The 885,773-nt window shown below is 65.8% G+C and carries 935 protein-coding genes, 7 tRNA genes and 2 riboswitches (2 of these 944 running past the window's edge); of the genes, 467 read left to right on the top strand and 475 right to left on the bottom strand.

Annotated elements, in window-relative coordinates; all coding sequences use genetic code 11:
- The 8 genes from odhB to HHL13_RS14100 all read right to left on the bottom strand — a co-directional run.
- A protein-coding gene (odhB, locus tag HHL13_RS14135; protein WP_169556270.1) for a 2-oxoglutarate dehydrogenase complex dihydrolipoyllysine-residue succinyltransferase crosses the window boundary here: on the bottom strand, window positions 1-855 show its 5' portion. The gene continues 348 nt to the left of window position 1, outside the view; 855 of the gene's 1,203 nt are visible here — the first part of the coding sequence; the start codon lies at window positions 853-855; its stop codon lies off the left edge, out of view.
- Window positions 856-861: 6 nt separating this feature from the next.
- Window positions 862-3,792: a 2-oxoglutarate dehydrogenase E1 component gene (locus HHL13_RS14130; protein WP_169556269.1), complete on the bottom strand. Its 2,931-nt coding sequence runs from the start codon at window positions 3,790-3,792 to the stop codon at window positions 862-864.
- Window positions 3,793-3,856: 64 nt separating this feature from the next.
- Entirely contained in the window at window positions 3,857-4,741 is an 885-nt protein-coding gene (sucD, locus tag HHL13_RS14125; RefSeq protein ID WP_169556268.1) for a succinate--CoA ligase subunit alpha, read from the bottom strand.
- Between the two features lie 42 nt (window positions 4,742-4,783).
- A complete protein-coding gene (locus HHL13_RS14120) occupies window positions 4,784-5,332 on the bottom strand; it encodes a hypothetical protein (protein WP_169556267.1) in 549 nt (182 codons plus the stop codon).
- Window positions 5,332-5,883, bottom strand: coding sequence for a hypothetical protein (locus tag HHL13_RS14115; protein WP_169556266.1), 552 nt, complete (start codon window positions 5,881-5,883; stop codon window positions 5,332-5,334). Before HHL13_RS14115 ends, HHL13_RS14120 begins: the two co-directional genes overlap by 1 nt.
- Window positions 5,883-6,845 (bottom strand): malate dehydrogenase, encoded by a 963-nt coding sequence (gene mdh, locus HHL13_RS14110; RefSeq protein ID WP_169556265.1) that lies wholly within the window; start codon window positions 6,843-6,845, stop codon window positions 5,883-5,885. Before mdh ends, HHL13_RS14115 begins: the two co-directional genes overlap by 1 nt.
- Window positions 6,846-7,029: 184 nt before the next feature.
- A complete protein-coding gene (locus tag HHL13_RS14105; protein ID WP_169556264.1) occupies window positions 7,030-7,512 on the bottom strand; it encodes a hypothetical protein in 483 nt (160 codons plus the stop codon).
- On the bottom strand, window positions 7,499-7,924 hold the full coding sequence (locus tag HHL13_RS14100) for a VOC family protein (protein WP_169556263.1): 426 nt from the start codon (window positions 7,922-7,924) through the stop codon (window positions 7,499-7,501). Before HHL13_RS14100 ends, HHL13_RS14105 begins: the two co-directional genes overlap by 14 nt.
- Window positions 7,925-7,979: 55 nt before the next feature.
- Here HHL13_RS14100 and HHL13_RS14095 point away from each other — a divergent pair, with 55 nt between their 5' ends.
- On the top strand, window positions 7,980-8,522 hold the full coding sequence (locus HHL13_RS14095; protein WP_169556262.1) for a winged helix-turn-helix transcriptional regulator: 543 nt from the start codon (window positions 7,980-7,982) through the stop codon (window positions 8,520-8,522).
- A 144-nt stretch (window positions 8,523-8,666) separates the two neighbouring features.
- Here the strand turns inward: HHL13_RS14095 and zapE are convergent, their stop codons facing one another.
- The 5 genes from zapE to HHL13_RS14070 form a co-directional block, all read right to left on the bottom strand.
- Entirely contained in the window at window positions 8,667-9,779 is a 1,113-nt protein-coding gene (zapE, locus tag HHL13_RS14090; protein WP_169556261.1) for a cell division protein ZapE, read from the bottom strand.
- The gene (locus tag HHL13_RS14085) at window positions 9,776-10,222 is read right to left on the bottom strand and encodes a PaaI family thioesterase (RefSeq protein WP_169556260.1); all 447 of its coding nucleotides are present in this window, start codon (window positions 10,220-10,222) and stop codon (window positions 9,776-9,778) included. Before HHL13_RS14085 ends, zapE begins: the two co-directional genes overlap by 4 nt.
- A complete protein-coding gene (locus HHL13_RS14080) occupies window positions 10,219-11,178 on the bottom strand; it encodes an MBL fold metallo-hydrolase (protein WP_169556259.1) in 960 nt (319 codons plus the stop codon). The genes HHL13_RS14085 and HHL13_RS14080 overlap by 4 nt, the downstream gene beginning before the upstream one ends.
- Window positions 11,178-11,963: a succinate dehydrogenase iron-sulfur subunit gene (locus tag HHL13_RS14075; protein WP_169556258.1), complete on the bottom strand. Its 786-nt coding sequence runs from the start codon at window positions 11,961-11,963 to the stop codon at window positions 11,178-11,180. The genes HHL13_RS14080 and HHL13_RS14075 overlap by 1 nt, the downstream gene beginning before the upstream one ends.
- Before the next feature lie 73 nt (window positions 11,964-12,036).
- The gene (locus HHL13_RS14070) at window positions 12,037-12,360 is read right to left on the bottom strand and encodes a helix-turn-helix domain-containing protein (RefSeq protein WP_169556257.1); all 324 of its coding nucleotides are present in this window, start codon (window positions 12,358-12,360) and stop codon (window positions 12,037-12,039) included.
- Window positions 12,361-12,486: 126 nt separating this feature from the next.
- Between HHL13_RS14070 and HHL13_RS14065 the strand changes: the two genes are divergently transcribed.
- Complete coding sequence (locus HHL13_RS14065) at window positions 12,487-13,230, top strand: SDR family NAD(P)-dependent oxidoreductase (protein WP_169556256.1); 744 nt, start codon at window positions 12,487-12,489, stop codon at window positions 13,228-13,230.
- On the opposite strand, the gene HHL13_RS14060 is transcribed toward HHL13_RS14065, so the two are convergent.
- The 6 genes from HHL13_RS14060 to sdhC form a co-directional block, all read right to left on the bottom strand.
- Window positions 13,227-13,838, bottom strand: coding sequence for an ATP-dependent Clp protease proteolytic subunit (locus HHL13_RS14060; RefSeq protein WP_169556970.1), 612 nt, complete (start codon window positions 13,836-13,838; stop codon window positions 13,227-13,229). The two genes, HHL13_RS14065 and HHL13_RS14060, sit on opposite strands and share 4 nt — an antisense overlap.
- Window positions 13,839-14,124: 286 nt before the next feature.
- Window positions 14,125-15,129 (bottom strand): C13 family peptidase, encoded by a 1,005-nt coding sequence (locus HHL13_RS14055; protein ID WP_169556255.1) that lies wholly within the window; start codon window positions 15,127-15,129, stop codon window positions 14,125-14,127.
- Window positions 15,130-15,223: 94 nt separating this feature from the next.
- Entirely contained in the window at window positions 15,224-15,988 is a 765-nt protein-coding gene (locus tag HHL13_RS14050) for a hypothetical protein (protein ID WP_169556254.1), read from the bottom strand.
- Window position 15,989: 1 nt separating this feature from the next.
- A complete protein-coding gene (sdhA, locus tag HHL13_RS14045; protein WP_169556253.1) occupies window positions 15,990-17,792 on the bottom strand; it encodes a succinate dehydrogenase flavoprotein subunit in 1,803 nt (600 codons plus the stop codon).
- Complete coding sequence (gene sdhD, locus HHL13_RS14040) at window positions 17,792-18,178, bottom strand: succinate dehydrogenase, hydrophobic membrane anchor protein (RefSeq protein ID WP_169556252.1); 387 nt, start codon at window positions 18,176-18,178, stop codon at window positions 17,792-17,794. The genes sdhA and sdhD overlap by 1 nt, the downstream gene beginning before the upstream one ends.
- Window positions 18,171-18,524, bottom strand: coding sequence for a succinate dehydrogenase, cytochrome b556 subunit (gene sdhC / locus HHL13_RS14035; RefSeq protein ID WP_240953855.1), 354 nt, complete (start codon window positions 18,522-18,524; stop codon window positions 18,171-18,173). The genes sdhD and sdhC overlap by 8 nt, the downstream gene beginning before the upstream one ends.
- 290 nt (window positions 18,525-18,814) lie before the next feature.
- Here sdhC and HHL13_RS14030 point away from each other — a divergent pair, with 290 nt between their 5' ends.
- From HHL13_RS14030 to HHL13_RS14015, 4 genes are read left to right on the top strand one after another with little or no spacing between them, the layout of a single operon-like run.
- The gene (locus tag HHL13_RS14030) at window positions 18,815-20,140 is read left to right on the top strand and encodes a methyl-accepting chemotaxis protein (RefSeq protein ID WP_206377067.1); all 1,326 of its coding nucleotides are present in this window, start codon (window positions 18,815-18,817) and stop codon (window positions 20,138-20,140) included.
- 22 nt (window positions 20,141-20,162) lie between these two features.
- Window positions 20,163-21,503 carry a methyl-accepting chemotaxis protein gene (locus HHL13_RS14025; protein WP_169556250.1) on the top strand — a complete coding sequence of 447 codons (1,341 nt, stop codon included), beginning with the start codon at window positions 20,163-20,165 and terminating at the stop codon, window positions 21,501-21,503.
- A 24-nt stretch (window positions 21,504-21,527) separates the two neighbouring features.
- The gene (locus HHL13_RS14020) at window positions 21,528-22,232 is read left to right on the top strand and encodes an SDR family oxidoreductase (protein ID WP_169556249.1); all 705 of its coding nucleotides are present in this window, start codon (window positions 21,528-21,530) and stop codon (window positions 22,230-22,232) included.
- Between the two features lie 47 nt (window positions 22,233-22,279).
- Window positions 22,280-23,254 carry a 50S ribosomal protein L11 methyltransferase gene (locus HHL13_RS14015; protein WP_169556248.1) on the top strand — a complete coding sequence of 325 codons (975 nt, stop codon included), beginning with the start codon at window positions 22,280-22,282 and terminating at the stop codon, window positions 23,252-23,254.
- 19 nt (window positions 23,255-23,273) lie between these two features.
- On the opposite strand, the gene HHL13_RS14010 is transcribed toward HHL13_RS14015, so the two are convergent.
- Both HHL13_RS14010 and phhA read right to left on the bottom strand, forming a co-directional pair.
- A complete protein-coding gene (locus tag HHL13_RS14010) occupies window positions 23,274-23,783 on the bottom strand; it encodes a hypothetical protein (RefSeq protein WP_169556247.1) in 510 nt (169 codons plus the stop codon).
- Window positions 23,784-23,790: 7 nt separating this feature from the next.
- On the bottom strand, window positions 23,791-24,657 hold the full coding sequence (gene phhA, locus HHL13_RS14005; protein WP_169556246.1) for a phenylalanine 4-monooxygenase: 867 nt from the start codon (window positions 24,655-24,657) through the stop codon (window positions 23,791-23,793).
- Between the two features lie 45 nt (window positions 24,658-24,702).
- Between phhA and HHL13_RS14000 the strand changes: the two genes are divergently transcribed.
- Complete coding sequence (locus tag HHL13_RS14000; RefSeq protein ID WP_169556245.1) at window positions 24,703-25,350, top strand: TIGR02117 family protein; 648 nt, start codon at window positions 24,703-24,705, stop codon at window positions 25,348-25,350.
- Window positions 25,341-26,060, top strand: a complete 720-nt coding sequence (locus tag HHL13_RS13995; protein WP_169556244.1) for an alpha/beta fold hydrolase — start codon at window positions 25,341-25,343, stop codon at window positions 26,058-26,060. Before HHL13_RS14000 ends, HHL13_RS13995 begins: the two co-directional genes overlap by 10 nt.
- On the opposite strand, the gene HHL13_RS13990 is transcribed toward HHL13_RS13995, so the two are convergent.
- From HHL13_RS13990 to HHL13_RS13980, 3 genes are read right to left on the bottom strand one after another with little or no spacing between them, the layout of a single operon-like run.
- Complete coding sequence (locus HHL13_RS13990) at window positions 26,044-27,072, bottom strand: cupin domain-containing protein (RefSeq protein WP_169556243.1); 1,029 nt, start codon at window positions 27,070-27,072, stop codon at window positions 26,044-26,046. The two genes, HHL13_RS13995 and HHL13_RS13990, sit on opposite strands and share 17 nt — an antisense overlap.
- A 58-nt stretch (window positions 27,073-27,130) precedes the next feature.
- Complete coding sequence (locus HHL13_RS13985) at window positions 27,131-27,427, bottom strand: hypothetical protein (RefSeq protein ID WP_169556242.1); 297 nt, start codon at window positions 27,425-27,427, stop codon at window positions 27,131-27,133.
- A 10-nt stretch (window positions 27,428-27,437) separates the two neighbouring features.
- Window positions 27,438-28,433, bottom strand: coding sequence for a glycerophosphodiester phosphodiesterase (locus HHL13_RS13980; RefSeq protein ID WP_240953854.1), 996 nt, complete (start codon window positions 28,431-28,433; stop codon window positions 27,438-27,440).
- Between the two features lie 125 nt (window positions 28,434-28,558).
- Between HHL13_RS13980 and HHL13_RS13975 the strand changes: the two genes are divergently transcribed.
- Both HHL13_RS13975 and HHL13_RS13970 read left to right on the top strand, forming a co-directional pair.
- A complete protein-coding gene (locus HHL13_RS13975) occupies window positions 28,559-29,467 on the top strand; it encodes an XdhC family protein (protein ID WP_169556240.1) in 909 nt (302 codons plus the stop codon).
- Window positions 29,454-30,074: a nucleotidyltransferase family protein gene (locus HHL13_RS13970; RefSeq protein ID WP_169556239.1), complete on the top strand. Its 621-nt coding sequence runs from the start codon at window positions 29,454-29,456 to the stop codon at window positions 30,072-30,074. The genes HHL13_RS13975 and HHL13_RS13970 overlap by 14 nt, the downstream gene beginning before the upstream one ends.
- Here HHL13_RS13970 and HHL13_RS13965 read toward each other — a convergent pair whose 3' ends face one another.
- From HHL13_RS13965 to HHL13_RS13950, 4 genes are read right to left on the bottom strand one after another with little or no spacing between them, the layout of a single operon-like run.
- Window positions 30,075-31,283 carry an ABC transporter permease gene (locus HHL13_RS13965; RefSeq protein ID WP_169556238.1) on the bottom strand — a complete coding sequence of 403 codons (1,209 nt, stop codon included), beginning with the start codon at window positions 31,281-31,283 and terminating at the stop codon, window positions 30,075-30,077. It lies immediately after the preceding gene.
- Entirely contained in the window at window positions 31,283-31,972 is a 690-nt protein-coding gene (locus HHL13_RS13960; protein WP_169556968.1) for an ABC transporter ATP-binding protein, read from the bottom strand. Before HHL13_RS13960 ends, HHL13_RS13965 begins: the two co-directional genes overlap by 1 nt.
- 19 nt (window positions 31,973-31,991) lie before the next feature.
- Complete coding sequence (locus tag HHL13_RS13955) at window positions 31,992-33,377, bottom strand: efflux RND transporter periplasmic adaptor subunit (RefSeq protein WP_169556237.1); 1,386 nt, start codon at window positions 33,375-33,377, stop codon at window positions 31,992-31,994.
- On the bottom strand, window positions 33,370-34,791 hold the full coding sequence (locus HHL13_RS13950) for an efflux transporter outer membrane subunit (protein WP_169556236.1): 1,422 nt from the start codon (window positions 34,789-34,791) through the stop codon (window positions 33,370-33,372). Before HHL13_RS13950 ends, HHL13_RS13955 begins: the two co-directional genes overlap by 8 nt.
- Window positions 34,792-34,960: 169 nt before the next feature.
- On the opposite strand from HHL13_RS13950, the gene acs reads away from it, so the two are divergent.
- Complete coding sequence (gene acs, locus HHL13_RS13945; RefSeq protein WP_169556235.1) at window positions 34,961-36,898, top strand: acetate--CoA ligase; 1,938 nt, start codon at window positions 34,961-34,963, stop codon at window positions 36,896-36,898.
- A 358-nt stretch (window positions 36,899-37,256) separates the two neighbouring features.
- Window positions 37,257-39,296: a M13 family metallopeptidase gene (locus HHL13_RS13940; protein ID WP_206376930.1), complete on the top strand. Its 2,040-nt coding sequence runs from the start codon at window positions 37,257-37,259 to the stop codon at window positions 39,294-39,296.
- A gap of 92 nt (window positions 39,297-39,388) precedes the next feature.
- Here HHL13_RS13940 and HHL13_RS13935 read toward each other — a convergent pair whose 3' ends face one another.
- Genes HHL13_RS13935 through HHL13_RS13925 form a run of 3 tightly spaced genes read right to left on the bottom strand, consistent with a single transcriptional unit; the run spans window position 39,389 to window position 42,317 of the window.
- Complete coding sequence (locus HHL13_RS13935) at window positions 39,389-39,979, bottom strand: hypothetical protein (protein ID WP_169556234.1); 591 nt, start codon at window positions 39,977-39,979, stop codon at window positions 39,389-39,391.
- A 3-nt stretch (window positions 39,980-39,982) separates the two neighbouring features.
- Window positions 39,983-40,690 carry a DNA alkylation repair protein gene (locus HHL13_RS13930; protein WP_206376929.1) on the bottom strand — a complete coding sequence of 236 codons (708 nt, stop codon included), beginning with the start codon at window positions 40,688-40,690 and terminating at the stop codon, window positions 39,983-39,985.
- Window positions 40,691-40,706: 16 nt separating this feature from the next.
- Window positions 40,707-42,317 (bottom strand): oligopeptide:H+ symporter, encoded by a 1,611-nt coding sequence (locus HHL13_RS13925; RefSeq protein WP_169556965.1) that lies wholly within the window; start codon window positions 42,315-42,317, stop codon window positions 40,707-40,709.
- 179 nt (window positions 42,318-42,496) lie between these two features.
- Between HHL13_RS13925 and HHL13_RS13920 the strand changes: the two genes are divergently transcribed.
- The 4 genes from HHL13_RS13920 to HHL13_RS13905 are packed head-to-tail and all read left to right on the top strand — an operon-like array spanning window position 42,497 to window position 44,648.
- The gene (locus HHL13_RS13920) at window positions 42,497-43,093 is read left to right on the top strand and encodes a nitroreductase (protein ID WP_206376928.1); all 597 of its coding nucleotides are present in this window, start codon (window positions 42,497-42,499) and stop codon (window positions 43,091-43,093) included.
- Between the two features lie 43 nt (window positions 43,094-43,136).
- A complete protein-coding gene (locus HHL13_RS13915; protein WP_169556233.1) occupies window positions 43,137-43,493 on the top strand; it encodes a GntR family transcriptional regulator in 357 nt (118 codons plus the stop codon).
- Window positions 43,494-43,497: 4 nt separating this feature from the next.
- Window positions 43,498-44,349 carry a signal peptidase I gene (gene lepB, locus HHL13_RS13910; RefSeq protein WP_169556232.1) on the top strand — a complete coding sequence of 284 codons (852 nt, stop codon included), beginning with the start codon at window positions 43,498-43,500 and terminating at the stop codon, window positions 44,347-44,349.
- Window positions 44,349-44,648: a putative quinol monooxygenase gene (locus tag HHL13_RS13905; protein WP_169556231.1), complete on the top strand. Its 300-nt coding sequence runs from the start codon at window positions 44,349-44,351 to the stop codon at window positions 44,646-44,648. The genes lepB and HHL13_RS13905 overlap by 1 nt, the downstream gene beginning before the upstream one ends.
- Before the next feature lie 28 nt (window positions 44,649-44,676).
- Here the strand turns inward: HHL13_RS13905 and HHL13_RS13900 are convergent, their stop codons facing one another.
- Window positions 44,677-46,386, bottom strand: coding sequence for an acyl-CoA dehydrogenase (locus tag HHL13_RS13900; protein ID WP_169556230.1), 1,710 nt, complete (start codon window positions 46,384-46,386; stop codon window positions 44,677-44,679).
- 46 nt (window positions 46,387-46,432) lie between these two features.
- On the opposite strand from HHL13_RS13900, the gene HHL13_RS13895 reads away from it, so the two are divergent.
- Together HHL13_RS13895 and aqpZ are read left to right on the top strand one after the other, a co-directional pair.
- The gene (locus HHL13_RS13895) at window positions 46,433-47,407 is read left to right on the top strand and encodes an L-threonylcarbamoyladenylate synthase (RefSeq protein ID WP_346775557.1); all 975 of its coding nucleotides are present in this window, start codon (window positions 46,433-46,435) and stop codon (window positions 47,405-47,407) included.
- 92 nt (window positions 47,408-47,499) lie between these two features.
- Complete coding sequence (gene aqpZ / locus HHL13_RS13890; RefSeq protein WP_169556228.1) at window positions 47,500-48,237, top strand: aquaporin Z; 738 nt, start codon at window positions 47,500-47,502, stop codon at window positions 48,235-48,237.
- A gap of 146 nt (window positions 48,238-48,383) precedes the next feature.
- Here the strand turns inward: aqpZ and msrA are convergent, their stop codons facing one another.
- A complete protein-coding gene (msrA, locus tag HHL13_RS13885; RefSeq protein WP_169556227.1) occupies window positions 48,384-48,929 on the bottom strand; it encodes a peptide-methionine (S)-S-oxide reductase MsrA in 546 nt (181 codons plus the stop codon).
- A gap of 70 nt (window positions 48,930-48,999) precedes the next feature.
- On the opposite strand from msrA, the gene galE reads away from it, so the two are divergent.
- Complete coding sequence (gene galE, locus HHL13_RS13880) at window positions 49,000-49,992, top strand: UDP-glucose 4-epimerase GalE (protein ID WP_169556226.1); 993 nt, start codon at window positions 49,000-49,002, stop codon at window positions 49,990-49,992.
- Window positions 49,993-50,137: 145 nt separating this feature from the next.
- On the opposite strand, the gene HHL13_RS13875 is transcribed toward galE, so the two are convergent.
- From HHL13_RS13875 to folK, 3 genes are all read right to left on the bottom strand, one after another.
- Window positions 50,138-52,231, bottom strand: a complete 2,094-nt coding sequence (locus tag HHL13_RS13875) for a TonB-dependent receptor (protein ID WP_169556225.1) — start codon at window positions 52,229-52,231, stop codon at window positions 50,138-50,140.
- A 140-nt stretch (window positions 52,232-52,371) separates the two neighbouring features.
- Window positions 52,372-52,447, bottom strand: a tRNA-Lys gene (locus tag HHL13_RS13870).
- A gap of 39 nt (window positions 52,448-52,486) precedes the next feature.
- Window positions 52,487-52,951 carry a 2-amino-4-hydroxy-6-hydroxymethyldihydropteridine diphosphokinase gene (folK, locus tag HHL13_RS13865; protein WP_169556224.1) on the bottom strand — a complete coding sequence of 155 codons (465 nt, stop codon included), beginning with the start codon at window positions 52,949-52,951 and terminating at the stop codon, window positions 52,487-52,489.
- A gap of 23 nt (window positions 52,952-52,974) precedes the next feature.
- Here folK and HHL13_RS13860 point away from each other — a divergent pair, with 23 nt between their 5' ends.
- Both HHL13_RS13860 and HHL13_RS13855 read left to right on the top strand, forming a co-directional pair.
- Window positions 52,975-53,598 (top strand): uracil-DNA glycosylase, encoded by a 624-nt coding sequence (locus HHL13_RS13860; protein ID WP_169556223.1) that lies wholly within the window; start codon window positions 52,975-52,977, stop codon window positions 53,596-53,598.
- Complete coding sequence (locus tag HHL13_RS13855; RefSeq protein ID WP_169556222.1) at window positions 53,595-54,053, top strand: DUF805 domain-containing protein; 459 nt, start codon at window positions 53,595-53,597, stop codon at window positions 54,051-54,053. The genes HHL13_RS13860 and HHL13_RS13855 overlap by 4 nt, the downstream gene beginning before the upstream one ends.
- A gap of 10 nt (window positions 54,054-54,063) precedes the next feature.
- Here HHL13_RS13855 and aguB read toward each other — a convergent pair whose 3' ends face one another.
- Window positions 54,064-54,909 carry an N-carbamoylputrescine amidase gene (aguB, locus tag HHL13_RS13850; protein ID WP_169556221.1) on the bottom strand — a complete coding sequence of 282 codons (846 nt, stop codon included), beginning with the start codon at window positions 54,907-54,909 and terminating at the stop codon, window positions 54,064-54,066.
- A gap of 61 nt (window positions 54,910-54,970) precedes the next feature.
- Here aguB and HHL13_RS13845 point away from each other — a divergent pair, with 61 nt between their 5' ends.
- Entirely contained in the window at window positions 54,971-55,516 is a 546-nt protein-coding gene (locus tag HHL13_RS13845; RefSeq protein ID WP_169556220.1) for a hypothetical protein, read from the top strand.
- Between the two features lie 112 nt (window positions 55,517-55,628).
- Here the strand turns inward: HHL13_RS13845 and HHL13_RS13840 are convergent, their stop codons facing one another.
- Together HHL13_RS13840 and HHL13_RS13835 are read right to left on the bottom strand one after the other, a co-directional pair.
- Window positions 55,629-56,624: an agmatine deiminase family protein gene (locus HHL13_RS13840; protein ID WP_169556219.1), complete on the bottom strand. Its 996-nt coding sequence runs from the start codon at window positions 56,622-56,624 to the stop codon at window positions 55,629-55,631.
- A gap of 150 nt (window positions 56,625-56,774) precedes the next feature.
- Window positions 56,775-58,421, bottom strand: coding sequence for a M28 family metallopeptidase (locus HHL13_RS13835; protein ID WP_240953709.1), 1,647 nt, complete (start codon window positions 58,419-58,421; stop codon window positions 56,775-56,777).
- Window positions 58,422-58,562: 141 nt separating this feature from the next.
- Between HHL13_RS13835 and HHL13_RS13830 the strand changes: the two genes are divergently transcribed.
- Complete coding sequence (locus HHL13_RS13830; protein ID WP_169556218.1) at window positions 58,563-60,548, top strand: S9 family peptidase; 1,986 nt, start codon at window positions 58,563-58,565, stop codon at window positions 60,546-60,548.
- A gap of 58 nt (window positions 60,549-60,606) precedes the next feature.
- Window positions 60,607-61,938, top strand: a complete 1,332-nt coding sequence (locus HHL13_RS13825) for a hypothetical protein (protein WP_206376926.1) — start codon at window positions 60,607-60,609, stop codon at window positions 61,936-61,938.
- Between the two features lie 89 nt (window positions 61,939-62,027).
- Here HHL13_RS13825 and HHL13_RS13820 read toward each other — a convergent pair whose 3' ends face one another.
- From HHL13_RS13820 to HHL13_RS13805, 4 genes are all read right to left on the bottom strand, one after another.
- Window positions 62,028-62,219 (bottom strand): hypothetical protein, encoded by a 192-nt coding sequence (locus HHL13_RS13820; RefSeq protein WP_169556217.1) that lies wholly within the window; start codon window positions 62,217-62,219, stop codon window positions 62,028-62,030.
- 105 nt (window positions 62,220-62,324) lie between these two features.
- The gene (gene rpsD / locus HHL13_RS13815; protein WP_169556216.1) at window positions 62,325-62,939 is read right to left on the bottom strand and encodes a 30S ribosomal protein S4; all 615 of its coding nucleotides are present in this window, start codon (window positions 62,937-62,939) and stop codon (window positions 62,325-62,327) included.
- Between the two features lie 149 nt (window positions 62,940-63,088).
- On the bottom strand, window positions 63,089-63,349 hold the full coding sequence (locus tag HHL13_RS13810) for a hypothetical protein (RefSeq protein WP_169553746.1): 261 nt from the start codon (window positions 63,347-63,349) through the stop codon (window positions 63,089-63,091).
- 12 nt (window positions 63,350-63,361) lie between these two features.
- Window positions 63,362-63,592, bottom strand: coding sequence for a hypothetical protein (locus HHL13_RS13805; protein WP_169556215.1), 231 nt, complete (start codon window positions 63,590-63,592; stop codon window positions 63,362-63,364).
- Window positions 63,593-63,721: 129 nt separating this feature from the next.
- On the opposite strand from HHL13_RS13805, the gene HHL13_RS13800 reads away from it, so the two are divergent.
- A complete protein-coding gene (locus HHL13_RS13800; protein WP_169556214.1) occupies window positions 63,722-64,036 on the top strand; it encodes a chorismate mutase in 315 nt (104 codons plus the stop codon).
- Here the strand turns inward: HHL13_RS13800 and HHL13_RS13795 are convergent.
- The 6 genes from HHL13_RS13795 to rpiB all read right to left on the bottom strand — a co-directional run bounded on the left by HHL13_RS13795 (window position 64,027) and on the right by rpiB (window position 67,507).
- Window positions 64,027-64,251, bottom strand: a complete 225-nt coding sequence (locus HHL13_RS13795; RefSeq protein ID WP_169556213.1) for a hypothetical protein — start codon at window positions 64,249-64,251, stop codon at window positions 64,027-64,029. The genes HHL13_RS13800 and HHL13_RS13795 overlap by 10 nt on opposite strands.
- Before the next feature lie 87 nt (window positions 64,252-64,338).
- Window positions 64,339-65,082: an RNA methyltransferase gene (locus HHL13_RS13790; RefSeq protein ID WP_169556212.1), complete on the bottom strand. Its 744-nt coding sequence runs from the start codon at window positions 65,080-65,082 to the stop codon at window positions 64,339-64,341.
- On the bottom strand, window positions 65,079-65,540 hold the full coding sequence (gene nrdR, locus HHL13_RS13785) for a transcriptional regulator NrdR (RefSeq protein ID WP_169556211.1): 462 nt from the start codon (window positions 65,538-65,540) through the stop codon (window positions 65,079-65,081). Before nrdR ends, HHL13_RS13790 begins: the two co-directional genes overlap by 4 nt.
- Window positions 65,541-65,543: 3 nt before the next feature.
- On the bottom strand, window positions 65,544-65,747 hold the full coding sequence (locus tag HHL13_RS13780) for a hypothetical protein (RefSeq protein WP_169556210.1): 204 nt from the start codon (window positions 65,745-65,747) through the stop codon (window positions 65,544-65,546).
- Window positions 65,748-67,058, bottom strand: a complete 1,311-nt coding sequence (gene glyA / locus HHL13_RS13775; protein WP_169556209.1) for a serine hydroxymethyltransferase — start codon at window positions 67,056-67,058, stop codon at window positions 65,748-65,750.
- Window positions 67,055-67,507 carry a ribose 5-phosphate isomerase B gene (gene rpiB, locus HHL13_RS13770; protein ID WP_169556208.1) on the bottom strand — a complete coding sequence of 151 codons (453 nt, stop codon included), beginning with the start codon at window positions 67,505-67,507 and terminating at the stop codon, window positions 67,055-67,057. The genes glyA and rpiB overlap by 4 nt, the downstream gene beginning before the upstream one ends.
- Window positions 67,508-67,571: 64 nt before the next feature.
- Between rpiB and HHL13_RS13765 the strand changes: the two genes are divergently transcribed.
- Both HHL13_RS13765 and HHL13_RS13760 read left to right on the top strand, forming a co-directional pair.
- Window positions 67,572-68,042 (top strand): hypothetical protein, encoded by a 471-nt coding sequence (locus HHL13_RS13765; protein WP_169556207.1) that lies wholly within the window; start codon window positions 67,572-67,574, stop codon window positions 68,040-68,042.
- A 79-nt stretch (window positions 68,043-68,121) separates the two neighbouring features.
- Window positions 68,122-68,343: a circumsporozoite protein gene (locus HHL13_RS13760; protein ID WP_169556206.1), complete on the top strand. Its 222-nt coding sequence runs from the start codon at window positions 68,122-68,124 to the stop codon at window positions 68,341-68,343.
- Between the two features lie 3 nt (window positions 68,344-68,346).
- On the opposite strand, the gene HHL13_RS22855 is transcribed toward HHL13_RS13760, so the two are convergent.
- Window positions 68,347-69,186, bottom strand: a complete 840-nt coding sequence (locus tag HHL13_RS22855) for a LytTR family DNA-binding domain-containing protein (RefSeq protein ID WP_169556205.1) — start codon at window positions 69,184-69,186, stop codon at window positions 68,347-68,349.
- Between the two features lie 36 nt (window positions 69,187-69,222).
- Between HHL13_RS22855 and HHL13_RS13750 the strand changes: the two genes are divergently transcribed.
- The 5 genes from HHL13_RS13750 to HHL13_RS13730 all read left to right on the top strand — a co-directional run bounded on the left by HHL13_RS13750 (window position 69,223) and on the right by HHL13_RS13730 (window position 72,843).
- Entirely contained in the window at window positions 69,223-69,789 is a 567-nt protein-coding gene (locus tag HHL13_RS13750) for a DUF1579 family protein (protein WP_169556204.1), read from the top strand.
- A 110-nt stretch (window positions 69,790-69,899) separates the two neighbouring features.
- Window positions 69,900-71,144 carry a DUF3419 family protein gene (locus tag HHL13_RS13745; RefSeq protein ID WP_169556203.1) on the top strand — a complete coding sequence of 415 codons (1,245 nt, stop codon included), beginning with the start codon at window positions 69,900-69,902 and terminating at the stop codon, window positions 71,142-71,144.
- Window positions 71,141-71,800 (top strand): class I SAM-dependent methyltransferase, encoded by a 660-nt coding sequence (locus HHL13_RS13740; RefSeq protein WP_169556202.1) that lies wholly within the window; start codon window positions 71,141-71,143, stop codon window positions 71,798-71,800. Before HHL13_RS13745 ends, HHL13_RS13740 begins: the two co-directional genes overlap by 4 nt.
- 23 nt (window positions 71,801-71,823) lie before the next feature.
- Window positions 71,824-72,234 carry a LuxR C-terminal-related transcriptional regulator gene (locus HHL13_RS22745; RefSeq protein WP_169556201.1) on the top strand — a complete coding sequence of 137 codons (411 nt, stop codon included), beginning with the start codon at window positions 71,824-71,826 and terminating at the stop codon, window positions 72,232-72,234.
- An 87-nt stretch (window positions 72,235-72,321) separates the two neighbouring features.
- The gene (locus HHL13_RS13730; protein ID WP_169556200.1) at window positions 72,322-72,843 is read left to right on the top strand and encodes a DUF4199 domain-containing protein; all 522 of its coding nucleotides are present in this window, start codon (window positions 72,322-72,324) and stop codon (window positions 72,841-72,843) included.
- Here HHL13_RS13730 and HHL13_RS13725 read toward each other — a convergent pair.
- Together HHL13_RS13725 and hemA are read right to left on the bottom strand one after the other, a co-directional pair.
- On the bottom strand, window positions 72,840-73,289 hold the full coding sequence (locus tag HHL13_RS13725) for a DUF695 domain-containing protein (RefSeq protein ID WP_169556199.1): 450 nt from the start codon (window positions 73,287-73,289) through the stop codon (window positions 72,840-72,842). The two genes, HHL13_RS13730 and HHL13_RS13725, sit on opposite strands and share 4 nt — an antisense overlap.
- Window positions 73,286-74,530 (bottom strand): 5-aminolevulinate synthase, encoded by a 1,245-nt coding sequence (gene hemA / locus HHL13_RS13720; RefSeq protein WP_169556198.1) that lies wholly within the window; start codon window positions 74,528-74,530, stop codon window positions 73,286-73,288. The genes HHL13_RS13725 and hemA overlap by 4 nt, the downstream gene beginning before the upstream one ends.
- A gap of 312 nt (window positions 74,531-74,842) precedes the next feature.
- Between hemA and HHL13_RS13715 the strand changes: the two genes are divergently transcribed.
- The gene (locus HHL13_RS13715; RefSeq protein ID WP_169556197.1) at window positions 74,843-75,010 is read left to right on the top strand and encodes a hypothetical protein; all 168 of its coding nucleotides are present in this window, start codon (window positions 74,843-74,845) and stop codon (window positions 75,008-75,010) included.
- On the opposite strand, the gene murI is transcribed toward HHL13_RS13715, so the two are convergent.
- Window positions 75,007-75,804 (bottom strand): glutamate racemase, encoded by a 798-nt coding sequence (gene murI / locus HHL13_RS13710; RefSeq protein WP_169556196.1) that lies wholly within the window; start codon window positions 75,802-75,804, stop codon window positions 75,007-75,009. The two genes, HHL13_RS13715 and murI, sit on opposite strands and share 4 nt — an antisense overlap.
- Before the next feature lie 52 nt (window positions 75,805-75,856).
- Window positions 75,857-76,585 (bottom strand): EF-hand domain-containing protein, encoded by a 729-nt coding sequence (locus HHL13_RS22850; RefSeq protein ID WP_169556195.1) that lies wholly within the window; start codon window positions 76,583-76,585, stop codon window positions 75,857-75,859.
- 127 nt (window positions 76,586-76,712) lie between these two features.
- Between HHL13_RS22850 and plsY the strand changes: the two genes are divergently transcribed.
- From plsY to HHL13_RS13690, 3 genes are read left to right on the top strand one after another with little or no spacing between them, the layout of a single operon-like run.
- Window positions 76,713-77,321, top strand: coding sequence for a glycerol-3-phosphate 1-O-acyltransferase PlsY (plsY, locus tag HHL13_RS13700; protein ID WP_169556194.1), 609 nt, complete (start codon window positions 76,713-76,715; stop codon window positions 77,319-77,321).
- Entirely contained in the window at window positions 77,314-78,396 is a 1,083-nt protein-coding gene (gene dprA / locus HHL13_RS13695) for a DNA-processing protein DprA (RefSeq protein ID WP_169556193.1), read from the top strand. The genes plsY and dprA overlap by 8 nt, the downstream gene beginning before the upstream one ends.
- Before the next feature lie 9 nt (window positions 78,397-78,405).
- Window positions 78,406-79,071 (top strand): hypothetical protein, encoded by a 666-nt coding sequence (locus HHL13_RS13690; protein ID WP_169556192.1) that lies wholly within the window; start codon window positions 78,406-78,408, stop codon window positions 79,069-79,071.
- A 3-nt stretch (window positions 79,072-79,074) separates the two neighbouring features.
- Here HHL13_RS13690 and HHL13_RS13685 read toward each other — a convergent pair whose 3' ends face one another.
- A complete protein-coding gene (locus HHL13_RS13685) occupies window positions 79,075-80,607 on the bottom strand; it encodes a DUF4403 family protein (RefSeq protein ID WP_169556191.1) in 1,533 nt (510 codons plus the stop codon).
- Between the two features lie 127 nt (window positions 80,608-80,734).
- Between HHL13_RS13685 and topA the strand changes: the two genes are divergently transcribed.
- A complete protein-coding gene (topA, locus tag HHL13_RS13680; RefSeq protein WP_169556190.1) occupies window positions 80,735-83,296 on the top strand; it encodes a type I DNA topoisomerase in 2,562 nt (853 codons plus the stop codon).
- Between the two features lie 63 nt (window positions 83,297-83,359).
- Here topA and HHL13_RS13675 read toward each other — a convergent pair whose 3' ends face one another.
- From HHL13_RS13675 to panC, 3 genes are all read right to left on the bottom strand, one after another.
- Entirely contained in the window at window positions 83,360-83,752 is a 393-nt protein-coding gene (locus HHL13_RS13675) for an MAPEG family protein (RefSeq protein WP_169556189.1), read from the bottom strand.
- A gap of 60 nt (window positions 83,753-83,812) precedes the next feature.
- Window positions 83,813-84,109, bottom strand: a complete 297-nt coding sequence (locus tag HHL13_RS13670; protein WP_169556188.1) for a sel1 repeat family protein — start codon at window positions 84,107-84,109, stop codon at window positions 83,813-83,815.
- A 72-nt stretch (window positions 84,110-84,181) separates the two neighbouring features.
- Window positions 84,182-85,030 carry a pantoate--beta-alanine ligase gene (gene panC, locus HHL13_RS13665; protein ID WP_169556187.1) on the bottom strand — a complete coding sequence of 283 codons (849 nt, stop codon included), beginning with the start codon at window positions 85,028-85,030 and terminating at the stop codon, window positions 84,182-84,184.
- Between the two features lie 80 nt (window positions 85,031-85,110).
- Between panC and HHL13_RS13660 the strand changes: the two genes are divergently transcribed.
- The 3 genes from HHL13_RS13660 to HHL13_RS13650 all read left to right on the top strand — a co-directional run bounded on the left by HHL13_RS13660 (window position 85,111) and on the right by HHL13_RS13650 (window position 87,696).
- Window positions 85,111-85,905 carry a division plane positioning ATPase MipZ gene (locus HHL13_RS13660; RefSeq protein ID WP_169556186.1) on the top strand — a complete coding sequence of 265 codons (795 nt, stop codon included), beginning with the start codon at window positions 85,111-85,113 and terminating at the stop codon, window positions 85,903-85,905.
- Window positions 85,905-86,186, top strand: a complete 282-nt coding sequence (locus HHL13_RS13655) for a J domain-containing protein (RefSeq protein WP_206376925.1) — start codon at window positions 85,905-85,907, stop codon at window positions 86,184-86,186. The genes HHL13_RS13660 and HHL13_RS13655 overlap by 1 nt, the downstream gene beginning before the upstream one ends.
- A gap of 121 nt (window positions 86,187-86,307) precedes the next feature.
- The gene (locus HHL13_RS13650; protein WP_169556185.1) at window positions 86,308-87,696 is read left to right on the top strand and encodes a phosphomannomutase/phosphoglucomutase; all 1,389 of its coding nucleotides are present in this window, start codon (window positions 86,308-86,310) and stop codon (window positions 87,694-87,696) included.
- A gap of 156 nt (window positions 87,697-87,852) precedes the next feature.
- Here the strand turns inward: HHL13_RS13650 and katG are convergent, their stop codons facing one another.
- The gene (katG, locus tag HHL13_RS13645) at window positions 87,853-90,018 is read right to left on the bottom strand and encodes a catalase/peroxidase HPI (RefSeq protein WP_169556184.1); all 2,166 of its coding nucleotides are present in this window, start codon (window positions 90,016-90,018) and stop codon (window positions 87,853-87,855) included.
- Window positions 90,019-90,205: 187 nt separating this feature from the next.
- On the opposite strand from katG, the gene HHL13_RS13640 reads away from it, so the two are divergent.
- Complete coding sequence (locus HHL13_RS13640; RefSeq protein ID WP_169556183.1) at window positions 90,206-90,964, top strand: exonuclease domain-containing protein; 759 nt, start codon at window positions 90,206-90,208, stop codon at window positions 90,962-90,964.
- Here the strand turns inward: HHL13_RS13640 and HHL13_RS13635 are convergent, their stop codons facing one another.
- Window positions 90,965-91,867 carry a LysR family transcriptional regulator gene (locus tag HHL13_RS13635; protein ID WP_169556182.1) on the bottom strand — a complete coding sequence of 301 codons (903 nt, stop codon included), beginning with the start codon at window positions 91,865-91,867 and terminating at the stop codon, window positions 90,965-90,967.
- A gap of 87 nt (window positions 91,868-91,954) precedes the next feature.
- Here HHL13_RS13635 and HHL13_RS13630 point away from each other — a divergent pair, with 87 nt between their 5' ends.
- Both HHL13_RS13630 and HHL13_RS13625 read left to right on the top strand, forming a co-directional pair.
- Entirely contained in the window at window positions 91,955-93,139 is a 1,185-nt protein-coding gene (locus HHL13_RS13630) for an MFS transporter (RefSeq protein ID WP_169556181.1), read from the top strand.
- A 36-nt stretch (window positions 93,140-93,175) separates the two neighbouring features.
- Complete coding sequence (locus tag HHL13_RS13625) at window positions 93,176-93,622, top strand: hypothetical protein (RefSeq protein WP_169556180.1); 447 nt, start codon at window positions 93,176-93,178, stop codon at window positions 93,620-93,622.
- Window positions 93,623-93,686: 64 nt separating this feature from the next.
- Here HHL13_RS13625 and HHL13_RS13620 read toward each other — a convergent pair whose 3' ends face one another.
- The 7 genes from HHL13_RS13620 to HHL13_RS13590 form a co-directional block, all read right to left on the bottom strand.
- Window positions 93,687-94,103, bottom strand: a complete 417-nt coding sequence (locus HHL13_RS13620; RefSeq protein WP_169556179.1) for a DUF1440 domain-containing protein — start codon at window positions 94,101-94,103, stop codon at window positions 93,687-93,689.
- Window positions 94,104-94,203: 100 nt separating this feature from the next.
- Window positions 94,204-95,118, bottom strand: coding sequence for a TraB/GumN family protein (locus HHL13_RS13615; RefSeq protein ID WP_169556178.1), 915 nt, complete (start codon window positions 95,116-95,118; stop codon window positions 94,204-94,206).
- A gap of 26 nt (window positions 95,119-95,144) precedes the next feature.
- Window positions 95,145-95,579, bottom strand: a complete 435-nt coding sequence (locus HHL13_RS13610; protein WP_169556177.1) for a hypothetical protein — start codon at window positions 95,577-95,579, stop codon at window positions 95,145-95,147.
- Window positions 95,566-95,760, bottom strand: a complete 195-nt coding sequence (locus HHL13_RS13605) for a helix-turn-helix transcriptional regulator (protein WP_169556176.1) — start codon at window positions 95,758-95,760, stop codon at window positions 95,566-95,568. Before HHL13_RS13605 ends, HHL13_RS13610 begins: the two co-directional genes overlap by 14 nt.
- Window positions 95,761-95,930: 170 nt before the next feature.
- Window positions 95,931-96,788: a formyltetrahydrofolate deformylase gene (gene purU / locus HHL13_RS13600; RefSeq protein ID WP_169556175.1), complete on the bottom strand. Its 858-nt coding sequence runs from the start codon at window positions 96,786-96,788 to the stop codon at window positions 95,931-95,933.
- Between the two features lie 10 nt (window positions 96,789-96,798).
- A complete protein-coding gene (locus tag HHL13_RS13595; RefSeq protein WP_169556174.1) occupies window positions 96,799-97,179 on the bottom strand; it encodes a VOC family protein in 381 nt (126 codons plus the stop codon).
- Window positions 97,180-97,209: 30 nt separating this feature from the next.
- On the bottom strand, window positions 97,210-98,322 hold the full coding sequence (locus tag HHL13_RS13590; protein ID WP_169556173.1) for an S-(hydroxymethyl)glutathione dehydrogenase/class III alcohol dehydrogenase: 1,113 nt from the start codon (window positions 98,320-98,322) through the stop codon (window positions 97,210-97,212).
- A gap of 157 nt (window positions 98,323-98,479) precedes the next feature.
- Here HHL13_RS13590 and HHL13_RS13585 point away from each other — a divergent pair, with 157 nt between their 5' ends.
- From HHL13_RS13585 to HHL13_RS13575, 3 genes are all read left to right on the top strand, one after another.
- A complete protein-coding gene (locus HHL13_RS13585) occupies window positions 98,480-98,701 on the top strand; it encodes a hypothetical protein (protein WP_169556172.1) in 222 nt (73 codons plus the stop codon).
- 353 nt (window positions 98,702-99,054) lie between these two features.
- A complete protein-coding gene (locus HHL13_RS13580; RefSeq protein WP_169556171.1) occupies window positions 99,055-100,581 on the top strand; it encodes a tyrosine-type recombinase/integrase in 1,527 nt (508 codons plus the stop codon).
- Window positions 100,582-100,797: 216 nt separating this feature from the next.
- The gene (locus HHL13_RS13575; protein ID WP_169556170.1) at window positions 100,798-101,733 is read left to right on the top strand and encodes a DUF4238 domain-containing protein; all 936 of its coding nucleotides are present in this window, start codon (window positions 100,798-100,800) and stop codon (window positions 101,731-101,733) included.
- 5 nt (window positions 101,734-101,738) lie between these two features.
- Here the strand turns inward: HHL13_RS13575 and HHL13_RS13570 are convergent, their stop codons facing one another.
- From HHL13_RS13570 to HHL13_RS13560, 3 genes are read right to left on the bottom strand one after another with little or no spacing between them, the layout of a single operon-like run.
- Window positions 101,739-102,611, bottom strand: coding sequence for a bacteriophage abortive infection AbiH family protein (locus HHL13_RS13570; protein ID WP_169556169.1), 873 nt, complete (start codon window positions 102,609-102,611; stop codon window positions 101,739-101,741).
- Window positions 102,608-103,429 (bottom strand): hypothetical protein, encoded by an 822-nt coding sequence (locus HHL13_RS13565; protein ID WP_169556168.1) that lies wholly within the window; start codon window positions 103,427-103,429, stop codon window positions 102,608-102,610. The genes HHL13_RS13570 and HHL13_RS13565 overlap by 4 nt, the downstream gene beginning before the upstream one ends.
- A gap of 33 nt (window positions 103,430-103,462) precedes the next feature.
- Complete coding sequence (locus tag HHL13_RS13560; protein ID WP_169556167.1) at window positions 103,463-104,593, bottom strand: ATP-binding protein; 1,131 nt, start codon at window positions 104,591-104,593, stop codon at window positions 103,463-103,465.
- A gap of 164 nt (window positions 104,594-104,757) precedes the next feature.
- On the opposite strand from HHL13_RS13560, the gene HHL13_RS13555 reads away from it, so the two are divergent.
- Entirely contained in the window at window positions 104,758-105,405 is a 648-nt protein-coding gene (locus HHL13_RS13555; protein ID WP_169556166.1) for a hypothetical protein, read from the top strand.
- A gap of 3 nt (window positions 105,406-105,408) precedes the next feature.
- Here HHL13_RS13555 and HHL13_RS13550 read toward each other — a convergent pair whose 3' ends face one another.
- Window positions 105,409-107,202 carry a hypothetical protein gene (locus HHL13_RS13550; RefSeq protein WP_169556165.1) on the bottom strand — a complete coding sequence of 598 codons (1,794 nt, stop codon included), beginning with the start codon at window positions 107,200-107,202 and terminating at the stop codon, window positions 105,409-105,411.
- 299 nt (window positions 107,203-107,501) lie between these two features.
- Between HHL13_RS13550 and HHL13_RS13545 the strand changes: the two genes are divergently transcribed.
- Window positions 107,502-107,744 carry a hypothetical protein gene (locus HHL13_RS13545; protein WP_169556164.1) on the top strand — a complete coding sequence of 81 codons (243 nt, stop codon included), beginning with the start codon at window positions 107,502-107,504 and terminating at the stop codon, window positions 107,742-107,744.
- Window positions 107,745-107,762: 18 nt separating this feature from the next.
- Window positions 107,763-108,482 carry a hypothetical protein gene (locus HHL13_RS13540; protein WP_169556163.1) on the top strand — a complete coding sequence of 240 codons (720 nt, stop codon included), beginning with the start codon at window positions 107,763-107,765 and terminating at the stop codon, window positions 108,480-108,482.
- A 247-nt stretch (window positions 108,483-108,729) separates the two neighbouring features.
- Here the strand turns inward: HHL13_RS13540 and HHL13_RS22400 are convergent, their stop codons facing one another.
- From HHL13_RS22400 to HHL13_RS13515, 5 genes are all read right to left on the bottom strand, one after another.
- Entirely contained in the window at window positions 108,730-110,856 is a 2,127-nt protein-coding gene (locus HHL13_RS22400; protein ID WP_206376924.1) for a hypothetical protein, read from the bottom strand.
- Between the two features lie 227 nt (window positions 110,857-111,083).
- Window positions 111,084-111,668, bottom strand: coding sequence for an alpha-ketoglutarate-dependent dioxygenase AlkB (locus HHL13_RS13530; protein WP_240953708.1), 585 nt, complete (start codon window positions 111,666-111,668; stop codon window positions 111,084-111,086).
- A complete protein-coding gene (locus tag HHL13_RS13525) occupies window positions 111,665-112,075 on the bottom strand; it encodes a nuclease (protein ID WP_169556162.1) in 411 nt (136 codons plus the stop codon). The genes HHL13_RS13530 and HHL13_RS13525 overlap by 4 nt, the downstream gene beginning before the upstream one ends.
- A complete protein-coding gene (locus tag HHL13_RS13520) occupies window positions 112,069-112,434 on the bottom strand; it encodes a hypothetical protein (RefSeq protein ID WP_169556161.1) in 366 nt (121 codons plus the stop codon). Before HHL13_RS13520 ends, HHL13_RS13525 begins: the two co-directional genes overlap by 7 nt.
- A gap of 43 nt (window positions 112,435-112,477) precedes the next feature.
- The gene (locus HHL13_RS13515; RefSeq protein WP_169556160.1) at window positions 112,478-113,005 is read right to left on the bottom strand and encodes an SOS response-associated peptidase family protein; all 528 of its coding nucleotides are present in this window, start codon (window positions 113,003-113,005) and stop codon (window positions 112,478-112,480) included.
- 49 nt (window positions 113,006-113,054) lie between these two features.
- On the opposite strand from HHL13_RS13515, the gene HHL13_RS13510 reads away from it, so the two are divergent.
- Window positions 113,055-113,672, top strand: coding sequence for an SOS response-associated peptidase (locus HHL13_RS13510; protein WP_169556159.1), 618 nt, complete (start codon window positions 113,055-113,057; stop codon window positions 113,670-113,672).
- Complete coding sequence (locus tag HHL13_RS13505; RefSeq protein WP_169556158.1) at window positions 113,669-114,100, top strand: DUF1810 domain-containing protein; 432 nt, start codon at window positions 113,669-113,671, stop codon at window positions 114,098-114,100. Before HHL13_RS13510 ends, HHL13_RS13505 begins: the two co-directional genes overlap by 4 nt.
- 30 nt (window positions 114,101-114,130) lie before the next feature.
- On the opposite strand, the gene HHL13_RS13500 is transcribed toward HHL13_RS13505, so the two are convergent.
- Together HHL13_RS13500 and HHL13_RS13495 are read right to left on the bottom strand one after the other, a co-directional pair.
- Entirely contained in the window at window positions 114,131-115,393 is a 1,263-nt protein-coding gene (locus tag HHL13_RS13500) for a DUF4062 domain-containing protein (protein WP_169556157.1), read from the bottom strand.
- An 85-nt stretch (window positions 115,394-115,478) separates the two neighbouring features.
- Entirely contained in the window at window positions 115,479-116,573 is a 1,095-nt protein-coding gene (locus HHL13_RS13495; RefSeq protein WP_169556156.1) for a hypothetical protein, read from the bottom strand.
- 122 nt (window positions 116,574-116,695) lie between these two features.
- Between HHL13_RS13495 and HHL13_RS13490 the strand changes: the two genes are divergently transcribed.
- From HHL13_RS13490 to HHL13_RS13475, 4 genes are all read left to right on the top strand, one after another.
- Window positions 116,696-117,877, top strand: a complete 1,182-nt coding sequence (locus HHL13_RS13490) for a hypothetical protein (RefSeq protein WP_169556155.1) — start codon at window positions 116,696-116,698, stop codon at window positions 117,875-117,877.
- A gap of 107 nt (window positions 117,878-117,984) precedes the next feature.
- Entirely contained in the window at window positions 117,985-118,761 is a 777-nt protein-coding gene (locus HHL13_RS13485) for a protein ImuA (protein ID WP_169556154.1), read from the top strand.
- A complete protein-coding gene (locus tag HHL13_RS13480) occupies window positions 118,679-120,496 on the top strand; it encodes a DUF6504 family protein (protein WP_169556153.1) in 1,818 nt (605 codons plus the stop codon). The genes HHL13_RS13485 and HHL13_RS13480 overlap by 83 nt, the downstream gene beginning before the upstream one ends.
- On the top strand, window positions 120,496-123,759 hold the full coding sequence (locus tag HHL13_RS13475; protein WP_169556152.1) for an error-prone DNA polymerase: 3,264 nt from the start codon (window positions 120,496-120,498) through the stop codon (window positions 123,757-123,759). Before HHL13_RS13480 ends, HHL13_RS13475 begins: the two co-directional genes overlap by 1 nt.
- Before the next feature lie 131 nt (window positions 123,760-123,890).
- Here HHL13_RS13475 and HHL13_RS13470 read toward each other — a convergent pair whose 3' ends face one another.
- The 3 genes from HHL13_RS13470 to HHL13_RS13460 form a co-directional block, all read right to left on the bottom strand.
- Entirely contained in the window at window positions 123,891-125,123 is a 1,233-nt protein-coding gene (locus HHL13_RS13470; protein ID WP_169556151.1) for a type II toxin-antitoxin system HipA family toxin, read from the bottom strand.
- Window positions 125,123-125,509: a helix-turn-helix transcriptional regulator gene (locus HHL13_RS13465; RefSeq protein ID WP_206376923.1), complete on the bottom strand. Its 387-nt coding sequence runs from the start codon at window positions 125,507-125,509 to the stop codon at window positions 125,123-125,125. Before HHL13_RS13465 ends, HHL13_RS13470 begins: the two co-directional genes overlap by 1 nt.
- A 190-nt stretch (window positions 125,510-125,699) precedes the next feature.
- Window positions 125,700-129,389 carry an SIR2 family protein gene (locus tag HHL13_RS13460; protein WP_169556150.1) on the bottom strand — a complete coding sequence of 1,230 codons (3,690 nt, stop codon included), beginning with the start codon at window positions 129,387-129,389 and terminating at the stop codon, window positions 125,700-125,702.
- Between the two features lie 226 nt (window positions 129,390-129,615).
- Between HHL13_RS13460 and HHL13_RS13455 the strand changes: the two genes are divergently transcribed.
- The 8 genes from HHL13_RS13455 to HHL13_RS13420 all read left to right on the top strand — a co-directional run bounded on the left by HHL13_RS13455 (window position 129,616) and on the right by HHL13_RS13420 (window position 145,684).
- Window positions 129,616-130,815 (top strand): DUF932 domain-containing protein, encoded by a 1,200-nt coding sequence (locus tag HHL13_RS13455; RefSeq protein WP_169556149.1) that lies wholly within the window; start codon window positions 129,616-129,618, stop codon window positions 130,813-130,815.
- 120 nt (window positions 130,816-130,935) lie between these two features.
- Complete coding sequence (locus tag HHL13_RS13450; RefSeq protein WP_169556148.1) at window positions 130,936-133,047, top strand: ParB/RepB/Spo0J family partition protein; 2,112 nt, start codon at window positions 130,936-130,938, stop codon at window positions 133,045-133,047.
- A gap of 64 nt (window positions 133,048-133,111) precedes the next feature.
- On the top strand, window positions 133,112-137,455 hold the full coding sequence (locus tag HHL13_RS13445) for a bifunctional class I SAM-dependent methyltransferase/DEAD/DEAH box helicase (RefSeq protein ID WP_169556147.1): 4,344 nt from the start codon (window positions 133,112-133,114) through the stop codon (window positions 137,453-137,455).
- A 14-nt stretch (window positions 137,456-137,469) separates the two neighbouring features.
- Window positions 137,470-138,495 (top strand): toprim domain-containing protein, encoded by a 1,026-nt coding sequence (locus tag HHL13_RS13440; RefSeq protein WP_169556146.1) that lies wholly within the window; start codon window positions 137,470-137,472, stop codon window positions 138,493-138,495.
- Between the two features lie 311 nt (window positions 138,496-138,806).
- Window positions 138,807-139,730 carry a DUF2493 domain-containing protein gene (locus HHL13_RS13435; RefSeq protein ID WP_169556145.1) on the top strand — a complete coding sequence of 308 codons (924 nt, stop codon included), beginning with the start codon at window positions 138,807-138,809 and terminating at the stop codon, window positions 139,728-139,730.
- Window positions 139,731-139,913: 183 nt separating this feature from the next.
- On the top strand, window positions 139,914-140,120 hold the full coding sequence (locus HHL13_RS13430; RefSeq protein ID WP_169556144.1) for a sigma-70 family RNA polymerase sigma factor: 207 nt from the start codon (window positions 139,914-139,916) through the stop codon (window positions 140,118-140,120).
- A 31-nt stretch (window positions 140,121-140,151) separates the two neighbouring features.
- Window positions 140,152-141,069: a HEPN domain-containing protein gene (locus HHL13_RS13425; RefSeq protein WP_169556143.1), complete on the top strand. Its 918-nt coding sequence runs from the start codon at window positions 140,152-140,154 to the stop codon at window positions 141,067-141,069.
- Between the two features lie 64 nt (window positions 141,070-141,133).
- Window positions 141,134-145,684, top strand: a complete 4,551-nt coding sequence (locus tag HHL13_RS13420; protein ID WP_169556142.1) for a hypothetical protein — start codon at window positions 141,134-141,136, stop codon at window positions 145,682-145,684.
- Window positions 145,685-145,688: 4 nt separating this feature from the next.
- Here HHL13_RS13420 and HHL13_RS13415 read toward each other — a convergent pair whose 3' ends face one another.
- Entirely contained in the window at window positions 145,689-146,312 is a 624-nt protein-coding gene (locus tag HHL13_RS13415) for a hypothetical protein (RefSeq protein WP_169556141.1), read from the bottom strand.
- Between the two features lie 64 nt (window positions 146,313-146,376).
- Between HHL13_RS13415 and HHL13_RS13410 the strand changes: the two genes are divergently transcribed.
- From HHL13_RS13410 to HHL13_RS13400, 3 genes are all read left to right on the top strand, one after another.
- Window positions 146,377-146,874: a MucR family transcriptional regulator gene (locus HHL13_RS13410; protein ID WP_169556140.1), complete on the top strand. Its 498-nt coding sequence runs from the start codon at window positions 146,377-146,379 to the stop codon at window positions 146,872-146,874.
- A gap of 54 nt (window positions 146,875-146,928) precedes the next feature.
- The gene (locus HHL13_RS13405) at window positions 146,929-147,678 is read left to right on the top strand and encodes an HAD-IIB family hydrolase (RefSeq protein WP_169556139.1); all 750 of its coding nucleotides are present in this window, start codon (window positions 146,929-146,931) and stop codon (window positions 147,676-147,678) included.
- Between the two features lie 289 nt (window positions 147,679-147,967).
- Window positions 147,968-148,135 carry a hypothetical protein gene (locus tag HHL13_RS13400; RefSeq protein WP_169556138.1) on the top strand — a complete coding sequence of 56 codons (168 nt, stop codon included), beginning with the start codon at window positions 147,968-147,970 and terminating at the stop codon, window positions 148,133-148,135.
- A 19-nt stretch (window positions 148,136-148,154) separates the two neighbouring features.
- Here HHL13_RS13400 and HHL13_RS13395 read toward each other — a convergent pair whose 3' ends face one another.
- The gene (locus tag HHL13_RS13395) at window positions 148,155-148,502 is read right to left on the bottom strand and encodes a hypothetical protein (protein ID WP_169556137.1); all 348 of its coding nucleotides are present in this window, start codon (window positions 148,500-148,502) and stop codon (window positions 148,155-148,157) included.
- A gap of 667 nt (window positions 148,503-149,169) precedes the next feature.
- Here HHL13_RS13395 and HHL13_RS13390 point away from each other — a divergent pair.
- The 10 genes from HHL13_RS13390 (at window position 149,170) to HHL13_RS13345 (ending at window position 157,399) form a co-directional block, all read left to right on the top strand.
- On the top strand, window positions 149,170-149,493 hold the full coding sequence (locus HHL13_RS13390; protein ID WP_169556136.1) for a DUF736 domain-containing protein: 324 nt from the start codon (window positions 149,170-149,172) through the stop codon (window positions 149,491-149,493).
- Window positions 149,494-149,687: 194 nt separating this feature from the next.
- On the top strand, window positions 149,688-150,419 hold the full coding sequence (locus HHL13_RS13385) for a DUF2285 domain-containing protein (RefSeq protein ID WP_169556135.1): 732 nt from the start codon (window positions 149,688-149,690) through the stop codon (window positions 150,417-150,419).
- A gap of 121 nt (window positions 150,420-150,540) precedes the next feature.
- The gene (locus HHL13_RS13380; protein WP_169556134.1) at window positions 150,541-150,816 is read left to right on the top strand and encodes a helix-turn-helix domain-containing protein; all 276 of its coding nucleotides are present in this window, start codon (window positions 150,541-150,543) and stop codon (window positions 150,814-150,816) included.
- A gap of 14 nt (window positions 150,817-150,830) precedes the next feature.
- A complete protein-coding gene (locus HHL13_RS13375; protein WP_346775556.1) occupies window positions 150,831-151,343 on the top strand; it encodes a DUF2840 domain-containing protein in 513 nt (170 codons plus the stop codon).
- Window positions 151,340-151,936, top strand: a complete 597-nt coding sequence (locus tag HHL13_RS13370) for a S26 family signal peptidase (RefSeq protein ID WP_169556132.1) — start codon at window positions 151,340-151,342, stop codon at window positions 151,934-151,936. The genes HHL13_RS13375 and HHL13_RS13370 overlap by 4 nt, the downstream gene beginning before the upstream one ends.
- Window positions 151,920-152,264, top strand: coding sequence for a DUF736 domain-containing protein (locus tag HHL13_RS13365; protein WP_169556131.1), 345 nt, complete (start codon window positions 151,920-151,922; stop codon window positions 152,262-152,264). The genes HHL13_RS13370 and HHL13_RS13365 overlap by 17 nt, the downstream gene beginning before the upstream one ends.
- Window positions 152,265-152,377: 113 nt before the next feature.
- Window positions 152,378-152,971 (top strand): lytic transglycosylase domain-containing protein, encoded by a 594-nt coding sequence (locus HHL13_RS22845; RefSeq protein WP_346775555.1) that lies wholly within the window; start codon window positions 152,378-152,380, stop codon window positions 152,969-152,971.
- 247 nt (window positions 152,972-153,218) lie between these two features.
- Complete coding sequence (locus tag HHL13_RS13355) at window positions 153,219-154,961, top strand: DUF3363 domain-containing protein (RefSeq protein ID WP_169556129.1); 1,743 nt, start codon at window positions 153,219-153,221, stop codon at window positions 154,959-154,961.
- 12 nt (window positions 154,962-154,973) lie between these two features.
- Complete coding sequence (locus tag HHL13_RS13350) at window positions 154,974-156,947, top strand: conjugal transfer protein TraG (protein WP_169556128.1); 1,974 nt, start codon at window positions 154,974-154,976, stop codon at window positions 156,945-156,947.
- The gene (locus tag HHL13_RS13345) at window positions 156,944-157,399 is read left to right on the top strand and encodes a CopG family transcriptional regulator (RefSeq protein WP_169556127.1); all 456 of its coding nucleotides are present in this window, start codon (window positions 156,944-156,946) and stop codon (window positions 157,397-157,399) included. Before HHL13_RS13350 ends, HHL13_RS13345 begins: the two co-directional genes overlap by 4 nt.
- 159 nt (window positions 157,400-157,558) lie before the next feature.
- Here the strand turns inward: HHL13_RS13345 and HHL13_RS13340 are convergent, their stop codons facing one another.
- The 11 genes from HHL13_RS13340 to HHL13_RS13290 all read right to left on the bottom strand — a co-directional run bounded on the left by HHL13_RS13340 (window position 157,559) and on the right by HHL13_RS13290 (window position 169,330).
- Window positions 157,559-157,858 (bottom strand): zf-TFIIB domain-containing protein, encoded by a 300-nt coding sequence (locus HHL13_RS13340; RefSeq protein ID WP_206376921.1) that lies wholly within the window; start codon window positions 157,856-157,858, stop codon window positions 157,559-157,561.
- Between the two features lie 57 nt (window positions 157,859-157,915).
- On the bottom strand, window positions 157,916-158,419 hold the full coding sequence (locus HHL13_RS13335) for an MgtC/SapB family protein (RefSeq protein ID WP_240953707.1): 504 nt from the start codon (window positions 158,417-158,419) through the stop codon (window positions 157,916-157,918).
- A 65-nt stretch (window positions 158,420-158,484) separates the two neighbouring features.
- Window positions 158,485-158,967 (bottom strand): SRPBCC family protein, encoded by a 483-nt coding sequence (locus HHL13_RS13330; protein ID WP_169556126.1) that lies wholly within the window; start codon window positions 158,965-158,967, stop codon window positions 158,485-158,487.
- Window positions 158,964-161,498 carry a heavy metal translocating P-type ATPase gene (locus HHL13_RS13325; RefSeq protein ID WP_169556125.1) on the bottom strand — a complete coding sequence of 845 codons (2,535 nt, stop codon included), beginning with the start codon at window positions 161,496-161,498 and terminating at the stop codon, window positions 158,964-158,966. Before HHL13_RS13325 ends, HHL13_RS13330 begins: the two co-directional genes overlap by 4 nt.
- Window positions 161,495-162,094 carry a cation transporter gene (locus HHL13_RS13320; protein WP_169556124.1) on the bottom strand — a complete coding sequence of 200 codons (600 nt, stop codon included), beginning with the start codon at window positions 162,092-162,094 and terminating at the stop codon, window positions 161,495-161,497. The genes HHL13_RS13325 and HHL13_RS13320 overlap by 4 nt, the downstream gene beginning before the upstream one ends.
- Window positions 162,091-162,777 (bottom strand): transporter, encoded by a 687-nt coding sequence (locus tag HHL13_RS13315; protein ID WP_169556123.1) that lies wholly within the window; start codon window positions 162,775-162,777, stop codon window positions 162,091-162,093. The genes HHL13_RS13320 and HHL13_RS13315 overlap by 4 nt, the downstream gene beginning before the upstream one ends.
- Window positions 162,778-162,877: 100 nt before the next feature.
- Entirely contained in the window at window positions 162,878-163,219 is a 342-nt protein-coding gene (locus HHL13_RS13310) for a DUF190 domain-containing protein (protein WP_169556122.1), read from the bottom strand.
- A 12-nt stretch (window positions 163,220-163,231) separates the two neighbouring features.
- A complete protein-coding gene (locus HHL13_RS13305; protein ID WP_169556121.1) occupies window positions 163,232-166,495 on the bottom strand; it encodes a CusA/CzcA family heavy metal efflux RND transporter in 3,264 nt (1,087 codons plus the stop codon).
- A 3-nt stretch (window positions 166,496-166,498) separates the two neighbouring features.
- Window positions 166,499-167,662, bottom strand: a complete 1,164-nt coding sequence (locus HHL13_RS13300) for an efflux RND transporter periplasmic adaptor subunit (RefSeq protein ID WP_169556120.1) — start codon at window positions 167,660-167,662, stop codon at window positions 166,499-166,501.
- Window positions 167,659-168,921 (bottom strand): TolC family protein, encoded by a 1,263-nt coding sequence (locus tag HHL13_RS13295; protein WP_169556119.1) that lies wholly within the window; start codon window positions 168,919-168,921, stop codon window positions 167,659-167,661. Before HHL13_RS13295 ends, HHL13_RS13300 begins: the two co-directional genes overlap by 4 nt.
- Before the next feature lie 64 nt (window positions 168,922-168,985).
- Window positions 168,986-169,330 (bottom strand): hypothetical protein, encoded by a 345-nt coding sequence (locus HHL13_RS13290; protein ID WP_169556118.1) that lies wholly within the window; start codon window positions 169,328-169,330, stop codon window positions 168,986-168,988.
- 547 nt (window positions 169,331-169,877) lie between these two features.
- On the opposite strand from HHL13_RS13290, the gene trbB reads away from it, so the two are divergent.
- The 12 genes from trbB (at window position 169,878) to HHL13_RS13230 (ending at window position 181,623) form a co-directional block, all read left to right on the top strand.
- The gene (gene trbB, locus HHL13_RS13285) at window positions 169,878-170,852 is read left to right on the top strand and encodes a P-type conjugative transfer ATPase TrbB (RefSeq protein WP_169556117.1); all 975 of its coding nucleotides are present in this window, start codon (window positions 169,878-169,880) and stop codon (window positions 170,850-170,852) included.
- Entirely contained in the window at window positions 170,849-171,178 is a 330-nt protein-coding gene (locus tag HHL13_RS13280) for a TrbC/VirB2 family protein (protein WP_169556116.1), read from the top strand. Before trbB ends, HHL13_RS13280 begins: the two co-directional genes overlap by 4 nt.
- Window positions 171,178-171,456 carry a VirB3 family type IV secretion system protein gene (locus HHL13_RS13275; RefSeq protein WP_169556115.1) on the top strand — a complete coding sequence of 93 codons (279 nt, stop codon included), beginning with the start codon at window positions 171,178-171,180 and terminating at the stop codon, window positions 171,454-171,456. The genes HHL13_RS13280 and HHL13_RS13275 overlap by 1 nt, the downstream gene beginning before the upstream one ends.
- Window positions 171,457-171,463: 7 nt before the next feature.
- Window positions 171,464-173,890, top strand: coding sequence for a conjugal transfer protein TrbE (gene trbE / locus HHL13_RS13270; RefSeq protein ID WP_169556114.1), 2,427 nt, complete (start codon window positions 171,464-171,466; stop codon window positions 173,888-173,890).
- Between the two features lie 5 nt (window positions 173,891-173,895).
- Window positions 173,896-174,645, top strand: a complete 750-nt coding sequence (gene trbJ / locus HHL13_RS13265) for a P-type conjugative transfer protein TrbJ (RefSeq protein WP_169556113.1) — start codon at window positions 173,896-173,898, stop codon at window positions 174,643-174,645.
- Window positions 174,646-174,656: 11 nt separating this feature from the next.
- Window positions 174,657-175,010 (top strand): putative entry exclusion protein TrbK-alt, encoded by a 354-nt coding sequence (gene trbK-alt / locus HHL13_RS13260; protein WP_206376919.1) that lies wholly within the window; start codon window positions 174,657-174,659, stop codon window positions 175,008-175,010.
- A gap of 1 nt (window position 175,011) precedes the next feature.
- The gene (trbL, locus tag HHL13_RS13255) at window positions 175,012-176,463 is read left to right on the top strand and encodes a P-type conjugative transfer protein TrbL (RefSeq protein ID WP_169556111.1); all 1,452 of its coding nucleotides are present in this window, start codon (window positions 175,012-175,014) and stop codon (window positions 176,461-176,463) included.
- A gap of 6 nt (window positions 176,464-176,469) precedes the next feature.
- Window positions 176,470-177,153: a conjugal transfer protein TrbF gene (trbF, locus tag HHL13_RS13250; protein ID WP_066798533.1), complete on the top strand. Its 684-nt coding sequence runs from the start codon at window positions 176,470-176,472 to the stop codon at window positions 177,151-177,153.
- Window positions 177,150-178,142 carry a P-type conjugative transfer protein TrbG gene (gene trbG, locus HHL13_RS13245; RefSeq protein WP_169556110.1) on the top strand — a complete coding sequence of 331 codons (993 nt, stop codon included), beginning with the start codon at window positions 177,150-177,152 and terminating at the stop codon, window positions 178,140-178,142. Before trbF ends, trbG begins: the two co-directional genes overlap by 4 nt.
- Complete coding sequence (locus HHL13_RS13240; RefSeq protein ID WP_169556109.1) at window positions 178,139-179,347, top strand: TrbI/VirB10 family protein; 1,209 nt, start codon at window positions 178,139-178,141, stop codon at window positions 179,345-179,347. Before trbG ends, HHL13_RS13240 begins: the two co-directional genes overlap by 4 nt.
- Window positions 179,344-179,553, top strand: a complete 210-nt coding sequence (locus tag HHL13_RS13235) for a DUF2274 domain-containing protein (protein WP_169556108.1) — start codon at window positions 179,344-179,346, stop codon at window positions 179,551-179,553. The genes HHL13_RS13240 and HHL13_RS13235 overlap by 4 nt, the downstream gene beginning before the upstream one ends.
- Window positions 179,554-179,667: 114 nt before the next feature.
- Window positions 179,668-181,623, top strand: coding sequence for a hypothetical protein (locus tag HHL13_RS13230; protein ID WP_169556107.1), 1,956 nt, complete (start codon window positions 179,668-179,670; stop codon window positions 181,621-181,623).
- Between the two features lie 46 nt (window positions 181,624-181,669).
- Here HHL13_RS13230 and HHL13_RS13225 read toward each other — a convergent pair whose 3' ends face one another.
- On the bottom strand, window positions 181,670-182,542 hold the full coding sequence (locus HHL13_RS13225; protein ID WP_169556106.1) for a DUF4238 domain-containing protein: 873 nt from the start codon (window positions 182,540-182,542) through the stop codon (window positions 181,670-181,672).
- A 266-nt stretch (window positions 182,543-182,808) separates the two neighbouring features.
- Here HHL13_RS13225 and HHL13_RS13220 point away from each other — a divergent pair, with 266 nt between their 5' ends.
- From HHL13_RS13220 to HHL13_RS13210, 3 genes are all read left to right on the top strand, one after another.
- Window positions 182,809-183,357, top strand: coding sequence for a hypothetical protein (locus HHL13_RS13220; protein ID WP_206376918.1), 549 nt, complete (start codon window positions 182,809-182,811; stop codon window positions 183,355-183,357).
- A gap of 71 nt (window positions 183,358-183,428) precedes the next feature.
- The gene (locus HHL13_RS13215; protein ID WP_346775554.1) at window positions 183,429-184,667 is read left to right on the top strand and encodes a CsgG/HfaB family protein; all 1,239 of its coding nucleotides are present in this window, start codon (window positions 183,429-183,431) and stop codon (window positions 184,665-184,667) included.
- Between the two features lie 92 nt (window positions 184,668-184,759).
- Window positions 184,760-187,825: a hypothetical protein gene (locus HHL13_RS13210; RefSeq protein ID WP_169556104.1), complete on the top strand. Its 3,066-nt coding sequence runs from the start codon at window positions 184,760-184,762 to the stop codon at window positions 187,823-187,825.
- Between the two features lie 101 nt (window positions 187,826-187,926).
- On the opposite strand, the gene HHL13_RS13205 is transcribed toward HHL13_RS13210, so the two are convergent.
- Window positions 187,927-188,823 carry a LysR family transcriptional regulator gene (locus HHL13_RS13205; protein ID WP_169556103.1) on the bottom strand — a complete coding sequence of 299 codons (897 nt, stop codon included), beginning with the start codon at window positions 188,821-188,823 and terminating at the stop codon, window positions 187,927-187,929.
- A 210-nt stretch (window positions 188,824-189,033) separates the two neighbouring features.
- On the opposite strand from HHL13_RS13205, the gene HHL13_RS13200 reads away from it, so the two are divergent.
- The 7 genes from HHL13_RS13200 to HHL13_RS13170 all read left to right on the top strand — a co-directional run bounded on the left by HHL13_RS13200 (window position 189,034) and on the right by HHL13_RS13170 (window position 202,748).
- On the top strand, window positions 189,034-189,696 hold the full coding sequence (locus tag HHL13_RS13200) for a CHAP domain-containing protein (protein ID WP_169556102.1): 663 nt from the start codon (window positions 189,034-189,036) through the stop codon (window positions 189,694-189,696).
- A 3-nt stretch (window positions 189,697-189,699) separates the two neighbouring features.
- Window positions 189,700-193,539: a hypothetical protein gene (locus HHL13_RS13195; protein ID WP_169556101.1), complete on the top strand. Its 3,840-nt coding sequence runs from the start codon at window positions 189,700-189,702 to the stop codon at window positions 193,537-193,539.
- A 111-nt stretch (window positions 193,540-193,650) separates the two neighbouring features.
- Window positions 193,651-195,471: an AAA family ATPase gene (locus HHL13_RS13190; protein ID WP_169556100.1), complete on the top strand. Its 1,821-nt coding sequence runs from the start codon at window positions 193,651-193,653 to the stop codon at window positions 195,469-195,471.
- A 562-nt stretch (window positions 195,472-196,033) separates the two neighbouring features.
- Window positions 196,034-196,591, top strand: coding sequence for a sigma-70 family RNA polymerase sigma factor (locus HHL13_RS13185; protein WP_169556099.1), 558 nt, complete (start codon window positions 196,034-196,036; stop codon window positions 196,589-196,591).
- Window positions 196,591-197,595, top strand: coding sequence for a FecR domain-containing protein (locus tag HHL13_RS13180; protein WP_277346992.1), 1,005 nt, complete (start codon window positions 196,591-196,593; stop codon window positions 197,593-197,595). The genes HHL13_RS13185 and HHL13_RS13180 overlap by 1 nt, the downstream gene beginning before the upstream one ends.
- Before the next feature lie 111 nt (window positions 197,596-197,706).
- On the top strand, window positions 197,707-200,625 hold the full coding sequence (locus HHL13_RS13175) for a TonB-dependent receptor (RefSeq protein WP_169556098.1): 2,919 nt from the start codon (window positions 197,707-197,709) through the stop codon (window positions 200,623-200,625).
- Window positions 200,619-202,748 (top strand): Atxe2 family lasso peptide isopeptidase, encoded by a 2,130-nt coding sequence (locus HHL13_RS13170; protein WP_169556097.1) that lies wholly within the window; start codon window positions 200,619-200,621, stop codon window positions 202,746-202,748. Before HHL13_RS13175 ends, HHL13_RS13170 begins: the two co-directional genes overlap by 7 nt.
- Here HHL13_RS13170 and HHL13_RS13165 read toward each other — a convergent pair.
- The 9 genes from HHL13_RS13165 to HHL13_RS13125 form a co-directional block, all read right to left on the bottom strand.
- Window positions 202,728-204,395, bottom strand: a complete 1,668-nt coding sequence (locus HHL13_RS13165; protein ID WP_169556096.1) for an asparagine synthase-related protein — start codon at window positions 204,393-204,395, stop codon at window positions 202,728-202,730. The two genes, HHL13_RS13170 and HHL13_RS13165, sit on opposite strands and share 21 nt — an antisense overlap.
- A 92-nt stretch (window positions 204,396-204,487) precedes the next feature.
- Window positions 204,488-205,144 (bottom strand): lasso peptide biosynthesis B2 protein, encoded by a 657-nt coding sequence (locus tag HHL13_RS13160; protein ID WP_169556095.1) that lies wholly within the window; start codon window positions 205,142-205,144, stop codon window positions 204,488-204,490.
- Window positions 205,145-205,203: 59 nt separating this feature from the next.
- Window positions 205,204-205,335: a benenodin family lasso peptide gene (locus tag HHL13_RS13155; RefSeq protein ID WP_169556094.1), complete on the bottom strand. Its 132-nt coding sequence runs from the start codon at window positions 205,333-205,335 to the stop codon at window positions 205,204-205,206.
- Window positions 205,336-205,409: 74 nt separating this feature from the next.
- The gene (locus HHL13_RS13150) at window positions 205,410-205,541 is read right to left on the bottom strand and encodes a benenodin family lasso peptide (protein ID WP_169556093.1); all 132 of its coding nucleotides are present in this window, start codon (window positions 205,539-205,541) and stop codon (window positions 205,410-205,412) included.
- A gap of 76 nt (window positions 205,542-205,617) precedes the next feature.
- Window positions 205,618-205,749: a benenodin family lasso peptide gene (locus HHL13_RS13145; protein WP_169556092.1), complete on the bottom strand. Its 132-nt coding sequence runs from the start codon at window positions 205,747-205,749 to the stop codon at window positions 205,618-205,620.
- 93 nt (window positions 205,750-205,842) lie between these two features.
- Window positions 205,843-206,421 carry a GntR family transcriptional regulator gene (locus HHL13_RS13140; protein WP_169556091.1) on the bottom strand — a complete coding sequence of 193 codons (579 nt, stop codon included), beginning with the start codon at window positions 206,419-206,421 and terminating at the stop codon, window positions 205,843-205,845.
- Window positions 206,418-207,245, bottom strand: a complete 828-nt coding sequence (locus HHL13_RS13135) for a phytanoyl-CoA dioxygenase family protein (RefSeq protein ID WP_240953843.1) — start codon at window positions 207,243-207,245, stop codon at window positions 206,418-206,420. Before HHL13_RS13135 ends, HHL13_RS13140 begins: the two co-directional genes overlap by 4 nt.
- Window positions 207,246-207,311: 66 nt before the next feature.
- Window positions 207,312-207,938, bottom strand: coding sequence for an acyl-homoserine-lactone synthase (locus HHL13_RS13130; protein ID WP_169556089.1), 627 nt, complete (start codon window positions 207,936-207,938; stop codon window positions 207,312-207,314).
- Between the two features lie 82 nt (window positions 207,939-208,020).
- Window positions 208,021-208,770: a LuxR family transcriptional regulator gene (locus tag HHL13_RS13125; protein ID WP_169556088.1), complete on the bottom strand. Its 750-nt coding sequence runs from the start codon at window positions 208,768-208,770 to the stop codon at window positions 208,021-208,023.
- A 497-nt stretch (window positions 208,771-209,267) separates the two neighbouring features.
- Between HHL13_RS13125 and HHL13_RS13120 the strand changes: the two genes are divergently transcribed.
- Window positions 209,268-209,978, top strand: a complete 711-nt coding sequence (locus tag HHL13_RS13120; RefSeq protein ID WP_169556087.1) for a DUF2971 domain-containing protein — start codon at window positions 209,268-209,270, stop codon at window positions 209,976-209,978.
- 241 nt (window positions 209,979-210,219) lie between these two features.
- Here HHL13_RS13120 and HHL13_RS13115 read toward each other — a convergent pair.
- Window positions 210,220-210,294 (bottom strand) — tRNA-Thr (locus HHL13_RS13115).
- 89 nt (window positions 210,295-210,383) lie between these two features.
- Here HHL13_RS13115 and HHL13_RS13110 point away from each other — a divergent pair.
- The gene (locus HHL13_RS13110; RefSeq protein WP_169553745.1) at window positions 210,384-210,521 is read left to right on the top strand and encodes a hypothetical protein; all 138 of its coding nucleotides are present in this window, start codon (window positions 210,384-210,386) and stop codon (window positions 210,519-210,521) included.
- Here HHL13_RS13110 and HHL13_RS13105 read toward each other — a convergent pair.
- Window positions 210,518-212,311, bottom strand: a complete 1,794-nt coding sequence (locus HHL13_RS13105) for an aminopeptidase P family protein (RefSeq protein ID WP_169556086.1) — start codon at window positions 212,309-212,311, stop codon at window positions 210,518-210,520. The two genes, HHL13_RS13110 and HHL13_RS13105, sit on opposite strands and share 4 nt — an antisense overlap.
- A gap of 157 nt (window positions 212,312-212,468) precedes the next feature.
- A complete protein-coding gene (locus HHL13_RS13100; RefSeq protein ID WP_169556085.1) occupies window positions 212,469-212,846 on the bottom strand; it encodes a DUF4087 domain-containing protein in 378 nt (125 codons plus the stop codon).
- A 119-nt stretch (window positions 212,847-212,965) separates the two neighbouring features.
- Here HHL13_RS13100 and HHL13_RS13095 point away from each other — a divergent pair, with 119 nt between their 5' ends.
- Both HHL13_RS13095 and HHL13_RS13090 read left to right on the top strand, forming a co-directional pair.
- On the top strand, window positions 212,966-214,615 hold the full coding sequence (locus tag HHL13_RS13095) for an NAD(P)/FAD-dependent oxidoreductase (RefSeq protein WP_169556084.1): 1,650 nt from the start codon (window positions 212,966-212,968) through the stop codon (window positions 214,613-214,615).
- Window positions 214,616-214,624: 9 nt separating this feature from the next.
- Complete coding sequence (locus HHL13_RS13090; protein WP_169556083.1) at window positions 214,625-216,682, top strand: S9 family peptidase; 2,058 nt, start codon at window positions 214,625-214,627, stop codon at window positions 216,680-216,682.
- Between the two features lie 3 nt (window positions 216,683-216,685).
- Here the strand turns inward: HHL13_RS13090 and HHL13_RS13085 are convergent, their stop codons facing one another.
- Window positions 216,686-216,874, bottom strand: a complete 189-nt coding sequence (locus HHL13_RS13085) for a hypothetical protein (protein ID WP_169556082.1) — start codon at window positions 216,872-216,874, stop codon at window positions 216,686-216,688.
- 186 nt (window positions 216,875-217,060) lie between these two features.
- Between HHL13_RS13085 and HHL13_RS13080 the strand changes: the two genes are divergently transcribed.
- On the top strand, window positions 217,061-217,255 hold the full coding sequence (locus HHL13_RS13080) for a hypothetical protein (protein ID WP_169556081.1): 195 nt from the start codon (window positions 217,061-217,063) through the stop codon (window positions 217,253-217,255).
- 113 nt (window positions 217,256-217,368) lie between these two features.
- On the top strand, window positions 217,369-217,866 hold the full coding sequence (locus HHL13_RS13075) for a thermonuclease family protein (RefSeq protein WP_169556080.1): 498 nt from the start codon (window positions 217,369-217,371) through the stop codon (window positions 217,864-217,866).
- Here the strand turns inward: HHL13_RS13075 and HHL13_RS13070 are convergent.
- From HHL13_RS13070 to HHL13_RS13060, 3 genes are all read right to left on the bottom strand, one after another.
- Window positions 217,863-218,324, bottom strand: coding sequence for a nuclear transport factor 2 family protein (locus tag HHL13_RS13070; protein WP_169556079.1), 462 nt, complete (start codon window positions 218,322-218,324; stop codon window positions 217,863-217,865). The two genes, HHL13_RS13075 and HHL13_RS13070, sit on opposite strands and share 4 nt — an antisense overlap.
- A gap of 63 nt (window positions 218,325-218,387) precedes the next feature.
- A complete protein-coding gene (locus tag HHL13_RS22545; protein ID WP_169556078.1) occupies window positions 218,388-218,645 on the bottom strand; it encodes a YjhX family toxin in 258 nt (85 codons plus the stop codon).
- 179 nt (window positions 218,646-218,824) lie between these two features.
- Window positions 218,825-220,726 (bottom strand): acyltransferase family protein, encoded by a 1,902-nt coding sequence (locus HHL13_RS13060; RefSeq protein ID WP_169556077.1) that lies wholly within the window; start codon window positions 220,724-220,726, stop codon window positions 218,825-218,827.
- 149 nt (window positions 220,727-220,875) lie between these two features.
- Between HHL13_RS13060 and HHL13_RS13055 the strand changes: the two genes are divergently transcribed.
- Window positions 220,876-221,826 (top strand): lipase family protein, encoded by a 951-nt coding sequence (locus HHL13_RS13055; protein WP_169556076.1) that lies wholly within the window; start codon window positions 220,876-220,878, stop codon window positions 221,824-221,826.
- A gap of 182 nt (window positions 221,827-222,008) precedes the next feature.
- Window positions 222,009-222,902 carry a lipase family protein gene (locus HHL13_RS13050; protein WP_169556075.1) on the top strand — a complete coding sequence of 298 codons (894 nt, stop codon included), beginning with the start codon at window positions 222,009-222,011 and terminating at the stop codon, window positions 222,900-222,902.
- Between the two features lie 189 nt (window positions 222,903-223,091).
- Here the strand turns inward: HHL13_RS13050 and HHL13_RS13045 are convergent, their stop codons facing one another.
- A complete protein-coding gene (locus tag HHL13_RS13045; RefSeq protein WP_169556074.1) occupies window positions 223,092-223,253 on the bottom strand; it encodes a hypothetical protein in 162 nt (53 codons plus the stop codon).
- A gap of 55 nt (window positions 223,254-223,308) precedes the next feature.
- Between HHL13_RS13045 and HHL13_RS13040 the strand changes: the two genes are divergently transcribed.
- A complete protein-coding gene (locus HHL13_RS13040; RefSeq protein WP_240953705.1) occupies window positions 223,309-223,719 on the top strand; it encodes a DUF1905 domain-containing protein in 411 nt (136 codons plus the stop codon).
- 64 nt (window positions 223,720-223,783) lie between these two features.
- Here HHL13_RS13040 and HHL13_RS13035 read toward each other — a convergent pair whose 3' ends face one another.
- Entirely contained in the window at window positions 223,784-223,936 is a 153-nt protein-coding gene (locus tag HHL13_RS13035) for a hypothetical protein (protein WP_169556073.1), read from the bottom strand.
- Between the two features lie 72 nt (window positions 223,937-224,008).
- Between HHL13_RS13035 and HHL13_RS13030 the strand changes: the two genes are divergently transcribed.
- Window positions 224,009-224,365: a hypothetical protein gene (locus HHL13_RS13030; protein WP_169556072.1), complete on the top strand. Its 357-nt coding sequence runs from the start codon at window positions 224,009-224,011 to the stop codon at window positions 224,363-224,365.
- A gap of 178 nt (window positions 224,366-224,543) precedes the next feature.
- On the opposite strand, the gene HHL13_RS13025 is transcribed toward HHL13_RS13030, so the two are convergent.
- Both HHL13_RS13025 and HHL13_RS13020 read right to left on the bottom strand, forming a co-directional pair.
- On the bottom strand, window positions 224,544-224,741 hold the full coding sequence (locus tag HHL13_RS13025; RefSeq protein ID WP_169556071.1) for a KTSC domain-containing protein: 198 nt from the start codon (window positions 224,739-224,741) through the stop codon (window positions 224,544-224,546).
- A gap of 57 nt (window positions 224,742-224,798) precedes the next feature.
- Entirely contained in the window at window positions 224,799-224,978 is a 180-nt protein-coding gene (locus HHL13_RS13020; RefSeq protein WP_169556070.1) for a hypothetical protein, read from the bottom strand.
- 334 nt (window positions 224,979-225,312) lie between these two features.
- Here HHL13_RS13020 and HHL13_RS13015 point away from each other — a divergent pair, with 334 nt between their 5' ends.
- The gene (locus tag HHL13_RS13015) at window positions 225,313-226,047 is read left to right on the top strand and encodes a hypothetical protein (protein ID WP_169556069.1); all 735 of its coding nucleotides are present in this window, start codon (window positions 225,313-225,315) and stop codon (window positions 226,045-226,047) included.
- A 142-nt stretch (window positions 226,048-226,189) separates the two neighbouring features.
- Here HHL13_RS13015 and HHL13_RS13010 read toward each other — a convergent pair whose 3' ends face one another.
- The 5 genes from HHL13_RS13010 to HHL13_RS12990 are packed head-to-tail and all read right to left on the bottom strand — an operon-like array spanning window position 226,190 to window position 230,080.
- Window positions 226,190-227,248, bottom strand: a complete 1,059-nt coding sequence (locus tag HHL13_RS13010) for a ribonucleotide-diphosphate reductase subunit beta (protein ID WP_169556068.1) — start codon at window positions 227,246-227,248, stop codon at window positions 226,190-226,192.
- Between the two features lie 12 nt (window positions 227,249-227,260).
- A complete protein-coding gene (locus HHL13_RS13005; RefSeq protein WP_169556067.1) occupies window positions 227,261-229,222 on the bottom strand; it encodes an acyltransferase family protein in 1,962 nt (653 codons plus the stop codon).
- Window positions 229,219-229,542: a hypothetical protein gene (locus tag HHL13_RS13000; RefSeq protein WP_169556066.1), complete on the bottom strand. Its 324-nt coding sequence runs from the start codon at window positions 229,540-229,542 to the stop codon at window positions 229,219-229,221. The genes HHL13_RS13005 and HHL13_RS13000 overlap by 4 nt, the downstream gene beginning before the upstream one ends.
- On the bottom strand, window positions 229,539-229,757 hold the full coding sequence (locus HHL13_RS12995; protein WP_169556065.1) for a hypothetical protein: 219 nt from the start codon (window positions 229,755-229,757) through the stop codon (window positions 229,539-229,541). Before HHL13_RS12995 ends, HHL13_RS13000 begins: the two co-directional genes overlap by 4 nt.
- On the bottom strand, window positions 229,754-230,080 hold the full coding sequence (locus HHL13_RS12990; RefSeq protein ID WP_169556064.1) for a hypothetical protein: 327 nt from the start codon (window positions 230,078-230,080) through the stop codon (window positions 229,754-229,756). Before HHL13_RS12990 ends, HHL13_RS12995 begins: the two co-directional genes overlap by 4 nt.
- 89 nt (window positions 230,081-230,169) lie before the next feature.
- On the opposite strand from HHL13_RS12990, the gene HHL13_RS12985 reads away from it, so the two are divergent.
- On the top strand, window positions 230,170-230,415 hold the full coding sequence (locus HHL13_RS12985) for a DUF2171 domain-containing protein (protein WP_169556063.1): 246 nt from the start codon (window positions 230,170-230,172) through the stop codon (window positions 230,413-230,415).
- A 137-nt stretch (window positions 230,416-230,552) separates the two neighbouring features.
- On the opposite strand, the gene HHL13_RS12980 is transcribed toward HHL13_RS12985, so the two are convergent.
- From HHL13_RS12980 to HHL13_RS12970, 3 genes are all read right to left on the bottom strand, one after another.
- Window positions 230,553-230,906, bottom strand: coding sequence for a DUF559 domain-containing protein (locus HHL13_RS12980; RefSeq protein ID WP_169556062.1), 354 nt, complete (start codon window positions 230,904-230,906; stop codon window positions 230,553-230,555).
- A 64-nt stretch (window positions 230,907-230,970) separates the two neighbouring features.
- Entirely contained in the window at window positions 230,971-232,890 is a 1,920-nt protein-coding gene (locus HHL13_RS12975) for a ribonucleoside-diphosphate reductase subunit alpha (protein WP_169556061.1), read from the bottom strand.
- A 403-nt stretch (window positions 232,891-233,293) separates the two neighbouring features.
- Window positions 233,294-234,076 carry a LytTR family DNA-binding domain-containing protein gene (locus tag HHL13_RS12970; protein ID WP_169556060.1) on the bottom strand — a complete coding sequence of 261 codons (783 nt, stop codon included), beginning with the start codon at window positions 234,074-234,076 and terminating at the stop codon, window positions 233,294-233,296.
- A gap of 129 nt (window positions 234,077-234,205) precedes the next feature.
- Between HHL13_RS12970 and HHL13_RS12965 the strand changes: the two genes are divergently transcribed.
- The 3 genes from HHL13_RS12965 to HHL13_RS12955 are packed head-to-tail and all read left to right on the top strand — an operon-like array spanning window position 234,206 to window position 237,780.
- The gene (locus tag HHL13_RS12965; protein WP_169556059.1) at window positions 234,206-234,664 is read left to right on the top strand and encodes a DUF2141 domain-containing protein; all 459 of its coding nucleotides are present in this window, start codon (window positions 234,206-234,208) and stop codon (window positions 234,662-234,664) included.
- A gap of 14 nt (window positions 234,665-234,678) precedes the next feature.
- Window positions 234,679-236,139, top strand: coding sequence for a carotenoid oxygenase family protein (locus HHL13_RS12960; RefSeq protein WP_169556058.1), 1,461 nt, complete (start codon window positions 234,679-234,681; stop codon window positions 236,137-236,139).
- Window positions 236,140-236,190: 51 nt separating this feature from the next.
- Window positions 236,191-237,780: an amidase gene (locus tag HHL13_RS12955; RefSeq protein ID WP_169556057.1), complete on the top strand. Its 1,590-nt coding sequence runs from the start codon at window positions 236,191-236,193 to the stop codon at window positions 237,778-237,780.
- A gap of 31 nt (window positions 237,781-237,811) precedes the next feature.
- Here the strand turns inward: HHL13_RS12955 and HHL13_RS12950 are convergent, their stop codons facing one another.
- Together HHL13_RS12950 and HHL13_RS12945 are read right to left on the bottom strand one after the other, a co-directional pair.
- A complete protein-coding gene (locus HHL13_RS12950) occupies window positions 237,812-238,210 on the bottom strand; it encodes a DUF4345 domain-containing protein (protein ID WP_169556056.1) in 399 nt (132 codons plus the stop codon).
- The gene (locus tag HHL13_RS12945; RefSeq protein ID WP_169556055.1) at window positions 238,207-238,677 is read right to left on the bottom strand and encodes a DUF2721 domain-containing protein; all 471 of its coding nucleotides are present in this window, start codon (window positions 238,675-238,677) and stop codon (window positions 238,207-238,209) included. The genes HHL13_RS12950 and HHL13_RS12945 overlap by 4 nt, the downstream gene beginning before the upstream one ends.
- A gap of 40 nt (window positions 238,678-238,717) precedes the next feature.
- On the opposite strand from HHL13_RS12945, the gene HHL13_RS12940 reads away from it, so the two are divergent.
- The 6 genes from HHL13_RS12940 to HHL13_RS12915 all read left to right on the top strand — a co-directional run bounded on the left by HHL13_RS12940 (window position 238,718) and on the right by HHL13_RS12915 (window position 245,169).
- On the top strand, window positions 238,718-239,074 hold the full coding sequence (locus tag HHL13_RS12940) for an STAS/SEC14 domain-containing protein (protein ID WP_169556054.1): 357 nt from the start codon (window positions 238,718-238,720) through the stop codon (window positions 239,072-239,074).
- A gap of 69 nt (window positions 239,075-239,143) precedes the next feature.
- Complete coding sequence (locus HHL13_RS12935) at window positions 239,144-239,344, top strand: hypothetical protein (RefSeq protein WP_169556053.1); 201 nt, start codon at window positions 239,144-239,146, stop codon at window positions 239,342-239,344.
- Window positions 239,345-239,392: 48 nt separating this feature from the next.
- The gene (locus tag HHL13_RS12930; protein ID WP_240953704.1) at window positions 239,393-240,526 is read left to right on the top strand and encodes a GNAT family N-acetyltransferase; all 1,134 of its coding nucleotides are present in this window, start codon (window positions 239,393-239,395) and stop codon (window positions 240,524-240,526) included.
- Window positions 240,527-240,751: 225 nt separating this feature from the next.
- Complete coding sequence (locus HHL13_RS12925) at window positions 240,752-241,450, top strand: Crp/Fnr family transcriptional regulator (protein WP_169556052.1); 699 nt, start codon at window positions 240,752-240,754, stop codon at window positions 241,448-241,450.
- 263 nt (window positions 241,451-241,713) lie between these two features.
- Window positions 241,714-244,821 carry a TonB-dependent receptor gene (locus HHL13_RS12920; protein WP_169556051.1) on the top strand — a complete coding sequence of 1,036 codons (3,108 nt, stop codon included), beginning with the start codon at window positions 241,714-241,716 and terminating at the stop codon, window positions 244,819-244,821.
- Between the two features lie 144 nt (window positions 244,822-244,965).
- Window positions 244,966-245,169, top strand: coding sequence for a DUF2945 domain-containing protein (locus HHL13_RS12915; RefSeq protein ID WP_169556050.1), 204 nt, complete (start codon window positions 244,966-244,968; stop codon window positions 245,167-245,169).
- A gap of 13 nt (window positions 245,170-245,182) precedes the next feature.
- Here the strand turns inward: HHL13_RS12915 and HHL13_RS12910 are convergent, their stop codons facing one another.
- The 5 genes from HHL13_RS12910 to HHL13_RS12890 all read right to left on the bottom strand — a co-directional run bounded on the left by HHL13_RS12910 (window position 245,183) and on the right by HHL13_RS12890 (window position 251,926).
- The gene (locus HHL13_RS12910) at window positions 245,183-247,414 is read right to left on the bottom strand and encodes a hypothetical protein (RefSeq protein WP_169556049.1); all 2,232 of its coding nucleotides are present in this window, start codon (window positions 247,412-247,414) and stop codon (window positions 245,183-245,185) included.
- Between the two features lie 8 nt (window positions 247,415-247,422).
- Window positions 247,423-248,880 (bottom strand): altronate dehydratase family protein, encoded by a 1,458-nt coding sequence (locus HHL13_RS12905; protein WP_169556048.1) that lies wholly within the window; start codon window positions 248,878-248,880, stop codon window positions 247,423-247,425.
- 141 nt (window positions 248,881-249,021) lie between these two features.
- The gene (gene lldD, locus HHL13_RS12900; RefSeq protein WP_169556047.1) at window positions 249,022-250,170 is read right to left on the bottom strand and encodes an FMN-dependent L-lactate dehydrogenase LldD; all 1,149 of its coding nucleotides are present in this window, start codon (window positions 250,168-250,170) and stop codon (window positions 249,022-249,024) included.
- 159 nt (window positions 250,171-250,329) lie between these two features.
- Window positions 250,330-251,094 (bottom strand): SDR family NAD(P)-dependent oxidoreductase, encoded by a 765-nt coding sequence (locus HHL13_RS12895; protein WP_169556046.1) that lies wholly within the window; start codon window positions 251,092-251,094, stop codon window positions 250,330-250,332.
- A gap of 10 nt (window positions 251,095-251,104) precedes the next feature.
- Window positions 251,105-251,926, bottom strand: coding sequence for an IclR family transcriptional regulator (locus tag HHL13_RS12890; protein ID WP_169556045.1), 822 nt, complete (start codon window positions 251,924-251,926; stop codon window positions 251,105-251,107).
- Window positions 251,927-252,105: 179 nt separating this feature from the next.
- On the opposite strand from HHL13_RS12890, the gene rhmD reads away from it, so the two are divergent.
- Genes rhmD through HHL13_RS12850 form a run of 8 tightly spaced genes read left to right on the top strand, consistent with a single transcriptional unit; the run spans window position 252,106 to window position 261,200 of the window.
- Entirely contained in the window at window positions 252,106-253,290 is a 1,185-nt protein-coding gene (rhmD, locus tag HHL13_RS12885) for an L-rhamnonate dehydratase (protein ID WP_169556044.1), read from the top strand.
- A gap of 10 nt (window positions 253,291-253,300) precedes the next feature.
- Window positions 253,301-254,152: a fumarylacetoacetate hydrolase family protein gene (locus HHL13_RS12880; protein WP_169556043.1), complete on the top strand. Its 852-nt coding sequence runs from the start codon at window positions 253,301-253,303 to the stop codon at window positions 254,150-254,152.
- The gene (locus HHL13_RS12875) at window positions 254,149-254,898 is read left to right on the top strand and encodes an SDR family NAD(P)-dependent oxidoreductase (protein WP_169556042.1); all 750 of its coding nucleotides are present in this window, start codon (window positions 254,149-254,151) and stop codon (window positions 254,896-254,898) included. The genes HHL13_RS12880 and HHL13_RS12875 overlap by 4 nt, the downstream gene beginning before the upstream one ends.
- Window positions 254,899-254,945: 47 nt before the next feature.
- Window positions 254,946-255,842 carry an amidohydrolase family protein gene (locus HHL13_RS12870; protein ID WP_169556041.1) on the top strand — a complete coding sequence of 299 codons (897 nt, stop codon included), beginning with the start codon at window positions 254,946-254,948 and terminating at the stop codon, window positions 255,840-255,842.
- A gap of 10 nt (window positions 255,843-255,852) precedes the next feature.
- Window positions 255,853-256,917: an L-rhamnose/proton symporter RhaT gene (rhaT, locus tag HHL13_RS12865; protein WP_169556040.1), complete on the top strand. Its 1,065-nt coding sequence runs from the start codon at window positions 255,853-255,855 to the stop codon at window positions 256,915-256,917.
- Entirely contained in the window at window positions 256,914-258,491 is a 1,578-nt protein-coding gene (locus HHL13_RS12860; protein ID WP_346775553.1) for a glycoside hydrolase 43 family protein, read from the top strand. The genes rhaT and HHL13_RS12860 overlap by 4 nt, the downstream gene beginning before the upstream one ends.
- A gap of 1 nt (window position 258,492) precedes the next feature.
- Window positions 258,493-260,067, top strand: coding sequence for a glycoside hydrolase family 28 protein (locus tag HHL13_RS12855; protein WP_169556039.1), 1,575 nt, complete (start codon window positions 258,493-258,495; stop codon window positions 260,065-260,067).
- Window positions 260,064-261,200: an endo-1,4-beta-xylanase gene (locus HHL13_RS12850; protein ID WP_346775552.1), complete on the top strand. Its 1,137-nt coding sequence runs from the start codon at window positions 260,064-260,066 to the stop codon at window positions 261,198-261,200. Before HHL13_RS12855 ends, HHL13_RS12850 begins: the two co-directional genes overlap by 4 nt.
- 111 nt (window positions 261,201-261,311) lie before the next feature.
- On the opposite strand, the gene HHL13_RS12845 is transcribed toward HHL13_RS12850, so the two are convergent.
- Window positions 261,312-262,274, bottom strand: coding sequence for a bile acid:sodium symporter family protein (locus HHL13_RS12845; protein WP_169556038.1), 963 nt, complete (start codon window positions 262,272-262,274; stop codon window positions 261,312-261,314).
- 584 nt (window positions 262,275-262,858) lie between these two features.
- Here HHL13_RS12845 and HHL13_RS12840 point away from each other — a divergent pair.
- The 10 genes from HHL13_RS12840 (at window position 262,859) to HHL13_RS12795 (ending at window position 274,395) form a co-directional block, all read left to right on the top strand.
- Window positions 262,859-263,629, top strand: a complete 771-nt coding sequence (locus tag HHL13_RS12840; protein WP_240953703.1) for a DUF459 domain-containing protein — start codon at window positions 262,859-262,861, stop codon at window positions 263,627-263,629.
- Entirely contained in the window at window positions 263,626-264,840 is a 1,215-nt protein-coding gene (locus HHL13_RS12835; RefSeq protein WP_346775551.1) for a GDSL-type esterase/lipase family protein, read from the top strand. Before HHL13_RS12840 ends, HHL13_RS12835 begins: the two co-directional genes overlap by 4 nt.
- 1 nt (window position 264,841) lies before the next feature.
- On the top strand, window positions 264,842-266,251 hold the full coding sequence (locus HHL13_RS12830; protein ID WP_169556036.1) for an MBOAT family protein: 1,410 nt from the start codon (window positions 264,842-264,844) through the stop codon (window positions 266,249-266,251).
- Window positions 266,252-266,262: 11 nt separating this feature from the next.
- The gene (locus HHL13_RS12825; protein ID WP_169556035.1) at window positions 266,263-266,604 is read left to right on the top strand and encodes a hypothetical protein; all 342 of its coding nucleotides are present in this window, start codon (window positions 266,263-266,265) and stop codon (window positions 266,602-266,604) included.
- Window positions 266,605-266,793: 189 nt separating this feature from the next.
- The gene (locus HHL13_RS12820; protein ID WP_169556034.1) at window positions 266,794-269,049 is read left to right on the top strand and encodes a TonB-dependent receptor; all 2,256 of its coding nucleotides are present in this window, start codon (window positions 266,794-266,796) and stop codon (window positions 269,047-269,049) included.
- Window positions 269,050-269,063: 14 nt separating this feature from the next.
- Window positions 269,064-269,867, top strand: a complete 804-nt coding sequence (locus HHL13_RS12815) for a VOC family protein (RefSeq protein WP_169556033.1) — start codon at window positions 269,064-269,066, stop codon at window positions 269,865-269,867.
- Window positions 269,868-269,878: 11 nt separating this feature from the next.
- Window positions 269,879-270,583, top strand: a complete 705-nt coding sequence (locus tag HHL13_RS12810) for a VOC family protein (RefSeq protein WP_169556032.1) — start codon at window positions 269,879-269,881, stop codon at window positions 270,581-270,583.
- 25 nt (window positions 270,584-270,608) lie between these two features.
- Window positions 270,609-271,838 carry an acetyl-CoA acetyltransferase gene (locus tag HHL13_RS12805; protein ID WP_169556031.1) on the top strand — a complete coding sequence of 410 codons (1,230 nt, stop codon included), beginning with the start codon at window positions 270,609-270,611 and terminating at the stop codon, window positions 271,836-271,838.
- A complete protein-coding gene (locus HHL13_RS12800) occupies window positions 271,835-273,616 on the top strand; it encodes an AMP-binding protein (RefSeq protein ID WP_169556030.1) in 1,782 nt (593 codons plus the stop codon). Before HHL13_RS12805 ends, HHL13_RS12800 begins: the two co-directional genes overlap by 4 nt.
- The gene (locus tag HHL13_RS12795; protein WP_169556029.1) at window positions 273,613-274,395 is read left to right on the top strand and encodes a DUF1295 domain-containing protein; all 783 of its coding nucleotides are present in this window, start codon (window positions 273,613-273,615) and stop codon (window positions 274,393-274,395) included. The genes HHL13_RS12800 and HHL13_RS12795 overlap by 4 nt, the downstream gene beginning before the upstream one ends.
- A gap of 32 nt (window positions 274,396-274,427) precedes the next feature.
- Here the strand turns inward: HHL13_RS12795 and HHL13_RS12790 are convergent, their stop codons facing one another.
- Both HHL13_RS12790 and HHL13_RS12785 read right to left on the bottom strand, forming a co-directional pair.
- The gene (locus HHL13_RS12790) at window positions 274,428-275,570 is read right to left on the bottom strand and encodes an acyl-CoA thiolase (protein ID WP_169556028.1); all 1,143 of its coding nucleotides are present in this window, start codon (window positions 275,568-275,570) and stop codon (window positions 274,428-274,430) included.
- Window positions 275,567-276,604 carry a dihydrodipicolinate reductase gene (locus tag HHL13_RS12785; protein ID WP_169556027.1) on the bottom strand — a complete coding sequence of 346 codons (1,038 nt, stop codon included), beginning with the start codon at window positions 276,602-276,604 and terminating at the stop codon, window positions 275,567-275,569. The genes HHL13_RS12790 and HHL13_RS12785 overlap by 4 nt, the downstream gene beginning before the upstream one ends.
- Window positions 276,605-276,696: 92 nt before the next feature.
- On the opposite strand from HHL13_RS12785, the gene HHL13_RS12780 reads away from it, so the two are divergent.
- Entirely contained in the window at window positions 276,697-278,376 is a 1,680-nt protein-coding gene (locus HHL13_RS12780; RefSeq protein WP_169556026.1) for a class I adenylate-forming enzyme family protein, read from the top strand.
- 4 nt (window positions 278,377-278,380) lie between these two features.
- On the top strand, window positions 278,381-278,929 hold the full coding sequence (locus HHL13_RS12775; protein WP_169556025.1) for a DUF3237 domain-containing protein: 549 nt from the start codon (window positions 278,381-278,383) through the stop codon (window positions 278,927-278,929).
- Window positions 278,930-279,053: 124 nt separating this feature from the next.
- Here the strand turns inward: HHL13_RS12775 and HHL13_RS12770 are convergent, their stop codons facing one another.
- Window positions 279,054-280,511, bottom strand: a complete 1,458-nt coding sequence (locus tag HHL13_RS12770; protein WP_169556024.1) for a carotenoid oxygenase family protein — start codon at window positions 280,509-280,511, stop codon at window positions 279,054-279,056.
- A gap of 86 nt (window positions 280,512-280,597) precedes the next feature.
- On the opposite strand from HHL13_RS12770, the gene HHL13_RS12765 reads away from it, so the two are divergent.
- Both HHL13_RS12765 and HHL13_RS12760 read left to right on the top strand, forming a co-directional pair.
- Window positions 280,598-281,101, top strand: coding sequence for a nuclear transport factor 2 family protein (locus HHL13_RS12765; protein WP_206376915.1), 504 nt, complete (start codon window positions 280,598-280,600; stop codon window positions 281,099-281,101).
- Window positions 281,102-281,148: 47 nt separating this feature from the next.
- Window positions 281,149-282,111 carry a winged helix-turn-helix transcriptional regulator gene (locus HHL13_RS12760; protein ID WP_346775550.1) on the top strand — a complete coding sequence of 321 codons (963 nt, stop codon included), beginning with the start codon at window positions 281,149-281,151 and terminating at the stop codon, window positions 282,109-282,111.
- Window positions 282,112-282,136: 25 nt separating this feature from the next.
- Here HHL13_RS12760 and HHL13_RS12755 read toward each other — a convergent pair whose 3' ends face one another.
- Genes HHL13_RS12755 through kdpF form a run of 5 tightly spaced genes read right to left on the bottom strand, consistent with a single transcriptional unit; the run spans window position 282,137 to window position 287,259 of the window.
- Window positions 282,137-282,829: a response regulator transcription factor gene (locus tag HHL13_RS12755; protein WP_169556023.1), complete on the bottom strand. Its 693-nt coding sequence runs from the start codon at window positions 282,827-282,829 to the stop codon at window positions 282,137-282,139.
- Window positions 282,830-282,838: 9 nt separating this feature from the next.
- Entirely contained in the window at window positions 282,839-283,402 is a 564-nt protein-coding gene (kdpC, locus tag HHL13_RS12750) for a potassium-transporting ATPase subunit KdpC (RefSeq protein ID WP_169556022.1), read from the bottom strand.
- An 11-nt stretch (window positions 283,403-283,413) separates the two neighbouring features.
- Window positions 283,414-285,444: a potassium-transporting ATPase subunit KdpB gene (gene kdpB, locus HHL13_RS12745; RefSeq protein ID WP_169556021.1), complete on the bottom strand. Its 2,031-nt coding sequence runs from the start codon at window positions 285,442-285,444 to the stop codon at window positions 283,414-283,416.
- 11 nt (window positions 285,445-285,455) lie between these two features.
- A complete protein-coding gene (gene kdpA, locus HHL13_RS12740) occupies window positions 285,456-287,159 on the bottom strand; it encodes a potassium-transporting ATPase subunit KdpA (RefSeq protein ID WP_169556020.1) in 1,704 nt (567 codons plus the stop codon).
- 10 nt (window positions 287,160-287,169) lie between these two features.
- Window positions 287,170-287,259: a K(+)-transporting ATPase subunit F gene (gene kdpF, locus HHL13_RS12735; protein ID WP_169556019.1), complete on the bottom strand. Its 90-nt coding sequence runs from the start codon at window positions 287,257-287,259 to the stop codon at window positions 287,170-287,172.
- A gap of 225 nt (window positions 287,260-287,484) precedes the next feature.
- Between kdpF and HHL13_RS12730 the strand changes: the two genes are divergently transcribed.
- Entirely contained in the window at window positions 287,485-290,124 is a 2,640-nt protein-coding gene (locus HHL13_RS12730) for a sensor histidine kinase KdpD (RefSeq protein ID WP_169556018.1), read from the top strand.
- Window positions 290,125-290,150: 26 nt separating this feature from the next.
- Here the strand turns inward: HHL13_RS12730 and trmB are convergent, their stop codons facing one another.
- The 4 genes from trmB to HHL13_RS12710 all read right to left on the bottom strand — a co-directional run bounded on the left by trmB (window position 290,151) and on the right by HHL13_RS12710 (window position 293,747).
- On the bottom strand, window positions 290,151-290,846 hold the full coding sequence (gene trmB / locus HHL13_RS12725) for a tRNA (guanosine(46)-N7)-methyltransferase TrmB (RefSeq protein WP_169556017.1): 696 nt from the start codon (window positions 290,844-290,846) through the stop codon (window positions 290,151-290,153).
- A 37-nt stretch (window positions 290,847-290,883) separates the two neighbouring features.
- Window positions 290,884-291,708: an EAL domain-containing protein gene (locus tag HHL13_RS12720; RefSeq protein WP_169556016.1), complete on the bottom strand. Its 825-nt coding sequence runs from the start codon at window positions 291,706-291,708 to the stop codon at window positions 290,884-290,886.
- Between the two features lie 144 nt (window positions 291,709-291,852).
- Window positions 291,853-292,695: a hypothetical protein gene (locus HHL13_RS12715; protein ID WP_169556015.1), complete on the bottom strand. Its 843-nt coding sequence runs from the start codon at window positions 292,693-292,695 to the stop codon at window positions 291,853-291,855.
- Complete coding sequence (locus HHL13_RS12710) at window positions 292,692-293,747, bottom strand: hypothetical protein (RefSeq protein ID WP_169556014.1); 1,056 nt, start codon at window positions 293,745-293,747, stop codon at window positions 292,692-292,694. Before HHL13_RS12710 ends, HHL13_RS12715 begins: the two co-directional genes overlap by 4 nt.
- A 122-nt stretch (window positions 293,748-293,869) precedes the next feature.
- Between HHL13_RS12710 and HHL13_RS12705 the strand changes: the two genes are divergently transcribed.
- Window positions 293,870-294,100 carry a hypothetical protein gene (locus tag HHL13_RS12705; RefSeq protein WP_169556013.1) on the top strand — a complete coding sequence of 77 codons (231 nt, stop codon included), beginning with the start codon at window positions 293,870-293,872 and terminating at the stop codon, window positions 294,098-294,100.
- A gap of 67 nt (window positions 294,101-294,167) precedes the next feature.
- Here HHL13_RS12705 and metK read toward each other — a convergent pair whose 3' ends face one another.
- Both metK and lnt read right to left on the bottom strand, forming a co-directional pair.
- Entirely contained in the window at window positions 294,168-295,379 is a 1,212-nt protein-coding gene (gene metK / locus HHL13_RS12700; protein WP_169556012.1) for a methionine adenosyltransferase, read from the bottom strand.
- A 77-nt stretch (window positions 295,380-295,456) separates the two neighbouring features.
- A complete protein-coding gene (gene lnt, locus HHL13_RS12695) occupies window positions 295,457-297,007 on the bottom strand; it encodes an apolipoprotein N-acyltransferase (RefSeq protein WP_169556011.1) in 1,551 nt (516 codons plus the stop codon).
- A 57-nt stretch (window positions 297,008-297,064) separates the two neighbouring features.
- Between lnt and HHL13_RS12690 the strand changes: the two genes are divergently transcribed.
- The 3 genes from HHL13_RS12690 to HHL13_RS12680 are packed head-to-tail and all read left to right on the top strand — an operon-like array spanning window position 297,065 to window position 298,127.
- Window positions 297,065-297,487 (top strand): VOC family protein, encoded by a 423-nt coding sequence (locus HHL13_RS12690; protein WP_169556010.1) that lies wholly within the window; start codon window positions 297,065-297,067, stop codon window positions 297,485-297,487.
- Between the two features lie 7 nt (window positions 297,488-297,494).
- Complete coding sequence (locus HHL13_RS12685) at window positions 297,495-297,797, top strand: polyhydroxyalkanoic acid system family protein (protein ID WP_169556009.1); 303 nt, start codon at window positions 297,495-297,497, stop codon at window positions 297,795-297,797.
- Window positions 297,798-297,830: 33 nt separating this feature from the next.
- Complete coding sequence (locus HHL13_RS12680) at window positions 297,831-298,127, top strand: hypothetical protein (RefSeq protein WP_169556008.1); 297 nt, start codon at window positions 297,831-297,833, stop codon at window positions 298,125-298,127.
- A 45-nt stretch (window positions 298,128-298,172) separates the two neighbouring features.
- On the opposite strand, the gene HHL13_RS12675 is transcribed toward HHL13_RS12680, so the two are convergent.
- The 7 genes from HHL13_RS12675 to HHL13_RS12645 all read right to left on the bottom strand — a co-directional run bounded on the left by HHL13_RS12675 (window position 298,173) and on the right by HHL13_RS12645 (window position 304,799).
- On the bottom strand, window positions 298,173-299,567 hold the full coding sequence (locus HHL13_RS12675; RefSeq protein WP_169556007.1) for a sorbosone dehydrogenase family protein: 1,395 nt from the start codon (window positions 299,565-299,567) through the stop codon (window positions 298,173-298,175).
- A gap of 52 nt (window positions 299,568-299,619) precedes the next feature.
- On the bottom strand, window positions 299,620-300,534 hold the full coding sequence (locus HHL13_RS12670) for a hemolysin family protein (RefSeq protein ID WP_169556006.1): 915 nt from the start codon (window positions 300,532-300,534) through the stop codon (window positions 299,620-299,622).
- Window positions 300,535-300,542: 8 nt separating this feature from the next.
- On the bottom strand, window positions 300,543-301,052 hold the full coding sequence (gene ybeY / locus HHL13_RS12665; protein WP_169556005.1) for an rRNA maturation RNase YbeY: 510 nt from the start codon (window positions 301,050-301,052) through the stop codon (window positions 300,543-300,545).
- The gene (locus HHL13_RS12660; protein ID WP_169556004.1) at window positions 301,045-302,046 is read right to left on the bottom strand and encodes a PhoH family protein; all 1,002 of its coding nucleotides are present in this window, start codon (window positions 302,044-302,046) and stop codon (window positions 301,045-301,047) included. Before HHL13_RS12660 ends, ybeY begins: the two co-directional genes overlap by 8 nt.
- Before the next feature lie 217 nt (window positions 302,047-302,263).
- Window positions 302,264-302,599 (bottom strand): hypothetical protein, encoded by a 336-nt coding sequence (locus tag HHL13_RS12655; RefSeq protein WP_169556003.1) that lies wholly within the window; start codon window positions 302,597-302,599, stop codon window positions 302,264-302,266.
- Window positions 302,596-303,918, bottom strand: a complete 1,323-nt coding sequence (gene miaB / locus HHL13_RS12650) for a tRNA (N6-isopentenyl adenosine(37)-C2)-methylthiotransferase MiaB (protein ID WP_346775580.1) — start codon at window positions 303,916-303,918, stop codon at window positions 302,596-302,598. Before miaB ends, HHL13_RS12655 begins: the two co-directional genes overlap by 4 nt.
- 20 nt (window positions 303,919-303,938) lie before the next feature.
- Window positions 303,939-304,799: a lysophospholipid acyltransferase family protein gene (locus HHL13_RS12645; RefSeq protein ID WP_169556001.1), complete on the bottom strand. Its 861-nt coding sequence runs from the start codon at window positions 304,797-304,799 to the stop codon at window positions 303,939-303,941.
- 106 nt (window positions 304,800-304,905) lie between these two features.
- Between HHL13_RS12645 and HHL13_RS12640 the strand changes: the two genes are divergently transcribed.
- Window positions 304,906-305,664 carry an energy transducer TonB gene (locus HHL13_RS12640; protein ID WP_169556000.1) on the top strand — a complete coding sequence of 253 codons (759 nt, stop codon included), beginning with the start codon at window positions 304,906-304,908 and terminating at the stop codon, window positions 305,662-305,664.
- 28 nt (window positions 305,665-305,692) lie between these two features.
- Window positions 305,693-306,073, top strand: coding sequence for a hypothetical protein (locus HHL13_RS12635; RefSeq protein WP_169555999.1), 381 nt, complete (start codon window positions 305,693-305,695; stop codon window positions 306,071-306,073).
- A gap of 3 nt (window positions 306,074-306,076) precedes the next feature.
- Here HHL13_RS12635 and HHL13_RS12630 read toward each other — a convergent pair whose 3' ends face one another.
- From HHL13_RS12630 to HHL13_RS12600, 7 genes are all read right to left on the bottom strand, one after another.
- Window positions 306,077-306,499 (bottom strand): Fur family transcriptional regulator, encoded by a 423-nt coding sequence (locus tag HHL13_RS12630; protein WP_169555998.1) that lies wholly within the window; start codon window positions 306,497-306,499, stop codon window positions 306,077-306,079.
- A gap of 135 nt (window positions 306,500-306,634) precedes the next feature.
- Entirely contained in the window at window positions 306,635-307,048 is a 414-nt protein-coding gene (locus tag HHL13_RS12625; protein WP_169555997.1) for a MucR family transcriptional regulator, read from the bottom strand.
- 110 nt (window positions 307,049-307,158) lie between these two features.
- Entirely contained in the window at window positions 307,159-307,635 is a 477-nt protein-coding gene (locus tag HHL13_RS12620) for a GNAT family N-acetyltransferase (protein ID WP_169555996.1), read from the bottom strand.
- Window positions 307,632-308,261, bottom strand: a complete 630-nt coding sequence (gene tsaB, locus HHL13_RS12615; protein ID WP_169555995.1) for a tRNA (adenosine(37)-N6)-threonylcarbamoyltransferase complex dimerization subunit type 1 TsaB — start codon at window positions 308,259-308,261, stop codon at window positions 307,632-307,634. The genes HHL13_RS12620 and tsaB overlap by 4 nt, the downstream gene beginning before the upstream one ends.
- Window positions 308,262-308,315: 54 nt before the next feature.
- Window positions 308,316-308,909: a malonic semialdehyde reductase gene (locus HHL13_RS12610; RefSeq protein ID WP_169555994.1), complete on the bottom strand. Its 594-nt coding sequence runs from the start codon at window positions 308,907-308,909 to the stop codon at window positions 308,316-308,318.
- Window positions 308,910-308,936: 27 nt separating this feature from the next.
- Window positions 308,937-309,512 (bottom strand): NifU family protein, encoded by a 576-nt coding sequence (locus HHL13_RS12605; protein ID WP_169555993.1) that lies wholly within the window; start codon window positions 309,510-309,512, stop codon window positions 308,937-308,939.
- 414 nt (window positions 309,513-309,926) lie between these two features.
- Window positions 309,927-310,508, bottom strand: coding sequence for an aspartyl/asparaginyl beta-hydroxylase domain-containing protein (locus HHL13_RS12600; protein ID WP_169555992.1), 582 nt, complete (start codon window positions 310,506-310,508; stop codon window positions 309,927-309,929).
- Between the two features lie 238 nt (window positions 310,509-310,746).
- On the opposite strand from HHL13_RS12600, the gene HHL13_RS12595 reads away from it, so the two are divergent.
- On the top strand, window positions 310,747-313,656 hold the full coding sequence (locus HHL13_RS12595) for a M16 family metallopeptidase (RefSeq protein WP_169555991.1): 2,910 nt from the start codon (window positions 310,747-310,749) through the stop codon (window positions 313,654-313,656).
- Window positions 313,657-313,766: 110 nt separating this feature from the next.
- Here HHL13_RS12595 and HHL13_RS12590 read toward each other — a convergent pair whose 3' ends face one another.
- Window positions 313,767-314,762, bottom strand: coding sequence for a LacI family DNA-binding transcriptional regulator (locus HHL13_RS12590; protein ID WP_169555990.1), 996 nt, complete (start codon window positions 314,760-314,762; stop codon window positions 313,767-313,769).
- 178 nt (window positions 314,763-314,940) lie between these two features.
- Here HHL13_RS12590 and HHL13_RS12585 point away from each other — a divergent pair, with 178 nt between their 5' ends.
- Window positions 314,941-317,232, top strand: a complete 2,292-nt coding sequence (locus HHL13_RS12585; RefSeq protein ID WP_169555989.1) for a glycoside hydrolase family 3 N-terminal domain-containing protein — start codon at window positions 314,941-314,943, stop codon at window positions 317,230-317,232.
- Here HHL13_RS12585 and HHL13_RS12580 read toward each other — a convergent pair.
- The 4 genes from HHL13_RS12580 to HHL13_RS12565 form a co-directional block, all read right to left on the bottom strand.
- Window positions 317,229-318,587, bottom strand: a complete 1,359-nt coding sequence (locus tag HHL13_RS12580) for a glycoside-pentoside-hexuronide (GPH):cation symporter (RefSeq protein WP_169555988.1) — start codon at window positions 318,585-318,587, stop codon at window positions 317,229-317,231. The two genes, HHL13_RS12585 and HHL13_RS12580, sit on opposite strands and share 4 nt — an antisense overlap.
- Window positions 318,584-320,968, bottom strand: coding sequence for a TIM-barrel domain-containing protein (locus HHL13_RS12575; protein ID WP_169555987.1), 2,385 nt, complete (start codon window positions 320,966-320,968; stop codon window positions 318,584-318,586). Before HHL13_RS12575 ends, HHL13_RS12580 begins: the two co-directional genes overlap by 4 nt.
- A gap of 51 nt (window positions 320,969-321,019) precedes the next feature.
- On the bottom strand, window positions 321,020-322,501 hold the full coding sequence (locus HHL13_RS12570) for a glucoamylase family protein (protein WP_346775549.1): 1,482 nt from the start codon (window positions 322,499-322,501) through the stop codon (window positions 321,020-321,022).
- 73 nt (window positions 322,502-322,574) lie between these two features.
- Entirely contained in the window at window positions 322,575-325,553 is a 2,979-nt protein-coding gene (locus HHL13_RS12565) for a TonB-dependent receptor (RefSeq protein ID WP_169555986.1), read from the bottom strand.
- Between the two features lie 150 nt (window positions 325,554-325,703).
- Between HHL13_RS12565 and HHL13_RS12560 the strand changes: the two genes are divergently transcribed.
- Window positions 325,704-326,825, top strand: a complete 1,122-nt coding sequence (locus tag HHL13_RS12560) for an endonuclease/exonuclease/phosphatase family protein (protein WP_240953702.1) — start codon at window positions 325,704-325,706, stop codon at window positions 326,823-326,825.
- 128 nt (window positions 326,826-326,953) lie between these two features.
- On the opposite strand, the gene HHL13_RS12555 is transcribed toward HHL13_RS12560, so the two are convergent.
- A tRNA-Leu gene (locus HHL13_RS12555) sits at window positions 326,954-327,040 on the bottom strand.
- Between the two features lie 85 nt (window positions 327,041-327,125).
- Window positions 327,126-327,593 carry a YbaK/EbsC family protein gene (locus tag HHL13_RS12550; RefSeq protein WP_169555985.1) on the bottom strand — a complete coding sequence of 156 codons (468 nt, stop codon included), beginning with the start codon at window positions 327,591-327,593 and terminating at the stop codon, window positions 327,126-327,128.
- 64 nt (window positions 327,594-327,657) lie between these two features.
- Between HHL13_RS12550 and HHL13_RS12545 the strand changes: the two genes are divergently transcribed.
- From HHL13_RS12545 to HHL13_RS12515, 7 genes are all read left to right on the top strand, one after another.
- Window positions 327,658-328,989 carry a dicarboxylate/amino acid:cation symporter gene (locus HHL13_RS12545; protein WP_169555984.1) on the top strand — a complete coding sequence of 444 codons (1,332 nt, stop codon included), beginning with the start codon at window positions 327,658-327,660 and terminating at the stop codon, window positions 328,987-328,989.
- A gap of 79 nt (window positions 328,990-329,068) precedes the next feature.
- Window positions 329,069-329,794: a response regulator gene (locus HHL13_RS12540; RefSeq protein ID WP_169555983.1), complete on the top strand. Its 726-nt coding sequence runs from the start codon at window positions 329,069-329,071 to the stop codon at window positions 329,792-329,794.
- A complete protein-coding gene (locus HHL13_RS12535; RefSeq protein WP_169555982.1) occupies window positions 329,791-331,134 on the top strand; it encodes a HAMP domain-containing sensor histidine kinase in 1,344 nt (447 codons plus the stop codon). The genes HHL13_RS12540 and HHL13_RS12535 overlap by 4 nt, the downstream gene beginning before the upstream one ends.
- A gap of 206 nt (window positions 331,135-331,340) precedes the next feature.
- Window positions 331,341-332,600, top strand: coding sequence for an arylsulfotransferase family protein (locus HHL13_RS12530; protein ID WP_169555981.1), 1,260 nt, complete (start codon window positions 331,341-331,343; stop codon window positions 332,598-332,600).
- Window positions 332,591-332,809: a hypothetical protein gene (locus HHL13_RS12525; RefSeq protein WP_169555980.1), complete on the top strand. Its 219-nt coding sequence runs from the start codon at window positions 332,591-332,593 to the stop codon at window positions 332,807-332,809. The genes HHL13_RS12530 and HHL13_RS12525 overlap by 10 nt, the downstream gene beginning before the upstream one ends.
- Window positions 332,809-333,183: a hypothetical protein gene (locus HHL13_RS12520; RefSeq protein ID WP_169555979.1), complete on the top strand. Its 375-nt coding sequence runs from the start codon at window positions 332,809-332,811 to the stop codon at window positions 333,181-333,183. Before HHL13_RS12525 ends, HHL13_RS12520 begins: the two co-directional genes overlap by 1 nt.
- On the top strand, window positions 333,167-334,204 hold the full coding sequence (locus HHL13_RS12515; protein WP_169555978.1) for a sulfotransferase: 1,038 nt from the start codon (window positions 333,167-333,169) through the stop codon (window positions 334,202-334,204). The genes HHL13_RS12520 and HHL13_RS12515 overlap by 17 nt, the downstream gene beginning before the upstream one ends.
- Here the strand turns inward: HHL13_RS12515 and HHL13_RS12510 are convergent.
- Window positions 334,177-335,406 (bottom strand): endo-1,4-beta-xylanase, encoded by a 1,230-nt coding sequence (locus HHL13_RS12510; protein ID WP_277346991.1) that lies wholly within the window; start codon window positions 335,404-335,406, stop codon window positions 334,177-334,179. The two genes, HHL13_RS12515 and HHL13_RS12510, sit on opposite strands and share 28 nt — an antisense overlap.
- Window positions 335,407-335,542: 136 nt before the next feature.
- Between HHL13_RS12510 and HHL13_RS12505 the strand changes: the two genes are divergently transcribed.
- The 6 genes from HHL13_RS12505 to HHL13_RS12480 are packed head-to-tail and all read left to right on the top strand — an operon-like array spanning window position 335,543 to window position 342,832.
- Complete coding sequence (locus HHL13_RS12505) at window positions 335,543-336,661, top strand: Gfo/Idh/MocA family oxidoreductase (protein WP_169555977.1); 1,119 nt, start codon at window positions 335,543-335,545, stop codon at window positions 336,659-336,661.
- Window positions 336,658-338,925 (top strand): glycoside hydrolase family 3 N-terminal domain-containing protein, encoded by a 2,268-nt coding sequence (locus tag HHL13_RS12500; RefSeq protein ID WP_169555976.1) that lies wholly within the window; start codon window positions 336,658-336,660, stop codon window positions 338,923-338,925. Before HHL13_RS12505 ends, HHL13_RS12500 begins: the two co-directional genes overlap by 4 nt.
- Entirely contained in the window at window positions 338,925-340,259 is a 1,335-nt protein-coding gene (locus HHL13_RS12495; protein WP_169555975.1) for a gluconate:H+ symporter, read from the top strand. The genes HHL13_RS12500 and HHL13_RS12495 overlap by 1 nt, the downstream gene beginning before the upstream one ends.
- A gap of 13 nt (window positions 340,260-340,272) precedes the next feature.
- Window positions 340,273-341,307, top strand: coding sequence for an SMP-30/gluconolactonase/LRE family protein (locus HHL13_RS12490; RefSeq protein ID WP_169555974.1), 1,035 nt, complete (start codon window positions 340,273-340,275; stop codon window positions 341,305-341,307).
- Window positions 341,308-341,351: 44 nt separating this feature from the next.
- On the top strand, window positions 341,352-342,098 hold the full coding sequence (locus HHL13_RS12485) for an NUDIX domain-containing protein (protein WP_169555973.1): 747 nt from the start codon (window positions 341,352-341,354) through the stop codon (window positions 342,096-342,098).
- On the top strand, window positions 342,095-342,832 hold the full coding sequence (locus HHL13_RS12480; protein WP_169555972.1) for an extensin family protein: 738 nt from the start codon (window positions 342,095-342,097) through the stop codon (window positions 342,830-342,832). Before HHL13_RS12485 ends, HHL13_RS12480 begins: the two co-directional genes overlap by 4 nt.
- Here the strand turns inward: HHL13_RS12480 and HHL13_RS12475 are convergent.
- Window positions 342,829-343,452 carry a LysE family translocator gene (locus HHL13_RS12475; RefSeq protein WP_169555971.1) on the bottom strand — a complete coding sequence of 208 codons (624 nt, stop codon included), beginning with the start codon at window positions 343,450-343,452 and terminating at the stop codon, window positions 342,829-342,831. The genes HHL13_RS12480 and HHL13_RS12475 overlap by 4 nt on opposite strands.
- Before the next feature lie 102 nt (window positions 343,453-343,554).
- A complete protein-coding gene (locus HHL13_RS12470) occupies window positions 343,555-344,106 on the bottom strand; it encodes a hypothetical protein (protein WP_169555970.1) in 552 nt (183 codons plus the stop codon).
- Between the two features lie 433 nt (window positions 344,107-344,539).
- Between HHL13_RS12470 and HHL13_RS12465 the strand changes: the two genes are divergently transcribed.
- Complete coding sequence (locus HHL13_RS12465) at window positions 344,540-345,097, top strand: CHAP domain-containing protein (protein WP_169555969.1); 558 nt, start codon at window positions 344,540-344,542, stop codon at window positions 345,095-345,097.
- Between the two features lie 70 nt (window positions 345,098-345,167).
- On the opposite strand, the gene msrB is transcribed toward HHL13_RS12465, so the two are convergent.
- The 5 genes from msrB to HHL13_RS12440 all read right to left on the bottom strand — a co-directional run bounded on the left by msrB (window position 345,168) and on the right by HHL13_RS12440 (window position 349,804).
- Complete coding sequence (gene msrB, locus HHL13_RS12460) at window positions 345,168-345,653, bottom strand: peptide-methionine (R)-S-oxide reductase MsrB (RefSeq protein ID WP_169555968.1); 486 nt, start codon at window positions 345,651-345,653, stop codon at window positions 345,168-345,170.
- A 51-nt stretch (window positions 345,654-345,704) separates the two neighbouring features.
- Window positions 345,705-346,241, bottom strand: coding sequence for a hypothetical protein (locus tag HHL13_RS12455; protein ID WP_169555967.1), 537 nt, complete (start codon window positions 346,239-346,241; stop codon window positions 345,705-345,707).
- A 64-nt stretch (window positions 346,242-346,305) separates the two neighbouring features.
- Window positions 346,306-347,535, bottom strand: a complete 1,230-nt coding sequence (locus tag HHL13_RS12450) for a cytochrome P450 (protein WP_169555966.1) — start codon at window positions 347,533-347,535, stop codon at window positions 346,306-346,308.
- 74 nt (window positions 347,536-347,609) lie between these two features.
- Window positions 347,610-348,848, bottom strand: coding sequence for an ABC transporter permease (locus tag HHL13_RS12445; protein WP_169555965.1), 1,239 nt, complete (start codon window positions 348,846-348,848; stop codon window positions 347,610-347,612).
- Complete coding sequence (locus HHL13_RS12440; protein WP_169555964.1) at window positions 348,845-349,804, bottom strand: ATP-binding cassette domain-containing protein; 960 nt, start codon at window positions 349,802-349,804, stop codon at window positions 348,845-348,847. Before HHL13_RS12440 ends, HHL13_RS12445 begins: the two co-directional genes overlap by 4 nt.
- Before the next feature lie 41 nt (window positions 349,805-349,845).
- Between HHL13_RS12440 and queG the strand changes: the two genes are divergently transcribed.
- Complete coding sequence (gene queG / locus HHL13_RS12435; protein ID WP_169555963.1) at window positions 349,846-350,910, top strand: tRNA epoxyqueuosine(34) reductase QueG; 1,065 nt, start codon at window positions 349,846-349,848, stop codon at window positions 350,908-350,910.
- Here the strand turns inward: queG and HHL13_RS12430 are convergent.
- Genes HHL13_RS12430 through HHL13_RS12420 form a run of 3 tightly spaced genes read right to left on the bottom strand, consistent with a single transcriptional unit; the run spans window position 350,879 to window position 352,484 of the window.
- Complete coding sequence (locus HHL13_RS12430; RefSeq protein ID WP_169555962.1) at window positions 350,879-351,394, bottom strand: methyltransferase domain-containing protein; 516 nt, start codon at window positions 351,392-351,394, stop codon at window positions 350,879-350,881. The genes queG and HHL13_RS12430 overlap by 32 nt on opposite strands.
- The gene (locus tag HHL13_RS12425) at window positions 351,391-351,765 is read right to left on the bottom strand and encodes a hypothetical protein (RefSeq protein ID WP_169555961.1); all 375 of its coding nucleotides are present in this window, start codon (window positions 351,763-351,765) and stop codon (window positions 351,391-351,393) included. Before HHL13_RS12425 ends, HHL13_RS12430 begins: the two co-directional genes overlap by 4 nt.
- Window positions 351,762-352,484: an EI24 domain-containing protein gene (locus HHL13_RS12420; RefSeq protein ID WP_169555960.1), complete on the bottom strand. Its 723-nt coding sequence runs from the start codon at window positions 352,482-352,484 to the stop codon at window positions 351,762-351,764. Before HHL13_RS12420 ends, HHL13_RS12425 begins: the two co-directional genes overlap by 4 nt.
- Before the next feature lie 55 nt (window positions 352,485-352,539).
- Here HHL13_RS12420 and HHL13_RS12415 point away from each other — a divergent pair, with 55 nt between their 5' ends.
- A complete protein-coding gene (locus tag HHL13_RS12415) occupies window positions 352,540-353,538 on the top strand; it encodes an adenosine kinase (protein WP_169555959.1) in 999 nt (332 codons plus the stop codon).
- Window positions 353,539-353,599: 61 nt separating this feature from the next.
- Here the strand turns inward: HHL13_RS12415 and HHL13_RS12410 are convergent, their stop codons facing one another.
- The 10 genes from HHL13_RS12410 to hisB form a co-directional block, all read right to left on the bottom strand.
- Entirely contained in the window at window positions 353,600-354,118 is a 519-nt protein-coding gene (locus HHL13_RS12410) for a GrpB family protein (RefSeq protein ID WP_169555958.1), read from the bottom strand.
- 92 nt (window positions 354,119-354,210) lie between these two features.
- A complete protein-coding gene (locus HHL13_RS12405) occupies window positions 354,211-355,740 on the bottom strand; it encodes an amino acid permease (RefSeq protein WP_240953701.1) in 1,530 nt (509 codons plus the stop codon).
- 138 nt (window positions 355,741-355,878) lie between these two features.
- Window positions 355,879-356,256, bottom strand: a complete 378-nt coding sequence (locus tag HHL13_RS12400) for a histidine triad nucleotide-binding protein (protein WP_169555956.1) — start codon at window positions 356,254-356,256, stop codon at window positions 355,879-355,881.
- Window positions 356,246-356,563 (bottom strand): phosphoribosyl-ATP diphosphatase, encoded by a 318-nt coding sequence (locus HHL13_RS12395; RefSeq protein WP_206376913.1) that lies wholly within the window; start codon window positions 356,561-356,563, stop codon window positions 356,246-356,248. Before HHL13_RS12395 ends, HHL13_RS12400 begins: the two co-directional genes overlap by 11 nt.
- Before the next feature lie 31 nt (window positions 356,564-356,594).
- Window positions 356,595-356,792 carry a hypothetical protein gene (locus tag HHL13_RS12390; RefSeq protein WP_169553744.1) on the bottom strand — a complete coding sequence of 66 codons (198 nt, stop codon included), beginning with the start codon at window positions 356,790-356,792 and terminating at the stop codon, window positions 356,595-356,597.
- A gap of 35 nt (window positions 356,793-356,827) precedes the next feature.
- Window positions 356,828-357,586, bottom strand: a complete 759-nt coding sequence (hisF, locus tag HHL13_RS12385; RefSeq protein ID WP_169555955.1) for an imidazole glycerol phosphate synthase subunit HisF — start codon at window positions 357,584-357,586, stop codon at window positions 356,828-356,830.
- 52 nt (window positions 357,587-357,638) lie between these two features.
- Window positions 357,639-358,421, bottom strand: coding sequence for a 1-(5-phosphoribosyl)-5-[(5-phosphoribosylamino)methylideneamino]imidazole-4-carboxamide isomerase (gene hisA / locus HHL13_RS12380; protein WP_169555954.1), 783 nt, complete (start codon window positions 358,419-358,421; stop codon window positions 357,639-357,641).
- Window positions 358,409-359,011 carry an imidazole glycerol phosphate synthase subunit HisH gene (hisH, locus tag HHL13_RS12375; protein ID WP_169555953.1) on the bottom strand — a complete coding sequence of 201 codons (603 nt, stop codon included), beginning with the start codon at window positions 359,009-359,011 and terminating at the stop codon, window positions 358,409-358,411. Before hisH (HHL13_RS12375) ends, hisA begins: the two co-directional genes overlap by 13 nt.
- Window positions 359,008-359,295 (bottom strand): YciI family protein, encoded by a 288-nt coding sequence (locus HHL13_RS12370; RefSeq protein ID WP_169555952.1) that lies wholly within the window; start codon window positions 359,293-359,295, stop codon window positions 359,008-359,010. The genes hisH (HHL13_RS12375) and HHL13_RS12370 overlap by 4 nt, the downstream gene beginning before the upstream one ends.
- Window positions 359,295-359,882, bottom strand: coding sequence for an imidazoleglycerol-phosphate dehydratase HisB (gene hisB, locus HHL13_RS12365; RefSeq protein ID WP_169555951.1), 588 nt, complete (start codon window positions 359,880-359,882; stop codon window positions 359,295-359,297). Before hisB ends, HHL13_RS12370 begins: the two co-directional genes overlap by 1 nt.
- 113 nt (window positions 359,883-359,995) lie before the next feature.
- Here hisB and HHL13_RS12360 point away from each other — a divergent pair, with 113 nt between their 5' ends.
- From HHL13_RS12360 to HHL13_RS12325, 8 genes are all read left to right on the top strand, one after another.
- On the top strand, window positions 359,996-360,478 hold the full coding sequence (locus HHL13_RS12360; RefSeq protein WP_169555950.1) for a ClpXP protease specificity-enhancing factor SspB: 483 nt from the start codon (window positions 359,996-359,998) through the stop codon (window positions 360,476-360,478).
- 47 nt (window positions 360,479-360,525) lie between these two features.
- Complete coding sequence (locus HHL13_RS12355) at window positions 360,526-361,449, top strand: aminotransferase class IV (RefSeq protein ID WP_169555949.1); 924 nt, start codon at window positions 360,526-360,528, stop codon at window positions 361,447-361,449.
- Between the two features lie 14 nt (window positions 361,450-361,463).
- Window positions 361,464-362,177, top strand: a complete 714-nt coding sequence (locus HHL13_RS12350; RefSeq protein ID WP_169555948.1) for an HAD family hydrolase — start codon at window positions 361,464-361,466, stop codon at window positions 362,175-362,177.
- 70 nt (window positions 362,178-362,247) lie between these two features.
- Entirely contained in the window at window positions 362,248-363,639 is a 1,392-nt protein-coding gene (gene fumC / locus HHL13_RS12345; protein WP_169555947.1) for a class II fumarate hydratase, read from the top strand.
- Window positions 363,640-363,692: 53 nt separating this feature from the next.
- Window positions 363,693-363,908 (top strand): hypothetical protein, encoded by a 216-nt coding sequence (locus HHL13_RS12340; RefSeq protein ID WP_169555946.1) that lies wholly within the window; start codon window positions 363,693-363,695, stop codon window positions 363,906-363,908.
- Window positions 363,905-364,105 carry a hypothetical protein gene (locus HHL13_RS12335; protein ID WP_169555945.1) on the top strand — a complete coding sequence of 67 codons (201 nt, stop codon included), beginning with the start codon at window positions 363,905-363,907 and terminating at the stop codon, window positions 364,103-364,105. The genes HHL13_RS12340 and HHL13_RS12335 overlap by 4 nt, the downstream gene beginning before the upstream one ends.
- A 48-nt stretch (window positions 364,106-364,153) precedes the next feature.
- The gene (gene gmk / locus HHL13_RS12330; protein ID WP_169555944.1) at window positions 364,154-364,801 is read left to right on the top strand and encodes a guanylate kinase; all 648 of its coding nucleotides are present in this window, start codon (window positions 364,154-364,156) and stop codon (window positions 364,799-364,801) included.
- A gap of 23 nt (window positions 364,802-364,824) precedes the next feature.
- Entirely contained in the window at window positions 364,825-365,391 is a 567-nt protein-coding gene (locus HHL13_RS12325; protein WP_169555943.1) for a hypothetical protein, read from the top strand.
- A gap of 322 nt (window positions 365,392-365,713) precedes the next feature.
- On the opposite strand, the gene HHL13_RS12320 is transcribed toward HHL13_RS12325, so the two are convergent.
- The 8 genes from HHL13_RS12320 to HHL13_RS12285 form a co-directional block, all read right to left on the bottom strand.
- On the bottom strand, window positions 365,714-366,391 hold the full coding sequence (locus tag HHL13_RS12320; RefSeq protein ID WP_169555942.1) for an ATP12 family protein: 678 nt from the start codon (window positions 366,389-366,391) through the stop codon (window positions 365,714-365,716).
- Window positions 366,388-366,615, bottom strand: a complete 228-nt coding sequence (locus tag HHL13_RS12315) for a hypothetical protein (protein WP_169555941.1) — start codon at window positions 366,613-366,615, stop codon at window positions 366,388-366,390. Before HHL13_RS12315 ends, HHL13_RS12320 begins: the two co-directional genes overlap by 4 nt.
- Window positions 366,612-367,271, bottom strand: coding sequence for an HAD-IA family hydrolase (locus tag HHL13_RS12310; protein ID WP_169555940.1), 660 nt, complete (start codon window positions 367,269-367,271; stop codon window positions 366,612-366,614). The genes HHL13_RS12315 and HHL13_RS12310 overlap by 4 nt, the downstream gene beginning before the upstream one ends.
- A complete protein-coding gene (locus HHL13_RS12305) occupies window positions 367,268-367,870 on the bottom strand; it encodes an FMN-binding negative transcriptional regulator (protein WP_169555939.1) in 603 nt (200 codons plus the stop codon). Before HHL13_RS12305 ends, HHL13_RS12310 begins: the two co-directional genes overlap by 4 nt.
- On the bottom strand, window positions 367,870-368,988 hold the full coding sequence (locus HHL13_RS12300) for an RluA family pseudouridine synthase (protein ID WP_169555938.1): 1,119 nt from the start codon (window positions 368,986-368,988) through the stop codon (window positions 367,870-367,872). The genes HHL13_RS12305 and HHL13_RS12300 overlap by 1 nt, the downstream gene beginning before the upstream one ends.
- On the bottom strand, window positions 368,985-369,359 hold the full coding sequence (gene crcB / locus HHL13_RS12295; protein WP_169555937.1) for a fluoride efflux transporter CrcB: 375 nt from the start codon (window positions 369,357-369,359) through the stop codon (window positions 368,985-368,987). The genes HHL13_RS12300 and crcB overlap by 4 nt, the downstream gene beginning before the upstream one ends.
- 42 nt (window positions 369,360-369,401) lie before the next feature.
- Window positions 369,402-369,893 carry a methylated-DNA--[protein]-cysteine S-methyltransferase gene (locus HHL13_RS12290; protein ID WP_169555936.1) on the bottom strand — a complete coding sequence of 164 codons (492 nt, stop codon included), beginning with the start codon at window positions 369,891-369,893 and terminating at the stop codon, window positions 369,402-369,404.
- Between the two features lie 62 nt (window positions 369,894-369,955).
- Window positions 369,956-370,687 carry a hypothetical protein gene (locus tag HHL13_RS12285; protein WP_169555935.1) on the bottom strand — a complete coding sequence of 244 codons (732 nt, stop codon included), beginning with the start codon at window positions 370,685-370,687 and terminating at the stop codon, window positions 369,956-369,958.
- Between the two features lie 182 nt (window positions 370,688-370,869).
- Here HHL13_RS12285 and HHL13_RS12280 point away from each other — a divergent pair, with 182 nt between their 5' ends.
- Window positions 370,870-371,097: a hypothetical protein gene (locus HHL13_RS12280; RefSeq protein WP_169555934.1), complete on the top strand. Its 228-nt coding sequence runs from the start codon at window positions 370,870-370,872 to the stop codon at window positions 371,095-371,097.
- A 79-nt stretch (window positions 371,098-371,176) separates the two neighbouring features.
- On the opposite strand, the gene HHL13_RS12275 is transcribed toward HHL13_RS12280, so the two are convergent.
- Both HHL13_RS12275 and HHL13_RS12270 read right to left on the bottom strand, forming a co-directional pair.
- A complete protein-coding gene (locus tag HHL13_RS12275) occupies window positions 371,177-371,725 on the bottom strand; it encodes a glycine zipper 2TM domain-containing protein (protein ID WP_169555933.1) in 549 nt (182 codons plus the stop codon).
- Between the two features lie 109 nt (window positions 371,726-371,834).
- Entirely contained in the window at window positions 371,835-372,671 is an 837-nt protein-coding gene (locus HHL13_RS12270; RefSeq protein ID WP_169555932.1) for a class I mannose-6-phosphate isomerase, read from the bottom strand.
- Between the two features lie 183 nt (window positions 372,672-372,854).
- Between HHL13_RS12270 and HHL13_RS12265 the strand changes: the two genes are divergently transcribed.
- From HHL13_RS12265 to HHL13_RS12255, 3 genes are read left to right on the top strand one after another with little or no spacing between them, the layout of a single operon-like run.
- Window positions 372,855-373,655, top strand: a complete 801-nt coding sequence (locus tag HHL13_RS12265) for an outer membrane protein assembly factor BamD (protein ID WP_169555931.1) — start codon at window positions 372,855-372,857, stop codon at window positions 373,653-373,655.
- A 53-nt stretch (window positions 373,656-373,708) separates the two neighbouring features.
- A complete protein-coding gene (gene recN, locus HHL13_RS12260; protein ID WP_169555930.1) occupies window positions 373,709-375,370 on the top strand; it encodes a DNA repair protein RecN in 1,662 nt (553 codons plus the stop codon).
- 32 nt (window positions 375,371-375,402) lie between these two features.
- Window positions 375,403-375,789 carry a hypothetical protein gene (locus HHL13_RS12255; RefSeq protein WP_169555929.1) on the top strand — a complete coding sequence of 129 codons (387 nt, stop codon included), beginning with the start codon at window positions 375,403-375,405 and terminating at the stop codon, window positions 375,787-375,789.
- Here the strand turns inward: HHL13_RS12255 and HHL13_RS12250 are convergent.
- The 3 genes from HHL13_RS12250 to HHL13_RS12240 are packed head-to-tail and all read right to left on the bottom strand — an operon-like array spanning window position 375,786 to window position 377,993.
- Complete coding sequence (locus tag HHL13_RS12250; protein WP_346775548.1) at window positions 375,786-376,079, bottom strand: transcriptional regulator; 294 nt, start codon at window positions 376,077-376,079, stop codon at window positions 375,786-375,788. The two genes, HHL13_RS12255 and HHL13_RS12250, sit on opposite strands and share 4 nt — an antisense overlap.
- 4 nt (window positions 376,080-376,083) lie before the next feature.
- Window positions 376,084-376,716 carry a hypothetical protein gene (locus HHL13_RS12245; protein ID WP_169555928.1) on the bottom strand — a complete coding sequence of 211 codons (633 nt, stop codon included), beginning with the start codon at window positions 376,714-376,716 and terminating at the stop codon, window positions 376,084-376,086.
- Window positions 376,713-377,993, bottom strand: a complete 1,281-nt coding sequence (locus HHL13_RS12240; protein ID WP_169555927.1) for an acyltransferase family protein — start codon at window positions 377,991-377,993, stop codon at window positions 376,713-376,715. The genes HHL13_RS12245 and HHL13_RS12240 overlap by 4 nt, the downstream gene beginning before the upstream one ends.
- Before the next feature lie 280 nt (window positions 377,994-378,273).
- On the opposite strand from HHL13_RS12240, the gene HHL13_RS12235 reads away from it, so the two are divergent.
- Complete coding sequence (locus HHL13_RS12235) at window positions 378,274-378,672, top strand: hypothetical protein (protein ID WP_169555926.1); 399 nt, start codon at window positions 378,274-378,276, stop codon at window positions 378,670-378,672.
- Between the two features lie 57 nt (window positions 378,673-378,729).
- Here the strand turns inward: HHL13_RS12235 and HHL13_RS12230 are convergent, their stop codons facing one another.
- The 4 genes from HHL13_RS12230 to tgt all read right to left on the bottom strand — a co-directional run bounded on the left by HHL13_RS12230 (window position 378,730) and on the right by tgt (window position 381,731).
- Window positions 378,730-379,101, bottom strand: coding sequence for a hypothetical protein (locus HHL13_RS12230; protein WP_169555925.1), 372 nt, complete (start codon window positions 379,099-379,101; stop codon window positions 378,730-378,732).
- Between the two features lie 9 nt (window positions 379,102-379,110).
- A complete protein-coding gene (locus HHL13_RS12225) occupies window positions 379,111-380,106 on the bottom strand; it encodes a cell wall hydrolase (RefSeq protein WP_169555924.1) in 996 nt (331 codons plus the stop codon).
- Between the two features lie 155 nt (window positions 380,107-380,261).
- Window positions 380,262-380,582, bottom strand: coding sequence for a hypothetical protein (locus HHL13_RS12220; RefSeq protein ID WP_169555923.1), 321 nt, complete (start codon window positions 380,580-380,582; stop codon window positions 380,262-380,264).
- Between the two features lie 12 nt (window positions 380,583-380,594).
- Window positions 380,595-381,731: a tRNA guanosine(34) transglycosylase Tgt gene (gene tgt, locus HHL13_RS12215; RefSeq protein WP_169555922.1), complete on the bottom strand. Its 1,137-nt coding sequence runs from the start codon at window positions 381,729-381,731 to the stop codon at window positions 380,595-380,597.
- Window positions 381,732-381,776: 45 nt separating this feature from the next.
- On the opposite strand from tgt, the gene HHL13_RS12210 reads away from it, so the two are divergent.
- Window positions 381,777-382,091, top strand: coding sequence for a cupin domain-containing protein (locus HHL13_RS12210; RefSeq protein WP_169555921.1), 315 nt, complete (start codon window positions 381,777-381,779; stop codon window positions 382,089-382,091).
- Here the strand turns inward: HHL13_RS12210 and HHL13_RS12205 are convergent.
- From HHL13_RS12205 to HHL13_RS12135, 15 genes are all read right to left on the bottom strand, one after another.
- Window positions 382,088-382,897 carry a nucleotidyltransferase domain-containing protein gene (locus HHL13_RS12205; protein WP_169555920.1) on the bottom strand — a complete coding sequence of 270 codons (810 nt, stop codon included), beginning with the start codon at window positions 382,895-382,897 and terminating at the stop codon, window positions 382,088-382,090. The two genes, HHL13_RS12210 and HHL13_RS12205, sit on opposite strands and share 4 nt — an antisense overlap.
- Window positions 382,894-383,547 carry an HAD hydrolase-like protein gene (locus HHL13_RS12200; protein ID WP_169555919.1) on the bottom strand — a complete coding sequence of 218 codons (654 nt, stop codon included), beginning with the start codon at window positions 383,545-383,547 and terminating at the stop codon, window positions 382,894-382,896. The genes HHL13_RS12205 and HHL13_RS12200 overlap by 4 nt, the downstream gene beginning before the upstream one ends.
- Entirely contained in the window at window positions 383,540-384,529 is a 990-nt protein-coding gene (locus tag HHL13_RS12195; RefSeq protein ID WP_169555918.1) for a cation diffusion facilitator family transporter, read from the bottom strand. Before HHL13_RS12195 ends, HHL13_RS12200 begins: the two co-directional genes overlap by 8 nt.
- A 52-nt stretch (window positions 384,530-384,581) precedes the next feature.
- Entirely contained in the window at window positions 384,582-385,103 is a 522-nt protein-coding gene (locus HHL13_RS12190) for an EF-hand domain-containing protein (RefSeq protein WP_240953700.1), read from the bottom strand.
- A 103-nt stretch (window positions 385,104-385,206) separates the two neighbouring features.
- Entirely contained in the window at window positions 385,207-385,683 is a 477-nt protein-coding gene (locus HHL13_RS12185; protein WP_169555917.1) for a hypothetical protein, read from the bottom strand.
- Window positions 385,684-385,725: 42 nt separating this feature from the next.
- Window positions 385,726-385,938 carry an S-adenosylmethionine:tRNA ribosyltransferase-isomerase gene (locus HHL13_RS12180; protein WP_346775579.1) on the bottom strand — a complete coding sequence of 71 codons (213 nt, stop codon included), beginning with the start codon at window positions 385,936-385,938 and terminating at the stop codon, window positions 385,726-385,728.
- 670 nt (window positions 385,939-386,608) lie between these two features.
- Complete coding sequence (locus tag HHL13_RS12175; RefSeq protein WP_169555916.1) at window positions 386,609-387,223, bottom strand: GIY-YIG nuclease family protein; 615 nt, start codon at window positions 387,221-387,223, stop codon at window positions 386,609-386,611.
- Window positions 387,220-387,510 (bottom strand): hypothetical protein, encoded by a 291-nt coding sequence (locus HHL13_RS12170; RefSeq protein ID WP_169555915.1) that lies wholly within the window; start codon window positions 387,508-387,510, stop codon window positions 387,220-387,222. The genes HHL13_RS12175 and HHL13_RS12170 overlap by 4 nt, the downstream gene beginning before the upstream one ends.
- Window positions 387,511-387,534: 24 nt before the next feature.
- Window positions 387,535-387,978 (bottom strand): hypothetical protein, encoded by a 444-nt coding sequence (locus HHL13_RS12165; RefSeq protein ID WP_169555914.1) that lies wholly within the window; start codon window positions 387,976-387,978, stop codon window positions 387,535-387,537.
- Window positions 387,979-388,111: 133 nt separating this feature from the next.
- Window positions 388,112-389,284 carry a site-specific integrase gene (locus tag HHL13_RS12160; protein ID WP_169555913.1) on the bottom strand — a complete coding sequence of 391 codons (1,173 nt, stop codon included), beginning with the start codon at window positions 389,282-389,284 and terminating at the stop codon, window positions 388,112-388,114.
- A gap of 109 nt (window positions 389,285-389,393) precedes the next feature.
- Window positions 389,394-391,259, bottom strand: coding sequence for a hypothetical protein (locus HHL13_RS12155; RefSeq protein ID WP_169555912.1), 1,866 nt, complete (start codon window positions 391,257-391,259; stop codon window positions 389,394-389,396).
- Between the two features lie 481 nt (window positions 391,260-391,740).
- Window positions 391,741-391,998: a hypothetical protein gene (locus tag HHL13_RS12150; RefSeq protein WP_169555911.1), complete on the bottom strand. Its 258-nt coding sequence runs from the start codon at window positions 391,996-391,998 to the stop codon at window positions 391,741-391,743.
- Entirely contained in the window at window positions 391,995-392,399 is a 405-nt protein-coding gene (locus HHL13_RS12145; RefSeq protein ID WP_206376911.1) for a hypothetical protein, read from the bottom strand. The genes HHL13_RS12150 and HHL13_RS12145 overlap by 4 nt, the downstream gene beginning before the upstream one ends.
- A gap of 136 nt (window positions 392,400-392,535) precedes the next feature.
- Window positions 392,536-392,940 (bottom strand): hypothetical protein, encoded by a 405-nt coding sequence (locus tag HHL13_RS12140; protein ID WP_169555910.1) that lies wholly within the window; start codon window positions 392,938-392,940, stop codon window positions 392,536-392,538.
- 67 nt (window positions 392,941-393,007) lie between these two features.
- Window positions 393,008-393,577, bottom strand: coding sequence for a hypothetical protein (locus HHL13_RS12135; protein WP_169555909.1), 570 nt, complete (start codon window positions 393,575-393,577; stop codon window positions 393,008-393,010).
- Between the two features lie 97 nt (window positions 393,578-393,674).
- On the opposite strand from HHL13_RS12135, the gene HHL13_RS12130 reads away from it, so the two are divergent.
- A complete protein-coding gene (locus tag HHL13_RS12130; RefSeq protein WP_169555908.1) occupies window positions 393,675-393,890 on the top strand; it encodes a helix-turn-helix transcriptional regulator in 216 nt (71 codons plus the stop codon).
- A gap of 189 nt (window positions 393,891-394,079) precedes the next feature.
- Window positions 394,080-395,450 (top strand): DUF3883 domain-containing protein, encoded by a 1,371-nt coding sequence (locus HHL13_RS12125; protein WP_169555907.1) that lies wholly within the window; start codon window positions 394,080-394,082, stop codon window positions 395,448-395,450.
- 24 nt (window positions 395,451-395,474) lie between these two features.
- Here the strand turns inward: HHL13_RS12125 and HHL13_RS12120 are convergent, their stop codons facing one another.
- From HHL13_RS12120 to HHL13_RS12070, 11 genes are all read right to left on the bottom strand, one after another.
- The gene (locus tag HHL13_RS12120; RefSeq protein WP_206376910.1) at window positions 395,475-396,635 is read right to left on the bottom strand and encodes a hypothetical protein; all 1,161 of its coding nucleotides are present in this window, start codon (window positions 396,633-396,635) and stop codon (window positions 395,475-395,477) included.
- On the bottom strand, window positions 396,632-398,215 hold the full coding sequence (locus tag HHL13_RS12115) for a hypothetical protein (RefSeq protein WP_169555906.1): 1,584 nt from the start codon (window positions 398,213-398,215) through the stop codon (window positions 396,632-396,634). Before HHL13_RS12115 ends, HHL13_RS12120 begins: the two co-directional genes overlap by 4 nt.
- A gap of 59 nt (window positions 398,216-398,274) precedes the next feature.
- A complete protein-coding gene (queA, locus tag HHL13_RS12110) occupies window positions 398,275-399,300 on the bottom strand; it encodes a tRNA preQ1(34) S-adenosylmethionine ribosyltransferase-isomerase QueA (protein WP_169555905.1) in 1,026 nt (341 codons plus the stop codon).
- A gap of 22 nt (window positions 399,301-399,322) precedes the next feature.
- Window positions 399,323-400,030, bottom strand: coding sequence for a peptidylprolyl isomerase (locus HHL13_RS12105; RefSeq protein WP_169555904.1), 708 nt, complete (start codon window positions 400,028-400,030; stop codon window positions 399,323-399,325).
- A 71-nt stretch (window positions 400,031-400,101) separates the two neighbouring features.
- Window positions 400,102-400,599, bottom strand: coding sequence for a pantetheine-phosphate adenylyltransferase (coaD, locus tag HHL13_RS12100; protein ID WP_206377051.1), 498 nt, complete (start codon window positions 400,597-400,599; stop codon window positions 400,102-400,104).
- 86 nt (window positions 400,600-400,685) lie between these two features.
- Window positions 400,686-401,360 carry a GH25 family lysozyme gene (locus HHL13_RS12095; RefSeq protein WP_206376908.1) on the bottom strand — a complete coding sequence of 225 codons (675 nt, stop codon included), beginning with the start codon at window positions 401,358-401,360 and terminating at the stop codon, window positions 400,686-400,688.
- On the bottom strand, window positions 401,357-402,256 hold the full coding sequence (locus HHL13_RS12090) for a polyprenyl synthetase family protein (protein ID WP_169555902.1): 900 nt from the start codon (window positions 402,254-402,256) through the stop codon (window positions 401,357-401,359). Before HHL13_RS12090 ends, HHL13_RS12095 begins: the two co-directional genes overlap by 4 nt.
- A gap of 10 nt (window positions 402,257-402,266) precedes the next feature.
- Window positions 402,267-402,512 carry an exodeoxyribonuclease VII small subunit gene (locus tag HHL13_RS12085; RefSeq protein WP_169555901.1) on the bottom strand — a complete coding sequence of 82 codons (246 nt, stop codon included), beginning with the start codon at window positions 402,510-402,512 and terminating at the stop codon, window positions 402,267-402,269.
- A 147-nt stretch (window positions 402,513-402,659) separates the two neighbouring features.
- Complete coding sequence (locus HHL13_RS12080) at window positions 402,660-404,351, bottom strand: long-chain fatty acid--CoA ligase (RefSeq protein WP_240953697.1); 1,692 nt, start codon at window positions 404,349-404,351, stop codon at window positions 402,660-402,662.
- 37 nt (window positions 404,352-404,388) lie between these two features.
- Window positions 404,389-404,598 (bottom strand): hypothetical protein, encoded by a 210-nt coding sequence (locus HHL13_RS12075; RefSeq protein WP_169555900.1) that lies wholly within the window; start codon window positions 404,596-404,598, stop codon window positions 404,389-404,391.
- Window positions 404,599-404,676: 78 nt separating this feature from the next.
- Window positions 404,677-406,362 (bottom strand): diguanylate cyclase, encoded by a 1,686-nt coding sequence (locus HHL13_RS12070; RefSeq protein ID WP_240953695.1) that lies wholly within the window; start codon window positions 406,360-406,362, stop codon window positions 404,677-404,679.
- Between the two features lie 148 nt (window positions 406,363-406,510).
- On the opposite strand from HHL13_RS12070, the gene HHL13_RS12065 reads away from it, so the two are divergent.
- A complete protein-coding gene (locus HHL13_RS12065) occupies window positions 406,511-407,722 on the top strand; it encodes a DUF418 domain-containing protein (RefSeq protein WP_169555899.1) in 1,212 nt (403 codons plus the stop codon).
- A gap of 77 nt (window positions 407,723-407,799) precedes the next feature.
- The gene (locus HHL13_RS12060; RefSeq protein ID WP_169555898.1) at window positions 407,800-408,246 is read left to right on the top strand and encodes a UrcA family protein; all 447 of its coding nucleotides are present in this window, start codon (window positions 407,800-407,802) and stop codon (window positions 408,244-408,246) included.
- A gap of 41 nt (window positions 408,247-408,287) precedes the next feature.
- Here HHL13_RS12060 and HHL13_RS12055 read toward each other — a convergent pair whose 3' ends face one another.
- From HHL13_RS12055 to HHL13_RS12040, 4 genes are all read right to left on the bottom strand, one after another.
- On the bottom strand, window positions 408,288-408,617 hold the full coding sequence (locus HHL13_RS12055; protein WP_169555897.1) for an SMR family transporter: 330 nt from the start codon (window positions 408,615-408,617) through the stop codon (window positions 408,288-408,290).
- Window positions 408,618-408,651: 34 nt separating this feature from the next.
- Entirely contained in the window at window positions 408,652-409,170 is a 519-nt protein-coding gene (locus HHL13_RS12050; protein ID WP_169555896.1) for a hypothetical protein, read from the bottom strand.
- 131 nt (window positions 409,171-409,301) lie between these two features.
- Complete coding sequence (clpA, locus tag HHL13_RS12045; RefSeq protein ID WP_169555895.1) at window positions 409,302-411,626, bottom strand: ATP-dependent Clp protease ATP-binding subunit ClpA; 2,325 nt, start codon at window positions 411,624-411,626, stop codon at window positions 409,302-409,304.
- Window positions 411,627-411,762: 136 nt separating this feature from the next.
- The gene (locus tag HHL13_RS12040) at window positions 411,763-411,960 is read right to left on the bottom strand and encodes a DUF1192 domain-containing protein (RefSeq protein WP_169555894.1); all 198 of its coding nucleotides are present in this window, start codon (window positions 411,958-411,960) and stop codon (window positions 411,763-411,765) included.
- Window positions 411,961-412,049: 89 nt separating this feature from the next.
- On the opposite strand from HHL13_RS12040, the gene HHL13_RS12035 reads away from it, so the two are divergent.
- The 5 genes from HHL13_RS12035 to HHL13_RS12015 all read left to right on the top strand — a co-directional run bounded on the left by HHL13_RS12035 (window position 412,050) and on the right by HHL13_RS12015 (window position 416,707).
- Complete coding sequence (locus HHL13_RS12035) at window positions 412,050-413,048, top strand: NAD(P)H-quinone oxidoreductase (RefSeq protein ID WP_240953693.1); 999 nt, start codon at window positions 412,050-412,052, stop codon at window positions 413,046-413,048.
- An 87-nt stretch (window positions 413,049-413,135) separates the two neighbouring features.
- Entirely contained in the window at window positions 413,136-413,753 is a 618-nt protein-coding gene (locus tag HHL13_RS12030; RefSeq protein ID WP_169555893.1) for a glutathione S-transferase family protein, read from the top strand.
- A 94-nt stretch (window positions 413,754-413,847) separates the two neighbouring features.
- Window positions 413,848-414,735, top strand: a complete 888-nt coding sequence (locus HHL13_RS12025; RefSeq protein WP_169555892.1) for a UDP-2,3-diacylglucosamine diphosphatase — start codon at window positions 413,848-413,850, stop codon at window positions 414,733-414,735.
- Between the two features lie 14 nt (window positions 414,736-414,749).
- Window positions 414,750-415,772, top strand: a complete 1,023-nt coding sequence (locus tag HHL13_RS12020; protein ID WP_169555891.1) for a glycosyltransferase family 1 protein — start codon at window positions 414,750-414,752, stop codon at window positions 415,770-415,772.
- A gap of 248 nt (window positions 415,773-416,020) precedes the next feature.
- Window positions 416,021-416,707, top strand: coding sequence for a DUF1013 domain-containing protein (locus HHL13_RS12015; protein WP_169555890.1), 687 nt, complete (start codon window positions 416,021-416,023; stop codon window positions 416,705-416,707).
- An 87-nt stretch (window positions 416,708-416,794) separates the two neighbouring features.
- Here the strand turns inward: HHL13_RS12015 and HHL13_RS12010 are convergent, their stop codons facing one another.
- Window positions 416,795-417,622 (bottom strand): arylamine N-acetyltransferase, encoded by an 828-nt coding sequence (locus HHL13_RS12010; RefSeq protein ID WP_240953835.1) that lies wholly within the window; start codon window positions 417,620-417,622, stop codon window positions 416,795-416,797.
- A gap of 112 nt (window positions 417,623-417,734) precedes the next feature.
- Between HHL13_RS12010 and HHL13_RS12005 the strand changes: the two genes are divergently transcribed.
- The 3 genes from HHL13_RS12005 (at window position 417,735) to HHL13_RS11995 (ending at window position 420,015) form a co-directional block, all read left to right on the top strand.
- Window positions 417,735-418,601 carry a dienelactone hydrolase family protein gene (locus HHL13_RS12005; protein WP_169555888.1) on the top strand — a complete coding sequence of 289 codons (867 nt, stop codon included), beginning with the start codon at window positions 417,735-417,737 and terminating at the stop codon, window positions 418,599-418,601.
- Window positions 418,602-418,800: 199 nt separating this feature from the next.
- Window positions 418,801-419,427, top strand: a complete 627-nt coding sequence (locus HHL13_RS12000) for a glutathione S-transferase family protein (protein WP_169555887.1) — start codon at window positions 418,801-418,803, stop codon at window positions 419,425-419,427.
- 54 nt (window positions 419,428-419,481) lie between these two features.
- Window positions 419,482-420,015: a TIGR00645 family protein gene (locus HHL13_RS11995; protein ID WP_169555886.1), complete on the top strand. Its 534-nt coding sequence runs from the start codon at window positions 419,482-419,484 to the stop codon at window positions 420,013-420,015.
- Between the two features lie 10 nt (window positions 420,016-420,025).
- On the opposite strand, the gene HHL13_RS11990 is transcribed toward HHL13_RS11995, so the two are convergent.
- The 4 genes from HHL13_RS11990 to HHL13_RS11975 all read right to left on the bottom strand — a co-directional run bounded on the left by HHL13_RS11990 (window position 420,026) and on the right by HHL13_RS11975 (window position 422,695).
- Entirely contained in the window at window positions 420,026-420,223 is a 198-nt protein-coding gene (locus HHL13_RS11990) for a DUF1289 domain-containing protein (RefSeq protein WP_169555885.1), read from the bottom strand.
- Entirely contained in the window at window positions 420,211-420,726 is a 516-nt protein-coding gene (locus HHL13_RS11985; RefSeq protein ID WP_169555884.1) for a thioredoxin family protein, read from the bottom strand. Before HHL13_RS11985 ends, HHL13_RS11990 begins: the two co-directional genes overlap by 13 nt.
- Window positions 420,727-420,783: 57 nt before the next feature.
- Window positions 420,784-422,157, bottom strand: a complete 1,374-nt coding sequence (locus HHL13_RS11980; RefSeq protein ID WP_169555883.1) for a DEAD/DEAH box helicase — start codon at window positions 422,155-422,157, stop codon at window positions 420,784-420,786.
- Window positions 422,158-422,245: 88 nt separating this feature from the next.
- Entirely contained in the window at window positions 422,246-422,695 is a 450-nt protein-coding gene (locus tag HHL13_RS11975; protein WP_240953692.1) for a hypothetical protein, read from the bottom strand.
- 144 nt (window positions 422,696-422,839) lie between these two features.
- Between HHL13_RS11975 and HHL13_RS11970 the strand changes: the two genes are divergently transcribed.
- Window positions 422,840-424,279, top strand: a complete 1,440-nt coding sequence (locus HHL13_RS11970; protein ID WP_169555881.1) for an FAD-binding oxidoreductase — start codon at window positions 422,840-422,842, stop codon at window positions 424,277-424,279.
- A 51-nt stretch (window positions 424,280-424,330) separates the two neighbouring features.
- Window positions 424,331-425,113 (top strand): SapC family protein, encoded by a 783-nt coding sequence (locus HHL13_RS11965; RefSeq protein WP_169555880.1) that lies wholly within the window; start codon window positions 424,331-424,333, stop codon window positions 425,111-425,113.
- A 541-nt stretch (window positions 425,114-425,654) separates the two neighbouring features.
- Here the strand turns inward: HHL13_RS11965 and HHL13_RS11960 are convergent.
- Window positions 425,655-426,500 (bottom strand): N-formylglutamate amidohydrolase, encoded by an 846-nt coding sequence (locus HHL13_RS11960; protein WP_346775547.1) that lies wholly within the window; start codon window positions 426,498-426,500, stop codon window positions 425,655-425,657.
- A gap of 114 nt (window positions 426,501-426,614) precedes the next feature.
- Here HHL13_RS11960 and HHL13_RS11955 point away from each other — a divergent pair, with 114 nt between their 5' ends.
- Window positions 426,615-426,995 carry a response regulator gene (locus tag HHL13_RS11955; protein WP_169555879.1) on the top strand — a complete coding sequence of 127 codons (381 nt, stop codon included), beginning with the start codon at window positions 426,615-426,617 and terminating at the stop codon, window positions 426,993-426,995.
- Window positions 426,996-427,080: 85 nt separating this feature from the next.
- Window positions 427,081-427,155: transfer RNA gene (locus HHL13_RS11950), tRNA-Val, on the top strand.
- Between the two features lie 17 nt (window positions 427,156-427,172).
- On the opposite strand, the gene HHL13_RS11945 is transcribed toward HHL13_RS11950, so the two are convergent.
- From HHL13_RS11945 to HHL13_RS22730, 3 genes are read right to left on the bottom strand one after another with little or no spacing between them, the layout of a single operon-like run.
- A complete protein-coding gene (locus HHL13_RS11945; protein WP_169555878.1) occupies window positions 427,173-428,606 on the bottom strand; it encodes an amidohydrolase family protein in 1,434 nt (477 codons plus the stop codon).
- Window positions 428,599-429,600: a CoA transferase gene (locus HHL13_RS11940; protein ID WP_169555877.1), complete on the bottom strand. Its 1,002-nt coding sequence runs from the start codon at window positions 429,598-429,600 to the stop codon at window positions 428,599-428,601. Before HHL13_RS11940 ends, HHL13_RS11945 begins: the two co-directional genes overlap by 8 nt.
- Window positions 429,597-430,640 carry an enoyl-CoA hydratase/isomerase family protein gene (locus tag HHL13_RS22730; protein WP_169555876.1) on the bottom strand — a complete coding sequence of 348 codons (1,044 nt, stop codon included), beginning with the start codon at window positions 430,638-430,640 and terminating at the stop codon, window positions 429,597-429,599. The genes HHL13_RS11940 and HHL13_RS22730 overlap by 4 nt, the downstream gene beginning before the upstream one ends.
- Before the next feature lie 191 nt (window positions 430,641-430,831).
- Window positions 430,832-431,020, top strand: a riboswitch (cobalamin riboswitch).
- Between the two features lie 113 nt (window positions 431,021-431,133).
- On the opposite strand from HHL13_RS22730, the gene HHL13_RS11930 reads away from it, so the two are divergent.
- The 13 genes from HHL13_RS11930 (at window position 431,134) to HHL13_RS11870 (ending at window position 444,475) form a co-directional block, all read left to right on the top strand.
- The gene (locus tag HHL13_RS11930; protein WP_169555875.1) at window positions 431,134-432,978 is read left to right on the top strand and encodes a TonB-dependent receptor; all 1,845 of its coding nucleotides are present in this window, start codon (window positions 431,134-431,136) and stop codon (window positions 432,976-432,978) included.
- Window positions 432,978-433,829, top strand: coding sequence for an ABC transporter substrate-binding protein (locus HHL13_RS11925; RefSeq protein ID WP_169555874.1), 852 nt, complete (start codon window positions 432,978-432,980; stop codon window positions 433,827-433,829). Before HHL13_RS11930 ends, HHL13_RS11925 begins: the two co-directional genes overlap by 1 nt.
- The gene (locus HHL13_RS11920) at window positions 433,826-434,797 is read left to right on the top strand and encodes an iron ABC transporter permease (RefSeq protein ID WP_169555873.1); all 972 of its coding nucleotides are present in this window, start codon (window positions 433,826-433,828) and stop codon (window positions 434,795-434,797) included. Before HHL13_RS11925 ends, HHL13_RS11920 begins: the two co-directional genes overlap by 4 nt.
- Window positions 434,788-435,567, top strand: a complete 780-nt coding sequence (locus HHL13_RS11915; protein ID WP_169555872.1) for an ABC transporter ATP-binding protein — start codon at window positions 434,788-434,790, stop codon at window positions 435,565-435,567. The genes HHL13_RS11920 and HHL13_RS11915 overlap by 10 nt, the downstream gene beginning before the upstream one ends.
- Before the next feature lie 261 nt (window positions 435,568-435,828).
- Window positions 435,829-436,797: a polysaccharide deacetylase family protein gene (locus tag HHL13_RS11910; protein ID WP_240953690.1), complete on the top strand. Its 969-nt coding sequence runs from the start codon at window positions 435,829-435,831 to the stop codon at window positions 436,795-436,797.
- Complete coding sequence (locus HHL13_RS11905) at window positions 436,794-437,249, top strand: hypothetical protein (protein WP_169555871.1); 456 nt, start codon at window positions 436,794-436,796, stop codon at window positions 437,247-437,249. Before HHL13_RS11910 ends, HHL13_RS11905 begins: the two co-directional genes overlap by 4 nt.
- On the top strand, window positions 437,246-437,701 hold the full coding sequence (locus tag HHL13_RS11900; RefSeq protein WP_169555870.1) for a hypothetical protein: 456 nt from the start codon (window positions 437,246-437,248) through the stop codon (window positions 437,699-437,701). Before HHL13_RS11905 ends, HHL13_RS11900 begins: the two co-directional genes overlap by 4 nt.
- Complete coding sequence (locus HHL13_RS11895; RefSeq protein ID WP_169555869.1) at window positions 437,685-438,830, top strand: acyl-CoA dehydrogenase family protein; 1,146 nt, start codon at window positions 437,685-437,687, stop codon at window positions 438,828-438,830. Before HHL13_RS11900 ends, HHL13_RS11895 begins: the two co-directional genes overlap by 17 nt.
- On the top strand, window positions 438,827-440,500 hold the full coding sequence (locus HHL13_RS11890) for an alpha/beta fold hydrolase (RefSeq protein WP_169555868.1): 1,674 nt from the start codon (window positions 438,827-438,829) through the stop codon (window positions 440,498-440,500). Before HHL13_RS11895 ends, HHL13_RS11890 begins: the two co-directional genes overlap by 4 nt.
- On the top strand, window positions 440,500-441,558 hold the full coding sequence (locus HHL13_RS11885) for an enoyl-CoA hydratase/isomerase family protein (RefSeq protein ID WP_169555867.1): 1,059 nt from the start codon (window positions 440,500-440,502) through the stop codon (window positions 441,556-441,558). The genes HHL13_RS11890 and HHL13_RS11885 overlap by 1 nt, the downstream gene beginning before the upstream one ends.
- Window positions 441,558-442,331 carry an enoyl-CoA hydratase gene (locus tag HHL13_RS11880; protein WP_169555866.1) on the top strand — a complete coding sequence of 258 codons (774 nt, stop codon included), beginning with the start codon at window positions 441,558-441,560 and terminating at the stop codon, window positions 442,329-442,331. Before HHL13_RS11885 ends, HHL13_RS11880 begins: the two co-directional genes overlap by 1 nt.
- Before the next feature lie 97 nt (window positions 442,332-442,428).
- Window positions 442,429-443,340, top strand: coding sequence for a 3-hydroxyisobutyrate dehydrogenase (gene mmsB, locus HHL13_RS11875; protein WP_346775546.1), 912 nt, complete (start codon window positions 442,429-442,431; stop codon window positions 443,338-443,340).
- A gap of 196 nt (window positions 443,341-443,536) precedes the next feature.
- Complete coding sequence (locus HHL13_RS11870; protein WP_169555864.1) at window positions 443,537-444,475, top strand: right-handed parallel beta-helix repeat-containing protein; 939 nt, start codon at window positions 443,537-443,539, stop codon at window positions 444,473-444,475.
- Between the two features lie 148 nt (window positions 444,476-444,623).
- Here the strand turns inward: HHL13_RS11870 and HHL13_RS11865 are convergent, their stop codons facing one another.
- A complete protein-coding gene (locus tag HHL13_RS11865) occupies window positions 444,624-446,288 on the bottom strand; it encodes an alkaline phosphatase family protein (protein WP_169555863.1) in 1,665 nt (554 codons plus the stop codon).
- 78 nt (window positions 446,289-446,366) lie between these two features.
- Here HHL13_RS11865 and HHL13_RS11860 point away from each other — a divergent pair, with 78 nt between their 5' ends.
- Together HHL13_RS11860 and HHL13_RS11855 are read left to right on the top strand one after the other, a co-directional pair.
- The gene (locus HHL13_RS11860) at window positions 446,367-448,421 is read left to right on the top strand and encodes a thioredoxin family protein (RefSeq protein WP_169555862.1); all 2,055 of its coding nucleotides are present in this window, start codon (window positions 446,367-446,369) and stop codon (window positions 448,419-448,421) included.
- Between the two features lie 29 nt (window positions 448,422-448,450).
- A complete protein-coding gene (locus HHL13_RS11855; protein WP_169555861.1) occupies window positions 448,451-449,068 on the top strand; it encodes a redoxin domain-containing protein in 618 nt (205 codons plus the stop codon).
- A 3-nt stretch (window positions 449,069-449,071) separates the two neighbouring features.
- On the opposite strand, the gene HHL13_RS11850 is transcribed toward HHL13_RS11855, so the two are convergent.
- Together HHL13_RS11850 and HHL13_RS11845 are read right to left on the bottom strand one after the other, a co-directional pair.
- Window positions 449,072-449,776 (bottom strand): hypothetical protein, encoded by a 705-nt coding sequence (locus HHL13_RS11850; protein ID WP_169555860.1) that lies wholly within the window; start codon window positions 449,774-449,776, stop codon window positions 449,072-449,074.
- A 57-nt stretch (window positions 449,777-449,833) separates the two neighbouring features.
- Window positions 449,834-450,532, bottom strand: coding sequence for a hypothetical protein (locus tag HHL13_RS11845; protein WP_169555859.1), 699 nt, complete (start codon window positions 450,530-450,532; stop codon window positions 449,834-449,836).
- Between the two features lie 141 nt (window positions 450,533-450,673).
- Between HHL13_RS11845 and HHL13_RS11840 the strand changes: the two genes are divergently transcribed.
- From HHL13_RS11840 to HHL13_RS11830, 3 genes are read left to right on the top strand one after another with little or no spacing between them, the layout of a single operon-like run.
- Window positions 450,674-452,137: a circularly permuted type 2 ATP-grasp protein gene (locus HHL13_RS11840; protein WP_169555858.1), complete on the top strand. Its 1,464-nt coding sequence runs from the start codon at window positions 450,674-450,676 to the stop codon at window positions 452,135-452,137.
- 8 nt (window positions 452,138-452,145) lie between these two features.
- Window positions 452,146-453,081: an alpha-E domain-containing protein gene (locus HHL13_RS11835; RefSeq protein WP_206377046.1), complete on the top strand. Its 936-nt coding sequence runs from the start codon at window positions 452,146-452,148 to the stop codon at window positions 453,079-453,081.
- Window positions 453,081-453,884, top strand: coding sequence for a transglutaminase family protein (locus HHL13_RS11830; protein ID WP_169555857.1), 804 nt, complete (start codon window positions 453,081-453,083; stop codon window positions 453,882-453,884). The genes HHL13_RS11835 and HHL13_RS11830 overlap by 1 nt, the downstream gene beginning before the upstream one ends.
- A gap of 48 nt (window positions 453,885-453,932) precedes the next feature.
- Here HHL13_RS11830 and HHL13_RS11825 read toward each other — a convergent pair whose 3' ends face one another.
- Both HHL13_RS11825 and HHL13_RS11820 read right to left on the bottom strand, forming a co-directional pair.
- Window positions 453,933-454,718, bottom strand: a complete 786-nt coding sequence (locus HHL13_RS11825) for an arginyltransferase (protein ID WP_169555856.1) — start codon at window positions 454,716-454,718, stop codon at window positions 453,933-453,935.
- Between the two features lie 272 nt (window positions 454,719-454,990).
- Window positions 454,991-456,226, bottom strand: coding sequence for a threonine ammonia-lyase (locus HHL13_RS11820; protein ID WP_169555855.1), 1,236 nt, complete (start codon window positions 456,224-456,226; stop codon window positions 454,991-454,993).
- Window positions 456,227-456,330: 104 nt separating this feature from the next.
- On the opposite strand from HHL13_RS11820, the gene HHL13_RS11815 reads away from it, so the two are divergent.
- Together HHL13_RS11815 and HHL13_RS11810 are read left to right on the top strand one after the other, a co-directional pair.
- Window positions 456,331-458,034, top strand: coding sequence for an amidohydrolase (locus HHL13_RS11815; protein ID WP_169555854.1), 1,704 nt, complete (start codon window positions 456,331-456,333; stop codon window positions 458,032-458,034).
- On the top strand, window positions 458,031-458,717 hold the full coding sequence (locus tag HHL13_RS11810; RefSeq protein ID WP_346775545.1) for an HPP family protein: 687 nt from the start codon (window positions 458,031-458,033) through the stop codon (window positions 458,715-458,717). Before HHL13_RS11815 ends, HHL13_RS11810 begins: the two co-directional genes overlap by 4 nt.
- 299 nt (window positions 458,718-459,016) lie before the next feature.
- Here HHL13_RS11810 and HHL13_RS11805 read toward each other — a convergent pair whose 3' ends face one another.
- The gene (locus tag HHL13_RS11805; protein WP_169555853.1) at window positions 459,017-459,724 is read right to left on the bottom strand and encodes a response regulator transcription factor; all 708 of its coding nucleotides are present in this window, start codon (window positions 459,722-459,724) and stop codon (window positions 459,017-459,019) included.
- A gap of 235 nt (window positions 459,725-459,959) precedes the next feature.
- Entirely contained in the window at window positions 459,960-460,880 is a 921-nt protein-coding gene (locus tag HHL13_RS11800; RefSeq protein WP_169555852.1) for a LysR family transcriptional regulator, read from the bottom strand.
- A 102-nt stretch (window positions 460,881-460,982) separates the two neighbouring features.
- On the opposite strand from HHL13_RS11800, the gene HHL13_RS11795 reads away from it, so the two are divergent.
- From HHL13_RS11795 to arfB, 6 genes are all read left to right on the top strand, one after another.
- Complete coding sequence (locus HHL13_RS11795) at window positions 460,983-461,699, top strand: pirin family protein (RefSeq protein WP_169555851.1); 717 nt, start codon at window positions 460,983-460,985, stop codon at window positions 461,697-461,699.
- 76 nt (window positions 461,700-461,775) lie between these two features.
- Window positions 461,776-462,378, top strand: a complete 603-nt coding sequence (gene wrbA, locus HHL13_RS11790) for an NAD(P)H:quinone oxidoreductase (RefSeq protein WP_169555850.1) — start codon at window positions 461,776-461,778, stop codon at window positions 462,376-462,378.
- A gap of 146 nt (window positions 462,379-462,524) precedes the next feature.
- A complete protein-coding gene (locus HHL13_RS11785) occupies window positions 462,525-463,511 on the top strand; it encodes a mannan-binding lectin (RefSeq protein ID WP_169555849.1) in 987 nt (328 codons plus the stop codon).
- Between the two features lie 55 nt (window positions 463,512-463,566).
- Window positions 463,567-463,818, top strand: a complete 252-nt coding sequence (locus tag HHL13_RS11780; protein WP_169555848.1) for a hypothetical protein — start codon at window positions 463,567-463,569, stop codon at window positions 463,816-463,818.
- 35 nt (window positions 463,819-463,853) lie between these two features.
- Window positions 463,854-464,504, top strand: coding sequence for an RNA pseudouridine synthase (locus tag HHL13_RS11775; protein WP_169555847.1), 651 nt, complete (start codon window positions 463,854-463,856; stop codon window positions 464,502-464,504).
- Window positions 464,497-464,907, top strand: coding sequence for an alternative ribosome rescue aminoacyl-tRNA hydrolase ArfB (gene arfB / locus HHL13_RS11770; protein WP_169555846.1), 411 nt, complete (start codon window positions 464,497-464,499; stop codon window positions 464,905-464,907). Before HHL13_RS11775 ends, arfB begins: the two co-directional genes overlap by 8 nt.
- On the opposite strand, the gene HHL13_RS11765 is transcribed toward arfB, so the two are convergent.
- Window positions 464,904-465,542 (bottom strand): hypothetical protein, encoded by a 639-nt coding sequence (locus tag HHL13_RS11765; RefSeq protein WP_169555845.1) that lies wholly within the window; start codon window positions 465,540-465,542, stop codon window positions 464,904-464,906. The two genes, arfB and HHL13_RS11765, sit on opposite strands and share 4 nt — an antisense overlap.
- Before the next feature lie 135 nt (window positions 465,543-465,677).
- Here HHL13_RS11765 and HHL13_RS11760 point away from each other — a divergent pair, with 135 nt between their 5' ends.
- On the top strand, window positions 465,678-466,163 hold the full coding sequence (locus HHL13_RS11760) for a GAF domain-containing protein (protein ID WP_169555844.1): 486 nt from the start codon (window positions 465,678-465,680) through the stop codon (window positions 466,161-466,163).
- Window positions 466,164-466,312: 149 nt separating this feature from the next.
- Window positions 466,313-467,284 (top strand): RcnB family protein, encoded by a 972-nt coding sequence (locus HHL13_RS11755; RefSeq protein ID WP_169555843.1) that lies wholly within the window; start codon window positions 466,313-466,315, stop codon window positions 467,282-467,284.
- A 117-nt stretch (window positions 467,285-467,401) separates the two neighbouring features.
- Here HHL13_RS11755 and HHL13_RS11750 read toward each other — a convergent pair whose 3' ends face one another.
- Genes HHL13_RS11750 through HHL13_RS11740 form a run of 3 tightly spaced genes read right to left on the bottom strand, consistent with a single transcriptional unit; the run spans window position 467,402 to window position 469,453 of the window.
- Window positions 467,402-468,682: a M28 family peptidase gene (locus tag HHL13_RS11750; RefSeq protein WP_169555842.1), complete on the bottom strand. Its 1,281-nt coding sequence runs from the start codon at window positions 468,680-468,682 to the stop codon at window positions 467,402-467,404.
- A gap of 59 nt (window positions 468,683-468,741) precedes the next feature.
- Window positions 468,742-468,984 (bottom strand): hypothetical protein, encoded by a 243-nt coding sequence (locus HHL13_RS11745; RefSeq protein WP_169555841.1) that lies wholly within the window; start codon window positions 468,982-468,984, stop codon window positions 468,742-468,744.
- Window positions 468,985-468,997: 13 nt separating this feature from the next.
- The gene (locus tag HHL13_RS11740) at window positions 468,998-469,453 is read right to left on the bottom strand and encodes a universal stress protein (protein ID WP_169555840.1); all 456 of its coding nucleotides are present in this window, start codon (window positions 469,451-469,453) and stop codon (window positions 468,998-469,000) included.
- A 130-nt stretch (window positions 469,454-469,583) separates the two neighbouring features.
- On the opposite strand from HHL13_RS11740, the gene HHL13_RS11735 reads away from it, so the two are divergent.
- Genes HHL13_RS11735 through HHL13_RS11710 form a run of 6 tightly spaced genes read left to right on the top strand, consistent with a single transcriptional unit; the run spans window position 469,584 to window position 473,965 of the window.
- On the top strand, window positions 469,584-470,897 hold the full coding sequence (locus HHL13_RS11735; RefSeq protein WP_169555839.1) for a pyruvate dehydrogenase complex dihydrolipoamide acetyltransferase: 1,314 nt from the start codon (window positions 469,584-469,586) through the stop codon (window positions 470,895-470,897).
- Between the two features lie 26 nt (window positions 470,898-470,923).
- Window positions 470,924-471,154 carry a hypothetical protein gene (locus HHL13_RS11730; RefSeq protein WP_169555838.1) on the top strand — a complete coding sequence of 77 codons (231 nt, stop codon included), beginning with the start codon at window positions 470,924-470,926 and terminating at the stop codon, window positions 471,152-471,154.
- The gene (locus HHL13_RS11725) at window positions 471,147-471,560 is read left to right on the top strand and encodes an acyl-CoA thioesterase (RefSeq protein WP_169555837.1); all 414 of its coding nucleotides are present in this window, start codon (window positions 471,147-471,149) and stop codon (window positions 471,558-471,560) included. The genes HHL13_RS11730 and HHL13_RS11725 overlap by 8 nt, the downstream gene beginning before the upstream one ends.
- Entirely contained in the window at window positions 471,557-471,982 is a 426-nt protein-coding gene (locus HHL13_RS11720; protein ID WP_169555836.1) for a hypothetical protein, read from the top strand. Before HHL13_RS11725 ends, HHL13_RS11720 begins: the two co-directional genes overlap by 4 nt.
- On the top strand, window positions 471,975-473,372 hold the full coding sequence (gene lpdA / locus HHL13_RS11715) for a dihydrolipoyl dehydrogenase (RefSeq protein WP_169555835.1): 1,398 nt from the start codon (window positions 471,975-471,977) through the stop codon (window positions 473,370-473,372). The genes HHL13_RS11720 and lpdA overlap by 8 nt, the downstream gene beginning before the upstream one ends.
- A gap of 53 nt (window positions 473,373-473,425) precedes the next feature.
- On the top strand, window positions 473,426-473,965 hold the full coding sequence (locus HHL13_RS11710; RefSeq protein WP_169555834.1) for a hypothetical protein: 540 nt from the start codon (window positions 473,426-473,428) through the stop codon (window positions 473,963-473,965).
- A gap of 73 nt (window positions 473,966-474,038) precedes the next feature.
- Here the strand turns inward: HHL13_RS11710 and HHL13_RS11705 are convergent, their stop codons facing one another.
- Window positions 474,039-474,857, bottom strand: coding sequence for a lectin ESA-2 (locus tag HHL13_RS11705; RefSeq protein ID WP_169555833.1), 819 nt, complete (start codon window positions 474,855-474,857; stop codon window positions 474,039-474,041).
- A 306-nt stretch (window positions 474,858-475,163) separates the two neighbouring features.
- Entirely contained in the window at window positions 475,164-475,628 is a 465-nt protein-coding gene (locus HHL13_RS11700; RefSeq protein ID WP_346775544.1) for a GFA family protein, read from the bottom strand.
- Window positions 475,629-475,683: 55 nt separating this feature from the next.
- Here HHL13_RS11700 and HHL13_RS11695 point away from each other — a divergent pair, with 55 nt between their 5' ends.
- The 3 genes from HHL13_RS11695 (at window position 475,684) to HHL13_RS11685 (ending at window position 477,494) form a co-directional block, all read left to right on the top strand.
- Window positions 475,684-476,136 (top strand): MAPEG family protein, encoded by a 453-nt coding sequence (locus HHL13_RS11695; RefSeq protein ID WP_169555831.1) that lies wholly within the window; start codon window positions 475,684-475,686, stop codon window positions 476,134-476,136.
- A 46-nt stretch (window positions 476,137-476,182) separates the two neighbouring features.
- The gene (locus tag HHL13_RS11690; protein WP_169555830.1) at window positions 476,183-476,836 is read left to right on the top strand and encodes a hypothetical protein; all 654 of its coding nucleotides are present in this window, start codon (window positions 476,183-476,185) and stop codon (window positions 476,834-476,836) included.
- 70 nt (window positions 476,837-476,906) lie between these two features.
- Window positions 476,907-477,494: a DUF4142 domain-containing protein gene (locus HHL13_RS11685; protein ID WP_169555829.1), complete on the top strand. Its 588-nt coding sequence runs from the start codon at window positions 476,907-476,909 to the stop codon at window positions 477,492-477,494.
- A gap of 69 nt (window positions 477,495-477,563) precedes the next feature.
- On the opposite strand, the gene HHL13_RS11680 is transcribed toward HHL13_RS11685, so the two are convergent.
- From HHL13_RS11680 to HHL13_RS11670, 3 genes are all read right to left on the bottom strand, one after another.
- Window positions 477,564-478,076, bottom strand: a complete 513-nt coding sequence (locus HHL13_RS11680; protein WP_169555828.1) for a polymer-forming cytoskeletal protein — start codon at window positions 478,074-478,076, stop codon at window positions 477,564-477,566.
- Window positions 478,063-478,701, bottom strand: coding sequence for a hypothetical protein (locus HHL13_RS11675; protein ID WP_169555827.1), 639 nt, complete (start codon window positions 478,699-478,701; stop codon window positions 478,063-478,065). The genes HHL13_RS11680 and HHL13_RS11675 overlap by 14 nt, the downstream gene beginning before the upstream one ends.
- 87 nt (window positions 478,702-478,788) lie before the next feature.
- Entirely contained in the window at window positions 478,789-479,319 is a 531-nt protein-coding gene (locus tag HHL13_RS11670) for a TlpA disulfide reductase family protein (RefSeq protein WP_169555826.1), read from the bottom strand.
- A 295-nt stretch (window positions 479,320-479,614) separates the two neighbouring features.
- On the opposite strand from HHL13_RS11670, the gene rpsL reads away from it, so the two are divergent.
- From rpsL to HHL13_RS11470, 41 genes are all read left to right on the top strand, one after another.
- On the top strand, window positions 479,615-479,986 hold the full coding sequence (gene rpsL, locus HHL13_RS11665) for a 30S ribosomal protein S12 (RefSeq protein ID WP_029936467.1): 372 nt from the start codon (window positions 479,615-479,617) through the stop codon (window positions 479,984-479,986).
- Window positions 479,987-480,044: 58 nt separating this feature from the next.
- Window positions 480,045-480,515, top strand: a complete 471-nt coding sequence (rpsG, locus tag HHL13_RS11660; RefSeq protein WP_169555825.1) for a 30S ribosomal protein S7 — start codon at window positions 480,045-480,047, stop codon at window positions 480,513-480,515.
- Between the two features lie 93 nt (window positions 480,516-480,608).
- Window positions 480,609-482,705 (top strand): elongation factor G, encoded by a 2,097-nt coding sequence (gene fusA, locus HHL13_RS11655; protein ID WP_169555824.1) that lies wholly within the window; start codon window positions 480,609-480,611, stop codon window positions 482,703-482,705.
- A gap of 130 nt (window positions 482,706-482,835) precedes the next feature.
- Window positions 482,836-484,032, top strand: coding sequence for an elongation factor Tu (gene tuf / locus HHL13_RS11650; RefSeq protein ID WP_169555823.1), 1,197 nt, complete (start codon window positions 482,836-482,838; stop codon window positions 484,030-484,032).
- Window positions 484,033-484,180: 148 nt separating this feature from the next.
- A complete protein-coding gene (gene rpsJ, locus HHL13_RS11645; RefSeq protein ID WP_169555822.1) occupies window positions 484,181-484,492 on the top strand; it encodes a 30S ribosomal protein S10 in 312 nt (103 codons plus the stop codon).
- A 376-nt stretch (window positions 484,493-484,868) separates the two neighbouring features.
- Window positions 484,869-485,627 carry a 50S ribosomal protein L3 gene (gene rplC / locus HHL13_RS11640; protein ID WP_169555821.1) on the top strand — a complete coding sequence of 253 codons (759 nt, stop codon included), beginning with the start codon at window positions 484,869-484,871 and terminating at the stop codon, window positions 485,625-485,627.
- A gap of 2 nt (window positions 485,628-485,629) precedes the next feature.
- Window positions 485,630-486,256: a 50S ribosomal protein L4 gene (gene rplD / locus HHL13_RS11635; protein WP_169555820.1), complete on the top strand. Its 627-nt coding sequence runs from the start codon at window positions 485,630-485,632 to the stop codon at window positions 486,254-486,256.
- Window positions 486,249-486,569 (top strand): 50S ribosomal protein L23, encoded by a 321-nt coding sequence (locus HHL13_RS11630; protein ID WP_169555819.1) that lies wholly within the window; start codon window positions 486,249-486,251, stop codon window positions 486,567-486,569. Before rplD ends, HHL13_RS11630 begins: the two co-directional genes overlap by 8 nt.
- Window positions 486,569-487,420, top strand: a complete 852-nt coding sequence (gene rplB, locus HHL13_RS11625) for a 50S ribosomal protein L2 (protein ID WP_169555818.1) — start codon at window positions 486,569-486,571, stop codon at window positions 487,418-487,420. Before HHL13_RS11630 ends, rplB begins: the two co-directional genes overlap by 1 nt.
- A gap of 6 nt (window positions 487,421-487,426) precedes the next feature.
- The gene (gene rpsS / locus HHL13_RS11620) at window positions 487,427-487,702 is read left to right on the top strand and encodes a 30S ribosomal protein S19 (RefSeq protein ID WP_029936458.1); all 276 of its coding nucleotides are present in this window, start codon (window positions 487,427-487,429) and stop codon (window positions 487,700-487,702) included.
- Window positions 487,702-488,082 (top strand): 50S ribosomal protein L22, encoded by a 381-nt coding sequence (gene rplV / locus HHL13_RS11615; protein ID WP_169555817.1) that lies wholly within the window; start codon window positions 487,702-487,704, stop codon window positions 488,080-488,082. Before rpsS ends, rplV begins: the two co-directional genes overlap by 1 nt.
- A 1-nt stretch (window position 488,083) precedes the next feature.
- Window positions 488,084-488,791, top strand: coding sequence for a 30S ribosomal protein S3 (gene rpsC / locus HHL13_RS11610; RefSeq protein ID WP_169555816.1), 708 nt, complete (start codon window positions 488,084-488,086; stop codon window positions 488,789-488,791).
- Between the two features lie 12 nt (window positions 488,792-488,803).
- Window positions 488,804-489,238 carry a 50S ribosomal protein L16 gene (gene rplP / locus HHL13_RS11605; protein WP_169555815.1) on the top strand — a complete coding sequence of 145 codons (435 nt, stop codon included), beginning with the start codon at window positions 488,804-488,806 and terminating at the stop codon, window positions 489,236-489,238.
- A gap of 1 nt (window position 489,239) precedes the next feature.
- Window positions 489,240-489,443 (top strand): 50S ribosomal protein L29, encoded by a 204-nt coding sequence (gene rpmC / locus HHL13_RS11600; protein WP_169555814.1) that lies wholly within the window; start codon window positions 489,240-489,242, stop codon window positions 489,441-489,443.
- 10 nt (window positions 489,444-489,453) lie between these two features.
- A complete protein-coding gene (rpsQ, locus tag HHL13_RS11595) occupies window positions 489,454-489,720 on the top strand; it encodes a 30S ribosomal protein S17 (RefSeq protein ID WP_169555813.1) in 267 nt (88 codons plus the stop codon).
- 96 nt (window positions 489,721-489,816) lie between these two features.
- The gene (gene rplN, locus HHL13_RS11590) at window positions 489,817-490,185 is read left to right on the top strand and encodes a 50S ribosomal protein L14 (RefSeq protein WP_169555812.1); all 369 of its coding nucleotides are present in this window, start codon (window positions 489,817-489,819) and stop codon (window positions 490,183-490,185) included.
- A gap of 1 nt (window position 490,186) precedes the next feature.
- Complete coding sequence (rplX, locus tag HHL13_RS11585) at window positions 490,187-490,504, top strand: 50S ribosomal protein L24 (RefSeq protein WP_169555811.1); 318 nt, start codon at window positions 490,187-490,189, stop codon at window positions 490,502-490,504.
- Window positions 490,497-491,078: a 50S ribosomal protein L5 gene (gene rplE, locus HHL13_RS11580; protein WP_169555810.1), complete on the top strand. Its 582-nt coding sequence runs from the start codon at window positions 490,497-490,499 to the stop codon at window positions 491,076-491,078. The genes rplX and rplE overlap by 8 nt, the downstream gene beginning before the upstream one ends.
- 19 nt (window positions 491,079-491,097) lie before the next feature.
- Entirely contained in the window at window positions 491,098-491,403 is a 306-nt protein-coding gene (gene rpsN, locus HHL13_RS11575; RefSeq protein WP_169555809.1) for a 30S ribosomal protein S14, read from the top strand.
- Window positions 491,404-491,412: 9 nt separating this feature from the next.
- Window positions 491,413-491,808, top strand: a complete 396-nt coding sequence (gene rpsH, locus HHL13_RS11570) for a 30S ribosomal protein S8 (RefSeq protein ID WP_169555808.1) — start codon at window positions 491,413-491,415, stop codon at window positions 491,806-491,808.
- Entirely contained in the window at window positions 491,808-492,341 is a 534-nt protein-coding gene (gene rplF / locus HHL13_RS11565; RefSeq protein ID WP_169555807.1) for a 50S ribosomal protein L6, read from the top strand. The genes rpsH and rplF overlap by 1 nt, the downstream gene beginning before the upstream one ends.
- Window positions 492,341-492,700: a 50S ribosomal protein L18 gene (gene rplR, locus HHL13_RS11560; protein WP_169555806.1), complete on the top strand. Its 360-nt coding sequence runs from the start codon at window positions 492,341-492,343 to the stop codon at window positions 492,698-492,700. The genes rplF and rplR overlap by 1 nt, the downstream gene beginning before the upstream one ends.
- Window positions 492,701-492,702: 2 nt before the next feature.
- On the top strand, window positions 492,703-493,416 hold the full coding sequence (gene rpsE, locus HHL13_RS11555; protein WP_169555805.1) for a 30S ribosomal protein S5: 714 nt from the start codon (window positions 492,703-492,705) through the stop codon (window positions 493,414-493,416).
- Between the two features lie 6 nt (window positions 493,417-493,422).
- On the top strand, window positions 493,423-493,599 hold the full coding sequence (gene rpmD / locus HHL13_RS11550) for a 50S ribosomal protein L30 (protein ID WP_169555804.1): 177 nt from the start codon (window positions 493,423-493,425) through the stop codon (window positions 493,597-493,599).
- A gap of 130 nt (window positions 493,600-493,729) precedes the next feature.
- A complete protein-coding gene (gene rplO, locus HHL13_RS11545) occupies window positions 493,730-494,272 on the top strand; it encodes a 50S ribosomal protein L15 (protein WP_169555803.1) in 543 nt (180 codons plus the stop codon).
- 179 nt (window positions 494,273-494,451) lie between these two features.
- Window positions 494,452-495,798 (top strand): preprotein translocase subunit SecY, encoded by a 1,347-nt coding sequence (gene secY / locus HHL13_RS11540; protein WP_169555802.1) that lies wholly within the window; start codon window positions 494,452-494,454, stop codon window positions 495,796-495,798.
- A gap of 25 nt (window positions 495,799-495,823) precedes the next feature.
- Window positions 495,824-496,477, top strand: a complete 654-nt coding sequence (locus tag HHL13_RS11535) for an adenylate kinase (RefSeq protein ID WP_169555801.1) — start codon at window positions 495,824-495,826, stop codon at window positions 496,475-496,477.
- Window positions 496,478-496,657: 180 nt separating this feature from the next.
- The gene (locus HHL13_RS11530) at window positions 496,658-496,819 is read left to right on the top strand and encodes a hypothetical protein (RefSeq protein ID WP_169555800.1); all 162 of its coding nucleotides are present in this window, start codon (window positions 496,658-496,660) and stop codon (window positions 496,817-496,819) included.
- A 190-nt stretch (window positions 496,820-497,009) separates the two neighbouring features.
- Window positions 497,010-497,702, top strand: a complete 693-nt coding sequence (locus HHL13_RS11525; protein WP_169555799.1) for a response regulator transcription factor — start codon at window positions 497,010-497,012, stop codon at window positions 497,700-497,702.
- The gene (locus tag HHL13_RS11520; RefSeq protein WP_169555798.1) at window positions 497,702-499,051 is read left to right on the top strand and encodes a HAMP domain-containing sensor histidine kinase; all 1,350 of its coding nucleotides are present in this window, start codon (window positions 497,702-497,704) and stop codon (window positions 499,049-499,051) included. Before HHL13_RS11525 ends, HHL13_RS11520 begins: the two co-directional genes overlap by 1 nt.
- Window positions 499,052-499,309: 258 nt before the next feature.
- Entirely contained in the window at window positions 499,310-499,678 is a 369-nt protein-coding gene (rpsM, locus tag HHL13_RS11515) for a 30S ribosomal protein S13 (RefSeq protein ID WP_169555797.1), read from the top strand.
- 14 nt (window positions 499,679-499,692) lie between these two features.
- Window positions 499,693-500,082, top strand: coding sequence for a 30S ribosomal protein S11 (gene rpsK, locus HHL13_RS11510; protein WP_169555796.1), 390 nt, complete (start codon window positions 499,693-499,695; stop codon window positions 500,080-500,082).
- Between the two features lie 103 nt (window positions 500,083-500,185).
- Window positions 500,186-501,256, top strand: a complete 1,071-nt coding sequence (locus HHL13_RS11505; protein ID WP_169555795.1) for a DNA-directed RNA polymerase subunit alpha — start codon at window positions 500,186-500,188, stop codon at window positions 501,254-501,256.
- A 189-nt stretch (window positions 501,257-501,445) separates the two neighbouring features.
- Window positions 501,446-501,868: a 50S ribosomal protein L17 gene (gene rplQ / locus HHL13_RS11500; RefSeq protein WP_169555794.1), complete on the top strand. Its 423-nt coding sequence runs from the start codon at window positions 501,446-501,448 to the stop codon at window positions 501,866-501,868.
- Between the two features lie 235 nt (window positions 501,869-502,103).
- Entirely contained in the window at window positions 502,104-502,262 is a 159-nt protein-coding gene (locus HHL13_RS11495; protein ID WP_169555793.1) for a hypothetical protein, read from the top strand.
- A gap of 112 nt (window positions 502,263-502,374) precedes the next feature.
- Window positions 502,375-504,528: a prolyl oligopeptidase family serine peptidase gene (locus tag HHL13_RS11490; protein ID WP_169555792.1), complete on the top strand. Its 2,154-nt coding sequence runs from the start codon at window positions 502,375-502,377 to the stop codon at window positions 504,526-504,528.
- Between the two features lie 64 nt (window positions 504,529-504,592).
- Window positions 504,593-506,149: a glutamine-hydrolyzing GMP synthase gene (guaA, locus tag HHL13_RS11485; RefSeq protein WP_169555791.1), complete on the top strand. Its 1,557-nt coding sequence runs from the start codon at window positions 504,593-504,595 to the stop codon at window positions 506,147-506,149.
- Between the two features lie 67 nt (window positions 506,150-506,216).
- Complete coding sequence (locus tag HHL13_RS22530; protein WP_240953688.1) at window positions 506,217-506,849, top strand: hypothetical protein; 633 nt, start codon at window positions 506,217-506,219, stop codon at window positions 506,847-506,849.
- Complete coding sequence (locus HHL13_RS22525) at window positions 506,819-507,265, top strand: GNAT family acetyltransferase (protein ID WP_346775543.1); 447 nt, start codon at window positions 506,819-506,821, stop codon at window positions 507,263-507,265. Before HHL13_RS22530 ends, HHL13_RS22525 begins: the two co-directional genes overlap by 31 nt.
- Window positions 507,262-507,606, top strand: a complete 345-nt coding sequence (locus tag HHL13_RS11475) for an ArsC family reductase (RefSeq protein ID WP_169555789.1) — start codon at window positions 507,262-507,264, stop codon at window positions 507,604-507,606. The genes HHL13_RS22525 and HHL13_RS11475 overlap by 4 nt, the downstream gene beginning before the upstream one ends.
- Before the next feature lie 14 nt (window positions 507,607-507,620).
- Entirely contained in the window at window positions 507,621-508,250 is a 630-nt protein-coding gene (locus HHL13_RS11470) for a TIGR02466 family protein (protein WP_169555788.1), read from the top strand.
- A 3-nt stretch (window positions 508,251-508,253) separates the two neighbouring features.
- On the opposite strand, the gene HHL13_RS11465 is transcribed toward HHL13_RS11470, so the two are convergent.
- The 3 genes from HHL13_RS11465 to HHL13_RS11455 are packed head-to-tail and all read right to left on the bottom strand — an operon-like array spanning window position 508,254 to window position 509,354.
- Window positions 508,254-508,463 carry a helix-turn-helix transcriptional regulator gene (locus HHL13_RS11465; protein ID WP_169555787.1) on the bottom strand — a complete coding sequence of 70 codons (210 nt, stop codon included), beginning with the start codon at window positions 508,461-508,463 and terminating at the stop codon, window positions 508,254-508,256.
- The gene (locus tag HHL13_RS11460) at window positions 508,456-508,887 is read right to left on the bottom strand and encodes a hypothetical protein (RefSeq protein ID WP_169555786.1); all 432 of its coding nucleotides are present in this window, start codon (window positions 508,885-508,887) and stop codon (window positions 508,456-508,458) included. The genes HHL13_RS11465 and HHL13_RS11460 overlap by 8 nt, the downstream gene beginning before the upstream one ends.
- Window positions 508,888-508,889: 2 nt before the next feature.
- Window positions 508,890-509,354: a hypothetical protein gene (locus HHL13_RS11455; RefSeq protein ID WP_169555785.1), complete on the bottom strand. Its 465-nt coding sequence runs from the start codon at window positions 509,352-509,354 to the stop codon at window positions 508,890-508,892.
- 127 nt (window positions 509,355-509,481) lie between these two features.
- Here HHL13_RS11455 and panB point away from each other — a divergent pair, with 127 nt between their 5' ends.
- From panB to HHL13_RS11425, 6 genes are all read left to right on the top strand, one after another.
- A complete protein-coding gene (gene panB / locus HHL13_RS11450) occupies window positions 509,482-510,339 on the top strand; it encodes a 3-methyl-2-oxobutanoate hydroxymethyltransferase (RefSeq protein WP_169555784.1) in 858 nt (285 codons plus the stop codon).
- 63 nt (window positions 510,340-510,402) lie between these two features.
- Window positions 510,403-511,113, top strand: a complete 711-nt coding sequence (locus HHL13_RS11445) for a hypothetical protein (RefSeq protein ID WP_169555783.1) — start codon at window positions 510,403-510,405, stop codon at window positions 511,111-511,113.
- Window positions 511,110-512,435: a PQQ-binding-like beta-propeller repeat protein gene (locus tag HHL13_RS11440; protein WP_169555782.1), complete on the top strand. Its 1,326-nt coding sequence runs from the start codon at window positions 511,110-511,112 to the stop codon at window positions 512,433-512,435. The genes HHL13_RS11445 and HHL13_RS11440 overlap by 4 nt, the downstream gene beginning before the upstream one ends.
- Before the next feature lie 109 nt (window positions 512,436-512,544).
- The gene (gene der, locus HHL13_RS11435) at window positions 512,545-513,909 is read left to right on the top strand and encodes a ribosome biogenesis GTPase Der (protein ID WP_169555781.1); all 1,365 of its coding nucleotides are present in this window, start codon (window positions 512,545-512,547) and stop codon (window positions 513,907-513,909) included.
- A gap of 10 nt (window positions 513,910-513,919) precedes the next feature.
- Window positions 513,920-514,129 (top strand): sulfurtransferase TusA family protein, encoded by a 210-nt coding sequence (locus HHL13_RS11430; protein ID WP_346775542.1) that lies wholly within the window; start codon window positions 513,920-513,922, stop codon window positions 514,127-514,129.
- A 75-nt stretch (window positions 514,130-514,204) separates the two neighbouring features.
- Window positions 514,205-514,618 (top strand): Hpt domain-containing protein, encoded by a 414-nt coding sequence (locus HHL13_RS11425; protein ID WP_169555780.1) that lies wholly within the window; start codon window positions 514,205-514,207, stop codon window positions 514,616-514,618.
- A gap of 59 nt (window positions 514,619-514,677) precedes the next feature.
- On the opposite strand, the gene bfr is transcribed toward HHL13_RS11425, so the two are convergent.
- The 7 genes from bfr to purL all read right to left on the bottom strand — a co-directional run bounded on the left by bfr (window position 514,678) and on the right by purL (window position 520,740).
- On the bottom strand, window positions 514,678-515,163 hold the full coding sequence (bfr, locus tag HHL13_RS11420; RefSeq protein WP_169555779.1) for a bacterioferritin: 486 nt from the start codon (window positions 515,161-515,163) through the stop codon (window positions 514,678-514,680).
- Between the two features lie 141 nt (window positions 515,164-515,304).
- Window positions 515,305-515,475: a (2Fe-2S)-binding protein gene (locus HHL13_RS11415; protein WP_169555778.1), complete on the bottom strand. Its 171-nt coding sequence runs from the start codon at window positions 515,473-515,475 to the stop codon at window positions 515,305-515,307.
- Between the two features lie 117 nt (window positions 515,476-515,592).
- A complete protein-coding gene (locus HHL13_RS11410; RefSeq protein WP_169555777.1) occupies window positions 515,593-516,849 on the bottom strand; it encodes a DUF418 domain-containing protein in 1,257 nt (418 codons plus the stop codon).
- A complete protein-coding gene (locus tag HHL13_RS11405) occupies window positions 516,846-517,295 on the bottom strand; it encodes a hypothetical protein (protein ID WP_169555776.1) in 450 nt (149 codons plus the stop codon). The genes HHL13_RS11410 and HHL13_RS11405 overlap by 4 nt, the downstream gene beginning before the upstream one ends.
- A 31-nt stretch (window positions 517,296-517,326) precedes the next feature.
- Window positions 517,327-518,001, bottom strand: coding sequence for a nitroreductase family protein (locus tag HHL13_RS11400; protein WP_169555775.1), 675 nt, complete (start codon window positions 517,999-518,001; stop codon window positions 517,327-517,329).
- Between the two features lie 32 nt (window positions 518,002-518,033).
- Window positions 518,034-518,441 (bottom strand): DUF3052 family protein, encoded by a 408-nt coding sequence (locus tag HHL13_RS11395; RefSeq protein ID WP_169555774.1) that lies wholly within the window; start codon window positions 518,439-518,441, stop codon window positions 518,034-518,036.
- A 64-nt stretch (window positions 518,442-518,505) separates the two neighbouring features.
- On the bottom strand, window positions 518,506-520,740 hold the full coding sequence (purL, locus tag HHL13_RS11390) for a phosphoribosylformylglycinamidine synthase subunit PurL (RefSeq protein WP_169555773.1): 2,235 nt from the start codon (window positions 520,738-520,740) through the stop codon (window positions 518,506-518,508).
- 99 nt (window positions 520,741-520,839) lie between these two features.
- Between purL and HHL13_RS11385 the strand changes: the two genes are divergently transcribed.
- The 4 genes from HHL13_RS11385 to HHL13_RS11370 all read left to right on the top strand — a co-directional run bounded on the left by HHL13_RS11385 (window position 520,840) and on the right by HHL13_RS11370 (window position 523,573).
- Window positions 520,840-521,256, top strand: coding sequence for a PAS domain-containing protein (locus tag HHL13_RS11385; RefSeq protein WP_169555772.1), 417 nt, complete (start codon window positions 520,840-520,842; stop codon window positions 521,254-521,256).
- Window positions 521,257-521,305: 49 nt separating this feature from the next.
- A complete protein-coding gene (locus HHL13_RS11380; protein ID WP_169555771.1) occupies window positions 521,306-521,818 on the top strand; it encodes a hypothetical protein in 513 nt (170 codons plus the stop codon).
- Between the two features lie 97 nt (window positions 521,819-521,915).
- The gene (locus tag HHL13_RS11375; protein WP_169555770.1) at window positions 521,916-522,248 is read left to right on the top strand and encodes a hypothetical protein; all 333 of its coding nucleotides are present in this window, start codon (window positions 521,916-521,918) and stop codon (window positions 522,246-522,248) included.
- Window positions 522,245-523,573, top strand: coding sequence for a hypothetical protein (locus HHL13_RS11370; RefSeq protein ID WP_169555769.1), 1,329 nt, complete (start codon window positions 522,245-522,247; stop codon window positions 523,571-523,573). The genes HHL13_RS11375 and HHL13_RS11370 overlap by 4 nt, the downstream gene beginning before the upstream one ends.
- On the opposite strand, the gene arsC (HHL13_RS11365) is transcribed toward HHL13_RS11370, so the two are convergent.
- From arsC (HHL13_RS11365) to aroQ, 5 genes are read right to left on the bottom strand one after another with little or no spacing between them, the layout of a single operon-like run.
- Window positions 523,570-523,911, bottom strand: a complete 342-nt coding sequence (arsC, locus tag HHL13_RS11365; protein ID WP_169555768.1) for an arsenate reductase (glutaredoxin) — start codon at window positions 523,909-523,911, stop codon at window positions 523,570-523,572. The genes HHL13_RS11370 and arsC (HHL13_RS11365) overlap by 4 nt on opposite strands.
- A 3-nt stretch (window positions 523,912-523,914) precedes the next feature.
- On the bottom strand, window positions 523,915-524,391 hold the full coding sequence (locus HHL13_RS11360) for a hypothetical protein (protein WP_169555767.1): 477 nt from the start codon (window positions 524,389-524,391) through the stop codon (window positions 523,915-523,917).
- A gap of 40 nt (window positions 524,392-524,431) precedes the next feature.
- Window positions 524,432-525,784 (bottom strand): acetyl-CoA carboxylase biotin carboxylase subunit, encoded by a 1,353-nt coding sequence (gene accC / locus HHL13_RS11355; protein WP_169555766.1) that lies wholly within the window; start codon window positions 525,782-525,784, stop codon window positions 524,432-524,434.
- Window positions 525,785-525,788: 4 nt separating this feature from the next.
- A complete protein-coding gene (gene accB / locus HHL13_RS11350) occupies window positions 525,789-526,271 on the bottom strand; it encodes an acetyl-CoA carboxylase biotin carboxyl carrier protein (protein WP_169555765.1) in 483 nt (160 codons plus the stop codon).
- Window positions 526,272-526,305: 34 nt separating this feature from the next.
- A complete protein-coding gene (gene aroQ / locus HHL13_RS11345) occupies window positions 526,306-526,740 on the bottom strand; it encodes a type II 3-dehydroquinate dehydratase (protein ID WP_169555764.1) in 435 nt (144 codons plus the stop codon).
- Between the two features lie 108 nt (window positions 526,741-526,848).
- On the opposite strand from aroQ, the gene thiS reads away from it, so the two are divergent.
- Together thiS and HHL13_RS11335 are read left to right on the top strand one after the other, a co-directional pair.
- The gene (gene thiS / locus HHL13_RS11340) at window positions 526,849-527,853 is read left to right on the top strand and encodes a sulfur carrier protein ThiS (RefSeq protein WP_169555763.1); all 1,005 of its coding nucleotides are present in this window, start codon (window positions 526,849-526,851) and stop codon (window positions 527,851-527,853) included.
- A 2-nt stretch (window positions 527,854-527,855) separates the two neighbouring features.
- Window positions 527,856-528,620 (top strand): alpha/beta hydrolase, encoded by a 765-nt coding sequence (locus HHL13_RS11335; protein WP_240953686.1) that lies wholly within the window; start codon window positions 527,856-527,858, stop codon window positions 528,618-528,620.
- Here the strand turns inward: HHL13_RS11335 and HHL13_RS11330 are convergent.
- On the bottom strand, window positions 528,617-529,213 hold the full coding sequence (locus HHL13_RS11330) for a class I SAM-dependent methyltransferase (protein WP_206376905.1): 597 nt from the start codon (window positions 529,211-529,213) through the stop codon (window positions 528,617-528,619). The two genes, HHL13_RS11335 and HHL13_RS11330, sit on opposite strands and share 4 nt — an antisense overlap.
- A gap of 89 nt (window positions 529,214-529,302) precedes the next feature.
- Here HHL13_RS11330 and HHL13_RS11325 point away from each other — a divergent pair, with 89 nt between their 5' ends.
- Window positions 529,303-529,473: a CsbD family protein gene (locus HHL13_RS11325; protein ID WP_169555761.1), complete on the top strand. Its 171-nt coding sequence runs from the start codon at window positions 529,303-529,305 to the stop codon at window positions 529,471-529,473.
- A 68-nt stretch (window positions 529,474-529,541) separates the two neighbouring features.
- Here HHL13_RS11325 and HHL13_RS11320 read toward each other — a convergent pair whose 3' ends face one another.
- A complete protein-coding gene (locus tag HHL13_RS11320) occupies window positions 529,542-531,185 on the bottom strand; it encodes a thiamine pyrophosphate-binding protein (RefSeq protein ID WP_169555760.1) in 1,644 nt (547 codons plus the stop codon).
- A gap of 83 nt (window positions 531,186-531,268) precedes the next feature.
- On the opposite strand from HHL13_RS11320, the gene HHL13_RS11315 reads away from it, so the two are divergent.
- Window positions 531,269-532,006: a glutathione S-transferase family protein gene (locus tag HHL13_RS11315; RefSeq protein ID WP_206376904.1), complete on the top strand. Its 738-nt coding sequence runs from the start codon at window positions 531,269-531,271 to the stop codon at window positions 532,004-532,006.
- Between the two features lie 57 nt (window positions 532,007-532,063).
- Here HHL13_RS11315 and HHL13_RS11310 read toward each other — a convergent pair whose 3' ends face one another.
- Window positions 532,064-532,603, bottom strand: coding sequence for an outer membrane beta-barrel protein (locus tag HHL13_RS11310; RefSeq protein WP_169555758.1), 540 nt, complete (start codon window positions 532,601-532,603; stop codon window positions 532,064-532,066).
- Between the two features lie 354 nt (window positions 532,604-532,957).
- Between HHL13_RS11310 and HHL13_RS11305 the strand changes: the two genes are divergently transcribed.
- The 15 genes from HHL13_RS11305 to HHL13_RS11235 all read left to right on the top strand — a co-directional run bounded on the left by HHL13_RS11305 (window position 532,958) and on the right by HHL13_RS11235 (window position 544,221).
- On the top strand, window positions 532,958-533,665 hold the full coding sequence (locus HHL13_RS11305) for a CoA transferase subunit A (protein WP_169555757.1): 708 nt from the start codon (window positions 532,958-532,960) through the stop codon (window positions 533,663-533,665).
- Window positions 533,662-534,792: an HAD family acid phosphatase gene (locus HHL13_RS11300; RefSeq protein ID WP_240953685.1), complete on the top strand. Its 1,131-nt coding sequence runs from the start codon at window positions 533,662-533,664 to the stop codon at window positions 534,790-534,792. The genes HHL13_RS11305 and HHL13_RS11300 overlap by 4 nt, the downstream gene beginning before the upstream one ends.
- The gene (locus HHL13_RS11295) at window positions 534,789-535,100 is read left to right on the top strand and encodes a DUF5076 domain-containing protein (RefSeq protein ID WP_169555756.1); all 312 of its coding nucleotides are present in this window, start codon (window positions 534,789-534,791) and stop codon (window positions 535,098-535,100) included. The genes HHL13_RS11300 and HHL13_RS11295 overlap by 4 nt, the downstream gene beginning before the upstream one ends.
- Entirely contained in the window at window positions 535,100-535,735 is a 636-nt protein-coding gene (locus tag HHL13_RS11290) for a CoA transferase subunit B (RefSeq protein WP_169555755.1), read from the top strand. Before HHL13_RS11295 ends, HHL13_RS11290 begins: the two co-directional genes overlap by 1 nt.
- A gap of 144 nt (window positions 535,736-535,879) precedes the next feature.
- Window positions 535,880-536,545 (top strand): ferritin-like domain-containing protein, encoded by a 666-nt coding sequence (locus HHL13_RS11285; RefSeq protein ID WP_169555754.1) that lies wholly within the window; start codon window positions 535,880-535,882, stop codon window positions 536,543-536,545.
- Window positions 536,546-536,772: 227 nt separating this feature from the next.
- Entirely contained in the window at window positions 536,773-537,735 is a 963-nt protein-coding gene (locus tag HHL13_RS11280; protein ID WP_169555753.1) for an NAD(P)-dependent oxidoreductase, read from the top strand.
- Window positions 537,735-538,577 (top strand): c-type cytochrome, encoded by an 843-nt coding sequence (locus tag HHL13_RS11275; RefSeq protein ID WP_169555752.1) that lies wholly within the window; start codon window positions 537,735-537,737, stop codon window positions 538,575-538,577. The genes HHL13_RS11280 and HHL13_RS11275 overlap by 1 nt, the downstream gene beginning before the upstream one ends.
- 66 nt (window positions 538,578-538,643) lie before the next feature.
- Window positions 538,644-540,083: a 3-isopropylmalate dehydratase large subunit gene (gene leuC / locus HHL13_RS11270; RefSeq protein WP_169555751.1), complete on the top strand. Its 1,440-nt coding sequence runs from the start codon at window positions 538,644-538,646 to the stop codon at window positions 540,081-540,083.
- Window positions 540,084-540,098: 15 nt separating this feature from the next.
- Window positions 540,099-540,236 (top strand): hypothetical protein, encoded by a 138-nt coding sequence (locus HHL13_RS11265; protein WP_169555750.1) that lies wholly within the window; start codon window positions 540,099-540,101, stop codon window positions 540,234-540,236.
- Window positions 540,237-540,360: 124 nt separating this feature from the next.
- A complete protein-coding gene (gene leuD, locus HHL13_RS11260) occupies window positions 540,361-540,990 on the top strand; it encodes a 3-isopropylmalate dehydratase small subunit (RefSeq protein WP_169555749.1) in 630 nt (209 codons plus the stop codon).
- Window positions 540,953-541,954 carry an NADPH:quinone oxidoreductase family protein gene (locus HHL13_RS11255; protein WP_206376903.1) on the top strand — a complete coding sequence of 334 codons (1,002 nt, stop codon included), beginning with the start codon at window positions 540,953-540,955 and terminating at the stop codon, window positions 541,952-541,954. Before leuD ends, HHL13_RS11255 begins: the two co-directional genes overlap by 38 nt.
- A gap of 80 nt (window positions 541,955-542,034) precedes the next feature.
- Window positions 542,035-542,358: a DUF1476 domain-containing protein gene (locus HHL13_RS11250; protein ID WP_169555748.1), complete on the top strand. Its 324-nt coding sequence runs from the start codon at window positions 542,035-542,037 to the stop codon at window positions 542,356-542,358.
- 1 nt (window position 542,359) lies between these two features.
- Window positions 542,360-542,599, top strand: a complete 240-nt coding sequence (locus HHL13_RS11245) for a BolA family transcriptional regulator (protein ID WP_169555747.1) — start codon at window positions 542,360-542,362, stop codon at window positions 542,597-542,599.
- A 5-nt stretch (window positions 542,600-542,604) separates the two neighbouring features.
- Entirely contained in the window at window positions 542,605-542,937 is a 333-nt protein-coding gene (gene grxD, locus HHL13_RS11240) for a Grx4 family monothiol glutaredoxin (RefSeq protein WP_169555746.1), read from the top strand.
- Window positions 542,938-542,958: 21 nt separating this feature from the next.
- Complete coding sequence (locus HHL13_RS11235; RefSeq protein WP_240953684.1) at window positions 542,959-544,221, top strand: glycosyltransferase; 1,263 nt, start codon at window positions 542,959-542,961, stop codon at window positions 544,219-544,221.
- Here HHL13_RS11235 and HHL13_RS11230 read toward each other — a convergent pair.
- Window positions 544,185-545,372 carry a hypothetical protein gene (locus HHL13_RS11230; protein ID WP_169555745.1) on the bottom strand — a complete coding sequence of 396 codons (1,188 nt, stop codon included), beginning with the start codon at window positions 545,370-545,372 and terminating at the stop codon, window positions 544,185-544,187. The genes HHL13_RS11235 and HHL13_RS11230 overlap by 37 nt on opposite strands.
- 380 nt (window positions 545,373-545,752) lie before the next feature.
- Here HHL13_RS11230 and HHL13_RS11225 point away from each other — a divergent pair, with 380 nt between their 5' ends.
- The 7 genes from HHL13_RS11225 (at window position 545,753) to HHL13_RS11195 (ending at window position 552,251) form a co-directional block, all read left to right on the top strand.
- Window positions 545,753-546,121 carry a BlaI/MecI/CopY family transcriptional regulator gene (locus HHL13_RS11225; RefSeq protein WP_169555744.1) on the top strand — a complete coding sequence of 123 codons (369 nt, stop codon included), beginning with the start codon at window positions 545,753-545,755 and terminating at the stop codon, window positions 546,119-546,121.
- Complete coding sequence (locus HHL13_RS11220) at window positions 546,118-547,788, top strand: M56 family metallopeptidase (RefSeq protein WP_169555743.1); 1,671 nt, start codon at window positions 546,118-546,120, stop codon at window positions 547,786-547,788. Before HHL13_RS11225 ends, HHL13_RS11220 begins: the two co-directional genes overlap by 4 nt.
- Window positions 547,789-547,995: 207 nt before the next feature.
- Window positions 547,996-548,856 carry an MBL fold metallo-hydrolase gene (locus tag HHL13_RS11215; RefSeq protein ID WP_169555742.1) on the top strand — a complete coding sequence of 287 codons (861 nt, stop codon included), beginning with the start codon at window positions 547,996-547,998 and terminating at the stop codon, window positions 548,854-548,856.
- Window positions 548,838-549,566: a DUF4230 domain-containing protein gene (locus HHL13_RS11210; protein ID WP_169555741.1), complete on the top strand. Its 729-nt coding sequence runs from the start codon at window positions 548,838-548,840 to the stop codon at window positions 549,564-549,566. Before HHL13_RS11215 ends, HHL13_RS11210 begins: the two co-directional genes overlap by 19 nt.
- A 46-nt stretch (window positions 549,567-549,612) precedes the next feature.
- A complete protein-coding gene (locus HHL13_RS11205; protein WP_169555740.1) occupies window positions 549,613-550,383 on the top strand; it encodes a hypothetical protein in 771 nt (256 codons plus the stop codon).
- A gap of 65 nt (window positions 550,384-550,448) precedes the next feature.
- Window positions 550,449-551,459 carry a quinolinate synthase NadA gene (gene nadA, locus HHL13_RS11200; RefSeq protein ID WP_169555739.1) on the top strand — a complete coding sequence of 337 codons (1,011 nt, stop codon included), beginning with the start codon at window positions 550,449-550,451 and terminating at the stop codon, window positions 551,457-551,459.
- A 24-nt stretch (window positions 551,460-551,483) separates the two neighbouring features.
- Window positions 551,484-552,251: a hypothetical protein gene (locus HHL13_RS11195; protein WP_169555738.1), complete on the top strand. Its 768-nt coding sequence runs from the start codon at window positions 551,484-551,486 to the stop codon at window positions 552,249-552,251.
- 2 nt (window positions 552,252-552,253) lie between these two features.
- Here HHL13_RS11195 and HHL13_RS11190 read toward each other — a convergent pair whose 3' ends face one another.
- On the bottom strand, window positions 552,254-552,499 hold the full coding sequence (locus HHL13_RS11190; protein ID WP_169555737.1) for a hypothetical protein: 246 nt from the start codon (window positions 552,497-552,499) through the stop codon (window positions 552,254-552,256).
- A 266-nt stretch (window positions 552,500-552,765) separates the two neighbouring features.
- On the opposite strand from HHL13_RS11190, the gene HHL13_RS11185 reads away from it, so the two are divergent.
- On the top strand, window positions 552,766-553,728 hold the full coding sequence (locus HHL13_RS11185) for an ArsR family transcriptional regulator (protein ID WP_240953683.1): 963 nt from the start codon (window positions 552,766-552,768) through the stop codon (window positions 553,726-553,728).
- Here HHL13_RS11185 and HHL13_RS11180 read toward each other — a convergent pair.
- Complete coding sequence (locus tag HHL13_RS11180; protein WP_206376902.1) at window positions 553,725-554,714, bottom strand: phytanoyl-CoA dioxygenase family protein; 990 nt, start codon at window positions 554,712-554,714, stop codon at window positions 553,725-553,727. The genes HHL13_RS11185 and HHL13_RS11180 overlap by 4 nt on opposite strands.
- Entirely contained in the window at window positions 554,711-556,492 is a 1,782-nt protein-coding gene (locus tag HHL13_RS11175) for a DUF885 domain-containing protein (RefSeq protein ID WP_169555736.1), read from the bottom strand. Before HHL13_RS11175 ends, HHL13_RS11180 begins: the two co-directional genes overlap by 4 nt.
- Before the next feature lie 81 nt (window positions 556,493-556,573).
- On the opposite strand from HHL13_RS11175, the gene nadC reads away from it, so the two are divergent.
- Both nadC and HHL13_RS11165 read left to right on the top strand, forming a co-directional pair.
- On the top strand, window positions 556,574-557,419 hold the full coding sequence (gene nadC, locus HHL13_RS11170; protein WP_169555735.1) for a carboxylating nicotinate-nucleotide diphosphorylase: 846 nt from the start codon (window positions 556,574-556,576) through the stop codon (window positions 557,417-557,419).
- Window positions 557,416-558,129, top strand: coding sequence for a ribonuclease T (locus HHL13_RS11165; RefSeq protein WP_169555734.1), 714 nt, complete (start codon window positions 557,416-557,418; stop codon window positions 558,127-558,129). The genes nadC and HHL13_RS11165 overlap by 4 nt, the downstream gene beginning before the upstream one ends.
- A 3-nt stretch (window positions 558,130-558,132) precedes the next feature.
- On the opposite strand, the gene HHL13_RS11160 is transcribed toward HHL13_RS11165, so the two are convergent.
- The 8 genes from HHL13_RS11160 to aroA all read right to left on the bottom strand — a co-directional run bounded on the left by HHL13_RS11160 (window position 558,133) and on the right by aroA (window position 565,638).
- Window positions 558,133-558,555 carry a DUF4112 domain-containing protein gene (locus tag HHL13_RS11160; protein WP_169555733.1) on the bottom strand — a complete coding sequence of 141 codons (423 nt, stop codon included), beginning with the start codon at window positions 558,553-558,555 and terminating at the stop codon, window positions 558,133-558,135.
- Window positions 558,556-558,560: 5 nt separating this feature from the next.
- A complete protein-coding gene (locus HHL13_RS11155; RefSeq protein ID WP_169555732.1) occupies window positions 558,561-560,018 on the bottom strand; it encodes an ABC transporter substrate-binding protein in 1,458 nt (485 codons plus the stop codon).
- Between the two features lie 303 nt (window positions 560,019-560,321).
- A tRNA-Leu gene (locus HHL13_RS11150) sits at window positions 560,322-560,408 on the bottom strand.
- A 133-nt stretch (window positions 560,409-560,541) separates the two neighbouring features.
- Entirely contained in the window at window positions 560,542-560,823 is a 282-nt protein-coding gene (locus tag HHL13_RS11145; RefSeq protein ID WP_169555731.1) for an integration host factor subunit beta, read from the bottom strand.
- Between the two features lie 170 nt (window positions 560,824-560,993).
- Window positions 560,994-562,706, bottom strand: coding sequence for a 30S ribosomal protein S1 (gene rpsA / locus HHL13_RS11140; protein ID WP_169555730.1), 1,713 nt, complete (start codon window positions 562,704-562,706; stop codon window positions 560,994-560,996).
- Window positions 562,707-562,973: 267 nt separating this feature from the next.
- On the bottom strand, window positions 562,974-563,630 hold the full coding sequence (locus HHL13_RS11135; RefSeq protein ID WP_169555729.1) for a peptidylprolyl isomerase: 657 nt from the start codon (window positions 563,628-563,630) through the stop codon (window positions 562,974-562,976).
- A 10-nt stretch (window positions 563,631-563,640) separates the two neighbouring features.
- The gene (gene cmk, locus HHL13_RS11130; protein ID WP_169555728.1) at window positions 563,641-564,285 is read right to left on the bottom strand and encodes a (d)CMP kinase; all 645 of its coding nucleotides are present in this window, start codon (window positions 564,283-564,285) and stop codon (window positions 563,641-563,643) included.
- A gap of 15 nt (window positions 564,286-564,300) precedes the next feature.
- Window positions 564,301-565,638 carry a 3-phosphoshikimate 1-carboxyvinyltransferase gene (aroA, locus tag HHL13_RS11125; RefSeq protein WP_169555727.1) on the bottom strand — a complete coding sequence of 446 codons (1,338 nt, stop codon included), beginning with the start codon at window positions 565,636-565,638 and terminating at the stop codon, window positions 564,301-564,303.
- Window positions 565,639-565,738: 100 nt separating this feature from the next.
- Between aroA and HHL13_RS11120 the strand changes: the two genes are divergently transcribed.
- From HHL13_RS11120 to HHL13_RS11105, 4 genes are all read left to right on the top strand, one after another.
- Window positions 565,739-566,062 (top strand): TIGR02300 family protein, encoded by a 324-nt coding sequence (locus tag HHL13_RS11120; protein ID WP_169555726.1) that lies wholly within the window; start codon window positions 565,739-565,741, stop codon window positions 566,060-566,062.
- Window positions 566,063-566,158: 96 nt separating this feature from the next.
- Window positions 566,159-566,234 (top strand) — tRNA-Ala (locus tag HHL13_RS11115).
- 450 nt (window positions 566,235-566,684) lie between these two features.
- Complete coding sequence (locus HHL13_RS11110) at window positions 566,685-566,846, top strand: hypothetical protein (RefSeq protein ID WP_169555725.1); 162 nt, start codon at window positions 566,685-566,687, stop codon at window positions 566,844-566,846.
- Window positions 566,847-567,079: 233 nt separating this feature from the next.
- A complete protein-coding gene (locus tag HHL13_RS11105) occupies window positions 567,080-568,366 on the top strand; it encodes an Hsp70 family protein (RefSeq protein WP_169555724.1) in 1,287 nt (428 codons plus the stop codon).
- Here HHL13_RS11105 and HHL13_RS11100 read toward each other — a convergent pair whose 3' ends face one another.
- Complete coding sequence (locus tag HHL13_RS11100) at window positions 568,367-569,566, bottom strand: putative 2OG-Fe(II) oxygenase (protein WP_169555723.1); 1,200 nt, start codon at window positions 569,564-569,566, stop codon at window positions 568,367-568,369.
- Here HHL13_RS11100 and HHL13_RS11095 point away from each other — a divergent pair.
- Window positions 569,544-570,554, top strand: coding sequence for a LacI family DNA-binding transcriptional regulator (locus HHL13_RS11095; RefSeq protein WP_169555722.1), 1,011 nt, complete (start codon window positions 569,544-569,546; stop codon window positions 570,552-570,554). The genes HHL13_RS11100 and HHL13_RS11095 overlap by 23 nt on opposite strands.
- Before the next feature lie 100 nt (window positions 570,555-570,654).
- Window positions 570,655-570,822 (top strand): hypothetical protein, encoded by a 168-nt coding sequence (locus tag HHL13_RS11090; RefSeq protein WP_169555721.1) that lies wholly within the window; start codon window positions 570,655-570,657, stop codon window positions 570,820-570,822.
- A 103-nt stretch (window positions 570,823-570,925) separates the two neighbouring features.
- Here HHL13_RS11090 and HHL13_RS11085 read toward each other — a convergent pair whose 3' ends face one another.
- On the bottom strand, window positions 570,926-572,221 hold the full coding sequence (locus HHL13_RS11085; protein ID WP_169555720.1) for an MFS transporter: 1,296 nt from the start codon (window positions 572,219-572,221) through the stop codon (window positions 570,926-570,928).
- 171 nt (window positions 572,222-572,392) lie between these two features.
- Here HHL13_RS11085 and pgsA point away from each other — a divergent pair, with 171 nt between their 5' ends.
- From pgsA to HHL13_RS11070, 3 genes are read left to right on the top strand one after another with little or no spacing between them, the layout of a single operon-like run.
- Window positions 572,393-572,947, top strand: a complete 555-nt coding sequence (pgsA, locus tag HHL13_RS11080) for a CDP-diacylglycerol--glycerol-3-phosphate 3-phosphatidyltransferase (RefSeq protein ID WP_169555719.1) — start codon at window positions 572,393-572,395, stop codon at window positions 572,945-572,947.
- Window positions 572,947-573,213: a molybdopterin converting factor subunit 1 gene (gene moaD, locus HHL13_RS11075; protein ID WP_169555718.1), complete on the top strand. Its 267-nt coding sequence runs from the start codon at window positions 572,947-572,949 to the stop codon at window positions 573,211-573,213. The genes pgsA and moaD overlap by 1 nt, the downstream gene beginning before the upstream one ends.
- The gene (locus HHL13_RS11070) at window positions 573,210-573,647 is read left to right on the top strand and encodes a molybdenum cofactor biosynthesis protein MoaE (protein ID WP_169555717.1); all 438 of its coding nucleotides are present in this window, start codon (window positions 573,210-573,212) and stop codon (window positions 573,645-573,647) included. The genes moaD and HHL13_RS11070 overlap by 4 nt, the downstream gene beginning before the upstream one ends.
- Here the strand turns inward: HHL13_RS11070 and HHL13_RS11065 are convergent.
- The 4 genes from HHL13_RS11065 to HHL13_RS11050 all read right to left on the bottom strand — a co-directional run bounded on the left by HHL13_RS11065 (window position 573,644) and on the right by HHL13_RS11050 (window position 577,993).
- Complete coding sequence (locus HHL13_RS11065; RefSeq protein ID WP_169555716.1) at window positions 573,644-574,546, bottom strand: hydrogen peroxide-inducible genes activator; 903 nt, start codon at window positions 574,544-574,546, stop codon at window positions 573,644-573,646. The two genes, HHL13_RS11070 and HHL13_RS11065, sit on opposite strands and share 4 nt — an antisense overlap.
- 231 nt (window positions 574,547-574,777) lie before the next feature.
- Entirely contained in the window at window positions 574,778-576,352 is a 1,575-nt protein-coding gene (gene ahpF, locus HHL13_RS11060) for an alkyl hydroperoxide reductase subunit F (protein WP_169555715.1), read from the bottom strand.
- A 90-nt stretch (window positions 576,353-576,442) separates the two neighbouring features.
- A complete protein-coding gene (gene ahpC, locus HHL13_RS11055) occupies window positions 576,443-577,006 on the bottom strand; it encodes an alkyl hydroperoxide reductase subunit C (protein WP_169555714.1) in 564 nt (187 codons plus the stop codon).
- A 231-nt stretch (window positions 577,007-577,237) separates the two neighbouring features.
- On the bottom strand, window positions 577,238-577,993 hold the full coding sequence (locus HHL13_RS11050; RefSeq protein WP_277346990.1) for a sulfite exporter TauE/SafE family protein: 756 nt from the start codon (window positions 577,991-577,993) through the stop codon (window positions 577,238-577,240).
- A gap of 202 nt (window positions 577,994-578,195) precedes the next feature.
- Between HHL13_RS11050 and epsC the strand changes: the two genes are divergently transcribed.
- Window positions 578,196-578,897 carry a serine O-acetyltransferase EpsC gene (gene epsC, locus HHL13_RS11045; RefSeq protein WP_169555713.1) on the top strand — a complete coding sequence of 234 codons (702 nt, stop codon included), beginning with the start codon at window positions 578,196-578,198 and terminating at the stop codon, window positions 578,895-578,897.
- 13 nt (window positions 578,898-578,910) lie between these two features.
- Window positions 578,911-579,249 (top strand): DUF2794 domain-containing protein, encoded by a 339-nt coding sequence (locus tag HHL13_RS11040; protein WP_169555712.1) that lies wholly within the window; start codon window positions 578,911-578,913, stop codon window positions 579,247-579,249.
- A gap of 54 nt (window positions 579,250-579,303) precedes the next feature.
- On the opposite strand, the gene HHL13_RS11035 is transcribed toward HHL13_RS11040, so the two are convergent.
- From HHL13_RS11035 to HHL13_RS10985, 11 genes are all read right to left on the bottom strand, one after another.
- Window positions 579,304-580,425 (bottom strand): hypothetical protein, encoded by a 1,122-nt coding sequence (locus tag HHL13_RS11035; RefSeq protein ID WP_169555711.1) that lies wholly within the window; start codon window positions 580,423-580,425, stop codon window positions 579,304-579,306.
- Window positions 580,426-580,504: 79 nt separating this feature from the next.
- Complete coding sequence (locus HHL13_RS11030) at window positions 580,505-581,761, bottom strand: D-amino acid dehydrogenase (protein ID WP_169555710.1); 1,257 nt, start codon at window positions 581,759-581,761, stop codon at window positions 580,505-580,507.
- Window positions 581,762-581,771: 10 nt separating this feature from the next.
- Entirely contained in the window at window positions 581,772-582,665 is an 894-nt protein-coding gene (locus HHL13_RS11025) for an SDR family NAD(P)-dependent oxidoreductase (protein ID WP_169555709.1), read from the bottom strand.
- A gap of 104 nt (window positions 582,666-582,769) precedes the next feature.
- Entirely contained in the window at window positions 582,770-583,057 is a 288-nt protein-coding gene (locus HHL13_RS11020; protein WP_169555708.1) for a hypothetical protein, read from the bottom strand.
- Between the two features lie 64 nt (window positions 583,058-583,121).
- A complete protein-coding gene (phoB, locus tag HHL13_RS11015) occupies window positions 583,122-583,814 on the bottom strand; it encodes a phosphate regulon transcriptional regulator PhoB (RefSeq protein WP_169555707.1) in 693 nt (230 codons plus the stop codon).
- Window positions 583,814-584,512: a phosphate signaling complex protein PhoU gene (phoU, locus tag HHL13_RS11010; RefSeq protein ID WP_169555706.1), complete on the bottom strand. Its 699-nt coding sequence runs from the start codon at window positions 584,510-584,512 to the stop codon at window positions 583,814-583,816. Before phoU ends, phoB begins: the two co-directional genes overlap by 1 nt.
- Window positions 584,512-585,288, bottom strand: coding sequence for a phosphate ABC transporter ATP-binding protein PstB (pstB, locus tag HHL13_RS11005; RefSeq protein ID WP_169555705.1), 777 nt, complete (start codon window positions 585,286-585,288; stop codon window positions 584,512-584,514). Before pstB ends, phoU begins: the two co-directional genes overlap by 1 nt.
- Window positions 585,288-586,574: a phosphate ABC transporter permease PstA gene (pstA, locus tag HHL13_RS11000; RefSeq protein WP_169555704.1), complete on the bottom strand. Its 1,287-nt coding sequence runs from the start codon at window positions 586,572-586,574 to the stop codon at window positions 585,288-585,290. The genes pstB and pstA overlap by 1 nt, the downstream gene beginning before the upstream one ends.
- The gene (gene pstC, locus HHL13_RS10995) at window positions 586,567-587,943 is read right to left on the bottom strand and encodes a phosphate ABC transporter permease subunit PstC (RefSeq protein ID WP_169555703.1); all 1,377 of its coding nucleotides are present in this window, start codon (window positions 587,941-587,943) and stop codon (window positions 586,567-586,569) included. Before pstC ends, pstA begins: the two co-directional genes overlap by 8 nt.
- Window positions 587,943-588,974 carry a substrate-binding domain-containing protein gene (locus HHL13_RS10990; protein ID WP_169556913.1) on the bottom strand — a complete coding sequence of 344 codons (1,032 nt, stop codon included), beginning with the start codon at window positions 588,972-588,974 and terminating at the stop codon, window positions 587,943-587,945. The genes pstC and HHL13_RS10990 overlap by 1 nt, the downstream gene beginning before the upstream one ends.
- A 93-nt stretch (window positions 588,975-589,067) precedes the next feature.
- The gene (locus tag HHL13_RS10985) at window positions 589,068-590,267 is read right to left on the bottom strand and encodes an ATP-binding protein (protein WP_169555702.1); all 1,200 of its coding nucleotides are present in this window, start codon (window positions 590,265-590,267) and stop codon (window positions 589,068-589,070) included.
- A gap of 69 nt (window positions 590,268-590,336) precedes the next feature.
- Between HHL13_RS10985 and HHL13_RS10980 the strand changes: the two genes are divergently transcribed.
- The 6 genes from HHL13_RS10980 (at window position 590,337) to HHL13_RS10955 (ending at window position 593,902) form a co-directional block, all read left to right on the top strand.
- Entirely contained in the window at window positions 590,337-590,723 is a 387-nt protein-coding gene (locus tag HHL13_RS10980) for a hypothetical protein (RefSeq protein WP_169555701.1), read from the top strand.
- 81 nt (window positions 590,724-590,804) lie between these two features.
- On the top strand, window positions 590,805-591,110 hold the full coding sequence (locus HHL13_RS10975; protein ID WP_169555700.1) for an HPr-rel-A system PqqD family peptide chaperone: 306 nt from the start codon (window positions 590,805-590,807) through the stop codon (window positions 591,108-591,110).
- Window positions 591,107-591,967, top strand: a complete 861-nt coding sequence (locus tag HHL13_RS10970) for an HprK-related kinase A (RefSeq protein WP_169555699.1) — start codon at window positions 591,107-591,109, stop codon at window positions 591,965-591,967. The genes HHL13_RS10975 and HHL13_RS10970 overlap by 4 nt, the downstream gene beginning before the upstream one ends.
- Complete coding sequence (locus HHL13_RS10965; RefSeq protein WP_169555698.1) at window positions 591,964-592,971, top strand: nucleotidyltransferase family protein; 1,008 nt, start codon at window positions 591,964-591,966, stop codon at window positions 592,969-592,971. The genes HHL13_RS10970 and HHL13_RS10965 overlap by 4 nt, the downstream gene beginning before the upstream one ends.
- Window positions 592,972-593,056: 85 nt before the next feature.
- Window positions 593,057-593,422 (top strand): VOC family protein, encoded by a 366-nt coding sequence (locus HHL13_RS10960; RefSeq protein ID WP_169555697.1) that lies wholly within the window; start codon window positions 593,057-593,059, stop codon window positions 593,420-593,422.
- 48 nt (window positions 593,423-593,470) lie between these two features.
- Window positions 593,471-593,902 carry a DUF4019 domain-containing protein gene (locus HHL13_RS10955; protein WP_169555696.1) on the top strand — a complete coding sequence of 144 codons (432 nt, stop codon included), beginning with the start codon at window positions 593,471-593,473 and terminating at the stop codon, window positions 593,900-593,902.
- On the opposite strand, the gene HHL13_RS10950 is transcribed toward HHL13_RS10955, so the two are convergent.
- Window positions 593,899-594,588: an HAD hydrolase-like protein gene (locus HHL13_RS10950; RefSeq protein WP_169555695.1), complete on the bottom strand. Its 690-nt coding sequence runs from the start codon at window positions 594,586-594,588 to the stop codon at window positions 593,899-593,901. The two genes, HHL13_RS10955 and HHL13_RS10950, sit on opposite strands and share 4 nt — an antisense overlap.
- 75 nt (window positions 594,589-594,663) lie before the next feature.
- On the opposite strand from HHL13_RS10950, the gene glmU reads away from it, so the two are divergent.
- Together glmU and glmS are read left to right on the top strand one after the other, a co-directional pair.
- Window positions 594,664-596,016, top strand: a complete 1,353-nt coding sequence (glmU, locus tag HHL13_RS10945) for a bifunctional UDP-N-acetylglucosamine diphosphorylase/glucosamine-1-phosphate N-acetyltransferase GlmU (RefSeq protein ID WP_169555694.1) — start codon at window positions 594,664-594,666, stop codon at window positions 596,014-596,016.
- The gene (gene glmS / locus HHL13_RS10940; RefSeq protein ID WP_169555693.1) at window positions 596,016-597,839 is read left to right on the top strand and encodes a glutamine--fructose-6-phosphate transaminase (isomerizing); all 1,824 of its coding nucleotides are present in this window, start codon (window positions 596,016-596,018) and stop codon (window positions 597,837-597,839) included. The genes glmU and glmS overlap by 1 nt, the downstream gene beginning before the upstream one ends.
- Here the strand turns inward: glmS and HHL13_RS10935 are convergent, their stop codons facing one another.
- Genes HHL13_RS10935 through HHL13_RS10925 form a run of 3 tightly spaced genes read right to left on the bottom strand, consistent with a single transcriptional unit; the run spans window position 597,840 to window position 601,260 of the window.
- Complete coding sequence (locus HHL13_RS10935; protein ID WP_169555692.1) at window positions 597,840-598,193, bottom strand: response regulator; 354 nt, start codon at window positions 598,191-598,193, stop codon at window positions 597,840-597,842. It abuts the gene before it with no gap.
- A complete protein-coding gene (locus HHL13_RS10930; protein WP_169555691.1) occupies window positions 598,190-600,334 on the bottom strand; it encodes a PAS domain S-box protein in 2,145 nt (714 codons plus the stop codon). Before HHL13_RS10930 ends, HHL13_RS10935 begins: the two co-directional genes overlap by 4 nt.
- Before the next feature lie 41 nt (window positions 600,335-600,375).
- Complete coding sequence (locus tag HHL13_RS10925; RefSeq protein ID WP_169555690.1) at window positions 600,376-601,260, bottom strand: dienelactone hydrolase; 885 nt, start codon at window positions 601,258-601,260, stop codon at window positions 600,376-600,378.
- Window positions 601,261-601,555: 295 nt separating this feature from the next.
- On the opposite strand from HHL13_RS10925, the gene HHL13_RS10920 reads away from it, so the two are divergent.
- Window positions 601,556-603,475 carry an EAL domain-containing protein gene (locus HHL13_RS10920; RefSeq protein WP_346775541.1) on the top strand — a complete coding sequence of 640 codons (1,920 nt, stop codon included), beginning with the start codon at window positions 601,556-601,558 and terminating at the stop codon, window positions 603,473-603,475.
- Complete coding sequence (locus HHL13_RS10915) at window positions 603,475-605,346, top strand: CHASE4 domain-containing protein (protein WP_169555688.1); 1,872 nt, start codon at window positions 603,475-603,477, stop codon at window positions 605,344-605,346. The genes HHL13_RS10920 and HHL13_RS10915 overlap by 1 nt, the downstream gene beginning before the upstream one ends.
- A gap of 207 nt (window positions 605,347-605,553) precedes the next feature.
- On the opposite strand, the gene HHL13_RS10910 is transcribed toward HHL13_RS10915, so the two are convergent.
- Window positions 605,554-606,504 (bottom strand): Gfo/Idh/MocA family oxidoreductase, encoded by a 951-nt coding sequence (locus HHL13_RS10910; RefSeq protein WP_169555687.1) that lies wholly within the window; start codon window positions 606,502-606,504, stop codon window positions 605,554-605,556.
- A gap of 115 nt (window positions 606,505-606,619) precedes the next feature.
- On the opposite strand from HHL13_RS10910, the gene HHL13_RS10905 reads away from it, so the two are divergent.
- Complete coding sequence (locus HHL13_RS10905; RefSeq protein WP_169555686.1) at window positions 606,620-608,440, top strand: acyltransferase family protein; 1,821 nt, start codon at window positions 606,620-606,622, stop codon at window positions 608,438-608,440.
- Between the two features lies 1 nt (window position 608,441).
- Complete coding sequence (locus HHL13_RS10900; protein WP_169555685.1) at window positions 608,442-608,939, top strand: GNAT family N-acetyltransferase; 498 nt, start codon at window positions 608,442-608,444, stop codon at window positions 608,937-608,939.
- Here the strand turns inward: HHL13_RS10900 and HHL13_RS10895 are convergent.
- Window positions 608,936-610,084, bottom strand: coding sequence for an SET domain-containing protein (locus HHL13_RS10895; protein ID WP_346775540.1), 1,149 nt, complete (start codon window positions 610,082-610,084; stop codon window positions 608,936-608,938). The genes HHL13_RS10900 and HHL13_RS10895 overlap by 4 nt on opposite strands.
- A gap of 211 nt (window positions 610,085-610,295) precedes the next feature.
- On the opposite strand from HHL13_RS10895, the gene rfbA reads away from it, so the two are divergent.
- Together rfbA and rfbB are read left to right on the top strand one after the other, a co-directional pair.
- Complete coding sequence (gene rfbA, locus HHL13_RS10890; protein WP_169556911.1) at window positions 610,296-611,174, top strand: glucose-1-phosphate thymidylyltransferase RfbA; 879 nt, start codon at window positions 610,296-610,298, stop codon at window positions 611,172-611,174.
- On the top strand, window positions 611,168-612,211 hold the full coding sequence (rfbB, locus tag HHL13_RS10885) for a dTDP-glucose 4,6-dehydratase (protein ID WP_206377039.1): 1,044 nt from the start codon (window positions 611,168-611,170) through the stop codon (window positions 612,209-612,211). Before rfbA ends, rfbB begins: the two co-directional genes overlap by 7 nt.
- A 10-nt stretch (window positions 612,212-612,221) precedes the next feature.
- Here rfbB and arsH read toward each other — a convergent pair whose 3' ends face one another.
- The 5 genes from arsH to HHL13_RS10860 form a co-directional block, all read right to left on the bottom strand.
- A complete protein-coding gene (gene arsH / locus HHL13_RS10880; protein WP_169555682.1) occupies window positions 612,222-612,965 on the bottom strand; it encodes an arsenical resistance protein ArsH in 744 nt (247 codons plus the stop codon).
- Window positions 612,962-613,630: an MIP/aquaporin family protein gene (locus HHL13_RS10875; RefSeq protein ID WP_169555681.1), complete on the bottom strand. Its 669-nt coding sequence runs from the start codon at window positions 613,628-613,630 to the stop codon at window positions 612,962-612,964. Before HHL13_RS10875 ends, arsH begins: the two co-directional genes overlap by 4 nt.
- On the bottom strand, window positions 613,627-614,058 hold the full coding sequence (arsC, locus tag HHL13_RS10870; RefSeq protein ID WP_169555680.1) for an arsenate reductase (glutaredoxin): 432 nt from the start codon (window positions 614,056-614,058) through the stop codon (window positions 613,627-613,629). The genes HHL13_RS10875 and arsC (HHL13_RS10870) overlap by 4 nt, the downstream gene beginning before the upstream one ends.
- Before the next feature lie 11 nt (window positions 614,059-614,069).
- Window positions 614,070-614,399 carry a metalloregulator ArsR/SmtB family transcription factor gene (locus HHL13_RS10865; RefSeq protein WP_169555679.1) on the bottom strand — a complete coding sequence of 110 codons (330 nt, stop codon included), beginning with the start codon at window positions 614,397-614,399 and terminating at the stop codon, window positions 614,070-614,072.
- A gap of 183 nt (window positions 614,400-614,582) precedes the next feature.
- Entirely contained in the window at window positions 614,583-615,893 is a 1,311-nt protein-coding gene (locus HHL13_RS10860) for a UDP-glucose/GDP-mannose dehydrogenase family protein (protein ID WP_169555678.1), read from the bottom strand.
- Between the two features lie 580 nt (window positions 615,894-616,473).
- On the opposite strand from HHL13_RS10860, the gene HHL13_RS10855 reads away from it, so the two are divergent.
- From HHL13_RS10855 to HHL13_RS10845, 3 genes are all read left to right on the top strand, one after another.
- Window positions 616,474-617,853, top strand: coding sequence for a GGDEF domain-containing phosphodiesterase (locus tag HHL13_RS10855; protein ID WP_346775539.1), 1,380 nt, complete (start codon window positions 616,474-616,476; stop codon window positions 617,851-617,853).
- Window positions 617,854-617,907: 54 nt separating this feature from the next.
- Entirely contained in the window at window positions 617,908-620,370 is a 2,463-nt protein-coding gene (locus HHL13_RS10850) for an ATP-binding protein (protein ID WP_169555676.1), read from the top strand.
- 66 nt (window positions 620,371-620,436) lie between these two features.
- Window positions 620,437-620,826 carry a response regulator gene (locus tag HHL13_RS10845; RefSeq protein WP_169555675.1) on the top strand — a complete coding sequence of 130 codons (390 nt, stop codon included), beginning with the start codon at window positions 620,437-620,439 and terminating at the stop codon, window positions 620,824-620,826.
- Window positions 620,827-621,116: 290 nt separating this feature from the next.
- Here the strand turns inward: HHL13_RS10845 and HHL13_RS10840 are convergent, their stop codons facing one another.
- The 5 genes from HHL13_RS10840 to HHL13_RS10820 all read right to left on the bottom strand — a co-directional run bounded on the left by HHL13_RS10840 (window position 621,117) and on the right by HHL13_RS10820 (window position 626,903).
- On the bottom strand, window positions 621,117-622,385 hold the full coding sequence (locus HHL13_RS10840) for an MFS transporter (protein ID WP_169555674.1): 1,269 nt from the start codon (window positions 622,383-622,385) through the stop codon (window positions 621,117-621,119).
- Entirely contained in the window at window positions 622,382-623,572 is a 1,191-nt protein-coding gene (locus tag HHL13_RS10835; RefSeq protein WP_169555673.1) for a nucleotidyltransferase family protein, read from the bottom strand. The genes HHL13_RS10840 and HHL13_RS10835 overlap by 4 nt, the downstream gene beginning before the upstream one ends.
- A gap of 333 nt (window positions 623,573-623,905) precedes the next feature.
- Window positions 623,906-624,808 carry an intradiol ring-cleavage dioxygenase gene (locus HHL13_RS10830; protein ID WP_169555672.1) on the bottom strand — a complete coding sequence of 301 codons (903 nt, stop codon included), beginning with the start codon at window positions 624,806-624,808 and terminating at the stop codon, window positions 623,906-623,908.
- 83 nt (window positions 624,809-624,891) lie between these two features.
- Window positions 624,892-626,172, bottom strand: a complete 1,281-nt coding sequence (locus HHL13_RS10825) for an ATP-binding protein (RefSeq protein ID WP_206376900.1) — start codon at window positions 626,170-626,172, stop codon at window positions 624,892-624,894.
- A complete protein-coding gene (locus HHL13_RS10820) occupies window positions 626,169-626,903 on the bottom strand; it encodes a response regulator (protein ID WP_169555671.1) in 735 nt (244 codons plus the stop codon). The genes HHL13_RS10825 and HHL13_RS10820 overlap by 4 nt, the downstream gene beginning before the upstream one ends.
- 230 nt (window positions 626,904-627,133) lie before the next feature.
- Between HHL13_RS10820 and rpsU the strand changes: the two genes are divergently transcribed.
- The 6 genes from rpsU to HHL13_RS10790 all read left to right on the top strand — a co-directional run bounded on the left by rpsU (window position 627,134) and on the right by HHL13_RS10790 (window position 632,213).
- Window positions 627,134-627,340 (top strand): 30S ribosomal protein S21, encoded by a 207-nt coding sequence (gene rpsU, locus HHL13_RS10815; RefSeq protein ID WP_010162663.1) that lies wholly within the window; start codon window positions 627,134-627,136, stop codon window positions 627,338-627,340.
- A gap of 89 nt (window positions 627,341-627,429) precedes the next feature.
- The gene (locus HHL13_RS10810; RefSeq protein WP_169555670.1) at window positions 627,430-628,053 is read left to right on the top strand and encodes an FKBP-type peptidyl-prolyl cis-trans isomerase; all 624 of its coding nucleotides are present in this window, start codon (window positions 627,430-627,432) and stop codon (window positions 628,051-628,053) included.
- Between the two features lie 106 nt (window positions 628,054-628,159).
- Window positions 628,160-629,584: a cytochrome ubiquinol oxidase subunit I gene (locus HHL13_RS10805; protein ID WP_169555669.1), complete on the top strand. Its 1,425-nt coding sequence runs from the start codon at window positions 628,160-628,162 to the stop codon at window positions 629,582-629,584.
- Window positions 629,584-630,591, top strand: coding sequence for a cytochrome d ubiquinol oxidase subunit II (gene cydB / locus HHL13_RS10800; protein ID WP_169555668.1), 1,008 nt, complete (start codon window positions 629,584-629,586; stop codon window positions 630,589-630,591). The genes HHL13_RS10805 and cydB overlap by 1 nt, the downstream gene beginning before the upstream one ends.
- On the top strand, window positions 630,588-630,710 hold the full coding sequence (locus tag HHL13_RS10795; protein ID WP_240953682.1) for a DUF2474 family protein: 123 nt from the start codon (window positions 630,588-630,590) through the stop codon (window positions 630,708-630,710). The genes cydB and HHL13_RS10795 overlap by 4 nt, the downstream gene beginning before the upstream one ends.
- Window positions 630,711-630,923: 213 nt before the next feature.
- Window positions 630,924-632,213 carry a sugar transferase gene (locus HHL13_RS10790; protein ID WP_206376899.1) on the top strand — a complete coding sequence of 430 codons (1,290 nt, stop codon included), beginning with the start codon at window positions 630,924-630,926 and terminating at the stop codon, window positions 632,211-632,213.
- Window positions 632,214-632,268: 55 nt separating this feature from the next.
- Here the strand turns inward: HHL13_RS10790 and HHL13_RS10785 are convergent, their stop codons facing one another.
- The 5 genes from HHL13_RS10785 to wecB form a co-directional block, all read right to left on the bottom strand.
- The gene (locus HHL13_RS10785; RefSeq protein WP_169555666.1) at window positions 632,269-633,171 is read right to left on the bottom strand and encodes a M48 family metallopeptidase; all 903 of its coding nucleotides are present in this window, start codon (window positions 633,169-633,171) and stop codon (window positions 632,269-632,271) included.
- 136 nt (window positions 633,172-633,307) lie between these two features.
- On the bottom strand, window positions 633,308-633,532 hold the full coding sequence (locus HHL13_RS10780; RefSeq protein WP_169555665.1) for a hypothetical protein: 225 nt from the start codon (window positions 633,530-633,532) through the stop codon (window positions 633,308-633,310).
- 370 nt (window positions 633,533-633,902) lie between these two features.
- The gene (locus HHL13_RS10775; RefSeq protein WP_169555664.1) at window positions 633,903-634,709 is read right to left on the bottom strand and encodes a metallophosphoesterase family protein; all 807 of its coding nucleotides are present in this window, start codon (window positions 634,707-634,709) and stop codon (window positions 633,903-633,905) included.
- Between the two features lie 72 nt (window positions 634,710-634,781).
- Complete coding sequence (gene wecC / locus HHL13_RS10770) at window positions 634,782-636,077, bottom strand: UDP-N-acetyl-D-mannosamine dehydrogenase (RefSeq protein ID WP_169555663.1); 1,296 nt, start codon at window positions 636,075-636,077, stop codon at window positions 634,782-634,784.
- Window positions 636,061-637,191 carry a UDP-N-acetylglucosamine 2-epimerase (non-hydrolyzing) gene (gene wecB / locus HHL13_RS10765; RefSeq protein WP_169555662.1) on the bottom strand — a complete coding sequence of 377 codons (1,131 nt, stop codon included), beginning with the start codon at window positions 637,189-637,191 and terminating at the stop codon, window positions 636,061-636,063. The genes wecC and wecB overlap by 17 nt, the downstream gene beginning before the upstream one ends.
- A 74-nt stretch (window positions 637,192-637,265) precedes the next feature.
- Between wecB and HHL13_RS10760 the strand changes: the two genes are divergently transcribed.
- The gene (locus HHL13_RS10760) at window positions 637,266-638,027 is read left to right on the top strand and encodes a glycosyltransferase family 2 protein (RefSeq protein ID WP_169555661.1); all 762 of its coding nucleotides are present in this window, start codon (window positions 637,266-637,268) and stop codon (window positions 638,025-638,027) included.
- Here HHL13_RS10760 and HHL13_RS10755 read toward each other — a convergent pair.
- The gene (locus HHL13_RS10755) at window positions 638,024-639,829 is read right to left on the bottom strand and encodes a DUF885 family protein (protein ID WP_169555660.1); all 1,806 of its coding nucleotides are present in this window, start codon (window positions 639,827-639,829) and stop codon (window positions 638,024-638,026) included. The two genes, HHL13_RS10760 and HHL13_RS10755, sit on opposite strands and share 4 nt — an antisense overlap.
- A gap of 153 nt (window positions 639,830-639,982) precedes the next feature.
- On the opposite strand from HHL13_RS10755, the gene HHL13_RS10750 reads away from it, so the two are divergent.
- Both HHL13_RS10750 and HHL13_RS10745 read left to right on the top strand, forming a co-directional pair.
- A complete protein-coding gene (locus tag HHL13_RS10750) occupies window positions 639,983-640,282 on the top strand; it encodes an autorepressor SdpR family transcription factor (protein ID WP_169555659.1) in 300 nt (99 codons plus the stop codon).
- Window positions 640,279-640,653, top strand: a complete 375-nt coding sequence (locus HHL13_RS10745) for an ammonium transporter (protein WP_206376898.1) — start codon at window positions 640,279-640,281, stop codon at window positions 640,651-640,653. Before HHL13_RS10750 ends, HHL13_RS10745 begins: the two co-directional genes overlap by 4 nt.
- Window positions 640,654-640,660: 7 nt before the next feature.
- Here HHL13_RS10745 and HHL13_RS10740 read toward each other — a convergent pair whose 3' ends face one another.
- Together HHL13_RS10740 and gmd are read right to left on the bottom strand one after the other, a co-directional pair.
- Window positions 640,661-641,596 (bottom strand): GDP-L-fucose synthase, encoded by a 936-nt coding sequence (locus HHL13_RS10740; RefSeq protein ID WP_169555658.1) that lies wholly within the window; start codon window positions 641,594-641,596, stop codon window positions 640,661-640,663.
- A complete protein-coding gene (gmd, locus tag HHL13_RS10735; protein ID WP_169555657.1) occupies window positions 641,593-642,666 on the bottom strand; it encodes a GDP-mannose 4,6-dehydratase in 1,074 nt (357 codons plus the stop codon). Before gmd ends, HHL13_RS10740 begins: the two co-directional genes overlap by 4 nt.
- Before the next feature lie 341 nt (window positions 642,667-643,007).
- Here gmd and HHL13_RS10730 point away from each other — a divergent pair, with 341 nt between their 5' ends.
- Genes HHL13_RS10730 through HHL13_RS10715 form a run of 4 tightly spaced genes read left to right on the top strand, consistent with a single transcriptional unit; the run spans window position 643,008 to window position 648,583 of the window.
- The gene (locus HHL13_RS10730) at window positions 643,008-644,360 is read left to right on the top strand and encodes an O-antigen ligase family protein (protein ID WP_169555656.1); all 1,353 of its coding nucleotides are present in this window, start codon (window positions 643,008-643,010) and stop codon (window positions 644,358-644,360) included.
- A gap of 16 nt (window positions 644,361-644,376) precedes the next feature.
- Window positions 644,377-645,105, top strand: a complete 729-nt coding sequence (locus tag HHL13_RS10725) for a polysaccharide biosynthesis/export family protein (RefSeq protein WP_169555655.1) — start codon at window positions 644,377-644,379, stop codon at window positions 645,103-645,105.
- A 14-nt stretch (window positions 645,106-645,119) separates the two neighbouring features.
- A complete protein-coding gene (locus HHL13_RS10720; protein ID WP_169555654.1) occupies window positions 645,120-647,342 on the top strand; it encodes a polysaccharide biosynthesis tyrosine autokinase in 2,223 nt (740 codons plus the stop codon).
- A complete protein-coding gene (locus HHL13_RS10715) occupies window positions 647,339-648,583 on the top strand; it encodes a hypothetical protein (RefSeq protein ID WP_169555653.1) in 1,245 nt (414 codons plus the stop codon). The genes HHL13_RS10720 and HHL13_RS10715 overlap by 4 nt, the downstream gene beginning before the upstream one ends.
- A 36-nt stretch (window positions 648,584-648,619) precedes the next feature.
- Here HHL13_RS10715 and HHL13_RS10710 read toward each other — a convergent pair whose 3' ends face one another.
- From HHL13_RS10710 to HHL13_RS10665, 10 genes are read right to left on the bottom strand one after another with little or no spacing between them, the layout of a single operon-like run.
- Entirely contained in the window at window positions 648,620-649,771 is a 1,152-nt protein-coding gene (locus tag HHL13_RS10710) for a DegT/DnrJ/EryC1/StrS aminotransferase family protein (protein WP_169555652.1), read from the bottom strand.
- Window positions 649,752-650,345, bottom strand: coding sequence for an acyltransferase (locus tag HHL13_RS10705; protein ID WP_277346989.1), 594 nt, complete (start codon window positions 650,343-650,345; stop codon window positions 649,752-649,754). The genes HHL13_RS10710 and HHL13_RS10705 overlap by 20 nt, the downstream gene beginning before the upstream one ends.
- Complete coding sequence (locus tag HHL13_RS10700; RefSeq protein ID WP_169555651.1) at window positions 650,342-651,655, bottom strand: nucleotide sugar dehydrogenase; 1,314 nt, start codon at window positions 651,653-651,655, stop codon at window positions 650,342-650,344. Before HHL13_RS10700 ends, HHL13_RS10705 begins: the two co-directional genes overlap by 4 nt.
- A 15-nt stretch (window positions 651,656-651,670) precedes the next feature.
- Window positions 651,671-652,252 carry a WcaF family extracellular polysaccharide biosynthesis acetyltransferase gene (locus HHL13_RS10695; protein ID WP_169555650.1) on the bottom strand — a complete coding sequence of 194 codons (582 nt, stop codon included), beginning with the start codon at window positions 652,250-652,252 and terminating at the stop codon, window positions 651,671-651,673.
- A gap of 3 nt (window positions 652,253-652,255) precedes the next feature.
- Window positions 652,256-653,341, bottom strand: coding sequence for a glycosyltransferase (locus HHL13_RS10690; protein ID WP_169555649.1), 1,086 nt, complete (start codon window positions 653,339-653,341; stop codon window positions 652,256-652,258).
- The gene (locus tag HHL13_RS10685; RefSeq protein ID WP_169555648.1) at window positions 653,338-654,687 is read right to left on the bottom strand and encodes an O-antigen ligase family protein; all 1,350 of its coding nucleotides are present in this window, start codon (window positions 654,685-654,687) and stop codon (window positions 653,338-653,340) included. Before HHL13_RS10685 ends, HHL13_RS10690 begins: the two co-directional genes overlap by 4 nt.
- On the bottom strand, window positions 654,684-655,856 hold the full coding sequence (locus HHL13_RS10680; RefSeq protein ID WP_169555647.1) for a glycosyltransferase family 4 protein: 1,173 nt from the start codon (window positions 655,854-655,856) through the stop codon (window positions 654,684-654,686). The genes HHL13_RS10685 and HHL13_RS10680 overlap by 4 nt, the downstream gene beginning before the upstream one ends.
- Window positions 655,853-656,989 (bottom strand): glycosyltransferase family 4 protein, encoded by a 1,137-nt coding sequence (locus HHL13_RS10675; RefSeq protein WP_169555646.1) that lies wholly within the window; start codon window positions 656,987-656,989, stop codon window positions 655,853-655,855. Before HHL13_RS10675 ends, HHL13_RS10680 begins: the two co-directional genes overlap by 4 nt.
- A 7-nt stretch (window positions 656,990-656,996) precedes the next feature.
- Window positions 656,997-657,923 (bottom strand): NAD(P)-dependent oxidoreductase, encoded by a 927-nt coding sequence (locus HHL13_RS10670; protein WP_169555645.1) that lies wholly within the window; start codon window positions 657,921-657,923, stop codon window positions 656,997-656,999.
- Window positions 657,924-657,944: 21 nt separating this feature from the next.
- Window positions 657,945-659,162 carry a glycosyltransferase gene (locus tag HHL13_RS10665; protein ID WP_169555644.1) on the bottom strand — a complete coding sequence of 406 codons (1,218 nt, stop codon included), beginning with the start codon at window positions 659,160-659,162 and terminating at the stop codon, window positions 657,945-657,947.
- A 33-nt stretch (window positions 659,163-659,195) separates the two neighbouring features.
- Here HHL13_RS10665 and HHL13_RS10660 point away from each other — a divergent pair, with 33 nt between their 5' ends.
- Entirely contained in the window at window positions 659,196-660,323 is a 1,128-nt protein-coding gene (locus HHL13_RS10660; protein WP_169555643.1) for a glycosyltransferase family 4 protein, read from the top strand.
- On the opposite strand, the gene HHL13_RS10655 is transcribed toward HHL13_RS10660, so the two are convergent.
- From HHL13_RS10655 to HHL13_RS10620, 8 genes are all read right to left on the bottom strand, one after another.
- Window positions 660,299-661,453 carry an N-acetyl sugar amidotransferase gene (locus HHL13_RS10655; protein ID WP_169555642.1) on the bottom strand — a complete coding sequence of 385 codons (1,155 nt, stop codon included), beginning with the start codon at window positions 661,451-661,453 and terminating at the stop codon, window positions 660,299-660,301. The genes HHL13_RS10660 and HHL13_RS10655 overlap by 25 nt on opposite strands.
- A complete protein-coding gene (locus tag HHL13_RS10650) occupies window positions 661,453-662,220 on the bottom strand; it encodes an AglZ/HisF2 family acetamidino modification protein (RefSeq protein WP_206376897.1) in 768 nt (255 codons plus the stop codon). Before HHL13_RS10650 ends, HHL13_RS10655 begins: the two co-directional genes overlap by 1 nt.
- Window positions 662,217-662,837 carry an imidazole glycerol phosphate synthase subunit HisH gene (hisH, locus tag HHL13_RS10645; protein WP_169555641.1) on the bottom strand — a complete coding sequence of 207 codons (621 nt, stop codon included), beginning with the start codon at window positions 662,835-662,837 and terminating at the stop codon, window positions 662,217-662,219. Before hisH (HHL13_RS10645) ends, HHL13_RS10650 begins: the two co-directional genes overlap by 4 nt.
- A complete protein-coding gene (locus HHL13_RS10640) occupies window positions 662,834-664,147 on the bottom strand; it encodes an oligosaccharide flippase family protein (RefSeq protein WP_169555640.1) in 1,314 nt (437 codons plus the stop codon). The genes hisH (HHL13_RS10645) and HHL13_RS10640 overlap by 4 nt, the downstream gene beginning before the upstream one ends.
- Window positions 664,144-666,045, bottom strand: a complete 1,902-nt coding sequence (locus tag HHL13_RS10635) for an acyltransferase family protein (RefSeq protein WP_169555639.1) — start codon at window positions 666,043-666,045, stop codon at window positions 664,144-664,146. Before HHL13_RS10635 ends, HHL13_RS10640 begins: the two co-directional genes overlap by 4 nt.
- 10 nt (window positions 666,046-666,055) lie before the next feature.
- Window positions 666,056-667,903 carry an asparagine synthase (glutamine-hydrolyzing) gene (gene asnB / locus HHL13_RS10630; RefSeq protein ID WP_169555638.1) on the bottom strand — a complete coding sequence of 616 codons (1,848 nt, stop codon included), beginning with the start codon at window positions 667,901-667,903 and terminating at the stop codon, window positions 666,056-666,058.
- Between the two features lie 83 nt (window positions 667,904-667,986).
- Window positions 667,987-668,166, bottom strand: coding sequence for a hypothetical protein (locus HHL13_RS10625; RefSeq protein ID WP_169555637.1), 180 nt, complete (start codon window positions 668,164-668,166; stop codon window positions 667,987-667,989).
- A gap of 14 nt (window positions 668,167-668,180) precedes the next feature.
- Window positions 668,181-669,200 carry a hypothetical protein gene (locus HHL13_RS10620; RefSeq protein ID WP_169555636.1) on the bottom strand — a complete coding sequence of 340 codons (1,020 nt, stop codon included), beginning with the start codon at window positions 669,198-669,200 and terminating at the stop codon, window positions 668,181-668,183.
- A gap of 257 nt (window positions 669,201-669,457) precedes the next feature.
- Between HHL13_RS10620 and HHL13_RS10615 the strand changes: the two genes are divergently transcribed.
- A complete protein-coding gene (locus HHL13_RS10615; protein ID WP_169555635.1) occupies window positions 669,458-669,673 on the top strand; it encodes a hypothetical protein in 216 nt (71 codons plus the stop codon).
- Window positions 669,674-669,749: 76 nt separating this feature from the next.
- On the top strand, window positions 669,750-670,616 hold the full coding sequence (gene galU, locus HHL13_RS10610; protein WP_169555634.1) for a UTP--glucose-1-phosphate uridylyltransferase GalU: 867 nt from the start codon (window positions 669,750-669,752) through the stop codon (window positions 670,614-670,616).
- Window positions 670,617-670,896: 280 nt separating this feature from the next.
- On the opposite strand, the gene HHL13_RS10605 is transcribed toward galU, so the two are convergent.
- The 10 genes from HHL13_RS10605 to HHL13_RS10560 form a co-directional block, all read right to left on the bottom strand.
- Window positions 670,897-671,217: a peroxiredoxin gene (locus tag HHL13_RS10605; RefSeq protein ID WP_169555633.1), complete on the bottom strand. Its 321-nt coding sequence runs from the start codon at window positions 671,215-671,217 to the stop codon at window positions 670,897-670,899.
- Complete coding sequence (gene moeB, locus HHL13_RS10600; protein ID WP_169555632.1) at window positions 671,196-671,948, bottom strand: molybdopterin-synthase adenylyltransferase MoeB; 753 nt, start codon at window positions 671,946-671,948, stop codon at window positions 671,196-671,198. Before moeB ends, HHL13_RS10605 begins: the two co-directional genes overlap by 22 nt.
- On the bottom strand, window positions 671,945-672,325 hold the full coding sequence (locus HHL13_RS10595) for a hypothetical protein (RefSeq protein ID WP_346775538.1): 381 nt from the start codon (window positions 672,323-672,325) through the stop codon (window positions 671,945-671,947). Before HHL13_RS10595 ends, moeB begins: the two co-directional genes overlap by 4 nt.
- Window positions 672,322-672,768 (bottom strand): dUTP diphosphatase, encoded by a 447-nt coding sequence (gene dut / locus HHL13_RS10590; RefSeq protein WP_169555631.1) that lies wholly within the window; start codon window positions 672,766-672,768, stop codon window positions 672,322-672,324. Before dut ends, HHL13_RS10595 begins: the two co-directional genes overlap by 4 nt.
- A complete protein-coding gene (locus tag HHL13_RS10585) occupies window positions 672,769-673,572 on the bottom strand; it encodes a lysophospholipase (protein ID WP_240953681.1) in 804 nt (267 codons plus the stop codon).
- Complete coding sequence (gene coaBC / locus HHL13_RS10580; protein ID WP_169555630.1) at window positions 673,562-674,740, bottom strand: bifunctional phosphopantothenoylcysteine decarboxylase/phosphopantothenate--cysteine ligase CoaBC; 1,179 nt, start codon at window positions 674,738-674,740, stop codon at window positions 673,562-673,564. Before coaBC ends, HHL13_RS10585 begins: the two co-directional genes overlap by 11 nt.
- On the bottom strand, window positions 674,737-675,849 hold the full coding sequence (locus tag HHL13_RS10575; RefSeq protein ID WP_169555629.1) for a hypothetical protein: 1,113 nt from the start codon (window positions 675,847-675,849) through the stop codon (window positions 674,737-674,739). Before HHL13_RS10575 ends, coaBC begins: the two co-directional genes overlap by 4 nt.
- A gap of 97 nt (window positions 675,850-675,946) precedes the next feature.
- Window positions 675,947-676,363: a cupin domain-containing protein gene (locus HHL13_RS10570; RefSeq protein ID WP_206376896.1), complete on the bottom strand. Its 417-nt coding sequence runs from the start codon at window positions 676,361-676,363 to the stop codon at window positions 675,947-675,949.
- A gap of 79 nt (window positions 676,364-676,442) precedes the next feature.
- Window positions 676,443-677,495, bottom strand: coding sequence for an NAD(P)-dependent alcohol dehydrogenase (locus tag HHL13_RS10565; protein WP_169555627.1), 1,053 nt, complete (start codon window positions 677,493-677,495; stop codon window positions 676,443-676,445).
- A gap of 24 nt (window positions 677,496-677,519) precedes the next feature.
- Window positions 677,520-678,509: an aldo/keto reductase gene (locus HHL13_RS10560; protein WP_169555626.1), complete on the bottom strand. Its 990-nt coding sequence runs from the start codon at window positions 678,507-678,509 to the stop codon at window positions 677,520-677,522.
- Window positions 678,510-678,623: 114 nt separating this feature from the next.
- Here HHL13_RS10560 and HHL13_RS10555 point away from each other — a divergent pair, with 114 nt between their 5' ends.
- On the top strand, window positions 678,624-679,517 hold the full coding sequence (locus HHL13_RS10555) for a LysR family transcriptional regulator (protein ID WP_169555625.1): 894 nt from the start codon (window positions 678,624-678,626) through the stop codon (window positions 679,515-679,517).
- A 2-nt stretch (window positions 679,518-679,519) separates the two neighbouring features.
- On the opposite strand, the gene HHL13_RS10550 is transcribed toward HHL13_RS10555, so the two are convergent.
- The 4 genes from HHL13_RS10550 to HHL13_RS10535 form a co-directional block, all read right to left on the bottom strand.
- The gene (locus HHL13_RS10550; RefSeq protein WP_169555624.1) at window positions 679,520-681,571 is read right to left on the bottom strand and encodes a S9 family peptidase; all 2,052 of its coding nucleotides are present in this window, start codon (window positions 681,569-681,571) and stop codon (window positions 679,520-679,522) included.
- A 97-nt stretch (window positions 681,572-681,668) separates the two neighbouring features.
- The gene (ubiB, locus tag HHL13_RS10545; RefSeq protein ID WP_169555623.1) at window positions 681,669-683,204 is read right to left on the bottom strand and encodes a 2-polyprenylphenol 6-hydroxylase; all 1,536 of its coding nucleotides are present in this window, start codon (window positions 683,202-683,204) and stop codon (window positions 681,669-681,671) included.
- 7 nt (window positions 683,205-683,211) lie between these two features.
- Entirely contained in the window at window positions 683,212-683,955 is a 744-nt protein-coding gene (locus HHL13_RS10540) for a class I SAM-dependent methyltransferase (protein WP_206376894.1), read from the bottom strand.
- A gap of 72 nt (window positions 683,956-684,027) precedes the next feature.
- Window positions 684,028-684,519 carry a hypothetical protein gene (locus tag HHL13_RS10535; RefSeq protein WP_169555622.1) on the bottom strand — a complete coding sequence of 164 codons (492 nt, stop codon included), beginning with the start codon at window positions 684,517-684,519 and terminating at the stop codon, window positions 684,028-684,030.
- 75 nt (window positions 684,520-684,594) lie between these two features.
- On the opposite strand from HHL13_RS10535, the gene mutM reads away from it, so the two are divergent.
- The 3 genes from mutM (at window position 684,595) to dnaA (ending at window position 687,622) form a co-directional block, all read left to right on the top strand.
- Window positions 684,595-685,404, top strand: a complete 810-nt coding sequence (mutM, locus tag HHL13_RS10530) for a bifunctional DNA-formamidopyrimidine glycosylase/DNA-(apurinic or apyrimidinic site) lyase (protein WP_169555621.1) — start codon at window positions 684,595-684,597, stop codon at window positions 685,402-685,404.
- A gap of 142 nt (window positions 685,405-685,546) precedes the next feature.
- A complete protein-coding gene (gene rpsT, locus HHL13_RS10525; protein WP_169555620.1) occupies window positions 685,547-685,810 on the top strand; it encodes a 30S ribosomal protein S20 in 264 nt (87 codons plus the stop codon).
- Window positions 685,811-686,251: 441 nt separating this feature from the next.
- The gene (gene dnaA / locus HHL13_RS10520; protein WP_169556896.1) at window positions 686,252-687,622 is read left to right on the top strand and encodes a chromosomal replication initiator protein DnaA; all 1,371 of its coding nucleotides are present in this window, start codon (window positions 686,252-686,254) and stop codon (window positions 687,620-687,622) included.
- A 286-nt stretch (window positions 687,623-687,908) separates the two neighbouring features.
- Here the strand turns inward: dnaA and HHL13_RS10515 are convergent, their stop codons facing one another.
- From HHL13_RS10515 to HHL13_RS10475, 9 genes are all read right to left on the bottom strand, one after another.
- Entirely contained in the window at window positions 687,909-688,460 is a 552-nt protein-coding gene (locus HHL13_RS10515; protein ID WP_169555619.1) for a hypothetical protein, read from the bottom strand.
- A gap of 131 nt (window positions 688,461-688,591) precedes the next feature.
- Complete coding sequence (locus HHL13_RS10510) at window positions 688,592-690,703, bottom strand: S9 family peptidase (RefSeq protein WP_169555618.1); 2,112 nt, start codon at window positions 690,701-690,703, stop codon at window positions 688,592-688,594.
- A 101-nt stretch (window positions 690,704-690,804) separates the two neighbouring features.
- The gene (locus tag HHL13_RS10505; protein WP_169555617.1) at window positions 690,805-691,422 is read right to left on the bottom strand and encodes an outer membrane beta-barrel protein; all 618 of its coding nucleotides are present in this window, start codon (window positions 691,420-691,422) and stop codon (window positions 690,805-690,807) included.
- Between the two features lie 154 nt (window positions 691,423-691,576).
- Entirely contained in the window at window positions 691,577-692,869 is a 1,293-nt protein-coding gene (hslU, locus tag HHL13_RS10500; RefSeq protein WP_169555616.1) for an ATP-dependent protease ATPase subunit HslU, read from the bottom strand.
- A 23-nt stretch (window positions 692,870-692,892) separates the two neighbouring features.
- The gene (locus HHL13_RS10495; RefSeq protein WP_169555615.1) at window positions 692,893-693,270 is read right to left on the bottom strand and encodes a hypothetical protein; all 378 of its coding nucleotides are present in this window, start codon (window positions 693,268-693,270) and stop codon (window positions 692,893-692,895) included.
- Window positions 693,267-693,824: an ATP-dependent protease subunit HslV gene (gene hslV, locus HHL13_RS10490; RefSeq protein ID WP_169555614.1), complete on the bottom strand. Its 558-nt coding sequence runs from the start codon at window positions 693,822-693,824 to the stop codon at window positions 693,267-693,269. The genes HHL13_RS10495 and hslV overlap by 4 nt, the downstream gene beginning before the upstream one ends.
- Before the next feature lie 44 nt (window positions 693,825-693,868).
- Entirely contained in the window at window positions 693,869-694,504 is a 636-nt protein-coding gene (locus HHL13_RS10485; RefSeq protein ID WP_169555613.1) for a 2OG-Fe(II) oxygenase, read from the bottom strand.
- 325 nt (window positions 694,505-694,829) lie between these two features.
- A complete protein-coding gene (locus tag HHL13_RS10480; protein ID WP_169555612.1) occupies window positions 694,830-695,243 on the bottom strand; it encodes a holin family protein in 414 nt (137 codons plus the stop codon).
- A 190-nt stretch (window positions 695,244-695,433) separates the two neighbouring features.
- Window positions 695,434-696,042: a TetR/AcrR family transcriptional regulator gene (locus HHL13_RS10475; protein WP_169555611.1), complete on the bottom strand. Its 609-nt coding sequence runs from the start codon at window positions 696,040-696,042 to the stop codon at window positions 695,434-695,436.
- A 174-nt stretch (window positions 696,043-696,216) separates the two neighbouring features.
- Here HHL13_RS10475 and HHL13_RS10470 point away from each other — a divergent pair, with 174 nt between their 5' ends.
- The 5 genes from HHL13_RS10470 (at window position 696,217) to HHL13_RS10450 (ending at window position 703,157) form a co-directional block, all read left to right on the top strand.
- Complete coding sequence (locus HHL13_RS10470; protein ID WP_169555610.1) at window positions 696,217-697,416, top strand: efflux RND transporter periplasmic adaptor subunit; 1,200 nt, start codon at window positions 696,217-696,219, stop codon at window positions 697,414-697,416.
- A 12-nt stretch (window positions 697,417-697,428) separates the two neighbouring features.
- Window positions 697,429-700,632: a multidrug efflux RND transporter permease subunit gene (locus tag HHL13_RS10465; RefSeq protein ID WP_169555609.1), complete on the top strand. Its 3,204-nt coding sequence runs from the start codon at window positions 697,429-697,431 to the stop codon at window positions 700,630-700,632.
- Window positions 700,632-702,050 carry a TolC family protein gene (locus HHL13_RS10460; protein WP_169555608.1) on the top strand — a complete coding sequence of 473 codons (1,419 nt, stop codon included), beginning with the start codon at window positions 700,632-700,634 and terminating at the stop codon, window positions 702,048-702,050. Before HHL13_RS10465 ends, HHL13_RS10460 begins: the two co-directional genes overlap by 1 nt.
- Window positions 702,051-702,156: 106 nt before the next feature.
- Window positions 702,157-702,519 (top strand): DUF2200 domain-containing protein, encoded by a 363-nt coding sequence (locus tag HHL13_RS10455; protein ID WP_169555607.1) that lies wholly within the window; start codon window positions 702,157-702,159, stop codon window positions 702,517-702,519.
- A 185-nt stretch (window positions 702,520-702,704) separates the two neighbouring features.
- Window positions 702,705-703,157 (top strand): hypothetical protein, encoded by a 453-nt coding sequence (locus HHL13_RS10450; protein ID WP_169555606.1) that lies wholly within the window; start codon window positions 702,705-702,707, stop codon window positions 703,155-703,157.
- Window positions 703,158-703,304: 147 nt separating this feature from the next.
- On the opposite strand, the gene HHL13_RS10445 is transcribed toward HHL13_RS10450, so the two are convergent.
- Window positions 703,305-703,381: transfer RNA gene (locus HHL13_RS10445), tRNA-Pro, on the bottom strand.
- 192 nt (window positions 703,382-703,573) lie between these two features.
- Between HHL13_RS10445 and yajC the strand changes: the two genes are divergently transcribed.
- The 11 genes from yajC to HHL13_RS10390 all read left to right on the top strand — a co-directional run bounded on the left by yajC (window position 703,574) and on the right by HHL13_RS10390 (window position 711,975).
- The gene (gene yajC, locus HHL13_RS10440) at window positions 703,574-703,912 is read left to right on the top strand and encodes a preprotein translocase subunit YajC (protein ID WP_169555605.1); all 339 of its coding nucleotides are present in this window, start codon (window positions 703,574-703,576) and stop codon (window positions 703,910-703,912) included.
- Entirely contained in the window at window positions 703,912-705,510 is a 1,599-nt protein-coding gene (gene secD, locus HHL13_RS10435; protein ID WP_169555604.1) for a protein translocase subunit SecD, read from the top strand. Before yajC ends, secD begins: the two co-directional genes overlap by 1 nt.
- 12 nt (window positions 705,511-705,522) lie before the next feature.
- A complete protein-coding gene (secF, locus tag HHL13_RS10430; protein ID WP_169555603.1) occupies window positions 705,523-706,506 on the top strand; it encodes a protein translocase subunit SecF in 984 nt (327 codons plus the stop codon).
- 16 nt (window positions 706,507-706,522) lie between these two features.
- Entirely contained in the window at window positions 706,523-706,891 is a 369-nt protein-coding gene (locus tag HHL13_RS10425; RefSeq protein ID WP_169555602.1) for an Mth938-like domain-containing protein, read from the top strand.
- A gap of 99 nt (window positions 706,892-706,990) precedes the next feature.
- Window positions 706,991-707,353, top strand: a complete 363-nt coding sequence (locus HHL13_RS10420) for a glycine zipper 2TM domain-containing protein (protein WP_169555601.1) — start codon at window positions 706,991-706,993, stop codon at window positions 707,351-707,353.
- Window positions 707,354-707,403: 50 nt separating this feature from the next.
- Entirely contained in the window at window positions 707,404-708,591 is a 1,188-nt protein-coding gene (locus tag HHL13_RS10415; RefSeq protein ID WP_169555600.1) for a glycosyltransferase, read from the top strand.
- A 54-nt stretch (window positions 708,592-708,645) separates the two neighbouring features.
- Window positions 708,646-709,284, top strand: coding sequence for a histone (locus tag HHL13_RS10410; protein WP_169555599.1), 639 nt, complete (start codon window positions 708,646-708,648; stop codon window positions 709,282-709,284).
- Window positions 709,284-709,715 (top strand): cupin domain-containing protein, encoded by a 432-nt coding sequence (locus tag HHL13_RS10405; protein WP_169555598.1) that lies wholly within the window; start codon window positions 709,284-709,286, stop codon window positions 709,713-709,715. The genes HHL13_RS10410 and HHL13_RS10405 overlap by 1 nt, the downstream gene beginning before the upstream one ends.
- A 737-nt stretch (window positions 709,716-710,452) precedes the next feature.
- Window positions 710,453-710,854 (top strand): low affinity iron permease family protein, encoded by a 402-nt coding sequence (locus HHL13_RS10400; protein WP_169555597.1) that lies wholly within the window; start codon window positions 710,453-710,455, stop codon window positions 710,852-710,854.
- Between the two features lie 111 nt (window positions 710,855-710,965).
- Window positions 710,966-711,334, top strand: a complete 369-nt coding sequence (locus HHL13_RS10395; protein ID WP_169555596.1) for a hypothetical protein — start codon at window positions 710,966-710,968, stop codon at window positions 711,332-711,334.
- A gap of 77 nt (window positions 711,335-711,411) precedes the next feature.
- Complete coding sequence (locus HHL13_RS10390) at window positions 711,412-711,975, top strand: hypothetical protein (RefSeq protein ID WP_169555595.1); 564 nt, start codon at window positions 711,412-711,414, stop codon at window positions 711,973-711,975.
- On the opposite strand, the gene HHL13_RS10385 is transcribed toward HHL13_RS10390, so the two are convergent.
- From HHL13_RS10385 to HHL13_RS10345, 9 genes are all read right to left on the bottom strand, one after another.
- Entirely contained in the window at window positions 711,962-712,390 is a 429-nt protein-coding gene (locus tag HHL13_RS10385; protein ID WP_169555594.1) for an OsmC family protein, read from the bottom strand. The genes HHL13_RS10390 and HHL13_RS10385 overlap by 14 nt on opposite strands.
- Window positions 712,391-712,471: 81 nt before the next feature.
- Window positions 712,472-712,885: a hypothetical protein gene (locus HHL13_RS10380; protein WP_206376893.1), complete on the bottom strand. Its 414-nt coding sequence runs from the start codon at window positions 712,883-712,885 to the stop codon at window positions 712,472-712,474.
- 68 nt (window positions 712,886-712,953) lie between these two features.
- Complete coding sequence (locus tag HHL13_RS10375; RefSeq protein WP_206376892.1) at window positions 712,954-713,346, bottom strand: hypothetical protein; 393 nt, start codon at window positions 713,344-713,346, stop codon at window positions 712,954-712,956.
- Between the two features lie 228 nt (window positions 713,347-713,574).
- A complete protein-coding gene (locus HHL13_RS10370; protein ID WP_169555593.1) occupies window positions 713,575-713,781 on the bottom strand; it encodes a hypothetical protein in 207 nt (68 codons plus the stop codon).
- Window positions 713,782-713,843: 62 nt separating this feature from the next.
- Window positions 713,844-714,056 carry a cold-shock protein gene (locus tag HHL13_RS10365; RefSeq protein ID WP_169555592.1) on the bottom strand — a complete coding sequence of 71 codons (213 nt, stop codon included), beginning with the start codon at window positions 714,054-714,056 and terminating at the stop codon, window positions 713,844-713,846.
- A 159-nt stretch (window positions 714,057-714,215) separates the two neighbouring features.
- A complete protein-coding gene (locus HHL13_RS10360; RefSeq protein WP_169555591.1) occupies window positions 714,216-715,247 on the bottom strand; it encodes a GGDEF domain-containing protein in 1,032 nt (343 codons plus the stop codon).
- A 99-nt stretch (window positions 715,248-715,346) separates the two neighbouring features.
- On the bottom strand, window positions 715,347-715,733 hold the full coding sequence (locus HHL13_RS10355; protein WP_169555590.1) for a DUF3597 domain-containing protein: 387 nt from the start codon (window positions 715,731-715,733) through the stop codon (window positions 715,347-715,349).
- 141 nt (window positions 715,734-715,874) lie between these two features.
- Window positions 715,875-716,588 carry a hypothetical protein gene (locus tag HHL13_RS10350; RefSeq protein WP_169555589.1) on the bottom strand — a complete coding sequence of 238 codons (714 nt, stop codon included), beginning with the start codon at window positions 716,586-716,588 and terminating at the stop codon, window positions 715,875-715,877.
- Window positions 716,589-716,779: 191 nt separating this feature from the next.
- Window positions 716,780-716,929 (bottom strand): hypothetical protein, encoded by a 150-nt coding sequence (locus HHL13_RS10345; RefSeq protein WP_169555588.1) that lies wholly within the window; start codon window positions 716,927-716,929, stop codon window positions 716,780-716,782.
- A 389-nt stretch (window positions 716,930-717,318) separates the two neighbouring features.
- Between HHL13_RS10345 and HHL13_RS10340 the strand changes: the two genes are divergently transcribed.
- Complete coding sequence (locus tag HHL13_RS10340) at window positions 717,319-717,582, top strand: hypothetical protein (protein ID WP_169555587.1); 264 nt, start codon at window positions 717,319-717,321, stop codon at window positions 717,580-717,582.
- A 387-nt stretch (window positions 717,583-717,969) separates the two neighbouring features.
- Here the strand turns inward: HHL13_RS10340 and HHL13_RS10335 are convergent, their stop codons facing one another.
- The 4 genes from HHL13_RS10335 to HHL13_RS10320 all read right to left on the bottom strand — a co-directional run bounded on the left by HHL13_RS10335 (window position 717,970) and on the right by HHL13_RS10320 (window position 724,836).
- The gene (locus HHL13_RS10335; protein WP_169555586.1) at window positions 717,970-718,551 is read right to left on the bottom strand and encodes a hypothetical protein; all 582 of its coding nucleotides are present in this window, start codon (window positions 718,549-718,551) and stop codon (window positions 717,970-717,972) included.
- 80 nt (window positions 718,552-718,631) lie between these two features.
- The gene (locus tag HHL13_RS10330; RefSeq protein ID WP_169555585.1) at window positions 718,632-719,378 is read right to left on the bottom strand and encodes a hypothetical protein; all 747 of its coding nucleotides are present in this window, start codon (window positions 719,376-719,378) and stop codon (window positions 718,632-718,634) included.
- A gap of 292 nt (window positions 719,379-719,670) precedes the next feature.
- Window positions 719,671-722,607 carry an excinuclease ABC subunit UvrA gene (gene uvrA / locus HHL13_RS10325; protein ID WP_169555584.1) on the bottom strand — a complete coding sequence of 979 codons (2,937 nt, stop codon included), beginning with the start codon at window positions 722,605-722,607 and terminating at the stop codon, window positions 719,671-719,673.
- 99 nt (window positions 722,608-722,706) lie between these two features.
- Complete coding sequence (locus tag HHL13_RS10320) at window positions 722,707-724,836, bottom strand: hypothetical protein (RefSeq protein WP_169555583.1); 2,130 nt, start codon at window positions 724,834-724,836, stop codon at window positions 722,707-722,709.
- A gap of 468 nt (window positions 724,837-725,304) precedes the next feature.
- Here HHL13_RS10320 and HHL13_RS10315 point away from each other — a divergent pair, with 468 nt between their 5' ends.
- The 4 genes from HHL13_RS10315 to HHL13_RS10300 all read left to right on the top strand — a co-directional run bounded on the left by HHL13_RS10315 (window position 725,305) and on the right by HHL13_RS10300 (window position 728,633).
- Window positions 725,305-725,745 (top strand): hypothetical protein, encoded by a 441-nt coding sequence (locus HHL13_RS10315; protein ID WP_169555582.1) that lies wholly within the window; start codon window positions 725,305-725,307, stop codon window positions 725,743-725,745.
- Window positions 725,746-725,780: 35 nt separating this feature from the next.
- Window positions 725,781-726,623 carry an energy transducer TonB gene (locus HHL13_RS10310; protein WP_169555581.1) on the top strand — a complete coding sequence of 281 codons (843 nt, stop codon included), beginning with the start codon at window positions 725,781-725,783 and terminating at the stop codon, window positions 726,621-726,623.
- A gap of 82 nt (window positions 726,624-726,705) precedes the next feature.
- Window positions 726,706-728,277 (top strand): hypothetical protein, encoded by a 1,572-nt coding sequence (locus HHL13_RS10305; RefSeq protein ID WP_169555580.1) that lies wholly within the window; start codon window positions 726,706-726,708, stop codon window positions 728,275-728,277.
- Window positions 728,278-728,333: 56 nt separating this feature from the next.
- Window positions 728,334-728,633 (top strand): hypothetical protein, encoded by a 300-nt coding sequence (locus HHL13_RS10300; protein ID WP_169555579.1) that lies wholly within the window; start codon window positions 728,334-728,336, stop codon window positions 728,631-728,633.
- A gap of 24 nt (window positions 728,634-728,657) precedes the next feature.
- Here the strand turns inward: HHL13_RS10300 and HHL13_RS10295 are convergent, their stop codons facing one another.
- A complete protein-coding gene (locus HHL13_RS10295) occupies window positions 728,658-729,113 on the bottom strand; it encodes a vgr related protein (protein WP_169555578.1) in 456 nt (151 codons plus the stop codon).
- 69 nt (window positions 729,114-729,182) lie between these two features.
- Between HHL13_RS10295 and HHL13_RS10290 the strand changes: the two genes are divergently transcribed.
- Entirely contained in the window at window positions 729,183-730,091 is a 909-nt protein-coding gene (locus tag HHL13_RS10290; RefSeq protein WP_169555577.1) for an amidohydrolase family protein, read from the top strand.
- Between the two features lie 33 nt (window positions 730,092-730,124).
- Here the strand turns inward: HHL13_RS10290 and HHL13_RS10285 are convergent, their stop codons facing one another.
- Complete coding sequence (locus tag HHL13_RS10285; RefSeq protein WP_169555576.1) at window positions 730,125-731,006, bottom strand: SDR family oxidoreductase; 882 nt, start codon at window positions 731,004-731,006, stop codon at window positions 730,125-730,127.
- A gap of 103 nt (window positions 731,007-731,109) precedes the next feature.
- Here HHL13_RS10285 and HHL13_RS10280 point away from each other — a divergent pair, with 103 nt between their 5' ends.
- Complete coding sequence (locus HHL13_RS10280) at window positions 731,110-731,511, top strand: helix-turn-helix domain-containing protein (protein ID WP_169555575.1); 402 nt, start codon at window positions 731,110-731,112, stop codon at window positions 731,509-731,511.
- A gap of 1 nt (window position 731,512) precedes the next feature.
- Here the strand turns inward: HHL13_RS10280 and HHL13_RS10275 are convergent, their stop codons facing one another.
- From HHL13_RS10275 to HHL13_RS10260, 4 genes are read right to left on the bottom strand one after another with little or no spacing between them, the layout of a single operon-like run.
- Complete coding sequence (locus HHL13_RS10275; RefSeq protein WP_169555574.1) at window positions 731,513-732,598, bottom strand: DUF1963 domain-containing protein; 1,086 nt, start codon at window positions 732,596-732,598, stop codon at window positions 731,513-731,515.
- Window positions 732,599-732,608: 10 nt separating this feature from the next.
- On the bottom strand, window positions 732,609-733,058 hold the full coding sequence (locus tag HHL13_RS10270; protein WP_169555573.1) for a PH domain-containing protein: 450 nt from the start codon (window positions 733,056-733,058) through the stop codon (window positions 732,609-732,611).
- A 46-nt stretch (window positions 733,059-733,104) separates the two neighbouring features.
- Window positions 733,105-733,602 carry a GNAT family N-acetyltransferase gene (locus HHL13_RS10265; protein WP_169555572.1) on the bottom strand — a complete coding sequence of 166 codons (498 nt, stop codon included), beginning with the start codon at window positions 733,600-733,602 and terminating at the stop codon, window positions 733,105-733,107.
- On the bottom strand, window positions 733,599-734,069 hold the full coding sequence (locus HHL13_RS10260; RefSeq protein ID WP_169555571.1) for a copper chaperone PCu(A)C: 471 nt from the start codon (window positions 734,067-734,069) through the stop codon (window positions 733,599-733,601). Before HHL13_RS10260 ends, HHL13_RS10265 begins: the two co-directional genes overlap by 4 nt.
- A 153-nt stretch (window positions 734,070-734,222) precedes the next feature.
- Between HHL13_RS10260 and dnaK the strand changes: the two genes are divergently transcribed.
- The 3 genes from dnaK to HHL13_RS10245 all read left to right on the top strand — a co-directional run bounded on the left by dnaK (window position 734,223) and on the right by HHL13_RS10245 (window position 737,927).
- The gene (gene dnaK, locus HHL13_RS10255) at window positions 734,223-736,130 is read left to right on the top strand and encodes a molecular chaperone DnaK (RefSeq protein WP_169555570.1); all 1,908 of its coding nucleotides are present in this window, start codon (window positions 734,223-734,225) and stop codon (window positions 736,128-736,130) included.
- Window positions 736,131-736,192: 62 nt separating this feature from the next.
- The gene (gene dnaJ, locus HHL13_RS10250; RefSeq protein WP_169555569.1) at window positions 736,193-737,326 is read left to right on the top strand and encodes a molecular chaperone DnaJ; all 1,134 of its coding nucleotides are present in this window, start codon (window positions 736,193-736,195) and stop codon (window positions 737,324-737,326) included.
- A gap of 187 nt (window positions 737,327-737,513) precedes the next feature.
- Window positions 737,514-737,927 carry a glycine zipper 2TM domain-containing protein gene (locus tag HHL13_RS10245; protein ID WP_169555568.1) on the top strand — a complete coding sequence of 138 codons (414 nt, stop codon included), beginning with the start codon at window positions 737,514-737,516 and terminating at the stop codon, window positions 737,925-737,927.
- Window positions 737,928-737,993: 66 nt separating this feature from the next.
- On the opposite strand, the gene HHL13_RS10240 is transcribed toward HHL13_RS10245, so the two are convergent.
- Window positions 737,994-738,377 (bottom strand): hypothetical protein, encoded by a 384-nt coding sequence (locus HHL13_RS10240; protein ID WP_169555567.1) that lies wholly within the window; start codon window positions 738,375-738,377, stop codon window positions 737,994-737,996.
- Window positions 738,378-738,493: 116 nt separating this feature from the next.
- On the opposite strand from HHL13_RS10240, the gene HHL13_RS10235 reads away from it, so the two are divergent.
- Complete coding sequence (locus HHL13_RS10235) at window positions 738,494-739,276, top strand: helix-turn-helix transcriptional regulator (RefSeq protein WP_206376891.1); 783 nt, start codon at window positions 738,494-738,496, stop codon at window positions 739,274-739,276.
- 1 nt (window position 739,277) lies between these two features.
- On the opposite strand, the gene HHL13_RS10230 is transcribed toward HHL13_RS10235, so the two are convergent.
- The 5 genes from HHL13_RS10230 to purB form a co-directional block, all read right to left on the bottom strand.
- A complete protein-coding gene (locus HHL13_RS10230) occupies window positions 739,278-739,934 on the bottom strand; it encodes a Fe2+-dependent dioxygenase (RefSeq protein WP_240953680.1) in 657 nt (218 codons plus the stop codon).
- Window positions 739,935-739,975: 41 nt separating this feature from the next.
- The gene (locus HHL13_RS10225) at window positions 739,976-740,785 is read right to left on the bottom strand and encodes a hypothetical protein (protein ID WP_206376890.1); all 810 of its coding nucleotides are present in this window, start codon (window positions 740,783-740,785) and stop codon (window positions 739,976-739,978) included.
- Window positions 740,786-740,830: 45 nt separating this feature from the next.
- Window positions 740,831-743,386, bottom strand: coding sequence for an HWE histidine kinase domain-containing protein (locus HHL13_RS10220; protein ID WP_346775537.1), 2,556 nt, complete (start codon window positions 743,384-743,386; stop codon window positions 740,831-740,833).
- Window positions 743,356-743,934, bottom strand: coding sequence for a biliverdin-producing heme oxygenase (locus tag HHL13_RS10215; protein ID WP_169555563.1), 579 nt, complete (start codon window positions 743,932-743,934; stop codon window positions 743,356-743,358). The genes HHL13_RS10220 and HHL13_RS10215 overlap by 31 nt, the downstream gene beginning before the upstream one ends.
- A 79-nt stretch (window positions 743,935-744,013) precedes the next feature.
- Window positions 744,014-745,330 (bottom strand): adenylosuccinate lyase, encoded by a 1,317-nt coding sequence (gene purB, locus HHL13_RS10210; protein ID WP_169555562.1) that lies wholly within the window; start codon window positions 745,328-745,330, stop codon window positions 744,014-744,016.
- Between the two features lie 184 nt (window positions 745,331-745,514).
- On the opposite strand from purB, the gene HHL13_RS10205 reads away from it, so the two are divergent.
- A complete protein-coding gene (locus HHL13_RS10205; RefSeq protein ID WP_169555561.1) occupies window positions 745,515-745,754 on the top strand; it encodes a hypothetical protein in 240 nt (79 codons plus the stop codon).
- Between the two features lie 245 nt (window positions 745,755-745,999).
- The gene (locus tag HHL13_RS10200; protein WP_169555560.1) at window positions 746,000-746,539 is read left to right on the top strand and encodes a hypothetical protein; all 540 of its coding nucleotides are present in this window, start codon (window positions 746,000-746,002) and stop codon (window positions 746,537-746,539) included.
- Window positions 746,540-746,617: 78 nt separating this feature from the next.
- Here HHL13_RS10200 and HHL13_RS10195 read toward each other — a convergent pair whose 3' ends face one another.
- The gene (locus HHL13_RS10195) at window positions 746,618-747,307 is read right to left on the bottom strand and encodes a hypothetical protein (protein ID WP_169555559.1); all 690 of its coding nucleotides are present in this window, start codon (window positions 747,305-747,307) and stop codon (window positions 746,618-746,620) included.
- A 56-nt stretch (window positions 747,308-747,363) separates the two neighbouring features.
- Window positions 747,364-748,044 (bottom strand): DNA repair protein RadC, encoded by a 681-nt coding sequence (radC, locus tag HHL13_RS10190; RefSeq protein WP_169555558.1) that lies wholly within the window; start codon window positions 748,042-748,044, stop codon window positions 747,364-747,366.
- Window positions 748,045-748,239: 195 nt separating this feature from the next.
- Between radC and HHL13_RS10185 the strand changes: the two genes are divergently transcribed.
- The 6 genes from HHL13_RS10185 to HHL13_RS10160 all read left to right on the top strand — a co-directional run bounded on the left by HHL13_RS10185 (window position 748,240) and on the right by HHL13_RS10160 (window position 752,817).
- Window positions 748,240-748,557 (top strand): AtpZ/AtpI family protein, encoded by a 318-nt coding sequence (locus HHL13_RS10185; RefSeq protein ID WP_169555557.1) that lies wholly within the window; start codon window positions 748,240-748,242, stop codon window positions 748,555-748,557.
- A 36-nt stretch (window positions 748,558-748,593) separates the two neighbouring features.
- Complete coding sequence (locus tag HHL13_RS10180; RefSeq protein WP_346775536.1) at window positions 748,594-749,376, top strand: F0F1 ATP synthase subunit A; 783 nt, start codon at window positions 748,594-748,596, stop codon at window positions 749,374-749,376.
- Window positions 749,377-749,424: 48 nt separating this feature from the next.
- Window positions 749,425-749,652, top strand: coding sequence for a F0F1 ATP synthase subunit C (locus HHL13_RS10175; protein WP_044330387.1), 228 nt, complete (start codon window positions 749,425-749,427; stop codon window positions 749,650-749,652).
- 51 nt (window positions 749,653-749,703) lie between these two features.
- The gene (locus tag HHL13_RS10170) at window positions 749,704-750,195 is read left to right on the top strand and encodes an ATPase (protein WP_169555556.1); all 492 of its coding nucleotides are present in this window, start codon (window positions 749,704-749,706) and stop codon (window positions 750,193-750,195) included.
- Window positions 750,188-750,826: a hypothetical protein gene (locus HHL13_RS10165; protein WP_169555555.1), complete on the top strand. Its 639-nt coding sequence runs from the start codon at window positions 750,188-750,190 to the stop codon at window positions 750,824-750,826. Before HHL13_RS10170 ends, HHL13_RS10165 begins: the two co-directional genes overlap by 8 nt.
- 131 nt (window positions 750,827-750,957) lie before the next feature.
- The gene (locus HHL13_RS10160; protein WP_169555554.1) at window positions 750,958-752,817 is read left to right on the top strand and encodes a CHASE3 domain-containing protein; all 1,860 of its coding nucleotides are present in this window, start codon (window positions 750,958-750,960) and stop codon (window positions 752,815-752,817) included.
- A gap of 63 nt (window positions 752,818-752,880) precedes the next feature.
- On the opposite strand, the gene HHL13_RS10155 is transcribed toward HHL13_RS10160, so the two are convergent.
- Together HHL13_RS10155 and HHL13_RS10150 are read right to left on the bottom strand one after the other, a co-directional pair.
- Window positions 752,881-753,327 carry a surface-adhesin E family protein gene (locus HHL13_RS10155; protein WP_169555553.1) on the bottom strand — a complete coding sequence of 149 codons (447 nt, stop codon included), beginning with the start codon at window positions 753,325-753,327 and terminating at the stop codon, window positions 752,881-752,883.
- 35 nt (window positions 753,328-753,362) lie between these two features.
- A complete protein-coding gene (locus tag HHL13_RS10150; protein WP_169555552.1) occupies window positions 753,363-753,794 on the bottom strand; it encodes a surface-adhesin E family protein in 432 nt (143 codons plus the stop codon).
- Window positions 753,795-754,028: 234 nt separating this feature from the next.
- Here HHL13_RS10150 and uvrC point away from each other — a divergent pair, with 234 nt between their 5' ends.
- The 7 genes from uvrC (at window position 754,029) to HHL13_RS10115 (ending at window position 761,822) form a co-directional block, all read left to right on the top strand.
- Entirely contained in the window at window positions 754,029-755,951 is a 1,923-nt protein-coding gene (gene uvrC, locus HHL13_RS10145) for an excinuclease ABC subunit UvrC (RefSeq protein WP_169555551.1), read from the top strand.
- Between the two features lie 49 nt (window positions 755,952-756,000).
- A complete protein-coding gene (locus HHL13_RS10140) occupies window positions 756,001-756,954 on the top strand; it encodes a polysaccharide deacetylase family protein (protein ID WP_206376889.1) in 954 nt (317 codons plus the stop codon).
- A 5-nt stretch (window positions 756,955-756,959) separates the two neighbouring features.
- Complete coding sequence (locus HHL13_RS10135) at window positions 756,960-757,895, top strand: GNAT family N-acetyltransferase (RefSeq protein WP_169555550.1); 936 nt, start codon at window positions 756,960-756,962, stop codon at window positions 757,893-757,895.
- A gap of 142 nt (window positions 757,896-758,037) precedes the next feature.
- Window positions 758,038-758,616, top strand: a complete 579-nt coding sequence (locus HHL13_RS10130) for a hypothetical protein (RefSeq protein ID WP_169555549.1) — start codon at window positions 758,038-758,040, stop codon at window positions 758,614-758,616.
- Window positions 758,617-758,864: 248 nt separating this feature from the next.
- Entirely contained in the window at window positions 758,865-759,596 is a 732-nt protein-coding gene (recO, locus tag HHL13_RS10125; RefSeq protein WP_169555548.1) for a DNA repair protein RecO, read from the top strand.
- Between the two features lie 58 nt (window positions 759,597-759,654).
- Entirely contained in the window at window positions 759,655-760,707 is a 1,053-nt protein-coding gene (gene leuB / locus HHL13_RS10120; RefSeq protein WP_169555547.1) for a 3-isopropylmalate dehydrogenase, read from the top strand.
- Complete coding sequence (locus HHL13_RS10115; RefSeq protein WP_169555546.1) at window positions 760,704-761,822, top strand: glycosyltransferase family 2 protein; 1,119 nt, start codon at window positions 760,704-760,706, stop codon at window positions 761,820-761,822. Before leuB ends, HHL13_RS10115 begins: the two co-directional genes overlap by 4 nt.
- 52 nt (window positions 761,823-761,874) lie before the next feature.
- Here the strand turns inward: HHL13_RS10115 and HHL13_RS10110 are convergent, their stop codons facing one another.
- Window positions 761,875-763,176, bottom strand: coding sequence for a phospholipid carrier-dependent glycosyltransferase (locus HHL13_RS10110; RefSeq protein WP_169555545.1), 1,302 nt, complete (start codon window positions 763,174-763,176; stop codon window positions 761,875-761,877).
- A gap of 81 nt (window positions 763,177-763,257) precedes the next feature.
- Between HHL13_RS10110 and HHL13_RS10105 the strand changes: the two genes are divergently transcribed.
- The 6 genes from HHL13_RS10105 to HHL13_RS10080 all read left to right on the top strand — a co-directional run bounded on the left by HHL13_RS10105 (window position 763,258) and on the right by HHL13_RS10080 (window position 767,394).
- Window positions 763,258-764,463 (top strand): aminotransferase class V-fold PLP-dependent enzyme, encoded by a 1,206-nt coding sequence (locus tag HHL13_RS10105; protein WP_169555544.1) that lies wholly within the window; start codon window positions 763,258-763,260, stop codon window positions 764,461-764,463.
- A gap of 2 nt (window positions 764,464-764,465) precedes the next feature.
- Window positions 764,466-764,864: a Co2+/Mg2+ efflux protein ApaG gene (gene apaG / locus HHL13_RS10100; RefSeq protein WP_169555543.1), complete on the top strand. Its 399-nt coding sequence runs from the start codon at window positions 764,466-764,468 to the stop codon at window positions 764,862-764,864.
- 79 nt (window positions 764,865-764,943) lie between these two features.
- On the top strand, window positions 764,944-765,735 hold the full coding sequence (locus HHL13_RS10095; protein ID WP_169555542.1) for a LysR family transcriptional regulator: 792 nt from the start codon (window positions 764,944-764,946) through the stop codon (window positions 765,733-765,735).
- A complete protein-coding gene (locus HHL13_RS10090) occupies window positions 765,732-766,271 on the top strand; it encodes a GNAT family protein (RefSeq protein WP_169555541.1) in 540 nt (179 codons plus the stop codon). The genes HHL13_RS10095 and HHL13_RS10090 overlap by 4 nt, the downstream gene beginning before the upstream one ends.
- Window positions 766,272-766,303: 32 nt before the next feature.
- Entirely contained in the window at window positions 766,304-767,140 is an 837-nt protein-coding gene (locus HHL13_RS10085; protein WP_206376887.1) for a TIGR00266 family protein, read from the top strand.
- A complete protein-coding gene (locus tag HHL13_RS10080) occupies window positions 767,140-767,394 on the top strand; it encodes a hypothetical protein (RefSeq protein ID WP_169555539.1) in 255 nt (84 codons plus the stop codon). Before HHL13_RS10085 ends, HHL13_RS10080 begins: the two co-directional genes overlap by 1 nt.
- Here the strand turns inward: HHL13_RS10080 and HHL13_RS10075 are convergent.
- The 3 genes from HHL13_RS10075 to parE form a co-directional block, all read right to left on the bottom strand.
- Window positions 767,391-768,707, bottom strand: a complete 1,317-nt coding sequence (locus HHL13_RS10075) for a serine hydrolase (RefSeq protein ID WP_240953679.1) — start codon at window positions 768,705-768,707, stop codon at window positions 767,391-767,393. The two genes, HHL13_RS10080 and HHL13_RS10075, sit on opposite strands and share 4 nt — an antisense overlap.
- Window positions 768,708-768,777: 70 nt before the next feature.
- Window positions 768,778-769,968: a hypothetical protein gene (locus HHL13_RS10070; protein WP_169555537.1), complete on the bottom strand. Its 1,191-nt coding sequence runs from the start codon at window positions 769,966-769,968 to the stop codon at window positions 768,778-768,780.
- 111 nt (window positions 769,969-770,079) lie between these two features.
- Window positions 770,080-772,071, bottom strand: coding sequence for a DNA topoisomerase IV subunit B (gene parE, locus HHL13_RS10065; RefSeq protein ID WP_169555536.1), 1,992 nt, complete (start codon window positions 772,069-772,071; stop codon window positions 770,080-770,082).
- An 89-nt stretch (window positions 772,072-772,160) separates the two neighbouring features.
- Here parE and HHL13_RS10060 point away from each other — a divergent pair, with 89 nt between their 5' ends.
- From HHL13_RS10060 to HHL13_RS10045, 4 genes are all read left to right on the top strand, one after another.
- Window positions 772,161-772,700: a demethoxyubiquinone hydroxylase family protein gene (locus HHL13_RS10060; RefSeq protein ID WP_206376886.1), complete on the top strand. Its 540-nt coding sequence runs from the start codon at window positions 772,161-772,163 to the stop codon at window positions 772,698-772,700.
- A 117-nt stretch (window positions 772,701-772,817) separates the two neighbouring features.
- Entirely contained in the window at window positions 772,818-773,651 is an 834-nt protein-coding gene (locus HHL13_RS10055) for an outer membrane beta-barrel protein (protein WP_169555534.1), read from the top strand.
- Between the two features lie 106 nt (window positions 773,652-773,757).
- A complete protein-coding gene (locus HHL13_RS10050; RefSeq protein ID WP_206376885.1) occupies window positions 773,758-774,906 on the top strand; it encodes a serine hydrolase domain-containing protein in 1,149 nt (382 codons plus the stop codon).
- A gap of 4 nt (window positions 774,907-774,910) precedes the next feature.
- The gene (locus tag HHL13_RS10045) at window positions 774,911-775,171 is read left to right on the top strand and encodes a hypothetical protein (protein ID WP_169555533.1); all 261 of its coding nucleotides are present in this window, start codon (window positions 774,911-774,913) and stop codon (window positions 775,169-775,171) included.
- Window positions 775,172-775,227: 56 nt separating this feature from the next.
- On the opposite strand, the gene HHL13_RS10040 is transcribed toward HHL13_RS10045, so the two are convergent.
- Window positions 775,228-775,890 (bottom strand): GcrA family cell cycle regulator, encoded by a 663-nt coding sequence (locus HHL13_RS10040; RefSeq protein ID WP_169555532.1) that lies wholly within the window; start codon window positions 775,888-775,890, stop codon window positions 775,228-775,230.
- Between the two features lie 51 nt (window positions 775,891-775,941).
- Between HHL13_RS10040 and HHL13_RS10035 the strand changes: the two genes are divergently transcribed.
- Window positions 775,942-776,787 carry an ABC transporter permease gene (locus tag HHL13_RS10035; protein ID WP_169555531.1) on the top strand — a complete coding sequence of 282 codons (846 nt, stop codon included), beginning with the start codon at window positions 775,942-775,944 and terminating at the stop codon, window positions 776,785-776,787.
- A 119-nt stretch (window positions 776,788-776,906) separates the two neighbouring features.
- Here the strand turns inward: HHL13_RS10035 and HHL13_RS10030 are convergent, their stop codons facing one another.
- Entirely contained in the window at window positions 776,907-777,626 is a 720-nt protein-coding gene (locus HHL13_RS10030; protein ID WP_169555530.1) for a hypothetical protein, read from the bottom strand.
- 117 nt (window positions 777,627-777,743) lie between these two features.
- Between HHL13_RS10030 and HHL13_RS10025 the strand changes: the two genes are divergently transcribed.
- From HHL13_RS10025 to queE, 8 genes are all read left to right on the top strand, one after another.
- The gene (locus tag HHL13_RS10025) at window positions 777,744-779,126 is read left to right on the top strand and encodes a patatin-like phospholipase family protein (RefSeq protein ID WP_169555529.1); all 1,383 of its coding nucleotides are present in this window, start codon (window positions 777,744-777,746) and stop codon (window positions 779,124-779,126) included.
- Window positions 779,127-779,278: 152 nt separating this feature from the next.
- Window positions 779,279-780,481, top strand: coding sequence for an aspartate aminotransferase family protein (locus HHL13_RS10020; protein ID WP_169555528.1), 1,203 nt, complete (start codon window positions 779,279-779,281; stop codon window positions 780,479-780,481).
- Between the two features lie 105 nt (window positions 780,482-780,586).
- Window positions 780,587-781,507: an ornithine carbamoyltransferase gene (gene argF, locus HHL13_RS10015; RefSeq protein ID WP_169555527.1), complete on the top strand. Its 921-nt coding sequence runs from the start codon at window positions 780,587-780,589 to the stop codon at window positions 781,505-781,507.
- A 9-nt stretch (window positions 781,508-781,516) separates the two neighbouring features.
- A complete protein-coding gene (locus HHL13_RS10010) occupies window positions 781,517-781,939 on the top strand; it encodes a hypothetical protein (protein WP_169555526.1) in 423 nt (140 codons plus the stop codon).
- A 101-nt stretch (window positions 781,940-782,040) separates the two neighbouring features.
- On the top strand, window positions 782,041-782,976 hold the full coding sequence (locus HHL13_RS10005; RefSeq protein WP_346775535.1) for an Hsp33 family molecular chaperone HslO: 936 nt from the start codon (window positions 782,041-782,043) through the stop codon (window positions 782,974-782,976).
- A gap of 95 nt (window positions 782,977-783,071) precedes the next feature.
- Complete coding sequence (locus HHL13_RS10000) at window positions 783,072-783,479, top strand: hypothetical protein (RefSeq protein WP_240953677.1); 408 nt, start codon at window positions 783,072-783,074, stop codon at window positions 783,477-783,479.
- Window positions 783,480-783,696: 217 nt separating this feature from the next.
- Window positions 783,697-784,380 carry a 7-cyano-7-deazaguanine synthase QueC gene (gene queC / locus HHL13_RS09995; RefSeq protein ID WP_169555524.1) on the top strand — a complete coding sequence of 228 codons (684 nt, stop codon included), beginning with the start codon at window positions 783,697-783,699 and terminating at the stop codon, window positions 784,378-784,380.
- Window positions 784,377-785,009 (top strand): 7-carboxy-7-deazaguanine synthase, encoded by a 633-nt coding sequence (gene queE, locus HHL13_RS09990; RefSeq protein WP_169555523.1) that lies wholly within the window; start codon window positions 784,377-784,379, stop codon window positions 785,007-785,009. The genes queC and queE overlap by 4 nt, the downstream gene beginning before the upstream one ends.
- Window positions 785,010-785,041: 32 nt before the next feature.
- On the opposite strand, the gene HHL13_RS09985 is transcribed toward queE, so the two are convergent.
- The 3 genes from HHL13_RS09985 to lipB form a co-directional block, all read right to left on the bottom strand.
- On the bottom strand, window positions 785,042-785,695 hold the full coding sequence (locus HHL13_RS09985) for a hypothetical protein (protein ID WP_240953675.1): 654 nt from the start codon (window positions 785,693-785,695) through the stop codon (window positions 785,042-785,044).
- 192 nt (window positions 785,696-785,887) lie between these two features.
- The gene (locus tag HHL13_RS09980; protein ID WP_169555521.1) at window positions 785,888-786,115 is read right to left on the bottom strand and encodes a hypothetical protein; all 228 of its coding nucleotides are present in this window, start codon (window positions 786,113-786,115) and stop codon (window positions 785,888-785,890) included.
- 63 nt (window positions 786,116-786,178) lie between these two features.
- Window positions 786,179-786,856, bottom strand: coding sequence for a lipoyl(octanoyl) transferase LipB (lipB, locus tag HHL13_RS09975; RefSeq protein ID WP_169555520.1), 678 nt, complete (start codon window positions 786,854-786,856; stop codon window positions 786,179-786,181).
- Between the two features lie 82 nt (window positions 786,857-786,938).
- On the opposite strand from lipB, the gene HHL13_RS09970 reads away from it, so the two are divergent.
- Window positions 786,939-787,781, top strand: a complete 843-nt coding sequence (locus HHL13_RS09970) for a hypothetical protein (protein WP_169555519.1) — start codon at window positions 786,939-786,941, stop codon at window positions 787,779-787,781.
- A complete protein-coding gene (locus HHL13_RS09965) occupies window positions 787,778-788,503 on the top strand; it encodes a hypothetical protein (RefSeq protein WP_169555518.1) in 726 nt (241 codons plus the stop codon). The genes HHL13_RS09970 and HHL13_RS09965 overlap by 4 nt, the downstream gene beginning before the upstream one ends.
- Here HHL13_RS09965 and HHL13_RS09960 read toward each other — a convergent pair.
- The 3 genes from HHL13_RS09960 to HHL13_RS09950 are packed head-to-tail and all read right to left on the bottom strand — an operon-like array spanning window position 788,467 to window position 790,357.
- On the bottom strand, window positions 788,467-789,066 hold the full coding sequence (locus HHL13_RS09960; RefSeq protein WP_169555517.1) for a GNAT family N-acetyltransferase: 600 nt from the start codon (window positions 789,064-789,066) through the stop codon (window positions 788,467-788,469). The genes HHL13_RS09965 and HHL13_RS09960 overlap by 37 nt on opposite strands.
- Window positions 789,057-789,908, bottom strand: coding sequence for an oxygen-dependent coproporphyrinogen oxidase (hemF, locus tag HHL13_RS09955; RefSeq protein WP_169555516.1), 852 nt, complete (start codon window positions 789,906-789,908; stop codon window positions 789,057-789,059). The genes HHL13_RS09960 and hemF overlap by 10 nt, the downstream gene beginning before the upstream one ends.
- Window positions 789,905-790,357 (bottom strand): tRNA (cytidine(34)-2'-O)-methyltransferase, encoded by a 453-nt coding sequence (locus HHL13_RS09950; protein ID WP_169555515.1) that lies wholly within the window; start codon window positions 790,355-790,357, stop codon window positions 789,905-789,907. Before HHL13_RS09950 ends, hemF begins: the two co-directional genes overlap by 4 nt.
- Before the next feature lie 248 nt (window positions 790,358-790,605).
- On the opposite strand from HHL13_RS09950, the gene petA reads away from it, so the two are divergent.
- The 4 genes from petA to HHL13_RS09930 all read left to right on the top strand — a co-directional run bounded on the left by petA (window position 790,606) and on the right by HHL13_RS09930 (window position 793,914).
- Entirely contained in the window at window positions 790,606-791,175 is a 570-nt protein-coding gene (gene petA / locus HHL13_RS09945) for a ubiquinol-cytochrome c reductase iron-sulfur subunit (RefSeq protein WP_169555514.1), read from the top strand.
- Window positions 791,176-791,185: 10 nt separating this feature from the next.
- On the top strand, window positions 791,186-792,442 hold the full coding sequence (locus tag HHL13_RS09940; RefSeq protein WP_169555513.1) for a cytochrome b/b6: 1,257 nt from the start codon (window positions 791,186-791,188) through the stop codon (window positions 792,440-792,442).
- 15 nt (window positions 792,443-792,457) lie between these two features.
- Window positions 792,458-793,315: a cytochrome c1 gene (locus HHL13_RS09935; protein ID WP_169555512.1), complete on the top strand. Its 858-nt coding sequence runs from the start codon at window positions 792,458-792,460 to the stop codon at window positions 793,313-793,315.
- A gap of 65 nt (window positions 793,316-793,380) precedes the next feature.
- Window positions 793,381-793,914 carry an adenine phosphoribosyltransferase gene (locus tag HHL13_RS09930; protein ID WP_169555511.1) on the top strand — a complete coding sequence of 178 codons (534 nt, stop codon included), beginning with the start codon at window positions 793,381-793,383 and terminating at the stop codon, window positions 793,912-793,914.
- Between the two features lie 44 nt (window positions 793,915-793,958).
- On the opposite strand, the gene HHL13_RS09925 is transcribed toward HHL13_RS09930, so the two are convergent.
- Both HHL13_RS09925 and HHL13_RS09920 read right to left on the bottom strand, forming a co-directional pair.
- Window positions 793,959-794,441 carry a hypothetical protein gene (locus HHL13_RS09925; protein ID WP_169555510.1) on the bottom strand — a complete coding sequence of 161 codons (483 nt, stop codon included), beginning with the start codon at window positions 794,439-794,441 and terminating at the stop codon, window positions 793,959-793,961.
- An 86-nt stretch (window positions 794,442-794,527) separates the two neighbouring features.
- Complete coding sequence (locus HHL13_RS09920) at window positions 794,528-794,974, bottom strand: MaoC family dehydratase (protein ID WP_169555509.1); 447 nt, start codon at window positions 794,972-794,974, stop codon at window positions 794,528-794,530.
- A gap of 70 nt (window positions 794,975-795,044) precedes the next feature.
- On the opposite strand from HHL13_RS09920, the gene HHL13_RS09915 reads away from it, so the two are divergent.
- Complete coding sequence (locus tag HHL13_RS09915; RefSeq protein WP_169555508.1) at window positions 795,045-795,611, top strand: hypothetical protein; 567 nt, start codon at window positions 795,045-795,047, stop codon at window positions 795,609-795,611.
- Between the two features lie 6 nt (window positions 795,612-795,617).
- Here the strand turns inward: HHL13_RS09915 and HHL13_RS09910 are convergent, their stop codons facing one another.
- The 3 genes from HHL13_RS09910 to HHL13_RS09900 all read right to left on the bottom strand — a co-directional run bounded on the left by HHL13_RS09910 (window position 795,618) and on the right by HHL13_RS09900 (window position 798,968).
- Window positions 795,618-796,919, bottom strand: a complete 1,302-nt coding sequence (locus tag HHL13_RS09910; protein WP_169555507.1) for an ectonucleotide pyrophosphatase/phosphodiesterase — start codon at window positions 796,917-796,919, stop codon at window positions 795,618-795,620.
- Window positions 796,920-796,987: 68 nt separating this feature from the next.
- Complete coding sequence (ychF, locus tag HHL13_RS09905) at window positions 796,988-798,085, bottom strand: redox-regulated ATPase YchF (RefSeq protein ID WP_169555506.1); 1,098 nt, start codon at window positions 798,083-798,085, stop codon at window positions 796,988-796,990.
- 175 nt (window positions 798,086-798,260) lie between these two features.
- On the bottom strand, window positions 798,261-798,968 hold the full coding sequence (locus HHL13_RS09900) for a hypothetical protein (RefSeq protein WP_169555505.1): 708 nt from the start codon (window positions 798,966-798,968) through the stop codon (window positions 798,261-798,263).
- Window positions 798,969-799,128: 160 nt separating this feature from the next.
- Between HHL13_RS09900 and HHL13_RS09895 the strand changes: the two genes are divergently transcribed.
- The 3 genes from HHL13_RS09895 (at window position 799,129) to HHL13_RS09885 (ending at window position 801,939) form a co-directional block, all read left to right on the top strand.
- Window positions 799,129-799,698: a hypothetical protein gene (locus HHL13_RS09895; RefSeq protein WP_169555504.1), complete on the top strand. Its 570-nt coding sequence runs from the start codon at window positions 799,129-799,131 to the stop codon at window positions 799,696-799,698.
- A gap of 169 nt (window positions 799,699-799,867) precedes the next feature.
- Window positions 799,868-800,869, top strand: coding sequence for a transferrin-binding protein-like solute binding protein (locus HHL13_RS09890; RefSeq protein WP_169555503.1), 1,002 nt, complete (start codon window positions 799,868-799,870; stop codon window positions 800,867-800,869).
- A gap of 146 nt (window positions 800,870-801,015) precedes the next feature.
- Window positions 801,016-801,939: an oxygenase MpaB family protein gene (locus tag HHL13_RS09885; protein ID WP_169555502.1), complete on the top strand. Its 924-nt coding sequence runs from the start codon at window positions 801,016-801,018 to the stop codon at window positions 801,937-801,939.
- A 53-nt stretch (window positions 801,940-801,992) separates the two neighbouring features.
- Here HHL13_RS09885 and pth read toward each other — a convergent pair whose 3' ends face one another.
- On the bottom strand, window positions 801,993-802,565 hold the full coding sequence (pth, locus tag HHL13_RS09880) for an aminoacyl-tRNA hydrolase (protein WP_169555501.1): 573 nt from the start codon (window positions 802,563-802,565) through the stop codon (window positions 801,993-801,995).
- Window positions 802,566-802,751: 186 nt separating this feature from the next.
- Window positions 802,752-803,366 (bottom strand): 50S ribosomal protein L25/general stress protein Ctc, encoded by a 615-nt coding sequence (locus tag HHL13_RS09875; protein ID WP_169555500.1) that lies wholly within the window; start codon window positions 803,364-803,366, stop codon window positions 802,752-802,754.
- Window positions 803,367-803,558: 192 nt separating this feature from the next.
- Between HHL13_RS09875 and HHL13_RS09870 the strand changes: the two genes are divergently transcribed.
- Complete coding sequence (locus HHL13_RS09870; protein ID WP_169555499.1) at window positions 803,559-804,296, top strand: hypothetical protein; 738 nt, start codon at window positions 803,559-803,561, stop codon at window positions 804,294-804,296.
- A gap of 11 nt (window positions 804,297-804,307) precedes the next feature.
- Window positions 804,308-805,834 (top strand): hypothetical protein, encoded by a 1,527-nt coding sequence (locus HHL13_RS09865; protein ID WP_169555498.1) that lies wholly within the window; start codon window positions 804,308-804,310, stop codon window positions 805,832-805,834.
- Here the strand turns inward: HHL13_RS09865 and HHL13_RS09860 are convergent.
- From HHL13_RS09860 to HHL13_RS09845, 4 genes are all read right to left on the bottom strand, one after another.
- Window positions 805,831-806,313, bottom strand: a complete 483-nt coding sequence (locus tag HHL13_RS09860) for an SRPBCC domain-containing protein (protein ID WP_169555497.1) — start codon at window positions 806,311-806,313, stop codon at window positions 805,831-805,833. The genes HHL13_RS09865 and HHL13_RS09860 overlap by 4 nt on opposite strands.
- Window positions 806,310-806,648, bottom strand: coding sequence for a metalloregulator ArsR/SmtB family transcription factor (locus tag HHL13_RS09855; protein ID WP_169555496.1), 339 nt, complete (start codon window positions 806,646-806,648; stop codon window positions 806,310-806,312). The genes HHL13_RS09860 and HHL13_RS09855 overlap by 4 nt, the downstream gene beginning before the upstream one ends.
- Window positions 806,649-806,737: 89 nt before the next feature.
- Complete coding sequence (locus HHL13_RS09850) at window positions 806,738-807,616, bottom strand: TraB/GumN family protein (RefSeq protein ID WP_169555495.1); 879 nt, start codon at window positions 807,614-807,616, stop codon at window positions 806,738-806,740.
- A gap of 10 nt (window positions 807,617-807,626) precedes the next feature.
- On the bottom strand, window positions 807,627-808,685 hold the full coding sequence (locus tag HHL13_RS09845) for a TraB/GumN family protein (RefSeq protein WP_169555494.1): 1,059 nt from the start codon (window positions 808,683-808,685) through the stop codon (window positions 807,627-807,629).
- Window positions 808,686-808,814: 129 nt separating this feature from the next.
- Here HHL13_RS09845 and HHL13_RS09840 point away from each other — a divergent pair, with 129 nt between their 5' ends.
- The 6 genes from HHL13_RS09840 to HHL13_RS09815 all read left to right on the top strand — a co-directional run bounded on the left by HHL13_RS09840 (window position 808,815) and on the right by HHL13_RS09815 (window position 817,155).
- Window positions 808,815-809,696, top strand: a complete 882-nt coding sequence (locus HHL13_RS09840) for a glycine--tRNA ligase subunit alpha (protein WP_169555493.1) — start codon at window positions 808,815-808,817, stop codon at window positions 809,694-809,696.
- Window positions 809,693-811,900 (top strand): glycine--tRNA ligase subunit beta, encoded by a 2,208-nt coding sequence (gene glyS, locus HHL13_RS09835; RefSeq protein WP_169555492.1) that lies wholly within the window; start codon window positions 809,693-809,695, stop codon window positions 811,898-811,900. The genes HHL13_RS09840 and glyS overlap by 4 nt, the downstream gene beginning before the upstream one ends.
- 207 nt (window positions 811,901-812,107) lie before the next feature.
- On the top strand, window positions 812,108-814,777 hold the full coding sequence (gene ppdK / locus HHL13_RS09830; RefSeq protein ID WP_169555491.1) for a pyruvate, phosphate dikinase: 2,670 nt from the start codon (window positions 812,108-812,110) through the stop codon (window positions 814,775-814,777).
- A 3-nt stretch (window positions 814,778-814,780) separates the two neighbouring features.
- The gene (locus HHL13_RS09825; RefSeq protein WP_240953674.1) at window positions 814,781-815,386 is read left to right on the top strand and encodes a hypothetical protein; all 606 of its coding nucleotides are present in this window, start codon (window positions 814,781-814,783) and stop codon (window positions 815,384-815,386) included.
- A 73-nt stretch (window positions 815,387-815,459) separates the two neighbouring features.
- Window positions 815,460-816,614, top strand: a complete 1,155-nt coding sequence (locus HHL13_RS09820; protein ID WP_169555490.1) for a cupin domain-containing protein — start codon at window positions 815,460-815,462, stop codon at window positions 816,612-816,614.
- Between the two features lie 76 nt (window positions 816,615-816,690).
- On the top strand, window positions 816,691-817,155 hold the full coding sequence (locus HHL13_RS09815; protein WP_169555489.1) for a surface-adhesin E family protein: 465 nt from the start codon (window positions 816,691-816,693) through the stop codon (window positions 817,153-817,155).
- A 43-nt stretch (window positions 817,156-817,198) separates the two neighbouring features.
- Here HHL13_RS09815 and HHL13_RS09810 read toward each other — a convergent pair whose 3' ends face one another.
- The 8 genes from HHL13_RS09810 to HHL13_RS09775 form a co-directional block, all read right to left on the bottom strand.
- The gene (locus HHL13_RS09810; protein ID WP_206376883.1) at window positions 817,199-817,744 is read right to left on the bottom strand and encodes a hypothetical protein; all 546 of its coding nucleotides are present in this window, start codon (window positions 817,742-817,744) and stop codon (window positions 817,199-817,201) included.
- 75 nt (window positions 817,745-817,819) lie between these two features.
- On the bottom strand, window positions 817,820-818,812 hold the full coding sequence (locus HHL13_RS09805) for a type II secretion system F family protein (RefSeq protein WP_169555488.1): 993 nt from the start codon (window positions 818,810-818,812) through the stop codon (window positions 817,820-817,822).
- Window position 818,813: 1 nt separating this feature from the next.
- Window positions 818,814-819,794 carry a type II secretion system F family protein gene (locus HHL13_RS09800; protein WP_169555487.1) on the bottom strand — a complete coding sequence of 327 codons (981 nt, stop codon included), beginning with the start codon at window positions 819,792-819,794 and terminating at the stop codon, window positions 818,814-818,816.
- Window positions 819,795-819,853: 59 nt separating this feature from the next.
- Window positions 819,854-821,149 (bottom strand): P-loop NTPase, encoded by a 1,296-nt coding sequence (locus HHL13_RS09795; protein ID WP_169555486.1) that lies wholly within the window; start codon window positions 821,147-821,149, stop codon window positions 819,854-819,856.
- The gene (locus tag HHL13_RS09790) at window positions 821,146-821,778 is read right to left on the bottom strand and encodes a CpaD family pilus assembly protein (RefSeq protein ID WP_169555485.1); all 633 of its coding nucleotides are present in this window, start codon (window positions 821,776-821,778) and stop codon (window positions 821,146-821,148) included. Before HHL13_RS09790 ends, HHL13_RS09795 begins: the two co-directional genes overlap by 4 nt.
- 20 nt (window positions 821,779-821,798) lie before the next feature.
- Window positions 821,799-823,463, bottom strand: coding sequence for a type II and III secretion system protein family protein (locus tag HHL13_RS09785; RefSeq protein ID WP_169555484.1), 1,665 nt, complete (start codon window positions 823,461-823,463; stop codon window positions 821,799-821,801).
- Between the two features lies 1 nt (window position 823,464).
- Window positions 823,465-824,502, bottom strand: a complete 1,038-nt coding sequence (gene cpaB / locus HHL13_RS09780) for a Flp pilus assembly protein CpaB (RefSeq protein WP_169555483.1) — start codon at window positions 824,500-824,502, stop codon at window positions 823,465-823,467.
- A 66-nt stretch (window positions 824,503-824,568) separates the two neighbouring features.
- The gene (locus HHL13_RS09775; protein WP_169555482.1) at window positions 824,569-825,039 is read right to left on the bottom strand and encodes a prepilin peptidase; all 471 of its coding nucleotides are present in this window, start codon (window positions 825,037-825,039) and stop codon (window positions 824,569-824,571) included.
- 49 nt (window positions 825,040-825,088) lie between these two features.
- On the opposite strand from HHL13_RS09775, the gene HHL13_RS09770 reads away from it, so the two are divergent.
- The 5 genes from HHL13_RS09770 (at window position 825,089) to HHL13_RS09750 (ending at window position 828,623) form a co-directional block, all read left to right on the top strand.
- On the top strand, window positions 825,089-826,036 hold the full coding sequence (locus HHL13_RS09770) for an alpha/beta hydrolase (protein WP_169555481.1): 948 nt from the start codon (window positions 825,089-825,091) through the stop codon (window positions 826,034-826,036).
- On the top strand, window positions 826,033-827,112 hold the full coding sequence (locus tag HHL13_RS09765; protein ID WP_169555480.1) for an FAD-dependent oxidoreductase: 1,080 nt from the start codon (window positions 826,033-826,035) through the stop codon (window positions 827,110-827,112). Before HHL13_RS09770 ends, HHL13_RS09765 begins: the two co-directional genes overlap by 4 nt.
- Window positions 827,113-827,124: 12 nt before the next feature.
- Window positions 827,125-827,844 (top strand): hypothetical protein, encoded by a 720-nt coding sequence (locus HHL13_RS09760; RefSeq protein ID WP_169555479.1) that lies wholly within the window; start codon window positions 827,125-827,127, stop codon window positions 827,842-827,844.
- A gap of 88 nt (window positions 827,845-827,932) precedes the next feature.
- On the top strand, window positions 827,933-828,103 hold the full coding sequence (locus tag HHL13_RS09755; RefSeq protein WP_169555478.1) for a DUF1508 domain-containing protein: 171 nt from the start codon (window positions 827,933-827,935) through the stop codon (window positions 828,101-828,103).
- Window positions 828,104-828,206: 103 nt separating this feature from the next.
- Entirely contained in the window at window positions 828,207-828,623 is a 417-nt protein-coding gene (locus tag HHL13_RS09750) for a thioesterase family protein (RefSeq protein WP_169555477.1), read from the top strand.
- Window positions 828,624-829,007: 384 nt separating this feature from the next.
- On the opposite strand, the gene HHL13_RS09745 is transcribed toward HHL13_RS09750, so the two are convergent.
- From HHL13_RS09745 to ispH, 4 genes are all read right to left on the bottom strand, one after another.
- Window positions 829,008-829,490: an aspartyl/asparaginyl beta-hydroxylase domain-containing protein gene (locus HHL13_RS09745; RefSeq protein ID WP_169555476.1), complete on the bottom strand. Its 483-nt coding sequence runs from the start codon at window positions 829,488-829,490 to the stop codon at window positions 829,008-829,010.
- Window positions 829,491-829,495: 5 nt separating this feature from the next.
- The gene (gene rnhA / locus HHL13_RS09740) at window positions 829,496-829,945 is read right to left on the bottom strand and encodes a ribonuclease HI (RefSeq protein WP_169555475.1); all 450 of its coding nucleotides are present in this window, start codon (window positions 829,943-829,945) and stop codon (window positions 829,496-829,498) included.
- Window positions 829,942-830,898, bottom strand: coding sequence for a homoserine kinase (gene thrB / locus HHL13_RS09735; protein WP_169555474.1), 957 nt, complete (start codon window positions 830,896-830,898; stop codon window positions 829,942-829,944). Before thrB ends, rnhA begins: the two co-directional genes overlap by 4 nt.
- Window positions 830,899-831,026: 128 nt before the next feature.
- On the bottom strand, window positions 831,027-831,977 hold the full coding sequence (gene ispH / locus HHL13_RS09730) for a 4-hydroxy-3-methylbut-2-enyl diphosphate reductase (protein WP_169555473.1): 951 nt from the start codon (window positions 831,975-831,977) through the stop codon (window positions 831,027-831,029).
- A 110-nt stretch (window positions 831,978-832,087) separates the two neighbouring features.
- Between ispH and HHL13_RS09725 the strand changes: the two genes are divergently transcribed.
- The gene (locus tag HHL13_RS09725) at window positions 832,088-832,735 is read left to right on the top strand and encodes a hypothetical protein (RefSeq protein WP_346775534.1); all 648 of its coding nucleotides are present in this window, start codon (window positions 832,088-832,090) and stop codon (window positions 832,733-832,735) included.
- Here the strand turns inward: HHL13_RS09725 and HHL13_RS09720 are convergent.
- The 3 genes from HHL13_RS09720 to HHL13_RS09710 form a co-directional block, all read right to left on the bottom strand.
- Window positions 832,725-833,813, bottom strand: coding sequence for an acyltransferase (locus tag HHL13_RS09720; RefSeq protein ID WP_169555472.1), 1,089 nt, complete (start codon window positions 833,811-833,813; stop codon window positions 832,725-832,727). The two genes, HHL13_RS09725 and HHL13_RS09720, sit on opposite strands and share 11 nt — an antisense overlap.
- A gap of 91 nt (window positions 833,814-833,904) precedes the next feature.
- Window positions 833,905-834,339: a hypothetical protein gene (locus HHL13_RS09715; RefSeq protein ID WP_169555471.1), complete on the bottom strand. Its 435-nt coding sequence runs from the start codon at window positions 834,337-834,339 to the stop codon at window positions 833,905-833,907.
- Window positions 834,336-834,659 carry a hypothetical protein gene (locus tag HHL13_RS09710; RefSeq protein ID WP_169555470.1) on the bottom strand — a complete coding sequence of 108 codons (324 nt, stop codon included), beginning with the start codon at window positions 834,657-834,659 and terminating at the stop codon, window positions 834,336-834,338. The genes HHL13_RS09715 and HHL13_RS09710 overlap by 4 nt, the downstream gene beginning before the upstream one ends.
- A 276-nt stretch (window positions 834,660-834,935) precedes the next feature.
- Window positions 834,936-835,028, top strand: a riboswitch (glycine riboswitch).
- Window positions 835,029-835,198: 170 nt separating this feature from the next.
- On the opposite strand from HHL13_RS09710, the gene gcvT reads away from it, so the two are divergent.
- From gcvT to gcvPB, 4 genes are all read left to right on the top strand, one after another.
- Window positions 835,199-836,338 carry a glycine cleavage system aminomethyltransferase GcvT gene (gcvT, locus tag HHL13_RS09705; RefSeq protein ID WP_169555469.1) on the top strand — a complete coding sequence of 380 codons (1,140 nt, stop codon included), beginning with the start codon at window positions 835,199-835,201 and terminating at the stop codon, window positions 836,336-836,338.
- 3 nt (window positions 836,339-836,341) lie between these two features.
- The gene (gcvH, locus tag HHL13_RS09700) at window positions 836,342-836,713 is read left to right on the top strand and encodes a glycine cleavage system protein GcvH (protein ID WP_169555468.1); all 372 of its coding nucleotides are present in this window, start codon (window positions 836,342-836,344) and stop codon (window positions 836,711-836,713) included.
- A 162-nt stretch (window positions 836,714-836,875) separates the two neighbouring features.
- Entirely contained in the window at window positions 836,876-838,234 is a 1,359-nt protein-coding gene (gene gcvPA / locus HHL13_RS09695; protein ID WP_169555467.1) for an aminomethyl-transferring glycine dehydrogenase subunit GcvPA, read from the top strand.
- Window positions 838,231-839,811, top strand: a complete 1,581-nt coding sequence (gene gcvPB, locus HHL13_RS09690) for an aminomethyl-transferring glycine dehydrogenase subunit GcvPB (protein ID WP_169555466.1) — start codon at window positions 838,231-838,233, stop codon at window positions 839,809-839,811. The genes gcvPA and gcvPB overlap by 4 nt, the downstream gene beginning before the upstream one ends.
- 36 nt (window positions 839,812-839,847) lie before the next feature.
- On the opposite strand, the gene HHL13_RS09685 is transcribed toward gcvPB, so the two are convergent.
- The 3 genes from HHL13_RS09685 to HHL13_RS09675 all read right to left on the bottom strand — a co-directional run bounded on the left by HHL13_RS09685 (window position 839,848) and on the right by HHL13_RS09675 (window position 841,845).
- On the bottom strand, window positions 839,848-840,732 hold the full coding sequence (locus tag HHL13_RS09685; protein ID WP_206376880.1) for an AraC family transcriptional regulator: 885 nt from the start codon (window positions 840,730-840,732) through the stop codon (window positions 839,848-839,850).
- 76 nt (window positions 840,733-840,808) lie between these two features.
- A complete protein-coding gene (locus HHL13_RS09680) occupies window positions 840,809-841,342 on the bottom strand; it encodes an RNA 2'-phosphotransferase (RefSeq protein WP_169555465.1) in 534 nt (177 codons plus the stop codon).
- A 41-nt stretch (window positions 841,343-841,383) separates the two neighbouring features.
- A complete protein-coding gene (locus HHL13_RS09675) occupies window positions 841,384-841,845 on the bottom strand; it encodes an isoprenylcysteine carboxylmethyltransferase family protein (protein WP_169555464.1) in 462 nt (153 codons plus the stop codon).
- A gap of 94 nt (window positions 841,846-841,939) precedes the next feature.
- Between HHL13_RS09675 and HHL13_RS09670 the strand changes: the two genes are divergently transcribed.
- The 3 genes from HHL13_RS09670 to HHL13_RS09660 are packed head-to-tail and all read left to right on the top strand — an operon-like array spanning window position 841,940 to window position 843,655.
- Window positions 841,940-842,458 carry a CcdC protein domain-containing protein gene (locus tag HHL13_RS09670; RefSeq protein WP_169555463.1) on the top strand — a complete coding sequence of 173 codons (519 nt, stop codon included), beginning with the start codon at window positions 841,940-841,942 and terminating at the stop codon, window positions 842,456-842,458.
- Window positions 842,455-843,042 carry a DUF938 domain-containing protein gene (locus HHL13_RS09665; protein WP_169555462.1) on the top strand — a complete coding sequence of 196 codons (588 nt, stop codon included), beginning with the start codon at window positions 842,455-842,457 and terminating at the stop codon, window positions 843,040-843,042. The genes HHL13_RS09670 and HHL13_RS09665 overlap by 4 nt, the downstream gene beginning before the upstream one ends.
- On the top strand, window positions 843,032-843,655 hold the full coding sequence (locus HHL13_RS09660; protein WP_169555461.1) for a TMEM175 family protein: 624 nt from the start codon (window positions 843,032-843,034) through the stop codon (window positions 843,653-843,655). Before HHL13_RS09665 ends, HHL13_RS09660 begins: the two co-directional genes overlap by 11 nt.
- On the opposite strand, the gene HHL13_RS09655 is transcribed toward HHL13_RS09660, so the two are convergent.
- Complete coding sequence (locus HHL13_RS09655; RefSeq protein ID WP_169555460.1) at window positions 843,652-844,545, bottom strand: DMT family transporter; 894 nt, start codon at window positions 844,543-844,545, stop codon at window positions 843,652-843,654. The two genes, HHL13_RS09660 and HHL13_RS09655, sit on opposite strands and share 4 nt — an antisense overlap.
- A 59-nt stretch (window positions 844,546-844,604) precedes the next feature.
- Window positions 844,605-845,393, bottom strand: coding sequence for a hypothetical protein (locus tag HHL13_RS09650; protein ID WP_169555459.1), 789 nt, complete (start codon window positions 845,391-845,393; stop codon window positions 844,605-844,607).
- Between the two features lie 95 nt (window positions 845,394-845,488).
- On the opposite strand from HHL13_RS09650, the gene HHL13_RS09645 reads away from it, so the two are divergent.
- Together HHL13_RS09645 and HHL13_RS09640 are read left to right on the top strand one after the other, a co-directional pair.
- Window positions 845,489-847,024: an aminoacyl--tRNA ligase-related protein gene (locus HHL13_RS09645; RefSeq protein ID WP_169555458.1), complete on the top strand. Its 1,536-nt coding sequence runs from the start codon at window positions 845,489-845,491 to the stop codon at window positions 847,022-847,024.
- Between the two features lie 4 nt (window positions 847,025-847,028).
- Entirely contained in the window at window positions 847,029-847,628 is a 600-nt protein-coding gene (locus HHL13_RS09640) for a TIGR02466 family protein (protein ID WP_346775533.1), read from the top strand.
- A gap of 1 nt (window position 847,629) precedes the next feature.
- Here HHL13_RS09640 and HHL13_RS09635 read toward each other — a convergent pair whose 3' ends face one another.
- Window positions 847,630-847,962: a PilZ domain-containing protein gene (locus tag HHL13_RS09635; RefSeq protein WP_169555457.1), complete on the bottom strand. Its 333-nt coding sequence runs from the start codon at window positions 847,960-847,962 to the stop codon at window positions 847,630-847,632.
- Between the two features lie 112 nt (window positions 847,963-848,074).
- Entirely contained in the window at window positions 848,075-849,508 is a 1,434-nt protein-coding gene (gene glpD, locus HHL13_RS09630; protein WP_169555456.1) for a glycerol-3-phosphate dehydrogenase, read from the bottom strand.
- A 195-nt stretch (window positions 849,509-849,703) separates the two neighbouring features.
- On the opposite strand from glpD, the gene rnr reads away from it, so the two are divergent.
- Window positions 849,704-851,983 carry a ribonuclease R gene (gene rnr / locus HHL13_RS09625; protein WP_169555455.1) on the top strand — a complete coding sequence of 760 codons (2,280 nt, stop codon included), beginning with the start codon at window positions 849,704-849,706 and terminating at the stop codon, window positions 851,981-851,983.
- A 39-nt stretch (window positions 851,984-852,022) separates the two neighbouring features.
- On the top strand, window positions 852,023-852,310 hold the full coding sequence (locus HHL13_RS09620) for a hypothetical protein (RefSeq protein ID WP_169555454.1): 288 nt from the start codon (window positions 852,023-852,025) through the stop codon (window positions 852,308-852,310).
- Here the strand turns inward: HHL13_RS09620 and HHL13_RS09615 are convergent.
- Together HHL13_RS09615 and HHL13_RS09610 are read right to left on the bottom strand one after the other, a co-directional pair.
- Window positions 852,307-853,482 (bottom strand): saccharopine dehydrogenase NADP-binding domain-containing protein, encoded by a 1,176-nt coding sequence (locus tag HHL13_RS09615; protein ID WP_169555453.1) that lies wholly within the window; start codon window positions 853,480-853,482, stop codon window positions 852,307-852,309. The genes HHL13_RS09620 and HHL13_RS09615 overlap by 4 nt on opposite strands.
- Before the next feature lie 153 nt (window positions 853,483-853,635).
- Window positions 853,636-855,414, bottom strand: a complete 1,779-nt coding sequence (locus HHL13_RS09610) for an ABC transporter transmembrane domain-containing protein (protein WP_169555452.1) — start codon at window positions 855,412-855,414, stop codon at window positions 853,636-853,638.
- A gap of 216 nt (window positions 855,415-855,630) precedes the next feature.
- Between HHL13_RS09610 and phaZ the strand changes: the two genes are divergently transcribed.
- Entirely contained in the window at window positions 855,631-856,860 is a 1,230-nt protein-coding gene (phaZ, locus tag HHL13_RS09605; protein WP_169555451.1) for a polyhydroxyalkanoate depolymerase, read from the top strand.
- Window positions 856,861-856,887: 27 nt separating this feature from the next.
- Here phaZ and HHL13_RS09600 read toward each other — a convergent pair whose 3' ends face one another.
- The 10 genes from HHL13_RS09600 to HHL13_RS09555 all read right to left on the bottom strand — a co-directional run bounded on the left by HHL13_RS09600 (window position 856,888) and on the right by HHL13_RS09555 (window position 863,618).
- The gene (locus tag HHL13_RS09600; RefSeq protein WP_346775532.1) at window positions 856,888-857,289 is read right to left on the bottom strand and encodes a BLUF domain-containing protein; all 402 of its coding nucleotides are present in this window, start codon (window positions 857,287-857,289) and stop codon (window positions 856,888-856,890) included.
- A 197-nt stretch (window positions 857,290-857,486) separates the two neighbouring features.
- On the bottom strand, window positions 857,487-857,855 hold the full coding sequence (locus HHL13_RS09595; RefSeq protein ID WP_169555450.1) for a YkvA family protein: 369 nt from the start codon (window positions 857,853-857,855) through the stop codon (window positions 857,487-857,489).
- Window positions 857,856-857,892: 37 nt separating this feature from the next.
- Window positions 857,893-858,375: a pyridoxamine 5'-phosphate oxidase family protein gene (locus tag HHL13_RS09590; protein WP_240953673.1), complete on the bottom strand. Its 483-nt coding sequence runs from the start codon at window positions 858,373-858,375 to the stop codon at window positions 857,893-857,895.
- A 44-nt stretch (window positions 858,376-858,419) separates the two neighbouring features.
- Window positions 858,420-859,364, bottom strand: a complete 945-nt coding sequence (locus HHL13_RS09585; RefSeq protein WP_169555449.1) for a glucokinase — start codon at window positions 859,362-859,364, stop codon at window positions 858,420-858,422.
- A 97-nt stretch (window positions 859,365-859,461) separates the two neighbouring features.
- Window positions 859,462-859,953 carry a DUF805 domain-containing protein gene (locus HHL13_RS09580; RefSeq protein WP_169555448.1) on the bottom strand — a complete coding sequence of 164 codons (492 nt, stop codon included), beginning with the start codon at window positions 859,951-859,953 and terminating at the stop codon, window positions 859,462-859,464.
- 70 nt (window positions 859,954-860,023) lie between these two features.
- Entirely contained in the window at window positions 860,024-860,563 is a 540-nt protein-coding gene (locus tag HHL13_RS09575) for a DUF805 domain-containing protein (RefSeq protein ID WP_169555447.1), read from the bottom strand.
- 40 nt (window positions 860,564-860,603) lie between these two features.
- The gene (locus HHL13_RS09570; RefSeq protein WP_169555446.1) at window positions 860,604-860,918 is read right to left on the bottom strand and encodes a 1-deoxy-D-xylulose-5-phosphate synthase; all 315 of its coding nucleotides are present in this window, start codon (window positions 860,916-860,918) and stop codon (window positions 860,604-860,606) included.
- Window positions 860,919-861,007: 89 nt separating this feature from the next.
- Window positions 861,008-862,186 (bottom strand): acetyl-CoA C-acyltransferase, encoded by a 1,179-nt coding sequence (locus HHL13_RS09565; RefSeq protein ID WP_169555445.1) that lies wholly within the window; start codon window positions 862,184-862,186, stop codon window positions 861,008-861,010.
- A gap of 169 nt (window positions 862,187-862,355) precedes the next feature.
- On the bottom strand, window positions 862,356-862,787 hold the full coding sequence (locus HHL13_RS09560; RefSeq protein ID WP_169556877.1) for a MaoC family dehydratase: 432 nt from the start codon (window positions 862,785-862,787) through the stop codon (window positions 862,356-862,358).
- 225 nt (window positions 862,788-863,012) lie between these two features.
- Window positions 863,013-863,618: a helix-turn-helix domain-containing protein gene (locus HHL13_RS09555; protein WP_169555444.1), complete on the bottom strand. Its 606-nt coding sequence runs from the start codon at window positions 863,616-863,618 to the stop codon at window positions 863,013-863,015.
- Between the two features lie 101 nt (window positions 863,619-863,719).
- Here HHL13_RS09555 and HHL13_RS09550 point away from each other — a divergent pair, with 101 nt between their 5' ends.
- On the top strand, window positions 863,720-864,199 hold the full coding sequence (locus tag HHL13_RS09550; RefSeq protein ID WP_169555443.1) for a hypothetical protein: 480 nt from the start codon (window positions 863,720-863,722) through the stop codon (window positions 864,197-864,199).
- 3 nt (window positions 864,200-864,202) lie between these two features.
- On the opposite strand, the gene HHL13_RS09545 is transcribed toward HHL13_RS09550, so the two are convergent.
- Genes HHL13_RS09545 through HHL13_RS09520 form a run of 6 tightly spaced genes read right to left on the bottom strand, consistent with a single transcriptional unit; the run spans window position 864,203 to window position 869,445 of the window.
- Window positions 864,203-864,673 carry a DUF4440 domain-containing protein gene (locus HHL13_RS09545; RefSeq protein WP_169555442.1) on the bottom strand — a complete coding sequence of 157 codons (471 nt, stop codon included), beginning with the start codon at window positions 864,671-864,673 and terminating at the stop codon, window positions 864,203-864,205.
- Window positions 864,670-865,830, bottom strand: coding sequence for a mechanosensitive ion channel family protein (locus HHL13_RS09540; RefSeq protein WP_169555441.1), 1,161 nt, complete (start codon window positions 865,828-865,830; stop codon window positions 864,670-864,672). The genes HHL13_RS09545 and HHL13_RS09540 overlap by 4 nt, the downstream gene beginning before the upstream one ends.
- Before the next feature lie 8 nt (window positions 865,831-865,838).
- The gene (locus HHL13_RS09535; RefSeq protein WP_169555440.1) at window positions 865,839-866,852 is read right to left on the bottom strand and encodes a DNA topoisomerase IB; all 1,014 of its coding nucleotides are present in this window, start codon (window positions 866,850-866,852) and stop codon (window positions 865,839-865,841) included.
- 10 nt (window positions 866,853-866,862) lie between these two features.
- Window positions 866,863-867,993 carry an acyltransferase gene (locus HHL13_RS09530; protein WP_240953671.1) on the bottom strand — a complete coding sequence of 377 codons (1,131 nt, stop codon included), beginning with the start codon at window positions 867,991-867,993 and terminating at the stop codon, window positions 866,863-866,865.
- Entirely contained in the window at window positions 867,942-869,303 is a 1,362-nt protein-coding gene (locus tag HHL13_RS09525; protein WP_169555439.1) for a putative O-glycosylation ligase, exosortase A system-associated, read from the bottom strand. Before HHL13_RS09525 ends, HHL13_RS09530 begins: the two co-directional genes overlap by 52 nt.
- The gene (locus HHL13_RS09520) at window positions 869,296-869,445 is read right to left on the bottom strand and encodes a hypothetical protein (RefSeq protein WP_169555438.1); all 150 of its coding nucleotides are present in this window, start codon (window positions 869,443-869,445) and stop codon (window positions 869,296-869,298) included. Before HHL13_RS09520 ends, HHL13_RS09525 begins: the two co-directional genes overlap by 8 nt.
- 85 nt (window positions 869,446-869,530) lie before the next feature.
- Between HHL13_RS09520 and HHL13_RS09515 the strand changes: the two genes are divergently transcribed.
- Window positions 869,531-870,769 carry a TIGR04063 family PEP-CTERM/XrtA system glycosyltransferase gene (locus HHL13_RS09515; RefSeq protein ID WP_169555437.1) on the top strand — a complete coding sequence of 413 codons (1,239 nt, stop codon included), beginning with the start codon at window positions 869,531-869,533 and terminating at the stop codon, window positions 870,767-870,769.
- A complete protein-coding gene (locus HHL13_RS09510; RefSeq protein WP_169555436.1) occupies window positions 870,766-871,752 on the top strand; it encodes a hypothetical protein in 987 nt (328 codons plus the stop codon). Before HHL13_RS09515 ends, HHL13_RS09510 begins: the two co-directional genes overlap by 4 nt.
- A gap of 18 nt (window positions 871,753-871,770) precedes the next feature.
- On the opposite strand, the gene HHL13_RS09505 is transcribed toward HHL13_RS09510, so the two are convergent.
- Together HHL13_RS09505 and HHL13_RS09500 are read right to left on the bottom strand one after the other, a co-directional pair.
- A complete protein-coding gene (locus HHL13_RS09505) occupies window positions 871,771-872,085 on the bottom strand; it encodes a hypothetical protein (RefSeq protein WP_169555435.1) in 315 nt (104 codons plus the stop codon).
- Entirely contained in the window at window positions 872,082-872,264 is a 183-nt protein-coding gene (locus HHL13_RS09500) for a hypothetical protein (protein ID WP_169555434.1), read from the bottom strand. The genes HHL13_RS09505 and HHL13_RS09500 overlap by 4 nt, the downstream gene beginning before the upstream one ends.
- A 92-nt stretch (window positions 872,265-872,356) precedes the next feature.
- Here HHL13_RS09500 and HHL13_RS09495 point away from each other — a divergent pair, with 92 nt between their 5' ends.
- A complete protein-coding gene (locus HHL13_RS09495; protein WP_169555433.1) occupies window positions 872,357-872,980 on the top strand; it encodes a S24 family peptidase in 624 nt (207 codons plus the stop codon).
- Window positions 872,981-873,053: 73 nt separating this feature from the next.
- On the opposite strand, the gene HHL13_RS09490 is transcribed toward HHL13_RS09495, so the two are convergent.
- Both HHL13_RS09490 and HHL13_RS09485 read right to left on the bottom strand, forming a co-directional pair.
- Window positions 873,054-873,320: a hypothetical protein gene (locus HHL13_RS09490; protein WP_240953670.1), complete on the bottom strand. Its 267-nt coding sequence runs from the start codon at window positions 873,318-873,320 to the stop codon at window positions 873,054-873,056.
- 83 nt (window positions 873,321-873,403) lie between these two features.
- Window positions 873,404-873,583 (bottom strand): hypothetical protein, encoded by a 180-nt coding sequence (locus HHL13_RS09485; RefSeq protein WP_169553743.1) that lies wholly within the window; start codon window positions 873,581-873,583, stop codon window positions 873,404-873,406.
- A 188-nt stretch (window positions 873,584-873,771) separates the two neighbouring features.
- Here HHL13_RS09485 and HHL13_RS09480 point away from each other — a divergent pair, with 188 nt between their 5' ends.
- The 3 genes from HHL13_RS09480 to HHL13_RS09470 all read left to right on the top strand — a co-directional run bounded on the left by HHL13_RS09480 (window position 873,772) and on the right by HHL13_RS09470 (window position 876,924).
- Window positions 873,772-873,987 (top strand): hypothetical protein, encoded by a 216-nt coding sequence (locus tag HHL13_RS09480; protein ID WP_169555432.1) that lies wholly within the window; start codon window positions 873,772-873,774, stop codon window positions 873,985-873,987.
- A gap of 208 nt (window positions 873,988-874,195) precedes the next feature.
- On the top strand, window positions 874,196-875,923 hold the full coding sequence (locus HHL13_RS09475) for an SLC13 family permease (RefSeq protein ID WP_240953669.1): 1,728 nt from the start codon (window positions 874,196-874,198) through the stop codon (window positions 875,921-875,923).
- 26 nt (window positions 875,924-875,949) lie between these two features.
- Window positions 875,950-876,924 (top strand): quinone oxidoreductase, encoded by a 975-nt coding sequence (locus HHL13_RS09470; protein WP_169555430.1) that lies wholly within the window; start codon window positions 875,950-875,952, stop codon window positions 876,922-876,924.
- 3 nt (window positions 876,925-876,927) lie between these two features.
- On the opposite strand, the gene HHL13_RS09465 is transcribed toward HHL13_RS09470, so the two are convergent.
- On the bottom strand, window positions 876,928-877,374 hold the full coding sequence (locus tag HHL13_RS09465) for a hemerythrin domain-containing protein (protein WP_169555429.1): 447 nt from the start codon (window positions 877,372-877,374) through the stop codon (window positions 876,928-876,930).
- Between the two features lie 46 nt (window positions 877,375-877,420).
- Window positions 877,421-878,845, bottom strand: coding sequence for an aldehyde dehydrogenase family protein (locus tag HHL13_RS09460; protein ID WP_169555428.1), 1,425 nt, complete (start codon window positions 878,843-878,845; stop codon window positions 877,421-877,423).
- Window positions 878,846-878,927: 82 nt separating this feature from the next.
- Here HHL13_RS09460 and pelA point away from each other — a divergent pair, with 82 nt between their 5' ends.
- Window positions 878,928-880,058: a pectate lyase gene (gene pelA, locus HHL13_RS09455; protein WP_169555427.1), complete on the top strand. Its 1,131-nt coding sequence runs from the start codon at window positions 878,928-878,930 to the stop codon at window positions 880,056-880,058.
- 137 nt (window positions 880,059-880,195) lie between these two features.
- Here pelA and HHL13_RS09450 read toward each other — a convergent pair whose 3' ends face one another.
- From HHL13_RS09450 to HHL13_RS09435, 4 genes are all read right to left on the bottom strand, one after another.
- Window positions 880,196-881,494: a M20/M25/M40 family metallo-hydrolase gene (locus HHL13_RS09450; protein ID WP_169555426.1), complete on the bottom strand. Its 1,299-nt coding sequence runs from the start codon at window positions 881,492-881,494 to the stop codon at window positions 880,196-880,198.
- Window positions 881,495-881,535: 41 nt separating this feature from the next.
- Window positions 881,536-882,999, bottom strand: coding sequence for a PQQ-dependent sugar dehydrogenase (locus HHL13_RS09445; RefSeq protein ID WP_169555425.1), 1,464 nt, complete (start codon window positions 882,997-882,999; stop codon window positions 881,536-881,538).
- 127 nt (window positions 883,000-883,126) lie between these two features.
- On the bottom strand, window positions 883,127-884,176 hold the full coding sequence (locus HHL13_RS09440) for a phytase (protein WP_169555424.1): 1,050 nt from the start codon (window positions 884,174-884,176) through the stop codon (window positions 883,127-883,129).
- Window positions 884,176-885,773 carry the 3' portion of a TonB-dependent receptor gene (locus HHL13_RS09435; protein WP_169555423.1) on the bottom strand. The gene runs 739 nt beyond the window's last position, so the window shows 1,598 of its 2,337 coding nt (coding positions 740-2,337); its start codon lies off the right edge, out of view; its stop codon occupies window positions 884,176-884,178. The genes HHL13_RS09440 and HHL13_RS09435 overlap by 1 nt, the downstream gene beginning before the upstream one ends.

Below are 885,773 nucleotides of genomic sequence, written 5' to 3'. Positions count from 1 at the left end.
CAGGTCCTGCGCGTCGCGGATGACCGGGACGACGAGGCCGTTGGGCGCGCTGACCGCGACCGAGATGTCGGCATAGTCGTGATAGACGATCTCATCGCCTTCGATCGATGCGTTGACCGAGGGGATGTCCTTCAGCGCCATGACCGCGGCCTTCACGAAGAAGCCCATGAAGCCGAGACGCACGCCGTGCTTCTTCTCGAACAGGTCCTTGTACTTGGCGCGGGCCTCCATGACGGCGGTCATGTCGACATCGTTGAAGGTGGTCAGCAGCGCGGCGGTGTTCTGCGCTTCCTTCAGGCGATGCGCGATGGTCTGGCGCAGGCGCGTCATGCGGACGCGCTCTTCCTTGCGGTCGCCGGACGAAGCGGCGGGCGCAGGTGCTGCGGCCGGAGCCGGGGTGGGGGCCGGAGTCGCGGGCTTGGCCGACGCGGCGGCGACGACATCGTCCTTGGTGATGCGGCCGTCCTTGCCGGTGCCCTGAATGGTGCCGGGATCGACGCCATGTTCGAGGACGGCGCGGCGTACCGACGGGGAGAGCGCAGCGGCTTCGCCCGATGGCGCGGCTTCGGCGGCGGGGGCGGGCGCCGGGGTCGCGGCAGGCGCGGCGGCGGCAGCGGCGCCGCCGGCTTCGATCGTGGCGATCGTCGCGCCGACATTCACCGTATCGCCGACCGCGACGAGCTGCTGGCCCATCACGCCCGCAACGGGGCTGGGAACCTCGACCGAAACCTTGTCGGTCTCGAGGCTGGCAATCGGCTCGTCGGCCGCGACGGCCTCGCCGGGCTTCTTGAGCCATTCGCCGAGGGTGGCTTCGGTGATCGATTCGCCGAGGACGGGGACTTTAACTTCGGTCATTGCAGATCAGCCTTTCCGGGTTCTGCGGATTTCTTCACGGACGCTGTGTCCGAGTGCGTCGGCGACAAGCGCGCCCTGTTCGGCCTGGTGGCGCTTCATCAGGCCGGTTGCCGGCGAAGCGGCAGCGGCACGACCGGCATAGCGCGCGCGCGGCACCTTCGTTCCGGCCTGCTTCAGGCACTCTTCGATGAACGGCTCCACGAAGAACCAATAGCCATTGTTCTTCGGCTCTTCCTGCGCCCAGACGATTTCCTCGACATTGGTCATGCGCTGGAGGCGCTTGACCAGAGGCTCGCTGGGGAAGGGATAGAGCTGCTCGATCCGGACGATCGCGGTATTCTTGTCGCCAGCCGCGTCGCGCGCTTCGATCAGATCGTAGGCGACCTTGCCGGTGCACAGCACGAGGCGCTTCACGTCCTTGTCGGCCGGAGCCGAGGGATCGGACAGGATGCGCATGAAGTGCGTGTCGCCGATGAAGTCCGACGCCTTCGACACCGCGAGCTTGTGGCGCAGCAGCGACTTGGGCGTCATCAGGATCAGCGGCTTGCGGAAAGACCGGTGCATCTGGCGGCGGAGCAGGTGGAAATAGTTCGCCGGCGTGGTGACGTTGGCGACCTGCATATTGTCCTGCGCGCAGAGCTGGAGGAAGCGTTCCGGACGCGCCGAGCTGTGCTCGGGACCCTGACCTTCATAGCCGTGCGGCAGCAGCATCACGAGGCCGTTGGCGCGCAGCCACTTGGCTTCGCCCGACGCGATGAACTGATCGATCATGATCTGCGCACCGTTGACGAAATCGCCGAACTGGGCCTCCCAGAGGACCAGCGACTTCGGGTCGGCGAGCGCATAGCCGTACTCGAAGCCGAGCACGCCATATTCGGACAGCGGGCTGTCGAGCACTTCGAAGCGGCCGTGCGGAATCTCGCCCAGCGGCACGTATTTGTGCTCGTCCTTCTGGTCGACCCAGACGGCGTGACGCTGGCTGAAGGTGCCACGGCCCGAATCCTGACCCGAGAGGCGGACGCCATAGCCTTCCGAAAGGAGCGAGCCGAAGCCGAGGGCTTCGCCGGTCGCCCAGTCGAAATTCTCGCCGGTCTTGAACATCTCGCGCTTGGCGTCGAGCACGCGGTTCAGCGTCTTGTGGACGGTGAGACTTTCCGGAATCTCGGTCAGCGTGCGGCCGAGGCTGTCGAACAGCTTCTGCTCGATGCCGGTTTCCAGATTGCGGCGTGCGCCTTCGGCATCGGCCGGAGCGTGCAGGCCCGACCAGCGGCCGGCGAACCAGTCCGCCTTGTTGGGCAGGTACGAAGCGCCGGCTTCGAACTCGCCTTCGAGCAGATTGGTGAATTCGGTCACCTTGCCATCGACGAAGCCGGCGTCGATCGAGCCTTCGGCGACGAGGCGCTTGGCATAGACTTCGCTGACCGGCGGATGCTGCCTGATGCGGGCATACATCAGCGGCTGGGTGAAGCTCGGCTCGTCGCCTTCGTTATGGCCGAAGCGGCGATAGCACCACATGTCGATCACGACGTCGCGGCCGAAGGTCTGGCGGAACTCGATCGCGACCTTGCAGGCGAAGGTCACGGCTTCGGGATCGTCGCCGTTGACGTGCAGGATCGGCGCCTGGACGCCCTTGGCGACGTCAGACGGATAGGGCGAGGAGCGCGCGAATTGCGGGCTCGTCGTGAAGCCGATCTGGTTGTTGATGATGAAGTGGATGCAGCCGCCGGTATTGTAGCCGCGGATGCCCGAGAAGCCGAGGCATTCCCAGACGATACCCTGGCCCGCAAAGGCCGCGTCGCCGTGCAGCAGGACCGGGAGAACCTGCTGGTGCTTGTCCAGATCGCCGCGGAAGGTCTGCTGCGCGCGCACCTTGCCGAGCACGACCGGATCGGCCGCTTCGAGGTGCGACGGGTTGGCGACCAGCGACATATGGACGTTGATGCCGTCGAACTCGCGATCGGTGCTGGTGCCGAGGTGATATTTCACGTCGCCCGAGCCGCCGACATCCTCAGGATTGGCCGAGCCGCCCGAGAATTCGTGGAAGATCACACGGAACGGCTTGGCCAGCACGTTGGCGAGCATGTTCAGGCGGCCGCGATGGGCCATGCCGTACACGATCTCGCGGACGCCCTGCGCGCCGCCGTACTTGATGATCGCTTCCATCGCCGGGATCATCGCTTCACCGCCGTCGAGGCCGAAGCGCTTGGTGCCGACATATTTCCGGCCGAGGAACTTCTCCCACTGCTCGGCTTCGATCACTTTGCTCAGGATGGCCTTCTTGCCTTCCGGCGTGAACTGGATGGCCTTGTCCTTGCCCTCCATCCGGTCCTGGAGGAAGCGGCGCTCCTCCACGTCCGAGATGTGCATATATTCGAGGCCGACATTGCCGCAGTAATTGGCCTGCAGGATCGCGACGATCTCGCGAATCGTGCCCTTTTGCAGGCCCAGCGTGCCGCCGAGATAGATCGGGCGATCGAGGTCGGCGCCGGTGAAGCCGTGATATTCGGGCGTCAGATCGGCGGGCAGATCCTGCCGGGCGAGGCCGAGCGGATCGAGATTGGCGGCGAGATGACCGCGCACCCGATAGGTGCGGATCAGCAGCATCGCCCGGATCGAATCGCCAGCGGCGCGAGCGATCTCGTCGGCCGAGACGGCAGGGGCCGCGGCCGGGGCGGGCGCGCCGCCCTTGGGCTTGGCCGGCGCGGGCTCCATCTGGGTCGGGTCCATCGCCGCGGTGAGCGCGTCGGTGTCCTTGGGCGGCCAGTTGGGCTGCGCCCAGCTGGGGCCGGTCGAGGCGCCTTCCAGCCCCTCGAACCAGTCGCGCCAGCCGGCTTCGACCGACGACGGGTCGGCCTTGAACTTCTTGTACAGCGTCTCGACGAAGCCGGGGCTCACGCCGCCGGCGATGTCGTCGAAGTCCAGGCCTTCATAGCCCATTGGTCATTCCCAACCTTTGTTAGCGCTCACATCGAGGATGATATGGAGCGCCACGCCTTAAAAATCAGCCCTTGAGGACCTCGACCAGCGTCGAGCCCAGCTCGGACGGGCTGGCTGCAACGCGGATGCCGGCGGCTTCCATCGCTGCGATCTTGCTTTCGGCATCGCCCTTGCCGCCCGACACGATCGCGCCGGCATGGCCCATGCGACGGCCCGGAGGCGCGGTGCGACCCGCGATGAAGCCGGCCATCGGCTTCTTGCGGCCACGCTTTGCCTCGTCGATCAGGAATTGTGCGGCCTGCTCTTCGGCATCGCCACCAATTTCACCGATCATGATGATCGATTTCGTGGCGTCGTCGGCGAGGAACAGCTCGAGCACGTCGATGAAATTGGTGCCGTTGACCGGATCGCCGCCGATGCCGACTGCGGTGGTCTGGCCGAGGCCGGCATTGGTGGTCTGGAACACCGCCTCATAAGTGAGGGTGCCGGAGCGCGACACGACGCCGACGCTACCCTTTGAGAAGATGCTGCCGGGCATGATGCCGATCTTGCACTCGCCGGGGGTCAGCACGCCGGGGCAGTTCGGGCCGATCAGGCGCGACTTCGAACCCGACAGGGCGCGCTTCACCTTGACCATGTCGAGCACCGGGATGCCTTCGGTGATCGTGACGATCAGCGGCACTTCGGCGTCGATTGCCTCGAGGATCGAATCCGCCGCGAAGGGGGGCGGAACGTAGATCACGCTGGCGGTCGCGCCGGTCTTGCTCACTGCCTCGGCGACGGTGTCGTACACCGGCAGGCCGATATGCTCGGTACCGCCCTTGCCCGGGGTGACGCCGCCGACCATCTGCGTGCCGTACGCCAGCGCCTGCTGGGTATGGAAGGTGCCGGTCTCGCCGGTCATCCCCTGGGTGATGACCTTGGTGTTCTTGTCGATCAGAATGCTCATGGGCTTATCAGGCTCCGTGGAGAGAAATGGGGTCGGGAGAAATCATCGTTGGGCCGCGATCATCAGGCCGGGGCTTTTGAACTGCGCCAGCATCGGTGAATCCGGTGCGATATAGAGGACGGCGGTGCCGCCCGAGTGGCTGGCGCGAAGGCCGGGGGACCATTCCCACGCCAGCACGCCCGAATGATCGAATTTCTGCTTGGGCGCGGCGCCGGCCCATGTCTCGACAATGGCGATCGATGGCGGCTGCTTCATGCCCGGCGCGAATACGCGGCATTCGACCGAGGGATTGTCCGGCCGACCAGCGCGCGTGACGACGAGGATCAGCGAGCGATCCGCACCTTGGGCAAAGGCCCAGTTCTCCAGCTTCCAGCCGGGCTGCTGCTCGTTGGCATGATAGGCAAGCAGCGCCGCGAGCGGCGTGCCCGCCGGATCATAGGGCTGCCAGCCCGCTGCCCTGATCCGCGCCATCAGCGCGTCGGTCGAATCGAGCGTGCTGCATTGCGCGTCGAACAATGCGAGCGCGCGGCTCTCGATCGGCGCGGCCTGGGACGTTCCGGCGAGGAGCAGGGCGAGAAGCGGCGCGAGCATCAGAAGCCCCCGATCGCTTCGGCGACGAGCACGCGGCCCTGAAGGCCGGTGTTGCCGATGCCGGGATGGCCGGCGGGGATATAGGTGGCTTCGATCGACACGCCGTCGCGCCAGCCGGGTTCCCAGCTCTGGCGGGTCATGCCGTCCTGCTCGCCATTGCCGGTCGGCGCCTTGCCCAGCCAAGTTTCGAGCGCTTTGGCGTCGAACGGCGCGGTCGCGGCGAAATCATAGGCGCGGCAGCCATTGCCCCAGAAGCCCGACTTGTCCTCGAAGCGCGACAGGACCAGCCACACCGTGGTGCCGTCGAACGACTGGCGATAAGTGCCGCCGCTGATCTTGCCGCTGTCGCCGATCGCTTCGCGGCCGAGCTTGAGCAGATTGGCGATGCGCGGTTCGGCGTCTTCCGGCGCGGCTTCCCAGCCGGCCTTCGCGGCTTCGCTGCGCGCGGCTTCGAAATTGTCGATATTCTGGCAGGCCGCCTTGAACGAATCGAGCAACGGCGCCTCCGGAGAGGCGCTGCCGATCGACAGCAAGGCGGCCAGTGCCAGCATCAGCCGAGCGAGCTGTCGATGCCCTTGCAGGCGACCAGCAGTTCCTTGACCGCGTCGACCGACACGGTGAGGTTCGACTTGGCTTCGTCGTTCAGCTTGATCTCGACGATCTTCTCGACGCCGCCGGCGCCGATGATCACCGGCACGCCGACATAGAGATCGTCGATGCCATACTGGCCGGTGAGGTGCGCGGCCGCGGGCAGGACGCGCTTCTGGTCGTAGAGATAGGCTTCGGCCATCGCGATGCCGCTGGTCGCGGGCGCATAATAGGCCGAGCCGGTCTTGAGCAGCGCGACGATCTCGCCGCCGCCCGAGCGGGTGCGCTGGACGATCGCGTCGATGCGCTCCTTGGTCGAGAAGCCCATCTCGATCAGGTCGGGAACGGGAATGCCCGAGACGGTCGAATATTCGATGACCGGGACCATCGTGTCGCCGTGGCCGCCGAGGACGAACGACGTGACGTCCTTGACCGAGACGTTGAACTCGTCGGCGAGGAAGTGGCTGAAGCGCGCCGAGTCGAGCACGCCGGCCATGCCGACGACCTTCTGGTGCGGGAGGCCCGAGAATTCGCGAAGCGCCCAGACCATCGCGTCGAGCGGGTTGGTGATGCAGATCACGAACGCGTCGGGTGCGTTGGCGGCGATGCCTTCGCCGACGGCCTTCATGACCTTCAGGTTGATGCCGAGAAGATCGTCGCGGCTCATGCCCGGCTTGCGAGCGACGCCGGCGGTGACGATGATCACGTCTGCGCCCGCGATGTCGGCATAATCGTTGGTGCCGATGATCTTCGCGTCGAAGCCTTCGACCGGGCCGCACTGCGACAGATCGAGCGCCTTGCCCTGCGGCACGCCTTCGACCACGTCGAACAGCACGATATCGCCAAGGCCCTTGAGGGCGGCGAGGTGGGCGAGCGTGCCACCGATGTTACCGGCGCCGATGAGGGCGATCTTCTTGCGGGCCATTGGAACTCTCCTTGGGCGACGTTGGGGTCTGTTGGGCGCAGTTGTGGCGCGAAACCTCGGAAAAACGAGGGTCGCTTAGGCGCATACGCGCGAGGCCGCAACCCATAGGAGATGCAGATACGGGATTATCTTTGCGACTAATTCGCAAGTGCAATAAGGTGGGTAAACCGTAGCTTACGCTACGTCATGAACGGCGCTTCAGCCGATGCGTGGCGAAGGTTCGCGGGCCTTGCGCGGCGAGGACGGTATCTTCGACGATCAGCGTATCGCCGGCCAGGGCATAGAGGCTGGTGCCGCGCTCGGTTTCGGCGGTGCCCCATTGGACACGGACGGCGGTGCTCTCCATCGACGCGGCGAGCGGGCGGATCGCGCCGCTGCTGTCGAACCAGTGGCCGTCCCACCCGCCAGCGCCGGGGCGATAAAGCCCCCGGCCTTCGTAACGGACGGGCTTGTCGCCCGTGGTTGCGACTTGCCATTCGATCTCGAGGAACTTGCCGCCGATCGCCATGCGTGCATCGAGGGTCGCGCTGCTCGGGCGGCCCATGAAGCTGCCTTCGCCCGACCAGCCGCCGATCAGCCAGCCGGGATCGAAAGTTTCCGCTACGGCCGGGAGCGCCGCGCCCAATGGCAGCAATGCCCCGGCGCGAAGCAGGTCACGCCGCTTCATGGGCGTTCGACAGATCCTGATAGAACATCAGCGCATTGCCGTCGGGATCGTAGAAGGTGAGCAGCTTTACCATTTCCGGGATCTCCATGATCTCGCCGTCCTGTCGCACATCGGCGGCGTCGAGCGCGGCCTTGGCGGCTTCGATATCCGTCACGCCGAAGGTGAGCGTCGCGCCGCCGGTGCCGCCGACCGTCTCGTTCTGCGAGAGGCCGATGTTCACGCGATCGACGCCGGTGGTAAGTTCGGCCCAGGCGATGTCGTCGCGGCGGTAGAGCAGGGTCATGCCGAGGATGCCGGTGTACCATTCGATCGCCGCGTCGAGGCTGGCGACTCCCAGCGCGCAGGTGAGGCCGCCGTCATAGGCGATGCCGGGGGCGGTTGCGGGCTGGGGCTGAACGATCGTGGTTGTCATGGGGCACTCCCGACTCTATGGTTCCGTTTATATAGTTCATATCAATTTGGTTTTGATGTCAACGCTGCTCGACGAGACCACGCTCCGGATGCTGACCGCCAATCGCTGGGCAATGCCGGTGATGGCGTTGCTGAGCCGCGAGCATGGATCACGCTTTGCGGTGATCGCGGCGCGGTTCGGCCTGTCGAGCCACAGCCTGACGCGATGCCTCCAGCATCTGCGCGACGCGGGCTGGGTGGCGCCCAATCCGGGGCATGGCCATCCGCTGCGGCCCGAATATGTGCTGACCGAAGCGGGCCTTGCGGTGGGCGGCGCATGCGAGCGGATCATGGCGTCGCGCGAGAAGCTCGGGCTGGCCGCTGCGGATCTGCCGCGCTGGGGGCTGCCGGTAGTCGCGGGGCTGGGGGCGGAGTGGACGCGGTTCGGCACGCTCCAGTCGCGGCTGGCGCCGGTGACGCCGCGCGCGCTGTCGCAGACCTTGCAGGGGATGATCGGGCAGGATTTGGTAAAGCGGCGGCTGGAGGACCAGTTTCCGCCGGTGCCTTTCTATGGGCTAACCGGGCGGGGGCAGGATCTGGCGGGAGCGATGCTGGGGTGATCCTTCAATTCCGTTCGTGCTGAGCCTGTCGAAGCACCGTTCTTCTTTGATTGTCGGGAGGAGAGGAGGGCCCTTCGACAAGCTCAGGGCGAACGGTGGTGGGTGGCCTTCCGGGCACCTCCGGACGACCGAGAAAATTGCGCCTCAGCGTTCGCCATGCCCCTCGGCGAGATACTCGTCGGAGCGCATTTCCATCAGGCGGCTGACGGTGCGATCGAACTCGAAGCGGCCATCGCCCTTTTCGTAGAGATGCTCCGGTTCGGCATCGGCGGCGGCGAGCAGCTTGACCTTGTGTTCGTACAGCGCGTCGATCAGCGTCACGAAGCGGGCGGCTTCGTTGCGGTTCTCCGCGCCCAGCTTCGGGATGCCGACGATCAGCACGGTGTGGAAACGCCGGGCGATGGCGAGATAGTCCGCAGCGCCGCGTGCTTCGCCGCACAGCCGCTTGAACGAGAAGACCGCGACGCCCTTCAGGCATTTGGGTACGTGCAACTCGCGCCCGCCCTGTACCGGGATGTCGCAGCCGGGGACATGCTCGCGATCCTCGGGCGGATAGTCGGTCAGGCGGAAGAAGGCGGCGGAGAGCGCGGCGGTTGCCTCCGGGCCGTTGGGAACGTGCCATGTATCGACCTGGCCCAGCCGGTCGAGCCGGTAATCGACCGGGCCGTTCAGCGCCATCACGTCCATCTTCTCCTCGATCAGACGGATGAAGGGCATGAAGAGCTGGCGGTTGAGGCCGTCCTTGTAGAGGTCGTTCGGCGCGCGGTTCGACGTGGCGACCATCGTGACACCGTGGCGCATCATCTCGGTGAACAGGCGCGAGAGGATCATCGCGTCGGGCGGATTGTTGACCACCATCTCGTCGAACGCGAGCAGGCGGATATCCTCGACCATCGCCTCGGCGACCGCGACGACCGGGTCCGGCGTGTCCTTCTGCCGCTCGACATTGAGGCGCTGGTGCACTTCGAGCATGAATTCGTGGAAATGGACGCGGCGCTTGCGGCGGATGTCGAGGCTTTCGAACAGCAGGTCCATCAGCATCGATTTGCCGCGGCCGACGCCGCCCCACAGATAGACGCCGCGCGGCGCCTCGGGCTGGCGGCCGAGCGCGCGCCACAGGATGCTGCCCTTTTTCGGTACCGCTTCGAGCTGGACCGCGAGAGCATCGAGCCGGGCGGCGGCGGCGGCCTGTTCGGCGTCCTCGCGCAATTCGCCCGCGGCGACGAGCGCCCGGTATTTCTCCAGGACGTGGCTCACCGCTCGCCGAGCTTCCGCACGGTTCCGGTGAAGCTGGCGACGATGGCTTCCTCCTGCACGACCAGTCCGCGCAGGAAGATGAGGTGGCCGGTTTCGCGGAGCAGCTCGACGCGCGCTTCGAGCGGGACGCCGAGCCGGGTCACGCCGATGAACTGGGTCGACAGGTCGAGCGTTACCACGCGCTGCGATCCGAGCACGCCCAGCGCCCGCGCGCCGCCGAACAGCGCCACGTCGATAAAGCCCAGCATCGTGCCGCCGTGAACATTGTTGCCAAGGTTCGAATGGCTGAAGCCGGGCGTCATCCGCACGCGGGCGATATCGCCCTCGCGCCGGGTGGAGAGGGGGCCGAGAAAGTCGTTGTAGCGGCCGCGCTCGCGCAGCTCCCAGCGCATCCAGCCGGGCGCATCGGGATCCTCGCCATAGTGGAACAGGGCTTCGGTCATGCCGGGCAGTTCGCCTGCAACTTGCCCGAGCGGATCAACTCGCCATAGTAAAAGGCCATGCTGCTGAAATCGTCGGCCTGCCCGGGCGGCAGGAAGCGGCGGGCGACGGCAAGCCAGCCCCCGGCGCAGATGGCCATCGGCCGGTCGCTACCGGCGCAATCGACCAGGCTGGTGAAGCCGAGATACCACGTACGGAATTCGTCGCGGGACATCACCGGGCCGTGGCCGGGGACGAGCGTTTCGAAATCGGTGCGCTCGATCGCGGCCAAAGCGCTTTCCCAGCCATCGATGCAGGCGGTGTCGAGGAACGGCGCGGGCAGCGTGACCAGATCGCCGGCGAGAACGCGCTTCGCCGACGGATCATAAACCCACAGATCGGCTTCGGTCGCGGCATGGGGCGCGACGTTCAGGACCAGCTGCCGGCCCGCCAGCGTCAGGTTCTGGCTGCGGTCGATGACGATATCGGGACGCAGTTCGCGGCCGCGCGCGACGGTGGCGAGATCGCCGCGGATATCCTCGGCCAGTCCCGGCGAGAGCTTGCCCGAGGCCAGCGCTTCGCGGTTCGATTGCGCGCTGCGCGCGAGGAAGCCGGTCAGCGCCTGATCGATTGCACCGGTGGCATAGACGCGAGCCTGCGGATCGCGCGCGCGGATCGCCAGATTGCCACTGACATGATCGAGGTGCCAATGGCTGTTGATCACCGCAACGATCGGCTTGCCCGCCGCCGCACCGATTAGGCGATCGACATGCGCCCTGTGCCGGCCGGTATCGACCAGGATGAGCCCGCCGGACCCTTCGATCAGGACCGAATTGCCGTCCGGCTGGCGGCCGGGCTCGACGCCGCCGGGGACCAGTATCGTATGATCGTCGAGGCGCTGAACCGGGTCGGGACTGGACGCCGTGGCGGGTGCGCCGAGCAACAGCGCCGCCGCCAGTGCCAGACGCGCGCGCAGCATCAGATCGTGCGCTCGGCTTCCATGATCTTGATCTCGGCGATCGCCTTGGCCGGGTTCAGGCCCTTGGGGCACACGTTCGCGCAGTTCATGATCGTGTGGCAGCGATACAGGCGGAACGGATCCTCCAGCGCATCGAGCCGCTCGCCGGTCATCTCGTCGCGGCTGTCGGCCAGCCAGCGATAGGCCTGGAGCAGGATCGCCGGGCCGAGGAACTTGTCGCTGTTCCACCAATAGCTGGGGCACGAGGTCGAGCAGCAGGCGCACAGGATGCACTCGTACAGGCCGTCGAGCTTCTCGCGGTCCTTCGGCGACTGGAGGCGCTCCTTGCCCGAAGGCGTGGTCGACACCGTTTGCAGCCAGGGCTTGATCGAGCTGTACTGCGCATAGAAGTGCGTGAAATCGGGGACGAGATCCTTGATCACGTCCATGTGCGGCAAGGGCGTGATGCGGATCTTGCCGTTCAGATCCTCGATCGCCGTGGTGCAGGCGAGGCCGTTGCGGCCGGCCATGTTCATCGAGCACGACCCGCAAATGCCTTCGCGGCACGAGCGGCGGAAGGTGAGGGTCGGATCGATCTCCGACTTGATCTTGATGAGTGCGTCGAGGACCATCGGGCCGCAATCGTCGAGATCGATCTCGTACGTGTCGTAGCGCGGATTCGCCTTGGTATCGGGATCGTAGCGGTAGATTTCGAACTTCCGGATCCGCGTCGCGCCGGCGGGCGCGTTATGGGTCTGTCCGTTCTTGTTGATCCGGCTGTTCTTCGGCAGGCGAAACTCGGCCATTCGCTATCTTCCCTCCGCGCTTCCCAATGCGCTGGGGCGGGCTATGCCTTTCGCACTCGCAGCGCAACCCTGTTTAGGCCGCCGAACCGGTCCGCTGATTGTCCAGGATGGAAGCGAGCAGCCCGGGGAAGCGCGCTTCGAACGCTTCGCGGCGCAGCGTGCTGAGCATCTCGCGGCCTTCCGAGCGGGTCTCGACAATGCCCGCGCCGCGCAGCACCTTGAAGTGATTGGACAGCGTGCTCTTGGGGATCGCCTGGACCGGGCAGGTCGAGGTGCAGTTGAGCGTCTCGCCCTCGGCCAGCTTCGCGACCATCGCGAGGCGCACCGGATCGGCCAGCGCATGGAGCGCGGCGGACAGGCTGACATCCTTCAGATCGGGGTGAACGAAGCGGGACATGGATCACATATAGGAAAGCTTCATCAGTTTAATAGTTCGGGAATATTGAACTATAGATCGGGCTTCCCAGATGAGGCTCCGTCCCGGCTGCCGGCAAGCGACCGGCGGGGGACCGGAGATTTTGAGATGAGCAGGAAACTTTCGGGCAAGCGCGCACTGGTCACCGGCGGATCGCGCGGCATCGGCGCGGCGATCGCGAAGCGGCTGGCCGCCGACGGCGCGGATGTCGTCATCACCTATGCCGGCAACCGCGAGGCTGCCGACGATACCGTCGGAGCGATCGAGGCCGAAGGCGTGAAGGGGCTCGCGCTGCGAGCCGATGCGGCGGACGGCGCCGCGGTTGCCGCAGCGGTGGACCGGACTGCCGAGGCGCTGGGCGGGATCGACATCCTGGTCCACAATGCCGGGGTCTTTGGCGGGACGGCGATCGAGCAGGAGGGATTCGAGGAATTCCGCCGCGTGTTCGCAGTCAATGTCGACGGTGTGGTTTCCGGTACGATCGCGGCGGTGCCGCATCTGGCCGATGGCGGACGTGTGGTGATCGTGGGCAGCGTATCGGGCGACGTGTCGATGATCCCGGGCATGGCCACCTATGCGGCCAGCAAGTCGGCGGTGCAGGGACTGGCGCGCGGATGGGCGCGCGATCTCGCGCCGCGCGGAATCCTCGTCAACGTGATCCAGCCGGGACCGATCGATACCGACATGAACCCGTCCGACGGCGACATGGCCAAGATCATGCTGCCGAACATTCCGCTGGGCCGTTACGGCCGGGCCGAGGAAGTGGCCGCGCTGGCGTCGTTCCTGGCCAGCGACGAATCCTCGTTCATCACCGGCACGACGATCGACATCGATGGCGGCGCGACCGCCTAAATCACGTCCAGCACGAGGCCGAGGGAGCGTGCTTCCTCGGCTTCGATATACCAGTTTTCCGGCGCGCGGGCGCGGACGTCGTCGAAGGGGATGCTGGTGCCCGCCACCAGATCGCGGAACCCCTCTTCCTCGATGCGGACCGATTCCTCGATCTCGTGGAGATTGGCCCTGAGGCTGGCGACGCAGGTTCTGAGCGGGCCGGCGAGCTCGACCGTTTTGGTGATGCTGCGTTCGTGGATCATGATCCGCGTGCCGCGCGTCACGAAGCGCTTGTCGGCGGGGAAGGCGGCCATGAAGGTCGCGCCCGCCGAATAGACCGCGACCTTGCCGAGAAACAGGATCTCGCGCTGGTTATAGTCGCGCAGCAGGCGGATCTCGTCGCCCATCAGCCGGGCGATCTCGGGATCGCCGCCCAGCGTGGAGATGGAGACGACCAGCGTGCCCTGATGCGGCGCGGCAGCGATCTGGTCGCGGAAGCTCTGGTACATCGCCTGATCGACATTGCCCGAAAGCGTGACGTGCGGCTGGCCGAGCAGCGGGTAGCGCGTGGCGCTGGTGCCGTCGTCATGGATCACGGGCGGCGGAGGCGGGGCAGGTGCTTCGGTCATGGCGGGCGAAACCGCCACCGCGCGCGCCGGTTCCGCAGGGCGCGCGATTGCCGGGCGCGGCGCGGGCCGGGCGAGCGCGGCCTTGCGCTCGCGCCATTCGAGCATTCGCTTGACGAGGAACGACAGGCCGAACGCCAGCATCACGCCGAGCCCGGCCTGCACCAGCCGGTTCCTGAACCCTCCGGGCAGCACTTTCTCGACCGCGGCGGGAATCTGATTCTCGAGATCGCCCGGAATCAGCTTCGCCAGCAGGGATTCCGGCGGCGAAGACACGGGCGCGGCTCGCCTACCGCTTCAGCGCTTCGGCGGCGGGCTTGCCGACGGGCTGGGTTGCGAGTTTGGGGATGCGCGCTTCGAGCGGCTTGAGCCAGGTCTCGACATTGGCGCCGATGCTGACCTGCGGATTGCTGGGCTGGAGCCGCGCGCCTGCTTCCCACTGGGTGATCAGCCCATGCGCTTCCTTGCCGGCTTCGGCCAGCGACTGCGGCTTGCGCATTCCGTGATTGATCATCGCGTCGCCGAAGAAGGTCCAGTCATTCTCGGCCATGCAGCCGAAGGACGGGCGGCTGTCCGATGCGGCGGTGAACAGCGCGGTGTCCGGGCTGGAAAGCGCGGGGACGAAGATGCCCGAATAGCAGGCCGACAGGATCAGCACGCGGCGCTTGATGCCAAGCTCGTTCAGGATCGCGGCATAGCGGGTGGGAGTCAGCAGGCCGAAGCCTTCGTCGCCGTCATGATAAGCGAGGCCGATCTTGGCGCCGTGGCTGGTCGAATAGAGGACGAGCACGTCTTCCTTCGGGTCCATCACTTCGGCGACGCGAGCGAGCGAGAGGGTAAGCGATTCCATGCTGCCGAGCGGCAATTCGCTGGGCGCCGCGCCGGTCGATCCGGCGAGGACGATGGTGCGGCCGGTGGCGCCGTAGCGGCGCGAGAGCACCTTGCCCGCTTCTCGCGTCTCGCGGCCGAATACCGGATCGCTGTCGAGCGCGATGGCGATGACATAGACGTCGACCACGCCCTTGCGCTGCGGCTGGATCGCGGCGAGCGCCTTGGAAAGGCGGCGATGTTCCGCGAGGGTCCAGCGGGCGGAGCGGCCGCGCTGAAGCTCGGGGCCGGCATCGAGGCTGGTCTGGCGCGCGTCCTGCGTTTCGCCGCTGACGATGCCGGGCCAGCCAAGGCCGTCATGCTTGGGCGCGGCATAGGGCGCGGCGGCGGGCTGGGCGAGCGCGGCGGGAGCGAGCAGCGCCGCGGCGAGGAACCCGAACATCCGCGCGAAACCGGCCAAACGCATGCGCACCCCCGAATTGGTTAACGCCGTCAATCTCGTGTCGTGAGCGGCGAAGTCAAGCGGCGAGGGCGGAGATGGGGTCCGATTGCGGGACCGGCTACCAATTCTCTTCGCTGGTTCGCGGCGGCGCGAGCATCGCCGCGCGGGTCGCCGCCAGCAGATAGAGGATGACCACGCTCGACGGTGTGGTGAGATCGGCGCCGAAGATGCTGAGCGAGGCGATGGCGAGGCCGCCGATCATCGCCGCGCCGAAGACGAAGGTCACGATCCACGACCGCAGCGGCCGTTCGCGGTCCCATCGGTCGAGCCGCACGGGCAGCTCGCCGAACGACCGGGTGAAGACGAAGCCGATTGCCGCCAGAATGGGCATCAGGATCGTCATGAACGAAGCGATGCCGAAAATCGGGATCGCGATGGAATCCGCGCAGGCCGGGAAATAGCGGCGATCCAGATCGCTGGTGAGGCCGTGGATCATGCCGGACCAGAGCAGCAGCATCGCGCCGCCGCCGATCGCGACGAAGGTCAGGCTACGCTCCGGTGTCCGTAGCCACGGTTCGCCCGATGCTGTGGTCTGGCGCATGAGGATGGCGAGCAGCGCCACGGTGAGCCCGGCCGCCGCGATCGAGCTGCCCGCGTTGATCAGGGCATAATGCCAGCCGAACAGCGCATGATAGCGCGCTCCGGCCGCGCGATCGGGGCCGCTGGCGTTACACCATTCCGTCCAGGCGGACGTCGCCTGCTCGAACGACACCGTATAGACGGGAAGCGAGTGGCCGTAGAGCGCGAGCGCCACGCCGCCCGCCATCATCAGGCCGCCGGCGATCAGCGTCGCCCGGAAACTCCTGTTCCCGGGCGATGCCATCTCAGTAAACCCGCGCCTTGGGCTTGATATACTCGGCGTCGTCGGTGAGCGTGTATTCGTGCACCGGGCGGAAATCGAGAACCGTCGAGCCGCCCTTGCCGCCCCAACCTTCGAAGGTGGCGGTGGTGTGCTTCATCCAGTTTTTGTCGTCGCGGTTCGGATAATCCTCGTGCATGTGCGCGCCGCGGCTTTCCTTGCGATTCTCGGCGCCCTTGATCGTCACCAGCGCCTGGCCGATCAGATTGTCGAGCTCGAGCGTCTCGACCAGATCGGTGTTCCAGATCAGCGAACGATCGGTCACGCCGATGTCCTGCATTCCCTGATAGACCTTGTCCATGTGCGCCACGCCTTCGGTCAGAAGCGCGCTGTCGCGGAACACGGCGCAGTGGCGCTGCATCGTCTTCTGCATGTCGGCGCGAATCTGCGCGGTGGGCGTGCCGCCCTTGGCGTTGCGGAAATGATCGAGGCGGGTGAGCGCGAACTCCTCCGAACCCGCCGGCAGCGGCGCGTGCGGCGAATTTGGCTTCACGATCTCCTTGAGGCGCAGGCCGGTCGCGCGGCCGAACACCACGAGATCGATCAGCGAGTTGGAGCCGAGACGGTTCGCGCCGTGGACCGAAACGCAGGCCGCTTCGCCGACCGCGAACAGGCCGGGGACGACCGCATCGGGATCGCCGTCGCGCAGCTGCACGACTTCGCCGTGATAGTTGGTCGGGATGCCGCCCATGTTATAGTGGACGGTCGGGGTGACCGGCAGCGGCTGGCGGGTCAGATCGACGCCTGCGAAGATCTTGCCGGTTTCGGTGATGCCCGGAAGGCGCTCCGCCAGAACCTTCGGATCGATATGGTTCAGGTGAAGGAAGATGTGGTCCTTGTCCTTGCCGACGCCGCGGCCCTCGCGCATTTCCATCGCCATCGAGCGCGCGACGACGTCACGCGAGGCGAGGTCCTTCGCCGAGGGGGCATAGCGCTCCATGAAGCGCTCGCCTTCGGAATTGGTCAGATAGCCGCCCTCGCCGCGCGCACCCTCGGTGATGAGGACGCCCGCGCCGTAGATGCCGGTCGGGTGGAACTGGACGAACTCCATGTCCTGCAGCGCGAGGCCGGCGCGCAGCGCCATGCCGTTGCCGTCGCCGGTGCAGGTGTGCGCCGAAGTGGCCGACTGATAGACGCGGCCGCCGCCGCCGGTGGCGAGCACCACGGCATGGCTGCGGAAGCGGTGGATCGAGCCGTCTTCCATGCACAGCGCGATCACGCCGCGGCACGCGCCGTTCTCCATGATCAGGTCGAGCGCGAAATATTCGATGTAGAAGTCGGCGTCGTACTTCAGGCTCTGCTGGTAGAGCGCGTGAAGCATCGCGTGGCCGGTGCGATCGGCGGCGGCGCAGGTGCGCTGCACCGGGGGGCCTTCGCCCATATTCTGCATATGGCCGCCGAACGGGCGCTGGTAGATCGTGCCATTGTCGTTGCGGCTGAACGGCACGCCGGCATGTTCGAGCTCATAGACCGCGGCGGGCGCCTCGCGGACCATATATTCGATCGCGTCCTGGTCGCCGAGCCAGTCGGAGCCCTTGACGGTGTCGAACATGTGCCACGACCAGTGATCGGGCGAATTGTTGCCGAGCGACGCGGCGATGCCGCCCTGTGCCGCCACGGTGTGGCTGCGGGTCGGGAACACCTTGGTGATGCACGCCGTCTTCAGGCCGGCTTCGGCTGAGCCCATCGTCGCGCGAAGGCCCGAACCGCCGGCGCCGACGACGACGGTGTCATAGGCATGATCGATGATCTTGTAGGCAGTCGACATCAGGCGGCCCCGGACGTGAACGCGATCTTGAGGATCGAGAAGATGGCGAGCGTCGCCACCGCGATGGAGAAGAGGTTGATCAGCACGATCAGCACGACGCCGCTTTCGTTATGGACATAGTCCTCGATCACGACCTGCAGGCCGAGGCGGAAATGATAGACGGTGATCGCGATCAGCAGGATCATCGGCACGGCGGCGACGGTTTCGCCCAGCCATGCGGTGAAGGTTGCCTGATCATGTGCCGGAAGCAGCGCGAGGCTGAAGATCAGCCACAGCATGAGCATCAGATTGGCGCCGGCGGTCAGCCGCTGGTGCCACCAGTGATGCGAGCCTTCGTGCGCCGAGCCGAGCCCGCGAACCTTGCCGATGCTGGTGCCGTTACCCATTGAGCTTCTCCAGAATGACGAACCAGAAGGCGATGGTGGCGAGGACCGAGAAGACGAAGGTCGCATAGGCGCTGGCCTTGTTCGCCTTCAGTTCGAAATTGTCGCCCGCGTCGAGGAAGAAGTGGCGCACGCCGCTGGCCATGTGCTGGAACAGCACGAAGGTGAGGCCGATGCCGAACAGATAGCCCAGGAAGTTGAGGTCGCCCGACTCCTTCGTGAAGAGACCGGCGAACCGGGCATAGGCTTCCGCCCCGTTGCTCAGCGCGACCAGCCACCAGACCAGCAGGATCGCGCCGACCGTGGCGAGGCCGGAGCCGCAAACGCGATGGACGATCGAGACCGCCATGCCCGGCCCCCATTTCCAGATGGTCAAATGCGGCGAGAGCGGACGCTCCGTGTTGCGGACATTGGCCAAGGCAAGGTTCCCCGATTGAATATTGCGGCCTCCATTAGACCCGCCGCCCGATGATGCAAGCTGCAACGTCCCTGCAGGATCACGCAGGCGATGACTAACCCGCCCTTAACCGTTTTCGTGGATAGCTCCGGTGGATGACCGCGGCTTGCGCCGCACCCAATGGGGAAACTGATTCCGTGACCAGCGCCACGAAGACCCAAACCCTGCCCGCGCCCGGGACGATGGCCGCGCGAATCGACGTGCGCGCGCGCCTGCGCATCTTCGATTTCGACAACAACCTGATCGCATCGGCCCGTGCCGTATGGTTGGCGCTGGAAGGCGAGATCCGCCACGTTTCCGATGCCTATTGGCAGCAATGGCTGCGCTGTTTCGCCGACGAGCGGAACTGGGCGCCGCAGGAAACCCAGAAGATGGTCGATGTCGGCGTGGTGTTCCTGCGCAATCGCTTCCTCGACACGTCGGGTAGCGCGTGGATCGAATCGATCGAGCGCTCGGTCGCCGCGGCCTATGCCGAAGACGTGCCGCCACTGGCATTGCTGTCGATGATCAACGCCAGCGATCGCGCCGCGCTCGAAGTGCTGATGCGCCTTGTCGGCAAGGATGATGCCCGGCTGCCCGCGCTGATCGACACGCTGATGCGGCTGTCGGCGCTGGAAGGCGACATCACGGTCGAAATCTACAACATGTATCGCGAGCATAGCGCGCAGGTGGCGCGCGACCGGCTTGCGCTGGAATTCCGCGACTCGATCGGCGCGACCGTCGAGCGGGCGTCGCGCGAAGGCGATGCGCTGCGGGTGCAGGCGGTCCATACCTCGGCTTCGGCGCGAGGCATGCTGGGCAAGGCTTCGGAAGTCGCTGCGGCGGCTGAGCAATCGGCGGTGGCGATGCGCGAGGCGGCGCAGACCGCGGCGGGCCTGATCCGCGCGATCGAGGATGCGCGCAACGAAGTCGAAGCCGCAGCCGATATTGCGACGCGGGCCTCCGGGCAGGCGGGCGCGGCGGTCGGCATGTCCGAGATGTTGAGCGAGCATGCCAAGTCGATCGAATCGATCCTTGGCCTGATCCGCGACATTGCCGGACAGACGAACCTGCTGGCGCTGAACGCGACGATCGAAGCGGCGCGTGCGGGCGATGCCGGGCGCGGGTTTGCGGTGGTGGCGCAGGAAGTGAAGAGCCTCGCCAATCAGACCGCGCGGGCGACCGACGACATCGCAGCAAAGATCGCGGCGATCCAGTCGGCGACGAAGAGCACGGTTGAGACCAATGCGTCGATCCGCTCGACCGTGAGCGAGGTGCAGGAAAGCGCCAACCGTATTCGCACCGCGATGGAAGTTCAGGCGCAGACGGTGACCGCGATCACGGCCGCGGTCGATGAAACCGCGCTGGCGGCGGACTCGATGTCGGCCACGATCGGCGCGATCCGCGAGGATACCGAGGCGGTGGCGTCGGAAATCGACCGGGTCGGTCAGGGCTTTGCCGCCCTCGATGGCCAGCTCGGCAGCCTGAAGAACAGCGCCGGCGATTTCGTCGCCAAGGTCGCCGCGTAAAATAAGAATCGGAGAGGCTGCAATGCCCCAGGACGTCAAACAGACATTGTCGGAGCGGCTGGGCCGTTATGACTGGGACGGGCGGCTGGCGGCGGGCACTGCCGAAGTCGCTGCGACTCTTTCGAGCGAATATGAGAATCTGGCGACGATCTTCTGGCGGCAATATCTGCGCGATCCCGCGACGGCGCATGTGCGCGATCATTATGATGCGGAGCGGCTGAAGAAGACGATCGCTCGCAGCGCGCGCTACACCAAGGTCAAATATGAGCGCCCATTCTCCGACGAATGGATGCTGATGGCCTGCCATCATGCGGAACAGGCGCATGCGGCGGGGATTTCACTGTCCGCGCAGCTGGCCGCCGTGTCGTGCTCGCACGATGCGACGCTTGCCGCGATCGCGGCGCATGTCGGCGGCGACAATGTGCGGTTTCGCGCGATGAGCGACATCGTCCAGCGGCTGGCGCTGGCCGAGGCTGACATCCTCTTTGCGCGCACCCGCGAGCTGGAACAGGACGCAGCCCGCGACGAGCGGCGCGAGCGCACCGACCAGTTCCGCGAGACGATCGCGGGCACGATCGGCGGCGCGGCGGAGCTGGGCAACCGGATTCGCGTGCAGGCTGCCGGCGCATCGACTTCGGCACGGGGCATGCTGGGCAAGGCTTCGGAAGTCGCTGCGGCGGCTGAGCAATCGGCGGTGGCGATGCGCGAAGCAGCGCAGACCGCGGCGGGCCTGATCCGCGCGATCGAGGATGCGCGCAACGAAGTCGAAGCGGCGGCGGACATCGCGACGCGCGCGTCGGGGCAGGCGGGCGCGGCGGTCGGCATGTCCGAGATGCTGAGCGAGCATGCCAAGTCGATCGAATCGATCCTGGGCCTGATCCGCGACATTGCCGGGCAGACGAACCTGCTGGCGCTGAACGCCACGATCGAAGCGGCGCGTGCGGGCGATGCCGGGCGCGGGTTTGCGGTGGTGGCGCAGGAAGTGAAGAGCCTTGCCAATCAGACCGCGCGGGCGACCGACGACATTGCCGCCAAGATCGCGGCGATCCAGTCGGCGACCAAATCGACCGTGGAGACCAATGCGTCGATTCGCTCGACCGTCAGCGAAGTGCAGGAAAGCGCGAACCGCATTCGCATGGCGATGGAAGTGCAGGCGCAGACGGTGACGGCGATCACCGCCGCCGTGGACGAAACCGCGCTGGCGGCGGATTCAATGTCCGCCACGATCGGGGCGATCCGGGAGGATACCAAGACGGTGACCAGCGAGATCGACGAGCTTCAGCGCGACGTGACCGAAGTCGACGACCGGCTGCACCAGTTGCAGGACGCAGCGGAGAATTTCTCCTCGTCGGTGGCGGCCTGAATCAACTCCGGCTAGGGGATGGGCATGTCCCAACCCCATATCCTCGTCACCGGCAGCAGCCGGGGCATCGGCGCGGCGACGCTTGCCGCGCTGACCGCTGCTGGCGCGCGTGTCGCCGGGCACAGCACGAAGGCCGGCATCCCCGCCGATTTCTCCGATAACGCTGCGCCCAAAGCACTGTGGCAGGCCGCGCTCGACCAGCTCGATGGGCGGATCGACGTGCTGGTCAACAATGCCGGCATATTCGAAGCCGCGCCGATCGATATGGATGACGACGACTGGGTCGCCGCGTGGGAACATACGATGCAGGTGAACCTCACCGCGTCGGCGCAGCTTTGCCGCTTCGCGATCCGGCACTGGCAGGCCGAGGGGCGTCCCGGCCGGATCGTCAACATCGCCAGCCGCGCCGCCTATCGCGGCGACAGCCCGGCGCACTGGCATTATGCTGCGTCCAAGGCAGGCATGGTCGGCATGACCAAGAGCATCGCGCGCGGCTATGCGGGGCAGGGCATCCTTGCCTTCGCGATCTGCCCCGGTTTCACCATGACCGGCATGGCCGAGGATTATGTGGCGAGCCGCGGTGGCGACAAATTGCTCGCCGATATTCCCCTTGGCCGCGTCGCCGATCCCGAGGAGGTCGCGACGATGGCCAAATTCTGCGCGCTCGAAGCGCCGGCGTCGATGACGGGTGCGGTGCTCGACGTGAATGGTGCAAGCTATGTGCGTTAGGGAGCGGGCCGGCACCGTCCCGGCGCAGCCGACAAGGAATCACACTGATGTCTAGCTGGAAAGTCACGCTTCCCTGCACTCGCGACGAAGCCGAGGCGATCGACTTCGAAAGCGCGGAGCTGCTCGGGCTCGATCCGTCGCCGGTGCTGCTGACCAGCGAGACGATCCCTGACGATCCCGCGAGCTGGCAGCTCGAAGCCTATTTCGACGGCAAGCCCAATAGCGGGATGATCGACGCGGTGCATTCGCTCGTTCCCAGCAGCAGGGGCGTGAAGGCGCAGATCGAGAAACTGCGCGACGAAGACTGGGTGACGATGAGCCAGTCGGGGATCGAGCCGGTCCGTGCCGGGCGCTTCTACGTCCACACGGCGAACAACAAGGGCAAGGTGCCGGCGGGCGCGAAGGCGTTCCGGATCGATGCGGGCCTCGCCTTCGGGACGGGCACGCATGAGACGACTGCGGGCTGCCTGATGACGCTCGACGCGCTGAAGCGATCGGGCGCGCAGGTGCGCAATCTGCTCGATCTGGGCACGGGCACCGGGCTGCTGGCGTTCGCCGCGATGCATTTGTGGCCGCGTGCGCATGCCACGGCGTCGGACATCGATCCGCGATCGATAGAAGTGACGGCCGACAATGCCGATATCAACGGTGTGGCGCTGGGCGGCGGCATGGGCGAGCTGGCGCTGGCCGCGGCGCCGGGGATGCAGCACCCGCTGCTGATCGGGCGCGCGCCCTATGACCTGATCATCGCCAATATCCTTGCCGGACCGCTGATCGAACTTGCGCCGCACGTCGCGATGGCGCTGGCGGATCGCGGGACGCTGATCGTCGCCGGGCTGCTGAAGGGACAGGCCGAGGCTGTCGCCACCGCCTATCGCCGGCAGGGGCTGCGTCTGGCGGGCCGGATCGACAATGGCGACTGGCCCGCGCTGCGGCTGGTCAAGCGGACGCGATACGGCGCGGATCGCGTGACGCGCGGACAGGGCGGGCCGGGCGAAGCGCCGGGGTTCGGGAGCTGGTGAGGGCGACGCTGCGCCCGGTTCAGCATTGCTCCGGGTTCGCCGAACGCTCGACCTGATGGATCGAGTCCGGCGTGTAGGGTTCCGTCAGCCAGACCGACCATTCGTACGTGAAGACGATGTTCATCGCGAGAAAGAGCAGCGCCCATCCCCATATCGGCACTGCGATCAGTCTCAGCGCGAGCCATAGCAGCCTGACGTCGGGAAGCCGGCGGCCGACAAGCACGCAGGCCATCTGGATCGGCACGAGCAGCAGCACGACATCCGCGAGCAGCGCCGGCGGCGCGGTCCGCATCTCCCCGGACGTGCAGGGAATATGCTGGTGCCAGAAGAACGGCCAACCCCAGAAGGTGCCGAGATAGCGCGGGTCGGCGCCGCCCGTGGTGACAACGATGCCGGCCGAATCGAACCAGCTCAGCAGCAGGAGCGCCGGCGGGATCGACCACCAGAGCGCGCCCAGATGTTCGATCGTCCTGTCCCGCTCCGGGCGCGCATCGATGTCCGATGTTCGGCCCGGAGTGGCAATGGTCACCAGAGAGTCAGGCCTTCGCGTTGGCATAATCCTGTGTCCCGCGTGTGATCACCACGTCTTCCGGCAGGATCTCCGCGATCGGAATGTCCGGCTGACCGACAATCTCTTTGTAGAGCGGCGCGAAGTCGGTTTCGACGGTCACGCGGAGCAGTTCGTCGAAGCTGGGGATCACGAAATAATTCTGCTGGAAATCGTCGATCCTGTATTCGGTGCGCATCACCCGCTTCAGGTCGAAGCCGATGCGATTGGGGCTGGGATCGTCGAGCGCGAACTTGCTCTCGGCAAAGCTCGACACGATGCCCGAGCCATAGATGCGCAAGCCTTCCGGTTCGGCAATCAGGCCGAATTCGACGGTGTACCAGTAGAGCCGGCCCAGATTCTTGAGCGCGCCCAGCTCCATCGCCCGCTGGCCGCCCTTGCCGTACGCGACCAGGTAATCGGCGAATACCGGATCGGCGAGCATCGGGACATGGCCGAAAACGTCGTGGAAGACGTCGGGCTCCTGAAGATAATCGAGCTGGTCGGGCCGGCGGATGAAATTGCCCGCGACGAAGCGGCGATTGGCCATGTGATCGAAGAACACCTCGTCGGGGACGAGGCCGGGCACGGCGACGACCTGCCAGCCGGTCAGCTTCATCAGCCGCTCGCTGAGTTCCTCGAAATTGGGAATGCCGGATTCGGACAGGCGCAGCGCTTCGAGGCCCTTGAGATAGGCGTTCGAAGCGCGGCCGGGCAGCAGCTTCATCTGCCGCGCGGACAGCGTGTCCCAAGTGGCATGTTCTTCGGCGGTGTAATGATTCCAGTCCTGCGGTATCGTCCAGTCGGGTGATGCGCCCTCGGGGGGGCGTTCGAGTACGTGTGTATCCTTTGCCATAGGGGCGGCATAGCAGGGGGACCGATGCTGCGAAACGGACTCGCGATGTTTTGGCGCTGGGTGCGGCTGCTTCTGGCGCTGCTCGCGCTGGGGATCGCGGCCTATGCGCTGGCGGTGGCCGTGGGGTTCACGGTTCCCGCCAATCGCGGCTGGGTGCAGGCCGATAGCGGCGTGCGCATCTATGTGATCGACAATGGCATCCACACCGATCTGGTGCTGCCGCTGGTGGCCGGGGGCGAGGATTGGCGCGATCTGGTGAAGCCGGACGACCTGCGCGATCCGCGGCAGGCGGGGCAGGGCTATCTCGCCTTCGGTTGGGGCAATCGCGATTTCTATCTCAACACGCCGAGCTGGTCGGAGATGAGTCCGAAACTGGCGATCGGCGCATTGTTCGGCGGGGGCGGCACGGTGCTGCACGTCGTCCATCTTTCCGAGCCGCGTGTGGGGGCCAAGGTGCGCACGATTCTGCTGCGGCCCGACGAGTATCGCCGCCTCGCCGCATTCGTGCGCGGGACCTTTGGGGCAGGACCGAGCGTTGGCGGCTATGGGTCGAACGATGCCTTTTACCCGGCGAAGGGCGGGTATAGCGCGATCAACACCTGCAATGCCTGGACGGGCCAGGCGTTGCGCGCGGCGGGCGTGACGATGGGCAGCTGGACGCCCTTTCCCTTCGGAGTGATGCAATGGCTGTAGCCGTACGGGACGAGACCAGAGCGCCGCATCCACTGGCGGCATTCGCCGAGCCGGCGCGCGCGGCGTGGAACGTGGCGGAGCTGATGCTGGCGCAGGACCAGCTCAAGGCAGCGCCGAAGGGCGACGGGCGGCCGGTGATGCTGCTGCCCGGCCTGTTCAATTCGGACCGTTCGAACTTCGTGATGCGCGGCTTCCTCGAGAAGCTCGGCTATCGCGCGTTCGGCTGGGAGCTGGGCCGCAATTTCGGGGTGCGCGCGGTCGGCCCCGAAGCCGAGCGGCTGATCGAGCGGATCGAGGCGATCCGCGACGAGACGGGCGAGAAGGTGACGCTGATCGGCGTGTCGCTGGGCGGGATCATGGCGCGGCTGGTGGCGCACCGGCGGCCCGATCTGGTGCGCGAAGTGATCACCGTGAGTTCGCCCTATGCGGGGTCACCGACCGCAACCAATGTGTGGCTGGCGTTCGAGCTGATCACCGGCGAGAAGATTTCGGACGAGTCGGTCAAAGCGCGATCCGCCGAAGCGGCCGCGCCGCTGGACATTCCCACCACCGCGATCTGGAGCCGCAGCGACGGGCTGGTCAACGGCCTGATCTGCCGCGACGAGCATTGCCGGTCGATCGAGATCAACTCCAGTCATATGGGCGTGCAGTTGAAGCCCGAGACGCTGCTGGCGATCGCGGACGTGCTGGCTGCTAGCGGCGGATCCTGACGAACCCGGCGGCGGCGAGCGCGTTCAAGGCGGCGCGGTCCAGCGAGGCGGCGGGCTGCGGACCATCGCGAAGATTGTCGATCAGGGCGAGGATCGCGGGGGTCGCGGTCATGCTCGTCCGCCCAGCCACCAGTTTGCCCTCATTCGTGATCGCCGGCGGCAACGACAGATTCCATATGGCAAAGGCGCCCGGCGCATCGGGATCGGGAGTCTCCAGATCGAGATGCAGCATATGGGCGCGGCGAGCGGCCCACAGGTCCGAACGCCGTCGGGCGGCTTCGGGCAGCGACTCGATGCCGGAGAAGCGCTGTACCGGCGCGGTCAGCAGCGGATCATCGAAAATCCTGCTGGCTGGCGCGTTCCGGATCAGCAGGCCGAGATGCAGCGAATCGCCTTGCGGGACGCAGCGGTGCCGCTGGCCGCAGGGGACGTAGAGCAGGTCGCCCTGCCGCATCATGACCGCATGCGCGAGGGGTGGTTCGGGCGTGCCGGGATCGCTCTCCGACGGGAGCGCGCACGCAGGTTCGGGATCGCCATGAAAATGCCATAGCTTGGCACCGGCCAGCTGGACGATCAGCAGATCCTCGCCGTCATAGTGCAGGGGCAGCGCCGATGCGCCGAACGAGGCGACCAGCCCGGCCAGCACGGGCCCCTGCAACCAGCGCTCCGCTTCGCAGACAAGGCCGTGAATTTCCGGATCGGCGGTCTCGAGGTGCCGGACCACGAGTGTGCCGCCCTGCAGCGCCAGCGTGCGCAGGGCCGCGGGGCGAAGCACGCCGTCCGATACGGCCTGTACCTTTTCAAGGTCGATCTTGCGGTTGGCGAGATAGAAGCTGACATGATCGGCGGGGATGGCGCGGCGTGCGAGCGCAGCCCCCAGCATATCGAGCGAATATACGCTCCGGACCGCGCCGAGCGCTCCGGGAAGGTGGAGGATCGCGCGCGCTCTCATGCGTTCGCGCAGCGTCTCGTCCGGCAGCGCGGCGCGAATGGCGGTGATCAGGTCGGACATTCGCGGTTACGTTTCCCCCGGGGACGAGGGATAGCAGCCCGGGACGTGAGGTGGAAGTTCAGCGGTTCCGGTTGCCGCCGGGATGGGCGACGAAGCCGTCATAAGGGCCGCAATTTTCGGGATCGCGCTGGCACTCTTTCTCGTGCGCGCGGCGTTCGCGGCCTTCGCGTTCCTCGGCCTTGCGCATCTTCTTGCCATAGTTGCGATCGGATTCGGACTGGCTGGTGGTGGCCATATCGACTGCCTTGCCGCCAGCCTTCACCGGCAGCGTGACCACGTCGAACGCGGTCTTGGCGATGCAGCCGCTCAGCAGCAGCGAGGAACCGGCCAGCGCCGGCAGAAGAAACAAGCGCATGATAGCCCCCTCAACGCGCGGAGGACCGGTAGGTCTCCCTCGCCTGGAACCCTATGTACGGATAATCCGTGAAGAATCCGTCCACGCCAAGTTCAAGGTATGACAAGATTTCGGCGGCGAGATCGCCATGCTCGGCCGGATTGGTGCCGGTGCGGAAGGCGGTGTTGAGGAAGATATTCTCGGCGCGGAAGGTCCAGGGATGGACTTTCAGGCCGGCGGCATGGGCATCGGCGACGAGGCTGGTCGCGGGGCCATTGGCAGGCAGGATCATCGTCTTCTCCGGACCGATCCCATAAGCATAGGCAGCGACGGCGCGCAGGCCCTCTGGCGTGACCATCGCTTCATAGCTGGGAAAGGCGCGATCGGCCGGCGCCGCGCCGGGCTTGACCAGCTGGATCAGCCGCACGCGGGTCATGCCGTGGAGCTGGCGGAGATTTTCGACTTCGAACGACTGGATGAAGACCGGGGCGTCGGCGCGGTCCCAGCCGGCGGTCTTCAACGCTGCGACAAGGCGCGCTTCCAGCGGCAGGCCGATCGACGCGAAATAGGCGGGGTGCTTGGTTTCGGGATAGATCCCGATGGTGCGCCCAGTCTCCGCGCTGGCCTTTTTCGCGAGCGCGATGACTTCTTCGAACGTCGGGATCACCGCCTGTCCGTCCCATGCCTTGTTGGCCGGGCGAAGCTGGGGAAGGCGTTCCCTGGCGCGCAGGGTGCGGAGTTCGGCGAGGGTGAAATCCTCGGTGAACCAGCCCTTGATCGCCACGCCGTCAATCGTCTTGGTCGTGCGGCGCATCGCAAATTCGGGATGCTGCGCGATGTCGGTGGTTTCGGAAATCTCGTTCTCGTGCCGGGCGACGAGGTGTCCGTCCCTGGTCGGCACCAGATCGGGTTCGATGAAATCCGCGCCCTGTTTGATGGCCAGTTCGTACGACAGCAAGGTGTGCTCGGGCCGCTCGCCGCTGGCCCCGCGATGCGCGATCAGAATGACTTTGGACTCCCCCTTCATGGCGCCGCTGTGCACGGCGGCGCAACCCTGCGCCAGCAGCAACAGCAACATCGCCAGCAATGGTCTCGCCATGACCCTCTCCTCTGGGTAGCAAGCGTAGCGCGTGGAGATGACGGGAGCGAGACGTGGCGGACAATGACAGCGTGCTGGCGGCCGCCCGCGCGTGGAAGGGCGGGCGGATGGCGCTCGCGACGGTCGTTTCGACCTGGGGCTCCGCACCGCGCCCGCGCGGCAGCCACATGCTGGTGCATGCGGACGGCCGGTTCGAGGGATCTGTCTCCGGCGGGTGCGTCGAGAGCGACATCCTCGCCACCGCCGCCGATGTGATCGCGGGTGCGCCGGCGGCGGTGCGCAGCTATGGCGTCGAGGATGCGGCGGCGTGGGAAGTCGGGCTGCCGTGCGGTGGGCGCATCGAGGTGCTGGTGCAGCCGGTGAGCGAGGCGGGGTTCGCGCCCGGCCTGTTCGACGCGATCGATACGGCGCGGGCCGAGGGACGCTCGCTCGACATCGCGACCGATCTGGGCACCGGGCGGAGCGGCGCGGGCGGAGACTTCGTCAATCGCTACGATCCGCCGCGCCGGTTGCTGATCGTCGGCGCGGTGCAGATCGCGCAGGCGCTGGCGGGGCTGGCGCGCGAAATGGGGATCGCGACGGTGGTAATCGATCCGCGAGGGAGATTTTTGACGCCCGAGCGGTTTCCCCAGGTGATGCTGGACGACCGCTGGCCCGACGAGGCCGTCAATTCGCTGAGGCCCGACGCCGCGACTGCCGTGGTGACGCTGAGCCACGATCCCAAGATCGACGATCCGGCGCTGATCGCGGCGCTTGCGTATCCGACCGGCTATGTCGCGGCCCTGGGGTCGCGACGCAGCCAGGCGGCGCGGCTGGAGCGGCTGGCGGCAGCGGGCATGTCGCCCGAAAATCTGGCGCGGATCGAGGGGCCTGCCGGTCTCGACCTCGGCGCGATCGGCCCGGCCGAGATCGCGCTGTCGATCGCCGCGTCGATGGTCAGGACCTTCCATGCTCACGCCTGAACAGACCGTCCTCGTCCTGCTGGCGGCGGGACGCTCGCGCCGGTTCAACGATGGCGACAAGCTGGCCGAGCGGTTTCTCGACAAGCCGCTGGCCTTTCATGTCGTGACCGCGCTGGAAGCCATACCGTTCATGGCGCGGGTGGCGGTGGTGTCGGGCACGAGCCTCGACTTTGCCGGGCGCGGCTATCGCGTGGTCGAAAATCCCGATCTCTCGCTGGGGCAGGCGCGGTCGCTGTGTCATGGCGTGACGGTGGCGAAGGCGATGGGCGCGGAAGCGGTGCTGGTCGCGCTGGCGGACATGCCGCGCGTCACCGCCGGGCATATCTATCGCATGTTCGATCGCGCCGATGCGCCGGACATCGTGGTCGCGTCGAGCGACGGCGTGCAGCCGATGCCGCCGGCGCTGTTCGGCAAGGACCGGTTCGACGAGCTGATGGCGCTGGAAGGCGATCAGGGCGCGCGGAATCTGGTCCGTGGCGGGCGCCATGTGGTCACGACGCCCGCCGAACTGGTCGATATCGACACGCAGGACGATCTGCGCGAGCTTCGCGAACTGTACGGCATCGCCAGCGACGCCGAACCGCCTCAGGCCGCCGCGCAGTCCTGATCATTCGTGGCGGAGCGCGTCGATCGGGTTGAGGCTCGCGGCGCGGCGGGCAGGGAAGTAGCCGAACACGATGCCGATCACGGCGGAGATCAGGAAGGCGATGAGGTTGATCTGCGGATCGAACATCCATTCCACCTGCATCACCGGCGCCAGCCCGGCCACGACGCCCTGAGCGAGCAGCAGCCCGATCAGTCCGCCAAGGCACGACAGCACCACGGCTTCGGTCAGGAACTGCAGCAGAACTTCGTTTGCCACCGCGCCGATCGCTAATCGGATGCCGATCTCGCGCGTTCGCTCGGTGACCGAGACGAGCATGATGTTCATGATCCCGATCCCCCCGACGACGAGGCTGATGCCTGCCACCGCGGTCACGATCTGGGTGAGCAAGGTCGTCACGCCGGTCAGCGTCGCGCTGATCTGGGCGGTGTCGAAAATGTTGAAATCGTCCTGCTTGCCGCCGGTGATGTTGCGGCGTTCGCGCAGCAGGCCGGAGATCGAGTTCTGGACCTGCTGGCTGTCATAGGCCGGATCGGTGCCGACCAGCATCAGGCGGATGTCGCGATTGCCGGTGAAGCGGCGCTGGACCTGCTTGATCGGCATGATCACGACATCGTCCTGATCGCCCCCGAAACCGGCCTGTCCGCGCGTCGAGAGCACGCCGATCACGTCGCACGAAATGCCGTTGACGCGCAGCCGGTCGCCGACCGCGCTGCCGCCGCGGAACAGGTTGGTGCGCACGGTATTGCCGATGATGCACACGCCCTTGCCGGCCTGTTCCTCGGCAGTCGTCCAGATGCGGCCCTGCGCCAGCGGCCAGGGCTGGACCTGGAAGAAGGCGGCGGTGGTGCCGTTGATGGTCGTCGACCAGTTGGCGCCATTGTAGATCGCGGTGCCTGTCGTCTGCGCCTGCGGCGCTACGGCCGTGACGCCTTCAACCTGCTCGCGCACCGCTTCGACATCGGCTTCCTCGAAATCGGGCGGACGCGGCCCGCCGCCGCCACGGCCGAAGCCCTGACCCGGGCGGATCTGGAGGATGTTGGTGCCGAGACTCGCCACCTGCTGTTGCGCGGCCTTGGTGGTCGCCTTGCCCAGCGTGACCATCGCGACCACCGCCGCGACGCCGATGATGATGCCGAGCGTGGTGAGGAACGAGCGGAGCTTGTGGCGCGAGATCGAGCGGATCGCGAGGATGAGGGTGGTGCCGAACATCAGGCGCTTACTCCCGCCGCTTCGCCGGCTTCGATCCGTTCGACCAGCCCGTCCTTGAAATGGATGATGGTGCGCGCGAACGCCGCCATGTCGGGCTCGTGGGTGACCATCAGCACGGTGATGCCGCTGTCGCGGTTGAGGCCGGTGAGCAATTCCATGATCTCGACCGAGCGTTCGGAATCGAGGTTGCCGGTCGGTTCGTCGGCGAGCAGCACGTCGGGATTGGTGACGATGGCGCGCGCGATCGCCACGCGCTGCTGCTGGCCGCCGGACAGTTCGGCCGGGGTGTGATCCCACCAGTCCTTCAGCCCCACCTTGTCGAGCGCAGCCATCGCGGTGTCGCGGCGCGTGGTCTTGCTGTCGCCGCGATAGAGCAGGGGCAGCTCGACATTCTCCAGCGCCGAAGTGCGCGAGAGCAGGTTGAACCCCTGAAACACGAAGCCGAGATATTTGCGGCGGAGCAGCGCGCGCTGATCGCGGTCGAGCCGTTCGACATGCACGTCCTTGAACAGGAACTCGCCGCCCGAAGGCACATCGAGACAGCCCAGAATGTTCATCGTCGTCGACTTGCCCGAACCCGAAGGCCCCATCACCGCGACGAAATCGCCGGCCTGAATGTCAAGATCGATGCCCTTCAGCGCCTGAAACTCGGTGGCGCCGGCGCCATAGACCTTGGTCACGCCGCGCATCCGGATCAGCGGCGAAACGTCAGCCGCCGGTGCCACGCTGGCCTCCACCCTGACCGCCCGACCCCTGGCGGCGCTGGCCGCCGCCCTTGGTCTGGCCGCTATTGCCGCTGGCGAGCTGGCCGGTGATGACCTTCATGCCGGGCTTGAGGTCGCCGCCGGTGATTTCGGTGACCGATCCGTTGGTGTCGCCGGTCGTCACCTGCACCGCCTGCGGTTTGCCGTCGTCGCCGAGGATATAGACGGTCTGCTGCGCGCCGCGCTTCGTCGTCGCGGTCTTCTCCGCATTGCCGCGTTGGCGGCGGGGGGGGGCGAGTGCGCCGGTGATGCCGCCGGACGAGGCGGTGCTGCCCGTCGTCGGAGCGGCAGGCGTGAAGCGCAGCGCGGCATTGGGCACCAGCAGGACGTTCGGCTGCGCCTTGGTGGTGATCTCCGCCGTGGCGGTCATGCCGGGGCGCAACTGCTGTTCGGGATTGGAGACGCTGAGGATCGCGGCATAGGAGACGACCTGCCCGGTGGTGGTGCTGGTCGTCGTGGTCGTCTGGGCTGAGAGGTTGGAGCCGAGATCGACGCGCGTGATCCGCGCGGGGAAGGTGCGACCGGGGAAGGCGTCGACGGTGAAGGTCGCGGGCTGGCCGTCCTTCACTTCGCCGACATCGGCTTCGTCGATCGCGACCTGCAGCTCCATGTTCGACAGGTCTTCGGCGATCACGAACAGGGTCGGGGTGTTGAACGAAGATGCGACGGTCTGGCCCGCGTCGATCTGGCGCGCCAGCACCACACCGTTGACGGGCGAGCGGATGACCGCGCGGTTGCGCTGGGTCTGGTTCGACGACAGTGCGGCGCGCGCCGAAACGACATTGGCCTGCGCGGCGCGGACATTGGCGATCGCGCGGGCAAGCGCGGCCTGTGCCTGCTCCATCTCGACCTTGGCGGGAACGCGTCCGCCCGACAGGCGGCTGACTTCCTGAAGCCGGGCAAGCTGGGCCTGTGCCTCCGCGACCGTCGCCTGATTCTGCGCGACGGTAGCCTGCGCAGCGTTCAGCGCGGCGGCGCTCTGGGTGATCGCATCGTCGAGGCGCGCGGTATCGATCACTGCCAGCGCCTGACCCTTGGTCACGCGATCGTTGACGTCGACATAGACCTTCTCGACCAGACCCGAGAGTTCGGAGCCGACCTGAACCTGATTGGTCGGCGCGAGCTTGCCGGTGGCGGAGACGGTGACGGTCAAATTGCCGCGCTCGACCGCCTGCGTCGCATATTGCACTTCCTCGCTGCCGCCGAAGCAGCGCGACAGGAGCAGCACGCTGGCGATCACGACGAAGCCGATGATGATCCAGCGCATGTAGCGCCGCCACCAGGGCGCGGGCTTTTCGCCGAGGAATTCGTTGAGCTTCTGATCAGCCATTGCGTGCGCCCGTTTCGGGAATGGAGGAAATGTCCCAGCCGCCGCCCAGCGCCAGATAGAGCTGGATCAGGGCGGTCGCCTGATCGGCCTGCGCCTGTGCGAGGCCGTTTCGGGCCGAGAGCAGTTGCGACTCGGCGGTGTTGAGGGTGGTGAAATCGGTGAGACCCGAGCGGTATTGCATCCGCGAGAGGATCGCCGAGTTGTTGGCGGCTTCGTAGGCGATGGCGAACTGGCGCGCCCGCTCCTGCGCCGCGCTCAGCGAGACGATCGCATTCTCGACATCCTCGAGGCCGGTCAGGATCGTCTGCTTGTACGAAAGGAACGCGCCTTCCGCCGCCGCTTCGTTCGACCGGACCTGGCTGCGCAGGCGTCCGCCGTCGAAGATCGTCTGCGCGAGGCCGGCGAACAGGCGTCCGCTGATCGCGTCGAACACCGTGGAGAGCGCGCCGCCGCCCGAATCGAGACTGCCGCCGATCGACAGCGCGGGATAGAGCTGCGACTGCGCCACGCCGATCCGCGCGGTGGCGGCGGCGAGATTGCGTTCGGCCAGCCGGATATCGGGGCGCTGGCGCAGCGTATCGGCGGGAATGCCCACGGCGACGCTGGCGGGCCCCTTGGGAATAGGCCGAACGGCTTCCATCTCGGCCTTGAGCGCGCCGGGGGCCTGCCCCGTCAGCACGCCGAGGCGCGAGACGAAGCCGTTGTAGCTGGCTTCGATCGTCGGGATCGACGCCGCGGTCTGGGCGCGGGCTGCGCGGGCCTGTTCGGCGTCGAGCGACGAGACCAGCCCGGCCTGAACGCGAAAACCGGCGATCTCCAGATTGTCGTCCTGAATGGCGAGGCTGTCGCGCGCATTGGCGAGCTGGAGCTGGGCGAGGCGCGCAAGGACATAGTTGCGGGCGATCTCGCCCTGCACCGAGACCAGCACGCTCGCATAGTCGAACCCGGCCGCCTCGAGCGCGGCGCGCGAGGCTTCGACGCCGCGCCGCACGCCGCCGAACAGATCGACCTGATAGCTGGCGTCCGCGCCGATCGAGAAATTGTCGTTCTGGGTCGAGAAGTTGGAGCCGGCGATGGACAGGTTGCGCGAATAGCCCGCCGATCCGCTGATCGTGGGCAGCAGCGAGGCGCGCGACTGGACCAGCGATTCGCGGGCCTGGCGCAGCCGGGTGACGGCCTGCGCCACGTCGAGATTGGCGGTGCGCCCCTGTTCGACCAGCTTGCCCAGCATCGGATCGTCGAAGCGCGACCACCAGCGAGTCAGGTCCTCGGGATTCTGCGGGTTCGCTGCGACCGAATAGGTATCGGGCACGCCGAGTTCGGTCGCGCTTTTCGGGCGATAGTCCGGGCCGACCGTGCAGGCCGTAAGCGGCAGTGCAGTGGCGAGGAGCAGGGCGATTGGGCGTCTGACCATTCGGGCAAGATGGTTTCGAACCCGATTCAGTTCCACAAAAACTATGTCGCAGTTTGTCGCAATCATTGCCGGATCGCCGATCGGCGCGATGACGTAAGGGAAAACTGCGCCTTGCGCGGGGCAGGCGCTTGGGCAAAGAGCGAGCGATACCCTAGCCGCGGAGAGCCCGATGAGTGAGAGCGTCTATCCCGTTCCGGACGAGTGGGCACGTCGCGCCCGGGTCAATGCGGAAGGGTATGAGAAGCTCCACGGCCGCTCCATCGCGGACCCGGGTAGTTTCTGGCTTGAGCAGTCGCGCCGGTTGGATTGGGTGAAGCGTCCGGAGCTGGCGGGAGACTGGTCGTTCGACGAGGCGGATTTCCACATCAACTGGTTCGCCGACGGCAAGCTGAATGTGTCGTCGAACTGCATCGACCGGCATCTCTCGAAGCTGGGCGACCAGACGGCGATTATCTGGGAGCCGGATGAGCCTTCGGAAGAGGCGCGCCGCTTCACCTATCGCCAGTTGCATGCCGAGGTCTGCCGCTTCGCCAATGTGCTCAAGGCGCAGGGTGTGAAGAAGGGCGACCGCGTCACCATCTACATGCCGATGATCCCCGAGGCCGCGTTCGCGCTGCTGGCGTGCGCGCGGATCGGGGCGATCCATTCGGTGGTGTTCGGGGGCTTCTCGCCCGAGGCCTTGGCCGGGCGCATCACCGATTGCGACAGCGCATACTGCATCACCGTCGACGAAGGCCGCCGCGCGGGCAAGAAGGTGCCGCTCAAGGCCAATGTCGATGCGGCCGCCAATCACTGCACCGCGCTGAAGAAGGTGATCGTGGTCAAGGCGACCGGCGGCAATGTGACGATGCAGGACGGCCGCGACATCTGGTATCACGAAGCCGCGGCGCAGGTTTCGGCCGATTGCCCGGCCGAGCCGATGAACGCGGAAGACCCGCTGTTCATCCTCTACACCTCGGGTTCGACCGGGAAGCCCAAGGGCGTGCTGCACAGTTCGGCCGGCTATCTGCTTTGGGCGAGCTACACCCATGAGCTGGTGTTCGATTACCGCCCGGGCCAGATCTACTGGTGCGCGGCGGATATCGGCTGGGTCACCGGGCACAGCTATATCGTCTATGGCCCGCTCGCCAATGGCGCGACGACCTTGATGTACGAAGGCGTGCCCAACTGGCCCGACGCCAGCCGCATCTGGCAGGTGGCGGACCGCCACAAGGTCGAGATCCTCTACACCGCACCCACCGCGCTTCGCGCGCTGATGCGCGAGGGCGACGAGTTTGTCGCCAGGACTTCGCGAAAGTCGCTCAGGCTGCTCGGCACGGTCGGCGAGCCGATCAATCCGGAAGCATGGCGCTGGTATCACGAGATCGTCGGCGAAGGCCGCTGCCCGATCATCGACACCTGGTGGCAGACCGAAACCGGCGCGGCGCTGATCGCCCCGCTGCCCGGCGCGACTGCGCTCAAGCCGGGCAGCGCGACGCGGCCGCTGCCCGGGGTCGATCCGCAGATCGTGGATGCCGAGGGCAATGTCCTGACCGGCCCGACCGAAGGCAATCTGTGCATCGCGCGCAGCTGGCCCGGGCAGATGCGCACCGTATGGGGCGATCACGAGCGCTTCTTCCAGACCTATTTCACCACCTATCCGGGGAAGTATTTCACCGGCGACGGCTGCCGCCGCGACGAGGACGGCTATTACTGGATCACCGGCCGGGTCGACGACGTCATCAATGTAAGTGGCCACCGCATGGGCACCGCCGAAGTCGAAAGCGCGCTGGTGCTCCACGCCAAGGTCGCCGAGGCTGCGGTCGTGGGCATGCCGCACGACATCAAGGGGCAGGGCATCTACGCGTACGTGACACTCAATTCGGGCGAGGAATCCTCCGAGGCGTTGCGCACCGAGCTGCGCAACTGGGTGCGCACCGAGATCGGCCCGATCGCGACGCCCGATGCGATCCAGTTCGCGCCGGGCCTGCCCAAGACGCGTTCAGGCAAGATCATGCGCCGAATCCTGCGCAAGATCGCCGAAGGCGATGTGTCGTCGCTGGGCGATACCTCCACGCTGGCAGACCCCGCTGTGGTCGACGATCTCGTCGCCAACCGCGTGGGGTGAGGACTTCTACGCCCTCATCGCGGCGTTTGTCCCGCTTGACCAACTAAGGCTCATTTTTGTGCTCCGGCGAAGGCTGGAGCGTTGGAAATCGAAGCATGACGCTGCCTGTGCTCCGGCCTTCGCCGGAGCACAGTTGCTTGCTGGGCAGGCGGGGCCCAAACAAAGCCGGGGTGACGCAGTAGTCATGCTCGTGCGCTGAGTCGCCGCGGACATTTACGCGAAACGATCATCTGTAATGCGCTTTCGCTCCACCTGATCCCGGTCCAGCCGCGTTTCGTCCACCGTGCGGGGACGCGCTGTTGCTGGCCTTGGGGCGGGCCGATATAGTTTCATAAGACACTTTCAAGGGGCTTCACGAATGAAACTCAAGACCTTGCTTCGCCTGTCGGCGGGCGCTGCGCTGCTGGCCGTTTCGGTCCCCGCGCTTACCCAGGCTGTGCCGAACGGCCCGCGCTACGGCAGCTTCGGCGTCGATCTGACCACCATCGACAAGTCGGTGAAGCCGGGCGACGACTTCTGGGCCTATGTCAACGGCGGCTGGGACAAGCGCACCGAGATCGCGGCCGACCGTGCTTCGGCCGGTTACGGCGTCAAGCTGACCGAAGAAGCTGAAACAAACGTCCGCACCATCCTCGACGATATGGCGAAGAATCCCGCGCAGTTCGGCGCGAAGGGCAAGCAGATCGGCGATTTCTACGCCAGCTGGATGGACGAGGCAGGCATCGAAGCGCGCGGCACCGCGCCGCTGAAGCCCTATCTCGACCGCATCAACGGCGCGAACGACAAGGCCGCGCTGCAGGTGCTGTTCGCCAGCACCGGCTATCAGTCGCCGGTGGGCCTGGGCATCATCCCCGACCTCGCCGATCCGTCGCGCTACACCGCGGCCGTGGGTCAGGGCGGCCTCGGCATGCCGAGCGACTATTACCTGCTCGAAGGCGAGAAGTATGACGGCTTCCGCAAGGCCTATCGCGCGTACATCCAGCGCATCCTCGAGTTGACCGGCGTTGCCGATGCATCGGCCAAGGCCGACACGATCTTCACGCTGGAAACCGCGATGGCCAAGGTCCACTGGACTCCGGTCCAGAGCCGCGACATCGCCAAGCTGAACGATCCGCAGAGCCTCGAAGGCCTGGAGAAGAAGGCCCCGGACTGGGATTGGGCGCTGTTGCTCAAGACCGCGGGCGTCGACAGCTCGCCGACCGTCCTGATGACCCAGAACACCGCGCTGACTGCGCTGGGCAAGATCTTCACCGACACCTCGGTGCAGACCTGGAAGGACTATCTGACCTTCCACTTCGTCAGCAGCAACGCGGCCTATCTGCCCAAGGTGTTCGACGACACGCGCTTCGGCTTCTATTCGACCACCCTGTCGGGCGTGAAGACCAAGCGCGAGCGCTGGAAGCGTGGCATCCAGATGGTCAACGGCGCGCTGGGCGAGTCGGTCGGCGAAATCTATGTCGCACGGCACTTCCCGCCGGCGGCGCAGAAGCAGATGGGCGAGCTGATCGAGAATCTGCGCGGTGCGTACAAGGAGCGGATCGAGAAGTCGTCGTGGATGGACGATGCGACCCGCGCCGCCGCGCTGAAGAAGCTGGCCGCGTTCGAACCGCGCATCGGTTTCCCCGAGAAGTATATCGATTATTCGTCGCTGTCGGTCGACCGCAACGACATCCTCGGCAACGTGATGCGCAGCGGCGAATTCGAGCATCAGCTCGAACTGCAGCGCTTCCCCAAGCCGGTCGATCGCTCGCTGTGGGGCATGACCCCGCAGACGGTGAACGCCTATTACAACCCGCTGGCGAACCAGATCACCTTCCCGGCCGCGATCCTGCAGGCGCCCTATTTCGACATGAACGCCGATCCGGCGGTCAACTATGGTGCGATCGGCGCGATCATCGGCCATGAAATGGGCCACGGCTTCGACGATCAGGGCAGCCAGTTCGGCCCGACCGGCAAGTTCGAGAATTGGTGGACCGAAGCATCGAAGAAGGCGTTCGCGGCCCGCACCGCGGCGCTGGGCGCACAGTTCGATGCGTTCGAGCCGCTTCCCGGGCTGCATGTGAAGGGCGCGCTGACGATGGGCGAGAATATCGGCGATCTCGGCGGCGTCGAGGCAGCCTATGGCGCATACCAGCGCTATCAGGCGACCCACGGCAAGGCGAAGGTGATCAACGGCCTGACCGGCGATCAGCGCTTTTTCCTGTCCTATGCCCAGGCGTGGCAGAGCAAGTCGCGCGACGATGCGCTGCGCAATCAGGTGCTGACCGATCCGCACAGCCCGGCCAAGTATCGCGTCAACGGCATCGTCCGTAACGTCGACGCCTGGTACGTCGCGTTCAACGTGAAGCCCGGCGACAAGCTGTACCTTGCGCCCAAGGATCGCGTGAAGATCTGGTGAGCCTGGCTACCGGCTGAAATGAGGACGGGGCGTCGCACGAAGGTGCGGCGCCCCTTCTTCGTTGGGATGGCTTCGTTCGTGAGGCGTTGCGCCTACCAGTCTTCCCAGCAGGTGTAATAGTCGCCCCACAATCGACGGCAGGCGAGCGTGAGCCCAAGACGATCCGCACCCTTTGCCTGCATTTCTTTCCCGCCGGGATCATAGACGGTGCTGCCCCAGAACAGTCGCATCTCCTCGACGCGAAATGCCACGCGCACCGGTGGTCCGGGGGCGACCGTATAAAGGATGTCGCCCCTACGTCCGTGGCGCTCGCTCGGGTTCGCTTGCGCGTGGGCGATTATGGCCTCGTATCGATCGCGATCCACGTTCAGCCGGATCAGGCTGGCGAAGAAATTTCCCGCGTCGAACAGTGGTACGATCGTCACTACGCTGGCCACGAGCAAAAGCGGCGCAAGGGCAATGGCAAGCGCCCGCTTTCGCTTCGTGATCGGCGGAACCGGCAGCTTCATGCCGTGGTCGATCCAGATGAGGGTGCCGATCACCGTCACGATCAGCGCAATGGGGATCAGCAGAGCGAGCAGATGCCCGATGGTGGTCGACCAGACCCCGATAAATCCTGTTATCAGCGGGATGACAGCAATCAGTGCGTAGAATCTGAACATCCGCCTGAGATGATCGGCCATCGCTCAATCTCCCCGTGCGGAATGCTGGTCTTTCGCGGCTGCCCTCGCATCATTTTTCGCGAATTCGCGCAGCGCGTCCTTGCCGTTCCAGCGCGCGGTTCGGTCCTGCGACTCCGCCAGCCGCGTCGCGGTTTCGCGCGCGGCGGTCCGCAACGCCGGATCCTTCTTCCCGCCGATCGCGCGCAGCGCCCAGTTGACGCCCTTCTTCACGAAATTGCGCTCGTCGGTCGCTGCGCCTTCGATCAGCTTCAACCCGCCGAGGTAATCGGCCTGCTTTCCGTGCAGCGCGAGGCAGGCAAGCAGCGCGAAGCCTGCCCGCCTGCCGAACTCGTCGTTCAGCCGCGCCCATTCGGCGACCTTGGCGGGTGCATGAGGCACCCGGTCGAACAGTTTGAAGCAGGCGGTGTCGGTCACGCCCCAATTGTCGAAACCGGCGCGCCAGCGGTCCATCTGCTCCGGCGTCACCTTCGCGGCATCGTCGATCAGGATCGCGGCGAGCCGCGCTTCGTACCAGCCGCTCTGCCATAGCGACTCAGCCAGTTCATGGTCGTTCCGCAGCGGCTTTGCGATTGCCTGGATCGCTGCCATCGGCACGCCCCATGCCTGCTCGACATGGATGCCGAATTTCGGCCCCATCCGCTCGCGGTACGAAAGCAAAGAGGCGGCCTGCAGGGACTGCAGGACCGCCTCGGTGCGTTCGGTGAGGGTCAAGGCGACCCGTCTCCGGTCAGCGAGTCTCGCCGTCGGTCTTGATGCCGGCAGCTTGCGGCTCGCCCAGCTCGGATTCGCCGGCCAGCTGGTCGTCCTTCAGCGTGTCGAGGTGCATCCACCGCTTCACGATCGGGCTGAGCAGCAGCACCACGACGCCCACGCCAATCGCGATCCAGCCGAACATGTCATAGATGCTCAGCAGGCCGGACTTGGTGATCACGCCGTCATGACCGCCGGTGGCTTCGCCGATCTTGCCGGCGACGAAGTTGCCGACAGCCGTCATGTAGAACCAGGCGCCCATGATGAGCGAGGCGAGGTATTTCGGCGCGAGCCGGTTCATCGCCGACAGGCCGACCGGCGAGAGGCAGAGCTCCGCGGTGGTCGCCAGCAGATAATAGGCGAAGACCAGGATCACCGGAGTCATCACTTCGATGCCCCACGCCTTGGCGCCCCACACCAGCACCAGATTGGCGAGACCCATCTGAAGCAGCGCGATGCCGAACTTCGCCGGCGCCGAGGGCTCGAGCCCGCGCTTGGCGAGCATCTGCCACACCGCGGCGAACAGCGGCGCGAAGAGGATGATGTAGATCGGATTGATCGACTGGAAGATGCCCGCCGGCACGCCGCTGCGATCGACGAACTTGTCGGTGAACTGGTTCATCGAACCGCCCGCCTGCTCGAACAGGCCCCAGAAGATCGGGTTGAGCGAAATCAGGAACAGGATCGCGAACATCCGCTCGCGCGCTTCCTTGGGCAGCTTGAAGCTCTCGAAGAGAACATAGCCGAGCAGCGCGATGCCCGAGACGGCGAGCAGGCCCTGGATCACGTCCTGATACTGGACCAGCGCCCAGATCACTGCGACCGACGCGAAGCCGACGCCATACAGCATCATCTCGCGGTTGCGCGCCAGCGGCGCCGGCGCTTCGCCCGCGCCGTTCAGCGCGCCCTTGCCGAGCACGAACACGACCAGACCCGCGAGCATCCCGATGCCGGCAAGACCGAAGCCGAAGCCCCAGCCGATCGTCTGGCCGAGATAGGCGACCAGGATCGTGCCGAGCGCGGCGCCGACATTGATGCCCATGTAGAAGATCGTATAGGCCGCATCGCGGCGCGTGTCGGTCAACTTGTACAGCTGGCCCACCATCACCGAGATGTTGGCCTTCAGGAAGCCCGAGCCGACGATGATGAAGGCGAGTGCCGCCCAAAAGACGTTGATCGTCGGGTCGTCCTGGCCGCCGGTGCCTTCCACCGCCATCAGCGAATGGCCGACGGCAAGCAGCAGGCCGCCGAACAGCACTGCCTTGCGCTGACCCAGATAGCGATCGGCCAGATAGCCGCCGAGCACCGGCGTGATGTACACCAGCGCAGTATAGGCGCCGTAGATCACGTTGGACTTGGCTTCGGAGTAGAGCCAGTGCTGAGCCAGATAGAAGACCAGGATGGCGCGCATGCCGTAGTAGGAGAAACGCTCCCACATCTCGGCGAAGAAGAGCATGTACAGGCCCTTGGGGTGCCCGGCGAACTCCGGCTTCCGGCTGCTGGCGATCAGCGCGCCCGCGCCAAGGAAGACGAAGAGCATGATCGTCGCGATTGCGGCGATCCAGTCCGCTTCCGCCCATAGGGCCATCGGTTTGAATTGAGGCAAGGTTGTATCCCTTTGAATAGCGCTCGCCCTGCGCAATTCCGCTAGGACGATGAATGGGTTGGGAACCTAACGCCTCAATCCGTGATGCCAAGCGCATTGTGACCGATAGGTTTCACGGCCTGCGCATTGTGCAATGGCGCGGAGCCGCCTAGCTGGGCGGCATGATATTCAACGATCGCACTACGCCGCTGTCGCTCCTGAAGACTCGCCGGTCGGGCAAGCCGCGCGACCTGATCGCGCCGGGCCCGGACCTCGACCAGCTGCACGAGATGGTGGCGATCGCATCGCGCACGCCCGATCATGGCAAGCTGTTCCCGTGGCGCTTCGTGATCGTGCCCGACGATGCGCGCGCGGCGCTGGCGGCGAAGCTGGGCGAGATCGTGATGGCGGAAAAGGCCGATGCCGGTCCGCGCGACGTGGAGGCGGCGGCGCAGTTCGCGACTCAGGCGCCCGCGCTGGTGGTGGTGCTTTCCACCCCGGTTCAGGGGCATAAGGTGCCGGTGTGGGAGCAGGAATTGTCGGCGGGCGCGGCGTGCATGAACCTGCTCCACGCCGTCCACGCAATGGGCTTCGCCGGCGGCTGGCTGACCGGATGGGCGACCTATTCGGACGCGGTGCGCGACCTGTTCGGCAAGGAAGGCGAGAAGATCGCCGGGTTCATGTTCATCGGAACGCCGGCGCGCGAGCTTGAGGAACGGCCCCGTCCGGCCCTGTCCGAAATCGCACAGATCTGGTCGCCATCGCCCAACGGCGGCTGAAAATGGCGCTGGACGGACACTGTATTTGGTGTATTATCACACCATGACAGCGCTCGAACATGACGACAGCCCGGTATATCTGAAGCTCCGTGCGACGATCGCCGCAGCCATCCTGCGGGGACAGTTCCGCGCGGGGGACCAGCTTCCTTCGGTGCGCGCGCTGGCCGCCGAGCATGGCGCGAATCCGCTGACCGTGGCGAAGGCCTATCAGAGCTTCCAGGACGATGGCTATGTCGAGGTTCGCCGCGGCGTGGGCATGTTCGTGCTGCCCGGCACGGTCGAGCGGCTGCGCATCGCCGAGCGCGAGCGGTTCCTGAACGGCATGTGGCCCCGCGTGCGCGAACATATCGCGCTGCTAGGGCTCGACGCGAACGAGCTGCTGGACCGCGAACTGGCCTGATCCCGTGAGCGACTTGCCCGAACCCCAGCCGTCGCAAGGCGAGCCAAATCCGGGTTCCTGGCGATCGACGATCCGCTTCGTCATCCTGCTGTTCGCGGGGGTCTTCACCTTCCAGACCGTGGCGGCCAAGCCTTTCTACATCCCGTCCAGTTCGATGATGCCCGCTCTCGTGAAGGGCGACCGGCTGGTGGTGACCAAATATCCCTATGGCTGGTCCTACGCTTCGCCTTCGATCCACGGATCGACGGTGATCCCCGGCCGGTTGCTCGGTAGCCTGCCCGAGCGCGGCGACATCGTGACGGTGGCGCGGCTGGGCGACGGGGCGGACCTGATCAAGCGCGTGATCGGCCTGCCCGGCGATACGATCGCCGTACAGAACGGCGTGGTGATCCTCAACGGCCGCGAGGTGAAGCGCGTGGCGCACGGCACGGCGATGCTGCCGGTCGATGCGAACCTGCCGTGCGACGGGGTACTGGGGAAGTTCCAGCGGCAAGGCGCGGACGGCAAGCTGCATTGCGAGCTGCCGCTGTTCCGCGAGACGCTGCCCAACGGGGTCAGCTATGACACGATCGATCTGGGACCCGACTATCTGAGCTTCGGCGACAATTTCGGGCCAGTGACCGTGCCCGCCGGGCATGTGTTTCTGATGGGCGACAATCGCGACCAGTCGGCCGACAGCCGCTTTCCGCTACCGACCGGGCTGGGCGGCGCGGTGCCGGTCGAGAGTCTGGGCGGGCGCGCGGAATTCGTGACACACAGCTATGACGGCAGCGGTTCGGCGATCAATCCGCTGAGCTGGGTCACCTCGCTGCGCGGCGGTCGTGCGGGCGAGAGCCTGAGGCCCGCGAAGGACTGATGCTGGTCATCACCGGCACGTTCCGGGTGCCGCCTGCCAATCTCGATGCTGCCCGCCCGGTGATGGCGGCGATGATCGCCGCGAGCCGGGCCGAAGCGGGATGCCTGCATTACAGCTATGGCGAGGACGTGCTCGAGCCCGGCCTGATCCATGTGACCGAGCATTGGGAAACGGCCGAAGCGCTGGCCGCGCACGGGCAGGTGGATCACATCCGGGCGTGGCGCGCGGCATGGCCGGGGCTGGGTATCGGCGCGCGTGACCTGACGCTGTTCGATGCGGATGAGGGGCGGGGGATTTAGCCACGCCTCTCACCGCGACCGGGTGATATTATGCCGCGAACGTCTCCGCATCGATCGCGTAGAGCATTTCAGCCTTCGCCATCGCCGCGGCCTTCAGCCCCAGAGCCTCGGGGACGATCTGCTCGACATAGAAGCGTGCGGTGGCCTGCTTCATCTTCAGGAAGGCCGGATCACCTTCCGAGCGCGCTGCGATGCGGCCCGATTCCTCCATCAGCCAGCCGCAAACTGCGGTGGAGAGCATGGTGAGGAAAGGATAGCTTGCCGCCAGCCGGTCCTCCACGTCCGACGAGAGCAGATTGCGCGCGACTTCGTCGCAGGCGTCGATCAGGTTGACCAGCGCATCCCCTTCGGCATCTCCGCGCATCTCGTCGAGCAGGCTCAGCAGTGTCCCGCCATTGTCCATGCTCAGCTTGCGCCCGACCAGATCGGCGGCCTGGATGCCGTTGGTGCCTTCATAGATCGGGAAGATGCGCGCATCGCGGAAATGCTGGGCCGCGCCGGTCTCCTCGATAAAGCCCATGCCGCCATGCACCTGCACGCCGAGCGACGCGACTTCGTTGCCCAGATCGGTGCCGTGCGCCTTGGCGAGCGGGGTGAGCAGCTCGACGCGCGCCTTGGCCTTCGCATCGCCAGCATTTGCGCGGTCGAGCTGGCCGAAAGCGAGATAGACCAGCGCGCGGGCGGCCTGGGTCTGGGCCTTCATCCGCATCAGCATCCGGCGCACATCGGGATGCTCGACGATCGCGACGGGCTCGCGGCTGGGCGATCCGGCGCGGGCGGACTGGATGCGTTCGCGGGCATAGGCCACGGCGCGCTGGGTGGCGCGTTCGGCCACTTCGACGCCCTGCAGGCCGACATTCAGGCGCGCATTGTTCATCATCGTGAACATCGCGACGATGCCGCCCATCTCGTTGCCGATCAGCTCGCCGACGCAATCGTCATTGTCGCCGAAGCTCAGCACGCAGGTGGGCGAGGCGTGGATGCCCATCTTGTGTTCGATCGAGACGGTGCGGACATCGTTGAACTCGCCCGGCGTGCCGTCGGCGTTGAGGCGGTATTTGGGCACGAGAAACAGCGAGATGCCCTTGGTGCCCGCAGGCGCGCCGGGCGTGCGGGCGAGGACGAGATGGACGATATTGTCGGCCATGTCGTGATCGCCGAACGAGATGAAGATCTTGGTGCCCTTGATCAGGAAGGTGCCATCGCCGCGCGGGGTGGCGGTCGAGCGCAGCGCGCCGACATCGGACCCTGCCTGCGGCTCGGTCAGGTTCATCGTGCCGGTCCATTCGCCGGTGGCGAGCTTGGGCAGATACGCGTCCTGCTGCGCCTGGCTGCCGTGATGCACCAGCGATTCGATCGCGCCGACGGTCAGCATCGGGGCGAGCGCAAAGCCGATATTCGACGTGCCGAGCGTCTCGATCACTGCGGTGGCGAGGCTGACCGGCAGGCCCTGGCCGCCATAGGCGACCGGCGATCCGATCGTGCCCCAGCCGCCTTCGACATAGGCCTTGTAGGCCTCGACGAAGCCTGCCGGCATCACAACGCCCGTCTCGGTCCACTTCGCGCCAACCGTGTCGCCGGTCCGTTCCAGCGGCGACCATTCGCCCGCGGCGAACTGGCCCACACCCTCGAGCACCGCATCGACCAGATCGGGCGTCGCTTCCTCGGACAGTTCGTGCAGCCGCACGATATGATCGAGAACGAAGCGCTGTTCGGCAGTTGCGGGCGTGAAGGTCATGCGTCCTCTCTTGTCGCTTTATCGCGGGCGCTATAGCGCCGCTTTGGTGACGACGACAAATCCCCTTGTCTTACCGTACGGCGAGGCCGCGATCGCCGAGGCCGCGCGCGTGATTCGCGCCGGCGGATGCGTCGCGGTACCGACCGAGACGGTCTATGGGCTCGCCGCAGACGCGACCGATTCGCGCGCCGTCGCCGGGATATACGAAGCCAAGGGGCGCCCTTCGTTCAATCCGCTGATCGTGCATGTGTCCGATCTGGCCGCCGCCCAGCGGATCGCCGTGTTCGACGATATCGCGCGCGATCTGGCGGCGCGTTTCTGGCCGGGGCCGCTGACGCTGGTGCTGCCGGTACGGCCCGAGGCGGGGATCGCGTCGCTGGTGACGGCGGGGCTGGATACGATCGCGATCCGCGTGCCGCGCCACCGGGCGATGCAGGCGCTGCTGGCGGTGACCGGCAAGCCGCTCGCCGCGCCTTCGGCCAATGTCAGCGGCGGGATCAGTCCCACCCGCGCGGCGCACGTCGCGGCCAGCCTGAGGGAAAGAATCCCGCTTGTGATTGATGACGGCGCGACCGAGGCGGGGCTGGAATCGACCATCGTGCGCGGGACGGAAATCCTGCGGCCGGGTCCGCTGACTGCGGAAGACCTGTTCTCCGGCGAAGGCCGGAGCCCTGAAGGCTCGATCGAATCGCCTGGTCCCGCAACGCTCCGGCCTTCGCCGGAGCACGGGACGGTGGTTGCGCCGGGGCAGCTCGACAGCCATTACGCCCCGTCCAAGCCGGTCCGGTTGAATGCGGCTGGAGCGGAAGACGGCGAATGGCTGATCGGCTTCGGCGCGGTCGCGGGCGATGAAAGCCTTTCGGCGAGTGGCGACCTGACCGAAGCCGCCGCGAACCTGTTCGACGCGCTGCACCGCGCGGACGCGACGGCTGCCGCCACCATCGCGATTGCGCCGGTCCCCGAAACCGGCATCGGCATCGCCATCAACGACCGCCTGCGCCGCGCCGCCCATCCGCGCTGAGCGGGCGATCTTTACACCCACGAAACGAGGGCGCAGTCTCGTGCCTTCATTTGTCCGCATGCGGGACCCGTGCGGCGCAACGGAGGGCGGACATGACCAATGTGCAGCGCGGACTTGCCGAACTGATCGGCACCTTCTGGCTCGTTTTCGGCGGCTGCGGCAGCGCGGTGCTGGCGGCCGGTCTTCAGGATGTGGGGATCGGGTTCGCGGGCGTCAGCCTTGCCTTCGGTCTCACCGTCCTCACAATGGCCTATTCGATCGGGCATATTTCGGGCTGCCATCTCAACCCCGCCGTGACCATCGGGCTATGGGCGGGCGGGCGCTTTCCGGCGAAGGACATCCCGCTCTATGTGATCGCGCAGGTCTTGGGCGCGGTGCTCGCGGCCGGGCTTCTGTGGTATGTCGCCAGCGGCGCGCCTGATTATGCGGGTGGGCTGGCGTCAAACGGCTTCGGCGATCATTCGCCGGGCGGCTACACCTTCGAAGCCGCAATGACGATCGAAGTCGTGCTGACCTTCATCTTCGTGCTGGTCATCATGGGATCGACCGACAGCCGCGCGCCCGCGGGCTTCGCGCCGATCGCGATCGGGCTGTGCCTCACGCTGATCCACCTGATTTCGATCCCCGTCACCAACACGTCGGTGAACCCCGCGCGCAGCACCGGCCCGGCCCTGCTCGAAGGGGGGATCGCGCTGGAGCAGCTGGTCTGGTTCTGGGTCGCGCCGATCGTCGGCGCGCTGATCGGCGGGGTCGTTTACCGCGCGCTCGGCGCCGACGCGACGGTGCGCCCGCCGGTCGAAGGCGCGGCGCTGCCGGGGAAAGAGGACTGATCTGTCAAAACGCGCGGAAGAGCGCGCTTTGAAGCGGTACCGGCCCGCTCCCTCACCCGGCCACCCATAGAATATACTTCCGTTGGGTGGCCCGCTGGGGGAGCGGGCCGGTGCCGCTATGCGCCGTCAGACGCATCGAGAACGCATTACCCCTCCGCCGCTGCCTTGCTGCGCGCAGCGAAGCTCTTGCGGAGCTTCTTGAGCTTGGGCGGGATTACGGCGAGGCAATAGGGGTTCCGTTGGCCTTCGCCTTCCCAATATTGCTGGTGATAATCCTCGGCCGGCCACCAGGTGCCCAGCGGCTCGATGGTGGTGACGATCGGCGCGGGCCAGTCGGGCTGGGCGCGCTGGATCGCGGCCTTCGCCTCGGTTTCCTGCTCGGGCGAATGGGGGAAGATCGCCGAGCGATACTGGGTGCCGACATCGTTGCCCTGCCGGTTGAGCTGGGTCGGATCGTGGGTGCCCAGGAACATGTCGAGCAGGTCGCCATAGCTGAGCAGATCGGTGTCGAAGCTGATCCGGATTGCTTCGGCATGGCCGGTGTCGCCGCCGCAGACCTGCTTGTAGGTCGGGCTGTCGACATGGCCGCCGACATAGCCGCTTTCCACCTTCTCGACGCCGATCACGTCGTTGAACACTGCTTCGGTGCACCAGAAACATCCGCCTGCCAGCGTTGCGGTTTCGATCGTCATTCCCGACTCCTTGCTTATGCCGCCTAGATAGGGTTGAGCCGGTCAGGAACAAAGGGTGAGGGAGTCGGCGATGCGCGAAGGTTCGGTGCTGGTCACGGGTGGCGCGGGCTATATCGGCAGCCATGCGGTGCTGGCGCTGCTCGATGCGGGCTGGAAGGTCGTGGTGGTCGACAATCTCGTCACCGGGTTCGACTGGGCCGTCGACAAGCGCGCGTCGCTGGTGGTCGCGAACATCGAGGACGACGACAAGGTGCGCGCGGCGATGCGCGATCATGATGTCGTCGCGGTGATGCACTTCGCCGGATCGGTGGTGGTGCCCGAATCGGTCGAGAACCCGCTGAAATATTACCGGAACAACACCGTCGCCAGCCGCGCGCTGATCGAGAGCGCGGTGGCGTGCGGGGTGAAGCATTTCATCTTCTCCTCCACGGCCGCGACCTATGGCATTCCCGAAGTCGTGCCGGTGCAGGAAGATTCGCCGCGCGTGCCGATCAATCCCTACGGCATGTCGAAGCTGATGACCGAGTTCATGCTGAAGGACGTCGCGGCGGCGCACCCGATCAACTATTGCGCGCTGCGCTACTTCAACGTCGCGGGCGCCGATCCGCAGGGCCGCTCCGGCCAGTCGACCGCGGGCGCGACGCATCTGATCAAGGTCGCGGTGGAAGCCGCCATCGGCAAGCGCAGCCATGTCGGCGTGTTCGGCACCGATTTCGACACGCCCGATGGCACCGGCGTACGTGACTATATCCATGTCACCGATCTGGCCGCCGCGCATGTCAACGCGCTCGACCTGCTGATCGCCGATCCGGCCACCAGCCACACGATGAACGCCGGCTATGGCCGGGGCTTCTCGGTGCTGCAGGTGCTCGACGCCGTGGATCGCGTGACAAATTTGCAGATCGACCGCCGCCTCGAGGGCCGCCGCGCCGGCGATCCCGACGCGCTGGTCGCCGACAATAGCCGCATCCTCGCCGCGCTGCCGTGGCGGCCGAAGCATGACGACCTCGACGGCATCGTGAAGGATGCGCTGGCGTGGGAACGCAAGCTGGCGGAGCGCTAATCCCTCTCCCATTGGGAAAGGGAGGAAGCGGGCTTTGGCCGGCGGAAGGTTGAGGGTGAGTTGGGTGACGTGACGCACGTCACCCTCATCCTTCCCACTCGCTTCGCGAGCGGGCCCCTTCCTTCTCCCAATGGGAGAAGGAGTGTTAAAGCGTCAGCCGCGCGGTGACGCGGATGTCGCGGCCCATCAGCGGGGCATAGTCCTTCAGCACGCTCGAATGGCGGCGCGCCTCGACGTTGAAGATGTTGTTGGCCGACAGCGTGAAGCTGGTCCCCTGCGCGCCCCAGGGGCTCCATGCGATCGAGGCGTTGACGAGGGTGTGGCCCTTGGTCTCGGTCTCGAACCCGGTGACCCGGTTCTGCGCGAAGCTGCGCTCGACTTCGAAGCGGGTGTTGAGGTGCGTCGACTGGGCCTCGAACCCGCCGAGCAGGCGCAGCGGCGGGATGCGCGGGGCGGGGCCTTCGCCCACGATCGTCGCATGGACATAATCGGCGAGGCCGTCGACATTCAGGTCGAAGCCGCCGACGGTGCCGAGCCGCTTCGATCCTTCGATCTCGAACCCGTAATAGCGGGCATCGGCCTGCGCGTACTGGAACACGGGCAAGTCGTCCTCGATGGCACCGGTGGGCGCATCGTAGATGAAGCCGTCATACCAGCTGTGATAGGCGGATGCGCCGAGCGACCAGCCGTCGCCGCTGCCCTTCAGCGTGGCTTCCACGCCCCACGCCTTCTCGCTGGTGAAGCCGGGATTGCCGACTTCGAACGCCTGCGTGCCCGCGTGCGGACCGTTGGCGAACAGCTCCTCCGACGACGGCGCGCGTTCGCTGCGCGACACGTTGACGCCGAAGCGGACGCGGTCGGCGAGTTCGTAGCTGGCGCCGGCCGATGCCGAGAAGGTGTCGAAATTGCGCGCATAGGCCGGGTTGCCGATGTCCGCGTCGGGCTGGGCCGAATAGGCGCTATGCTCATAGCGGGCCGCGCCTTCGACCTTCAGCGCGCCCAGATCGACCGACTGGAGCGTGAACAGGCCGAAACGGGTCATCGAATTCTTCGGCAGGAACTTCTCGTCCCCGTCGATATGCATGTCCTTCACGACGAACTGGCCGCCGATCAGGCCTTCCCAGCTGCCCCGTGCCGTCTGGACCAGCTCGAGCCGGCCCTCATAGCCCTGATTGTAGAAGGTGGTGCCGACGGCGCCGGTGTCTTCCAGCTCGCTATGCTTGTAGTCGGCCGCGCCGAGGCGCAGGCGGATGTGGCTGAACGCGCTGCCACCGGTGTTCACTTCGCCGCGGATATCGACGCGCGTCTGCTTCACCGCGAGACGCACTTCCTCCGCTTCGACCGAAGGATCGAACGAATAGCGGACCGGCACGCCGTACAGGCTGTCATAATGGCTGACCGCGAAGCCCAGGCTCCCGCCATCGTTGATGATCGCCGCGCCGCCCGCGACGTTCCAGGTGCGCGCCGCGGTGTTCGGCACGGTGCCGCGCAGATCGGCGAGTTCGGCGATGTCGGGATCGGCACTTGCCGCGGCCTGCGCCCGAAGCGCCGGGCTGAGCACATAGCCGCCGGTCTTCATGTCGTCGGTCTTGGAATAGCTGCCGTCGAAGTGGAACACGAGCGAGCCGGTCGCCGGCACGTCGAGCGTGCCCGAGACCGAGCGCTCGTTCGCGGCCGAACCATAGCTCATGATGCCGTCGGCATGGACGGGGGTCTCGACGCGGCGCGGGATGCGGCTGTCGATCACATTGACCACACCGCCGATCGACGAGGGGGCGAACAGCAGCGCCGCCGGGCCGCGCAGCACTTCGATACGGTCGGCGGTCAGCGGGTTGATGACCGCGGCGTGATCGGCCGAGGTGTTCGACACGTCGATGCTGCCGATGCCGTCGGTCAGCACCGGAGCGCGATCGCCGGTGAAGCCGCGCAGCACGGGTTTCGACGCGTTGGGGCCGAACGAGGTGGCCGACACGCCCGGCTGCGAGGCCAGCGTCTCGCCGATGGTCGGGCGGAGGCTGCGATTCAGTTCCTCGTTGGCGAGCACGGCGGTTCCGCCCAGCACATCGGCGGTCGAGCGGGCGCGCGTGCCGGTCACGACGATCTCGCCATTGGGCTGGTCGTGATCCTGGGCCTGCGCGGCGGGAGCGTCGTTGCTGGTGTTTGCCGCCGGAGGAGTATCCTCGGCATGAGCGGGAAGCGCGATGAAGGCGGCAGAGGCAAGCAGCAAGGTGCGGATCATGGGGCAGGGACTCTCGGTACGACGGTGATGCTGCGCTGCGATAGACGCGATGTTATAAAGTATCAAGACGCAATCGAGCAGCCGTTCGGGATGCGCGATGGCCCGATCGGCCATCCGGTATCGTTCGTCGAAGCGGGAAATGGTGGGTCCGCCGGGGCTCGAACCCGGGACCTCTCGATTAAAAGTCGCTTGCTCTACCGACTGAGCTACGGACCCACACCAAGGCGGCTCCCCTAGGGAAGCGATGGCGCGGGGTCAACGGGCGCGGCGGAGAAGGGCGCGAAGCTGACGCACCGTACGGCCGCTGATCGGGTCGCGCCACAGCGGGGCGACCTGCGCCAGCGGATCGAGTACGAAGCCGCGCAGGCGGAATTGCGGGTGGGGAATAGTGAGGCCCGGCCCGCTCCACGGTCCCTCCGACCACAGCACGATATCGAGGTCGATCACCCGCGCCGACCAGCGTTGCGCGCGGCGTCGGCCATGATCGCGTTCGATCGCCTTCAGGCGGCGAAGCAGGGCGGGCGGGTCCTCGCCGGTGTCGAGGATCGCGACGGCATTGGCGAATCGCCGCTTCGAGGGGCCGAGCGGCGGGGTGCGGAGGATCGGCGAGACGATTTCGGCGCCCAGTTCGCGGATCGCGGCGCGCACCTCGGCTTCGGGCGAGCCGTTGCGGCCCCGGCGGTTCGATCCGATCGCAATGACATAGCTTGTCGTGCCCACGCGCCAGCGCCTATCGCGTGCAGGTGAAGACGTCTACCAACCCCGGCACCGAACCGGATCGCGATTGTCCGCTTTGCCCGCGCCTTGTCGAGACGCGCGAAGCACTGCGTATCGAGCAGCCGGACTGGTGGAATGCGCCCGTACCGGCCTATGGCGATCCCGATGCGGCGATCGCCATCGTCGGCCTCGCGCCCGGCCGCGCCGGTGCCAACCGCACCGGGCTGGCCTTCACCGGCGACGGATCGGGCGACATGCTGTTCGCGACGCTGGAGAAGTTCGGGCTGGCAGAAAGGGGTGTGCCCAAGGGCGTGATGATCCTCAACGCAGTCAAATGCCTGCCGCCCGGCAACAAGCCGGTGCCCGAGGAGATCCGCAACTGCCGCCCGTTCCTCGAAGCACAGTTCGATGCGATGCCCAATTTGCGGGTGGCGGTCGCGCTGGGCGAGATCGCGCACCAGTCTTCGGTCAAGGCGCTGGGCGGCAAGCTGCCCAAATGCCGCTTCGCACACCTCGCCGAACATCGCGTGCCATCTGGGATGCTGCTGATCGATAGCTATCACTGCTCGCGCTACAACCAGAATACCGGGCGGATCACGCCCGGGATGTTCGAGGCGGTCTTCGCGCGGGCGGTGGAATTGGCAGCGTGATCCGGAAACAGCTTACTCTGTCATGGCAGAGCCGGCTCAGCGAGCACGCATGGTATCGGCTTTACGGGCTGGCGAGCCTGCTGGACCCGCGCGGTCGTGAGACCCGACGCGACTTTGCGCTGATCCTCGCCTGGTGCATCTTGTTTCCGCTGGCCGTGGCGGAAGCGGTGCGGATGGTCCTCGGCAGTGGTCCCTACCGGCTGGATGAAGCCGGTGTCGTCGGCGGTGCTGCGATCGGCTGGACGATGACCGCGCTTGCCCTGCTATGCGCTGCGATCTTGCTGATGACACTGGTGCGCCGCCTGAACGATCAGGGCGGGGGCTGGGCGACCCTGTTGTGGCTGATGCTCCCCTATATCGGCTGGTGCATGCTGCTGATCGCGGTGGTTGCCGAGGGCGATGCGGGCGAGAACCGGCACGGACCCGATCCTCGCGGCCCCAATCGGCAGATCTGACGGGCTGGGTTCAGATATCCTGGACCAGCCGCCCGTACAGTTCCGGCCGCCGGTCGCGGAAGAAGCCGAAGGCGGCGCGGTGGCGCTTCACCCGGTCGAGGTCGAGCGTCGCGGTAATCACGCCGGTTTCCTCGCGGTCCAGCTCGGCGAGGATGTCGCCGCGCTCGTCGGTGATGAAGCTGGTGCCGTAGAAGGTCTGGCCATGCTCCGCGCCGACGCGGTTGGCGGCAACGATGGGCACGACGTTCGACACGGCATGGCCGACCATCGCCCGGCGCCACAGCCGCGCGGTGTCGAGGCTGTCGTCATGCGGCTCGCTGCCGATCGCGGTGGGGTAGAAGAGGATTTCCGCGCCCATCAGCATCATCGCGCGCGCCGTCTCGGGATACCATTGGTCCCAGCAGATGCCGACGCCCAGCTTCGCCGGGCCGTCCCACACCTTGAAGCCGGTATTACCCGGGCGGAAATAGAATTTTTCCTCATAGCCGGGACCGTCGGGAATGTGGCTCTTGCGATAGACGCCGGCGACCTTGCCGTCGGGGTTGATCATCGCGAGGCTGTTATAATGATGCGGCCCATCGGCTTCGAAGAAGCTGGTGGGGATATGGATCTGCAGCTCGGCGGCGAGCTTCTGCATCGCCAGCACCGCCTTGTGCTCGCCCGTAGGTTTGGCGTTCGAGAACAGACCCTCGTCTTCGACCCGGCAGAAATATTCGCCTTCGAATAATTCGGGCGGCAGCACGACGTGCGCGCCCTTGCTCGCGGCTTCGCGGACGAGTTCGGTCACGTTCGCGATGTTCGCGTCGATGTCATCGGTGAAGGCGAGCTGGAGCGCTCCGACGGTGATTTCGGTCATGCGCGGCCATGTAATGCGCCGGGGGCCTTGCGTCGAGCATCGCGCGGGAGAAGATGCGCCCATGACAGCTTTCGAATTCGTCTTCTCGTTCTTCGGGCTGGTCCTGGGTCTGTCGGTGGCCGAAATCCTGACGGGCTTCGCGCGCGTGCTGCGCGAGCATGGCAAGATCCGGCTCGGCTGGCTCACGCCGCTGCTCGGTCTCATCCTGCTGACCGATCTGATCACCTTCTGGACCAATGCCTGGGCGATCCGCGATTCGCTGCCCGCCAGCTTCGCGGTGCTGGCGTTCGGCATGGCGATCGCGGGCGTCTATTTCCTCGCCGCGTCGCTGGTGTTCCCGATCGCGGCCGGGGCGTGGCCCGAACTCGACCATCACTTCATGCGCAACAAGGCGCTGGTAATCGGCGGGGTGATCGCGGCCAACTGGTTGATGACGCTCGGGCTGTGGCTGTTGTTCGGCAACCCGTTGCACGACTGGGCCGCGGTCGCGATGCCGATTGCCTTCACCGTGCCCGGGCTGGCGCTGATCTTCGCCAGGAGCGCACGGCTGTGCCTCGGGATCGAACTGGCGATCCTCGCGCTCTACGTCGTCAATCAGTTCGTCTAGTTGTTCGCGGCACCAGCCCGCTCCCCCAGCGGGCCACCCAACCGAAGTATATTCTATGGGTGGCCGGGTGGGGGAGCGGGCTGGTGCCGGATCCACGGCAGTGGATCAAACGCTAGAGCGTCGGGATCTGCTGGCTGATGCAGTGGAAGCTGCCGCCGCCGGTCAGGATATGCCCGGCCTCGAACCCGACCACTTCGCGCCCGGGGAAGAGTTTCGCCAGCGTATCGATCGCGGCCTGATCGTTCTCCTGCCCGTATAGCGGAACGACCACCGCGGCATTGCCGATGTAGAAGTTCATATAGCTGGCCGGGATGATTTCCTCTTCCTCGTTCAGTACGCGGCCGGGCGAGGGCATGCGGACGACTTCGACGCCGAAGCGCTCCGCTCGCAGCGCGGCGTCCTGATAGACGCGCCAGTTCGGATCGTTCTCGGTCGCTTCGGGGATCAGCAGCCGGTTCTCGCCGACGAAACGGGCAAGATTGTCGACATGACCGTCGGTATGATCGTTGAGCAGCCCGTCGCCGAGCCACAGCACGCGGGTATAGCCGAGGTCGCGGCGCAGCAGGTTCTCGACTTCCTCGCGGCTCATGTCTGGATTGCGGTTGCGGTTGAGCAGGCATTGCTCGGTGGTGACGACCAGGCCGGTGCCGTCGCCGTCGATCGCGCCGCCTTCGAGCACCCAGCTATGATCCTCGACATGGAAATGCTGCCGCCGGGCGAGGCGGTGACCGATATCGTCATCGCCTTCGAGATCGTATTTGCCGCCCCAGCCGTTGAACATGAAATCATGCGCGGTGCGGTCGCCGCCGATGATCGCGGCGGTATCGCGCAGCCAGATGTCGCCGAACGGCTCGACGACGATGCGCGCGTCGCCATGAACCAGCTTCTTCGCGGCGGCGGCGGCTTCGTCGTCGGCAGCGACGAGGATCACTCGCTCGCCGCGCCCGCCGGCATGGACCGCACGCGCGAACTTCGCGACTTCCTCGCGCGCCGGCTCGAGGTCCTCGACCCACAGATCGGCATGGCTCGGGAAGCCGATCCACACGGCATCGTGCGGCGCCCATTCGGCGGGAGGCGGGGCGGGCGGGGTGGTCGGTTCGGTGGTCATGGGGCGCCTCTAACAAATCCTCCCCCGGAGGGGGAGAGGGGCCGCTGAAGGCGGTGGAGGGGGATTATCCTCAAGCGAAGCCGCTCGCGGACAATCCCCCTCCGTCATGCTTCGCATGCCACCTCCCCCCTCCGGGAGAGGATTATCAACTCACTTCCCCGCGCGGCTCTTGTCGCGGATCTCGCGGAATTCCGCGTCCTTGTACCAGTTGGGCCAGGTGTCGCCGTCGGCGAGCTGGCGGCCCAGCCAGTAGAACAGGTTCAGATCCTGGATCGCGCCGGTCCAGTCCCACTTCGCATCATATTGATCCGAAGGCTGGTGGTAGCGATTCTCGGTATAGTCGTCGGCGGCCTTCTTGCCGGCTTCCTTGCCGCCATTGACCAGGTCCTCGCCGCTCTCGCCATAGAACATCGGCACGCCGAGCTTGGCGAAGCTGAAATGGTCGGAGCGGTAGTAGAAGCCCTTTTCCGGGGTCGGTTCGGGCACGACGGTGCGGCCCTCGCCTTCGACCAGCTTCTTCATCAGGTCTTCCAGCTCGGACTTGCCGACGCCGACGAACACGAAGTCCTTGGCCGGGCCGTTGAGGTTCACGCCGTCCATGTTGACGCCGCCCACGGTCTGGCTGAGCGGGAAGACCGGGTTCTCGGCATAATATTTGGAGCCGAGCAGGCCTGCTTCCTCGGCGGTGACGGCGAGGAACACCATCGTCCGCTTGGTCGGGCCGGCCTTCTTCTGCGCTTCGGCGATCGCAATCAGCGCCGCGGTGCCCGAGGCATTGTCGAGCGCACCGTTGCAGATGTCGTCGTTATTGACCTTCTCGCAGCGGCCCAGATGGTCCCAGTGCGCCGAATAGAGGACATATTCGTCCTTCTTCTCGGTGCCCGGCAGGATGCCGATGACGTTCTTCGAGGCCTGACGGCGGATGTTACTGTCGAACGAGACCGACGCCTTCACGCCCGCGAACGGCACGGCCTTGAAGCCCTTGGTCTTCGCGGCGGCGACCAGCTTGGCATAATCCTGTCCGCCCTTGGCGAAGAGCTGCTTCGCCGCGTCCTGCTGGATCCAGCCGATCGCCTTGGACTGGTCCATATGGTTGCCCGGAGCGTCCTGCTCGAGCTGCGGTCCGGTCCAGCTCGACTGGACGACGTTCCAGCCATAGGCGGCGGGTTCGGTGTTGTGGACGATGATCGCGGCGGCCGCGCCCTGACGCGCGGCTTCCTCGTACTTGTAGGTCCAGCGGCCATAATAGGTCATCGCCCGGCCGCCGAAATCGCCCTTCAGTTCCTTGGTCTCCCAATCGGGATCGTTGATGAGGATGACGACGGTCTTCCCCTTCACATCGACGCCGGCATAGTCGTTCCAGCCGCGTTCGGGTGCGTTGATGCCGTAGCCGACGAACACGACGTCGCTATCCTTGATCTGCGTCTTCGGCGTTACCTGATAGGTCGAGATGACCATATCGGTGCGATAGTTCAGGCTGATCGCGTCGCCCTGTCCGCCGGTGAAGCTGAGCGGCGAGACATTCTTCGCGTCGAGCTCGACCAGCGGCACGTCCTGCACCCAACTGCCCTTGTTGCCCGGCTCGAGACCGGCGGCCTTCATCCGCTCGATCAGATATGCGACGGTCTTTTCCTCGCCCGCGGTCGTTGGCTTGCGCCCCTCGAACTCGTCGGACGAGAGCTTTTCTGTGACCTGCTTCAGCGTATCGACCGAGATGCCGGGATCCTTCCCGGACGATTTGTTGCAGCCGGCGAGCAGCGCAAGGGCCGCGGTCGCGGCAATCATGTGAAGGCGCATGGAGGTTCCTTGAATGGCCTGGATGCCGCGGACTTTGGCAGCGGGAAAAGTGCAGCACAAGTGGCGCGATTTTGCGTTGCGCGAGCGGCCATGCTCGCTCAGGATCGTTCCCGAAGAATCGTTTTCTTTGAGGGGCTAGTCATGTTTTTCGGGGTAGGGGCGGGGCGAGTCATGCTCGCGCTGGCGATGTTCGGTGCGGCGCCGGCAATGGCGCAGAGCATCGATGCGAAGCGTTTCGGCGCGCGTGAGGAAGTCCAGCAGATCGCGCTGTCTCCGGACGGCATGCGCGTCGTGTTCATCGCGCCCGGCGCGGGGACCTCGATGGCGATCTATGTCGCCGAGGTGGCCGGCGGCTCCACGCCGAAGCGGGTGCTCGTCGCCGACGGCAAGCCCGAGACGATTCAATATTGCCGCTGGTCGTCGAACAGCCGGATCGTGTGCCAGGTTCATATCGAAGTGAACGAGCAGGCCGGACTGGTCCTATACACGCGGATGGTGTCGGTCGATCCGACCGGGTCGACCCAGGCCAAGCTGTTGTCCGCGGATACGACCTCGCGCTCGTTGGGCATCGCCCAGAGCGGCGGCGGCGTGATCGACTGGCTGCCCGACAGCGACGGTAATGTGTTGATGACGCGGGTCATCATTCCGGAGACCAATATCGGCACCAACATCGCCGAGACGCGCCAGGGCTTTGCCGTCGAACGCGTCGATACGACCAGCCTGCGACGTTCGATCGTCGAGCAGCCGCGCCGCGACGCCGCCGAATATATCACCGACGGGTTCGGTACGGTGCGGGTGATGGGATCGCGCGAGGAGCGGGCGGGCTATGACACCGGCATCACGCGCTATTTCTACCGCACCGCGGGCGACCGTTCGTGGAAGCCGCTGAGCGAGGTCGACACGAACGGCAACGGCTTCAATCCCTATGCCGTCGATCGCGACCTGAACGTCGTCTATGGGTTCGACCGGCAGAATGGCCGGCTGGCGCTGTTCCGCATCTCGCTCGATGGGACGATGAAGCGCGAGATGGTGTTCAGCCGTCCCGATGTCGATGTCGACAATCTGATCCGGATCGGCCGTCGCCAGCGCGTGGTGGGCGTGGGCTATGCCACCGAGAAGCGCGAAGCGGTGTTCTTCGATCCCCAGCTCAAGACGCTGGCGGGGGCACTGTCGCGCGCGCTGCCGGGCAAGCCGCTGATCCAGTTCGTCGATGCCAGCGCCGATGAGAACAAGCTGCTGCTGTGGGCGGGCAGCGATGTCGATCCGGGCCGCTATTATGTGTTCGACCGCACCGCCAAGTCGATGAACGAGATCATGCTGTCGCGCCCGCAGCTCGAACAGGTGACGCTGGCTCCGGTGAAGCCGGTGACCTTCGCCGCAGCCGATGGCACCCAGATCCCCGCCTATCTCACCTTGCCGCCGGGCAGCGACGGCAAGGGGTTGCCCGCGATCGTGATGCCGCATGGCGGCCCCGGCTCGCGCGACGAATGGGGCTTCGACTGGCTGGCCCAATTCTATGCCGCACGCGGCTTCGCGGTGCTCCAGCCCAATTTCCGCGGCTCGACCGGCTATGGCGACGCCTGGTTCGTCAATAACGGCTTCCAGTCGTGGAAGATCGCGGTGGGCGACGTCAATGACGGTGGGCGCTGGCTGGTGAGCCAGGGGATCGCCGCGCCGGACAAGATGGCGATCGTCGGCTGGTCCTATGGCGGCTATGCCGCGCTCCAGTCCGGAGTGCTCGATCCGACGCTGTTCAAGGCGATCGTCGCCATCGCACCGGTCACCGACCTGCCCGCGCTGCGCGAGGAATCGCGCTTCTTCACCAATTTCCAGCTGGTGAAGGATTTCATCGGTTCGGGGCCGCACCTCACCGAAGGCTCGCCAGCGCGCAACGCGCCGCGGATCGCCGCGCCGGTGCTGCTGTTCCACGGCGATCGCGACAGCAATGTCGGCGTCGGCCAGTCGCGGTCGATGGCCGCACGGCTGAAGGCGGCGGGCAAGACGGTCGAGTTCGTCGAATATCCCGGTCTCGACCACTATCTCGCCGATGGCGACGTGCGCGCCGGGATGCTCGATCGCAGCGACGTGTTCCTGCGCGGCGCGCTGAAGCTGCCGCCCAAGGAGTAGGCGCTTGCTTTCCGATGCGTCGCTGTCATTCTGGTAGCGATAACATCGGAGAGGCGGGATGCGGATCGGAGCCGGGCTTTACCTGGGGCTGCTGATGCTGGCGGCAATGCCGGCATCGGCGCAGCAGGATTATCGCGAGGCCGAGATCGACCGGCGGGCGATGCTCGACCGGCTTGGCATCGCCGATACCCGGCCCGGCGCGGACGGTTTCAGCGCGCAGGCGCCCAACGCCGCCAATTATGACGAAGCCAGGGCCGGCGATCCCGCGCTGCCGCCGTTGCTGGTGCTGGCCGATGGCAGGCGCGTGATGAGCGCGGCGATGTGGCGGCGGCAGCGCCGGGGCGAGATCGCCGGCCTGTTCGACCGCGAAGTCTATGGCCGCATCCCCGCCACCGCACCGCGCATCGCGTGGAAGGTCGTGAGGGAGGCGCGCGCGACCGAAGCAGGCATCCCCGTCGTCAAGCGCTGGCTGGAGGGCGCGGCCGACAATCGCGCCGCGCCGACCGCTTCGGCAGTGATCCTGCTGCGCTACACCGTGCCTGCGAATGCGAAGGGCAGGGTGCCGCTGATCCTCTCCTTCGGCTTCCCCGAGGGATTCCGCTTCCCCGGCCCGTCGCGCCCGCCCGAACCGGGACCGACGCCGGACGAGCAGTTGCTGGCGAACGGCTTCGGCTATGGCGTGCTCGTCGCCAATTCGGTGCAGGCCGATAATGGCGGGCAGCTTGGCACAGGCGTGATCGGCATTTCGCTACGCGGCAAGCGGCGCGGGCCGGAGGATTGGGGCGTGCTGCGCGCCTGGGCATGGGGCGCGGACCGGGCGTTCGACGCGCTGATGGTGGACCCGGGGATCGATGCGCGCCGGATCGGGATCGAGGGTCTGTCGCGCTACGGCAAGGCGGCTTTGGTGACGATGGCCTATAATCCGCGCTTCGCGATCGGCTTTGTCGGCTCGTCCGGAGCGGGGGGCGCGGCGCTCTATCGCCGCAATTTCGGCGAGCGAATGGGCAATCTCGCGGCCGGGGGCGAGTATCACTGGTTCGCGGGAAACTTCCTCCGCTACGCCGGGCCGAAGACCGAGTTCGACTTGCCGGTGGACGCGCACATGCTGATCGCGCTGGCCGCGCCTCGCCCGATCTTCATCGGAGCGGGGACGGTCGAGACCGGCGATGGCTGGGTCGATCCCAAAGGCAGTTTCCTCGCGGCTCGCGCGGCCTCGCCGATATGGGAACTGCTCGGCAAGCCGGGGCTGAGCACGGCGACCTTCCCGCCCGAACTCGTTCCCGCCACTGAGGGGACGATCGCATGGCGCCAGCATCGCGGCGGGCATAACAATCGCGACAACTGGCCGACCTTCATCCGCTTTGCGCGGGAGCAGTTCGGGATGCGCTAGCCGAGGCAGTCAGCGTGGGCGTTGCGATCAGCCGGGTGCCCGCCCATCGGGCCACGGCAGGCGGGTAAGGACGAAGGCCAGCGCGACGGCTAGCGGTCGCGCCGCTTCCGCTCGCGCGCGTTCATGATCCCGAGAATGACGGCGGCAAACGCCGTGCCCGCCACGAGCGAGAGCAGTATCGCCGACCAGCCCTGGATGCCGTTCGCGTGCAAGACGGCGAGCGAGCCATTGTAGAAGGCCGCCAAGGCGAGGGAATAAAGGATCAGCGGGAGAGTCTTCATCCGCCGACGATACCGCTCTCCATTTCGGATCGGCAAGCGGCAGGCCCAAAAGGAAAGGGCGGCCCCGAAGGACCGCCCCTTGCTGTTCCGATACGGAAGCCGGACTTAGCGCGAATAGAATTCGACGACCAGGTTCGGTTCCATCTTCACCGGGTACGGCACTTCGTCGAGCGACGGCACGCGGGTGAAGGTGATCTTCGACGCGCCGTCCGGCACGACGTAATCGGGGATGTCGCGCTCCGACAGGCTCTGCGCTTCCATCACCAGCGCCATTTCCTGCGCCTTCGACGACAGCGAGATTTCCTCACCGACCTTGATGCGGCGCGAGCCGATGTTGCACTTTTCGCCGTTCACGCGAACGTGACCGTGGTTCACCAGCTGGCGAGCCGCGAAGATCGTCGGTGCGAACTTGGCGCGATACACGATCATGTCGAGGCGCTGCTCGAGCAGGCCGATCAGGTTCTGACCGGTGTCGCCCTTCATGCGGGCGGCGTCCTCGTACGAGCGCTTGAACTGCTTCTCGGTGATGTCGCCGTAATAGCCCTTCAGCTTCTGCTTCGCGCGGAGCTGGATGCCGAAGTCGGACATCTTGCCCTTGCGGCGCTGACCGTGCTGGCCGGGACCATATTCACGCTTGTTGACCGGGCTCTTCGGGCGACCCCAGATGTTCTCGCCCATCCGCCGGTCGAGCTTGTGCTTGGCGCTGCTGCGCTTCGACATTCCGTATTCCTTGCAATTGACTAACAACGATGTTCCCGGTCATCGCCTGCCATGCGCGCACGGCAGGGCCACCGCTTCACCGGGGTGCGGGGCCATTGCGAAGGCGCGCGGTTAGCGGCGCGGGCGCGCGGAGTCAACCAAAAGCAATATCAGTTGCGCAACTGGAGCCGGCCTTCGCGCTCGTGCGGGTCGTTCCAATTGGCTTCGCGCTGACCGCGCTCGATCACCTTGCGATTCTCCTGCCGCAGCAGCGCCCATTCGGCGGCGGTGTGGCAGATCCGGATGATATTCACCCGCGAGCCGGTCTTGAGCTCTTCCTTGCAGGTGATCTTGTTGGGATCGGCGGGTTTGGCGCGGGGCGGGAGGGGGTCCTGCGCCGCGGTCGCGAGCAGAAGAGCGAACAGGATCATCGTGATTCTCCCCTATTCGCCCAGGCGGCCGCGATTGGCCTGCCCTCGCTCGACGACCTTGCGGTTTTCGGTGCGGATCAGTTCCCACTCGGCACGGGTGTGACAGACGCTGATGAAGTTGACGCGCGAGCCGGTCTTGAGCCGCTGCTCGCAAATCAGCTTGTTGGGATCGTCCTTGGGCTTTTCGGGCGGCGGCGTGGGCCCCTGTGCCAGCGCAATCGTCGCGATCGTCATCAGCAGCATCTGCGTTCTCCTGATCTGCAGGCGACAGACTATCACAATGCGCGCAGCGGGAAAGACCGGCGCGCAGCGGGAAAGAGCGGCCGGCGGGGCCGCGTTGCGCGTGGCGCGGGCCTGCCCTAGATCGCGGCCATGAACGACACGATCGATCCCGTCGCCTGCCAGACCATGACCGAAGTCCGCGCGGGCGTGGACGCAGTGGACCGCGCGCTGATCGCGCTGCTGCAGCGGCGGTTCGGCTATATGGACGCGGCCGCGCGGATAAAGCCCGAGCGCGGCCATGTGCGCGACGAGGGGCGCAAGGCGCAGGTCATCGCCAATGCAAAGGCCGCGGCGCGTGCCGCGGCCCTGCCGGAAGCGGCGATCGGTGCGCTATGGGACCAGCTGGTCGAAGCGTCGATCGCCTATGAACTGGAAGCGTTCGACCGGCGCGCGGATCAGTTCTGACCCGGATCGCCGTTGCGCGGATTGCCGTTCGACGCGCCTTCCATCGCGCGCCATTCGGCTGCGGTCTTGCAGATGCGCTTGCTGCCCATGCGTGACCCGGTATCCTGGGTGCGCTTGCAGATCTTGCGTTCTTCGGGCGGGTTCACCGCCTGGGTCTGGACAGGCGCATCCTGCGCGATTGCGGCAAGCGACATGACAACGGCGAACACGAACATAAACGACTCCACGGGGGAAACTGCCCGGCGGTGTATGGCGGCTGAGTTGCATTCGCAAGACACCTGAAGGCGGCCTGGCGCGGGACGTCAGTCCTTGGGACGTTTCTTTCCGTCCAGCGCGGACAATACGCCGCGCACGGTGCGCAGCTCCTGGCTTGTCCAGCCGGGCTTGGTCAGCAGGGTGCGCAGCGTGCGCTTGTTGGTCGGCACGCGCTCGGGCGGCCAGAAATAACCGCTCTTCGACAGCATCGCGTCGAGCTGGCCGATCATCCCTTCCAGCTCTTCCTGCGGCGCGGGCGGATGGAGTTCCTCTTCGGTCGGCTGGACGAGACCGCCGGCGGCACCGACACCCTTCGACCATTCGTATGCGACGAGGATCACCGCCTGGGCGAGATTGAGCGACCCGAATTCCGGGTTGATCGGCACGGTCAGGATGGTGCGGGCCAGCGCGACATCGTCGGTCTCCAGCCCCGAACGCTCGGGACCGAACAGCAGCGCCGAGCGATGCGGCGCGGCATGGATGTCGCGCGCGGCTTCCTCGGGCGTCACCACCGGCTTGGTCACGCCGCGCTTGCGCACCGTGGTGGCATAGACATGGCCGCAATCGGCGGTCGCTTCGGCCACGCTTTCGAAGACTTGCGCGCGCTCCAGGACCACGTCCGCACCGCTGGCGGCGGGGCCGGCATTGGGATTGGGCCAGCCGTCGCGCGGGCTTACCAGCCGCAGGTCGGTCAGCCCGAAATTGAGCATCGCCCGCGCCGCCTTGCCGATATTCTCGCCAAGCTGCGGACGGACGAGGACGATCACCGGCGCCTGCACGGCCCCGGTCATTCCTTGCCCGCCTCGGTGACGTTGCCGGCGAACTCCTCGAAGTCCTTTGCCTCGGTGAAGTCCTTATAGACGCTGGCGAAGCGGATATAGGCGACGGGATCGAGGCCCTTGAGCCCTTCCATCACCAGTTGCCCGATATGCTGGGAGGGGATTTCGCTGTCGCCCAGCGTCTCGAGCTGGCGCTGGATGCCCGAAACCAGCTTCTCGACCTGTGCCGCGGTGATCGGCCGCTTGCGCACCGCGATCGAGACCGAGCGGACCAGCTTGTCGCGCTCGAACGGCTCGCGCTTGTCTTCGCTCTTGAGCACGGTCAGTTCGCGCAGCTGGATGCGCTCGAACGTGGTGAAACGCGCCGCGCAAGCCTCGCACTGACGCCGCCGCCGGATGGCTGCGCCATCCTCGGTCGGACGGCTGTCCTTTACCTGGGAGTCTTCATTGCCGCAGAAAGGACAGCGCAAAAATCAATCTTTCGAGAGTGCCGCGACGCCCGCGCCGACGATCGCGCCAGCGACAAGACCGACGCCGGTCAGGGGAAGGGAGACCACCGCACCGATCGCCGCCCCGGCAACCAGCGTATCGCTCATCGATCCCTTTGCCGGCGCGGGTGCGCGCGAGCGGGCGATGGATGCACGGGCTGCTGCGATGGCGTCGTCGGTGCTGGACATTTATGCCTCCGGATAGATCGGGAAGCGCTCACATAGCGCACGAACGCGCTCGCGGACATTGGCTTCGATCTGCGCGTCGCCCTGTTCACCATTTTTCTTGAGACCGTCGAGCACGTCGGCGACCATGTTGCCGATCTCGCGGAACTCGGCGGGGCCGAAGCCGCGGGTGGTTCCGGCCGGCGAGCCGACGCGGATGCCGCTGGTCTTGACCGGGGGCAGCGGATCGTTGGGGATGCCGTTCTTGTTGCAGGTGATCGCCGCGCGCTCCAGCGCTTCGTCGGCGTCCTTGCCGGTCACGCCCAGCGGAGTGAGGTCGATCAGCGCAAGATGCGTGTCGGTGCCGCCCGAGACGACTTCCGCGCCGCGCTCCTTCAGCGTCGCCGCCAGCACCTTGGCATTTTCGACGATCGCCGCGGCGTACGACTTGAAGTCGGGCTGCAGCGCTTCGCCGAACGCGACCGCCTTGGCGGCAATGACGTGCATCAGCGGGCCGCCCTGAAGCCCCGGGAACACCGCCGAGTTGATCTTCTTCGCGATCGCTTCGTCGTTGGTGAACACGGCGCCGCCGCGCGGGCCGCGCAGAGTCTTGTGGGTGGTGGTGGTCACGACATGGGCGTGGCCGAACGGCGTCGGATGCACGCCGCCTGCGACGAGGCCCGCGAAGTGCGCCATATCGACCATGAAGATCGCGCCGACTTCGTCCGCGATCGCGCGGAACTTCGCGAAATCGATGATGCGCGGATAGGCCGAACCGCCGGCGATGATCAGCTTGGGCTTATGCTCGCGCGCCAGGCTGGCGACCTGATCGAAATCGATCAGGTGCGACACCGGATCGACGCCATATTGGATCGCGTTGAACCATTTGCCCGACATCGCCGCCTTGGCGCCGTGGGTCAGGTGGCCGCCCGAATCGAGGCTGAGGCCCATGATCGTGTCGCCGGGCTTGGTCAGCGCCAGCATCACCGCGCCATTCGCCTGCGCGCCCGAATGCGGCTGGACGTTGGCAAAGTCGCAGCCGAACAGCTGCTTCGCGCGATCGATCGCCAGCTGCTCGACTTCGTCCGACGGGTGGCAGCCCTGATAGTAGCGCTTGCCCGGATAGCCTTCGGCGTACTTGTTGGTGAACACCGAGCCCTGCGCTTCGAGCACTGCCTTGGAGACGATATTCTCCGACGCGATCAGCTCGATCTGGTGCTGCTCGCGCTCCAGCTCATGGGCGACGCCCGCGAAGACTGCCGGATCGGCATCGGCCAGAGACCGGGTGAAAAAGCCTTCGCCCCGAAGGCCAGCCGTTTGCGGGTTGGTGCTCATGCCGGGTTCCTTTCGGGGTTGGTCAGCTTGTCGACGCGGCCCTGATGGCGGCCGCCGTCGAAGGTGGAATTGAGGAAGGTCACGATGCACGCCTTGGCCATCTCGATCCCGATCAGCCGCGCGCCCAGCGCGATGACGTTCGCATCGTTATGGTTGCGCGCGAGGCGCGCCGAGAGCGGCTCGGAAACCAGCGCGCAGCGGGCCTGGGGCACGCGGTTTACCGCGATCGAGATGCCGATCCCCGATCCGCAGATGGCGACGCCGAAATCGGCGGTGCGATCGGCAATGGCCTTGCCGACGCGATAGCCATAGTCGGGATAATCGACGCTTTCGGGTCCATTGGTGCCGAGATCGATCACATCATGACCGATTTCACGCAACCAATCGGCGAGTTCGGACTTCATGGCGTAGGCGGCATGATCCGATGCGATGGCGATGCGGTGCGACATGGCGCGCCCTCTACGCGGGACGGGCGATGCTGGCTAGTCGCGACAAGAGATTTTGGAGACCGAAATGCGTGGATTTTTGATGACGGCGTCGCTGGCGCTGGTGCTTGCCGGATGCAACGCAGCGGATCGCGCGGCGGTCGGCAATGCCGCCGAGAATGCGGGCGCCGAAATCGGCAACGGCGCGGCGGACATCATCGAAGGCGCGGGCAATGTGCTGGAGGACGCCGGCAACGCCGTGACCATCCTGCCGCCGTCGCGGGATTCGTGGGTCGGCCGCTGGACCGGTGTCGAAGGCACCTATCTGGTCGTGTCGAAGGGCGCGGCGGACGGTGCCTATACGCTGGAGATGCAATATACGCTCGACGACAAGGGCAAGTTCGATGGCGCTGCTACGGGCGACGGCATTTCCTTCACCCGGCCCGACGGCAAGCATGAATTGCGCGCTTCGGACGGTGACGCGACGGGTCTCAAATATCTCGCGGGCAAGAAGGACTGTCTGAAGGTGAAGGATGGCGAAGGTTATTGCCGCGACTGACGCGCGGAATGGTTCGGGGGCGGAACGGCCGCCTGGCTGGATCGTTTCGCCCCGGAATCAAGGCGTCATGGAGACCCTTATGCGCAAATCGATCCTTGTCCTCGCCCTGCCGCTTGGACTGCTCGCAGCCTGCTCGAATGCGGAGAATACGGCCGCTGAGCTCGGCAACACCGCTGATTCGGTCGGCGACACGCTGGGCAACGCCGCTGATGATGCAATCACCACGATCGACAACGCTACCGATGATGTCGGCAATCGCATGGACAAGGTCGGCAACGCGATTGAGAACGCGGTCGAGTAGTTTCTAGGCCAGCGGCGCGCGGAGCCATCCGCGCGCCCTGGCGTCTCCCAGATAGGTCGCGCTGACTGCGACCTTCGTTCCGTCCGACAGGACCAGCAGCCAGCGGCGTCCGTCGCGCTCGGCGCCGGTGACAGCGCTCGCCGCAACCCATGCGCCGCGATGCACCTGCGCGCCATCCAGTTCGCCCACCTCGGCCAGCGCGTCGCCGAAGCGATAGTGGATCAGCGCGTTGCTGCCATCGGTGCGGCGGACGCGGCAATAATGATCCTCCGCCTCGATCGACGCGAGCGTTTCCGCCGTGACGCGCGCGCGGGCGAGCAGGCCGTTGTCTGGTGCGGCGATGCGGCGCGGAAACAGCTTCCCTGTCGCCGCCATCATCAGCGTGATCGCAAAGGCGATGACGCCGCCGATCGCCAGCGCCCGGCCCCAGGTGCCCCACAGGTTCGGGCCTTCCGCATCGATCCCGACAGCGCGGGCGCACCATTCGATTTCCAGCGGCAGCGGCAGGCTGAGCAGCACCGCGCCGCCCAGCCCCGCCGCCAGCCAGTCGCGCGGCTTGCGCACGGTGGCGAGGAACCAGAGCTGCCACTTGATCGCGCTCCACCCCATCAGCAGCAGCCAGAACAGGGTGCGCTGGCCCAGCGGCATCTTGATCGTGCCGAAGCCGCCGGTGACGGTCATGATCCCCCATGCCGCTGCGCTGCCGATCCACAGAGCGGGAAACCCCGGTGCGCGTTTCACGAAGGCCAGCGCACGCTTCGCGAAACCGGACTTGTTCCAGAGCGCGCGATCGGCGCGAAGCGGGGAGGACCGGGCAGGGGGCATCGCCGCAGAGGCTGCCACGCCGCGCCCAGCCGAGCAATCACCGGAGAATGACGCATGAAATATCTGCTGCCCGCCCTTGCCCTCTCGATCGCGCTGCCCGGGGCGGCGCTTGCGCAAGGAGCCGACACCGCGGCGATCGCTGCACAGCAGGCCGCGATGACGAAGCTCGCGCCGATGCGCGGCGTGTGGCGCGGCACTGCGGTCTCGCAACAGGCGGGCGCGCCCGAGCATCGTATTACCCAGACCGAGCGGATCGGGACCTTTCTCGACGGCACGCTGACGGTGATCGAGGGCAAGGGTTACGAGGCTGATGGCAAGGTCTCGTTCCATGCCTTCGGCGTGATCTCCTATGACCCGGCGACGCAGAAATACTGGCTGACCAGCAACGCACAGGGCCGCTCGGGCAAGTTCCCGGTCTGGCCCAGCGACACCGGCTTCGTCTGGGAGATTCCGGCCGGTCCGGCAGTGATCCGCTATACCGCCACGATCACGCCGACGACTTGGGTCGAAGTGGGCGACTATGTGGCGCCGAATGCGCCGCCGCGCCGTTTCTTCCGGATGGAGCTGACACGCCTTGGCGATACGAACTGGCCGGAGGCGGCCGGCGTGCCTCGGGAATGACGCGCGGTTGAAACCCGGGCGCCACGGCAACGCAAACACGCTGTCACACCCGCGGCCTAGGGCCCGCGCAAGCCGGCATATTGCGCGGGCACTACCCTGTGAGGCCAGACATGGGTTCGATTGCAAAGGCTCCGAAGAACGGAGCCGTACGCGGCGCCGTCCACCGTCACGAACATCTCACCAAGGAAGGCGTGCTCGAACGCGCTTTCACCTTCGCCTTCCGGGGCCTCGTCTATGCCCAGATCTGGGAAGACCCGGTCATCGACATGGAAGCGCTGGAGATCGGGCCGGACCATCATGTCGTCACGATCGCCTCTGGCGGGTGCAACGTCTTCTCGTACCTGACCGCGAACCCCAAGGCGGTCACCGCGGTCGATCTCAATCCTGCGCATATCGCGCTCAACAACCTGAAGAAGGCGGCGGCGCAGCATCTGCCCGATCATGCCAGCTTCCACCGCTTCTTCGGCCATGCCGACAGCGCGGAGAATATCGAGGCGTACAAGCGCGTCCTGCGCCCGCATCTCGATGCGAAGACCCGCACCTATTGGGAAAGCCGCGACCTTTCGGGCCGCCGCCGCATCTCGGGCTTCCGTACGGGTCTCTACAAGCGCGGGCTGCTCGGCAATCTGATCGGGTTCGTCCATCTTCTGGCGAAATTCTACCGGATCGATCCGAAGGAGATCCTCGCGGCCAAGGACATGGCCGATCAGCGTCGCATCTTCGACGAGCGGCTCGCGCCGATCTTCGACAAGAAATTGCTTCGCTGGCTGGTCGATCAGCCCGCGGCTTTGTTCGGCTTCGGCATTCCGCCGGCGCAGTACGACCTGCTCAAGATCGACGACAATCGCGGCATCACCGGTGCGCTGAAGGTGCGGCTGGAGAAGCTGGCCTGCGATTTCGACATCAATGACAATTTCTACGCCTGGCAGGCGTTCGGCCGCGCGTACGGCAAGCATGACGGCGCGCCGCTGCCGCCCTATCTTAAGGCCGCGAACCATGAAGATGTCCGCGACCGCGCCGGGCGGGTCGAGATTCGCCACGCCAATATGTGCGACTATCTGGAGTCGATGCCCGCCCAGTCGCTCGACAGGTATCTGTTCCTCGATGCGCAGGACTGGATGACCGACGATCAGCTCACCCGGCTATGGAGCGAAGTCACTCGTACCGCGAAGCCCGGCGCGCGCGTCCTCTATCGCACCGCCGCCGCGCCCGATGTCGTCCCCGGTCATATCCCCGACGATCTGATGGCCCAGTGGATCCGCGCGCCGCAGGACCGGCTCGACGATCTCAACGCCCGCGACCGCTCGTCGGTCTATGGCGCGATCCACATGTACACGCTGAAGCCGCACGAATGAGCACGGCGGCGGCGGGCGCGGACCAGAAGGGGCTGATGGACGCGACCTATGGCCTCCATCGCCACTTCTACGACTTCACCCGCAAATTCTATCTGCTTGGCCGCGACCGGCTGATCCGCGAGCTGGCCCCGCTGCCCGGCGGCACGGTGCTCGAAGTCGGTTGCGGCACCGCGCGCAACCTGATCCTCGCGGCGAAGCGCTGGCCCGAGGCGCGCTTCTTCGGCTTCGATATCAGCGAAGCCATGCTGGAGACCGCGCGCAAATCGGTGGCGAAACATGGCCTGTCGGACCGGATCACGCTGGCACAGGGCGATGCAGGGGCATTCGATGTCGAGCACCTGTTCGGGCTGGCGCAGGTCGACCGCATATTCATGAGCTACACCCTGTCGATGATCCCGCCCTGGGTTGAAGCGATCGAGCGGGGCGCGGCCAGTCTCGCGCGGGGGGGCAGCCTGCATATCGTCGATTTCGGCCAGTATGAGCGGCTTCCCGCACTGGCGAAGCGGCTCCACTTCAAATCGCTCAACGACTTCCACGTCTATCCCCGACGCGAACTGCCCGCGGTGCTGACACGCGTGGCGGAGGAGCAGGCGCTGTCGCTGTACTTCACGCCGCTGCTGCGCGGCTATGCGTGGAGCGCGGCGCTGACACGCTGACTCGCGCATGTTAGCGTGAGGCCATGTGGCGGCGGGTGATCGGTTATGGCGTGCTGCTGGCGGCGGGAACGCTCGCGCTGCAATGGCTCGATTATCAGCGGCTGACCCGCACCCATGCGGGGGATATCTACATCTTCCTGATCGCCGCGGCCTTTCTCGCTGCCGGACTGTTCGCGGGAATGCGCATGGCCGCGCCTCGGCCTGCGCCGTTCGACGGCAATCCGGAGGCGCTGGCGGCGCTCGGCATCAGCGCTCGCGAACTCGACGTGCTGAACCAGATTGCCGCGGGCAAGTCGAACGGCGAGATCGCGGCGGCGCTGGGTATCTCGCCAAACACGGTGAAGACGCACATCGCCCGCCTGTTCGAAAAGCTCGAAGCGAAGCGGCGGACCGACGCCATCGCCCGCGCGCGGGAACTCGGCATCCTGCGCTGAACTCGCGAAAATCACCCGTTCGGGCGATTGCCCGATCCGCTTGCCGTGCGCCTGATCGGGGCGCAATCTGATGCAAGGGGAAAGACCATGAAGACGATTTTGATTTCCGGCCTGATCGCCGGCGGGTTCGCGGCGATCTGGGGCTGCCTGATGTGCGTCGGCGCCGTCGAGGTTTCGATGAACCTCGGCATGGCGATCGGCTACCTCACCATGCTGATCGGGCTGAGTATCGTGTTCTTCGCGATCAAGCGCCGCCGCGACGTCGATCAGGGCGGCGTGATCCGCTTCCTGCCCGCGCTCGGGCTGGGCCTCGCGATCAGCGTGGTCGCGGCGATCGTCTATGCGCTGATGTGGGAATTCACGCTCTCGATCATCGGCATCGATGCGTTCGGGCAAAAGATGGTCGAGATGATGCAGGAAGGCGGCGCGACGGCGAAGGAAGTCGCCGAGATGCGCGACTTCTTCACGACCAGCTATGCCAATCCGTTGTTCCGCTTCTTCATCACGCTGACCGAGATCGGTCCGGTGGGCCTGCTCGTGTCGCTGGTGTCGGCGGCGCTGCTGCGCAATCCGCGCTTCATGCCGGCGAGGACGGCCGAACCGGCCTAGGCCTTGCCCAGCTTGCTCCAATCGAGGGCGGATGCGATCACATCGTATCCGTCCCAATCGGCATCCTCGAACAGTTCGAAGGTCAGCGGATAGCGCGGCTGGCCCATCAGCGCATCGTTGAGGCCATCCTGGAATCGGTCGAAGTCCGGCGTGTAGATCCGCCATTCGCGCGTCTTGTCGCGGGTGACCACGGCGGCGAGGTTGCCCCATCCGCCCGCATCCATCGCGGCGTCGAGCGTGTTTTCGAACTCGGCCATCGAGTCGAGATCCTCGTCCTCGGGCATGTGCGGCTGATCGGAGTCGAACGCCCAGCGGATCATCACCAGCCGGGGAAAGTCCGCTTTCTCGTCATCGTCCGGCGCGCGAGTGCGGATGCGCGTCGTGGTCGGGCCTTCGTCGCTTTCGCCGATGGCGAAGGCCCAGGGTTCCTGCGCGCCGGCGCTCATGCGGCGCGGCGCAGTTCCAGCCGGCCCCAGATCTCGACCAGCGCCTGCGTCAGCTCGCGCATCATCGCTTCGTCATGCGCGGGGCCGGGGGTGAAGCGAAGCCGCTCGGTGCCGCGCGGCACGGTCGGATAATTGATCGGCTGCACGTACACGCCATATTCGGCGAGCAGGATATCGCTGATCTTCTTCGCCTTCACCGGATCGCCGACCATCAGCGGCACGATGTGCGTCGTGGTGTCCATCACCGGCAAGCCGGCTTCGGCCATCATCGCCTTCAGCGTCGCCGCGGCGGCCTGCTGGCCATCGCGCTCGACGCTGGACGCCTTGAGGTGGCGCACGCTTGCGAGGGCACCCGCGACCAGCACCGGCGACAGCGAAGTGGTGAAGATGAACCCCGGCGCATAGCTGCGGATCACGTCGATGATCATCTTGTCGGCGGCGATATAGCCGCCCATCACGCCGAACGCCTTGCCCAGCGTGCCTTCGATGATCGTCAGCCGGTGCGCGGCCTCGTCGCGATCGGAAATGCCGCCGCCGCGCGGGCCGTACATGCCGACGGCATGGACTTCGTCGAGATAGGTGAGGGCGTTGTACTTGTCGGCCAGATCGCACAGCGCGTGAATCGGGGCGACGTCGCCGTCCATCGAATAGACGCTTTCGAACGCGATCAGCTTGGGCGCGGCGGGATCGTCGGCGGCCAGCAATTCCTCGAGATGGTCGAGATCATTGTGGCGGAACACGCGCTTCTCGCAGCCCGCATTGCGGATGCCCGCGATCATCGAGGCGTGGTTCAGCTCGTCCGAATAGATAATGCAGCCCGGCAGCACCTTGGCGATGGTCGACAGCGTCGCTTCGTTCGAGACATAGCCCGAGGTGAACAGCAGCGCGCCTTCCTTGCCGTGCAGATCGGCCAGCTCGCCTTCCAGGTCGACATGGTAATGGGTGTTGCCGCCGATGTTGCGCGTGCCGCCCGATCCTGCGCCCACGTCGTGGAGGGCTTCCTCCATCGCCGCGATCACCTTGGGGTGCTGGCCCATCGCCAGATAGTCGTTCGAGCACCAGACGGTGATCGGCTTCGGCCCGTTATGCCCGGCAAAGCAGCGCGCATTGGGGAACATGCCCTTGTTGCGCAGGATATCGATGAAGACGCGATAGCGGCCCTCGGCGTGGAGCCGATCGATGGCCTGCGTGAAGACGCGCGAGTAATCGACCCCCCCGGGGGTGGTGTCCTGGGTACCCATGTGCGCCCCTCTAGCGCCAAAGATCGGCTATTTCCAGCATGTGGGCATACGCAATTGTCCCATGCCGCACCGTTCCTGTCGCAAACCACGGAAAACCATTCCGTTACGGTTGCGAATCTGTCAAATCGTCGAATAAATCCCATTAAACTCGGTTCGTCGCAAAATATGGACCGACAATCCCGCAGTTGATCCAAGTTTATGGTGGATATCACGTCGGCGGTGTATCAGAAGGCATCGCGGATCAAACTCTGAGTCGAGCCTCTCCGTGACTGAGAGATAGTACGCGCTCCCGCTTGAAATATGGAGCGTACCATGCCCGAAGACATCGAATATTATAGAAGGCGCGAGCGTCAGGAACGCGAAAGCGCCGATCGCACCGAGGATATCGGTGCGCGCCGTATCCATCTGGAAATGGCGGATCGCTATTCGGCCCGGCTGCGCGACGCGGCAAACGTCCCGCCGCCTGCTGCCACCGCCTAAAGCGACTCGATCACCGTCAGCCCGAACCGCGCCAGTGCCGGCGCCAGCGCGTCTGTGCGCGCGTTTCGGGTAGTGAATACGGCCCGGCCTGGCGGCAGCGCGCCGGGCCACTCCTGTCCCTGCGTCAGATATGCCACGCGCCGGGCGATCCCCGGCCCGCCATCGACGAACCGCACCGGATGCGGTGCGGCGGCAGCCAGTTCGGCCTCCAGCAGCGGGAAATGGGTGCAGGCGTTGACGATCACGTCGAGCCGTTCACCCCCGGGTTGATCGAACAGCCCGTCCAGCACCGCGCGGAGACGCTCGGGCGCGGGTGGCTCCCCGCCCAGCGCGGCTTCGGCCAGTGCGACCAGTTCGGCCGAACCATGACGCAGCACCGTGCAGTCGCTCGCGAAGCGCGCCGCGAGATCGTCGACATAGGGCTGGCGCACCGTCGCTTCGGTGCCCAGCACGCCGATCACGCGCGTCTCGCTCAGTTCTGCGGCGGGCTTGATCGCGGGCACCGTCCCGACGATCGGCAAATCGAGCGCGGCGCGGACATGCTGGAGCGCGATGGTCGACGCGGTGTTGCACGCGATCACGATCAGCCGCGGATCATATCGCTCCGCCAGCCGGCCGAGCAGCGCGGGCACCCGCGCGGCGATCTCGCCTTCGCTGCGCGTTCCATAGGGAAATCCCGCCGAGTCGGCGACATAGACGAGCGGCGCTTGGGGCAGCAGCTTTGCGACCGGCGCGAGTACCGAAAGTCCGCCAACGCCGGAATCGAAGAACAGGAGCGGGCGGCTGTCGGTCATTGCGCGCGGCATGGCTGCGCGCCCGTTGCCCGTCAACCGCCCCCGATTTCCCCTAGCGTCGCGGCTTCCACTTCGCCGGGACGCCGCCGGCTTCGATCATCGGCCGAGTCGCTTCGATGAACTCGGCCCGGCTCACCTTGCCGTCGCGGTTCAGATCGTTGCGTGCGGTGAAGAGTGCCTGCGCGCCCTTGGGATCGATCGCCCCGCTCGGCCCGCCTTTGCTGCGCACCGTCATGCGCGGCATTTCCTCCGGCTCGAGAAAGCCCGACTTGTTCCTGTCCATCGTATCGAAGCTGTCGCCCAGGAAGGCCGCGGCAATCTCGGGCGTGGCGGGGACGCGCTCGGTCCCGCCGGGCCGGGGCGCGTCCTGCGCGATCGGTTCCGGCGTACCGGCAAGGGTTAAGGCGAGAGTCGCCGCAAGGATGATGCTCATGGTGATGGCTCCGAAGATCAGCCACCGGCGCCTGCCGCCGGGGCGAGCCGGGGCATCGCGGTTCGCCGCCGCCGGCACGAGGTCCGGCGCATGGGGTACCAGCTTCTGGTCCTCCGACGCGATCAGCAACCGCGCCGCCTGCAGCGAGGAGCCGACGCCCAGCTTTGCCCGCGCCATCTTTAGCCTCTTCTCCACCGCGTGCGGCGAAATGCCCAGGTCGATCGCCATCTCCTTGGCGGTCTGGGGCAGCAGGCGGCGGCGCAGGCATTCCTTCTCGCTCGCGGTCAGCCGGGCCAGTGCGGATCGCGTCCGCTCGTCGATCGTCACGCCCGCTTCCTCACCGTCCACATCGCCATCCTGTTAGGGTCCTGGACGCCGGACCCCAAGCCCGTACGATTGGTACCCCATTGCTGATCCAGCGTGTTGCGCGGCGCCGGTCGAACCCCTAATCTTGGCGCAAGTACGGGGGACAAGATTGCAGACCGAAATACTCTGGCAGGCGGCATTCGGTGCGCTGGTTCTCGGCTATGTACTGGGATCGATTCCGTTCGGGGTGATCCTGACGCGCATGGGCGGCGCCGGCGACCTGCGCCAGATCGGATCGGGCAATATCGGCGCGACCAACGTGCTGCGCACCGGGCGCAAGGGGCTGGCGGCGGCGACGCTGCTGCTCGACATGCTCAAGGGCGCGGCGGCGGTGCTGCTGGCCGAATGGCTGCTTCCCGGCACCGGCGTCCTCGCCGGCATGGCGGCGTTCCTTGGCCATTGCTATCCGGTGTGGCTGCGCTTCAAGGGCGGCAAGGGCGTCGCGACGCTTATGGGCATCGTCCTCGCGCTGCACTGGCCCTCGGGCCTGATCTATGCCGGCGTGTGGCTTGGCCTGCTCGCGATGCTGCGCATCTCGTCGGTGGCGGGCATGGGCGCGGCGGTGAGCGCGCCGATCAGCGCCGCGGCATTCGGCCGGATCGAGCTGGTGCTGCTGTTCCTCGCCCTCGCGCTGATCGTGGTGTGGAAGCATCGCGAGAATATCGACCGGCTGCTGAGCGGCACCGAGCCGAAGGTCGGCAAGAAAAAGGATGGCTGATCCGCGCGAGACGCGGCTGAGGCTCATCCGGTCGGCCAATATCGGGCCGGTCACCTATCGCCAGTTGATCGCGCGCTTCGGCAATGCCGAGGCTGCGCTGGAAGCACTCCCCGCCCTGGCCGAACGCGGCGGAGGCAGGGCGCCGCGCATCGCCGATACTGCGCTGGTCGCCCGCGAGATCGAACGGGTCGAGCGGCTCGGCGCGCGCTATCTGTTCCTCGGCGACCCCGATTATCCCGGTCTGCTTGCCGAGATCGAGAGCGCCCCGCCTGCGCTGATCGTGCGCGGCAATATCGGCCTGACGGCGCGCACCTGCATCGCGATGGTCGGCGCGCGCAACGCCAGCGCCGCCGCGTGCCGCTTCGCGCGCCAGCTGGCGCACGGGCTGGCCGAGGCGGGCGTGACGACCGTCTCCGGCCTCGCCCGCGGCATCGACACCGCCGCGCATATCGGCGCGATCGAGGGGGGCACGATCGGCGTCATCGCCAGCGGCATCGACGTCACCTTCCCGCCCGAAAATCGCGAGCTTCAGGAACGCGTCGCCCGCGAAGGGCTGCTCGTCGCCGAACAGCCGCCGGGCACCGAGCCGCTCGCCCGCTTCTTTCCCTCGCGCAACCGGATCATCGCCGGGCTGGCGGTCGGCACGGTGGTGGTCGAAGCCGCGCCGCGCTCCGGCTCGCTGATCACCGCGCGGCTGGCGGGCGAGGCGGGGCGCGACGTGATGGCGGTCCCTGGCTCCCCGCTCGATCCCCGCGCGCAGGGATGCAACCTGCTGATCCGCGAAGGCGCGACGTTGGTGCAGAGCGTCGACGACATCCTCGAACAGGTCCGCCCGATCGACCCGCGCGCGCTGCGCTCGCCGGTCAGCGCATGGGAAGGCGGTCCGCCGATCGACGCCAGCGACAGCGATCGGCGCAGGGTCGAGGGACTGCTCGGCCCGGTGCCCGTCGCGGTCGACGAACTGATCCGGCAGTCCGGCTTGCCGCCGGCGGTGGTGCAGATGGTGCTGCTGGAACTCGAACTGGGCGGCCGGCTGGAGCGGCATGCCGGCGGGCGAGTGTCTTTCACGGGATAGGAACAGGGAATGAACGTCGATCTGTCCGCATCGGGGATATTGCGGGAAACCATGCGGCTCGCCGCGGCATATCCGCTGCCCGGCCTGCTCGCCTTGCTCGTGATGATGGTGCCGTCGGTCTGGCTCGAACTGTTCGCGACGCCGGGCCTGGCGACCGCAGGCATCGGCATTGCCTTGATCGTCGCCTGGTTCTTCGTGCAATTCCTGCTGACCGAATTCCTGCTGCGCGGGGAAGGGCTGATCGACACGGATCGGGCGGTCCGCCGTGGCGGCGGCTTCGTCCTGCTGGTGATCGGGATCGGCATCGCCATCGGGGTCGGCACGCTGCTGCTAATCGTTCCCGGCCTGTATCTCTATGCGCGCTGGTCGGCGGCGGTCCCCTATGTGATCGCCGAGGGCCATTCGGCTGGCGGCGCGACGGCCGCGAGCGCGGACGCGACCCGCAACAGCATCGGCCAGGTTATGCTGGCGCTCGCCGTGCTGAGCGTCTGGATGCCGATTGCCTTTGCGATCAACTGGTATCTCTATCCCGAGGGCATGCCGCCCGCGCCGGCGGTGTCTCTGGTGTCCAACCTGCTCGGATGCGGCGGCAGCGTGGTCGCGTGGTACGCATCGGTCGCGGTATATCGGCTGATCCGCCGCGGGGATCCGAGGCTCTCGGAGATTTTCGCCTGAGCCTCAACGCGGCCGATACTCCACCCGCGCCTTGCCCTCCGCCCATAGGGGCAAATACAGCCCCTGCCCGGCGGGGTAGAGCGAACCGGTCTGCACTTGGCCGATCTCGGCGCGGATGATGAAATTGCCCGCGCGCTTCTCGACGATCGCGCGTTGCACCTTGCCCAGCAATTTCTCGAAATCGCGCGCAAAATTCTGGGTCAGCGATGCGGCGATCTCGTCCGCCACCTGCGGGTTCCGCGCCAGCTGGACGAGGATATCGCCGCCGATCCCGTCGGTATTGCCGTTCACCCGCATGTCCTCGAACGCCACGCGCATCGATCCTGGCGCGTTCACCGGCTTTGCGGTGACCCACACGATCCCGCGCGTTTCCCCGCCGCCGCTGGCGGGCCGCGCCGCCAGCGTCAGCCCCACCGCGATCCGCCCGCCCTCGGTGCCATAGACCACGACATTGTCGAACCGCCCCGTCACCGCGCCGATACCGGGCAGGTTGAAGGGCCGCTGCGATCGCTTGGTCAGCGCACGCAGGATCACGGGTTCCAGCTGGGCATAATCGGCGATCACCGGGATGAAGAAGCGCAACCGCTCGCCCGGTGCTTCGCGCACCAGCGGCGGCAGCGGAGTTGGGCTCGGATCGGCGGGTTTCGGCCCGACAAAAGTTTCGGTCAGCGCGGTCAGGCCCAACCGCAGGCGCAGCTTGCCGCCCGACAGGCTGTACCCGCCATAGCTCAGCCGCTGCGGCGTGATCCGCATCCATACCGGGGGATTTTCGCGGTTCAGCTCCAGCGAAGTGAAGCTTTGCCGCCACGCATCGGCCACCCTCGCGCGGACGTTCAGCTTCGCGATCTCGCGCGGCAGGGTGCGCTCCAGCTCGCGGACGATCGGGGCGAGCTTCTCGTCCACCTTGTCGGTAAAGGTGATCCGCTGGCCGAGAAAATCGATGCCGGGCGGGCTGGTCCAGCCATAGTTCAGCCTGACGGTCGCCCCCGGCGTCCAGTCCTTCGACAGGCTGACGCGGATTCGCGCATGGACCATCGCCGATCCGGTCGCCGTCTCGCCCTTCAGGAAGCCGCCGACATGGCGCGCCGCCACCTGTGCGCGGATCGGCACATCGGCAATGATATCCTCGCCCTGTCCGCGCAGCCGGATCGCGCCGCGCGTGACAGTGCCGATCACGTCGCAGCCGAGCGAGGGCGTGACCTTCAGATTCTTCTTGAACAGCCGCACCCGCTGCGCCGGCACGCATTTGTCGACATGCTTGTTGATCGACCACAGGGTGCGCGGGATCGCCCGTTCGAGTTCGCGCAGCAGCAATGCGCTGTCCAGATCGAGCGGCACCGCGATGGTCGATTCATGCTTCGGGATGTTGACCGGATCGGCCAGCCGCGCGGGCGGCGGCACATCGGTATTGCGCGAAAGGATGATCGCAACGATCCCGCCTGCCGCGGCAATCGCGACCAGGCCGAGGATCCACAGGATCAGGCGCGGGAAGCGCCGCTTCGGGCCGGTTTCGTCGCTGGGCAGTCCGGCTTGCATGGCGCTCCGATCAATCTTCCCGGCGGATACGCGTGAAGCCCGCACTGGTTTCATCACCAACCGCTTGACTGAGCGGCGCGAGCTTCCCCACCTTACACGCGTACACGTAAGGAAATTCCTACACCCCATGCAGCTTGTCATCGTCGAATCGCCCGCCAAGGCGAAGACCATCGAGAAATATCTGGGCAAGGACTATCACGTCCTCGCGTCCTACGGTCACGTCCGCGATCTGCCGCCGCGCGATGGTTCGGTGAACCCGGACGAAGGCTTCTCGATGGAATGGGAAGCCTATGCCGACAAGGCGAAGCAGCTCAAGGCGATCACCGACGAAGCCAAGAAGGCCGACCGTCTGATCCTCGCGACCGACCCTGATCGCGAAGGCGAGGCGATTTCGTGGCATGTGCAGGAAGTGCTGCGCAACAAGAAGGCGCTGCCCAAGGAAGTCGAGCGCGTCACCTTCAACGCGATCACCAAGCCAGCGATCCTCGAAGCGATGAAGAACCCGCGCGAGCTCGATACCGACCTGATCGACGCCTATCGTGCCCGCCGCGCGCTCGATTATCTCGTGGGCTTCACCCTCTCGCCGGTGCTGTGGCGCAAACTGCCGGGCGCCAAGTCGGCCGGCCGCGTCCAATCGGTCGCGCTGCGCATCATCGTCCAGCGCGAGCGCGAGATCGAAGTTTTCAAACCCCAGGAATATTGGTCGGTCACCGCCGATATGGAGCAGGACGGCACCGGCTTCCTGACCCGTCTGGTCAAGTGGAAAGGTGACAAGCTCGACCGCCTGTCGATCGGCGATGGCAAGACCGCCGAAGCCGCGAAGAAGTCGGTCGAGGAAGGCCGTTTCTCGGTGGTCAATGTCGAGACCAAGCCGGCGATGCGCAACCCGCCGCCGCCCTTCACCACCTCGACCCTGCAACAGGAAGCCGCGCGCAAGCTCGGCTTCTCGGCCAGCCATACGATGCGTATCGCCCAAGGTTTGTACGAAGATGGCGCGATCACCTATATGCGGACCGACGGCGTGACGATGGACGGCGATGCCATCCAGGAAGCGCGCCGTGCGGTGGTGAACCGCTATGACGGTCACTATGTCCCTGAAAAGCCGCGCGTCTATACCGCCAAGGCGAAGAACGCGCAGGAAGCGCACGAAGCGATCCGTCCGACCGATTTCAGCAAGGACAAGGCCGGCGGCGGCGATCATGCGCGGCTCTACGACCTGATCTGGAAGCGCGCTCTGGCCAGCCAGATGGCGAGCGCGCGGATGGAGCGCACCACGATCGATCTGGAGGACGCCACCGGTCAGCACGGCCTGCGCGCCACCGGGCAGGTCGTGCTCTTCCCCGGCTATCTCGCGCTCTACGAGGAGGGCCGCGACGATGAAGGCGACGAGGAATCGCGCCGCCTGCCCAGGATGTCGTCGGGTGACACCCCGGCCAAGAAGGCTGTGAATGCCGAGCAGCATTTCACCCAGCCGCCGCCGCGCTTCTCCGAAGCCTCGCTGGTCAAGCGTCTTGAGGAACTCGGGATCGGCCGGCCTTCGACCTATGCCTCGATCATCCAGACGCTGAAGGATCGCGCTTACGTCCGCGTCGAGAAGAACCGCTTCTTCGCCGAAGAGAGCGGGCGGCTGGTCACGGCCTTCCTCGAACGCTTCTTCGAGAAATATGTCGGCTATGATTTCACCGCCGAGCTGGAAGAGGAACTCGACGACGTGTCGGGCGGCCGCGCCGAATGGCAGGCGGTGCTCGACAGCTTCTGGAAGGACTTCAAGCCGCGCACGACCGAGGTGATGGAACAGAAGCCGAGCGAGGTCACCGCCGCGCTCGACCAGTTCCTCGAACCTTATCTCTTCCCGCCCAAGGAAGACGGCAGCGACCCGCGCCTGTGCCCCAATTGCGGCGAGGGCAAGCTGGCGTTGCGCGGCGGCAAGTTCGGCGCGTTCGTCGCTTGCTCCAACTATCCCGAGTGCAAGTTCACGCGCCGCTTCGGCCAGCCCGGCGGCGCGGATGGCGGCGACAGCGGACCGGAAGTGCTGGGTCAGGACCCGGAGACCGGCCTGAATGTCGAGCGCAAGTCAGGCCGTTTCGGTCCGTACATCCAGCTTGGCGAAGGCAAGGAAGCCGCGCGTTCGTCGATCCCCAAGGATGTCGAACTCGATCTGGAGATGGCGCTGAAGCTGCTCAAGCTCCCGCGCACCATCGGCAATCACCCGGAGAGCGGCAACCCCATCACCGCCTCGATCGGCCGCTACGGCCCGTATCTGGCGCATGACGGCAAGTACGCCCGGCTTCAGTCGACGATGGAAGTGTTCGAAACCGGCATGAACGCTGCGGTGGTCAAGCTGGCCGAAGCGGCGGCCGGCGGCGGGCGTCCGGCGCGCGGCGCCGCCCGCGAGCCGCTCAAGATCCTCGGCAAGCATCCGCGCACCGAAGCCGAAATCAAGCTGATGGACGGCCGCTACGGCGCGTACGTCACCGATGGCGAGACCAACGCGACTTTGCCCAAGTCGATCGAGAAGGACGCGCTGACGCTGGAAGAAGCCGCCCAGCTGATCGACGCCCGCGCCGCGGCAGGTCCGGCCAAGGGCAAGGGCAAGAAGAAAGCCGCACCGAAGAAAGCGGCTGCCAAAAAGGCTCCGGCAAAGAAGGCCGCTGCGAAGAAACCGGCGGCGAAGAAGGCCGACGCCTGAACCAAACCACCCCGTCACCCGGGCACAAGGCCCGGGTGACGGTCGTGGTCAGGCTCGGGCGCGCTACAGCAACCGCGCCAGCAGCCACCCCGCCAGCCCAAGCTGGATGACCAGTGTCGCGATCACGCCAAGCGCACGGGGCAAGGGTGGCGGACCTTTCGAGGGAAGGTAGAGCCCGATCGCATGGAGCAGCCGTGCGGCGACGAAAGCCGCTGCGGTCCAGGTCAGGATCTGGTGATTGGCGCCGCCATATTCGAGCAACCCAATCAGGATCAGCGCGATCGGGGCATTCTCGGCCAGATTGCCGTGCGCGCGGCTTGCCGAGGTCAGGCCGGCGTCGTCGCCCAGGCCGAAGGACAGGCGCGTCCGGAAGCGGTTGCGGATCGTGTCGAGCGCAAGCAGCACGAGCAGGATCGCGAGCGCAGCGGCGGTGAAGCCGGTGATTGTCAGTGGCATGGTCCTCTCCCCTTGTCGGGCGAGAGGCTAACCGCATGCCGCGGGCAAGTCGAACCCGGGTTACGCCGCGCGGCGCTGCGTCATCATCAGCCAGTCGCGGGCGGCCTTTTGCGCGGCCAGGATCTCGCGAGCGGTCATGTCTTCGCTGATCTCGGCGCGGCAATCCTTGGCGCGCTCGCTGCCCGACATGGCGGCGATGTTGAACCATTTATGCGCTTCGATCAGGTCGATATCGACCCCTTCCGAACCGCTCGAATAAACGATGCCCAGATCGTAGCAGGCATTGGTGTCGCCTCGCGCCGCATCGCGGCGGCGGCTCTCGATCAGGAACTGTGCGCTCTTCAGGCTGCTGCCCATGTCACTACCCCTTTTCCACCCTCGTGGTATGGGGACATTGGCTGCACAAATCGGAATAAATGGTTAACGGCGTTAACCGTATTTATTCAGATTGACCGCTATATTGTCGATGAGCCGCGTCGTGCCGATTCGCGCCGCGGCCAGCAGCCGCCCCGGCCGGTCCTTCTCCGGAGCGCCCAGAGTCTCCGCATCGACCAGTTCGACATAATCCACCGCAAAGCCCGCCGCGGCCAGCGCGTCGCGCGCCTGCGCCAGCGCCGCCTGCGCATCGCCGCCATCCTCGATCGTCCGCGCCGCGGCGCCCAGCGCGCGAGGCAGGGCCACGGCGCGGGCCCGGTCCTCGGGCATCAGATAGGCGTTGCGCGACGAGAGGGCGAGGCCGTCATCGTCGCGCTGGGTCACCACGCCGACCACGTCGATCCCCATGTCGAGGTCCGATGCCATCCGCCGCACGACCGCCAGCTGCTGGAAATCCTTCTCGCCGAACAAAGCGGTATCGGGCCGCACCTGGTTGAACAGTTTCGACACCACGGTCGCCACGCCATCGAAATGTCCCGGCCGGGCCGCGCCGTCGAGCGTTTCGCTGACGCCGGAGACCGATACGTTGGTCGCGAAGCCTTCGGGGTACATCACTTCGACGGGTGGCAGCCACAGCAGGTCTACGCCCGCCTTGCTCAGCATTGTCGAGTCGGCCAGCTCCTTGCGCGGATATTGCGAGAAATCCTCGTTCGGCCCGAACTGCTTCGGATTGACGAAGATCGACACGACCACGCGGTCCGCCGCGCGCTTCGCGGCTTCGACCAGCGCCATATGCCCGGCGTGCAGCGCGCCCATCGTGGGCACCAGCGCCACGCGCTCCCCTGCCTTGCGATAGGCTGCAATCGCCTCACGGAGATCGGCAAGCTGACGGACGGTTTGCACGCGTTAACACTTTCGATAAGGGTGTGAGGGGCGGCCTTCTATGGGGGAGGGGCCGGGCGATCAACAAAGGATGTATTGGGTTGTCCGACGGAGCGAACCGGCTGCACGTGATCGTGTTCGCCAATGAAAAGGGCGGGACCGGCAAGTCGACGACCGCGGTGCACACCGCGATCGCGCTGGCGGCCAAGGGGCATCGCGTCGCCTGTTTCGATCTCGACCATCGCCAGCGCACAATGGGTCGCTATCTCGACAATCGCACCGAGACGATGCGCCGCTCGGGCCGCAGCCTGCCGATGCCGCGCTATGAAACGCATGACGGCGAGTCGATGGAGTTCTTTTCGAAGGCGCTCGACGAGCTGAGCTACGAAACCGACTTCCTCGTGATCGACACGCCGGGCCGCGACGACAAGTTCGCGCGCATCGCCGTCACCAACGCCGACACGCTCGTCACGCCGATGAACGACAGCTTCGTCGATTTCGATCTGATCGGGCAGGTCGATCCCGAAACCTTCCGCGTATCGAAGCCCAGCTTCTATTCGGAGATGATCTGGGAATCGCGCAAGCGCCGCGCCAAATCGGACGGCGAGACGATCGACTGGGTCGTGCTGCGCAACCGCACCCAGCATATCGAGGCGCGCAACATGAAGCGCGTGTCGGAAGCGATCGACCAGCTTTCCAAGCGCGTCGGCTTCCGCGTGATCTCGGGCCTGTCCGAACGCGTGATCTATCGCGAGCTGTTCCCGCAAGGGCTGACCATGCTCGATTCGGGCGAGTTCGGGGGCATGGTGCTCAGCCATGTCGCGGCGCGCCAGGAATTGCGCGAGATGATGGCCGGCCTCGCGCTTCCGGAGCCGGCACTGCCGCTGTTCGCCTGATGTGGAAGATCGTCATTGCCGTCGCGATCGTCTGGTTCGCGTGGCGCACCTGGCACGGATCGGGTCGCTTGCCCGGCACGCCGATCCCGCCGCCCGCGCCGCCGATGGGTGAAGCCGAAGCGAAAGCGCGCGCCTTGCTTGGCATCGATGCGTCGGCGGGCGAAAAACAGGTCCGCGAAGCGCATCGCCGCCTCGTCTCACTGGTCCATCCCGACAAGGGCGGCTCGGAAGAACTGACCCGCCAGCTCAACGCCGCCCGCGACACGCTATTGAAGGGGTGATCCCTTGATCCGCTCCCCGGCGGAGAGGATCGAGGGCGAACCGCCATATTGCTGCGCCGCAACGATTGAACTTTCCCGCCCGCTGGGGGATTAGGGCGCAACCCTTTCTCCCGGAGGCTTCATGACCCACAAGTTCGATCCGACCTCGCTGCGCGAATATGACATCCGCGGCATCGTGGGCGAAGCGCTGGGTCCCGATGACGCGCGCGCGATCGGTCGCGGTTTCGCCACCCTGCTGCGCCGCGCGGGCGGGCACCGCGTCGCCGTCGGCCGCGACGGCCGCGTCTCCTCGCCGATCCTCGAAGCGGCGCTGATCGAAGGCCTCACCACCAGCGGCTGCGACGTGGTCCGAACCGGCATGGGGCCCACGCCGATGCTCTATTATGCCGAGGCCACGCTAGAAGTGGATGGCGGCATTCAGATAACCGGCAGCCATAATCCCGGCAATTACAACGGCTTCAAGATGGTGTTCCAGCATCTTCCGTTTTTTGGCGAGGATATCCAGAAGCTGGGCCACATGGCCGAAAATGGCGACTGGGATCTGGCCGAGGCGCCGGGTGCGGTCACCGACTACGAGATCGAGGACGATTATGTCGGCCGGCTCATGGCGGGCTATGCCGGCGGCGCCTATCGCGTCGGATGGGATACGGGCAATGGCGCCGCCGGCCCGGTGATCGAGAAGCTCGTGAAGCTGCTGCCGGGTGAGCATCACACGCTCTTCACCGATGTCGACGGCAATTTTCCCAACCATCATCCCGATCCTACCGAGGAAAAGAACCTCGCCGATCTCAAGAAACTCGTCGCGGAAAAGCAGCTCGATTTCGGACTGGCTTTCGATGGCGATGGCGACCGGATTGGCGCGATCGACGGGAAGGGCCGCGTGATCTGGGGCGATCAGCTTCTCTCCATTCTGGCTGAACCTGTGCTGCGGGTGGATCCCGGCGCGACGATCATCGCCGACGTGAAAGCGTCACAGGCGCTGTACGACCGAATCGCCGAGCTGGGTGGCCAGCCCTTGATGTGGAAGACGGGCCACAGCCTGATCAAGACCAAGATGAAGGAAACCGGCGCGCCGCTGGCCGGCGAGATGAGCGGCCACATCTTCTTCGCGCAGGATTATTACGGCTTCGACGATGCGCAATACGCCGCGGTCCGGCTGATCCAGGCGGTTCATGTCATCGGCAAGTCGCTGACCCAGCTCAAGGATGAGATGCCGGCGATGGTCAACACGCCCGAAATGCGCTTCCAGGTCGATGAGAGCCGCAAGTTCGCGGTGATCGACGAAGTGCTCGACCGGCTCACCGCCGAAGGCGCCGACGTCAACCGCACCGACGGCGCGCGCGTCAACACCGCTGACGGCTGGTGGCTGCTCCGCGCGTCGAACACGCAGGACGTGCTTGTCGCCCGCGCCGAAGCCAAGTCGCAGGAAGGCCTCGACCGGCTGATGGCACAGATCGACGCCCAGCTCGAAGCCAGCGGTCTGGTCCGCGGCCCGCAGGCAGCGCACTAAAACTCCTTCTCCCCTCCGGGGGAGAAGGAAGGGCCCCGCTCGCGAAGCGAGTGGGAAGGATGAGGGTCAGAAACGGGCCGTCCCGCACTTGACCCTCACCCGTCGCCGGACCTTCGGTCCGTCTCTCCCTCTCCCCCGAAGGGGAGAGGATTCACATCACGCCAGATCGAACCGATCCGCGTTCATCACCTTGGTCCATGCGGCCACGAAGTCCTTCACGAACTTCGCCTCATGCCCGTTCTCGGCATAGACTTCGCCGACTGCGCGCAGTTCCGAGTTCGAACCGAAGATCAGGTCGGCGCGAGTCGCGCGCCACTTCTCGCCGCCGTCCTTGCGGTCGGTCGCGATATACTCGTCCTCGCTGCCTTCGGCTGCCTTCCAGACATTGGTCATGTCGTAGAGGTTGACGAAGAAGTCGTTGGTCAGCTGGCCCGGGCGCTTGGTGAAGTGACCATGACCACGTTCGCCATGATTGGCGCCGAGCACGCGCAGGCCGCCGATCAGCACGGTCATCTCCGGCACCGACAGACCGAGCAGCGACGCGCGGTCTAGCATCATTTCCTCGGTCTTGAGCGCCAGCTTTTTCTTGCCGACATAGTTGCGGAAGGCGTCGGCTTCGGGCTCCATCACCGCGAAGCTGTCGGCATCCGTCTGCTCCGCCGTCGCGTCGCCGCGTCCGCCGGTGAAGGGCACGTTGGTCGCGCCGGCCTTCTCCAGCCCGACCACGCCGCCGAGCACGATCGCATCGGCCAGCGACATGCTGCCGCGCAGGCCGTTAAGCGTGTCGATCACCTTGGCGAGCATCGCCGGCTCGTTGACATCCCAGTCCTTCTGCGGGGCCAGCGCAACGCGCGCACCATTGGCACCGCCGCGATGATCGGACTTGCGATAGGTGCTGGCCGATGCCCATGCGGCCTTGACCAGCTGGCTGACGGTCAGTCCGCTGCCGGCGATCTTGGCCTTCACTGCCGCGACGTCTGCGTCCGAAGGCGTGGTGCCGGCGGGGATCGGGTCCTGCCAGATCAGGTCCTCGGCGGGGACTTCCGGCCCGAGGTACCGGACCTTCGGCCCCATGTCGCGATGGGTCAGCTTGAACCATGCGCGGGCAAAGGCGTCCTTGAATGCTTCGTGATCGGTGCGGAAACGCTCGCTGATCGCGCGATATGCGGGATCGCGCTTCAGCGCCATGTCGGCGGTGGTCATCATGGTCGGAACCTTGATGTTCGGGTCCCACGCTGCCGGTGCCTTGTCTTCTTCCTTCTGGTCGATCGGCTGCCACTGGTTGGCGCCCGCGGGCGACTTCACCAGCTCGTACTCATAGTCGAACAGCAGGCGGAAATAATTCTCGGTCCACTCCTTGGGGGTGTTGGTCCACGCGCCTTCGATGCCGCTGGTCACGGTATGCTCGCCGATGCCGCCGCTCTCATGGCCGCTGACCCAGCCGAAACCCTGCGCGACCAGATCGGCGCCCGAAGGCGCGTTGCCCAGCAGCGAAGCGTCGCCATTGCCGTGCGCCTTGCCGAAGGTGTGGCCGCCGGCGGTGAGCGCGACGGTCTCTTCGTCATTCATCGCCATGCGCGCGAAGGTTTCCTTCATGTCGCGCGCCATGCCGGCATCGTCATGCGGATTGCCCTGCGGTCCTTCAGGGTTGACGTAGATCAGGCCCATCTGGATTGCGGCCAGCGGCCCCTCGATCTCGTGCATGCCATGCTCGGGGGCGATGCGGGTCTGCACGCCCTGGTTCACCCATTTGTCTTCCGAACCCCAATAGATGTCGCGCTCGGGCTCGAACACGTCGGCGCGGCCGCCGCCAAAGCCGAACACGGGGCCGCCCATGCTCTCGATAGCGACATTGCCGGTGAGGATGAACAGATCGGCCCAGCTGATATGCTTGCCGTATTTCTGCTTGATCGGCCAAAGCAGCCGGCGCGCCTTGTCGAGATTGCCATTGTCGGGCCAGCTGTCGAGCGGCGCGAAGCGCTGTTGCCCGCTATTGGCGCCGCCGCGGCCGTCCGCGGTGCGATAGGTGCCGGCGGCGTGCCACGCCATGCGGATGAAGAAGGGGCCGTAATGCCCGTAATCGGCCGGCCACCAGGGCTGGCTGTCGGTCATCAGCGCGGTCAGGTCGGCCTTCAGCGCCGCATAATCGAGCTGCTTGAACGCTTCGGCATAGTCGAAATCGGCGCCCATCGGGTTCGATGCGCCATTGGGATTGAGGACTTCGGTGGCGAGCATCTCGGGCCACCAATCCTTGTTGGTGCGGCCCAGCAGGCTGCGGACACCTCCGCCATGTACCGGGCAACCGCTCGTTTTCGCGTCCATCGCATCTCTCCCAAGGTTGTGAACTGCAGTTTGGATCTCCGGGCAGCCTATGCCTACCGGCCCGAAGCCGGAAACGCTTTCCCTCGCTTACGTTGAATTGGAAAATCGATGAGAGCGTTCGCGGTTGCGTGGCCAGCGGCAAAAACGACTCGCTTTCATCCCGCTTAGTCCCCACATCGCCCCGGCAATGCCGCCCCCTCCGCCCTCCATCATCCGCGTCATCGATCTCGAGACCACCGGCAGCGCGCCGCCAGCGCATGGCGTGTGCGAGATCGGCTGGCAGGATGTCGCGCTCAGCCAGAGCGGGCGGTGGGAACTGTTCGGCGAGGGCGGGCAGCGTTTCGTCAATCCCGGCCGGCCGATGTCGCCGATTACCACCGCGATCCACCATATCCGCGACGAGGATGTGGCGGATGCGCCTTGGTGGCACGATGTCGCGCGCCCGATCTTGGATCCCTGGCCGCGCCGCGTCGCGCTGGCCGCGCATCGTGCGACGTTCGAAGAGCAATTCTGCACCCCTTCGCTCACGCGCGGGGCCGACTGGATCTGCACGTGGAAATGCGCGCTGCGCCTGTGGCCGGACAGCCCCAGCTTCTCCAACCAGGTGCTGCGCTACTGGCGCAAGCCCGAGGGGCTGGAGCATGAGCGCGGGCTTCCGGCGCACCGCGCCTTCCCCGACGCCTATGTCACCGCATTCCACCTGCGCGACATGCTGAACGAAGCCAGCGTCGCGCAGCTGATCGAATGGTCGAAGCTGCCGGGCCTGCTGCCCCGCGTCCGCTACGGCCCCGATCGCGGCAAGGAATGGAGCGAGATCGACGATGACAGCCTGCACGGCTTCCTGTCTGATCGCGATATCGACATCCGCTTCACCGCCGAAACCGAATATCGCCGCCGGCTGGGTGGAGGCCCGGTCGGCCGCACGCCGGAGAATCTGCTGCTCTGATCAAAGATTGGCGGCAAGGAAGTCCACGAACACCCGGATCCGCGCCGGTACGCTGGCACCCCCGACGAACACCGCGTGGATGCTCTCCACATCGCCGGGATTGAAGGCTTCGAGCACCGGCACCAGCTCGCCGCGCGCAAGCTCCCCGGCCACGCCGAACGATCCGACCCGCGCGATCCCCATGCCCAGCGCCGCGAGCTGGCCCAGCGTCTCGCCATTATTGGCTTCCACGTTCCCGCGCACCGACAGGGCGAACTCCGTCCCGTCGCGGCGGAACGGCCAGACCGGCTCGGCGCGGCGGAAGTTGAAGTTCATGCAATTGTGCCGGTGCAGATCCTCGGGTTGCTGCGGCGTCCCGTGCCGGGCGAGATAGTCGGGCGAGGCGATGATCACGCGCCGTGTCTCGCCCAGTTTCCGCGCGGTCAGGCTGCTGTCGGGCAGGGGGCCGAACCGCACCGCGACATCGGCTTCGCCCGACGCCACATCCACCAGCGTATCGGTCAGCGCGATGTCGATCAGCACATGTGGATAAAGCTCGGCGAACCGGCGCAATAGCGGCACGACGCAGAGCCGGCCGTGCGAAAAGGCCGCGCTGACCCTCAGCCGCCCGCGCGGCGCACCCTGATCGGCGATCGCCTGTTCGGCATCGTCCAGATCGGTCAGGATCCGGCGCGCGGCGAGCAGATAGGCTTGGCCCTCGGCGGTCAGCGACAAAGCGCGGGTGGAGCGCAGCAACAGCCGCACGCCCAGCCGCGCCTCGATCCGGTCCACCGCCCGGCTGACCGCAGACGGACTCATGTCCAGCGCGCGCCCGGCGGCCGAAAAACTGCCATGCTCGACGATCGCCGCGAACAGCGCCAGCGCATGGGCGCGGTCCGCGCCGCCTCGCATCTTTGCTTCCAATGCAAAAATCCTTCGCGTTCCAGGCTGCTACCGCCTCGGTAGGCCTGCCGCCATCTGTGCCTCCGCATAGCAGAAGGAAGCAGGGATATGGAATATCGGCAACGCGGAACGCTGGGGTTGCTCGCGCTCGCCATCGGGGCGTTCGGCATCGGCGTCACCGAATTCGCGCCGATGGGCCTGTTGCCGTTGATCGCGGGCGATCTTCAGGTCTCGATTCCGTCCGCGGGCCTGTTGATCAGCGCCTATGCGCTCGGCGTCATGATCGGCGCGCCGCTGATGACGCTCACCACCGGGCGGGTGCCGCGCCGCACGCTGCTGATCGGCCTTGCCGGCATCTTCACGCTCGGCAACCTCCTGTCCGCTGTTTCCGATGGCTATGGGATGCTGCTCGCCTCGCGGCTGATCACCTCGCTCAATCACGGCGCCTTTTTCGGCGTCGGCTCGATCGTTGCCGCCAGCCTCGTCGCGCCGGATCGCCGCGCCAGCGCGGTGGCGGCGATGTTCATGGGCCTTACCGTCGCGAATGTCGTCGGCGTGCCGCTGGCCACCTGGGCGGGCGAGCATCTCGGCTGGCGTTCGGCCTTCTGGGGCATCGCCGCGCTGGGCCTCGCCACGATGGCGGCGCTGCGGTTCGCGCTGCCACCGCTTCCGGCGCCTGCGGGTTCGGATGTGATGCGCGAACTGCGCGTGATGACGCGTGGCGATGTGATCGGCGCGCTGGCGCTCACCGTCGTCGGATCGAGCGCGATGTTCACCGTGTTCACCTATATCGTGCCGATCCTGCGCGACGTGACGCACGCGTCGCTCGGTTTCGTGACGACGATGCTGGTCGTCTATGGTCTTGGCCTCACCGTCGGCAACTGGCTGGGCGGGCGCTATGCCGATCGCTCGGTCGATCGCACGCTGATCGTCACCCTCGCGTCGCTTTCGGCGATCCTCGTCGCCTATGCGGTGCTGATGCCCTATGCCGGCGTCAGCGCGGTGCTGATCTTCCTATGGGGCGTGGCCAGCTTTGCTCTTGTGCCTCCGCTTCAGGTGCGGGTGATGCGCGCGGCCGGCGATGCGCCGAACCTCGCCTCGGCGGTCAATATCGGCGCGTTCAATCTCGGCAATGCAATCGGCGCGGCGCTGGGCGGCGGCGTGATCGCTTCGGGCCTCGGCTACCCGGCGGTCGCACTTGCCGGTGCGGCGACGTCGCTGGCGGGGCTCGCCGCCGTCCTGCTGTGGCGGCGCGAGCCGGCCGCCGCGCACGGCGAGCTTTGCGGCGCCTGATTGGCGTCGCCCGGCCACGGGGCTAGAGCGGTCCCAATGCTGAGCAAGCTCGAACAGGCCGCCCATAATCTCGAGGAAGCGCGCGAACTGCGCGCCGCGGGTTCGACCTATCGCCAGATCGGCCGAAAGCTGGGTCTGACCAGTGGCCAGCTTTCGCATATCCGCCGGTCGTTGAAGCGCGAGAAATCGTCGGCCACGCGGCTGAGGTCCACCCAACCTGGCGCGAGCAGCCGCGATCTGCCGGTCAGCCAGTGCGGCTTGCCCGCCGGGCTTCGCAAGAGTCTGACCGCTTCAGGCTACAAGACTCTCGGCGATCTCGCCGATCGCCTCGCCGAATCCGGCCGGTCGGGGCTGGAGGCGACGCCGGGCATCGGGCCCTATCGGACGACGCTGGTCACCCGGCTGCTTGCCTATCATGGCCTCTCATCGGGTCATGGCGACCTGCCGGCGGAAATCGAGCGCATCTTCCCGGAATTTTTCTGAGGTGCATATTTAGCCTCTCCCTATGAGAGAGGAACAAGAGGGGATCGGTCCGGTAAGTTGAAACCTATCGCCGCCCCGCGATCAGCCAGCGGACCCCTTCCAGTACCGCGCCGAACACCAGATGCGCGCCGACGCCCCACACCACCGGTTCGGCAGTCTCAACTTCCGCATCAACTTCCATAACCGCGGCGGGGTCGGCCAGCGCGGTGGTAGCCAGTCCATAGGCGCCGCCAAAGCCGGTGCTCGCTTCGGGCTTATACTCGCTCAGCACCCCGAAAATGCCGCCCATCACCGCGCCGATCACATAGGGTGAGGCGCCTTCGGGCACGGCCGGAACGGGCGGATCGGCCGCTTCGGCTTCGTCACCGTCCGGTTCCAGCTTCGCAAGTTGTGATTGAAACGCGGAAACCGCCGCGGCGGCCACCAGCCCCGCGGCGATTCCTGCTGCCAGTCCGATAAAGGGTCGGGGGCCGGTCGACATGCGCACCTCTTCAGGCAGCCCGGGCACTCGGGCGTTTGCGCATCCCTTCACCGGCCCCCGTCGCGCGTCAAGTCACGCGCAACTTCGGAGGCTCGAAGTGTCAATATTCGACGCGGACGACCTTCAGGTTCTTCTTCGCCAGCATGGCCTGCACGCTGTCCGAACCGGCCAGATGGCCCGCGCCGACGGCGATGAAGATGGTGCCCGGCTGGTCCATCCGCTTGGCGATCCATTCGACCCAGTTGGCGTTGCGCTGGGTCAGCAGGGCGTTCCCCACTTCGGGGACCTCGCGCATCCCTTCGTTCATCAGCGCGGCGAGCGCGTCCGGATCGCCCTTGGCCCATACGCCGACCATCTTGTCGAGCATCTCGCCCGTCTTGGGCAACTGATCGACCGTGCTGACCAGATAGCGGATCTGCACGTCCATCGGCAGGCGATCGAGGAAGCCAAGCTGCTCCGCGGCCGTCTCCAGCCCGGCGATCGGCTTGCCGGCTTCCTTGGCGGCGGCGGTCAGGACCTTCTCGACGCCCTGATTGGGATCATAGCCGAACTTGGGCAGCGAACCGGCGGTCAGCGCGATCGCCGCGAACCACGGATCGAAATTGTCGAGCGCGGTGGCGGGAGCGCCAAGGCCGACGACGGCTGCGGCATAGGCGGCGCGCTTGTTCTCCGGCAGTTGCGACGTGATCGTCGGTCCTGCGGGATTCAGCGCCATCGGCATCACGATCGCCTGGAGGTCGGCCGGGGCCGGCTCGACCATTTCGAGCACGAGCTGGTCGCTCTTGTCGAACGCCTGCCGCACCGCGCTGTCGAACCAGCTCAGCCCGGGCTTCAGCGCATGGACCGTGCCGAACAGATAGATGGTCGTGTCGTCGTCCTTCAGCACCCACAAAGCGGGGTTGGCTTCGGTCGTTGCCGTAGCAGCGGCAGGCGCCGGGGCGGCCTGTGCGAATGCCGGAGCGCCCGCAAAGGTGACGGCCAGTGCGGCGGTCGAAAGGATCAGCTTCTTCAACATATACGGATACTCCCCAATCACGCGGCTTACGGCCGCAATTTCTTCCAGAGATAGGCAATCAGCGACGCGGCGAGGGTGCTGGCGAACAGCCATTCATGGCTAGGTTCGGGCACGAGCTTGCCCCACCACAGCAGGTACCAGACCGCGTAGAGGATCATGTAGAAATACAGGCCGACCGTGCTGGCGAGATAATTGTCGCGCAGTTCGACCTCGTCGACGACCTGGAAGAATTTCCAGCTGCCCCAGGTGAGCGACACGACGATCACCACCGACGCCAGGATCGCGGTCCATGCCGGCAGGTCGCCCTGCAGGAAGCCGCCGGGGCCGTTGTCGCTATATTTCGACGTCAGGAACCCGACGATGCCGCCCGAGATGCCCAGCAGGGTGACCACGCCCATGATCCGCTTGCGCCGCGCCTTGCCCGCACGTTCGCCTGCGCCCACGCCCTCACTCGCCGTCATCGAACACATCCTCGATCTTCAAATCGAACAGCCGCGCGATGCGGAAGGCCAGCGGGAGCGAGGGGTCGTATTTGCCCGTCTCGATCGCGTTGACCGCCTGCCGCGACACGCCCAGCCGGCCGCCAAGCTCCGCCTGGCTCCAGTCGCGTTCGGCGCGCAGCACCTTCAGCCTGTTCTTCATCGCTTCCCCACCCTTTGTGAGTGTCGCCATACCCTGACCGAATGTCAGGTTACACTGACTAAATGACAGTGACTCACGACTGTGTCAAGCGACCCTTACCACCTGCAAGGGACGCGCGACGGTTTGCGCATGACTTTCACCACGCTGCGGGAACGGAACTGGCTGGAAGCTCAGCGGAAAACGATGGTCCGGTTGCCGTTGAGGAACACCCGCCGGGCGCCGACCCACTGCACCGCGCGGGCCAGCACCTGCGCCTCGATGTCGCGGCCGATGCGGATCATGTCCTCGACCGAGGCACGGTGATCGACTCGCTCCACCGCCTGCTCGATGATCGGCCCTTCGTCGAGGTCGCTGGTCACGAAATGGGCGGTCGCACCGATCAGCTTCACCCCCCGCGCATGGGCGCGGTGATAGGGCTTGGCGCCCTTGAAGCCGGGCAGGAAGCTGTGATGGATATTAATGCACCGCCCCGCCAGCTGCTCGGACAGGCCGGTCGACAGGATCTGCATGTAGCGGGCGAGGATCAGGTAATCCGCCCCGCTCGCCTCGAACCGGTCGAGGATCGCGGCCTCCTGCGCCTCCTTGCCCTCGGGCAGCAGGTGAAAGGGCAGGCCATGCCATTCGGTCAGGTCGCGCAGCGTGTCGTGGTTCGAGACCACGCCCGCGATTTCAACCCCCAGCCCGCCGGTCTTCCAGCGGTGGAGCAGGTCGTTCAGGCAGTGCGATCCCTTGGAAACCGCGATCAGGATGCGCGGCTTGGCCCCAGCGTCGGCCAGCGCCCAGTCGAACCCGAACCGCTCAGCCACGGGCGCGAACTCGGCCTGTAGCCGCCCGGTCTCGAACGGTTCGCCAGCCGCCTTGAACTCGACCCGCATGAAGAAGCGGCCCGAATCCAGGTCGGCATATTGCTGGCTGTCGAGGATGAACCCGTCGCGTTCGGCCAGAAAACCGCTGACCGCGGCGACGATCCCCGGCCGGTCCTCGCAATCGAGCGTGAGGACCCAGGCGGGCGCAGTTGCGTCGGTCATCGGCGGCAGTTCAGGCCGGAACGCGGTGTAGTGCGCACAGCTTGTTGCCGTCGGGATCGCGCAGATAGGCGAGATACATGTCGCCGAATCCGGCGTTGCGGATGCCCGGCGCATCCTCGATCGCAGTGCCGCCATTGGCGACGCCCGCGGCGTGCCAGGCATCGGCCTGTTCGGGCGTCATCGCAAAGCCGATCGTGCCGCCATTGGCGTGGCAGGCGGGCTGGCCGTCGATCGGGGGCGAGACCATGAAGACGCTGCCGTCCTTCATGTAGATCAGCCGGTTCTTGGGGTCCTGCATCCCGGCCCTGCCGCCCATCGCGACGAAAAGGGCATCATAGAATGTCTTGGACCGGGCAATGTCGTTGCTGCCCACCATCACATGGCTGAACATGGTCTCTCTCCCGCTTTTATGGTTTTCGGTTCAGTAGACGACGACGCTGCGGATGCTCTCGCCCGCATGCATCAGGTCGAAGCCCTTGTTGATCTCCTCAAGGCCCATCACGTGCGTGATCATCGGGTCGATCTCGATCTTCCCGGTCATGTACATGTCGACGATCTTGGGCACGTCGGTGCGGCCCTTTGCCCCGCCGAACGCGGTGCCGCGCCAGTTACGGCCGGTGACCAGCTGGAACGGGCGGGTGGCGATCTCCTTGCCCGCCTCGGCGACGCCGATGATGATGCTGGTGCCCCAGCCGCGATGGCACGCCTCGAGCGCGATCCGCATCACTTCGGTGTTGCCCGTCGCGTCGAACGTATAGTCCGCGCCGCCATCCGTCATCGCGACGATCCGCGCCACCACGTCCTCGCGGCTCATGCCTTTCGAATTGAGGAAGTCGGTCATGCCGAAGCGGCGGCCCCATTCCTCGCGGTCGGGGTTGATGTCGACGCCGATGATCTTGTTCGCGCCGGCCAGCCGCGCGCCCTGAATCACGTTCAGGCCGATGCCGCCCAGCCCGAAAATGACGACATTGTCGCCCACCTGAACCTTGGCGGTGTTGATGACCGCGCCGACACCGGTAGTCACGCCACAACCGATATAGCAGCTCGACTGGAACGGCGCGTCCTCGCGGATCTTGGCGAGCGCGATCTCGGGCAGCACGGTGAAGTTGGAGAAGGTCGAGCAGCCCATATAATGGAAGACCGGCTGGCCCTTGTAGCTGAACCGGGTCGTGCCGTCGGGCATCAGCCCCTTGCCCTGCGTCGCACGGATCGCGGTGCAGAGGTTGGTCTTGCCGCTCAGGCACGACTTACACTGGCGGCATTCCGGGGTGTAGAGCGGGATCACATGGTCGCCCGGGGTCACGCTGGTGACACCCGCGCCCACTTCGCGGACGATGCCCGCGCCTTCATGGCCGAGGACCGAGGGGAAGATGCCCTCGCTGTCGAACCCGTCGAGCGTATAGGCGTCGGTATGGCAGATGCCGGTCGCCATGATCTCGACCAGCACTTCGCCGGCCTTGGGGCCTTCGAGGTCGAGCTCGACGATCTCCAGCGGCTTCTTGGCTTCGAATGCGACTGCGGCGCGGGTCTTCATGGCGGTTCTCCGGGGATTTTGCGGCCCTGATCGGAGAAACCCCGCCCGGTTGCAACCTGCCGCGCCATTCATTCCCCGGACGCCGGATAAGAATCCTGGTGTCTTCCTGCGAAAATCGTGCAACTTCGCACCTGCACAAATCCGGGGGGATTCGAACATGATGCTTTTTGCGGCGTTTGGAGTGCTGGCGCTTATCGTGGTGGTTCCGTTGATCACCCGCTTCATCGACCGGAAAAAGTATCTCGCTCACGAGGCGCGGCGGCATGAACGTCAGCGGGTGCGCAAGCGCGACTGGGCGGTGATGGACTGGATCTATGGCCGCCGCGGCAAGCTCCGCATCACGCACCAGCAGCCGCGCGAAGAGGGTGTCGAGGACTGACCGGCTCGCACCCGCGCCACGCGGGGCAGATCGCGCTACATATAATATGTTGCAATGCGGCGGATGCGAGGCGTCTCACCTCGCTCCATTCAGCGCAGCCGTGGCGGCGCTGGACCCCGTTCAGCGGGGGAAAATGGTGCTGCCGGTGAGGATTGAACTCACGACCTCAGCCTTACCAATTGGCTTTTTTACTTGCGCTAATCTATCCAAACCTACGATTTCAGCCATTTCTTGTTGACTCACCTAGCCGATAAAGCGACAATTCAACCCACGATATTCTGCCTCTTGCTTCCGATCTGCTTCCAAATTTCGGACGCTCCCGGAAAGCTGAGGTCGGGTTGGAGTAGTATAGCATGTCCACCGAGCGCGTTCGAATTACCAAGCGGGTCGTCGACGGCCTCTGTGCCGATGGAACCGACCGCTTCCTGTGGGACAGTGATGTCATTGGTTTCGGGCTGAGAATCTCCCCGGCGGGCAAGCTGGTCTACATCCTTCAATATCGCTTCGACAGCCGCCAGCGCAGGTTCAAGATCGGGCCGCATGGATCGCCGTGGACGCCCGAAACTGCCCGCGCGGAATCTAAAGTATTGTTAGGTAAAGTTGCAGAAGGAATCGATCCGCAAGAGATTAAAATAGCACAACGCAAGGAACTCACTGTCGGAGAACTTTGCGATGCTTATCTTGCTGAGGGCCTTTTGACGGCAAAGCAGACCTCAATCGACTCCGCGCGAAAGGATATCGAGAACCACATCAAACCGCGGATCGGTCGTCGCCGGGCGTCGAAACTCTCGCGCGCCGATGTCGAGCAGATGCTGCGGGAGGTCGCAGAAGGAAAGACCCGCCGAACCCGCAAGACGGGTCATCGCGGCCTTTCGCGCACGCGCGGAGGCAAGGGCGCCGCCAACAAGGCCGTTTCGACGCTGAGTGCCGCGCTGGGCTTCGGCGTGATGCGGGGTGTACGGCTCGATAATCCGGCGATCGGCGTCAAGAAATTCCCAAGCAAGAAGATGGAGCGCTTTCTCTCGCCTGCCGAGCTCGCCAGGCTCGGTGAGACGCTCGCAGCGGCCGACGCGCTCGGCGTTGAAAGCCCGTTTGCGATCGCGGCTATTCGGCTGCTGATCCTGACTGGATGCCGCCGCAACGAAATCCTGACGTTGAAGCGGGGCTATATCGACCCGCACCACCGCTGCCTCCGGCTCCCAGACAGCAAGACCGGAGCGAAAATTGTCCATCTCGGCGCACCCGCGATGAAGGTGATCGTCGGCATCCCTTATGTCGAGGGCAACCCTTACCTTCTCCCCGGGAAGAAGGAGGGCACCCGCGTCACCGATTTGCAGGCGGTCTGGACCCGCGTCCGCGTGACCGCAGGAATCGAGGATGTCCGCATCCATGATCTCCGCCACAGCTTTGCGTCGGTCGGCGCCTCGAATGGCGACAGCATGCTGATCATCGGCGCGCTGCTCGGTCACCGCAGCACGAAGACGACCGAACGCTACACCCATCTTTCCGATCATCCTTTGAAGTCGGCGGCGGACCGGATCTCCGACGAAATAGCGAAGCAGCTCGATCAGACGCTTTCGGTTACCGTCGGCGCCGCGGAAATCGATGATCCGTTCGCGGCGTTCTGGGCGCTGCAATCGGAGATCGATGCTCCAAAGCCTGATCCTATCCTGGGCGCGATCATCAAAACGTGCTGGCTGGATACGCCTGCTGTCGCAGTGATGCTCGGAATGACTGTCGGCACGCTCCAGACCTATCGCTGGATGGGAACCGGGCCGGCGTTTCGGAAGATCGGCCGTCGCGTGGTCTACTCCGCCGACGCTGTCAAAGCCTGGGCCGAAATCCAGAACCGCACGATGGAGTTTGCGGCCGCCGCGTGATCGCGATGACAAACTCCCCTTCGACGATAGCGCCCTCGGATAAGAGACCATCCTGCCGGCGCCGGCGTTCTGCCGCCAGGCCGCGCATCGACCGCACTTCCCCGAGCACACGCAACGGACTAGGCCGGCAACCATGAAATCGGCGCTCACATATGCCGCGCACGATAAACGAAGCGCTCTCATGCCCGTGTGCTGCGTACCGCGGATCCGCCAGCCATGTCCGACCTGACCGCCAACCAGCATTATGTCTGGCAGCATTACCTTCGGGCGTGGGGCGCGCCGAGGAAGATATGGTGCAAGCGGGCTGATCAGCCCGAGCCGTTCCAGACGACACCGCGAAACGTTGGCGCCCAGAGGTTCTTCTACGAGTTTCACGAACTCACGCCGGACGACCTCGCCTACCTGCATCAAGTGATCTCGAAATCGAACGATGCCAAGCTCCGCGACCTCAATCGCGGCTGGATCGACAGCTTCCAGATGACTTTCTCGATCCGGGATCGACTGAAGTCGTTCGAAATCGAGCCAGCGCTTCGCGAAGAGCTCGAGACGACACTTCGCGAGGTCGAAAGGACGCTTGGCGAGCGATTTCACGGCGCCACCGAGGATCGCGGCTTACCGCTCATCGATGCTCTGCGGCTCGGGGATACGAGCTTCTATGCGGAGGAAGCGGGCTGGATGGGGTTCATCGACTACATCACGCATCAATATTTTCGAACCGCCAAGCTTCGCAATGCGATGCTCGCAATCGAAAACCCGCTTCCGCACGAGATGCGGCGAACATGGCCGATCGAGGCCTTTATCTATGCGACAAACCTTGCTTCCAGCCTCGTCCGCCAACGCCGCGACTACCGGATCGTTCTGCTCCGGAACCTGTCCGCGATACCTTTCATCACCGGCGATCAGCCGGTCATCAATCTCCTCGGAATCGAGGTCGAGGAGCTCGACTTCTATTACCCGCTGCAACCCGATCTCGCCATGATCTTCACTGCCAGCAAAGCGCGATACCCCCTGGATCGCGTCGACGTCGGCCAGATTTCAGTAGAGAGCTACAACCACCGGATTTACGGAAAATCCGACACCCAGATTTACGGAAACGATCCGGCTTATTTGAAGGCGTTGACGCAGCTGCCGAAGGAAGTGCGCTTCACCTGAAAATCCTAGAACAGCGCGAGCGGCTTGTACGTGACGAGATGCGGCGAGATGCCGAACGCCCCGAACAGCGCGCGCCGCTCCTCCAGGTCGTTGAACACGCTGATCGTCCATAGCGTCGTCGCCAGATCCACACGGTCCATGATCGCCTCCAGATAGGGCTGATCCACCTCCGCAAGTCCGTGGCCCATGATCATGACCTCGCGAATGTCCACCAAGCTGTCGAAGAAGCTGCGGTTCTTCTCAATCAGCTTGACGGTCGGCTTGAACGTCGCGGCGAAGAAGTCGTCGATATGCTCGATTCCGGCGCGAACCCGCCAATCGTCGTCGGGCCCGTCGGGCTTGAAATTGAGACTGTCCTCCGGCCTTCGTTCCCAGCCGTGACCAAGGATGAGCGGCGCGGAGAGGTCGGCCGCATCGCCGTGAATGTGAAGAACCTGGTTTCGCGGAACGCCGTAAATCTGCGATAGCGTAGGCGTATAGTTGAAGCTGAGGAAACGCGCCGAGGGATCGATGTTCAACGGCGCAGCTATTGACCGGCCATCGGGAATGGCGAGCCCCCGGATCCAATCGCCGAAATGGGCGGTGAGCGTGGTCGACAAGCCGGTGCCGATCTGCTCGAGCTCATATTGGAAGTCGCCATATCCCTTGTCGTCGAGGAACTGTGAGGCGTAATCGACGGCCTGGTCGGCGTCGAATTCGGCCAGCCGCGTTTCGAACTCCGCCCAGAATTGCGCATCAGCCGAGAAATATTCGCCGATCATCCGGTGAACGGTGCGATCGGTCCGCGCCAGATAGGCGGCGAAATCCTGATAGCCCGATGCGATCCCGTGATACCGGTCGAAGCCGTTTCCTATGACGTACAGTCGCTCGCGGCTCATGCATCCTCATTCGGGTAGCGTTCTGGATAGCCGCGGGCGACGCGCTGGAAGAGGTCGCCGCCATCGACATGGACGTTCAATATCGCCGAGGTCGGCAGCGGCTGGGTCGTGTAAAGTTCGAAGTCCTTCGTCTCGCAACTGCAACCCAAGGACAATGCGAAGCGATGCACCACAGAGGACCCGGCGCTGGCGAGGTGCTCGCTCGCCGACATCGGCATCGCGATTTCGATGATCGCAGCCTGACCAGTGACTCTGAGCAAGTTCAGGATATCAGGGTCTTCTTGCCAAAAGTACGCCGACTCGCCGCCCCAATGGCCAAGGATTCCCTCCAGTCCATCATAGTCATGGGGCTCGGGATTCGCGATCATGTAGAGCTTCCCTCCTCGCGACGCCGCTTGCCCGTGAAACGGACTTCCCGCGAAGATCGCGTCAGCCTGTGCTTCGGTAAAATCACCAACGGTGACGCGGCGGTCGAGACGGTCCCGCAGACCCTGGATCGTGCTTGGAGCGAGCCCCGCGCTACGTACGCGTTCGAGCTCATCGTCGGTAATTCGCGTATAATGCCAACCGCGAATAGTCCGCGAATTCATCTCTCCAGACACTTCGTCCACCAAGCGCATGAAAGCGGGCGCGAACGGGTTGTCGCGACGCATGATGTGGTTCGAAGACTTATATTCGGCGTCGATCTCCTGATCCGTGCGGAAATAGTCGACAAGCAGTTGCCCATGCTTGGCGAGCATGGCGACTAGGTCGGTATCGTAAGTTTGAACATCCCAGACGTCGATGATGCTGCTACGCATTTCACTTCGGCGGGTCATCACCGCCACTCCCAATCTATGACCGAGGTTATATCATAGCAGCGACTGCGGCGGCCGATCTTCCCCAAATAATCGCCAGAAAGCCCGGGTGAACGGCAGCAGCGCATCGGGTGTCATCGCATCTTCGATGATCTCGCCAAGATAGGCTGGATCTTGCCAGGCAGCCTCGCTTACCCAATCGTCGCCTGCGATGATGCGATAGTCCTTCACCCCGACGAACGTCAGCATCGCGATCCATGGGCCCTCGATTTCGAAGCTGCGCAGCCTGGCGATAACGAACGGCACGATCCCCTTCAGCTCAGGTACGAAATATTTCGGCCAGACCAGCCGGTGTCCTTCGCTATCCGCATGTCCAACACTCCAGGCGAGATCGACATAGCCAAGCCGGTGATTCACCGACCAGCACCGCACGCCGCCGGTCTTTGCATCGACCGGCGAGTGCACGACTACCCGGTCGAGCCCCACAATCGTGCGGAAATTACTGGTGTGCCGGGGTGGAAGAACCGCCATCTCGCCAGTGAACGGGACGTCTCGCGCCGCTCGGAGGACGGACAGGGGCGCGACAGTCAGCACGGCCGTCGGCCAGCTCTCCAAGCGGCATGGCATATCGACCCCGGCGGTCGCCTCGACGGCCTTGTGGTGGAGGTCGCGGATGCGCGCCGGAAGGTCGGTGGAGGCGGCAAACGCCTGTCGAAGCTCGGCGGTGCTCATCTCATAATTGCCTCGATTGGCGCGCCGGAAAAAGCGGCTGCTCTTGTCATACGCCACTCTATGCGGGGAGATCAGGCTGGCGCCTACGCGCATGACCAGCACCGTCCTCCCGTTGGGCAGCGCGATTTCGCGAACCCGGAACTGAGGGACCCTTGGATCGACGCAAGTGCGCAATTGGTCGTCGATGCGGCGCAGCCCCTCGTCGGTGCCGGCCCGATCGATCCCGACGATCTCCGCGGCGATGCCGTTCTTGTCTTCACGCACCCCGACCACGATGTCGCCGCCGTCGGTGTTGGCGAATGCGGTCACATCGGCGAGAAAGTCCCGAACCCCTTTATGGTCAGCGCCGGGAAAGGCTTCCTTGAAGTCCAGCGTCGGCCCTTCGCTGCGGCCATAGGTCTGCAGCGCTTCGATATCTGCCAGGCTGATCTCGTCGAGCGGGCGTTCGATCATGCCGATCGCATAGCAGGTCTGCAGTCTTGTCCGAAGCGAGTCCCGCTGACATTCAGTGTGCACGGCGGACGAAGGGGTGCCGCCTTGAATTGTGGGAGAACGGCTTCCGTTGCTCTTGGACGAGCGCAGGCGTCGAACCAAAGCCGGATGCTGAAATCGGAGAAATGCTGGTGAGGGACGGATCGCTCGATGACGTGGTGGCGGTCTGGATGGACCGGGTTGTCGAGGAGCATTGGGGGCGCAACCCAGGAGACAATGAGGCCGCAGTCTACTTCGCGATGCTCAAGCACAGCGTGACGGGACTGCTTGCCACCCATGATCGGTTCAAGCCCGCCACCGATTACCGGAAGGAGGTCGCAGAGGTCTTGCGTGTTGTGCGGAACCTTCTCGGTCCGCCGGAGGAGGGGGAAGAGGCGGAGTCCGACTGGCCAGAGCCTGAGTTTGCGGAGCTTGAGGCTCCCGCCGAAAGCGCAGCCCAGGTGCCCGACGGCAAGCATGCCCGCTATTGGGAAACCGATTCCTGGCGAAAGGACTTCTATACCAGCTTCAACCGCTGGTTCTGGGACATGAAGGATTATGCGCTTCCCGCCGGCCGTCGGAAGATGGATTTCCTCTGGGACGTCGGCGAGGTCTGGATCGCGACGGGTGCGGCGGCCCTGGTCTATTATGCCAAGGACGATCGTCCTCAGTGGAAAGCGGTCGCCGACATGATGCGCGAGTGTGCCGACCTGGTCGAAAAGGACGGACTGCGATCGCTGCCTTGGGGCCGGTGGGGCCGCTATTCTCCGGCCAATCGCGAGCCCAAGGCCTGACGGTCAACGCTTCTTTGGCATCAGGCTCAGGATGAAGGAGAGATCCTGCTGGCTGTGACAGCGGTCGATCGGCCGGCTGCCTTGCAGCCGCGGGTGGCCAGAATTGAGGAACAGCGCCGCCTGTTGCTCGGTCGGATAGGCCCGCTTCGCCGCCTCCAACAACTGGCCACGCAATTGGCTCGCTTCGCGTTCGGCCGCGAGGCGCTTTCGGCGTGCATCACTGTCCTTGGCCAACTGGCGCTCGAGCCGCAGCAGCGCGTCATCGCTGTCACCGGCGAAATCCGCGAAGCTGGTTTCGGTGCCCGCGACCTTCTGTGCCAGCCAGGCCGCGGCTTCGCCTTCGAGCATCTGCCCCGCCTGGAGGCGAATCGACCGCTGGCGATCCGATGCCGCCTTCTCCAGCGCGACTGCCTTTTCAGCCTCGGCGGCAGCGATGGCCTCCTGGTTGCGGTGGCGGATCGCTTCGAGCGGCAGGCCGCACAGGTCGTCGACCACCTTCGGTACGTAGCCGGACACCATAGTCTCGAGCCGCGCGATGCGCGCCAGAAGGTCATCATAGGCGTCGCCGCCCGCCTCGATTAGCTGCGAGGGCGTCATGTCCGAACTGCAATACGTCGCTGCCCATTGCCGGTAGCCGGCATCATCATCGACTTCCGCGGCTCGGAGCAGCTTCTTCACGCGCCACCGCAGTTCGGTCCGGCGATGCAGCAGGCCCTGGAGCTCGGGCTCAACGTAAAAGCATTGGTCCTCGCGGCTCCAGAATACCGCCTGACCCATTGCCGTGAGCTCCGCAAGATAGTGCCAGACCGCGGCATGCGGGCTGCCATAGCTCTCCTTGCTGAACCCGGCCTCGGCCAGACGTTTCACGGGATAGGCGGCGAGATCCGTCCGGATCATCCAGTCGGGCACCGCGGACGACAGATCGCGTTCGTTGGGAAACGCGCCTTTGACCTTGAGGGCTGCGCCCGGCGAATATTGCTCGCTCGGCTTGATCACGAACGCGAACAACGCCTCGGCCTGCCAATCCCCCGCGGGAACGTTGAACCAATGGCAGCCTTCGACTTCGATGCCGATCAGCGCCTCGAGACCAGTGCGCTGAACGGCTGCTACCGCCTCGGCTGTCCAGCAATCGGGCACGCTCGCACGCCGCCGGCGCAGGATATGACCCTTGAGCCGCGCGCCCCGCTCGGCTTTCTCTTTCGCCACAGCGGCATCGAGCCTGCGCCGGGCCGCCGCGGTCTTGCGGTGATGGATCCATGTGCGCGGCGCCGTGTGCAGGATCGCGGCATCGAGCGTATCGCCGTCCATCTGCCCCGCCTTCAGCCCGGACAGGTCGATCTCAACCATCGAAATGTCGTGATCACGCACCTTCGATCGCTTCTCGCCGTCTACCGCGTGGCTGACGAGAAACTCCACCGCCAACTCGAACCCATGGTAGCGGACCAGCGCGTCGGGTTGGAACGTACCGATCTTGTGCTCGGGGAGCACTGCATCGAAGGCATAGGTGCCAGCCGCAAACACGGTCTGGCGAAGGCGCTCCTCCTCGAGCACCAGCGCCGGCAACGTCAGCGTTTTCGCAGCCGCAAGCAGTTCTTTCGCGTAGCGGTGAAGGGCTGTCTCGCCGGTGCACAGCGAGTCGGGCCGGTGCGCGAAATGCCGGCGCTTGTCGATCGGCTGGCGCAGGGTCAGCGGCTCGCCGCAATCCAGGCAATGAAACGGTCCCTGCCTTACGCTGGTAACCGCCGACACATGTCGCGCCACCTTGTCGCCGCACCTTGCGAACGGCACTTTGAGCATAGCTTGCCCCATGGGCTGCGCCATCCGTCCGGCAGCGCACGGCCGACGTGGTGGCCGGGCTAGGAACAGGGGGTCAAAGCGATCCAGGTCGGACAATCTGCGCGCCTCGCGCCGGCGCCGCACGAAGGTGCGCGACGCCGGGACCGAATTGTGCGCCGGCTCGACATTCCCATCAAGTCTGGCGAGAGGGTTACCCGCATGACCCGCACGGGACTCGTTCGAACTTCGCTAGCGACGGCAGGGTCGACGCTGGACTTGAGCGGTCGGACGCTCGAAACAACGGGCGAAAGGAATCTGCGTTGGCGTTTATAGATGAGCTTGTCGAAGGCGGCGGAAATTTCGTTTTCACGCGCACCGAAGGCGGCGCTTCTCTGGCTCCGGCCAGCGACCGCGATGGCGACCTGGCCTCGTTCCAGAATCTGGTGCGCCGGGTGCGCGCCAATGAGGGCGACGGCTATGAAATCCATCTGGCGCATGTCTCGTCGGACCGTCCGGGCAAGCTCGTCGACCTCATGGTGCTGACGATCGAGGGCGTTGACTAGGGCGGTGGAGCAGATGCGATGACCGACTACAGGCGGCAGATCGACGACGCCTGGGACTGTCTCGACAGGGACGAGCCCGGGCACGCCGTGATATTGGCCCGCGCCATTCTGGACCATCGCCCCGAGGTGATCGACGCCTATGTGGTGCTGGCAGCGGCAACCGAGGTTAGGGCGGAAGCGATCGCGCTGCTGAAGGAAGCTGCTTGCGTCGGTGCGGCTTTCCAGAAGGGCGAGGTCGCCGACAACATCAGCTATGATCGGGATGCTCATACGCGCGCGCTCGGAAACCTGGCTCGCCTGCTTTGGGAAACAGCGCGGCCGGGCAACCGCGCGGACGCGCTGCGCCACGCGCGGTTGGCGCTGCGGCTCGATCCAAACGACCGTGCGGGCACGCGATTGATGCTGATGGGGTGGGAAGCGTCGGCGGGCAATTGGCCGGCCGCGCGCCGTATCGTGCGCCGTTATCGCGATGAGCAGCGGACCGAGCTTCGCTACTGGCTGGCGCTTCACGCGTTCCGGGATGGTGCGGCCGATGCCGATGCGCTGCTCGACAAGGCGATCGCCACCAATCCTCACGTCGTCGCCGCGCTGACCCGGCGCCTGGTGTCGATCCGGCTCCCTACCGAATCCTATTCGTTCAGGTCTCCCGATGAAGCCGCGATCTACGCCGCCAACGCGCAGGATGCCTGGAGCGCGACTCCAGGTGCTCTGAAATGGCTGGCTTCGCGCGGAAGCTAGCGTTTCGCCAAGGCCGCCCTTTCATGCCGTTCGGCCGAGCGCCGCTGCTTCGGCGATGAAAACCTCGATAGGCAAAGTTGATGAGGTCGCGCACCAGCTCAAGCAGCCCGCCGGTCGGAAGGCCGTCGAACGGATCGCCATGCGCGAGCAGGTTGCACCGCTCGGCCGGCGTTGGTTAGGTTTCGCCGGTCAGGGGGCCGGTCCGGCGACCCGCTGCGATGTCCGCCAGGCTCGTCACGCAGTGCCCCTATTTCTTGGAAAGGTCGACCTGAAGCTTCTCGCGATAGACCCCGATACGCTGGTTTGCCCGTTTGACGATATCCTCGAAGAACAAAGTCTCGGCGTAGAGCTCGCCAAGATTTCGGCCGCTCTCGGGGTCCTCCAGCGGTGTCGAGCGGAAATAGCCTTTGCCGGCGGCGAAGCGGGTCCACCCCGCCATCCGGAGTGGCGCGATCGTGTCGCCGATCAGATAGCCGTAGAATTTCTTCAGCCGGCCGTTCGATTTCGCGGCAAGCAGATGCGCATATTCCGAGAGGTCGCCGATATGATCGTCCATGCTGACGCCGGGCGCCTTGAACTCGATGATGATCGCCGACCCCTCCTTGCCGAAGATCGCGATGTCGGGCCGCATGGCTCCGTTTTCGTCGGTCCGGCGGCGCAACGTCTCCGCCAGTTCGGCGTCGATGCTCGGATCGAACAGCTTCTCACCGTCGCCCCATTCGATCTGCGCGAGCGGCTTATCCGAGGCGATATGGTCGTAATATTGATACTCTTCGCTGAGCAGCCAGATGTCGTGATCGGACGTCTCTTTGCTGTCCTTCTTCATCGGGAAGAAGATGTTGTGGATGATGCGCTCGTCCTGTCGGCGTTCGCCTTCCTTCACCGCCTGCACCGCGAGCTGGCGGTCGCACGCGAGCGCGAGGATTTCGACGATCGCGGCCCGCCGCACGACCAGCTGCGAGAGATTCGCCATGTCGATCGTCTTGAGTGACGCAGTGTATTTCCACGACAGCTCGTGGATTTTCTGCCGAAAATCCTCGGTGTGCGGCTCGGCCTTTTCGATCTCCTCCCTGAGGTCGAAGATCTCGGCCGTCTCGGCGATGATGCGATCCTGATATTTTCGCAGGACGCGCTCCGCGACACTCTTCGGCGTATCGCCATAGACGACCCTCGTCTCGGTATCGGCGAGCATCCCCGCGTTGACGCCGAACCTTTCGGTCACATCTGCAACCACCTGATCCCGGCTCCAGCCCGAGGGTGAGACCATCTCCTCGATGATCGGATCAATCTGGTCAAAGATGCCCGCATAGGAGACCGTCTCGTCGGAGAAGAGATCGCCGACGGGAATCTCGTCCGGGATGCCTTCGAAGCCGTCGCGCTGCTCATTCACGCGCCGGTCGAGAAGCTCGCCCTCGATCAGAACGATATGATGAAAGCCTTCGACCGCGCGGTTCTGCTCGGCGGTGGTGCGCAGATAGCGCCGGGTGATGTCCTGGACCGGGGACGATTTCGCGCAGAAGGAGATCGCATTTCGCGGCAGGTCGAAGACTGTTGCGTCGAGCTTATAATGCGAGAGCGTGAAGTCCGTCGACTTGCCGAGCGGACCTCCCGAGCGCGGATCGCGCTGCTCTATTTGAGCGACTCTGACTTCGGTTACCGACGGGAGATCGGCCGCACCAAGGCTAGCTGTCTCGACCCGATCCTTCGGGTATCGGGTCTCGAATATGATGTTGAAGTCGCCGAGTTCCGATTTCAGGCTGACGAGGCGCTGCAGGAACGCGACCAGCATGTAGCGGCGCATATTGGCGGCGGAGAAGACGTCACCCAGCGCGTCCGCCTTGTAGAGGCGCTCACGCGTTGCAGGCTTCAGGCCGTCGAGCGTGATGGTGGTGCCAATGTCCTGCGCGTCGCCATGCGTGATGGTGAAGTCGGTAAGATCGATCTTCTTTCGTGCCGCGACCAGCGGCAGCGTTCGCATCAGGACCTTACCCTCGCTGCGATAGGTGCTGCGAATGCCGACCCGCTCGAAATGATGGAAGAACTGGATGCGGCCTGCGCCCTTGCACTTGCCGATCCCAGCGATCGTGAGGTCGTCCTTGTAGGATGTGTCCTTGGTGAGGAACGCCTCGGTCTGGTCGTCGCCGAGGCCGCATCCGTTGTCGGTGCAGGAGATGTACAGGTCCTGACCGTCGCCAAGCAGGCCGGTCGCGGCAATCTCCGCCACGATCTTCACCTCGAGGCTGCGCTGCGCGGGGTCGTCGTGTTGCCGGATCAGGAAGGAGTCAATCGAGTTCGAGATCAGTTCTTCCAAAACCACGTAGCGGTTCGAGCTGATCTTGGTGTTCTTCAAGCTTCCGCGAATATCGAGCGTCATTGGTGATCCGTCGGGAAGCCTTCCCCCCGCTGGAATGTCTGGAAGCCGGGCCATCGCGAAGTCAAGAAACTTCCCGCCCGGAATGCCGTGCATCGAAGAGGGGAAAGCCTTCCCCTGCCGCCGCGCTCATATCGCGGCGGACCCCTTCTGCGGGAGGCTCCGCCCCCGCAACGCCCCTGTTCTCCGGTAAGAGGGAGGTGTCCGGGTACCGCTGGGCAGCAGGCCTGTCATCGGGCGGCGCGGCGTGCCGCGTCCGACAGGCTGCGGAACGTGATCGACCAGCGCGCCTGATCCATTTCGGAGATGCTGTGCTCCCAAACGTGGCGGATCTCGCCGCTCAAATGGTAGATCGAGCGAGGGGCCAGCTCGACCGAGCGGCGTTCGAACTTGGCGCCGGTGCGGCGGCGAAAGCGCATCGTCGCGGGCGCGCCGAGCGAGAGGCCGATGACATGCTCGAACACCGGCCGGTCCTTATGCCAGCCGATGCCGGCACCGGGATCGTACCGGATCAGCAGCGCCTGGACGAGCTGGTCGGGATCGAGTCCGGCGAAGCGTGCCGCGCGCTCGCGCGTCGGGTGGAGCCAGTCCGGGATCGGCGCCGCCTTGTCGAACCGGCCGGTCTCGAAATCATAGCGCCAGCCATAGGAATGGGTCAGCCGCTTGCCGGTCCATTGCTGGAAGCGAAAGGGGCTGAGGTCCGCTGCATCGATCCGCATGATCAGATCAGCTTCCTCGGCCGGGGCGATCATATCGAGCGCGGTCGCCAGCCCGGGCGCGATCTCGCTGTCGAACAGGTCGAGCATCGCGTTCATCGCCGCCAGCCGCGGCCGCCCTCCCGCCCACCGTTTGCGCGTAACAGTTCGCCCAAGGGCTGCCCGTCGAGCGTGCAATAGGCGACGATCCGGTCGTAGCTGCGGCGTCCGGCGCGGCATATCACCGTCCTGCCCATTGCCAGCCGGATCAGCCGCCGCTTCGCATCCTCGCCGCCGCGCTCGTGAAGCTCGGGCGCGTAGAAGTCGCCCAGCCGCACTTCGATCCATTGGTCGCGACGGCCCTTGGCCCCCACGCACAGCATGTCGCCGTCGCCGATATAGCGGACGGTCCCCGAGAAGCTGGCGCCATAGGTAGGAAGCGCGCCTTCGCACGGATCGGCCTTGGCCGGTGCGCACCAGAACATCGCCAGCATCGCCGCTGCCGGCGCCGCAATCCTGATCACCATGGCAATTCCTCGATGAACAGGACCAGCTCCTGAAACCGGTCCGGCTCGAAGCCGATGCCGTCAGCTTCTTCGGTCAAGCCAAACCGCGCGGCCGCTTCCATCACCGCCTCGGCAGTGGATTGACGCTCGGGGTCGTGCGCGGCGGTCCATTTGGCAAGCGCCGAGATCCGGGCATGCAGGGCGGCCGAGGCGAGAGCATCATCGACTAGCCCGGCATGCTCGGCATAGGCCTGGAGCGCAAGCGCCTGCGCCATTGGATTGTCCCGCGCGTGCATCGGCAGTTGCGCCACTGTCCGCATCGCTCCCTCGAGATGCGCGGCGCTCAGCGCAACACTGTTCAACTGGTCCGTCGCGCTCATTTCCTCGGCGAGCGCGAAGCTCTCGGGATGGGATGCCAGCATGTCAGAGCGCCAGCTCGGTCTGGCGCGGCAGCTCGACGCGCGGGGCAATCTCCGCGATCGCGAAGCTGCGCGCGGGCAGGGGCTGGAGCAGTTCTTCCTGCGGCACGCTCAGGTCGAGCCAGGCCATGTTCTGGCGGCGCAGCAGCACCGCGCCTTGCCGCTCCTGATAGAAGAAGACATCGGGATTGGCTTCGATCGTCACCACCGCGAAGCTCAGCGGCCAGTCGGGATTGCCGGGCCGCCAGACGCCGGCGAGATAGAACCAGTTGCCGTCGTCGAGCGTCACCCGGAAGCGCCGGTCGCCATTCTTGACCTGGAACTCGCTTGCCGGGATCAGGCAGCGATGGGTCGGAAACATCTTGCCTTCCGAGCGGATGAACTTGAACGGCTTGGTGCCCTGACCCTCCCAGGGCTGGAGGCCCCAGCCGGCCTCGACCATCTCGACCTCTTGCATATTGTCCGGGTTCCGCCGGATGATGGGGCGACGGGTGCCAAACGCGGCTTCCGACTCGAAGGGACTCGCTTTCATCGTGAGAACATAATGCGAACGATGGCTTGGCGCAAATCGGAGATCGTCGATGTGCAATGACTACCGGCTCGAGGTCGATATCGCCTCGATCATGGAGGATTTCGACGATCTGAAGATCAAGATCGACCTGCCCGAGGGCACGCCCAACGTCGCGGCGCGCGAAGACATCAAGATCACCGACATCGCGCCGATCGTGCGCAGCGCCGCAGGCGGCGGCGGCGGGCTCGTCAATCGACGATGGAGCTGGCCGGGACAGGGCGCCAAGGGGAAGCCGGTCTACAACTACCGCGCCGAGGGGCGGTCGTTCGCGGACAGGCGCTGCCTGATCCTTGCCGATGGCTTCTACGAGTTCACCGATCCCGACGACCCGAAGCAGAAGCGCCTCGACAAATGGCTCTTCACCATGGCGGACCATCGCTGGTTTTGCATCGCCGGCATCTGGCGCGAAAGCCCGGTCGGCGAGGCCTTTACGATGCTGACCCTCGACGCAGGCGAGGACGTCGCACCCTATCATCACCGCCAGATCATCCCGCTGCCGCGCGACCGCTGGGCCGCCTGGCTGGACCCGGAAGTGCCGGCCGATGACGTGCTCCGCATCCTGCCCAAAGGCAGTCTCCTACCGGTGCGGGTCTATCCGCCCGCACCGGCACAGGGTGCGCTGCTGTGACCGCCGAGGCGGGGTCGCTGGAGCGGTTCGTCGAGGCGCAGTCGCAGATCTATGCGATCGCGCTCGGCGAGATCCGGCGCGGCGCCAAGCGGTCGCACTGGATGTGGTTCATCTTCCCGCAGCTCGCTGGGCTTGGCCGCAGCGAGACCGCGAAGTTCTTCGGCATCCGCTCGCTGGACGAGGCGCGGGCCTATCTGGCGCACCCGGTGCTTGGCGCCCGGCTGCGCGAGTGCGTCGGCGCGCTGCAGGACATCACCGATATCAGCATCAGCGCGCAAGACGTTTTCGGCGCGGTCGATGCGATGAAGCTGCGCTCGTCGCTGACCCTGTTCGAAGCGGCCGAACCAAGTCCCTTATTTGCCGCTGCGCTCGATCGCTGGTTTGCCGGGCAGCACGATCCGGCGACCTTGGCTAAGCTTGGTGGTTAAGTCCGCAGGCTCGCCGGCACATCGACGACCTCAGATACCCAAGGCCTGGCGTAGATCCGCGGCGGAAACTCGTCCTGCCAAAATCGTCTGTTCATATCCCGCGATTGGAGAAAAGGGCATCAGCTCGGGCATGACAAATGGTCTGCCTTCAAGATGGAGTATCAGCGCCTCGCAAAGCGAGATGATGTTTATCCAGCGTTGTGCGTAGGAGTAGAGGAGCGCGACCTTGTCTGCCGGCAGATCGTGCCGCCCTGTCTTCCGACCCAGCGCCCTGGGCGTCGTTTCACTGAGGATCGATAGATTCTGCAACGTGCCGACATCGTTGAACTGTCGTATCTCGGACCATAGTTTCGACAGGGCCTCGTAGGCGGCGCTCTGCACATAGCTGCCCTTCTCGGCATCATAGTCCAGGAAGATCGTCGAGGTCAGCGCGTCGTCGATCACCACAGTTTCGAAGCGCGTGCCCAAGGCCGCGTAGAAGATTGTGGCAAATTTGCCCCAGGCTTCAAGATCCACCGTGAGCCAACCCCGGTCGCGGACTTCGACCGTGATCGGATGCGCCGCAAGTCCTTTCCGAAGCGGCGCCCGATGATCGAACACACCGCTCGTATCTTTCTCCAAGAGCTGTCCCATGACGTGCAGCAGCTCGTTCTGGAGGGCAATTCTGTAGGCCGCGTCCTCGGAGGTGAGGCCGGTGAAGGCCAGCGGCTGAAGGACATCGTGGATGTCTCGGAAGTCGCGAAACTGGTAAATCCAGTTGCCCGTCGGCTTGGCGCTGCCGGTCGATACCGCCCGTCCAGTTTCGAGGTTTCGGCCAACCTCGGCGATGAAACCGCCGAGGAATTCTGCATCGTTTGCGAACTTGCTGGGTGCCGATGCGATGGCTTGACGCTCCTGCTCGGCGATGGCGTTCTCGATCAGGAAGGCGGCGAGTTCCTTGCGATCCTCCTTAAGTTGCCAGACCTCGCTGCGAACGAATGTGACGAGCCGGAGCTTGCCTTGCCGATGGAGCTCATAGGCGGTCCGGTACTCCTGCTGCGTGATGCTGATGCGGCTCGGCTTGTCGTACCAGCCCCCAACACGGGCACCGATCAGCAGGACGAAATAGTCGGCCTGCTCGATGTTGGTCAGGCACGCCTCATAGCTGTGCTGATCCAGACTGCCGCCGAAGTCGTTGAACTCGGAGGCAAGCACACGGCAGCCGCGAGCCTCCAGGCTGAACTTGATCGCGCTACGCAGGTCGCGGAAATCGTATATCGTCGAGGACAGGAAGAAGGTGGGGCGATGCGCCATCGAAATTCACTCGGTGCTGGCTTGGGCGTTCACCGATATTCCATATTCGCCCATCGGCAAGAGCGACCTACCGATGGTGACCTTACTATCCCTCCTGCTTGGCGCTCAGGCGCTGCTCGAGCCCTGCCTCCAGCTTGATGCAGCATTGGTAGAGTTTGCGGACCTGGTCACGCCTGGCGTCGAACATACCCTCCCGGGTCATATCAAGATCGTGGATGAGGCCCTCGAGCCGGGCGAACCAGCGCGCAGCATTTGACTGCTTGTTCTTGCGGCCCTTGAGAATGATATCCTCGAACGTACCGAAGCCGAGCACCGAAAAGTGGCGGGTCCCGACCTTGTCGTCGAGGAGCATCAGGTCGCCGATCGCGGCCTGCCAGTCCCGGTAGATATAGGCTTCCTTGATTCCGAAGGTGACCGCGGTCTGCTTCGCGGTTGCCGCGACCAGGTCGGGAGGGATGTCGACGCCCGCCTCGTGCCGGATGATCTCGGCGCATCGCTCGGCCAACTCGATCTGGTCGGGGTCGGGAAGGTCGCGGGAGCTGAGCGCGCCCTTCTTCGCCAGATAGGCGGCGCGCTCGCCATCGATCAGACTTGCGATATGGACCTTGGCCTGCGGGTCGATTGTGGAGACGCGCCACAGGTTCGACAGCTCGTCCAGGCGCTGCAATTCCACGTGTGTCCCGTCCGCGAGCGCGGCCTCAAGCTCGCCGATCGCCTGCATTTCGACGGAGGCCGAAGCCTGTTCCGGATCGAGGTAGCTGCGCTCGCGCCGGATAGCGCGGATCCAGCCGAGCACGGCGGCGATCCGGTAGACCGTGCTGATCCGCTTATATTCCAGAAATGGAATGCCGGGAGCGTCAGCGTGCAGATATCGGCCCTGCTTTTTCTCCACGATCTCTTCTAGGCGGTATTTCAAGCTGGTCACCGCATCCTTGAGCGGGTCGGAATATAGCCGCACCAGATCGTGATGCACTTTTCCGGCGGCCTCCTTCTTGTCCGCGAGGTCCTCCGTGCGCTTCTTTCTCGCCATGTAGAGCGTCATGACGATGTCCCGCGCGACGAGGCCGACGATCACGCCAGCGAGAGTCAGGAGCGCGGCAACGACCTGGGGCGAAAGCCAGAGTCCGGTTGAGCTGGCCGCTGCTTCGATGATCGCCGAATTGTTCATCGCCGCGTTCATGCTGCCACCCTGTGTTGGTCTAGGTATGATGCAGCACGGCGGCGAGCTCCGGGCAAGGTGGCGCCGCAAAATCCTTCACGTGAATATGGCGAAGACTGGACCGGCTTTGGTAAGTGTCGATCATGATCTTCGAAACCCGAGAGCGGCATCACGTCGCCAATTGCCCGAAATGCGATACGCCGCATCGTTACACCGAGCTCAAATTCCCTATGATCAACGATCGCGGGAGCTGGCTTGTGGCATGCCGAAAATGCGGCCAGCACTTTGTCTTCGACCTGCGTAATCCAGCGGAATCCTACTCGGACGACTGCATGATCGTCGAGCGGTTCGACAATGACATCAATCCATATGCGGGCAATGCTCCCCGGCCGGGCGCGAGCGCGGTCTATCAGCTGGACATGAACCCCGACCAGCCGCGGTTCGACCTCGACGCCTTCCCAATCTTCAAATGCGCGAAGTCAGGCGAGAGCCTCGAAGCGGCGGCGTTCTTGGCGATCGGCAAGTCTTGGCTGAGGGTCGCCGACGCGCGTGCCCAGGCTACCAATCAGATGCTTGCCCGGTCGCGGCTTCCCCCGGTCGAGCATGTGGTCTTCTTCGTCGAGGTGCCATGCTCATGCGGCGAGCCCCACCGGGCGATCTTCTACCATCCTCTCCGCTTGGACGGGTCGGATTTGCCTCCGGTCGAGGAGCTTCTTCTGGCCGACGTGAGCGGCACGGACCTGGCCGACGTGTTGACAGGCATCCTGAGCAAGACCGACGTTATGCACGCGCTGGGGAAGCTGATCGCGCGGTGGCGACTCTTTAATGATCAGATCCTGCTCGCAACGCCGTTCGTCGCGCATCAATGGAAGACCAAGGCGGAGCGGCTCGCCATCTGGGAAACCCTGCTGGCTCAGCTCGATCCGACTCGAACGATTCTAATGACCCGAGGCGCGACCCTGAAAGAGTATCGCGACGCGTTGCTAGAGTCCGGCCTGGACCACGTCATGCTCTCCCGCTTCGGGCTGGAGAACCGGATCGTCGGGGACGGCAAGCGCAAGCAGGACTCGCACGCCAAGGTCTATATCGGTTTGGGCGAGACGTGCGAGGTGCTGAGCGGCTCGGCGAACGTCGTGCAAGGCGATTCGATGGAAAATGTCACCTTCCAAGCGCTCGGCCGAAACAAGGTTGAAACCTCCTATCTCGCTCCGCTTGGGGTTTCGCTGCCGGAGCCTCGGCCGCGCCTGTCCCATCATCTCCTGATCGAGTGCCGGGACGGCGTGTGGCGATGGGACCTTGCAGCCGGCGCCGCCCCAAAGCCGTAATCTGTCGATGTGCAGGCCGGGCGCGTTGCAGCACGCATGATTCGCGCCCTTGACGAAAATGCCAAGTCCTCGGAACATAAAGAGAACGTGCGAGTCGTGATTCTCTTATGCAATCCATTGCCGCCCTTGCCGAGACCGATCGGGCTCGCCTGCTCGCCGAGCTCAAGGCGCGCATCGCCGTGCCTGTGGCGAGCAACGCGCCGCTGCTGCCGTTCGGCATCGAGGCGATGGACTCCCGGCTGGGCGGTGGTGGGCTGGATGGCGGCGGCCTGCACGAGGTCGCCGCGGCTTCCCCGACGCTCGGCGACGATGCCGCCGCGACCCTCTTCGTCGCCGGAGCCGCTGCCCGTTTTGCGGTCGAACCCAATGCGAGCGTCGCCTGGGCGCTGACCCGGTTCGATCTCTACGCGCCCGGGCTCGAGCAGGCCGGGCTGTCTCCGGGCAAGCTGCTCTATTGCGAGGGCCGGGACGAGGTGATGGCGCTGGCGCTTGCCGAGGACTGCCTGCGCGATGGCAGCTTCGCGGCGGTGGTCGCCGAAGTGAAGACCGCCGACCAGACCGCCACCCGCCGGCTCCAGCTTGCCGCCGCCGACGGCCGCACGCCGATGCTGCTCCTGCGACGTTGGGCGCGGGCCGCGCGCGATCCGCTCGAAATTCCGTCTGCCGCCTGCACGCGGTGGCGGATCGGCTGCGCGCCGTCGGTGCCGCTCCCGCATGCCGGTGTCGGCCGCTCCTGTTGGTCGGTCGATCTTGTCCGCCAGCGCGGCGGCAATCCCTTTTCTCTCATAGTCGAGGCCTGCGATGGCAAGGGTCGCCTCGCTCTACTTGCCCCAGCTCGCGATCGAGCGGCTGCGGCGGGTGGAGCGGACCTTCGCGCCGCCTGAGCGGCCCTGGTCCCTCGCGCCGGTCCTGAAGCCGAGCATCGACGACGATCCGGGCGCTTGCTCGGTCCCGCGCGGCGGGGGCTGGCGCCCGGGCGCGCGCTGGGCGCAGGACGGGCTTGGCCGGGAAGCGGAAGCGGAGCGGATCGCGGCGTTGCCAGCGCACCAGCGGCCGCCGATGCGGTTGCTCGGCCGGCGTTCCGAGGCGGTCGAGCATCCGTTCCGGGCGATGCCTTCCGAAGAAGGCGGGCGGGGGCCGTCGCGGGCGGTCATGCCGGCGATGCCCGGCATGGCGCTATGGGGCCATCCGACCGTGCTCATCGAGCGCGTCGGGCAGCGCGAGGTGGTGACCGCTGCCTGTCCGGTGGCATTGGCGCTCGACCTCTTGCCCGGCATGGCTGCGGCACATGCACGAGCACTCGTCGGCGATCTCGACGTCCGCGATGCCGACGCGGCGGGAGATCAGGCCTGGCTTGACCGGCTGGCGCTGCATGCGGTCGCGCACTGGACCCCGGTCGCCGCGCGCTCGGGCGCCGACGGGATCTGGCTCGACCTGACCGGCACGAGCCATCTGCACGGGGGCGAGGCGCGCTTTTGTGCCCGCTTGCTGCGCTTTCTCTCACGGATCGGATTTACCGGTCGCCTGGGTGTCGCGGGCACGCCGGGCGCTGCCCATGCGATGGCGCGATTTGGCGGCGACGCGATCACCCTATTGCCGCCGGGCGGCGAGGCGGCCGCGCTCGCCGCCGCGCCGATCGCCGCGCTTCGCCTCGCACCCCAGTCGCTCGCCGCCGCCGCGCGATTCGGGCTCGAGCGCGTCGGCGACCTTTATCCGATGCCGCGGGGGCCGCTCGCCAAACGGCTGGGACTGTCGACAGTGTCCCGGCTGGACCAGGCGCTTGGCCGTGTGGCCGAGCCGATCGTGCCGGTGGTGCCGTTCGAGGCGCCCATCGTGTCGCGGCGGCTGCTCGAGCCGATCGCCACGCCCGAGGCGATCGCGCAGGTGATCACCGATCTGGTCGATGATCTGGTCGCGGTGCTGCGTGCGCGCGGTCTGGGCGTGCGCGCCGCGGTGATCACCGCCGAGCGGATCGATGGTGCCGATCAGCATCTCGGCATCGGCGCGTCGCGCGCCACCCGCGACCCCAAGCATCTCGTGCGGATGTTCGGGCTCAAGATCGACCGGCTCGAGCCCGGGCTCGGCATCGAGGCGATGCGGCTGGTCGTGCCGCACAGCGAGCCGCTCGGCGCCCGGATCGCTGGCGCACTCATTCCCGATGGCGATGCGCCGCCGGACCTCGCGCCCGCGATCGACCAGCTTGCCGGGCGCGCCGGAGATGAGGCAGTGTTCCGAATCGGGCTCGAGCCGAGCGATGTGCCCGAGCGTGCAGTGCGCCGGCTGGGCGCCTTGGCTGAGCCGCAGGGCTGGCCGGCGTGGAAGCGGCCGGTGCGGATCCTGCCGAGGCCCGAGATGCTGTCCCATGTCGTCGCGCTGCTGCCCGACCATGCGCCGCGCCGCTTCACCTGGCGCGGCAAACCCTACCGGGTGACGGCAGGCGACGGGCCGGAGCGCATCCATGGCGAATGGTGGCGAACCGATCGCGAGCTCTGGGCGGTGCGCGACTATTTCCGGGTCGAGGTGGAGGGCGGCCAGCGCTTCTGGCTGTTTCGCCGCGGCGACGGCGTCGTCCCCGAGACCGGGGATCTCAGCTGGTATCTCCACGGCTTTTTCGGCTGATGGCCAGCTACGTCGAACTCCAGGTGACGAGCCATTTCTCGTTCCTGCGTGGGAGCAGCGCGCCCGAGGAGTTGTTCGCCGCTGCGCAATTGCTGGGCCACACCGCGCTCGGCCTCGCCGACTGGAGCACGGTCGCGGGCGTGGTTCGCGGCTGGGACGGGCAGAAGGCGACCGGCGTGCGCATGATCGCGGGCAGCCGAGTCGACCTGACCGATGGCCGGGCATTGCTGCTCTATCCCACCGACCGGCCGGCCTGGTCGCGCCTGACCCGCCTGCTCTCGATCGGCAAGGCGCGCGGTGGCAAGGGCCGCTGCATCCTCGGCTGGAGCGATGTCGTCAACCGCGCCGAGGGGATCGTTGCGATCCTGGTGCCCGACCTGCCCGATGCTGTGACCGCGGCGCATATCGCCGAGCTGGCGCAGGCCTTCGGGCCTCGCGCCTATCTCGCGCTGTCGTACCGGCGGCGGCCTGACGATGTCGAACGCCTCCACGCGCTCGACGCCCAGGCGCGTGCTGCCGGCGTCCGCGCTGTCGCGACCGGCGACATCCTCTATCATTCCCCCGAGGCACGACCGCTGCAGGACGTGGTGACTGCGATCCGCGAGAAGACCACAGTCGATGCGCTCGGCTACCGGCGCGAGCGCTTCATGGACCGGCACCTGAAATCGCCGGAGGAGATGGAACGCCGCTTTGCCGGCTTTCCGGATGCGATCGCGGCGAGCGCGGACATTGCGCGAGTGTGCACCTTCGATCTCGGCGAGATTCAGTACCAATATCCTTATGAGCAGGTGATGGAGGGCAAGACCGCCCAGGAAGCACTGGCCTGCCTGACGGGAGAAGCGGCGGCCGCCAAGTTTCCGGAGCGCGTGCCCAAACCCTATGCAGACCAGATCGCGCACGAGCTGCGGCTGATAGACCAGCTCGGCTACGCGCCCTATTTCCTGACGGTCCGCTCCATTGTGGAGGAAAGCCGTCGGCGCGGCATCCTGTGCCAGGGGCGCGGCTCCGCGGCGAACAGCTGCGTCTGCTATCTGCTCGGCATCACCTCGATCGACCCGATCCAGCACGAATTGCTGTTCGAGCGCTTCGTCTCGGGAGAGCGCAAGGAGCCGCCCGACATCGATGTCGATTTCGAGCATGAACGGCGCGAAGAGATCATCCAGTGGATCTACGAAACCTATGGGCGCGAGCGCAGCGCTCTTACCGCGGTGGTGACGCGCTACCGCACCCGCGGCGCCGTCGCCGAGGTCGGCAAAGCGCTGGGCCTGCCTCGTGACCTGACCAAGATGTTGACCGGCCTAGTCTGGGGCTGGTCGATGGATGGGATAAGCGACGAGCAGATCGAGAGCCTCAACCTCAACGCCAAGGATCACCGCCTCAAGCTGACCTTGCGCCTCGCCCGCCAGCTGATCGGCACCCCGCGGCATCTGTCGCAGCATCCAGGGGGCTTCGTGCTGACCCAGGACCGGCTCGACGATCTCGTGCCCATCGAGCCGGCGAGGATGGAGGATCGCCAGATCATCGAATGGGACAAGGACGATATCGACGCGCTTCGCTTCATGAAGGTCGATGTGCTGGGTCTGGGCATGCTCGGCTGCATGAACCGGGCCTTCAATATGCTTGAAGCGGACAAGGGCATCCGCATCGGTATGGCCGATCTCCAGGACGACGACCCCGAGGTCTACAAGATGATCCAGAAGGCCGACACGCTCGGCGTCTTCCAGATCGAGAGCCGCGCGCAGATGTCGATGCTGCCGCGGATGAAGCCGACCAAATTCTACGACCTGGTTATCGAGGTCGCGATTGTCCGGCCAGGTCCCATCCAGGGCGACATGGTCCATCCCTATCTCAGACGGCGCGAGGGCAAGGAGAAGCCGGAATATCCCAAGCCCGAGCTGCGCGCGGTGCTGGAGAAGACGCTGGGCGTACCGCTGTTCCAGGAACAGGCGATGAAGGTCGCCATCGTCGGCGCGGGCTTCACGCCCGCCGAGGCGGACCAGCTGCGCCGTGCCATGGCGACCTTCAAGCTCACCGGCGGTGTCAGCCATTTCTACGACAAGCTGGTCGGCGGCATGATCGCGCGCGGCTACCCCAAGGACTTTGCCGAGCGCACTTTCAAGCAGATCGAGGGATTCGGCTCCTATGGCTTCCCCGAGAGCCACGCCGCTTCATTCGCCAAGATCGCCTATGCCTCCTGCTGGGTGAAGCATCACCATCCCGACATCTTCTGCGCGGCGTTGCTCAACGCGCAGCCGATGGGCTTCTACGCGCCCGCGCAGATCGTCCAGGATGCGCAGCGGCATGGGGTCGAGGTCCGCCCGGTCTCGATCAACCAGAGCCATTGGGACTGCACGCTGGAGAAGACCGGCGGGCGGTATCTGGCGGTGCGCCTCGGCTTCCGGCAGGTACGCTCGCTCGCCAACGTCCATGGCGCCGCGATCGCCGCCGTGCGTGGCAATGCCCTGTACGAGAGTGTCGACGAGGTATGGCGCCGCGCCGGCGTTCCACGCGCCGCGATCGAGCGGCTCGCAGAGGCGGACGCATTCCACTGCATCGCCGAGGATCGCCGGCAGGGTCTATGGAAGGTGAAGGGGCTGGGCGAGGCGCCCTTGCCGTTGTTCGCCGCTGCGGACGCGCGCGAGGGCGGCTTCTCACCCGAGGGCGTTGAGCCGAGAGTCATCCTGCAGCCGCTGACTGATGGCCGCGAGGTGGTCGAGGACTATCGCACGCTGCAGCTGTCGCTGCGCGCGCATCCGCTCCAGTTTCTGCGCGAGCAGCTGGCCGCCGAGAAGGTGGTGCGTTGCGCCGATCTCGCGAATATAAGCGACGGGCGGCATGTCGAGGTCGCGGGCGTGATCCTAGTTCGCCAGCGGCCGGGCTCGGCGCGCGGCGTGCTGTTCATCACGATCGAGGATGAGACCGGCGTCGCCAACGGTATCCTCTGGCCCGACCGGTTCGAGAAGCAGCGCCGCGTGGTGATGTCGGCGTCGATGGTGTCCTTGCGCGGGCGCCTGCAGAAGGAGGGCGCGGTGATCCATGTTATCGTCGATCACGTGGTTCCGCGCGACGAAATGCTGCGCTCGGTCGGGCGGATGAAGATGCCGGTGACCTTCGGGCGCGGCGATGGTGCCACCCATGCCGGTGCGCCGGACCGCGGCGAGCCCGGCTGGCGTCCGGGGCCTCGGGATCTCTATTTTCCCCCCTTCCCGAACGGCGCCGATCCCGAGGATTTGATCAAGGTGCGCAGTCATGATTTCCATTAGCGGCGGTCTTGAGTTTTGGCGTCATCCCGTCCGAAATTTGTCTACATATTTCGGACAAATCCAATAACATCTTTCCGGTGTAGAGTGTCATATATGACATTCTCTGGCCGATAAGACATCAGATATGATTGTTAGAGGGCCAGTGCCAGCATGGCTTCGTCATGCTCGAACGCGGGTTCGAAGCTGCGGGCCTGGGCGCCAGTTACTCCTGCCTCCCGGAACGCCTCTCGCCAGCTTCCGGCAATGCGTGCAGCCATCTCGCGTATCATCGCGCGCGCATCACCATCGTCGATCTCGAAAAACTCACACGCCGAGAGCGCGAGCGCTATCGATCGGTCATGCGCGCCACCTTCCAGGATGGCGGTCTCGAGATGCGGATTGCGATCCGGTGCGGGATTGACGTCGAACATAGGCGACAAGCGCCATTGGCCTTTGCCGACATAGAGGAACCCGTGGTTCTTTAGATGATCGTCCTTGTTGGAGACGAGGATTGTGAAGATCAGCCGCCGGTACAGCTCGCGGAAATCGCGCGACGGGTCGGCGGCATGCCCGCGCATGAAATCGACGATCTCGGTGTAGGAGCCGAGTTCCGTGCCGCGTTTGGCAAGCGCGGTGCGCGCGGAAATATAGGGGATACGGGCATTGCCCTGCCGGTCGAACCGGCGGAGTAGCGCCACCGGCCAGGGGGTGTCGGCAAGGACGAGACGCACCTCAGGGACGGCGATGCCGCACAGCTTTGCAAGGCGAAGCGTCGCCACTTCGACGCGCTCGACAGGCTGCTGATCCAGCACCGAGGTGAACTTGGCCAGCCAGAGATGCTCACCTTCGCGGACATTGGCTTTGGGGCGCGCGCCGCCCGAGCCGCCGGCGCCGGCCAGCGCCTGCAAATCCTCGGCGGAGATTTCGCTGCCCTGTTCATAGGCGCGCGCGATGGCCGTGATCGCAGCAAGGTCGATGAGGCGGGGCACCGCGTCGGCGGCGCCGCCGGTGATCACCGCGCCGGCATCGTCGAGAAAGCGCAATGCTCCCTGGCGGCAGGCATCGTCGGACAGGGTCAGATATTCGAACTCGCTCAGACCATTGCCATAGGCGCGTTCGAGCAGCCGCCGGCCCCAACTGTCCGGCGCCGCGTCGGCGAATGCGCCCCCAAGGGCGTCGCGCGCTTCGCCTTGCTGGCTCGAATGATGATAGGGGCCGCTGTCGAGCGGCATGTCTGGCGAGAGCGCGAACCGGCGCGGATCCTCGATCCAGCCCGCATCATAAGCGAAGCTCGAATATTGCCGCGGGCCATCGCGCGTGAAGCGCAACTGCCCGATCGGCACCTGCGCTTCGCCGAGCGCCACCTTTGCGCGGTAGTCGGCCATCAGAAGGCGAGGCCGTCAGAATCGGTATCGCTCGGCTCCGGCGAAGCCGAACCCTTATCACCTTCAGGGGGACGAACCGTCGTAGACCGGCGGCGACCACGTTGCGGAAGCCGTTCATTGCTGAGGGCCAGGCCGAGATCGTCGTGCCGGACATCGAGGAGATCGGCGAAACGTTCATTGAGCCCGAACACGACCATAACATCGGCGAGTGTGCCGATCCCGACTCCCGGCTCCCCTTTTTCCATCCGAATAATGGTGCTGGTCGATGCGCCGGCGCGCACGGCAAGGTCGCCGATCGCCATGCCCCGGCGAAGGCGCGCGGCCCGCAGGTCCTTGCCGAGCCGGACCAGAACTGACCGCGTCTTTGCCGAAGACATCTTAACCATCCACATATGACGCGCTGAGCGCTATAAAGCGTCATATATGACATTTATTGGGCCTCGTAAAGCCAGATCGCTTCGCGGGGGTGTCAATCGCGCCAGCTGAAGCAAAGATGAAACTGCGGGCGCAAAAATGTCCGGAGCCGTGGTCTGTCGTCTCAGATCGGAAGCCGTCGGGTTCCGCCGGAACGGCCTGCTAGTTAGGCCTTTGCAATTGGCGCATCCGCCAGAAGGCAGGGTCGGAGGCGATGTTCGGATCGGCCGCGAGAAGATCGCGGATGACCTCTCCAACGTCCGTCGGCGGCGGCGCCTCCCGATCGATGACCGAAGCGATCAGGCGCAATGCAGCCCGCGGGTATGTCGCGATCGGATCATTGGCCTCGTCCAGCTCCAGCCCATGGCGCAGATCGTAGAATTTGGCCGGCCGGACCAGTCCGAGGACGGTATCTACGGCCTCTTCGAATGCCGGGCCGGCGAGCCCCGGAAGCTTTGCCAGATCGTCGGACACCTCAGCCGTCCGGGCCGCTACGTCGTTTGGCCAATAGTCGATCAGGAAACGCTTGATGACGTTTGTCCAGGTGGTGGCGCGGTCCGTCTGTCCATCGATTTGACGCAATATTGTGCATATCTCCCATGCCATCGAGGCGAGCACATTATTGGGCATGCGAGTCAGGGCATGGCGGCATTCGACAGGTGAGAGGTCGAAGCCGTCTTCGTTTCGAATGACTGCGAAGGCGGCGCTGACCACGGCGCCCGACAGCCGCTCTCGCGCCGCGCCGTCGGTCTTGTCGTGCTCCAGCGCCTGGAAGATCGACCGCTTCAGGCGATTGAACAGAGGCGAATATTGCGGGGCATCGGAAACCGACACCACGCTCATCAGGTCGATCGCATCCTCGCCGCCCGCATCGAGCATCGGAAACAGGTAACGATCGACCCAGTCCGGCGCGAGCCAGTGGAGGAACGCCAGCTCTCGGATCAACGAGGCTCGTGCGATCACACCTGCGCGCGCGTCGAGTTTCGCAAGCATATTGAATCGCGCACGAAATCTCTTCGCGAACCCGCCGCCCTCGGTGCGGGGCACACTGCTCTGCATCCGCGCCAATGCGCTCGCGAGGTTCGCGAGCGGGTGCGACAGGATGACTTCGGACAGGGCGCGAGGCTGTTCGTCCCCCTCGTCGATTTGGGCCGCCAGCGGAACCAGCCGGTCCCAAAGCCGCAGCACAGCGGGAAACACGCGCTTTCCCGGCGCGTCGGCTCGACGCTCGATCACATTGGCAAGCGTATAGGCCATGGTCGTAATCGCACTGTCGGGGCCTGCGATCACGGCCGCGATGACCTTGGTGAGATCCGGCAGCGGCGGCGGATTTACGACCGGTTCCTGATGGGAATATTGGCTCAGCAGCGGTTGCCACCGAGCGGCCTCGAAATGACCCCGGCGCTGGTCCGCAAGCAGCGCTCGAAATGCCCTGCGCGGGTCGTCGCGTACGAGCACCTGCCATACATCGGATTGGCCGATCCGATCGGACTCCTCAGCCTGCGCCGCGCTCGCGATCAACTCTTCGTCGGAAACCTGCGCCAATACGCGTGTGTCCGCGGAGTATCCCGAGCCGGAATAGCTGGCGTTCAGCAGGTGAGCGAAAACCGGAACCTTCTTGGGCAGGCCGGGAAACGCCTTGTGAAAACCTGTCAGCCGCGATCGCGCATTGACAGAGAGGCGTCCGCCCGCAGTAGCGATCCGCGCCAGTTCCCGCACTGTGTAATAGGCGCGTGCGCGCTTACGATGCCCGGCATCGGTGAAGCGCCGCACCGTCTCCGCTTTCATTCCGGCCAGAATCGCGGCCTCGAGCCTGTCGCGAGTGCGCTGGTCGAGCCGGTTCCACCGCCGGCAATAGAAGCGGACAAGCTCAGGATTGTCATCGCCAGACCAGTATCGGTCGCGCGTGGTCGATCGCAGATAGCGCTCGATCGCGTCCACAGGCCCTGCCTTCGATATCGTCGCGCTCCAAGCGGCGAGCCGTTTGAAGATCATCGCGTCGCGGCTCGCCCAGCTCTCGGCGATACGCGCTGCCAAGCCAAGATCCCGCTCGGCCAGCCGACGCCACAGACCGGTCATCAGCCGAACGAGTGGTCCGAAGTGATTGTTGTACTGATCGGGGGGATTTCGCCGCCAGCCGCGGCGATGACGATCGTCGGGCTCGGCGAGACCGTCATTTGGCTCCGGGGCATGCACCAGCGCGATGTCCCAGGATTGCAGATCGCCATTGTGCTCGAGAAGACCTGCGTCGGAAGCAGTCTCAAGCGCCTCCACCAGCGCCCGATCGAGTGCCTCGATCAGCCGCACCTCGGCCTGCGACGTTTTCGGCCACTTGTCCAGCCGGCGCTGCCAATCGCGCTCATCGGCCCGGAACTCGAAATGTCCCAGGTCATGGATCGTCTGCGGCCGCCCCTGCGGCGCTTCCGGTTCTCGGAAGCTGAGCTTTCTGCTGACCGCCAGGCGCGGCTGCACGGCGGCGACCATGTCGGCCACGCGTCTCGCGCTCACCACGCCCGAACTGCGCCGCCGTCCGAACGGATTTGCTTCGGGTCGAAGACGCGCTTCGACAAACAGGGGCCAAAAGGTGGCATAAGGCTCGGGCAGCGGGTCGCTCTGGAAACGTAAAAGAACATCGATCGCTTGCGCCACGCGCATCGAGGCGCGTCCTTGCAGGCCGACCGCGTAGCGTGCTGCCCGCGCGGAGGTCAGCCGATCCTTGAACCATGCGCGATAGGACCAGTCGTCCAGGGGTTCGTTCGCGCTCTCAAGCGCTTCCAGCCACGCAGGGTCAGCAGCGTGGCCCGCGACTACCGCGGTGCTCGATATCGCATTATTCAGATAGCGCAGCCGGTCGCGCTCGGTCTCGGAGCTGGCCGCATGGTCGGTGGCGGTGATCTCCGCGATCATGGTTTCGGACCAGGCGAGAGGGTCTCGGACCATCTCGGCCCATTCGCGCAGCGTGCGATAAAGCGGCGAATAATCGTGGTTCCGGACAGTAAAGATTAGCGGATGCAACCCCTTGCCCCGCCACATCTCGCGAAGTCCGCCAGCATCGTCCTTGTCGTCGGCGACCAGCGCGTAGGCGGGCTTCAGATCCGGGAAGTTGAGCCGACCCTCCTCGGTTGCCTCGAGCATGTAGCGCATCGGGGGATCGTCGGCGGAGTAGCCGACCAGCACGACCGTGTAGCGGCGCATCAGGTCATAGACCGTCCGTGAGGCCCAGCCGTTGCGCATATATGCTTCGCCGAAGTTCGGTGCGGTCAGGACGAGATCGGTCTGGTTCAGATTGAGCATTCGATCGGCAACGCGGCCGTGCAGATGAAGCGCCCCGACAAATTCCGGTGAGCCGACCGCTGGCATGCCCTGGCCGGCACTGCTTGGAAGCCGCTGCTTGGTGTGGCGATACCAGGCCCTCTCGAAGATCGTGTCGAAGTTGGTCGTGACGATCCTCGGAATGCCGTCGCCGCCGCGCGAGATATCGAGCAAGTCGCGATGGGCGGCAAACGAAGCGCCACGCTTGGGTTTCACCAGTTCCGCGATGGCATTGCGGACGTCGTTCCGAGGCTGCTGCCAATCCGCCCCACGATAGACCAGCCGGCGTTCGAGCAGGCCGATCAAGCGATCATATTGCCCCGCCGCGAGCGCCTCGACCTCGGCTTGGGTGGCGAGGCTGTCCGGCTTTCCCGGAATTGCCTGGCCGAGGCGCTCATAGGCAAGTTCCGCCAGACGCCCGAACAGCGGCAGTCCCGCGGCCACTGACACGCCCGCGCCGATGACGAACATCAGGTTGCCGTTGCGCTGCTCGCTGAGAAGCGACTGAGGAATGTCTGGACCATCCGGAACGAACAACATGAAGACATCTATGCAGCACTTCACCCGAAGCGATCCAGTGCATTCAAGGTCTTGGTGCATATCCGGAAGGGGAAGGCCTTCCCCTGACGGCCAGCGGCATCTGGCCGTACCCCTTCTGCGGGCGCTCCGCCCCGCAACGCCCCGGCGAGAGGAAGAGTGCGGCCGTTCGGCCGTGACGGGTCAGGGCCGGGAGAGAGTCTTCCGGCGCCCGTCGCGGAGATTTTTCATGGCCACTGTCCTCAACCACGCTTCCGCGCCGCCACCACGTACCGGTGCCTATAAGGTCGATATCTCGCGGGGCCGGCGCATCGGGCGCGTCTCGTCCGAATGGTTCTCGCGTCCCGACGACGAGCGATACCTCTCGCTGCGCGAGCTTCACGCCGCGACGCTGGCGCGGGCAAGGCGCGCCACAGCCCGGACTATCGAGACGCGAGAGGTGCGGGTGGAGGCGAGTCGCGAAGATGCGGAGCGCCTCACCTTGATCGTGCCCGGCCGCGACGAACCCGTTGCGCCGACCCATTGGTCGTTCGGGCAACTCGCCGGTCTGGTCGGCGCGCCTTCGGGCTATCTGCGCCAGCTCCCCGCGCCGCTCGCGGGCATCAATCTCCAGCACGGCCTGATCACGCACCGCGGCGAGCTTATGAAGACGCTCGAGACCGAAGACGGCCGCACCGAACTGCGCGCAGTGACCGGCCCCGATTATGGCCGGATCTGGGACCATGAGCTGGTCGAAGCCGTGATGCGGATCGCGGGGAACGGCACGGGCGACTCGCGTTGGAAGGTCCCGGGCCTGCTCGACTGGTCGACCATGACCCACAACCCGCATGTCGAGATCACCAAGGACACGACCACGCTCTATGCCAGCGACCGTGACGTCTTCCTGTTCCTGGTCGACGATGCGCATCCGATCGAGGCTGGCAGGCTGCCCAATGGCGACCCCGACCTGTTCTTCCGCGGCTTCTATTGCTGGAACAGCGAGGTCGGCGCGAAGACGCTTGGCATGGCCTCATTCTATCTCCGCGCGGTCTGCATGAACCGCAACATCTGGGGTGCCGAAGGTTTCGAGGAGATCAGCATCCGGCATTCCAAGTTCGCCGCCAACCGCTTCGCGCACGAGGCGGCGCCGGCGCTGGAGAATTTCGCGACGTCCTCGCCGCAACCTTTCATGTCGGGCATCTTGGCGGCGCGCCAGCAGATCGTCGCCCGCACCGACGAGGATCGGCAGGATTTCCTGCGTAAGCGAGGTTTCTCCAAGGCCGACACCGGCCGGATCATCGCGACCGTCCTGGACGAAGAGGGGCATCCGCCCGCCTCGATCTTCGACTTCGTCCAGGGGATCACTGCGCTCGCCCGCGACAAGCCGCATCAGGATGCGCGGCTCGATCTCGAGGGCAAGGCCTCGAAGCTACTCGCGGCCGTGCACTGATCCACGTTAGTTTTGCCAATCGGCGCGGCCCTCCTCCTAGAGGTAGAGGGCTGCGCCGTTCCCATGGCGGGATGAAGGTCGGGAGAGAGTCTCCCGGTCCCCGCCATGTGGAGAACTGACATGGCAAAGCGTCAACCCAAGCTCGTCCTTGCGCCCGCGCAGGGGATTCCCTTCAACCTCCTGGTCCTGTCCCAGTCGAACGTCCGCCGCGTGAAGAATGGGGTCACGATCGAGGACCTGGCCGACGATATCGAACGCCGCGGCCTGCTTCAGGGCCTCAGCGTTCGGCCGCTGCTCGACGCCGAGGGCAAGGATACCGGCACGTTTCACGTGCCTGCAGGCGGCAGGCGCTTCCGCGCGCTTGAAATCCTAGTCAAGCGCAAGCGTCTCGCCGCCGACGCGGTCATCCCCTGCGTGGTCAAGCCGGCCGACGGCGACGTTTCGGCCGAAGAGGACAGCTATGCCGAGAACGCGTTCCGCGAGGCGCTTCACCCGCTCGACGAATTCCGCGGCATGCAGCAATTGGTCGACCAGGGCGGCGAGATCGAGGACGTCGCGGCGCGGTTTCACGTCACGCCCGCGGTCGTGCGGCAGCGGCTCAAGCTCGCCTGCGTGTCGCCGCTGCTGCACGAAGTCTATGCCGCCGACGGCATGACCCTCGAGCAGCTGATGGCCTTCACTGTCTGCGACGACCATGCCCGCCAGGAGCAGGTCTGGGAGCTGGTCCAGAGCCACCACAACCAGTCGGCACACTTTATCCGTGCCCGCCTGAACGAAACCACGATCCCCGCGCGCGATCCGAGAGCGCTGTTCGTCGGCATCGACACCTATGTCGCGGGCGGCGGTTGCGTGGTCCGCGACCTGTTCGAGGAGGACCGCGGCGGCTGGCTGCAGGATGCCGCGTTGCTCGACCGGCTCGTGCTTGAGAAGCTCGGCGCCGAGGCCGATCGCTTCCGGGCGGAGGGATGGAAGTGGGTCGAGGTGGCGATCGATCTCCCCTATGGCTATCACCTCGGACTGCGGCCGATCGAGGCGACGCACACCCCGCCGACCGAGGCGGACCTTGCTGAAGTGGCGACGCTCCAGGCCGAGGCCGAAGCGCTCGAAAATGAATGGAGCGGTGCCGACGAGATTCCGGATGACGTCGATGCCCGGGTGAACGCGCTCGACGAGCGGATCGCCGAGCTCGCCGGCGGCAGCTGGGAATACGACCCCACCGAGATGGCGATGGCGGGCGTCTTCATCACGATAGAGCGGAACGGCGAATTGTCGGTCGATCCCGGCTGGATTCGCGCCGAAGACGAGCCGGTTGTCGAGTCCGAACCTCACGGTGAGGGCGAGGGCGAGCAGCAGGAAGATGGGGTCGATGGCGATGACCGTCAGCCCGGCCTCGCTCCCGAAACCGCCGGGGACGAGGTGCAGACCGAAGAGGAGGATGAGGGACTAAAGCCGCTGCCCGACCGCCTCATCTCCGAGCTGACGGCCGAGCGCACGCTTGCGCTCCAGGATGCGATTGCCGGCAATCCCCAAGTGGCTTTCGCGGCGGTACTGCACAATCTCGTGCTTGCCACCTTCTATTACAGTCGCGCCGAAAGCTGCCTGATGGTCACCCTGACCAAGGTCGGGTTCGGCTTCCAGCCCACCGGCATGAAGGATAGCCCGGCCGCTGTCGCGATCGAGGCCCGGCACGCCATGTGGAAGGACCGCTTGCCCCAATCCGACCGCGATCTCTGGGATGCGCTCCAACTGCTCGACGCCAACGAGCAGGCCGAGCTGTTCGCGCACTGCGCCGCTTACTCGGTGAACGCACTCTACGAAGTGGCGCCCAAATACGACAATGGGCGCATCTCGGCGCACACGGTCGAACGGCGGCTTGTGCACAGCCACGTCCTTGCCCGCGCTGTCGGGCTCGACATGGTCGGGTTCGGCTGGAAGCCCACTGCCGACAATTTTTTCGGCAAGGTGACCAAGGCACGCATCATCGATGCGGTGACGGAGGGCAACGGCGGCGAGACCGCGGCGCTGATCGACCATCTGAAGAAGCCGGACATGGCCCGCGAGGCCGAGCGGCTGATGGACGGCGCGGGCTGGTTGCCCGAGCCGCTGCGCACGCCCGAGCTACCTGCCCAGGCGGACCTGCTGGAGGCCCCGGCGGCGGCCGAGCTGCCTGCCTTCCTCGCCGAGCCGGATGCGTCCGGCGACGAAGAGCCGCTGGCGATCGCCGCCGAGTGACCGATGGGGTGCGGGGCGCCGCGGCGTCCCGCTCCTCTTCCCTTCGATTATCAGGAGACCTGCAATGAACCTGCCGATTCTCGGCGGGGCGTCGCTTGGCGCGCCCGCTTCCTCGACTTGTCCTGACCCCCAGGCGGTCGCCGATGGCCTTCATCGTGCCGCGCTTGACCTGTTGCCGATCCTTGAACGCGGCGCCCCAATCGACGCGGCGAACCTTCGTGCGGCGATGACGACCGCATTTGGCGCGAGCGATGCCGACGGTGCCTGGGATTGGAAACAGGCCTATGACGCCTGCGAGGCCGCTGAGATCCTGTTCCTCCGTCGACACGGACCGGCCATCGTCCGATCGTCGTCCGACCCGCAAGCCTGGCTCCGCCTGGTCGAGCGCATCGCCGCGCTCGCGCCGACGCACACGCGGCGATCCGAGGCAGGGCAGGCATTGCAGCAATTCTCGACCCCGCCTTCCTTCTCGTTGGTGGCGGCAATCGCTGCGCAGATCGGCGCGGGCGAGGCCATTCTCGAGCCGTCGGCCGGTACCGGCATGCTCGCGGTCGCAGCGCAGATGTTCGGAGGACAGGTCATCCTAAACGAGCTTGCCCCGGTTAGGGCAGCCCTGCTCGAACGGCTCTTCCCTGGCGCGAACGTTACCAGCCTTGACGCCGCGCAGATCGACGATCGCCTTGCGCCCGATCTCGTCCCCGACATCGTGCTCCTGAACCCGCCATTCTCGGCGATGGCCGGGATTGACCGGCGCATGCCCGGGACGGCGCTTCGGCATATCGCCTCAGCGCTAGCCCGGCTGCGCCCGGGCGGGCGGCTGGTCGCGATCACCGGCGCGGGCTGCGCGCCCGAGGCACCGGTGTGGCGCGACGAATTTATCGCGCTTCAGGAACGCGGCCGCGTCGTGTTCACTGCTTCGGTCGATGGCCGTGTCTATGCGCGCCACGGCACCACCACCGAGACCCGCCTGACCGTCATCGACCGAGTGCCCGCTGACCGCCAGGACGCGTTCGCGCCCGACCACGGCAAGGCCCCGGACCTCGCCACCTTGCTCCACTGGGTGAGGGCCTCGGTTCCGTCCCGCGCACCCAAGCCGTCGGCACTGCCATCGTCGACCGTGACTGCCGCAGTGGTGCGACGCGCTCCCATCTCCGCCGTGACCGTCGGAGTCGATCCTGCGCCAATAGACGCAGCGCCGCTCGATTATGCATCAATCGACTGGAAGCCCGCTGATGACGCGCGCCTCTCGACCTCGATCTATGAACCGTTCGAGCTTCAATCGATCCGCATTCCCGGCGCCCGCTCGCATCCAACGATGCTGGTCCAGTCGGCTGCCATGGCCTCGGTCGCACCACCCCGGCCCGACTATCGTCCGGTGCTGCCGCGGCGGCTGATCGAAGAGGGGGTGTTGTCCGATGCCCAGCTCGAATCGATCATCTATGCCGGCCAGGCGCATGCCGGCTTCCTCGCCGGGTGGTGGAACGTCGATGCCAGCTTCGACGCACTCAACGCAGTCGCCGAAGGCAGCGAGGCCGCCATCCGCTTTCGCCGCGGCTGGTTCTGCGGCGATGGCACCGGTGCGGGCAAGGGCCGCGAGGTCGCCGGCATCATCCTCGACAATTGGCTGCAGGGTCGCCGACGCGCGTTGTGGATCTCGCTCTCGGACAAATTGCTCGAGGATGCGCAGCGCGACTGGCGCGCACTCGGACAGGAGCCGCTTCGGGTGACGCCGCTGTCGCGGTTTCGGCAGGGTGCCCAGATCCATCTCGGCGATGGCATATTGTTCACGACCTATGCGACGCTGCGCAGCGAGGAGAGGGGCGGCAAGGCCAGCCGGGTCCAGCAGATCGTCGATTATCTCGGGGCCGAATTCGACGGCGTGATCGTGTTCGACGAGGCGCATGCGATGGCCAACGCGGCCGGCGGCAAGACCGAGCGCGGCGAGCAGGCCGCGTCGCAGCAGGGGCGTGCGGGCCTGCGCCTGCAACATGCGCTGCCCAATGCCCGAATTATCTACGTCTCGGCGACGGGCGCCACCACCGTCCAGAACCTGGCCTATGCCGAACGGCTCGGCTTGTGGCTGGGGGAGGATTTCCCGTTCGCGACCCGGACCGACTTTGTATCGGCGATCGAAGAGGGTGGGGTCGCCGCGATGGAGGTCGTGGCGCGCGACCTGAAGGCGCTCGGCCTTTATTCGGCACGTTCACTGTCGTTCGACGGAGTCGAGTATGAGCTGCTCGAACATGCGCTGACCCCGGAGCAGCAGCGCATCTACGACGCCTATGCCGGGGCGTTCCAGGTCATCCACAACAACCTCGACGCTGCGCTCAGGGCCGCGAACGTCACCGGCGTCGAAGGCACGCTCAACCGCCAGGCCAAGTCCGCCGCACGGTCCGCGTTCGAGGGTGCCAAGCAGCGCTTCTTCAATCATCTGATCACCGCGATGCAGACGCCCAGCGTGATCGCCAGCATGGAGCGCGACCTGGGCAGCGGCGCGAGCCCGGTCGTGCAGATCGTATCGACAGGCGAAGCGCTGATGGAGCGGCGGCTGGCCGAGATCCCGACCGAACAATGGGCCGATGTCGATGTCGACATCACACCGCGCGAATATGTGCTCGACTATCTCGCCAACAGTTTCCCGGTCCAGCTCTACGAGCCATTCACCGACAGCTCGGGCAACCTCTGCTCGCGCCCCGTCATGCACGACGGCAATATCGTCGAGTGCCGCGACGCGGTGGCCCGGCGCCAAGCCATGATCGAGCGTCTCGCCGCCTTGCCCGCGGTCCCCGGCGCGCTCGACCAGATCGTCCAGCGTTTCGGACCTGACCGCGTGGCCGAAGTCACCGGACGCGGGCGGCGCATCGTTCCCCGGCAGCGCGCCGACGGTTCCACCCGCTTCGCCGTCGAGACCCGACCCGGCGCTTCGAACCTCGCCGAAGCGCAGGCATTCATGGACGACCGCAAGCCCATTCTCGTCTTCTCCGAGGCGGGCGGCACCGGCCGCTCCTACCATGCCGACCTAGGCGCCGCGAACCAGCGCCTGCGCGTACACTATCTGCTGGAGGCAGGCTGGAAGGCCGACACCGCGATCCAGGGGTTCGGGCGGACCAATCGCACCAACCAGAAGCAGCCGCCGCGCTTCCGGCCGGTGACCACCGACGTCCGCGCGCAGAAGCGCTTCATCTCGACCATCGCTCGCCGCCTCGACACGCTCGGCGCGATCACGCGTGGACAGCGCCAGACCGGCGGCCAGAACATGTTCCGACCCGAGGACAATCTCGAATCCGCATATGCGCGCGATGCGCTCCGCCAGCTCTATGGGCTGATCTTTCGCGGCAGGATCGAGGGTTGCTCGCTCGACGATTTCGAGGCGGCGACCGGTCTTGAGCTCGGCGATGACAATGGCCTGCGCGACGAGCTGCCGCCGATCACCACTTTCCTCAACCGGATGCTCGCGCTCACGATCGCCATGCAGCGGACCGTGTTCGATGCGTTCGAGGCCTTGCTCGAACGGCGGATCGAGGGAGCGGTGACGTCGGGCACCTATGAGACCGGACTCGAGACTCTGACCGCCGAGAGCTTCACCGTGTCCGGGCGCCGGACCATCTATGTGCATCCGGGCACCGGTGCGGAGACCGAGCTGCTCACCATCGCGCGCAAAGACCGCAATCATCCGCTTGACCTGGATCAAGCGCTGGCGATGGCGCGGGAGCCCGATGCGAAGCTGCTCGTCAACGAGCGCTCCGGGCGTGCGGCAGTCCGCATGCGCGCTCGCAGCATGATGCTCGAAGACGGCGGAGTCGAAGAACGAATCCGCCTGATCAAGCCGATGGAAAGCCCGGCGATGCCGCTGGACGCGCTGGCCGAGACCTTCTGGCGAGCCGCCGACCGCGCGCGGTTCAGTGCCGCCTGGGAGGCCGAACGCGCCGAGGTCCCCGAGTTCGAGACCACCGAAATGCATGTCGTCGCGGGGCTGCTCCTCCCGATCTGGAGACGGCTTCCGGGCGAATCCACGCGGGTCTATCGTCTCCAGACCGACGCCGGCGAGCGTATCGTCGGCCGCCGTGTGCCGCCGGCATGGGTCGCCGCCACGCTCGGCGCTGACGCGCCTGCCATCACGCCTGACCAGGCATGGCAGATGCTCATCGCAGGTGAGGCTGCGCTGCACCTCGCCGAAGGCCAGCGGCTCCAGCGCGTGCTCGCGATGCACCTCCACCGCATCGAGCTGACCGGCTTCAACGACCTCGGCGTCGAACGGCTCAAGGCGATGGGTCTAATGTCGGAGATCGTGTCGTGGAAGCTGCGGCTGTTCGTGCCGACCGGCGGCGACGGTCCCGCTGTTCTCGCCCGGCTGCTTGAACGCTTCCCGGTCGCACGCGTCGAGCCGCGCACTGCCGGCGCGGCCTGAGCAGGAGACGGGCGATGGAGCATCCTGCGAGCGCGATAGCGCGCGATCTGGCCGGCCAAGCCGAACGGTTATGCCGGCGCTATCTCTCCAACGGACGACGCGAAGGCAATTACTGGCAGGTCGGCGATGTTCGCAACACGCCGGGCCGCAGCCTCTATGTTCGCCTTCGCGATAGCCCTGGCGGAGCCGGTCGAGCAGGCAAATGGACCGACGCGGAGTCGGGCGAACATGGCGACCTGCTCGACATCATCCGCGCATCGACGCTGACCGGAACGCTCGCTGAAGCCTTGGCCGAGGCGCGGCGCTTTCTCAGCCTTCCCGACCCTCCGGTCTCCGCCGGCATGAAGGCGACCCGCGACATTTCGACTGGATCGCCTGGAGCAGCTCGGCGCCTGCTGGCGATCTGCAAGTCCATCGCCGGCACGCAGGTGGAAACCTATCTGCGCGGTCGCGGCATTCCGCCATTGCCCGGACTGGATGTCCTGCATTTCCACCCACGCTGCTGGTATCGTCGCTCGCTTGACGATCGCGGCGATGTTCCGTCCGCCATGCCGGCCATGGTTGCCGCCGTAACCGACATCGCCGGCAACGTCACCGGTGCGCATCGCACCTGGCTGACTCCGGACGGCTCCGACAAAGCCCCCGTCGCTTTTCCGCGTCGCGCGATGGGTCATCTGCTCGGCCATGGTGTCCGCTTTGGCATCGCCGCTCCGGTCATGGCCGCAGGCGAAGGTATCGAGTCTACACTTTCGATCTATGCCGCGGTCCCGACGCTGCCGTCGATCGCGGCGCTCTCCTCGGCGCACCTTGCTGCTCTCGTGTTACCGCCGTCGCTCCGCCGGCTATATGTTGCCCGTGAAGCCGATGCCGCCGGATGCAAGGCATTTGCCACGCTGACGCGCCGCGCCAGGCAGTTCGGGATCGACGTCCGCCCCCTCGACTCCCAGCTCGGCGACCTCAACACGGACCTGCGTACGATCGGCCTCGATGCGTTGCGCGCCAATCTCCTCGCGCAGGTGCGGCCCGAAGACCGGCCCTGATACGCCATGGTCGCGACGCATCGCCTCCGTCGCTCCGCTGAGGAGAGTCCGCGCCATGCGCCTTCCCAGAGGGCGACGGGTCGGCATCGCCCGCGTCAGTGCAACCCGTCCGCGCGGCTATTTTCCGCCGCGGGCTAAGTGCCCGCTTTGCATCGCGAAGCAAAATAGCCGCGCTCCCGGGTCCTCCGCTTTCGCTTCGGCGCCCGCCGGCTTCGCCGGCCGCTTCGCTCGGCCGTGCGCGGTCGCGGGCGCCGCCGCCTCTTGTCGCCAGGAAGGCCGCAAGGACGCGGCCCCAGCTTGGAGTAGTTCGGATGGACGATATTCACGACATGACGAGCGAAGGCGGATCGCAGTTCGCCCATTTGCTGGAGGAGCTGCAGTTGTTCGGCCGGCGGCCGTTCGACGACGAGCTGGATCCGAGACCGCTTCCCGAAGGGCGCTTGGTCGAGGCGGCGGCGGCCGACACGTTCGATGCGATGGCGGCAAGCCTCGCCGACACACGCCTCGAGCCCGAGCTGGAGGAATTACTCTGGGGTTTCACAAATGTCTTCCACCGCGCGACCGAGCGCGTCGACCATCAACTGGACTCCAACGAGCTGGCGCAGAAGCGCTCCCAGCGCGGGCAGGACGGTTCGGAAGTCATGTCGGTCGAACTCGAGAGACTGATCGCCGAGGGCCGGTCGATGATCGAGCGCCGCGATGCGATGGAAGCCTTTCGCGAGGCATTCGCCGAGCAGTTCCGGCACTATCTGCGCAAGCCATGGCTGCCCAAGTCCGGTTCGATGCTCAACCGGCGGGCAATGACTGCCGCGGTGATCGAGAGCCGCGAGTTCGTCAACGACCGGCGACATGCCGACGCGAAGCTCCTCGTCCCTCCCGGTGAGCGCATCTATGTCAGCGGCGGCGCAGACTATTCGGACCATCGCACGATCTGGCAGGTGCTCGACCAGGTCCATGGTCGCCACCCCGGCATGGTGCTCCTCCACGGCGCCTCGCGCACCGGTACCGAGCATATCGCAGCTCTTTGGGCCCGCGAGCGCAAGGTGCAGCAAGTCCCGATCGCACCCGATTTCGCAAAACACAGCCGTGGATCCGCACCGTTCAAGCGCAACGACCACGTCATCGGCCTGATGCCGCGCGGCATCATCATCTTCCCCGGTGGCGGCATCCAGGACAATCTGTTCGACAAGGCACGCAGCGCAGGCATCGCGATCATCGATCACCGGAAGCGATGATCGCCGCCTCCAAAATCGGCCAAAGCCGGGCGAGCCGGGCCTGGGCCCGCGCCGGCGTGCCGCAACGCGGGCCTCGGCCCACGTCCTTCACTTCGTTCCGGCCCTGCGGATGCGCCGCGCCTCCTGTCGCGGACCCGCACCGTCTCTCCCCCGGCTTCAGCCGACATGCGATGGAGAATGATCATGAACCGCAAACTTCGCAGGCTACGTCGCGCCATCGACGCGATGCCCGACCCAGAATGGCAGGTGTTTCACCGTGCCCGCTACCGCGACCTCGACTTTTTCGAGATCGCAGCAGAGCTCGACATCACCGTCGCCGAAGTCGAACAACGCCTCGCCTCCGCCATGGTCCACCTGATGGAATTTCCGAATGACGAGCAGGAACATTGAGGAAACGGCCCGCCACAGCTAGGAAATGACAATGCGCGTCGATCTCGACCACCTCCCGGACGTCCAGCAGGCAGAGCTGGCGCGCGTGCGCGACACGCTGATGGCGGAATTCGCGCAGGCCATCTCCACTTCGACCCAGCCGTGGAAGAAGAACGGCAAGATTCTCAAGATCATTCTGTTCGGCAGCTATGCGCGTGACGATTGGGTCGATGAGCCGGACAACGGCTATCAGTCCGACTTCGACTTGCTGGTTATCGTCAGCCATGAGGACCTGACCGATATCGCCGCCTACTGGTATATCGCGGAGGACAAGATCCTCCACGATCCGGCCGTGCGGCGCCCGGTCAACGTCATCGTCCACACGCTCAACGAGGTGAACCAGGCTCTCCAGCGCGGTGAGTATTTCTGGGTCGATATCGTTCGGGATGGCGTGGTGCTGTACGATCTACCGAACCATGCGCTCGCGGCGCCTAAGCCGCTGACCGCCGCTGACGCGGTTGCGATGGCAGAGCGATACTTCGAAGCCGAGAGCCTATCGATGGCCAATTGGCTCCGGATGGCCGAGTTGGCCACGACCGAAGGGTCAGATCGCGACTGGCGGAACAAGGCCGTATTCAATCTGCATCAGGCGACCGAGACCGCCTACGCGTGCTTTCTATTGGTGCGCACGCTCTACTTCCCTCGCTCCCACAATATCAAATTCTTGCGTTCGTTGGCGGAGGACAAGGAGCCGCGGCTTATCAACGCTTGGCCCCGCGACACCCGTCTCGATCGCCGTCGCTTCGAGCTGCTCAAGCGCGCCTATGTCGAGGCTCGCTACTCGCCGAGCTACGAGATCGGCACGGACGATCTGGACGCGCTCGCCGCTTCCGTGAAGCGGCTGCGCGATATCGTCGAGCAACTCTGCCTTGAGCGGCTCGGCGAACTTCGCGCTGCCGCCGACGCGTGACTGGCGTGCAGGTCGGGCAAGCCTCGCTTGATATCGGCAGCCATCCCCTGAACCTCGCGGCCGCATGACCGCGATCGTCACCGGCACGCCGGCGGAGCCGCCGGGCGTCCGTGCCGCCGGTGGCCGGCGCGCCATTGCTGGCTTCCTGTTCCAGATTCTGCGCAGCCTTCAATTGGGGATGCAAGCGACCGCACGGTTCGCGTCCCCCAGCGGCCAGATGTCGGGGATGATCCTTACGCTTGAACCGGCGGCGGGGGGCGACGTCAGCCTGAACCTGCCAGATTACTCGGTCATCGAGCAGATCAAGATCCGGCGCGGCAGGCCATGGACGACCGGAGGCATTGCGGCGGATGTGCTCCCGGATCTGATCGACGCGGCAATTCTCGGCGCCCGCCAGCGATTTCGCTTCGTTACCGACAATCCCGATGGCCTCGCTCCGCTTCGCCAGTTTCTCGCATGGCGGCAGTCCGGTGGCGAAGGGACCGGACGTTTTCGTTGGGCCCGCAAGCAGCTCACCGGCTCCGAGTTTCTCGATGCCCTGGCTGCAAGCGCCGGGCGGGAGATCAGCGACGTACGGCTATTGCACGTGCTCGATACCCTGGCGCTGGAGGTCATCGACAGCCATCAGTCCGAGAGCGAAGTCGAGGCGCTGCTGACGCCCATGTTGGCTCCTGCCCAGTCGCCCGAAGACAAAAGGCATGAATTGATGTCGCGGCTGGCCGATGCTGCCACCGCAGGCCAGCCGCTCGACATCACCAAGTTTCTCAACTTGATCGACCGCGACGCCATGTCGAGGCTCGCCCACTTCCAGACGCTGCCTCGACTGGCGCTTCGTCAGGTCCAACATGCGAGCAACGCGCTGGGCTATCGTCCCGAAGCGCAGGCGCGCCTCGACCCGCTTGTCGCTCAGGCTGAGATCACCGTGCTTTCAGGCGAATCCGGTCAGGGTAAGACATGGTCGCTTTGCCAGGCTGCGCTCGCGCAGCTCGACCGGGGGCAAGCGGCCATTCTCGTCCCGTCGCCGATCCGCGCGCAGGACGTTGAGGATGCAGTCAACGATAGCCTCTGGCTGCCCGCGTTTCGTGACCGCTCGTCGCTGCCGGTTATCGCGCGCACGCTATGGCGCGCGGACGGGACAGGCCTGCCGTGGCTTACGATCTATGTGGACGACGTTCAGGACAGGACCGTCGCGCGTGAGCTTGCGCGAACCGACTGGCGGACGCTCGGCATCCACTTGGTCATCTCGTCGCAGCCCCGGATTACGCGCATCGTCACCGAGGTGGCGCCCGCCGCCCACATCGTTCCGATCGACAATTTTACCAGCTCCGAGTTGCGGCGGTACCTCGAAACGCACGGTCGTGCAGCGCCACTTGAAACCATGCCGGACGATGTCTTCGAGCTGTTGCTCAAGCCGATCCATGCCAAGATATTCCTGCGCCTTCCAGAACGCGAGAGCTGGGTCGGCGTCACTGAATATGAGCTCTTCCAATCCTATTGGCGCGAAGCGACCGGTCAGGCCCGGGACCAGTATGACCATCCGTTCGATCGGTCCCGGCTGACTGCGCTCGCCGGCACGCTCTGCACCAGCACCCCCGAATATCCCTGGCGTCCGCGCCAGCTTCAGGCTGTCGGTCTTGATGAAGATGCGATCCGACGGCTCGAAGCTGTCGGGCTTTTGCAACGGGCCGAGACGGACCAGTTCCGCTTCGCATCGGATCGCATGCTAAACTGGGCAGTCGCCGAATATCTCGCGGGGGAGATCCTCGATAATCGCTGGGACGTCGAGCGGACCGATTCTGTCCTCGACACCTTGGGGGGCATCACCAGCGCCTCGGGCGCTGCACTTGGTCGGCGGCTTGGCTATGTCTTCCACGATCTGGTCTGGTTGCTGCTGCCTCGCGCGCCGGCCGATTTCGTTGCAGACCTGATCTTCGCCAATGTGCGGGACGAACCGCAGGAATGGCGGCGCGAAGATCGTTGGAAGGCTGTCGGAACCGTCGGGCCAGCATTGCTGCCGGCGCTAGAGGCGCTCGCCGTACGAGACTATGACCCCAACGCGCATTGGGACATTCCGCATCATTTGCCCGTGGCCATCGTCGAGGCGGGTGAAACCTCTCGCCCGAGCCTCGCGGAGTCGGTCGGACGGCTGCTCAGTGGTGGCGAGCCGGGCGTGACCGTCGCGCTGAAGGTAGCCCGTGCCGTGCCCTTGCCAACACACCTCGACCAGTTCCTTGCGCTGCAGGTCGAGCGCGCGGCGGCGCTCGACCTTTATCAACGCGAGCGTCAGCCGGCCAAGCAGTTCGGCCAGATCAGCTCCCGCTACGATCTGAGCATCGACGCGCTGAAGACAGCGGTAAGCGCCGCCCCGGATTGGCTCGCGTGCGCACTGGCGGAAGCGACGGACATCGTCGCACTTGAACAGCTTCTGTGGTGCCTTAACGACAAGCGCTGCATTGCCGGGAGCAATGCGCGCAGGATGTGGGAAGCGAACCAGGACCGGCTGCTCGCGCTACTGCCCGCTGATAGCAAGGCGCTGCTGCAGATCATGCATCAGTTCGGCGGAGCTGTGCACAGCGAGTTGCTCGACCGTGTCCCGCTGAGCCGCGACGACTGGATGTCCGATCGCGTCATGAGAGCACGCGCTCGCCTCGATCCGGAAGCCGCCCTTCGGCAGTTGCGCGCGAGGACCGGAAAGCACGGCTGGAGCGCGGCGGACTGGTGGATCGAGGACCTCGCCCGCCACGATCCCGACCAGCTGGCCGATGCGGTGCTTGAGCATGTCGGCAAAGGCGACAAGCCGCTTACCGAGCTTGTCCTGTTCTACGGTCACCATCCTGAACTGGTCGATCGCCGCACGCTCGACTGGATTCTCGACCGCCTCACAGAAGATCTGGTGATCCTCAACCAAGCGGCGGTTGATGACGAGGATCCCGAAATCGGCGTGCGCCATCCCATTCGCTTTCTGTGCGAATTGCCTCACCCGTGGCAATTCGATGCGCTTCGCGAACGGGCGGGATTGCCGTTTGAGGTCGAACTGACTCGCTTTGCGATCAATCGCTCGGGGCGCACTTCACGCGTCAGAGATACGGAAGGAAACCAGTTCGAGCGCGTCTTGGCGATGATCGGCGGCACGGGGTACGCCGACCTCGTCTCGGCCGAGCTGGCGCGCGAAGACCGGTTCGGCCGGGAAGACGGAGTGCTCGCTGCCCGGTGGGACGAAAGCCCGACGGTGCGCGCCGCGCTCATGGAGGCCGTCGAGCCGAGAACCGACGACACCTATCGGCAAGTCGTGGTGATGGAAGCGCTGGCGATCCATCGCGCGGATGCGTTGCTCGAGGAGATGATCCGGGCGGGAAGCCCGGTCTATGTCAATGCCGCGGAAATGCGCAGCGCGGAAGGGCGAGAGACGGAGTCGTTGCGCCTTCGCGTCGAGGAATTGGTGGCGGACGGTTCGCCCGTGTCCAATGAGACCGCGGCGGGCCTCGCCGGGCTCCTCGCAAAGCCCGAAGAGGCGAACGCGCTGATCCAGGTATATCTGGATCCGGCGACGACGGCCGCGATCCGTCATACCGTGATTGCCACCTTCAAGGCGCTCGACGTCTACACCCCCGCACTTCTGCCGCTCGCACGGGAGATCATGCACGGGACGGCGGACGACAATGCCCAGTTCGTCGCTTCCTATCTGGCCTATGTCGGCGACGCGGAAGCTCGCACAGCGGTCTGCGAATGGCTCGAGGGCCTGGACCTCGGGACCTGGTCTACATCGCGGCATTCATATCTGGCGCCGCTTCAAGAGCATGCCGACAGCCGAGAAGCGGTCGTTCGCTTTCTGCTTCGATCGCGCGAGGGGGGCCATCTGCTCATCGAAAGCGAAGATCTTCGCCTGCTTGCCGCCCATGGCGACGAGCGGTCGCATGTCGAGTTGCTCCGTGCCGCCTATCGTGGCCCCGACAGCTTCGCGAGCCGACCCGTGGGCGGCATCTTCTATCTGTTGGAAACAGACCCCGCTGAAGCGTTTTTTGCCGCATCCCGCCTGTACGCGCGGCACCGGTCCACCGACGCGATCGAACTGATGCTGCGCAGCAATTTGGAGAGCGCGGTCGCGGTGCTGGTGCCCCAGCTTGCCAAGGCCCTGCCGTCGATCGAGCTGGCGATCTCGCAGCGCTTGCGTTCGCACCTTGGCGGCGCGCGACTGGCGGAGGTCGCATCGACGCTCATTCTCGGCTCAGAGGATGAACAGCGTGCCGGCACCCGCCTCGCCGGCTGGGTGCCACCAGATATCGACATCGCCTGGCTCGCCGATTTCGCCAATACTGACGACGGACATTTGCGCGATGACGCGCATGAATCGGTCCGGCGCCGCGTGCTGGAAGCAGCTGCGAAGGGTCATCTTGCGGCGATGGCTGAATCAAGCAAGCCGCTGCGCTGGGCGCGGTTGCAAACCGTGTTCGACCTTGTCGATCCGCATTTGCTCTGGAATCGTGACGATCCGACCAGCTTGCAGCCATTCATCAGTGACAGTCCGGTCGAATTTCTGCTGGAGGCGCGTAATCTCCGGGATCGCCGGAGCAAAGCGATCGAGGATGAGGCCAGGAAAGCAGACAAGAAGCGCTGAACGATTATGCCAGCTGCTTCAGCTCGCGCCGCACCTGCCCGAGGGCGGTGCAGACCCGACGGCGCTGATCGACGATCTGCTCTAGCAACGGCCCCGATTCGCCTTCCTGCAGCGTCAGTTTGGTCGTTGTCGTGCTTCCGGACTTGAAGCTGATCAATGTCATGAGGGCGACCCATTCGCCAGCGCGGTCGACTGCAATCTTCGTCACGCCGTGGCAAAGCATGGCCCGCATGGCATCGTGGGTTCGAAACTGATTGATCGAGGAAAGCGCATTTTTGCGGTGACCGGATTGCATTTCAACGGATGACAGGATGGCCGCCAACCGCTCATACCGCTGGCCGACGAGATGCGGAAGCTTGGCGCCTTTCACTTCGATCCCGTTTCCGTTGAGCGCTGCGAGCGCCTCGGTCACCGCCTGCTCGCATCGCGCGAAATTCTCGATCATCTGACCGCGCCATTGGTTCAGCCGCGAGCATGCTGCGTCAAAATCCAGCAGCGGCAGGCCTTTGAGATTCTGGGTCTGCGCATTCATATCCCCAGCGTAGCCAAAGCCCGTTGAGAATAGGTGAGGATGCGAAAGGAAATGAGTGCAGGCGGTTCGTTCGGCACTTCTTTCGAGACTATTCATTGTCGCAGACGCAAAGGAGCGGCAACGTGGCGCGAGTCGCTGAATAATCCATGGAGTGTATCCAATGTCGGACGAGAACAGTTTGAACCCGGTTGAACTCGCGGCCGAACTCACCATCGCCTGGCTCGGAAACCAGAACAACCGGTGCACGGCCGAAGAAGTGCCGACCTTCTTGCGCACCATGCACGCGACGATCACCGAGCTTTCCGGCAGCGCCAGTGCACCTGTTGAAAATGCCGAGGAAGCGCCCGACCAACAGGATTTCACGCCCGCCGTCACGGTACGCAAATCATTGGCGTCTAAGGATCACATCATCTCGCTGATCGACGGCAAGCCGTACAAGACGCTACGTCGGCATCTCTCAGGCCATGGCCTGTCGCCCGAGCAGTATCGCGAGCGCTACAACCTCAAAGCTGATTATCCGATGGTCGCTCCCAGCTATTCCGAGCAGCGCCGCGCGATGGCCAAGAAGATCGGGTTGGGCGCCAAGGGGCGTGGCGGCCGAGGCACCGGAGCCGCGGATGCTGCGAAACCTGCGCCTCGGCGCGCCAAGCAGAGCTGATCGGCGATGCTGCGAGCTGAGTGAAATTATGTGCGAGGCAGGATGCCAGGTCCGGTGAAGAAGCTGATCGCCTTCGATCTGGATGGTACCCTCGCCGAGAGCAAGCAGCCCTTGTCGGACGAAGTCGCCGCGTTGCTTTCTGGGCTGCTGGCGGTTGCGGACGCCGCGATCATCTCTGGCGGGGACTGGCCGCAATTCGAGAAGCAGATCGCTTCGAGGTTGCCGCCGGGCACCGCGCTCGACCGGCTTTGGCTGATGCCGACCACCGGTACCAAGCTCTTCCGGTTTGCCGGTGGGGCCTGGCAGCAGCGGTATGCCGAGCTGTTCGGTGCGGATGAGCGCGCGGCGATTCTCGCCGCATTCGATCGTGCGCTTGCCGATGCCGGTCTTGAAAATGAGCGCATCTGGGGCGAGCGGATTGAAGATCGCGGCAGCCAGATCACCTTTTCCGGACTGGGGCAAAGCGCGCCCCTGGACGCCAAGGAGGCGTGGGATCCGGACCGGTCAAAGCGCACCGCGCTGCAAACGACGCTCCGCGCTGCCTTGCCAGATCTGTCGATCAACCTGGGTGGGACGACCTCGATCGACGTGACACGCAAGGGGGTCGACAAGGCCTATGGCCTGCGGCGGTTGAGCGAGGAAAGCGCAATCCCGCTCGAGCAGATCCTCTTCCTCGGGGATGCCATCTACCCCGGCGGCAACGACTATCCGGCATTCACACTCGGAATGGATACCGTGAAAGTGCGTGATGTTGCCGAAACCGTGACGGTCGTGACCGGGATCATCGCCTGCCTCAAAGGCTAGGGCAGATGCGACATGTTAGCGTGTTCGGACGGCTCTGCGGCCGACCAACGGCAGCTTGAGAGAGGCCGAGCGGCATCGTCCTTTGCGTAGCGCGCGGGAACCGCCCCCGCTCTTGGAGGCACTTCCTTGGCCCGGCCCACGGCCTGACGCCATCAACCCGTAAAGGGTCCGCTATGCCTTGCATGCGGCCGCTGCGCCTTCGTCTTCGCGGTGATTGCGGCCGTGCGCCGGACACTTCGGGCGCCTGTCGAGCGGGGGCGGTCCCCGCTCCCCGGACAGGAGCTTCGAGATGCCGCTCACCCTCGCACAACGGAACGCCTGGAACCTCGCACGGACGTTGATGACCATTGTCGTCGTGTTCCGCATCGAAGGCGGCAATTTCGGCGTTGCCGAAGAACGTGAGTTCGACGGAGATCCGTCGCTGATCGTTCGCGAATACGATCCCTTCGCGCGCTGACGGCGCGCGACCCGCCGGCCTAGTTGAGCGTATCCTCGCGGCTGACCTGCATGGCTGGCGTCCATGCGCATTCGGGATTCTCGATGAAATCCTTAAGGAGCTTCGCATAGCGCGAGCCGATATACTCGCCGGTCTTGCGACGCTCGCTCGGCACGCGGCCAAGCCCGCAATTGAGGTCGACCGCCACCATCACATCGGTCAACGCGATCCGGACGATATCGGGGCTGACATAGCCGCCTTCGGTGCCGGGTACCGCGTTGAGGTTGATCACCGCGTCGAGCACGGCATCGAACAGCCGCTTCGAATAGTCCGCTTCGCTTTCGCTGAGGGCGCGATCGCTTTGGATCGCCTTGTTTACGCCAGCCACTTCTTATTCCCGTTTCGATTCGTGGGAACGAATATAGAACATCGCTTCCTGAATTCCAACTTCGTCCGTTGCCGCGTGGCAGCGCCGCGAGCGGCGCCCGCCGGGGCGGCGGGCGCCTGGGCCTCGAACAATGGCATCGGGTGCCGGACGGGCAACCTGCGGCATGGGTTGCCGATCTCGTCACTGCAGGGAGCGATATGGGGGGGCCGAGCGGTATCGGCTGACTCTCGAATTCGTGCTTTACGGCAGGTTCGACCACGGCGCCGATGCGCGCGGCCGAGGCTGCCCGATACGGATGGCCGTGTCGTTCTGCGGGGAGGTTCAGGTCGGTCCGAAGTTTGGTCCGGAGGCAGGGTCGCGGACCCTGAGATATCACGCCGCCTCTTTATCAATCCATGTTCTCGCCACTGTCCTCCTCAGCTTGCAAGTCGCTCCCAAGGCCTCGGTGATGGCTGTATGGACGGATAACGGCTTCGCCTCGTCTGACCGGCCGCAACTGCGTCACGAACTTTCTTCCCCTGGGCTGCGCCCATTCCTCGCGAGGCAAGAAAGCCCGCTTTGGCAGTCCTCCGCTTCGCTGCGGGCAGAGCTGCGGCGTCATTCGCACCCGTCCTTTTGACGCCATCGAGGCCGCATGGGGCGGTCTTGATGAATTGAGGATAAGACAATGGCGAACATCGGCAGCTTCAAGAAAGTCGGCGAGGAATATCAGGGCTCGATCGTGACCCTCAGCGTCCAGGCCAAGGGCGTCCGGATCGTTCCGGAACCCGCCAGCGCGAACGACAACGCGCCCACCCACCGGGTCTATGTCGGCCGCGCGGAGATCGGCGCCGCCTGGGCCAAGACCTCGGCCGAGCAGCGTCCCTATCTCTCGGTCAAGCTCGACGATCCCAGCTTCGCGCAGCCCATCTTCGCGAACCTCTTCGACGACGAGAGCGGCGACACTTCGAGCCTGATCTGGTCGCGCCCGCGGCGCTCCAGCAACGACTGATCGAGGCCAAGGCGCCCCACCGGCAACGGTGGGGCGCCTTTCGCGTGTCCGGTTCACGCGGATGTGCGCGGCTTGTCCCCTCCGGGATGGAGCGTTCCCGCGCCGCCGGGACTTCGAAGCGAACGGGCGAAATGGCGCTCTGGCGGCGGGAATAGTCCCGAGCCGGAGCTTAAACCGTCGCCACTCGCTCGCCCTTGCCGGAAATTGCCGCCTTCGGCTTCGCGAAGCACGACCGCGCCGATTTCGCGCAGGAATTCCTGCGACGAAACACCGCCTATCGCGTCGCCTGGGCGGCGCTTCATGGTGATGTGTCGGCCGCGGAAGCGCTGGCCGAGGCGCGGCGTTGGGGCCTAGTACGCTTGTTCGATCCCGATCGGACGGTGCGCACGGCGCCTGCGATCTGGCGCGCGGATTGTGCCGCGCAGATCGTATCGCTGATCGCCGCGCCGGGCAATTTCGCCTGGGCGGCGACACTGCCCGTCATTGCCATAATCGGTGAGTTCGACCTGGCCGGCGACCATTATCTCGTCTTCGACATCGCCGGCGTTCGGCATCGCTTTCGGCTCGTGGACGGTCGTCGCGGGGCCTTGGCGATCCTCCTGCCGCCGGTCGCAAATGCGCTCGGCGCGGCCGCCTGCGACGCGGCACGGCGCATGTTCTTGGGTCTGAGCACCGCGGATGCGTTGGGCACGCTGCGCCCCAGCGTCTTGCAGCGGCAGCGCCTCGCGCTGCTGCTGCGGGTGCTCGACGCATCGCTTCTGGGCGCCAGCAATCGCGAGATCGGCACGCAGATCGTCTATCCCTGGCTCGCTGGAACCGATGCGGTCGCGTGGAAAGCAATGAGCGAGCGCCGCCGCGTCCAGCGCCTCGTCGACGAGGCGCGCGGCCTCGCCGTGTCGGGGTATCGCGATCTGCTGCGCGGCTAGGGGCGACATTTGCCGGGGTGCGATTTCCACCGCTCCCTTGGCCTCGCCATCTGCCGCCATTGGATGCCCGTGATTGGAACGGGCCCGCCGCGCTTGCCGGGCCAACGCCCGGAGAGCTTGGATGACAGGTGAGACGACCCAGCGGCTGCTTAGAACGCCCGATGCCGCCTTGTTGCTGGGCCTCTCCGCGCGCACCCTCGAGAAGCATCGCTGCTATGGAACCGGCCCCGTTTATCGCAAGCTCGGCGGGCGCATCGTCTATTCGGTCGACGACCTCATCAGCTGGGCGGACCAGGGCGTCCGACGGTCCACGTCGGACAGCGGTACCGGCACTGTCCATCCTGCCAAGCGCATCGATCCGAGCATCTTAGACCGCAAGGGTCCGGTGCGGCGATGAGCGGCTCAGCAACCGTGGCCGAACCCGTTCCGGCTATCCCCCTACGCGCAGATGGCTCTCCCCCAACGGGGATAACCACGGTCGAACTGACCTGGGTCGAACAGGCAACCGAGCGCTGGATTCGCTTCGGGACGCCGCTTCACGACCAGATTCTCGACCGGCGGCGGCGCCTGCTTTCCTTCGCCGCGAACAGCGTGTTCGCGTTCGTCCGCTGGGCGTCGAACGACTATGGCACGTTGCTCTCCAGGCTCGATGTTGTTCGCACCGTCGGACCGGGTGAGGCCTATACGACATTGCCCTGTGTCGCGCCCGGCGGCGAATTGCTGCTCCATCTCGGCGGCTGGCCGAAGGTCCGCCAGGCGCTCGCATTGATCGACGCCATCGAGAATCTCGGGGTTGATCCCTGCGTGGTCGCGCCGGATTATTGGCGCCATGCCCACAACCGACTGATCGCCGGCTACCGCCCGCGCGCCTATTCGCTGGCGCGCCACCGCGCCTGGCTCCTGCGCCGGGAGATCGGTGCATGAAGCGATTCGGCATTCTGCTCACGGGCTATTGCGCGATCGGCGCGGTGGTGATCCCGGCGTTGGTCCGGCCGGTGCCGCGTCTCGTCTGGAACGCCAGCGCCAGCGTGCCGATCGGCCTCTACGCGGCACGCCCGTCCGAAAGCGTGAAGCGTGGCGATCTGGTCGCGGCGCATGCGCCGACGCCTATCGCTCAGCTGATGGCGGCGCGCGGCTATCTGCCGCTGCGCGTGCCCATGCTCAAGCACGTCCTGGGCGTGGCAGGGCAGACTGTTTGCCGCACCGGCCTGACCGTCACGATCGACGGCACACCTGTCGCCGAGGTCCGGCCCCGCGACCGCATGGGGAGGCCACTGCCGTCCTGGAGCGGATGCCGCAGGCTGCGGCAAGGTGAAGTTTTTCTGCTCAATCCCGGATCCCCTGACAGCTTCGACGGGCGCTATTTCGGCCCGGTTCCTGCGCGCGGAATCGTCGCAATTCTGACGCCTCTTTGGCTTCCCGGACGCGGCGAAACCGTGCCGCCGAGCGCGCCTGCGGCGCACGAATCCTCTTCCGTACCCAAGCCCCAAGGAGAGTCTCATGATCAACATCGGTGAATTCACTATCGCCGGCGACGGCTTTGCCGGACGCCTCGAGACCCTCGCGGTGGGGGCCGCCCTGACGATCGTTCCCGCGACACGGAGCGATACCAGGAACGCACCCGACTACCGCGTTCATGTCGGCGAAAATGGCGACGGGCCGGAGGTCGGCGCCGGCTGGAAGCGTACCGGCGAGAAGGCCGGACCCTATGTTGCGATCGTCATCGACGATCCCATCTTTCCCCGTCCGATCCGCGCGAACCTCTTCCGCCCGGCGGTCGAAGGAGAGCGGCACCTGCTCTTCTGGCAGCGCAACCAGCGCCGCCGCGAGACCGAGCAGCAGTGATGCGGCGTGCGATTTGCCATCGGCTCGCGGGGCTTACGCTTGGGCTGACATGCCTTTGCTCGCCTCCAGCTAGCGCGGAGAGCGCCACCGCCGGAACGGCGTGTGCGCCGTCTGTGGTGCTCGATGAACCTATTGCACGCGCTTCCCGGCATTTCGCTATCCCGGGCAGGTTGATCCGCGCGGTCATCGCGGTGGAGAGCGGCGGCGCGGTCTATGCGATCTCGCCAAAGGGCGCGTTGGGACTGATGCAGCTGATGCCCGGAACCTGGGCCGAACTGCGCCGGCGCTATGCGCTCGGAAGCGATCCGTTCGACCCGTGCGACAATATTTTCGCAGGCACCGGTTATCTTCGCGAACTGCTCGATCGCTACGGCGATCCGGGATTTCTGGCCGCCTATAATGCAGGTCCGGGGCGTTACGAAGCCTATCTCGCGGGGCGTCCATTGCCCGCCGAGACCGTCGCTTATGTCGCACGACTGTCGGGCCGGATGATGGGCGAAGGAGCCCCGGCGCAGCGCCGAGCCATGCCGGATCCCGAAGCCTGGCGGGACGGCCAGCTCTTCGCTCGTTCATCCGAATCCGGGCCTTCACAGACCATTGCGTCGAGTGAGTCTTCGCCTCCCGAACCTCAGATAATGCCCGAAGCACACCCGTCCGAGCACCCCCGCGACACCGTCTTCGTGCCCCGGACGGTGGTTCCGAAATGACGGGTCCGATGCTCCGTCCGGCGCTTCCTTGTTCAGCCGCGAAGGCAGTGGAAAGCAGGCCGTGTGTGGAGCTGGAAGAAGGATTTGGGGGATGGCGAGATAAAAGCGCCGCCGTCGGTCCGGGCGCAACTGGTTGTTTGGATTGCAGATTTTGCGCCATCCTCCCCAACATCCTGCCGTCGCCTGCGGCACTTTATCTTGGAAATTCAATGCCTGGCGCGCTGGCAGCCTTGCCGGCGGCACACCAATGACAAGGGGCGAAGACGATCTTCGCGTGCGCCCCGGAAAGGGACGAAGCCGGGGGTCGGGAAGCGTCAAGCCGCTCAGCCTCGCCGGGCAGGTCAAGCGTGCCGCAGCCCGCGCCGGCTTCGCTCGCCGGTCAGTCCGCCGCGGAGGCGGGACTGGCCGGCTGGGCCGGGGTCGCGGCGCTGCGCTGCGAGACCGGCGCTCGGCGGCGTCGCGTCGGGTTATCGTCAAGGCCCGAATCGTCCGGCATTCGGGGCAACGATTTCGAGCGGCGCCGCTCGCCCGCCACATCGCCTATCTCGAGCGCGACGGGGTCACGCGCGACGGTCGCGACGCATCCATGTTCGATGCGCGATCCGACCAGACCAGCGGCGACGCGTTCGCGGGGCGATGCGCCGATGACCGGCATCATTTCCGTTTCATCGTGTCGCCCGAGGACGCCGGCGAGCTTGCCGATCTCAAGACCTTCACCCGCGAGCTGATGGGCGACATGTCGAAGGACCTCGGCACGCGGCTCGACTGGGTCGCGGTGGACCATTGGAACACCGACAATCCGCACGTCCACATCCTGGTCCGCGGCGTCGCCGAGGATGGCGCCGATCTCGTCATCGACCGAGGCTATATTTCGCAGGGACTTCGCGACCGGGCCGAGGCCCGCGTGACCCTGGAGCTTGGACCGCGCAGCGAACGTGAAATCCAGCGCGCGCTTGGCCAGGAAGTCGAAGCCGATCGATGGACACGCCTTGATCGCGCACTGCGGTCGCGTGCCAGCGAAGACGGCATCGTGGACCTGCGGCCGGAGGCTGGCGCGGCACCTGATCGCCGAACGCTATTGCTGACCGGGCGCGCCCAGAAGCTCGAGCGGCTTGGCCTCACGTCGCCGGCAGGCCCGGCGCGCTGGGCGCTCAAGCCCGATATCGAGGCGCGGCTTCGCGAACTTGGCCACCGTGGCGACATCATCAAGTCGATGCACCGCGCAATGCGCGAAGCCGGGCACGCCATTCATGAAGGGCGCCTCGCCATCCACCCGCCGGGCGCGCCCGAACCGGTAGTTGGGCGCCTGGTCGCGCGAGGCCTGCAGGACGAGCTGACCGGCACTGCCTATGCGATCGTCGACGGTGTCGATGGACGGCATCATCATTTGCGGCTGGGCGATCTCGAATTGACCGGGGATGCGTCGGCGGGGGCGATCGTCGAGCTGCGCGGCTGGCAGGATCGTAGCGGCGTCCAACGCAGCGCGCTCGCGGTGCGCAGCGATCTTCCCCTCGACAAGCAAGTCACGGCGCGGGGCGCGACGTGGCTCGACCGCCAGTTGCTGGCGCGCGATTTCACGCCAGCCAGCCTGGGGTTCGGCGCCGAGGTTCGGGACGCGATGACGGCACGTGAGGATCATCTCGTGGCGCAAGGCCTGGCGACCCGGACAGGCAGGCGCGTCACGCTGGCCCCCAACCTGATCGACACCCTGCGCTCCGCCGATCTGCGCGAAGCGTCCGCCCGGATCGCGGCATCCACCGGATTGGCACCGTACGAGCCTGCTCCCGGCTCGACGATCGCCGGCACCTATCGCGAGCGAGTGACGCTCGCTTCGGGCCGCTTCGCGATGATCGACGACGGTCTCGGCTTCCAGCTCGTGCCGTGGCGCCCGGCGCTCGACCGCCAGCTGGGCCAGGCCGTGACCGGCACCATGGCCGCCGGTGGCGGCATCGACTGGACCATCGGCCGCAGCCGCGGCCTTGGCATTTAGAAAGGCAAGCACGTGCAATCCTCGAAGATATTGTGGGGGCAGGTGACCATCGTTCTGCTGATCGTGCTCGGCGCGGTGTGGGGCGCGACGCAGCGGACCGCACAGGCGCTTGGTTATCAGCCCGAACTCGGGCCGCCCTGGTTTCGGGTGGAGGGCTATCCGGTGTACCCGCCGCCCGCCTTCTTCTGGTGGTGGTTCAGCTATGACGCCTACGCGCCGGAGGTCTTCGTTCAGGGCGCCTATATCGCCGCATCGGGCGGGATCGCCGCGGTCGTTGTCGCGATCGCCATGTCGGTGTGGCGGGCTCGCGAGCGCAAGCACGCCGAGACGTATGGCTCGGCGCGCTGGGCCACCCATCGGGAGGTCGAGCATGCCGGGCTGCTCGGCGACGATGGTGTCGTGCTTGGTCGGCTCGACCAGACTTATCTTCGCCATGACGGTCCCGAGCATGTGCTTTGCTTCGCGCCGACGCGATCGGGCAAGGGTGTCGGTCTCGTCATCCCGTCGCTGCTGACCTGGGCGGGCTCGGCGATCGTCCATGACATCAAGGGCGAGAATTGGACGCTGACCGCCGGCTTTCGCGCCCGGATCGGCAGGGTGCTGTTGTTCGATCCGACCAATCCCGCCTCGGCCGGCTACAATCCGTTACTCGAAGTCCGCAAGGGCGAGTGGGAAGTCCGCGACGTCCAGAATGTCGCCGATGTGCTGGTCGATCCCGAAGGCTCGCTGGAGCGGCGCAACCATTGGGAAAAGACCAGCCATGCGCTGCTGGTCGGCGCGATCCTCCATGTCCTCTACGCAGAACCCGACAAAACCCTCGCTGGGGTTGCCGCTTTCCTCTCCGATCCGAAGCGGCCGATCGAGGCCACGCTCGCGGCGATGATGTCGACCCGCCACTTGGGCGAAGCCGGCGTCCATCCAGTGGTCGCATCCGCGGCGCGCGAGCTGCTCAACAAGTCCGAGAATGAACGGTCCGGCGTGCTCTCGACCGCCATGTCGTTCCTCGGACTGTATCGCGATCCCGTCGTCGCCCGGGTCACCAGCCGATCCGAATGGAGGATCGCCGACCTGGTCGAGGCCGATCGGCCATCGACACTCTATCTGGTCGTACCGCCGTCCGACATCAGCCGGACCAAGCCGCTGATCCGGCTCCTGCTCAACCAGATCGGGAGACGTCTGACCGAGGAGCTGAAGCCGAGCGCCCGGCGGCACCGGGTCCTGCTGATGCTCGACGAGTTTCCGGCGCTCGGCCGACTAGACTTTTTCGAGTCCGCGCTGGCGTTCATGGCCGGCTATGGTCTCAAGGCATTCCTGATCGCCCAGTCGCTCAACCAGATCGAGAAGGCCTATGGGCCCAACAACGCGATCCTCGACAATTGCCATGTGCGGGTGAGCTTCGCGACCAACGACGAGCGGACCGCCAAGCGGATATCCGATGCGCTGGGCACCGCTACCGAGATGCGGGCGATGAAGAACTATGCCGGTCATCGGCTTTCGCCCTGGCTCGGTCATCTGATGGTGTCCCGCACCGAAACCGCACGTGCGTTGCTGACGCCGGGCGAAGTGATGCAGCTGCCGCCCGACGACGAGATCGTTATGGCGGCCGGGGTCCATCCGATCCGGGCGCAGAAGGTGCGCTATTTCACCGATGGGCGGCTCGCTGCCAGGATCACCGATCCGCCGTCGCCCGACCCGGCCCGGAACCTGCGGCCGAACGACTGGTCGGCGCTTCCGATCCCCGAGTCCGCGCAGCCCGCCGAGCCGCGAACAGCGGATGCCGACGATGCCGCCAATGGCGGCATCCGCCGCGAACCCGAGCTGCCCGAAGAGCAGGATATCGTGCCCCGGCCCGCACCGCCGCCAAGCGAGTTCGAGTTCGATGACAGCGCCACCGAGGAGGCGACCGCGGCGCGCCGCCTGAGCGACCGAATGCGCGGGAACGCGCGCCAGGCCTCGCTCGATCCGAAGGACGGAATCGACCTATGAACGCACTTCGCATCAAGCACACCTTCAGGCTCCCGGCCGACCTGTCGGCCCAACTGGCCGACTATGCGGCGCGCAAGCGGGTGCCGCAGGCGCTGGTCGTCGAGACCGCCTTGTCTTCGTTCCTGTCGGGAGACAGCAGCGAGCATCTAGAGGCTGTGCTGAGCCGGCGGCTGGACCGGCTGTCCCGTCAGGCCGATCGGCTCGCCTGGCATGTCGAACTCGGCAACGAGACGGTCGCACTGTTCGTCCGGTTCTGGCTGATCAACAATCCGCCACTTCCCGACACGGCACTCGCCGCCGCCCAGGCGATGGGCAAGGAGCGCTGGGAGCGGTTCGTCGAGACGCTTAATCGCCGCTTGGAATTCGGGCCGCGACTGCGCAACGAGATTTCGGAAGATATCAGCGGCTCGGACACAGAAGGCTCTCACCGTATCGACGAGGCGCCGGATTGATCTGGTCCCGGATGCGACAGCGTGGCGCTTCTTCGGGCGGGTGTGCTGTCGCTGGCGGCTCAATGGCCGTCTGCCGAGGCCGGGTCCCCGGAGCTGTAGATTTGCTTGTCGGTCTCGTGGTCGCGCGCCTTGCGCCCGGCTCAGGGCAATTGCGGGCGTCTAGTCGAACAGCTCACTCAGGAAGGACTTCTTGCGGTCTCGCCCGCGATAGCCATGGCCTGAACCATGACCGCCTCCATGACCGCGTTGGCGTTGCTCTTCATAGTCCTGCCGGTCATCTCCACGGGCGACACCCGGAGGGACGGCCGTGTTCCGTTCAATGATCTTGTCGAGTTCGCCGCGGTCGAGCCACACGCCGCGGCATGCCGGACAATAGTCGATCTCGATACCTTGTCGTTCGCTCATCGTAAGCGTGGTCCCGTCAACGGGGCAGGCCATCGGGCCGGTATTCTGGGTCATGTGAGTCTCCTGGGTGTGGCTAAGTCTGCCTTGCGAGCGTCAGAGGATTCGCTTGCATCACGGTGGCATGAGACCGCCCTTGTCAGGCGGGCCCGCAACCACGGGTCCGGGCGACTGCTCCGCCGCATCCAGCGCCTGTTGTTTGAGCGGGCGCGACGAGCGCAGTGTCAGGAAGGTGACGAGGCTGAGGAACGCGGCAATATCGTACAGTCCGTAGCCGACCGCTCCGCCGATAGCGCCGGTTGCCCACAGGCTTGCGGCAGTCGCTGTACCCGCCGCGCGATCCCCCTGCTTCAGGATCGCACCACCGCCTATAAACCCGACGCCGGTGATCAGGCCCTCGAGAATGCGCGACTGGCCCGTCGATTCGGGGCCGAGCACCGCGATAGCCACCAGCACGAATCCGCAGCTCGCAATCGCTACGAGCGGGAACGTACGCACGCCCGCGCTTCGCTCTTCCTTCTCTCTGTCCCATCCGATCGGCAAAGCCAGCGCATAGGCAATCGCAAGGCTGACCAGGTGGGACAGAATCTCCGGCATTCCGGACACTGGGAAATTCATGCGCGATCCTTCATCTCGGCGGTGTCAGGCCTGCACGCTTCGTGCGATCGGGATGCCGTTGACTGTCATCGGCGCGGCCTTTTGCCGCCCCCTGCTTTTGGCTTTCCGGCCGGAGAAGGCTTCTTTCCGGCGAAACGGCTACGCAGGACGCTGTCTGCCTCGCATATGCGCGCATGCGCGGCATCGCTTGGGCCGCCTCGAAACAGGATCGAGACGACGCCTCGGTATTCGATGCGATGGCGCAACCGGGTGCCAAGAGGATGCGCGGTGAGCTCGTAGCTTTCCACGTGCTGGAAGAGATGGCGGATCCCCATCGTCCATTCCAATGCGGCGTTGCGCTCGAAGCGCGTGATCGTGGCCGGCGAATAGCGCTTCCTCCGGGTGCGCATGACGCTGGTATATTCATAGTTGATCTCCGCGCCCGCCCTGGCTTCGCCGATCAACCGGATGAACGGATGCCAATCGCGGTAGTGCGCAAAGTCCGCCAGCAGGCGCCATACCTTCGACGGGGGCGCGGCCACGGCGATCTCGTTCTCGACGGCGATCATACGCCACGGTCCCGATAAGCGAGCAGCCGCAGCGCGTTGAACACGACCAGCAGGGTCGAGCCTTCATGCGCGGCCACGGCCGGGCCAATCCCGAGACCCAAGATCGTCGCAGGAACGAGAATGGCGACGACGCCGAGACTGACGAAGACGTTCTGGCGGATGATGGCGCGGGTGCTGCGGCTGAGTCCGACCGCGAACGGCAGATGGGCGAGGTCATCGGCCATCAGCGCGACATCGGCGGTCTCAAGCGCGACGTCCGATCCGGCTGCGCCCATCGCGATGCCCACGGTGGCGTTGGCCATCGCCGGCGCATCATTGACCCCGTCGCCGACCATCGCGACCTTACCTTGATCGCGCAGCTTGCGGATCGCGTCGACCTTGTCCTCGGGCATGAGGTCGCCGATCGCTTCGTCGATCCCGACTTCGGCGGCAATCGCTTCGGCGACCTTCTGGTTGTCGCCGGAGATCATGATCATCCGGGTGATGCCGAGCTTGCGCAGCCGTGCGAGCGTCGCCTTGGCCGCCTCGCGCGGCGTGTCCATCAGCCCGATCGCGCCCAGATCCTTGTCGCCACGACGCACGACCATCGTTGTCCTGCCATCCTCTCGGAGTTTCGCGATCGCCTCGGCCATGGCCGGGGAGAGCGGCGCGACGCCGTCGGCGCCGAACATCTCGGCCTTGCCAATCAGCACCGTCTCGCCATCGACCTGGGCGGTGACGCCGCGCCCGGTCAGGCTGCCGAGATCGCTGGCGGTGGGAAGCGCCCGCTCGCCGAGGCGGTCGGCACCGTCGCTGGCGATGGCACGCGCGAGCGGGTGATTGCTGAGCTTCTCGACCGCAATCGCGATGGCGAGCAATTCGTCCTCGGCAACGCCGTCTGCGGGGACGACGTCGGTAATCCGCGGACGGCCTTCGGTCAGCGTGCCGGTTTTGTCGAATGCTATCGCGGTCAGCGAACCGAGATTTTCGAGTGGGCCGCCGCCCTTCACCAGGACGCCGCCGCGCGCCGCTCGCGCCACGCCCGAAAGCACGGCGCTGGGCGTGGCGATCGCCAGGGCACAAGGGCTTGCGGCAACCAGCACCGCCATCGCGCGGTAGAAGCTGTCGCGGAACGGCTCGTCGACGACGACCCAGGCGAATAGCAAAGCGACGGTAAGCGCGAGCACGGCGGGGACGAAGATACGCTCGAACCGGTCGGTGAAACGCTGGGTCGGCGAGCGCTGGGTCTCCGCCTCGCTCACCATCTTTACGACCTTCGCCAGCGTGCTGTTGGCGGAGGTTCGGGTAACTTCGATCTCGATCAGGCCGCTACCGTTGATCGTGCCCGCGAAAACGCGGAAGGCGCCCTCGACTGTTTCGGGCGCCGCACTCGCCGCCGCGTGGTCCATCACCGGCCGCTTGTCGACGGGCATGCTTTCCCCGGTCACGGGCGCCTGGTTGACGCTGCTGGTGCCCTTGATGAGGAATCCGTCGGCCGCGATCCGTTCGTCGGGCTTCACGATGACGACGTCGCCAATCGCGAGCTCTTCGACTGGAATTTCCTGTTCGCGATCGTCGCGCCGAACGAGCGCGGTGTCGGGTGCGAGTTCGGCGAGCGCCTCGATCGCGCGCTTGGCGCGGCCCATCGCGTAATGCTCGAGGGCGTGGCCCAAGCTGAACAGGAAGAGGAGCAGGGCGCCTTCGGCCCAGGCGCCGAGCGCGCCCGCGCCGGCCGCCGCGACCAGCATCAGCGTGTCGATCTCGAACCGCTTGAGCTTGAGATTGTCGATCGCCTCGCGCAGCGTGAAATAGCCGCCAAAGCCATAGGCCGTGATGAACATCGCCATCGGCACCCATGCCGGTGCAACGGTCAACTTCTCGATCGCGAAGCCGATGCCGAGCAAGGCGCCGCAGAGCAGCGCAAAGATCAGTTCGCTGTTCGCGCCGAAGATCCCGCCATGGGCGTGCTCGTGACCGCCCTCCGCATTTCCATGATCGTGTTCGTCGCCATGGTCGTGTTTTTCGCCCGGCTTGTGATCTTGGCTGTCGACAGGCTTGGCGGCAGCAGGACCTTCGTCCTTCGGATGCTTTGCGGCCTTCGCTGTGCTTTCATGGACACCGATCTGGCCAAGAAAGCTCCGCAGTGCCTCCTCGGATACAGAGGTGCGGTCAAACTCGATGCGGACATTGCCTGCGGCGCTGGCCTCGGCCTCGATCACGCCTTTTACTCGCAGCAATTGTTCCGAAACGCTGCGCGCCCGGCGCTGATGCGTGATCCCATCGACGTTCAGGGCAAGATGCCCGTAGCTCTCGGTCAGCTTTGCCCCTGCGCGAATGACGACGTCTGTGATCCGCGCTAGAGACAGGACCGTCGGGTCATAGTGCACGCATAGCTGCGCCTGCGCATTGGCCGCTGAGGCCTTGACGACATGGACCTGCTCGATGCCGGGCCTGCCGCTGAGCTCCGCCATGAGCCGCTTGACGCAGGCGTCGGCAGTATCGGGGATCTCGGGCAGGATGACGGGGATGTCGAGGCGGAGCTTGGCGCTCATTGGGTAGATCCTTCATGTTGTACGTCCCGCAGGATCGAGACGCCGCCCCACAGGGCAATGAGTGCGGTTGCGGCGCCGACGACAAGGTCGGGCCAATTGGCAGCGGTCAGGCTCACCAGGATGCCGCCGGCGAGGACGCCGCCGTTCGAGATGAAGTCGTTGAAGCTGAACGTCTTCGCGGCGCGCAAATTGACGTCGGGCGATTCGATCCGGCGCAGGACGAGGAGGCAGGCGGCATTGATGACGGCAGCCGCCGCCGCCATCAGGATCATGGTTCCGCCGATCGGCTCGCTGCCCTCAAGGAAACGGCGAACTACATCCGCGACCACGCCGAGTGCGAACAGCAGGAGCAGGATGCCGCAGACGCGCGCCGCCAATCGTTTCAGTCGCGCTGCGCGTCCAAGCGCCACGAGGCTGATCGCATAGACGATGCTGTCCGATGCATTGTCGATGCCGTTGGCGATCAGGGCGCTCGAATCCGCCTTCAGCCCGGCGATGAGGAAAGCGACCGTGAGGCCGAGATTGAGGAGCAGGACAATCCAGAGCGCGCGCCGCTCGCCCGTCTTGCCGCCTTCGCTCGCAGGTTCGGCGGTCACGCCATCAACTCCTCGATCAGGAGCAGGGCGAGGAAACCGACGAAGAACATGGCGGCGACCAGCGGGGTATCCCGTTTGGCATGCGCGTCGGTGAGCAGCTCTTCGGTCACGAGGTAGAGCAAAGCCATCAGGCCGAAGCTCAAAAAGCCGACGATCACGGCGGGGGGAAGCTCGGCCACGGTCAGGCCGATCGCGGCGCCGCCGGGCAGCAGGAGCGCGATCGCGGCCACGATCATTATGATCTTGGCCTTCGACCGGATCGACTCGCTGAGCTCGGTTGTCAGCGTGAGGCCAAGGAAGAGCACTTCAAGGGTGAGCGCGATGGTGAGCAACAGCCCCGCCTTCGCTCCGACGACAAAGGCCAGGCCAAGAACCAGGCCGTCGATCGCGATGTCGATCGCGACGGCGCCCAACAAGGCGGCCGGCCCCCGGAACTGGCCCTCGAACGCTTTCAGGGCAAGCATGGTGACCACACCCAGCGCGCCCCCGACCAGCGTCGCCACCCAGAACGCACCGTGCATCACCTGGGGGACGATCTCGGTCGCGGCGGCGGCGAACACGACGCCCGCTGCGAGGTGCTGCATCGCGCTGACGAGGCGGGGGCCCGGCGGGCGGGCAAGTGCGACGATCGACCCCAGCAGGATCGCCAGTAGCGGGATGATTGTGTAGCTCAGTACCGGCATCGAAGTGTCCTTCGGTTCTGGTTCGCGGCGACAGTTGAAGCGGGCGCGGCACCCGGCCAGCAGCTCGACAGAGCCGGGAGCGGATGCCGCGCCCGGTTCGTCACGCCGGGTCGGCTCTTGAGAGAAGGGCGGTGTTGCCGCCCAGCACCTCCACCGCTTCGAGCGTGATCAGCCCGACGCCGGGGACGTCCGAAAGCGAGGCGACAAAGCTGCGCAGCGCTTCCTCGGCGTCGATAATCTCGATCACGACCGAGCGATCACTTTCGAGCACATGGCGGCGATGCTGGTGCGCCGAGCGGCCGAAACCGATCAGTGCCTCCAGGATCGTGACGCCGGCCAGCCGCGCGTCGCGCGCGCGGCTGGCAACCACTTCGAGGACCTTGCGGTCCCCGAAATATGCTGCCTCATCGGTGTAGATGCGAAGCAGGCGAATGTTTTCCATGAGCGATGCTCCTCAGTTGGCGTGGACGGTGTGGGGGTCGTGCGGAGCGGAAGGGCCTTGATCGCCTTCAGCCTTGTCCCTGCGGGATACGCCCAGACCGAGGACCACCTTGGTGATCGCCGGCAGGACGAGCAGGGTCAGGACGGTGGCGGCGATCAGGCCGCCGATCACGACCATCGCGAGCGGCTTCTGGACCTCCGCGCCGGTGCCGTGCGCAAGCGCCATCGGCACGAAGCCGATGGCAGGCACGAACCCGGTCATGACCACCGCCCGCATCTTCTCGGTCATGCCTTCGACGATGGCACGACTGAGCTCGACGCCTGCGTCGAGCCGCTCCCGGATCGCCGTCATCACGACCAGGCCGTTGAGGACCGCGACACCTGCCAGACAGATGAAGCCGACCGCGGCCGAGACCGAGAAGGAGATCCCCGTCAGCGCGAGGGTGAAGACGCCACCGGCAAGCCCCAGCGGGACCGCCAGAAACACCGACGCCGCCCGGCCGAACCCGCCCAGAGCCATGTACAGCAGGCCGAAGATTGCCGCGAAGCATAGCGGCACGACGAGCGACAGGCGCTGCGACGCGGCCCTGAGGTTCTCGAACTGGCCACCCCATTCCAGATAGGAACCGGCCGGCAGTGCCACCTTGTCGACCGCCGCGAGCGCGTCGGTCACGAAGGAGCCGACATCGCGTCCGCGAACATTGGCCTGGATCACCACGCGGCGCTTGCCGTTCTCGCGACTGATCTGGTTCAGGCCTTCGTTGAAGCGGAACGTGGCGACCGACGACAGCGGCACCGATTCGCGTGTGCCATTGGCTTCTGTCGGCAACAGCACCGGAAGGCTGGCGAGCGCGTCGAGGCTTTCGCGCGTGGCTTGTGGCACACGCACCGTCACCTCGAACCGCCGGTCGCCTTCGAACAGCATGCCGGCCTCGCGGCCGCCCATTGCCGCAGCGACGGTATCGGCGACTTCCTCTACGGTCAGGCCGTACCGGGCGATTGCCGCCCGATTGAACTGCACGTCGAGCGTCGGCGCCCCGCCGGTCTGCTCGGCCTTGACGTCCGCAGCACCCGGGACGGCCTTCAGGACCGCCACGATCCGCTGGGCGGCCGCACCCATCTTGTCGAGATCGTCGCCATAGAGCTTGATTGCGACATCGCCTCGAACGCCGGCGATCAGTTCGTTGAAGCGCAGCTGGATCGGCTGGCTGACTTCATAGCCCTGGCCAGCGACGCCTTCGATAGCCTTCTCGATGCGCGCGAGCACATCCGCCTTGCTGGTGACGCCCGCCGGCCATTGGTCCTGCGGTTTCAGGATGATGAACCCGTCGGAGATGTTTACCGGCATCGGATCGGTCGCGACTTCCGCCGTACCGGTCTTGGAGAACATCAGCTCGACTTCGGGCAGCCGCGTCACTGCCGCCTCGACGCGGCGCTGCATCGCGAGCGATTGCTCGAGACCGACCGAGGGGACGCGGATCGAGGCGATCGCGAAGTTCTTCTCGTCGAGCTGGGGAATGAACTCCTGCCCGAGCAGCGAGAAGACCGGCACGCAGGCCGCGAAGAACAGGAACCCGGCGACGATGAAGCGCCACGGCTTTGCCACCGCCTTGTCGAGCAGCGGCAGATACCCCGTCTTGGTCTTGCGGATGAGCCAGACTTCCTTCTCGCTCACCTTGCCGCGGATCAGGAGCGCGACGAGCGCCGGAACCAGGGTCAGCGAGATGATGAAGGCCGCGACGAGCGCCAGCATGATGGTGATCGCCATCGGCGAGAAGGTCTTGCCCTCGACGCCGGTGAACATGAGCAACGGTGCAAAGGCGAGCAGGATGATGGCCTGGCCGAATACGGTCGGCTTGATCATCTCCTGGCTGGCTCGCATCGTCTCCTCGAGCCGTTCTCGCAGGGTGAGGATTCGCCCTTCATGCTCCTGACGGTGCGCCAGTCGCGCCAGGCAGTTCTCGACGATGATGACCGCACCATCGACGATCAGACCGAAGTCGAGCGCGCCGAGGCTCATCAGGTTTCCGGGGACTTTGAACGCGTTCATCCCCATCGCCATCATCAGGAACGAGAAGGGAATGACGAGCACGGCGATGATTGCCGCGCGCCAATTGCCGAGCAGCAGGAACAACGCGACGGCGACGAGGATGGCGCCTTCGATGAGATTGCGCTGAACGGTCGAGACGGTCGCGTTGACGAGCTTGGAGCGATCGAGGACCGGCACGGCCTTGATGCCGGCCGGGAGGGACTTGTTGATGGCTTCGAGCTTGTCGCCCGCGGCCTTGGCGACGATGCGGCTGTTCTCGCCGATGAGCATCAGCACCGTGCCGATGACGGCCTCATGGCCGTTCTGGCTGGCAGCGCCGGTGCGCAACTCGCCACCGACCTTGACGGTGGCGACGTCCTTGACGGTGACCGGCAGGCCCCCGCGTGTTGCGACCACCGCATCGGCGATTTCGTCGATATCGCGGATGCGCGCGTCGGCGCGCACCAGGAAAGCCTCGCCGCCGCGGTTGAAGAAGTTGGCGCCGACCGACAGGTTCGACGCTTCGAGTCCCTTGGCGAGTTCCGAGAAGGAAATGCCGTAGCTCGACAGCTTGGTCGGATCGGGTTCGACGACATATTGCTTGGCGAAGCCGCCGATCGAGTCGATCCCGGCGACGCCCTGGACGGAGCGCAGCTGAGGCCGAATGATCCAGTCCTGCACGGTCCGCAGATATGCGGCGCGTGAAACGTCATCGGCCAGGCGGTCGCCCTCGGGCGTCAGGAAGCTGCCGTCGGACTGCCAGCCCGGCTGACCGTCTTTCACTGTCGCGCCCTTGCCGCCCGAATGGGTGAAGTCGACCGAATACATCAGCACTTCGCCAAGCCCGGTCGTGACCGGTCCAATCTGTGGCTGCACGCCATCCGGCAGGGTGTCGCGCGCCTGTGAGAGACGCTCGCTCACCTGCTGGCGCGCGAAGTAGAGATCGGTCGAATCGCTGAAGATCGCGGTGACTTGGCTGAACCCGTTGCGCGATAGCGAGCGGGTCGTCTCCAGGCCGGGAATGCCGGCCAGTGCGGTCTCGATCGGGAAGGTGACGCGCTTCTCGATCTCGATCGGCGAGAGCGCCCGCTCGACGGTGTTGATCTGGACCTGTCGGTTGGTGATGTCGGGCACGGCGTCGATCGGCAGCTTGCTTAGCTGCCAGGTGCCGACGCCGGCGATCACGAGGAATATGAGGACGATGGCCCACCGTGCACGCACGGAGAGCGCTATGAGGTTAGCAATCATGTCTCAATGCTCCTCCGCGCCCTTGCCGGCTTCGGCCTTGAGGACGAATGCCTGGCGGGTCGCGATCGTCTGGCCGGCGGTGAGGCCGGTCAGGATCTCGACGCGGCCCGAGCTGCGGCGGCCGGTCGTGACAGGAACCGCCTTGAAGCCGGTCGCCGTGCGGACGAAAACGACATCGCGTCCTTCCACCGACTGCACTGCCTCTTCGGGCACCACGATCGACGTGGAGATGTCGCCGCGGCTCGGACGGATGCGGACTCGCACCGCGAGGCCAGGCTGCAGGGTGCCATCGACATCGAGCACGGCAGTTGCCGCGCGCGTTTCGCCGCTCACCGAAGGGGTGACCGCGCGAACCTTCGCGTTGACGGTGCGCCCGTCAGGAAGCTCCACGATCGCGGCGTCGCCGGCCGAAAGCCGGCCGGCATCGGTCGGATTGATTGCTGCTTCCACCTGAATCAGGCGCGGATCGGCGACCCTGAACAATTCGGTTTCGGGCTGCACGAATGCGCCGAGCGTGACGGTCGAGATTGTCACCCGGCCGGAGATCGGGCTGGACACGATCACGCCGCGCCCATCGCTGGTGATGCGCGCAGCGCCTGCCGACACCTGCGCCCGACGGGCCTCAGCCTGTGCCGCGGCATAATCGGCCTCGGCGCGTTCGAGATCGACCCGCGCCGAAACCCGCTGACGAACGAGATAGCTTTCGCGCGCCAGATTCTTGCGCGCCAATTCCACTCTGGAATTTGCCACGGTTCGCTCGGCGGCGATCCCTGCTGCGTCGCGGCTTTCCACGATCGCCAAGGTCTCGCCTGCGCGCACCGGGTCGCCCAGACGCTTGAACACGCGAGTAACCGCACCGCCCGCGCGTGCCGTCACGATCGCCTCGCCATTGGGCGATGCCTTGACCGTTGCCTGCGCCACGATCTCGGCGCCGAGGCCACCCGCCTGGATGGTCTCGGTCTGAATGCCCGCGCTCTTGATCGCTTCGTCACTCATCGTGAGGCCTTCGGCCTCACCACCATGGTCTTCCTTCGCGGGCGCCGCCGCATTTTCGGTCGCCGGTGGCGGGGCATCCCCGGTCACCCGGGCGATGGTGAAGCCTGCGACGCCCGCGAGCAGTACGGCACCTGCCGCCCCCCCGAGGAGGCGCTTGTCTTTGAAATTCATTGCGTGTCTCCGGTAAGCGAAGGTGCCGGCGCCGTGAGGCGCTCGAGGCGAGCTTCGGCATCATGATAGGCTGCGAGCGCATCGATCAGCGCGGTTCGGGTCTGCAGGAGGGTGCGCTCGGCATCGATCAGGACGAGCTGGTCGAACTTGCCCTCGCCATAGCCAACCCGCGCAATACGCGCGGACTCGATCGCGGCCTCGAGCGCAGGGCCGGAGGCAAGAACCGCTGCCGCTGCATTGTCGCGGTCCGCGGTAGCGTCCGCGATTGCCGCATCGGCATCGAGGCGAATGCCCCGCCGCCGGGCGTCCGCCTGGGAGCGTTCGGCAGTTGCCTGCGACACGCTCGCGGTTCCTCGGTTGAACAGTGGCAGGGGGATCGACACCCCGACGACCATCGCCTGGCTGTTGCTGCTTTCGATCCGGCGCGTGCCGGCGCTGAGCGTCAGGTCGGGAATGCGCTGGCTTCGGGCAAGCCGGACACCAGCGTCCGCGATCGTGAAGTCCGCGCTTGCCACGGCGTAGGACAGCGTATTCTCGACATTGACCGGTGCCGTCGGCCCGTACGTGCCGGTTCGATCGAACCAGGCCTGGTCGAGATCGCCGACGATCGGCTGGCCGATCAACCTTTCAAGATTGCTCCTGGTCACCGCGACGGTGCGCTCCGCACGCTGCACTTCGGTGCGGGCGTTGACGAGTTGCACCTGGGCACGCTGCTCGTCGATCGGAGAGGTTGCGCCTACCATTACCCGGTCGGAGGCGACGCGCACCGCCTCTTCCGCGATGCGGAGTTGCTCGCGCGCGACGATCAGCCGCCGCTCGGCCGCGACTGCCACGATATACGCTTGCGTAACGCGCAAGCGGACGTCGGCAGCGGTGACTGCCGTTTCGAGGCGCGCCCGGTCGAGCCGGGCATTTGCGACGCCGACGCGCGCGCCACGCTTGCCGCCCAGTTCGAGCGGCAAGGCGAAGCCGACCGTCGTCTCTGACTCGCCGACCCCGCGATAGGGGCCGGTTCCGGCGAAATTCTCCACCTCGACCGACACCGACGGGTTGGGGCGCAGCCCGGCGACGGTCCTGCCTTGCTCGGCGGCACTGACGCCGGCTTCGGCGGCTTCTACATTGGGGGACGCCACGCCGGCGAGCGTGAGCGCTTGACTCAGTGTTGTTACCTCACGCGCCTCGACGGGCGGTGCGGTTTGCGCCTGCGCAACACTTGCGCAGGACGCCGCGGCGAGCAGCGCCGCGATGATACGATACATGATCGGGATTCTCCCTGACGTTCGCGAGATCTCCGCGCGCTACGGGCGCGGAGGGACGGCGAAGTCAGGCGATCGGAGGCCGCAAGGTGCGGTTCGGCGTGAAAGCCACCGGTGGCGCGCTAGGGGCGACGCCCGTCTTGACCAGAGTGAGCAGGACGGGGACGGCGACCGCATTGGTCACCGGTACGCCCAGGTCATGGCTGTGGCTGACATTGTGATGGTGCGGCGTGGCCTTGTCGCTGTCGCCAGGGACCTCGTCGGCATCGCCGGGCGCATGGCCCATCGCGTCGCCATCGACCACCGTCACGCACCCGACCGTCTCGGCGGCATAGGCGACCGACGACTGGAACCCGGACCACAGGGTCAGGACCAGCATCAGGCTTGCGATCGAGGCGACGAGCTTGCGCATTCGGCGGCGCCATAGCGCAAGAGTTGCTGCCGTGGAAGAGCATTCGGTGAAATACTGAGCGATGGGCAGAAATTTACCACGAAGAGCAAATTGAAACACGGTGGCTCGGTTGATGTTATCCTGTCACTAAGAAGTGATACATCATTTTAAGCGCGTAAATCGTGGGAAGATCACTGTGCATAAGCATTTACACTTTAATCGGGTCGAAAACTTCCTGATAATGGAAGTATACAATGCTATTGGCGGGCGGCGAGTCGTGTTGCTGGGCCGGGTTATTGTTGGTGGCAGCGCTTGCTGAATCGGTACGTGGCCACGCGCGGATTCGGAGCATCGGCACGGGCCCGCGAGTCGCGGGCGATGGCATTCGCATGGCTCCAGGCATGGATTTGGCAGCCGGGATCGGTGCGGCTGCTCGCCGGGACTTTCTAACCTTGCGCTAGGCTACGACGGCTTCAACTAGCTGTTGCGCCCGCCGAATTTCGTCACTCTCTAGTCGACCCTGTCGCCGGAGCAACGTCGCCCCGGCTCGAAGCCAGGGTGCCGAAAAGTGACCGCAACGCCAGCCCGATCGGAAGCCTCGCGCCGGGGTGCGCGCATGCTGCGGACAGCGCTCGGCTCCGCGATCGCCGTCTGGCTGGACGATCCCGAAATCGTTGAGGTCATGCTCAACCCCGACGGCCGGCTATGGGTCGACCGGCTTGGCACGGGACTCGCCGACACCGGCGAAACCGTGTCCGCTGCCGACGGCGAACGGATCATCCGCCTCGTCGCCCATCATGTCGGCGCGGAAGTCCATGCGCGCTCCCCTCGGGTATCGGCCGAGCTTCCTGAATCGGGAGAGCGCTTCGAAGGCTTGCTGCCTCCGGTGGTCACGGCGCCGGCCTTCGCGATCCGCAAGCCTGCGGTCGCGGTCTTCACGCTCGACGATTATGTCGGCTCTGGGATCATCTCGCCCGCGCAATGCGCGTCCCTTCGAGCCGCAGTTGTCGGCCGCGAGAACATCCTGGTCGCCGGGGGCACCGGCACCGGCAAGACCACACTCACAAATGCTCTGCTCGCCGAAATCGCCGGATCCAGCGACCGCATCGTCATCATCGAGGACACGCGCGAGCTGCAGTGTACCGCGCCGAATCTCGTCGCGATGCGGACGAAGGAAGGCATTGCGACACTCTCGGACCTTGTGCGCTCGTCGCTGCGCCTCCGACCTGACCGCATCCCGATCGGCGAGGTCCGCGGCGCCGAGGCGCTCGACCTCCTCAAGGCATGGGGCACCGGGCACCCCGGCGGCATCGGGACGATTCATGCCGGCACCGCGCTGGGCGCTCTGCGCCGCCTCGAGCAGCTGATTCAGGAAGCCGTCACCACTGTGCCTCGCCCGCTGATCGCCGAGACCATCGGCCTGATCGCGGTGCTGGTCCGCGATGGCGCCGGTCGCCGTCTCGCCGAACTTGCCCGCGTCGAAGGCCTCGATGCCTCCGGCGAATACCGCCTTCACTTCCTGACCAACGGAGAGTCCGCATGAACATCTCGCTTTCCGCTGCCCGCACCCGCGCGGCGGCTTTCACCACCTGTGCACTGGTCGCGCTTACTGCCGGCCCAGCCCAAGCCTCGGGATCGTCGATGCCCTGGGAGAGTCCGCTCCAGTCGATCCTCGAGAGCATCGAGGGGCCGGTCGCCAAGATCATCGCCGTGATCATCATCATCGTGACCGGGCTGACGCTGGCGTTCGGCGAGACTTCGGGCGGGTTTCGCCGCCTCATTCAGATCGTGTTCGGGCTGTCGATTGCCTTCGCCGCCAGCTCCTTTTTCCTCAGCTTCTTCAGCTTCGGCGGCGGGGCGCTGATCTGATGGAAACCCTCGATCCCGGCGCGGCAATTCCCGGCTATACCGCACCCGTTCACCGTGCGCTGACAGAGCAGATCCTGCTCGGCGGCGCGCCGCGCTCGGTCGCGATCGTCAACGGCACGCTTGCCGGCGCGGTCGGCCTGGGCCTGCGCCTCTGGCTGGTCGGACTGCTCATCTGGGCGGTCGGCCACGCCGCCGCCGTCTGGGCTGCGCGCCGGGATCCCCAGTTCCTCGAAGTCGGGCGGCGCCACATGCGCTACCCCGCCTTCCTGCGCGCGTGAGGCGGAGATGATGTTTCTCCGCGAATATCGTGCGCGCGGCGCGACCCTTGCCGATTTCCTGCCCTGGGCCGCGCTGATCGCACCAGGCGTCGTGCTCAACAAGGATGGGTCCTTCCAGCGCACCGCTGCGATCCGCGGTCCCGATCTGGATTCGGCGACCCCCTCGGAACTCGTCGCCACCGCCGGACGGCTCAACAGTGCCTTGCGTCGGCTCGGTTCCGGCTGGGCAATCTTCGTCGAGGCGCAACGCGTGCCCGCCCGGGACTATCCGCAGGACGCGTTTCCCGACCCGGCATCTGCGCTGGTCGAACGCGAACGCCGCGAGCAGTTTGCGGAGGAAGGCGCGCATTTCGAAAGCGCCTATTTCCTGACGCTGCAATGGATGCCGCCCGCCGAGGACGCCGCGCGCGCCGAAGGCTGGCTCTACGAGGGACGCGCGCGAAGTGGCGTCGATCCAAACGAGCTGCTCGCCAATTTCGTCGATCGCAGCGCGCGGCTGCTGCAGCTGCTCGAAGGTTTCCTGCCCGACACCGGCTGGCTCGATGACGGCGCGACGCTGACCTACCTGCACTCGACGATATCGACCAAGCGCCAGCGGGTCCGCGTACCCGAGACGCCGATGTATCTGGACGCGATCCTCGCGGACGAGCCTTTGATCGGCGGCCTCGAACCGCGCCTGGGCAGCCAGCATTTGCGGACCCTGACTGTCACCGGCTTTCCAAGCGCGACCTTTCCGGGGCTGCTGGACGATCTCAACCGGCTGGCCTTCCCGTACCGCTGGGTCACCCGCGCGATCACGCTCGACAAGACCGACGCGACCAAGCTGCTCGGCCGCATCCGCCGCCAGTGGTTCGCCAAGCGAAAGTCGATTGCGGCGATCCTGAAGGAGGTGATGACCAACGAGGCGTCGGTGCTGGTCGACAGCGATGCATCGAACAAGGCGGCCGATGCCGACCTCGCCCTCCAGGAGCTGGGTAGCGACATTGTCGGCCAGGCCTATGTCACCGCCACGGTCAGCGTCTGGGACAGTGATCCCGGTCTCGCGGCCGAGAAGCTCCGCTTGGTCGAGAAAGTCGTGCAGGGGCGCGACTTCACCGTAATCGCCGAAGGCATGAACGCAGTCGAAGCGTGGCTTGGAAGCTTGCCCGGCCATGTTTACGCGAACGTCCGCCAGCCGCCGATCTCGACGCTCAACCTCGCGCATATGGTGCCGCTCTCAGCGGTCTGGGCTGGCCCTGAGCGCGACGACCATTTCGACGCGGCGCCGCTCTTTTTCGCGCGCACCGAAGGTTCGACGCCGTTCCGCTTCTCGCTCCATGTTGGCGATGTCGGCCACACGCTGATCGTCGGCCCGACCGGTGCGGGCAAGTCAGTGCTGCTGGCCCTGATGGCGATGCAGTTCCGCAGATACGAGAATGCGCAGATTTTCGCGTTCGATTTCGGCGGGTCGATCCGCGCCGCCGCGCTGGCGATGGGCGGCGACTGGCAGGATCTCGGGCATGCGCCGCAGGACGAGACTGCGGACGGCGTCCGGCTCCAGCCGCTCGCCCGGATAGACGATATGGCCGAGCGCAGCTGGGCCGCCGAGTGGCTTGCCGCGATCTTCGCCGCGGAAGGATTGCCGCTCGACCCGCAGGCCAAGGAGCATCTCTGGGCCGCGTTGAACTCGCTGGCCTCCGCGCCGGCGGCCGAGCGGACCCTGACTGGTCTTGCGGTGCTGCTCCAGTCGCAGCAGCTCAAGCAGGCGCTCGGACCTTACTGCATTGGCGGGCCGCATGGCCAGCTGCTCGATGCCGAGTCTGAGCATCTCGGCGAGGCGCGCGTACAGGCCTTCGAGACCGAGGGCCTGGTCGGGAGTGCTGCGGCGCCTGCCGTGCTTTCCTACTTGTTCCACCGCATCGAGGCCCATCTCACCGGCGCGCCGACGATGATCATCATCGACGAAGGCTGGCTCGTTCTCGACAGCCCGGCCTTTGCAAGCCAGCTGCGCGAATGGCTCAAGACGCTGCGCAAGAAGAATGCGAGCGTCGTATTCGCGACCCAGAGCCTCGCCGACATTGAAACCTCGGCGATCGCCCCGGCGATCGTCGAAAGCTGCCCGACCCGCATCTTCCTCCCCAACGAGCGGGCGTTTGAGCCGCAGATTGCCGCCATCTATCGGCGCTTCGGTCTGAACGATCGCCAGATCGAGATCCTCGCCCGGGCCACCCCCAAGCGCGACTATTACTGTCAGTCGCGCCGCGGCAACCGCCTGTTCGATCTTGGATTGGGCGAGGTCGCGCTCGCCTTCGCGGCCGCTTCGTCGCGCACCGACCAGCGCCGCATCGCCGAACTTCTCGAAGCCCATGGCCGCGCCGGCTTCGCCGCCGCGTGGCTGCGCGCCCGCGGTCTCGATTGGGCCGCGGATCTTCTCCCCCTCACTGCCCAGGAGTAATTGCCATGCGTATCTCGTCGCTTCGCCGCCTCGCGCTGTCCACCGGGACTGCGATGCTGCTCTGCTTCGCCGCAGCCCCCGCCCACGCCCAGTTCGGCGGGGTCGTCTACGACCCGACCAACTATTCGCAGAACGTGCTTACCGCAGCCCGCACGCTCGAACAGATCAACAACCAGATCAAATCGCTCCAGAACGAAGCGGAGTCGCTGATCAACGACGCCAAGAACCTTGCGTCGCTGCCTACCTCCGCGCTGGCCGAACTCCAGTCGCAGGTCCGCCAGACGCAGCAGCTGCTCGGGAACGCTCAGCGCATCGCCTATTCGGTCCAGTCGATCGACCGGGCCTTCACGAGCCGGTACCGTGGCACGCCCGTGTCGGCGACCGACAAGGCGCTGGTCGACAATGCCCGCGCCCGCTGGGAAGACACGGTCGCCGGCTTCGAGGATGCGCTGAAGGTCCAAGCCGGCGTCGTCGGCAACATCGAGGGCGCGCGCGACGCGATGGACCGGATCGTCGGCTCCAGCCAGTCGGCATCGGGCGCGCTCCAGGCTGCACAGGCCGGCAACCAGCTTCTCGCGCTCCAGGCCCGCCAGCTCGCCGACTTGACTGCGGTCGTCGCCGCGCAAGGACGCGCCCAGGCGCTCGAAGCGTCGCAGCGTGCCGCCGCGCAGGATCAGGCCCGCGAGCAGCTGCGCCGATTCCTGGCGCCCGGGACCGGCTACCAGCCGACCGCGGTTCAGATCTTTCACCGCTAAAGGCCGGTGCGGTGAACGTCCGGCTTCCGGCTCGCATCGGCGCCTTTGCGTGCCTTGGCGTCGCTGTCGCAATGGGCCTGCTCGCCCTGCGCGAGGAGCCGAAGCCGGCATCCCCACCCGCCATGCTCTCGACCGACCTGCCCACAGACCCGCTCCAGGCAAAGCTCAGGAGCTGCCAGTTGGCCGGGCAGGCGGCGGGCTCGGACCCGGGCTGCCTCGCAGCCTGGGCCGAGAACCGCCAGCGGTTCCTCGGGCAGCGGCGAATGCGGCCGGCCGAGCCCGACCCGAGCGATGCGCCGGGCAAGTCCTCCGAATCGGCGATCGGCGCGAACGACGCGACCGCCACCTTCCAACAGGAGCAATGACATGGGCGGCACAGGCGTCGTCGACCGGTTTCTGGAGGTCTTCACCTCCTATATCGATTCAGGGTTCGGCCTGCTCCAGGGCGAAGTCGCCTTCCTCGCGACGACGCTGATCGTCATCGACGTAACGCTCGCGGCGCTTTTCTGGACCTTCGGCGAGGGTGACGACATCATCGCCCGGCTCGTCAAGAAGACGCTCTTTGTCGGCATCTTCGCCTACATCATCGGCAACTGGAACATGCTCGCGAGGATCGTCTTCGAGAGCTTCGCCGGCCTTGGCCTCAAAGCCTCCGGTACGGGGTTCACGACCGCCGAGCTGCTCCAACCGGGGCGCGTCGCCCAGGTTGGGCTCGATGCCGGCCGGCCGATCCTCGACTCGATCTCCGGGCTGATGGGCTACATCAGCTTCTTCGAGAACTTCATTCAGATCGTCGTCCTGCTGTTCGCCTGGGTGATCGTCCTGCTCGCCTTCTTCGTGCTCGCGGTGCAGCTCTTCATTACGCTCATCGAATTCAAGCTGACGGTATTGTGCGGCTTCGTGCTGATTCCGTTCGGACTGTTCGGCAAGACCGCCTTCATGGCCGAGCGGGTGCTCGGCAACGTGGTGTCGTCGGGCATCAAGGTCCTGGTCCTTGCGGTCATCATCGGCATCGGCTCGACGCTCTTTTCCGAATTCACCAACGCCATCGGCAACGCCCAGCCGACGATTGAGGACGCGATGGCGATCGTGCTCGGCGCGCTCTGCCTGCTGGGCCTGGGCATTTTCGGACCCGGCATTGCCAGCGGCATCGTCTCGGGCGGTCCCCAGCTGGGCGCAGGCGCAGCAGCCGGCACCGCACTTGCCGCAGGCGGCGTGGTCGCGGCAGGCGCCGCCGCCGGTGGCGCAGCGCTGGGCGCCGCAGGCGGCGCGCTGGCGGGTGCGGGCCGCACGGTCAGCACGGCAGCCAGCGCCTATCGCGCGGGTGCCGAAGGCAAGTCGGGCATCGCCGGTGTCGCATCCGGGCTCGGCAATGTCGGCCGCACAGCCGCCAACAGCGCCATGTCGCCGCTTCGCCGCGCTTCCGGCGGCGGCACTGGCGGATCGGGCGGCGGCAGCGGTGCCCCGGTTTCGGGCAGCGCCGCGGCACCATCGCCCGCACCGGCACCGGCCGAACGCGATTCGGGTGGCGCCCCCAAACCTCAGACCGGCGCCGGCCCGGTCGAGCGCGACAGCGGCGGAGTTCCGATGCCCCAGAGCGAAGCGACGCCCACGGCTGCTGCCACGGGGCAGGCCGAGGAAACCCCATCCACGCCGCCACCCGCAGCGGACACGCCGCGCAGCGAGCCTCCCGCCTGGGCCAAATCGATGCGTCGCCACCAGGCGATCGTCCACGGCGCCAACGTTGCAACCCACACGCTGCGAGGCGGCGACAGCCGCGGCCCCGGGGCCTCCGTCAGCGTCACCGACAAGGAGTAAATCATCATGTTTCGACGATCGACCGTGCGCTACGGCGCAACGCCGGAACCCGTAACGCCGTACCAGCGCGCTGGGCAGGAATGGGATGACCGGATCGGCTCGGGCCGGGTCCAGGCCCGCAGCTGGCGGCTCGCCTGCTTCGCGTCGCTGGCACTCCTGGCGCTGTCCATTGCCGGTCTGATCGGGATGGCGATGCGTGGCACGATCACGCCGTGGATCGTCCAGGTCGACAAGCTGGGCGAGGCGCAGGCCGTCGCTCCCGCCGATGCCGACTATCGGCCGAGCGACCCGCAGATCGCCTATCATCTGGCGCGGTTCATCGAGAATGTCCGCGGCATCCCCGCCGACCCCGTGGTGCTGCGCCAGAGCTGGCTGAGAGCCTATGATTTCACCACCGCCAAGGGTGCGCTCGCGCTCAACGACTATGCCCGCAACAACGACCCGTTCGCGCAGGTCGGCAAGTCTCAGGTGGCGGTCGACGTATCGAGCGTGATCCGCGCCTCGGACAACAGCTTCCGGATCTCCTGGACTGAGCGCCGCTATCAGGACGGCAGCCTCGCCGCCACCGAACGCTGGTCGGCGATCGCGACCGTAGTGATCCAGACCCCCCGCACGCCAGATGCCCTGCGCAAGAATCCGCTCGGCGTCTTCGTCAATGCCCTCAACTGGTCAAAGGAGCTCTCGCAATGACCCCCATCCGTTTGGCACTGGTCCTAGCGGCCCTGCCGCTCGCCGCCTGCACCGCTTCACACGCGCAGACCCCGCCGCTGGCGTTCGACGCCGCGCCGGCTGCGGTGCCCGAACCCGACCCGCCCAGATCGGTCGAGATCGTTCGTATCCCGGAGCCCTTGCCGCTGCCTGGGCAGTTGAAGCCGGTATCGTCCCCGGCCGCGCGCGAGCCTGCTGATCCGAGAGCGCGGATCGGCACGGCGAATGCCGCCGCGCGCATGCAGCCGGTACGCGAAGGCTTCCTCAATGCGATCCAGCTCTATCCCTGGGCCGAAGGCGCCCTCTATCAGCTGTACACCGCGCCCGGGCAAGTCACCGACATCGCTCTCCAGGAGGGCGAGCAGCTGGTTGGCCCCGGTCCGGTCGCCGCGGGTGATACGGTCCGCTGGATCATCGGCGATACCGTGAGCGGCGTCGGGGTCGCGCAGCGCGTCCACATTCTCGTAAAGCCGACGAGGAGCGGTCTGGTGACCAACCTGGTCATCAACACCGACCGCCGCACCTACCACGTCGAACTTCACTCGACACCCGAGACCTATATGGCGTCGGTGTCCTGGACCTATCCGCAGGATGCGTTGATCGCGCTCGCGGCGCGCAATCGCGAGGCGGCGGACGCGCCGCCGGTCGTGCCCAACATCGATATCGATGCGCTCGACTTCCGCTACCGCATAGAAGGCGACCGGCCGGCATGGCGTCCGCTGCGCGCGTTCGACGATGGCCGCCAGGTGTTCATCGAGCTGCCGCGGAGCGTTGGCCAGAGCGACCTTCCGCCCTTGTTCATTGCCGGCGCCAAGGGCGAGGGCGAGCTTGTCAATTACCGGGTGCGCGGCCGCTATCTGGTTGTCGATCGCCTGTTCGCGGGCGCCGAGATGCGCCTAGGCGGCGGCAAGGCCGAGCAACGCGTCCGCATCCTTCGCCTCGATCCCGCGCGCCGGGAGAAGTCGAAATGACCGCGTCCGCCGAACCTTCGATCGGCGCGGCAGACCTGCGCCTGCGCGGCGACCCGCCGCGCGTGATGCGACTGTCGCGCAAAGCGCTGGCGACGGTCGGCCTGGTCGCGACTGCCGGGATTGGCGGTGCGTTGATCTACGCGCTCCAGCCCTCGGCGCCCAAGGGTCAGACCGAACTTTATGCGACCGACAACCGTGCGACCTCGGACAACCTCGCCGGTGCGCCGAAGGACTATTCACAAGTGCCCAAGCTCGGCCCGCCGCTCCCAGGCGATCTCGGCCGCCCGATCCTTTCCGCCCAACAACGCGGGGTCGACGTCTCGCCGCCGCCGATGGGTGCGCCGGCGCCGGGGCCGGCCGCAGGCGCTGACGCTGCCCAGGCCGCGCGCGATCGGGTGCGGCAGGAGCGTGACGCTGCGCGCACCAGCAAGGTCTTTGCGGGCGGGGAAAGCACCGCTGCATCCATGCCTGTGGCGGGAGCCCCGTCGTTGTCTGCGCCCGCGCCTGCCGGCGCTGCCGCGGTCCCAGCTGCACCGGGCTCGACGAACGCCGGGACGGACCCGTCGGGGAAGCGCGATTTCCTGCGGGGGTTCGGCAATGGTCCCACACAGAGCAGCTACCGCGTCGCGCCAGCCTCGCCTCACACCGTCCTGGCGGGGAGCGTCATTCCCGCGGCGCTGATTACGGGCATCCGCTCCGACCTGCCCGGCACGATCACCGCGCAAGTGACCCAGAATGTCTACGACAGCGTGAGCGGCAGGTATTTGCTGATCCCGCAGGGCAGCAGATTGATCGGCGAATATGACTCGCAGGTCTCGTTCGGCCAGAATCGCGTGCTCCTCGCCTGGGACCGCCTCATCCTGCCCGACGGCCGCTCGATCCAGCTCGACCGATTGCCGGGCGCGGACGTCGCCGGCTATTCGGGTCTCGAGGACCGCGTAAACCAGCACTGGGGCGGGATGCTTCGCGCCGCGCTGATCTCCACCCTGCTCAGCGTCGGAACCGAAGTCGGTAACAGCGATGACGACGACCTCGTCCGGGCCTTGCGGCAGGGAAGCGCGCAATCGATCGGGCGAACGGGCCAGGATCTCGTCCGGCGCCAGATGGGCGTGCAACCGACGCTGACGATCCGGCCGGGCTTTCAGCTGCGCGTGATCGTGACGCGCGATATCGTTTTTGGTTCGGGCGATGGGGGCTCGAAATGACGCTCAAGCTCGGCCCCATCGCAGACGACAAGCCGGTGAAGGTCACGATCGACATGCCCGCCGATGTCTATCGCGATCTGACCGCCTATGCAGAGGCGCACGCCGCGGAGACCGGACAGGCCTCGCAGGGCCCCGCAAAGCTCGTCGTGCCGATGCTCGCTCAGTTCATGGCGACCGATCGCGAGTTCACGAAGATCAGGCGATGACGATCGGGCGGTAATCGCCAGACCTCGGAAGCTGAGGAGTCGCAATCATCTTCGTTCGGCCTAGTATCCGCCTGCCAAGATCCGCAAAATGTGTGATCGAGCAGGGAGAGACGAGTGTTGGCGGACGAAGATGCGACAAGCGACGAGCCGCCGACCGCTGAGGATATGCTGGTCGCGGTTATCGACACGCTGCTCCCTGACCGTCGGCCCCGATATCGTGTACGCCGCATCCTCAATCTAGGGAGCAGTGGTAGGGTGCCGTCATTCAACGAACTGGAGCAGGCGGTCGCGGCCCTCGCCCAGGAAACCGCTGACGCGCATGTCGACCTGAATGTTGTCCTCAAGCTGCTCGAGGCGAGCAAGGACCATCGTTCGACAGGCCGCGATGAAGCGCTGCGGGCAGGAATCGTAAAGCATGTCGAACGGCGCTGGTCATACTTCGAAGCGGCGCTCGCCGCATATGCCGCGCAACGGCATTTGGGATATTCGCTCTTCGAGCATTTTCCGCGCCTGGCCGACGAACCGCTCTTTATTGCCAGACTTGCGGACGAGCTGAAGGGCACGAACCGACAGAATTTGTGGCTTGAGGACCTGCTCTCCCAACTGGCGGTAAAGACCAAGGCTCAGGCGCGCACCCTGATCGCGGCGATCGGAGGGCGTGACGAACGCAACGTTGCGACGTGTCTGTTCGCCGCCATCGGTCGCGGTGTTGGCTGGACTCCCTGGACCGTCCTCATGGCGATCCTTAGAGTCCGGCCGGAATATGCCGAACCCTATGCAGCTTTCGAAATCCCGAAACTGCAATCGGATTCTCGACTGCTCGTTTCAGCCCGCGATGAAATGGCGCGCGCCATCGAAGGACAGACCAAGGTCCGCGCGTTGGCCGTCATGCTGCTCGAATTGGTCCAGCATCGCCCAGGCTATGGCGAAACGGATCTCCTGTCCCGGCCGGCGGAAACCCGTGCCGCCTATGTCGATAGCCTGCAGGAGCTGATCGGAGACGATGCCGACCTTCGACAAGCGGCGATCGAGGCGTTGCTGTGGTGGCCGAGCGGTCAGGCTGCCGATCTGGCGCAATTTGCAGCGGTGGCGCTTGTCCATGCCGATGACCGTGAATTTTTGATCGAGCTCGAAAGCCATCCGGTCGATCTCGTCCGATACGCCGCGCGCGCAGTCCGCGCGGCCAAGTTCAGCGACCTGCCGATGGCTACCGTCCTTCCCAGCACCAATAGCTTGGTCGGGAGCTTGGTCACGTTGGAAAGCGGGACGCCGGATACGGGCGAGTTTCCCCGCACCTGGCTAGGCGACCGCAATATCGAACGACTTATCGAGCACACGATCTCTCGAGTAGAGGCCCATGTCGCCAGCGAATATGATGCGCATGGCGACGAGGGCGAAGACCGCCTTCTTGCGACGCTGTTTCGCGACCTCTCGACCCGGTTCTCCGCGCTCGACGATACACTCGAAGCGCTCGCTCGCGCTTCGGCGGCGCCGCATCGGGCTTCCGTGAGCATGCGATACCGCAACGTCGATCGGCCCGAGGAAGGCCGCAAGGGCATCAAGGGAGCCAAGAGCTTTTCGGCCGACCTTTGCCTGATCGTTGATCCGATGCTCGACGGCATCTCGCTGGGAAGGCGCGTCACGCTCATCCAGGCCAAGCGACTTTATCGAAACAGAAGGGCGAAGGTGCAGCCGACCTGGCAGACCTCTTTTGCGCTCCACCGGGAGCAGCGGCTCGCGCTTCAGGCACAGACCGATTCGAGCGTCTATTTCTTCCTCGCACCGCCTTTGTTCGGCCGCGGCGTTCCCGTGATCCCGACGCAGCTTGTTGCCGACCTATCTGAGCATAGGGGATCCGGGACGAGGTTGCGGAAGGAAGTCGTTGCCACCGCATCCCGTTCGCTTGCCGACTGGCTGACCTACGACGCGCTCGCGCTCCGGGTAGGTGACCCCTACGACGCGCTGGTGGAAAAGGCCGAGGGCAGGCCTGGCTGCCTGCCGCGCCGGCTCTTGGAGCTGCCAACCGTCGAGGTTCAGGTCGGCATAACACCGCGCAGCGGGGATCGTTGACGATTCCGGAGTGCGTGTTGTGTTAATCGACGTGACCTGACGCTGGTCAGCCGGTTGGCATGATCGATCCGAACGGCGTGACATTGGCTCCCAGGATATCGAGGTTCGCCCCGATCAGGGCCAACGCTTCTTCCTTGTCCAAGGCCCAGAGCCGCTGTGCCGATGCGGCGATCGAGGTCCGGTTTATCCGCTCAATCAGATCGGCTGGCGGCAGCTGGTCGAGAAACTGCTCGGTTTCGGCCGAGCGGGCGCCGAAGAAGACGCGGTGAGGTCCGACCGGCAGCTGGATCATGAAGCCGGGATGGTGGAAGCCGCCTTCCCAATGGATCGGCAGATCCGAAAGCAGAAGGCTGGGGCCGGCCGAATCGAACTCGCGGAACCACCATCTGAGACCGGCGAACGCATCCATCACCCCGTCCTGCCGGATCATGTCCGGCAGCCAGTGCAGCAGCGGCGCCGCGTCCAGCGCGCCGGGGAAATTCTGCGCGAACCACTCCTCGGTCGAGGGCCAGCCTTCCGGCAGCGTATCCTTGTCGCGCTCCGCCAGCGTCGCCTTCAGGAGCGCTATGCCTTGCTTGCGCAGATGGGCCAGCACGTCGGGCTGACGGATGCGCAGCGAGCTGAGAAACAAGGTCCAGGCGCGATGCTCATCGGCGGTGATCTCGGCGTGTTGCTCGAACTTTTCGAGCACCTTGGCCGCATCATTGTCGATCGGACTGAAGAAGCTGCGCTCGAGATGATCGGGCGATAGTCCAAGCGAGCTCGCGACGATTGCGTAGAGGCCATTTTCGTAGCCGGTATATTCGGGCATCCGGGCACTGCACACCAGGCGGCCGTGGCGGACGCTGAGATTCTGCACCTTGCCCTGAGCGTTCGCCCAGCGCCGCAGCAGGAATTGCGGAACATAATGATGCTTCACAAGGCGAGGATGACGCCCGGTCCGAAGTCTCGCAAGCTTCGCAGGCGCTGACGGTTCCAGCCGACGCGACTCGCGGTTGCTGTCCCGCCAAATCGAAGCGGCGTTTGGATTCCAGGCGCGCACTGCCCGGACCCTCGCCACCGCCATAGCTTTCTACTTCTACGCCACGCTGCGACGGCCGCCGATTGCTGTTGCGGCCCAGCCCTTTGCGCTTCTCTTCCTTGCTCCCGACGCCGCGCTTCCGCGCCGGCGAAAGGAGCATCGTCATGATCAAGGGGTTCGAATTTTCGGGGTTCAGCGGGCTGCGCCTGAGTGCGGCGGCGGCAGTTCTCGCATCGCTTGCGGCCGGTCCGGCCTTCGCGCAGGAGGTTGGCGAGAATCGCGCCTGGCAGTTCGAGACCCCGCAAGACCTCGCTGCCCGCGCCGCGATGGCCGACCTGATCGCACGGGCCCGCGCCGGTATTTATGCGCCGCCGGTCTACAACACGACCATCGCGCGCCAGTATAATTGCTCGGTCGCGGCAAGCGCGGTCGGCAATAGCGGCGCGCAAAGCGCCATCGCCAATTCGCCCAGCGTGACAGGCGCCAATTCGGCGGCGACCGGAAATGCGGGCTCAGCCTCGGGTGAGAGCCGGGCGAATCTCGCGCTCGATCAGTACAATAGCGGTCCCGTCGCATCGACTGCGATCGGCTCCACCGGCGCCAGTGCCGACGGCCCGGCCTGGCAGGCGCTCAACTCCTCGCAGACCAATGGCGGCGACCAGCGTGCCAGCGTCCAGGGTAGCACCGCCTGCGGCTTCGGAGCGCTCAACTGATGGCGCCGCCTTTATCGAGCCGTACGTGCTTGCTCCTGTCCGCTCTGCTGCTGCCTGCCTTAGCAGGATGCGTGACTCTGAAGCAGCAGCGCCTGGCGCCGGGCGAGGAGCCGGTGCTGATCGGCGCCGCTGCCCGCGACAACCGCACGCCCATGGACCCCGCGCTTGCGTGCTTCAGCGCGCAGCTCTCGGCAGCGCAGCGGGACCGACTGGTGATTGCGGTCGGCGACGTCCGCGACTTCACCGGCAAATATTCGGTCAGCGAAGGCACCGCCATCACCCAGGGCGGCGCGCTGATGGTCGCATCGGCGCTCGGCAAGCTGGCGGGGCCGGTCACGCTCGCCGAACGCTTCGACCCGACCATCGGCGAGCGTGAGCTTGGTTACACCGAGCGCCGTCAGCTCGGCGACGGCAATGCCCATAGCGTGAGCGGCGCTACTGGCGCGTCGAACGTTCCGTGGCTGCCTTATTATGGCGGGAGCATCGCTGCCTCGGACTATTACATCGTCGGCGGCATCACCGAGCTCAACTACAATATCCGCTCGGGCGGCGCAGAAGTGCGGGTCGGGCAGGTCGGGCCCAAGGTCCGCACCTATACCCAGTCGGTCGCGATCGATCTCAGGATCGTTGATACCCGCTCGCTGCTGGTCGCCCGCACGGTAAGCCTCACCAAGCAATTCACCGGCTATGAGGTCGGCTTCAACACCTTCCGCTTCTTCGGGTCCGAGCTGTTCGACGTGAACCTCGGCGCAAAGGGGCAGGAGCCGCTGCAACTGGGCATCCGGACCACGCTCGAGGAAGCCACGATGCGGCTGGTGGGCGCCGTCGCTGGCGTCGATGCTCAGGGCTGCATTGCGATGCAGTCTTGGAACCCTGCGATCTCGCTTCCGCCCATTGGCTTTGCCGAACGCGCTGACCCCGTCTCGAAGGGCGCGGTCGTGACCGCGCAGGCGCTCAACACCGCGGCGCAGCCGGGCTCGGGAACCGGCGACGGGGTGGCGCTGATGTTCGAGCCGGGGTCCTCCGATCTCGGCGGTTCGGCGCTGGCCTTGCTCGACCGCGTCGCCGGCGCGGCGCGCGCGGCGCCGGTCGAGGTGCGGATCGCGGCGCGCGACGTGGAAGTGCTCGAACCGGCAAAGCGCGACGCGCTCACCGACCAGCGGATCGCGGCGGTGGTCGCGGCCCTGGCCGCCCGGGGCGTCGGCAAGGCCGGGATCGCGCTGCGCTGGCGGCCGGCCCCGTCCGACACGACCCTGCATCGCGGCGAAGCCGGCGCCCAGAACCTCGCTCGCCTCCGCATCGGCGGCTGAGCGGCTCGATCCCTCACGTCTCAGGGAGGCGCCGACCCGACAGCTCAGTCTTCACTCACTGCCTGCCTTCATCCTCAACTGGAGTAACCCCCATGTCCCGTATCGCTCATTCCCGCACCGCGCTGATGATCGGCGGCGCCACCGCAGCGCTCGCCGCCATGCTTGCCGTCTCGCCTGCCGCCGCGCAGTCCACCGATCAGGTCAACGGCACGCGCGTCGCCGCCAGCCATCAGCGTGCCGACCATAGCCGCGCGCTTGCCGATACCAGCGGCTTCGAAATCGTAACCGCCGCGCCCCCGGCCGAGAGCTCCGATATCGCGCTGCGCGCCAACGCAGTTACCACCTCGGTGCGCGCCAACCGTTCGGACAGCAAGCTCGCCACCGAAGTGTCCGAAGCTGGCTGGCGCCGGACCACCGAACTCACGTCGGGCAATGGCGGCATCGTCGCCGACGGTGCCGCGTTGCTTGTCACGACCCAGCGCGGCATGGCCGCCACCACGACCGCGCTGAGCACCGACGGTGTCCTCGCGATCAGCGCCGATACCAGCCATGCCAACCGCATCACTGTTGCCGACAACCGTCTGGATGCCCAGGCGCTCGGCAACGACGCGGCCGCGGCGCTGTCCCTGGCGGGGCTGCAGGAACCGGCTGCGGGCGGCATCCTCGGCTTCCAGTCGAACGACCGGCGATCGGCCGTCACTGCCACGAACATGGCCGCGATGCGCATCGGCGTGGGGGCGACCTTCGACAGCGATATCGCGATGACGGACAATCTCGTCCGCGCACTCGGCTATGGCAACGCGTTCTCAAGCGACTTCTCCGTAACCGGCACCAATGCACGGGGCGCGGATGGTGGCGCACCGGCGTCGCTGGTTCCGTCCGATGGGAACCCCGCCGTCTCGGCGACTTTCGCGACGCTCAGCCATCAGCAGCAGGACGGGTCCGTCACGGTTCGAGCCGGCGATGACGACGAGTCGGACCCGTTCCACCTGGTGGTGTTTGGCCAACTCTCGCGGTCCAGCGCGCAGCATGACGGCGATGCCCTCGTCGCCGGCAGCTACGGCAGCCAGTCGGACAATGCGATGTCGCTGCGGATCGGCACGGTCTCGGGAGGCGGCGCGGTCGCCAACATCACCAGCGTGCAGCGCTCCGGAGATATCGACATCAGGGCCGATACCGTCGGCGGCATGCGGACCAACATCCTGGGGACCATGTCGGAGGCGCAGGCTTCGCTGTCGGACAATACCGCACGCGCCGTCGCGATCGCGAATCTCGCGGAGCGCAACCTGCTCAGCGTCGAGGCGACCGACATCGACACCGTCGGCCTTCCGGGATCAGGACCTGTCGGTACCGCATCGAGCGGATACGACAACAGCTCGAGCGTGACCGCCGCCTTCAGTGTCCAGAATGTCCAGGACTTCGGCGAGGCCCGTATCGCCGCGGTCTCGACCAGCGCGCTCAAGCTCGGCGCGGCGGGTCCTGTCCTGCGCTCGGCACTGGCCGCCGACGGCAATGCGGTCAGCGTCGCGGCGACGGGCAATGGCGCGACCAGCGGGCTCACACTCGCCGCACCCGTGCTACGAACCAGCGCAGACCTCAACAATATCCAGAGCGGCAGTGGCGGGATCCGGGTGGAAGCGGGCAATGGCCTCGCACCGCTCGGTACGGTCCTGGCGCTTCCGGCGACGGTGCTCGGCTCTGAGCTGTCGGTCCGGGATAATGCGCTGACCGGGACCGCGATCGGCAATTCGGCGTCGAACAGCATGCACGTGACGGGCACCGGCCTCGCCAACGGCAGCGGTCACGACGAAGCAGTCTCGGGACCGCTTCCCGAGGGCTATGGCGCCGCGGCGGACTATGCGCTGGCCAGCAGCCAGACGCTCGGCTTGTCGGGCGCGCTGGAAGATGCGGTCGGCCTCGACAGCATTGTCGCCGGCCGTTTCGGGATGCTTGGAGACTCCCGCGCCTATGGCTCGGACTATGGCGTCGAAGACAATCAGGTCGCCGCGACAATCATCGGCAACACCGTCGCCAACCGGCTGTCGGTCGATGCGGTCAGCCTCGGCGCGGCGGACGTGCCGGCGCCCGGCTCGGCCTTGTCCTCGGCGCAATATGGCCAGGTGATCGGGAAGGCGCATGCCTATCAGGCGCTGGTCACGCCGGGATCGCTGGACGGCTCGAGCGTGTCGGTGAAAGCCAATACCAACCAGGCCTATGCCGGCATCAACGAGGCCGACAACCGGCTTTCGCTCGATGCTGTCTATGGCGGCGCGCTTACCGGCCGCAACGCACAGCTCGCGATCGGCAGCAGTGTCGCGGTCTCGGGCGACCATGTTTTTGGCAATCTGCAATTTGCCGGCGGCGGCATTTCCGCCGACGCCATCACGTCGATCGAGAATGCCGACAGCGGCATCGGGTTGGCCGGCTCGCGCTTCGTGGTCGAGGACAATGTGACCACCGCCGAGGCGGCGGCCAACCGGGCGACGAATGTCGTCGAATTCGCTGCCGTGGGCGGCGGCGCGGCGTCGGCGCTCGGCAACCAGCAGTTCAGCACCGCCAATGTCACTGCGAGCGCGTCGCTTGACGCCGGCTATCGCGTCTCGCCTTTCCCCGGGACGCCGATGATCGACGGGTCCTCGGTGTCGATCGCCGACAATGCCACCAGCGCGCTCGCCCGCGGCAATGCCGCCGACAACCAACTGGTCGTGCGCGGCGGCGTGGCAATGGCTGCGGCGTCGGCCGGGGCAGACCGCTATAATCTCTGGGCGGAGGCCGGCGCCCCGCTGCTCAACGCCCAGACCAACCATGGCAGCGTAACCGCCATGGCCTCGGACAGCCTGATCGGCGCGGCGTTCAACGGACCGCTCGCAGGCATCAGCCGGTCCTCCCTGGTGATCGGCGGCAACAGCGTTTCCGCCGCCGCCTATGGCAACACCGCGACCAACGCCGCGACGCAGTCGTCCGTCGGGTCGCCGCCCAGTGTGGCGGTTGTCAGCAGCCAGACCAATTACGGTCCGGTGACCGCGTTCGCGACCGGCAATCGGCTGACCATGCCGCTTAGCGCGATGACCGGGAGCAGCTTCGCGCTCACCGGCAATCAGGTGAGTGCGGTCGCGATCGGCAACCAGGCGATCAACACCGTCACCAGCCTTCGCTGATCCGCGCCGGCTGTCCCGCCCCCCCTGGGACAGCCGGTCAGCGGGAAGGGTCGCCGCGCTCCCCCCTCGCGCGGCGGCCCTTCGAATATCTTCAAGGGGAATCAGGACGGCAGCGGACGTCCGTAGCGGTGCGCAAGCATCTCCAGGAAGCGGCGCAGGGCGGCGCTGTCATTATCCCTGCGCCAGTGGATCGCCTGTTCGAGATGGGTGGCACCGAACGCGTCATGCACCGGACGCAGCACCAGCGCCTCATCTTCTCGCGCCACCCCGGTCGTGACGACGACCGACCCGTTACCCGCGAACGTGAACAGATTCTCGCGGCGCACGTCCTGGACCCGAACGCTCGGACCGAAGCCAGGCCCCGACAGCCGGGAGGCGACAAGATCGTTGAGAAAGGGGCCGGGATCGACCTTGCTGATCACGAAGGTCATGCCGCGCAAATCGGTCCAGTAAAGCGGATCGCGGGCGCATAGCGGGTCGCTACGGGCCAGACCGATCACCACCGGCTCGCTCCAGAAGGACAGCGAGACGATGCCGGGGCGCTGCGCCTGACCGCTCACCAGCGCGAAGTCGAGCTGGTCGCGTTCCAGCGCGCGCAGCAACCGCGTTCGGCTGCGCTCGCGCGCAGCCAACTCCACATCCGGCCAGGCTGCCCTGAAATCCCGGACAACGGCGGAGAGGTCGCCGCTTCCGAGCGATCCGTGGAAGCCGAACCGCAACACGCCGGCGGTGCCCCGCGCGATTGCGGAGCAATCCTGGTCGAGCGCGTCGATGTCCTCGACGATCTGGCGCGCCTTGCGCAGGATACCGATGCCGGGGTCGGTCGGCACTACGCCCCGGCTTGAGCGGCGAAAGAGCGCAAAGCCGAGCCGGTCCTCCAGATAATGGATGCGCTTGCTGAGCGTTGATTGCTTGATGCCGAACCTGTCAGCTGCTTGGCTGAAGCTGCCGCTTTCGGCGGCGGCGAGCGCGTAGCGCAGCAAATGAACCTCGATCATGCCCGCTCCTGCGCGTGCCGTTGCACCGATGTCCGGCTGGCGATCGCGCTGGCGCACCATCCTGCGCGCAACGCTTTGAAGCCATTCCAAGAAATGGGGTGGTAATCTTGGGAAATCAGGCTGGGTATTACTTCCGAATTGGTCGCACGTTACCGGTATCATCACGCCGCTGATGCGATATGATGCGAGGGAAACATGGGGAGGTGCGAGATGGCGCAGGTAAATCGTCGTTCGGTGCTTGGCGGGATCGCAGCAACTTCGGCATTAATGGCCACTGGAAGCTCACGATCTGCAACCGCCGCACAGCGCGCGCCGAAGATCGCGCTTGAAACAGTGCTCGCGCGAGCTGAGTCCGCCAAGCGGCGCGGCACGAAATATGCCCTTTACGCCGAGCCTCCGTCGGAACGGCTGGCGGCTTGGCCACGGGGTCATAATGCGGACTGCAGCGGCTTCGTCGGTTGGTGCTTCGGTCTCCCAAGAAAGCCCAGGCAGATCGGGGTCGGCACCAAGCTCGGGACCGATCAGATTTACAAGGACGCCACGGCGGACAAGGCGCTCTTCACCCGCATCGAAGCCCCGGAAATAGGAGATATTGTCCTCTATCCGAATTATCAGATCGCGCCTGGTGTCGAAGGCACCCCCGGACACGTTGCCCTTATAACGGCCGTCCGGGTCGATGGGAGCTACGACACCATCGAATGCGCATCCACGCCGTTTCACAAGACCGGCGACGCGATAGCGTTCGATCGCGCAGATACGATCTTCCGCGGCCACGCGATCGAGCTGACCCGCATTCGAAAGGCCTATCCCGACTTGCCTGCCGATAAGGTGCGCGATCCGATATTCGCGCGCTATCTTGGACTCGTGCGCTAGGCCGTGGCGCAGGATCTGGCTGGCGAAACCGGAGAGGCCGGTGGAGATGTTGTGGGGCCGCGCGGCATCTTCAGCTTTTATATGCAGCACGGGGTCAGCCCCGGCGGCGACTTCTTTGTCATTGGCAATGGCTCGATCGAGCGAGCCGGTGAGCACGCCGCCTATCACGTAGCGATCGGGACCGAGGACGGCCCGCTGGTAAGGCGGACCATCGTGGTGCTGCCGCCGGGCAGTGGAGAGGCCGAGCAGGAACGGGTGGGGGACGGTTATCGTCGCGGGTCATTGGTGCTGCGCCCGGAAACCCTCGCGGATGAGCCAGCGGCTCTTTCGCCCAGGATCGAATTCGTCAACGCCGCTCTGCAGGATGCCGACAGCCTCCGCGACCTGCTGCTCAGCAGAGGCGCGGAAGGAATCACGTTCATCATTCCTCTTGCCGCCGCGTATCGCTCGCCCTTGCCGTTACCCGAGCTCGTCGAGGCGCCCGAGGATGTCTGGGTGCCGCAACTCGTCTCGCTGGCGAATGTGCTGGTGCCGATCGCACGCGAAACCGGCAGTTACGTCGCGCTCGACGCGGGTGAGTTCTGGCCTGAGCGTGAATCAAACCAGGAGGCATTGCTGGGGGTCGATCACTGCGGGGTCGCCAGCGCGCCGTTGGGGCAGCTCACCCCGCTCCAGATGTTTGCCTTGACGAAGCGATGGCGCGAGCTTGCCGAAACCGGAGCGCTTGGCGAGGCGCTCGCGGAGATCGATGCGACGGAAGATCTCTCCGACGACCGAAAATTGTTTGAACGCATGTCGGCCTTCCGCTTTGCCGGAAATCCGCAGGAAGCGCTGGCGCTGTTGGAGCGGGAGGACGGGTTAATCCGCGCGGCGCCCGCCGGCATCAGACTCGCTTTTGCCGAACTTGCCCGGACCGTCGGAAATGAAGCGCTCGCGATCGAACTGCTGCGCGGCGCTCTCGGCACGCTAACCCATGTGGAGGTGCTCCAGCAGGCACTGCGTGTCGCCGACAATCTCGAGGACGCCGAGAGCGCCGCGGTGCTTGAGGCCGCGCTCAATGCCCGTTTCCCGCGATCGAGGCTTCTTGCGGAGCGGGAGGCCCACCGCCACCTCGCGAATAACCGTAGAGATGATGCAGCTGCCGCCCTCTCGGCAACCGGCGACGCCCATTTCGAGGAGGAAGCCGATTATCAGCGCTGGCTTGCGGAAAAGCTTGGCGTCCCTCTTGTAGACCCCGAGACCTTGCTAATCGAGGCGCATGAGCGATGGCCGGACCGGCGTGAGCAAAATCTGCGTGCGCTCGCCGGCGCGATGGAAGCCTCGGGGCTCCGAGCTGATGCGCTCGATATGCTCCTTGCCGGTCCCGCCATTGACGGCGAGTTAGACGAGACAACGCTCTGGGCGGCGCTCGAAATGGTCGAGCGTGGCATCCTGACGCGAGATCCGGGCTGCGACAACGACATGTCTGCTGCGGTGACCGGAGCGACAATACGCTGGCTCGCCTCGCACCCGACCGATGGGTGGACCCGACTCCGTCTGGTCCGGTTGCTGTCACCGGAGATTCTGGGCGGCGTTACGGGGGCCGCAGTGATCGCGAAGGTGGCCCTGGATTTCGGCCAGCGCCCCCTATTGCTTCGGCCCAGTGTGCCGGTGGAGGATCGCGCACGCGCCTGCGATCTTGAACTGCTGGTCCCGTTTATCGAAAGCGCGCTCGAGCGTTTTTCACGCGAGCCTGCGATCATCCTGGGACGGATGCGCCTGCCCAAGAACGAACTGCCAGCACCGGCGGAGCAGCTTGTCGCCGGGCTCTTGCGGCTCATAGAGCATGCCGGCGAACAGATGAGCGACCGAGCGGACGAGCAACTGATCGAGAATTGCTTGCTTGTCGCGACCGCGGTCGCTCCGCTCGGCGACGAGCCCGACGCCGACTTGCTCGTACTTCGCGCTGTAGCCGGACGCTTCTCGCTTGCGGGTTTGACCCAGCGTGCTCGTGATCTGGCTGAACAGGCGCTCAACGTCGCCGGGGCCGATCCCCACCGAAGACGCGTGGCCTGGTACAGTTTCGGTGACATCTATGCGAGAACCGGCAATACTCTCGAAGGCCTGATCGGGTTGGCCTGCGCGCTGGCATGCGACGAGGCCGCGGACTGGGACCAGATGTGGTACGAAAACCACCTGGCCCTGCGGCTGTTTCGAGACTTGGGGCTCTTTGCACTTACCGGGCCGATTCTGAAAAAGGCGCGGGAGGCCCTTCGTCATGCCGGGATCGAAGCCAGTCGGAGCTACTGGCTCGACTCGATCGAACTGCAGATGCGGCTAGCCGAGTTGGATCGGACGAGTCTTGATGTCGGCATCCTCATCGAACTTATCGAACGCGCCGCCCAAAATGTCGTTCAGGTCGTAGATGCCAATGACGACGCCGCGCCGCCGACATTGATGCTCGCCTCTCTCGTGCGAATAGCGCGCGATGCAGGCGTGGATATTCCCGCATCCGCCGAAGCGAGCATTGCCGCAGGCATGGAGCGACTTGGCGAGGCTGCCAAAGGCCTGATCGACATATCTGCCGAGCGTGTGCCCTCGGTCGAGGCGCTTGTCGGCCTTGCCAGCAGAATGGATGTCGCGCGAAATGCCGGGGATATTGGCTTCGATGTAAAGCACCTTGCCGTTGGCGCTAGCCGATTGCTCGATTCTGGTCTGCAAGATGCGCCCGAGGACGCTGCCTATGCCATCGAAGTGCTTGCCGACCATGCGCTGCGGCTTCCCGGCGACAAGGGTGCTGCCCGGCAAATTCTACGCGATGCGGCCGCGCCCAGCGAAGCTGCACGCGCGATCGCCGTTTCCGACCTGGCCGTGGTCCTGCTCGGCCGCGCGGACAATGGCCTCACCCGCGTCGTCTTCAGCGGCGAAGGAGCGTGCTGCGCCGTGGAGCCAGCCGCTACCTTCTCAACGCAAGCCCTTGCTGAATGGAGTACGAAATACCCCTACGCCTATCAGGATCTGAAGCGTGACACCTCGCAGGACTTTTACGTCAGTACCGAAAGACTCGGCCTATCTTCGCTTCCCGCACGCTCGGTGATCGTCGCAAGCGCCGAGCTACAAGGCTTCCCGCCAAACCTTTTTCAGGTCGAACGGCAGCTTGCGGGCTATACGCATCGCCTGTGTCTCGCGCCGTCTCTGGAATGGTTGGCTGCCGCTCGAGAGACTCCGCCGCCGGGAGATCATCGCATCACGGCATGGATCCCCGACGCAGAGCCAGAAGAGGGCTTACCCGCGCTCGCCATCCTTGCCGACCGCGTGAAGGACAGCTTGGTCAAGCATGACGTCGCGCTCTCCACAGGAGAGGCCCCGACAAAGGACATGTCCGGTTCCGGGCTGGCGATCATAGCCGCCCATGGCGGGGTCGGCGAGGATAAGAAGTATTTTCGGGTCATCACCGACGATGTCGATCTCGCGCTCGCTGCTTCGGCATTTTCGGGTAAGATTTCGGACATCAACGTGGTCGTCCTGTTCGTCTGTTCGGGCGGACGGCTCGACAAGCATCCTGCCGCGAACACGACGGTCGGGCTGGTAAAACAACTGCTCGATCGGGGATGCCGGGCGATCGTAGCGCCGCCCTGGCCGCTCGACACGTCGATTCCGCCGGTGTGGCTGCCCGCGTTTCTCGACCGGTGGGCGGAGGGTGCGCCAGTCATCGACGCCTGTTTCGAGGCAAACCAGGCCGTGCGCGCCGCCCGCGGACAACGACCGGTCGACGACATCGCCATGACCGTCTTCGGCGATCCGCTCGTGACGGTTGTAAGGCGGCATAGTGACGGTCGTGAGAATGCGAACGCTGGGAATTGAGCAGGCGCAAGTTCCGCCATCCGGTCGAACCCTCCCGACGCATATGAGCGCGTGTGCAAGTGAGCTACTATCGATTATCTGCGGCAACACTGGCGCAGGCTCGAGGTGCCGATGATCCGTTCGCTCGCAATGCCGGCCTCGACCATCGGCGAAAACCCGTTGCAATTCCCATTGCCGTCCGAGGGAGGCCTGGGAACCGTCACGGTGCTGTGCGGACCAAACGGCAGCGGCAAGTCATTCATCCTGCGCATGCTGAAGGACCTGCTCGGCGGCAAAAGCGCCGCCGGCTTCAACAAGGGTCATGGCTGGACGGCCAATCTGACTGCCAAGGTCACCAGCCACCGTCCGCACCACCACAAGGTGCAGATGACTTCGCTTGGAATGCTGGCCGGGACGCGAGCCGGTAAAGCGATTGCCGACAATGATCACGACCTCCAGGTTCAGATCGTCATCTTCGGCCTGCTGATCCAGGCTCTGGGATTGCCCGAGGACTTCGATCATGCCCGCTGGGGCATCGATCCTGCCTACCGGCAAACCGTGGTTGCGGCGATCGGGCCGGAAGAGGAAGAGCGCCTATACTGGCTGGGCGGCGACCTTCCCGAATTCGCAAAACTGTTCGAAGACATGTTCGACTGCCGGCTCGGTGTCCGCCGTGCAAAAGATGGCATCGAGCTGCTGATTGGATGGGGGAGCGGCGTTACGGCGCCCTTTGCCAACTGGAGCGATGGGCAGAAATCCTACTTCACCGTTCTGGCAACGACTCTCGCTCTCAAGCCCGAGGTCTACATCTTCGACGAAGTCGAAAATTTCATGCATCCCGAACTGATCTCGCGCACGATCGAGTACCTCAAGCGCAACTGCCGTCAGACGATCCTGTCGAGCCACCATCCTCATCTGATCTTCGGGCGCGCGGTCGATGCGGTATTCTATGTGGAAGCATTGCCATCGCCCCGGCCGATGTTTGCAGCTCAGGCCCTGAAATACCAAAAGCAGCCATCCGCGCCGCGCCGGATCACCCGGCTCGAAACGGATCGAGCCAAGCTCGCCAGCGCCTACCGGTTGTTTGATGTGACCGACGCTGCGCTTCTCGCGACAGCCGCCCTCGTCCGTGAGTCCGTCGACCTCCATCTGAACGAAGCGGTGCGGACCCTGTTCGGATGCGATCCGGCGCCGTCCAATCGTCGGGTGTATATGGACAGGCAGACCGAGGAGATTGCGTCGTTCATCGCGTCCTTCGCTCCCGTGTGCGGGGTCGTGCTCGATTGGGGCGCCGGTCTCGGACGAACCCTTGCCGAATTATCCAAGCGTTCGGCGACGACCAGTCGCGAACCGGTCTCATGGATCCTCTACGAGCCGGTCCCCGTGACCCGGGCGGCTTTACTGGCCCGATCCCCGATCGACGGGGTTTCTGTACAGGTCGTGGGAACGCGAGCCGATCTGGCCGGTGTCCGTGCCGGGCTCGTCCTGCTCACCAATGTGTTGCACGTGCTCGACCCCGAGGCATGGTGCGACGCGCTCATCGACGCGTGGAGCGCCGTCTCCGGCGTCGAGAATGGCATTGTGCTCGTGACCGAGATCTATCCGTTGCTCGCCCCTGAGCGCTTCGCAATCCCCGTCCCCCAGCAATGGCTGGCCAACCTGTTCCTTGCCTTGGGCTTCAAGGTGGCGGTCCGCGGCTTCTCGATTCATGGCGCCGAATCCTATTGTCTTGCGGCGAGCGCGCCGCCCGACACGCCCCTTCCTCGAGAGGCCATACTCGAAATCGTGATCGCAGCGTGGGAGGGGCTCAAGGAGCAATACACGCAGACGTACGAAGGCGTCGGGCCGGTCTCCAGCATTACTGACCAGCGGCATTTGCTGAATGCTGTTTTCGGGTTGGCGAGAGTGACTTCCTGCCTTGCCAAAGGCCAGACGGATGCGACCGTCGCCTAGTTCACAGGCGTGCATTGGATCGGAACGCGGGGGATCAGCGGAGCGTGCTCTGCGCCTTCTGCGAAGGCGTCAGGGTCCGCGCTTCTTTGACCCGCGTGGCACGCTTGCGACCGGCCGGAGGTCACGGCGGCGGCTGGCCCCCAGGCCCGCGCGCACGCCGCCGCGACGGCCGTCCGTCTGCAAGGGTGCGTTCTTTTCCGGCGCCTGCGGCGCGGGCGACCGTCAGGGCCGACTGACCGAGCAGATTCGTCCGAAGTGGTTGCGATTCCTTGATTTCTGCTTGGCTTGCCTTTTGAAGCGTTCCAATCCTAGTCTTGGAGCGCGCCGCTTAAAGTGCGGCGCCGAGGCGTGAGAACCTCGTTTGGGATCCATTTCCGTGCCCTAGCGGCCGGGTGGCCGACGCGCATGTTCAGGCCGTTCGCGGCTAAAGGCGTCGGCGCAAGTCCTCAAACTTGTTCTCAACACCCGGCTTCTGCCGGCCCGCCTCGCGTTCGGAAGGCGGGGAGATGGAAGCCATGGTTGGGAAGGGCGGCGGTCTGTCCAGCGGGCGTGGAGCGGCCTGATGTCGCCTCCAGCGCCTTCGACCGTTCCGGCCTTTAGCGATGCCGACGACGCGGACGCAGCCCCGCTTGGGCTGGAGATGATCTATCGGAATGAACGCCATTCGCTCGTCCGGTTCATCACCCGCTATCGATCCAATCCAGAGGAGGCCGGCGACGTTGCGCAGGAGGCCTTCCTGCGGCTGGCGCAGAGCGAGCAGGTGCGAAGCGAACCGATCGCGCGACCCCGCGCTTTCCTGCGGCAAGTGGCTCGCAACCTGCTGCGCGACCGTGCAAAGAGCGCCTCCGGCCGCGGCGAGCGCATGCATGTTCCATTCGATGAAGAGACCATTTCGGTTTCAAATGAAGTGTCCCGACTCGAAGCTCGCGATAGTCTCGCGCGCATCGAAGCGGTAATGCGCCGCATGAAGCCCAAGACTCGGGAAATATTCATGGCGCATCGACTGGACGGACTCAGCTATAACGAAATCGCCGAGCGGACCGGCATGTCCGTATCGGGTATCGAGAAGCAGATCGCCAAGGCAATGACGATGCTTATTCGGCATGCGGACAAGGATTGATGCCCGGCTCCGGATCAAAGGATAGCCGCAGCCTGGCGGTCACCAAACAGGCTGGAATCTGGTTCTCGCGCATGCAGGGACCGGATCGAGGGAAATTGCGCGCCGAGTTCGAAGCCTGGCGCGACGCCAATCCGGCGCACCGCGAAGCCTATGAGCGGGCTGGTGAGCAATGGCAGGAGACCGGCGGCCTTGCAGGCACCGAGATGGGACGCAACCGCCGCCTGCCCGAGCGGCGGCCTTCGATCTGGGAAATGCCCGCAGCCCGTCCCGCCTTTGCCGCGCTCGCCCTGGTGCTGGTGGCTCTGGCGGGTTTCTGGCTCCTTAGTGGGCCGGGCGCAATGCCGGACGGCGCGGTCATCGCCGCTGCCGAACCACAGGCGACGCGGGTCGGGGAGATCCGCACCGTGAAGCTTGGCGATGGCACGGTGGTGACGCTCGATACCGACAGTGCGATCGAAGTCCGCCTGTCAGGCGATCTGCGTCAGGTCCGGCTCGTCCGGGGCCGCGCGCGCTTCGATGTCGCGCATGACGCTGCGCGCCCGTTTCGCGTCGAGGCGGACGGTCGAACCGTCACTGCGCTCGGGACATTGTTCGATGTCGGGTTCGAGCCGGGAGGGGTGAGGGTGAGCCTGTTTCGCGGCTCGGTCGATGTCCGCGGCCTTGCGCCCGCGGGTGGCGTGGCGGCGGTGACGCGGCTCGCGCCCGGCGAGTGCTTCACCGATCTCGCCCGCCGTCCCCAGGTGGCCAAGGCATCGCCCGGCCTGCAGCAATGGGTCTCGGGCATGCTCGATTTCGACGGCGTGCCGCTCGGCGACGTCCTTGAGCAGACCAATCGCTACTCGCAGCGCAAGATCCGCCTCGCCGATCCGTCGCTCGCGGCGCAGCGCGTGACCGGCGGGTTCCGGCCGCTTCCGGTCGATCAGCTCGCCGCGGCGCTGGCGGCCGCCTTTTCGCTGCGCGTCGAGCGGTCGCCGCAGGGCGATCTGATCCTTCGCCGCCCCTGAGGAAATGCCTCCCGCATAATTTCGGGAGGGTTTTGCGCACAACCTCGTCTCGCAACCCGGACCGTCAGATCGGCGGCTGGAAACGGGGAGCGAATGATGCGGATGGGGAAAATGGGTGCGCTGGCCTTGGCCGGCACGGCAATGGTCATGGTCGCGCCGCTGGCGTTTGCGCAGGCGGACGCTGCGCGCGAGTTCGACATGCCGAGCCAGGACCTCGGCGCTTCGCTGCGCGCCGTGGCGCAGCAGTCGGGCACGCAGGTCATCGCACCGACCGAGCTTGTGGCGGGCCATCAGGCGCCGGCGCTGAAGGGTCGGTTCAGCGCCGATCAGGCCGTGTCGCAACTGCTGCGCGGAAGCCGCCTGCGTGTGGTCATGGTCGGCACCACGTTGGTCGTGCAGCGCGACGATGACGGCCAGGAGGGAAACGAATCCGCTGAGGGTCAGTCGGAGATCCTGGTCACGGGCACCCGGATCCGCGGGAGCGGGCCGGTAGGGGTCCCGGTAATCTCGATCGACCGCACCGATATCGCCCAATCCGGTTTTTCAACCACCCAGCAGATCGTCCAGTCGATCCCGCAGAATTTCGCGGGGGGAGCACAAGAGGGTGCGAGTGGCCTGATCACAGGTGCCGGCAACGGCAACTCCGGCCGCGGCAGCGGCGTGAACCTTCGCGGTCTCGGCCAGAACTCGACCCTGTTGCTGATCAATGGCGACCGGCCGCCATTGGGCGGCTTTTCGGGCACGTTCGGCGATCTTTCGGTGATTCCCGCGTCCATCATCGAGCGCATCGAAGTCGTGCCCGATGGGTCTTCGGCCATTTATGGCTCGGATGCCGTCGCCGGCGTCGTGAATGTCGTCACGCGCGACGGGTTCCGGGGTGCAGAGACGAGCTTCCGGGTCGGAACCGCGGATGGGGATACTCAAGAATATCAGGTCAGCCAGCTGCTCGGGACGCGCTGGTCCACCGGCCATGCCGTCATCGCCTATGAATTTTACCGCCGCGACAATCTCTCCGCCGACGACCGGCCCTATATTACCGACGACCTGCGGCCTTTTGGCGGCGGCGACTATCGCGGAAACTATGCGAGTCCGGGCACGATCGTGGCTGGCGGCGTCAACTTCGCGATCCCGCGCGGACAGTTTGGCAACGGGCTGACAGCTGCGCAGCTCACGCGCGGCGTAATCAATCGCGGCGACGGCTGGGACGGCGTGGATATTCTGCCGCAGCAAGAGCGCCACTCCCTGTTCGTATCGGTCAGCCAGAATCTGACCGACAATCTGCGCTTCTATGCGCGCGGGCTCGCCACATGGCGAAAGTTCGACGTGGCGGTGCGCACCGGCGTCGATTCCCGACGCACGGTACCGGTGACCAATCCCTATTATCTCGATCCAATCGGCACCCGTCAGCCGATCGGCGTGAACTACAGTTTTGCCCGTGACCTCGGCAATGAGCGCAATCGAGGCGCGGTTGCTGCCTATGGAGGTACCGCCGGTCTCGAACTCGCGGTCGGCAGCTGGCGGATCGATGCGCACGGAACCTGGGGACGCCAGGATGAGCGCTACGATTATCTCAACCGGGTCAACAGTGCGCGCCTCGCACTGGCCCTTGCCGACACAAATCCGGCCACTGCTTATAACCTGCTCGGCGATGGGCCCTCGACCAATCCCGCCACGATCGAGTCGATACGCGGCTATAACAAGCGGCGATGGGACGCGCTTGTCTGGTCGGCGACAATCCGCGCCGATGGGCCGCTCTTTGCTCTGCCTGCCGGCGATGTCCGGCTGGCGATCGGCGGCGAGTATCGCGAGGACCGTTATGAAGACCGGGAGAGCATCTCCTACACCTCGTCGCTGGCGCCCCGCACCAATGCGCTCACACCGTTGCCAGGCGCACGCGTAGTCCAGGGGATCTATGCCGAACTGCTGGTGCCCGTCTTCGGCGAAGCGGCATCGGTTCCGTTCTTCCGGCGCCTGGACCTGTCGGCTGCGGTTCGGAGCGAGGAGTATAATGACTTCGGCCGCACGACGAATCCCAAGGTCAGCTTCGCCTGGGATCCGATCGCCGGGCTGACTTTTCGCGGCAGCTACGGAAAGTCATTCCGCGCCCCCGGGTTCACCGAGCTGCGGCAGGACCCGGACTCGATCGGCTACTTCGCCTATCCCGTCGTCGATCCCCAATCGGCCAGCGGCATGTCCAACATCATGGTCATTCGGGGCAACGATCCCAACCTGGGGCCCGAGCGCGCCACGACCTGGACACTTGGGGCGGACCTCAAGCCGGCGAGCCTGCCGGGTCTGCGTGCAGGCGTGACCTGGTTCAATGTGAACTATCGCGACCGCATCGGATCGGTTGCGACAGGGCTCGCCAGCTTTCTCATCAACCGCGATATCTACGCGCCGATCCTGACCTTCAATCCGAGCGCAGCACGGCTCGCCGAACTCTTTGCCTCGCCTTACTACCTCGACTTGACGGGTATCCCCAGCACGGCACCGATTGTGGCAATCGCCGACGCGCAGGTGCGTAACCTCTCGATCGTCAGGCAATCCGGACTCGACTTCGACTTCCAGTACGACTTTGCGCTTGCCGGAGGGGATGCCCAGGTCGGCGCAACCGCGACCTACATCTTCGGCATCAAGCAACAGCTAACGGCGACCTCGGCGCCGATTGACGTGGTCGACACCGTGGGCAACCCGATCGACCTGCGAATCCGAGGACGTGCGACCTGGAACAAGGGCGGTTTTGGTGTCGCACTCTTCGCCAACTATGCCGATGGCTATCGGAACAGGACTGTCACACCTGCACAGCGGATCTCGGCCTGGACGACCTTCGACCTCAATCTGAGCTACGCCTTCCCGAGGAAGTCTGGACCGCTTCACGGACTTCGCATCGCGCTCAATGCCAGCAACATCTTCGACACCGACCCGCCCTTTGTGAGCTACGTCGCTGGAACGTTGGCGGTCGGTTTCGATGGTGAAAATGCCAGTCCCCTCGGGCGTTTCGTCGCGCTGCAGGTCACTAAATCATGGTGAAGCGCCTGCTCGGCACGACCGCTTTCATCCTTGTCTCCTGCTGGACCGGAGCGGCGCACGCTACGCCTGCGGCCTGCAGCGAGCGCCTGTTGCCGCCTCCCCTCGGGGCGGCAACAGGCCAGCGCGCCATTACTGCGCGCGACCTGATAGCGTTGCGCGACTTCGGAAGGGTGGATGATGGCGCCCGGAAGCCTTCCTTCAGCCTCTCCCCCGACGGCCGGTCCGCTGCGGTACTTCTCAGGCGAGCCGATCCGGATGCCGACGGTTATTGCTTCGGAGTGCTGCTCGTCCCTCTGGATGGGGTGACGGCTCCCCGTCTGCTCGATGTCGGCGGGGAGTTCATCCATGCAATGACCGACCCCTATGGCGTATCGGGCGTACCCAGCGGGTTGCCGCTGACCGACCCGCCGATCTGGTCGCCGGACGGCACTTCGCTTGCCTATCTTCGCCGCGACGGCGGTCGCACCCAGATCTGGCGCGTGCGCCTCGACGGGAAGCCCGCCGAGGCGATTTCCGAGCTCGATACGGAGCCGCGCAACCTTGCCTGGAGCGCAGACGGCCGATCCCTGCTCTTCACGACGCGCAGGTCATTCGATGCTGGTGTTGCGGAGATCGACCGCGAGGGACGGTCCGGCTTTCTTTACGATGAGCGCTTCTGGTCGGTTGCCTATTCGCGGCCCACGCCGCGGATGCCACTTGCGACCGAAACCAATGCGCTCGACCTCGCGACCGGCGAAACCCGGATCATCACCGCAGAAGAAGCGGCGCTCATAAAGGATGGTGGAGCACCAGCCGCTCCAGCCGACGCCAGGGCTTTCGCCGCATCGCCAGCGGGAGACCGGGCATGGTCCTCGATAGAACGCGTGGACTTTCCCCGCGGGCCGACGCTCCTGCGGGTGGAGGCGAAGGGTAAAGCCATTCCATGCACCGGAGCGATTTGTCGCGAGCCGGTCGCCGGGCTGTGGTGGTCCACGCCTGGCACGCTGCTGATTCTGCGTGCTGCGAATTCGGTGAATGGCGGCCGCAGCGCCGTCTACCGATGGCGCGTTGCGTCGGAGGCTGGCCCACGTCGCTTGTTCGAGACAGAGGATTGGCTGCCGTCGTGCGGGCTTTCAGGCGGAGCCCTTGTCTGCGCGCGGGAATCCGCCACGCGCCCCAGAATCCTGGTTCGGATCGATCCGTCGAGCGGACGCAGCTCGACGCTGTTCGATCCCAACCCCGAATTTGCCCAGTTGCGCATCGGCAAGTTCGAGCGGCTGAATTGGACCGATCGCGATGGCGTGCGGACGTATGGCGACCTGATGCTTCCTCCTTCGCACAAGCCCGGTGAGCGCCATCCCCTGATCATAGTTCAATATATGTCGCGTGGCTTTTTGCGCGGCGGCTTGGGGGACGAATATCCGATCCATCTGCTCGCCGAGCGCGGTTATGCCGTGCTCAGCTTCCAGGTGCCGCCGGAGTCCGCCGAGGCAGCGGCGAAATCGGACGACACGTCGGCCCAGCGCGTCAAGGTGAAGAACTGGGCCGGCAGGCGGCGAATCTTCACCGCGCTCGATGCCGGGATCGATGCTGCTATCGCTGGCGGCGCCATCGACCCCGAACGGATCGGGATCACGGGGATGAGCGATGGGGCGAGCACCGTGCAGTTCGCGCTGAACAATTCGACCCGCTTCAAGGCTGCAATCATCACGACCTGCTGCGACGATCCCAACGCCGCGTTCAATGCCGGTCCGGGCTACGGTAACGATGTCGTCAAAGGAGTGGGGTATCCCGCCGCGGGTACCGACGGCCGGGCGTTCTGGAGAGCCCAGTCCATCGCGGTGAACGCCGATCATCTCCGGGTTCCGTTGCTGATGCACCTGCCCGACGGAGAATTCCGCATGGCGCAAGAGGCCTATGCCGCCCTCAAATTCCATGGCGCGCCAGTCGAGATGTACGTGTTCCCGGACGAATGGCACACCAAGCGCCATCCGGCACATCGCCTCGCAATCTATGAGCGCAATATCGACTGGTTCGATTTTTGGCTTCGCGGCATTGTCTCGCCGGATCCGGCGCGCACCGCCGAAATCGCGCGCTGGCAAAAGTTGCGGGAGGCCGCGAGTTCAACCGGGGGCGCAAAGTGACCGCCCTTCCCAGTATCGAACCCAGGCTTCGACTTCGACAAGTGCCATCAGCTCGGGAAGCGCATCCCCATCCGCGAAAGTACCGTTGAGGAAGGCGGTCACGCGTTCAACATCCAGCAGGCCTTCCCGTGCGATAGATCCTTCCAATAGCATCGCACGCAGGGCCGGGAGATTAGCCTTGATCATCCGGTAGGCGAGGCTGTTGAACGAGACCTTGGTCCGGCGGTCGATAACGGCCGCCGGTAAAGCATCGCGAAACGCCTCGCGCGCGACCGCGCGGTTGTTGCCGCCTGCGCACCAGAGCCAGCTTGGAATTGTGAGACAGGTTTCGAAGATCGGCTGTGACATCAGCGGCGCCAGAAATGGCGCGATCGTCTCCCGGCCGAATCCTTCGAGGTGGTTCTGGATTCCGACAATCGACCAGACATGCCGTCTTTTTCCGGGCGATATGCCGGGCGGAGCAGCCAGCCACGGATTTCCGGCGGGCCACGGAAGCCCTTGAGACACGTGCCGGGCGACGAACGCGTTTGTCATCGGTCTCGGCATGGGCGAGCCGGGTTGCCATGACCGTCTGATTGCGGCGCTCAGCACCGTCCAGATATTCGTCCGCGTGAGCTGGGCAATGTCCGCAGCAGTTTCGAACAGGCCCTTGCTCAACCCCTCATGCTTGTATCGGTCAATCACCGGGAGAGCGGAGTGGAGAAGGCAGAACATGCTGTCGCCTCCGCCCCCGCCCAGGAAGGCATCGGCTCCAATCGAGCGTCCATGTACCTGGATCGGGCGATCAAGCGCCTGAGCGAAAGCGCGGGCGCAGGGCCTCGGCAATGCCTGGGCATCGCTCTGGCCGATGTCGATCGTTGCCGCGTCCGCCACGATCTCGGTGAGAGGGAAGGCGAGATGCTCAGCGACGGCTCTCGCCCAAGGCAGTTCGCTTGCCTCTCCGGTCACCGGGCCAAATGTCAGGCAGTCCAGGCCGGATCGGCCGGTCCGCAAGCCAGCGGCGACGATCGCGGAATCGAGTCCGCCCGAGATTTCTAGCAAGGGCCGCTCAAAACAATCGGCCCACGCCCCCAGCGTCGATGTCGCCACACGGCGCAACTCGGTGATCGCCGACGAAGCATCCTTCATCTGGGACGCCGGATCTGCGAACCGCCACGGGGACCACGCGCAGCTGCTTCTCGCTTGATCATCGCGGATCTCAAGCACGATTCCCGGCAGTAGCTCGCTGACACCCCGCAAGGCCGTCTGGGCGGGCCGAAGGTCGCGGTAGACCAGCGACTGTGCGACGATCGTCCAGTCGATTTCCGGCTTCAGCAGTCCGTGATCGAACAGCAGGTTGGGACGAGTGGTAAGGAGATGCGCCCCGTCTATTTCGGCGTAATAGCATGACACCATGCCGGACGGATCGCGAAGGACTTCGATCCGATCGCCAAGGTCGCGAATCGCGACATATCCGCCCCAATAGCGTTCTACGAATAGGTCGGACGGGACGGCGATTTCCCGCCTGTCCAAGGCTGTGACCCTCGTGCTGCCGTGCCGATCGAACAGGTGTCCCCAGACCACACCACGCGCGTCAGGCAGGATGAGGTGAGATGCTGCCGGATCGCCCAGTACGCAGATGCCAGGTCCAACGGCCAACTGAACCATGCCGGATGCACACAGAGCTTCGGTGAAGGAGCGAAGACGATCAGAAATTGATGCGCCTGGGTGCCCAAGGCACGCGAGGAAAGCGGACCTGTTCATATCGCGAGAATTGGGGTGAAGCTCGACACATGGTCGTAGCTGTCGTTGAGAATGGCCTCGGGTGTCTGCAGCCAGCAATGCGCGCCGAATGGTTCGGGCAGGATGCCAAACACCAGTTGCGACCCAAAGCCGCGGCGCTCGAGCCAGCGATCAAGCGCGAGCGAATCGAGCAGGCAATTCCGTGCGATCGGCACCAGTCGGCGGGCACGTTCGAACGCTTCGACCTCGGCGAGCGCGGCCTGTGCGTTGCCGCGCATCGGCAGCGGGGTCCTGGTCTGGCGAGCCGCTAGGATACTGCTGAGCGAGAACATGCGCAGCGACAGGCGCGTAGCGGCGACCCGCACCGCAACTGCGAAAGACAATCCGCTCCTGGGAACGTGTGCCCCAGGCTGGAGCAAGCCAGCCGGAGCAACGACGCGATCTTTGAGTGCGTTGGTAGGCTCGGCGTCACCCTCTCGAAGGATCTTCGCGCGCTTGAGCGTCTCGACGACCGCCTTTGGAGGGGTGCCCGCATAGTTCCGGTTCAGCCATTCCAGCATGTCCGCCGAGGACGTGGTCGGAACCCGGAAATAGCGGTCCTGCCGCACATCGAGAACGAACAGCTTTTCCGATGCGATACAGGCTGTCGCGTGGGGGAGGATGCGCCAAAGCATAGCCGGCTACGCCCTTGCGGCCCGCAACGCCGGTTCACGGAAGCGGGCCGCGCGCGCGATCATTCGTCGGAAAGGCCTTGCGGAAGGACGTAGCCGACGACTTCGAAGATCCCGGTGCAACTGCCTTTGGTTTCGACGCTGACAGCGCCCAGGTCGACGAGTTCAAAGGACTCGTCATCGTCTTTATGCATGGAAAATCTCCCGTCGGAGTGGATGACGAACTGGTAGTCAGCACCGGCCGGCACTGCCCGGCCGGTGCAACCGGTCAGTCGTCCGAAAGGCCTTCGCGCATGATCAGCCCGATGAAGTCATGCGTGCCATCGACAGCGCCCTTGGTCTCGACGCTGGCGGCGCCCAGATCCAGGAGATCGAAGGCTTGGTTGTTGTCGTCTTGCATGGGAAATCTCCCTGAGTGCGTGGGTATGGTGACGGCTGACGCGCCGGCCCGGCGTCAGGCCAGGCCGGCGTGCAGATCAGTCGTCCGACAGGCCGGCCGGCGGGATGAGGCCGAGGCCGTCATACTTGCCCTCAAGCACGCCCTGGGTCTCGGCGCTGGCGACGCCGAGATCGATCAGGTCGACGGTTTCGTTGGTTTCGCGGTCCATGGTCATTCTCCAGTCGCGTAATGCGACCAGGAGAAGATTCGCCATGCCGGCGGTTATAAGAAGTTTATAATCCGATTATAATCGGACGCGCGATCAAGGCGCTTCCCTGCGGCGAATTAGCTCGGCAACCACTTTCATTCGGCGAAGATGATAGCGACGTATTGCTTGCTGAAGTCCGTTGTCGATCTCGGCAAGCTCGTCCAGTTCGCCGATCAGCGGTTCGAGAACCTCCGATTCGACTATTCGGAACGGATGCAGGCGATCTCCGACGCTTGAAATAGCCAAGCGTATCTCGCGATTGGGTGCCATCTCGCCAATGCGCTCGAAGAGCAGGGCCGTTCTAGCCGCGATCGATGCGTCGTCCGGCTCGTCCACGACGAGAGGATGGCGAGCGGTCCGAACCGCCATCAGGACAAGCGCTGAATGCCACTCGTAGAGGTCGCGCAGCGACGCCTCGCTGAGCCGGGGGACATGGAACCCCTCTCCTGCGCTCGCCTCGACCAAATGCTCGCCGACCAGCCGATGAAGCACATCGCGCACCGGCGTCATGCTGACTCCAAGCTCCTCCGCGATGCGGTTTGCTTCGAGACGAGATCCTGGCGGGTACCGGCCCTCCCGCAGCATCTGCTTCAGGGTCGCGTAGCCGCGCTCCATCGCCTGGATCGGACTCATGTGGCAGCGCCTTGGCTTGTGCGGTGCTCCGCGACCGCCTCGATCTGATCGGGCCGTAAAGCGTCTACCGCCCCGATATGTTCTGGGAGGTTGCCCGTGAGGAGAAGCGAAGGGCACACGCCTTCATAATTGCCGAGGTTCGGGCGGTGCTGCCGATAGCCGATCAGGCCGGCGAGTTCGGGAGAGAAGTTGCGGGCGACCGCGGGCGGATAGGCGAGCCACTGGTTTTCATAGGGCTTTAGCCACCCGAGGCAGTAGCTCACCACCACTGCCTTGCGGATTTCGGCACTCCGGTTGGCCCCGGCGCCGTGCAGTGTCGATCCCAGGAACAGAAACGCGTCGCCCGGGCCGTACTCGGCCACGACCGATCGCTCGGGCATCGAATCGTTCAGCGCTTCGCTACCGTGGCTGCGCGGGTAGATGATCGTTCCGCCATTCTCGACCGAGAAGGGGGTCAACGGCCACATCACGTTGACCAGATACTCGACCTCGCCTTTTACTCCCTGCCACATGTCCTGGTCGCGGTGCGGGAACTGCGCGGGCGCTCCCGGATGCAGCGCGATCGCCTGCATCAGGTTCAGCTGGATGGTGTCGCACCACGGCGAAAGCACTGCTTCGGTGACGGCGAGGATCAGCGCCTCTTGCGCCAGGGCGGCGGCATGCGGCGAGCGCTTCAGCAGGCTTCCGAACCGTTTGGTGCGCCCGCCATAGAAATCCCCTTCGCAAAAGGGCGTGGCTTCGTAGATCGGTGCGAGATCGGCATCGAGCGCACCGATAGTCTCGCGCGACAGCGCGTTGGGAATGACGCACCAGCCGTCGGTCATCAGCAGTTCCAGTGCGGCGTCGAAATCGGCGGGCTGGCTGTTCGGATCGTATGTCATGGCGATACCTCAGGCGTTTGCGGCGCGGCGCGCCGGCATTTCATGAGCAATGATGGGCGACCACACGCCGCCAGCGGCGAGGCCGGCCGGTGTCTCCGGCGTGATCGTGATCTCGAGCGCGCCCAGAAGTGCACCCTGGTTGGGCAGGGGCTCGCCAAGCGCGCGGCATTCCCAGCCGAAGCTCAGGATCTGCTGGAGCCAGGCCATCTCGGCGACCCCGGTATAGGTGTCGATGCCGGTCTCGAGCGCGTGGATGGCGATCGCGGATACGAGGTGGTTGCGGATCTGGCGCCGCTCCGCCGAACGAAGCTGCCGTCCCAGGCAGAACCGGGTGATTTCCCAGACGCGCGGGCCTCTGGGAACCTGGCCGTCGCAGAGCGCTGGGAAGAGCGTGTCGAGTATGTGGGGCCGGGTTGTGGGCAGCAATCTGGCGGACGCCAAATGCTCATGATCGTTGTCGGTTATGATCAGATAACGCGCATGGGGGTCGTCGAACTGGTCGATCTCGTAGCGCCCGCTGAGGACCGGGAGGTTCCATTTGAGCAGATCGATGAAGACGCTCTTTCGGGCGGCGAACATCGATCGGAACGCCGTATCGGCAACGCTGTCGACGGAGGAATCGACGAGAAGAACCATGGCGAAAAACCCCTCGAAGTGACGAGGGGGCAAGCATCCCGATCAGTGCCGGGCAGCGATATTCCAAGAAATGGGGATAGCGTCAGTGCTTCAGTATGTCCGAGAAGCTGATCAGTCCGTCGAACAGGGCCCGGACCGCAAGGAGTGCGCGCTTTTGGACGCCGTACCGTTCGCGCGCATGCTTGAGATGCTGGATCACCGTTTCATGGCCGACACCCAGGATGACAGAGATTTCCCAGTCGGTCTTGCCACGCGCGGCCCACAGCACACAGTCTCGCTGACGGTCGGTCAGGATAGGAGATTGGCCAGCCGAGAAGTCACGAGCGCCCGACAATCGCCGTGCGGCCTCGAAAGCGAAGCCGCCGACGAGTTGGCAAATGAATTGGAACTCTGCAGGAAAATCGTCTCCGGCGCTCACCGCGAAAGAACAGGAGCCGAGCGTTTCGCCGGGCACGCTTGAAGGAATCGTGAAGCCGTCGCCAATGCCGACCCGGTATGCCTGATCGAGGACAAAACGATCGTCCGGGGTCATCTTGATCATGTCTGGCACGTCCGACCAGGCGAAGCCCACGCTCGCAAGGTGGGATGCGCGATGGATCGGATCACACTGTCCCAGGCCGTTCGCATCGAACCAGTCCTGCCAGCTTGTTGGATAGTTGTGGATGCGAACCGCAGGCCCGTCTGTCCGTCGAAAATCGATATGGTGGGTCAAGGCAAAATAGCGAACGCCCATGGCGCCGCAGCAGTCGAGCAACGCGGCGCGAAGCACATCGGTGCTGCCCGCCGACCGCGCAACTTCTACGAAAGCCTGTGCAATCGCGAACCTCGACATACCCACCCCGGCCTACCGGGAAATGGGGGCCTCAACCCGCCATCTCGCAACACGGCACCATTGGGCTCTGGGGCAAACTGCTTCTCAAGGAAGTCACCTGAGCGGATGTATATTGAGGTTTTCACCAAAATCGCGACTGAATGTCAAATCTCCCTCGATAACTAATAGTTAGTCTGGCTCTTCGATCTGGTTTTTGTTTCAGATTACTAGAGAATTTACCTTCTCGCGGGGGCTCCGCCGTTGGCGATGGCAGATAGTAGTCCATTTCATAGCTGCGCCAACTTGCAGAATGGTGGCAGGTAACCCGACGATCGGAGAAACGAGCTAGGCGAAGGCGGGGTAACAGCCGAGCCTGCGGCGTGGTAGCCAACCCCATGTCTCCCGGCGCCTCTCCCCCCAACTTCTATAAGTACAGTTCCTTCGGAACCGCGCGGATCGTCCTGACCAATGGCCGGCTACGCTGGACTACGGCCTCGCTGCTCAACGACCCATTCGACATGCTGTTCGATCTCCACATGGACATCGACGGCAGCGAGCTGCGCCGCCTCGTTAAGGCGGGCTTCCGCAAACTGCTCGACGCGGGTCACTATGCCACGACGAAGCGTGGCGGTGCGGAACTTGAGGAAGAACTCGACCGCACGCTCGACGGCACCTTGGCCAGCCTCGACCAGTCTCTTGCCCAGATGCACCGCGAAAGTCGGCAGTGGATCGAGAAGACAAAGATCCTATGCCTGACCGTGACACCTGCGAACATGCTCATGTGGTCGCACTATGCCGAGCAGCATTTCGGCGCGGTGCTTCGGTTCACCACGCAAGGTGACGACAATGCGTTCCAGGCCGCACGCCCGGTCATCTACTCGAACGAGATGCCACGCTTCCTGGATACTGCGGGTTTTGCGGACATGATCTTGGGGGCGAAGATCGATACCCCCGCGGTAACCCGGACGCAGATCTACACGAAGGCGGCAGCCTGGTCCTACGAGCAGGAGTGGCGGATCAACTTCGGCCTGTGCCGCAACCCCGCTGAGGCATTCGAAGACTTGCCCTTCGGCCAGACCGAGCTCGACGGCGTGATCTTCGGATGTCGGATGTCGGCATCTAACCGCGAAGAACTTGGGGCACTGGCGCGCCGCCTCAACCCGGCGGTCGAGCTGCTCGAGGCGCTACCAGAATCTCGATCGTTCCGCATGGACATACGCGCTCTCTGACGAGGTCGCAGCGCTTGGCCGCAGCATGCGGATGCACTTGCGAATCACCCTTTGGCGTGCCGGACGATCGGCTCTCCCTTCGTCAAAAATGACCCGCTTTTCGCAGCCGCAAAGCGCCGAACCTGCGCGACTGTAGCCGGCCATTTCCTGCCGCTTGCTTCCGATACGCTTCCAGCTGCCGCAGACAGGGCACTGGGCCCCTTTAGGGGTGGTTGTAAGATATTGATTTAAAAGAAGAAAATGGTGCTGCCGGTGAGGATTGAACTCACGACCTCAGCCTTACCAAGGATGCGCTCTACCACTGAGCTACGGCAGCACACGCCGGCCGGAGCCAGCGGGAGCGCGCCTATGTGCTTGGGGACGAGTGATTGTCAACCCGCGCATAGCCTGTTTATCGCATCCATCATGAGCGAAGCGGAAAAGAAGGCCCGATTGGCCGAGGCATTGCGGGCGAACCTGCGCAAGCGAAAGGCCCAGGCGCGGGAGCAGGCCGAATCACCTGCTCCGTGCCCCGCTCCGGACGATGCGCCTTCGCGCGATTAGATTTCGGCGCACTTCCCTTCGAGCCAGGCGAGGTCGTCGCCCTCGAGCAGCGGTCCGAGAATCGCCAGCGTCTGGGCGTGATAGGCGTTGAGCCAGGCGCGCTCCTCGAAGCTGAGCAAAGTCGGATCGACCAGATCGCGCTCGATCGGCACGAAGGTGAGCGTTTCGAAACCCATCATTTTCTGTTCGGCGCCGGGAATATCCTTGTCGACCACCAGCACCAGATTCTCGATGCGGATGCCGAACTCGCCCGCCTTGTAGAAACCGGGTTCGTTCGACAGGAACATGCCCACCTTGAGCGGCTCGAGCGATGCGCCGCCGGGATAGAAGGGCTGGGCGATTCGCTGCGGTCCTTCATGCACCGAAAGATATGAGCCGACGCCGTGGCCGGTGCCGTGCGCGAAATCGAGACCGACGTCCCACAGCGGGCGCCGCGCGAAGCTGTCGAGCTGCGCGCCGACCGTACCTTCGGGGAAGGCGGCGGTGGCGATGGCGATATGGCCCTTGAGCACGCGAGTGAAACGGTCGCGCATCTCCTGCGTCGGCTCGCCGATCGGGATCACGCGCGTCACGTCGGTGGTGCCGTCGGCATACTGACCGCCCGAATCGACGAGGTAGAGATGGCCCAGTTCGATGGCCAAGCTGCTTTCCTCGGTCACCTTGTAATGCGGGATCGCACCGTTGGGACCGGTGCCCGAGATGGTGTCGAAGCTCAGATCCTTGAGCACGCCGGTTTCCTCGCGGAACTCGCGAAGCCGGTCCGCTGCGGAAAGCTCGGTCAGGCCGCCCTTGGGCGCTTCGATTTCCATCCAGCGCAGGAAGCGGCTGAGCGCGGCCCCGTCACGCGCCTGTGCGGCGCGATGGCCCGCGATCTCGACCGGGTTCTTGATCGCCTTGGCCAGCACGACCGGATCGCGCAGCGAGAGGATCTTGGCCCCGCCGGCATCGAGCGAATCGAAGATCGCGGCGACCGCGCGCTCGGGATCGGCCGCGACGCGCTTGCCTGCAAACGCCTTGAGCGCGGGGGCGAAGGCAGCGCGATCATGGACGCGGATAGCGTTGCCGAGATGCTGGGCGACCGCATCGGTCATCTTCTCGCGCGCCACGAACAGATCGGCGGTGCCGTCGGAATTGACGATGGCATAGGCCAGCGCGACCGGGGTGTGGCTGACATCGTCGCCACGGATATTGAATGCCCAGGCAATCGAATCGAGCGCGGAGAGGACGACGGCATCGGCCTTGCGCTCGTGCAGCCAGTCGGCGATTTCGGCGCGCTTGGCGGCGCTGGACTTGCCGGCATTCGCATCGCTCTGGACCGAGAGGACGGCATCGGACTGGGCGGGGCGATCCGACCAGACCGCATCGATCGGATTGGCGTTCACCGCGACCAGTTCTGCACCGCGTTCGGCCAGCGCCTTGCGCGCGGCCTCGACCCAGGCGCGGGTGTGGAGCCACGGATCATAGCCGATGCGCCCGCCGTCCGGGGCATGTTCGCCCAGCCAGCCTTCGACGCTGACCTGCGGCACGGGGACATATTGCCAGTGATCCGCAGAAACCTGCTGGCGGACCTGAAGCGTGTAGCGCCCGTCGGTGAAGATTGCGGCCTGCTCGGGCAGGACGACCGCCGAGCCGGCCGAGCCCTGAAAGCCCGTCAGCCAACCGAGGCGCTGGGCATAGGCGCCGACATATTCGGACATATGCTCGTCGGTGAGCGGCACGACGAAGCCGTCGAGCGCATCGCGCTTCAGCTGTTCGCGAAGGGCGGAGAGGCGGTCGGCATAGGAGGACATGGGATCAGACCTGTGAGGTAGAATGAAAGGGACAAGGCGCCGGACGGGATTCGGCCCGGCCTTCGTCTCCGGCGCATCGTGGCGTCAGGGCGAGGCGAGTCCGGCACATGCGCGCTGTCTGCCAGATTCCCCGGCCAGAGGACAGGGGCGTGCGGGTTCAGTCGGTTGGCTTGGGTAGCGTGCGGTCGGCGCGGCAAGTGGCGAGCGGGAGCTGCTTCACCGCGCTGATGCGCGTGATGCGGCTTTCACGACGGTTCACTTCGACGGTCATGCAGGCACAGCCGCGGCCATAGGACGTGCCGTTGGTGACGATCCAGTTTCTGCCGGCCATGTTCGGGATATTTTCCATGCCCCGTGCCTGATGGCCGCCCTGCGAACCGATGATCCACTGGCCGTCGCGGTCGAGCAGCCACCAATTGGCGGGGGTGGGATTTTCCAGCCAGCCGCAACGCTTTTCCGGCTTGGCGGCGAGTGGCTCGGGTGCAGCGGCGCCGAGGGGGATGACGAGGCTGAGGAGCAGAGCGGCGCGGATCATGCGGCTGGTGTGGCATGGGATCAGGGGAGAGGACAGCGGATTCCGGGACAAGCCCCGGGTGAGGTTGCGGATGGAGCGGAGTGTAGCGGCCAGCGGCGATCCGCCGTAAAGCGCCTGCGATGTTGCGCATTACCGAACTCAAACTGCCGCTGAACCATGCCGAGGAGATTCTGGCCGCCGCGATCCGCGAGCGGCTGCGGATCAAGCCCAAGGATCTGGTGCGCTATACCGTCGCGCGGCGCGGATGGGATGCGCGCGACAAGTTCGACATCCAGCTGGTCTATACCGTCGATGTGACGCTGCGCGACGAAGGCGCGGTGCTGGCCAAGTTCAAGCGCGACCGTAAGGTGCAGCGCACGCCGGACACTGGCTATCGCTTCGTCACCAAGCAGAAGGACTGGCAGGGCACGCGACCGATCGTCGTGGGCGCAGGGCCGTGCGGCCTGTTCGTCGGGCTGATCCTTGCCCAGATGGGCTTCCGCCCGATCATCCTCGATCGCGGCAAGGTGGTGCGCGAGCGGACCAAGGATACCTGGGGCCTGTGGCGGCGCAGCGTGCTCAACCCCGAATCGAACGTGCAGTTCGGCGAGGGCGGAGCGGGGACGTTTTCCGACGGCAAGCTCTATAGCAGGATCAAGGATCCGCGGCATCTCGATCGCAAGGTGCTGGCCGAGTTCGTCAAGGCAGGCGCGCCCGAGGAGATCCTGACCGAAGCGCATCCGCATATCGGCACGTTCCGGCTGGTGAAGATGGTCGAGGGCATCCGCAACCAGATCGAGGCGCTGGGCGGCGAATATCGCTGGCAGCATCGCGTCGAGGACCTGCTGGTCGACGAGAAGGATGGCGAGCGCCGCGTGACCGGCGTGCGCGTCCAGACCGGCGAAGTGATCGAATCGGATCACGTCGCCATCGCGCTGGGACACAGCGCGCGCGACACGTTCGCGATGCTCCTTGAGCGCGGCGTCTATATCGAGCCCAAGCCCTTTTCGATCGGCGTGCGGATCGAGCATCCCCAGGCATGGATCGACGAAGCGCGGTTCGGGCCGAATGCGGGACATCCGATCCTCGGCGCGGCCGACTATGCGATCTCGCACCACTGCTCGAACGGGCGGACGGTCTATAGCTTCTGCATGTGCCCGGGCGGGCAGGTGGTGGCGGCGACTTCGGAGGAAGGGCGCGTCGCGACCAATGGCATGAGCCAATATTCGCGCGCCGAGCGCAACGCCAATTCAGGCTTCGTCGTCGCGATCGATCCGGCGCGCGACTATCCGGGGCATCCGCTGGCGGGGATCGATTTGCAGCGTGCCCTTGAGGAAAAGGCGTTCGTCGCAGGCGGATCGAATTACAAGGCGCCGGCGCAGAAGATCGGCGACTTCATGGCCGGGCGACCCTCGACCGCGCTGGGCGAAGTGATTCCGTCGTACAAGCCGGGCGTGACGATGACCGATCTGGCCGAAGTGCTCCCCGAATTCGCGGTGACCGCGATGCGCGAGGCGCTGACCGTGTTTGGGAAGGACATCAAGGGATACGACCATCCCGACGCAGTGATGACCGGCGTGGAGACGCGCACCTCGTCGCCGATCCGCATCACGCGCGGGCCGGATTTCCAGAGCCTCAACACGCGCGGCCTGTTTCCGGCGGGCGAAGGCGCGGGCTATGCCGGGGGTATCCTTTCCGCCGCGGTCGACGGGATCAAGGTGGCGGAAGCGGTGGCGTTGAGCATCATTGGTGAACCGCACCGTCTGGCTTCGCTCGATCCGAGGCGATAGGGCTGGGGGATGAGCCATCCCAAGCCCCCCATCGCCGCCACTCGTCCCCACAGCTTCACCACCCACGGCGTCACCGTGGACGATCAATGGGCGTGGCTGCGCGATCCCGGCTATCCGACCGTCACCGACAAGGACGTGCTCGCCTATCTCGAGGAGGAGAACGCCTATTTCGAGCAGGTGATGGCGCCGCACAAGCCGCTGGCGGAAACGCTGTTCGCGGAGATGCGCGGGCGGATCAAGGAAGACGAATCGACCGTACCGCAGAAGGACGGCGACTGGATCTACTGGACCGATTTCGAGATGGGCGGCGAGTATCGCCGCTGGTGGCGCAAGCCCGCCGCGGGGGGGGAGGACCAGCTGATCCTCAACGAACCGGAACTGGCCGCGGGCAAGGAATATTTCAGCCTGGGCGCGTTCAGCGCGAGCGATGACGGGCGCTGGCTGGCCTATGCCTATGACGATAACGGCTCCGAACGGTTCGAAGTGCGGATCAAGGATCTGGAGACCGGCGAACTGTTGCCCGACGTGATCCCCGGCGTGCTGTCCGAACTGGTGTGGACGGCGGATTCGAAGGGCTTCCTCTACGCGCTGGTCAACGACAATTGGCGGACCGACCGGGTCAAGTGGCACAAGCTCGGCGAGCCGGTAGAGCAGGATGTCGAGCTTTATTTCGAGAGCGACGAGGGGTTCCGCGTCGGCGTGGGCGAGACCCAGTCGCGCAAATGGCTGATCGTTTCGACCGGCGATCACGTCACCAGCGAAGTCTATCTGCTGCCCGCCGACAATCCCGCCGCGCCGATGCTCTGCGTCAGCCCGCGCAAGGTGGGCCGCGAATATGATGTCGACGAGCATGACGGCACGCTGTTCATCCACACCAACGATACCGATCCCAATTTCCGGCTGGCGACGGCGAGCATCGACAATCCGGGCGAATGGTCTGAGCGGATCGGCGCTTCGAAGCAGTTCTACATGACCGGCGTGGTGTGCTTCGCGGGCTTCTTCGTTGTCGAGGGGCGCGAGGACGGGCTCGATCAGATCGAGCTGCACCGCTACGAAGGCGGCGCGCCGACACGGATCACCTTCCCCGAGGCGAGCTATGTCGCGGGCGTGGGCGACAATCCCGAATATGACATCGACACGCTGCGGCTGAGCTACCAGTCTATGGTCACTCCGGGGACGGTGTATGACTATGACGTGGCGACCGGCGGGCTCACCACGCTGAAGGTGCAGGCGATCCCGAGCGGCTATGACGGGTCCAAATACCGCACCGAGCGGCTGAAGATCGCAGCGCGCGACGGGGTCGAGGTGCCGGTGTCGATCGTCTATCCCAAGGACTTTCCGCGCGACGGCAGCGGCAAGCTGTATCTCTATTCCTATGGCGCCTATGGGATCGCGATCCCGCCGGGCTTCTCGACCAGCCGCATGTCGTTCCTCGATCGCGGCATGGCCTTTGCCATCGCCCATATCCGCGGCGGCGACGATCTGGGGCAGCAATGGCAGCTCGACGGGAAGCTGGAGAAGCGGACCAACACGTTCAACGACTTCGTCGACGTCGCGCGCGGGCTGATCGCGCAGGGCTATACCCATGAGGGCGGTATCGCCATTGCAGGGCGCTCGGCCGGGGGCGAGCTGATGGGCGCGGTGGTCAACAGCGATCCCGAATTGTGGGGGGCGGTGGTGGCGGATGTGCCGTTCGTCGACGTGCTCAACACAATGCTCGACGAGAGCCTGCCGCTGACGCCGGGCGAATGGCCGGAGTGGGGCAATCCGATCGAGGACCCCAAGGCGTTCGAACTGATCCGCTCGTACAGCCCGTACGACAATATCACCGCGCAAGCCTATCCGCCGCTGTTCATCTCGGGCGGGCTCAACGACCCGCGCGTGACTTATTGGGAACCGGCAAAGTGGGCGGCAAAGCTGCGCGCGACCAAGACCGACGACAATGTGCTGTTGCTCAAGACCAATATGGGCGCCGGGCATGGCGGCAAATCGGGCCGGTGGGAGAGCCTGAAAGAAGCCGCCGACGAGATGGCGTTCATCCTGTGGCAGATGCGGGCCGAGGGGTAGGCGTCAGCCCGAGACGCGCTGCACCAGCTGGGTCTGACGGTGGCATTCGTGGCAGAAGGCGAAGTCGAAGATTTCGCTGACGATCCAGTCCTGCTGCTCGCCATCCCATTCTGCCCACGCGTCTCGCGTGACGGAAAGGCCGCCGCATCGCTGGCAGGCATATTCGACCCGGGGAATGTCGATCTCGCTCATGTGGCGAGCCTATCGCGGAGATGATCCGCTTTGGATGAAACCGCATCCGAAACGGATGCGACGGCGGGATTCGCTTTCGCGTCAAGGATTTGGTGACGAAACCGGCATAGCCTCGCGGATGCGAGGTCGCCGGGCGCGGCCTTGCCGGAGCGAGGCGGGACGATGCGGCGAATGCGGCGGCGGCCAGTGACGACACGACATCCGGGGCGAAACTCCGGATACCGGCCGGGCCATGCGTGGCTGGGCTATCCCGGCGACGGCGTTCGGCTGAAGCATCGCGATCCCAGCAGGCGCTGGCGCTTCCGCTGGGTGCAGCTGCGGATGCTCGCGATTGCCGTTGCGGTGCTCGGGCTCGCCTGGTGGCAGATGCCTGCGGTCTGATTTTCCTCCGAAACCGTTCAGTCGGTGCCTCGAACGCTCCGTCGCGGACCGGACTGCACACGATTCGCTTACCTTGCCCGATCTAGATTCGACTCGCTTTCAAAGGGCGAGTGATGCGGGCGTTTCAACTGCGTGAAATCGGGCTGGTGGGATTGGGCGGCGTGTTTGCCGGGCTGGCCTTCACCTTGTGGACCGGCGCTCCGGGCGGGCCGTCGCCAAGCGCCGCGCGGGCCGAACCGGTGGCGGCGCTCGCGGCGGACAGGGTGAGCGCGACCTTCGGACTGTGCCACACCGGCGGCGGCACAAACTGCGTCGTGGATGGCGACACGTTCTGGATCGATGGCGAGAAAATCCGCATCGCCGATATCGACGCGCCCGAAACGCATCCATCGCGCTGTGCCGAGGAAGCGCGACTGGGCAATGCCGCGACCGCAAGGCTGCGCGAACTGCTCAATGCCGGGCCGATGACGCTGGCGACGGGCGATCGCGATACCGACCGTTATGGCCGCAAGCTGCGCATCGTGACGCGGGGCGGGGCATCGCTGGGCGAGAGGCTGGTAGCCGAGGGCCTTGCCCGGCGCTGGGGCGGGCGACGCGAGCCTTGGTGCTAGTTCACCGCTTCGTGGCGATAGCTTAGCACCCGCGCCAGCTTCCAGCCTTCGGGCGTCTTCTGCCAGACCTGGACGAAATGGGCGCGGCCGACCAGCTTTTCCGGGCCGTCGCCCTTGCGCTCGTAGAAGAGATGGTCGCCTTCCTCGATCGCGCCATAGCCGGGGACCGGATCGACGCGCATACTGCTGGCGACCAACTCGCGGCGGCTGCGCCAGGCGTCGGGGGCCTTCTTCGCTTCGCAGCTTTTCGCATAATCGGCGATGAAGCTTGCGCCGTCGCGGAACCCGAAGCCTCCCTTGTCGTGGAACATCTCGAAATCGGGCGCGACCATCTTGTCGAGTTTCGCGGGATCGCATTGCTCGAAATAGGTGCTGAAGAACGCTGTGTCGGCGGCGCGGATTTCGGTCGCGAGCGCGGGATCGGTAGCGGCGAGCGCAAGAGCGAGCAGGGTAAGCATGGCGGCTCCTTGGTGTGTTATTTGAATATTACACCAAGGAGCCGCCATCGCGCAACTGAAGCTTCAGCGGTTGTCGAGTTGCGCGCGGACCGCATCGAGCCCGAGCCGGGTGATGCGATAAGGCTGGCCGCCCATGCTGGCGATCAGCCTGCGCCGCTTGAGGCGGCGGAACAGGCCGAGCGTGCAATCGGTCAGGACATAGCCGTCACGGGTGAAGCAATCGGCGGCGACAATGTTGCCGTCTTCGTTGCGGCGGTGCGCGATGCGACCGCCCTGCGCCAGCGCGTGGAGCACGCGCTGTTCGTATTTCGAGATATTCACTGGAAAACTGCCTTCGCTGAAGGTGCGGCCATGCCTCCGCGCGCGGGGTGCGGATGGCGGGTGCCCGACGGCGCACGGGAGCTTCAGGCTCCCGGCCATCGATCAGCGGGCGGCAATTTCCTTCATGCGGCGTTCTCTTCGAGTGCGGCCCCGGAAATGGCGCATCGTGTGTCCGCTCGTCAAGGCGTGAGCACGGGGCGGAACATCGGGGCGAGCAGGCGTGCGCCATAGGTGCTGAGGTGGTGATCGTCGCGGAACAGGGCACGGTGGCCGAGCGTGCCGCGGCACTGGCCCCCCGGACAGAGCAGCGGAACCGGATCGAGCAGACGCAGGCCGCAGTCGCGCGCGGCGCGATGCAGGACAGCGGCCATGCCGCGATCATGGGTGCGCTGTCCGGCAAGCGGGATGGCGATGTCGGGCGCGTTGGGATCGGCGATCAGGCGGCGTTCGAGCTCGCGGGTGACGGGCCAGGGGAAGCGCGGCGTCGGCAGCACGGCATAGGTCGGGCCGGCGGCGGCGAGGCGGCACATCGAGCGATAGAGATTATCGCGGAACCCGGCGATCGAGGCTGGCTTGCCGTCAGGGAATTCGAAGCTGGCGCGCAGGCCATAGCCTTCCCAGATCCCGGCGAGGATCAGCACCGTCCTGCGCGGGCGTGCCTGAGGCGCGAGATAGCGTTGCAGAAATTCGCCGCACAGCGATCCGCGATTGACCGTCGACGCGCCGAGGACGGCTGCGCAACCGGCATAGGCATTGAAGGCGATGCGGGCATCCGGCGCCGCGGCGAGCAATCCCGGCAGCTGGGCCGCGGCGTGGCTGTCCCCCAACAGGGTGATGCTGGGGGGACCGTTGCCTGGGCCAAGGATGCATGGTGCGGGTATCCGTCGCGTGCGCGCGAAGCAGGCGGGAACGATCGCCTGGAAATCGCCTGCGCCTTCGCGAGCGGCTGCCTGAACCGCTGGCGAGAAACGTTGCGGGATGCCCCGGGCCTGCCAGATCGCGGTCCCGCCCAGCGCGAGGATCGCGACGGGGAGGGCAAGCAGGGCGTGAGCGCGCCAGTCGCGCCGGAGCGGCGTGACTTCGACGTGCGGGCGGCGCGTGCCGGGGCGCTCGACGAAGCGGCGCGAGAGATGGCCGAGCAGGAGCGAGAGCAGGATCGCGCCGGCCGTCCAATACCATTCGGCATGGGCCGAGCGGACCAGCAGCACATGAACCGGCCAGTGCCACAGATAGATGGAGTAGGAATCGAGGCCGATCCGCGCGGCGACGGGATTGGCGAAGAGGCGCGAGTCCGTTCGCGCCGCGAGGAGGACAAGCACGGTGCCGGCCACGGGAAGGAGTGTCCAGACGCCCGGCCAGCTTCCGGCGGGCGCGAGGACAGCGGCAGCGAGGATCATCGCGAGGCCGCCGAGCTGGGAGGACCGGGTGAAGCGCGCGGCGAGCGTGGGGGCAAGATAGACGAGGCTGCCCGCGAGCAGCTCCCATGCCCGGGCGGGCAGCAGGTAGAAGCTCGCTTCGGCATCATCCGCCAGCATCAGCCCGAGCGAGGCCAGCGCAATCAGGCCCAGCGAGGGCGCGAGCCAGCGGCGCGGGGCGCGGGCCAGCAGGATCAGCAGCAGCGGAAAGAGCAGGTAGAATTGCCACTCGACCGACAGCGACCAGCTGTGGAGCAGCCAGCGGTCTTCGATGCCGGGCTCGAAATAGCCGGTCTCCCGCCAGAAGAGCAGGTTCGAGGCGAACAGGATCGCGGCAACCGCCTGTCGCGACAGCGCGAGATACTCCCCGATCAGTAGCCAGGGCCAGCCCGCTGCCAGCAGCACCGCGACCAGCACCGCCAGCGCGGGCACGATGCGGCGGGCGCGATCGAGCCAGAAGCCGGAGAGCGAGAAGCTGCCCCGGTCCATCCGCCCGAGGATGATCGCGCTCATCAGATAGCCCGAGATGACGAAAAAGACGTCGACGCCGACAAAGCCGCCGGCGAAGGGCGGGACGCCGAAATGATAGGCGACCACCGCAAGTACGGCGAAGGCGCGCAGGCCGTTGATATCGGCGCGGAACGGCAGGGCGGTTTCAGGCTTCAAGATTTAGGCGCTCCCCCGAACTCACGCTCTCGTGCCGCGCGGCGCATATCGGGGCAAGCCCTGAATGGGGAAGCCCGGAGCGGGACAGCCCCGGATTGCCGCGGTTCAGGCGGAATGGTGAACAGACGAGCAAGGAAGGACTCGCCTGTATGCACGACTGCATGAAACGCCGGCTGCTCTATGCCGCCTCCCAGACCTATCAGCCGCGGATGGAAGTCGAGCAGCGCCGCGTGGGCTGGATCGAGCCGCCGATGGTGATCGGCCGCCAGACGCCGGTGACGCACCGCGAGATCGACCTCGCGCTGGTCGGCCGGGTGAAGGAAGGCGTGGTCGTGGCGTTTCGCGGATCCTTGCCCCCCTATATCGGCAGTTCCAGCGCCGAGGATGGCTGGGCGGTGGTGCTCGACTGGCTGAACGACGGGCTGTCGGTGTGCGTGCAGGACCCGGCCTATCCCGGCGGCGTGCATCTGGGCTTTGCGGATTCGATCCGGCGGCTGTGGGAAGATGCCGATGGCGCGCCGGGGGTGGGTTCTGCGATCCGGATGCAGCTTGAGCGAGGCGCGCGCGAGCATCTGTTCCTGACCGGGCACAGCAAGGGCGGGGCGCTGGCAAATCTTGCGGCCTATCGTGCGGCGACAACGGGGGCGTGGGGCGCCATCCCGGTGAGCGCCCTCACGATCGCAGCGGCGCGGGCGGGCAATGGGAGCTTCGCCCGCGCCTATGCCGCGACGCGCATCGCGTGCCTGCGGTACGAGATGCCGAGCGACCTGGTGCCGCATCTGCCGCCCGGGCCGGAGACCCCGGCATGGGTCAACGGCATCGTCGGCGCGCTGGTGCCGGGACTGGCGGCGCAGGACTATCACCCCGTGGGCATGAAGGTGACCGAACGTCCCGGCATGGCCGCAAAGCACAAGCGCTGGGCCGGATCACGGCGCAAATCGATGCTGGCGGGCCTGCTCGGGCGGCGAGGGATCGGGCTGGGCGTGCTGGCGCCGGGCGTGGTGACCGCGCACGCGATCTGCCCGGATTCGGGGTACGACCAACTGATCTGCACCGGCGAAGGCGATTGCCACCACGGGAAACGCCGCGCCGCCGGTTGACACGGTTGACACCTAGACTGCGAAAAACCACGCCTCCGCATCGGGACGACAAAGGGGCGGTCACGGAACGCGATCGGCGATTTGAAAGAGCGGCCGGCCAGCGGCGAGCGCCCAGTCGAGCAGCGGAATTCCAACATTGCAAGCCGCTTGCACGGCGCGGGCGGGCGTGATCGAACGGCGCGATGGACATCTGCATCAAGCGACGCCTGCTGCTCGCCTGCGGGGCGACCTATTCGCACATCCATGACGCGCGGCCCGTCGGCTGGATCGGCGAGCCGATGCGGATCGAAGGCGCGCGGGTCGCGCAGAACGGGCAGGCGATCGACCTCGCGCTGGTCGGGCGGTTCGACGAAGGCGTCGTCGTGGCGTTCCGCGGGACGCTGCCCCCGATCGGCAGCGAGCATCGGCTGGGCGAGGTGCTGGCCGACTGGACCAACAATGGCGCTGCCCTGTGCCAGCCCGCCGAACCCTGGCCCGGCCGAGTGCATCGCGGCTTCGCGGACTCGATGCGGCGGCTGCTCGACGCGGGGCTGGAAGCGGCGGTGACCGAGGCGCTGGCGCAAGGCGGACCCCGGCGGCTGCTGGTGACCGGGCACAGCAAGGGCGGCGCGCTGGCGAACCTGTTCGCCTGGCTGGCCGCGCGAACCTGGCCCGGCATGGCGATCGACGTCGTGACCTTTGCCGCCGCCCGCGCGGGGAATGGCGAGTTCGCCCACGCCTTCGAAAGCGAGCCGCGCATCCGCTGCATCCGGTACGAGGCCGCGCTGGACATGGTGCCCTATCTGCCGATGGGCTGGGACCATCCCGAGCGGTTCAAGTCGCTGGTCCGGCGCATCTGGCCCGCGCTGCTGCATGGCGATTACCGGCCGGTGGGACGGCGGATCGCCTCGTCGCTGACATGGGCCGAATGGCGCAAGCGCAAGGCGGCGGAGATCCGCGCGGTGTTCGCGGGCGGCTTTCACCCGCAGGCATGGCGGATGGAGCTGATCGCGGCGCATCTGATCGGGCCGGGGACCGATTATGATGCGTTCGTGTGTGACCAAGAGGAAGGGTGCGGGCACCGCCTCCAGCCCTGAAATCGGAGCGGCGGCGAAAATTGCCGGTGAATATGGGCGGCACGGAAGATTGCTGTCCGTACCGCACCGCCCATGTTCGTGGCTGGACGCGAGGCAGCAGGCCAATACGCGTCCGACGCCCCTCTAAGCGCCTGGCGTGTCCAATTCGTTGCAGTGCAGCGAAAATATTCTCGGACCGGCGGTCCGGTGTCAGCCGCCGGTGCGCTTCTTGGGGATATTGTCGCCGGCCCGGCCTCCCGCGCCGCCCTGAACTTCCTGATCGGCGGGCGGCCAGATGCGGTTGTGGAAAATATAGGCTCCGGCCGCTGCGAACAGCAGCGCGATGACGATCAGTGGCGCAAGTCTGCGCATGGTTCCTCTCCCCCTTGTTATCGGGTGGAGTGTAGGGCGGTGCCGGCGGCGCGCAATGTGGAAGCGCAGCCGATATGGGTGGGATCGCGAGGGCGGCATGGCGCGCGCGGCGGGGATGGGCCAGACCAGCGTTATGACCGACTCCGACGACCCGACGCATGAATTCGAGACCGCGCTGTGGCGCTGGACGCCCGAGCCGCCCGCCAAGGGATCGTGGCATTTCGTGACGATCGACGGCGAAGCGGCGGACGCGATCCGCGCGCTGGGCTTCGAGCGGCGGATGCTGGGCGGCGCGCGCGGCTTTGGCGCGGTGCGGCTGCGGGCGAGCGTCAACGGCGTGCCGTTCGAGACTTCTGCGTTTCCGCAGAAGGAGAGCGGCGGGTATCTGCTGCCGGTGAAGGCGGCGGTGCGCAAGGCGGCGGGGGTTGGCGAGGGGGATTTGGTGACGATCGGCCTGTGGGCCTGACGCATCGCACGCCCCGAACGTCACGAAAGTCACACTGGCTACGCGTGCGCGCACGAGGCCGCGGTCAGTCATCGTAATCCTCGTCGTCATCGTCATTCTGATCGAGGTCGACCGGAGCGGTGCGCGGATCATGCGCGGTCTGGCGCGGCGGATGTGCGAAATCGGCCTCGGTCAGCGTCTCGGCGGGCATATCGGCGTCGGCGAGCTTCTCGATCATGCCCGGCAGATTGGCCCGCGCATAAGCGACCTTGCCCGAGGTGCGGGCATAGGGATCGGGCTTGCCGAAGTGATGCGGCGCGAGATGCGCGAGCAGCCATTTGAGCAGATTGTCCGAAGGCTGACGCGTTTCGCCGACGAGCTGACCGTCCTTCCAATATTCGCGATAGGAGCCGCGCGCGGCGCGTTCGAACGCCAGCGTAGTGAGGGTGGCGGTGGCGACGAGCAGGGCCTGATCCCAGGCCGCGGCGAACGCCTTGCCTCGCGGATCGGCGCGCAGCCGATACGCCGATCGCGCGGTGATCCCGGCGGCGAGGCAGGCATGGGAGATACAGCCGGTCTCGGCGATGGCGGCGAGGAACTTGCGCTGACGATCCGCGGTCTAGCCATCGCTGCGCGGGGCGAGGGTGGCGGGTGTGTAGTCGGATAGCGGTATGGTGTCGGCGGGTTCGGGGGTGTGACTGTCCACTGATTTGGCTCCTTCTGGTTGGTTGGAGCTGATTCAGATAACCATATTGGTTTGTGTAGGACGGGGATTCTAGCGTGGCCACGGATCTGACAGGACAATGGCGATTTGAGAAGCGGCTGGTTGAACGCCAGCCCCTCCTTTAGGCTGCGTACTGATCGCGAATGTAGGCGTTGAAGTAACTGCCCTTCGAATTTGCGTTCAAAAGACCTTCGAAGACCCGCAATGGGACGCCGTAATAGTCGTAAGCCTGCCCACCGCTGGTGAACCATAGGGTGAGCGTGGCGGTCTGCGGATTATAGCTTGCGGCGCGAACCGCAGTCGAATTGAAGTAGTGCATTGAGCCCTCCGGAATGAAGGGTGGGGTGGAGCATCCGCCCCACCCCACCCCACCCTGTCAGGCGTACTGGATCAGTTTCCAGTTCACCGCGGAGCCGTGGTACGGAGGCATCACATTGCCTTCGGCAATGGGTGCGGTGCCGTACGGCGACTTCTGGGCTTCCCACACGCCACTCTCCGGACACTTCTGGCCGGTGGACGCGATGGTGCCGATGGGCTTTTTGGTGACAGTGGCCATGTTGGCCTCCTAGTAAGCGGCATTGAACAAATGCGCTTCGGAGCGTATGGCCACCAATGTCGGTCAGGGCATACGTCCTCGACCCGGCGGGAAGGGGCCGCAACCCCGCCTGCCAGGAGGCGGGGTCGCTGTTGGAGGCGACCTCGCCTTCGCACCTTGAGCAATAGCTGCACCCCTGGATCATCGCAAGCACTTTTTAACCTGAATCCGAGGCCCCGATGCAGGTCCTACGGGAGGCTTGACTCCATTGTTCGTATTTTCCTGTGGAAAACAGGGATAAATGCCGGTACCTTTTACCTGTATTGGGACTTTCCATTGAACTCTTGGAGGCCAAATGGCTGGAGAAGTTGATCTCACGCAGGGTCGCAGCCCTCGCTATCCGCGATTTCCTCTCCTAGCGTCGGTAGCGTACGCTAAGCGACTTTATGACGGCGCTCATCGGAGCGCGATCGATACACTTACTGCTTACAAAGTTATGGGGTTTGCCGGAAAAAGTGGAGCGAGCGCCACAGCCTTGGGGGCAGCGCGTCAGTACGGGCTAGTTGAAGCTGCAAAAGGAGGGGTTCGTGTTAGCGAGCTTGGGCTCCAAATTCTTGAACCTTCTTCGCGAGAAGAGTATGTTCACGCGCTTCATATCGCCGCGAATAAGCCGCAGGTATTCGAACGAATTCTCGAACATTTTGATGAACTGCCTCGTTCGGACGAGGCGATAAGAGCATATTTGATTCGGGCGTTGGATTTTTCAAAAACCGGCGCTGATGATTGTATCCAATCTCTCCGAGAAACGATTTCTCAGCTGCCTCAGATTGAGGATGAAGCAGCTGAGAATCCGGGACCATCCATCATGTCAAATGCAGATAGTCCGAAGCCTGCATTGAATGAGGCTAGACCAGCATTCGAGGTTCCGATGGAGGCTCCACCGGAATCATCAGCAAAAGAGATGATGCGAATACCCCTCACCAGGGATTGCGTGGCAGAGCTGAGATTCTCCGGACCTCTCTCTGTCGCCGCTTTAGAGCGATTGGTGCGCCACATCGATCTTATGAAGGATGTCTGGGCCGAGTCTTAAGTTGGAATATCTTCCGTTGACTGCAGGCGTCTGAGCACGGGCCAAGCCCGTGCCTTCGTCGGTCGGCTCTGCTGGCGCAGCCAGCCGGGCGTGCCGCCGTGGAGCGGGGATTAGCTTACACTAATCCCCTGCCCAGCAAACCTCACTCCGCCGCAATCCCAGCCTTGGCGAACATATCCGCCCCGCCATCGGCGGCGTCCTCGTTCGCCGGCTTTTCCGCCTTCGCCTTCTGGCGCTTGTCGAACGAGTCCCACACTTCGTTCCAGTTGCCGCGCGTCGCGCCCTTCGAATATTCGGTGGCGCGCTGTTCGAAGAAGTTAGCGTGTTCGACGCCGTTGAGCAGCGGGGCGAGCCAGGGGAGGGGGTGCTCGTCGATCATGTAGATCGGCTTGAGGTTGAGCTGGCCCAGGCGCCAGTCCGCGATGTAGCGGATATACTTCTTGATCTCCTTGGGCGTCATGCCCTCGACCGGGCCCTGTTCGAAGGCGAGGTCGATGAACGCGTCCTCGAGGCGCACCGTCGTCTGGCACATGTCCATGATGTCGCTCTTGACCGACTTGGTCAGGCAATCGCGCTCGCGCGTGAAGGCGTGGAACAGCTTGATGATGCCTTCGCAGTGCAGGCTCTCGTCGCGGACCGACCATGAGACGATCTGACCCATGCCCTTCATCTTGTTGAAGCGCGGGAAGTTCATCAGCATTGCGAAGGACGCGAAGAGCTGAAGCCCTTCGGTGAAGCCGCCGAACATGGCGAGCGTCTTGGCGATATCCTCGTCGGTATCGACGCCGAAATTCTGCAGATAGTCGTGCTTGTCCTTCATCTCGCTATATTCGAGGAACATGCCGTACTCGCTCTCGGGCATGCCGATCGTGTCGAGGAGATGCGAATAGGCGGCGATGTGCACCGTCTCCATGTTGGAGAAGGCGGCGAGCATCATCTTGATCTCGGTCGGCTTGAACACGCGGCCGTATTTCTCGTGGTAGCAATCCTGCACTTCCACGTCGGCCTGGGTGAAGAAGCGGAAGATCTGCGTCAGCAGGTTGCGCTCGTGATCCGAGAGCTTCTGCGCCCAGTCACGGCAATCCTCGCCCAGCGGCACTTCCTCGGGCATCCAGTGGATCTGCTGCTGGCGCTTCCAGAACTCGTAGGCCCAGGGATATTCGAAGGGCTTGTAGGTCTTGCGGGCTTCGAGAAGGGACATGGGCGTAGCTCCTTACTGAACTGGATTCGGGGTGGCGGACCGGGTTGCCGGCGGGGCGGCAAAGACCGGGCGGAACATCGGCACCAGCATGGTGATACCATAGGTGCTGAGATGGTTTTCGTCGCGGAAGATCGAACGGCGATGGATCGATCCGCGGCAGACCTTGTCGTCGCAGATATAGGGTGCGGGATCGAGCAGGCGAAGGCCGCATTGCGCCGCGGCCTGACGCAGCGCGGTGGCGGCGGCGCGGCTCATCGCGTCGAACCGGACGCGGGGCTGGACGATGTCGGGCGCGTTCGGATCGGCGACGAGGCGGTGCTGCAGCTCGCGCGAGACCCAGAATTCGGGGAATTCGGGCGTGGGCATCACCGCATAGGTCGGCCCCGCCCTGGCGAGGCGGCACATCGAGGCGACGAGGTTCGGGCCGATGCCCTTGCCGTCGGGGAAGCGATAGACTTCGCTGCGGAAATGCCATGCCCAGCGTGCGGCGAGGACCAGCGGCTCGGTGCGCGGCTTCGCCGCCATCGGCTCGAGGAAGCGAGTGACGAAGGCGCCGCATTGCGACTTGGTCCGGACGCCGAGGACCGGCGGGCAGGCGGCATAGGCGTTGAACGCGATCGCGCCGGCATCGGGCGAGGGGCGCGCATCCATCACCGCGCGGACCGCGACTTCGGCATGGCTGTCGCCCAGCACGGTGGCGAGCAGCGGGCCGCGCTCGGGACCGAGGATGCAGGGCTGGGGCACTTCGGCGATGTGCGAATAGCAGGGCGCGGCTTCGCGCAGCGCGGCGGGCTGGGCGTCGCGGAAGACCAGCTGGACCTCGGGCGAGAAGCGCGAGGGGATGCCGCGCGCCTGCCAGATGAGGCCGCTGACGCCGGCCAGCGCGAGGATCGGCAGGACGAATACGACATGCGGGCGCCAGTCGAACCGGGTCGGGCCGGTATGGATGCGCGGCTTGTCGGTGCGCGGCTGGGCGATGCGCTCGATATAGCGCCACGAGAGCCAGCCGAGCAGGAACGAGACGGCGATGCCGCCGGCGATCCACTTCCACTGGCCGGCATGGCCGAGGCGGGCGACCAGCGCGACCACCGGCCAGTGCCAGAGGTAGATCGAATAGGACGCCAGGCCGATCAGCGCGACGGGGCGGTTGCCGGTGATGCGCGAATCGGTGCGCCCGGCGAGGATCACCAGCGCGGTGCCGAGCACGGGGAGCAGCGCCCATTCGTGGGGCCAGTCCTCGGGCCGGAAGGCGATCGCCGAGATGAGGATCAGCGCGAAACCCCAGAGCTGCGCGGCGCGGGATGCGCGGCCGCCGAGCGCGGGGGTGAGGAAGACGATGCCGCCCGCCAGCATCTCCCACGCGCGCGGAGGCAGCAGGAAGAAGGCGGCGTTGGGCTCGCTCTCGTGCAGCCACACCATCACCGCGAACGACAGGGCGGCGAGGCCCGCGAGGATCCAGCGGAGCAGGCGGCGCGGGGCGAACTGGTCGAGCGCGAGCAGCAGCAGCGGGTAGAGAAGATAGAATTGCCACTCGACCGAGAGCGACCAGGTGTGGAGCAGCCATTTCTGGTCCGCGCCGGGATCGAAATAGCCCGCCTCGCTGTAGAAGCTGATGTTCGACAGGAAGGTCGCGGCCCCGGCGGCGTGCTTCGAGAGGATGATATATTCGTCGGGCAGCAGGATGAACCAGCCGAGCGCCAGCACGCTCGCGACCAGCAGCGCGAGCGCGGGGATGATGCGGCGGGCGCGATCGAGCCAGAAGCCGGCCAGGGTGAAGGTGTCGCGATCGAGCCGGCCGAGCACGATGCCGGTCATCAGATAGCCCGAGATGACGAAGAAGACATCGACCCCGGTGAAGCCGCTTTTGAAGGGCGGGATGCCGAAATGATAGGCGATCACCGCCAGCACCGCGATCGCGCGGAGGCCGTTGATGTCGGCGCGGAAGCCGAGGCGCGGGGCGGGGGTGGCGGTCATGCGAATGGATCCGACGGGAGGTCCGTCAACCAGCGCAGCAGAGAGACAATAGCGAACGCGATATAGAGGCGGACGAAATTGAATGCGTAAACCGTGCGGAAGCCCGGCCGTGCGGACACTGCCGACAGCGGCTCCGGTGCGGCTGCTTCGATCGAGCGCAGTTCTTCGAAATGCCGGTCTTCCCCGCGTTGCAGACGCGCGGCCAGCCGGCGGGCGTGCCTCCGGACGATCAAGGCGTGGAGTCTCGGCACGACCGCTACTTCCAGCGCCGAGAGGATCAGCGAGACAAGAAGGACGGCAAGGAAAGCGGTGCTGCTCATGCTCGCACCGCCAGTCGATAGGCGGCGGAGAAACCCGCGAGAAACAGCGACGCCGCGAAGATCATCGCGCCGCCGATGCGCAGGGCGTAGGCGGCGGCTTCGCTATCCTCCAGACGCAGCAGCGCGCGGGCAAGCGCCGGCCGCGCGAGGAGCGTGAGCCCCAGCGCGGCCAGGCACAGGGCGCCTGCCTGGATCAGGAGGAAGGTCCAGCTCATTCGTGGTCGATCACCGTGCCGCGGCGCGCGGGCCGGTCGCGATAGACGGTGATCGTCTTGCGCCCGCGATTGGCGCCGACGCCGAACACGCAGATGCCGAGGAAATAGCCGAAATCATACCAGCCGCCATTATTGGGCACGGCATAGATCGCGACGTCGGGCACGACGAGACTGATGAACCACGCCACCGGGAAGATGAAGCCGTGCCACAGGCCGAGCAGGAAGCCGGGCGCGCCCGGGACAACGCCCGCCGGCAGCTGCTTCGCGCAGGCGGCGAGCAGCGGGAGCGTTGCGAGGACGAGGGCGGTACGCAGGCGGATCATGCGGCGATACTCCGGAACATCGGGCGTGCATCGTTCGGGCGCGCGGGGCGTTGTGCCCCCGAATGTCCATTTCCCGCAGGAGACGAACGATGACCGATGCGAGCGCAATCAAGGAACATATGGAAGTGATCGGCGCCGACGGCGTGCATGTCGGCACGGTCGACAAGGTCAGCCACCACACGATCAAGCTGACCAAGGCGGACAGCGGGCAGGGCTCGCACGAGGGCCATCACCACACCATCCCGCTGGGGCTGGTCGCGACGGTCGAAGGCGACAAGGTGCGCCTGAGCGCGACCGCGGCGAACGCGCTGGCGTTCGAGGAGGAGGCGGAGTGAATAGGTAGCCCCTAAGGAGAGCCGGTCACCCTCACCCTTCCCATTGCTGGCGCAATGGGCCCCTTCCCTCTCCCAAAGGGAGAGGGAAGGGGCCCGCGCGCGTAGCGCGTGGGAAGGGTGAGGGTGACGGATGTGCGTCACCGTCCCAACTCCACGGCGATCGTTGCGATCACCCCTTCGGCATTTCCCATCACGTCGTTGTTCCAGAAGCGCAGCACTCGAAATCCTTCATTCTCGATGAAGCGGGTGCGCGCCGCGTCATAGTCTTCGGTCTGGGTATGGGTGGCGCCATCGACTTCGATCACCAGCCGCTGCGCAAAGCACATGAAATCGACGCGGAAAGGGCCCATCGGGGCCTGGAAGCGCCATTTGTGCTCGGGGAATGTCTTGCGGAGCGCACGAAGCAATTTGCTTTCCGCTTCAGTCGGATTGCGGCGGGCTTCCTTGAGCCTTGCGACCGTTCCTGAGGGTTGGTTCTGGTAGAGGCGCATCACCCTCACCCTTCCGCCGCTGCGCGGCTCCTTCCCTCTCCCAATGGGAGAGGGAATCAGAGCCTCACTGGCACGCGAGGCATTCGTCGTAGTCGCGGCTTTCGACCTCGAACTTCGGCGCGTCGATCGTGTTGTCGGCTTCGACGCCGCCCGCGAAGCCGGCGCGCTGCACCGACTTGGAGCGGAGATAGTAGAGCGACTTGATGCCCAGTTCCCAGGCGCGGAAGTGGAGCATCAGCAGATCCCACTTCTCGACGTCCGCCGGGATGAACAGGTTCAGCGACTGCGCCTGATCGATATAGGGTGCGCGGTCGCCGGCCAGTTCGAGGATCCAGCGCTGGTCGATCTCGAAGCTGGTCTTGTAGCAGTCCTTTTCCTCCTGGCTGAGGAAGTCGAGATGCTGGACCGAGCCGCCCATCTCGAGGATCGAGTTCCACACCGCGTCGCTGTTCTTGCTCTTCTCGATGAGGAGCTTTTCCAGATACGGGTTGCGGACCGACCACGAGCCGCTGAGCGTCTTGTGGGTATAGATGTTGGCCGGGATCGGCTCGATGCAGGCCGAAGCGCCGCCGCAGATGATCGAGATCGACGCGGTGGGGGCGATCGCCATCTTGCAGCTGAAGCGCTCCATCACGCCCATGTCGGCGGCGTCGGGGCACGGCCCGCGCTCGACCGCGAGCTGCATCGAAGCTTCATCGACCTGCGCCTTGATGTGCTTGAAGATGCGGTTGTTCCAGCTCTTCGCGGTGCCGCCCTCGAACGCCAGGCCGCGGGCCTGAAGGAACGAGTGGAAGCCCATCACGCCGAGGCCCACCGAACGCTCGCGGCCCGCAGAATAGGCGGCCTTTTCCATGCCGGGCTCGGCGCGGTCGATATAGTCCTGAAGGACATTGTCGAGGAAGCGCATGACGTCTTCGATGAAGCCCTTCTCGCCCTTCCACTGATCCCAGGTCTCGAGGTTGAGCGACGAGAGGCAGCACACCGCCGTACGCTCCTTGCCGAGATGGTCCTTGCCGGTGGGCAGGGTGATTTCGGAGCAGAGGTTCGAGGTCGAGACCTTGAGGCCCAGATCGCGGTGATGCTTGGGCATGTTGTTGTTCACGTGATCGGCGAACACGATGTACGGCTCGCCGGTCGCGAGGCGGGTTTCGACCAGCTTCTGGAACAGCGCGCGCGCATTGACCTGGCCGCGCTCCGACCCGTCCTTCGGGCTGCGCAGCGTCCAGTCCTCGCCGTTGCGCACCGCTTCCATGAAGGCGTCGGGGATCAGCACGCCGTGGTGCAGATTGAGCGCCTTGCGGTTGAAATCGCCCGAAGGCTTACGGATTTCGAGGAATTCCTCGATCTCCGGGTGCGAGATGTCGAGATAGCAGGCAGCCGAACCGCGGCGCAGCGAACCCTGCGAGATCGCGAGCGTCAGGCTGTCCATCACGCGGACGAAGGGAATGATGCCGCTGGTCTTGCCGTTGAGGCCGACCGGCTCGCCGATGCCGCGCACCGAGCCCCAATAGGTGCCGATGCCGCCGCCGCGCGATGCGAGCCAGACATTCTCGTTCCAGGTATCGACGATGCCGTTCAGGCTGTCGGGCACCGAATTGAGGAAGCAGGAGATGGGCAGGCCGCGACCGGTGCCGCCGTTCGAGAGAACCGGCGTGGCGGGCATGAACCACAGCTTCGAGATATAGTCGTAGAGGCGCTGGGCGTGCGCATGATCGTCGGCATAGGCCGAGGCGACGCGGACGAAGAGATCCTGGAAGCTTTCGCCCGGGAGCAGATAGCGATCCTTCAGCGTGTCCTTGCCGAAATCGGTTAGCAGCGCGTCGCGGCTGTGATCGACTTCGAGCGAATAGAGCGCCGGAGCGACATCGCGCGACGTCAGCGCCTCGGCCTTGGCCTTGGCGGCCTTGGGCGCCTTTGCCGCCTTCGGTGCGGGGGTGTCGGTGACGATGTCGTTCACGCTGTTCTCGGTGTCCCTGAATTCCATGACGCTACTTCCCCTGACTGCCCTTACACGCCCCGTCTGCGGGGCTTCGAAGCGACTCGGGGGCGAATTCCGACCTTAACATCGGACCGGGTCGAGGCGAGAACAAAAAGTGTCCACAGCCTTATCCACCGGGCACAAGCAACCTTATCCACGACATAAGGCCGTGGGGACGGTGATACCAGTGCTAGAGTTCGCCCCTCAGTGCAACCACTACAGATTGTGCCATCTCGAATCCGGGCACAAGATGCTAAATGGTTAATTCCGGACTCGGTTCGTCGCTAAAATGACTCGTTTCGTGGACGGTCCGGAAGACGCGCAGGCCGCGACGCGTGGACTTTCCTAGCGTTCTGGAAAGGCAAGTGCGGAATTGCCGAAAACCAGCTTTATTTTTCCTGTGGATGGATCAGGCGAACCAGCCCGCATCGCGCAGCCGGGGCAGCTCGGATCGGCTGACCGGCGCGGTGATTCCCCCGCTCAGGGTCAGTTCGGCGCGCCCGTCGCGGCGATCGACGGCGCGAATCGCGGCGCGGGCGACCCACCAGCTGCGATGGGTGCGCGCGCCGTCCAGCCCTTCGAGCTCTGCCATCGCGTCGGTGAGGCGCAGGAGGATCAGGTCCGAACCCGCCTCGGTATGGACGCGCAGATAATGGTCCTCGGCCTGAAGCGCGACGATCGGCGATTCGCGCAGATGCGGCGGCAGGCGATCGGCGAGGCGCGGGCGGAGCGGGGCGGCCGGTTCGGGCGGCGCGGGTTCGGCAGCGGCGAGTGACCCGGGCGGCGCCGGCGCGGCGGCGGGCTTTTCGATGGCGATGTTCACGGCGGTGACCGTGGCGGTGATGACCCAGACGAAGCCGAAGAAGACGAGGATGGTGCCGAGGCCGATCCGGCCCAGATTGAAGAAGGCGATGCTGGAGCCGATCACCACCAACGTGTGCGGCAAAGCGATAAGCAGGGTGATCGCGAACCCCTCGACCCAGGGTCGGCGGCTCAGCCCGCCCCACGCCATCATGCCGGTGGTGACCCCCATGCCGATCAGCGCGCCGCTTTCCATGACCAGCAGCCAGTAGGCGAGGCGTGGGACGAGGCCGATCGCATAGGTGCCGAACGCGCCGGTGAGCGCCAGCAGCACCGCGGCGATGGTCGCGACGACGAAGCCGCGCCGGTGGCGGGGGAAGCGAGCCGCCATTCGCGAAGCGCCAATGGCGTTCCCCTGCAACTCACGCATTCAAGGCCCCCGATCGCGCAATTGCGAATGACGCGACCTCCTTAGCGGCGGCATCGAAAGCTTGTCGAACCAAAGTGGAGTTCCCGAAAGATGATCCGTCCCCTGATGGCCGCACTTGCCGCCCCCGCCCTGATCCTGACCGCGATGCCCGTTGCGGCGATCGCCCGGCCCGCGCCCGATGCGCAGGCCGCCGCCGCGACGCTGACGCTGCACTTCGAGGGGATCCGCGAAGCCAAGGGCGCGGTGATGATCGCGATCTACAAGGACGAGGCGAGCTGGAACGGCGGCGCGCCGGTTCGCGTCGCGATGCTGCAGGTGGCGCAGGGCAATGAAGTGAAGGTCGAGGGGCTGGCGCCGGGGCGGTACGCGGTGAAGGTGTTCCACGATGCCGATGGCGACGGGAAGCTGACGATGAACCCGTTCGGCATTCCGATCGAGCCGTTCGGCTTCTCGCGCGACGCGGTGGGCGATCGCGGATCGCCGGCATGGGATGCCGCGGCGTTCGAGATCGGCGCGGGTGCGTCGGTCCAGATCATCACGCTGCGCTGAAGGGGCCGGGGACGATGACGATCCAGCTCGACCGCCGCCGCCTGCTGGGCGCCGGCCTGTTCGCCGGGGCCGCAATGCTGCTGCCGCCCGAGAAATTGTTTGCTGCGACGCTGCCGGCGGACTGGACGCTGGGCGTCGCCGATGTCGAAGCCGACATCGGCCCGCGCGCGATGCGGCTCGTGCATGGCCGCGCTCCGCACGCGCTGAAGGGCGTGCTGTTCCGCAACGGCCCGGCCAAGTTCCACCGGCCGGGCGGCGACACGACCCATTGGTTCGACGGCGACGGGATGGTGCGGCGCTTTGCCATCGCGGACGGGCAGGCGCGGATCGCGGCGCGCTTCGTCGATACCGACAAAAGGCGCCAGGAAAGCAAGCTGGGCGCGATGGTGATGCCGGGGTTCGGCACGCCGCGCCGCGCGGGCGCGGTGCTGACCGGGCCGGATTCGGCCAACGCCGCCAACACCAGCGTGATGATGGCGGGCGACGAGCTGTGGGCGCTGTGGGAAGGCGGATCGGCGTACCGGCTGGACCCCGACACGCTGGAGACGCGCGGGCCGAAGACGCTGCGCCCCGATCTGGCGCAGATGCCGTTCCTGGCCCATCCGCGCGTGGAGCCCGACGGGACGGTGTGGAATCTGGGGCTGGCGGGCGCCAATGCGATGGTGTGGAAGCTGTCGCCGGGCGGGGCGCTGGCGCAGGCGCAGCTGATCCGCCTGCCGCGCGCCAGCTCGGTCCATGATTTCACCGCGACCGCGCGGCATCTGGTGATCGTGCTCCAGCCCTGGATGCAGACGCGCGACGCGCTGCCGCTGTCGACCGGGCTGGAATGGAAGCCGGAGGCGGGGACGCAGGTGCTGGTGGTCGACAAGGACGACCTGACCAAGCGCCGGGTGTTCGAGTTGCCGGCCTTCGCCTTCTTCCATCTGGGCGATGCATGGGAGGAAGGCGACGGGACGATCCGGTTCGACGGGTGCCTGACCAGCGATCCCGAGTTCGGGGTGCGCGAAGCATCCGACCTGTTGATCGGGCGGCACAGCGCGACGCCCGCGCCGATCCTGACGATGATCGCGCTTCACGCAAATGGCCGCACGACGATGACGCCTTCGGGCGTTCGCGCCGAGTTTCCGCAGAACGACAAGAGGCGCGCGGGCGTGCGGCGGCGCTTCACGGCCTATGCCGGGCTGAACCGCGCCGACCGTCCGTTCGCGCGCGGGGTCGGGCTGTACGACTGGGAGCAGCAGGTGGCGCGCGAATATGATTTCGGCGCGCGGCAACTGATCGAGGAATTCCTGTTCGTGCCCGGCGGCGAGGCCGAGGATGCGGGATGGCTGGTGGGGACCAGCGTGAACCTCGACGCGAAGGCGACCGAGCTGCATGTGATCGACGCGCGGCGGATCGAGGCCGGACCGGTGGCGAGCTGGCGTGCGGACGTGGCGCTGCCCGTCGGGTTCCACGGGACCTTCCGGCGCGGTTGACGCGGGGACGCCGTGGCCTAGGCTCACCCTCTGGTTTCGAGGGGGCATGACATGCGGACGATGATGGCTCTGGCGCTGATGCTCGGCACGGCGGTTCCGGCGATGGCGCAGGTGGCGCCGGTCGTCCGGCCGGTGCCGTCGGTCGAGGAAGCGTCGATCGATCAGTTGCGCGGCTGGCTGGCGAGCGGCGACGTGACCAGCGAATTGCTGGTGCGCGGCTATCTGGCGCGGATCGAGGCGATCGACCGGAAGGGGCCGACGCTGCGTTCGGTGATCGCGATCGCGCCCGATGCGATCGAGCAGGCGCGGGCGAGCGACCGGCGGCGCGCGGCGGGCAAGCTGCTGGGGCCGCTCGACGGCATCCCGGTGCTGATCAAGGACAATATCGAGACGCGCGAAATGCCGACCACGGCGGGGTCGCTGGCGCTGAAGGACAATGACACCAAGCGCGATGCGCCGGTGGTGGCGCGGCTGCGCGCGCAGGGCGCGGTGATCCTCGGCAAGACCAACCTCAGCGAATGGGCGAACATCCGGTCGACCGATTCGATGAGCGGGTGGAGCGCGGCCGGGGGGCTGGTGCGCAATCCCTATGCGCTGGATCGCACCGCGTGCGGATCGTCGAGCGGTTCGGGCGCGGCGGCGGCGGCGAGCCTGGCGGCGGCGGCGGTGGGAACCGAGACCGACGGATCGGTGGTATGCCCCTCGTCGATGAACGGGCTGGTCGGGCTGAAGCCGACCGTGGGGCTGGTGAGCCGCACCCATGTCGTGCCGATCAGCCACAGCCAGGATACGCCGGGGCCGATGGGGCGCAGCGTGAGGGACGTGGCGCTGCTGTTCTCGGCGATGATCGGCAGCGATCCTGCCGACGCGGTGACCAAGGATGCCGACAAATATCGCCGCGACTATGCGGCGGGCCTGTCGCCCGACGGGCTGCGCGGGATGCGGGTGGGCTATATCCGCCCGGCGAGCCTGTCGGCGGCGGTGAGCGCGCGGTTCGATGCGGCGCTGAAGGATCTGGAAGCGGCGGGCGCGGTGCTGGTCGAAGTGAAGATGCCGGCGATGCCGGGGCTCCGCGAGGCCGAGTTCATGGTGCTGCTGGTCGAGCTGAAGGCCGATCTCGACGCCTATCTGGCGACCACGCCCGCGAGCGTGACGGTGCGGACGCTGGATCAGCTGATCGCGTTCAACGTCGCGAACCGGGATCGCGAGATGCCCTATTTCACGCAGGACATCTTCGAGATGGCGGCGAAGACCAAGGGGCTGGACGATCCGGCGTACAAGGACGCGCGGGCCAAGTCGCTGAAACTGGCGGGCGAGGACGGCATTTCGGCGATGCTCAGGACGGGCGGCGTCCAGCTGATCGTCATGCCGACCACCGGGCCGGCCTGGCTGAGCGATCCGGTACATGGCGACAGCGGCGCGGGCCCTTCGGCCAGCCAGTTGCCGGCGGTGTCGGGCTATCCGCACCTGACGGTGCCGATGGGGCTGGCCGGTGGGCTGCCGGTGGGGCTGAGCTTTATCGGCGCGCCGTATGGCGAAGGGCTGCTGCTGAAGGCGGGCTATGCCTATGAGCAGCAATCGAAGGCGCGGGCGAAGCCGCGTTACCTGCCGAGCGTGGAAGCGGAGCTGGGGCCTCGGTGATTTTCTTGCCTCTCCCGCATGCGGGAGAGGGCTAAGAAGCGAAGCGCTTCGCCACGCGGGCCTGCCACAGCAGCAATAAGGGCATCACGATCAGTTCGACGCCGAGACCGGCGAGGTGCCCGGCGGATGGGGCGCCGACACTGGCCAGCGACAAGGCGCGGGCGAGGCCGCCGGTGACGACCAGCGCGCCGAGCAGGCGGAAGCGGCTGGTCTTGTGCTGGATGCCGGGGATGCAGGTGGCGAAGGCGATGCCGACGCCGAGGAAGATACCCGACAGGTAGCGGAAATGACTGTCGAGATCGGGCGGGACCGGAGCGTGGGTGAGCCAGCTTGCGCCCCCGACGATTCCGGCGGTGGCGGCGCCGATCGGGATGAGGGCCGCGAGGCTCGCGACGCTCTGGAGCAGGCGGCGCTCGGCGGCCGGGCTCATTTCTTCTGCTTGTTGTCGAGCTCGAGCAGTTCCTCGCGGACGTGGATCGCCTTGAGCGACATGCGCACCTCGACGAGGAAATAGATCAGCCCGGCCATCAGCAGCAGCATCGAGATGACGAAGAACAAGGCTACCGCCGCGCCGAGGTGCCAGTTGGCGAGGCGCGAGACGAACAGGGCGGCGACGACGATGCAGATGGCGAGGCCGCTGGCGACGCACAGGAAGATTGCGTTGTTGATGACCGAGATGCGCTTGTCGATGATGCGCAGCTCCCACACGTGGCGGTCATGCTCCGGCCCGGTCGAGCGGGGATGGAGCTGCTCGATCTGGCGCGCGCGGTCGACGATGCGGGCGAGGCGGCCGACCATGACGTTGAGGAAGGCCCCGATGCCCGCCAGCAGGAACACCGGCGCGATCGCCGCCTGAATGGTGGCCGAGACAGTGGAGAGATAGGGGCCTTCGAGCATTTGAACGCCTATATGCGGAGTGCGCGGAAGGAAGTCGATAATGATGACGTTCGAGACCGATGACGAGACCGGCGTGATGGAGTTTGTCGTCGATGGCGGCGTCACGCGCGCCGAATATGACGCAGCGATACCGGCGATGGAGGCGGTGATCGCGAAACATGGCAAGCTGAACGGCGTCGCGATGGTGCGCAGTTTCTCGGGCATGGAGATGGGCGCTTGGTGGAGGGATATCGGCTGGGGCGTCGGGCATCTGTCGAAGATCGGACGTGTGGCATTGGTGACCGACGTGTCGTGGCTGGAAATGGCGTCGAAAGTGGCCGCGCCTTTCTATCCGGGCGAGCTGAAGCTGTTTCCGCTGGCGGAGGTCGAAGCGGCGCGGGCTTGGGCGCGGGGGTAACGCCGAAAGCTGTGGATAGCCGCGAGGGGTCGCTGGACAGCGAGTCCGAGGGCTGGCTATCGGCGCGGCATGGGTATTGTCGCGACGATCATGGACACGGCCACGGGCCAGCCGATTCAGAAGATGAGCTTCGGGCGGATGCCCAAGCCGTGGACCGCCTTCAACCTCGCCAGCGGCGAGCTGGTGACCGCCGAGCGGATCGATGTGGGCAAGCCCGCGCCGGGCAAGGTGGTGACCCCGGTTTCGATCTGGGTGACGCTCAAGAAGTAGGTGCCACTCAAAACGGCTTGGTAACGGGTCTGCGCTAAGGCGGGGCCTATGAAACCGATGCCGCTCGACGAATTCACGCGCCTGCCGCCTGCGCTGGCGGTGGAGTGCGTCGATGGTCTGGCGGGCGGAATCGATGCCGTGGCGGAAGGCGCGGCGCCGACGCACCGGTTCCTGCGATACGGATGGTATGCCGCCGCGCTGGCAGCCTATGGCGGCGCGGCGCGGACGCTGACGGTCAGCCGCGAGGGTTCGCCGGTGCTCGCCCTGCCGATCGTGGGCAAGGGCCCCGAGCGGCTAGGCCTGGCGCAGGTGCCGGGCTGCTACTGGCCGTTCCGCAGCTTTCCGGTGCGCGAGGATGCGGGCGTCGAGGCGTTCGAGGCATTGCTGCCGCGGCTGGCGCGCGAAGTGACCGCGCTGCGCGTGGGGCCGGTCTATGACGGCGACCCCGCGTTGGAACTGCTGAAAGCGGCGGCAAAGGCCAGGGGATGGGCGGTGCTCGACCGTTTCGTGGCGGACTCCTACCTGCTCGACATGGCCGCCGCGCAGGCCGAAGGCACCTGGCCGCGCAATTCGACGCTGAAGAAGAACCGCTTCCACGAAAAGCATCTGGGTTCGCACGGCGAACTCGATTGGGGGTTCGTCTCGGGCGGCGCTTGGCGCGACGACGCGTTCGACGCGCTGGGCGAGATCGAGGAAAAGAGCTGGATCGCAGCGCGGACCGACGGCAGCGACGCCAAGTTCACCGCGCAGGGGCACGGCACCTTCTGGCGCGCGGCGGCGAAGGATCCGGTGATCGCGGAGATGATGTGGGCCGCGGTGCTGCGTGTCGACGGCGCGCCATCGGCCTTCTCGTTCGATCTCAACGCCGGTGCGCTGAAATACGCGATCGCCAACAGCTATGACCCGGCCTTCGGCAAGCATTCGCCGGGGAAATTGCTCTATTACCGCAACCTCGTCCGCGCGATCGCGGACGGGATGACGCGCGTCGACTGGGGCGCGGGCGACAGCGGCTACAAGCGCGTGATCGGCGCCGCCGAAGGTCCGGCGATCCGCGACTGGCTGTTCGTACGGCCGGGCACGGTGGGGCTGGCGGCGAAGCTGCTGCGCGGGGTGTGGAAGCGCAGCGGGCAGCGCGAGGGCGCAGCCCGCGAGGCCGGCTCAGGCGAGGATGGCGAGGCCTAGGCCTGGCGGCGCAGCGCATCCTCGATGCTGACGAACCCGACCACGGCGATGAAGGCGACGGCTTCGGCAAGGGCGAGATAGAGGAAGGCGTTATTGGCGAACATCGGGGTCACTCCGTTGGTGTGACCCGTTCCTGCGCGCCGTCCGGCCGGTCCGCTTTGACCGCCATCAAATTCGGTACAGTCACGTAGCGACATTTCGTGCCGCGCGCCCTATGTGGCGGGCATGGAAGCGGCGACCATCTGTGCGGATTGCGCGGTGCGCGACAAGGCGCTGTGCGGCGCGCTGAACGATGCCGAGCTGGAGGCGCTCAACACGCTGGGGCGGCGGCGCGTGCTGAAGCGCGGCGAGACGTTGATCTGGGCAGGCGAGGAAAGCGCGGTGTGCGCCAACCTTCTCTCGGGCGTGCTCAAGCTGGCGGCGAGCACCGCCGACGGGCGCGAACAGATTGTCGGCCTGCTCTATCCGGCCGATTTCGTCGGAAAGCCCTATGCGGGCGAAGCCGAATTCACGGTGAGCGCGGTAAGCGACGCCGAACTGTGCGTGTTCCCGCGCGGACCGTTCGAAGCGGTGCTGGAGGATCATGTGCGGATGGAGCGGCTGCTGTTGCAGCGGACCTTCGCCGCGCTGGAGGAAGCGCGCGGGCGGATGCTGGCGCTCGGCCGGCTGAGCGCGAGCGAGAAGGTCGCCGGATTTCTGCTCGACATGGCCGACCGCACCGGGGGCTGCCGCGCGACCGGATTCGGGCCCGTCACCTTCGATCTGCCGCTGACCCGCGGCGAAATGGCCGAAGTGCTGGGGCTGACGATCGAGACGGTCAGCCGCCAGCTGACCAAGCTGAAGGATGCCGGGACGATCGCGCTTCCCGGCTCGCGCGGCGTGACGATCCGCGATCGTCAGGCGCTGGAGATTGCGGCGCAATAATCCTTGCGAAGGCGCCCGACGGGGCCGTTCGGATTTTCCTAACATACAGAATTCGCACGGCAATGACTCCATTTCGGAGCGTTGCAAATCATGTCCCGCGTCTTTCCGACAAAGCGGATTGACGGCTAAGCTCTCATCTTATAGAATAGCATCTCACAATATGAGATTTGTTAGCGTTATCAGGTAAACGGCCAAGCGAGACCGGCGTCAGCCGGCATCACGGCCTTCGTTGAACTGAGCAAGGTTTCGGAGAGGGGAAGATTATGATCCGTATCACTCGCACCGTCGGTCGCGCCCGCCTGCTGGCCGGCACGGGCATTGCTGCCGCCTGTTTCCTGGCGCTCGCGCCGTCCGCCGCATATGCGCAGGACGCCGCCGCGCCCGACGATGCCGCCGCCGTCGAAGCGCAGGAAGCCGAAGGCAACACCATCACCGTCACCGGTTCGCGCATCCGCCGCGACGGCTTCGACGCATCGACGCCGGTTGCCGTGGTCGACAGCGAGGAAGTGAAGCTCACCGGCACGACCAACGTCGAGCGCCTGCTGAGCAGCTCGCCCCAGTTCGTCCCCTCCACCAATGGCGGCGCCAGCTCGAACACCGTTCCCGGCGGCACCGCCGACGTGAACCTTCGCGGCTTCGGCAACACCCGCAATCTGGTGCTGGTCAACGGCCGCCGCTTCGCCATCTATGGCCCGGAGCAGGTCACCGACCTCAACACCATTCCCGCCGCGCTGATCGAGCGCACCGAAGTCGTCACCGGCGGTTCGTCGGCGGTCTATGGTTCGGACGCGATCACCGGCGTGGTCAACTTCGTGATGCGCAAGGATTTCGAAGGCGTCGAAGCGCGCGGCCAGTTCGGCATCGACGCGGCGACCGGCACCAAGAACTACAGCGCGGACCTGACCATCGGCGGCAACTTCGCCGACGGACGCGGCAATACCGTGATCTCGGGCAACTATACCAAGCGTGGCGCGATCACTCGCCGCGACCGTGGCGACTGGGCCTATGACGCGCTGGCCGATGGCTGCATCGTGCCGGGCAGCGGCGGTCCGGATCGCGCGGGCACGCCCTTCTCGGGCGCGAGCGGCGCGGCCTGCACCAGCTCGGGCGGCGAGCTGGGCTTCATCAACTCGGGTTCGGGCGACATCCCCAATGGCCGCTTCTCGGGCGTTCCGACGCCGGGTTCGGCCCAGTCCAACCCCGGCCTGAACGCGGCCTATACGGCAGCGGGCATCGGCGGCATGGGCTCGTTCGGCTTCACCTTCAACGATGCCGGCAGCACCGCCCGCGCCGCGCTGGATCCGGCCGACCGCTTCAACCTGGGGCCCGACAACTACCTCATCATGCCGCAGGAGCGGTGGATGTTTAACAGCTTCAGCCATTTCGACTTCACGCCGGGCGTGACGGGCTATCTGGAGCTGCACTATTCGAACAACCGCGTGAACGCGCAGCTGGCGCCGTCGAACGTCGGCGTGAACACGCTGTTCAACGTCAACAATCCGTACCTCTCGCCCCAGATGCAGGAAGTGCTGCGCCAGCTCGACCTGCGCGAGACCGGCACGACCACCGTCAGCGCGGGTTCGTCGAGCTACACCACCACGCCGGGCGACGGCCTGGCGGTGATCACCGCCGGCAAGCGCTATAACGAAGTGGGCAACCGTCAGGCCGATGCGCGCCGCAACGTGTTCCGCGTCGCGGGCGGCTTCCGCGGCGACATCGGCGACCTGTCCGAGAACTTCCTGACCAACCTGAACTACGACGTCTATTACAGCTACGCCCGCACCGAAGAGACGACGATCCTGCGCAACGCGATCTCGCGCAGCCGTCTGCAGGCTTCGGTGTTGCGTGCCTCGCCGACGACGGCGCCGGTGTGCAACATCTTCGGCCAGAACATCTCGGCGGCCTGCGCCACCGCGATCCGCATCAGCGCGACCAACTCGACCCAGGCCGAGCAGCAGGTCGCCGCGGCGAACATCGCCGGCGACCTGTTCCGTGCGCCTGCCGGCGCAGTCGGCTTCTCGCTGGGCGTCGAGTGGCGCAAGTCGGAAGCGCAGTTCAATCCGGACTCGTTCCTGTCCTCGGGCGACGTGGCGGGCTTCAACGCCGGCCTGCCGACCGCGGGCAGCGTCTCGGCCAAGGAAATCTACGGCGAAGTCCGCATTCCGGTGCTCAGCGAAGCGTCGCCGGTCGGCGCGCTCGTGGCCAATGGCGCGTTCCGCTACTCGGATTACGACCTCAAGGGCGTGGGCGGCCAGTGGACCTATCTGGGCGGCGTCGAATGGAAGCCGACCCCGGACGTGACCCTGCGCGGCCAGTATCAGCGCGCCATCCGCGCGCCGAACGTGGCCGAGCTGTTCGGCGGATCGCAGCGCATCGTCGGCGCGGCGACCGATCCCTGCTCCGACCGCCAGCCGGTGGCGCAGCAGACCACGGCCGTCCGCAACACCTGCATCGCCAATGGCGTGCCGGCGGGGCTGGTGTTCACCGCGGGCGTGCAGCCCAACAACATCATCCCGGGCGACTTCGGCGGCAATCCGAACGTCGGCGCCGAAAAGTCCGACACCTGGACCGCGGGCGTGGTATTCACCCCGACCTTCATCCCGCGTTTCCGGGCGAGCATCGACTATTTCAACATCAAGCTCGACGGCGCGATCTCGCAGCTGGGCGGTGGCCTGAACAACACGCTGAACCTGTGCTTCAACGTGATCCAGGACAATGCCAGCGAGTTCTGCCAGGCGATCCGCCGCGATCCGCTCTCGGGCGCGATCAACGATCCCTATGTCGCGCAGATCCGCAACGCCAATACCGGTGCGCTGCAGACCTCGGGCATCGACGTTGCGGTGCGTTACAGCCTGCCGGTGAATTTCGGCCTGTTCGCGCCGACCAGCACCTTCGATATCTCGACGAGCTGGACCTATACCCAGGACTTCACCATCACCCCGGTCCGCGCCTTCCCGAACATCAAGAATTATTGCGCGGGCTCGTTCGGCGCGACGTGCGGCGAGCCGCTGCCCAACTTCCGTGGCTCGACCCGCGTCAGCTACAATAGCGGAGACCTGACGCTGAGCGTGCGTCACCGCTATGTCGGCGGCGTCGTGAACGATCGGCACATCCTCCCGCTGCGCTCAGGCGCAACGACGGTGCCGGCGCTCAACACTTTGGTCTATCCCGAGCTGCCGGCGCAGAACTATTTCGACCTGTCGTTCAGCTACGACGTGGCCAAGCCGATCCAGGTCTATGGCGGCGTGAACAACCTGTTCGGCAACGAGCCGCCGCTGGTCGGCAGCCCGCAGATCCGCTCGAACACCTATCCGGCGACGTACGACGTGCTGCGGCAGGAGTTCTTCATCGGCGCGATCGTGAAGTTCTGAGCCGAAGTTAAATGCCTCCCCTTGAGGGGCGCGGTGAAAGCCGCGCCCCTTTCTTTTTGTCTGGGCGACGCGGGTTCGTACACGGCGATCGGGGAACGGCCCGGCCGTTCAATCGCTGTGACCGCAGATGCAGGAGCAGATGCGATGAAGGCGTTGAAGAAGGGCGATGCGGTCCGCTGGAGCAGTCATGGCGGAACCGCGCATGGCAAGGTGGTGAAGAAGCTTACCGCGCCCATGACGATCAAGGGGCACAAGGTCGCGGCCTCGGACGACAATCCCGAGTTTCTGGTGGAGACCGACGAGGGCAAGCGCGCCGCGCACAAGCCCGATGCGCTGAAACCGGACTGAGCGCGACCGGGCCTCAGGGGATCGGCCGGATGCCTTCGGTGCGGATCTTCCAGCCGCTGGTCGGGAAGCCCGGGGCGTGGCCGGTCGAGCCGTCCCAGCCGGCGGCCATCATCGCGACCGCGTAAAGCAGCGAGCCGTTGGACGGGAAATAGGTTTCGGCCGCGCGGGCATAGCCGGGGCCGTCGGGGCCTGCGCCCGCGCCTGCCGCAGCGGGGCCGACCAGCTGCTTTTCGGCTTCGAGATGGACGCGCGGAGTCATGCCGCTGACGCCCCATTTGTTGTTGGGCAGATCGCGGAACAGCCAGTCTACCGCATTCTCGCGCTCGCCGAGACGCGCGGCGGTCATGGCGACGATCGGGAAGTCCCAGCCCCAGGTCTGGCGCAGGTCCCAGTCCTTTTCGACCGCGCGCAGGGTGCGGCGCATCGTCTCACGGTCGACGCGGCCGCCAATATAGCCATAGGCCATCAGGAAGGACGGATGGTCGCGATTGAGGCAAAGCGGCGGCTCGGCGTGGCGGCTGCACTCCTTCGATTGCGTGGTGCGCCAGAAGTCCGGTTCGCTCTCGACCGGCAGATAGAGGCCGTCGCGCCGGGCGGGCGGGGCCAGCCTAGCGATCACGTCGTCCCAATGCGCGTTGCGCGGCTTGCCGGCGCGCTCGCGCCATTGCTGGGCGACGATCAGGCCCCAGCGGAACGCCTCGACCTCATAGGCGGGGTTCAGCGTGGTGAAGGGCGGATGGTTCTCCTGCACCGGGACGATCGGGCCGTTCAGGACATAGCGATCGCCGTCGCGGCGGGGCCAGCTGCCGAGGAGCTTCGCGGTTTCCTCGACCAGTTCGGCGTAGCGCTTGAGCGTCGCGGGGGTCGGCTTCGCGCGATATGCGAGTTCCGCCATCAGGATCGGGTGGGGCTGCTGCCACATGATGAAGGGATTGATCGTGGACGGGCTGTTCCAGCCATTGGGCCCGGACATCTTGGTCCACCACGCGCCCTCGACATTGTGGCGCTTTGCCACTTCCTGTGCGCGGGGCAGGGTTTCGAGATACCAGCGCAGCGTCCTTTCGAGCAGTTCGGGGCGGCCCCATGCGGCCCAGTGACCGGCATGGATCGGGGTGATTTCGAGGTGGAACTTGCCGTTCCAGCTGTTCGAGAACAGGCCCTCCTCCTGCGGCGGCAGATCGCCCGACTGGTTGATGCGGCCGAGATATTGCGAGAGCAGGACGCGGCGTTCGAGTTCGGGGGCGCGGGGATCGGTGCTGCCGGAGAAGTCGATCGCGCCGCCCTTCGTCCAGAAATTGCGCCAGCCCGCGACGCTGTTCGCCACCGCGCCGCGCCAGTCGCCGGTGGCGACCTGTGCGGGATCACGGCCGAAGCCGACCTGGACGGTGAGCGTCTGTGCCTTGCCGGTGACGGTGAAGCGGTGGGCTCCGGCCTGCGCGATCGTGGCGCCGGGGGATTCGATGCCGGTCCAGTAGCGCGTGTCGTCGAGTTGGCGGCGGGCGAGCAGGCGGCCGTTCTTGTTCTCGATCACCGCGGTGGTGTGGCTGTCGTCGCGCGACCAGTCCTGCGGATCGGGATTGATCTTGGGCGACACGCCCGGATAGCGGACCTCGACGCCGACCCGGCCGCTGGCGACGAGCGGCGAGCGGACCGAGACGAGGATGGTGTCGTAGCTGCTGCGGACGCGGGTTTCGACGGTGACCGGCTGGCCATCGAAGGTGAAGTTGCTGGTGAGCGTGCCGGTCCAGAGGTCGAGCGTCTGGCGGGTATTGGTCAGATCGGTGAAGGCGGCAGGCGTTCCGTCGGCGCGCTTCAGCGACAAGGCGACGCGGCCGAGCGAGAAGCGGTGCGGGTTCTCGCGCAGCCATTTCAGCGCCGGGCGGGTGTCGAGTTCGGCCCAGTCTCGGATCCACGCATAGGGCTGGGTGCCGCCGCCGGGGACGGGCACCTGCACCAGCCCGTCGGCCTCGGTATAGCCGTTGGGATTGGGGAAACTGTGCCACGACCATTGCGCCATCGTCAGCAGCGGGGCGATGCGCGAATATTGCTCGGGGAAGGTCTGGAGCCCGGTGATGTCGGCGGTGAAGCCGATATTGCCGTTGCCCAGCATCAGCGGGGCGTGGGGATCGACTTTCGTCAGCGTGATGTTGTGGCGTGTGACGAGGGCGTGCCGGTCGATCTTCTGGGCCGCGACCGGGGTCGCGAGGACGGCCGCAGCCGTGAGAATTGTCCAGCGCAGCCCCATAAACTCTCCTACAAAGTGACGCCGCGTTTCCAGATCGCGATCTCGCGCTCGCCATTCTTTTCGGCGGCGGTTTCCTTGCCCGAGGCGATGGCGCAGATCGTGTCGAGCAGCGCATCGCGGGCGACGTCCATGCCCTCGGCCAGCACCTGACCGGCGTCGAAATCGATCCAGCCGGGCTTGCGCGCGGCGAGATCGCTGTTCGAGGCGATCTTGATCGTCGGCACCGGGAAGCCAAGCGGCGTGCCGCGGCCGGTGGTGAAGAGGATCGCGGTGGCGCCTGCCGCCGCCAGGGCTGTCGAGGACACCGCGTCGTTGCCGGGGGCTTCGAGCAGGGTCAGGCCGCGGGTGCGGACGCGCTCGCCATAATGGCGGACGTCGGTGACGGTGGCGTGCCCCGCCTTCTGCACCGCGCCGAGCGACTTTTCCTCCAGCGTGGTGATGCCCCCGGCGATGTTTCCGGGGGAGGGATTCTCCGACACCGGCTCGCCGTGGCGGGTGAAATAGGCTTTGAAATCATTGACCATGTCGACGATGCCGGTGAACACCGTCTCGTTGCTGGCGCGGTCCATCAGGAGTTGCTCGGCGCCGAAGATTTCGGGGATTTCGGTGAGAATCGCGGTGCCGCCGGCTTCGGTGACGGCGTCGCTCATCCGGCCGACCAACGGGTTGGCAGTGAGACCGGAGAAGCCGTCCGAGCCGCCGCACTTCACGCCGAGAACGAGGTCGGACAGGGGGGCGGGTTCGCGCTTCGAAAGGGCTGCGACTTCGATCAGTTCCTCGACAAGGGCGAGGCCTTCCTCGATCTCGTCGCTGGCGGTCTGGGCGCCGATGGTGCGCAGATTGGGGTGGGTGACGCCCTCGACCAGCTTGCTCGTCTGGTTGTTCTCGCAGCCAAGGCCGACGATCAGGACGCCGCCGGCATTGGGGTGATTGGCGAGCGCGGCGAGGATGTCGCGGGTGTTGCCCAGATCGTCGCCGAGCTGCGAGCAGCCGAAGGGATGGGGGAAGGCGTGGATGCCGTCGACCTTGCCGGGGAAGCGGGCGGCGGCCTTTTCGGCGATCTTCTGGGCGGTGCGGCCGACGCAGCCGACGGTGGGGATGATCCAGATCTCGTTGCGGGTGCCGACCCGGCCATCGGCGCGGCGATAGCCGAGGAAGCTGTGGGGATCGGGAGCGATTTCGGGGGCGGTCGAGGGGACGTAGCTGTAGCTGCCGTCGCCCTTCAGCGCGGTGGTCACATTGTGGGTGTGGACATGCTCGCCAGGCTGAATGGGCTGGCTGGCCTTGCCGATCGGGAAGCCGAATTTGAGGACGGGATCGCCGACCGCGAGGGCCTTGACCGCGACCTTGTGACCCTTGCCGACCGGCTGGGACAGGGTCACGCCGAGCGCGGTTTCGCCGGCCTCCAGATCGCGGAGGGCGGTGGCGACGCTGTCGCGGGGATCGATCTGGAATAGCGGTGTCATCAGGTCGATATAGTCGCTTGGCGCGCCATCCCCATCCCAATTACGGACTTGATGCTTCCGTTCTCCGAAAGTCCCGAAGGTATCGCGGAGAAAGATTACGTTGTCCTGATATGTGGGATAGTATCTCGTATATTGAAAATGTCAAGGCGTGACGAGGATGTCGCGGCTGATCTCGGAGACGTTCTTGCAGCCGGTCAGCGCCATCGCGATGCGCATCTCGGCCTGCATGAGCTGGAGCATGTGCGCGACCCCGGCTTCGCCGCGCGCGGCAAGGGCATAGGCCCAGGCGCGGCCGAGCAGCACGCCTTGCGCGCCGAGCGCGAGCATGCGGACTACGTCCAGCCCCGAACGGACGCCGCCATCGGCGAGGATGGTAAGATCGCCGCCGACCGCATCGGCGATCGCGGGCAGGGCAGCGGCGGAGGAGGGCACGCCATCCAGCTGGCGGCCGCCGTGATTCGATACGACGATGCCGTCGACCCCGGCTTTCGCCGAATCGCGGGCGTCCTCGGGATCGAGAATGCCCTTGAGCACGAACTTGCCCGGCCATTCGGCGCGGATCCAGTCGAGATCCTTCCACGTTATCGAGGGATCGAAATTCCCCGCGATCCAGCCGAGGAAGTCGAGCATCCCGCTGTCGCTGCCGAGCACGGGGGCGACATTGCCGAGCTGATGCGGACGGCCGCGAATGCCGACGTCCCATGCCCATGCCGGGCGCATTGCACACTGGGTGAAGCGGCGGAGCTGGCCCATCGGCCCGCGTGCGCCGGTGAGGCCCGAACGCACGTCACGATAGCGCGAACCGGGCTGGGGGAGATCGACGGTGAGGAACAGGGTGGGGCAGCCGAGCGCGGCGGCGGTCTGCATCATGTCGCGGATGAAGCCGCGATCCTTGACCATATAGAGCTGGAACCAGATCGGTTTCTGCGCCGCCGCCGAAACTTCGGTGAGCGAGCAGAGTGACATGGTGGAAAGCGCGAGCTGAAGCCCTGCCTTGTTCGCGGCGCGCACCGCCTGCACTTCGCCGCGCCGGGCATACATGCCCGACAGGCCGACAGGGCCGAGCGCGACCGGCATGGCGAGATCCTCCCCGAACAGGCTGGTCGAGAGATCGATGTTCGACACGTCGCGCAGCACGCGCTGGCGCAGCGCGATATTGGCGAGATCCTCGACATTCCGGCGCAGCGTGACCTGATCGTAGGAGCCGCTGTCGATATATTCGAACAGGAAGTGCGGCAGGCGGCGGCGGGCGATCTCGCGATAATCGAGGGCTGAGGCGGCTTTACGCATTGGCTGCACCGGTCATTTCTGAGTCCATCTTCGTCATCTCCGCGAAAGCGGGAACCCAGCTCCTGCCGTTGCCGTTTCCGAAACGGCTGTTGTCTCGTTTGGGTTCTGCACGAGATGGGCCCCCGCTTTCGCGGGGGTGACGGTTTAGGTTGAGCGAGCTCACTGCAAATTCACCAGCGCGCCGCCGTCGACCAGCAGCGCCGCGCCGCTGACGTAGCGGGCCATGTCGGAGGCGAGGAAGACGATCGGGCCGGCGAGATCCTCGGGTTCGCCGAGGCGGCCGAGCGGGATGCGGGCGGCCATGCGGGCGCGCTTCTCCGGATCGGCGAGATCTTCCTTGTTGATGTCGGTCAGGATCGTGCCGGGGAGGACCGAATTGCAGCGGATGCCGTGGCGGCCGAGCGCGATCGCGGCGCTCTGCATCAGCGAGTGCACGCCGGCCTTGGTGGGGGTGTAATGGGTCTGATACTCGCCACCGACGAGGGCCGAGATCGACGAGACGGCGACGATCGCGCCGCCATCGCCCTGGGCGACCATCTGGTTCGCTGCGGCCTGAACCATCCAGTACGCGCCGTGCAAGTTGACACGCATCGTGCGTTCGAACGTCTCGACGGGCATGTCGAGAAAGGCGTGGAAGGGGCATATGCCGGCGTTCGAGACGAAGATATCGACCCGGCCGAGCGCGTTAACCGCTGAATTCACGAAGTTTTTCGCGGTTTCGGGTTCGGCGACGTCGCCCTTGATCGCGATGGCTTTGCGGCCCAGTGCTTCGATCTGTTGGACGCAACTTTGGGCGATGGAATCGTCGCCGATATAGTTGATCGCGACATTCGCGCCCTGACGCGCGGCTTCGATCGCGGTGGCGCGGCCGATGCCCGCCGAGCCGCCGGTGACCAGCAGTGTCTTGCCTTCCAGAAGCCCCATCTCTCTCCCTTTATCGTCTTGGCCGGCGGCGCGGCGTATCGGCGGACCAGCCCATATCGCTGCTGATCGCGCCGGCGGTGGCCATCACATCGGTGGTGAGCGCGGCCATGCGCTCGTCGGACATGTACTGCGCGGCGCTCGACACGCTGAGCGCGGCGACGATGTTGCCGCTGAAGTCGCGGATCGGCGCGGCGACGCAGCGGATACGATCCTCGTTTTCCTCGAGATCGAAGCTGCGGCCGGCCTTCACATAGCCATGCATGCGTTCGAGCCAGATGCCGTAATCGGCGGGCGGCGCGCCGCTGGCGCGGTCTTCGTCGAACAATTTGCGCCAATGGCCGGCATCGTCGTCGAGCAGCAGCGACTTGCCGAGGCCGGTGGCGGTGAGCGGGTGGCGATCGCCGACGCGGCTGGAAATGTCGATGCGGCGGCGGCCGGGGATCTTGTCGAGATAGAGCGCGCGTTCATTGTCGAGGACGCCGAGATGGACGGTGTCCTCGGTCGCGGCGGCGAGTTCCTCGAGATGCGGGCGGGCGAGCTGGACGATGTCGGTCTGCTGCTGGGCGAGGAAGCCGAGTTCGAGCAGCTTCGGCCCGAACTGATAGCCGAGGCGCGGGACGAAGGTGAGGTAGCGCCGCTCGACCAAAGCCGTGGCGAGGCGATGGGTGGTCGAGCGCGTCAGATCGAGCCGCGCCGCGAGATCGGCGAGCGAGATCGGGCCGTCCGCGACCGATTCGATCACGTCGAGCCCGCGCAACAGGGTCTGGCTGCCGCCTTGCACCTTGGCGGCGCCAGTTTCGGTCGCATCGGGCAAATCAGTGTTTGACGCCATGTATCTCATCTCGTAGTACTACGTCCCATAATATGGAATTCGCGGCGGGACAATGGGGTGGAGAGGAAATCTGTGAGAACTTCCCCGGTGTGCGGACCCGCGTACCAAATAATGGTACGGCACAGAAGCGCCGTACAACGTTGTCGTATGCCGGCGGCGCTGGCTGAGAGGGTGTCCGCATGAAGTTTCCGAAGATCAGGGAAGTCCGCGCGTTCGTCGTTCGCGGCGGCGGGGCGGATTATCACGATCAGGGCGAAGGCCATTGGATCGACGATCATATTGCGACGCCGATGAGCAAATATCCCGAATATCGCCAGTCGCGGCAGAGCTTCGGCATCAATGTGCTGGGCACGCTGGTGGTCGAGATCGAAGCCGAGGACGGCACGGTGGGCTTTGCGGTGACCACCGGCGGCGAGCCGGCCTGCTATCTGGTCGAAAAGCATTTCGCGCGCTTCCTCGAAGGGCGCGACCCCAGCGAGTACGAGAAAATCTGGGACCAGATGTATTTTGCGAGCCAATATTATGGCCGCAAGGGACTGGTGATCAACGCGATCTCGGGCGTCGATCTGGCGCTGTGGGATCTGCTGGGCAAGCTGCGGCAGGAGCCTGTGTACCAGCTTCTCGGCGGTGCGGTGCGCGACGAGCTGCAATTCTACGCCACCGGCGCGCGGCCTGATCTGGCCAAGGAAATGGGTTTCATCGGCGGCAAGCTGCCGCTGCACCACGGGCCGGCCGAGGGCGAGGAAGGGCTGCGCAAGAACCTGGCCGAGCTGGCCGAGATGCGTTCGCGCGTCGGGCCGGATTTCTGGCTGATGCTCGATTGCTGGATGGCGCTGGACGTCAACTATGCCACGCGGCTGGCGCATGGCGCGGCCGAGCATGGGCTGAAGTGGATCGAGGAAGCGCTGAGCCCCGACGATTATTGGGGCTATGCCGAGCTGAAGAAGAACGCGCCGGCGGGGATGCTGGTGACCACCGGCGAGCATGAGGCGACTCGCTGGGGTTTCCGGATGCTGCTGGAGATGGACTGTTGCGACATCATCCAGCCCGATGTGGGCTGGTGCGGCGGCGTGACTGAGCTGCTCAAGATCAGCGCGCTGGCCGATGCGCGGGGCAAGCTGGTCGTGCCGCACGGGTCGAGCGTCTATTCGTATCATTTCGTGGTGACGCGGCATAACTCGCCCTTCGCCGAATTCCTGATGATGGCCCCCAAAGCCGATCATGTGCAGCCGATGTTCGCCCCGCAGCTGCTGGGCGAGCCGATCCCTGAACAGGGCCGCATGCGCGCGAGCGCGCTCGACAAGCCCGGTTTCGGCGTCGAGCTGAACCGCGACATTCCCCTTCACCGCCCCTATTCGCACTGAGGAATACCCCATGAAGCTCTGCCGTTATGGCCCTGTCGGGCAGGAGAAGCCCGGTCTGATCGACGCGGAGGGCCGCATCCGCGCGCTGGACGGTGTGGCCGATATCACGCCGGAGACGCTGGCCCCTGACGCGCTGGCCAGGCTGGCGGCGATCGATCCGGCGAGCCTACCGCTGGTGGAAGGGTCGCCGCGTTACGGCATCCCGTTCACCGGCACGCGCCAGTTCGTTGCGATCGGGCTGAACTATGCCGATCACGCCGCCGAATCGAACCTGCCTATCCCGGCGGAACCGGTGGTGTTCAACAAGTGGATCACCTGTCTTCAGGGGCCGAACGATCCCGTCACGATCCCCAAGGATTCGCTCAAGACCGACTGGGAAGTCGAGCTGGGCGTGGTGATCGGGACGCGGGCTTCGTATGTGAGCGAGGCGGACGCGCTGGGCCATGTCGCGGGCTATGTCGTGATCAACGACGTGTCCGAGCGTCACTGGCAGACCGAGCGCGGGCCGACTTGGGACAAGGGCAAGGGCTTTCCGACCTTCGGGCCGGTGGGGCCGTGGCTGGTGACCGCCGACGAAGTGGGCGATCCGCAGAACCTTTCGATGTGGCTCGACGTGAATGGCGAGCGCAAGCAGGACGGATCGACCGCGACGATGATCTTCACGGTCGCGCAGATCGTGGCGTACCTGTCGCAGTTCATGGTGCTGGAGCCGGGCGACATCATCACCACCGGCACGCCGCCGGGCGTGGGACTGGGGCAGAAGCCCGAGCCCTGGTATCTCAAGGCCGGCGACGTGGTGTCGCTGGGGATCGAGAAGCTCGGCGAGCAGCGCCAGGACTTCGTTGCGTGGACCGCGGCATGAGCGTGTTCGCGGGACGCTATGACGGGCGCGTGGCGATCGTCACCGGCGGGGCTTCGGGGCTGGGCCGCGAGACCGCGCGGCGGATCGTCGCCGAGGGCGGCAAGGTCGTGCTGTGGGACATCGATCCCGAATGGCTGGCCGAAGCGGCGAAGGATGTCGGCGCGAGCCATGTCGTGACCGTGGACGTCAGCGATCAGGCAGCGGTGGATGCGGCGATGGCCGAAAGCGTTGCGGCGCTGGGCAAGGTCGACGTGCTGGTGAACTCCGCGGGGATCACCGGCGCGACGGTGCCGGTGCACGAGTTCCCGATCGACAGCTGGCTGCGGGTGATGGACATCAATTTGAACGGCATCTTCTACACCTGCCGCGCCGCCGTGCCGCACATGCTCGAACAGGGCTATGGCCGGATCGTCAACGTCGCGTCGGTGGCGGGCAAGGAAGGCAATCCCAACGCCTCGGCCTATTCCGCGTCGAAGGCCGGCGTGATCGGGCTGACCAAGTCGCTGGGCAAGGAGCTCGCGACGCGCGGCGTGATCGCCAATGCGGTGACCCCGGCTACGTTCGAGAGCCCGATCCTGGCGCAGCTGCCGCAGAGCCAGGTCGATTACATGCTCTCCAAGATCCCGATGGGGCGTCTGGGCGAGGTGCAGGAAACCGCGGCGATGGTGTGCTTCATGGCCAGCGAGGAATGCAGCTTCACCACCGCTTCGACCTTCGACACGTCGGGGGGGCGGACGACGTTCTGATTTTTTGAGGGCTGCGACCGGAGAACCGGCGCGGTGAGAGGAGAGGCGTGACCGGACTGCCGTTCATCGATGCGCATGTGCATTTGTGGGACTTGTCCCGCCTGCGCTACGCGTGGCTGACGCCGCCGTTCGGCGATGGCGGGCCGAACGGCAATGTGTCGCGGATCGCTTCCGACTATCTGCTCGACGATTACCGGCGCGAGGCGGCCAAGTGGAATGTCGTCGGCATGGTGCACGTCGATGCGGGCGCGGCGGCGGATCAAGCGCTGGACGAGACCGACTGGTTGCAGGACATCGCCGACGCCGAGGGGATGCCGAATGGAATCGTGGCCTATGTGCCGCTGGATTCGGCCAATGCGGAGACGCTGCTGGCCGATCAGGCGCGGCGCAGGAACGTTCGCGGCATTCGCCAGATCGTCAACTGGCACGCAGCACCGAACCGCACCTATACCGACCGCGACCTGACGCTGGACCCGGAGTGGCAGGCGGGGTTCGCGCTGCTGAAGAAGTTCGACCTGTCGTTCGACCTGCAAGCCTATCCGCCGCAATTCGCGAACCTTGCGAAGCTGATCGCGCGGCATCCCGAGACGCCGGTGATCCTCAACCATGCCGGGATGGGCGTGGACGGGGACCGCGAATGGCGAGCGGGGATGAAGGCGCTGGCGGCCTTGCCGAATGTGTTCGTCAAGATTTCCGGTCTCGGCTTTGTGTGGCGCGATCTGGTGCGCGAGGGCGTGCGGCGGCGCGTGCTGGCGACGATCGACCTGTTCGGGGCGGACCGCTGCATGTTCGCCAGCGACTTCCCGACCGACCGGCTGTTCGGCGGGTTCGACGAGACTTTGGGCAATTATGCCGAGGCGGTGAGCGGCTTCACCGAGGACGAAAGGCGCGACCTGTGGGCGCGCAATGCCAACCGAATCTACCGCCTGAACCTGGACGTCTGAGGAGAGCGAGATGACCCCCAACCCGATGATGGGCGTGTTGTACCACTGGCTGGGCGGCCTCGCTTCGGCAAGCTTCTATGTGCCGTATCGCGGCGTGAAGAGATGGTCGTGGGAGATTTACTGGCTGACTGGCGGGATTTTCTCGTGGCTGATCGCGCCGTGGTTCTTCGCGAGCATCCAGACCGAGGATCTGCTGGGCGTGCTGGGGCAAGCGGAAACGGGTACGATCGTGTGGCCGATCATATTCGGGATGCTGTGGGGCTTTGGCGGCCTGACCTATGGCCTGACGATGCGATACCTCGGCCTGTCGCTGGGCATGGCGGTGGTGCTGGGCCTGTGCACCGTGTTCGGGACGCTGATCCCGCCGGTGTTCCAGGGCGATTTCTCGGCCAAGCTGCTCGAGACCACCACGGGCAACATCACCCTGCTGGGGCTGGCGATCACGCTGGCGGGCATTGTGGTGGTGGCGATGGCGGGCGCGAAGAAAGACGCGGCGCTGACCAGCGACCAGAAGGCGGCGGCGGTCGCCGAGTTCGATTTCCGCAAGGGCATCTGGGTCGCGGTGTTCAGCGGCATCATGTCGTCCTGCTTCGCCTTTGGCCTCGCTGCGGGCGAGCCGATCAAGGCGCTGAGCGCGGCGGCGGGTACGGGGCCGTTATGGACCGGGCTGCCGGTGCTGTGCCTCGTCATGTTCGGCGGGCTGCTGACCAACGCAGTGTGGTGCGCCTGGCTGATCCTGACCAATCGCAGCGGATCGCAATGGTTCGGCGGCGGGAGTGCCGTGGGCGCGCCGCTGGCGATGAACTTCCTGCTGTGCGCGATCGCGGGCACGGCGTGGTATTTCCAGTTCTTCTTCTACACCATGGGCGAGAGCCAGATGGGCGAGTTCGGCTATTCCAGCTGGACGCTGCACATGGCGAGCATCATCATTTTCGGCACGATCTGGGGCTTTGCCTTCCGTGAGTGGAAGGACGCCGCGACGCGGGTGAAGATGACCGTGTGGGGCGGCGTGGGCCTGCTGGTGTTCGCCACGGTGGTGATCGGATATGGCAACTGGCTGGGGTCGGCGGCGTGAGGCTGGCGCTTGCCGCACTGGCGCTGAGCGTCGCTGCGCCGGCGATGGCGCAGCAGACGAATTTCACCAATCCGATCCTGTACGCCGATTACTCGGACCCCGACATGATCCGGGTGGGCAGCGACTATTATATGGTCGCGTCCAGCTTTCATCTGTCGCCGGGCATTCCGATCCTGAAGTCGCGCGATCTGGTCCATTGGACCATCATCGGCCATGTGCTGCCCAAGCTGCCGTTCGATCCGCTGTATGACATGCCGGGTCCGCATACGCTGAACGACACGATCTCGAAGCCGATCGGCGGGACCAAATACGCCAGCGGCGTGTGGGCGCCGAGCATCCGCCATCACGACGGCAAGTTCTGGGTTTACTGGGCGACGCCGGACGAAGGCATCTTCATGTCCACCGCGACCGATCCGGCGGGGACATGGACCGCGCCCGTTGCGGTCAAGCCGGTGGCGGGGCTGGAAGATCCCTGCCCCTTCTGGGACGAAGATGGCCGCGCCTGGCTGGTGCATGGCAAGGTGGGCGCGGGGCCGCTGATCCTGCACGAGATGTCGCCCGACGGAACGCGGCTGCTCGACGAAGGCAAGCTGATCGCCGAGGACAAGATCAACCTGCCGGTGCTGGAAGGGCCGAAATTCTACAAGCGGAACGGCTGGTACTATATCTTCGCGCCGATCGGCGGCGTGGGCACCGGGCCGCAGGTCGCGGGCCGTGCGCGCAAGATCACCGGGCCGTATGAATGGCGCGTGGTGCTGGAGCCGGGCACGACGCCGGTGCAGGGGCCCCACCAAGGGGGTTGGGTCGAGACGCCGAGTGGCGAAGGCTGGTTCGCGCATTTCAACTCGACCGGCGCGTTCGGGCGGATCGTGCATCTCCAGCCGGTGAAGTGGGTGGACGACTGGCCGGTGATGGGCGCGCCGATCCCCGACAAGAGTTCGGGCCAGCCGGGTGCGAGCTGGCCGATGCCGGATACCGGCAGCGCGCCGACGAACGACCGGATTCAGGACTCCGACGAGTTCGCTGCGCCCAAGCTGGGCCTGCAATGGTCGTGGAACCATAACCCGGACGACAGCAAGTGGAGCCTGTCCGCGCGGCCGGGCTGGCTGCGGCTGGAGGCGGGGCAGGCCAACCAGATCGTCAATGCGCGCAACACGCTGACGCAGGTGCTTCAGGGGCCGCGGGCGAGCTTCACCACGCGGCTCGACCTGTCGAAGATGCAGGACGGGCAGCGCGCGGGGCTGACCCTGTTCGGGGTGCGCCCGGCATGGATCGGGGTGGTGCGCGAGGGCACCGTCAATCGCATGACTCTGTCGGTCGAAGGCGTGGAGACGGCGGGGCCGGTGGTGGCCGACAGCGTGATCCAGCTCCGCGCCGAAGTGAGCGAGGGCCAGTCGGTCCGCTATTCCTACAGCTTCGATGGGAAGCGTTTCGTGAGCATGGGCGATCCCGTCTGGCTGGCGCGCTTCTCGTGGTGGAAGGGCGCGCGCCCTTCGCTGTTCAGTTTCAATCGGAAGGGGGCAGGAGGATCGGTCGATTTCGACTGGTTCCGCGTCTCGCGTGAGGAGTTTTGAGATGATCGACCGCCGTTCGCTGATGCTCGCCGGTGGCGCGGGCGTGTTCCTGATGGGCGTGCCTGCCTTTGCCCGCACGCCCAATGCCGAGAACTGGGTCAATGTCCGCAACTTCGGCGCGAAGGGCGACGGCAAGACGATCGACAGCGGAGCGATCAACAAGGCGATCGATCATGCTGCGGCGCGGGGCGGTGGGACGGTGTTCTTTCCGGCGGGCACCTATGCGAGCTACACGATCCGGCTGAAGAGCAAGGTCACGCTGTATATCGACAATGGCGCGACGATCCTTGCCGCCCCTTCGCCCGAGGACGGCAAGGGCGGCTACGATCTCGCCGAGCCGATGGACCCGGTGATCGCGACCTATCAGGATTTCGGGCACAGCCACTGGAAGAACAGCCTGATCTGGGGCGAGAACCTGCACGATATCGCCATCACCGGCCACGGCCTGATCTGGGGCAAGGGGCTGGGCCGGGGCGACGGCAAGGACAACTGGCTGAAGGACCCGAACGGTCCGGGCACCGGCAACAAGGCGATCGCGCTGAAGAATTGCCGCAACGTGATCCTGAGCGATTTCCAGATGCTGGAAGGCGGCTGGTTCGCGCTGCTGGCGACCGGCGTCGACAATATGATCATCGACAATCTGCTGGTCGACACCAACCGCGACGGCTTCGACATCGATTGCTGCAAGAATGTCCGCGTCAGCAACTGCACGGTCAATTCGCCCTATGACGATGCGATTTGCCCCAAGAGCAGCTTCGCGCTGGGCTATGCGCGGGTGACCGAGAACATCACCATCGCCAACTGCACCGTGCTGGGCAATTACCAGGTCGGTTCGGTGCTGGACGGCACGTGGAAGAAGATGCCGCCGGAGTTCGCCCCGACGATCCACGGGCGGATCAAGTTCGGGACCGAGACCAATGGCGGGTTCAAGAACATCACGATCACCAACTGCACCTTCGAGGACAGCCGCGGGCTGGCGTTCCAGACGGTGGATGGCGGGATCGTCGAGGACATTACCGTTTCCAACCTGACGATGCGCGGGATCATCAATGCGCCGATCTTCATGCGCCTGGGCAAGCGGATGCGCGGGCCCAAGGGCGTGCCGATCGGGAGCATGAAGCGCATCCTGATCCAGAACGTGGTCAGCTCGGGCGCGAACATGCTGCCTTCGGTGCTGGCGGGCCTGACCGAGCGCCCGATCGAGGATGTGAAGTTCGACAATCTGCTGATGCACCATGTCGGCGGCGCGCCCGCGGCGATGGCGGGGCTGATGCCGCCGGAGAACGAGCTGGGCTATCCGGAAGCGCCGATGTTCGGTGATCTGCCCGCGAGCGGATTCTTCATGCGGCATATGCGAAACGTCGAGATGAGCAATGTCGAGATCCGCACCGCCGCGCCCGATCCGCGTCCGGCCTTCTGGCTTCAGGACGTGATCGGGGCCGACTTCTTCCGCACGCGGACCCCGGCGGGGGCGCCGCGCTTCTCGCTGAACGATGTGGGCAATTTCCGAAGCTTCGGAGCGCAGGGGCGGCCGGACGCGGCGTTCGAGAAGGCGGTGAAGGAGCTGGTGGCGTGATCGGCCGTCGCGAAGCGCTGGCGATGCTGGGGGCGGCGGCGCTGCCGTTCCCGGCATGGGCCAGCGAGGCGCTGGGGCCGGGGCTGGACACACTGGCGCGGCGCAAGGGGCTGCGCTTCGGCGCGGCGATCACCGACGGGCCCGAAGGGTCGGCGCGCGATGCGCTGAACGATCCCGCCTACCGCGCGGTGATGGCCTATGAATGCGGCGTACTGGTGCCGACCAACGAGCTGAAATGGTCGGTGATCCGTGCCGAGGGGCCGCAGGACTGGAAGTTCGAGCGGGCCGACCGGATCATCGACTTCGCCGAGGCCAATGCGATGGGGGTGCGCGGGCATACGCTGCTGTGGACGCACCCCGACTATACGTCGAAATGGCTGAAGGAATATGATTTCGGGTCGCAGCCGCGAAAGGCTGCCGAAGCGATGCTGGTCGAGCATATAAGGAAGGTTTGCGCGCGTTATCGCGGGCGGATCGACAGCTGGGACGTGATCAACGAAGGCATCGACCACAAGACGAGCCAGTTGCGCGGCAACCCGATAGGCAATGCGATCGGGCTTCAGGAAACGATGGACCTGGCGTTCCACACCGCCAAGGCCGAAGCGCCGGGCGTCGAGCTGGTCTATAACGATTATATGAGCTGGTCGCGCGGCGACGAGGGGCATCGCGTGGCGGTGCTCAAGCTGCTCGAAGGGTTCCGCAAGCGCGGGGTGCCGGTCGATGCGCTGGGGATCCAGAGCCATATCGGCGATCCGCACAGCGACAAGGAATCGGCGTTCGGCGTGTATGACGAGAAGGGGTGGCGCCGCTTCCTCGATGACGTGACGGGCATGGGCTACAAGCTGCACGTCACCGAACTGGACGTGGGCGACAAGAAGCTGGCGGCGGATATCCCGTCGCGCGACCGGGCCTGTGCCGATCTGGCCAAGGCGTGGCTCGACATCCTGTGCAGCTACCCGGCGCTGGGGGATATCCTGTTCTGGTGCATCGTCGACAAATATAGCTGGCTGCGCGGGCTGACCCCGCGTGCGGATGGCGAGCTGAAGCGGCCGCTGCCGTATGACGACGATTACAAGCCCAAGCCGATGCGCGAGGCTGTGGCAGCCGCGCTCAGGGCTGCGCCGGTTCGTTAAGAGGCATCGCGGTACCGGCCCGCACCCCCACCCGACCGCCCATAGAATACGCTGTCGTTGGGCGGTCGGGTGGGGGTGCGGGCCGGTACCGCATCCACGCAGTGGATCAGCTCAGGCCTGTTGCTCGAGCCTGCGTGCGATCAGCGCGCAGGCGATCAGCTGGATCTGGTGGAACAGCATCACCGGCAGGATGATCATGCCGATCTGTTCGGGAGCGAAGAGCACGCCCGCGATCGGCACGCCCGAGGCGAGGCTCTTCTTCGAGCCGCAGAAGAGCAGGACCACCGAATCCTCGCGCGGGAAGCGCAGCGCCTTTGCCGCGCCCCATGTTACGGCGAGGACGATCGCGAGCAGGACGCAGCAGACCAAAGTGAGCAAGGCGAGATCGGCGGCGGAAACCTTGCTCCACAGACCCGCGACCACCGCTGCGCCGAACGCGGTATAGACGACGAGCAGGATCGAGCCGCGATCGACGAAGGTCACCAGCTGCTTGTGGCGGGCGACCCAGTTACCGATCAGCGGGCGCAGCAAATGCCCCGCGACGAAGGGCAGCAGCAGCTGGAGCATGATCTTCTCGACCGAGCTGAGCGAGATCGCGGCCATGCCGCCGCTGCCCGACATCAGCAGCGCGACGAGCGCGGGCGTGAGGAAGATGCCGATCAGGTTGGAGAAGGAGGCGCTGCACACCGCCGCCGCGACATTGCCGCGCGCCATCGCGGTGAAGGCGATCGAGGACTGGACCGTCGAGGGCAGAAGGGTGAGGAACAGCAGCCCGGCCATGATGCTGGCGTCGAGCAGCGGCAGCGCGGTGATGGCGAGGCCGAGCAGCGGGAACATCACATAGGTGGCGGCGAACACGGCGAGGTGCAGCCGCCAGTTGCGCATCCCAGCGACGATCGCTTCGCGCGACAGCTTCGCGCCGTGGAGGAAGAAGAGCAGGACGATGCCGGCATCGGCGGCGGCGTCGAATAGCGGGACGAAGGCGCCGCGCGGCGGCAGCAGCGACGCGACGACGACGGTGCCGATCAGCGTGAGGATGAAGGGTTCGAACAGCGAAAGTGCGCGGCGGATCATACCGGAGGCTTTCGGCGACGCGGCGAGCGGGGGCAAGGGTACGACTCGCGATTCGCTGCGCAGCATAAACAGCGGACGGCAAACGGTTCGTCGCCCTGAGGCAACGGTTCGTCGTGCATGATCTGCGATGAATCGTTCGAATTATCGCGAGATCAAGTGAGTGCAAGAAGCGAGTGTGCGTGGGTTTCGGGAAATTCAATTGAATCGGACGGATATGGTCCGAAATCATCGTCGAAAGTATCGGTATCGGATACTCGCCGCGATTTGCCTGTCGCTGTTCGCGGATAATTCTGCAGTATCGATGCGAAACATATCATAGCCTCATGGAAGTGCGGATTTGTTTAAGTAACGATAAAGATTAGATCGGTTAATTATCGCCATAATTCTTTGTAATATCGTGAAAAAATAATGGACTGTTCGAAAGACTCGTCCTAGATGAGTGCCACTCTCGAATAAACGGGTGCCACTTGAAACTTCCGGACATTGTGCTGGATCGCTCCGCGGTCCTGCTCCTCGGCGTATGCGCCGGGGCGGCGATAGGGTTGAGCTTTGCTGGTCATGCGGGTTCTGCGGAGCCGGCAGTAATGGCGCGCAGCTGTCCCGCGGTTTTAGCTGCGGGAAGTGCGACGGCGCCCGAAGTCGCGGGCGCGCGGCAGTGCGCGGCGCCGGCGCAGCAGCAATTGCGCAAGACGCTGGCGCAGGGGCGCCCGGTGCGGATCGCGGTGTTCGGCGACAGCTATGGCGACGGGGTGTGGTCCGGCTTGCAGCGGCAATTGCCGAAACAGGGCTATGAAGTGCTGAAGTACAGCGAAGTCGCGACGGGCTTTACGCGGTACAAGAGGCTCAATCTCGAGACGCGCGCCAGCGAGCGGCTGGGTGGCGAGCCGATCGACATCGCGGTGATCTCGTTCGGCGCGAACGATGCGCAGGGGATCATCACCGACAAGGGCGAATATGCGCCGCTGATGAGCCCCAAATGGCAGGCGCAGATCGGCGAGCGGCTGGACCGCTATGTCGCGATGCTGCGGCGGCACAATGCGATGGTCTATTGGGTCGGGCTGCCGCGGATGCGCGATGGCGCGCTGGACCGCGACATCGGCGCGATCAACGATTTCTACGCGGCGCGGATGGCGAAGCTGGAAGTGCCCTTCATCGACACGCGACCCATCGCGTCGGACGGGAAGGGGCAATATTCGGCCTATCTCGCCGATCCGAAGACCGGCAAGCGGACGCTGATCCGCGAAGGCGACGGCATCCATATGTCGATGACCGGCTATGTGTGGATCACGCGAAGCCTGAGCGAGCGGATCCGTAACTATGTCGAAGCCACGCGCGCGGCGGGGACGGGCAAGTGAAGGCGATCGCGCTGGCGCTGGCGATGCTGACGCCAGGCGTCGCGCCGGCGGCGCCGTGCGACGGGCCGGTCTGCAATTTCGAGACGCTGGGGCCGTGGGCCGATCGCATGTCGGGGGCGAGCGAGCCGGGAAGACCGCCGGTGCATATCCTCCAGGTCGGCGACAGCCATACCGCGGGCGATGCGGTGACCGGCGCGTGGCGCGGCATGGTTCAGGGTCAGTTCGGCGGCGGCGGGCGCGGGGTGCTGCCGCCCGGGCGCCCCTATGCGGGCTATCAGACGCGCGGGGTGAGCGTGAGCATGTCGCCCGGCTGGCGGATCGATTCGACCTTCGGCAAGGGCGCGCGGCTCATCAATCCGCTGATCGGCATGTCGGGATTCGCGCTGACATCGACCGCGCCGGGGCAGCGCATGGCGTTGAAGGCCGATACGCCCGAAATGGCGTTCGACCGGGTCGTGCTGTGCGCCTTTGCCGGCATGTACGCGAAATCGGTGACGGTGCGCACCGATGCGGGCGAGCAGGCGATCGACCTGACCTCCGACATCGCCGAGCCGCGCTGCGCGACGCTGCATTTCGATACGCTGCAGATGCAGGTCGAGCTGATCGCCGATGCCGGGCCGGTGACGATCACCAGCTGGGCGACCTTCCGCGACAATGGCGGGGTGGCGGTTTCCAATCTGGGGATCGTCGGATCGCAATTGCTGCACTTCTCCCGGACCGACGACGCGGTGCTGCGCGAGGAGATGCGCGCCTATGCGCCCGACCTGATCGTGCTCGCCTTCGGCACCAACGAGGGGTTCGGGCCGCGGATCGATGCCGTGGCCTATGAAGCGGTGCTGCGCGGGCAGATCGAGCGGCTGCGGACGCTGGCGCCCGGCGTGCCGATCCTGTTGCTGGGGCCGCCCGACGCGCTGAGCCGCAACGCGGCGCTGCGCGGGCCGGGTGCCGTCGAGTGCGGCGACGGGCTGTTCACCCCCGCAGGACTTGATCAGGTGCGGCGCGTCCAGCGCAAGGTGGCGAGCGAGATGGCGGTCGCGTGGTGGGACTGGCAGGCGCGGATGGGCGGCATCTGTTCGGCGCGGAGCTGGGTGACGCAAGCGCCGGTGCGGATGCGCGGCGACTATGTTCATTTCAACGCGACCGGCGGCGAGGACATCGCGGTCCAGCTCCTCTCCGACATCTCCGAAACCCTGTTCGAAAAGCGTTCGTAAGATGCTGTTCCCCACGCTGACCTTCGGCCTGTTCTTCCTCGTCGTGTTCGCGGCGAGCTGGTCCACCTGGTCGAACGACTGGCGCAAGATCGTGCTGCTGCTGGCGAGTTGGGTCTTTTACGGCGCGTGGGACTGGCGGTTCGTGCCGCTGCTGATCGTATCGGCGGTGATCAACTGGGGCGCGGCGGCGCTGATCGCGCGGAGCGACGATGCGCGGCGGCGCAAGGCGCTGCTGACCGGGGCGATCGTCGTCAATCTCGCGACGCTCGGCTTCTTCAAATATTTCGACTTCCTCGCCGATCAGGCGGGGAGCCTGCTCTCGCTGGTGGGGATCGAAGGCGATCCCGCGCTGATCCAGGTGATCCTGCCGGTGGGCGTATCCTTCTTCACCTTTCAGGGGATCAGCTACGCGGTCGACGTGTTCAAGCGGACCACGCGGCCGGCGAGCCTGCTCGACATTTTGCTGCTGATGGCGTTCTTCCCGCACCTCGTCGCGGGACCGATCGTGCGCGCGTCGGATCTGGTGCCGCAGTTCAGCCAAGCCCCCAAGCTCAATCGCGGCATGGTGTCGATGGGGCTGCTGCTGATCGTGTGGGGCCTGTTCAAGAAAGCGGTGATCGCGTCGGAGCTGTCGACCAGGTTCGTCGATCCGGTGTTCGCCTCTCCGTGGATGCATTCGCAGACCGATCTGATCCTCGCCGCCTATGCCTATGCGGTGCAGATCTATTGCGACTTCTCCGCCTATTCGGACATGGCGATAGGGATCGCGGCGCTGCTCGGCTATCGCTTCCCGCGCAATTTCGACCAGCCTTACCGATCGGCGTCGCTGCAGGAATTCTGGCGGCGCTGGCATATCAGCCTGTCCCGCTGGCTGCGCGACTATCTGTATATCGGCGCGCTGGGTGGCAATCGCGGAGGCAGGTTCGCGGTCTATCGCAATCTGATGATCACGATGCTGCTCGGCGGGCTGTGGCACGGCGCGGCGTGGACCTTCGTGATCTGGGGCGGGCTGCATGGCGCGGCGCTGTGCATCGAGCGGGTCTGGGCGCGGTCGAGCCTGACCAAGGCATGGGTGCTGCCGCGCTGGGCGAAGATCGTGCTGACCTTCCATGTCGTGACGCTGGGCTGGATCTTCTTCCGTGCGGCGAGCTTCGACGAAGCGATGGCCTATCTGGGCGGGATCGTTGCGCCTTCGGGCGGGGAGATGACCAGCGTGACGCCGCTGATGCTCGCGCTGATCGTCTTCGGCCTCGCGATGCACGCGGTGCGCGCGGACATGCTGAGCCGCGCCGCCGAACGGTTGCGCGCCATCCCCGCGCCCGCCTTCGCCATCTGCCTCGCGGTGACGATGCTGGTGGTCGATTCGATGCGGTACGAGGGCGTGGCCCCGTTCATCTATTTCCGGTTCTGAGGAGCAAATCCGTGTTCGAGCGCGTGCGCGACAGTTATGAGTTTCCGACCGATCTGGCCGAGGATGCGGGCGACGAAAGCGGCACGGCGGCATTGCGCTGGACCGCGAGCGTGGTGGCGCTGACCGCCGCGCTGCTGGCGCTGTTCAACGCGCAGTCGATCCGGGGCTGGGCCGAGGAGCTGCCGCCGGGGCCGGGGACGATTCGCGTCGTCGCTGTAGCCGAGGCATGGGACGATACGACCCGCGCGCTGGGTCTCGGGGCGGGGCATGCGCGTATGCGCAAGGCGTGGAAGCGTGTCGAAAGCGCACGCTGGACACCGCAGCCTGCGGTTGTCGAGGAAGCCCGGCGATAGCATTCAATCCGGTGCTATCTCCCTGAGTTGGGTATTATTTCGCAACGCACCAAGAGTTTGATGTCATTCCATTTCGTGCAGCTTCGCGCTGTACGATGCTCTCTTGCATGCTCGAAATGGTAGTTCGGTATTGCAAAGCCCAATGTGACTTGTATAACCGAACCTACAAGAAAAACACGGGAGGGTTGGATGCTGGGAACGCGTATGGCGAGCGTTGCGCTCGCAATGTGCCTGATGGCCTATGGGACTGCCGCGCAGGCGCAGGACGCCGCAGCCGACGAGACGGGCTACACCGGCGTCGATGAAATCGTCGTTACCGCGCAGAAGCGCGTCCAGGGCCTGGCCGACGTGCCGATCTCGATCAGCGTGGTGAGCGGCGAGCAGCTCGAGCGTTCGGGCGTGTCGCGGGTCGAGGACCTTTACGCCATCGCGCCGTCGCTGTCCTTTTCGCCTGCCCAATCTTCCTCCGGCGCGGGCCTGCGCATTCGCGGCGTCGGCAGCGCGGCCTTCGGCTCGGCGACCGAGCCGAGCGTCTCGACCATTGTCGACGGCATGGTGACCGGTCCGGGCGGGTCGGCGCTGGTCGACCTGTTCGACGTCGAGCGGATCGAAGTGCTGCGCGGGCCGCAGGGCACGCTGTTCGGCAAGAATTCGTCGGCAGGTGCGGTGAACATCGTCAGCCGGGGGCCGACCGAGGAACTCTCGGGCTATTTCAACGCACGCTATGGCGACACGCTGCAGGAAGTGCGCCTCGAAGGCGCGGTTGGCGGCCGGATCGGCAATGGCGCGAAGGTGCGTGTGGCCGGCTATGTGCTCGATCAGGGCAAGGGGCAGGTGTGGAACCCGGTCCGCAAGACCGACGAGAACAAGCGCAAGCGCTGGGGCACCCGCCTGACCGGCGAGTTCGAGAGCGGCAGCACCACGTTCCGTCTGACCGCGCAATATGAAGAGCAGAACAACGCCTGCTGTCGCACTTCGTTCTACGGGCTGGACCCGCGTGCCTATGGTGCGCTGACCCGGCTGTATCTGATCCCGCGGCTCGCTGCGAACGGCGTGACGCCGGGGCCGGACAACCGCATCTCGCTGGCCGATGGCCCGCTGAACGAGCGGACGACGACGCTCCAGCTGGTCGCCAATGTCAGCCACGAGTTCAGCAGCGGGCTGACGCTGCGCTCGATCACCGGTTATCGTAGCTGGTACGAAGTCGACACGATCGACGTGGACGGGCTTGACGTGAACATCGGCAACGATCCGCGCCAGCAGCGCGACTTGCAGGTGGTGAGTCAGGAACTCCAGCTGGTCTCGCCCGATCGCGGCGCGTTCCAATGGGTGCTGGGCGCCTATTTCTACAGCCATGTGCTCAAGGGCAACACGGTGACCGCCGGTGGCGCGGGCACCATCCTGGGCCAGAGTTCGACGCGCGGTATCGGCCGGACCAAGACCAGCAACTATGCGCTCTATGCCGACGGCACGCTGGATCTGGGCAGCATGTTCCAGCTCTTCGCCGGGGTGCGCGGGCTGTATGAAGACCTCAAGGTCGACAGCTATCGCAGCGGCAATTACTTCGCTTTCCCGGCAGGGACGTTCCAGGGTTCGATCGCGACCGACGACACCAACTGGGTCGGCCGCGCGGGCATCCGCTTCACGCCGGCGCCGCGTCAGAGCTTCTATCTGTCGGTCTCGCGCGGCTATAAAGGCCGGGCGATCGACAACAACACCGGCAATCTGTTCTATGTGAACCCGGCGCGCGCGGTGCTGAAGCCCGAGACGGTGCTGTCGTTCGAACTGGGTGCGCGCACCAGCTGGTTCCGCAACCGGCTCGTGTTCAATGCCACCGCATTCTACAGCGACTTCAGCAACTATCAGGCGTCGTCGTTCGACAATGTCACCTCGTCGCAGATTCTGCGCAACGCGGGCAAGCTGCGCAGTCAGGGCTTCGAGGCGGACATCGCCGTCGTGCCGTGGAAGGGCGCCAGCTTCTCGGGCGGGCTCGCTTATGTCGATGCGATCTACAAGGAATATGTCGGCGCGCCATGCACCAGCGTGCAGACCGCGACTGCGACGTGCCCGGTCGGCGGGCAGAACCTGTCGGGCAAGCCGCTGAGCAACAATCCCAAATGGCAGTATAATGTGCGCGGCCAGCAGGATTTCGAGCTGGGCGGCGGCACCAATGTCTATGTGCGCGGCGAATATAACTGGCGCGACGCGGTGATCTATGGCGGCGACCTGAACCCCGCGACGCGGCAAAAGGCGTTCGGCGTGGCGAACTTCCGTGCGGGCGTGGCCTTCGCCGAGGGCAAGTACGAGCTGTCCGGGTTTGTCGAGAATGCGTTCGACGAAAGCTATGCGCTGCGTATCTATGACTCGCCGGGCTTCACCGGGTCCTATTCGGCGTTCTTCGGGCCGGCGCGGACCTGGGGCGGCGAACTGCGCGTGAAGTTCTGAGCGGAGAGGCTGACATGCTGGACAAGGATCTTGCGATGACCCGGCGGACGTTACTCGGGGCGACGGCGGCGGCGGGTGTCGCCGCCGCCGGTCCGGCGCTGGGCGCCGTTGCCGAACGCCCGAGCCGGGTGCGGCACTATGTGCTGGCGACGCACGACATGAACTTCGTGTGCGACCAGATCTACGAAGTGCTGGGCCTGCCCGCGACGCCGAAGAAGGAAGGGCCGGGCGTTACCGAGAAATACGGTTTCTACAGCACGATGATGCGCGTCGGTACGACGATGATCGAAGTCGTGCAGCCGGTGAAGCCCGACCATCACCTCGGCAAATGGTTCGAGGAGCGGGGCGGCGACGGCGGCTATATGGTCGTGATGCAGACCTATGACGCCGATGCGCTGAAGGCGCGGGCGGCGGCCGAACAGCTGAAACTGACCCGCGACATGCCGTTCATGGGCCAGCACATGATCCAGTTCGACTACAAGCATTTCGGGACGCATTTCGAGCTCTACAAATATACCCCCGAGGAGAATTGGTGGGGCAACCCGCTGACCGGGCCGTATTCGGATGCGCGCGTGGTTTCCGACATTATCGGGTGCGAAGTGGCGGTGGAGAATCCCTCAGCGATCGCGGCGCAGGCGGCGCGGCTGTTCCTCGGTAAGCAGGACGGGAATACCGTCCACTTCACCGATCGCACCGTCAGCTTCGTCGAGTCCAAGGGCCAGTGGCGCGGGCTGACCGCGCTGGACCTCAAGGCGCGCGAACCGGCGCGGGTGGGCGACTGGGCGCGCATCTGCGGCGTCAAGTTCCGGATGGTTTGAGGGGCATGAGCATGAGCGAGAAACCTCACGTCATCCGCCATTATGTGCTGGCCAGCCCGGACATCGATGCAGTGTCGGCGCAGATCCAGTCGTTCCTGAAGATCCCGCAAGGGCATCGCCACGATATGGGCGCGATCCTGGGCTTCCGGAACGAGATGATGATGATCGGCCAGACCATGTTCGAGCTGGTCCAGCCGGTGAAGCCCGACCATCGCCTGCATCGCTGGTTCGCCGAACATGGCGGCGAGGGCGGATACATGATCGTGTTGCAGACCTTCGATGCCGAGGCATTTCGCGAGCGTTCGGCGGCGGAGAAGCTCCGCCTGACCCGCGACATGCAGTTTCGCGGGCAGGATATGATCCAGTTCGATCCCAAGCGCTTCGGCACCCATTTCGAGACCTATCAATATTCGCTGCCCAATGGCTGGTGGGGCGATCCGGTGGGGCGGAAATACGAGAAGAGCGAAGTCGCGTCGGAGATCGTCGCGGCCGAAGTCTCGGTCGACGCGGCGCCGCCGGCCGAGATCGCGGCGCAGGTCGGGCGGCTGTTCCTCTCGCCGGTGAAGGGCAGCGACGTGACCTTCGTCGACAAGACGGTGCGCTTCCGCCGGGCGAGCGGGAAGACCGGGCTGACCGCGCTGGACTTCAAGGCGATCGACCGCAAGGCTGCCGGCAACAAGGCCAGCATCGGCGGGATGGAGTTCCGGCTGGTCTGAGCCGGGTGCAGGTTGGAGTGCGGCGATGGTCTATGTGCTTGGCGGCTGGCAGAGCGATTTCTCGCGCAACTGGGCGCGCGATGGGATGGAAATCGCCGACGGCTTTGCCGAGACGCTGAACCAGGGCCTCGCCGCGACCCGGCTCGATCCGGCGGAGGTCGAGAGCGGCCATGTCGGGAACTTCGTCGGCGACCTGTTTGCGGGGCAGGGTCTGCTGGGCGGGTTTTTCGGGCTGGCCGATCCGGCATTCGACGGGCTGCCGACGTCGCGGCACGAAGCGGCATGCGCTTCGGGCAGCGTGGCGATCCTGGCGGCGATGGCCGAGATCGAGGCGGGGCGGTACGATCTGTCGTGCGTGATCGGCCTCGAGCTGATGCGCAACGTGCCCGGCCAGATTGCTGCGCAGCATCTGGGTGCCGCGGCATGGGCCGGGCATGAATATGGCGATGCGCGTTACGTGTGGCCGCGCGCCCTTTCCGACGTGGCCGAGGAATATGACCGGCGCTACGGCGTGAAGTACGAGCATCTGATGCGCATCTCGCAGGTCAATTTCGGCAATGCGAAGCGCAATCCGAACGCCCAGTCGCGGGGATGGGAGTTTCCCGAGAACGCCTTCACGCAGGATGACGAGCTCAACCCGGTGATCGAGGGCCGCACGCGCAAGATGGATTGCGGGCAGGTGACCGACGGGGCGGCGGTGGTGTTCCTCGCTTCGCCGAAGCGTGCCGCCGAATATGCGGCGAAGCGGGGGATCGCGCTGGAGAGCCTGCCGCGGATCAGCGGCTGGGGGCATCGCTCCGCGCCGATTTCGTACCGGCAGAAGATCGCGGCGAGCGAAGGCGCGGACTATGTCTTTCCGCAGGTGCGCCGGGCGATTCTCGAAGCGCGCGAGCGGGCCGGCGTGAGCGATCTGTCGCAGATCGATGCGGTCGAGACGCATGATTGCTTTGCGATGACCGAATATATGGCGATCGACCATCTGGGACTGACCGCGCCGGGCGAAAGCTGGAAGGCGGTTGAAGCCGGCGATATCGAGATCGGCGGCAAGCTGCCGATCAACCCATCGGGCGGGCTGATCGGCCTCGGGCATCCGGTGGGCGCGACCGGGGTGCGTATGGCGCTGGACGCGTACAAGCAGGTGAGCGGTCAGGCGGGCGACTATCAGGTCGAGGGGGCGAAGACCGTGCAGACGCTGAACATCGGCGGATCGACCACCACCACGGTCAGCCTGATCGTGACGAGCGAAGCGGCATGAGCGACGCCGCGCCGTTTCGCGAAGCCGAGTTCCTGCCCGTCGACCTCGACGTGCAGCGCGATGGCGACGGCACGATCCGGCTGAAGTCGCGCGTGCCGCTGGAGGTGGGCGACGCGAACCTGCCGCGCGCTATTGCCGCACGGGCACTGACGATGGGGGAAAAGAGCGCGGTCGCGTGGCGCGGAGCCGATGGGGAATGGGTCCATCTGCGCTACGACGTGCTGAAGCGCGAGATCGACGCGGCGACGCAGTGGCTGATCGACAATGTTCCGCGCGGACGGACGATGATCCTGATGGCCGGCAATGGCCGCGCGGCGGCGGTGCTGACCGTGGCCGCGTGGGGCGCGGGGGTTATCCTGTGCCCGGTGGGGCCGGCTTATGGCCTCGCGGGCGGCGAGTTGCTGCGGCTTCGGCACGTGTTCGCGAAGACCGATCCGGTGATCGTCTATGCCGATCCCCATCCGGCGCTGGCGGCGGCGGTGGAGGCGGTGGCCGGGCCGGACGTGACGATCCTTGCGCCGGATCCGTCGCTCTACACGCGCGAGGCGGTGGCGCTGGAGGATGTGCTGGCGACCGCGCCGACCGATGCGGTGGCGGCGTCGATCGAGGCGATCGATCCGGATGCGGTGGCATCCTACATGCTGACCTCGGGATCGACCGGGCTGCCCAAGCTGGTGGAGATTTCGCTGGCCAATTTCGCGGCGAACAGCGCGCAGGGGCTGATGTCGATTGGGCGGGCGGCGGGCTGGGGCGACATGATGCTCGACTGGCTGCCCTGGCACCATGCCGCGGGGGCGGGGCTGTTGCGTGCGACGCTGCTCAACGGCGGCACCATCTATGTCGATGGCGGCAAGCCGATGCCCGGGCTGTTCGAGGAAAGCCTGCGCAACATGCGCGAGATTCCCGTCGCGTACGTCAATAACGTGCCGCTGGGCTATGCGATGCTGGTCGATGCGATGGAGCAGGACCCGGTGCTGCGCGCGACCTATTTTTCGAAGCTGCGGCTGATGCTCTATGGCGGCGCGGGGCTGCCGCAGCATGTGCATGACCGGTTGCAGCAAATGGCGGTCGCGGAGACCGGGCACCGCATCCACATGACCACCGGATACGGCATGACCGAGAGCGTTTCGGGCTGCATGACGATCCATTTCCCGACCGACAAGGTGGGCATCGGCCTGCCCGCGCCGGGGCTGGAAGTGAAGCTGGTGCGGCATGACGACCGCTACGAAGTCCGCCTGCGCGGGCCGAATGTGATGCGCGGCTATCTGGACGAACCGGCGAAGACTGCCGAGGCGTTCGATGACGAAGGCTATTACCGGACCGGCGATCTGGCGGTGTTCCATGACGATGCACAGCCCGGAGCGGGGCTGGCGTTCGCGGGGCGGCTGGCGGAGGAGTTCAAGCTTTCCAACGGGACGTGGGTCTATGGCGGGCAGTTGCGCGAGGCGCTGCTGAAGGCGCTGGCGCCGCATGTCGCCGAACTGGTGTTGTGCGACGACAATCGCGACTATCTGGGCGTGCTGGCATGGGCCAAGCCCGATGCGCCGGACGATCTGCTCGATCTGGTGGCGGAGCAATTGCGCGTGTTCAATGCCGGGCAGCGCGGCGGATCGGCGACGGTGAAGCGTGTGGCGTTGTTCGACCGGCCGCCCAATCCGGGCGCGAACGAGATGTCGGACAAGGGCACGATCAACCGGCGCGCGGTGCTCGATAACCGGCCCGGCGATCTTGAGCGGCTCTATGCCGCCGAGCCGGGCGACGGGGTGCGCGCGGTTTGAGCTGGCTGGCGATCAATGCGCTGGTGCTGGTCGGGTTCTTTCTGGCGGCGTGGCTGATCTGTCTGAAGCTGCGCGACGTGACGCCGGTGGACAGCCTGTGGGCGTTCGGGATGGTGGTGCTGGCGGGTGCGAGCTTCTTGCAGACCGAGGGACTGCACGAGCGCAAGCTTGTGCTGCTCGGGCTGTGCGCGGCATGGGGGCTGCGGCTGGGCGGATACATGTTGTGGCGCTGGCGGACGCATGGGACCGACCGGCGATACGTGTCGATGCTGGGCAAGGCCGAGGCGCGGCGGGGCTGGGGCTTTGCGAAGGCGTCGCTGCTGCTGGTATTTGCGACGCAGATGCCGCTGCTGTTCCTCGTCGCGCTGCCGGTGCAACTGGGGCAGGCGGATGCCGCGCCGGGGCTGGGGCTGCTGGCGTGGATCGGCGCGGGGCTGGCGGTGTTCGGGATTGCTTTCGAGACGGTTGGCGATGCGCAGCTGGTGCGGTTCCGCCGCGATCCGGGAAATGCCGGGCAAGTGATGCAGTCGGGCCTGTGGCGCTACACGCGGCACCCCAATTATTTCGGCGATGCCTGTACGTGGTGGGGGCTGTATCTGATCGCGGCGGAGACGCCGACGGGCCTTTGGGCGCTGCCCGGGCCGCTGCTGCTGACCTGGACGCTGATGAAATGGAGCGGCGCGCCGACCGTCGAGGGGCGGATGCACAAGACGCGGCCGGGCTATGCGGATTATGTGCGGCGGACCTCGGGGTTCGTGCCGTGGGTGCCGAAGGGGTAGGGTTCTCCGGCCTTCGCCGGAGCACGATGTATCTAGTTCAGCCGTTCGATCACCATCGCCACGCCCACCCCTTGTGCGCCCGTCGCCACGACGAGGCCGTAGGTGCCGTCTGCCTCGTCCAGCGCATCCAGCAACGTGGACAGCAGGATCGCGCCGGTTGCGCCCATTGGATGGCCCTTGGCGATGTGGCCGCCGCCGACATTGACGCGATCGGGATCGACCGGGCGGTCGCGCAGGAACTTGGCGATCACCACCGCGAAGGCTTCCATATATTCGATCCGGTCCATGTCGGCGAGCGACAGGCCGGCACGGGACAGAGCGAGGTCCATTGCGGTGGAGCCCGCGAGCAGGGACGCGCGCGCGTCGCCGCCGGCTTCGGCGAATCCGAGGATGCGCGCGCGGGGGCGGTCGCCGGTGCCGATCAGCGCGAGGCCGGCGCCGTCGGCCATTGGCGGGGCGTGGGCGACGCTGTGGCGGTGGTCGATCTCGGCACCGTCGAGCGCTTCGCGATACTGGTCGGCAAAGGCGGCGAAGGCGGGGGGCATGGCGGCGAGCTTTGCCGGATCGGTGGCGCGGGGGGCTTCGTCGCGGACGAGTTTGCCAGCGGGGATGCGCGAGGTGAGCAGGGCCGGGCGGTCCTCGGCGGCGAGCGCGCGAGTTTGTGAGGTCAGCGCGGCGGCATCCAGCTCTTCGCGCGTAATGCCTTGGGTCACCGCCAAAAGATCCGCCGCGAGCGCTACGGGTATGTAGCGCAGTCGCGGCGGCAGGGTGGTGGCCGTGTAGTAATCGGCCGCATCGGCCATGAAGGGGACGCGCGACATCATCTCGACGCCGCCGGCGAGCGCGCGGTCGGTGACGCCGGCTTCGATCATCGCGGCGGCCTGGCCGATCGCGGAGAGGCCCGAGGCGCAGAAATTGTTGAGGCTGTGCGCGGCGGTTTCGGGGGGCAGGCCAGCGGCGAGCTTGGCGACCATCGCGATATGACCGCCCTGTGCGCCGACCTGTCCGACGCTGCCCAGCGTGAGCAGGCCCGCGTTGCGCGGATCGCGGCCGCGTGCGTCGAGCGCATCGACGAGATGCGCGACCAGCCCCTCGGGCGTTTCGGCGGCGAGACCGCCGTCCTTCTTCGCCTTGCCGCGCGGGGTGCGGACCGCGTCGAGGATCAGCGCCTTCATGCCTGCCACACGCCTTGGGGCTGATACGCGAACAGGCCGGGCGGGGCTGCGACCACATCGGGGATGGCGCGGATCGCCACCGCCATCGTCGCGTCGGTCAGCGCGCGGGTGGGCGGCGCGGCGGGGTCGCCTTCGTGAATGTCGAGCGTCATGCGCACGTTCGGGCGGCCGGTGATGTCGACGATCCAGTGGCCGGTGGTGCCGTCGCCGTGCAGCGTGGGATCGGCGGTCCACAGGATGGCGAGCGTCATCGCCACGCCGTTCGCCAGATGCGCGGTCCAGCGCCAATGGGTCGCGGCGACATGGCCGGGGCGGATCGTGCCGGCGGGGATTATGATCTCGGCGGGGGCGAGGACCAGATCGTGATGCGGATCGATGCGTTCGACATGGCTGCCCATCGCATCGGCGGAGAAATGGAGGACTTCGCTGAACAGGGTGGAATAGAGCGCCGCCAGCGGCCCGGTGCGGATATCCGACACGGCGGGGTCCGAGCCGAGGCCCATCAGGCCGAACACGAATTCGGGCGAAGCCATCGCCGAGGCGTCGACCGTTTCGCGGATCTCGATCCTCTCGATCGTGGAGCACATCGCAGTGGCAGCGAGAGTGAGGCGCTCGACCACGACGCCCGGCTGCACGCCGACGCCCGCGAGCGTGACGCCGCCCCGGAGCGCGGCGGCGTGGAGGCGATCGGCATAGGCCGCGCCATGCGCCTGTGGCCAGTGGAAGCCGGCGGTGGAGACGACATTCTTGCCCGATTCGAGCAGGCGGATCACGTCCTCGGCCATCGCTTCGTAAGGCAAGGTGATGCGCGGGGTGTGGAGGACGACATCGGCGTCGATCGCCAGCGTGTCCGCGATGTCATTGGTCGCGAGGATGCCGGTTTCGGGGCGGCGCGCGATGGTACCCGCGTCCTGCCCGGCCTTGGCGGCGCTATAGACATGGACGCCGGCCAGCTCGAGGTGGGGCGCGTCGATGATGCGCCGCAGCGCGGTTCGGCCCATCGAGCCGGTGGCCCATTGGATGACGCGGATCATCGACTTCCTCCCCTTTGCGAATCCCGCATAGGGCGATTGCGCGAGCGTGTCAGTCTATTTATGCAAGTCACCAAGATTTGAGGAGAGACACAGTGTTCCTGACGCCCGCGGAGCGCATCGCCGACTATGAACAGCGCGGCTGGTGGGAAGGGATCACGGTGGACGCGCTGTTCCGCCGCGCCGTGGCCGCGGGAGGCGAAGCGCTTGCGCTGGTCGATCCGCTGAACCGCGAGGCGCTGGACGGCGTGGCGCCCGAGCGGCTGAGCTGGGCGGGGCTGGAGGCGCGGGTCGGGCGGATGGCGGCGGGGTTGCTCGCGGCGGGGCTGGGCAAGGACGATGTGGTCGCGGTGCAGCTGCCCAACACCGTCGATGCGGTGATCCTGTTCCTGGCGGCGGCGCGGATCGGGCTGATCGTGAGCCCGGTGGTGATGCAGTACCGCGAGCATGAGCTGGGACATATCGTCGAGCGGACGGAGCCGAAGGCGTTCGTGACGGTGCCGGCGTTCGCGGGGCATGATCATGTCGCGATGGCGCACCGGCTGGGCGTGCCGGTGCTGGCGATGGGCGAGGCCGAGGGCGCGCGCGACCTGAAGGCGCTGGCGGGTGAGGCCGATCCGGCGGTGGCGGCGGCTTATGCTGCGCAGCATCCCGTCGCGGCGGGCGAAGTGCTGACGATCTGCTGGACCTCGGGCACCGAGGCGCGGCCCAAGGGCGTGCCGCGCGATCACAATCACTGGGTGCTGAACGGCAAGCTGGTCGCCGAAGCCGGGGACATGCGCGCGGGCGAAACGCTGCTCAACCCGTTCCCGCTGGTGAATATCGGGTCGATCGGCGGGCTGGTGATGCCGTGGCTGACGATTCAGGGGACGCTGGTGCTGCACCACCCGTTCGATCTTGGCGTGTTCCTGAGCCAGATCGCGGCGGAGCAGGTGAACTATACCATCGCGCCGCCCGCAGTGCTGACCGCGTTGCTCAAGCAGCCGGCGATGCTGGCGGACGCGGACCTGTCGTCGCTGCGCGCGGTGGGGTCCGGTTCGGCGCCGCTCTCGCCCTGGCTGATTTCGGGCTGGCGCGAGGGGCATGGGGTCGAAGTGTGCAACATGTTCGGATCGAACGAGGGGGCGTCGCTATTCTCGAACCATGTCGATGTGCCGGACCCCGAGGAACGCGCGCGGTTTTTCCCCCGGCTGGGCGGCGAGGGTGTCGAGTGGCCATGCCTGATGCATCGGGTGATGCGGTCGCGGCTGGTCGATCCGGCGACGGAGGCGGACATCGTCGAGCCGGGCGTGCCGGGCGAGCTGCGCGTGGACGGGGCCTTCCTGTTCAGCGGTTACTGGCGCGCGGAGGATCCGGCGGCGGCGTTCGACGATCGGGGCTGGTTCCGCACCGGCGACTTGTTCGAGATCGCGGGCGAGGGCGGGCGCTTCTATCGCTTCGTCGGGCGCAGCAAGGAGATCATCATGCGCGGCGGGGTGAACATCTCGCCGGCGGAGCTGGACGATCTGCTGACCGGCATGCCCGCGGTGCGCGAAGCGGCGGTGGTCGGTATCCCCGATCCGGTGCTGGGCGAGCGGGTGGCCGTCGCAGTCGTGGCGCAGGGCGATGTGCCGACGCTGGATGATGTGAGCGCGTGGCTGGTCGCGCGCGACGTGGCGGTGTTCAAGCGGCCCGAGCGGCTGGTGGTGCTTGACGCGCTGCCGCGCAATGCGATGAACAAGGTGGTGCGCAGCGAGTTGCGTGAGGCGGTGCTGGCCGCGATGCAGGAGAAGTGACGTGATGAGCAGGCGCGAAGCGATCGGGGCAGGCGCAGCGACGCTGGCAGTTGGCAGTGCGGGTGTTGCGAAGGCGCAGGACCCGATGTCGCTGCCCGAGCCGGGGCTTGTCTTCGCCTTTCAGGTCGAAGTGACGCTGGGGCCGCCGCAGGAACTGGGCAATGTCGACGGCGTGCGCAAGCGGATCATCCCGATCACCGGCGGCACCTTTTCGGGTGAGAAGGTGAAGGGCGTGGTGATGTCCGGCGGGGCCGACTGGCAGGACATCCGCCCCGAGGACGGGTTGACCCGCGTGTTCGCGCATTACTGGCTCAAGGCCGATGACGGATCGGTGATCTCGGTGAAGAACAACGGCATCCGCCGCGCGCCGCCCGAGGTGATGAAGAAGATGATGGCGGGCGAGATCGTGCCGCCGGCGGACTATTATTTCCGGACGACGCCGGTGTTCGATACCGGCGCGGCGGCGCATCGCTGGCTGAACGAGAATGTGTTCGTGTGCGTGGGCGCGCGGTTGCCGGACAAGGTGGTGATCCGGACGTACTTGGTTCTCTAGTTTTAAGCCCCTCCTCTTCAGAGGAGGGGTTTGGGGTGGCGGATATATTCGGCGCGCTAGTCTCTGCGAGGCAATGACTGCCCCACCCCAACCCCTCCCCTGAAGGGGAGGGGCTTTTTTGGGGTCAGCCCATCAACAGCTCCCGCGCCACCCAGTGTGAGTGCGTCCCGCTGCTGATCTTGTGCGGCAGGGCGATGCGGCAGACCGGGCCTTCCTCGAAGCGCTTGCAGTCGATCAGCACGCATTCCGAGGTGCCGCGATTTTCGTCGATGATGAAGCTGACGAGGTAGCCGTCATCCTCGTCCTTCGCGTCCACCCTGGGCGCGAACGGCGCTTCGCTGGCGTAGCGGCCTTCCTCGAGCATCAGCGACCAGCTTTCGCCGGTTTCGAGGTCGTGCTTCACGAAGCCGTTGAACAGGAACCAGCCGGGCCGCGTCGTCGTGCTGTACGCATAGCGATAGGGGCGGCCGGCATAGGCCTGATTGAACATGCCGAATTCGAGGATGCGGTCGTCGAGATGGGCTTCGCTCGTCTCGCCGGTGGCGAGGTTAAAGCGCCAGCGGTGGAGCTTGGGGCGGAAGCTGTGCTCGTCCAGATAGCCCATCAGATGCGCATGCTCGCCCATCTCGGCGAGCGGCTGGGGCATCGGCTCTTCCTGGAAATAGCCGTCCATCACCACTTCGTCGCCATCTTCATAGGCGTTGAGGAAATGGAGGATGTAGGTCGGCTTCGCTTCGAACCAGCGGATGTCGGCTTCGCCGCCGTGGCGCGGGATCAGGCCGAAGCGCGAGGGGAGGTCGTGCATGCGCACGGCGTGGATATCGCGTTCGAGCAGCTTCGCATCCCAGAACACTGGCAGATCGTTGAGGATCGACCAGTTCTCGGAAAAGCACATGTCGTGCGGCAGGCGCGGCCCGGGCAGCGGGACGGGCGTGTAGGTGACCAGCTTTCCGTCGCGGTCGACCACGCCGTAATGCATGTAGGGCGCGTGCTTCGAATAGTTGAAGAACATCAGCTCGCCGGTGCGGTCGTCCACCTTGGGATGCGCCGAGATTCCGTCGAGCGGGACCCAGGGCGCGACGCCGGTCTGTTCGAGCGTCTCGGGATCGAGGACATAGCCTTCGCCGCACTGGTAGAAGGTCGAGATCGCCTTGCCGGCATGGACGATGATGTCGGTGCTGGACGAATCCTTCAGCCGCCCATGCGCGCCGAAGCCGGGGCGGGTGGAGACGCCGGGGCCGTCCATCAGGCCGCCCCAGAGCGACTGGCCCGCGCGCTGTTCGGCATCGAAGCAGCGGGTGCGGACGAAGCGGTTGCGGTAGCTTGCCTGACCGCCGCGAAAGTCGATCTGGTGGATCATCCCGTCGCCGTCGAACGGGTGATGGCGGCCGAGCGGCTGGTGCACCTGATTCTCGGTATTGCGCAGATAGATGCCGTCGATGTCGGCGGGGATCGCGCCTTCGATCACGTCGAGTTCGACGGCGTCCACTTCCTCCAGCTGCGGCGTCCAGGCGCCCGAGAGATAGGGGTGGTTGCTCGGCTGGAGCGACGAGCGGATCGGGGGGAGCTTGTCGACCTTCATCGAATGTACCTTCGCGGAAAACTCTTCATTGCCGGGCTAGCAACGAAGGTTTGTTTGTGCAAGTTAGTACGCGAGAGGAACGCGAAATGCATATCGGAACCCTGTTGGCGATGGCCGCCCTGATCGTGACACCCACGCAGACCGGCATCGCCGCGCAGCCCGCAGCAATCGCAGCCATTCCAGCACAGGAGAGAGAAGTGGCCAAGGACCCCCGCATCGCAGTCGTCGAGGACATGATCCACGCGTGGAACGTGCGCGACTGGAAGAAGGTGGGCGACCTGTTCGCCGAGGATGGCGTGCTGCATTCGATGATGATCGAGCCGGTAACCGGCCGCGCACAGATCGCGGCGCGGATCGAGGCGCTGGGCGCGGGGATCGATTCGATCACGCTGCACATCCACAATATCGGCATCGTCGGCGATGTGGTGGTGATCGAGCGGACCGACGAGTTCGTCTATAACGGCCATCACGGCAAGGTGCCGGTGGTGGGCATCCTCCATGTCGAGAACGGCAAGGTGAAGCTGTGGCGCGAATATTATGATCGCGCGCAATTGCTTGCCCAAATGGGCGTCGCGCCGGGGGACCATTGAGTCACGGATTTCCCCGGCAATTGCTGCGCGCTATGAAGGGCCGATGAGTGGTCCCTCCTGACGTGCAGAACCTGATCCGCACCTGCTCGATCTGGCGCGCGCTGGAGGTCGTGGGCGATACGCCGACGCTGCTGATCCTCGAGGCCAGCATGCTCGGCGATCGCCGGTTCGACCAGTTCCGGCGGCGCACCGGCTTGCTCAAGGCATTGCTGAGCGACCGGCTGAAGCGGCTGGTGGCGGCCAAGGTGATGGAGAAGCGCCAGTATAGCGTCAGCCCGCCGCGCGACGAATATGTGCTGATCGAGAAGGGCCGCGCGCTCTACTGGACGTCGTTGATGCTGTTGCGCTGGGAAGTGATGTGGGGCGACGGACTCGATGGCGGCGAAGGGGCGGGCAAGATGCGCGTCGAGCTGACGCACAAGGTCTGCGGCAAGCGATTTATGCCGGTGCCCGCGTGCGGCGAATGTCATGGCGATGTCGACGCCACTTTGGTCGAATGGTGCGAGGGACCGGGCGTGGGCTGGATGGCGCCGCTCTACAGCCGCCGCCGCCAGCAGCGCGACAGCAGTGAAGGGACGGCGCTGTTCGAATCCGCCGCGCAATTGATGGGAGATCGCTGGGCGAGCCTGATCATGCGGTCGATCTTCACCGGGATCACCAAGTTCGACGATATCCGCCGCGACACCGCGATCGCGACCAATATCCTTGCCGAGCGCCTCAACTGGCTCACCGCCTTCGGGGTGATCCGGCAGGAGCAATATGAGGAGAACCCGCCGCGCTTCGAATACAAGCTGCGGCGAAAGGGGATCGATTATTACCCCGCGCTGCTGATGCTGATGCAGTGGGGCGACAAATATTATGCTTCGCCCGAGGGGCCACCCCTGCTGCTGACGCACCGGCCGTGCGGGCATGAACTGGATGCGATCGTGGTCTGCTCCGAATGCCGCGCCCCGGTGGAGGCACGCGACGTGACCTTCGCGGTGGAAGGCGCCGAGGCCGTCGAAGCCTAGCGATACGGCCGGATCGCAACGGTCCTCAGGCCTTGGGCTCGATATACAGGCGATAGCCGACGCCCGGCTCGTTGACGATCAGCGCGGGACGCGCGGGATCCCGTTCCAGCTTCTGCCGCAGGTTGCGCACCACGATGCGGACATAGTCGACATCGGTCTCATGCGCCGGCCCCCACACGGTGCGGAGCAGATGCGCGTGGCTGATCACGCGATCGGGACGCTGCGCCAGTTCGGCGAGGACATCATATTCGCGAGGCGAGAGGTGCACGTCCTCGCCCGCGCGGCGGATGCGCCGGTGCGCAAGATCGATCTCGATGTCGCCGACCACCAGCCGTTCGCGTTCGCCTTGCCCGGAGAGGCGATGGCGCAGCGCGGTCCGGACCCGTGCAAGCAGCTCCTCGGTGTCGAACGGCTTGGTGAGATAATCGTCGGCGCCGAGATCGAGCGCGGCGACCTTCTCCGCGGTATCCTCGCGTGCCGAGACGACGAGGACGGCTGCCTTGGGCCGGATCAGCTGGATCAGCTCAAGGCCGTCGCGGTCGGGCAGGCCCAGATCGAGCAGCACTGCATCGGGCTTTTCGATGTCGAGCAGCGACAGGCCCTCGCGCGCGGTCGCCGCTTCCACCACCCCGTGCCCCGCGCGCTGGAGCGCGGCGCGGAGCAGGCGGCGGATATGGGTATCGTCCTCGACGATCAGGATCTTGGTCGGGCGTGGCACCTGCGTCTGTTACAGCCGGTCGAGCGCCCGGTTCAAGGCGAGCAGATTGACGCGCCGCTCGCCGAGAAAACCGAACAGCGGGGTTTCGGTCTGTTCGGCGACGAGCGCGCGCAGCCTTTCGACCGGGATGTCGCGCGCGGCAGCGACACGAGCGGTTTGCGACAAGGCCGCCTCGGGACTGATATGGGGATCGAGCCCCGAGGCGGAGGCGGTCACCAGATCGGCGGGAACCGATTGTCCTGGCATCCTGGCGGGATCGGCCTTCACGCGATCGGCAAGCGCCTGCGAGGTGGGGCCGAGATTGGAACCGGCGGAAGCCGACGCGTCATAGCCCTCCGCTCCGGCAGCCGAGGGGCGGCCGTGGAAATAGCCCGCGCCCGAGAAGCGCTGGCCGATCAGCGCCGAGCCGATCACCCGGTCGCCCTCGCGGATCAGGCTGCCATTGGCCTGGGCGGGGAAAGCGAGCTGGCCGATGCCGGTGAGCGCGGCGGGATAGGCCAGGCCGAGCAGCGCGGCGAACAACAGGGTCATCACGATGGCGGGGCGGATGGCGGTCTTGAGATCGGTGAGCATGGAATGCGTCCTCAGGCGAGGTGGAGGCCGGCGACGGCCAGATCGATGAGCTTGATGCCGACGAAGGGTGCGATCAGGCCGCCCAGGCCGTACACGGCGAGGTTGCGGGCGAGCATCGGCCCGGCGCCCATCGGCTTGTAGGTGACCCCCTTCAGCGCCAGCGGCACGAGCAGCGGGATGATCAGCGCGTTGAAGATGATCGCGCTGAGGATCGCGCTCTCCGGGCTGGAAAGGCCCATGACGTTGAGCACCGCGAGGCCGGGATAGAGCGCCACGAACATTGCCGGGATGATCGCGAAATATTTGGCCACGTCGTTGGCGACCGAGAAGGTGGTCAGCGCGCCGCGTGTCATCAGCAACTGCTTGCCCAGCCCGACAATCTCGATGAGCTTGGTCGGGTCGCTGTCCAGATCGACCATGTTGCCCGCTTCGCGCGCGGCCTGGGTGCCGGTGTTCATCGCGACGCCGACATCGGACTGGGCCAGCGCCGGTGCGTCGTTGGTGCCGTCGCCGCACATCGCGACGAGCCGGCCCCCCTGCTGTTCCTTGCGGATGAGCGCGAGCTTGTCCTCGGGCGTGGCTTCGGCGAGGAAATCGTCCACTCCGGCCTCGGCGGCGATCGCGGCGGCGGTGAGCGGATTGTCGCCGGTGATCATCACCGTGCGGATGCCCATCCGGCGCAGCTCGGCGAAGCGTTCGCGGACCCCGGCCTTCACCACGTCGCGCAGCGCGATCGCTCCGAGCAGCCGCCCGTCCCGCGCCACCGCGAGCGGCGTGGCGCCCGATCGCGCGATCTCGTCGGTGATGCGGCGCAGCTCGGCGGCGGCGGGCGTGTCGCCCAGGCCGGGATTGGCGCGCAGCACCGAATCGACCGCGCCCTTCTGGATCAGATCGCCGCCGAAGCGGACGCCGGAAACGCGGGTCTGGGCAGTGAAGGGAATGACTTCCGCGCCGGCGGGCAGGGCCGCCATGCCGCCGGCATGGGTCTCGCGTGCCAGTACGACGATCGAGCGTCCCTCGGGCGTCTCGTCGGCCAGACTGGCGAGCAGGGCAGCTTCGGCGAGCGCTTCGACGGTGAAGCCGGTGAGCGGGCGAAACTCGCTCGCGGCGCGGTCGCCGATGGTGATCGTGCCGGTCTTGTCGAGCAGCAGCACGTCGATATCCCCCGCGGCTTCCACGGCGCGGCCCGATTTGGCGAGGACGTTGAAGCGCACGAGCCGGTCCATGCCGGCGATGCCGATCGCCGACAGCAGCGCCGCGATGGTGGTAGGAATCAGCGTGATCAGCAGCGCCGCCAAGATCGCCACCGGGATGCTGCCGCCGGCATAGCTGGCGAAGCCCGGAATGGTGCCGACCGCGATGAGGAAGATGATCGTGAGACCGACCAGCAGGATCGTCAGTGCGATCTCGTTGGGAGTCTTTTGCCGCTCGGCGCCTTCGACCAGCGCAATCATGCGGTCGAGAAAGCCCTGGCCGGGTTCCTGCGTGACGCGGACCTTGATGCGATCGGAGATGACGCGCGTGCCCGCCGTCACCGCAGACCGATCGCCGCCCGCCTCGCGGATCACCGGCGCGCTTTCGCCGGTGATGGCGGCTTCGTTGACCGAGGCGACGCCCTCGATCACTTCCCCGTCGGCGGGGATCAGGTCGCCGGTTTCGACCAGCACGATCTCGCCCCTGGCGAGCCGCGCCGCGCCGACCGTCTCATAGGCTTCGCCGACTCCGATCAGCCGCTTGGCCTGAAGTTCGGACTTGGTGGCGCGCAGCGACGCGGCCTGCGCGCGCCCGCGGCCTTCAGCGAGCGCTTCGGCGAAGGTGCCGAACAGCACCGTCAGCCAGAGCCAGACGATCAACTGGATCTGGAAGACGAAGGACAGACCCTCGCCCCCCAGCGCCAGCAGCAGGGTGAGCAGCAGCGCCACCGTGGCGGTGACGAACAGAACGGGGTTCCGGATCAGCTGGCGCGGCGCCAGCTTGCGGAAGGCATCGCCGATCGCCGGGAGCACCAGCGCGGGCGTGAACATCGAAGTTGCGATAGTCATGGGCGTAGCCTTCAGAAAAGCGTGCCGGAGAGCATGGCGAGGTGATCGGCGACGGGGCCGAGCGCGAGGCCGGGGAGGAAGGTGAGGCCGCCGACGATCAGGATGATCCCGACCAGCAGGCCGACCCACAGCGGACCGGTAGTGGGGAAGGAGCCCGCCGAGACCGGCGTGTAGCGCTTGCCCGCCAGGCTGCCCGCGATCGCGAGGACCGGGACGATCACGAAGAAGCGCCCCAGCCACATCGCGACCCCCAGCAGGCCGTTGTAGAAGGGGGTGCCCGCGGTGAGCCCGGCAAAGGCCGAGCCGTTGTTCCCCGCCGCCGAGCTATAGGCGTAGAGGATCTCGCTGAACCCGTGCGGCCCCTTGTTGAGCGGCCCGGCAAGACCCTGCGGCAGCACGGCGCTGATCGCGGTGAAGCCGAGGATGACCAGCGGCAGGATCGCGATGGCGAGGACCGCCAGCTTGACCTCGCGCGCTTCGATCTTTTTGCCGACATATTCGGGGGTGCGCCCGACCATCAGCCCGGCGACGAACACCGCGAGCAGCGCGAAGAGCAGGAAGCCGTAGATTCCCGCGCCGACGCCGCCGACCACGACTTCGCCGAGCTGCATGTTGAACAGCGGGATCATGCCGCCGATCGGAGTGAAGCTGTCGTGCATCGCGTTGACCGCGCCACACGACGCCGCTGTGGTGACTACCGAGAAGAGCGCGCTGGCGGCGATGCCGAAGCGGACTTCCTTGCCCTCCATATTGCCGCCGGTGACGCCGAGCGCGTGGAGCGCCGGATTGCCCCCGGCTTCCTGCCAATAGACGATCCCAACGCCCGCGACGAACAGCAGCATCATCGCCGACAGAAGGGCCCAGCCCTGGCGGGTGTTGCCCACCGCCTTGCCGAAGCACCAGGTGAGCCCGACGCCGATCGCGAAGATCGACAGCATCTGGACGAGGTTGGTCATCGCCGAGGGGTTTTCGAACGGATGCGCCGAATTGGCGTTGAAGAATCCGCCGCCATTGGTGCCGAGCATCTTGATCGCTTCCTGCGAAGCGACCGGGCCGAGCACGATCGTCTGGCGCGCGCCTTCCAGGGTGGTGGCGTCGACCGAACTCACGAAGGTCTGCGGCACGCCGCTGGCGATGAGGTACACTGCATAGACCATGCAGATCGGCAGCAGCAGATAGAGCGTCACGCGCGTCATATCCGCCCAGAAATTGCCTACCGTCCCGGCCTCGCGGCGAGCGAAGCCGCGGAACAGGGCGAAGGCGATGGCGATGCCGGTCGCCGCGCTCAGGAAATTATGGATGGCGAGGCCCAGCATCTGGCTGAGGTTCGACAGCGCGACTTCGCCCGAATACCATTGCCAGTTGGTGTTGGTGGTGAAGCTGATCGCGGTATTGAACGCGCCCGCAGCGTCGATCCCGGCCAGCCCGCGCGGGTTCATCGGCAACACGCCCTGCAGCCGCAGCACCACATAGGTGAAGAGCAGCAAGGCCAGCTGGAACAGCAGCATGTGCAGCGCGTAGCGGCGCCAGCCCTGTTCGGCGTCCGGATCGATCCCGGCGAGCCGGTAGAAGCCGCGTTCGACGGGCGCGAGCACCCTGTGCAGCGGCGTGCGGCGCCCTTCGTACAAGGCGAACAGCCACATGCCTATCGGCTTGGCCATCGCGAAGGTCAGCGCGACGAAGAGCGCGATCAGCGCCCATCCCTCGATTGTCATCAGGGTGTTCCTAGAAGCGCTCGGGCCGCAGCAGCACGGCGACGAGATAGAGGAGGAGAGCGGCCGCGGTCAGGCCGGCGAGCATGAGATGCGACGTCATCGCCTCACGCGCCTTCGCACAGCCGCGCATAGGCCAGCGTCGCGAGGAGGAGGCCGCCGAGCACAGCCAGCCACAAGATATCCTGCATGAGGGGAGACTCCGGTTGGTTCGGAGGCTCAGATAGGCGCGCCACCCATTAAGGTTCGCGGGGGAATGGCGGCGCCGGGCATTAAGATTTCATAGTGATCGTGGCCTTCGCGGCGGGCCCGGCGTATCCAGATCGCGATGCCGCCCAGCGACTCCCGCCCTTCGCCCGACGCCCTGCTGCGCGCGGCCGCGCGCGAGAGCCGGGGCAAGCTGAAGATCTTCCTCGGCGCCGCGCCCGGCGTCGGCAAGACCTTCGAAATGCTGCGCGAGGGCGCGGAACGGCTGCGCGCCGGCGAGGACGTGGTGGTCGCGATCGTCGAGACGCATGGCCGCGCCGACACCGCCGCGCTGGTCGAACCGTTCGAAGTGATCGCGCGGCGGACGATCGACTATCAGGGGCACGCGCTGGAGGAGATGGATATCGACGCCGTGCTGGCGCGCCGTCCGGCGCTGGCGCTGGTCGACGAATATGCCCACACCAATGTGGAAGGCAGCCGCCATCCCAAGCGCTGGCAGGACGTGGCCGAACTGCTCGATGCGGGGATCGGCGTCTATACGACGCTCAACATCCAGCATGTCGAAAGCCTCAACGACGTGGTGGCCAGTTTCACCCGGGTCCGCGTGCGCGAGACGGTGCCCGACAGCGTGTTCGACGGCGCCGAGATCGAAGTGGTGGACCTGCCGCCCGACGAACTGATCGAGCGGCTGAAGGACGGGAAAGTCTATATCCCGGCGGAAGCGAGCCGCGCGCTCGGTCATTTCTTCTCCAAGCCCAATCTTTCCGCGCTTCGCGAAATGGCACTGCGCCGCGCCGCATTGAGCGTCGATCAGGCGCTGCTCGAGCATCTCGACGCTTCGGCGCTGCCGGGCACCTTCGCCGGAGGCGAGCGCGTGCTGGTCGCGGTGAGCGAGCTTCCCGGTTCCGACGCGATCGTCCGCGCCGCCAAGCGGCTGGCCGATGCGCTGCGCGCGCCGTGGCAGGCCGTCTATATCGAGACGCCGCGCGCGCAGGCCTTTGGCGAAGCGCAGAAAAGGCAGATCGCCGACACGCTGCGGCTTGCCGCGAGCCTGGGCGCGACGATCGCCACCGTTCCGGCCGAGAATGTGACCGAAGGGCTGACGCGCCACCTGCAGGGGATGCGCGCGACCCAGCTGGTGATCGGCAAGTCGGTGCGCAGCTGGTGGTTCGAGCTGCGGCACGGCTCGGTGGTGAACGCGATGCTCCGCGCCGGGGACGGTGTCGCGGTGCACGTCATTCCGGCGGCGGATAGCGTGGTCGCTCCCGCCGCGCGTCCGGTGGGGCAATGGGCGGGGCCCTCCGCTTATCTGGCGATTGCCGCGCTGGTCGCTGCGACCACCCTGATCGCGAAACTCGTCGAGCCGCTGATCGGGCTGGGCGGGATCGACCTGGTCTATCTGCTTCCGGTGATCCTCGCTTCGGGCCGGTTCGGATTGCGGCCCGGGCTGGTTGCCGGGCTGGGGTCGGCGCTGGCCTATAATTTCTTCTTCCTGCCCCCGCTCTACACGTTCAGCGTCGCCGATCCGCAGGCGGTGCTGACGGTGCTGGTGCTGATCGCGATCGCTGCCTTCACCGCCAACCTTGCCGGCCGGCTGAAGGCGCGGGCGACGCTCGGCGCGCGCAGCGCCGCGGAGAACGCCGCCGTCGCCGCTTTCGGTCAGACGCTCGCGCGCGTTTCCGACTGGGAGGAAACCAGCCGCGAGGTGTGCAACGAGATCGCGCGGGTCCTCGATGTGGGCGTGGTGCTGCTCAACGAGCGCGAAGGTGCGTTGACGGTGGTCGCGTCATGCCCGCCTGGCGCGGTGCTGGGACCGGTCGATCAGGCGGCGGCCGAATGGAGCGGCAAGCGCGGCGAGCCGGCGGGTGCGGGCACGGCGACGCTCAACGCCGCCGACTGGCAATTCCATCCGCTCAAGACCGCGCTCGGCATCCTCGCGGTGGTCGGCTTCTCGCGCGACGACGGCCGCGATCCGGTGCCCGCCGAGCGCGCGGTGCTGCTCTCCACCCTGCTGGGTCAGGCCGCCCTCGCGCACGAGCGCCTGACGCTGGAGGCGCAGCTGCGCGAAGTCACGGTGCTCAAGGAACGCGACGCGCTGCGCGCGGCATTGCTCTCGTCGATCGGCCACGATTTGCGCACGCCGCTGACTTCGGTTTCGGGCGCGATCGAGGAACTGGCGGCGGAGTATCCGCGCGCGGTGGCGATCCCGGTCGCGCGCAGCGAAGTCGCCAGGCTCCGCCGTTTCCTCGACAATCTGATCGACATGGTGCGGATCGACACGGGGGGCCTCAGGCTGTCGCCCGAGCCGATCGACCTGACCGACGCCGTTGCCGCTGCGGTGCACGACCTGAAGGACGTGCTGCGCGACCACGAGATCGACTTGCAGGTTCCGCCCGACCTGCCTTTCGTCACCGCCGATGCCACGCTGCTGCATCACATCCTGATCAACCTGCTGGCCAATGCCGCGCAGCATGGCGGGCGGGGGACGCCGATCACGATCAGCGGGACGAATGCGGCGGGAACCGTTCGCCTTTCGGTGCGCGACCGGGGCGCGGGACTGCCCGCCGGACTGGAAGCGCAGATATTCGACACGTTCGCTCAGGGGCGCGGCGATGACCGGCACGGCGGCAGCGGACTGGGCCTCGCGATCGTCAAGGCGTTCGCGACAGGGATGGGGCTATCGGTGAAGGCGAGCAATCACCCCTCTGGCGGGGCGTTGTTCGAGCTCGATTTCCCGCCGTTCAAGGCCTCGGCGGCATAAGGCGGCCGATCCGGCCCGCCTCGTCCTCAAACCCGGATGTAGCGGAAGTACCAGACTTCATGCCCCTGTCGCCGCGCCTTGGCTTCGTAGCGCGTCTGGGGCCAGTCGGCCGGGCGAGTGAGGAAGTCCTGCGGCGTGTTTGCCTGCCACAGGAAATCGTGGCGCTGGTTCATCACCATCATCGACCAGCGGCAATAGGTCGGATCGTCGGTGCCGAGCCGGAATTCGGCGCCGGGCTTCAGCTTCCGCGCGATCAGATCGAGCGGGCCTGGATTGACCATGCGGCGCTTGGAATGGCGCGCCTTGGGCCAGGGATCGGGATGGAGCAGATAGACGCGTTCGAGGCTGGCGTCGGGCAGCCGGTCGAGCACGTCGAGCGCGTCGCCCATGTGGAGGCGGACATTGGCGAGGTCACCGTCGCGGATATGGTTGAGCGCGCCGACCACGCCGTTGAGGAAGGGCTCGCAGCCGATGAAGCCGTGATCGGGCCGGGCGGTCGCCTGTCCCGCCAGATGCTCGCCGGCGCCGAAGCCGATCTCGACCTGAAGCGGGCGGTCATCGCCGAAGAGGATCCGGGCATCGAGCGGACCGGTTTCCGGTACGCTGAACCGGGGCAGCATTTCCTCGACCAGAGCGGCCTGGCCTGCGCGGAGCTTGTGCCCCTGCGAGCGGCCATAGAGACGGCGGAGGGTGGTCGGGTCGCCGGGTTTGTGTGCGGTCATGCGCGCGGCACTAGCGTCCGTGCCGTATAGCGCAAGATCAGGTGTTGAGGACCGAGCGGAGCGCGGCGATGGCGTCGTTGGCGAGCTTCACCTGACGGCGATGCGTCTGCAGGTCGCGCTGGGTGGCGACGGGCTGGGTGCGGGGCTCGCGGCGCGGCGCGATGCGGCGCTGCGGCTCGATATTGATCCAGCCGCCCTGAAGATGCGCGATGCCGATCCGCTGCAGCGTGGCGAGTTCGCCGCGAGTCTCGGTGAGCGGGGCGACGATCACGACGCCGCGGCGCTTGGCGAGGCGGAGTGCGCCGTCGACGATCAGGCGGAGCGATTCGCTGCGATCGATGTTGCGGACCAGGCTGCGATCGAGGGTGACGAAGCGCGGTGCGAGCTTTGCCAGAAGATTGAGGCCGACCGGACCCGAAGCGAAGGCGGAGAGCGCGATCGAGATGCCGGCGTCGGCGCAGCGTTCGGCAAAGTCCGTGGTGGTGGCGAGATTGCCGCGCTCGTCGGCGCTGATCTCGAGCACGAGGCGATCGGCGGGGAGACCGTTGCTTTCGGCGGCGGCGATCAGATCGCGGATCAGGAGTTCGGGGGTCGCGCTGGCGGCGTTCACTGGGAGGAGAAGCAGCGCCTCGGCCTGGACGATCCCGGCGGCGACCGCCTGACGGATGGCGAGGGCGGCGCGGCGGCAATCGAGCGCATGGCGCTTCTCCGGAGCCAGCGCACCCAGCACCGATTCGAACGCTCGGCCGCCCGGCCCGGTCACTTCGGCGCGGAAGGCGAAGATCGATTCGCCATGCAACATCGGCTGGAATGCGACGCTGAGTTCGATGCCGGCATGGGTGGGCTGGATGACGGTAAGCATGAGTGACATTCCCCTGTGGATGGTCACTGAATATGGTTAACGCAGATCGATCAAAACTCAGGGCGGTGCCCCGTTGGATTCGTCCCTATGGGGATTCCCCGGTATAGGCGCGGAGTCCCGCGGGACTCCGCGAGTCGCCCGGTGTCAGAAGCCGTTCTGGGCCTTGAACAGATCGTTGGACAAACGCGTAATCATACCGTTTTCGACTGAATAATAACGCTTTTCCGGATTCTCGACGATCACGATCAGGCGCTTTTTCGAGGTGAGCGACGAGAAGGCGTGAATCTCGGTCGGGACAGGATCGAGCAGATGGCCGATTCCGATCGAGGCTCCGCGGTCGTTTGCGCCGGGAATCGGGACGCTGATGCACGAGCGGGTGAAGCCGCGCACCGGGCCGGCCTTGCCGTCCGCCCCGACCTCGATCCGGAAATGGCCCCCGAGCGGCAGTTTGGTGAGGTCAGTCTGTGGCGTGAGCAGATAGACGGTCATCGATCCGCCGGGGGTTACCGGTGGCAGAACCACGGTGTTGAACGGCTTGTCGCTGCAGCCGAACGTGCCCGGCGCGCTGCGGAATGCTTCGGTCGCCGTGCGCTTTGCAGCGATCATCCCGCGTACCCGGGGGCTGAGGCTGCGGTCGTCGCTTGCCGCGAGCACCTTGCCGGACACCAGACGGTTGCCGTCGAACCGTGCGACATAGAGCGCCTGCGGATTGGCGGGATCGTTGCTGTAGAAGATGAGCGTCGGCGCTTCGGCCGGGCCGTCCGCGATATAGCCGCCCATCGTCCGTTCGGGATTGCGGACCTTCTTCAGCATATCGTCCGTGCCGTGCCACGCGGCCTGATCATAGGCGTAGATCAGCCTGCCGCGTTCCTGTGCGAGCCGGATCGCGGCTGTGTCGGCAGGCGATTCGGCGGGGACCGGGGCCGCTGGCTGGGCGAGGGCGGGTTGCGCGCAAGCCAGTGCGGCCAAGCTGAGGATCAGCCTCATTTCAGATACTCGGAATTGATCGAGATGCTGCTGTCGCCGAACGTGCTGACCACCGAGCCATAACGCCCCGCCTCAGCAATGGAGATCGACTGATCGGGCGGCGGCGGGCGATCGTGGCGGAGGAAGTTGATGGTCCGCGCGGTCTCGACGAGCTGGATGGTCCAGGCCGGCTTCTCGTCCTTCAGGGACAGTGCGGGCCGCACGAACAGGCCGCGCCCGGCATCGTTGATCGTCAGCAAATAGGAAGCGGTGTCGCCATCGGGGCGATAGACGGCGCCGATCCGGGTGCGGGTCGAATCGAGGCACCAGCTTGCGGGCGGCGGCGCGGGTTTCGTGGCCGCCGGGTTCTTCGGATCCGGGATGATGGGCACGCTCATGATCGCATCGGCGGTAACCGCCGCACCATCAGGCTTCAGCTCCCGGGCCTGACCGGTCAGCGCGAGCGGCGTCGCGCAGGGCTGGACCGGCAGCGCGGCGATGCCGTTCGGCACGGCATCCGGCCATGTCAGCTCGCCGAGCAAGGCGCGAAGGCGTGCTGCCAGCGCATCGGGATCGAGCGAGGCGGAGGAATAGCGGACTTTCACCAGCCAATCGCCCATCGGCAGCAAGGCAAGGCCGGTGCTGCGGAACGGGCCCTTGCCGACGCGATAGGCGATGGCCAGGCCGCTGGCATTGGTCTGGCCCGGCGGCGCGAAGACGGACACCGGGGTGGCGGCGACGTCGCCATAGACGTCGGGCCGGTTCTCGATCGCGAAGCGCGCGCGATCGAACCAGACGGGCACGCCACCCGCCGTCTGGCGATAGACATAGACGCTGATGAGTTCGTTCTTCCCCGAAATCTCGTAATTGAAGAAGATATCGAGCTGGTCCGCCGCCACTTCGCGGATCGCGAACATCGGCATGCCCTGCAGCGTCGGCGGCAGCTTCAACCCGCTATGCTTGTGGGTGAAGGGTGCGTCTTTCGGCACCGGATAGCTTTGCTGGGCCTGTGCCGGCAGCGCCGCGGCGCCGAGCGCGAGGCCGGCCAGCAGAGCGAATGTCGTGCGGATCATGAAACCCCTCCCCGATTCCATATGGGCCTCAAGCGTGACAGCCATGCGACTGAACTTCAAGGCGAATTGGGGCAGCGCGAACAGGGCATGGCGGATGGCCGCAACTGGGTTATGCTGCGCCGATGGATGCGGGAACGGCACTTACGGCACGACTGCTGCGCGGCGCGGGCGTGACCTTGTTGATGGGGCCGCCGGTGCTGCTGTGGCCGATGCTGCTGCCGCTGCTCAGGCCGTCGAGCATCCCCGGCGTGCTGGCCACGGCATGGGACACGTATCTGCTGTTCTTCGGCATCCCCTTCGCGCTCGGCATGTTGTGCTGGTTTCTGGTGCGACGGCTGGAACGCGTGGCCTGAGGACAAATGAAAACCCCCGCCGCGGCTGACCGCGACGGGGGCTTCAATTTCCTGCCTGAGGCGAGGATCAGGCCAGAGCGGCCTTCAGGTCCTCGACCAGATCGGTCTTTTCCCACGGGAAGAAATCGCCCTCGGGCTTGCGGCCGAAGTGACCGTAAGCGGCGCTCTTCTGGTAGATCGGCTTGTTGAGCTTCAGGTGGGTGCGGATGCTGCGCGGAGTCAGACCGCCCAGCTTCTCGATGCCCATAATCGCTTCTTCGATCTTGTCGTCGCCGACGGTGCCGGTGCCGTGAGTGTCGACATAGAGCGACAGCGGCTTCGACACGCCGATGGCGTAAGCCAGCTGGATCGTGACACGCTGGGCGAGGCCAGCCGCGACGATGTTCTTCGCCAGATAGCGGGTGATGTACGCCGCCGAGCGATCGACCTTGGTCGGATCCTTGCCCGAGAAAGCGCCGCCGCCGTGCGGAGCCGCGCCGCCGTACGTGTCGACGATGATCTTGCGGCCGGTAAGGCCGGCGTCGCCGTCAGGGCCGCCGATTTCGAACGAGCCGGTCGGGTTGATGTGGTATTCGGTGGCGTCCGACAGCAGCTCGGCCGGAAGAATGTCGGCAACGACCTTCTTCACATAGGCGTGCAGTTCGGCTTCCTTGTCGCCTTCGTCATAGCCCTTGCCGTGCTGGGTCGAGACGACGATCGCCGTGGCGGCGACGGGCTTGCTGCCCTCGTAGCGCAGCGTGACCTGGCTCTTGGCGTCGGGCTCGAGGAACGGGGCTGCGCCCGAATGGCGGTCGGCTGCCATCTGCTCGAGGATCTTGTGACTGTAATAGAGCGTCGCCGGCATCAGGTCGGGCGTGTCGTTGGCGGCGTAACCGAACATGATGCCCTGGTCGCCGGCGCCTTCGTCCTTGTTGCCGCCTGCGTCCACGCCCTGCGCGATGTGCGCCGACTGCGGGTGCAGATTGTTCTCGAAGCGCAGCGTCTCCCAGTGGAAGCCGTCCTGCTCATAGCCGATGCGCTTCACGGTCGCGCGGACGGTCGCTTCGACTTCGTCCTTCACGCCCGGGGCCCAGTTGCCGGCTTCGTCCATGATGCCCTTGCCGCGGATTTCACCGGCCAGAACCACGAGCTGGGTGGTGGTCAGCGTCTCGCAGGCGATGCGGGCTTCGGGGTCCTTCGACAGGAACAGATCGACGATCGCGTCGGAAATCTGGTCCGCGACCTTGTCCGGATGACCTTCCGAAACCGATTCGGACGTGAAGAGATAGTTGGAACGCATGGAAATTCCTCTGACGTGGGGAGGAAAGCCGGGCCGTTGCCATGCCCATATAAAGCTTTCCTTATATCAATGCTGCACTAGCGAGAGACGCGGCGGATAGCAATCGCAAACAGCAGCAACAGCCCGGCCGCAAGGAACGCGATCCAGTTGCCCGCTCGGCTGAACAGCGTGGGCGGAAGCGGGGCGGGCAGGGGCGTCTCGGCGGCGCCTTCCTGATTGTGCGGCACGGTACCGGCCAGGCCGCCGCGCGCATCGATGATCGCCGAGATGCCGGTGGGCGTGGAGCGCAGGATCGGCAGGCCCTCCTCGATCGCGCGCATCCGCGCCTGAGCCAGATGCTGGGGCGGGCCCCAGCTGCCGAACCATGCGTCGTTGGAGGGAGCGAACAGGAAATCGGGGCGGTTGGCGCGATCGACCGTGTGGCCCGAGAAGATGATCTCGTAGCAGATCTGCATCCCGACCTTGCCGAAGCCGGGCACCGCGATGGTGCGAGGGCCGGGGCCGGGGATGAAGTCGATATCGCCCATCACGAAGCGCGACAGGCCGAGCGGCTGGAGCAGGAAGCGCAGCGGCAGATACTCGCCGAAGGGCACGAGATGCGCCTTGTCGTAGCGTTCGCCGAGCATCCCGTCGGGATCGACCGCCCAGATCGAATTGCCTGCGCCGGCCAGCTTGCCGTTGTCGTCGAAGAACAGGGCGTTGCCGCCGATCAGTATCATGTCCTTCGGGCCGAGCGACGCAGCGATGCGCGCGCGGATCAGCCGGGGATCGACGCGGTAGAAGCGCGGATCGGGATAGTCGTCCTCGACCAGATCGTTGACCATGCCTTCGGGCCAGACGATCAGCCGGGGGATCGATCCCGCGCGGCCGCTCCATTCGATCTGCTTGGCGAGGACGCGCTCGTTATAGTCGGGCCAGTGGAGCGCATCCTGGCCGATATTGGGCTGGACCACGCGGACATGGCGGGCGCCGGCTTCCGGCTGCGATCCGCCGGAACCGATCGCGGCGAGCGAGAGCAGGGCGAGCGTCGCGGCAAAGGCTCCGGCGCCGCGCCAGTCGCGGCGGAAGGCGAGCAGGATCGCGCCGCTGGCGAGGATCATCACGCCCGACAGCGCGTAGGTGCCGAGCCAGGCGCCAGACTGGGCGACCGGGGTGGGCAGCCATGCGACGCCGAGCGGGTTCCACGGATAGCCGGTGAACATCACGCTGCGCAGCCATTCGGTGACGATCCATGCTGCGGCGGCGGCGAGGATATAGCTGGCGTCCGCTCCTCGCGATACGGCGCGGGATTTGAATTCATGGGCGAAGCGCCAGGCGAGGCCCATCGCGACCGCCGGGTAGATAGCGAGATAGCAGGCCAGCAGGACCACCGCGAAATAGCCGAGAAAGGCCGGCATCTGGTCCTGATAGTCGAAGGCGTGCTGGATCCAGTTGCTGCCGACGGTGAAGTGGCCGAGCCCGAACAGCCATCCGCGCAGCAGCGCCGACTTCAGCGTCGGCGCCGAATGGACGAGATGGAGCAGCACCGCGAGGCCGGCCAGCAGCAGCGGCCACCAGTCGAGCGGGGCGAAGCCGGTGGCCGAAATCAGCCCGGCAAGCAGGGCGGCGAGCAAGGGGCGGGACTGCATCGGCGGCGGGCTTAGCTTATCCTCCCCCTTTGGGGGAAGATTGTGTAGGGAGCCTCGATGACTTCGATCCGGCCTTTCCACCTCGCCTTTCCGGTCCACGACCTGGATGCCGCGCGGTATTTCTATGGCGGAGTGATGGGCTGTCCCGAAGGGCGGTCTTCGGATCACTGGATCGATTTCGACCTGGTCGGCCATCAGATCGTCGCGCATCTCGATCCTGCGGCGAAGGCCGTCGCGGTCGAGAATGCGGTCGACGGGCATGACGTGCCGGTGCCGCATTTCGGCGTGGTGCTGACCATGTCCGACTGGGAAGCGCTGGCCGCGCGGGTCGAGGCTGCCGGCATTCCGTTCGGAATCGCGCCCTATGTCCGCTTCAAGGGACAGCCCGGCGAGCAGGCGACGATGTTCTTTCGCGATCCCAGTGGCAACGCGCTGGAGTTCAAGGCGTTTGCCGACGACGCGATGCTTTTTGCCACCTGAGGAATCCATGCCCGAACCGATCAAAGTCGATATCCCGCACAATCTGGGCCGCGAGACTGCGAAGTCGCGCATGACCGGCGGCGTAGGCAAGCTGGCGGACATGGTGCCGGGCGGCGGCACGGTGCAGCATCGCTGGGAAGGCGATACGCTGCACTTCACCCTGACCGCGATGGGCCAGACGGTCGCCAGCCGGATCGACGTGTTCGACAACAAGATCCACGCCGAGGTCGATCTGCCGCCGATGCTGGCCCTGTTCGGGGGCAAGGTGCGCGACAAGCTGATGCAGGTCGCCCCCAAATTGCTGAAATAGGGAACGGGCGGCGGGCGGAGCCGTTTCGCTCGCATGGCACCCTGGCTCCATCGCATGTTGCGCAGCCGTCGCGCGGGGCCCCTGCTGGCGCTGGGGACGAGCGTCGTCGCGCTGGGCAGTTGCGGCGGGGCGTTGCTCGCCAATTATACGGTGGCGGGGATGGACCTGTCCTATCGCGCCGCCGCCGGGCCGATGCCGCGCGCCGCCGAGACGCGGGAGCCCGGCTGGGCCGATCGGGCGGCCGACGATTTCATGGACGAAGGCCGCGTCGTCGCGACGAAGGCGGGCTATGCGCCCGACGGCGGCGTCGAATATGCGATCGGGGACTGAGCGCGCCGGGCGGACCGTTATCGATCCGCCCGTGAGCCTTTATCCTTATTGCGCCGGGCTGACCCGCCAGATCACGTTGCCGACATCGTCCGAAACGAGCAGCGCGCCCGAAGCATCGGTAATCACCGCGACCGGGCGGCCCTGCGCCTTTTCCTCCTTGTCGAGGAAGCCCGACAGCACGTCGACCGGCTTCGCCCCGCGTACCGGCAGGCCGTTGGCGCCGAAGGGGATGAAGACCACCTTGTAGCCCGACATCGGCTTGCGGTTCCACGAACCGTGCAGCCCGACGAACGCGCCGCTGGTAAAGCCGCCGCCGAGCTTCGCGTCATTGGCGAAGGCGAGGCCGAGCGGCGCGGTGTGCGGCCCGAGCGAATATTCGGGGCGCTTGGTATATTCGCGCAGGTCCGGACGGCCGGGGCTGACGCGCTTGTCGACATAGCCGCCCCAGTAATTCCACGGCCAGCCGAAGAAGGCGCCTAGGTCGATCTTCGCGAGATAGTCGGGCGGCATGTCCGATCCGAGCATGTCGCGTTCGTTGACGACGCTCCACAGCGTCTGGGTGACCGGCTCGATCGCCATGCCGTTCGGATTGCGCAGGCCCCAGGCGAACAGGTTGCTGCGCTTGGTATCCGGGAAGACTTCCACGATCATCGCGCGGCCGATCTGGTGCGACGCGCGGACCTGTTCGGCGCTGGTGCGCGCGGTATAGGCGGCGCCTTCCTTGGCGAGGCCGTCATTCTCGGCGATGTTCGACGCCGATCCGATCGCGACATAGAGGCTCTTGCCCCCCGGGGCCGCGATGACGTTGCGCGCCCAGTGATTGCCGCCGCCCGGCAGGTCGACGATCTTTTCCGCCTTGGCGGTGATCTTCGCGTCGCCCGTCTTGTAAGGGAAGCGAACCAGCGCATCGGTATTGGCGACGTAGAGCCAGTCGCCGACCAGCACCATGCCGTGGGGCGAGTTCAGGCCCGAAAGGAAGACCGATTTCTGATCGGCCACGCCGTCATTGTTGGTGTCGCGCAGCAGGGTGATGCGATTGGCCGAAGGCGTGCCCGCGCCGGCCTTCTTCATCATCGAACCCATCACCATGCCGGTGATCCCGCCCACGTCGCGCGGGGGCGAATTGCTTTCGGCCACCAGCACGTCGCCATTGGGCAGGCGATAGAGCCAGCGCGGATGATCGAGCCCGTCGGCAAAGGCCTGGACCTTCAGCCCCTTGGCAGGAACCGGCTTCGCGCCGTTCGCCCAGCCGACCGCGGGCGGGATCTCCATCGTCGGATAGATTTGCGGGCGAACCTCCGACAGATGCGGCACCTGCCCGGAGACTTCCTCGACGCTCAGCCGGGCGACGTCGGGGCGGCTGACCCACCACCACGCCACGAACAGGATGAGCAACAGCGCGACGAGCGCGAGCAGGATCGGTCTCAGATATTTCCGCATCGGGGGAATGTAGGTCGGTCGCGAAAACCGCGCCAGTCAATTCCTCGCCGCGTCACGCCTCGGGAATCGCCAGTTCCTTGGGCGGGTGCAGCCTGAGGCGGCTCACGCGGCGGGCGTCGGCATCGACGATCTCCAGCGTCCAGCCGCTGTCATGCTCGAGGCATTCGCCCGCCTGCGGCACATGGCCGGCCAGCACGAAGGCGAGCCCGCCGAGCGTGTCGATATCCTCCTCGACATCGGCAAGGCGCGGATCGACCGTCTCGCCGACATCTTCCAGCTCGGCGCGGGCGTCCGCGTCCCAGCCGCCGCCGTCGAGCGGGACCAGCATCTGGACGGGCGCTTCGTCATGTTCGTCCTCGATCTCGCCGACGATCTCCTCGATCAGATCCTCGATCGTGATCAGGCCCTCGGTGCCCGAATATTCGTCGAGCACCACCGCGAGATGGGTGCGGCTGCCGCGCATCTGGGCGAGCAGATCGAGCGCGCCCATCGATTGCGGCACATAGAGCGGCTGGCGGATCAGGCTGTTGATCGATGCCGGCGGCGTCGCGCCGGTGGCGAGGATCGCGAACACGTCCTTGATATGGACCATGCCGATCACGGTATCGAGTTCGCCGCGATAGACCGGCAGGCGGCTGTGGCCGGCTTCGGCGAAGAGCTTCACCAGATCGGCGAAGCTGGTGTCGTCGGCCACCGCGATGATATCCGCGCGCGGCACGCCAACATCGCCCGCGTCGCGCTCGCCGAAATGGAGCAGATTGCGCAGCATCTGGCGCTCGATCGGCGCAAGATCGCCCGCCGGCGCCTTGCCCCCATCGCCTTCATGCTCGTCGATCGCATCTTCCAGCTTGTCGCGGAGTGTCTCTTCCTGGGCGTCACCGAACAACAGGGTACGGAGACTCCGCCATATCCCGCCGCTCTCGGTGCTACTGTCTCCGTTACCGGCGCTACTGGGGCCCTCGGGCATGGAAGTCGTCAATCCTCGCGTACTGGGTAGGGATCGTGAAGGCCGAGATGGCGAAGCGCGGCGCGCTCCATTTCCTCCATTGCCTCGGCTTCGGAATCCCCTTGGTGGTCATATCCTAGCAAATGCAGGGTGCCGTGGACAATCAGGTGCGTGGCATGATCGGCGGTGGAAATGCCGCGTTCCACGGCTTCGGCCGCGCAGACGCCGTGGGCGAGGACGATATCGCCGAGGATGACTTCGCCATCGTCGCTGTTCTGCGTGACCGTATCGAGCAGATCGGGCTGGATCATCGGGAAGGACAGCACATTGGTCGGCTTGTCCTTCTGCCGATATTGCAGGTTCAGCGTGTGGACTTCCTCGTCGTCGGTCATGCGGATCGCGACTTCGATACAAGCCGGCGAGGTTAGCCATTCGCCATAGGGCGACTGCTCCAGCGCCGCGGTGGCGGCGCGGGTGGCGAGGGCTTCCCAATCGGCTTCGGGCCAGGCGGCTTCGGCCTGGACGGCGACGTCAAGCATCCGAACCCTCGTACGCCTCCACGATGCGGCCGACGATCGGGTGACGGACCACGTCGGCGGAGCTGAAGCGCGAGATGGCGATGCCCTCGACGCCTTCGAGCCGCTCGACCGCGTCGTTCAGGCCCGACGCCTTGGGGCCGCCGGGCAAGTCGGTCTGCTTGGGATCGCCGCAGATCACCATGCGGCTGTTCTGACCGAAGCGGGTGAGGAACATCTTCATCTGCATCGGCGTGGTGTTCTGCGCTTCGTCGAGGATGACGAACGCGTCGGCGAGCGTGCGGCCCCGCATGAAGGCGATCGGGGCGATCTCGATCTCGCCGCTCGCGATGCGCCGCTCGACCTGCTCGGCGGGCAGGCAGTCGTTCAGTGCGTCGTACAAGGGGCGGAGATAGGGATCGACCTTGTCCTTCATGTCGCCGGGCAGGAAGCCGAGCTTCTCGCCCGCTTCCACGGCGGGGCGCGAGAGGATCAGGCGCTGGACGCTGCCGGTGATGAGCTGGGCGACGGCCTGGGCGACCGCGAGATAGGTCTTGCCGGTGCCTGCCGGCCCGAGCGCGAAGATCATGTCGTTCGACACGAGCGCGCGCATATATTGCGTCTGCGCGACCGAGCGCGGCACGATCGTTTTCTTGCGCGTGCGGATCATGATCGGCGGCGGCGCATTGCCATTGTCCGCGCGGATGATGCCCGAGAAGGTCGGTTCGCTCGACATGGCGATCACCGCGTCGATCAGCCCGGCATCGATATCCTCGCCGCGGATCACCCGGCTGTGGAGTTCCTGCAGCACTTCGCGGGCATGGGCGACGGCTTCGGCCGATCCCTCGATCTGCACGCGCTGGCCGCGCGCATGGATATAGACGCCCAGCCGCTCCTCGAGCGCCAGAATGTTGCTGTCGAACTCTCCGAACAATCGCGGCAGGAGCTGGGGCTTGTCGAACGTGACCTCAACCCGGCTGCGATCCCCGGATACGGCTTGGACAGGCTTGCGGCTCATGCGGCTCCTTTGGCGGTAAGGTGGCGGGCGGTCGGGCCACTTCGCAGCGACGCCACCCGTTCGCCTGAGTGGCGAAACCGGGAGCGGGCGGGGTTGGTTCCGTGCTGCATGTGGTGAGCCGGAGGATGGCAGAGTCGGGGCGCTCGGGACAGCGGGAAAAACGGCGTTCGCCGCAAAAGGCGCGGGCGTGTCCTCAAGGCAACGGTTTCCGTTCGCGTCAGCGCTGATAGCGGAGGCGAGTAATCGCACCGGTGCAGCGATCGATCACCATATGCATCCCGCCGCCGAGCTTTCCGGAGGATGCCGGATCGCCGTGATAGACCGTCCAGCTGCGATGATCGCGGCTTTCGACGACGGCGACCGGGATGCCGCTATAATCCGCGCCGCCCTGAAATTGATCGGCAACGGCGATGAAGATGCCTCGCGCGGTATCCTCGTCGCGGACGATCGGACCGGGCCAGCCATCCGCGCGGGGAGGGCATCTGACTTCGGACTGGGCAAAGGCCGCGGGTGCGGCCAGCAGGGTGGCGGCGAAGGCCAGCCCGCGGATCACGCGGCTGCCTTCACCCGTTCGACGCCCGCCAGCGAGTTCGGATCGGCGCGAACGATGTCGACTTCGACCATGTCGCCGATCTGCGCGTCGGTCATCAGGTGGACCGATTGCAGCCAGGGCGACTTGCCGATCAGCTGGCCGGGCAGCTTGCCGGGGCGTTCGAGCAGGACTTCGCAGCTGCGACCGGCGGTTGCGGCGTTGAACGCGGCCTGATCGCGGTTGAGTGCGGCCTGCAGGCGCTGGAGGCGTTCGTCCATCAGCTCGGCCGGGATCGCGCCGTCCATCTCGGCGGCGGGTGTGCCGGGGCGGGGGCTGTATTTGAAGCTGTAGGCCTGAGCGTACGCCGTTTCGTCGACGAGGCTCAGCAGTTCCTCGAACTCGGCATCGGTTTCGCCGGGGAAGCCGACGATGAAGTCGCCCGACAGCGCGATGTCGGGGCGCGCTTCGCGGACGCGTTCGATGATGCGGAGATAGGAATCACGGCTGTGGCTGCGGTTCATCGCCTTGAGCACGCGGTCGCTGCCATGCTGCACGGGGAGGTGGAGGAAGGGCATCAGCTTCTCGATGTCGCGATGCGCGTCGATCAACCCCTGCGTCATGTCGTTGGGGTGGCTGGTGGTATAGCGGATGCGCTTGAGCCCCTCGATCCGGTCGAGCGCGAGGATCAGGCCGTGCAGGCCGGTGCCCGCATCGTCGTTCCACGCATTCACATTCTGGCCGAGCAGGGTGATTTCCTTCGCGCCCGCATCGACCAGCGATTTCGCTTCGTCGACGATCGCCGCGAACGGTCGGCTGACTTCCGCGCCGCGGGTATAGGGGACGACGCAATAGGTGCAGAATTTGTCGCACCCTTCCTGCACGGTGAGGAAGGCCGAGGGCGCGACCTTGCGACGCGAGGGGAGCGCGCCGAACTTGGCGATGGCCGGCATGTCGGTGTCGAGCGCCAGCGTGCCCGCGGCGGCCTGCGACACCAGTTCGGGCAAATTGTGATAGGCCTGCGGGCCGACGACGACGTCGACCTTGGCGCGGCGGGCGATCTCCTCGCCCTCGGCCTGCGCGACGCAGCCGGCGACGGCGATCATCGGTTCGCCATGCTTCCGCAGGCGGCCGATCTCCGAATAGACTTTCTCGGTCGCCTTTTCGCGGATGTGGCAGGTGTTGAGCACGACCAGATCGGCTTCGCCTGCTTCTGCGGCGGTCATGCCCTGCGCGCCGAGCAGCTCGGCCATGCGCTCGCCGTCATAGACGTTCATCTGGCAGCCGTAGGACTTGATGTGGAAGGTCTTGGGATTCTTGGGCGCGTTCATCGCCGGGCCTATAGCGGCGAAGCGCGGCGAGATTAAGCCCCGGGTTCCTCCGGGGGTTTCTCGTAGCGGACCGCGTCCACCGCATAGGCGAAGGGACGCAGCGGCTTGCCCAGCGCAGCGAGCAGGGCGGTCTCGATCCGCTTGCGGCTTTCGGCGGCGATCGCCTTACGGCCGGGATAGTCGCGGGGGTGGAACGGTTCGAGGAACGAGACGCGGAGCTGGAAGCTGCCTTTGCGGCTGAGGATGCGCTTGGCGTTGTTGACGCCGCTTTCCTCGCCGATCCAGCCAAGCTCCTCGGCGACCGCGCCGTAATCGAGCATCACTGGCTGGACCATCACGCCGGGCGGGGGCGGTTCGAGGACGCGGAGCATCGGCGTCTTGAAGGGCAGGAGCGACTGGCCGTCGGTAGTGGTGCCTTCGGGGAAGACGGTGACCGCCCAGTTCTCCTCCAGCGCGTCGCGGAGCTGGTTGATCTGATCGGCGACGCCCAGACGGTTCTCGCGCTTTACATAGACGGTGCGGTTCAGGCCCGCGAGCCAGCCGACCAGCGGCGCGGTGGCCAGTTCGGCCTTGGCGACGAACGCGGTGCCGCTCGCCCCGCCGAGCGCGAGGATGTCGAGCCAGCTGAGATGGTTCGAGATGTAGAAGACGTCGCGTTTGAGCGGCACGCCGATCTTCTTCACCCGCGCCCCGGCGATGCGGCCGGCGGTGCCGAGGAACATGCGCGGCCAGGGCGAGGGCAGGCGGAACAGCCGCCAGAGATAGTGGAGCGGAACGAAGATCAGGATCGTGCCCGCCAGCATCAGAATGCGGCGCCACAGGCGGAACTGCGCGCGCAGGCTCAGCGGGATGGGGTGGCCCTGTGCGGCGCGCGTGCGAAGATCCGAATCCATCGCCGCACAATAGAGGGGATCGGCGCGGCGGAGACAAGCGGCGCTTGACCGGATCGGAGCTGGACAGCATCCTGTTCGTGAAGATTTTTCCGGGGGGATCATGGCGATGTGGAGCGTTCTTGCGATGATCGGTGCTGGCTTGACCCCGGTCGAGCTGCCGGTCGCAATGGTGCAACAGGAAGAGCGGACTGGCAGCTGCACCGTGCGGGTCCAGCGATCGGAGAAGTTCCGCCGGGGCTCGCATATCATCACCCGCTACTATTTCCGCTATCGCAACACCTGCAGCACGCCGATCCGTCTTCACTATTGCAACAGCATGAGCTCGGATCAGTCGCAATGTGCGATCGGCATGTACGGCTGGGTCGATCTGGGGGCGGGCGCGGGTTTCGATATCCGCGGACCTGAACGCTCTTTTATCCATGTGCTCGAATGCCAAAGCGGCGAGAAGCTGGTCGAGTCGCGCAGCCGGGTGACCGGACGCGTTGCGATCCTGTGCGAAGGTGCGGCGATTACAGCGGCGCCGGAGGCCGATCCCGGCGCGGCGTTCAGCGGTGTCGGGGAAGCGCCGAACCTGTCTGCGCCGCTGGCGATCAAGCGGCCCGGCATGGTCCTCACCGAGGACGATTATCCGCCGCGGATGCTGAGAATCGGCGCGGAGGGTAAAACGGTGGTGACGCTTGCCATCAATCCGATGGGACGGGTTACCGGGTGCCGCGTCAAGCGATCGAGCGGGTTCGCAGATCTCGATCGGGCCACCTGCTCAGTGCTGATGCGTCGGGGGCGCTTCAATCCGGGAATCGACGGCGCGGGCAATCCGGTAGCCAGCGTCTATCCGGAATATGAAGCGGCCTGGGCGCTCCACTGAGATCGGAATTTTTTGCAGGGAGGTGGGAATGGTGTTGGTTTCGTTGGCGGTCGCGCTGAGTCTGGGGTTCCCCGGTGCGATTTCGCTTCCGGTAGCCGAGGACAATCCCAAACTCTGTACGGAGCAGGCGGTGCGGGAGGACGTATCTTATAACGGGGGCAGCCGCACGATCCGGCCCTATGTCGCCGTGCGCAACCGCTGCTCCGATCCCCTCAAAATCTACTACTGCTTCTCGAGCGATCCCGACTGGCGTCGATGCCCTGACGACCAGTTCAGGCTGGTCGTGCTGCATCCGGGGGATCCCGCGACGGATCTGCGCGCGCCGGACGACGTCAGGCGCCGGCTGCACATGCTGCATTGCTATGAGGACGAAACGCTGGCCATCTGCTCGGACCGGAACGGTCGATAGCCCTCAGCCCTTGCGTTCGAGGCTGACGCCGTAAAGCTCCATGCGGTGGTCGACGAGGCGGAAGCCGAGCCGCTCGGCGATCTGCTTCTGGAGCTGTTCCAGCTCGGGATCGACGAATTCGATCACCTTGCCGGTCTCGACGTCGATCAGGTGATCGTGATGCGCTTCGGGTGCGGGCTCGTAGCGCGCGCGGCCGTCGCCGAAATCGTGGCGGTCGAGGATGCCGGCCTCTTCGAACAGGCGGACGGTGCGATAGACGGTCGCGATCGAAATGCCGGGATCGATCGCCGACGCGCGCTCATAGACCTTCTCGACGTCGGGATGATCCTCGGCGTCCGAGAGAACGCGAGCGATCACCTTGCGCTGTTCGGTGATGCGCAGGCCCTTTTCGTGGCAGAGCGCTTCGAGATCGATCTTGCGGGGCATGAGGTCCTTACCGGCTTGGGGTCGTGCGCCGATGTAGCGGCTTGGCGCGCGCGGGGAAAGGGTGCCCAAAACGCAAAACGCCGGCCCGGGCGATAAGCCGGGCCGGCGCTTGCTTCGCTTGCGCGGAAATGGCGATCAGCGCTTGCGGCGCTTGGTGCCCAGGCCGATCTTCTTGGCGAGCGTGCGGCGCTGCTCGGCATAGTTCGGCGCGACCATCGGATAGTCGGCGGGCAGGTTCCACTTTGCGCGATACTGATCAGGGGTCATCTGATAGTGCGTCATCAGGTGGCGCTTGAGCATCTTCAGCTTCTTGCCGTCCTCGAGGCAGACGATGAAGTCCGGCTTGACCGACGAGCGGACCGAAACCGCAGGCTCCTGCTTCACTTCAGGCTCGGCAACCACGGTGCCGAGACCGGCAAGCGCGTTGTGCACGTTCTGGATCAGGACCGGGAGGTCCGACACAGCAACACTGTTGTTGCTTACATGCGCCGCGACAATATCCGCGGTGAGCGTGATCAGCGTTTCCTGAAGTTCGTTCTGACTATCCATCACATTTTCCTTCGACCCAATTGCGGGCGGATTATAGTTCGCCTCGTCTTTGCGGCCTATCGGACCATTCCGGAGCGAACGCAAGGCCGTCCGGCGAGGATTTGACGAATTCAGCGTAGTTTTCTTGAAAATGTCTGTGCGTCGAACAGTTGTCCAGCGTTGCCACGATAATAATCACGGCGTTCACCAACTTTCCCGAAGCCTTCGCGACGGTAAAGCCGGACTGCATCATTACCCGCGCGGACTTCCAGATGTAGATCAATGACACCGCGACCGGTTGCTTCCGCAATGACGGCGCGTAACAGCGCGCCGCCGACGCCGCGTCCGCGTGCGGCAGGACGCGTGGCAAGCAGCAGAAGTTCCGCTTCTGGTCCAGCGACACGCGCCAGAGCGAAACCGATATCGGCTTCGTCGATGCTGGCGATGGTCAGCCAGACGCCGGGCAGAGAGAGCATCCCCATGCACTGGGCGCTGGTCCATGCTTCGCCATAGCGCGGGTCGAATGCGTCCTGCATGATCCGGGCGACGGCGGGCAGATCCTGCGGGCCGCCTTCGCGGAGTTCGGTAAGACTGAAGATGCGGCTCATGCGAGGCCGCGCTCCGCCAGCGTCTTCGCATCGGGCGCGCGGCCGTAGATCGGCCGGGGCTCGAGCGCGGTGAAGGCAGGCGGGAGCATCCGCGCGTCGGCGGCGCGGGGCAGGGTGTCGATCATATCGAGGCCGGGATCGATCGCCGTCAGGTGGCGCACGCCATTGCCGATGGCGGGGCGGCCGGACAGGGCGGCGATCGCCTGCGCAGGAATGAGCGAGGTGAAGGGGCCATCCTCGGCCAGCGGAGCGGTGAAGGCCTGCATGAATACCTCACCGTGCCCGCCTTCGAGTATGACCGCAAGATTGGCGAGGCCGGGGCGGGCGGCGAAGCCCTGCGCGGCGATCAGCGCCAGCGAGGAATAGCCGGCGACTTTGCAGCCCCATCCGATCGCGAGGCCGCGTGCGGCAGCGAGCCCCACACGGACGCCGGTGAAGCTGCCCGGGCCGCAATCGACGAGGATGCGGTCCGCGCGGCCCTGACCGGGCAATGCGGCGATCATCGGGATCAGTTGTTCGGCATGGCCGCGGCCTACGACCAGATGGCTGTCGGCAATCACTTCGCCGCCCTCGATCAGGGCGACGGAGCAGGCAGCCGTGGCGGTTTCGATGATCAGGGTTCGCACGTGTTTCTTTCCGTCATCCCCGCCTGTGCGGGAATGACGGGCGAAAGTACAGGATCAGGCGATCCGGTTGAACCGGTCGAATTCCGGACGCGGCAGCCGGTCGAAGATCGTCGAATGATCGGCATGGCCGAGCGTGGCGATGAAGTTCGACTTCACGTTGGGCTGGCCGGCAAAGAAGGCCGCATCGACCTGATCGTGATCGAAGCCCGACATCGGGCCGACATCGAAGCCCAGCGCGCGCGCGGCGATGATGAAATAGGCACCCTGCAGCGACGAGTTGCGGAAGGCGTGCTTGTAGCGGACCTCGGGATCGGGGAACCAGTCCTTCGCGGTGGGCGCATGGGGGAAGAGCCAGGGCAGGTGCTCGTTGAAGTCGAGGTCCATGCCGATCACCACCGAAGCGGGAGCGGCGAGAATCTTGGCGCCGTTGGTGCCGCTCGACGCGGCGGCGAGCTTTGCCTTGGCCTCGTCGCTCGTCACCCAGACGAAACGGGCCGATTGCTGGTTGGCCGAGGTCGGCCCCATCTTCAGCAGTTCGTAGATTTCGCGGATGTCGGCTTCGGTGACCGGATCGCCATTATAGCCGTTCGCCGTGCGCGCGGCGCGGAAGATCGTGTCGAGGCCAGCCTCGTCGAGCTTGCGGGTCATGATCAGAACTTTCCTTGGGGCGCGGAATCAGACCGCGCGGACTTCGGTGACTTCGGGAACATAGTGCTTGAGCAGCTGCTCGATGCCGTTCTTCAGCGTGGCGCTGGACGACGGGCAGCCCGAACAGGCGCCCTGCATCTGGAGGAACACCTTGCCCTGCTTGAACCCGCGATAGACGATGTCGCCGCCGTCATTGGCGACGGCCGGGCGCACGCGGGTGTCGATCAGTTCGCGAATCTGCGCGACGATGTCGGCATCCTCGGGATCGTCGCCGAAATCCTCGTCCTCGGGCGGCGGGACCGAGAAGCCGGCCGACGGCGCCTTGAACAGCGGCATGTTCGCCGAGAAATGATCGAGCAGGATGGCGAGGATATCGGGCTTGAGCCCCGGCCATTCGACGCCGGGCGCGGCGGTGACCGAGATGAAGTCGCGGCCGAAGAACACGCCGGTCACGTCGCCCAGATTGAAGATCGCTTCGGCCAGCGGCGAAGCCTCGGCTTCCTCCGGAGTGGCGAAGTCGCGGGTGCCCGATTCCATGACCGTGCGGCCGGGAAGGAATTTGAGCGTCGCCGGATTGGGCGTCGGTTCGGTCTCGATCAGCATGGCTTGCATGTGGGCCGGTGCCGGGCGCGGATCAAGATGGTGTGCGGAAACGATGGGTTGCCGGCCGACAAGCTCTCCTGCCTGCACCGGAGGGCGGGGGTCGAGCGAACCGTTCGGATAGCGATGAAGAAAAGGCGGCGCATCCGGCCTTGTCATATTCTTACCGACCCATGAGTTGCATCAACATCAAGGCCCGCCGATCGAATGGCCGGCAATTGCGTGTATCGTTCAAAAACAAGCGCTTGGGACGGTGCTGGTTGACACGGTTGACACCAATATCGCGAAAATCCGGCCTCCCGCAAAAATGACGTGGTTCGACAAGTCAAAGAGCGGCGGGGCGCTCCCCCGGCCTCCCAGCGAAGCAGCCGAAATCCTACATTGCAAGCTGTGACCGGCTATCGCCGCCGGATAATATCAGAGCAGCCGTTCGGCCAGCCAGCGGGCGGGCTGCTTGAGCGGGCGGCGGAACTGGAGCGAGAGGACGGTGCGCGCGCCGCTCGCTTCGTTCCAGATCTCGTGCTCGTAGCTGTCGTCGAACACCAGGGTCTCGCCTTCGCCCCAGCGCAGCATGCGATCGGCCAGCGCCATGCGCACATCGCCGTCACGGGGCACCGACAGGCCGAGATGGCAGGTGACCAGCCCCTTGGTCGCGCCGCGCCGGCGCGGTACGTGAACGCCCGAGGCGAGGGTGGAATAGCGCGCGCTTACAAGGCCGGGGATCTGGGCGAGCGCCGAGGCGGTGGCGGGGCAACGCGCAAGGTCCGCCTCGCCGCCATGATTCCACAGCGGCAGGCGCTGCGCCGCGCCGCACAGCGCGGCGGCGGCTTCGTCGCGGATCGCCGACCAGTTGGCGCGGAGATTCGCCGTCCAGGCGAATTCGCGCATGTCGAGCACGGGGTCGTTGGGAATCAACGAGGAAGCGGCGATCAGCCGGTCGAGCAATCCGCGGATCGGCTGCGCCGGCAGCACGGCGGCTCCGCCCGGATTGCGCCACATTGTGGCTTCGTCATTCGGTATGCCAACGCCCACGCTGAGTGCCCCTCGACCTTTCCGATTCTGTGGCTGATTTCCGCGCCTGCCCCTCCCCAGAGACCTTCGCGGAATGCCCTTGAAGTCTCGATCATTAACCTTTCGATGGGTCCAAAACATGGCGTCGCGCCGCGGACCCAAGGCGGGAATGCGGCGGTTTTCCGCGGGATTGCGAGATCGCCGCGCGGACCCTACACTTCGCACTATGTTGTCGTACCTGCGCAGCGCGCGCCCCGCCCTTCTCGCCCTTGCTGTCCTAGGCCTCGCGGTTCCCGCGGTGGCCCAGCAGGCGCCCTCCGCCGGCAAGATCCAGACCGCCGACGATCCCTGGCTCTACAAGAACAGCGATCTCGTCCACGATACCGCGTGGCGTTTCGGACGGCTGCCGAACGGCGTGCGCTATGTCGTGCGCAAGAATGGCGTGCCGCCGGGGCAGGTGGCGGTGCGCGTGCGGATCGACGCCGGGTCGCTCCACGAGACCGACGACGAGCGCGGCTTCGCGCATCTTCTGGAGCATCTCTCCTTCCGCGGCTCGGTGTTCGTTCCGGACGGCGATTCCAAGCAGATCTGGCAGCGCCTCGGCGTGACCTTCGGCTCGGACAGCAATGCCAGCACGACCTTCACCCAGACGGTCTATAAGCTCGATCTGCCCAGCGCGACCTCGGCGGGTCTCGACGAGAGCATGAAGATCCTGGCCGGCATGATGTATGGCCCCAACATCACCGCGGCCTCGCTCAATGCCGAGCGGCCGGTGGTGCTGGCCGAAGCCCGCGAGCAGCCGGGCGCGCAGGTGCGCCTGCAGGATGCGATGTTCGACCTGATGTTCGCCGGCCAGCCGCTGGCGAAGCGCAAGCCGATCGGCACCACTGCGACGCTGAACGGCGCGACCGCCGAGAGCGTGAAGGCGTTCCACGACCGCTGGTATCGCCCCGAACGCGCGGTGGTGGTCGTCGTCGGCGACATGGATGTGAACATCCTCGAGCAGATGGTCATCAAGCATTTCTCGAGCTGGAAGGGGACCGGCCCCGCGCCCGAGAGCCCCGATTTCGGCAAGCCGATCGTGGATGGCCCGACCAGCGCGACGCTGGTGGAGCCGACGCTTCCCGCGATGGCGATGCTGACCGTGGTGCGGCCCTGGACGGTGTTTTCCGACACGGTGATCTTCAACCAGAAGCGCATGGTCGATCTGGTCGCGATCCGGATCATCAACCGGCGGCTCGAATCGCGGGCGCGAACGGGGGCAACGTTCCTCGCCGCGGGCGCGGGGCTCGATGACATCGGGCGGTCGGCCAACGTCACCACGGTGCAGATCATGCCCGTCGGCGACAATTGGGAAGCGGCGCTGAAGGACGTGCGTGGCGTGATCGCCGATGCCGCCGCCAGCCCGCCCACACAGGCCGAGATCGACCGCGAACTCGCCGAGATCGAATCCTCGATGAAGAACCGGATCAACACCGCGCCGGTGGAATCGGGCGTGTCGCTGGCCGAGGACATGGTCCAGGCGGTCGACATCAACGAGACCGTGACCACGCCCGAAGCGAGCTACGCGATCTTCAAGGAAGCGGTCGACCTGCGAATGTTCACGCCGGAAACGGTGCAGGCGGCGTCGAAGAAGGTGTTCGAAGGCACCGCGACGCGTGCGATCCTCAACCTCCATACCGCCGATCCGCGCGCGGGGGCGAAGCTGACCGCGGCGCTGAACGCCGACGTGTCGGGCGGCGGCAAGCCGCGCGCCGACCTCAGTCATGTGACGTTCGACGGCCTGCCCAAGCTGGGCACGCCGGGCACGATCGTCGCCCGCGAAACCGTACTGGCCACGCCCAAGGTCGAGAAGGTTACTTTCGCGAACGGCGTCACCCTGCTGATCCACGAGAATTCGTCGGAAGTGAGCAAGGTCTATGTCCATGTCCGCTTCGGACGCGGGCTGAGCGCGCTTCCCTCGACGCGGCGGACCCCGGCCTGGGCCGGCGGCGGCGCGCTGGTCGCCAGCGGCGTCGGGACCTACGGGCAGGAAGAACTCGATGCGCTGACCGGCAATCGCCAGATCGGCTTCGATTTCAACATCGACGACGATGCCTTCACCTTCTCGTCGCAGACGACGATGACCGACCTGCCCGACCAGCTGAAGCTGTTCGCGGCGAAGCTGGCGTCGCCGGCCTGGGATCCGAACCCGGTGAACCGCGCGAAGACGGCGTCGCTTTCGACCTATGCCAGCCTGTCTGCCTCGCCCGACGCGGTGCTGAACCGCGATCTGGACGCGCTGCTCCATTCGGGCGATCCGCGCTGGGGCATCCCGCCCAAGGCGACGATGGCCGCGCTCACGCCGGCAAGCTTCCGCGCGCTGTGGGAGCCGCTGCTGGCAAGCGGGCCGATCGAAGTGTCGATCTTCGGCGATCTGAAGACCGAGGAAGCGATCACCGCCTTCGCGTCGACATTCGGCGCGCTGAAGCCGCGCCCGGCAGGTGCCGCGCTGACGGCTCCGGCCAAGTTCCCGGCGCACGTCGCCCGGCCGGTGGTGCGCACCCATACCGGGCAGGACGATCAGGCGGCAGCAGTGATCGCCTGGCCGACGGGCGGCGGCAGCGCCGGCATCGCCGAGAGCCGCAGGCTGGAGATTCTTGCCGCGGTGTTCCGCGATCGGCTGATCGACCAGCTGCGCAGCCAGGCGGGCGTGAGCTATTCGCCGTCGGTGATGAGCGACTGGCCGATCGGGATGTCGAGCGGCGGCAAGATCATGGCGCTGGGCCTGTTGCCGCCGGACAAGACCGACTTCTTCTTCCAGCTCGCCCGCAGCATCGCGGCCGATCTGGTGAAGAACCCGATCACGCAGGACGAGCTCGACCGTTCGGTCAATCCGCTCAAGCAGATCATCATCCGCCGTTCGAGCGGCAACATGTTCTGGCTGCAGCTGACTCAGGGCGGTGCGCGCGATCCGGCGCGAATCGCGGCGGTGGAAACGCTGGCGCGCGACTATGCCTATGTGACTCCGGCGGACATCCAGGCGCTGGCGGTGAAATATCTGGCGCCGAGCCGCGACTGGACGATGGTGGTCCTGCCGGAAGCACCCGCCCCGAAGCCCGCCGCGCGCAAGCCGGCGGCGAAGAAGAAGAAGTAGGCTGGGATCCTCGCCGGCGTGGGATCGCCGGCGGGCTCGCCGGGACGAGGGACGGCATATCTGCCGGCTCGAGCGAATTGCCGCTCTGGCAGAACGGGCCGAACCGCGCGCTAGGCGAGGGCCCGGGCGTTCGTCGTCGCGCGCGCCACCAGTTCCGGGGTCAGGACTTCCTTCGTGACCCGCGTCGGCTTGTGCTCGATCAGATCCACCAGCAATGCGACCGCGCGTTCGCCGAGTTCGGCCAGCCGCACGCGCATCGTGGTGAGGGAGAGATAGCGCGCCAGCGGGACATCATCGAAGCCGGCCACGGCAAGGTCCTCGGGAACGCGCTTGCCGGCGCTGCGCAGCGCATGGAGGCAGCCGATCGCCATCATGTCGTTCGCGGCAAAGACGGCGTCGCATGGCGCGGCGTCCGCGAGGATCGCAGCGGCGGCGGCTTCGCCCGCCTCTTCGCTGAAGTCGCCGACGATGATCCGGGGTTCGCGGCCGTGCCTGCGCATCGCCTCGCGAAAGCCCTCGGCACGTTCGCGCGCGTCGACATTGCCCTCGGGCCCCGCGACATGGACGATCGCGCGATAGCCGTTCGCGACGAGATGATCGACCATCGCGCCCGCGCTGGCGCGATTATCGAGGCGGATCATCGGGCGCGCCTCGAACTCGCCGGAGCAGTTGATCAGCACCGAGGGAATCGCCGCAGGCAGCGTTCGCGCCAGCGCGTCATGCTCGATATGCGGCGCCATCACCACCAGCCCATCGACCCGGCCGCGCATCGCGCGCATCGCCAGCGTCGTCTGTTCCCCATCGTCATGCATATTCGACAGGAGCAGCATATAGCCGCGCCGGTTCGCCTCGCGATCCATGCCGCGGACGCATTCGGAGAAGAACTCGCCATGCAGGTCGGGTAATACGACGCCAATGGCATGCGCCCGCGCGAGACTGAGGCTGCGCGCGCCGGCATGGGGGACGTAACCGAGTTCGGCGACGGCGGCCATGATCCGGTCGCGCGTCTGGGGCCTGACATTCTCGATACCGTTGAGCGCCCGCGACACCGACGCGACCGAAACCGCGGCGCGGCGCGCAACGTCACGAATTGTCGCCTCGGCCATCAGTAGTTGGTCCTGATTATGAGCATGGTCCTTTGCTTCGCACCCAATCGTTGATTGCAATGCCCATCGCCAAAAGTCTATGTAACCGGTTACGGACAAGGCTTACCGGGCAGTCGCCCGACAAAAAATGATACGAACGCCATTTTCCGCGCCGGGCGCGGGCGCAGGAGGGGAAGCAATGCTCGACACCAGGATCTCGCGACGGGCGGCGCTGCTCGGAGCAGGCGCGATCGCGGCCTGGGCGGCAAGCCCGGCGCGGGCGATGCTCCAGTCCGCGACCCGGCTTCCCGTGCCCGCGTTCATCGATCCGCTGATTGCGCAGATGACCGTCGCCGAAAAGGCGGGGCAGTTGAGCCTGATGGCTGCGGCATGGGGCGGCAGCGCGGCGCCCTCCCTCAATCCGGCTTCGCGCGGCCCGAATTTCGAAGGGCAGCTCGAAGAAGTCCGCAAGATGCAGTTGACCGGCGTGTTCAACGGCAACGGCGCGGAGATGGCGCGGCGGATGCAGACCGCGGCGATGACGCAGAGCCGCCTCAAGATTCCCCTGATCTTCGCCGCGGATATCATCCACGGCCATCGCACCATCTTTCCAATCCCGCTGGGCGAAGCGGCGAGTTTCGATCTCGACATGATGGAGCGCACCGCCCGGATGGCGTCGTACGAAGCCGCGGCATGCGGCATCGACTGGACCTTCGCGCCGATGGTCGACATCGCGCGTGACCAGCGCTGGGGCCGCACGATGGAAGGCGCCGGCGAGGATGTACTGCTGGGCGAACTGATCGCGGCGGCGCGCGTCCGCGGCTTCCAGGGCAAGGACCTGAAGGCAAATGATGCGATGCTGGCCTGCGCCAAGCACTTCGCGGCCTATGGCGCCGCCGAGGCGGGGCTCGATTACAACACCGTCGATATTTCCGAGCGCACGTTGCGCGAAGTCTATCTGCCGCCGTTCCGTGTCGCGTTCGATGCCGGGGCGATCACGACGATGGCGTCGTTCAACGAGCTTTCGGGCGTTCCGGCCACCGGCAATGAATGGCTGCTGCGCACGCTGCTGCGGGACGAATGGGGCTTCGAGGGCTTTGTCGTTTCCGACTATACCGGCGACGAGGAGATGATCGCGCACGGCTTTGCCGCCGATGCGCGTGACGCCACCAAGCTCGCTTTCCTCGCCGGGGTCGACATGAGCATGCAGAGCGGCTTCTACCGCCAGCATCTGCCCGACCTGGTCGAGGCGGGCGAGGTGCCGATGGCGCGGCTCGACGAATCGGTACGCAAGGTGCTGGCGACCAAGGCGCTGCTCGGCCTGTTCGACGATCCGTTCCGCCGCATCGACGTGAAGCGCGAAAAGGCGCGCTCGCGCACCAGGCCCGCGCTCGCGCTGGCGCGCGAATCTGGCCGCAAGTCGATCGTCCTGCTCAAGAATGACGGCGCACTGCTGCCCCTGCCCAAATCGGGCCGGAAGATCGCGATCATCGGCCCGTTCGCGGCCGGCCCGCACGATCTCAATGGCGGCTGGGTCGTCTATGGCGACAACAAGCTCGCGGTCGATCTCGCCACCGGCATCAAAGCCGCCGTGGCCGATCCCGCTCTGGTGAGCATCACCCCGGGCTCGGGGATCGAGGAAGCGATTCCCGGCGGGATCGAAGCGGCGGTGGCCGCGGCGCAGGGGGCCGACATCGTCCTGCTCTCGATCGGCGAGGGCGAGCGCATGTCGGGCGAAGCGCAGTCGCGCACCGAGATCGTCGTCCCGGCGCCGCAACAGGCGCTGGCCGAGGCAGTGGCCGCGACCGGCAAGCCGGTGGTAGTCGTGCTCCGCAACGGCCGCGCGCTGGCGCTCGAGGGCGCGGTAGCCAAGGCGCCGGCGATCCTCGTCACCTGGTTTCTCGGCTCGGAGAGCGGCCACGCGATCGCCGACATATTGTTCGGCGATTTCGGGCCCTCGGCACGCCTGCCATGCAGCTTCCCGCGCCGCCCGGGCCAGCAGCCCTATCATTATGATCACAAGCCGACCGGCCGCCCCAATCCGAGCGACGACAAGCTCGAGCCCTACAAGGCGCGGTGGCGCGAAATTCCCAACTCGGCGCTCTATCCGTTCGGCCACGGCCTGACCTATGGCGACATCGCTTATTCGGAGCTGTCGGCGCCCGCTACGCTGGGCTGGAACGGCGAGATCGGCGTCTCGGCGCTGGTGACCAACAAGGGAAGCCGCACCGCCGAGGAAGTCGTTCAGCTCTATATCCGCGATCGCACCGCCAGCGTGACGCGCCCGGTGCGCGAACTGAAGGCCTATCGCACCGTCCGGCTCGCGCCCGGCGCATCGGAACGGGTGACCTTCAAGCTGACGCGCGAGCAATTGCTGTTCATCGGCCGCGAGAACAAGCCGACCGTCGAGCCCGGCACGTTCGACGTCTGGATCGCGCCTTCGGCCGAAGCGCCGGGCGTCCATGCCCGGTTCGAGCTTCAGGCAAGCTAGGCCGGGTCGCGCCCTTCGCCCTGCAGGTCGCGCACGATCTTCGCGTGCGCGCCCTTGCCCAGGGGGTTGAGCAGCATCAGGAAGCAGGAAATGGCGAAGAAGGCGAGCGGCACCGCGGCGATCGTCCAGCGCATCCCGGTCAGCGTCGCTTCGCTCTGCGCGACATTCGAGACGAAGCCCGAAGCGTCGAAGCCGAGGCCAAGCACCGTGGTGGCAAGTCCGATCGCGACGCGCTGAAGCAGGGATGCGAGGCCGAACACGGCGCCTTCGACGCGCAGCCCGGTCACCTGCTCGCCATATTCGATGGTGTTGGGCAACATCGCCCAGAAGACGAAGTGCAGCCCGACGATCAGCGCCTGCATCGCGACGAGGAACAGCTGCATCGTCTCGACGCGATCGATGCGGACGAGCATGAACAGCGTGAGGCCCGCCATGCACAGGCCGGCGGCGAAGAACCACACGCTGCGCGTGCCGGCCACCCGCTGGACCGCCATCCACAACGGCACCGCCGCGCCGCTGACCAGCCCCATCCACGCCAGCGCCGATTGTCCGGCAGTCGCGTCGTCGAGGAAATATTTGAAGTAATAGAGTACCGATTTGTTGAGCAAGGTGACCGCGCAGATCATCGCCATCATCGCGAGGTTGAGCGTCACAAAGGCGCGGTTGGCGAGCAGGCTGCGCAGGCTTCTCATGATCGAAGGCGGCACGGCGGGCGTGGGCACCTGTTCTTCGCGATAGGTCGCGCCCACCAGCAACAGGATCGCCGTGGCGACGATCGCGAAGACGACCGCCGCGCCGAGATAGGCCTGCGCGGAAACGCCGCCGCCGCTGAGCCAGGTGCCGATCGGCACGGTGCCGCGCGCGACCAGCACCCAGGCCATCGTGCCGAACAGCATCCGCATGCCCGCGACGAATGCGCGGTCGCGGCTGTCGAGGCTGATCCGCGCGCTCATCGCCAGATAGGGCACGTTGATCGCCGCATAGGCGCTGCGGAACAGCAAGTGACCGATCACCACGAAAGCGATGCCCCAGGCGCCCGCCAGCGGCGGCGGCAGATAGGTGAGCACGCAGGCGAGGCCCAGCGGCACGCTGCCAAGGATCAGCACCCGGCCATAGCCGCGTCCGGGCACCTTCCGGTCGGTAATCGCGCCGGCAATGAAATTGGCGATGCCGTCCCAGATCGACGCGACGGTGTAGATCATCGCCGCGGTCGCCACCGGAAGGTCGAGCGCCTCGGTGTAGTAGAACAGCAGGAAGAGCATGATGCTCTGCCAGTAGAGATTGAACGCGAAGTCCCCGAAGGCGAAGAGCAGCAACCGTGCGCGCGGCGGCGCCTGGCGCAGGCGTGCGATCATCGCGTGATCGCGATCCGCCCGGCGCGCGGCTGATCAGGCAAGGTGAAGTCGAGGGTCCGCGCCGCAGCGTCGGCGGTGACCGCCACGCCCCTGACGCGGCCTTGCCCTTCCCATCCGTGCACCGTCACGCGGATCTCCTTCCACCACGGCCGGAACGCCCCTTCGCGCGTACCGAACTCGATCTCGAGGCCGGTGGAGGTGACGCTGCACCGAATCGTCTGCCGAAGGAAGGCGCTGTTCACGCTGACGCCATCGTCCCAGTAGAGCGCGCCCATGCACCCTTCGCCCGGATAGACGTGCAGTTCGAGCGGGCCCTGCGGGATTTCCGCAGTGCTCTGGACGAGCGGCTGGCGTGGCAGGATCGTGCCCGCGCGGACATAGACCGGCAGCCGATCGAGCTGCGGCGTCTCGCGCTGGCGCTCGCCTTCGACCGGCAGGCCGGTCCAGTAATCGAACCAGCCGCCCTTGGGCAGGCAGATGTCGTAACCCTGCGGCGATTCGGGCTTGGGCGATGCGGCGATTAGCAGGCTGCGGCCGAGGGTGAACGCCATCGACTGGTCGCACGGCGCAGTCAGCGCGTCGGGATAGTCGTAGAAGACCGGGCGCAGAATCGGGTCGCCCGTCCGCGCATTCTCCTCGGCCACTGCATAAAAATAGGGCATCAGGCGGTAGCGTGTTTCGATGAAGCGGCGGCGGATCGCGAGATGCTCGGGGCCGTCGACCCAGGGCTCGGTGCGGGGTGTCCCCTTGGAAGCATGGACGCGGAAGATCGGCGTGAACGCGCCGATCTGATACCATCGGGTCAGCAGTTCCGGGCTCGGTCCGCCGGTAAAGCCGCCGATATCGACGGCAGTGTAGGAGAAGCCCGACAGACCGAGATGCACGGTCTGCTGAACCGACAGCTTCAGATGATCCCAGGTCGAACTATTGTCCCCGGTCCAGGTGGCCGAATAGCGCTGTCCGCCGGCATAGGAGGCGCGGGTCATCACGAACGGGCGCAGTTTCGGACGAAGCCGCTGAAGCCCCTCGAACGTCGCGCGTACGTTCATCATGCCATAGATGTTGTGAGCCTCGGCATGGTTGGCTTCGCGCGGGGCGAAATCGTCTCCTTCGATCCGGTGACGGACGTCGAGCGGCATCGTCTTGGTCGGCGTATTGAACACCGCGGGCTCGTTCATGTCGGCCCAGATGCCGGCGATCCCGGCATCGAGCAGCTCGCCGAACAGGCCGCCCCACCAGCGGCGTGTGGCTTCGCGCGTGAAGTCGGGAAATACCGATGCCCCCGGCCAGACCGGCGCGACATAGAGGCTGCCATCGGCGTTGCGGACGAAATGATCGCCCTTCAGGCCGCTGTCATAGGGGGCATAGCCCTGATCGGGCAGGGCCGCGACGTGGAGATCGGTGATCGCGACCAGCCGGATGCCCGTCGCGTTCATGTCGCCCGCCAGCTTCTTCAGGTCGGGAAAGGCCTTGGTATCGACCGTGAACGGGCGGTTGCGATCCTGGAAATCGATGTCGAGCCAGATCACGTCGACCGGCACGCGATCCCCGCGCAGCCGGCCCGCGATCGAACGGACCTCGCCATCGTTCATGAAGCTCCAGCGCGATTGCTGGTATCCGAGCGCCCAGCGCGGGACCAGCGGCGCCTTGCCGGTGAGATCGGTGTAGCGGCGCACCACCTCGGCGGTGCTGGGCCCGGCGATGATGTAATAGTCGATCGGGCCATCGGGGGCGCCCATCGCCAGCACGCCGGTCTCGCGCTGTCCGAGATCGAACCAGCTGCGCCAGCTATTGTCGAGGAACACGCCATAGCTGCCCCCCGGGCCGCCGACCGAGATGTAGAAGGGAATGGATTTGTAGATCGGGTCGCTGGTCGCGCTGAAGCCGAATGCGTCGGTCGCCCAGTTCACATAGGAAGCGCCGCGCCGGTCATAGGGGCCGGTCTTGTCGCCGAGGCCGTAGAGGTGCTCCCCCGCCGGCAGCGCCTTGCGGAGTTCGAAACCGCGTCCGGTGAGCCGGACGGGATCCGCGGCGTCGCTGGTGATCGGCTTGCCGTCCGGGTCCGTTACCGACAGGCGCAGCGTTTCAGGATCGATGCGGACACGGAGCGCCGAAGTGGTGAAGCCGCCGGCGACGGGCGTGATCGCGGCGCGGCGCTTGCGCGTCTGCGCCGACACGGCCCAGCTCGCATCTTCGCCAAACCGGCCGTCGCGCGCGATCCGCACGCGCAGGATGGAGTCGGTGAGTGCGGTGACCCGGACCACCGTTTCGCCCTTGCGCGCCTCGGCGCCATCGTCTCGCGCGGTCAGCTGCTGCGCGGCGGCGAAGGGCGCGGCGATCAGCCCGGCGAGCAGGAGCAAGAGGGTCCGGACGATGCGCATGGCGGGTTCCTCTTCCGATTACGTTCGCGATGAAGGGCTGCTGCTGCGGGCCTAGCGCCGTTCGAGCCACCCGCCGGTGAAGCCGAGCCGCTTCAGCCCGGTGCGGACGTGCGGATTCTTGCGCATCGTCCGCCACACCAGTCCGCTGCGATGGTTCTCCAGCATGACGAGGATCGGCCCCTGATCGATGCCGAGATGGTCTTTCGCCACCCACCCGGATGTGGCGTCGACAGTGCCGCTGCGGCTGTTCTGCCCGGTGAAGGTGAAGCTGGGGTTGAACGCATCTTTGAACCCGTAGCGGGTGTAGAGCCGGTCGCCGTACAACGCCTTCATCGCCATCAGCGCGGGAATGGTGACCTCAGGCGCGAAGGGGATCGATCCGCCTGCGGCGGTCGGCACGATGGTGCCGTCATCGACCACACGCTTCGGACTCACGCCACGCGCCGAATAACCCTGGAACCGGCGCTCGATGCCGTTGACGCTGAGTCCGTTGAATCCGCCGGGCCCGTCCGACGCGGTCCAACCCCAGATGTCGCCGGAATAGCCCTTCCAGCGATTGGGGTTGTCGATCCCATAGGCGCGCTGCGCCAATGTCGCGCGGCGGCTATTCTCGAAATAATCGATGCCCTTCTTCGCCATATATTCGTCGCGGATGCCGCGGAAATCGACCCATGCGTGGGAGTATTGGTGCCCGAACAGCGGTTCGAAGGTCAGATGCTCCTGCCCATAATAGGTGCCCCAATCCTCTTCGAGCTTCGCTGCCCAGCCTTTGTCCCATGCGTCCTTGTCGATCGCGTGGGTCGGCGATCCTGCCGCCAGGATATAGACGAGCATGCCCTCGTTATAGCCGACCCAGTCATGGGTCTCCCAGCCGCGCTCGGGCTTCCAGCCCATCGTGATGCCATGCGATCCGGCGAGGTTGCGCGCCTCGGTGCCCGTGGCGGTACGCTGCGCCCATTTCCAGTCGACGCGGCGATAGATTGCCTCGGCCAGCTCGCGGATGCGGCGCTCGGTGGGGTTGTTGCGATCGTAATAGCTCTGCGCGAACAGGATGCCGCCAAGCAGCAGGCTGGTGTCCACCGTCGACAATTCGGTCGTGCCCCGGCGATGACCGGTGTCGTTCTGGAGGAAGTGGTAGAAGAAGCCCTTGTACCCGGAGACGCCCGTCGCCGCCGGCCCCTGGGGCGCATTGTGATAGAATTCGACGCATTTCAGCGTCCGTTCGGCTGCCGCCTGCCGCGTGACGTAACCGCGCTCGGCACCGATACCATAGGCCGTGATCGCGAACCCGGTCGCGGCGACGCTGGAAAAGGGATTCGAAGGCCAGCGATCGGGCGCGAGGCATGTGTCCGCGCTCGTGGTATCCCAGAAATAGTTGAAGGTCCGCCGGCTGAGGTCCTCGAGAAAGCGTGCCTGCTCTGCCTGGGTTTGCCCGGTCGCGGCGGCGGGAGGGGCGGCTTCGATCCCTGCTCTGGTGCATCCGGCCAGCAGCGCGGAGGCGAACAGGGCAGTGAGGCAGGCCTTGCGGTACACACCGAGTCTCCCGGCAGCGAATTCAGAAAGTACCACCGCGTGAGACGAATCTCACGCGGTGGCGGAGGGGAGGTCAGAAACGGAAGCCGGTCGACACCTTCACCGTGCGCGGCGGCCCATCGGTCGCCAGGCTGGTGTTGCGCAGTCCGGTGATGTTGTTGAACCCGTTATAGTTGCGGTCGTCGAACAGGTTGATCACGTCGACACGGACCCAGATCTGGGTGTCGTCGGTGAGGAAGCGCAACGGCAGATATTTGGTGACCGAAAGGTCCATCTGGCGAAAGCCCCAGCGGTCGCCATTGCCTTCGGTCTCCACCGAAGTGACCGTGCGGTTCGGCGGCGTACCCGGGATGCCGATCAGCGCCTTCATCCAGATCGGCGACGCGATCTGGAACTTGGCCGCCATCGTCACGCCGATCGGCAGGTCGACCGTGCCCGCCGCCACGAAGCGGTGGGTGCGGATGCCCGACGACGGTGCGAACGGATAATCCTGGATGCTCGGGAAATCGAGGCTGAAGACCTCGCCGAACTGCCGGTTTTCCTCCGCCTTGGTGTAGGTGTAGGTCGCGTCGAGGCTCCAGGGCGACGCCGGGGTGTAGCGCTTGGTGAGCTTGGCATAGCCGGTGTCGGCGCGCGTCTCGATTCCGTTGTCGCCGATGATGATCGATCCGAACGGCGCCGGCGCGAAGCCGAACGGCGAGTCCGGATTGCCGGTCGCGGGGAAGAAGGAGCCGTTCGCGCGACGGTTGCCGAGCAGGTAAACGAACCCGTCATGGCTGGAGACGTGCGAATAGCCGACTTCCAGATCGACATTGCCGAAGCGCCCGCGCACGCCGAGGCTGAACTGATCCGAATACGGCGTCTTCAGGTCGTTCTTGATGAAGCGCAGCTCGCGGCCGGCGCCTGCGGGAAGACCCGCCACCAGCGCATCGCGACCCGCCTGCGTCAGATAGACCGGGTTCCACGCGATGCAGGTCGCGCTGGGCACGCACACGTTCACCGTGTCGCCGGGATTGTTGAAGTTGAAGGTGCGGCCGGCGGCCTGTCCCTGCGCCAGCTCCTGCTGGATGAAGTCGAACTGGGTGCGATCATAGGAACGCCCGAAGCCGCCGAAGATCGTGAACCGGCCGTCCTCGTCCAGATCCCAGCTGAAGCCCAGGCGCGGCTGCCATGCACCCGTGAACGCCTTACGCTCGCTGCCCGTCGAGATGTAATCGCGGATATTGTAGTTGGCGTTGGTCAGGTTCGGATAGTTGGCCGGGCCGACAGCCGTGACCTGCGCCGCCGGATGGACATAGTCGAGGAACGCAGGCGTCCGCTCATAGTCCCAGCGCACGCCGAGGTTCAGCGTCAGCCGGTCCGTCACGTCCCAGTCGTCTTGGGCATAGATGCCGAACTGGAAATTCGCCGATTCGATCTGCGGATCGACGCCGACCGTCGTCTGGAACGTCATCTGGTACGGCGTGGTCGTGTTGAACGCGCCGCCCACGGGCGTGAAATAGCGGAAGGTGGGATTGTAGCCGTTGAGCTGAAGCGACTGGAGCGTGACCCACTTCGCCTTGGCACCGACCTTGATCGTATGCCCCGCGAAGCCGGTGAAGGTGAAGTCGTCCGAAACCTGCCAGCCCTTCTGGCCCTTGTCCTGGAAGTTGGTGCCGCCGCCGGTGCTCAGCACGTCGCCGCGCTGGATCGATCCGCCCGGGTTTTGGATCTGGACGTTGTAGAAGAAGCGGGGCTGCTCGAGGAACGGGCTGGGGTTCCAGCTCACATCCTCATAGGCGACCTTGAAATCATTGTTCCAGGTGTCTTCGGTGTGCTGCCAGCGGGCAAGGCCACGCCATTCGACGACGCGCGCCAGCGTGCGCGTCTCATAGGCGTTGATGCCGCTGTTGAACTGCTCGCCCGATTCGTCGCGATACTTGCCGGAGAATTCGAACAGGTCCTTGTCGGTCGGCGCGAAGCTCAGCTTGCCGAAATAGAGGTTCTCGTTGAACGTCTCGTTGGTCGAGCCGAACACGCCCTGAAGCGAGGACGGGAAGTAGCTGACCGGAAGGCTCAGCCCGGGCGTGATGTCGCGCGGGCTGGTGCGGCGCTTGCCTTCATAGGTGACGAAGAAGTGCAGCACGTCCCTGATGATCGGGCCGCCCAGCGCGCCGCCGAACTGCAGATCGCGGCTGGGGACCTTGACGGTGAGTTCGCTCGGGCGCCAGTCGCGGAAGTCCTGGTTGGTGAAGTCGATGAAGCCTTCACCATGAAACTCGTTGGTGCCCGACTTGGTGATGGCGGTGATCGCGACCGAGCTGACCTGGTCGAACTCCGCCTTGTAGTTCGAGCTGATCACCCGGTACTCGCCGACCGCGAGCTGCGGGAAGGGATTGCCCTGGGTCGAATCCTGGCCGGTGATGCCGTTCTTGAGGACATAGTCCTTCTGGCCGACGCCATCGATGAAGACGTTGACGGTGCTGCTGTTCTGCGCCCCGCCCTGAACGCGTGACTGATCGCTGCCGTTGGTGACGAACTGCACTCCGGGCGCGAGATCGGCGAAGGCAAGGAAGTTGCGGTTGTTCTGCGGCAGCTGGTCGATCAGGCGCGAGCTGATGGTCTTGCCGACTTCGCCGCCCTGGGCCGTGCGCAGCTGGCCGCCGGTGACGACGATCTCGTTGCTCGCGCCAGCGCTCTCGCCCGCGAAGTCGAAATCGAGCACTGCGGTCTGGGCGACTGCCAGCCGGAACTCGTCGGTCGTGCGCGGGCCCGCCGTGGTCGTGATCTCGAGGCGATAGGTGCCGGGGCGCAGCGATGCGAAATTATAGCTGCCGTCGGACCGTACTTCGGCGGTGCGCCGGTAGCCGCTGCCGACTTCGACCGCGACGACTTCGGTCGCGGTGCTGCCGTCCGGCATGGTAATCGTCCCGCGAAGCGACGCTTCGGATACCTGGGCATGCGCCGGCGCGATGGCGATCGCCGCCATCGAGGTGCCCAGCATCAGCGCAGCGGCAATGTGCATTGCCCGGCCGTGCCGCGAATTGGTGTTGTCGCGTGATCGATTCGGCATCGAAATTCCTCCCCTATTCCCTGTTCCGACCATTGTTTTTCCGGCCCGTGCGCATCTGCGAATCCATGCGGATTGCCACGAGTCGGTCGTGTCGAACGGCATCCGACTAGCATATGTAACCGGTTTCATATAGAGGATTGCGCGACTGATTTGCCAGTCGCGTCGAGAAGCGCTTCGTCAAAAGGGGCGGCGGTCGATCCACGGCATCGGGATCCGGAGGGGAAAGAGATGCGCATTTCCAGGCTGTTTCGCGCCGTTGGGCGGATGCTGACGGGAATCGTGCCGCTCCTGCTGCTGGCCGCGCCGATCGGCGTGCATGCGCAGACTTCGCTCAAGGTGATGACGTTCAACGTGCGGCTGCCGCTGGCCTCCGACGGCGCCAATAGCTGGGACAATCGCCGCGAATTCGCGGCACAGGTCATCGCGCGCGCTGCGCCCGATGTCATCGGCACCCAGGAACTGCACAAGGTGCAGGGCGACGATCTGGTGGCCCGCCTCCCGCAATATGCGTGGTTCGGGATCGACCGCCGCGGTGGCCATGCCGACGAGCATATGGGCGTCTTCTATCGCCGCGACCGGCTGAAGATCCTCGACTCCGGCAATTTCTGGCTATCCGACACGCCCGAGGTGCCGGGCAGCATTAGCTGGGGGCATCCCTATCCTCGGATGGTGACGTGGGCGCAGTTCGAGACGATCCGGGGACGCCGGCGCTTCTACCTGTTCAATACGCATCTCCCTTATCGCGCCGAAGATGGCGCCGCGCGCGCGAAGGGCGCCGCGCTGTTGCTGGCGCGGATCGATGCGATCGCGGGCAAGTCCCCGGTGGTACTGACCGGCGATTTCAACACCACGCCGGACACCGATGTTCACGCGCTGCTGACGGGGGAACTGCGCGATGCCTGGGTGACTGCCCGGCGCAGGGTGGGGCCTGCCGAAACCTTCCACAATTTCACCGGCGTCGCGGATCGGCGGATCGACTGGATCCTCACGCGCGGATTTGTCGCCCGGCGGGCCACAACGCTAACCGACCATCGCGGCCCGCTGCAAAGCTCCGATCACTTTCCGGTGGTGGCCGAACTCGGCTGGCGCCGAGCCAGGGAACGGCGCGTTGAGGAGAAGCCGGGAGGAAACGCCGTCAATCGACCTTTCGCACCAGCCGCATGCATAGACTCCCGATTACCGGTCCACGGCCAACACCGTGAATGCTCTGGCCGAAGCAGGTTATGGGGCAAATCCCATAACGGCTTGCCGTGGCAAACGCTTCCCTCGTGAACGACGGTTTTCCGGGACTTTCCGCCCGATGTTGCGCCATTTTCCGGTAGCAGTTTTGTCGTAACAAACGCTCTCCGGGGACCGTCTTCCCGACGATCCCCGAGCATTTTTGATGCTTTGAGAGTAGCTGGTGCCCAGAAGAGGACTCGAACCTCCACGGCCTTGCGACCGCCAGCACCTGAAGCTGGTGCGTCTACCAATTCCGCCATCTGGGCACGGGGTAGGGGGCGCGAACTACGGTGGGGGCATGGGGTTGTCAACCGCGGGAAGCGCGTTTCCGGAACATTTTTCGAAAGAGGCTCATTCGGCGAGTTTGCAGATGTCGATCCAGCGGGTGGAGACCAAAGCCGCCAGACGTTCCGGCGTCATCTCGACCGAACTGGTGAGCGATCCCGCCGCGGGGAAGACGGTGGCGTAGGGGCGGATCGAGATGTCGCAATAGACCGGGACCGGGGTCGCCAACCCGAACGGGCAGACGCCGCCGACCGGGTGACCGGTCACCGCCAGCGCTTCCTCCGCCGCCAGCATTCGGGGACGGCCGCCGAATTCGGCCTTGGTCTTCGCATTGTCGATCCGGGCGTCGCCGCGTGCCACAACGAGGAAGACCGATTCGCCGACCCGGAGCGCCAGCGTCTTAGCGATCCGGGCGGGTTCGACGCCGAGCGCGGCGGCGGCTTCGGCGACGGTGGCGGTGCTGACACCATGATCGATCAGCGCGAGATCGGGGGCGTGTTCGGCGAGCCAGGCGCGGGCAGTCTCTAAAGTCATGCCCGGCGCTTATCATGAAGCGCGCGCGCGCCTATAGCCGGGGCAGCGCAGGGGGAGGAACATCATGGCCATCATCGCGACCGGAGCGCCGCCCGCGCGCAAGCCGAGCCTGTGGGGGCATCTCTATCTGCAGGTGCTGGTGGCGATCGTCGCGGGGGTGGCGCTGGGGTATTTCCGGCCTGCTCTCGGCGCGGAGATGAAGCCGCTGGGCGATGCCTTCATCGCGCTGGTCAAGATGATCATCGCGCCGGTCATCTTCATCACGCTGGTCAGCGGCATCGCCGGAATGCGCGAGATGCGGTCGGTCGGCCGGGTCGCGGGCAAGGCCTTTGCCTATTTCCTGTTCTTCTCGACGCTGGCGCTGATCGTCGGGCTGGTGATCGCCAATCTCGTCCAGCCGGGCGCGGGGATGAACGCGAACCTCACCGCCGACGATGCCGCCGCGGTGAAGACCTATGTCGACAAGGCGCATGACCAGACGATCACCGGCTTCCTGCTGGCGATGATCCCCAGGACGCTGGTTTCGGCCTTCACCGAAGGGTCGCTGCTTCAGGTGCTGCTGGTGTCGATCCTGTTCGGCGTGTCGCTGTCGATCGTCGGCGAGCCGGCGCGGCCGGTGGCGGACCTGATCGAGCGGATCGGGCTGGTGATCTTTCGCCTCGTCGCGATCGTGATGCGCGCCGCGCCGATCGGCGCATTCGGGGCGATGGCGTTCGTGATCGGCAAATACGGGCTGGGTTCGCTGGTTCAGCTGGGCCAGCTCGTCGCGACCTTCTATCTCACTTCGGCGATCTTCGTGCTGGTCATCCTCGGCACGGTCGCGCGGATGGCGGGCTTCTCGATCCTGAAGCTGATCCGCTATCTCAAGGCCGAGCTGCTGCTGGTGCTGGGTACATCCTCCTCCGAAAGCGCGCTGCCCTCGCTGATCGAGAAGATGGAACGCGCGGGGTGCGCCAAGCCGGTGGTCGGGCTGGTCGTGCCCGCAGGCTATTCGTTCAATCTCGACGGCACCAACATCTATATGACGCTGGCCGCGCTGTTCATCGCGCAGGCGACGGGGACCGATCTGTCGCTGGGCCAGCAAGTGTCGCTGCTGCTGATCGCGATGATCAGTTCGAAGGGGGCGGCGGGGGTTACCGGTTCCGGGTTCATCACGCTGGCGGCGACGCTGTCGATCGTGCCGTCGGTGCCGCTGGCGGGGATGGCGCTGATCCTGGGCGTCGACCGGTTCATGAGCGAATGCCGCAGCCTGACCAATTTCATCGGCAATGCGGTGGCGACGATCGTGGTGGCGCGCTGGGACGGCGCGCTCGATCGCGAGGCGCTGGACCGGGCGCTGAATGGTCCGATGCAGGACAAGCCGGCGGCGATCGGCCCCGAAGCCGATCCCGACTGATACAAACTGATACAACTCGACTCGGAGCGGCGTGCTATCCGGAAACATTCCGAACACATTCACACGCAAAGCCGGAAACATGCTTCACCAGACTCCGACCACTGCTGCCGCAGCAGCGACCCTGCTCGTCGTGGACGACGATCGCGATATCCGCCAGTTGCTGGCTGACAGCCTCGGCGCGCGCGGCTATCGCGTCGAGACCGCCGCCAGCGCGCGCGACATGGACCAGATCCTCGCCCGGATTCCGGTCGATCTGATCATCCTCGACGTGATGATGCCGGGCGAGGATGGCCTGAGCGCCTGCCGCCGCATCGCGCGCGACGACGGCCCGGAGATCGTGTTCCTGAGCGCGCTGGGCGAGGAACATGACCGCATCCTCGGCCTCGAGGTCGGCGCGGGTCATTACCTGACCAAACCCTGCAGCCCGCGCGAGATCCTCGCCACGGTGCGTGCGGCGCTGCGCCGTCGCGGGGCGGGCACGGTCAGCGACGGGCACCAATATGTGTTCGACGGCTGGCGAATCGATCTCGCCTCGCACGAACTGTTCGATCCGCAGGGCGTGCTGGTCGGACTGACCGACGGCGAATTCGCGGTGCTGCGCGTGTTCATCGAGCGGCCGCGCCGGGTGCTGTCACGCGAAGCCCTGTTGTCGGCCGCCCGCGGACCGGATTCCGACGCCTATGACCGGGCGATCGACGTGCAGGTCAGCCGGTTGCGGCGCAAGCTGCGCGCGGGGGCGGACGAGATCATCCGCACCGTGCGCAACGAAGGCTATCTGTTCGTGCCCCGCGTGTCGCGCGCATGAACCTGCTCCGGCGGGACAGCGCGGCTTCGCCGCTGTTCCTGCGGATCTTCCTGCTGATGCTGGCCTGCGTTGCGCTGGTCCAGCTGCTCAATTTCAGCCTGTCGTTCGCGGTGCCGACTCCGGCGGCGCGAGTGACGACGATCGGGCAGGTCGCGCAGGCGCTGACCGGTGCGGTGGGCCATGTACAGGGTCTCGAGGAGGACGCGGACGCGAAGATCGATCCCAGCGTGTGGGAGCCGAGGACCGAGCGGACCCGCTTGTCGCTGGCGATGGCCCTGGGCGTGCCCGAGGATCGCGTCGACTTCGGGTTCATCGCACCGGCCTTTTCAAAACCGTCTCAGGTCTTCGACCGTTCGCGCCTGCCGCCGCCGGTGTTGCCCGCCAATCCCTCGGCAGCGCGCGACGTGATCGCGGTGGGCGAGTTCGTGGCGACCTATCGCCGGCCGGACGGCAGCCTGATCAAGCTTCGCACCGAGCGGCACGGAATGGCGGCGTGGCAATGGATGAGCCTGACCTGGCTTCTCGCCGGCGCGTTGGCGGTCATTCCCTTTGCGTGGATCCTGTCGCGGCGGCTCGCCAAGCCGATCGCAGCGTTCGCCGAGGCGGCGGACCGGCTGGGGCGCGATCCGCGCGCGGCGCCGCTGGCGCTGACCGGGCCCGCCGAGATCGCCGAAGCGGCGGCGGCGTTCAACCAGATGCAGGCGCGCCTCAATCGCTATGTCGACGATCGCTCCACGGTGATCGCGGCGGTCGCCCATGATCTGCGCACGCCGTTGATGCGGCTGGAGTTGCGGCTGGAAAATGCACCCGATCCGGTGCGCCAGTCGTGCGAGAAGGATATCCGCGAAATGGAGGCGATGGTCGCTGCGGCGATGGCCTTTGTCCGCGACACCAACCAGCCTGGCCCGCGCCGACCGCTCGATCTGCGTTCGCTGGCGGAGAATGTGACCGACGATCTGATCGATCAGGGGCACAAGGTCGCACTCGCACCGGGAGAGCCGATCGTGCTCGACGGCAATGCGGTGGCGCTGAAGGCGCTGTTGTCGAACCTTGTCTGCAACGCCGTGAAATATGCGGGCAGCGCCGAAGTGACTCTGGCTGAGCGCGACGGGCAGGTGGAGATCGAAGTCCGCGACGAGGGGCCGGGCATCGCGCTGGAAGATATCGATCGCGTGTTCGAGCCGTTCTTCCGCGGCGAACCGTCGCGCAATCGGGATACCGGCGGCATCGGGCTGGGGCTGGCCAGCGTGCGTGCCGTTGCTCGCGCGCATGGCGGAGATGCCACCGTCGAGAATCGTCCCGAAGGCGGGTTGATTGCTCGCGTGTTGCTGCCCGCCTGAACCCAGACATCAAGCGAAATCCTCCGGAAATATACGTAACCGAACCGTAACGACGGGGCGGATCGAAGGGTTTTGAGCTGAGCGGGAATGTAAACCGTAAGTCGGCGGATGACGCCATTGACGAGCCGCGCGGACGGATCGAGCGAATAGTTGCGCGTCCGGTGCCGCTCTGGTCCCTATTATTGACGGGACTTTCGGGGCTGGCGTTGTCGATTGGGTTCGGATCGCTCGTCGATGGGTGGGAACGGGCAGGTACGCCCGGCCGGATCGCAATCACGCTGGCGCGAGTGCCCGATACGATCGGCAACAGCTTCAAGGGGCCCGAGCCCTGGGCTGGACGCGCGGTGGTCGAACCCTTGCCGGCGGGATTCTGGCGCAATCCCGATCAGGACTTCACTGATCCCGGCTATGTGCTGGTCTCTCCGTTCGACTTGCAGCGCGGGCGATCGGTGGTGCAACTGCTTCGGCTGAAGGACGGTCTCGTCGTCCACGAATTCGTGCCTGATGTCGACGCGGCCAATGCACGATCCGCCTTCGCTTCGGTCCTCACCGACGTCCGGCGTGACAAGGATGCGGCGCGCAACCGGCTGATGCACCCGTTGCTGCTGGGCGACGGCAGCATCGTGCTGCACGACAGCTCGCCGCTGGCGCGCTACGACGCCTGTGGGAAGCTGATCTGGTCGATCGACGGCATTTTCCACCACGCGACCGAGCAGGGGCCGGACGGCAGCATCTGGACCGGATATCGCTTTCCCCAGCCGCGCCAGCCCAATGTGAAGCCGGGTTTCTGGGACGATGCGCTGGCGCAGGTTTCGCCCGACGGAAAGCTGATCGGTGTTACCCGGATCGCGGATATCCTTCAGCGCAGCGGCCTCGCGCATTTATGGGGCAGCCGGCCCTATATGGACGATCCGTTCCACCTGAACGACATCCAGCCGGTGTTCGAGAGCGGGCCGTACTGGCAGCGCGGCGATCTGTTCCTCAGCATGCGCAACCTGTCGCTGGTCGCGCTCTATCGGCCTTCGACGGGCAAGATCATCTGGTGGCGGACTGCGCCTTGGCGGTTTCAGCATGATGTCGAGATCATCGACGATCATCGCATCTCGGTTTTCGACAATAATATCCGCATCAGTGATGCGGACGAGCAGGTCGATGGGGTAAACCAGCTGCTTGTCGTCGATTTCGCGACGGGAAAGACCGGTTCACCGTGGCAGGCGGGGTTCGAGCGCAACAGGCTCGCCACGCGGGCGCAGGGGCGGGGGACGCCGCTGCCCAATGGCGACGCGATGATCGAGGAGACCGAGCAGGGCCGCCTCGTCCGCATGGCGCCCGACGGCACGCTCCGCTGGCGCTTCATCTCCGCCAATGCCGACAAGCGCCGCATGGCGATCAGCTGGGCGCGATATCTTTCCCCCCAAAAGGATGGCGCGGCCATCCAGGCAGCAGCGAGCGCAAAATGCAATTGACCCCACCCCGCCTGTTCGCCGCCGCCGCGGCGTGCCTCCTCCTGATCGCACCGCAAGCGGCGATGGCGTATAGTGGACCCGGCCTCGGGCTTGGCGCGGTGGGTGTTGCGTTCGGCATCGTCGGATCGATCCTGCTCGGGATATTCTCGGTGCTCTGGTATCCGTTCAAGCGGCTGATCCGGCGCATTCGCGGCAAGGGCGCACGCTGATGCTGGCGCTGTTCCTCGCGCTGGTCGCGGTGCTGGAACTGGCGCGCGGGCTGCCGCTGATCCCGGCCTTTGCCGAGATGAATGCCAGCGGCCTGCGCTCGCTGCGGGTGATCCGGCGCAGCGGGGTTTCCGAACGGCTGAAAGAGCGGGCGATGCAATTGCTCGCGCGCCGGCTGTTCGCCGCGTCGATCCGCGCGGGCCGATTGCTGGCGGTGACCGCCGCGCCGCTGCTGATCGTGCTGGCGTTCGAATGGGCAAGCGGCGCAGTGATGCCGTGGCAGCAGCGGCTGTGGGTAATGCCGCTGACGCTGGGCTATGCGCTGGTCCGCTGGCAGATCGCCCCCGCGCTGAAGCGCCGTGTACAGCCGCGCTGACCGCATCCTCCACCATATCGCGCTCGGATTCCGCCCGGTCCTCGAGGCCACGTTCGATATCGAGCGGGCGAGCCATCGCCGGGCGCTGAACGGAATCGAAGCGAAGGCGCCCGTGTTCGTGTGCGGACTGGCGCGGGCGGGCACCACAGTGCTGATGCGGGCGATCCACGCGAGCGGGGATTTCGCCTCGCTATCCTATCGCGACATGCCCTTTCCGCTGGCACCCAACAGCTGGGCGCGGCTGGGACGCGGCCTTGCGCGCCATGTCGAGAGGCGCGAGCGCGGGCATGGCGACGGCCTGACGCACGATCTCGACAGCCCCGAGGCGATCGAGGAAGTGTTCTGGCGGGTGCGTGAAGGTGAGCACTATCTGACGCGCGAGGCGCTGTTTCCCGAACCCGTTGCGCCGGACACGATTGCGGCGTTCCGCGACTATGTGCGGCTGGTGCTGCTGCGGCATAGCGGCGCGCGATACCTGTCGAAGAACAACAACAATGTGTTGCGGCCCGGCGCGCTGGTCGAGGCATTCCCCGACGCGATTCTGCTCCATCCGTTCCGCGACCCGCTGCAACAGGCGAATTCGCTGCGGACGCAGCATGTCCGGGCCTGTGCCTTGGCGGCGGAGGACCCGTTCCGGCGGCGCTATATGAGCTGGCTGGGGCATCATGAGTTCGGCGCGGACCAGCGGCCGTTCGGCTTCGACGGCGCGCCAGGCCCGGGGGAATCCCGGGCCCGGATCGACTATTGGCTGAAATGCTGGATCAGCGTGCATCAGGCGTTGCTGGCCCAGCCCGCTACAGTCGCGGCGCGGCAGCATTTCCTCGACTATGACCGGCTGTGCGCCGATGGGCCCGGACACGAATCCGTGCTGGCGCGTGCTGCGGGGCTGGATCACATGCCTTCGCTCGCGGCCCTGACACCGCCGAAACGCCATTCGGAGCCGGGCGCCGATCCCGCGCTGCTGGACCGGGCCCAGGCGATCCACACTGCGCTTCAGGGGCGTGCGCTGGTCGCGGCATAGGCCGCTGCGATCGCGTTCTGCATCGGCTTGGGATTGAAGCTGCTGTCATACGGGCAAGGGCGTCGCGGTTGCCCGTCGGCGCGCGGTTCGAAGCCTTGCAGCCAGCTATATTTGTCGCACAGCCCCCAGAAGAGCACGTCCTTCAGCGCGGGATAGCTCATCATCAGATCGAGATAGGCGCGGGCATAGTCGCTCAGCGCCTGGTCCCGCGTCGGAATATCGGCGGGCAGGCCGGTGTCGCGCACGTCCATCTCGGTGATCACCAGCTTGTAGCCGAGCGCGACCACGGCATCGAGGAAGGCGCGCCAGTCGGGACTCTGATTGACGACCAGCGTGGCTACGGGCGTGTTCGAATAGATGCCGATATGGCTCTGGATGCCCAGCGCGTCGACCGGCACGCCGCGCGCCCTGAACCCCTGCAACAAGGCCAGCACGCCCGCGCGGTGGGTCGCGCCGCCGGCCTCCCAGCTCATATAGTCGTTATACACCAGCTGCGTCGCCGGCAGTTCGGCGCGCGCGGTGCGGAATGCGAGGTCGAGCGTCGGGATCGCGCCGCCCAATGCGGTGCTGAGCGCGGTTTCGTAGAGATTGCCGGTCGACGGATCGACCGCTTCGTTGACCACGTCATAGCTGGCGATGCGATTGCCGTAGCGGCGGGTGACGGTCTGGATATGCTCGGTCAGGATCCGTGTGGCCTCGGCCGTACCCGCGCCATAGGCATGGCTTTCGGCCCATGCCGGCATCCAGCGGCGCTGGTGCCACAGCAAGGTGTGGCCGCGCATCGCGATCCCTTTCGACTCCGCATAGGCCAGCATCGCGTCGAAACGGGTGAAATCGAACGTCGCCGCATTGGGCCGGATCGCCTGCCATTTCAGCTCATTCTCGGGAACGAGGATCGCGCAGTCGCGCTCGAGCAGAGCGGCATAGCTGGGATTGGCGAACGAGCCCGCGTCCGCACCAGCCGCGCTCCACGCGACGGCCGATCCGAAGCGCATGTTCTTCGCGGCAGCATTGGGCTTGACCGGTGCAGCCGACAGCGGTGTCGGCGTGGGGCTGGGCGTTGGCGTGGGAGAGGGGGATGGCGTGGATGGAGGCGTGACGGTTGCGCCGCCACCGCTGCTGCCGCTGCCACCGCTGCATCCGCCGGCGGCCAGCGCCAGAATCGCGGCCACAGCCTCCCGGCGCGAGAATCGCTCGCTCATATTTCCTCTCCCCAGCCATCTCGCGTCCGGCTCTTTGCCGGATCGTCTTTTGATGATAGCGCTAACAGAATGAAGGCGGCAGCCGGGTGGAGTCAACCCGCGACATGCTTGCCCGGATCGGACGAGGAGAAGGGCGATGGGCTTTGACGGGCTGGGCCGGCGCGACATGCTGCGCGGCATGGGGGTGGGGCTGGTGGCGAGCGCGCTGCCCAACGCGGCGCTTGCCGAAGCGCTGCAGAGTGGGCGCAAGCTGGGATATGCCGTGGTCGGTCTGGGCAGCTATGCGGTCAACCAGATCATGCCGCGCATCAAGGATTGCGAGTTCGCCCGGCTGACGGCTCTGGTCAGCGGCACCCCGGCCAAGCTGGAGAAATACGGGTCCGAATACGGCATCCCGAAAACGCATCGCTACAGCTATGCCGACTATGACCGGATCAGGGACAATCCCGACATCGATCTGGTCTATGTCGTCCTGCCCAATTCGATGCATGCCGAATATTCGATCCGCGCGTCGCAGGCGGGAAAACATGTGTTGTGCGAAAAGCCGATGGCGAACACCGCCGCCGAAGCCGAAGCGATGATCGCGGCGGCGAAGCGCGCCGACCGCAAGCTGATGATCGGCTATCGCTGCCATTTCGAGCAGCACAATCTATACGTCGTCGAGCAGCTTCGCGCCGGGATCGTCGGCCGCCCCACGCTGATCACCGCCGAGAGCGGTTTCTATGCCCAGCCGGGTCAATGGCGGCTCGACCGGCCGATGTCGGGCGGCGGATCGCTGATGGATATCGGTATCTACAGCCTGAACGCCGCGCGCTATCTGGCAGGGGAGGAGCCGATCGAAGTTTCGGCGATGGAATCGACCGACAAGAGCGATCCGCGGTTCAAAACGGTCGAGGACCGGATCGATTTCCAGCTCAAATTCCCCTCGGGCGTGATCGCCAATTGCGTGTCTTCCTACAGTTCGGGCCACAATGCCTTCCGCGTGACGGGCACCAAGGGCTGGATCGGGATGGAGCCTGCGACGCCCTATGAGGGGCATCAGCTCTGGGCGCGGCAGAACTGGAAGACCGAGCAGATCACCCTGCCGCCCGCGAGGAAATCGCAATGGGCCGGCCAGCTCGACGAACTGGCGCAGGCGGCGCTGACCGGCCGGGAGCCGAAGGCGGCGGGCGAGGAAGGGCTGCGCGACATGCGGCTGATCGAAGCGATCTACCGCTCGGCCCGCGAACATCGCGCGATCAGGCTGACCGCATGATCGACCGGCGGGGGGTGCTGGCCGGCGGGATGCTGGCGGCGGCGATGCTGCGCGTACCGGCGCTGGCGGCGGGTTCGCCGGACCGGCAGGACTGGATCCGCGCGCTGATCGCGAAGATGACGCTGGCCGAGAAGCTTGGCCAGATGACCCAGATCCCGGGCGGGCGGCAGAAATCGCTCAATTCGCGGCTCGATGGCCCGATGCTCGATCGGGTGCGGCGGGGCGAAGTGGGATCGTTCCTGCATGTCGCCGGGGCCGAAGCGCTGCGCGCGTTGCAGAAGGTGGCGGTCACCGAATCGCGGCTGAAGATCCCGATCCTGTTCGCGATGGACGTGATCCACGGGTACCGCACCATCCTGCCCGTGCCGCTGGCGCTCGCCGCGAGCTGGGACCCCGATCTGATGCGCGACACGGCGCGGCTGGCCGCGGAAGAGGCGTGGGCGGCGGGGCTGCACTGGACCTTCGCGCCGATGGTCGACGTGGCCCGCGACGCGCGCTGGGGCCGGGTGGTCGAGGGCGCGGGCGAGGACCCCTATCTGGGATCGCGCATGGCGGTGGCGCAGGTGCAGGGCTTCGAGGGCGACAGCCTGTCGCGGGGCAAGCGAGTGATGTCGTGCGTCAAGCATTTCGCCGGATATGGCGCGGCGGCGGGCGGGCGCGATTACGACAGCGCCGACATTTCCGATCGGACGCTGCACGAAGTCTATCTGCCGCCGTTCCACGCCGCCGCGAAAGCCGGGGCTGGGAGCTTCATAACCGCGTTCAACGATATCGGCGGGATCCCGATGACCGCGCATGAGCCGCTGATCCGAAAGGAATTGCGCGGCTCATGGGGCTATGACGGGCTGATCGTCAGCGACTGGAACGCGATCCGCGAACTGATCAACCACGGCGTCGCCGAAACCCCGGCCCAGGCCGCCGCGCTGGCGCTGAAGGCGGGAATCGACATGGACATGGCGGGTTCGGTCTATGCCGAATCGCTGGGCGAAGCGGTGAAGGCCGATCCCGCACTGCTGCCGCTGGTCGATCAGGCGGTGGAGCGGATCCTGATGGCCAAGGACCGGCTGGGCCTGTTCGACAATCCGTTCGGTTTCGGCGATCCGGCGACCGACGGGAAGATCCTGCCCGCTGCCCGTGCGCTGGCGCGCAAGGCGGCGCAGCGATCGATCGTTCTGTTGCGCAACGATGGCGGGCTGCTGCCGCTGAAGCCGGGCCGCAATATCGCGCTGATCGGGGCGCTGGCCGACGATGCGTCGTCGACGCTGGGTTCGTGGCGCGCGCGGGGACAGGCAGAGGATGCGGTGACGCTGCGCCGGGCGCTGCAAGCCTCGGGCGCGTCGGTCGAATATCAGCCCGGCGTATCGGTGCGCGAGGACAGCCTTGCCGGTATCCCGGCGGCCGTCGCGGCGGCGAAGCGGGCGGACGTGGTGCTGCTCGCGATCGGAGAGGATTACGACCATAGCGGCGAGGCGCGCAGCCGGGCGGACATCGGCCTGCCGGGCGCGCAGATGGCGCTGGTGAAGGCGATCCGCGAGACGGGTAAACCCATCGTCGCGATCCTGATGAACGGGCGCCCGCTGGCGCTGGAGGAGGCGCTGACGGGCATTCCGGCGGTGCTCGAAACCTGGTTCCTCGGGCTGGAAAGCGGCCCAGCGATCGTCGATGTGCTGACGGGTGCCGCGAACCCGGGCGGCAAGCTGCCGATCGGCATCCCGCGCGTGACCGGACAGGCGCCGATGACCTATGCTCATCTGCCGACGGGCCGCCCCGCGAATGCGGACCTCGCGGTGGACAGCGCACGCTATCGCGACGTGGCGGTGGGGCCGCTGTTCCCGTTCGGGCACGGGCTGAGCTATGCCGCCTTCCTGTACAGCGATCCGTTCGTGATGACGCAGACGGTTGGCGATCCCAGCGTGGCATTCCGGGTGCAGGTCACCAACACCGGCACCGTGGCGGGTGAGGAAGTCGTGCAATTCTATGTGACCGATCTGGTCGCATCGGTGGCGCGACCGGTGAAGGAGCTTCGCGGTTTCGCACGCATCGCGCTGGAGCCCGGCCAGTCGAAACGCGTCACCTTCCGGCTGCGGCCCGAGCAGATGGCGATCTGGATCGGCGGGCGCTGGGTGATCGAGCCGGGCAAGTTCATCATGCATGTCGGCAGCTCGTCGGACGATATCCGCGCCTCTGGCCGCTTCGACATCACCGAGCGCGGGGAGAGCGGCGTACCCGCGGCGGCAATCGAGACAAAGGTAGAGATCGCCTGATGGGAATGACCCTGCTGATCGTCGCGCTGAGCATCGCGGCGGTGATCGTCCTGGTTCTGCGGTTCAAGGTGCAGGCGTTCCTCGCGCTGTTGATCGTCGCCTTGCTTACCGGACTTGCATTCGGCGCGGATCCGCAGGCGGTGCTGGCCTCGATCCGCAAGGGGACCGGGGAAGCGCTGGGCTTCGTCGCGGTGGTGATCGGGCTCGGCGCGATGCTGGGCGGGCTGCTCGAGGCCTCCGGGGGCGTCGATGCGATCGCGAAGCGGATGCTTGCGGTCTTCGGGGAGAAGCGGATGCCCGGCGCGCTGACCGCGAGCGGGATCATCGTCGGTATCCCCCTGTTCTTCGACGTGGCTTTCATTATCCTCGCCCCGTTGCTGACCACGCTGGCGGTGAGCGCGCAGCGGCGCGTGACCTATTTTGCGCTTCCGCTGCTCGCGGGCCTGATGGCGATGCATGCGCTGCTGCCGCCGCATCCCGGCCCGGTGGCGGTCGCCGAACTGATCGGCGCCGATTACGGGCTGCTCGCCTTTTACGGGCTGATCTGCGGCATTCCCGCCGCGATCGTCGCGGGGCCGGTGTTCGCCCGGCTGTTCCACGGCGCGCCGGGCTGGGGCGATACCACGCCGCCGGCAATGCTCGACGAAGGCGCGCCGCAGACCGCACCGATCGGTTTCTGGCCCGCGCTGGTGGCGATGCTGGTGCCGCTGGCGCTGATCCTCCTCGCGGCGGTGGCCGGCCAATGGCTGGGCGAGGGGACGGCGAAGACCGTGCTGCAGTTCGTGGGCCATCCCTTCACCGCGCTGATCCTGTCGTGCATCTTCGTCACCCTGTGGCTGCGCCTGCGCGTCGGCGCGCCGCTGGAGACGATCGGCGACATCATGACCCGTGCGCTGGCGCCCGCCGGGCTGATGGTGCTCGTGGTCGGTGCGGGGGCAGCGTACAAGGAAGTGCTGATCGCGTCGGGCGCGGGGCAACAGGTGACCGCGGCGGTGGCGTCGGCGCAGGTCTCGGTACTGGTCTTCGCCTTCCTGCTCGCCGCGTTCGTGCGCATCGCCCAGGGGTCGGCGACGGTGGCGATGGTGACCGCCGCGGGCCTTGCCGGTCCGATGATCGCGGCGGCGGCGCTCAGCCCCAGCCGGATCGCGCTGGTCACGGTTGCTATCGGCGCGGGCGCATCGATCGCCAGTCACGTCAACGACACCGGCTTCTGGCTGGTGAAACAGTATCTGGGGCTGACCGAAGCGCAGACCTTCCGCAGCTGGACGCTTTGCGCCACCATCGCCGGGCTGGTGATGTTCGCGATGGCGGCGCTGATCTGGCCGTTCGTTTGAGGGGAGAGGGACGATGACCGATCTGAGGATCACGCGCCGCGCGGCGCTGGCCGGCATGGCCGCTTTGCCGTTCGTGCCGGGGGTGGCGCGTGCGGAAGTGGGCGGGATCACCCGGCTCGATCCCGCGCTCGACGCGATCGTCGACGTCGCTTCGCCGATCGAAGTGATCGCCAGCCGCTATAAATGGGCCGAGGGGCCGGTGTGGCACATCTGGGAACGGTGCCTCTATTTTTCCGACGTCCCCTCGAACATCCTCTACCAATGGCGACCGCGCGAAGGCGCGAAGCCGTTCCTCGATCCCTCGGGGCTGGCGGGACCGATCCCGCCGGGCATCCGCGAGGCGGGATCGAACGGGCTCGCCTTCCGCGACAGCGAAATCCTGATGGCCGACAGCGGCAGCCGCGCAATCGCCAGTGTACATCTGGGCACGAAGAAGAAGACGATCCTCGCCGATCGATACGAGGGCAAGCGCTTCAACAGCTGCAACGATCTGGTCGAGCGGAAGGGTGGCGGCATCTATTTCACCGATCCGCCCTATGGCCTTGCCGAGGGCGACAAGTCGCCGCTGAAGGAATTGCCGTTCAACGGCGTCTTCTATCGCGCCAAGGACGGCACGATCACCGCGATCGACAAGCGCCTGACGCGCCCCAACGGCGTCGCGCTCAATCTGAAGCAGGACATTCTGTACGTCGCGATTTCGGACCCCGAGCGGCCCGAGGTGCTGGCTTACGATCTGGGCGAGGACGGACTGCCCAAGGGACCGCCGCGCCTGTTCCACGATGCGCGGCCGCAACTGGCGGCGAAGCTGCCCGGACTGCCTGACGGGCTGAAGGTCGATGTGCGCGGCAATGTCTATGCGACCGGTCCGGGCGGGGTCCATGTCGTGTCGCCCGAGGGGAAGCTGCTCGGCATCATCGCTACCGGCAAGGCGATCGCGAACTGCGCTTTCGGCGAGGATGGCAGCACGCTGTTCCTGACGTCGAGCGATGTCGTGGCGCGGGTGCGGCTGCGGGCGAAAGGCTATTACGCGTTCGAGGTGCGCTACTGACCGGCGCGATTGCGGCGCGCCGATTCCGGTCCTAGTCCGGTTGCATGTCCGAAGCCGAGATTCACCCCGCCGCCACCATCGTCGTGATGCGCGAGGTGGCGGGCGGGCCGCCCGAGCTGCTGATGGTCGAACGCGCCAAGGCGATGTCGTTCGCGGGCGGCGCGCTGGTGTTTCCCGGCGGGCGGATCGACGCGGGCGATCATGTGCTGGCCGAATTGATCGACGGCGATGTCGACGAGAATGCCGCGCGGATCGGCGGCATCCGCGAGACGCTGGAGGAAGCGGGCATCGCGGTTGGCCTCGACGTCGATCCCGCGGCGATCCCCGAGCTTCGCCGCGCGCTCTATGCCGGCGAGCCGATGGGCGCAGCGTTCGAAGCGGCCGGGGCCATTCTGCGGCTTGAGGCACTGGTGCCGTTCGCGCGCTGGTTGCCCAAATCGGTCAACCACAAAGTGTTCGACACCCGCTTCTACCTCGCCCGCGCACCGCAAGGGGCCGAGCCGGTGGTCGATGGGAACGAGAATACCCGCGCCTTCTGGATGAGCGCGCGCGATGTGCTGGCCGAATGCGATGCGGGGCGGGCGAGCATCATCTTCCCGACCCGGCGCAACCTCGAGCGGCTGGCGCTGTTCGGATCGTGGGACGATGCGGTGGCCGATGCCAATGCGCATCCCGTCCGCATCCTGACGCCGTGGATCGAGGAGCGGGGCGGCGAGCGCCACCTCTGCATCCCCGACGATCTCGGCTATCCGGTCACTTCGCAAATCCTGAGCGAAGCGGTTCGCGGATGAAGGCAACGCGGCGCGCGATCCTGTGGACGATCGCAGCCGGGCTGCTGCTGTTCGGGGGCTTCCTGCTCTATGCCGTGCTGCGCGACCGGCCGCAGGACCTGCCCTGGACCGAACTCGATCTCGCCCAGCCGGTCGGGATCTTCACCGCGAGCAAGATCGCCGCGCTGCGCGACAAGCCGGGCAAGTGCGAAGCGCTGCTCGATCGGGCGGGGATCGAATATGTCACCCTGCCCGACCTCCGGGTGGAAGGCGGCAAGTGCGGTTATTCCGACGGCGTGCGCTTTCAGGCCGGCGGGGCGCGACGAATCGATTTCGTGCCCGGCGATGTCGGCACCTCCTGCCCGGTCGCGGCGGGGCTGGCGCTGTGGGAATGGGAAGTCGTCCAGCCCGCGGCGCAGAAGCATTTCGGCAAGCGGGTCAGCGCGATCGAACATTATGGCAGCTATAATTGCCGCAAGATCGTGGGGCGCGGCGAAGGCGTCTGGAGCCAGCACGCCACCGCCAATGCGCTCGACATCTCGGCGTTTCGCCTGAGCGACGCGACGCGGATCACGGTGAAGGGCCATTGGAACAGCGCCGATCCGGCGGTCCGCGCCTTCCTGCGCGAGGTGCGCGACGGGGCGTGCGGGATGTTCACCACCGTGCTGTCACCCGACTATAACGAGGCGCACCACGATCACTTCCATTTCGATCAGGGCAATCGCGGGATGATGGGGTGGAAGGCGTGCCGTTAGGCGCGCGATGCGGCCAGTTTCAGACCGAAGGCGATGAAGACGCCGCCGGTCATCCGGTCGAGCGATTTCAGTACCTTAGGCCGCTTCAGCATCCGGCCCAGCGGCGCGGTCGCGGCGATCAGCAGCGCAAACCACAGCACGGTGATTGCGACATGGACACAGGCCAGGAAGAAGGAATAGCCCGCCACGTTGACGCCCGCCGGGATGAATTGCGGCAGGAAGGTCACGTAGAAGATGCCGATCTTGGGGTTCAGCATGTTGGTGAGGAAGCCCCGGCGCATCGCGCGGATGCCGGCGTCGCGGGAGGCCTCGGCATCGGCGGCCATCGTCTCGCGCGGGCCGAGCAGCATGGTTGCCCCGACCCATAGCAGATAGGCCGCCCCTGCCCATTTCAGGACCGAATAGGCCAGTTCGGAGGCGTGCAGCAGCGCCCCGAGGCCGAGCGACACCGCTGCGCCCCAGACGAGGCAGCCGACAAGGATACCGATCGACGCGAAGACGCCGGCCCGTGCGCCGTCCGACGCTGCCGCGCGCAGCACCATCGCGGTGTCGAGCCCGGGCGTGATCGTCAGGACGAAGGCTGCGAACAGGAACGCGGCGAACAGGGCGGAATCGATCATGTCCACCGGCTAGGCGGGCAGTGTGGCAAGAATTGGAGAGCGCCCACGAAAAAGCCCCCGGAGCGCAGGCGCCGGGGGCTTTTCTCGTTCGGGTGGGGCGGATCAGCTCGACAGCGCGGCGCCGTCTACCTTTTCCACCCATTGCGGGAAGAAGGCCGGCTGGCGGTTCGACCAGCCCGACGCGGTTGCCGCGGCTTCGCTGATCGACTGGAGCAGCTTGCGGCGCAGATCGGGATGGAGATGGGGCAGGGCAGCCGCAGAGCAGAAAGCGGCAGGCAGCCACGGACGCACCTCGGCGCCGACGAGGCGCTCGTAGAGGAAGCGATACGCCGAGAAATTGGTCAGCCGGCCCTGGCTCAGGTCGAACGCGGTGACGGTGACCAGCGGGGCCATGAAGGGTTCGATCGCATCGAGGGCGCTGTCGTCGGGCAGCAGCGCGCGGATCTCGGCAAGGCGGTCATACATGCGGGCCTGGGCGCGGATGCTGGCGGCTTCGACCACGTCGCGCGACCAGCGGACCATCGCGTCGTCGCGTTCCAGACCGATGTCGAGCGAGCGGCGGATATAACGCTGCGTCGCTGCGGCGAAGCTTGCGAATTCCTTCATCTCGGCCAGCGTCATCGCGCCTTCAGCCGGTTTCATTCTTGCGCCCATATCGACCAACTCCCACCCCAGAAATTGCACTGGGCAGATCATGCGCTCGAATGGTTAACGCCGAGCTTAATCTGCCGTCGTCCCGCGTTCATCATTGGACGCCAGTTCTTTTTGCAACGCAACATGGGTTGCGACGAACCGAGTCCCGATGACGGAAAACGCCTGCATGTGATGCGCTTGAGCAACAAAGCTGTCTGCTTGGGATGAACCCCTACGTGCGAATCCGCATCCGTATTGATGCGGAGCAGCAGATCGTCGCAGCCGGGAACGGTTCGTCGCCGGTAAAGCTCGACTCGCCGAACGGTTCCGACTCGGGTCTCCGGCCCATCGGCTCAACGCAACGGTTCGTCCCGTACGGCGGGCCGATGGGTGGACTGTTAAACCCCGATCTGGTCATCAGCATTCACCGATCACGTTCCGATCCGGGGGGTTAATGTCTTTTCGAGCTCTTACTGCGCGTTTTGCGCTGCTGGTGGCGCTTTGCCTGGCGACTTCGGTCCCCGCGATGGCAAAGAAGTCCTCGTTCCTGCAGTGCGTGCCGTTCGCTCGCGAAGTCTCCGGCATCGACATCCGCGGTAACGCATGGACCTGGTGGAGCCAGGCCGAAGGCCGTTACGAGCGCGGCAACGAGCCGGAAGTCGGTTCGGTCATGTCGTTCAAGAAGACCGGCCGTAACCCCTATGGCCATGTCGCGATGGTTTCGGCGATCATCAGCGACCGCGAAGTGCTCCTCACTCACGCCAACTGGTCGTATCGCGGCGGCATCGAGCGCAACGTTCGCGCCATCGACGTTTCGCCGGCCGGCGACTGGAGCCAGGTCAAGGTCTGGTTCGCCCCCACCGGCGGCATGGGCACCACGGTGTTCCCGGTGAACGGCTTCATCTATCCCGACGATGCGCCCAAGGCGTTCGAAGCACCCCAGATGATCGCCGCCCGCAAGCCGGAGCGTCCGCTGATCCTCGCTTCGATGATGGGCAAGACCAGCCTCTGAGCTTTACAGTTTGATCCACTGACGTGGATGCGGGCCGGTACCGTATGACTCAGCGAAGCTGAATCCGACTCTAGCGCTTCGGCTTGAACGCCAGCGCGACCCCATTCATGCAATAGCGTTTGCCGGTCGGCTTCGGCCCGTCGTCGAACACATGGCCAAGATGCCCGCCGCAGCGGCGGCACAGCACTTCCACCCGGCTCATCCCCAGGCTCCGGTCGGTCTTCGTGACCACCGCATTGCCCAGCGGCGCGTAGAAGCTGGGCCAGCCCGTGCCGCTGTCGAACTTGGTCGTCGACGAGAAGAGCGGCAGCGCGCAGCCCGCGCATTCGAATGTTCCGGCGCGATGCTCGCGGTTGAGCGGACTGGTTCCGGCATATTCGGTCGCGCCCTTGCGCAGCACATTATAGGCTTCGGGGCTCAGCCGCTTGCGCCATTCGGCGTCGCTCAGTTTGAACTCGAAATTCTGCGCGGCTTCGGCGGTCGGCGCCGGGCCGCATGCCGCGACGATCGCGCCCGCTCCGGCGGCAGTCAGGAAATTGCGGCGGCTGACATCCATGATCCAACTCCTTGCGACCCAAAGTGGGGAGCACCGGCCCCCGCGCCAAGGTCATTTGGTGACGTTGTCTGCCTCCTCGGCATGATTGCCGCGGATCGCATAGCCATTCTCGTCGACCGCGACCGGCCGATAGCGTTCCCAGTCCCTGAGTTCGTCGTTGGTTCGGCTCAGATCGAAATTCACCGGGGTCAGGCCGATCTTGAAGAAGCCCTCGCCGCCGCCGCTATTGCCGTGCGCCAGATCGCTCTCCACCCGATAGAGCACGCCCGGCCGCAATTCGCGCGGCGCGGCCTTCAGCACGAAGCAATCGGGCGTGACGCTGTAGGTTAGCGGGAAGGTCGGCTTGCGGGCCTGGCCCTGACAGCGCGGGGCCATGCTGCGCTCGATTTCCCACATCACTTCCGTGTCGTGCATCACCACGACCGAGTTCGACGCGATATCCTTGATCTTCCCGCCGAACGGCCAGCTGCCGGGGTCGTAGATCTCGAACAGGATTCGCCCGTCGCGCGCCACGGCCCTGATGACGTTCGGCGCCAGCGAGCATCCGCCCAGCGCGAGCAGCGCACCGATCACGAACAGTTTCCGCATCGTCCCTCTCCCCGGTGCGACGCGAATATCCATCGATCACTGCAAACAGGCGAGCGAAATCGCCTCAGTAATGGCTGAGCTCGACCGCCATCTTGCGATAGCCGTGGACGAAGCACGCCGCGACGCGTTCGGGCTCGCCGGTCACGTTCACACGCAGGCGGCGCTTCGCCATTTCCTCCATCAGGATGCCGATCTGCAATTCGGCCAGCCGCGCGCCGACGCAGCGATGGATGCCGTGGCCGAACGCGAGATGCCGCCGCGCATTCTCGCGCTCGACGATGATCCTGTCCGCGTCGGGGAACACGCTCTCGTCGCGATTGGCCGAGAGATACCAGAGCGCCAGCTTGTCGCCCTCGCGGATCTTCACGCCTTCCACTTCGGTGTCCTGCGTCGCGGTGCGGCGCATATGGGCGAGCGGGGTCTGCCAGCGGATGATCTCCTGCGTGGCATTGGCGATCAGGCCCGGATTGGCTTCCAGCTTGGCGCGCTCGTCCGGAAACTGGTTCAGTCCCCAGGCATAGGCGCTCATCGAATTGCGGGTGGTGTCGTTGCCGCCGACGATCAGCAGGATCAGGTTCCCGAGGAACTCCATCTGATCCATGTGGCTCATCGCATCCGAATGGATCATCATCGAGATCAGGTCCGGGGTCGGCTCCTTGCCGATCTTGCCCTGCCACAGATTGCCGAAATAGGCGGCGCATTCGAACAGGATCTCGCGGCGCTTTTCCTTCAGCACCGGGTCCTTGGCCATCTCGATATCGCCGGCCCAGTCGGACCAGTAGGTCAGCTTGCGCCGGTCCTCCCACGGAAAGTCGAACAGGATCGCCAGCATCTGGGTGGTCAGTTCGATCGAGACGCGGTCGACCCAGTCGAATTCCTCGCCCACCGGCACCGAATCGAGAATCTCGGCGGTGCGGGTGCGGATATTGTCGCTCATCCGCACCATTTCGCTGGGCGTGAAGGCGGGGGCGACGGTGCGGCGCTGGCCGGTATGTTTGGGCCGGTCCATCGCGATGAACATCGGCATCTTGATATCGCCTTCCTGCATGTCGGCGATGGTGATGCCGCCTGCCTCGGACGAGAAGACCTCGGGCAGCGATTCGATATGGACGATCGGCTTGTAGGTGGAGACCGACCAGAAGGGGCCGAAGCCGCTATGCTCCGTATAATAGACCGGCGCCTTCTCGCGCAGCTCGCGGAACGGCTCGTGCCAGGTGTCGTCGCGATACAGTTCGGGCCGGCTCATATCGAGCGGATCGACTTGTCCCTGAGTCTCGGTCGCAAGCGTCGCCATCGGGCCTCTCCACGTTTTTCCGGAGTAGGCCCTTAACTGACATGTGTGTCAATAGGGTTGCGCCGGCCGCCCGGTCAGGCGGGGCCGGCCGTTTTCTTCCGCCCGAACGGCTTGAACGGCGCATTGCCCGATTTGAGCACCCCGCGGCGGAACACCCGCGCGCCGATGGTCACGGTGATGCCGACCCACAGCAGCTGCCAGCCCAGCGCCAGCGCGTGCGGCCACAGCTCCGGCGAGTTTGCCGCGCGCCCGGCCATCGCCATCGGCGAGCTGAACGGGAAGATCTCCGACGCCAGCGCCCAGAAGCCGTCCGGGCTCGCCGCGCCGAACGACGCGAAGGCGAACATGCCGACCTGCAGGATGGTGATCGGCAGCGACAGCATCTGGATCTCGCGCTGGGTCGAGGCGAGCGCGCCGACGCTGAGGAACACCGCACCCAGCAGCATGTACGACATGGTGAAATAGCCGACGAACAACAGGACGAACATCGGCCCGCCCACGGCCGGGCCGATATCGGCGAAGCCGCGCAGCATCTCCATCGGCATCAGTTTCGCGCCATTGCCGATCAGCGTTCCCCAGAAAGCGAGGAACAGCACGGCGACGCCGAACATGCCGATCAGCTTGCCCAGAAACACGCTTTCCAGCGGGATCGCGGCGGCCAGCACTTCGATCACCTTGTTCGAACGCTCCTCGGCCATCGTGCCGACCGCCTGACCCGCGAGCAGCAGGGTAAGGAAGAAGATGCCGAACACCGCGAAATAGGCAGCCTGCCCCTTGCCGCTGGAAGACGCCTCGGCGCGAGTGATCACTTCGATGTCGGGTGCGCTGAGCCGGGCGGTGCCGCCGGCCTTTTCGGCGCGCAGCGTCTGCTCGGCGAGTTGCCCCAGATAGGCGGCCTCGCGCCAGGAATTGGTGCCGCGCAGGATGCGGGGCTTTTCCAGCGGGCCGAACATCACCGCCGCGGCTTCGAAATCCTTGCGGTCGAACATCGCGCGGGCCTGGCGCGCCGCATCGCCCTGCGGCATCTCGACGCGCAGCAGCGGCCGCGCGGTCGCGGGGAACAGCAGGCGCATCTGCTTGTCGATCTCGGTCAGCGCGGGGATTTGCCCGGCGGGTGCGATCACCACCATGCGCTGCTTGGCTTCCCCGCTGTTCGAAACGCTGTTCGCGCCAAGCCCGCCGATCAGGCCGAAGCTGAGCATGATCAGCGGCGCCAGCAGGAACAGCAGGAAGGTGGGCGTGAACACTGTCGCGGTGAAATCGCGGCGGGCGATCGTCAGCGTCTGGCGCGCGGCGCGGCGGAACTTGCTCATGCCGCATCCTCCGTCAGCGCATCGGGACCGGCGTCGCGCCCGATATCCCTCAGGGCGTCGGGGCCGACGATGCGGACGAAGGCGTCGTGCAGGCCGGGGCGCTCGATCGACAGGCCCGAAATGCCGTGCCCGGCTTCGATCAGTTTCACCAGCAGCGGCTCGATCCCTTCGCGCGGTACGTTGAAGCGCCAGCTGTCCTCGCCATCGCGCTCGGCGTCGGCGGGCAGCAGCGCGCGCAGGCCATCGGCATGATGATGCGGCGTGTAATGCGCCTTGAAGGGCAGGGTGGCGCGCGCGTCGGCGACGGTGCCTTCGAAGCGGACCTTGCCGCCGGCGATGATCGACAGCCGGTCGCACAGCCGCTCGGCATGGGCCATGACATGGGTCGAGAACAGGATCGTCGCGCCGCGGTCGCGCTGGGCGAGGATCAGCTTTTCGAGCTTCTCCTGATTGACCGGATCGAGGCCCGAAAAGGGCTCGTCGAGCACCAGCAATTCGGGTTCGTGGACGACCGATCCGAGCAGCTGGACGAGCTGGGCCATGCCCTTGGAGAGCTTGCGGATCTTTTCGTCGATCGCATGGCCGAGGCCGGCGTCGGTCAGCAGTTTCTCCGCGCGCTTGCGTCCCTCGCGCCACGGCAAGCCGCGCAGCGCGCCCATGAAGGCGATTGCGTCCCTGCACTTCATGCCGGGATAAAGGCCGCGTTCCTCGGGCAGATAGCCGACCTCGTCGCTGGCCTCGCGCGGACGGTTGCGGCCCAGCAGCATCCGCTCGCCGCCATCGGGCTCGATAATGCCAAGCAGCATGCGCAGTGTGGTGGTCTTGCCCGCGCCGTTGGGCCCGAGCACCCCGTAGATCAGCCCCTTGCGCACAGCGATGTCCACGCCATCGACCACGCGGCGATCGCCGAAGCGCTTCACCAGACCCTTGGCGCTAACGGCCAGCACGCTGCTCAAACGAAATGACTCCTTCTCTTCACTTCTGGTAGCGGGTGGGTGTGGAGCAGCACAAGTCACTCGAAGCGCAAATCAAGGTGAAGGCGGCGGAACTGGGGTTCGCCGATTGCGGGATCGCGCGCGCCGATGTCGCGCCGCAATCGGGCGCGCGGCTGCGCGAATGGCTGGCCGAGGGCAAGCACGGCTCGATGATCTGGATGGAGGAGCGCGCGCATCACCGCGAAAGCCCCGCCGGCCTGTGGCCCGAAGTGCGTTCGGTCATCTCGCTCGGCATGAGCTATGCGCCTGCCGTCGATCCGCTCGCGCTGGCCGAACAGGGCGATCGCGGGCGCATCTCGGTCTATGCGCAGGGCGCGGATTATCACGATGTGGTGAAGCGCGCGCTCAAGGCGCTGGCGCGGTGGATCGTCGAACAGTCGCCATCCGACCTGAAGGTGTTCGTCGACACCGCGCCGGTGATGGAGAAGCCGCTGGCCGAAGCGGCCGGGCTGGGCTGGCAGGGCAAGCATACCAACCTCGTCAGCCGCACCCACGGCAGCTGGTTGTTCCTCGGTGCGATCTACACCACCCTCGAGCTCGAGCCCGACCGGCGCGGGGTCGAGACCTGCGGGAGTTGCGAGGCGTGCCAGTCGGCGTGCCCGACCAATGCCTTCCCCGCGCCGTTCCGCCTCGATGCGCGACGCTGCATCTCGTATTTAACGATCGAGCATAAGGGGCCGATCCCCCACGAATTCCGCGAAGCGATGGGCAACCGCATCTATGGCTGCGACGATTGCCTCGCGGTGTGCCCGTGGAACAAGTTCGCCGCCGCCGCGCAGGCCAATCTCGCTTTCGCCCCCCGCGCGGAACTGGTCGCGCCGGAACTGTCCGAATTGCTCGCGCTGGACGATGCCGGGTTCCGGCAGGTCTTCTCCGGTTCGCCGATCAAGCGGATCGGCCGCGACCGGATGGTCCGCAACTGCCTGATCGCGGCGGGTAACAGCGGGGATGCGGGACTGGTCGAGCCGGTTCGGCGATTGCTGGCGGACGATGACGCAGTTGTACGTGAAGCAGCCGAATGGGCGCTGGCGCGGCTTACGGGCGGGGCGGCACTCGCCACAGGCTGAGCGCTACATGCTCGAACGTCTCGCTCACCTCGGGCGGCCAGTCGGGCATGGGGAAGCAATAGCCGATGATCCGCGCGCCGGGCCTGGGCTCGGCCCTTAGCCGGGGCGCCAGCATCCGGTTCACATGGCCCGCGAGATAGAGCGAGACGATGCTCGCTTCCTCCAGCCGCGTCGCGAACAGGTCTTCGCAACGGAATGCGGTCAGATCCGCGACACCGGCTTCCCGCGCCGCCGCTTCGGCCTCCGCGATCCGCGCCGCGTCGATATCCACACCGATCGCCCGCGCGCCGCGCTTTGCCGCCGCGATCACGATCCGCCCGTCGCCGCAGCCCAGATCGATCAGCGTATCGCCCGGGCCAGCCTCGGCCAGATTGAGCATCCGATCGATCACCGGCATCGGCGTCTGCCAATAGGGCGCGTCGAGATGGCCGGAGGTTCCGGCGAACGGGCCGCGCAGATCGACGCAGGCCCGGTCTTCGCTCACTGTTTCTGCAACGCGGCGACGCAGCTCGCGGGATCGATCGGGCTGCCGTCGCGCTGGCGCGCGTCGATATGCGTCACCACCGCTTCGTTGCGGCCCTTCGGGTAGAGATAGGCGTCGAGCACGCAGATCGGCCCGGCGAACTGGAGCTTGCGCCCCGCGCCTTCGGTCAGGTCGATCTGCGGCTTGCCGAAGGTCGCGATCAGCCGAGCGGCGGGCTGGCCGTGCACCCGGTCGAGCCCGGCGGCCATCGCCGTGGGCGTCACTGGTATCGGAACCGGCCCGGCCGCCCGCGCGGGGCGGGCGATCTCACCGGTCGCGCCGCCGCACGCCGCGAGGGGAAGGGCGATCAGCAGGAGGGCAAAGGCTCTCATTTGGTCTTTCCGGAATTGGTCGGACCGCGTTTGATCTGGCCGAGATGATAGGCATGGGTTGCCATCGCCGCGCCCAGGATCGGCCCCAGCAGGTTGAGCACCGGCACCAGCATCACCCCGGTGCCCACCGATCCCAGCACGAAACGGCGCAGGCTGGTGCGCCGCCGCCATTGGGGGAGCTCGCCATAGGGCATGTGCCGCGCCGCGACCATGTCGCCAAGGTCGCGCCCCAGCAGCCAGCTGTTGACGAGGAAGAAGGCGATCGCCGTCCCCACGCCGGTCACCAGCAGCACGATATAGAGCGGCGCGAACAGCAGGTTGATGAGGATGATGCGCAGCCCGGCCCGAAGTCCCATCGCCACCGAACGCGCGAAGGGCACGTCGCGTGCCATCGCATGCGCCTGGGGGTAATGTTTCGCCTCCACCGCCGCGACGACTTCGTCGGCGAAGATGCCGATCACGCCGATCGCGATCGCGCGGAACAGCAGCCACCAGGCGAACAGCATCACCACGATGGTCATGATGTCGGCGACCACCCCGCCTTCGCGGGAGATGCCGATCCACGCGCCGTAATTGTCGGTCAGCCAGTGCAGTCCCCACCACAGGCCGACCCCGGCCGCCGCGAACAGCAAAGCGGTCAGCACCAGCGACTTGAGGAACACCGCCGCCACGCGCCCGTCGAGCAATTGTCCGAAGGAAAGGAACAGGGCGTGGATCATTGCGCTCTCCTTTGCCTTCGCCTAGCGCTTTCGCGCAACCTATTTGGAGTTTCCGGTGACAGCAGCCACCTATGACGTCGTCGCGATCGGCAACGCGATCGTCGATATTCTTTCGCAGGCCGAGGATTCCTTCATCGAGGAAATCGGCGTCGCCAAGGGCTCGATGCAGCTCATGTTCTCGCCGCAGGAAGCCGATGCGCTCTATGCGAAGATGGGTCCGGGCCGCGAAGTCTCGGGCGGATCGGCCGCCAACACCGTCGCCGGCATCGCCGCGATGGGCGGCAAGTGCGCGTTTATCGGTCAGGTCGCCGACGATCAGCTCGGCACGGTCTTCGCTCATGACATCCGCGCCGCCGGCGTCGATTTCGGCACCGAAGTGCGTAGCGGAGACCCGACCACCGCGCGCTGCCTGATCTTCGTGACGCCGGACGGCCAGCGCACGATGAACACCTTCCTCGGCGCGTCGCAGTTCCTGCCGGCCAGCGCGCTCGACGAAGGCGTGATCGCCAGCGGCGCGATCCTGTATCTCGAAGGCTATCTGTGGGATCCCGAAGAGCCCCGCGCCGCGATGCGCAAGGCGATCGACATCGCCCGCGCCAATGGCCGCAAGGTCGCCTTCACGCTTTCGGACGTGTTCTGCATCTCGCGCCACGGCGGCGACTTCCGCCAGCTGATCGCGGATGGCCTGATCGACATCCTGTTCGCCAACGAGAACGAACTGCTCGCCCTGTGCGAGAAGGACGAGTTCGAAGCCGCGATCGAGCATATCTCGGGCAAGGTGCCGCTGCTGGTGGTGACCCGTTCGGAGAAGGGCGCGATCGCGCTGACCGGCGGCGAGCGTGTCGCGGTGGGTGCCGAGCCGATCGAGAAGGTCGTCGACACCACGGGCGCGGGCGATCTGTTCGCGGCGGGCTTTCTCCACGGTCAGGCCAAGGGCCTCGGTGTCGAAGCCTCGCTCCGCCTCGGCGCGATCTGCGCGGCGGAGATCATCCAGCATTACGGCGCGCGTCCCGAAGCTGACCTCAAGGCGCTGGTGGACAAGGTTCTGGGCTGAACCCGGACAAGCCGATGACGAAGAGGGCCGGGGGTAATTCCCCGGCTCTTTTCATTTGCGGTCAGCCGAAAGCCGCCACCGCTTCGGCTTCCACGCGTTTGATCCACGCATCCTTGCAGTCGCAATAATCGTCGATGCTGGCGGCATTGCGAGCCGCGCAGTCGAGCTTGAGCCGCTCATATTCTGCGGCGAGACCTGGAGTGGCGCGAAGATGGTCGCGAAACGCCAGGTGTCGCTGAATCGATGGATCGCCGCCGGCGTAGCTGTGGAAATTGACGCGGCGCTCGCCGGTATCTGGTGCCGTCAGGGTGCAATAGCGGCGGCCGGGCAGCCCATATTCCCCGCGCCATCGATAGCCGATCTTCTCCATCGCCGCGCGCGTCGTGTCGAGCCCGGTCAGGCTCTCGCCTACGCCCAGCAGGTCGATGATGGGCTTGGCGGCAATACCGGGGATCGATGTCGATCCGATATGATGGATGGTCACAGCGATCGGGATCGCGACGCGGATTCGTTCGGCTTCCGCATCGGCAAGCGCGGCCCAGTGCGGATCATGCGGCAATAGTCGGACGGCTTTGGGCATGCCTCCTTATTGACGTGAACGCTGCCTGCCTCAACCAATGAAAAAGGGCCGGGGTTTCCCCCGGCCCATTCTCGTTTGCGATGGCGCTTGCCTTACGGCTGCTCGCCGACCGGGGCGACATACTCGCCCATGTCCGGCGCATCGTCCTGATCCTCGCCCTTCTGCAGGTTCGAGTTCCAGATGCCGTACACGAAGTAGAGTACGATCCCGCCCAGCATGTACCAGACGAAGAACATCAGCACCGGCACCGGCACCGTCGTGATCAGGTAGATGCACGACAGGATGCCGAGGATCGGCGTGATCGGATAGAAGGGCACCTTGAAGCCGCGCGGCAGTTCCGGCGCCGAGCGGCGCAGGTAGATGACCGAGAGGCAGACGATCGCGAAGGCCGCGAGCGTGCCGACCGAAGTCATGTCGCCCAGCACGTTGATGTCGAAGAAGCCCGCGGCGACCGCGGTGAGCAGGCCGACGACCAGCGTGTTGACCCACGGCGTCTTGAACTTCGGGTGGACGGTCGAGAAGACCTTCGGCAGCAGGCCGTCGCGCGCCATCGTGTAGAAGATGCGCGTCTGGGCGTACATCAGCACCAGCACCACCGAGGTGAGGCCGATGATCGCGCCGATCTTGATCGTCTTCGCCAGCCACGCCCACTGCGCGCCGAAGCTGTCCACGACCACCGCGACCGGATCCGGCACGTTGAGCGAGGCATAGGGCACCAGCAGCGTCATGATCGCCGCGACGAGCATGTAGATCACGGTGCAGACGACCAGCGAACCGATGATGCCGAACGGCATGTCCTTGCCCGGATCCTTGGCTTCCTGACCCGCGGTCGAAACCGCTTCGAAGCCGATATAGGCGAAGAACACGATCGACGCGGCGCGCATGATGCCGTCCACGCCGAACTTGCCGTCACCCTGGTTCTCCGGGATGAACGGCACCCAGTGCGCGGCCGAAAGCTCGCCGAACTTCGACAGCACGATCAGGCCGCCGACGACGATGAACGCGGTGAGCACGCTAACCTTGATCGCGACGATGACGTTGTTGACCTTGGCCGATTCCGACACGCCGACGACCAGCAGCAGCGCGAGCGCGATGCAGATCAGGAAGGCGGGCAGATTGAAGATGGTGGTGACGGTCTGCCCGTCGACCAGCACCGGCGCGCCGTCCTTCATCAGGACATGACCGGCCGGACCGGTGAACTGGAGCGGTATGTGCAGCCCGAAATCGCCAAGCAGGCTGACGACATACCCCGCCCAGCCGACCGCGACCACCGAGGCCGCGATGCCATATTCGAGGAGGAGCAGCACGCCCATCACCCATGCGATGAACTCGCCGAGCGTGGTGTAGCCATAGGTATAGGCGGAGCCGGAAACCGGCAGCGTCGAGGAAAGCTCGGCATAGCAAAGGCCTGCAAAGGCGCAGACGATGCCGGCGACGACGAACGAAAGCAGCACGGCGGGGCCGGCATGGAGCGCCGCGGCGCTGCCGGTGCGGACGAAGATGCCCGCGCCGATGATGCAGCCGATGCCCAGCAGCAGCAGATTCCACTTGCCGAGCGTGCGTTTCAATTCGCTGGATGCAGTTTCGCGCTGCACTTGCGCGATGGACTTGCGGGCGAACATGCGCCCCACAATTCCCTTATTAGGTGCTGATGCCATGAGGTTCCCCCTGTCCGGATACGCGTTCCGGAATGATGATTGGGGCGAAACCTAACCGCAAATCGAAGGGGCGCAATAATTTTATAACAGTTGCGCGGCGGCTCAGCGCATCAGCATCGGCCCCAGCCGCTTGCCCGCGAACAGGTGGACATGAAGGTGCGGCACCTCCTGCCCCCCGTCGGCGCCGATATTGGCGAGCAGCCGGTAACCCGGCTCGACCATCCCCGCTTCGCGCGCGATGACGCCCACTGCGCGGACGAACCCGGCGATCTCGGCGTCGCTGCCCTTTGCCGAGAAATCGTCCCACGACACGTAAGGCCCCTTGGGAATCACCAGGATATGGTGCGGCGCCTGAGGGTTGATGTCGTGAAAGGCGAGGGCGTGTTCATCCTCATAGACGCGTTTCGACGGAATCTCGCCGCGCAGGATCTTCGCGAAGATGTTGTTGGGATCGTAAGGCTGGGTGGCGTCAATCGGCATGTCGGCTGGCCTTCTCGTCGAGTCCCGAAACGCCCTCGCGCCGCACCAGCTCCGCGCGGACATCGTCGAGCGTCAGGCCGGCGTCGGCGAGGAGGACGAGCAGGTGGAACAGCAGGTCCGCGGCTTCGCTGGTCAGCGCGATCGGATCGTTCTGGATCGCCGCGATCACGGTTTCGGTGGCTTCCTCGCCCAGCTTCTGCGCGACCTTGGCGCGGCCCTTCGACGTCAGCTTGGCGACATAGGAAGAGGCCGGATCGCCGGTGCGGCGTTCGCGGATGACGAGTTCGAGGGCGTTCAGCGGATCCATGATTTCCGGCTGAGCGAGCCGGGCGATCCTGTCAATCCTGCGCTTCGGCTTTGGCCTTGCGGAACTTCGCGCGCATCGCCCGGCGGACGAACCACACACCGAACACCGCGCAGGCGAACAGAGCGAAGTCGGACAGCTCGGGCATCGATCGCGTGCCCGCGACGCCGCTATGCGCGTCTTCGGCGAAGGCGGGGGCGGCGATCAGCAGGGGCAGGACGTAGCGGAGCATAGCGGCGTCATAGCGCGCCGGTCGCCACGAAATCGTTAAGCGCGAACCGGAATCCCCGCTGCCGCCAGCGCGGCATGGGCGTCGGCGATGCTCGCTTCGCCGAAATGGAAGATCGAGGCGGCAAGCACTGCGCTGGCATGGCCGTCGCGAATGCCCTCGACCAGATGCTGGAGATTGCCCACGCCACCCGACGCGACCACCGGCACGGTCACCTGATCGGCGATGGTGCGGATCAGCTCGAGATCATAGCCGTCGCGGGTCCCGTCGCGGTCCATCGAGGTGACAAGGATCTCCCCCGCGCCCAAGCGCGCGAGGTTCAGCGCATGCTCGACCGCGTCGATTCCCGTCGCGCGGCGGCCACCATGCGTGAAGACTTCCCAACGCCCCTGGCTGCGCCGCGCATCGACCGAAGCGACGACGCACTGGCTGCCCATCCGGTCGGCGATCTCGGCCACGACCTCGGGCCGCGAGACGGCGGCGGAATTGACCGCCACCTTGTCCGCGCCCGCCAGCAACAGCGCGCGCGCATCGTCGACGCTGCGCACTCCGCCGCCCACGGTCAGCGGCATGAAGCACACCTCGGCGGTGCGGCGCACGACATCGACGATCGTGTCGCGGCCCTCATGGCTGGCGCCGATATCGAGGAAGCACAGCTCGTCCGCGCCGGCCGCGTCATAGGCGCGGGCCTGTTCGACCGGATCGCCCGCGTCGATCAGATCGACGAAGTTGACGCCCTTCACCACGCGTCCGTTGGACACGTCGAGGCATGGGATGACGCGCGCGCGGACGGTCACAAAGCGCTCTCCCCTCCGGGGAGAGGGTTGGGAGAGGGGAAGTGCGGGCAGGTCACGGTTCTTGCCCCTCTCCCCGACCCTCTTCCCGGAGGGGAGAGGGAGAAGAAGCCGCAGCCTCGATCGCTTCACGCAACCCCAGCCGCCCGTCATACAGCGCCCGGCCGGTGATGACGCCTTCGATCCCGTCTGCCACATGCGGGCGGAGCAGTTCGATGTCGCGCACATCGGTCACGCCGCCGCTGGCGATGACGGGAATCGACACTGCGCGGGCCAGCGCCACGGTTGCCTCGACATTGCAGCCCTTGAGCAGCCCGTCGCGGCCGACATCGGTGAAGAGCAGGGCGGCGACGCCGGCATCCTCGAACCGCTTCGCCAGTTCGACCACGCTGACGGTGGACACATCGGCCCAGCCGCGCGTCGCGACCATGCCATCGCGCGCATCGACCGCGACGACGATCCGGCCGGGATTGTCGCGTGCGGCTTCGCGGACCAGTTCGGGATTTTCGAGCGCTGCGGTGCCGATCACCACGCGATTGACGCCCAGATCGAGCCAATGTTCGACCGATTCGCGCGACCGGATGCCGCCGCCCAACTGGACCTTGCCGGCGAACGCCTGGAGGATTGCGCCCACCGCCGCGCCGTTGACCGATTCACCCGCGAACGCACCGTCGAGGTCCACCACATGGAGATGGCTCGCGCCGGCGGCCATGAAGGCGGCGGCCTGCGCGGCGGGATCGTCGCCATAGACGGTCGCGCGATCCATATCGCCTTCGGCGAGACGCACCACCTGTCCGCCCTTCAGGTCGATGGCGGGGAAAACGATCAGGGGCGCCATGCGAGAAACCTTTCCATCAGTGCGATGCCGTAGCGCTGGCTCTTTTCGGGGTGGAACTGGACGCCGATCATATTGTTGCGGCCGATCGCGGCGGTGACGGTGCCGCCATGATCGGTCGTTGCCAGCACATGCTCGCCCTCAAAGGCGAAGCTGTGCAGGAAATAGGCTTCGCCGCGCTCGATCAGCGGGTGATCGGCAACCGGCACGACATCGTTCCAGCCCATATGCGGCACGCGAACGCCGGGCGAGGGGGGCAGGGCGCGGACGGTGCCCGCGATCCAGCCAAGCCCCTGATGCACGCCGAGTTCCTCGCCGGTATCGGCCATCAGCTGCATACCGACACAGACGCCGAGGAAGGGCGCGCCGTCGCGACGTACGCGCCGGTCGAGCGCATCGGTCATGCCTTCGATCCCGCGCAGCCCGCTGGCGCACGCGCCGAACGCGCCGACGCCGGGCAGCACGACGCGGTCCGCGCGCAGCACCGCGGCCGGGTCCGCCGTCACATCGATATCGGAAGCTCCCGCTGCCTTGAGCGCATTATGGACCGAATGGAGGTTGCCCGCGCCGTAATCGATCAGCGCGATGGTCATTCCTTGAGCGCCGAAAGTCCGGGCGCGAGGAACGAGGTGTTGAACTCAACCACCTCGGCGGTCGCGACGCCACGCAGCACGAACGGATCGCTCCCCGCCCATACTTCGGCTGCCTCGCGGCTTTCGCTTCGCGCGATCAGCACACCGCCGGTGCGCGGCACCTGCCGTCCGGCGATCAGCAGCGTGCCGTCGGCAAGCCCGGCCTTCAGCCATTCGACATGCTCGGGAAGGCAGGCATCCACTTCGGCAAGGTCCGCGACGTAGGTGAGCAGCACGACGAACATCACAGCACACCCTTGGTGCTGGGGATCACGCCGGCCTTGCGCGGATCGATCTCCACCGCTTCGCGCAGTGCACGGGCGAGGCCCTTGAACGCGCTTTCCGCGATGTGGTGATTATTGGTGCCGTACAAAGTCTCGACGTGCAGCGTGATGCCCGCCGCCTGCGCGAACGACTGGAACCAGTGCTCGAACATCTCGGTGTCCATCTCCCCCAGCTTCTTCTGGCTGAACTCGGTCTTGAACACGGTGTAGGGGCGCCCGGAAATGTCGATCGCGACGCGGGTCAGCGTCTCGTCCATCGGCGAGAGCGCGTCGGCGTAGCGGCGGATGCCGCGCTTGTCGCCCAGCGCCTGCGCCACGGCTTCGCCGATCGCGATGCCGGTATCCTCAACGGTGTGGTGCTGATCGATATGCAGATCTCCGACCGTCTTCACATCGAGATCGATCAGCGAATGCTTGGCGAGTTGCTCCAGCATATGATCGAAAAAGCCGATTCCAGTCGAAATCCGGTAATTTCCGGTTCCATCGAGATTCACGGAGACGTCGATCGAAGTCTCGCTCGTCTTGCGGCTGATCGTGGCGGTACGCATGCCGCCCCCATAGCGCCCATGTCATCCTGCGCAAAATAGCGTTGCTTGGCCGCGAACAAGCTCGTGCGTTCGACCCGCTTGACCCGATGGCGCGAACCGCTACCCAAGGGGCCATGACCGGTACCGTGCCCGACAGTTTGATTCCCTATGACGAGATCGTGCAGGAGGCCCTGCGCGCAGTTGTCGGCCGTGTTCTCGGCTCTGTTGCGTCCAGCCAGGCCCTGCCCGGCACGCACCATTTTTATATCACCTTCAAGACCCAGGTCCCCGGTGTCGAAATTCCGCAGCGGCTGATCGAGCGCTTCCCGGACGAGATGACCATCGTCCTCCAGCACAAATTCTGGGACCTGCGGGTCGATGACGAACGCTTCTCGGTCGGCCTGACCTTCAATCAGGTGCCCGCGACGCTGAACATCCCCTTCTCGGCGATCACCGGCTTCCACGATCCGGCTGTCAATTTCGAACTGCGCTTCCAGGCGCAGGAAGGCCCGGACGAGCCCGAGCCGCACGACGAGGCCGAGAATGACGGCCCGACGATCACGCCGGCCGACGATGGCTCGAACGTCGTCTCGGTGGATTTCAAGCGGAAGAAGTGATCCGGCGCTGATTGCCCGGCGGCTGTTGGAGGGGGATTGATCGTTCCATGCCCGGCAGCCAGGATTTCGCTCCCGATCCGCGCAACGCGAATCTGCTCGTCCATCTGAACGGCGCGCTCGTGCCGACCGGGGAGGCACGCGTCTCGATCTTCGACGCGGGGTTCGGGATGGGCGACGGGGTGTGGGAGGGGCTGAGGCTGCACAAGCGCGCCCTGCTGTTCCTCGATGCGCATCTCGACCGGCTCTATGCGGGCGCGGCGGCGATCAGGATCGATGTCGGCCTGACCCGCGACGAGATGCGGGCGGCGCTGCGCGAACTGATCGTCGCCAATGGCATGACCGATGGCGGGCATCTTCGCCTGATGGTCACGCGCGGGCTGAAGGCGACGATCAATCAGGATCCGCGAAACGCGCTGGGCCGCGCCACGCTGGCGATCACCGCCGAATACAAGACCAAGCCGCCGCTGCCCGGTGGCGGTCTCGCGCTGCGCAGCGTCACCACGCGGACTTCGCGGCCCGATACGTTCGACATGCGGCTCAATTCGCACAGCCGCCTCAACCTGATCCGCGCGCTGATCGAAGCGATCGACATCGATCCCGAGGCCGACGAAGCGCTGATGCTCGATCCGCACGGGCAAGTGGCGAGCTGCAACGCGACCAACTTCTTTTGGGTGCGCGACGGGCGGGTGGAGACCTCGACCGGCAGCTACTGCTTCAACGGCATCACCCGCGACAACGTCATCGCCGCGTGCCGCGCGGGCGCCGCGCCGGTGCTCGAATGCAGCGTCCCGCTGCGCCACGTCCTCGCCGCCGAGGAAGCCTTCGTCACCGGCACGATGGGCGGGATCACGCCGGTCCGCTCGATCGACGGCCAGAAGATGCGGCAGGTGAACGGTCCGGTGACGCGGGCGATCGCCGCTGCCTATGAAGCCATGAAGGACGCGGACGCCGCCGCGAATCCGCTTCTGTGACTGTGCGCATTGCCATGTGGTCTGGCCCCCGCAACATCTCGACCGCGATGATGCGCGCGTTCGAGAATCGCGACGATACTGACGTCAGCGACGAGCCTTTCTATGCCGCCTTCCTCGCGAAGACGGGCGCGCAACATCCGATGTTCGAGGAAGTGATCGCCTCGCAACCCAATGACTGGCGCGAGGTCGCCGATGCGATGACCGGCCCGGCGCCCGGCGGCAGCCCGGTCTGGTATCAGAAGCAGATGTGCCACCACATGCTGCCCGAATTCGGGCTCGACTGGATGGATGCCTGCACCAATGCCTTCCTGATCCGTCCGCCCGAACAGGTGCTGGCGTCGTACCTCGCCAAGCGCACCGTGGTGACACTCGACGATATCGGCGTGGTCCGCCAGAACGAGATCTTCGATCGCGTCGCCGAACGGACGGGCAAGGCGCCGCCGGTGATCGAGGGCAGCGACGTGCTGGCCGATCCCCGCGCCGCGCTTTCCGCCCTGTGCGATGCGCTGGGCATTCCCTTTTCGGAGAAGATGCTGAGCTGGCCGGCGGGCCGCCGCGCATCGGACGGGGTGTGGGCACCGGCATGGTATGATGCGGTCGAGCGGTCGACCGGCTTCAATCCGCCCGCGCGGCTGGCGACGTTCGACGACCTGCCCGATGCGCTCAAGCCCGTCGCGGAGGCGGCGCGGCCCTATTACGAGCGGATGGCCCAACACAAACTTGCTTGATCCCGCGCCGGTGCGCGGCCAAGGGAGCGGCCAAATCTGCCCCAATCCGGCGTTGCCTATGGAGAGCCATGTGACCAGCACCCGCACCGAAACCGATTCGATCGGCGCGATCGAAGTTCCCGCGGATTGCTATTGGGGCGCACAGACCCAGCGCTCGATCGAGAATTTCCCGTTCGGTTCGCAGGAGCGGATGCCGCTGGGCATCGTCCATGCCCAGGCGATCGTGAAGCAGGCCGCCGCGCGCGTGAACCGCAAGCATGGCATGGATGCCAAGATCGCCGACGCCATCGAATCGGCGGCGCAGGAGATCGTTGCGGGCACGCTGGACGATCAGTTTCCGCTGGTGATCTGGCAGACGGGCAGCGGCACCCAGACCAACATGAACGTCAACGAAGTGATCGCGGGCCGTGCCAATTTCGTGCTGGCGGGCACCAAGGGCGGCAAGTCGCCGGTGCATCCGAACGACCATGTGAACATGAGCCAGTCGTCCAACGACAGCTTCCCGACCGCGCTGCACGTCGCGGCGGTGGTCGCGACCTACAAGACGCTGATCCCCGCGCTCGACCAGCTGACCGCGTCGCTGGTCGCCAAGGCCGAGGCCTGGGATCACATCATCAAGATCGGCCGCACCCACACGCAGGATGCGACCCCGCTGACGCTGGGGCAGGAATTTGGTGGTTATGCGGCGCAGCTCATCAGCGCCAAGGCGCGGATCGAGGGTGCGCTGAACGGGAACCTGCGCAAGCTCGCCATCGGCGGCACCGCGGTCGGCACCGGGCTGAACGCGCCGGAGGGCTGGGCCGAGGATATGTCGGCGGCGATCAGTGACATCGCCGGTCAGGCATTCGAGCCCGCGCCGAACAAGTTCGAGCAATTGGCGGCCAAGGACGGCCTCGTCTTCTTCTCGGGCGCGCTCAGCACGCTGGCGGTGGCGCTCAACAAGATCGCCAACGATATCCGCTTCCTCGGCTCCGGGCCGCGTTCGGGTCTCGGCGAGCTGTCGCTCCCGGCCAACGAACCGGGCAGCTCGATCATGCCGGGCAAGGTCAATCCGACCCAGTGCGAATCGCTGACGATGGTCGCGGCGCAGGTGATCGGCAACAATCAGGCCGTCACCGTCGGCGGGATGCAGGGCCATTTCGAGCTCAACGTGTTCATGCCGCTGATCGGTGCGAACGTGCTGCGCTCGATCGACCTGCTGTCGGTCGGCATGGTCAGCTTTGCCGAGCGCTGCGTCGACGGGATCGAGGCGAACGAGGCGCAGATCAAGGATCTGGTCGATCGCTCGCTGATGCTGGTGACGGCGCTGGCGCCCGCGATCGGTTACGACAATTCGGCCAAGATCGCGAAGTACGCGCACGAAAAGGGTCAGACGCTGAAGGAAGCGGGCCTCGAACTCGGCCTCGTCGATGAAGCGACCTTCGACCAATATGTCCGCCCCGAGACGATGATCGGCCGGTAAAGGAACTTGTGACCGTCTCCCGCGCTTGAGCTTAAACTCAGCGGGAGACACACATGATCGGCAAGGCAATCGCAGGCTGGATCGGCCACGCCATCGACAAGCGAGACGGCGAGGGCGGGACGCTCGGCGCACTCACCGGCGTCGCGGTGTACGAAACCGGCAAGCGCGTCCTGCCCGCCGCAATCCTGATCGGTGGCGGCGTGCTGCTGGCCCGCTACCTCCGCAATCGCTTCGCCGGGGACGCGCCTGCGCTGGAGGCAGCGGAGTGATTCGCTCCCTCCTCGCGGCCTTTATCGGCAACCGGATCGACCGCCGCGACGGCCGCGGCGGCATCAAGGGCGCGCTGTTCGGAGTCGCAACCGATCGCGTGGTGCGGCGCGGCGGGCGGTTCGGCTGGCTGCTGCTCGGGATTCTGGGCGTCTGGCGGCTGTTTTTCCGCCGCCGGACGCGAACCCGCTACTGGTAGGGCGCGACTCGGCTTGACGCGCGCCCGACTCCTCCGCCACTAGCGCGCATGGCCGAGCACCCCGAAGATCCCCACGGTTTCCGCAGACGGGGCGTGCTGTTCGTCCTTTCCTCGCCTTCGGGCGCCGGCAAGTCGACCATCGCCCGCAAGCTGCTGAAGGCCGATGACGGTCTCGATATGTCAGTGTCCTACACCACGCGCGGCATCCGCCCGGGCGAGGAAGACGGCAAGGATTATCACTTCACCGATACCGACACGTTCCGCGCGATGGTCGCGAACAACGAGTTCCTGGAATGGGCGCACGTGTTCGACCAGCGCTACGGCACGCCCAAGGCGCCGGTGGATGCGATGCTGCGTTCGGGCCGCGACGTGCTGTTCGACATCGACTGGCAGGGTGCGCAGCAACTGTTCCAGCTGATGGGCGGCGACGTGGTGCGGGTGTTCATCCTGCCGCCGTCGATGAAGATTCTGCACGAGCGGCTGACCAATCGCGGCACCGACACCACCGAAGTGATCGATCGCCGCATGGCTCGCGCCAATGCCGAGGTCAGCCACTGGGACGGCTATGACTATGTGCTGGTCAACGACGATGTCGAGCAATGCTATGACTGCGTCCACACGATCCTGAAGGCCGAACGGCTCAAGCGTTCGCGCCAGACGGGCTTGATCGGATTCATCCGGGGGCTCAACAAGTAGCCTCCTGAACAGGGGAGGTTACAATGCCCAGACTGTTGCTCGGTGCGGTGCTCGGCGGCATCGCCATGTGGTTCGTCGGATTCGTCTTCTGGGGCACGCCGCTCAGCTGGTTCGCGCTCAGCGGCACCACGGACACCACCACCGCCGCGCTGCAATCGGCGCTCGCCCAGCATCTCGGTTCGCTCGGCACCGGTGCCTATCCGGTGCCCTGGCCCGGCACGGCGATGGGCACCCAGCTTTACGGGCAGGGGCCGACGGCGATGATCTTCTTCAACACCAGCGGCTTCGCCAATCCCGACGGCGGCTCGCTGATCGGCGGGCTGATCCTCGCGATTTTCTGCGTGCTGGTCGCAGGCATTGCGCTGCGCATGGTCGCGGGCAGCATGAGCTTTGCCGCGCGGCTGAAGCTGGTGGCGATCACCGCGGTTGCGGTCACGGCCTATTCCGATCTCGGCCAGCCGATCTTCAACCATATGCCCTGGGGCTATTTCACCTATCTGTGGATCAGCGACGTCGCATCGTGGATCGCGGCGGGTGCGGTGCTGGCATGGGCGCTGCCGCGGAACCTCGCACCGCCCCCGGAAGCCTGAGCGCCGGATCCCTCCGGTTGACACGGTTGACACCAATATCGCGAAAAACCGGCCTTCCGCGAAAACGGGATTCCGGTGCGACTGACCTGTCAAAGAGCGGAGCGGATTCGTGCTCCGCTCGTGGCGAGTTGAGCGGATGAAATCCAACATTACAAGGGATTGGCGCTCAGGATCACTCCTCCCCCGCAGGGGGAGGTGGCATGCGTGAGCATGACGGAGGGGAATTGACCCGAAGCGGCATCGCCCGTGGATAATCGCCTCCACCGCTTCGCGGTCCCTCTCCCCCTCCGGGGAGGATTTAAGGGGCGAACTGCCGATCCGGCTAGAGCAGCGAGAGAAACCGCGCGCCCGCGTCGAAATCGGCGCGGTGCGCGTCGCGGGCCTTGGTGGCGAGATCGTCCTCGCCCCACATTTCCTCCTGCCACGCTTCGTCGATCTGCGCGGCGGTCCACACCGTCTGGGCGTCCGCCGCGCCTTCGATCAGCGCCAGTGCGGCGACCAGCGAGCCGCTGACCGTTACCACCGGCGAAAGCCCCGCCAGCCGGAAGGGATCGAGCGCGTGCACTGCTTCGCTCAGCCGCGCGACGGTCGCTTCGGGTTGCGCCTTGTGCATCACGCCCGCCGCAGTCTCGAAATGTACGTCATAGCGCCCACGCGCCCAGTCGAGCAGCGGGTCCCATGCCGCCTGTTGCCGCTCGACCAGAGGCTCGGGCAGTTCGGCGCGATAATAGAGCAGGTCGCTTTCGCCATAGGCGGCCAGACTCGCCGCGAAGGTTTCGCGGTCTGCGGCGATCCGGTCGATCGCGGCATTGGCGAGGCCGGTCAGCGGCATGGCGCGCGGATCGATCGTCTCGCCCACGTCGCGCCATTCCTGCGCCACGGCTTCGGCCAGTTGCGGCGTCGGCAGCGTCAGCGGCGCGCGGCCGGGGGTGCGCACCGGGCGTCCGTCGAGCGCGATCCCGCCATCCTCGACCGTCACTTCCTTCCAGAATCGCTTCATGCTTCGGGCGGACTCTTCCATTTGGCGGCCATCGCCTTGGGCACGACGGCCATCACATATAATGCCGACAGCACGATCGCGCCGCCGAGAATCTGCCCGTACCAGTCGATCGACCGGCCGGCGATGACGAGGCCGAAAAAGGCGCCCGCCGCGCCCACCAGGTTGACGCCGGTCATCATGAAATAGCGCTTTTTGGCCAGCGCTTCGGCTTCCGCGTCGGTCATAGACCCTCCAGATGAGGCGGAAGGGCGCTGGCATGTTCCGCGACATGATGAGCACCGGCCTCGCGCAATTCATGAGCGGTGTGGTAGCCCCATGCAACACCTAATGCATGCGCACCCGCCGCGCGGGCCATCGCCATGTCGAAGCTGGTGTCGCCGATCATCACTGTCGTCTCGGGCCCGGCGCCCGCTTCGGCCATTGCCAGTTCGAGCATCGAGGGGTGCGGCTTGCTCGGGTGACGATCGGCGGTCTGGAGCGTGACGAAGCGATGCGTCAGCCCGTGATGCGCGAGGATCAGCGCAAGCCCACGATCCGATTTGCCCGTCGCGACGCCGAGCAGCCAGCCATTGGCGTCGAGCGTCTCGAGGGTCTGGGCGATACCATCGTACAGCGGCTCGGGATCGAGTGTGCCCGTCTGGCGCAGCGCGTGGAAGGCGCGCTTGTAATCCTCGGCGAGTATCTCGTGCAGCCGGGCGTCGGCTTCGGGCAGCAATTGCGCGATGGCTGGAACGAGGCTGAGGCCGACGATCCGCCGGATGTCGTTCCGGGAAGGCGGATCGAGCTTCGCCACCGAGAAGCACTCTTCCATCGCGCGGCAGATATTGACCTGGCTGTCCACCAGCGTGCCGTCACAATCGAATACAGCGAGGCGGTTCATTCCGGATTCCGCATCCAGTGCGCGATGGCGCGGCGGCCCTGGGCTTCCAGCGCGTCGGCGGCGGAGAGGCGCGCGGGATCGGTCTTGTTCTGGCCGAGCTTGCGCGTGCCGCGCCATGCGGCGACTTCCAGCCGGTAGCCTTGAATCGCGTTCAGCATCATCTCGATCTTCTTTGGATCGCTCTTGGCGCGGCTCCACTCTGGCTTGGGCGCTAGGCGGGCTTCCTGCTCGTGGCTGAGCGCGTCGATCTGCGCGATCAGTTCCTCGCGCTCCATCTTCACCATCCGGCCTTCAAGCTCGACCGCGACATAGTTCCAGGTGGGGACTTCATCGGGGCCGAGGCCGTACCAGTCGGGACTGACATAGGCGTCGGGCCCGTGGACGGTGAACAGGCCCGTCGCCCCGTCGAGGTGCCGGGCGATGCCGTTGCCGCGTGCGATGTGCAGGCCGAGCGTCGTGTCGTCGAGCCACACCACCGGCATATGCGCGACGCGCGGCCCGTCCGGCGTGGCGGCGAACAGCGCGCCGAAGCCTGCCGCGCGCACGAACGCGCGCATCGCGTCGCGGTCTTCCCAGCGGAACTTGGGGTTGGGGTGCATCAGCGCTTCGAAGTAGCGCCGCTACCCCGGCCGCGCCGTTCGCCGCGCCGCTCCTTGCGGATCGTCTTGGCATGCGCCTTGGCCTTGGCCTTGAGCTGCTCGCGGCTGGGCGGCGGCGGGCCGTCGTCCATCGCCATCGCATTGCCCAGCGAAATGTCGAAGCCGAGCGTCTTCATCGATTCGGCGAAATGGCTCGGCAGATCGGCGGTCACGTCCAGCGTGCCGCCATCGGGATGGTCGATGCGGATGCGGCGGGCGTGAAGGTGCATCTTGCGGCTGATCCCGCCGGTCAGGAACGCTTCCTGAAGCCCGTATTTGCCGTCCCCCACGATCGGGTGGCCGATCGCCGCCAGATGGACGCGAAGCTGATGGGTGCGGCCGGTGAAGGGCTGAAGCTCGAGCCATGCGGTGCGGCTGCCCGCCTGTTCGATCATCCGGTAGCGGGTGCGCGCGGGCGCGCCTTCCTTCATGTCGACATGCATCTTCTCGCCGCCGGTGCCCGGCTGCTTGGCGATCGGCAGGTCGATGATGCCGTCCTCGATCTCGGGCACGCCGACGACCAGCGCCCAATAGACTTTCTTGGCGGTGCGGGTCGCGAAATTCTTGGCGAAGAAGCCGGCCGCGCGCGACGAGCGTGCCAGCACCAGCGCGCCCGACGTATCCTTGTCGAGCCGGTGGACCAGCTTGGGCCGGCCTTCGGCTTCGTACTGGAGCGCGTCGAGCAAGCCGTCGACATGTTCGGTCGTGCCGGTGCCGCCCTGCGTGGCGAGGCCCGGCGGCTTGTTGATGACGAGCGCCGAGGCGTCCTTGTGGATCACCATTTCCTGCGCGAACTCGATCTGCTCCGGGGTGAGCGGCACGCGGGGACGCTCGCGCTTGGGCGGGGTGGCGGTGGTCGCCTTGACCGGCTCGGCCGGAGGGACGCGGATCACCTGTCCCGCCGAGATGCGGTCGCCCGGCGTCGCGCGCGCGCCATCGACGCGCAGCTGGCCGGTGCGTGCCCAGCGCGAGACGGTGTTGAAATTGGCGTCGGGCAGATGCCGCTTGAACCAGCGGTCCAGCCGGATGTCGTCATCGTCCGCGCCGACGGTGAACTGGCGAACGTCGTTGCTGCTCATGCGATTGCCCTTGTAAGCGTCAGGCCCAGCGCCAGCGCCGCGACCGATCCGATCACCGATACCAGCGCATAGCCGGTTGCGGCGATCCAGTCGCCGCGCTCGATCATCCCCATCATGTCGAGCGAGAAGGCCGAAAATGTCGTGAAGCCGCCGAGCACGCCGACGCCGACCAGCAGCCGCCACGGCTCGCTGGCTTCATATTTTGCGAGGATGCCGACCAGCGCACCCATCAGCAGCCCGCCGATCAGGTTCACCGCCAGCGTGCCATAGGGATAGTCGGGCCCGAACCACGCCAGCGTGGCACGGCCGGTCAGGTACCGCGCCGCGGTCCCGAAGGCACCGCCGAGCATGACGAGAAGAAGATGTGGCATGCCGCGCCCGTTAGCGCGGAATGGAATTTTATTACACCCCTTTCACAGCAGGGTGCCGCGGCCCTCCAGCGTCAGCAGCAGCTGCTTGGCTTCCAGCCCGCCGGCAAAGCCGGTCAGCGATCCGTTGGATCCGATCACCCGGTGGCACGGCGCGATGATCGAGATCGGGTTGCGGCCGTTCGCCGCGCCCACCGCGCGGACCGCTTTCGGGCGGCCGATCTGGTGCGCGATCTCGGCATAGCTGCGCGTTTCGCCGAAGGGGATGGTGAGCAACGCGGCCCAGACGCTCTTCTGGAAATCGGTCCCGGCGAAATCGAGCGGCACGCTGAATTCGGTCAGCTCGCCCGCGAAATAGGCCGCGATCTGGCGCTCCGCTTCGATCAGCACGGGGTGGTCGCGATCCTCCCGCGTTTCGCCAAGGGGGACGCGGCCGGCGCGCTCATTCTCCCACAGGATCGCGGTCAGCCCCTTCGGGCTCGCCACGAGGGTGAGGGTGCCGACGGGCGATGTCATGGTTCGGGATGCGTAGGTCATGCCGCCTCTATGGCGCATGGCGGGCAATCGAAAAATCCGGCGCTTGCGATCAAAGCGCGGGATCAGATCCCGTTATTCGCCACCAGATCGATGTCCGTCCCGCCATCCTGACGCGCGGTCAGATAGAGGACGTAAGCACCGCCGTCGCGATCGCGGGTGCCGCCCAGGATATGCTCCTGACCGTCAACCTGATGCTCCGACGTGTAACCGGCGCGGACGGCCTTGGTATAATACCAGTCGAGCAGCACCTGCATCGGCTGCGACGCCGAGAAGCTGACCACGCGCAGCGCGCACTGGCCGCCCTGCGTGCCGGCAGCTTCGGTCACGCGCGCCTGCGGGAACAGGGGGAGGTCGGCGGGCAGGCGCTGGGCCCAGCCGGCGCCATATTCGACGTTCGCGGCGCAGCTGCCGGTCTTGCCGCCCTGACGCGCGGCGAGGCCGCCCAGCGTCACGCTTTCGCGTCCGGCGGCGCATTCCTTGCAATCCTTGGTGGCGGTGGTCGGCGCGGGCGCCTTCATCATATCGCCCAGGCTGGCGGTGTCGGTGTTGGCCGCGACGCCATCGGCCGGCAAGCCGGCCGAATAAGGCTGGCCGGGTGGACGGACCGAATCGCCATTGGCCTGCTGGCCCAGCGACGGATCGACCATGATCTGGCCCTGCAGCGCGCTCGCCAGTTCGGGATCGACGCCATTGGCGCTGACGGCCTCGTCCTCGACAGCCGTGTTGCCGCTGCCGCACCCGGCCAGCGCGAGCGGAAGCACGACGAGAAGATAAAAGCCGATCCGGCGGACCATTTAGGGACGCTCCTGTGTGAGTGTCCGTCATCGCCGAGGAAGGTTAAGGAAGGATTGGGAAACGCGGTTAACCGGCAAAAATCGCGTTAACCATGCGGAACCGGAACGGCGGCGCAACGTTCATTTTTGCGGCAGGACTGTATTATCTTGCCAACACACTTGCTTTGGGGCATAACCGGACCATGCTGAACATCCTCTCGATCCTCTTCGGTATCATTGCGGGCCTGATCGCCTTTATCGGCATCTTCCCCATCCCGCTGCTTCCGCTGGTCAACTGGATCGCATTGCCGATCGCGATCGTGGGCGCCGCGCTGGGTGCGATGTCGAGCAGCAATGGCGGACGCAACCTGAACCTGATCATCATCCTGATCAGCGGCCTGCGCCTGTTCCTGACCGGCGGCATCATCTGATCCTGACATGAAAAAGGACCCGGCGGTTTCCCGCCGGGCCCCTTCCTTGCCTGCGTGAGCAAGTCTTGGCAGTCGCGTCTTAGCGGCAGCGAACCTGGCCGCGATCCACCGACGAACCGATCGCCGCGCCGACACCGGCGCCGAGCAGCGTCGCGATGGTCGAATCGCGGCCGTTCGACAGGGCGTTACCGAACAGACCACCGGCTACAGCGCCGACGACCAGACCGGTCGAGCCGTCCGAGCGGCGGCAATAATAGCGGCCGTCACGGCCACGATAGACCCGGTCGTTCCGGGTCAGGCGGCGCTCGCGATAGTAGCGGCCGTCGCGATAATAATCGTCGGCATAATAGCCGCCGCGCGGCGGGCGGTTCCAGTCGTAGCGACGGCCTTCACGCCAGTCGCGGCGTGCGTCGCGGCGGCGGTCCTGACGGGCGTCGCGGATATTCTCGCGATATTCGCGCTGTGCTTCGCGCAGCTCGCGGGGATTGTCGGCGTTGCGCACGTCGCGGCGATATTCGCGCTGTGCGTCGCGGACGTCCTCGCGATATTCGCGATTATAGCTCTGGGCCATTGCCGGCACCGCCGGCAGCGTGACGGCCGCGATGGCGGCGGCCAGAAGGATACGCATCGATCCACTCCTGATGATTGCGGGTGGAAAGATAACGTCCCGGCGCGGCACAGGGTTGCGTGAACCCGAAACTACCTTCCGTTCATCGGAGAGACAGGTCCGGAAATCGTCAGCGGATCGTGGCCAGCCTTTCGGCAAGCGGATAGGCCAGCAGCAGATCGCTGTCCTCGCTGGCTTCCACGACACAATCGCCGGTCAGCGTCAGGCATTGCCCCGCATGCCATTCGACGCCGTCCGCGGTGCCATGACCGGCGACGGGCACGAACCAGCCGGGCTCGCCTTCGGGCAGAGTGAAGCGATAGCTGCCGCCCTTCCAGCGCTCGAGCACGAATTTCGGGCCTTCGGCCAACACGAGACGATCCGGATCGGGATTGGCCGGCGCGGGCGGCGGCACGAACGGCTTCGCGTCTGCGGCGTCGACCGCTTCCTCCAGATGCAGCTCGCGCGGGCGGCCATAATCATAGAGGCGGTAGGTCAGATCGACATTCTGCTGAACCTCGATCACGGTCAGGCCCGGCCCGATCGCATGGACGGTGCCTGCCGGCGAATAGATGAAATCGCCTGCCTTGACCGGCTTCCAGTCGAGCAGATGCTCGACCGAACCGTCGAGCGATGCGGCGCGCAGTTCGTCCCTGGGCACCGGGCGGATCGTGCCGAGCCCGATCGTCGCGTCGGGATCGGCGGCCAGCACCACCCAGCATTCGTCCTTGCCGCGGCGATAGCCGGCGCGGCGCGCGGTTTCGTCGTCGGGATGGACCTGGACCGACAACTTCTCGCTGGTGAACAGATATTTGATCAGCAGCTCGGGCGTCTTGCTGTCGGGCGTCTGGAACCAGACTTCGCCGACCGGCTCGCCATCGGGCGCCGGATCGGGGAAGCCGGGCCACAATTTCATGCGGCCCCAGGGCTTTTCGACGCGATGGGTGGTGAGCAGCGTGGCGGGCACTTGGGTCCTCCGGGGAGCGGCGATGGCCTGCCTCCCGCCGTGCGCGGGAGGAAGCCAAGGCTGACTACAACAATATCTTGTCGCAACGCACCATCCCTGTCTTGCGATCCCGCCCCAAAAAGGCCCCGAAAAGGCCGCGTGAATCCAGTTGTTCGGCGGGAACTCGCTGCTAAGAAAGGCGCCATGCGTTATTCCATGACCCGCGCGATCGCGCTGACCACGCTCGCTGCCATCGCGCTTCCCCTTGCCGGCTGCGCCGGTCGCAGCAATGCGCGCGCCGATACGCCCTATGTCGCGCGCGACGTGGGAACGCTGTATTCGGCGGCGAAGAAGCGGCTCGACCAGCATCAGTACAAGCTGGCCGCTGCGCTGTTCGACGAGGTCGAGCGCCAGCATCCCTATTCGGTCTGGGCGCGCCGCGCGCAGCTGATGGGCTCGTTCAGCTATTATCTGAACAAGGATTATCAGGAATCGATCCAGTCGGCGCAGCGCTTCCTTGCGGTGCACCCGGGCAACCGCGACGCGCCCTATGCCTATTATCTGATCGCGATCAGCTATTACGAGCAGATCAGCGACGTGACGCGCGACCAGAAGATCACCCAGCAGGCGCTCGACGCGCTGGGCGAACTGACCCGCCGTTATCCCAATTCGCGCTATGCCGCCGATGCCCGCCTCAAGATGGATCTGGTTCGCGATCACCTTGCCGGCAAGGAAATGGAGATCGGCCGTTTCTATCAGGTGCGCGGCCAGTGGCTGGCGGCGTCGCTCCGCTTCCGCACCGTGGTCGACCAGTATCAGATGACCACGCACACCCCGGAAGCGCTGATGCGCCTGACCGAAACCTATCTCGCGCTCGGCATGCCCGATGAAGCGAACAAGGCCGCGGCCGTGCTCGGCGCCAATTATCCGGGCACCGACTGGTATGCCCGCGCCTACAAGCTGATGGGCGACAATCAGGACAAGCTGGCCGCGGCTCGCAAGTAAGGTTGCTCGCTCACTCTTTCGTTTCCCTTTCGTTCCTGTAGAAGGGCGGAAGAATGCTGACTGCGCTTTCCATCCGTGACGTGGTGCTGATCGAGGCGCTGGACCTCGAATTCGGCGAAGGTCTTGGCGTACTCACCGGCGAGACCGGCGCCGGCAAATCGATCCTGCTCGACGCGCTCGGGCTCGCGCTGGGCGGGCGGGGCGAGAGCGGGCTGGTGCGTCAGGGTGCGGCGCAGGCAGTGGTGACCGCCAGCTTCGATCTGCCCGCGACCGGCGCGGTGGCCGAGTTGATGGCCGAGAATGGCCTTGATTTCGACGCCAGCGAACCGCTGATCGTCCGCCGCATCGTCAAGGCCGATGGCGGCAGCCGGGCTTTCGTCAACGACCAGCCGGCTTCGGCGGGGCTGCTGCGCGAGCTTGGGCCGCATCTGGTCGAGATTCACGGCCAGCACGACGATCGCGGCCTGCTCAATCCGCGCGGGCATCGCGACCTGCTCGACGCCTTTGCGAAGGCAGATACGGCGAAGGTGGGCGCGGCGCATCGCGCATGGCGCGCGGCGGCGGATGCGCTGGATGCGGCGCGCAGCGAACAGGACAGCGCCGAGCGCGACCGCGACTGGCTGGAACATGCCGTCGCCGAATTGCGCGCGCTCGCGCCCGAGCCGGGTGAGGAAGATCAGCTCGCGGAACGCCGCGCGCTGATGCAGCGGGGCGAGAAGATCGCGACCGAACTCCAGTCGATCGCCGATCTGCTCGAAGGATCGGACGGCGCGCTCAGCCGGTTGCGGCAGGCGGCGCGCATCCTCGAGCGCGTGTCCGGGGATCATGAGGCGCTGGCCGACGCGCTGGCGGCGATCGATCGCGCGATCAACGAAGGCGCCGAAGCGCAGGACAGGGTCGATGCCGCCGCCGAGGCGCTGGCGTTCGATCCCGCCGCGCTGGAAAATGACGAGGCGCGGCTGTTCGAGCTGCGCGGCGTGGCGCGCAAGCATCGCGTCCAGCCCGACGATCTCGCCGCGCTGGCCGAGGAACTGGGCGGCAAGCTCGACCGGCTGGAAAGCGGCGGGGCGGGCATTGCGAAACTGGAACTGGCGGTGGAGGAATCGCGCCGGGCCTATGTCGAGGCGGCGCGTGCGCTGTCGGAAGTGCGGACGCAGGCCGCGACGCGGCTGGATCTCGCGGTCGAAGCCGAACTCAAGCCGCTCAAGCTCGACGCCGCACGCTTCCGCACCCTGGTCGAGCCGCAGGGCGAAGCCGGCTGGGGACCGGGGGGCATGGACCGGGTCGAACTGCTCGTCTCGACCAACCCCGGCGCGCCCTTCGCGCCGCTGATGAAGATCGCGTCGGGCGGCGAATTGTCGCGCTTCATCCTCGCGATGAAGGTGGCGCTGGCCGAAGAAGGCGGCGCGCGGACGCTGATCTTCGACGAAATCGATCGCGGCGTCGGCGGCGCGGTGGCCAGTGCGATCGGCGACCGGCTGGCGCGGCTCGCCGGCACTGCGCAATTGCTGGTGGTGACGCACAGCCCGCAAGTCGCGGCGCGCGGTGCACGGCATCTGCTGATCGCCAAGAGCCATGACGGCACGGTCACCCGTACCGGAGTGACGCCGCTCGACGCGAGCCAGCGGCGCGAGGAGATTGCGCGGATGCTGTCGGGCGCGACGGTGACCGACGAAGCGCGCGCGCAGGCGGAGCGGCTGCTGGAAGTGGCTTGAGGGTGACTGCTGTCGAACCCGTCTGGACAGTGGTGGCCAATATGAATCGAGAGCTACGCGGACCTAAGGCGGATGGCGGCACTTTCACCGGCACGCGGATGTTCAGCGCGGGTACGCGGCCATACGTTGGCGAAATCTACGAAGGCATGGGTGAGGCAGGGCATGTCATCGGCATGCACCGTGCGTCGAAAGAGCTGGTCAATTGTGTCGTGCGACTGCTGTTGCTCGATGATGTACGCGTCAGCCTCGAATACTCGCCGGGGCGCATCAACGCGTTACGACGGCTGAAAGCGCAGATATTCTCAGACCGCGAGGCGGCAGAGGCACTGGCGCGATACGTCAAAGGATGGGTGTACCGGAACCTGAGTGATCGCGAGCGCAAACGCATTGATCGCATCGACGAGCAAGCCTCCAACTAGCCGATCAGCTTCCCCAGCGCTTCCAGATACGCCGCGAACGCCGTTCGCCCCTTCTCCGTGATCCGCGCGCGGGTGAGCGGCTTGCGGTTCAGGAAGCTCTTCTCGATCTCGATATAACCGGCTTCCTCCAGCTTGCGCAGATGCACCGAGAGATTGCCCTGCGTCGCTTGCAGCAGCGCCTTGAGCTCGTTGAAATCGGCGGCTTCGGCATCGACCAGATACGCCATGATCCCCAGGCGCATCCGCCCGTGGATCACGTCGTCGATCTGTCCGATATCGAAAGCCCCCACGCGATCAGGCCGCTTGCCGGCCGGCGCGCATCAGGATCCAGCCGGGCAGCGCCATCAGTCCCAGCAGCGCGGCGGCAAGCACCAGCAGGAACGGCACGATCAGCGTCTCGTCGCCGAGCCCGAGCATCACCGCCAGCACCAGCGATGTCGCGAACCATCCGGCGGAGACCAGGCCGTACAGGCCCCGCCGCCGCACCGCGAAGGCGATGTACCAGACGGTGCCCTGCACCACGCAGATCATGATCGGGTGGAGCAGCCAGGTGCCCATATTCTGGGTGCGGTACGCCAGCCAGCCGAAGATCAACGCGGTGGTCATCGCCGCCAGCCCGCCGCCGCCGAACGCCGCGTTGATCGCGCGGGTGCCGACGCTGTGCTGGCTCCGGCCCCGGTCGCGGATGGTGATGCGCGTGATCAGTATGATGAAGATCACCGTGGGCAGGATCCCTGCCGTCAGATGGACGAGGACCGGCACCGTCATGCCGGTCGCCAGGATCGCCTGAACAAGGCACTGGATGCCGTAACAGGCGCCACCCGCGAGCAGCGCCTGTCCCAGCGAATCCTGCACCTGTCCGCTCTCGCTCATCAGCGCGCGGACGAAGGCGAGATCGTCGCGTGCGGTTTCCGCCCGGTCCTTCATGCCGCCTGCATCTCCATCCCCGCTGCCGGCTTGCGCCACGGCAGCTTGCGCCCGTTGAGCCACTTGCCGATCCAGCTGTGGCGCACGAGCAGGTGATAGCTGGCGAGCAGGATAAGGAAAGACGCAGTGATCACGATGCCCCATTTGGCCAGCGCGGGCAGGGGCAGGGTGAACACCATCACCTGCAACGCCATCACCACCGGCAGGTGGATCAGATAGATCCAGTAGGACGCATCGGCGACATAGCGGATCGCGCGATTCTCGGCCGTGAGGAAGTGAAGCGCCGCGCCGATCAATCCCAGCGTCCAGGTCCACACCGCCAGCGCATAGCAATAGGCGTACGCGCTCTTCAGATCGCCTTCGGGCATGGGCGTCACGATCGAGATGCCGTCGATCATGATGCAGCAGGCGATGGTCAGCGCCACCGAGCCGATCAGATGCACCGGCCACCAGCGCTTGAGCGAGCCGAGCAGCACCGGCTGGCGCTGGAGCAGCCAGCCGAACGTGAAAGCCGTGCCATAGGCGATGGTCGCGGCGATATTGGGGACCAGCCCGGTGTCGGGCGTCGGGATGCCGCCCCAGGCGAACCAGTTGCTCTTCGCCGCCAGCGCGATCGACAGCGGCACGGCGAGGACGATCGCACCCGCCGGCGTCGCCAGCAAGCCGCGCATCGCGCCGTCCACCGGACCCGCGCGCAGGCTGCCCTTGCGGTCGATCACCGACGCGATCCCACGGATCGCCAGCGCCGCGACATAGAACAGAGTCAGCAGATAGAGGAACCAGAGATGGGTTAGCGGGAAGGTGGCGATCGTCAGCGGCGGAGGCGGCGGGCCGTCGGTCGGCAGCGTTCCGCCGTTCATGACTGCCGCCCCCCAGATGAAGCAGGCGATGATTCCCGCCATCACGATCGTCCAGAAGCTCAGCAGCGGCATGACGATGCGAGTGACGCGATTGCGGACAAACCCGCCGGTTCCGCGCCGTTGGAGCAGCATCCGCCCGAAATAGCCTGCGATCACGAAGAACGCCGCCATGCGGAAGATGTGCGCGACATAGCCGGCGGTGGCGATCGCTTCGCTCGGCGTGTCGCGTACCACCCAGATCTGCGGGCCGGGCAGGAAGGACAGGCTGGCATGGAATGCCACGCCCAGCAGCAGCGCGCCAGCGCGCACGGCGTCGAGAGCGTGGAGGCGCTCGGATGCGCCGGAATTCGCTTCGGGACTGGTCATCGCATTCTCCGCGGCCTGCGCCGCGCTCCCCGCGAGCGCCCTCGGCCTCATCGAATCGCGATATACACCAACAAGTTTATAATTCAAACTGGTCTATCAGATTAGGGCTGGGCGGCGTCGAATCGGGGCTATCCACCGGCAAACAATACGAACGTGGAACGATCAGCCGCCCGGGGCATTGGACCGGCCTGTGGGGAACCTGAACGAACTGCTCAGGGTTGCGACAGGCTGCGACACTAAAACGGGTTTTGCGTCACATCGATGCGACAAGCGATGCCCATAAAGGTGTCAGGCCGCAGGGGCGGTCGAGTTTTGTAAGAGGAGACACACCATGAAGAAGTTCACCATCCTGCTCGCCGGCCTCGGCATGGCTGCGACCGCGATCCCCGCCACCGCGATGGCCGCGCCGGCGCCGAACCACGGCTATGACTATGGCTACAATCAGGGCGGCGCATGGCAGAACATCAATGCGCGTCAGAACCGCATCGAGAGCCGCATCAATCAGGGCATCCGCTCTGGTGCGCTCAGCCGTTCGGAAGCAGCCCGTCTGCGCGCCGAGTTCCGCGAGATCGCTCGTCTCGAAGCCCGCTATCGCGCTTCGCGCCCCGGCCTGACCCTGGCCGAGCGCCGTGATCTGGACCGTCGCTTCGACTCGCTCGAGCGCCGCATCCGGATCCAGAAGAATGATCGTGACCATCGCGGCGATCATGGCCGCCCGCACCGCCGCTAATCGCGACGGACAAGCGAACGACAAGGGGCTCCGCCAGCAATGGCGGGGCCCTTTTCGTTATGCGCCGCAGCGCATCGCGTTGGAGAAGCCGAGCCAGCGGATCTGCGCCACACCCTCGCGGTCGTACATCACCGAGAGCGGCGCGCGGTTGGGTTCGCCCGGCGAACTGATCCGTACGCTGGCGGACAGGAAGGTCACGCCCTCATAGCTGCGCCGCATCCGGATCGGGCCTTCCCAGCAGGCCGAATAGGAGCAGATCGAGAGTTTGTTGCCGGTTCGCCGCAACTCCATCGGCGTGAAGCTTTCCGTCTCCACTTCGCAACCGGTCGAGACGCAGCGGATTTCGGCGCCGGTGTTGCGGCAATGAAAGTCCTGCGCGAGCGCCGGGAACGGCGCGAGCAGCAGGGCGGCGATGGTGAGGATGCGCATCTGCGCAGGTTAGCGCAGCGGCTTCCCGCTGTCGCGCCATCTGTCGAGGATCTGCGATTCGTCGCCCTGCGCTGCCGCCGTCGTCGCGACGGGTGCGGCGGAGGCGAAGCCCGGCTTGGCCTTGCCGCTGTCGGCATATTCGGGGCGGATCAGCTCGCGCGGCGTCTGCGCCGGGGTGGCAACCGGGGTCGGCACCGGAACGGGCGTGGCGACCTGCGTCGCGCTGGGATGCGGACCCGGCAGCGGTTCGCTGCCGCGATAGCGCTGGGTGAAGGCGGCGGCGGTGCCCCAATAACCCTTCCAGCGATGGAAGAAGTGCGCGCCATAAACGCCGGTCATCACCAGGGTGCGGTTCCACGACGGGGTAACCGCATAGGTGTGATAGTGTGTCGCAAGGCCGACTGGCGCGAACACGCTGCCGTTCAGCGCCGAAGCCGCCACCTTTTGCGCGCGCAGCCATGCAGTGCGCGAGGGCGTCCGCGCCATCGATCCGTCGCAGGCGTAGCTGAACTGGCAGCCGCGCCGCTCGCTGCCCTGATAGATCACGCCACACACCGTCGCCGGGAAGGTCGGATGGCGCACGCGGTTCAGGATCACCTGCGCCACCGCGCGCTGGCCATCATCGGGCTCGTTCGCGGCTTCGTAATAGATGGCGGTGGTCAGGCACTGGAGCGCGCGGGCCTTGTCCACTTCGCTGCCGGCGAGGCGGAAGGGCTGGGCGGGACGGATCGATTCGTCGATCACCGCGCCGGCCGGAATGGGGATGTCGGGCAATGCGACGGTGCCGGTGGCGCCGGCCATCGCGACGTCTTCGGCGGCTTCGGCCGAATCGTCGGCGACGGCGGTGTAATATGCGGCGCCGGGGAAATGGTCCTCGGCTTCATAGCCGGTCTCGACGATCTTCGGCTTCACCGCGCCGACCGCGCCGGGCCCGAGTGCCTGCGCGGAAAAGCCGGCCCCGATCAGCGATGCAATCGCCGCCGCTGCCAGCCCCCGAGCCTGCATCCGTGTGAAACGCCGCCAGAACAAGCGCCAAAGCCCCGCTTTACCCGGAACCCGACAAAGGCTCCGCGGACGCGCGGCATAGCGGTTTTCATGAAGGTTTTCGTCCCCCGATTTTCGACTGTGCCGGGGCGAAACACTTGATGGTTAAGGTAATTTTAGTGATGTGATCCGCGCGGGAACAGCAGCAGGATCGCTGTCAGGTTGATCGCCATGCACCCGATCAGCAGCGGCGCGACAGGCCGTCCCGGCACGAGATAGCTGGCCAGCGCGATCGAGAAGACGCCCAGCGCATAGGCATTGGCCGCGAGCAAAGCGGACGGCGCGATCACCCGCGGAAGCAACGCCGCGATCACCAGCGCCGCGCCCAGCGCGAGATCGGCGACCTTGAACAGCGGCGCGGTCATCGTGCCTTCCAGCACCTGCCAAGCAGTGCCGGCGCCGACGAGGATCGAGAGGAGGCGGAGGACGAGAAGCATCCCGCCAGCCTACTAGCTCTCCGGCTTGCCGCAATAGCTGGCGCGGAAGTCGTTCGCGAACACCGCCAGCCGCCCTTCGCCGATCGCCTGGCGCAGATCGGCCATCAGGTGCTGATAGAAATAGAGGTTGTGCTCGGTCATAAGCATCGCGCCCAGAATTTCGCCCGCGCGCACCAGATGGTGGAGATAGGCGCGGCTCCAAGTGCTGCAGACCGGGCAGGGGCATTGGGGATCGAGCGGCCCCTGATCCTCGCCGAAGCGCGCGTTGCGGATGTTGATCGGGCCGGTGCGGGTAAAGGCCTGTCCGGTGCGTCCGCTGCGCGTGGGCAGCACGCAATCGAACATGTCGATCCCGCGCTCGACGGCACCGACGATGTCGTCGGGCTTGCCCACGCCCATCAGGTAGCGCGGCTTGCGTTCGTCGAGCTGGCCCGGCGCATAATCGAGTACCCCGAACATCGCTTCCTGCCCCTCGCCGACCGCGAGGCCGCCGACCGCATAGCCGTCGAACCCGATATGCTTCAGCGCATCGGCGGAGGAGTTGCGCAGACCCTCGTCGAGCGCCCCTTGCTGGATGCCGAAGATCGCATTGTTTTCAGCATGTTCGCCGCCGGAATCGAAGCCGTCGCGGCTCCGCTGCGCCCAGCGCATCGAGCGTTCCATCGCAGCCGCCTGCACGTCGCGGGTCGAAGTGGTGGGCACCAGCTCGTCGAACGCCATGACGATGTTCGAGCCGAGCAGCCGCTGGATCTCCATCGAACGTTCGGGGCTGATCAGGTGCTTCGATCCGTCGAGGTGCGACTTGAACGAGACGCCTTCCTCGCTGCGCTTGGTCAACTCGGCCAGGCTCATCACCTGATAGCCGCCGGAGTCGGTCAGGATCGGCCGGTCCCATCCCATGAATCCGTGCAGCCCGCCGAGGCGGTGGACGCGCTCGGCGGTGGGACGCAGCATCAGGTGATAGGTGTTGCCGAGCAGGATGTCGGCGCCGGTCGCGCGCACGTCCTGCGGCTTCATCGCCTTGACGGTGGCGGCAGTGCCGACGGGCATGAAGGCGGGCGTGCGGATATTGCCGCGGCGCATGGCGATCTCGCCGAGGCGCGCCTTGCCGTCGGTCGCATGGATGGTGAAGTGAAAGCGGGGAGGCATGACGCGCCCTTGCCCCGTTCGGTGCCGGAGCGCAACTTGGGCGCCATGACCAACCTGTTCGCCGACCTGCCCGATGCCCGCGCGGGCGAAGTCTTCACCGAATTGCTGACGCGCCCCGGCGTCCGCCTCGAACGCATCGTTTCGCGCGGCCAATCGACTCCGGCCGACGCGCCGATGGTGCAGGATGCCGACGAATGGGTGCTGCTGCTCGAAGGCGAAGCGGGCCTGCGGATCGAGGAGTCAGTGGAAATCGTGCTGAAGCCTGGCGATCATCTGCTGATCGCGGCGGGCCAGCGGCATTGGGTGACCTTCACCGCGAAGGATCGGCCCACCGTCTGGCTGGCGCTGCATCTGGGCTAGGGCGCGTACCGCTCGACGATTTCACGAAACAGCGCTTCGGCGGCCTCGCGCATTTCTGGCGTGGTGACCGGCCGCTCGGAATCGGTAAGCGCGCGCTGCGTCGCTTCGAACTCTTCGCTCACGAAAGCGCGGACCGGCTCCGGCATTGGAATGCTGCCCAGTTCGAGCGCCTTCGCCTTGGCTTCGATCAGTGCGTTGGCGACCGCCGCCAGCGCTTCGGGCGGATCGGATTCGGCCATCAGCGCCTGGAAACGCATCGGCGCGACGCGCTCGCCGGGATGCAGCCGCAGCCAGCGCAGCGCCATCGCCGGGCGCAGCGCATAGAACAGCTTCTTGGCGGCGATCTCGGCATCGCCGGCATGAGGCAGCCACTGACGCTGGCCAAGATACCAATAATGCCGCCGCACCGCGTCGCGATCGACATGCCCGGCGATGAAGGCGAGCAGCAGTTCCCGGAACCCGGGATCGAACCGGTAGTGGATCGGCGACTGCAGCCATTCGATCGCGATCGCATTGCCCTTGAGCAGCAGCTTGATCAGCTTTCCTGCGTCCCAGCCATTGACGTCGAGCACTGCGTCCAGCGGCGTTTCGATCACGTCGCGCGGCGGCCACGGCGTCACATAGGCATCGCGCGCGCGGACATAGATGAAGCGGCAATCATAATCGCTGTCGGGCGAGGGAAAGCCCCATGCCCGGCTGCCGCTTTCGATCGCATGGGGAATGGCGATGCCCTGCGCGACGATGCCGTCGAGCCGGGCCTGTATCGCTTCGACGACAGCGGAATCGAACGATGCTGGAATCGTCACCGGTGTGCGGCAACATAATCGAGGATGTCCTGCGGCGAGCGGAACAGCGCGTCGGGTTTCATCTTCACCAGCAGCTTTTCGGCGGCATAGCCCCACAGCACCGATCCGGCGCGCATCCCCACTTCGCGCGCGGCGTCCACGTCGCGGGTCTCGTCGCCGATCGCCAGCGCGTTGCCCGCCTCGATGCCCAGCTTGCGCAGCACCTTGCGGAACTTGGGCGCCTTGCCGAACAGCGACGAGCCGCAGGCGAACCAGTCGATCTGCGCGGCGTGGCGGGCCCCCAAGATGCCGCGCGCATTGGCTTCGGAATTCGACGTGACCAGCGCGATCCGCACGCCCATCGCCCTTAGCTGCTCGAGCATGTCGGGCGTGCCGGGAAACAGCTCGATCTGGCCGACATTGCGGCCGACGAGCCGCCGGACATACCAGGCGAGGAACGGCATCTTCCAGCGTGCGATGCCGAGATATTCGATCACTTCGCGCGAGCTGCGGTTGCGCAGCATCTCGACTTCCTCGGGCTTCACCGTGCGGAAGCGAAAGGCGCGCGCGAGGTCGTCCACGACCGACAGGAACCAGTCGCCGCTGTCGCACAGGGTGCCGTCGAAATCGAAGACCACCAGCCGGATCGGCGTGCCCCGCGTCTCAACCATGCGCGTGTCCGTGCGAATCGCCGTGGTCATGGTCATGATCGTGACCCTGCGAATGGTCATGCCCGTCGCCATCGGAATGGCCGTGTCCGTGCATCCGGCATTCCGCGCCGTCGCCCAGTTCGATCTGGATGGTGATGTGGTCGATCCTGAAATCGTGGGCGAAGCGATGCTGCAGGTCGATCAGGAAATCGTCGCCGGGATGGCCGCCGGGCATCACCAGATGCGCAGTCAGCGCCGCCTCGGTCGTGCTCATCGGCCAGATATGGAGATCGTGCACCCGCTTCACGCCGGGCAGGGCAGCCAGCGTCGCCTGGACCTTTTCAGGATCGATCCCGCGCGGCACCGCGTGCAGCGCCATGCCCAGCGCTTCGCGCGCAAGGCCCCAGGTGCTCCACAGGATCACCGCGACGATGATCAGGCTGAGCACCGGATCGATCCATTCGGCGCCGGTCAGCAGCATCAGTGCGCCGCCCACCACGACCCCGGCCGAAACCGCGGCATCGGCGGCCATGTGGATATAGGCGCCACGGATGTTGACGTCGTCCTTCTGCCCGCGCGCGAAGAGCATCGCGGTGCCCAGATTGATGACGATGCCGATCCCCGCGACGATCATCACCGTGCCGCCGGGCACCTGCGGCGGATCGCCGATCCGGTGGAACGCTTCGATCGAGATCGCCGCGACGGCGATCAGCAGCAGCACGGCGTTGGCCAGCGCGGCAAGGATCGAGGAACCGCGCAGGCCGTAGGTGAAACGCTTCGACGGCGGCCGCTTGGCCAGTTCCGCGCCGCCCCAGGCGATCAGCAGTCCCAGCACGTCGGACAGGTTGTGGCCCGCATCGGCCAGCAGCGCGACCGAATCGGTCAGGATGCCCGCCGTGCCCTCCACCGCGACGAAGCCGAGGTTGAGCACGGTGCCGATCGCGAACGCGCGGCCGAAATCGGCCGGCGCGTGATGATGATGGTGATCGTGGTGCGCGCCCATGCTCAGTTACTTAGCGTCCCCGGTGCAGGTGATGCTAGGACATCCGGAGGGTTTATTGTGGTGGCCGCTGCGAATCCTCGCGGCGGCGCTGCCCGCGTTCCATGATCATCTGCGGCGTGCGGACCATCACCAGCTCCGAACGGACCAGAACGCCGTCCTTGTCGGCATCGAACCGGGCGAAGAGCAGGTCGAAGCGCGCGCGCAGCTCGGCCGGGGTGATGCGGTTGTCGCCGTTGGTATCCACTTCGAACGGGCCGGGCAGCGCGTTGCGATCGCCCAGCCATTTCAGCGCCCAGTCGGCATAGCGGATATAGCCGATTGAGCCGATCTTCTCCGGATCGGCGCTTTCGAAGCTGCGGGTCAGCCCGGCTTCGAATTCGGCGCGGGTGACGCGCGCATCGCCATCGGCGTCGAACGCGGCGATCATCATCGCGACGGGTTCGGCGATGATGTTGGCGGTTGGCTGCGCCGGGCGCTGGCCTGCCTGCGGCGGCGGGCCACCCGGTCCGGGAGCAGGCTGCGCCAGCGCGGGCGCGGCGAGGAACAGGCCCGCGAGCATCAGGATCAGGCGCATTGGGGCATACTCCACGAACGGCAGCGACGGTGCATCGCCGACACCGTAGAAGCGCCAGTCTGTGGCGATTGCGTGGCGGCGCGGCGCGCGACGCCCGTCGCGATCAGTATTTCTTGCCGCACTCCATCAGCGCGGCCGATGCCCGCGACATGCCGTCCATGCTGAAGCTGTGGATGATCTTGCCGTTCCAGCGGAACCGCATCGTGCCCTTCGGATTGCCGACGAAGGTGCTGAGCGGAACGGTGTAGAGCATGAACCCGGTCTCGCCGCCGCTCAGCACCATGCTGGTCGCCGGCCGGTCGACGAACTCGCCGCCGTTGATCGACACGCCCAGCGTCACCGGCTGACCCTTTTCGATGGCGCCGTTCAGGTCGAGATGGATGAAGCCCATGCCATCGGCCTGGGGCTTGCCATTGTTGATCATGGTCAGGCTGCGGCTATCCTCGCCCAGCTTCGAGATGGCGCAGGACTGGCCATCGTCGTTGAGGTTCCAGCCGTCGATGTCGCTGTCCTGCGCCAGCGCGGGCGTGGCGATGACGGCGGCCGAAGCCGCCAGAAGCGCGGTGATCGCAGAACGCATGAGTCCCCCGATTTCGTGCCGGAACACCCCCGGCTGTCCCGCCTACGGTAACAGCAGCGACGCATCGCCGTAAGAGTAGAAGCGATATTCCTGCGCGATCGCATGGGCATAGGCCGCCTGCATCCGCTCCAGCCCCATCAGCGCCGAGACCAGCATGAACAGATTCTGAGTCGATGCTGGGTTTTGGTAGCAAACATAAAGCGATAGCACGATCCAACGCTGGTGGTTTGGTGGCTTCCCATCGACCTCCCAAATTTAGACGGCTCACCCGGTAGGGCAGCTTCCTAGCGAAAGCACGTTGGCTCGACCACGTTCTGCAAGATCGCCTACCGCCAGCCACTCGTCAGAAGATCGCCGCCGTTCTAGCGAGGTGATCATGTTCCGAGATTCGCCGGATTGCTACAATCTCAAACTAGGCCGCCCGATGGTCACGATCGCCTTCACGATCGCCTTGGAGATACCGCCTAAGTTCGCCACTTAAGACAAGTTCCACTCTCGGCAACGTGGTGACTGCGCCGTCATGCTCGAAGGGAGCAAGACCGTAGGTGATCCGTCCGGGACGCCCTGCAGGTTGATCTAGAGGCAACCGGATCGCGTAGATGTTCCGCCAAATGCCGGACTTCCAAGGCGCGTCGTGACCGAGGTCCGAGGGATCGTAGGGTCTCCACACAGCAACATGGGAGTACTCGACGCGCACCGACGCCACTTGGATGCGCTGCTCCGGTAGGGATTGGACGCTGTAAAGCACTCGCTCCCGAACCGAAGATGACCCGTCCAGACAAACTCGCTGGGTATTGTCGATGTCTCCGCGCATTCTCGCTCCAATCGGATAAGTGGTGCGGTGCCCGCATTGCGGTCGGTGCCCAAGCGGCTACCGGCGGCCACCCGCAGGAGGCCACGCCGGACCATAGCGACGATGTGCCGCCTAGCCCGAACTTCGCATGTTCCAGGGAAGGGAATATGCCTTGATCAAACCCAATTCCAGACCGGCGGAGCCATGAACGGGCAGTCCGTTCCATGTCATGTCTTCGGGTTGAGCAATGAGGATGTCTATCTCGCTCGAATTACCCAATTCCTCGCGGATAGTAGCGTTGAGGCGCAAGCTGGTGCGCTGAGTGATGGCGGGTTTGCCGTAGAAATAAATGCGCTTCGCCAGTCCCATTGTGGCAACGCCGATATACACCACTATTCCTGCCTTTACGAAGGCGTACACCCCAACTTCCTTCGGCAATGGCTCCGTGAGGATTAGCGCGTCCGCCTCATCGATGCTCCAAGCCGAAGCCCAGCGAAACCCCGCGTCTAGTAGCGTCTCCGCTCGAAGTTCGGGTTTGATGATCGCTGCGCGAGGAATGCGGGGCGCACGCGGTATAGAGGGCCTATCGACCGGCGCGGCGCACGTGTTGACCTTGGCCTTACCGAGCAGGCCGCTTCGATTGAGGACATTATAGGCGTGCTGATATCGAATGCCGACTGCGGCCGCGATTTCTGCAACGGTGAGGGTACCATCTGCCAAGCCCCGAATGCGATCGGCCTTCGTCACAGGAGACCGTCTTCGCGGCAGTTTTGGACGATGGCTTTCATGCGCTCGATGTATTTGGGATCAGTGGGCAAACCCGCTCTGAACCGTCGATCATTGTCGCGCCACCACATCTCCTGTTCATAGGCTTCGGGGCGTTCAAGGCGCATCCGTTCCAGGCTTTCGCGCTCGATTTGAGCGGTGCGTGAAACGGAGCGATCCTCCGCCCACTTGCCCAGAACCCAAATGATTCCGGTAATGATCGCGCCGTAGCCGATGATCCGCGCGAGTTGATCAATCCAAGAAAGCATGTCGTACCCTAGCCGTCGAACACTTCAGCGCACTGACCGCTTTCGAGCATTCAGCTTGAGATCAAGGGCTTTCACCATGTCGCGGTTAAAGAGGATCCCCTCATTCTCGTGTGCGAGGCCATCCTCCTGTTCTGGACCGGAGAAGCCAAATTCCTTCTCAAGCCATTGACCGAAGGAAGGGGGTACCGGGTGGTTGCGTGCCGTCGCCAGCCCGAAGGCGAGGATACGATATTTGGTGAAGGCAGACCGGAGCAGTGCCTCGCGGGATGAAGCTATCCGCTCTACTGCGATAAGTTCCTGGACTGAGTGGAGGTCGCCAAATGCCCTCTCCGCGCGGACCCGAAGCACCTCTGGCTTCAAATGATAGTAGGCCGCCAGTTCATCCAATGTGCCTTCAAGCTGAGCACCTTCGCCGAGCGCCGCCCGGAGATCAACTAGCGCGTCGCTAACCCGCTCCTCGATGCTCATCCTACCCCCCCCGCACGACAAATAGGATCGGCGATCTCTGCCCGTCAAGGTGAGTATCACAAGCGCGACGCCGTAAAAATTGATAAAGATGCCCTCCAGTAACAAGTGCGTCACTGGAGGGCAAAGTTCGGCGTTAAGCTAGATCAGTTGCCCAAGTCGTTCCCGTGACCTGAGACGCAGCATTCACGGCATTCAGAAGCACGCCATCATCCAGGTGAGCATACCTTTCGGTGGTACGGGTCTGGCTATATCCCAGTACCTTTGCGACAACATAAAGCGACTGGCCCGAGTTCACGAGATTGCTGGCGGCGGGGTGACGCAGATCATGTACCCGCACATCGGGCAGTTTGGCCGCCCGACGGGCCGAATCCCAGCTGTGGAAGATGGACGTGAACGGCTTCCGCGTCATCGGATTCGGCACGATGTAAGGGCATCTGTCGAACCGTGGCACCTCCTTCAGCACCGCGATCGCGTCCTCAGAAAGAGGAACGTGGCGTGGCTTGCCACTCTTGCTCGTGGGAATGCGCCAGACCTTCCGCTCAAGATTTACCTCCTCCCATTTGCCGTCCAGCAACTCACGCTTGCGGCATCCAGTGAGGAGCAACAGAGCAACAATGAATTTGAGCATCGGATTGGGGCTTTCCTCCACAGCTTGCTTCAGCCGCTTCGTTTCGGCGGCGCTGAGGTATCGCTCGATGCGATTGTTCGGATCTTTCTGCTTTACGCCAGCCAGAGGATTGTAATCTGAACCCGGCAAGCCCCAGCGCTTCGCCATCCGCAGCATGTGACTCAGGATTACCTGCCAGCGGTTGACCGTGGCTTGCGCGTAGCCCGCCGCGACCTTTCCGTTCAGCCAGTCCATGATCTCTGTCTGATCGAGTTGGTTGAGGTGCAGTTTTCCGAAGCGAGGCACGACGTGAATTCGCAGGTAGCGCTCGTCAATGTCGTGGCTGCGCTTGTAGGTTTTCGCGTATTCCAAGTAGCGTTCGGAAAGCTCGCTGACCGTGGGAATTCGGCGATTGGCCTTTCTCTCCTCGGCTGGATTCTGGCCCACGACCGTCCGGGACTTGATGCGGATCGCCTCCTTCTTCGCGTCCCCGAATGACAGGTCCGCCGCGTTGGCGATCTTGTACTGCTTCTGGCGGCCGTACTCGTCTTTATATCGCACGGCATAGGTCGCGCCCCCGTCTGGACGCGCTTCCAGCACGAAGCCGGTAATGATCTCGTCGAAGAACGTTTCTTTCTTGGTGCGCGGTGTGGCGCGAATCGCCTGAACGGCGGCTGCGCTAAGTTCGATAGTCGGCATGGGAATTCCTTATATTATTGAAGGTAAGGGGGAGCCGTCTCCGGAACCGCATCGCTGCGGCTCCGGATGGCTGGATTCAGATTTTTGGTCGGTGGTCTTTCTAGCTGACCTAGAAGTCGGCCTCGCTCATGCCCGGTGGAAGCGGAGGCATTTCCTTGATCCACATTCGCGCAATCTCGGGTACCTGCTCCGGCTCGGGCGGCGGCCTGTCCCTGAGCGCTTGATCCACTGCGATCACGGTCCAGGCATTGCGCTCACCGTTGGGTGATTTGCGCAGTTCATGGCCGTTCACGATGCGGTTGGCGTGACGGGCAAGGTAGCGTCCAAGCTTTGAAGGATTCACAAATCCGCGCTCTGCAACGGGCAGTTCCAGCAGTGCCGCCTTCAAGTTTGGTTTCCCCTCCGCTCTGTCGGTCACGGTGCGAACCATCGTCGGTCGCTCGCCGAAGCACTCGCGCCAGCGAGTAAGGAGTTCGCCGAAAGCCTGCATGTCCGGGTCGTCATTGACCTGAGCGATGAGACTGGCCGCAGGATCAGGTTGTCCTAGTCCGATCAGGCTGTCACGACACAGGTGCGACCAGCCGTCATAGCTCGGAATCGTAGGGCAATCCGATCTCGGCGATCCGGCTTTGAGGTGTGCAGCAACGATGGTGAGTGAGTGCCCGACATAGGCGGCGCGGTTCGATCTGACGGTCTTGAGAGGGTTGCCCCGATAACGAAGTGAGGTGATGTCCTCCACGCGTGGGGACAGGTAGATCGATACGACGCGCCGGGTCATATCACGCAGCGGGCGGATGTTGTTGCCCGTACCGAGGATGAAGCTGGCCGTTCGCGCCGTGGCCATCTTGCTTGCTCCCAGAACACGGTCGGTGATCGTCTCGCTGGTCAGCATCCGATTGATCGCTGGATACGCAATCCAGTCGCTCGTCATGTCGTCGAAACAGACGACAGCCGGGCTTGTCATCATCATCGAAAGCGCGAGCTTACTCGCCTCCTCCGTCGAGGTCGGGTAGCTGGTATTAAAGGGATCGCCGGGACCACCGAACGCCGCGATGACCGACGCGAGATAGCTTTTGCCGCTGCCGGGCCGGGAGGCGCTGACGCTGAACGCAGGGCAGAGCGGCAGGGAAGGCCGAATCGCACAGGAAAGCATTGCCGATATCGCGGCAGATCGATCGCTCGGGGACGCGAAATGGAGTTCCTCGATCAGTGCGTGCAGTGCATCGAGAGCCGCAAGTGCGTTGGCCTCGGTTGGCTCGGGAAGCTGGTAGTTCCCACCCTCGAATGCGGCATACATGCCCGAGACTTCGTCATAGCCCGATGTTCGGATGAGCAAGTGTTCGTCGCCCCGGAAATAAGGCTGTCGCGCCAGCCCATTCAGATGCTTGAGGTGCTGAAAATCCCCTTTCTTCATGAGCGCCTGAACGATGCGAGTCGGGACATCCACCCGATTCCACGATTTCCCAGCCTTGTCCTGGGACTCCCAATCGGCACCAGCGGATAACGCCAATGTCAGCGCCTGCTCCGTTACGTATTCGGTCGTAACGTCACCGGAACGCGGGTCGGATTTAACCCGCGCGATTGCGCCGCCAGCTTGATAGTAGTCGCACACGTTCAGGAGGACTCGTTCCGCAGCTTCCGCAATGCGGTGCATTTCGCCCCTCCGCAGTCGGACACGAGCTTTTGCGCGAGCTGACGACGGTTCGACATCCAGGCGAGATAGCAGGGTGCCGATATGACGATCCTGCTTATTGCAAGCAACGCAGCTGAATGCTCCCAGAGCGGTATTCGTGCCGGGTTCAGTGTAGGTCGCGGATTGATCCTCGGGGCCATGCTCGGCCTCCCAAGGGCAGGTGATGCTGTGGGCGCGATTGCCTTGCGGCGCGCGGTACAGGCCAGCCCCCGCGAGCGCGATGACCACCGGGTTGGTGCTGGGGGCAGAGCGGAAAATGCCGTCGTCGTAGTCGTAGCGCACCTCGCCCGTCACACCTGCCGAAATTGGGGCGGGGGAAGGGGGGCGAAGGAGGTGTGGAGGGTGCTCGGTCGGCTCCCCCTTCACCCCCTTCGCGGGTGCCGGTCGCGAAAGTTGCTTCCCCGCTGGGCGTAGCAGCGTCGGGTTTGGCTTCGATTGTTATCGCTGCCGAAGGCGGAAAGATGATTGTGCTGGGGTCAACCTTCGCAGGAGGCCCCGACATATTCGGAAGATTGCTCAATGAAATTACTCACACATCGCCGGGACCAGAAGGCCCGAACCAGATTTCGCCAAAGCGCTGATCGCTGTGTGTGAGACATCGGCAGAAGATTGAGGTCGCACACACAGCATGCCCGCCAGCCACAAAGGGCCGGGAAGGGTAATCAGCTATGTGATGCGAACCTCAGCTGGCCGTCTATGTAGGGGCAACTGCCGTAGGTAAGCGGATGCGGCCAATAGACCGGTTCAGTTTGGTGTCAAGCCGTCAGGCTTTGTTCTGCTCGATCGCCCTCAGCAGAAGGGAGCAAGTGACGATCCCGAAGACCACTGCGAGGAATGCCACCGGGCGTTGATCGAGGAATCCGAGCGCCGCCATGAACAGGATAAAGCCTATCGTCTCTTTCGGTCTGGTGATCACGCCGATGACCACCGCGAGAATGATGCCGAGCACCAACCCAGTCACCACGAGGCGGAGACCCGCAAGTGTGATGCAGGCGGCAAGGAGAAATCCGAGAACCTTCATGATCTCGCTCGCTCGGCATAGCGCCGACACATGGTCAGTAGTTCGGATGGGACGCCATCGGTATCATGGATCAACAGGACGTACGCGAACGTGCTGCCGAACGTGAGGATCATCTCGAAGATGCCCTCGCTATCCGCCAGCCAATCCCAATGCGGCTCGAAGCCGATGCTGCCGAACCGCGCACCATTGATCGGTTCTACAAGCGGTGAGAAACCGATGTGGCGGATTATGTCCTCCTCCGTGTCACCGGATTCGACGATGAGGTATTCAGTCCAGTCCGTGAGGTCGCCGTATTCCGTCGCAAGAGCGGCAATGCGCTTCGACAGAAGATTGTGAAGCCTTGGGTCGAGGCCGGACACCAAGGCGCATGTCATCGTCTTTCGGTCGTATAGGTGCTGCATGGGGAAAAGTCCTTCAGACACAAAAAAACCCGCTCAGACGGCGTGTCTGGCGGGCGGGTGCGATTGCGGTTTTGACGGTTTTCCTGGCCTTCCTGTTCATGAGGAAGCGCAGGCGGACTGCTAGGCGCGCGGTTCGCTATCCCGCGTTGAAGCTGTCGTCGGCGAAGGTACTCGCTGGGACGGAATCGCGACGAACTAGGCCCAGCAGGGTAGCGTCCACACCTTCGAGGTCCGGCACGATCAGCACGATACCGCACCCGTCATCGCTAACGATAATCGGCGCTTCGAATAGCTTTCCGTGATCCAGTACCCATTCCCACGGCGGGTCAGGCATGATCGGATAGTTCACCGCCGTTTCGATCTCCGGCAGCGTATCGCCCTTCGACACAATGATGAAATGCGCCAGTTCGCCTAGATCATAGGCGCCGGCTGTATCGAACAGTAGCTGGTCGCGGCGTAGTCGCAGGACGCGTTTGAGGTCCGGGGCGATGGGTGAAGCTAGGGCGCGGGCCATCGCCTGCGCATTAGTGAGAATGAGCATGTGGGTTTCTCCAAATAGCAAAAACCCCCGGCGGTGAGGCCGAGGGCTGCAGGACAGTTTGACGATTTCACCGACGGAACGGATCGTTCTCCGGCTGGTAATAGTGGGGTGCGATGCATTGCGACTTGAGAGCGGCTAGCGCTGAGTCCAACCCATCGGGTGAAGCTGAGAGAACTGAGACCTCCCCGGCCTTGACCAAAAGGATTGTGGCGGTGTGCATCCCCTCAATCACCGGGCTCAACTCGCCAACAGGGCCCCTAATGTAGATGCCGGGTTCGGGGTTGAGCGCACTAGATCTCCGAATTTTCGCACGGCCTTGCCAAGCCACGCTGCCGCGCGAATACGAGATGGAAGTGGCTATAGAACCCTGAGTGTGCCCGCTATCGTTCGGAACCTCATTTAAACTCTGCCAATCTCTATTGGCGATTGAGATTTCGATCGTTCGTGACTGAATGAATACATCGACGTTGAAGATGGTGCCGTTAGGATAGGTGCGTTCCATCCGGCATACAGGGCCCCCCGCGCGAGAAATTCCTGCAACTGTCCATTGACCGATTCTCTGAAGTTGCATCGTTTGAGCTTGCGCCGGCGTGCAGAGGCATACGGCAATCATCGCGCTGATGAAGATAAGTTTCACTTCTGTCCCCTCGATTTGTGGAAAGCGGCCGTGCCTCACCGCAAAATGACACGATTGGTATACAGGCGCTATATGCGCCTTACGGCCACATCCGAGCATGGACGTGGTTCAGCTCCTGGGTGTGAATGTCCGCCGTTATCGGAGGCTGAGAGGCATGACGCAGGAAGCGCTGGCTCTCGAAGTCGAGATGGAGCGGAGTTACGTCAGCGACCTCGAACGAGGCACTCGGAACCCATCTGTGCGTGCGTTAGGCAGATTGGCGGCAGCTCTAGGGGGCCACCCTGCGCAGCTCCTAGAAGTCTGTGCAGACTAGCTGGACGCCCTTCGTATAAGATGGTCTCTTTGCCCCGCGGCTAAGAAACGTGGGTTTCTCTGGGAAGCATTTAATGATGATTCATCGTGAAACAATGTTTGAAGAGTTGTGCGCAGGCGAACGCTCTCGCTATGCTGCCACTGCGACACACGACACCCACGTTAAAGCGAATCCATGGGGCCAATTTTGTTGAGCTTTGACGCTCTCGAACAAGCTATAATCACTCGGCTTGATCAATCAGATCGCGGAGATCGCGGCTGGTGGCTCATCACTCGCGTGCATTTGACGGCAGCAAAAATCTTAGAAGTGACACGCTACCTTTCCGATGTGGCAGGTAACCAGGAAATCACTCTCACCGATCAGCATTTTTCGGAGATCGGTGACATTGTCGGCATCGACAACCAGCCCGCTATGAATATTAAGCGGCATTACTTTCTCGCCATGGATCAGCCTCTTGGCTTGATCGAACGCCTTTCGCCGCCCTCTTGGCAAACAATACGTTTGACTGCCGCTGGCCGTGCGCTTGCAAGGGCCGACGACCCAGTTGATGTTTTCGAACGCATTCTATTGGCGATCAGATTTTGTCGCGAACCTTGGTTTAGTGAAGGACGCTGCGAACAATATTCTGAATTTGACGTGACGCCTTATCCGGCTGTTTTGGACGTGATGTCCAAGACATCGAGTTATATTGATATGGATGAGTTTGACTTATTCGTATCAAGAATCAGGAATGATGGAGAGATTGAGCAGGCCGCTGAAATGATTATGTCATTTCGCAATCTGAGTTTGGCTCGGCGCACTCAATTGCTCGCGCATGTTTCACAGCGGATCCCCGCTGAAGGCACGGGGAAGAACAAGAACAAGGCATATCTCAACTGGCGAGACGTTGCGCGGCATACCTTCTCGCTGTTTTCGCTTGGAGCTTCGGCGGAACGCGATGGCAACGCGCTATGGCTCACTAAAGAGTTCGTCAGCAGTAATGATTCGGCTCCGGCAGTGCCTGCGGACAGCGGCAAGAATGCCGTGGCTCCGGCTGGAGCAGCGCCTAAGGCTCAAGTCACTGAAGTAGTAGCGAAACGCGTCCCTACTACAGCGCCACGAGCGCCGCGACAACGGTCAAAGCTCCTAATTCCCGCGAACGTTGCTCCTCCCGAATTGCTGCTTCCGCCAGCGGCCTCGCCATCCAACGGCGGGCTGGAAGCCGAGCTTTTGGTTGCCAAAATGTTTAAGTCCGCTGGCTGGGCAGTTGTGTTTTACAGTAGGAAGCGGGGCTACGGCTTCGATTTGTGGGTCCGAAAGGGAGAGCAGGCGTTCGTTGTCGAGGTGAAAAGCTTCACGGGAGTGGGGACGAGCGTCGTTTTGACGGAGATGGAGAACGCCGCAGCTCATCACCACGGCGACAATTACTTATTGGTAGTCGTTGAAAAAATTCTCGACTCACCAGAACTGTTTGCAATCCAAAATCCTGCTAGCTGCCTTCAGGCTATCGAAACCAACACGGCACAGTATTCAATTGCTCGCAGCAGCTGGTTGCCTCAGGCAATGGCTTTCGAACCTTAAACGTCAGCGCGCGACATCCTACTGTCAGCGTGCAAACAGAACATATTGATGGTCGGTCACGGCACCCTTGTCCCGAATACCGTGGCTTTCACAGTGCCCAACATCTTCCGAGAAAACATGCACTAGCCGTAACTGGCGCCTTCCAATAGCGATGAGGGCATCGGCCATGTCGCATTTCGCGCTTTTACCTAGATGCAGTGCCAAATATCCATTCGGCTTGAGCCTTTCCGCCGCCTGTCGAAAGATCGGCTCGTATACGCTGAAATCAACCTTCTGACGGCGCTCAACGAAACGGTTAGGCTGAATCGAAAAGTCCTCAGCCGTCCAACCTGCAAACCACAAACGCATCCAGTTTGCAGAGTAGAAACGGGTACTATCAAAGAACGGCGGCGACGTAATGATGGCATCTAAACTATCGACTTCGGACGGCCAAGTTGATGTTGCATCCTGATCGTAAATTGCCGATCCGGTTGCAGCTATTGCTCCGGCTTCCAGTACCCGCTCGACCTTAGTCCTGAGCCGAGGGATTAAGGCACGCCTCTCAAACGCACCCGTGGGCGCGAACGGCGTGATGGGGTGCGACCGGCGGGAAAGCGCGTATGGCCGGTTTCCATGCAGAATATGGAGGAGACAACCGAGGACGAGCGAACGCTCTGCGTTGGCGAAACCATGCTCGCGGAAGTACGAACGCGCGGCAAGGATTTCTGAAAAGGTCTCGTGGTGAAAATAGGTCTCAACCGGGCCGTTAAAGCGAATACTCCCCGCGACATGCACATCGTCACCGGGTCGGGTCGTCTGAATCCAACGATCGAGAGCATCGATCTCAGCGAGCGCCAAAGCTGGGTCAACTTCCTCAAGTTTAGCCCGCGAAATAGCTATCGCTGCAGGGCTTATGTCGAAGCCAAAGGCACGATGACCCAAGAGCCTGGCCTCTAACGGGATGGTGCCCACGCCAGAAAACGGATCAAGTAGTCTTCCGCCCGCACTAGGAAGAAGCGCGACAACCAAGCTATTAGCAATGGCTGGCTTTAATTTCCCCTGATAAGAACAAAGCGAATGCCAAGCGTGCCCCCAATTGCGTTTGGCGCGTTCACCTGTCTGATGCGGGAGCTTCCGCGAGAAATCGTCCCAAGCGCGGGGCACTTTCGGCGCTACTCGCAAGGTATCTGAACGATACATTTTCATGATGCCTTGAAAATTTGGAGGGTCTGTCGAAGGCCGCGTCCAGACCGGGAAGCCCTCTCTCGGAGGACGACTTCATCCAAGAAATCAAACCCACGTTGGATCATAAATTCTCGAAGAATGATGTCGGTCGCAACGTGGACGTCGCCGTAGCAAGAGTCGCCGAGATCAATTGCGACGCACGTTCCAGGGGAAGAAACGCGATGTAGGCAGGCTGCTGCCTCATCCATCTCCGCAAAATAGGAAGCTACCATTTTGGGGATACGCTGATCGTATGCCGATGCCTCCAAAGACCCCAAGGTACGCTTCAGCCGCGCGCTCGACGGCAAGGAGCGAGCGCTTGTTTTGCTATTCGTAACATCGTTGATCCCAGAAGTGATTGCCGCGTCACGGAATGATCGGAGGTCCGCTTTCCCGCGCAAATGACGAGCGAACCAAAGTTCTATCTTGGTATTGCGAAAATAGTTGGTTCCGTTGAGATAGGGGGGGCTGGTGACGATCGCATCAAAGCGCCCGTGGCGATCCGGATCCAAATCACGAATATCCGGTGTCGCAAGCTCAACCACTCCAGAAACATTTTCCACGTCAAGGAGGTCGCTCGCGATCATTCGAAGCCGCCGAACGACATCGCCGAGCAGATTTGGCTTGCTGCGCCTTAACTCCGCTTCAGTCCGAAACCGCAGATCCCCGCGACGGACTAGCAGCGAATTCTGCACAAGGCAGCCAAGCACGGCGACCTCTGCCAATTCGGCGAGCAGTGTATCATCTTGGCGTACGCCGTCGAGCAAAGTGCGAAGTCCTAGCACCTCACTGAAGATATCATCGGAAAAGAAGGGTCGGACACCGAAAGCCCGTCCAAACGCATCTCGCAGTTCTGCTGCAGGCAGAGAAAGGTCAACCTGACCTGCAAGGGTTTCGGCCAGTCGCTCCAGATTCTCAGCGACCCGATGTTTGGCGGAAGACGGTAGCCGTAGCGCGTTCGCTTTTGCTTCAATAATCTGTCTGCAAACTGGATTGACCTCGCAATAGGTGCCCCGAAGTCCCAACGAAGCCGCTGTGAGGGCTGTGGTGCCAGAGCCACAAAACGGATCGAGAATTTTTATTGCGTCGGGAGCGTGGGCCGCAAGGATCGTCCGAACGAATGCCGGGGAGTAGCCTTCTAGATAAGGAAACCAGTCATGTAGCGGGCTTCCCCTTCCCCCGACAAAAGTGGATTGCACCGCTGCATCGAAACCATCACCTATGAGGTCACTGGGATTAATGGCGGTGCGAAGACGCTCTTTGACGTATCCTGAGGTAGTGGTGCCGGTCCGTGCCGCCGCCGCTTGCACCTCGGTGAATTGCTGATGCCCAATCGCGCATCTGATTGCATGGCTACTTAATCGAGATACAGCTTCAAACAGGCGGAGCTCCGTGGCTGCAAAAGGCACTGTCAGGCCCGAACGCCCCTCCGGTGGGCACGGATAATCAGCGAAATAGACCGTCTTAAAACTCTGCATTCGCCGCCCCAGAAGAGTGTAGATACCATATTGCACACGTTTTCGGTCGCAACAATGGCTATTAGGTTGCAGATCTGCAGCCATATCACAGCCAGAAAGGGCCCTTCCCCTAGGACGCCCAACGGCCACCCACCGAAAGCGCTTTACGGAAGAAGCAGCGACGCATCTCCGTAAGAGTAGAACCGGTACTCATTTTCGATGGCATAAGCGTAAGCCGCTTTCATCCGCTCCAGCCCCATCAGCGCCGAGACCAGCATGAACAGGGTCGATCGCGGCAGATGGAAGTTGGTGATCAGCCCGTCCACGCCCTTGAAGCGATAGCCGGGCGTGATGAAGATCGACGTGTCGCCTTCGAACGGGCGGATCAGGTCATCCTCGCCGCTCGCGCTCTCGATCAGGCGCAGGCTGGTAGTGCCGACTGCGATCACCCGCCCCCCCGATGCGCGCACCGCGTTCAGCCGGTCGGCGGTCGCGGCGTCGATGCGGCCCCATTCGGCATGCATCCTGTGCGCGTCGGTGTCCTCGGCCTTGACCGGCAGGAAAGTGCCCGCGCCGACATGCAGCGTCAGCGTGGCGTGGCCGATCCCGGCAGCGTCGAGCGCCGCCAGCAGTCCGGGCGTGAAGTGCAGTGCCGCGGTCGGCGCGGCAACCGCGCCGGGCCGGTCGGCGAACATCGTCTGGTAATCGTCGGCGTCGCGCGCATCGGTCGGGCGCTTCGAGGCGATATAGGGCGGCAAGGGCATCCGCCCGCAGCGTTCGAGCAGCAATTCGACCGGCTCGTCTCCGGCGAAGTCGAGCGCGAAGCTGCCATCCTCTGCCCGGTCGCTGGCGGTGGCAGTGACACCCGCGCCAAAATCGATCGTATCGCCTTCTCGCAGCCGCCGCGAATTGCGGATGAACGCGCGCCAGCGGCGCGGCCCTTCGCGCTTGTGCAGCGTCGCGCCGATCTTCGCCTCGCCGCGCATGCCTTCCAGTTGCGCCGGGATCACGCGGGTGTCGTTGAACACCAGCAGATCGCCCGCGCGCAGCATGGCGGGCAGATCGGCGACGCTCGCGTCGCGCGTCGCGCCATCGGCGAGCACCAGCATCCGCGCCGAATCGCGCGGCGATGCCGGCCTCAGCGCGATGCGCTCGGCGGGCAGATCGAAATCGAACAGATCGACATTCACGGGCCGAAGCCCTCCGGCAGCGTCAGTTGCGCGGCGTCGACGTCGGCAGCGTGACCTCGGTCTCGCCCGCGGGCAGCGCGGTCCGTGCCGGGGCCGGCGCGTTGGCATAGGGCGGGGGATTGTCGGCGGCGATATAGGCGTGGACGATCCGCGTCGGGTTTACCGGCGGTTCGCCGCGCTCGATCTTGTCGACCCACTCCATGCCCGAGCTCACCCGGCCGAACACCGTATAGTTGTGATCGAAGGCAAGGCGCGGGCCGAACATGATGAAGAACTGGCTGTTCGCCGTATCCGGCTCCTTGGTGCGCGCAGCCGACACGGCGCCGCGGACGTGGGGCAGATTGTTGAACTCGGCGGGCAGGTCGGGAAGGTCGGAGCCGCCGGTGCCGTTGCCCTTGGGATCGCCCGACTGGGCCATCGATTCGGGAGCGTCGATCACGCGGTGGAAGATCACATTATTGTAGAAGCCCCGACGGGTGAGCAGCTTGATCCGCTCGACCATCTTCGGCGCGACATCGGGGCGCAGGCGGATGGTGACGCGGCCGCCCGACGACAGATCGAGCACCCAGGTATTCTCGGGATCCTGCGCGGTCAGCACCGCCTGCGGCTGAACCTCCGTCGCAGCGACACCCCTGAGCGGCTCGGCGGTCGGCTTGGGCGCTTTCTGCGCGGCAGCGGGGGTGATGGCGAACAGGGCGGTCAGGGCGACCAGTGCGGCAGCGAAACGCATCGACTCTCCAATTCCCAAAATCGGGTCAGGCGCGGGTCTAGTCGAAGAATGTGGCGGCTCAAAGCCCGCTCTTACGAGCCCTTCAGTCCCAGTTCGGAAACGCGCTTTACCACATCGGCTTCGACCGCGTGGGGCACGAACTTGTGGATCGCGCCGCCATAGAGGGCGATTTCCTTCACCAGCCGGCTGGCGATCGGCTGAAGCGAGACGTCGGCCATCAGGAAGACGGTTTCGATCCGCGCATTGAGCTGCTGGTTCATCCCCGCCATCTGATACTCATATTCGAAATCGGCAACGGCGCGCAGGCCGCGCACGATCACGCTGGCGTTGGATCGCACCGCAAAATCCATCAGCAGCGAATCGAAGCTGACCACGTCGATCCCGTCGATATCCGCGGTTTCGCGGGCGACCATCGCCATCCGCTCGTCGAGCGTGAACATCGGCGATTTGGAAGGATTGGTGGTCACGCCGATCACCAGCTTGTCGACCAGCTTCGCGCCGCGGCGGATGATATCCATATGGCCGAGGGTGACCGGATCGAAGGTGCCGGGATAGACGCCGATGCGCATGGTCATGTCTTGGGCCTTTGCCGCTGCGGGACCGCGTTGCTGCGACTGCGAAGGCCCGGTGTCAAGCGCGCGTCAAGCGCGCCCGGTCACGGACGGATCACGTTCCAGTCCACGCGGCCCTTGATCCCGGCCACGCTGCGGAAGCTCGACGCCTGCCAGATCGTCCAGGGCCGCGCGCCCCATTTGGGCTCCCACACAAGGCCGCGCAGCCACAGGCGGCGGGGAACACGCGTGCTGATCGCATAGCCCGCGTCGAACTCGCGGGTGAGGTAGAGAATGACCTGCTGCCCGTAATGCGCCTCGACTGCGCGGATGAAGATCATCAGTTCGACCACCAGCGCGTCGGGGCTGGGCCGGCCTTCGCAATTGCCGCCGAATTCGAGGTCGATCACGGGCGGCAGCATCAGCGGCGTCTTCGGCACGGTCGCGATATAGTTTCGCGCCTGCACGTCACCGGGGGTGCACAATGTGAAGAAATGATAGGCCCCGCGCGAAATCTCCGCACTGCCAGCGCCCGCCCAATTCTCGGGAAAGCGCCGGTCGCGATGATCGCCGCCTTCGGTCGCCTTGATATAGGCGAAGTCGACCTGATCGCTTTCGGCCACCGCGATCCAGTCGATCGCGCCCTGATGATGCGACACGTCGATGCCCTGGCGGGGATAGCGGCTTTCCGACGGCTTCCAGTGGACCGCATAGAGCCATGCGAGCAACGCCAGCATGACCAAGACCAGCGCGCCGATCGCGGCGCGCCGGGCGGTCACCGGTCGCGCTCCAGCGTGTAGCGGGCGATGTCGCGCAGCAGATCGGCTTCGGGGCCGTAACTGTGGAGATGCGCGATCGCCTGATCGACCAGCAGCCGCGCCTGTTCCTTGGCGCGCTCCGGCCCGAGCAGGCTGAGAAACGTCTCCTTGCCCGCATCGCCATCCTTGCGCAGCTTCTTGCCGGCCAGCGCTTCGTCGCCCTCGGCGTCGAGGATGTCGTCGGCGATCTGGAAGGCGAGGCCGACATCGCGGGCATAGCCGCGCAGGCCGGTACGGCCCTCCGGCGCGACCCGGCCCAGAATCGCACCCATCTCGACCGAGCAGGCGATCAGCGCGCCGGTCTTCATCGCCTGAAGCCGGGTGACGGTCTGCAGGTCGAAGCTCGATTTCTCGGCTTCGAGGTCCATCATCTGCCCGCCCGCCATGCCCGAGGGACCCGCCGCGCGCGCCAGTTCGCCGCTCAGGTCGATCCGGACGAACGGATCGGAATGGGTCGCTTCGTCGGCAAGGATCTCGAACGCCAGCGCGTGGAGGCAATCGCCCGCAAGGATCGCGGTCGCTTCGTCGAACGCGCGATGCACGGTGGGCTTGCCGCGCCGCATATCGTCGTCGTCCATCGCCGGCAGGTCGTCATGGATCAGCGAATAGACATGGATGCATTCGATCGCGGTGCCCGCGCGGGCGATGCAGCTACGGTCGACGCCGAAGATCCGCGCGGTGGCGGACACCAGCAGCGGGCGGAGCCGCTTGCCCCCGCCGATCGCGGCGTGGCGCATCGCGCGGTACAGGTTGGCGCGCGGATCCGCCGGGATCGGCAGCAGCAGATCGAACTGGCGGTCGATCTCGGCCGAGACGTCGTCCAGCGCGGTCTTCAGCGTGGTTCCGGCGGCATCCATCGCCCGGGGATCAACCGGCGGCAAACGGACCGGTGCCGCTCGGGCGCCCCTCGGTGTCGAGTCGGATCGCTTCGATCCGCGCCTGCGCCGCATCGAGCCGCGCGGCGCATTGCTTGCGCAGCTGATCGCCGCGTTCGTACAGGTCGATCGCTTCCTGAAGCGCGGCTTCGCCGCTTTCGAGACGGCCGACGATCCGTTCGAGTTCCTTCAGTGCTTCCTCGAACGAAAGCCCGGCGATTTCCGCATCCTGTGACATGCCGACGCTATGGGGCAGGGTGACGGAGGATTGCAACTGTCTAAGCCCCTCGCCTTCAGGGTAGGGGTTGGGGTGGGGCAGTCATCACAAGCGGGGGTCCCGGTGAGACACGACCCCCAACCCCTGCCCTGAAGGGGAGGGGCATTATTACTGCGGCAACACCTCAGCCAGCAGGTCCTTCCGGCTCAGCTTCCCGATCATCGTCTTGGGCAGGCTCAGCCGCACGACCACATCGTCCACGCGCTCATGCTTGCCGAGCTGCGGGTTGAGCCACGCCTTGATCGCTTCCCCGGTGTCGGTTGCGTCGTCGTGCAGCGTCACATAGGCGCGCGGCATCTCGCCGTGATAGGAATCGGGCATCCCGATCACCAGCGCTTCCTTGATCGCGGGGTGGTGATACAGCACAGCTTCGATCTGGCTGGGGAACACCTTGAACCCGCCCACCGCGATCATGTCCTTCAGGCGATCGACGATCCGGACGAAGCCGTCCTCCTCGATCACCGCGACGTCGCCCGTGCGCAGCCAGCGATTGCCCTGCGCTTCGATCACGAACACGCCGGCATCGGCATCGGGGCGGTTCCAGTAGCCGCGCATGATCTGCGGCCCCGCGACGATCAGCTCGCCCGGCTCGCCCGGCGGCACGTCCTTGCTCGGGTCTTCCTTATCCACCAGCCGCAGCCGCGTGCCCTGGATCGGCTGCCCGATCGTGCCGGGCTTGTTGAACGCTTCATAGGGATTGCACGAAACCACGCCCGAGCTTTCGGACAGGCCATAGCCTTCGACGAGGCGCGATCCGGTCGCTTCCTCGAACCGCGCTTTCAGCTCGGCCGCCAGCGGCGCGCCGCCGGAGATGCAGAAGCGCACCGATTCGAAATCGCTCTTCGCCATGCCCGGCGTATCGAGCAGCGCCTGATACATGGTCGGCACCCCCGGCAGCGCCGTCGGCCGGGTGCGGCGCAGCGCGGCCAGCGTCTGCTTGGCGTTGAAGCGCGGCAGCATCACGATCTCGCCGCCGGTCACCACGGTGCGGTTGAGCACGCAGGTATTGGCGAAGACGTGGAAGAAGGGCAGCACGCCCATCACCCGGTCGGTCTGTTCGCCCACGCCCGGATCGAGCCGCGCGACCTGCCGCGCATTGGCCGAAAGATTCTGGTGCGTCAGCATCGCGCCCTTGGGCGTCCCGGTGGTGCCGCCGGTGTACTGGATCAGCGCGAGGTCGTTTTCGGGATCGAGCTTCGGCGCGTCGCAGATGCCATCATTGTGGATCAGCGCGGAGAAGGCGGTGATCCGCTTGTCGTCCGGCTTCTTCGTCACTTCGCTGCCGCGGAACAGGCGGTAGAAGAGCGACTTGGCGCCCGGCAGCGCGCCCGCGACCGATCCCACCACCAGTCGCTCGAGATGGCTCGCGTCGAGCACTTTCAGCGCGGTCGGCAGCAAGGCGCTGGCCGAAATGGTGAAGAGCAGTTTCGTGCCCGAATCCGCCACCTGCTGCGACAGTTCGTCGACGGTGTAGAGCGGCGAGAAGTTCACGACCGTCGCGCCGAGCTTGAGGATGCCGTAATAGGCCGCGACATAATGCGGCACGTTGGGCAGGAAGAGGCCGATCCGGTCGCCGGGGCCATAGCCCAGCGCCTTCAGCCCGCACGCGACGCGGTTCGCGCCGTCCATCGTCTCGCCATAGCTGTATTTGCGGCCGAGGAAATCGAGCAGCGGGGCTTCCGGATGTGCCTTGGCGCTGCCTTCGAACAGATCGACCATCGACAGCGGCGGAAATGCCTGGTCCCACGGACCGGGATGAAGATAGGCGCTGCGCCAGACCTGTTCGGAACTGTTACTCATTTACACGAGTGTAAGCAGGAGATTCGGCGGTCGCAAGTCAACGCGTCAGGTTCGAGGTCCAGGTGTAGAGGACCGAAATGCCCACCAGCCCAAGGTCGATCGCGGCCTGCATCCGGTGCGGGTTCAGATCGCCGGCGTCATGGGTCAGGATCTCGATCGAAGCGCGATTGTGCGGGTTCGTCCAGGCGAACAGGGCAAAGGCCCCGGCCACCGCGAACAACACCAATCTGCGCCTGCGCTTTTCCATGATGCATTAAGCATAGGGAAAAGGGGCGATTCCGGCAAGGCGATCATGCCCTTTGCCTATGGGAATCCGAAAGGACGGTCAGGCGGCTTCCAGCCCCTGCGCCACGCGCGCGCGGTCCCGGCCGGCGGATTTCGCTTCGAACAATGCCTTGTCCGCGCCGCGATACAGCGCCTTCCATTCGGGTTCGGTCGAAAGCGGGCCGGTGCAGGTGCCGATGCTCGCGGTCACCTTCACGTCGAACGGCATCCGCGTACCGCGCAGCCGGGCGAGGATGACTTCGGCTTCGACCTTCTCGTCCTGACTGGCGAGGATCGCGAATTCCTCGCCGCCCATCCGCGCGACCAGCGCGCCGGTCGGTACGGCGTTGCGCAACAGCCGGGCGAACACGCGCAGCACTTCGTCGCCGCCGTCATGGCCCAGCGTGTCGTTGACGCGCTTGAAGTGATCGAGATCGGCGATCTGCAGCACCTGCTCGCCCGGCCGCCCGATTGCCTTTTCAAGGAAGGCGCGGCGGTTGAGCAGGCCGGTCAGCGGATCGGTTTCGGCCAGGCGGCGGGCATATTCCTCGCCCTCCATTGCCCGGTCGCGTTCGAGGCTGAGCAGGCGGATGCGATAGGCGATCGCGACGCTCGACAGCAACGCCTCCGCCGTCATCGAAACGATCGTCGAATTGTCGAGCCAGAAGCTCCACGGCAGGATGTGGAGATTGCCGAGGATGCGCAGCACCGCCGCGATGATCGGCGCGCCCCATGCGATCGCGAACAGCCACAGATAGTTGCTGCGCAGCCGCCACGCGCGCCACAGCATCGGGACCACTACGGCGGCGAGGCCGACGAAGATCGCGGTGAAGATCCAGTCGGCGGCTCGGATCGCGAAGGGGGCCGTGCACCACACCAATATGCCCGCGCCCGCAATCATCGCGGCGACGGCCGCAGTCGCCCGGCCCAGCCAGCCGGCGAAGATACGCTCTTCGAAGAAGGTGCGTGCGAACATCAGCGCCGCGCCCGAAAGCAGGCCGATCAGCAGATAGTTGAGCCTCAGCCGGTCGTTGTTCGGCACATCGGGCCATGCCCATGCGAACGCGCCCGACGAGGTGAAGCAATAGGCCAGCAGCCCCGCGGTCATCACGCAATACCAGAGCTGGAAGCGGTGCCGCAGCGCGCCCCACAGCGCGAGATTATAGACGAACAGCGCGATGCACAGTCCGGCGAACCCGGAATAGATGCCGGCCATCATCAGGTTGGCCCGGTCGCTTTGATCCTCGGTAGCGAGGCGCGCGCCCAGCAAGATGCCGCGTACGCCCGCCGCGTCCTCGACATGCCACATCACGCGAACCACTTTCGACGTGAGACGCGGCAGCGGCTGTTCGACGATCGCGCCAAGCTGGATCCACGGCGCGACGCCGCGTGCGTCGGTCCGCGTGCTTGTCATGCGCCCATCGTCGTAGAGCGCGTGGAACGAGATCGATTGCTGCCACAGGCTGGCCCAGCGCACGGCGAGCGGTTCGCGCGAACGCGACCGGACGCCGATATCCTCGGAAATCACCCAATAGCTGCCCGAACCCAGCCGGTGCTGCGGCGTCGTGCAATCGAAGCGCTCAGGCTGGTGGATCAATTGCGCGGGGTTCATCCCGCCGGTATCGGTCAGCACGCAGACCTTGAGCTCGCGTCCGGCCGTAGCGTGCTGCGCGGACGCCGGAGCGGCGGCGAACAGGCACGAAAAGGCCAGCCACGCACCAAGCGCCATAAGCAGACGGAACCACATGCGGCGGTGCTACGCCCGCATCGCAAACAATCGGTTAACTCCGCGGTTACCCTTAAGGAAAAACACGCGTTCGCAGGCGGTTTGGTCCATTGGGGTTCCGTTTCGCGGGTGCGGACCCTAAAGCGCCCGCTCAAGCGTTGGAGCAGGCATGAGCGGTACGGACGGGCAGGGGGCATCGACGCCCGGCGGCGCAGGAGCGCGGCTGGAAGTGGTCGACATGCTGCGCGGCTTCGCCCTTGCCGGGCTGTTCCTCGTGCACATGATCGCCAGCTACGAGCTGTACTGGAACGCGCCGACCGGCGGTCCGGTGGTCGATACGGTGTTCCTGCTGCTGCTGGGCAAGAGCTTCTCGTTGCTGGCCCTGTGCTTCGGCTTCAGCTTTTTCATCCTGATGGACAATGCCGAGCGGCGCGGCGTGGATTTCACCGCGCGCTTCGCATGGCGGCTGACCGTGCTGTTCGCGATCGGCACGCTGCACAGCCTGGTTTTCCGCGGGGACATCATCCAGCTGCTTGCCGCGATGGGCTTTGCACTGCTGGCGCTCAACCGCATCCGCGACAACCGCCTGTTGCTGTGGATCGCCCTGTTCTGCCTGATCGGGCCGACCTTGTGGATCCAGATGGCGGCCGGGGCTGGCGGCTATGACTGGGCGAACCGGCCCGCGGGCTATGGTCACGATCCGGCGATGCCGATCTATGTTCGTGGCAGCTTCCTCGACGTGCTGTCGGCGAACCTCACTTACGGGCAGGCGCCGAAATGGGCGTTCCTGTGGGAATCGGGCCGCCTGTTCGTGATCCTCGGTCTGTACATCGTCGGGCTGGTGCTCGGCCGGATCGGATTCTTCTCCCGGCCCGAAGCCTTTGTGCGCGGACGGCGGATCGCGCTGGCCATCGCCGTTCCGCTCACCGTGCTGCTGTGGTGGGCCAAGAGCGAAGGCTATAACCGGTTCTGGGCGCTCCGGCTGGGAACGGGAGCGGACCGGGCGTTCGCGACGATCGCGAACATGTGGTTCGAGCTGGCGGCGATGGCGGTCTGGGCGCTGGTGCTGATCGCGGCGTGGCAATGGCGCCCGGCGCAGCGCCTGTTGCAGGTCTTCGCGCCGGCCGGGCGGCTGACGCTGACCTATTATTTCGGGCAGAGCCTGGTGTTCATCCCCGTGTTCTACGGCTTCGGGCTCGGCCTGTGGGACGATTGGAGCGCGGGCACCCGGCTGATGGTCGCGCTGCTCGGCGTGGCGGCACAGCTCGCATTCGCGGCCTGGTGGCTGAACCGGTTCCGCTACGGCCCGATCGAATGGCTGTGGCGCGCCGCGACCTATACGACGTGGAACATTCCGTTCCGCCGCAGGACTCCGGCCTGAATCGGGACGGATTCGCCGCCACCTCGCGATACTTCAGCCGTTGCCGGGTGGTTATGATGCCTCGCAGGAGGCGTATCATGATCCGGATTTTGCTGGCCGCGGCGATGCTAACGGCGGCCCTCGGCGCGCAGGCGCAGCCGTTCGACAAGGGAGACGGCTACGAAACGCGCACCATCGCGGTCGAGGCTGCAGATCTCGACCTGTCGACCAATGCGGGCATGACTACGCTCGACAAGCGCATCCGCCACGCGGTGGAGCGCATCTGTGCCAGCGACCGCGCCTGCCGCGACGAAGCCTGGGCCAGCACGCAGGATCAGGTCGCCTGGGCCGTCTCGCGCGACCAGTGGATGCGCCGCCTGGCCGAGGAGCGCGCCGAACAGATCCGAACCTGCGGCTGGAACTGTCCGGCTCCCGCGCAAGTCTATTATCCCGCGCCGCTCCCGCCGCCGCCTGCGCCGGGCGCATCGGTGGTGGTGATCATCACCCACTCGCCTCCGCCACCGCCGGTTTACTACATGCGTTGAAACGCGCGCTGGCACCGCATCCGCCATAGCGGATCAAACGCTCAGTGCGCGACCGACGATGAGAACAGGTTCATCACCAGCACGCCGCTGATGATCAGCGCCATGCCGGCGATCGCCGGCAGATCGAGCTTCTGTCCCTGAAGTGCCCATGCGATTCCCGCGATCAGCACGATCCCCACGCCCGACCAGATCGCATAGGCGATCCCCACCGGCAGCGTCCGCAGGGTGAGCGACAGGAAATAGAAGGCGATCGCATAGCCTGCGGCGGTGATCAGACTCGGCCCCAGTTTCGTGAACCCGTCGGACTGCCGCATGAACGAGGTGGCGATCACTTCGGCGACGATCGCGATGGCGAGATAGAGATACTGCATAGGGGCTCTTGCTAGGGACGCCGGGCAGGGCTTGTCACGCAGGCGCGGGTCCGGCGAACGGATTGGCCAGGTTCCTCACCAGATTTTCGGCCGGGACCGATTCCGATCCCATATGCTCGCGGAACAGGGCCGCCAGTCGCGGCCGCGAGCGTTCGCGTGAAGCGGATTCTCCTTCCGCGTAATTTTCGGCCTTGACCGCGAGGTCCGCAAACTGCCCGGCAGTGACGATGCCGCTGGTCGGCAGATAATCGGTTACCTGGCGATCCTGGCCGTCGATGAAGCTGCCGCAGCAGCCATGCTTCACGCACAATGCCCATAGGAGCCGGTCGAAAGCGCCGGGATGGACGATCTCGACCTCGACCATCTTCGCATCGCACCAGAAGGATATCGATCGATCCGCATAGGACGCCGAGGTCCGGTCCTCCGCGCCCGCGCGGAGCGTGTAGCGCACACCGATCCGGGCAAGCGGCGGCACCTCATAGGTGTCGTCGCGCGGTTCGATGGTGAAGGTCAGGGGATCGTCCCCGAGATTCTCGAATATGGCGATCGGCATTGCAGAAATGGCCGGCATCGGCCGCGCAATCTTGCTGGTTCGCGATTGCTAGCCGATCTCCGCCCTGCGCGAAAGCAAAAGGGCCGGAGCTTTCGCTCCGGCCCTTCGCATTTCCGTACCGGCGACGACGCTTACTTCGCCTTCGCTTCCACCGTCTTCTTGCCGCCGCCCTTCTTGGGCTTCTTCGGCGCGGCGGGCGTGATTTCGAAGGACAGTTCGTTGTCCTTCAGCTTCACATTCACTTCGCCGCCGTGGATCAGCTTGCCGAACAGCAGCTCCTCGGCCAGCGGCTGCTTGACCTTCTCCTGCATCAGGCGGCCCATCGGGCGCGCGCCGTACAGCTTGTCGTAGCCGCGCGCGGTGAGCCACGCCTTCGACTCGTCGTCGAGCTGGATATGCACGCCGCGATCGGCGAGCTGGAGCTCGAGCTGCAGGATGAACTTGTCGACCACGCGGCTGACGATTTCCGGCGGCAGATAGCCGAACGGGACGATCGCATCGAGACGGTTGCGGAATTCCGGCGTGAAGAGCTTCTTCACCGCGTCTTCCTGCACGTCGTCGCGGGCGATCTCGCCAAAGCCGATCGATTCCTTCGACATGTCCGACGCGCCGGCATTGGTGGTCATGATCAGGATGGTGTTCCTGAAATCGACCGTCTTGCCGTGGTGATCGGTCAGGCGTCCGTTATCCATCACCTGCAACAGGATGTTGAACAGCGCCGGATGTGCCTTCTCGATCTCGTCGAGCAGCAGCACGCAATGCGGCTGCTGGTCGACCGCGTCGGTCAGCAGACCGCCCTGGTCGTAGCCGACATAGCCCGGAGGCGCACCGATCAGGCGGCTGATCGAATGCTGCTCCATATATTCCGACATGTCGAAACGCTGGAGCGGGATGCCGAGGATATCGGCCAGCTGCCGCGCGACTTCGGTCTTGCCGACGCCGGTGGGGCCGCTGAACAGATAATTGCCGATCGGCTTGTCCGGATCGCGCAGGCCCGCACGGCTCAGCTTGATCGCCGACGACAGGATGTCGATCGCCTTGTCCTGCCCGAACACGACGCGCTTCAGGTCGGTGGTCAGGTTGGCCAGCGCCTTGGTGTCGTCGGTCGAGACCGTCTTTGGCGGAATGCGCGCCATCGTCGCGATCACCTGTTCGATCTCGCGGGTGGTGATGGTCTTCTTCCGCTTGCTCGGCGGCACCAGCATCTGCATCGCGCCGACTTCGTCGATCACGTCGATCGCCTTGTCCGGCAGCTTGCGGTCGTTGATGTAGCGCGCGCTCAGCTCCACCGCCGACTTGATCGCGTCGGGGGTGTATTTGACGCCGTGATGGCTCTCGAACGCCGAGCGCAGCCCGGTGATGATCTTGATCGTGTCCTCGACCGTCGGCTCGTTCACATCGATCTTCTGGAAGCGCCGGAGCAGCGCCCGGTCCTTCTCGAAGTGGTTGCGGAATTCCTTGTAGGTGGTCGAACCGATGCAGCGGATCGTGCCGCCCGACAACGCCGGCTTGAGCAGGTTCGACGCGTCCATCGCGCCGCCGCTGGTCGCGCCCGCGCCGATCACCGTGTGGATCTCGTCGATGAAGAGCACCGCGTGGGGCAGCTTCTCCAGCTCGCTGACGACCTGTTTCAGCCGCTCCTCGAAATCGCCGCGATAGCGGGTGCCCGCCAGCAGCGCGCCCATGTCGAGCGAATAGATCACTGCGGGCAGCAGCACTTCGGGCACGTCGCCCTCGACGATCTTGCGCGCCAGGCCTTCCGCGATCGCGGTCTTGCCGACGCCGGGATCGCCCACATAGAGCGGGTTGTTCTTGCTGCGGCGGCACAGGATCTGGACGGTGCGGTCCACTTCCGGCCCGCGGCCGATCAGCGGATCGACCTTGCCGTTCTTCGCCTTCTCGTTGAGATCGACGGTGAACTGCTTGAGCGCGCTTTCGCCCTTGCCCGACTTGGTTTCGGCCTTGGCCGACTTCTCTTCCTCGGCGCCCTTGGGCGTGGTGGCTTCGGTCGGGGTCGAGCCCTTGCCGACGCCGTGCGAGATGAAGCTGACCGCGTCGAGGCGGCTCATGTCCTGCTGCTGCAGGAAATAGACCGCATAGCTTTCGCGCTCGCTGAACAGCGCCACGAGCACATTGGCACCGGTGACTTCGTCGCGGCCCGAGGACTGGACGTGGAGGATCGCGCGCTGGACCACGCGCTGGAACCCGCTGGTGGGCGAGGGATCGGTCGCGTTCTCGACCTTCAGCGCTTCCAGCTCGGTATCGAGATAATGCGCCACGGTGGTGCCGAGCTCGCCCAGATCGACGCCGCACGCGCTCATCACCTTCGAGGCATGCTCGTCATCGACCAGCGCCAGAAGGAGATGCTCGAGCGTAGCATATTCGTGACGACGCGAGGACGCGGCTTCGAGTGCCTTGTGCAGGGTGGATTCGAGCGCGGAGGCGAAACTAGGCATCAGATGACTACTCCAGTCGGGCCAGAAGGATACGCGGCCCGGTTTCCCATTATGTCGGGATGACGGACGCTCGCATCAAGCGTGGCGGCCCCGCGCCGGAGATTCGTGGCTGTCGCCCTTCTCTCCGGTGCAACGCTCATCGCTTGAATAGGGCGTCAGCGCTTGCGCGATGGTTAACGGCCCGTTCGCGTTTACTACGGGTCCGCTCGATTTCGGCCTGGAGCAGCGCGATCCGCTCGTCCAGTTCGTCCACCGAAAACGGATCGAGATCCTGTTTCGCCAGCTGGGCGGTCAGGTCGTCCTTACGGCGCGGAAGATTCTCGTCCAGGTCCATCGCCTCGCCAACGTTGACCCGGCAGGGGGCGATGTCAATAAGAGGCGGGGGTCATACTGGCCCCGGAATAATGCTTACGGGTTCGCATCATGACGCTTCCCCAGACCATGCGCGCGATCGATCCGGACACGCCGGGCGGTCCCGAAGTCCTCGTTCCTGTCGAACGGCCCGTGCCCGCGCCCGGGCCGGGCGAAGTGCTGATCCGCGTCGCGGCGGCCGGGGTGAACCGCCCCGATGTCGTCCAGCGGCAGGGCTTCTATCCGCCCCCGCCGGGCGCGCCGAAGATCCTCGGGCTGGAAGTGGCCGGAACGATCGTGGCGACGGGCGAAAGCGTTCCCGCCGAAGCGGTCGGCCAGCCGGTCTGCGCGCTGGTCGCGGGCGGCGGCTATGCCGAATATTGCGTCGCCCCCTATGGCCAGTGCCTGCCGGTGCCCGAAGCGCTGTCGATGATCGAGGCCGCGGCGATCCCCGAAACGCTCTTCACCGTGTGGACCAATCTCTTCGAGCGCGCCTATGTGGTCGAAGGCGAAACGGTGCTGGTTCATGGCGGCACCAGCGGCATCGGCACGATGGCGATCAGCCTGTGCAATTTGTTCGGCGTCACCGTGATCGTCACCGCCGGCAGCGACGAGAAATGCGCGCAAGCCGTCGCGCACGGCGCGGATCATGCGATCAATTACAAGACCGAGGATTTCGTCGATCGGGTGAAGGCGATCACCGGCGGCAAGGGCGTCAACGTCGTGCTCGACATGGTCGGCGGCGATTATGTGCCGCGTAACCTGAAATGCCTCGCCGAAGATGGCCGCCACGTCTCGATCGCGACGCAGGGTGGGCTGACGGCCGAAATCCCGATCTTCCACATCATGCGCAACCGCCTGACCCTGACCGGCTCGACGCTCCGCCCGCGCGACACGGCGTTCAAGACGCTGGTGGCGGACGAACTTCACCGCACCGTCTGGCCCTTCGTGGAAGAGGGCAGGCTGAAGCCGGTGATCGACGGCACCTTCCCGCTGGACCAAGCTGCGAAGGCGCATGCGCGGATGGATTCGGGCGGGCATTTCGGAAAGATCGTGCTGGTGGTCGAATAAGCTGGCCTTATCGATTCCCCGCCGCATCTTGTTGGACATCTCCCGCCGCGCCACCATGAGGGAGCGGATGCCGGAGGGGAGCCGCACATGACCGACCTGATCCTTCACGAATATGCCCGCTCGGGAAATTGCTACAAGATCCGCCTCACCGCGGCACATGTCGGCGCGATGCTCGAGCGGCGCGAATACGACATCATGAAGGGCGAGACCCGCACCGCGCACTTTCTCGCGAACGTGAACGCGAACGGCCGCATCCCGACGCTCCAGACGGGTGAGCGTTTCCTGCCCGAAAGCAACGCCGCCTGCCTGTATCTCGCGCACGGCACCCCGCTGGTTCCCAAGGAGCGGTTCGACCATGCCGACATGTTGCGCTGGCTGTTCTGGGAGCAGTATAACCACGAGCCGAACGTCGCGACGCTGCGTTTCTGGTTCGGCTGGGTCGGCGAGGCGAACTTCACCGAGGTCCAGAAGATCAACTTGCCGGGCAAGCGCGCCGCGGGCTTCGCCGCGCTCGAACTGATGGACGAACACCTCGCTACCCGCGACTGGTTCGCCGCGGGCATCTTCACCATCGCCGACATCGCGCTCTACGCCTACACCCATGTCTGCGAGGAAGGCGGCTACCAGCTGTCACGCTACCCCAATGTCCAGAAATGGCTGGCGCGGGTGGCCGCGCAGCCGGGACATGTCACGATCGACGCCTGAGCGTCATGGAACTGACGCCGCGACTGAATCACGCTGTAACAATCCGCGGTCATAGGGGCCTCCCAAGGCAAGGGCAGCTTTGGGGTTCGCGGTCATGGCTACGATTACCAGACTTCCGTTTGGGGGGGCGTACGGAATCGATCCGGCGGACTTCTCCGCTTCGGCCCCGTCGATCCCGGAGCGGGTCATCACCGAGCGGCGGAACTACCGCACAATCTGGATCTCCGATGTCCATCTCGGCACTCGCGGCTGCAATGCCGAACTGCTGATCGACTTTCTCGACCATGTCGACAGCGACACCATGTACCTCGTCGGCGACATCATCGATGGCTGGCGGCTGAAGAAGAAGCTCTACTGGCCCGAGACGCACAACGACATCGTCTGGCGCGTGCTCAAGCGCGCGCATCGCGGCACGCGCATCGTCTATGTGCCGGGCAACCATGACGAGATGTTCCGCCAGTTTTCGGGGCTGCATTTCGGCGGTGTGGAGATCGCCCGCACCGCGATCCACGAAACCGCCGATGGCAAGCGCCTGCTGGTGCTGCACGGCGACGAATTCGACGCGATCATGCTCTCGCACCGCTGGCTCGCCTATCTCGGCGACGCGGCCTACGAAGCGACGATGGCTGCCAGCCGTTGGGTCAACCATGTCCGGCGCTGGATGGGGTTGCCCTATTGGTCGCTCAGCAAATACGCCAAGTCCAAGGTGAAGAACGCCGTCTCGTTCATCTCGAAGTTCGAGGAGATCGTCGCGCGCGAAGCCGGGACGCGCGGCGTCGACGGCGTCGTGGCGGGACATATCCATGCCGCGGATATGCGGTCGATCCAGGGCGTTGAATACTATAACGATGGCGATTGGGTCGAAGGCTGCACCGCGCTGGTGGAGCATTTCGACGGCCGGATGGAGATACTGCACTGGGCGGACGAAGTCGCGGCAAGGGAAAGACCCTCGATACCGGAGGAGCGGCGAGCGGCCGCCTGACGGAGCACGAGCCCGTGCGCATCGCCATCGTGACCGACGCCTGGGAACCGCAGGTCAACGGCGTCGTCCGCACCCTCCAGTCGGTTCGCGCCGTACTGGAGAAATATGGGCACACCGTGATGGTGATCTCGCCCGATCTGTTCCGCTCGCTGCCGTGCCCGACCTATCCCGAGATCCGCCTGGCGCTAACCCGCACCCGCAATGTCGGCGCGATGCTCGAGGAATTCCGGCCGACCGCGATCCATCTCGCGACCGAAGGGCCGCTGTGCGTCGCCGCGCGGCGCTGGTGTCTGCGCACCGGCCAGCCGTTCACCACCGCCTATCACACCCAGTTTCCCGACTATGTCTCGGCGCGCTCGGGCGTGCCGGCGGAATGGATCTGGCGCTATATCCGCTGGTTCCATTCGCCCAGTTACGCGATCCTCGCAGCCACCCCTTCGATCCGCCAGTCGCTCGCCGATCACGGGCTGACCCATCTCAAGCATTGGGGCAGGGGCGTCGACCTCGCCAATTTCCGTCCCGGCCTGACCCCGCATCCGGCGATGGCGGCGATGGAAGGGCCGATCCAGCTCTATGTCGGCCGGGTCGCGGTCGAAAAGAATCTCGAAGCCTTCCTCAAGACGACGCATCCGGGGATGAAGGTCGTGGTCGGCGACGGCCCCGCGCGCGCCTCGCTCGAAGCGAAATATCCCGACGCCAAATTCCTCGGCCCGATGTTCGGCGAGGAGCTCGCCTCGGCCTATGCCGCCGCCGATGTGTTCGTCTTTCCCAGCCGCACCGACACGTTCGGGCTGGTTATGATCGAGGCGCTGGCCTGCGGCGTGCCGGTTGCGGGCTATCCGGTCACCGGCCCGATCGACATCGTCACGCCCGAAGTCGGCGCGATCGACGACGATCTGACCAAAGCCATCGCCCAGGCGCTGACCCGCGACCGGGCCGCCTGCGCGCGATATGGCGCCGGCTTCACCTGGGAAGCGAGCGCAGCGCAATTCCTCCACGCGCTATGCCCGATAGGGGAGGAAGCCGAGGCGGCGTAATTCGTTTGGAAACTGGCGAAAGCGCGAGTTTCTATGCGGTGCCGGCCCGCTCCCTCACCCGGCCGCCCATTCAGAATACGCTGTGGGTGGCCGGGTGGGGGAGCGGGCCGGCACCGCAAAACGCGCCTCGGCGCGTTTCCAAAGCCACTCTTAATTCCTTGCTCTGGCCCGCTTCCCGCATTAGATCAGCCCCATCGTGGCCGCCCGTGATGGGCGGCCCTTATTGTTTCTACTGTCGGAGAACCTCCGTGGCCCAGCCGCTGATGCCTCATGCGACCGCTTCCTGGCTGGTCGACAACACCTCGCTCTCGTTCGAGCAGATCGCCGAATTCTGCGGCCTGCACATCCTCGAGGTTCAGGCCATCGCCGACGATACCGCGACCACGAAGCTCACCGGCCGCGATCCCGTTCGCGCGCACGAGCTGACGATGGACGAGATCGAGAAGGGCCAGAAGGACCCGAACTATTCGCTCAAGATGCTCAAGGGCCCCGAGCAGGTTCGCCGCACCAAGGGGCCGCGCTATACGCCGGTCTCGAAGCGTCAGGACAAGCCCGACGGCATCGCGTGGATCCTGCGCAACCATCCGGAAATCTCGGACGGCGCGATCGGCAAGCTGATCGGCACCACCCGCACCACCATCGCCGCGATTCGCGACCGCAGCCACTGGAACATCACCGGCATCACGCCGAAGGATCCGGTGACCCTCGGCCTTACGTCGCAGCGCGAACTCGACGCACTGGTCGCCAAGGCTGCCAAGGCCGCCGGCATCGAAGCTCCGGTCGACAATCGTCTGGAAGGCGATCGCGAGGCGCTGATCGAGGAACTGCGCGCCCAGCGTGTCGCGGCGGCCGCCGAAGCCCAGCGCATCGCCGATGGCGGCGAGCCGGTTCCGGCTGCGCCTTCGTTCGAGGACCCGTTCCGCAAGCGCGACTGATCCGCGCACCAGCGACAAAGCCGAAAGGGCCGGGGCGCAATCCCCGGCCTTTTTCTTTCCGCCCCTTTCCCGTCAAGGGGGGAGGCTTCAGCTCAAAGCCGCGCTTTCCGGCGCGAACAGCGCCTCGTGCCGCGCACAGATTTTCGGCCACAGCGCCGCGATCCCGGGCACGTCCAGCCCGAAGCGTTCGCGCAGCACCGTGACCAGATCGTCCGCATCCGCGATCAGCCGCTTGCTCTCGTCGTTCGCGCCGCGCTCCATCAGCACGCGGCCGCGCAGCGTCAAATGGCGCTCGCCCTGCCGCTGCTGGACGACGAGATTCTGGACGAAGATCGATTCGGGATCATCCTGCAAGGTCGCGCATTGCCGCGCGAACAGCGCCTCGTCCGCCGTGCCGGGAGTGAAGTCGAAGCTGAACGGATCGCCGTCGCCGAAACGCTCGGCGAAGCGCCAGAAGCCGTCGCCGGTTTCGGCCAGCGTCAGCACGAACGGCGCATGGTCATATTCGCCCGCCGCGAACGGGATCGGCGCAGCCTGGGTGCCCCCGAACCCGGCATCGACCAGCCACTCCCCGCCGTCGATCGTCACGATCAGCGTCAGGTGATTGCCCAGCGCCGCATCGCCGCGCACCACCCGCATCACGCCCGCCGACACGCGCCGCACGTCGAACCCCATCTCGCCCAGCGCCCAGCCGAGCAGCCCGTTATTCTCGTAGCACCAGCCGCCGCGCCGCTGCGTCACCAGCTTGTCGAAGACGAAGGACAGGTCCGGGCTGGTGCGGTTGCCCAGTTGGACGTCGAGGCTCTCGAACGGAATCGCCGCGACATGCGCGCGCATCACTGCGTCCAGCGTGGCGAACGCCGGCTCGCTCGGGCCCGAATAACCGATCCGGTCGAAATAGGCCTGAAGATCCATCCCCACGCGTCGCTCCCGCTTCTTGTCTTATCGCCCATAGCGCCATTCCTGCTTCCACGGGAACGGCCGGAAGCATAGACCCGGGCAACCGGGGCGATTCTGGAGCGAATTCATGTGTGACGAACTGACAGCCGCCGACAATGACCGCGCGCTCGCCGCGTTTTCCCGCCGCGAGTTCGGCGCGGGCGTCGCTGCCGCCGCTGCGGTGATCGCGCTGCCGATCCCCGCCAACGCCTTCGCCATCACGGGCCGCGACGTCGTCATCAAGACCCCCGACGGCGAATGCGACGCCTATTTCGTCGCCCCTGCCGGGGGCAAGCATCCCGCCGTGCTGGTCTGGCCCGACATCATGGGCCTGCGCCCCGCCTTCCGCCAGATGGCGGACCGGCTTGCCCAGTCGGGCTATGCCGTGCTGACGGTGAACCCGTTCTACCGCTCGGCAAAGGCGCCGTATCACGCGCCCGGCGACACGCCCGACAGCGCGAAGATCCGCGAACAGGCATTTGAATGGCGCAAGCTGATCACGGCGGACGCGGCGGTGCGCGACGCGATCGCCTTCATCGCCTTTATCGACAAGCAGAAGGAAACCGACACGAAGCGCGGCGTCGGCACCACCGGCTATTGCATGGGCGGCCCGCTGACGATGCGCACCGCCGCGGCCGTGCCGAACCGCGTCCGCGCGGGTGCTTCGTTCCACGGCGGCGGCCTTGCTACCGATGCGCCGGACAGCCCGCATCTGCTAGTGCCGAAAATGAAGGCCAGCTATCTCTTCGCGGTCGCCGCCAATGATGACGAGCGCAATCCAGCGGAGAAGGAAAAGGTCCGCGAAGCCTTCGCCGCCGCGAAGCTTCCGGCCGAGATCGAAGTCTATGCCGGCGCCAACCACGGCTGGTGCCCGCCCGACAGCCGCGCCTATAATCAGGCGCAGGCAGAACGGGCCTGGGAACGGCTGCTGGTGCTGCTGAAGGGCGCGCTCTGACAGACCCATCCTCCCCCGGACGGGGAGGGGGACCGCGAAGCGGTCGAGGGGGCCTGCCGCTGGCGATGCCGCTTGGCGCGCTCCCCCTCCGTCAGCCTGCGGCTGCCATCTCCCCCCTCCGGGGGAGGATTGAGCGGCCCTTGACTCCTGGGAAATTTCGTTCTTCATATGTTCCCAAATTCCCAGCGGGAGACCGGCCATGTCGAACGACCTCATCTTCTACACCAATCCCATGTCGCGCGGGCAGATCGTCCGCTGGATGCTCGAGGAAACCGGCGCGCCGTACGAGACGCAGGTGATGGACTATGCCTCGACGATGAAGTCCGACGCCTATCTCGCGATCAATCCGATGGGAAAGGTTCCGGCGATCGTCCATCGCGGCAAGGTGGTCACCGAATGCGCCGCGATCTGCGCCTATCTGGCCGAAGCCTTTCCGGAAGCCGATCTTGCCCCCACTGCCGACGAGCGCGCCGATTATTATCGCTGGCTGTTCTTCGCCGCTGGCCCGCTCGAGCACGCGATCACCAACAACAACGCCAAGTTTATCCCCTCGGCGGAGCAGAGCCGCTCGTTCGGCTATGGCAGCTATGATCAGGCGATCGATACGCTTGCCGGGGCGGTCTCCGCGCATGCCTATATCGCGGGCGATCGCTTCACCGCCGCCGATGTCTATGTCGGTTCCGCCGTCACCTGGGGTCTGATGTTCGGCACGCTGCCCAAACTCGACGCTTTCGTGCGCTATTCCGAACGCGTCACCGATCGCGACGCCTATCGCCGCGGCAAGGATAAGGACAATGCCTTGATGCCGCAGGCCGCTCCCGCCTAAGGGCGTCTCGCGCGCACGCGTAGCCAGTGTGACTTTTGTGACTTTGGGGGGAAGATGAGCAAGCTGAAGCAGATCGAGCGCGTGTTCGAGAACGGGCTGTTCGCTTCGCGCTGGCTGCTCGCGCCCTTCTATGTCGGGCTGATCCTGTCGATCGCGCTGCTGCTGGTGGTGTTCGCCCGCGAATTCTTCGCGATGATCCCGTACGCCCTGACGATGACGGTCGAGAGCGCGATCCTCAAGGTGCTGACGCTGCTCGACATCGCACTGGCCGCGAACCTGATCCTCGTTGTGATCCTGGCCGGCTATGAGAGCTTCGTATCGAAGATCGATACCGAGGGGCATGAGGACCGGCCGAGCTGGATGGGCACAACCACCTTCTCGGGTCTCAAGCTGAAGCTCTATGCTTCGATCGTGGCGATCTCGGGAATCCAGCTGCTCAAGAGCTTCATGAGCATCGGCGAAAAGCCGCTGACCGACAGCGAGTTGATGTGGATGACCGTGATCCACTTCGCCTTCGTCATCACCGCCCTGCTGTCCGCGCTGACCGATTATCTGTCGAGTCGCCCGGGCAAGTCGAAGCCGGAATAAGCGCGGACCTTCAGCCCTTCATCGCCGCCATCCGCCCCGGCAGCTCGGCCATCACCGTATCGCGATCCGCGGCGGTCGTGCCGCCCCAGCGTCCGATCTCGTCCAGCGTCCGTCCGCAGCCTTCGCACCAGCCGCGCTTGCGGTTCATCCGGCAGATGTTGACGCAGGGACTGGGGATGATCGGGACGAATTCGATCAGATCGTCCATCGGGCCAGCCAGTCGGCGATGCTCTGCGGCTTCATGATCCGCGCGTCGCCCAGTGCGATCTCTTCGCCGACATTGCGCAGCTTGCCGGTCTTCGCGTCGATCACCAGCAGCGCGGGCACGGCGGCAAGGCGCGACAGGCCATATCGCTTCGGGATGTCGAGATTCTTGTCGAACTCGCCGACATCGACCTGCACCAGCTCGAAGTTGCGCGCGAGCCACGGCTTCATCTCGGGCAGCTCGAACACGCCCGCCAGCACCCGGCAGTCGACGCACCAGTTGGCGCCGAAATCGATCAGCAGCGGCTTGTTCCGCTTTCTCGCCCGGGCCGTCGCCGCCGCGATGTCGCGCCGGGCGTCGGCCGTCGAATCATAGGGGGCGGGCAGGGGGAGCGGGAGCTGGCGCGGCGACTTCGCCTTGAGCTGCGGCGCGCCCTCGCCGGGCTTCGTCATCGCGGGCAGCAGCGCCAGCAGCGGGAGCCCCAGAAACAGCCGGCGTCGGATCATGCGGAAGCCCCTCGAAACGTCGTGCGATATGGCCGGGGCGCTGCCCGGCCCGCAAGCCTATTCCGAAAGGGTGAAGTTGAGGAAGTCCGGCACCGGTCCGTTCCAGCCCTCGTCCGGACCCTCGTCCCGCTCGTCGCGGCGCGGCGGACGTGCCTTGGCTTCCTCGCGCCGGGGCGCTGGTTCGCGCTTCGGCGCTGCTTCGCGCTCGCGCACGGGCGCCTTCTCGCGCTTTTCCTCGGCCTTTTTGCGGCCCGCCGGCTTGCGGTCCTCGCGCTTCGGTTTCTCCTCGCGCGGGGCTTCGGCTTCGGCCGGGGCGCCGCCCATGTCGTAGCGGTCGATCTTATGACCGGTCAGCTTCTCGATATTATCGATATTCTCGGCATCGTCGGGCGTGACCAGCGTGAAAGCTGCGCCCTTCGCGCCCGCGCGGCCGGTGCGGCCGATGCGGTGGACATAGTCGTCCGGGTGCCAGGGCGCGTCATAGTTGAAGACGTGGCTCACGCCCTTGATGTCGAGCCCGCGCGCCGCGACGTCGGACGCGACCAGGATGTTGATGTCGCCCTTCTTGAACCGGTCGAGCTCGGCAAGGCGCTGGGGCTGTTCCATGTCGCCATGAATCTCGCCCGAGCGGAAGCCCGAACGCTGCAGCGCCTTGTTGAGGTCGCGCACCGTGGTCTTGCGGTTGGCAAAGATGATCGCGGTGTTGAGGTCGTCCGCTTCCAGCAGCCGCTCCAGCGTCGCGCGCTTCTTCTGCCCCGACACCGGCACCACCCACTGGGTGATGTTGACATTGGTCGACGCGGGCCGCGCCACCTCGATCTGCTTCGGGTTGGTCAGGAACTTGTCGGCCAGCTTCTTGATGACCGGCGGCATGGTGGCCGAGAACAACAGTGTCTGACGCTGCTTGGGCAGCTTGGTGCAGATTTCCTCGATATCGGGGATGAACCCCATGTCGAGCATCCGGTCGGCTTCGTCGATCACCAGCAGATCGCAGCCGGTCAGCAGGATCTTGCCGCGTTGGAACAGATCCATCAGCCGGCCCGGCGTCGCGATCAGCACGTCGACGCCCGATTGCAGCGCCTTCACCTGATCGCCCATCTGCACGCCGCCGATGAGGAGCGCCATCGAGAGCTTGTGATTGACCCCGTACTTCTCGAAATTCTCGGCGACCTGCGCGGCAAGCTCGCGCGTCGGTTCGAGGATCAGCGAACGCGGCATCAGCGCGCGGGTGCGCCCCTCGCCCAGAATGTCGATCATCGGAAGGACGAACGCAGCCGTCTTGCCCGTGCCCGTCTGCGCGATCGCGATCAGATCCTTGCCCATCAGGACGGAGGGGATCGCCTGCTTCTGGACCGGAGTCGGTTCGGTGTACCCTGCGCCGGTAACGGCGCTCAACAGTTCGTCGGAAAGGCCGAGATCGGCGAAGCTCATGCGGATGTCCGGAAAACGGGCACAAAAACTGCACCGCGATTGCGCCGCGCGCTCGCGGATTTACCTGCAAAAGTCAAGCAAAACGGCCTCAACGGGTCGGAACAAGCGCCTTGAATTCGGCGATTCCGCACGAACGGCCCGATCGCGAGCGGATCGAATCCCGTCCCGCGCACATTTTCCCGTCGGGATTCGGCCGCACATAGAAGCCCGAATAGAAGCCCAGCGCCGGGCAATTCTTGCCCAGCATCGCCCGGCGGCGCGAGCCGTCGCTCAGCATCAGATCGACGCTGTCGGGCCGCGAGACCGAAAAGCCGACCACGCGCTCCATCTTCAGGCAATCGTCCGCTTTCTTCTCGCGAAAGCTCATCGGCGGGGGCGGGGGCGCAACCTCGCGGCGCGTGCGCATCACCACCGTCGCGCGCGACACGGTGACGTTCGGCACATGGATCACAACATGCTGCTGGGTCATCTCGATGGCCAGGCCGCCATCGGGCACGCCCGCGGGCACCTCGGGCGAAGCCGGGGCGGCGAGCAGCATGAGCATCGCGGCGGAAGGGAGAAACGGATTCGGCATAAAGCAGGGGTTCTAGCGGGCGGGTTTGAACAACGGATGAACTGTTTGCGCAAGTCCGCCGCACCTCGCCTTGGCCGCGCCGCTTCGCCCATGCTATCCGCCGCGCCGATGACACCCGCCCAGCAGACCCTGATCGACACCGTCCGCCAGCGCTTCGGACCCAAGGCCGCAATCACCGAGCCGGGCGATATCGCGCCTTGGCTCAACGACTGGCGCGGCCGCTATTTCGGCGCCTCGCCCGCGATCCTCGCCCCGGCCTCGCGCGACGAAGTGTCGGCGATCCTCGCGCTGGCGAATGCGGCGGGCATTCCGGTCGTGCCGCAGGGGGGCAACACGTCGATGGTGGGCGGCGCGACGCCCCCGGGCGATGGTTCGGCGCTGATCCTGTCGCTGCGCCGGATGAACCGCATCCGCTCGCTCTCGCCGGACGAGAATCTCGCCGTGGCCGAGGCCGGAGTGATCCTTGCCGATCTCCACGCCGCGGCGCTGGAGCAGGGCCGCCGCTTCCCGCTGACGCTGGGTGCCAAGGGCAGTGCAACCGTCGGCGGGCTGGTGTCGACCAATGCCGGCGGCACACAGGTGCTGCGCTTCGGCACGATGCGCAGCCTGGTTGCGGGCGTCGAGGCCGTGCTGCCCGACGGATCGGTGCATGACGGCCTCGCCGCGCTGAAGAAGGACAATCGCGGCTACGACATCAATCAGCTGCTGATCGGCGCGGAGGGTACGCTTGGCGTGATCACCGCCGCCAGCCTGCGCCTCGTGCCCGCCATCGCCGCGCGCGGCGTGGCCTGGGTCGGGCTGGCCAGCCCCTATGCCGCGCTCGACCTGCTGCGCGCGATCGACAATCCGGCGATCGAGAGTTTCGAAATCGTCCCCGGCGATTCACTGGCGCTGGTGCTCCAGCATATCCCCGGTACCCGCGCCCCGCTGGAGAGCGAGCATCGCTGGCATGTGCTGATCGAAGCGGTATCGACCAATCCCGCCGGCGAAACGCCGGTCGCGCTGCTCGAGGGGCTGCTGGCCGGCGCGCTCGAATCGGGTCTCGCCGCCGATGCGGTGGTCGCCGCCAGCGAAGCCCAGGCCGAAGCAATGTGGCGCATCCGCGATTCGCTGTCCGAAGCCGAACGCGCCAGCGGCCCCGCGGTGCAGCACGACATTTCGGTGCCCGTCGCCGACATGCCCCGCTTCATGGTCGAAGGCGCCGCCGAGGCCGAGCGCGCCTTTCCCGGCACCCATGCGACGGCGTTCGGCCATCTGGGCGACGGCAATGTTCATTTCCACGTGCGCGCGGCGCAGGGCATGGACCGTGACCGTTTCTATGCCGAACAGGCCCCAGCGATCACCCGGCTGGTCCATGACATGGTGGTCGCGGCGGGCGGTTCGATTTCGGCGGAGCATGGCATCGGCCAGATGAAGCGTGCCGAACTGGAACGGCTGGGGCCCCCGGCGCGCATCGCCATGCTCTCGGCGATCAAGGCCGCGCTCGATCCGAACGCGATTCTCAACCCCGGAAAGCTCGTGCTTGCGCCGGGACGCCGCGCGCCATAGACCCACGCCCGCATTTCCGCACGTATAAGAAGATTCCCAGGAGAATTCTTGATGGCCTCCGCGCCGCAGTCGCAGCCGCTTCCGCTGTTTTACAAGGACCTCGTGCCGCTCTCGAGCCAGGTCCATGCCGATTTCCGCATCCGTCCGGCAACCACGGCGCCCTTCGTCGTCGGCAGCCACGCGATCCCGCTGACCGTCGAGGAATTCCCCCTCGCGCAGCGCTTCATGCCGATCGTCTTCTCGGTCGGCGACGAGCCCCTGCCGCTGGCGCTGTTCGGCCTGAACGAAGGCGTGAACGTGTTCTTCGACGATGACGGCAAGATCATCGACGATAACTTCTACGTCCCGGCCTATATCCGCCGCTATCCGTACCTGCTGGCTCGCCTGCGTCCGGACAGCGACGAACTGTCGCTCTGCTTCGATCCGAGCACCGACACGATCGGCGCATTCGAAGAGGGCGAGAAGCTGTTCGACGGCGACCAGCCGAGCGAGCTGACCAAGAACATCCTCGATTTCAATCGCCAGTTCGAGGAAGCCGGCCAGCGCACCGCGCAGTTCGTCAAGGAGCTCAAGGAGCTCGACCTGCTGATGGACGGCGAAGTTTCGATCCAGCCCGACGGCGCAGAGCAGCCCTTCGTCTATCGCGGCTTCCAGATGGTCGACGAATCGAAGCTCAACGAGCTCCGCGGCGACCAGCTGCGCAAGATCGTGCAGAGCGGCATGCTGCCGCTGATCTACGCCCATCTCTTCTCGCTCTCGCAGATGCGCGAAGTGTTCGGCCGTCAGGTCCAGCAGGGCAAGATGCCGGCGCCGCAGCTGGTGACTCCCGTCTAAAGCGTTCCTGCCGCGCGGCGATCGTCCATCGGGGACGGTCGCCGCGCCGGTTCTTCGGACGATGTTCATTCGTCCGATCCCGCGCGACGGTATTCCGGCGCGGATATTCCCCGGATTACTGCGGTTGATCGCACGTGCGGCACATTTCCGCGCAGTCCTGGCCAAGGTCTTGAAACCCCAAGGCCCTTTATCTATATCTGTTCTTGCATGGTCTCATGTCCCCCCTTTCGTGGGACCGTGTGGCACGCTCTCGAGCGTGTCTCCTCCCTGAACCTTGGCCACCCGGTGCGTAAGCATCGGGTGGTTTTTTATTGGCTTTTCCCGCTTCCGGGCCTTCCTGTTCCTCTCCCATAGGAAGAGGTACCGGCGCTTGGCAGTTTGCTGCCTTAGCGCAGGTAGGTGAGGGGTTTCGGGAGCTATCGAGAGGTTCCTAACCCCTCACCCAGCTCCGACTGGGCCCCGCTGAAGAAGCGGAGCCTAGTCTGCACAACCCTCTCCCTATGGGAGAGGGAAAGAGGCTGACTATGGAGCCGCAATTTCCCTATTCGGCGGCCATCGCGCGGGGGAGTGCCTCGTCGGCGACCGAATCGATCATCGTGCGCAACATCCGGATCGCCATTGCGAGGCCGGGGCCGGGCTGATCGAGCTGGGGGTCGAGGTAGAGCGACCGGTCGAACTCGATCTGGATCGCATGGATGCCGCGCCGCGGATCGGCATGACGCTCGAGGATATGGCCGCCCGAATACGGGGCGTTGGCCGCGCAATTTACGCCATGCGCCCGCGCCACGCCCTCCAGCCGGCCGACAAGGCGCGCGGAAGCCGATCGGCCGAATCGGTCGCCCAGCACGACGCGCGGGGCCCTTGCCGGCACGCCCAGCGGCGGCATCGAATGGATGTCGAGCAGCACGGCCACGCCGAATTTCGCTCGCGCCGCGGCCAGCGCAGCGCCGATCGCGTCATGATAGGGGCGATGATCGGCCACGATCCGCTCGGTCACTTCCTCGCCGGACAGCCGCCTTTTCCAGATATCGCCCGAATGACCGGCGCGGCGGGGAATCAAGCCCAGCCCGCTGCGCAGCTTGGCCGATTGCGGCTGGGTGGTCATCGATGCGCCATCATCGAGCTTCGGGTCGCGCTCATTCTCGCTGCGGTTCAGGTCGATCCAGGCTCGGGCGCGAGTGGCGACGAACAGCGTCTCGCATTCGTGCGCGCCCAGCGCGATTGCATCGGCATAGCGATCCTCCAGCGGCCGCAGCGCGGTCAGAGGAACGCGCAGCGCGGCGCGAAGGGGCAGCGGATAGTCCCGCCCGGCATGGGGCACCGAAAGCACCACCGGGCTGACCGGTTCTGCGGGCCCGTGGCGGTGGAAGGGCGTGATGGCCGTCACGCTTCCCAGACTATGTGGCGTACCGCGTTGGAGCAAGTCACCGGTCTCTCCGCTGGAAAATCTTAATCGCTTCGGGCATATATCATGGCCCGCGTAACGGGGGTGGGACCGCTGATGTATCGAATTTTGCTGGCCGAGGACGACAAGGTGATGCGTGAGTATCTCACGCGCGCGCTGGAGCGTTCGGGCTATGCCGTGTCCGCGGTCGACCGGGGCACCGCGGCGATTCCGCTGCTCGAAACCGAGCGGTTCGACCTGCTGCTGACCGATATCGTGATGCCCGAGATGGACGGGATCGAGCTGGCGCAGCGCGCCGGCGACATCGCGCCGGACATGCGGGTGATGTTCATCACCGGATTCGCGGCAGTGACGCTGAAGGCCGGAAAACAGATGCCGCAGGCCCGCGTCCTCTCCAAGCCGTTCCACCTGCGCGACCTCGTGCTGGAGGTGGATCGCCTGTTCGAGACCGAGAGCGTTCCCAGCAGCAGCAATTAATCGGTTTTCGCGGTTGCATGACGGAGATTGTCCGTCTAATGCGCCGCTTCCCGTTTCGGCCCGGTGGTGCAAACCTAAGGGCCTTGGGCGTGTAGCTCAGTGGTAGAGCACTGTGTTGACATCGCAGGGGTCGCAAGTTCAATCCTTGCCACGCCCACCATTGAAAAGCCCGCCAGGTCATTGACCCGGCGGGCTTTTTATTTGCCGTGAGACGGCTCGGCTATGCGTGATCCGGCCGCTCAGGAAGGTCGCGGCGACATGGCCGGCATCGGGCTCCGCCAGCGCTTCGCGGATCGTGCAATCGAGCAGGCAAAAATCGGCTTCCGCGCCCATGCATAGCGCGCGGGGCGCGGCGCCCGGATCGGATTGGGCCCCAAGAAACAGATTGAGCGCGGCTTGCGCCGTCACCGCTTCGGCGGGCGTCACCTGCGCGCCGTTCCGGGTGCGCCGCGTGGCGGCGGCGCGAACCGCGGCCCACGGGTCCCAGCCGGCATAGGGTGCGTCCGAGCTGCCCGCGAGCGGCACGCCTGCCGCGATCAGGCTGGCGCACCGGTACAGGTCGGGCTGTTCGGAGAGCGGCACGTCGGCAAGATAGCGGTCGCCGCGCTCATGGACGAAGCCGGGCTGGGTCACCACCGTCAGCCCCAGATCGCGCAGCACCGGGATGGCTTCGGCCGGGATGATGCTGCCATGTTCGATCCGGTCGCCGGGGAGCGAACCGGCGGCGCCGAACGCGGCGAGGCTGATCGCGAGTTCTCCGGCGGTGACGCAATGGACCGCGACGCGCCGGTTCCAGCGCCGTGCCTGCGCGATCGTCGCGATCATCTCGTCGAGCGGCGGAAGGTCGTGATCGTCGGGCAGGATCTTCACCGGGCCGACCGCGAAGGCGCCGTCTTCGGGCGCTTCGAGTTCGCCGCCGCTCATCAGCATCAGCCGGACCGGCAGCGCGCCGTTTCGCACCGCGTTCGCCAGATGCGCCGCGGCGACGCTGTCGGTGGAGACGCTGGCGTCGGTGACGCCGGTGATGCCGAGGCGCGCGAGCGCCCGGCCGATCGCGGTCACGTCCGGCGGGGTCGATCCGATCTGCGCGCGGAGCCAGGCGTCGCCGCGGAAGATGCGCCCGGTGGGCCGGCCATCAGAGCCTCGCTCGACGCAATCGGGCGTTTCGCCGGTCGCGACCAGCGCGAGGGCAGCGCTGTTGAGCATCCACAGCCCGCCGGTCTGGTGCTGTACCCGAAGCGGACGGTGGGGGAGGATCGAATCGAGCTCGGCGCGGGTGAGCGGCCCGGCGATGCGCTCATGATAGCCGGTCGCGCGCAGCCATGTGCTTCCAGGCTGGTCCCGCGCGGCGTCGCGGATACGACGCGCGATCGCTTCGCCATCGGCGGCGTCTTCCAGCCGGATCGAGGCGGCTTGCACCGCGCTGGCCAGAAGATGGGCGTGATGGTCGATCAGTCCGGGCAGCAGCGCACCGCCGCAGCCGTCGAAATCGTTCGGGCAGGGTGCCAGCCGCGCGCCGATCTCCGCGATCCTGCCGTTGCGCACGCGCAGGTCGAGGCCAGGACGTCCGCCAATCTCGACGTTGCGGATCAGCAGGTCGCGGTCAGCCATGAGCGGCCCAGACTCCGGCGGCGGTGCGGGCCAGCGCGGCATCGACAAGACCGGCCTCGCCCTGATTCAGCATGTCGATGCACCGGGCGGCGGCGGCCAGGCCGGTGAGCGGATCCGCCACGGCGTCGCCAAGGAAGCGGGGTGCGCCGTCCGCGTCCCGGTCGACCAGACCGCCGGCCACCGCGGCATCGTCGCCGAAGCCGATCCGCGCCGCTTCGTCTCCGGACCAGCCGTGGCCGGTGATCGCGATCCAGACGAGCGACGGATTCGCCGCGAGCAGCGCTTCGGGTTCGAGGCCCAGCGCGGCGAGGGCGCGGGGGCGGGCGCTGGTGACGAGGATGTCGGCGGTGACGATCTCGTCCCGCAATGCGGCAAGTGCGGCGGGATTGGCGAAGTCGATCGACTGCCGCTGTTTGGCGCCGTTCAGCCGGGCGTCGTGCAGCGGGGTTGCGGTGCGGACCGGGTCTGGGCGGGTACGGCTCTCGATCTTGGTGACCTGCGCGCCGCCCATCGCGAGAAGTCCGCCGCACAGGGGGCCGGCCCAGAGGCTGGAGAGGTCGATCACGCGGGCGCGGCGGATCGACCTTCCGGGTGCTGGGGCCTGCAGGTGGATGGGGGGATCGGGCGATGGCGCGCGGGTCTCGCCGAGCCGGGCGACGGCGAGGCCGAGCAGGATCGCCTGATCGACCAACGCTTCGGACGGGAGTCCGGCGGCGAGGCGTTCGATTGCTGGCCACGGCTCCTCGCCGGGATCGCAGCCGATCCAGGCCGGGACCGACGCCAGATCGTCCTCGCGGGGCAGGTTCGCCGCGATCCAGCCGTTCGCGGTGCGGATCAGGCGGCAATGGCCATTGGCGGAGATGCGCCCGGGCTGTGCGAGCGCGAGGTCGGCGGAACGATCGAGCAGGGGCAGGGGATCGATGCGGAGTTGGTCGGACGTGAGCGCGGCGATCTGCTCGCCAAACGCGAGGGCGGCGTGGGTGACGATGCTCATGCGCCGTCCCGGATCGCGTGTACCAAGCCCCAGTCGAGCGCGGTCGCCGCATCGATCCGCCGCGCGGACAGGCAGAGATAGGCGGCGCGGTGCCGCCCGATGGCGCGGGGAATCGTCGCGGTGCCGCCCGCGCCGGGGATCAACCCCATTCTCAGTTCGGGCAACTGGAAGAAGGCGTCGGGCCGGGCGATGCGGCGCGCGGCCGCCGCCGGGATTTCGATCCCCGAGCCGATACAGGCGCCGTGGAGCACCGCTTCGGCGCGCGAGCCGAGCTCGGCGATCAGCCGCGCGTTCGACCGGGCGGTGCGGATGGCGTGCGCAAGGGCAAGGTCGCTGGCGGTGCCGAACTCGGCCAGATCGCCGCCCGTCGAGAAACAGGCGCCAGCGCCCCGCAGTTGCAGATCGGGTTGGCTCGGATCGTCAAGGGCTGCAGCCAGCGCCTCGAACAGCGCGTCGCGCATGCCGGCGCAGATGGGGTTGCGCGTGGACGGCCGGGACAGCGTGATCGTCACGCGCCGATCCTCGCGCGCGATCTGGAGGAAGGGCTCTCCGGTATCGGGTGCCTTCCGGCCGTCGGCTGGTCGCGCGCTCAGCCAGGCGCGGAACTCGCCGCCGCCCAGCAGCGTGGAATAAGCGAAGGATTCGATCACGAGCGCATCGCCGATCGGAAGCGCGCCGGTGGTTCGCAGGACGCGGATCAGGCTGGCTGAGGCGATCGGCGCGGCGGTTGCGATCGCACGCATGGCTTCGATCCGCTGCTCAAGGCGTGATTGCGGAACCGGAACCCACGGCGCGGGCGCGCCGGTCGAGGCTGTCAGCAGGACATCGAAATGACCGGCATCGACCGGTGGCAAGGTTCCAGCGAAATCGATCCCTGCGACGATGGCCTGCGTGCTGACCGAAAGGGTCGCGGCGTCGCTTGCGGCCGAGGGGCGGGACAGGTCGAGCAGCACGAAGGCGTGATCGCCCAGCGGCGAGAAGGCTTCGGCCTCGAGGTGATCGGGTGGCCGGTGCATGGATTCGTTCGCACGCGTCGCCACCGGTCTGCCGTCTCCGTTACGGGCGTGATCCTCACGCCGCTGATACCTTGGCGACCGTAGCATAGCGCCCGGCAGCTTGCCCGTATCGTTAGGAGGAAGCGCCCCGGCGATCCATCGCCGCTTTCTCCGTGCCGTTGCGAAGTGAGCGGCACGGATTTTTCTGCACTTGCGAAGGCGGTATCGCTGCCGCTAAACGCCGCCGCGTGATTGGTGTCCCCTGCGAAGGGGATGAAAAGGGAACCCGGTTCGAATCCGGGGCTGCCCCCGCAACTGTAACCGGAGAGCCGGCGCGTCAAAGTCCACTGGGAAATATCCCGGGAAGGCGGCGCGCCAGCGATGACCCGGGAGCCAGGAGACCTGCCAGTCGCAGTCGATTCCTTTGCGCGGGCGGGGTGCACCGGGCGAACGGGGGGAGAAACCCCTGTGTGAGCGACACCGTAACGGGGTCGCCGCGCGTCATTCGCGAGACGGCCCGCAAAAGGGGTGTCATGTGATGACCAACTTCAAGATCCTGCTGTTCGCCGGCGCGGCGATGCTGCCCGCCATTCCCGCATTCGCTCAGGCCGAAGAGAAGGACGACATCGTCGTGCTCGGCGCCGGTGTCGAGCAGGCCAGCGACGAGAGCGGCCGTGCGATCACCACGATCGACCGCGCTGAGCTGGAGACGCGCCAGACGACGGTCGTCTCCGATCTGCTGGCGACTCTCCCCGGCGTGGGCGTGACTCGCAACGGCGGCATCGGCACCATCTCGACGGTTCGTATCCGCGGCGCGGAAGGCGAGCAGACGCTCGTCCTCATCGATGGCGTGCGCGTCAACGATCCCTCCTCGCCCGGCGGTGCGTTCGATTTCGCCAACCTGCTGGCCGGTCCGGTCGATCGCGTCGAAGTGCTGCGCGGCCCGAATTCGGTCGCATGGGGCAGCCAAGCGGTCGGCGGCGTCGTCAACATCGTTACTGCGCAGACCCGCGAAGGCTTCGGCGCTCGCGCCAATGCCGAATATGGCTCGCTGAACCAGATCTCGCTGAACGGCGGTATCTCGGGCGGCAACGAGACGTTCGAAGCGGCGATCACCGGCGGCTATTTCGACACAGACGGCATCTCGGCCGCTGCCAACGGCATCGAGGCCGACGGCTATCGCCAATATGGCGCGACCGGCAAGCTGAAGATCAACTTCGCGCCAGGTTTCGCGTTCGACGTCCGCGGCTATTTCTCGGACAGCCGTGCCGACCTCGATGGCTTCCCGGCGCCGAACTACACGCTGGCCGACACGCCCGAATATTCGACCAGCAAGGAAGTCTATGGCTATGCCGGCCTGACCGCCGATCTGCTCGACGGACGCTTCCACAACAGCCTGAACGTCACAATCGCCGATATCGATCGCGACAATTACGATCCGACCTTCGGCAGCGCACCGTCCTTCTTCGGACGCGGTAATAGCGAGCGCTATGCCTATCAGGGCGATTTCCGTGTGATCGATCAGGTCCGCCTCGTGTTCGGCGCGGAACAGGAAGACAGCAGCTTTACCGATGGCGGCCCGAAGTACGAGCAGGGCATCACCAGCTTCTATGGCGAAGCGATCGTTTCCCCGATCGAGCAGGTCACGCTGACCGCCGGCCTGCGCAACGACGATCATTCGGGCTTTGGCAGCCACACCAGCTTCGGCGCCAGCGCCGCGGTTCGCCCGTTCGAAGGCACGGTGCTGCGCGCAAGCTATGGCGAAGGCTTCAAGGCGCCGACGCTGTACCAGCGCTTCAGCTTCTACGGCACGTCGGGCCTTCAGCCCGAAACCGCGAAGAGCTATGAATTCGGCGCGCAGCAGACGCTGGGTCCGGTGACGATCGGCGCGACCTGGTTCCACCGCGATACAGTGAACCAGATCGATTTCGATCTGGGCACCTTCACCTATCAGAACATCGCGAAGACTCGCGGCGAGGGCATCGAACTCGAACTGATGGCGAAGCCGGTCGCCGGCCTCACTCTGCGCGGCGCATTCACGCATCTCGATGCGGAAAACCGCTCGCCGGGCGCGAACCTCGGCAAGGACCTTGCCCGCCGCCCGAAGGATTCGGGCAGCTTCTCGGCCGACTACAAGTTCGATTTCGGGCTCAGCCTGGGCGGCACCGTGCTGGTCGTGGGCGAGAGTTTCGACAATCTGGCGAATACCGTTCGTCTCGACGGCTATGCCCTGGTCGGCCTGCGTGCGGAATTTCCGGTTACCGATCAGGTCGTGCTTTATGGCCGCGTGGATAACGTCTTCGACGAAACGTATCAGACGGTCGCCGGTTACGGCACCTATGGGCGCACGGCCTATGCCGGCGTACGGCTGAAGCTCGACTGATGGCCCTTCCGTTCACCACGAACGGATTCTGCTGGAGCGCCGCCGCGCTGCTGCTTTTCGCATTGAGCAGTTGCGCGGCGCCTCCCACGGCAGGCGGCGGGGGCATCGTTTCGATCAACCCGTGCGGGGATGCCATGTTGGTCGAACTCGCGCCTGACCGGATCGCGTCGATCAGTCACTATTCGCTCGATCCGGCCGCGACCTCCATCCCCCCGGAGGTCGCTCGCCGCTACCGTACCAATGCCGGCACCGCCGAAGAGATTGTGGCGATGCGCCCCGATCTGGTGATCGGCGACACTTTCACGTCGCCCGCGGCCCGTGGCGCGTTCGAGCGCGCCGGGTTGAAGACGCTCTATCTCGATTCTCCCAACACGATCGAAGGCAGCAAGGAACAGGTGACGAAGCTCGCCGCGGCGCTTGGCGTCGAACCCGCGGGCCGGGCGATGAACGCGCGGATCGATCGTGCCGTCTCCGCCGCGACCTGGACCGGGCCGAAGGTGCCCGCCTTGCTGTGGATCGGCGGCAATCTCGCCAATGGCGGCGGGACCCTGCTCGATGAGATGATGGTCCGCGCCGGCTTCTCGAACCATGCCGCGCATTACGGCTTGCAGTTCACCGACACCCTGCCCATCGAGCATGTCGTGATCGATCCGCCGCGCGTCATGCTGGTTCCCTATGCGCCCGGCCGCATGGCTTCGTCGCGCGCCGCGGAGATGCGCGGGCGCGCCATCGCGCGGACCGGCGCGAAGGTCACGCAGGCCAATTTTCCGCGCAACCTCGTAAATTGCGGCGGACCGGTGATCGCAAAGGCGATGACCCGGCTGGCCGAAGTCCGGCAGAGCATCCGATGAAGCGCGCCGTGCTGATCCCCGGCCTCGCGGCGTTGGTCGCGATCCTGTTCGCCGCGTCGCTGATGGCGGGCAAGACATGGGTGCCGTTCGACGCCTGGTTCTCGAACGATCCGCGCTGGTGGATCATCGTCGAGCTGCGCGTGCCCCGTGCGATCCTGGGCTTGGCCATCGGCGCGGCGCTGGGGATCACCGGCGCGGTGCTGCAGGGCTTCCTGCGCAATCCATTGGCCGATCCCTCGGTGGTCGGCGTCTCGTCCAGCGCGGCGCTGGGCGCGGTGACGATGATCGTCGTCTTCTCCGCGATGCATCCGCTGGCGATCTTCGGCGGCGCGATGCTGGCGGCGTGCGGGTCGATGCTGCTGCTGGCCGGGCTGGCATGGCGCAGCGAAAGCGCGGTCGCTTTCATCCTTGCCGGCACGGTGCTCGCCAGTCTTTCGGGCGCGCTGACCGCGTTCCTGATCTCGGTCGCGCCCAATCCCTATGCGGTGGCGGAAATCATCGACTGGATCATGGGTTCACTCACCGATCGCAGCTTTTCCGAGGTCAAGCTCGCGCTGCCGTTCATCGTCGCCGGTTGCGTGCTGCTGCTGTTCACCGGGCGCGCGCTCGATGCGCTGACCCTGGGCGAAGGGGCGGCGCGGTCGCTGGGCGTCAATCTGGCGCGGACGCAGATGCTGATCGTGCTGGGCGCGGGCCTCGCGGTCGGCGCCAGCGTGGCGGTGACCGGGGTGGTCGGGTTCGTCGGGCTGATCGTTCCGCATCTGCTGCGCCCGCTGGCCGGGGCGCGGCCCGGCGCGCTGCTGTTGCCGAGCGCGCTGGGCGGTGCGGCGCTGGTGCTGGCGGCGGACAGCCTCGTGCGGCTTGCGCCGGGCGCATCGGAGATTCGGCTGGGTGTGGCGATGGCGTTGCTCGGCGCACCTTTCTTCTTCGTGCTCCTGCTCAAGATGCGGCAACAGTCATGGACCTAATCGCCCAGAACCTTGCCGTCGAGCTGGGCGGGCGGACCGTGCTGCGCGATGTCAGCGCGCATCTGCGCCCCGGCCGGATTACCGCGATCCTCGGGCCGAACGGTTCGGGCAAGACCACGCTGATCCGCAGCCTTGCCGGGCTGATCGAGATCGATGGCGGGCAGGTGAAGCTGGGCGAGCGGATCATCGCCCGCGTGCCGGATCGCGAGCGGGCAAAGCTGATCGGATACCTGCCGCAGGACGGCGTCGCGCACTGGAATATCGGTGTGCGCGAACTGGTGGCGCTCGGCCGGTTGCCGCATCGCGCGCCCTTCGCCGGACCTTCGCCAGAGGACGCGGCGGAGATTTCGGCGGCGCTGGCCGCGACCGACACGATGCATCTGGCCGGCCGGCGCGTGCAGGAATTGTCGGGCGGCGAGCGGGCGCGAGTGCTGCTGGCGCGCGTGCTGGCCGGAACGCCCGGATGGCTGCTGGCCGACGAGCCGCTCGCCAGCCTCGATCCGGCGCACCAGTTCGGGATGCTCGATCAGCTTCGCGGGCTGGCGGCGACGGGCATGGGGGTGGCGATCGTGCTCCACGATCTGGTTCAGGCCGCGCGGATCGCCGACGATGTGCTGATCCTGAAGGACGGCGAAGTGGTGGTGTTCGGCCAGAAGAAGCACGCGCTGAACCCCGGCACGATCCGCACCGCATTTCAGGTCGAGGTTTCGATGATCGATCTGTGGGACGGCACGACGGTTCCGGTGACCACGGGGCGGACGCTAGTTTAGGCGGCCTCGCATCGGGCTTCTAAATCCTCCTCTCCGGGGGAGGATTCGAGGCTGACAGCTTCGATGCCTTGGCTAGAGCGTCTTTGGTGAGCGCGGACGCGTGCACCCAGCCCCAGCCCCGCCCTTGCAGGGAGGGGAGTACCCGAGGCCCACCCTCCAACGGCCCGCCGCCGGAATTGCACCTTTGGGACAGGTTGCGTTGACGACTCGTTGGACGCGGCGCTTGCGGGTGTAGTATTCTTCCGATGCAGGGGGAATGAGATGATCCGGTTGCTGCTGTTCATCGTCGCACTGATGTTCGTCGTGCGCGCCGATCCGGTGGGGAACGCCAATGCGGTGCCCTCGTCGCCGCCGCAGCAGGCGCGCAAGCTGATCGCGATCACCTTCGACGATGCGCCGCGCGCGCCCGGCGCGTTCTACACCCCCGCCCAGCGCACCGAGAAGCTGATCGCGGTGCTCAAGGAGAATCGCGTCCCGCAGGCGGCGTTCTTCGTCAACTCGGGCCGGGTGAACATCGGCGACGGCGACGAGGCACGCATCGCGGCCTATGTCGCGGCCGGCCATGTCATCGCCAACCACAGCGCCAACCATCCGCGCCTGATGCGGACCTCTGCCGAGGATTATCTGGCGGATATCGATATCGGCGAGAAATGGCTGAAGGGACGTCCGGGCTATCGCCCCTGGTTCCGCTACCCGTTCCTCGACGAAGGCGGGCGCGACAAGGTGAAACGCGATGCGGTGCGCGCGGGGCTGAAGGCGCGCGGGCTGCGCAACGGCTATGTCACGGTCGACGGATCGGACTGGAACATGGAAGCGTTGGCGGTCGCGGCGGTGAAGTCGGGCAAGACGCTCGACATGGATGCGTTCCGCGATCTTTATGTCGAGACGCACCTGCAATCGGCCGAATTCTCCGACGCGCTGATGGTCCGCACGATCGGCCGTTCGGCGCCGCAGGTTCTGCTGCTGCATGAGACCGATATCGCGGCCCTGTTCCTCGGCGATCTGATCGCGGCACTGCGGGCGAATGGCTGGGATATCGTCTCGTGCGATGACGCGTTCGCCGATCCGATATACAACCTGATGCCTGACACCCCCTTCGCCGCCGGTACGCTGGTCGAGGCGATGGCGTGGGAGAGGGGGATCAAGGGGCAGCGCTGGTACGACCGCAACGATATGGACGTGGCCAACCCGCTGTTCGCACTGCGGGTGCTGCATGAGGGTGCGCAATGAGCAGCCTCATCGCCGCCGTTCTGGCGATCGCCGCGTGGGCCGCGCCGCCGGGTGATTTCACGGGACCGGGGCGGTTCTGCGGTTATTCGCCGATCATCGATCTGGCCGAGGGCGAACGCATCGAACCCCTGGTAGGTGGCATCCACGCCGGCACCTTTCGTTGGGAGGGCGCATTCGGGACGCTGGAAGTCGCCGGTATCGGCTGGGCGGCTCGTCCGCCGGGCAGGCTGCTCGCGCCGCCCACCGGGAAAGGCCATGCCCGCTTCGCCCAGCGCCGCGAGGAAGGCCGCTATGTTGTCGCGATCTGGAATCGCGGCAAAGCGGCAGCCTATTTCAGGTCGGCGACGCCGCTGACCGGCGCCCAGCTTGAGGCAATCCAGCGGGTGGACCTGTTCGAAGAAGGGCAGGAGCCACAGGGTTGCAATTACAGGACGATCTTCAGTTGGGAATGAGGTTCGACCTGACCGCCGGGCTGATCGAAGGCCGGCGGAAGATGATCGCCGCCACGCTGTTCGCCCTGTGGATCGCGTCGCTCGCGCTGCCTGCGATCACGCTCTACGACGGGCATAACCAACAGCCGTTGCTTGGCGCCTATGTGCTGGGGATGGGCTGGATCGCGATGATGCGCTTCCAGTTCGGCTGGCTGGCGAACATCATGCTGCTCGTATCGCTATGGTTGCTCATCCGGCCAAGGCCGCATATCGCGGCGCTGCGGATCGTCGCGGGGATGCTCGCCATGTTCGCGCTGCACAGTCTCGATCTCTTCGTGCATCCCGAAGAGCATGGCATGCGCGGCGCACATGCGGGATATTTCCTCTGGCTGGGCGTTTGTCTGGCTGCGGCGATGATCGCCACCGTCTTTTCATTCCAGACCATAGCGGAACGCCATGACCAGCCAGTTTGATCTCACCGACGAGCAGCGCCAGATCCAGGATCTCGCGCGCCAGTTCACGGCCGACAACATCACGCCGCATGCCGCCGAGTGGGACGAGAATCACATTTTCCCGCGCGACACGATCAAGGCGGCGGCCGAGTTGGGCTTCGCGTCGATCTATGTGTCGGAGGAAAGCGGCGGGATCGGCCTCGGGCGGCTCGAATCGGCGCTGATCATGGAAGCGATGGCCTATGGCTGCGTGCCGACCAGCGCGTTCATTTCGATCCACAACATGGCGACGTGGATGATCGACCGGTTCGGATCGCAGACGGTGAAGGACAAGTATCTCCCGTCGCTGATCTCGATGGACCTGATGGCCAGCTATTGCCTGACCGAGCCGGGTTCGGGGTCGGACGCGGCTGCACTGAAGACCCGCGCGGTTCGGGATGGCGATCACTATGTCGTCAACGGATCGAAGCAGTTCATCTCCGGCGCGGGGGTCAACGACCTCTATGTCACGATGGTCCGCACTGGCGAGGAGGGGCCGAAGGGCATCACCTGCATGGTGATCGAAAAGGACATGCCCGGCGTCAGCTTCGGGGCGAAGGAGCGCAAGCTGGGCTGGAATGCCAGCCCCACGGCGGGCGTGACCTTCGAGAATGTCCGCGTGCCGGTTGAAAATATCGTCGGCGGCGAAGGCGAGGGCTTCCGCATCGCGATGATGGGCCTCGACGGCGGGCGGCTGAACATCGGCGCGACCTCGCTCGGCGGGGCGCAGCGCTGCCTGGACGAAGCGATTGCCTACACCAAGGAGCGCCAGCAGTTCGGCAAGGCGATTGCGGACTTCCAGAACACCCAGTTCACGCTGGCCGACATGGCGACCGAGCTGGAGGCTGCGCGTGCGCTGCTCTATCTCGCTGCCGCCAAGGTGACGGCGAACGCGCCCGACAAGACCAAATTCGCGGCGATGGCCAAGCGGTTCGCGACCGATACCGGCAGCTCGGTGATCGACCGCGCGCTCCAGCTTCACGGCGGCTACGGCTATCTGAAGGACTATCCGATCGAGCGTTTCTGGCGCGATCTGCGGGTGAACTCGATCCTCGAGGGCACCAATCAGGTCATGCGGATGATCGTCGGGCGCGAGCTGACCCGCCAGTGATCCCCGACCTGACCGAAGCGATGCGCAAGGCCGCCAAGACGATGGGCGGCGGCGCGACGCTGCCGTTCGATCCCTTCGCGATCGCCACCACCACCGCGCAGTTCGCCGCGGGGCTCGCGATGAAGCCGTCGGACCTGCTCGAAGTGCAGATGGCGGCGGCGAAGCAGTGGACCGATTTCTGGACCCGCGCGCTCGATCCCAGTGCCGCGCCGTCCGCGAAGCCGAAGGACCGCCGGTTCGCGGCGCCGGCATGGCAGGACGATCCCTATTACCGCGCGATCCGCGACGCCTATCTGCTGGCGTCGGATCAGTTGCGCGGGCTGGTGGGCACGAGCGAGGGTTCGGGCAATGCGATGGTCCGCTTCCTGCTCGACCAGTATCTGAACGCGGTCGCGCCAACCAATTTTGCCTTCACCAACCCCGAAGTGATCGAGCGTACGCGCGAGACCGGCGGGGCCAACCTCGTTCAGGGCTTCGCCAATCTGCTCGAGGATCTGGCGCGCGGGCAGGGCATCGTGAAGCGCCGCACCGATCCCGATGCGTTCGTGAAGGGCGAGACCATCGCCGCGACGCCGGGGCAGGTGGTCTATCAGAACGACCTGTTCCAGCTGATCCAGTATGATCCCGCCACGCCCGATGTCGCCGCCGAGCCGTTGCTGTACGTGCCGCCGCTGGTGAACCGCTTCTACATGATCGACCTCCAGCCGAAGTCGAGCCTCGTAAAATGGCTGGTCGATCAGGGGCGGACGGTGTTCGTCGTGTCGTGGGTCAATCCGGGCGAAGCGCATCGCGACAAGGGCGTCGAAGCCTATGTGCTCGAAGGCATCGTCGAAGCGATCGGTGTGGTGCGGGAACGGACCAAGGCAAGGCCGGACCTGTTCGCCTTCTGCCTTGGCGGCACATTGGTCGCGATCACGCTGGCCTATCTCAAGGCGAAGGGCCGCGCGGACGAAGTGAACTCCGCCACCTTGATCGGATCGATGGTCGATTTCGCCGATATGCGCGACTGGTCGGCCTTTGTGCATGAGGGGCATCTGACCGCGCTCGAAGATCATCTCGAAAAGCAGGGGTTCATCGACTCGGTCGAATTGCAGCGGCTGTTCGCGGCGATGCGGGCGAACGACCTGATCTGGTCGTCGGTGGTGAACCATTACCTGCTCGACAAGCCCGCGCCGGCCAGCGACCTGCTCTACTGGTTCGAGGACGGCGCGCGGATCCCGGCGGCGTTCCTGAAGTCATATAATCGCGACATATTGTTCGGGAACAAGCTGCGTGAGGGCACCGGCTTCACCGTCAGCGGCGAAGCGATCGACCTTTCGAAGATCGAGACTCCGATGATGGTCGTCGCGCTGAAAGACGATCATGTCTCGGCGTGGGAAGCGGTGTATGACGGCGCGAAGCTGCTCAACGCAGCCTATGTGCTCGGCGGATCGGGCCATAATGCCGGCGTGATCAATCCGCCTGCCGCCAACAAGCATGGCTATTGGGTCAATGCCGATATGCCCGCCACCGGTGCGCAATGGCTGGAAGGCGCGACCCGGCACGAGGGATCGTGGTGGCCGCTATGGGACGACTGGCTTGGCAGCAACGGATCGGGCGAGCGAGTGAAGGCGCGGACGATCAAGGACGGGCTTGAACCCGCCCCCGGTTCCTACGCTAAGGGCGCGTGATGACGATGATGTACGACGAAGTCCGCGCCCATATCGACGGGCAGGCGGGCCGCCTGCGGCTCAATCGCCCGCGCGCGCTCCACTCGCTCGATCTGGGCATGGTGCAGGCGATGACTCGCGCGCTGCTCGAATGGCGCGACGATCCGTCGGTACGGATCGTGCTGATCGATCATGCCGAGGGGCGCGGCTTCTGCGCGGGCGGCGATGTGGTCGGGATCGCGAAGAGCGTCGACGGGCATGATGCCGCGGCGCGCGCCTTCTTCTTCCAGGAATATCGGCTCAACCATCTGATGTACACATACCCCAAGCCGGGCGTGGCGTTCATGGATGGCGTGACGATGGGCGGCGGTGTCGGCATTTCCTGCCCGTGCCGCTATCGCGTCGCGACCGAGCGGACGATGTTCGCCATGCCCGAAACCGCGATCGGCATCTTTCCCGACGTCGGCGGCGGCCGCTACCTCTCGCGCCTGCGCGGGCGGCTGGCGCAGTATCTGGCGCTCACTTCGGCGCGGCTGAACGGCGCGGAATGCAAGGCGCTGCGCCTGGCGACGCACTACCTCCCGTCGGAGCGGCTGGAGGAAGCCAAGGAACGGATCGCCGCCGATCCCTATCGCGTGATGGCGATCCTCGACGAGCTTTCGGAAGAGACTGTCCCCGAAGCGCCGATCATGGCGCGCCTGCCGCTGATCGACCGCTGCTTCGCGTCGGACGAGCTGGAAGATATCCTCGCCTGCCTCGACGCGGAGAGCGATCCCTGGGCAGCCGAGACCGCGAAGACGATCCGCGCCAAATCGCCCACCGCGTGCAAGGTATCGCTGCGGATGCTGGTCGAAAGCCCGAAACAGCCGCACTTCGTCGACGAGATGCGGATGGAGTACGGCCTGATGGTCCGCATGATCCGCTTCCCCGATTTCCGCGAAGGCGTCCGCGCGCTGCTGATCGACAAGGACAATGCGCCGGTCTGGGCGCCCCCGGCCGATGTCGCGCCGTTCTTCGAACCGCTTCCCGAAATCGAGGCGTGGAGCCCGCTCCCCGCCAATCCCGGAGACGATCTCTGATGACCTACGAAACTATCCTCGTCGAACAGCGCGGCGCCGTCACGCTGATCACGCTCAATCGCCCGCAGGCACTCAACGCGCTCAACTCGCAGATCCTGACCGAGATTCTCGATGCGGTGAAGGCGTTCGACGCCGATCCGTCGCAGGGCTGCGCGGTGCTGACCGGCAGCGAGAAGGCGTTCGCCGCCGGGGCGGACATCAAGGAGATGCAGAGCCAGGGCTTTGCCAACATGTACGGCCATGACTTCTTCGCCGGCTGGGACCAGTTCTGCCGCACGCGCAAGCCGATCATCGCCGCGGTTTCCGGCTATGCGCTGGGCGGCGGGTGCGAAGTGGCGATGATGTGCGACTTCATCCTCGCTTCGGACACCGCGAAGTTCGGCCAGCCGGAGATCAAGCTGGCGGTCACCCCGGGCATGGGCGGATCGCAGCGGCTGACCCATGCGGTGGGCAAGGCCAAGGCGATGGAAATGTGCCTGACGGGCCGGATGATGGACGCCGCCGAAGCCGAGCGCGCTGGCCTTGTCAGCCGCATCCTGCCTGCCGCCGATCTGGTCGAGGAAGCGGTGAAGACCGCTGCGCTGATCGCGTCGATGGCGCCGCTGGCGATCCTGGCGAACAAGGAAATGGTCAACGCCGCGTTCGAGACCACGCTGGCGCAGGGCGTCGCGTTCGAACGCCGCCTGTTCCACGCGATGTTCGGCACCGCCGACCAGAGCGAAGGCATGGCCGCGTTCGTCGAGAAGCGCCCGGGCAACTGGACGGGGAAGTAACTTCTTCTGCTCCCCACCCGCTTGCGGGAGGGGTCGGGGGGAGGGCCTGTACATCGGGAGTGGCGACACGCCCTCCCCTAACCCCTCCCGCAAGCGGGTGGGGAATGAGGAACGGAACATGGCACGCGTCGCATTTATCGGGCTGGGCAATATGGGTGGCGGCATGGCCGCGAACCTTGCCAGGGCGGGGCATGACGTCCGCGCGTTCGATCTCAGCAAGGAAGCGCTGGATCGCGCGAAGGAAGCGGGTTGCCTGCCCGCCGCCAGTGCGGCCGAAGCGATCAAGGGCGCCGAAGCGATCGTGACGATGCTGCCCGCGGGCAAGCATGTCGAAAGCGTCTATAGCGGCGAGGTGTTCGCCCACGCCGATGCGCATGCGATCCTGATCGATTGTTCGACCATCGACGTCGCCACCGCCAAGCGCGTGGCCGAAGCGGCTGCGGCCAAGGGACTGCTCGCGGTCGATGCGCCGGTTTCGGGCGGGATCGCGGCGGCCAATGCCGGTACGCTCACCTTCATGGTCGGCGGCACCGAAGCCGGGTTCAACCGCGCCGAGCCGTTCCTGGCGGAAATGGGCAAGGCCGTGATCCATGCCGGCCCGAGCGGGGCGGGGCAGGGCGCCAAGATCTGCAACAATATGCTGCTCGGCGCCGAGATGATCGCGACGTGCGAAGCGTTCGTGCTGGCGGAGAAGCTGGGCCTCGATCTCCAGCGCTTCTACGACATCGCGTCGGTCTCGTCGGGCCAGAGCTGGTCGATGACGAGCTATTGCCCGGTGCCGGGCGTGGGACCGGAGACGCCGGCCGACCGCGACTATCAGGGCGGCTTCGCGGCGGCGCTGATGCTCAAGGACCTCAAGCTGGCGATGGAAGCCGCGGAGCATGCCGAGGCCGCCACCCCGATGGGGAAGCGTGCGGCGGAACTATACGAGAGCTTCGTCGACGAGGGTCATGGGACGACGGATTTCTCCGGCATCATCAAGCGGCTCCGCGCGCAGAAGGTGGGTTGATCCCCACCCTCCGTTCGCCCTGAGCTTGTCGAAGGGCAGTCCTCCTTTCGCTGGGCGTTGGAAGGAGGAGGACTGTGCTTCGACAAGCTCAGCACGAACGGGGTTGGGTGACCGCAAGCCGGCAGGGCAGGTTAACCCTCTATTCGCCTTCCGGGCGGATAAGGCGCGTGAGACAAGTCCGGTCTCGGAGGTCCCCATGCGCCGCACCGCCTTTCTTCCGCTGATCGCCCTCGCGCTGGCCGCGCCCGTCGCCGCGCAGCAAGCGGGGGCGCCCTTCACCATCGCGGAGACCGGAGAAGGCTTCGCGACGCTGGCCGACGCGGTCGCGCGGATCGGCGACCGGCGCGGCACGATCATCATCGCGCCGGGCACGTACCGGCAATGCATCGTGCAGGAAGCGGGGTTCATCACTTTCAAGGCGGCACAGCCCGGCACCGCGATCTTCGAAGCCGAAACCTGCGAGGACAAGGCAGCGTTCGTGCTGCGCGGCAAGGGTTCGGCCGTCGATGGCATCGTCTTCCGCGGCTATGCGGTGAACGACGGCAACGGAGCGGGCATCCGCATCGAGCAGGGCGACCTGACTGTCACCAACTCGATGTTCCTCGACAGCCAGGAAGGCATCCTTGGCGGCAATCCGTCGCCGCAGCGGATCACCATCGACCGCTCGACCTTCTCCGGCCTCGGCCAGTGCGAAACGTCGGACTGCAGCCATTCGGTCTATCTGGGGAACAAGGGGCAGGTGACGATCACCCGCTCGCGCTTCGAGCGCGGCACCGGCGGCCATTACGTCAAGCTGCGCGTGCCCAATGTGACCATCACCGATTCGAGCTTCGACGATACGCGGGGCAGCAAGACCAACTACATGATCGACCTGTCCGAAGGATCGACCGGCCTGATCTCGCGCAACGTGTTCGTGCAGGGCGAGGACAAGGAGAATTGGTCGGGCTTCATCGTCGTCGCGGCGGAAGGCCGGACCTATCGTTCCTCGGGTCTGACGATCTCGGACAACAGCGCATCACTGGCGCCGGGTGTGGATCGCAGCCCGGCATTCGTCGCAGACCTTTCCGGCGAGCAGTTCCGCATCAGCGGGAATACGCTGGGACCGGGCGTGCGAGAGTTCGAACGGCGGAAATAGCGCCTTCTTCTTTCATGGGAGAGGGTCGGGGTGAGGGCCTTCTTCTGCCTTGCGCGGAAACAAGAACAAGACCCTCACCGCTGCGACTAGGCAGCAAGCTGCCAAGTCTCGCTGCCTCTCCCGCGAAAGCGGGAGAGGGCGAATTGCCTCACTTACACGTCGTCTCCGGCCCTGCGTCCAGATCCAGACACCGCCCGTCGATTTCCACCGGCACCGGAATCCCCAGCACCCCGGCGAGCGACGGTGCGATGTCGACGGTTTCGACCGACAGCGGATGCTCGAACCCGGTCATGCCCTTGCGCCAGAACAGGATCGGCACGCGGCGGTCATAATCCCAGATGCTGCCATGCGTTGCGGCATAGCCGGGTCCCGGCGACGAGATCGGCATGATCCGCGGCTTGAGCACCACCAGCAGATCGCCCGAGCGCGACGGTTCGTACGAAGCGCGGGCGCGTTCGAGCAAAGTCCAGGTCTCGGGCGGACCCTTGGGCATGGCGGTGCCGGCGATCTGGGCGCGGGTGAACACGGCCTCGACCTGCGGCAGCGCGGTGTAGATACGGATCGTTTCCGCCTGCACGGCCTTGTGCTGCTTCTTCGTCAGCCTGGGATCGAAATAGACGTCGCCGAATGAGCTGCCGGTCAGCGGCTGCAACGGCAGCTTCAGCGCCGTCTGCACCTGCTTGCCGACCGCGTTTGCATGGGCCGAGGGCAGGACGCGCTCGGACATGGTCGCGCCGAGATCGCGGTTGCGCTCGGGGATGTCGAGGCCGCCATGATCGGCGGTCAGCACCACGGCATAGTCCACGCCGGTCGCGTCGAGCGCGGTGAACAGCCGGCCCAGCGTCTGGTCGAGCGCGAGCATCTGGATACACATTTCGGTGCCGCCTGCGCCATTGCCGTGGCCGACATAATCGGTGGCCGAAGCACCGACGATCAGCAGGTCGGTCGCGTCGCCCTGACCCAGCTTCATGTCGTTCGCCAGATCGATTGCCAGCGAGACGATCGACGCGTCGAAATCGGGCGAGGCCTTGAACCCGCGCAGATCGTCCGGCTTGCGCGCCATGCGGCCCGAGCCGACGGTGACGTTGCCGAGATTATAGGCCCGGTCGCGCGACTGGCAGAAGGCGGGCAGCGCCATCGCATCGCGCGGCTTCGAGAGCTGATCGGCGACCTGCGCGTTCATCCGCGCCACCGATGGTGGCATGGCGCGGCCGGCATAGGACTGGAAGCTCTTGGTCTTGTCCCAGAACCACCAGATTTCGTCGGTCTTGTGCCCGCCCATCATCACCGCGGCGCGATCCTTGCCCGCGACCGAGACGACGCGGCTGGCCGGGTTGGCGGCCTTCATCCACTCGCCCAGCGTCGGCACCTTCAGATTCTTGTCCGACACGGTGTAGTTTTTCGAATTGCTGCCGGGGACGCTGGTGTCTTCCGAGCAATAGACGGTCTTGTCCTCGCGCGGGGCAGAGAAGTCGGTCCAGTCGTTGGCGACGATGCCCGTGCGGTACGGGCGTGCGCCGGTAAGGATCGTCGAGTGGCCGGGGCAGGTCTCGGTTGCGGCGTGGCTCTGATAGCCCGAGGGAAAGACCGCGCCGGTCATCAGCCGGGCAAAGCCGCCGGTGAATTGCGCGCGATACGCAGCGAAGAGATCGGCGGAGAATTGATCGACCGAGATCACCACCACCAGCTTCGGCGGAGCCTGACGCGCGGGGGCTTCGGTGGGCGCGGGCGCCGGGGCGGGTGCTTCCTGCGCGAACAGCGGCGCGGCGGCGGTCAGCGCCAGAGCGGCGGCGAGGGGACGGACGAACTTCATGAGGGAGCGGCTCCGGGGCGGGTTCAAACTCTGCGGGGCTTTGCTATTGGTGATCGATCCCCACGGCAAGGACGGGCAATGACGCGACTGCGTTTCTGGATGATGACTGTGCTGCTTGCGCTGATCGCGATTCCCGCGGCGGCGCAGAAGCCGGGCGACGGCCCGCATGTCCGAATCGAGCTTGTCGCCGAAAGCGATACGCCCGCGCCGGGGAGCGACGTCACCCTTGCCTTCGTCTCGACGCCCCAGCCCAAATGGCACGCCTATTGGCGCAATCCGGGCGACGCCGGCATCCCGCCCAAGGCGACATGGACGCTGCCGCAGGACGTGACGGCGGGCGAGATTCGCTATCCGGTGCCCGAGCGGCTGCTGATCGTCGGGCTGATGAACTATGTCTATGAGCATCCCTTCGCGACGCTCGTGACGCTGAAGATTCCCGCCAGCCTTGCGCCGGGCACCGCGCTGCCGGTCAGCGTCGATCTGGCCTATCTGGTATGCACCGACGAAGTTTGCGTGCCCGAAAAGGCGACGCTATCGACGATGCTCAAGGTCGGCGACGGCACCATCGCTGCCGATCGCCGCGCGCAGTTCGACAAATACCGCACCGCCTTGCCCAGGCCGCTCGGATCGCAGGCGACCTATCAGGTGGCGAACGGCAGCTTCCGTCTCGGCGTGCCGTATCCGGCGGACGCGGCGGTAAGCGACGTCTATTTCTTCCCGATCACCGATGGCGTGGTCGATTACGCCGCGCCGCAGACCGTCGGCCGCGACGGCGACCGGCTGGTGGTGGAAACCAAGGCGAAGGGCGCGGGCGCGGGACCGATCGAAGGCGTGCTGGCGGTCGGCAAGGATCTAGGCTTCACGATTCGGGCCGTGCCGGGCGCGGTCGCTGCCGCACCTGCCGGCAGCATGGCGCAGGGCTCGGCGGACAGCATCTGGCTGACCGCGCTTGCCGCGTTCGGAGGGGCGGTGCTGGGCGGGTTGCTGCTCAACATCATGCCGTGCGTGTTCCCGATCCTCAGCCTCAAGGCGCTGAGTCTGGCCAGGGCGAACGACGCGGAGGGCAATCCGCGCGGCGAGGCGCTGGCCTACACCGCGGGCGTAGTGCTGGTGTGCCTGGCGCTGGGCGGCGCGCTGCTCGCGTTGCGGGCGGGCGGCGCGACCTTGGGCTGGGCGTTCCAGTTGCAGGATCCTCGCGTGATCCTGCTGCTCCTGCTGCTCGTGACCGGGATCGCGCTCAACCTTGCCGGGCTGTTCGAGATGCTCGCTCCGGCCTCGCTGAACCGGCTGGCGGGGCGCGGGACGGGCGGATCGTTCATGACCGGCGCGCTGGCGGCGTTCATCGCGACGCCCTGCACCGGGCCGTTCATGGGCGTGGCGCTGGGCGCGGCGCTGGTGCTGCCCTGGCCGGCGGCGCTGGCGATCTTCGGCGGACTGGGGCTGGGCCTTGCGCTGCCGTTCCTGCTGCTGGGCTTCGTGCCCGCGCTGCGGCGGATGCTGCCGAAGCCTGGCGCGTGGATGGAGACGTTCCGCCACATCCTGTCGATCCCGATGTTCCTGACCGCAATTGCGCTCGCATGGGTGCTGGGCAAGCAGATCGGCGTCGACGGGATGACGATGGGGCTGCTCGTCGTGCTGGGCCTGTCAATCGTCCTGTGGGCGATCGGGCGGCGTCAGGCGCGTGGGCAGGGTGCTCGGTTCGGCTGGGTGATGGTGCTCGCGATTACCGTCGCGGGTGTCTGGCTGGCGTCGCGCAGCCCGATTCAGGCACAGGCGGCGGCGCAAGTGCCCGCCGGCGCCGAACCGTTCAGCGAAGCGCGGCTGGCCGAACTGACTGCGCAGGGCCGCCCGGTCTTCGCCTATTTCACCGCCGACTGGTGCGTCACGTGCAAGGTCAACGAGAAAGCAGTGATCGAGACCGAAGCAGTCGCCAAGGCGCTGGCCGATGGCAAGGTCGCGGTGCTGGTGGGCGACTGGACCAATGGCGACGCAGCGCTCGGCCGCTTCATCGAAAAGCATAACCGGGCAGGCGTGCCGCTCTATCTGTGGTACAAGCCCGGTCAGGCGGAGCCGCAGGTGCTGCCGCAGATCCTGACGCAATCGCTGATGCAGGATCTCGCTTCGGGCAAATGAAACCGGGGGAAACGGGAAAGGAGACGAGCATGAGCAAGTGGATCTTGACCGGCGCCGCCGCGGCGGCCGCGTTCCTCACCGGCGCCAGCGCGCCGCTGGCCGAACCGGCGATCGGCGCTCCCGCCACGAACTTCAAGGCGCGCGACGCGAACGGCAACATCGTCGAACTCGCCGGCTTTCGCGGCAAGACGGTCGTGCTCGAATGGCACAACCCCCGCTGCCCCTTCGTGAAGAAGCACTACAACAGCGGCAATATGCAGAAGACCCAGGCCGCGGCGGCGGCTCAGGGCGTGGTGTGGCTGACGATCAATTCGGGCGCCGAGGGTCAACAGGGCCATATGAAGGGACCCGAGGCGCTCCAGTTCGTGTCCGGTGCGAAGGCGAAGCCGGCCGCCTATCTGCTCGATCCGGCGGGCCTGGTCGGCAAGGCCTATGGCGCGAAGACCACGCCGCACATGTATATCATCAGCCCGGCGGGCAAGCTCGTCTATCGCGGCGGGATCGACGACAAGCCGACGGCGGATACCGCCGACATCGCTTCGGCCCGCAACCATGTCAGCGCCGCGCTGGCTGAAATCCGCGCGGGCAAACCGGTCTCGGTCGCAGAAACACGGCCCTATGGGTGCTCGGTGAAATACGCTGGCTGAGTTTCAGTATAGCGTGCCGAGATAGCCGGCGCTTTCGTCGCGGCGCTGGCGCAAACGGCCCCAGTGCCCCAGCCCGCCAAGCAGGCCGATCAGCAGCGAGACGATCATGACGCCTATCGAGAAGTTGCGTAGCCCGTTATCGGGCGCCAGCGCCACTTCGCGACCTTTAGGATAAGGGCTGACGAAGATCGCGGACCCGATGAGCCGGATCGGAACCCGGACATCGTCGCCAAAGGCCGTGCGAAGATTGTAAGGCTGAGCGCGAACGCCCACCAGCCGGACGATCGGCCCGATCGCGCCTTTCCCGGTCTCGAACGCATGGATTTGTATATCGCTCAATTGACCGTTGTGCGTAAGAAGTCCGCTGGCCGGTGCCGTCGGATCGACTGCATCGATCGGATAGATCGGCGCGAGGACAAAATGCTCACGTTCCTTGCCTTTTTTCGTGAAGCTGATGTCCATGATCTGGGCCGGATCAATCTGTCCGACGATGCTGATTTCTTCGGCGCGGCGAATTGGACGCGTAGTGTCAAATGCCTCGACCCGGACCGGCACAGGCGCGGGTCCGTTGCGCTTGGTGGCCTTCTCGGCTTCCTCGGCTTGCGAGATATAGTAACCAATGCCGCCGATCAGCAGACCACTGGGCGTTAGCATCACCAACAGCAGCGGGTGCAGCGCGAAAATCGTAAGAAACCGGAGATAAATCATCGCTGGTTGCCACCCGCTGTCTCATGACCCTCCGAAACGCCGGAGGGGGCCTCAGCCTCAGTGATGCCCGTCCAGATCGGGCTCGGCATCGGCCAGCTGGTCGGTGTTGCGCTCGCTGAAGAAGCGGAACGCGCCATAGGCGGCGACCAGCAGCGACACGATCAGAAGCGCGAGCGAGACGTCGCGGCCGCTGTTGCTTGGACCCAGACCGGCGACGCGGCCGGCCTCGAACGGATCGACATAGACGGCATCGGGCTTCAGCGAGACGCGCTTGCTGGCCTCGTCGATTGCGGTGCGCTCGTCCGACGGCTTGACCGAAATGCCGTTCAGCTGGATCAGCGGCCCGAACGGGCCTTCGCCCACGACCATCTTCTGCAACTGCTCGTCGGTCGCGGTGCCGTGCTGGATCATCAGGCCCGACGCCGGGCCGGATTCGGCCTTGGCGGTGGTCGGATAGAGCGGCCCGATCACCCAGTGATCGCGTTCGCGGCCCTTCTTGGTCTGCGACAGGTCGACGATGCTGGCCGGATTGATCTGGGCGACGATGACGACTTCATCGGCCTTGCCGGTGTCGCGGCCCGGATTGAAATCCTCGATCTTCACCACCGCAGGCGGCTTGCCCGCCAGCGCCGCGGCCTTGGCCGCTTCGTCCTTGGTCCACTCGAAATAGAGATAGCCGGCAAAGAGCAGGCCCAGCGGCGCGATGCCGAGATAAACCAGCGGCGGCAGCTTGAGCAGCCGGACGAGCCAATACATCGTGATTCCCCCTTGTTCCCCTACGGCAATCCTGCCGGGGTGTGCGCGACGGCACAATAGGCTGATTTCGGGACCCCCTTGTGCGCCGCAGCAAAGCGTTGCAGCATGGAACCCATAGTCGGTTCCGGCACTTGGGGGGTTATGGCGGCAAACGGGGCGTTCGATGAAATCTGGGGTCATGGCGGGCCCGATGCGCCGCGCGCGGAATTCGCGGCGCTCTCGCAATGGATCGCCGACACCCCCGCCGCCGAACTGCATCGCCGCCAGCAATCCGCCGAAGCCACGTTCCGCCAGCTCGGCATCACCTTCGCCGTCTATGGCGACAGCGATGCGGCCGAGCGCATCATCCCGTTCGACATTGTCCCGCGCGTGTTCCTACCCAATGAATGGGCGCGGCTGAGCGAGGGCCTCGTCCAGCGGGTACAGGCGATCAACGCATTCCTCGAGGACATCTACGGCGAGCGCCGGATCCTGAAGGAAGGGATCATTCCCGAGGAACTGATCTATCTCAACGACCAGTTCCGCCCCGAAGTGGACGGCGTCCGCCCGCCGCATGGCGTGTGGGCGCATATCTGCGGGATCGATCTGGTGCGTACCGGCGCGGACGAGTTCTTCGTGCTGGAGGACAATGCCCGCACGCCCTCCGGCGTGTCGTACATGCTCGAAAACCGCGAAGCGATGATCCGGTTGTGTCCCGAGCTGTTCCGCGATTTTCGCGTGGCGCCGGTGGACAGCTATCCCGACATGCTACTCCAGACGATGCGTTCGGTCGCGCCGGGCGGGGGCAAGGCCAAGCCGGTGTGCGTGGTGCTGACGCCGGGGCATTTCAATTCGGCCTATTACGAGCACAGCTTCATTGCCGACACGATGGGCGTCGAGCTGGTCGAGCCGGTCGATCTCGTGGTCGATGACGATGTCGTCTATATGCAGACCATCGCGGGGCGGGTCCGCGTCGACGTGATCTATCGGCGGATCGACGACGATTATCTCGATCCGCTGGCGTTCCGCCCGGATTCGATGCTCGGCGTCCCCGGTCTGATCGCGGCGTACCGCGCAGGCAACGTCGCGATCATCAACGCGCCGGGCAACGGCATCGCCGACGACAAGGCGATCTACAGCTACATGCCCGAGATCGTGCGTTTCTATTCGGGCGGCGACGTGAAGCTGCCCAATGTCGAGACCTATCGCTGCCGCGAGCCGCAGGCGCTGAAATACGTCCTCGACAATCTGGGCAAGCTGGTCGTGAAGCTGGTCGACGGATCGGGCGGCTATGGAATGCTCGTCGGCCCCACCGCGACCAAGGCGCAGATCGAGGAATTCCGCGCCGCGCTGGTCGCCGAGCCGCATCGCTATATCGCCCAGCCGACCCTCGCGCTTTCTACCGTCCCGACGATGGTCGAAAGCGGCCTCGCCCCGCGCCATGTCGATTTCCGGCCCTTCGTGCTGACCGGCAGCGACGGCGTCCGCGTGGTGCCGGGCGGGCTGACGCGCGTCGCGCTGCGCGAAGGCTCGCTGGTGGTGAATTCCAGCCAGGGCGGCGGCACCAAGGACAGTTTCGTACTGCTCGACGACGGGCCCGGCCAGTCGCAGGAGCAGGGCGCATGAGCATGGTCATGCTCTCGCGCACCGCGTCGGCGCTGTACTGGCTCGGCCGCTATCTCGAGCGCGCGGATTTCCTCGCGCGTCTCGTCGAAGCGACGATCCGCCTCGATGCGCTGTCGGCTCGCCCCGCAGGTGAAGCGGCGTGGCAGAGCGCGCTGACGGTGAGCTATACCGACGAAGCCTTTGCGCTGACCGGCCACAATACGACGCAGGCGCATGTCGCCAAGTTCCTGACGCTCGACGCCAGCCATCCTGGTTCGATCATCCGCTGCCTCGACATGGCGCGGATGAACGCCCGTGCCGTGCGCACCGCGCTGACTCGCGAGGCGTGGACCGCGATCAACCGCGCCTGGCTGATCTTCCAGAGCCGGACCTCGCCCGGCGGCGCGACCCAGACGCTCAACATGGTCGAGGCGGTCAAGGCCGAGATGCGCGGCTTCGAAGGCTCGATCCACCGGATGATGCGCAACGAAGCGACGCTGCTGATCCAGCTCGGCGCCGCGGTCGAGCGCGCCGACAACACCGCGCGGCTGCTCGACGTGAAGTATCACATCCTGCTGCCCGCGGGCGAAGAGGTGGGGGGCGCGGTCGATCGCGATCAGTGGACCACGATCCTCCAGACCGTGTCGGCGGTGAACGCCTATCGCTGGCTCTACAGCGACGGGCTGAAGACCGTGAACGTCATCGACCTGCTGATCAGCCGCCCCGAACTTCCGCGCAGCCTTGCTGCCTGCGTCGAGGAAGGAGTGGACCTGCTCAGCCAGCTCGCCAAGCGCACCGGGTTGCAGGGCGAGGCGGACCGCATGGCCCGCGCGCGGATGCAACGCATGCAGAAGACGCGGACCGCCGAAGTGATCGTTAGCGGGCTGCACGAATATCTCGAGGCCTTCATCGCCGAGAACGAGTTGCTCGACCGGGCGATCGCCCGGCAGTTCAGGTTCATCTGATGCGCATCGCGATCGATCACCGCACACACTACCGGTTCAGCGAGCCGCAGGCGCGCATCGTTCAGATGCTCCGCCTCACGCCCTGCGACACCGAGGCACAGACCGTGGTGAACTGGCATATCGGCGTGGATATCGATGCGCGGCTGCGCAACTCGTTCGACGGATACGGCAATGCCGTGACCATGCTCTATGCCGAGGGGCCGATCGAGGCGCTCGACGTGACGGTGACCGGCGAAGTGCTGACGCTTGAGGCGACGGGGGTGGTGCGCGGCAGCGCCGAGCCGCTTCACGCGATGCTGTTCCGCCGCTCGACTCCACGGACGCAGCCGAGCGTGTTGCTCGCCGAGTTCGCGGACGATCTGGGCGGCGGCGACGCGATTGCGCGGCTCCATGCGCTCAACACCGCGCTGCATGTGCGCTTTCCCTGCACGCCGGACCGGCCCGATACCGGGATCAGCGCGGCCGAGGCCTTTGCTGGCAAGACCGCGACGTCGCGCGACGTCGCGCAGATGTTCATCGCCGCCTCGCGCCATATCGGCGCGCCGGCGCGCTACGTCTCGGGCTATCGCAACGACGGCGAAGCGCACAGCGCACCCCATGCCTGGGCCGAGGCGCATGTGGAGGGACTGGGCTGGGTCGGCTTCGATCCGGCGACGGGACTGTCGCCCGACGAAAGCTATGTCCGCGTCGCGGTCGGACTGGATGCGACCGCCGCCGCATCGATCGCGGGTACGCGCGTGGGGCAGGGCGAGGAAGAGCTCGACGTCGATCTGCACGTCGACCGGCTGGGCGGCGAGGAATGAAAATTATGCGGTCCAGTCCAACCGGAGCACAATCGGAGTAGGTCAGCTTTAGACCAGCTCGGGCATCTTCGCAGGCACCGGCATCGCGAAGACTTCTTCCTTCTCGTCGAACGCTGCCCAGCCATTGGGGCCGAGCACTTCGAGCGGCTGGTAGCGAGTCTTGTAGGCCATGCGTTCGCTGCCCTTCACCCAATAGCCGAGATAGACATAGGGCAGCTTCGCCGCCTGTGCGCGGCGGATATGGTCCATGATGATATAGTTGCCGAGACCCGGGCGGCTCTCGTCGTCAGCCAGGAAGAAGCTGTAGATCATCGAGAGGCCGTCGGCCTGCTGATCGGTGATGCACGCGCCGACCAGCCTGCCGCGATGACCGTTCTTCGTCGGTTCGCGATATTCGACGACGTATGAGCTGACCGGCGACTGCTCGACCATGTCGGCATAATCGCCCTCGTCCATCGCCGCCATGCCGCCGCCGGGATGGCGCGCGCCGAGATATTTGTGGAGCAGGTCGAACTGTTCCTCGGTCGCCCAGGGCTTGCACGCGGTGACTTCGAGGTCGCTATGGCGCTTGAGCAACTTGCGCTGGCTGGCGTTGGGCTTGAACTCTCCGGCGACGACGCGGACCGAGACGCAGGCGGTGCAGCCCGCGCAGCTCGGGCGGTACGCGACCGACTGGCTGCGGCGGAAGCCGATCCGGCCCAGCGCGTCGTTGAGCTCGCCCGCATGCGGACCGCTCAGCTCGGTGAAGATCTTCCGCTCCTGCTTGCCCGGAAGATACGGGCACGGCGACGGGCTCGTCACGAAGAACCGCGGAAAACGGGAAAGTGCAGTCACCGCCTTTTCGCCCCTTGCTCGTGGCCGTCGGAAAGCGGCCTTCGAAAAGCGTTATGAAGCGGTAAAATGATGATGAAAAGGCGCTTTACCATGAAAGAGAGTTAACGCCTGACCGAGAGCGAAACGACCCGCGCACAAGGGTGCGAAGCTCCGGCGCAGGCGCTCGGAGGGGGTTTCGGATTCACTATAGATCGAGAGATGAATCGTGTGAATCGCACGACGACTCGGTTCGCCGCACGTGCGATTCGCTTCGTCGGAACCGGCCGGGAAACTCAGGCCAGTTCGACCAGCTGCACCTCATATTGTGCGCGGCGCAGCGCGGTCATCAGCCGGTCGAGATGGTCGCGGTCGCGGGTTTCGCATTCCACGTCCAGGCTCAGGCCCTTGGCCGGCAGGTTCGTGAAGATGCGCTGATGCGACAGTTCGAGGATGTTGACCGAAAGCTGATCGAAGATCTGCGCCACCTTGTAGAGCGCGCCCGGCCGGTCCTGCAGGCGGATGCGCAGGCGCGCCATCCGGCCCGAACGGGCCAGATCGCGCAGCAACACATAAGCGAGCAGGCGGGGATCGATATTGCCGCCGCACAGCACGATGCCCACCGTCTTGCCCTTGAAGCGGCCCGGCTCGGCCAGCAGCGCGGCGAGACCGGCCGCGCCGGCGCCCTCGACCACGGTCTTTTCGATCTGGAGCAGCAGGCTCACCGCTTCCTCCAGCCGCCGCTCGCTGACGAGAACGATGTCGTCGACCAGCGCCGACACCATCGTCGAGGTGATCCCGCCGGGCTCCTTCACCGCGATGCCCTCGGCCAGTGTGTCGCCAGCGCACGGCATTTCGGTGCCGTGCACGCGGTTGTACATCGACGGATAGAGCTCGGCCTGCACGCCGATCACCTGGATCGGCTTGTCCTGAGCGCGCGCCACCGCCGACATGCCCGAGATCAGGCCGCCGCCGCCGATCGGCACCACCAGCGTATCGAGCTCGGGCACTGCTTCCAGCATCTCGAGCGCCACCGTGCCCTGGCCGGCGATGATCCGCGCATCGTCGAACGGATGGACGAAGGTGAGACCCTGTTCGCCTTCCAGCTTGCGGGCATGGGCATAGGCCGCGTCGAACGTTTCGCCTTCCAGCACCACCGTCGCGCCATGACCTTCGGTCTGGGTCACCTTCACGATCGGGGTGTTGCGCGGCATCACGATCGTCGCCGGGATGCCCAGCCGCTTGGCGTGATAGGCGAGGCCCTGCGCATGATTGCCCGCCGATGCCGCGATCACGCCGGGCGTGTTCGCCGGCAGCTGAAGCAGCGTGTTCAGCGCGCCGCGTTCCTTGTACGCTGCGGTGAACTGGAGGTTCTCGAACTTGAGATAGACGGTCGCGCCGGTCAGTTCCGACAGCGTGCGGCTGACCAGAGTCGGCGTCGCCACGATCGAATCCGCAATCCGCATCCGCGCCGCGCGGACGTCGTCGATGGTTACGGGCAGGGTTTCGGTGGGTTCGGTCTTGGTAGCCATAGTCTGCCGCCCTTAGGGCATATACCCCGAAGGGGGAACACGACATATTCTATCAAGGCGCGAGTCTGGCGCGGCGGGGGAACACCCCCTATGCCCGCATCCCTATGACGATCGCACTCCTGCGGCCCTTCCGGGCTCTCGCCAATCTCCTCGCCCTTGTCGCGATCCTGCTGGCCCCCGCCGCGCAGGCCGACGCGCTGATCGACAATGTCAACGGCATGACGCTGGACGAGAAGGGACAGGTCGTCCGCTTCAACGGCATTCTGTTCACGCGCGACGGGCTGGTCACCCAGCTACTCCAGCGCACCGACAAGCGGCCGAAGAACCCCGAATGGCGGATCGACATGCAGGGCAAGGTGATGCTGCCCGGGATGATCGACGCGCATGGCCATGTCATGGGCCTCGGCTTCCAGGCGCTTCGCCTCGACCTGTCGCAGACCCGTTCGCTCGACGAAGCGCTGGCGAAGGTCGCCGCCTATGCCGAAGCGAACCCGGCCAAGTGGATCCTCGGCTATGGCTGGAATCAGGAGCGCTGGGGTCTCGGCGGCTTCCCGACCGCCGCCGATCTCGACAAGGTGGTCGCCGACCGCCCGGTGTGGCTCGAGCGGGTCGATGGCCATGCCAGCTGGGCGAACAGCCGCGCGATGCAGCTCGCCGGGGTTACCGCCGCCAGCAAGGATCCGACCGGCGGCCGGATCGAGCGCGACGCGAAGGGCAATCCGAGCGGGGTGTTCGTCGACGCCGCCGCAAACCTCGTCCAGAAGGCCGTGCCCAACCCCACGCCGCGCGAATATAATGCCGCCTTCCTCGCTTCGCAGGATCTGCTGCTCAGCATGGGCGTCACCGCCAGTGCGGACATGGGCACCAGCGTCGAGGATTGGCTGACCTATCGCCGGATGGCCGATCTCGGTTTCCTCCACATGCGGATCATGAGCTATGCCGGCGGGGTCGATGCCGCGCTGGCGGTGGCCGGGCAGGGGCCGACGCCGTGGCTCTATGGCGACCGGCTGCGCATGGGCGGGATCAAGCTCTATTCGGACGGCGCGCTCGGATCGCGCGGGGCATGGCTCAAGGCCGATTATGCCGATGCCCCGGGCCAGAAGGGCCTGGGCTTCCTGTCCGACGACCAGCTGCTCAACCTGATCAGCCGCGGCGCGATGGACGATTTCCAGATCGCGATCCATGCGATCGGCGACCGCGCCAACAATCAGGCGCTCAATGCGATCGAAGTGCTGTCGGAGAATTTCAAGGGCGACCGCCGCTGGCGGATCGAACATGCCCAGGTGGTCGATCCGGCGGACCTGCCGCGCTTCGGCAAGCTCGGGGTCATCGCGTCGATGCAGCCGGTCCACCAGACGTCGGATCGCGCGATGGCTGAAGCGCGACTGGGGCCGGACCGGCTCGCCGGCGCCTATGCGTGGCGTTCGATGCTCCGCAACGGCGCGAAGCTGGCCTTCGGCTCGGACTATCCGGTCGAGAGCCCCAATCCGTTCGTCGGCTGGGCCGTCGCCTTCACCCGGCAGGATGCCGATCTCCAGCCCTTCGGCGGCTGGCGTCCCGAGGAGCTGGTGACGCGTGAGGAGGCATGGGCCGGGTTCAGCATCTGGGCCGCCTATGCCGGGTTCGCCGAGAACAAGTTTGGCCGACTCGCACCGGGAATGCGCGCCGATTTCATCATCCTCGACCGCGATCCGCTGCTTGCCTCGGCCACCGAGCTGCGCGGGACGCAGGTGCTCGAGACCTGGGTTGGCGGCGAGCGCGTGTGGCAGCGCAAGACCGCTGGCGCGCCGGAGAAGAAGAACCGGTGACCGCGCTCGACCGGATCTTCACTCCGCTGCTGCCGGGCGCGCACTGGCGCGACCGGATGGTTGCGGTCGCCGGATCGCTGACCGGCATCGCGCTGACCGCGTGGATCGGCTCGTTCCTCGCGGGCAGCCCGCAATCTGCATTGCTGCTGGTCGCCCCGATGGGCGCGTCGGCGGTGCTGCTCTATGCCGTGCCCAGCAGCCCGCTGGCGCAGCCCTGGCCGATTGTCGGCGGCAGCGTGGTTTCCGCGCTGACCGGCGTCGCGACCGCGCACTGGCTTGGGCATGGCGTGCTGGCGGCGGGCGTAGGCGTTTCGGTCGCGATTCTGGCGATGTCGGTGCTGCGCTGCCTCCATCCGCCCGGGGGCGCTTGCGGGCTGCTGGCGGTGCTCGGCGGCCCGGATATCCTCGCGCATGGCTATGCCTATGCGCTGATCCCGGTCGGGCTGAACGCGATCACCCTGGTGGCGATGGGCATCGCCTTCCACCGCATCTCCGGCCACAGCTATCCCCATCGCCCGGTCAAGGCCGCGCCCACGCCCGAAGCAGCGAAGCTGCTGGCGGCGGACATCGATGCGGCGATCGAGGAAATGGGCGAAACCTTCGACATCAGCCGCGAGGATCTCGAAGCGCTGCTGGCTAGCGCCGAGCGCCATGCCGAGGCGCGGCGGCGGCGTAAATCCTAGGTCGCAGCCAGCGCGTCTGCCTGAGGGCGCCGCGATCAGGCGAATCGTTTAAAAACAAGCGCTTCGTGCAGCGTTGGTTGACACGGTTGACACCTATATCGGGAAAAACCGGTTTCCCGCAAAAAGCATGATGCTTCGGACAAATTCAAAGAGCGCGGGAATGTCCCCCGATCACTGCGAGCCAAGCAGTCGAAATCCAACATTGCAAGCCGGGTTCCCCGACTGAGGGCACGCCAACGAAAAGGGCCGCGGTCCTTTCGAACCGCGGCCCTTTTGCCAGCCCCCGCTGAAGTTCCGTGTCAGGCGACTTCGGTGAGCGTCGCCTTGTCCTCGTCCGCTTCGCGCAGCACATAGCCGCGGCCCCAGACGGTCTCGATGTAATTCTCGCCATCGGTCGCCATGCTCAGCTTCTTGCGCAGCTTGCAGATGAAGACGTCGATGATCTTGAGTTCCGGCTCGTCCATCCCGCCATAGAGATGGTTGAGGAACATTTCCTTGGTCAGCGTGGTGCCCTTGCGGAGCGAGAGCAGCTCCAGCATCGCATATTCCTTGCCGGTCAGGTGCACGCGGGCACCATCGACTTCGACGGTCTTGGCATCGAGGTTCACCGCCAGCTTGCCGGTGCGGATGACCGACTGCGAGTGACCCTTCGAACGGCGGACCACGGCGTGGATGCGCGCCACCAGCTCTTCGCGGTGGAACGGCTTGGTCACGTAATCGTCGGCGCCGAAGCCGAACGAGCGCACCTTGCTGTCCATTTCGTTGATGCCCGACAGGATCAGCACCGGCGTCTGGACGCGGGCGACCCGGACCTTCTTCAGAACGTCATACCCGTGCATGTCGGGCAGGTTCAGGTCGAGAAGGATGATGTCGTAATCATACAGCTTCGCCAGATCGAGGCCTTCTTCGCCCAGATCGGTCGTGTACACATTGAAGCCTTCGGTCGTGAGCATAAGCTCGATCGCCTTGGCCGTGCTGGGCTCGTCCTCGATCAGCAACACGCGCATCGCCAGTTCCCCTTGCCCCGGTTGCGATGCTGTCCTCGTGACAAGCGCAACCTGAGTGAATCATTAACCTAACCACCTCTGAAGGCAAAAGGTTAATTTTGCCCTAACCGGCCTGACTCCGCGAGTCGCGGGGCCTGAGGCGCGGTGGTTTGTGTGGAACTGCGTTTATTCTTAACCAGTCCGCGAAGGCTATCCGTACCAATCCTTAACGTGTCCGGCACAGGCATCGGCAGCGTCAGGCGGGGCTCAGATACTCGCTGCAATTTTCCTTCAGCCGCACTGCCAGAAACTCCATCAGCGCCTCGACGCGGGCCGGGCGGAGCGTGCCGGGCGGCGTGACGAGGTGGAGCGCGGACGATCCCATCGACCAGTCTTCGAGAACGGCTTCGAGCGTGCCCGCCGCCAGATCGTCGCGGACGATGAAGTCGGGCAGCACCGCGATGCCGAGTCCCGCGCGCAACGCCGCCAGCATCGCGTCGCCATTGTTGGTGCGCAGCGGCCCCTCGATCCGCACCACCGCTTCCTCGCCGCCTGCCTTGCGGAAGCGCCACGCGTCGGGATGCGCCGAGTTGGTATAGGCGAAGCAGGCATGGTGGGCGAGATCGGCGGGGTGGCGCGGGCGGCCATGCTTTTCGAAATAGGCGGTCGAGCCGACGATATAGCCGGTGACCGGCGCGATCCGCCGCGCGCGCAGCGAACTGTCGGGCAGTTCGGCGATGCGCACCGCGACGTCGATGCCTTCGCCGACGATGTCGATGAACGCGTCGGACAGATGCAGATCGATCCGGATGCCGGGATGGGCGGCCATGAACTCGGCCATCAGCGGCGCGACGCGCTTCGATCCGAAGGTGAGCGGCGCGGCGACGCGGACCAGCCCCGCCGGCGCGCTGGCGGCGTCGAGCGCTGCTTCCTCGGCTTCCTGCCCCTGCGCGAGAATGCCTTGTGCGCGCTCGGCAAGGCCGCGTCCGCTGTCGGTCAGGGTCAGGCGGCGCGACGTGCGGTGGAACAGGGTGGTGCCCAGCCGCTGCTCGAGCCGGCTGATTGCCTTGGACACGGTTGCTTTGGACACACCCAGCGCGTCGGCGGCGCCGCTGAACGAGCGATGCTCGACCACCGAAGCGAATACGGCCCAGGCTTCGAAATCGGGAAGTTTCATTTCGCTGGCATAACATGGAAACGATCAGTTTCCAACGTTTCCATTTACCGCATGATCCCGATGCCTATCTTGGGGGCCAACAAGACACACGGAGTATGAGCCATGCTCGACACCAAGACCAGTTTCGACCGCCGCCCCTTCGACACGCTCGGCCATGCCGATCATGGCTGGCTGAACGCGCGGCATCATTTCAGCTTCGCCAATTATTACGATCCGGACCGGATGGGCTGGGGCGCGATCCGGGTGTGGAACGACGACGAGATCGGTCCGAACTCGGGCTTTCCGGCACATCCGCATCAGGACATGGAGATCATCACCTATGTCCGCACCGGTGCGATCACGCATCAGGACTCGATGGGCAACAAGGGCCGCACCGGCGCGGGCGACGTGCAGGTGATGAGCGCCGGCACCGGCGTGCGCCACGCCGAATATAATCTCGAGCCGGAAACGACCACGCTGTTCCAGATCTGGATCCTGCCCCGCAGCCGCGGGGGCCAGCCCAGCTGGGGTGCCAAGCCTTTCCCCAAGGGCGACCGCAGCGGCAAGTTCGTCACGTTGGCCTCGGGCTTCGAGGATGATGGCGATGCGCTGCCGATCCGCGCCGATGCCCGGGTGATGGGCGCGACGCTGAAGGCCGGCGAGAGCGTGGAGCACAAAGTCGGTGAAGGCCGCCACGCCTATCTGGTCCCCGCGGTTGGCAAGATCGAGATCGACGGCGAGCCGGTGAATGCCCGTGACGGCGCTGCCCTGACCGGCAGCAAGACCTTCACGATCACCGCGATCGAAGACGCCGAGATTGTTCTGGTCGACGCCGACTAAACCGCCCCCCGTCCGCCGCCCCATCCTCCCCCTCCCCGGGGCGGCGGACACCACCATCCGTTCAAGGAGTATCGCAATGTCCAAGGTCCTCGTCCTCTATTACTCGTCCTACGGCCACATGGAGACGATGGCCGAGGCCGTCGCAGAAGGCGCCCGCCAGGCCGGTGCGCAGGTCGACATCCTTCGCGTGCCCGAAACCGCGCCCGAAGCCGTGGTAAAGGCCGCGCACTTCAAGACCGACAGCCCGCACGCCGTGATCTCGGGTCCGGATGCACTGAAGGACTATGACGCGATCATCGTCGGCGCGCCGACCCGGTTCGGCCGGATGGCGAGCCAGATGGCGGCGTTCTGGGATACGGCGGGCGGCCTGTGGGCCACCGGCGGTCTTCACGGCAAGGTCGGCGGGGCGTTCACTTCGACCGCGACCCAGCATGGCGGTCAGGAAACGACACTCTTCTCGATCATCACCAATCTGCTGCACTTCGGCCTGACCATCGTCGGTCTCGATTATGGTCATGCCGGGCAGATGGACAACAGCGAGATCGTCGGCGGCGCACCCTATGGCGCGACCACGATCGCCGGCGGCGACGGCAGCCGCCAGCCGACTGCGACCGACCTCGACGGCGCCCGTTATCAGGGCCGCCGCATTGCCGAAGTCGCGGCCAAGCTGACTGCCTGACAGCCTCCCCGGGCCGCGCGTGCCCCCTTTGTCGCGGCCCACATTGCGGGGCCGGAGCTTCCCCTGCTCCGGCCCCGTTTCGCTGTCGTTGCGGTTGCGCACCGAACGCGGCTAACAATGGGCCTTCGGTTCAGGGGAGAGTCCGTATGTCCTTGTCGCTCATGTTTCTTGCCGCGATCGCGGCGCCCGGCGCGCCGGGAATCGACGCTGCCTTCGCGATTCCGCAGGACGCCCGCGATATCAACGGCACCACCGTCACCAGCGTGCGCCACAGCGGCGGCGGCCGCTTCACCGAAACGGGCCCCGGCCAGTGGACCGAGTTCGGCGCCAATGGCCGCGTTTCCGCGGTGTTCCAGGTCTATAACCGCGACACCTTCACGGTCGAGCTGCACGATCGCTCGCGCAACACCTCGGTGATCATCGATCTGCGCGCGCGCACGATCCGCAGCGGCACGATCGGGCGCGGGCAGGCATTCCTCTATTCGATCACCGGCGTCGAAGCGAACCGCCGCAACGACGACCGCGGCGGCCCGGATCGCGGCGGTCCCGGCCGCGACGTGCGGGATCGCGACGCCCGCGACAATGGCCGCGCGATCGAGGTGGGTCCGATCTGGAACCAGCGCGACGCCGAGGCGAAGTGCAACAACAAGGCGCGCGAGCTGCGCGGCGAATGGACCGGCCAGTGGTGGACCACCCAGCCGGGCCGCATGTCGGTATGCCAGATCGAGTTTCGCGGCGGCGGGCGCGGCGATGGCGGCTGGGGCCGCAACGACCGCGATGACTGGGGCCGCGACGGCACCCGGGATGTCGAGGTGGGCCCGATCTGGAACCAGCGCGACGCCGAGACCAAGTGCAACAACAAGGCGCGCGAGATCGGCGCGGACTGGACCGGCAACTGGAACACGGTGCGCGCCGGCGTGTCGGTCTGTGGGATGCGGATGCGCGGCGGCGGTGGCGGTCGCTGGGATCAGCGCGACGTGCTGCGCAATATCGAGGTGGGGCCGATCTGGAACCAGAACGACGCCGTGGCCAAGTGCAACGCCAAGGGCCGCGAGCTGCGCGCCGAATGGACGGGCCAGTGGCGCACGACGCAGACCGGCCGCATGTCGGAATGCGAGTTCCGCTTCCGCTAGCCGCGGTGTCGGAATCCGCTGTTGCTTGCCTCCGATTCCCCTAAGCTGCGCCAATGTGCAGATAAGGGGAATCGGCAATGTGCCGCCGCCCGATCAGCTTCGTCCCGTCTCGCTGCCGACCGGAAGCCTGTCGCCGGATTATGCCGCGCAGGAAGCCTTCAAGATCGAAGCGGGGCCGATCACCAGCCCGAGCGAAGCGGGGATCAGTTGCCCCGCGCTCGCCAATCGGCTGGGCGGCGAGTGGCGCAACGGCTGGGAGCGCCGCGACGGCCGCAACTCCGTCTGCGTGATCCACTTCCGCAGATAGTTCGCTTGGGAAGCCGTCCTGTGTATAGGGCGGCGATGCTACAGGACCGCGTTCTCTTCATCGACGGCGAAGCGATCGTGATCGACAAGCCTGCGGGCTTGCCGGTCGATCGCCCGCGTGATCGTGCCGAAAGCCTCGAAGACCGGCTCGGCGAGCTGACCTTCGGATTCCAGCGCCTGCCGCTGCCGGTCCATCGGCTCGATCGCGACACCAGCGGCTGCCTGTTGCTGGCGCGCAATCCCAAGGCGCACAAGCGCTTCGGCCAGGCGTTCGAAGCGGGCACGGTGACCAAGCGCTATGTCGCGATCCTCGACGGCGAGCCGGCCGAGGATGTCGGCGAGATCGATCTGCCGCTGATCAAGATCTCCAGCGCGGAGGAAGGCTGGCGGATGACCGGCGCCCCCAATGGCAAGCCGGCGCTGACGCGGTGGCGCGTGCTGGAGCGGGTGAAGGGCCGGGCGCTGATCGCCTTCTTCCCGGAGACCGGCCGCACGCATCAGTTGCGCGTCCATGCCGCCGAAGGGCTGGGCATCCCGATCGTCGGCGATCCGGTCTATGGCAGCGGCGGCCCGGCCGTCATGCTCCACGCCGCCGGGCTGATCGTGCCGCGCGAGGGCAAGCCCGACATCACCGCCGAAGCGCCGATCCCGGTGCGATTCCACAATGCCGGGTTTGGCCGTGGCTGACCTTCCGGCCAAATGGGAGGAGGCGATCGTCGAGGAGAAGTTCCTCGCCGCGTCCGGTCCCGGCGGCCAGAACGTCAACAAGGTGGCGACCGCGGTCCAGCTGCGGGTGAACGTCTTCGCGCTGGGCCTGCCGCTCTACGCCTATCAGCAGCTCAAAGTGCTCGCGGGCACCAAGCTGACTTCGGGCGGCGAACTGGTGATCACCGCGCGCAAGTTTCGCACGCAGGAAGCCAATCGCGCCGATGCCCGCGAGCGGGTGAGCGAGCTGATTGCGAAGTCGCACGAGCGTCAGGCGAAGCGAGTGAAGACCAAGCCGAGCAAGGCGGCGAAGGCGCGCCGGGTCGACGAGAAGAAGGGGCGCAGCGAAGTGAAGGCCGGGCGAGGGAAAGTCCGGCTGGATTAGCTCCAGAATTTCCACCAGGGCCGCCGCGCGGCGCCTGGGGCGAAGGCTGCCATCGCTGCCACTTCGCCTGCGGTCGCTTCGGGCGGCCACGCGTCCTCCGCGTCCAGCCAGTCGCTGCCGGCCAGCGCGCCGCGGCACCAGTTCGCGGCTTGCTCCGGGTTTCCGACTTCGTGCCGCGACGGTTCGAACGGCAGCGCGCCGATCCGCCAGAGCTTCCTGTCGCGCGGCTTTGCGTCCTCGCCCGTGTCGAGCGCCTTGATCGCGGCGGCCAGTTCGCGGTTCGAAAGTTCCACGTCGCGCAGGATCAATATCTCTTCGGGCTGGAGCAGGAGCGTATGGGGGAAGCTGCGCGCCACATAGTCGATCCATTCGCGGTAGAAGCCGGCAAATGCTTCTCCCGCGATCGCAAGCACGACCGGCGTGCGGGCCTCGAGCCGGGCGAGGGCGGCGCCGGTCGGGGTGCAATAGATGGTGACCGGCATCTCGCCGTCTTCGTCGCGGCGATCGAACCTCAGCACGTCCGATGGTGCGAATGCGGCAAGCCAGAACAAGGGAATTCGATAGCGGCCGACCAGTTCCGGGCCGGGCTGTTGGGCCGCGACCGGCGCCTCGTCCAGATCCCCGAACATCGCCATCGCTTGCGGGATTGCCCTGTCGCGCGAGGCGCATGCCCGCAAATGACTGTAATTGGCCATAGGCGAAGCGTATCGCGCGTCGTGGCGCAGCGGAAGCCTCTCCCGCTCGCGGCACAGGCTTCCTAAATAGCGGCCATGTACGACTTCACCATCACTGCCGACTCCAAGTCGGAACTGTACCGCGAACTGGCCGCCGCGCTCGATTCGCTGACCGCCGACGAACCCGATGCCATCGCCAACATGGCGAATGTCTCGGCGCTGATCTGGCAGTATCTGCCAAGTCTCAACTGGGCGGGTTTCTACCGCAATGTCGGCGGCGAGCTGGTGCTGGGGCCGTTCCAGGGCAAGGCAGCGTGCATCCGCATCCCGTTCGGGCGTGGCGTGTGCGGCGCGGCGGCGGCCAGCCGCGAGACCCAGCTGGTCGAGGATGTCCATGCCTTTCCCGGGCACATCGCCTGCGATGCGGCGAGCCGGTCCGAACTGGTCGTGCCGATCGTGTCGCAGGGCGAACTGATCGGGGTGCTCGATCTCGACAGTCCCGAGCCGGCGCGGTTCGACGCGGGCGATGCGGCGGGCTGCGAAGCGCTGATGGCGATCCTTGCCCCGCGTCTGGCAGGCTGAACCGCGTCAAACGTTAACGCCGGGGTTACGCTGACCCGCATCGGGACGGCATTAACCGAGACTCTTCGTGGCGGGTTGGAAACTAAAACGGTAATCTTTCGTCAACCATAGGAGCCGGGGGCTGCTCTGGGGCGAAGGAGTTCTGTTCGATGCGTAGTCTGTCCATTGCGGCCATTCTGGTCCCCGCGCTGCTTTCCGCGGCGCCGGCTGTGGCGCAGGTCTATTATCAGCAGGGCAGCGGGATTCCCGCGCCGCCGATGGCCAATGGCGGTGTGCAGCGTACCGGCGGACCGCTCTATGCCGGCCCGCCGCGCCACAATCAGGCGCTGCCGCCGCGTACCTCGCAGACTCCGCCGGCCTACAACAATCAGCGCAACGGCGGCCGCTGGGGCGGTCACGTCAACGGTCGCTGGTGGGGCGGGGCCCAGGCGCCGGGCGGTTGGAACAGCTATCGCCGGCCGTCGCGTGGCTGGTCGCTGCCGGGCTATTGGATGAACTCCAATTTCCGCATCCACGATTACGGCAATTGGGGCCTGCGCGCGCCGTCCTACGGCTTCTACTGGGTCCGCTATTATGACGACGCGGTGCTGATCGACTCGCGCGGCCGGGTGCAGGACTGGCGCGACGGCATCTCGTGGGACGACGATTACGCTGCCTATGACAATTACGGCACGTCCTACGGCGCCGGCGGCAGCAACAGCTACGCCTATTCCGAAAGCAATGTGAGCGTGGGCGGCATCCGTCAGGTCGATCCGAACCAATATTATGATCAGGCGCCGGGCTATCAGACCCAGGCGCCGTACCCGGGGGGGTATGCATCGCCGGCGGTGGGGGCGCCGCCGGCGGTGCAGGTCCAGCCGGGCTATGGCTATGGCAACGGCTATGGTTACAGCAGCGGCTATAGCGGCGGCGGCTATTATGCCGGGGGCACCACCACGACCGTGGTGATCCAGCCCGCGCCGGTGGTCACCACCACGATCATCGAGGAAGTGATCGAGGAGGAAGTGGTGACGACCTATGTCGCGCCGCGCCGCGTCGTTCGCCGTGCGCCGGTCCGCAAGTACAAGCCGAAACCGCGCCCCGCGCCGCGTCAGTGCGGCTGCCAGTGCGTTTGCCGGTAAGGATTTGAGTATATTTCCGTTCGTGCTGAGCTTGTCGAAGCACCGTTCTTTCTTCTGACCTTTGGTTGAAGAAGAGAGCGGCCCTTCGACAGGCTCAGGGCGAACGGTTGGAGGAGGCTATCTCCCGCCGAAGGTCACCAGACTTTCGGACCCGTCCGCGGCAAGCGCCGACACCCCGACGAAATTATCGTCGACCGGAACGCCCTTCAGCAGCGTCTCGGTGCCGGTCACGTCGACATGGCCGGTCCAGACCTGCTTGTCGTTGCGGCGCCAGTGGACGCGATATTTCACCGCGCCGGGAACGGCTTCCCATTTGACCGTCGTGTCGAGCGACAGCGCGCCGCTGATCGTCACCTTGCCTGGCGCATCGGGTGCCTTGGCGAGGCGGCGGATCGTCGCGACGTTGATCGCGGTGACGTGCGCCAGATAGGGAAAATCCATCTTGTCGGCGGTGTCGCCATAGACCCTGCCGCCCTCGGTACGCAGGTCCTGATGCTGCTGGTCCCAATTCTCCACGCCGACCGAGAAGCGCACCGCGGGATAGCCGAGCGCGAGGAAGGGGATGTGATCGCCACCGCGGCCGAACCGGTCGGGACGGCGATCGAGGAACACGTCGATCCCGCCGGGAATCGTTTCGGCAATCCCGTCGACTGCCTTGGCCAGCGCGCGCGAGGGGCCATCATCCTCGCCGCCATCGGCGCGGCGGGCCATCTGCCGGTCGAGCGGTTCGGACGAGCGGATGCCCTCGGAAAAGACGCGGACGCGCTTGTCGACGCGGCTGCCGTCCTGCCCGATCGTGTTGCCGACAATGTCGTTGTTGAGCACCGCGATGACGGTCCAGCCCTTTTCCTTCGCGGTCTCGGCGAGCAACTGCCCGCCCCACAGGCCCTGCTCCTCGCCCGAGACGATGGCGTAGATGATCGTCGCGTCGAACTTTTCCTTCGACAGAATCCGCGCGCTTTCGATCACCAGCGCCACGCCCGAGGCATCGTCGTTGGCGCCCGGCGCATCCGAGGTGAAATCCATCACATCGGTCACGCGGCTGTCGATATGGCCCATGACGATGATGACCCGCTTGGGATCGCGGCCGGTCTGGAAGCCGAGCACATCGACGACATTCACGCCGTTCGGCGCGCGCGGACCGGTGAAGGTGCGCGCGATATTGGCCACGTCGATGCAGTCGCAGGCGTCGCCGATCTTCGAGAGTTCGGCCATCGCCCAGCGCCGCGCCGCGCCGATACCGCGCGTGGGATGATCGGGATCGGAAAGCGTGTGGCGCGTGCCGAAGCTGACCAGCTTCTCGACATCTGCTTTCAGGCGGGCGGGGGAGGGCTTTTCCTGCGCCAGTGCGGGCGTGGCGAGGAAGGCGGCGAGCGGGAGCAGGGGGAGGATGCGCATGGCGCGGAAGGTGGCTGGCCGCTGCTGTTGAGGCAACCAGAAAACTTGGTACGGTTTCGCTAGTGCTCGAAGTCCTCCCGAACCTCCAATGCCCGCAACCGCTCTTTCAACGCTGCGTAAAGGCGAGGATGATCGATCAGCATGTCGAAAACCCGCCCGGTCTTGTCTTTGAAGCTGATTACACCTTCTTCTGAGAGGCGATAGTCGGATGGTGAAAGCCCGCTTCCGAACAGATAATCGTCTACATTAGGGAGCGGCTCGGCCTCCTCGCGACAACGCTCTCGCTTTCCTGCTTTCGCCATGCGTCTGCTGCTCTCAACTCAGCCGGTCGATCGCATCCCGATCCAGCGAGCCCGGCACGATCATCACCGGCACGGTCATTCCGCCGGCATCGGCGCCGGCGAAGTGGGCCACGAGCGGTCCCGGCGGGCCGCTGGCGGCTGCGCCGAGCACCAGCGCCGCGATGTCGGAATTGGCGGCGATCATCTCGCGGACGATCTTCGGGCCATCGCCCTGGCGAACGGTGATCGACGGCTTGATCCCCGATTCGGCAAGCAACGTGCCGGCTGCGCGGGCGACCAGAGCCTCGGCGCGGATTTGCGCTTCCTCCTCGATCGCGGCCATCACGCCGCCCCACTGGACGAACTCCGGCTGGGGAACGAGCGCGAGAATCTCGACATTTCCGCCTGTTTTCACGGCGCGGCGCGCAGCGAAACGCATGGCGATTTCCGCCTCCGGGCTCTCGTCGATGACGACCAGATAGGTGCGCATGTCTCGTGTCCCCGACCTTCGGCTTTAGGTGCCGCGCGATTGAGCTTCTTGCAAGCGTCTTGACCCCGGGCGGGTCGGCAGCGAGAGAGGGGCCGAATCCCTCCCCGGGAACCAATTGACGGGAACGTCCATGCCGATCGAAATCAAGATGCCCGCCCTGTCCCCCACGATGGAAGAGGGGACGCTCGCCAAATGGCTGGTCAAGGAAGGCGACACGGTGAAGTCCGGCGACCTGATGGCCGAAATCGAGACCGACAAGGCGACGATGGAATTCGAAGCGGTCGACGAAGGCGTGGTCGGCAAGATCCTCGTCGCCGAGGGCACCGACAATGTGAAGGTCGGCACGGTGATCATGGTGCTGGCGGGCGAGGGCGAGGACGCCTCCGCTGCTGCCGCCGCCCCGGCACCTGCCAAGGCTGAGGCCCCGAAGGAAGAAGCATCCAAGGCTGAAGCGGCGCCTGCGCCGGCCGCGGCTCCTGCTCCTGCGCCCGCAAAGGCTGCTGCCGCTTCGGGCGACCGCGTGAAGGCCAGCCCGCTCGCCAAGCGCATCGCCGCCGAGAAGGGCGTCGATCTGGCCGGTGTCGCCGGCTCCGGCCCGAATGGCCGCATCGTCAAGGCCGACGTCGAAGGCGGCAAGGCTGCTGCGCCCGCTGCCGCGCCGGCTGCACAGGCCCAAGCCGCTGCCGCATCGCAGGCGCCCGCCGCCGCTGCCGCGCCCGCCGCGAAGCCGGCTGCCGTCTGGTTCGACGACACGATCCCGCACGAAGCGGAGAAGCTGTCGAACATCCGCAAGACGATCGCGCGCCGCCTGACCGAATCGAAGCAGACGGTTCCGCACATCTATCTGACCGTGGACGTCCGCCTCGACGCGCTGCTCAAGCTGCGCGGCGAGCTCAACAAGTCGCTCGAATCGCGCGGCGTGAAGCTGTCGGTCAACGATCTGCTGATCAAGGCGCTGGGCGTGGCGCTGATCCAGGCGCCCAAGTGCAACGTGACCTACACCGGTTCCGAACTGATCAAGTATAGCCGCGCCGACGTGTCGGTGGCGGTCTCGACCCCGACGGGTCTGATCACCCCGATCATCAAGGACGCGGCGAACAAGAGCGTCTCCGCCATCTCGACCGAGATGAAGGACCTTGCCGGCCGCGCCAAGGAAGGCAAGCTGAAGCCGGAAGAGTATCAGGGCGGCACCGCCAGCCTCTCCAACATGGGCATGTTCGGCATCAAGCAGTTCGACGCGGTGATCAACCCGCCGCAGGGCATGATCCTGGCGGTGGGCGCGGGTGAGAAGCGTCCGTATATCGTCGACGATGCGCTGGGCGTCGCGACGGTGATGTCGGTCACCGGCAGCTTCGATCACCGCGCGATCGACGGCGCCGATGGCGCGGCGATGATGAAGATCCTGAAGGAACTGATCGAAGCGCCGATGGGCATGATCGCCTGAATCGGGCGGGACTGGGACCAAACGCCATGCGCGTTCTGATCGAAGTGCTCCATATCGTGGTCGGCCTGTTCGCCGCGCTGCTGATCGCTGCGCTGTCGGCATGGGCCTATCCGCTCGGGCGCGACGATATCTGGCTGGTCGCTTATGTGATGATGGCCGCGGTGGTGGTGATGGGCATCGGCCCGGTCCGCCGTGCGCTGGTCGAGGATCGCGCCGCGCTGGATCGCAACCAAGACAGGGCCGAAAGCGATGGGTGAACCGGTTCCCGTTTCCGCGCCGCCCTCGCGTGCGCCCACCGTCCGCGTGATCGCGATGCCGGCCGACGCCAATCCCTATGGCGACATTTTCGGCGGCTGGCTGATGAGCCAGATGGATCTCGCCGCCGGCTCGATCGCGTCGCGCCATTCGCACGGCCGCGCAGTGACGATCGCGGTGGAGGGGATGCAATTCCATCTGCCGGTTTCGGTCGGCGACGAAGTGTCGGTCTATGCCGAGCTGGTGAAGACCGGGCGGACCTCGATGCAGATCGATGTCGAGGCGTGGCGCCGCCATCGCGATGAGGAAGTGATGCACAAAGTGACTCAAGCCTGTTTCACCTTCGTCGCGATCGACGAGGCGCGCAATCCGCGTCCGGTCTCCGGCCTTGGAGACATGCGCGCATGATCGGCTATCCGTCGCTGCACTTCGTGGTGCTGCAGGGCCTGCTGGTTGCGCTGCTGCTGGCCACGCCCTGGCTGGCGCTCGCATTCGGCCAGCGGCTGAAGGTGACCGGAACCGATATCGCGCTGCTGGTGCCCATCTATCCGGCGTTCGCGATCGTCACCGTCGCGATCTTCCTGCCCTTCGAAGGCGACTGGGCGGACATGGCGTTCCGGCCGATCCTGACGCTGCGCCCGATCATCGTCGGCAGCGCCGCGGTCGTGCTCGGCACGGTGCTGACCCAGTGGCGGAGCATGTCGAGCCGCGGGCTGAGCGAAGCCGCGCACCGGCTGGGCGCGGCGTTTCTGATCGGCGCGCTGTGGGGCGCGGTATGGGGAATTTCGGGCTGGGCCCTTTCATCTATGGGAATCGCAGGCAATGGCTGAAGCATATGACGTGATCGTGCTGGGATCGGGACCGGGCGGCTATGTCGCGGCGATCCGCGCGAGCCAGCTGGGCCTGAAGACCGCGATCGTCGAGCGCGAGCTGCTGGGCGGCATCTGCCTCAACTGGGGCTGCATCCCGACCAAGGCGCTGCTGCGCTCGGCCGAGATCTTCCACTATATGCAGCACGCCAAGGATTACGGGCTGGCCGCGGAGAAGATCACCGCCGATCTCGACGCGGTGGTCAAGCGCTCGCGCGGCGTGGCCAAGCAGCTCAATCAGGGCGTCACGCACCTGATGAAGAAGAACAAGATCGCGGTCCACATGGGCAGCGGTAAGCTGACCGGAAAGGGCAAGCTGACCGTCACCGACAAGGACGGCAAGGCGACCGAGCTGACCGCGAAGAACATCATCGTCGCGACCGGCGCGCGCGCCCGCGACCTGCCCTTCGCCAAGGCCGACGGCAAGCGCGTGTGGACCTATCGCCACGCGATGACGCCGACCGAGATGCCGAGCAAGCTGCTGGTCATCGGTTCGGGCGCGATCGGGATCGAGTTCGCCAGCTTCTACAACGATATGGGCTCGGACGTGACCGTCGTCGAAATGCTCGACCGGATCGTGCCGGTCGAGGATGCCGATATCTCCGCGCATCTCGAAAAGGCGCTGAAGAAGCAGGGCATGACGATCCTGACCAAGGCGGGCGTCGACAAGCTCGACGTGACCGACAAGGGCGTGACCGCCGCGATCAAGGACAAGGACGGCAAGGTCACCACGTCCGAGTTCAGCCATGTGATCGTCGCCATCGGCATCGTGCCGAACACCGAGGATCTGGGCCTGGAAGCGCTGGGCGTGAAGACCGAGCGCGGCCACATCGTCACCGATGGCGCGTGCAAGACCAGTGTCGACGGCCTCTACGCCATCGGCGACGTGACCCAGCCGCCCTGGCTGGCGCACAAGGCGAGCCACGAAGGCGTGATCGCGGTCGAGGCGATCGCCGGCAAGCATCCGCACGCGATGGACCCGCGCAACATCCCGGGCTGCACCTATTGCCACCCGCAGATCGCCAGCGTCGGCCTGACCGAAGCCAAGGCGAAGGAAGCAGGCTATGACGTGAAGGTCGGCAACTTCCCCTTCATCGGCAACGGCAAGGCGATCGCGCTGGGCGAGCCGGAAGGCTTTGTGAAGACCGTGTTCGACGCGAAGACCGGCGAACTGCTGGGCGCGCACATGATCGGCGCGGAAGTGACCGAGCTGATCCAGGGCTACACCATCGGCAAGACGCTGGAGACAACCGAAGCCGAACTGATGGAAACGGTGTTTCCGCACCCGACGATCAGCGAGACGATGCACGAAGCGGTGCTGAGCGCTTACGGACGGGCACTGCACATTTGAGGGACGGCGAGAGGATCGAGGACCGGCTTCGCGAAGCCGGGATTCGATCCCCGGTGACGCGGCTGTGGTTTTCAATGCCGCGTGCGACTGCCGGCTTTGTGTTCGCCGGCATCATTGCCGGGATGGGGCTGTGGCTCATCTACAGCTTCCATGTCGATCCCGATCAGGCGATCGGGCGCCGGCGCGGCGAGTGGATGTCCGCGGGGAATGGCGCCGGGGGCGTCCTGCTCGGATTGGCGGCAGCCGGGTTCGGCCTGCCATTTTGCGTGAGCCGGGTGGCGCAGGTGCTGACGCGGAGACCCGCGTTCGCGATCACGCCACGTGGCATCGCCATGTACCGCTTTCCCGATCGTACCGCCCACCTGTCATGGCATGAGATCGATCGCGTGAAGGTGGAGCGGCGCTATGTCAGCCGCCGGATCCCGTTCGCACCGCCGAAGATGTACGCGGAGCTGGCGCTGTATCTTCGCGGGCAGGGCAGCCGCCCGAAGATTGCGGCAACGGCGATCGAGGGCGGACTCTTTCGCACCTGCCGCTTTGCGCGCGCAGTCGACCGCGCGTTGACCCTCCACCGCGACGGCGAATTACACTGACCGGAGGCTGCGCGGCAGCCACGGGTGGAACCGGCCGGGCGCATGGGAGCGCGCCCGGCCGGCCCCGGGGGGCTCAGGCGTCCGCGGTTGCGTTCGCGCTGGCGAGCTCGAGGTTCAGGCCGATCGGGCCTTCGCCGTTATAGGTCATCGTGCCGCTCAGGCCGCCGCCGCCGGTGACGTTGACCGCGACCACGCCCTGATCGCCGCGGCATCCGATCACCCAGTTGCCGCCGGGATGCCAGGGCGCGTCGTTGCCGCCCCACTGGTTCTGCACCGCATAGGTATTGGCCATGATCCGCGTGGCGGCGAAGCCGATCGGGCCTTCGTTGAAATAGGTCATGGTGCCGTTCAGCGTCTGGCCGTTGTCGTCGCTGGTCACGTCGATCGCGACCACCGGCTGGTTGGCGCGGCATCCCAGCACCCACAGGCCGCCCTGGTTCCACGGGGCCGAATTGCCGCCCCACTGGTTGGTGGCGTCGAACGCCTGCCCTTCGGACAGCGCGCCCCTCACACCGATCGGACCTTCGCCCGAATAGGTCATGGTGCCTTCAAGCGTCTGGCCGTTGTCGACGGATGACAGTTCGAACGCGACGGCGTTCTGTCCCTGACGCGCGCCGAGCAGGAACAGGCCGGCATCGTGCCACGGCGCGCTGTCGCCGCCCCACTGGTTTTCGACCTGATAGCAGTTGGTGGTGACGAAGGTCGCGCGGCAGCCGATCGGGCCTTCGCCCTGATAGGTCATCGTGCCGGTGAAGCTCTGGCCATTGTCGGGCGAGGTCAGCGACAGCGCCACGGGCAACTGGCTGCCGCGATTGCCGATGTTGAAGACGCCGCCTTCGTTCCACGGCGCCGAGCTGCCGCCCCATTGGTTCTGGATATTATAGACTGCCATGATCCGCTCCTGTCATCTTGTTGATCCGAACTCGCACGCGTCATCGTTCCGGCGCGAAGTATGGCGCGCCGGAAAAGGCGGTTTCGAAATATATTCGAACGCTCTTCGTAATTGGACCCGCGATATCCGATCATTGTTCGAGCTTTTCGACTCGAAATATCAAATAGCGTGAATAGATATTTCCCCAATGACTCCGATGGAGTCGAGGGTTAACGAGTCCGTTTCGGAACAATAATTAGAACAGCATCGGAAATTGACGATACGTTAGTTCTTAATCCGACTTAAAATGTCGAATTCATTCAATCGTTATCCTGTCGCTTTCGTGCGAGCGAACCCGGCGATCAGGTCCCCATAGGCGGACATTTCCGGAAATGTCGCGAAGCTGTGCTCCGCAGGGGTCGTCACCCAGGGCAGCTTCTCGCTGGTATAGGTTTCGATGAAGGGCGTGAACCAGCCGGTATCTTCCAGCATCGTCGGGCGGACATTGACGAAGCCCATGTCGGGCTCGATCCGGGTGAACATCCAGCTCTTGCACCAGTCGCAATGGTGGTGCTTCGACATGTCGCCGTGCAGGCCGCCGATCACGGTCTCGCCCGCGATCACTTCGAACCCCGCCGAGGGGATCGCGACGCTGAGCGAAAAGGCGCTGGCGCTCATCCTCTGGCAGCCGGTGCAATGGCACGCCATCGTCAGCATCGGCGGTGCGCTGATCCGGATGCGCACCTTGCCGCAGCGGCACTCGCCCTCGATCGGCAGCTTCAAATCGGACACTCGCTTTCCTCCTCCGGCTCGGTCAGGATGATCGCACAAAAAGGGGAGGGGTTTCATGTTTATTGCGATCCTGTGGCCGACATTCGCGATGGTCGCGCTGATTCATGCCGTGTGGTTCGTGCTCTATGTCCAGCGGTTCGCGCTGATGAAGCGCCAGCCGCCCACGGCGGAGAATTTCGCGAGCGGCGATGCGGCCAAGCGCTACTTCCAGCCAGCCGAGATGCCCGCGAACAATTTCGTCAATCTGTTCGAGATGCCGGTGTTGTTCTTCGCGCTGGTGCCGCTGCTGATGTTCACCAATCAGGCAAGCGCGGCGCAGGTGGCGCTGGCCTGGGCCTTTGTCGCGCTGCGTGCGCTGCACAGCTTCATCCAGATTGTCGTGCAGAAGATTCCGCCGCGTTTCCTCATCTATCTCGCTTCGTGCGTGGTGCTATCGGCGATGTGGATCGGATTCTTCGTCGACATGCTGGGCGTGGCGAAAACCCTGGCACCCTTAACCGCTCCTTAGGCCGGATGCAGCATCCTCCACCGTGAAAAACTGTGGGGTGCGGTCCGTGGAAACGCTGCGATACAGTCAGACGAAGTTGCTGACGATGACCATCCTGTGCGGACTGACCGCCGCAGTCTTCCTGTGGGTGTTCCTCAATCCGGAAAGCGTCGCCGAGATCCGCCGCGCAAGGTTGTTCGCGACGGGCTTCGGTCATGCGGTCCTGGCTCCGCTGCTGGTGCTGCTTTGCCTGTGCGTCGCGTGGCGCGGCGCGCTGATCATGGTCGGCGATCGCAAGGCGGTGGAGGCGCTTCCGGACGGTCTGGTGATCACCACCTGGTGGCGTTCGCGGCGAATCGCCTGGGCGGACTTCGGCAATGCCGAGATCCGGCTGAACGGCTGGGGCAAGCACAAGGCGTGGGAACTCGTCATCCTCTATCGCTCGGGCGACGCCTTCGGCAGCTCGACCGCGAAGCTGGCGCTGGGCACGACCGAGCTGCACGAGGCGCGCTACGATGAATTCGCACGCGCCCTGAATGCGACGGGTGCGCGGTATTCGGGAGGGCGGCAGCAGCGCAGCGTACCCGAGAGCGAAGCGCTGGCACCAACGTCGTTCGACGCTGACGCGGCGCTCGCAAACTATCTGGCGAAGAAGGCCTCTGGCGCGACAGAGGCGCCGCGCGCCGCTGTCCGCACGGGCTTTGGACGCAAGGGGCTCTAACCTAAGTCCCTGAGTTTCATTGGAACGTCTCGGGCCGCCGCTTCGTTGGGCGCGCAACAGGAGGACGGCCATGAAACGCTATACGACATTTGCACTCACGCTGCCTGCGCTGGCGCTGCTCGCCGGCTGCGGCGGCAATACCGACACCAGCACCACCGTGACCAATCAGGGTGCGACGACCGAGATCGTCACCGATACGCCCAACGGCACCGACAATACCGCCATTGCCACGCCCGCGATGACCGGGATGGGCTTCGCCAACGCCGCGGCTTCGACCGACGCCTATGAGATCGCCGCCGGCAAGCTGGCGAGCGAAAAGGCGACGAGCCCGGCGCTGAAGGACTTCGGCAAGATGATGGTCGAGCATCACACCAAATCGACTGCGGACCTGAAGACCGCGGCAGGCAAGGCGACGCCCGCGATCGTGCCCGACGCGACGCTCGACGCCGAGCAGACCGCCAATCTCGAGGCGCTGCGCAAGGCGAGTGGGACGGAGTTCGACACGCTGTATCGCACCCAGCAGATCGCCGCGCACCAGAAGGCGCTGGCTGCGATGGAAGGCTATGCCGCGACCGGGGACGTGCCGGAGCTCAAATCGTTCGCGTCGAGCACCGCATCCGTGGTCCAGGCGCATCTGGAGAAGATTCAGGGAATGTAGGCCTGAAACGGAACGAGGCGCGGTCCCTGCCGGACCGCGCCTCGCTTTCTTTCAGCCCGGATCGGGCGTTCAGGCGGCCTGTTCGTTCGCCGCCGAAACGCCGAAGGGCGACGTGGTCGCAACCGGCGCAACCTCGACCGGGCGCGGCGCGACCGGAGCGGCTGCGGCCTGGGCCTGAATCAGGCTCATATGCTTCAGGCGGCCATCGATATTGCCGCCATTCTCGATGGTGATGTTTTCATATTCGACATCGCCGGTGATCTTCGCGCTACGCTCGACGGTGAGCTGCTTGACGCGCACGGTGCCCTCGATCGCCCCCGCGATCCGGGCCGCCTCGGCGGTGACGCTGCCGAAGATCTGGCTTTCTGCGCCCTGTGCGAGCGAACCGCAGTTCACATCGCCTTCGACGCGGCCGTCGATGTGCAGATCGGCGGTGGCGGTGATGTTGCCCGCGACGATCACGTCCGGCCCGATCACCGAAAACATGCCGCGCTTCGCGCTGCTGCCGCTGCTCTGCTGAGGCGGTGCCGGCGGCATTGCCGGGCGTTCGTCACGGTCGCGACCACGATTATTGTTGAACATTTGATACTCCCCACTTCCCCGGAATCGAGTCTGTGACTTTGTTATCACAGGCGAGTGCGCCCGGCATGAGGTTATTGGATATGGTCCGTTCCATAGAGGGATTGTCATTTGCAGCCCTTGACAGGGACTTAGCAGCCGAAAACCACGCGATTCCAAGCATCATTACGGTTAACGAACAGGCGGCGGCCGCGTTAACCATATCGAAGGCGATCGTGGCCAGTGCGCCGCATTGCACCATTAGCGCGACCAGACGTTGTTCCGGGCATCGCCATGCGGCCCAGAAGGAGAGAATCGCGGGCGCGAGCAGCGCGCCCATGCCCATGCCGGGCGCGAGAATCGCGGCGGTCAGCGCCGGGATCAGTGCGGCGAGGCGCGGATCGGCCAGCGGCAGGATGGTGAGTCGCGCGAAATGCCATGCCAATGCGCCCACGCCGGCGATCGTCATCAGCGCGCTGAGCACCGCCGAATCGATACGGGGCAGGGGTGCGCCGCCCGACCAGCCCAGCGTCAGCGTGGCGGCCAGCCCGCCCAGTGCGGCGAGGATCGCGCGGTGACGCACGAACATGCGGCGCGCCATGTCGAGGCGGCGAGCGGGGGTGGCGACCGAGAAGGACCAGGCGTGCATCGCGCCAGTCTAGCGCGCAGGTATTGCCACTCCCTTGATGCGGCGCCGGTTATTTGCGCTTGATGCGGCGCCGGTTATTTGCGGCGCCTATGGCGCGGGCGGCGGAGCCTCGTCGAGCAGGGGCTTCAGGATCGCGTCGAATTCCGCATGGTCGAACGCGCCGGACGCGGCGTAGCGGACGATGCCGCGCCGATCGATGATATAGTTGGTCGGCACGCCGTCGAGCGGCTGGTACTGCGCGCCGCGCAGGCGGAGGACCAGCGGAAAGGCCAGCGCATCCGACACGGCTTTCAGCCGGAACGGCGGAACCGAATCCTCCGTCGCCACCGCGAATATGCGCAGGCCGCGGCTGCGGTTCCTCCGGAAATAGCTGTCCATCATCGGCATCTCGCGCCGGCAAGGCACGCACCAGGTCGCCCAGAGATTGAGGACCACGACCTGCCCGCGCATGCTGGAGAGGCTGATTTCCTCCCGCGCGAAGGTCTTGAGGGTGAATTCGGGGGCGGGCTGGCCAACCACGACCTTCTTCGCGGACGGCGCAGTATCGGGAACCGGTGCGAATCCCGGGGGTGCCGGGACCGCGATCGCGGCCAGCGCCATACGTACAAGCAATAACATGATGGAATTTGCCCCCAAATCCACGCAAAGGCCGATGCTGGCCCGGCCATGACGGGCTGTCAACGCGCGGCGCTCCGGCCCATTGACCGGTTACCCCGCCATCGTTATAGGCCCCGCGTCCCGCGAGGGCCCGGTTTGCCGGCGCCCGATTCTCGTGGGGCAAGAGCTGAACGTTGCTGGAGACGCAATGGCCCGGGGGGTCAAGGACACCCGGGGCCTTTTCGTATTCTGTAGAGTCTGGGCTCCAGCAAAGTAACCGCCGGCCTTGCCGGTAACTAAAAAGGTGAAGGGCTTCATGCCAACGATCAACCAGCTGGTCCGCAAGGGCCGCGAACCGCAGAAGGCCAAGAGCAAGGTCCCTGCGATGGAGCAGAACCCGCAGAAGCGCGGCGTTTGCACCCGCGTCTATACGACGACCCCGAAGAAGCCGAACTCGGCGCTCCGCAAGGTTGCCAAGGTCCGCCTGACCAACCAGCGCGAAGTCATCAGCTACATCCCGGGCGAAGGTCACAACCTTCAGGAGCACTCGGTCGTGCTGATCCGCGGCGGCCGCGTTCGCGATCTTCCCGGCGTTCGTTACCACGTCCTGCGCGGCGTGCTCGATACGCAGGGTGTCAAGGATCGCCGCCAGTCGCGTTCGAAGTACGGCGCCAAGCGTCCTAAGTAAGCCAAAGTAAGCCCCGGACAGGTTCCGGATCGGCTGAAGTTTTAGAAGGAATTCAAAGATGGCACGTCGTCGTCGCCCCGAGAAGCGGGAAATCCTGCCTGATCCCGTTTATGGTGATGAGGTTCTGTCGAAGTTCATGAATTCGGTGATGCTGGACGGCAAGAAGTCCGTCGCCGAAGCGATCGTCTATTCGGCGCTCGAAACCGTCGAGCAGCGCGCCAAGCGCGAGCCGATCGGCGTGTTCCATGACGCGCTCAACAACATCAAGCCGGGCATCGAAGTCCGCAGCCGCCGTGTCGGTGGCGCCACCTACCAGGTTCCGGTCGAAGTTCGTCCGGAGCGTGCACAGGCGCTCGCCATCCGCTGGCTGATCACTTCGGCGCGCAACCGCAGCGAGCACACCATGTCGGCTCGCCTGTCGGGCGAACTGCTCGACGCTTCGAACAATCGCGGCAACGCGGTGAAGAAGCGCGAAGACACGCACCGTATGGCGGAAGCCAACCGCGCGTTCAGCCACTACCGCTGGTAAGGGCTGGTTGCCGGTCTTTCGCCGGTAACAATCGTACCTATATTCCGGGGAGTCGCTTCTGGCGGCTCCCCATACCCTTAAGGAACCACGATCATGGCCCGCAGCCATCCGCTCGACCGCTATCGTAATATCGGCATCATGGCGCACATCGACGCCGGCAAGACGACGACGACCGAGCGCATCCTCTACTACACCGGCAAGTCCTACAAGATCGGCGAAGTGCATGAAGGCACCGCGACGATGGACTGGATGGAGCAGGAGCAGGAGCGCGGGATCACGATCACGTCCGCCGCAACGACGTGCAAGTGGCGCGCCGCCGAAGGCAAGGGCGAAGAGCACCTGATCAACATCATCGACACCCCCGGCCACGTCGACTTCACCATCGAAGTCGAGCGTTCGCTGCGCGTGCTCGACGGTGCCGTGGCTTGCTTCGACGGCGTTGCCGGCGTCGAGCCGCAGTCGGAAACCGTGTGGCGTCAGGCCGACAAGTACGGCGTGCCGCGCATGTGCTTCGTCAACAAGCTCGACCGCACCGGCGCCGACTTCTATTTCTGCGTCAACTCGATCATCGAGCGCCTCGGCGCGCGCCCGGCCGTGCTGTATCTCCCGATCGGCATCGAAGGCGGCTTCAAGGGTCTGGTCGACCTGGTCGAGAACCGCGCGATCATCTGGCTCGAAGAGTCGCTGGGCGCGAAGTTCGAATATCAGGACATCCCTGAGGACATGGCGGACAAGGCCGCCAAGTACCGCAGCGAGCTGATCGAAATGGCCGTCGAGCAGGACGACGACCTGATGGAAGCGTATCTCGAGGGCAACGAGCCTTCGGTCGCCGACCTGAAGAAGCTGATCCGCAAGGGTACGCTGTCGATGGCGTTCGTGCCGGTGGTTTGCGGCTCGGCGTTCAAGAACAAGGGCGTTCAGCCCCTGCTCGACGCCGTGGTCGACTATCTGCCGAGCCCGCTCGACGTTCCGGCGATCAAGGGCGTGCTGCTCGACGGCGAGACCCCGGACGAGCGTCCGTCTTCGGACGAAGCGCCGTTCTCGGCGCTGGCGTTCAAGATCATGAACGATCCGTTCGTCGGCACCCTGACCTTCGCCCGCATCTATTCGGGCAAGCTCGAGACCGCATCGCAGGTCACGAACTCGGTCAAGGACAAGAAGGAAAAGATCGGCCGCATGCTGCTGATGCATGCGAACGAGCGCGAGGACATCCAGGTGGCCTATGCCGGCGACATCGTCGCTCTGGCGGGCCTCAAGGACACGACGACGGGCGATACGCTGTGCGCGATCAGCTCGCCGATCATCCTTGAGCGCATGGAATTCCCCGAGCCCGTGATCGAGCTGTCGGTGGAGCCGAAGACCAAGGCCGACCAGGAGAAGATGGGCGTCGCCCTGAATCGCCTGGCACGCGAAGATCCGTCGTTCCGCGTGACCTCGGACGCCGAAAGCGGCCAGACCATCATCAAAGGCATGGGCGAGCTCCATCTCGAGATCCTGGTCGACCGCATGAAGCGCGAGTTCAAGGTCGAGGCGAATGTCGGCGCGCCGCAGGTTGCGTATCGCGAGTACCTCAAGAAGCCGGTCGACATCGACTACACCCACAAGAAGCAGTCGGGCGGCACCGGTCAGTTCGGCCGCGTGAAGGTCAAGCTGACTCCGGGTGAGCGCGGTTCGGGCTTCGTCTTCAAGGACGAGATCAAGGGCGGTAACATTCCGAAGGAATATATCCCCGCGATCGAGAAGGGCTTCCGCGAGACCGCGGAAACCGGTTCGCTGGTCGGCTTCCCGATCATCGACTTCGAAGTCCTGCTGTATGACGGCGCGTACCACGACGTCGACTCGTCGGCGCTGGCGTTCGAAATCTGTGCTCGCGGCGCAATGCGCGAAGCGGCTCAGAAGTCGGGCATCACGCTGCTCGAGCCGGTCATGAAGGTCGAAGTCGTCACCCCGGAAGACTATCTGGGCGACGTCATCGGCGACATGAACAGCCGCCGTGGCCAGATCCAGGGCACCGACACGCGCGGCAACGCGCAGACGGTGGAGGCAATGGTCCCGCTGGCGAACATGTTCGGCTATGTGAATGCGCTCCGCTCGTTCACGCAGGGCCGCGCGCAGTACAGCATGCAGTTCAGCCATTACGACGAAGTGCCGCAGAACGTGGCCGACGAAGTGAAGGCGAAGCTGGCCTGATCGGGCTGGCTTAACCGGTTCGGGAGCGGCTTTGGCCGCTCCGGGCTGGCGTTAGTTGAAATCAGTCGTTATGGGGCCGCGTTCGCGATTCCCCTCAGCGGCGCGGAATTGATCCAGAAGGTAGGAAATCATGGCAAAAGCAAAGTTCGAGCGGAACAAGCCGCATCTCAACATCGGCACCATCGGTCACGTCGACCATGGCAAGACGTCGCTGACCGCCGCGATCACGAAGATCCTGGCAGAGAACGTCGCGGGCAACGCGGCCGTCGACTTCGCCAACATCGACAAGGCTCCGGAAGAGCGCGAGCGCGGCATCACCATCTCGACCGCACACGTCGAGTATGAGACCGACGCGCGTCACTATGCGCACGTCGATTGCCCGGGCCACGCCGACTATGTGAAGAACATGATCACCGGCGCAGCGCAGATGGACGGCGCGATCCTCGTGGTCGCCGCCACCGACGGCCCGATGCCGCAGACCAAGGAGCACATCCTGCTCGCTCGCCAGGTCGGCGTGCCGACGATGGTCGTGTTCCTGAACAAGGTCGATCTGGTCGACGACGAGGAAATCCTCGAGCTGGTCGAAATGGAAATCCGTGAAGAGCTCAGCAAGCGCGAGTTCGACGGCGACAACATTCCGATCATCCGTGGTTCGGCGACCGCCGCCCTTTCGGGTTCGGACGACAAGCTCGGCAAGGACGCGATCCTCGCGCTCATGGCCGCTGTCGACGAGTCGATCCCGCAGCCGGAGCGTCCGCTGGACAAGCCGTTCATGATGCCGATCGAAGACGTGTTCTCGATCTCGGGCCGCGGCACCGTGGTGACCGGCCGCGTCGAGACCGGCGTCGTCAAGGTTGGCGAAGAAGTCGAAATCGTCGGCATCCAGGAAGCCGTCCGCAAGACCACCGTCACGGGCGTCGAAATGTTCCGCAAGCTGCTCGATCAGGGCCAGGCAGGCGACAACATCGGCGCGCTGATCCGCGGCGTTGGCCGTGACGAAGTCGAGCGTGGTCAGGTTCTGGCCAAGCCGGGTTCGATCAAGCCGCACACCGAATTCCAGTCGTCGGTGTACGTGCTGTCGAAGGACGAGGGCGGCCGTCACACGCCGTTCTTCGCGAACTATCGTCCGCAGTTCTACTTCCGCACGACCGACGTGACCGGCACGATCAAGCTGCCTGAGGGCACCGAAATGGTCATGCCGGGCGACGAAGTCGCGCTGGGCGTCACGCTCATCGCGCCGATCGCCATGGACGTCGGTCAGCGCTTCACGATCCGCGAAGGCGGCCGCACCGTCGGCGCCGGCGTCGTCGGTTCGATCGAGAAGTAAGCAAAAACACAGCCGCCCGGCACTTCCGAAAAGGAGTGCCGGGCGGTTGCTTTTTTGTGGAGAATCGGGCAATGGCCCGCCTCCGTTGAGTATTTGAACAGCAAGAGTCTCGTCTAACGAGGCCCGCTCTTTCGCATTGGCAGGACCCATGGAAACCCAGAATATCCGTATTCGCCTGAAGGCGTTCGATCATCGAGTGCTCGACCAGGCTGCCGGCGACATCGCCGACACCGCGCGCCGCACCGGCGCCCTGATCCGTGGTCCGATCCCCCTTCCGACTCACGTCGACAAGTTCACCGTCAACCGCGGCCCGCACATCGACAAGAAGTCGCGCGAGCAGTTCGAGACGCGCACCTACAAGCGGATGCTGGATATCGTTCAGCCGACCCCGCAGACGGTCGACGCGCTGATGAAGCTGGACCTCGCCGCCGGCGTCGATGTCGAGATCAAGCTGGCATAAGCCGGTTTGTCGAAGCCCCCGCGGAAGCGGGGGTTTTCTCCTTCTGCCGCATCCCCGCAAGGGAAGGCCAGACAGGGGTGGACATGGAAGCGCCGCTGACATATTAGCGCGCCTCCAAAGAGATTCGCACTCCCCGCAAGGGTGAGCGCAGGTGCCTCGACCGGATCTTTTCGAAGGTCCAACGCAAGGCTCCAGAGGGTAAGACCTCAACGAGATAGGGATACCGCCGGGCTTGCCCGGGTCTGCGTCCCCCGTCACGCCTCCGCTTCGGCGGGGGCACCAGCCCGGGACGGGGCACGCATCGCAATTACAGGGCTGAAGCATGCCCCCGCGGAAATCGTTCCGAGGGGGCCTCTGTTCGTAGGAGTGCTTGGTCATGCGCACTGGCGTGATCGTTAAGAAAATGGGGATGACCCGCTTGTTTAAGGACGACGGCCGCCATGTGCCGGTCACCGTCCTTTCGCTCGAGGGCGTTCAGGTCGTCGGTCAGAAGACTGAAGCGCGCGACGGTTACGTCGCAGTGCAGCTCGGTGCCGGAACGGCCAAGGCCAAGAATGTCGCCAAGCCGCAGCGCGGTGTCTTCGGCAAGGCTGAAGTCGAACCCAAGGCGATCCTCGCGGAATTCCGCGTCGATGCCGATGGTCTGCTCGAAGTGGGCGCCGAAATCTCGGCCGACCACTATGTCGCCGGCCAGTTCGTCGACATCCAGGGCAAGACCCAGGGCAAGGGCTTCCAGGGCGGCATGAAGCGCTGGGGCTTCGGCGGTCTGCGCGCCACCCACGGTGTTTCGGTCTCGCATCGCTCTCTCGGTTCGACCGGTCAGCGCCAGGATCCGGGCAAGGTCTTCAAGAACAAGAAGATGGCCGGCCACATGGGCGACAAGAACCGCACCCAGCAGAACCTCGAAATCGTCGGCACCGACGTCGAGCGCGGCCTGATCTTCGTCAAGGGCTCGGTCCCTGGCTCGAAGGGCGGCTGGCTGTTCGTCAAGGACGCCGTGAAGGTCGACCGCCATGCGGACGCACCGTTCCCCGCCGGCCTGAAGGCCGTCGCCAACAACAACGACACCGCCCCTGCGGAAACCCCGGCCGATGTGGCCGAGGCTCCCGAGGCGACCGAAGGCCAGGAGGGCTGAACGTGAAGGTCAAGGTACAGACCCTCGACGGCAAGGCGGCCAAGGGCGCCGAGCTCGAGCTCAACGACGACGTGTTCGCCGTCGAGCCGCGCGCGGACATCCTTCACCGCGTCGTCACCTGGCAGCTCGAGAAGCGTCGCGCCACTGCGCGCGGCACTCGCGAGCGCGCCGATGTCGCCCGTTCGGGCAAGAAGTTCGGTCGCCAGAAGGGCGGCGGTACGGCTCGTCACGGCGATCGCCGCGCTCCGGTGTTCATCGGCGGTGGTAAGGCTCACGGCGCTCGCGTCCGTGACTTCAACCCGGGCCTGAACAAGAAGGTTCGCGCGCTCGGCCTGCGCATGGCGCTGTCGAGCCACGCCAAGGCCGGTTCGCTGATCGTCCTGGACAATCTGGCGATCGACGCGAAGACCAAGGCGCTGACCGAGAGCTTCACCAAGCTCGGCGTCGGCAAGACCCTGGTGATCGACGGCGATGCAGTCGAGACCAACTTCGCGCTGGCCGCCGGCAACCTGCACACGGTCAACGTGCTGCCGGCCATCGGCGCCAACGTCTATGACATCCTGAAGCACGACACGCTGGTCCTGACCCGCGCTGCCGTCGAAAAGCTGGAGGCGCGCTTCAATGGCTAAGAAGCAGGCAGCCGCGATCGACAACCGTCACTATGACGTGATTGTCGCGCCGCACATCACCGAGAAGTCGACCATGGTTTCGGAGCACAACGCCGTTGTGTTCCGGGTCGCTGGCGATGCCACCAAGCCCGAGATCAAGGCTGCCGTCGAGGCGCTGTTCTCGGTCAAGGTCACTGGCGTCAACACGATCGTCCAGAAGGGCAAGACCAAGAAGTGGAAGGGCAAGCCCTACACCCGGTCTGACATCAAGAAGGCCATCGTGACGCTCGCCGAAGGCGATCAGATCGACGTTACTGCGGGGGTCAACTCGTAATGGCACTCAAGAATTACAACCCGACGTCGCCGTCGCGTCGCGCGCTCATCCTGATCGACCGTTCCGGTCTTCACAAGGGTGGCCCGATCAAGGCGCTGACCGAAGGCAAGCGCAAGACCGGTGGCCGCAACAACAAGGGTCATGTGACCTCGCGCGGTATCGCTGGCGGTCACAAGCAGCGCTATCGCATCATCGACTTCAAGCGTCGCCTGTGGGACGTCGAAGGCACCGTGGAGCGGATCGAGTACGATCCCAACCGCACCGCTTTCATCGCGCTCATCAACTATGGTGACACGCCGGAAGGCAAGGCCAACGTCGCGTACATCATCGCGCCGCAGCGCCTCGCCGTCGGCGACAAGGTGATCGCCGGCAAGAAGACCGACGTGAAGCCGGGCAACGCGATGGAGCTGGGCTCGATGCCGGTCGGTACCATCGTCCACAATGTGGAGATGAAGCCGGGCAAGGGCGGTCAGATCGCACGTTCGGCCGGCACCTATGTGCAGGTCGTCGGCCGTGACCGCGGCATGGTGATCGTTCGCCTGAACTCGGGCGAGCAGCGCTACATCCACTCGAACTGCATGGGCACCGTCGGTGCGGTTTCGAACCCGGACAACCAGAACACCAATCTGGGCAAGGCCGGCCGCAACCGTTGGAAGGGCATCCGCCCGCTGACCCGCGGCGTCGCCAAGAACCCGGTCGACCATCCGCACGGCGGTGGTGAAGGCCGGACCTCGGGTGGCCGTCATCCGGTTACCCCGTGGGGCAAGCCGACCAAGGGTGCGCGCACCCGCCACAACAAGGCGACGGACAAGATGATCATCCGTTCGCGTCACGCCAAGAAGAAGGGCTAACCGCTCATGGCTCGTTCCGTCTGGAAAGGTCCGTTCGTGGACCTCCACCTCCTGAAGAAGGCGCAGACCGCTCAGGAGACCAACGCGCGTGCGCCGATCAAGACCTGGTCGCGCCGCTCGACGATCCTGCCCGACTTCGTCGGCCTGACGTTCAGCGTCTATAATGGCCGCAAGTTCGTGCCGGTTTCGGTCAACGAAGACATGGTCGGCATGAAGCTCGGCGAATTCGCGCCGACCCGCTTCTTCCCGGGCCACGCCGCCGACAAGAAGGGTAAGCGCTGATGTCTAAGCCTGCAGCTCCGCGCCGCGTTGGCGACAAGGAAGCGCTCGCCGTGGCCACGCAGATCCGTGGTTCGGCTCAGAAGCTCAACCTGGTGGCCGCGCTGATCCGCAACCGCAAGGTCGGCGACGCGATGAACATCCTCGCTTTCTCGAAGAAGGCGATGGCGGTTGACGCGCGCAAGGTGCTCGCTTCGGCGATCGCCAATGCGGAAAACAATCACAACCTCGACGTCGACGCGCTTGTCGTCGCCGAGGCGTCGGTCGGCAAGTCGATCACGATGAAGCGCTTCGCGACCCGCGGCCGTGGCAAGTCCACCCGCATCCTGAAGCCGTTCTCGCGCCTTCGCATCGTCGTCCGCGAGCAGGAAGAAGAGGCTTAAGATGGGTCACAAGAGCAACCCGATCGGTCTGCGTCTCCAGATCAACCGGACCTGGGACAGCCGCTGGTTCGCGGAAGGCGCCGACTATGGCCGCCTCCTCCTCGAGGATCTGAAGATCCGCAAGTACATCCTCAAGACGCTGCCCCAGGCCGCGATCTCGAAGGTTGTCATCGAGCGTCCGGCCAAGCTGTGCCGCATTTCGATCTATGCCGCCCGTCCGGGCGTCATCATCGGCAAGAAGGGCGCGGACATCGAGAAGCTTCGCAAGAAGCTCGGCACGATGACCGCTTCGGACGTGTCGTTGAACATCGTCGAGATCCGCAAGCCTGAAGTCGACGCCAAGCTCGTCGCGCAGGGCATTGCCGAGCAGCTCGAGCGTCGTATCGCTTTCCGCCGCGCCATGAAGCGTGCGGTGCAGTCGGCGATGCGTCTGGGCGCCGAAGGCATCCGGATCAACTGCGGCGGCCGTCTCGGCGGCGCCGAGATCGCTCGTTCGGAATGGTACCGCGAAGGCCGCGTTCCGCTGCACACGCTGCGCGCGAACATCGACCATGCCGAGGCCGAAGCCCACACCGCCTATGGCGTGTGCGGCGTGAAGGTCTGGATCTTCAAGGGCGAGATTCTCGGCCACGATCCGATGGCGACCGACCGTCTCAATCTGGAGGCTCAGACCTCCGGCGTGCGCCCGGCGCGCGAAGAACGCCGCTAAGGAAACAGAGCAATGTTGCAGCCGAAGAAGTTCGCGCACCGCAAGCAGTTCAAGGGACGCATCCACGGCGACGCCAAGGGTGGTACCTCGCTGAACTTCGGGTCGTACGGCCTGAAGGCGCTGGAGCCGGAGCGGATCACCGCACGTCAGATCGAAGCGGCTCGCCGCGCGATCACGCGCCACATCAAGCGCCAGGGCCGTCTCTGGATCCGCATCTTCCCGGACCTTCCCGTCACGGGCAAGCCGGCCGAAGTCCGCATGGGCTCGGGCAAGGGTGCACCGGAATATTGGGCCGCTCGCGTCAAGCCGGGCCGCATCCTGTTCGAGCTGGACGGCGTTCCCGGCCCGCTCGCAGCGGAGGCGTTCAGCCGCGCGGCGATGAAGCTGCCGATCAAGGTGAAGGTCGTTGCTCGCCTCGGCGACACGTCGCACCTGGGAGTGATGTAAGATGAGCAAGGCTACCGACTTTCGGGCGAAGACCGAAGATCAGCTGACCGAGGAACTCGGCAACCTGAAGCGCGAGGCGTTCAACCTCCGTTTCCAGGCTGCGACGAGCCAGCTCGAGAAGCCGAGCCGCGTGCGCGAAGTGCGCCGCGACATCGCCCGTATCAAGACGCTGCAGAACGAGCGCTCGCGCTCGTCGGCGAAGTAAGGAATTCGACATGCCGAAGCGCGTGCTGACCGGGAACGTGGTTTCCGACAAGGGCGACAAGACGGTCGTGGTTCTCGTGGAGCGCAAGGTCAAGCACCCGCTCTACGGCAAGATCATCCGTCGCTCGAAGAAGTATCACGCCCATGACGAGGGCAATGAATACAAGGCCGGCGAGACCGTGCGGATCGAAGAGACCGCACCGATGTCGAAGCTGAAGACCTGGAAGGTGATCGATCGGGTGAACACCCACGCGACGCCCGCCAAGGCCGACGCCTGAAGCCATCCGGTCCCTCGGGACCGTGTTTTAGTGGAACCCCCGGGCCAGAGCTAAAAAGGCTGGTCCCGGTAGGCCAAGAGAGAAGGAACCGGATCGATGATCCAGATGCAGTCCAATCTCGACGTCGCTGACAACAGCGGCGCGAAGCGGGTGCAGTGCATCAAGGTGCTGGGCGGCTCGAAGCGCCGCGTGGCCGGTGTTGGCGACATCATCGTCGTCAGCATCAAGGAAGCACAGCCCCGCGGTAAGGTGAAGAAGGGTGACGTGCACCGCGCCGTCATCGTCCGCACCGCGAAGGACATCCGCCGCGCCGATGGCTCGGTGATCCGCTTCGACGGCAATGCCGCGGTGCTGGTCAACAAGAACGAGGAGCCGATCGGCACCCGTATCTTCGGGCCGGTGGTGCGCGAGCTGCGCAACAAGGGCTTCATGAAGATCATTTCGCTCGCGCCGGAGGTGCTGTAAAATGGCCGCCGCCAAGATCAAGAAGGGTGACCGCGTCATCGTCCTGTCCGGCAAGGACAAGGGCCGGACCGGCGACGTGATCCAGGCCCTGCCGAAAGAAGGCAAGGTCGTGGTCGAGGGCATCAATGTCCACGTCCGTCACACCAAGCCGAGCCAGGGCGACCCGCAGGGTGGCCTGAAGCGCTCGCCCGCGCCGATGCATGTCTCGAAGGTCGCTCACGTGACCGCCGATGGCAAGGCCACGCGCGTCCGTTTCGAGACCCGCGACGGCAAGAAGGTTCGTGTCGCCGTGAAGACCGGGGAGGCCATCAATGGCTGACGCATATACGCCGCGCATGCGGTCCAAGTACGACGCGGAAATCGTCAAGGCGATGACCGAGAAGTTCGGCTACAAGAACGTCATGGAGATCCCGAAGATCTCCAAGATCGTGCTGAACATGGGCGTTGGCGAAGCCACGCAGGACAAGAAGAAGGTCGAGCAGGCAGCCCAGGAAATGGAGCTGATCGCCGGCCAGAAGCCTGTCGTCACCAAGGCGAAGAAGTCGATCGCGCAGTTCAAGCTGCGTGAAGGCATGCCGATCGGTTGCAAGGTTACCCTTCGCCGCGAGCGCATGTACGAATTCCTCGATCGCCTGATCACCATCGCGATGCCCCGCATCCGCGATTTCCGTGGCGTGAACCCGGATTCGTTCGACGGCCGTGGCAACTATGCCATGGGCATCAAGGAACAGATCGTGTTCCCCGAGATCAACTATGACCGCATCGACAAGGTGCGCGGCATGGATATCATCGTGACCACCACCGCTAAGACCGACGACGAGGCTCGCGAGCTTCTCCGTCTCTTCGGCTTCCCGTTCCCGCTCGCGGACGGTGAAGCGAAGCAGGCAGCGTAAGGGAAAGAGAGCTTAAGTCATGGCGAAACTGAGTTCGATCAATAAGAACGAGAAGCGCAAGAAGCTGGTGAAGAAGTATGCCGGCCGTTACGCGAAGCTCAAGGCAATGGCGAAGGACCAGTCGCTCGATGAGACCGAGCGCCTGATCGCACGGCTGCGCATGGCCGAGATTCCCCGCAACGGGAACCCGACCCGCATCCGTAACCGGTGCGAGCTCACCGGCCGCCCGCGCGGTTATTACCGCAAGTTCCGTCTCGCCCGCGTGATGCTGCGCGATCTGTCCAACAAGGGACTGATCCCCGGCGTCACCAAGTCGAGCTGGTAAGGACTAGAGATGGCATTGACCGATCCCCTGGGTGATATGCTCACCCGCATCCGCAACGGCCAGCGCGCCCGGAAGGACTCCGTCCTGACTCCGGCGTCGAAGCTTCGTGCGCGGGTTCTCGACGTCCTCCAGCGTGAGGGCTATATCCGTGGCTACAGCGACGAGCAGATGGGCCCCGCGGCCGGCATCCGCATCGAGCTGAAGTATTTCGAGGGTCAGCCGGCGATCAAGCACGTCGCGCGCATCTCGAAGCCCGGCCGTCGCGTGTACAGCGGTTCGCAGGAACTGCCGCGCGTTCGCAACGGCCTCGGCATCACGATCGTCTCGACGCCCAAGGGCGTTCTGTCCGACGCGGAAGCGCGCGAGCAGAATGTCGGCGGCGAAGTGCTGGCGGAGGTGTTCTGATGAGCCGCATTGGCAAGAAGCCGATTTCGATCCCGAGCGGCGTGACCGCGACGATCGACGGCGGCGTGCTGAACGTGAAGGGCCCGAAGGGCGCCCTCTCGCTCACGCTTCGCGACGAGATCAGCTATACGCTGGACGATGGCGGCATCCTGGTGAAGCCGGCCAACGACAGCAAGTCGGCGCGTGCCTTCTGGGGCATGCAGCGCACGATGGTCCAGAACCTGGTGACCGGCGTGACCGAGGGCTTCACCAAGAAGCTCCTGATCACCGGCGTCGGCTACCGCGCGAACTCGCAGGGCAAGAAGCTGAAGCTTCAGCTCGGCTATTCGCACGACGTGGACATCGACGTGCCGGAAGGCATCGAGATCAAGACCCCGGATCAGACCACGGTCGAGATCTCCGGAATCGACAAGCAGAAGGTCGGCCAGATCGCGGCCGAGATTCGCCGTTGGCGGAAGCCCGAGCCCTACAAGGGCAAGGGCATCAAGTATGACGGCGAGTATATCTTCCGCAAGGAAGGGAAGAAGAAGTAATGACCAAGGGTCTCTCTCTCTTCGAGAAGCGGCGCCGCCGCAACCGTACCGCGCTTCGTGCGCGTGCTGGTGGCCGCGCGCGCCTCTCGGTGCACCGTTCGGGCAAGCACATCTATGCCCAGGTGATCGACGACGCCGAAGGCAAGACGCTCGCGTCGGCCTCGACCATCGACAAGGACGTCAAGGGCAAGGCGACCGGCGCGACCATCGCGGCGGCGCAGGAAGTCGGCAAGCGCGTGGCGGAAGCCGCGAAGAAGGCCGGCGTCACCCAGGTCGTCTTCGATCGCGGTGGCTTCCTCTATCATGGCCGCGTCAAGGCGCTGGCCGATGCCGCTCGTGAGAGCGGACTGGAGTTCTAAGAATGGCCGATGAAATCAACACGACCGACGCTCCGGTCGAGGCGCAGGACGCCGGCCAGCCGACCGAAGGCCGTGGCCCGCGTGGCGGCCGTGGCCGTGGTGGTCCGGGCGGCGGTGGCCGTGGCGGCCGTGACGGCAACCGTGGCCGTCGCGACGATCGTCGTGGCCAGGGCGCCGAGGACGGTGGCGAAGAGCTGATCGAGAAGCTGGTTCACATCAACCGCGTCTCGAAGACGGTGAAGGGCGGCAAGCGCTTCGGCTTCGCGGCGCTGGTCGTCGTGGGCGACGGCAAGGGCCGTGTCGGCTTCGGTCATGGCAAGGCGCGCGAAGTGCCGGAAGCCATCTCGAAGGCGACCGCTTCGGCGAAGAAGGCGATGATCCGCATTCCGCTGAAGGAAGGCCGCACGCTGCATCACGACGGCAACGGCCACTTCGGTGCCGGTCGCGTGACTGTTCGTTCGGCGCCCCAGGGCACCGGCATCATCGCGGGCGGCCCGATGCGCGCCGTCTTCGAATCGCTGGGCGTGGCCGATGTGGTGACCAAGTCGGTCGGCACGTCGAACCCGTACAACATGATCCGTGCGACCTTCGAAGCGCTTGGCGAGCAGACCTCGCCGAAGAGCGTTGCGCAGCGTCGCGGCAAGAAGATCGCCGACCTGCTCGGCCGTGGTGGTTCGCAGACCGCCGAGGCCGATGCCGCAGCGATCGCGGAGTAAGCTGACATGGCGAAGATCAAGATCAAGCAGACCGGTTCGCCGATCCGCCGCACCAAGGATCAGCGCGCGACGCTGATCGGCCTGGGCCTCAACAAGATGCACCGCGTGTCGGAGCTCGAGGATACCCCCGAGGTTCGCGGCATGATCCGCAAGGTGCAGCACATGGTCGAAGTTCAGGGCTAAGGCCCCGAACTTCAGCCATCCGGCTGAATCCAGGCGACAGATAACCAGTGACAAGCTGGGGGGAGGGGGCTAAGCGGCCCCCTTTCCAATTTCCTTCCAAGCGCGACAAAAGCGAAAGCGAGTGCAACACATGAAACTGAACGACATCCGCGACAACCAGGGTGCCCGCAAGAGCCGCTTCCGCGTCGGCCGTGGCATCGGCTCGGGCGCCGGCAAGACGGCAGCCCGTGGTCAGAAGGGCCAGAACAGCCGCGAGGGCGTTTCGATCAACGGTTTCGAGGGCGGCCAGATGCCGCTCCACATGCGCATCCCGAAGCGCGGCTTCAACAACATCTTCGCCAAGGATTATGCCGAGGTGAACCTGGGCGCGATCCAGAAGGCGATCGATTCGGGCAAGCTGACCGCGACCGACATCACCCAGGCCGAACTCAACGCAGCGGGCCTGACCCGCGGCGGCAAGGACGGCGTGCGCCTGCTCGGCAAGGGCGAACTGAAGGCGAAGCTGAACTTCACGGTCGCCGGCGCGTCGAAGGGCGCGATCGAAGCGGTTCAGAAGGCCGGCGGTTCGGTGACGATCCCCGAGATCGTTCCGGCTGCCGAGAAGGCCAAGGCCAAGCACCGCACGGTGCAGAAGGTCATTGCCGCCAAGAAGGCCGCCGGCAAGAAGGCGTAACCTGCGCTGTTCCCCGGCTTCGGCCGGGGCCAGCTTCGGGCCGCTCGCAGCTGGGGCCCGGCATCGGCCGGGCGACATTTCGCTTCCGAGGTTAGACAAGCTCGCAAGCGTACCTATATGAGCGGCGGGGGGCGATTTTCAGCGCTCGCCGCCGTTTCTGTTTCGGGACGATTACGCACATGGCATCCGCAGCCGACCAACTCGCATCCAGCATCAGCCTGTCCAAGTTCGGGCAGGCGACCGACCTCAAGAAGCGCCTGTGGTTCACCCTCGGCGCTCTGATCGTGTTCCGGCTGCTCAGCTACGTCCCGATTCCGGGTATCGATCCCACCCAGCTCGAGCTGCTTGCGAACAGCATGCAGGGCGGCGTGCTCGATTTCTTCAACAACTTCACCGGCGGCGCGCTCAACCGCGCTTCCGTCGTGGCGCTCGGCGTGATGCCCTACATCACCGCCTCGATCGTCGTGCAGCTCGCGACGTCGCTGTCGCCGACGCTCGCCGCGATCAAGAAGGAAGGCGAGAGCGGCCGCAAGCGCCTCAACCAATATACCCGCTACGGCACCGTGGCGCTCACCATCGTCCAGGGCTGGTTCATTGCCACGGGCCTCGAGTCCGCAGGCTCGGCCGTGATCGATCCGGGCATCATGTTCCGCATCGGCGCGGTGGTCAGCCTTGTCGGCGGCACGCTGTTCCTGATGTGGATCGGCGAGCAGATCACGGCGCGCGGCATCGGCAACGGCATCTCGCTGATCATCATGGCGGGCATCGTCGCCCGCCTGCCGCAAACGATGATCCAGCTGTTCGAGCAGGGCCGTACCGGCTCGATCGACGCGCTGGTGCTGCTGAGCATCATCTTCGTCGTCGTCGCGATCGTTCTGTTCATCTGCTTCATGGAGCGCGCCCAGCGTCGCATCCTGATCCAGTATCCCAAGCGCCAGACCGCGCGCGGCGTACAGGCCGAGCGCAGCCATCTGCCGCTCAAGCTGAACACCGCGGGCGTGATTCCGCCGATCTTCGCCTCGTCGCTGCTGCTGCTGCCGCTGACGATCGTGCAGTTCACCGGCACGCCGACCAACACCGAGACGCTGTGGGGCGAGACTCTGGTCTGGCTCAACGCGAACCTGCGTCACGGTTCGACGATCTACATGCTGCTGTATGGCTTCGGCATCATCTTCTTCTCGTTCTTCTACACCGCCGTGGTGTTCAATCCCGAGGAGACGGCCGACAATCTGAAGCGCTATGGCGGGTTCATTCCGGGCATCCGTCCGGGCAAGAATACCGAAGCCTACTTCGATTATGTGCTGACGCGCATCACCGTGATCGGCGCGCTGTATCTGACCGCGATCTGCCTGGTGCCGGAATGGGCGTTCGCCCAGCTGGGCATCCCGTTCCTGATGGGCGGCACCAGCCTGCTCATCGTCGTGAACGTGACGATGGACACGGTGACGCAGATCCAGTCGCACTTGCTGGCGCACCAGTATGGCGACCTGATCAAGAAGGCGAAGCTCAAGGGACGTCAGCGCTAATCAGCGGGCGTAAGGGGAGAGTGCTTTGAACATCATCCTGTTGGGCCCGCCTGGAGCCGGCAAGGGCACCCAGGCGAGCCGTCTGGAAGCGGACCGGGGCATGGTCCAGCTTTCCACCGGCGACATGCTGCGGGCGGCGCGCACGGCCGATACGCCTCTCGGTCATCAGGTCGCGGCCGTGATGGATTCTGGCGCGCTCGTTTCCGACGAGATCGTCTCGGCGCTGATCGACGATCGCCTCGCGACACTGTCGGCGGAGCAGGGCACGATCTTCGACGGCTATCCGCGCACCGCGCCCCAGGCCGCGTCGCTCGACGCGATCCTCGAAGCGCATGGCCGGCATCTCGATCATGTGATCGAACTGGCTGTGGACGAGGATGCGCTGGTCGAGCGCATCACCGGCCGCTTCAGCTGCGCGAAGTGCGGTGCGAACTACCACGACAAGTTCAAGCTGCCCGCGGTGGCCGATACGTGCGACGTGTGCGGCAATCACGAGTTCAAGCGCCGTCCCGACGATAACGAGGAAACCGTGCGCACGCGCATGGCGGAATATCGCGCCAAGACCGCGCCGATCCTGCCGATCTACGAAGCGCGCGGCATCGTCAGCCGCGTCGACGGCATGGCCGATATCGGCGAGGTGACCGTGGCGATCGAAGCGATCCTCGACGGCAGGGCCTGAGGGCTCTGTCGGGAAATTCGAAGGGGCGCCTCCGGCAACGGAGGCGCCCTTTTCGTATCCGCGGTCCCGCGCCCGAACATGAAAAACATTTCATCCCGCCGTCACCGAATCACCGGGGCGGGGCGGCGTAGAAGCATCTCAACGGACCGACGCATTGCCGGCCGTTACGGAGATCGCATCATGAAGGTTCGTTTCATCGCTCCCGTCCTCGCCGCAGCCGCGCTGATCGCCGCGCCGGCAATGGCCGCTACCGGCACCCACCCCGCGAAGACCGCGAAGGTCCACAAGACCAAGGCTGCCAAGCCGGCCAAGGCATCGAAGACCGAGAAGAAGACCGACTGACCTCGCATCCTCTCCCCCTTGCCCCTGGGAGATGGCGCGGCCGGCGGGATCCCCTTTCCGCCGGCCGCCTTGCGTATTACCTCTGTCGTTCGGCGCCGGCCCGCTCCCCCGCCCGGTCACCCAGCGGAAGTAACCTATGGGTGGCCGGGCGGGGGAGCGGGCCGTACCGCCCCAGCGGAGCCGAGCAGCGATGACCCGCAAGATTCTGATCGTCGAAGATGACGGCGCGGCTGCGGCCTATCTCGCCAAGGGACTGGGCGAGGCCGGCTTCTCGGTGGAGATCGCCGCCAATGGCCGCGACGGCCTGTTCCTTGCCAGCGAAGGCATATTCGATGCGATGATCGTCGACCGGATGCTGCCGGGGCTCGACGGGCTCGCGATGATCGGCGCGGTGCGCGCCGCCGGTATCCGCACCCCGGCGCTGGTGCTGTCCGCGCTCGGTGCGGTCGACGACCGGATCGACGGCCTCCATGCCGGCGCGGACGACTATCTCGCCAAGCCCTTCTCCTTCGCCGAACTGCTCGCCCGAATCGAGGCCCTGCTCCGCCGCGAGGAACGCCGGGCGGCGGAGGTGCAGGTGACCCGGCTGGTCGTCGGCGATCTGGAGATCGACCTGCTCGGCCGCACCGTCAGCCGGCAGGGGCGAGCGATCCCGCTGGGGAGCCGCGAGTTCAACCTGCTCGAATATCTCGCGCGCAATGCGGGGCAGGTGGTGACCCGCACGATGATGATCGAGAAGATCTGGAACTATCATTTCGACCCCGGATCGAACGTGGTCGACGTCCATATGAGCCGCCTGCGCCGCAAGATCGAGGAAGGCTTCGCCACGCCGATCCTCCACACGGTGCGCGGCGCGGGCTACCGGCTGGCGCCCGAGGGCTGATGCGCCTTTCCTTCACCGCGCGGCTCGCCCTGCTCGCGATCGGGCTGGCGCTGATCTCGTCGCTCACCCTGGCCGGGTTCGTCTGGCAGCAGACCCATGACGACGCGATCGGTGCGCTGCGGCGCGACGCGAACGAACAGGTCGACACGCTGTTCGCGGCGTGGCGCTCGGGCGGTGTGCCCGCGGTCGAGCGGGCGGTTGCGGCGGCGCGAGAAGGCGACGACACGCTGATCGCCGAAGTGGTCGATGCGCAGGGCGTCCGCATCGCCGGGATCGGCCCCGACAAGGTGACGATCGATCTGCCGGAGGGGCGGGGCCCCTTCCGCATCGGGCGGATCGGAGCCAGCGGCGACTGGGCGGCGCAGGAAGCGGGGGTCGTGGTCCGCCAGATCGGGCGCGACTATCTGGTCGGCGGGCGGCTGCTCGACGATTGGGAACGAGCCCAGCGCACCATCGAACGCGCACTGCTGCTCGCGGTGCTGATCGCGGTGGTGCTCGGGATCCTCGGCGGGCTGCTGCTCGCGCGCTATGTTTCGCGCCGCCTCGATCGCATCGCGGGCACCGTCGATGCGGTCGCTGCCGGCGACCTTACCCGGCGCGTGCCTGCGTCCGGACGCGACGCCTTCGACCGGCTGGCATACCGCATCAACGGGATGCTCGATCGCATCGACCGGCTGATGGGCGAACTGCGCGTCGTGACCGACAGCATCGCGCACGATCTCCGCTCGCCCATCGCCCGCCTCCGCGCCCGCGCCGAAACCGCGGTCACGACCGAGGATCCGGTCCAGCGCGAGGCAGCGCTTGCCGGGCTGATGACCGAAACCGATCTCGTCACGCGGATGCTGTCGGTCCTGCTCGAGATAAGCCGCACCGAAGCGGCGGGGCGCGACGCCTTCGCGCCCACCGATCCCGCCACGCTGATCGAGGCGCTGGCCGATCTTTACGAGCCCGCGGCGGAGGAGGCCGGGCTGGCCTTCGAAACGGTCATCGGCTCACGGCCGTCCATACCGGTTCCGTTGCACCGCGAACTGCTCAGCCAGGCGCTGGCCAATCTGATCGACAATGCGATGCGTCACGGCGCCGACGGGGGGCGTATCGTCCTGGGCATGACGGTCGAAGCCGCCGGCCTGTGCCTTTCGGTCGCGGACAGCGGTGCGGGCATCGCGGAGGCCGATCGGGCGGAAGCGTTGCGCCGATTCGGCCGACTCGACCGCGCGCGCAGCCTGCCGGGGGCGGGACTCGGGCTCGCGCTGGCCGATGCGGTCGCCCGGCTGCATGGCGGGCGGCTCGAACTGGGCGACAACGCCCCGGGGCTGGTTGCGATGCTGGTCCTGCCGCTTCCGGCCTGAGCGTCCCGAAACCGCGCTATTCCGCCGAATCCCGTGCTTGGCACGACTCCCGGAAAGGTATATGTCTCCGCTTCCGAGCGAAGTGCAGCGGCGGTGCTTGACAGCATCGGCGTGGCTGCATATGTCGCCCATCTTCCGAAACCCCGGTGGACCGGCAGCGCTATGAGCGCGTGCCGCCTATCGTGCGTTTTGGATCAACGCGTTGAGATGAGGGGCCAGCAGCCATGCGGTCGCTCGTGGAGCTGGGAGAATAATTTCATGGCACGTATTGCGGGTGTAAACATCCCGACCAACAAGCGCGTAATCATCGCGCTTCAGTATATCCACGGCATCGGTCCGGCGAAGGCCAAGGAAATCACCGACAAGCTGGGCATCGCCAGCGAGCGTCGCGTGCAGGACCTGAGCGACCAGGAAGTGCTGCAGATCCGTGAAACGATCGACGCCACCTACACCGTGGAAGGCGATCTTCGTCGCGAGACCGCGATGAACATCAAGCGTCTGATGGATCTGGCCTGCTACCGCGGCCTGCGTCACCGCAAGGGCCTGCCGGTCCGTGGCCAGCGCACCCACACCAACGCCCGTACCCGCAAGGGCAAGGCGAAGCCGATCGCCGGCAAGAAGAAGTAAGGGAGCGCTGAACAATGGCACGTGAACCGCAGCGTCTTCGCCGTCGCGAACGCAAGAACATCACCGCAGGCGTCGCCCATGTGAACGCCAGCTTCAACAACACCATGATCACGATCACCGATGCCCAGGGCAACGCGATCTCGTGGTCGTCGGCAGGCATGATGGGCTTCAAGGGCTCGCGCAAGTCGACCCCGTATGCGGCCCAGGTCGCAGCGGAAGACGCGGGCAAGAAGGCCGCCGAGCATGGCGTCCGCACGCTCGAAGTCGAAGTGAAGGGTCCGGGTTCGGGCCGCGAGTCGGCGCTTCGCGCGCTGCAGGCGGTCGGGTTCCAGATCACGTCGATCCGCGACGTGACGCCGATCCCGCACAACGGCGTTCGTCCGTCCAAGCGCCGTCGCGTCTGACCGTCTTTCCGTAGCGGGTACGGGCTCGGGAGCGAGTCCGGCCCGTTTCGGCTGATTTTTCGGTGGGGTAGCTCCAGCCCCGCCCAACCAGAGGGAAAGCCCAGTGTCCGTCAATTCCAAGAACTGGCAGGAACTCAAGAAGCCCAACGGCCTCGAAAAGAAGCCCGGCGGCGATCCCAAGCGCAAGTCGACCTTCGTCGCCGAGCCGCTCGAGCGCGGTTTCGGCCTGACGCTCGGCAATGCGCTGCGCCGCGTGCTGCTCTCGTCGCTTCAGGGCGCCGCTGTCACGTCGATCAAGATCGAGAACGTGCTGCACGAGTTCTCGAGCCTCGCCGGCGTGCGTGAAGACGTCACCGACATCGTTCTGAACGTCAAGCAGATCGCGCTCAAGATGCAGGGCGAAGGCCCGAAGCGTCTCCAGCTTTCGGCGACCGGCCCGGCTGAAGTGAAGGCCGGCGACATCGCCGTTTCGGGCGACATCGAAGTGATGAACCCCGATCTGGTGCTGTGCCATCTCGACGACGGCGCGACGCTCAACATGGAGCTGACCGCCGACACCGGTAAGGGCTATGTCCCCGCCGCGTCGAACCGTCCGGCGGACGCTCCGATCGGCCTGATCCCGGTCGACGCCCTGTACAGCCCGGTTCGCCAGGTTTCGTACAAGGTCGAGAATACCCGCGTCGGTCAGGAACTCGATTACGACAAGCTGACGCTCTCGGTCGAAACCGACGGCACCATCACTCCGGAAGACGCGATCGCCTACGCGGCGCGCATCCTCCAGGACCAGCTGGCGCTGTTCGTCCACTTCGACGATTCGGCGATCACTCGCTCGGCTCCGATCGGCATGGCGGCTCCGGCTGCCGCGGCTTCGGAAGGCGGCGCAGGCGATACCGCGCAGATCAATCGTTACCTTCTCAAGAAGGTCGACGAGCTCGAACTGTCGGTGCGTTCGGCCAACTGCCTCAAGAACGACAACATCATCTATATCGGCGATCTGGTCCAGAAGACCGAAGCCGAGATGCTGCGCACGCCGAACTTCGGCCGCAAGTCGCTCAACGAGATCAAGGAAGTGCTTTCGTCGATGGGTCTCCGTCTCGGCATGGAAATCCCCGGCTGGCCGCCCGAGAACATCGAAGAGATGGCCAAGAAGCTCGAGCAGGAAATCATGGGCTGAGCTGCACCGGGTTAGCGCCGCTAACCCGGAGACAGCGACAGCCCGGCCAGCGGGGCCGAAGGTCCCGACTGACGACGCGGCTTCGCCGCGGCGGGCTGGCTCATAAAAGGGTTTTGGGCGGTGGCCCGTTTCGCACCGCCTGGTCTGGGGTTCCGTCAGACGGCCCCTTAACGAACGAAGGAAAGACACATGCGTCATAAGGTTGGCGGCCGTAAGCTTCAGCGTACTTCGGCTCACCGTATCGCCCTGTTCCGCAACCAGAGCGCCGCGCTCATCAAGCACGAGCAGATCACCACGACCCTCGCCAAGGCGAAGGAGCTTCGTCCGTACGTGGAGAAGCTGATCACGCTCGCGAAGAAGGGTGGCCTGTCGAACCGCCGTCTGGCCCATGCCCGTCTGCTCGACGATGCGCAGCTGACCAAGCTGTTCGACGTGCTGGCCTCGCGCTACGCCGACCGTAACGGCGGCTATACCCGCATCGTCAAGGCCGGCCCGCGTGCTTCGGACGCGGCGCAGATGGCGATCATCGAGTTCGTCGATCGCGACGTTTCGGCCAAGGGTCAGGATTCGGGTCCGGTCCTGAACGACGAGGATTTCGACGAAGCCGCGTAAGCGCTTCGCCGATCCGGCTTTCAAAAGGCGGTCGCACTCCGGTGCGGCCGCCTTTTTGTTTCAAGACCCAGTCTTTGTTTCGGGTCCGCAAGATTTCCTGATCCTTGGTGCGGGCCGCCAATCCCCATTTATCTCCCTGAGCGGGATGCCACGCTTTTCGGCCGTTTCCGGCACGTGGCACGATCCCTGCGAACCGTGCCGTGCCGGCCGATATCGCCGGTCAGGGAGTATGAAGATGAAGACCCGTCAGTCCGCCGCCTATCCGCGGACCGTCCATCCCCAGCGCCGCACCGGCACTCCGCTGCTGGGCGCGACCAGCGCGATCGGCTTCGCGCTGCTGCCGCTGGCGGTGATGCTGTGGGCCGTGCCCCAGACCGGCATCGGCATCGCCTGATCGCGGCATTGGCTCGTCGGCGGCGTGTGGCCTGCATGGAAACTCCCACACAGGCAGTTGAGTCGTTCGCCCGGCCTTCCTAGGATGGGTCATCCCTAAATCGGAGGCCCCAATGCGCCGCGTATCCACGCTGATCCCGCTGCTTCTCGTCACGACCTCGCCCGCCATCGCCCAGACTGCCCCGGAGACCAACGCCAGCATGCCCAAGATCGCCTATCCGCAGACCCGCCGCGTCGATGTGGTGGAGGAGCAGTTCGGCGTGAAGGTGGCCGATCCCTATCGCTGGCTCGAGAACGACGTGCGCAACGACAAGGAAGTGGCCGACTGGGTCGCTGCCGAGAACCGGGTGACCGACGCCTATCTCGCCACCCTGCCGGGCCGCAACCTGTTCGCCGGGCGCATCAAGCAGCTGTTCGACTATGAGCGTTTCGGCGCGCCCACGAAGAAGGGCGGACGCTATTTCTACATGCACAATAGCGGCCTGCAGAATCAGGCCGTGCTGTGGGTCCGCGACACGATCGACGGCCCGGGCCGCATCCTGATCGACCCGAACGGCTGGTCGAAGGACGGCGCGACCGCGCTGGCCGAATGGCTGCCCTCGGATGACGGCAAGCACCTCATTTACTCGATCCAGGACGGCGGCACCGACTGGCGCACGATCAAGGTGATCGACCTCGCCACCGGCAAGGAGATGAGCGACGAAGTCAGCTGGGCCAAATACACGATGGGCGCGAGCTGGGCGAAGGACGGCTCGGGCTTCTTCTACTCGCGCTATCCCGAGCCGCCCGCGGACGCGAAATACACCGCGCTCAGCGACAATCATCGCGTCTATTTCCACAAGCTCGGCACGCCGCAGAGCGAGGACCGGCTGGTCTATGCGACGCCCGACAAGCCGAAGCTCGGCCATTATGCGGGCATCACCGATGACGGGCGCTATCTGGTGATCAGCACCAGCGAGGGCACCGACAACAAGAACATGGTCCATATCATCGACCTGAGCGATCCCGCGTGGAAGCCCAAGGCGATCATCCCCGAGCTGAAGAACGACTGGTCCGCGATCGGCAACGAAGGCAGCGTCTTCTATTTCTCGACCGATGCCGGCGCGCCGCGCCAGCGCGTCGTTTCGATCGACATCGCTTCGGCCGACCTGGCGCCGAAGGAAATCGTTCCCGAGAGCCCGGCGACGCTGGGTAGCGCAACGATCGTCGGCGGGCGGTTGGTCCTGTCCTATCTGGTCGACGCCAAGACCGAGGTTCGCCGCTATACGCTGGCCGGCAAGGCCGACGGCATTGTGAAGCTGCCGGGCATCGGCACCGCGAGCGGCTTTGGCGGTGACCAGAAGGATCCCGAGACCTTCTTCAGCTTCACCAGCTTCAACGCGCCGACCACCGTATATCGCTATGATGTCGCGACGGGGAAGGCGACGGTCTGGGCGCAGCCCAAGGTCGCGTTCAACCCGGCCGATTATAAGGTCGAGCAGCGCTTCTTCACGTCGAAGGACGGAACGAAGGTTCCGATGTTCGTCGTCCGGCACAAGAACACGACCGGTCCGGCGCCGACATTGCTCTGGGCCTATGGCGGGTTCAACATCTCGTACACGCCCAGCTTCTCGGCTTCGCGCGTCGCATGGATGGAGCAGGGCGGCGTGTTCGTCCTCGCCAACATTCGCGGCGGCGGCGAATATGGCAAGGCGTGGCACGATGGCGGCCGCCTGCAGAACAAGCAGAACGTGTTCGACGACTTCATCGGCGCGGGCGAATATCTGATCCGCGAAGGCATCACCGGCAAGGACCAGCTGGCGATCCAGGGCGGCTCGAACGGCGGCCTGCTGGTCGGCGCGGTGGTCAATCAGCGACCCGACCTGTTCGCGGCGGCGCTGCCCGCGGTGGGCGTGATGGACATGCTCCGCTTCGATCGCTGGACCGCCGGCCGCTATTGGGTCGACGATTACGGCTATCCGAACAAGGAAGCCGATTTCCGCACGCTGTGGAGCTATTCGCCCTATCACAACATCAAGGGCGGCCGGAATTACCCCGCGATCCTGGCGACCACCGCGGACACCGACGACCGCGTGGTCCCCGGCCACACCTTCAAATACACGGCCGCCCTCCAGGCCGCCGATATCGGCGACAAGCCGCACCTCGTCCGCATCGAAACCCGTGCCGGCCACGGATCGGGCAAGCCGACCGACAAGATCATCGAGGAAGCCTCGGATCTGTACGCATTCGCGGCCCGCTGGACCGGCCTCGAAGTGAAGAAGCGCTGATTGGACAGGGGAAGGGGCTCAACGCCCCTTCCCTTTCCGCCTTCATCTGCTAGGCGCGTCGGGCATGAACCATCATGCCGATTCCATCCTCATCGTCGACTTTGGCAGTCAGGTCACCCAGCTGATCGCACGCCGCGTGCGCGAAGCGGGCGTCTATAGCGAGATCGCACCCTTCAACGCCGCCGCCGAGGCGTTCGAACGGATGCAGCCAAAGGGCATCATCCTTTCCGGCTCGCCCGCCTCCGTCCTCGACGACGGCAGCCCGCGCGTGCCGCAGGCGATTTTCGACTCAGGCCTTCCGATCCTAGGCATCTGCTATGGCCAGCAGGTGATGATGGAGCAGCTGGGCGGTACCGTGCGGCTGGGCGACAGCGGCGAGTTCGGCAGCGCATTCATCGAGATCCAGGACGATTGCGTGTTGTTCGACGGGCTGTGGCGGACCGGCGAGACGCATCAGGTGTGGATGAGCCACGGCGACAAGGTGACCGAACTGGCGCCGGGCTTCCGCCCCGTCGCGACCAGCCCGGGATCGCCCTTCGCAGTCGTGGCCGACGATGCGCGGCGCTATTACGCGACGCAGTTCCACCCCGAGGTGGTCCACACGCCTGACGGCGCGCGCTTCCTCGCCAATTTCGTCCGTCATGTCTGCGGTCTCAGCGGCGAATGGACGATGGCCGAGTTCCGCGCCGCCAAGATCAAGGAAATCCGCGATCAGGTGGGCGAGGGCCGGGTGATCTGCGGCCTCTCCGGCGGCGTCGACAGCGCGGTCGCGGCCGTTCTGATCCATGAAGCGATCGGCAGCCAGCTGACCTGCGTGTTCGTCGATCACGGCCTGATGCGCGCAGGCGAAGCCGATCAGGTCGTCAGCCTGTTCCGCGGCCATTACAATATCCCGCTGGTCCATGTGAACGCCGAGACTTTGTTCCTGAGCGGCCTTGCCGGGGTCACCGATCCCGAAGCCAAGCGCAAGTTCATCGGCAAGACCTTCATCGAAGTGTTCGAGGACGAAGCGAAGAAGATCGGCGGCGCGGATTTCCTCGCGCAGGGGACGCTGTACCCCGACGTGATCGAAAGCGTCAGCTTCACCGGCGGCCCTTCGGTGACGATCAAGAGCCACCACAATGTCGGCGGCCTGCCCGAGCGGATGAACATGAAGCTGGTCGAGCCGCTGCGCGAGCTGTTCAAGGACGAAGTCCGCGCGCTGGGCCGCGAACTGGGCCTGCCGGACATCTTCGTCGGTCGTCACCCCTTCCCGGGACCGGGCCTCGCGATCCGCATTCCGGGCGAAGTGACCAAGGAACGGTGCGACATCCTGCGCAAGGCCGATGCGATCTATCTCGACGAGATCCGCAACGCGGGCCTGTACGACGCGATCTGGCAGGCCTTTGCGGTGCTGCTGCCGGTGCGCAGCGTCGGCGTGATGGGCGACGGGCGGACCTATGATTCGGTGCTGGCGCTGAGGGCGGTGACCTCGACCGACGGGATGACCGCGGTCGCGTACGAATATCCCGGCGGCTTCCTTGCCCGCTGCGCGACGCGGATCATCAACGAGGTGAAGGGCATCAACCGGGTGACCTACGACTATACGTCGAAGCCACCCGGCACGATCGAGTGGGAGTGACGATCCCGATTGCGCCGCCCCCGCAGAGATGAGAGGCTGCGGGTGGGCAGGTGAGGGGGATCGCACCATGAGCAGGCATCTACTGGCAAGCTTTGCGGCGCTGGCGCTACTTTCGGGTTGCGGCGGCGCGGACGAGGGCACGAACGTCGTTACCTTGGTCGAGACCGACAATGGCGCGGAATTTGTCGTCCCCGCGAACGATACGGTCACCGAAAACGCGGTCGCGGGGAATAGCGCCGAGACCGCCGCGCCCGCGCTGAACCTTGCGCCCGACGGCCTCTCGCTGGTCGCTTCGGGCGGCAGCGCGCGACACGCGACCTTCGGCATGGCGCGCGATGTGGTGGTGCCGATGGTGATCGCCGCGCTGGGCAAGCCGACCGATACCGGCCGTAACGAGGAATGCGGGCAGGGGCCGCTCGACTTCGCCGATTTCAAGGGCGGGCTTTCGCTGTCGTTCCAGGACGGCAAGTTCGTCGGCTGGGACCTCGATGGCCGCGACAAGGGGCCTTATGCGACTGCGGCCGGGATCGGCATCGGATCGACGCTGAAGCAGATGCGCGACGTGACGGCGGTCACGGTGGAAGAGAGCACGCTGGGGACCGAGTTCGCAGCGGGCGGGCTTGGCGGCCTGCTCAGCGCCGACGCGCCCGACGGCAAGGTGGAGCATCTGTGGGCGGGGTCGATCTGTCAGTTCCGGTGACCGGCGCGGCGAGCGTCGACGATGCCGATGCGGTGATCGCGCTGTGGCGCGCGTGCGGGCTGACGCGGCCGTGGAACGATCCGGCGAGCGACTATGCGCTGGCGATGGCCACGGCGACGTCCACGGTGCTGGTGGCGCGGGACGGCAATGCGATCGCGGCGTCGGTCATGGTCGGCTTCGACGGGCATCGCGGCTGGGTCTATTATCTCGCCGTGGCGCCGGAGCGGCAGCGCGAGGGGCTGGGGCGCACGATGATGACTGCCGCGGAAGGCTGGCTGCGCGAGCGCGGCGTTCCCAAGATCCAGCTGATGGTGCGCGAGGACAATGACGCTGCGCTCGGTTTCTACGCCGCGCTGGGGCTGGAGCGGCAAAAGGTGGTGACGCTCGGCCGGTTTCTCGGCAAGGAGGACGAATGATCGCGATCCACGGCATCAAGAACTGCGACACGATGAAGAAGGCGTTCGTCTGGCTGGACGAGCACAAGGTCGCCTACACTTTCCATGACTATAAGAAGGAAGGTGCCGACCGCGCCCGCTTGCTGAAATGGATCGAGGCGGCGGGGTGGGAGACGGTGCTCAACCGAGCCGGGACAACCTTCAAAAAGCTGCCCGACGATGTGCGGGCGAGCGTCGACCAAGCCAAGGCGGTCGAGCTGATGCTTGAGCAGCCGTCGATGATCAAGCGGCCGGTGCTGGAGTTTCCGGGCGGCGTGCTGATCGGCTTCAAGCCCGAGATCTACGCCCGCGCCCTGCTCTAGGAGGCGATAGCCCGATGGCCGACGATTTCGCCGCGATCCGGGTGCGGGCCGAGCAGCATGGGCTGTTCGAGACGACCATCCTTCATGGCCATCTGGCCGATGCCGAGCCGATGACCGCGGCGCTGGAGACCGTCATTCGCGAGCGGCAGGCGAGCGAGGCCGGGATCAGCCGCTCCAATGTCGGCGGCTGGCATTCCAAGACCGATATGCTCGACTGGGGCGGCGCAGCGGCGGCGAAGCTGGCGGACATCGCGGTGAAGATGGCGAAACGCATGTCGCGGTTCGACGGACGCGAGCCTGAGTGGTCGGTGCGGATGTGGGCGAACGTATCGCCGCCCGGCGCGCTGAACATGAGCCATGCCCATCCCGGCGTGCTGTGGGCGGCGGTCTATTATGTCGCGACCGGCGAGCCGGGGCAGGGCGGCGAGCTGTATCTTGAGGATCCGCGCTTCCCGCTGCCGCAGATGACCTGGCCCGGCTTCCGCGCGATCGGCGCGGACGGCGCGCCGCAGGATACCGAGCATCGCATCGCGCCGAAGCGTGGCGACCTGGTGCTGTTCCCCGCCTGGATGCGCCACGGCGTGCGGCCCTATCTGGGCGGCGGGGAGCGGATTTCGATCGCGATGAACCTCTATGTGAAGTGAGGCTCAACCTTCCTCCCACTGGAAGACCTCGTCGAGCGGCTTGCCGAAGACCATCGCGATGCGGAATGCGGCTTCCAGCGTCGGCGAATATTTGCCCTGCTCGATCGCGGCGACCGTCTGGCGCGTCAGGCCGATCCGCTCGCCCAGCTCGGCCTGGGTCATTTCCCCGGCCATGAAGCGGAGCGTGCGGATCTGGTTGCTGATCTTACCCATGCCAGCTTCTCCGGTAGCCGACGACCGTAACGGCATGGCGGACGATCTCGGCAATCACGATCGCGGCAAGCCCCGAATTGGCGACTTTCCATCCGCTTTCGAGAAGGGGCAGGATCACGGCTGCCCACAGCATCAGGCTAAGCAGGACATAATAGCCGATGGTCGCGCTGCGGCCGGCGATCGCGCGTTCCCGCTCGTCGGGTTGGGCGCGGGCTTCGGCGCCGAGACGGATGCGCAGGGTCAGCCAGCCGCCGCCGAGGATCAGCAGCCGTACGACGGTGGCGGCGGCGAACAGCCCGACATAGGTCAGCGTAGTGTCTCGCGCGCCGACGGGATCGACGATGCCGACGGCGATGAAATAGGGGCCATAGGCCAGCACCATGCCGATCAGTTCGATCCAGGCGAGTTTCTCGCGATATGCCATGATCAGCCTCCGAAGCGGTAGCGAATGAGTTGAAAGCCCGCATGGACCAGTTCGGCCAGCACCAGCGCCGCGAGCAGCGCATTGCCGAGCAGGACGGGGACGAGGCCGGGATCGGGCTGGGGAGTCCATTCGGCGGCGATGCGCAGCAGGATGGGACCCGCCAGCATCAGCGCGATGATGGTACCGGCGAGGACGAAATAGGCGGGGCGATAGGCGGCCAGATCATAGGCCGTCTCGCGATCGTCGGCCGGGGCATTGGCCGCCTTTCCCGAGAAGATTGCGATCACGGTCGCCGAGACGATGTGGACCACCGTCAGCACGATCACGGCGACGGCGAAGCTGCCCACCATCGCCCCCTGATCGATTCGCCCCGCCTTCAGATCGCCGACGAAGCTGGAAAAATACCAGCCCCAGATCACCAGCGTGATCGCCGTCGACGACCAGAGGATTTTCTCCCTCAACGTCATCTTTTTCAAACTCCATGTTCTCGATTCGTAACGTTATGTAAAAAATATCGAACATAATGTAAAGTTGAAGCACCCTCGCGGGTGACTGTGCTGGTGCAGCGCAGCGCGGCGGGCTAGGAGCCTGCCCATGTCCCACGTAACTCTCGACACTTCGACTAGCCGGGCCAACCCGACGCCTTCGCCCCAGAAGCGCGTGACGATCCCGGCGCTGCGCAACCGCAAGGGCAGGGAGCCGATCGTGATGCTGACCGCATACACGACGCGGATGGCGCAACTGCTCGATCCGCATTGCGACATCCTGCTGGTTGGCGACAGCCTGGGCCAGGTGATCTACGGCCTGCCCACGACGCTGCCGGTGACGCTGGAGATGATGATCGCGCATGGTGCGGCGGTGGTGCGCGGCAGCTATCGCTCGGCGGTGATCGTCGACATGCCGTTCGGCAGCTACGAAGCGAGCCCCGAAAAGGCCTTCGAGAGCGCGGCGCGGGTGATGGCCGAGACGGGCGCCGCCGGCGTCAAGCTGGAGGGCGGCGCACCGATGGCGCCGATCGTGCAGTTCCTGACCGGGCGCGGCATTCCGGTGATGGGCCATATCGGCCTGACCCCACAATCGGTGAACGCGCTGGGCGGCTATGGCGCACGGGGCCGCAGCAACGCCGAACATGCGCAGATCATCGACGATGCGCGGGCGATCGCCGATGCCGGCGCGTTCGGGATCGTTGCCGAAGGCGTCGTCGAAAATCTGGCCAACGAAGTCACCGCGGCGGTGTCGGTTCCGGTGATCGGGATCGGCGCGTCGAACCAGTGCGACGGCCAGGTGCTGGTGATCGACGACATGCTCGGCATGTTCGAGCGGACCGCGCGGTTCGTGAAGCGTTACGACGACATGGCTGGCCGCATTTCCGCCGCGGTTGAAACCTATGCCGCCGATGTCAGGTCGCGGGCGTTTCCGGGACCCGATCAAGTCTATGCGGCACGCGATTGACGGGCTATCAGCGGCGTTTCGCGCGGCTGGGCCGCGATCCCGTTGCCACCCATGGAGTGAGTTTTGGCGCTTCCCCCCAATGATACGACCAACGATGCCTTTGTCCGGGAAGTGGACGAGGAGTATCGCCGCGAGCAGTTTCTGTCGCTGTGGCGCAAATGGGGTCGCACCGGACTGATCGCGCTGGGCGTCGCGCTTGCGGCGCTGGCGGCCTATCTGTTTTTCGACGCGCGGGGCGACCAGGCGGCCGGCCAGCAGGGCGAGCAGCTCAACGGGGCGCTGGAGAATATCCGCGCCGGTCAGGCCGCGAAGGCCAATCCCGAGCTGCGCAAGCTGGTGGATGGCGGTGCGCCGGGCTATCGCGCGATGGCGCTGTTCAACGAAGCCGACCTGCTGCTCGCGAAGAACGACCTGAAGGGCGCGGCCGCGCGCTATGCCGTGATCGCGAACGACGCGAAGCTGGCCCAGCCGTTCCGCGATCTGGCGCTGATCCAGCAGACTCGCGCCGAATTCGATTCGATCGCGCCGCAGGTGGTGATCGATCGCCTGAAGCCGCTCGCGACCGCGGAATCGCCCTGGCTGGGCACTGCCGGCGAGACGGTCGCCGCGGCCTATATCAAGCAGGGCAAGCGTGCCGAGGCTGGCAAGATGTTCGCCCTGATCGCGCAGTCGAAGGATTATGTGCCCGACAATATGCGTCAACGTGCGCTGGAAATGGCCAGCGCCTACGGCGTCGACGCTTCCGGTGCGGCTGAGGAAAAGAAAGCGCAATGAAGAACTGGGTGAGGGTGACGGCCGCTACGGCGGCGATTCTGGCGCTGAGCGGCTGCGGCGTCTTCAAGGGCGGCGGTCCGAAGGGAACGCCGGTCGTGGGACAGCGCGTGCCGATCCTCGCGTCGGAGAACGAGATCAACGCCGACACGGCGATGGCCGGCGTCGAAGTGCTGGTCCCGGCCGCGGCGGCGAACCCGAGCTGGAACCAGCCGGGCGGCAATGCTTCCAAGTCGATGGGCCATCTCGAACTCGGCGGCTCGCTGACGAAGGCATGGTCGGTGCAGATCGCCGGCGGCAACAAGCGCGAGCGGCTGGCCGCATCGCCGGTGGTCGACGAAAATCGTCTGTTCGTGATGGATGTGGAAGGCACCGTCACCGCGTTCGCCGCCGATAGCGGATCGAAGCTGTGGGCGACCTCGACCGTCAAGGACACCGAGAACAAGAGCGCCCGCTTCGGCGGCGGCGCCAGCGTCGAAGCCGGCAAGGTCTATGCCAGCAACGGGCTGGGCGACGTAGTCGCGCTCGACGCCACCAACGGCACCGAATTGTGGCGCAAGCGCCCGGGCGGCCCGCTGCGCGGCTCGCCGAGCGTCGCCAATGGCCAGGTCTATGTGCTGACGCAGGACAACCAGCTGTTCGCGCTCAACCAGACCGACGGCGAAGTCGCCTGGACCGCATCGGCCAGCCTCGAGACGCAGGGCGTGTTCGGTGTTGCGGCGCCTGCGGTGGCGCAGGGCACCGTCGTGTCGGGTTTCTCGTCGGGCGAACTCAACGCCTATCGTTACGAGAATGGCCTGCCGCTGTGGGCGGATGTGCTGTCGCGTTCGAGCATCTCGACGTCGGTTTCGTCGCTGTCGGATATCGATGCCGAGCCTGTGATCGATCAGGGCCGCGTCTATGCCGTGGGTCAGGGCGGCCGCATGGTGGCGATGGATCTCACCACCGGCACGCGCCTGTGGGAGCAGAATGTCGCCGGCATCTCCACCCCGTGGGTGGCCGGTGAATGGATCTTCCTCGTCACCGACGATGCGCGCCTGCTGTGCCTGTCGCGCGGCAGCGGCAAGATCCGCTGGATCTCGCAGCTCAAGCATTATCGCAACGAGAAGAAGAAGACGAACCCGATCGGCTGGACCGGCCCGATCCTGGCCGGCAACCGGCTGGTGCTGGTCAACAGCCGCGGCGAGATCGTCACGGCGTCGGTCACCGACGGCACCGTCACTTCGACGCTCGAAACCGACGGCGAGATCACCCTCGCGCCGATCGTGGCCAACAACACGCTCTATGTCCTCGACGACAAGGGCCGTCTCTCGGCCTATCGCTAACGCCTTCCCCGGCGGGGAGGCCATCGATCGGCGGCGGCGGGGAAGGACCCCGCCGCCGCTTTTTCGTTGAGGCGTTCCCTTCCGCAACCTTGAATCGTAGAAGCAGACCATGCGCACTCCCACCGTGGCTATCATCGGCCGCCCGAATGTCGGCAAATCGACGCTGTTCAACCGGCTGGTCGGCAAGCGCCTTGCGCTTGTCGACGATCTGCCGGGCGTGACCCGCGACCGGCGCGAGGGCGATGCGACCCTGCTCGGGCTCGAGTTCCGCATCATCGACACCGCCGGTTTCGAGGACGAGGATCCGCAGACCCTGCCGGGGCGGATGCGCGCCCAGACGCAGGCGGCGGTGCAGGAAGCCGATGTCGCCCTGTTCGTGGTGGATTCGCGCGCGGGCGTGGTGCCGCTGGACGAAGAGATCGGCCGCTGGCTCCGCTCATCGGACACCCCGGTCGTGCTGCTGGCCAACAAGGCTGAGGGCAAATCGGGCGAGACCGGCGTGATCGAGGCGATGGCCCTGGGTTTCGGCGATCCGATCCCCTTCTCGGCCGAGCATGGCGAGGGCATTGTCGACCTGTTCGAGGCGCTGCGGCCCCATATCGAGCGCGAAGAAGCGGAATTCGAGGAAGATGATCCCGACGCGCCAGACGCGCCGCTGAAGTTCGCGGTGGTCGGCCGTCCGAACGCGGGAAAATCGACGCTGGTGAACAAGCTGCTGGGCGAGGACCGGATGATTACCGGGCCTGAAGCCGGCATCACGCGCGATTCGATCTCGGTCGACTGGGAATGGGACAGCCCCGAGGGGCCGCGCCGCGTCCGGCTGATCGACACCGCCGGCATGCGCAAGAAGGCGCGGGTCGAAGAGAAGCTGGAGAAGCTCTCGGTCGCCGATACGCTGCGCTCGATCGATTTCGCCGAAGTCGTCGTGCTGCTGCTCGACGCAACGCGCGGGCTGGAGGTGCAGGACCTCAAGATCGCCGATCGCGTGCTGCAGGAGGGCCGCGCGCTGATCATCGCAATCAACAAGTGGGACGTGGCGGAGAATGCCTCCAGCCTGTTCAACGGCATCAAGGGCGCGCTGGAGGAAGGGCTGTCGCAGGCGCGGGGTATTCCGGTGCTGACCGTATCCGCCGCGACCGGCAAGGGCCTCGACGTGCTGATGAAGGTGGCGTTCGAGACGCGCGACGCCTGGTCGCGCCGCGTGTCGACCGGCCAGCTCAACCGCTGGTTCGAACGCGCGATCGAAGCCAATCCGCCGCCCGCGCCGGGCGGCAAGCGGATCAAGCCGCGCTACGTGACCCAGATCAAGTCGCGCCCGCCCAGCTTTGTGCTGTTCGGCACGCGCGTCGACCTGTTGCCGGAAAGCTATCGCCGCTATCTGGTCAACGGCCTCCGCAAGGAATTCGATTTCGGTGCGGTGCCGGTGCGCTTCACGATGCGCGCGCCGAAGAACCCGTTCGACAACAAGGACTGAGGCTTCCGGCGTGATCGAGATCGACGCCCGCGGAATGCGCTGTCCCTGGCCAGCGATCCGGCTGGCCAAGGCCATTCGCGAACATCCGGGCGAAACGATCGAGATCATGGCCGACGATCCCGCCGCGCCACGGGAACTTGGACAACTCGCGGCGAATGCGGGCCTGATCCTGCAGGATGTTGAAGGCAGCGGAAACCATCGTTTCCGCATCACTCCCTAGATGTAAATCAACTTGCTGTTTACTTACCTCTCTTAAAGCTCAGGCGTACCTTCGGTGGTGCGGAGTGAGTTAAGCATGTCGAGCGCAAGTGATCCGTTGGTGAATTGGGACGCCTTCTCTCAGGCCCGCGCGGAGCTTGGCGCCAATTTCGTGCGTATTCTCGGTTACTTCCGCGAAGACGGCGTAAAGTCGGTTTCGCAGATCGAAGACGCCATGCGTTCGCAGAGCGCAGCCGCGATGGTGCTGCCCGCGCACACGCTGAAGGGCGAATCGCGTCAGTTCGGCGCGGATCCGCTCGCCGAAATCGCCGAGATGATCGAGACGATTGCGCGCGAATGCGTCGAGAATCGCGACACGCCCAGCGCCGCGCTGGAGCATGTGGTGCAGTTGCGCCCGCTGTTCGAATCCACGCTGTCGCTGCTCGAGCGCGAAGCGAACCCGCTGGTCGCCCGCAAGCCGGCCGCATTCGGACGCCGCCCGGTCCTCTGACCTTTAGCGAGATTTAGCCGCTTCCGCTCCCCTCCCTGCAAGGGAGGGGAGTTGAGGGCTTACGCGTCTTCCTCGACCGACCGGCTGTTGAGCTGGACGTAATTCTCGATCCCCATCCGCTCGATCATCTCGAACTGGGTTTCCAGCGTGTCGATATGCTCTTCCTCGCTGTCGAGGATCTGCCGGAACAGGTCGCGGCTGATATAGTCGCGGACCTTCTCGGAATGCTCGATCGCGTCCTTGAGGACGGCGACGGCTTCATATTCGAGATCGAGATCGGCCTTGAGCACTTCGGCGACGGTCTCGCCGATGCGCAGGCGGCCGAGCAGCTGGAAGTTGGGCAGGCCGTCGAGGAACAGGATGCGTTCGGCAACCTGATCGGCATGCTTCATCTCGTCGATCGATTCGTGACGCTCGAACGCGGCGAGCTTCTTCACGCCCCAGTGGTCGTACATGCGGTAATGCAGCCAATACTGGTTGATCGCGGTGAGCTCGTTCTTGAGCACCTCGTTGAGATATTCGAGGACCTTCGGATCGCCCTTCATGACGCTGCTTCCCTAACTGTTTGCAGGGCAGCGTTTACGCGCAATTACGGGCGGCGAACACCCGAAAAATGGCGGATTCCCGTGGGTTTCGCTAGTTGCGAACGAAGAGCATTTGCAGTGATCGCATCGCTTTCGCAATGCTTATGCAGCAGCACGTTCCGAATTGATAATCTCTCGCGCGAACGGGACGCACTGGCCGCATTTCGGCTGCATGCCCATCGCGCGATAAGCCTGACACGCGCTGCGGGCGCCATCGCGCGCGGCGGCGCGAACGTCACGTTCCTTGATTGCATTGCAAACGCAAACGACCATCAGACCCTCGAACCTCTCGCTAAACCCTCTATGGGGATATTGAGACTGATTCGCAATGGCTATTGCGTGTCGTTCGCAAGCGAGCGGGAATCGGTTCGTCGCAAAAATCGCGCGGGATCAGTCGCTCGCGGCCGCCGCGCCGCGAATCGGCTGGAAGCTGAGCCGCGACAGGCTGCGCCAAAGCCATTCGAGCGGACCATAGCGGAACCGCGCGAGCCAGGGCTTCGACCAGAGCAGCATCAGCGCCCACACTGCGAACACGACGAGGTAAAGCTCGGCCCGGCCGAGATAGCCGTACCAGCCAAGGCCGTAGCCGTAGAACAGGGTGGTGCAGATCAGGCTGGTGGTGAGGTAGTTGGTGAATGCCATCCGTCCCGTCGCGGCGATGCGGCTGGTCAGCGCGCCGCCGGGCCGGGCGAGCAGGATGATGAGGCAGGCCCAGCCGACGATCATGAAGGGGCGGAACAAGGTGGGCAGCATCATCGCGCCCAGCACGATCGAGAAGAGGTTGAAGTCCGCATTGATCAGATAGACGGCGAGCGCGGCATAAGCGGGGATTCCGATGCCGAATCCGATCCACAACCATTTGCGGTAGCGCGCACGATCCCAGTCGCCGCGCAGCAGGCCGGTCTTCAGCGCGGCCATGCCGAACATCATATAGGCGAGCGTTTCGAATCCGAAGAGCAGGGTGGTCGTGACCGGCCCGGTCGGATTCTCGCGGAGGCGTTCGGCGAAGATGCCGGCATAGTCGCCGCGATAGATTGCGAGGTTCTTCGCGATCTCCCCGGCGGTGGGGATGCCGAATCCGCGATTGAGCTCGGCAAGGCTCTGGGCAGCCTTCTTCGCTGCGTCGGGATCCGCGGGCGCGCTCTGGAGCGCGTGGACCATCACTGGCAGGAAGGCGAAGATCATCGCCTGCACCAGCACCATCAGCACGCCGAAGATCACCAGCCTCGCCGGCCGCACGTTGCGCAGGAAATAGGCCAGCATCCCGATCAGCGCGTAATGGCCGAGAATATCGCCGAACCAGACCAGCCAGAGGTGGACGAGGCCGAACAGCAGCAGCCAGATCATCCGCATGTAATGGACGCGGGCCGGGCTCTCGCCCTTAGCCTCGGCCCGCTGGATCACCATCAGGATCGACGCGCCGAACAGGAACGAGAACAGGCCGCGCATCTTGCCGTCGAACAGCACGAAATTGGCCAGATAGACCGTAAGGTCGATCCCCTCCGCCCCACCATAGGCGCGCGGATTGAAATAGGCGGCCATCGGCATGCTGAAGGCGACGATGTTGAGAAGCAGGATGCCCATCACCGCGACGCCGCGGACGGTGTCGAGGGACTGCAGGCGAGCAATGGGGGCGGTGTCGCTCATCCCTTGCGTGCCACCCACGCGATCGGCACGCCGACAAGGAAGAGGTGGAAGAGCAGCTGCGGAACGATCTGCATCGCGCTGTGGGGCAGGGGCGTCCCGAAGCGCAGCGGCACCGCGACAAGGTTCATAGCGACATAGGTGGCGAGGCCGTAGAGCAGACCCCATAGCAGCCATTGCCGCTTGAGCGCGGGGATCAGGTTCGCGGCAAGCACGAACACCGCCGCCATGATCGCCATCAGCCCGTAATGGACCGCGAGCCCGGCCGAAGCGCCGGTGGCCTGCAGCTTTGCCGCATCGGGCCAGACGCCCGACCCGACATAGCGGAGCATCGCATCGATTTCGCGGCCCTTGCTTAGCGTCATGCCGATCGCCGCGAGGATATCGAGCGTCCCTGCAATCAGTGTCGCGACGATGATCCGCCGCCTCGTGCTCCAGCTACCTGCCATGACCGCCCCCGTTCACGTTTCGCGGGGGAAGCTACAGCCAGCTTGCGATCTGCTCCAGCGACTTCTTCTTCAGGGCGTGGGCGGGGATGGTCGCATCGGGCGCGGCATGGCCGGCGACGATGATCATCATCGGCTTCTCATGCGCCGGCCGCTGGCACACGCGGTTGAGGAAGCGCATCGGATTGGGCGTGTGGGTCAGCGTCGCCAGACCCGCTTCGTGCAGCGCCGCGAGCAGCAGGCCGCACGCGATGCCGACGCTTTCGGTGACATAGTAATTCTGGGTGTCGGTGACCTGCTCGATCCCGCCGCGGCGCTGGGCGAAGACGACGATCAGCCAGGGCGCGTCTTCGAGATAGGGCTTGTTCGCATCGGTGCCGAGCGGACCGATCGCATCGAGCCATTCCCTGCTGGCGCGGCCGCCATAGAAGCTGCGCTCCTCTTCCTCCGCTGCGATCCGCACCGACAGCTTCACGCCGGGCGACGAGATCGCCGCGAAATGCCAGGGCTGGTGATTGGCGCCGCTGGGCGCGGTGCCGGCCGCGAGGATCGCGGCTTCGATCACTTCGCGGGGAACCTCGCGGTCGGTGAAATGGCGGCAACTGCGCCTGGTGCGCATCGTCTCGAGAAACGCTTCAGTGCGCGCGACACTTTCCGCATCGGAATGCTCCGGATAGGGGCGCCAGGGCAGAGCGTCGGAATCGGCCATTTCGCCAGTGTAAGGTCGTTTTCCTAAAGAACCTAACGCTGGCTTTTGCGGATGACGAGTTTGAGGCCGGACCAGATTTCGTCGATCGCGCAGACCTTTACGTCGACCAGCCCCGTCGGGAGTGCGACGTCGCGGATCGTGTCCTCGGTGATGTCGGTCGGCACTTTCGACGCCTTTTTGGGCCATGAGACCCAAATGAAGCCGCTGGGCTCGAGCAATTCGCGCAACGCCGCGAGTTGGGTTTCAAGCACCGCGCGTTCGGTGACGAAGATATGCGCGCCCTGAGTCCCCTCGGAAGCGACGCTGAGCTCTTCCACGCCGAGCGCGGGCGGATCGATTTCCGCGCGGACGCTGTGGGGCATGTCGTGGAACCAGACGCGCTGCCCGGCGGTGAAGCCGAGCTTCTTGGCGAGCGGCGTTCCGGAATAGCCTGTAGGCATCGGCGACCTCCTGACGTTACCTTGCAGCAACGTGAGGCGAGCGACAAGGTTCAGGCGGCCGGGCTTACGCCAGCGCCGCGTCTTCGCCCATCAGCGCGGGGAAGAAGCCTTCGTGCGCGGCGCGCAGATCGGCGATGCTGACGGTCCAGTCGCCTTCGTCCAGCTCGAAGATCAGCCGGTCCTTGATGACGCGGCCCAGCGCGTCGGCGGGGACGTCGGCGGCATGGGCGGCGGCCATGAAGTCGGCGAGGCAGGTGTCGCACACGGTGACGACGTAGAGGCCCTGATCCTCGCCGAAGAAACTGCCCGCGACGCCGAAGGGCTGGGGTTCGTTGACCAGCACGCCGAGGTTCGATGTCAGCGCCATTTCGGCGAGCGTCACGGCAAGGCCGCCATCGGACACGTCGTGGCAGGCGGTGATCGAGCCGTTGGCGATCATCTTGCGGATGAAGTCGCCCGTGCGGCGCTCGGCGGCGAGATCGACCGGCGGCGGCGGGCCATCCTCGCGGCCATGCACTTCGCGCAGCCAGATCGACTGGCCCAGATCGCCGCCCCGCTCGCCGATGGCGAGGACGATGTCGCCAAGGCCCTTGAAGCCGATGGTGCAGTTCTTCGTATAGTCCGCCAGCAGGCCGAGGCCGCCGATCGCCGGGGTCGGCAGGATCGCCGAACCGCCGCCGGTCGCCTTGGACTCGTTGTAGAGGCTGACGTTGCCCGACACGATCGGGAAGTCGAGCGCGATGCAGGCCTGCGACATGCCGTCGAGGCAGCCGACGATCTGGCCCATGATCTCCGGGCGCTGCGGATTGGCGAAGTTGAGGCAGTTGGTCACCGCGAGCGGCGTGGCGCCGACGCTGGTGAGGTTGCGCCATGCCTCGGCCACCGCCTGCTTCCCGCCTTCGACCGGATCGGCGAAGCAATAGCGCGGGGTGCAATCGGTGGTGATCGCGAGGCCCTTTTGTGTGTCGTGCACGCGGACCACCGCGGCGTCGCCGCCCGGGCGCTGGACGGTGTCGGCGCCGACCATGTGGTCATACTGTTCCCAGATCCAGCGGCGCGACGCGATGTCGGGCGAGCCGATCAACTTGACCAGATCGGCGGCGAGATCGGTGCTTTCGGGCACGTCGGTCAGTTCGGCGCGCTTGGGCGTCGGCACGTGCGGGCGATCGTAGAGCGGGGCTTCGTCGGCCAGCGGGGCGAGCGGAATGTCGGCGACGGTCTCGCCTTTCCACTTGAGCACCATATGGCCCCCAGAAACCGGATCAGGCTCGGTGACATGGCCGATGACCGCGAAATCGAGCTCCCATTTGCGGAAGATCGCCTCGGCGAACGCTTCGCGGCCGGGCTTGAGCACCATGAGCATCCGCTCCTGGCTCTCCGAGAGCATCATCTCGTAGGGCGTCATGCCGGTTTCGCGCTGGGGCACGTCGTCCATGATCAGCTCGATGCCGACGCCGCCCTTGCTGGCCATCTCGACCGACGAGGAGGTGAGGCCGGCAGCGCCCATGTCCTGGATCGCCACGATGGCGTCGGACGACATGAGTTCGAGGCAGGCTTCGATCAGCAGCTTTTCGGTGAAGGGATCGCCGACCTGGACGGTGGGGCGCTTTTCCTCGGAATCCTCGCCGAAATCGGCCGAGGCCATCGTCGCGCCGTGGATGCCGTCGCGGCCGGTCTTCGAGCCGACATAGACGATCGGATTGCCGATGCCCGAAGCGGCCGAATAGAAGATCTTGTCGGTCTGGGCGACGCCGACCGTCATCGCGTTGACGAGAATGTTGCCGTCATAGGCAGGGTGGAAATTCACTTCGCCGCCCACGGTGGGCACGCCGACGCAATTGCCGTAGCCGCCGATGCCGTGGACCACGCCGGCGATCAGGTGGCGCATCTTGGGATGATCGGGCCGGCCAAAGCGCAGCGCGTTCATGTTCGCCACCGGACGCGCGCCCATCGTGAACACGTCGCGCAGGATGCCGCCGACGCCGGTCGCCGCGCCCTGATAGGGCTCGATATAGGACGGGTGGTTGTGGCTCTCCATCTTGAAGATCGCCGCCTGACCGTCGCCGATATCGACCACGCCGGCATTCTCGCCGGGGCCGCAAATGACCTGCGGGCCGGTGGTAGGGAGCTTCTTCAGATGGATGCGGCTCGACTTGTAGCTGCAATGCTCGGACCACATGACCGAGAAGATGCCGAGTTCGGTCAGATTGGGCTCGCGGCCCATCGCGTGCAGGACGCGCTCATATTCCTCGGGGGTGAAGCCGTGTTCGGCGACGATCTCGGGCGTGATCTGGGTCATGAGCGCAGCCCTTAGCGGGCGCTTTTCGATACGTCACCCCGCCAGTTCCTCCAGCGGGAATAACAGCGCGTTAATCGTCGCATGGCTATCCTCCGGCGCATGGGATCCCTGTTCTATCCGGCCCCGAGCGTCCTGACCCGCCATTGGATCGATTCGGCCGGGCCGGAGACCGAAACCCCGTTGCAATTGCCCGCCGCGTGGCGATGCGATCTCGCCGACGACAGCCTGACCTGGAGCGCGGGCGTGTTCGAGCTGTTCGGAATTCCGCAAGGCGCGCGGATCGACCGGCGCGAGACGGTGGCGATGTATTGCGAGGAATCGCGCGAACTGCTGCACCGGCTGCGCTCCGAAGCAATCGCGACGTGCGGCAGCTTCACCTTCGAGGCGCGGATACGGCGGCCGGACGGCGAGTCGCGCTGGATGCGGGTGACCGCCGATGTCGTCGCCAGAGGGGGCCGTGCGACGCACCTCTATGGCATGAAGCAGGACATTACCGCGGAGATGTCGAAAGCCTAGCCGCCGCGCGCCGCGCGATGCTAATCCCCACCCCAAGGGGGCGAGGCGCATGGGGATGCTCGAAGACAGGTTCCGGCGCAGGTTCGCGCCGCATCCGGGCGGTTTCCGTTTCGTGCAATGGGGCGTCGGGGTGATCTTCACCGCGGACGAAGTGGAGGATTTCGTCCGCAACTGGCGTAACAGCTGGGCGAGTCCGCGGGTGTGGGCCATCTATGCGGCGGCGGGCATTGCGCTGCCGTTCTACCTCCTTTGGACCGGGGACGACGGTCTTGCGCTGGTCGCCGCGCTCATCGCGGCGGTGGCGATGACCGTCTTCCTCTACCATGCGCATCGCGAACCCAATGTGGTGGCGGAGCGGCTGGTGCGGACGCAGGCGCCGGACGCGGCGCGCGCGCATTGGCCGACGCGATTGCTGCTGATCGTCCTGCTTGGCGCGATGCCCGCCCGGATGGTGTGGAACAATGGCGCGAGCGGGCAAGGCTGGGCCGGAATCCTGATGCTGGCCGGGCTTGCGATCGTGTTGTTTCAGGAAGTGCGGGAGATGTTGGGGCGGAGACGCTGACCGTATCGCGATCCGTCCGTTTCGGCGCGGAAACGAGGATCAATTGTATCCTCGATCGTGCATACTCCCTCCGGGACTTCGGGGGGAGGCATCCGCAATGGCAGAAGTGGCATCCGGAACGGCATGGAATGATTGCCGCGAAGCGCTGCGCGCCGAAATCGCGGCGGCGTACAATGACAATGTCCAGGGCAATGACTGGGTCATCAAGAAGCCCTCCTCGAGTCCACCCAAGGGCTATTCGGCCGGTGCCGCGAATTGGGGGACCACCCTGCGCAGCGCACGGGCCGCACTGGTGGCGCAGGGCTATGCGATGGACGAGATCAGCGTCGCGGACACGCGTTCTGTGCTGGATGGCGTGCTGAACGCCAGCGTCCAGCTGCTGTACGACAAGGTCACGACACGCCGTCAGGCCTGGGCGGTCGCACGATGAGGCGGCGAGCTTCCTTCACGGCTTATGCCGTCGCTTGCCTCGCTGCCGGTTCGGCGGCGGCGCAGGGGCTCGATCCGGCGAAGCTGTGCGTCGATGGCCGGGTGGCGCCGGGCCGGCTTCTCAACAGTGCGTTCGCGCTGAGCAAGGCGCCGTTCGTGGGAATCGGCGACGTCAATCGCGACGGCACCGACGAGCTTCAGGAGAAGGCGGGCGCGGCGCTCGACCGCGACTATTGCAAGGGCGCGGGCAAGGGGCTGTGCAAGCCGGGCGACCAGCTGACGCTCAACAATATCCATCAATATCTCGAGACCTTCGCCGGAGATCCGCGCATCGCGATCGTGCCGCTGGCCAGCCCGGGCGCCGACGATATCGCCGCCTGGCCGTTGCTCGCCAGCGAGCCGCTGGCGATGCTGTTCGACAATCGCGGGCGATTCGCCGAGATACGCTGCACCCTGCCGGCGGCTTCCGCCGGTACGACCACGTCGTCAGGCCTGCCTTCGCCGAAACCCGAAGCCGAGGGCGGCTGGCGGTTTGCCTCCGCGTTCCGCCTGAGCAAGACTGCCGATGGGCTGGGTCTGGCGCGCGGCAGCAAGGAGAAGCTGGCGGCGGTGCCGCAGGCCGAAATCTCCTATGTCGACAACCGGATCGCGGGGACCGAGACTTTCAGCATCGCAGCGGTCGTCGGACTAGAGCTGCTCAACGATCCGAACCAGCAGCTGATCCCCTTCCTTTCCTATACCCGCAAGAGCGTGAGCGGTTCGGCGACTGCGGGGAACGCATCGCAACTGGGATTGGGCTTCACCTACAGCGCGTTCCTGGAGAGCTTCGACCAGATCGACCTGACGGGATTGGTCACGATCGACGACAAGGACGACAGCGCGGTCGGCGCCGGGCATTTCAGCTGGACGCCCGCGTTCCTCCAGCAATTGCGGCCGTTGCCCTTCGACGCCGCGCGCCGCGTCGGGCCGGTCTGGGTCAAGTTCAACCTGAAGGCGATCGCTCATGCCGGCTATGTGTTCGATGCCGGCGCGAATGCGGCGCTGACCGATGGGGAGGGCTATCTGCGCGCCGGCGCCGAAGGCAAGGCGTTGTTCTGGTTGCTGCCGGAAAGCGCGGTTTTCTCGCATGTTACCGCCGATGCGTCGTACAAGCATCTGTTCCGCATCGCCGGGCCGCAACGCGTCACCTGGCTCGACATCGGGCTGAACTATCAGTTCGACGAAGATGGGCACTGGATACTGCGCTATTCGTTCGAGCGCGGCGACGATGACGAGACGCTGAAGCGGACCGACCAGTGGAAGCTGTCGCTGGGCGTGCGCTACTAGAGGATTTCGCGCACCTTTTCCGGCGGACGGCCGAGGCGTACGCCGTGGTCGGTTTCGACCAGCGGGCGCTCGATCAGGATCGGGTTCGCGACCATCGCGTCGAGGATCATATCTTCGCTGGCATCCCTGGGCAGGGCCTTTGCTGCGTCCTCAGCCTTGCGCAGGCCATCGCGCGGCGAAATCTCGGCGCGGGCGTACAGGTCGGCGAGGCGGGCGCGGGTCGGCGGGTGTTTGAGATATTCGACCACCTCGACTTCGACGCCGGGGGTGTCGTTCAGGATCGCCAGCGTCTCGCGGCTCTTCGAGCAGCGCGGGTTATGCCAGATCGTCGCTTTCATCGCTTACGCCTTCGGAACATAGGTGGCGGGAAGTTTCGCCGGTTTGCAGGTCAGTGCGCCGTGAGACATCACCGTCATGGTCGTCGTGCCGATCATGTCGAATTTGGTTTCGAGCCTGCCGGTGCTGCGATCCCAGTCGAACAGGGACACGCGGCGCCAGGTGGTTTGTTGCTCGCCGGTGCCGGTCCGGATGATGTCGGCGGCGACGGTAATGCGGGCCGCGGAAAAGTCGCGGGTGCAGCCGCTGTCGATCCGGCAGACTTCCTCGAAGCTTTTCCCGTCGAGCGCCATCCGCTCGACTGTCTTCGTACCCTCATCGATTACGTAGAGCGCGCCGCTGACCTTGGACTCGGTCACCCGCGCGGACGCGCCGGCGCGATGCACCGTCGAGGTGTTTGTCCCGCTGCAAGAAATCGCGAACCGGCCGGCCTGTTGTATGGCCTGCGCGGAAGCGGGACCTGCGATCAGACTGCCGAGCATAACGCCTAGAACAGCCTGTCGCATCGTCCGTTCCCCCGGTTCAGGCGTCCTGCTTCGCCAGCCATTCCTCGAGCCACTTGATCGTATATTCGCCCTGCTGGAATTCGGGATCGTCGAGCAGCGCCTGATGCAGCGGGATCGTGGTCTTCATCCCGTCGATCACGAATTCCTCCAGCGCGCGGCGCAGACGGCGGAGCGCGCCCTGGCGCGTGGTGCCGTAAACGATCAGCTTGGCGATCATCGAGTCGTAGTAGGGCGGCACCTTGTAGCCGGCATAGAGGCCGCTATCGACGCGGACGTTCATGCCGCCCGGCGCGTGATAGCCCTTCACCAGACCCGGCGAGGGAGCGAAGGTGCGGGGATCCTCGGCGTTGATGCGGCATTCGATCGCGTGGCCGCGGAACTGCACATCCTCCTGACGCAGCGTCAGGCCGTGGCCCTCGGCGACGCGGATCTGTTCGCGGACGAGATCGAGGCCGGTGATCGCCTCGGTCACCGGATGCTCCACCTGCAGGCGGGTATTCATCTCGATGAAGTAGAATTCGCCGGCTTCCCACAGGAACTCGATCGTGCCCGCGCCGCGATAGCCCATATCGGCCATCGCCTTGGCGCAGATATTGCCGATGCGGTTGCGCTCTTCGGTCGACAGGATCGGGGAGGGGGCCTCTTCCAGAACCTTCTGGTGGCGGCGCTGGAGGGAGCAGTCGCGCTCGCCGAGATGGATGGCATTGCCTTCCCCGTCGCCAAAGATCTGGATCTCGATATGGCGCGGATTGCCGAGATATTTTTCGAGATAGACGGTGGCGTCGCCGAACGCGGCCTTCGCCTCGCTGCCTGCCTGGAGCATCTGGGTTTCGAGATCGGCGGGGTTCGACACGACCTTCATGCCACGGCCGCCGCCGCCCGACGCTGCCTTGATGATGACCGGATAACCGGCCTTCTCGGCGATCGCCTTGGCTTCCTCGACGTCGCTGATCGCGCCGTCCGATCCGGGGACGAGCGGCAGACCGAGCGCGCCGGCGGTGCGCTTCGCTTCGATCTTGTCGCCCATCGTGCGGATATGCTCGGGCTTCGGCCCGACGAAGATGATCCCGTGCGCCTCGACGATCTCGGCGAATTTGGCGTTCTCGCTGAGGAAGCCATAGCCCGGGTGGATCGCGTCGGCGCCCGAGATTTCGGCGGCCGAGATGATCGCTGGAATGTTGAGATAGCTGTCGGTCGCGCTCGGCGGCCCGATGCAGATCGCTTCGTCGGCGAGGCGGACGTGCATCGCATCGGCATCGGCGGTCGAATGCACCGCAACCGTCTTGATGCCCATCTCATGGCATGCGCGATGGATGCGCAGCGCTATTTCGCCGCGATTGGCGATCAGGAGCTTCTCGATCTTCTTCATGGGGTTACTCGACCACCACGAGCGGCTGGTCGTATTCGACCGGCTGGCCATTCTCGACGAGAATCGCGGTGACCGTGCCGCCCGCAGGGGCCTGGATCGGATTCATCGTCTTCATCGCTTCGATGATGAGCAGCGTGTCGCCGGCCTTCACCTTCTGGCCCACGCTGACGAAGGCCGGAGCCTCCGGATTCGCGGCGAGATAAGCGGTGCCGACCATCGGCGACTTGACCGCGTTCGCGGCCGACGGGGCGGCGGGCGCCTCGGCCGGTGCGGCGGCAGCCGGAGCGGCGGCGACGGGCGCGGGGGCTGCGGCCGCGGCGGGCGCTGCCTGAACCACCTGCTGGGCGGCCTTGCGTGCGACGCGGATGCGGCGTTCGCCGTCCTCGACTTCGATTTCGGTCAGCTGGGTCTCGTCGAGCACGGCTGCCAGCTGGCGCACGATCTCGATGTCGACCTGCATCGCTCCGTGATTGTTCTTGTCGGTCATTTGACTCTTCTTCCGATGGAAACCGCGCCCTGTGTCAGAGACTAGCGGCTGCTTCAAGCGCAAGCATGTAGGATAGCGCCCCGAAACCGGCGATGGTTCCTTTGGCGGCCATGCCCACATAACTGTGGTGGCGGAATGTCTCCCGCGTGTGCGGGTTGGACAGATGGACTTCGATAACCGGCGTCCGGATGGCCCGGATCGCATCGTAAAGCGCGACGCTGGTATGGGTGAAGGCGCCGGCGTTGAGCAGGATCGCCTTGGCGTCGCGCGCCTGCGCTTCGTGCATCCAGTCGACCAGATGGCCTTCATGGTTGGACTGGCGCAGGTCGATTTCCAGCCCGAGTTCCTTCGCCCGGTCCTCCATCCGCCCGGCGATATCGTCGAGCGTGTCCGAGCCATAGATTTCCGGCTCGCGCAGGCCCAGCAGGTTCAGATTGGGGCCGTTCAGGACGTAGATCGTATCGGCCATGAGTCCCTTTCCGGTTGCGGCGAGCGCGACTTCCGTTTGCGGCGGTTGCGGCTTGCGCGTGCGCTTCCCTATATGAGCGCGTCCCAGCGATCAAATCGGATAACCCAAGTGCACACTGACGGCACCGTCTCCATCATCGTCAACGGCGAGCACAAGCGGGTTGCCGCCGAACTCACCATTCTCCAGCTCGCCGAGGAACTGGGCCTTGTTCCGGAGAAGCTGGCGGTGGAGCGCAACCTCGAAGTCGTGCCGCGTTCGACGCTGGGCGAAGTGATCGTCGAGGATGGCGACGAGCTGGAGATCGTCCACTTCGTGGGCGGCGGCGATCATGGCAAGCCCCTGGACGACGATAGCTGGACGGTGGCGGGCAAGACGTTCCGCTCGCGGCTGATCGTCGGCACCGGCAAGTACAAGGATTTCGAGCAGAACGCGGCGGCGGTCGCGGCTTCGGGCGCGGAGATCGTCACCGTGGCGGTGCGCCGCGTGAACGTCAGCGATCCCAAGGCGCCGATGCTGACCGACTATATCGACCCGAAGAAGATCACCTATCTGCCCAACACCGCAGGCTGCTTCGATGCCGAGTCGGCGATCCGCACGCTGCGGCTGGCGCGCGAGGCGGGCGGCTGGGATCTGGTGAAGCTGGAAGTGCTGGGCGAAGCGCGGACGCTGTATCCCGACATGGTCGAGACGCTGCGGGCGACCGAGGTGCTGGCCAAGGAAGGCTTCCTGCCGATGGTCTATTGCGTCGACGATCCCATCGCGGCGAAGCGGCTGGAAGATGCCGGCGCGGTGGCGGTGATGCCGCTGGGCGCGCCGATCGGATCGGGGCTGGGCATCCAGAACCAAGTGACGATCCGCCTGATCGTCGAAGGCGCGAAGGTGCCGGTACTGGTCGATGCCGGCGTCGGCAGCGCGAGCGACGCGGCGGTGGCGATGGAGCTGGGCTGCGACGGCGTGCTGATGAACACCGCGATCGCCGAGGCCAAGGATCCGATTCTGATGGCGGCGGCGATGAAGGCGGCGGTCGAGGCCGGGCGCCTCTCGTACCGCGCCGGGCGGATGGGCAAGCGGCGTTATGCCGATCCCAGCAGCCCGCTGGCCGGACTGATCTGAGCTTGCGGACGCTGGCGATCCTGCTGGGCGCTGCGCTTGCGCTGGGCGGTTGCGGCGGGCCGGCGAAGCAGCCCGCGACGGTCGAGACGGGCACGAAGCAGGAAACGGTGCAGCTCAAGGCGGCGGACGGGGTGCAGGTCTATGGCACCTATAGCGAGCCCGCCAACGCCCATGCCGTCATCCTGCTGTTCCATCAGGCGGGATCGGGGCAGGGCGAATATGCGACCATCGTCCCGCGCCTGAACGCCGAAGGCTATGCGACGCTGACGCTCGATCAGCGTTCGGGCGGCGACATGTTCGGCGGCAACTGGACGGTGAAGGCGCTGGGCCGCGAGGTGAGTTATCTCGACGCGCGCAAGGACCTCGAAGCCGCGCTCGACTGGGCGCGAACCCGGAAGCTGCCGGTGATCCTGTGGGGCAGCAGCTATTCGGCTTCGCTCGCGCTGCTGCTCGCGGCGGACCGCCCGGGACAGGTCGCGGCGGTGCTGGCCTTTTCGCCCGACGAATATTTCGAAGGCAAGCCTAGCGTGCGGGATGCGGCAGCGAAGCTGACGATCCCGGTGTTCGTCACTTCGGCGCAGGATCCCAAGGAGATCGCGGCGGCCAAGGCGCTGATCGACGCGGTGCCCGGCACGGCGAAGCGCCAGTTCGTGCCGGTGCAGGGCGGGGTCCACGGCTCGTCGATCCTGATCCTGGCCCGCAACGCCGGCGGCGCGGACGATGCGTGGAACTCGGTGTTGCCCTTCCTGCGCGGCGTCGCGCGCTAGGCGAATTTCCGGGCCAGCCACACGGTGCGGCCGCCCGCGGACGGATCCTCGGGCTTGTGCGCGACGACCGTCATGCCGCTTGCTTCCAGCAGGCGCAGATATTCCAGCGGGTCGAGGCTGGCGTGATAGAGTTCCTCGCCGAATTGCTCGCCGATCGCGGTGCTGTGCTCCGGCCCGGAATTGAACAGGAACATGCCGCGCGGCTCGAGCCAGCGGCCGATCTTCTCGATCATCGCGGCCTGATCGTCGTGATCGAGGTGGAACAGGCTGTCCCAGGCGAGGATGCCCGCGAACTGGCGGCCCATCGCGGCCTTGCGCATATCGGCCTTCAGCCAGACGTGCCGCCCGAAGCGGGTGCGCGACAGGCCGATCATCTTCTCCGAAACGTCGATCCCGGTGATCTGATGGCCGTGGTCGATCAGGTAGCGGGCGACAGGCTCGCCCGCGCCGCAGCCGAGATCGAGGATATGGCCGCCCTTGGCGACGCCGATCAGGAAGCGATCGAGCCAGTGCCGCTCGGTAAAGGCCTTTCGCCGGGCATAGTCGAAAGCGTGCGCGTGGCGCTCATAATGTTCGGCGATCCGATCGGGCATTTGCCGCATCCCCCCGCTCGCCGTGGAACCTCCTTTCCGTCCATCCGTTTGAAAGGCGAACGGAATTTCCCACAGCAAGGAGCGCCATCATGGGTGAACTCGTCGACAAGATCAAAGGCAATGTGAACGAAGCCATCGGCAAGGTGAAGCAGCACAGCGACGATCCGGATACGCGCGCCGAAGGCGCCGGTCAGGAAGTGAAGGGCAAGGCCCAGCAGCTCGCCGGCAAGGTGAAGGGCGCGCTCGGCGACGACATCTGATCGCCCGCGATTACGCACGGGAAGGGCCGTTCCGGGATGACCGGAGCGGCCCTTCGCTTGTGCGGCGTCTAGCGGTTCCGGATCGCGGTGATGGTGGTCGCCGCGGTGATGATCTCCACATCGGTCTTGAGATGGAGCAGGCGTAGCCCGGTCTCCGCCATCGCCCTGTCCAGCGCGGGGGCGAAGTCGGCGGTGCGCTCGACCGTTTCGGCCCAGCCGCCATAGGCGCGGGCCAGCGCGGCGAAATCGGGATTGTGCAGCGTCGTGCCGGACAGGCGCGCGGGATATTCGCGCTCCTGATGCATGCGGATCGTGCCATATGCAGCATTATCGATCACCAGCACCAGCAGGTTCGCGCCATGCTGGACCGCGGTGGCCATTTCCTGCCCGTTCATCATGAAGTCGCCATCCCCTGCCAGCGCGACGACCATCCGTTCGGGGGCGCGCAACGCCGCCGCGACGGCCGCGGGCACCCCATAGCCCATTGCGCCCGCGGTCGGGGCGAGCTGCGACGGATAGGCGGCATAGGGCCAGTAGCGGTGCCACCAGCTCGAGAAATTGCCCGCGCCGTTGCAGTAGATCGTGTCGGCGGGAAGCCGTTCGCGCATCGCCGCGACGCACTGGCCGAGATCGAAAATCACGTCGCGCGGCTTGGGCGTGTTCCACTCGATCCATTCGGCATGGGCCTGCGTTGCAGCGAAGGGGCCTGCCGTGTCGAGCGTAGCCAGCTGCTGCGCGAAGCTGGCCATGCCGGCGCAGATGGCGAGATCGGTGCGATAGACGCGATCGAGCTCGTTCGGGTCCGGATGGACGTGGATCAGCGTCTGGCCGGGATGGTCGAGCGTGACCAGCGTATAGCCGTCGGTGGTCGCTTCGCCGAGCCGCGCGCCAACGGCGAGGATCAGATCGGCGTCCTTGATCCGCTGCACCAGCTTCGGATTGGGACCATAGCCGAGATTACCGGCGAAGACCGGGCTGCCGGCGGGCAGCGAATCCTGACGGCGGAAAGCCGTGGCGACGGGAAGCTGGATTCGTTCGGCCCAGGCCGCGAAGTCGGCGCCAGTTTCGGCATTCCACCCCGCGCCGCCGACGATGGCGATGGGATTCTTCGCGCCGGCCACCAGTTCGGCCAGGCGCGTCATCGCTTCCGCGTCGGCGGCCTGCGGCACGCGCGCGACCGCCGGCCGGTCCAGCGACTCGACGACATCGCACAGCATGTCCTCGGGCAGCGCGATCACCACCGGGCCGGGGCGGCCGGACTGGGCGACGTTCCAGGCGCGGGCGACATATTCGGGGATGCGAGCGGCATCCTCGATCCGAGTCGCCCATTTCGAGATCGGGCCGAAAAAGGCGGGGAAATCGACTTCCTGAAAGCCTTCGCGGTCGCGCATTCCGCGATCGACGTCGCCGATGAAGAGAATCATCGGGATCGAATCCTGCATCGCGACATGGACACCGATCGACGCGTTGGTCGCGCCCGGACCGCGCGTGACGAAGGCCACGCCGGGCTTGTTGGTCATCGTTCCGTCGGCGCAGGCCATGAAGCTGACGCCGCCCTCCTGTCGGCAGGTCACGACATCGATCGCGGGCACATCGTGCAGCGCGTCGAGTACGGCGAGGAAGCTCTCGCCCGGGACGTGGAAGATACGATCGCAGCCCTGGGCCACGAGATTGTCGACGAGGATCCTGCCCCCGGTGCGCTTTTCGCTCATGGCGCGAGGTTCTAGAACCAGTGCATCAGCGAGGCCAAGCGCGAAAGCGCGCAGGGGCAGAGCGCGGAGTTATGGAGGAAGTCATGCTCGTCATCGGCAATCACGTGTCGCCCTATGCGCGCAAGGTGCTGGTCGCGCTCGACCTCAAGGGCCTGGACTATGAAGTCGATCCGATCGTGCCCTTTTACGGCACCGACGCGTTCACCCGGGTCAGCCCGCTGCGCCGCATCCCGGTGCTGATCGACGGCGATCTGGTGCTCAACGATTCGACGGTGATCTGCGAATATCTGGATGAAGCTTATCCCGAGCCGCCGCTGATGCCGCGATCACCGGCGGATCGCGCGCGGGCGCGGTGGCTGGAGGAATATGCCGACAGCCGGCTGGGCGATCTGATCATCTGGCGACTGTTCTACGCCCGCATCGTCGGCCCGCGCGTGTTCAAGACCGTGCCGGACGAAGCCGCGATCGCGCAGGTGACCGATGTCGAGCTTCCCGCGGCGCTGGACTGGATCGAAGCGCGCGCGCCGGACGAGGGCTTCCTGTTCGGCAATCTGTGCACGGCGGACATCAGCTACGCTGCATTCTTCCGCAACGCGCTGCTGGCGGGTTGGAGGATCGATCCCGCGCGCTGGCCGCGGACCGCGGCATGGGTCGCGCGAGTTGAAGCGGTGCCGGCCTTCGCTACGAGCATCCGCTACGAGCAGGCGATCGTCGGCGCGCGCGGTCATGAGCGGGCCGATGCCATGCGCGCCGCCGGCGCCCGGATTTCCGCCACCAGCTTTGGCGATGCGACGCCAAAGGGCAGCATCATGCTCCGCTGACATGAAAAAGGGCCGCGCGGGATGCCCGCGCGGCCCTGATTCCGGTATGGCTCTCGCTTAGAAGCGGTAGCCGACGCCCACCAGACCCTGGTGGCGCTTGGTGCCGCCGTCATAGTCCGAATAGCGATATTCGACGCGAGCGACGAGCTTGCCGACATTGGTTTCCGCGCCCACGCCTGCGCGCCAGCCGTCAACATTGTCCGACGTCACGGTGTTGCCCGAAACGGTGCCCACGATGCGGGCGTTGGTGTAGCCGCCCTTGGCGTAGATCATCGAGCGGCCGCCGACCGGAACACCGATGCGCGCGCCGGCGTACAGGTCACGGCCGGCTTCGACGCATGCCGCGCCCGAGCAATATTTGGTGTTCGAGACCGAGGCTTCGAGTTCGCCGCCGATCACGATGTTCGAGAGCTGCTTGTCATAGCCGATAATCACGCCGCCGAGCACGCCCGACGCGGAATCGCCGCTGTCCGTGACGTGATCGATACCGCCGATTGCCGTGACGTGCACGCCGCTGATCGGGGCATCGGCGTCCTGTGCGAAAGCAGGGGTGGCGAGCGTCGCCAGGGCGAGCGAAGTTGCTGCGAGAATACGCATGTAAAGAGTCCTCATTGGTACAGTGTTGGAACGATGGATCGTTCGCCGACGCACCTAGGAGGTCTTTGCTTCGATTTGTAGAAGATTATGCAATCTGCATAAGTGAATTTGCGTAGGTGTGTCTTATTTGCATCACACACCTTCGCATTGTGAACGGTAACTGAATCAACCGTGGCGAATATTTGGCGTGTATCATTGAAATATGACAGTTCCGCACTATGGCGGCCACATTCCGCTATAGCCGCCACATCGCTGAACGGTAGATGAACCGCGCAAAGTTGAATTGCTATTCAGGTTGACCTTGCCCGCGCCGCGCGCCTATCCGAGCGCCGGTTCCAGCGGAGAGTCGTGCCCATGAAGAAGCTCTATCCCAACGCAGAAGCAGCGCTGGAAGGGCTGCTGTTCGACGGCATGACGCTGTGCGCCGGCGGTTTCGGCCTGTGCGGCATCCCCGAGCGGCTGATCGACGCGATCCAGGCGTCGGGCGTGAAGGATCTGACCATCGCCAGCAACAATGCCGGCATCGACGGCGAAGGCCTGGGCAAGCTCCTCCGCAGCCGGCAGGTGAAGAAGATGATCTCCTCCTATGTCGGCGAGAACAAGGAGTTCGAGCGGCAATATCTGGCAGGCGAGCTCGAGGTCGAGTTCTGCCCCCAGGGCACGCTGGCCGAGCGCTGCCGCGCCGGCGGTGCTGGCATTCCCGGCTTCTATACCAAGACCGGCGTCGGCACCCAGGTGGCCGAAGGCAAGGAAGTGAAGGTGTTCGACGGCGAGGAATACATCCTCGAGCGCGGCATCCGCAGCGACGTGTCGATCATCAAGGGCTGGAAGGCCGACGAGAGCGGCAACCTGATCTTCCGCAAGACCGCGCGAAACTTCAACCAGCCGATGGCGACCGCGGGCAGGATTTGCGTCGCCGAAGTCGAGGAAGTGGTGCCGGTCGGCAGCCTCGATCCCGACCAGATCCACTTGCCGGGCATCTATGTGAAGCGGCTGATCGTCGGCAGCCCCTACGACAAGAAGATCGAATTCCGCCTCACGCGCCCGCGCGAGACGGCATGATGCGGCGCTCCGCCGTCCTCGGCCTCGCGCTGACCGCAGCGGTGCCCCTGTCGGGCTGCATCGCGGCGGTGGCGGCGATTCCGCTGGCGGCAGGCGGCGCGATTGCGCGCAAGCAACTCAGCGGCAGCGACGAACGCGCGCAGGAACGCGAGACGCCGGTGGCTTCGCCGTCGCCAACGCCGGGCGCCAGCAGCACGTCGAAGGTCGAGCCGTTCCGCATCGTCGGCGTCGTCAACGCGCCCTTGCCCACGCCCGGCGGCCCCGCGCCGCAGCCGGGCCAGCCCCAGCCGGGCAAGCCGCCGGCGGGGATGCAATATCTCTACGGGTCGGGCGAAGGCGCCGCGATCAGCATCCAGGCCTATCAGGCGCTGTGGCGCTACGTGTCGGACCGGATCGCTGATCGCAAGGCGGGCCTCGATATCCGCGGCGTGATCCTGTCGCCCGAAGGCTCGCTCGAAGTTCCGAAGTTCGTGGCGTGCGGCAAGAAGCCGCTCGCGGTGGTGTTCGACGTGGACGAGACCGTACTGCTCAATCTCGGCTTCGAGGCCGACGATGCGATGCGCGGCACCGGCTATGACGATGCCCGCTGGCGGCGCTGGGAACAGACCGGCGTCGAGAAGGTCGCGCCGGTGCCGGGTGCGGTCGAGACGCTGGACGGGATGCGCCGCGCGGGCGTGACCATCGTGTTCAATTCCAACCGCTCCGAAGCCAATACGGCGCAGACCGTCGCCGCGATCGAAGCGGCGGGGCTGGGCGGCGCGAAGCCGGGCGAAACGCTGTGGCTGCGCGGCGAAGGTCCGGGCCGCAGCGGCAAGGACAGCCGCCGCTGGGAAATCGCCGCCAAATATTGCGTGATCGCGCAGGTCGGCGACCAGCTGGGCGACTTCACCGATCTGTTCAATCCCGGCGGCGTGCCGGTGCCGATCCGCCGCAACATGGCGAGCCAGACGATGATCGCCGCGATGTGGGGATCGGGCTGGTTCCTGTTGCCGAACCCGGTTTATGGCACCGGGCTGCACGGCGGCGTCGACGATATCTTCCCGGCCGACAAGCGCTGGACCGACCCGGCGGACGCCCCGCCGGCGCCGCAGCCTTCGCCCTCGGCCACGCCGGAGACTGCGCAATGAGCGGCCTGAAGAACGACATCGCGCTTCGCGATACCTCGATGCTGGGCGATAAATCGTTCGAGATCGCCCGGCTGTGGGTCACCGATGGCGGCCACAGCACGGTCTTCATCAATGCGCGCCGCCTGCCCGACGCGAAGCAGTTCGGCCTGTTGCTGGCCGATGCGATCGAACATGGCGCGACGGCATATTCGCGCGCGTACGGCCTGACCCACGAGGAAGCGGCGGCCCAGATACTGCAGGGCTTCAACGACGGACGCACGACCCCGCCGGTCAGCGTCGACCTCAATGCCAACGGAGATACCAACTAATGCCCTGGACCCGTGACGAAATGGCCGCCCGCGCTGCCCGTGAGCTGCAGGACGGCTTCTACGTGAACCTCGGCATCGGCATCCCCACGCTCGTGGCGAACCATATCCCGGCGGGCGTCGAAGTGACGCTCCAGTCGGAAAACGGGATGCTCGGCATCGGCCCGTTCCCCTATGAGGACGAAGTCGATCCCGATCTGATCAACGCCGGCAAGCAGACGATCAGCGAACTGCCGCAATCGGCCTATTTCGGTTCGGAGCAGAGCTTCGCGATGATCCGCGGCGGGCATATCGACCTGACCGTGCTGGGTGCGATGGAGATCAGCGAGACCGGCGACATCGCCAACTGGATGATCCCGGGCAAGATGATCAAGGGTATGGGCGGCGCGATGGATCTGGTCGCGGGCGTCAAGAAGATCATCGTCGTGATGGAGCACAACTCCAAGGCCGGCGACCCCAAGTTCATCCCGACCTGCACCCTGCCGCTGACCGGCAAGAATGTGGTCGACATGATCATCACCGATCTGGCGGTGTTCCAGCGTCCCGACCACAATTCGCCGTTCCGGCTGATCGAGCTGGCGCCGGGCGTGACGGCCGAGGAAGTGGCCGCGAAGACGACCGCCAGCTACGACAGCTGACGGCGGCGGCTTGCGGCCGGCTGGATCGTCCGGTCGGCCTTGGCCGGAGCGCCATGCCTGTCGCTTTCCGCACGATCGGATGATCCTCCGATCGGCTTGATCTGGTTGTTTGACGCTACCCCCGGCGAGGCGTAGCCTCTTCAAATGTTTGATGCTTTTCGCCGTCGTTATCTCGATCTGCTGGCGTCGATCTACATCTATAACGAGCATCGCGGCTATACGAGCATCGACCGCGTGCTGGAGGCGGTTCGTGCGCGTTCGCCGGACGACGCCCAGTTGATCGCCGATATCGAAAAGCATCGCGAGGACGAGCGCCGGCATTATGTGATGTTCAAGCGCTGGTTCGAACTGAAGGGCATGATGCCGCTCAAGGTCGATCGCACCTGCGGCCATATCGACCGGTTCGTCGAGATCATGTTCCGCCGGACGATCGACAATCTCGATACCGACCGGATCATCGCCGAGGACGATCAGTTCGAGAAATTGTGCCGCGTCATCTCGCTGACCGAACAGCGCGGGTTCAAGCAGGTCGAAATCCTGCTGAAGCACCCGCTGGTGCGCGACGACAAGGCGATGATGAAGATCTTCCAGATCGTCCATCGCGACGAACCGAGCCACTGGGCGCCCTATGACGGCTGGCTGAAGGCGCATGGCAAGCGCGACCCGAAATGGTGGGAGCGGGGGATCGATACTTTCATCCACTCCGAACTGCTGTTCTTCAAACTGCCTTTGCTGTTCGTGAACCCGTGGCTGAAGCGCCGTACCGACTGGGCGGATGCGAGCGATCCGGTGGCACCTGCCATCGCCTGAAAACGGAAAAGGCCGGGCGATGAAGCCCGGCCCCGAAGTCCTCAGGAACCTAATCCTCGGTACGTGGCGCTCGATTCGCGGAAAATCACGCGCTGGCCAAGTGCGACGAACTACGATGAGTCTTTCTACCTAGAATCGCTTTGGCATGTAACTTTCGCGGCCGCCTTCGTCGATTTTTCGGCGCAGCACGGGTTGATTCAGGTGTGCGATCCGGGCCTCCTGCACGAATGCGAATTCTACTGACAGGATCGTCCGGCTGGCTTGGCCGTTTCCTTGCGCCGATGCTGCGCGAGGCGGGGCATATCGTGACCGGGATGGACGTGGCGCCGGGCGCGGATACCGACATCGTCGGCAGCGTCGCCGACCGGATGCTGGTCCATCGCCTGTTCGGCGACCGGGGCATCGAAGCGGTGATCCACGGCGGCGCGCTGCACAAGCCCGACATCGTGCGCTATCCCCGCCAGGCGTTTATCGACGTCAACGTGACCGGCACGCTCAACCTGCTGGAGGCCGCGGAGCGGGCGGGACATGACCGCTTCATCTTCACCTCCACCACGTCGCTGATGATCACCCAGGCGATCCGCGACGAGCGCGCGGCGCAGGCGGTGTGGCTCGACGAAGCCAGCGGGCCGCTGGAGCCGCGCAACATCTATGGCGTGACCAAGCTGGCCGCGGAGCATCTGTGCCGCCTTGCCTATCTCGAGCATGGCATGGCGTGCATGGTGCTGCGCACCGCGCGCTTCTTCCCCGAGGAAGACGATACGCATCGCGAGCTGACCGGCGCGAACATGAAGGCCAACGAGTTCCTCAACCGCCGCCTGACGGTGGAGGATGCGGCGCGGGCGCATGTGGTGGCGCTGGAAAAGGCGCCGGATATCGGCTTCGGCACCTTCGTGCTTTCCGCGCCGACGCCCTTTTCGCGCGACGACTGCGCCGAACTCAAGGCCGACGCCCCCGCCGTGATCGCGCGATATTTCCCCGACGCGGCCGCGCTTTATGCCCGCAGCGGCTGGCAACTGCCGCGCTCGATCGGGCGGGTTTACGACGCGAGCCTTGCCGAGCGGGTGATGGGATTCCGCTGCGAATCCGGGTTCGCCGAAGTGCTCGACGCGCTGCGCGAGGCGCGGGGGATGCCCTTTGCGCACGATGCGGATTATGTTTCGCCCAAGGAACGGATGGGAGCCCTGTGATGCGCATCCTCAAGAAGATCGGCATCCTGCTCGGAAGCCTCGTCCTGCTCGCTCTCGCGATCCTCTATGGCGGCTCGCAATGGGTGTTGAGCCGCAGCCATGCGACCCCGCTGGAGCAGATTGCGGTGCCCAGGGATGCCGCTTCGATCGCCGAGGGCGGACGGATCGCGCGGGTAATGGGTTGCCGCGATTGCCACGGGCCGAACGGCGAGGGGCTGGTGCTGTTCGAGGACGCGATGATCGGGCGGGTCGCGCCGCCCGCTTTCGCGAAGGTCGCTGCCACCTATAGCGACGCCGAGATCGTTCGCGCGGTGCGGCAAGGCGTCCGGCGCGACGGCACCACCTTGTGGGTCATGCCCAGCGCGGCGCATGCCTATATCGCCGACGAGGATATGGGCCGGATCATCGCGTGGATCCGGACGGTGAAGCCCGGCCCGAAGGACCAGCAGCTCCCGACACGGTTCGGGCCGATGGGGCGGGCGCTGGTGCTTGCCGGTGCATTTCAGGGCAGCGCGCATGACCAGCATGCCGCGCCGAAGAAGCGCCCGGCGGACATGGGGCAATATGTGGTGCAGGCTTCGTGCCTTGGCTGCCATGCGATCGATCGCGAGCGGCCTGCCGACGACGGATCGGGCATGGTGCCGCCGCTGGCGACGGTCGCCGCTGCCTATGAACCCGCGGCATTCCGCAAGCTGCTGCGCACCGGCGTGGGGATGACCAACCGCGATCTCGGCTTGATGCGGATGGCTGCGCTTGGCGGCTTCACCGTGCTGACCGATCCGGAGATCGATGCGATCCACGCCTATCTCAAGAAGCAGGCCGAGGCGCAGCCCGCGCGATAGCTGGGCTTGGCGACGCAAAATTGCGGCGACGCTTGCGGGCGCGCACGATTCGACTAGACCGCGCGCATGGCGAGTCCGCGCACCCTGTATGAGAAGATCTGGGCCGATCATGTGGTCGAGCGTCAGGCTGATGGCACCTGTCTGGTCTATATCGACCGGCACCTTATCCACGAGGTGACGAGCCCGCAGGCGTTCGACGGGCTACGCGCGGCCGGACGCAAGCTGCGCCGGCCCGATCTGACGCTGGCGGTGCCCGACCATAATCTGCCCACCACGGCGCGAGTCGATGCAGCGGGCAACGAACTGCCGATCGCCGATCCGGAAAGCGCGAACCAGCTTTCGGCGCTGCGCCGGAACACGGCCGAGTTCGGCATCCGCTATATCGACGCGACTGCCGCCGAGCAGGGCATCGTCCATGTCATCGGACCGGAACAGGGCTTCACCCTGCCGGGCACCACCTTGGTCTGCGGCGACAGCCATACCTCGGCGCATGGCGCGCTGGGTGCGCTGGCGTTCGGCATCGGCACCAGCGAAGTCGAACATGTCTTCGCCACGCAGACGCTGCTGCTGCGCCAGTCGAAGACGCTGGAGATCCGCGTCGACGGGTCGCTCGGCTTCGGAGTCAGTCCCAAGGACGTGATCCTGGCGATCATCGGCAAGATCGGCGCGGCGGGCGGCACCGGCTATGTCATCGAATTCACCGGCGACGTGATCCGGTCGATGTCGATCGAAGGGCGGCTGACCGTCTCGAACATGTCGATCGAAGGCGGCGCGCGCGCCGGCCTGATCGCGCCGGACGAAACCACCTACGCCTATCTGAAGGGCCGCCCGATGGCGCCGAAGGGCGAGGATTGGGATCGCGCCGTTGCCTATTGGCGCACCCTGCCGACCGATGCCGGCGCACGCTACGATCACAGCGTCCAGCTTCACGCGAACGATATCGCGCCGTCGCTGACCTGGGGCACCAGCCCCGAGGACGTGGTGCCGATCACCGGCGTCGTGCCCGATCCCGAGAGCTTCGCCGATCCCTCCAAGCGCGTCGCGGCGCGCAAGTCGCTCGACTATATGGGCCTGACGCCGGGAACGGCGATGCAGGACGTGCCGATCGAGCATGTCTTCATCGGGTCGTGCACCAACAGCCGGATCGAGGATCTGCGCGCCGCCGCCGCGGTGGTCGAAGGGCGGCATGTGGCGGACGGAATCATCCAGGCGCTGATCGTTCCCGGATCGGGGCTGGTAAAGCGCCAGGCCGAAGCCGAGGGGCTCGATCGCATCTTCAAAGAGGCCGGATTCCAATGGCGTGAGCCCGGCTGCTCGATGTGTCTCGCAATGAATCCCGATAAAGTACCTAGTGGCCAACGTTGTGCTTCCACCTCGAATCGGAATTTTGTAGGAAGGCAGGGTCCGGGGGCCCGGACGCATCTGGTGTCGCCGGCAATGGCCGCGGCAGCAGCAGTAACGGGGCGGCTGACCGACGTCAGGGATCTGGTGACGCGGCAGCCGTGAGTAAGGGGATGCGCAATGAGGCGTGCGCTGTTTTTGCTGGTTGCGGGGACGATTCTGTGTGGCGCGGCGGCGGCCTATTCGGCCACGGCTCGCGCGACCGACGGCCCGAGCAAGATCGAAGCCGGTTCGGCGAAGTTCGCTTCGCGGATCTGACGACGGGCGTTCACTGCCGGATTTCCGCAGGCGTGCTGTCCGCGCGCCGGCCTGCACCCATTTCCAATCCCTGCGGACGCGCCGTGATGGCGCGCGCCGTGCCGCATCCGGAGGTCACCCGCTGATGGAACCCGTCCGCACCGTCCAAGGCCACGCCTATCCCTGGGGCGCGAAGAATATCGACACCGACATCATCATTCCGGCGCACTGGCTGAAGACGACCACGCGCACCGGACTGGGCAAGGGCGCGTTCGAGACGGTGCGCGCCGAGCCCGGCAATATCTTCGACGATCCGCGTTATGCCGGTTCGCCGATCCTGATCGCCGGCGACAATTTCGGCTGCGGGTCGAGCCGCGAACATGCCGCCTGGGCGCTGGCCGATCTGGGTATCAAGGTGGTGATCGCACCGAGCTATTCGGACATCTTCTCTGGCAATGCGTTCAAGAACGGCATCGTCGCCGTGGTGCTGCCGCAGGATGCGATCGACCGGCTGGTCGAAGTCGCGAAGACCGACGAAGTGACCGTCGACCTCGAGACGATGACCGTCACCACGCCCTTTCAGGACCGCTTCGCCTTCGAGATGGACCCGTTCCGCCGCGACTGCCTGATGCAGGGTCTCGACGAGATCGGCTTGACCTTGGCCCGAGATACCGCGATTTCGAAATTCGAGTCGGGTGTCGCTGCTGAACGCCCGTGGATCACGGTTGGGAGCGGACATGAAGGCTTTGCTGTCGAAGGCGCCGGGCGGACCTGAAACTCTAACGCTCGAGGAATTGCCCGATCCCGTGGCCGGCAAGGGCCAAGTGGTGGTCGCGGTGAAGGCCTGTTCGATCAACTTCCCCGACGTCCTGATCATCGAGGACAAATATCAGTTCAAGCCCGCGCGCCCGTTCGCGCCGGGCGGCGAGATCGCGGGCGTGATCGAGAGCGTCGGCGAGGGTGTCGAGGGCTGGGCCGTCGGCGACCGGGTGGTCGCGGTGACTGGGCATGGCGGGCTGGTCGGCAAGATCGCGATCGAGGCGATGCGCCTGTTCCGCCTGCCCGAGGGTCGCAGCTTCGAGGAAGGCGCGGCGCTGCTGCTGACCTATGCCACGACGATCCACGCGCTGGTCGATCGCGGGCATCTGAAGGAAGGCCATACGCTGCTGATCCTCGGCGCGGCGGGCGGCGTCGGGCTGGCGGCGATCGAGCTGGGCAAGGCGTTCGGCGCCCGGGTGGTCGCGGCGGTCTCGTCGCAAGCCAAGGCCGAAGCGGCGAAGGCGGCCGGCGCGGACGTGACGATCGTCTATCCGCGCGCACCGTTCGACAGGGATCAGAGCAAGGCGCTGGCCGAACAGTTCAAGGCAGCGGTCGGCCCGGCGGGCGCGGATGTGATCTACGATCCGGTCGGCGGCGACTATGCCGAGCCTGCGCTGCGGTCGATCGCCTGGGAAGGGCGCTATCTGGTCGTCGGCTTCCCGGCGGGCATCCCGAAACTGCCGCTCAACCTGACGCTGCTGAAGAGCTGCGATGTGTGCGGCGTGTTCTGGGGCGCGTTCGCGGCGCGGGATCCGAAGGCCAATCAGGCGCATGTCGATCACCTTTTCCGCCTGTGGAGCGAGGGCAGGATCGCGCCGAGCGTGACCGAGGTGTTCGCCCTGGCCGATGGCGGCAAGGCGATCGCGAAGATGGCCGCGCGCGACGCGATCGGAAAGCTGGTGGTGAAGGTGGCGGACTAGTGCGGACTCTGACCGTCTGAGAGGTTGCCCTACCGGCATCGCCCTCCTATCTCGGGCCAAACCAACGCTCAGGGGTAGTCATGACCAGTTTCGACGATCGCGAAAAGGCATTCGAGGCGAAGTACGCCCGGGACGAGGACATGGCGTTCCGCATCACCGCGCGCCGCAACCGTCTGGTCGGCCAGTGGGCCGCGGCGCAGATGGGCCTGACCCCGGAAGAGACCGACGCCTATGCCAAGGCTGTGGTGCAGGCCGACTTCGAGGAAGCCGGCGACGAAGACGTGATCCGCAAGCTGCTGGGCGATCTGCTCGCGGCCGGCGTCGAGACCGATGACGCCGCCGTGCGCCGCGCGCTCGACGAGCAGACCGTCGAAGCCCGCCGCCAGCTGATGGAAGCCAAGTAACATGCCGATGGCCGCGGCCGAGATCGAGGATCTGATCCGCGCGGGCATCCCCGATGCCCGCGTCGAGATCACCGACCTTGCCGGCGATGGCGATCATTATGCGGCACGCGTCGTCGCTCCCATGTTCAAGGGGATGCCGCGCGTACGGCAGCATCAGGCAGTATATGCGGCGCTGGGCGGGCGCATGGGCGGCGTGCTCCACGCTCTCCAGCTCACCACCGAAGCGCCGGCCGAGGAGTAAGACAAATGAGCGACGACACGCAGGCCCGCATCCAGGAGCTCGTCGATTCGAACGACGTGTTGCTGTTCATGAAGGGCAGCCCGCTGTTTCCCCAGTGCGGCTTTTCGAACCGCGCCATCTCGATCCTCAATCATCTCGGCGTCGAATTCGAAAGCGTCGACGTGCTGCAGGATCAGGGCGTCCGCCAGGGCATCAAGGCGTTTTCGGACTGGCCGACCATCCCCCAGCTCTATGTGAAGGGGGAGTTCGTCGGCGGATCGGACATCATGATGGAAATGTACGAATCCGGCGAGCTGTCGCAGCTATTCACCGACAAGGGCGTTGTGCAATCGGCATAACGTCACGGAGTCGGGACGGGTTTGAGTATCGAAAGCAGCGCCGCGTTCCGGGCGCATCGTTCATTGCTGATCTGCGATCTGACGCAGAGCTATTCGTCCAGTGCGGGCGGCGGGATCAGCACCTATTTGCGTGAAAAGCGCGATTATGTGCTCCGGTCCACGCCGCACCGTCTGCTGCAGATCGTGCCGGGTCCCGAGGACCGGGTGATCGAGCGGGGCCGGCACATCTTCGCTCAGGTTCGCGCTGGGCAGGTGCCGGGCAGCCCCGATTACCGGTTCATCCTGCGCACCGGCAAGGTCCGCGCGCTGCTGGCGCGATTCCGGCCCGACGTGATCGAATCGCTGTGTCCGTGGCTGCTGCCCTGGAGCGCGGTGCATCATCGCCGCTACTTCCCGCAGACCGCGCTGGTCGCGGGATACCGCACCGATTTTCCCAATGCCCATGTCTATCGCGTCGGCGCCGAACTATTCGGTGAGACCCCGGCGCGGCTGCTGCGCGACCTGGCCTATCGCTACGCGGCGCGGCTCTACCGCGAGTTCGACTGGGTTTACACGCTGAGCGACGATGCCCGTGCGCGCCTGGCGGCGCTGGGGATCGACCGCACCAGCCGGTTGCCGCTCGGTGTGGATGCCGCGGTGTTCACGCCCGAAGCGCGCGATCCCGGTTACCGGGCGTCACTTGGGTTGCCCGAGACCGGGCCGCTGCTGATCTATGCCGGACGGATCGACAACGAGAAGCGCGCCGACCTGTTGCTCGCGATGTTCCGCCGCCTGCCGCGCGAGCTTGGCGCGTCGATGGTTATGGTGGGCGACGGCAAGCTGCGCGCGAAGCTGATCGAGGAAAGCCGAGGCCTGCCGGTCGTGTTCCCCGGCTTCGTGCAGGACCGCGCGGGGCTGGCGCGGGCGCTGGCGTCGTCGGACATCTACGTCTCGGGCATGGCCGACGAGACGTTCGGCATCTCGGTGATCGAGGCGCAGGCCTGCGGGTTGCCGGTGGTGGGCGTCGCCGGCGGCGCGATGCCCGATCGCGTTCCCTCCGGGCTGGGGCTGCTCGGACCGCCGGGCGACGCCGCCGCAATGGCGGCGAATGTCGCGACGCTGTGGCGTGGCGATCATAATGCGATGGGCGCGCGGGCACGCGAAGCGGCGACGCGCGACTATTGCTGGCAGCGGACCTTCTCGCAATTGTTCGACCGCATCTATCCCGCGGCGATGCGACGTGCCGCCCGCCGCGTCCGCGCGGGGCACTATGTCGCCGGACAGGTGCTTCCGGCGGGGACGTAGCTGTAGCGCAGCGACTGGGTGCCGCGGCGCGCGCGGAAGCGTTTGCCGTCGATCGCCGTCCCCGTGCAGCGGGCAGCGCCTTCATGCCATAGTCCCGCATCCTTGCCCGCGGGGTGACACTGCACCCGGTGGGTCGCGGGCATGCACAGCGTGAGCCCGGCCGGTATCGCGACCGTCGCGGACCAGCCCTTCGATGGCACGCTCAGCGTGCCGCCGGCGGGAATCGCGGGCTTGGGTGCGGCCTTGGCTTCACTCCATTTCGCGACCCGCGCCTCGACATCCTTGTAGCGGTCGCCGAACCAGCCGGTCAGCGTCACGCGATCCTTCTGCGCCTGCGCCACCACCGCGAGATCGGCGTCGGTCAGCGGTTCGTTCCGTTCCAGCTTGCCGCGAATCTCGCGAAGTTGCGCGGCCTGGGCTTCGTTGCGGCGCTTCTCCATCAGCGTTTCGAGCCGGGCGAGTTCCTCGTCCTGCGGCCGTCCGGTGCGCAGCCATGCGGGGATGCCCAGCGCGGCGAGCATCCGTTCGGGGATCAGCATGTTGCTCACCGCGATCGTCAGCGCGAGCAGGGGCAGGGCGATGAACACGAACGTCTCGACCCTGGGGGCCAGCCGCCCGAACAGCCACATCGCCAGCACCACTACCGGCGCCAGCACGATGAAGGGCAGTGACGATCCCAGTGAGCGGTCCCCCGGCGCCAGCGCGAACAGCAGCAGCGGGATCAGGAAGGCCAGAAATATCCGCCCGAGGATCTTCGCATAGCCAAGCAGGGCATTGCCCGCGGCTCCCATGTCGCGGATCACCGCGACGCCCCCGCCCACTGCGAGCATCCCCGCGACATGCACCGGCTGGAGAAAGGCGTAGATCGCGCCCAGCCCGAACAGGGCGATCAGGATGTAGTTGACCCAGAGCAGGCCCCAGCTGCGGAACAGTGCGCCGAGGAACAGCATCAGCAACAGCCCCGCGACGATCAGCAGGATGCGCATGTGCAGCCGTTGGACCGACACGCCGACCGCTTCGATTGCCTCGCCCGCTTCGATCTTCGCCTTGCCCAGCATCCTGAGCGCGCCGGCCTTTGCCGACGCCGCAAGGCCCTTGCCCGGCGCGAGCGGCGGGCCGGCCTGCGGCTGAGTCGCGGGAAGATCGGTCATTGCTTGCCCCCACCATGATCCGAACCTGCGTACACCAGCAGGTACGATTTGCGGAAGGGGAGAGGGGGAAGCCCGGGGCGGGCGGGTCGACGCGAGACCGTTGAAGCTGGTCGACCCGCCCTGAATGAAGCGCTGAACGCTCGGGGTGCCTTATACTCTGCAGAAGGCGTGCCAGTTGTGGCCAGTGGCGGAGTACCGCGGGTTACGATGGTTAACGTCACTTGCGGCATGATGAAGGTTGTAAAGCCGTCCGACATTTCAGGCTCCACCCGCCACAAATGCCCAGTCCTGAACGGCTGACAGATTTCGTTCAGCCAGCATTCACGCTTGCGATTACAGATGTAATCAACGATTACAGACGTAGTCATTAAGAGGGCGAAATGACCGAACGGATCAGCGACGCGGAACATGCCGTGATGGAAGTGTTGTGGGACAAGTCCCCGCTCACTGCGCAGGAAGTGGCCGAACGCGTGCCCGCCGAACGCGGCTGGAGCGCCAACACGGTCAAGACCCTGCTGGGCCGGCTGCTCGCCAAGGACGTGATCGCGCATCAGGAAGAGGGGCGGCGCTATCTGTACCGCCCGCTGGTCGAGCGCGCCGACTATGTCGCGGGCGAATCGCGCAAGCTGATGGACCGGCTGTTCGGCGGCAAGCTGACCCCGCTGGTCGCGCATCTCGCCGAGCGTGACGAGATCACCGATCAGGATATTGCTGAGATCGAGGCGCTGCTGAAGGATCTCAAGTCATGATGGCCCCTGGAATCATGAGCTGGGTCTTCGAAACCTTCGTCGCCACCACCTTGCTGATGGTGCTGGTGCTGCTGCTCCGGGGACCCGTCCGCCGGGCGTTCGGGCCGACCATGGCCTATGCGCTGTGGCTGTTGCCGGTGATCCGGCTGGCGTTGCCGCCGCTGGAGGGCGAATGGCAATTGACCAGCTTCCTCGAGCCGTTGACCCGCGAGGCGGTGGATGGCCCCGGCGTGGCGATGGGCGTGCTCAACGCCGATACGATGCCCGTCGAGCTGGCGCATAGCGCCGTGGCGCAGGGCACGATCGAGATTGCGGGCAGCCATGCGAATTTCGCGGTGGTGCCGCCCGTCGCGGTCGAGAACGGTCCCACGATCTTCATGCTGCTGCTCGGCGTGTGGGCGATCGGGGCGCTGGGCTTCCTCGCCTATCATCTGATCGCGCACAGCCGCTTCTGCGCGAAATTGCTCAGCCGGGCGCGGGTCGATCGCACCGTGGCAGAGGGCAAGGTGCGCGTGATCGAGACCGATGCGGCGCACGGTCCGCTCGCCTTCGGCATCTGGCGCAAATATGTCGCCTTTCCGCGCGATTTCTCGGAGCGCTACGACGAGCAGGAGCGCGATCTCGCGCTGGCCCATGAGCTGGGACACCATGTCCGCGGCGATCTGATCGCCAACTGGGTCGCCCTGATCGTGCTTGCCCTGCATTGGTTCAACCCGGTCGCCTGGAGGGCCTTCCGCGCCTTTCGCGCCGATCAGGAAATGGCCTGCGACGCGCTTGTGCTCGCCGGCCGCGAAGCCGCGCTGCGCCATGCCTATGGGCGCGCAATCGTCAAGTCCGCGCATGGGGGTGCGGTCTCGGCGGCATGTCATCTGCACACGATAAATGAAGTCAAAGGGAGGTTACGCATGCTTTCGAAGACCAACAGGAATTCGCCGCTCCGCCTGATCGTCGGCACGCTGGGTCTGGGCGGCCTGTCCGCCGCCGCGCTGGGGCTGACCGCCTCGGGCAGCCAGGCGGCCGAGCAGATCACCTCGAAGGTCGAGGCCGCGACCGGCATCGTCCTGACCGCTCAGGACGCTCCGCCGCCGCCCAAGGCGCCGGCTGCTGCTCCTGAGGCGCCTGCTGCACTTGCTCAGGACGCCCCCGCGGCGCCGGATGCGCCCAAGGTCGAGCGCCGGGTCTATACCTACACCTATACCAGCGACGGCAAGGAAGACGCCAAGGGCAAGGATGGCAAGCCGCACCGCGTGGTGATGGTTCGCCGCGATGGCGGCGACCGGGTCGAGATGCCGAGCGAAGCCGAGATCGCCGCGATGATCCCGGACATCCAGTCGGGCGACTGCAAGTCGGGCGACGGCAATGGCGAGATGGTGATCGACCGCCCGGCCCGCGACGGCAAGAAGCATGTCGTGATCATCTGCACCAATCGCGTGTCGCATGTCGCGATGGCCGAGGGCGAGCGCGCCCGGGTCCGCGCCGGCGAAGCCCGGGTGATTGCACTCCGCGCCCGTGACTCCGGCCTGCGCAGCGCGCTGCTGGGCCTGCGCCACGCGCGCACCTCGATCGAGCGCGACACCACGCTCTCGCCCGACAAGAAGCGCGAAGCGCTGCGCGGCATCGATGAAGCGATCGCGCAGGTCGAGAAGGATGCGAAAGACAAGGATTAAGGGTTAGCGATTGATCCCCTGCGGGATCGATCCGGGACCGGCTCTTCGGGGAGGGGAGACGGTCCCAACCAAGGGGGAGGCATTCGGGATATTGCCCCTTTCACGGATGCCTCCAGACGGGGCCGGCTGCTCTCCTTCGCAGCCGGCCCCGTCTAACGTTCCGGCCCCGCTCTTGTCTTCGCGGGCGCAAGCGGCCACATCCACGGCATGATCGATGCTCCGACCGGCGTGGCGCAAGCGCTCGATGCCCTGGTGACGCGGATCATCGCGCCCAATCCCTCGCCCTATACCTATACCGGCACCGAGACCTATCTGGTCGGCACCAGCGATCTCGCGGTGATCGATCCGGGTCCCGACGAGCCCGCGCATCTCGACGCGCTGATGCAGGCGATCGCCGGCCGCCCGGTCGTGGCGATCCTGTGCACCCACACCCATCGCGACCACAGCCCCGCCGCCGCGCCGCTCAAGGTGCTGACCGGTGCGCCGATCATCGGCTGCGCGCCGCTGGCGCTGAGCGATAGCGGGCCGCGCGCCGATGCGGCGTTCGACCGCGACTATGCGCCGGATCGGGTGCTGGCCGATGGCGAGACGCTGTCGGGTGAAGGCTGGACGATCGAAGCAGTGGCCACGCCGGGACATACTTCGAACCATCTCTGCTACGCCCTGCGCGAGAATGGCGCATTGTTCACCGGCGATCATGTGATGGGCTGGTCGACGACCGTGATCGCTCCGCCCGACGGCGACATGGCGATGTTCATGGAGAGCCTCGCCAAGCTGATGGCGCGCGAGCAGGACAGGATCTACTATCCCGCGCATGGCGATCCGGTGGAGAAGCCGCATCGCTTCGTCCGCGGGCTGATCGGGCACCGCAAGCAACGCGAAGGGCAGATACTGCGTTTGCTGAAGGAGGAGGTGACCGAGATCCCCGCTATGGTCGCACGCATGTATGTCGGGCTCGATCCGCGGCTGAACGGCGCCGCGGCGCGATCGGTGGAGGCGCACCTGATCGATCTGCGCGCGCGCGGTATCGTGCAGGGGGAGGGCGACACATGGAAGATGGCGGCGTGACCGAACGCAGGCGCGGCAGCGGCATCGGTGGCTGTATCAATGCGCTGATCCTTGCCCTGCTGATCCTTGCCGCGATCGCGGCGGGCTTCTGGTTCCTTGGCGACAGCCTGAAGAAACGTTTTCTCTCGCCTGATCCGGTGACGGTGGCGTCGTCGAGCCTGCAGGGGCTGCGCGAGCAGAACCGGCTTTCGACCTTTGCCGCGCGCTATGTCGCGGTGGTGACTTCGAAGCAGAGCCGGCTGGGCCTGACCGCGCAGAAGACGCTGATCATGCCCGGCAGTGTCCGCTACGAAGTCGATCTGTCGAAGCTGAAGGACAGCGATGTGAGCTGGGACGCGGGCAGCAACACGCTGACCGTGATCCTGCCGCCGGTCGAAGTGATCGGCCCCGATGTCGATATCGACCAGATCCGCGAATATGGCGAAGGCGGCATCCTGATGTCGCTGACCGACGCCGAGGAGAAGCTCGACGCTGCGAACCGTCAGGCCGCGCGGGCCGAACTGGTGCGCCAGGCGCGCGAGCCCGTGCCGATGCGGATGGCGCGCGACGCGACCCGGCGCGCGGTGGAGAACAACTTCCTGCTGCCGCTGCGCGCCGCCGGGCTGAGCCCGACTGTCGTCGTGCGCTTCGCCGACGAGGGCGATCGCAGCAACCGCGAGATATGGGATATGTCGCGGCGTCCCGAGGACGTGTTGGCAAACCGGAACTAGCCGGGCACAGTCTCCTCGATCGGCATCGCGATCCGAGGGGGATTTGATGGCAACGCTTATCGATACCGTGCGGGACCTGCCGCGCGACCAGCGATTTTTCCTGCGGGTCGCGGTCGCGATGGCAATCGTGATGGTCGCGGGATTCTCGCTGCAGGCGGCGATGGGCCGGTCCAGCTTCGGCGCACCGCTGCACATCCATGTCCATGCGGTGTTCTTCTTCGGCTGGGTGCTGATCTACCTGCTCCAGAATATTCTCGTCTCGCGTGACAATCTGGCGCTGCACCGGCGGCTGGGCTGGATCGCGGTGGGCTGGGCGGTCGCGATGGTCCCTATCGGCATCTATACCACGGTGGTGATGGTCCAGCGCGGGGCCGCGCCCTTCTTCTTCCTGCCGGCCTATTTCCTCGTCATGAACGCGCTGATGGTGCTGACTTTTGCCGGTTTCGTCGCCGCGGCCGTGATCAACCGGCGGCGCACGGCGTGGCATCGGCGGCTGATCTATTGCGGCATGGCGGTGCTCACTGCGCCGGCGTTTGGCCGCCTGCTTCCCGCACCGCTGATGATCCCCAATGTCGGCTGGGGCGTGTTTGCGGCGATAATGATCTGGCCGGTCGTCGGAATTCTCGCTGATCTGATGCGCGCTGGCCGGGTACATCCCGCATGGTGGTGGGGCGTCGCGGCGATGATCGCGATGCAGCTGGCAATCGAGACGATCGGGAATGGCGGAGCGGGCATCGCGCTCTACGAAGCCATAACCGACGGCACGCCGGGCGCGACGGTGGCGCCGCTGGCATATCCGCCTTTCCCGCCCCTATAGCCTCTGTGCCTTGATCCGGGGGGCTGGGCGGGCCATGTGCAGGCCCGGCAACTAGAGGATCGAAGATGGACGCTCGTAACGGTATCGGTGGCAGCCTGACGGGGCTCGACCTGCGCGCCGAGATCGACCGGCTGCGCAAGGAGCGCAACGCCGTGATCCTCGCCCATTATTACCAGAAGCCCGAGCTTCAGGACATTGCCGACTTTGTCGGCGACAGCCTCGACCTGAGCCGGAAGGCGGCGGATACAGACGCCGAAGTGATCGCCTTTTGCGGCGTGCGCTTCATGGCCGAGACCGCCAAGGTGCTCAGCCCGCAGAAGATCGTCGTGCTGCCCGACATGAATGCCGGGTGCAGCCTCGAGGACAGCTGCCCGCCCGAGCAGTTCGCCGCGTTCCGCGCGCAGCATCCCGATCACATCGCGCTGACCTACATCAACTGCTCGGTCGAGGTGAAGGCGCTGTCCGACATCATCGTCACCAGCTCGTCGGCCGAAAAGATCATTGCGCAGATCCCGAAGGACCAGAAGATCATCTTCGGGCCTGACAAGCATCTCGGCGGCTATATGAACCGCCGCACCGGGCGCGACATGCTGCTGTGGCCGGGCGTGTGCATCGTCCATGAGGCGTTCAGCGAAACCGAGCTGCTCAAGCTCAAGGCGCAGCATCCCGACGCGCCGGTCGCGGCGCATCCCGAATGCCCGCCGCACGTGCTCGACCATGCCGATTATGTCGGCGCGACCAGCGGTATCCTGGAGTTCGCCAAGACCTTCCCCGGCGAGACGCTGATCGTCGCGACTGAGCCGCACATCATCCACCAGATGCAGAAAGCGGTGCCGCACAAGCAGTTCATCGGCGCGCCCGGCGCGGACGGGAACTGCAACTGCAACATCTGCCCCTACATGGCGCTCAACACGATGGAGAAGCTCTACCTCGCGCTGCGCGATCTGGAGCCGCGCATCGAGATCGAGGAAGGACTGCGCCTCAAGGCGAAGACCAGCCTCGACCGGATGCTGGCGATGGCCAGCGGCACGGTGGGGATGGGCGATCTGGGACCGCTGAGGGTATCCGGCGACTGATCCACGGTACGGGGAGGGCGCGGGATGAGGCGGCTGACGATCGCGGCAATGCTGTTGCTGGCCGGATGCGGCGGCGGCACGCCCGCTTCCAATACGACGACCCCGCCCGATGCGGCTCCCCCCGCCAATAGCGTTGCGGCCGCGCCGGCCGCGCCGGTTCCGGCCCGCGCGACCTGCCCCGAATGGCATCCGCCCGAGGATGGCGAGGATTATGGGCTGATGCTCGAATCACCGCTGCCCGTCCCCGCGGATTTTCGCGACGTGGCGAGCGCCAGCACGACGGTGATGACGGTGCAGGGCCTGTCGGGCACGCCGGTCTGCGTGCGGCTGGGCTGGATCACCGAAGCGAGCGATTTCTGGCTGAGCGCCGACAAGCGCTTCCTCGGCTTCACCCGCAACGGGTATGAATCGTTCGGCCACATCCTGGTCGATCGCAGCGGCAAGGGACAGGAGATCGAGACCGGCGAGATGCCTGTCTTCTCGCAGGACCGCACGCTGTTCGCGGCGGCGCAGGTCGACCCCAGCGGCTGGGGCGGGCTGGAGGGGATCGGCGTGTGGGAAGTGCATCCCTCGGGCGTGACCGAGCTCGCGAGGATCGTGAAGGACGTGCCCGACGGCGAGTGGGAAGTCGACGAGGTTGGCCCGGGCCGGTGCGTTGCGCTGAGCTACACCGCGCGCGAATCCGGCGATGGCGACAAGGGCGCGCTGTCATCCGCGCCGTATCGGCTCAGCCCCAGGGACGGGAAATGGGTGCTGGAGCGGAATGGCGCCTGCGCGCGGGAAGCGCGCTAGCCTCAGTCGTTCGGGAACATGAAGGGCAGATAGGGATCGAGGCCGGCTTCGTCCCGTGACGGTTCGAGCCGGGCGGCGATGCGTTCGAGCAGTGCGCGGGCCGGGGTATCCGCTTGCGCCATCAGCGCCTCGATCAGCGCGGCGCGTTCCTGAGGGGCGACCTCTCCCATCTCCGCGGCGAGCGCGCCGATCACCCATTCCCACGCTTCGATGCGGGCCGGAGTTGCGCGGACGGTACACTGTAACATCCGCGTCCTTCACCAGCCGAACATGTCCGGTATTTTTCCGGCGCTTGTCCGGAAGGCGTGACTGGGACGAGTTGGTGCGCGCCGACTCCGATCGCTTGAAACAATACCCATTTCGGCATCGATATGGCCTCGGCGCCGGATTTCAGATGTTTCGGGAGCATCGCTCGCAAACCGCCGGATGGAAGGAATATCGGCCGGATTTCGAGCTACTCATTATGGGCAATCGCGCCTTGCCGCCCTACCCATTTCGGGCAAGGTCGCACCCGATGACCGATCGCCGGCCGCAATCCGTATCCGTGCTGCCGCCCTATAATCGCGGCCGGTTGCTGGTGCGCCTGCTCGCGGAGATGCAGACCAGCGCCACCGCATTCGGGCTGCGGGTGTTCGACGGGGATCTCGACCGGGCGATCCTGTTCATGGTGATCGCGCGCCAGAGCGGCGTGTTGTCGCAACTGTCCGACGGCCATGCCGGGCCGGGCGGGCGCGGCGCCAAGGCGATCAGCATCAATGCGCTGGCGGCTTCGATGTCGCGTCCGTTCGAGACGGTGCGCCGCCATGTGAAGGCGCTGACCGAAGCTGGGCTGTGCGTTCGCACGCCGGCCGGCGTGATCGTGCCGGCGGACGTCTATGACCGGCCGCACGTCGCCGCGCTGTTCCGCACGCATCATGACGTGCTGGTGCGGCTGATGGAGGACATGCTGTGGTTCGACATGCCGCTGCCCGAAGCGCGTCCTCAGGTCGCCTATGACTGGCGAACCGGGCTGGTCGCGGCGCACGACATCCTGCTGACCGGGCTCGAATTCCATGCTGCGCGATACCGCTCATGGCTCGATCTGGTCATCGTCATCACCATCATGTGCGCGAATGCGCGGCCCTTCACCTATGACCGCAAGGTCTCGCTTCACTATTCCGACTTTAACCGGCTGCCGTCGGAGAATATGCGCGCGCCGGTTCCCGCCAGCGTGGTCGCCCGCGCGATGGGGCTGCCGGCGTCGACCACCCAGCGGCGCGTGAACCTGCTGCTCGATGCCGGGGTGCTGATCCGCAAGCCGAACGGGCTGATGGTGTCCGAACCCACGCTCAACGACAGCCGCGGGATCGAGGACAGCCGCAGCAGCACCGACCATACCCGCCAGATCTTCGCGCGGCTGGCGGCGGGCGGCTTCCGCTTCGACAAGCCGGACCTGTGCTATGTCGAAAAGCGGCCGGAGCTGATCGCGTTCACCTAACGCCATTCCTCGCGATAGATCAGCGCGGGCGAATACATGTTCAGATATTGCGCCAGCCGGGGGCGATCCGCGCGGTTCGGGCTTGCGCTGTGCGGCAGGGCCTGGTGCCAGAGGATCAGGTCGCCCGCGTTGGCCGCGATGGTGATCGCCTCCGCGCTGAGGTCGATCTGCCGCGGGTCGGCGTCGCCGATCTCGTCCAGCCAACTCTCCAGCCGGCGATGGAAGCCGGGCACCAGCTCGAGCGCGCCCTGATCCGCGCTTGTGTCGGTCAGGTACAGCAGGCCCTGCGTTGCGAAGGGAATGGGCGGGACGAGACTGACGTCCCAGTGCAGCCGCACTCCTACCGACGGCACATTCTGGAGCGTGACGGGCGGGTTGAAGCTCATCCGGTCGACGATCGTCCACAGGTCCGCGGTGCCCCAGAGCTGGGCATAGGCCTTGTGGATGCGGGCTGAGCGGCGCAGCGCGTCCTGGGCCGCGCTCTGATATTGCTCGATCATGATCGAGGCCTGGTCGGAGTACCAGCTTGCCGGATCGCCGGGCGTTGCGCCGACAAGGTCCCACAGCAGTTCGGCGGCGGACGCGGCTTCGGCGGGCGACACCGCATTGCGCAGGATCACATAGCCATCGCGCTCCCACGCCGCGAGATCGGCCTCGTCGAGCGCCGGTGGCATCGCGTCGATCGCGTTGAGATATTCGCGCATCGCCTCGGGCGGCTCGATCCCGTCGAGCCAGGCATGATAGCGCGCGACGACGAGCGGATCGGGCGCCCCGGCGGTTTGACGGATCCATGTTTCGAACCCGGCATAATCCGGCCGGTCGTGGTGGAGGTGGCGCATCACCTGGCCCAGCCCGACACCCAGCGCGTCGAGCCGCATCCGCGCCGCCATGTCGAGCGGCGAGGGCGGCGCGTGACCCGCGAAACCCGCCCAGAAGCGGTGCAGGCCACGGATCATCTCGTCTTCGGCAACCAGCGCGTCGCTCACTCGATCGGCAGCCCGAACATCAGCGCGCGGACATATTTGGCCGGCGGCGAACCGTGGCTCAGCACCGCGTCGTTATAGGTCTTGAGGTCGAACGATGCGCCCTGCCGCTTCCGCGCCTCCTCGCGCAGCGCGATATGCTCGGCATAGCCGACATAATAGCTGAGCAGCTGGGTGGAGCTGAGGTTGGCGCGGGTCCATTTGCCCGATGCCTCGCGCTCCTGCTGGAACGCGCCCTTGGTCATCAGCGTCATTGCCTGATCGCGGGTCATGCCCTCGGTCTGGATGCCGATGTCGAGCAGGGTGTTGGTCACTGAGCGCAGCCGCATCTTGAGCACGGTCATCTTGAACAGCGGATCGCCGTTCAGATAGTTCGCGTCCGCCATCAGGCTCTCGGCATAGACCGCCCAGCCTTCGACGAACGATCCCGATCCCAGCACCGCGCGCAGCACCGAGGGATTGCCGTTGGAATGCGCGATCTGGAGATAATGGCCCGGCATCGCTTCATGGATGCTCAGGTCGTGGATCATGTAATTGTTGTATTCGCGCAGGAACGACGTCGCCTGATCGTCGCTCCATTCCTCCGGGATCGGCGAGATGGCGTAGAAGGTATCGAGGTTACGTTCCAGCGCGCCGGGGCTGTCGCAATAGGCAACGGCGAAGCCCTGCTGGAACTTGGGCATGGTGATGATCTTTACGGGCGTATCCGGCACGGTCATCAGCTGCTTCTCGCGGACGAAGGCGGTCGCCTCCGCAAGCGTTGCCTTGGCCTTGTCCATCAGTTCGGTGCGCGGCGGACGCTGGGCGTAGCTCAGCTCCAGCGCGGCTTCGATCGCCTTCTGCTGCTGCTCCGCATTCGGTGCGTCGGGCAGTTCGGGCGCACCCGGACGGCCCTTCAGGACTTGCCGCGCAAGGCCGTACATCTCGACGCGAATGTCCTTCGCCGACTGCTCGGCCTTCGCCTTCAGTTCGGCGCGGGTCATGGTCGAAAGCAGGGCGAAGCGCATCTTCTGGTCGTACCGCTCGGGCCCGAGGCGGAAATCGCCCTTGGCCTGCGGCACCAGCACCTCGTCGAGCCATTTCTGATGTTCGGCCACCGCGACCCTGAGACCGGCCAGCGCCTTGTCGAACCGCGCCTGATCGGCGGCGTTCAGCTCGCTCTTATGCGGCGCCAGCATCGATTCGGCGATCTCGACGATGCCGCCATTCTGCCGCGACACGGTCTGCGCGAAGACCAGGGGCACGCGCGCGGGGACGAGTTGCTTGCGGGTCTCGGCGAGCAATGCGGGCAGTTTTTCCATCCGCGAGGTCGCGGACTTCAGCCTCTGGCCCCAGGGCGCGAAATCGCGCGCGGCGAGGCCGTAGAGCGATCCACCGGCGATATCGTTGTAGATCTGCGCGTCCCATGCCCAGTTCTGCAGCGTATCGAGCTGCCACAGGTCATATTTCAGCGCATTTTCGAGCAGCGCCGCATCGACCTGGCTGTCGCGGCTGAGCTTGCTGCGATCGATCTTCGCCAGCTCGGCCAGCAGCGCGCGGTCGAACGCCGCCGCCTGAGTGCGCCCGGCGGCGCTGATGTCGGGCAGCTCGCCGTCAAAGGCGTGATTGCCCAGCGTGGTGGCATAGGTCGGCGAGAGCTTGGCGAGGCCATCGATATAGCGTTTGGCGAGCGTGGCGAACGCCGTCTCGGCCGGGTTGGCCGCAGCCTGCTCCGAACGGAGCGGTGCGGTGGCGAAAGCGAGTGCCGAAGTGGCGAGCAGGGCGGCGGCGATAAGGCGCATGGGAATTCCCCTGAAAGTCTGATCGCCAGACCCTAGTCGCGGCTGCTGGTTTTGAAAGAGCGAAGGGGCTAGGCGCTGCACATGACCTTCGCTCTCGACCATTTCGATCTCGACGCCTTCGTCGCTGCCACGCTTGCCGAGGATCTCGGCGCGGCGGGCGACATCACTTCCGCAGCCGTGATTCCCGCCGATGCCGTGTTTCGCGGCGTGATGGACAGCCGCGACGCGATCGTCGTGGCGGGCCTGCCGATCGCGGAGGCGTTCTTCCGCGCGCTCGATCCCGACGTCGAGATCGAGCGGCTGGTGGAGGATGGCCAGACCGTGCCCGGCGGCACCGATCTGCTGCGCCTGCGCGGCAAGGCGCGGGCGATGCTCACGGCCGAGCGCTCGGCGTTGAACACCGTCCAGCACCTTTCCGGCATCGCGACGATGACGCGGACCTATGTCGATGCGATCGCGGGCACCGGCGCGACGTTGCTCGATACGCGCAAGACGCTGCCCGGCCTGCGCTTCCTCGAGAAATACGCCACGCGGATGGGCGGGGCGACCAATCACCGCATGGGCCTGTGGGACGCGGCGATGATCAAGGACAATCACGTCGCGGTCGCCGGATCGGTCGGCGAGGCGGTGCGGCGCGCGGTGGATGCCGGGATCGCCAGCATCATCGTCGAAGTCGACCGGATCGACCAGATCGCACCTGCGCTCGAAGCGGGGGCGACGCATCTGCTGCTCGACAATATGGGGCCGGGAATGCTGCGCGAAGCCGTGGCGCTGGTCGGCCGGCGCGTGCCCACCGAAGCCTCGGGCGGGGTGCGGCTCGATACGATCCGCGCGATCGCGGAGACCGGCGTGACCTATGTCAGCGTCGGGCGCCTGACCCAGTCGGCCCCGGCCGCCGATGTCGGGCTGGACTTCGCGGCGGCATGATCCGTCTGGTTCGGTTCGCCGGGGCGCTGCTCGCGCTGACGCCCGGTGTCGCATCGGCGCAGGCGCTGATGTGTCGTGCGCCCGCGACTCCGCCGGTCCCGCGCCCCGATCTGCCGAGCGAGCGCGAGCCGAGCCGCGTGGTGCCGATCGGTTCCTATACCTTGGCGCTTACCTGGAGCCCGGGCCATTGCCGCGCGAACGGGAGCGATCCCGATGCGCGCTTCCAGTGCCGCAGCGGCAACCGCTTCGGCTTCACGCTCCACGGCCTGTGGCCCGACGGCAAGGGCCGCGAATGGCCGCAATATTGCGCCGCCACGACGATCGTGCCGCCCAGGGTAGTGCGCGAGACGATGTGCGCGACGCCCGACGCACAGCTGATCCAGCACGAATGGGCCAAGCACGGCACCTGCATGGACGTGACGCCCGCCGAATATTTCCGGCAGGCGCGGCAGCTCTACGGCGCGCTGCGCTTCCCCGACATGAACGCCCTGTCGCGCCGGTCCCTGACCGTTGGGCAGTTCAAGAAGCGGCTGGTGGCGGTGAACCCGCGCCTGCCCGAGGACGCGATCCGGGTGACCGTGACGCGGCAGGGCTGGCTCGACGAACTCTGGCTGTGCCTCGACACAAGCTATCGCTACACACGCTGCCGGCCGAACAGCGGCGGCACCGCCGACAGCGTCCCGCTCAAGATCTGGCGGGGCGGGCGCTGAGCCTTATTTCTGGTTGATCGTCACGCTCGACGGGTGATGCTTGTCGAGGTGGCGGCGGATGATCCGCAGGTTGCGCGAGTTCGAGCGGAAGAAGAAGTCGGGGATCACGCCGACGACGGGCACGGCGCCGAGCAGCCAGTCGAAGCCGACATTGCCCATCATGCGCATCACCGCGCTCTTCGGCATGTTCAGGTTGCGCGCTTCCCAGACCATATAGGCGCCCATCAGGCCCGCGACGGTGGTGCCGGCAAAGGGGATCGCGCTCAGGATCACGTCGAGGCCGATCCTCTGATTGGTGCCGGGGATCGTGATGATCCCCTCCATCAGCTTTTCCATCGCTTCGACTCGCTGGCGGACGGCGGTCGCCTCCTTGCCCAATATGCCCTTGCCGATCGGTCCCGATGCCATTCGCGTGGTCTTGGCCATAGCCCTCACTCGCCTTCGTTGCGCAGGTGGTTCAACGGGTGCCAGGCCCGCGTGTTCCCCTGCCAGCCGTTCAGCCGCGCCGTTACGATAGCCCAACGAAAGGGAACTGCGATAGGGATGTATGCTGCGTCCGCAGTCAGGGCGATGTCGGCCTCCGCGATCCGCTGCGCACGGCTGGACAGGTCGGGTGCTTCACGCGCGGCCTCGATCGCCGCCATCGCTTCGGGCGAGCACAGGCGGCAAGCAGTGACCAAGAACCACCGCCCGCTGTCATAGGGTGCAACTTCGTCGATCAGCCGCAGCTCGGCATCGTCGCCGATCGCCACGCGCTGCGGACTGATCCCGATCGACAGCAGCGACTGGGCCACCGCCCCCCATACCAGGGTCGATCCCGGCCCCGGCGGCAGCGCGATGCGAACGACCAGCTTGCCCGGATGCGCCTGCCGCCATTTCTGGACCAGTTGCCGGGCATTCTCGCGCCGGGCATCGAGCGGGAGCGGCCCCCAGGGAGCGATCGCCGGCGCCGCGGCCGAATCGAGCTGAAGCGGCAGCAGCGCCTCGACCGTCTGCCAGTCGGGATGGAAGGCGCGGGTCAATGCCGCCCGGTCGATCGACATGGCGAGCGCGGTGCGGTTCGCGGGATCGGCGAGGAAGCCTTCGCGCGAGACGACCGCTAGGCCGAACAGACCCAGCGCGGGATCGATCTTCACGCGCTCCTGGGGCGGATTGATCACCTGCAGGATCGGCCAGTCGGCGAAGCTGCCGCCAAGGATCGCATCGACCTTGCCCGCGCGGAAGCGCCCGACCGCCATCGCTGCCCGCTCGCCGCGCAGCAGGATCGGCTGTACCCGGCGCGGCGCGGCATCGTCGTCGATCGCCATATGCGCCGGATCGGGTGCGGGGCGGAGCAGCAATGCGTCGCCGATCCGCTCGGCGGCCAGCGGTCCGCTGCCGCCGGCGGGACCGGTGCGGAAGATCGCGAGTTCGGGCTGGGCGAACAGCTTGAGCAGATCCGGCCGCGGGTTGCTCAGCCGCACCTCGATCACCTGCGGCGTCATCTCGACGATCTCGTCGATCACCACGAGGAACGGCGCCAGCGCATTGCGGCTGTTCCGCGCGGTGGCTCGGCGCAGGATGCGGACGACTTCGGCGGCGGTAACCGGCTGGCCATTGGCCCACACCGCGTCTTTCAGGCGGAAGATGTAGCTGCGCCCGTCCTCGGCCACGGTCCAGCGCTCGGCCAGTCCCGGCTCGATCTGTCCGGCGGCATCGAACCGCACCAGCCCCTGCGCGGTGGCGGCCATCAGCAGCCGGTCCGGCGCGTCGAGCGGGCCGGCATCGGGATCGGTGAGCGTCGCCGCGCCGCCGATCGCGCTGACCACGATCGGCGCATCCGCCGCACGCCCGCCATCGCATCCGGCAAGCGCCAGCGCGAAGATCAGGGGCAGGATGGGGCGGATCATGGCCGTTTCCGGAAAGGGAGACGCGCCGGGTCTATGGCGAGGGGAGGGCGCTGCCAACCCCCGATGCGGGCATGTCACCCGAGCCGGGAACTGAGGCCAAACCAAAAACGGACCCGAAGGGTCCGCAAGGCCGAAGGCCGCCCGAGCTTATGCGAGGAAAGCCAAGCGGGCGGACGCCCGCACCGGCGATTGAGGCCAGGCAAAAACGGACCCGAAGGGTCCGCAAGGCCGAAGGCCGCCCGAGCTTATGCGAGGAAAGCCAAGCGGGCGGACGCCCGCACCGGCGATTGAGGCAAACAAAAATGGTGCGGACGGCGGGACTCGAACCCGCACGCCCCGAGGGGCAGAAGATTTTAAGTCTCCGGCGTCTACCGGTTCCGCCACGTCCGCATGTCTTTGTGGAAAGACGGTACCAGCCCGCTCCCCCACCCGGCCACCCAATGGCAGTGTATTCTATGGGTGGCCGGGTGGGGGAGCTGGCTGGTACCGTCCGAACGCGCTTCAGCGCATTCGCAAACAAGCCTCAATCCACGTTGAGGCGCGCGCGCATTTCCTTGCCGGGCTTGAAATAGGGGACGCGCTTGGCGTCGACATCGACCGTTTCGCCGGTGCGCGGGTTGCGGCCGGTGCGGGCATCGCGGGCGCGGGTGGAGAAAGCGCCGAAGCCGCGCAGTTCGACGCGGCCATCCTGCGACAGCCGATCGGTGATCTCGTCGAAAAAGACCGAGACGATCTTCTCGACTTCCCGGATCGACAGGCCGGGATTTTCCTCAACCAGAGCCTGAACGAGTTCCGAACGGATCATCCGCACCCTCCCATTGGCGCCGTGGGTCTGCGGAACATCCGCGGCGCTGTAACCCCAAGAGGGTCAACCGTAGCGCTGTTACGCAACATGCAGCAACCCGAAGATGGGGCTGATGCACATAAATATATAAGGAAAAGGGGAGCGGCGGGCTGCCGCTCCCCCAAACCGGGTCAGTTCTTCTCGTTGCGGGCCTTCAGCGCCTCGCCGAGGATGTCGCCCAGCGACGCGCCCGAATCGGACGAGCCGTACTGCTGAACGGCCTGCTTCTCTTCGGCGATCTGCATCGCCTTGACCGAGAAGGTCGGCTTCTTCGAACGATCGAAGCCGGTGACCATCGCGTCGAACTTCTGGCCGACCTGGAAACGCTCCGGACGCTGCTCGTCGCGGTCGCGGCCGAGATCGGTGCGCTTGATGAAGCCGGTCGCGCCATCGTCGCCAGCCTGAACTTCGAGGCCCGCATCGCGGACTTCGAGGACGGTCACGGTGACGACCGCGTTCTTGTTCAGCTTGTCGCCGCCAGCAGCCACGACAGCGGCCGACGGGCCGCCGCGCTCGAGCTGCTTCATACCGAGCGAGATGCGCTCCTTGTCGGGCTCGATCGCCAGAACGATGGCCTTCACGGTCTCGCCCTTGCGGTGCAGGTTCAGTGCGTCTTCGCCCGAAATGCCCCACGCGATGTCGCTCATGTGGACCATGCCGTCGACGTCGCCGTCGAGGCCGATGAACAGGCCGAATTCGGTGGCGTTCTTGACTTCACCCTCGACTTCCGAGCCCACCGGATGCTGTTCGGCGAACGCATCCCACGGGTTGTTCTGGGCCTGCTTGAGGCCGAGCGAGATGCGGCGCTTCTCTTCGTCGACCTCGAGCACCACGACTTCGACTTCCTGCGAGGTCGAGACGATCTTGCCCGGATGGACGTTCTTCTTGGTCCAGCTCATTTCCGAAACGTGGACCAGGCCCTCGATGCCGGCTTCCAGCTCGACGAATGCACCATATTCGGTGATGTTCGTCACGCGGCCCGACAGCTTGGCACCCAGCGGGTACTTGGTCGATGCACCTTCCCACGGATCGCTCTCGAGCTGCTTCATGCCGAGCGAGATGCGCTGGGTGTCGCGGTTGATGCGGATGATCTGCACCTTCACCGTGTCGCCGATGTTCAGCATTTCCGACGGATGCTGGACGCGCTTGTAGCTCAGGTCGGTGACGTGCAGCAGGCCGTCGATGCCGCCCAGATCAACGAACGCACCGTAGTCGGTGATGTTCTTGACGACGCCGTCGATCACCTGGCCCTCGGCCAGCGACTGGATCAGGCCCGAACGCTGCTCGGCGCGGGTCTCTTCGAGAACGGCGCGGCGCGAAACGACGATGTTGCCGCGCTTGCGGTCCATCTTCAGGATCTGGAAGGGCTGCGGGATGTCCATCAGCGGGGTCACGTCGCGGACCGGGCGGATATCGACCTGCGAGCCGGGCAGGAAGGCCACGGCGCCGTTCAGGTCGACGGTGAAGCCGCCCTTCACGCGGCCGAAGATCACGCCTTCGACGCGAGCGGTCTTGGCGAATTCGGTTTCCAGCGAATCCCATGCGGCTTCGCGGCGGGCGCGGTCGCGGCTGAGCATCGCTTCGCCATTGGCGTTCTCGACGCGGTCGACATAGACCTGCACTTCGTCGCCGACCTTCAGGTCAGCCTTCTGGCCGGGCATGGCGAATTCGCGGAGCGGCACGCGGCCTTCCGACTTCAGGCCGACGTCGATGACGGCGAGGTCGTTTTCGATGCCGGTGACGGTGCCGATGACGACGCGGCCTTCAAAGCCGTCCGCCGCACCAAGGGTCTGTTCGAGGAGAGCCGCGAAATCGTCGCGGGTCGGGTTTGCCGAAGTGGCCATAGAGGATGGTTCCTAAGTTTGTTTTTCCGGCCAACCGGTTGAATCCGGTGGTCTTTAAGGCCGAAACACCGCGGCGGCCCCATGCCGTTCGCGGTATCCGTTGCGCGAAAGCGTGCGGCGGAAGACAGAACGCACATGAAAATGCGAAAAGGGCGCGTGAGGTCGAACTCCGCACCTTCCACCGCGAGCCAACGCTCGCCGGACGGGCGCGCACATAGCGTGAGAGGGGGCGGGTGGCAAGGTGAGTCGGTGGCGTGCGCCCCGGAATCAGCGCCGCTTGGGCAGTTCCCACGACCGGAACTTCACCGTCGGGCGCGCGGTCCCGTCCAGCCGATCGACGCGGATCAGCTGCACGGGGCGATCCAGCATCTGACCGGCCATCGCGCCATAGCCTCCGCCTGAGGGCTTCGCGAGGATGCGCTTGACCACGTCCATGCCCGAAACGACGCGCCCGAACGCTGCATAGCCGGGATTGCCGGGCTTCGCGTCGAGGCTTGCCGCAGGGCCGGACAGGATCGAGAAATTGCCGTTCGCCGAATTGGGATAGGCGCCGCGCGCCATCGAGATAACGCCGTCGGTGTGGCGGATCCCGGTGACGTTGGTCGGCTCGAGCGGGACGGGGACGAGCATCCGGCGCGCATCGGTACCGATCCCGCCCTGGATGAAGCCCTGGCCCGGCGCGCCCTTGCGGCGCGAGGCGCGATAGAAGGTGGTGCCCGCAAACCGCCCGTCATCGACATAGGCAAGGAAATTGGCGGTCGTCTTCGGCGCGCGCTTTGCATCGAGCGCGACCACGATCGATCCTTCGGACGTGACGATCCGCACGCGCACCATGCCGGGGATAGGCTTGTCCTGCGCCGGATCGGGGGCAGGCCCGGCGGCCAGCCCGAAGATCATCAGCGCGGCGAGGATCAGAACACGCATCGAACGAAGCTCAGTCGGCGGCGGCGCTTGCCTTGGCCGCCATCTTCGCTTCGACCAGCGAGACCGCGCGCTGGACCGCGGCGTCGATCGACAGGAAGCTGGTGTCGAGCAGTTGCGCGTCGGGCGCGGCCACCATCGGCGAATTGCTGCGCTTGGCGTCGCGCTCGTCGCGGGCGCGGATGTCGTTCAGCACCTTGTCGAGGCTGGTCAGGATGCCCTGCTTGCGCAGCTCCATATGCCGCCGCTGCGCGCGGATCATCGGCGTGGCCTTCACGAACAGCTTCACCTCGGCGTCCGGGGCGATGACGGTGCCGATATCGCGCCCGTCGAGCACTGCGCCGCCTGCCTGATGGGCGAACTTCTTCTGACGCAGCAGCAGCGCGGCACGCACCAGCGGGTGCGCCGAGACGATCGACGCCGCCTTCCCGACTTCCTCGCTCTTCAGCCACGGATCGTCGAGCGTATATTCGTCGAAGCTGCATGCGGAGACCGCATCGGTCTCGTTCGCCGGATCGAACTCGTCCTTCAGCACCGCCGCCGCGACGGCGCGATACAGCAGCCCCGTATCGAGGTGCGGCAGGCTGTAATGCTTCGAGAGCGCGCGAGCGATCGTGCCCTTGCCCGATGCTGCCGGTCCGTCGACTGCGATGATCATGTGCGGCAAAGTGGACTACTCGGTAAGCGCGTCAAGAGTGGCGAAAAAATTAGGGTAGCTGGTGGCGACCGGGGCTACGTCGTCGATGCTGACGGGCAAGCGCGATACGAGTCCAGCCACGGTCATGCTCATCGCGATACGATGATCGAGTTTCGAGGCGACCTGAGCGCCGCCGTCCAGCGGTTCGCCGGCCGAACCCTGGATCGCGAGCCCGTCTTCAAACTCTTCTACAGCCACGCCGATCGCGGTCAGCGCTTCGGCCATCGCCGCGATCCGGTCCGATTCCTTCACGCGCAGTTCGTGCGCGCCGCGCGCCACGGTGCGGCCGTCGGCGCAAGCAGCGGCGACGAACAGGATCGGATATTCGTCGATCATGCTCGGCGCGAGTTCGGGCGGCACGTCGATCGCGCGGAGCGGCGCATGGCGCACGCGCAGATCGGCGACCGATTCGCCGCCAACTTCGCGCAGGTTCACTTCGGTGATGTCCGCGCCCATCAGCTTGAGCGCCGTCACCAGCCCCGAGCGCGTGGGGTTGAGGCAGACATTGGCGATGGTCACGTCCGAACCCGGCACGATCGACGCCGCGACCATCCAGAAGCCTGCCGACGAGGGATCGCCCGGCACCACGATATGCTGCGGCTTCAATTCTGCCTCGCCGCGGATCGAGATGATCTTGCCTTCCGGGCCATCCTCCACGGTCAGCTCCGCGCCGAATCCGCGCAGCATCCGCTCGCTATGGTCGCGCGTCGGAACCGGCTCGATCACCCGCGTGATGCCCGGGGTGTTGAGCCCCGCCAGCAGCACCGCCGACTTCACCTGCGCCGACGCGACCGGCAGCGTATATTCGATCGGCACCGCCGGATTGATCCCGCGCACCATCAGCGGCAGGGTTTGAGTGCCATTGGCGCCGGGGCTGGCGGTGAATTCCGCGCCCATTTGCGACAGCGGCTCGATCGCCCGGCCCATCGGCCGCGACGAGAGCGAGGCGTCGCCGATGAAGGTGACGCTGATTGGATGGCTGGCGACGAGTCCCATCAGCAGCCGGGTCGAAGTGCCCGAATTGCCCATGTCGAGCGCCTGTTCCGGCTGAAGCAGGCCGCCCACACCGACGCCATTGACGCGCCACACCGCATCGTCGCCGCGCTCGATCGTGGCGCCCATCGCCCGCATCGCCGCGGCGGTGGCCAGCACGTCCTCGCCCTCCAGCAGGCCTTCGATCCGGCTTTCGCCCACCGCGAGCGCCGAGAACATCAGGCTGCGATGGCTGATCGACTTGTCGCCGGGGACGGTAAGGGCGCCGCGCAGCGGGCCGCGCGCGGAAATGCTCAGGGGGGAGGGGGCTGCGTTCGACATCGCGGCGGCTTTGACAGCCGCCTTGCGCTATGGCAAGGCGCGCCCCACTTTCCGGGCCAACACCCGAAATCCAGTCATTTTGAAAGGCAAGAGGCATCACATGGTGAAGGCCGAATGGGGTACCAAGCGTGGGTGCCCGAAATGTGGAACGCGTTTCTACGATCTGACCAAGGACGAGCCGGTCACCTGCATCAGCTGCGGCTATGCCTGGGCGCCCGAGCCGATCCTGAAGTCGAAGCAGCCGCTGCCGTTCGAGCAGGTCAAGGCTGATCCGGACAAGGCAAGCGCGGATTCGGATCTGGGCGACGAGGATCTGGACATCGTTTCGGCTGACGACGAAGAACCGTCGCCGGACGACGATGTCGATCTGGGCGGTGACGACGACCTCGGCGTCGAAACCGGCGGAAACGACGACGACAACTAATTTCCAGGGATCGGCAGGCGGGGACGAAAACCCGCTTGCCATCCCCGCGATGGCCTTCTAATGGCCACGCCTCCCCGGGGATACCAGCCGGGGTTTGGGGCCGTAGCTCAGCTGGGAGAGCGCTGCAATGGCATTGCAGAGGTCAGGGGTTCGATCCCCCTCGGCTCCACCATTTCCCTTCGGAAAATATTTCCGCCTCGGTCGGTCGTCCCTGGGGGCTCCACCATTTCCTCATCGATAGGCTTTTCTCGAGTTCGGGCGTCATGTCGTCCGGAACGTCGACGCATGGCGCGGGACCGATGGCTGGTCTCCAAATATGCGATTTCCCACGCCGTTCCCAATGCGGCTATCGGCTGGTCCCAGGAGAGGGGCTGAAATGACAGCTGGGAATCCCAAAATACTTATCGTGGGCGGCGGAATCGGCGGGCTGAGCGCGGCGATCGCGCTTCGATGAAGACCCTGGGCTGGCCGATGAACTGGTGAAGGTCGGCTTTCCCTATTCGGGCTTCGAAATGCAGGATCCAGAGGGCAGGACGCTCTTCAGCTTTCCCGGGCCGAAGCTGGCGGGCGAGGATTATCCCTCCGATCTGGGCATGGCGCGTCCCGCGATGCATCGATCACGTTGCAGGCGCCGGACAATCGCTGGTCGCTGACGGGCTTCATCAACAATATCGAGGATGTCGAGGTTCTGTCCTCCGGCATTTCGCGCCCGGTGGTGCAGACCGTCTATGTCTCGCTTCGCCCGCCGCGCACCTATGGCGTGCGCGCCAGCTTCAAATTCTGACTCTCCGAGTGACCTGGGCGGCTTCGGCCGCCCATTTTTTCGAAATCCAATCATGACCGAAGCAGCGGGACGCAGAATCGAGGAATATGCATTTACCCCGGCCTCGGGCCGTCCGGCGCTTGCCGTGTACGAGCGCGGGCCAACCGGCAGGATGGGCGCCGCGCGGCTCTATCTCAAGGAACGCGGCAAAGCGCTTTGCGCTCTCGCCGCCGCCGGTGTAGCGGCGGCGGCCCATGCCCAAGCCCGCGACTCTCGGCCTCGATTTCGGCACGACCAATTCGGTCGCGGCGCTCGCGCGCGGCGCGACGTCGGATCTCGTGCCGATCGACGCGCCTGACGGACCCGCGCCGGTGTTCCGTTCGGCCCTGTGCTTCTGGGAGGATGAGGGCATTCGCGGCGGCATCGCGGCCGAGGCTGGCCCCTGGGCGATTGCGGAGTATCTCGAATATCCGCAGGGCAGCCGCTTCATCCAGTCGTTCAAGTCGGTCGCGGCCAGCGCCAGCTTCGAACATGGGACGGTGTTCGAACGGCGGTACCGGTTCGAGGATCTTGGCCGGCTGTTCATCGAGAAAATGGCCGCGCGCGCGGGCAGTGCATTCAGCGAGGCCGGACGGATCGTCGTCGGCCGCCCGGTCGAATATGCCGGGCATCGGCCCGACGAAGCGCTTGCGCGAGAACGATACGACGCGATGTTCGCTTCGACGGGTGCCGAGATTCACTATGTTTATGAGCCGCTTGGCGCAGCGTTCAGCTATGCTTCGCGCATTTCCGATCCGGCAACGATCCTGGTCGCGGACTTCGGCGGCGGCACCAGCGATTTCTCGGTCGTGCGGATCGAAGCGCCCGGCGCGGCGCGGCGGTGCGTACCGCTGGCCCATGCCGGCGTCGGCATCGCGGGCGACCGGTTCGACTATCGCATCGTCGACCGGCTGGTCATGCCGCTGCTCGGCAAGGGCGGTTCCTATCGGTCGTTCGACAAGGTGCTGGAGATTCCACGCGGCTATTTCGCCGACTTCGCCGATTGGTCGCGCCTCGCGCTGATGCGCAACCGTCGGACGCTGGCCGATCTGGAAAAGCTGCGCCGCGCCGCGCTCGATCCCGATGCGATCGCGCGGATGATCGCGATCATCGAGGAAGAGCTCGGCTTCCGCCTCTACGAAGCGGTCGGGCAGGTGAAGCGTGACCTGTCGTCGGCCGATACTGCCATCTTCGCGTTCAGCGGGGCCGGGGTCGATATCGAGGCCGAAGTGTCCCGCGCCGATTTCGAGGACTGGATCGCGCCGGACGTGGTGCGGATCGAAGGCGCCGTCGATCGCGCACTGGCGCTCGCCGGAACCGAACCCGCGGCGATCGACCGCGTGTTCCTCACCGGCGGCTCGTCGCTGATGCCGCGCATCCGCCGCCTCTTCACCGATCGTTTCGGCGAGGCGCGGATCGCCAGCGGCGGCGAACTCACGTCGATCGCGCATGGCCTCGCGCTGATCGGGCAGCAGGACGACCTTTCCGCCTGGACGAGCTGATCAGCGGGGGCATAGGTCCGACGCGATCGAGATGCGCGGCGCTTCGATGCCCGAGGGCACCACGTCGTGAAAGACATGCGCCGGGAAGATCGTCAGCCAGCCTTCCTCGGCCGGGATATGCCGCGTGCCCCAGCAGCCCTGATGCCCTCCTGCCGGCTCGTCGCACACGCCCAGCACCAGCGCGCCGCGATGATCGCCGGCATCGCGCAGCGGTTCGGGCACCTGCGCGTGATAGACCGACGAGATCAGCCCGCGCGGATGGATATGCTGCCGGTTGCGCCCGTCGCGGCGCAGCACCGTCGTCGCGGTCTGCAGGATGACGGGATTGCGGGGCAGGGGAAGGATATCCGCCAGTCCCATCGCTTCCCGCCGCGCCATGTAATCCTGCATCGCCTGCCGCGTGAATGCCTGGAGCGCGGCCATCGCCGGCCCGTCGAGCCGGGGGCGATAGTTGATCGAGACGCGCGCGCCCTCGCGCGCTGCTGGCGGATCGGCGAGGATCTCGGCGGCCAGGGCCCGGTTGAACGCTTCGCGTCCTTCCGGCGGATCGAACCGTATCCGCATCACATGCCGTTCCAGATCGACCAGCGACCGGGCTTCCTCGTGCCGTCCCAGCTTGCTCAGCGCGATTGCGCGAAAGGCGCGCGTCACCGCCGTTTCGCGCAGCGCCGGGGTCACCGTGTCGCAATAGGCCAGCAGCGGCGCGGCATCCTCGTCCGCCGCCATCATCCGCATCGCTGCGCGCATTGCCATCAGGGGCCATCCGCCCAGCGTCACGGCGCGTCTGAACTCCGCCAATGCCTGCGCGCGCAGGCCCAGTGCGGCAAAGGTCAGCCCGCGCGCGTGATGAAGCGCGGCGGTTGGGCCGTCCTGCAATCCGCGCTCGCACGCGCGCATTGCGTCCCCCTTGCGATCGAGCGCCAGATAATGTTCCGCCAGCCTGGCCCAGTCGCGGAATGCAGGATTGGCTTCGCTGGCGGCGATCGCGGCTTCATGGTCGCGGCGAGTGAAGCCCTCGGGCGGCAGGCTCTCCGGCTCGGCTGGGGTTCGCCACTCCATCGCATGGCCATAGGCGCGGGCGCAGGGGCCTGCAAACAGGCCGGGCTTGCATGGCAACGGTGACAGCGTCCATATGTCCGCGATTGCAGGCGCGGTTGCGCCCTGCGCGGGAGTGACGATGAGCAGCCGTCCGACGATCAAGGAAGTCTCGAAGATCGCCGGGGTCTCGTTCAAGACCGTCTCGCGCGTCCTCAACAACGAAAAGCATGTCAGCGAAGCGACCCGGCGCAAGGTCGAGGAAGCCGTCGCCACGCTCAACTTCCGGCCGAGTCACGCCGCGCGCACGCTGGCCGGGCGGCGGTCGTTCCAGGTCGCGCTCATCTACGACAATCCCAGCCCCTATTATGTCTATCACGTCCAGACCGGCGCGCAGGAACGCTGCGTGGAGCTCGGCTTCCGGCTGCTGCACCAGCCGTGCGACAGCAAGTCCGACGATCTGATGCCCAGCGTCACAGCGCTGATCGACGAGGCGCATCTCGATGGCGTGATCATTTCGCCGCCGGTCAGCGACGCGATGGGGCTGATCGACGAACTGGAGCGGCGCAACATCTCGCATGTCCGCATCGCGCCCGGCATCCGCCGCGGGGCGGGGCTGACCGTTTCGATCGACGATATCGCCGCCGGGCGGGAGATGACGGAATATCTCCTCAGCCTCGGCCATCGCGCGATCGCGTTCATCAAGGGCCCGTCCAACCATATCTCGTCGGACGAACGGCTTCAGGGCTATCGCGCCGCGCTCGACGCTCATGGCGTGGCGTTCGATCCTGCGCTGGTGGTGCAGGGCGACTACAGCTTCGTGTCGGGCCGCAAGGCGGCGCAGGCGCTGCTCGATCTGCCGACGCCGCCGACCGCGATCTTTGCCGGCAACGACGATATGGCGGCGGGTGCGCTTGCCGTGGCGCACGAGCGGGACATCGCAGTGCCCGCGCAGCTTTCGATCGCCGGGTTCGATGATACCGATCTGGCGCGCGCGGTGTGGCCGCCGCTGACCACGATCCACCAGCCGGTGCGCGATCTGGCCTATGCCGCGGCGAACCTGCTGCTGGGCGGCGAGAGCAAGAGCGAGCAGCTCACGCTGGAACATACGCTGCAGAAGCGTGCTTCGACCGGGCCCGCGCCAACGCGCTGAGTTCGGACGGCGCGTTAAGCTTATCCCGTCCCAAAGGTGAACATCGCTTAACCACAACGCGCACTGGCGAAATTCGTAAACGAGTCGTTAACTCGTTGCCATGAAACGCCAGCTCCTGCTCGCCCCCGCGCATCGCGGCCATCCGATCCGCCAGACGGTCCTCGAGGCCCGCGCGCTGGAGCGCAAGCGCCGCGACGACAGCGACCTGAAGCTGTTCCTGCTCAGCTTCTCGGCCTTCTTCGTCTGCTTCACGACGTTCTTTTTGTAAGACGGCTCCGGCCTGCTCCCCCACCCGGCCACCCATAGAATAAACTTCCGTTGGGTGGCCGGGTGGGGAGCGGGCCGGTACCGCGTCCGGCGCCCGCCGGGCCTCAGTCGAGACTGACGGTGCTGTCCATCTCGTGCGCCTTCTCGGCCTGATACAGCCGCCAGCCGCATAGCGCCGAGATCACGCAGAGCAGCAGCACGACGAGGATCGCGTCGGAGACGCTGACGCCGACCTCGGTCACGCCGAGGATGCCGACCGATCCGAACACCATGAAAGCCGAGTTGACGATGTTGTTCGCCGCCACGGTGCGCGAAGTCTGCGACTTGTCGACGGTGGTGGTGAGGAAGGCATAGAGCGGTACCACGAACATGCCGCCGGTGATGGCGATCATGATGAGATCGAGCAGCACGCGCCACGTGCCGGGCATCGACAGGAATTCGCGGGTCGTCGCCAGATTTTCCGGGGTGCCCGACCAGCCGCGCGCGCTGAGATAGAAATCGAACACGAAGATCGCCATCGCCAGCACCGACAGCGGGGCATAGCGCGCCGAGACCTTGCCCTTGAGCAGCCGGTTGATGATCACCGAGCCGATCGCGATGCCGACCGAGAAGATGCCCAGGAACACGCTGGCCACGTCCTTCTGGGCATGGAAAACGTTCTTCACCAGCGGCGGAAACAGCACGGCCAGCACTGCCGCGATCGTCCAGAACACGCTGATCGCGATGATCGCGAGGTACAGCCGCTTGATGTGCAGCGTCGCGGCGATCAGTCGGTAGGACGAGCGGAAGATGTTCCAGTCGAGCTTGAGCTTCGTCACTGGCGGCGCGGTGGGGATGTGGGTCGACGAGAACCAGCCGATCCCGGCCACGGCTACCACCGCGACCGCCGCGACGTGCGGATCGAGCAGGCCGCCCGCGATCGTGCCGCCCAGGATGGCGATATAGGTGCCGGCCTCGACCAGGCCGGTGCCGCCCAGCACCTCGTCGGGCGCCATATGCTGCGGGATGATCGCGTATTTGATCGGGCCGAAGAAGGTCGAATGGATGCCCATGCCGACCAGAGCCACGAGCATCAGCGGCAGGTTGCCGATGAAGATGCCCGTCGCGCCGACCAGCATGATCAGCACTTCGGCCATCTTGATGATCCGCATGATGCGGGCCTTGTCGTAGCTGTCGGCCAGCTGGCCGGCGAGTGCCGAGAACAGGAAGAAGGGCAGGATGAACAGGCCGGTGGCGATCGCGCTGAACTGCGTCTCCGCCTCGACACTCTTGTAGATCTCATAGGTGGCGAAGAACACCATCGCGTTCTTGAAGAGATTGTCGTTGAACGCGCCCAGGAACTGGGTGACGAACAGCGGCAGGAAGCGCCGCTGCTTGAGCAGGCCGACCGAAGTGATCATGCGGGAAGATAGCCCTGTGCCGTGGCGAATTGGCGCAGGGCATAGCCGAGGCAGGCAAGGGGCTTCAATGCGTTAATGCCGCATTGGCTTCGCGCGGTGCGGCGATGGGGCGGAACAAAGACCGTGAGCCGCCCGCTTTCGCCAGCGAGACGAAAGGACTACATCGCCCAGATGCTGACCCTGCCCAACATCCTCACCCTGTCGCGGATCGTTACGGTGCCGCTGCTTGCTGCGTTCCTGTGGTGGCCCGAATGGGATGTGGGATACGCCATCGCCTTCGCGATATACGCGCTGATGGGCGTGACCGACTATTTCGACGGCTATCTCGCCCGCGCGCAGGGCACGGTGTCGAAGCTGGGCGTGTTCCTCGATCCGATCGCGGACAAGATCATGATCGCGGCGGTGATCCTGATGCTGTGCGCCAAGGGCGTGATCCCCGGCCTGCACGTCATCGCGGCGCTGATCATCCTGATCCGCGAGATCGCGGTATCGGGCCTGCGCGAGTTCCTGGGAGGCATCCAGGTCTCGATGCCGGTGTCGCAGCTGGCCAAGTGGAAGACGGCGTTCCAGCTGGGGTCGCTGGGCTTCCTGATCTTCGCGCCGGCCATGCCCAGCTGGGAATGGGTCCATCCGGCGGGGCTGGTGTTCCTGTGGATCGCCGCCGCGCTGACCGCGATCACCGGGTGGGACTATCTGCGGATCGGCCTGAAGCACATGGATACGTGATGGACCTGTTGTACTTCGCCTGGGTCCGCGAACGGATCGGGACCGGCGCCGAGCAGGTCGATCCTCCTGAAGCGGTAGTCAATGTCGCCGACCTGATCTGCTGGCTGGCAACGCGCAGCCCGGGCCATGCCGAAGCCTTTGCCGAACCGGCGCGGCTGCGTGCGGCGATCGACCAGCGGTTCGTGCCGCTCGACGCCGAGCTGGGCGGCGCGAAGGAAGTGGCGATCTTTCCGCCGGTGACGGGTGGTGAGGGGCTGGGCGGATGATCCGCGTTTCGGTCCAGCCCGCGCCGATCGACCTCGCGACCGAGATTGCGGGCGCAGAGGCGCGCGGGGCGGGGGGCATCGCCAGCTTCACCGGATCGGTCCGCGCCGACGACGGCGTAACCGAACTGACGCTGGAACATTATCCCGGCATGACCGAAGGCGCGCTGATCGGGATGGCCGAGGAAGCGTTCGTCCGGTGGAATTTGCTGGCGGTGACCGTGGTTCACCGCGTGGGACCGATGGTGCCGGGCGACCATATCGTGTTCATCGCGACCGCGGCGGCGCACCGGAAGGAAGCGCTGGAAAGCTGTGCCTATCTGATCGACCGGCTGAAGACCGACGCGCCCTTCTGGAAGCATGAGAAGCGCGGCGAGGTTTCGGCTTGGGTCGAAGCGAAAGCCAGTGACGAAGCCGCAGCGGGGCGCTGGGTCTAGCGCGATGCCGCCAGTACGCCTGCCAGCAGCCTGAAATCCTCCACCCGGGGGCTGGCCTTGCGCCATGCCAGCGCGATCTTGCGCGAGGCGTTTTCGGCCTCCAGCGGGCGCGCCGCGACGTTGGTGTGGTCGAGGATGCCGGCGTCCACCGCCATCGCGGGGAGCATCGTCACGCCGAGGCCGTTGTCGACCATCTGCACCATCGTGTGGAGCGAGGTGCCCATCATCGTCGCTTCGGCGCGCAGTTCGGGGCGGTTGCACGCGGCCAGCGCGTGATCCTTCAGGCAATGCCCGTCCTCGAGCATCAGCAGGCGCGTCGCGTCGATGTCCTCGGGCCGGATCGCGGGATCGCGCATGTTCGGCTCGTCCCGCGGGAAGGCGACGTAGAGCGCATCGTCGAACAGAGGCGCGATTTCGACGTCGCCGCAGGCATAGGGCATCGCCAGCAGCACACAGTCGGCGCGGCCATGATTGAGCGCTTCGCACGCCTGGCTGCTCGTTTCCTCGCGGAGGAACAGCTTGAGGTCGGGATATTCCTTGCGCAGCCGGGGCAGGATGCGCGGCAGGAGGAAGGGGGCGATGGTGGGGATCACGCTCATCCGCATCTCACCCGACAGCGGGCGGCCGGCGGCGCGGGCCATGTCGCCGAGCTCGTCGGCTTCGCGCAGGACGAGCCGGGCCTTGTCGACGATCCGTTCGCCCAGCGGCGTGAAGCGGACGACGCGGCGGGTGCGCTCGACAAGAACCACGCCGATCAGCGTTTCGAGCTCGCGGATGCCGGCGGACAGGGTGGACTGGGTGACGAAACACGCCTCCGCCGCGCGGCCGAAATGGCCGGAATCATGCAGCGCGACCAGATATTGGAGCTGCTTGAGCGTCGGGAGGTAGGTTTGCGCCATTGATCGGTCCGGTCGATTGATGGGGCGGGATGTAAGTGATGCGGGCGATCAATACAATTCCTCCCCGAGCTTGCTCGGGGAGGGGGACCGCCGGCGTAGCCGGTGGTGGAGGGGCCGCCGGGCGAAGCGCGGCGGTGCTCGCTATCAGGAGAACTACACCGCCGCTTTGCGGCGGCCCCTCGTCATCGCTTCGCGATGCCACCTCCCCCAGCGATCTGGGGGAGGAATAGGTCACGCCGCCTCGGCCACCGGCTCCGGCAGGCGGATCAGGTAATCGAACGCCGAGAGAGCTGCGGTCGAACCCGCGCCCATCGCGATCACGATCTGCTTGTACGGTACCGTCGTCGCGTCGCCCGCAGCGAAGATGCCGGGCTGCGACGTTTCCCCGCGCGCGTCGATCTCGATCTCGCCGCGGTTCGACAGGGCGATCGAGTCCTTCAGCCATTCGGTGTTCGGGACGAGGCCGATCTGGACGAAGATGCCTTCCAGCGCGACGTCATGCTCGATGCCGGTGTTGCGGTCCTTATAGACGAGGCCCGAGACCTTCTCGCCGTCGCCATCGACGCGGGTGGTCAGCGCCGAGGTGATGATCTTCACGTTGGGCAGGCTCGCCAGCTTGCGCTGAAGCACCGCGTCGGCGCGCAGATCGCTGTCATATTCGATCAGCGTGACGTGCGCGACGATGCCGGCCAGATCGATCGCCGCCTCGACGCCCGAATTGCCGCCGCCGATCACCGCGACGCGCTTGCCCTTGAACAGCGGGCCGTCGCAGTGCGGGCAATAGGCCACGCCCTTGTTGCGATACTCGTCCTCGCCGGGCACGCCCATCTGCCGCCAGCGCGCGCCGGTGGAGAGGATGATCGTCTTCGACTTGAGCGATGCGCCATTGGCCAGCACGACTTCATGCAGTCCGCCTTCGAACTTGGCCGGGATCAGCTTCTCGGCACGCTGAAGGTTCATGATGTCGACGTCGTAATCCTTGACGTGCTGTTCGAGCTGCGCGGCGAGCTTGGGCCCTTCGGTGTGGCTGACCGAGATGAAATTCTCGATCCCCATCGTGTCGAGCACCTGCCCGCCGAACCGCTCGGCGACGACGCCGGTGCGGATGCCCTTGCGCGCGGCATAGATGGCCGAGGCCGCGCCGGCGGGGCCACCGCCGATCACCAGCACCTCGAACGGATCCTTCGCCTTGATCTTCTCGGCTGCCTTGGCCTCCGCGCCGCTGTCGAGCTTCGCGACGATGCCGCCCAGCTCCATCCGGCCCTGCCCGAAGGGTTCGCCATTGAGGAACACGGTGGGCACGGCCATCACCTTGCGGCTGTCGACTTCGTCCTTGAACAGACCGCCGTCGATCGCGGTGTGGCTGATCCGCGGGTTGAGCACCGCCATCAGGTTCAGCGCCTGCACCACGTCCGGGCAGTTCTGGCACGACAGCGAGAAATAGGTTTCGAAGGCGAAGTCGCCGTCGAGATTGCGGACCTGCTCCAGCAGATCCTGCGCCTCGCGTGACGGGTGGCCGCCGACCTGCAGCAGCGCCAGCACCAGCGAGGTGAATTCATGGCCCAGCGGAATGCCGGCGAAGCGGACGCCGATATCGGTTCCGGTGCGGCGGATCAGGAAGCTCGGGACACGCTTGTCGCTGCCGGCGACGACCGACACCTTGTCGGACAGCGCGGCGATTTCGTTCAGCAGTTCGCCCAGCTCGCGCGACTTCGCATCGTCACCCAGCGACGCGACCAGTTCGATGGGTTCGCGGATATTGACCATATAGGCCTTGAGCTGCTGCGTGAGATTGGCGTCGAGCATTTTGGAACTCCTGTAATTCGGACACAAAACGGCCCGGGGCGGGGGTAAATCCGCCCCGGGCCGCTTCTTCACCCAGGGGGCTGGGGGAGGTTAGATCTTGCCGACCAGGTCGAGCGACGGGGCCAGGGTGGCTTCACCCTCTTCCCACTTCGCCGGGCAGACTTCGCCCGGATGGCTCGCCCAATACTGCGCTGCCTTGACCTTGCGCAGCAGCTCGGCGGCGTTGCGGCCCACGCCTTCCGGCGTGATTTCGACCAGCTGGATCACGCCTTCCGGATCGAGCACGAAGGTGCCGCGATCGGCGAGGCCGACGCCTTCACGCAGCACGCCGAACTGGTTGGCGAGCTGGTGGTTCTGATCGCCGACCATGAAATAGTTGATCTTGCCGATGGCGGGCGAGGTGTCGTGCCATGCCTTGTGGCTGAAATGCGTGTCAGTCGACACCGAATAGACTTCGACGCCCATTTTCTGGAGGGTCGGATAGATGTCGGCGAGGTCTTCCAGCTCGGTCGGGCACACGAAGGTGAAGTCCGCCGGATAGAAGAAGAACACGGCCCACTTGCCCTTCACGTCGGTGTCCGAGACGTCGACGAACTTGCCTTCCTTGAACGCGGTCGCGGTGAACGGCTTGAGGGGGGTACCGATAAGGGCCATGAGGCTTTTCTCCAGTTTGTGCCGTGCGGCACGGTTCGTATTGCAATGCCGCATATAGGGAGCCGGTTCGCGAAGTTGAAACCGGAAGCTCCGCTGTGCGTGATCGATTGGGTCGATCAATCGAAGTATCTTGATCGCCTCACTTCATAAAATGAGGCCGAACTGGCCATAAACGAATTGTGCGCCGCCATTTCTGGCGACGCACAAAATTCCGTGATGCGAAGCAGCAGATCAGGCGAGCGCGCGGTACAGCCCGTAAAGGCTCGTCGCGGTCAGCACGACACCGACCAGCAGCATCAGCGTCTTCGCTTCGATCCGCTTGGCGAGCAGCGCGCCGAAGGGCGCCGCAAGCACGCCGCCGATCAGCAGGCCGACGGTGGCGACGGTGAAGGCTTCCCAGCCGAGATGGGTTATGAAGGTCGCCGAGATGGTGGTGGTGACGAAGAATTCGGCGGTGTTGACCGTGCCGATCGTCATGCGCGGGCTGCTGCCCTGGACCAGCAGATTGCTGGTCACCACCGGACCCCAGCCGCCGCCGCCGGCCGCGTCGAGGAAGCCGCCGGCGAGACCGAGCGGCTCGACGACCTTGGGGGCCTTTTCCTTGGGCGGGTAATGGCGGCTGCGCCACAGCAGATAGAGGCCGATCGCGATGAGATAGCCCAGGATGAAGGGCTTCGCGACGGCAGCGTCGATGTTCGACAGGACGAACGCGCCCAGCGCGCCCCCGATCATGCCGGGAATCGCGATGCGCAGGAACAGTTTCCAGTTCACATTCTTGTGGATCGCATGGCTGATGCCGGAGACCGCGGTGGTGAAGGTCTCCACCGTGTGCACGCCGGCCGAGGCGACCGCGGGCGGCACGCCGAGGCTGAGCAGCAAGGTGTTGGAAATGACGCCGAAAGCCATGCCCAGCGCGCCGTCCACCATCTGTGCGGCAAAGCCCACCGCAATGAAGGGCAGGATCGCCGTAAGGTCGAATCCGTCCAAAATTAGTCCCTTTTCACATGCGGCCGGACGACGGGAGATGCCGTTCGTCGCAAATTCCGACAAGATACATCGTGTTTAGACGGGACAAGATGTGTGTGTCCCGCGCCTTGCCGCTACCGTGCATGGGACAGGTGCTGCGATGAGGCGTTCTGGAATTCCGCTCGTTGAGCTACTATGTGGGCACCCATAAAGGGGACCGGCCATGTTGCGTCGTCTGGTGACGTATCTCGATTCGATCAAGGCGCGCGATCCCGCGCCGCGATCCCGCGTGGAAATCCTGCTCTATCCGGGCGTGTGGGCCGTCGGCTATCACCGCATCGCGCATGCCCTGTTCAACGCGAACCTGTTCTTCCTTGCGCGCATGGTGAACCACTGGTCGCGCTTCGCGACGGCGATCGACATCCATCCGGGCGCGAAGATCGGGCGCAATTTCTTCATCGACCACGGCTTCGTGGTGATTGGCGAGACCGCCGAGATCGGCGACAACGTCACCATGTACCAGTGCGTGACCCTGGGCGGCACGAGTCCCGATGATGGCGTCCCCGGCAAGCGTCACCCGACGCTGGCGGACGGGGTGATCATCGGATCGGGCGCGCAGGTGCTGGGGCCGATCACGGTGAATGCTGGCGCGCGCATCGGCGCGAACGCAGTCGTGACCAAGGAAGTGCCGGCGGGCGCGGTGATGGTGGGCATCCCGGCGCGTCCGGTGATGGTCGAGGGCGGGGCGCAGTCGCCCGGCTTCGTTCCCTATGGCACGCCGTGCAGCCAGATGTTCGATCCCGCGACCCAGAAGCTGGAGATCATGCGCTGCGAGCTGGAAACGCTTCGCAAGCAGATCGACCTTATGGTCGAAGAAAGACGTGGGGTGGAAGAGAAGCAGGGTGGCCGTCGCGATACCGCATGAAAGCTTTCGCTGAATGGGGACGGTAACCCCGCTTCCGGTCGGCCGGCCGACTCAGGTCGGCTATGACCGCGCCGAACTGACGCGCATCCTCGATCTGTACGGCCGGATGGTCGCTGCCGGGCATTGGCGCGATTATGCGATCTCGCTCGACGCCGATGCCGCGGTGTTCGCGGCCTTCCGCCGCGCCGCCGAGCGCCCCGAATACCGGATCGAGAAGCGCCCCGCGCTGCGCAACCGGCAGGGCATGTGGGCGCTACTGAGCGAGAATGGCACCGTGTTGAAGCGCGGGCACGAGCTTGGCCCGGTGCTGGCGCCGGTCGAGCGGCGGCTGATGAAGCTGGTGGGCGAGTAAGCAAAAGGACCCGGGAGTTGCCTCCCGAGCCCTTTCTCTCAGACAATCGTTGCGTCAGGCCAGCGCGGGCTGGGCCGTCGGCGGCAGGCTTTCGCGCAGGCCGCCCAGCAGACCCACCACGCCGCGGCGCATCGGCTGCCAGAAGGCGGAGAGGGTCAGCAGCGCCGAACCGATCACCAGCCCGGTCAGGGCCGCGCTCAGCTCGACCGCGCCGGTCATCTCGAACAGCGCGTACATCGCGTACAGCACATAGACGAGGCTTGAGACGAGCAGCGCGCGGCGGTCCACCGCCAGGGCGATGAAGCCGAACACCACGTACAGGCCCAGCACCACGGCGGCCATGCCCGCGCTCACCTGATGATCGAAGATGCCGAGCATGTGGAACACCGGGTGCGCGATCAGCGGCGCGGCGGCGAGGTGCAGCCAGAAGGCCACGTCCGAACGGCGGGTGCGGCGATCGAGATCCGACATGTCCCAGCGCATCGCGAAGGCGAACACCAGCAGGCCGGCGGCCAGCACGATCGCGTTGAGCCAATCTTCCGATCCCGGCACGAACGCCATGATCGCGCCTACCGCGACGGTGACAAGCGCCATCGCGCCGACGGCCACGGTGATCGGCACCATGAACCGGCGCCAGTGCAGCCAGGTGGCGGTGGCGGTGACCACGCCGACGATGATCGCGATGCCGCCCGCCAGCTGCTTCATGCCGAGTTCGTTGTCGAAGCTGATACCCAACTGTTCGGCCAGCCAGGGCATGTTCGCGCCGAAGATGCCGCCGATGACGGTGAAGACGCCCCCGGCAAAGCCGATCAGCAGCAGGATGCTGGGCAGGGCCATGCGGCGCTGGCGGGTGAAATATTCGGCCAGCAGCCAGCTGGTCACCGCGACGCAGAAGCCGCCGGTGGCGATCGTCGCGCCGATCTCGACCGGACCTTCGCGCTCGACGTTGAAGATGTGCCCGCCGATATAGGCGCCGATCCAGCCGATCGCGACCAGGATCAGCCCCGCCGCGATCGCGACGAAGATGTCGTTGAAGCCGGTGAGCAGCCTGAAATGCTCTTCGTCGACCGCGGGCGCAGACCGGCTCGCGGCGATATGGTTGCGGAATGCTTCGGCGGCTTCGGGCGTGATTGCGCCCGCCTCCACCGCAGCAGCGAGATCGCTTTCGCTATACATGGGCCATCCTCCTCTGTTGGGCGGAGAATAGCATGAGTGTATTAGTGATGCAATACGGCGGGTCGGTGCGCCGCCAGGGTCAGCGGCGGTAGCGCAATATGCCCAGATCCGCCGTATCGATCGCGGGTTCGCGCCCGCCCATCAGATCCGCGATGACGTGTCCCGATCCGCAGGCCATCGTCCAGCCCAGCGTGCCATGTCCGGTGTTCAGGAACAGATTGTCATAGCCGGTCGCGCCGATCACCGGCGTGCCGTCGGGCGTCATCGGGCGGAGGCCCGACCAGAAACTCGCGGCATCGGGATCGCCCGCGCCGGGGAACAGATCGGTCATCGAATGGATCAGCGTGGCGCGGCGGCGGTCGTGCAGCGTGTTGTTATAGCCCGAAATCTCCGCCATCCCGCCCACCCGGATACGATCGCCCAACCGGGTGATTGCGATCTTGTAGCTCTCGTCCATCAGGGTCGAGACGGGGGCTCTGGCGGCGTCGACGATCGGCACGGTGATGGAATAGCCCTTTACCGGATAGACCGGCAGGCGGATGCCCAGCGGCCGCAGCATGTGCGCCGAATAGCTGCCCAGCGCGACAAGGTAGTGATCGGCGGTGACGATCCCCTGATCGGTCCGGACCCCCGTAACCCGATTGCCATCGGTCTTGATCGCTTCGATGGCGACATTGTTGCGGAATTCGACGCCGAGACCTGCAGCCAGTGCGGCAAGGGCATTGGTGAACTTGAAACAGTCACCGGTCTCGTCATTGGGCAGCCGCAGGCCGCCAAGGAACTTGTCGCGCGTCGCGGCAAGGCCCGGCTCGGCGGCGATGCAGCCGTCGCGGTCGAGCACTTCGAACGGGACGCCGCCGCTCTGGAGCACGGCGACGTCCTTGGCGATGCCGTCGAGCTGCTTCTGCGTGCGGAACAGCTGCAGCGTGCCCTGCATCCGCTCGTCATAGGAAATGCCGGTGGCGGCGCGCAGCTCGATCAGCCGGTCGCGGCTGAACTCGGCGATGCGGACCATCCGCGCCTTGTTCACCGCATAGCGCGCGCTGGTGCAGTTGCGCAGCATCGCGAGGATCCAGCCGATCATCTCGGCATCGACGCGCGGGCGCAGGATCAGCGGGGCGTGCGTCATCAGCAGCCACTTGATCGCCTTTTGCGGGATGCCGGGGGCAGCCCAGGGCGAGGAATAGCCCGGCGAAATCTCGCCCGCATTGGCGAAGCTGGTCTCCAGAGCGGGGCCGGGCTGGCGGTCGATCACGGTGACCTCGTGCCCGGCCTGCGCCAGATACCAGGCCGATGTGACGCCGATGACGCCGCTGCCGAGCACCGCGATCTTCATGGCCTGCGCCTCAGTTCAGTTTTCCCAGGATCAGCATCGATTGCTCCGCGCCCGAATTGGGCACGATCTCGCCGGTGCGGTCGGTGATCCCGGCCCAGTGGGCCGCGACGCCCTCGGCGCTCAGCTCGTCGCCCTTCAGGCGGACGCCCGGGGTCAGCGTGACATAGGCGGTCTGGAATACGCCCGCGCCAGCGCCGACGATCGCGTTGGTCGGCGCATCCTCGCTGACGAGGAAGATCGCCGCCGGAGCGACGCTTTCGGGGGTGAACAGCTTGAACGCTTCCTCGGGGAAGATGTCCTCGGTCATGCGCGTGCCCGCGGTCGGGGCCAGCGTGTTGACCTTGATGTTGTACTTGGCGCCTTCGAGGTAGAGCGTCTTGGTGAGCCCGGCGAGGCCAAGCTTCGCAGCGCCGTAATTGGCCTGCCCGAAATTGCCGTACAGGCCGGTCGACGATGCGGTCATCAGGATGCGACCATAGCCCTGCTCGCGCATCGTATCCCACACCGCCTTGGTGCAGTTGGCCGATCCGATCAGGTGAACGTCGACGACGAACTGGAAATCGGCGGGCTCCATCTTGGCGAAGCTCTTGTCGCGCAGCACGCCGGCATTGTTGATCAGAATGTCGATCCGGCCCCATTTGGCCTTGGCGGCTTCGACCATCGCGACCATCTGGCCGTAATCGGTGACGCTGCCGCCGTTCGACATCGCTTCGCCGCCCAGCGCCTCGATCTCCTTCACCACGGCGAGAGCCGCGTCCGAATGGCCGGTGCCGTCGCGCGAGCCGCCCAGATCGTTGACGACGACCTTCGCGCCGCGCCGCGCCAGTTCGAGCGCATAGGCGCGGCCAAGGCCGCCGCCCGCGCCGGTGACGATCGCCACGCGGTCCTTGAAAGAGATGGTCATGGAAGCGCTCCCGAGAAACTTGTTGAGCGCTTCCTAGGCCGGGATCGCGAAAAGGGGAACCGGGTGCATCATGGCCACCCCGGCTCCGGCAGGCGGCTGATCGTTCAGCCGCCGCGCTGGCGGCAATTGTCGTACTGGCCGCGCTTGCAGATCGGATAGGTCGCCTGGGGCGGGGGCGGGGGATAGGCCTGGGCCGGCGTCTGGGTGCTCGGCACGAAGATCACCTGCGCGCCCGGCGTCGGCGGGGTGCTGAACAGTGGCGCGGCGGGCTGATAGCCGCCCTTCGGATCATCGACCGTCTGCACATTGGGCGGCTCGTCCGGCGCGGTCTGCGCCATCGCCGGCGTGGCGAAGGCAACGAACGAGGCTGCTGCCAGAGCAATCAGCTTCATGAAACTCTCCTGATCTTGCCTTGAGTCCTTGGGGACACGGAAGGCGCAACGCAGGAGAAGCCGATCAGGTCCCCGAATCGAGTGCGTAGCCGGCCGAGCGCACCGTGCGGATGATGTCGGGCTTGTTGCCGACATTGATTGCCTTGCGCAGACGGCGGATGTGGACGTCGACGGTGCGGCTCTCGATGTCGCTGTCATGGCCCCATACCGCATCGAGCAGCCGCTCGCGCGAGAAGACCCAGCCGGGATGCTCGAGGAAATGCTTGAGCAGGCGGAATTCGGTGGGGCCGAGCGGCACGAACTCGCCGCCGCGGCGGACCTTATGGCCCACCGTGTCCATCTCGATATCGGCGTAGAGCAGCGCTTCACCGGCCAGCGCCGGCCTCACGCGGCGCAGCACCGCGCCGACGCGAGCGACCAGTTCGCGCGGGGAGAAGGGCTTGGTGACGTAATCGTCCGCGCCGGTTTCGAGCCCGCGCACCCGGTCTTCCTCTTCGCCGCGCGCAGTGAGCATGATGATCGGGATGTTCGCGGTTTCGGGCATGCGGCGCAGGCGGCGGCACACTTCGATCCCCGAAATCCCCTCGACCATCCAGTCGAGCAGGACGATGTCGGGCGTCGCTTCCTTGGCCAGAAGCAGCGCTTCCTCGCCGTCGGGCGTGTGCTTGACGTCGAAATCCTCGCGCCGGAAATGATAGGTTACGAGTTCGGCGAGGGCGGCATCGTCCTCGACCAGGAGCATGCGGGCACGGGCCATCAGGCAATCGCCTCATCGGATTCGCGGTCGGCCAGCGTGCCGCCCGTCGCTGCGTAATACACCATTTCGGCGACGTTCGTCGCGTGATCGCCGATCCGCTCGATATTCTTCGCGACGAACAGCAGGTGCGCGACCTGGCTGATCGTGCGCGGATTCTCGACCATGAAGGTCACCAGCGTGCGGAAGATGCTGTCGTAGAAATCGTCGAGCGCATTGTCGCGCGCGCAGACTTCTGCGGCCTTGGCGGCATCGCGCGCGGAGAAGGCGTCGAGCACGTCATGAACCATGTCGCTGGCCATCTGCGCCATCGCGGGCAGCAGCGAGATCGCTTCGATCCGGTCGCGATCCGCGGTGTGGATCAGCGGTACGCGCTTGGCGATGTTCTTGGCATAATCGCCGATCCGCTCGACCACCGCGCCGATCTTGAGCGCTGCCACCACTTCGCGCAGATCGTCGGCCATCGGCGCGCGCAGGGCGATGACGCGCACCGCGAGCCGCTCGACCTCGGCTTCGATCGCGTCGATCGCCTTGTCCTTGTCGCGCACTTCGCGAGCGAGGGCGATATCGCCGCGCGCCAGCGCGACCATCGCGTCGCTGATCGCCTGTTCGGCAAGACCGCCCATCTGGCTGATCAGCGCGCGGAGCTGGCCGATATCCTGATCGAACGCCTTGACGGTATGTTCGTGGCCGGTCGCCATTATCCGTACCTTCCAGTGATATAGTCCTTCGTGCGCTCCATCTTGGGCGCCGTGAAGATGTCGTCGGTCACGCCATATTCGACCAGCTGGCCGAGGTGGAAGAAGGCGGTGCGATGGCTGACGCGCGCCGCCTGCTGCATGTTGTGCGTGACGATCACGATCGCATACCGGCCGTGCAGTTCGTGGATCAGCTCCTCGATCTTCGCGGTCGCGATCGGATCGAGCGCCGAGCAGGGCTCGTCCATCAGGATCACTTCGGGGTCGACCGCGATGGCGCGCGCGATGCACAGCCGCTGCTGCTGGCCGCCCGACAGCGCGGTGCCGCTGTCCTGCAGGCGGTCCTTCACTTCGTCCCACAGGCCGGCGCGCTTCAGCGAGCGCTCGACGATCAGGTCCATCTCCGATTTCGACGCGGCCAGCCCGTGGATGCGGGGGCCATAGGCGACGTTTTCATAGATCGATTTGGGGAAGGGATTGGGCTTCTGGAACACCATGCCGACGCGGGCGCGGAGCTGCACCACGTCCATCGCGGGGGAATAGATATCCTCGCCGTCCAGCCGGATATCGCCTTCGACCCGCGCCGAGGCGACGGTGTCGTTCATGCGGTTGAGCGTGCGCAGGAAGGTCGACTTGCCGCAGCCAGAGGGGCCGATGAACGCCGTCACCTTGTCCATGTCGACATCGATCGACACGTCGCGGATCGCTTGATTGCTGCCGTAGAAGACATTGACGTTCTTCGCCGACATCTTGGGCTGGGTCATAGTCGCTTCGGTCATCACCAGCGGGTCTCGAATTTGTTGCGAAGATAGATGGCCAGCCCGTTCATGGCGAGCAGGAACACCAGCAGCACGATGATTGCCGCGCTGGTCTTTTCGACGAACGCGCGGCTGACTTCGTCGGACCACAGGAAGATCTGGACCGGGAGGACGGTCGCCGGATCGGTGAAGCCTTCGGGCGGCTGGACGATGAAGGCGCGCATTCCGATCAGCAGCAGTGGCGCGGTTTCGCCCAGCGCGCGCGCCATGCCGATGATCGTGCCGGTGAGGATGCCGGGCATGGCGAGGGGCAGGACGTGGTGGAACACCACCTGCACGCGCGATGCACCGATGCCCAGCGCGGCATCGCGTATCGAGGGCGGAACCGCCTTGATTGCGTTGCGGCTGGCGATGACGATCACGGGCATGATCATCAGCGCGAGGGTGAGCCCGCCGACGAGCGCCGCCGAACGCGGGAAGAGCGGGCCGAACTGATAGCCGAACAGGCTCCAGCTGCCGAGGAACACGGCAAGGCCGAGCAGGCCGAAGATGATCGAGGGCACCGCCGCCAGATTGTTGATCGAGACTTCGATCAGGTCGGTCCAGCGGTTCTTCGGGGCATATTCCTCGAGATAGACGGCCGAGAGCACGCCGATCGGGAAGGCGATCAGGAAGGTGATGAGCATCGTCATCAGCGATCCCTTGAGCGCGCCCCAGATGCCGACCGCCGTGGGATCGATCGAGTTGCTGCTGGTCAGGAAATCGGCGTTGAAGCCGGTGCGCAGCGCGTTCGCGGCCTCCAGCTTGTCGGCCGCGGCCTTCTCTTCCGGCTTGGCGTGGCTGCGCAGGCCGTTCTCGACGCCGGTCGATGCGGGCACCCAGAAGACTTCCTTGCGGCTGAGCACCGAAGGATCGGCCTTGATCGCGTCGCGGACCTTCAGCCACGCGCTGTCGGAGATCGCGCCTTCGCCATGCTGGGCCTCGGCCGCGCCGGACACCGCATTCTCCAGCTCCGCGCCCGACAGCGCCAGATCGGCGCCGGGGGTGTTCAACTGGGTGCGATCGATCGGCAAGGCGAGCGCGGGGAAGTCCATCGTCAGCGCCACTTCGCTGCGCATGAACCCGCGTGCGCCGTTGGCCGCCATCGTGACCAGCAGGAAGGCGAGGAACGCTGCCGACAGCACCACGGCCGCCAGTCCGAACGCCTTGAAGCGCCGCTCCGCCGCATAGCGCTTGCGGATGCGCTTCTGCATCGCCGCGCCCTTCCAGTCGGTGGGCGTGGGATCGATAGGCTGGGCGCTATTCATACGCCTCCCGGTATTTCTTCACGACGCGCAGGGCGACGATGTTGAGCATCAGCGTAATCACGAACAGCGTGAGGCCCAGCGCGAAGGCGGCGAGCGTCTTGGGGCTGTCGAACTCGCTCTCGCCGGTCAGCAGGTCGACGATCTGCTTGGTGACGGTCGTCGCGCTCTCGAACGGGTTCAGCGTGATGTTCGCGGCGCCCGAAGCGGCCATCACCACGATCATCGTTTCGCCGATCGCGCGGCTGACGGCGAGCAGCACGCCCGCGACGACGCCGGGCAGAGCGGCGGGGATCAGCACCTTGCTGATGGTTTCGCTGGTCGTCGCGCCCATCGCCAGGCTGCCGTCACGCATCGCGGTGGGCACGGCGGCGATCGAATCGTCGGCCATCGACGAAACGAACGGGATGATCATCACGCCCATGACCAGACCGGCGGCCAGCGCGCTTTCGGACGAAGCGAATGGCATGCCGAGCATCACTGCCAGATCGCGCACCAAAGGCGCGACGGTGAGGGCAGCGAAATAGCCGTAAACCACGGTCGGCACGCCCGCGAGAATCTCGAGGATCGGCTTCATCCAGCGGCGCACGCGCGGGGCGGCGTACTGGGTGAGGTAGATCGCGCTCATCAGCCCGAACGGGATGGCGACGATCATCGCGATCACCGCGCCGATGAAGAAGGTGCCCCAGAACAGCGGCACCGCGCCGAGCGACGCGCCGGGATCGTTGGCGTCGATCACCTGCGGGCTCCAGTGGGTACCGAACAGGAACTCCCAGAAGGGCACCTGCTGGAAGAAGCGCAGCGACTCCCACAGCAAGGACAGGAAGATGCCGAGCGTGGTGAGGATCGCGATCAGCGACGCGATCAGCAGCAGCACCATGACGCCGCGCTCGACCTGCGAGCGGGCGCGGAAATCGGCGCGGATGCGGGTGAAGGCGAAGGCGCCGCCGGCAAAGGCCAGCAGGATCGCCGCGAGCGTGCCCATCCAGCTGTAACGGCTGCGCGCTTCGCGAACGACGGGGGCGAGCTGCTCCGCGACCGGATCGAACGCCTTGGCGCCGGGGTCCTGCGACACGCGGCGCGCCTCGGCGAGCAAGGCATCGCGCTCGAAATCGAACTGGGGGAGCTGGGCGGCGGCGGGATGCTGGAGCACCGCTTCCTTGACCAGCCCCGGGCTGATCGAGCTCCACACGGTGATGAACAGGATCGCGGGAATCACGGTCCAGATCGCGACGTACCAGCCATGCTGACCGGGCAGCGAGTGGAGCCGCTTGGCCCCGCCGCGATCGAACCGGGCGGCGCGCGCCCGCGCGGTCAGCCAGGCGATCAGGCCGAGACCGGCGATCAGGAAGAGGAGGACGAAGGCGCTCATCAGTGCAGGCCCGCCGGATCGAGCGGAATGCCCTGCGCAATGATCGCCGCCGAGCGCGCGCGCAGCGCATCGGGGGCCGCGATCAGGCCGCGCTTGGTCAGCTTGCCGCCGGGATTCCACATCGTCGTGTAGAGCCGCAGGAAATCGGCCAGGCCCGGCACCGCGCGCAGATGCCGCTTCTTCACATAGAGATAGAGCGGCCGCGCGCCGGGATATTGCCCGCCGGCGATCGTGTCATAGGACGGCGCGATCCCGTCGATCGGGACGCCATGCAGCCGGTCGGCATTTTCCTCGAGATAGGAATAGCCGAACACACCCAGCGCATTGGGGTTCTGCGCCAGGCCCTGGACGATCAGATTGTCGTTCTCGCCCTTGTCGATATAGGCGCCGTCGTCGCGGATGCGCTTGCAGAGCTTGTCGTAAGGCGCGGCGTCCTTGGCCTTTTTCAGCACCTTTGCGTTAGGATCGGCTTCGGCGCAGCCCGGTTCCATGATGAGTTCGACCAGTGCGTCGCGCGTTCCGCTGGTCGAGGGCGGGCCCATCACCTGAATGGGGATGGCGGGCAGCGACGGATTGACGTCGCGCCACAGCTTCGCGGTGTTGGGCCGGCCATAGGGCGCGAATGCGAGCGCGAGATAGACGTCCTTCTTGCTGAGCTGCAGCTTCGGCCCGCGATTGCTCTCGGCCAGCGCGACGCCATCGACGCCGATCTGGACTTCGAGGATCTCGCCCACGCCATTCTTGCCGCACAGCTCGAATTCGGATTTCTTCATCCGGCGAGAGGCGTTCACCGCATCGGGGAACTGCCAGCCCACGCCGTCGCAGAAGCGCTTCATGCCCGCGCCGGTGCCGATCGATTCGATCACCGGCGGCTTGCGTTCGCCGCTCTGGTTGACGAACGCCTCGGCCACCGCGGTGGTGAAGGGGAAGACGGTCGACGATCCGACCACGCGGATCTCTCGCGTCGAGTTGCTGTCGCACGCCGTAAGGGCGAGCGCGGCAACCGCGAAAAGCGTGAACCGTCCGAAAATGCGAGGTCTCCCCGGGGCGCGAGAATCGGCCCTCGTTGCGAACGCCTCTCTTGCAGTACGGTTACGCCTTTATGACAGTGCGCCGGGCGGGGCTCAGCCCTGCCGGGCGGGCAGCAGGATCGTGACGGTCGTGCCCTTGCCGACGGTCGATGCGATATCGAGGCGGCCGCGATGCCGCTCGACCACATGCTTGACGATAGCGAGGCCCAGGCCGGTGCCGCCCAGCGATCGGCTGCGCCCGGAATCGACCCGGTAGAAGCGCTCGGTCAGGCGCGGGATATGTTCGGGCGGAATGCCTTCGCCTTCGTCCTGTACGCTCAACTGCACCATGCCGTCATTGCCGGGCTTCAGCTTCACCGTCACCGGCGTGGAGTCGCGGCCATATTTCATCGCGTTGCCGATCACATTGTGGAGCAGCTGCGAAAGCTGGACGCGATCCCCGCGGATTTCGGGCACTTCGCTGACGTCCATCACCAGATCGGCGATGCGCGGGCTGCCGCCGCCGGCCAGTTCGACCCGTACTTCCTCGACCAGCGCGTTCAGGTCGATGCTCTGTTCGGGCTTGCGATACTTGTCCGCTTCGATCCGGCTCAATGAGATCAGATCGTCGATCAGCCGCTGCATCCGCCGCGCTTCGTCGAACATGATCCGCAGGAACCGGTCGCGCATCGCGGGTTCGGTATCGGGATCGTCGCGCAGCGTTTCGACATAGCCGAGCAGCGCGGCGAGCGGGGTGCGCAGCTCGTGGCTGGCGTTCGCCACGAAATCGACGCGCATCCGCTCGGCGGTGTAGCTGCCGGTGCGGTCGATGAGGTGGACGATCCGCTGCCGCCCGACGTCGCGGACGCGCATCTCCCAGCGCTGGTCGCGCGTGCCCAGGCCGACGAGGTGGATCGATGCGCCGGGCGTCACTTCGGTCGGGTTGAGCAGCCGCTCGGCGGCGGCGGGGTGACGGATGGCGAGGCGGACATCCTCGCCGATGATATGCTGGCCCAGCAGCGCGCGGGCGGCATGGTTGGCCGAAAGCACGCGGTTCGCGGCGATCACCAGCACCGGCTCGGCGATCGCTTCCATCGCTTCGGCCACCGGCGGCTCGTCCCTGACGGGGGTGGCGGCCGGGGCGGGGGAAGCGGGTTCCTCCGATCCGCTGGCGGCGATCAGCACCGCGGCGATCCCGGCCACGGCGACCAGCAGCGCGGCCTGCGCGTCGCCATTGAGCAGATAGCTGGCGAGCGCCGCGAGGACCGCCACGGCCAGCGCCATGAGCGCGCGGAATCCGGATGAGGAGAGCATGGCCGCTTCCTAGCCCGGTCAACCACGATTTACGATTGCGAAAGAGGCGCGGGCGCAGGAAGAAGGGATATGGCCGACGAGAAGGACATCCCCAAGGCGAGCCGCCGCGCACTGATGATCGGCGCCGCGAGCGCATCCGCGATCGTCTCGATCCGTCCGGCGCTGGCACAGACCAGCGCTTCGGTGATGAATTGCGAGATTCCCGTGCCCGATCCGGGCAAGGCGGGCAGCTATATCGCACCCGATGGATCGCTGGTCGCACCGGGCACGCAGGGCGCATTCCCGCCGCCGGGCGTGAAGTACAAGGCCGAGGACGTGAAGCGCGCGCTGAACGGCGGCACGCTGCCGGGCGCCGATTACGAACGCAGCCGGGCCTACACCAACTATATCCGCCGCCTGCAATCGGGCACCGCGGGCTTTACCTGCTTCGCTTCGCTGCAGATGCCGCGCGGCTGAGGCCGTGCCGTTCCTTACGTTACCCAGAAGCCGCTGTGCTCCGGCGAAGGCCGGAGCCTCGGATTTAGAGCGGTGTCGCAGATGGCCGAGGCTCCGGCCTTCGCCGGAGCACGGGATGTGACCAGCTATCGCGCTGCTGCGCCCGCGACCCTGCGCATCGTCCCGCTCGACGCGCTGACGCTGATCTATCACCGCGCGTCGGGGATCACCCATGTCGTCGATGCGCCGGTTCCCGAGATTCTCGAGACGCTGGGCGACGAAGCGCTGAGCGTGGACGCGCTCCTCGCCCGGCTCGCCGAGCAATATGACCTTCCCGACGCCGATCCCATGACGCTGGCGGTACGGCTCGACGAACTGGTCGCCGCCGGACTGGTCGAGCGCGCATGAGGCATTCGACCCGCCTGCGCATCGGCCCGATCGGCTTCCGCATCGGTTGCGACTGGCGCGCGCCGATCGACGAGATCGAGCATCTCTATCGCGATTATCCGCAGCCCGACGACGGCATCCCGGATTTCAACGTCCACCTCTTCGCCGCGCGGCCCTGGCGTCGCTTCGCCCGGCCTTCGGTGCATATCGGCGGCGATTTCGTGATCCCCGACGCAGCGCCCTTGCCGCTGTCGATGGGGCTGCTCGCCGCCGAGATGGGGATGAACCTCCAGATGGCGCTGGGCCAGCGGCGCTATCTGCTGCTCCACGCCTCGGCTGCCGAGCGTGACGGCAAGGCGTTGCTGATGAGCGGCATTTCCGGCGCCGGCAAATCGACGCTCGCGGCGTTGCTGATGGCGCGCGGCTGGCGGCTGATGGGCGACGAGTTTGCGCTGGTCGATCCCGCGACCGGGCTGGTTCACGGCTTTCCCCGCCTTGTCAGTCTCAAGAACGAAGCGCTGCCGGTGGTCGCGGCGGCGCTGCCCGATGCGCGGTTCGGGGCGGTGATGGAGGGCACGCCCAAGGGGACGCTGCGCCACCTCGTTCCCGATGCCCGGGCGATTGCCGCCATGACGGAACCGGCGACGCCCGCGCTGCTGATCTTCCCCCGCTTCGGTTTCGAAGGCGCAGAGCGCCAGATGATGCCGAGCGAGACCTTCGTCCGCCTGACGCAGGCCTCGACCAACTATACCAACCTCGCCGAGCGCGGGTTCGATGCGCTCACCCGGCTGGTGCAGACCGTGCCCTCGCACGCGATCGACTATCCCGACACCGACACCGCCATCGCGCAGGTCGAACGGATCTGGAGCGCGCTGTGAACGGCGCGCTCCTGACCCGCGCGCTTCGCGACCCGGCATCGACCGCGACGCTCGATGCTGCGGGCTGGACTGCGTTGCTCGCCATCGCGCGCGCCGAGCAGCTGATCGGTACGCTGGCGCACCGGCTCGATGGTCTGCCCAAGCCCGCGGCGGCGCGGCGTGTGCTCGAGGACGCTATGGCGTCGGCGGAACAGGGCCGCATCGTCGCTTTGTGGGAAGCCGAGATGGCGCGCCGCGCGCTTGCGGGGACGGGCATTCCGATCGTGTTGCTCAAGGGCACCGCCTTTGCCGCTGCGGGGCTCTCGCCATCGCCCGGTCGCCAGATCGGCGATCTCGATATCCTCGTACCGCGCGACCGGATCGACGACGCCGAAGCCGCGATCCTCGCGTCGGGCTGGGAATGGGTGAAGCCCGATCCTTATGACGACGCCTATTACCGGCAATGGATGCATGAGCTGCCCCCGCTGATCCATCGCGAGCGCGACCGGATGATCGACGTGCATCACACGATCCTGCCGCTCACCGCGACGATCACGCCCGATGCGGCGGCGATGCTGAAGGACAGCGAGCCGCTGGAAAACGGCCTGCGCATCCTCAATCCCAACGACATGCTGTGCCATGCCGCCGCGCATCTGTTCGCCGATGGCGACCTTGCCGGCGGGCTGCGCAATCTGTGGGATATTCATTGTCTGATCGAGGAGTTCGGCATGGATGGGCTTGAGGCGCGCGCTCGCCATCACGGCCTGCTCGCTGCGATGCGTCGTGCAACACGGCAGGCGCACCATCATTATGGCACCGAAATTCCCGCGAGCTGGCAGGGCTGGGACAGCCTCGACCCGCTCTATGCCCGCCGTCTGCTCGCTCGCGACGGCTGGGGCCGCCAGAGCCGCAAGCTCACGCGAATGGCCTTCTATATTCGCAGCCATGCGATCCGGATGCCGCCCGCGATGCTGGCCCGGCATCTATGGACCAAATACCGCAAGGGCTATCGTCCGGTCGGGTAAAGTGATTGGAACATAAAAAGAACATTTTCTTGGCCTGCCGGACCGCCCCTGTTATGCTCGCGATACATCAGCAGGGGAGAGCCGCATGTTCCGCAAGGTCGCCTTCACCATGTACCCGGTCACCGACATGGCCCGGGCCCGCGCCTTTTATGAAGGGACGCTGGGCTTCACCCAGAGCAGCGCGCCGGAGAGCGTGCCCTGGGTCGAATATGACATGCCCGGCGGCGGCTGCCTCGCCATCACCACCGTCACCGGCGATACGCCCTCGGCCAATGCCGGCGGCACGATCGCGTTCGAAGTCGAGGATCTCGACGCGCTGTGCGCCGAACTGGAAGGCAAGGGCGTGACCTTCAAGAGCGACCTGATCCACAGCCCGGTCTGCCGGATGCGAGTGATCGCGGACAGCGAAGGCAATGCGATCCTGCTGCACCAGTTGAAGCATCGTGACTGATCGACACTGATCCACGCCCGTGGCAGCTTGCCCGCAGAAGGGGCATTTATGCGCATCGTACTGACGGCAGTCGCGGCGTTCTTACTGACGGGTTGCTCGATCGATCCGGGCACCATTCCGGTGGATGGAACGGAAAAGACGAAAAGCGCGGAAGCGGCAGTGGCTTCCTTTCGCAGACTCTATGCCGAGGGTCGCGATGTCGAGAATTATCGCGCAACCACGCCCGATCTTCGCGGCGCTGTCACCGAGAAGCAGTGGACCGATATGTTCACGAAATATCGGAGCACGTTCGGCAAGTTTCAGTCCGCGGAAAGGGTCGGCTGGCGGGAACAAGTGGGTACCGGGAATCTCGTCGTGCTGAATTACGAATCCACTTTCGAGCATGCAAAGGTGCTGGAGGAGTTCGTCTTCGTGACGAGTGACGGAAAGCAGCAGCTGAGCGCCTATCACTTCCAGTCGAATAAGAAAGCGGCGGACTAGGCCGCGCCCAGCCGCTCCAGCGCCGGGATCAGTTCGTCGTAACTGTCGATCACCGCATCGGCGTGAAGTTCCTCGACCGGCTGCATCAGGAAGCCGAAGCTGACGGCGATGCTGGGGATGCCGGCATTCTTCGCCGCCAGCGTGTCGTAGATCGAATCGCCGACGAACGCGGCTCGTCCGCCGCCGCCCAGAGCCTGGCAGCGCGCGATCATCTCGTGGATCGGCAGGGCGGAGGGCTTGGCGTTGCCGCGGCCCATCGTGTCCCCGCCGATCAGCGCGGCGAAGCGGTGAGCGAGGCCGAGTTCGCCGATCAGCTTGACTGCGAACCGCTCGAACTTGTTGGTGACGATCGCCGCCTTGACGCCCAGCGCGTCGAGCCGGTCGAGCGCGTCGAGCATCCCCGGAAAGGGCTTCGATCCGCGCGAGACATTGGCTTCGTAATAGGTCAGCAACTCGGGATAAACGCGGTCCATCAGCTCCTTGTCGAACCCGCCCGAGGCTTCGAGACTCATCTCCAGCATCGCCTTCGCACCGCGCCCGATCATCGTCTTGACCGCCGGCAGCTCCAGCAACGGCCGTCCTGCCAGCGCCAGCGCATGGTTGGTCGCCGCGGCAAGATCCTCGCTGGTGTCGAGAAGCGTGCCGTCGAGGTCGAATCCGACGATGTCGAAGGGGAAATTTGTCATGGACGGCCCTGATGCAGGCCGCGCTATGGAATTGGCAAGATGTTCGTGGCAGGGGCGAAGTTCAGTGGAGGGCACATGACAGCACCGATTGCCGCGATCATCCTCGCAGCCGGCAAGGGCACGCGGATGAAGTCAGACCTGCACAAGGTGCTGCACCCGATCGCGGGCCGGGCGATGCTGCTCCACCTGATCGACAGCCTCGACGCCGCCGGCGTCAGCGAGCGTGTCGTCGTGGTCGGCAGCCTGCGCGAACAGGTCGAGGCTGCCGTCACGCCGATGGGTGCGAAGATCGCGGTGCAGGAGGAACAGCTGGGGACCGCGCACGCCACGCTTCAGGCAAAGGACGCGCTGGCCGGGTTCGATGGCATCGCGGTGGTCTGTTTCGGTGACGTGCCCTTTCTGACGACCGCGACGATTACCCGGCTGGTCGAGCGGCTGGACGCCGAAGATGCGCCGAAGGTCGCGGTGCTCGGCTTCCGCCCCGAAGACCCCGCCGCTTATGGCCGCATCATCGCGGAGGGCGATGGCCGGGTGCTGGCGATGGTCGAGTATAAGGACGCCAACGAGCGCCAGCGCGCCGAGCGGCTGTGCAATTCGGGCGTCCTCGCCGCGCGCGCCGCGGACCTGTGGGCGTTGCTGGAGCGCGTCGACAACGACAATGCGGCGGGCGAATATTACCTTCCCGACGTGGTGATGCTGGCGCTGAAGGATGGCGACCGCTCGGTCGTGATCGAAGCGAGCGAAGCCGAAGTGCTGGGCATCAACAGCCGCGCCGAACTGGCCGGTGCCGAACTGGTCTGGCAGCGTGCCCGCCGGGTGCAGGCGATGGCCGATGGCGCGAGCCTGATCGCTCCGGAGACGGTGTGGTTCTCGTACGACACGGCGATCGGCCGCGACGTGATCATCGAACCCAATGTGTTCTTCGGCCCCGGCGTCAGCGTGGCGGATCGCGTCACCATCCACGGCTTCTGCCACATCGAAGGCGCGACGATCCTGAGCGGTGCGCAGGTCGGCCCCTATGCGCGGCTGCGGCCGGGCACGGTGCTGGAGCAGGGATCGAAGGTCGGCAATTTCGTCGAGATGAAGAAGGCGATCCTTGGCCCCGGTGCCAAGGCCAATCACCTGACTTATCTCGGCGATGCGAAAATCGGTGCGGGCGCGAATATCGGCGCGGGCACGATCACCTGCAACTATGACGGCTTCTTCAAATACGGCACCGAGATCGGTCATGGCGCATTCGTCGGATCGAACAGCGCGCTGGTCGCGCCGGTGAAGATCGGCGACGGCGCGATCGTCGCGGCGGGATCGGTGGTGACGCGCGATGTCGAAGCGAATGCGCTGGGCATCGTGCGGGCGAAGCAGGAAGTGAAGCCCGGCTGGGCGCATCGTTTCCGTGAAGCGATGAAGGCAAAGAAGGCAGCGAAATAATGTGCGGAATTGTCGGAATCCTCGGCACCAGCGACGTCGCGCAGCGGCTGTTCGACGGGCTCAAGCGCCTCGAATATCGCGGCTATGACTCGGCGGGCATCGCCACGTTGCACAATGGCGAGATCGATCGCCGGCGCGCGGAAGGCAAGCTCGCCAATCTGGGCAACCGCCTCGCCGAAAGCCCGCTGCCCGGCCTGATCGGCATCGCGCATACTCGCTGGGCCACGCACGGTGCGCCGACCGAGGACAATGCGCACCCGCACATCGTGGGCGACGTCACCATCGTCCACAACGGCATCATCGAGAATTTCAAGCCGCTGCGCGACGCGCTGATCGCGGAAGGGCGCCAGTTCAAGAGTCAGACCGACACCGAAGTCGTCGCGCATCTGGTCGATCGCGAGCTGAAGGCAGGCAAGGCTCCGCGCGATGCCGTCGCCGCGGTGCTGCCGCGCCTCCACGGCGCGTTCGCCATCGCCTTCCTGTTCCGCAACCAGCCCGACCTGCTGATCGCCGCGCGCCTCGGCGCGCCGCTGACCGTGGGCTATGGGGATGGCGAGAATTACCTGGGCTCGGACGCGCACGCGCTCGCCACGCTGACCCAGCGCATCGCCTATCTCGACGAAGGCGACTGGGCGGTGCTGACGCGCGAGAAGATCGAGATCTTCGATCGCGACAACAATCCCGTCGAGCGGCCGATCGTCCAGTCCGGCGCGACCGCCGAGGCGATCGACAAGGGCAACCACGCCCATTTCATGCTCAAGGAAATCTACGAGCAGCCGGTGGTCGTCGCGCAGACGCTCCAGTCGTACATCCGCCCGGTCGAGCAGATGGTGGCGATGCCCAATATGCATTTCGACCTGTCGAAGATCGAACGCGTGGTGATCGTCGCCTGCGGGACGGCTTCCTATGTCGGGATGATCGGCAAATACTGGATCGAGCGGTTTGCCCGGGTGCCGGTGGAAGTCGATGTGGCGTCGGAGTTCCGGTACCGGGATCCGGTGCTTTTGCCACATACGCTGGGCGTTGTGGTCAGCCAGTCGGGCGAGACCGCCGACACGCTGGCGGCGCTGCGCCACATGAAGGCGAACGGCGTCACCACCGCGGGCATCATCAACGTGCCGACCAGTTCGATGGCGCGAGAAGTCGATCTGCTGCTCTCCACCCATGCCGGGCCGGAAATCGGGGTGGCCTCGACCAAGGCATTCACCTGCCAGCTCGCGGTGATGGCCGCGCTGTCGGTCAATCTTGCCCGTGCCAAGGGGCTGATGCCGCCGAGCGAGGAGCGCCAGATCGTGCGCCATCTAATCGAGGCGCCGGCCTGCATCAACGCGGCGCTGGCGCGCGACGAGCAGATCGCGGCGATGGCCCCGAAGATCGCGGAAGCGCGCGACGTGCTGTATCTCGGCCGCGGTCCCGACTATCCACTGGCGCTGGAAGGCGCGCTGAAGCTCAAGGAAATCAGCTATATCCACGCCGAAGGCTATGCGTCGGGCGAGATGAAGCATGGTCCGATCGCGTTGATCGACGACCTCGTGCCGCTGATCGTGCTGGCACCCTCCGGCCCGCTGTTCGACAAGACCGTGTCGAACATGCAGGAAGCCAAGGCGCGCGGCGCGCGCGTGGTGCTGATCTCCGACAAGGAAGGCCTTGCGCTGGCCGGCGACGATGCCGAGGCAGTGATCGAGATGCCCAGTGTCCACCCGCTGATCGCGCCGCTCGTCTATGCCGTGCCGGTGCAGCTGCTGGCTTACCATGTCGCGGTGGCCAAGGGCACCGACGTCGACCAGCCGCGCAACCTGGCGAAGTCGGTTACGGTGGAATAATCAGCCCAGCAGCCGGACCAGCGCCGCCTGGATATCGGCTTCGCGATAGGGTTTCTCGATCAGCGGCTGGTTCTCGAACCCTTCGGGCACCGCGCCATAGCCGCTGGCGAACGCGAAGGGCACGCCGCCGCCGCGCAGCGCCTCGGCGATGCGGGTGCTGCGCTCGCCGCCCAGATTGATGTCGAGGATCGCCGCGTCGAGCCCGCCGGCCTGTGCCAGCGCCAGCCCGTCGGCGAGGCGGCTGGCGGGGCCGATGGTGACGCAACCAAGGCCGTCCAATATGTCCTCGAGGCACATCGCGACGATCGGCTCGTCTTCGACGACCAGCACGCGCAGTCCCTCCAGCGCGGTCATGCCGTCGCCTCGGGCAGCGGCGCCTCGACCACGCATTTCAGCCCTTCGGGCGCGAATTCGATCTTCACGCTGCCGCCCAGTTCGGCGGCGAGGCCGCGTTCGATCATGCGCGTGCCGAAGCCGCGTTTGGACGGCGTCTTGACCGGTGGACCGCCATGCTCGCTCCAGATCAGGCTCAGGCGAGGTTCGTTGCCGCTCGCCTTCGCCCATTGGATCGCGACCCGACCTTCGGGAACCGACAGCGCGCCATGCTTGACGGCATTGGTCGCGAGTTCGTGGATCGCGAGCGCGAGACTGATCGCGGTCTTGGGCGCGATGGTCAGGTCCGGCCCTTCCAGTTCGAACCGGCCCGCATCGCCGCCATGCGGCGCGACGGCATCGTCGATGATCCGCGCCATCGACACCGGACCCCAGAATTCGCGGGTGAGCAGATTGTGCGCCTCGGACAGAGCCGAGAGCCGCCCTTCGAACGCGGCGCGCGCGGCGCGGGGATTGGCGTCCGCCTTGAAGGTCTGCTGGACGATGCCCTGCACGATGGCGAGGGTGTTCTTCACCCGGTGGTTCAGCTCGTCGATCAGCAGCTTCTGATGCGCTTCGGCGCGCTTGGCCTCGGTCATGTCGCGGCCGATCGCCTGAAGCGAGGTCGGTCGGCCCTGATCGTCGAGACCCAGCCGCGAATTGGTTTCCCAGATCAGTTCGCGCCCGTCCTTCGCCCGGACGTTGATCGTCAGGCGAGTCGAACCGCCTTCGCTCAGCTTGCGCTGGAGCGCGGCGAGGCTGAGCGCGACCTGATCCTCGTCCATGAAATCGCCGATCCAGCGGCCGACGACTTCATGTTCCGCATAGCCGAGCGAACCGAGCACCGCCGGGTTCACCGAGGTTATGATCTGATCGAGCGTCATGGTGACGATGAAGTCGTTCGCCTGCTCGAACATGGTGCGATAGCGCGTTTCGCTCTCGCGCAATTCCTCTTCGGCGTGCTTGCGCTCGGTCACGTCGAACGAGATGCCGACGAAGCGGGTGGCACGTTCGTCGGCATAATCGACGCGGCTGCCGTGGCTTTGCAGCCAGCGTTCCTCGCCGGTGTCTGCCCGGCGGATGCGGTATTCGATCGTGTAGGGCTTGCCCTTCGCGACGCAGCGCTCGAACGCGGTGCGCGCCATTTCGCGATCGTCGGTGACGATCCGCTCAAGCCAGTCGTCCACGGTGCCGCGCAGATCCGGAGTCCGGGGCAGGCCGAGCAGATCGAACCGGTTGGGCGACCATTGGCCGGTCATCGTCGGCAGATCGAGTTCCCAGGTCGCCATGCCCGCGCCCTCAATCGCGAGGCGCAGCGTCTCCTCGCCCTTGCGCAGCGACGCTTCGTCTTCGCGCCGCTTGGTCACGTCGAGCGTCACCGCGAGCACACCGAACGGCTCGCCATCGGGACGGCGGATCACCGAGACCGAATTATTGACCCAAACGATCCCGTCATCCTTGCGGATATAGCGTTTCTCATGGGTGTAGGGCTCGCCGACCGCGACCGCGCGTTCGAACAGGCCGGTGTTGCGCTTGATGTCGTCGGGATGGGTGATCGACAGCATCGTCCGGCCCATCAGATCGTCGCGGTGCCACCCGGCGATCTCGCAGAAGCGATCGTTGACCAGGGTGAAGCGGCCATCGAGATCGACCTGGGCAAAGCCGGCGGTCGACTGGCTGATATAGGCCGAAAGCTGCGCCTCGCGATCGCGCAGCGCCAGTTCGGCTTCCTTGGCCTCGGTGACATCGTGGGCGACGCCGATAAAGCCGATATGCCGCCCCTCTGCGTCGCGTCGCGGCGAAGATGTGGAATTGAGCCAGCGCCATTCGCCGTCATGGCGGCGATAGCGCCCTTCCAGCGAGAAGGTCTCCAGGCTGGCTTCGCCCGCGATCGATTCCTGCAACAGCCGCATCGCATCTTCGGGATGGATGATCGCGCGCCAGTCGAACACGAGCGCCTCGTCATAGGGAACGCCGAGAAACTCGACATAGGCGCGATTCACGAAGCTGCGCTGGCGATTGAGCCGGGTGACCCAGACCGCCACGGGCGCACTGTCGGCGATCAGGCGGAACTCGTCCTCGCCCGTCGGCAGCGTTTCGATAGGGGCCTCGGGGGGTGCCATCCGTGCGTGACCCTAGCCATTAGTTACGGCAAATCAACGGCCTAGTGATGTTCGAAGCTGTCCCGGGGGGCGAGGGCGGGATCGCCCGTGTCCAGTTGGGCCTTTGCCTGCGCATCGCCCATCAGCGTCCAGCGCCAGAACAGGGTGGTCAGGCGGATCACGATTGGGCGGACATGGCTGTCGGGCGCGGTGCCGTGGCTGCTGAAATCCTGCCCGCCGAACGCGGCGTGGTTCGCCCCGTCGAGGACGAGCAGGTATTTCCCGCCGGCAGGCATGGCGCGATAGGGGCGCTGGCGATCGGCTGCCTTGACAGGGGTGAGCGCGACTTCGTCCTCGCCGCCGGTCAGCGAGAAGAAGGGGATGGCGATCGCGCCGAACGCATCGGTATCGGTGCCCGGCCCGCGCATCGGCGGGGCGGGGCTGAACGCGACGGCGGCGCGGATGCGGGGATCGGCGATGCTCGATCCGCGCGCGAAACGCTGACCCGCGACAGCCTGCGTCGTGTGCGCGCCGAAGCTGTGGCCGGACATGCCGATCTTCGTCGTATCGGCGCGGGCGAGGTCGCAGGCGCCGACCCTGGGGTGCTTTCCGATCTCGTCGATCGCGAAGCCGACGTCGCCGACGCGGGCGATCAGTTGCTGGGGCGCCATTGCCGCCTGCGCCCCGGCGTCGCGCACGGCCGGGCCGTCGCTGCCGGGATGCTGGAGGTGAATGACGATGAACCCGGCCTCGGCCCAGGCGATGCCCCATGCCTTGCCTGCCTCCACCGATCCGCCGAGTCCGTGGCTGAACAGGATGACCGGCGCCTTGCCCGATCCGCCCGGCATCCGCACCCGTATCGGCACATCGCGATTGCGCTGGGCGTCGTGCCAGGTCGCATCGCAGACCACGGGGGCGGCGACGGCGAGCAGAAGCGGGAGAAACATGGGCGACCCTTCCGCGAATAACCGCTGAACGGAGTAGGGCGGGCGAGGGGGCGGTACAAGTCACTCCGCCAGCGGCGGATACAAGCCACGCCGCCAGCGGCGGATACAAGCCGAAGCCACGGGGATCGGATCGCGGCTTCGGCTTGCTCCCGTGGCCCCGGCCCTCCGGGCAGGAAGGACCGGTTATGGCGGCCTACGCCAAACCGTCCGGGAGAAGGACGGCTCCAACTTGCCCTTTACCCGTGGTTAACGCTGCCCGGTTACTCCGTGGAAATACTCTATGGGGGTGAGACAGGTGCGCATTCTGATCGTGGATGACGAGCCGGCGATGCACGAATCGTATCGCCAGTGCTTCGGCGGCAATGCGGGGGGCGGCGATGCGTCGGCGCTTTCGGCGATGGCGGCGGAACTCTTCGGCGACGAAGACCGCGCGGCGCCCGCGCCGCTCGCGGCGAACGATACCGAGTTCGACTGTTCGCATTTCATGCAGGGCCTCGACGCGGTGGACGCAGTCGAGCAGGCCATCGCCAGCGGCGATCGCTTCTCGGTCGCCTTCATCGACGTGCGGATGCCGCCGGGGATCGACGGCAAGGAAACTGCGCGCCGCATCCGCGCGCTCGATCCCGACATCAACCTCGTCATCGTCACCGGCTATTCGGATTTCTCGCCCCTCGACATCAGCCGCGCCGCCGGGCCCGCCGACAAGATCTTCTACATCGCAAAGCCGTTCCAGGCCGAGGAAGTGATCCAGACCGCGACCGCGCTGGGCAGCCGCTGGCAGGTGGATCTGGAGCTGAAGGCCGCGCGCGCCGCGCTGGCCGACAAGATCGATCTGCTGGAAGAGCAGAAGCTGGAACTGGCCGCGAACGAATCCAAGGCCACGCACATGGCCAATCACGATTCGCTGACCGACGCGCCGAACCGGCTCGCCTTCCTGCGCGTGCTGACCGACTATGTCCGCTCGCGCGAATGCTTCGGCATGGCGATGATGGATCTCGACCGGTTCAAGCTGGTCAACGACACGTTCGGCCATCTGGCCGGCGATGAACTGATCCGCATGGTCTATGCGATCCTGCAGGAGAATATCGGCGAGGACGGCTTTGTCGCGCGCCTGGGCGGCGACGAATTCGCGTTGCTCAAGAAATGCGGCAGCGAGGACGAGGCCGTGATGACCTGCGAGCAGCTGATCAAGGCCTGCTCGACCAGCTTCAAGGTGTTCGGCCATTCGGTGCAGGGTGGGTGCTCGATCGGCGTGGTCATGGCCGAAGCGGGCCAGGAGAACGACCCGATCGACGTGATGCGCCGCGCCGATCTGGCGCTGAACGAAGCCAAGCGCGGCGGCCGCGGCATCGTCCGCGTGTTCGACGAGAGCATGGACGAATCGATCCGCTTCCGCCGTCAGATCGAAAGCGGGCTTTCGGCCGCGATCGCCAATGGCGAGCTCAAGCTGGTGTTTCAGCCGATCGTCGGCCGCGAAGGTCTGGAAGTGAAGGGCTTCGAGGCGCTGCTGCGCTGGTGCAGCCCCGAATATGGCATGATCTCGCCCGGGATGTTCATCCCGATCGCCGAGGAATCGAACCTGATCCACGAACTGGGCGACTGGGTGATCGACGAGTCGGTCCGCGTGCTGCAGCAATGGCCGGGGCAATATGTCTCGGTGAACTTCTCGCCGCGCCAGTTCCGCCGGCCCAATTTCGTGGGCCATATCATCGAGCGGGTGCAGCATCGCGGCGTCAGCCCGATGCGGTTCCAGATCGAGATCACCGAGACCGCGATCTTCGACGATGTCGAACGCGCGTCGGAAACCCTGTTCCGCCTGCGCCAGATGGGCTTCCGCATCGCGCTGGACGATTTCGGCACCGGCTATTCCTCGCTCTACAATATCCGCAAGTTCGCGCTGGATTGCCTGAAGATCGACCGCAGCTTCATCGACGGCATGGGCCGCGAGCGTGAGAGCGCTGCGATCGTCCATTCGATCATCCATCTCGGCCGCGCGCTCGGGCTGGAGGTGGTGGCCGAGGGTGTCGAGACCGAGGCCCAGCTTCAGTCGCTCCGCGCGGCGGGGTGCAGCCATCTCCAGGGCTATTATCTCGCGCGTCCGATGCCGGAGGAAGATGCCCTCTGGCTCGCCACCCAGCGCTTCATGGCGGTGGAGGAAGACGAGGAAGCGGTCGAGCTTCCCGAGATTCAGGCAGGTAACGGGACCCACGGCTGATGTCTGCTCGCTCGGCCGGGCGGCCGGGCCGGCGCTTCGCCGTCCCCGCATCGCTCGGCGCCAAACTGGTGCTGATCCTGACCGGCGTCGGCCTGCTCGGCGCCGTTGCGCTTACCCTGCTGCTCGCCAGCGTCATCACGCCCAGCTTCAATCAGCTGGAGCAGGGCGCGGTGGACGGCCATGTCCAGCGCACCAATGGCGTGCTCGGCGAATTCGCCTCGAAGGTGCAGGGCACGGTCAAGGACTATGGCGACTGGACCGACAGCTACAACTACATGGCCGATCATAACGAGACATTCGAGAAGGACAGCTTCTCGCCGCTCGCGATGGTCAATCTCGGCGTCAACGGGATGGCCTATCTCGACAACGATCGCCGCGTGGTAATCGCCCGCTGGCTCGATCTGGAAAGCGAGAGGGACGTGCCCGCGATGCGCGACGCGCTGGTCCGCACGCTGGCGACGATCGATCCGGCCAAGGCGCTGCACGGGCAGAGCTCGGCCAATTTCTACGCCAAGTTCGGCGACCGGCTTGCCGCGGTCGGCATCGCGCAGGTGCGCAAGTCCGACGGGAGCGGCGATCCGCGCGGCTATGTCATCATGGCCCGCACGATCGACAGCAAGCAGCTGTACAATCTGCTGCGGCTCGATGCGAAGCTCGAGCTTGCGAACCCGCAGGCCGATGTCAGCGTCACGCCGCACGATTCGAGCCTCAACATCGCTGTTCCGATCGCCGGGGTGACCGGCCGCCCGGTCGCGACGGTGACCTATGACGTGCCGCGCGACCTCTCCGGCCTGGGCCGGCGTATGCTGCTGCTCGCGGTGGTGGGATCGAGCGTGCTGCTGATCATCGTGCTGTGGGTGCTGCGGCGCATGATCGTGCGGATGGTGCTGAAGCCGCTCAACCGGGTCGAGCAGCATATGGGCGTGGTGCAGGAATCGGGTTCGCTCGGCCTGTTGATCGAGGAGCCGCGTGGCGACGAGATTGGCAGTCTCGTCACCAGCTTCAATGCGATGCTGAAGCAGCTCAAGGATCTGCGGGAGCAGCTGGAGGTGCAGAGTTTCACGCTGGGCCGCAGCGAAAGCGCGGTCGCGGTGATGCACAATGTCCGCAACGCGCTGAACCCGATCAGCACCGTGCTGAGCCAGGGCGCCGCGCGCCAGCAGCCGATCGACAAGGATATCCTCGATCGCGCGCTGGGCGAACTGATGCGCAACGACATTCCCGACGCCCGCCGTCAGAAGCTGGTCGCGTTCCTTGCGGCCGCGGTCCACGCCGTCGAGACCGAGCGCGAGGACCGGAACAAGCAGAACCAGATCGGCCGCGAGGCACTGCACCATGTTCTCGAAATCATCGGCCAGCAGCAGGAAGCTGCGCATGAGCGGCCGCAGCTCGCGGCGTGCGACATGTCGGACATCGTTGCGCAGAACGCCACGATCGCGCGCTATTCGGGCGGCAGTTCGATCGCGTTCAGCTTCCCGTCGAAGCCGCATCTGGTGATGGCCAATCGCGTGATCCTGAGCCAGGTCGTCGGCAATCTATTCTCGAACTCGGCCGAAGCGATCGCCGCCACGGGCCGTAACAGCGGCAGCATCTCGGTTTCGATCCACGAACGCGAGGGCCGGGTGGAGATCATCATCCGCGACGATGGCGAAGGCTTCGATCCCGAAAAGGGCGCGACCCTGTTCCAGCGGGGCTTTTCGACCCGCGAGCACAAGTCGGGCGGGCTGGGACTGCACTGGTGCGCCAATTCGATGCTGGCGATGGAAGGCGCGCTGGAGCTGAAGAGCGAAGGCAAGGGCCACGGCGCCCGCGCGGTGATCACGCTGAAAGCGGCGCAGGCGCAGCCTGCGTTGCAGAGCGCCGCTGCTTAGATTCAAATCCTCCCCCTCCGGGGAAGGATTTGAATGCGCGCGGCGTAAGCTAGTCGCAGGCTTGTAATGTTGGATTTCAGCTGCTTGGTTCAGCCGGCCCGGAAACCCGGGCCGCTCTTTGAACCGTCAGCCACGGCGCCGCACCATTCCATCAATCGACGCAAATCTCCTCGGGATAAGGTCACGAACCGCGCGACTTCCCGGACCTTACCGCAGCCGCGCCACGAACGGATGCTCCGCCGACGAGCCCGGCGTCAGCGCCGCGGTGCGGATGTGCGATACGGCCTCGACCGCGGTCCGGTTGGTCTCCAGCCCGAAGCTGCGGCCCCCGAGGATTTCCTGATACGAGCGCGTGTGCAGATCGGTGAAGCCGCCGGAAAATTCGATTTCCTCGCCATCGACGGTGATCGAGCGCCACGTCCGCTGACCCTTTGCGCGGGCTTCGGCGGGGACGTCGTCGATGTCGATCGACATGAACCAGCGGACCCGGGCATGCTCATATTCGAGATAGCCGGCCGCGTGGCGATCGTCGTGCCAATGGACTTCGTTGATCTGCAGCGCGCCGAACATGAAGTGCAGCATGTCGAAGAAATGCACGCCGATATTGGTCGCGATCCCGCCCGACTTGGCGACATCGGCCTTCCACGACTGCATGTACCAGTGGCCGCGCGAGGTGATGTAGGTCAGGTCGACCTCATGCTTCGTATTGCGAGCCTCGGCCTGCACCTTTTCGCGCAGCGCGACGATCGAGGGGTGGAGGCGAAGCTGGAGGATGGTGTGGACCTGCCGCCCGGTCGCCTGCTCCATCTCTAGCAGCCCGTCCAGGTTCCACGGATTGAGCACGATCGGCTTCTCGCAGATCGCATCCGCGCCGCTGCGCATGGCGAAGCGGCAATGTGCGTCGTGGAGATAATTGGGCGAGCAGATCGCCATATAGTCGATTGCCTGCTCGTGCGTGCCGCGCGTGAGATTGTAGATGTGCCGGTCGAAGCGCTCGAATTCGGTGAAGAAATCGGCTTCCGGAAAATAGCTGTCGATGATGCCGACGCTGTCGTTCACGTCATAGGCGACGGTGATCTGGTTGCCGGTGTCCCGGACGGCGGACATGTGGCGCGGCGCGATATAGCCTGCGGCCCCGATCAACGCGAAATTCTTCATGACGTCCCCTGCACTGGCGGCTCGCCTCTAGGACGGGGCGCGGACGGGTGCAACCGCATCTCGCACCCTCCGAACGTCTGTGTTAGCGCCATATCGTAGAAGCTTAGGGGCAGGCATGAACAGCATCGACGAAACCGGGGCGCAGCCGCGACGGCCATTGCTTGCCTATTGGCCGGAAGTGGATGGCCTGCGGACGCTGGCGGTGCTTGCGGTCGTCCTCTTCCATTTCGAGCGTTCGTGGCTCGGCGGCGGATTTGTCGGCGTCGACATCTTCTTCGTGATTTCGGGTTTCCTGATCACCGCGATCCTGCTGGAAGACCGCGATCGCGGCAAATTCTCGCTCGGCCGCTTCTACCAGCGCCGCATCTCGCGCATCGCGCCTGCCTTCTTCCTCGTCCTGTTCGCGACGCTGATCGGGGCGTGGTTCGTCTATTCGGACCAGGATTTCGCATCCGCCGGCGCCAATGCGGCTTTCGCCGCGGTGAGCCTGGCGAACGTCAAATACATGCTGATGGGCAGCTATTTCACGGTCTCGCCCGATGCCCAGCCGTTCCTGCATTACTGGTCACTGGCGGTGGAGGAGCAGTTCTACCTGTTCTTCCCCTTCTATCTCTATGCCGTCACGCGCTGGACGCGCTGGCCGGTCGCGATCACGCTGGTGCTCGCCGCGCTCAGCCTGATCCTGTGCATCGCGGTTACTGTCGTGAAGCCGGTCTATGCCTTTTACCTGCTGCCCACGCGCGGATGGGAATTGCTGGCGGGCGCGGCGGTCACGATGCTGCGCTGGCGCGGGATCACGCCGGGCGAGAAGCTGTCGCCCTGGCTTTCCTGGGGCGGACTGGCGCTGGTGGTCGTATCGGTAGTGGCGCTGCGCGAAGGCGAGAATTTCCCCGGATTCCTCGCGGCGCTGCCGGTGCTGGGGACGGTCGCGATCCTCGCCACGGCTGGCGATCCGCGCCCGGTTCTGAACCGATGGCTCGGGCACAAGCTGCCTGTCCATATCGGCAAGCGATCCTATTCGCTCTATCTGTGGCACTGGCCGATCTTCTCGCTGGTCGATTACCAGCTCTACGCGTCGGACGAGTGGACGCGCGGCGCGCTCAAGATCGGGCTGACGCTGGCCGCGACCTGGATCAGCTATGCGCTGGTCGAGCGCCCGGCACGGCTGATGCTCAACCGGCCGAGCCGGCGGATGCTGGCCTTTATGGGCTTTTTCGCGGCGGCGGCGGGGACGTTCGCGGCGGGGATGGCGATCCGCAACGCGCATTATCTCGACGCCAGCCCCGACGGCATCGCCGGTGGCGGCATCGTCGCGTCTGAAGGGAGCCGGGGCCGCGTGGTGCTGGTCGGTGACAGTCAGGCGAGCATGTATGCGCGCGATCTGGGAATGTTGGCGAAGTCGCGGGGCTATGGCCTCAATGTGCTGAGCATGTCGGCAGGCGATCAGCTTCCCGGCCGCGAGGGTTCGACCTGGCCCGCGGTGTGGTCGTACCTGTCCGCGCAGCCGGTGGACGTCGTGGTGCTGGCCGAAGCATGGGACGACAAGCTGACCGACCCCGCCGTGCTGCAAACCGCGCTGGCGCAGTTCGCATCGCGCAACATCCATGTGATCCTCGTCCAGCAGATCCCGGGGCCGCCGAAGACGGTGAATCGCGATGCGATCCGCCACGGGCTGGCGCCGCCGTTTGTTGAGGATGACGCTACCGTCGACGCGCGGATGCGCGGACGGGCGATCGTTGCTGCGGCGGCCTCACCGTCCGTGACGGTGGTCGATCCCGCGCCGCTGTTCCTCAGTCCCGACGGCTCGCTCGCACTGATCGGCGGCAATGGCCGGCTCAACTATCAGGACGAGCGGCATCTGTCCGATACCGGCAATCAGCGTGTCATGCCGCTGCTGGATGCCGCGATCGAGGCGGCGCTGAAGCGACGGGACTGACATGAGCGCGGCGCATTGGCGGCGGACATTGCCGGACGACATCGCGGCTATCGGCCTGCTATCACGCCGCTTGCTGGGCCCATATGCGGAGCATGACTTCGTGTTCGAGGAACGGCTGGCGCTGTGCGGGGAGGGATGCCTGACCCTGTCCGATGGCGTGGCGATCGGGGGCTATGTGATCAGCCATCCGTGGTGGCGGGCCAATCCGCCCGCGCTGAACACGTTGATCGGCGACCTGCCGGAGGACGCGGATTGCTGGTACCTCCATGATGTCGCAGTGGACGAGCGGTTTCGCGGCGCAGGGGCGGTTGCGTCCGCCGTGGACGAGATCGCCGGGCTTGCCCGCAATAAGGGCATCGGGACGCTTGCCCTGGTCGCGGTCGGCGGGGCGGCGTCCTATTGGGCGCGGCTGGGCTTCGCCGCTGTGACGACCGATGCGTTGCGGGCGAAGCTGGACGGCTATGGCGCCGACGCGGCCTATATGGAGCGGTCCGCCTAGGACGCGCGCTTGCGGATCACGTCGTCGGTGCGACGCAGATAGGGCGCGACGAGATTGCGGGCGCGGAAGAATTCCTGCGCGTCGGGATCGAGCGAATCGAAATTGCCGATGACGCGGCGGCACTCCGGCGAGCGGCACTGGCAGATCATGTGCCAATTCGATTCCCGCAGCGTGGTCGAATAGTCCCATGCGATTTCCTCGCCGGGCTCGATCGCGCGGATCGCGACGAGGAACACGCCATCATCGGTAAAGCGCAGCCCGGCATTGGGCGCGCAGCTATGGTTGACCAGATCGTCGATCCGGCCGCTGGGCCCCATATAGTGATCGGGGGTGACCTGGACGAAGCGGTCGCCCTGTCCGCTCATCAGGCTGGGGACCTGATCGGCGCGGAAGCGGCGGCCGGTGAATTCGATCAGCGTATCGCCCTCGGCAAAGGGTGCGGCGGCGAACACGGCCTTGCCGAGATGCGTTTCGTCGACGCGGAACATGCCGGTCTGCGGCTTGTAGCGATCGAAGAAGCGCAGCCCCCCGCGCCGTACGCCGAACGAGCGCAGCGGATTGATCGTCGCGAGCCCGATCATGAACCAGACGCTGGCGTGGCAGAGGAATTCGGTGAGCACATAGCTGAGCTCGGCGACGCCGGGCTGGCCCGCACGGACTGCGACCATCAGCGTGGCGAGATCGCCGAAGGTCCACAGGCCCCATGCGGGCGAACGCTCGCGGCTGCGGTCCTGCATCGCGCTGACCCAGGTGGGCCAGAAACTGACCGGAACCGCGAGGACGACGAGCATGTGCGCCCAGAAAGTCTCGCGGAACACAAGCCACACGACCAGCGCGGTGAGGCAGGCAGCGATGCAGAAGGTTTCGGTATTGCTGGGCGGCGCCCAGGACGAGCGGCGCCAGATACCGAGCGTGACGGCGAGGCAGGCGACCGAGGAGATGGCGAACACCCATCCTTGCGGCGCGCCGGGGTTTACCGCGGCATAGGTCAATGCTTCGAGGCCGGTCGATGCTGCCCAGATCAGCCAGGATGCGCGGTTCGGCCTGACGGTCTGCCGGCGCAGGCCCATCAGGTAGACGGCATAGCCGGAAAAGCTGAATCCGACCGCCAGAAGGAACCACAGATCGAAGGTCAAACACCCCACTCCCGAACGACCTGTTTACCATGATCGCGCGAATCCGTCTATCCGCGACTCGCGGTGACTCCGCGAGTCGCGGCAAATCAACCCGTGGTGGTCCCGCTGGAATCCGGCCCCCAGAATCGAGTAACGGGGCTGGCGAAAAGGGTTTTTGAACGATTGCGAAGGCAAGGTGCCGGATATGCCGAACAAGACCAGTTCCGCTCCCGCTCATGGCGTGAAGGGCATCATACTTGCGGGAGGATCGGGCACGCGCCTGTATCCCGCGACCTTGTCGATCTCGAAGCAGTTGCTGCCGGTGTTCGACAAGCCGATGATTTACTATCCGCTGTCGGTGCTGATGCTGTCGGGCATCCGCGATATCCTTATCATTTCGTCCCCGCGCGACCTGCCCGCGTTTCAAGCGCTGCTGGGCGATGGATCGGAATTCGGGATCAGCCTGAGCTATGCCGAGCAGCCCAGCCCCGACGGGTTGGCGCAGGCTTTCCTGATCGGGGAGGAATTCCTCGATGGCGGACCCGCCGCGCTGATCCTGGGCGACAATATCTTCCACGGTGATGGCATCGGCGCGAAGGGCCGGGCGGCGGCGATTGCGGCTGAAGCTGGTGGCGCGACGGTGTTCGCCTATCAGGTCGAGGATCCCGAGCGTTATGGCGTGGCGACCTTCGACGCGGAGGGGCGCGCGACCAGCATCGTCGAGAAGCCCGCCGAGCCGAAGTCAAACTGGGCGGTGACCGGCCTCTATTTCTTCGACAAGGGCGTGACCGAAATCGCGCGCGGGCTGAAGCCTTCGCCGCGCGGCGAACTGGAGATCACCGACGTGATCGGCGCCTATCTCGATGCGGGCAGCCTGCAGGTGAACCGACTGGGCCGCGGCTTCGCGTGGCTCGACACGGGCACGCACGACAGCCTTCACGATGCGGGCAGCTTCGTTCGCACGATCGAGCATCGGCAGGGGATCAAGATCGCCTGCCCCGAGGAAATTGCCTATGACCTGGGCTATCTCGACGCCGACGCGCTGCTGCGCCGCGCCGAGATGCTGGGGAAGACCGACTATGCCCGCTATCTGCGCCGCTGCGTCGAGACGCACTGGTGACTAGTGTCCTCGTCACCGGCGGTGCGGGCTTTATCGGCTCGGCAGTGTGCCGGCTGCTGGCCGGGCAGGGGCGGCGCGTCGTCAATCTCGATAGCCTGACCTATGCCGGCAACCCGGCGGCGGTGGCGATGCTGGAAGGTCTGCCCAATTACCGTTTCGTGCGCGGCGAGATCGGCGACACGGCGCTGGTCGGGCAAGTGCTGCGCGAGGAGCGGATCGGCGCGATCATGCATCTTGCCGCCGAAACCCATGTCGACCGTTCGATCGACAGCCCCGCCGCCTTTGTCGAAACCAATGTGGTGGGCACCGTCCGCCTGCTCGACGCCGCGCTCGATTACTGGCGCAGCGGCGCGGCGGATCGCGGCTTCCGTTTCCACCATGTCTCGACCGACGAAGTGTTCGGCGACTTGCCGTTCGACAGCGGCGTCTTCACCGAGGATACCGCCTATGCACCGTCTTCGCCCTATTCGGCCTCCAAGGCAGCGAGCGACCATTTCGTCCGCGCGTGGCGCGAGACCTATGGGCTGCCGGTGGTGCTGTCTAACTGCTCGAACAATTACGGGCCGTGGCAGTTTCCGGAGAAGCTGATCCCGCTGACGATCCTCAACGCGCTCGAGGCGCGGCCGCTGCCGGTGTACGGCAAGGGCGCGAACGTGCGCGACTGGCTGCATGTCGAGGACCATGCCCGCGCGCTGGAACGGGTGCTGGAGCAGGGCGCGATCGGCGAAACCTACCTGATCGGGGGCAAGGCCGAGCGGACCAATTTGCAGGTGGTCGAGGCGATCTGCGATCTGATCGATGCGCGCACCGGCGAGAGCGGGCATCGCGACCTGATCACCTTCGTCACTGACCGCCCAGGGCATGATCGCCGCTATGCGATCGATCCGGCCAAGACCGAGCGCGAACTGGGCTGGTCGCCGGAGGAGACGTTCGAAACCGGACTGGCTGCGACGGTGGACTGGTATCTGGCGAACCGCGAGTGGTGGCAGGCGATCCGGGCGGGGACCTATACGGGCGAGCGGCTGGGGGTTCGGTAGGGGCGGTAGATTATCGGCCGCTAATTGCGATTGCCGAATGATCTTCTTTGAGGTTCCTTCTCCCGGCTTCTTTGCGCTCCGAATAGCGATCGACCAATTGGGCGACGTGCGGGCGCATGAGTACCGTTGTACGGACCAGCTCCTCCATCACATCGACAATCCTGTCGTAGTAGCTGGACGGTCGCATGCGGTCATCGTCACCGAACTCCTTGTAAGCCATCGCCACCGACGACTGGTTCGGGATGGTGAACATGCGCATCCATCGGCCGAGCAAGCGTAGGGTGTTCACGCTGTTGAACGACTGGGAGCCAGCCGACACCTGCATGACTGCGAGCGTTCGGCCCTGAGTCGGGCGCATCCCACCCATCGACAGCGGGAGGTGATCGATCTGGGCCTTCATGACGCCGGTCACCTGACCGTGCCGCTCTGGGCTGCACCAGACATGGCCCTCGGACCAGAGCGAAAGTTCGCGCAGCTCGTGCACGGCGGGATGATCGTCACCCGCGGCCTGATCGGGGAGCGGAAGATCGGAAGGGTTGAAGATGCGAGTCTCGGCACCGAACAGACGGAGCAGACGGGCGGCTTCCTCAACGCACAGGCGCGAGAAGGAACGTTCGCGAAGCGAGCCGTAAAGCAGCAAAATGCGCGGCGGCGGCTGATCTTCACCCAGCCCCTCTGCCGGCCTGCGTATCACGTAGGCGGGATCGAGCGCGGGCAGGTGATCTGGGTCGGGCAGCGCACGTATGCGGCTCATGCTGCATCCTTTGGCAATGGAGGGAAGATGATCCCGCTGACGAGGTGCGCACCGGTCGCGCCGATGAGTTGCGCAGCGACGAATGCGGGCACGTCCGACGGAGAAATTCCTGCGAAACTGTCGCTCAATGATCGGGCGATCGTGATTGCCGGATTTGCGAAGCTGGTGGACGACGTGAACCAGTAAGCCGCAGTGATGTAGAGCGCGACGCTGGCCGGAAGGCTGTCGGGTCGCATCCGGGCAGTTCCCAGTATCGTTAGCAGCAAGCCGAAGGTGGCGACCGCTTCGCTTGTCCATTGACCGGGTCCGCTGCGAACCTTGCCGGAGAGCTGGAACACCGCAACGTCGAACATCAGATGAGCGAGCCAGACACCGAGGATTCCTCCCGCGAGTTGGGCCAGTACATAGATGACGGCGGTACGGGTCCGGATGTGACCGCGCAGTCGCATGATCAGGGTCACGGCGGGGTTCAGGTGCGCGCCCGATACCGGCACCAGCATAGTGATGAGAACGAAGAGGATCGCGCCGGTGGCAAGCGTGTTGCCAAGTAGCTCGACGGCGACGTTACCGCCCGCAAGCCGCTCGGCCATGATGCCGGAGCCGACCACGGTGGCAAAAAGCAGGAGACTGCCCAGGCCCTCTGCCAGAAATGCCCGCGATTTCATGCAGAGCAGACGCGGTGGCCGTCAGCATCGATAGTCTGTTGGCCGTCTTCCTTAGTGAAGGCGCTCATCTGCGCATGGGGAAGGATGTCGAGCACCACCTCCGATGGGCGGCACAGCTTTACGCCGAGCGGTGTGACCACCAACGGTCTGTTGATGAGTATCGGATGCGCCACCATCGCGTCGATAAGCACGTCTTCGGCAAGGCTCTCGTCGCCAAGGCCAAGATCCGCATAGGGGGTACCCTTCTCGCGAAGGAGTTCGCGGGGCGACATGCCGGCTCGCCGAATCATTTCGACCAGCAACGCGCGAGCCGGCGGCGTCTTGAGATACTCGATGACATGAGGCTCGACCCCGGCATTGCGGATCATCGCCAGCACGTTGCGCGAAGTTCCGCATTGGGGATTGTGGTAGATCACGATGTCGGTCACGGCTGGCTCCTTCAGCAGCAGATCAATTCGGCGACCAGCGGTTCGCACAGCTCAGGGCGGCCCTGGCAGCAGTCTTTCGCGAGAAAGGTCATCAGCGAACGAAGCGTATCGATGCTGGCGCGCTGAACCTGTTGGCGACCACGCTTCTCGGCAGTTACCAGACCGGCCTTCGCGAGCACCGCGAGGTGCGTCGATAACGTACTTTGCGACAGCCCACTCGCTGCCACGAGCGCACCCGTCGTGAGGCCGTCAGGCTCGTGGCGGACAAGCAAGCGGAATGTGTCGAGCCGGGTCGGGTGCGCGAGGGCGGCAAGCGCGGCGAGCGCGGAATTGGTTTCCATCCATCGGGAATAGCCGATGCATTTTTGCCTTGCAAGATACATCGGAAATACCCGATGAATATGGCGAGCCGCCGGGTCTCCAGGCAACTTGGCGGACTGCATGCCGCGATCTTCTCTCCCCAAACGAAAAGCGGCGGCCGGACCATCGTCCGACCGCCGCCAATCTCGCCTCGCTCGGGAAGGTTAGGCCCCGCGCCCCACGCCGACCAGCGTGAACCCAGCCCGCGCCGCCTCTTCCGGCGGATAGATGTTGCGCAGATCCACCAGCAGCGGCGCCTTCAGGATCGACTTCATCCGGCCCAGGTCGAGCGCGCGGAATTCGTCCCATTCGGTCACGATCACCAGCGCATCGGCCCCGTCGGCGGCTGCGTAGGGATTTTCCGAGAACTCGACATCGGTCAGCATCTTGCTGGCCTGCTCGACACCTTCGGGATCATAGGCCTTGATCGTCGCGCCGGCGTCCTGCAGCGCCTGGATCACCGCGATCGACGGCGCGTCGCGCATGTCGTCGGTGTTGGGCTTGAAGGTGAGGCCGAGGATCGCGACGGTCTTGCCGCGCACGTCGCCGCCCATCGCCTTGATGACCTTGCGGCCCATCGCGCGCTTGCGGGCGTCGTTCACCTGCACGGTCGCCTCGACGATACGCAGCGGCGTATCATTGTCGTCGGCGGTCTTCATCAGCGCCAGCGTGTCCTTGGGGAAGCACGATCCGCCATAGCCGGGGCCGGCATGGAGGAACTTGGAACCGATGCGGTTGTCCATACCGATGCCGCGCGACACTTCCTGCACGTTCGCGCCGACCTGTTCGCACAGGTCCGCAATCTCGTTGATGAAGGTGATCTTGACCGCGAGGAACGCGTTCGCGGCGTATTTGATCAACTCCGACGTGCGGCGGCCGACGAACAGCAGCGGGGCCGACTGGTTGAGCGAGAGCGGGCGATAGATGGCGCGCATCACTTCGCGGGCGGCCTCTTCCTCGGCGCCGACGACGATGCGGTCGGGGCGCTTGAAGTCCTCGATCGCCGCGCCTTCGCGCAGGAATTCCGGATTGGAGACGACCATCGCGCCCTTGCCCGGCGCGAACTCGTTCATGATGCGCTCGACTTCGTCGCCGGTGCCCACCGGCACGGTCGACTTGGTGACGATCACGCTGGCCTTGGTCAGGTTCTCCGCGACTTCCTGCGCGGCGGCATAGACATAGGTCAGGTCGGCATGGCCGTCGCCGCGGCGGCTGGGCGTGCCGACGGCGATGAATACCGCGTCGGCATCCTTGACGCCTTCAGCGAGATCGGTGGTGAAGTGAAGGCGGCCGGCCTTCACGTTCGAAGCGACCAGTTCGGCCAGGCCCGGCTCGTAAATCGGCATCACATTCTGGTGAAGCAGCTCGATCTTGCGCGCATCCTTGTCGACGCAGACCACGTCGTGCCCGAAGTCAGAGAAGCAGGCACCCGAGACGAGTCCAACATAGCCGGTGCCGATCATCGCGATACGCAATGCAAATCCCCCGATGTTCTGGATTGGTTTGGTTCACGCCTTAGCGCCCTCACCGGCTAGGGCAAGATCATGGCGCTCGAATGACGGCGTTGAAAATTGCGGGATGGGGCGAAGCCCGGCGCCGATCATATCGTCAAAGAAACGATCCAAGCATCGCGAATCTAACAGGAATCAAAAAAGCCGCAGGGAGACCCCGCGGCTTTTGAAACCGTCCGGGCCGATCAGCATGTCTTCATGATGAAGACACTCCACCGCCGGCCCGGCAGTAGCAATCGGCTTACAAGGGGCGAATTTCGTCGCCGCCAACGCCGTCGCGGAAAAGAAGCTCAAACAAGAACATTTTAGTCTCCCATCGGTGCGCACTGGTGCGCGATTCGTTGGTTAATGGGAATTTAACGATGAATCAATACGGATTTCTGCGGAATGATAGCGCTGTCAGGGTCTGAAACGGCTTCTCGGCAACCGTTCGCTTAACCCTTCCTTCAAGGGTAAAGGGCTAGACGCGGCATAGATGTCGGCAAGGATAGAGCCTCCAGCGTTCCCCACGGGAACGCCTCTCCCCGCCACGGCGGCCCCTGGCGTGAGCGAGGGACGGACACCCGTGCCGGCGAACGGCAACTTGTCCGGACGACGGCGGCGCAAGGCTGAAGCGCCTTTCGTCCGCAATGCTCCGAAACGGTCGCCCGACGCGCATTCGGGCCGGGGCGATCGCCGTCCGGAAGGGCGTTTCTGGCGGATTCTGGTGCTTTGCCAGATCGACAATTTCACCACCTTGCGCCGGCACCTGGGGCGTCCCCGGGCCGACAAGCTGGCATTCGACGTTGCGGACCGGATCACCGAATTGTGTCCGCATGTCCGAATCGGCACTGCCGCGCGGTCGACCATCGAGATCGCCTTCGAACGCGACAGCTGCGAAGCCGCCGCTGCGGATGTCGACCGGGTCCGGTCGGCCTTCCAGAAGCCGGTCGACCTCGACGGCGAATTTTACCAGCTCAACCTGCAATTCGGCATCGCGGCGGCGCCATGCAGCGAAAGCGACGAGGTGCGGCTGGCCGAAGCGGCCGAATCGGCGCTCGAACAGGCGCATGCTGAGAATCGAGTCGTCATGCTCGATCTGTCGCGGGCCGATCTTGCCTTCGACAAGCTGACCCTGATGCGAGAACTCCCCCGGGCGATGGCCGCGGGCGAGATGTTCCTGCAATATCAGCCCAAGGTGCATGTCCGCCGGCAGGAGATTTCCTCGGCTGAGGCGCTGGTGCGCTGGGAACATCCGGTGCGCGGGCTGATCCTGCCGAGCGACTTCATCTCGGTGGCCGAACAGGCGGGCGAAATCTCCGCGCTGACCCTGTGGACGCTGCGCCAGGTGATCGCCGATCAGCGCACGCTGGCGGGCGACGGCCAGGATTTGACGCTGTTCATCAACATCTCCGGCGTGCTGCTGGCGGACAAGGCGTTCGTCGAGGAAGCGTGCGAGATCGTGAGCAACAGCGAAGCGAAGATCGGGTTCGAGATTACCGAAACCGCGGTGATCCGCGATCCGGAAAGCGCGATCCGGCACCTCAATCGCTTCGCGGAGATCGGCGTGACGCTGGCGATCGACGATTATGGCGCGGGCCTCTCGTCGCTGGCCTATCTCAAGCAGCTCCCCGCGAAGGAGCTGAAGATCGACAAGATGTTCGTGATGCAGCTGACCAGCAGCAATCGCGATCCGCTGATCGTCCGTTCGACCATCGATCTGGCCCATGCGCTGGAGATGGAAGTGGTGGCGGAGGGCGTCGAGACGCCCTCGGCGCTGGCGCTGCTCAGCGTGATGGGCTGCGACATGGTGCAGGGCTTCCTGATTTCGCGCCCGCTGGGCTTCGATGCGTTCCGCCAGTTCCTCGCCGACGACAGCTATTTCTCCGGCACGGGCGGGAATGCGTCGTTCATCCGGCCCGAAAGTTTCTGGAAACGGGCCTGATCGGAGGCGCGCCTTAGGGCGGTCTTAATTAACCTTGTGCAGACTGACGCGACAATGCGTGCGTCCTTTCGCCTTCTGACCGCGTTCCTCGCGCTTCTGTGCTGCCTTCCGGCGGCCTCTGCCGTCGCGCAGGTGACTGCCGTGACCCAGCCCAAGTCGCCCGTCGATGTCGCGCTGGATCGCGCGCGGACGACGATGGTCTCCGATCCGCAACAGGGCCTGAAGCTCGCCGCCGATGCCGAGGTGCTGGCGCGCCGCCTGCCCGAGGGGCAGCAGCGGACCATCGCGATCGCCACTGCGCGCTGGCTGATCAGCGAAGGCTATTTGCGGCAGAACCAGGTCGACAAGGCGCGGCCGATCATCGCCCAGACGCTGCGCGATACCCAGGGCATGACGATCAAGCTGCGCGGGGACCTGCTCCTGTCGCTCGGCTCGCTCCAGATGGACGACGGGCAGGCGGCGGCGGCGCTCCGCAGCTATCAGGAGGCCTATCGCATCTTCGATCGGCTCAAGGAGCCGCGCAGCGTGGCGCTTGCCTTCCATTATCTCGGCAGCCTCTATTCCGCCGCTCGTGGGTTCGATCGTGCGGCCGATTATTATGGTCAGGCCGCTGCGGCGTATAATGGCGACCCGTCGCTGTCGCTCACGCTGCACAACAGCCGCGGCAACATGCTGCTCGCGGCGGAGAAATATTCGGGCGCGATCGCCGAATATGGCAAGGCGCTGGAGATCGCGCGGCAGATGGGCAAGCCACTGCTCGAGGCGCGCATCCTCGGCAACATCGCGCGGGCGCAGCTCGAGGCGGGGCAGCTCGACGATGCCGAAGCGACGCTTGCGCGGGGCTTCTCGCTTGCCAAGGGCGAGGACGCGAAGAGTTTCCGCCAGCAATTGCTGGGCACCGCCGCCAGCGTGGCGATGGAGCGCGGCGATCCCGTCCGCGCGCGGGCGCTGATCGTGGAGGCCTTTCAGGGTCTCGACCTGACCAAGACCACCTCGACCTTCCGCGAGGCGCATCTCTACGCCTACAAGATTTTCGAGAAGACCGGCGAGATCAATCTGGCGCTGCAGCATCTCGAGGCATTCCGCCGCCTCGATGACGAAGCGACCAGGGTTGCGACCTCGTTCAACTCCGCGATCAGTTCCGCCGAATTCGATTCGGAAGGCCAGAAGGCGCGTATCGCCGAGATGCAGGCCGTGCAGGAACGCCGCACTGCCGAATTCCAGCGCACCCTGTTCCTCAGCATCGGCGCTGCCTTCCTGGTCGTGATGGCTGCACTGGCGTGGGGCCTGATCAATATCCGCCGCAGCCGCAACCAGGTGCGCGACGCCAACATCGTGCTGGGCGAGACCAACGTCGCGCTCGAAAAGGCGCTGAAGGCCAAGACCGAATTCCTCGCGACGACCAGTCACGAGATTCGCACCCCGCTGAACGGCATTCTGGGCATGACGCAGGTGATGCTGCACGACCAGAAGCTCGATCCTTCGGTTCGCGACCGGATCGGCATCGTGCATGGCGCGGGCATGACGATGCGCAGCCTGGTCGACGATATCCTCGACGTGGCCAAGATGGAGACGGGCAATTTGACCGTCGACGCCGCGCCGATGGACCTTTGCGCGACGCTGAAGGACGTCACGCGGATGTGGGAGGAGCAGGCGCGCGCCAAGGGCCTCGCCTTCAACCTCCATCTGGAAGACGCGCCGCGCTGGATCGTCAGCGACGCGGGCCGCCTGCGCCAGATCGTGTTCAACCTGCTGTCGAACGCGATCAAGTTTACCGAGGCCGGAGGCGTCAGCGTCCGTGCGACGGCGGCGGGCGAAGGCGAATCGCAGCGGTTGAAGCTGGTCATCACCGATACCGGCATCGGCATCCCCGCCGAGAAGCGCGACGAAATCTTCGAATCGTTCAAGCAGGCCGATTCGGGCACTACGCGGAAATTCGGCGGTACGGGTCTGGGCCTGACCATCTGCCGCAACCTTGCGCGCGCGATGGGCGGCGACATTGCCGTGGACGGAGCAGAGGGCAGCGGATCGGCCTTCACCGTCGATCTGCCGCTGGTCCATGCGGAAGCGCCGGAAGCCGAGGCGTCCAGCGGCGCGACGGGCACGATGCTGATCCTCGACCGCAATCCGATTGCACGTTCGATGCTCAAGACCCTGTTCGAACCGCGCGTCGGCGCACTGAAATTCCTCGCCACCCCCGACGAAGCGCTGGAGGCGCTGAAGGCCGGTGGCGCTACCCGGTTGCTGATCGACGAGAGCACGCTGAAGGCCGCCGGCGACGATCCGTTCGGCGTTCTGGCCGCGCTTTCGGCTGCGGCGAGCGAAGCGGGCGCTTCGAGTGCGATTTTGTGGATGAAGCCGGATGAAGCCGTAATGACCTCTCTGAAAGGCAGTAATGTCGGGCAAGTCATTGAAAAGCCTGTGGCGGGTGCCGCGCTGGTGGAGGCGATCACCCAGCAGGCTGAAGAAAATTCGGACAAACCGGGCTCCGGGCCGCTTGTTTCGCGCGCGGCTTGAGACGATAGCGGGGCACGAAATGATGACGGTCGCTCAATTTTATTGGCCCGCAAGAGGCTGCAACGAATGAATATCCTCTTCATCGAGGACGATCCGATGAACCGTCGGGTCGTGAAGGACATGCTGGACGTGGCCGGTGCGACGATGGCGGAAGCCGGTCTCGCCGAGGAAGGTCTTGCGCGTATCGAATATGAAGAATTCGACGTGATCCTGATGGACCTGCGGATGCCCGGCATGGACGGCATCGAAGCGATCCGTCACATCCGGGCGCGTCCGGACGAGAAGGCGAACCTGCCGGTGATCGTGGTCACCGCCGACAGCGGCGCCGACCTGCGCGAGCGTTGCCTGGAAGCAGGCGCCGACGATGTGCTGTTCAAGCCGGTGGCGATGGACGCGCTGTTCGATTCGATCGGCCGCGTGCTGGCGATCCGCGGCGGCGGGGGCATGATTCTCTAAAGACCGGCCCGGGCTGCGATAAGGTCAGGGAACTCTCTCCAATCGTGACCTTATCGTGAGGGGAAATGGTCACGCGCCGGTGCGGTGAGGGGCGCCGCTGCGGGTGGCATTCAAGCGTTCAAAGAGCGGCCGGATTTGGGTTTCCCGCCCATTGAACCAAGCAGGCGAAATCCAACATTTCAAGCCTTGGCCGTGATTCCGGCGAAAGCTGGAATCTCAAGCCGCACGCCTTCTCCTTGGTAGCTCCAGATGCCAGCTTTCGCTGAGATACCGACCGAAGAGGGAAGGAATCAATCCTCCAGTATCTTCGAATGCTCGCGCGTGTCGCGCATCTTCAGATAGGTCACCAGCGAGATCGCGATCATCGCGGTGACATATAGATAGAAGCCGCGTTCCCAGCCCCATTCCTTGAACTTCAGCGCAACCGCAGGCGCGGTGCCGCCGAAGATCGCGTTGGCCAGCGCATAGGGCAGGGCAACGCCCAGCGTGCGGATATGCGCCGGGAACAGTTCGGCCTTCACCACCGCGTTGATCGAGGTGTAGCCGGTGACGATCACCAGCGCGCCGGTCATGATGAGGAATGCCATCACCGGGCTGTCCACCGTCTCCAGCGCAGTGAAGATCGGCCAGGTCAGCAGCACGCCCAGCACGCCGAATCCGACCATCAGCGGCTTGCGCCCGATCCGGTCCGACAAGGCGCCGGCCAAAGGCTGGAGGCACATGAAGACCAGCAACGCTCCCGCATTGATCTGGGTCGAGACTTCCTTGCTGAAGCCACTGGTGTTGCTGAGGAAGGTCAGCAGGTAGATCGAGTAAGCGTAGAAGGCGAGGGTGCCGCCCGCGGTGAGCAGCATCACCACTGCGGCTTCGCGCGGATGCTCGCGGAACAGCGCGCCGAAGCTCGACTTCTTGCCCGCCTCGCGCTTGTCGAAACTTTCGGTCTCGGGGAGGTTGCGACGCAGCCAGAAGACGATCACCGCGAGCGCCGCGCCGATCAGGAACGGGAGACGCCAGCCCCATTCGGCAAGGTCTTCCTTCGCCAGCACGCTCTGGAGCAGGATGAGCACGCATAGGGCGATCAACTGGCCCGAGATCAGCGTGACGTACTGGAAGCTGGAGAAGAAGCCGCGCCGCTGCTTGCCCGCCATTTCGGAAAGATAGGTGGCGCTGGCGCCATATTCGCCCCCGAGCGACAGGCCCTGGATCAGCCGGGCGGCGACCAGCGAGACAGTGGCCCAGGCGCCGATCGCCTCGTAGCTGGGCGTCACCGCGATCATCAGCGAACCGAGGCACATCAACGTTACCGACAGGGTGAGACCCGCCTTGCGCCCGTGCCGGTCGCCATAGACGCCCATCAGCCAGCCGCCGATCGGCCGCATGAAGAAGCCGACGGCGAAGATCGCCCATGCGTTCAGCTGGGTCGCGACCGGATCGCCCTTGGGAAAATAATGCGGGGCGAGATAGGCAGTGAAGGCAGCATAGGCATACCAGTCATACCATTCGACCAGATTGCCGGCCGAACCGCCCAGGATCGACTTGATCCGCTTGCTCTCGCTCATTTTCCTCTCCCCAGCATCCTGCGGCTCCACCGCACGCCACCCAGCACCGGATAGAGGAAAGCCAGCCCCTTGGGCAGCCGCCCGGACGCGCGATCCACGGGATTGGCGGCCAGCGCCCCCAACTCGCTGAGCTTGTACCCCAGGCCGCGGCGCAGCAGCAGTCCCGCGGCGAGCACCGGCAGCATCGTCCGCGCCGTCGGGCTGGCATGCTCGACGTCCTCGAACTTCCCGCCCAGACAGGCTTTCGCAACATTGACCAGCCGCCGGTGCGCCCGATCGGCGCGCAATTCCTTCACCAGGGCCGGGGGCAGATCGAGGCCGAGCATCTCGTGCGCCAGCAACAGACCCTGCGCCGCGCAGCGGCCCACGCCGAGCGCCTTCGCTTCGCGATAGCGTGCCTCGGGCCCCGCAGGATCGGCGACCAGCATCGCGTTCAGATCCGCCAGCCATTTGAGCCGGAACCAGCCATGATGGGCGCCGTGGGCGAAGAGATAGGGGAACATCAGCTCGTCGCCCATCGTCGGCACTTCGATGCCGCGCGCGATGGCGATGCGCTTGCGCGGCGCGCTCAGCGCGGCTTCGGGCAGCAGGCCGGGGTTCTGGAGCAGGCGGCTGTGCAGTTCGACGATCAGCCCGTTGGCGGGGTGCCGCCAGCCCGATTCCTTCGACACCTGCATCCATGCCGCGACCTGATCGTCGCTGATCTCGGGGCCGGGGCTGAAGCGTTGATAGCCTGCCTCGCGCAGCAAGGCGGCGGCGGGGGCAGCGTCATCGGCGGCGACAAGGATATCGATGTCGTTCGCGGACTTCACCGCGAGGGTGCCATAGCCCTGGATCGCGAGGGGAAGCCCCTTGAAGGTGATCCAGTCGATCCCGGCTGCGTCTAGGATCCCGCCGAGGCGGCGCGTTTCGGCCGCTGCGCTCAGATTTTGCCGCGCGATCTGGCCGGCGCGTTCGGACAGCCGCTTGTCCAGCGTCAGCGGCAGGGCGATGCCGGCGGAGCGGAACGCGTCGGCGGCCAGACCCCAGACGCGATGGCGGCGGATGATCCGCGCGACGCGATCCCAGTCGATGCCAGGGACCGAAGCGGCTTCGCGCACCGCAACATCGCCTGCCGCGCGCGGCCAGCGGCACGCGGCGCAGACGAGACGGAATTCGGCGCTGGGCTGGTCGGGCGTGGGCTCCATCGCGCCACCTATATCAGCGCCCCGCCCGCCGGATAGTGCGCCAAACGGATCGGGGCCGTCCGGGAACGGGGCGCCGTCGCTCCCCCCGGAGCGACAGTATAGGGAGGGAGCCTTCTTCCGCCCAAGGGGCACAGATGGACGAGGAAGGCTCCCTCCAACGCAGGCCGGGCCCCTTACAGGGGGAGAACGGGCCGGACCGCGTTCCTCTCCTTGCAACGGCAGGGAGAGGCTAGCCGAATTCAATTCGATGGTGAGGGCCTTCTTTGCTGCAAGGCCGAAAAGAAGAAGACCCTCACCCAACCCTCTCCCGCGAAGGCGGGAAAGGGCTAGAAATTACCGCGCGATTCCGATCAGTGCGCTCGCCGTATATCCCGCCGCGACCGACCCGCTCATCGTCGGGGTCTGCTGTGCGATCTGGGCGCTGCTATTGTCGCCGAACACATTGTCGCCGCTCAGCGACACGCCGGAGAAGTTGCTGATGCTGGCGGTGTAGCCGGTCGCATTGTTGTAAACCTGGGTGCAGGTGGCGGAGGGCATCGCCAGCTGCGAGGTGAGCACCGCGTATCGGCCGCCGGTGGCGGTCGCGAGGCTGGAGAACACCTCGAAATGCATGTGCGGCCAGCGCCCGGCATAGCAGCCGGGGAAGATGGTGGTGAAGATCACCTGCCCGTTGCTGTCGGTCACGCCGACGCCGCGCAGATAGCTTTCGGCGGGCAGATCGTAGAGCGAATATTTCCCCGCCCGGTCGCAATGCCACAGATAGACCGCGTAACCGGCGAGCGGGGCGCAGGCTGCGTTCACGTTGACCACGGTCAGGGTGATCGTCAGCTGGACGCCGGGAGCGGTCGCGGTCGACGATCCGACGAAGCTCGAGCGGATATCGCTGCGCACGACATTGCTGGCGGTCAGCACGTTGGACGTGGTGCCGCTCGACGTGTTGGTGCCGTCGGCGGGATAGGGGCCGCCGGTCTCGGCCGGATCGGCGATACAGCCGGTCGCGGTGGGCGAGGGCGTCGGCGTTGTGCTGGGTGTCGGCGTGACGGTTGGCGTGGGCGTCGGGGTCGGCGTGACCACCGTGCCACCGGTCGAGGCGGTGGTGCCGCTGTCGCACGACGAAAGCAGGCCCACCGCCCCGGCGCCGGCGAACCAGCGCAGCGCGCGGCGGCGGCTGGCAAGCGCGTCGAGCGCCTTCAGGTCATGCGCCAGTCCCAGGTCGTGGTCGTGAAGATCGTGCATTCGGGTTCAGCCCCTGTGGTGTCTCGCCACTGGAACTGGACCCTGAAATGCATCGGCGAATTTCGCGGCGTCGCGCGAATATTTCAATTGTTTGCAGCTTCGACCGGCAACCGCACCCGCACGCATCCGCCGCCATCGGGGCAATTGCCGAGCGTCACGCCGCCGCCATGTGCCTCCGCGATCGAACGGACGATGGCGAGGCCCAGCCCGGTGCCGCCGGTCGCGCGATTGCGCGAGCCTTCACCGCGCACGAACGGCGCGAACAGCGTTTCCGGATTGGGCGGGAAGCCCGGCCCGCGATCCTCGACGCTGACTTCGGCCCAGCCGGGTTCGGTGCGCCATTCGACCTTGGCGACCTTGCCGTAGCGCACGCCATTGTCGATCAGGTTGGCGAAAAGCCTGCGCAGCGATTGCGAATCGCCGCGCAGCACGACGCGCGGACCCGATTCGACGTCGACCGGGGTGCCAGCGGCCTTCATGTCGTCGACCAGGCTTTCGATCAGGCTGCCCAGTTCGATCCGGTCGCGGGCATCGGCGCGCTCGTCGCGGGCGAAGCGCAGCACGGTGGCCAGCATCGCGCGGATCTCGTCGATATCGGCATTGGCGCGGTCGCGGGCCTCGTCGGGCAGTTGCTCGACCCAGAAGGCGAGCCGGGTGATCGGCGTGCCCATGTCGTGCGCGATCGCCGCGAGCATCGTGGTGCGCCCCTCGGCCTGTTCGAGGATGCGGCCCTGCATCGCGTCGAACGCGGCTGCGAGCTCGCGAACCTCGCGGGGGCCTTCCTGTGGGATGGGCGTGCGGGCGCCGAGCCGCGTTTCCCGCGCGATCTTCGCCAGCCTGCGGATCGGGTGCGAGATGGCGCGCGCGATCAGCCAGGCGCCGATCCCCAGCACGACCAGCACCGCCAGCGTCGCGGCCAGCGTGATGCGGTGCCAGCGGGTCAGCATCGGCTGCGGTCCGGAACGCGCGATTCGCGTCCCTTCGAGAGCCACCCACGCGATGACGAAGTCGCCGCGGATTTCGGCGCGCACCGGCCCGTGCGGACGATCGTAAAGGCCGTGGATCTGCGCCGCCGGCACGCCCATCGCGCGCGCTACCGCAGCGTCGCGTTGCGGGCTGGGGTCGCCGGTGAAGCCGGCAGGCGCGCTTTGCTCTATCGTGAAACGGCCCCAGGGGCCGCGTGCGGCTTCGCCGGTCCGCAGTGCCTTTGCGATCTGTTCGATCGGCACCGGCGGGTTGAACGGTGGCGGCCCCATGAAGGTGATCGCGAACTGGACCATCGACGCGATCGCCACCGCAGCGACCACCAGCAGCACGATCGGCCCGACGATCGAACGCGGGCGACGCATGATCGGGGTGGTCATCGGCGAGTCACGTCGGCGGTGAACATATAGCCTTCGTTGCGGATCGTGCGGATCAGCTCCTCGGTCGCGGGCCGGGCCAGCTTCTTGCGCAGCCGGCTCATCTGCACGTCGATCGCGCGGTCGAAATGCTCGGCGGTCAGGCCGCGCGAGAGATCGAGCAGCGTGTCGCGGGTAAGCACGCGGCGGGGATGCTCGACCAGCGCGAGCAGCAGGCGGAACTCGCCGTCGGAGAGATTGATGACCACATCGTCGGGATCGAACAATTGTCGCCCGACCGGATCGAGCCGCCATCCGGCGAAACGCAGATAGGCGCGATCGGGTGCGAGGGGGGCGGGATCGGAACGGCTGCGGCGCAGGACAGAGCGGATGCGCGCCAGCAGCTCGCGCGGGTTGGCCGGCTTGGCGATATAATCGTCCGCGCCCATCTCCAGCCCGACGATGCGGTCGACTTCCTCGCCGATCACCGAGAGGATGATGACGGCGGGCCCGGTCGCGCGATCGATCGAGCGCAGGATGGTCAGCCCGTCCTCGCCCGGCATCATCACGTCGAGCACGATCAGGGCATAGTCGTGCCTGGCCAGCGCCGCGCGCATCTCGGCCGCGCCGTCGGCGGTATCGACGACATAGCCGTGGCCCGACAGGAACGCGGCCATCAATTCCCGGATGCCGGGGTCGTCATCGACGATGAGGAGGCGCGTTTCTGGGTCCAAGGCTTCGGCTAGTGCGATCATGCGGCGGAAGTGCCCGGCGAACCTATCCGGCGCGTTGCAGCGCTGCAATGTGGTGTAATGTGGGCACGGTGTGGCATTATGGGCACAGGTGGCGGCCGTGCGGGAGGCTCGGTTGAGCGCCATTCCGCTTGTAGAATCACTTTCCCCCTGCTACCGGCCCCGCTCCAACGTCGCGGACCCCGTCCCGGCGATGCTATTCTATTGGTTTGAACCGCGAGGTCTTTTACAACATGCAAATTATCGTTCGGGACAATAATGTCGATCAGGCGCTCCGTGCGCTCAAGAAGAAGCTTCAGCGCGAAGGCGTCTATCGCGAAATGAAGCTGCGTCGGCATTATGAGAAGCCGAGCGAGAAGCGCGCCCGTGAGCGTGCCGCCGCGGTTCGCCGCGCGCGCAAGCTCGAGCGCAAGCGCATGGAGCGCGACGGCGCCCGGTAAGGCCCGTCCGGCGCGGCCCCGCAGGCCGCGCCACATTGCTCAAGACTCAAAGTGACCAACGGCGGTCTCGCCGCGCAAGGAATCCATCCATGTCCGTGACCGCCGTTCCGCTGCAGCATGTCAAGAAGAGCGTCCGGATCTGGATCTGGCTCGGTGTGATCGTTGCGATCGCCGCAGCTTTCGGTCTGGCCTGGTGGGGCGTCAAATCGATGCCGACCCAGGACGAGATCGCGTCGCGGATGACCAACGAGCAGTTCCTTGCACGGAACAAGACCCAGCCGGGCGTGAAGACGACCGAATCGGGTCTCCAGTACCAGATCATCAAGGAAGGCGAAGGCCCGACTGCCCAGGATGGCGGCGCGGTGTTCCTGAACTATGAAGGCACGTTCCGCGACGGCAAGGTCTTCGACAAGAGCCAGCAGCCGACGCCGTTCCCGGTGCAGGACGGCGCATCGATCCCCGGCTTCTACGAAGGCCTGAAACTGATGAAGAAGGGCGGCGAATACCGCCTGTGGATCCCCGCCAACCTCGCTTATGGCGAGCGTTCGCCGGATCCTTCGCGAGTTCCGGCCAATTCGATGCTGATCTTCAAGGTCACCGTCGATCGCCTGATGACCCCGGCCGAAGTTCAGGTGATGATGCAGCAGATGCAGACCCAGGGTCCGCCGCAGGGACCCGAGGGCGCGCCGCAGGGCCGCCAGCCGCAGCAATAGGCTGCCCGGACCGGAGGGTGGCTTCCGGTTTCCGCAACCTGGCTTGCGCCTGACGATGCTTGCAATCCCCGCACCCGAGGCGCACTAGGCCGCCCGGGAGTCGGGCATGTTCGATGGTTTCGATGCAATCCTGCTGGCGCGGATACAGTTCGCGTTCACGGTCAGTTTCCACTTCATCTTCCCGGCCTTTTCGATCGGGCTGGCCAGCTATCTGATGGTGCTTGAGGCCCTGTGGCTTCGCACCGGGCGTCAGGTCTTTCTCGACCTCTTCCGCTTCTGGATAAAGATCTTCGCCGTCGCCTTCGCGATGGGCGTCGTGTCGGGCATCGTCATGTCCTATCAGTTCGGCACCAACTGGTCGGTTTTCTCGGACAAGGTGGGGCCGGTGATCGGGCCGCTGATGGCCTATGAGGTGCTGACCGCTTTCTTCCTCGAGGCCGGCTTCTTGGGCGTCATGCTGTTCGGCATGAAGAAGGTGGGGAAGGGGCTCCACTTCGCCGCGACCTGCATGGTGGCGCTGGGCACCTTTATCTCGGCTTTCTGGATCCTGTCGGCCAATAGCTGGATGCACACGCCGACCGGCTTCGAGATCGGGCCGAACGGCCAGTTCCTGCCGGGCGAGAGCTGGGCTGCGATCATCTTCAATCCCAGCTTCCCCTATCGCCTGATCCACACCGTGACAGCGGCCTATCTGACTACCAGCCTTGCCGTGGGCGCGGTCGCGGCGTGGCACCTGCTGCGCGGCAGGAAGGACCACGAAGGCACGCGGGTGATGTTTTCGATGGCGATGTGGATGGCGGCGATCGTCGCGCCGATCCAGATTTTCGTCGGCGACCAGCACGGCCTCAACACGCTGGAGCATCAGCCGGCCAAGGTCATGGCGATGGAAGGGCATTTCCAGAGCCATCCCGATGGCGCGCCGCTGATCCTGTTCGGCCTGCCGAACCAGAAGGAACAGCGCGTCGACTACGAGATCGCGATCCCGAAACTGTCCTCGCTGATCCTCAAGCATGATCTGAACGCACCGCTGCAGGGCCTCGACACGGTAGCGCTGGACAAGCAACCGCCGGTTGCGGTCGTGTTCTGGTCGTTCCGCGTGATGGTGGGCCTAGGCATGCTGATGCTGGCGCTGGGCATGTTCAGCCTTGCCGCGCGGGTGGCGCGCAAGCTGTACGATTGGACGCTGCTGCATCGCTTTGCGCTGGCGATGGGGCCATCAGGCTTCGTGGCGGTGATCGCGGGGTGGATCACGACCGAGGTCGGGCGGCAGCCCTATACCGTCTATGGCCATCTGCTGACCCGCGACAGCGCTTCCCCGCTGGCGGCGCCGGCGGTGGGCGCATCGCTGGTCGCGTTCGTGATCGTCTATTTCGCGGTATTCGGCTTCGGCACCTGGTACATTCTCAAGCTGATGGCCAAGGGCGTCGAGGCGCATGAGCCGGAGATCAGCGAGGAACTGCCGATCCGCACCGCCGGCATCGTGCCCGGCCCCGCCCAAGCGCTGGACGAACAAGATGGGGTGAAGGACTGATGGTCGCCGATCCTACCCTTGCCACGATCTGGGCGTTCCTGATCGCGTTCGCGGTGTTCGCCTATATCGTGATGGATGGCTTCGACCTGGGCATCGGCATCCTGTTCCCGGCCTTCGGCGTGGGAGAGGAGCGCGACAGCGCGATGAACTCGATCGCGCCGGTGTGGGATGGCAACGAGACCTGGCTGGTGCTGGGCGGGGGCGGGCTCTTCGCGGCCTTCCCGCTGGCTTATGCGATCCTGATGCCCGCGCTCTATCCGCTGATCATCGCGATGCTGCTGGCACTGGTGTTTCGCGGCGTGGCGTTCGAGTTCCGCTGGCGCGATCCGGGTCATCGCCGCTTTTGGGACTTCGCCTTTACCGCCGGATCGGTGACTGCGGCTTTCACCCAGGGCATGGCGCTGGGTGCGATCCTGCAGGGCGTGACCGTGGTCGACCGGGCCTATGCCGGGGGCTGGCTCGACTGGCTGTCGCCGTTCAGCGTGCTGACCGGCCTTGGGCTGGTCGCGGGCTATGCGCTGCTCGGCGCGACCTGGCTGATCTGGAAGACCGAAGGCGGTGCGCAGGGGCACGCTTATCGTCTTGCCGGGCGTTTCGGCATCCTGACGCTGGCGGCCATCGCGGCGGTCAGCGTCGCGACGCTGACGCTGGATACCGATTACAAGGCGCGATGGCTGGATATGCCCAATGTGTTGTTCACGGCGCAGGTGCCGTTGCTGGTGGCGATCTTCTCGGCTGCATTCTGGTGGTCGCTCAGGCGGCGCAAGGAAGTGCTGCCGTTCCTGCTGGCGCTGGGACTGTTCCTGCTGAGCTTCCTGGGCCTTGGCATCAGCATGTATCCGCACATCGTTCCCACTTCGGTCACGATCGTCGAAGCCGCAGCGCCGGCGCGCAGTCAGGGCTTCATGCTGGTGGGGGCGGGGATCCTTATCCCGATCATCCTGGCCTATACCGCATGGTCCTATTGGGTGTTCCGCGGCAAGGTCGGCGCGGACGGTTACCATTGAGCGAGACGGCCCCGGCGCCGCTATGGAAGCGGCTGATCTGGATGGCGGCGATCTGGGCCGCGAGCGTTGCGGTGCTGGGCGTTGTGGCGTTCGTCATCCGCACATGGTTAAGGCTCTGACAGGCAAGCCGCCCGGATAGGCTCATTTCAACATCGAAATGACCATCCGTTTCCTTTAAGCGTAACAAAAACAACATATTATGGCACAGCTCGCCTGAGCCACGGCATTGCTTTCCGCGTGCTGAAGGTATATCGCGCTGCCAACCGACGCAGATTCGGGTCGTGGGAAATATAACAGAAAACGCTCACGTGCTCGTCAGGAAGGGGCCTTTAATGCTCATGACTCGCGACCGGCCACAGCCGGTAACGCGCCGGTTCCTGGAATCGCTGTCGTTTCAGCTCATGGGTGTTTTCGTCGCGTCGCTCGGCGCGCCGTTCCTCTATGTCTTCCTGCAGCCGCTCGATCATCTCGCCGAAGCGACGATCATCAACAGCGCGATCGCATCGTTCACCGCTGCGACGATCGGCCTGTTCCTCTATCGCCGGGTGACCTCGTTCCCGGGCACGAGCGGTTTCGCTTTCATCATTCCGACCTTCTCCGCGGTCTTCGCGGTGGCTGCCGTCGCCATGCTGGGCTTCCGCCTTGCCTATAGCGGCGCGATGCTGAGCGCGGGCTTCGCCGCGTCGATCGCGTTCGGCTTCCTCGCCACGCACCTGTCGCAGCGCTTCGCGCGGCGGCAATTCTATCTCGTCCCCTTCGGCGATATCGACATCGCGCTGGATCGGTCGGGTGTGGACTGGGTGGTGCTGCACAAGCCGGAGGTGCCACACTGGGACCGGCATGGCGCGATCGTCGCCGACCTGCGACACGACATGGATCCCGAATGGGAGCGCATGCTGGCGTCGGCCGCGCTTTCCGGCCGCGTGGTCTATCACACCAAGCAGCTGCGCGAATCGCTGACCGGCAAGGTCGAGATCGAACACCTCTCGGAAAACAGCTTCGGATCGCTGCTGCCCAACCTCGCCTATCGCAAGATCAAGCGGGCGGGGGATATCGTCCTTTCGCTGCTGGCCTTGCCCGTGCTGGCGGTTCCGTTCGCGCTGATCGCGCTGTGGATCCGGCTCGATTCGAAGGGCCCGGCCTTCTTCATCCAGGAGCGGATGGGCTATGGCGCCCGCCCGTTCAACGTCATCAAGTTCCGCACGATGGAAGTGCGCGAGCTTTCGGATGCCGACTGCGCGAAGAGCGATGCGATCACTCAGCATGAAGACGCACGGATCACCCGCGCGGGCCGCTTCCTGCGTCGCAGCCGGTTCGATGAACTGCCGCAGCTGTGGAACGTGCTGATCGGGGACATGAGCCTGATCGGGCCGCGTCCCGAGGCGCTGGCGCTGTCGCACTGGTATGAGCGCGAGCTGCCCTTCTACGTCTATCGCCACATCGTGCGGCCGGGGATCACCGGCTGGGCGCAGGTGAATCAGGGCCATGTCGCGGAACTGGGCGACGTGCACATCAAGCTTCACTACGACTTCTACTACATCAAGCACTTCTCGGCCTGGCTCGACATCCTCATCATGCTGCGCACGGTGGGGACGATGCTGACCGGCTTCGGCTCGAAATAGTCCGGTTCAGCGTCGCTGAACCCGTTGCGGGCCGGTGCCGCAAAACAAGCATGCATCAGGCGGGCGGTACGCCCGCCAGTTCGCGCATGCGGCGAATGCGATCGGCATCGTCGGCATGGGTCTGGAACATCCCGAAAAAGGTGATCACCGCGCCCATGCGCGGCAGGATCATCACGCCGCGCGGCAGATCATAGCCGGCGGCCATCATCAGCCGTCCGCCAAGCTGATCGGCTTCATCCTCGGTCCGGCGGACGAACGCGCCATTCTTGCCGAACCCGCGCGCAGCGCCGTTGCGCGGGATACCGCGTGCCTTGAGCTGCGTGGCATGATCGAGTGCGACATGGGCCATTTCGTGGGCGATCAGGAAGGCGAGTTCATCGTCGTTGCGGGTCAGTTCGACCAGCGAACTGGTGACGAGGATATAGGGTGAGGCCGCGACCGCCCGCTGCTGGGCGCTATAGGCCAGCCGGATGCGAAACAGGCAGCCGCTGCGCGGCGTGAGCGTGAGCGACAGGGTCTGCCCGCCGCGCAGGACGCGCAGCGCCACGGGGCCGCGTGCCAGCGCGTCCTGGAACAGGGTTTCGCTGGCGTCGCTGGCGGTGCGCCAGGCGCGGCGGTCCGGTCCCGCGAGGATCGTGGCGGGGGAGGGGAAGGGGGTTTCATCGACGGTGAGCAGCACATCGCCCGCGCGCAGCCCGGCGACGTCGGCTGGGCTTCCCTCGACTACGGTGAGCACGCCGGGGCCGCGATCGAGCCCCTGCCCGATCATCGCCGGGCGATCGGCCGCTTCATAGTCGCTGAGGTGATGGAAGGTCAGCCCGCTGACAGGTCCCTGGCGCGGACATAGCGCGGGCGCTGCCGTGGCGATTCGATAGCCGATCGTCGCGATCCGATAATCGGGTTCGCGCAGAAAGCTGCCCTCGGCCCGAACCGGTAGTGCCGCGGCAAGCAAAATCATTGCCGCCGTGGCGGGAAGGTGAAGTCGGGGGATGCGCCGAATCATCGCGTGACTCTGCACTCCGGCGGACGACAGGCAATAAAAAAGCCGGGCGACGAATCGCCCGGCTTGGAAAACTGATTTGTGCGTCAGTCGCTTACGGGCTGGTCGGTTCCGAATCGCCCGACAGGCCAGCTGCAACGCCGCCGATGATGGCGGTGAGCGCCAGGAGACCGACAATCACGGTGCTGCCCTTAGCTTCGCTGTCGCCTTCGACATTTTCAGTCGCAGGCTGGGGAGCAACCGACTGTGCGACCGCCGCCGACGAGATCGTCACCAGCGAGAACGCCGCAGCGATCGATACAAGGCCCTTGAATTTCACTTTTAGTTCTCCCTCTTAAGCCTGCTGCTCGACTTAACGAGCGCGGAAATATCGTATCACAAGCCCAGTGTCCAGCAACTTACTCAGCAACGTTGGAATTTGAAGTCCCCGTCCGATAACGCACATTAATGGACGAAATCCTAACTCCCAAGCGCTGTGACAGTTCCCTGTCTGCTGCGTCTGCCTACGCGAAATCCCCATAGCTGGCAAGGTAAACGGGCGCGTTCGTTTCGCTGTGCCGGAGGAATGTTGCTCCGACGCAACAACCGGCCCTGAGGGGTATCGGCGGGGCGGAGGTGCGGGGCGATGGAAATGACCGATTTTCGCGCAGGCTAAACACCGGTGGCGGGGGTACGCGGCTTGCCGTGGATCAAGTCGAAGGCGTATCTGTCCCAGTTTGAACCAGCCAGCGATCGGCGCCTTCGAAGCCCATCGCGGTAAGAATTCCGCTCGAATAGGCCCCGGTATCCAATCCGATTCGGTGCGGCCGCATCTCGACTTCGTTGGCGATGCTGTGCCCGTGCACGACGATCTTCTCGAGTTGGCCGCGGAACTTGAGGAAGTCGTCGCGAATCCAGCGCAGATCGTTGATCTTCTGCCGCGCGAGCGGAACTTCGGGCTGGATGCCGGCATGGACGAAGGCATAGTCGCCGATGACGATCAGATCCTCGAAGCTTTCGAGGAAATCGAGATGGGCGTCGGGCACGCGCGCCTTCACCTGCTCCATGAGTTCCTCGAACGTCGCCTTCTGGAACTCGTCGGCCGGTACGCCGTAGCTCAGCACCGTCGCATCGCCGCCGATCCGGACCGAATAGCGCAACGCGCCGACCCCGCCGCTGCTGCCGCGACCGCGCAGCGCCAGCAGGAACACTTCCTCATGATTGCCGAGCAGGAAGCGGGTGCGCGGATGGCGCGCCTTCACGTCCATCAGCCGGCCGATCACCTGCGCCGATTGCGGACCGCGATCGATCAGATCGCCGAGGAAGATGAGCGTCGTTTCGCCGGTGCCCCCGCGCGCCTCGTCGTCCGCGTCCAGCTTGCCGAGCAGCTCGTCGAGCAGATCGAGCCGGCCGTGAATGTCGCCAATGGCATAGACGCGCTGGCCATCGGGGATCGAACCCCTCGGCTGGTCCGGTGATGGACCCGGCGCGGTCTTTTTGAAGAGTTTTCGTAACATAGGGGCTCTGCGCCCGCGCTATAGCCCCAAGCACAGGCAGGAGGAAAGCGTTACGCTGCGCTGCCGCAAAAATCAGCCCGCAAGGCGCAGCGCGGGCTGATCCTCAAGCACGGGCTGATCGGGCCAGATGCCGCGCGTGTCATAGACGAGCTTCGACGCGCGCTCGCCGAGCGGGATCGATTTGAAGACCTCGTGGTCGACCAGGACCACGAACACCGGACAGGTGTCGATCGCGGTGTCGATGTCGATCAGCTCGGCGCCGGTTTCTGCGAGGCTGGCAGGCAGGGCATTGGCGTGTGGCTCGACGATGCGGATCTGCTTGCCGTAGCGACGCGCCAGATGCTCGGCGACCTTGAGCGCGGGGCTCTCACGGAAATCGTCGATGTTCGCCTTGAAGGCGAGACCGAGACAGGCGACCGGGGCGCCGTTCGCGCGCTCGATCAGCGCTTCGGCGCGGGCAATGGTGAAGTCGGTCTTGCCGTCATTCACTTCGCGCGCGGTGCGGATCAGCCGGGCATTCTCCGGATCGCCATGAACGATGAACCAGGGGTCGACCGCGATGCAGTGACCGCCGACGCCGGGGCCGGGCTGAAGGATGTTCACGCGCGGATGGCGATTCGCCAGACGAATCACTTCCCACACGTCGATGCCCATACCGTCGGCGATGACCGACAACTCGTTGGCGAAGGCGATATTGACGTCGCGGAAGGCGTTTTCGACCAGCTTGGTCATCTCGGCCGCGCGCGCGGTGGTGGTGACGCAGGCGCCGCGGACGAACCGGCGGTAGAATTGCAGCGCCTTGCGGCTGCACCGCGCGGTGATGCCGCCGATGCAGCGGTCATTGTCGATCAGTTCGACGACGATGCGGCCGGGCAGCACGCGTTCCGGGCAATAGGCGATCGCCACGTCGGGCGTACCGGTGCAATGGCCGGGGATTTTCAGGTCGGGACGAAGCTGCGAGAGGAATTCGGCCAGCTTCTCGGTGGTGCCGACTGGTGAAGTCGATTCGAGGATGACGGTGTCGCCGGCCTTGAGCACGGTCGCGACGGTGGTCGTCGCCTTCAGCACATAGCCGATGTCGGGCGAGTGGTCCTCGTTGAAGGGGGTGGGGACGGCGATCAGGAACACGTCCGAGGGCTCGATCTGGGTCGAGGCGCGCAGCGTTCCGCGCGCGACCACGCCCGAGACGAGACCGTCGAGGTCGATTTCCTCGATATGGATCCTGCCCGAATTCACTGTGTCGACGACGTGCTGATGGACGTCGACGCCCAGCACCATCGCGCCGGTGCGCGCGATCACCGCAGCCGTGGGCAGGCCGATATAGCCCAACCCGATTACTGCGACCTTGAGTTCAGACTCCGGCACCATGAGCGACAATCCCCGCGATCCTCTCGGCTGCATGACCGTCGCCGAACGGATTGTGGGCGCGGGCCATTGCCGAATAGGCATGGGGTACGTCGAGGAGGGTTGAGATTTCGGAAACGATACGTGTCGAGTCAGTGCCGACCAGCTTTGCAGTGCCCGCGGCGACGCCTTCGGGACGCTCGGTGGTCTCGCGCATCACCAGCACGGGCTTACCCAGCGCCGGGGCTTCTTCCTGCACGCCGCCCGAATCGGACAGGACGATCTCGGCCATTTCGAGCGCGCGGATGAAGTGGGGGTAATCGAGCGGTTCGATGCGGGCGATATTGTCGCGTTCCCCAAGAATTGCGTCCATCGCGACCGCGACATTGGGATTGGGATGCATCGGGAAGAGGATCGCGGTGTCTTCGCGGTCGGCGATTCGGCCGAGGGCGCGAGCGATGCCTTCCATGCCGACGCCGAAATTCTCGCGGCGATGGGTGGTGACGAGGATCAGGCGCTTCCCGGCGAAGCGGGCGGCGATCTGGTCCAGCCCGGCGGCCATCGAGGGATCGGCGGCGATCTTCCGGTGAGTCCAGTGAAGCGCGTCGATCACGGTGTTGCCGGTGACGTGGATCGTCGCCGGATCGATATTCTCTTTCCGCAGCGCTTCGGCGGCGGTTTCGGTCGGCGCGAAATGCTGGTCGGCGATCGGCGCGACGACGCGGCGGTTAATCTCCTCCGGCCAGGGCTGGTAGATGTCGCCCGAGCGCAGCCCTGCCTCGACATGGCTGACGGGAATCTTGCGGTAGTAAGCGACGAGCGCGGCTACCATCACCGTGGTGGTGTCGCCCTGCACGATCACCCGATCGGGCTTTTCGGCGTCCATCACTTCGCCGAGGCCGGTGAGCAGGCGCGCGGTGAGGCGGTCGAGGGTCTGGCCGGGTTCCATGATGTCGAGATCGACGTCGGGGGTCAGACCGGCGATCGAGAGGACCTGATCGAGCAGGCCGCGATGCTGGGCGGTTACGCAGGTTCTTACGTCGAGATCGCCGCGTTCCTTCAGCGCGGCGACGACGGGGAACAGCTTGATCGCTTCGGGGCGGGTGCCGAAGACGGTGAGGATGCGTGGCTTGCTCATTGCGACCCTCATTACGCAACCGGCTGTTAAAACCGGACTAACCCAATCGCCGCCGCTTTGCTAAGCCCGGTCCGATGCCTGTCCAGAAAATCTCAGTGGTCACCGTGTGCTACAAGCCGGGACCGATCCTTCTCGAAGCGATCAAATCGGTCCACGCGCAGGATTTCCCCAATGTCGAGCATGTCATCATCGATGGCGGATCGACCGACGGGACGGTCGAGCGCGTCGCCGAAGTGCTGCGCCCTGGCGATGTGATGGTCTCCGAGCCGGACAAGGGCATTTACGACGCGATGAACAAGGGCATCGCGCGGGCGAGCGGGGATGTGATCGCGCTGCTCAATGCCGATGACCGATATGCCGATCCGGGCGTGTTGAGCCGAATCGCGGCGCAATTCGACGCGACCGGCGTCGATGCGGTGCTCGGCGACGTGACCTTCTTCAGGCCCGGCGAGCCCGACGTCTCGATCCGACGCTACAATAGCGGGATGTTCCGGCCGTCGCGGATCCGCTGGGGCTGGATGCCCGCGCACCCCGCGATGGTGCTGACCGCAGAAGCCTATGACCGGATCGGCTGGTACAGCACGGACTATAAGATCGCCGCCGATTTCGAGTTCATCGTCCGCGCGTTTCTGGGCGACCGGCGGCTGAGCTATTCCTACATGCGCGACGTGTTCGTGAAAATGCAGGTGGGCGGGGTCAGCACATCGGGCGCCTCGTCGCGCGAAACGATCAACCGCGAGATGCTGCGCGCGTGCCGCGAGAACGGCTTCACGACGAACAAGCTGATGATGAACTCGCGCTATCTGATGAAGGCGCTGGAATTGATCCGCCGCTAGGCCATCCGCGCCCGCGCGACCTTTTGCAGCACGGTCAGCGGCATCGCGCCTTTCATCAGCACGATGTGGAACGCCTTCGGGTCCCATTGGGCGCCGGCCTTGCGCTTTGCTTCGTCGCGCAGTTCCGCCCAGACGGTGTGGCCGATCTTGTAGCTGCATGCCTGACCCGGCCAGACGGTGTAGCGATCGATTTCGCCCTGGCTGCGGCCGCGCGCGATGCCGGTGATGCCGATGAGATAATCGGTCGCCTTTTCCCGGCTCCAGCGTTTCACATGCATTCCCGAATCGACCACCAGCCGGGTCGCGCGGAACAGCAGCGACTGGAGATAGCCGACCTGCCCGAGCGGATCGCCTTCATACATGCCCATCTCGTCGGCGAGCTGCTCGGAATAGAGCGCCCAGCCTTCCGAATAGCCCGAATAAAAGCCCCGCCGGCGGATGAGCGGGATATCGTCGCTTTCCAGCGCCGACATGATCTGGAGGTGATGGCCGGGCATCGCCTCGTGATAGCTGAGCGTCGCGAGGCCGAATTTGGGGCGATCGAACGTGTCGCGCAGGTTGATGAAGTAGATCGCCGGGCGTGTGCCGTCGAGCGAGGCGGACTGGTAATAGCCGCCGGGTGATCCGGCCTGGATCGCTTCGGGCACGCGGCGGACCTCGACCGGGGCCTTGGGAATGAAGGCGAATTGTTCGGGCAGGCGCTTCGTGATGGCGACGATCTGGCCACGGAGCGACTCGAGCAGGGCCTCGCGGCCCGGATCGGTATTGGGAAAAAGCTGATCGGGGCGCTTGTTGAGCTCGACCAGCCGCTCGCCGACGCTGCCCTGGCTCATGCCCTGCGCCTTGAGGATGGCGTCGATCCGGCCGCTGATCTCGGCGACCTGCTGCAGGCCGAGGCGATGGATCTCGTCTCCGGTCAGGTCCACCGTGGTGGCCGCGCTGGAGGCGGCGGCGTAATAGGCCTCGCCGTCGGGGAGGCGCCAGACGCCGGCGTCATGCGTGGCCTTCGCCCGCAATTCGGTGAGCAGGGTGCGCTGACGATCGAGCGCAGGGAACACGCGCTCGCCGATCAGCTTCGCGACCGCTTCGGCGCGATCGGGCGGCAGGTTTGCGCCCTTGAGCTTGGCGGCGATATCCATCGCGGTGCCGGTCGCTTCAGGCGCGCGGTCGCGCACCGCCGCGATCTGCCGCAAGGTGGTGTCGAGGATATAGTCGGGCGCGGCGACGCCCTTTGCCGCATCCTCGCGCTGGCGGACGGTTTCGGCCTCGATCGCCGCTGGAAACGCCTCGACTCGCGCGAGATATGCGTCGGCATCGGCGGCATCGGCGATGCGATGCTGGCCGGCGAGGAAATCGGGCACGTCGCGATATGCGCCGGAGAGCTGGCTGAGGACATAGGGCGCATAGCGGCCCGCGCTGGCGCCATAGGCATAGCGTTCGCCATCGATGAGCCGCTGAAGGCTGTATTCGACGACGTCGTAATCGAGCTGGGCAGTTTCACTCAGCCGGTTGCGCGGAATCGTCTTCAGCGTCGCGAGTTCGCGCCGCGCGCGGGCGAACTGGCGCGCTTCGCCTGCGCGCGACGTGTCGCCCAGTTTCGACCGGAGGTGCGCGCGTTCGCCCGTATCCAGCCCCAGCGACGTCGCGGATTCGGGGCTGTCCTCAAGCCGCGAATAGAAGAAGCGATCGAGCATCGCGCGCAGTTCGGCGTCGCGATTGCGCTTTGTGGCGCCTGCGACCCGCGGGAAAGCGCCGGCCGCGGCGAGCAGGCTGGCGGAGGAAAGAAACTGGCGGCGGCGCATGGGCACTCCCGGCGGAAATGGCTGATCGGCCCGTATCGGGCAGGGGCGCGAGACTGACCGAGCCCATCCTGTTTGTCGAGGCGGCGGGTCTGGCGAGTGGGAATGCAGCCTCGATCGCTTGACTCATTTAGATAATTAGCTAAACGTCGCATCATGAGCCAGGTATTCAAGGCACTTTCGGATCCGACCCGCCGGCGCGTGCTGCAGCTTCTGCGCAAGGGGCCGATGAGCGCGGGGGATCTCAGCGACCAGTTCGATGTCTCCAAACCGACCATGTCGGCGCACTTCGCGGTGCTGAAGGAAGCCGATCTGGTTCATGCCGAGAAGGCCGGGAAGTCCGTCATCTATCACCTGAAACTCTCGGTGCTCGAAGAGGCGCTGCTGGGTTTCGTCGAATCATTCGGCATCGGCGGCGCGGAGACGCCGGAGTCCAAGGAGGGAACCGCACAATGAACAAGGAACAGATCGGCTATCTCGCCTGGGCCGGCGGCATCATTGCCGTGGCGCTCGCCGCGACTTTCGCGCGCAAGCTGGGCTATATCGATGGCGACGCGGTCACGCGGCTGGTGATCGGGCTGAACGGGCTGATGATCGCGTGGATCGGCAACCGCATACCCAAGACCTTCGTCCCGAACGCGCGGGCGCAGCAGGCCAACCGCGTCGCGGGCTGGTCGCTGGTGCTGAGCGGGCTCGTCTATACCGGCTTCTTCGTGTTCGCGCCGATCCAGATCGCAGTGATCGGCGGGTGCGGCGCGATCGTGGCCGGGATGCTGGTGACGTTCGGCTATTGCCTGTCGCTGCGGAAGCGGAAGAACGCCGCCTGAGGCAAGCTCAGGCGCGGTTCTCCAGGAACCAGCGATAGGTTTTCGCCAGTCCGTCGCGGAGCGAGGTCCTGGGCGACCAGCCCATGCCGCGCAATTTGTCCGCCGCCATCAGCTTGCGCGGCGTGCCATCGGGCTTGCTGGTGTCGGCGACGATCTCGCCTTCGAAGCCGACGACCTCGCAGACCAGCCGGGTCAGCTCGCGGATTTCCAGATCCTCGCCGCTGCCGACATTGACGTGCGGGCCGTCCGAATAGGCCTTCATCAGGAAGACCAGGGCATCGGCGCAATCATCGGCGTAGAGGAATTCGCGGCGGGGGGTGCCGGTGCCCCACATCACCAGTTCCTTCGCGCCCGACAGCTTGGCCTCGTGCGCCTTGCGCATCAGCGCGGGGACGACGTGGCTGCTCTCCAGATCGAAATTATCGCCGATTCCGTAGAGGTTGGTCGGCATGGCGGAGATGAAGTCGCAACCATGTTCGATGCGATAGCTCTCGCCGAGCTTGATCCCGGCGATCTTGGCGATCGCATACCATTCGTTGGTCGGCTCGAGTGGGCCGGTGAGGAGCGATTCTTCCTCGATCGGCTGGGGCGCGAACTTGGGATAGATGCAAGACGAGCCGAGCAGCATCAGCTTTTCGGTGCCGGCCAGCCGCGCGGCTTCGGCGATGTTCGCCTGCATGACGAGGTTCTTGTAGAGGAACTGCGCCGGATAGGTGCTGTTCGCCATGATCCCGCCGACCTTGGCCGCGGCCATGAAGATCGCGTCGGGACGGTGCTTCGCCACCCAGTCGAAGGTCTGGCGCTGGTCGATCAGGTCGAGATCGGCGCGGCCGGCGGTGAGGACTTCGCAGCCCTCGCTTTCCAGCCGGCGGACGAGCGCGCCGCCCACCATGCCGCGATGCCCGGCGACGAAGACGCGCTTGCCCCCAAGATCGTAGCTCATCCGTTCGAGCGCCCTACCGGTGCGTCGGCCATGACCTTGAGATCGGCCTGCACCATTTCCTTCGCCAGCTCGTGCGCGGTGGTGCTGTGGCTCCAGCCGAGCTTCTCGCGCGCCTTGGTCGGGTCGCCGATCAGCAGATCGACTTCGGTCGGGCGGAAATAGCGCGGGTCGATCTCGACGAGGCAGGCGCCGGTCGCCTTGTCATACCCCTTCTCGTCGACGCCTTCGCCGCGCCATTCGATCGCGATGCCCACTTCCTCGAAACACCATTCGACGAACTGGCGGACCGAGACCGTTTCACCCGTCGCGAGGACGTAATCGTCGGCTTCGTCCTGCTGGAGCATGCGCCACATGCCCTCGACATATTCGCGGGCATGGCCCCAGTCGCGCTTGGCGTCGATATTGCCGAGGTAGAGCTTGTCCTGCCGCCCCAGCTTGATCGCGGCGACGGCGCGGGTGATCTTGCGGGTGACGAAGGTCTCGCCGCGCAACGGGCTTTCGTGATTGAACAGGATGCCGTTGGACGCGTGCATCCCATAGGCCTCGCGATAGTTCACCACGATCCAATAGGCATAGAGCTTCGCCACGGCGTACGGCGAGCGCGGATAGAAGGGCGTGGTCTCGCTCTGCGGGACTTCCTGCACCTTGCCGTACAGTTCCGAGGTCGATGCCTGATAGAAGCGGCAGGTCTTTTCCATGCCGAGGATGCGGATCGCCTCGAGGATGCGCAGCGTGCCGACCGCGTCGGCGTTCGCGGTGTATTCGGGCGTTTCGAAGCTGACCTGGACGTGGCTCTGCGCGGCGAGATTGTAGATCTCGTCGGGGCGGGTTTCCTGGATGATCCGGATCAGGTTGGTGCTGTCGGTCAGATCGCCATAATGGAGCTTGAGCCGCGCATTCTCGACATGCGGGTCCTCATAGATGTCCTCGATCCGGCCGGTGTTGAACGACGAGGAGCGGCGCTTCACGCCGTGCACATCATAGCCCTTCGAAAGCAGGAGGCGCGCGAGATAGGCGCCGTCCTGGCCGGTGATGCCGGTAATCAGCGCAACCGGTCGCTTACTGCTCATGTTCGATGGTCCTCCCGTTCGGGCCGCTGCCCTGCCCGATAATGGCGGACAGGCCAAGGGCGATTATCCCACCGCAATGACAGCGGAATCCCGGACGGATGCCGGTTGCGGAAGCCCGAGGGCCGACCTATACCCGCCCCAAGAGCCGATGCGCGCGACACCGGTAGGGTCGGGTCGCGCCGCCAAAGCCATCAAGGGGTGACACGTTGTCGAGAACTGCCAGATTCGCGCCGGCGCGTCGCCGGGCTTCGGGTGGTTCGCGCCTGCGGCTTGATGGTCTCTTTCTGAATGTTCCGACCCGCTTCTGGGTTTTTGCCGGGTTTCTCGCGCTCGTCGCGCTGATGGGCGGCGGATCGCGCGACGACATTTCGTCGCTGGTGATCCTGCGTCCGGCCTGCGCCTTCTTCGCCGCCTATGCGCTCACCGTCGCCGCGCCGGGCGATTTCGCGAGGGTGCGCGTCCCGCTAGTACTGCTGACGCTACTGGCATTGTGGATGGCGATCCAGCTGATCCCGTTGCCGCCCGGCCTGTGGGCCGCGTTGCCGGGGCGGGCGGTGATCGCCGAGACCGACCGGCTGATCGGGCTGGGCGATGTGTGGCGGCCGATCTCGCTGTCGCCGTCCAAGACGGTCAATTCGCTCGCTTCGCTGGTGGTGCCGGCCGCGGCGCTTCTTCTCTATGCGGTGCAGTCCGATGCGCAGCGGCGCAAGCTGTTCGCGCTGTTCGTGACGTTCGCGGCGGCCAGCGCGCTGCTCGGAATCGCCCAGATGGGCACCGGCGGGCAGGGGCCGCTCTATCTCTACAGAGAGACCAATTCCGGTACGCCGGTCGGCCTGTTCGCGAACCGCAACCACAATGCGGTGTTCATCGCGACGACGCTGCTGATCGCGGCATATCTTTTCGCCGAATATCGCCGGCTGACGCGCCGGGGCGACCGTTCGGTCGCGCCGGCGGCGATCGGCTTCGTGTTCGTGCTGGTGATGGTGACGCTGTTCATCAACGGGTCGCGAGCCGGTCTGCTTGTCGGGGCACTGGCGCTGGGCATGGGCACCGCGCTGTATATCTGGCTGCGCCGGATGGAGCCCAAGGACGGGCATACGCGTCCGATGGGTCTGTGGACCGGCTATCTGCCGATCGCGCTGGTCCTGCTGATCGCGGTTGCGGGCGGGCTGGCGCTGTTTTCGGAAGCATCGTCGTTCGACCGGCTGGTCAAATTGTCGCTGGGCGAGGAACTGCGCGTCCAGATCCTGCCTCAGGTCGCCGCGATGGCGAACGACAACTGGGTGTTCGGCACGGGCTTCGGAGCCTTCGAACATGCCTATCGCAGCTATGAGGCGAGCGAGTGGCTGCGCGGCACCTATGTGAACAATGCGCATGACGACTGGCTGCAATGGATCATCGAAGGCGGCCTGCCGGCGATGCTGATCCTGCTCGCCTTCGTCCTGTGGCTGGGAAGCCGCTGCGTGGCGCACTGGCGGGTCCGGTACGGTGAAGCCGCGCGGACGGGCATGGTGCTGACGGCGGCGGGCGTGCTGGTTCTGCTGCTGGTTGCGAGCCTGCTCGATTATCCGCTGCGCGTCCCGTCGATGATGGTGTACGCCATGCTGATGGTGGCACTGATCGCGGACCCGCCCGAACCCCAGACGAAATTGTCGCGGCGTGAAGCCGGTCGCGACCGGGACAGGACGCGGTAAGTTGGAGAGGAATCGGATGACGATCAGATCGGGACTTGCCGCGGTGAGCATGTGCTTCGCCGCGCTGATGCTTTCGGCCTGCGCCGGCAAGGTGAAGCCGATCGGCGGCGCCCCCGGGCTGCAGGTCGCCCAGCTCTCCGAACTGCCGCGCCCGAGCGCGGGGGATCGCTTCGTTCAGGGCGAGCCCTACACGGTGGGCCCGTTCGATACGATCGAAGTCGATGTCTATGGCGTGCCCGACCTGAAGCGCACCGTCGCGGTCGATGCCAGCGGCACCTTTTCCTATCCGCTGGCCGGCGTCGTCCAGGCGGCCGGCCTGACTCCGCGCCAGATTGGCGACGAAGTGGCGAAGAAGCTGCGTCCCTATGTCAAGGAGCCGCAGGTCACGGTGAACGTGACCCAGATGGTCAGCCAGAACCTGACGGTCGACGGTCAGGTGGCGCGCCCCGGCAATTATCCGGTGGTCGGCCGCCAGACGCTGATGCGGGCGATCGCGGTAGCCGGCGGAACCGGTGAATATGCGCGTCTCGACGATGTTGTGGTGTTCCGCACCGTGCAGGGCCAGCGCTATGTCGGCATCTACAATCTCGGCGCGATCCGCCGCGGCGCCTATGCCGATCCCGAGCTGTTCGCCAACGATATCGTCATCGTCGGCGATTCGCCGGAACGCCGCCGCTTCCAGGACATCCTCCAGATTGTCCCGCTGCTCACGACGCCGCTCGTCGTCGCCGTCCAGTCTCTGTAGGTTCCAGACAGCCCATGAACACTCCTACCTTCACGTATGAAGAAGCGCCGTTCGACCCGGCTGCACAGGCGGCGGTTCCGGTCAGCGATGGCCCGCGCCCCATGCGGCTCGACGAGCGTGCGCTGTCGGTGATCGAGCGCTATTTCCACGCGGTGATCAACCGCCGCCTGATGATCCTGGCGGTGGTCCTGCTGAGCCTGACCGTGGGCGTGATCACCTATCTGATGGCCACGCCCCGATATATGGCGACGGCTCGGGTCGAGATCGCGCGCACGCAGGCGAAGGTCGTCAACATGGGCGGCATCGACATCGAGGATCGCGGCCGCGACCTGCAATTCTACGAGACGCAGTACAATCTGTTGAAGGCGCGCTCGCTGGCGGAGCGCGTCGCGCGCGTGCTCGGCCTGCAGAACAGCGACAGCTTCTTCGAGACGTTCGGCTTCGGCCAGGAAGAAGGCGCGCCCGCGCCCAAGGCCCGGAATGCGCGCGATCAGGCCGCCCGGCTCGAAGCCGCGGCCTCGATCCTGCTCGCCAATATCGAGATCGATCCGGTCGGCAATTCGAACTTGGTCGACATCCATTTCAAGAGCCCCGACCCGGCGCTTTCGGCGCGCGTCGCCAATGCGTGGGCGCAGGAATATATCCAGTCCAACCTCGACCGCCGTTTCAACACGACGGCCGATGCGCGCGGCTTCCTCGAGCAGCGCCTGAACCAGCTGCGCACCCGCCTCGAGGCTTCGGAGCGCGAACTGGTCGCCTATTCGTCGTCCAAGGGCATCGTCACGCTTTCGAGCACCGATTCGGAAGGCAAGACCAGCGCCAACCGAACGATGGTGATGGACGACCTCGGCACGCTGAACAACGCGCTGAACGCCGCCGTCGCCGAGCGCGTGGCCGCGGAGAGCGCGCTGGCGGCGGCCTCGGCCAACCCCAATGCGGCCAATCAGGGCACGATCGCCGGCCTGCGCCAGCGCCGTGCAGAACTGGCGGCGCGCTATTCGGCGCTGCTGACCAAGTTCGAGCCGGGCTATCCCGAAGCGGAAGCGCTGCGCACCGAGATCTATTCGATCGACCAGAGCATCGCGAAGGAAGGCGGCCAGTCCCGCACCGACGCGCTGGCGCTGCTGCGCGCCGCGCAGACCAAGGAAGCGGAGTTCCGCAAGCGCGTGGATGCGCTGACCAAGGAATTCAACGTCCAGCGCAGCAACCTGATCGAGTATCAGATCCTGCAGCGCGACGTGGATACCAACCGCCAGCTCTATGACGGCCTGCTCCAGCGCTACAAGGAGATCGGCGTCGCCGGCGTCGGCACCAACAACATCGCGATCGTCGATCGCGCCGACGTTCCGAGCGGACCGTATGAGCCGAACCTGCCGCGCAACCTGATGGTATCGCTGCTGATCGGCCTCATCCTCGCCGCCGCGCTGGTGGTGATCGCGGAAGAGATCGACCAGAGCCTGCGCGATCCAGCGGACGTCCAGCGCGAGCTGGGCCTGCCGCTGCTCGGCACGATCCCGCGCGTGGACGACAAGGATGTGGGCGAGGAGCTGCAGGACAAGAAGACGCAGCTGTACGAGAGCTATCTCGCGGTGCGCACCAACCTGTCGTTCCTCACCGATCATGGCGCGCCGCGCGTGTTCATGCTCACCAGCTCGCGTCCGAACGAAGGCAAGAGCCTGTCGGCCTATGCGCTGGCGCGTCTGTTCGCCGAGACCGGCGCGAAGACCGTGCTGGTCGATGCCGACATGCGCAACACGCGCCTCGACGATCTGATCGCGCTCAGCACCGGGCCGGGACTCAGCAACTATCTGTCCGGCGCGTCGAACATCGACGAGGTGCTCCAGCGTCCGGACGGGCAGGGCTTCACGATGATCACCGCCGGGCCGATGCCGCCGAACGCCGCCGAGCTGCTGGCGTCGGAACGCTTCCGCAACCTGCTCGACTATCTGCGCGAGACTTATGATCATGTGATCATCGACGCGCCGCCGGTGCTGGGCCTGGCCGACGCGCCGCTGCTCAGCCGGTCGGTCGACGGCGTGTTGTTCGTGGTCGAATCGAATGTCGGCAAGCTGCGCGTCGTGCGCGGCGCGCTGCGCCGGCTCGAACTGCCGGGCGCCAAGGTCTTCGGCGCGCTCGTCACCAAGCTCGACAATCGCAACCTCAGCTACGGCTATGGTTATGGATACGGCTATGGCTATGGCTATGGCAGCAACGAGAAAGCGCAAAAGGCCGGATGATCGGAAGTCGTACCGCTTCGGCGCCCCGGACTCTGCTGATCTGGGGGCTGGCTGCGCTTGCCGCATTGTGGCTCGGGCTGACCGCGCTGGGCGCGGTCACCAAGACCGCGCGGCCGGGCGTCGCCCTGTCGCTCGTCCCGGCCAACGGCTTCGCCTATGAGCGCCGCGCCGCCAATGAGACGGTGCGCAACAATGCCAATCTGCAGAATATCAAGATTCCCGCCGCCAGCCTGGACGATGCCCTGGCGGCGCTAAGCCGCGAGCCGCTGGCTTCGACTGCGCTGACGATCGTGGGGCTGGCGCGGGGAGCGACTCCCGAGGCGGCGAAGATCATCATCCGCGCCAATGCGATCGACAAGCGCCAGCTGGTCGCGAACGCGTGGCTGATCAACTATCACGGCACCGCGGGCCGCAGCCGGCGGGTGCTGAACCTTCTCGACGAAGCGCTGCGGGTCAATCCGGCGCTGGCCGAACGCTATATGCCGGCATTCGCCCAGGCGCTGGAGAACCGCGAATCGCTTCCGATCTTCCAGCAGCTGTTGGCGCGGCGTCCGGTTTGGCAGGAAGCATTCTGGCAGGCGGTGTCGGGGCACCCGGCGGCGCTTCCCAATGCCGAGGTGCTGCGCACGCGAATGCTGGCGGGCGCCACCGACCTTGGACCGACCGACGACCTGCTGATCGGCGCCTATGTCGGCGCGCGGCGGATGGACCTGGCGCTCAGCTATCTGAAGCATCTGCCGCCCTTGCCGGAGGATAACGGCAATCTGCTGCGCAATTCGAGCTTCAACGAGATGTCGCGCCTGCCGCCGCTCGACTGGGAGCTGAGCAGCGATGGACGCGTGAGCGCGGCGATCGACGAAGGGCGCGGGTCGCTGCAGATCAACGCGATCGCAGGCGCATCGGCGATCGCCGCGCGCCAGCTGGTTGCGCTGAGCCCCGGCAACTATGTGCTGTTCGCGAAGCTGGGCCAGGCATCGTTGAGCTCGGGAAGCGATATCCAGATCCATGTCCATTGCGCCGAAGCCATCGGCGGAACGCCGGCGCGGGTCGACGTGCGGCTGACCAGCGATATCGAGCGCCCCTTCGTCATTCCCGAAGGCGCGCCGTGCCGCTTCTATTGGGTGGAAATCGACTTTTCCGCGATGGATTCGTCGAGCCCGGTCCTCGCTTCGCTGGCCGAAGTGCGGATCGTACGCGGTCGCGCGTTGCAGGCCATACCGGACGCGACCACGACCCAGTAAGGTGAGCGGACGCTCCGGGCGTCCCCCAGAACGGGTTCAGGCGGTTTCGAGCGCCTCGCGAACGCAGGCGATGATATAGTGCTGCTCGTCTTCGGCGAGATAGGGATGCATCGGCAGGCTCATCACTTCCGACGACAGGCCCTCCGATACCGGCAGGCCGTTGCCCGTGAAGGGATAGTGGCGATACGCACCCTGATGGTGGAGCGGGCGGGGATAATAGACCGCCGTGGGGACACCCTTGGCCTTGAGTGCGGTCATGACCGCGTCGCGGCGATGCGCGGGCACCTTGAGCGTATATTGCGCCCAGACCGAGACCGCGTCGTCCCAGATCACCGGAACCTGCGCGACATCGGCCAGCGCATCGTTGTAGCGGCGGGCGACGGCTTGGCGCAGCTCGATCTCCTCTTCGAAGATCGCCAGCTTCTGGAGCAGGATCGCGGCCTGGAGCGTGTCGAGCCGGCCGTTCACGCCGATCCGCTCGATATCGTACTTGTCGACCGTCGAGCGACCGTGGAGGCGGATCGATTCGCAGATCGCGGCGAGGTTCGCATCGTCGGTGAGGATCGCGCCCCCATCGCCATAGCAACCGAGCGGCTTGGCGGGGAAAAAGCTGGTTGCGGTGATCGTGCCGAAGGTGCCGACCTTGCCCGTCGCGGTCGAAGCGCCGAGCGACTGGGCGGCGTCGGCCATGATCCACATGTCTCCGGCGGCGGCGCGGATCGCGTCGTAATCGGCGGGCAGACCGAACAGATCGACCGCGATCAGGCCGACCGGGTTGAGACCCTTTTCCTTCGCGACGGCGATGCCGGCGGCGATGTTGTCGGGATCGAGATTGAAGTCGTCCTCGTCGACGTCGATGAAGATCGGCGTTGCGCCGAGCAGGGCGATCGCTTCGGGCGTCGCGGTGTAGGTGAAGCCCGGGCAGAGCACGGCGTCGCCGGGCTTGAGGCCCAGCGCCATCATGCCGATCAGCAATGCGTCGGTGCCGCTGGCGCAGCTGATGACATGCTTCGCGCCGGTGAGTGCCGCGAGCGCGCCTTCGAACTCGGCGATCTCGGGACCCATGATATATTGGCCATGATCGAGCACACGCTTGATCGCGGCGTCGATCTGGGGGCGGATGCGGGCCTGCTGGGCTTCGAGGTCGATAAAGGCGACCTGACGGGCCTCAGATACGTTCGAGGCCATTCGCGCCCTCCTGATAAGTCGATCCGTCGATGGGGCAGACAAGGTCCGGCCCGAGCTTTGCGCCCGCTACGCTCATCCAGCCGATGCGGCGTGCGGGGACGCCAGCCATCATCGCATGCGCGGGAACGTCGCCGGTGACCACCGCGCCGGCGGCGATGAAGCAATATTCGCCCAGCGTATGGCCGCAGACGATGGTGGCGTTGGCGCCGATCGAGGCCCCGCGCTTCACCAAAGTGTCGCGCGCCTCGTCCATCCGCTGCACTTCGGCGCGGGGATTGTTGACGTTGGTGAAGACGCAGCTGGGACCGCAGAACACGCCGTCCTCAAGAGTTACGCCCTTGTAGATCGAGACGTTGTTCTGGATCTTGCAGCGGTCGCCGATCTTCACGTCGGGACCGGCGACGACATTCTGGCCGAAGCTGCACCCCTCGCCGATCACCGTGTTCGCCAGAACATGGCTGAAATGCCAGATGCGGGTGCCCGTACCGATCACGACGGGCTCGTCCACGTAGCTGCTTTCGTGGATCAGCACGCCCGGAAAGCCCGGGCGCTCCTGCATCTGGGGATTGCTCATGCCCGAGCGACATTGTCTGCCGCGCGGCAGACGTTGCGGGTGTCGACCACCAGCTTCGCGCTGTCGACGACCAGATCCCAGTCGACATCGGCATGATCGGTGGCGACCAGCACCACGTCATAGGCCGCGACATTGGCGGCGGTGATGTCGACCGACTTGCGGCCGGCGAATTCGGGATGGTCGCGCGTCATCGGCACTTCGGGGATGTGCGGATCGTGATAGTCGACGGTCGCGCCGCGATGCTCGAGAAGTTCGGTGAGCTTGAGCGCCGGGCTCTCGCGCATGTCGTCGACATTCTTCTTGTACGCCATGCCGACCAGCAGGATCTTCGATCCGTTGAGGCCGCGGCCGGTCTGGCGGTCGAGCGCCTCGGCGAGGCGATCGATCACGTAGCGCGGCATGCTGGTGTTGATCTGGCCGGCCAGCTCGATGAAGCGGGTCGGGCTTTCGAACTCGCGCGCCTTCCAGGTGAGGTAGAAAGGGTCGATCGGAATGCAGTGCCCGCCAAGGCCCGGGCCGGGATAGAAGGCCATATAGCCGAACGGCTTGGACTTGGCGGCTTCGATCACTTCCCAGACGTTGATGTCCATCTTGTCGAAGATCATCTTGAGCTCGTTGACGAGCGCGATGTTGACCGAGCGGAAGATGTTCTCGGTCAGCTTCACCGCTTCCGCCGTCGCCGAGGACGTGACGGGCACGGTGCGGCTGACGAGATTGTCATAGACCTTCACCGCCAGATCGAGCGACGCCTGGTCGTCCGCGCCGACGACCTTGGGGATCACCGAATTGGAGAAGTCCGGATTGCCCGGATCCTCGCGCTCGGGCGAGAAGGCGAGGAAGAAATCGGTGCCGGCCTTCAGCCCGCCAGCCTCGAGGATCGGCTGCATCACTTCACGCGTGGTGCCGGGCCAGGTGGTGGATTCGAGCACGACGAGCTGGCCGGGACGCAGCGTGGCGGCGATCGCCTCGGTCGATTTCTCGACATAGGTGAGGTCCGGCTCCTGATGCTTGTCGAGCGGGGTGGGGACGGCGATCAGCACCGCGTCGGGCTCGCCGAGGCGCGACATGTCGGCCGTCGCTTCGAACTTGCCGTCGGCGATCGGGCCGACGAACTTCTCGCCGGGGATATGCTTGATGACGGTCTGGCCGGCCATCAGCTGGTCGACGCGCGCCTGTTCCACGTCGAAGCCGAGAACGCGGAAGCCGCGGCTGACTGCCGTGAGGGCGAGGGGCAGGCCTACATAGCCCAGGCCGATGATGCCGATCGTGAAATCGCGCTGGTCCACTCGGTCGATAAGCCGGTCGAGCATGTTGATGCCAATTCCTCAGTTCTTGGGGGAGATGTTGCGGGTCCGGACCGCGATTGCGGGAACGCCCGCATAAACGGTCCAGGGGTTAAGGTCTCGTGTCGCGGTGCTGCCCAGGCCGAGCACGGCGCCGCGGCCGAGGGTGACGTTTGGGCCGACCGAGGCGCGCGCGGCGACCCATGCGCCGGGCTCCAGCACGATCGGGCCGGTGATCAGATCGAAGCCGGGGCGCGACCAGTCATGGCTGCCGGTGCACAGATAGGCGCCCTGCGACACGCAGCAATCACCGGCGATGCTCACCTGCGCGAGATTGTCGATCCAGGCGTGCTCGCCGATCCAGCTATTGTCGCCGATGGTCAGCCGCCACGGGAATTTGACGCGGATGCCGGGTTTCAGCACCACGCGCGCGCCGATGCTCGCGCCGAACAGGCGGAGCAGGAAGCGGCGATGCGCGCTGCCCGGCAAGGCGGAAGAAACGAAGATCGCCTGCACCACGATCCACAGCAATTCGACGATCGCGGGCCGGCCGCGCGTGAAGCTGCCGGCAGTATAGACGCCGAGATCGGGAACCGGCTGTTCGGGAGGCGGAGGCGCAAGCATGGGTCAGCCCAGCAGCGCTTCATATTGTCGCTGAAACTGCATCGCGATGCCGCCCCAATCGAACCGCTCCGCCACCATGACGGACCCCCTGCGCCCCATTTCCCGCCGTGCTTCGTCGGTCAGGCCGATCGCCGCGCGCAATCCCGAAAGGATCGCTTCCTCGGCGGGGTCGACCCACCAGCCGCAGCCATAAGTCTCCAGCAATTCCCAGGGCGCGCCGCGGGTCGTGAGGACGGGGACTTCATAGGCGAGGGCCTCGGCGATGGCTATGCCGAAATTCTCGCTATAGGTGGGCAGGACGAACAGGTCGGCGGCCTGGAACAGCGCGTCCTTCTCCGCGCCATAGACCGGGCCGATCAGGCGGACATCGCCGCCAAGGCCGAGCTGATCGATCTGCGCGCCGAGTTCGGCGCTGTGCCCGCCCTCGTCCGGCCCGGCGATCACGAGCTGCCAGCCTTCTGGCTTCAGCCGGGACCATGCGCGCAGCAGCATCGGCAGCCCCTTCTTGGGATGGATGCGGCTGACGAACAGCGCGGTACGGCGGTCGCGCGGGGCAGGGGACAGATGTTCGGCCGCTGAATGGGCGGGCAGATCGACGCCGTTGGGGACGACGCAGAAGCTGCCCCTCAGACCCAATGCCCGGGCATTGGTTTCCTCGATATCGGCGGTGGCGTGGAGCAAGGCGGCGCTGCGCAGGTCGCGCGCCTGATACAGCGTCCAGGCGAGCTTCTTCTTCCACTTGCGATGATTGATCGCCCAGGGTTCGAGCATCCCCCGCAGGCTGACGACGCGCGGAATGCTGCGCGCGCGGGCGAGCCGGGCGACCTGGTGGTTCGAAGGCAGCCAGATGCCGTTGTCGTGGATGATGTCGGGACGGCCGAACCGGCCGACTGCCGCCTGCAGATCGCCGTCGAGCGGGGTGAGGTTTGCGACCGCAGGCACTGTCGGCGCGGCCGATGCGCGGCCATCGGCTGCCCATAGCCCGACCATGATGCCGCGCGCGGCAAGCGCCGCGCCGAGTGCCGGGACCGAATAGGCGGGGCCGCCAAAGCTCGGGTCGAAGCTCGCCCCGGCGAGAAAGATTCTCATTCCGCGGGCTGCGGTTCGGTGGCGGTGCGGCGCGGCGGCGGCATGGTCTCAACCGGCCGCCGGATCATCGCGCGCACCCGGATCGCCGATTGATGGTGGATCATCCACACCCATGTCCAGAACAGCAGCATGTTGCCGTTGCCCGACGCCAGCAGCCAGGATTCGAACAGGGCGTGCCCCATCGAGCCGACGACCAGCGCCAGCGGAAGCGCGGCGATCACCCATTGCTCCGGCGGCAACAGCCGCGTGCGCGCCGTATCGGCCAGGCCGCGCCAGAGCGTGAGGATCATCGTGGTCATGAACGCGAAGAAGCCGAACAGGCCGGTTTCGACCATCATCATGATGTAGGTCGAGTGGAAGTGGAAACCCTGGTGCTTGACGAAGCGCCACGATTCCATGCGCAGCAGATCCTGGGACGAGCCGATGCCGTAGCCAAGCAGGGGGCGCTCCAGGAACAGGTTCCAGCCGATCCGCCACACTTCCTCGCGGCCGCTGAGCGGGCTGATGCCCGTATCGCGAAGCGTGCGGTTGAGCCCGAGCAGTTCGATCACGAACATCTTGATCGGGTACCACCAGCCGATGATGATGATCGCCGCCAGCATCACCGCGAGCAGGCTGACCTTCGGCCCCTGACGATAGATGGCGAAGGTGACGAACGACAGGAGCAGCCAGATGATCGTCGCGCGGGCGTTGGTGATCCAGATGAGGTAGAGGCCGAGGACCAGGAAGGCGAGGTGCCATATCTGCCACCCCGGCCGCCGCTCGATGCAGCCGGCGAAGAAAATGATGACCGGCGGCGCGAGCATCGAGCCCAGCGTGTTCGGGTTATCGGTCCATGCCGAGAACCCGCCGCCGCGTCCGAGATCGAGGCCGAGAGCCGCGAAGATCATGGCCATGACGATCATGACCCGGCCGTAGATCGCGAGCATATCGAAGAACGCCCGCCGGCTGCCGGTGGCGACCAGCAGGGCCGAAAGGGCGTAGGCCGCGGTGATCGTCGCCGAAATGGTGGCGATCGACAGGATGCTGAATTGGCGATCGACGCTCTGCCCGAGCCCGGCGACGGTGATCATGAGCAACGCCGCCAGCGAGAGTGTCATGACGATCGGCAGCGCGGGCGTCCGCCGCGTCGTGAGCATTCCCAGCGCAATGGCGAAAAGGACTGCCAGCGGCGCCCATTTGGCGGTGAGCAGGAACTGGGACAGCCAGGAATTGAAGGTATTCGAGGCGTAGAAAACGCCCACGGTGATCACCAGCGCCCAGAACAATAGTCGCGGAATCGGGTTCGCGCCGCGGATCGGGGGCGCATAGACGCCCATCAGCTCGGCGAGCGGCGAACGCCTCATGCCTTTTTCGCCACCGCGGCGAGCGCGCCCGCGATCAGATTGCCGGTGGCGAAAGCTTCACCCTGCGCGATCGCCGCCTCATGCGCGGCGGCTCCCATCGCGTCCGCCAGCGCGGGATCGGCAAGCAATCTCTCCATCGCGCGGGTATAGCCCGGAACATCGCCGACCGGCACCAGAAATCCGCTTTCGCCGTCGCGGATCAGCTCGATCGCCGCGCCGACCCGATCGGACGAGACGACCGGCGTGCCCGCCGCCATCGTTTCGTTGACCACGGCACCCCAGGTCTCGCTTTCCGACGGCAGGATCATCGCGGTCGAGATCGACATCAGGCCGAAGATCGCCTGCATGTCCTTCATCCAGCCGGTGAACAGGATGCGCGGATCGCCCTTCGCTTCGGCCTTCATCGCCTCCATCAGCGCGCCGTCGCCGATGACGAGAAGGACGGCCTTCTCCGCGCCCTTCGCGGCGAGAAAGGCGCGGACCATGTCGAGCGGGCGCTTCGCATCGATCAGGCGGCCGACGAACAGGAAGATCGCCGCATCGGCCGGAATGCCCAGCTTCTCGCGCAGCGCGGGTTCGCCGCCGGTCTCGCGCAGGCGCTTCGCTTCGGCGATGATCGGCGCAGTGTCTGGCGTGTTGGGGAAATAGTACATCGGCGCGTCGGTCGGGCCGAAGATGCGGAGATATTCGGCGGCTTCGCTTCCCACCGGCAGGCCGAACGCCATGCCGCGCACGATCCAGCCCGCGATCAGTCGCTTGAGGTTCCAGCGCCAGCCCGACGGCGACAGCGAGCTGCGCATACTGGTCTCGCAGCTGAGCGCGTAAGGCACCTTGTTGCGGATGCACCAGCGCGCCGCGCGCCACATGGTGGGGTGCGCATAGCCCGAGAGGATCACCACGTCCGGCTTCCACGCGGTGAGCGACCTGGCGACGCCGGGATTCCATTTGATCTGGAAGGGATTGTCCGGGCTGGGGCGGCGATACTGCTTGCCCGGAATGAACTCGGTATCGATGCCCGAGAAATCGAGCGTCCATTCGCGGCCGGGCTCGGACTCCGCGCAGAAGCCGAGGCGGAATTCGCCCGGCCAGCGCTCGGCGACGAGCTTCTGCACGCCGAGCCGATAGGGCGTCGGGATGTCGTCGAGATAGTAGAGGCGCGGACCGCTCATGCTTTCCGAGCCATAAGGTGGCGTTCGATCGTGTCCAGCGTGGCGCGCGCGGCATGCGGCCAGGTGAAGCGCGCCTCGACCCGATGACGCGAGAATTCGCCCATGCCTTCGCGGGCTTCGGCGGGAAGCGCGATGAACTTCCGCACCGCGTCACGGATCTGCGCCGACGAACCGGGCTGGACGACGAAGCCATTGTCCTTGTCGACCATCGTGGTGACGGCGCCGATATCGGTGGCGATCACCGGCAGGCCGCAGGTCATCGCCTCGAGGATGACGGTGGGCATGCCTTCGTACAGGCTGGCGAAGACGAAACAGTCGCTCTGGTGATAGCGCGCGAACAAAGTCGCATCGTCGAGCCGGCCGGCGAATTCGATGTTCGGCCCGGCGAACTTCCCGCGCAATTCGCCTTCCAGCGGACCGCCGCCGACGATGGAGAGATGCGCGCCTTCAAGGCCCTGGAACGCTTCGCAGAGGAACGACACGCCCTTGTTGAACTCGAGCCGCCCGACGAACACGAAGCGGACCGGGCCGCCAGTCTCGCGCGTCGGTTCGGGCACGGGGAAGCTGCGGATGAAGTCGATGTCGACGGCGTTGCCGAGGATATCGATCTTGTCGTCGCCCACGCGCAGGAAGCGGCGTACTTCGTCGGTCAGCCCGCCGCCGAGCGAGATGACGCGATCCGCCAGCCGCGCCTGTTCGCGCCCGGCCCAGCGCATCGGCCAGCCCTTGAGCGTCTGTTCCAGACCGACGGTCTTGAACATCTCCAGCCCGTGCGGATTGTAGAGCGTCAGCGCGCGCTGGGTCGGGTGGGTATCGGCCAGATAGGACCAGCCGTTGAAGCCCTGACAATAGACGGCGTCGAACTTGCCTTCGCGCAGGAAGGGCGCGGCCTGTTTCGTGAAGAGATAATTCTGGCGCAGCCACAGCTTGGCGGCAGGCCAGGGGAACTGGGCCAGCTTGTAGCTGTTGCCCATCGCGTTCCACTGACCGGTCTGCTCGGCGGTGATCTCGGGGATGATCGCGGTCACGTCCGCACCTTGATCCGCCATATGTTCGGCGAGGAAATGGGTGTGGCGCTCCATGCCGCCCACCCAGAACGGATAGATGCCGTGATTGATGATCGCGATGCGCACGCCGGGCTTATCCGTTGGCCGGTTCGACGGCGACGAGTTCGGCGAGGGTGCGGTCGAGCCCGATCTCGGGCTTCCAGCCGGTCGCGCCGGAGAGTTTGCCGATGCCGGCGAGCAGGCTGGGCCGTTCGACCTTGCGGACGCGGGCCTGATCCTGAACGATCTCGATCTTCTCGCCCAGCGCTTCGCTGAACATCTCGACCACTTCGACGACGCTGTACTGCCTGTTCGCGCCGATGTTGAACACGTCAGAGCCGGTGGCGACATGATCGCTGGCGGCCAGGATCGCGCGGGCCATGTCGCGCGCGTCGATATAGTCGCGGCGCGGATCGAGATTGCCGAGCGCGATGGTGCGCTTGCCCGCGATCAGCTGGTCCATGATGTCGGGCAGCAGATGCGGATTGGTCTCGCGATGGCCGACGGCGTTGAACAGGCGGCCGACCGCGACGGCCTTGCCGCTGCCCTTGGCCCAGCCGCGCACGAGCGCCTCGCCGGCGGCCTTGGTCGCGCCATAGACGTCCATCGGATCGATCGGATCGGTTTCGAGATGCTCGCCTTCCTTGGGCGGATAGACCGCGGCGGTGGACGCGAAGAACAGCCGCTCGGTGGGCGTGCCCTCCAGCGCGTCGAGCAGGTTCTGCGTGCCCTGGATGTTGATCATCACCGACTCGGTCGGGTGCTCGTTGCAGTAAGGGATGAAGTGGATCGCCGCGAGGTGGAACACCCGCTGCGGCGCGATCTTCGCCAGCGTTTCCCGCATCCAAGCCTGATCGCGCAGATCGCCTTCATGGATATTGCCTTCGGGCAGCGAGAGATGCTCGCGGTGGCCGTTGAAGAAGTTGTCGATGACATGGACATCGTCGCCACGCGCGACGAGTTCGTCGACGACATGCGATCCGATGAAGCCGGCGCCGCCGGTAACGAGCACTTTCTGCACGTGAATCCCCTATGAGTTCGGTCAGCTTCTCGCCGCAAGTCCGGCAAGGAAGTCGAGCCGCTGCCGCTCCTTGCTGGTGCGCGAGAGAAAGGAAAGGTCTTCCTCGACCCGGCGGCCGAGCCAGCGCCGGGCGAAAGCGTCGATCTCGGCCACATGCGAGGCGACATTGCCAGGCGTGTTGCCGATGTTGAGAATATAGTCGGCGGTGTTCAGCCGCTCCTCGGCTTCGACATAGCCGATGATGACGGGGAGGCCGCGCATCAGATAGTCGCGGACCTTGAGCGGGCAGGCTTCCTCCATCGACTTGCGGTGGAGCGCCAGCGTGCCGATGCCGACATCGCAGCGCGCGAAGACTTCGGTCAGCGCGTCGCCGCTCTTGTAGCCGTGCATCTCGACATTGGCGGGAATGGCTTCGTTGGGGAAATCCTCGGCGGCGAGGCCGACGATGTGGAAGCTGCTGTCGGGCAGCGCGCGGGCGAGGGCGATGATCTTGTCCGCGCCGTGCCAGCTTTCGCCGCCGTTCAGCCGCGAGCCGACAAAGGCATAGGCAGGGGACGTGTTGCCGGTGGGCGGCAGCGGCGCGGCTTCGCCCCAGAAGCTGTTGGGCACCACTGCGCCGGGCTTGTCCAGCTTGCGATATTTGCGTGCGATCTCGTCGGTGACCGAGACGACGCCGGCGGCGCGATCGAGGATGCGGCCCTGCGTCGCGCGGTACAGCGCGTTGAACGCCGCGCCCCAGAGATGATGCTCGGCTTCCTCGTCGGTGTTGATCTCCATCGCCGTCGGGGCGAGGGCGAGGATGCTGCCGAGGCCCGGATACCACGGGCCGTTCTGACGGTAATAGATCACGTCCGGCGCGAAGGCGCGGAGCGCCTTGCGCAGTGCGGGCACGCTCAGCGCCTTGTTGACGTAACCGAGCCGGGCGGCGGGATATTTCTCGAGCGCGCGCTGGTGGATCGCGCCGATGACGTCGCCATGATCGGCAAAGCCGAGCGCCGGGGCTTCGTCGCGACGCGTGGCGAGGGCGAACAGCCGCGCCTCCGCGCCAAGCTCGCGCCAGGCCTCGACCTGACCGATGAGCTTCCGCAGAACGCCGGTCTCCTCATAGGGCGACCATTCGGTGAAATAGGCGATACGAAGTCCCGCTATCGCCTTGTCATTGCCCATGAAACGCGGATCCCCCTGCCGGTAGCGCAGGCTATAGGCAGGAAGGCACGCCGACGCCACGGAGAATGTCATGGCGGCAATGATTTGAGGCGGCTAGCAGGCGTCATGCGCAGCATCACCGTCGGCACCACGCAACGCCAGTATCCGGCAATCCGCAACTTCCTCGATTCGCCCGTGCCCGGGGTCGAGTTCGTCCGTACCGGCAATGCCTTGCGCTATCCCAACCACGCGCTGTTCAAGCTGTTCGGTCATGTCGATCCGATGCTGGACAATCTCCATGTCGGTGCGCGCGGCTGCGATCTGATCCATTTCTTCAATCGGGTCAGCCTGGGCTCGACGCCGTGGGTGACGACCTTCGAGACGGTGCTGCCGCGCTGGGACCAGCATCGGCCCAAGGCGATTCGATGGGGATTGAAGCTGCTGGCGGGCAAGCCGTGCCGGCGGCTGATCGCCTTTTCGGAATGTACTGCGGGACTGCAACGCGCGCTGCTGGCGGCGCATCCCGATCTGGCGGATGCGATCCTGCCCAAGATCACCGTGCTGCATCCGCTTCAGCGTCCGCTGGTCGATGGCCCGAAGCTCGCGCCGGCGGCGGGCGAACCGGTCCGCTTCGTGATCGTCGGCGCGGATTTCTTCCGCAAGGGCGGCGGCGAAGTGCTGCGCGTGTTCGACCGGCTGCTGGAACGAGGGGCGCCGCTGCGGCTCGATATCGTCTCGACGCTGGCGTTCGGCGACTATGCCAGCCACGCGACTGCGGCGGATCAGGCCGAGGCGATACGGCTGATCGCCCGCTGGCCGGGCGCGATCGTCCATCACGAGCGGCTGGCGAACGAAGGCGTGCTCGATCTGTTGCGGCAGGCGCATGTCGGGCTGCTGCCGAGCTGGGCCGATACCTATGGCTATTCGGTGCTGGAGGCGCAGGCAGCGGGATGCCCGGTGATCACCACCGACATCCGCGCGCTGCCCGAAGTGAATGACGACGCGCAGGGCTGGGTGATCCCGGTGCCCAAGGATCCGCGCGGGAACGGGCTGACCGGCACTGCGGACGAGCGGCGCGCGCTGTCGGCGGCGATCGAGGCGGGTGTCGAGCAAGCGGTGACCGCGATCCTCGCCGATCCCGCATCGGTCGCGGCGAAGGGGGCGAAGGCGTTCGCCCGGATCGCGACGATGCATTCGCCCGAGGCGCACGGCCTCAGGCTGCGGACGATCTACGAGGAAGCGCTGGGCGGCTGAGCCTTGCCGCGCACCATGCGATAGACGCGCTTGACCATGCCGAAGGCGGGACCGTCGAGCCGCCTGGTCCAGCTGTCGAAATCCTCGAAATGGGCGGGCGGCGCGGCCATGATCGCGTCGAGTTCGGCGCGAGTGAATCCGAGCTTCTTTGCGACGAAATCATTATCCTCTTCCTGCAGCGCCTCGTCATAGGTTGGCTGCTGGAGCTTGGCGCGAGCCTGGTCGCGGGTGATCTCGCCGGTGGAGATCAGGCTGGAGAGGTGCATCTTGCGCTTGTCGAAGTCGAACTTGCGCAGCAGGTACACGCCCTGGAACCAGCGGGTGAACACGCTTTCGTGATGCTTCCCGCCATAATCTTCCCACCCCAGATCGGTTTCGATCCGCGCCAGCGCCTTTTCGCGCGAATAATCGGCGAAGTTGAGGATATCGATCGTCTCGACGAAGCCGCCGCGGAACATCTTGAGGAATTGCGGGAAGTTGAGGTGGGGGAAGGTATCGACCTTGCCGCTGCCGAACTTGCGGTGGACGTCGGAGATATAGCCGTAATCGAGATGCCCCTGCGACCAGCGGGCGGGATGATGGCTCTCGGTCACGACATTGCCGCCGCGCAGCACGGTGCGGACACCGAATTTCGCCGCAACCTTGAACATGATCGTGTTGATCGCGTGATCGGTCGGCACTTCGACATCGGGCAGCGAAGCCTTCAGGAAGGCGCGCTGGATGTCCTTATATTCCTCCCAGTCGATGACGTGGGTGTAGAGATCGATGTCCAGCGCCTCGATCATGTTGGCGATGTTGCGCACGGCGATGACCGAGTTCCAGCCGTTATCGAGGTGAACCGCGAGCGGACGGAGGCCCAGATCCTTGACCAGCCACGCGACATAGCTGCTGTCCACGCCGCCCGAGACGCCGATGATGCAGTCATAGGGCTTGTCGCGATAGCGGCGCTTCAGATCCTCGGCCATCGCCTCGAGCCGGCCGCGGCCGTCCTGGCCCGAATGGACCTGCGTCGCGATGGCATGGAGATGCTCGTGGCAATGATTGCACACCCCGTCCGCGTCGAAAACGATGTCCGGATCGGTGGTGTCCATCACGCAGCGCGTGCAGACGCGGTAGCTCAAATTCGACATCAAGCGCCCAGCAATTCGCGCAGGCGCGCGCGCCTGGGGTAATTGACGAGGACCGCGCGGTGCGGCCCCTTGTAGATGAACAGGCTGCCCGCCGCCGCCGCCGACGCCCCCGCGTCGATCGCCTGACGCAGATGCGGCAGTTCGCCCGCGCCGCCACAGGCGATGACCGGGATCGGCACGGCCGCGCTGACCGCCTTCACCAGTTCGAGGTCGTAGCCCTGATAGGTGCCTTCGCGATCGATCGCGGTGAGCAGGATCTCGCCCGCGCCCAGATCGGCCGCGCGCTTCGCCAGCGCGACGGGATCGTAACCGGTCTTGCGCCCGCCGCCGCGCACCATCGCGCGCGACTTGCCAAGCCAGTCCTTCTTCACGTCGATGCCCGCGACCACGGCCTGCTCGCCGAACGTGTCGGCGATCTCGCGGACAAGGCCGGGATTGTCGACCAGCGCAGTGGTGAGCGCGACTTTCTCGACGCCCGATTTGAACAGGCGCGCGGCCTGATCGAAGCTGGTCACGCCGCCGCCATAGCAGATCGGCATGAACGCCTCGCCCGCGATCTCGGCGATGCGCTCGAACGGCGGCTCGCGGCCCTTGGTCGTCGCTTCGATATCGAGGAAGATCAGTTCGTCGACTTCGAGATCGTTGAACAGGCGGACGGCGTTGATCGGATCGCCGACATATTTGGCGTTCCTGAACTTCACCGTCTTCACCAGCCCTTCGCCGCGCAGCAGCAGGCAGGGGATAATCCGCGCGCTGTTGCCGATCACAGGCCGGGCACCTTGTCGACGAAGTTGCGGATCACGGTGAGGCCGTATTTGTGGCTCTTTTCCGGGTGGCACTGAAAGCCCCAGACATTGTCCTTCTGCACCACCGAGACGAACGGGCCGCCATAATCGGTGCGGCCGAGCACGGCGCTCTCGTCATCGGCCTGCACGACATAGCTGTGGACGAAATAGAAGCGGGCCTCGCCCTCCAGCCCCTCGGTCAGCACGTCGGGGCGGGTGAAGGCGACGTCGTTCCAGCCCATGTGCGGCACCTTGAGCGGGGCCGGCAGGTCGAAACGCTTGGCATGGGCATCGATCCAGCCAAGGCCATCGGCATCGCCTTCCTCGCTGTGCATGGTCAGCAACTGCATCCCGAGGCAGATGCCCAGGATCGGCGCGCCGCGTTCCTTCGCGGCGTCGAGCGCGGCGCGGATGCCGCTGTCGTTCAGCCGGGCCATCGCCCGGCCGAAATGGCCGACGCCGGGCAGGATCAGCTTGCCCGCCGCGGCGATGCGTTCGGGGTCGGCCGAGATTTCGGCCTTGCCGCCGGCCCGTTTGCAGATGTTTGCGACCGAGCCGATATTGCCGGCGTCATAGTCGACGATGACGAGTCCGCTCATTGCTTCCCACTATTTGCCGCGAGCGCCAGCGCCAGCCGATATCCCAGGACCAGATAGAGCAGATAGACCAGCGACTGGAGCACCGTGAAGGCGATCAGCGTGATCGTGAAGCTGTCCATCCAGGCTCCGAGTGCGACCGCAATCGCCGAACTGGCGAGGAAGAGCAACTGGATCATCGTATCCAGCCCGGCCCGTCCCGCGCGAAGCGTGATCGCGGTCAGCGGGCCGACGACGAAGCGGATCAGGATCATCGGCGCGAGAATCTGCACATATTCCCCTGCGGGACGCCATTGCTCGCCGAAGACGAGCTGGAACAGCCACGGCCCGGCCAGCAGCAGCGGCACGATGAGAACCGCGCCGATCAGCGCAAGCCGGATGGCGGTCGAGCGATAGAGGGCGGGAATTTCGGCGGCGGGCAGATGCTGCGGGCTGATCGCGGTGCGGAAGATGCTGCCCATCGAGAAGCCGATCAGGTTCATCGGCATGGTCGCCAGCCTGAAGCCGAGCGAATATTGGCCAAGCACCGCCGGGCCGAACAGGGGCGCGGTGGTGAAGGAGAACAGGTTGCTGCCCATCGAATTGATCAACTCGCTGGCGAGCAGGAATTTGGGCGAGGCGATGTGCCGGCGTGCCCGCGCCTTGGCCGCGCGCCACGAGAAGCGGCGCAGCGCGGGGCCGATCGTCAGCCGCTGCGCGAGATAGAGAGTCGCGATGAGCTGACCCAATACGAAGCCGATCATCAGGCCCGTCGAATCCCAGCCGGCAAGACCCAGCCCGATGCTGAGGACCGCGGTGATCGCGGCCTGGATCAGCCGGCTGATCGTGACGGCGTCGAACGCGTGGAGCTGGGTCGCCAGCGCGGTGAGCGATGCCTGCAACCCTCCGGCGGCGGTCGCCGTGCCGAGCAGGACGACGAACAGCACCGGCCGCGCCGAGATGTCGGCGATCAGCATCGGGGCGAGCGGCGCGAATGCAAGGATCGCGGCGCCCGCCAGCAGCGAGATCGCGGCGGACAGCAGGGTGATGTCGGACGCTTCCGACGCCTTGCGCGCGACATAGATGGCAGCGTCGTACTTGGCGGTGGCGAGCAGCGCGAGGATGCCCGCGGTCGCGAAGAACACGGCATAGCTGCCGAATTCGGCCGGAGCGTAGATCCGCGCGAGGATCAGCATCGAGACGATGCCGATCGCCTGCGACGCGAAGCTGCCGCTGGTCAGCAGGGTGACCGCGCGCCAGTACGCGCCGTGGCGATTGTCGTCGCCGCTGCCCGAAAATCGCCGGACGAGTGCGGCGGGGGTAAACCGGCTCATTGCAGCGGCGGTCCGAAGACGTAGCGCGCGCCGGTGAGGCTCAGGTGGAGATCGTCGAAATAGAGCATGCCGACCCCGTCGCGCCATGCGTGGCACCGGGTGGCGTCGCACAGCCGTTCGGCGGGGACGACGCGCCGTGCCGCCAGTTTCGACGTGAGCCGGTCGAGCAGGGCGACGAAGGGGCGGTTGACCGCCTGGAAGTCTTGCGTGGCGATCCCGAAATCGCCGGCGGCCATGCCCCGGCGCGACATCAGGCCGAGCGCCAGCGGAGCGGGGAAGGGCTGTTTGGGGATCGGATAGACCAGCACGAGCTGCTTGCCCGCGGCCCGGAGCGCGGTCGCCGTTTCCTCATATCCGGCGAGCATCTGCGGCCGTTCGCGTTCGGGATAATCGGCATAGGCGGAGACCAGCACGACCGTGCGGATGCGGGGATCGCGGGAGAGCGCGGCGAGCGTCTCGCGATTGCGGTTGCGGCAGATCGCGACATCGCCGGGCGCGAAGCCGGGCGTGGGCGGGCAGGAAGAGGTGGTGATCTGCATCACCGATCCGCCGCGCGCCGCTGCCTGTTCGCCGAGCGCGACGGCGATCTCCGCACCCAGGCTGTCGCCCCACAGGGCCGTGTCGGGCTGCGCGCCGGGCGCGCCGAACAGGCAGTTGTCGGCATAGGCGATCGGCGTGCCGCAGGCATGGCATTCGGCGCGGCGGGGATTGTAGTCGTTTGCGGCGGCAAGCTTTGCCTGCGCTTCGGCATCGAAGCGACCGGGCAGGCCGTGGGTGACGACCAGCAGTGCGGCGGCGGCGAAGGTGATGCCCATCGTGGCTCCGCCTGCCAGGAATGCGCGGCGCTGGTTGCGGCCATGCAGGAAGGGCTGTTCGACGAAGCGCCACGACAGCCATGCCGCCAACGTCGCAAAGGTGACCGCGCCAGCCACCAGCAACGGTCCCGGCTCGCCCAGCGCGGCGTAGCGGGCATAGACCAGCACCGGCCAATGCCAGAGATAGAGCGAATAGGAGATTGCACCGAAGAATACGAAGAGCGGGTTGCTCAGCAGCCGCCCGCCGAGCGGCGGCACGTCGCGGTCGGCGCCGAGATGGAGCAGCAGCGCGCTGCCGATGCACGGGAGCAAAGCCGCCGCGCCGGGGAAGCGCATATCGGCGTGGAAGGTGGCGATGCTGGCCACGATCATCGCGATCGCGGCGATCGACAGCGCGTCGGCAAGACGATCGTTGCGGATGCGCGGCAGCGGCGCGGCGGCGACGATTGCGCCGATCAGCAGCTCGTAGGCGCGGCCCACGGGCAAATAGAAGCCGTCGAGCGGACGGGCACCCGCCTGCCACACTGCAATCCCCAGCGAGAGGATCGCACAGGTCCAGAGCGCGATGCCGAGATGACGGCGGAGATAGCGGTAGATCAGGAAGAGGAAGATCGGGAAGAGCAGGTAGAATTGCTCTTCCACCGCCAGCGACCAGGTGTGCAGGAGCGGCTTCAGCTCCGATGCGGCGTCGAAATAGCCCGAGGTCTTCCAGAAATAGAGGTTCGAGACGAAGGCTGCGGTCGCTCCGGTCGATTTGCCGAGATCGGTCAGCGCATCGGGCGGGAGCAGGGCGTAACCGCCCAGCAAGGTGAGCGCCAGGACGAGATACAGCGCCGGAAACAGACGGCGGACGCGGCGTTCGTAGAAGCGCGCGATCGAGAAATTGCCGGTTTCCAGCTCGCGCATCAGGATGCGGGTGATCAGGAAGCCCGAGATCACGAAGAACACGTCGACGCCGACGAACCCACCGGGCGCCCAGCCGGGCATCGCGTGATAGATCACCACCGGCACGATCGCGAGCGCGCGCAGGCCCTGGATATCGGCGCGGTAGCGCTGGCCGGGGCTCGAAGGCTGTTCGGTCATCGGCTGGGGATCAGGCCGCGGCGCGGTCTGGCGCGTTGCCGCCGCGGTTGGCCTGTTGCGAGGCGACATGGAAGGCCCAGCGCCGTGCCCAGGGGGCTTTCGGGTTGGCGACCGTGGCCGGTGCGCGCGTCCCGGCGATCATCGCCTCGACCCAGCTGCCCACGGGCGTGCCGAAGCCGGTCTTGGGGCGATTGGTGATGATGTCGGGCAAGGGCAGTTTCGGCGCGCGGGCAAGCGCACCCTTTCCGGCTTCTGCATCGGGGCCGAGCATCGCCGGAGCAACCGCGTCGAGCAGCCATGCGTCGACCAGCGGCACGCGCACCTCGAGGCTGTGGGCCATACTGGCCCAGTCGGTGTCGCGCAGCAGCTGGTTGCGCATGTAGAGAGTCGATTCGAGCGTCGCGACCTTGCCGAAGGGCGTGCCGGGATCGGTATCGAAGGCGCGCGCCGCGCCGAACCCTTCGCCCAGCCGTTCGAGGCCGATGCGGAGCAGGTCGCGGTCGAGCAGGTCGCCCAGCTCCCACGGCATGAACAGGCCGCGGCGCAGCAGATAGGCCCCGGTCCAGCTGCCGCCATATTCGAGCATCCCCGCTGCCTTGGGATTGAGGCCGAACCGTTCCGCGCCGACGCCCGACAATATGGTGCGGGCGAGTGCGCCGAACGGGCGGGTCATGCCGAACTTCGCGGTCCAGCTGGGCAAGTCGCGGAACGAAGGATAGCCGCCGAACAGCTCGTCGCCGCCAAGACCCGAGACCGCGACCTTCAGGCCCATCTCGGCCGCGGCCTTGCTGACGAACCAGCTGTTGACCCCGTCGATCGAGGGCTGGTCCATCGCGTGGAGAATCTTCGGCAGGTCCTCGCGGAACTCGGCCTGCGAGATCATCCGCACATGGTGCGGCATCCCATAGTGGCGCGCGACCTGCGCGGCGAGAGTGACTTCGTCGTCGTTGCGGCCGGCGAACTCCTCGAAGCCTAGCGTGACGGTCTGGACCTCGTTCGCGCCCGCGTCGCGCATCAGCCCGAGCAGCGCGCCTGAGTCGATTCCGGCGGAGAGGAAGCAGCCGACCGGTACGTCGGCGACGAGATGGTGGGCGACGCTGTCGGCGAGCGCGGCGGCGATCTCCTCATCGCCGACCGTGCGGCCGCCCTGCGCGGCGCCGGCCCAGGTGGCGGCGATCGAATGGAAGCGCTTCGGCTGCTGGACGCCCGAGGCATTGGCGATCATCGTGTGCCCGGCGGGGAGGGCGAACACGCCTTCGCGGATCGTCCACGGCTCGGGCACGCTGCCCCACAGATAGAAGCCGGTCAGCGCGGCGGCTTCGATGCCGCCGGGGATCGCGCCGCCCGCGACCAGCGCCTTCACCTGGCTGGCGAAGCGGATCGTGCGGCCGTCATCGTGCCAGTAAAGCGGCTTGATCCCCATCGGATCGCGCGCGAACAGCATCTCTCGCTTCTCGGCGTCCCACAGCGCGATGGCGAACATGCCGCGCAGCTTCGACACCATCGCCGCGCCTTCGCGGGCGTAGAGCTGGAGGATGACTTCGCTGTCCGATTCGCTGACGAAGCGGACGCCTTCCGCCTCGAGGTCGCGGCGCAGGGCGCGGTAATTGTAGATCTCGCCGTTGAAGACCAGCATCAGCCGGCCGTCCTGGCTGGGCATGGGCTGGAGGCCGTTGTCCGACAGATCGATGATCGCGAGGCGGCGATGGCCCATGCCGACGCGGCCCTCGTTCGAAATCCATTCGCCGGTGCCGTCAGGGCCGCGCGGGGCCATGTGATCGCGGCTGCGCCTCAGTTCTTCGCGATCGACGGCGGGGGCATTGTCATGCCACGCGAATATGCCGTTGATTCCGCACATCTTCCGGGCGCCCCACCAGTCACAGGCGCAGCCGAGCGCGCCCTATCGCGCTCTCGGTCGCGGCGGGCTTTTTGTCAACGGGATCAGCCCTGATCGGACTCGACCGCCTCCGGATGCGCGACGATGTACGCGGCTTCCATCTTCGCCGTGATGGGCAGGGCTTCCTTCGCTGCGCGCAGCCCGCCGGCGCGCACGGCACCGTCGAGCAACGTCGCGAGCGATTTGAACTCGGCGTCGTCGAGTTCGATCACAATCTTGGTCATCGGCTTCTTCCTGATCAGGCCGCGATGCAGGGCACCTTGTAGGCGACTCCGGCGGCATCATACAGGATCAGCGTGCTGTCCGGGGTGATCGTTTCCACCGTCGCATTGCTCTCGGTGGTGAGCTTGCCCTGCACCGGCGCGAAGTCGCTGTCGTCGGCGAGGCGGATCTGAAGCGTCGTTGCCGCGCGCTTGATCGCCGGGAAGGCCGCGGTGAGGCCGCCGACCGTCAGCATGTTCGCGCCGCCGCGATAGAGCATCAGATCGAGCGACCCGGCGCCGCCCGGGCCCATTGCGATGAACGGACGCAGCAACCCATCGAGGCCGGAATAGAAGCGCGACGTGGTTTCGGTCGGCGACGTGCAGCTCATTCCGCGCTGGGTGTTGAAGAGGGGCGCGAACAGGATGCCCTGGGCGTTGAACCGGGCCAAAGTGGTCCAGTCGCGGCCGTCGAACCGGCCGATATGGAGCGCATCGTCGGTGGCGTCCGCGCACGAGATCGAGACGACCGGATTGGCGCGGGTCGGCGTCTGGCCGTAATTGTTGAAGTCGATCGTCTTGCCGATCGCCGAGCCGGCCTCGAAACCGGTAAAGATGACGCGGGGCGAGATATAGCCTTCGAACTCGAACCGGCTGTTGTTCGCGATCTGGGTGATGATCCCCGCGCTTTCGATCGAGAGGCGGTTCGTGCCCATGCCGCGGATGACCGAGGTGCTGCCGACCAGCCCGTTTTCCCAATACCAGCGGAACACGTCGGCAGGTGCGCCGGTGCTGGGGTGAATCTGCGACGTGAGCGCCATCTCGCCCGAATTGCCGCGCATCCCGAAGCCGCCGATCGAGGTGCCGGTGGCGTTGCTGACGACGGTCTCGCCGGTCTTGAGCACGCGATAGACCGGCGCGCCGTTGAGCATGAACTCGAGGAAGCGGGACGTGGGATAGGATGCCGTATCGGTAACCGCGACCTTGATGCCGCCGAACAGGCTTTCGGAGTCGTTCCACTCGTCCCCGATGATGCTCAGAATATCGAACCCGGCCACCGGCCACTCTCTCCCGTAACTACGTATTTTTCCCTAGGAGGACATTTCGGGCATGTCACGAAAATTTGATCTTATTGTGCAATGTCTTGGCGGGTACTTTGCGTGAAATTGAGCAAAAGTGGCGCGATTCCGGCGGGTTAACGCAGATCAATGATATATTGCCATAACACGGGCCGGAGCCTGTCTTCGCCGATTTGACATGGCCGCCCGGCAATCTAGTTTCGCGCGCGGACCATGCCGGTCCCAGAGGAGTGAAGATGGACCGCAGGCAGGTGCTGATTGGATCGGGTGCGGTCGCGGTCGCTTCGACGGCCAGCTGGACGCCCGAAGCATCGGCCCAGTCCGGGACGACAACGCCTCAATCCGATGATACGCCTCCGGAGGTCTTTCCGCCCTTCGAGGACGGACTGCACGGCACCTATACGTTCCGCGCGAGCAGTCTCGACATGAACGGAAGCCTCGTTCCGCTCTGAGCGCGGGATCGCGTTATATTGCATTGCACCATTTTCGGTCGTCCCATATTCTGCGGGTGACGATCAGGAGACGCGAATGTCGATCAAGCCGTTGCGCAAGGCTGTTTTTCCGGTGGGCGGACTCGGGACCCGGTTCCTGCCCGCGACCAAGGCCATGCCCAAGGAAATGCTGCCGGTCGTGGATCGTCCGCTGATCCAGTACGCCGTCGACGAAGCGATCGAAGCCGGCATCGAGCAGATGATCTTCGTCACCGGCCGCGGCAAGAGCGCGATCGAGGACCATTTCGACATCGCCTATGAGCTGGAAACGACGATGTCGGCGCGCGGCAAGTCGCTCGAAGTGCTCGACGCGACGCGGCTGAAGCCCGGCGCGGTCGCCTATGTGCGCCAGCAGGAACCGATGGGTCTTGGCCATGCCGTGTGGTGTGCGCGCGACATTGTGGGCGACGAGCCCTTCGCGGTGCTGCTGGCCGACGATTTCATGATGGGCAAGCCGGGCTGCCTCAGGCAGATGGTCGATGCCTATAACAAGGTCGGCGGCAACCTGATCTGCGCCGAGATCGTCCCCGACGACCAGACACACCGCTATGGCATCATCACGCCGGGCGCCGCCGATGGCGCGCTGACCGAAGTGAAGGGGCTGGTCGAGAAGCCCGCACCGGGCACCGCGCCGTCGAACCTGTCGGTGATCGGCCGCTACATCCTTCAGCCCGAAGTGATGCGCGTGCTGGAAGGGCAGGAAAAGGGCGCGGGCGGCGAGATCCAGCTGACCGACGCGATGGCGAAGATGATCGGCGGACAGGCATTCCACGGCGTGACCTTTGCGGGCACCCGTTTCGATTGCGGCGACAAGGCCGGCTTCATCCAGGCGAACATCGCGGTCGCGCTGGAGCGCGAGGATATCGCACCATCCGTGCGCGAGTTCATCGGCAAGCTGGGCTGACGGGGCGAAGCTTCGCACGAGCATCCCGCCATGCACAGACGCCGGATGGTGCGGACCGGTTGACACGGTTGACACCCAGATTGCGAAAAACGGGTCTGGCGCGGAGATGGGCGCAGCGCCTCCGCGGGGCGCGCGCGCGGATGCTATCGACGGTTAAAAGAGCGGCCGGAAACTAGCCGGCGCGCTGACCCAAGCAGGCGAAACCCAACATTTCAAGCGGTGGTGCTGAAGCGAACGGAGGCGTGCGTTTGGGGCGCCGGCGCGTGTGTGAGGTTCCCCCTCAGATCGTGTCCAGCCGGTCGTCGCCGAGATCGGCGAGCAGGCCCACGAGACCGCCGGTTTCCACGCCCGGGGGCAGCGCGCTTGCGTCCATTCCGGCCATTGCCAGGCCAGTCTGGCAGGCGATGAGCGCCGCGCCGGTTTCCACGGCGGTGCCGATCATCGGTTCGGAGGTGGCGAGCACTCCCACCGCAGCTTCGTGAAAATAGACGCGGGTGCGGCCGCCGAGCGCGGCGTTGGCCGAGGCGAGGGTCAGCGCCATGCGGAAACGCTCGGGATCGGCGGTGGCGACGAGGATCGTCAGGCCGCGCATGACGGGCATCCGGGGTCCTTCGGCAGCGTCAGCGTGCGGAAGCGCAGGTTGAGCGCATCGACCAGCAGCAGCTTGCCCGCGCTGTCTTCGCCGAAGGGGGCGATGGCGCGGATGACTTCGAGCGCGGCCAGGCTGCCCATCACGCCGGTGAGTGCGCCGATTACGCCCTGTTCGGAACAGCTGATGCCTTCGCGTTCGGGATTCCCGCCGACGAAGCAGCGATAGCAGGGCTTGTCCGCTTCCCAGCCGCGGAAGACGCCTAGCTGCCCTTCGAACTCGCCCACGGCGGCGCTGACCAGCGGCACGCGGTGGCGCTGGCAGGCATCGGCGACGAGGAGGCGCGTGGCGAAATTGTCGGTGCCGTCGAGGACGACTTCATGGCATTTCACAAGGTCATCGACATAACCGCCATCTACCCGATGTTGAGAAGCCAGAACTTCAACATTCGGATTCAGCGCCTCGACGCGGCCCGCTGCTGAAACTGCCTTGGACCGGCCGATATCGCTTGTCGTGAACAGCGTCTGGCGCTGAAGGTTGGACAGATCGACGCGGTCGTCATCGACGATGCTGAGGCGTCCGACACCTGCCGCTGCGAGATACTGGATTGCCGGCGATCCGATACCGCCCGCGCCCACCACCAACACCCGCGCCGCCTTCAGCAGCGCCTGTCCGCCGCCGCCGATCTCGCGCAGCACGATGTGGCGGGCGTAGCGTTCCAGTTCTTCGTCGGTGAAGGTCATTTCCGCCAGGAGAAGGTGACGGTCGTCTTGTACCATTGCTCGGCCGCGCCGCTGCGCGGGAGCAGGTTGTTGCGCGCAAAACCGGCGGCGAGGCCTGCGGCATATTGCTCGACCGTGGCGCAATCGATCGCGCGCGGCACGACGGTGCGGACGTCGCCCGTGCCGTCGACCAGCAGCGCGAGTTCGACCGACATCGACTGGTTATGTCCGGGCGCGGGCGGCAGCGGGCATTTGCGCGCCTTCGCTTCGCGGCCCGCGAAATCGTGCATTCCCTGCGTGACGACGGGCGGGGCGCGATAGGGCAGCGCGGGGAGCGCAGCCCAGTCGATCGCCGCCTCCTGCGCCGCAAGCGCCATGACGAGCGCGAGGGCGTTCACCGGCCGGTCGATCCGAAACCGCCTGCACCGCGCGCGGTTTCGTCGAGCGTTTCGACAAGCGCGAGTTCGGCGCGCTGCACGGGCGCGGGGACGAGCTGGGCGATGCGATCGCCGCGTGCGATCGGGAAAGGCGCATCGCCGAGATTGGCGAGGATCACCTTCACTTCGCCGCGATAGTCGCTGTCGATCGTGCCCGGCGTGTTGAGGCAGGTGACGCCATGCTTGAGCGCGAGGCCCGAGCGGGGGCGAACCTGCACCTCGTACCCTGCGGGGATCGCCATCGCGAAGCCGGTGGCTACGGCATGACGGCCGCCCGGCGCGATGGTGACGTCTTCCGCCGCGACGACGTCCATCCCGGCGGCGCCTTCGGTGGCATAAGCGGGGACAGGCAGGTCCGCGCCGTGCGGCAGGCGTTGCAGGGCGATGGTGATGGGGGCGAGCATCTAGCGGGTTCCGGGGATCGAGGCGGCGAGGCGCGTGGTGGCGGCAAGGACTTCGGGATCGCCCAGCAGGTCGTGGCCCTTGCCGGGCACGATGCGATAATCGGTGGCGATGCCGCGCAGGCTGAGCGCCTCGGCATAGGAGCGGGAGAAGCGGGCGGGCGTGATCTTGTCGTCCGCGCCGACCAGGATCGCGGCGCGCAGGCCGGGGCGGATGCCGCCCGCGGTCTTGAGCGGATCGAGGCTCGTGACCGGGGCGCTCCATGCCGGGTTCGACGTGGTGCGCGCCATGTGCGTGCGCCATTCGGGCAGGGTACAGGGGCAGCCGACCAGCACCATGCCATCGAAGATGCCGGGACGAAGCCCAGCGAGATTGGCGGCGATCGCCGCGCCGCCCTCATCGCCCACGACGAGGATTCGGGCGGCGGGATAGCGCCGCTTCAGCGCGAGGATCGCATCGCCGACCAGGCCGAGCCGGTCGCCGGTGTAATTGTCGCCGGTGTCGCTGCCGCGATCGCCGACGGAACGCTTGCCGCGCGAATCCTCATAACCGGGACGGAGCACCGCGATGGCGACGCTTTGCGGGATGGCGCGGACGGCGGCGGCGGCGAAGGCATATTCGTCCGTCCGGATGCTCGGCGAGCCGTCGCCGTGGAGGATGACGATCAGCGTGCGCACGGCGGCGGGTTTGGTGTCGCCGAAACGCTCGACATGGAGCTTCGCGACGTCGGGCACGGCCTGTTGCGGCGCGGGCGTGGTGGCGCAGCCGGCGAGAAGGAGCGGCAGGAGGATCAGGCTAGAGCGCATCGGCGATCCTCTGCGCGAGGCGCGTGGCGACTTCGCCCTTGGGCAGCCGCTCCCAATGCTCGACGCCGTCGGCGGTGACCAGATGAACCGTATTGCTCTCACCGCCCATCACATCGCCCGAAACATCGTTGGCGACAATCCAGTCGGCGTTCTTGCGAGCGCGTTTTGCGGTGGCGTGTTCGATGACCCGTTCGGTTTCGGCGGCGAAGCCCACGACGAGGCGGGGACGGTTCGGCGAAGCGGCGAGGGTGGCGAGGATATCGGGATTCTCGGAGAGGCTCAGCGAGGGCGCTCCGGTGCCTTTCTTGAGCTTCTGGCCCGAGGCCTCGACGTGCCAGTCGGCAACGGCGGCGACCATCACCGCGGCGTCGGCGGGGAGGGCGGCATCGACTGCGGCGGCCATTTCGCGCGCGGTCTCGACGTCGACGCGGGTGACGCCCGGCGGGGTTGGCAGGGCGACCGGGCCGGAGACCAGAGTGACCCGCGCACCCAGTGCCGCGAGGGCGCCGGCGATGGCATAGCCCTGACGGCCCGAGGAGCGATTGGCGATGTAGCGGACCGGATCGATCGGCTCGTGGGTGGGGCCGGCGGTGACGAGGATATGCTTTCCGGCGATACGAGGTAGCAAGGGTGGCGAAAGCTGCGCCAAAATGGCCTTCAGGATCGCCTCGGGCTCGGGCAGGCGGCCGGGGCCGTATTCGCCGCAGGCCATCGGGCCTTTGTCGGGCGCCATGACCGTAATGCCATCGGCGCGAAGCTGTGCGACATTGCGTTGCGTTGCCGCATGTTGCCACATCCTCACATTCATCGCGGGTGCGGCGAGCACCGGCTTGTCGGTGGCGAGCAGCAGCGTGGTCGCCAGATCGTCGGCGATTCCCGCCGCCATCCGGGCCATCAGGTCTGCGGTGGCGGGGGCGATCACGACCAGATCCGCCTCCCGGCTCAGCTGGATATGGCCCATCTCGGCTTCGTCCTTGAGGTCCCACAAAGTGGTGTAAACCTGGTTCTCGGACAGGGCCGCCAGCGTCATCGGCGTGACGAAATGCGCGCCGCCTTCGGTGAGGACGACTTTCACCTCGAGGCCTGACTTGCGGCACAGGCGGATCAGTTCGCACGCCTTGTACGCGGCGATGCCGCCGCCGACGATGAGGAGGATTTTCCGGGTCATCGCGTCACATGTGTCACGGTGATGCGCTTCCTGTCGAGCGACTGGGTGACGAGATCACGGATCGCGTCGGGGACGAACACCAGCCCGAGCAGCAGCACCGGAGCGACCATCAGGCCCCAGTAGAAGGTGTCGAGCCGGGCGAAGATGCCGATCACCGCGGCATAGGCGGAGAGGATCGCGATCATGCGCAGGCCCAGCGGATCGTCCCACGCCGCCCAGCCGAACAGCGCGAGGCCGACGACCAGCGCCCCGGCCCAGAGCGGGATCAGCTGAAGCGCGGTAGCCAGCGTGAGCGACTTCACGAACAAGCCGAAGCCCTGCAGCCCGGCCCAGCCCGGCGACATCGCGTCGAGCGGTCCGGTGACGCCTGCGACCGCATAGGCATGGACGCCGAGCGCTGCGCCGAACGCGGCGAGCGCGACACCCCAGCCGATCGCTTCGCGGCGCTCGCCCTCCAGCCAGGCGAAGGCGAGCATCAGGATGGCGTAGAGCGCGGCGGTCTCGCGGATCAGCATCGCGGCGAGCGCGATCGCGACCGGTTCGATCCAGCGGCCCGGCTTGCGCATGCCGAGCGAGAGCGCGACGAGCAGCCCCGCCCAGATCTCGTGAAAGGCGACCAGCCCCGGCTGGACGAAAGCGAGCATCGATCCGGCAAGGAGGATGCCCCCGGCGAGCATCGGCAAGGTGCGCGGGAGCGAGGGGCGCAGGCGCAGCATCCAGGTGGCGGCCACGGTGAAGGCCAGCAGGAACTGGAGCAAAGGCGGCACCCAGAGCGGCAGCGCGGCGAGGATGGTGGCGAGGCCGGGCAAGCGGAAGGTGAGGAATGGCCGCAGCGGATAGGCCCCCGCGCGCAACGCGTCCGCCGCGACGGCATAATAGTTCCCGCCGCCCTTCACCCCCGCGACGATCGCTTCGTAGAGCATCAGATCGGTCTGATGCCGCTCTCCGCCGCTGACGGCATCGAGGCCCGGCGGGGTCGGGATGGCGAGCGCGGTGAGCGTGGCGAGCAGCAGGACCGCGAGGATGACGAGGCCGATCCGCGCGCGGTTTCGCTTGAGCGCGGCGAAGCGGGTCGGGGTGGCGAGCCAGAGAGGCGTGGTGCGCGACATTCGCGGTGGGGTTACACGCGGGGGGCGGGGGGTGTCGAGATGGCGCGGCTTTGCAGGGGCGAGGCTGGGATTGCAGCGCCCGCTCCCACGCTATGGCCTACTTGCCTGCGGGTGCGGCCCCGGCGAGATATTGCGCGTCGGTGACTTTCTCCATCCATTCGACGACCTTGCCGTCGAGCGCTTCCTGAATGGCGATATGGGTCATCGCGCTGGTCGGGGTCGCGCCGTGCCAGTGGCGATGGCCGGGCGGGCACCAGATAACGTCGCCGGGCCGGATTTCGGTGATCGGGCCATCTTCGCACTGGGTCCAGCCGAGGCCCGACGTGACGATCAGGGTCTGGCCGAGGGGGTGGGTGTGCCAGTTGGTGCGCGCGCCCGGTTCGAACGAAACCGTCGCGCCGGCCATGCGCGACGGGGCGGGACGTTCGAAGCGGGAATCGATTCGGACGCGGCCGGTGAACCAGTCGGCCGGGCCGGTGACCGAAGGCTGCGATCCGTTGCGGATGATATCCATGACGTTTCTCCCTTGGTCCTGCGCCCCCGCGGACCCGGCAAGGCACAGGGCCAGGAACGCGAGGGCGATCGAACGCATCTCAGGCCGCCAGCGACGCATTGTCGATGACGAAGCGGTATTTCACGTCGCTGCGCTGCATCCGGTCATAGGCGAGGTCGATATCCTGCACCGCGATCATCTCGATCTCCGAGACGATGCCGTGTTCGGCGCAGAAATCGAGCATCTCCTGCGTTTCGGCGATGCCGCCGATCAGCGAGCCGGCGATCGATTTGCGGCCGAAGATCAGCACATCGACGGCGGGCGAGGGATGCGGATGCTCGGGCACGCCGACGACGCACAGCGTGCCGTCGCGCTTGAGCAAGCGCGTGAAGGCGTCGAGATCGTGGCTGGCGGCAACGGTGTTCAGGATGAAATCGAAGCTGCCGGTGTGCGCCGCCATCTCGTCGGCATTGCGCGAGACGACGACTTCATCGGCACCCAGATCGAGCGCGTCCTGCCGCTTGCTCTCCGAAGTGGTGAAGGCAACGGTGTGCGCGCCCAGCGCATGAGCGAGCTTCACGCCCATATGACCCAGCCCGCCTATGCCGACGATGCCGACCTTCTTGCCCGGCCCTGCATTCCAGTGGCGCAGCGGCGACCAGGTGGTGATGCCGGCGCAAAGCAACGGCGCGACCGCGGCGAGCTGTTCCTCGGGATGGCGGATCTTCAGCACGAACTTGTCGCTGGCCACGATCTGCTCCGAATAGCCGCCCAGCGTATGGCCGGGCGCGTCGGGCGTGGCGCCGCCATAGGTGCCGGTGAAGCCGTTCTCGCAATATTGCTCCAGCCCCTCGCCGCACGACGCGCAATGCTGGCAGCTGTCGACGAGGCAGCCGACGCCGACGATCTCGCCGACCGCGAACTTGTCGACCGAACCCCCGACCGCACTGACCCGGCCGACGATCTCATGGCCCGGGACGCAAGGGTAGATCGTGCCACCCCATTCGGAGCGAACCGTGTGCAGATCCGAATGGCAGACGCCGCAGAAGAGGATGTCGATCCGGACGTCGTGCGGGCCGGGTTCGCGGCGTTCGATGGCGATCGGTTCGAGCGGCTTGTCGGCGGCATGGGCGCCATAGGCTTTGACAGTCATGGGAATTCCTTGGGTTGATGCGGTTCAGCGGCCGACGGTGGCGAGGAGGTGTGCCGGATAGCGTTCGCCCTCGACCTGGATGGCGGCGGCGGCGGTTTCGATCTCGGTCAGGTCGGCGGCAGTCAGTTCGACCGCTGCCGCGCCGAGATTTTCCTCGAGCCGGTGCAATTTGGTGGTGCCCGGAATCGGCACGATCCAGGGCTTTCGGGCGAGCAGCCATGCCAGTGCGATCTGGGCAGGCGTGGCCTGTTTCTCGGCGGCGATGCGCTTGAGCAGATCGACCAAAGCCTGGTTCTTCGCCATCGCTTCGGGCGTGAAGCGCGGCAGAATGGCGCGGAAATCGCCTTCACCAAGCTTCGTTTCGGCCGACATCGCGCCGGTGAGGAACCCCTTGCCGAGCGGGCTGTAGGGCACGAAGCCGATGCCGAGTTCCTCGCAGGCCTGAAGGATACCGTTGGTTTCCGGGCCACGGGTCCAGAGCGAATATTCGTTCTGAAGCGCGGCGACCGGCTGGACCGCGTGCGCGCGGCGAAGCGTGTCGACGCCGGGTTCGGACATGCCGAAATGCTTCACCTTGCCCTCGGCGATCAGGTCGCGGACCGTGCCGGCGACATCCTCGATCGGCACCTCGGGATCGACGCGGTGCTGGTAGAAGAGATCGATCGCCTCGACGCCCAGCCGCTTCAGCGAGGCATCGGCCACCGCGCGGATGTTTTCCGGGCGGCTGTCGAGGCCGGATTGCCTGCCCTCGACGAAGTTGAAGCCGAACTTGGTCGCGATCACCACGGAATCGCGCACCGGCGCCAGTGCCTCGCCGACCATCTCTTCATTGGTGAAGGGGCCATAGACTTCGGCGGTGTCGAAGAATGTGACGCCGCGATCCGCCGCCTGGCGGATCAGGGCGATGCCTTCGGCCTTCGTCACCGAGCTGGCATAGCCGAAATTCAGGCCCATGCAGCCGAAGCCGATGGCCGAAACCTCGAGCCCGCTGCGCCCGAGCGTGCGTGTCTTCATGATGGATCTCCGGGATATTCGAGGCGGGGGAACCTCGCTGTCCGGAAGATAGGCGCTGGGCCTGCGCCGTATTAGCGGTTAATCAGTGCATGAAGTCATATCAGGAATTCATATATGCGGCGCGAGGATCTGACCGATCTCGGCGCGTTCCTCGCCGTTGCGGAGGAGCGCAGCTTCACGCGCGCGGCGGCGCGGCTGGGCACGTCGCAATCGGCGCTGAGCCACACGATCCGGCGGCTGGAGACGCGGCTGGACGTCCGCCTGCTGATGCGCACCACGCGCAATGTAATGCCGACCGAAGCGGGAGAGCGGTTGCTGCGCACCTTGCGGCCGGCGTTCGACGATATCGACGCGGAACTTGCGGCGCTGGCCGAGCTTCGCAAGAAACCGGCGGGGCGGGTGCGGATCACCGCCAGTCCCGACGCGGCCAATCTGGTGCTGTGGCCGGCGCTGGCGCCGCTGTTGCGCGATCATCCCGATCTTCACGTGGAGATCAGCGCCGATTCCTCGCTGACCGATATCGTCGCCGAGCGCTTCGATGCGGGCGTGCGGCTGAGCGAGAAGCTGGCGAAGGACATGATCGCGGTACGGATCAGCCCCGACCTGTCGATGGCCACGGTGGGGTCGCCGGACTATTTCGCGCGGCGCGGCGTGCCGCAAACGCCTCAGGATCTGGCCGGGCATGACTGCATCAACCTGAGGCTGAAGACGCTCGGCGGGCTCTATGCCTGGGAATATGAGCAGGACGGGCACGAGATCCGCGTGCGCGTGGAAGGGCAGCTGACCTTCAACGAGGTACCGATGATCCTGTCGGCGGCGCGCGCGGGGTTCGGCATGACGCACCTGCCCGACAATATCGTCGCGGAAGACCTGAAGGCCGGGCGGCTGGTGCGCGTGCTCGAACCCTATTGCCGGCCCTTTTCGGGCTATCACCTCTATTATCCCAGCCGGCGCCAGCTCTCGCCGGCGTTCGCGCTGATCGTCGAGGCGCTGCGCTACCGGGGGTAGGATCAGGGCGCGGCCGGCGCGTTCCGGTACTTCTCGAACCACGCCAGGATCGCCGCCGCCTTCGCCGCGCTTTGCGAGGGCCGTGCCGCGATGCCGCCGTGGCTGGCGCCGGGGATCTTCACCAGCGCGGTGGGGACGCGGCGGATCTGGAGGGCGGCGTAGAGCTGTTCGCTTTCGCTGACCGGGGTGCGGTAATCCTCGCTGCCCACGACCACCAGCGTGGGGGTGGTGATGGTGCCGACGACGCTGAGCGGGCTGCGCTTCCAATAGCCCATCGGATCCTCCCAGGGCAGCTTGGTGAACCAGTAGCGCGAGGTGAAGACGGTCATGTCCATCGTCAGCGCTTCGCTGATCCAGTTGATCACCGGCTTTTGCGCGGCGGCGGCCTTGAAGCGGTTGGTCTTGCCGACGATCCAGGTGGTGAGGACGCCGCCGCCCGAGCCGCCGGTGACGAAGAGATTGTCGGGATCGACGATGCCCATCTCGATCACCTTGTCGACCGAGGCGATCAGGTCGTCATAGTCGGGGCCGGGATAATTCTTGTCGATCAAATTGGCGAAGGCTTCGCCGTACGAGGTCGAGCCGCGCGGATTGACCGAGAGCACGGCATAGCCGGCGGCGGCGTAGAGCTGGTTGTCGGTCGAGAACCACGGGCCATAGGCGGTGTGCGGGCCGCCGTGGATTTCGAGGATCAGGGGAACGCGCTTGCCGGGGGTATAGCCGGGCGGGGTGACGAGCCAGGACTGGACCTTCGTCCCGTCGGGCGCGGTGGTGTTGATTTCCTGTACCTGTCCCAGCGTCTTTGCACCCAGCGTCTCCTCGTTGAGGCGGGTGAGGCGACGCGAATTGCCCTCGGGCGCGCGGATATGGATGTCCGCGGGGCGGAGCGCGCTGCCGCCGGTGAAGGCGATCGCGCCATTGTCGGCGATGCTGAAATTGCCGCCGGCATAGGGACGGTCGAGCTGGGCGGGCGCGAGGTTCTGGACCATCGGCAGCGCCTTGCCGTCGAGCCCGATGCGGCCGAGGCGCATGATGCCGGTGTGCTCATAGGAGACGATCAGCGACTTGCCGTCGGGCGCCCAGGCCGCGCTGTCGATGCTGACGTCGAGCGACGCGGTGAGCGAGCGCGGGGCGCTGCCGTCGCGGTTCATGACGTAGAGTTCGGTATTCTCGTAGCTGCGGCGGGTGTCGTCGAAGCCGAGATACGCGATCTTGCTGCCGTCGGGCGAGAGAATCGGCGCGCCGTCCGGGCCGTCGCGGCTGGTGAGGGGCTTCACGTCGCCGGTGGCGATATCGAGCGCGAAGACTTCGGAATTGAAGCTGCGCTCCCAATCCTCGCCGCGCACGGTGCTGAAGAGGATCGACTTGCCGTCGGGCGTCCATGCGAGGGGGCCGGCATCGTGATGGTCGCCGAAGCTCAACTGGCGCGGTGCGCCGCCGTCCGCGGACACGACGAAGATATGGTCGAAGCCGGGACGGGCATAGCCACCGCCGTCGGCGCGGTAATTGACCTTGTCGATCACTTCCAATGGCGCGGCCCATTGCGCGCCTTCGGGTTTGGCGAGGGGCGTACCGAGCTTGAGGCCCTCGCCCGCGACGGGGAGGATATAGGCGATGCGCGCGCCGTCTGGGGACCAGGCGATGCTGCCGGGGGCGTCGGGCAGGTTGGTGATGCGCGCGGTCGCGCCGCCCTCCATCCAGCGGACATAGAGCTGGGTCGCGTTGCCTTCGGCCGAAGAGACATAGGCGAGGCGCTTGCCGTCGGGCGACCAGCGCGGGCTCATATGGCTGCCGGGGCCGGCGACGAGGGGGGACTGCGCGCCGGTGCGGACGTCGATCAGCCAGATCGTCGCGCGGGCGCGATCGGTCATGATGTCGTTCGAGCGGCGGACATAGGCGATCCGGCTGCCGTCCGGGCTGATCTGGGGATCGGTGGCGACTTCGAGGTCGAACAGGTCCTGGCCGGTGAAGATGCGGTTGGGGCCAGGAGCCGGCTGGGCGAGGACGGGGGCGGCTGCGGCGAGCAGGGTCGCGGCTAGGATTTGGCGCAGCATTTCAGGTCCTCCCGGTTGTTGCCGGCAGTGTGCGGGGAATTCGGGCGGGGTGGCAAGGGGGCCTTCATTCCTCTCCCGATGGGAGAGGGAAGAAGGCTCAGCCCAGCATCCACACCGTCGCGGCGGCGGTGACCGCGGCGCTGAGCATCGCGACGGCGACGTAGCGCCAGCCGCCGATCACGCGGATGCGCTCGATCTCCCTGAGCGGCGGGGCGGGCGGGGCGCCGCCGGGCGCGGGATAGCGCAGCTCGATGTTGCGGATCAGCTGGGGCAGGCGGGCGAGGGTGCGAACATCCTCGACCAGCCGGTCCGCGATCTTGGCTTCGGGGCCGAGTTCGGTGCGGATCCATTCGCGGATGAAGGGCGCGGAGGATTCCCACAGGTTGATATCGGGATCGAGCCCGCGCGAAACGCCCTCGACCATCACCATCGTCTTCTGGAGGAGAAGGAGGTGCGGCTGGGTCTGCATGTCGAAGTCGCGGGTGATGTTGAACAGCCCGTCGAGCATCGAGCCGACCGACATTTCCTTCACCGGAAGCCCGCGCATCGGCTCGCCGACAGCGCGCAGGGCGGTGGCGAACTCGGCGACATTGTGGTGCGGGGGGACGTATCCCGCCTCGAAATGGATTTCCGCGACGCGCTTATAATTGCCCGTGATCAGGCCGTAGAGGATCTCGGCGAGCCAGACGCGGGCGCGGCGGTCGATACGGCCCATGATGCCGAAATCGATCGCGGCGATGCGGCCGTCGGGAAGGGCGAACAGGTTCCCCTGATGCATGTCGGCATGGAAGAAGCCGTCCGAGATCGCCTGGCGCAGGAATGCGCGGATCAGGCGTTCGGCCAGTTCGTGCATGTCGTGCCCGGCGGCGATCAGCGCGGCGCGGTTCGACAGCTTGATGCCGTCGAGCCATTCGAGCGTCATCACCTTGCCCGAGGTGCGCTGCCAGTCGATCACCGGGATATAATAGCCCGGCTCGGCGGTCATGTTCTCGGCCAGCTCGGACGCCGAGGCGGCTTCGCGACGCAGGTCGAGCTCGCGTGCGGTCCAGCGCTTGAAGGTCTCGATGACGAGGCGGGGGCGCAGGCGCGCGGCTTCGCCGCCCATGCCCTCGATCTGGGCCGCGGCCCATTCATAGGTGTCGATCGCCTTGGCGAACTCGGTCTCGATGCCGGGACGCAGCACCTTCACCGCGACCTTGCGCCCGTCGGTGGTGGTGGCCCGGTGGACCTGCGCGATCGATGCGGCGCCGATCGGCACTTCTTCGATCTCGGTGAAGAATTCCTCGATCGGGCGGCCGAGGCTGGCGCGAATGCGCTCGCGGATCACCGGGAAGGGAACGGGGGGCAGCGCGTCCTGCAGGCGGAGCAGGTCGTGCGCAGCTTCCTCGCCGACCAGATCGGGGCGGGTGGCCAGCGTCTGGCCGAGCTTGATCGCGGCGGGGCCGATCTCCTGGAAGGCGTCGGCATAGCGCGCGACTTCGGGCACGCGCGCACCGAAGCGGGCGATGCGGGCGAGGCGGCGGACCGGGCGCGGCGTATTGGGATCGCGCTCGATCCCGCGCAGCGCACCGTGGCGAGCGACGATGCGGCCCCATTTGAGGAGACGCCAGAGATGGACGGCGGGAGCGGTCACGTGAAGCTCAGATCTTCCAGCCGCTGTGGATCGCGACGAGGCCGCCGAGCAGCGGTTCGACCTTCGTGCGGACGAAGCCCGCATCCTGGATCATCTTTTCGAAGACCGGCATTTCGGGGAAGCGGCGGATCGATTCGATCAGATAGCGGTACGAATCCGCGTCGTTGGCGAGGATCTGGCCCAGCTTTGGCACCAGATGGTGCGAATAGGCGTCATAGACCTGCGCGAAGCCGGGCCATTGGGTGGTCGAGAATTCGAGGCAGTAGAAGCGGCCGCCGCGCTTGAGCACCCGGTGCGCCTCGCGGAGCGCCGCGGGGATGTCGGTCACGTTCCGGATGCCGAAGGCGATGGTGTAGGCATCGAAGAACTTGTCGGGGAAGGTCAGCTTCTCCGCATTAGCTTCGCTCCAGACCATCTCGTCCAGCCCGCGCTTCGCTGCGCGTTCGACGCCGACCGCGAGCATCTCGGGATTGATGTCGGCGACGGTGATGATCGCGCCCGACGGCTCCATGCGGAAGGCGATGTCGCCCGTGCCGCCGGCCATGTCGAGGATATGCTCGCCCGCCTGCGGCTTCACCCGGCGGACGAAGCGGTCCTTCCACACGCGATGCAGGCCGCCGGACATGGCGTCGTTCATCAGATCATATTTGGAAGCGACGTTCGAGAAGACCTTGCCCACACGGGCGGTCTTTTCCTCGCGGGCGATGTCTTCGTAACCGAAGGAGACGGTGTTGGGCATTGGGTCGGACATGCGGCCGCTCTAGCGGGGGCTTCCTAGGGTAGCAAACCCTCCGTCGTCCCGGCCAGCAACTGGCTCGCCGCCTTACTTCTCGCGCGGCCTTGCGCCCTGTTCGATCAGCAGGCCGTTCGCGCCACGGGCGACGCGGGTGGCGATCTCCTGATCGGTGAAGTTCCACGTAGCGGAATCGGCGCGCTTCTCGCCGTCCTTGCCCTTGACCGTGATGCAGCCCGGCGCGCGGCATTCGAAGCGGATCTGCCAAAAATCGACGGTGCGCTCGACCGTCGCCGGGGTGACGAGATCGCGTGGCGCCATGCTGATATCGGCCGGAAGCTTCGCGCCATTCTCTTCGCTCGTCTCGCTCCAGCGCCAGTTTCCCGCAGCGAGCGACACGTTTGCGGGCTGCCAGTTCCTGCTGGCCGGCTTGCCGTCTATCTCGCCGCTCCATGCCACCGGCTTGAGCTGGGCGAGGATGAAAGCGGTTGACGGATCGACCGCGCCGGCGGTCTGGTTGGCAGGCACCGCGCCACAGGCAGCGAGCGTCATCAGGCCCAGCCCGGTCAGGATCATGCGCATTTCAGTCTCCCCTCGGCGGTGGCTTATCATGCATTTGTCGCTCGACATGCGCGAAAATCCGCTAGGGCTGGCAGCATGCCAGAACTGCCCGAAGTCGAAACCACGGTCCGGGGCCTCGCACCGGTCCTTGAAGGCCATATGATCGAGCGCGTCACCCTGCGCCGCGCCGATTTGCGCCGCGCGTTTCCCGAGGATCTTGGGCAGCGGCTGACCGGCGCGCGAGTGACCGCACTGGGGCGGCGGGCGAAATACGGGCTGATCGATACCGACCGGGGAGACACGATGGTGTTCCATCTGGGCATGTCCGGCCGGTGGCGAATCGATCCGGCGGAGATTCTGACGCACGATCATCTGCTGCTGGAGACGGCGAAGCACCGGCTGGCGCTGAACGATCCGCGGCGGTTCGGATCGGTCGATCTGGTGCGGACCGACGCGTTGGGCGAGTGGCCCGCTTTTGCCGCGCTGGGACCCGAGCCGCTGGGGCCGGATTTCACCGCGGCGCATCTGGCGAAAGCATTCGACGGGCGGATCGCGGCGATCAAGCTGCTGCTGCTCGACCAGCGGATCGTGGCGGGGCTGGGCAATATCTATGTGTGCGAGGCGCTGTTCATGGCGGGCATCGCGCCGACGAAACCGGCGGGGCAGGTAAGCAAGGCGCGGCTGGGCAAGCTGGTCGAGGCGATTCGCGAAGTGCTGGAGGCAGCGATTCTGGCCGGGGGATCGACGCTGCGGGACTATGCCCGGCCCGATGGCGAGCTGGGCTATTTCGCGAAGGACTGGCAGGTCTATGGCCGCGAGGGCGAGCCCTGTTCGTGCGGCGGGACGGTCGAGCGGCGCGTGGATGGCGGGCGATCGACCTTCTGGTGCCCAAGGTGCCAGAAGTGAAATCCCTCTCCCCTTCCTTCTCCCGCAAGGGGAGAAGGTGTGATGGGCGGTTGACCCGAATCACCTCAGCAGTTAAGGGGCCTGCCTTTCCCGGCGTGGACATGTTTCCGCGCCCTTCTATTTTGAGCAGGAATCAGACGGCATGGCGAATACGCCTCAGGCAAAGAAGCGTATCCGGCGCAACGAGCGCCGCGCGGAGATCAATGGCGCGCGCGTCAGCCGTATCCGCACCTATGTGAAGAAGGCCGAATCGGCTCTCGAAGCCGGCGACAAGGCCGCTGCGACCGCCGCGATGGCATTCGTGCAGCCGGAACTGGCGCGCGGCGTCGCCAAGGGCGTGCTCCACAAGAACACGGCTTCGCGCAAGTTCTCGCGTCTCAGCAAGCGTCTTCAAGCGCTCGCATAAACGTCACTTTTCCGTAATGAAGACCCCGCCGGACCCCGTTCGGCGGGGATTTTTGCGTTCGTGAAGGTGCCTGGCGGAACGAATCGAGGACCTTTCGCTAAGTGGCGGAAACCCAACGATTCGCATCCTTCGAACGTACGGAAAGATGCAATTAACCAATAAAAATCGAATAGATTCATGTAGTTGTTAAATCGCCCCACGCATTTCCGTGGGTTGTGACGAGTCAACCAATCTATTTCAGATTCTTTACATGCGCGGCCCTTGCGCGACTCAGAAAAGCCTCCCTAAAACGACCCTCCCGATGCGCGATCGCATCGCGGGTCAAACGAGTTCGACGCTTGCTGGCGCCGGAAGCAATTCCGGTAACGGGAAAGTCGTGCTCGCGCGGTTGCGACACGGAATGGGGCCAAGATTCCGTGGTCAGGAGGGGTGAAACACCAGATGCCGGAAGTGCGTGCCTTGGAAACGAATGACGTGATCGCGGTCGAAAAGGCCTGGACGCATGTGCGGGGCAATCTGCGCCGCTCGGCGGGCCAGCGGCTGTTCGACCAGTGGCTGAAGCCGGTCGTGCTCATCGCCGAGAGCACGTCGGACGCGATTCGCCTGGGCCTGCCGTCGTCGTTCATGACCCAGTGGGTCAAGAATCACTATTCCGAGCGGCTGCTGCTGGAATTCAAGGCAGTGCTGCCGCAGGTGCGCAGCGTCACGCTGGAAACGATCGACGAATCGGCCAAGCGCGTTCTGACCGCCGAAGCCCCCGCGATCCCGCTGACGCCGCCGGCCGAGCGCCCGGCATTCGACGCGCGCTTCACCTTCGACCGGTTCGTCACCGACAATTCGAATCGCGTCGCGTTCAACGCGGCGCTGGCGCTGGCCGGGTCGGGCAACCCGTTGTTCAGCCCGCTTTATCTTCACTCGGGCACCGGGCAGGGCAAGACCCACCTGATGCACGCGATCGGTCATGCCTTTCTCGACGCGAATCCGCAGGCGACGGCGATTTACATGCCGGCGGAGCGGTTCATGTTCGAGTTCGTGCAGGCCCTTCGCGCGAAGGATACGCACAGCTTCAAGGCGCGGCTGCGCTCGGTCGACCTGCTGATGATCGACGATCTTCAGTTCATCGGCGGCAAGGATGCGACGCAGGAAGAATTCTTCCACACGGTCAACGAGTTCATGGGCGGCGGCAAGCGGCTGGTGATCGCGGCGGACCGCGCGCCGCAGGCGCTGGAAGGCTTTGAAGGCCGTCTGGTCAGCCGGCTGGGATCGGGGCTGGTCGCCGACATCAAGCAGCCCGAGCTCGAGCTGCGCCGCGCGATCGTCGAGCGCAAGCTGAGCGAGATGCCGCAGGTCGACATGCCCGAGGACGTGGTCGAGCTGCTCTCGGCGCGGATCACGAGCAATGTCCGCGAGCTGGAAGGCGCGCTGAACCGGCTGGTCGCCTATGCCCAGCTGAACGGCGAATCGATCACGATCGACTTCGCCACGCAGACGCTGGGCGAGGTGCTGCGCGCGACGCAGCGCCGCATCACGATCGACGAGATCCAGCGCGCGGTCTCCTCGCATTTCGAAGTCAAGCAGATCGACCTGATTTCGGAACGCCGCGCCGTTGCGATCGCGCGCCCGCGCCAGATTGCGATGTATCTGGCCAAGCGGCTGACGACTCGCTCGCTCCCGGAGATCGGGCGCAAGTTCGGCAATCGCGACCATTCGACGGTGATTCATGCCGTGCGCCGTATCGAGGATCTGCGCGGCAAGGACGTGGAGATCGACAGCGCCGTGCGCACGCTGATGCGGCAGCTGGAAAACGCCTGAGTTCGCTTCCCGCCCGCAAGGGCTGGGGGCGGGGTGGAGGAGACGAGAGCGGGGCAACGCTATTGGTCACGCCTCCACCCCGATCGGGCGGACGGGCCGGAATTCGGCTGCTGACGGCCTGCAAAGCGCGATTTTCTGTGCTTCGGTGTTATTAGGTCCTTCCCCGGAGGGGGAGGTGGCATGCGCAGCATGACGGAGGGGAGTTCCTTCCGCGATATTGCTCGGGGCTAGCCCCCTCCACCGCCTTCGGCGATCCCCCTCCCCCTCCGGGGGAGGATTTGTACACTCAGCGCGGGTTGTAGAGATCTCCGCAGGGGCGGGTGTAAAAGCGGATCTGCTTTGCGCGGTCGCCGGCGAAGGTTAGCTGGAGACAGCCCCAGTCCATCGTGACGAATTCGTCGGCGGGGGTTCCCCAGTTCGGGCGGCCCTGAATGCCTGACGGCTTCAGTTCGGCCAGCAGCGCTTCGCGGCTGCGTTCGAACACCGGGATCGAGAGGGTGCCGTTGAACGGCGCGCGGATCTCGGTGAAGCGGAGATAGGTGTAAAAATAGAGATTATGGTCGCGGTAGAAGCTGCCGCCGCCATAATTGTAGAGATCGCCCTCCGCCGTACCGCCGGTGAAGCAGGGCAGCTTCTTCTTCACTTTCGCGAGCGGCGCGGCGGGGCCGAGGCCATTGACCGTGCCCTTCGCCACATCGACGACGAGCGGGCGGCATTTCTTGGTCCCGGGCGGTGTGAGCTGGGCCGAGGCGGCGGGGGCGAGGGTGACGCCGGCAGCGAGCAACGCAAGCGCGGCCATGCTCGGAACGGCGGCCCTGGCGAGAATGGCGGCGATCATCGGTAAGCGTCCCCCGTGCGGAATGTCATGCCTTCAATTGCATGGCGGCGCGCCGCTGTTATCCCCCATTTGGAGTATGCGGCGATTTTTCGAGGGGCCGGGCGCCCCTGGCGAGGCGCCCGGACGCGCGATTACTTCACGCCGAGCGTCTGAAACATGAAGGCGGTCCATTCGGCTTCCTGACGGTAGCGCTCGAACCGGCCCGACTTGCCGCCATGACCGGCCTCCATATTGGTGCGGAAGACCAGCGGATTGCTGTCGGTCTTCTTCGCGCGCAGGCGGGCGACCCATTTGGCCGGTTCGTAATATTGCACCTGACTGTCCCACAGGCCGGTGCCGACGAACAGCGCCGGATAGTTCTGCGCAGCGACGTTATCGTAGGGCGAATAGCTGAGCATGTAATCGTAGAACTTCTTGTCGGCCGGGTTGCCCCATTCGTCATATTCATTGGTGGTGAGCGGGATCGAGGCGTCGAGCATGGTGGTGACCACGTCGACGAACGGCACCTGGGCGATGATCACGCCGTAATCCTCGGGCGCCATGTTCGCGACCGCGCCCATCAGCAGGCCGCCCGCGCTGCCGCCCATCGCGCCCACGCGGCCCTTCTTCGCGTAGCCGTTCGCGACCAGCCAGCGGGTGACGTCGATGAAGTCGGTGAAGCTGTTCTTCTTGTTGAGCAGATGGCCGTCGTCATACCAGCCTCGGCCCATCTCCTGTCCGCCGCGGATATGGGCGATGGCGACGACCATGCCCCGATCGAGCAACGAGGGATTGGACGCCGAGAAATAGGGATCGGACGAGGAGCCGTAGCTGCCATAGGCTTCCTGATAGAGGGCGGCGGTGCCGTCCTTCTTGAAGCCCTTGGCATAGACGAGGCTGACCGGGATCTTCGTGCCGTCGCGCGCGGTCGCCCAGACGCGTTCGGTGACATATCTGGAAGGATCATAGCCGGGTACCGGCTGGACCTTGAGCGTGCGGCGCTCGCCGGTCTGGACGTTGGTTTCGTACGTCGTCGTGGGGGTGACCAGCGAGCCATAGGTGTAGCGCACCCAGGGCGTATCGACTTCGGTATTGCCGCCCAGCGCCATCGTATAGGCGGGCTCATCGGCTTCGACGAAGGTCGACTTGCCGGCGTCGGTAAGGATGCGCAGGCGCTTGTTGCCGCCCGAACGCTCCTCGATCGCGAGGAAGCCGTTGAACGGCGTGAAATCCTCGATGAACACCGAGTCGCTGACCGGGACCAGATCCTTCCACATGCCACGGCCGTGGCCGGCATGGCCGTCCTCGACGGTCATCAGCTTGTAGTTCTTGGCGTTCCAGTTGGTGCGGATGATCCAGCGATTGCCGACATGGTCGGCGCTATATTCGAAATCGCGCTGGCGCGGGGCGACCGAAGCGAAGGTAGCGGGGTTCGCGGCAGGGGCGCATTTCTGCTCCGAGCTGACCGTCGATTCCATGTAGATGCAGATGAACCTGTCGTCGCTGGTGCGGCCGATGCCGATATAGAAGCTGTCGTCCTTCTCCTCGTAGATCACCTTGTCCGCGGTGGCGGGGGTGCCGATGACATGGACCTTGATCCGCTTGCTGAGCAGCGTGACCGGATCCTTGTCGACATAGAAGATCGACTTGCCGTCGTCGGACCAGATCGGCGTGCCCGAGACGTTGGTGATCGTGTCGGTCAGCATCGCGCCGGTCTGCAGGTCCTTGATCCGCACGACATATTGGCGGCGGCCGACCGTGTCCTCGGCATAGGCGACGTAGCGGCCGTCGCGCGTGATGTCCCAGCCGCCGATCTGGAAAAAGCCCTTGCCCTTGGCCATTTCGGGCTGGTTGAAGATGATTTCCTCGGGCGCGGACATGTCGCCCTTGCGGCGTGCGGTGATCGCGTAATCGGCGCCGGTGTCGAAGCGGGTATAGTAATAATAGCCGCGGCGGCGGACGGGGACGCTGCTGTCGTCCTGTTTGATGTGGCTGACGATCTCGCCATAGACAGTGTCGGCCATGCCCTTGCTGGGGGCCAGCACGCTGTCGGCATAGGCGTTCTCGGCATTGAGATATGCCAGCATTTCGGGGTTCTTCCGCTCGTCGTCGCGGAGCCAGTAATATTCATCCTGGCGGGTCGCGCCGTGGGGCGCCTTGATCTCGTGCGGCTTCTTCGCGGCGACGGGCGGTGCGGTCTGGGCGACTGCGATGGTCGGCGCGGCCAGCGCTGTGAAGAGCGCGGCGGAAATCAGTCTTTTCATGGAATACCCCGGCTGACGATTCGTATGGCGCCAGTCTGGCACGGCACGAACGCCGGGGCGAGAGGGCCGGAAGTCTCGCGACCTCCGGCCCGATCACATCATCAGAAGCGGACGCCGAGACCGGCGACGATCTGGGTGTGGGTGCGCGCGAAGCCGGTGGGCTGGGCGAACACGGTATAGTCGCCGAGATCCTGGTAGCGCATCTCGATGCGGCCGAAGACGTTCTTGCGCTGCAGTTCGACGCCCATGCTGACGCGGAAGCCGCCCTTTTCCTCGGTCTCTTCGAGCGAGCTCGCGCCGTTGGTGTAGAACGAGGTCAGCTGCGAGTTCACATAACCGGCGCCGACATAGAGCAGGGTGCGGCCGGCGGGCAGACCGACGCGGACGCCGGCATAGATGTCGCGGCCGGCTTCCGAACGGAAGTGGTCGGTCGGGGTCAGCAGGCCATCGATCTTGTACGATGCCTGCGAGCTGGTGATCTCGCCCTGGATACCGATCACGACCTTGCCGACCTGATGGTCGTAACCGATCGCGCCGCCATACATCAGGCCGCGCGTGGTGTCGGCGGCATTGTTCTCCTGGATGGTGAGAACGTCGACGCCGACGAACGCAACAGCCGAGACGCCGTTGAAGGTATTCTCTTCCGGACCCTGATCCTGCGCGAAAGCAGGGGTGGCGGCGAGAATCGCGGCGGCCGAAGCAACGATAAACTTGTTCATGATAGTCCCTCCCGGTTGTAAACGCGGGCCGATTAGCCGCGCGTTTGTGCAATGGCGAGGGGAATTACTGTGCAGTTTTAGTGCAGGTGTGATTTGATCGCTATGTGATCAAATAGACACACCTGAATTATTACATCATTGTTACTGATCCGGATCAAAGCACGTAGCGGCTGAGATCGGTGTTGCGGGCGATGCTGGCGAGCTGGCCGTCGACATAGGCGGCGTCGATCACCAATTTCGAGCCCGCACGATCCTCGGCATCGAAGCTGACTTCCTCGAGCAGCTTTTCCATCACCGTCTGGAGACGGCGCGCGCCGATATTCTCGACCTCGGCATTCACTTCGGCGGCGATCTTCGCGACTGCGCGGATGCCGTCGTCGGTGAATTCGATGCCGACGCCCTCGGTGCCGATCAGCGCGACATATTGCTGGGTCAGGCTGGCCTTGGTGTCGGACAGGATCGCGACGAAATCCTCCTCGGTCAGCGCCTTCAATTCGACGCGGATGGGCAGGCGGCCCTGAAGTTCGGGCAACAGGTCCGAAGGCTTGGCGACATGGAACGCGCCCGACGCGATGAAGAGGATGTGATCGGTCTTCATCGGCCCGTATTTCGTGGCGACCGTGGTGCCTTCGATCAGCGGGAGCAGGTCGCGCTGGACGCCCTCGCGGCTGACCGATCCGCCGCGCACGTCGCTGACCGCGATCTTGTCGATCTCGTCGAGGAAGACGATGCCGTTGGCTTCGGCGTCGGCCAGGGCAACGCGGCTGACTTCGTCCTGGTCGAGCCGCTTGTCGGCCTCCTCCTCGACCAGCTTTTCCCAAGCCGAGCGGACATTGAGCTTGCGGCGCTTGAGCGGGGTGCCGGTCAGGCCCTTCATCATCTCGCCCAGGTTGATCATCTGCGCCCCACCGCCGGGGATATCGAACGGCATCTGCGGGGCCTGTTCGATCTCGATCTCGATCTCGGTATTGTCGAGCGTGCCTTCGTTGAAGCGCTGCTTGAACGCTTCGCGGGTCGCGGTGCTGCTGTCCTTGCCGGTCAGCGCGTCGAGCAGGCGACCCATCGCGGCTTCCTCGGCCTTGTCCTTCACCGCCGAGCGGCGGCGCTCCTTTTCGAGCCGGATCGCTTCCTCGACGAGGTCACGGGCGATCTGTTCGACGTCGCGGCCGACATAGCCGACTTCGGTGAACTTGGTCGCTTCGACCTTCACGAAGGGGGCGTCGGCGAGCTTGGCCAGACGGCGGCTGATCTCGGTCTTGCCGCAGCCGGTGGGCCCGATCATCAGGATGTTCTTGGGCGTGACTTCGTCGCGCAGATCGGCCGAGAGCTGCTGGCGGCGCCAGCGGTTGCGCAGCGCGACCGCAACGGCCTTTTTGGCGTCCTTCTGGCCGATGATGTGCGCGTCGAGTGCAGCGACGATGGTCTTGGGGGTGAGATTGTCGTTCATTGGGATTGTCTCTGAAATAGATGTCAGGCGGCGGCGGGCGGCGTGGCGAGCCATGCCTCGGCCTCGGCGCGGGTCATGAACACGCCGAACCGGGGATGCGTCTGGGTGCGCTCGGCCTGAAGCTTGTTGAGGTGGCTGGCGACGACCGAAGCCGCGCGCCCGCTGGTGAGGGTCAGCCCGGCATCGGCGATGCTGGGCAGCAGATCGGCGACGTCGTTTGCCTGAACCGGGAAATCGGTGGTGTCGATCAGCACGTCGTAATCGGCGCGGACCGCCCGGGTCTGCTGCGCGAAGGCGCCCGATGCGGCGGCGAATTCGCGCACTGTCTCGACGGTCCAGAAATCGCGCATCGTGACGGTGATGCGATTCAGGCCCGGATCATAGTCGAAGCCGTATTTCATGCGGCGGCGCTGTCGAGCGTTTCGACCGTGAGGCGATCGTTGGTATAGACGCACAGCTCGCCGGCGATCTTCATCGCGGAACGGGCGATCTTCTCGGCATCCTGCTCGTAATCGACCAGCGCGCGGGCAGCGGCGAGGGCGAAATTGCCGCCCGAACCGATCGCGGCGACACCGCCTTCAGGCTCGAGCACGTCGCCATTACCGGTGACCACCAGGGTCACATCCTTGTCGGCGACGATCAGCATCGCTTCGAGGTTGCGGAGATATTTGTCGGTGCGCCAGTCCTTGGCGAGTTCCACCGCGGCGCGCAGGAGCTGGCCGCCGGAGCGCTCCAGCTTGGCTTCGAGCCGCTCGAACAAGGTGAAAGCGTCGGCCGTCGCGCCGGCGAACCCGGCGATCACCGATCCGTCGCCAAGCGGGCGGACCTTACGGGCATTGGGCTTCATCACGGTGTTGCCAGCCGAAACCTGGCCGTCCCCCGCGATCACCACCTTGCCGGATTTGCGCACGGAGAGAATGGTCGTGCCGTGCCACGCGTTGCTGTTTCCGCTCATGGCCCGGCATATGGGAGTGGCGTTTCGATCCTGCAACGGACCTGTCAGCGGCGGACCGCATCGGGGCCGAGGAACCAGCCGGCAAAGACGCGGCGCGGGCCGCCTGCGGTGACCGGCAAGACGCGGTGGCTGAGCGCGCGGGCGACGTCGAAGATCAGGGTGGAGCCGGGGCCGCCATGCCGGTGTCGGATCAGGATGTTGCCGCTGGCGACGTCCTTCAGCTCGAATTCTCCGCCTTCGTACGGATCGTCGGACAGGTTGACGATGATCGCGAGGCGGCGCTGGGGGACACCGAGATCGTTGTGCCAGCCGATCGCTTCGCCGCTGCCCGCGCGGGTCTGGCCGACCGGGCCGTCGACATCGACCAGCGGGCCGCAGCGGGTGGCCTGCGAGAGCCAGTTGTAGAGCGCCGGGCGGCGCAGCGCGAAGGCCATAGCGGGGCCGGCGCGAGGCGTGGCCTCGATCTGGCGATGGCCGATGCCGTGGATCGTGTCGGTGGTCCACTCGCCTTCGCGCGCGGTGCGGCGGATCAGGTCGAGCAGCGCGGGTTCGAACGGATCGTCGAGCGCGATTGCGCGGTTGCGGGCAAAGGCGGCGGCATGCGCCTCCGGCGGATCGATCAGGCGAGTCCCGTTGCGGCCGATCTGGATGGGGGAGGGGATGGCGGCGAGCAGCGGCATGGGCCGGGTTATGCGGTGGGGCGGCGGGGATGCAAAGTGGCGTTCGGCCCTTCTGTCATGCTGAACTTGTTTCAGCATCCACCGCGCCACAAGCACCGCACCGCTCGTGGATGGATGGACCCTGAAACGAGTGGGGCACATCCCTTTCGAACAAGTGGTCGTTTTCGTGCTCCGGCAAAGGCCGGAGCGTTGGAGGTCGAGTAGGATGTTGCCAGCGCTCCGGCCGTTGCCGGAGCACAGCTTGTCTGGTCGAAAGGGATAAACCCCAAACGAGTCTGGGGTGACGGACGGATTGGGGCGGGCGGGGTCGACTATGCGCCGCCCCTCATTTCTCGACGCCCTTGATCTTCCCCCATTGGCGCGCAGCGGTGTAGCCGAGATAGCCGGTGCCGAAGAGCGCGTAGAGCGGCTCGGGCAGGCCGCCGAGATAGGCGTTCATGTTCGACGCGATTGCCTGCGCCATGTCCGGCCGGACCGCGCCGATCAGGCCCATCGGGATCGCCCAGAGCAGCAGCGCGTACATGACATAGAGGAAGCTGGGCCGCGCGCGGCTGGTCCAGGGATCGCTCGACTGCGCTTCGGCGACGATCGCCGAAAGCTGGGTGCGCATGGCTTCCATTTCCTGACTGCCCTCCAGCGTGAGCAGCTTGAGCTTCGCTTCGTCGCGCGCCTTGGGATCGGGAATGAGTTTGTCGATCAGGCCCGCAATGGGGCCGATCAGGCCTTCGATGATGCCCATGATATCGTCTCCGGTTTGAGTGGAGACTCAGAGATAACCTATATGGTTTTTTGTAGGACAGCGAAAAATTCGCGTGAGGTTCGGAACGTCATCCCGGCGAAAGCGGCGCCAGAGTCGCGAAGCGCCGTCCGTGAGACTCTGGATTCCGGTTTTCGCCGGGACGATGAAGGAAAATGTGGGAAGAGCGGCGTTACTCGCCGAACATGGCGCAGGCGAAGACCGCGGTGAGGCGCTGGCGGACGAGCTGCTTCATCTCGGGCGGCTTGGGCTCGCCGCTGCCATAGATGGTGCTGAGCATGTCGCCGCCCATCATGATCGCGAAAATGGTGCCGGCGCGGATCTTTGCGTCGTCATCGGGTACGCCGTCTCCGGCGATGATCTCCGCGAGCGGATCGAGCAGGTTCTGCTGGAGCGCTTCGCGGACGAGCTCGGCAGTGGCGGGAGAGGAAGCCGAGCGGAGCATGATCAGGACCCAGTCCATCCGGGTCTCGAGCGATCCGCATTCGCTTTCCTCGTCGAGCATCAGCGACGCGAGATAGGCGGGCATGTCTTCCCGCGCGATGCCTTCGAAGCCGCCTTCGTCGCTGTCGCAGCCAAGCGCCTCCTTGAAGAGTTGCTCCTTGCTTCCGAAATAACGGCTGACGAGGGCAGGATCGACGCCGGCGTCGCGCGCAATGTCGCGCACACCGACATTCTCATAGCTCTCACGGGCGAAGTGACGGCAGGCGGATGCAAGGATCGCATCGCGAGTAGCAGCCGCATTCCTGGTGCGCGGCGCGCATTGGACGGGCGGCAACATGGGCGGCGATCATAACGTAGAATTTGTTTTAGTCAACACCTGTTGACATTAAGTCCACGCTCGTTGACAAGCGCGTCAGCCAGGCCTAGCCACGGCGCGTCAAGACCGGGGAACACCGGATCTGACGACCTGGGGGGAGGATAGCCGGCACGGCACCGGACCAGGGACGAGACAATGAATTTCAAGATTTCCCAGAAGCTTATCGCTGCTGCGTCGCTGGGCGCGCTGCTTACCCTGTCCGCGTGCGGCGGCGGGGCCGACTCGGGCCAGCAGCAGATGGGGCCGCCGCCGGTGACGGTTGCGACTCCGCTGACGCAGGACGTGGTGGACTGGGACGAGTATGTCGGCCGCTTCGAAGCGATCGAAACCGTAGAAGTGCGTCCGCGCGCTTCCGGCTATCTGCAGGGCGTCTATTTCCGCGACGGCCAGTTCGTGCGGAAGGGGCAGTTGCTGTTCACCGTCGATCCGCGTCAGGCGCAGGCCGCGCTGTCGCAGGCGATCGCGCAGCTGGCGCAGGCGCAGGCGACGCTGGCCAACGCCCGTACCGAGCTGGCGCGCTCGACCACGCTCGCCGCGTCGAACGCCGCGAGCAAGGAAGAAGTCGAAGCGCGCACCGCTGCCGTCCGTTCGGGCGAGGCAGGTGTGGCGGCGGCGCAGGCCAATGTCCGCGCCCGCCAGCTCGACCTGGGCTTCACCCGCGTGACCGCGCCGATCACCGGCCGCATTTCGGAACGCAAGGTCGATCCCGGCAACTCGGTCGCCGCTGATCAGACCGTGCTGACCACGATCGTTTCGGTCAGCCCGCTGCACTTCGTGTTCCAGGGTTCGGAAGCGCTGCTGCTGAAGTATCAGCGCCAGGATTCCGGCACGCGCAACGGCACGCCGGTGCGGATCAAGCTGAGCGACGAGAGCGATTACAACCATTCGGGCGTGCTCGACTTCGTCGATAATGCCGTGGATTCGCAGGCCGGCACGATCCGCGCCCGCGCGATCGTCGCCAATCCGGGCGGCTTCCTGAAGCCCGGCATGTTCGGCAACCTTCGCCTCGAGGGATCGAAGCCCTATCCGGCGCTGCTGGTGCCCGACACGGCGGTGGTCGCCGATGCCGCGCGGCAGGTGGTCTATGTCGTCGGCAAGGACGGCACGGTCACCGCGCGTCCGGTGCAGACCGGGCCGCTGCTGGGCGGGCTGCGCGTGGTGCGTTCGGGCCTTACTGCGAACGACCGCGTCATCATCGGCGGGATCCAGCGCGCGCGTCCGGGCCAGAAGGTCACGCCGCAGAACGGCAAGATCGAACAGCCGCCCGCCGCGCCCTCCGCGCCGCCTTCGAGCAATGCTCCGCCTGCCGCGACCGCACAGCCGGTCGGCCGATAAGGGCCGCAAACCATGAACATCTCGAGTTTCTTCATCGAGCGGCCGATCTTCGCGGCCGTGATCTCGGTCTTCATCACGCTGATCGGCGCCTTTGCCTATCCGCTGCTGCCGTTGTCGCAATATCCCGAGATCGCGCCGCCGACGATCGCGATCCAGGCGGCCTATCCGGGCGCCTCGGCCGAGACCGTCGCCGAGACCGTCGCCGCGCCGCTGGAGCAGGAGATCAACGGCGTCGAGAACATGCTGTACCTGACCTCGTCCGCGAGCCAGGGCGCGGCGTCGGTCACCGTCACCTTCGCGCCGGGCACCGATCTCGATGCGGCACAGGTGCTGGTGCAGAACCGCGTTCGCCTCGCCGAGCCGCGCCTGCCCGAGCAGGTGCGCCAGGTCGGCGTGACGGTGAACAAGCAGGAATCGGGCTTCCTGATGATCGTGGCGCTGACGTCGCCCGACAAGAGCCTGGATATCGACTATATCGGCAATTACGCGAACACCTCGATCCGCGACCGCCTGCTGCGCGTCAAGGGCGTGGGCGGCGTGCAGGTGTTCGGCGGCGGCAATTATTCGATGCGCGTCTGGATCGATCCGGACAAGGCCGCTGCGCGCAACCTGACCTCGACCGAGATCATCGCGGCGCTGCGGGCACAGAATGTGCAGGTCGCGGGCGGCGCGCTGGGCCAGTCGCCTTCCGGCAGCGGCAATCCGTCGTTCGAAATGCCGGTGGACGTCGAAGGACGCCTGAAGACCGTCGACGATTTCTCGAACATCACGCTGAAGAGTGATCCGGCGGGTGCCTCGATCACGCGGCTGCGCGACGTGGCGCGGGTGGAACTGGGCAGCCAGGACTATTCGATCCGCGGTTCGTTCGGCGGCGAGCGCGGTATCGCGCTGGCGGTGATCCAGCAGCCGGGCGCCAATTCGCTGAGCGCGGCCGATCTGGTTCTCAAGGAGATGGACGCCATCTCGAAGGGCTTCCCGCAGGGGATGACCTATTCGATCCCCTACAACCCGACCGAATATGTCGCGGCTTCGGTGGAATCGGTGCAGGAGACGCTGATCGAAGCGGTGGTGCTGGTCGTCATCGTCGTGATGGTGTTCCTCCAGACCTGGCGCGCGGCGGTGATTCCGATCGTCGCCATTCCGATCGCGTTGGTCGGCACCTTTGCGGTGCAGTTGGCGCTGGGCTTCTCGATCAATTCGCTGTCGCTGTTCGCACTCGTGCTGGCGGTGGGCATCGTGGTCGACGACGCGATCGTGGTCGTGGAGGCGGTGGAGAAACACATCCGCGACGGCCTAAGCCCACGCGAAGCCGCGCATCGCACGATGAAGGAAGTGTCGGGCGCGCTGATCGCGATCGGTCTGGTGCTGGTGTCGGTGTTCGTGCCGACGGCGATGGTCGCGGGCATTCCGGGCATCTTCTACCGCCAGTTCGCGGTGACGATCGCGGCGGCATCGGCGATCTCGCTGATCGTGTCGCTGACGCTCTCGCCCGCGATGGCCGCGCTGCTGCTGAAGCCGCATGAGGATCATGGCGTCGATCACGGCCCGCGCTGGCTGCGGCCGGTGCGCGTGGGCGCGGCGAAGTTCAACCAGGGCTTTGACTGGCTTTCGGACAAATATGGCAAGTTCACCGCGCGGGTGATCCGCATGGGGATGATCATGATGATCATCTATGCCGGCCTGCTCGCGCTGACGGGATGGCGGCTGAACGCCACGCCGACGGGCTTCATTCCCGAGCAGGATCAGGGCTTCCTGATCGGCGTGATCCAGCTGCCGCCGGGCTCGTCGCTCGACCGCACGGAGCAAGTGCTCAACCGCGCCTATGAGATTGCGCGCAAGACGCCGGGCGTGACCACGGGTGCGGCATTCGCCGGCCTCGATGGTGCGAGCTTCTCGGCCGCGTCGAACTCGGCGGTGATGTTCCTGAAGCTGAGCGACTGGAGCGAGCGCGGCCGCGAGAATTCGGCCGAAGCGCTGGCGGGCAAGCTGACGGGCGCGCTGGGCCAGATCGACGGGGCGAACATCTTCATGATCGCGCCGCCGGCCGTGCAGGGCCTGGGCAACGGTTCGGGTTTCGTGATGATGCTGCAGGACCAGAGCGCCAACGCCGGATACCGGGCGCTGGAAGGCGTGACCTTCCAGATGATGGGTGCGGCGGCGCAGGAAAAGAGCGTCACGCAGGTCTTCTCGCTGTTCAACACCGGCACGCCGCGCATCAAGGCCGATGTCGACCGCGACCGCGCGCAGTTGCTGGGCGTGGAGCCGCAGCAGGTGTTCGACGCGATCGGGACCTATATCGGATCGACCTATGTCAATGACTTCAACCTGCTGGGCCGCACCTTCCGTGTGACCGCACAGGCCGAGCCGTCGGCGCGTGACGATCTGAGCGATGTCGGCCGGTTGCAGGTGCGTTCGAAGAGCGGCGAGATGGTCCCGCTGTCTTCGGTCGCGACCTTCACTCGCGACACCGGGCCGCAGCGTGTGGTCCGCTACAACCTGCTGCCCGCGGTGGAATTGCAGGGTGCGGCGGCGCCGGGCGTGTCCTCGGGCGATGCGCTGGCGACGATGGAGAAGCTGGCCGGGGCGACCCTGCCGCAGGGCTACACCTATGAATGGACCGGACTGGCCTATCAGCAGAAGGAAGCCGGCAGCTCGTCCGCGCTGATCTTCGTGCTGGCGGTGGTGTTCGTGTTCCTCGTGCTGGCGGCGCAATATGAAGCGCTCAGCCTGCCGATGGCGGTGATCCTGATCGTGCCGATGTGTATCCTCGCGGCCTTGCTGGGCGTGAATCTGAGAGGGATGGACAACAACATCCTGACACAGGTCGGTCTGGTGGTGCTGATCGCACTGGCGGCGAAGAACGCGATCCTGATCGTGGAGTTCGCGAAGCAGGGCGAGGAAGAGGGTATGAACCGCTTCGAAGCGGCGATCCACGCCGCCCGTTCGCGCCTGCGCCCGATCCTGATGACCAGCTTCGCGTTCATCTTCGGCGTGATCCCGCTCGCGCTGGCGACGGGGCCGGGGCAGGAGATGCGCCAGTCGCTGGGCACTGCGGTGAGCTTCGGGATGCTGGGCGTCACGGTGTTCGGCCTGATCTTCACGCCGGTCTTCTATGTGCTGATGCGCAGGATCGGCCGCTGGCGCCCGCCGGGCCATGAAACTGAAGAGGCGCAGCGCGGACGCGATCCGTTCACCGCGCCGGTTGGAGACGCATGATGAAACGCAGCCTTGCCCTTCTGATGGCCGGCGCCGCGCTTTCCGGGTGCATGGTCGGGCCGAACTATGTCTCGCCGGCGTCGAAGGCGCCTGCGCAGGCGGCGCTGACCCAGGCCGCTTCGCCGGCCTTCGTGCCCGACGAGCCGCCGGTCGAATGGTGGAAGATGCTCGACGCGCCGATCCTCGACCGGCTCGTCAGCGAAGCGCTGGCGGCGAACACCGACCTGCGCGTCGCGGCGGCGAACCTGAAGGCGGCGCGCGCGTCGCTGCAGGAGACCCGCGCCGCGCGGCTGCCGACGACCACCGTCAACGGCAGCGCCAGCTATGCCCAGCAATCCGGAGCGTCGCTCGCCCAGTTCGGCGTGACCGGCGCGGGGCCGCGGCAGGAGACCTACTCGCTCGGCTTCGACGTGGGCTATCAGATCGACCTGTTCGGCCGGATCGCTCGCGGCATCGAAGCGGGCAGGGCGGATCTGGAAGCTGTGCAGGCCAGCTATGACCTGGCCCGCGTCACCGTGGTCGCCGAGACGATCCGCGCCTATTCCGACGCCTGCACCGCCGGACGGCAGCTGCACGTGGCGCGCGAAAGCCTGCGCGTTCAGGAACAGACCTTCGACCTGACCCGGCGTCTGGTCGAGGGCGGGCGCGGCACGGGCCTCGACACCAGCCGCGCATCGGCGCAGCTCGAGCAGACTCGCGCCGACGTGCCGACGCTGGAAGCCGCCCAGAAGGGCGCGCTGTTCCGGCTGGCGGTGATGACCGGCAAGCCGCCGGCCGAGTTCCCCGCCGAAGTCGCGGCCTGCACCACGCCGCCGGTCGCGCGCTCGCCGATTCCGGTGGGCGACGGCGCAAGCCTGCTCGCGCGGCGTCCCGATATCCGCGCGGCCGAACGCCGGCTGGGCGCGGCGACCGCGCGCATCGGCGTGGCGACGGCCGAGCTGTACCCGAACATCAGCTTCGGCGGCTCGATCGGCTCGACCGCGCTGAAGCCGGGCGACCTGTTCTCCGACCAAGGCTTCCGCTTCAGCCTGGGGCCGCTGCTGTCGTGGAGCTTCCCCAACATCGCGGTGGCGCGGTCGCGGATCAAGCAAGCCGAAGCGGGCGCGGAAGGGGCGCTGGCGACGTTCGACGGCACCTGGCTGAACGCGCTGCGCGAAACCGAGACGGCGCTGGCCAACTATGTGGCGGCGGGCGAGCGCGTGGCGACGCTGAAGCGCGGGCGCGACGCCAGCACCGAAGCGGCGCGGATTGCCCGCCTGCGCTATCAGGCGGGCGCGGAGAATTTCCAGATCGTGCTCGACGCCGAACGCTCGCTGGCGGGGTCCGAAGCCCTGCTGGCGGCGGCCGAGGGCCAATTCTCGGACGCGACGATCACTCTGTTTCTGGCACTGGGCGGAGGATGGCAGCCTGTAGCGTAACGCTGCAGCCCGAGCCCCGTGCCGGACGGCGCCTCGTACCTTCGGGTGCGGGGCGCTGTTTTCGTTCGGGGTTGATTGCCTGTGCGAGTGGGGACAGCCTGCCCGCATGACCAAGCATCGAATCTACGGAATGAGCGTCGCCAGCGTCTATCCGCACTACGTGACCAAGGCTGAGAAGAAGGGGCGGACGAAGGACGAGGTTGACGAGATTATCCGCTGGCTGACCGGGCATAGCCAGGAGTCGCTGGAGGCCGAGCTGGCCAACAAGACCAGCTTCGAGGATTTCTTCGCTCAGGCCCCGGCGCTGAACCCGGCGCGGGAACTGATCACCGGCGTTGTCTGCGGTATCCGGGTCGAGACGATCGAGGAGCCGCTGATGCGCGAGTTGCGCTATCTCGACAAGCTGATCGACGAACTCGCGAAGGGAAGGGCGATGGCCAAGATCCTGCGGCAGCCGCCTGCCGCGTAGCGCCGGTCCCCTTTGCGGGAGACGCTTTATCCGGTGCTGTGAGAACTTGGTCGGGGCGACAGGATTCGAACCTGCGACCCCTCGCACCCTCGGGTTCGGGGCGTTGCTGTGAGGGTCAGGCGCGTGGCAAGGGCGAGCCTCAATCCCTGCTGGCAGCTCAGCATGAAACCTCTTAGCTCTTGCTGATGCTTGATTTCATTTGGCACCTACGGGGGGCAGCAACGCTGAAAGACACTCGGTCAGACAGCGAGGTGCTGGATAGCGTAGAGCAATTGTTGCAACGTCAACGGAAAACCAGAATTCTGAGATCTTCCGATCAGGTCAACTTCAAGTCGCCATTATGGGAAGGCTACTTCGGACCAAACTGGCTTGCGATGGTTATATATGATGATGGACGCTTCTGGATTGAACGGAGTATCGGGACACGCTGCCTAAAATACGACTTACGTAGCTTGCACGGCTTCGTATTTTGCTTGTTCGGCGCAGTGATGTTTTTTGGGTTCGGCGCGGCCGACGGCGGTGTGGTTAAAGGAGTGAAATATGCCGCTTTCGCCTTCGGCTGGCTGTACGGGATGAACATGGTGCTCGCTTGGCTTCGTATTCCACGAGCTATTCGGAAGGCCGTCACCCAAAGCTGACGTGTTCGCCTCGTCAGTAAGATTGCGCGTGCACGGATTAGATTCGCGATTTTCCCAGCCGTCAGCGGCGTTGCTAGACATGCGTTAGACAGTGGCGCTGGCGCCGCCAGCGGGCCGATGCTAATGCATTGAAATGGTGTGGTAAATTGGTCGGGGCGACAGGATTCGAACCTGCGACCCCCACACCCCCAGTGTGATGCGCTACCAGGCTGCGCTACGCCCCGACCGAGGGAGCGGCCTCTAGGCGGGTATGGGCCGGGATGCAAGCGAGCGCAGGGCCTTTTTGGGCTTTTTTCGCCGCGCCATAGGATCAGGCTGCCTCCTTACAAGAGTTGCGCGCCCTTCCGCTGCATGATAGCGCGCCGCGCTTGTAGAAAAGCGGGAAATCCGCACCACTTCAGGCTTTCAGGGACACCATGTTCATCTCCCCAGCTTTTGCACAGACGACTGGCGCGGCCGCAGGTGGCAGCACGCTTGGTGGCATTGTCGGGCTCGCCCCGATGCTTCTGCTGTTCGTCGCCTTCTACTTCCTGATGATCCGTCCGCAGCAGCGGCGGATGAAGGCGCTGCAGAACGCAGTCGCGGCCGTCAAGAAGGGCGACTCGGTCGTCACCGCCGGCGGCCTGATGGGCAAGGTGACCAAGGTCGAGGAGACCGTGGTCGAGATCGAGCTTGCGCCGAATGTTAAGGTCCGCGCGGTCAAGGCCACGCTCGCCGAGGTCCAGCCCCTCGGCGCCAAGCCCGCGAACGACTGATGCTGGATTTTCCACGCTGGAAGGTCTGGGCGACGATCCTCACGATCGTCGCTTCGTTCCTGCTCGCCATTCCGAGTCTGTTGCCTGAAAAGGTCTATGAGAGCCTCCCAGGCTGGCTGCCGAAGCCGACCGTGAGCCTGGGCCTCGACCTTGCCGGCGGCAGCTATCTGCTGCTCGAGGCCGATACCAAGGGCGTGGCGGCATCGAAGCTCGAACAGATGAGCGATCAGGTGCTGACCGAGATGCGGCGCGGGACCCGGATCGAAATCGGTCCGCGCGAAATCAAGGATGGGTCACTGACCTTCATGGTCGATGATCCGACCAAGGTGGACGCGGTGCGCGAGCGGCTGCTGACGATCACCGGCAGCGGCGCGGGCATGACCGGCCAGCGCGTGTGGGACATCCAGGTGGTCGATTCGTCGCGCTTCGTGCTGACGCCGACCAAGGCCGGTCTCGACGAGACGATCGCGACTGCGATGGGCGATGCCCGCGAAGTCGTCGAAAAGCGCATCAACGGCCTGGGCACGCGAGAGCCGACGATCGTGCTTCAGGGGAAGAACCGCATCGTCGTGCAGGTGCCGGGCCTGAAGAATCCCGAGCAGCTGAAGCGCCTGATCGGCGAGACCGCCAAGCTCGAATTCAAGCTGGTCAACGACACCGCGAACCCGACCGACGTTGCGCGGGACGTTGCGCCTCCGGGCAGCCAGGTGCTGCCCTATGCGGAAGGCGGCGGCAAGATCGCGGTCTATTCGCCGGTCTCGCTGAGCGGCGACCAGCTGGTCAACGCGACGATGGAATTCGGCCAGCAGGACGGCAAGCCGGGCGTCAGCATCCAGTTCGACGGGGCAGGCACCAAGCGGTTCGCCAAGCTGTCGACCGACAATGTCCGCAAGCAGTTCGCGATCATCGTCGACGGCGTGGTGATTTCCGCGCCGGTGTTCGAGGAGCCGATCCTGGGCGGCCAGGCGCGGATCTCGGGCAACTTCACGCCGGACAGCGCGACCCAGCTGGCGATCGCGCTGCGTTCGGGCAAGCTGCCGATCGCGTTGAAGGTGGTCGAGGAACGCACCGTTTCGGCGGAGCTCGGCACCGAATCGATCGAGAAGGGCGTGCTGGCCGGTGTGGTCGGCAGCCTTGCGCTGATCGTGTTCATGCTCGTCACCTATATGCGCTTCGGCGTCTATACGGCGGCGGCGCTGCTGGTGAACGCCGTGATGGTGGTGGCCGGCATGGCGCTGTTCAACGCTTCGCTGACCCTTCCCGGCATCGCCGGCTTCGTGCTGACGATCGGCGCGGCGGTGGACGCCAACGTGCTGATCAACGAACGCATTCGAGAGGAACAGCGCATGCGCAACCGCGCCGCGCTCGCTTCGGTCGAGTTCGGCTACAAGGAAGCCAGCCGCGCGATCTTCGACGCGAACGTGACCAACGTCATCTCGGCGGTGATCATGTTCACTTTCGGATCGGGTCCGGTCCGCGGCTTCGCGGTCGTGCTTGCGATCGGCATCGTCACTTCGGTCTTCACCGGCGTTACCTTCACCCGTCTGCTCGTTGCGGACTGGCTGAAGCGCAACCGCCCGAAGACGATCAACATCTAAGGCCGCCAGATCATGCGCCCGCTCAAACTTGTCCCCGACGACACGAACATACCGTTCCTGAAATACCGGAACATCGCGATGGCCCTGTCGGTCGGCCTGATCGTCGCTTCGATCGTGCTGTGCATCGTGCGCGGCTTCAATCTGGGCATCGACTTTGTCGGCGGCCAGACGGTCCGCGTGACGCTGGCCCAGCCGGTTCCGGTCGAGGAAATCCGCATCAAGGTCGACGCGATCGACGGGCTGGGCGGGGCGACCATCCAGCAGTTCGGCAGCCCGACCGATATCGGCATCCGTACGCCGCTGCCCGCCGATGCGAGCGATGCGGCGGCCGAGGAAGCCGCACGCAAGGTCCGCGTGACCATCGAGCGCGCCTATCCGGGCGCCAAGGTCAGCGGCGTGGAGAGCGTGTCGGGCAAGGTTTCCGAGGAACTGGCCTGGGCCGGTACCAAGGCGCTGATCTTCGCGATGCTGGGCATCGCCGCCTATATCTGGTTTCGCTTCGAGTGGCAGTTCGCAGTGGGCGCGCTGTTCGCGCTGTTCCACGACGTGGCGCTGACCTTGGGGTTCTTCGCGCTGACAAGGCTGGAGTTCGACCTGAACATCGTCGCGGCCATCCTGACGATCATCGGCTATTCGCTGAACGACACGATCGTGGTATATGACCGGATTCGCGAAAATCTGCGGAAATACCGCAAGATGGGCATCCCCGAGCTGCTCGACCTGTCGATCAACGAGACGCTGTCGCGCACCGTCGTCACCTCGCTGTCGATCGGCATCGTGCTGACCATCCTGCTGGTGCTGGGTCCGGACGTGATCTTCGGCTTCACCGCGGCGATGCTGCTGGGCATCGTGATCGGCACCTTCTCGTCGGTGTATGTCTCGGCGGCGATCCTGCTGTGGCTGCGGCTCAAGCCCGACAGCTTCGTGCCGAAGGAAGTCGTGGCGGGCGACGCTATCAAGGGTGGCGAGCGCGTCGACTTCAAGGACATGCCGTAAGCAGGGACCGGCTGAAATGCGCATGGAGCGGCAGGCGTCCGACGGGCCGGTGATTTCCGGCTTTTCGGGGCGCGGCTTCAAGGTCGATGGCGGAATCTATGACGGGCTGCTCATCACGCCGGAGCGGGCCGATGGCTGGTCGCCGCCGCCGATCGATGCGCTGGGGATCGATGATCTTGCGCCGTTGCTTGCCTTGGATCCGCAGCCTGAATTCGTGGTTCTCGGCACCGGTTCCGCACTGGTGCGTCCCGGTCAGGCTCTGACTGCCGCGTTACAGGCACGGAATATCGGACTAGAAGTGATGGACAGCCGGGCCGCGGCACGAGTGTGGGGGGTGCTGCGGGCGGAAAAACGCTGGATTTCCGGGGCCTTGTATCCCCTGTGAACGGGGTGTTCATGGCACCGCAAGATTGAAACTGAAGCGATACAATCGCGTTGAAGCTCCCGATTGGCCGATACGGTCCAGTTCAGTGGAGTGAGAAACATGAAGAAGATCCTGCTCGCGCTCGGCGCGATGTCGCTGGCGGTTCCCGCCCTTGCGGTGGTTCCGGCCGGCAAGGCCGAAGCTTCGGTGACCAAGCCTGTCGCCGCGTATGACTCGGCCCCGCAGCGCTACAAGAAGAAGCGCTATGCCTATCGCGAATGGCGCGGTCGTGACGGCAGGACCTATTGCCGCAAGCCCGATGGCACGACCGGCCTGATCGTCGGTGCCGTCGGCGGTGCGCTGGTCGGCCGGACGATCGACACGCATGGCGACCGCAGCGCCGGCACGCTGATCGGCGCCGTTGCTGGCGGCCTTGCAGGCCGCGAGATCGATCGCAGCAGCTCGCGTCGCCGCTGCCGCTAACACAGGGAGAGGCGCGGAGCATTTTAACTTCCCGGTGCTAAGCCGGGGTCATGCTCCGCATACTGACCCTGTCGACGCTGTTTCCGGATGCGTCGCGGCCCAATTTCGGCATCTTCGTCGAGCGGCAGACATGCTCGCTTGCGACGCGTGACGATATCGAGGTCCGCGTGATCGCCCCGGTAGGGATCCCGCCCTGGCCGCTATCGCGGTTGGGGCGGTATCGCGTTCTGGCCGATCTGCCGAAGCGGGAGGATTGGAAGGGGATCGACGTTCATCGGCCCCGCTTCCTCAACCTGCCGGGCACCGGAGGGCGGCTTCACGCGGGGGCGGTGGAGCGCGCGGTGCTGCCGGTGGCGCGGGCGATCCGCGCGGACTTCCCGTTCGACTTGATCTGCGCGGAATTCTTCTATCCCGGCGGACCTGCCGCCGTGGCGCTGGGGCGGCATTTCGGCGTGCCGGTGTCGATCACCGCACGGGGATCAGACATCCATTATTGGGGCAAGGTGCCCGGCGTGCGCGAGCAGATCGTGGCGGCGGGCAAGGCTGCATCCGGCATGATCGCGGTATCCGAAGCGCTGCGCGACGACATGATTGCGCTGGGGATGCCCGGCGAACGGATCGTGGCGAATGCGACCGGCGTGGATCTGGAACGCTTCGTGCCGCATGACCGGGCGGCTGCGAAGGCGGCGATGGGAATTTCCGGGCCGCTGGTGGTGTCGCTGGGCGCGCTGATCCCGCTGAAGGGGCATGACATATTGATCGACGCCGTAGCGCGGTTGCCGGGCGTGAACCTGCGGATCGCCGGGCAGGGGCCGGAACAGGCGAAGCTGGCGGCGCAGATCGAGCGGGTGGGGCTGAGCGATCGGGTGAAGTTGCTCGGCGGTGTGCCGCATGACGAGATCGGGCCGCTGGTGGCTGCAGCGGACGTGATGGCGCTGGCATCGGAGCGCGAGGGGCTTGCCAATGCGTGGATCGAGGCGCTGGCCAGCGGGACGCCTGTGGTGATCCCCGACGTGGGTGGTGCGCGGCAGGTGTTGCGTGGCGGAGCGGCGGCAGGGCGGCTGGCTGAGCGGAGCGCGCAGGGTTTTGCCGATGCGATCGCAGCGACGCTGGCCGATCCGCCAGACCCGGCGGCAGTGCGCGCAGTGGCGCTGCCCTATACGTGGGCGGCGAACAGCGCGCGGCTGCACGCCTGCTATTCGCGGCTGGTTTCGGGGACCGGGATGGAACCCGATTGACATTGGAGCGTCCTTGTCGTGACACCTGTGTTACGAAATTCTGGAGATCGAAAGATGGCCGCAAAGAAGGACAAGAATACGTCGAAATACTTCAACGGCATCAAGCTGCCCAAGGCGCTGCGCGATCAGGGACCGAATCTGGTCAAACTGGCCAAGCATCCGCTGGTCGCCGACGTGATCGCGGCAGGATTGGTGGCGCTGGCAGCGAAGCTGGGGACCAATCCCAAGCTGCGCGAAGCGGCTGCCAAGGCCAAGGATCGCGCCGGCAAGAAGGCCGGTGAGGTCGCCGAAGCGGCGGCGGGCGTCGCGGCGCAGGCCAGCGAAGTGGCGGCTGCGGTGAGTGCCCCGGCTGCACCGGCCAAGGCCCCGGCGGCGAAGAAGGCGCCTGCCGCGAGGAAGCCGGCGGCCCCAAAGACCACTCCTGCAAAGGCCGAAGCGGCCAAGCCGGCTGCGAAGGCGGCACCTGCCAAGGCCCCCGCGGCAAAGAAGGCGCCCGCGCCCAAGGCGAACGCGAAGCCTGCGGCTGAAAAGCCCGCCGCCGCGCCAAAGGCCCCGGCGGTGAAGAAGGCAGCGGCGGAGAAGCCCGCTGCGGCTGCCAAGGCTCCGGCCAAGGCCACGGCCCCCAAGGCTGCGGCGAATAAGCCTGCCGCCAAAAAGCCCGCCGCACCCAAGGCAGCGCCCAAGACCAGCTGATGAATGAAGAAGCTGCGGCGCTGATCGCCGAACTGGAACTCGCGCGCCATCCGGAAGGCGGATGGTATCGCGAGACGTGGCGCGCCGGTGCGCCCGAAGGAATTCGCGCGGGCGGAACGGCGATCCTGTTCCTTCTTGAGACGGGTCAGCGCTCGCATTGGCACCGGGTCGACGCGGCCGAACTCTGGTTCTGGCACGCCGGTTCGCCGGTCACCGTGCGGATCGAACAGGAAAATGGCGCGATCGCCGATGTTACCCTTGGCGGGGATGTGATGCGCGGCTACCAGCCCCAGTGCCTGGTGCCAGCGAGTCGCTGGCAGGCCGCCGAGGCGCGGTCCGGCTGGGCGCTGGTGAGTTGCGTCGTCGTGCCCGGATTCGAATTTTCGGGATTCGAACTGGCGCCACCGGGATGGTCTCCCGATTCGCGATAGTCGCCCGACTTGTCCACATTATCCACGTTATCAACAGGCCCTTGCGGTGTTTTGACGCTTCACGAACCCCCGATTCAGTGACACCTTCATAACTGTAAGGAGGCGGTGGCGCCGAGGGAAACCGAAGCAAAGCCAACGACTTACAACGGATCGAGAGACTGAAGGTGCCTTCGGGAAACCACAGAAAGACGATCCGGGGATGCTCCGATGGATCGGACGCGGAGGAACGTCGAGAGGCGTTCGGAAGCGACCAGCGGAAGGGCCTCGCAAGAGGATCCGGAAGCGTCGAGCGGAAGGCCTCGAAAGGGGTTCGGAAGCGAAGGATCGGATCGGGTCAAGTGTCCAGCAAGGCTTCGGTGTTGCCTCGGCACCAGCGAAGCGGGTTATCAGGAAAGGTGTGGAGCCATCCGCTTGCGGATAGTGAAACCCGGACAGGGTAATCGACGCAAAGCCCGCATGCCCTTGCCGGCGCGGGTGGAGCATGCCGCCGAAACCAGGCAGGTAGGTCCTTCGGGATCGAAGCGCTGAAGTCCGGTGACATGGGGGCTGGCAGAAATGCTGGCCCCCTTTTGCTATGCTTAAAATTCTGCTTAGAATTGAGCTGGCGCCCCGCGCCCCGGTTGCCTCCCCTCAGGATGTCCGGCTGTTCTGTCTGCGTATTCCCATCCGCGGACCGAATCTCGTGACGCCGCCGCCAAGCTTCGCTAGGCACGGTGGAATTCTGAAGGGAGGCACCGATGCGGCGCGCGTTCGAACATTTCGCACAAGCCGTCGCCGGTTGGGCCGGACGCCCGCCTGCATTCGTGCTGGCGGTGGCGGTGGTCGCCGTCTGGGGCCTGACCGGGCCGATCTTCGACTATTCCGATACCTGGCAGCTGGTGATCAACACCGGCACGACGATCGTCACCTTCCTGATGGTGTTCCTGATCCAGAATGCGCAGAATCGCGACGCGGCGGCGATCCAGGCCAAGCTGGACGAGATCATCCGCGCCATGAGTCACGGCCGCAACGAATTCATCGGCATCGAGCATCTGATGGAAGACGAGATCGAACTGATCCGCGCCAATCTGGAGCGCGATTGCGGGCAGGGCGATGCGGCGCGGCACGAGGGCTTGCAGCGGCTGCTCGAGCGGCGCTGATCCGTCGGCATTACAGACCGAGCGCGCGCCCCTTCCTATGGCGACCCGATGATCGATCGTTGGACGGACTGGTTCTTCTGGCCCGCGCTTCTGGGCGCCGGGGCGGGCGCGATGATGGGCCTGTTCGCGATCCTGACGCCGGGGACCGTAGCCGGGTTGCTTCTTCCTGCCGCGACAGTGCTCGGCGGATTGGCCGCGATCCTCTTCGTCGTCGCGCTGCTCGATGCGCCGACCCGCCGCGCGGTGAGTGCATTCAACGCGAATGCCGAAGCGCGCGAGCGCGAGTTGTCGTGGCGCGGAAGCCTCTTCTCCTCCCGCTATGGCGACATGCGACTGGTAATCGTCAATCGCGTGGTTTGGCTGGAGATGCTGGTGTTTATTTTCACCGGTAACATGGAAGCGGCCCTGCTCGGGTTCACCAGCTTTGCCTTATCGACCCTGATGCTGATGCTCATGTTGAAGCGGCAGGCCGGGCGGTAAGCGGCGATCGGCGCTTTCGCTCGTCAAACGGCTGTGGCCACTTGCGGATCGATTGAATTTGCAGGCAGGCTGAACGCATGAGCGCATTCGAATTCGTTTTCTCGCTGTTCGGGCTGGTGCTGGGTTTCAGCCTGGTGGAGGTGCTCTCGGGGCTGGTGAAGACCGTCAAGCTGCGCGGCAAGGTGCGGATCGGGTGGCTGGTGCCGCTGCTTGGCCTGTTCGTGATGGTCGACCTGACGTCGTTCTGGAGCATAGCGTGGCAGCTGCGGGAAAAGATTCCGGCCAATTATGCGGTGCTGTTGCTCGGCTTGAGCATCAGCGGGCTCTATTATTTCGCGGCATCGATGGTGTTTCCCGACAAGCCCGAGGACTGGCCCGATTTCGATAGCTGGGCCGCGGCGCATAAACGGCAGGTGCTGGGCGGCATTTTCGCGTCGAACCTGATGGCCACCACGGCTGTATTCTCGATCCTGCCGCCCGGGATGGACCTGACCTTCTTCTTCGCCACCAATGGCGGGCTGCTCGCCGTGATGCTGGCGTCGGCGCTGGTGAAACCCCACTGGGCGACCGGCGCACTGCTCACGGCGATGCTGGCCTTTTACTTCTGGTTCTCGCTGCTGCCGGTTCTCAACCTAGCGTAGCGTCCAGATTGCTCTCTGCCTTGAGCAGTTTCGAGACCGGGCAATTTGCGTGCGCACCGTCGGCCAGTGCCTGAAACTGTCCCTGCGAGAGACCGGGAACGCTGGCGTTGAGCGTGAGATCGGAGCGGGTGATGGTGAACCCGCCTTCGCCGTCCTGCTCCAGCTTGACCGCGGCCTTCGTCTCCAGCGACCCTTCGGAGAAACCGGCGCGGGCGAGCGCGAAGCTGAGGGCCATCGTGAAGCAGCCGGCATGGGCCGCGGCGATCAGTTCTTCGGGGTTGGTGCCCTTGCCGTCCTCGAACCGGGTGTTGAAGCCGTAATATTGGTCGGTCATCACCCCGGACTGAGTGGTGATATGGCCTTTGCCTTCTTTGCCGAAGCCGTCGTAGCGGGCAGTCGCGGTGCGCGTCGTCATTGAAACCTCCTGCTGGGGGCCCCCGATCTAGGAACGGCGACGCCCCAGCGGAAGGCATCCTAAGGTATTAGCGGCCGAGCCTTACCGGCAGCGGGCCTCGCCACGCTCGACGGACGCGCCGAGCGCCGCACCGCCTGCTGCGCCGAGCAACGCGCCCAGCGTCTCGGAACCGCCCGGAGCGATGGCCGCGCCAAGCAGTCCGCCAGCGATACCGCCGACGATCAGGCCGGTGGTGCCGTCCGACCGGCGGCAATAATAGCGGCCGTCCTGTCCGCGATAGACGCGATCGTTGCGGCTGAGGCGGCGTTCGCGATAGCGGTTGTTGTCCTCGCGATAATAGCGATCGGCATGATAGCCGCCATATGCGGGGTCCGGCCGGTTCCAGTCGTAGCTGGAATAGCCGCGACCGGCATAGCCGGGGCGGCCGTCGTCATAGCTGCACGCAGTCGTCGCCAGCGCAGCCGCAGCGACCGCGCCGAGGGTCAAGATACGCATCGTCTCTCTCCTGAAGCCTTTGGGATAGAGGCGGAATGCGTGACGGCGCGGTTGGTTGCGTGCGGAGCTTAATGAACCGTGTCGGGCAGGACGCCTTCGTCGCGGACCAACGTGGGAACCGGGCCGGTGGCCGGGCGCAGGCTCTCGCGTTCGGCGACCGATACGGGCGCGGTGGGATCGGGCCGGAATGCCGCCGGAGCGCGATCGTCCGCGCCAGGACGCGGCTGGTCGAGCGCGAGATCGGGGGCGGCATGGCCTTCGGACGGCGTCAGTATCTGGCGAGCGACACCGTAGATTGCGGCACCGATCGCCACTGCCGCGGCGCCGAGCGAGAAAATGCCGAGCGCTTTCGAAGCGGTACGAGCGGCGGGTGCCGGAGCTGCCTTGCGCGCGGCGGTGCGCTTCCTGGTGGGTTTGGCGGTGCGCGGTTTTGCGGAACTGGCGGGTTTTGCTGTGGCCATTGGGAGGCTCCGTTGTTGCGAAGGGATGCTTCATCAACGGGCCGGACGTCGGGGTGTTCCCCCTTAGCGGCCGCGCCAGAGCCAGGCATCGGCGCGGCGGATCGGCCGGCTGCCGTCACGCAGCGCGTGATCGCTGCGGCGGCGGAGGCGGATCGTGGCAAGGGTCACAAGAGCGCCGAGACCGGCAAGGGCGATCAGCGCAGCGGCAAGGACGAACGGATGCTCGATCTACCCGGCCTCGGTCACGAGCTGGGGCGTCTTGGGCGCTTCACGGACGGCGCGGGCAGCGTCGACGCGCTCCTGGCGCTCGGCCATGTCGAGCCATGCGGCTTCGGCGCGGAGGCAGCGTTCGCGGACATTGTCGAGCGTGGCTTCGTCCGCGTCGGCGCGGGCCTTCGCGGCATGATCGCGATAGGTGAGGGTGTTGCTGGCCATCGGCCGCGATCTCCTGAAGTGGCGGCGCGCGCCCGCAATGGAGCGCGCGCTACCGGATAGCGTTAGTCAGCCGCCTGAAGGTTGACCGCGGCCATCTTGCCGCGACGGTCTTCCTCGAGCTCATAGGTGACGCGCTGGTTCTGGTTCAGCGTCGCCATGCCGGCGCGCTCGACGGCCGTGATGTGCACGAACGCGTCCTGCCCACCGGTCTCCGGCGAGATGAAGCCATAGCCCTTGTCGGCGTTGAAGAACTTGACGGTGCCAGTGATAGCCATTTGATTTTCCTTCTTTCTTGTCGGGACCCCGAATGCGGGAGCCCTCGTGTTGCTGCGAGGGGCAGGGAAAGAAGGAAGAGGGAGCCGCAAAGCGCCGAAGACCGTCGATATGCGACTGGTAGCTGCCGTCATATGGGCGCGATGGCCCGGAATAGCAAATCAGGCGGCGCGCGCGGCGGGCGGCAGCTCGATCAGGACCTTGTTCCGGCCGGACAATTTTGCCTGATAGAGCAAGGCGTCGGCGATGCGCAGCGCGGGATCCAGCGGCGCGCCGGCGAAGGCGGAGAGACCGGCGGAAAAAGTTACGGTACCCAGTGACTTGCCCGTCTCGCGGACGCGCAGCGTGCGGCGCGACAGTTCTTCGCGGACATCGTCGACGATCTCCGCCGCGCGGGCCGGATCGGGTTCGTCGAGCAGGACGATGAACTCCTCGCCGCCCCAGCGGCCGACGAGATGCGGCGCGCAGCCCTGCGCCAGCGCGGCGGCTACCACCTTGAGCACGCGATCGCCGACTTCATGGCCGTGGCCGTCGTTGATCGCCTTGAACTTGTCGATATCGCAGATGGCCAGGGTGCGGACGGCATGGCCACCCAGGCCGGCGAGATGATCGAGGATGCCGCGGCGGTTGAGCAGCCCGGTCAGCTCGTCGCGCATCGCATCGTTGCGCGCCTCGGCGACTTCGTCGCGGAGCTGCTCGATCTGCTGGACCGCAGCGGCAAGCTGCTGCTCGGTGCTGCGGGTGCGCTCGACCATCGACGAGACAAGGGCGAGGACCGAGCGGCCGTCGCTTTCCAGATCGCTGAGCCCGGCGGAGAGATCGCGGCCGAACTGGTTGGTGGCGGCCGTCGCGGTGGCGGCGAGATCGGCGAGGTGGAGCGTCTGATGGCGGAGGCGTTCATGCTCCTCGGCGGCCTGCAGCTCGGCAGCGGCGGGCGGCGCGGGGCTGATCCGGGCGAGGATGGCTTCGGCGGCTTCGAGCGAGAGGCGGCCGGTGGCGTGCATCGCCTCGGCGACCGAATGCGCCTCGATGCTGGAGCGATCGGCGAGCGAGGCATGGGCAAGCGCATAGTAGCGCGGGGTGGTGGGCAGGCCCTGCGCCAGGAGGAAGGCAAGCGTTTCGGCGCCGGGATCGCCGGGTGTGGAAGGTTCGACAAAGCCCTCGCTTTTGCGGGAGCGCAGACGGGACAGCATTGAGACCTCCGGAAGCGAGGCGACCGGTCTGCTGCAAAAGGCTGAAGATCAGGTATCCGCGGCATTAACGTAATTCTACGTAGTTTGCGCCGCGGGCCCCTAATCCTTGAGCGCCGCCGGTACGGTCCCGCCGCTCTTCTCCAGCTCGCGCATCACGGCCTTGTGGAGCCAGATGTTCATTTCCGCCGAGCCGTCCTTCGCGCCGGTATAGCCGAGCTCGGTGGCGAGCGCCTTGCGGTTCTCCAGGCTGGAATCGAGGCCGAGCAGCTTCATCAGATCGACGATCGAACTGCGCCAGTTGAGATCGGCCTTGCCGCGCTTCGTCTCGAAGACGAGCAGGACATTCTCGACATCGACCGGGGCGGCGGGGGCCGCAGGCGAGGGCGCGGCGGCCGGCGCGGGCGCCGGGGCCGCACCGGGCGCGGGCGCGGGATTGATCGGGCTATGGCCGAAAATCACGTCGCGGATGCTGTCGAAGATGCCCATGCCGTAGCTCCTGTGCGGACGCCGGAGTGACGCCGCGTGCAGCGGAGAACGCACGACGGGGAAGGGCGTTGCGGCCCCTTCGCGGTTGACACGGTTGACACCAAGATCGCGAAAAACCAGCCGGCGCCGAAGTCCGCGATCCTAGGGCTTCGCTGCCCCGTCATGGCCGGTCAGCTCCGCGATCCGCTCGGCAGTGAAGGCCGGGGGGAGGATGGTATCGACCATGCGCAGCATCGTCGGGAAGAGATGCGTCATCTCGCGCGCGTCGAGCGCGGGGTGAAGCGCGTCGCGGCGGCAGGCGAGCAGGAACATCAGCAGCCGGTCGTTGTGGAGAATGCGTGTGCCGACCTGCTGGCCTTGATACCAGACCGGCACCTCGCGCCCCTGAATCGCGCGTTCGGTCGCTTCGTCGAGCATCGCCTGCCGCGCCATATGGATCGCGACGTCCCAGCCGATCGAGAACAGCGAATTGGGCGCGCGGCGGCGCAGCTTATAGGCCGACTGGCGCGACAGGCCGACCGGAGCACAGGCATCGCCGACGCAGCCGGTTTCGGAGAGGTGGACGAGAAAGGCGCGCTGCTTCTCCACCGTCCAGCCTTCTCCCGACAGGCGCGGATGATCCTCCGGCGCGAGGCCGGACAGGTCCGGCATGCCTTCGGGCAAGCGGCCGCGCGGCGGATCGACGCGCTCGCTGGCTTCCTTCATCGCCTGTTCGAGTTCGTCGTCATCGCCATTGCGTTTGAAGACATCGAGCGCGGCGCTGATGGCCGCGTCTGTGGAAGCGGACAGGCGCGCATAGGCTTCCTGCTGCTTGCGATGTTCTTCCGGGCTGATGACCGGATGCGGCTTTGCCATATGCACTCTCCCACGGTTTTTCGCGCGGGAGGATATGCGGAGTCGCGCCCTGTAGGACAGCGGAAAGTTCTTGCTTTGTTCTTAAGGCGGCGATTGCCGCCGCGGGGGGACGTGAACGAGGTGGCCGTGATGGAGAGGCAGGTGGGGCGTTGCGGGGCGGCGGTTTGCGCCGCCGGCAACGCCGGTCTGGCTCAGCCGAGAACTTCGCGGACCGCCGCGCGGGCGATGGCGGCCGGGGAACGGCCGGTGGCGAAGAGGCGGCGGCGCGGGGCGCGGCCGGGGATCGGCTGGGGGTAGTTACGGGTAATCTGCGTTTCGTGGATGTTTTCGAAAAAGGTCAATTAGGGTTCCTTGTTGTGGATGTTTGGGTGCCGGGTTCGCCTGGGGCGATACCGGCTGCGGTCCGTTCGAATATGCGAATAGCCGCGCTGTTCAGGCGCGGCGGGTGCAGAGCGATCGGACTGCGTAGGCACCGGGTTTCCGGGGGAAACCGCCAGCGAGTGGATGGCGCCTGATGGGGAATATGGGGTTGCGGTCCGGGATTTCAAGGGCGCGGCCTCCGGAGGCCCTGCGCGGGCCCGCGTGTCTGGCGGGCGGCATGTAATGAACGCGAAGTATCGGCCAAGAAGAATTGGCTTCAATATGGTCCGGTCCGATGGTGGCCAGCACTAGGGGTGCCTATCCTGATCCCGCCGACTCGTGACGATCGGCGAAAATGGGGATTATGATCATGATCAGACGCAAGCTTGCCGTCATCCTGTTCGCGGCATCCCTCCTCTCGCTGCCGGGACCTGCGCTCTCGGTTACGCAGAGCGAGCCGATCTACCATATCTATTATTACGACGCGCCGAACGGGAGCGTGGTGGGCATCCACTATAGCGACTGCACCTATTGGGGCGTGACGACCCACGCCTGGCTGGTCGGCGAGACGACGGAATATTCCGAGCCGCTGCTGGCGGGGTATTGCAACCAGGGGGTGTGGGAGCCGCTTTGAGGTTTCGGGCGGCTGCTGCGCCGGGCGCGCGGTGGCCGCAGCCTCTCGGATGCGCGCGCGATGCGCCGGTGCCGCGCGTTCCGGCGGGCATGAGGATCGGGGGAGGGGAGGGCCGGCGTTGCGGGGCAGATGGATCGTCGCGCCGGCAACGCTTGACAGCTTCAGTGTGAGGCCGGGGGCCTCAGCCCAGCACTTCGCGAACCGCCGCGCGGGCGATGTCGCCCGGAGTCCGTCGGCTCGCGAAAAGGCAGCCGCGGTGCGGGTGGCGCCTGAGGGGTATGGGAGCGGGGTGCGGGATTCAAAGGAAATTGAGTGAGGTGGCTACCTCTGGCTATGAGATTATTTGATTTGAGAAATCATAAGGAAAATAAAGTAATCGGAGAAAATTCAGTCAATTCCCGTATCTAAATTTGTAATTCGAGCGTCGCTGCCGGGTTTGCTTTTTAATTTTGGAGTCTTTTCGTAAATTTTCTCGATGAGATAGTATAATCCATATCCTGTCGTTACTAGCAAATGCGCAAGCGGTGCTATAATTAGGAAAATTGAAATTGCTCTCGCTAGCGATTTTACTTTAACTTCGTGTTCAAAAATGAGCCATGTGGTTCCGTATATATACTTGCCTATTGGTTGACCAATTGATGTTGCCAAAACTGATAGAATTGAAAATGCTAAAGAGCAAAAAGTAAGATATCCGAATATATAGCAAACGTATTCTCGTCGGGTTAGAAATCGCCGATCTGCTGAGGAGCTTGGGTCAGGAGAAACCTTTCCTGTCTTGATCACATCATCCAAGGAGGCGCGTTCCATTGCAAAGGCTGCAACGGCGACGAGTCCGGCGATATAGAAACCTGCCAGATTGCCGGTGATACTTCCTACCCGTCCAAGAAATCCCGCCGGTTCGAAGAACCCCGAGTATTTTATCGACCAAAACGGGAGAGATAGGGCAAGGCATAGAACCGATACTGGCAAAAAGTCACGCCAAATTACTAGGCGGCCACTTTCCGTTCGTAGGGATAAATACCTAAAAGAGAAAAATAAGTAATACATATCTATGATATGTAAGCTAAGGATTTTTTAGAAAGTTCTACGGATATTTTTGCTGAGCATGTCGGCAATTCATTTTTCAGAGAGATTTGTTCAGCGCGAATAAACATAATCTCTTTAGCTTCTTCTCCACGGGCTATTTGCACTGTTTTGCTGCGATCGTCATCCATTTCGATATCAACTTGAAAATCGTCCCATCCTGCGGCTCTTGCGCGTTTCGCTAGGGCTCCGATCCGATCCATCCAATCTTTCGCTTCAATCTCGCCTTTGATTCGGATTTTCATTCTCTCGTCGATAGGTTGGAAGGTATCTCCAGAATCGACAAAATCGGCGCGCGCGGGTCGAACCAAAGTTACATACTTAAAATTTCCAGTTTTTAGTGCGTTTGTAACAGTTTCAGATTTAACGCCACGAGATTTGAATACTGTATAAGTATTTTCATCTTCGCCGCGTTTATTTTCAAAATCATAGACGTAATCTGTAAGGGCCTTACGTATTACAGTCCCGACTGACGCCATGCTCATACCTGGTATTTCTTCAAGGGCGGCGTCATACTCGCCAGTCGATCGAGCAGATTTTTTTATAATTAAGTGAGCAGAGACTGATTGGTCCTCGTCAGGTTTCCGATTCACGGTACGAAGCGTCACCCCCGCCCTAGCTTTCTTCCGATACATCGGATCTGCCGCTCTGGGGCTAGCTCGATGAAAAAGCAAAATCAACGCACCGCTGACGGACGTCGCATCGATCTCCATGAGTTCGATGATGTCTCCATTATCTTTCACATCCAGCGCCCTATTGGATCGTAGTGCCTTTTGGAGCGCATCGAATATGGAATACACGCCGGCATGCCCGATTAAGGGCAAGATAGGGGCCCTTGCCTTTCTACCGGTAAACGTGAAGCGGTAGTGTCGAATAAACCTAGAATGCTTCTCCAGAAACAAATCCACCCCCTGCCATCATCGAACAATGATTGATGATAGATCGACTTTCGTTGAGAATCGAGGGTCGTGTGAATCTCCGTCTTAGGGAGGTAAGCTGCATCGGTTACCTCTTCAACTTTTCTCGTCCCAACAACGGCGCCAAATACCGCCCCGTATAACTCCGCGGTTCCTTCGCCACCGCTTCCGGCGTGCCTTCCGCCACGATCTCGCCGCCCTTCACGCCGCCCTCCGGGCCGAGGTCCAGCACCCAATCGGCGGTTTTGATCACGTCGAGATTGTGCTCGATCACCACCACGGTGTTGCCCTGTTCGACCAGCGCGTGGAGGACTTCGAGCAGTTTGCGGACGTCTTCGAAGTGGAGGCCGGTGGTGGGTTCGTCGAGGATGTAAAGGGTGTTGCCGGTGGCGCGGCGCGCCAGTTCCTTGGCGAGTTTCACGCGCTGGGCTTCGCCGCCCGATAGCGTGGTGGCCTGCTGGCCGACCTTCACATAGCCCAGGCCGACTTCGGCGAGCATCGCCATCTTGTCGCGGATCGGCGGGACGGCCTTGAAGAACTCGACTGCGTCCTCGACCGTCATGTCGAGCACGTCGGCGATGCTGAGGCCCTTGAACTTCACTTCCAGCGTTTCGCGATTGTAGCGCTGGCCGTGGCAGACGTCGCAGGTGACATAGACGTCGGGGAGGAAGTGCATCTCGATCTTGAGCAGGCCGTCGCCCGTGCAGGCTTCGCAGCGGCCGCCCTTGACGTTGAAGCTGAAGCGGCCGGGCTTGTAGCCGCGCGCCTGCGCTTCGGGGAGGCCGGCGAACCAGTCGCGGATCGCGGTGAAGGCGCCGGTATAGGTGGCCGGGTTCGATCTTGGGGTGCGGCCGATGGGCGACTGATCGATGTCGATCACCTTGTCGAGATGCTCGAGCCCGGTGATTTTGTCATGCTTGCCGGCGAGGACGCGGGCGCCGTTGAGCTGGCGCGCGGCGGCGGCGTAGAGCGTGTCGATGGTGAAGCTCGACTTGCCCGAGCCGGAGACGCCGGTGATGCAGGTGAAGGTGCCGAGCGGGATCGACGCGGTGACGCCGGTCAGATTGTTGGCGGTGGCATTGTGCACCGTCAGCTTCCTGGCCGTCCCCTTGCGGCGCTTCGCGGGCACCTCGATGCGGCGGGTGCCGTTGAGATAATCGGCGGTGACGCTGCCTTGCGTGGCGAGGACCTGTTCGAAGCTGCCATGCGCGACGATCTCGCCACCGTGGACGCCCGCGCCGGGGCCCATATCGATGACGTAATCGGCGGTGCGGATCGCGTCCTCGTCATGCTCGACGACGAGCACGGTGTTGCCGAGGTCGCGCAGGCGGCGCAGCGTGGCGAGCAGCATGTCGTTGTCGCGCTGGTGGAGGCCGATCGAGGGCTCGTCGAGGACGTAGAGCACGCCCGACAGGCCCGAGCCGATCTGCGAGGCGAGGCGGATGCGCTGGCTCTCGCCGCCCGACAGGGTGCCGCTGGTGCGGTCGAGGTTGAGATAGTCGAGGCCGACATTGTTGAGGAAGCCGAGGCGCTCGTCGATCTCCTTGAGGATGGCGCGGGCGATCTCGCGGCTCTGCGGCGTGAGCTGATCGGGCAGGGTGGCGAACCAGGCGAGCGCGTCGACCACCGAGAGGCGGGTGACGCTGGAGATGTCGCGCATGGCGACCTTCACCGCCAGCGCCTCGGGCTTGAGGCGGGCGCCGTCGCACGTCTCGCACGGATGCGACGCCTGATATTTGGCAAGCTCCTCGCGCATCCACGCGCTTTCGGTGGAGAGCATCCGGCGGTTGAGATTGCCGATGACGCCCTCGAACGGCTTGCGCACGTCGTACGACTTCTTGCCGTCGACGAAGGTGAGGGTGACGGGCTTGCCGCCGGTGCCGTGGAGGACGATCAGCTGGACCTCGCCGGGCAGGTCCTTCCACGGCGTGTCGAGGCTGAAGCCGAATTCGCGGGCGAGGCTGCCCAGGACCTGCATGTAATAGGGGCTGGGCGGCTGCGACTTGGCCCAGGGGACGATCGCGCCCTTCTTGATGGTCAGGTCGTGATTGGGGACGACGAGATCCTCGTCGAACACCAACTTCTCGCCCAGACCGTCGCACGCGGGGCAGGCGCCCTGCGGGGCGTTGAACGAGAACAGGCGCGGCTCGATCTCGGCGATGGTGAAGCCGGAGACGGGGCAGGCGAACTTCTCGGAGAAGACGATGCGGTTGTCGGGGATGCCGGCGCCCTTCATCCCGCCTTCGGCGGCGAAGGCCTGGGGAGCTTCCTTGACGCGATTGCCGGCGAGTTCGGCGACCGTCGTGTCGACCAGATCGACATAAGCGAGGCCGTCGGCAAGCTTGAGCGCCTGTTCGAAGCTCTCGGCCAGGCGGGTGGCGATATCGTCGCGAACGACGAGGCGGTCGACCACCACTTCGATGTCGTGCTTGAACTTCTTGTCGAGCGCGGGGGCGTCCTCGATCAGCATGGTCTCGCCGTCGATGCGGACGCGGGTGAAGCCCGCCTTCTGCCACTCGGCCAGCTCCTTGCGATACTCGCCCTTGCGGCCGCGCACGACGGGGGCGAGGAGGAGCAGGCGGGTGCCTTCGGGCAGGGCCAGCACGCGGTCGACCATCTGCGACACGGTCTGCGCGGCGATGGGGAGGCCGGTGGCCGGGCTGTACGGAATGCCGACGCGCGCCCAGAGCAGGCGCATATAGTCGTAGATCTCGGTGACCGTGGCGACCGTGGAGCGCGGATTGCGGCTGGTGGTCTTCTGTTCGATCGAGATGGCGGGGGAGAGGCCCTCGATATGATCGACGTCGGGCTTCTGCATCATCTCGAGGAACTGGCGCGCATAGGCCGAGAGCGACTCGACGTAGCGGCGCTGACCCTCGGCATAGATGGTGTCGAAGGCGAGCGAGGATTTGCCCGAGCCGGAGAGGCCGGTGATCACCGTCAGCGTATCGCGGGGAATGTCGATATCGACGCCCTTGAGATTGTGCTCACGCGCGCCGCGGACGGAGATATGGGTCAGGGACATGAGGCCTATATGTTCTATTGATGTTCCGGGGGCAAGCCGAGGGGCGGCCGCCGGTGAAATTGGGTGCGCGCGCGGGACAGTTCAAGCTGGCGGAGGGAATCAGGCTTCGATGGCCGCGATCTTCTCGCGGACGCGCGCGAGGCTGGCGCTGGCCTTGTTGTGATAATAGGCCATGTGCTCCGGGGAAAATGCCGACAGAGCCTCGATCAGGGCTTGTTCCGCAGCCTTGAGCCCGGGAAGCGGATCGGTGGAACGCTCTGCGATCACCTCGTGCATCCGGGCGATATTCTCCCCCGTCATCGCCCATTGCGCCGACATCGGATCATAGACCGTCATGGCGGCCTTGAAGGCGGCGATCCCCCGCGCGAGGATTTCGATCCCGGCTTCACCCTCCACGCGCTGGCCAAGAGTCCCGAGGGCGGCGCCGAGATTGTTCTGGGTCATTGCCCATTTGAACGGGACCGCCTTTTCGGTGCGGATTCTCAGTGCCGCCTCAAATGCGTGTACAGCTTGCCAGATGAGCTCGACCCCTTCGTCGCCGGGCGTCTGGGCGCCTTGCATCCTGAGAATGATGCCGAGGTTGTTCTGCGTCATCGCCCAACTCGCCGGCGTTTCAACCTCGGTATAGGCAGCCAGGGTATCGCGAAAGGCAAGCGCCGCCAGCGCAAGGTCGAATCGACTTACCTCCAGGCTGGTGCGTTGCGCCCTGGCGCATAGCGCATTGCCGAAATTGGTATTGAAGATAGCCCATTGGGCCTCGTCAAACGCGCTCCGTCCGAGGCTGAGGGCCGCAATCGATGCGGCGATCGCTGCAGTGATGAGTGAAAGACCCGTGGAGCCGCTCATGCGGTCCCCTGCAGCTTCGAGGGCGATTCCAAGGTTGTTGTTGCACCCCGCCCAGTTAAGCGGATGCGCCTTCTTGGTATATACCTTCATCGCCGCCTGATATGTCGCCGCGGCCTGCATCAGCAGATCGAAACCGGCTTTATCCGACGTTCGGCTGCCCAACTCACGCAACGCATTGCCCAGACTTACCTGCAATGTGGCTGACAGTTCGGATGCTGAAATCTGCTCGCAGAGCGACAGGGCTTCGCGCAGTACATTCGCCGCTTCGGCAAGAAAGGCGAGGCCTGCCTCCCCTCCGGCGCGCTCGCCCTGGCTGCTCAGAACATCGCCGAGATTGTTGGAGCAGCCCGCCGCACCGGCCGTGTCCCCGCGCGCAAGGGCCTGATCTCGAAGCAGCCGCCAGATCGCAGCAGCTGCGGAAAGCGCGCCCATCGATCCGAAATCAAGTCCGTGCTTCCGCAAATGAAGCCCTGCCGCAGCCATCAGTGCGCCAGCGGCTCCCGCGTCATAGGGCGTCAGCTTCGCGCCGGCGTCCTTCCAGTTCGCGTAGGCGCTCTGCCAGTCCAGCGCGAGCAGGTCGGCACTCGCCAGCTCGGATAAAGTCTGCGCCTCTTGCCGGACCGCCTCCGCGGTCCGCTCGCCCTGGATGAGCACCGCTTCGCGGAGATGCTGGCGGGCAGCGTCGAGGTCTCCACGATCGAGCGCTTCGGATGCCGCCTGCTGCGCGCCCTTCAGTCGATTGTCGTTCGCGTCGAGCAACGCGACACGCTCGCGCAGGGCGTCATATTCGGGAATGAAGCGATCGACGGCTTCGACGACTTCGCTGGTCGGCGCGTTTGGACGGAAGGTGATGAAGCGGGCGACCGCGCCGCGAAGCGCCTGTTGCGAGAGTTTTTCGTACTCGCCACCCAGCGATTTCTGGACCGCCGCCAGGCCGTCGTCGATCTTGCGGGACAGGGTTTCGGTGGATTCATCGATCTGCTGCGAGACCCCGGCAAGCGCCCGGCCGACCTCGATCGCGATGTCGAGCGTGAGCAGGATCGCATAATCCTTGTCGTCCTTGGCCGCGCGCAATGCGCGCTCGACGACTTCAAGAGCGAACAGGCGTTCCAGACTGGCCTCGCGATCATCGGCAGGCGGAGCGAACATGCTCTCGTGATTGCCCAGCTCGTCGACGATCCTTGCCGCAGCGACGACCGGATAGGCCTCGATGCTCGACATGGTGGCCGTGGCCGCCAGTTCCTCGCGAGTCAGCATCACTGCCGGCAGCAGCCGGGTCATCGCGGCATCGGCGCGCGTGACGGCATCGCGGCGTTCGGGCGTCGATTCCCACCGTTCCCATTCGCGCAGGATCTGCTTCTGGAGCCGCTCGACGATCGCCACATCGTCCAGGCCCGCCTTGCGCGAATTTTCGCGGATGCGTGCGAGCAGGCCGGTGCCGCCGATGATCGCGCCCGCGGTCAGCCCCGCGTCGAGCGGCGCCAGCGCACAGGCGCCCGCGCCGATGGCGATGGCGGTCAGCGGTTCGACACAGTTGAGCCTGAGCGCCATGCGGTTCCTCCCGGATCAGATATGGGGTGCGGCGCAGGCAGCAACAATCGATTTTGGGTCCGGTCCGGCACGGACTCCCGGGCGGGCGATCCGGCGGCTCCTCAAAACGCTCTCGTGCCGCCCCCATTGTCGTACGTTGCCAGGAGGCCGAATGCAGCCAATGCCAAGGGGCTTTTGCGGATCTCGACTTCCCCTCTGCGTGATTTTCGCGAATAATCCGTAGTTCTACGGACCGCGCCAACAAAAACGATTGCCGTTCAACAGGATCAAGACCGAGTTTTAAATCCGGAAGGTGTCGCGATGAAGAAGTGGGGAACCGGAATCTTGCTGGGGCTCGCGGTCGTGGCGGCAGGGGGTGTTCCGGCGGCTTCGGCGCAAGCAGTGCAGGTGGGGCTGGGCGATCCGTCGCGGGCGCAACTGCTCGACACACTGCGGAGCGCGATCGCGGAGGATTTGAAACAGCCGGTGAAATTCGTGGTGCGCGAGATGCGGACCTATCGCGGCTGGGCGTTCGTCACGGCTTCGCCGCGAACCCCTGCCGGCGCGGAGATCGATTTCGGCAAGACGCACTATGCCGAACAGCAGGAGGCCGGCGTGCTCGACGGCGATACCGTCTATGCGCTGTTACGGCAGGAGCGCGGCACATGGCGCGTCGTGACCTTCGTCATCGGGCCGACCGACGTGGCATGGGAAGCCTGGCCGGACGAGCATGGCGCGCCGAAGCAATTGTTCGCGCGGTGATGCATGGTGCGGGGGCATTCGGAAGGGGGCAGACGATGCGGCTGATCGGTTTGGTGACGGGGGTGATGACGGCGGCTGCGATGGTTGCGCCCGCAATGGCGCAGACGGCGTCCGCGCCTGCGGTGCTGAAAGCGGCGACGCCCTGGGCGATCGACTATGCACGGGATTCGTGCCGCGCGTTCCGAAAATACGGGACCGGTGCGGACCAGGTGGAACTGGTGTTCATCACGCTTCCGCGCAGCAGCGGCGCGACGCTGGTGGTGGTCACGTCTCCGGAAAAGGGCCCGGGGCCGAAGCGGGCGACTTTCGGATGGGTCCGGATCGGGCTGCAGCCGGGTGGCGAAAGCTTCAACGAGCGGTATGCAAGTGCGCCGGTAGGCGAGAGCCCGCGGCGATTGCTGTATGTGCTGCTGGATCAGGCACAGCTCGATCAGATGATCGCTTCGAACCGGATCGAGATCGAGGGCGGCAAGCTGGACGTCGTGCTGGAGCCGGGCCGGACCGCGGCGGCATTCAAGGCGCTGGAACCGTGTCATGACGACCTGCTCAAGAGCTGGGAAGTCGATCCCGAAATCCTGCGCTCCGCGGTGAACCGTGCGGTGCCGACCGGAACGCCGCAGACCTGGGTGACGAATGCCGACTATCCGAAGGAAGCGCTGCAGAAGCGCGAGCAGGGAACCGCGACGTTCCGGCTGACGATCGGGGCGGACGGCAAGGTCGTCGGCTGCACGATCCTCCACGGCAGCGGAAGCGTGGTGCTCGACGACACGGTCTGCGGCCTGATGCGAAAGCGCGCGAAGTTCACGCCGGCGCGCGATGCGGCGGGCAAGCCCGTGCCCGATATGTGGATCAGCCGGTTCCGGTGGGAACTGCCCTGATGGCAATGGCGCCGGACCTTCATCTCCGGTTCAGCGGCGAAACGAAATTCTCCTTTCGATTAGGGAGATGGGGAGAGAGTCGATGACGGGCCTTGAGACACGGAAACGGCTGATGGGCGGGGCCAGCGCCCTTGCCGCCGCACTGGCGCTGTCGGCGTGCATGCCCGTCGATTACGGCTATCAGTACGCCCCACCGCCCGCGCCCGCCGCATGGGCCGACATGACCGGGTTCGAGGATTATGAGTGGATCGACCGTGCCGATGCGATGAGCGAAGCGGTGGGCGAGTCTCCCCCCGACCTGAGCTTCTATTCGGGCGACAGCCAGCCCTGGGCCTGGACGCTGGAGGATGGTTCGGTGCTGATCGCCGAACAGCGCGAGGACGGGCTGCACAGCTATTTCTTCGAGGGGAACAGCCAGGTGCCGTTCCTCGTCCGCGATCCCGAGATGAGCTATGGCTTTATCGAAGGCGAAGTCGCCGTGATCTATGGTCCGGACGGCGGGGTGCTGGGGCGCGAGGAAGGCACCGGGTGGCTGATCACCGCGATCCGCGGCTATGACCGCGGCCGGGCGCTGAAGCGCGCGATGATCCGCCGCGACCAGTGGCAGCCGGTGCGGGTGACGAGCTGGATCGACTTTTCCTATCTCTGGTGGGACTGGCAGAATGACTGGAACGATGGCCAGCGCCGCCACGAAGGCTGGCGCCGCCACCGCAACGGTCCGCGCGGTGCGGAGTATCGCCGCCGCCTCGATCCCGAGCGGCGCATCCGCGAAGCGGTGCGCGACCGGTTCCGCAACTGGGGCGATGGCGGATGGCGCGGGCAGCCGCCGGGCAGCTATACGCCGCCCCCGCCGGGCACGACGCCGCCCCGCCGTCCGGGCACGCCCGGCGCCGGGCCGCGCCCGCCGCGTCCGGGTGCGCCAGGCGCAGGGAACCAGCCGCCGCGCAATCCGCGTACGCCGGGGATGGGGCGGCCGGTGCCCAGCCAGAATGGCGATGGCGGACGCCTGCGCCTGGACCGGCCGGCCGACGATGAGGGCGTGCCGCCGCTGCCGCCGGTGATGGTGACGCCGACCATGCCGGCTGCGCCGACCGCGCCGCCCTCAGGCACGCGGACGCCGCGTCCGGGTGGCCCGGGCATGATGCGCCCGCGTCCCGAAGCGCCGGTTCCGACGCGTCCGGCATCCGATCTCTCGACCGCTGAGCCATCCGTGCCGCAGGGCGCGCCGGCCGCTCCGGACGCGACGCCTGCTCCGCCTGCGCCGCCGCGCCCTTCGGTGCGTCCGCGTCCGCGCATCGACGAGCCGCTGGGCGAGCGTCCGCGCGTGCGCGTCGCACCGCCGACCTACACTGCGCCGGCGCCGAGCTATTCGCCCCCGCCGCAAACCTATTCCGCGCCATCCGTGCCGAGGCCGGAATATACGCCCCCGGCGCGGTCCTATACGCCGCCGCCGTCCCCGCCGCCCGCGCCCGTGCGGAGCTATTCGGCACCACCGCCGCCACCGCCTGCGCCGGTGTATGTTGCGCCGCCGCCCCCGCCGCCCGCGCCGGTGTATGTGGCTCCACCGCCGCCACCACCACCGCCACCACCGCCTCCGCCTCCGCCGCCACCTCCGTCGCCGCGGACCTTCGATACAGCGGGCGACACGCCCTAGGCGGGCCGGGAACCCCTGGACTGGCGAGCCGGGCAGGTGCGTGTTAGCCCTTGGGCATGACGCACCTGCTCGCCGCGCTGCTGATCGCAGCCACACCGCCCGCGATTGCCGCGCCTGCGCGTGACTATTCGGTGATCCTCGAGGTCAAGGTCGACGAAACGGGCAAGGTGACCGAGGTGAATGTCGCGGAGGTGATCGACCCCGTGCGCGCTGCGCGGAACCTGAAGGTCGAGGTCGATGCCGAGTGGCTGGCCGCAGCACGCGCCGATCTTGCCGCGAAGCCGCACGAGCCCAAGGCGCGGACCTACTATACTTATTTCCCTTACACGCCCGGTCTGCCTTACCGTCCGCGCTGATCCCGCGTCCGCGCGCTTGCGGGATCAGAAGGGCAGGATGCTTTCATATTGCCCGACCGGCGGCGCGCCGGGGACGATTGCCCCGCGGCGGAGCAGGAAGGCGTGGCGGACGATTTCCGCCTGTTGCTCCAGCCCGTATTTCTCGAGCGGCTGGCCGGGACGGATCGCGTAATCGTAGCGGCAGAAGGGATGGCGCTTCAGCGGCAGGAAGATGCCCTTCTGATGCTGCCAGACATGAACCATCTCGTGGATGAAGAGGCCCTGGAGGCTGAGGCCCTCGGCGGCGAAATCCTCTCGATAATGCGGCCCGTGCGGGTGGAAATGGATATGGCCGGTGGGGGCCATCACCGTGTTGCGTGGCTGGAAGAAGGCCCATTTGCGATTGCGGATACGCACCCGCGCATAATCGATCGCGTCGCCGAAGACCGATCGGGCGAGCGCGATCTCCTGTTCGGTAAGCGGGCGGCCTTCGGTGGTCATGGCCCCCATATCGCCGCTGGCGGGCGCGACTTCCAGCGGTCATGATGCTCCGGCAGCGGGAGACGGCTCATGCGGATGGCGGCGGGACTGGTGGCGGGCTTGCTCTGGACGGGCGCGGCGGCGGCGGGACCGTGCGGGGTGATCGACGTGCATCTCCATGCCTACGAGGGCGACGGACGCTTCGGCGCGGGCGTGCCCAATCCGGTGAGCGGGATGCTGCCCCCGAAGGACGGCGCGGGGCATCGTGCAACCTTGCTGGCGACGCTGGAGAAGGAGGGCGTCGAGCGCGGCGTGATCGATTCGCAGGCCGGTGCGGCGGCGGGCGCCGCGGTGGAAGCGAGCGGCGGGCGATTGCGGCTGGGCTATCAGATCAACAATATTCCGGGCGAGCATGAACTGGGCGAAATCCGCGCGCTGCATGCGGCGGGCCGGCTGACGCTGATCGGCGAAGTGGGCACGCCCTATATGGGCATCGCCTATGACGACTCCCGGCTGGAGCCGCTCTGGGCGCTGGCGGAGGAACTCGACCTGCCGGTGGCGCTGCACACCGGCTCCGGCCCGCCCGATGCGTGGCGCGGTGCGCCTGCGAACCGCATCCGCGCGGGGGATGTGCTGGCGCTGGAGGATGTGCTGGTACGCCACCCGAAGCTGCGGGTGATCTTGCAGCATATGGGCTGGCCGATGGGCGACGACACGATCGCGATGCTCAACGCCTATTCGCAGGTGTGGGTTGATACCGGCGCGATCGCCTGGCTGGTGCCGCAAGCGGAATTCCACGCCTATCTCAAGCGGCTGGTGGACGCCGGGTTCGGCAAGCGAATCCTGTTCGGCTCCGATGCGATGACATGGCCCGACGGGGTGACGCTGGCGATCCGGGCGGTGCGTTCGGCGCGGTTCCTGAGCGAGGCGCAGAAGCGGGACATCTTGCGGAACAATGCGATCCGCCTGTTCGGGTGGAAGGATCTGGCGACCTGCTGAGCCGCCGGTGCGGGACCGGCGGCTCGGCCGGGATCAGTGGGCGGCCGGTGCGGCCTTCAGCGCTTCGCCGATCGTTTCTCCGAACGGCGTGGTGGGACGGCCGATCAGGCGAGACAGGGTGTTGCTGTCATCGAACAGAGCCCCCTTTGCGGCGGCTGCGTCGGAATCCGCCAGCAGTGTGGCGAACGGTTCCGGGAGGCCGGCGCCGATGAGCGCGGCGCGATATTCGGCTTCCGTCAGGTCGGCATAGGGAATGGCGCGACCGGACTGGCGCGAAAGTTCGGCGGCGAAATCGGCGAGAGTGTAGCTCGCATCGCCGGCCAGTTCGTGGATCGCGCGTTCGCCGGTGTCCGCGATCAAGGCGATGGCGGCGGCTTCGGCATAGTCGGCGCGGGCAGCGCTCGAAATGCGGCCTTCGCCCGCTGCACCGATAAAGGCATCGTGCTGGAGCGCGGGAGCGATCGAGGCGGCGTAATTCTCGGTGTACCAGCCGTTGCGGAGCAGGCTGTGGGGGATACCGGACGCGGCGAGCAACGCTTCGGTTTCGCGATGCTCCCCGGCAAGGCCGAGCGCGGACGTGTCGGCATGGAGCACGCTGGTATAGGCGATGCGGGCGATCCCGGCGCGCTTGGCCGCGTCGATGGCGTTGGCGTGCTGCGGCGTGCGGCTGCCGATCTCGTTCGATGAGATGAGCAGGAGCCGGTCGATTCCGGCAAAGGCGGCGTCGAGCGTATCGGACTTCGTGTAATCGCCCTGACGGATTTCGACCCCGGCGGGGAAGAGCCCGGCGGCGCGGGTGGGATCGCGGACGATGGCGACGATATTCTGTGCGCCAGCGCGTTCGGCAAGCGCGGCGACGGCGAGGCGGCCAAGCTGGCCGCTGGCGGCAGTGACGGCGTAACGGGGGGTGGACATGGGGCGATCTCCGGTCTCGATTGTTGACCTGGTCTCAAATAGAGACCAAATAGCGAGGCGGAAGACGGCACTTTTTCGTCACCAGGTTATGCCGGAGTAACCCATGAAGGATGCGCACGCGGCGCTGGGCGCGAAGTTCGAAGGCTGGATGGCGCTGGGGCTGGACGAGGCGCGCTGCCCGGTGCGCAGCCTGCTCGACCAGATCGGCGACCGCTGGTCGATGCTGTTGCTGTCGGCGCTGGCGGGCGGACCGAAGCGGTTCAGCGTGCTTGCGCGCGCGGTGCCGGATATTTCCAAGCGGATGCTGACCCAGACGCTGCGCACGCTGGAGCAGGACGGCTTCGTCCATCGCGACGTGCAGCCCACGGTGCCGCCCAGCGTGACCTATTCGCTGACGCCGCTGGGGCAGAGCTTCGCCGCGCCGCTGCTGGGGCTGGTCGAATGGGCCGAGGCCAATTTCCCGGCGGTGCTGGAAGCGCGCGGCCGGGTGCGCACGGCGGCGTAGCTCAGCTCTGCGTCGTCACTGCTTGGACGCGGGAGAAGTCGCCGCGAGCCAGATCGTCCTTCGGCGCGAAGAAATAGATCGCATTGGCGTCGTTGATCCACAGATTGGTCGCGACGCCGGATTCGGCGGCGAAGAGGAATTGCCAGCGCGCGATGCCCGTTGCGATTTCGGCCTGGTGATCGAGGATCCAGCGCATGTGCGGATCGTCTTCCGGGGACCAGGGACGGTAGATCGTGCCGTTCGCGAGCTTGGATGCCATTGCCTTGGCGCCTTCCCATTCCTCCCAGCTTTTCCAGATCAGCAGCCTTTCCTTCCCCGCGCGGCCAATCTCGCGGAAGAAGATCTCGGCACGCAGATCGTCGCCCGTCCACGGTGCATGGCCGAGCAGCTGGCCGAGATTGGGGGCAGGGCGGGACATGCCATCGTGCAGCGCATCGAAATCGGCGCCGTCGGGCGCTTCCTCCTCGATCCGGCCCGTCCAGTCGATATCATATTCGGGGAAGGAGAGGCCGGCGGCAAGCCGCGCGGCTACGGGGTGAAGATCGGCGGTATGCGGGCAATCGAACGCGTCGATCTCAACCGGCCGCGCGCGGCGTTCGAGCGGCGCTCCGGCGGGATGAAGCAGCACGCGGATCGGGAAAGACCCGTCGATCGTGTCCCAATCGCCCGCGAAGAAGGAAAGCAGACCCGATGCGGGCAGGCGTGAGTCCGCAGGCACCGTGATATCCTCGAGCGCGATCTGAGCAAGAAAGCTCAGCGGGGCGCCTGCAGGTGATACGGGCCAGTCGATGCCGGGCGAAAGATCGGGGAGCCCGCCGAAGCGCGTCGTACCCGGCGGCGCTTCGGGTGCATCGCTCTCGTCGAGGAAATAGACGCAGCCCTGCGCGTTGCGGTGCAGGTCGTCGGTGAAGGCGGCATAGCCGGTCCGTGCGATCAGTGCGTCGAGCGCGTCATGGTCCGCAATCCACGGCCGCGACGCCCGTGCGCGTTCATGCCGGCGCACCGTTTCGCGCTGCCGCGCCTGTCCGGCGTGCTGCATACGCTGCCCAAAGCCGAAGATCGCCCGGATATGATCGGTGATGCTCACCGCATCCGTCTCAGGCGCCGATATCCTCGTGCACCATGTCGATCTCGCGCACGCCGCGCGCCTTGCGGGCGGTATTGACCAGTTCGCGCAGCTTCTCGCGGCGGGCTCTGGCATTGTCGACGTCGCGGATGATCAGGTCGCCGTCGCGCGTGGTCTCGTCGGACGAAGCGATGCTGATCGTGCCGATGTCGGCCCATTGGTTGATCAGCGTGAAATCGATGCGGACATCCTTCACCCGATACAGCTCGATCTCGTCGATCGACTTCACGAAGATGCCCTTGTGCAGGATCAGCCGGTCCTCGGTCACTTCATAGGTGGTGGCGAGGTTCGCGATCCACTTGATCAGGATGATGATGAAGCCGACCAGCACGAGGCACAGCAGCAACGTGCCCCAGCCCGCCAGCGTGCCGCGCAGCCAGCCCCAGGTGGAGGAACGGAAACGGTCGAGTATCTGGGCCATCGTTAACTTCCCCGCACTGGTTCGCGGGCAAGGATAGCGCAGACCGTCAGAGCATCAACTCGTAACGGCAATTCTCTTCCTCCTCGCCATCGGGCCACAGATGCACTTCCCGGCCGGTGAGGACGAAGCCGTGGCGCAGGATCGCGCGCATCGAGGGGATGTTTGAAGCGCGGTGGGTGACGTGGATGCGCGCGCAGCCCTGTTCTCGCGCCCAGTCGAGACGCGGGGCGTAGAGCAGGGACGTCAGGCCGCGGCCGCGCCAGGCGGGGCGGATATAGGACATTGCGAGCCCGGCGGTGCGGCCGGTGGGATCGGCATCGCGATCGACATAGGCGGCGGTCACGCCGACCAGCAGATCGCCGTCGTACAGGCCGAAGATCGCCAGATCGGGATTCTCCAGCATCGCGCGCCACGCATCGTCGCTGCGCGCCTCCAGTTCGGCGAGCGTCGTGAAATAAAGGCCGGGATTGGCCGCCACCGCCTCGATCCGGATCGCGCGATTGGCTTGCCAGTCGGCGACCGTGAGGCGGCGGGTGGCGATCATCTGGGCGCGGGATCGCCGGCGCCGACGATGATGGCCTCAATCTCGACTTTCTTGCCATCGGCGAAGGAGAGAGTGAGCGGCGCCTTCCTGCCCGGCGTCAGCGATGTGCTCACGTCGAACAGCATGACATGCTTGCCGCCGGGTTCGAAAGTGACGGTGTCGCCCGGCTGGATCACGACGTCCTTGACCGGCTGCATCATCATCGCGCCGCTGGCCATGTTCATTTCGGGCATATTGGCCATGTCGTGCTTCATGCTCTCATGGATCTCGGCGCGGACGGCGAATTTGGCGCTGACCGCGACCAGATTCGCCTTTTCGCTGCCGCCATGCAGCGTGAAATAGGCCGCGCCGGGATTGCCGGCGACGGCGGGCACGCGGACCCATGCGCCGTCGACCTTCAACTCGGTGGGAGCCTGTTGGCAGGCGGTGACCAGCGCCAGTGCCGCGATGCCGATAAGGTTGCGCATTTCCACTCTCTCCCAATTCGGGAAATCACCTAGTTCGACGTGGAACTTGCGGCAAGCGGAAGCCCACCTATATCGCATCCCGGAAACGCTTCGGGTCGCCTCTTTTGGGGCCCGGGCTTGGTTTGAATTTGAATGAGGGGCCGACGAGGGACCATGGCTAAAGTTATCGGGATCGATCTGGGTACGACCAACAGCTGCGTGGCTGTGATGGAGGGCGGCAAGCCCAAGGTTATCGAGAATGCGGAAGGCGCGCGCACCACGCCGTCTATCGTCGCGTTCGCCAAGGACGGCGAGCGGCTGATCGGCCAGCCGGCCAAGCGCCAGGCGGTGACCAACCCGGACAATACCGTGTTCGCGGTGAAGCGCCTGATCGGCCGCCGCTACGACGATCCGATCACCAAGAAGGACACCGAGCTGGTTCCCTACACCATCGCGCGCGGCCCGAACGGCGACGCGTGGGTGACCGCGGGCGGCGAGGATTACAGCCCGTCGCAGATCAGCGCCTTCATCCTGCAGAAGATGAAGGAAACCGCCGAATCGTATCTGGGCGAGAGCGTTTCGCAGGCGGTCATCACCGTTCCCGCCTATTTCAACGACGCCCAGCGCCAGGCGACCAAGGACGCCGGCAAGATCGCGGGCCTCGAAGTGCTGCGCATCATCAACGAGCCGACCGCGGCTGCGCTCGCCTATGGCCTCGAGAAGAACGACGGCAAGACGATCGCGGTCTATGACCTTGGCGGCGGCACGTTCGACATCTCGGTCCTCGAGATCGGCGACGGCGTGTTCGAAGTGAAGGCGACCAACGGCGACACCTTCCTGGGCGGCGAGGATTTCGACTCCAAGCTGGTCCAGTATCTGGCGGAAGACTTCCGCAAGGCCGAAGGCATCGACCTGACCAAGGACAAGCTGGCACTCCAGCGTCTGAAGGAAGCCGCCGAAAAGGCGAAGATCGAGCTTTCGTCGGCACAGCAGACCGAAGTGAACCTGCCCTTCATCACCGCCGACGCCAACGGGCCGAAGCATCTGGTGAAACAGATCAACCGCGCCGAACTGGAGCGTCTGGTTGAGGAGCTGATCCAGCGCACGCTGGAGCCGTGCCGCAAGGCGCTGTCGGATGCGGGCGTCAAGGCCGCGCAGATCGACGAAGTGGTGCTGGTGGGCGGCATGACCCGCATGCCCAAGGTGCGCCAGATCGTGAAGGAGTTCTTCGGCAAGGAACCGCACACCGGCGTGAACCCGGATGAAGTCGTCGCCATTGGCGCGGCGATCCAGGCAGGCGTGCTGCAGGGCGACGTTAAGGACGTGCTGCTGCTCGACGTGACGCCGCTGTCGCTGGGCATCGAGACGCTGGGTGGCGTGTTCACTCGCATGATCGACCGCAACACCACGATCCCGACCAAGAAGGCGCAGGTCTATTCGACCGCTGACGACAATCAGCAGGCCGTGACGATCCGCGTGTTCCAGGGCGAGCGCGAAATGGCGGCGGACAACAAGCTGCTCGGCCAGTTCGACCTGGTCGGCATCCCGCCGGCGCCGCGCGGCGTGCCGCAGATCGAAGTGACGTTCGACATCGACGCCAACGGCCTCGTCAACGTTTCGGCGCGCGACAAGGGCACCGGCAAGGAACAGCAGATCCGCATCCAGGCATCGGGCGGTCTCAGCGAGGCGGACATCGACCAGATGGTCCGTGACGCCGAGCAGTTCGCCGAAGAGGACAAGAAGCGCCGCGCCGGCGCCGAAGCGAAGAACAACGCCGAGAGCCTGATCCACACCACCGAGCGTCAGCTTGCGGAGAATGGCGACAAGGTCGACGACGCGCTCAAGGCCGAGATCCAGGCCGCGGTCGACGAGACCAAGGCTGCGGTCGAAGCCGGCGATCCGGACGACATGCAGGCCAAGGCGCAGAATCTCGCCCAGGTGGCGATGAAGCTGGGCCAGGCGATCTACGAGAAGCAGCAGCAGGCCGAGGCTTCGCCTTCCGCCGCTCCTGCCGGGGAACAGGCATCGGGCGACGACGTCGTCGATGCGGAGTTCTCCGAGGTGGACGAGAACAAGGCGTAAGCGAAAGCACCAGTTCCGCCGCTCCTCACGGGGCGGCGGAATGTGGGGCGGGGGCCGAGTGAATGACCACCGAAGTTTCTTTCTACGAATTGCTCGAAATCGAGCGCAACGCGGACGACGCGACGATCAAGTCCGCCTATCGCAAGCTCGCGATGAAATATCACCCGGACAAGAATGGCGGGTGCAAGGACCATGAGGCCAAGTTCAAGGCCGTCAGCGAAGCCTATGAATGCCTGAAGGACCCGCAGAAGCGCGCGGCCTATGACCGCTATGGTCACGAGACCTACAAGAACGGGATGAATGGCGGCGGTGCCGGCGGCGGCTTTGGCGGCGGTCAGGATTTCGGCGGCTTCAGCGACATTTTCGAAAGCGTGTTCGGCGAGTTCATGGGCGGCGGGCGCGGCGGTCAGCGCCAGCAGCGGCGCGGGGCGGATTTGCGCTACGACATGGAAATCAGCCTCGAGGACGCGTTCCACGGCAAGCAGACCGAGATCACCGTCGATGTTTCGGCGGCGTGCGAGAAGTGCGACGGTTCGGGCGCGACGCCGGGGACGCAGGCCAAGACCTGCAATACCTGTCAGGGCCACGGGAAGGTTCGCGCGCAACAGGGCTTCTTCATGGTCGAGCGGACCTGTCCGTCCTGTCACGGCCAGGGCCAGACGATCCAGGATCCGTGCGCGCGATGCCGTGGCGACGGCCGGATCGACAAGACCAAGACGCTGAGCATCAACGTGCCGCCGGGCGTGGACGATGGCACCCGCATCCGCCTGCAAGGCGAAGGCGAAGCCGGTCCGCGCGGCGCGCCCGCGGGCGACCTGTACATCTTCCTGCATGTGAAGCAGCACGCGATCTTCGAGCGCGAAGGCACGACGCTGCACGCACGCGCGCCGATCAGCTTCACCACGGCGGCGCTGGGCGGCGAGATCGATATTCCCGATCCCTCTGGCGCGCGGCACACGATCAAGATCGCCGCGGGCACGCAGAGCGGCCGCGAGGTGCGCCAGCGCGGCGCCGGGATGCCGGTGCTGCAGGGGCGCGGACGGGGCGATCTGGTGGTGCATATCGAAGTCGAGATGCCGTCCAAGCTCACCGCGCGGCAGCGCGAACTGCTGGAGGAATTCCGCGAGACCGAGACGGGCGAGGAATGCCCCGGGGCTTCGGGCTTCTTCTCGAAGCTGAAATCGGCCTTCGGCTGAACGGCCGGGATCGAAGGATAAATGACGGCGCTCGGGGCGGATGCTCCGGGCGCCGTTTCCTTGTCGAATCCCGTTCCGCAGGCTGAACGAACGCTGTCGAACGGGTTCAGGCTCGGTTCGATGCGACTCGCATAGAAGGGTCCTCAAGATCGGCGCGGGAACGCCGGAACCATTGAGGAGAAGACCCATGAAGAAGTTTCTTATCGGCCTGTCGGCTCTCGCTGTCGCGGTCCCGACCCTGTCGGCTCCGGCTGCCGCGCAGAATTATCGCGAGAGCCGCTACGAACGCGATTACCGCAACGACTATCGTCAGGACTATCGCGACAATCGTCGTCAGGACCGCCGCTATTCGCGCTACTATGACAATCGCGGCTATTACAACGGCCCGACCTGGCGCGGCCGCAACGGCCAGAATTACTGCCGCCGTTCGGATGGCACGACCGGTCTGCTGATCGGCGCCGTCGGTGGCGCCCTGGTCGGCCGCACGATCGATACCCGTGGTGACCGCACCACCGGCACCCTGCTCGGCGCGGTCGTTGGCGGCCTGCTCGGCAACGCGATCGAGAAGGACGGCAACCGCAACAGCTATCGCTGTCGCTAAGACCTTCGGGTCGTAACGAAGGAGGCCCCGGCCGGGAACGGCCGGGGCTTTTCGTATGCGCTGCGGTCAGGCGAGCGCGCGGGTGCGGGCGAGCGCGTGGAACTGGAGCATTGCGATGCCCGCGACCGCCAGCGCCTGTACGGTGACGAACAGTCCGCCCAGCAGGCTCGGCGTGACGAGGGCGAACAGCGCGAAGCTGGCCGCGACCCATGCGAGATTGATCGCCGCGACCGCGCGGGCAGGGGCGGTGCTGTCGCCCGCGCGCCGCATCGCCCACAGGACGAACAGCGCGAACGGGACCAGGATCGCCCCCGCTTCGAACAATACGGCGCGCGGGATCGCAAGCACGCCGGCGAGCGGCGCGGCGGCGACGAGCAGCAGCCCGCCCATTGCGAGGCAGGTGAGCGCATCGAAGGCGAGGACGCGGCGGAGGAACAGAGTCGGGTTCATGATCGGTCTCCTTGGTTGACCGCCCCATGATGACGTTCCGGGTAGCCCGGTCGATTACGCGGGAGGTAATGGCGTCGTGCGCGGCTGGCGCTAGACCGGCGGGCGAGGAGAGCGCGATGCAGAAGGCGGTGGGCGAGCAGATCCGCGATTGGCGGCAACAGCGGCGGCTGAGCCAGATGGATCTCGCGCTGGATGCGGAGATTTCCACGCGGCATCTGAGCTTCATCGAGACAGGGCGTGCGCAGCCCAGCCGCGAGATGGTGATGCGGATCGCCGAGACGCTGGATGTGCCCCTGCGCGCGCGCAACGCGCTGTTGCTGGGCGCGGGCTTCGCGCCGGTCCATGCCGAACGCGCGCTCGACGATCCCGAACTGGCGGCGGCGCGCCGGGCGATCGATCTGGTGCTGAAGGGGCACGAACCCTATCCCGCGCTGGCGGTGGACCGGCACTGGAACCTGATCGCGGCCAATGCGGCGGTCGCGCCGCTGATGGCGGGCGCGGCGCCCCACTTGCTGGAAGCGCCGGTCAATGTGCTGCGCCTCAGCCTGCATCCCGAGGGGCTGGCGCCCGCGATCCTCAATCTGGGCGAATGGCGAGCGCACCTGCTCGAGCGCTTGCGGCGTCAGGCGGCGGCAAGCGCGGACCCGGTGCTGGCGGCGCTGCTGGCCGAGCTTTCCGCCTATCCCTCACGCGAGGGGGCGGGAAGCCATGACGCGTTCGGTGGCGTGGTGGTGCCGATGCGGCTGGCGTCTCCAGCGGGCGAACTGAGCTTCATCAGCACGACCACGGTGTTCGGCACCCCGCTCGACGTGACGCTGGACGAACTGGCGATCGAGGCCTTCTTTCCCGCCGACTCCGCGACCGGGGAGCGGCTGCACGAGCTGGCCGGCGGCGGCTAGATCAGTCCGGATCGCCCCAGGCGCGCAGCAGGTTTTCCTGGACTCGCTGGAGGCGGGTATAGGTTGCGATATCCATCTTTTCCGCCTGGATCGCGCCGATCTCGAACAGTTCGGAGAGCAGTTCGCGCTGTTCGGTGTTCGCGACGCGGCTCTCGATGAAGACCAGCCCGATCAGCCGCGAACCCGACGTGACCGATTCCACTTCGTGAATGGTGGTCGAGGGATAGATGATCGCGCTGCCGGCCTTGCCCTTCACCTTCACGTCATAGGAACCAAGCGAGATGCGCAGCTCGCCGCCGCCATAGTCGCTATCGTCGCTGATGAAGACGGTGCAGGAGAGATCGCTGCGCAGCGAGCGTTCGCCCGCCGGCATGAACGCCGAATCGACATGGATGCCGTAGTGCATCCCCGAATCGTAGCGCGTGAGCAGCGGCTGGCTGATCGACTTGGGAAACGCGAAGACGCGGAAATCCTCGTTCCGGTAGAGCGCTTCGATCATGATCTGGGCGGCCTGACGATGGGCGTTCTGATCGCCGACGCGAACATTGTTCTTCACCGTCGATCCCATCGCGCTGATCTTGCCGTCGACGAACTGGGCGCGGGCGGCGATGTCGCGCAGCTTGGCAAGCTCGGCCGGCGACAGGACGTTTTCGATCATGCGGAACATGGGCAATGCTTATCAGCGGCGTCCGGAGCTGCCTAGCGCCCGTCCACGCTCCAGTGCGGCGGATCGCTGGCCAGCTTGACCACCTTGTAACCGGCGCCGATCGCGTGAAGCTTCGTATTGGCCTCGCCGCTGCGCGGTGCGCCCAGTTCCTGCACCTTGCCCGCCGCGTCCCTGATCTTCAGCGTGCCGGTCCAGCCGATGGTCATGTCGATCGCCAGCCCCTTGATGTGGAGCGAGGTGAGCGAGGGTTCGTAGGCGATCTGGAACAGATCGACCATTTCCTGCGCGCCCTTCTTCGATTTGGCGAGGTTGCCGTGATCCCATTGGATGCGCACACCGGGGATGGCGGGGACCTTTTCGGGGAGCAACGCGCCCTTCGCGACCTTCCAGCTATAATGCATCAGCTTCGCGCGGGTCTCGTTGCGGCGGGTGGCGGAAACGGTGACGCTGGCGCCGCCGTCCTTCATCGCCTGAATGAACTTCGCCACATTGTCGCGGAACGGCTTTTCGAGATCGGCCACCTTCTCGCTGTTGGGATATTTCGCCTGATTGGCGTGCCACCAGCTTGCGCCGCTCAGGGGCGGCTTCATGCCCTGGCCAGAGTCCAGCGCCTGCCACGTCTTGCCGCCCGGATCGATGCGGCCGTCCGGTGCGGCGATGCCGACGACCTGCTTCTGATAGGCCTGGATCGTCAGAATCGTGTCGATATCGACCACGCCATCGGCCTTGAGCGGCGGTTCGCCTTCGGCGTCGAGATACTGGTTGAGCAATTTTTCGACGGTGAGCACGTCGGCGGACTTGTTGACTGCGCCACTGCCGACCGATGCGCTGATGCTCGCCATGCCCGCTCCTCCCGATGGTTCGGGGGAGAGGTACAGGGGCGAATCCTACTTTGCCAGCAGCTGTTCGAGAGCCCAGGCGATGCTGGTGCTGGTATAGGGTTTCTGGATCACGCGGGCGCCGCCATGCTCGTCGGGCAGGCGGAGCTGCTCTCCGTACCCGGTGGCGAAGACATAGGGCACGCCCGCTTCGCGCAGCGCATCGGCGATCGGCAGGCTGGTCTCGTCGCCCAGATTGACGTCGAGCAGGGCCAGCTGGAACGTCTCGCGTGCGATCTCGTCGAGCGCGCCCCTGATCGTACTGGCGGTGACCACGCGAGTGGCGCCGAGCCGGACGAGGATATCCTCGGCATCCATCGCGATGATCAGGCTGTCCTCGACCAGCAGCGCGACGCCGGACAGGATCGGCTGGCCTGCCGGCGTGTCCGGCGTGGGCAAAGGCCGGAGCGGCGCATCGGGCCGGCGTGCGGTGTCGAAGGCGATATGACGCGAGGGGATGCAGAAATCGGCCTCGACACCGGTCAGCGGATAGCGGACCTCGGCATGGCCGCCCAGATCATAAGGGATCGACCGCTGGATGATGGTGGTGCCGAAGCCCTGACGTTTCGGCGGCTGGACCGCGGGGCCGCCGCGCTCGCGCCACTCGATCAGCAGGCTCCCATCTTCGTCGAGATGCCATTTGACCGCGACCGTACCATTGTCGCTTAGCGCACCATATTTGGCCGAATTGGTCATTAGCTCGTGCAGGACCAGCGCGACGGTGGAGAAGGCCTGCGGGTGGAGCAGCACGGCTTCGCCCTCGATCTTCAGGTGATCGGCCTTGCCCGCGAGATAGGCTGCGGCTTCGGTCTCGATCAGGCGCGCGAGCGGCGCGGGGGACCAATTGTCCTGCGTGATCTGATCGTGCGCGCGGGCGAGGCTCTCGATCCGCCCCTCGAGCAGCGCGATGGTCGAGCGGGCGTCGGCATCGGGATCGCGCGACTGGCGGACGAGGCCGCGGATCAGCGCGAGGATGTTGCGGACGCGGTGGTTCAGCTCGGCGATCAGCAGTTCCTGCCGCTCGGAGAAGCGGCGGCGCTCCTCCTGCGCATCGTCGGACAGGCGCAGCACGACTTCGATCAGCGAGGCGCGCAGCATCTCGGCGATGCGGACTTCGGATTCGCTGAACGGTTCGGAGCGGCCGCGGACTTCCTGACTCCACAGCTCGAAGCTCTTGCGCGGCGTCAGGCGCGGGCCGTGGGGGCCGAGCTGGGCGGGCTTGTGCGGATCGCCGGCCCAATTAACCGTGCGAACCTTCTCCTGCCGGAACAGCAGGACATAATCGCGCGGGGATCGCGAGATCGGGATGGCGAGCAGGCCGGCGGCGACATCGTCATAATCGGCGGCGCTGGGGATCGTGTCGGCCAGCCTATCGGTCGCGTAGATTCGCCCGGCGGCCATCGCGTTGAGGCGGCGCACCATCGAGGGAAAGGCCGAGGGCGGGGGCGTCATGCCCGAATAAGCGAGCTTGCCATCGAGCCAGATGCCGATGCCGTCGCAGGGCACCGTCTCGCGCATCATGTTGCCCAGCCATTCGGGATCGTCGAGCAGGCTGGCGTCTTTCGCCACCGCCGCGAGCAGGCGGTCCGAACTGGCGCGCGCGCTCTGTTCATAGCCCGCCATTTCCTTGCGCTCGCGACTTTCGAGCTTGAGCCCGAACATCTGGCCGAACAGTTCGGCGATGCTGCGGCGCTCGAAATCGGGGCGCTTGCCGCTGGCGTAATGGTGGCAGGCGAACAGACCCCAGAGCTTGCCCTCGACGATGATCGAGATCGACAGCGACGCGCCGACGCCCATGTTGCGAAGATATTCGATATGGATCGGCGAGACCGAGCGGAAGATCGACAGCGAGAGGTCGATCGGCTGCCCGCGCTCGTCGCGCTGGGGCAGGATCGGGACCGGCGCAGCCTCGACATCGGCGATGATGCGGAACGGCGTGCGCAGATACAGCTTGCGCGCCTGTTGCGGAATGTCGCTGGCGGGGTAGCGCAAATGGAGGAAGCTGCCGATGCCCGATCGCGCGGCTTCGGCTTCGACGATGCCCGATCCGTCGGTGTCGAAGCGATAGACCATCACCCGATCGAACCCGGTCAGCGCGCGGACCTGGCGCGCGCCTTCGCGATAGAATGCGGCGGTGTCTGCGGTCTCGTCGAGCCGGCTCATCATCGCGCGGATCGCGCTGGCGGCGTCGGTCGAGCCTTCGTCCGCGCTGAGTTCCCCTTCGACCACGATCGTGTCGCCGGTCATATGGACCGCGAAGTCAAAGCGTCGGCCATCGGGCAAGGGCAGGCCGAACAGCCGCTCGACCGCATCCGGGCCGCGCAGGACAGTCAGGCGATTGCGCAGGGCATGGACCGCATGTTCGCCGAGATGATCGATCGCGTGAGTCCCAAGCGCCTCCTCAGCATCGATGCCGAGAAACTGTTCGAGGTTTGCGGAAGCGCGCTTGATCAGCCAGTCGGTGGACAGCGCCAGCAGGAACCCGAAGGGCTGGACCGCACCGAGTTCGTGGATCGGCTCACGGTCGCAATTGGTCAGATCGACTTCGAATTCGCGTTCGGACAAGAGATATCCTTCAACCATCTGTTTCCCGAACGCTCGAATGCGTCGAACGCTGCCTGTGCCGCGTCGATCGCGGCGGCCAGTTCCGCGGGTTGGTACAGGATCGTATCGAGCCGATCCAGCAATTTGCGCCAGTTTCCAGAGGGTTGATCCGCATCAAGATAGGCTCGGGGGAAACCGGGCGGCAGCTTGCGGGCGAGAAATTTCCCGCCGAGGCGCGAGCCTTCAAGGACGTAGAGCATGCCTGCGATGGCGGCGTCGGTATCGAGAACAGGGGGCGGGCCGCCGAAAGCGTCAGGTAACCTGACATTTAGAAAGGCGAGGTCCTCACGGATCAGATGCCCCCGCTTCCGCTCGGGCCAGTCGTCGATCAGCCGTTCGACCCCCGCCGCCTCCAGAGCGGCCTCGATCGGAAGGAATGCCTCGGCATGCGCGCGCAGGAAGGCGGCATAGCTTTCGCGGTCGGTGAGGTCGAACCCGCCGAACGCGGCATCGACGCGATCATGTGCCGGAGCGGTGGCGTCGCGCAGGGCTTTGTGGGCAGCGTTCATAACGTAACGCTAGCAGGGATATGAGGCATTTGCGCTCAATGGGTGCGGCGGCGAAATTGTTCCGCCGCCGCAATCATCGTCACGCCTCGCCGAACACCCGGGCGAAGATCGTGTCGACATGCTTGAAGTGGTAATCGAGGTCGAACTTGTCCTCGATCTCCTGCGTGCTGAGCGCGGCGGTGACTTCCTCGTCGGCCTTGAGCAGTTCGAGCAGCGAGAGTTCGCCGTCGCTTTCCCACACCTTCATCGCGTTGCGCTGGACGAGGCGATAGCTGTCCTCGCGGCTCACGCCCGCCTGGGTCAGCGCCAGCAGCACGCGCTGCGAATGGACGAGGCCGCCCATCTTGTTGAGATTCTTCTCCATCCGCGCCGGATAGACGAGCAGCTTGTCCATCACGCCGGTGAGGCGGGCGAGGGCGAAGTCGAGCGTGATCGTCGCGTCGGGGCCGATATAGCGCTCGACCGAGGAGTGGCTGATGTCGCGCTCGTGCCACAGCGCGACATTCTCCATCGCGGGGATGGCGGCGCTGCGGACCATGCGGGCGAGGCCGGTGAGGTTCTCGGTCAACACCGGGTTGCGCTTGTGCGGCATCGCCGACGAGCCCTTCTGGCCAGGCGAGAAATATTCCTCGGCCTCGAGCACTTCGGTGCGCTGGAGATGGCGGACCTCGACCGCGAGGCGCTCGATGGACGATGCGATCACGCCCAGCGTCGCGAAGAACATCGCATGGCGATCGCGCGGGATCACCTGCGTCGAGACCGGCTCGACCGCGAGGCCGAGCTTGTCGGCGACATGCTGCTCCACCTGCGGATCGATATTGGCGAAGGTGCCGACCGCGCCCGAGATGGCGCAGGTGGCGATGTCGGCGCGCGCGGCGATCAGGCGATCCTTGTTGCGGCTGAACTCGGCATAGGCCTCGGCCATCTTCAGGCCGAAGGTCACCGGCTCGGCATGGATGCCGTGGCTGCGGCCGATCGTCGGGGTCAGCTTGTGCTCGAACGCGCGGCGCTTGAGCACTTCGAGCAGCTTGTCGATGTCGGCGATCAGGATGTCGCTGGCGCGAGCGAGCTGGACCGCGAGGCAGGTATCCAGCACGTCGCTGCTGGTCATGCCCTGATGCATGAAGCGCGCTTCGTCGCCGACATTCTCGGCCACCCAGGTGAGGAACGCGATCACGTCATGCTTTGTGACGGCTTCGATCGCGTCGATCGCGGCGACGTCGATCGCCGGATTGGTCGCCCACCAGTCCCACAGCGCCTTTGCGGCGGCTTTCGGAACAACGCCCAGATCGGCGAGCTTGTCGGTCGCATGCGCCTCGATTTCGAACCAGATGGCGAAGCGGGCTTCGGGCGACCAGATCGCGGTCATCTCGGGGCGCGAATAGCGGGGGACCATAAGAAGGGCCTTTCGTACGGAGGGCGTTCATCGCGCCCTCAGACCGGGCCGCGGTCGGGCTGCCCCCTAGCAAGGACGAACCGTGGGGGGAACAGGGAACGCAGCGGAAATTGCCCGGTTGATCGGCCCGACAGGGGCAAATCGGCGTGCGGCACGGTGCTGCACGCGACTTCGGGAGCACAAAATGCTGAAATCCATCATCTTCGCGTCCGCCATGTTCGTTGCGGCGCCTGCCTTCGCTCAGGATGCGCCGCCGGCGCCTGCGGAACCGGCCCAGCCGGCTCCGGCCCCGGAAGCAACGCCGTCCGCACCGGTGGAGGCGGCCCCGGCAGCCGAGGCTGCTCCGGCGCCTGAAGCTACTCCGACTCCCGAAGCGACCCCTGCGCCCGAGGATGCGGACAAGAAGAAGCCCAAGCCCGACTGATCGTCCTTCATGATGGCGTGAAGGACACGGCCGCCGGAGTTCACGCTCCGGCGGCCGTTTTCGTACGGGCGCGGCGTTGCGCTAACGACACACAACAAACGAAATGAGATAAATCGAGCCAATCCGACGGTGAAGTGAATATACTTCAGAAACCGGAAGGCCTTCTGTTAGTTGGTACCATGAAACGGAGATCGTTTCTCCGAAGAATTTCAGGTCATCAACAAAGGTCGCAAAAGGAAAATAACATGCTGAAATATGTTCTTCTTGCAACTTCTGTCGCCATTGCTTCTCCTGCTTTCGCGCAGGATGCTCCGGCGGCTGAAACGACTGTCCCCGCGCCGGCGACGCCGGCCCCGGATCAGGCTCCGCCCGAAGCTGACCCTGCGGCGCCGGCTCAGGACGCAGCCGGTACGCCGGAGGCTGCGACGGACACCACCGCTGCTGCCCAGCCTGCTCCGGCCCAGCCCTCGGCGCCTGCCGAGGCGACGGCCGCGGCCCAGCCGGCACCGGCCGAGCAGCCCGCCACCAATGAGAGTCAGGTCGCGCAGGTCGTGAATACCGAGTTCGCCACCTACGATCTCGACAAGGATGGCGCGCTCGACAAGGCCGAGTTCGACACCTGGATGAACACGCTGCGCAAGGCGGCAGAGCCGGCCTATGTCGCCGAGTCGCCTGCCGGAAAGACCTGGCTGACCCAGGCTTTCACTCAGGCGGACACGGACAAGAACGCCAAGATCAACGCGGTCGAGCTGACGGCATTCCTGACGCCCAAGCCGGCTTCGTAAGCCCCGCGGCGCAATAATCGCCGCATATCGATGACGGTCGCCGGGTTACTCCCTCCGGCGGCCGCCATTGCGTATGGGTCAGGCCGGGCACTGGCCCTTCTTGAGCAGCGGATAGGTATTCGATGCCCAGGCCAGCGCATCGGTGCGCGAGGTGCCGGTGCTGCGCGCGGGCACAACGGCGCGGGCGATCTGCTTGTCGCCGCGATGGATATAGAGCACCGCGCCCGACGCCAGCGACGCTTCGGCCAGGCGGTTGAGATCCTCCTGCGGCGCCGTCACGTCATAGCCGTCGAGGCCCGAATTGGTCTCGACCAGGGTCGCACTGATGCGATTGCTCTCGCGCGCCATGCCGCTGATGGTGAGGGGCGGGGAGCGGAGCGTGCCGGATTCGATGCGCAGGCGCAGCGTATCCGGCGTACCGGCCTCGCGCCCCTCGACGAAGCGGCCGAATGAAGCGGTCAGCGAGAAGGGCAGGATCGGGCCGGTAGGGCGACCGTCGGGGCCGATCAGGAAGTTGAAGAAGAGGAACAGGTTCGGCGTCGCGCGGAACATGCCCGGGCCGCCGTCAAAGGTGGATCGGGCCGGATCGGCGGTCATCGTCATCGTATAGTTGAATTCGAAATTGCCGTCGGGATAGCCGATCAGGACCCCGTCCTTCATCGAGCAATAGGGGACATTGTCCGCATTGCGCTTCGCGGCGATCTGCGCCTGGGCGGGCAGGGCGGCCAAGGCCAGCGTGGCGGCAGCGGCGGCGAGAAGATGCTTCATGATGGTTCCCCTTCTTTGTTGCCGGGGTAGCGGCGCGGCCGGGCGCTCGCAATGTTTCAGATCAGCCCCTGCGATCTCAGGCTGACATGGCCGTCGGTGCCGATGATGATGTGATCATGCACCGCGATGCCGAGCCGCTTGGCGGCGTCGGCGAGGTTGCGCGTCAGTTCGATGTCGGCGCGACTGGGCGAGGGATCGCCCGAGGGATGATTGTGGACGAGGATGATCGCTGCCGAGCCGAGATCGATCGCGCGGCGGACGATCTCGCGGATATAGACGGCCGCTTCGTCGATCGATCCTTCGCTGACGAGCTCGTCGCGGATCAGCAGGTTCTTGCTGTTGAGATGAAGCACGCGGACACGCTCTATACTATGGTGCGCCATGTCGGCGCGCAGATAGTCGAGCAGCGCCTGCCAGTTGCCCAGCATCGGCCGGCCGGCGATTTCGGCGCGCAGCAGGCGCAGCGCGGCGGCGTGCGCGGCCTTGAGCGCTGCGGCGCTGGTTTCGCCCATGCCCGGCACGCGGGCGAGCGATTTGGCGTCGGCGGTGAGCAAGGCGGCGATTCCGCCGAATTCGCGCAACAGCGCCTTCGCCAAGGGCTTGGTGTCACGGCGCGGAATGGCGAGGGCGAGGAGATATTCGATCAACTCGTGATCGAGCAGCGCGTCCGGCCCGCCCTCGAACAACCGCTGGCGCAATCGCGCGCGATGGCCGCTGGTGTCGGGGGCTTCGGACATTGCAGAGGCGTAACAGAGGGCCGGGGGCGATGGAAGCGAGCGAAGGGAAGGGCGAGGGGCGGTTCGTTCCGCCGCAGTGCGGCATGCCGGTGTTGACTCGGGATCAACCCCTTCCTAAAGCGCGCGTGCCTTGGCGGGCTCGCCCTTGGCACATGCGCTTGGCCCCTGCCCGGAACGGCTTGGTGGAGAAGCGAAATGGCTGAAAACGAGCCCGGATCGGAACCCCTTCAGGAGGATGCACGCCTCACCTCGCTCGATGCGAGGCTGCGGCAGGCAAAATCGGAAGAGGCGATCAGGAACGGCGAGGCACGGGGCAAGGGCGACGACGGATACCGTCTCGGCAACCGCGTGCTGGCCGAACTGGTTGGGGGACTGGTCGGAGGGGCCGTAGTCGGCGGTGCGCTCGACTATTGGCTGGGAACCTCGCCCTGGCTCCTGCTCGTGCTGCTGTTCCTCGGAATCGCCAGCGCGTTCAGGAACATCATCAGGATTTCAAACCAGCGCTCGAAGTGACGCTTCGGGCGCTTTGGTTACAGGACGGAACCAAGCGTGGCTGCTGAATCAGGCAAGATTGACCCGATGCACCAGTTCGAGGTGCAGACCATCTGGGACGGCTTCAACATCGCCGGCCATCAGATCGCCTTCACCAATTCGGCACTGTGGATGTGCGCGGCCGTGGTAGTGCTGTGGGTGTTCATGCTCGGCGGCATGAAGCAGCAGGTCGTTCCCGGCCGCTGGCAGATGCTGGTCGAGAACTTCACCGGTTTCGTGAGCAAGCTGGTCGACGACAATATCGGCAAGGGCGGTCGCAAGTACCTGCCTTACGTGTTCTCGCTGTTCATGTTCATCCTCTTCGCCAACCTGCTCGGCCTGCTGCCGCTGGGCCTGTTCGGCATCCATCCCTTCACCTTCACCAGCCACTTCACCGTCACCGGTGCGCTGGCGATCATGAGCTTCTCGATCGTGCTGATCGTCGGCTTCTGGAAGCATGGGTTCCACTTCTTCAGCCTGTTCGTGCCCAAGGGCACGCCGCTGCCGATGGTGCTGATCATCTTCCCGATCGAGCTGGTATCGTTCCTGTTCCGCCCCTTCAGCCTTGGCCTGCGACTGTTCGTCGCGATGATCGCCGGCCACATCCTGCTCAAGGTGCTTGCCGGCTTCGTGATCAACTCGGCCAATGCCGGCGCCCTGTGGGGCGGCGTGGTGGGCATCCCCAGCTTCACGCTGATGGTCGGTGTGTCAGCGCTCGAAGTGCTGGTCGCCGGGATCCAGGCCTATGTCTTTGCGCTGCTGACGTCGCTGTACATCCACGACGCCGAGCATCTGCACTGAGTTTTCTTACCCAACCTAACCAACGAATTTACGCAGGAGTGATTTGAAATGGACGCAGAAGCAGCAAAGCTCATCGGTGCGGGTCTCGCGGCAATCGGCGCCGGCATGGCCGCCATCGGCGTGGGCAACGTGTTCGGTTCGTTCCTCGAAGGCGCGCTGCGCAATCCGGGCGCGGCCGATGGCCAGCAGGGCCGTCTGTTCATCGGCTTCGCGGCCGCCGAGCTTCTCGGCCTGCTCGCGTTCGTCGTGGCGATGATCCTGATCTTCGTCGCCTAACATCTCCGATCGGGCCGGCCCTGGTGCCGGCCCGTATCCGGTAGGATTGAAATGCCACAGATCTCCCAACTCGCCGAGACCTTCGCGTCGCAGCTCTTCTGGCTGCTGCTGACGTTCGGGATCGTCTTCTTCGTCATCGGCAAGATGATGCTTCCCAAGGTGACGTCGACCGTCGACCAGCGCGACAAGAGCGTTGCCGACGATCTCGCCGCCGCCGAGGCCGCGCGCGCCGTTGCCGACGAGCAGGAAGAAGCGTGGCGGCTGCGTGAGAATGCGGCACGCGAGACGGCCCAGAAGCGCGTGGGCGAAGCCCGCGCCAAGGCCGCGCTCGCGACCGAGAAGACCCTCGCCAAGGCGAATGCCAAGATCGAGGCGAAGGTGACTTCCGCGGAAGCGAAGATCACCGAGGCCAGCGCTGCTGCCGCCGCCGAGATCGAAGCCGTCGCGGCGGACGCCGCTCAGGACATTGTCGGCCGGCTGACCGGTTCGAAGGTGACCGCAGCGGACGCGAAGAAGGCAGTGAAGGCGGTGCTCAATGGCTAACGCGCATCAGGCGGCCGACGCGACGGTTGCGCACAATCTGAGCGAAGCCGAGCACGGCAAGGGTATGCCCGTTCCGGATACCGGCGTGCAGGCCGTGACGATCGAGCATGGCGGGCCGAGCGAAGCCCATCATGCCGAACCGAACATCTTCGGCATCGACGCGACCATCTGGGTCTCGATCTCGATGGCGGTGTTCATCGGCATCCTGGTCTGGAAAAAGGTCCCGGGTCTGATCACCCGCGGGCTGGATGGCCAGATCGCGGCGATCCGCTCGCGGCTCGAGGAAGCCAAGGCGCTGCGCGCCGAAGCCGAAGCGCTGCGCGACGAATATGCCCGCAAGATCGCCGGCGCCGAGGCGGAAACCGCCGCGATGCTGGAACATGCAGATCAGGAAGCTGCTCTGGTGATCGCCAAGGCGGAAGCCGATGCGAAGGATCTGACCGCGCGCCGCACCAAGATGGCCGAGGACAAGATCGCCGCCGCCGAGCGCGCCGCGATCGCCGAGATCCGCGCGAAGACCGCCGATGCCGCTGCCAAGGCCGCTGCGGCGATCATCGCCGACAAGCACGGCGCGGCCGCGGACAAGGTGCTGGTCGACAGCACCATCGCGGGGCTGGCCAGCGTCAACTGACGCACGGCTTGGGTCCGATGCACTGGACGCCCCGGCGGAAACGCCGGGGCGTTCGTGTTTGTGGCGGGGCGAATAGTGCGGGAATGGCGGTAAGTCATTGCTCCCTCCGTAAAACCCCCTAAGACCGCTGCATGGCAGACACCCGCCGCGATCTGGGGTTGATCGCTCTCGTCATCGGTTTTGCGCTCCTCGCCACAGCGGTGCTGGGGACGCTGTGGCTGTTTCGCGAGCAGCAGCAGTCGCAGCGCTGGGTCGTGCACACGCTGCGCGCGCAGGAGCAGCTTCGCGCTGTCCTGTCCGATCTGCAGGATGCCGAGACCGGCCAGCGCGGCTATCTGATCACGCGCGATCGCGAATATCTGACGCCGTATCTGGACGGGAAGAAGCGGCTCTCCACCGATCTGGAGACCCTGCGCAGCTTGCTGGCCGACAATCCCGAGCAGATCGCCCGGCTGGATCGGCTGTCCGATCTGGCGCTCCGGCGGGTTGCGCGGCTGGATATCGGCATCGGCCGGGCGAAGGACCTGAGCTACGATCCCGGCTCGGACATGCGCGGCGGCGTCGGCAAGCCGCTGATGGACGCGTCGCGCGCCAAGGTTCGCGAGATGCTCGCGGTCGAGAGCGCGCTGCTCGATACGCGGATCGAGCGGGTCCAGAGCCTGTCGCGGCAGCTCAGCTTCTGGCTGATCGTCTGTCTCGCCGCGACTGCCGGGCTGGCCTGGTTCGCGGCGCGTGACGCGCGGCGGCGCGCGGCGGCTGCGATCACCGCGGGCGAAGCGCTGGAAGACGCCAACGCCAGGCTGATCGAAGAAGCGGCGACCCGCGAGGCGGTGGAGGCTCAGGTCCGCCAGATGCACAAGATGGAGTCGGTCGGCCAGCTGACCGGCGGCATCGCGCACGACTTCAACAACATGCTCGCGATCGTCATCGGATCGCTCGACATGGCCAAGCGGCGGATGACGAAGGATCCGCGCAAGGCCGAAGCCAGCATCGACAATGCGATGCAGGGCGCCGAACGCGCCGCGCAGCTCACCTCGCGCCTGCTCGCCTTTTCACGCCAGCAGCCGCTGGCTCCGCAGGCGCTGGACGCGAACAAGCTGGTCGGCGGGATGAGCGAGCTGTTGCGCCGTACGATCGGCGAGACGATCCAGTTCGAGACCGTGCTGGCGGGCGGGCTGTGGCCGGCGTTCATCGATGCGGGCCAGTTGGAAAGCGCGCTGGTCAATCTGTGCGTCAACGGCCGCGATGCGATGCCCGAGGGCGGCCGGCTGACGATCGAGACCGCGAACACGCATCTCGACGAAGGCTATGCCGCGAGCCACAACGAAGTGACGCCGGGCCAGTATGTGATGGTCAGCGTCACCGACACCGGCGGCGGGATGCCCGCCGAAGTGATCGAGCGCGCGTTCGATCCCTTCTTCACCACCAAGGGGGTGGGCAAGGGCACGGGCCTTGGGCTCAGTCAGGTCTATGGCTTCGTCAAGCAGAGCGGCGGCCATGTGAAGATCTATTCCGAGCCCGGCGTCGGCACGACGGTGAAGCTCTATCTCAAGCGCCATTTCGGCATCGCCGAACAGGTCACGACGATCGTGCCCGAAGGCGATCTGCCCCGCGCGAAGCGCGGGGAGGTGGTGCTGGTGGTCGAGGACGAGGAGCGCGTGCGCCAGCTCTCGGTCGAGACGCTGCGCGAGCTTGGCTATGCCGTTGTCCATGCCGGTACGCCGAACGCGGCGCTGGAGCTGATCCGTTCGGAGCCGCGGATCGACCTGCTGTTCACCGACGTGGTGATGCCAGAGATGAACGGGCGGCAGCTGGCGGAGCGCGCGGTTGCGATGCGTCCGGGGCTGAAAGTGCTCTACACGACCGGCTATACCCGCAATTCGATCGTCCATAACGGCGTGCTGGACCATGACGTCCATTTCCTCGCCAAGCCCTTCACCATTGCCCAGCTCGCGGGCAAGGTGCGTCAGGTGATCGACGCCGCGGCCTGAACGGCGCGCATGAAAAAGGGCCCGCGCCGAAGCGCAGACCCTCCTTTTTCATCGGTGACGCGATCAGCGCGGGAAGCGCGCCTCGGTGTCGCGGAACGGGTTGCCCGACGGCGTGCCGTTGGTGCCGTTGCAGGTATATTGGAAGAAGCGCTCGTCGATGCTGCCCGTCTTCGGCGTGCGGTTCTCGTTGATGGTGAACGACGCCTCGGTGCCGAGCGAGCGGCGGTCCTTGCCGTAATAGGTATATTCCAGCGTGCGGAAGCTGTTCGCGCTGCAGTTATACTCCACCTTCACCGCGGTGAACCAGATATCGGTCTCGCCGAGCGGCTTGGCATAGCCGGAAAAGGTAACGGCAGTGGCCTTGGTGCCGTTGCGGGTGATCGAGCCGGCATCGACGAATGCGAGCATCTGATCGTTTCCGGCGACGCGGACCCAATCCTGAACCTGCGCCGAGGCGGCGGCCGGGATCATCGTGATTGCGGCGGCAGCCGCAGCTAGGAACAAACGCATGGACAGTCTCCGTTTTGATGAGTTGAGTGGAAAAATCAGGGCCGGTCGGTGAGCGGATTGGCGACGCGGACGGCGCGCTCGCGCGAAATGCCGCAGACGAAATCGAGCACATCGCCACCGATCGTGTTCTTCTGCGCCGGATGTTCGGCGAGATCATCCGGGTCGGTCATGTTGTGGAGTTCGCGCCCGTCGAGGTCGATCGCGCGGAACAGCCGATAGCGCGACACGCGCTTCGGGCAATTGAACTCGACCCGGGCGTGCACCGTCTTCACCCGCGTCTGCTCCGAGGGGGAGCGATAGATCAGGGTGTGCTCGGCCCGTATCCAGGGGCCATCGGTCTTCAGGGAGTCGATATCGATATAGGCGGTGCTGGTGTCGTTGGTGGTGACGCGCCACCAGTCGCTGGCGGCGGCCGGAAGCGGTGCCGACAGAGCTGCGATTGCCGCAAGGCCGAGAATCGTGCGCATGATGAGTCCCCCACGGAATATGAAGCTATCAATGCCATGACTGGCGTACGAGCGAAAGACCGCATGGCGCTGCAATCGCGCGAAAATATTCCCGTTACGATCCGGATGCCGCACTGTTTTCATCGAGATCGATCCCTTGCACGGCGATCGCGGCCGCAGCAGCCCCATTTGGGTTAGGCTTTTCCTGCGGACGGGGAGTGGCCTCAACTGCATCGAGTCCCTAGATCAGCATCGATGTCCGATCCGAATTCCCCCAATCGCTTCAACGAGGAAAAGGCGACCTATGCCGTGCGCGGCGAGGGGACGCCCGATCTCGACGCGGGCGTGGCGGCGATCCGCAACGTGCTGAAAACGCTGCCCGCGCGGCCGGGCGTGTACCGGATGCAGGATGCGCGCGGCGACGTGCTGTATGTCGGCAAGGCGCGGGCGCTGAAGAACCGGGTGACCAATTACACCCAGGTCCAGCGCCTGTCGAAACGCCTCCAGCGGATGGTGGCGCAGACGCGATCGATGACGATCGTGACGACCAACAACGAAGCCGAAGCGCTGCTGCTCGAAGCGCAGCTGATCAAGCGCTACCGCCCGGCCTACAACGTGCTGCTGCGCGACGATAAGAGCTTCCCCTTCATTCTGCTGCGCGGCGATCACGCTTTTCCGCGCGTCCAGCTCCATCGCGGCGCGCGGCGCGCGAAGGGCGATTATTTCGGGCCGTTCGCCGGGGCGGGGCAGGTGCGCAAGACGCTCAACGCGCTGCAAAAGCTGTTCCTGCTGCGCAGTTGCACCGACGGCTTCTTCGCGACGCGCGACCGGCCGTGCCTGCTCTATCAAATCCGCCGCTGCTCCGCGCCGTGCGTCGGGCGGATCGACGAAGCGGGCTATGCCGAGCTGATGAGCGATGCGAAGGACTTCCTTCAGGGGAAGTCGACTCAGGTCCAGTCGCGGCTGGGCGAAGCGATGCAGGCTGCGGCGGAGAATCTGGATTTCGAGCAGGCTGCGGTGCTGCGCGACCGGCTGAAGGCGCTGACCTTCATTCAGGGCAGCCAGGCGATCAATGCCGAGGGCGTGGGCGATGCCGACATCTTCGCGATGGCGCACAAGAATGGCGTGATGGGCATCCAGGCATTCTTCATTCGCGGCGGCCAGAATTGGGGGCATCGCAGCTTCTTTCCCGCGCACACCAACGACGTGCCCGAGGATGAAGTGCTCAGCGCGTTCCTCATGCAATTCTACGAGGAAGTGCCACCGTCGCGGAACGTGTTCGTCGATCGCGATCTGCCCGAAGCCGAACTGCTCGCCGAAGCGATGGCCGAGCGCGCCGGACACAAGGTCGCGCTGAGCGTGCCGCAGCGAGGCACGCGCAAGCGGCTGATGGATCAGGCGAAGCGCAATGCCGAGGAAGCGCTGGACCGGCGGCTGGCCGAAAGCACGACGCAAGCGAAGCTGCTGGCCGAGGTGGCGGACATCTTCGAACTGCCGGACTCGCCCGACCGGATCGAAGTGTACGACAACAGCCATATCCAGGGCACCAATGCGCTCGGTGCGATGATCGTCGCGGGGCCGGAGGGGTTCCGCACCGGCCAGTATCGCAAATTCAACATCAAGCGCGCGGAGACCGTACCGGGCGACGATTTCGCGATGATGCGCGAAGTGTTCGAACGCCGTTTCTCGCGCGCGCAGGCCGAGGATCCGGACCGGACGCAGGGCGAGTGGCCCGATCTGGTGCTGATCGATGGCGGGCGCGGACAGCTCAACGCCGCGCTGGGCGTGCTGGAGGGGCTGGGAATCGAGGATGTTTGTCTGGTCGGCGTGGCGAAGGGGCCGGACCACGGCCGCGAGGGACGCGAGGTGTTCCACCTGATGGACGGGCGCGAACTGATGCTGCCGGTCAATTCGCCGACTTTGTTCTACCTCCAGCGGCTGCGCGACGAGGTTCACCGCTTCGCGATCGGCGCGCACCGGGCCAAGCGCAGCAAGGCGATCGGCGCGAGCCCGCTCGACGAAGTGCCCGGCATCGGCCCGGCGCGGAAGAAGGCGCTGCTGATGCATTTCGGCACGGCGAAGGCGGTGCGCGGCGCCAGCCTGGAGGACCTGCAAAAGGCCCCGGGCGTCAGCAAGGCGATGGCGCAGCAGCTCTACGATTACTTCCACGCGGGGTGAGCGCGGATGATTTTCACTTTCTTCACCGCGCCGCGCTAAACCCATGCCCATGACCCGCGTGTTCATCACCATCGATACCGAGCTGATGTGGCGTCACCACGTCTCGGGCCTCGATGCCGCCACCATCGTCCAGCGTTCGCTGGAGCCGGCGGGCGTCGGCATTGGCTGGCAGCTGGCGCAGCTGCGCGGGCATGGGCTGAAGGCGACTTTCTTCGTCGATCCGATGCCGTGCCTGATCTTCGGCACCGACTGGATGAAGCGCGTCGTCGGCGAGATCCTCGATGCGGGGCAGGAAGTGCAGCTTCACCTCCATCCCAACTGGGCCGGGGCGAAGCTGGGCGATCGCGGCGCGGCCTACGCGGCCTATGAGCTGATCGACTACAGCTTCGACGAGCAGCGCGAACTGCTGGCGGGCGCGTCGGACATGCTGACCGCCGCGGGCGCGCCCGAGCCGGTGGCGTTCCGTTCGGGCAGCTATTCGGCGAGCGACGACACGCTGCTGGCGCTGGCCGAACTCGGCTTCCTCTACGACAGCAGCCACAACGGGTCCGAACATCCCTGGCCTAGCGCGATCAGCCTTGACCGCACCCAGATCGCGCCGGTGACGCATCTGGGGCTCACCGAGGTTCCGGTGACGCTGATCGAGGACAAGCGTGGCCATTTGCGCCATTTCCAGATCTGCGCTTTGTCCGCCGCCGAGATGCGCGACGCGCTGGATCATGCCGCGCGCGAACGTCATGCCGCGGTGACGATCGTCGGGCACAGCTTCGAGCTTGCCAATCGCGCGGGCACGCGGCCAAATACGGTGCATGTCCGCCGTTTCGAGACGCTTTGCCGCATCCTTGCCGAGCGCAAGAACGTGCTGACGACCGCGCATTTCGCCGACCGGCCCGATCTCGCGCTGGACCATCACGACAAGCCGCTGGGGCCGAGCATGATCCGCACGCGGCTGCGTCAGGCCGAACAGCTCTGGTCGAACTGGGTCGAGGAACGCGCGGCGTGAACGTGATGAGCCAGACCCCCACTGCCGCCGCGAAGCCGGTGCCGCTCAAGTTCGAAGTCGGCGCACGCACGCTGATGGCGATCTCGCGCAGCCTCGTGCGGGTGCCCTTGAGCCTCGACGATGCGCGCGAGGGGCGCCTGCCCCAGCTTCCCGCGCTCGATCGCGCGGCGCATGGCTATACGATCACCTCGCTGCCCGAGGACCGGCAGGAAGCGATGGTCTATGCCTCGGGCGGGATGCTGCCCTTCGTCCGGCAGCGCTACACTCGATACTTCATCGATTTCGGCGTCGGTTTCGACGGCTGGCTCGCCGGTCTGTCGTCGAACGCGCGGCAGGGAATGAAGCGCAAGGCGAAGAAGATCGCAGCCGAAAGCGGCGGCGACCTCGACATCCGCCATTTCCGCAAGCCTGAAGAGATGGAAGCGTTCCACGATGTGGCGCGCAAGATCTCGCTGCGGACCTATCAGGAGCGGCTGCTGGGATCGGGCCTGCCTGACAGTCAGGACTTCATCGAGTCGATGCAGGTGCTCGCGGCGGCCGATCAGGTCCGCGCCTGGCTGCTCTATATCGGCGGCGATCCCGCGGCCTATCTCTATTGCCCGGTCGTCGACGGTACGGTGATCTACGCCCATGTGGGCCATGATCCGGCCTTCAACGACCTGTCGCCCGGCGGCGTGCTCCAGCTCGAAGCGATGCGCGACATGTTCGACGAACAGAAGTTCGCGCGGTTCGACTTCACCGAGGGAGAGGGGCAGCACAAGCGCCAGTTCGCCACCGGCGGCGTGCCGTGCGTCGACCTGCTGCTGCTGCGCCCCTCGCTGGCCAATCGCCTCACGACGGTCGCGCTGGGCGGGTTCAACAGCGGCGTCGCGCTGGCGAAGAAGGCCGTGAACGGCGCGGGGCTGGAGAAGCTGGCGAAAAAGGTACGGCGGGGTTCTTAACGTCGTAGAGGGGGGGGCTTGGAAGCTGCCTATGCGACTTGAATTCAACCCAGAATCGATTCGAAAGAATCGCAATCCTTGGTTTCGATTGCTTGCAATGTAGGATTTGCTCCCGGATAAGCACCGCGAACTAGGGGCGGAAATGGATAATTTTGAGATCAAACTGCTGTCCGCTAAGGACGGTAGCTGGGAACAGTTTCGTGACAACTGGATTACTCAGTGCGAAGCGGTGGGAGAGGTTTTTGAAGATTATTCTCCTGACGTGCTGAGCGTGATAGCAGGGGTCGTCTCCGGTTCCCTCATGCTTCTAAAAGGCACCAACGAGTCGCACGTGGGTGCTCTTTTTGATAAAGAGACAGGGAATTTTTACGCGTGTTGCCTGTTGCATAGAGCCATGTTGCCGGGTTCTACCGGATACACGCTTCGTGTTCGGCATCTCCTGGTATCCCCTCTGTTGGACTACGGGGTTGCGCCGGTGCAGATGTATCCCGATGTGGTAGTCGGGATAACGCTAGGGATCGTTCACCTTTCTGAAAGCGTTTTGTCGGCAGAACACATTCATTTCCATCTACGTAGCCCGGAAGATATGTCCTATTTCCGGGCGTTTGGGATGGCATTGGATGGTGCCAACGTTTTTGGGTCTGTGCAAACGCGTGGCGCATGGTTATATATCTCGAAGGCTAGTTCTGCGAATGTGGGATTGGCGGAGGAGCGAAAATGATTAAGTCTATGAACCCGAGGGTGGTGGAAGCCATCACGAATGCCGTACACGCGGCAATCGCGCAGGTGGGCATCGACGGTCTCCGCGGTACTTCGATGTTCCCATCCTCCAGCAAAGTCCGTGTTGAGCTTCCTCTCGCGGCTTAATCTCCCTTATCGGAAACGAGTGACAAGGCTCCGGTTAATGGCCGGGGCCTTGTTATTTTTTTGGCATCTCTCTGTTGAGAGTATCCCAATCCATTTATTCCCATGCACCTCCGCGCCGAAGCCATCATTCTGAGCGTCCGCGCGCATGGCGAGCATGGTGCGATCGTGCGCGCGATGACCGAGAGCGACGGGATGCTCGCGGGCTATGTCCGCGGCGGGCGCTCGCGCAAATTGAAGCCCGTGTTGCAACCCGCCAACCTCGTGCTGGGCGACTGGCGGGCGCGGACCGAGGAGCAGCTTCCTGGCCTGACCGTCGAACTGATCCACAGCCGCGCGCCGCTGTTCCGTGAAGCACTGCCCGCCGCCGCGCTCGACTGGGCGACCGCGCTGACTGCGGCGGCGCTGCCCGAGGGGCTGTCCTATCCGCACCTCCACAGTGCACTCGATGCCGTGCTGTCCGCCGTGGAGGCGGCGCCTGCCGCGCGAGGCTGGGCGGTCGCGCTGGTGCGGTACGAGTTGCTGATGCTCGCCGAGTTGGGCTTCGGCCTCGATCTGGAGACGTGCGCCGCGACCGGCGGCAGCACCGATCTTGCCTATGTCAGCCCCAAATCGGGATCGGCGGTCAGCCGGGCAGGGGCCGTCGGTTACGAGGACCGGCTGTTCCGCCTGCCGCTCTTCCTCACCGAAGGCGGGCAGGCCGAATGGGACGATATCCTCGACGGGCTACGCATCACCGGCCATTTCCTCGAACGCGATCTGCTGATCGGAAAGAGCGCCGATGTGCTCGCGGCGCGGCAGCGGCTGGTCGATCGGCTGAAGCGGGCAGTTGCGTAACTGGCACAGCGCGGTAATGGCGCTTCGTCCTCCCCGCCCTTAGCCTGAAGGAATTCCAATGCCGTTGATCGCAGTTCTGGGTGGAGACGGAATCGGCCCTGAAGTGACCGCGCAGGCGCGCCGCGTGCTCGAGATCGTCGTGCCGGGCCTCGATTATGAGGAAGCGCCGGTCGGCGGCGCAGGGTATGATGCCGCCGGTCATCCGCTCCCCGAAGCGACGCTGGCGCTGGCCAAGCGTGCCGATGCGATCCTGTTCGGTGCGATCGGCGATCCGCGTTACGAGAAGCTGGAGCGTCATCTGCGCCCCGAAGCCGCACTGCTCGGCCTGCGCAGCGAACTCGGCCTGTTCGCCAATATCCGCCCGGCCACGATCTTCCCCGCGCTGGCCGACGCTTCGTCGCTCAAGCCCGAAGTGGTCGAGGGCCTCGACATCGTGATCGTTCGCGAACTGACCGGCGACGTCTATTTCGGCGACAAGGGCCAGCGCACGTTCGATAACGGCCAGCGCCAGGGCTGGGACATGATGGCCTATACCGATTACGAAATCCGCCGCATCGCGACGGTGGGCTTCGAAATGGCGAAACGCCGCAAGGGCAAGCTCTGCTCGGTCGACAAGGCCAATGTGCTGGAAACCTCGCAGGTGTGGCGCGACGTGGTGATCGAGCTTTCCGCGGACTATCCCGAAGTCGCGCTGACGCACATGTATGTCGATAACGCCGCGATGCAGCTCGTCCGCGCCCCGACCCAGTTCGACGTGATCGTCACCGGCAATCTGTTCGGCGACATTCTCTCGGATCAGGCCAGCATGTGCGCCGGTTCGATCGGGATGCTCCCTTCGGCCTCGCTCAGCGCATGGGTCGGCGCGAACGGCATGTACGAGCCCATCCACGGCTCGGCGCCGGACATCGCCGGACAGGGCAAGGCCAATCCGTGCGCCGCGATCCTGTCGGGTGCGATGCTGGTGCGCCACTCGCTCGGCGACGAAGCCGCGGCGCAGCGGATCGAGGCAGCCGTCTCGAAGGCGCTCGACGACGGTGCGCGCACCGCGGATCTGGGCGGCAGCCTGTCGACCCGCGAGATGGGCGATGCGGTGATCAAGGCGCTCGCGTGAAGCCTGACCTGCTCGAACTCGCGGTCGTCATCCCGACCTTCAACGAGCGCGCGAACGTGCCCAAGCTGGTCGCCGCGCTCGACGTGGCGCTGGCCGGGCGCAACTGGGAAGCGATCTTCGTCGACGACAATAGTCCGGACGGCACCGCGGACGTCGCGCGCGAACTGGGCCGGGTGGACAGCCGGGTCCGGGTGATCCAGCGCATCGGCCGGCGCGGTCTTTCCTCGGCCTGTGTCGAGGGCATGTGCGCCACCGCCGCGCCGATTGTCGCTGTGATCGACGGCGACATGCAGCATGACGAGACCTTGCTGCCGAAGATGCTCGACGCGCTGCAAGCCGATGACGCGCTCGACGTGGCGATCGGCTCGCGCTTCGTCGACGGCGGCGGCCTGGGCGAGTGGGACAAGGATCGCGTCGCCAAATCGGCTTTGGCGACAAGGCTTTCGCGCCGCGTGCTCAAGGCCGATCTGAGCGATCCGATGAGCGGCTTCTTCATGATCCGCGCCGCCGTGGTGCGCGAGATGGTGCCGATCCTCTCCGCGATCGGGTTCAAGATCCTGCTCGACATCATGACCGCGAGCCCGCGTCCGCTGAAGTTCCTCGAGCTGCCCTATGTGTTCCGCACGCGCGAGCTGGGCGAGAGCAAGCTCGATCATGTCGTGGCGCTGGAATATCTGATCGCACTCTATGACCGGATGTTCGGCAAGATCGTGCCGGTGCGCTTCGCGATGTTCGGTGCGATCGGCGCGCTGGGCGTCGGCGTCCATATGGGTGTGCTGGGGGTGATCGCGCTGATCGGCGGGGATAATACCGTATCGACCTATTTCAATCGATCCCAGGCGGTGGCGGCGATCGTCGCGATGACGTTCAACTTCTTTCTCAACAATGCGCTGACCTATCGTGAGCAGCGGCTTAAGACGCCGCGCGCACTGCTTACCGGCTGGATCTCGTTCTGCCTGGTCTGTGCGGTCGGGCTGATCGGCAATGTCGGCATTGCCGGCTTCCTCCACGATTATCGCGCGGTCGGCGTGGCGACATCGGCACTGATCGGAATCATTGTCGGCGCGGTGTGGAATTTCGTGCTGTCGTCGCGGTTCGTATGGGGACGTTATTGATCGTTCGGCGTTGCTGACACGGGACCGGGCCGGCGCCGTTCAGGAACAAGCCTCATGGCCAGGTGCTGAACCACATCCATTTCTCGAACGCCCGCCCGTCGCTGAGCGGCGCGGCGGAGATGATCGGATAGAAATAGACGAACATCAGCAGCGACGCGGCGGCGAACCATTCCTCGTAACCGCGCTTCCGTCCCGCATCGAACTGCTGAAACGCCACCGCCAGCGCGAAGCAGATGAAGATGCCGGAGAGGTGGTAGTAATAATAGAAGCCCAGCGACTTGGGGATCACGACGTAGATCGCCAGCGACGCGATCCATAGCAGCGCCACCGCCAGCGGCCGGATCGCGCGGGTGCGAAGCCAGGCCCACAGGCAATAGCCTACCGCGACCAGTCCGCCCCACATGATCAGCGGATTGCCGATCAGCAGCACGCCGCGCTGCGCGCCGTGGTTGTACTCGTAGAGATACCACATCGGCCGGATCATCAGCGGCCAGCTCCACCAGTCCGACTGATAGGTGTGGTGGCTCAGGATCTGAGTCTGCGCCCGGTACATCGCTTCCTGGTAGGGCAGCAGCTTCGACAGGGTCAGCGGTTCGAACGCGTAGAAGAAGGCCGGCAGGAAGGTGAGGAGATAGACGGCGATGCTGACCACGCCCATCAGCATCAGGCCGGGAATGGTGGCGAGTCCCTGCCAGTGCGGCTGCCCCTTTCCGCGGAACACGGCTTCCACCGGCTGCCCGGCGCGCACGACGTCGCGGAGGCGGATGGCGACGAACGCCAGCCCGGCCAGCGCGACATAGGGGATCGCCGCCCATTTCACGCCCACGGCAAGGCCAAGCAGCACGCTCCCCGCGACCCAGCGCCGGATCACCTGCGCGCGCGTCCCGGCCTGCATCGACCAGAGATACGCGACCAGCGCCCAGACGATGAACGCGCCGAGAAACACGTCGAGCATCGCGATCCGCGCCTGAATGTAGAGCGTCTGGTTGAGCATCAGCAGGATCGCGCCGATCACCGCCGTCCGCATCGCGCCGGTGAGCATCAGCAGGAAGGCGAAGCCGCCCACGACCGTCGCAGTGCCCGCCAGCGTCGACATGAAGCGCCAGCCGAACGGATTGTCGCCGAACAGCTGGATGCCCCAGGCGATGATCTGCTTGGCGACCAGCGGGTGTTCGGTGTTGCGGGGGAATTCCAGCGCGATCAGCGCGCGCGCGGCGGGGACATAATGTTCCTCGTCGAAAAAGGGGATGGTGGGCATCCCCAGCCGCACGGTGAACAGCAATTGCGCGGCCATGCCGACAAGCAACGCGACGAGAAGCGGGCGATCGGCAAGGGCCTTGAGGCGGGCGGACATGGCCGGGTTGATATCCGACTCGCCATCCGCGTGAAAGCGGATGGTTGACGCGGGCCGCTCTGCCGCCGCAAAGCGATCCGCATGAAGCGTCATACCGGACAGGACCGTAGCGTCACCCAGAACTGGAAGCCTGCAACCCGGGCGATCCGCGGCGGAACCGCGCGTTCCGAGTTTGGCGAGACCAGCGAGGCGATCTTCCTCACCTCGGGCTATGCCTATGATTGCGCGGGCGATGCCGCCGCGCGCTTCTCTGGCGACCAGGTCGGCATGACCTATTCCCGGCTTCAGAACCCGACGGTGCAGATGCTTGAGGAGCGCATCGCGCTGCTCGAAGGCGCCGAGGCGTGCCGCACGATGGCGACCGGCATGGCGGCGATGACCGCGGTGCTCCTGTGCCAGCTCGAAACCGGCGACCATATCGTCGCGGGCCGCGCCGCCTTCGGATCGTGCCGCTGGCTGACCGATACGCTGCTGCCCAAATTCGGGATCGGCGTGACCATCGTCGATGCGCGCGATCCGCAGCAGTTCCAGGATGCGATCCAGCCGAACACGAAGCTGTTCTTCTTCGAAACTCCGGCCAACCCGACGATGGACGTGGTGGACCTTCGCGCAGTGTGCGGCATCGCGCGCGACAACGGCATCCTCAGCGTGGTCGACAATGCCTTCGCCACGCCCGCGCTGCAGCGTCCGATGGAGCTTGGTGCGGACGTGACCGCCTATTCCGCGACCAAGATGATGGACGGGCAGGGCCGCGTGCTCGCGGGCGCCGTCTGCGGAACGCAGGATTTCATCGACAACACGCTGTTGCCCTTCACCCGCAACACCGGGCCGACGCTCAGCGCGTTCAATGCCTGGGTGGTGCTCAAGGGCCTGGAGACGCTCGACCTGCGCATCCGCCGCCAGAGCGAGAATTCGCTGAAGGTCGGCAAGTTCCTCGAAGGCCGCGTGCCGCGCATTCTCCATCCCGGCCTGCCGAGCCACCCGCAGCACAATCTGGCGATGAGCCAGATGGACGCCTGTGGCCCGATCTTCGCGTTCGAAGTCGAAGGCCGCACCCAGGCGCACGGCCTGCTCGACGCGCTCGGCCTGATCGACATCTCGAACAATATCGGCGACTCGCGCTCGCTGATGACGCATCCCGCCTCGACCACCCATGCCGGCGTGACCGAGGAAAAGCGCGTCGAAATGGGCGTGAGCGAAGGGATGCTGCGGCTCAATGTCGGCCTGGAGGACCCCGAGGACCTGATCTCCGATCTCGATCAGGCGCTGAAGGCCGTCGGCCTGTGATCATGAAGGCGCTCTTCAACGAGGAGAGCGAGACGCGCGGTATCACCGTGCGGGTCGCGGTGTCGTATTTGCCCGAACAGTCCGAACCCGATCGCGGCCGCTGGTTCTGGGCCTATCATATCCGCATCGAGAATGACGGGCCGATGGCCGTCCAGCTGCTGACTCGCCACTGGATCATCACCGACGGGCGCGGACACCGGCATTCGGTGGAGGGCGAAGGCGTGGTCGGCGAACAGCCGATGATCGCGCCGGGCGCCAGCTTCGACTATGTTTCGGGCTGCCCGCTGGCGACTCCCACCGGGCACATGCAGGGAAGCTACCGCATGGTCGGAGAGGATGGATCGGAATTCGACGTGGCGATCCCCAAGTTCGCGCTGCTGGCGCCGGCTGTGATCGGATGAACACAGTCGGGAAGCTTGCGCGGTGCCAAGTGTTTCTCGACTTCGCTCGAAACGAACGCTGGGCTAGGGGGCTGACGATATGAAGCGGACCCATCTTCCCCTGAACGGCCTGCGCGTGCTCGACGCAGCCGCGCGGCATCTGTCGTTCACCCGCGCGGCGGACGAACTGGCGGTGACTCCGGCGGCCGTGGGTCAGCAGATCCGCGCGCTGGAGGATACGCTGGGCGTCGTCCTGTTCCGCCGCACCACAAAGGGGCTGGAACTGACGCCGGAAGGCGAAGCGGGCCTCGCAGCGTTGCGCGCGGGCTTCCTCCAGTTCGAGGAATCGGTCCGCGCGATGCAGGCCGGGCAATCGTCCAAATCGCTTACCATCGCCGCCCCGCGCGATCTGACCGCCAAATGGCTGATGCCGCGGCTGGCCGAGATTGCGCGCGGCGATGGCGAGATCCGCTTCGTGCTGGTGCCGGCCGATGATTCGATCGACTTCACCGAAGCCAATCTCGATCTCGCGATCCGCTGGGGCGAAGGTCCCGGCGAGCATGAAGGCGAAGCGCTGGAAAGCGACGGCATGGTCACGGTCGAGGCGCCGGGAGGCGGGATCGACACCGCGATCGCCTGGCCGGGTTGCCTTGCCGAGGATGCCGGGTCGCTCGTCCGCGTCGCCGATGCCGGTCTCGCGCTCGACGCTGCCGCGCAGGGGCTGGGCCGGGCGACCGTGCCCGAACTGCTCGCGCGCGGCGATATCGAGGCGGGCCGTGTGACGATGGTAGGCGAAGCGCGTTCGTCGCGGCTCGGCTATTGGCTGGTCGCGCCGCTGCCGCAGTGGCGGCAGAAGAAGGTCAAGACCCTGGTCGAAGCGCTGGGGGCGTGAGCGCCAGCGCTCGCAAGACTCCGGTACTGACGACCGAGCGGCTGAAGCTGCGCGCGCGGACGCTGCGCGATGCCGAGGCGCTGCATCCCAGCTTCGCCGATCCCGAACTGATGCGCTGGTGGTCGCACGGCCCGCACGAGACGATCGAGCAGACGCGCGAGGATTTCTCGAAGACCCACGGCGAATGGCGCTGCTGGGCGATCACGCTGAAGGGCGATCGCACCGCGATCGGCTTCGTCGCGGCGGGCGAGCGGCGGCAGGGCAACGTCACCGAGATCGGCTATATGCTGGCGCGTGCGCATTGGGGGACGGGCATCGCGCCTGAAGCGGTGAGCCGAGTGATCGATCATATTCTGGTGACCGAAGGCCAGCGCCGCGTGTTCGCCGATACCGATCCGGAAAATATCCCTTCGCGTGCGCTGCTCGAGAAGCTCGGCTTCACGCTGGAAGGACTGCTCCGCTCCGAATGGGAAACCCATCTCGGCGTGCGCGACACCACGCTCTATGGCCTGTTGCGCGAGGATTGGGTTCGCTAAGAACCGGCTCCCCTTTCAGCCGGAGTTTCCCAATGTCGTCCCCCAGTCCCTGGAGCCATCACCGCCAGTCCGGCGTCGCGGACGACATCGATTTCGAGATCAAGGGGCAGGAGCTCCAGTTCGTCGAGATCGAGCTTGACCCCGGTGAAAGCGCGGTTGCCGAAGCCGGGGCGATGGTGTGGAAGGATGCCGGCATCACCATGACCACCGTATTCGGCGACGGCAGCGGCGCGCAGGGCGGCGGGTTCATGGACAAGCTGCTCGGCGCGGGAAAGCGGCTGGTGACCGGCGAGAGCCTGTTCACCACCGTCTTCACCCATGAAGGACGCGGCAAGGCGCGCGTGGCCTTTGCGTCGCCCACGCCGGGCGCGATCCTGCCCCTGAAGCTGAGCGACTATGGCGGGCGGCTGATCTGCCAGAAGGACAGCTTCCTCGCCGCCGCCAAGGGCGTGTCGATCGGCGTCCAGTTCCAGCGCAAGGTGATGACCGGCCTGTTCGGCGGCGAAGGCTTCATCATGCAGAAGCTGGAAGGCGATGGCTGGGTGTTCGTCCAGATGGGCGGCACCGTGGTTCAGCGCGATCTGGCGGCGGGCGAGGAACTTCATGTCGATACCGGCTGTCTTGCCGCATACACCTCGGGCATCGATTTCGATCTGGTCGCGGCGGGCGGGGTGAAGACCGCCTTGTTCGGCGGCGAGGGCCTGTTCTTCGCCCGGCTGCGCGGCCCGGGCCATGTGTGGATCCAGTCGCTGCCCTTCTCGCGCCTTGCCGGGCGGATGGTTGCGGCATCGGGCTCGTACACCGGCCAGAATCGCGGCGAGGGATCGGTGCTCGGCGGGATCGGCGACCTGATCGGCGGCAACCGCTGATGACGCCACCGGACTTGAAGGATCCGGTCCAGCGCGCCGCCTATCAGCGCGAGCTTGCCGGCGTGGCGCTGGGCCTTCGGCGCAGCGGCGTCGCGCTTGCGGTGATCGGCGCCGGAGTCGCTCTGGTGCGGCTCTATTGGTGGCGCGAGATGCCGGTCTGGGCGCCCGCCGGCCTGATCGGCGTCGGGCTGATGGCGATGGTCAGCGCGATCGCCGCGCGCAGCCGGTATCACCAGTTGCGGATGCGGGGTTAAGGCGCGGCCAGCTCCGCGGCCTTCGACATCAGGCCGGCGAAGCGTGCATCGTCGACTGCCGCCGCCGGGTTGTTCCAGCTGCCGGTGAGCACCCACCAGCTGCCATCCTTGCCTTCGAGCAGCAGGGTCATGTGGATCACGCCCGGCTCCGATCCGCCCTTGTAGCCCACGCTCTTCCAGCGCGCGGCAATGGGCGCGACGAGGCCGGGATTGATGCCCAGGATCGCGCGCGCCTCCGCGCCCGCGCCGCTCGCGCTGTTGCGGCGGATCCAGTCCATCAGGCGCACCATGTCGGCCGGCGTCGCGAACCATTCGAGCCGGTCGATCATCAGCGGCTTGCCGCTCTGGAACAGCGTCGTCGAAATCGCGGCGATCGGCGCGGCGGCGATCTCGCCGTCGAGCATCAGCCTGCGGCCGTTCGCGTCGCGCGCCAGCCAGCGCTCGGCCAGGCCCGGAATGCCCTTCAGCTTGAAGATTTCCAGCGTCGAGGGAAAAGGCGTCATGCCTTTCGGATCGGCGATCCCGGTGACTCGCACCATCGCTTCGACACGCGCACGGCCGAGATGGCGCAGCAGGATGTCGGTCGCGCTGTTGTCGCTGATCGAGATCATCTTCGACGCCAGCTCGCGCAGCGAGACCTGCGTACCCGCGGGCTGCTGGGTATAGACGCCGCCGGGCAGCGGGCTGCCGTCGAGCGTGACCATATCGTCCCATTTGCGCTCCCCCGCATTGGTGGCGCGGATCAGCTCGGCGAGGATCACCAGCTTGAACCCCGATCCGATGGCGAAGGGCCGGTCGGCATTGTCGGCGGACACGAGCTGCGGCGCGCCGTCGCCCAGCCGGGCCAGCGTGAAGCCGGTCGCGCCGGGCAGGGCGCGCAACTCGCTGCGTACCGCGTCGATCGTCGCGGCGCGCGCGGTGACGCCGGTGAGACGCAGGCCCTGCACCTGATGTGGCGGGTTCGGGTCGACCGCGATCCGGCCTGTCGCGGTGCCGTCGCGGAACCCGAGCACGAAGTCCGCCGCCCAGGGCGAAAGCAGGGTGACGCTTTCCACCCCGGTGACCGGACCGAGCGACCCGCCCAGCCGCGCGATCAGCTGATCGATCTGCGCCTTCGTCACCTGCGCGCGGAAGGGCGGCGCGAAATAGGCTTCGTAATCGCCCTTGCCCTGGAACAGCACGGTCAGTTCCGCCAGCCGCGCCTTGAGCGGCTCGGAAGCCACGACCGGCGCGGCGGGTGCCGGAGCCGGCACCGTCTGCCCGATCGCGGGCAGGGGGCTCAGGATCAAAGCGATCGCCAGCGCACGAAACATCATCTTCCTCCCGCCCGGCCCGAATCGGCTGGCTGTCCCGACCCTAGCGGGAGAAATTATGATATCAAGATTATTGCGCGGCGGCCTTTGCCGGCTCGTCGGCGGAAAGATCGATCATCTCGATCCGCGCGTTCACATCGCGGACGCGGATGCGCGTGCCGGTGGTGCGGGTCCAGCGGCCGGTATAGGTATAGCGTTCGACGCGCAGAAGCCCCGGCTCCGACGGATCGAGCTTCAGCGGCGCATAGCGGCGCGTGCGGATCGAATCGAGGATCGGCTTGCTCCAGCTGCCGTCATAGCCTTCCGAACTGCGAAGGATGTCGACTTCGGTAGTGCTGCCATTGGGCGCGATCCAGAAGCTGACGTCGATCCACTGATCCTCGTAATTGTTCATCGCCATCATGCGGGTGCCCGAGCCGATCTGGCTGGTCGGCACATCCACCATCTTGAACGGCTCGTAATAGAGCAGCGTGGGGCGGGTGACCTGGGGAAGGCGCAGCGACGCGATCAGCGCATCGACGTCGACCTTCTCGCCGCGCCTCACGGCCAGCCGCGCGCGCAGCACCTTCGCGGCGCGGGCGAAGGGCTGATGCTCCGGCACATTGCTGCCGATCAGCGCATCGAGCGCCTTTCCGGCCGGGTCGCGATACTCGCCGGGCTGGTTGAGGCTCAGCGTGGCGAAGAAGGCCGCGCGGCGGAACATCGCATAGCCTTCGATGCGCGGCAGGCCGAGCCGGCGGGCGTCGCGAGCGACGTCGCTATAGGTGGAAAGGGCCAGCGCCGTTCGGCCGAACGCGGCGAAACTGTCGCCCAGCTCGACGCGCGCGGCGAGGGTGCGGGCGTCGTCCGGCCCCAGCCCCGAACGCAGCGTGCTGACCATGTCCATCGTCGAATTGCGATAGGCGTCGCCTTCGCCAAGATGCGCGGCGACCCGAGAGCGCGCGCGGAACACGTCCGAGACCGCGACCGGATATTGCTTTCCGAAGCGCTTCAGCCGGCCCGTGCCGCGGTTCAGTGTGGCAAGCGCATCCTTGTATTTGCCGGAAACGAACTGGTTCTCGGCATGGGCAAGTACGGCATCGGCTTCCTGATCGGGCGGGCAATTGCGCGCGATGCAGTCGCGAATGCCGCGCTCGGTGTCGGCGAGCGACTTGCCGGTGACGACGATCGTCGGATTCTCGGCCTGTTGCGGGGGCGCGGTTTCCTGCGCAAGGGCGGGCAAGGCCAGCACGAATGCCGCCAGAAACAGGGCGTTGCGCATTTGAGGGAACCTCCCCAGGTTCGAATATGAAGATGCGAAAGCGTATCGCGCGACTGATGCACCGTCCAGCGCCGCCGCTCCAGCGATCCGGTTCGCTTGGGACTGCCGGCGTCAGGCGTCGATTGCGTCTTCCTCCAGCCGTGCGGCATTTTCCTGGATGAAGGCGAAGCGATGGGCGGGATTGTTGCCCATCAGCCGGTCGACCAGATCCTTTACGCCCGCGCGCGCCTCATATTCCTGCGGCAGCGTGACGCGCAGCAAGCCGCGCGTCTTCGGATCCATCGTGGTTTCCTTCAACTGGTTCGGATTCATCTCGCCGAGCCCCTTGAACCGGCTGACTTCGACCTTCTTGCCCTTGAACGGCCCGGCCTCGATCTCCGCGCGGTGCGCATCGTCGCGGGCGTAGAGGCTCTTCGCGCCCACGGTCAGGCGGTAGAGCGGCGGCTGGGCAAGGTAGAGATGACCGCGCCGGACCAGATCCGGCATCTCCTGAAAGAAGAAGGTCATCAGCAACGTGGCGATATGCGCGCCGTCCACGTCCGCGTCGGTCATGATGATGATGCGTTCGTAGCGCAGATTGTCCGGGATGCAGTCCTTGCGGGTGCCGCATCCCATCGCGAGGATCAGATCGGCGATTTCCTGATTGGCCAAGATCTTCGCGCTGGTCGCCGAAGCGACGTTCAGGATCTTGCCGCGGATCGGCAGGATCGCCTGCGTCTTGCGGTCGCGCGCCTGCTTGGCGCTGCCGCCTGCCGAATCCCCCTCGACGATGAACAGCTCGGTCCCCGCCGGATCGTCGGCCGAGCAGTCGGTGAGCTTGCCGGGCAGGCGCAGCTTGCGCGAGCTGGTCGCGGTCTTGCGCTTGACCTCGCGCTCCTGCTTGCGGCGCAGGCGGTCGTCCATCCGCTCCAGCACATAGCCCAGCAGCGCCTTGCCGCGGTCCATATGGTCGGAAAGGAAGTGATCGAAATGGTCGCGGATTGCCTTCTCGACCAGAGTCGCGGCTTCGGGCGAAGTTAGGCGGTCCTTGGTCTGGGACTGGAAATGCGGATCGCGGATGAAGACGCTGAGCATCAGCTCGCTGCCGGTCATCACGTCGTCGGCGGTGATGTCCTTGGCCTTTTTCTGCCCCACCAGTTCGCCGAACGCGCGGATGCCGCGCACCAGCGCCTGACGCAGGCCCTGTTCGTGCGTGCCGCCATCGGGCGTCGGGATGGTGTTGCAATACCAGCTGTACGACCCGTCGCTCCACAGCGGCCATGCGACCGCCCATTCGACGCGACCCTGGTTCTCGCCGGGGAAGTCCTGCGACCCCGAGAAGAAGTCGGCGGTGGCGCTTTCGCGCGTGCCGATCTGCTCCTTCAGATGATCGGCAAGGCCGCCGGGGAACTGGAACACCGCTTCCGGCGGCGTTTCGTCGCCGATCAGTTCGGGCGCGCATTTCCAGCGAATCTCGACGCCTGCGAACAGATACGCCTTGGATCGGGCCAGCTTGTAGAGCCGCGCCGGCTTGAAATGCATTTCCGGCCCGAAAATCTCCGGATCGGGCACGAAGGTGACGCTGGTGCCGCGCCGGTTGGGCGTGCCTCCGACATGCTCGACCGGGCCGAGCGTGCGGCCCTGCGAGAAGCGCTGGCGATAGAGCTGCTTGTCGCGCGCGACCTCGACGGTGGTGTCGATCGACAGCGCGTTGACCACGCTGCTGCCCACGCCGTGCAGACCGCCCGACGTCGCATAGGCCTTGCCCGAGAATTTGCCGCCCGCGTGCAGCGTCGAGAAGATCACTTCCAGCGCCGACTTGTCCGGGAATTTGGGATGCGGATCGGTCGGGATACCGCGGCCGTTGTCGGTGATCGTCACCCGGTTGCCCGGCTCCAGCACGATCTCGATCCGGTTGGCATGGCCCGCCACCGCTTCGTCCATCGCATTGTCGAGGATCTCGGCGGCCAGATGGTGAAAGGCGCGCTCGTCGGTGCCGCCGATATACATGCCCGGCCGCCGCCGGACGGGCTCAAGGCCCTCGAGCACTTCGATCGACGAAGCGTCGTAGCTGCCGGGGACTGCATTGGGTGCTCTGAACAGGTCTTCGTCGGTATCGGCCATGAGGAACGTATAGGGGGTGCGGAGTCGGGGGCGCAAGGCGAACGGCCGGATTATCCACAAGCCATGCGTTCGCTGTTATGGCCGGGGGCGTGACGATCATCGCTCGCCTTGCTCCCGGGGAAACGCTTGGCGACCGGATCCTTCGCGTGGACCATGCCGGGGAGCATGGCGCGGTGTGCACCTATCGGATGCAGCGCCGCCTCGCGCGATGGACCGCGCCGTCCATGCTGGTGCAGATCGACGAATTCATCGCGCACGAGCGGCGCCACCGCGCATTGTTCGCTGCTGAGATCGCGCGGCGTGGCGACAGGCGCTGTCCCAGCTATTCTGTCTGCGCGGTGCTGGGGACGGCCCTGGGCTTCGTCACCGGCTTGCTCGGTGCGCGCGCCATCGCTGCCACCACAGTGGCGATCGAGCGGGTGGTGCTGCGCCATCTCGGCGAGCAGATGGCGGCGCTCCGCGACAGCGATCCCGCTGCTGCCGCGATCATCGGGGATATCTTCGCGGAAGAGCAGCAGCACCATGACGAGTCCGCCGCGAAACTGACCGGCACGGCGCTGCAGTGGGTGTTGAACCACGGGGTCGGCGCGGCGACCGAAGCGGTGATCTGGATCGGGATGCGCCGCTGATCCGGCAATGAAGCTGTGGCCCGATGGCAACAGGTCCCGCCATTCCGGTTTTTCTTTGGGTCCGTTTGCCGCCCTCGTTCGTATGAGACCGGCAAGTTAAGACCAACGGAGACCCCCATGAAATTGCTGCTTCTCGGCGCCGCGAGCCTGCTCGCGGCGACAGCCCCCGCTTATGCTCAGGAAAGCTCGGACGCCGAGTTTAACGGCCCCTATATCGGCGCTTCGGTCGGCTACTCGTTCCAGAATAACGATGCCGGCGAGACGATCCTGTTCGATCGCGACCTGAACGGCAGCTTCGGCGACACGGTCGTCACCAGCGCACCGGGCGCGCCGAACGCCTTCTCGCCCGGCTTCTGCAACGGCGCGGCCACCTCGACCGCGAATGTGGGATGCGCCAACGACAAGGACGGGATCAACTATTCGGCCCGGCTCGGCTGGGACGTCCAGTTCGGCAACATCGTCGCGGGTGTCGTTCTTGAAGGCGGCAAGACCGACATCACCGACAGCGTCAGCGGCTTCAGCACCACTCCGGCGCGCTACACCATGACGCGCGAGATCGACTGGAATGCCGGCGCACGCCTGCGCCTGGGCTATGTCGCGGGCGGGCGAACGCTGTTCTACGGCACCGGCGGCGGCGCCTATGCCAAGGTCGATCACACCTTCTCGACCAGCAACACCGCAAACAGCTTCACCGGACGCGGCAAGAACGACGTCTGGGGCTGGGCGGCCGGCGGCGGCGTCGAGCAGAAGGTCGGCAAGAACTTCTCGTTCGGCGTGGAATATCTTTACACCCGCTACAACGACGATGATTACACCGTCCGTGCGGGGCCGGGCACTGCGCCTGCGACCAACCCGTTCCTGCTGGGCAATGCGTCGGGCACCGATTTCCGCCGCAGCGACACGCGGTTCGATCATCACGGGATCAAGGCGACCGCCAACTTCCGCTTCTGATCGCAGGATCGTCACGCAGACGGCCGGAGGCGCGCGCTTCCGGCCGTTTGTCGTTTGCGGCTTTCGCCGGTCATCCTAAGCTCTGGCGCGGCAAGGGAGAGCGGGTATGCGGATTCGTCGGACGGTTTTTGGCATGATGACGGCAATGGTTGCGCTGGCTGTTCCGGCCGCGGCTCAGACCCAGCCCGATCGCGCCGCGACGATGGACGCCGCCGTCGCCGCAGCCATGACGAAGACCGGAGCGAAGGGCCTGGCGGTCGCGGTGATCGAGGACGGCAAGGTCGTGTTCGTCCGCGCCTATGGCCTGCGCAACGCCAAGGGCGATCCACTGGAAGACGCGACGATCATGTACGGCGCGTCGATCACCAAATCGGTGTTCGCCTATACGGTGATGCAGCTGGTCGACGAGGGGAAGATCGACCTCGACAAGCCCATCGCCGCGATGCTGCCCAAGCCGCTGCCCGAATATGGCAATCTCGACGCCTACGGGAATTGGGGCGATCTGGCGGTGGACGAGCGCTGGCGCAAGATCACGCCGCGCATGATCCTGACCCACAGCACCGGTTTCGGGAATTTCTCGTACCTCGAACCGGACGGAAAGCTGCGCTTTCATTTCGATCCCGGCGCGCGTTACGCCTATTCGGGTGAGGGGATCATCCTGCTCCAGTTCGCGATCGAGAAGGGGCTGGGGCTCGATCTGGGCGCGGAGATGCAGCGGCGGGTGTTCGACCGGTTCGGCATGGCCAACACCAGCATGATGTGGCGTCCCGATTTCGCGAAGAACCTCGCCGATGGGTGGCAGAAGGATGGGGCTGTCGAGCCGCATGACGAGCGAAGCCGGGTGCGCGCGGCGGGTTCGATGGACACCAGCATCGCCGATCTGGCGCGTTTTGCGGCCGGTTTCATGCGCGGCGAGGGCCTCAGCGCGAAGGCGCGCGCCGAAATGGTGCGCCCGCAACTGCCGATCACCAGCCGCTCGCAATTCCCGACCCTGCTCGAAGCGCCCGTGGACAAGCGCTGGCCGGGCCTGTCGGCGGGGCTGGGCGTGGTAACCTTTCAGGGGCCGCAGGGACCGGGCTTCTTCAAGGGCGGGCACAACGAGTCGACCGGCAACACCTGGGTGTGCGTCGAGCGGGGGCTGCGCTGCGTGGTGATCCTGGGCAACGATGTCCGCGCCGAAGCTGCCTTCCCCGACCTGGTCCGCGCCGCGCTGGGCGAGACGGGCGTGCCCTTCACATGGGAATATGGGCGCTGACGCGGTGGCGAAGAAGAAACGCTACCTGACCGCCACGCTGCCCGACGGCTATGTGAAGACCATCGGCCCGACGTCGACGGCCTTCACCCATTACTGGCGGATCGTCGCCGTGCTGGAGAACGGCAAGACGGAGGTGTTCTGGGGCCACACCAAGTCGCTGCAGGAAGCGAAACGGAAGAAGACCGCAACCGCCGAAGCCGCCGCCCAGCGCGGATGGCGCAGCCATATGTTCGAAATCGTCGAGGTGACCGAAACGTCCGGCTGACGGCGGGCAGGCAAGAAAAAGGGCCGGCGGATCGCTCCGCCGGCCCTCTTTGTATCTCAGCGAACCCGCGGCCCGCCGAACGGCAGCGGCGGCGGGGGGCGGCGATCGCGGCGGGGCAGCTGCGCCTGATAGGCGTGGCCGCAATGCTCGACGCAATAGGGGAAGCCCGGATTCACCTTGTCGCCACAGAAGTGGAAGTCCGGCTCGCCCGGATGGCCCAGCGGCCATTTGCAGATGCGGTCGTTCAGATCGAGCAGGCTGGTCTTGCCCGCGATCGCTTCGCTCGGCTTGGCCGGGACGAGGCGGCGCGGCGGCGCCGGGGTGATCGGTGCGGACTGCTCGCCGGGGTTTTGGCGCAGGAAGCCGCCGGGGCCGACCGAGCGCAGCACCGGGCCATCGGGCCGGGCGGGGGCGTCGGTCGCAGGCGCGGCGGCCGCCGGGGCCGGTGCTGCCGGAGCAGGCGCGCGCGGTGCGGCGGGTGGCGGCGGCGCGGCTTCGGCGGCGGGCGCGGACGGCGCGGGGGCAGGCTTCGGCGCGGCAGCGGCCTTGGCTTCGTTCGGCTTCACCGGCGACGGGCGCGCGGGAAGGCCGAGGCGATGCGCCTTGCCGATCACCGCGTTGCGGCTCACGCCGCCCAGTTCCTCGGCGATCTGGGTCGCGGTCGATCCGCTGCTCCACATCTTTCTCAGCGTTTCGATACGCTCGTCGGTCCAGCTCATATTCGTCCTTCAACTTGCGGGCGGCGCGGGCAGCGGTTACGCGAACGCACCATGAGCAGCCAGCCCCAAAACAGCGAGTCCCCGATGCCCGAGTTCGGGGTGCCGGTGATTCGGAACGTGAACTGGGGTGGGCTCAGGACCCTCTATATCAAGGAGGTGCGCCGGTTCTTCAAGGTGCAGCTCCAGACGATATGGGCTCCGGCGGTCACGACGCTGCTTTTTCTGGTCATTTTCACCGTCGCTCTGGGCGGTGGCGGACGCACCGTGCACCTTCAGGGCCGCGACGTGCACTTCGCCGATTTCATCGCGCCGGGCCTGATCGTGATGGGGATGCTCCAGAACGCGTTCGCCAATGCCAGCTTCTCGCTGCTGGTCGGGAAGATCCAGGGCACGATCGTCGATTATCTGATGCCGCCGCTGTCGACCGCCGAACTGCTTGCGGGGATGACCGGCGGCGCGGTGACTCGCGCCTTTTGCGTCGGCGGCACGGTGTGGCTGGCGATGGCGCTGTGGCCGGGCGTCACGGTCTGGCCCCAGCATCTGTGGGCGATCCTGTGGTTCGGCCTGCTCGGTTCGACCTTCCTCGCGCTGCTGGGCGTGCTGACGTCGATCTGGGCGGAGAAGTTCGATCATGCCGCCGCGGTGACCAATTTCGTCGTCGCGCCGCTCGCGCTGCTTTCGGGTACCTTCTACTCGGTCGAGAAACTGGCTCCGGCGTTCCAGACGATCAGCCATTTCAACCCGTTCTTCTACATCATATCGGGCTTCCGCTACGGCTTCCTCGGCGTGGCGGATTCGCCGATCCTGCTCGGCAGCGCCGTCATCCTTGCGCTCGACCTGGCGCTGGGCCTGTTCTGCTACGCGCTCCTGCGCAACGGCTGGAAGATCAAGAGCTAGAGCCTGTCTTTCGCGGTACCGGCCCGCTCCCCCGCCCGGCCACCCGGCACGATAGTAACCTATGGGTGGCCGGGTGGGGGAGCGGACCGGCACCGCCTCCACGCAAGTGGACAAGACTCTTAATCCAGCCTCTCCGCCAGCTTGAGCAGTACGTCGCCGGGATAGTCGTCCAGCACGTCGCCGTGGCTGACGATGATCCGCCGAAGTTCGGGCTCGGCCGCCCATGCGCGGAAACGGGCGGCCACTAGCGCCTTGTCCTCGAGCCCGTGCCGCACCGGGCGCGGCACCTGCGGCCCGGTCACGCCAAAGCCGAACACCCGGCCCATGACGTTCGCGCCGATGCCATGCGGATGGGCGACATTGCCGATGATGTCGTTGAGGATCAGCGTGACCCCGTCCGCGCGGTGGACGTGCAGGAAGGCTTCGTGCTGACCCATGCCGGGGACGATGCAGAAGCGCACTTCGGGATCGTCGAGGATGTCGCTGGTCGCGTCCACCGGCACGGCTTCCTCGACCATCTTGCGCGCGCCGGGCGGGGCGATCACCTTCGCCTGAGGATAGCGCATCTTCCAGATCTTCGCGTCGAGCCGGTGATGATCGCCCGGCACGATCAGGAAGCTGGGCTCGCCCATCGCTTCGATCCGCTTCATCTGCGGTTCGCCGAGTGCGATCGCGCTCCAGATCGCGGTGCGTCCGCCGCGCAGCCGGACCACCGTCATTCGCCGGGGGAAATTGCCCAGCGGCATCCGGATCTCGCCCGCGACGGTCAGGATGCCGTCGCCGGCTTCGACCAGCTGATCATGGGGCTGGACTTCCCATTGCGCGAGCGTCGTCGGCATGTCCGTTCTCCGGAAGGATTCAACACCGTAACTATCGAGTCCGTTCCGGCGGCGTGGAATTGCCCGCGAGTCCGGCCGCGCCTATCCCCCGGTCATCACGGGGCAGGGGAGAAGATCATGGTTCGCATCGGCAGGATGATCGCGGCGGTGGCGGTGCTCGCGACGGTGGGCGGGTGCATGCATCCGCGCCCCAAGCCCGCCGGGCAATGCGCCTATCGCGCGATTCCGCTCAGCGTGGATTCGGGCGGTCTCCAGCAATCCCGGCCCCAGGCCGAGGCGCTGCTGGGGCCACAGGACGCGCTGACCACCGAACTGCGCAAGGTCTATACGATCCAGGAAGCCGAAAAGGCCGGCGCGCCCGCCGGCAGCGCGGCGACCACGCCGCCCGAATATCTGGTGCTGAGCGGCGGCAGCCAGCATGGCGCGTTCGGCGCTGGCTTCTTCTACGGGCTCGACAGCATCCCCAGCTACGACGTTGTCACCGGCGTCAGCACCGGATCGCTGCAGAGCACCTTCCTGTTCCTCGCCAACCAGCCGGTGCCGAAGGACCGCACCTACACCTGGGTTTCCGGCCCGCTGGCCGACATCATCAAGCCCGGCACGTCCAATCCGGGCGATCTGGCGCTGGCCTATTCGATCGCCAGGGAAGCCGATGTCATCACACCCGAGAAGGGCGGCATCATCGGCGGGCTGGCGGCCGGCGCGATGGCCAATTTCGGCCCGATGCGCGCGCGGCTGAAGGCGCTGCTGTCGCCCGACACGCTGCGCCTGATCCGCGAACAGGGTGCCGCGCCGTACAACCGCAAGCTGTTCGTCGGTTCGGTCAATCTCGATGATGGCCGCGGCTATGCGATCGATCTGACCGAACTGGCCTCGCGGGTCGACATTCCGGCATGGAAGGACCGGACGGGCGAGTTGCAGGATTGCTATATCGACGCGCTGGTCGCCTCGTCATCGGTGCCGCCTTCGGCCTTTCCGGTGACGCTCCAGATCCAGGACGGCACGACCACGCGCGAGGATCTGTACATGGATGGCGGCGCGCGCTTCGGCGTGTTCCTCGAGCCGATCCTTGCCGCGCTGGGCGATCCGGTGGCAAAGGACGCACGGGTCCATGTGATCGTCAACGGCGTGCTCTACGGCACCGACTGGCAGGCCGATGGCAAGCCGGTGATGGAATGGTCGTCGGTCACCACCGCATTGCGTGCGGTCGATATCATGGAGAACCAGGTCTATCGCTTCTCGGTGGCCAGCGCGGAGACCTATGGCCTCAGCCACGGCGGCGTGAACATGGCCTTCATCAGCAACCAGAATCTCGCGCCCGGCGCGGTCCAGCCCAACGACTATGTGTTCCGCGGCAAGACCTGTTCGGAATGGAATGCGATCGACAACCTCCAGAAGCCGCTGGAATTCCACCCGAACTATATGGCGTGCCTGTCGCAATACGGCACCTCGCGCGGTAAGGCGGCCCAGTGGAACTGGGCGGTGGCGCGAAAGCGCTGACCGACCCCCAACCGCCCCAATGCCGTCCCATGCGCTGAGGGCATTGGGGACGGCACGGAGCGGGTGTTGACGCTCCCTGTCCACCCCAAGTAAATGCCCTCTCCGGCGGCCCATGCACGGGCCGCCTTTTTTGTTTCAGGAGGTACAGTCCGATGACCATCACCCCGCTCATGCCCGTCTATCCGCGGTGCGATGTGCGTCCGGTGCGAGGTGAGGGCGTGTATCTCTATGGCGAACGAGGCGAGAAATATCTCGATTTCGCGGCGGGCATCGCCGTCAACGCGCTGGGTCATGGCCACCCGGTGCTGACGAAGGCGATCGCCGATCAGGCCGCGACGCTGATGCACGTGTCGAACCTGTATGGCAGCCCCCAAGGCGAGGCGCTGGCGCAGCGCATCGTCGACAACAGCTTCGCCGACACGGTGTTCTTCACCAATTCGGGCGTCGAGGCGATCGAGTGCGCGATCAAGACTGCGCGCCGCTATCACTTCGCCAACGGCAATCCGCAGCGCCACAAGCTGATCACCTTCAAGAACGCCTTTCACGGCCGTTCGCTGGGCGCGATCTCGGCGACCGATCAGGCCAAGATGCGCGACGGGTTCGAGCCGCTGCTGCCGGGCTTCGCTTATGCGAAGTTCAACGATCTGGAAGGCGCGCTGGCGCTGATCGACGACGAGACCGCCGGTTTCCTCGTCGAGACGGTTCAGGGCGAGGGCGGCATGACCGCCGGCACGCACGAGTTCATCACCGGGCTGCGCAAGGCCTGCGACGAACACGGCCTGCTGCTGGTGCTCGACGAGATCCAGTGCGGTTACGGCCGTACCGGCAAGATGTGGGCCTATGAGCATTACGGCATCACCCCGGATATCCTGACCGCCGCCAAGGGCATCGGCGGCGGCTTCCCGCTCGGCGCGTGCCTCGCGACCGAGGAAGCGGCCAAGGGAATGGTGTTCGGCACCCACGGCTCCACCTATGGCGGCAACCCGCTGGGCATGGCCGCGGGGCAGGCAATCCTCGACGTGATGCTGGAGGAAGGCTTCCTCGAAAACGTCACTGCGATGGGCGACCGCCTGCGCGCGGCGTTCGAACAGCTCATTCCGAACCACGATCACCTGTTCGAGGAGATTCGCGGCAAGGGCCTGATGCTCGGCATCAAGATGAAGGAGCCGGCGGTCAGCCGCGATTTCGTGGCGCATCTGCGCGACAATCACGGCCTGCTGACCGTGGCTGCGGGCGAAAACGTGTTCCGCGTCCTGCCCCCGCTGGTGATCGACGAAAACCATATCAGCGAGTGCATCGAGCGCCTGAGCGAAGGCGCGCGGACCTACACCCCGGTGGCCGCCGCCGCGGTTTGATCCCGGCGCCCGGACCGAACGCCCCCTTCCGTTCCTGTCGGGCGAAGTCGAGACACATTGCTTCTCGACTTCGCCCGAAGCGAACGGTGAGAGAGTAATTCTGCCATGACCTACCGTAACTTTCTCGATCTGACCGACGCCGGCCCCGACGGCATCGCCGCGATGCTGGCCGATGCGATCGACCGCAAGGCCGCGCGCGCGGGCTATCCCAAGGGCAAGGCCGATGCCGACGCCCCGCTCGCCGGGCACACCCTTGCGATGGTGTTCGAAAAGAATTCGACCCGCACCCGCGTGTCGTTCGACATGGCGATCCGCCAGCTCGGCGGCAGTTCGGTGATCCTCGACGGGGGTACGTCGCAGCTCGGCCGCGGCGAGACGGTGGCCGACACCGCCCGCGTGCTTTCCGGCTATTGCGACGCGATCATGGTCCGCACCGACGATCATGCGAAGCTCGAGGAAATGGCGCACTATGCCAGCGTGCCGGTCATCAACGGCCTTACCGATAATTCGCATCCGTGCCAGATCATGGCCGATCTGCTGACGATCATCGAAAGCGGCAAGTCGCTCCCCGGCCTCAAGGTCGCGTGGCTCGGCGACGGCAACAACGTGCTCGCTTCGATCATCGAAGCCGGCGCGCTGATGCAGTTCGACGTGGTCGCAGCCTGTCCGCAGGGCTTCCAGCCCCCCGAAAGCGACGTCGCACGCGGGCAGGGCCGGGCGCGCGTGGTCGGCGATCCGCGCGAAGCCGTGGAGGGTGCCGACATCATCGTCACCGACACCTGGATCTCGATGGGCCAGCTCCACGCCGAGACCAAGCTGGCGGCGATGATGCCCTATCAGGTCACCGCCGACCTGATGGCGGCGGCAAAGCCCGACGCGAAGTTCCTCCACTGCCTCCCCGCGCATCGTGAAGAGGAAGTGACGAGCGAAGTGATCGACGGACCTCAGTCGCTGATCTGGCCCGAGGCGGAAAACCGCCTTCATGCGCAGAAGTCGGTGCTAAGGTGGTGCTTCGGTCAGATCTAGGAGGCACGAATGCAGGCGATCCGGATAGCGGCGATAGCCGCGCTGGCTGCCGTCGCGGCGCTGGCGGTTAGGGCTGCGTTCGATGACGGTGCGGGTTTGAGTGTCGGGGGCTGGGCGTTGCTGTCGTTGCTTCTGATCGCCGCCGCGAATGCCGTTGGCGTCCTGCTTTCGATCCGTGAAAGGCGTCCTTACGCACGGATGCAAATGACCGGCCTTTGGCTTGTTGCCGGAGGTGTCGGTTGCGCGCTGCTCATCTGCAGCAGCCCCATATGGATCGGCCTGATCGTCGCGCCGTCTTTCCTGAATATCGGTCAACTCGTGGTAGCGGGGTACAGCAGCTTCATTCTCGCGCTGCTGGGCCTGCTCGCGCTGATGAGCGGCTGGGCGCTATGGGTCGTGTCGCGCCCGCGGAAACAGGTCTGCGCCGCCTGAGTTGTTTCGGGAACGGCGCTTCCTATCTATAGCCCAATCCCGAAAACCCGATCGCCCGAGGGCGTCGCATGCAGCGGCCGCCGGACGGGTGGAGATTTGCCGTGACCGACACCGTGCCTGCAACCGATCTCGCCAAGGACCTCGATCGCGCAATCGGCTTTACCATTCCCGAGCGCCATGCGCGCGGGCGCATGGTGCGGCTCGGGCCGGCGCTCGACGTGATCCTGGCCGCGCACGCCTATCCGCCAGCGATCGAGGCTCTGCTCGCGGAGGCGCTGACGCTTGCCGCTCTGCTGGGCTCGACGCTGAAGGATGCCGGTGGTCAGCTGACCCTCCAGACGCAGACGCAGAACGGCGTCGTGCGGCTGCTGGTGTGCGACTATCGCGGCGGCGAACTGCGCGGCTATATCCAGTATGACGAGGACAAGCTCGCCGAAGTCGGGCCGAACCCGTCGCTGTTCGCGCTGTTCGGCACCGGCTATCTCGCCATCACCTTCGATCAGGCGGCCACCAAGGAACGCTATCAGGGCATCGTCCCGCTCGACGGCGACTCGCTGGCGGCCGCGGCCGAGAGCTATTTCCTTCAGTCCGAGCAGATTCCCAGCCTTGTCCGGCTGGGAATGAATCGCGACGCGGCGGGCAAGCTGATCGCCGGCGGCCTGTTCCTCCAGCATCTGCCGGAGGGCGAGGTGGGCCGCGAGCGGCTGCACACCCGGCTCGACCATCCCGAATGGGAGCATGTCGAGGCGCTGGGCAGCACGATGGGCGCGGACGAACTGGCCGATGCGTCGATCACCCTCGAAACCCTCGTATGGCGCCTGTTCAACGAGGAGGAAGAGGTGCGCGTGCTCGGTTCGGTGGCGCTCAGCCGCGGCTGCCGGTGCGATCCCGCCTATATCACGTCGGTCCTGTCCAAGTTCGGTCCGGAGGAACGGGCGGACATGGCCGATGAGCAGGGCGTCATCACCGTCGACTGCGCATTCTGCTCGATCAAATTCCCCGTGCCCCTGTCCGATTTCATTACACCGCCGTTGTAATATGGCGATCTCACGCCATATCGGTGGGAATTGAACGAAGACGCGATTCGGCCACAGAGCCGTGCGCGGGTCGCCCGGGGGCGGGAGTGTTCTTGATGATGTTTGGCCGAATATGGCGTCCGGCTCTGGCCGGGATGGTGATCCTGATCGGAGCCGGTGGCGCCGCCCCGCAGCGCGACCGTCATGCGTTGCAGGCGCTCAACGGGATCGAGACCGGCCAGTGGCAGCTCAAGGAGACAGGCGGCGCGTCGCGCAAGCTCTGCGTCGGCAATCCGGCGGTTCTCCTCCAGCTGCGTCACCCCGGCGCGCAATGCACTCAGGTGGTGATCGAGAATACGAAGGACGTCGCCACCGTCCACTATACCTGCCCGGGCCACGGCTATGGCCGCACCAGCGTTACGGTAGAAACCGGTCGTCTGGTACGGATCGACACGCAGGGCGTGGTCGACGGCGCGCCTTTCTCGTTCGAGATCGAAGGACGCAAGACCGGCCCCTGCGGCTGATCCGCGCCCAATTGTGGCGAAATCTTGTTCACACTTCATTTACCATTGGCGGGTTAGACAGGGGACGCTCCTTCCCGGAGCACATTCCTCTCTGGCGGGTTTTCCCGATCCTCACGAGGGCCGCTTCGGCGGCCCATTTTTTTATGCGTGGCCGCTTCGGCGGCCCTTTTTTCATGTCGTGCTGGACGCGCGCGCAAAAAAGGCTAGCCGTTCGGGCATGACTCAGAGTTTTGCGGTTGTGCTGGTCTCGGGCGGGCTGGATTCGATGGTGTCCGCGGCGCGGGCGCGTGAGGACGGGCATCGCCTGCTGGCGCTTTCGATCGATTACAATCAGCGGCACCATATCGAGCTGGCGGCGGCGCGGCGCATCGCGCACATGCTCAAGGCGGAACGGCATGTCGTGCTGCCGCTCGATCTGCGCGCGTTCGGCGGGTCTGCGCTGACGGCGGAGATCGACGTGCCAAAGGCCGGGGTGGGCGACGATATCCCCGTCACCTATGTCCCCGCGCGCAACACCATCTTCCTCAGCCTCGCGCTGGGCTGGGCCGAGGCTGCGGGCGCGCGCGACCTCTATATCGGCGTCAATGCGCTCGATTATTCGGGCTATCCCGATTGCCGCCCCGAATTCATCGCCGAGTTCGAGAAGCTGGCCGAAGTCGCGACCAAGGCGGGCGTCGAGGGCCAGCCCTTCAAGATCCACGCACCGCTGCAACACATGACCAAGGCCGACATCGTTCGCGAAGCGGCGCGGCTGGGGCTCGACGCGGGGCTCAGCTGGTCGTGCTACGATCCGGCGCCCGGCGGCGTGCATTGCGGGCTGTGCGACAGCTGCCGCTTGCGCTCGAAGGGCTTCGAGGACGCCGGGATCGCCGATCCTACGGTTTACGCGGAACCGGCATGAGCTACGCCGTCAAGGAAATGTTCCTCACGCTGCAGGGCGAGGGGGTGAATGCGGGTGCGCGCGCGGTGTTCGTGCGCTTCGCCGGCTGCAATCTGTGGACCGGCCGCGAACAGGACCGGGCGAAGGCGATCTGCAAATTCTGCGACACCGATTTCGTCGGCACCGACGGCGTTGGCGGGGGCAAGTTCGCCGACGCGGCGGCGCTGGCCGATGCGGTTGCCGGACATTGGGGCGAGGGCGTTGAGGCGCGCTTCGTGGTGCTCACCGGCGGCGAGCCGATGCTGCAGATCGACGATGCGCTGGTCGATGCGCTGCACGCGCGCGGCTTCCGCATCGCGATCGAGACCAACGGCACGCTGCCGGTGCATCCGGGGATCGACTGGGTGTGCGTCAGCCCCAAGGCGGGCAGCGACGTGACGCAGCGGTCGGGCGACGAGCTCAAGCTGGTCTGGCCGCAGGCCGGTACCGATGTCGACGCGCTGGAGGGCTGGGACTTCAGCCACTTCCTCGTCCAGCCGATGGACGATGCCAATGCGCTGGAGAACCAGAATGCGGCGGTGAACTTCGCGCTGGAGCGGCCGAAATGGCGGCTGTCGCTCCAGACGCACAAGCTGCTGGGATTGCGCTGACGCTCGACGCATCGAAGCTCAGCGCAGCGTCCTCAGATAAGCGACGGCACCGGTCCGCACTTCTTGGCCACCCACTGATCCTTCTTCCAGCACTTCACGTTCGCGAAGTCGGGAAGGCGATAGGTGTGGTACAGCGGGCGGGCGTGCTTGCTGTTGAACTGCTGCTCGCCCCACGGCGTCAGGCTGCGGCGCAGTTCGCGCATCCGGTCGTGCGCCAGTTCGCCGAACGAGCCGGGCTTCAGGAACAGCGCGTCATGGCCGATGTCCGACGCGACCGAGCAGAAGGAAAGCTGCGCCGAGACGGTCGAGAAGCCCGAATAGACGCGCGTACCGAAGCGATCGAGCTCGGTCTGGCCGGCCTTCTTGTTGTTTTTCGCGACCCGGACGAAGTATTTTTCCAGCGTCGCGTACGCGCTGGCCAGCTCCTTCGAATGGTCGCGCAGGATCGCGTTGTAATTGTCGAGCGTCAGCAGGGTCGGCTCGAACTGGCATTGCAGCGCCGCCACGTTCAGCGCGGCGCGCAGGTTCCACACCATCGCCGCGCGCAGTTCCTCCGGCGTCGCGCCGGGCAGGGCCGGGCCGACCATGCCGGGTTCGCCGCCGGTGGCGCGCTCGCTGCTCAGGTCAACGGGCTTCATGAAGAATTGCGCGGAAGCCGGCGCCGCGGCCATCAGGCCGGCGCTCATGGCCATTGCAAAAACGATACGCCGAACGAGCATCTTGTCCCTCTCGATCCTTATGTGGCGTGGTTACGGACTTTTTAGGACAGCCCCAAGCCCCTTTTTAAAGTTAACCCGTTCGCACCGGCCCATTTCTGGAACGAAAAGGGCCGCCCGGTTGCCCGGGCGGCCCTCTGCATCATCGCTGTGAAAGCGAGATTACATCGTGTTCGAGGTGGTGGTCTCGACGGTGTTGCTGACCGTGGTCGTGCTCACGTTGGCGGCGTCGACGGTGCCGGTCATGTCGTCGGTGACGTTGACGGTCGAGACTTCCTCGACGGTGTTGTTGACGGTGGCCGTGGTCTCGGTCTTGCCGCAGGCCGTGACGAGCAGGCCGGCGCCGGCGATCATCGAAACCGCAGCGACCTTCGAAAGAATTGCACGCATTGAAAGCTCCCTAGATAATCAGTTTGGCGGCAGAACGCCCTAATACCCAAACCTTAGTGGATATTAGTCGGTTCGGTTCGGGCCCTCAAGGCCAATTTCGTCCAGATCGGCCAAAAATGGCAAAAATGTGGCATTTAAGGCAGAATCAAGGCGAGCTGCGGAGATGTCGAGGCCAAGCGCGGCGGCGCTGGTGACGGGATATTCGGCGATCCCGCACGGCACGATGCCAGTGAAGTGATTCAGGTCCGGATTCAGGTTCACCGCGAAGCCGTGCAGCGTCACCCATTGGCGGATGCGTACGCCGATCGCGCCGATCTTCGCTTCCTGGCCGTGATCCAGCGTCCAGATGCCGATCCGCCCCGGCGCGCGGAACGCCTCGATCCCCAGTTCGCCCAGCGCCGCGATCACCCAGCCTTCGAGCGAATGGACATAGTTGCGCACGTCGCGTTGCCGCTGGCGCAGGTCCATCACGACATAGCCGATTCGCTGGCCCGGCCCGTGATAGGTGTAGCGGCCGCCGCGTCCGGTGCGGTGGACCGGGAAGCGCGGATCGAGCAGCTCGACCGGGTCCGCGCTGGTGCCGGCGGTATAGACCGGCGGGTGCTCCAGCAGCCACACCAGCTCGTCCGCCGCGCCTTCGCGCACCGCTTCGGCGCGCGCCTCCATTTCGGCCAGCGCCACGTCATAGGGTACGCGCTCCGGAGAGACGCGCCATTCGATCCGTTCCGAAGTCGTTGCCATCATTGGCCGATTGCGCGCATGGCCGGATTTTCGCAAGCATTGGCAACAATGTTGCGCGGGGCTACACGCAGGCGGAACAGGGGTGGAGGAAGAAGCGGTCATGGTGAAGATGGGCACCGTCTGGGATCGGACGGCGGAATTTCTGACCGACAATCTGCCCTCGATCGTGCCGATCGCGCTGATCGCGTTCTTCGTACCCTTCTCGGTCATGGGCAGCTTTCAGCCGCTGGTCACCGAGACCACGCCCGGGCTGCGGCTGGTGCTCGAACTCATCATCCTCGCTGCGATCGTCGTGATCACCTGGGGCATGCTGATGCTCACCGCAATGGTGCTCGACGGCGGCGGCGGCGCGGGCAGGATCGCGCTGCGGCGGCTGGGGCCGGCGCTGGCGGTCGCCGTGGCGATATTCCTCGCGATGATGCTGATCTTCGCGCCCATCGTCCTGACGCTGATGGTCAGCGGAGTCGATCTGGCGGCGATCGCGCGCGGTACGCCGGTCGATGTGTCGATGCCGTCCAGCGTCGCCTGGTCGATCGGCATCTATGGCATCCTCGCGGCGCTGGTCTGCATCTGGCTCGGCGCGCGCCTTGCGGTGGTGAACGCTGTGATCGTGCGGGAAAAGGCGATGTTCGGCGCGCTGCTGCGCAGCTGGGCGCTGACCCGCGGCGTCGCGTGGCGGATCGTCGGCGTGATGTTCCTCTATGCGGTGGTGTCCAATGTGGCGGCGCTGGCGGCGCAGCTCGTGTTCGGCACGGTCTTCTCGCTGATCGCCGGCGGCGGGGGCGGTACGCTCAGCCTCGCCAGCGTGCTGACGTCGGTGATCGTCGCGGCGGTGCAGACCGGCTTCACCGTGCTGGCCCCGGTCTTTGCCGCCAAGCTCTATGTCGCCCTTGCCGCGGAGCGCGAGCGCGCCGTGCGATCGTGAAGTTGCGGCTGGTCGAGCTGCTCGAATCGGCAGCGGGATATTGGAAGGCGGATCGCGACCTGCTGCTGCGGATCGCGTGCGTCTTCTATCTGCTGCCATCGTTCGCGCTGAATCTGTTCATGCCCGATCCGGCGGATACCAGTGCGCTGGACGAGGCCGGGCGTCAGGCGGCGATGATCGCCTATTTCGTCGATAACGGCCCGTGGCTGGTCTCGGCCATCGGCGTGCAATTGCTCGGCACCGCAACGCTGCTGGTAATGCTGCTCTCGCCCGAGCGGCCGACCCTTCGCGATGCGATCGGCCGGGCGCTGTGGCTGTGGCCGGTGGTGCTGGCGGGCTGGATCTTCGCCAGCCTGTTGTGCGGCATTGGCTTCTTTCCGCTGATCCTGCCCGGCTTCTACCTCGCCGGGCGAACCTTCCTGACCACCGCGACGATCGTTGCCGAACGCCGCAATCCGCTGTCCGGGCTGATGCAGGGCATTGCCCATACGCGCGGACATGGCTGGATGCTGACGACGACCTATCTCGCGGTGGTGATGGCCAACGCGCTGGCGGCGATGCTGCTCGGCGATCTGGCGCTGGCGGCGAAAAGCCTCTCGCCGGTCGTGGCGGCACCGGTGCTGCTGCTCGCGTCGTTCGTTTCGGCCCTTGCCGCGCTCGCCTCGGCCTTGCTCCAGGTCGCCGCCTATCGCCGTCTGGCGGGATCCAGCACCGGAATGTGAGGCGCCGCCTCGCGCGGCATCAGGCCCGACAGGCGCGGATCGGCGAAGGTCTCCACTTCGCGCCGGTAGGGCACGAAGCCGTGGCGCTGATAGAACCCCAGCGCGCTAGGATGATCCAGCGTGCAGGTATGCACCCACATCCGCTCGACGCCCTTGCGCCAGCCCAGCGCCAGCGCATGGCCCATCAGCCAGCCGCCATTGCCCTTGCCGGTCAGTTCCGCGACCATCCCGAAGAACGAGAGCTCGCACATGCCTTCGGTGCGGAAGTCGAGTTCGAGCATCCCCAGCTCGACGCCTGCGCGGTTGGTCACCGCATAGACTTCGACCCGCTCGTCATCGAGGATCGCGCGCAGCCGCTCCTCGGCCATCACCAGCCGCGAGAACCACATCCACGGCTCCCCCACGCGCCGGAACAGCGTGCGGTACCGCTCGCTGTCCGGCTTCGGCCAGTGGACCAGCCGGAAGGGCGAGGGCGGGGTAGGGCGCGGCACCGGCTTCGCCAGCATCTCCAGGGAGGTGACGATCGTGGCGATCTGGTCGTTGGGGACCGGGTTCAGTCCCATGCGGCCAGCGGGGGCAGGCTCATCAGGATCGCGTCGATATTGCCGCCGGTCTTCAGCCCGAACAGCGTGCCGCGATCATAGACGAGGTTGAATTCGGCATAGCGCCCGCGCCACACCCGCATCTGCTGTACGTCGTCGTCGCTATATTCGGTCGCCATCCGCTCGCGCACGATGCGCGGATAGGTATCGAGGAAGGCGCGGCCGACATCCTGTGTGAAGGCGAAATTCGCGTCCCACGCATCGCCTTCGCTTTCGAGGTGATCGTAGAAGATCCCGCCCACGCCGCGATGCACCTTGCGGTGGGGGATGTAGAAATAGTCGTCGGCCCATTTCTTGAAGCGCGGATAATGCTCCGGATCATGGGCATCGCAGGCGCTCTTCAGAGTCGCATGGAAGTCCGCCGTATCGGCTTCATAGGGAATCGGCGGATTCAGGTCCGCGCCGCCGCCGAACCAGCGCTTGGTGGTGCACAGGAAGCGCGTGTTCATATGCACCGCCGGCACATGCGGATTGGCCATATGCGCGACGAGGCTGATGCCGGTTGCGAAGAATCCGGGATTTTCCGCCGCGCCGTGGATCGTCTTGGCGAATTCGCCTTCCAGCGTGCCCCCCACGGTCGAGACGTTGACGCCGACCTTTTCGAACACGCGGCCCTTCATCACCCCGCGCACCCCGCCGCCGCCGGGCTCGCCCGAGGGATCGGTGCGGTCCCAGCTCAGATAGTCGAAGCTGGCGTCCGATCCGGCTTCGCGCTCGATTCGCTCGAATTCCGCGCAGATCGAATCGCGCAGGCTCTCGAACCAGGTCCGTGCCGCCTGCTGCTGATCGTCCAGGGGTTTCATTCTTGGGGCCATCCATTGGTCTGCCGAAGCGCTTCGGCCAGCCCGATGCCCGCGGAAACGCCAAGGTTCAAGGACCGCAGGCCGGGACGCAGCGGAATCCGCACGCGCAGGTCGGCGCGCTCGTGCACGAAATCGGGCGCGCCCGACCCCTCGGAGCCGAACAGCAGCAAGTCGCCGGGCTGGAATCGCACGACATCCAGCCGTTGCGAGGCGCGGGTGGTGAACAGGGCGATCCGCCCCGTGACGGTAGCGAGGAACGCGTCCCAATCGACATGCCGGGTGATCGCGACATGATCGATATAGTCCATTCCGGCGCGTGCGACCCGGCGGTCGTCCCATGCGAATCCCATCGGCTCGATCAAGTCGACGGCCGCGCCGAGGCACGCCGAAAGGCGCAGGATCGCGCCGACATTGCCCGCAATCTCGGGCTGGTAGAGTGCAATACGCATCGCCGCCCTATAGGCCGCCAGCCTCGTGCGAAAAATGCCGGAAAAATTGCGAGTGATTCGCAACAAGGCGGCTCGCTCTGGCTCGCGTCATGGATGCGTCAAAATGCTGTTGGCAAACGCGCATTCCCGCGTCTATCAGCGCCCCGAGCCACCGGGGGCAACCGGGCGGCTAAGGGCGTGCACGTCACGCCCGTGTCCGATTTTTACCGCGCGTCCGCGCCCAGGGTTCGAAGTGCAAGGGCTGAAGCATGGCAACGCTTGAAGATGGTGTGACCGCTGACCACGATGCTGGTCTCGAGAATCCCCGCCGTCGCGATTATCTCCAGATTGCCGCCGTCTCGTTCGCGGGCGTCGGCGCAGGCATCGCGGTTCTGCCGCTGATCAACCAGATGAGCCCCTCGGCCGACGTGCTCGCGCTGTCGACCACCGAGGTCGATCTGTCGGCGATCGAGCCGGGCCAGGCGATCAAGGCAAGCTTCCGCAAGCAGCCGCTGTTCGTCCGCAACCTCACTCCCAAGGAGATCGAGGAAGCGAACGCGGTTCCGGTTTCGAGCCTGCGCGATCCGCAGACGCTCGCCGAGCGCACCAAGGAAGGCAAGGCCAACTGGCTGATCACGCTGGGCGTGTGCACCCATCTCGGCTGCGTGCCGCTGGGTGCGGGCGAGGGCGAAGCCAAGGGTGACTTCGGCGGCTATTTCTGCCCGTGCCACGGTTCGCATTACGATACCGCCGCGCGCATCCGTAAGGGCCCGGCGCCGCTGAACCTTGCGGTTCCCGATTATGAATTCACGTCCGACACCGTGATCGTGGTGGGTTGAGGAAACAGAGATGAGCTTCCCCTGGGCACGCCATTACGAGCCGAAGAATCCGGTCATGAAGTGGGTGGACGAACGTCTCCCGCTCCCGCGCTTCGTCTATAACGCCGTCGGCGCCGGTTATCCGGTTCCGCGCAACCTCAACTATTTCTGGAACTTCGGCGTTCTCGCCGGCGCGGCGCTCGCAATCCAGATCGTCACGGGCATCGTGCTCGCGATGCACTTCCATTCGAGCGCGAACGAAGCGTTCAACTCGGTGAACATCGGCATCATGCGCGATGTGAACGCGGGCTGGTTCCTCCGCTTCGCCCACGCCAACGGCGCGTCGATGTTCTTCATCGTCGTCTATCTGCACATGTTCCGCGGCCTTTATTACGGTTCGTACAAGGCGCCGCGCGAGATGGTGTGGCTGCTCGGCGTCGTGATCTTCCTGCTGATGATGGCTACCGCCTTCATGGGCTATGTCCTTCCCTGGGGTCAGATGAGCTTCTGGGGCGCGCAGGTCATCACCGGCTTCTTCTCGGCGATCCCGGTCGTCGGCGAAACGATCCGCGTCTGGCTGCTCGGCGGCTATGCGCCGGACGATGCCGCGCTGAACCGCTTCTTCTCGCTCCACTATCTGCTGCCGTTCGTGATCGCGGGCGTCATCATCCTGCACATCTGGGCGCTGCACATTCCCGGTTCGTCGAACCCGACGGGCGTGGAAGTGAAGGGCGAGCAGGACACCGTTCCGTTCCACCCGTATTACACGGCGAAGGACGGCTTCGGACTGGGCGTGTTCATGGTCATCCTGGCCGCGCTGATCTTCTTCGCACCCGACGCGCTGGGCCATCCGGACAATTACATTCCGGCCAACCCGCTCTCGACGCCGGCGCACATCGTTCCGGAATGGTATTTCTGGCCCTTCTACGCGATCCTGCGCGCCTTCACCTCGGACTTCATCATCCCGGCGAAGCTGTGGGGCGTGGTCGCGATGTTCGGCTCGATCCTGATCCTGTTCTTCCTGCCCTGGCTCGACAAGTCGCCGGTGCGCTCGGCGAACTATCGCCCAATGTACAAGATCGCCTTCTGGGTGCTGGTCGTCGACGTGCTGATCCTGGGCTATTGCGGTGGCGCAGCGGCAACGCCGGGCTTCATCATCACCAGCCAGATCTGCGCTGCTTATTATTTCGCGCACTTCCTGATCATCGTGCCGATCATCTCGCGCCTCGAGCGGCCGAAGCCCCTGCCGGGCTCGATCACCGAAGCCGTGCTCGGCAAGAGCGCGTAAAGGGGAATTTGAGACATGCTTCCGCTTTTCGTTCGCGCTATCAAGTTCCTCGTCGGGGGCGCCTTTGTGGGCGTCCTGGCCTGGTCGCTGCTGTGGACCGTCGTCGGCCTCTGGACCGAACCGGCCCAGCCGACCGCCGAGCACGAGTTCCACAAGCATCCGGAAAAGGTGCACTTCGCCTCGGACGGCGTCTTCGGCAAGTTCGACAAGGCCCAGCTGCAGCGCGGCTACAAGGTCTATGAAGAAGTCTGCGCCGCCTGCCACTCGCTGAGCTCGGTTTCGTTCCGCGAACTCGGCGCGCTGGGCTTCAACGAAGCGCAGGTGAAGAACCTCGCCAAGAAGTTCGACGACAAGGCCAAGCAGCCGACCTACAACCCGGTGACCGGCGATCGCGGCGAACGCGGCAACCTGCCGTCCGACCGCTTCCCCCACATCCCCTATGCGGGTGCGGGCACGCCGCCGGATCTCTCGCTGATCACCAAGGCGCGTCACAATGGCGGTGCGTATGTCTATTCGCTGCTGACCGGCTATGTGAATCAGACGGGCTACAAGAACGAGAAGGGCGAGGAACTGCTCAAGGCATTCCCCTCGGCCAAGACTCCGGACGGGCTGTTCTTCAACCCGTACTTCCCGAACCTGAACCTCTCGATGCCGGCGCCGCTGACCACCGATGGTCAGGTCACCTATGACGACGGCAAGCCGGCAACGGTAAAGCAGATGGCGGAAGACGTTTCGGCCTTCCTCATCTGGACCGCCGAACCGCATATGCAGACCCGCAAGACCGTGGGTTGGGCCGTGGTGATCTTCCTGCTGCTGACCACGATCCTCGCCTACGGCGCGTATCGAAGCGTCTGGGCAGGCGTGAAGCACTGATAGGGTAAAGAACCCCGCGGAGGCCCCGGCCTCCGCGGGGTTTCTCTTTGAGCGGGAGACAGCCGATGCCGAATGACGACATTCGCGCGCGTATCCGCACCATCCCCGATTTCCCCAAGCCGGGGATCATGTTCCGCGACATCACGACGTTGCTCCTCGACGCCGAGGGGCTGGCGCTGACGATCGACCGCATGGCGCAGGGCGTCGAGGGGCCGGTCGATCTGGTCGCGGGGATCGAAGCGCGCGGCTTCCTCTTCGCCTCGGCACTGGCGATCAAACTCGGGGCAGGGGTCCTGCTGATCCGCAAGGACGGCAAGCTGCCCGGCGCGACCATCGCCGAGGATTACGCGCTGGAATATGGCACCGATCGCATCGCCATCCATGCCGACGCCCTCGCGCCCGGCGCACGCGTCCTGCTGGTGGACGATCTGATCGCCACCGGCGGCACCGCCCGCGCGGCGGTCCGGCTGCTGCACAAGGCGGGGGCGGAGGTGGTCCAGGCAGGCTTCGTGGTCGATCTGCCCGAACTGGGCGGTGCGCATGCCCTGCGCGGCGATGGCATCGCGGTGAACGCATTGGTGGCGTTCGACGGGCATTGAGTCCCATCAATTCCCCTCCCTTTCAGGGAGGGGAGCAACATGCGCTACTGCCCCGTCTCGCGGTACCGTTTGATCCGCGCGTCGATGTCGTTGAACACCGGCCGTCCCTCCGGCGCGATGCCGTTGCAGGCCAGTTCCAGCTCGAATGCGCTGTTGGGGTCCTCGGCGGTGATGTTCTGCCACGGCTGGTCCGGGCGCGGGATCACCTTGAGCAGGCCATTGTCCAGCCCGCGCGCGCCGATCAGCGTGGGGCGCATCGCCACCTTCTCGCACTCATATTCCATCACCGTGTCGAGCCGGGCGACTTCCAGCCCCTCGATCGTGCGGACCTTCGCCAGCATCGTCACGCGGGTCATCGTCGCGGTGCTGCCCTCGCGCTTGATCGTGCCCGCGGCGGCGAAGCTATAGCCATTCTCGTTGCCGCCGGTGTTGTAGAACGGGCCACCAACAGGGGGACTATAATCCTGCGCAAGGGCAGGGGAGGCCAGCATCACGCAGGCGAGTGCGGCGGGAACGATGATACGCATCCGGAAACTCCTTCGGGCTCTATCCAACCGCGAAGCCCGTTTCCGGTCAATGACATGCGATAATGGCCGGAGTCGGGCCGCCAGTATCAGGCCGGACGCCGCCCCATCAGCGCGCGCGCGGTGAAGCGCATCACCGGCTCGTCATTCTGGTTGAACACGGTCGTCTGGTTCAGGAAACTGCCCATGTCGGGCCGGCTGCTCGACGCGCGCTTCTCCAGCACTTCGGTCTCGACGCGCAGCACGTCGCCCGGGAAGACCGGCTTGAGCCAGCGCAGTTCGTCCACCCCCGCAGCGCCCAGACCTGCCGACGGGTTGGCCTTCATATTCTCGACCACCATCGCCATCGTCATCGAGCAAGTGTGCCAGCCGCTTGCCGCCAGCCGCCCGAAATGGGTCTTCGCTGCGGCTTCGTCCGACAAGTGGAACGGTTGCGGATCATATTTCTCCGCGAACGCGAGCACTTCCTCGCGGGTGACTTCGTAACGGCCGAAGCTCGTCTTGGTCCCGACGTCGATGTCTTCGAAATACAGCATGATGTCCGTTTCGTATGGAAACTGACTTTTGGCAAGTGCGTTGCGCGCGGTTTTGCGCGATACTCGCGCGATGAAGCGCATTCTCGTGGCAGCGATGGCGTTGGTGTCCGGGTGCAGCCCCGCGGCAGACAAGCAGGTGGCGCAGACCCCGTCATCGCCCTGCGATGTCGCCGCGGCCTATCTCGACGCGATGCTGCTCGAATCGCGGAACACCAAATTCATTTTCGCCAACGACGAGGAACAGGTGGGCACCCTGTCCGTGAACGGCGAATGGTATGGGGAAGGGACCAACCAGCGGGTGCCCGGACCCGATCCGGCGCGCTTCACGGCGGCGGCCAGCAAGCTCAGCTCAGTGGGCGCATGCCCGGCCGTCCGCCAGAAGCTCGACCGCTACGGAGTCGCTTATGGCGAGAAGGCCGTGGCTGCGGCGATTGCAGACACCGGCGATGGCGAAGGATATCGCGCCACCATCCTCAACTTCTCGCTCCCGCTGATCAGCCGCGACGGCACCGAAGCCATCGTCGCCACCAGCAGCGTCAGCGCGCCGGAAGGCGGAGCCGGCTCGCTGCGCCACCTGAAGCGCCGCTCCGACGGCCGCTGGGAAGCGGTCAGCGAATCCGGCCTGTGGATTTCCTGAGCCCCCTTAGCGGCCGGTCAGCACGTCCCGGAACACCGCGTCGGTCCCGTCCTTGCCGCTCACCTGCGACAGGCCCAGCAGTCGGCGCAGCAGCGGATAGACGTCGACATTGTCGAACGCGGGGATCGTCGCCGCGCGGAACGCCGGACCATTGGCAATGAACAATGCCGCCATCTCGGGCGCGAAATTGTCGAAGCCATGATTGCCGCCGCTATACTGGCTGGTCGGCGCGCGCTCCTTGATCTCCCAGCCGGTCTCGGCGAGGCACAGGATCGGCGGGATGCGCGGATTCCTGCCGTAGTGGAAGCGCTCGGGGATCTCGCCCTTGCGCCAGCATTCCATATGCGCGTGCTTGCCCAGGAACGCCTTCTCCACCACGGCTTCCTGCCCGGGAAGGGCCTCCAGCGTGGCATAGGGGCCGTTTTCGACCACGCGATAGCTGCCCTGCGCCAGCACCGCGTCCAGCGCCACGATCCGCGTCGTGCTGGTGGCGGCCATGCCGTGATCGGCGACGATCACGATATTGGCCGGCTGACCCATCTCGGCGAGCCCGTCGACCAGCTGGCCGATCCGCTTGTCGACTTCGGCCACGGCTTGCGTGGTCCGCTTGTCGTCGGGGCCGAAGCTGTGGCCGGCGGTGTCGACCGTGTCGAAATAGGTGGTGATGAAGGTCGGCCGGATCGCGGCGGGGCGGCGCACCCAGTCGAGCACGCCCAGCACGCGCGCTTCCTCGGTGATTACCTGGTTGAACTGCGCCCAGTCGCTGGGCCGCGAGCCGCCCTTGATCTCATAGGGCCATTTGCTGGCCTTCTCCCCGCCCACCGCGACGTTCGATCCCGGCCAGAACATCGTGCCGGTGCGGATGCCCGCTTTCTCGGCATCGACCCAGATCGGCGTCGCTTCGTTCCACCAGAAGGGATCGTCGCTCGACATGGTGAAGACCTCGTCGGGCCGCGCCTTGTCCTCCATCTTGTTGGCGACAATGCCGTTGCGGTCGGGGCGCAGGCCGGTGACGATCGTCCAGTGATTGGGGAAGGTCTTGGACGGGAAACTCGGCCGCATCGGCCCGGTCACGCCCCCGGCCGCCAGCCGCGACAGGTTCGGCGTCACGCCGCGATTGAGATAGTCGGGCTTGAACCCGTCTATCGACACCAGAATCGTGATCGGCGCGCGCTGCTCGGCAGGAATGCCTTCGTACGTAGTCACTGTCGTGAACGGTACGACCCGTCCGACCGTAGTCGGCGTGGTCGAGCAGGCGGTGAGCAAAGCGGCAAGTGCCGCGGCGGCGAGCTTCGTTGTCCAGCGCATCGCCGACGAATGCCAGCTTTACGTTACAGCTTCCAGTCGTCTGTCGCGATGCGCGCGAACGCCCCGGATCAGCTATGCAGGAAGTGCATCACGTCGCCGTCATGCACGACATAGGCCTTGCCCTCGGCGCGCAGCTTGCCGGCTTCGCGGGCCTTGGATTCCCCGCCCAGCGCGACGAAATCATCGTACGCGATCGTCTCGGCGCGGATGAAGCCCTTCTCGAAGTCGCTGTGGATCTCGCCCGCTGCGTTTGGGGCGGTCGCGCCCTGATGCACGGTCCAGGCACGCGCTTCCTTGGGGCCGACGGTGAAGAAGGTCAGCAGATTGAGCAGCTTGTATCCGGCGCGGATCACGCGGGCGAGGCCGGTTTCCTCAAGGCCCAGCTCGGCGAGGAAGTCGCCGCGCTCCTCCAGCGGCATCGTCGCGATGTCCGCTTCGATCGCGGCCGAGACCACCACGGCTTCGGCGCCCTCGGCCTTGGCCTTGGCGAAGACCTTGGCCGACAGCTCGTTGCCGTTCGCCGCGTCTTCCTCGTTGACGTTGCACACGTACAGCACGGGCTTGCCGGTCAGCAGCTGCGCCTGGGCGAACACGCGGGCTTCCTCGTCGTCCTTCGGCTCGGTCAGTCGCGCGGGCTTGCCGTCGCGCAGCAGCTCCAGCGCCTGACCCAGCACGCTTGCGCCGATCTTCGATTCCTTGTCGCCCTGCTGGCCCTTCTTGATCAGGTTCGGCACGCGCTTCTCGAGGCTTTCGAGATCGGCGAGCATCAGTTCGGTCTCGACCGTCTCGGCGTCGGCGATGGGATCGACCTTGTTGTCGACATGCTGGATGTCGTCATTCTCGAAACAGCGCAGCACATGGACGATCGCGTCCACTTCGCGGATATTGCCGAGGAACTGGTTGCCCAGACCTTCGCCCTTGCTCGCGCCGCGGACGAGGCCGGCGATGTCGACAAAGCCCAGCTGGGTCGCGATGATCTTCTGCGAACCCGCGATCTTCGCCAGCGTGTCCAGCCGCGCATCGGGCACCGCGACGTTGCCGACATTCGGCTCGATCGTGCAGAACGGATAGTTCGCCGCCTGCGCCGCAGCGGTCTCGGTCAGCGCGTTGAAGAGCGTGGACTTGCCGACGTTCGGAAGCCCGACGATGCCGCAGCGGAAACCCATGAGAAAATGCCTGTTCTAGAAAATCCGGAAGAAGCGCGCCCGATAGAGGCTTCGCGCCCGGATTGCTAGGCGCAGCTATTAAGTCATTGTGCTCCGGCGACGGCCGGAACGCTGGCCGCACCTGCTCCGATCGCCACGGCGCCGGCCTTCGCCGGAGCACATCTCTCGGAACAGATCAGGCGTACGAACGCTTCCGCACCGTCACCGTCTCACGCCCGCGCGAGAACATCAGCCCGGCGGTGGCGAGGATGAAGCCGATCAGCGCATGATTGGTCAGTTGCGGCAGCACTTCGACGATCCCCAGCGCGCCATGCGCCCTGGCCAGATACCAGGAAAGCGGCGCGGCGATGTGGCCCAGATAGGGGATCGCTTCCAGCCCGGGCAGCCAGTCGGGCGCCGAGACGAACGCGGCGGCCAGCGCGGCGAAGCCGAGCACCATCTTCCATGCGCCGCTGGCCCCTTCGTCCTCGTCGCCCGCGACGCTCAGCGCCACCAGCAGAACGAACAGGAACAGCAACGGCATCACCGCGCGCAGCGCCACCAGATTGTCGAGAAAGGCGGGGTCCTGGAAATTGCCGAGCGCGAAGAAGAGCGGGATCGATCCGGCGATCATGATCAGGCCGAACGGAAAGGCGAAGGCGAACATGCCCGCGGTCAGCGCCCGCGCCGCGATCGCGACGGCCAGCGGGATCAGCACGATCGCCAGCACCACCCAGAGCCCGTACAGCTCCAGCGCGGTGCCCAACCGGGTGCACGCGCCGCTGGTGGCGCCGCAGCCCGAATTGCCGATCACCGCCTGGAACAGGAAGGGCGCGAAGACGATCAGTCCGGCAAGCATCGCGAAAAGGCCCAGCCAGCGCCGGATGAAAATCTCGGCGCTCATGCGCCCCGCTCTGCTTCGGTAATCATAAACCCGGTCCCCAGCCCAATGACAGAATAGATTCAATCACTTGCATTGTGGTTGCAGGGAAGGGTTAACGCGGCGTCGTTGACACTTTGCCGGGCCGTGGCAAAGTCCCCGGCGCAATCAGGGGGAGGAATTCATGGTCAGGACTATCGCGCTCGCTTCGGGCCTGCTGCTCGCGCTCGGCGTGGCGGCCTGTTCCGATCCCGCCGCCAAGGCCAAGGCCGACGCGGATGCCCGCGCGGCAAAGGTGGCCAAGGCCGAACAGCGCGAGACCGCGGCGAAGGTCGCCCGCAACGTGAAGTGCCTCAGCGCGCTGCGATGGCAGTCGGCGGCGCTCGGCAGCGCGGGCATCGGGCCGGTCAAGCTCTACACCGATCATTATCGCGACGAACTGGCCAAGGTGATCGGCGACACGACCATCGCCGCCGATCCGCCCGCGCCCGCGCTGAACAAGGCCAGCGTCGATGCCTATCTCGACTGGGCCTATCCCGAGGATGTGAAGACGCTGTTCACTGCCGGCAAGGACGCCGATGGCGATGGCACGGTTTCGGGCAAGGAACGCAGCGCGCAGGGCTTCTCCACCGTGCTGGCCTGCATCCAGTTCGTCGCCGAAATGGGCAAGGGGCCGCTGGCGGGCAAGGACAAGGTGGGCCGGATGTACCGCATCCAGGATCTGCGGACCAGGCTGCGCGACAAGGACGCCTGATCGCGCGGAGCCTGTCGGCGGCGTCCGGCGTTATCGTCCCTCATGCTTTTCGCGGCGGGTCGAAGGGCGGAATTCCACCGCTTCTTCATGACTCGACGCGGCTCGTTCATCCAAGGTACAGGGGGCAGAGGCCTTTCCAGTGCCAGAGTTTCCTAAGGAGCAGGGTTTTATGATTCGCCGTTCGTTTGTGATGGGTGCTGCTGCGTTGTCGATGGCGCTCTCGGGTTGCGGTGGCAGCGATTCGCCCAGCCCGACTCCGTCGCCCACGCCTAGCCCGACGCCCAGCCCGACGCCGACGCCGATTTCGTACGGCTCGTTCCCGGTAACGGCAGCGCTCGAAGTGGCTTCGGTCACCGCCTATACCAGCTACACCGGCGATCTGGCCGCGGGCCCCGTCACGCTCGGCGCCGCCGGCACCGAAGGCCTGTCGGATCGCGTTCGCCTGACGCTCCAGGCCGATCCGGCCGCGACCACCGCCGGCGCTCCGCTGGTCGTGCGCGAAAGCACCGAGGAAACCCGCTTCGTCGCGGCCGATCTCACCACGCCGCCGGCGACCGGGGTGATCGAATATGTGTTCCGCAACGTGACTGCCGCGACGCCGGGCAAGTACAGCCAGCTCGAGCTGCAGAACAACACGATCAAGGACAAGGTCACCACCGATACCGGGCTGAACCAGTCGCGCGTCAGCTACGCCAACTGGGTCCGCGCCGACAGCCTGACCGGCCAGACGCGCATCAGCACCTCGGTGTTCGGTTACTACACGCTGGCCGGCGACGTGCCGACCACCGGCACCGCGACCTATTCGGCGCGCATCGGCGGCAAGATCGTCCGCGTCGGCGCAGGCGGCACCGGCACGCTCGCTCCGCTGCGCGGCACGGTGACGATCACCGTCAACTTCGCGACGGGTCAGGTCACCGCGACGCTGAACACCACGGTCGTGGTCGGCGGCGTCGAGACCGCGTACGGCACTTTCACCGGCACCGGCGCGATCCCGGTCGGCGCTCAGTCGTTCAGCGGCAGCTTCGGCCCGACCAGCCCGATCCCCGGCACCTTCCAGGGCCGTTTCTACGGCTCGCAGGGTGAGCAGATCGGCATCAGCTTCGCCGGTCTCGGCACGGTTGCCGGCACCGACACCCGCGTCGTTGGCGCGATCGTCGGCAAGAAGAACTGATTTCGTCCCCTCCATTCCGGAGGGTACGGACAGCGGAAGGGTCCGGGGCGCAAGCCTCGGGCCCTTTCTCTTTGTGGGTTAGCCTTGCCGCCGGTCTTGCCCGGGGCGGCATCGGACCCCTCCACCCCGCCATGCGTTGATCCGCGATGAAGACCATCCCGGTCCCGTCCGTCCTCGATCGCCTGTCATCGCGGCTTCTCGCTGCCGACGGCATGGATTTCAGCCAGCCGCGTGGCGAACCGGCGATCGTCTCGCCCGATTCCGTCTCGTGGCGTATCTTCCGCAATCCGGTCAGCATGTATGTCGGCGGGATCGCGGCTGTGCTGCTCGAACTCGGTGAACCGCGCGTGCGTCACGGCGTATGGGATCACAGCAGCTTCCAGCGCGATCCGGGCGCGCGGATGCGGCGCACCGGCATGGCTGCGATGATGACCGTCTATGGTCCGCGCAGCGAGTTCGAGGCGATGGCCGCGCGCGTCCGGCGGATGCACGGCCATGTCACCGGCATCACGCCCGATGGCATACCCTATCGGGCGAACGATCCCGAGCTTCTGCTTTGGGTTCAGGTCACTGCGGCATGGTCGTTCCTCGCCGCTTATCAGGCCTGGGTTGGCCCGGTCAGCGCCGCCGATCGCAACCTCTATTATGCCGAGGGTGCGGCAGGCGCCGCCTTGTACGGGGTCGAAGACCCGCCACTCACCGAAGCCGCGGTCGATGCGATCTTCGCCGATATGGCACCCAGGCTGGGGCCGTCGCCGATCCTCGACGAACTGCTCGGCATCCTCGCCACCGCGCCGATACTGCCGCGCCCGATGCGTCCGCTGCAGGGGCTGGTAGCTCGCGCCGCGGTCGATCTGCTGCCTCCGGCTTTGCAGGACCGGATCGGCATCGCCGGTCACGGCAAGCTGCGCGGATATGAACGCAAGCTGCTTGCGCTGGTCGCGCGCGGGGCCGAGCGCGTCCACCTGCCCTCCAGCCCCTCCGCGCAGGCGGCGGTGCGGATGGGCCTGCCCTCGGATCATGTCGCCCGCCGCCCCGGCGAGCGCGGGCTGGGTTTCGGTCCGGCCTGAACTTGCCCTTCCCCAGCGAAGGCGAAAAGGGCAGGGGAACCGGCGTTCCCGCCTCAGTCCCGCTGAAGCCGCGTCGCCACGTCGCTCATGAACCGCGCGTCATTGCCCTCGGCCAGCCACGAGGCCTCGGCCGCGATCGCGCCCAGCATGTCGCTCAGATCCTCGATTTCGGCCTTGGCGTAGTTGCCCAGCACGTAACCGGTCACCCGGTCCTTGTGCCCCGGATGACCGATCCCCAGCCGCACGCGGCGGAAGTCCGGGCCCAGATGCTGGTCGGTCGACCGCAGCCCGTTATGCCCCGCGGTGCCGCCGCCGGTCTTCACCTTCACCTTGAACGGCGCGAGGTCGAGTTCGTCGTGGAACACGGTCACGTCGGCGGGCGTCAGCTTGTAGAAGTCCATCGCTGCGCGGATCGAACGTCCGCTCTCGTTCATGAAGGTCGCGGGCTTGAGCAGGATCAGCTTGTGCGATCCGATCCGCCCTTCCTGCGTCCAGCCCTGGAACTGCTTCTTGGGCGGGGTGAAGTCATGCACCTCGGCAATGGCGTCGAGCACCATGAAGCCGACATTGTGCCGGTGCATCGCATATTGGGGTCCGGGATTCCCGAGACCGACCCAGAGCTGCATCTGCTGTCCTTGTGTTGCGGCACCGGCCCGCTCCCCCACCCGGACTCCCATCCAGCATATTCTGTGGGAGGCCGGGTGGGGGAGCGGGCCGGTGCCGGTTCAGCGTAGCTGAACAAGCATCAAACGAAAATCGCCCCCGCACCTGGGGCGCGGAGGCGATTTTTTGAACCGTGAAGTTCGAAGCGATTACTCGCCTTCGCCCTCGGCTGCTTCGGTCTGGGTCGTGTCGCCTTCGCTCGACTTGAGCGCCGACGGGGCAACCACGGTCGCGATGGTGAAATCGCGGTCGGTGATCGCCGAGGTCACGCCCTTGGGCAGGGTCACGGCCGAGATGTGGATCGAATCGCCGACTTCCACGCCCTTGAGCGAGATGGTGATGTCGTCGGGGATCTTCGCCGCGTCGCAAACCAGTTCGAGTTCGTGACGAACGATGTTCAGAACGCCGCCGCGCTTGATGCCCGGTGCTTCTTCTTCATCGGTGAAGATGATCGGAACGTTGACGTGCACGGTGCTGTGCTCGCCGATGCGCAGGAAATCGACATGGATCGGGCGATCGGTGACGACGTCGAAAGCGACGTCCTTCGGCAGCGTGCGCTCGCCGTTGATCATCACGACCGAATTGAAGAAATGGCCGGTCATCAGCAGTTTGGTCAGTTCGCGCTCGTTGACGGAAATGCCAACGGGGTCCTTCTTCTGGCCATAGATGACGGCGGGGACGCGGCCTTCACGACGCAGCGCCCGGGAGGCTCCCTTGCCAGCCCGGTCGCGCGTCTCGGCCGACAGCGTAAGCGTGTCGCTCATGTGTCGATTCCTAATGCGCTAAAGTTTCAGTTCTCATGCTTCGGCAAGCCTCCAGGGATGACCCTGCCGGAACAAGCGCGCGCCAATAGCGGAAAGGGGTGGGAAGGGCAAGCCGGGGAAGCGGCGCGACCCGATGGCGCCGCCGCGTGACATCCTTCGGCCAGACGATAACATCGCCGCAAGGGGGATGCGATGAGTCGGCCGATCTCACGACCGTGGATGTGGGCAGCGCTTGCGATGCTTTCGGCCGTGGCGCTGGGGCTGGGCTTCGTCCTGTTCGGTGCGCTGGACAAGGAAGTCGCGCTATGGGCGCGGATCTTCCTCGTCGCGATCGTGATCGTCGCGCTGGGCGCGGCATGGGTGACGCGTCCGGAGAGCGACGGCGAAGCCGATCGCCCGGCGCATTGGCTGCGCCAGCCGCGCTTCATCGGCTTCGTCCTGCTCGCGCTGCTTTCCACGTTCAGCGTCGCGGTCGACATCCTCTCGCAGCTCTCGCCCCGGACCGTCGTGGAGGACAAGCCCAAGCTGATCCAGGAAACGGCGCAGCAGACGCTGGAGACGGCGCAGCGATCGGAACGCAAGCTCGACGCGCTGGCGCGTCCGGGTGAAACGGACACCGGCAAGTCGCGGGAGAAATATGTCGGCCTGTGGGGCCGCGACGATTGCACGGTCGTCTTCCGGCTCGACATTGCGGGCGACGCGCTCACGCTGACCGGCGTGAAGCAGCCGGCGGGGACCGAGCCCTATCGCCTCGACGCGACCATCGTCGGCGACACGCCCAACAGCATCGCGACCAAGGGCGAGACGGGCAAGGCGCGCGGCGCGGCGGGATCGTTCGAATTCGTCTCGAACGGCAGGATCGAGCGATTGCGCTGGTTCGACGACAAATCGGGTCCCGATCCGACCATTCTCGAGAATTGCGACGCATAGGAGGCTTGCGAATGCCAGGTTCGTTCGTCGTCCGCGGGATCGCCTTGGTGCTCGCCATCGCGCTGATGACGCTGGCGTCGCCGGGGCACGCGCAGCAGCGGCCCGGATGGCTGCGCTCCTATCCCGCGGCGGATGTCCAGCGGCTGGAAGGGCGGATCGATTTTCTGTCCCGGCGCGATCGGGTGTCCCGCAACTCGCTGATGACGATCGCCCGCTCGGTCGGCCTGTCCGGTTCGGCGCGTACGCTCGACAATATCATCGTCGCCATCGACGATCTGTCGAAACAGGCCGGCGCGCTGCGGACGCGTATCGAGACGCTCGAAAAGGAAGTGCTGGCCGCGAAGCAGGAGCCTGCCCGCGATCTGGCGCTCGAAGCGCTCGGCCGCGCGCTCAAGGCGATCGACGCCGGCGATTTCGATCTGGCGAACCGCGAATTCCTGACGGTGGAGAATTTGCGCTGGTCGCAATCGGAGATCGGGCTGAAGGCTTGGTCCGAGGCGGTCGACGCGCGGATCAATCTGGCCCGGTTGCAATACCGGTTCGACGACGCGACCGCGCTTGCGATCCGCAAGGGGCAGAGTGCGGCGCGTCAGCAGGCGCAGCTGGGCGACATCGAATGGGATGCCTATGCGAATGCCGGTTACAGTCAGGTGCTCAAGGCGTCCGCCACTGGCGATATCCGCGCGCTATACGAGGCGGATCGTATCTTCGACGTCGATCTGGGCCGATTGCTCCGGAGCCATTCGACGGCGGGCAGGGTCTATCAGCGCAATCTGCTGCGTGGGGAAGTCAAAGGCAACATCGCGCACCGGACGGGCTCGATCGCAGTCTATGAGGAATCGAACGGCTTGCTCCGCCTGGCGCTGGATTACAGCGTGGCCGAGAAATGCTCGGAATGCTTTTCGCGCGTCTATTCGCACCTGCTCAGCAATGTCTCCTCGATGATCTACATCTCGCGGGATGTGCGCCACGTCGAGATCATCCGGCCCTTCATCGCCAACGACAATCTGCTGCTGACCACGCTCCCTCACTATGAGCTGGTGAGCCTGAACTATTCCTATTCCAGCCTGTTTTCGATGATCGCCGAGATCCGCCGCGATGCGGGCGCGTTCGACAAGGCGATATTCTATGCCCAGCGCAGCATGGACCAGGCTGCGACCGCATCGGACGACTGGAGCCGGGACTCGTTCATTCTGAGCAAATTCCAGATTGCCGACATTTACCGCCAGCGCGGCGAATATCTCAACGATCCCGCCTATTCGGCGAAAGCGCGCGATGCGCTTCTGGAGCTTCTGCCCCAATACCGGCGGCTGGGGCGAAAGCGTGAGGAGGGAATGGTTCAGAAGCGGCTGGGCGCCGTCTATTATATCATCGCCGTCCGCGGGAACGATTGCGGCGCCTTGCGCGCCTCCATCGCCGCGGTCGGGGAAGCGATGCGGCTCATGTCGCAGGCGGACGATCCGCAGGAATATTCCGGCCTGTTCACCATGCAAAAACGCAATCAGGGCCTGCTCCCGCGCCTCTGCGGGACGCCCTAGGCCGGATCTTCCGCCAGCAGCGCGTCCATCTTGTCGAGGCTCTGGCTCCAGCCTTCCTTCATGCCGCTCAGCGCGAAGCGGAGATCCTCGCTCACCTGCTTCACCACGGTCGTCATCTTCAGCAGCGTGGTTCCGCCGGGCGCATCCTCGAAGATCAGCGTGCTCTCATGCTCGATTCCCCAGCTGCCATCGTCTCCGCGAAACCCGCGCAGGGTGAACACCAGCCGCTCGGGCGGCGAAACCTCGCAATATTCGCCTTCGATCGCATTCACCCCGCCATCGGGCGCGCGCATATGGAGCAGGATCGCGCCGCCGGGCCGCGCATCTGCTTCGGCAACCGGCGTGTCGAAGCCGTGCGGCCCCCACCATTTCGCCAGATGCCCGGCCTTGGTGAAACAATCGAACACCAGCGCGCGCGGCGCGGCGAATTCGCGCTCCAGCGTCATCGTAAAGCCGACGCCCGGTTCCTGACTGGTCATTTGCTGTCTCCGTTGTTGAGGTTGCCCAGATAGGCGTCGAGATCGTCGAATTTGGCCTCCCAGAAGCGCTGATATTCGGCCAGCCACGCCGTCGCGGCCTTCAGGGTCTCAACTTCCAGCTTCGCGGGACGCTGCTGGCCGATCCGCCCGCGCGAAATCAGGCCCGCGCCTTCCAGCACCTTGAGGTGCTTGGTCACCGCCGGGCCGCTCATCGCGAACGGCTTCGCCAACTCGCCCACCGAAGCCTCGCCCTGCGCCAGCCGGGCAAGAATCGCGCGCCGCGTCGGATCGGCAAGCGCGCCGAAAGTGGCGCTGAGCGGGTCGGTGGCGATCATATCTAACTCACTAGTTATATAACTAAGTGGTTATATACGAGTCGGCCCGATGTCAATCCGCCCAACCTTTGCCACCCTTGGAGAACGGTTCAGTAGCGGACCCGGTCGACGCGATAGCCTCGCCGGGCCAGCTCGCCCTGAAGCCCCGCGCTGCCCGCCAAATGCCCCGCGCCCACCGCGACGAACACCGTGCCCGGCCGCTTCATCCGCGCATCGATCAGCGCCGCCCATCGCTTGTTGCGCTTCACCAGCAGCGCCTGGGCCAGCTCGGGCGAGCCCAGCAGATCGCGGTTAATCCGCCCGGCAAGCACGTCGACATCGCCCTTCGCCCAGGCTGCGACGATCCGGTCCAGCGTCGCGCCCCCGCTGCCCACGCCGTCGATCGCCTGCTCCAGCAGCACTTGCTGCGCGGCGGGGGAGAGGGTGTCGAAAATGCCGAACTGCTCGCGCGCGGTCTCCAGGCCCGACACGCGCTTGCCCGAAGCCGCCGCCTTGGTCAGCACGGTCTCCACCCCATAGGCGCTGTCATAGCCCGCCGTGCGGCCGGGCATCACCGCAAGCTGGATCGCGGCCATCCACGGCTCGTACTGGTCGAGCATGTCCGGCTTCTGCCCGGCCACGACCAGCGCCGTCCGCAGCCGCGCATAGAGTTCGGGGGGCACCTGCTGCGACAAAGTCTTGCCCGGCGGCAGCGTCCCCAGTTCGCGCAGCATCGCCGCGATCTCGGCTTCGGGGGGCAGTACCAGCTCGAGCATCAGCTCGCCGCTCCGGTCGAACGCGGCCTTCACGCCTTCGTCGAACCAGCCGGTACCGGGCTTCAGCGCATGGACGCTGCCGAACAGATAGATCGTCGTATCCGCGTCGCGGATCACCCACAGCGCGGGATCGGCGTCCTGCACCGGCGCAGTCGCCGGCTTGCACGACAGGAGCGCGAGCGGCGCCAGCAGCAACAGGAACAGGCGGTACATGAAACTCGCCTTACTGCACCCGCTCGACCTTCACACCGCGTTTCTGGAGAAGGTCGATCACCGATTCCGGCCCCACGAAATGTCCCGCGCCCGCCGCGAACAGGATCGTGCCCGGCTTCTTCTTCAACCGCCCGATCAGATCCTCCACCCATGCGATGTTGCGCTGGGTCAGCAGCGGATCGGCCATCGCCTGCGAAGGATCGAGCTGTTCGGGAAAGATGCGCAGCGGCGAATCCGGCCCTACATCGCCCTGCGCCCAGGCATGGGCCGGACGGTCCAGCTCGTCATGCGTCCGGTCGGGCGCGGCCAGCGCGCCTTCCAGCATCATCCGCTGCGCCCGCTCGGGGATCGCGTTGATATTGGCCATCACCGACTTGCTGTTCTCGATCGCCTCGACCGGGCGGCCGGTGGCGCGGAAATGCTTCTCCAGCCAGTCGTCGGCGCCCTGCGACTGGATGTCGCCCATCAGCATGTCGCGGATATAGCCGATGCCGATCGCCGCGATCCAGCTGGGCATCTTGTCCATGATCGCCACCGTTTCGGGCGGCAATTCGCCCTGCAGCGCCGCCAGCTTGCCGCGATAGCGGTGCGACACGCGGTCGAGCAGCGGGGGCAGGGTGGCGTCGCCCTCCGGCAGCCCTTCGAGGAAGGTCACATCGTCATCCTCGTCGGTCGATTCGAGCAGCAGCGAGTCCGCGCGCACGATCACCGCTTCCAGCCCCGGATTGCGCCAGCGGAAGCCTGGCGGCAGGCTGTGGACCGTGCCGAAGATATAGATGGTCGTGTCGCTGTCCGAGATTTTCCAGATTGCCGGCCGCACCACATAATTCTGCGCCTTCGCGATCCGCGCCATCTCGGCGCGCACGGCGCGGTCCTGCTTCTCCTCGCTTTCCGGACGGACCAGCTTTCCGGCCAGCGTCAGCCGCTCGTCATGGCTGAACGCGGTATAGGGCAGGGTGGGGACGGCGGGCGCATCCTGCGCCACGCCTGCGGTGGAAACCAGAAACAGCCCGGCCAGCGCCCAGCAGACGCTCCAGTTACGACCCCCCGGACGACCGATTCTCCCCATGCGGGAAGGAGACATTAACCTTTTGGGAGTGTCAACGCGCCCGATTGACCCTCAAAGGCCGGTGCGCCAAAGCGGGCCAACTTCCGTCTCCGGGTATCCGAATTGTCCAAACCTCTCAGTTTCCAGCGCATGATCCTGACGCTCCACGATTACTGGAGCGCGCACGGCTGTCTGATCCTCCAGCCCTATGACATGCGCATGGGCGCGGGCACCTTCCACACCGCCACCACGCTGCGCGCGCTGGGGCCCGAGCCGTGGAACGCCGCCTTCGTCCAGCCCTGCCGCCGCCCGACCGACGGCCGCTATGGCGAGAACCCGAACCGGCTCCAGCATTATTACCAGTATCAGGTGATCCTGAAGCCCAGCCCGCCGAACCTGCAGGAACTCTATCTCGGCAGCCTCGCCGCGATCGGCGTCGACATGCAGACCCACGACATCCGCTTCGTCGAGGACGATTGGGAATCCCCCACGCTCGGCGCATGGGGCCTTGGCTGGGAAGTGTGGTGCGACGGGATGGAAGTCACCCAGTTCACCTATTTCCAGCAGATGGGCGGCTTCGACTGCAAGCCCGTCGCGGGCGAGCTGACCTACGGCCTCGAACGGCTGGCGATGTACATCCAGAACAAGGACAGCGTGTACGACCTCGTCTTCAACGACGCCGAGGGCAATGCGCCGGTCTATACCTATGGCGACGTCTTCCTCGAAAACGAGAAGCAGATGTCGAAGTGGAATTTCGAGATCGCCGATACCGAGGCGCTGTTCGACCTGTTCCGCAAGGCTGCGGCCGAATGCGAGAATTGCCTGAACAACGGCCTGCCGATCCCCGCCTACGAACAGGCGATCGAAGCCAGCCACATCTTCAACCTGCTCCAGGCCCGCGGCGTCATCTCGGTCGCCGAGCGCCAGGCCTATATCGGCCGCGTCCGCGATCTGGCGAAAGGCAGCTGCGCCGCCTGGATCGAGCACAAACGTCCCGAATGGGAAGCGAAGTTCCCGGGGTGGACCGTATGACCGATTTCCTTCTCGAACTCCGCTCCGAGGAAATTCCTGCCCGCATGCAGGAAAAGGCGCGCGCCGATCTGGCGTCGCTGTTCGAAGCCCGCCTGCGCGCGCTCAACCTCGAATATGGCGCGGTCGAAAGCTACGCTACACCGCGCCGCCTTGCGCTGATCGTCCGCGACGTCGCCGATGCGACCCAGCCGATGTCCGAGGAGCGCAAGGGCCCCCGCGCCGATGCGCCCGATCAGGCGATTCAGGGCTTCCTCCGCTCCACTGGCCTGACCCGCGAGCAACTGGTCGCGCGTGACGACGGCAAGGGCGGACAGGTGCTGTTCGCGGTGATCGAGCGTCCCGGCCTCGATGCGCCCGCGGTGCTCATCAGCGCCTGCATGAACGCGATCCAGAGCTTCGGCTGGCCCAAGTCGATGCGCTGGGGCGACGCTTCGATCTCGACCGAAAGCCTGCGCTGGGTCCGCCCGCTGCAGGGCATCGTCGCGATGTTCGGCGAGAAGATCGTCCCGTTCGAAGCCGCCGGTGTGAAGAGCGGCGCGACGACGGTCGGCCATCGCTTCCATCATCCCGCCGCCGTCACCCTCGGCGGCGCATCGGATTACATCGAAAAGCTGCGTGCCTGCCATGTGATCGTCGACGGTGCCGAACGCCGCGGCATCATCGCGCTTGGCGCCAAGATGGCCGCCGCCAAGGCCGGCCTGACGCTGATCGAGGATGACGGGCTGCTCTACGAAAATGCCGGCCTCACCGAATGGCCGGTGCCGCTGCTTGGCCGCTTCGACGAGGATTTCCTCGCCGTCCCGCCCGAAGTGATTCAGCTCACCGCGCGCGTGAACCAGAAATATTTCGTCTGCGCGGGCAAGGACGGCAAGCTCGCCAACGCCTTCGTCTGCACCGCGAACATCGACGCGGCCGATGGCGGCGCGAAGATCGTCGAGGGCAACCAGAAGGTGCTCGCCGCCCGCCTCAGCGATGCGCGCTTCTTCTACGAAACCGATCTGAAGACCCGGCTGGAAGACTTGCAGCCCAAGCTCGAAAAGATCGTCTTCCACGAAAAGCTGGGCACGGTGGCCGACAAGGTCGATCGCGTTGCCAAGCTGGCCCGCTGGCTGGTGGAAGAGGGCATCGTCACCTCTTCCCCCTCTCCCCTCCGGGGAGAGGGCCGGGGAGAGGGGCAGCCCTCCTCAAGCGCATCGCCTGCGGCTCAGGCCCCGCTCCCAACCCTCTCCCCGGAGGGGAGAGGGCTTTTGGCCGACCAGGCCGAACGCGCCGCGCGTCTGGCCAAGGCCGATCTCGTCACCGGCATGGTCGGCGAATTCCCCGAGCTACAGGGCCTGATGGGCGGCTATTACGCCGCCGCGCAGGGCGAAGACCCGGCAGTCGCCGAAGCGATCCGCGACCACTACAAGCCGGTCGGGCAGGGCGATGACGTCCCGACCGCGCCGGTGACGGTGGCGGTGTCGCTGGCGGACAAGATCGACACGCTGGTCGGGTTCTTCGGTATTAATCAGGGGCCGACCGGCAGCAAAGATCCTTATGCGCTTCGCCGGGCGGGCATTGGCGTTCTGCAGTTGCTGATCGACAATAATTTGCAGATCGAATCGGACTATCTCGCGGCGCGTGCTTTTGGCGGGAAATATGTTGATCACTTCGTTGGTGCGGGGACTTGGGACCACGCAAATACGAATGTCGCTACCGATGTGATGCTGTTCCTCGTGGAGCGCTTGAAAGTGCAGCAGCGCGAGGCAGGCGTACGTCATGACCTGATCGACGCGGTTGTATCGCTGGGCGAGCCGAACCTCGTCCGCCTGCTCGCCCGCGTCCACGCGCTTCAGGCGTTCATCGGCACCGAAGACGGCAGGAACCTCCTCGCCGGCTACAAGCGCGCCGCGAACATCCTCAAGAAAGAGGGCTGGGAGTCCGCGGACAAGATTTCGCTGTCCTACACGCCCGAACCCGAGGAAAATGCGCTCCTCCAGGCACTCGACTCGGCCGAGCCGCTCGCGGCGCAGGCGATCGGGCGCGAGGACTTCGAAGGTGCGATGGCGGCCCTTGCCGGGCTCCGCGCGCCGATCGATGCGTTCTTTGACAAGGTGATCGTGAACGATTCCGACCCCGCGAAACGCGAGGCGCGCCTGTCGATGCTCGCCCGGATGCGCGCTGCGGTGCACACGGTGGCGGATTTCTCGAAGATCGAGGGCTGACCGGCCCCTTTCGGGGAAGCGCGGTTTTTCGCAATATAGGTGTCAACCGTGTCAACCACATCGGCGGCGGATCGGGGGCAAAAGCCCCCGGCTTGGCCCCGCAAAACCAAAACTTGCGTCTGACACCGCAGTCAGTGCCTTCCCCCTTGTTCGCACCTGCGGTAGGCGGCTTTCAGCCGCGCGGGGGCGGCCCAAAGGGACGATCGAATGACGCAATATGTTTACCGCTTCGGCGGTGGGGTGTCCGACGGCGGCAAGGGCGACAAGAATCTGCTCGGCGGCAAGGGCGCCAATCTCGACGGCATGGCCTCGATCGGCCTGCCGGTGCCCCCCGGCTTCACCATCGCGACTCCGATGTGCGCGGTCTATTATGACGAAGGCGGCAAATTCCCGGAAAGCCTGAAGGCCGAAGTCGCCAACGGCATCGCCCATATCGAGGGGCTGACCGGCAAGAAGTTCGGCGACGTGGCCGATCCTTTGCTCGTCTCGGTCCGCTCCGGCGCGCGCGCGTCGATGCCCGGCATGATGGATACCGTCCTCAATCTCGGCCTGAACGACGAAACCGTCGAGGGCCTGGCCGCCAATTCGGGCGACGCCCGCTTCGCCTGGGACAGCTATCGTCGCTTCATCCAGATGTATTCGGACGTGGTGCTCGAGCTCGATCATGGCCGGTTCGAGGAAGCGCTGGAGATCGCCAAGGAAGACCGCGGCTATAATCTCGATACCGACATGACCGCCGCCGACTGGCAGGCTTTGGTCGCGGAATACAAGGCGCTGGTCGTCGAGCTGTGGGACGGCAAGCCCTTCCCGCAGGACGTGCACGATCAGCTCTGGGGTGCGATCGGCGCGGTGTTCGGTTCGTGGCAGTCGGAACGGGCCAAGGTCTATCGCCGTCTGAACGACATCCCCGCCGCATGGGGCACCGCCGTCAATGTGCAGGCGATGGTCTTCGGCAATATGGGCGACACCTCGGCGACCGGCGTGGCGTTCACCCGCGACCCTTCGACCGGCGAGCGCGCTTACTACGGCGAATTCCTGATCAACGCGCAGGGCGAGGACGTCGTTGCCGGCATCCGCACGCCGCAATATCTGACCAGGGCCGCGCGTGAGCGGGCAGGGGCCAAGCCGCTGTCGATGGAAGAAGCGATGCCGGAGGTTTATGGCCAGCTCGCCGACGTGTTCGACCTGCTCGAGCGGCACTACCGCGACATGCAGGACATCGAGTTCACGGTGCAGCAGGGCAAGCTCTGGATGCTCCAGACCCGCTCGGGCAAGCGCACCGCCAAGGCGGCGCTCAAGATCGCGGTCGACATGGCGGGCGAGGGCCTGATCACCGAGGAGGAAGCCATCCTCCGTGTCGATCCGATGGCGCTCGACCAGCTGCTCCACCCGACGCTCGATCCCAAGGCGCCACGCGATGTGCTGACCAAGGGCCTGCCCGCCTCGCCGGGCGCCGCATCGGGCATCGCGGTGTTCGACAGCGACACCGCCGAGAAGCGAGCCGCCAATGGCGAAGCCGTGATTCTCGTCCGCGTCGAGACGTCGCCGGAAGACATTCACGGCATGCACGCGGCAAAGGGCATCCTGACGGCGCGCGGCGGCATGACCAGCCACGCGGCGGTGGTCGCACGCGGCATGGGCCGTCCCTGCGTCTCGGGCGCGGGCACGCTCGCGATCGTGGCCAAGGAAAAGCTGTTCCGCGTCGGCAGCCGCGAGGTTCGCGAAGGCGATCTCCTCACCATCGACGGTTCGACCGGCGAAGTGATGTTCGGCGAAGTCGCCACCGTCCAGCCCGAGCTCTCGGGCGATTTCGGCAAGCTGATGGAATGGGCCGACAAGGTACGCCGCCTGAAGGTGCGCACCAACGCCGAAACCCCGCTGGATTGCCGCACGGCGCGCGATTTCGGCGCGGAAGGCATCGGCCTGTGCCGCACCGAGCATATGTTCTTCGACGCTGCCCGCATCACCGCGGTCCGCCAGATGATCCTCGCCGCCGACGAGGCCGGCCGCCGCGCCGCGCTCGACAAGCTGCTGCCCGAGCAGCGCAGCGACTTCATCCAGATCTTCGAGGTCATGGTCGGGCTGCCCTGCACCATCCGCCTGCTCGATCCCCCGCTGCACGAATTCCTGCCGCATGAGGAAGCCGAGTTCGCCGAAGTCGCGCAGGCCGCCGGCCTCGACGTCGAGACGCTCAAGCGCCGCGCCGCCGAACTGCACGAGTTCAACCCGATGCTCGGCCATCGCGGTTGCCGTCTCGGCGTGACCTATCCCGAAATCTACGAGATGCAGGCCCGCGCGATCTTCGAGGCCGCCGTCGCGGTCGCGGAGAAGTCCGGCGAAGCGCCGATTCCCGAAGTCATGATCCCGCTGGTCGCCACCCGCCGCGAGCTGGAGCTGATGAAGGCCGTAGTCGACAAGGCCGCACAGGCGGTCTTCGCCGAAAAGGGGCGGACGATCGAGTATCTGGTCGGCACCATGATCGAGCTGCCTCGCGCGGCACTGCGGGCTGGCGAGATCGCCGAAGTCGGCGAGTTCTTCAGCTTCGGCACCAACGATCTGACGCAGACGACGCTCGGCGTCAGCCGCGACGATGCCGGGCGCTTCCTCACGACCTATGTCGAAAAGGGCATCTATGCCCGCGACCCGTTCGTCTCGATCGATGTCGAGGGCGTCGGCGAACTGATCAGCCTCGCCGCCGAGCGTGGCCGCAAGACCCGCCCCGCGATCAAGCTGGGCATTTGCGGTGAGCATGGCGGCGATCCGGCCTCGATCGCCTTCTGTGAAGCGACCGGTCTCGATTACGTCTCGGCCTCGCCCTATCGCGTGCCGATCGCGCGGCTCGCGGCGGCACAGGCGGCGCTCAACGGCAAGGCGTAAGCGATGGCATCCGGCATGTTGTGGGCGATGGTGGCGCTGGTCTCCCCGCTCCAGGATGCCGGGTCGCCGCGCGCTGACTATGATGCACTGAACGCGCGCCTGCTCGCCGGTTCCACGGCGACAGGCGTGCTCCAGCAATGGTGCGACGAACACGGCGTGGGCGCGAAGGTCCGCGCCGAGGTCCGTCGCGGCGCCGTACGCGAGCCCGATGCTGCGCAGCGCGCCCGGCTTGCAGTGTCGGCGGACGAGCCCGTCGCCTATCGCCACGTCCGCCTCAGCTGCGGCAAATGGCTGCTGAGCGAAGCGGAGAACTGGTACGTGCCGTCGCGCCTGACGCCTGCGATGAATGCCGCGCTGACCGGTGGCGACACGCCGTTCGGGGCAGCGATCGCCGCGCTTTCGCCGCACCGCACGGGCTTGGGTGCGGAGCTGTTCTGGGCGCCGGACGCGCCGATGCCGGAAGCCTTGTTCCGGCACCGTGCGCTGGTGCTCGATTCCACCGGCCGTCCGCTCGCGGAAGTCGTCGAGACCTATCAGGCGGACGCGCTGCGGCTCGTGGACCCGGCCCCGACCGCGAATCCTGTAGGGACCCGGCGCGAGCCTCGCTAAGGTCCATGCGGGCCCAAGCGATGGGGGGAGTCATGCCGCAGCCAGTGTCGATATGCCGGACGGGAACCGCCGCGTGATCCGATCGATCCCCGATCTGTTCCACCCGCACGATCCCGCGCTGGTCGAGGCGGCGATGCTGGCGAACACAAGGCTGCACCTGAAGGGCGGCAATGCGGCGGCGTTCGCGAAGCTGCTGCCGTGGGAAACGGTCAACACGCTGCCCACCGCCGAGCGGCTGCTCGATTCCGAGCTCAAGATCGCGCAGCGCGGCCGCGACGCGTGGTTCGACATGGCGGTACCTCGCGCCAAGCATGGCGAGGAACGGCCATTGCGCGCCGAGGCGCTGCATGGGCTGTGCGATCAGGGCATGAGCCTCGTGCTCAACAGCGTGGAGAAGCGCGTGCCCGCAATCGCCGCGCTCAACGCGATGGTCGAACGCCATTTCCGCGCTCGGGTCGCGACCAACGCCTATGTGAGCTTCCAGGCCGAAAGCGCATTCCCGCCGCATTTCGACGATCACAATGTGCTGGTGCTGCAGGTGCACGGCAGCAAGCGCTGGTTCCTGCACGGCCAGCCCTATCGCTATCCGCTGGTCAACGATCGCTTCCCGCATCCCAAGGACCCCGGCCCGGTCGAAGCCGAAGTCCTAATGGAGCCGGGCGACCTGCTGTTCGTGCCGCGCGGCGATGTGCATTGGGCGGAAGTGGTCGGGCCGAGCTCGCTGCACCTGACCCTGACCGTCCAGCCCACGCGCGGGCGCGATCTGCTGCGCTGGCTCGGCACCGTTGCGGAACGCGAGGAGATTGGCCGCGAGGATATCAACCCGCTGGAAGGGCCGGAGGCACAGGCCGGGCGGGCAGAACGCCTGCGCACGATGCTGCGCGCGCTCGCGGACGGCCTCGATCTGGATGCGTTCCAGGACGAGGCGGATCAGGCGCGCGAGCCGGTGCGGCCATTCAATCTTGGCCATCTCCATGAACTGACGTCCGGCACGCTGGTGCTGCCGTCGCTGCGGCGGCGGATCGCGTTGCCGGACGACGGCAAGCTCGGCCCCGCAGGGGGCAATGCGAGCATCACGGCGGGGGAACGCGAGGTGCTGGACCTGCTGCTGGCGCGGGATGGGCTTACGGTCGGCGAACTGGCCGGGGCCTTGACCGGCGCCGATGTGACCAAGGCGGTGAACGGCCTTGCGCGCAAGGCGCTGGTGTTCCTCTTCCCGGGCGAATGACCTGCCATAACCCCTTCCGAAACCGGAAGATCATTGGCATCATGTCCTCCGGAAACTGAGGGGATCGACAATGTATATGAAGGTGATGATTGGCGCTGCGGCGCTGTTCGCCGCGCCGGTTGCGATGGCGCAGGCATCCGACTGGCGCAGCATCGGCGAGTTCGGCGAAGGCGACAAGCGGTCGTCGGTGTTCCTCGACGTCGCGGCGGTGAAGAAGCCCAGCGCGACGATGCGCGAAGTCACGGTTGCGTCGCATTTCGCGGTGGAGCGCCAGTTCTCCAGCGGGCAACGCTATTCGATGATCCGGATCACCTATCGCATCGATTGCTCAGCCAATACCTTTCAGACGGTCTATTCGACTGCCTATCTGGGCGAAGACAGCCTGTTCAGCTCGGATACGGTGACGCCGATGGTGGCGATCAATCCGGCGACCATCGCGGGCAAGACCGCGCCGATGGCCTGTTCCGGAAACTATAACGCGGTGCCGCGCATCACCGCCGCCACCCCCAATCTGGAAGGGCGCCGCATCTACGGCCAGTAGTCGATATCGGGACGGCCTGCCCGGCGGGGCAGGCCGTTCCAGATCAGCCGAACTTCTTCGCATGCTCGTCTTCGTTTCCCGCGCGCAGCAGGGCAGCCTGTTCGCGCCAGTGGCTGTCGGCGATCCCGCCCTTGTCCATCTCCAGACGCTGCTCCAGCGCGGCTTCGTCCTCGGCGGTCATCTTCTCGATCTCGCGATAGGTCTTGATGCCCAGTTCGTTGAGCCGCTTCTCGCGCGTTTCGTCGATGCCCTTGATCCGCGCGAGATTGTCGCGGCCCCAACCGAACCAGCCGCGCCAGCCGCTGCCTGACGGCGTTTCGGCTGCGGCGGCCGCAACCGTAGCCGGTGCTGCGGCTGCCGCAGCGGTAAGCTTCGAATTCTCGGCTTCCAGGTCGCGGATCCGCCGGTTCGCGTCCTTCAGGTCGGTTTCGGCCTGATGGCGGTAGTTGGCGAGATCGACGCTTTCCTCTTCATAGAGTTCGCGCCATTTCTTCCCACCCGGCGCGCTGGCCATGCCGAAGAACCAGCCGGCGACGAGCGTCAGCCCCAGACCCGCGAATTGCGACACCGTTTCGAACGGTAGCGACATGATTGGAATCCCCTCTGCTTTTGAGGGGAAGCTATCGTGCGCGGCGGCATGACGCCACCGCGCATATGATCGCCGTCAGCGGTTGATGAAGCTGTCGTTGATCGAGCAGGCCGCCGGGCCAAGGATGACGATGAACAGCACCGGCAGAATGAAGCAGATCAGCGGGATGGTCATGATCGCGGGCAGGCGCGCTGCCTTTTCCTCCGCGCGCATCATGCGTTCGTTACGGAACTCGGCGGAGAGCACGCGAAGCGCCGATGCCAGCGGCGTACCGTATTTCTCGGTCTGAATCATCGTCGTGACGACGCCGCGGACCGCGTCGAGATCGATACGATTTGCGAGATTCTCGAACGCCATGCGGCGATCGGTGAGGAAGCCCAGTTCGATCGCCGCCAGCGAGAATTCCTCGCCCAGTTCGGGATAGGCCTTGCCCAGTTCGCGCGAAACGCGGCCGAACGCGGCATCGACGGTGAGTCCCGCTTCGGCACAGATCACCAGCAGATCGAGCGCATCGGGCAGACCCTTGCGGATCGCGTGGCTGCGCTTGGTGATCTTGTTCTTCAGCCAGATGTCGGGCGCCTTGTAGCTGAAGATGAAGCTGACCGCGACGAGACCGTACTGCTTCATCGGCGACCAGTCCGCGAAGGTTTCGGTGCCATAGACGAGATAGGTGACCGGCCCGCCGATCAGGATCGGCAGGATCAGGCGGCCGAAGATGACCGCCGGCGCCCATTCCTTCGAACGGATGCCGGCTTGCGCCAGCTTGATCTGCGCGGCCTTTACCTGGCTCTCCTGCAGCACCTTGAGCGACGACAGGAACGAGCGGATCCGGTCCGCGCTTTCGTTGCGCTGGACCAGCTTGGCGCGCCGCTTCGAAGTCGAGGCGGTGATACCTGCCTTGAGCTGTTCGCGGCGTTCGTTGAGCGCCTTGACGCGCTTTGCCATCGGGTCGCGCACGGTGGTCGCGGCATAAACGGCAAGCATGACCGAGAAGGCTGCAACTGCCGACAGCAGCGTGGCTACCCAGAGAACGTCGATGCCAAGGATGGTGGGTCCGGTGCTTTCCATCTCAGATCTCGAAATCGACCATCTTGGCCATGATGAAGGCGCCGATCGCCATCCAGACCAGCCCGCCGCCACCGGCGACCATCAGGCGTTCGTCTTGGAAGAATTTCAGCATGTAGCCGTTGTTGATGAACCAGATCATGCCGAACACGATGAAGGGCAGCGCGCCGACGATCAGCGCCGAAGCCTTGGATTCCGAGGACATGGCCTTGATCTTGAGCTTCATCTGCGAACGCTTGCGCAGCACATCGGCCAGGTTCGAGAGGGTTTCGGCAAGGTTGCCGCCGGTCTCGCGCTGGATCGCGATGGTGATGGTGAAGAACTGGAACTCGGGGGTGCCGAGGCGGTCCGCAGTCTCCTGAAGCGCGGCGTCGAGGGTGCGACCGATCTTCATCTTGTCGGCGATCGAGCGGAATTCCTCGCCGACCGGCCCGTCGAGTTCGGAACCCACCACCGAGATCGTTTCGGTGATCGGAAGGCCCGACCGCAGGCCGCGAACGAGCAATTCGATCGCATCGGGAAACTTCGCAGTGAACTGGGTGACGCGCTTCTTTATGAAGAAGCCGACGACCCAGTGCGGCAAGCCCGCCCCGAGGAACAGACCGACGAACAGCGCCAGCCAGATCGGCGCGCCGCGCAGCCACAGCAGCGCGGCGGGAACGATGAACAGGCCGAGCGTCGCCAGGCCGTACTTGCCGACGGTCCACGGCTTGCCGGTCATCGCCAGCCGCTTCTTGAGCAGTGCGGGATTGGGCAGGATGCGTCCTGCGACGCTGTCCATCTTGGTGGTGCGCGCGGTCGAGATCTTGCGGAGCTGCGCTTCCATCGCGTTCGCGCCGGTGGCGCTTACGGTGTGACGTTCGCGCAGGCCGGAGAGACGGCGTGCGCCCGCGCGCTCCGCCGAAGGGCCGGAGAAGGCGAAGACCATCAGTGCGAGCACCGTGAAGGCGCCGCCACCGAGCATGATATACGGCAACAATTCCATGCCGTTCCCGACTCCGACCAACTAAACCTGCCGCCGCGCGAAAGCCCGCGCGAACGGCTTCACTTTCCCTTGCGGGGCAGCTTGTCCCTGAACTTGTCCAGCAGCGATCCGCCCGATCCGTTCGGCTTGGCGGACGCAGCCGCCTTGCCCTTGGCGGGGGTGTCGTCCCGCTCGCCCGCATCGGTGATCGAGATGATCCGCGAGGCAAGTTCGGAAAGCGGGCCGAGCGACTTCACGCTCTTGCCGGCTTCGGCGAACGGCTTGCCCAGCTTGGCCGCCTGCGAGGCGACCTTCTGTTCGAAGGGCAGCAGGAAATCGATCTTGCGCTCGATCGAGCCTTCGAAATCCTTGCGGCTGATCTCCAGCATCGCCTGCGGCTGAACCTTGTTGGCCAGCACGATGACCTGAGTCTGCGGCGCGTTCGATTTGAACCACGACAGGATGCGGATCGCGTCGCGCGCGGCGGCGAGGGTCAGTTCGGTCACCAGCACGGCGATCTGGACGTCGGTGATCAGGTGCGGATGGAGCACCAGCATGTTGCGCGGCAGATCGACGATGGTTGCCTCAAACGCGCCGCGGATTTCCTCCTGCAGCTGATAGAATGCAGCGCCATCGGTCAGCACCGGCGAGTTGATCGGCGCTTCGGCCGACAGCACCGAAAGCGTGTCGGATGCCTTGACCATCGCGCGCTCGATGAAGAGCCCGTCGATACGGCTGGGATTTTCGATCGCGTCGGTCAGGCCGCGGCCCGGTTCGAGGTCGAGCGCGAGCGCGCCGGTGCCGAAATGTACGTCGAGATCGAGCAGGGCAGTGGTGCGCTTGTGCTTGTCGCTCAGTACCCAGGCGAGTGAGGTCGCCACGGTCGATGCACCAACGCCGCCACGCGCGCCGATCACTGCGATCGCGCTGTGCGGACGATCCGCCGACGGATCGGCCAGCTTCGGCGCGTTGAGCATCGCCTGCGCGTTCGCAAAGGCCTCGCGCAGCGAATCCGGATTGAGCGGCTTAAGCAGATAGTCCTGAATGCCGCTGGCCACGAGATCGCGGTACAGGCGCACGTCGTTGACCTGGCCCGATGCGATCACGACCGTGCCGGGTTCGCAGACCTCGGCGAGCGCATTGATGTCGTTGAGCGGGTCGCCGCTTTCCGAAAGATCGACGAACAGCACGTGCGGGCTCGCCGAGACCGACAGGGTCTGGACCGCATTGCGCAGCCCGCCCTTGTTGACCTTTTCGGGCGACCAGCCGAGCTCGACGGCGATCGGGCGAAGCGCTTCCGCCGTCGTCTCGTCGCAGACGAACGCGACGAACGGCTCGCGATGGCCGGTGCGGCCGGGATTGAAGGGCGCGTTCACTTGGTGCCGCCTCCGGTGCTTTCGGACTTCAGACCGCTCGCGCCGCTGGGCGGGGTCTCGCGATAGGTCTTGATCGCCTTGCTCGCCGATGCGGGATCGCTGATCCCCGCGCCCGGCGCGCCGCGGACGAGATCCGCCGGATTGGCGATCATCGCAGCAAGATTGGAGTTGGTCGCGCAGCCATAGTTCGACGTGGTGCTCGCAGTGTAGTCGGGCTGGATGATGCGCGAATGATCCGGGCAGTTGGGAACTGTGGCGCTCATCCGCGTCACGACCACACGCACCGTGCCCGGCGCGATCTGGCCGACCGTGGCGGGGGCCTTGTCCGACAGAAGCAAGCCATAGCGGCCCGCGGCGGCGGTCACGTCTTCGCGGCCGGTGGAGCCATCGCCGCCATCGTCGATCGAGACGCGATCACCATAGCGCAGCTGCATCGCCTGCATCCAGCCGGACAGCCGGGCCTGTTCGCCGGGCGCCAGGCCATAGCCCGAAGTCTGGAGATCCAGCACGTAATCGCTGCGCTGGACGACCGGCTGATACACCGATTCCACGCCGCCATTATAGGTGCCGCAACCGCCCAACAGCAGCGCGGGCGCGATCAGGATGGGGAGGGCGAGGCGCTTCAACATGATGGTCTCCCTGACTCGGATTACTGGCCGAAGCCCGGCGCGGCGCTCGCGACGGCCTTGGACTTCTTGTTCGGCTGAGGACGGCGCTCTTCGCGACGCGGCGCGGGCGCCGGTGCGGTTGCGAGCTGCGGTGCCGCGCCCTGCATCGGCATGGCCGGCGTGCCGAGCGAACCCACCGACGGCGCATTGTCCGGGGCGGTTTCCATGCGCGGCTTGGGCCGGTCTTCCTTGGTGCTGCCGCCCAGCTGCCCGCCGAGGATGCGATCGAAATCATTCGGTGCGCGATAGCCGTCGGTCGGCAGGACGATCTCGTTCGCGTTGACGGGCTTCACCAGATACGGGGTGATGACGATGACCAGCTCGGTCTCGTTGCGCTGGAACGCATTCGAGCGGAACAGCGCACCGAGCACCGGCACGTCGCCCAGGCCGGGGGCCTTGTCGATATTGTTGTCGTGGCTGTTCGACACCAGGCCTGCGATCATCATGCTTTCGCCCGAACCCAGCTCGATGCTGGTTTCGGTGCGGCGCGTGGTGAGCGCGGGGATGGTCGTGCCCCCGATCTGCACCGCACCGGCAGCCGAGAGCTGCGAGACTTCGGGACGGACACGCAGCGAGATGCGGCCGTCGGACATCACCGTGGGGGTGAAGGCGAGGCTGACGCCATATTGCTTATACTCGACCGACACCGCTCCGAGGCCCTGGCTGATCGGGATCGGGATTTCGCCGCCGGCCAGGAAGGTCGCGGTTTCGCCCGAAAGCGCGGTCAGGTTCGGCGTGGCGAGGGTCGTCACCTGCCCGATGCGCTCGCCCAGATCGATCGCCGAGAGGACATCGAGGCCAAGCAGGCGGCCGGCGATGCCGAGCGACGTGAAGGTCGCCGGATTCTTGGTGAAGGTGTTGGTCGTGCCCGTGCCCGGATAGACGAAGTCGCCGCGCGCGGGATCGAAGGGCAGGCTGATCGTGCCAGCCGGGAAACCGAACTTCGACGATGCGTCGAGCACCGGCAGGTTCGACAGATCGGGCGTGCCGATCGTGCCGGGCGTGCGCGTGCCCGAACCGACGCCGAACGAGATGCCGCTGCCCTGATCGCGGGTCAGCAGGTTCACGCCGACATTCTTCAGGAAGGTGCGGCTCACTTCGGCGAAGCGGACCTGCACCATCACCTGCAGCGGCGTGGCGGTGCGCAGGCGGCTGACGATCTTGACGTTGTCGCCCACGAAAGCCTGAACGAGGCGCTCGGCTTCGGCGGCGTCTCCGGGGCTGGCGACGGTGCCGGTCAGCAGCACGAGGCCGTTCATCGGCGTCGCGACGATCTCGGCTTCGGGCATGGCGAGGCGCAGCATGGCGTCGATCGAGTCGATATTGTTGCCGACGCGAACCGTGGTCGAATAGATCACGCGGCCGGCCTTGTTGGTCACCGAAACGGTGGTTTCGCCGGGCGCCTTGCCGAAGATGTAGAGCTGGGTCGGCGAACGGACCTGCACGTCGGCAATGCCTTCGTTTGCGACGAACACATCCGACATCGGCGTGTCGAGCGTCACCAGCCGGCCGCGGCCGGTGTTCAGCTGCAGCGTCGAGGCACTGGCCGGCGCGACCTGGGCGGCCACGGGCTGGACGATCCCGCCGATCGCGGCGGTGGCCGCCAGGATCGCGAGCGTCAGCCGCAAGGGCTTGCGAATACGCATGTTAATTCTTCCCCCCGACCGGAACCACGGTCACGTTGTTGCCGCGCGAGACGTTGACCGTCGGGCCCTGCGGCACGGGCGCAGGCGCACCCGGATAATTTTGCTGAGTGTTCGACGACGAATTGCCGCGATCTTCCTTGGGCTTGCCCGGCACGGTGCGGCGCTGGAAGCGCGACACGTCGGCACCGGTCGAAACGCTGCCGCGGCCTTCGCTGGGGCGGGCATTGACCCGCGCCATCATCGCGCGCTCGGCCTTGGGATTATTGCCTTCGGGCACGTTCACTTCGCCGCTGGCGATCGCTTCCTCAAGCTCGCCCTGATTGTCCGCGATCGAGCGCAGCGATAGCGAGAGCGTGCCGACCGTCTGCATTACCGCGATCTTCTCGGCGATTTCCGGCGTCGCTTCGATCGTGACCATCGAATAGGTCGAGACGACGCTGTTGCCTTTCTCGTCGGTTGCCTTGTCGGTGCGCTGGTCGGTGGCGAGGACGCGCACGTTGCGCAGCACCGTTTCCGACGCCTTGAGCGGCGGACCATCACCGCCGCCGGCGACTTCCTGCGTGAGAATGAGGTCGACCCGGTCGCCCGGGAAAATGAAGCCTGCGACCGACGTCTTCGGGTCGACAGGAACGGTCACGGCGCGCATCCCCGGTCCCAGTGCGGCGGCGAGGAAGCCGCGGTCACCCGGCTTGACGAGCGCGCCCTGGGTCAGCGGCTGTCCGGCCGGGACTGCGAAGCGCACGACGGTGCCCTGCAGATTCTTCGGATCGGCTTCGCCCTGCTGGAAATAGGCGCCTTCGATCAGGTCCTTTGGCCACGGCACGAACTTCATCGCATCGGGTCCGAGGATCGTGCCGACCGGCAGCGGCCGCGTGGCGACGAGCACCTGAATGGTGTTCTGGACGGGTTCCTGACCGACCACCGGTGCAGCGCCCGCAACTGGAGCAGGCGTGCCAACCATCAGGTTGCGCGCCATGAACGCGGTGATCGCGGCGACGACGAGCGCGCCTACGAGGAGAATGATCTTCCGTGCATCCATGACGCTTCAGTTCCCAACTCAAACCCAGACACAAAAGACGGCCGGACTTGATCCAGCCGCCATCTCTCACCCGAAATGGTTAATTATCGGTTCGCGAATGACGATCAGCGTCGCGATTGCGATGGCCACGCCATAAGGAATTTCCACAGGGTTCCCGTTTTTCCGCAGCCACTTCTCGATCAGCATCACCAGCGTGAGCGCGCCGCCAAGCAGCGACATCAGCACCAGCATCCAGATCAAGGGCTGAACCGGCAGCCACAATGCGAGCGCACCGATCATCTTGACGTCGCCGCCGCCCATCTGGCCCAGTGCGAAGGCGCCGGCGAAGAAGGCGAACACGACCAGCGCGACTCCGACCTGCATCCCGACATCGGGCCACAGCGACAGGCCGTTGGCCCACCACCACAGCGGCGCCATCAGCGCGATCAGCGCGTTCTTCCAGTTCGCGATCTCACGGATTCGCGCGTCTTCGATCCCCGCCGAAACGAGGAGAAGGCCGAGCGCGACCAGCAGAAAGGTGACAAACAATTCCCCCATCCCGCCAAATCCCTAGACGGAACGGCTTTCCAAAACGTAACCACGCCCCATGAGTGTTTCCCCCTATGACCGCCGCGCGATCCCCCTGGGCGCCAACATCCATCGCTGGAGCGCCCCGGACGGGTGGGAATTGCGCGCGTTCGCCTGGCCGGCCGCGACCGCGACTCCGCGTGGCAGCATCCTGTTTCAGGGCGGCAGGGGAGACATTTTCGAGAAGTATCTCGAGGTGTTCCACCACTGGCACGATCAGGGATGGACGATCACTTCGTTCGACTGGCGCGGGCAGGGCGGATCGGGCCGGCTGACCGAAGCCGCCAATTGCGGGCATATCGAGAATTTCGGGCAGTTCGTGTCCGACCTGCGGGCCTTTTATGCGCAATGGGTATCGGCCACGCCCGGCCCGCATGTCGCGATGGGCCATTCGATGGGCGGGCATATCCTGTTGCGCGCGCTGACCGAGGGCGTGGTCGCTCCCGACGCGGCGGTGCTGATCGCGCCGATGCTGGGCGTGAAGGGGCCGCTGGGTCAGGCGATGGGCGAGCGGCTGGCGAAGCTGATGGGCGGCGTGGGCGATTCGTCGCGTCCGGCGTGGAAGGGCAACGAGAAGCCTTACACCACCGAGACTCGCGCCAATCTGCTGACCCACGATCGCGCCCGGTATGAGGACGAGCTGTTCTGGCAGCAGACCAATCCCGGCAACGTCACCGGCCCGCCGAGCTGGCGCTGGGTGATCGAGGCGTTCAAGTCGATGCGCGAGCTGCGCAACTCGCCGCGGCTCAAGACGATGAAGGTGCCGGTGCTGATGCTGATCGCCGACGCGGACGGGCTCGTGGAGCCCAGGTCCGCGCTTCAGATCGCGCCGAAGCTGCCCGACGCGCGTGTCGTCCGCTTCGGCAAGGAAGCCGCGCATGAAGTGCTTCGCGAAGTCGATGCGGTGCGCAACCGCGCGATCGGCGAGATCGACCTGTTCCTGGCGGCGAGGGCGCAGAAGTCTTGAGCCGTTACGATATCGCCATCGTCGGCGCAGGCATCGCGGGTGCGAGCCTGGCCGCCGAACTCGCGCCGCACGCCCGCGTCCTGATCGTCGAAGCCGAGGCGCAGCCGGGCTATCACTCGACCGGACGATCGGCCGCCTTCTGGTCCGAAACCTATGGCGGGCCCGCGATCCAGCCGCTGACCAGCGCTTCGGAAGAAGGGCTGCGCCCTTATCTGGAGCCGCTGGGTTCGCACCATATCGCCCGCGCCGACGAACGCGCGCTGGTGGACGAGTATCTCGCCGAGTTCGACGGCAGCGGCGTGCTGCTGGAGGAAGTCGATCCCCGCGAGCGCATCCCGGGGCTGCGCGACGAATGGGTTTACTGCGTCTCCGAACCGACCTGCGCCTATATCGATGTGGGCGGCCTGCACGGCGCCTATCTGAAGACCGCGAAGCAGGCGGGCGCCGATTTGCGCCTGTCGGCCGGCCTCGAATCGGTGGTGCGCGAAAACGGCCTCTGGATGCTGCGAACGCGGGCGGGGGCATTCGAGGCCGGCATCCTCGTCAATGCGGCGGGCGCATGGGCCGATCCGGTTGCGGCGATGGCCGGTGCGAAGCCACTCGGCATCCAGCCCTACCGCCGCACGATGGTGCAGATCGTGACCGATCCCGAGCCGCCGGCGGACCTGACCCATGTCGGGCATATCGGCGGCAGCTTCTACTTCAAGCCGGAGGCGGGCGGTCGGCTATGGGTCAGCCCGCACGACGAGATCGTCACCGACCCGTGCGACGCCCAGCCCGAGGATATCGACGTGGCCATCGCGATCGACCGGTTCGAGCATTGCGTCGACTGGCGAGTCGCGAAGCTGGAGCATAAATGGGCCGGACTGCGCAGCTTCGCGCCCGACCGGCTGCCGGTCTATGGCTTCGACGCGCGGCAGGAACGCCTGTTCTGGTTCGCGGGGCAGGGCGGCTTCGGCATCCAGACCGCGCCTGCCGCGGCGCTGATCGCGGCGTCGCTGATCACCGGCAACGCACCCGCGGAGGTGGTGGCAGGAATCGATGCGGAGCGATATTCTCCGCGACGTTTCGGCTGATCGGAGAGATCCATGCGGTTCTGGCTTGCAGCGGCGTTCCTTCCGGCACTTCTCGCTCAGGCACAGACGGCGGCGCCCTGGACAACGCAGGAGATGCGGGAGCAGGTTTCCGCGCTGGCGTTCGATCCGGCGCGGTTCCTGGCCGATCAGGACGATCAGCGCGACCTTGTCCGCCTCAGCTATACCGGGGACGATTGGGACTGGCCGGTCTGGTCGATCCTGATCCGCGACGCCTGCGGCAGCGAGCGGCCCTGGCCGCGCGACTGCCTGCGCGGGCGGGTTGCATGGATGGTGCGCGCGCCGGTGCCGGAGCGCGGGGCGGAGCGTCCGCGGTGGCGCGGATCGTCGCTGGTGGGGGCGCTGACCGCGAAGAAGATCGGCGATCGCGCTGCGCTGGCCGCGGGACTGGACGCGGCGCGGCTCGACTGGGTGCAGGCGGACCTGGGCACCTGCCCGGGCGCGATGGCGGCGTTCGGCAAGATTACCGAAGCGAAGTGGATCGACGCAGCCCGGATTGCTCCGGACCCGCAGGGCGACCTGAACCTCGTGCTCCATGCCGACCGCATCAAGGTGGAAGTGCCTTACTTCACGCGGACCACGACCTATCAGGGCTGGATCGCGCCGGGTTCGCCCGCCGAATGGGCGAACGAACTGGCAAAGACCCTCGAACCCTGCTGGCGCCCGGCCGCGGCGCCGCCGCCGTGGCGACTGCCGCCGAAAGCTGTGGACTGATCGCAAATCCCCTGTTGTCGGTGAGTGCGCCGCGCTAGCGTTGCATGTCCGCAACGAAAGAGTCGGGCGCAGCGAAGGAGTCGCATCCGTGGCACACAAGTTCGTGATCGAGCAGAACAAGGCCGGCGAGTATGTCGCCAAGTTCAAGTATAACAGCGAAGTGATCTTCTGGACCGAGGGCTACAGCTCGAAGGCCAGTGCGCAGAACGCGATCGATTCGATCCTGAAGAACGGTCCGGGCGCCCCGGTCGAGGGCTGATCGGCCCAGCTGACGCTACGGCAAGCTTGGCTTGTGGGAAAACCGCGGTTTTCCGCGGTTTTCCATCGCCTTTACGTGCACGTCATGCTATCATCGGCTCACGATGACAGCTACCGCGCTCCCGTATGATTTCCAGGTCGACGTCGCTGCCGACGACATCGATTTCATGGGCCATGTGAACAACGCCAGCTACCTGAAATGGGTGCAGGCCGCGGTGATCAGCCACTGGCAGGCACTGGCGCCGGTCGAAGCGGTCGCGCAGCATCTGTGGGTCGCGCTGAAGCACGAGATCACCTATCGCCGCCCGGCCTTTCTCGACGACGATGTCGTGGCAACGGTGCTGCTGGAAAAGGTGCAGGGCGCGCGCGCGTTCTACGAAACGATCATCACGCGCGGTTCTGAAGTGCTGGCCGAAGTGAAGTCGAGCTGGTGCTGCCTCGATGCCGAGACGCTGCGCCCCGCGCGGCTGACACAGGCGGTGAAGGACCATTTCTTCGTGGTGAAGCCCGAGGGCGAGTAAACGCCTCGCGGCGGCATGGCCGATTGCCGGATCTGCCGAAACTTCACACGAACTTCACACCATCAGCGGCGTGCGTTTGCGGATCGCGAGAGCCGGAAGGCAAGCGTGAGGCGAGATCGCCCCGCCTGCGTTCGTCTCTCGACATTCACGTTGGTCCGGTGAGCTGAGATTGCGTGTATCGTTCAAAAACAAGCACTTGGGACGGTTCTGGTTGACACGGTTGACACCAATATCGCGAAAAACCGGTTTCCCGCAAAAATGAGGTTTTCGGACCAGTCAAAGAGCGGCGGGGCGTTCCCCCGGCCTCCCCAGCCAAGCAGCCGAAATCCTACATTGCAATGATGACCCCCCTCTTCCTCTCCCATAGGGAGAGGGAAGAAGGAATCAGACCACCCGTGTGTCGAACAGGAGCGTGATGCGATCGGCACCGCTGCCGTTGGTCACCGAATGCATCTGGCTGACGTCGATCTGCCAGCATTCGCCCGGGTTCGGGCATTTCGTCTCACCGCCTACGGTGAGCGCAACGCCGGGATCGGAGACCAGAGCGAGCTGGTAGCGACGGACCGTCACGCCATCGATGCCATCGAAATGCGGCGGGATGCCTGCGCCGGGCGGGATCAGGCCGACGCGGCAATATGCGAGCGTCCCGGAGTCGCCTGCGCGCGCCGCACAGGCGAGCGCGGTATCGACCAGCGCCCATAGCCGAGGCAGGTCCGCCTGAAGCTCACGGGCATAATCGCCGCTCAGCAGCGGGATTTCGAGCAGCGCGTTGGCGTTGGGCGAGATCCAATATTCCGGATGCGCGGCCAGATCGGCCAGCGCGGGGGCGACATCGAGTCCTTCGGCAATGGCGGTGAAAGGCGGCATCGGCCTCAGCGTGCCGCGATCGCCGCATCGCTGGCAAGCTGATCGGCGCGCTCGTTGTCGGGGTGGCCGGCATGGCCCTTGACCCATTTCCACTCGACCCTGTGCGGTTTGACGGCTTCGAGCAGTTCGATCCACAGATCGGCATTCTTGACCGGCTTCTTGTCGGAGGTCTTCCAGCCATTCTTCAGCCAGCCGTGAATCCATTTGGTCAGACCATCCATCACATAGCGGCTGTCGGTGGAGAGCGTCACGCGGCAGGGCCGCTTGAGCGCCTTCAGCCCCTGGATCGCGGCCATCAATTCCATGCGATTGTTGGTGGTGTGCGCCTCGCCGCCCGAGAGTTCCTTCTCGACGCCGCCCATGCGCAGCAGCACGCCCCAGCCGCCCTTGCCCGGATTGCCCTTGCAAGCGCCGTCCGTGGCGATTTCGACATGCTGGAGTTCGGTATCGGTCATGCGAAAAGCGTTGCCCCATGTTCGGCGTAGAAATCGAGGCGGCGCAGATAGGCGAGGGGATCCTTGCGGGTCACCATCGCATCGGCGGGCGTGTTGAGCCAATCCCATGCGCGGCTGAGCAGGAAGCGGATCGCGGCCCCCTCGGCCAAGACCGGCAGTGCGGCGCGCTCGTCATCGCTCAGACCGAAGCTGGCGGTGTAACCTTCGATCAGCGCGCGGCCGACCTGGGCATCGTAATTGCGGCCGGTGCCGTCGAATGCCCATGCGCCGTGCATCACCGCGACATCGTAAGCGCGGATGTCGGTGCAGGCGAAGTAGAAGTCGATCAGGCCGGTGACCTGCTCCCCGAGCATCAGCACATTATCCGGGAAGAGATCGGCATGGATCGCGCTGACCGGCAGGTGCGAGGGCCAGTCGGCCAGCACGCGATCCAGCGCCTGCGAGACGCGATCGAACAGCCCGGCCTGAATCGAATCGAGATCGCGGCCGCACCGCGCCAGTTGCTCCGCCCAGGTCTGCGCGCCCATCGAATTGACGCGGGGCTGCGCGAAATCGGCGAGGCCGGCGTGCATCCGGCCCATCGCCTCGGCGGCGGCGCGCGCCTGTGCCGGGGTCGGATGCGTCACCGACACGCCGGAGAGGAATTCGATCAGGCAGGCCGGGCGGCCCTCCAGTTCGTGGATCAGGCGGCCGTCGCGGTCGGGGATGGCGGGCGGCACCTTGTTGCCGCGCTTCGCCAGATGATCGAGCAGCGCCATGAACCAGGGCAGATCGGCGGCATCGACGCGCTTTTCGTAGAGCGTCAGGATGAAGCGGGCAGTGGTGGTGTCGACCAGATAATTGCTGTTCTCGACGCCTTCGGCGATGCCCTTTGCGGACACGAGTTCGCCGGCGTCGAACCGCGTGAGGAACGCCGAAAGCGCTTCCGCCGAAACCTGTGTGTAAACCGCCACCTTACCCCCTCATCATCCTTGCGGATGCGGGGACCCATCCCGCGGACGCGGCGCGGGCACAACCGCAGTTTCGCTTGGGACGGGCATAGGAGACGAGTCCCCGCTTTCGCGCGGATAGCGATGGGAGGTCACGCCGCTTCGAGGCCGCGGGGCAGCTTGAACACCACCTTTTCGGCCACGGTTTCGACTTCGCGTTCGGTCACCTCATAGCGTTCGGCGATGCGGGTGACGAGTTCGCGGACCAGCACTTCCGGCGCCGACGCGCCGGCGGTGACGCCGACGGTTCTGGCGCCCTCGAGCCATGCGAAATCGAGATCGGCCGCGCGCTGGACCAGCCGCGCGGGCTTGCCGCTACGCTCGGCGACTTCGACCAGCCGCAGCGAGTTGGACGAATTGGGCGCGCCGATTACCAGCATGAAATCGCATTGTTCGGCGATGGCTTTCACCGCGCCCTGGCGGTTCGACGTGGCGTAGCAGATGTCGTCCGGTCCGGGCGCGAGAATGTCCGGGAAGCGGCGCTTGAGCACGGCCAATGTCGCGGCGGTGTCGTCGACCGAGAGCGTGGTCTGGGTGAGGAAGGCGAGGTTGGTGGGATCTGGCGGCGAGACCGATTCCGCGCCCTCGACATCCTCGACCAACGTCATCGCGCCTTCCGGGACCTGTCCGAAAGTGCCGATCACTTCGGGATGGCCGGCATGGCCGATGAAGAGGATGTGCCGCCCGGCCGAGACCAGCCGCTCGGCCTGGCGATGGACCTTGGAGACCAGAGGACAGGTGGCGTCGAGATATTCGAGGCCGCGTTCGGCAGCCTTTGCAGGCACCGCCTTGGGCACGCCGTGGGCGGAGAAGACCACCGGCACGTCGTCGGGCACCTGATCGAGTTCGTCGACGAAGATCGCGCCCTGTGCCTTGAGCGTGTCGACCACGAACTTGTTGTGGACGATCTCGTGCCGGACATAGACCGGGGCGCCATATTTCTCGATCGCCAGTTCGACGATGCGGATGGCGCGGTCGACACCGGCGCAGAAGCCGCGCGGGGCGGCGATGAGAAGGTCTAGCGGCGGCCTTATTCCGGACATGGGGCGTCCCTACGCGATTGCTTGCACCGGCGGAAGGCGCTTCCTATGGTGCTGGCCACGTTTCGGGCCGGTGCGCAATGCTCACGGCCCGTTTGTCTGAAAGGTGCCCCGTGTCGCTCGCCAAGTTCGCAATCCCCGCCCTCGCCCTGATCGCTCTGGGCGGTTGCAAGAAGACGGGTGAGATCGAAGCCGTTGGCGGAGTCGGCATCACCGCCGTCCGCTCGCCCTGCCCGCATGTCGCGGTGCCCGCCGGAACCGGCGACATCACCACCTTCAACCCGCCGTCGAGCCGCGAGGCAGCGGCGATCGACGTGGTGGCGGTGCTCACCAACGTCACGTCGACCTGCGACGATTCGGGCGAGCAGGTGATCACGACGATCAATTTCGACGTGCAGGCGCGCCGCGCCAGCGCCGAGGGCGCGCGTACCGTGTCGTTCCCCTATTTCGTGACGGTGGTTCGCGGCGGCACGTCGGTGACCGCCAAGCGCATCGGCCGCGTGACGGTGAATTTCGAGCCGGGCCAGCTCCGCGCATCGGCTCAGGGCACCGCGACCACCCAGGTCTCGCGCGCCGCAGCGACGCTGCCCGCCGACGTTCGCGAGCGCCTGACGCGCAAGCGCAAGGCAGGCGATACCGACGCGGCGATGGACCCGCTGGCCGATCCGGCGATCCGCCAGTCGGTGCTGTCGGCGACGTTCGAAGCGCTGGTCGGCTTCCAGCTGACCGAGGAACAGCTGCGGTATAACGTTACCCGCTAGGGTTTCTTTTTCCTTCGCCCTCTGCCGCGACGGCGCCGAGATTGGCGCCGCTGCGCCTGGGGCGGAGGCGCATCAGCCGTTTCTCGACGATTTCGTGGAGCAGGATCGCCACCGCGACACAGGCGGCGACCAGCGTGACGGCGATCGCCAGCCGCGGCAGCCCTTGCAGGCCCAGCGCGAAGATGACCTTGACGCCGAGCGACAGCACCGTCGTGTGGACCAGATAGAGCGCGTAGGAAAAGTCGCCCGCATAGACGAGCCAGCGCGGCACCCGGATTCGCCCGGCGCGCTCGGCAGTGACCATGCCGATCACCAGCAGTGCGGCACCCAGCCCGGTGCCGTTGCGCGTCAATCCTTCGGGCAGGGCGGTGAACTCGTCGGCGAACGCCGCGCTGGCGAACATCAATGCGCCGCCCGCGATCCACAGCATCGGCCATGACACGCCGCGCCGGGCGATCCGCGCCGCGACCGCGCCATAGAGGAACAGCAGGATCCACGGGCTGGTGACGAACGAGAGCGGGAAGGGCGGATCGGGCAGGAACAGGCGCGAGACGGCGGCTGCTGCCCACAGGATGATCAATGGCTTGAACAGCCGGGGAAAGGCGATCAGCCCCGCGAAGACGAGATAGAAGAACATCTCGAACTGGAGCGTCCACGCGACATTGAGCAGCGGCAGCCCCTGCGTCGGAAGCAGCAACAGACTGGCGGCGATGTAGCCCGGATCGGTGGCGCGGGCGTCGCCGAGACCGGGCATCAGGAAATAGACCGGGATCAGCGGCACGACCGCCACCAGATAGGGGGGATAGACCCGCAGCGCGCGCTTCCACAGGAAGCGACCCGCCGTCCGCGTATCGCCCAGCCTGTCGCCGTACAGCCAGGTCATGAGGAAGCCGCTGAGTACGAAGAAGAAGTCGACGCCGGTATGGCCGATGCGGAACGGGGCGAAGAGCTCCTCCGGGAAATATTTGGGCAGGCCGAAGATCGAGACGCTCAGGTGGAACAGCACCACGGCCATCGCCGCGGCCGCGCGCCCGGCCTGAAGGGTGTTCAACTGATCGCCGGTCTTTGCCTCTGGCACCAAATCACCCCCGCATGCGCCGCGAGCTTAGCGATTGTGCGCTGCAACGAGCAACCCTCGCCGGGCGGCCGGATGCGATGGGCCGATGATTTCAGGCGCCGCTCGCCAGCCAGAGGCGCGCAGCGACTTCGGAAATGAAATATTCGTGTAAGCGGGTGCCGAGGATCCGGCGCATCTGCATCTTCGCCAGCGATCCGGGGACGATCATTGCGATACGGTCGCCGTCGAGATGGCAATGCATCGTCCCGCCGGCGAGAACCTGCGTCACTTGGGGCGTCTGGACGCCGACATCCTTCAGATTGACGAGGACGCGAACATGGCCCCCGGGCTTGCGGATCCGCCCCAGCAGATCGTGATAGTCGCGCAGATGGGCATGGAGCTGCGAAGGCGTCCACAGGCCATGCCCGGATACGATTACCAGCCCGCTTTCCGGCTCGACCGCGAGATCCAGCGGGCCGGGAAGCAGCGTGCTCGAGCCCGGCGCGAAGCCATCGAGCGGACGCGCGATCACTGCGGCGGCGCTCATGCCGCGCGCACCCGAGAAAGCGCGGACCAGCCGAGCCAGTCCATCGCCAATTCGCGGCTATCGAAGACCTGATATTCGATTCCCTGAAGCAGCCGGCGGCATTGCATCCGCATCAGATAGCTGGGCACGACCAGCGCATATTTTTCGCGCCGTAGGAAGCGGATTTCGTCGACGGTGGCCGCCACGCGCTCCGCGATCTCGGCGGTGTGGAGCACCAGACCGTCGAGATCGGACAATATCGAAAGCGAGACCGAGCTGTGGCGATCAGCCCATTCGCGAACATCGACCATCTGGCGATGGAATATATCGGCATCGCTCATGCTCCATTGCCCGCCGGCGCAAATCTCCACGCGGTTCCGGAATCGATCGAGACTGACGGTGCATTGCATGGCGGCTCACCGGTATAGGCTGATAATTTTCCGGTTTTTCCGTTGGATGGGTTAAATCTTCCGGCAAAGGGGGGTGGGTAGAAATACGGGCGCGGGACCTTGCGGATGCCGCCGCCGGGACGGTCCCGCCTGTTTATGCCGCAAGCGCGATTGACTCGAATCGGGGGCGCCGCCAAGGCTGCGCATGTCTGTTGCGGTTCGCCGTGACGGACGCGCGAGGGAGAGTGGGGCAGGCGACTGCCTCCGCCGAAGGAGCAACCGCCCCGGAATCTCTCAGGCATCAGGGACCGCGCGCGTCAGGACACTCTGGAAAGCGCTCGCCGCCAAGGGATTTTGGTGTGCGAGCCACCGAAGGGGTAAGCTGCCGTCAGGCGGCGAAAGCTCTCAGGTTCCCGTGACAGAGGGGGCGATGGACCGGACGGCGCGCAGGCGCCCACGGCCTGTCGAATCCTCGAATCCGGAGTGCCGTGATGAGCCTGGACGTCCAGACCGATACCGATAGCGAACCCGAGATTCTGACGCTGCCGCTGGATGCCTGGCATCGCGCGCGGGGCGGCCGGATGGTGCCGTTCGCGGGTTATGAGATGCCCGTCCAGTATGAAGGCATCATGGCCGAGCATCTGTGGGTGCGCGAAAATGCCGGGCTGTTCGACGTCAGCCATATGGGACAGCTGACCTTTTCGGGTGAAGGGCTGGATGCCGCGCTCGAAGCGCTGATGCCGGTGGACATGGCCGCGGCGAAGCCGGGCCATCCGGTCTATTCGCTGCTGCTGGCCGAGAATGGCGGCATTCTCGACGATCTGATGCTGACGCGGCTGGAAAGCGGCGACATCTACATGGTCGTCAACGGCGCGTGCAAATGGGACGATATCGGCCATTTCCGCGAGCATCTGGCCGACGAAATCACTCTCAATCACATGGAAGAGCACGCGCTGCTCGCGCTGCAGGGCCCCAAGGCGGTCACCGCGCTGTCGCGCGTGATCCCCGGCGTCGAGGCCCTGGTGTTCATGCAGGGCGCGGCGTTCGCATGGGAAGGCCATGAGCTGTGGATCAGCCGTTCGGGCTATACCGGCGAGGACGGGTTCGAGATTTCGGTGCCTGCCGCCGGCGTCGAGGCGCTGGCCGATGCGCTGACCGCGCAGGACGAAGTGAAGCCGATCGGACTGGGCGCGCGCGATTCGCTGCGGCTGGAAGCCGATCTGCCGCTCTATGGCCATGACCTCGACGAGGAGACCACGCCGGTTTCCGCCGCGCTGGGCTTCGCGCTGAAGAAGCGCCGCCGCGAGGAAGGCGGTTTCCCCGGTTACGATCGCATCATGGCCGAGCGCGAGAATGGCCCGATCCTCAAGCGCGTCGGCCTGATCGTCGAAGGCCGACAGCCGGTTCGCGAAGGCGCGCTGGTGGTCGATGCCGAAGGCAGCGAAGTCGGCAAGGTCACCTCGGGCGGGTTCGCCCCGACGGTCCAGAAGCCGATCGCAATGGCCTATGTCCCCGCCGCAAGCGCAACGCCCGGCAGCCGCATCACGCTCACGCAGCGCGGCAAGATCCATCACGCGGAGGTCGTTCCGATGCCCTTCGTCCCCCATCGCTACGTCAGAAAGGGAGCCTGACCCATGAGCCGCTATTACACCGAAGATCATGAGTGGGTCGAAGTCGACGGCGACATCGGAACCGTCGGCATCAGCGACTATGCGCAGGGCCAGCTGGGCGACATCGTGTTCGTCGAGACCCCCGACGAAGGCAAGGAAGTGGCCAAGGGCGATGAAGCCGCCGTGGTCGAGAGCGTGAAGGCCGCGTCGGACGTCTATTCGCCGGTTTCGGGCACCGTCATCGAAGGCAATCCGGCGCTGGCCGACACGCCCGAGCTGGTGAACGAGGATGCCGAAGGCGAGGGCTGGTTCTTCAAGCTGACGCTGAGCGACACCAGCGAGCTGGAAGGCCTGATGAACGAGAGCGCCTACGCGGATTTCGTGAGCAAGCTGTAAGCCTTTGACTCCCCTCCCCGCAAGGGAGGGGCTGGGGGTGGGTGGCGAGCGCAGCGAGCGCTCCCGCGGCATCCCCAAACAGCGGCGTCGGAGGCATCGAGCCTCCGTTGCCGCTAACCCACCCCCATCCCCTCCCTTGCAGGGAGGGGGGAGATTTGCGTGATGCGCTACCTGCCCCTTACCCATGCCGATCGTAAGGACATGCTGTCCGTCATCGGCGCGAAGACGATCGATGACCTGTTCGTCGATGTGCCCGGCGCCGCCGTGCTCGATGGCCCGATCCACGGCCTGCCGCTTCATGCCAGCGAGCTGGCGGTCGAGCGGCACATGACGGCATTGGCGAAAAAGAACCTCGCCGCCGGCGATGCGCCGTTCTTCCTTGGGGCGGGTGCGTACAAGCACCATGTGCCCGCCAGCGTCGATCACCTGATCCAGCGTGGCGAGTTCCTGACCGCCTATACGCCGTACCAGCCGGAGATCGCGCAGGGCACGCTGCAGATGATGTTCGAGTTCCAGTCGCAGGTCGCGCGGCTGCTTGGCTGCGACGTGGCGAATGCGTCGATGTACGACGGGTCGACCGCGTGCTGGGAAGCGATCGTGATGGCGCGGCGGGTGACCCGGCGCGGCAAGGCGATCCTCTCGGGCGGTTTGCATCCGCATTATGTGTCGGTCGCCAACACGATGGCGAAATATACCGGCGACGTGCTCGACACGCGCCTTCCGGTGCTGGGCGCGACGCCGGACACCGACGATCTGATCGGGCTGATCGACGCCGATACGTCGTGCGTCGTGGTCCAGTATCCCGATATCCTTGGCCGGATCGCCGACCTTTCGGCGCTGGCCGATGCGTGCCATGCGAAGAAGGCGCTGCTGATCGCGGTAGTGACCGAGCCGGTGGCGCTGGGGGCGATCAAATCGCCGGGCGAGATGGGCGCGGACATCGTGGTGGGCGAAGGCCAGTCGATCGGCGTCGGCCTGCAGTTCGGCGGGCCCTATGTCGGCCTGTTCGCCTGTTCGGAAAAGCTGGTGCGGCAGATGCCGGGGCGTCTCTGCGGAGAGACCGTCGATGCCGAGGGCAAGCGCGGCTTCGTGCTGACGCTCTCCACCCGCGAGCAGCATATCCGCCGCGAGAAGGCGACGTCGAACATCTGCACCAGCTCGGTGCTGTGCGCGCTCGCCTGGTCGATCCATATGACCCTGCTGGGTGAAGCTGGTCTTCGCCAGTTGGCGACCAAGAATCACATCGGCGCAATCGGGGCGAGCAATGTGCTGTCGCAGGTGCCGGGTGTCGAATTGGTGACTCCGGTCTTCTTCAACGAGTTCACGCTCAAATTGTCCAAGGAAGCGCGACCCGTGGTTCGCCAACTCGCCGACAAGGGCATTCTCGCAGGCGTATCGCTCGGTCGGCTCTATCCGGGCGTTGAGAGCCTTGAGAACGGCCTCGTCGTCGCGGTCACTGAAACCACCACGGAGGAGGACGTCGCGACGCTTGCCTCCGCGCTCCGGGAGGCGCTGGCATGAGCACGATCAACCAGAGCGGCTGGCGTCCGACCACCCCGGAAAAGGGCGATAGCGACACCTCGACCTTCACCGGCAACCGCGCACTGATGCTGGAAGAGCCGCTGATCTTCGAGATCGGTTCGACCGAGACGACGGGCGTGGACTTCGATTTTGAACCCGGCATGGGAGCTTATGAAGATCGGCTGGGCGGCCTCGCCCGCACCGCGCCGATCGGCCTGCCGGGCCTGTCCGAGCCGGAGACGGTGCGCCACTACACCCGCCTCAGCCGCCAGAACTACGCGATCGACCTCGGCCTGTTCCCGCTGGGCAGTTGCACGATGAAGCATAATCCGCGCCTGAACGAGCGCATGGCGCGGCTGCCGGGCTTCGCGGACCTGCATCCGCTGACGCCGGTGGATTCGTGCCAGGGTGCGCTGGAAGTGATCGATCAGCTTGCCCATTGGCTCATCACGCTGACCGGGATGCACGCCGTGGCGATGAGCCCCAAGGCCGGGGCACACGGGGAATTGTGCGGCGTGCTCGCCATCCGCGCGGCGCTCGATGCGCGCGGGGAGGGGCATCGCAAGATCCTGCTCGTGCCGATCAGCGCGCACGGGACCAATCCGGCGACGGCGGCCTTCGCCAACTTCACGGTGGAGGATATCCCGGCGACGGACGATGGCCGCGTCGATCTCGCGGCGCTGAAGGCGCGGCTGGGGCCGGACATTGCGGGCGTGATGATCACCAACCCCAACACCTGCGGCCTGTTCGAACGCGACATGCGCGAGATTTCGGACGCGGTTCATGCGGCTGGCGGATACGTTTATTGCGATGGCGCGAACTTCAACGCGATCGTCGGCCGGGTGCGTCCGGGCGATCTGGGCATCGATGCGATGCACATCAACCTGCACAAGACCTTCTCGACTCCGCATGGCGGCGGCGGGCCGGGCTCCGGGCCGGTGGTGTTGTCGCAAGCGCTGGCGCCCTATGCGCCGCTGCCCTTCGTCGAGAAGACCGCAGGCGGCTTCCGCCTGGTCGAGGAAGAAACCGCCGACGAGCATCATGCCGGCACCTTCGGCCGGATGGTCGCGTTCCACGGCCAGATGGGCATGTTCACCCGTGCGCTGACCTATATCCTCAGCCACGGCGCGGACGGCCTGCGTCAGGTTGCCGAGGATTCGGTGCTCAACGCCAATTACATCCTGCGTTCGATGGAAGATCTGCTCGACGCGCCGTTCGCGAAGAGCGGGCCGTGCATGCACGAAGCGATCTTCAGCGATAAGGGATTGCCGGAAGGCTTCTCGACGATCGACGTGGCCAAGGGCCTGATCGACGAAGGGTATCACCCGATGACGGTCTATTTCCCGCTCGTGGTGCACGGCGCGATGCTGGTCGAGCCGACGGAGACCGAGTCCAAGGCGACGCTCGACCAGTTCATCGGCGCGTTCCGTTCGGTCGCTGCGCGGGCGAAGAATGGCGATCCCACGGTCAAGACCGCGCCGCACTTCGCGCCCCGCCGGCGGCTCGACGAGACGCTGGCTGCGCGCAAGCCGGTGCTGGCGTATAAGGAACCGGCGGTCGCCGAAGCAGCGGAATGAGGCGCCGGGGCGCCGCCATCGCGGCGCCCCGGACGCTCAGCGCAGCGGCAGGAACAGGTCGGTCACGGCTTCGTGTTCCGGCACGTCGGGGAAGAAGCTGACGCGCTGGCAATAGAGGGGGAAGTCGCGGGCTTCCTCGCCGCTTTCGGGCAGCCAGTCGCGATAGAGGAACAGCGCCGCGCCTTCGAGGTCGTCGCTCGATCCGGTGACGCGCAGCACCGCGCAGCGCCCGCCGGGGATCAGCCCGGCTTCCACGCCCGCATCATTGGGTTCGACCTCGCGACCGGTGCCCGCGCACAGATCGAGGCGATAGTCCTCGGGCGGCGTGGTGCGCGGATCGGCGTGGAAGACGTTGAACGTCGCGCTGCGGTCCGGCCGCAGCCCGGCGGTCTTGCGCCACGCGATGAAGCGCTGGATCGTGTCGCCGATCCGGGCGGGGCTGCCGCGATGGGCCATTACCGCGACGGGCGTGTCGGGCGTGTCGCGGATCGTTACCTGATCATGGGTGTAGGTCGGGGTCATGAGCGTGGTCCTTGCCTGAGTGAGTGGCCCGAAGGCCGCAAGCCACGGTTCCCAGTCGGGAGATTTCCGGAAGTCCGACGGCGCCTGTCCGAAGCGCTGCCGGAAGGCGCGCGCAAAGGCATCGGGCGCGTCGTAGCCGGCATCCAGGGCGATGCCGGTGATGCTCGCATCGTTGCGATAGGCCAGCCGGTACGAAGCGCGCTTCATGCGGGCGAGCTGGACATAGCGATGGAGCGAGACGCCGAAGGTCGCGCCGAACTGACGGTGGAAATGATGCTTCGAAAAGGCGGCCACCGCGGCGAGCGCATCCAGCCCGATATCCTCGTCGAGATGCCGGTCGATATGATCCAGCACCCGCTGCATCCGGGCTCGATAGGTTCTGGCGGCGATCTCGTTCATCGCATTCTCCGTGGCCCCGCCAGCTAGGCGGGCGGGGACCTGCCGCGCTCGACCGATCTTGCGCTTCTCGTGCCGCTCAGTCGCGCGCGATATAGGCGGGCGGCACCGCGTCGGTCAGCCAGACGCCGTTGCTGGAGAGGCGGAACACGATGCCCGCCTGCGCCATCGCGCCCGCCGCAATGCGAAGGATCACTGCGTCGCCGCGCCGCGCGCCGACCCGTGTCGCGGTCTCGACATCGGGCGAGAGGTGGACGTGATGCCGCGACATCGGCTTCAGCCCCTCGGCGAAGATCGGATCGAGGAAGCGTTCGACCGTGCCGTGGAACAGCCATTCGGGCGGCTGGGCGGCCGGCCAGTCGAGATCGACTTCGACCGAATGACCCTGACGGCAGCGGATGCGCGCACCATCCTCCGACAGCTCGAAGCGCTGCTTGTCGCTTTCGGCGACGGTGCGCTCGAGATCGGCGCGGCTTTCGGTCAGCCCCTCGCGAGCGAGCGCGGCCATCACGTCGGGGACCGGCGCCCAGCCGGTTTCGTCGAGCGTCAGCCCGCCGGCTTCGGGAGCGTGGCGCAGCCAGTAGGACAGGGCCTTGGAAATCTTGCGTGTCATGCCCGGTTCCTATCGCATAACGGGCAGGGGCGGGAGGCCGATCAGAACCAGCGGCGGACGCTGGCCTTGTAGGCGCGATACGGCTCGCCGAAGCGTGCCTCCATATAGGCTTCCTCCGCTTCGATCACCTGACGCTGGATCACGAACACGACCGGCACGAGCAGGATCAGCGCGACCAGGCTGTCGCACACCAGGGCGATGCCGGCATAGGTGAGCGCCATGCCGAGATACATCGGGTTGCGCGTCCAGCGATAGACGCCGTCGGTGACGATGCTGGTGCTGGTCTTCCACGGCTCGGCATTGGTGCCGGCCCTGCGGAACAGGCCGATGGCGGTCAGGATGATCGCCATGCCGGCCACGATGCCGATCCAGCCGAACATATTCTCGAGATAATTGCCGAAGGGCAGGCCGGGGCCGTCGAGCGCGAGGCCGATCAGCAACACGCCCAGAAACACCAGCGGCGGCGGAAACTTCACGCCTGGGCTGTCCCGTTCGACCTTCATTTCCGCCTCCCCGATCCGCGTTCCAGATGCCCGCGAACGCAGCCCCGCGCAACCGGTCTTGCCAAGTCGCATCGCCTGCGGAACAAGTCGCCACATGAACAATCAGGCCATTCAGGCGGGCTGGATCAGCTACGCGATCTTCTTCGTGGTGCTGGTGGCGGTGGTCGCGTTCCGGATGCGGCGGATGAGCCGCGAACGGCCGTTGAAGATCGAGCAATTGTGGATCGTCCCCGCCATCTACGCGCTGCTCGCCGCGTTCCTCTATTACCGCTTTCCGCCGCACGGGATGGTGATCCTGTGGTGCTTCGTCGCGCTGGGTCTTGGCGCGCTGGCCGGATGGTGGCGCGGCAAGATGATGCACATCGCGGTGAACCCCGACACGCACGAAATCAGCCAGAAGGGATCGATGGCGGCGATGCTGTTCCTGCTGGGCATCATTCTGGTCCGCTATGCCGCGCGCGAAATCGCGCTGCTGGGCGGATCGAGCCTGCACCTCGACATCCTGACCGTCACCGATCTGCTGATCGCCTTCGCGCTCGGGCTGCTGAGCGCGCAGCGGATCGAGATGTATCTGCGCGCCAAGCGCCTGCTCGACGAAGCACGCAACCGGTGAAGCGCCACGCGCCCGCGACCGAGCGCAACCGCGATCCGATCGCGGCGGTGCTGGCGGAAGAATTGCCGGGCGAGGGCGTGGTGCTGGAGATCGCCAGCGGGACGGGGGAGCATTGCGCGGCGTTCGCGGCGCGGTTTCCCTCCTTGCGCTGGCAGCCGAGCGACCCGGATAAGGATGCGCTGGCGTCGATCGCCGCATGGTGCGCCGACCTGCCCAACGTCCTGCTGCCGCTGGAGATCGATGCCTCGAAGGACTGGCCGGTGGCAAGCGCCGACGCGATCCTGTGCATCAACATGGTGCATATCAGCCCGTGGGCGGCGACATTGGGGCTGATGGCAGGGGCGGGGCAGTTGCTGGGGTCCGGCGCGCCGCTGATCCTCTATGGTCCCTACCGCCGGCGCGGTGTGCCGACTGCGCCGTCGAACGAGCAGTTCGAGCTGTGGCTGAAGGACAAGAGCCCCGAATATGGCCTGCGCTTCGTCGAGGATGTGAGCGACGTGGCAGCGGCGCAGGGGCTGACGCTGCAACGGCTGGTGGAGATGCCCGCCAACAACCTCATGCTGGTGTACCGCCATGACGCCTGAAATCATCAAGCGGGTCGATAATTTCACCGACGCCGCCTTTGCCTTCGCCGTCACGCTGATGGTGGTCGGCGCGGGCGGATCGGGCGCCGATGCGGCAACGCTGGAGAGCGCGGTGGCGGCGATCCCGTCCTTCGCGATCGGCTTTGCGATCATCACTTTGTTCTGGTTCAGCCATGTCCAGTGGCGCGCATTGCGCGGGCCGGGCGATGCGCGGTCGCTGCTGCTGACCCTGCTGCTGATCTTCATGGTGCTGGTCTATATCGTGCCGCTGCGGGCGATGTCGGTGGCGTTCGCGGCGTTCCTGATCGGCAATCACGACGCCTATCGCGGCGGGCTGGGGCACCTCTTCACCATCTATGGCTTCGGCTTCACCGCCATGTCGGCGATCACCGTGCTGCTGTTCCGCGATGCGCTGCGCAATCAGGATCTCGATCCGGAGAAAAGGCGGATGGCGGCGGGGCAGAGCTGGATCTGGCTGATCCTCGCCACGACCGGGCTGGCCTCCACGCTGCTCGCGATGATTCCGGGCCCGCATCTGTTCGCCCCGTTCCTGTACGCCACGCTGCCGGTGACGATCGGCATCTTCTCGTGGCGGTGGCGCTGGGCCGCCTAGAGGCTCATCTCCACCGGCTTTTCCTGGTGCCGCTTGTGCTCGCGCCAGACGATATAGAGGCCGCTGGCGATGATGATCGGCGCGCCGAGCCAGGTTGCGGGCGTCGGCAGCACCGAGAAGAACAGCCAGCCATAGAGGGTGGCCCAGACGAGGCTGGAATAATCCATCGGCACGACCGCCGAGACCGGCGCCATGCGTAGCGATGCGGTGAGCGCAAGCTGCCCGATCCCCCCGATGATCCCGGTCGCGCCCAGCAGCGCGAAGGTGGTCAGATCGTGCGGGCGCATGTCGAACGCATAGGCGATGAACAGCGGCGGCAGCGACAGGACCGAGAACCAGAAGACGGTGGTGCCGGCGGCTTCGGTCTTGCCGAGCTGGCGCAGCTGGATCGCGATGATCGCGACGAGGAAGGCGGCGGTCAGGCCGACCGCGGTGCCGTAAAGCGGGAAATGGCCGTCGCCGGGCTGGGCAACGATCAGCACGCCCGCGAATCCGGTCGCCACCGCCAGCCAGCGATGCCAGCCAACGCCTTCGCGCAGCACCAGCGCGCCGAGGATGGTCGCGAAGATCGGTACGGTGAATTGCAGCGTGGTCGCTTCGGCCAGCGGCAGCAGCACGATCGCGCCGAAATTGAATACCATGCCGGTGAGGCCGACGACGGTGCGGCCGATATGCGCGCCGATCCGCTTCGTCCGGATCGTGTGGAGGCCGGGGCCGATCGCGAGCCATGCGGTGACCAGCGGCACCGCGAAGAGCTGGCGATAGAACAGGATCTCGATCAGCGAGGCGCCGCGCGCCTCGACCAGCTTGATCGACGCCGCCATCGTGGCGAGGCAGGCGATCGCGAAGAGGCGAAGGCCGATGCCGGACAGGATGCGATCGGAGGACACGCCCTTCCGCTAGGGACAGCGCGCCCGAGGCTCAACCCCGCTTGTCGGGGCGATCGCGGCTACTCGACCTGGCTCATCATCATCGCAGTCACCAGATCGGAGGTGTCGGCCGGCAGCGAATCCACCGCTTCCCACAGATAGACGCCGATCGCGCATTGCTGCCACGCAGGCGCCGAGGGCATGCCGTAGGGCGAGGTGAAGACCTGAAGATCGGTGTCGCTCATCCCCGCGATGCGCATCGCCTCGATCAGCGGAACGGCTTCGCTTTCGCGCCATTCCTTGGGGATTTCCCGCTTTGCCGGGCGATCGCGACCCGCTGCGGCTGCTTTCCACACCGCGACATTGGCGTCCATCAGCAGCGGACGAATCTCTCCCTGCACATTGGGAACGAAGACCGCGCCGGTCATCACGAACTGGGCGCAGAGCATCACGTCGTGGTTCTCGAGCGCCTTCAGCAACGCCCGCCGCGTCTTGCGGACTTCGATCAGTTCGGCGCGGGGTGCCTGTGCCACGGCCTGGACATGGCTTTCGGCGGATTTCTTCAGGAAGTCATAGCCTTCGCGGCGGATGGTCTCGAGGCTCGATCCGCCGCGCATCAGCTTGGACATGCGATGGGTGAAGTCGGTCAGTTCCTGGGGATGGGTGGTCTTCATCGTCGTGAACAGGCGCCCCGCAAACGGGTCCTGCATCAGTTCGGCTTCGATCGTCTCGGGCGCGGTGCGGCGATTCTTCTCGGCGATCTGCCACCAGAAGGCGCCGCCCAGCGCCGCGAGCAGCAGCAGGACGATGCCGATTCCCGTCGCGACCGAGCCGCGCGAAATGCCGCCGCGCCCTGCGTCATATGCCATGATGCTCCCCCCTGAGCGCGACTAGATCAGCGCAACCGCACCAAATCAACCCGCCCCCTTTGAAACCGGGGCCCTTTGCCGCTATCCGCACGCGCATGATCAAGCACGCCCTCACCGTCACCCGCGAAGCGGATTTCAACGCCTGGTATCAGGCCGTCATCACCGAAGCCGACATGGCCGAGGAAAGCGGCGTTCGCGGCTGCATGGTCATCCGGCCGTGGGGCTATGGAATCTGGGAACGGATCCAGCGCCTGCTCGACGACCGCATCAAGGCATCGGGATACGACAACACCTATTTCCCGCTATTCATCCCGCTCTCCTATTTCGAGAAGGAAGCGGACCATGTGGAAGGCTTCGCCAAGGAGATGGCGGTCGTCACGCATCACCGGCTGATCGGCGACGGCAAGGGCGGGCTGATGCCCGATCCCGCCGCGAAGCTGGAAGAGCCGCTGATCGTGCGGCCGACCAGCGAGACAGTGATCGGCGCGGCTTTCAGCCGCTGGGTCCAGTCGTGGCGCGACCTGCCGGTGCAGATCAACCAGTGGGCGAACGTGGTGCGCTGGGAAATGCGCACGCGCATGTTCCTGCGCACCAGCGAGTTCCTGTGGCAGGAAGGCCATGCCGCCTATGCCAGCGCCGATCAGGCGCGCGAGGAGACGCTGAAGGCGCTCGAACTGTATCGCAGCTTCGCCGAGGACTGCGCGGGCATCCCGGTGATCGCGGGCGAGAAGCCCGAGCATGAACGCTTCCCCGGTGCGGTTTCGACCTATTCGATCGAAGCGATGATGCAGGACGGCAAGGCGCTGCAGGCGGGCACCAGCCACTTCCTGGGCACCACTTTCTCGTCGGCGCAGGACATCAAGTTCCAGAACGCCAGCGGCGAGCTGGAACTGGCGCAGACGATCAGCTGGGGCATGTCGACCCGCATGGTCGGCGGCCTGATCATGACACATGGCGATGACGATGGCCTGCGCGTACCGCCCCGCCTTGCGCCGTGGCAGATCGTGATCGTGCCGATGCTGCGCGACAATGACGAGGACGCCGCGCTGATCGACTATTGCAAGGGCGTGCAGGCCGAACTCGCCAAGCTGTATGCGTTCGGCGAGCCGGTGCGTGCGCTGCTCGACCTGAAGTCGGTCAAGGCCGCGACGAAGCGCTGGGGCTGGGTCAAGAAGGGCGCGCCGATCGTGATCGAAGTGGGCGGGCGCGACATGGCCGGCGGCAACCTCTCGGTGATCCGCCGCGACCGGCTGTACCGCGAGGACGGCAAGCTCGACAGCGCCGTGGTGGCCAAGGGCGACTTCGTGGGTGGCGCAGTGGCGGCGCTGGAGGAAGTCCAGACCACGCTGTTCACCCAGGCGCGCGACCGGATGCAGGCGAATATCCGCCGCGACGTGACCGAGTTCGCGGACTTGCAGGCCTTTTTCGAAAAGGGCGGCAAGTTTCCCGGCTGGCTCGAGATCAACTGGTCGAAGCCGAGCGGCGAAGAGCTGGACAAGGTGGTCGAGCGGCTGAAAGCGCTGAAGCTGACCGTGCGCAACGTGCCGGGCGACGCCGCGCCGGCGACGGGCAATTGCATCTTCACCGGCAAGCCGGCGGTGGAGCGGATCCTGATCGCCCGGGCCTATTGATCCCGTGCGGACGCTGTTCGTCACCCAGCTCTACGAGCAGCCGCTGGGCGACGAAGCGCTCGTCGCCGAGCTGGAGGACTCGTGCCTCCAGCTTGCCGAGGACGATATGGCGGGGCGGCGCTGGTGCCGCGAGCATGGCTATCGCGGGTACACCAGCTACGCTTCGCTGAACGACCTCCCGATCCGCGATCCGGCCTTTGCCGATCTCAAGCGCCTGCTGGACAAGCATGTCGCGAAGTTCGCGCTGGCGAGCGCGTTCGAACTGGCGGGCAAGAAGCTCAAGCTCGACAGCCTGTGGGTCAATGTCCTCGACGGCAAGGGCGGGCATAGCGGGCATATCCACCCGCACAGCGTGGTTTCGGGCACCATCTATGTCGCGCTGCCCAAGGGTGCGCGCGGGCTGAAGCTGGAGGACCCCCGGCTGGCGATGATGATGGCCGCCCCGCCGCGCCGCGAGGACGCGCCGGAGACGCTTCAGGCCTTTGTCGAAGTGACGCCCGAGGTGGGGACAGTGCTGCTGTGGGAAAGCTGGCTGCGCCACGAAGTGCCGCCGGGTTCGGGCAGCGAGAAGCGGATCAGCGTCAGCTTCAACTATCGCTGGTAGCTCAGCAGATCACCAGCGTGAGCGAACGCATCAGGTTGCGATCGATCGGGGCGTCGAAGCGGCAGCCGAGATATTCGCCGTCGTTCCATGCCACGGTGGCCGAAACGGGCTGGTCGCCGCGCAGGCGGAGCCAGATCCTGTCGCCCACCGCGTGCGAGACCTGACAGGCGAGGCGGCAGCCATAGACCGACAAGTCGTGCAGCATCGCTTCGACCGGCGACTTGTCGCGGCCGCTGACCTTCGTTTTGGTCAGCAGGATGCGGTGACGCGCTGCTGCGCGCTGTTCGACAAGCGCAGGTGTGACCGTCCTGAATTGTGTTGCCCGAGTCGCCATAACCCTCCGCCCGGCGCGAGACTGAGGTTCAGGCTTTAACAAGGGTTTAAGAGGGCGGCTCCATCGCTGCGATCCGCCGCCCCGGACATGCGACCGGCGGCCGGAGGAAGCGTCATTCGTCGAGAATCGCGGCCACCTTTGCCGCCGACTCGGGCGCGTGCAGCCCGACCTTGCTGCGCCGCCACAGCACGTCCTCGGCAGTGCGCGCCCATTCGCGATCGCGCATCCAGCGGACCTCGACCGTGCTGAGGCCGCCGCCCAGATCGTCGAGACCGGTCACGCCTTCCAGCATCTCGCCGATCGTCGAGCCATAGGCATGGGCCATGCGCCGGGCGCGTCCGGTGCCGAGAAAGGGCCATTGCGCGGCGACCTTTGCCGCGAAATCGTCGAACCCGGCGATCGCGCCGCCGGGGAAGACGCGGGCGCGGGTCATCGGCTGGACGGGGACATCGAGCAAGGGCGCGAGCTTCTCCAGCGCTTCCTCGGCCAGCGCGCGGGCGGTGGTGATCTTTCCGCCGAAGACCGAGAGCAGCGGGGCGCCGGCCTGATCGATTTCGAGCACATAGTCGCGCGTCACTGCCTGTGCCTTGGCCGCGCCGTCGTCGTGCAGGGGACGGACGCCGGACCATTTCCACACGACATCGGCGGGGGCGACCTGCCGGGTGAAATAGCGGTTCACCGCGTCGAGGAGATACTGAACCTCGTCATCCGAGCAGACCGCATCCTCGGGCTTTTCCACCGGAATGTCGGTGGTGCCGATCTCGGTGAAGCCGTTCTCATAGGGGATGGCGAACACGATGCGGCGGTCGGGCTGCTGGAGGATATAGGCGTGGTCCCCTTCGAACAGCCGGGGCACGACGATATGGCTGCCCTTGACCAGCCGCACCTCCGAACGCGGATCGACATCGACCCGATCGAGCAAGGAGCGGACCCACGGCCCGGCTGCGTTGACCAGCCCGCGTGCTTCCACGGTGCGGCCGTCCGACAATTCGGCCTTCCAATATTCGCCTTCGCGGCGAGCGTCGAGCAATTCGGTGCGCGTTGCGATCTCCGCGCCGTGCGCTGCGGCGTCCAGCGCGTTGGCGAGGGTGAGGCGGGCGTCGTCTACCCAGGCGTCGGAATAGACGAAGCCGCGATGGTCGCCCTTCAGCGGATCGGTGAATTCGGTGTCCGCGGCGTGCAGGCCGCGCGAACGGGGCAGCGAGGATTTGCCGGCCAGCAGGTCGTAGAGATAGAGGCCGGCGCGCACCATCCACCAGGGCCGCACCGCATGGGCATGGGGCAGCACGAAGGTGAGCGGACGGATCAGATGCGGGGCGGCGGCGAGCAGGCGTTCGCGCTCGTGCAGCGCTTCGCGGACCAGCCGGAATTCATAGGTTTCGAGATAGCGCAGCCCGCCGTGGATCAGCTTGGTCGAAGCCGAGCTGGTGTGGCTGGCGAGGTCGTCCTTTTCGACCAGCAGCACCTTGAGTCCGAGCAGGGATGCCTCGCGGGCGATGGCGCAGCCATTGATGCCGCCGCCGGCGATCAGGAGATCGTAAGTCATCACCCCGATTCGCGTTCCGCAAAATGTCGCGTAAGTCGCATTGTTCGTGACCTTTGCCCGAGGGGTGTTGCGTCAAATTGCGAGGTGACGGAGCGCCATCTGTCGTCCGTCGATCCTCAAAGGAAGCAGCCGAAATCCTACATTGCAACCGCGAGGGGATGATTTCCGGTGCGCAAATCCCTATCTTCAGGGCCAATGAAAAACCAGAAACAGAAAAATGGGCTGCCCACGCGGCAGCAGATCATCGATTTCATCACCAATTCCGATACTCCGGCAGGCAAGCGCGAGATCGCGCGGGCGTTCGGACTGCATGGCAACGACAAGATCGCGCTGAAGGCGCTGCTGAAGGATATGGCCGACGAGGGCCTGATCGACGGCGCACCCGGTCGCGCCTTCCACAAGATGGGCGGACTGCCCAAGGTGACCGTGCTGCGCGTCACCGACGCCGATGGCGACACCGTCTGGGCGGTGCCCGAGCGCTGGGAAGCTGAGGGCGTCCCGGTGCCCCGGCTGCGCGTTCGCGAGAAGCGCGGCAAGGGCAATGCGCTGGGCGTGGGCGACCGCATCCTCGCGCGCACCGAAGAGGCCGGGAAGGGCTGGATCGCGCACCCGATGAAGAAGCTCGCGCGCGGCGAGGAGCTGATGCTCGGCGTGCTGCGCGAGGAAGGCGGCAAATTGTGGCTGCAAGGCGTGGAGAAAAAGGAACGCCGCGACTTCATGGTCTCCGACGCGGGCGATGCCCAGCCGGGCGATCTGGTGCTGGCCGAGAAGGCCGGGCGACCGCCGCGGATCACCGCGCGGGTGACCGAAATCCTGGGCGATCCGTTTCAGCCGCGCAGCTTCTCGCTGATCGCGATCCACAAGCATGGCATCCCCAACGTCTTCTCGCAGGAGCTGCTCGACGAAGCGGCGAAGATCGCGAAGCAGCCGCTGGGGGATCGTGAAGACCTGCGCCATTTGCCGATCCTCGCGATCGATCCCGCCGATGCGCGCGACCATGACGATGCCGTGTGGGCGACGCCCGACGACGATCCGAAGAATGCGGGCGGATGGAAGGCCATCGTCGCGATCGCGGACGTCAGCTTCTATGTGCGCCCCGGTTCCGAGCTGGACCGCGAGGCGCGCAAGCGGGGCAATTCGGTCTATTTCCCGGATCGCGTCGTGCCGATGCTGCCCGAGGTGCTTTCGGCGGACGTCTGTTCGCTGAAGGAAGGCGTCGATCGCGCGGCGCTGGTCTGCCACCTGCAGGTTTCGAAGGACGGCGATCTCAAATCGTGGCGCTTCGCCCGCTCGGTCGTGCGGCTGATCGGCAATGTCGCTTATGAGGATGCGCAGACCATCGCCGATGGTCCGGGGTCCGAGCGCGCGCTGCTGAACGAGAAGCTGGCGCCGGGAACGGAGAAGCGGGCGGCGATCGAGGCGGCGCTGAAGCCGCTCTGGGATTGCTGGGGCGCACTCAACAAGGCGCGGGCGCGGCGCGAGCCGCTGGACCTCGATTTGCCCGAGCGGCGGATCGTGCTGGACGAGAAGGGGCGCATCCTGTCGGTCGCGCCGCGCGAGCGGCTGGATGCGCACAAGCTGATCGAGGATTATATGATCGCGGCGAATGTCGCGGCGGCCAAGGCGCTGGAGGGCAAGAAGGCCCCGGTGATGTACCGCATCCACGAGCCGCCCGCGCGCGAGAAGCTGGTCGCGCTGAAGGACTATCTCGAGACGTTCGACATCGCCTTCGCGCTGGGTCAGGTGATCAAGCCGCAGACGTTCAACCGCATCATCGCCAAGGTGGGCGACGCGGACTATCGCGACGAGATCATGCAGCAGGTGCTGCGCAGCCAGACCCAGGCCTATTACGGTCCGGCGAACCACGGCCATTTCGGCCTGTCGCTGGGCAGCTATGCGCACTTCACGTCGCCGATCCGGCGCTATGCCGATCTGGTGGTCCATCGCGCGCTGGTGGCGGCCTATGCGCTGGGGCCGGGCGGGGCGATCGAGGACGACGCCTCGATGGAGAAGACCGGTACGCATATCAGCCAGCTCGAGCGGCGGGCGATGGAAGCCGAGCGGGACACCATCGACCGGTATGTGGCGGCCTATCTCTCCGCCCATGTCGGCGAAGTGATGGAAGCGCGGATCACCGGGGTGCAGAGCTTCGGCTTCTTCGCGACAGTGGACGGCGTGGGCGGCGACGGGCTGGTGCCCGCGCGCGACCTCGGCACCGAATATTATCGCTATGACGAAGCCGGACAGCGGCTGGTGGGCGAGCATAGCGGGGACGAGTTCAAGCTGGGCCAGCGGCTCCAGCTGCGGCTGGCAGAAGCCAATCCGGTCAACGGGGCGCTGCGCTTCGAACTGCCCGACGGCAAGGGTTCGGCAGGCGGCGAGCGACAGGACCGGCATCGCAAGGGCGGGCCGAAGCGCGTCATCAAGCATCGCGGCCGGCCGGCGAATATCCGGCATCAGGGCAGGAAGCGGTAAGGAGCGACGGCGATGGCGGGGCAGGGCAGGAGCATTCCGATGCAGGTGTCGCGGGCGCGGCGGCCGGTGGCGAACCACTTCCTCGCCCTGCACGCGATCGGCCCGGGCGACGCGGTTGCCTTTGTTCCGCAGAATGACGGCGACCGCGCCCAGTTCGAGCAGATGCGCGCGGCGGGGATCATCCATGAGGCGATCCGCGGCCATTACTGGCTCGACCTGCCCAAGCTGAAGGCCGACGAGGATGCCCGGCGGACGCGGCTGGTGCCGGTGGCGATCGTCGTCGCGGTGATCGCCGCGCTGGTGCTGACCCTGTTCTACCGCGGCTAGTCGATCGAGAAGCTGAGTCCCGCCTTGGCTTCGAGCCGCGCCTTGAGCGGTTCCGCCATCAGCGCGCCGGGCGTCCAGATGCCGCCCCTGCCATCCGCAGGCACGTCGCGGATCAGGCAGATCGCGCTTTCGGCGATCATCTTGCTGGTCGAGCCATAGCCGGGGTCGCGATCGCCCTTCACCGTGGCGGTGACGCGCTGGCCGTCGGGCATCTCGGCGATGAAGGCGATGTCGTAGAAGCCGGTCTCGCGCTCTTCCTTCGACGGGCCTTCGCCGGGCGCGGGGCCCTTGTCGGCGTTCATCGGGTTCATCTTCGCGATGGCCTCGGCTGCTGCCTTGCCCATCTCGCCGATACCGGGGGCGATCATCATCTCGTCGTAGCGGAAATCCTCGCCATAGGGATGCCCGGCCAGGAAATTGGTGCGGTGGACATTCTTGGTGTTGATCACCGCCATCATGAACGGCGCGACCCAGCCGCCGACCGCATCGTCATATTCGGGCAGCACGCCCTTGGGCTGATCCGGCCCGCTGAAGCCGGGTGTCAGCGCGAAGGGATCGAGCAGGACCTTGAACACCGAGGGGTTTTTCGCGGCGGCCATCGCGGTCGCCTTGCCGCTGGCGAAGGTGCCGCCGGAGAAGGTGCCCTTCATCGCGCGGACCCGGCCCTTCACGCGCGGCGCGGGCTTGCCGAATTTCGCGATGGCGGCCTGCTGCGCGGCCCAGACGCCGAGATCGAACGGGATCGAATCGAACCCGCACGAGAAGACGATGCGCGCGCCGCTGGCCTGCGCATCGGCCTGATATTTGGCGATCATGTCGTGCATCCAGTTCGGCTCGCCGCACAGATCGACATAGGCGGTGCCGGCGGTGACGCAGGCGGCGAGCAGCGCTTCGCCATAGAGCTGGTAGGGACCGACGGTGGTGATGACGACCTTCGCCCGCGCGGCCAGTGCCAGCGGCGCCTGCGGATCATCGGCATTGGCGGTGAGGAGCGGGGTATCCGCCGGAGCGCCGATCTCGTCGCGGACCTCGTGCAGCTTGGTCAGCGAACGCCCGGCCATCGCCCAGCTGAGGCTGCCATCGGCGTAATTGTTGGTGAGATATTCGGCGACGAGACGCCCGGTGAAGCCGGTTGCGCCATAGACGATGATGTCGAATTCGCGGTCGGCCATGCTGTCCTCTCCTGTCGGCACCGGCGGAAGTTGACACTGGCTTCACACCATCGGCGCTGTTCGTTGGAGACAGCATACCCGGTTTTCGAATAAGCGGAAGGCCCCTGCGCGGGGCGATTTCCAACAATGCAAGGGCGGGGGAGGCGTGTTGGGTTATGCAGCTTCGTTGAACTGGAGCGAGGCGAGGCGCGCGTAGAGGCCGCCCTTCGCCACCAGTTCGGCATGGGTGCCGGTTTCGACGATCTTGCCGTCGTCCATCACCACGATGCGGCCCGCGGCGCGGACGGTGGCGAGGCGGTGGGCGATGACGAGGGTGGTGCGGTTTGCCATCAGCTTTTCCAGCGCGTCCTGCACCAGCTTCTCGCTTTCGGCGTCGAGCGCGGAGGTGGCTTCGTCGAGCAGCAGGATCGGGGCGTCGCGCAGCAGGGCGCGGGCGATGGCGATGCGCTGGCGCTGGCCGCCAGAGAGGCGCGCGCCGCCTTCGCCGAGGAAGGTATCGAGGCCCTGCGGCAGTTCGCGGAGGAACTCGGCGGCGTTGGCGGCTTCGGCCGCGGCCCAGATCGCGTCGTCGCTGGCATCCCATGCGCCGTAGCGGAGATTGTCGCGGGCATTGGCGGCGAAGATCACCGTTTCCTGCGGCACCATCGCCATGCGCGCGCGGATCGCGGCGGGATCGGCCTGCTTCACCGGCACGCCGTCGATGCGGATCTCGCCCGCTTCGGGATCGTAGAAACGCTGGACGAGCTGGAAGATCGTCGATTTGCCCGCACCCGACGGGCCGACGACGGCGACGGTCTCGCCCGGGTTCACGATCAGGTTGAACTCAGTGAGCGCCGAGACTTCGGGCCGCGACGGATAGCGGAAGGTGACGTGATCGAACACGACCGCGCCCTGCGGCGGCTGGGGCAGGGCGACCGGATTGGCGGGCGCGACGATGTCGGGCTCTTCATGCAGCAGCTCGGCAAGGCGGCTGGCGGCGCCGGACGCGCGCAGCAGATCGCCATAGACTTCGGTCAGCGAGCCGAGCGATCCGGTGACGAGGCCGGCGGTGAGCACGAAGGCGATGACCGAGCCGCCGGAGATCGCGCCGCTTGCGACGCCGGAGACCGCTTCCCACACGATCAGGACGATGGCGGTGAAGAGCAGGCCGATCACCAGCGCGGTCATCACCGCGCGCAGTGCGAAGCGGCGCTTGCCCGCGGCGAAGCTGCGCGCGACGGCATCGGCGAAGCGCCGGGCCTCGCGGTCTTCCTGCCCGAACGCCTGGACGATGCGCATCGCGCCGAGTGTCTCGGAGGCGATCGCGCCGATATCGGCGATCCGGTCCTGACTGTTGCGCGAGAGAAGCCGCACGCGGCTGCCCAGCCACATGATCGGCAGCACCGCGACGGGGATGCCGACGATCAGATAGGCCGCGATGGTCGGCGCCAGCACGAACAGCAGGACCACGCCGATCACGCCGGTCAGCAGATTGCGCAACGCGATCGACACGGTGCTGCCGACGACCTGCTCGACGATCGCGGTGTCCGAGGTGAGGCGCGACGCGATTTCGGAGGGGCGATTCTCCTCGAACCATTTGGGCGGCAGGCGCAGCAGGTTGCGCTGAACCGCGACGCGCATGTCCGCCACGGTGCGCTCGCCGATCCACGAGACGAAGTAGAAGCGAACGGCGGTGGCAATGGCCAGCGCCAGCACGACCAGCAGCAGCATCTTGAAATACATGCCGATATTGCCGGTGTCGGCCTGTCCGGCGAACCCCTTGTCCACGATCAGCTTGAACATCAGCGGGACCGAGCTGGTCGCCAGCGACGAGACGGTCAGCGCGATGGTCGCGATCAGCAATTGCAGCGGATAGCGCCGCGTAAAGCTCCAGATCACCAGGAGGTTGCTGAGCTTGCGCTTCGGTTGGGGCTGGGGAGCTTCGTCGGCCATGTCGCGCGGGGGACTAGCGCGATTGCGGGCGCGGGGGAACAGGGCAAAGCGCCTTCCGGCGCAGGGTGGAGCGGCGAGGAGCGAGTCGAAGATTCGGTATGATCCGCATGACAACGGGATCAATCGGTAGTGCTACGGCGTTGCACTGCACAAACCCCTCGTTATAACCCCGCTTCCCCCATCGTCGCAGGGGGACAAGGCGGGGTGGAAAAACCGATGCTGTACAACGCGTATGAATTCCAGCGGTCGCTGCTCGCAAGTGCGAGCGCGATGGCCAATTTCGGGGCCGGGCTGCTGAACAATCCCGCCAATCCGTTCGCCTATCTGGGCGGCGGTACGGTGCTGGCCTCCGCGCTTGAAGTGTTCGCCCATGCCTCCGCTCCGCGCGGCAAGCCCGAATTCGGGCTGGACCGTACCGAGATCGACGGCAAGCAGGTCGCGGTCCATGAAGAGATCGTGCTGCGCAAGCCATTCGGCCAGCTCAAGCGCTTCGTGCGGGAAGGCGTGAAAGGCGGTCCCAAGCTGCTGATCGTCGCGCCGATGTCGGGCCATTACGCCACGCTGCTGCGCGGGACGGTGGCGCGGATGCTGCCGAGCTGCGACGTGTACATCACCGACTGGCGCGATGCCCGGCAGGTGCCGATCGCCGACGGCCGCTTCGATCTGGACGATTATATCGACTATATCGTCGAGTTTCTCGACCATATCGGGGAGGGCAAGACCCGCCCCCACATGCTGGCGGTGTGCCAGCCTTCGGTGCCCTGTTATGCCGCCGCGGCGCTGATGAGCGCGGACAAGCATCCGTGCCGGCCGGCGACGCTGACCATGATGGGCGGGCCGATCGATACGCGCGAAGCGCCGACCGCGGTGAACACGCTGGCGACCGAGCGGCCGCACAGCTGGTTCCAGAACAACGTCATCACCACCGTGCCGATGACCTATCCGGGCGCTGGCCGCCAGGTCTATCCGGGCTTCCTCCAGCTCGCCGGTTTCATGACGATGAACCTCGGCAACCACATGATTTCGCACTGGGAGCTGTTCAAGCACCTCGTGCAGGGCGACGACAGCAGCGCGGAATCGACGATGGCCTTTTACGAGGAATATCGCTCGGTCTGCGACATGACCGCCGAATTCTATCTCCAGACGATCGATCTGGTGTTCCAGACCCATGCCTTGCCCAGGGGCGAGATGAAGCATCGTGGGCGCGCGGTCGATCCGGCGGCGATCACCGACATCGCGATCCTGGCGATCGAAGGCGAGAAGGACGACATCTCCGGCCTTGGCCAGACCAAGGCTTCGCTGACGCTGGCGACGAAGCTGCCCAAGGCGATGAAGCAGTATCACATGGCGCCGGACGTGGGCCATTACGGCATCTTCAACGGCTCGAAGTGGCGCAACCGCATCGCGCCGGTGGTGGAGCAGTGGATCGCCGCGCACGAGCGGTGAGCACGGGCCGCCGGGCGGCCGCGCGGGTCAGGCGGCGTGGCGGACCCGCATGAAGCCCGCGATCGTCGCGCGGACATCGGGCGAGGCGTTGGCGATCAGCGCCTCGACGCGATCGAAAAAGGCTTCGTCGCTGGTGCCGGGCATGTTCGCGGCCATCGCCCATTCGCCGAATTCGCGGGTCTCGATCGTGCGCCGGCTCAGCACGACGATCGCGCGGTGGCGCGCATCGGCCCGGATGCGATCGAGCGTGGCCTCGACCTTTTCCGCCGGGCCTTCCATCGCCTGCATGAAGCGCCTGCCGTCGAAATAGAGCATTCCGGTGATCCCGTCGCGGCTGTTGTTGCTGCGCGCCTTGTTCAGCATCGCTTGCGGGTCGATCGTCTGGTGGGGAGCGGCGCTGGAGACGTAGATGATCTGGAGCAGGGACACGGGTACGCTTTCGATAAACTGACTATCGTTCCGGACTAGGCGGTAAGCCTTAATAATTTCCTTGATTTTCGTATGTTTACCGTGCCCCGTTAATGGGTGCTAGGCCTGTTTGCGATGTCGGGGCGCGGCGCATCAGTCATCGGCCTGCAGGGTCCGGAGCAGCCAGCCCCAGCGTGGGCGGAAGGCCAGCGTCATGCTCAGTCGTAGTTGAGCGTGAAAGCGCTCCAGATCAGCCATGCCGCCGCCAGCCAGATCGCGACCACGATCAGCACGCCCCACCACGAGACCGGGCGCTCGGCGGCGGTTTCGGCCGTGGCGCGATGTTCGGCGAGGATATCGGGCGGCACCATCTTCTCGAACAGCCAGACGCCGAGCGGGATCAGGATCGCGTCGTCGAGCAGACCGAGGATCGGGATGAAATCCGGGATCAGATCGATCGGCGAGAGGGCATAGGCAGCGACCAGCAGGCCGAACAGCTTCGCGAGCAGCGGCGTGCGGGAATCGCGGACGCTGAGCCAGACGGCGTGCGCTTCGATGCGGATGCGGTGTGCGAGTGAGGGCCCCATGACGCGGGGATCGCGTCACGGGGCGGTCAGGTCAAGCTCAGAGCGCGGTTTCGACGTGGCGGCCCATTTCCTCGCCGCTGATCTTCATGCCGGTCAGCATCTTGAACTTGCCGACGATCGACTCGTCGCCTTCCCAGATCTCGGCATCCTCCAGCTCGAAGCGAAGCATCAGCAGCATCGGGTCCTGCCGCCCGCCGTCGAACCAGGCTTCGGTGATGTTCGACCAATATTTGTCGATGATCGCTTCGTCGGTCTCGGGGACGAGGTTGCCGCGGATGCAGGCGAAGACCTTGTGATCCTTCGACACGAACTGCGCCATCGCCGGGCCGCCGGGGGCGACGCGATTGTCCTTGCGGGTGTAGAACCAGAATTTGCTGTTGGCGTCCTCGTCGAGCTGGGCGGTGAGGGGCTCGGCATGATTGTCCGATCCGATCAGGGTTACCATGACGAAGGGGCTCTTCGACATCTTCTCCCACATGCGCTCGCGGACTTCCTGCGGGTTGGCGGTTTCGTCCATCATGTCTCTGCTCTCCTAAGGGGTTGGAGGCAGAACGGGCGGGCGGTTCAGGCGTTCCCGAGCGCGGCGGCAGCGCCGAGCAGTTCGAGGTCGTTGCGGTTGACCAGCGCCACCGGAACTTCGCCGAGCTGGCGGCGGAAGCTGGCCTTTGCCTCCATCCGCTGGCGGAAACCGGGATCGGTCAGAGGGAGGTGCAGCGCGCGGCCGATGGCGCCGGTGATGAACACGCCGTCCCATGCGCCGAACGCCAGCGCGAGATCGCCGGCGAACGCGCCGAGATAATCGGTAAACATGCGCACGACCGCGGTGCAGACCGGATCGCGGCCGCGCGTCACATCCTCGGGCCTCGCCAGCTTCTTGCCGCCGCTCAGCGCCTCATGGGCAAGGAGCAGGCCGGGGGCGCTGAGCAGCGTTTCCGCATCCACGCCGATGCCGCGCGCCTTGCAGAAGTCGGCGAATTTGCGCTCGTCGGCGGTGAGGGGCGTGAAGGCGATATGGCCCGCTTCGCTCTGGACGGGCACCAGCCGGTCGCCGGCAGTGACGAGCGCCGCGACGCCCAGCCCGGTGCCGATGCCGATCACGACATAGTTGCCGCCGGGCTTCACGTCGCGCGGCGGCGGTCCGCGAAGGGCGGTGAAGGCGCTGGCGGGAAGCTGGGTGAGGGCGAGGGCGTTGGCGGCGCATTCGTTGAGCGCGCGGGGGCGCTCGCGCAGCACCGCTTCGACGCCCGACAGCGAGATGTACCAGCGGCTGCCGGTCAGGTTGATCAGGTCGCCGCGCGCCGCGCCGGCCACCGCGAGAACGGCGGGCAGGCGCGCGTCGCGCAGATTCACGTCGGTGAGATAGGCGACGAGCGCGCTGGTGAAGGTGGGGTGTTCGGCGGTCATGAACTTGCGGACGTCGCGGGGCGTGGTGCCCAGCTCGCCTCCGGTCAGCCCGAACCGTACCGATTGGCGGCCGATATCGGCCACCAGCGCCACGCCGTCGCGCATCGCGCGCTCCTCCCCTTATGCCGCCTCCTGTTTGCGGAGGTCGTCAATCTGGTAACGCTAACAGTCGCGCGTTAAATAACAATGAGTATTTGCAGGTTCAGGCGTCGCGCGGGTCGGGGCCGTAGCGGTTGGGGCCGGGCGTGCCGGGCAGGAGCATCAGCACGAGCTGGGTCAGCATCGAGGCAAGGAAGACCGCCGAGAGCGCGGTGGCGAGCGGCGGGGCGCCGGTCAGGTTGAGGAAGTCGGCGGCACCGGGCTCTCGCAGCGCGAGGAGCGGGAGCGCGACGATTGCCTCGACCGCCATCAGCAGCACCCACCATGCCGGACGATCCTGATCGTGGAGGCGGCGGACGAACAGCGCGATCCAGGGCAGCGACCAGACGATCTGCCAGCCGGTGACCAGGGCCCGCAGCAAGGGCGAGGCTTCGGGATCCGCGAGGAACGGCGACAGGTTCATGAGCGAAGCCAGCACGAAGAAGGCGACGACTTCCGACCGCGTCGAGCGCCCGGACACGATCAGCATGTTCCGCAGCGGCTTGAGGGCCAGCAGGAGCCAGTGCGTGGGGCGATAGCTGTGGGCGGCGGGCATGGTGCGGAGACTGGAGACGGAGCAGGGCGCCGTCAATCGACCGGGATCGCCGGAGCGATCGGACGGGCGATCAGGCCGCGGTGACGGGCGGTTCGGTATCGGGCAGGCGGGGATCGGGGCCGTAGCGGTTGGGGCCGGGCGTGGGGGGTGAGAAGAACAGGAGCAGTTGGATGATGAGCGCGGAAAAAATCGCGACAAGTATCGGTGTGGTTTCCATCGACCAGGTCGTGCGCGCTTTCCAGATGAGCAAGTTGACCCCCGTGCCGCCTCTTTCAGTCGCAACGGCGACCAATCCTGCCGCCAATGCGGTCTGCACAATCGGGAGCAGGACCCATAGCGCGGAAGCGCCCTGATCATGCGCGCGACGCACGACAAGGGCGTAGATCGGCAAGTGAAGGACGAGGCCAAGCGCCAGCCCGGCCACGACGAGCAGAGGGTTGGAATAGTCGCCTGCGAGTTCCGGTGGCGTATGGATGAAGAACGAAGCGACCAGGGTGAACCCCAATGCCTCGGTTCGCGTCGAGCGCCCGGAGAAGACGAACATGTCGAGGAATGGCTTGGCGACCAGATACCGCCAATGGGTGCTCGAATAGCTGCTGGCCGCTTCCATGACCGGAAGGCTGCCTGCGCGATTGCCTTGCGTCAATGCGTCAGGCCTGACGGCCCCTGATCGTGCTCCAATATTCCTCGCTGATATCGGCGTCGATCTCCACCGGCTTCGCGCTGCCTTCGTAGAGGCGATCGAGGCCGTCCTTTCGCGGGCCGGAGATCCAGAAATGGTCCCCGGTTTCGGTGTCGAAATAATTGGCCTTGAAGCCGTGGCCGCCAAGGCGCTGGAAGGTGCGTCCCCGATAGCGGGCCGACTGACCCGACTTGGAGAAGGTAACGCGCCCGATCCGCGCCGGGCCGTTCAGGCCTTCGGACTTGTCCTCGATATACATGATACGGGTCTTTTTCGCGCTCATGCCATGTTTGAAGCACGGGGAGTCCGGCATTTGCCAACGAAAAGGGCCGGCGGATCGCTCCACCGGCCCCTTGTTCGCATCGGACAGGCTCAGAGGACTTCGAACAGGCCCGCCGCGCCCATGCCGCCGCCGACGCACATCGTCACGACGACATATTTCGCGCCACGGCGCTTGCCTTCGATCAGGGCGTGGCCGGTGCAGCGGGCGCCGGTCATGCCATAGGGATGGCCGATCGAGATCGAGCCGCCATTGACGTTGAGCAGCTCGTTCGGGATGCCGAGGACGTCCTGGCAATAGAGCACCTGCACCGCGAAGGCTTCGTTCAGCTCCCACAGGCCGATATCGTCCATCTTCAGCCCGAACCGGTCGAGCAGGGCGGGGACGGCATAGACCGGGCCGATGCCCATCTCGTCGGGCTTGGTGCCCGCGACGGCCATGCCGACATAGCGGCCGAGCGGCTGGAGCCCGCGCTTCTCGGCGAGCTTTTCCTCCATCAGCACCGAAGCCGACGAACCGTCCGACAGCTGCGAAGCGTTGCCCGCGGTGACGGTGCCGTTCGGCAGCACGGGCTGGAGCGACTTGAGGCCCTCCAGCGTGGTGTCGGCGCGGTTGCCCTCGTCCTTCGTGAGCGTCACTTCCTTCTGGCTGACTTCCTTGGTCTCCTTGTTGACGACGTTCATCGTCGCGGTGACCGGCACGATCTCGTCGTCGAACTTGCCCGCGGCCTGCGCGGCGGCGGTGCGCTGCTGCGACTGGAGGGCATATTCGTCGCAGCGATCGCGGCTGATGCCGTAGCGCGCGGCGACGACTTCGGCGGTCTGGAGCATCGGCATGTACACGTCGTTATGGATCGCGAGCAGCTCGGGATCGGGGGCGACGCGCATCTGCGGGGTCTGGACGAGGCTGATCGATTCAAGGCCGCCGCCGATCGTGACGTCCATATTGTCGACGATGATCTGCTTGGCTGCGGTGGCGATCGCCATCAGGCCGGAGGCGCACTGGCGATCGAGTGACATGCCCGAAACGCTGACCGGCAGACCGGCGCGAAGCGCGACCTGGCGGGCGATATTGCCCGCGGTGCTGCCCTGCTGGAGCGCGGCGCCGAAGACGACGTCGGCAACTTCAGCCCCGTCGATCCCGGCGCGCTCGACCGCGGCCTTGACCGAATGGCTGCCCAGCGTCGGGGCGGGGAGGTTGTTGAACGCCCCGCGATAGGCGCGGCCGATCGGAGTGCGGGCGGTGGAGACGATGACTGCGGAGCGGGACATTGGTTTTCCTTCTCTTCGATTTCAACACCTCTCCCGCCTTCGCGGGAGAGGGAGGGGCCCGCCAAAGGCGGGAGGGTGAGGGTCTTCTTCTTGCGTCCGGGCGAGGCAGAAGAAGAAGAAGACCCTCACCCAACCCTATCCCGTGAAGACGGGAGAGGGCTAAACTGGGTCACACGTAAATCAGCGAGATCCATTCGGCGATCAGGGCGGGCTTCGGCTCGTCCTCTATCTCCAGCGTGAATTCGTTGAGCTGCTCCCAAACGCCGGGCTGGCGCTCGACGAATTTGAGCAGCTTGAAGCGGCCGCGCACGCGCTTGCCCGAGCGTACGGGCGTGAGGAAACGGGTTTTGTTGCCGCCGTAATTGACGCCCATCTTCACGCCTTCGATCCTGGGCGCATCGGTCATGTTGGCGAGAACGGGCATCAGCGAGAGCGAGAGGAAGCCATGTGCGATGGTGCCGCCGAACGGGGTCTTCGCCGCCATTTCGGGGTTCACGTGGATGAACTGGTGATCGCCCGTCGCGTCGGCGAACTTGTCGATCATGTCCTGCGTGACTTCGAGCCAGTCCGAAACCCGCTGGCTGCCGATGGTTTCGGCCATTTGCTGGACGGTGATCGTGCTCACTTGGACAAACCCTCCCGGCGCGGTTTCGCGTGGCGATGGGCGACATCTAGTGAGCGGCGTGGGTGTGCTGCAAGCCCCGAAAGACCGGAATTACGAAAAACGCGAATGACGTAGCGTCTGCGCAAGGCTTTTTACCGCTCGGCCGTGGGTATATCCCGAACCCAATCTTCAAAAATGCGATGGCGGATCGCGACTCGGCGGTCAGGCGGGCGGGCCGCCGCCCTGCTCCAGATCCTTCAGCAACGTCTCGATCGCCCAGCGGCAGGTGGCGGCGATCGACTGGCCGTCCATGCTCCATTGGTCGCGCATCTCGCGCCACGCCAGGCCGCTGTTGAGCAGCTGGATCGCGGCGATGGCATGGGTGCGTGACGGCTCGGGCAAATGCGCGGTCTCTTCGGCCAGCGCTTCGCGATAGGCGGCGGTGCGTTCGGCGGTGATCGCGTTGCGCATCTTGCGGCCCTCGGCGCTGGCCATCGTCACGGTCATCGCCGTCGCATTCTTGTCGAACCCGTCGAACAAGGCTGGCTGGCGATCGAGCATCGTGGTGAGCGAGCGGGGCAGCTTGTCGCCCGCCGCGCCGGGACTGAGCCGGGACCAGAGCGCCCGGAGCAGCGCGTCGCGATCCGGGTGATAGCGGTAGACCGTCCGGCGCGAGAGGCCGGCGCGTTTCGCGACGAGATCGTGGTTGAGGCGTTCGCCTTCGGCCATCAGCTCGAGCAGCGCGTCCTCGATGCGTTTCCGGCTCGCTTCATTGTCCGGGCCTTCGGGTTTGGCGGGGTCTTCGAGCAGGAATTTGCGGATGGCCATGACGTGTATCTAGCGATGGCACATTTTGTGTCAAATTGGCGTGGCACTTTTTGTGCCGTCATGTGGTGGCACAAAAAGTGCCGAGACTCAGGGAGTAGAAGATGCTGTTTCATGTTTCGATCGATGCGGGCGATCCGCGCCGCGTAGCCGAAGTGATCGCCGAGCTGTGGGGCGGGATCGCCACGCCGTTTCCGCCGGTGATGGGCGAAGCGAGCTGGATCGCGTTCGCGGGCGACGAGCGGAACACCGCCGTCGAAGTCTATCCGCGCGGCACGGAACTGATGGAAGCCGAAGGCGATGCCGACAGCTATGGCGTGATCGGCGCGCGCAACCCGCGTTCCTCGACCCATTTCGCGATGGCGACGCCGTTCACCGTCGAAGCGGTGCTGGCGGTCGCGAAGCGCGAGGGCTGGCCGGTCAAGTATCGCAAGCGCGGCGGCGCGTTCGGCGTGCTGGAGCTGTGGATCGAAGGCACGCGGATGATCGAGGTGCTGACGCCCGAGATGCAGGCCGAATATCGCGGAACGATGACGGTCGCCGGGTGGCAGGGATTCCTGAGCGCGATGGGCGTCGCGGCCTGACGCTCAGCCCTTGATGCGAGGGGACGGCAGCACTCGCCGCCAGCCTTTGCCCCTGACAGGCGGGGCTGGCGCGGGATCGGGCGCCGCGTCCGCGCTTTCCGGCGCCGGCGGCGGGGATTGCGCGACGAATGCGCCGTCCCTGTAGCTGGCGCCGAAATAGACGTTCACGCTCAGGATCCGCCCCTCGCGTACGACCAGATATTCGGTGTTGCGGAAGGACAGGCCGGTATCGAGGGTGAGGATATAGGTGAGGAAGGCGCCGCCTTCGCCGGTCTCCGCCAGCTGATCTTCCTCGAACGCGGCGTGATGATCGCCGGGATCCCAGCAGCGCGCGAACCATTCGGCCTTGCCGATCGCGTCGTCATAGGGGCTGGTGAAGGTGAAGCCTTCGTCCATCAACGCCGACGCCGCCGCGCGGTCACGCTCGTGATAGGCGTGGTAGAAGTCGCGGATCGTGTCGGCGATCCGGGTCATGGCCTTGCGGCCTCGGGCGCGGGGTCGAGCGGATAGGGCGGGATCAGCGTGCCGTCCGGTGCGGCGGTGTAGGCCGTCTGGGTCGGATAGGGGATGGTGATCCCTTCGGCGGCGAAGCGGCGGACGATGCCGAACATGATCTTGTCGCGGACGATCTGGGCGTGGGGCATGTCGTCGCCGGGCACGTCATATTCGATCATGAAATCGATCGAGCTGGCGCCGAACGCTTCGGTGCTGGCGCGCGACAGGGTGCCGCCCGCGGCCTCGACGATCTCCTTCATCATCGCCGGCAGCGCCTCGAGCTTTTCGATCGGCGTCTCGTAAGCGACGCCGATGGGGAGCTTGATGCGGGTATGGTGGCGCAGCGAGAGGTTTTCGATCAGCTTGTCGAGCAGCTGCTTGTTGGCGATGATCAGTTCCTCGCCGACGAACGAGCGGATTCGCGTCGACATCAGGCCGATCGCGACCACCGTACCGCTGCTGCGGTCGAAGCGGATCTTGTCGCCGACGCGGAAGGGGCGATCGAACAGGATCGTCAGCGCTGCGAAGAGGTTGGCGAAGATGCCCTGCGCCGCCAGACCGATGGCGATGCCGCCGACACCAAGACCGGCGACCAGACCGGTGACGTTGACGCCCAGATTGCTGAGCACGACGATCAGCGCGATCGCGAACAGCACCACGGTGATCAGGATGCGGATGATGCCGAGCGCACTGGTCAGCCCGCTGCCGTGATAATTCTCGGCGCTGGTCTTGTGCTCGATCGCGCCGAAGATCAGCTCGCGCACCCAGATCGCGGCCTGGAAGACCGCCGAGATGGTGAAGAGGAAGGTGATCGTCGTCGCCACCATCACGGGCGGATTGGCGTAGCTGGTGACCAGCTTGATCGACAGCATCAGGATGAAGAAATGGCCGGTCTTGGCCAGCGCGCGGCCGATGATCGAATACCAGTTCTGCACGCCCTGACCGCGCTCGCACAGCTTCATGCCCCAGCGGCGGACCATGTGCAGCGCGAAGAAGACGGTGACCGCCACGGCGGTGGCGATGAGGATGTTCAGCCAATGCGTCTGAACCCAGATCGTCGCGTCCTGAAAGAAGGTCCGGGCCTGCTGGTGCAGTTCGTCGCCCGAAAGGAGTGGGGAATTGGCATTATTGGTCATCAAGGGTCTCAGGCTGCCTTCGCGGTGGCCGGCGCGTCGCTTTCGAGGAAAGCGATGAGGCCGCGTTCGGCGCGGCTGAGGTAGCGCGTGGCGCGCGGGAGATGAAGACGCTCGCGAAACGATTGTTGCGCGTCGCGGTCCTTCGCCAGCGCGACCAGCGCGGGGTGGACATAGGATTTGCGGGCGATCGTGGGGGTGTTGCCCAAGGCTTCGGTGACGGGCTCGAGCATCGCCTTGAGGCCGAGATAGGCGTCGGCATGGGCCAGCGCCTCGAACGCGATCACGCTGGCGCCCCAGGTGCGGAAATGCTTGGCGGTGAAGTCCTCGTCCATCGCTTCGCGGATGTAGCAATTGACGTCGGTCGAGGTGACCGGATGGCATTCGCCGGCTGCGTCGCACCAGCGGAACAAATGCTGGCCGGGGAGGTCCTGGCACTTCTTGACGAAGCGGCTGAGCGAGCCGTCGGTGATGGTCAGGATGCGCAGCTTGCCCGACTTGGCCCTGAACTGGAGGCGGAGCGTCTGGCCCTTCACCTTGGCGTGGCGCTTGCGCAGCGTGGTCGCGCCGAAGCTCTTGTTGGTCGCCGCATATTCCTCGTTGCCGACACGGATGCTGCCGAGGTCGAGCAGGCGGACGACCGCCGCGACGGCCTTTTCCTTGCACAGCCCGCGCAGCTTCAGATCGGCCTCGACCTTGGCGCGGAGCTTGGGGAGATGCTCGCCGAAGCTGCCGCACCGGTCGTACTTCGCCGCTTCCTGCGCTTCGCGGAAGCCAATGTGGTAGCGATATTGCTTGCGGCCCCGGTCGTCATAGCCGGTCGCCTGGATATGGCCGCGCGGATCGGGACAGAACCAGACATTGTTGTACGCGGGCGGCATGCCGATGGCGTTGAGCCGGTCGATCTCGTCGCGATCGGTGATGCGCTTGCCGGCTTCGTCCCAATAGCCCCAGCCATGACGGACCTTCTTGCGGGTGATCCCCGGCTGCTGGTCGTCGACATAGAGGATGGATGGGGACGTCATGCGTCCCCGCTCAATGCGCGGTGGTGGCCGAGGTTCCGGAGGGGCGGGGAAGTTTGATCGCGTTGATCCAGCGCTGCGCGGGGCGCTCGACGCCGTGATAGAGGGCGATCGACGTGGCGAGGACCAGCGCGAGGTACAGCGCGATCAGTGGCCAGCCGACGGCGTGGGCGTCGCTGACGAAGACCAGCTTGAACGCGAACCACAGGAGGTAATGGCCGAGATAGGTCGCGTAGCTGATCTCGCCGAGATAATGGAGCGGCCCGGCTTCGAGCGGGTTGCCCTTGCGCCCTGCGGTCAGCGCCAGCGCGAGAAGGGCTGCGGCGAAGGCTGCGGGGACGGCTAGGGTTTCGGGCAGCAGTCCGGCGATCCATGCGGCAAACAGGATTGCGGCGAGGGTGACGGAAATGGCGGCGGGCTCGACCCACTGGTCGCGCCAGCGCAGCCACAGCGCGCAGATCGCGGTGCCGGCGGCGAACTCCAATACGCAGCGCAGCAGGCCGAGTTGCGGGATCAACTGACCGAGCGTCGTGGCGTTGTGCGCGGCGAACAGCGCGTGGATCAGCACCAGCAGCGCGGCGATGGCGGCGAGGATCGCCAGCGTCGGCACGCGCCGCCAGTCGACCGCGAAGGCGAGGAAGGGGAAGACCAGATACGCACCCAGCTCGCACGAGATCGACCAGGCGGGATCGTTCCAGCTCAGCGTATCGGTGAAGCCCCAATTCTGAAGTAGCACGACATGCAGCGGCAGTTCGGCGAAGGGGAAATGCGCCGCCTCGCGCCCGGTGGCGGCGAGCAGCAGCGCGAGCGCGACGCCCCCCGCCAGCACGAAGATGTGCAGCGGCCAGATACGCGCGATGCGGCGCTTGAGGAATTCGGGAATCGCGGCGAGGCCACCGTCGCGGATGCGGTCGGCATAGCTCAGCCAGATGACGAAGCCCGAGAGCAGGAAGAAGAAGTCGACCGCCAGATAGCCTTTGGCGAAGAAGGCCAGCGCGGGGGCGGGCAAGCCGTCGATCGAGAGGCGGATATGGTAGAGGACCACCAGCCACGCCGCGATGCCGCGAACCGAAGTGAGCGCGCGCAGTTCGTTCATGCCGTGGCCGCCACGGGTGTCGGGCGGGCCTTGCGCAGCGGACGCCATGACGCGGCGGCGCGCTTCTTCGCGCAATAGACGTCGAGGCCGATCTGCGCGCCGATCAGCATATAGACGAAGGGCTGGAAGGCGATGGCGATGAACACCGCGCCGAGCAGGTAGATGATATTGGCGGACTGGAGCGCGCCGGCCAGCGGGGCGATCCAGGCTTCGTCGGGTTCGGCCTTGCGATAGCGCCGGCGGAGCACCTCCATGCGGAAGATTCCGCCCATGTTGATCAGCAGCCAGATGGCGAGGCCGGGATAGCCCTGTTCGCCGAGCATCTCGAAATAGGCGCTGTGATAGGCGCGGGCGGAATCGGTTTCGATGTTGCGCTCGACGGTTGCCTGGCCGCCGCTCTTCTCGACATTGACCTTTTCGTAGCGGATCCTGTTCTGGCGATACGCTTCGAAGCCGCCGCCCATCGGGTGGGTCTTCACATAGTCCATCGTCCACTGCCACACGGCGACGCGGGTCGAGGCGGAGCTGTCGCCCTGGTAGGTCTTGATCGTGCCCATCCGCTCCATGAAGGCCTGCGGCAGGAAGGGGACGGCGACCACCGCGAGCGTCACTGCCGCGCCGACATAGACCATCTTGCGCTTGGCATCGCGGAACATCAGCAGCGCGAGCAGGCCGATGCAGAGCAGGCCAGTGCGAGTCGAGGTGCCGACCGGGATCAGCAGGCAGGCGAAGACCAGCGAGTAGCAGAAGAGCTTCACTTTCCAGTCCGGCGCGAACAGCGTGCCGTGCCTGGTGAACCACAGGATCAGCGGGATGATGCAGATCGCCACCGTCGAGATGGTCGAGCCTTCGTAGAGCCCCGAATTGTTGGTGATCATCAGGTTCAGTTCGCCATAGCCGCCGCCCGAGCCAAGCGTCTTGATCCCGCCGACGATGATGATCGACGCGGCGGACAGGCACATGAACAGCATCAGCGCTTCGATCCGCAGGCGGGTGCGCAGGGTGAAGGGGAGGAAGAAGGCGAAGGCCAGCGCCTTCCACACCCAGTCCCATTTATCGAGCGCTTCGAGCGGGAAATCGGCGTTCTTCGTGGTGTAGAAGCAATAGGCGAGCAGGACGAGAATGAGGATCTGGCGGGGGGCGACGCGCAGATCCTTCTTGTCGTCCGCGACGAGCCAGCCGCCCACCGCGAATGCCACCGCCATCAGCGAGACGGGGACCGAATTGAGCAGGACGTAGGTCAACCGCTGGGGCGAGACGATGTCGATATAGGCATAGGCAAGCACGAACAGGAACGGCCGGTAGAAGCCGAACCCGAACAGCGCCGCCAGAAAGACGAGGAACGGAATATCATGCACCGGGGCGGCCCCATCGGCGCTTGCTCGACCGGGCCTTGTCCTCCGGCATTTCCTCCGAATCGAGGTCGGGACGGCGCAGCAACAGGATCGCGGCGAGCATCATCAGCCCGTGGCTGACCGCTAGCGAGAAATTGTCGATCATCGGCTTGTCACGCGCTCCTGTGCATGAGGGGCATACGCGCGGGCGGTTGACGTGCCGTTAAGGAGGGTCGTGGCAGGGAAACGCCATGCGCGTCCTCCACCTTCTCGACCACAGCCTGCCGCTGCACAGCGGCTACACCTTCCGCACGCGAGCGATCCTGAAAGCGCAGATCGCGCGCGGCTGGGACGTGGCGGCGGTGACCGGGCCGCGGCATGGCGATTTCGCGGAGCCGCTGGAGGAAGTCGAAGGACTGCGCTTCTACCGCACGCCTGTCGTGCCGCCGGCGCCAGCGCCTTTGGGCGAGTGGCGCGAGGTGAACCGTTTCGCCCGGCGCATCCGCAAGGTGGCGCGCGAGTTCCAGCCCGATGTGCTCCACGCCCATTCGCCGGTGCTCAACGCGATGGCGGGGCAGCGCGCCGCGAACCGGCTGAAGCTGCCCTTCGTCTATGAGATCCGCGCTTTCTGGGAAGACGCCGCGGTGGGCAATGGCGACGGGCGCGAGGGTTCGATGAAGTATCGCGCCACCCGCGCGCTGGAGACGCGGGCGGTGAAGAAGGCCGATGCCGTCGCGGTGATCTGCGAAGGGCTGCGCTGCGACCTGATCCGGCGCGGGATCGATCCGGCGAAGATCTTCGTCTCGCCCAACGGCGTCGACCTGACTCTGTTCGGCGAGCCGCTGCCTTACGATAGCGGGCTGGCGAAGACGCTGGGGATCGAGGGGGCCGAGACGATCGGCTTTATCGGCAGTTTTTACGATTATGAGGGCCTCGACGTCCTGATCGACGCGATGCCGCAGCTGGTGGCGTGGCGGCCGAACATGCACCTCGTGCTGGTCGGCGGGGGCCCGTGCGAAGCGGCGCTGCGGGCGCAGGCCGGGGCGTCGCCGGTGGCGGACCGGATCCATTTCATCGGCCGGGTGCCGCACCATGAAGTCGAACGGTATTACAGCGTGGTCGACGTACTTGTTTACCCGCGCAAGCGGATGCGGCTGACCGATCTGGTCACCCCGCTCAAGCCGCTGGAAGCGATGGCGCAGATGCGGCTGGTCGCGGCGTCCGACGTGGGCGGGCATCGCGAGCTGATCCGCGACGGGGATACCGGCACGCTGTTCCGCCCCGACGACCCCCGGGCGCTGGCGCGGGCGGTGGCCGGATTGTTCGCCGATCGCGATCATTGGGAAGCGCGGCGGGCGCGGGGCAGGGCGTTCGTCGAGGCCGAGCGAAACTGGTCGCTGAATGTCGGGCGTTATGAGTCTGTTTACCAAAAACTCGCCAATATCGCGCCCGTGAAGGACTCGTGGACCAAGGGTGCGGTGAAGGCATGAATCTGGGCGTAGCGACGCTGGGTGGTATCGTGATGGGCGTGGCGGCTGCCGCGGCCCTGGCGATCGCGCCCGCGCCGCTGGTCGAGGGGCTGGTGATGGACAGCGGATTGCCCGCCGTCCTGGCCGCCGCCGAGCCGCCGCTGGGGCTGACCGCGCGGGCGGGACTCTCGCTTGGCGTGGGCGGTGTGGTCGCGCTGTTCGGCTGGTTTGCGTGCTTCCTGATGTTCGGCAGCCGGACGCTGTCGTTCGGCCGCGAAGCGCCGGTGAGCGAAGAAGCGGTGCCGACTCCGGTGCTGCGCCGCGCGGACGCGCACCCCGATGCGCCGGCGCGCGCGCCGTTGCTGGCGACTCGCGATCTGGGCGTGCCGTTCCTCGAGATCACCGCGAAACCCAAACAGGCGAACCTTGACTCCGACGTACCGAAACGTGTCACGGCAGAGCCCTTGTTCGCGGCACCGGCACCCGAGTCGGTGGTGGAGGATTCCGAGCCGATGCTTCTCGATCAGCCGATTGCAGCCGCCGAAGTTCACGCCGAGGTTCATGGGGCTCCCGCCGAGCAGGACCTGCCGCTCGACCTGGAGCAGCCGATGGCGGCGTTCGATCCGGACGCCATCCTCGATTTCCCGATGCCCCCCTCGGTCGCGCCGCTGCCGCTGCGCCGCAAGCGTCCCGCGGTGTTCGACGAAACCGAGCGGTTCGAGATTTTCGAGCTGACCCCGCCGATCCGCCCGCGCCCTGCGCCGCCGCCGAGCCTGCGCCCCGCCCCGCGCCCGGAGCCCCGCGCGCAGGACGAAGCCATCGCCACGCCGCGCACCGACGCGACGATCCATGCCCTGCTGGAGCGGCTGGAAAAGGGTGTGGTGAAGAAGGGGATCGCGACGGGCATGGAGACGGTCGCGTCGCCTGCCGTTCATGGCCGCGATCAGGATCGCGGGCTGGAAGATGCGCTGGTGACCCTGCGCAACCTCGCACGCAGGGCCTGAGCGCCCGATCGTACGGCCCTAGCGTTCTTCGACGGTCAGGACTTCGAGTTCGATCGTCACCGCATCGCCTTCGCGGCGGACGCGTTCCACCACCAGATCGGCGACCAGATGGCCGCGCAGCGCGAATTCGGTTTCGGGCAAAGCGGCAAGCATCGCGTCGAGCGCGGCCGAGGACGTGCCCGACAAAGTGAGCCGGTGCTGCATCCCGGCGAAGGTGGCGCTGGACCAGCGGCGCGAATCCGATGCGGCCAGCGCGAGCGGGCAGTGCGAGGCTCTGGCCCCGGCCAGCAGCGCGCGGGTGAGCAAGGTGAGGGCGTCGGGACCGCGGCTCATTGCGAGGCTTCCTGATCGGCGAGGAAGGTTTCGATCCGCCGGACCATGCGCGGGCCGGGTTCCCGGCCATTGCGAAGATCGCCCACGAGCCGCGGATCGTTAACCGACAGGCGGCCGAACTTGGTCTGCGGCATGCCGCTATGCTTCAGGAATTTCTGTATTTTCCGCAGGATCGCCACCGACTCGCTCCTCTCGATTCGCGATGTTATGGTCCTGTTTTGTTCTCAAAATCCAACTTGTCTAGGATTCATCCTATGACTATGGATCGAATATGGATGCGGATGCGCAGCGCGCGGCCCTTGCGGCGGCAATCACAACTTCGGGGAAAAGTTGTGCGCAGCTGTCGCGCCTGATCGGGCGCAACGCTGCCTATGTTCAGCAATATCTGAAGCGCGGCCTGCCGGGTGAACTGGCCGAGCGCGACCGGGCGAAGATCGCGCGGTTTCTGGGCATGAAGCCTGAGGCGTTCGGCGTGACGGTCGCGCGCGGCGTTGCCGAAGTCTCGCGACTGGATGTGGGTGCGTCGGCAGGGCCGGGCGGGCTGGTGGACGCCGAGCGTGCGCTGGCGAGCACGCTGTTCGATCCTTCGATGTTGCGGCGGCTGGGTGTGCGGCCCGAAGCGGCATCGATGGTGCGGGTGGCGGGCGACTCGATGGAGCGGACCCTGCGCGATGGCGACGAGATTCTGGTCGACCGCGACCGGCGAAGTCCGGGCGTGCGCGGCGAATTGTTCGTGCTGCGGCTCGACGGGGCGGTGGCGGTCAAAAGGCTGCGCTGGATCGGGCGCGAGATCGAGGTGGCCAGCGATAACGAGGCCTATGCGACCGTGACGGTCGAGGCCGGGGCGGTGGACGTGATCGGGCGGGTCGTGTGGCTGGGGCGGGCGTTGCTTTAGGGTGTTGCCCGATCCGATCGCGAGCAGTCAGTTCCTCGTATCAATTCCGTCATCGGGGAAGCGGTTTTCTAACTTATTGAGATGCTCGCTGTCCGTGAAAACCGCCACCAAGATCATATAGATAGAGGGTAACCGGACAACGCTGCGCATTTGCCCAAGCTACCGCCTCCTGAACAGAAACCGCTTCAAGGGCGTCATAGTCGATGGTGAGCGAAGGGTCACTTTCCGGAGCCTGATCGGCGTCACGGCAGCTATTGTCGTGCTCCACCGCCTCAACGATGGCGTTGACCTCTCGCCAGCGATACGGACGCGTGCGATTATCTATGATATTCCACAGCATGGCGGATTTGTAGCGCTGCCCTAACTATGCGCAACGATCGCTTTGTAACGCTAGGCTTCTGCCTTCGCAGGAGCCCACGAATATCAGCGGTCCTTCAGCCAGATGCCGACCGCGGCGATCAGGCCGGCGCCGAAGCCGACCAGAAAGCCGATCGTCACCTGATTGGCGATCGCGCCGCCGATCACGCCGAGGATCATGCCGGCGGCGAGGAGGAAACCGCCGGCCATCGGCGTCTTGGGTTCGGAAGCGTTCGGATGGGTCATGGCGCCCCTCTGCCATGTCCCGCAGAGAGACGCTACTGTCCCGTGACGGGGCGGCCGGGACGGCCCCGGCAGCATGGTTTACGGCTTTTCACCCTCGTGTGGCGCGCAAAAGCTGGAAAGCGCCAGGCTGGCACGCGGATTGAGTATATCGCGCGTATGACAGGCGCCCCCGCGCCGCTGGAGATTTCATGGACGAGCTACCCCCCTATCTCGCCGATGCCGGTCAGGTCGCGGACGCGGCCGAACTGATCCTCATGTTCGGCGAGGAAGCCGGATACGAAGCAGCCTCGCGCGCCGACCGCAGCCGCGGCCTGGGGAACACCATCCACTATTGCCGCTGGCGGCAGATCGAGCGGCTGGTGATGCTGATGACGGCCGACGAGGCTGTCGGAACCGTCCACTGATCTGACCCGTTTCCGGGCTTAACGTCTCCGCGCGAGCGGGGGGTCCCGCTTCTTCTCGTCCCCCCAGGAAGGAGAGGCGGGATTCCCGCTCGGGCGGGAATTCATCGGTCACGGACCCGAAACGGCTGCCGATAGTTGAGCGCCTCGACAGGATGATCGAGGCCGAATGACGCTTTCCCAGATACTTTCGGTTTCGGTTTTGTGCGGCATGATGCTGCTCTTCATCTGGGGACGGCTGCGCTACGATCTGGTCGCGGTGATCGCGCTGCTGGCCGCGCTGGCGCTGGGCGTGGTCAAGCCCAAGGAAGCATTCAGCGGATTTTCGGACGATATCGTGATCATCGTGGCCTCAGCGCTGGTGCTGTCCGGCGCGGTGCAGCGATCGGGGGTGATCGACCGGGCGATGCAGGTAGTGCAGGGCAGGGGCAAGCGGATCCGCTCGCAACTGCTGCTGCTGACGTCGAGCGTCGCCTTCGCGTCCGCGCTCGTCAAGAATATCGGCGCGCTGGCGATGATGATGCCGGTGGCGCTGCAGATGGCGCGCAAGTCGAATGCGGGACCGGCCGTGTTCCTGATGCCGATGGCGTTCGCGTCGCTGCTGGGCGGGCTGATCACGCTGATCGGCACCTCGCCCAACATCATCGTCAGCCGCGTGCGCGAGGAGATGACGGGCCAGCCCTTCGGCATGTTCGACTATGCGCCGGTGGGGCTGACGCTGACGGTGATGGGGCTGGTGTTCCTGCGCTTCGGCTACCGGCTGTTGCCGCGCGACCGGCGCGCGACGGCAACGCTGGGCGAAGCGCTGGACATCCAGGACTATGTTACCGAAGCCGAAGTGACGGCGGGATCGGCGGCCGAAGGCGAGACGATCGAAGCGTTCGAGACGCGTCACGAGCAGGATGTCGCGATCACCGCGATCCTGCGCGCGGGCATCCGCAGCATGCCGCATCCCCAGACGCCGCTGCGCGACGGTGACGTGCTGATCATGGCCGGTGCGCCGGATGCGCTGGAACGGGTGATCGCGAGCGACGGACTGGCGCTGGAAGGGCTGCATCGCGAAATGCCCGAAGGGGCCGGCGGTGAAGTGGGCGTGATCGAAGCGGTGATCGGCAACGAAAGTCCGCTGATCGGGCGGACGGCGATCCAGATCGGGCTGCACGAACAATTCGGCGTGAACCTGATCGCGGTTTCCCGTCACGGGGCGCGGCTGGCCCGGCGCGTGGGCAATATCGAACTGCATTCGGGCGACGTGATCGTGCTGCAGGGGCCGATGGCGCTGATCTTCGAGCAACTGAGCGGTCTGGGCTGCCTGCCGCTGGCGCAGCGCACGTTGCGGCTGGGAAGCGTGCGCAAGGGATTGCTGCCGATCGCGATCCTGGCCGTGGCGATGGCGGCGACGGCGAGCGGCTATGTGCCGGTGGCGGTGGCGTTCTTCGCGGCGGCGGCGCTGACGGTGCTGAGCGGTGCGCTGCCGCTGCGCGAAGCCTATGAGCATGTCGAATGGCCGATCCTGGTGATGCTCGGCGCGCTGATCCCGGTGAGCGACAGCCTGCGCACGACGGGGACGACCGACCTGATCGGCGAATGGCTGGGCGGATTTGCGGCGGTGCTGCCGCCTTGGGGCGCGGTGGCGCTGATCCTCGTCGCGGCGATGGCGGTGACGCCGTTCCTCAACAATGCCGCGACCGTGCTGGTGATGGCGCCGATCGCTGCGACCTTCGCCACCGATCTTGGCTATCGGCCCGAAGCGTTCCTGATGGCCACGGCGGTGGGTGCGGGATGCGATTTCCTCACGCCGATCGGCCACCAGTGCAACACGCTGGTGCTGGGGCCGGGCGGGTATCGCTTCGGCGACTATGCGCGGCTGGGGGCGCCGCTGTCGTTGCTCGTCATCCTTGTCGGGACGCCGTTGATCCTGTGGGTGTGGCCGGTCTAGGGCAGGGCTTCCCGAGGAGAAGTCGCATGGCGCGTGTTGCCCGTATCGAGCGGACCGGTGGTCCCGAAGTGATCGAGATCGTCGATATCGATCTGCCGCCGCCCGGCACGGGCGAAGTGCGGATCCGGGTGACCGCGATCGGCGTGAACTTCATCGACACCTATTTCCGCTCGGGCCTGTATCCGGTCGCGATGCCCAACGGGCTGGGCAGCGAATGCGCGGGCGTGGTCGAAGCGCTGGGCGAGGGCGTCGATACGCTGGCGGTGGGCGACCGGGTGGCGACCTATGGTCCCGCGCTGGGGGCCTATGCGAGCGAACGGAACGTGGCGGCGGCGTCGCTGTTCAAGCTGCCCGACGAGGTGGACGACGAGACCGCGGCGGCAGTGCTGCTGAAGGGCTGCACCGCCGAGTTCCTCGCCGAGCGTTGCGCGAAGGTGCAGCCGGGCTGGACCGTGCTGGTCCATGCCGCGGCGGGCGGGGTGGGGCAGTTGCTGGTCGGCTGGCTGAAGGAACTGGGTGCGACCGTCATCGGGACGGTGGGCAGCGAAGCCAAGGCCGAAGCGGCGCGAGCGGCGGGCGCGAACCATGTGATCCTTCACCGGAGCGAGGACATCGCCGCACGGGTGCGCGAGATCACCGGCGGCGAAGGCGTGCCGGTGGTGTTCGACGGGGTGGGCGGATCGACCTGGGAAGCCTCGCTCGCCTCGGCTTCGCGGCGCGGGCTGATCGTGAGCTATGGCAATGCCGGCGGACCGGTGGAGGGCGTGAAGCTGGCCACGCTCAACCAGCACGGCTCGCTGTTCGTCACCCGGCCCAAGCTGTACGATTATTATGTGACGGTGCAGGAGCGCGAGGCGGGCGTGGCGCGGCTGTTCGCGATGCTGGCGAAGGGCGCGATCCGGCCCGGGATCGGGCAGCGTTACCGGCTGGAGCAGGCGGCGGAGGTGCATCGCGCGCTGGAAGCGGGCGAGACGACCGGAGCGACGGTGTTGCTGCCCTGAGGCTCAACCCGTGTGGCGCAGCGTGATCACGCCGATGCGCAGGGCCATCGTGTAGAGCAGATTGTTCTCCACCGCGACGCGGCCGGCGAAGCGGGCGATCATCGCATCGGTTTCCTGGCGGAACTGCGCCCAGTTGCCGGCGATGCATTCGCGGTTCCACTCGCCGAGATAGAGCCCCCAATCGTGGCGCAGCTCGGCGAATTCGGCGATGAAGGTTTGCGCGGCGGCCTGCCCCTCGGGCGTGCCGTTGGTGAGCATCCGCGAATAGAGAAATCCATCCTCATGCGCGAGATGGGCGGAGAGCTCGCTCGAAAGATCGCTCAGCGCGAGGATCACGCCGGGCAGATCGGGCTCGTCGTCCTTCACCAGCACAGCAAGCCGCGCGAGCGCAGCGTCGATCACGCCATGTTCGGCGATCAGTTTCTCGTAGCTTACCGGAGCCTCGTTCATGAGACTCCGGTAGCGCAGTTGCGGTTAGCCGATCGCAAGCGCGGGGTTACGCATTTACCCCTACGAGCGCCTTGACCTCCATGAACTCGGCCAGGCCGAACTTGCCATGCTCGCGGCCATTGCCCGACTGTTTGTAGCCGCCGAAGGGCAGGTCGGGATTGGGCTGGCCACCATTGACATAGACCATGCCGGCGCGGAGCCGCGGGGCGACGCGACGGACCGCCTCGGGCGATCCGAACACGACCGCCGACAGGCCGTAATCGGTGTCGTTGGCGATACGGACGGCGTCTTCCTCGCTGTCGTACGGGATGATGGTCAGCACCGGCCCGAAGATCTCCTCACGGGCGATGGTCATCTCGTTGGTGACGTTCGAAAAGAGCGTGGGCTTCACGAAATAGCCGGTCTCGACGCCATCGGGGCGGCCCGGGCCGCCGGTCTCGAGCTTCGCGCCTTCCTCCATGCCCTTGGCGATCAGGCCCTGCACCTTTTCCCACTGGGTCTTGTTGACCAGCGGGCCGATATGGCGGCCGTCCTGCGAGGGATCGCCGGTCTGGGTGGCCTTCATCACTTCGGTGGCGACGGCGATCGCTTCGTCCTGGCGGTCGCGGGGGACGAGCAGGCGGGTGGGCGAGATGCAGCTTTGCCCCGAATTCATCAGCACGCTCATCAGCGTGCCGGGGACGGCGCGGGTCATGTCGGCCCCTTCGAGGACGAGGCTGGGCGACTTGCCGCCGAGTTCCTGATGGACGCGCTTGACCGTCTCGGCGGCGTTCTTCGCGACGAGGATGCCGGCGCGGGTCGAGCCGGTGAAGCTGATCATGTCGACGCCCTTGTGCGTGCTGAGCGCGGTGCCGACGCCGGGGCCGTCGCCGTTGACGAGGTTGAACACGCCCGCGGGCACGCCGGCCGCGTCGAGCACTTCGGCGAAGATCATCGCGTTGGTCGGCGCTTCCTCGCTGGGCTTGAGGATCATGGTGCAGCCGGCGGCGAGCGCGGGCGCGACCTTCGACACGATCTGGTTGAGCGGCCAGTTCCACGGCGTGATCATCGCGACGACGCCGATCGGTTCATGGACGACCGACGAATTGCCGATGACTTCCTCGAACTGGAATTCCTTCAGCGCCCTGGCGGCCGAAGCGAGATGGCCGATGCCCGAACCGACCTGCGCGGTCTTGGCCAGGCTCATCGGCGCGCCCATTTCGAGGCTGATCGCTTCGGCCATGTCGCCGGCGCGCTTCTTATATTCTTCGAGCACGCGTTCGATCAGTGCGGCGCGTTCCTCGACGCTGGTGCGCGAGAAACTCTCGAACGCGCGGCGGGCGGCAGCGACGGCCTTGTCGACATCGGCGGCGGAACCCAGCGTGATCTCGGTGGTGGCTTCCTCGGTGGCGGGATTGATCACCGCGTGGCGGGTGCCGCCTTCGCTCTCGACCCATGCGCCATCGATATATTGCTTGAGATTATTGGCCATCAGGTCTCTCCGATTCGAACTTCCGGTATGCGGGGTTAGATGGCGACTTGCGTTGCGGGTTGCAACCGGCTGAGGTGATCGAATGAAGCGGATTGCGATCGTTTTGGCGGGGCTTGCGGCGAGCAGTTGCATGACGCCCCATATGGCGGAAACGCCTTCACTTGAGCCGTTTAGCGACGCGATCCACCATTGGCGCAACGTGCACGGATCGGACTATGCGGCGTACCGGCCGGACCAGTTGCGCGAAATCGCGGACAATGTGTTTCTGTACCAGCGCGAAAATGGCGGCTGGATCGAGAACCGCGATCCGACGCGGATCCTGAACGCGGAGGAACGCGCGGCGACCTCGGCGGAACGCGCCAAGGCATCGGCCAGCTTCGACAATCGCAACGTCTATTCGCAGGTCGCCTATCTGCTCGGCGCGCACGCCGTGCTGGGCGATGCGAAGTATCGCGATGCGGCGCTGAAGGGACTGGACTTCATCCTGTCGCAGCAGGTCGCGAGTTGCGGCGGCTGGCCGCACAGCGTGCCGCCGACCCAGAGCTATCACGACAAGATCACCATCGCCGACGAAGTGACGTCGGGCAATTTGCGGCTGTTGCGGCGGATCGCAGCGGGCAAGGGCGCATACCGGGCGGTGGATGGGGCGCGGCGTTCGCGCGCCGCCCAGGCACTGGCGCGGGGCGATGCGTGCGTGTTGCGGTTGCAGATCCGGCAGGGCGGCGTACCGACCGGATGGGCTGGGCAATATGATCCGGTGACGCTGCTGCCCGCGAAGGCGCGCGCGTTCGAACTCCCGTCGATCGTCTCGCAGGAGACGGTTGAGATGCTGCGCTACCTGATGGAGATCGAGTATCCGTCGCCCGAAGTGGTGGCGGCGATCGAGGGCGGGGTGGCGTGGCTCAGGCGCTCGCGGATCGCGGATGTGCGGCTGGAGACGGTGCCGCTGCCGGAGCCGGTGAAATACCCCTATCACACTGCGACCTTCGACCGGCGGCTGGTAGCCGATCCGGGCGGGCCGGGGATCTGGGCGCGCTTTTACGACCTTGGCGACAACAGCGTGGTGCTGGCCAACCGCGACGGCGTCCGCGTGGCGCGGTACGATCAGATCCATCCCGAGCGGCGCAGCGGCTATAGCTGGTATGGGGACTGGCCGCGCGCGTTGCTGGAGCGGGAATATCCGGCGTGGAAGGTCAGGGTGGGGCGCAAATAGTGTCGTCACCCCGGCCTTGTGCCGGGGGCTACTGTGCCGCACGCGCTGACCTGCGAGCCTCGTGCTACTCGCTCAGCCGCCCGGTGGACCCCGGAACAAGTCCGGGGTGACGGGTTGGATTTGGGCGCGCTTCGGGACTAGCGCTTCTCCGCCGCCAGTCGCGACATCAGGATCGCGGCGCGCTTGGCCTGAAGCGAGATGCTGGGGATGTCGAGCCATTCGCCTTCGGCATGGCTGTTGCCGCCCCACGGCCCCATGCCGGCGATCGTGTCGGCCAGCGCGGCGACGAAGCTGGAGTCCGCCGCACCGCGCTTGGCGGGGTCGTATTCGGGCATTTCGGGCAGGCCGAGGCTCTTGTTCACGCCGTTGAGGCGCGCGAGCAGCGCGCGGTTGCCTTCGGTCGGGGCCATCGGCGGGTAGCCGGCGTCGACGACGAACACGGCGCTGGTGCCGGGCAGGTTCTGCCCCGCGATCTCGAGCATCTTCGCGCGGGCGCGGGCGTCCTGGTCGGGCGTCAGGCTGCGCAGGTCGCCGCGAGCGATCGCGGTTTCGGGGACGATGTTGGTCTTGCCCGAACCGGTCACCGTCAGCAGCGCGGCATCGATGCTGGCGGGAGTGCCGCCGCCGATGACGCTGACATTGTAGGTCAGGTTGGGCTCGACCACTTCGCGGCGCCACGTATCGAGGATGCGCGACATTTCGTAGATCGCGCCATAGCCCAGTTCCTTGCCGAACACGGTGCTGCTGTGGCCGGTCCTGCCCTTCACCGTCAGCATCCAGTTGGACGAGCTGCGCCGGGCGACGGTGCCGAAATCCTGACCGCCTTCGCGCGCAAGGCTTTCGAACTCGAGCGCGACATCGGCCCATTCGCCCGCGTCGATCAGGTCCTTGCGCGCCACCTCGACCGGGGCGCCGATCCGCTCCTCGTCGCCGGTCAGCACGACGACGATGTCGGCATTCTTCAGCGTGCCGGCGGCCTGCATTCCGCGCAGCGCGGCGAGGATCACCGCGATGCCGCCCTTGTCGTCGACTACGCCCGGGCCGATCGCGCGATCGCCTTCGCGCTTCCAGCTCTGGAACGGCGAACTGGGTTCGAACACGGTGTCGAGATGGCCGATCAGCAGCATCCGCTTGCCGCGGCCATTGCCCTTGTGCGTTGCGACCAGATGGCCCGAACGGCCCGTGGCGGTCATGTCGGACCAGCGCACGGTGAAGCCCAGCGCTTCGAATTCGGGGACGAGCAGATCGTGCACCGCGCGAACGCCGGGTGCGTTCAGCGTGCCGCTGTTGATGACGGTCATCTTCTCCAGCACGCCGAGCGTGCGTTCGGACTCGGCGTCGATCGTGGCGACGATCTTGCTCTCGGTCTTCGAAAGCTGGGCGGAGGCGGGGACGGCGATCAGCATCGCGAGGGCGCTCAGGAGGAGGTGCTTCATGGGCGCAGGCTAGGGCGTGGGGGCGATGGGGGCAATGCCGCCTAGTTGTTTACGAGGACCCTGAAGATCTCGCCATCCAGATCGATCAGGTACAGATATCCCGAATTGTCCTTGCCGAACGAAACGAGCTGATCGATCGTACCGGCGTCGGGGGTGAAATCGAGATTGCGGCGCTCATAGCTGCCGGCCGGGAACAGGCTGCCCTGGATCAGCGAGGCAGCCGGGACCGTCCAGATATTGCCGCTCACGAAATCGCCGAAGACGTACAGGCCCGTCAGCACCGGACCCGTCGAAGCGAGGGCGTAGCCGCCGATGATCGAAGCACCCTGCGTGGGACCGGTGCCGTGCCCATATTGCGATACCGGTGCGGTTAGCCCTGCCGGTGCGGTGCCGCGATACGGCTGAGTCCCCTCGAGGAACGGCCAGCCGAAATTGAGGCCCGGCTGGTCCGGGCGGACGACATTGATCTCCTCGATCGCGCCCTGGCCGACATCGCCGATGTAGAGACGTCCATCGAGCGCGAAGGAATTGCGGAACGGGTTTCTGAGGCCCAGCGCAAAGACATAGGGGTCGCCGCCACCGCCGATATAGGGGTTGCCGGGCGCGGGGGTCACGCTGGCGATCCCCTCGCTCATGCGCAGGATCTTGCCGAGCCGCGAATTGGGATTCTGGGCATTATTGCCCGGATCGCCTGCGCCGCCGCCATCGCCTGTCGCTGCATATAGATAGCCATCGGGCCCAAACGCGATCCATCCGCCATTGTGGTTGTTGGCGCCCGGATGCGGGATGCTCAACACCACCGTGTAAGGCAGGGTGCCGAGCGTATAGAGGCGGATTTCGATCGTACCGTCAGGCGCGGTGCAATAGACATAGGCCTGACGGCTCAGCATGAAGTTTGGACGCGGCGCGATGCCGAGCAGCCCGCGCTCCCCGTCGGTGGAGAGATTGCCGATCGTCGTCTCCAGCGTCCTGGTGCCGGTCGCCGGATCCAGGAACCAGACGCCGCCACCCTTCTCGATCACGAGAAGGCGCGGATCGCCGTTGACCGGGGCGATATAGACCGGCTGAGTGAAGCCAGTGCCGACGCGGCGGACATCGACGCCTTCGCGGCTGTTGGCGACGGTTATTGCAACGTCGCGTGTGGCGCTGAGGCTGCCATCGCTGACGCGAAGCTGGACATTATATACATTGTCCGTGTCCGCATCGGCAGGCGCTTCGAAGTTGGGCGCCGGATTGAAGCTGAGCGCACCTGCTGCGGAAATGCCGAAGCGTGCGGCGTCGGCCCCACCCGATATCGTAAAGGTCAGTGAATCGCCGTTCGGGTCCGTCGCTATGGCCTGATACGCCGCAGTGGTGTTTTCCACGACGCTGGCGGTGGTGCCCGAGGTGAAACTGGGCGCGGCGTTCGCACTGGTGGGCGTCGGGGTCGGTGCAGGTGTCGAGCCGCCGCCGCCGCTGCATGCGGACGCGAGAAATAGCAGCGGGATGGCGCAGCAGTGACGCATAAGATCAGATGGCTAACCTGTTCAGCCGTCTGCAACAAATGAAAAGGCCGGGACTCAGAATCCCGACCTTTTTCAATCTCTGTATAGCCGCAGACCTATCAACGAGCAGATTGGATAGCCTTGACCGTTACAGCCCCAGCGCCTTGCGGATATCGTCCCACGCAACCAGCTTGAAGTTCTGCGCCCTGGGCGGGTTCACGCCATCCTGAGCGATGAACAGGCCGCCGGGATAATTGGGGCCGAAATCGCCGACCGCGATGTCGATCCCGTCGGTTTCCTCGGTCGCGCCGAACTTGCCCGCGCCGATGCGGAAACGGCCGGCATAGCTGTCGTCGCTCAGGCGATAGACGGCATAGGCATTGTCGCCCTGGCTGGAGACCAGCAGATAGCCGCCATTGCCGTCGCCCTCGGGGGCCAGGGTCAGGCCCTCGGTGTCCGCGACGATCTGGACGCCGTCGGCCGCCGCGATCTTCGTGCCCGCGGCCGCGCCGGTCGCGCGGGCGTCGAACTTCCACACGCCGGCATCTTCCTCGGCGACGTAGAGCGCGTGGGTGCGCTCGTCGACCACACAGCCTTCGGACTGGGTGGCGAGCTTCATCGTGCGGACGATCCGGCCCGCGGGCGCGGCGCCGCTCAGGTCGAGCTCGACCTGATTGATCGTGCCGTCCTTGATGACGTTGAACGCGGTGAGCTTGCTGCCCTCGCGATACAGGCACACGCCATAGGCTTCGCCGGTGCCGACGGGCACCTTGCCGAGCGGGGTCAGCGTGCGGGTCGCGGGATCGAGGCGGAACAGCGCAAGCTTCGGGCTCGCCTTGTCGATGCGATCGCTGGCGGCGACGATGATTCCCGCCGCGCCCATATCGCGCAGGTCGACATTGTTGACCCGGCCGGCGTCGAGGAACGACTGGACCTCGCCCGACAGGTTATAGACGTAGAGACCGGCCTTCTTGTCGGTCGCGACGATCAGGCTGGCGGCCGGATCGGCGGGATTGCGCCAGATGGCGGGATCGTCCGCGGCGTCGGCATCGGTGGTGGCGACGGCATGGGTCTCGCCGCGCGCCTGCACCGAAGCGGTGGGCGCGGAGGAGAATGCGGGGCGGACTTCCTGCGGCGCGCAGCCTGCTGCCCCGAAGGACAGCAGGCCGAGCAGGACGGCGATATTATGCCTGTGCATCAGAAGGCCATGCGGGCGATGACCTGGAATACCGGGCCGGCGCGCTCGCTCTCGACTTCATATTCGTCGAAGTTGCGGCCGGTCTGGTCGGCGGCGGTGGTAAACTTGTTGAACACTTCGTCCTTGGTGCCGTCGAGCAGGTTCGAGCCGACCGCGCGGATGGTGAAGTTCTTGCCGAAACGCTTTTCGACGAAGACTTCGAGATCGGCGCCGTAGGTGGTGTTCACTTCCTCGCCGATGGTGCGATCGTACGCGCTGCCCTGCTTGCGATAGGTGACGCCGAAGGCGCTGCCCACGGTCGGCAGGTTCTGGATGAAGCCGACGTTGAAGACATATTTCGACTGGCCGTTGAAGCGGCGCGCGCCGAACGCGTCGTCGATATCGCTTTCGAGGTACGAGAAGTTGCCGAACACGCCGGTGTTCTTCATGCCGATGAAGCGCAGGTCGGTCGAGAGATCGAACTCGACGCCATAGACGTTGCCGTTGCCGGTGTTGCGCGGCTGATAGACGAAGGTGCCGCTGCCCGCCGAACCCTGTGCGCCGGTGTTGGCCATCTCGATCAGGTCGGTGACGCTGCGGTAGAAGAAGTTCACACCCACCACGCCGGTGTTGCCGATGCGGTGCTCGTACCCCAGATCGGCGCCCCATGCGCTTTCGGGACGCAGGTTGGGGTTGCCGGCGAGGTCATTGTCGCCCAGCTCTTCTTCCAGCGTCACGTTCGTCAGATAGTCGAGGCGCGGGCGGCGCACGGTGCGGGCGCCCGACAGGGTGATGCGATCCGACGCGGTCAGCTGGATCTTGGCCGAAGCCGAAGGCAGGAAGATGCCGTAGTCGCGGTCGGCAAGGCCGGTGATCGCCACCGAGGTGTGCTCGTAGCGCACGCCGGCTTCCCACGAGACGATGCCGTTCTCACCCTCGACCAGCGCGAAAACATCGCGGCGGCCTTCCTTGACCACGTCGAAGCCGCCGGTGGGCGCGCCCAGATTGTGCGGGATGGTGAGGAGCGAGCGCGGATCCTGGCTGAACTGGTTCCACGTCGCACGCAGCGGGTTGGTGAGGTTGAAGCGCTGACGCACGGTGCGCACGTCGGTGTCGAACTTCTTGTCCTGCCAGAAGCCGCCGAGCACGAGGTTCATATCCTTGCCCAGGTCGACTTCATGATCGAGGCTGGCCGAGAATTCGTTGCTCATCACGCGCGTGTAGGTGAGATCGCTGGTGAAGCGCGGTGTGGCGCGGTTGAAGTCGATCTCGTCCTCGGTCTCGTTCTGGTTGTCCGAGAACACCGCATAGCCGAGCTTCAGCGTCGTCTCGCCGAGCGACCAGTCCTGCTTCACCTTGGCGGTGACGTTGAAATTCTCCTGATCGATGCGATTGATGTTCGCATTGTCGGTCAGCAGGCCGGGGTTCAGGCTGTTGGCGCCGGAGACCGGGCCGGGGGTGCCGGTCGGGCGGTTATATTCGAACGAGCGCTCGCTTTCGGTGCGGGTCGTCTGGACGTAGAAGCCGCCGACTTCGAGCTTGGTGCCGCCGAATTCGATGCCCCAGGTCGCGTTGAAGGCATAGTCCATGCCGTCGCGGGTGTCGCTCTGGTCTTCGC

This window comes from Sphingomonas sp. G-3-2-10 (genome assembly GCF_012927115.1).
Lineage (GTDB): Bacteria > Pseudomonadota > Alphaproteobacteria > Sphingomonadales > Sphingomonadaceae > Sphingomonas.
The sequence above is the reverse complement of the archived record's forward strand: the minus strand, read 5'-3'. Positions and strand labels throughout refer to the sequence as shown.

Coding starts and splice junctions, on each gene's coding strand:
- msrA (WP_169556227.1), bottom strand. CDS start 48,929: ATGACGATCGAAACCGCAACGCTGGCAGGCGGATGTTTCTGGTGCACC.
- HHL13_RS13420 (WP_169556142.1), top strand. CDS start 141,134: ATGACCGCGATCGTCACCGGCACGCCGGCGGAGCCGCCGGGCGTCCGT.
- HHL13_RS12640 (WP_169556000.1), top strand. CDS start 304,906: ATGTGGAGCGTTCTTGCGATGATCGGTGCTGGCTTGACCCCGGTCGAG.
- HHL13_RS13100 (WP_169556085.1), bottom strand. CDS start 212,846: ATGATCCGCGCCGCTCTGCTCCTCAGCCTCGTCATCCCCCTCGGCGCC.
- HHL13_RS13175 (WP_169556098.1), top strand. CDS start 197,707: ATGGGTGCGCTGGCCTTGGCCGGCACGGCAATGGTCATGGTCGCGCCG.
- HHL13_RS12790 (WP_169556028.1), bottom strand. CDS start 275,570: ATGAAGGCGCTGATCCTCGACGCGGTCCGCACCCCGCGCGGCAAGGCG.
- HHL13_RS09505 (WP_169555435.1), bottom strand. CDS start 872,085: ATGAGCCGCGGTCCCGACGCCCTCACCTTGCTCACCCGCGCGCTGCTG.
- mutM (WP_169555621.1), top strand. CDS start 684,595: ATGCCAGAACTGCCCGAAGTCGAAACCACGGTCCGGGGCCTCGCACCG.
- HHL13_RS13515 (WP_169556160.1), bottom strand. CDS start 113,005: ATGAAAGCGAGTCCCTTCGAGTCGGAAGCCGCGTTTGGCACCCGTCGC.
- HHL13_RS09760 (WP_169555479.1), top strand. CDS start 827,125: ATGCGGTTCTGGCTTGCAGCGGCGTTCCTTCCGGCACTTCTCGCTCAG.
- HHL13_RS09855 (WP_169555496.1), bottom strand. CDS start 806,648: ATGATCGCCACCGACCCGCTCAGCGCCACTTTCGGCGCGCTTGCCGAT.
- HHL13_RS12855 (WP_169556039.1), top strand. CDS start 258,493: ATGATCGACCGCCGTTCGCTGATGCTCGCCGGTGGCGCGGGCGTGTTC.
- HHL13_RS12880 (WP_169556043.1), top strand. CDS start 253,301: ATGAAGCTCTGCCGTTATGGCCCTGTCGGGCAGGAGAAGCCCGGTCTG.
- HHL13_RS12775 (WP_169556025.1), top strand. CDS start 278,381: ATGAGCAGGCGCGAAGCGATCGGGGCAGGCGCAGCGACGCTGGCAGTT.
- HHL13_RS13140 (WP_169556091.1), bottom strand. CDS start 206,421: ATGAGTCCGATCCAGGCGATGGAGCGCGGCTACGCGACCCTGAAGCAG.
- HHL13_RS10840 (WP_169555674.1), bottom strand. CDS start 622,385: ATGAGCGAGAGCAAGCGGATCAAGTCGATCCTGGGCGGTTCGGCCGGC.
- rplV (WP_169555817.1), top strand. CDS start 487,702: ATGTCTAAGCCTGCAGCTCCGCGCCGCGTTGGCGACAAGGAAGCGCTC.
- HHL13_RS11675 (WP_169555827.1), bottom strand. CDS start 478,701: ATGCACGCCTGGTCCTTCTCGGTCGCCACCCCCGCTCGCCGCCTCGAC.
- HHL13_RS13805 (WP_169556215.1), bottom strand. CDS start 63,592: ATGCTGCTGATGACGATCGCGACGATTGCGCTGGCACAGGGGCCCACG.
- HHL13_RS10010 (WP_169555526.1), top strand. CDS start 781,517: ATGCAGGCGATCCGGATAGCGGCGATAGCCGCGCTGGCTGCCGTCGCG.
- HHL13_RS12980 (WP_169556062.1), bottom strand. CDS start 230,906: ATGCGCCTCTACCAGAACCAACCCTCAGGAACGGTCGCAAGGCTCAAG.
- HHL13_RS09490 (WP_240953670.1), bottom strand. CDS start 873,320: ATGCTGTGGAATATCATAGATAATCGCACGCGTCCGTATCGCTGGCGA.
- HHL13_RS14130 (WP_169556269.1), bottom strand. CDS start 3,792: ATGGGCTATGAAGGCCTGGACTTCGACGACATCGCCGGCGGCGTGAGC.
- HHL13_RS11990 (WP_169555885.1), bottom strand. CDS start 420,223: ATGGACGATCTGATCGAATTCGTCCCGATCATCCCCAGTCCCTGCGTC.
- HHL13_RS11530 (WP_169555800.1), top strand. CDS start 496,658: ATGAAGGTTCGTTTCATCGCTCCCGTCCTCGCCGCAGCCGCGCTGATC.
- HHL13_RS12630 (WP_169555998.1), bottom strand. CDS start 306,499: ATGCCCCGCAAGATCGATCTCGAAGCGCTCTGCCACGAAAAGGGCCTG.
- HHL13_RS09560 (WP_169556877.1), bottom strand. CDS start 862,787: ATGGCCGAAACCATCGGCAGCCAGCGGGTTTCGGACTGGCTCGAAGTC.
- HHL13_RS10330 (WP_169555585.1), bottom strand. CDS start 719,378: ATGGAGATCGATGCGACGTCCGTCAGCGGTGCGTTGATTTTGCTTTTT.
- HHL13_RS11520 (WP_169555798.1), top strand. CDS start 497,702: ATGCGCCTTTCCTTCACCGCGCGGCTCGCCCTGCTCGCGATCGGGCTG.
- HHL13_RS12585 (WP_169555989.1), top strand. CDS start 314,941: ATGCTCGACACCAGGATCTCGCGACGGGCGGCGCTGCTCGGAGCAGGC.
- HHL13_RS12195 (WP_169555918.1), bottom strand. CDS start 384,529: ATGGGCGCGCACCACGATCACCATCATCATCACGCGCCGGCCGATTTC.
- HHL13_RS10315 (WP_169555582.1), top strand. CDS start 725,305: ATGAAGAAGTGGGGAACCGGAATCTTGCTGGGGCTCGCGGTCGTGGCG.
- HHL13_RS13800 (WP_169556214.1), top strand. CDS start 63,722: ATGAACGACACGATCGATCCCGTCGCCTGCCAGACCATGACCGAAGTC.
- dprA (WP_169556193.1), top strand. CDS start 77,314: ATGGCTGATCCGCGCGAGACGCGGCTGAGGCTCATCCGGTCGGCCAAT.
- HHL13_RS10970 (WP_169555699.1), top strand. CDS start 591,107: ATGAGGCATTCGACCCGCCTGCGCATCGGCCCGATCGGCTTCCGCATC.
- HHL13_RS13970 (WP_169556239.1), top strand. CDS start 29,454: ATGCTCACGCCTGAACAGACCGTCCTCGTCCTGCTGGCGGCGGGACGC.
- HHL13_RS13935 (WP_169556234.1), bottom strand. CDS start 39,979: ATGGCCGATCATCTCAGGCGGATGTTCAGATTCTACGCACTGATTGCT.
- HHL13_RS12565 (WP_169555986.1), bottom strand. CDS start 325,553: ATGCCGAATCGATCACGCGACAACACCAATTCGCGGCACGGCCGGGCA.
- HHL13_RS11395 (WP_169555774.1), bottom strand. CDS start 518,441: ATGCCTACAGGCTATTCCGGAACGCCGCTCGCCAAGAAGCTCGGCTTC.
- HHL13_RS10295 (WP_169555578.1), bottom strand. CDS start 729,113: ATGACCACCGAAGGCCGCCCGCTTACCGAACAGGAGATCGCGCTCGCC.
- HHL13_RS14120 (WP_169556267.1), bottom strand. CDS start 5,332: ATGCTCGCGCCGCTTCTCGCCCTGCTCCTCGCCGGAACGTCCCAGGCC.
- rpsK (WP_169555796.1), top strand. CDS start 499,693: ATGGCACGTGAACCGCAGCGTCTTCGCCGTCGCGAACGCAAGAACATC.
- rpsC (WP_169555816.1), top strand. CDS start 488,084: ATGGGTCACAAGAGCAACCCGATCGGTCTGCGTCTCCAGATCAACCGG.
- HHL13_RS09805 (WP_169555488.1), bottom strand. CDS start 818,812: ATGGAAAGCACCGGACCCACCATCCTTGGCATCGACGTTCTCTGGGTA.
- HHL13_RS12485 (WP_169555973.1), top strand. CDS start 341,352: ATGTCCGAAGCCGAGATTCACCCCGCCGCCACCATCGTCGTGATGCGC.
- HHL13_RS10370 (WP_169555593.1), bottom strand. CDS start 713,781: ATGGCCAGCAACACCCTCACCTATCGCGATCATGCCGCGAAGGCCCGC.
- HHL13_RS11855 (WP_169555861.1), top strand. CDS start 448,451: ATGAGCAAGTGGATCTTGACCGGCGCCGCCGCGGCGGCCGCGTTCCTC.
- HHL13_RS10900 (WP_169555685.1), top strand. CDS start 608,442: ATGAGCGCGGCGCATTGGCGGCGGACATTGCCGGACGACATCGCGGCT.
- HHL13_RS09925 (WP_169555510.1), bottom strand. CDS start 794,441: ATGCGTATCATCGTTCCCGCCGCACTCGCCTGCGTGATGCTGGCCTCC.
- HHL13_RS11225 (WP_169555744.1), top strand. CDS start 545,753: ATGACCGAACGGATCAGCGACGCGGAACATGCCGTGATGGAAGTGTTG.
- galU (WP_169555634.1), top strand. CDS start 669,750: ATGTCGATCAAGCCGTTGCGCAAGGCTGTTTTTCCGGTGGGCGGACTC.
- HHL13_RS13050 (WP_169556075.1), top strand. CDS start 222,009: ATGGACATCTGCATCAAGCGACGCCTGCTGCTCGCCTGCGGGGCGACC.
- rpsD (WP_169556216.1), bottom strand. CDS start 62,939: ATGTCGAAGCGCAGCAGCGCCAAGCACAAGCTCGACCGGCGGATGGGC.
- aqpZ (WP_169556228.1), top strand. CDS start 47,500: ATGACCAATGTGCAGCGCGGACTTGCCGAACTGATCGGCACCTTCTGG.
- HHL13_RS11300 (WP_240953685.1), top strand. CDS start 533,662: ATGATGCGGCGCTCCGCCGTCCTCGGCCTCGCGCTGACCGCAGCGGTG.
- HHL13_RS10365 (WP_169555592.1), bottom strand. CDS start 714,056: ATGGCTATCACTGGCACCGTCAAGTTCTTCAACGCCGACAAGGGCTAT.
- HHL13_RS11800 (WP_169555852.1), bottom strand. CDS start 460,880: ATGAAACTTCCCGATTTCGAAGCCTGGGCCGTATTCGCTTCGGTGGTC.
- HHL13_RS10140 (WP_206376889.1), top strand. CDS start 756,001: ATGACCCGCGTGTTCATCACCATCGATACCGAGCTGATGTGGCGTCAC.
- HHL13_RS12445 (WP_169555965.1), bottom strand. CDS start 348,848: ATGAGCAAGTTCCGCCGCGCCGCGCGCCAGACGCTGACGATCGCCCGC.
- HHL13_RS12400 (WP_169555956.1), bottom strand. CDS start 356,256: ATGCCGATTGACGCCACCCAGCCTTACGATCCCAACAACATCTTCGCG.
- HHL13_RS10020 (WP_169555528.1), top strand. CDS start 779,279: ATGACCATCACCCCGCTCATGCCCGTCTATCCGCGGTGCGATGTGCGT.
- HHL13_RS13075 (WP_169556080.1), top strand. CDS start 217,369: ATGCGGGCGTTTCAACTGCGTGAAATCGGGCTGGTGGGATTGGGCGGC.
- HHL13_RS13300 (WP_169556120.1), bottom strand. CDS start 167,662: ATGAATTTCAAAGACAAGCGCCTCCTCGGGGGGGCGGCAGGTGCCGTA.
- rpsG (WP_169555825.1), top strand. CDS start 480,045: ATGGCACGTCGTCGTCGCCCCGAGAAGCGGGAAATCCTGCCTGATCCC.
- HHL13_RS11135 (WP_169555729.1), bottom strand. CDS start 563,630: ATGCGTGTTCTGATCCTCGCCGCGCTGATGATCTTCGGGCTGGCCGCC.
- HHL13_RS12025 (WP_169555892.1), top strand. CDS start 413,848: ATGGCTACGATTACCAGACTTCCGTTTGGGGGGGCGTACGGAATCGAT.
- HHL13_RS12815 (WP_169556033.1), top strand. CDS start 269,064: ATGCTGGACAAGGATCTTGCGATGACCCGGCGGACGTTACTCGGGGCG.
- HHL13_RS09565 (WP_169555445.1), bottom strand. CDS start 862,186: ATGTCCCGCTCCGCAGTCATCGTCTCCACCGCCCGCACTCCGATCGGC.
- HHL13_RS09815 (WP_169555489.1), top strand. CDS start 816,691: ATGAAGGTGATGATTGGCGCTGCGGCGCTGTTCGCCGCGCCGGTTGCG.
- purU (WP_169556175.1), bottom strand. CDS start 96,788: ATGACCGACGCAACTGCGCCCGCCTGGGTCCTCACGCTCGATTGCGAG.
- HHL13_RS22530 (WP_240953688.1), top strand. CDS start 506,217: ATGAGCAGGCATCTACTGGCAAGCTTTGCGGCGCTGGCGCTACTTTCG.
- HHL13_RS13310 (WP_169556122.1), bottom strand. CDS start 163,219: ATGGAAAACATTCGCCTGCTTCGCATCTACACCGATGAGGCAGCATAT.
- HHL13_RS10715 (WP_169555653.1), top strand. CDS start 647,339: ATGATCGGAAGTCGTACCGCTTCGGCGCCCCGGACTCTGCTGATCTGG.
- HHL13_RS14065 (WP_169556256.1), top strand. CDS start 12,487: ATGAGCAGGAAACTTTCGGGCAAGCGCGCACTGGTCACCGGCGGATCG.
- HHL13_RS13200 (WP_169556102.1), top strand. CDS start 189,034: ATGGCGCAGGTAAATCGTCGTTCGGTGCTTGGCGGGATCGCAGCAACT.
- HHL13_RS11385 (WP_169555772.1), top strand. CDS start 520,840: ATGGGATCCCTGTTCTATCCGGCCCCGAGCGTCCTGACCCGCCATTGG.
- HHL13_RS12770 (WP_169556024.1), bottom strand. CDS start 280,511: ATGAAGGTCGACAAGCTCCCCCCGATCCGCTCGTCGCTCCAGCCGAGC.
- HHL13_RS11265 (WP_169555750.1), top strand. CDS start 540,099: ATGAGGCGTGCGCTGTTTTTGCTGGTTGCGGGGACGATTCTGTGTGGC.
- HHL13_RS11985 (WP_169555884.1), bottom strand. CDS start 420,726: ATGATCCGACGCCGGCTGTTTCTGGGGCTCCCGCTGCTGGCGCTGCTG.
- HHL13_RS10050 (WP_206376885.1), top strand. CDS start 773,758: ATGCGGATTCGTCGGACGGTTTTTGGCATGATGACGGCAATGGTTGCG.
- HHL13_RS12140 (WP_169555910.1), bottom strand. CDS start 392,940: ATGCTCATTCTCACTAATGCGCAGGCGATGGCCCGCGCCCTAGCTTCA.
- HHL13_RS10395 (WP_169555596.1), top strand. CDS start 710,966: ATGATGGGCCTGTTCGCGATCCTGACGCCGGGGACCGTAGCCGGGTTG.
- pgsA (WP_169555719.1), top strand. CDS start 572,393: ATGCTGACCCTGCCCAACATCCTCACCCTGTCGCGGATCGTTACGGTG.
- HHL13_RS10405 (WP_169555598.1), top strand. CDS start 709,284: ATGAATGAAGAAGCTGCGGCGCTGATCGCCGAACTGGAACTCGCGCGC.
- HHL13_RS10460 (WP_169555608.1), top strand. CDS start 700,632: ATGAAACGCAGCCTTGCCCTTCTGATGGCCGGCGCCGCGCTTTCCGGG.
- HHL13_RS12035 (WP_240953693.1), top strand. CDS start 412,050: ATGACGCTTCCCCAGACCATGCGCGCGATCGATCCGGACACGCCGGGC.
- phoU (WP_169555706.1), bottom strand. CDS start 584,512: ATGGCGACCGGCCACGAACATACCGTCAAGGCGTTCGATCAGGATATC.
- HHL13_RS10985 (WP_169555702.1), bottom strand. CDS start 590,267: ATGCTCTCCTCATCCGGATTCCGCGCGCTCATGGCGCTGGCCGTGGCG.
- HHL13_RS10225 (WP_206376890.1), bottom strand. CDS start 740,785: ATGGCGAGCATCAGCGCATCGGTCGGCAGTGGCGCAGTCAACAAGTCC.
- HHL13_RS11210 (WP_169555741.1), top strand. CDS start 548,838: ATGGAAGATGGCGGCGTGACCGAACGCAGGCGCGGCAGCGGCATCGGT.
- HHL13_RS11040 (WP_169555712.1), top strand. CDS start 578,911: ATGGGGACGGTAACCCCGCTTCCGGTCGGCCGGCCGACTCAGGTCGGC.
- HHL13_RS10000 (WP_240953677.1), top strand. CDS start 783,072: ATGATGTTTGGCCGAATATGGCGTCCGGCTCTGGCCGGGATGGTGATC.
- HHL13_RS13960 (WP_169556968.1), bottom strand. CDS start 31,972: ATGCGCGGCGTGACCAAGGTCTATGGCGCCGGCGCCACCGAGTTTCAG.
- mdh (WP_169556265.1), bottom strand. CDS start 6,845: ATGGCCCGCAAGAAGATCGCCCTCATCGGCGCCGGTAACATCGGTGGC.
- HHL13_RS09850 (WP_169555495.1), bottom strand. CDS start 807,616: ATGTACCGCCTGTTCCTGTTGCTGCTGGCGCCGCTCGCGCTCCTGTCG.
- HHL13_RS12830 (WP_169556036.1), top strand. CDS start 264,842: ATGCTGTTCCCCACGCTGACCTTCGGCCTGTTCTTCCTCGTCGTGTTC.
- HHL13_RS10825 (WP_206376900.1), bottom strand. CDS start 626,172: ATGACCACCCCGATCATGCGTCGCCCGCGTTCGATCGTCGGGCCGATC.
- HHL13_RS11695 (WP_169555831.1), top strand. CDS start 475,684: ATGTTTATTGCGATCCTGTGGCCGACATTCGCGATGGTCGCGCTGATT.
- HHL13_RS12920 (WP_169556051.1), top strand. CDS start 241,714: ATGATCCGTATCACTCGCACCGTCGGTCGCGCCCGCCTGCTGGCCGGC.
- HHL13_RS09960 (WP_169555517.1), bottom strand. CDS start 789,066: ATGGGACTGAACCCGGTCCCCAACGACCAGATCGCCACGATCGTCACC.
- HHL13_RS11415 (WP_169555778.1), bottom strand. CDS start 515,475: ATGGTCGTTTGCGTTTGCAATGCAATCAAGGAACGTGACGTTCGCGCC.
- HHL13_RS13615 (WP_169556178.1), bottom strand. CDS start 95,118: ATGTTGAAGAAGCTGATCCTTTCGACCGCCGCACTGGCCGTCACCTTT.
- HHL13_RS12350 (WP_169555948.1), top strand. CDS start 361,464: ATGTGGTCTGGCCCCCGCAACATCTCGACCGCGATGATGCGCGCGTTC.
- recO (WP_169555548.1), top strand. CDS start 758,865: ATGCACCTCCGCGCCGAAGCCATCATTCTGAGCGTCCGCGCGCATGGC.
- HHL13_RS13135 (WP_240953843.1), bottom strand. CDS start 207,245: ATGACCGACGGCTGGTGCGTCATTCCCAACGCGCTGTCGCGCGAGACT.
- pstB (WP_169555705.1), bottom strand. CDS start 585,288: ATGACCGAAGCGACTATGACCCAGCCCAAGATGTCGGCGAAGAACGTC.
- HHL13_RS10230 (WP_240953680.1), bottom strand. CDS start 739,934: ATGATCGAAAACGTCCTGTCGCCGGCCGAGCTTGCCAAGCTGCGCGAC.
- HHL13_RS14055 (WP_169556255.1), bottom strand. CDS start 15,129: ATGCGTTTGGCCGGTTTCGCGCGGATGTTCGGGTTCCTCGCCGCGGCG.
- HHL13_RS11465 (WP_169555787.1), bottom strand. CDS start 508,463: ATGGGTAAGATCAGCAACCAGATCCGCACGCTCCGCTTCATGGCCGGG.
- HHL13_RS11970 (WP_169555881.1), top strand. CDS start 422,840: ATGACACCCGCCCAGCAGACCCTGATCGACACCGTCCGCCAGCGCTTC.
- HHL13_RS13085 (WP_169556082.1), bottom strand. CDS start 216,874: ATGAGCGAGATCGACATTCCCCGGGTCGAATATGCCTGCCAGCGATGC.
- HHL13_RS10410 (WP_169555599.1), top strand. CDS start 708,646: ATGGCCGCAAAGAAGGACAAGAATACGTCGAAATACTTCAACGGCATC.
- HHL13_RS09845 (WP_169555494.1), bottom strand. CDS start 808,685: ATGGGGAGAATCGGTCGTCCGGGGGGTCGTAACTGGAGCGTCTGCTGG.
- HHL13_RS13370 (WP_169556132.1), top strand. CDS start 151,340: ATGAAGCGATTCGGCATTCTGCTCACGGGCTATTGCGCGATCGGCGCG.
- wecC (WP_169555663.1), bottom strand. CDS start 636,077: ATGGTGCCGGAGTCTGAACTCAAGGTCGCAGTAATCGGGTTGGGCTAT.
- HHL13_RS13905 (WP_169556231.1), top strand. CDS start 44,349: ATGCTGGTCATCACCGGCACGTTCCGGGTGCCGCCTGCCAATCTCGAT.
- HHL13_RS12970 (WP_169556060.1), bottom strand. CDS start 234,076: ATGGCGGCTCGCTTCCCCCGCCACCGGCGCGGCTTCGTCGTCGCGACC.
- HHL13_RS13145 (WP_169556092.1), bottom strand. CDS start 205,749: ATGGACCGCGAAACCAACGAAACCGTCGACCTGATCGATCTCGGCGTC.
- HHL13_RS09555 (WP_169555444.1), bottom strand. CDS start 863,618: ATGGCCATCCGCAAATTCCTGCTCGAAGACCCCGCCAAACCCGAAGGC.
- HHL13_RS10340 (WP_169555587.1), top strand. CDS start 717,319: ATGATCAGACGCAAGCTTGCCGTCATCCTGTTCGCGGCATCCCTCCTC.
- rpsM (WP_169555797.1), top strand. CDS start 499,310: ATGGCACGTATTGCGGGTGTAAACATCCCGACCAACAAGCGCGTAATC.
- fusA (WP_169555824.1), top strand. CDS start 480,609: ATGGCCCGCAGCCATCCGCTCGACCGCTATCGTAATATCGGCATCATG.
- leuB (WP_169555547.1), top strand. CDS start 759,655: ATGCCGTTGATCGCAGTTCTGGGTGGAGACGGAATCGGCCCTGAAGTG.
- HHL13_RS13165 (WP_169556096.1), bottom strand. CDS start 204,395: ATGGTTCAGTTGGCCGTTGGACCTGGCATCTGCGTACTGGGCGATCCG.
- HHL13_RS11725 (WP_169555837.1), top strand. CDS start 471,147: ATGGGTGAACCGGTTCCCGTTTCCGCGCCGCCCTCGCGTGCGCCCACC.
- HHL13_RS13500 (WP_169556157.1), bottom strand. CDS start 115,393: ATGGCGCATCGCCCCACCTTCTTCCTGTCCTCGACGATATACGATTTC.
- HHL13_RS10785 (WP_169555666.1), bottom strand. CDS start 633,171: ATGATTTTGCTTGCCGCGGCACTACCGGTTCGGGCCGAGGGCAGCTTT.
- trbE (WP_169556114.1), top strand. CDS start 171,464: ATGATGTTTCTCCGCGAATATCGTGCGCGCGGCGCGACCCTTGCCGAT.
- HHL13_RS09890 (WP_169555503.1), top strand. CDS start 799,868: ATGATTCGCCGTTCGTTTGTGATGGGTGCTGCTGCGTTGTCGATGGCG.
- HHL13_RS10450 (WP_169555606.1), top strand. CDS start 702,705: ATGCTTGATTTCATTTGGCACCTACGGGGGGCAGCAACGCTGAAAGAC.
- coaBC (WP_169555630.1), bottom strand. CDS start 674,740: ATGACCCGGAAAATCCTCCTCATCGTCGGCGGCGGCATCGCCGCGTAC.
- HHL13_RS13950 (WP_169556236.1), bottom strand. CDS start 34,791: ATGGTCAGACGCCCAATCGCCCTGCTCCTCGCCACTGCACTGCCGCTT.
- HHL13_RS12040 (WP_169555894.1), bottom strand. CDS start 411,960: ATGGACCTGGACGAGAATCTTCCGCGCCGTAAGGACGACCTGACCGCC.
- HHL13_RS12075 (WP_169555900.1), bottom strand. CDS start 404,598: ATGGAAAAGCGCAGGCGCAGATTGGTGTTGTTCGCGGTGGCCGGGGCC.
- HHL13_RS13410 (WP_169556140.1), top strand. CDS start 146,377: ATGTCGGACGAGAACAGTTTGAACCCGGTTGAACTCGCGGCCGAACTC.
- HHL13_RS09895 (WP_169555504.1), top strand. CDS start 799,129: ATGGTCAGGACTATCGCGCTCGCTTCGGGCCTGCTGCTCGCGCTCGGC.
- HHL13_RS12910 (WP_169556049.1), bottom strand. CDS start 247,414: ATGGGGCTGCGCTGGACAATTCTCACGGCTGCGGCCGTCCTCGCGACC.
- HHL13_RS13130 (WP_169556089.1), bottom strand. CDS start 207,938: ATGGTTCTTCTCGTCGATTCCTCCGTCGACAGCGTTGCCGATACGGCG.
- HHL13_RS11840 (WP_169555858.1), top strand. CDS start 450,674: ATGGCGGCAAACGGGGCGTTCGATGAAATCTGGGGTCATGGCGGGCCC.
- HHL13_RS12105 (WP_169555904.1), bottom strand. CDS start 400,030: ATGCGTTTCGCTGCCGCACTGGTCGCCCTGACCGCCCTGTTCGCCATC.
- HHL13_RS12720 (WP_169556016.1), bottom strand. CDS start 291,708: ATGCTTACCGTCATCCAGCCCACCCATGCCGGCATCGAACTCAGCGTC.
- HHL13_RS12240 (WP_169555927.1), bottom strand. CDS start 377,993: ATGAGGCCGAGGGCGCTCGCGGGGAGCGCGGCGCAGGCCGCGGAGAAT.
- rhaT (WP_169556040.1), top strand. CDS start 255,853: ATGACCCCCAACCCGATGATGGGCGTGTTGTACCACTGGCTGGGCGGC.
- HHL13_RS13675 (WP_169556189.1), bottom strand. CDS start 83,752: ATGCCACTGACAATCACCGGCTTCACCGCCGCTGCGCTCGCGATCCTG.
- HHL13_RS09620 (WP_169555454.1), top strand. CDS start 852,023: ATGCAGGTGTCGCGGGCGCGGCGGCCGGTGGCGAACCACTTCCTCGCC.
- HHL13_RS10175 (WP_044330387.1), top strand. CDS start 749,425: ATGGACGCAGAAGCAGCAAAGCTCATCGGTGCGGGTCTCGCGGCAATC.
- HHL13_RS10165 (WP_169555555.1), top strand. CDS start 750,188: ATGGCTAACGCGCATCAGGCGGCCGACGCGACGGTTGCGCACAATCTG.
- rplX (WP_169555811.1), top strand. CDS start 490,187: ATGGCCGCCGCCAAGATCAAGAAGGGTGACCGCGTCATCGTCCTGTCC.
- HHL13_RS12080 (WP_240953697.1), bottom strand. CDS start 404,351: ATGAGTAACAGTTCCGAACAGGTCTGGCGCAGCGCCTATCTTCATCCC.
- nadC (WP_169555735.1), top strand. CDS start 556,574: ATGACCTTCGCTCTCGACCATTTCGATCTCGACGCCTTCGTCGCTGCC.
- HHL13_RS10615 (WP_169555635.1), top strand. CDS start 669,458: ATGGACCGCAGGCAGGTGCTGATTGGATCGGGTGCGGTCGCGGTCGCT.
- HHL13_RS11370 (WP_169555769.1), top strand. CDS start 522,245: ATGAGGCGGCGAGCTTCCTTCACGGCTTATGCCGTCGCTTGCCTCGCT.
- HHL13_RS13565 (WP_169556168.1), bottom strand. CDS start 103,429: ATGACCCGCCGAAGTGAAATGCGTAGCAGCATCATCGACGTCTGGGAT.
- HHL13_RS13750 (WP_169556204.1), top strand. CDS start 69,223: ATGAAATATCTGCTGCCCGCCCTTGCCCTCTCGATCGCGCTGCCCGGG.
- HHL13_RS11220 (WP_169555743.1), top strand. CDS start 546,118: ATGATGGCCCCTGGAATCATGAGCTGGGTCTTCGAAACCTTCGTCGCC.
- HHL13_RS10240 (WP_169555567.1), bottom strand. CDS start 738,377: ATGAACCCGACTCTGTTCCTCCGCCGCGTCCTCGCCTTCGATGCGCTC.
- HHL13_RS12995 (WP_169556065.1), bottom strand. CDS start 229,757: ATGAGCTGGACCTTCCTCCTGATCCAGGCAGGCGCCCTGTGCCTGGCC.
- HHL13_RS13120 (WP_169556087.1), top strand. CDS start 209,268: ATGCTGTTCGATCTCCACATGGACATCGACGGCAGCGAGCTGCGCCGC.
- HHL13_RS10655 (WP_169555642.1), bottom strand. CDS start 661,453: ATGTCGAATTTGAGCTACCGCGTCTGCACGCGCTGCGTGATGGACACC.
- rplO (WP_169555803.1), top strand. CDS start 493,730: ATGAAACTGAACGACATCCGCGACAACCAGGGTGCCCGCAAGAGCCGC.
- HHL13_RS11980 (WP_169555883.1), bottom strand. CDS start 422,157: ATGAGCTTCGCCGATCTCGGCCTTTCCGACGAACTGTTGAGCGCCGTT.
- asnB (WP_169555638.1), bottom strand. CDS start 667,903: ATGTGCGGAATCAACGGCATATTCGCGTGGCATGACAATGCCCCCGCC.
- HHL13_RS12955 (WP_169556057.1), top strand. CDS start 236,191: ATGCGGACGATGATGGCTCTGGCGCTGATGCTCGGCACGGCGGTTCCG.
- HHL13_RS13070 (WP_169556079.1), bottom strand. CDS start 218,324: ATGCTTACCCTGCTCGCTCTTGCGCTCGCCGCTACCGATCCCGCGCTC.
- HHL13_RS11460 (WP_169555786.1), bottom strand. CDS start 508,887: ATGGCATATCGCGAGAAACTCGCCTGGATCGAACTGATCGGCATGGTG.
- HHL13_RS12575 (WP_169555987.1), bottom strand. CDS start 320,968: ATGCGCATCGTCCGGACCCTCTTGCTCCTGCTCGCCGGGCTGATCGCC.
- HHL13_RS10110 (WP_169555545.1), bottom strand. CDS start 763,176: ATGTCCGCCCGCCTCAAGGCCCTTGCCGATCGCCCGCTTCTCGTCGCG.
- HHL13_RS12275 (WP_169555933.1), bottom strand. CDS start 371,725: ATGCGTATCCTTCTGGCCGCCGCCATCGCGGCCGTCACGCTGCCGGCG.
- murI (WP_169556196.1), bottom strand. CDS start 75,804: ATGACCGACAGCCGCCCGCTCCTGTTCTTCGATTCCGGCGTTGGCGGA.
- HHL13_RS13040 (WP_240953705.1), top strand. CDS start 223,309: ATGTGGAAGCGCAGCCGATATGGGTGGGATCGCGAGGGCGGCATGGCG.
- leuD (WP_169555749.1), top strand. CDS start 540,361: ATGGAACCCGTCCGCACCGTCCAAGGCCACGCCTATCCCTGGGGCGCG.
- HHL13_RS09710 (WP_169555470.1), bottom strand. CDS start 834,659: ATGAGCGATGCCGATATATTCCATCGCCAGATGGTCGATGTTCGCGAA.
- HHL13_RS11920 (WP_169555873.1), top strand. CDS start 433,826: ATGAAGCGCGCCGTGCTGATCCCCGGCCTCGCGGCGTTGGTCGCGATC.
- glpD (WP_169555456.1), bottom strand. CDS start 849,508: ATGACTTACGATCTCCTGATCGCCGGCGGCGGCATCAATGGCTGCGCC.
- HHL13_RS11870 (WP_169555864.1), top strand. CDS start 443,537: ATGCGCCGCACCGCCTTTCTTCCGCTGATCGCCCTCGCGCTGGCCGCG.
- HHL13_RS09900 (WP_169555505.1), bottom strand. CDS start 798,968: ATGAGCGCCGAGATTTTCATCCGGCGCTGGCTGGGCCTTTTCGCGATG.
- pstA (WP_169555704.1), bottom strand. CDS start 586,574: ATGAATAGCGCCCAGCCTATCGATCCCACGCCCACCGACTGGAAGGGC.
- rpsN (WP_169555809.1), top strand. CDS start 491,098: ATGGCGAAACTGAGTTCGATCAATAAGAACGAGAAGCGCAAGAAGCTG.
- HHL13_RS11895 (WP_169555869.1), top strand. CDS start 437,685: ATGACCAGCCAGTTTGATCTCACCGACGAGCAGCGCCAGATCCAGGAT.
- HHL13_RS12495 (WP_169555975.1), top strand. CDS start 338,925: ATGGGAATGACCCTGCTGATCGTCGCGCTGAGCATCGCGGCGGTGATC.
- HHL13_RS10695 (WP_169555650.1), bottom strand. CDS start 652,252: ATGCTTGCGCCTCCGCCTCCCGAACAGCCGGTTCCCGATCTCGGCGTC.
- rpsS (WP_029936458.1), top strand. CDS start 487,427: ATGGCTCGTTCCGTCTGGAAAGGTCCGTTCGTGGACCTCCACCTCCTG.
- HHL13_RS10730 (WP_169555656.1), top strand. CDS start 643,008: ATGGGCGGCGGATCGCGCGACGACATTTCGTCGCTGGTGATCCTGCGT.
- ychF (WP_169555506.1), bottom strand. CDS start 798,085: ATGGGTTTCCGCTGCGGCATCGTCGGGCTTCCGAACGTCGGCAAGTCC.
- HHL13_RS10160 (WP_169555554.1), top strand. CDS start 750,958: ATGGCAGACACCCGCCGCGATCTGGGGTTGATCGCTCTCGTCATCGGT.
- HHL13_RS10845 (WP_169555675.1), top strand. CDS start 620,437: ATGAATATCCTCTTCATCGAGGACGATCCGATGAACCGTCGGGTCGTG.
- HHL13_RS12480 (WP_169555972.1), top strand. CDS start 342,095: ATGAAGGCAACGCGGCGCGCGATCCTGTGGACGATCGCAGCCGGGCTG.
- HHL13_RS13620 (WP_169556179.1), bottom strand. CDS start 94,103: ATGTCGACCGGCCCCCGACCCTTTATCGGACTGGCAGCAGGAATCGCC.
- HHL13_RS14050 (WP_169556254.1), bottom strand. CDS start 15,988: ATGGCATCGCCCGGGAACAGGAGTTTCCGGGCGACGCTGATCGCCGGC.
- HHL13_RS12055 (WP_169555897.1), bottom strand. CDS start 408,617: ATGCAGTATCTCTATCTCGCCATCGCGATCGTCGCCGAAGTGATCGCC.
- HHL13_RS14100 (WP_169556263.1), bottom strand. CDS start 7,924: ATGACAACCACGATCGTTCAGCCCCAGCCCGCAACCGCCCCCGGCATC.
- msrB (WP_169555968.1), bottom strand. CDS start 345,653: ATGGATGTCAGCCGCCGCAATTTCCTGACTGCCGCCGGAGCGGGCGCG.
- HHL13_RS12085 (WP_169555901.1), bottom strand. CDS start 402,512: ATGTCACAGGATGCGGAAATCGCCGGGCTTTCGTTCGAGGAAGCACTG.
- HHL13_RS12635 (WP_169555999.1), top strand. CDS start 305,693: ATGGTGTTGGTTTCGTTGGCGGTCGCGCTGAGTCTGGGGTTCCCCGGT.
- HHL13_RS11305 (WP_169555757.1), top strand. CDS start 532,958: ATGAAGAAGCTCTATCCCAACGCAGAAGCAGCGCTGGAAGGGCTGCTG.
- HHL13_RS11730 (WP_169555838.1), top strand. CDS start 470,924: ATGCGCGTTCTGATCGAAGTGCTCCATATCGTGGTCGGCCTGTTCGCC.
- HHL13_RS10310 (WP_169555581.1), top strand. CDS start 725,781: ATGCGGCTGATCGGTTTGGTGACGGGGGTGATGACGGCGGCTGCGATG.
- HHL13_RS12060 (WP_169555898.1), top strand. CDS start 407,800: ATGATCCGGATTTTGCTGGCCGCGGCGATGCTAACGGCGGCCCTCGGC.
- HHL13_RS13830 (WP_169556218.1), top strand. CDS start 58,563: ATGTTTTTCGGGGTAGGGGCGGGGCGAGTCATGCTCGCGCTGGCGATG.
- HHL13_RS11785 (WP_169555849.1), top strand. CDS start 462,525: ATGTCCTTGTCGCTCATGTTTCTTGCCGCGATCGCGGCGCCCGGCGCG.
- queC (WP_169555524.1), top strand. CDS start 783,697: ATGACTCAGAGTTTTGCGGTTGTGCTGGTCTCGGGCGGGCTGGATTCG.
- HHL13_RS13295 (WP_169556119.1), bottom strand. CDS start 168,921: ATGTATCGTATCATCGCGGCGCTGCTCGCCGCGGCGTCCTGCGCAAGT.
- HHL13_RS10575 (WP_169555629.1), bottom strand. CDS start 675,849: ATGTCGCGCACCACGCCTCTCTGGCTCGCCACCCCGACCCGCTTCGCC.
- HHL13_RS13455 (WP_169556149.1), top strand. CDS start 129,616: ATGGCCACTGTCCTCAACCACGCTTCCGCGCCGCCACCACGTACCGGT.
- HHL13_RS13155 (WP_169556094.1), bottom strand. CDS start 205,335: ATGCATAAAGACGATGACGAGTCCTTTGAACTCGTCGACCTGGGCGCT.
- HHL13_RS13840 (WP_169556219.1), bottom strand. CDS start 56,624: ATGACCACCGAACCGACCACCCCGCCCGCCCCGCCTCCCGCCGAATGG.
- HHL13_RS09870 (WP_169555499.1), top strand. CDS start 803,559: ATGAGTCGGCCGATCTCACGACCGTGGATGTGGGCAGCGCTTGCGATG.
- HHL13_RS12810 (WP_169556032.1), top strand. CDS start 269,879: ATGAGCGAGAAACCTCACGTCATCCGCCATTATGTGCTGGCCAGCCCG.
- HHL13_RS12890 (WP_169556045.1), bottom strand. CDS start 251,926: ATGGCGTCAAACACTGATTTGCCCGATGCGACCGAAACTGGCGCCGCC.
- HHL13_RS13555 (WP_169556166.1), top strand. CDS start 104,758: ATGCTGGTGAGGGACGGATCGCTCGATGACGTGGTGGCGGTCTGGATG.
- HHL13_RS13435 (WP_169556145.1), top strand. CDS start 138,807: ATGGACGATATTCACGACATGACGAGCGAAGGCGGATCGCAGTTCGCC.
- ybeY (WP_169556005.1), bottom strand. CDS start 301,052: ATGCTTGACGTCGCCGTCCAGGCCGAAGCCGCCTGGCCCGAAGCCGAT.
- HHL13_RS13465 (WP_206376923.1), bottom strand. CDS start 125,509: ATGGTTAAGATGTCTTCGGCAAAGACGCGGTCAGTTCTGGTCCGGCTC.
- HHL13_RS09985 (WP_240953675.1), bottom strand. CDS start 785,695: ATGAGCGCCGGCCTGATGGCCGCGGCGCCGGCTTCCGCGCAATTCTTC.
- HHL13_RS09775 (WP_169555482.1), bottom strand. CDS start 825,039: ATGGGGGAATTGTTTGTCACCTTTCTGCTGGTCGCGCTCGGCCTTCTC.
- HHL13_RS13760 (WP_169556206.1), top strand. CDS start 68,122: ATGCGCAAATCGATCCTTGTCCTCGCCCTGCCGCTTGGACTGCTCGCA.
- HHL13_RS12420 (WP_169555960.1), bottom strand. CDS start 352,484: ATGATCCACGCCCTGTTCCTTTCCTTCGGACAATTGCTCGACGGGCGC.
- topA (WP_169556190.1), top strand. CDS start 80,735: ATGCAGCTTGTCATCGTCGAATCGCCCGCCAAGGCGAAGACCATCGAG.
- HHL13_RS12190 (WP_240953700.1), bottom strand. CDS start 385,103: ATGCGCCTGATCCTGATGCTCGCGGGCCTGTTCCTCGCCGCGCCCGCG.
- cpaB (WP_169555483.1), bottom strand. CDS start 824,502: ATGGATGCACGGAAGATCATTCTCCTCGTAGGCGCGCTCGTCGTCGCC.
- HHL13_RS10300 (WP_169555579.1), top strand. CDS start 728,334: ATGACGCACCTGCTCGCCGCGCTGCTGATCGCAGCCACACCGCCCGCG.
- dnaJ (WP_169555569.1), top strand. CDS start 736,193: ATGACCACCGAAGTTTCTTTCTACGAATTGCTCGAAATCGAGCGCAAC.
- radC (WP_169555558.1), bottom strand. CDS start 748,044: ATGTCCGAAGCCCCCGACACCAGCGGCCATCGCGCGCGATTGCGCCAG.
- HHL13_RS11775 (WP_169555847.1), top strand. CDS start 463,854: ATGCTACAGGACCGCGTTCTCTTCATCGACGGCGAAGCGATCGTGATC.
- gmd (WP_169555657.1), bottom strand. CDS start 642,666: ATGAGCAGTAAGCGACCGGTTGCGCTGATTACCGGCATCACCGGCCAG.
- HHL13_RS11750 (WP_169555842.1), bottom strand. CDS start 468,682: ATGCGCATCCTCCCCCTGCTCCCGCTCGCCGCCTTCCTCGCCACGCCC.
- ppdK (WP_169555491.1), top strand. CDS start 812,108: ATGACGCAATATGTTTACCGCTTCGGCGGTGGGGTGTCCGACGGCGGC.
- HHL13_RS09540 (WP_169555441.1), bottom strand. CDS start 865,830: ATGACCAATAATGCCAATTCCCCACTCCTTTCGGGCGACGAACTGCAC.
- HHL13_RS12985 (WP_169556063.1), top strand. CDS start 230,170: ATGACCGATGCGAGCGCAATCAAGGAACATATGGAAGTGATCGGCGCC.
- HHL13_RS13205 (WP_169556103.1), bottom strand. CDS start 188,823: ATGATCGAGGTTCATTTGCTGCGCTACGCGCTCGCCGCCGCCGAAAGC.
- HHL13_RS10380 (WP_206376893.1), bottom strand. CDS start 712,885: ATGCGTATCTTGACCCTCGGCGCGGTCGCTGCGGCTGCGCTGGCGACG.
- ispH (WP_169555473.1), bottom strand. CDS start 831,977: ATGTCCGGAATAAGGCCGCCGCTAGACCTTCTCATCGCCGCCCCGCGC.
- HHL13_RS09875 (WP_169555500.1), bottom strand. CDS start 803,366: ATGAGCGACACGCTTACGCTGTCGGCCGAGACGCGCGACCGGGCTGGC.
- HHL13_RS12395 (WP_206376913.1), bottom strand. CDS start 356,563: ATGGATCCGCTGAACGCCCTCGAACTCGTCATCCGCGAACGCCGCACC.
- HHL13_RS11320 (WP_169555760.1), bottom strand. CDS start 531,185: ATGAGCGAAAAGCGCACCGGGGGCAGGATCCTCGTCGACAATCTCGTG.
- HHL13_RS11845 (WP_169555859.1), bottom strand. CDS start 450,532: ATGTATTGGCTCGTCCGGCTGCTCAAGCTGCCGCCGCTGGTTTATCTC.
- HHL13_RS12550 (WP_169555985.1), bottom strand. CDS start 327,593: ATGACTTTAGAGACTGCCCGCGCCTGGCTCGCCGAACACGCCCCCGAT.
- HHL13_RS10565 (WP_169555627.1), bottom strand. CDS start 677,495: ATGACTGTCAAAGCCTATGGCGCCCATGCCGCCGACAAGCCGCTCGAA.
- HHL13_RS10235 (WP_206376891.1), top strand. CDS start 738,494: ATGCAGAAGGCGGTGGGCGAGCAGATCCGCGATTGGCGGCAACAGCGG.
- HHL13_RS12805 (WP_169556031.1), top strand. CDS start 270,609: ATGGTCTATGTGCTTGGCGGCTGGCAGAGCGATTTCTCGCGCAACTGG.
- HHL13_RS12005 (WP_169555888.1), top strand. CDS start 417,735: ATGTGTGACGAACTGACAGCCGCCGACAATGACCGCGCGCTCGCCGCG.
- trbG (WP_169556110.1), top strand. CDS start 177,150: ATGACCCCCATCCGTTTGGCACTGGTCCTAGCGGCCCTGCCGCTCGCC.
- HHL13_RS12715 (WP_169556015.1), bottom strand. CDS start 292,695: ATGAGGCTGATCCTCAGCTTGGCCGCACTGGCTTGCGCGCAACCCGCC.
- HHL13_RS12070 (WP_240953695.1), bottom strand. CDS start 406,362: ATGTGGTTCCGTCTGCTTATGGCGCTTGGTGCGTGGCTGGCCTTTTCG.
- HHL13_RS13280 (WP_169556116.1), top strand. CDS start 170,849: ATGAACATCTCGCTTTCCGCTGCCCGCACCCGCGCGGCGGCTTTCACC.
- HHL13_RS13730 (WP_169556200.1), top strand. CDS start 72,322: ATGAAGACGATTTTGATTTCCGGCCTGATCGCCGGCGGGTTCGCGGCG.
- HHL13_RS12685 (WP_169556009.1), top strand. CDS start 297,495: ATGCCCGAACCGATCAAAGTCGATATCCCGCACAATCTGGGCCGCGAG.
- HHL13_RS11375 (WP_169555770.1), top strand. CDS start 521,916: ATGGCAGAAGTGGCATCCGGAACGGCATGGAATGATTGCCGCGAAGCG.
- HHL13_RS11030 (WP_169555710.1), bottom strand. CDS start 581,761: ATGAAGATCGCGGTGCTCGGCAGCGGCGTCATCGGCGTCACATCGGCC.
- HHL13_RS13590 (WP_169556173.1), bottom strand. CDS start 98,322: ATGAAGACCCGCGCCGCAGTCGCATTCGAAGCCAAGAAGCCGCTGGAG.
- HHL13_RS13345 (WP_169556127.1), top strand. CDS start 156,944: ATGAACGCACTTCGCATCAAGCACACCTTCAGGCTCCCGGCCGACCTG.
- HHL13_RS13105 (WP_169556086.1), bottom strand. CDS start 212,311: ATGTCCTCCTATGCCGACCGCCTCTCCGCCCTTCGCGAACAGCTGAAG.
- phaZ (WP_169555451.1), top strand. CDS start 855,631: ATGCTGTACAACGCGTATGAATTCCAGCGGTCGCTGCTCGCAAGTGCG.
- HHL13_RS13790 (WP_169556212.1), bottom strand. CDS start 65,082: ATGACCGGGGCCGTGCAGGCGCCGGTGATCGTCCTCGTCCGTCCGCAG.
- HHL13_RS10355 (WP_169555590.1), bottom strand. CDS start 715,733: ATGGGCATCTTCGACAGCATCCGCGACGTGATTTTCGGCCATAGCCCG.
- HHL13_RS12690 (WP_169556010.1), top strand. CDS start 297,065: ATGACTTCGATCCGGCCTTTCCACCTCGCCTTTCCGGTCCACGACCTG.
- HHL13_RS13625 (WP_169556180.1), top strand. CDS start 93,176: ATGCTGAGCAAGCTCGAACAGGCCGCCCATAATCTCGAGGAAGCGCGC.
- accB (WP_169555765.1), bottom strand. CDS start 526,271: ATGACCGACAAGAACAATCACGGAGCGATGCAGGTCGACATCGAGATC.
- coaD (WP_206377051.1), bottom strand. CDS start 400,599: ATGCGCATCGGCGTCTATCCCGGCACCTTCGATCCGGTCACCCTCGGC.
- HHL13_RS11850 (WP_169555860.1), bottom strand. CDS start 449,776: ATGATTTATCTCCGGTTTCTTACGATTTTCGCGCTGCACCCGCTGCTG.
- HHL13_RS10810 (WP_169555670.1), top strand. CDS start 627,430: ATGTCCGTGACCGCCGTTCCGCTGCAGCATGTCAAGAAGAGCGTCCGG.
- rplF (WP_169555807.1), top strand. CDS start 491,808: ATGAGCCGCATTGGCAAGAAGCCGATTTCGATCCCGAGCGGCGTGACC.
- HHL13_RS12500 (WP_169555976.1), top strand. CDS start 336,658: ATGATCGACCGGCGGGGGGTGCTGGCCGGCGGGATGCTGGCGGCGGCG.
- lpdA (WP_169555835.1), top strand. CDS start 471,975: ATGGCTGAAGCATATGACGTGATCGTGCTGGGATCGGGACCGGGCGGC.
- HHL13_RS11285 (WP_169555754.1), top strand. CDS start 535,880: ATGTTTGATGCTTTTCGCCGTCGTTATCTCGATCTGCTGGCGTCGATC.
- crcB (WP_169555937.1), bottom strand. CDS start 369,359: ATGCCACATCTTCTTCTCGTCATGCTCGGCGGTGCCTTCGGGACCGCG.
- HHL13_RS11940 (WP_169555877.1), bottom strand. CDS start 429,600: ATGAGCATCGTCACCCACGCCGCCCTCGCGTTTGGCGAGCAGATCGCC.
- HHL13_RS12670 (WP_169556006.1), bottom strand. CDS start 300,534: ATGCCCGAGGGCCCCAGTAGCGCCGGTAACGGAGACAGTAGCACCGAG.
- HHL13_RS13425 (WP_169556143.1), top strand. CDS start 140,152: ATGCGCGTCGATCTCGACCACCTCCCGGACGTCCAGCAGGCAGAGCTG.
- rplR (WP_169555806.1), top strand. CDS start 492,341: ATGACCAAGGGTCTCTCTCTCTTCGAGAAGCGGCGCCGCCGCAACCGT.
- HHL13_RS10375 (WP_206376892.1), bottom strand. CDS start 713,346: ATGGCCACAGCAAAACCCGCCAGTTCCGCAAAACCGCGCACCGCCAAA.
- epsC (WP_169555713.1), top strand. CDS start 578,196: ATGTTGCGTCGTCTGGTGACGTATCTCGATTCGATCAAGGCGCGCGAT.
- HHL13_RS10850 (WP_169555676.1), top strand. CDS start 617,908: ATGCGTGCGTCCTTTCGCCTTCTGACCGCGTTCCTCGCGCTTCTGTGC.
- aroQ (WP_169555764.1), bottom strand. CDS start 526,740: ATGGCCGATACGATCTACGTCCTGAACGGCCCCAATCTGAACCTGCTG.
- HHL13_RS13315 (WP_169556123.1), bottom strand. CDS start 162,777: ATGCCGGTACTGAGCTACACAATCATCCCGCTACTGGCGATCCTGCTG.
- HHL13_RS12840 (WP_240953703.1), top strand. CDS start 262,859: ATGGCGCGCAGCTGTCCCGCGGTTTTAGCTGCGGGAAGTGCGACGGCG.
- HHL13_RS13655 (WP_206376925.1), top strand. CDS start 85,905: ATGTGGAAGATCGTCATTGCCGTCGCGATCGTCTGGTTCGCGTGGCGC.
- HHL13_RS09680 (WP_169555465.1), bottom strand. CDS start 841,342: ATGACACGCAAGATTTCCAAGGCCCTGTCCTACTGGCTGCGCCACGCT.
- leuC (WP_169555751.1), top strand. CDS start 538,644: ATGGCGAGTCCGCGCACCCTGTATGAGAAGATCTGGGCCGATCATGTG.
- HHL13_RS11255 (WP_206376903.1), top strand. CDS start 540,953: ATGAAGGCTTTGCTGTCGAAGGCGCCGGGCGGACCTGAAACTCTAACG.
- HHL13_RS10510 (WP_169555618.1), bottom strand. CDS start 690,703: ATGAAAAGACTGATTTCCGCCGCGCTCTTCACAGCGCTGGCCGCGCCG.
- galE (WP_169556226.1), top strand. CDS start 49,000: ATGCGCGAAGGTTCGGTGCTGGTCACGGGTGGCGCGGGCTATATCGGC.
- kdpA (WP_169556020.1), bottom strand. CDS start 287,159: ATGACAATCGAGGGATGGGCGCTGATCGCGCTCTTCGTCGCGCTGACC.
- HHL13_RS13305 (WP_169556121.1), bottom strand. CDS start 166,495: ATGATTGCTAACCTCATAGCGCTCTCCGTGCGTGCACGGTGGGCCATC.
- tuf (WP_169555823.1), top strand. CDS start 482,836: ATGGCAAAAGCAAAGTTCGAGCGGAACAAGCCGCATCTCAACATCGGC.
- HHL13_RS12120 (WP_206376910.1), bottom strand. CDS start 396,635: ATGAAAATGTATCGTTCAGATACCTTGCGAGTAGCGCCGAAAGTGCCC.
- HHL13_RS10515 (WP_169555619.1), bottom strand. CDS start 688,460: ATGATCGCCGCCATTCTCGCCAGGGCCGCCGTTCCGAGCATGGCCGCG.
- HHL13_RS22745 (WP_169556201.1), top strand. CDS start 71,824: ATGTGGCGGCGGGTGATCGGTTATGGCGTGCTGCTGGCGGCGGGAACG.
- HHL13_RS12355 (WP_169555949.1), top strand. CDS start 360,526: ATGCCCGGCAGCCAGGATTTCGCTCCCGATCCGCGCAACGCGAATCTG.
- HHL13_RS11945 (WP_169555878.1), bottom strand. CDS start 428,606: ATGGCTGACCGCGACCTGCTGATCCGCAACGTCGAGATTGGCGGACGT.
- HHL13_RS12950 (WP_169556056.1), bottom strand. CDS start 238,210: ATGAGCCCGGCCGCCGAGCGCCGCCTGCTCCAGAGCGTCGCGAGCCTC.
- HHL13_RS09670 (WP_169555463.1), top strand. CDS start 841,940: ATGAACAATCAGGCCATTCAGGCGGGCTGGATCAGCTACGCGATCTTC.
- HHL13_RS12000 (WP_169555887.1), top strand. CDS start 418,801: ATGTCGAACGACCTCATCTTCTACACCAATCCCATGTCGCGCGGGCAG.
- HHL13_RS12390 (WP_169553744.1), bottom strand. CDS start 356,792: ATGCTCCGCTACGTCCTGCCCCTGCTGATCGCCGCCCCCGCCTTCGCC.
- HHL13_RS10040 (WP_169555532.1), bottom strand. CDS start 775,890: ATGAGCTGGACCGACGAGCGTATCGAAACGCTGAGAAAGATGTGGAGC.
- HHL13_RS10915 (WP_169555688.1), top strand. CDS start 603,475: ATGTCTGCTCGCTCGGCCGGGCGGCCGGGCCGGCGCTTCGCCGTCCCC.
- phhA (WP_169556246.1), bottom strand. CDS start 24,657: ATGGCAAAGGATACACACGTACTCGAACGCCCCCCCGAGGGCGCATCA.
- HHL13_RS11065 (WP_169555716.1), bottom strand. CDS start 574,546: ATGGCGCAAACCTACCTCCCGACGCTCAAGCAGCTCCAATATCTGGTC.
- HHL13_RS12050 (WP_169555896.1), bottom strand. CDS start 409,170: ATGCCGATCGCCATATTCGAGAATCTCGGGGACGATCCCCTGACCTTC.
- HHL13_RS10660 (WP_169555643.1), top strand. CDS start 659,196: ATGCGCAGCATCACCGTCGGCACCACGCAACGCCAGTATCCGGCAATC.
- HHL13_RS10690 (WP_169555649.1), bottom strand. CDS start 653,341: ATGAGAATCTTTCTCGCCGGGGCGAGCTTCGACCCGAGCTTTGGCGGC.
- HHL13_RS14030 (WP_206377067.1), top strand. CDS start 18,815: ATGGCCGCGCGAATCGACGTGCGCGCGCGCCTGCGCATCTTCGATTTC.
- HHL13_RS11315 (WP_206376904.1), top strand. CDS start 531,269: ATGCTCGTCATCGGCAATCACGTGTCGCCCTATGCGCGCAAGGTGCTG.
- HHL13_RS11105 (WP_169555724.1), top strand. CDS start 567,080: ATGCCCAAGCCCGCGACTCTCGGCCTCGATTTCGGCACGACCAATTCG.
- sdhC (WP_240953855.1), bottom strand. CDS start 18,524: ATGGCGGTCTCGATCGTCCATCGCGTTTGCGGCTCCGGCCTCGCCACG.
- HHL13_RS11475 (WP_169555789.1), top strand. CDS start 507,262: ATGATCGCGATCCACGGCATCAAGAACTGCGACACGATGAAGAAGGCG.
- purL (WP_169555773.1), bottom strand. CDS start 520,740: ATGACCCAGATCACGCCCGAGATCGTCGCCGAACACGGCTTCACCCCC.
- queE (WP_169555523.1), top strand. CDS start 784,377: ATGAGCTACGCCGTCAAGGAAATGTTCCTCACGCTGCAGGGCGAGGGG.
- HHL13_RS13685 (WP_169556191.1), bottom strand. CDS start 80,607: ATGCAAGCCGGACTGCCCAGCGACGAAACCGGCCCGAAGCGGCGCTTC.
- HHL13_RS09980 (WP_169555521.1), bottom strand. CDS start 786,115: ATGCGTGCAATTCTTTCGAAGGTCGCTGCGGTTTCGATGATCGCCGGC.
- HHL13_RS12935 (WP_169556053.1), top strand. CDS start 239,144: ATGGGTATTGTCGCGACGATCATGGACACGGCCACGGGCCAGCCGATT.
- HHL13_RS11740 (WP_169555840.1), bottom strand. CDS start 469,453: ATGCGCACCTATCTGGTCGTCATCGACGAGAGCCCGGAGGCGGAAATC.
- HHL13_RS10270 (WP_169555573.1), bottom strand. CDS start 733,058: ATGGCCCAGATACTCGACCGTTTCCGTTCCTCCACCTGGGGCTGGCTG.
- HHL13_RS13150 (WP_169556093.1), bottom strand. CDS start 205,541: ATGCAAGACGACAACAACCAAGCCTTCGATCTCCTGGATCTGGGCGCC.
- HHL13_RS13000 (WP_169556066.1), bottom strand. CDS start 229,542: ATGAGCAGCACCGCTTTCCTTGCCGTCCTTCTTGTCTCGCTGATCCTC.
- HHL13_RS14015 (WP_169556248.1), top strand. CDS start 22,280: ATGTCTAGCTGGAAAGTCACGCTTCCCTGCACTCGCGACGAAGCCGAG.
- HHL13_RS12595 (WP_169555991.1), top strand. CDS start 310,747: ATGTTGTCGTACCTGCGCAGCGCGCGCCCCGCCCTTCTCGCCCTTGCT.
- HHL13_RS10280 (WP_169555575.1), top strand. CDS start 731,110: ATGAAGGATGCGCACGCGGCGCTGGGCGCGAAGTTCGAAGGCTGGATG.
- dut (WP_169555631.1), bottom strand. CDS start 672,768: ATGCTCGCCCCCATCACCATCGCCCTGCAACGCCTGCCGCACGGCGCG.
- HHL13_RS10470 (WP_169555610.1), top strand. CDS start 696,217: ATGAATTTCAAGATTTCCCAGAAGCTTATCGCTGCTGCGTCGCTGGGC.
- HHL13_RS13035 (WP_169556073.1), bottom strand. CDS start 223,936: ATGATCGAGAAGCTCGCCGACGCCGATATGCCCGCCGAGACGCTGACC.
- HHL13_RS09510 (WP_169555436.1), top strand. CDS start 870,766: ATGAATCTGGGCGTAGCGACGCTGGGTGGTATCGTGATGGGCGTGGCG.
- HHL13_RS12525 (WP_169555980.1), top strand. CDS start 332,591: ATGCAATTGACCCCACCCCGCCTGTTCGCCGCCGCCGCGGCGTGCCTC.
- HHL13_RS11215 (WP_169555742.1), top strand. CDS start 547,996: ATGATCGATGCTCCGACCGGCGTGGCGCAAGCGCTCGATGCCCTGGTG.
- HHL13_RS09860 (WP_169555497.1), bottom strand. CDS start 806,313: ATGACCAGTCAGGAACCGGGCGTCGGCTTTACGATGACGCTGGAGCGC.
- HHL13_RS11440 (WP_169555782.1), top strand. CDS start 511,110: ATGAAGAACTGGGTGAGGGTGACGGCCGCTACGGCGGCGATTCTGGCG.
- HHL13_RS13995 (WP_169556244.1), top strand. CDS start 25,341: ATGGCTGTAGCCGTACGGGACGAGACCAGAGCGCCGCATCCACTGGCG.
- HHL13_RS13445 (WP_169556147.1), top strand. CDS start 133,112: ATGAACCTGCCGATTCTCGGCGGGGCGTCGCTTGGCGCGCCCGCTTCC.
- der (WP_169555781.1), top strand. CDS start 512,545: ATGCGCACTCCCACCGTGGCTATCATCGGCCGCCCGAATGTCGGCAAA.
- HHL13_RS09520 (WP_169555438.1), bottom strand. CDS start 869,445: ATGATCGACAATTTCTCGCTAGCGGTCAGCCACGGGCTGATGATGCTC.
- HHL13_RS10085 (WP_206376887.1), top strand. CDS start 766,304: ATGTCGTCCCCCAGTCCCTGGAGCCATCACCGCCAGTCCGGCGTCGCG.
- HHL13_RS11455 (WP_169555785.1), bottom strand. CDS start 509,354: ATGACGTTGAGGGAGAAAATCCTCTGGTCGTCGACGGCGATCACGCTG.
- HHL13_RS13920 (WP_206376928.1), top strand. CDS start 42,497: ATGATATTCAACGATCGCACTACGCCGCTGTCGCTCCTGAAGACTCGC.
- HHL13_RS12945 (WP_169556055.1), bottom strand. CDS start 238,677: ATGCTCGAAGGCCCCTATCTCTCCACTGTCTCGGCCACCATTCAGGCG.
- HHL13_RS09930 (WP_169555511.1), top strand. CDS start 793,381: ATGCCGAATGACGACATTCGCGCGCGTATCCGCACCATCCCCGATTTC.
- lipB (WP_169555520.1), bottom strand. CDS start 786,856: ATGGCAACGACTTCGGAACGGATCGAATGGCGCGTCTCTCCGGAGCGC.
- HHL13_RS13025 (WP_169556071.1), bottom strand. CDS start 224,741: ATGCACTACTTCAATTCGACTGCGGTTCGCGCCGCAAGCTATAATCCG.
- HHL13_RS12960 (WP_169556058.1), top strand. CDS start 234,679: ATGACGATCCAGCTCGACCGCCGCCGCCTGCTGGGCGCCGGCCTGTTC.
- aguB (WP_169556221.1), bottom strand. CDS start 54,909: ATGACCGAAATCACCGTCGGAGCGCTCCAGCTCGCCTTCACCGATGAC.
- HHL13_RS13190 (WP_169556100.1), top strand. CDS start 193,651: ATGATCCGTTCGCTCGCAATGCCGGCCTCGACCATCGGCGAAAACCCG.
- gmk (WP_169555944.1), top strand. CDS start 364,154: ATGGCCGAGCACCCCGAAGATCCCCACGGTTTCCGCAGACGGGGCGTG.
- HHL13_RS11830 (WP_169555857.1), top strand. CDS start 453,081: ATGCGCATCGCGATCGATCACCGCACACACTACCGGTTCAGCGAGCCG.
- HHL13_RS13380 (WP_169556134.1), top strand. CDS start 150,541: ATGACAGGTGAGACGACCCAGCGGCTGCTTAGAACGCCCGATGCCGCC.
- HHL13_RS12520 (WP_169555979.1), top strand. CDS start 332,809: ATGCTGGCGCTGTTCCTCGCGCTGGTCGCGGTGCTGGAACTGGCGCGC.
- HHL13_RS13095 (WP_169556084.1), top strand. CDS start 212,966: ATGTTGCGCATTACCGAACTCAAACTGCCGCTGAACCATGCCGAGGAG.
- guaA (WP_169555791.1), top strand. CDS start 504,593: ATGAACCATCATGCCGATTCCATCCTCATCGTCGACTTTGGCAGTCAG.
- HHL13_RS12965 (WP_169556059.1), top strand. CDS start 234,206: ATGATCCGTCCCCTGATGGCCGCACTTGCCGCCCCCGCCCTGATCCTG.
- HHL13_RS13570 (WP_169556169.1), bottom strand. CDS start 102,611: ATGAGCCGCGAGCGACTGTACGTCATAGGAAACGGCTTCGACCGGTAT.
- HHL13_RS10150 (WP_169555552.1), bottom strand. CDS start 753,794: ATGCGCACGATTCTCGGCCTTGCGGCAATCGCAGCTCTGTCGGCACCG.
- HHL13_RS10095 (WP_169555542.1), top strand. CDS start 764,944: ATGAAGCGGACCCATCTTCCCCTGAACGGCCTGCGCGTGCTCGACGCA.
- hisA (WP_169555954.1), bottom strand. CDS start 358,421: ATGGCGCCCCTGATCGTTTTCCCCGCCATCGACCTGAAGGGCGGACAG.
- HHL13_RS12510 (WP_277346991.1), bottom strand. CDS start 335,406: ATGAGCGAGCGATTCTCGCGCCGGGAGGCTGTGGCCGCGATTCTGGCG.
- HHL13_RS10205 (WP_169555561.1), top strand. CDS start 745,515: ATGCTGAAATCCATCATCTTCGCGTCCGCCATGTTCGTTGCGGCGCCT.
- HHL13_RS10725 (WP_169555655.1), top strand. CDS start 644,377: ATGACGATCAGATCGGGACTTGCCGCGGTGAGCATGTGCTTCGCCGCG.
- pstC (WP_169555703.1), bottom strand. CDS start 587,943: ATGAGCGCCTTCGTCCTCCTCTTCCTGATCGCCGGTCTCGGCCTGATC.
- HHL13_RS13540 (WP_169556163.1), top strand. CDS start 107,763: ATGACCGACTACAGGCGGCAGATCGACGACGCCTGGGACTGTCTCGAC.
- HHL13_RS13990 (WP_169556243.1), bottom strand. CDS start 27,072: ATGTCCGACCTGATCACCGCCATTCGCGCCGCGCTGCCGGACGAGACG.
- HHL13_RS10760 (WP_169555661.1), top strand. CDS start 637,266: ATGCCTGTCCAGAAAATCTCAGTGGTCACCGTGTGCTACAAGCCGGGA.
- HHL13_RS10035 (WP_169555531.1), top strand. CDS start 775,942: ATGAGCAGCCAGCCCCAAAACAGCGAGTCCCCGATGCCCGAGTTCGGG.
- HHL13_RS10350 (WP_169555589.1), bottom strand. CDS start 716,588: ATGGCAAAGCCGCATCCGGTCATCAGCCCGGAAGAACATCGCAAGCAG.
- HHL13_RS11090 (WP_169555721.1), top strand. CDS start 570,655: ATGAAACGCCAGCTCCTGCTCGCCCCCGCGCATCGCGGCCATCCGATC.
- HHL13_RS11205 (WP_169555740.1), top strand. CDS start 549,613: ATGGCAACGCTTATCGATACCGTGCGGGACCTGCCGCGCGACCAGCGA.
- HHL13_RS11250 (WP_169555748.1), top strand. CDS start 542,035: ATGACCAGTTTCGACGATCGCGAAAAGGCATTCGAGGCGAAGTACGCC.
- HHL13_RS13580 (WP_169556171.1), top strand. CDS start 99,055: ATGTCCACCGAGCGCGTTCGAATTACCAAGCGGGTCGTCGACGGCCTC.
- HHL13_RS12150 (WP_169555911.1), bottom strand. CDS start 391,998: ATGAAGGTTCTCGGATTTCTCCTTGCCGCCTGCATCACACTTGCGGGT.
- HHL13_RS10195 (WP_169555559.1), bottom strand. CDS start 747,307: ATGAAGCATCTTCTCGCCGCCGCTGCCGCCACGCTGGCCTTGGCCGCC.
- HHL13_RS12465 (WP_169555969.1), top strand. CDS start 344,540: ATGTCTTTTCGAGCTCTTACTGCGCGTTTTGCGCTGCTGGTGGCGCTT.
- HHL13_RS10415 (WP_169555600.1), top strand. CDS start 707,404: ATGCTCCGCATACTGACCCTGTCGACGCTGTTTCCGGATGCGTCGCGG.
- HHL13_RS11360 (WP_169555767.1), bottom strand. CDS start 524,391: ATGCTCGGCAGTCTGATCGCAGGTCCCGCTTCCGCGCAGGCCATACAA.
- HHL13_RS12405 (WP_240953701.1), bottom strand. CDS start 355,740: ATGTTCGCCCGCAAGTCCATCGCGCAAGTGCAGCGCGAAACTGCATCC.
- HHL13_RS10265 (WP_169555572.1), bottom strand. CDS start 733,602: ATGATCGCCACCCGCCGCCTCACGGTCGCCGACTGGCAAGCCAATCGC.
- rhmD (WP_169556044.1), top strand. CDS start 252,106: ATGAAGTTTCCGAAGATCAGGGAAGTCCGCGCGTTCGTCGTTCGCGGC.
- HHL13_RS11880 (WP_169555866.1), top strand. CDS start 441,558: ATGACCTACGAAACTATCCTCGTCGAACAGCGCGGCGCCGTCACGCTG.
- HHL13_RS11495 (WP_169555793.1), top strand. CDS start 502,104: ATGAAGACCCGTCAGTCCGCCGCCTATCCGCGGACCGTCCATCCCCAG.
- HHL13_RS12590 (WP_169555990.1), bottom strand. CDS start 314,762: ATGGCCGAGGCGACAATTCGTGACGTTGCGCGCCGCGCCGCGGTTTCG.
- HHL13_RS12360 (WP_169555950.1), top strand. CDS start 359,996: ATGACCGGTACCGTGCCCGACAGTTTGATTCCCTATGACGAGATCGTG.
- HHL13_RS11975 (WP_240953692.1), bottom strand. CDS start 422,695: ATGCTGCTCGCCGCCCCGGCTTCGCCCGAGGTGCCCGCGGGCGTGCCC.
- HHL13_RS10585 (WP_240953681.1), bottom strand. CDS start 673,572: ATGCGCTCTAGCCTGATCCTCCTGCCGCTCCTTCTCGCCGGCTGCGCC.
- apaG (WP_169555543.1), top strand. CDS start 764,466: ATGAAGGCGCTCTTCAACGAGGAGAGCGAGACGCGCGGTATCACCGTG.
- HHL13_RS09685 (WP_206376880.1), bottom strand. CDS start 840,732: ATGAACGAGATCGCCGCCAGAACCTATCGAGCCCGGATGCAGCGGGTG.
- HHL13_RS13355 (WP_169556129.1), top strand. CDS start 153,219: ATGACAAGGGGCGAAGACGATCTTCGCGTGCGCCCCGGAAAGGGACGA.
- HHL13_RS11720 (WP_169555836.1), top strand. CDS start 471,557: ATGATCGGCTATCCGTCGCTGCACTTCGTGGTGCTGCAGGGCCTGCTG.
- HHL13_RS11380 (WP_169555771.1), top strand. CDS start 521,306: ATGGGGATGCTCGAAGACAGGTTCCGGCGCAGGTTCGCGCCGCATCCG.
- recN (WP_169555930.1), top strand. CDS start 373,709: ATGCTGACTGCGCTTTCCATCCGTGACGTGGTGCTGATCGAGGCGCTG.
- rpsU (WP_010162663.1), top strand. CDS start 627,134: ATGCAAATTATCGTTCGGGACAATAATGTCGATCAGGCGCTCCGTGCG.
- cmk (WP_169555728.1), bottom strand. CDS start 564,285: ATGATCATCGCAGTCGACGGACCGGCAGCATCGGGCAAGGGCACGATC.
- HHL13_RS13045 (WP_169556074.1), bottom strand. CDS start 223,253: ATGCGCAGACTTGCGCCACTGATCGTCATCGCGCTGCTGTTCGCAGCG.
- HHL13_RS10750 (WP_169555659.1), top strand. CDS start 639,983: ATGAGCCAGGTATTCAAGGCACTTTCGGATCCGACCCGCCGGCGCGTG.
- HHL13_RS12490 (WP_169555974.1), top strand. CDS start 340,273: ATGACCGATCTGAGGATCACGCGCCGCGCGGCGCTGGCCGGCATGGCC.
- HHL13_RS14060 (WP_169556970.1), bottom strand. CDS start 13,838: ATGACCGAAGCACCTGCCCCGCCTCCGCCGCCCGTGATCCATGACGAC.
- HHL13_RS10400 (WP_169555597.1), top strand. CDS start 710,453: ATGCGGCGCGCGTTCGAACATTTCGCACAAGCCGTCGCCGGTTGGGCC.
- HHL13_RS13530 (WP_240953708.1), bottom strand. CDS start 111,668: ATGAACGCGATGCTCGACCTGTTCGACAGCGAGATCGCGCCCGGGCTG.
- HHL13_RS12320 (WP_169555942.1), bottom strand. CDS start 366,391: ATGAAGCGATTCTGGAAGGAAGTGACGGTCGAGGATGGCGGGATCGCG.
- HHL13_RS12895 (WP_169556046.1), bottom strand. CDS start 251,094: ATGGGGCTTCTGGAAGGCAAGACACTGCTGGTCACCGGCGGCTCGGCG.
- HHL13_RS09595 (WP_169555450.1), bottom strand. CDS start 857,855: ATGGGGCCCTCACTCGCACACCGCATCCGCATCGAAGCGCACGCCGTC.
- HHL13_RS12680 (WP_169556008.1), top strand. CDS start 297,831: ATGGCACCCTGGCTCCATCGCATGTTGCGCAGCCGTCGCGCGGGGCCC.
- HHL13_RS13475 (WP_169556152.1), top strand. CDS start 120,496: ATGGCCAGCTACGTCGAACTCCAGGTGACGAGCCATTTCTCGTTCCTG.
- HHL13_RS14095 (WP_169556262.1), top strand. CDS start 7,980: ATGTCAACGCTGCTCGACGAGACCACGCTCCGGATGCTGACCGCCAAT.
- HHL13_RS11745 (WP_169555841.1), bottom strand. CDS start 468,984: ATGGCGAAAGCAGGAAAGCGAGAGCGTTGTCGCGAGGAGGCCGAGCCG.
- pelA (WP_169555427.1), top strand. CDS start 878,928: ATGAAGCGGATTGCGATCGTTTTGGCGGGGCTTGCGGCGAGCAGTTGC.
- HHL13_RS13955 (WP_169556237.1), bottom strand. CDS start 33,377: ATGGCTGATCAGAAGCTCAACGAATTCCTCGGCGAAAAGCCCGCGCCC.
- HHL13_RS10925 (WP_169555690.1), bottom strand. CDS start 601,260: ATGTTTCTCCCGCTTCTGCTCGCCGTCGCCGCCCCCGTGGTCTGCGAT.
- HHL13_RS09650 (WP_169555459.1), bottom strand. CDS start 845,393: ATGGCATATGACGCAGGGCGCGGCGGCATTTCGCGCGGCTCGGTCGCG.
- HHL13_RS13575 (WP_169556170.1), top strand. CDS start 100,798: ATGTCCGACCTGACCGCCAACCAGCATTATGTCTGGCAGCATTACCTT.
- HHL13_RS11630 (WP_169555819.1), top strand. CDS start 486,249: ATGGCTAAGAAGCAGGCAGCCGCGATCGACAACCGTCACTATGACGTG.
- HHL13_RS10875 (WP_169555681.1), bottom strand. CDS start 613,630: ATGAAATCGCGGGCATTTCTGGCAGAGGGCCTGGGCAGTCTCCTGCTT.
- wecB (WP_169555662.1), bottom strand. CDS start 637,191: ATGAGCAAGCCACGCATCCTCACCGTCTTCGGCACCCGCCCCGAAGCG.
- accC (WP_169555766.1), bottom strand. CDS start 525,784: ATGAAGAAGATCGAGAAGCTCCTGATCGCCAATCGCGGCGAAATAGCG.
- HHL13_RS14075 (WP_169556258.1), bottom strand. CDS start 11,963: ATGGCCGAGTTTCGCCTGCCGAAGAACAGCCGGATCAACAAGAACGGA.
- HHL13_RS10790 (WP_206376899.1), top strand. CDS start 630,924: ATGCTCATGACTCGCGACCGGCCACAGCCGGTAACGCGCCGGTTCCTG.
- HHL13_RS10540 (WP_206376894.1), bottom strand. CDS start 683,955: ATGTCCGACCCAATGCCCAACACCGTCTCCTTCGGTTACGAAGACATC.
- HHL13_RS09810 (WP_206376883.1), bottom strand. CDS start 817,744: ATGTCGCTACCGTTCGAAACGGTGTCGCAATTCGCGGGTCTGGGGCTG.
- HHL13_RS13925 (WP_169556965.1), bottom strand. CDS start 42,317: ATGGCCCTATGGGCGGAAGCGGACTGGATCGCCGCAATCGCGACGATC.
- HHL13_RS13810 (WP_169553746.1), bottom strand. CDS start 63,349: ATGATCCTGTTCGCTCTTCTGCTCGCGACCGCGGCGCAGGACCCCCTC.
- bfr (WP_169555779.1), bottom strand. CDS start 515,163: ATGAAGGGCGATCCGAAGGTCCTCGAATATCTCAACGAGGTGCTCAAG.
- HHL13_RS09745 (WP_169555476.1), bottom strand. CDS start 829,490: ATGCCGCCTTTCACCGCCATTGCCGAAGGACTCGATGTCGCCCCCGCG.
- HHL13_RS14080 (WP_169556259.1), bottom strand. CDS start 11,178: ATGCTGCGCGCGCGTCTGGCACTGGCGGCGGCGCTGTTGCTCGGCGCA.
- hisH (WP_169555953.1), bottom strand. CDS start 359,011: ATGACCATCGCGCTGATCGATTACGGCGCGGGCAACCTCCATTCGGTC.
- HHL13_RS09660 (WP_169555461.1), top strand. CDS start 843,032: ATGACGCCTGAAATCATCAAGCGGGTCGATAATTTCACCGACGCCGCC.
- HHL13_RS11330 (WP_206376905.1), bottom strand. CDS start 529,213: ATGCCCGATCGGATCGCCGAACATTATGAGCGCCACGCGCACGCTTTC.
- glyS (WP_169555492.1), top strand. CDS start 809,693: ATGACCGATTTCCTTCTCGAACTCCGCTCCGAGGAAATTCCTGCCCGC.
- HHL13_RS13275 (WP_169556115.1), top strand. CDS start 171,178: ATGGAAACCCTCGATCCCGGCGCGGCAATTCCCGGCTATACCGCACCC.
- HHL13_RS14020 (WP_169556249.1), top strand. CDS start 21,528: ATGTCCCAACCCCATATCCTCGTCACCGGCAGCAGCCGGGGCATCGGC.
- HHL13_RS11685 (WP_169555829.1), top strand. CDS start 476,907: ATGAAACGCTATACGACATTTGCACTCACGCTGCCTGCGCTGGCGCTG.
- HHL13_RS12505 (WP_169555977.1), top strand. CDS start 335,543: ATGGGCTTTGACGGGCTGGGCCGGCGCGACATGCTGCGCGGCATGGGG.
- HHL13_RS14025 (WP_169556250.1), top strand. CDS start 20,163: ATGCCCCAGGACGTCAAACAGACATTGTCGGAGCGGCTGGGCCGTTAT.
- HHL13_RS11470 (WP_169555788.1), top strand. CDS start 507,621: ATGGCCGACGATTTCGCCGCGATCCGGGTGCGGGCCGAGCAGCATGGG.
- HHL13_RS11795 (WP_169555851.1), top strand. CDS start 460,983: ATGCTCGACACCAAGACCAGTTTCGACCGCCGCCCCTTCGACACGCTC.
- HHL13_RS10775 (WP_169555664.1), bottom strand. CDS start 634,709: ATGTTACGAAAACTCTTCAAAAAGACCGCGCCGGGTCCATCACCGGAC.
- HHL13_RS10960 (WP_169555697.1), top strand. CDS start 593,057: ATGTTCCGCAAGGTCGCCTTCACCATGTACCCGGTCACCGACATGGCC.
- HHL13_RS13610 (WP_169556177.1), bottom strand. CDS start 95,579: ATGACGGCGAGTGAGGGCGTGGGCGCAGGCGAACGTGCGGGCAAGGCG.
- trbJ (WP_169556113.1), top strand. CDS start 173,896: ATGCGTATCTCGTCGCTTCGCCGCCTCGCGCTGTCCACCGGGACTGCG.
- HHL13_RS12470 (WP_169555970.1), bottom strand. CDS start 344,106: ATGGGCGCAAGAATGAAACCGGCTGAAGGCGCGATGACGCTGGCCGAG.
- HHL13_RS11095 (WP_169555722.1), top strand. CDS start 569,544: ATGAGCAGCCGTCCGACGATCAAGGAAGTCTCGAAGATCGCCGGGGTC.
- HHL13_RS11735 (WP_169555839.1), top strand. CDS start 469,584: ATGCCGATCGAAATCAAGATGCCCGCCCTGTCCCCCACGATGGAAGAG.
- HHL13_RS10420 (WP_169555601.1), top strand. CDS start 706,991: ATGAAGAAGATCCTGCTCGCGCTCGGCGCGATGTCGCTGGCGGTTCCC.
- HHL13_RS10535 (WP_169555622.1), bottom strand. CDS start 684,519: ATGCGCATGATCCTGACCGGGCTGGGCCTGATGACGCTCGCTGCCTGT.
- rplN (WP_169555812.1), top strand. CDS start 489,817: ATGATCCAGATGCAGTCCAATCTCGACGTCGCTGACAACAGCGGCGCG.
- HHL13_RS11025 (WP_169555709.1), bottom strand. CDS start 582,665: ATGACCATCTCTTTCAAGGACCGCGTGGCGATCGTCACCGGCGCGGGC.
- HHL13_RS12705 (WP_169556013.1), top strand. CDS start 293,870: ATGGATGCGGGAACGGCACTTACGGCACGACTGCTGCGCGGCGCGGGC.
- HHL13_RS10955 (WP_169555696.1), top strand. CDS start 593,471: ATGCGCATCGTACTGACGGCAGTCGCGGCGTTCTTACTGACGGGTTGC.
- HHL13_RS11820 (WP_169555855.1), bottom strand. CDS start 456,226: ATGGCTACCAAGACCGAACCCACCGAAACCCTGCCCGTAACCATCGAC.
- HHL13_RS11245 (WP_169555747.1), top strand. CDS start 542,360: ATGCCGATGGCCGCGGCCGAGATCGAGGATCTGATCCGCGCGGGCATC.
- HHL13_RS11275 (WP_169555752.1), top strand. CDS start 537,735: ATGCGCATCCTCAAGAAGATCGGCATCCTGCTCGGAAGCCTCGTCCTG.
- dnaA (WP_169556896.1), top strand. CDS start 686,252: ATGCCGGAAGTGCGTGCCTTGGAAACGAATGACGTGATCGCGGTCGAA.
- HHL13_RS10480 (WP_169555612.1), bottom strand. CDS start 695,243: ATGGGCATCATCGAAGGCCTGATCGGCCCCATTGCGGGCCTGATCGAC.
- HHL13_RS10260 (WP_169555571.1), bottom strand. CDS start 734,069: ATGCGCAACCTTATCGGCATCGCGGCACTGGCGCTGGTCACCGCCTGC.
- HHL13_RS12645 (WP_169556001.1), bottom strand. CDS start 304,799: ATGGATTCGGATCTTCGCACGCGCGCCGCACAGGGCCACCCCATCCCG.
- HHL13_RS12580 (WP_169555988.1), bottom strand. CDS start 318,587: ATGATCGCACGCCTGCGCCAGGCGCCGCCGCGCGCACGGTTGCTGCTC.
- sucD (WP_169556268.1), bottom strand. CDS start 4,741: ATGAGCATTCTGATCGACAAGAACACCAAGGTCATCACCCAGGGGATG.
- HHL13_RS10505 (WP_169555617.1), bottom strand. CDS start 691,422: ATGAACAAGTTTATCGTTGCTTCGGCCGCCGCGATTCTCGCCGCCACC.
- HHL13_RS11070 (WP_169555717.1), top strand. CDS start 573,210: ATGATCCGCGTTTCGGTCCAGCCCGCGCCGATCGACCTCGCGACCGAG.
- HHL13_RS10550 (WP_169555624.1), bottom strand. CDS start 681,571: ATGCTGCGCCAAATCCTAGCCGCGACCCTGCTCGCCGCAGCCGCCCCC.
- uvrA (WP_169555584.1), bottom strand. CDS start 722,607: ATGTCCCTGACCCATATCTCCGTCCGCGGCGCGCGTGAGCACAATCTC.
- HHL13_RS10215 (WP_169555563.1), bottom strand. CDS start 743,934: ATGAACGCTGCCCACAAAGCCCTGCGCGACGCCACCGCTCCGGCACAT.
- HHL13_RS09545 (WP_169555442.1), bottom strand. CDS start 864,673: ATGACCCGGATCGCCGACACGATCCGCGACTTCTACCACGCCTATCAC.
- HHL13_RS11925 (WP_169555874.1), top strand. CDS start 432,978: ATGGCCCTTCCGTTCACCACGAACGGATTCTGCTGGAGCGCCGCCGCG.
- HHL13_RS11020 (WP_169555708.1), bottom strand. CDS start 583,057: ATGAAGCTGATTGCTCTGGCAGCAGCCTCGTTCGTTGCCTTCGCCACG.
- HHL13_RS12600 (WP_169555992.1), bottom strand. CDS start 310,508: ATGTGGCGCAATCCGGGCGGAGCCGCCGTGCTGCCGGCGCAGCCGATC.
- HHL13_RS12450 (WP_169555966.1), bottom strand. CDS start 347,535: ATGGCGACGCTTGCGACCGAGACTCAGGGACAAGTCGATCCGCTCGAT.
- HHL13_RS11155 (WP_169555732.1), bottom strand. CDS start 560,018: ATGATCCGCCCCATCCTGCCCCTGATCTTCGCGCTGGCGCTTGCCGGA.
- HHL13_RS12160 (WP_169555913.1), bottom strand. CDS start 389,284: ATGCCGACTATCGAACTTAGCGCAGCCGCCGTTCAGGCGATTCGCGCC.
- HHL13_RS13795 (WP_169556213.1), bottom strand. CDS start 64,251: ATGTTCGTGTTCGCCGTTGTCATGTCGCTTGCCGCAATCGCGCAGGAT.
- HHL13_RS10705 (WP_277346989.1), bottom strand. CDS start 650,345: ATGAGCAATCCCCAGATGCAGGAGCGCCCGGGCTTTCCGGGCGTGCTG.
- rpsE (WP_169555805.1), top strand. CDS start 492,703: ATGGCCGATGAAATCAACACGACCGACGCTCCGGTCGAGGCGCAGGAC.
- HHL13_RS11085 (WP_169555720.1), bottom strand. CDS start 572,221: ATGATCACTTCGGTCGGCCTGCTCAAGCAGCGGCGCTTCCTGCCGCTG.
- rpsH (WP_169555808.1), top strand. CDS start 491,413: ATGGCATTGACCGATCCCCTGGGTGATATGCTCACCCGCATCCGCAAC.
- HHL13_RS11525 (WP_169555799.1), top strand. CDS start 497,010: ATGACCCGCAAGATTCTGATCGTCGAAGATGACGGCGCGGCTGCGGCC.
- HHL13_RS09785 (WP_169555484.1), bottom strand. CDS start 823,463: ATGCGTATTCGCAAGCCCTTGCGGCTGACGCTCGCGATCCTGGCGGCC.
- HHL13_RS11865 (WP_169555863.1), bottom strand. CDS start 446,288: ATGAAGTTCGTCCGTCCCCTCGCCGCCGCTCTGGCGCTGACCGCCGCC.
- HHL13_RS12065 (WP_169555899.1), top strand. CDS start 406,511: ATGAGCGGTACGGACGGGCAGGGGGCATCGACGCCCGGCGGCGCAGGA.
- HHL13_RS12280 (WP_169555934.1), top strand. CDS start 370,870: ATGCTGAACATCCTCTCGATCCTCTTCGGTATCATTGCGGGCCTGATC.
- HHL13_RS10930 (WP_169555691.1), bottom strand. CDS start 600,334: ATGGCACCCCCCGAGGCCCCTATCGAAACGCTGCCGACGGGCGAGGAC.
- HHL13_RS09950 (WP_169555515.1), bottom strand. CDS start 790,357: ATGCGTATTGCACTCTACCAGCCCGAGATTGCGGGCAATGTCGGCGCG.
- HHL13_RS12990 (WP_169556064.1), bottom strand. CDS start 230,080: ATGATCCGCCTGCGTACCGCCCTCGTCCTCGCAACGCTCCCGCTGCTC.
- arsH (WP_169555682.1), bottom strand. CDS start 612,965: ATGAGCCGCATACGTGCGCTGCCCGACCCAGATCACCTGCCCGCGCTC.
- glmU (WP_169555694.1), top strand. CDS start 594,664: ATGACAGCACCGATTGCCGCGATCATCCTCGCAGCCGGCAAGGGCACG.
- HHL13_RS11815 (WP_169555854.1), top strand. CDS start 456,331: ATGACGATCGCACTCCTGCGGCCCTTCCGGGCTCTCGCCAATCTCCTC.
- HHL13_RS11405 (WP_169555776.1), bottom strand. CDS start 517,295: ATGGCAGGTAGCTGGAGCACGAGGCGGCGGATCATCGTCGCGACACTG.
- HHL13_RS09470 (WP_169555430.1), top strand. CDS start 875,950: ATGGCGCGTGTTGCCCGTATCGAGCGGACCGGTGGTCCCGAAGTGATC.
- HHL13_RS10305 (WP_169555580.1), top strand. CDS start 726,706: ATGACGGGCCTTGAGACACGGAAACGGCTGATGGGCGGGGCCAGCGCC.
- HHL13_RS11175 (WP_169555736.1), bottom strand. CDS start 556,492: ATGCGCCTTATCGCCGCCGCCCTGCTCGCCACTTCGGCACTCGCTTTC.
- HHL13_RS13765 (WP_169556207.1), top strand. CDS start 67,572: ATGCGTGGATTTTTGATGACGGCGTCGCTGGCGCTGGTGCTTGCCGGA.
- hemF (WP_169555516.1), bottom strand. CDS start 789,908: ATGAAACCCCTGGACGATCAGCAGCAGGCGGCACGGACCTGGTTCGAG.
- HHL13_RS12785 (WP_169556027.1), bottom strand. CDS start 276,604: ATGATCCGCGTCATCCAATGGGCCACCGGCTCGATGGGCCGAACCGCG.
- HHL13_RS10245 (WP_169555568.1), top strand. CDS start 737,514: ATGAAGAAGTTTCTTATCGGCCTGTCGGCTCTCGCTGTCGCGGTCCCG.
- clpA (WP_169555895.1), bottom strand. CDS start 411,626: ATGCCTAGTTTCGCCTCCGCGCTCGAATCCACCCTGCACAAGGCACTC.
- HHL13_RS10905 (WP_169555686.1), top strand. CDS start 606,620: ATGAACAGCATCGACGAAACCGGGGCGCAGCCGCGACGGCCATTGCTT.
- HHL13_RS12370 (WP_169555952.1), bottom strand. CDS start 359,295: ATGTTCGTCGTGCTGCTCACCTACGTCGCGGACCTTGCCGAAGTGGAT.
- secF (WP_169555603.1), top strand. CDS start 705,523: ATGCGCCCGCTCAAACTTGTCCCCGACGACACGAACATACCGTTCCTG.
- HHL13_RS10975 (WP_169555700.1), top strand. CDS start 590,805: ATGGCCGAGGCTCCGGCCTTCGCCGGAGCACGGGATGTGACCAGCTAT.
- argF (WP_169555527.1), top strand. CDS start 780,587: ATGACCTACCGTAACTTTCTCGATCTGACCGACGCCGGCCCCGACGGC.
- HHL13_RS10830 (WP_169555672.1), bottom strand. CDS start 624,808: ATGCACGATCTTCACGACCACGACCTGGGACTGGCGCATGACCTGAAG.
- HHL13_RS10135 (WP_169555550.1), top strand. CDS start 756,960: ATGAGCCAGACCCCCACTGCCGCCGCGAAGCCGGTGCCGCTCAAGTTC.
- HHL13_RS13470 (WP_169556151.1), bottom strand. CDS start 125,123: ATGGCCGACTACCGCGCAAAGGTGGCGCTCGGCGAAGCGCAGGTGCCG.
- tgt (WP_169555922.1), bottom strand. CDS start 381,731: ATGCCTCCCCGCTTTCACTTCACCATCCATGCGACCGACGGCAAGGCG.
- HHL13_RS13875 (WP_169556225.1), bottom strand. CDS start 52,231: ATGATCCGCACCTTGCTGCTTGCCTCTGCCGCCTTCATCGCGCTTCCC.
- HHL13_RS09580 (WP_169555448.1), bottom strand. CDS start 859,953: ATGCCCGCCGCCCACAGCTATCGCCCCACGCACTGGCTCCTGCTGGCC.
- HHL13_RS12610 (WP_169555994.1), bottom strand. CDS start 308,909: ATGACCCGCAAGCTCGACGAGGCTGGCCTCGACACGATCTTCCGCGCC.
- HHL13_RS11230 (WP_169555745.1), bottom strand. CDS start 545,372: ATGACCGATCTTCCCGCGACTCAGCCGCAGGCCGGCCCGCCGCTCGCG.
- HHL13_RS11310 (WP_169555758.1), bottom strand. CDS start 532,603: ATGCGTATTCTCGCAGCAACTTCGCTCGCCCTGGCGACGCTCGCCACC.
- HHL13_RS13630 (WP_169556181.1), top strand. CDS start 91,955: ATGGAATATCGGCAACGCGGAACGCTGGGGTTGCTCGCGCTCGCCATC.
- petA (WP_169555514.1), top strand. CDS start 790,606: ATGGCAACGCTTGAAGATGGTGTGACCGCTGACCACGATGCTGGTCTC.
- HHL13_RS10745 (WP_206376898.1), top strand. CDS start 640,279: ATGAACAAGGAACAGATCGGCTATCTCGCCTGGGCCGGCGGCATCATT.
- HHL13_RS09445 (WP_169555425.1), bottom strand. CDS start 882,999: ATGCGTCACTGCTGCGCCATCCCGCTGCTATTTCTCGCGTCCGCATGC.
- HHL13_RS09485 (WP_169553743.1), bottom strand. CDS start 873,583: ATGACCCATCCGAACGCTTCCGAACCCAAGACGCCGATGGCCGGCGGT.
- HHL13_RS13020 (WP_169556070.1), bottom strand. CDS start 224,978: ATGGCCACTGTCACCAAAAAGCCCATCGGCACCATCGCGTCCACCGGC.
- HHL13_RS10465 (WP_169555609.1), top strand. CDS start 697,429: ATGAACATCTCGAGTTTCTTCATCGAGCGGCCGATCTTCGCGGCCGTG.
- HHL13_RS12305 (WP_169555939.1), bottom strand. CDS start 367,870: ATGCACCCCAACCCCAAGTTCCGCTGGGAAGACCGCGACGCGATGCGC.
- HHL13_RS13715 (WP_169556197.1), top strand. CDS start 74,843: ATGCCCGAAGACATCGAATATTATAGAAGGCGCGAGCGTCAGGAACGC.
- HHL13_RS11765 (WP_169555845.1), bottom strand. CDS start 465,542: ATGGCGATGTTCGGGGATCTGGACGAGGCGCCGGTCGCGGCCCAACAG.
- HHL13_RS09920 (WP_169555509.1), bottom strand. CDS start 794,974: ATGCTGTATTTCGAAGACATCGACGTCGGGACCAAGACGAGCTTCGGC.
- HHL13_RS10980 (WP_169555701.1), top strand. CDS start 590,337: ATGGCCGACGAGAAGGACATCCCCAAGGCGAGCCGCCGCGCACTGATG.
- HHL13_RS14070 (WP_169556257.1), bottom strand. CDS start 12,360: ATGTCCCGCTTCGTTCACCCCGATCTGAAGGATGTCAGCCTGTCCGCC.
- HHL13_RS12535 (WP_169555982.1), top strand. CDS start 329,791: ATGAACCTGCTCCGGCGGGACAGCGCGGCTTCGCCGCTGTTCCTGCGG.
- HHL13_RS11195 (WP_169555738.1), top strand. CDS start 551,484: ATGAGGCGGCTGACGATCGCGGCAATGCTGTTGCTGGCCGGATGCGGC.
- rpmD (WP_169555804.1), top strand. CDS start 493,423: ATGGCGAAGATCAAGATCAAGCAGACCGGTTCGCCGATCCGCCGCACC.
- HHL13_RS12265 (WP_169555931.1), top strand. CDS start 372,855: ATGCGTTATTCCATGACCCGCGCGATCGCGCTGACCACGCTCGCTGCC.
- HHL13_RS12235 (WP_169555926.1), top strand. CDS start 378,274: ATGAAGAAGTTCACCATCCTGCTCGCCGGCCTCGGCATGGCTGCGACC.
- kdpC (WP_169556022.1), bottom strand. CDS start 283,402: ATGCTCACCGATCTCAAGACCGCCATCCGCCCCGCCATCGTGATGACC.
- rpsA (WP_169555730.1), bottom strand. CDS start 562,706: ATGGCCACTTCGGCAAACCCGACCCGCGACGATTTCGCGGCTCTCCTC.
- HHL13_RS12545 (WP_169555984.1), top strand. CDS start 327,658: ATGGCCATCATCGCGACCGGAGCGCCGCCCGCGCGCAAGCCGAGCCTG.
- HHL13_RS10805 (WP_169555669.1), top strand. CDS start 628,160: ATGTTCGATGGTTTCGATGCAATCCTGCTGGCGCGGATACAGTTCGCG.
- HHL13_RS13490 (WP_169556155.1), top strand. CDS start 116,696: ATGATCTTCGAAACCCGAGAGCGGCATCACGTCGCCAATTGCCCGAAA.
- HHL13_RS10155 (WP_169555553.1), bottom strand. CDS start 753,327: ATGCGTTTGTTCCTAGCTGCGGCTGCCGCCGCAATCACGATGATCCCG.
- HHL13_RS10070 (WP_169555537.1), bottom strand. CDS start 769,968: ATGCGCAACGCCCTGTTTCTGGCGGCATTCGTGCTGGCCTTGCCCGCC.
- gcvPA (WP_169555467.1), top strand. CDS start 836,876: ATGCGCTACCTGCCCCTTACCCATGCCGATCGTAAGGACATGCTGTCC.
- HHL13_RS09790 (WP_169555485.1), bottom strand. CDS start 821,778: ATGTTGAAGCGCCTCGCCCTCCCCATCCTGATCGCGCCCGCGCTGCTG.
- HHL13_RS22400 (WP_206376924.1), bottom strand. CDS start 110,856: ATGACGCTCGATATTCGCGGAAGCTTGAAGAACACCAAGATCAGCTCG.
- HHL13_RS13985 (WP_169556242.1), bottom strand. CDS start 27,427: ATGCGCTTGTTTCTTCTGCCGGCGCTGGCCGGTTCCTCGCTGCTGCTG.
- HHL13_RS10710 (WP_169555652.1), bottom strand. CDS start 649,771: ATGGCCTCGAACGTATCTGAGGCCCGTCAGGTCGCCTTTATCGACCTC.
- HHL13_RS10495 (WP_169555615.1), bottom strand. CDS start 693,270: ATGAAATACGGCTTCGACTATGATCCGGGCCTGAATCGCATCACCGTC.
- HHL13_RS10290 (WP_169555577.1), top strand. CDS start 729,183: ATGCGGATGGCGGCGGGACTGGTGGCGGGCTTGCTCTGGACGGGCGCG.
- metK (WP_169556012.1), bottom strand. CDS start 295,379: ATGCGTTCCAACTATCTCTTCACGTCCGAATCGGTTTCGGAAGGTCAT.
- HHL13_RS11425 (WP_169555780.1), top strand. CDS start 514,205: ATGTCGAGCGCAAGTGATCCGTTGGTGAATTGGGACGCCTTCTCTCAG.
- HHL13_RS11860 (WP_169555862.1), top strand. CDS start 446,367: ATGACGCGACTGCGTTTCTGGATGATGACTGTGCTGCTTGCGCTGATC.
- HHL13_RS13325 (WP_169556125.1), bottom strand. CDS start 161,498: ATGAGCGCCAAGCTCCGCCTCGACATCCCCGTCATCCTGCCCGAGATC.
- HHL13_RS09575 (WP_169555447.1), bottom strand. CDS start 860,563: ATGGAAGCGGCCAGCAGCTATTCGAGCACCCATTGGCGGTATCTGGTC.
- HHL13_RS12605 (WP_169555993.1), bottom strand. CDS start 309,512: ATGCTGATCGAGACCGAACCGACGCCCAATCCGGCGACGCTCAAATTC.
- HHL13_RS12915 (WP_169556050.1), top strand. CDS start 244,966: ATGAAGGCGTTGAAGAAGGGCGATGCGGTCCGCTGGAGCAGTCATGGC.
- dnaK (WP_169555570.1), top strand. CDS start 734,223: ATGGCTAAAGTTATCGGGATCGATCTGGGTACGACCAACAGCTGCGTG.
- HHL13_RS09800 (WP_169555487.1), bottom strand. CDS start 819,794: ATGGAATTGTTGCCGTATATCATGCTCGGTGGCGGCGCCTTCACGGTG.
- HHL13_RS10935 (WP_169555692.1), bottom strand. CDS start 598,193: ATGACCGCGCTGGAGGGACTGCGCGTGCTGGTCGTCGAAGACGAGCCG.
- hslU (WP_169555616.1), bottom strand. CDS start 692,869: ATGAACGACAATCTCACCCCCAAGACCATCGTCGCTGCACTCGACGCG.
- HHL13_RS10025 (WP_169555529.1), top strand. CDS start 777,744: ATGGTTCGCATCGGCAGGATGATCGCGGCGGTGGCGGTGCTCGCGACG.
- HHL13_RS12845 (WP_169556038.1), bottom strand. CDS start 262,274: ATGATCCGCCGCGCACTTTCGCTGTTCGAACCCTTCATCCTCACGCTG.
- HHL13_RS12285 (WP_169555935.1), bottom strand. CDS start 370,687: ATGGTCCGCCGGATCGGCTTTTATCTTCTCGTCGTGCTTCCGCTCGCG.
- HHL13_RS10635 (WP_169555639.1), bottom strand. CDS start 666,045: ATGACCGAACAGCCTTCGAGCCCCGGCCAGCGCTACCGCGCCGATATC.
- HHL13_RS12115 (WP_169555906.1), bottom strand. CDS start 398,215: ATGGCTGCAGATCTGCAACCTAATAGCCATTGTTGCGACCGAAAACGT.
- moeB (WP_169555632.1), bottom strand. CDS start 671,948: ATGACCTTCACCGACGAAGAACTGGAACGCTACGCCCGCCACATCGTG.
- HHL13_RS10570 (WP_206376896.1), bottom strand. CDS start 676,363: ATGGATATCATCCGCAACGGATCGCAGCCTTCGGTCACCGGCCCGGCC.
- HHL13_RS10390 (WP_169555595.1), top strand. CDS start 711,412: ATGAGCGCATTCGAATTCGTTTTCTCGCTGTTCGGGCTGGTGCTGGGT.
- rpiB (WP_169556208.1), bottom strand. CDS start 67,507: ATGTCGCACCGCATCGCCATCGCATCGGATCATGCCGCCTACGCCATG.
- HHL13_RS10640 (WP_169555640.1), bottom strand. CDS start 664,147: ATGAGCCGGTTTACCCCCGCCGCACTCGTCCGGCGATTTTCGGGCAGC.
- HHL13_RS13110 (WP_169553745.1), top strand. CDS start 210,384: ATGAGCGAAGCGGAAAAGAAGGCCCGATTGGCCGAGGCATTGCGGGCG.
- HHL13_RS09615 (WP_169555453.1), bottom strand. CDS start 853,482: ATGGCCGACCGCGAATTCGACATCATCGTCTATGGCGCAACCGGCTTC.
- HHL13_RS10560 (WP_169555626.1), bottom strand. CDS start 678,509: ATGAAGACACGCACGCTCGGGCGCAGCGGGCTCGAGGTTTCGGCCATC.
- rpsQ (WP_169555813.1), top strand. CDS start 489,454: ATGCCGAAGCGCGTGCTGACCGGGAACGTGGTTTCCGACAAGGGCGAC.
- panB (WP_169555784.1), top strand. CDS start 509,482: ATGTCCCACGTAACTCTCGACACTTCGACTAGCCGGGCCAACCCGACG.
- HHL13_RS11680 (WP_169555828.1), bottom strand. CDS start 478,076: ATGTTCAACAATAATCGTGGTCGCGACCGTGACGAACGCCCGGCAATG.
- HHL13_RS12090 (WP_169555902.1), bottom strand. CDS start 402,256: ATGGATGCCGCCGGAACCACGCTGAAGACCGCGCTGGACGACGTCTCG.
- HHL13_RS12145 (WP_206376911.1), bottom strand. CDS start 392,399: ATGCAGCACCTATACGACCGAAAGACGATGACATGCGCCTTGGTGTCC.
- HHL13_RS12200 (WP_169555919.1), bottom strand. CDS start 383,547: ATGGTTGAGACGCGGGGCACGCCGATCCGGCTGGTGGTCTTCGATTTC.
- sdhD (WP_169556252.1), bottom strand. CDS start 18,178: ATGGGTAACGGCACCAGCATCGGCAAGGTTCGCGGGCTCGGCTCGGCG.
- HHL13_RS09645 (WP_169555458.1), top strand. CDS start 845,489: ATGATCAAGCACGCCCTCACCGTCACCCGCGAAGCGGATTTCAACGCC.
- HHL13_RS11145 (WP_169555731.1), bottom strand. CDS start 560,823: ATGATCCGTTCGGAACTCGTTCAGGCTCTGGTTGAGGAAAATCCCGGC.
- HHL13_RS11490 (WP_169555792.1), top strand. CDS start 502,375: ATGCGCCGCGTATCCACGCTGATCCCGCTGCTTCTCGTCACGACCTCG.
- HHL13_RS13670 (WP_169556188.1), bottom strand. CDS start 84,109: ATGGGCAGCAGCCTGAAGAGCGCACAGTTCCTGATCGAGAGCCGCCGC.
- HHL13_RS10680 (WP_169555647.1), bottom strand. CDS start 655,856: ATGAGCGGTCCGCGCCTCTACTATCTCGACGACATCCCGACGCCCTAT.
- glmS (WP_169555693.1), top strand. CDS start 596,016: ATGTGCGGAATTGTCGGAATCCTCGGCACCAGCGACGTCGCGCAGCGG.
- rplC (WP_169555821.1), top strand. CDS start 484,869: ATGCGCACTGGCGTGATCGTTAAGAAAATGGGGATGACCCGCTTGTTT.
- HHL13_RS13430 (WP_169556144.1), top strand. CDS start 139,914: ATGAACCGCAAACTTCGCAGGCTACGTCGCGCCATCGACGCGATGCCC.
- HHL13_RS13725 (WP_169556199.1), bottom strand. CDS start 73,289: ATGAGCGCCGGCGCGCAGGAACCCTGGGCCTTCGCCATCGGCGAAAGC.
- HHL13_RS12905 (WP_169556048.1), bottom strand. CDS start 248,880: ATGACACCGCTATTCCAGATCGATCCCCGCGACAGCGTCGCCACCGCC.
- HHL13_RS13210 (WP_169556104.1), top strand. CDS start 184,760: ATGTCCCGTATCGCTCATTCCCGCACCGCGCTGATGATCGGCGGCGCC.
- HHL13_RS12245 (WP_169555928.1), bottom strand. CDS start 376,716: ATGAAGGACCGGGCGGAAACCGCACGCGACGATCTCGCCTTCGTCCGC.
- HHL13_RS13900 (WP_169556230.1), bottom strand. CDS start 46,386: ATGACCTTCACGCCCGCAACTGCCGAACAGCGCTTCGTTCTCGATCAT.
- HHL13_RS11930 (WP_169555875.1), top strand. CDS start 431,134: ATGACCAACTTCAAGATCCTGCTGTTCGCCGGCGCGGCGATGCTGCCC.
- HHL13_RS10455 (WP_169555607.1), top strand. CDS start 702,157: ATGACCAAGCATCGAATCTACGGAATGAGCGTCGCCAGCGTCTATCCG.
- HHL13_RS12475 (WP_169555971.1), bottom strand. CDS start 343,452: ATGATCGATTCCGCCCTGTTCGCCGCGTTCCTGTTCGCAGCCTTCGTC.
- HHL13_RS12300 (WP_169555938.1), bottom strand. CDS start 368,988: ATGAGCAGCAACGACGTTCGCCAGTTCACCGTCGGCGCGGACGATGAC.
- HHL13_RS12185 (WP_169555917.1), bottom strand. CDS start 385,683: ATGCGTTCTGCGATCACCGCGCTTCTGGCGGCTTCGGCCGCCGTCATC.
- HHL13_RS13170 (WP_169556097.1), top strand. CDS start 200,619: ATGGTGAAGCGCCTGCTCGGCACGACCGCTTTCATCCTTGTCTCCTGC.
- HHL13_RS13940 (WP_206376930.1), top strand. CDS start 37,257: ATGAAACTCAAGACCTTGCTTCGCCTGTCGGCGGGCGCTGCGCTGCTG.
- HHL13_RS12675 (WP_169556007.1), bottom strand. CDS start 299,567: ATGCGGAAATATCTGAGACCGATCCTGCTCGCGCTCGTCGCGCTGTTG.
- HHL13_RS13030 (WP_169556072.1), top strand. CDS start 224,009: ATGCGGCGCGAGATGCGCGAGCAGCCATTTGAGCAGATTGTCCGAAGG.
- HHL13_RS10835 (WP_169555673.1), bottom strand. CDS start 623,572: ATGGAGCCCACGCCCGACCAGCCCAGCGCCGAATTCCGTCTCGTCTGC.
- HHL13_RS13010 (WP_169556068.1), bottom strand. CDS start 227,248: ATGTCCCTTCTCGAAGCCCGCAAGACCTACAAGCCCTTCGAATATCCC.
- grxD (WP_169555746.1), top strand. CDS start 542,605: ATGAGCGACGACACGCAGGCCCGCATCCAGGAGCTCGTCGATTCGAAC.
- HHL13_RS11910 (WP_240953690.1), top strand. CDS start 435,829: ATGATCCGGTTGCTGCTGTTCATCGTCGCACTGATGTTCGTCGTGCGC.
- HHL13_RS10425 (WP_169555602.1), top strand. CDS start 706,523: ATGCGCATGGAGCGGCAGGCGTCCGACGGGCCGGTGATTTCCGGCTTT.
- trmB (WP_169556017.1), bottom strand. CDS start 290,846: ATGACCGCACACAAACCCGGCGACCCGACCACCCTCCGCCGTCTCTAT.
- HHL13_RS10170 (WP_169555556.1), top strand. CDS start 749,704: ATGCCACAGATCTCCCAACTCGCCGAGACCTTCGCGTCGCAGCTCTTC.
- HHL13_RS12425 (WP_169555961.1), bottom strand. CDS start 351,765: ATGAGAGCCTTTGCCCTCCTGCTGATCGCCCTTCCCCTCGCGGCGTGC.
- HHL13_RS12800 (WP_169556030.1), top strand. CDS start 271,835: ATGAGCGACGCCGCGCCGTTTCGCGAAGCCGAGTTCCTGCCCGTCGAC.
- HHL13_RS11400 (WP_169555775.1), bottom strand. CDS start 518,001: ATGGCCGATTCCGACGCTCTGCCCTGGCGCCCCTATCCGGAGCATTCC.
- gcvPB (WP_169555466.1), top strand. CDS start 838,231: ATGAGCACGATCAACCAGAGCGGCTGGCGTCCGACCACCCCGGAAAAG.
- HHL13_RS13915 (WP_169556233.1), top strand. CDS start 43,137: ATGACAGCGCTCGAACATGACGACAGCCCGGTATATCTGAAGCTCCGT.
- arsC (WP_169555768.1), bottom strand. CDS start 523,911: ATGAAAGCGACGATCTGGCATAACCCGCGCTGCTCGAAGAGCCGCGAG.
- secY (WP_169555802.1), top strand. CDS start 494,452: ATGGCATCCGCAGCCGACCAACTCGCATCCAGCATCAGCCTGTCCAAG.
- HHL13_RS13825 (WP_206376926.1), top strand. CDS start 60,607: ATGCGGATCGGAGCCGGGCTTTACCTGGGGCTGCTGATGCTGGCGGCA.
- HHL13_RS12310 (WP_169555940.1), bottom strand. CDS start 367,271: ATGAACCGCCTCGCTGTATTCGATTGTGACGGCACGCTGGTGGACAGC.
- HHL13_RS13340 (WP_206376921.1), bottom strand. CDS start 157,858: ATGACCCAGAATACCGGCCCGATGGCCTGCCCCGTTGACGGGACCACG.
- HHL13_RS10755 (WP_169555660.1), bottom strand. CDS start 639,829: ATGCGCCGCCGCCAGTTTCTTTCCTCCGCCAGCCTGCTCGCCGCGGCC.
- HHL13_RS09675 (WP_169555464.1), bottom strand. CDS start 841,845: ATGAAGGTCGAACGGGACAGCCCAGGCGTGAAGTTTCCGCCGCCGCTG.
- HHL13_RS13740 (WP_169556202.1), top strand. CDS start 71,141: ATGAGCACGGCGGCGGCGGGCGCGGACCAGAAGGGGCTGATGGACGCG.
- HHL13_RS12930 (WP_240953704.1), top strand. CDS start 239,393: ATGAAACCGATGCCGCTCGACGAATTCACGCGCCTGCCGCCTGCGCTG.
- rnr (WP_169555455.1), top strand. CDS start 849,704: ATGAAAAACCAGAAACAGAAAAATGGGCTGCCCACGCGGCAGCAGATC.
- HHL13_RS10685 (WP_169555648.1), bottom strand. CDS start 654,687: ATGAGGCGTTCGCCGCTCGCCGAGCTGATGGGCGTCTATGCGCCCCCG.
- HHL13_RS14105 (WP_169556264.1), bottom strand. CDS start 7,512: ATGAAGCGGCGTGACCTGCTTCGCGCCGGGGCATTGCTGCCATTGGGC.
- pth (WP_169555501.1), bottom strand. CDS start 802,565: ATGCAGCTCTGGGTCGGTCTCGGGAATCCCGGACCCCAATATGCGATG.
- HHL13_RS09840 (WP_169555493.1), top strand. CDS start 808,815: ATGATCCTGACGCTCCACGATTACTGGAGCGCGCACGGCTGTCTGATC.
- rnhA (WP_169555475.1), bottom strand. CDS start 829,945: ATGACCGATACCGAACTCCAGCATGTCGAAATCGCCACGGACGGCGCT.
- HHL13_RS10700 (WP_169555651.1), bottom strand. CDS start 651,655: ATGCTCGACCGGCTTATCGACCGAGTGGACCAGCGCGATTTCACGATC.
- HHL13_RS09480 (WP_169555432.1), top strand. CDS start 873,772: ATGGACGAGCTACCCCCCTATCTCGCCGATGCCGGTCAGGTCGCGGAC.
- parE (WP_169555536.1), bottom strand. CDS start 772,071: ATGGCCGATACCGACGAAGACCTGTTCAGAGCACCCAATGCAGTCCCC.
- HHL13_RS09935 (WP_169555512.1), top strand. CDS start 792,458: ATGCTTCCGCTTTTCGTTCGCGCTATCAAGTTCCTCGTCGGGGGCGCC.
- HHL13_RS11955 (WP_169555879.1), top strand. CDS start 426,615: ATGTATCGAATTTTGCTGGCCGAGGACGACAAGGTGATGCGTGAGTAT.
- cydB (WP_169555668.1), top strand. CDS start 629,584: ATGGTCGCCGATCCTACCCTTGCCACGATCTGGGCGTTCCTGATCGCG.
- HHL13_RS13480 (WP_169556153.1), top strand. CDS start 118,679: ATGGCAAGGGTCGCCTCGCTCTACTTGCCCCAGCTCGCGATCGAGCGG.
- HHL13_RS10865 (WP_169555679.1), bottom strand. CDS start 614,399: ATGGAAACCAATTCCGCGCTCGCCGCGCTTGCCGCCCTCGCGCACCCG.
- HHL13_RS11185 (WP_240953683.1), top strand. CDS start 552,766: ATGACCGATCGCCGGCCGCAATCCGTATCCGTGCTGCCGCCCTATAAT.
- HHL13_RS11410 (WP_169555777.1), bottom strand. CDS start 516,849: ATGAGCGACACCGCCCCCATTGCTCGCCTGCAGTCCCTCGACACCGTC.
- HHL13_RS12875 (WP_169556042.1), top strand. CDS start 254,149: ATGAGCGTGTTCGCGGGACGCTATGACGGGCGCGTGGCGATCGTCACC.
- HHL13_RS13180 (WP_277346992.1), top strand. CDS start 196,591: ATGCCCGGCTCCGGATCAAAGGATAGCCGCAGCCTGGCGGTCACCAAA.
- HHL13_RS12820 (WP_169556034.1), top strand. CDS start 266,794: ATGCTGGGAACGCGTATGGCGAGCGTTGCGCTCGCAATGTGCCTGATG.
- HHL13_RS13450 (WP_169556148.1), top strand. CDS start 130,936: ATGGCAAAGCGTCAACCCAAGCTCGTCCTTGCGCCCGCGCAGGGGATT.
- rpmC (WP_169555814.1), top strand. CDS start 489,240: ATGAGCAAGGCTACCGACTTTCGGGCGAAGACCGAAGATCAGCTGACC.
- HHL13_RS09715 (WP_169555471.1), bottom strand. CDS start 834,339: ATGAGCGCCGCCGCAGTGATCGCGCGTCCGCTCGATGGCTTCGCGCCG.
- HHL13_RS11900 (WP_169555870.1), top strand. CDS start 437,246: ATGAGGTTCGACCTGACCGCCGGGCTGATCGAAGGCCGGCGGAAGATG.
- HHL13_RS10075 (WP_240953679.1), bottom strand. CDS start 768,707: ATGTTTCGTGCGCTGGCGATCGCTTTGATCCTGAGCCCCCTGCCCGCG.
- HHL13_RS13160 (WP_169556095.1), bottom strand. CDS start 205,144: ATGCTTTGGCGCATCCTCCCCCACGCGACAGCCTGTATCGCATCGGAA.
- HHL13_RS11835 (WP_206377046.1), top strand. CDS start 452,146: ATGCTCTCGCGCACCGCGTCGGCGCTGTACTGGCTCGGCCGCTATCTC.
- HHL13_RS11760 (WP_169555844.1), top strand. CDS start 465,678: ATGTACGACTTCACCATCACTGCCGACTCCAAGTCGGAACTGTACCGC.
- HHL13_RS13015 (WP_169556069.1), top strand. CDS start 225,313: ATGGCTGGAGAAGTTGATCTCACGCAGGGTCGCAGCCCTCGCTATCCG.
- HHL13_RS13745 (WP_169556203.1), top strand. CDS start 69,900: ATGGGTTCGATTGCAAAGGCTCCGAAGAACGGAGCCGTACGCGGCGCC.
- HHL13_RS11165 (WP_169555734.1), top strand. CDS start 557,416: ATGATCCGTCTGGTTCGGTTCGCCGGGGCGCTGCTCGCGCTGACGCCC.
- rplP (WP_169555815.1), top strand. CDS start 488,804: ATGTTGCAGCCGAAGAAGTTCGCGCACCGCAAGCAGTTCAAGGGACGC.
- HHL13_RS13595 (WP_169556174.1), bottom strand. CDS start 97,179: ATGTTCAGCCATGTGATGGTGGGCAGCAACGACATTGCCCGGTCCAAG.
- acs (WP_169556235.1), top strand. CDS start 34,961: ATGAGTGAGAGCGTCTATCCCGTTCCGGACGAGTGGGCACGTCGCGCC.
- HHL13_RS10740 (WP_169555658.1), bottom strand. CDS start 641,596: ATGAGCTACGATCTTGGGGGCAAGCGCGTCTTCGTCGCCGGGCATCGC.
- HHL13_RS11295 (WP_169555756.1), top strand. CDS start 534,789: ATGAGCGGCCTGAAGAACGACATCGCGCTTCGCGATACCTCGATGCTG.
- HHL13_RS13690 (WP_169556192.1), top strand. CDS start 78,406: ATGAACGTCGATCTGTCCGCATCGGGGATATTGCGGGAAACCATGCGG.
- HHL13_RS12030 (WP_169555893.1), top strand. CDS start 413,136: ATGACCGACCTGATCCTTCACGAATATGCCCGCTCGGGAAATTGCTAC.
- HHL13_RS13550 (WP_169556165.1), bottom strand. CDS start 107,202: ATGCTCAAAGTGCCGTTCGCAAGGTGCGGCGACAAGGTGGCGCGACAT.
- HHL13_RS10605 (WP_169555633.1), bottom strand. CDS start 671,217: ATGCCCGTCATGCGCGGCCTGACGATCCTCGTCGCCACCGCCGATCCC.
- HHL13_RS11035 (WP_169555711.1), bottom strand. CDS start 580,425: ATGTATAGCGAAAGCGATCTCGCTGCTGCGGTGGAGGCGGGCGCAATC.
- HHL13_RS13560 (WP_169556167.1), bottom strand. CDS start 104,593: ATGATCGAACGCCCGCTCGACGAGATCAGCCTGGCAGATATCGAAGCG.
- HHL13_RS11280 (WP_169555753.1), top strand. CDS start 536,773: ATGCGAATTCTACTGACAGGATCGTCCGGCTGGCTTGGCCGTTTCCTT.
- HHL13_RS13845 (WP_169556220.1), top strand. CDS start 54,971: ATGACAGCTTTCGAATTCGTCTTCTCGTTCTTCGGGCTGGTCCTGGGT.
- HHL13_RS09915 (WP_169555508.1), top strand. CDS start 795,045: ATGAAGCGCATTCTCGTGGCAGCGATGGCGTTGGTGTCCGGGTGCAGC.
- ahpC (WP_169555714.1), bottom strand. CDS start 577,006: ATGGCCCTTATCGGTACCCCCCTCAAGCCGTTCACCGCGACCGCGTTC.
- HHL13_RS13235 (WP_169556108.1), top strand. CDS start 179,344: ATGACGCTCAAGCTCGGCCCCATCGCAGACGACAAGCCGGTGAAGGTC.
- HHL13_RS13185 (WP_169556099.1), top strand. CDS start 196,034: ATGTCGCCTCCAGCGCCTTCGACCGTTCCGGCCTTTAGCGATGCCGAC.
- HHL13_RS13510 (WP_169556159.1), top strand. CDS start 113,055: ATGTGCAATGACTACCGGCTCGAGGTCGATATCGCCTCGATCATGGAG.
- HHL13_RS13365 (WP_169556131.1), top strand. CDS start 151,920: ATGATCAACATCGGTGAATTCACTATCGCCGGCGACGGCTTTGCCGGA.
- HHL13_RS13090 (WP_169556083.1), top strand. CDS start 214,625: ATGAGCCATCCCAAGCCCCCCATCGCCGCCACTCGTCCCCACAGCTTC.
- yajC (WP_169555605.1), top strand. CDS start 703,574: ATGTTCATCTCCCCAGCTTTTGCACAGACGACTGGCGCGGCCGCAGGT.
- HHL13_RS09865 (WP_169555498.1), top strand. CDS start 804,308: ATGCCAGGTTCGTTCGTCGTCCGCGGGATCGCCTTGGTGCTCGCCATC.
- HHL13_RS13965 (WP_169556238.1), bottom strand. CDS start 31,283: ATGTTCGGCACCACCCTCATCCTCGCGATCCGCTCGATCTCGCGCCAC.
- HHL13_RS10185 (WP_169555557.1), top strand. CDS start 748,240: ATGGCTGAAAACGAGCCCGGATCGGAACCCCTTCAGGAGGATGCACGC.
- HHL13_RS12710 (WP_169556014.1), bottom strand. CDS start 293,747: ATGATCCGCACGACATTCGCTCTGCTGGCCGGCCTCGCGCTCGGCGCC.
- HHL13_RS12340 (WP_169555946.1), top strand. CDS start 363,693: ATGATCGGCAAGGCAATCGCAGGCTGGATCGGCCACGCCATCGACAAG.
- HHL13_RS11915 (WP_169555872.1), top strand. CDS start 434,788: ATGGACCTAATCGCCCAGAACCTTGCCGTCGAGCTGGGCGGGCGGACC.
- HHL13_RS13585 (WP_169556172.1), top strand. CDS start 98,480: ATGATGCTTTTTGCGGCGTTTGGAGTGCTGGCGCTTATCGTGGTGGTT.
- rpsJ (WP_169555822.1), top strand. CDS start 484,181: ATGGAAACCCAGAATATCCGTATTCGCCTGAAGGCGTTCGATCATCGA.
- rpsT (WP_169555620.1), top strand. CDS start 685,547: ATGGCGAATACGCCTCAGGCAAAGAAGCGTATCCGGCGCAACGAGCGC.
- rpsL (WP_029936467.1), top strand. CDS start 479,615: ATGCCAACGATCAACCAGCTGGTCCGCAAGGGCCGCGAACCGCAGAAG.
- HHL13_RS10485 (WP_169555613.1), bottom strand. CDS start 694,504: ATGCCGCTGCTCGCCGCCATCCCCTCCCCCATCCAGATCGGCCGCAAC.
- HHL13_RS10720 (WP_169555654.1), top strand. CDS start 645,120: ATGAACACTCCTACCTTCACGTATGAAGAAGCGCCGTTCGACCCGGCT.
- HHL13_RS12325 (WP_169555943.1), top strand. CDS start 364,825: ATGCCCAGACTGTTGCTCGGTGCGGTGCTCGGCGGCATCGCCATGTGG.
- HHL13_RS10105 (WP_169555544.1), top strand. CDS start 763,258: ATGAAGCGTCATACCGGACAGGACCGTAGCGTCACCCAGAACTGGAAG.
- HHL13_RS13125 (WP_169556088.1), bottom strand. CDS start 208,770: ATGTCGAGGTTCGCGATTGCACAGGCTTTCGTAGAAGTTGCGCGGTCG.
- HHL13_RS13055 (WP_169556076.1), top strand. CDS start 220,876: ATGCACGACTGCATGAAACGCCGGCTGCTCTATGCCGCCTCCCAGACC.
- hisH (WP_169555641.1), bottom strand. CDS start 662,837: ATGAGCGGACTCGTCATCGTCGACTATGACGCCGGCAATATCGGCTCG.
- HHL13_RS12130 (WP_169555908.1), top strand. CDS start 393,675: ATGGACGTGGTTCAGCTCCTGGGTGTGAATGTCCGCCGTTATCGGAGG.
- HHL13_RS11965 (WP_169555880.1), top strand. CDS start 424,331: ATGGCCTCCGCGCCGCAGTCGCAGCCGCTTCCGCTGTTTTACAAGGAC.
- HHL13_RS12625 (WP_169555997.1), bottom strand. CDS start 307,048: ATGGATAGTCAGAACGAACTTCAGGAAACGCTGATCACGCTCACCGCG.
- HHL13_RS11190 (WP_169555737.1), bottom strand. CDS start 552,499: ATGTTACAGTGTACCGTCCGCGCAACTCCGGCCCGCATCGAAGCGTGG.
- trbL (WP_169556111.1), top strand. CDS start 175,012: ATGGGCGGCACAGGCGTCGTCGACCGGTTTCTGGAGGTCTTCACCTCC.
- HHL13_RS12540 (WP_169555983.1), top strand. CDS start 329,069: ATGCTTCACCAGACTCCGACCACTGCTGCCGCAGCAGCGACCCTGCTC.
- HHL13_RS13820 (WP_169556217.1), bottom strand. CDS start 62,219: ATGAAGACTCTCCCGCTGATCCTTTATTCCCTCGCCTTGGCGGCCTTC.
- HHL13_RS11885 (WP_169555867.1), top strand. CDS start 440,500: ATGACGATGATGTACGACGAAGTCCGCGCCCATATCGACGGGCAGGCG.
- HHL13_RS12290 (WP_169555936.1), bottom strand. CDS start 369,893: ATGACCTACGCATCCCGAACCATGACATCGCCCGTCGGCACCCTCACC.
- hisB (WP_169555951.1), bottom strand. CDS start 359,882: ATGCGTACCGCCACGATCAGCCGCAAGACGAGCGAGACTTCGATCGAC.
- HHL13_RS12765 (WP_206376915.1), top strand. CDS start 280,598: ATGCATATCGGAACCCTGTTGGCGATGGCCGCCCTGATCGTGACACCC.
- HHL13_RS09475 (WP_240953669.1), top strand. CDS start 874,196: ATGATGCTGCTCTTCATCTGGGGACGGCTGCGCTACGATCTGGTCGCG.
- HHL13_RS09440 (WP_169555424.1), bottom strand. CDS start 884,176: ATGCACAGGCATAATATCGCCGTCCTGCTCGGCCTGCTGTCCTTCGGG.
- aroA (WP_169555727.1), bottom strand. CDS start 565,638: ATGTCGAACGCAGCCCCCTCCCCCCTGAGCATTTCCGCGCGCGGCCCG.
- HHL13_RS11995 (WP_169555886.1), top strand. CDS start 419,482: ATGAGCAAGCTGAAGCAGATCGAGCGCGTGTTCGAGAACGGGCTGTTC.
- HHL13_RS09530 (WP_240953671.1), bottom strand. CDS start 867,993: ATGGCGTCCGCTGCGCAAGGCCCGCCCGACACCCGTGGCGGCCACGGC.
- HHL13_RS10910 (WP_169555687.1), bottom strand. CDS start 606,504: ATGAAGAATTTCGCGTTGATCGGGGCCGCAGGCTATATCGCGCCGCGC.
- HHL13_RS09535 (WP_169555440.1), bottom strand. CDS start 866,852: ATGACGTCCCCATCCATCCTCTATGTCGACGACCAGCAGCCGGGGATC.
- HHL13_RS10385 (WP_169555594.1), bottom strand. CDS start 712,390: ATGACGACGCGCACCGCGACTGCCCGCTACGACGGCTTCGGCAAAGAA.
- HHL13_RS10030 (WP_169555530.1), bottom strand. CDS start 777,626: ATGCCGACGACGCTCGCGCAATGGGAAGTCCAGCCCCATGATCAGCTG.
- HHL13_RS11290 (WP_169555755.1), top strand. CDS start 535,100: ATGCCCTGGACCCGTGACGAAATGGCCGCCCGCGCTGCCCGTGAGCTG.
- rplE (WP_169555810.1), top strand. CDS start 490,497: ATGGCTGACGCATATACGCCGCGCATGCGGTCCAAGTACGACGCGGAA.
- ahpF (WP_169555715.1), bottom strand. CDS start 576,352: ATGCTCGACGCCAATCTCACGCAGCAGCTCAAGGCCTATATGGTCAAT.
- HHL13_RS13520 (WP_169556161.1), bottom strand. CDS start 112,434: ATGAGCGCGACGGACCAGTTGAACAGTGTTGCGCTGAGCGCCGCGCAT.
- HHL13_RS09770 (WP_169555481.1), top strand. CDS start 825,089: ATGAGTGTTTCCCCCTATGACCGCCGCGCGATCCCCCTGGGCGCCAAC.
- HHL13_RS09885 (WP_169555502.1), top strand. CDS start 801,016: ATGAAGACCATCCCGGTCCCGTCCGTCCTCGATCGCCTGTCATCGCGG.
- HHL13_RS09460 (WP_169555428.1), bottom strand. CDS start 878,845: ATGGCCAATAATCTCAAGCAATATATCGATGGCGCATGGGTCGAGAGC.
- rplQ (WP_169555794.1), top strand. CDS start 501,446: ATGCGTCATAAGGTTGGCGGCCGTAAGCTTCAGCGTACTTCGGCTCAC.
- uvrC (WP_169555551.1), top strand. CDS start 754,029: ATGTCCGATCCGAATTCCCCCAATCGCTTCAACGAGGAAAAGGCGACC.
- HHL13_RS11705 (WP_169555833.1), bottom strand. CDS start 474,857: ATGGCAGTCTATAATATCCAGAACCAATGGGGCGGCAGCTCGGCGCCG.
- HHL13_RS11670 (WP_169555826.1), bottom strand. CDS start 479,319: ATGTTATTGCTTGTACGTATGGCGCTGGCCGCGATCGCGGTCCCGGCA.
- HHL13_RS10200 (WP_169555560.1), top strand. CDS start 746,000: ATGCTGAAATATGTTCTTCTTGCAACTTCTGTCGCCATTGCTTCTCCT.
- HHL13_RS09750 (WP_169555477.1), top strand. CDS start 828,207: ATGACAGCTACCGCGCTCCCGTATGATTTCCAGGTCGACGTCGCTGCC.
- rplB (WP_169555818.1), top strand. CDS start 486,569: ATGGCACTCAAGAATTACAACCCGACGTCGCCGTCGCGTCGCGCGCTC.
- HHL13_RS10555 (WP_169555625.1), top strand. CDS start 678,624: ATGCGGCGCGAGGATCTGACCGATCTCGGCGCGTTCCTCGCCGTTGCG.
- HHL13_RS11755 (WP_169555843.1), top strand. CDS start 466,313: ATGCGTAGTCTGTCCATTGCGGCCATTCTGGTCCCCGCGCTGCTTTCC.
- HHL13_RS12225 (WP_169555924.1), bottom strand. CDS start 380,106: ATGCAGGCTCGGGGGCTGGCAGCGGCGGCGATTGCATCGCTGATCGGG.
- HHL13_RS12940 (WP_169556054.1), top strand. CDS start 238,718: ATGATGACGTTCGAGACCGATGACGAGACCGGCGTGATGGAGTTTGTC.
- HHL13_RS12315 (WP_169555941.1), bottom strand. CDS start 366,615: ATGACCGACGCGGAAGCCGAAGCGCTGGCCAAAAAGCGCTATTTCATG.
- HHL13_RS14000 (WP_169556245.1), top strand. CDS start 24,703: ATGTTTTGGCGCTGGGTGCGGCTGCTTCTGGCGCTGCTCGCGCTGGGG.
- HHL13_RS12455 (WP_169555967.1), bottom strand. CDS start 346,241: ATGCGGAAACTGTTCGTGATCGGTGCGCTGCTCGCGCTGGGCGGATGC.
- HHL13_RS12170 (WP_169555915.1), bottom strand. CDS start 387,510: ATGCTTTCTTGGATTGATCAACTCGCGCGGATCATCGGCTACGGCGCG.
- HHL13_RS12975 (WP_169556061.1), bottom strand. CDS start 232,890: ATGGAATTCAGGGACACCGAGAACAGCGTGAACGACATCGTCACCGAC.
- HHL13_RS13440 (WP_169556146.1), top strand. CDS start 137,470: ATGGAGCATCCTGCGAGCGCGATAGCGCGCGATCTGGCCGGCCAAGCC.
- HHL13_RS10665 (WP_169555644.1), bottom strand. CDS start 659,162: ATGACATTCTCCGTGGCGTCGGCGTGCCTTCCTGCCTATAGCCTGCGC.
- HHL13_RS10820 (WP_169555671.1), bottom strand. CDS start 626,903: ATGATCGCACTAGCCGAAGCCTTGGACCCAGAAACGCGCCTCCTCATC.
- HHL13_RS09590 (WP_240953673.1), bottom strand. CDS start 858,375: ATGATGGACGAAACCGCCAACCCGCAGGAAGTCCGCGAGCGCATGTGG.
- HHL13_RS13390 (WP_169556136.1), top strand. CDS start 149,170: ATGGCGAACATCGGCAGCTTCAAGAAAGTCGGCGAGGAATATCAGGGC.
- HHL13_RS09585 (WP_169555449.1), bottom strand. CDS start 859,364: ATGCGCGACGGCGTGGCGCTGGTGGCCGATATCGGCCGCCAATCGGTA.
- HHL13_RS12220 (WP_169555923.1), bottom strand. CDS start 380,582: ATGCTTCTCGTCCTCCGCCTCCTCTCGATCCTCGTCGGCGCCGGCACT.
- HHL13_RS11160 (WP_169555733.1), bottom strand. CDS start 558,555: ATGGCCAAGACCACGCGAATGGCATCGGGACCGATCGGCAAGGGCATA.
- HHL13_RS10285 (WP_169555576.1), bottom strand. CDS start 731,006: ATGTCCACCCCCCGTTACGCCGTCACTGCCGCCAGCGGCCAGCTTGGC.
- HHL13_RS11905 (WP_169555871.1), top strand. CDS start 436,794: ATGAGCAGCCTCATCGCCGCCGTTCTGGCGATCGCCGCGTGGGCCGCG.
- HHL13_RS12410 (WP_169555958.1), bottom strand. CDS start 354,118: ATGCCCAAAGCCGTCCGACTATTGCCGCATGATCCGCACTGGGCCGCG.
- lnt (WP_169556011.1), bottom strand. CDS start 297,007: ATGCAGTCCCGCCCCTTGCTCGCCGCCCTGCTTGCCGGGCTGATTTCG.
- HHL13_RS13290 (WP_169556118.1), bottom strand. CDS start 169,330: ATGCGCAAGCTCGTCGCCTCGATCGCAAGCCTGATGCTGGTCCTGACC.
- kdpB (WP_169556021.1), bottom strand. CDS start 285,444: ATGACTATCGCAACTTCGATGTTCACGCCCGCGCTGGTGCTCCCGGCG.
- HHL13_RS10080 (WP_169555539.1), top strand. CDS start 767,140: ATGACGCCACCGGACTTGAAGGATCCGGTCCAGCGCGCCGCCTATCAG.
- HHL13_RS09940 (WP_169555513.1), top strand. CDS start 791,186: ATGAGCTTCCCCTGGGCACGCCATTACGAGCCGAAGAATCCGGTCATG.
- secD (WP_169555604.1), top strand. CDS start 703,912: ATGCTGGATTTTCCACGCTGGAAGGTCTGGGCGACGATCCTCACGATC.
- HHL13_RS13400 (WP_169556138.1), top strand. CDS start 147,968: ATGCCGCTCACCCTCGCACAACGGAACGCCTGGAACCTCGCACGGACG.
- HHL13_RS12165 (WP_169555914.1), bottom strand. CDS start 387,978: ATGAGCATCGAGGAGCGGGTTAGCGACGCGCTAGTTGATCTCCGGGCG.
- HHL13_RS12660 (WP_169556004.1), bottom strand. CDS start 302,046: ATGAGCCGCAAGCCTGTCCAAGCCGTATCCGGGGATCGCAGCCGGGTT.
- HHL13_RS13640 (WP_169556183.1), top strand. CDS start 90,206: ATGCCGCCCCCTCCGCCCTCCATCATCCGCGTCATCGATCTCGAGACC.
- HHL13_RS13005 (WP_169556067.1), bottom strand. CDS start 229,222: ATGACCGCCACCCCCGCCCCGCGCCTCGGCTTCCGCGCCGACATCAAC.
- HHL13_RS11325 (WP_169555761.1), top strand. CDS start 529,303: ATGGGTGAACTCGTCGACAAGATCAAAGGCAATGTGAACGAAGCCATC.
- HHL13_RS12230 (WP_169555925.1), bottom strand. CDS start 379,101: ATGCGCATCCTCACCATCGCCGCCCTGCTGCTCGCGCCGTTCCCGGCG.
- purB (WP_169555562.1), bottom strand. CDS start 745,330: ATGGTCCCCCGCTATTCGCGCCCCGAGATGACCGCGATCTGGTCGCCC.
- HHL13_RS14085 (WP_169556260.1), bottom strand. CDS start 10,222: ATGACCGAAGCCCTGTTCCACTATGGCGAGGATCCCGATGCGCCCGGC.
- HHL13_RS09450 (WP_169555426.1), bottom strand. CDS start 881,494: ATGAAGCACCTCCTCCTGAGCGCCCTCGCGATGCTGATCGCCGTCCCC.
- HHL13_RS13415 (WP_169556141.1), bottom strand. CDS start 146,312: ATGAATAGTCTCGAAAGAAGTGCCGAACGAACCGCCTGCACTCATTTC.
- HHL13_RS13980 (WP_240953854.1), bottom strand. CDS start 28,433: ATGAAGGGGGAGTCCAAAGTCATTCTGATCGCGCATCGCGGGGCCAGC.
- HHL13_RS09570 (WP_169555446.1), bottom strand. CDS start 860,918: ATGAGCGCGAAAAAGACCCGTATCATGTATATCGAGGACAAGTCCGAA.
- HHL13_RS13485 (WP_169556154.1), top strand. CDS start 117,985: ATGCAATCCATTGCCGCCCTTGCCGAGACCGATCGGGCTCGCCTGCTC.
- HHL13_RS12730 (WP_169556018.1), top strand. CDS start 287,485: ATGCCGCCCAGCGACTCCCGCCCTTCGCCCGACGCCCTGCTGCGCGCG.
- HHL13_RS13605 (WP_169556176.1), bottom strand. CDS start 95,760: ATGAAGAACAGGCTGAAGGTGCTGCGCGCCGAACGCGACTGGAGCCAG.
- HHL13_RS09910 (WP_169555507.1), bottom strand. CDS start 796,919: ATGCGCTGGACAACGAAGCTCGCCGCCGCGGCACTTGCCGCTTTGCTC.
- phoB (WP_169555707.1), bottom strand. CDS start 583,814: ATGGCCCGTGCCCGCATGCTCCTGGTCGAGGACGATGCCGCCCTCGCC.
- moaD (WP_169555718.1), top strand. CDS start 572,947: ATGGACCTGTTGTACTTCGCCTGGGTCCGCGAACGGATCGGGACCGGC.
- HHL13_RS09825 (WP_240953674.1), top strand. CDS start 814,781: ATGGCATCCGGCATGTTGTGGGCGATGGTGGCGCTGGTCTCCCCGCTC.
- nadA (WP_169555739.1), top strand. CDS start 550,449: ATGGACGCTCGTAACGGTATCGGTGGCAGCCTGACGGGGCTCGACCTG.
- HHL13_RS12925 (WP_169556052.1), top strand. CDS start 240,752: ATGGAAGCGGCGACCATCTGTGCGGATTGCGCGGTGCGCGACAAGGCG.
- hslV (WP_169555614.1), bottom strand. CDS start 693,824: ATGAGCGGAAACAGCAACGCGTGGCACGGCACGACCATTCTCTCCGTG.
- HHL13_RS09610 (WP_169555452.1), bottom strand. CDS start 855,414: ATGGCCGACGAAGCTCCCCAGCCCCAACCGAAGCGCAAGCTCAGCAAC.
- HHL13_RS13460 (WP_169556150.1), bottom strand. CDS start 129,389: ATGTTGTTCGTTCCGGATGGTCCAGACATTCCTCAGTCGCTTCTCAGC.
- HHL13_RS10130 (WP_169555549.1), top strand. CDS start 758,038: ATGGATAATTTTGAGATCAAACTGCTGTCCGCTAAGGACGGTAGCTGG.
- HHL13_RS13240 (WP_169556109.1), top strand. CDS start 178,139: ATGACCGCGTCCGCCGAACCTTCGATCGGCGCGGCAGACCTGCGCCTG.
- hemA (WP_169556198.1), bottom strand. CDS start 74,530: ATGGGTACCCAGGACACCACCCCCGGGGGGGTCGATTACTCGCGCGTC.
- HHL13_RS13835 (WP_240953709.1), bottom strand. CDS start 58,421: ATGCGCCTTCACATGATTGCCGCGACCGCGGCCCTTGCGCTGCTCGCC.
- lldD (WP_169556047.1), bottom strand. CDS start 250,170: ATGCGTAAAGCCGCCTCAGCCCTCGATTATCGCGAGATCGCCCGCCGC.
- trbF (WP_066798533.1), top strand. CDS start 176,470: ATGTTTCGACGATCGACCGTGCGCTACGGCGCAACGCCGGAACCCGTA.
- HHL13_RS13220 (WP_206376918.1), top strand. CDS start 182,809: ATGATCAAGGGGTTCGAATTTTCGGGGTTCAGCGGGCTGCGCCTGAGT.
- HHL13_RS09635 (WP_169555457.1), bottom strand. CDS start 847,962: ATGGCGACTCGGGCAACACAATTCAGGACGGTCACACCTGCGCTTGTC.
- HHL13_RS09550 (WP_169555443.1), top strand. CDS start 863,720: ATGCTGTTTCATGTTTCGATCGATGCGGGCGATCCGCGCCGCGTAGCC.
- HHL13_RS14115 (WP_169556266.1), bottom strand. CDS start 5,883: ATGCTGGCACTGGCCGCCTTGCTGTCGATCGGCAGCGCCTCTCCGGAG.
- HHL13_RS12620 (WP_169555996.1), bottom strand. CDS start 307,635: ATGAGCCGCATCTTCAGTCTTACCGAACTCCGCGAAGGCGGCCCGCAG.
- HHL13_RS11805 (WP_169555853.1), bottom strand. CDS start 459,724: ATGCGCGTGTTGCTGATCGAGGACGAGCCCAGCACGGCCAAGGCGATC.
- HHL13_RS13650 (WP_169556185.1), top strand. CDS start 86,308: ATGACCCACAAGTTCGATCCGACCTCGCTGCGCGAATATGACATCCGC.
- HHL13_RS12210 (WP_169555921.1), top strand. CDS start 381,777: ATGACCAACCTGTTCGCCGACCTGCCCGATGCCCGCGCGGGCGAAGTC.
- HHL13_RS13495 (WP_169556156.1), bottom strand. CDS start 116,573: ATGAACGCGGCGATGAACAATTCGGCGATCATCGAAGCAGCGGCCAGC.
- HHL13_RS10950 (WP_169555695.1), bottom strand. CDS start 594,588: ATGACAAATTTCCCCTTCGACATCGTCGGATTCGACCTCGACGGCACG.
- HHL13_RS09495 (WP_169555433.1), top strand. CDS start 872,357: ATGGATGCGGATGCGCAGCGCGCGGCCCTTGCGGCGGCAATCACAACT.
- kdpF (WP_169556019.1), bottom strand. CDS start 287,259: ATGACGTCGCATCTCATGCTCGCCGGCCTGACCGCGGCCGCTCTCCTC.
- katG (WP_169556184.1), bottom strand. CDS start 90,018: ATGGACGCGAAAACGAGCGGTTGCCCGGTACATGGCGGAGGTGTCCGC.
- HHL13_RS09465 (WP_169555429.1), bottom strand. CDS start 877,374: ATGAACGAGGCTCCGGTAAGCTACGAGAAACTGATCGCCGAACATGGC.
- gcvH (WP_169555468.1), top strand. CDS start 836,342: ATGAGCCGCTATTACACCGAAGATCATGAGTGGGTCGAAGTCGACGGC.
- HHL13_RS11120 (WP_169555726.1), top strand. CDS start 565,739: ATGGTGAAGGCCGAATGGGGTACCAAGCGTGGGTGCCCGAAATGTGGA.
- HHL13_RS13330 (WP_169556126.1), bottom strand. CDS start 158,967: ATGATCGCCGTCGAGAACGAGATCGCCGTGGCCGCGCCCCCGTCGAAG.
- glyA (WP_169556209.1), bottom strand. CDS start 67,058: ATGAGCACCAACCCGCAAACGGCTGGCCTTCGGGGCGAAGGCTTTTTC.
- wrbA (WP_169555850.1), top strand. CDS start 461,776: ATGTCCAAGGTCCTCGTCCTCTATTACTCGTCCTACGGCCACATGGAG.
- HHL13_RS12010 (WP_240953835.1), bottom strand. CDS start 417,622: ATGGATCTTCAGGCCTATTTCGACCGGATCGGTTATTCGGGCCCGAGC.
- gcvT (WP_169555469.1), top strand. CDS start 835,199: ATGAGCCTGGACGTCCAGACCGATACCGATAGCGAACCCGAGATTCTG.
- HHL13_RS09515 (WP_169555437.1), top strand. CDS start 869,531: ATGCGCGTCCTCCACCTTCTCGACCACAGCCTGCCGCTGCACAGCGGC.
- HHL13_RS10360 (WP_169555591.1), bottom strand. CDS start 715,247: ATGCTGTCCCGTCTGCGCTCCCGCAAAAGCGAGGGCTTTGTCGAACCT.
- HHL13_RS13780 (WP_169556210.1), bottom strand. CDS start 65,747: ATGTCCAGCACCGACGACGCCATCGCAGCAGCCCGTGCATCCATCGCC.
- sdhA (WP_169556253.1), bottom strand. CDS start 17,792: ATGTCGACTGCCTACAAGATCATCGATCATGCCTATGACACCGTCGTC.
- HHL13_RS13525 (WP_169556162.1), bottom strand. CDS start 112,075: ATGGTGATCAGGATTGCGGCGCCGGCAGCGGCGATGCTGGCGATGTTC.
- HHL13_RS10625 (WP_169555637.1), bottom strand. CDS start 668,166: ATGACCAAGATTGTGATCGAACTCGACGACGCCGAGTTCAAATCGCTC.
- HHL13_RS10055 (WP_169555534.1), top strand. CDS start 772,818: ATGAAATTGCTGCTTCTCGGCGCCGCGAGCCTGCTCGCGGCGACAGCC.
- HHL13_RS10475 (WP_169555611.1), bottom strand. CDS start 696,042: ATGTTGCCGCCCGTCCAATGCGCGCCGCGCACCAGGAATGCGGCTGCT.
- HHL13_RS13335 (WP_240953707.1), bottom strand. CDS start 158,419: ATGAATTTCCCAGTGTCCGGAATGCCGGAGATTCTGTCCCACCTGGTC.